Below are 914,428 nucleotides of genomic sequence, written 5' to 3'. Positions count from 1 at the left end.
TGACCGTCAGCGGCCTGGTGGTGGCCGGCGGCGCGCTGCGGGCCGGGCTGGCACCGGTCCAGGCGGCGCTGCCGGCCTGGCGGGCCGACCTGACCGCGTTCCCTGGCGAGGTGGCGGCGACGGCCGGTCCGTCCGCCGGGCAGCTCGCCGCCAGCGCCCTGCTGCTCACCGTCGCGGCGGTGCTGGCCCTGCCGCCGGAGATCCGCCGCGAGTTCGCGGTGGTCGGCGCGGGGCTGACCGCGCTGGCCGTACCCGCCTCACTGGGTCTGGGGTGGGCGGCGGCGCCCTGGCCGATGGTGCTGGCGGCGGTCGCGATCGGCGTTGCCGGGATCTCCGCCGGCACGACCCGGGCGGCCGTGGTGCACGCCGGCACCGCCACCGTGGTCGGCTTCATCGGGGCCGGCGCCGCGCTGAGCCGGCCGTCGGTGACCGCCGCCGCCCTGGCCGTGCTGATGCTGGCGGGCGTGCTGGTGGCGCTCGCACCCCGGGTACGGATCGCCCCGGCCGCCGCCGACGTCCTCTCCGGGTGGGCAGCCGGCGGGGCGGCGTTGGCGCTGCCCGGCGCGGTCGCCGCGTTCGTCGCGGCCACCGAGCCGTCCGGGCCGGTGCTCACCCCGGCGGTGCTCCGGGAGTTGACGGTGCCGATCCTGGCGGCGAGCTTCCTGGCCGTCTGCGTCACCCTCGGCTATGCGGCGATGATGCAGGTGTCGCAGCGGCACCTGAGCCCGCCGCACGCCGTCGGCACCGGACTGGGCGCGTTGGCGGTGATCGGGGCGTCCTTCTTCGCCCCGGGCCGGACGGCCGCCGACGCCTGGCTCGGCGGGCTGATGCTGATCGCCACCCTGCTGCTGCTCTTCGCCGGCCGGATCGACGCGGGTCGGCGTTCCGACCTGGCGCTGGACGGCGCCGACCTGGCCGCCGCCGCCGTCACCGCGGCACTGATCGCCACCCTGGCCCGGATCACGGCGGTGATCTCTCCCGGCGGGCAGCTCGCGGTCGCCGCCGTGCTGGTGCTGGTGGTCGCCGTCGCCGCCCGGGCGATGCCCGAGGAGTGGCGTCGCGGGCCGGTGCTCGGCATCGCCGTCGGTGCCGCCCTGATCGGGGTGCTGGCCGGCTGGTCGGCGCTGCGCGGCGGGGTGGGTGTGCTGGCCACCCCGGGCCCGATCTGGGCCGGCGACCTCACCGGCTGGCCGGCCGCGCCGACCGGCGGCCAGACCTGGCAGGCCCCGGTCGCGCTGGCGCTGCTCGCGCTGGCCGCCGCGATCCTGCTCCCCACCCCCTGGAAGTACGACGTGGCGGGCGTCGGCGCGGTGCTGGCCACCGTCGGCGTCCCGGCCGCCTTCGACCTGCCCTGGTGGTCACCCGTCCTGGTGGGGCTGACCGTCGCCACCGTGTTCGCGATGGCTGCGGTGGCCTCCGCCGACCCGCGCGCCGGGCTGTCCCGGGCCACCGTCGCCGGGGTGGTCGCGCTGCACGCCGCCGGGGCCGGACTGGTGCGCCCGTGGACCACCGCGCTCGCCCTCGGCGGCATCGCGCTGATCGGGCTGGCCGTGGCGGCGGTGGCCCGGTCCGTCGCCCCCTCCCTGGTGGACGACGTCGAGACCGAGGGGATGCCGCCGCACCTGGTGCAGATCGGGGGCGCGGCGACGGCCGCCGCGCTGCTCGCGCTCCCCGGTGCGGTGGCCGCCCTCGCCGCCGAGTTCGGCCACGGGGCGCAGGTGGTGCTGACCGCCGCGTTGGCCGCGTCCAGCTTCGGACTCGCCGCCGTGGCCGCCGTCCGTCGCCAGGTCCCGCAGTATCTGCCGTACGCGAGCGCGGCGATCGCCGGTGGGGCGACCATCAGCGCGCTGGCCGCCATCTTCGTCGACCTGCCGTCCGGGGTGTTCGCCGCCGCGGCGGCGCTGCTCGGGGTGCTCGCCGAACTGGTCCGGGCCGCGACCGTGCCACCGCTCGGGTCCGCCCAGCCGACGCGCCGCTGGACGGTCCTGCTGGACGGGGCGCTGCGCCGGCTGCCGGACGACGGTACACAGCGACGGTGGCGGATCAGCCCCGCCGCCGGGGCGTTGGCCGCGGCGGCCGTACCCACCGTGCTGGCCCTGATCTCCCTCGCACCGCTGCTCTTCGTGGCGCTGGTCGAGCCGCACCGGATGCTCGCCCACATCTGGCAGGGGCCACCGCCTCAGCTGCGTACCCCGCCGCCGGAACTGGTCGACCCGACACACGTGCTCACCGCGCTGCTGCTCACCGGCACCGCCGCGCTGGCCGCCACCGGCCTGTCCGGTGGGCGTCGGTCCCGGGCGGTGCCGGTGGTGCTGCCCGGTCTGGCGGTGACGCTGCTGATCACGCCGATCGCCCTGGGCATGGCCTGGCCGCAGAACGCGTTGGCCGCCCTCGCCGTGTTCACCATCTCGATGCTGGGGCTCGCGTTGACCCCGCCGCCCCCGCTGGCCGAGCGGGCCCGGTCGCTGCGACTGGCCCGGGTGCTGGTCTTCCTCATCGGGCTGGCCGGCGGCGGCGCGGGGCTGGCCGGCAGCCTGGCCGATCAGGGCCTGACCCTGTTCACCCTGGGCGGCGCGGTCGGCGTCGGGGCGGTCGCCGCGTTCTTCGGCACCACCGGGCGGGCCCGCATCCTCGGCTGGCTGTTCGCCTCGCTGATGGCGCAGCTCTTCGTGCTCACCGCCGGTCTGGTGGCCGGGTTGGCCGCCGTCTGGTCGGCGTTCGGGGTGCTCGCCGTGGGCGCGGCGTTGCAGGTCTTCGCCGCGACGCTGCCCCGGCTGCGTCGACCCGAGGCGCAACGGGAGGCCGCCACGGTCGAGTGGAGCGGGTACGCCGCCGCGCTCATCGCCCTGGCCCTGGCGTTCGACTCCCCCCGGCACATCGCCGCCCTGCTCGCCGCCTGGGGAGCGGTGCTGGGATTGGCCGCCGTCCGGCCGGGGCGGCGACCGGTGGAGCGGCGGATCCTCTTCTGGGCGGTGGTCGCCTGCGAGATCGTCGCCTGGTGGATCCTGATGCGGGTCGCCGACGTGGCGCTGCCCGAGGCGTACACGCTGCCGTTCGCGGCGCTCGCCCTGCTGGTCGGCATGCTGGAGCTACGCCACCGCCCGGACCTGTCCAGCTGGGTGGCGTACGGCCCGGCGCTGGTCGCGGCGTTCGTGCCGACGCTGGCGATCGTGCTGGCCACCGACTCCAGCATGCTGCGTCAGGTGCTCCTGCTGCTCGGTGCGGTGGCGGTGCTCGTCTTCGGCTCGACCAGCCGGCAGCAGGCCCCGGTGATCGTCGGCGCGGCGGTGACCGCGATCGCGGCGGTACACGCGTTGTTCAGCCTCGGCCCCTGGCTGGTGCTCATCCCGGTCGGCCTGGTGCTGCTGGTGCTCGGGGCGAGCAACGAACGTCGCCGCCGCGCCCAGGACCGGCTGCAGACGGCCCTGCGCGCCATGAGATGAAGCGGAGGGTCACGGCGGGGTCGGACGGTGGCTGGGCTGAGTGGGCCCGGTGGTCGCGGGCGTCAAGGGTGGGCCGGGTGGCCGCGGATGTCAGGGGTGGGCCGGGTGGCCGCGATGTCAGGGGTGGGCCCGGTGGGCGCGGAGGTCAGGGGTGGGCCGGGTGGGCGCGGGCGTCAGGGGTGGGCCCGGCGTGCGCCGGTAGCGCTTGAGCACGCCCGCTCCCTGCGCGATCGGCCCCGCCACGCCCGTCCGGTCAACGGGGTGGCGTGCCCTGCATGATCGACTCAATGGGGGCGAGGTTGCGGTGTCGGCGACGCCTGGATGCCGCAGTATCGCCCCCACTGCGAAGGCAGCCCGCCCGGCAACATCGGCGAGGGCAGCCCCGGGTCGGTAGGGCGGGGGCGTCCGTCAGGCCAGGGAGGCGCGGAGGGCGGCGTCCTTCTCGGCGACCAGGTCCTCCAGGTCGGCCTGGAAGGCCGTCATCCGGGTGCGCAGCGCCGGGTCGGTGGCACCGAGGATGCGGACCGCCAGCAGGCCGGCGTTGCGAGCGTTGCCGATCGACACGGTGGCCACCGGAATCCCGGCCGGCATCTGCACGATGGACAGCAGCGAGTCCATCCCGTCCAGGTGCTTCAGCGGGACCGGTACGCCGATCACCGGCAGCGGGGTGACCGAGGCGACCATGCCGGGCAGCGCGGCGGCGCCCCCCGCCCCGGCGATGATCACCTTGAGTCCCCGGTCGACGGCGTCCCGGCCGTACTCGATCATCTTGACCGGGGTGCGGTGCGCGGAGATCACCGCCACCTCGTACGGCACCTCGAACTCGTCCAGCGTGTCGGCGGCGGCCCTCATCACCGGCCAGTCCGAGTCGCTGCCCATGATCAGCCCGACGGTGCTCACCCGTGTCCCTCCCGCAGCCAACGGGCAGCCCGCGCGGCCCGCGCCCGTACGTCGTCCAGGTCGTTCCCGAGCACCGTGACGTGCCCGATCTTGCGGCCGGGTCGGACCTGCTTGCCGTACAGGTGGACCCGGGCGCCCGGTTCGGCGGCGAAGAGGTGGTGCAGCCGCTCGTCGAGGGAGATCCCACCCGGCTCACCGCCGAGCACGTTCGCCATCACCACCACCGGGGCGGTCAGCGCGGTGTCCCCCATCGGGTAGTCGAGCACCGCCCGCAGGTGCTGCTCGAACTGCGAGGTCCGGGCCCCCTCGATGGTCCAGTGCCCGGAGTTGTGCGGACGCATCGCCAGCTCGTTGACGACCAGGCCGGCATCGGTCTGGAACAGCTCCACCGCCAGCAGGCCGACCACGCCGAGCGCGGTGGCCAGGTCGATGGCGAGCTGCTGGGCGGCGACGGCCAACTCCTCCGGCAGACCGGGCGCGGGGGCGAGCACCTCGACGCAGATCCCGTCCCGCTGCACCGTCTCCACCACCGGGTACGCGGCGACCTGCCCGAACGGCGAACGGGCCACCTGCACGGCCAGCTCCCGGCGCAGCGCGACCCGCTCCTCGACGATCAGCGAGGTGCCACCGGCGAGCAGGGTGGCGGCCAGCTCGGCGGCCTGCCCGGCGTCGTCGACCAGCCACACGCCGCGCCCGTCGTAGCCGCCCCGGGCCGCCTTGAGCACCACCGGCCAGCCCTGTTCCGCGCCGAACGCGAGCAGGTCCGCCGGGGCGTCCACCGGCCGCCACGCGGGGTTGGGGGCGCCGAGCGCGCCGAGCCGTTCCCGCATGACCCGCTTGTCCTGGGCGTGCAGCAACGCGTCGGCGGGCGGGAAGAGCTTCACCCCCTCGGCCGCGAGGGCCCGGATGTGCTCGGTCGGGACGTGCTCGTGGTCGAAGGTGACCACGTCACAGCCCTTGGCGAAGGTACGCAGCGCGGCGAGGTCGGTGTGGTCGCCGTACTGCACGTCGGCGGCGACGAGCGCGGCACCGTCGTCGGGGGTGAGCGCCAGCACGCGCAGTGACTGGCCGAGGGCGATGGCGGCCTGGTGGGTCATCCGGGCCAGTTGGCCGCCACCCACCATGCCGACGACGGGCAGACCGGTACGGGAATCCATAGCGCCGCCAGCCTAACCGGGACCGTTCGCCGCCCGGCCCGAGGGCCACCCGGCTGGGCGGACGGCCACCCGAAACCGGTCACCGCTCGCCGTGGGCGACCACCCGAGCCGGTCGCCGCCCCGGCGGACAGCCCGCGGACCCCGGGCGGGGCCGGCTCAGGTGAGCTGGGCGACCAGGTCCTCGACCGAGGTCACCGGGCGCTGGCAGACGAACCCCCGGCAGACGTACGCGGTGGGCCGTCCGTCGAGCCGCGGCCGGTCGGCGAGCAGCGGCACGCCGGGCTGGTCGGGCCGGCCGGCCACCACCACCGCGCCGGGTGGGGCGTGCCGGTGCGCGGCGGCGACCAGCGGGTCCCCGGCCGGGTCGTCGGTGACCACCGCGATCTCGTACGGCCCGGAGAGCAGCGCCTCGCCGGTGGTGGCCGCGTACCCGGCGAACCGGGCGTGCCGGCCGACGATCGGCGCGACCGTCGACAGGGCCGCCTCGGCCGCCTCCCGGTAGCGGGTCTCCCCGCTCAACGCCGCGTACGCGGTCAGCGCCGCCACGACCGCCGACCGGCCCGACGGGGTGGCGTTGTCGGTCGGGTCGGCCGGCCGGGCGACCAGCCGTTCGGCGTCGTCGGCGGTGTCGTAGAAGCCGCCGTCCGGGGCGGCGAACCGGGCCAGCGCGACGTCCAGCAGGCCGCCGGCCAGCTCCAGCCAGCGTCCCTCGCCGGTGAGCTGGTGCAGCGCGCAGAACGCCTCGGCCACGCAGCCGTAGTCCTCCAGCACGCCGGCCGGATCACCCACCGTCTTGTCGCGGGAGGCCCGGCGGAGCCGACCGTCGACCAGGTGCACGCCCGCCAGGTGTTCGGCGGCGTCCCGCAGCGCCCCGTCGACGACGATGGCGACCCCGTCCATCAGGTTGGCGTCCTCGTCGTCGGGGGCCACCCGGATCGCGGCGACCTGGAGGAACTCGACGAGCGCGGTGATCGCCAGGCCGTTCCAGGCGGCCACCACCTTGTCGTCGCGGGCCGGTTGGGGGCGGGTGTCCCGGGCGGCCAGCAGCCGGCCCACCACACCCCGCCAGCGGTCCCGGATCTCCGGGTCGGCGTCGTCGACGTCCCGGGCCAACCTGAGCACGCTCGTGCCGTGTTCGAACGTGCCCTCCTCGGTGACGTCGAACAGGTCGGCGGCCCACCGGCCGTCGTCCTCGCCGAGCACCTCGACGAGCTGGGCCGGGGTCCAGGCGTAGGTGAGGCCCTCCACCCCGTCGGTGTCGGCGTCGAGGGCGGAGGCGAAGCCGTCCCCGGGCCGGTGCAGCTCGTCGGCGAGGAACCGGGCGGTGTCCCGGGCCACCCGACGGGCCAGCAGGTCCCCGGTGAGCCGCCACAGCTGGGTGTAGACCCGCAGCAGCAGGGCGTTGTCGTAGAGCATCTTCTCGAAGTGCGGCACCGTCCAGTGGGCGTCCACCGAGTAGCGGGCGAACCCGCCGGCAAGCTGGTCGTGCAGGCCGCCCCGGGCCATCGCCTCGGCGGTGTGCCGGACGATCTCCAGGCTCTCCGCCGAACCGGTCCGTTGGTGGTGCCGGAGCAGGAAGAGCAGGTTCATGTGCGGCGGGAACTTCGGTGCGCCGCCGAAGCCGCCGTTGGTCTCGTCGTACTCGTTGGCGAGTTGGGCGGCGGCGGCGGCGAGCAGGTCGGCGGTGAGCGGGGCGGTGGGGCCGCCGACGGCCTGGGCACCACCGATCGCCTCGACCACCGCGGCACCCTGCCGCAGCACGGCCTCCCGCTGCTCCCGCCACGCGGTGCCGACCGACTCCAGCAGCCGGACGAAGTTGGGCTTCGGGAAGTAGGTGCCGCAGAAGAACGGGGTGCCGTCGGGGGTGGCGAAGACCGTCATCGGCCAGCCGCCCTGACCGGTCATCGCCTGGGTGGCGGTCATGTAGACGGCGTCCACGTCGGGCCGCTCCTCACGGTCCACCTTGATCGCCACGAAGCCGGCGTTGACCAGTGCGCCGACCGTCTCGTCCTCGAACGACTCGTGGGCCATCACGTGGCACCAGTGGCAGGCGGCATAGCCGACCGAGATGAGCACCGGGACGTCGCGCCGCCGGGCCTCGGCGAACGCCTCGGCGGACCAGGGCCACCAGTCCACCGGATTCGCGGCGTGCTGGAGCAGGTACGGGCTGGTCGCGCTGGCCAGTCGATTCACCCGACGACCATAACCCCCCGTACGCGGGTGAGCGGGTCTGCAGCCCCGCCCGCCCGGATCAGCCGCTGAGCTTCCGCTCGGCGTAGACCTTCATCGCGTCCCGGACGAATTCGGCGTAGACCTTCATCGCGTCCCGGGTGAATACCGCCGTGCCGTCGCCATGCACGTCGTAGTTCGCCGTGAAGCGCGGGTCCGCGACATACATCTCGCCGAGGTTGACGAAGTACTCCTTCGTCACCGTCCCGGTCGTCAGCGACAGCCAGTCGTAGAGGCGCTGGGTGATCGCCTGCACCTCGTCGCTCTCGACCGGGATGCCGACGTCGTGCGCCCGGCCGAAGTCGGCCGCGATGTCGAGCTGACGTTGCTGGAACGCCTTCTTGTCGGCATCGCTGAGCGAGCGCCACCACTGGTCCGCCCGCTGGTACGCCTCGCGGCCCCACCGCTGCGTCACCTCCTGCTCGTACTGGGTGTGGTCGAAGCCGTCGAACACTTCCTCCACCATGAGTTGTTCACCTCCTTCCGTCTTGCGCAGCGTGGTCCGTACCGACTCGATCTGCCGCCCGATCCGCTCGCGCTCCCGCAACAGGAGCCGCAGATGGGTGCGGAGCGCGGCCGTCGGCTCCCGTTCACCGTCCAGCACTTGGCCGATATCGGCCAGGGCGAGGCCCAGTTCGCGCAGCAGCAGAATTCGCTGCAGCCGTACCAGGGACTCCTGGTCGTAGTAGCGGTAACCGTTGCGACCGATCCGGCTCGGAGCCAGCAGTCCGACCTGCCCGTAGTGGCGCAGGGTCCGACTGGTCGTCCCGGCCGAACGGGCGAGGTCCTGGATTGACCATTCCATCGCCGTCCACCCCTGATCTCGCCGTCCAGCCCTGATCTCGTCGTGCCGGTCCAGGTTAGAAGTTGACGTAACGTCAAAGTCAACCCGCCGATCCAGCGGGGGTGGTCCTAGGCCCCCCGGGGGCTAGGAGGCGCCGTCGGGCGCGCAACGGGAAGATCCGCGCCTGGGCGGAGTCCGGCAGCGAGCGGAGCACGTCGCGATCCTGTCCGACGGCATCGGCTTGAAGAAGTGGTAGCCCTGCGCGGACGTACAGCCAGCTCGGCGAGCGCCGACGCCAGTCCCGCGCCAGCGCGGCCCTTCTTCTCAATGGCCTTAGGAACCTCGGGTGACCCCGCCCCGCTCGGGCTGTCACCCCCGGCCGGCGAGTTGGACACCCCCGCCGGCTGGTTCGTCACCCCGAGGACGAGGCGGTAGACCCGCGTGGTGCTGCCGGCGCGACCGACCGCCAGACGACGCGGCCGAGTTGGACGACCGGGTTGTCGGCGTGGTGGAGCAGATACGGCGAGGTGGCCTGGGCGAGTCGGTTCACCCGACGGCCCTGTCCACCCCCGGGCGCACCCGCCGGGGCAACCGTCCCGCCGAAACCGGGCCTTCCCTCGTTCACATTCATCGTCTTTGATCTGTGCGGGTGCGGTGACCGGCACCGGCCCTGCGAGGAGGTACCCCCATGCGCGGTTCCCGTCTCCTGTCGGCGCTCACCTCGGTCGCGGTGGCCGCGGCGGTGTTCAGCACCACCGCCCCCGCCTCGGCTGCGGTGGACCCCGGCACCCGGGTCTCGGCGACCACCGTGGTCGGCACGCACAACGCGTACGAACGCGGGACGTACACCTATCTGGCGCAGGCGCTCGACGCCCGCCCCGGCCTGATCGAGCTGGACGTCTGGCCGGACATCATCACCAAACAGTGGCGGGTCAGCCACTCCAACCCGCTGGGCAACGACAACAACTGCGTCGCCGCCACCACCCCCGCGCAGCTCTACACCGGCACCCGCAACAAGAACCTGGAGAACTGCCTGGACGACATCCGGCTCTGGTTCGACGCCCACCCCGACGCCGGGCCGCTCCAGCTCAAGCTGGAGCTGAAGACCGGCTTCAGCAGCCGTACCGGGCAGGGACCGGTCCAGCTCGACGCGGTGCTCGCCGCCCGGCTCGGCAGCCGGGTGTTCCGCCCGGCCGACCTGCGCGGCGGGTACGCCACCCTGGATGCCGCCGCCCGCGCGAACGGCTGGCCGACCCGGGGGCAGCTCGCCGGCAAGGTGATCGTGGAGCTGATCCCCGGCACCGTCGAGGAGGGCAACCCGACCGACACCCTGTGGACCGACATCGAGTACGCCCAGCACCTGGCCGGCCTGTCGGCCGCCGGCACCCTGGGTCAGGCGCAGGCGTTTCCCGCGGTGCACCGGGCCCAGTCCGGCGACCCGCGCAGCCGGTACGCCGACACCAGCCTTCGTCCGTGGTTCGTGCTGTTCGACGGCGACGCCAGCGCGTACGTCACCGGTGGGATCGACACCTCCTGGTACGACACCAACCACTACCTGCTGGTGATGACCGACGCGCAGAACGTCCCCCCGGCGGTCGGCAACACCGATCCGACGGCCGCCCGGGCCCGGCTCGCCCAGCTCGCCGCCGCCCACGCCAGCGTCGCCTCCGCCGACTGGGCCGCGATGCCGTCAGTCGTCGCCGAGGTCCTCCCCCGAGGCTGACCCCACCCCCACCCCGCTCCCACTCGCCCGCCCGGGCATGCCTTGCTCGCAATGTCGCCGATGTAGCGGTATCCGGCCAGCCGGATACCGCTACATCGACCCTCCTGAGTCGATCACGATGAACGGGCGAGCGGACCGGGCGGGCAAGCCGCCCCGGACCGAACGGACCGGGCAGGCGGACAGACCCCGGCAGGCGCGCAGACCCGGACCGGGCAAGCGGGCCGGGCGGACAGGGCGGACCAGGCGGACCGGGCGGGCGGGGCGGGGACGGGCCGGGCGGGGACGGGCGGGACCGGGCGGGGACGGGCGGGGTTGCGGCGGGGTTGCGGCCCGGTCAGGAGGCGCCGTCGGCGCGCAGCGGGAAGACGTTCGACTCGGCGGAGTCACGCAGCGAGCCGAGCACCGCGCCGATCTTGTCGGCCGGCATCGGCTTGAAGAAGTGGTAGCCCTGGGCGGCAGTGCAGCCCAACGCCACCAGCGCGGCCCGCTGCTCGGCAGTCTCCACCCCCTCGGCGACCACCCGCAGCCCCAACTCGTGGGCGAGACCGACAGTCGCCCGGACGATCGCCGCCGCCTCCGGCGAGTCGGCCATCCGGATCACGAAGGACCGGTCCACCTTCAACTCGTCCACCGCGATCCGGGTCACGAACGACAGCGACGAGAAGCCGGTGCCGAAGTCGTCGACGGCCAACTGGACGCCCATCGACCGCAGGGTCGCCAGCACCTCGTCGATCACCTCCAGCTCGCTCATCACCACCGTCTCGGTGATCTCCAGGACCAGCCGGTGCGCCGGCACCTGGTGGCGGCGCAGCGCGTCGGCGATCTCCGCCGGCAGCCGGGGGTCGAGCAGGCTGCGGGCCGAGAGGTTCACCGAGATCGGCACGTCCAGCCCGTCCCGGGCCCACTCGGCAGCCACCGAGAGCGCCTTGTCCAGCACATACCGGGTGAAGGTGCCGAGCTGCTCGCTGTTCTCCACCGGGCGGATGAAGTCGGCCGGGCCGAGCCAGCCCCGCCGGGGGTGCTGCCAACGGATCAGCGCCTCCACCCCGGTCGGTGCGCCGGTGCTCAGGTCGACCGCCGGTTGCAGCGCCAGCACCAGCTGGTCGTCGGCCTGCAACGCCTCCCGCAACTCGGCCAGCAGGGCCAACTGGTCGGTGCTGGCGGCGTCCCGGGTGCTGTCGTACGCGGCGACGCTGCCGCCGCCCTCCTTCGCCTGGTACATCGCGATGTCGGCCCGGCGCAGCAGCTCGGTCAGGTCGGCGGTGCCCGCCCCGGCCACCACCACCCCCACCGAGACCTCTACCGACATCCGCACTCCGGCCACCTCGGTGGGCGCGGCCAGCCGCTCGGCGATCTCCCGGGCCTGCCGCAGCGCGTACGCCATCGGGGCGGCCCGGTCACCGAGCACCGGGACCGACGTCAGCAGCAGGGCGAACTCGTCGCCACCGAGCCGGGCGAGCAGGTCACCGGAGCGGGCCAGGGTGCCCAACCGGTTGCCGGTGAGCCGCAGCAGCTGATCGCCGGCCGCGTGTCCGAGGGTGTCGTTGACCTCTTTGAACTGATCGATGTCGAGCAGCAGCAGCGCCACCGGATGGTCGTGGGCGAGCTGCCGCAACGCCTGGTCGCCCTTGGTCAGCATGGCCGTCCGGTTGACCAGCCCGGTCAGCGCGTCGTGCACCGCGTCGTACGACGAGCGGGCGCTGACCAGCCGCAGCTCCCGATGGGTCGCCGCGTCGTGCAGCGCAGCGGCCAATGCGTCGGAGTAGGCCGCCACCGCGTCCCGTTCCCGGTCGCTCGGCGGCCCGGTGGAGGGGAACCGGACCCGCAACTGTCCGACCTGGACGTCGCCGACGACGAGCGGCCGGACCAGTTCGTGGGTGTCCACGGTGGCCCCGCCGGGCGGCCCGGCCTCCCGGTCCCGCACCTGGCCCGAGGCGTCACCCCGATAGCGCCGCCACCGGCCGTCGCCCCGGACCACGTCGACGTCCACCAGTTCGGCGCCGAACAGGGTCAACGCGCCGGTCACCGCCGCCGTGGCCACCCCCCGCTCGTCGAGCTGGTTGAGCGCGGCGGTGGCCTCGGCGAACGCCCGCCAGGTGCGCTGTTCCTGATCGGCGCGCAGCCGGTGGCGGTAGGTCTGCTGGAGCAGCCAGAGCAGCGGTGGGAGCAGCAGCAGCCAGCGCGGGTCGACCTCCAGCAACGCCACCACGACCAGCCCGACCACCACGTTGCCGACGAACATCAGCACCTTGCCGCGTAGCGCGACGAGCAGTGCCGGACCGACCGCCACACCGTGCCGCAGGGCGAGGGTCGCCCCGCCCAGCCCGGCGGTGGTCAGCAGGTAGGTGACGGCACCGGCCACGAGGGCGGGCACGAGCGCCGGGGTGGGGCCGGCCAGCAACGGCTCGCCGATCGCGGTGGTGACGGCGACGGCGAGCGCGGTGGCCGCCGTCAGCGAGGCGGCGATCCGCAGCAACTCCACCGGGGGACGGCGGTCGGCGGCCAGCGACATGATCGTCCAGGCCGTGCCGGTGCCGAGCAGCGCGGCGGCCGGCAACCAGCCGGCCGGCGCAAGGTAGAGGCAGCCGATCAGCGCCGCCTCGCCCCAGGTGATGCTCACCATGCCGGTGGCGGTGCGGAACCTCAACCGGGCGAGTTGGGCGATCGCGAACACGGCGGCCACGATGCCGAACCGGGCCGCCGGCGGGAGCGGGTCGTCGGGCGGCAGCGCGGTCGGCAGGCGCAGGCCGATCGCCACCGCCACCAGCGCGGTCAGTGCCACGGCGAGGGTGAGGACACGCACCCGCAGCGGAGTGTCCGGCGGCTCCGGCCCGTCGTCGGACGCGCCGGGGATGCCGGAGGTCACCGCCCGGCTCCGTCCGCGGGGCCGTCGACGGCGCGACGGACGAACGCGGCTACGACGGTCATGGCACCCCCTCCCGCGCACGGCTCTAGGGACTTTCGTCCCCCGGCGGAAGGCTAAGCCAATCCGGGTGGCCGCAACAGGGGGCGACGACCCGGATCGGCGTGATTCACGCCCCGGTCACCCCACTCAGGGCTGCTGGTGGCCGCTGGGCAGGTTCGTACGTGATTCCTGCCCCGTTGTCCCGTCCGACGGACCGGTGGCCGACGAATCGGTCCGATCGGTCTCGACCGGGCCGCCCTGCTGGGGAAACCGCTCGGGCAGCCGCCGCAGCCGGGAGTTCATGTTGCGGATCAGCAGGACGGTGGCGGTGCCGAGCAGCACGATGAGGAAGAGGCCCATCGGCCCGGCCAGGCCGCCCGTGCGGGTGTCCCCGAAGTTGTTCTCCGCGAGCACCTGGACAACGTTCAGCATGGTGTTTTCTCCGATGTGCGGTGGAGTGTCAGCGTAGCCCCGACCGCCGGTCACCCGGCATGGGCGGCTTCCCGTACCCCGGCGAACAGGTCGGACTCCGGCAGCGGGGACTCGACCGTCGAGCGGGCGAGTTGGAAGTCCTCCGTCGGCCAGGCGTGCTGCTGGATCTCCATCGGCACGTGGAACCAGAAGCCGTCCGGGTCGACCTGGGTGGCGTGGGCGCGCAGCGCGTCGTCGCGGACCGGGAAGTATTCCGCGCACTCCACCCGGGTGGTGATCCGCGAACCCTTGTCCGGCCGCTCGTCCCAGCGCTTGAGCCAGTCCTCGTACGGCGAGGGGAGGCCCGCGGCCAGCGTGCCCTCGTGCAGGGCCAGGAGCTTGCCCCTGGAGAAGCCGATGTCGTAGTAGAGCTTCAACGGCTGCCAGGGGGCACCCAGCTCCGGGTGGCGGGTCGGGTCGCCGGCCGCCTCGAACGCGGCCACGCTGATCTTGTGGCACATGATGTGGTCGGGGTGCGGGTAGCCACCCTCCTCGTCGTAGGTGGTCACCACGTGCGGACGGAACTCCCGCATCAGCTTGACCAGCGGCCCGGCCGCCACCTCGACATCCTGGAGGGCGAAGCAGCCCTCGGGCAGCGGCGGCAGCGGGTCGCCCTCGGGCAGGCCCGAGTCGACGAACCCCAGCCAGGCCTGCTCGACGCCGAGCACCGCCCGGGCGGCGTCCATCTCGGCCCGCCGGATCTCGCCGATGTTGGCCCACACGTCGGGGCGGTCCAGCTTGGGGTTGAGCACGCTGCCCCGCTCACCCCCGGTGCACGTCACGACCAGCACGTCCACCCCTTCGGCGACGTACTTCGCCATGGTGGCGGCGCCCTTGCTGGACTCGTCGTCCGGGTGTGCGTGCACGGCCATGAGACGCAGCTTCTCTGCCAACGTGGGCGCTCCTCGTCTGTGCCCGCCGGCGGCCCGGTCCGGGTCGCTCGCCTGGCCTGCCGCGGTGACCTGTCGGCGCGGCTGCCGACCTGCCATTCCGGGCTCGGCCCCGGGCTGGGAAGATGGACTCTGTCATTCTTGCCGATGCGACCGACAACAACGCCAGGAGATACCCGCCGGTGACCGAGACGCACGCCACAATTCCCTCGGCCGCGCCGGTGTTCCCGCCCGGCCGGTACGGACGTCGGCGGGAGCCCGAGCGTCGCCGCCCGGTGCTGCGCTGGTCGCTGGTGGCCGTGCTGATCGCCGGGTTGGTCCTGGCCGCGACGCAGCTCTACCAGCGCTACGGCGACCCGGAGTACAAGCCCGAGGTGATCACCTACACCGACATCAGCGACACCGGCGTACAGGTCGACTTCCGGGTGACCGTGCCCGAGGGCGGCGCGGCGGTGTGTCTGGTGCGGGCCCGCTCGCACGCCGGCGCCGAGGTGGGGCACGAGGAGGTCACGGTGACCGCACCCCCCGGCCAGCGGCACGTCACCGCCCGGCACCGGGTCACCACCACCGGGCGGCCGTTCATCGGCGAGGTGGTCCGCTGCCGCCCGGCGGGCTGAACCGCCACCGACGGTCGCGGCGGCGCGGCGACGAGACCCCCGAGCGAGCCACCGGTGGCGTCGCTTCCCACCCGACCGGGTGATCGACGATGCCCGAAAGTGCGGGCCACTGGTAGGTTGGTAAGTCACCTGTCAGCCAGCACGCACATCCGAGGAGTACGCCTGTGTCCATCAATGACAACAAGGCGCCCGCCACCTGGCTGTCCCAGGACGCGCACGACCGCCTCCAGGCCGAGCTCGACGAACTGATCGCCAACCGGCCGGTCATCGCCGCCGAGATCAACGCCCGGCGGGAAGAGGGCGACCTGCGGGAGAACGGTGGCTACCACGCCGCCCGTGAGGAGCAGGGCAAGGCCGAGGGCCGGATCCTCTACCTCAAGGAGCTGCTGCGTACCGCCCAGGTCGGTGAGGCGCCGACGGCCGACGTGGTGTCGCCCGGCATGGTCGTGACGATCTACTTCGACGACGACAGCGACGACACCGAGACGTTCCTGCTCGGGTCGCGGGAGATCGCGGCCACCACCGATCTGACGGTCTACAGCCCGGAGTCGGCGCTCGGCAAGGCCATCCTGGGCGGTCGCCCCGGTCAGGCCTGCACCTACACCGCGCCCAGCGGCGCGGACATCAAGGTGACGATCGTCAGCTTCGAGCCGTTCTCCGGCTGAGCCGCACCGCCGCCGGGCCCGCGCGACCCGACGACACCCCATCGCGTACGCACCGGGGCGTGGCATCCGCCGGATGTCACGCCTCGGCCGTGAAGACCACCTGATAGCCGCTGGCCCGCAGGGCACTGATCAGGGTGTCGGAGTGCTCGACACCCCGGGTCTCCACCGACAGGGCCACCTCCACCTCACCGAGCCGCAGGTGCGGATTGGCCCGCTGGTGCTCCACGTCGACCACGTTCGCCCGGTGCCCGGCGATCTCGGTGAGCAGCGAGGCGAGCTGACCCGGCCGGTCCGAGCAGCGCACGGTGACCCGCAGATAGCGGCCGGCGGCGGCGAGACCGTGTTCGATCACCCGCATCATCAGCAACGGATCGATGTTGCCGCCGGACAGCACCGCCACCGTCGGGGTGCTCACCTGCACGACGCCGGCCAGCAGCGCGGCCACCCCGACCGCGCCGGCCGGCTCGACCACCTGCTTGCCCCGCTCCAACAGCATCAGCAGCGCCCGCGAGATGTCCTCCTCGGTGACGGTGACCATCTCGTCGACCAGCTTGCGGACGTGGTGGAAGGTGATCTCCCCCGGCCGGCCGACCGCGATGCCGTCGGCGATCGTCGCGAACGCCGGCAGCCGGACCGGTTCCCCGGCGGCCAGCGAGGGCGGGAAGGCGGCGGCGCTGGCCGCCTGCACGCCGATGATCCGCAGGTCGGGGCGCAGCGCCTTCGCGGCCACCGCCATGCCGGAGATCAGGCCGCCGCCACCGACCCCGGTGATGATCGTCCTCACCTCGGGGCACTGTTCGAGGATCTCCAGGGCGACCGTGCCCTGACCGGCGATCACGTCCGGGTGGTCGAACGGGTGGATGAACACCGCGCCGGTGCGCTCCGCGAAGGTCTGCGCGGCCACCAACGACTCGTCGACGGTGTTGCCGATCAGCTCGATCCGGGCACCGTACCCCTTGGTGGCGGCCACCTTCGGCAGCGGCGCGTTCACCGGCATGAAGACGGTGGCGTGGGTGCCGACCAGGCCGGCGGCGAGCGCCACCCCCTGGGCGTGGTTGCCGGCACTGGCCGCGACCACGCCCCGGTCCCGCTCCTGGGCCGACAGCCGGGAGATCCGCACGTACGCGCCGCGCACCTTGTAGGAGCCGGCGCGCTGCAGGTTCTCGCACTTGAGCCAGACCGGTCCGGCCAGCGCCGCGCTCAGCGGCCGGGAGGGCTCCAGCGGGGTGGTCCGGGTGACCCCGGCGAGCAGTTCCCGGGCGGCCCGTACGTCGGCGAGGTCGACCAGTTCCGTCATGCCCCGATCGTGCCACCCGATCCGGGTCGCACCGACGGCGACGCCACCGGCCACCAGCAGCGACGACCCGCTCACCGACCGGGGGCGGCCCACCCGCGCCGGCCGGCGGACGACCCGGGCCGGCGGACCCGGCCGGCCGGCGGCAGGCGGGTCAGGCGACGGCCGGGGAGCCCGTGTCGACCCGGGGGTAGCCGGGGGCGTGCCGGGTCCACGGGGCCTGCATCTCGAACTGCCCGGCGATGCCGAGCAGCAGCAGCTCCGAGCCGGGCGGGCCGACCAGCTGCGCGGCGACCGGCAGGCCGTCCGGCCGGCGACCCACCGGCACCACGATCGACGGCAGGCCCGCGACGTTCCACGGGGCGGCGAACGGGGCGTACCGGATGTTGGTCTTCATGTTCGCCAGCCAGGACCGGCCGGACCAGGCGGTGGCCTCCGGCGGCGGCCCGGCCAGCGCCGGGGTGAGCAGCAGGTCGACCGCGTGGTCGGTGAAGAAGCCGATGGAGCGTTCCCGCCAGGCGGCCCGGTCGGCCTCCCGCACGTACCCCCGGCGTTGGGCCCACTCCCCCAGCGCGACGTGGCGGCGGCTGCGCCGTTGCAGGCCGCGCCGGTCGATACCGGCGGCCCGCACGTCTGCCGCGGCGGCGGCGAACCAGGTGGCGATGCCCTGGAGGCCGAGCGCGGTCGGATAGACCGGGTCGGCGGGTACGGTGTCGTGCCCCGCGGCGGCGAGCAGCCGACCGGCGGCGGCCACCGCGTCCCGGTTGGGCGCGTCCGGGGAGACGCCGCGCACCGGCGAGCGCAGCGACACGCCGACCCGCAGCCGGGACGGTGGGACCAGCGTGTCCGGGCGACGCCCGGCGAGCACCTGGAAACCGACGGCGGCATCGGCGACCGTGGTGGTGAGCATGCCGTGCTCGGTCAGCCCGAACCAGTCCTCCGCACCGAGCTGGCACGGGACCACGCCCCGGCCCGGCTTGAGCCCGACCAGGCCGCAGCAGGCCGCCGGGATGCGGATCGACCCGAGCCCGTCGTTGCCGTGCGCGATCGGCACCAGGCCGGCCGCGACCGCGGCGGCGGCCCCGCCCGAGGACCCCCCGGGGGTACGCCGGACGTCCCACGGGTTGCGGGTGACGGCGGACGCGTCGTCGGTGATCGCCCAGAGCCCCAGTTCCGGCATCCGGGTCACCCCGAGGATCACCGCGCCCGCGCCACGCAACCGCCGCACCACCTCGTGGTCGGCCTCCGCCACCGGGGTGCGCGCCGCGGCCGAACCGTTCCAGGTGGGCAGCCCGGCGACCGGGGTGTTCTCCTTGACCGCGACCGGCACCCCGGCGAGCGGGAGGTTCGCCAGGTCCTCCTGCTCGTCGACCTTCTCCGCCTCGGTGATCGCCTCCCCGCCGCGTACCGCACGGAACGCGGCGAGGTCGGCGTCGGCCCGGCCGATGTGGTCGAGGTGGTCGGCGACGACCTGGGTGGCGGAGACGTCGCCCCGGCGTACGCCCCGGGCGATCTGCTTGGCGGTCGCCCCCACCCAGGTCGGCATGATGTCCTGCACGGCCACCTTCTCCCCAGCCCGCGGTCAGCCCAGCGCCTGCTCCAGATCGGCGAGCAGGTCGTCGACCGTCTCGATGCCGACAGACAGTCGCACGAGATCGCCGGGAACTTCAAGCGGCGAGCCGGCAGCACTTGCGTGTGTCATCCGGCCCGGGTGCTCGATCAGGGATTCCACCCCGCCGAGCGACTCGGCGAGGACGAACAGCCGGGCCCGGTTGCAGATCTGCACGGCGTGCTCCTCGCCACCGGCGGCCCGGAAGGAGATCATGCCGCCGAACCGGCGCATCTGCTTGGCGGCCACCTCGTGCCCGGGGTGCGACGGCAGGCCCGGATAGATCACCTGGGCCACCTTGGCGTGCCCGTCGAGGAAGGCGGCGATCCGCTCGGCGTTGTCGCAGTGCCGGTCCATCCGTACCCCGAGGGTCTTGATGCCGCGCAGGGTGAGCCAGGCGTCGAACGGCCCGTTGATCGCGCCCATCGCGTTCTGGTGGTAGCGCAGTTCGTCGCCGAGCGCCGTGTCCGCGACGACCAGCGCGCCACCGACCACGTCGGAGTGCCCGCCGACGTACTTGGTGGTGGAGTGCACCACCACGTCCGCGCCGTGTGCGAGCGGCTGCTGCAGGTAGGGCGAGGCGAAGGTGTTGTCGACCGCCAGCAGCGCGCCCGCGTCGTGCGCGACCGCGGCCAGGGTGGCGATGTCGGCGATGCCGAGCAGCGGGTTGGTCGGCGTCTCCACCCAGACGATCTTCGTGTCGGGGCGGATCGCCGCCCGGACCGCGTCGATGTCGGAGACCTTCGCCGGGGTGTACGTCAGCCCCCAGCGCTCGGCGACCCGGGCGAACAGCCGGTAGGTGCCGCCGTACGCGTCGTCGGGGATCACCACGTGGTCGCCGGGCCGGCAGACGGCCCGCAGCAGGGTGTCCTCGGCGGCCAGGCCGCTGGCGAAGGCGAGGCCGACCCGGCCACCCTCCAGCGCGGCCAGGCACTCCTGGAGCGCGTCCCGGGTGGGGTTGCCGGAGCGGCTGTACTCGTAGCCCTGCCGGGGCGCGCCGACGGCGTCCTGGGCGTACGTGCTGGTCTGGTAGATCGGTGGGATCACCGCGCCGGTCCGGGCCTCCGGGTCCTGGCCGGCGTGGATGGCGAGCGTCTCGAAGCCGTGACTCATCCCGCAGACGTTAGTCCGCCGCACCCACCGGCCGGACGGAACCCGCACCTGCCGTAGACGATCAGTCGAGGCGGGGCGCGGGGGCGACGTGCGGGGTGCCAGCGGGCGCGGGGGTCCGGCAGTAGGCTGCGCCGATGGGTGGGTGTGTGTTCTGCGGCATCGTGGGCGGGGAGGTGCCGGCGTTCCGGGTGGCCGACGAGCCGGACGGGGTGGCGTTCCTGGACACCCGGCCGGTCTTCAAGGGGCACGTCCTGGTGGTGCCCCGGGACCATCTGGTCACCCTGACCGACCTGCCGGCGGCGGCCCTGCCCGGCTACTTCGGGCTGGTGCAGCGCCTGGCGGTGGCCGTGGAGTCCGGCCTGGGGTCCGGTGGGACGTTCGTGGCGATGAACAACAAGGTGTCCCAGTCGGTGGCCCACCTGCACACCCACGTGGTGCCGAGGACGAAGGGCGACGGCCTGCGCGGCTTCTTCTGGCCGCGCACCCGCTACGCCGACGACGCCGAGGCCGACTCCTACGCCACCCGCATCACCACCGCCCTCCCCTCCTGACCCCGGCCCCGGCCCCGGCCCCGGCCCCGGCCATCGGATCTTGGCGGGTTCCGGGCCCCCAGAGAGGCCGTTTCTTTCCAAGATCGGCCGGCATCCGGGATGCCGGCCGGAGACGGGGCGACATTGGGGGGCCGCAGCGGGCGAGAGGCGGGGCTCAGTGGGTAAGGAAGCCGGGCCCGCCGGTGTTGCATGCGGGGAGAGGTACGAGAGGAGTTCCACCGTGTTCCTTCGCCGCATGAAGGCCGAGATGATCAGCCCCGACCAGGCCCTGCCCGGCCGCCCGATCGCGATGCCGATCGGGGACCGGCACGAGGTGCTGCCGTCGTCGCTGAAGGGCCCGTTCCCGGAGGGTGCCCAGGTCGCCGTCTTCGGCATGGGCTGCTTCTGGGGCGCCGAGCGGCTGTTCTGGACCCTGCCGGGGGTGCTGACCACGTCGGCCGGTTACGCGGGCGGCTACAGCGCCAACCCGACCTACGAGGAGGTGTGTTCGGGGATGACCGGGCACGCCGAGGTGGTCCAGGTGGTCTACGACCCCGCCGTGATCAGCTACGAGGACCTGCTCAAGGTGTTCTGGGAGAACCACGACCCGACCCAGGGCATGCGTCAGGGCAACGACGTCGGCAGCCAGTACCGCTCGACGATCTACACCACCGGCGACGCGCAGCTGGCCACCGCGCAGGCGTCCCGGGACGCGTTCGCGCCGATCGTGGCGCGGGCCGGCAAGGGTGAGATCACCACCGAGATCGCCCCGCTGGGCGACTACTTCTTCGCCGAGGACTACCACCAGCAGTATCTGGCCCCGACGAAAAATCCGGGCGGTTATTGCAACCACGGGCCCAACGGGCTGAGCTGCCCGGTCGGGGTGGCCCGTACCGCTGGCTGAGCGGCGGTCCCGAACCCGGCCGTCGGGCGACCCGCCGGGCGGCGTTGACCGGGCCTGCGGTGTTTGTCACATCGCGGGCCCGGGGCGAATCGGGCACCGGTCGGGCCCCGGGCAGGAACGTCGGCCCGCGCGGCAACGTCACGGTGAGTGGCGCACATACTAGCAATCCCGTAACACGGCCGACATCAGCTCAACAGGCGAAGTGCAACAACCTCTGGCAGCATTGGCTGGCATGTGCGGACTTGCGGGAGAGTTCCGCCGTGACGGTTCCCGGGCCGATGTGTCGGCGGTGGAACGCATGGCGGCCACGATGAGTGACCGGGGGCCCGACGACAGCGGAATGTGGTCACAGGGGGCCACCGCCCTCGGACACCGCCGCTTGAAGATCATCGACCTCTCCGCCGCCAGCGGGCAACCGATCGTCGACCCGGCCGCCGGGCTCACCGGCGTGTTCAACGGCTGCATCTACAACTACCGCGAGCTGCGCGAGGAGTTGCAGGCCAAGGGGCACCGCTTCTTCTCCTCCGGCGACAGCGAGGTGGTGGTCAAGGCGTACGCCGAGTGGGGGCTCGACTTCGTCGACCACCTGATCGGCATGTTCGCCGTCGCGATCACCGAGCGGGACACCGGCCGGCTGGTGCTGGCCCGGGACCGGCTCGGCATCAAGCCGCTCTACCTGGCCGAGACGCCGGGCGTGGTGCGGTTCGCCAGCACCCTGCCCGCCCTGCTGGCCGGTGGCGGGATCGACACCTCCATCGACCCGGTGGCGCTGTCGCACTACCTCAGCTTCCACAGCATCGTGCCGCCGCCGCGCACCATCCTGCGCGGCGTCGCCAAGCTCCCCCCGGCCACCGTCCGGGTCTACGAGCCGGACGGCCGCACCCACGAGCGGGTCTACTGGGACCCGTCCTTCACCCGGGACGCGTCACGCGCCGACTGGTCGGCCCGCGACTGGGAGGACGCCCTGCTGGAGTCGCTGACCACCGCGGTACGCCGCCGGATGGTCGCCGACGTCCCGGTGGGCGTGCTGCTCTCCGGCGGCCTGGACTCCAGCCTGGTGGTGGCGCTGCTGGCCGGCGAGGGGCAGACCCGCTCCGGGCTGTCCACCTTCTCCATCGGCTTCGACGCCGTCGGCGGCCGCGAGGGCGACGAGTTCGTCTACTCCGACCTGGTGGCGAAGACCTTCGGCACCGACCACCACCAGCTCAAGGTGGCCGCCGGTGACCTGGTGCCACCGCTGGAGGCGGCGGTGGCCGCGATGAGCGAGCCGATGGTCAGCCACGACTGCGTCGCCTTCTACCTGCTCAGCCAGGAGGTGTCCAAGCACGTCAAGGTGGTCCAGTCCGGCCAGGGCGCGGACGAGATCCTCGGTGGCTACCACTGGTACCCGCCGCTGGCCGGCATCGACCGGGAGCAGGCGCTCGACACGTACGCGAAGGCGTTCTTCGACCGGGACGCGGCCGGACTGGCCCGGGTGCTCCACCCGGCGTGGCTGGCCGACGGCGATCCGGCGCGCGAGTTCGTGGCCGCCCACCTGGGCCGGGCCGGGGCGCAGACCGCCGTCGACGCCGGCCTGCGGATCGACACCCAGATCATGCTCACCGACGACCCGGTGAAGCGGGTCGACAACATGACCATGGCGCACGGCCTGGAGGCCCGGGTGCCGTTCCTCGACCACGAGTTCGTGGAGCTGGCGGCGAGCTGCCCGCCCGAGCTGAAGCTGGCCCAGGGCGGCAAGGGCGTGCTCAAGGAGATCGGCCGCCGGGTCCTGCCGCACGAGGTGATCGACCGCCCCAAGGGCTACTTCCCGGTGCCCGGCCTGACCCATCTGGAGGGCAAGCTCCTCGGCCGGGTCCGTGACGCGCTCGGCGCGCCGCAGGCCCGCCGCCGCGACCTGTTCCGTGCCGACTACGTCAATGCGCTGCTCGCCGACCCGAACGCCGAACTGACCCCGTTGAACGGAAACAAACTGTGGCAACTGGGACTTCTGGAAATGTGGCTCCAGAGCCACGGAATCGACTGACCGTGAACGAGACCCTCGCGACCGGCACGGCCCGTACCGACCGGGAGCGGGTGCTCGGCCGTCGCCGGGAACGGACCGGACCCGGCGGCGACCCGATGGCCCCGGACGCCCCGGAACCGCGACAGCGCCCCACCGGGCCGGCCGACGTGGTGCTCGACTGCGGCTGGGGGCGGCTGGTGTTCGGCCAGACCTTCGCCGAGCAGGTCGCGGTGGCTTATGTGCTGCGGTCCGAGGCGGCCGGTGCCCGGGACATCTGCATCTACCTGCGCGACCCGCACCTGCTGGTGTCCCGGCTCCCCGACGAGTTGTTCATCGACCCGTCGCTGACCTACCGGTTGCCGCTGGGCGCGCACCGGCCCGCCGCCACCGAGCGCACCGAGATCCCCGGGCTGACCGTCCGGCCGCTGCGCGACGCCGACGACGCGGACGCGGTGAACCGGATCTACGCCCGCAACGGCATGGTCACCGCGCCGGTGGAGGTGCTGGTCGACAACGCCGGCACGGACCGGTTCCTGCACCTGGTGGCCGAGGCGAGCACCGGGGAGATCGTCGGCACCATCACCGGCGTCGACCACGTGGCGGTCTTCGGCGACCGGGAGAACGGCGCGAGCCTCTGGTGTCTGACCGTGGACTTCAACACCGCGCCGCCCGGCACCGGTCAGGCCCTGCTCACCGAGCTGGCCGACCGGCTGGACGAGCGGGGACGCGCCTTCGTCGACCTGTCGGTGCTCGCCGAGAACTCCGGCGCGATCCGGCTCTATGAGCGGCTGGGCTTCCACCGGACCGGCACACTGTGTGTCAAGCGGAAGAACCCGATCAACCAGCGGCTCTTCCTGCCGGCTGCCCCGGCGGGATACGCCCAGCTCAACCCGTACGCGAGGATCGTCGCCGACGAGGCGATGCGGCGCGGCATCCGGGTGGAGGTCACCGACCCGCACTGGGGTGAACTGCGGTTGACCAACGGCGGCCGGACGATCGTCACCCGCGAGTCGCTGTCCGAGCTGACCTCGGCGGTGGCGATGAGCCGCTGCGACGACAAGCGGGTCACCCGGCGCATCCTCACCGAGGCGGGCCTGTCGGTGCCGCGCGGCCGGACCGCCACCGGGGAGCCAGACGACCTGGCCTTCCTCACCGAGGTCGGCCCGGTGGTGGTCAAGCCGGCCCGGGGCGAGCAGGGCAACGGGATCACCGTCGGGGTGCGGACCGCCGAGGCGCTGGCGACCGCCGTCGAGCTGGCCCGCCGGTTCTGCCCCGACGTGCTGATCGAGGAGCTGCGCGCGGGCGAGGACCTGCGGGTGATCGTCATCGACCACGAGGTGGTGGCCGCCGCCGTACGTCGACCGGCGCAGATCACCGGCGACGGGGTGCACGGCATCACCGAGCTGATCGCGCGGCAGAGCCGGCGACGGGCCGCCGCCACCGGGGGTGAGTCCCGCATCCCGGTCGACGAGATGACCCGCGAGGTGGTGGCCGAGGCCGGGCACCGGATGGACGACGTGCTGCCCGAGGGACAGGTGCTGGCGGTGCGCCGGACGGCGAACCTCCACACCGGTGGCACAATCCACGACGTGACGGCCGAACTGCACCCGACGATCGCCACCGCCTGCGTGGCGGCGACCCGGGCCCTGGACATCCCGGTGACCGGGCTGGACCTGCTGGTCCCCGCCCCCGACCAGCCCGAGCACGTGTTCATCGAGGCGAACGAGCGGCCGGGGCTGGCCAACCACGAGCCCCAGCCGACCGCCGAGCGCTTCGTGGACCTGCTCTTCCCGGGCACCCGTGCCCCGCAGCGTCTCTGGAGCCCGGCCGGGCCCGGAGGGGTCGCGTGAGCCTCAAGCCCCTGGAGATCGACCTGGACTACCTGCGCCAGGTGCTGGTGGAACTGCTGGACATCCCGAGCCCGTCGGGGCGGACCGACCACGTGCAGCAGTACGTCGGGGAGCGCCTCTCCGCGCTCGGCATCCCGTCCACGTTGACCCGGCGGGGGGCGCTCAGCGCCTGCCTGCCCGGCCCCCGGCAGACCGGTGCGGACCGGGCCATCGTGGTGCACACCGACACCATCGGCGGCATGGTCAAGCGGCTCAAGGAGAACGGCCGGCTGGAGCTGAAGACCATCGGCACCCACTCGGCCCGGTTCGCCGAGGGTGCGCACGTCCGGATCTTCACCGACGACCTGGACCGGGTGATCACCGGCCAGGTGCTGCCGTTGAAGGCCAGCGGGCACCGCTACAACGACGACGTCGACCTCCAGGGCGTCGGCTGGGAGCACGTCGAGGTACGCGTCGACGAGCCGGTCGAGGACATCGCCGGGCTGCGGGCGCTCGGCATCGACGCGGGCGACTTCGTGGCGTTCCTGCCCAACCCGATGGTCACCCCGTCCGGTTACGTGAAGTCCCGGCACCTGGACGACAAGGCCGGGGTGGCGGCGGTGCTGACCGCGTTGAAGGCGGTGGTGGACGCCGGCATCACCCCCACGGTCACCGCCCACCTGCTGGTCACCGTCACCGAGGAGATCGGCCACGGGGCCAGCCACGGCCTGGACCCGGACGTCGCCGAGATCGTCTCGGTGGACGCGGCGGTGGTCGCCCCCGGCCAGCAGTCCCGGGAGGACGCGGCGACCCTGGCGATGGGTGACGGGGTCGGCCCGTTCGACTACCACCTGACCCGCAACCTGGCCGCCATCGCCCGGGAGCACGGGGTGGACCTGGTCCGCGACGTCTTCGACTACTACCGCTCGGATGTCGCGGCAGCGGTCGAGGCGGGCGCACACGCCCGGGTGGCGCTGCTCGGCTTCGGGGTGGACGCCACCCACGGCCACGAGCGCACCCACCTGGAAGGGCTGCGCCACCTGGCCCAGTTGCTCTGCCTCTATCTCCAGAGCGACCTGGTCTTTCCCGAGTGGGACGCCGAGCCGGAGGGCGACCTGGCCGACTTCCCGTCCCTGGCGGTGCAGCCGGCAGGCGGGGACGGCCCCCGCGAGGGCCCGATCGGCATCGACTGACCGGCTCCGCACCGCGTCACCGTCGGTCGGCTGGACGCCGTCGTGACGGTGTCACCGGTGAGCGGCGGGTACGACGTGTCCCGTCGTACCCGCCGCTCACCGAGCGCGTCGGTCACTCACCGCCGGCCGGCCGGGTCACCGGCTGCGGCGTTCCGCCGCGTCGAGCAGGGCGATCAGCGCCCCGGTGACCCGCAGCACCGCGTCCCGGGCGCCCGGGTCACCGGTGATCCGCAGCTGCGCCCGGTCGGCCAACTGGCCCAGCAGTTCACTCGCCCGGGCCACGTTCCCGGCGGTGCCGGCCTGCTCGGCCCGGTGCAGCCGGTCCTCCAGCCGGGCCGCCACGTACTCGGTGATCCGGCCGGCGGCGACGTACTCCGCGATCAGGTACCGCAGGTCGGAGTACCAGGCGGGGTCGCGGGTGAACGACGCGGGAAGGTGACCGGCGTCGGCGGCGGCGAGCGTCGCCGCGACGGCGGCGTCCACGTACGACCCGACGGTCGGGTAGCGGGTGGCGAGTTGCGCGTCGGTCAACGGCACCGAACTGCCGTCGAGGAAGCAGAAGCCGGGGCCGCTGTTGCTGCCGCTGTTGATCCGCAGCGGCACCTGGTGCTGGGCGAGCCGGATGCCACCGAGGGCGAGCCCGAGGTCGTCCCGGGCGATGGCCGGCGGGGTCGTCGTGGTCGTCTGGATCTGTGGGGCGGTCGGCGGGGTCACACCGTGGGCGACCCAGGTGACGGTGTGGTCGTACACCGCGTTCTGCACCATGTGCTGCGGGACGCGCGACAGCGAGGGCAGCGTGCAGGTCTGCGGCTCGCCCGGGTAGCCACCGGGGTAGCTGCCGATGTCCCGCTTGCGCAGCGGCCCGTAGTCGGTGATCAGCTTCCAGTCGCCGTGCGAGGCGCCGGCGACCTCCCAGGACCGCAGGACGGGCGAGTCGGCCTGGGCCCGGGCCGCTGCGGGCAGGATGCCGCTGGCCACGTCCCCCTCCGAGTTGATCCGGAACACCGGCGTCGCCAGGTCGGTGCGTAGCACCCCGCCGCCGCCGTGCAGGACGACCGCGTCGAGGACGTTGGCCGACGGCTGGACGCCGTTGTAGTAGTTCGCGAGCCGGCCGGCGGACTGCGAGTGGCCGGTGGCGATCACGTACTGCGGGGCGGGCAGCTTGCCCAGCGGGTCGACCCCGGTCGGGTTGCGGACCGCCTTCACCGCCTGGCTGAAGATGTCGTACGAGAGGCTGTCGTCGGTGACCGTGCCGCCCACGGTGACGTCCAGCGGGCCGTAGCGGGTCGGGCTCCACGCCTTGAGACCGGTGGCGGAGTGCAGCCCGGCCCGCTGGGCGGAGACCCCGACCCAGGCGTAGCCCGAGCGGATCAGGTGCTCGTGCGACTGGAACCAGTCGACCTCCTGGTCCCACTGGTTGCTGACGTTGTTCCACTCGGCGATCACGGTGCCGTTGAACTTCTTGGTGTTGGCCGGCCGCCGGACCACCAGCCGGGTGCCGTACGGCTGGTCGGTGCCGAGGACCGTCGCGTTCTGGGTGCCCGGCACCGCGTACCGGGTGGCGGTGCCGAAGAGGAAGAACTCCTCCTCGACGTAGCCGGCGGCGGCCAGGTCGACGTCGGTGGCGAGGAACGGATAGCCGTGGCCGGGGTCGCCGACCGGGGTGGTCCGGGCGATCGGCCCGGCGACCACCGGGTTCGCCACGTTCTGTCCGGTGGCGGTGGACGGGCGGGGTGCGGCCGAGTCGGCCGCGGTCGCCGGGACGGCCGGACCGGTGGCCACGGCCAACGCGCCGGCCAGGCCGAACGCGAACAGTGTTCGTCGGGTGTTCCTTCGGGCGGTGGACGAAACGGGCACGGTTCACCTCACGGGGGAGCGACCGAGGGGACGGCTCGGGCGGGCAGCGGCGGGAGGTGGCCGCTGTGGGGCAGAGAGTAATGCTCACTTCAAGCGAAAGATAGGCCGGATGAGCACGAACTTTCGCTTCGTTGAACAAAAGTCACCGGGCGGCGACCCTCCCCCGCCGGCATGACGCCGTCTGCGGTATCTCGCGAAAAATCACTACCGGCACCCCGGGGGCAGTAGGTAGCGTGGCGGTACACGGGAAAGGAGGTGGTCCAGACTTGTATAGCAATCGGACTCGTGAGGTGGCTGTCCGCTAGCCGCTGTCCTCGACAGTGAAACACCAAGCATGATCGTCGAGACCGTGTGGCAGCGGTGCGGCGAAACCACGACAGCCACCCGACCCCCGGGGTGCCGACCCAGTCCAGTCGGCCCGCGCGCAAGCGCGGAAGCCCCGGGGGTCGCTTCGTTCCCGGGGGAGGCCGGCGGTGTCCATGCGTGAGCTGACGGTGCTCGGCACGGCCAGCCAGACGCCCACCCGGCTGCGCAACCACAACGGTTACGTGCTGCGCTGGGACGACGAGGTCATCCTCTTCGACCCGGGCGAGGGCAGCCAGCGGCAGCTCCTGCACACCGGGGTCACCGCCACCGACCTGACCCGGATCTGCGTCACCCACTTCCACGGCGACCACTGCCTCGGCCTGCCCGGCACCATCCAGCGGCTCTCCCTGGACCGGGTGCCGCACCCGGTGGCGGTGCACTTCCCGGCCGGCGGGGCCGACTACTTCGCCCGGCTGCGGCACGCCAGCAGCTTCCACGAGACCGCCGAGCTGGCCGTCGCGCCGATCACCGCCGACGGGCAGCGGATCACCCTGGGCGTCGGCACGCTGGAGGCCCGCCGGCTGCGGCACCCGATCGAGACGTACGGGTACCGGCTGGTTGAGCCGGACGGCTGCCGGATGCTGCCGGAGCGGCTGTCCGCGTACGGCATCGGCGGGCCGGCGGTCGGGGAGCTGCTGCGCGTCGGGCACCTGGACGTCGGCGGACGCCGCGTCACCCGGGACGAGGTGAGCGTCGTCCGGCCGGGGCAGCGGTTCGCCTTCGTGATGGACACCGGCCTCTGCGACGGGGTGTACGCCCTCGCCGAACACGCCGACCTGCTGGTCATCGAGTCGACGTTCCTGGCGTCGGAGGCCGCGCTCGCCGCCGAGGTCGGCCACCTGACCGCCGGCCAGGCCGCCCGGGTGGCCACCGAGTCGGGGGTACGCACGCTGGTGCTCACCCACTTCTCCCAGCGGTACGCCGATCCGCGCCGCTTCCACGACGAGGCCCGGGAGCACTTCACCGGGGAGCTGGTGATCGCCGCGGACCTGACCACCGTGCCGGTCCCGCCCCGGCGGGTAGCCTCGGCCGGGTGACCGTCACGCTCCGTCCCGCCGTCGCCGACGACCTGATGTCGGTGGGCGCCCTGCACCAGCGCTCCCGGGTCGCGGCGTACTCGTCGTTCCTGCCGCCCGGGGCGCTGGCCGACCCGACGCCCGAGGCGATGGGGGCGTACTGGGTCGAGCGGTGGAGGTGGGAGCGCGACGAGCACCTGATGACCGTGGCCGAGCGGGACGGCCGGCTGGTCGGGTTCAGCTATCTCGGCCCGGACGACGAGGGCGACCCGGTGACCGGCCTGCTCAACGCCATCCACCTCGACCCGGCCGAGCGGGGCCGGGGCACCGGCCGGGCGCTGATGGTGGACGCGCTGGACACCATGCGGGCCCGGGGCTGGCGTCGGGGGGTGCTGTGGGTGCTGGAGAGCAACGCTCCGGCCCGGCACTTCTACGAGCGCGGCGGCTGGCAGGCCACCGGCGATCGTCGGGACGAGCGGATCGGCCCCACCCGCACCCCACAGCTGCGCTACGCCCGGCAGCTACCGGGCTGCTGACGCGGGCGGGTCAGGTGCCGTCCTGGTCCGCGTCGACCGAGAAGTTGATCACTGAGAGATGGCCGTCGCCGTCCTCGACGACCTTCATCAGCATGGTCTCGGCATAGATGTTGTCGTTGTCGTTGAAGGTGTCCCGCCCGGTGTGCGCGGAGTACGGCGCGGCGGCGTACACCGTGCTGTTGAGGGCCTCGTCGAACATCACTTGGGTGGTGAGCACCCGGTCGTTGGCCACGTGCACCATCGCGTGGATGTGCGTGGTGCGACCACCCCACTGCGGTCGCACCGGACGTGCTGCGGGGCCCCGCCGGACGGCAGGGCCCCGCAGCTGCGTCGAATCAGTGCGCGCCGAGGTGGGCGAGCAGGTCCTGACGGGTCAGTACGCCCTTGGGCTTGCCGTCGACCAGCACCAGCGCCGCGTCGGACTTCTCCAACAGGCCCACCGCCTCGCTCACCGGCTGACCGCCGCCGATCATCGGCAGCGGGTCGCCCATGTGCCGCTCGATGGTGTCGTGCAGGTGCGCCTGACCGGTGAAGAGGGCGTCCAACAGGTCCCGCTCGGCGATCGAGCCGGCCACCTCCCCGGTCACCACCGGCGGCTCGGCCTTGAGCACCGGGAGCTGCGAGACGCCGTACTCGCGCATGTAGTCGATGGCGTCGCGGACCGTCTCGGTCGGGTGGACGTGCACCAGCTCGGGCAGGCCGCCCGGCTTGCTCGCCAGCGCGTCGGCCACGGTCGGCTCGGTGCCGGCGTGGTCCAGGAAGCCGTACCGGGCCATCCACCGGTCGTTGAAGATCTTGGACAGGTAGCCCTTGCCGCTGTCGGGCAGCAGCACCACGATCACGTCGTCCGGGCCGGCCGCGCGGGCCACCTCCAGCGCCGCCACCACGGCCATCCCGCAGGAGCCACCGACCAGCAGACCCTCCTCGCGGGCCAGCCGCCGGGTCATCTCGAAGGACGCCTTGTCGGAGACCTCGATGATCTCGTCGGCGATCCCCCGGTCGTACGTCTCGGGCCAGAAGTCCTCACCGACGCCCTCGACCAGGTAGGGCCGGCCGGTGCCGCCGGAGTAGACCGAGCCCTCCGGGTCCGCCCCGATCACCCGGACCCGCCCCTCGGAGGCTTCCTTGAGGTAACGCCCGATGCCGGTGATGGTGCCGCCGGTGCCGACCCCCGTGACGAAGTGGGTGAGCCCACCCCCGGTCTGCTTCCACAGCTCCGGGCCGGTGGTCTCGTAGTGCGAACGCGGGTTGGCCGGGTTGCTGTACTGGTCGGGCTTCCACGCGCCGGGGATCTCCCGGGCCAGCCGGTCGGAGACGTTGTAGTAGGAGCGCGGGTCCTCCGGGGCGACGGCGGTCGGGCAGACCACCACCTCGGCGCCGTATGCCCGGAGCACGTCCTGCTTGTCCTGGCTGACCTTGTCGGGGCAGACGAAGACGCAGTGGTAGCCCTTGAGCTGGGCCACCAGGGCCAGCCCGACACCGGTGTTGCCGCTGGTCGGCTCGACGATGGTGCCACCGGGCTTGAGCAGCCCGGCGGCCTCGGCGTCCTCCACCATCCGCAGCGCGATCCGGTCCTTCACCGAACCGCCCGGGTTGAGGTACTCCACCTTCGCCAGCACGGTCGCCCCGATGCCCTCGGTGACGTTGCGCAGTCGTACCAGCGGGGTGTTGCCGATCAGGTCGACGACGTTGTCGTAGTACTGCACCTCGTTGTGCCCTTCGTTGCGGCGCCGACGACGGCGGCCTGGCAGACGGTCCTTCGTCGCTCAGGGTACGTGCTGTCAGAGCGCCACATGACCGGGGATGACGGAGCCGCGACGCGCCTCCCACTCCAGGAAACGCTCGGTCTCCGACAGCACGCTGCCGGCCAGCCAGGTGACCATCACGGCGTCGTCCACCAGACCGAGGACGGTCAGGAACAGCTCCGGCACCAGGTCGACCGGCGACACGACGTAGACCGTGGCCGCCGTCATCATCGCCAGCCGGAGCCCGCCGTCGTACTCGCCCCGGGCGGTGGCCCGGATCATCCGGGGCAGCGCCGCCAGCCGGGTGCCCAGCGACGGACCACCGCGCGCGCCCGCCGCCAGCGACCGGGCCAATGCCGTGAAGGCCGCGGTCCGCTTCAATGTCCTACCCATCTCATCCAGCCCCTCTCCACCGACCAGCGTGACTCCCCGGCGCAAGCCGTCGCCACCTGCGGCGGGGCGACCGCAGGGGACCCCGCCGCCGGATCAGGTACCCAGAATCGTCGCCGCCCAGCCCTGAAACCGACCGTCCCGACGGAAGCGGGGGGCCGTTGCGGCGCGATAATGTCGCTGTATGGGGGTGGCTGGTTCCGTCGTACCGGTGGTTCCGCGCTGGCACCGCGCCCGTCAGGTCGCCCGGCTGGCAGCCATCGGCACGGGCGCCACCGCGGCGGCCGTCGCCGCGACCGGCGGGGTGCTGCTCGGCCAGGCCCGGCAGGCCCGGCAGGCCATCCCGATGGCGGAGGCTCCGCCGCCGCGCTGCGACGGTGTCTACGGTGCCAAGATCCCGGGGGCACCGCTGACCCTGGTGATCCTCGGCGACTCCTCCGCCGCCAGCTACGGCGTGCGGCGACGGCGGGAGACCCTGGGTTCGCTGCTGGCCACCGGGCTGTCCCGACGACTGCACCGGGCCGTACGGGTGCATCGTTTCGCCGTGGTCGGCGCGCTCTCCGCCGGGCTCCGGCCGCAGGTCGAGGCCGCCCTGGAGTGCGCGCCGGACGTGGCGGTGATCATGGTGGGCGGCAACGACGTCACCAACCGGTCGCCGTACTCCGTGGCGGTCCGGCATCTGGTCGACGCGGTCCGCACGCTGCGCGCGGCCGGCTGCGAGGTGGTCGTCGGGACCTGCCCCGACCTGGGCGCGATCCAGCCGATCCAACCTCCGCTGCGCTGGTTGGCCCGCCGGTGGAGCCGGCAGCTCGCCACCGCCCAGACGGTCGCGGTGGTCGAGGCGGGCGGCTGGACGGTCTCCCTCGGTGACCTGCTCGGCCCACGGTTCTCCGCCGAGCCGACCCGGATGTTCGCCTGGGACCGGTTCCACCCCTCCGCCGAGGGTTACGCGATGGCCGCCGCCGCGCTCCTGCCGACCGTGCTGTCGGCGCTCGGCGGCGGGGAACGCCGGCCGACGCCGGCCCGGGGCGACGGTGTGCGGTCGCTGCCCGAGGCCGCCCAGGAAGCCGCCCGGCACGCCGGCACGGAGGTCAGCGGTGTGCAGGTCCGGGGCCGCGACCACGGCCCGGCCGGTCGCTGGGCGCAGCTACGGCGGCGGGCCTTCTTCGGCGTGGCCCCGGTGCCGCAGCCCGGCGTCGCCGCCGACTCACCCCAACTGGAGGAACTGGCATGAGCGAGCACAGCGAGCGAACCACCGGGTGCCACGGCTGCCACGCCACGCCGGTCAGCGCCGACGCGAACTTCCGGACGGTGACGCCGTGACCGGCCGGTCCCTCGGCGGCGAGCTGGCCGTACGCCTCGGCAAGGCCGCGGCGGTCTCCCTGGTCGCCGGGACGATCGGCGGTGCGGCGGTGCTCGCCGGCCAGGCGGTGGCGGCCCGCAACCGCGACTACGCCCAACCCGAACTGGGCCTGGCGCTACGGGCCACGGTCGGCCGGGCCGGTGCCCCACTGCTGCGGCTGGTGCTGCTCGGTGACTCCTCGGCGCTCGGCGTCGGGGTGGGCCGCTTCGACGAGACGGTCGGCGGGCAGCTGGCCCACCTGCTGGCCGAGGGGCCGGCCGGCCGGCGGGTGCACCTGTCCAGCGTGGGGGTCTCCGGTTCCCGCTCCACCGACCTGGCGACCCAGGTGGCGCGGGCGCTGCTCGGCGACCGGCCGGACGTCGCGGTGGTGCTGATCGGGGCGAACGACGCCACGGCGATGAGCCGGCCGTTGGAGGCGGCGGCGTACCTCGCCTCGGCGGTGCGCCGGCTGCGGGAGGCCGGGGTCGAGGTCGTCGTCGGCACCTGCCCGGACCTGGGTGCGGTACGTGCGGTCGCCCCGCCGCTGCGGCAGGTGATCGGGTGGTCGGGTCGGCGGGTCGCCCGGGCACAGACCGCCGCGGTGCTGGACGCCGGGGGCACGGTCGTCGACCTGGGCACGGAGACCGGGCCGGTGTTCCGGGCCGACGCCGGGACGCTGTGCCACGACGGTTTCCACCCGTCGGCCGACGGTTACCGGGTGTGGGCGCACGCCCTGCTGCCGGCGGTGGTCGCCGCCGCCAACGTCGCCTCCCGGCACTGACCGGCCCCGGTGTCGCCCGCACCGGCCGGGCGTGCCCCCGCCGTCGGCGGAGCGGACCACGCCGACCCGGGCCGCCGCCGGGCCGCCGCCGCCACCGGCCCGGGGCTGCAGCCGGGTGACATTTCCCGCTGGTCGGTCCGCTTCCGCGTCAAGTTACCGTCAAGTTAACGTTGGTTCATGCCGATTGAGTCGTCCCGCGACGCCGTCATCGTCGCCACCGCCCGGTCCCCCATCGGCCGCGCGTTCAAGGGTTCCCTGCGCGAGGTCCGCCCGGACGATCTCGCCGCCACCATCGTCCAGGCCGCGCTGGACAAGGTCCCCGGGCTCGATCCCACCACGATCGACGACCTCTATGTCGGATGCGGGCTGCCCGGCGGTGAGCAGGGCTTCAACCTGGCCCGGGTGGTCTCCACCCTGATGGGTCTGGACGGCCTGCCCGGTGCCACGGTGACCCGCTACTGCGCGTCGTCGTTGCAGACCACCCGGATGGCGATGCACGCGATCCGGGCCGGCGAGGGCGACGTCTTCGTCTCGGCCGGTGTCGAGATGGTCTCCCGGTACGCCCGGGGCAACTCCGACACCCTGCCGCCCGAGGCGCAGGCGCTGGTCGGCGGCGGTTGGGAGAACCCGCGCTTCGCCGAGGCCCGGCAGCGGTCGACGGCCCGCGCCCAGGGGGACGCCGAGGTGTGGACCGACCCCCGCGACGCCGGTCAGCTCCCCGACATCTACCTGACGATGGGGCAGACGGCGGAGAACCTGGCCCAGGTGCACGACATCACCCGGGAGGAGATGGACGCGTTCGGCGTCCGCAGCCAGAACCTGGCCGAGAAGGCCATCGCCGACGGCTTCTGGGCCCGCGAGATCACCCCGGTCACCACCCCGGACGGCACCGTGGTGGGCACCGACGACGGCCCACGCGCCGGGGTCACCCTGGAGGCGGTGGCCGGGCTGAAGCCGGTCTTCCGCCCGGACGGCCGGATCACCGCCGGCAACTGCTGCCCGCTCAACGACGGGGCTGCGGCCGTGGTGGTGATGAGCGCCCAGCGGGCCGACGAACTGGGGCTCACCCCGTTGGCCCGGATCGTCTCCACCGGGGTCACCGCCCTGTCGCCGGAGATCATGGGCCTCGGCCCGGTCGAGGCGTCCCGGCAGGCGCTGCGCCGGGCCGGGATGACCGTGGACGACGTCGACCTGGTCGAGATCAACGAGGCGTTCGCCGCCCAGGTGATCCCGTCGTACCGGCAGCTCGGCATCCCGGAGGACAAGGTCAACGTGATGGGCGGGGCGATCGCCGTCGGCCACCCGTTCGGCATGACCGGCGCCCGGATCACCGGCACCCTGCTCAACGCCCTGCAGTGGCACGACCGGACCATCGGTCTGGAGACCATGTGCGTCGGTGGCGGTCAGGGCATGGCGATGGTCCTCGAACGGCTGAGCTGAGCCCTACAGCGCGCTGCGGGTCGCCGTCACCGTGACGGCGGCCCCGGCCAGCACCGCCTCCGGCGGGCCGGCGGCCACCAGGTCCGCCGCGACCACCCGGAGCTGGTCGGGCAGCGCCATCGGCTGCGCCAACCGGGGTACGTCCCGCCGGGGCCCACCCTCCGCGTCGGCCGCCAGGTCGGCGACCTCCTGCACCAGCTTGTGCACCAGGTCGGCCCGGGACACGTTGCCGCCCCCGGCGACCGCCGCCCAGCGCGGCTGCTCCCAGTGGGCCACCTGACGGACCAGCAGGCCCACCGCCCGGTCCAACTCCGCTGCGCTCATCGTCGGCGAGTCTACGCACCGACGGGTCGGTACGGGCCGAGCGGCGGGCAGCCGGTCCGCCGGCGCACGCGGCCCGACGGCGTCCCCGCAGGCCCGCCCCGGCCGACAGTGGCGGACAGACGACGACGCCCGCCGCCGCGAGTTCGCGGTGGCGGGCGCCGGGGTGCGAAACCGTCAGTCGTCGCCCTGGAAGTAGCTGATCAGGCGCAGCATCTCCAGGTAGAGCCAGACCAGGCTGACCACGATGCCGAACGCGGCCGTCCAGGAGTAGCGGGCCGGCAGCCCCATCCGGACGCCGTCCTCGACCTCCTTGAAGCTGAGCACGAAGCTCAGCGAGGCGACCACGATGCAGACCAGGCTGAACCCGATGGCCAGCGGGCTGCCGTCGCGCAGGCCGGTGTTGACCCCGAACAGGGCCAGCACCAGGTTGATCAGCATGACGGCGAACAGGCCCGCCATCACGGCGATCATGCCCTTGACGAACTTGGGGGTGGCCCGGATGACGCGCGCCTTGTAGAGGATGGTCATCACGAAGAAGACGCCGAAGGTGGCGACCACGGCCTGGAGCACGATGCCCTGGTAGGCCGTCTCGTAGACCTTGCTGACCAGGCCGACGAACGCGCCCTCGACGATCGCGTACGCGACCACCAGCGCCGGGTTGGCGACCCGGGAGAACGAGATGATCAGGCCGAGGGCCAGACCGACCATCGCCGCGCCGATCCAGGCGACGCCGAGCACCGAGTCCGGCACCAGGATCCAGGCCGCGGCGGCGGAGACGCCGAGGATGGCCAGGAGCGTGACGGTCTTGACCACGACGTCGTCGAGGGTCATCGTGCCGGACACCGTCGGGGCGACCGGGGAACCGGGCTGGCCCGGGTACTGCTGGGGAACGCCGGGCTGTCCGTAACCGTACGGCCCGGGCTGGGCGTACCCGGCGGACCGCTCCCGCTCGGCCGCCTGGCCGAGCCGGGCGAGCACCGGGTTCGAGGTCTTCACTGTCTCAGGCCTCCCTCAGGGGGTCAGTCGCACGCAAACGTGCACTCCCAGGGTAAACGGCCAGGTGTCACAGGCGACGACCGGGACGCTGTGGGAAAGCTGAGAGTGTGGTGCCCGGGGCGGGTCTCGAACCCGCACGCCTTGCGGCAGCCGCTTTTAAGGCGGCCGTGTCTGCCGTTCCACCACCCGGGCGGGAGCGCGTCACGTCGATGCGCAGCGGTGCAGTCTCACGGTATCCGGTCGGCGTCGACCCGGCGTACCCCGCCGACGCCGGACGCCCCTCCCCGCGCGAGGCGGGAAGGGGCGTCCGGCGTCGGATCGGCGGTCAGGCCGCCCTACTGGTGATCGAAACCGGCTGCGACGCCTCCGCGAACTCCTCCCGCGGGTCGTGCAGCTGGCCGAGCGCGACCACCTCGCGCTTGAGGAAGAAGGCCAGCGACCAGTCGACCACGACCCGGACCTTGCGGTTGAACGACGGGATCCGGCTCATGTGGTACGTGCGGTGCATGAACCAGGCCGGCCAGCCCTTCATCTTGATGCCGTACACCTGGGCCACGCCCTTGTGCAGGCCGAGGCTGGCCACGCTGCCGGCGTGCTTGTGCTTGTAGTCGACCGGCTCCCGGCCCCGCACCACCAACACGATGTTGTCGGCCATCCGGGCGGCCTGCCGCACCGCGTGCTGGGCGCTCGGCGAGCAGTAGTTGCCCGGTTCCTTGGTCAGGTCCGGCACGGCGGCGCAGTCACCGGCGCTCCACGCCCCCTCGACCACCCGGTCGCCGTCGACGACCTGGAGGGTCGGCAGGCAGGTGACCCGCCGCCGCTCGTCGCGGGGGAAGTCCGTCCGGTCCAGCATCGGCGACGGCTTGACACCGGCCGTCCAGACGATGGTGTCGGAGCGGAAGCTGTCCCCGTCGGAGAGTTTCACCACACCGTCGACGCAGGACTCCAGCCGGGTGTCCAGCCGGATGTCCATGTTCCGCTTGAGCAGCTGCTGCACCGTGTAGGCGCCCATGTCCCGGTCGACCTCGGGCAGCACCCGCTGGGTCGCCTCGACCAGCACCCAGCGCATGTCGTCCGGCTCCAGCTCCGGGTAGTAGCGCAGCGCGTCCCGGGCCATGTCCTCCATCTCGGCCAACGCCTCGATGCCGGCGTAGCCACCGCCGACGAAGGTGAAGGTCAACGCGGACCGACGGACGTCGGCGTCGGGCGTGGCGGCGGCCACATCGAGCCGGTCCAGCACGTGGTTGCGCAGGTAGATGGCCTCACCGATGGTCTTGAAGCCGATCCCGTGCTCGTGCAGGCCCGGGATCGGCAGGGTGCGGGACACCGAGCCGGGGGCCACGATCACGTGGTCGTAGCCGATCTCCCGGGTCGGGCCGGAGATCGGCTGCACCACCGCGGTCTTACGGCTGTGGTCGATCCGGGTCACCGCGCCCGCGACGACCTTGCACTTGCGCAACTCGCGCCGCAACGGCACCACGGAGTGCCGGGGCGAGATGTTGCCGGCCGCCGCCTCCGGCAGGAACGGCTGGTACGTCATGTGCGGCTGCGGGTCGACGACGACGACCTCGGCCTCACGGGAGCTCAGCTTCTTGGACAGGCGCAGAGCGGCGTACAGGCCCACGTGCCCGGCACCCACGACAAGGATCCGCTTCGGATTCACGTATCCATCTTTCCCCGGGCGGCTGCGGTAATACCCCTCGAGACCCCCTTCTGTGACGGAGCACAACACCTGTGAGCTGCGCTACGTACCCGCCGAATCCCACTATCTGCGGCGCAGCAACCAGCCCAGCAGGCCGCTCAGACCCACCGCCACCAGCAGTCCCACCACCGTGACCGCCTGGAAACCGTCAGCCGGGCCGAGTTGCCCCGCGCCGGTCAGCAGCACGCCGATCACCGCGGAGGCCAGCACCACCGCGCCGGCCCGGGTGAGCCAGCGCAGCACGACATTCGGGTCGATCGCCCCGTCGTAGGGCAGCACGGCCGACAGCGCGCAGAGGGTGTGCCCGAGATAGAGCAGGGTCGCCACGGCGAGCAACCGCCACAACGCGATGGGCCGGTCGTAACCCGCCGAGGCGAACACCCAGCCGGCCACCGTGACCAGCGCGGCGAAGGTCGGCCAGACCCGGCGGGGGGCCGCCGCCGGCAGCACCGCCACCACCGTCAGCGCGAGCAGCGACCGGGCCTGGAACAACTCCGCCGGGTACGCCAACAGCAGGCCGGCCAGCACGACCAGGAAGACGGCCCCGCGCACCAGCATCGGCAGCGGCGCCACCCGACGCACCGCCGTACGGGCCGCCCGCACCCGCTCCCGGGTCGTGTCCACCGCGTTCACCGGCCACCCACCCGGGGGGCGGTGGCCAGCCGGGCGACGTCCCGCAGCACCTGGTCCAGGCTGCCCGCGCCGGCCCAGCCCACCACCGGCACGCCGTGCTCCCGGAGCTGACCGATCATCGTGTCCCGGTCCAGCCGCCACAGCCGGTACGCCACCGGCGCCCAACCCCGGTCGCCGGGCGGAGCGAGATCGGTCGGCAGGGTGTCCACCGCCACCACGAACCGTCCGCCCCGGGCCAGCCGGGCCAGCATCTGCGCGGACCGCTCGTCGAGCAGCGGGGTGAGCACCACCACCAGCGCGTCGGCGGAGAGCACCTGCGGCCCGAAGACCTGGTCGTACGGCTCGTGCGGGGAGGACTCGGCGTGCACGTCGAGCAGCCACTCCAGGACGGTCAGGTACTGCCGGCGGCCGGTGGCCGGGCGCAGTCGGCGGGCTGCCGGGCCGTATTCCAGCAACGCCACCCGGTCGCCCCGGTGCAGGTAGTGCTCGGCGATCGCGGCAGCGGCCCGGACGGTGGTGTCCAGCACGGACGCCGCGCCGGCCACCCCGCCGGAGCGGCCCGCCTCGGCCAGCACGTCGAGCAGGACGACCACCTCAGCGTCCCGGTCGGACAGGGTCGACGCCACGTGCAGTTGCCGGGTCCGCAGCGACACCCGCCAGTCGATGCGGCGCAGCCGGTCCCCCGGCCCGAAGACCCGGACCCCGGCCAGCTCACCGCCCTCCCCCGGCCGCCGCGAGTGGTGCGCGCCGACCAGCCCGGCGGCCCGGGGCATCGCCTCCACCGCCTCGAACGGCTCGGTCTTCGGGTACACCCGCATCCGCACCGGTTCGGTGAGCACCGCCCGGGAGACCAGCAGCCCGTCGGCGGCGGCGGCCCGGGCGCCGGCCGGCCCGATCGGGTGCCGGCCCCAGCGCAGCGCGGTGCCGGACAGCTCCAGGTCGACGGCGGTGCCGGTGGACAGCGTGGTCACGAAGGGCCGGTCCACCCCGCCGGAGCGGCTGACATCCCGCCCGATGCCGCCGAAGCCGGCCCGCCGCACCGACAGCCACGGCGAGACGCGGGTCCGGACCACCACCACGTCGTACGGCACGATGTCCGGATTGCCCACCGCCACCGCGCCGGCCAGCTCGCCGCCCTCGACCAGTTGGGCGTCCGAGGCGGTGATCTCCAACTCGGGGGCGGCGACGGGCCGGCGGCGCAACGCGTACGCGGTGCCGAGCGCGAACGGGGTGGCCAGCACGACCAGGTCGACCCGGCCGAGCAGGACGGCGGCGATCAGCAGCAGCCCGGTGAGCAGCACCGCCCGGCCGAGCGCCCAGGTGGGCGACCAGCCCGCCGTCGGCTCCTGACGGTCAGCCACGACGATCAGCGCCCGGACCGGCCGGCCGCGTAGCTGGGCAGCGCGCCGCTGGCCGGGGCCGGGGTCTGCTCCAGCACCTCGCCGACCACGAACGCCGGGTCGACCCGGCGCAGCCACATCTCCGGGCGCAGCGTGATCCGGTGCGCCAGCGCGGGGGCCGCCACCTCTTTGACGTCCTCCGGCACCACGTAGTCGCGGCCGGCGAAGACGGCCCGGACCCGGGCCAGCAGCAGCAGCGCTAGCGAGCCACGGGGAGACGCCCCGACCAGCACCGACGGGTGCTCCCGGGTGGCCGCGGTGAGGTCCACGATGTACTTGCCGACGGAGTCCTCCACCACCACGTCCTCCAACGCGGCCTGCATGGCCCGCAGGGTGCCGGCGTCCACCACCGGTTCGATCTGCGCCTCCTCGCGGCGGCGGTCCATCCGCCGACGCAGCACCTCCCACTCCTCGTCGCGCTGCGGGTAGCCGAACGACACCCGCAGCAGGAACCGGTCCAGCTGCGCCTCGGGCAGCGGGTAGGTCCCCTCGTACTCGATCGGGTTGGCGGTGGCCAGGACGTGGAACGGCTCGTCCAGCCGGTAGGTGACGCCCTCGACGGAGACCTGCTTCTCCTGCATCGCCTCCAGCAGCGCCGACTGGGTCTTCGGCGGCGTCCGGTTGATCTCGTCGGCCAGCAGCAGGTTGGTGAAGAGCGGGCCGGCCCGGAAGGAGAAGTCGCCGCTGCGCTGGTCGTAGAGGAACGAGCCGGTGACGTCGGCGGGCAGCAGGTCGGGGGTGAACTGGAGCCGGCGGAAGTCCAGCCCGAGGGCCTGGGCGAAGGAACGCGCGGTCAGTGTCTTGCCCAACCCGGGCAGATCCTCCAGCAGCACGTGCCCGCCGGCCAGGATGCCGGCGAGGACCAGTTCCAGGGACTCCCGCTTGCCGACCACGACCGTGCCGACCGCGTCCAGCACCGCCCGGGCCAGGTGGCCGACCTCCGTGGCGGGAATGCTGCGGTCCACGTCGTTCATCAGATCTTCTCCAGTTCGGCGACGATCGCCGCGAGGTCGCGCGGCGACGGGGGACGGCGGGAGGGGGTCTCGAGGAAACTCCACAGCGGGTCCCCGAGCAGTGCCCGGGCCCGGGTGGGGTCGGCTTCCCGGGTCAGGCCATGGCGTTGGCGCAGCCGCTCGTCGGCCAGCTCGCCGAGACGGGGCAGGATCCGCTCGGTGAACCGCTCCTGGTTGCCCGAGGACCACTCCAGTGGGCGTTCCCAGCCGTTGATGGCGGCCCGCAGCGCGTCCCGGGCCGCCCAGTTGTAGCCGCCCGGCTCCTCACCGGCGGGGGTCCGGGGGCCGCTGCGGGGCGGGGGCGGCGGGGCCAGCGCGGCGGTGACCCGGCGGACGGTGAGCACCGCCAGCACCCCGGCCACCACGATGCCGATCGACAGTTGCAGGCCGACCGCGCGCAGGCCGACCAGGACCACAGCGGTCACCCCGGCGGCGGTCAGGAGCAGCCGGAACAGCCAGCGGAGGCGGCCACCCCGGGCCCGGCCCGGCCGGGCCGGTGGCTCCTCCTCGAAGGAGAACAGGTCGTCCAGACCGGTCGGTTCGCTCACCCCGACACCCCGCCGGGTGCGGTGTGGCGGGCGGTCACGCCGGCACCTGCGGGTCGGCCAACGCGGTGAGTTCGCCCCGCAACCGGCGCAGCGCCCCCCGGGCCTGGTCCCGCATCCGGGCGTCGACGCTGCGGGTGGCGTAGCGGGCCTCGCGGTAGACGTGGGCGAAGCCGTCCAGCACGTCGGCGCTGGCGATGGCGGGCACCCCGGCGGCCGGGTCGCCGCGCAGCAGCCGGGTGACCAGGTCGGTCGGGGTGTCCCCGGTGCGCCTCGGCACACCGGCCTCGGTCGCGGCCTCCTCCAGCCGCACCCAGCAGGCGATGACGGCGGTACGCGGGTCGGTGTCGGCGTCGTCCAACTCCTCCAGCCCGGCGTCGAGCGCGGCCACCACCTCCCGGGCGGTGCCCTCGGCGGTACGCCGGGCCCGCGCGGCGGGTACCGCCCGGGTGGTACGGCGCAGCGCGCCGCGCAGCAACGTCCAGGCCAGGTAGCCCACGGCGACCAGGATCGCCAGCCCGAGCAGGCCGATCGCTGCCGTGGCGATCCACTGCGGAACACTCGCCCGGGTCTGCTCGGCGTCGGTTCGCGGTTCGACCGGGATCGACGCGGCCGGCTCGGCGGACGGGTATTCCGGCACGTACGGGATGTTGTCGGCGGCCGGCGGGATGCGGCTGGCGCCGATCGACGAGTGCCCGGCGGCGAGCGCGGCGGCGAGCAGCAGCAGCGCCACCAGGGCGACGGGCCACCATCTGCGCAGTACGCCGAGGTCCATCACCACCACCCCACGCTGCTCAGTCCACCCCCGCGAGCTGTTTCGCGCGGGCGAACACATCGTCCAGCATCTGTGTGGTCAACCGCCCGGTGAAGGTGTTCTGCTGGCTGACGTGGTAGCAACCGAGCAGATCGGGAGCGGCCGACCCGGACCAGTGTGCCCCATGGCCGAAGACCGGTCGCGGGCTGGGCGGCCTGACGCCGTACACCTGGCGCAGCACCGGCCACCACGCCGCCCAGGCGAACGCGCCCAGCGCGACGACCACCCGCAGGGTGGGTCGGATCAGCGCCACCTCCCGGTGCACCCAGGGGGCGCAGGTGTCCCGCTCGGCCGGGGTGGGCTTGTTGTCCGGCGGCGCGCAGCGTACGGCGGCGAAGATCCGGGTGTGGGCGAGGGCGAGGCCGTCGTCGGCGGCGACGCTGGTCGGCTGGTTGGCCAGCCCGGCGCGGTGCAGGGCGGCGAAGAGCACGTCACCGGAGCGGTCCCCGGTGAAGACCCGGCCGGTCCGGTTGCCCCCGTGCGCGGCCGGGGCCAGCCCGAGAATCCCGATCCGGACGTCCGTCACCGGCACCGGTTCCCGGACGACCACGCCCGTGGCCGCCGGACCACCGGCCGTTGCTGCCGCCGTCGGGTTACCGGCCGTTGCTGCCGGGGTCGGGCCCGACGCGAGGGTCGTGGCCGTGATCGGTGGGCCCGCGCCGCCGCGCCCGGTGCGGTTGTCCGGGGCGCCGAAGCCGGGCACCGGGCGGCCCCAGTACTCCTGGTCGCGGAAGGCGGCCCGTTTCGTCCGGGCGACCTCCTCCCGCCAGTCGACCAGGCGCGGGCAGGCGAAGCAGTCGCCGATCGCCGCGTCGAGGTCGGCCAGGTCGGTCGCCCGCGCGGCGCGGGCGACCACCTCGGCGGGGGTACGGGACTCAGCCAAGCTTCGCCCGGAAGAGTTCCAGGGTGCGGGCCCAGGCGGTGGCGGCGGCCCGCTGGTCGAAGTTCTCCGGCCGGTCCTCGTTGAAGAACGCGTGCGCGGTGCCCGGGTAGTCGTAGGTCTGGCAGGTGCCACCGGCGTTCTCGACGGCCCGACGCACGGTCTGTACGCCGTCGGCGGCGGCGAGCCCGTCCGCCTCGGAGCAGTGCACGACCGCCGCCTTGCCCGCATAGTCGGCCCACTCGGTGGGCATCCCGTCCCACGGCAGCCGGGGATAGAAGGCGGCGGTGGCCACGATCCGCTCGGCGCGGGTGGCCGCCCAGAGGGCCAGGCTGGCACCGGCGCAGAACCCGGCGCAACCCACCTTGCCGGTCACCTCGGCCCGGCCGGCCAGGTATTCCGCCGCGACGGCGATGTCGGCCGCCGCCTCGTCCATCTGGGTGCTGTTGAGCATCTGCCGGGGCTCGCTCGGCTTGCTGGCCGGCTGGCCGTGCCGGAAGTCGGGGGCCAGCGCGACGAAGCCGGCCTCGGCGAACCGGTCCACCACCGAACGGATGTGCGGGACGAGACCCCACCAGTCCTGGATGACGATGACCGCCGGGCTGGCCGCTCCGCTGGACGGTATCGCGAGATACCCCTCGCCGGTCCCTGCGCTACGACGGTAACTCACCATCTCGCCCATCGGCCCGTCCTCCTGTCGGTCAGTCATCATCGGCTGGTCGCAGGGCGCTCCTACGTGTCGGTAGCCTGCCACGCCGTACGCGTGCCGGGAAGATGCCGGAACAGTGGCATATACCTCGCGTTCACCGACGGTGGTGTGGGACACGCCGACGGCGGCGCGGAAGCTCCCGCGCCGCCGTCGGCGGTTGCCTGCCCCCGACCACCCGGTCGGGTCTACCGGTCGGCTACTCAGGCCTTCTTCGTCAGGCAGAGCAGGTAGCCCTTGCCGCCCGGGGCGATGTTGTAGAAGACGTAGCCGTCGTCACCCTCCTTGATGTACTGCTCGCACGCCTTGCCGGTCTTGGCCTGCGCCTCGGTCTGGTCCTCCACCCGGCCGACCACGTTGTAGACGGCCTCGGTCGAGGTGCACTTGACCACCTTGGCGTCGCTGACCGACTGCTCCTCGGTGCCGGTCACCTCGGGCAGCTCGGCGATGCAGTCGCCCGCCTTGGCCTCGGCGGTCTCGTCGGGGTTGAGGAAGTTGCCGATGGCGCTGGCGGCACCGAACTTCAGCGCGGCGATCACCAGAAAGGCGACGATCGCGCCGATGATGCCGAGCGCCTTCTTAGCGCCGCCGCCCTTCGGCTTCTCCGGCTGCTCCGGTGCGGCGGCGGGGGCGACCGGCTCAGGCTGGCCGGCCTGCTCTGCCTGCGGCGCGGGGGGCGGCGGTGCGACCTGCTCTGACACGGGTTTTCCTTCCGAGGGGTGAATGAGCAGACGACAACGTAGCGACGAAGATCAGCGCGTGCTGCCCCGTTCCCATCGTCCGTTCAGCCATTTCCCAGGAACGTCAGGTCAGCCGGTGGCGGTGGGCACGGCCCCCGGCCCGGACACCGGCGGCGGCGCGACCGGCGGCGGCGACGTCGTCCCGCTGGGGACAGCCGTGGCCGTCTTGGTGGGGACGGGCGCGCCCGGGGCGGTGGCCGTCGGAACGGCCCCGGGCGCGGTCGGTGCGGGCGAGCCGCTCGGATCACCGGTCGCGCCGTTCGACCCGGGCGGGAGTGGGTGGGCGGCCGGCGGGCGCGGCCGGAACGGGGCCTGCTGCGGGCAGTACGGGTAGCTGCGCTGCACCGCATTGACGTCGGGCAGGGCAGGATCGTCGCAGGCCGGCCAGCCCAACCGGATCGGGGTGCCGTTCTGGTCGAAGAGCCGGACGTTCTCCACCAACCGCCCTTCGCTGTCATAGACGTAGACGTCCTGCACCTGGTCGTACGGGTTCTGCACGGAGATCGACTCGTAGCCGTAGCCATAACCGGAGCGGGCATGGTCGTCCACGTTCGCCACCGCGCCGACCGCGAACAGGGCCAGCACCACGGCACCGGCGTGCACCGCCCAGCGCCGCCAGGTGCGCAGCTCGGGGGTGCGCCGGCCCAACCAGATGGAACCGACGACCAGGCCGGCGAACATCAGCAGCCCGACGAACTCGTTGCCGTCGAGCCGGGGCAACAGGCCGAGTGGACCATTGGTGCTGATCGCGGTGACCAGCATCGCGGCCAGGTAGGCGCGAACCAACCACCAGGCCGGACGGAGCAGCCGCAGGAACTCGCCCGCCGTGGCGTGGCCGACCAAGGGGCCGAGCCGGGCGTCGACCCGACCGACCCTGGCCCGGGTGCGCCCCAGCACGGCGGCGATCCGCCGTTCCAGGGCCCGCCGGCCGGCCGCCGGATCACCCGCCCCGGCAGCGGCGCGCAGCTCCGCCGCGTACGCCTCGGGGGTGCCCAGCCGGTCGACCAGGGAGCCGTCGGCCTCGGCGGCGACCTCGGTGAGGTGTTCCGGCAGATCCTCGGTCAGCTCGTCGCGGGCCTGCGGTGGCAGGTCGGCCAGGGCCGCCCGCACCCGCTCGACGTAGTCCGTGATCTCCTGCCCAGTGACGGTCATGCCGCCATCCCCCGATCGTCGAGCAGCTGGTCCATCGTCGTGGCGAACGCGCGCCAGGTCTTGCCGGAGCGGGTGAGCTGGTCACGACCGGCGGCGTTGAGCGCGTAGTACTTGCGGTGCGGGCCGGACTCGCTCGGCACCACGTAGGTGGTGAGCAGGCCGGCGGCGAAGAGCCGACGCAGGGTGCCGTAGACCGAGGCGTCCCCGACCTCCTCCAGCCCGGCCTCGCGCAGCCGGCGCAGGATGTCGTAGCCGTAACCGTCGGAATCCCGCAGCACGGCCAGCACGGCCAGATCAAGCACACCCTTGAGTAGTTGTGTGGTGTCCACGCATCACACACTACTGCGCAATGCGCACTACCGTCAACAACACACCACCCACCCACCCACAGGCCCCCACCCCGGTGGGTGGCCGGGAGCTGTTGACGCAGGTCTCTTGGTCAGCGGGGCGATGGGAGGGGGTCAGGTTGTGGTGGGGTGCAGGCTCCAGGCGATGCCGTCGAGGATGTCGTGTTCGGAGGCGACCACCGAGGACATCCCGGCCCGCTCCATGATCACCCGCAGCACCAGCGCGCCCGCCCCGATCACGTCCGCCCGGCCCGGGTGCATCACCGGGATCGCCAGCCGCTGCGCGGCGGTCTTCGCCAGTAGGTCGGCGGTCACCCCGGCGACCCGCTCGTACGGCACCCGGGCGTGGTGGATGCGCTCCGGGTCGTACTCCTGGAGATCCTGGGCGATGGCGACGACGGTGGTGACCGAGCCGGCGAGGCCGACCAGGGTGGCGGCCTCGCGGCCGGGGACGGCGGCGAGCGCCCGGTCCACGGCGGCCGCGATGTCGGCCTGCGCGGCGGCGACCTCGTCGCCGGTCGGCGGGTCGCCGTGCAGGTGCCGCTCGGTCATCCGGACACAGCCGATGTCCACCGAGATCGCCGCCTCGACCCCGCCGTCGCGGGTGCCCACCACGAACTCGGTCGAGCCGCCGCCGATGTCCACCACCAGGTACGGCGGCTCCGCGTCGGCGGGCAGTCCCCGGACCGCGCCGGTGAACGACAGCCGGGCCTCCTCGTCGCCGCTGACCACCTCGGGCGCGACGCCGAGGGTCTGCGTGACCATGGCCCGGAAGTCGGCCGCGTTGCTGGCGTCCCGGGACGCCGAGGTGGCGCACATCCGGACCCGGTCGACGCCCAGCTTCTCGATCTCGGCGGCGTAACCGACCAGCGCCACCCGGGTCCGCTCGATCGCCTCCGGGGCCAGCCGGCCGGTCCGGTCGACGCCCTGACCGAGCCGGACGATCTCCATCCGGCGGGCCAGGTCGACCAGTGGGGCCTGCGGCCCGGCCGACGGGTCGGGCAGGTCGGCCACCAGCAGGCGGATGGAGTTGGTCCCGCAGTCGATGGCGGCCACACGCGTCGTCACGCCAGCAACCCTACGGCAGCCGCCGACCGCACACGCGCAGCGCCGACCGCACGCGCAGCCCCGACCGCGCGCACGGCAGCGCCGACCGGCCCGGGGGTGGTCACCGACGCCGGGACCGACGCCGCAGCAGCAGCCACGGCACCCAGGCCAGCACCGCGACCAGCACCAGCAGCACCACCAGCGGCGTGCGCCACCACGGGTCCACCGTCGCCGGTGGCGGGTCGGCGGGTGCGGAGACCCACGGGCGGGCGGTCTTCGACCAGGCCAGGAAGGCGTCGCCGATCGGGAGCAGGCCGAAGGCGTACCGCCGGGTGTGCGGGGTGTCCAGCGGAAAGCCGACCAGCTCGCCGTAGTTGGCGAGCGCGCCGGCCAGCACCCGGTCGCCCTGCACCTGGGCCGCGCCGAGGGTCACCACGGTGGCGGAGAAGCTCACCCCGAGCGGCAGCGGCCCCGAGTCGACGTCCCCTGGGCCGTCCAGACCGCGCGGGTACTCCCGGACGGCCGGGCCGAGCCCCAGCGGCGACACCACGAACCCGGCGCGGAACCGCAGATACTGCTCACGGGCGAAGGTCGGGTCGATCTCCGGCAGGAACCGCTGGATGACGCTCTGCGAGGTGCCCCGGGCCACCTCGGCCGGCGCGCCGGTGCCCGGGTCGACCCGGTGCGGCAGCAGGCCGGTACGCGGATCGAGCCGCTGGCGTACCCCGTCCAGCCAGCGTCGGGTGGTCCGGTCGAACCGCGGCGGCAGCAGGGTGTCGTGCAGCCGCAGCGAGGCCACCGCGACCGTCGAGTCGACCGGCCACGCCTGCCCCGGGTACGCGGCGAGGTACGGCGTGGCCGAGGCGTCGAACGCGGTGGCCAGGGCGGCCGACGCCTCGGTGAACCGGCGCACCTCGGCCGGGTCCCGCCGCTGCGCCGGTTGCAGGGCGAGCACCCCGCCGCGCAGCCAGTTCGTCCAACCGGCGTGGAAGACGCCGTACGCCGGGGTCAGGTCGGGGCTGAACGGGGCGGTGCCGGCCGGCGACTCCAGCCGGGCCAGCGCCCACCGGGCCTCCCGCAGCGCCTCGTCGCGACCCTCGGCCGGTTGCCGCAGGCCGGTCTCCACCCGGGTCAGCCCGTACAGCGCGTGGGCGAAGAACCAGCCCTCCGGGAACATCTCCTGGGCGTCCTCGCCGGCACCGGCGTCCAACTCGGCACGCAGGTAGCTGAGCTGCCGGTCCACCCCGGGCGGCTGACCGGCGACGCCACCGGTCGCCGGGGCGATCAGCCGGGCCACGCCGACCAGGGCGAACAGGGTGACCAGAATGGCGAACACCGCAATCAACCGACGCACGATCGTCACCGGCCCAGGGTGGCGGGCCGGGTCAAGTCGCCCTGCGGTCCACCGTGCACCGCACCCGGTCCGCCGTACCGGACGGGGACCCGCCGCACCGGGCCCGGACCCCGGGCTAGAGCCGCAGCAGCATCCGGGTGTTGCCCAGGGTGTTCGGCTTGACCCGTTCCAGGTTGAGGAACTCGGCGACACCCTCGTCGTAGGAGCGCAGCAACTGCTCGTAGACGGGCTGCGGCACCGGGGCGCCGTCGATCTCGGTGAACCCGAACGCGCCGAAGAACGCCGTCTCGAAGGTGAGCACGAAGATCCGGGCGATGCCCAACTCCCGGGCGGCGTCGATCAACTCGGTGACGATCCGGTGGCCGAGTTTGCGCCCCCGGCAGGCCGGGTCGACCGCCACGGTACGGATCTCGGCGAGGTCCTCCCACATCACGTGCAGCGCGCCGCAGCCGACGACCGTGCCGTCGCCGGCCACCGCGACCCGGAACTCCTGCACGTCCTCATAGAGGGTGACGGTGGCCTTGCTGAGCAGCCGACGGTCGTCGGTGTAGGTGTCGACCAGCCGGCGGATGCCGCGTACGTCGCCGGTGCGGGCCCGGCGAACCACGATCGCGTCGGTCACTGCGCCGCCGGCAGGTCCACGCACGGCCCGGCGGTCCACCACTTCTCCACCAGGGCGAGCGTCTCGTCACCGAACGGGTTGACGCCGGGCCCGGCACCGAGCGCGTGGCCCAGGTGCACGTGCAGGCACTTCACCCGGCCGGGCATCCCACCGGCGGAGATGCCGGCGATCTCCGGCACCTCGCCGATCGCCGCCCGGCGGGCCAGGTAGTCCTCGTGCGCGGCCCGGTAGCGGTCGGCCAGCTCCGGGTCCTCGGCGAGCCGCCCGGCCATCTCCTTCATCAGCCCGGCCGACTCCAGCCGGCTGCACGCCGCCGTCGCCCGGGGACAGGTCAGATAGAACAGCGTCGGGAAAGGGGTGCCGTCGGCCAGCCGGGGCGTCGTCTGCACCACGTCGGGCAGACCGCACGGGCAGCGGTGGGCCACCGCCCGGGTGCCCCGGGGCGGGCGTCCGAGCTGTGCGGCCACCGCGGCCAGGTCGGCCTCGGTGGCCGGCTGGTGCTCCGGCGGGGGTACGGAGCCCGCCGCCGGCTCCTGCGGTGGTACGACAGTCACGGTGCCCATCTCTCGTTCGGTACGCGGGTGCTGCTCACTGGTCCGGGGCGTCGCCGTTCGCCGCCTGGACGCTCGACCACAGGGTGTCGTACCAGGGGTCGGGGGTCTTGGGTGAGGTCGGCGGCCGGCCGCCGTTGGCTTCCCGGGTCGCGCCGTCCACGTCGTTGAGCACGATCACCGGGGTCTCCCCCGGCACCACCATGTAGAACCGTTCCCGCGCCTGGATCTTGATGTACTCCTTGTCCTGCCACTTCGCCGCCTCGGCGGAGAGGTCGGAGATGCGCTGCCGCTGCGCGGCCTGCGACGCCTCCATCCGCTCGATGTCGACCTGCTGGTCCAGATAGACCCGGACCGGATAGGTGTACGCCAGGGCGAGCGCGAGCAGCACCGCGAACAGCACGGTGGCCCGCCCGGTGAACCGTCGGGGGTGGGGTGCGGTGAGTCGCCGGATGGTGCCGCCGGCCGCCGTCCGGCGGGCCGCCGCCGGACGGTTCGCCGACCGTACGCCGTCGGCCGACCGGGACCGGGCCGTGGTGGCCCGCGGCTCGGCACGTACCCCGCTGTCGCGCAGCGGTGTCCGGGCGCCCCGGGCCCCGCCCGGCCGACCGGTCGGCCGGCGGGCCGGGCGTTGACCACCCGGTGTGCGGCGCTGCTGCATCGTCACACCCCTCCCCCGAGGTTCGCCTGGGTCAGGCCGAACGGTAACGCGGGAACGCGCCGGCGCCGGCGTACCGCGCCGCGTCGGCCAGCTCCTCCTCGATCCGCAGGAGCTGGTTGTACTTGGCGACCCGGTCGGACCGGGCCGGGGCACCGGTCTTGATCTGGCCGCAGCCGGTGGCGACCGCCAGGTCGGCGATGGTGGTGTCCTCGGTCTCGCCGGAGCGGTGGCTCATCATGCACTTGAAGCCGGCCCGGTGGGCCAGGTCCACCGCGTCCAGGGTCTCGGTCAGCGAGCCGATCTGGTTGACCTTGACGAGCACCGCGTTGGCGGACTTCTCGACGATGCCCCGGGCGATGCGCTGCGGGTTGGTGACGAACAGGTCGTCGCCGACGATCTGGATCCGGTCGCCGACGGCGGCGGTGAGGGTCGCCCAGCCGCTCCAGTCGTCCTCGGCCAGCGGGTCCTCGATGGAGACGATCGGGTAGTCGCCGATGAGCTTGGTGTAGTAGTTGCTCATCTCCTCGGCGCTCTTGGCGGTGCTCTCGAAGGTGTAGGTGCCGTTGTCGAAGAACTCGGTGGCGGCCACGTCGAGGGCGAAGACGATGTCGGTGCCCAGCCGGTAGCCGGCCTTCTCGACCGCCTCGGCGATCAGGTCCAACGCGGCGGCGTTGCTGGGCAGGTTGGGGGCGAAGCCACCCTCGTCCCCCAGGCCGGTGGAGAGGTCCTTCTTCTTCAGCACCGACTTCAGCGCGTGGTAGACCTCGGCGCCGGAGCGCAGCGCCTCCCGGAAGCTGGGTGCCCCGATCGGGGCGATCATGAACTCCTGGACGTCGACGTTGGAGTCGGCGTGCGCCCCACCGTTGAGGATGTTCATCATCGGCACCGGCAGCAGGTGGGCGTTCGGGCCACCCAGGTAGCGGAACAGGCTCAGCTCGGCGCTGCCGGCCGCCGCCTTGGCCACCGCCAGGGAGACCCCGAGGATGGCGTTCGCGCCCAGCTCGCCCTTGTTGTCGGAGCCGTCGAGGTCGAGCATCTTCTGGTCGATCAGCCGCTGCTCGCTGGCCTCGTAGCCGATCAGCTGGTCGACGATCTTGTCCTCGATGTTGGCGACCGCGTTCTCGACGCCCTTGCCCAGGTAGCGGCCCTTGTCACCGTCGCGCAGCTCGACTGCTTCGAAGGCGCCGGTGGAGGCGCCGGAGGGTACGGCGGCGCGGGCGATCGTGCCGTCGTCCAGCCCTACCTCGACCTCGACCGTCGGGTTGCCCCGCGAGTCGAGAATCTCCCGGGCGACGATTCCCTCGATGGTTGCCACTGAGTCGCTCCTCGTTCGTTGTGCGAATTCGGGTTGGGCCGCGACGGTGCGGCTGAGGCAGTTGTTGAACGCAGCGTATCGGGCGACGCCCGGACGCACGGCGTCCGGGCACACGTAGCCCACCCCTATTCAGCACGCCGTAACGGACATTCCCGTATTCTCACCCCTCAACCGGCAACCGGTTTGCGCCGGGTGGACCCGATCGACCACGCTGGTCGCCATGCCCGCCGTCTCGACCACCCTCCGCGTGCTCGCCGTGTCGGTCATCGCGTCGCTCACCGTGACCGGCTGTCAGACCCTCGACGACACCGGACGCACCCTCGGCCGGTCCGATCTGATCAACGATCTCGCCACCCGGCTGGACGAGTCACTGGTCCAGACCTGGACGGCCGAATACCGGCTCCCCGGCGGCCGGACCACCACCATCGCCCAGGAGAAGGAGCCGGCCCGCTCCGCGTACACCTGGGCCGCCGGCAAGATCACCGTCTCCGAACAGGCCATCACCCGCTGTGAGACCACCGCCGGGCGGACCACCTGCACGGTGGAGCCGCCGGTGCTGATGTCCGGCAAGGCGGCGGTCCCGCTGTTCGCCGAGGCCCGCAAGGCCGGGCTGGTCACCCCACCCGCCGTCATCCGGCTGCTCACCGAGGCCGCCCTGGACCCGCAGGCCCAGGTCAAGCCGACCGACACCACGATCGTCGGACACCACGCCACCTGCGTCGCCGTCCGGCGCTCCACCGGGAACTTCGACGCCTGCGTCACCACCGACGGTGTGCTCGGCAGCTTCACCGGTGTCCTCGACGGCCAGCCGGTCGAGCTGGCTCTGGAGCGGTTCACCGACTCGGTGACGTCGACGGCATTCGACCTGCCGGCCGGTGCCGGCGTGACGGACCGCCGGCCGGCGACGTCGTGACCGTGCCACCGCCCGAACGCCCCACGTCCACGACCGGCCATGCAGCCGACCTGTCGCCCACGCCGGGCGATCTGGGCCTGGTGGTGTCGGGTACCCGGCTGCTGACCACCCCCGACGGGGGCCTGCCCCGGGTCGGCGAGCTGCCGGCCGAGACCGGGTGGGCGCCGCTGGGCACGCTCGACGGGGTGCCGGCCTGGGCGACGGAGACGGCCGACCCGAGCCGTGCCGTCACCCCGGGCCGGACGACCGCTGCCGGGGCGACGACCGGGAGTCGGCGGGCGGTCGGTCGGTGGCGGAGTTGGCGGGCGCTCGCCGCCGAGCTGCCCGAGCCGGTCGCCACGCTCGCCGGGCGGGCGGTGGCCGTGGTCACCTGGCGGCGTACCCACCGCTGGTGTGGGGCCTGCCGGGCGGCGCTGGCCGACGTGCCGGGCCAGACGGCCCGGCGCTGCCCCGACTGCGGCCTGTACGTGCCGCTGCGGCTCTCCCCGGCGGTGCTCGCCGCGATCACCCGCCCCGGCCGGTCCGGCGGCCCCACCGAGCTGCTACTGGTCCGGCACGCGTCCGGGCCGACCGAGCTGTGGGCGCTGGTCGCCGGCTTCGTCGAGGCCGGCGAGTCGCTGGAGACGGCGGTCCGTCGGGAGGTCACCGAAGAGGTTTCGGTGGCCCTCGACACGGTCGACTACTTCGGCAGCCAGCCCTGGGCGATCTCCGGGCCGGGGGTGCTGCTCGCCGGCTTCACCGCCACCGTCGCCGACCCCGACGCCGAGCCGGTGGTGGACGGGCGGGAGCTGGTGCGGGCCCGCTGGTTCCCGGTGGACGGGCTGCCGGCGGAGCTGCCGCCGGCGTACTCGATCTCCCGCTGGCTGATCGACGCCGTCGCCGCCCGCGGCTGAGCCGGGCCCGGCCGGGTCAGATGCCGAGCAGGGTGCGCAGGTGGCGCGGGGGTGGGCAGTCGTGGGCGAGCATCGCGTCGTGCCAGTCCCGCACCGGCACCCCGGTCGGGCGGGACGCGGCGACGTCGGCCATCTCGCTGTAGCCGACGAAGTACGTGGAGAGCTGCGTCGAGGTGAGCAGCGCCCGCCGCCACTTGCCGGCCGCCTCGCCCTCCTCCTGGAAGCCGCGCCCGGTCATCAGCGCCAGCGCATCCGTCTCGGCCATCCCGTCGCAGTGCACCAACTGGTCGAGCAGCGCGTTGATGGTCATCCGGAGCTGCATCTTGAGCTGCTGGAGGCGTACCGGCAGGCCACCGAAGCCGAGGCCGGCCATCAGCTCCTCGGTGTAGACCGCCCACCCCTCGATGAACACCCCCGACTCGGTCAACGCCCGGACCCGGGTGGGGCCGGCGTACCGGCGGGCGTGGGCGAGCTGGAGGAAGTGCCCCGGCATCGCCTCGTGCACGGTCAGGTTGCGGATCATGTGGTCGTTGTACTCCCGGTAGAACGACTCGACCCGGTGCGCCGACCAGTCCGCCGGGGTCGGCGCGATGCAGTAGAAGGTGGGCAGGTCGGCCGGCTCCAGCGGGCCGGGCGAGTCGCAGTACGCCACCGCGACCCCCCGGGCGAACTCCGGCATCTCCTGGATCACGCACGGGTCGTCGACCAGGCTGATCAGGTCGTGGGCGCGGACGAAGTCGCTGGCCTCGTCGAGGGTGACCGAGGCGAGGTCCACGATGGAGTGGTCGTCGGGGTGCTCGGCGGCGAGCAGGTCCAACGCCCGGCGTACCGTCTCGTCGTCGGCCGGGCCGCCGACCAGCTCGACGGCCGCCGCGCGGATCTCGGCGGTGACCCGGTCCAGGTTGGCCCAGGCGCGGCGCTGCACCTCGGCCGCGCCCAGCTCGGTGTCGAGGGTGTGCCAGAGCCGGGCCTCCCAGCGGCGGCGGCCCAGCCGGGGGTCGCGTCCCGGCCCGGCCTCGGTGGCCAGCCCGGCGCGCAGCCAGCCGACGAACTCGTCCAGCGCGGCGATCGCCGCCGTCGCCGCCGGCCCGACCGTGCCGTCCAGCGCGGGCGCCTGGGCGAGCAGCAGCGGCACCTCGTCGCGGATCAGCGCGGCGGTGCCGACGAACTGCCCGACCGCCGTCTCGGCGTGGATCCGGGGCATGTCGCGCAGCGTCGCCCGCGCGGTCGCCAGCGCATCGGGTACGGCCGTCAGCCGCCCGACCAGGTGGGCCAGCCGATCCTCCACCGGGGCGTACGGGCGGGCGAGCAGGGCGTGCAGCAGCGGCCCCGGATTGTGCACCAACGGGTCCCACTCGAAGGCCCGGATCTCGCTCCGCTCGAACAGTTCCCGGTCGACCAGGGCGCTGAGCAGCGCGTGGTCGACCTGCTCCTCGACGTCGAGGGAGTCGGCGTCGACCTCGGCGAGCGCGTCGGCGGCCTCCTTCAGCATCCCCTGGTCGGCCGCGACCGCCGGGGCGGAGAGATCCGGCAACCGATCGTCGAACCGATGGTCGCCACTCGACGTGGCCAACCCCGGCCGGCTCTCCAGCACGGCATCAACGATCCGCTCCGCCAACGGCACAAAACTCACCCCCCGACCCTACCCACCCGTCTCTCCCCCTCCTGCGCCCTCCACCCAGACCCCGGTGATCAAGAGGTTTGCGTCAGGAAACCGCGCCGGCCTGACCTGAACCTCTTGATCAACTCAAGCAGACGGGGGTGAGGGTGGGGGGAGGGTGAGGGTGGGGGTTAGGGAGAGGGTGGTTTTGCGGAGGGCGGCCTCGGGGTCGAGGTTGGTGTGGCGGGAGTGCGCGACCAGGGCCAGGAGGGTGGCGCCCAGGCGGGACTCCGGGTCGGGCTGGGCGTCGGGGGACGGCAGCGGGACGGTCAGACCGGCCCGACCGGCCCGGTCCAGGATCTTGGCGGCCAGGGCCAGGGCGGGCTGGCTCAGGGCGATGCCGTCGAGCACCGACGTGCGGGTCTTCTCGGTCTGCTTGATCCGCTCCCAGTTCGCCTCGATCTCCGCCAGGGAGCCCGCCTCGGCACCGGCGAAGACGTGTGGATTGCGACGGACCATCTTGTCGACCAGGATGCCGGCCACGTCGTCGACGTTCCACCGCTCACCCTCGGGCAGGTTCTCCGCGAGGCGGGCGTGCAGCAGCACCTGGAGCAGGACGTCGCCCAACTCCTCGCGCAGCGCGTCGGTGTCGTCGTCGTTGATCGCGTCGTACGCCTCGTAGCACTCCTCGATCAGGAACCCGGCCAGGCTGCGATGGGTCTGCGCCCGCTTCCACGGGTCACCACCCGGCGAGGCGAGCCGGTCCATCACCTCGACCGCGTCGAGGAGCCGGGCCCCCGGCGGGTCCCACGAGCCGTACATCAGCTCCATCTCGGCCAGCCCCGGTTGGCGGGCCAGCCGCAGGCCCAACTCCCGGGCCAGGGTCTCGTCGCCGGTCGGGCCGGCCAGCCAGACCGCCGTACCGTGTGCCGACGTGGCGGCCAGCAGCGCGTCGGTGGCCCCGCCGGAAACGACGGTGACCTCGACGCCCGCCGCGCGCACCGCCGTGACCTGGGCGCTCTCCGCACCGGTCAGCACCGGCGCGGAGCGCAGCACGTCCCAGGCGGCGGCGGTCAGCAGACCGGCCGGCAACCGGGGCGAGGTGACCAGCAGGACGATCCGGTGGGACGTGCTCAGGAGGCCACCGGCCCCTGCGCCGGGGTGGGGCTGGCAACCGGGTCAGGGGTCGACACGTCGGTCACCGGACCGGTCGCGTCGATGTACGGCAGCGCGTAGAAGACCAGCTCCTGGCCCTTGTTGACCCAGGCGGGGACGCCGAGCGGCCGGTAGCGGGGGTTGACCTCGACGTCGACCTTGTCGGCCTGCTCCCCCAGCGCGGCACTCAACGCGGAGGCGCTGCGGACGAAACCGCCGTCGCCGAAGAGCTGCCGCACCTGGGCCACCGGCAGCCCCTTGTCGATGCCACCGGTCTTCTCGATCGCGTGGTAGACCGCCATCACCGACTCGTCGCTCAGGTCGGCCGGCGGCAACTGCTGGCTGAGCACGGCGAACAGGTCCGCCCACTCGCCCCAGAGCTTCGCGAACTCCGCCTGCGGCGGCAACTGGAGCTGCGGGGCCAACTGGTCCGGGGTGATCTGGTCCGGGATCTGGAGCTTCTTCTCGGCCGCCACCCGCTTGCCCAGGTCGATGCTGACCAGCAGGTTCACCACGTCCTGCCGGGTCACCCCGGCACGCAGCTGCTCCGGGCCGGGAGTCTGGCCGGACTGGGCCGCGCCCTGCCGCACCGCCTCCGCGTACCTCGTCTGCGCGTCGGTGTAGATCGCGTCCACCCGGGCGACCGAGTAGCGACTGTCGCCGATGTATGCGGCCACATCCGGAGATGCCTTGCCGCAGGCGGTGAGGGAGAGGACACCCAGTGCCGCGACGCTGGCGGCGGCGATGAGACGGCGTGCACGCATGACGGTCACTCTCTCATGCCTGCCCGTGTACGGTGACGCCGCCCACCGCGGGCTGCGGCCCCACCCGGTGCCCGCGCCACCCGGCACCCCGCACGCGGTGCCGTCGGGCGCACGACGGACCGCTCATGCCCGCGCCCCCGCCAACGCGGCCGGCTCGCCGAGGACGTCGGAGAGCAGTTGGGCGCACCACTCCAACAGCGCCTGGTCGCGCAGCGGCTCGCCACCGACCCGCCGGGTGCTCGGCCGGGGCACGCTGACCTGGTCGGTGGCCTGCTTGTAGACCGAGTCCGGGTGGTAGCGCTTGAGCCGCAACTGCTTCGAGTCGGGCAACGGCAGCGGCCCGAACCGCAGGTGCTTGCCCTGCATGCTCACGTCGGTGAGGCCGTACCGGCGGGCCAGCAGCCGGAACCGGGCCACCGCGACCAGGTTCTGCACCGCGGCGGGCGGCTCGCCGTACCGGTCGGTCATCTCGGCCACCACCTCGCGCAGCCGTACGTCGTCGCGTGCCTCGGCGAGCTTGCGGTACATCTCCAGCCGCAGCCGCTCCACCCCGACGTAGTCGTGCGGCAGGTGCGCGTCGATCGGGAGGTCGATCTTGACGTCGGTCTCCTCCTCGGTGCTCTCGCCCTTGAACGCCGACACCGCCTCGCCGACCATCCGGACGTACAGGTCGAAGCCGACGCCCTCGATGTGACCGGACTGCTCACCGCCGAGCAGGTTGCCGGCGCCCCGGATCTCCAGGTCCTTCATCGCCACGTACATGCCCGCGCCCAGCTCGGTGTGCTGGGCGATGGTGGCCAGCCGCTCGTGCGCGTGCTCGGTGAGCGGCTTCTCCGGCGGATAGAGGAAGTACGCGTACGCCCGCTCGCGGCCCCGGCCGACCCGGCCCCGGATCTGGTGCAGCTGGGCCAGGCCGAGCAGGTCGGCCCGCTCCACGATCAGGGTGTTGGCGTTCGGGATGTCGATGCCGGACTCCACGATGGTGGTGCAGACCAGGACGTCGAACTCCTTCTCCCAGAAGCCGACCATCACCTTCTCCAGCGCCTCCTCGCCCATCTGCCCGTGCGCCACCGCCACCCGCGCCTCGGGCACCAGCTCGCGCAGCTTCCGCGCCGTCCGGTCGATCGACTCGACCCGGTTGTGCAGATAGAAGACCTGCCCGTCGCGGAGCAGCTCGCGATGGATGGACGCGGCCACCTGCCGGTCGTCGTACGACCCGACGAAGGTCAGCACCGGGTGCCGCTCCTCCGGCGGGGTGGCGATGGTCGACATCTCCCGGATGCCGGTGATCGCCATCTCCAGCGTCCTCGGGATCGGGGTGGCCGACATGCTCAGCACGTCGACCGAGGCGCGCAGCGTCTTCAGGTGCTCCTTGTGCTCGACGCCGAAGCGCTGCTCCTCGTCGATGACGACCATGCCGAGGGACCTGAACCGGGTGGCCGTCTGGAGCAGCCGGTGGGTGCCGATGACGATGTCGACGGTGCCGTCGGCGACCATCTCCAGCGTCCGCTCGCTCTCCTTGGCGGTCTGGAAACGGGAGAGCTGCCGGATGGTCACCGGGAACTGGTTCATCCGCTCGGCGAACGTGTTGTAGTGCTGCTGCACCAGCAACGTCGTCGGCACCAGCACCGCCACCTGCTTGCCGTCCTGCACCGCCTTGAACGCCGCGCGGACCGCGATCTCGGTCTTGCCGTACCCGACGTCGCCGCAGATCAGCCGGTCCATCGGGACGGTCTGTTCCATGTCCCGCTTGACCTCCTCGATGGCGGCCAACTGGTCGGGCGTCTCCTGCCACGGGAAGGCGTCCTCCAGCTCCCGCTGCCACGGGGAGTCCGGGGCGAACGCGTGCCCCTTGGACGCCTTGCGGGCCGCGTAGAGCTGGATCAGTTGGGCGGCGATCTCGCGGACCGCCTTGCGGGCACGGGCCTTGGACTTCTGCCAGTCCGAGCCGCCCATCTTGTGCAGGGTGGGCTGCTCACCGCCGACGTAGCGGGAGAGCTGGTCGAGCTGGTCGGTGGGGACGAACAACCGGTCGCCGGGCTGACCACGCTTGCTGGCCGCGTACTCGATGACCAGGTACTCCCGGGACGCGCCGTTGACGGTGCGTTGCACCAGCTCGACGTACCGGCCGATGCCGTGCTGCTCGTGCACGACGAAGTCGCCGGCCTTCAGCTCCAGCGGGTCGATGGTGTTGCGCCGCCGGCTCGGCATCTTGCGCATGTCCCGGGTGGAGGTGCCCCGGCCACCGCTGACGTCGTTGCCGGTGAGCAGCACGAACTTCGACGTCTCGTCGACGAAGCCGGCGGTCAGGCAGCCGCAGGCGACCAGCACCTCACCGGGGGCCGGCGCGACCGGCACCTGCTCGGTGAGCCGGGCCCCCAGGCCCGCGTCGCGGAGCACCTCGACGGCCCGCTGGGCGGGACCGTGCCCCTCGAAGACCAGCGCCACCGACCAGCCCTCGCCGGTCCAGCGCGTGATGTCGTCGACCACCCGGCCGGTCTCACCGTGGTAGAGCGGGGCGGGCTGGGCGGCCAGGCTCACCGCGATCGCGTCGTCGGGGGTCACGTCGACCTCGGCCGGCGCGTCCTCCCAGGGCTGCCGGGCAGGGGTGGCGGCGTCCGCCTCGCCGAGCCCGAACGGGGCGAGGGTCCACCAGGGTTGACGCAGGGCGCGGGCGGTGGCGCGTACCTCGGCCAGGGACTTGAAGGCGGCGGCGCCGAGGTCGACCGGGGCCTGACCGCCGACGGCGGCTGCGGCCCAGCTGGCCTGGAGAAACTCCTCCGAGGTACGGACCAGGTCGTGCGCCCGGGTACGGATCCGCTCCGGGTCGCAGAGCAGCACGTGGGTGCCGGCCGGCATGGTGTCGACCAGCAGCTCCAGGCTCTCGCTGCCGAGCAGCGCCGGCACCAGCGACTCCATCCCCTCGACCGGGATGCCCTCGGCCAGCTTGTCGAGGATCTCGGCCAGCTCCGGGTGCTCCCCGGCGAGCGCGGCGGCCCGCCGGCGCACGGCCGGGGTCAGCAGCAGTTCCCGGCACGGCGACGCCCACAGCTGCGGTACGCCTTCGATGGTGCGCTGGTCGGCGACGGCGAAGGTGCGGATCTCCTCCACCTCGTCGCCCCAGAACTCGACCCGGGACGGGTGCTCGTCGGTGGGCGGGAAGACGTCGAGGATGCCACCGCGTACCGCGAACTCGCCGCGCTTGGTGACCAGGTCGACCCGGGCGTACGCCAGGTCGGTGAGCCGACGGGCGACCTCCTCCAGGTCGGCCTCCTCGCCGGCGGCGAGCTGCACCGGCTCCAGGTCGCCGAGGCCCTTGAGCTGCGGTTGCAGCAGCGACCGGACCGGTGCCACCACCACCCGCAACGGCCCGGTCACCCCCTGCGCGTCGGCGTCGTCCGGGTGGGCGAGGCGACGCAGCACGGCCAGCCGCCGGCCGACGGTGTCGGAGCGGGGCGAGAGCCGCTCGTGCGGCAGCGTCTCCCAGGACGGGAAGACCGCCACCTGCCCGGCCGGGAGCAGGCTGCCCAGCGCGGCGGCCAGGTCGTCGGCCTCCCGGCTGGTGGCGGTCACCGCCAGCACCGGCCGGCCGGCCCCACCGATCGGCTCGTCGGCGGCGACGGCGGCCACGGCGAACGGGCGCAGCGCGGCCGGGGCGGTCAGGTCCAGCCCGTCGACCTGGGCGGCACCGGAGCGCGCCAGGTCACGAGCGCGGGCCAGCCCCGGGTCGGCCAGGGCGGCGGAGAAGAGTCCGGTGAGCATCAGTGATCACTTCCAGGGAGTCGACGCGCACGACTGCTGCCCCTCGTCCGGCCGGACGGGGGGTGCACGACGACCAGCCTATCCCCGCCGACCGCCCCATCCCCGCCCACCCGACGAGCCCCTCACCCCACCCAAGATCATCTCAATGTCACGGATGTAGCGGCATCCCCGCTCGCAGACACCCCTACATCCATGACATTGCGACGCCTCACCCGGGAGGTGTTCAGGCGGCGCGGATCAGGTGCGGGTCGAGCTGGCTGATCAGGTGGCGGGACAGGCGGGCCAGTCGGCGGGACTGGGCGAGGCCGATCGGCCAGCGGTCGACCTCCTCGCCGGCCGAGCGCTCCAACAGCAGCCCGGACGGGGGGTCGGGCCGACATCCATGCGCCCGGTGTCTTCGTGCTGAAACGAGATGCCCGGTAACGCGGATCGCGTCGACCGGGGCCGTCAGTAGCGCACCATGATCCGGCGTTCGATCGCGTCGACCACGATCTCCCCGCCGTACGGGACGATCAACTGCGGGTCGGTGTGGCCGAGGTCGACGTCGAAGACCACCACCGGGTCCGGGTGGTAGGCGGCCAGCGCCCGGGTGATGGCGCCCCGTTGGGCGGCGGCCCAGGCGAGTCGTTCCGGCACCGGCAGCGGCCGTTCGAAGTCCCACGCCTTCGGCCGACCGACCACGACCGCCGGGAAGGCGGCGAGCAGCCCCCGCTCCCCCATGTTCCGCATGATCCGGAACACCTCCTGCGCGCCGGGCATCTCGTTGGAGGTCTCGACGACCAGCACCGAGCCGGCCAACTCCGCGGCCGACGGGACCCGGTCGGCCGCCATCAGCCAGTGCAGGATCTCCAGGCAACCGCCCCAGGTCCGGCCCTCGACGACCGTCGACGGCCCGCGCCAGCGCCAGCCCTCACCGGGCCGCATCGGTGGGGCGACCGCGAGCGCGGCGGGGTCCCGCCAGTCGCCCGGTTCGTCGCCCCACTCCGGCGCGGGGGTCAGCTCGTACCAGCCGGAGGTGAACAGGGCGGCGCGCAGCGAGTCGAAGGTCACCGGGTGCGGCGCTCCGGGTCGGCCGAGGTGCACCAGCACCGAGCCGCCGTGGTAGGCCACCACCCCCAGCCGGTACAGGTGGTTGAGGACGTTGGTGTGGTCCGAGTAGCCGAAGTAGGGCTTCGGGTTGGCCCGCAGCACCGCGTCGTCCAGGTGCGGGGTGACGGTGATCAGGTCGTCCCCGCCGACGGTGGCGAGCACGGCGGTGATCGTCGGGTCGGCGAAGGCGGCGGTCAGGTCACGCGCCCGGTCGCGGGGGTCGGCCCGGGTCTGCCGGGTGGTCGGATACTCCACCGGCACCAGGCCGAACTCCTCGCGCAGCCGGCGCAGGCCCAGCTCGTGCACGTGCGGGAAGAGACCCGGCAGGCCGGCGGAGGGGGAGACCACCGCGACCCGGTCACCCGGCTTCGGCTTGGCGGGGTACGCGGGAAGGGCCACGATCGGAACCTACCGCCCACCACCAGCGGTTTTCGCCCGACAAAACCCCCAAGTCACGCATTACGGCCATAGGCTGAGGGCGTGGACGAGGAGCCGCGCACCCCGGACTGGCTGCCCCGCACGGCAGCCCTGCTGTTCGGCACGCTGGTGCTGGCCACCGCGTTCATCGCGGCCTACGTCGGCGCGCTGCACCAGCCGCACCCCCGGGACGTGCCGGTCGGGGTGGTGACCGGCGACCAACGCGCCGAGGCGCTGCTGACCGCCGTGCGGGCCCGCACCGACACCATCGAGCCCATCGGGTACGCCGACCCCGGCGCAGCCGACGACGCGCTCACCGCCCGCCAGGTGTACGCCGTGCTCACCTCCGCCCCCGACGGCACGCTCACCCTCGCCACCGCCAGCGCCTCCGCGCCGGCCGCCACCGAACTGGTCACCCAGGTCCTCACCCCGGCCGCCCGGCAGGCCCAACTGCCGCTCACCGTCACCGACCAGGTGCCCGTCTCCCCCGACGACCCGCGCGGCCTGGTGCCGTTCTATCTGGCCGTCGGGCTGGTGCTCGGCGGCTACCTGGCCTCGACCGCGCTCGGTGTCTCGCTCGGCACCGCCCCGCGCGGCCTGCGCCGGGCCGGACTGCGGATCGGCTCACTGGCCGTGCACGCGGTGCTGCTCGGGACCATCGGCGCGGTGCTGGTCGGCCCGGTGCTCGGTGTCTGGGACCACGACCTGGTCACCGTGGCGGCCGTCGGGGTGCTCACCGTCTTCACCGCCGCGATGGTGGCCGCCGCCGTGCAGGGCTGGCTGGGGCTGCTCGGCACCGGGCTGGTGATCCTGCTGCTGGTGGTGCTCGGCAACCCCGGCTCGGGCGGCATCTACGCCCCGGAGTTCCTTCCCGCCGCGCTGCGCGGCATGCACCGCTGGAACGTCCCCGGCCTCGCCACCGACCTACTCAAGTCGGTGGTCTACTTCGACTGGCGGTCCGCCCGGTGGCCGCTGGCGGGGCTGCTGATCTGGACCGCCCTGGGGCTGCTCGGCCTGCTCACCGCCGCCCTGTTCCGGGAGCGCCGGGCCGATCCGGCGCGGACGAGGAGTGGGACCCGTCGATCGTGGGGAAGGTGACACACCGAACCCCTTCCTCCCGGACCGGGCCGCGCGGATACCATCCAGGGAGTCGGACAGCGCTGTCCTTCGTACTCACGTAAGGAGCGCACGGTGACCGACCAGCATGATCACGACGGGCCCGACGCGGCACTGCGGGCCGACATCCGTCGGCTCGGCACCCTGCTCGGTCAGACCCTGGCCCGGCAGGAGGGTCGGCCGCTGCTCGACCTGGTCGAGGAGATCCGCGCCCAGGTCCGCTCCGACCCGCCGGCCGCCGCGCAGCGCCTCGGCGGGCTGGACGTGACCACCGGCACCAAGCTGGCCCGCGCCTTCTCCACCTACTTCCACCTGGCCAACATCACCGAGCAGGTGCACCGGGCCCGGGACCTGCGCCGCCGCCGGGCGATCCAGGGTGGTTGGCTGGACCAGGCCGCCAAGATGATCGCCGAGCGCGGGGTGCCGGCCGAGGAGATCGCCGCCGCCGCCCGCCGCCTCGCGGTACGCCCCGTCTTCACCGCCCACCCCACCGAGGCGGCCCGCCGGTCGATCCTGTCCAAGCTGCGCGCCATCGCCGACGAGCTGGACACCGAGACCACCAACGCCATCCTCTACGGCGCCAGCGACGAGGGCCCGGCCAACCGCCGCCTCGCCGAGCTGCTCGACCTGATGTGGCAGACCGACGAGCTGCGCCTCGACCGGCCCGACCCGACCGACGAGGCCCGCAACGCCATCTACTACCTGCGCGACCTCTACGCCGAGGCCGCCCCGCAGGTGCTCGACGACCTGGCCGACACGCTGCGCACCCTCGGCGTGGAGACGTCGCCGACGTCGCGCCCGCTGACCTTCGGCACCTGGATCGGCGGTGACCGCGACGGCAACCCGTTCGTCACCCCCGTCGTCACCCGGGAGGTGCTGCGCATCCAGCACGAACACGGCATCGCGGCCACCGAGGCGGCGATGGAGCACCTGGTCAACGAGGTCTCCGTCTCCCGCCGGCTGCGCGCCGTGTCGCTGGACCTGTCGGCCAGCCTCGCCGCCGACCTCGACGCACTGCCCGACGTGGCCCCCCGGTTCCGCCGGGTCAACGCCGAGGAGCCCTACCGGCTCAAGGCCCGCTGCGTGAAGGCGAAGCTGGCCAACACCCGGGAGCGGCTGCGCGCCGGCACCCCGCACGTGCCGGGCCGCGACTACCAGGGCTCCGGCGAGCTGGTCGCCGACCTGGAGCTGCTGCGCGCCTCGCTGGCCCGCAACTCCGGGCAGCTCACCGCCGTCGGCCGGTTGGCCTCGACCATCCGTACCGTCTCCGCGTTCGGGCTGCACCTGGCCACCATGGACGTCCGGGAGCACGCCGAGAAGCACCACGAGGTGCTCACCCAGCTCTACGCGGCAGTCGGCGAGGTGTCGGACTACCCGTCGCTGACCCGACTGGAGCGCACCAAGCTGCTCGCCGACGAGCTGACCGGTCGCCGGCCGCTGTCCGCCCTGGACACCCCGTTGACCGAGGGGGCGCGCAAGACGTTCGACGTGTTCGGGACCATCCGCGAGGCGCAGGACCGGTTCGGTGGCGAGGTCATCGAGTCGTACATCATCTCGATGACCCTCGGGGTGGACGACGTCCTCGCGGCGGTGGTGCTGGCCCGGGAGGCCGGGCTGGTCGACGTGCACACCGGGCGGGCCCGGATCGGCTTCGTGCCGCTGCTGGAGACCCCGGCCGAGCTGAACGCCGGCGGCGAGATGCTCCACGAACTGCTCTCCCTGCCAGCCTACCGGGCGCTGGTGGCGGCCCGGGGCGACGTGCAGGAGGTGATGCTGGGCTACTCCGACTCCAACAAGGAGGCCGGCATCACCACCAGCCAGTGGTCCATCCACCGGGCCCAGCGGGCGCTGCGGGACGTGGCCGCCCAGCACGGCGTGCACCTGCGGTTGTTCCACGGCCGGGGCGGCACGGTCGGGCGCGGCGGCGGCCCCACCCACGAGGCCATCCTGGCCCAGCCCTACGGCACCCTGGACGGCGCGATCAAGGTGACCGAGCAGGGTGAGGTCATCTCCGACAAGTACACCCTGCCGGCGCTGGCCCGGGAGAACCTGGAGCTGACCGTGGCCGCGGTGCTCCAGGCCACGCTGCTGCACACCGCGCCCCGGCAGCCCGCCGAGCAGTTGGAACGCTGGGACGCGGCGATGGACGTGGTCTCCGAGTCGGCCTTCCGGTCCTACCGTGGCCTGGTCGAGGACCCGGACCTGCCGGCGTACTTCTGGGCGTCCACGCCGACCGAGCTGCTGGGCGCGCTCAACATCGGCTCCCGGCCGGCGAAGCGGCCCAACACCGGGGCCGGCCTGGGCGGGCTGCGGGCCATCCCGTGGGTGTTCGGCTGGACGCAGACCCGGCAGATCGTGCCCGGCTGGTTCGGGGTCGGCTCCGGCCTCGCCGCCGCCCGCGCGGCCGGCCTGGAGGACGTGCTGGCCGAGATGAACCGCAACTGGCACTTCTTCCGCACGTTCCTGTCCAACGTGGAGATGATGCTGACCAAGACCGACCTCAGCATCGCGCGCCGGTACGTGGAGACGCTGGTCCCGGAGCAGCTGCACCCGATCTTTGACAAGATCGCGCAGGAGTACGAGCTGACCAAGCAGGAGGTGCTGGCGGTCACCTCGTCGCCGGCCCTGCTGGAGAACTCGCCGGTGCTCCAGCGCACCCTCGCGGTGCGCGACACCTACCTCGAGCCGCTGCACCACCTCCAGGTGGCGTTGCTGCAGCAGTACCGCGACTCCGGCGCCGCCGGCCGGGCGGTGGCCACCGCGCCGGGCGGCCGACGCGCCCCCAGCGACGGTACGGCCCTGGAGCGTGCCCTGCTCACCACGGTCAACGGCATCGCCGCCGGGATGCGCAACACCGGCTGACAACGCGGGAAAGGCCCCTCCCCGCCGCGTTCGCGGATGGGAGGGGCCTTTCCCGCGCCTGGCGCAGGAGCGTGCGGGAAGTGGGCGGGACTTCAGAAGTCGCCGCCGCCGCCGAAGTCACCGCCGCCGAAGTCACCACCGCCGAAGTCACCGGCGGTGCCGAAGTCGTTGTTGCCGACGTCACCCGCGATGCCGAAGTCACCGCCGGCGAAGTCGCCACCGTCCCCACCGAAGTCACCGCCGGCAAAGTCACCGCCGGCGGCGTCGTAACCGGGATCGGCGAAGGCCGGCGAGAAGAGCGCGTCGGCGATCAGCATGCCGCCGACCACGCCGACGCCGGCTCCCAGCGCGGTCTTCCACCAGGGCGTCGAATACCACCCGGACGGCACCGCCCGCCCCTGGTAGCGGCCGCCGGGGTAGTAGTACGGGGTGTCCCGGCCGGGCTGCGGGCCGGCCTTGAAGGTCTGCCCCTGCACGTCCACCTGGCGTTCCCGGGTGATCTCCCCGGCGCCCTGCGCGGCGGCCAGCGGGGGCAGCTCCGGGCCCGGGTCCAGCCCGAGCGCCACCCGGGCGGCCCGCGCGTAGGCGAGCCCCTCCAGGGCGGTCTCCCGGGCCAGCCGGAACTGGTGGACGGTCCGCGCCTGCTCCAGCTGGCTGCCCGCCGCGTTGTACCGCTCACCGGCGTCGACCAGGGCCTGACGCACCGCCGGCTCGTCGCCGTGCAGGTTCATCACCTGACCGCCGAGGCGTTCGTACCACCGTTGGGCGTCGGCCCGGACGTCGGCGAGGCTGCGCGCCTCCCGGGCCGCCTTCTCCCGCCGCCACCAGACGAAACCACCGGCCAGCAGGGCGATCAGGATCGCCACGAGCAGAAATTCCATTCTACGAACGTACCCGGGGGCGTCGAGTCGTACCCGTTTGGCAAGCTCTGGTGATGGACTTCTCGACGCTGGCCGTGGTGGTCGTCTGCCTCGCCGCCGGCGGGGCGGTCGGCTGGTACGCCGCCCGCTCCCGGTCGGCCACCGAGATCGCCCGGCTGGAGGCCACCCTGGCCGCCACCCGGGAGGGCGAGGGCCGGCTGGAGCAGTCGATGCGCGCGCTGAGCTACGAGGCGACCGCCCAGTCCCAGGAGGCGGTGGCCCGTGCGGTCGCCCCGCTGCACGACACCCTGCGCCGCTACGAGGTGCGGGTCGGCGAGCTGGAACGCGACCGGGTCGACGCCTACGCCGAGCTGCGCGAACAGGTCCGCTCGATGGGTGCCGTCTCCAGTGAGCTGCGGACCGAGACCAAACAGCTGGTCGCCGCGCTGCGCGCCCCGCAGGTACGCGGGCGCTGGGGCGAGCACCAGCTCCGCCGGATCGTCGAGGCGGCCGGCATGCTGGAGCACTGCGACTTCAGCGAGCAGGTCACCGCCGCCACCGACCACAAGGGGGTCCGCCCCGACCTGGTGGTCCGGTTGCACGGCGGGCGGACCGTGGTGGTGGACGCCAAGGCCCCCTTCGACGCCTACCTGACGGCGATGGAGGCGCGCGACGAACGCGGCCGGGACGCCCACCTCGACCGGCACGCCAAGCACCTGCGCGGGCACGTCGACGCGCTGGCCGCGAAGACCTACTGGGCGGCGTTCGACAGCAGCCCGGAGTTCGTGGTGCTGTTCGTGCCCGCCGACCCGTTCCTGGACGTGGCGTTGCAACGCGACCCGACGCTGCTGGAGCACGCGTTCGCCCGCGACGTGGTGCTGGCCACCCCGGCCACCCTGGTCGCGCTGCTGCGGACGGTGGCGTACTCGTGGCGGCAGGAGGCGCTGGCCCGCAACGCGGTGGCGGTGCACTCGCTGGCCCGTGAGCTGTACGGCCGACTGTCCACCCTGGGCGATCACGTGGGCAAGCTCGGCACCTCGCTCGGCGGCGCGGTGACGGCGTACAACCGGGCGGTCGGTTCGCTGGAGGCGCGGGTGCTGGTCAGCGCACGCAAGCTGGCCGAGCTGGGCGTCTCCGACCAGGAGCTGGCCGTCCCCGCCCAGGTCGAGCTGGCCCCCCGCCAACCCCAGGCCCCCGAGTTGCTCCCCACCGACGAGCGCTCCTAGCCCACCCCCACGCGCTCCACCTGCTCACCCGGCCCGCCCGGTCCGCCGGCCCCGATCGGGACCGACGGCTCCGCGTTCGTCGACCCCGGGCCCGCTCGCCATATCGTCCCAACAGCGGTTTCGGAGCAGCCGGACACCGCCATATCGGCGACATTGCGTCGATCTCACGGGGCCGGGCACGGGGTCGGGGCCGGGCACGGGGTCGGGGTCGGGGAGTCCGGGCGGATCAGGAGCGGCGGGCGGACTCCACCACGAACGGGACGCCCTGTTGGCAGGTGCTCATCAGGTCGGGCTGGGCCCGGCCGGTGACGCTGACCCGGGCCCCCACGACGAGCACGTCCCTGGGGCCACCGACCAGTTGGTGACCGTCGAGCAGCAGGCACCCCGGCTCGACCCCCGACTCGACCGTGCCGGTCAACTCGGTCGCGCCCGCACCGGGCGGCACCTTGGGCCCGCCGGACGGCAGCTTGGGCCCGCCGGGCGGCATCGAAGCACCGGGCGACACCGAGGCACCCATGGATGGCGCCGACGGGGTCACCGTGGCCGGCGGCACGGTGGCCGATGGGGTGGTCGTCGGCGAGCTGGTCGGCGTGGCCGGCGGGCCGGTGGTGTCGGCACCGTCCCCACTGCCACAGCCGGCGAGCGCCAGACCGGCGGCCAGCACGACGAACGCCATCCGAGGAGTTCTCATACCCACTGGGACGCACCCCGTCCGTGTTCCGTTCCGGGCGACCGGCATCGATCCGCGAGAGCGCGCCCCGATGCGCCGACCGCGGCGGCGGGTCAGCCGCGGGCGGCGGCCTTCATGTCCCGCTTGAGCTCCTGGGGCAGCGAGAAGGTCAGCCGCTCGTTGGCGGTCACCACCTCGTCGACGTCGGTGAAACCCCGCTCGGCCAGGTACGCCAGCACGTCCTGGACCAGCTCGTCCGGCACGCTCGCGCCGGAGGTCAGGCCGACGGTGGCGGCACCGGTCAGCCAGGCGTCGTCGATCTCGTGGGCGAAGTCGACCAGGTGCCCGGCGCGGGCCCCGGCGTCCAGGGCCACCTCGACCAGGCGTACCGAGTTGGACGAGTTGCGCGAGCCGACCACGATCACCACGTCACAGTCGGCGGCGATCTCCTTGACCACGTGCTGCCGGTTGGAGGTGGCGTAGCAGATGTCGTCGCTGGGCGGCGACTGGAGCAGCGGCAACCGGGTCTTGAGCCGGGCCACCGTCTCCAGCGTCTCGTCCACCGACAGGGTGGTCTGGGAGAGCCAGACGACCTTGCTCGGGTCCCGCACGGTGATCTTGTCGGCGTCGTCCGGGCCGTCGACCAGCTGGATGTGGGCGGGGGCCTCGCCGGCGGTGCCGATGACCTCCTCGTGCCCCTCGTGGCCGATCAGCAGGATGTCGTAGTCCTCGGCGGCGAACCGCTTGGCCTCCTGGTGCACCTTGGTCACCAGCGGGCAGGTCGCGTCGATCGCCTTGAGCGACCGGGCCTTCGCCTGCTCGTAGACCTCAGGGGCGACGCCGTGCGCGGAGAAGATGACGGTGGCGCCCTCCGGCACCTCCTCGTTCTCCTCCACGAAGATCGCACCCTGGGCCTCCAGGGTCTGCACCACGTGCCTGTTGTGCACGATCTGCTTGCGGACGTAGATCGGGGCACCGTAGAGCTTCAGCGCCTCCTCGACGGTCTGCACCGCCCGGTCCACCCCCGCGCAGTAGCCGCGGGGCTTGGCCAGGAGGACACGCTTGCCGGTCTTGGGGGTCGCCTCAGCCTCGGTCACCCACCCATCGTACGTGCCGACATCCGCACCGGCAGTGGCTGCGACCCGTACCACAGCGGGGGCACGACGACCCGGTCGGGCGGTGCCGTCGGGGCTGCCCGGGGTCGTCGGAGGTGGACCGTAGGGTGGGCGGGTGACCGACGCCCCACGCAGCACCCCCGAGGAGCCCTGGCCGGTCCGGGTGGTCAGCCAGAAGGTCGGTGCCTGGATCGCCAAGCTCGGCTGGGTCTGGGTGGACGGGCAGGTGGCACAGATCAGCCGCCGGCCGGGGGCGGGCACCGTCTTCCTCACCCTGCGCGACCCGTCGGCCGATCTCAGCCTCACCGTCACCACCAACCGGGACGTCCTCGACTCCGGGGCTCCGGAGCTGCGCGAGGGTGCCCGGGTGGTGCTGCACGCCAAGCCGGAGTTCTATGCGGCCCGGGGCACGCTGAGCCTGCGCGCCGACGAGATCCGCCAGGTCGGGCTGGGTGAGCTGCTGGCCCGGTTGGAGAAGCTCAAGAAGCTGCTCGCCGCCGAGGGGCTGTTCGACCGGGCCCGCAAGCGTCGACCGCCGTTCCTGCCGCAGCGGATCGGCCTGATCACCGGCCGGGCGTCGGCGGCCGAGCGGGACGTGTTGACCAACGCCCGGCGGCGCTGGCCGGCGGTGGAGTTCCGCACCGTCAACGTGGCGGTCCAGGGGCCGGGTGCGGTGTCGCAGATCGTCGACGCGCTGCGGGTCCTCGACGCCGACGAGACCATCGACGTGATCATCCTGGCCCGGGGTGGTGGCGGCATCGAGGATCTGCTGCCCTTTTCCGACGAGGCGCTGTGCCGGGCGGTCTTCGCCTGCCGTACCCCGGTGGTCAGCGCGATCGGCCACGAGACGGACGCCCCGCTGGTCGACTACGTCGCCGACGTCCGCGCCTCCACCCCGACGGACGCCGCCAAGCGGGTCGTCCCCGACCTGGCCGACGAGGTACGCCTGATCGGCCAGGCCCGGTCCCGGCTGGAGCGGGCGGTCCGCAACCTGGTCGACCGGGAGTCGCACCGGCTGACCCTGCTGCGGTCCCGGCCGGTGCTGGCCCGCCCGCAGGTGATGGTCGAGCAGCGGGCCGCCGAGGTGACCGCGTTGCGCGACCGGGCGGGGCGCAGCCTGACCCACCGGCTCGACGCGGCCACCGCCGACCTGCGGCACACCCTGGCCCGGCTGCGGGCGCTCTCCCCCGCCGCCACCCTGGACCGGGGTTACGCCATCGTGCAGCGGGCCGACGGGCACGTGGTCCGGGCGGCCGGCGAGGTGGCCCAGGGCGATCCGCTGCGGGTACGCCTCGCCGAGGGCGAGCTGACCGCGACCGTCGAGGAGATGAGGACGAGATGAGCGACCGGAAGCCCGACGAGCAGCTCAGCTATGAGCAGGCCCGCGCCGAGCTGGCCCAGGTGGTGGAGCGGTTGGAGGCCGGCGGCACGTCGTTGGAGGAGTCGCTGGCGCTGTGGGAACGGGGCGAGCAGCTCGCCGCCGCCTGTCAACGCTCCCTCGACGGCGCGCGGGCCCGGATCGACGCCGCCCGGCCGACCGCCGAAGCCTGACCCGCCCTGGGCGCTCGGCGGGTCGGTCCGGAGCAGCGGGTCGGTCCGGACCGGCGGGTCAGCCGACGAGGCGGATGCGGACCCGACGGTTCTGCTTGCCCTTGCTCTCCACCTTGACGACCTGGAGCCGCCCGACCTGCCCGATGGACGCGACGTGGGTGCCGCCGTCGGCCTGCACGTCGAGGCCCTCGATGTCGACGATCCGGACCTCCTGCTCGTCCGGGGGGATGAGGTTGGTCTGGGTACGCACGATGTCGGGGATGGCCAGCGCCTCGTCGCGCGGCAGCACCCGTACGGAGACCCGTCGGTCGGTGGCCAACTCCTTGTTGACCGCCTCCTCCAGCAGCCCCTTGAAGCCTTCGGGTGGCTGCGGCAGGTTGAAGTCCATCCGGGCCTCGCCCGGCTCCATGTTGCCGCCGGTCACCAACGCACCGAAGTCGCGGAACACCACCCCGCAGAGCACGTGCAGCCCGGAGTGGGTGCGCATCAGCGTGAACCGGCGTTCGTCCTCGATCGCGCCCTGGATCTCGGCACCGACCGGTGGCACCGGGTCACCCTCGGCGGGGATCAGGTAGAGGTCGTCGCCCTTGTGGGTGCCGACGATCCGGGTCTGCACCCCCTGCCACAGCAGGACGCCGTGGTCCGGTGGCTGACCGCCGCCGCCGGGATAGAAGGCGGACCGGTCCAGCACGATGCCACGCTCGGGGTCGACGTGCACCACCTGGCAGGTCCACTCGCGCAGGGACGGGTCGGCGAGGTCGAGACGCTGGGTGCGTCCGTGGTGGGAGATGCCCATGGAGGCGCAGCGTACTACCGATCGTCGCGGACCGTGAGCCTAGCCACGCCCGGCCTCGACCCAGTAGCCGGCCAGCCGCTTGACCACCTCGACCAGCTCACCCTCGTCGAGGGTGAAGGGGAGGCGGACATGGTCCAGGTAGGAGCGGGCCCCCACGGCGAAGTGCGCGCCGAGCATCAACTGCATGCCGTGCCGCTGGGCGACGTGGTTGAGCTGTTGCAGGGGGCGGGGGGTCGCGCACCAGACGCTGAGCCCGCCGTGCGGTGACTCGTGCCGCCACTGCGGCAGGTGCTCGGCGAGCGCGGCGAGCAGGGTGTCGCGGCGGCGGAGCAGTTCCCGCTGCCGTTCGAGGCGGATCTGCGGCAGGTCGTCGAGGAGTTCGACGGCGAGCAGTTGGGTGGGCAGCGGGCAGCCCAGGTCGTACATCGCCCGCAGGTGCACGATCCGTTGCAGCTCCCGGCGGGGCCCGACCAGCCAGCCGATCCGCAGGCCCGGCCAGCAGACCTTGCTGAGGCTGCCCACCGTGTAGATCTGCGCGCCGGGGGCGTACGCGGCGATCGGGGGCGGCGGTTGCGGACCGTCGATCCGGGTGTCGGCGAGGGTGAGGTCCTCCACCAGCGGGACCCCGTACCGGCGGGCGATGGAGGCGACCGCCGCGCGGCGGTGCTCGGTCATCGTCCACCCGGTCGGGTTGTGGTAGGTCGGAATGAGGTAGATGAACGAGGGTTCGTACCGTCGGACGGCCGCCTCGACCGCCTGCGGGTCGGCGCCCTCCCGCTCGATCGGCACGACGACCAGTCGCAGTCCGGCGGTACGCAGGGACGCCAGCACGGTCGGGCAGGTCAACTCCTCCACCAGCACGGTGTCGCCCCGGCGGGTCAACGCGCCGGCCAGCAGGGACAGCGCCTGGGTGGCGCCGTTGGTCACGATCACCTCCTCGGCGGCGGTGACCCGGCCGTCGGTGGTCAGCTTGCCGGCGATCCGGTCCCGCAGCGCGGGGTAGCCGGCCGGTTCGTACACCCGGCCGGGCAGCGCCGCGGCGGCCAGGGCGGGCAGCCGGGACATCGCCGTCATCAGCCACGGGCCGGGCGGTGGCGACGGGACCGTCAGGTCGACCGCCCGGACCCGGTCGCGGACCACGTCGGCGATGAAGCCGCTCGCCGCGGCGCCGTAGTCGGCAGGCGGCGCGACGGCGGGTTGGGCGTGCGCGACCCGGGTGCCGCTGCCCTGGAGGCTGACCAGCCAGCCCTCGTCCTTCAACAGGCTGTACGCCTGGGCGATGGTCGTCCGGCTGACGGCCAACTCCACGGCGAGCCGGCGTTCCGGGGGCAGCTCACTGCCCGGGGGCAGCGAACCGAGCCGGATCAGCAGCCGCAGCTGTTCGGCCAGCCCCCGGTAGAGCCGGGTCTGGTCCTGCTTCCACGCACCGAGCTGAGCGGCCAACTCTTCCGCGTTCATGCTCTCCCCCCAATGGACTGAGGATTGGCTATTTCCCTCAGCCACTGACTTGAGCAATATTCCATCGTCACGTTAGCGGGGGGCTGTGACTACCATCTGGCATCGCCTCGGCGGCCAGTGCCAGCTTCCCGATCGTGGCGCCGCAGCGAGTGTCACCTCACTCGAGCCGCCAAAGGAGACGGTTCCAAGCAGAACGGGGAGCAGGAGCCGCATGGAGTCGTCGTTGCACGAAACTGCGGGCTCGAACGGCACGGGGCAGCGCGTACCCGCCCCCCGCGCCGGCTCCACCCCGAACCCTCCGCCGGGCGGCAAGTCGTCGTCGCCGGCCGCCGACGCATCCCCCGGTGAGGCCGACAGGGCCCCCGAGTCGACCGACGCCCTGGGGCCGCTGCTGCGTCAGGAGGTCCTGCGGATCACCGAGGCCGAGGCTTCCTCGGCGGTCACCCAGGTGCTGCTGGCACCGCAGCGACTGCGCACCATCTGCGCACACGCCATGGAGGACCTGCTCGCGCTGGCCCGCCGGGACCCGGCCGCCGGCGGTTCGTGGCGGTACGTCTGGGACAGCTACATCGCCTACCGGGCGACCCTCGCCTACCGGGTGGCGCACGCCATCCACCGGGCCGAGGACACCCCGCTGAGCCACGACGTCCGGCTCGCCGTGGCCCGCCGGGTCTCCGAGGTCGCCAAGGTCCGCACCGGCGTGGAGATCCACCCCTGCGCCACGATCGGGAGACGGCTGATCATCGACCACGGGCTCGGCACCGTGATCGGCGAGACCACGGTGATCGGCGACGACGCGTACATCCTCCAGGGCGTCGTGCTCGGCGCCCGGGGCATCGCCGACAACCCCAGCGGCCGGCGGCACCCCCGGCTCGGCGACCGGGTCGAGGTCGGGGCGTTCGCCCGCATCCTCGGCGCGGTGACGGTCGGGGACGACGTGCTGATCGGGCCCGGGATCATCGTCACCACCGACGTGCCGAGCCACCGTCGGGTGCGGCTGCTCAACCAGTACCAGGGCACCTCCGGCGAGTGCAACGTCCGGGTCTTCGGCGTCGTCCCGGTCTGCGAGGGCGTGGTCGAGGTGCACGGCACCGGCCTGGCCGCGATCGAGGTCGACCTGGTGACCAGCACCGGCCAGCACCGCCCGGTGGTGGTCCTCGAACGAGACGACCGGCGGGTCCGGTGCGCGGTGAACCGCCCCGGCACCGACGAGCGGCTCCGGATCATCGACACCTGCGGAAACGAGACGGTCCTCTACAACCTCCAGCAACTGTGGCGGGCGCTCGACGAGTTCGGCTTCGCGTGACCAGGAGACATGACATGACGAACGACACCGGCCGGCGCGTCGGCCCGTGGCAGCTCGGGCTGCTCTACCTGCTCGTGTGCCTGATCTGGGGAACCACCTGGTACGGCATGAAGATGAGCGTGGAGACCCTGCCCCCGATCACCGCCGCCGGGTTGCGCTTCCTGGTGGCCTTCCCGTTCCTGCTGGCCGTCTGTCTCGCCGCACCGGGGGTGTCGTTGCTGCCGCCGCCGGGGCGACGCTGGGTGGTGCCGTTCATCGCGGTGGTCTACATCGCCGTCCCGTACGCCCTGATCAACTACGGCGAGCAGCACATCAGCTCCGGCCTGGCCGCGTTGATCTTCTCGTCGGTCGTGGTCTTCCTGTTGCTCTTCTCGGTGCTGATCTCGCGGATCTCGGTGAGCTGGATGCAGTGGGCCGGCGTGGTGATCGGCCTCGGCTGCCTGGTCGGCATCGTCCAACTGACCGCCGGGATCAGCGCCCGGGGCATCCTCGCGCCGGCCGCCGTGCTGCTCGCCGCGGTGATGCACGCCCTGACCTACGCGGTGATGGCGCGCTACGGCGGCACCGTGCACGTGCTCACCCAGGAGACCCTGCCGATCGGGCTCGGCGCGCTGGGCCTGGTCGTCCTCGGTGTGACGGTCGAGCGGCCCGATCTCGGCGCGATCTCCGGCCGGTCCCTCACCGGCGTGCTCTATCTCGGGCTGGTCGGCTCGGTGATCGGCTTCGCCGCCTACTTCTACCTGCTCCAGCACGTCGACGCGGTGCTGGTGTCGTACGTCTTCGTGCTCTTCCCGGTGGTGGCCCTGTTCGGGTCGGCGGTGCTGGAGAATTCGGCGCTGCCGGCCCTGGCGGTGGTCCTGGCCGTGGTCATGCTCGCCGCGTTCGGTCTGACCAAGAAGGCGAGCGGCGGCAGATCGGCACCGGCACCGGCGGTCCCGGATGCCGGCTCCCCCCTCGACGGGGCGACCCTCGACGCGATCTACGAGCACGCGCGGATCGCCTACCCCGGGGAGGCGTGCGGGTTCGTGCACGCCAGCGGGCGGGTGCACGAGGCCCGCAACATGGCCGACGAGATGCACCGGCAGGACCCGGTCCGGTTTCCGCGCGACGCCGCCACCGGCTACGTGCTGCCCCCGGCCGACCTGATCTATCTGGAGGACCACCTCGACGGGGACGATCCGGTGGTGGTGCTCTACCACTCGCATCCCAACGGTCGAGCCTACTTCAGCGACGAGGACCGGCGCAACGCGCTGATCGACGGGGTGCCGCTCTATCCGACGCTGGAGCAGTTGGTGGTCGGCATCGACGACACCGGCGTCCGGGAGGCGCGGTTGTTCCGCTGCGTCGATGGCGAGTACACCGAGCTGCGGTTCCTGCCCGGTCCGGACCGGCGCGCGGCGGAGGTGGGTTGAGGTGGGCATCCGTGACTCGATTCTGGACACCGTCGGCGGCACCCCGCTGGTGCGGCTCAGCCGGCTCACCGCCGATCTGCCCGGGGAGATCCTGCTCAAGCTGGAGCTGAACAACCCGGGCGGCAGCCACAAGATGCGCATCGCGTTGAACATGATCCGGGCGGCGGAGCAGGAGGGCCTGCTCAAGCCGGGCTCCGGGCAGACCATCCTGGAGCCGACCGGGGGCAACACCGGGATGGGGATCGCGATCGCCGCCGCAGTGCTCGGCTACCGGGTGGTGCTGGTCATTCCGGACAACTACAGCGAGTCGAAGCGTCGGCTGCTGGCCAGTTTCGGGGTGGATGTCCGGCTCTCCGACAGCACCCGGGGCAACAACTCACACGGCGAGCTGGCCACCGAGATCCAGTTCGAACACCCCGAGTACGTCATGCTCAACCAGGCCGCCAACCCGGCCAACCCGGAGATCCACCGGCTGACCACCGTCCGCGAGATCATCGCCGATCTGGACGGCACCCGGGTGGACTGCTATGTCGCCGGCATCGGCACCGGCGGGCACCTCACCGGCATCGGTGAGGTGCTCCGGCAGCACCAGGGCGGGCTGCGCATCCTCGGCGTGCAGCCGGAGGGTTGCGACATGTTCGCCGACGTCTTCGTCCCGCACCGGATCCAGGGGCTGTCCATCGGCATGATCCCGCCGGTGCTCAACACCGAGATCATCGACGAGATGGTCGCGGTGAGCGAGGCGGACGCGATCGATGGGATGCGCCGGCTGATGCAGTCGGAGGGCATCGGCGCGGGGCCGTCCACCGGCGCGAACATCGCCGCGTGCCGCCGGCTGCTGGCCGCCTCGGACGAGCCGCTGACCCTGCTGACGGTGGCCTACGACCGGGTCAACGACTACCTGGAACTGCTCTGACCCCGGGCTGATCCCACCACGCCGCCGGACATCTCCCGACCGGGTACCGTGCGCCGGCGACGACGGGCCGCCCCGGTCGATGCCGTGCTGTCGACTGCCACCCGAGGGATGCCGGGCCGCCGGTGACTCCGGGGCCGGCCGCCGCAGCCCGTGGCCGGGTGGAGACGACGATGGCGGGGGCCCACCCGGGCCACCCCGCCATCGGTCTCCAGGCTTCAGTTGAACAGGTTGTACAGCTCCTGCGGGGCCTCGACCACCTGGTCGGCGGAGGGCTTCTGGGCGGCGGCGGCGTTCCCGTAGTCGGAGTAGGTGATCTTGAGGTCCTGCGCGGCGCTCTGGCCGGCGGCCGGGATCTGGACCACCAGCTCGCTGAGCCGGCCCTGCGGGTCCAGCTTCGCGGTGAACGGCACCGACTGCGCCTGGGCACCCAGCGCGGTGATCACCGTCGGGTCGACGGAACCGGCCTCGGCGGCCTTCGACACGTCCAGGGTGCCGGCGTAGCTGCCCTCACCGGTCTGCCGGACCTCGGTGATGCCCTGGGTCAGCACGGCGCTGCCGGCCGGGTCGACCTTCTCGAAGTCGAAGCCGAGCGACTTGTTGCCCTTGATCCGGGTCTGGTCGAGGTGCTGGTACTTGCCCAGGCTGAGCTTCTGCGCACCGGGGATGCTGCTGGCGGACTTGCCGCCCAGGTCCAGCTTGACCCAGCTGTCCGGCTTGGCGTGGATCAGGTCCAGGTTCATCATCAGATCCGAGGACGCGTCACCGATGCTCACCTTCATCTGGGCGCTCTGGCTGGGCTGGTGCACCTGCCCCTCGGCGGTGGAGCCCACCCCGGTCATGGTGAACCGGAAGTTGCCGTTGCGGATCTCGTTGGTGGAGTCCAGCAGGGCCTGCTTGGCCTCGGAGGTGCCGGGCGAGGCGCTGCCCGGGGCGGCGCTGCCGGAGACCGTCGGGGATGCGGAGGCCCCCGCCTCGCCGCTCCCGGAGTTGTTGCAGGCGGCCAGGCCGGGGGTGAGCAGCGCTGCGGCGAAGACCGCCGTGCTGAAACGTCGAATGGTCACGTCAGGCTCTCCAGTCGGGTCGTCCGGCCCCCGGCGGATGCCGGGGGCGTGGCGTCGCGGGCGTGACGCTTCCCGCGCGGCGCGCGATCCCCGCCCGGTCGCGCCGGCCCCGGGGTCGCGTCCCTTCTGTTCCCGCGCGTCGCCTTCCGCAATCCACTCCGCGGCATACCGCCGCACACTTCCTGGCCGGCGGGGCACCGCACGCCGTGACCGACGCACCACCGGGCGCGCTCGACGCCGACATGCCGGCCCTGGTCAGCGCAGTGCGCCGGCCAGTTCGCGCAGCTCGTTGTCCCGGGCGTCGCCGACCACGATCACCGTACGGTTCGGTGCGAGCAAGACCAGGGCCTGCTCGTTGCCCCGCCCGGTGTACCGCTGCCAGTTCGCCCCGCCCAGGTCGGCCGGTCCCTGCGGCTGCCCCTCGGCGGTCAACTCGGCGGGCAGCAGCCGCTCCGGCGGCACGTTGCTCTGCACCAGTTGGGCGCCCCGCCCTTCCGGAGTGAGATAGCCCACCCGCAGGTTCGCCCCGTCGTCCACGGTACGGAAGCTGGCGCTGACCGTACGCCAGCCGGAGCCGAGCCCGGTCGGCTCGGCGACCGGGAAGACGTTCGCGGCGCGGGCCTGCTCGTAGGCGGGGGCGGCGTCGACGGTGGTCGGCTGCTCGCCACCGAGGAATCCCCGGTAGAAGGCGAGCAGCAGGGCGATCGGCACCAGCAGCACCAGCAGCGACAACGCCATGTCCTTCGGCGACCGCTCGGAGCGGGACTTCTCCGCCCGGCCGGACCGGACCACCGCCCGCTCGCCGGCCCGGTCGTCCGCCGCCGCGACCAGCGCCGGTTCGGCGGCCGGCGCGGGCCCGACCGGCGGTACGGCGGGTGCGACGCCGGCGACCGGCTCGGCGGTCGGGGGCAGCGGCGGCCGGCCGGCCGGCGGGGTCGGATCGGCGGGTACGCGGTCGGCAGGCTGTGCGGGCTCCACCGGCCCATTCTGGCAGCCGCCCGGAGGGGCGATCCCGCCCACCATCGCCCCGCCCCGCCGCCGGACCTGGCATCGTGTGAGGATCAGCGACAAAACTGGCAGTGGCGACCGCAGCCCCTGCCGGTCCACCCCGCACCGTCGCGAGGAGGAAGCCGCCATGACGAACACCAGGACGCGGGTCCCGCAGGATCTCGACCGCAACCTCGCTCTCGACCTGGTCCGGGTCACCGAGGCCGCGGCGATGGCCGCCGGCCGGTGGGTCGGCCGGGGCGACAAGGAGGGTGGCGACGGGGCAGCCGTCGACGCCATGCGCAAGCTGATCAACTCGATCCAGATGCGCGGCATCGTGGTGATCGGCGAGGGCGAGAAGGACAACGCGCCGATGCTGTTCAACGGTGAGGAGGTCGGCGACGGCAGCGGACCCGAGGTGGACGTGGCGGTGGACCCGGTCGACGGCACCACGCTGATGAGCAAGGGCATGCCCAACGCGCTCGCGGTGCTGGCCGTCTCCGAGCGCGGGGCGATGTTCGACCCGAGCGCCGTCTTCTACATGGAGAAGCTGGCCGTCGGCCCGGCGTACGCCGACGTGGTGGACATCGAGGCCGGGCCGACGGAGAACATCCGGCGGATCGCCAAGGTCAAGGGCACCGACGTCGCCGAGGTCACCGTCTGCGTGCTGGACCGGTCCCGGCACGAGGACCTGGTCGACGAGATCCGGCGGACCGGGGCGGGCATCCGGTTCATCTCCGACGGGGACATCGCCGGGTCGATCGCCGCCGCCCGGGGCGAGTCGGGCGTCGACGTGCTGATGGGCATCGGCGGCACCCCGGAGGGGATCATCTCCGCGTGTGCGCTCAAGTGCATGGGCGGGGGGATGCAGGCCAAGCTCTGGCCGCGCGACCCGCAGGAGCGGGAGAAGGCGCTCGCCGCCGGGCACGACCTGGACCGGGTGCTCGGCACCGACGACCTGGTCACCGGGGACAACTGCTTCTTCGTGGCGACCGGGGTCACCTCCGGCGACCTGCTGCGCGGGGTGCGTTACCAGGCCGGCGGGGCGTACACCCAGTCGATCGTGATGCGGTCCAAGAGCGGCACGATCCGGGTGATCGACTCGTACCACCGGTTGGAGAAGCTGGCCCTCTATTCGGCGGTGGACTTCGACGGCAGGCCCCTGGCAGAGCAGGAATGACCGCGACCGACACCGCGGTTCCCCCCGTCCTGCCCACCTCCCGCCGGATCGCCGGGATCGGGTTGGCGACCGTCGCCGGCGTCGGGGTGGCCGTCCAGTCCCGGATCAACGGCGAACTGGGCGTACGCCTGGCCGACGGGATCGCGGCGGCGGTGGTCTCGTTCGGTCTCGGGCTGCTGGTGTTGTTGGTACTGGTCCCCGCGCTGCCCGGTGGGCGGCGCGGGCTGGCCGAGCTGCGCGGGTCGCTGCGCTCCGGCGCGCTGCGCCCCTGGCAGTTGCTGGGCGGGGTGTGCGGGGCGTTCCTGGTCGCCACCCAGGGGCTCACCATCGGCGTGCTCGGCGTGGCGGTCTTCACGGTGGCGGTGGTCGCCGGGCAGTCGGCCAGCAGCCTGGCCGTGGACCGGGCGGGGATCGGGCCGGGCGGGCGGCAGCCGGTGACCGTCGCCCGGCTGGCCGGCGCGGTGCTGACCGTGCTGGCCGTGTTGTTGGCCGTCGGTGACCGGCTGGGCAACCCGGGTGCCCTGGTGCTGGCCCTGCTGCCGCTGCTGGCCGGGCTGGGCCTGGCCTGGCAGCAGGCGGTCAACGGTCTGGTCCGGGCGGCCTCGGGCAGCGCGCTCACCGCCACCCTGGTCAACTTCGCGGTCGGTACGGCGGCCCTGCTTGTCGCCTTCGGCGTGGAGGTGGCGGTCCGGGGCGGCCCCGGTGGCGCGCTGCCGACCGAGCCGTGGCTCTATCTGGGTGGCCCGATCGGCATCGTCTTCATCACTGTCGCGGCGGCGCTCGTGCGGTTCACCGGGGTGCTGCTGCTGGGGCTCGCCACCATCGCCGGTCAGGTCGTCGGGGCCGTCGCGCTGGACGTGGTGCTGCCGACGGCGGCGTCGCACCCGGGCCCGGCCACCCTGGCGGGCGCGGCGCTCACCCTGATCGCGGTGCTGGTCGCGGCGCTCGGGCCGGCACCCCGCCGCTGACCCGCCCCGCGGTCGGTGCGGGCCGTCAGCGGCCCGTGCCCGTCGCCGCCGGAGTGCGGCGCGACGCGGCAAGGGTGCGGACGGTCGTGGCCAGCGCCTCGTCCAGCGGGGTCGGGGTGACGCCCAGGGTCTCGGTGGCCCGGGTCGAGTCCATCACGAAGGGCCGGGCGAACTGGTGCGCGGTCTCCCGCAGCTCGCGGGCGAACGGGTCGGTCACGCCACCGAGCCAGAGCAGCGGGTAGGGCATCCGGATCAGCCTCGGCGTGGGGGCGTCGGCCAGGGCCGCCGCCCGGCCCGCCAGCTCGCGGGTGCTGACGGCCGGGTTGCTGGGCACGTGCCAGGCCCGCCCCCAGGCCCGCTCGTCGGTGGCGGCGGCGACCAGGGTGCGCACCACGTCCCCGATGTACGTCCAGGTGTGCGGGGCGTCCCAGTTCACCGGCAGGAGGACCCGTTGCCCGGCGAGCACCTTCGGCAGCATCAGCATCGGCAGGGAGGTGCCGTCGGCACCGAGGTAGTCCGAGCCGCGTACCTCGGTGATCCGGGCCCGGCCGGCGCGGTGGGCGGCGAGCGCGTCGGTCCACATCCGGTTGCGGACCCGCCCCTTGGTGCCGGTGGCGGCGAGTGGGGTGTCCTCGGTCATCGGCGCGTCGACGGGGCCGTACCCGTAGAGGCAGCCGACGGTGGCGAGCACCGCGCCGGTGCGCCCGGCGGTGGTGAGCAACGCGGCGGCCAGCGGCGGCCAGTCGGTGGCCCACCGGTGGTAGGCGGGGTTGGCGCAGTTGTAGAGGGCCACCGCGCCCCTGGTGAGGGCGGTCAGCCGGTCGGCGTCGGCGGCGTCGGCGGCGACCCGCTCGATCGCCGGGTCGACGGGGCCGCTGCCCCGCCGGGTGACGAGCCGGACCTGTTCGCCCTGCTCGGCGAGGTGGCGGGCGGTGGCGGTGCCGACCGGACCGGCACCGACGATCACGTGTAGCGACATGGGAACACCCTTCAGAGCGGAAGACTGAATAGAGAGCACTGCTCTCGCTGAGCTGCCTCCAGCATGACCGACGACCGACCAGCCGTCAAGAGCACTGCTCTCTCTTTTGATTGCCGCTCTGATCCATGGCAGAGTGGAGTCATGCCCGCTTCCTCGATCCGCGCCCGGGTCCGCGCCGAGATGATCGACGAGATCAAGGCGGTGGCCCGTCGCCACCTCGCCACCGACGGCGCCGACCTCTCGCTGCGGGCGGTCGCCCGGGACATGGGCATGGTCTCGTCCGCGATCTACCGTTACTTCCCCAGCCGCGACGACCTGCTCACCGCGCTGATCATCGAGGCGTACCACGCGCTCGGCGACGCCGTGGAGGCGGCCGACGCCGCCACCGACCAGGCCGACCTACGCGGCCGCTGGCACGCCGCATGCCGGGCCGCCCGTGCCTGGGCGCTCGCCCACCCCGCCGAGTACGCCCTGCTCTACGGCAGCCCGGTGCCCGGCTACGCCGCCCCCGCCGACACCGTGTCACCCGCCCAACGCCCCCCGCTGGCGCTGCTGGGCATCCTTCGCGACGGGCTGGTCGACGGTCGGCTCACCCGGCCCGGCGGCCGGCTCCCCGAGCCGCTCCGCGCCGACCTCGCCGCACTGGCCGCCACCTTCTCCCCCGGCCTGCCCGAGCCGCTGCTGGCCCGGGGCATGGCCGGCTGGACCCAGCTGTTCGGGTTGATCAGCTTCGAGCTCTTCGGCCGCCTCAACAACGCCGTGGCCCACCGGGACGCCTACTTCGACCACCAGATCGCCCTGATGGCCGACCTCGTCGGCCTGCCCTGACCCGGCCGGACGGTGCACGACGGGTCAGCCGACGTCGGAGGAGTGCCCCGGAAAGAGGTGGGCCGCCGGGTCGATGGCCACGGCGGCGTTGTTGACGGCGGTGGCGGCCTCGCCGAAGCCGGTGGCGATCAGCCGCACCTTGCCCGGGTACTCGGTGATGTCACCGGCGGCATAGACCCGGGGCAGGTTGGTCGCCATCGCGCTGTCCACCACGATGTGCCGCCGGTCCAGCCGCAGCCCCCACTCGGCCAGCGGACCCAGGTCGGCGGTGAAGCCGAGCGCCGCGACCACCGTGTCGACCGGCAGGGTCTCCGCCGCACCACCCCGTACGGTGATCTCGGCGGCGGTCACCGTGTCGTCGCCGTGCAACCGGGTCACCTCGGCGTTGACCACGACCCGCACCGGCAGGGACAGCACCCGGGCCACCGTGCCCGCGTGCGCCCGGAACCGTTCCCGGCGGTGCACCAGGGTCACCGAGCGGGCCAGCGGTTGCAGGGTCGCCGCCCAGTCGAACGCGGAGTCGCCGCCACCCACGATCAGCACGTCCCGACCGGCGAGCGCGGCCGGGTCCGGTACGAAGTAGACGATCCCGCCACCGAGGAAGCTGTCCGCGACCGGCAGCGGGCGCGGGGCGAAGCTGCCCAGCCCGCCGGTGACCACCACCGCGCCGCAGCGCAACTGCTCCCCGCCGGCCAGACCCAGCACCGGTCGGCCGTCGAGGTGGGCGAGCTTCTCGGCCCGGGTGCCGAGCAGGTATTCCGGGCGGTAGGGCGCGGCCTGGGCGACCAGGTTGGCCACCAGGTCCCGACCCTTGACGGCGGGGAAGCCGGCGACGTCGAGGATCAACTTCTCCGGGTACATGGCGGTGATCTGCCCGCCCGGTTCGGGCAGCGCGTCGACCACCGCCACCGACAGGCCCCGGAAGCCCGCGTAGTACGCGGCGAACAGCCCCACCGGGCCGGCTCCGATCACGGCGACATCGACCTCGCGCATGGGCGTACCGTCGCTTTCCGGTGGCGATCAACGCGTGCTGCTGCCGACGGTAGGCCCGACACCCCGCTCGGGCAAGCATGTCCCGGCTTCGCCGCGTGCCGGGCGGGTCGTCCCGCTCAGGACGTCAGCGTGGACTCCACCCGGTACTCCCCGTACGGGTCGTACGGGCGACGACGCCGGAACAGGACCGCCGCGACCACCCCGCCGAGCAGCCCGAACAGGTGCCCCTGCCAGGAGATCCGCTCGTCGGTGGGCAGGATGCCGAGCAGTTGCCAGCCGTAGAGCAGGCCGACCAGCAGCACCACCGCGAAGTTCCACCAACTGCGTTCGACGATGCCCCTGGTGAGCAGCAGGCCGAGGTAGCCGAAGATCACCCCGCTCGCCCCGACGACCACCGAGTCGGGCGAGCCGGTGAACCAGACGCCGAGCCCGCTCACCAGGATGATGCCCAGGGTGGACCAGAGGAACCGGCGGACACCGGCGGCCAGCACGAAGGTGCCGAGCAGGATCAGCGGAATGCTGTTGCTGTAGAGGTGGTCGAAGCCGTGGTGCAGGAACGGGGAGAAGAAGACCCCGTCGAGCCCCTGGATCCGGTGCGGGATGATGCCGGCGGCCACGTCGAGCCCGAAGCCGAGCCCCTGGTCGAGGGCCTCGACGAGAAAGAGGAACGGCACCACCGCGCACATGGCGACGAAGGCCCGGCCGAGGGAGGCGTAGAACGCCTCGGTGCCGAACCGGTCGGGGTCGCCGCCCGTGGGGTGCAGGGTCACCCCACCATGGCTATCAGCATTCCGCGGGAACCGCCACCCGCGTCCCGCACCGTCGGGGCTACGACGACGGCGGGGCGGGTGGTCGCCCACCCGCCCCGCCGTCCTGCTCGTCGATCAGTACCAGCCGGAACTCTGACTCTTGGCCCAGGCTCCGCACGGGTTGTCGTACCGACCCTCGATGTAACCGAGACCCCACTTGATCTGGGTGGCCGGGTTGGTCCTCCAGTCGCTGGCGACCGAACTCATCTTGGTGCCCGGCACCGCCTGCGGGATGCCGTACGCGCCGGACGAGGAATTGCTGGCCTTGGGGTTCCAGCCACTCTCCTTGGTCCAGAGCTTGTCCAGGCAGGGCATCTGGTCGATCTTGAAGCCCTCCCTCAGGAGCATCGCGCAGCCGGTCTTGCGGTGACCGCTGTAGGAACTGCACGAGGCGGGGATCGGGCCGGCGAACGCCTTGAGCTTGCCGTCCTCCTCCTTGGCCTTGGCCTCGGCCTCACGTTCCTTCTTGCGCGACGCCGCCGCAGCCTCGGCTGCCTTGGCCCGCTGGGCGGCCTCCTTGGCCGCCGTGGCGGCCCGCAGCCTCGCCTGGTACTCGGCGGACCGCTGCTTCGCGGAATCCCGCCGGTGGTCGGCCTGCCGATCGCGCTGGTAGTCGTACTCGGCCTGGTCGATCTGGAGGCCGACCTGCGCGGTCAGGCCCTGTTGCTGGGTTTCCCGGTCTTCGCCCAGATAGAAACCGCCGGCAACGCCCACGGAGAGCAGCGCGACAGCGGCCGTACGGGCACCGAACCGGCTCCACAGCCGACTCACGAAGTATCCCTTCGTCGGGGGCAAGGACGCGGCGCGGACCGACCCGGAACGGGCGCGGTCGTGCCACGAGCGCCCCGACCTCAGCCGGTCGCCACCGACGTTCCGGCGGGGGCGGCGGCTCGTCCGAGGATGGGACGAACGTTCACCAATGACCCCACCGGGACGTGGGCGCTCGTGGGACACCATCGCGCACAGTGAGGCTGATGGGAAACCCGGCACGCATATTGTGACCTGCGCCACAAAGTGAATGCGGACGATGAGGGGCGGACCCCCGCCCCGGACACCTCAGCCCGGGATGTCCTCCAACAGATCCGTCACCATCGCCGCGATCGGCGACCGCTCGGACCGGTTCAGCGTGACGTGCGCGAAGAGCGGATGCCCCTTCAACGCCTCGATCACCGCGGTCACCCCGTCGTGCCGACCCACCCGCAGGTTGTCCCGCTGGGCGACGTCGTGGGTGAGCACCACCCGCGAGCCCTGCCCGATCCGGGACAGCACGGTGAGCAGCACGCCCCGCTCCAACGACTGCGCCTCGTCGACGATGACGAAGGCGTCGTGCAGGCTCCGGCCCCGGATGTGGGTCAGCGGAAGGACCTCCAGGATGCCCCGCGAGGTGACCTCCTCCAGCACGTTCTCGTGCACCACCGCGCCGAGGGTGTCGAAGACGGCCTGCGCCCAGGGCGACATCTTCTCCGACTCCGAACCGGGCAGGTAACCCAACTCCTGGCCGCCCACGGCGTAGAGCGGGCGGAAGACCACCACCTTCTTGTGCCGGCGGCGCTCCATCACCGCCTCCAGCCCGGCGCAGAGCGCCAGCGCCGACTTGCCGGTGCCGGCCCGGCCGCCCAGCGACACGATCCCGATCGACTCGTCCAGCAGCAGGTCCAGCGCGATCCGCTGCTCGGCCGACCGGCCGTGCACCCCGAACGCCTCCCGGTCGCCGCGGACCAGCCGGACCGTCTTGTCGGGCAGCACCCGACCCAGGGCCGACCCACGGGTGGAGTGCAACACCAGGCCGGTGTGGCAGGACAGGCCGGCGGCGGCGTCCAGGTCGAGGCAGTCCCCGGCGTAGAGCCGGCCGATCTCGTCCTCCGCCAACTCCAGCTCGGCCATCCCCGTCCAGGTCGGATCGCTGGCCTGCCCGTGCCGGTACTCGTCGGCCCGCAGGCCCACCGAGGCGGCCTTGACCCGCAACGGCATGTCCTTGCTGACCAGGGTCACCTCCCGCCCCTCGGCGGCCAGGTTCAGGGCCACCGACAGGATGCGGGCGTCGTTGGACTCGTTGCGGAAGCCCGGGGGGAGAACCCCGTCGTCCGAGTGGTTCAGCTCCACCTTGAGCGTGCCACCGGACTCGTTCGCGGGCACCGGATGGTCCAGCCGACCGTGCCGGACCCGCAGCTCGTCGAGCATCCGCAGGGACTGGCGGGCGAACCAGCCCAGCTCCGGGTGGTGCCGCTTGCCTTCCAGCTCCGAGATCACCACGAGGGGCAGGACCACCTCGTGCTCGGCGAAGCGGTGGAAGGCCGCCGGGTCGGAGAGGAGCACCGACGTGTCCAGGACGAATACCTGGCCGGTTGGTCCGGGCTCCTCGGGGCCGGGCGGAGCGGCGGCCGTCGTACGGCGGCTCCGGGTGGCTCGGCGGGTCGTGGCAGTCGCGGCCGGGATCTGGTCGACACCGGCGGGCGTACGGCGAGTCGTCACAGGCCTGCTCCGACGGACGGGCATCCGCCATCCGCGTTCCGCCTCCTCCGGTGCCCGGTGACACGGGGTCGGATGCGGAACCCCGTGTGCGAGGTCGCAGATCCGGGCGGCCGGCTGACCCGGGAGAACCCCGGGTCATGCCTAGACGCTAGCGGCGCCGGGCCGCCTCGGCTAGAGGGCGGACAAGGATCTCCCCGGCGGCGGCCCACGGCGGACCGGCCGGGATGCCAGCCCCCTGCGCGCATCCCGGCCGGCGGGACCGCGTCACCGGTCCCACCGGTACGCGCCCGCCGTGGACGACGTACCGACGAAGGTGGGCTCCTGCGGTTCAGCCCGGCCGGCGGACCAGCGTGCCGGTCGGGTGCCGACCGGCGACCGGGCCCGGCGGGGTGGCGAACGAGGAGCCGGCGTAGGTGGTGCCCTGGCGGACCGGCGGGGCGGGAAGTCCCGCAGCCGGAGCCGGCCCGGCCGGGGTGGCGAACGCCGAGGCGAGCACGGCCTGGGCGTCACGCCGACGGCGGTTCCAGGCACCCCGGTCCCCGTCGAAGTAGCCCTGCCGGTAACCGAAGCGGTAGCCGATCCGGTAACTGAGCTGACCGTGCAACCGCCCGGCGGCATAGCTGGTCGCGCCCAGGACGAGGACGAGGAACAACGCGAGGAGGGGGCTCATCGGGCGGCTCCGGCGGGCCGCGTCGGCCGGATCACCGGTCCTCCGGCTCGGCCGGGCTCGGATCGACGACCAGCAACCGCTCCAGGTCCTCGGTGCTGACCTCCTCGACCAGCTCCACGCTGATCCGGCAGCCGTCCAGCACCACCTCGGCCATCGAGGACCGCCGGATCTCACCGCCGGCGTCGTAGACCCGGACGCTCATCTCCGGGCAGCCGAGATGCGTCCGCCAGGAGTTCCACTCGTCCCGGTCGCCGACGCTCAGTGACAGGTAACGGCAACCGCGGGCGAGGTAGAGCCGCCAGGGTGCGCTCAGCCCTGCGGCGACCCCCTCCGCGATCAGGCCGAAGGCCTGGGCACGGGTCGCGAGTTCGGTCACCGCGTCCCCCTCGCACCGGATGCGTGACGCAGGTGAGCATTGATCGTCTCAAGCACGTGACACACCGTAGAATGTCCCATGAGCGTGACAGTATCAGCTTTTCGTCCGGTTCCCTCCGACCTCCAAAGCGGCTATTATGCCCAGGTAAACACCCTTGAGGCAGCGACCCGCCCCTCGACGGGCAGCACAGTGAGCACGTCTCATATGCGTGACAAAGATCCGCCCCGGGCAGCCTGGACGGGCGCTGCGGTCGTACCGTCACGGGGTGACCGAGACCGCCCCCGCCCGGAAGATCGCATTCGCCACCTTCGTTCGCCGGGCGCTCGACGACGCCCGGGCCATGCGGGCCTGGACCGGCACCGAGGTCTCCCGCCGCACCGGCGTCTCCCGACAGACGATCAACCGATGGGTCCGCGGCGACTGGGCCAGCGACCCGGAGGCGGAACGGGTGGTGGCGTTCTGTGAGGGACTCGGCCTCAACCCCGCCGCCGCCTTCGCCGCCCTCGGCTGGGACCGGACCGCCGCCCCCCGGGGTGCCGCGAACACGCCCCCGATGGACCCGGACGTCGAGGCACTGCTGCGCCGCCTGGTCGACCCGGCCGTCTCGGATGCGGAGAAGTTCCACATCCGAGAAACCATTCGTTATCTCGCATACCGCCCTACTCTCCCGCTCGATGTCCGAAATGGAGGCGAGCAGGCCGGGTAGTTCCTCAGATGGCGAAAGAACGCCTGAGCAGACCGGATCGTTTCGCTCCGGGGCCGCAGCGGGCACGCTAGCGTCCGTATCCGTACTGCTTGGGCTCGTCGTCGGCGGGGGACGGGACAAGGCCGAACTCAGCCCTGCGGGACAGAAGGAGGGGTCTGTCCATGACCCTGAAATGGATGGCAGTCGTGGTCGCGGCAGTCTCCCTGACCGCGTGCGTGACCGCGAACCTGGTGGTCGGCGTGCGGCCGGGCGGGCAGATTCCGCTGGTCGTCAACCTCTTCGCCCTCACCGCGGCCGGCACCGCAGTCGTCCTGGCGGTGGTCGCCGAACTGCACGACCGACTCAACGACCGGGTCAGCGCACTCACCGACTTCCTGGTGGCGCGGCTCAACGAGATCGAGGCCCGCACCGGCGACCGGAACACCGGCTTCGTCGAGGGTTACCTGCTCAACCAGGGTAGGGAGGCCACAGTGGTGCCGCTGGGGCGGCGCGGTCGGGGAGCCGCCGAGCGCTGAGGACCATTCACCGACAGCACACTTCCGGCGGTGTCAAGAAGCCATTCCGAAGCCACGAATCAGCCACCGCCCCCGGGGTACGCTGTCGCGCGTGCCGCCGTTGAATCTGGGTAACCAGCAGCCACCGACCCCGCTGGATGCTGAGCACGCCTGGCGTACCACCGCCGAGCGGGCCGCCGACACCGTCCTCTTCTTCGACTTCGACGGCACCCTCGCGCCGGTCGACGACGATCCCACCGCGGTGCGACCCGCACCCAAGGTGCTCGCCGCGCTGAAGGCACTCGCCCCGGTGGTGCAGCGGGTGGCGATCGTCTCCGCCCGCCCCGTCGACTTCCTCCGCGACCACCTGGGCGGCCTCACCGGGATCGACCTCTACGGCCTCTACGGCCTGGAGCACAGCCACTCCGGCGGCGAGACCGTCACCGAGCCCGCCGCGCTGCCCTGGGTGCCCACCATGGCCGAACTGGCCGACCTGGCCCGCGCCGAACTGCCCGCCGGGGCGCTGGTGGAGTTCAAACGGCTGAGCGTGGCGCTGCACTGGCGTACCGCCCAGCAACTCGGCCCGGCGGTCGAACAGTGGGGCCGGGCGCAGGCCGAGCGGCTCGGGCTCAGGGTGCAGGCGGGTCGGATGGTGCTGGAACTCAAGCCGCCCGTCGACCGGGACAAGGGGCTGGTCATCGGCGAGGTGGTCCGGGACGCCGGTGGCGCCTGGTACTTCGGCGACGACGTCTCCGACATCAAGGCGTTCGCGGCGTTGCGCGCCCGGTCCGCCGCCGACCCCGGATTCCTCGGCGTCTGCGTGGCGGTGGCCAACCCGGAGACCGGTCGCGAGGTCGCCGAGGCCGCCGACCTCACCATCGACTCCCCTGCCGCCCTGGGCGACTTCCTGACCCGCGCCGTGCGCCATCTCACCTGACCGGCCCACCGTCCTGATCGGCCCACCCGTCCTCACCGCCGGATGATCCCGCCGGGTGCTGTGCCGCCCGGCGGTGCCGGGTGCGAGTGGCATCACGGGCGGTGAGCGCCCGGGGTGGATGACGTCACGGCACGTCGCCGGCCGTCGTCTCGGGGCTGTGGGCTCCGGACTGCGCGGGCTTCGGGCTTCGGGCGCAGACTGTGCGGGCTAGGGCTACGGGCTGTGCGGGCTAGGGCTATGGGCTGTGCGGGCTACTGCTGCGGCTTCGGGCTGTGCGGGCTGCGGGTCAGACGCCGTAGCGGCGTTGCCGGGTGCCGTAGGAGCGCAGGGCGCGCAGGAAGTCGACCCGCCGGAAGTCCGGCCAGTTGAGTTCGCAGAAATAGAACTCCGAGTGCGCCGACTGCCAGAGCATGAATCCGGACAGGCGCTGCTCGCCACTGGTCCGGATGATCAGATCCGGGTCGGGCAGGCCACGGGTGTAGAGGTGCTCGGAGATGTGGTCCACGTCCAGCGAACCGGCGAGTTCCTCAATGGTGCCGCCCTTGGCGGCGTGCTCCACCAGCAGCGAACGGACCGCGTCGGCGATCTCGCGCCGCCCGCCGTACCCGACGGCGATGTTGACCTGTGCGCCGCCGGTGCGTTCCCGGGTGCGTTCCTCGGCGGCCTTGAGCGCCTGGGCGTGCTGGTTCGGCAGCACGTCGAGCGCGCCGACCATCCGCAGCCGCCAGGGGTTGCCCTCCTCGGCCAGCTCGGTGGTCAGATCCTCGATGATCTGGAGCAGCGGGTCGAGTTCCTCCGCCGGCCGGGACAGGTTGTCGGTGGAGAGCAGCCAGAGCGTGACGTGGCCGACCCCGGCCGCGTCGCACCAGCGCAGCAGCTCCTTGATCCGCTCGGCACCCATCCGGTGCCCGTCGTTCGGATCGACGAGGCCCATCTCCCGCGCCCACCGGCGATTGCCGTCGCACATCACGCCCACGTGCCGGGGCACCGGCCGACCCGCGAGCCTGGCCGTCAGCCGGCGCTCGTAGACGGAGTAGAGGAGTTTCCGCAGAGTCATCACCCTGCAGCGTAGCGACCCCCGCCCAATACCAGTGCCTCGGTGGCCGCACTCCGGCCGTGATCAAGAGAAATACGTCATCCGCCGGCCTCCCCGTGACCGAAACCTCTTGATCACCGTGGCCCGGCCCCGGCCCCGGCCCCGGGGGTGGGGGTGGGGGTGGCTCGGTGGAGGGAGTAGAGGGTGAGGGTGGCGGCTGCCAGGAGGGGGGCGCCGTCGCGGATCAGGCCGTCCAGACCGAGGAGCCACCAGCAGAGGGGGAGGTTGACCGCGAGGACGCCCAGGGTGATCGCCACCAGCAGGCGGCGGGCCCACGGTCGGCCGCGCATCAGGAACGCCGTACAGAACAGCACCAGGTAGCTGACCACGATGCCGGCGCCGAACCAGAGCAGCACCACCGGCACGGCGGCGAGTCGGCCGTCCAGCACCGCACCGCCGGCCACCAGGGCCGGCACCAGCATCAGCGGGCTGTACGTGAAGGCGGCCACCCGGCCGGTCAGCAGCCAGCCGGTGACCTGGGGGCGCTTCGGGGCGACCTCCCGCCAGGTGATCGCCCCACCCTCGACCACCAGGCCCTTGCGGTGCCGCACCAGGTGCCCGGCGACCGCGTCGGAGCGGTAGAGCAGCACGACCACGGCGACGCAGAGCACGCTGAGGACGGCGAAGCCGAGCAGGCCGGGCAGCGGCGGCACACCCTGCCGGGGCACCACCAGCCGGCCGACGGCGAAGACGGTGGTCACGGCGAGGATCAGCCCGAACGGCTTCGCCCCGACCCGCCCCCGGTTCACGTGCCCGATCAGCACCAGGAAGCCCAGTGACCGCAGCATCGCCCAGCCGGTGCGTACCGCCAGGCCGAACTCCTGCTCCGGGGCGTACCACCAGTTGAGCAGCTCGACCACGATGGTGGCCGCGGCGGTCAGCGCGAGCAGGGTGGTGAGCGCCCGGACGGCGGACGGCCGCCGGACCTGCGGGGTCACGGCGGCCGTCCTCATGGCTTCCGGTGTTGCCCGGTACGGGCGACCGGCACACCTGTCCGCACCGGCTACTGCGGCTGCTTCGCGTCGAGCCGGGCGCGCAGCGCGTCCAGCTCCGACCAGAGGACGGCGGGCAGCTTGTCACCGAACTTCTCGAACCACTCGGTGATCAGCGGCAACTCGTTGCGCCACTCCTCGGGGTCGACCTTGAGGGCGATCCGGACGTCCTCCGGGGTCATGTCGAGGCCGTCGACGTCCAGCGCGTCGGCGGTCGGGACCATGCCGATCGGGGTCTCGACCGCGTCGGCGGTGCCCTCGAGCCGCTCGACGACCCACTTCAGCACCCGCGAGTTCTCGCCGAACCCGGGCCAGAGGAAGCTGCCCTCGGCGTCCTTGCGGAACCAGTTCACGTAGTAGATCCGGGGCAGCTTGGCGGCGTCCCCGTCGACGCCCTTGCCCATCTCGATCCAGTGGTTGAAGTAGTCACCGGCGTGGTAGCCGATGAACGGCAGCATGGCCATCGGGTCGCGGCGCACCACGCCGACCGCGCCGGACGCGGCGGCGGTGGTCTCCGAGGAGAGCGTCGCCCCCAGGTAGACGCCGTGCACCCAGTCCCGGGCCTCGGTGACCAGCGGGATGGTGTCCCGACGGCGACCGCCGAACAGGATCGCGTCGATCGGTACCCCGTTGGGGTCGAAGTAGTCGTCGGCCAGGATCGGGCACTGGGTGATCGGGGTGCAGAACCGGCTGTTCGCGTGGGAGGAGAGGTGCTCGCTCTCCGGCGTCCAGTCGTTGCCCTTCCAGTCGGTCAGGTGGGCCGGCGGCTCACCCATGCCCTCCCACCAGATGTCGCCGTCGTCGGTGAGGGCGACGTTGGTGAACACGGAGTTGCCCCGGTCCAGCGTGCGCATCGCGTTGGCGTTGGTCTTCCAGTCGGTGCCCGGGGCGACGCCGAAGAGGCCGTACTCCGGGTTGACCGCGTAGAGGCGTCCGTCGGAGCCGAACCGCATCCAGGCGATGTCGTCGCCGATGGTCTCGACCTTCCAGCCCGGGATGGTCGGCTCCAGCATGGCCAGGTTGGTCTTGCCACAGGCGGACGGGAACGCGCCCGCCACGTGGTAGACCTTCCCCTCCGGAGAGGTGATCTTGAGGATCAGCATGTGCTCGGCGAGCCAGCCCTCGTCCCGCCCCATCACGCTGGCGATCCGCAACGAGTAGCACTTCTTGCCCAGCAGCGAGTTGCCGCCGTAACCGGAGCCGTAGGACCAGATCTCCCGGCTCTCCGGGAAGTGCGAGATGTACTTCGTCTCGTTGCACGGCCAGGCCACGTCGGACTGGCCGGGGGCGAGCGGGGCGCCGATCGAGTGCAGCGCGTGCACGAAGTCGGCGTCGTCGCCCATCGCCTCGAGCACTGCGGTGCCCATCCGGGTCATGATCCGCATCGAGGCGACCACGTACGGGCTGTCGGTGACCTCGACGCCGAACATCGGGCTCTCGGCCTCGACCGGACCCATGCAGAAGGGGATGACGTACATCGTCCGGCCCCGCATCGCGCCCCGGTAGAGGTCGGTCATCGTCCGCTTCATCTCGGCCGGCGCCATCCAGTTGTTGGTGGGGCCGGCGTCCGCCTCGTCCACCGCGCAGATGAAGGTGCGCTCCTCGACCCGGGCGACGTCCGTGGGGTCGGTGCGGGCGTAGAAGGAGTTCGGCTTCTTTTCCGGGTTCAGCCGGATCAGGGTCCCGCTGTCGACGAGTTCGTCGGTGAGACGCCGCCACTCCTCGTCGGTGCCGTCCACCCAGACCACCCGGTCCGGGGTCGTCAGTTCCGCGATCTCCCGGACCCAGGCGAGCAGCTTGGGGTGGGTCGTGGGGGCCTGATCGATCCCCCGCACAGTAGCCGGAGCAACCATGACTCATCTCCTTGTGGTCGACGCTGACCGATTTATGGGATGCACGAGTCTCGGCGGACGCGGGCCGCGTCGCCTTCGTGGAAACCTGGGATTGGCCTCAGCGTAAACCGGGCGGACCCGCGAGTCAGTGGGACTGGTTGTGAACAACTGCACAAGGTGCCGCCCGGCTGCGGTAACACGAGCTGATACCCGCTTTCACGCGCAGTTTCACGCAAATCCTCCGGCGAACTGTCGGTGACTGCGAGAACGGACGACGGGAACGGCGGAACCGGGCGTACGGGCGGATCGGTGCGCGGCACGGCGACAGGTCACGGACGGTGCCCCGTCCGGACAGCCGGCAACCGGTACGCTCGCGAGGTGGCCGCGACGATGACCGGGGACCAACCGGGAACCCCGCAGACCCGTCCGGGTCTGGTCCGTTCGTTGCTGGACCGGTTCGGTCACCTCCTCCGCGAGTTGAGCAAGTTCGCCACCGTGGGCGGGGTGGCCTTCCTGGTCGACTTCGCGCTGTTCAACTTCCTGACGCTGGCCCGGGGGATGGAGCCGGTGACCGCCCGGGTCATCTCCACGGTGATCGCGGCGACGGTCGCGTTCGTCGGCAACCGGTTCTGGACCTGGCGGCACCGGGTCCGCTCCAACCCGGCCCGCGAGTACGCGCTGTTCTTCTTCTTCAACGCGGTCGGCCTGGGCATCGCGGTGGCCTGTCTGGCGGGCAGCCGCTACGGGCTGGGCAGCATCTGGCCCGACATCTTCCGCACCCCGTTGGCCGACAACATCGCCAGCTACGTGGTAGGCACCGCGCTCGGCACACTGTTCCGGTTCTGGTCGTACCGACGGTTCGTCTTCGTGGAGGCGGGAACTCCCCCGGTTCCGGAGGCGACCACCGACGACCCGTCGCCCGGGCCGTGAGCGGTCGCCCACCCCGTCCAGCCGGAGACTCCGGCATCGTCCTCTGCCCTAAGGTGTTGCGCATGCGTCTTGTCCGTCTGCTGCCCGAGCGCTGGCAGAAGTTCATCCGCGAGGCGCTCAAATTCGGCATCGTCGGCGGCGTCAACACCGTCATCAATTACGCGGTGTTCAATGCCCTGGCACTCACGGTCTTTGTCGACGGTCAACTGAAGGCGACGGTCATCGCCACCATCGTGGCGACCATCACGTCTTATCTGATGAATCGTCACTGGACGTACCGGGATCGCCCCAAATCGGCACTTAAGCGGGAATACGCCCTGTTCTTTCTGTTCAACGGCGCCGGGCTGATCATCGAACTGGGTGTCCTCGCCGCCGCCAAGTACGGCCTGGGGTTCAACAGCCTGCTCGCACTCAACGTGGCGAAGACCGGCGGCGTGCTGCTCGCCACCCTGTTCCGGTTCTGGTCCTACCGGACGTTCGTCTTCCAGCCGGTCCCCCGGCACGCCGAGGAGAGCTGGCACGCCATCAAGCGGGACGAGTGGGACACCATGGCCGAGCTGGACCCGGTGGCCGAGCTGGCCGAATCGGTCAGCGAGTTGGAAGAGGCCCAGGCCCAACCCGAACAACGGCCCACCCCGACCACCGCGCCGACAGCCCCGCCCGTCGAACCGGTGTTCAAGCAGGCCCAGGGGCGTGGCGCCGCCCTCGGCACCGGCCTCGGCCAGTCGGTCACCGGTGGCGGTCTGGAAGCGGAACTGGCGGCCGAACTGCACGCCGGCACCCGCCGCGCACCGCGCCCCTGACCGACCCGCCGCACCACCCAGACCGACCACGGCCCCGGGAATTCCCGGGGCCGTCGCGCATTTCCGCAGGGTTCAGCCGGTGGTGTCGCGCAGCGGCTTGCCGTCACGCATGTCGGCCAGGATGTCGCGCATCTCGCCGTCGCCCAGCGTGTGCTTGTCGTGCTGCGCCTCCACCAACTCGTAGAGGGTGGTCTGCACCCGGTCGACCCGGGGCACGTCGGCGAGCACCGACTGGCCGCGTTCGCCCGCCGACTCGATGGTGAGGGTGCCGCAGCCGAGCAGCCGCTCGATGAAACGCTGGTTCATCGAGTGGTCGTTGATCCGGGCCAGCGGCAGGTCCCGCCGGTGCCGGGAGAAGACCCCCTCCTGGAGCAGCACCCGCTCGTTGGTGAACAGGTAGTGCGTGGTGCGCCAGACCAGGAACGGCCACAACCCCAGCCAGAGCGCCGCGATCAGGAACAGCCCGGCGACGACGTAGAGCACGATCGTGCCGCCGTCGCCGTCGGGCAGCAGGAGCCAGCCCGCCACCACCGCCGCGACGCCGAGGACCAGCACCAGGATCGGCCGCAGCAGCGCCTTCCAGTGCGGGTGCAGGTGCAGGACGACGTGCTCGTCCTCGGTGAGCACGTCTTCGGGGAACGCCACGGGGAACCTCCTAGCCGACAATCGGACGCGCTGACCGTAACCGGTCGGCACGACCCGCCGGATCAGCCGGGCGGCCTGCCGTGCACCCCACGCACGAACCGACCGGGGGCGGCCCGGTCAGCGCAGGTGCAGCACGTCCCCGGCGGCCAGCCGACGCTCCCCGGCGGCGGTCTCGACCAGCAGGTGACCGTCGGGATCCACGCCGGTGGCGAGCCCGGTCAGCGCGGAGCCGTCGGGCAGCAGCACCCGCACCTGCCGCCCCACCGTGGCACAGGAGGCCAGGTACGCCTCCCGCAGACCGCACGCGTCGGCGTCACCGCCGGCCATCCGCCACCGGTCGTACCAGTCGGCGAGGGCGCGCAGCAGGGCCCGCAGCAGGGGATCACGATCGGTCGCGGTGGCCCCGGCGAGTTGCAACGAGGTGGCCGGCAGGCCGGTGGGGTTCTCCGGCAACTCCTCGGCGCGCAGCGTCACGTTCACCCCGATGCCGAGCACGATCGCGGGTGGCTCCGCTCCCCCGGCCGCCGGCACCGCCTCGGCCAGGATGCCGGCGCACTTGGCCTCGCCGACCAGCAGGTCGTTGGGCCACTTCAAGCCGGCGTCCAGCTCGGCCAGCCGGGAGACCGCCTCCACCAACGCGACCCCCGCGAGCAGCGGCAGCCAGCCGTACCCGGTCGGGGGCGCCGGTGGCCAGTCGCGTTCGGTGACGGCCTCGCCGGGCCGGAGCAGCACGCTGGCCGCGAGACCCGCCCGCGGCGGCGACTGCCAGACCCGGCCCCGTCGACCCCGGCCGGCGGTCTGCCGCTCGGCGACCACGACCAGGCCCTCCGGCTCACCGGCCCGCGCGGCGTCGGCCGCGTCGGCGTTGGTCGAGCCGGTCTCCGACCGCAGGTCCAGCCGACGCCAGGGGCCCAGCGGCGCGGTCAACGCCCGGGACAGCCGCGCCGCCGACAGCGGCGGTCGGTCCAGATCGGTGTACGGCGAGCCCGGCATCCCGCCAGCCTACGGGCCGGGTCGACGGCCGCGTCCGGCCAGCCTCCGGCGAGGCTACTGAGGCGTACTGCACAGCGGCGCGGGCCTGAACCATCGTTATATTCCCAGGGTGACTACCGAGACCGGGACCAACACCCACAGCACCGCGGGCAAGCTGGCGGACCTGGAGCGACGGGTCGACGAGGCGGTGCACGCGGGCGCGCGCGGGGTGGAGAAGCAGCACGCGCGGGGCAAGAAGACCGCCCGGGAGCGGATCGAGCTGCTGCTCGACGAGGGCTCCTTCGTCGAGCTGGACGAATTCGCCCGGCACCGGTCCACCAACTTCGGGTTGGATCGCACCCGCCCGTACGGCGACGGGGTGATCACCGGTTACGGCACCGTCGACGGGCGGCAGATCTGCGTCTTCGCGCAGGACTTCACGGTCTTCGGTGGCTCCCTCGGCGAGGTCTTCGGCTCCAAGATCGTCAAGGTGATGGACCTGGCCATGAAGATCGGCTGCCCGGTGGTCGGGATCAACGACTCCGGTGGCGCGCGCATCCAGGAGGGCGTCGCCTCGCTCGGCCTCTACGGGGAGATCTTCTTCCGCAACGTGCGGGCCAGCGGGGTCATCCCGCAGATCTCCCTGATCATGGGCCCGTGCGCGGGTGGCGCGGTCTACTCCCCGGCGGTCACCGACTTCACCGTGATGGTCGACCGGACCTCGCACATGTTCATCACCGGCCCGGATGTCATCAAGACGGTCACCGGCGAGGACGTGGCGATGGAGGAGCTGGGCGGGGCCCGCACCCACAACGCCCGCAGCGGCAACGCGCACTACCTGGCCGCCGACGAGGACGACGCGGTCGACTACGTCAAGGCGCTGCTGTCCTACCTGCCGTCCAACAACCTGGACGAGCCGGTGGTGTTCGACGCCCCGGCGGACCTCGACGTCACCGACGCCGACCGGGAGCTGGACACCCTGATCCCCGACTCGGCCAACCAGCCGTACGACATCCACCGGGTGATCGCGCACGTCCTCGACGACGGCGAGTTCCTGGAGGTGCAGCCGCTCTACGCGCAGAACCTGGTGATCGGCTACGGCCGGGTGGAGGGCCGCCCGGTGGGGGTGGTCGCCAACCAGCCGATGCACTTCGCCGGCACCCTGGACATCGCCGCCTCGGAGAAGGCGGCCCGCTTCGTGCGCACCTGCGACGCGTTCAACATCCCGGTGCTGACCTTCGTGGACGTTCCCGGGTTCCTGCCCGGCACCGGCCAGGAGTGGGACGGCATCATCCGCCGGGGGGCGAAGCTCATCTACGCGTACGCCGAGGCCACCGTGCCCAAGGTCACCGTGATCACCCGCAAGGCGTACGGCGGGGCGTACGACGTGATGGGCTCCAAGCATCTCGGGGCGGACCTCAACTTCGCCTGGCCGACGGCGCAGATCGCGGTGATGGGCGCGCAGGGCGCGGTGAACATCCTCTACCGGCAGGAGTTGGCCGCCGCCGAGGACCCGGCCGCCGTCCGGGCCGAGAAGATCGCCGAGTACGAGGACACCCTGGCCAACCCGTACATCGCCGCCGAGCGCGGGTACGTCGACGCGGTGATCCCGCCGCACGAGACCCGTACCCAGATCGTCCGGGCGCTGCGGGTGCTGCGGACCAAGCGGGAGACCCTGCCGCCGAAGAAGCACGGCAACATCCCGCTGTGACCGGCGGGCGGCTCTCAGCAGGGTGCGTCGGTGGCCGGGCAGAGCCGTTTCGCGGCGGTCCCGCCCAGCGCGATGAAATCGGCCTGGCTCAACTCCGGGCCGGTGGCGTCGACCCGGTCGGCGACCGTGTCCGGGGCGGGTGCCACCACCGTGACCAGATCACCGACCCGGACCACCAGGGTGGTCTCGACGGCTGACGCGCGGCCGGCCGGCTCCCCGCCGGCCTGCTCACGGGGTTGCCGCACCACATGTCGCAGCAGCACCGACTGGTCACCGGCGAAGTCGCGTGCCGTCGGCTCCCAGCTGTGCTCCTGCGCCGTGCGGACCGCCTGCTGATCGGCGGTCAGCAGGGACGCGCCGAGGGTCCAGTCCGCGCAGGCGTCGAGCAGCCGGTCGATCTCGCCGAACAGCCACCGACCCCGGGGCAGCTCGATCCGGTAGACGTCCTGGCTCAGCACCCGGGCGGCCGGGAGGTCGTCGCGGGCCCCCGGGCGGAGCAGGGTCTGCGAGCGGGAGGCGCGGGACACCGGCAGTCGGGCGGCGACCTCGCGTTCCCGCCCACACGATTCGAGCAGCGGGTCGACCTGGACGGTCTCGGCCAGCCCCGTCGTGCCGAGCCGCGCCCCGGTGCTGAACGGCAGGTCGGCGGGGGTCAGCAGCGCGGCGAGGGGGATCTCCGTCCGCACGGGGACCGCGACCGGAGCCGAGGAGTGACTCGCGAACGCGGCCGGGGCGGTGGAGGTCGGTGACCCGGTGAGGCCCGGACCCGCCACCGTGGCGGAGCCGGCCAGCACGACGAGCACCGTGACCGCCGACAGCACCGCCGTCCGGCAGCTGCGGCGGCGGGCGCGGGCCCGGATTTCGGCCGGCTCGGGCCAGTGGACCTCACGCAGGTCCCGGTGCAGCCGGTCGACGAAGGTCAGATCCTCATCCATCAGACCTCCTCCAGGTCAGAAACGGCGAGCAGGCCGGCGAGCGCGGCGCGCCCCCGGGAGAGCCGGGCCTTGACCGTGCCCACCGGGGCTTCGGTCTCCCGGGCCACCTCGGCTACGGGCATGCCGAGCAGGTAGTACAGGGCGAGCGCGATGCGCTGTTCCTCGGGCAGTTGACGCAGGGCGGCAACCACGTCGAGCGTGTCGGTGCCGGGGCCGGGCACGCTCTCGGTCGCCCCGTGCCGCAGGTAGGCGCGGGCCCGGCTGCGCAGGCTGCGCCAGCGGCTCACCGCGATCCGGGAGGCGACCACGCGTACCCAGGCCTCCGGGTCGTCGTACCCGCTCACCGTCGACCAGCGTTGCCAGGCCCGGACGTACGCCTCCTGCACGGCGTCCTGCGCCTCGGCCAGGTTGCCGGTGAGCGCGCAGACGAAGCCGAGCAGCCGTTGTCGGCTGCCCCGGTAGAACTCGTCGAACCCGTCGACGTCCGGCACGCTGATACCTCCCCCGTGGCGGTCGCAGGTGACACGCGCGCCGCGCCCCGGTGGGTTGCGTGCTCAGCCGATCATTCTGCGCGCTCGACGAGGTCGATCAGCTCGGCCAGCGGGAAGGTGCCGGCGGGGAGGCGTTCCTGCGCCAACCGGCGGACCGCGACCTGCACGGCGGTGTTGGCCGGTGTGGGCACCCCGTGTCGTCGGCCGAGCAGCACGATCTCCCCGTTGAGGTGGTCGGCCTCGGTGGAGCCGGCCGCCCGGGTCAGGCTCTGCCAGGTCGAGCTGCCGCTGCGCGGTTGCCCGTCGACCGGCCGGGTGCCGACCCGGTCACCCCGCTCGGCCCGCTCCTCGTCCTCGGCGGGGTGCGCGATGCCGGCCGCCGCGAGCACGGCGACGCCCTCGGCCCGGACCCGGTCGAGCAGCCAGCCGGGAAGGTCGCCACCGAGCAGGGCCTGCACCCCGTTGCCGAGGTTGTTCAGCAGCTTGCCGTACTTCCACCGCATCACGTCGTCGCGGACCGGGGCGAGGAAGCCGGCAGCGGTCAGGTCCGCCGCCACCGCCGTGTCGATCTCGTCGGCACCGGCCGGATAACGGCCCACGTGCAACATCCCCGGGTACGGGTGACCGCTGGCGATCACCACACCCGGGTCGAGATGGGTGGCCGGCAGCCATACGCAGACCGGGTGGACGTGGGCGAACAGGCGCAGCGCGGTCGGCTCGTTCGCCACCCCGTTCTGCGCGGTGAACAGGGGCAGCCGCTGCCCGGCCGTACCACCGCCGACGACCGGGGCGTCCGCCCAGGCGTCCAGGGCGGCCCAGGTGTGCTGCGACTTGACGGTCAGCACCAGGACGGTGTCGGCCGGCAGCGGCTCCGGGCCCGGCCCGCCGGTGGCCGGCCCACGCCAGGTCACCGCCCGGTCGGGGGTACGCAGGGTGAGCCCGCGGCGGCGGATCGCGTCCAGGTGCGCACCCCGCGCCACCAACGTGACGTCGCGACCGGCCTCCCCCAGCAGTACGCCGATGGTGCCGCCGACCGCGCCCGCTCCGATGATCACGTATCGCATCAGACCGATTCTGCCCCGCACCCGGCCGGCTCGACGACCCGGCACCGGTCCGGGCACCGTCCCCCGGTGCCGGTGGCCCGGCGCGGGATGCGGTCGGTGGTGCGGTCGTCGTGGGTGCGGTGGCCCCGGGCGGGCAGCCTCAGAGCGGGATGCCGGCCTCGGCGAGCAGCGGACCGGCGAGCAGGACCGCGCCGACGGCGAGGGCGAACAGGTTGACCAGCCCGAAGACGACCACCCAGAGCAGCGCCGGGAAGGGTGTCAGGTGTGCCAACTGGTCGGCGTCGGATTCGGGCATCCGGCCCCGGCTGCGCAGCCGTTGCAACTCGAAGACCGGCCGGACGCCGCCGAGCAGCAGGAACCAGACCGAGGTCCAGGCGAACGCGGCCTGCACCTGCGGGGTGGCGTACCAGGAGACGATGAGCACCACACCGCCGGTGATCAGCAGGGAGAGTGCCCCGAAGACGTTGCGGACCAGCAGCAACAGGGCGAGCAGCAGGGCCACCGCGACCCAGAGCAGCAGGGTGATCCGGTTGCCGCCGAGCAGCAAGGCACCACCCAGGCCGACCAGCGACGGCGCGACGTACCCGGCGAGCAGGGTGAGGACCATGCCGGGGCCGGTGGGGCGACCGGCGCTGAGGGTGAGCCCGGAGGTGTCCGAGTGCAGCCGGATGCCGTGCAGTCGCCGCCCGGTCAGCAGCGCCGCCAGGGCGTGGCCGCCCTCGTGCGCGATGGTCACCGCGTTGCGGGCGACCCGCCAGGTCGTCCGGACGGCGACGACCACCAGCGCGGCCAGGGCGGTGAGCAGCACCAGCAGGGGCGGCGGGTCGGGTTGGGCGCTGAACAGCCGGTCCCAGAGGTCGCCCAGCCCGTCGATCGACACCATGGCCGGGGAGCCTACCCGGCCGGACCGCGTCGCTCGACGGTCGTCGCCTCGTACCGGGTGAGCCTGACCGGGCGGCGAACTCGACGGGAGCCTGATCGTGAGCCCCTGCTCCGAGCAACCGGTCGCGTTGGTCTGCGAGATCGTCTCGCCGGGCAACGCCGCCGCCGACCGCATGGTCAAGATGCAGCTCTACGCGATCGCCCGCATCCCGTGGTACCTGGTGGTCGAGCAGGATGGCGACGCCCACTCGCTGCGGCTGCACCGGCTCGACGGCGCGCACTACGTGGAGGACCAGGTGGCGAAGGCGGGCGAGACGTTGACCCTGGCCGAGCCGTTCCGCTGGCAGCTCGACCCGGCCGCGCTGCGCTGAACCGGCCCCGTCGACCGGCGGACACCGCCGCCTACCTGGCCTGACCGATTCAGATCGGTGCCTGCAAGATTCGGCAATCGTCGATGAAACTTTCCTTGAGCCCTCTTGCGATCAAGGGTAGGAATCTCCAAAGATTGGCGTCAATCGATTGGCGTCCCTGGAGGAATCCATGACCCGTACCAGATTCTCGTTGCGCCGGCTGTTCGCCGCCGGTCTCACCGTGGCCGCCACCGCGGCTGCGGCCCTCGTCGTCACGGCCGCACCCGCGGCCGCCGCCACCACCGCCGGCGTCGACGTCTCGCACTACCAGGGCTCCATCAACTGGAGCAGCGCCCGCAACGCCGGCATCGAGTTCGCCTTCATCAAGGCCACCGAGGGTACGACCTACAAGGACCCGAACTTCAACGCCAACTACGTCAACGCCTACAACGCCGGGGTGATCCGGGGGGCCTACCACTTCGCCCGGCCCAACATCTCCTCCGGCGCCGCCCAGGCCGGCTACCTGGCCAGCAACGGCGGGGGTTGGTCGGCGGACAGCCGTACCCTGCCGGCCGCGCTCGACGTCGAGGCCAACCCGTACAGCGGCGGCACCTGCTACGGGCTGTCCACCACCGGGATGCGCAACTGGATCCAGGACTTCCTCAACACCTACCGCTCCCGCACCGGCCGGTACGCGGTCATCTACACCACCACCAGCTGGTGGAACCAGTGCACCGGCAGCTGGACCGGCCCGTGGGCCCACCACCCGCTCTGGCTGGCCCGCTGGGCGAGCACGCCGGGCACTCTGCCCGCCGGCGCCCCGGTCTGGAGCTTCTGGCAGTACACCAGCTCCGGCAGCGTCTCCGGGATCCCTGGCAACGTCGACCGCAACTACTGGAACGGCGACCGCTCCCGGCTGATCGCGCTGGCGAACAACACCTGACCACTGCCGGACACGGCTCGGCGGCAGCGGGGCCGGTCATCACCGAAGGGTCGATGACCGGTCCGACTGCCGCCGTCGTGGTGGGTGACCGGGGTGCCTGCCGACCGGTCCGTCGGCTGTCGGGTCAGGCGCTCTTGCGGCTGGTCAACGGTACGGTCACGGCGTCGGTGCCGCTGGTCATCGTGGTCCGTCGGCTCAGCCGCCAGGCGGCGACCCCGGCGGCGGCGACCGTCACGACGGCGACCAGGGTGACCAGCGCGGCCACCCCGGCGCTCAACAGCAGCAGGACGACATCGCCGAGGGCGACGAGCATCCACAGTGCCAGCCTGGGTCGGGCGTCCCTGCGTCGGTAACTCATCTCGCTACCTCCTTCCGTCGTCCCAGGACAGATACCCCGTACGACCGAAAGTCATGCGAAACGATTTCACCCCCGGCGGGAATCCTCCGGAATCAGTTCTTCCGGTCCGGGACGAACCGGCTGGTGATCAGGGCGAAGTTGTCGAGGTTAGCGTTCCAGTCCTTCGCCGCCACCTCCCAGCGCAGCCCGTAGCCCCGGTTGGTGGCGGTGACGAAACCCCGGTTACGGACGTGGATGCGGGTGTTGTCCCGGCTCTCCAACCAGTCCCAGTCGGCGCAGGTGCGGTAGCCGCCGCACGCCTTGATGTCGAGGTACTGGTAGTTGTTGACGTAGTTGCGCCGGTTGGGCTCCTGCGACCTCCAGTCGGCGACCGCGTCCTTCTTCGGGCTGGACGTCCACTGGATGAGCAGTTCCCGCACCCCGCCCGGCTCGGTGATGACCACCGAGTCGGAACGGACGCTGCGTCGCCAGCCCTTCGGCACCGGGACGCTGAAGGTCGGCCCCTTGTACATCTCCCAACCCTCCGGCAGCGCGTTCGGGTCGGCGGAGGGGGTGGCCGACGGCGTCGGGCTGGGCGGGGCGCTCGTCGGTGGCGGGGCCGCCGGAGCCGACGTCGGGGCGGCGGATGACGCGGCGGCGCTCGTCGGATCGGCCTGCGGGGTCCCGTTCCCCGGGTCGTCGGAGCTGGTCAGCAACGGGACCGCCAGCGCCAACCCCACCAGCAGCACCGCGACCAGCGCGCCGATCAGCAGGTTACGTCGCTTGTGGTCCGACGGCGTCCCGTCGTACACCGGGACGGACGCGACCCCGGCGGACCCGGCGGGCGGGCTGACCGGCGCGTCCAGCACGGCGGTCGGGTTGCCCGGTGGGGGCGGGTCGACCCGGCCGGCGCCGGCCGACGGGGAGATCTTGCTGGTCGGCGCGGCGTCGGCACCGGCCGGCGCGGCAGCCTTGCTGGCCGACGCGGCGGCCGCGGCGGCCTTGCCAGGCGGAGGACTGTCGGCCGGAACCCCCGGGCTGGTCGACACGGCGTCGGCCTCGATCGGCGGGGTGACCTTCGTGGTCGGGTCGGCATCCACCCCGGCCGGCACCGTCGCGGTGGCGTCCGCACCTGCGGCCGACGCCCCGGTGACGATGGTCGCCTCCGCTGCGCCACCCGTCGAGGCGGCACCGCCCGCCATGGCCCGCGTGGCGGCGCTGTCGTTCGCGGCGGCGCTGTCCGACGCCGCCTTCGCGGCCGCTGCCTTCGCGGCTGCGGTGCCGGTGGCGGCCCCCGCTGCGGAGGCCACCGACGGCGAGGTCCTCGCGCCGGTCCCGCCCTCCGCCGGGCGGGGCGCCGGCACCACCGGTACACGCGGCTCGCGCGGACCGTTCGGCCCCGGCCGGCGTACCCCGTCGAGCAGGGAGATGCCCCTGGCGCGCTTGCCGGCGGCCCGCCGCAGCATGCGCTCCGCCACCTCGGCGGTGATCCGTTCGGTCGGGTCCTTGCGGAGCAGGCCGATCAGGACCGGCTTCAACGGGCCGGCGTTCTTGGCCGGCGGCAACGGCTCGGTCGCCAGCGCAGCCAGGGTGCCGATCGCCGACGGCCGGGCGTACGGCGACTTGCCCTCCACCGCGGCGTAGAGCGTCGCCCCCAACGACCAGAGATCCGCCTCCGGGCCGGCGGTGCCGTCCCGGGCCCGCTCCGGCGCGATGTACGCGGGCGAACCGAGCACCATGCCCGTGCGGGTGACATTCGGGTCGCCGGGAATGGTGGCCAGTCCGAAATCGGTCAGCACCACCCGGCCGTCGGTGCCGAGCAGCACGTTGCCCGGCTTGACGTCCCGGTGCATCACACCGGCCTTGTGGGCGGACTTCAACGCGCCCAGCACGCCCAGGCCGATCTCCACCGCGCGGGCCGGGGTCACCGGCCCGTCCTCGGCGAGGGTGTCCTGCAACGACCTCGACGCCACGTACTCCATGACGATCCACGGGTCGCCGTCGGTGCGCAGCACGTCGAAGATGCGGACCACGTTGACGTGGTTGAGCCGGGCGATCGCCCGCGCCTCACGCAGCGACCGCTCCCGCATCTCGCGGCGCTCGTCGTCGGTCAGACTGGGCGGTGGGACGAGCTCCTTGATGGCGACGTCCCGGTGCAGGACCTCGTCGCGCGCCTTCCAGACCCGGCCCATGCCACCCTGACCGAGCGGCGAGAGCAGCCGGTACCGGTCAGCGACGAGTGAGGAAGGCACGTCAGACATCGGTGAGACCGTACCCGGCCGCGCCAATGCGCACACCGCCGGCACGCCACTGTGCGACGTGGGTCAACTTGTCGACGCGTACCCTGGCGTCATGTCTGCCGAAGAGCCGCTGTTCCGGGTCGTCCGGGGGGTTCCGACCGCCGAGGAGTTGGCCGCGCTGGTGGGCGCGCTCGCCCTCCGTTCCCGGTCGGCCGGCACACCCGCGCCGGTGGCGAGGTCTTCGTGGGCCCGCAGCGCCCGTCCGGTCGGCGCGGCTCCCGCGCCCGGTCGTGACGCCTGGCGTACCTCCGGCCTGCCCCGCTGACGGTCGGGACCGCCCGCCGGGGGCTGCCGGGATCGCCACCCAGCCACTAGCCTCACTCTGGGAAACGGTGTCGTGACAGTCGGGAGGACCAGTGATCCCTGAGGAGGGCCGCCCAGCTTCCTGGCTGGGCAACTACGGCGGCATCGAGGCCGACATCCGCCAGATGCGGGAGTTCGCCGACCAACTCCAGGCCGAGGTCGAGCGGAACTACACGCCGCACCTGCGCTACATCGCCGACGACATGACCACCGCCGTGCCCAACCCGTGCGATGCGTTCATCGAGCTGGTCCACTTCCTCCAGGCGCACTGGGAGACCCAGCAGGCCACCTCCGACCTGGTGCACGGCCTGGCCGGCGCCACCGGTCGGCTGGCGACCGCCGCCAACCGGATCGCCACCGACTACCAGGGTGCCGACGCCTTCGCCAACGCCCGGGTGACCGACGTCGAACGCGCCCTGCACGGCGCGCAGGCCACCGCGGCCACCCTCGCCGGCCGCTCCTCGTGGACGGCACCCGAGCCCAACAGCCCCGAGAACCCGGGTCCGGTGGTGCTGCCGTGATCGAACGGGGCAGCGGCCGTACGTCCGGCCTCACCGACTGGCAACTGATGGACGTGCTCAGCATGTGGGCCTGCCTCCAGGACCAGGAGACCCAGGGGCACTGGAAGCACGTCGCCGGGTGGCGCAAGGTCTGCGACCTGGCCCAGACCCACCTGCGGCGACTCCAGCAGTACCGCAGTGGGCTCGCCGAGGCGTGGCCGCCCGCCACGAACGCCGCCGCCAGGACGTACCTCGGTGAGCTGGACGAGCTGATCAGCAGGGTGCAGCACACCCACGACACGGCCGCCGCCAACCACGACGCCCTCGCCGCCGCCGCCCGCGCCATCGACAGCACCAGACCAGAGCTGAAGCGGCTGTACGACGACTACGCCGGAAAGCTCACCCGGAAGCGGGGGTACGAAGCGACTCTTGCTGATCCCAAGGCGGCCGCGGGCAGCCGGGTGGTGGACCCGCCGGTGACCGACGCCGACCTGGAGAAGCTGAACGTGCAGGCGCGCGGGATCATGTTCGGGCTCAGCGGCGAACTCCAACAAGCCCAAGCAATGCTCCAAAAACCTCCACCCAGGCCAAGGCCCAGCCCAGGGGTAGATCAGAACAACCCTGACGTATACGCATCACCTCACGAGGGGCCTGCCATTCCGCCGATTTTGCCACTCCCTATCGCACGGACAGACGCCATGGCGAGGCCAGGTTCGAGCGACCAAGCACGAGTACTGCCACATCAAACAACTAACATCGTGGGACCAGTCCTCGGCAGCACCGGCACTGGAATTGCGCCACCTCCTGCTATTCAGGGGCCGCTCGGCCCAGCACCGCAAGTCACGCCCAGTAATAACGCCACCTTTCCTCCCATCTCACCAATAAGCAGTACGGGCAGTCGAGACGGCCAACAGGGACCACCTCGAATCCCGCGAGATTCTTCATCCCGAACGGGATTCGGGAACATTCAAGGCCCTTCGCCAACCCTCCCCGCTCGCCAAGTACCACCTAGCGGCCTAATTGGAGGAATGCCGGGGATCGGGTTGGGGCAACCCAACGGCACCACCTCATCGCGCCGCATCAACCCTATCGGCGGAGTAATCGGCGGCGGCGGAGCTGGAACTACGCCGACAGGCGCGGCAGGTTCGAGGCCTCGCGGTGGCCGATTCAATCAGTCCACCAGCATCCCCGGCATCCCGCCATTTGGCGGTGGCGCCAGCCCGCAGGGCAGACCATTCGGTCGGATAGATAATGATGATTCATCCACCAGCAAGCCACCCCACTGGGATCCAGATAAACCCTGGGAGGTAGCGGAGGGTGTCCCTCCAGTAGTTCGCCCCCCTGACGAGCAAGGCCCATTTGATCCCGGGCCAGCCATCGGGTTCGATCGTTGATGAGAGAAGCCGCACAGGCGGCAGCCACTTCCCTTACGTTATTATCGGCACTCTTTCCAAGCATTCCTTCTAGCAGCCTGCCAGAAGCTTCCCCGCCATCCGTCAGAGAAGATCAGTGGCATCTTCGATACCTAAAAGTTGAAAAGGCGCACCAGATTAGCCGCGGCGCCGGCGTCGTAGTAGCAGTGCCGGACACAGGGGTGGAAAAACACCCCGACCTGCGCAGGAATCTTCTTGAGGGGATTGATCTTACGCCTGAAAGAGGTGGCGACGGCCTTCAAGACCAAGATAGTCACGGAACAGGGATGGCAGGTCTAATCGCCGCACATGGGGAAGCCCAAGGAGGCGCACTCGGAATTGCGCCCATGGCCAAGATACTGCCAGTGCGAATTAAAATCGCCAACGAACAGGGCGGCAGCGACAACCTCGCCGCTGGAATCGAATATGCGGTATCACGGAGAGCGAGCGTGATCAGCATCTCAATGACGGGCGAGCCCGATGTTCGACTACAGCAGGCCATCAAAGAAGCAACTCAAGCGAACATTGTTGTTGTGGCTGGGGCAGGCAACCAACCCGACCAACGAGGCGTCGGATACCCGGCCGCCTATCCGGGTGTCGTAGCAGTTGGTGGGACAAGTCAATACGGTAAGCACGCTTCTATTTCTGTGAGTGGTCCCGAAATTGACGTTGTGGCACCGGCGGTCGACATCTACAGCACCAGCATCAACGGCAAGTACCGCAAGGGAACCGGTACGTCCGATGCCACTGCCATTGTGGCTGGGGCGGCGGCGCTGGTCCGCTCGAAATACCCCTACCTCCCCGCCGCCGAGGTCGTACACCGACTCACGGCGACCGCCGTCGACAAAGGCCCTCCCGGCCGCGACGACGAGTACGGCTACGGCGTCATCGACCTGGTGGCCGCGCTCACTGCCGACGTCCCACCCCTGGGCTTCGAGAGCACGACGGCCACCCCGCCGAGAACCGGGGCGACGAGCGCAGCCGCACAGCCGGCCAGCGGCGGCGTTGGTGCTGCCGTGCGGGGGTGGGCGACGTTGGGGGTGATCGTGGCGGCCGGGTGCGGATTCCTGGTGTGGCGTCGACGTCGACGTGCCGACGACCCGCCACCACGGATCAGCCGGTAGCGTCGGCCCGTGTCCAACTCCTTGCCGCTCCGCCTCGTGCTCGCCTCGCAGAGTCCCGCCCGCCGCAAGTTGCTACAGGCGGCCGGGATCGAACCCGATGTGCTGGTGAGTGGGGTCGACGAGTCCCAGGTGATCGCGGAACGAGCCGAGGATCTCTGCCTGGAGTTGGCCCGGTTGAAGGCGCAGGCCGTGTCCGACCGGCTGCGCTCCACTGCGGACGAGCGGACGCTGGTGCTGGGGTGCGACTCGGTGCTCGCGTTCGACGGTGAGATCCTTGGCAAGCCGGACGACGCAGCCGACGCGACCCGACGATGGCAGCGGATGCGCGGGCGCAGCGGGGTGCTGCACACCGGGCACTGCCTGATCGACATGGTGCACGAGTCCCGTGCGGAGGCGGTGGCCTCGACGGTCGTGCACTTCGCCGACGTGACCGACGCGGAGATCGCCGCGTACGTGGCCACGGGTGAGCCGTTGGCGGTGGCCGGGGCGTTCACCATCGACGGGTTGGGTGGGGCGTTCCTGAACGGGATCGAGGGTGATCCGGGAACGGTGGTCGGGTTGTCGTTGCCGCTGCTCCGTGGCCTGCTGCGCGATCTGGAGCTGAGCATCACCGACCTTTGGACGAAGGTCGCGCCGGGCGCCCAGGAGATCGAGCCGCTGGGCTAACGTCCGGTCATGACCTCGAAGTCGTTGCCGCTGACGCCGGAACTGCACGCCTACCTCGTCGCCCACGGTTCTCCGCCGGACGAGATCATCCGCGACCTGGCGGAGGAGACCCGCGCGGTACTCCCGGCACACGCCGAGATGCAGGTGGCGCCGGAGCAGGCGGCGTTCCTCACCTTCCTGACCCGGCTGCTGGGTGCCCGGCAGGCCGTCGAGGTGGGTACGTTCACCGGGCTCTCGTCGCTGGCGATCGCCCGTGGATTGCCCGAGGACGGTCGGCTGACCTGCTTCGACATCTCGGAGGAGTTCACCGGCATCGCCCGGTCGTACTGGCAGCGCGCGGGGGTGGCCGACCGGATCGAGTTGCGCATCGGCCCGGCCGCCGAGACGCTGCGGGAGCTGCCGCACGAGCGTTACCTGGACTTCGCCTTCATCGACGCCGACAAGACCGGCTACCCGGTCTACTGGGCCGAGTTGGTGCCCCGGATGCGCCCCGGCGCGGTCATCGCGGTCGACAACACCCTGCGCGGCGGCCGGGTGCTCGCCCCACGTGACGCCGCCGACCGGGCGATCGCCGCCTTCAACGACGAGGTGCTCGCCGACGTCCGCGTCGACGCGGTGCTGCTCCCCCTCGCCGACGGCGTCACCCTCGCCCGGGTGCACTGACCGCTCCACCCGGGTCGCCTGCCTAGATCAACTCCCTTGGGCCGATATAGCGGTGTCCAGCACACGTCGACACCGCCATATCGGCGACATTGAGTCGATCAAGGGCGCACGGGCCACGTCGAGGTCGGGTGCGGCGGCGTCTCGTCAGCGGACGCTGCGGGCGAACTGCCGGGCCGCCCAGAAGACCCCGGCGGCGGCGAGCACCGCGATGATGGCCAGCCCCTGCCACACCTTGTCGTTGGCGAGGTCACCGGCGAACAGCGCCCGGGTGCCGTCGACGGCCCAGGAGAACGGGTTCCACTCGGCCACCCCCTGGAGCCAGCCCGGGGCGAAGGTCAGCGGCAGCAGGATGCCGGAGAGCAGCAGCACCGGCTGGGCCACGGTGTTCATCAGCGGGGCGAGGGCGTCCTCGCTCTTGACCTTGAGCGCGACGCCGTACGAGACGGCCGAGGTCATCAGCGCGATCAGGGCCAGCATCAGGTACGCCAGCAGCAGGTCGCCGATGAAGACACGCAGGTCGAACAGGAGCGCCAGCAGCGTGATGATCACCGCCTGCACGAGCAGCGAGACGACGTCGCGCAGGGAGCGGCCGAGCAGCAGGGCGAGCCGGCTGATCGGGGTGACCCGGGACCGCTCGATGACCCCGGCACGCAGCTCGGCGATCAGGCCGAAGCCCTGGAACAGTCCGCCGAAGATGGCGAGCAGCACCAGCAGGCCGGGTACGAAGATCTTGTAGGCGGCGGCCTGGGTGGGCGCGTTCAGCGCCGGCTTGAGCAGCGGGGCGAAGAGCAGCAGGTACATCACCGGCTGGAAGACGCCGACGAAGACCCACACCGGGTTGCGCAGCAGCAGTTGGAGTTGGCGTTGGAAGATCAGCCAGGTGTCGCGGGCGAGTTTCATGCGTGGTCTCCGGGGTCTCAGGACTCGCGCAGCGAGCGGCCGGTCTTGGTGAGAAAGACGTCGTCGAGGCTGGGTCGGTGCAGCTCGATCGAGGTCATGGACAGCCCGGCGTGGTCGAGCCGGCGCAGGATCTGCGGGATGGCGGTGGCCCCCTCGTCGACATAGAGGCGCAGCCCACCCTCGTCGGCGGTCTCCAGCTTGTTGAGGTATTCCTCGCCGTCGAGGAGCTGGGCGGCCTGCGGGGTGCTCGCGAGGTCGAGGCCGACGAGCACCACGTCGCCGGAGATCTCCCGCTTCAGCTCGGCCGGGGTGCCCTCGGCGACCACCTCACCGTGATCCATGATCGCGATCCGGTCGCAGAGCGCGTCGGCCTCGTCGAGGTAGTGGGTGGTGATGAAGACGGTCATCCCCTCGGTGCGCAACCGGCGGATCTCGTCCCACATGTGCGCGCGGCTCTGCGGGTCGAGGCCGGTGGTCGGCTCGTCCAGAAAGACGATCTTCGGCTCGTGGATGATGCCGAGCGCGATCTCCACCCGCCGCCGCTGGCCGCCCGAGTAGGTCTTGCACTTACGGTCGGCGTACTCGGTGAGCTGGAAGGCCTCCAGTGCGCGGACGGCGCGGCGGTGCGCGTCGGCCTTGCCGATGCCGTACATCCGGGCGTGCAGGACCAACTCCTCGCGGGCGGTGCACTCGTCCCAGGTGCTGCCGCCCTGGGCGACGTAACCGATCCGGCGGCGCACCTCGGCCGGCTCCTTGCGCAGGTCCGCGCCGGCGATGGTGGCGTCGCCGCCGTCCGGTTCGATCAGCGTGGCGAGCATCCGCAGGGTGGTGGTCTTGCCGGCACCGTTGGGGCCGAGGAAGCCGAAGATCTCCCCTGCGGGGACCTGAAGGTTCACCCCCCGTACGGCGTCGACCGTTTTCGTCTCCCGACCCTGCCGGGAGCGGAACGACTTCCGCAGCCCCCTGGTCTCGATCATTTCTACTCCTGGTCGTCCGGGCCGGGTCGCGCCGGCCACCGTCTGCCCCCGGGACGCCATGCGGCGCGCTCCCCACCATCGGGCCGGGAGCAGGCTAACGCGATATAGCTTCTATAGTCAACGTTGGTTATTACTTCTTGGTGCCGCCGGGGGGACCACCGTCGGTCCAGCCCGGCCAGCCCTCCGTCCCGGCCACCCCAGCAGGCAGGTACGACACTCCCGACTCGATCCGCTCGGCGATCCGCCCGCACCACGCCACCTCCGCCTCAGCCCGAGCCAGCCACAGCTCGAACATCCAGCTCACGTGCACCGGCTTGCTGTTGCGCACCCAGTCCGAGTCCAACGAGGCACGCATCGATTCGACACCGGCCCGCAGCAGGTTCGCCCGGTTACGCAGCGCCGCCGCCGCCTCCTCCCGGGGCATCGCCGGCAGGAACGAGAAAGCCACCGTGAACGGGTCGACCACCTCGTGCAACTGCCACCACTGCGCCCGCAGCAGGGTCTCGAACTCCTCGCTCCCCTTCTGCGTCACCTCGTACGTGGTGCGCGCCGGGCGGGCGCCGACCTGCTCGGTGGCGACCGCGCGCAACAGCCCCTCCTCGGTCAGCTTGCGTAGCGCGTGATAGATCGAGCCGGGCTGCACGTTCGCCCACTTGTCGGCGCTCCAGCTCAACAGCTCGCGGCGAACGTCGTAACCGTGCACGGGCTGCATCCACCGGACCAGCCCCAGGATCATCAACCGAGTCGCAGACACCGCACAAGCGTAATAACCAAGTTTGACTAGCTCACCGCGCCCACAGTGCGGCATCCCACACTGAGTGATCGTTAGGGGCGCTCCCGGCCTGCCGATACACTCCCCAGGCAACGACCCCGGGAGGAGCACCAAGGTGCGCAAGGTTCTCATCGCCAACCGTGGAGAGATCGCCGTCCGCGTCATCCGGGCCTGCCGCGACGCCGGTCTGGACAGCGTCGCCGTCTACGCGGACTCCGACCGGGACGCCCTGCACACCACCCTCGCCGACGAGGCGTACGCCCTGGGGGGCGACACCGCCGCCGACAGTTACCTGCGCATCGACAAGCTGATCGAGGTGGCCCGGCAGGCCGGCGCGGACGCCGTACACCCCGGTTACGGCTTCCTCTCCGAGAACGCCGACTTCGCCCAGGCGGTCATCGACGCACGCCTGACCTGGATCGGCCCCACCCCGCAGGCGATCCGCGACCTCGGCGACAAGGTGACCGCCCGGCACCTCGCCCAACGGGCCGGCGCACCCCTGGTCCCCGGCACCCCCGACCCGGTCGCCGACGCCGACGAGGTGACCGCCTTCGCCGTCGCACACGGCCTGCCGGTCGCCATCAAGGCCGCCTTCGGCGGCGGCGGGCGCGGCCTCAAGGTGGCCCGCACCCTGGAGGAGATCCCGCACCTGTTCGAGTCGGCCACCCGGGAGGCCGTCGCCGCGTTCGGCCGGGGCGAGTGCTTCGTCGAGCGTTACCTGGACCAGCCCCGGCACGTCGAGGCGCAGGTCCTAGCCGACCAGCACGGCAACGTGATCGTGGTCGGCACCCGGGACTGCTCCCTGCAACGCCGGCACCAGAAGCTGGTCGAGGAGGCCCCCGCACCATTCCTCACCGCCGCGCAGCGCGCCCAGATCCACGACAGCGCCAAGGCGATCTGCCGGGAGGCCGGCTACCACGGCGCCGGCACGGTCGAATACCTGGTGGGCGTGGACGGCACCATCTCCTTCCTGGAGGTCAACACCCGGCTCCAGGTGGAGCACCCGGTCACCGAGGAGACCGCCGGCGTCGACCTGGTCCGCGAGCAGTTCCGGATCGCCGACGGCGAGAAGCTGCGGTTCACCGGGGACCCGACCCCGCGCGGGCACGCCATCGAGTTCCGGATCAACGGCGAGGACCCGGGCCGCAACTTCCTCCCCGCCCCCGGCACCATCACCGCGCTGCGCCTACCCACCGGTCCCGGCGTACGGGTCGACACCGGTGTCCGCGCCGGTGACGTCATCGGCGGCAACTTCGACTCGCTGCTGGCCAAGGTGATCGTCACCGGCGAGACCCGCGCCGAAGCGATCGAGCGGGCCCGCCGGGTGCTCGACGAGATGGTGGTCGAGGGGATGGCCACGGCGCTGCCGTTCCACCGTCTCGTCGTACGCGACCCGGCGTTCACCGCCGAGCCGTTCACCGTGCACACCCGGTGGATCGAGACCGAGTTCGACAACACCGTCCCGGCGTTCACCGCCACCGCCGCCACCGCCGACCCGGTGGCCTCCCGCGAGACCGTCGTGGTCGAGGTGGGTGGCAAGCGGCTGGAGGTCACCCTCCCCGCCGGCCTCGCCGGGGGTACGACCACCGCCGCCCCCGCCACCCGCCGGCCGGCCCGCCGCGGCGGCGGGACCAACACGGGCGCGACGGTCAGCGGCGACGCGCTCACCTCGCCCATGCAGGGCACCATCGTCAAGATCGCCGTCGCGGACGGGGACACCGTCGCCGAGGGTGACCTGGTCGTCGTCCTGGAGGCGATGAAGATGGAGCAGCCGCTGCACGCCCACCGGGCCGGTACGGTCGCCGGGCTGGCCGCCGAGGTCGGCGCGGTACTCACCGCCGGCGCGGCGATCTGCACCATCTCCTGAACCGGGCCCCTCGCGCCCCATCGGCCAGCGGCAGGTTCGGGGCAACCCGGTCCCGGTGACCGTGGTGCCCCTGCGCGGCCCGGTGTGGTGCGTCGCCGACCGACCGACGGGCCGGACGCCTCCAGCGGAGGCAGGGTGGTGTGGGCCACCGACGGCGGCGGGACGGGCCGGGAGCGGGAATGATGGCGGGGTGAAGTTCCTTCATGGCGCGGTCCCCGCACACGACCTGACCTACAACGACGTCTTCATGGCGCCGGCCCGTTCCGAGGTGGGTTCGCGGCTCGACGTCGACCTGTCCACCGCCGACGGCACCGGCACCACCATTCCGCTGGTGGTGGCCAACATGACCGCGGTGGCCGGCCGGCGGATGGCCGAGACGGTGGCCCGGCGCGGTGCGATCGCGGTGATCCCGCAGGACATCCCGATCGAGGTGGTCGCCACCGTGGTCGACTGGGTCAAGCAGCGGCACCTGGTGCACGACACCCCGATCACGCTCGGCCCGACCGACACCGTCGGCGACGCCATCCACCTGCTGCCCAAGAAGTCGCACGGCGCGGTGGTGGTGATCGACGAGGCCGGCCGGCCGGTGGGCGTGGTCACCGAGGCGGACACCCACGAGGTGGACCGGTTCGCCCAGCTCCAGCATGTGATGTCCACCGAGCTGCACACCGTGCCGGCCGACGCCGACCCGCGTACCGGATTCGAGCGGCTCCACGCGGGGCGGCGTCGGCTGGCCCCCGTGGTGGGCGCCGACGGCCGCCTGGTCGGGGTGCTCACCCGGCAGGGCGCGCTGCGGGCCACCCTCTACCGCCCGGCCGTCGACGACCGGGGCCGGCTGCGGATCGCGGCGGCGGTCGGCATCAACGGCGACGTCACCGGCAAGGCCGAGGCGCTGCTCGCGGCGGGGGTCGACACCCTGGTGGTGGACACCGCGCACGGGCACCAACGGCGGATGATCTCCGCACTGCGGGCGGTCCGCAAGCTCGACCCGCCGGTGCCGGTGGCGGCCGGCAACGTGGTCACCGCCGACGGGGTACGCGACCTGATCGAGGCGGGCGCGGACATCGTCAAGGTCGGGGTCGGGCCGGGTGCGATGTGCACCACCCGGATGATGACCGGGGTCGGCCGGCCACAGTTCTCGGCGGTGCTGGACTGCGCGGCGGCGGCCCGCGCACTGGGCCGGCACGTCTGGGCCGACGGCGGGGTCCGGCACCCCCGGGACGTGGCGTTGGCGCTGGCCGCCGGGGCATCCAACGTGATGGTCGGTTCCTGGTTCGCCGGCACCTACGAGTCGCCGGGTGACCTCTACACCGAGCCGGACGGCCGACGCTACAAGGAGAGCTTCGGGATGGCCTCGTCGCGTGCGGTCAGCGCCCGGACCGCCGAGGACAGCGCCTTCGACCGGGCCCGGAAGGCGATCTTCGAGGAGGGCATCTCCACCGCCCGGATGTACCTGGACCCGGCCCGCCCCGGAGTCGAGGACCTGATCGACGAGATCATCTCCGGGGTACGCAGCGCCTGCACCTACGCGGGCGCCCGCTCCCTGGACGAGTTCCACGAGCGCGCCCTGGTCGGCGTCCAGAGCACCGCCGGCTACACCGAAGGCATGCCCCTCCCCACCAGCTGGTAACCCCCCTCCCCCCCTCCCCCCTCCCCTCCCGCCCCTCCCCGCCCCGCCCCGCCCCGCCCCGCACGAGTTGATCAAGAGGTTTACGTCACCCACCGCGAATTTCCTGACGTAAACCTCTTGATCAACGCCGCGACCCTCCACCCGCTCGGGTGATCAAGAGGTTTACGTCAGCTGAGGCGGGTGGGGTGACGTAAACCTCTTGATCAACGGGGCTGGGAGAGGCGGGGCGGGGCGGCGGGGGCAGGGCGGCGGGGCGGGGCGGCGGGGGACAGCCAGGCGGCGCAGGGTCGGGCGGGCGGGACAGCCAGGCGGGGGCGGGACAGCCAGGCGGGGGCGGGGCAGGGTGGGGTCGGTGGGGTGGGTCAGGGTGGGGGTGGGGGTGGGGGTGGGGTGAAGAGGCGGCGGATGACGGTGCGGGCGGCGGCGCGGGGGTCGGCTTCGACGTCGGGCGGCAGCGCGCCGGAGAGCCAGAGGGTGGCGAAGCCGTGCACGATCGACCAGGCGGCCAGCGCGTCCGTCCGCGCCTCGCCCGGGGCGGCCCGGCCCACCGGCAGCGCCGCCACGCCGAGGCGCAGTGCCGCGCCCGCGCGCTCCCGGGCGGCCCGTACCTCGGGGGCGTCGGCCCGGTAGAGGTCGGGGCGGAACATCACCTCGAAGTGCGCCCGGTGGCGGACGGCGAAGTCCACGTATGCCACCCCCACGTCGAGCAGGTCGTCACCGGCCGCGGTCAGGGCGGCGGCCAGCAGGTCGAACCCCTCGACGGCGAGGGCGGTGAGCAGCCCGGCCTTGTCGCCGAAGTGGTGGGTCGGGGCGGCGTGTGAGACGCCCGCGCGACGGGCGAGGTCGCGCAGGCTGAGCGCCGCCGGGCCGGACTCCCCGATCGCCGTCACCGCCGCTGCGAGCAGGGCGCGTGGCAGGTCGCCGTGGTGGTAGGCGCGGGTGTCGGTCATGACACCAGCATATCTTTACGTTGACAAGACGGTCGTTCGGGTGGCTATCTTGTCAGTATAAAGATTTGCACCCGAGGAGGCCCGCATGGTTCCGTTGATCGCCCTGCTCGTCGGCACCGCCGTCGCGCGCCTGGCCGGGCTGGCCGGCGTGGCCGCGCTCGACGGCTGGCACCCCGCGCTCCGCGTCGGGCTGGCACTGCTGTTCGTGCTGACCGGCTTCGCCCACTTCACCTCACCCCGCCGGGAGGGCCTGATCGCCATGGTCCCGCCGCGCCTACCCCACCCGGGCACCCTGGTCACCGCCACCGGGGTGCTGGAGTTGGCCGGAGCCGCGGCGTTGTTGATCCCGACCACCGCCCGTCCGGCCGCCGGCGCGCTGGCACTGCTGATGGTGGCGATGTTCCCCGCGAACGTCTCGGCGGCCCGGCGCGGCCTGACCCTCGCCGGTCGACCCGTCACCCCACTCGGCCCGCGCACGGCGCTCCAGATCCTGTACGTCGGAACGGCCCTGACCATTTCGTTTGGCCCCTGACGGTCCGGGAGCTAACATACTCACCGTGCAGATGGAACCACTGCCTGTCTATCCCGACGTGCTCCGCAGCGTGCCGCTCGGCCGGCTGCTGTCGGTCGCCGGGCACCTCGCCGACCAGCACTGGGGGCGCTACCTGGCCGAGCACCACGGCCTGACCCCGGCCGGGATGCGGGTGCTGTTCACCCTCACCCACCTCGACGACGCCACCCACCGGGACGTCGCCGACCGCTGTTTCGTCCGGCCCGCCACCCTCACCGGGATCATCGACACCCTCGAACGGGACGGCTTCGTCGAGCGCCGCCGCGACGACGCCGACCGGCGCAGCGTCCGGCTGGCGCTGACCGACAAGGGGCGCGAGCACACCCGGGCCCTGGTCGACCGGATGCACACCACCACCCCGCTCACCTCCGTCGACGCCGATCCGGCCCGGCACGCGGTGATCCGGGATTTCCTGATCGAGGTCATCACGACCATGTCCGACGGGGAGGACAAGAGGTTGACAACACAACACCAGGAAACGACCGACGACCCGAGGCCCGGGAGCCATCCGTGCTGATCAGTCTGCTGCGCCGCTACCTGCGGCCCTACCACCGGCCGCTGGGCGCGGTGGTGCTGCTCCAGTTCGTCGGCACGATGGCCTCGCTCTACCTGCCGAGCCTCAACGCCGACATCATCGACCTCGGGGTGGCCCGGGGCGACACCAACTACATCATCCGTACCGGCGGCTGGATGCTGCTGGTCAGCCTGGTGCAGATCGCCTGCTCGGTGGCGGCCGTCTACTTCGGCGCGCGCACCGCGATGGCCTTCGGCCGGGACGTCCGCGCGGCGATCTTCGGGCAGGTCAACCGCTTCTCCGCCCGCGAGGTCGCCCGCTTCGGCGCACCCTCGTTGATCACCCGCAACACCAACGACGTGCAACAGGTGCAGATGCTCGTCCTGATGAGCTGCACCATGCTGGTCGCCGCGCCGATCATGAGCGTCGGCGGGGTGGTGATGGCGCTGCGGGAGGACATCGGCCTGTCCTGGCTGATGCTGGTCAGCGTGCCGGTGCTCGCCGTCGCGCTGGGCCTGGTCATCCGCCGGATGGTCCCCGGTTTCCGGCTCATGCAGACCCGGATCGACACCGTCAACCGGGTGCTCCGGGAGCAGATCACCGGCATCCGGGTGGTCCGGGCGTTCGTCCGCGAGCCGTACGAGACGCAGCGGTTCGGCGTGGCGAACGCGGACCTGACCGCCACCGCCCTACGGGTCGGCCGGCTGATGGCGCTGATCTTCCCGGTGGTGATGCTGGTGCTCAACGTCTCCAGCGTCGCCGTGCTGTGGTTCGGGGCGCAGCGGGTCGACTCCGGGCAGATCCAGATCGGCGCGCTGACCGCCTTCCTGGCGTACCTGATGCAGATCCTGATGGCCGTCATGATGGCCACCTTCATGCTGATGATGGTGCCGCGCGCGGCGGTCTGCGCCGAACGCGTCACCGAGGTGCTGGACACCGAGTCCTCGGTGGTCCCGGCGGCCAACCCGGTCACCCGGGTCGACGGCCACGGTGAACTGGAGCTGCGCGGCGTGGCCTTCCAGTACCCGGGGGCCAGCGCACCGGTGCTGCACGACATCTCGTTCCGGGCCACCCCGGGCCGGACCACCGCCGTGATCGGGTCGACCGGCGCCGGCAAGACGACCCTGCTGACTTTGATCCCCCGGCTGGTCGACCCGACCGCCGGTGCGGTGCTGGTCGACGGGGTCGACGTACGGGAGCTGGCCCCGGAGGAGCTGTGGCGGCGGATCGGCCTGGTGCCGCAGAAGCCGTACCTGTTCACCGGCACGGTGGCGAGCAACCTGCGGTACGGCAACCCGGACGCCACCGACGACGAGCTGTGGACGGCGTTGGAGATCGCCCAGGCCCGGGACTTCGTGGCCCAGATGACCGGCGGCCTGGAAGCCCCGATCGCGCAGGGCGGGACGAACGTCTCCGGCGGGCAGCGGCAACGGCTCGCCATCGCACGGGCGCTGGTCCGCAAGCCGGAGATCTACCTGTTCGACGACTCGTTCTCGGCCCTCGACCTGGGCACCGACGCCCGGCTGCGGGCCGCGCTGCGCCCGGTCACCGCCGACGCCGCAGTGGTGATCGTGGCGCAACGGGTCTCCACGATCATCGACGCCGACCAGATCATCGTGTTGGAGGACGGGGGCGTGGTCGGGATGGGCCGACACGACGAACTGCTCGAGGACTGTCCGACGTACGCCGAGATCGTGGCGTCCCAGCAGACGACGGGGGTGCCCGCGTGACCGCCGTACCCGAGCAGAAAAAGGCCCCGGAGGCGACCACGCCGGAGCGGCTCCCGGCCGCCGGCCGGCGCACCGGCGGCCCGCCGTGGATGAACGCCGGCATGCCGGCGGAGAAGTCGATGAACTTCGGCCCGTCGGCCCGCCGGCTGCTCGGCCGGCTGCGACCGCACCGCGCGTCGCTGACCGGCATCATCGCCCTGGCGGTGACCAGCGTCGGGTTCAGCGTGATCGGGCCGAAGATCCTCGGCCACGCCACCGACATCATCTTCGCCGGGGTGATCGGCCGGCAGTTGCCTGCGGGCAGCACCGTCGACCAGGCGGTCGCCGGGATGCGGGCCGCCGGCAACGACAACTTCGCCGACATGGTCGCCCGGATGGACGTGGTCCCCGGGGCCGGCATCGACTTCGACGCCCTGGGCCGGACGCTGCTGTTCGCGCTCGGTCTCTATGTCGCCGCCAGCCTGCTGATGTGGTGGCAGGGCTGGCTGCTCAACGGGGTGGTGCAGGCCACCGTGCTGCGACTGCGCGCCGAGGTGGAGGAGAAGCTCAACCGGCTGCCGCTGCCCTACTTCGACCGGCAGCCCCGGGGTGAGCTGCTCAGCCGGGTCACCAACGACATCGACAACATCTCGCAGACCCTGTCGCAGACGATGAGCCAACTGCTCACCTCGCTGCTGACCGTGGTGGGCGTGCTGGCGATGATGTTCTGGATCTCGCCGCTGCTGGCGCTGGTCGCGCTGGTCGCGGTGCCGCTGTCGGTGATCGTGACGCAGCAGATCGCCAAGCGGTCGCAGCAGAAGTTCATCGCCCAGTGGACCCACACCGGGGAGCTGAACGGCCAGATCGAGGAGGCCTTCACCGGCCACGAGCTGGTCAAGGTCTTCGGTCGCTCCCCGGAGGTGGAGGCCACCTTCCACGCCAAGAACGAGGAGTTGTTCCGGGCCAGCTTCGGCGCCCAGTTCATCTCCGGGATCATCATGCCGGCGATGATGTTCGTCGGGAACCTCAGCTATGTGGCGATCGCCGTGGTCGGTGGGCTGCGGGTGGCCTCCGGATCGATGAGCCTCGGTGACGTGCAGGCCTTCATCCAGTACTCGCGGCAGTTCACCCAGCCGCTCACCCAGCTCGCCTCGATGGCGAACCTGCTCCAGTCCGGGGTGGCCTCGGCCGAACGGGTGTTCGCCGTGCTCGACGCCGACGAGCAGAGCCCCGACCCGGTGACCCCGGCCCGGGTCGCCGAACCGCACGGCCGGGTCGAGTTCGAGAGCATCTCCTTCCGGTACGACCCGGACAAGCCGCTGATCGACGACCTGTCCCTGGTCGCCGAGCCCGGCCACACCGTGGCCATCGTCGGCCCCACCGGCGCCGGGAAGACCACCCTGGTCAACCTGGTGATGCGCTTCTATGAACTGGACGCCGGGCGGATCACCCTGGACGGGGTGGACATCACCACGCTGCGCCGCGACGACCTGCGCGGCCGGATCGGCATGGTGCTCCAGGACACCTGGCTCTTCGGCGGCACCATCCGGGACAACATCGCCTACGGCCGCCCGGACGCCACCGAGGAGGAGATCCTCACCGCCGCACGGGCCACCTTCGTGGACCGGTTCGTGCGCAGCCTCCCCGACGGGTACGACACCGTCATCGACGAGGAGGGCAGCAACGTCAGCGCCGGGGAGAAGCAGCTCATCACCATCGCGCGGGCGTTCCTCGCGGAGCCGTCGCTGCTGATCCTGGACGAGGCGACCAGCTCGGTGGACACCCGTACCGAGGTGCTGCTGCAACGGGCGATGGCGGCGCTGCGCTCCGACCGGACCAGCTTCGTCATCGCGCACCGGCTCTCCACCATCCGCGACGCCCACCTGATCCTGATGATGGAGAACGGCCGGATCGTCGAGCAGGGCACCCACCAGCAACTGCTCGCCGCGCGGGGGGCGTACCACCGGCTCTATCAGGCGCAGTTCGCCGCCGCGACGGTCGACGACGGGGCCGCGCCGGCACCGGTCGGGGGCTGAGCGACGCACCGGTGCGGGGGCCGGGGGCGTCGTCCCCGGCCCCCGCACCGTCAGCCGGCAGGGAGCAGTTCCGCCGAGCGGGCCGCGACCACCGCGCCGACCAGTCCCACCGCGTCCGCCGCCGGCATCGGGTCCAGCGCCCGGCCGTCGCGCAGGCGCAGGGCGACCGCGTCGACGGCCGCCTCCCGGGCACCGACCACCCCGACGTACGGCACCCGGCGGCGCGACGCGTCCCGGACCCGGGCGCCCAGCGAGCCGGCGGCGTCCACCTCGACCCGTAGCCCCGCGTCGACCGCCCGACGGGCCAACCGGGCCACCGCGTCGGCCTGCCCGGCGTCGACCGGCAGGAGCAGCAGCTGGACCGGGGCGTACCAGGGTGGGAATGCGCCCTGGTGCACCTCGATCAGGTAGGCGAAGAGCCGTTCCATGCTCCCCACCAGGCTGCGGTGCACCAGCACCGGCCGCCGCCGGGCACCGGACGGGTCGGTGTAGGACAGGTCGAACTTCTCCGGCTTGTCGAAGTCGAGTTGCACGGTGGAGAGGGTCGACTCCCGACCGGCCGCATCGACGATCTGGATGTCGATCTTCGGACCGTAGAAGGCGGCCTCGCCAGGTGCCTCCTCGTGCTCCACCCCGTCGAGCGCGGCGCGCAGCAGCTCCTCGGCGCGGGCCCAGGACGCGTCGTCCCCGACGTACTTCGCCCCCGGCCCGCGCAGCGACAGCCGGAACCCGGCCGGGCGGACGCCGAGCGCCGCGTGCGCCTCCCGGATCAACCGCAGGATCTCCCGGACCTCGTCGCCGACCTGCTCCAGGGTGCAGAAGTTGTGCGCGTCGTTGAGCGAGATGGCCCGCACCCGGGACAGTCCGCCGAGCACCCCGGACCGCTCCGCCCGGTACATCCCGCCCAGCTCGCCGACGCGCAGCGGCAACTCCCGGTAGGAGCGCCCGCGGGCCCGGTAGACCAGCGCGTGGTGCGGGCAGAGCGCCGGCCGGAGCACGAACTCGTCGTCGGCGCTCAGCCGCATCGGCGGGAACATCTCGTCGGCGAAGTAGCCGAGATGCCCGGACAGCGCGAACAACTCCCGTTTGCCCAGCGGTGGGGAGTAGACGTGCTGATAGCCGGCCCGGCGCTCCAACTCGCGGACGTACTCCTCGACGGCGTGCCGGGCCGCCGCGCCGGCCGGCAGCCAGATCGGCAGCCCGGCCCCGGCCAGCGGATCGGAGACGAACAGGTCCAGCTCCCGGCCGAGCCTACGGTGGTCGATCATGTCGCGCTCCTTGATCGGGTACGACCCGGAGGCGACCTCCCCCGAAACGCCGCGAGGCCCCGGGCGGATCGCCCGGGGCCTCGTCGACGGTGAACGTCAGTGCGGCACGTCGGGATCTCCCGACGTCGTGGTCACCACCGCACTGCGCATACCGGCACCGTACGACCCCGGCGACGCCCGGGGCGAGCGCTTTTCCGGCCGGCGGCCGATCGGCACCCCTCCGACCTGCGCTCTTCCGGACGACGGCGACCGGTCAGCGCTTCTCGCAGGCGACCTTGTCCTTGTCCCGGTCCAGGTGGGTGTTCTTCGCATAGACCGAGTCCGACACGGTGAAGTTCGTGACCGGCTTGGTGCTGCCCCGGACCTTGTCCTTCGCGCCCTTCTTGCCCACCCCGTGCTTGTACTTCTTGTTCAGCGCGGTGCAGTTCTTGTACTTCGTCGCCGCCGCCTCGGCCGGGCCGGTCACGACGACGAGGGTGCTGCCGAGCGCCAGGGTCACGACGAGCGCGCCCCGCAGCAGGGTGGAAACCATCTACGAGCCTCCGAAAGGAATGTCGGTTGAGCCCGGGACGCTATCCGAGCGATGCTGGCGAGCGGGGCGTGCTGTCCCCGGGCCGACAGCCGATGTGCCCGAACGACGATCACCCCTCGGCCGGTGGCGGCACGACGCCGCTCCGACGGCGGCAGGCGTCGTACGACCCGTGCCGCCGACCACCGGGAAGGGGGAGACTGCCCGGCTCGTCCGTGGGGCGGGTGGCCGGTGGGGCTGGGGCGGACGGCCTCGGTTCGACTCGCCGAACCGGTCGTCGCCCGCGCGGCTGGGGTCAATGACCGGGTCTGCGCCGGTGGCGGCGATACGGTAGGCCACAGTTGCCATCGTCAGAATCGACAGAAGTCATGATCGACAATTGTCATCCGGGACCGGCGGAGAACCGATGCCCTCCCATGGAGCGTTTCCGCTGGTCGGGGCAGAAATCCGGGCGGAGATTAGGAGGGTCGCCGGCACGGGACCTGCCGGCGACCCACGGCGGCCCGCTCGTCAGGAACGGGGGACCCGACGGGGATGGGGCCGCGTACCCAACGGTACGCCGACGATCCCCGATCCGCCGACCCCCTCCGGGCGACGAGCGACGAGCGGCAGACGGCGAGCGGCAGACGGCAGGCGGCCCTGCACCCCGCTACCGGTGGCACACGGCACGCAGTCGCGCCGTCGTCCCCGGTGGTGTCCGTGGTCACCACCGGGTGGTCCGGTCGTCGGTGCCGGGGCAGCCACCGGCAGGCTCGGTGCCTGGAATCGGCCCTGACCGGCGAGGTGGCAGTCGTGCCCGAGCTTCTCACTGACGTCGCATCGCCCCTGCTGGCGTACCTGTTGCTGATGGGTCTGCTCATCGCGGACGCCTTCGTGCCGGTCATCCCGACCCAGGCCGTCATGATCACCGGGGGCGCGCTCACCGTGGTGGGCGGGCTGAGCCTGCCGCTGACCATCGGCGTCGGGGCGCTCGGCGTCTTCGTCGGCGACCTGGCCTGCTACCTGCTCGGCCGCAGCGCACCGGACCGGCGGCGGGCCCGGCACGTGGACCCGGGTCGGGCCCGCCGGGTCGCCGGGCTTGTCACCCGGGGACTGCGCCGCCCCGGGCCGCTGACCATCCTGCTCTGCCGATTCGTGCCCGGGGGCCGGATGGCGGCCTGCTTCTCCGCCGGCCGCAGCCGCTACCCGTACCGGCTGTTCCTCTGTTACGAGGCGCTGGCGGCCGTCGGCTGGGCCAGCTACGGGGCACTGGTCGGCCACCTCGGCGGCACCGCGCTCACCGGATCGGCCTGGCGGTTGGGGCTGGTCGCGGCAGCGGCGGCGGCCGGGTTCGGGGCAGCCGGCTGGACGATGACCCTGCTCAGCGCCCGCGCCGCCAGCAGGGAAACCCCCACCGACCTGAGCGCGTCCACACCAACCCACCAGGATTACCCGATATCGCCCACATAGCGGCCTCCAGCCTGCTCCGGCACCACCGGATCGGCGCACGTGCGCACGGCCCCGCCGGGGTCACCGGGTCATTCGAGTTCGTGGAGCATGAGCTGGCGGGCCGCCTCGGTGATCGAACCGGACAGGCTCGGATAGATGGTGATGGTCTGGGCCAGCTCGTTGACGGTGAGGTTGTTCTCGATCGCCATGGTGATCGGCAGGATCAGCTCGCTGGCCTTGGGGGCCACCACCACCCCGCCGACCACCTGGCCGGTGGACGGGCGGCAGAACAGCTTGACGAAGCCGTCCGCCAGGTCGTCCATCTTCGCCCGGGCGTTGCCGGTCAGCGGCAGCATCACCTGGCGGGCCAGGGTACGACCGGAGTCCGCCTCGTCCTGGGAGACGCCGACGGTGGCCAGCTCCGGGTCGGTGAAGACGTTCGCGGCGACGGTCCGCAGCCGCAGCGGCCGGACCGCCTCGCCGAGGGCGTGCCACATCGCGATCCGGCCCTGCATGGCGGCGACGCTGGCCAGCGGCAGGACGCCGGTGCAGTCGCCGGCGGCGTAGATGCCGGGGACGTTGGTACGCGACACCCGGTCGACCGTGACGTAGCCGCCCTTGGCCAGCTCGACGCCGTACTCGGCCAGGCCCAGTCCGGCGGTGTTCGGGATCGAGCCGACGGCGATCAGGGCGTGCGAACCGGCCACCACCCGCCCGTCGGAGAGCACCACCTCGACGCCGTCGCCGACCCGCCGGACCGCGTCCGCCCGGGAGTTGTTGAGGATGCTCATGCCCCGGCTGCGGAAGACCTGCTCGATGGCCATCGCCGCGTCGGCGTCCTCGTGCGGCATCACCCGGTCCCGGCTGGAGACCAGGGTCACCTCGACCCCCATCGCCTGGTAGGCGCTGGCGAACTCGGCGCCGGTGACGCCGGAACCCACCACGATCAGGTGCGCGGGCAGCTCGGGCAGGTCGTACACCTGCCGCCAGGTGAGGATGCGCTCCCCGTCGGGCAGCGCGGTGGGCAGCTGGCGCGGGGTGGCGCCGGTGGCGACCAGCACGGTGGACGCGGCGATCGAGTATTCCTCACCGCCGTCGGCCGGGGTGACGACAATCCGGTGGGTGTGACCGAGGGTGTCCTCGCCGAGTCGGGCGGTGCCCGCGACGAAGGTCACCCCGGCCTTGAGCAGCTTGGCGTGGATGTCGGCGGACTGGGCCAGGGCGAGCCGCTTCACCCGCCCGTGCACGGCCCGGGCGTCGACCGTGACCGCCTCCAGACCGTCGGAGTGGATGCCGAACTCCTCGGTGTCCCGGTAGCCGGTCACCACCTCCGAGCTGGCGATGAAGGTCTTCGACGGGACGCAGTCGGAGAGCACGCAGGCACCCCCGGCGCCGTCGGCCTCCACCACGGTGACGTCGGCGTCCAGCTGGGCGGCGACCAGTGCCGCCTCGTAGCCGGCCGGCCCCCCGCCGATGATCACGATGTGGCTCACAGCCCTCGCCCTTTCTCGGTGCTCACAGTGACTTTCTTCTCCCGAACCCGTGCGACACGCACCGTCGTATTCTCCCCCACCCGTCCGCCGGGCTATCGTCATCGCCGTGCGTCACTATGCGGCCTACGGCTCAAACCTGGACCCCGCCCGGATGCGGGCCTACTGCCCGCATTCGCCGATGGTGGGCATCGGCTGGCTGGAGGGGTGGCGGCTGACCTTCGCCGGCGAGGACGTGATCGGCTGGGAGGGTTCCGTCAGCACCGTGGTCGAGTCCCCGGGCGACCGGGTCTTCGTGGCGCTGTACGACATCGACCCCTACGACGCCGCCCAGCTCGACGAGTTGGAGGGCGTCACCGCCGGCACGTACCGCAGGCTCACCGTGCGGGTCTCGACGCTGGACGGTGACGTGACCGCCTGGGTGTACGTCTTCGACGGCTACGAGGGTGGTCTGCCGACCGCCTGGTACCTGTCGGAGATCGCGAACGCCGCCGAGAAGGCGGGCGCACCCGACGACTACGTCTCCGAGCTGCGGTCCCGCCCCACCGGCACCGCCTCGGCGTAACGCGTGTCGCACCCGTCCAGTTTGCTACCGGCGTCGGCGACGTCCGACAGCGACCCCGGCGGGCGTCACGCGGCGCACACCGGGGCGCCCGGTCAGGCGGCGGCGGGCACGCTCCGCTCGTACAGGTCGATCCAGCGGGTGTCGCGTAGGCCCACGGAGCGGTAGAGGGTGACCGGGGCGGTCGGGTTGGCCAGGTCGACGCCGAGCCCGGCGTGGCCCCGGCCCTTGGCCGCGTAGACCGCGAACGCCCGTCGCAGCAACGCCGCCCCCACCCCGCGCCGCCGGTACGCGGGCAGCACCGACAGGGTGCGTACCCAGCCCATGTCCTGCTCCAGCGCCTGGTCCGACGAGTTCAGCGCGCCGGCCGGCGCGCCGTCGACCTCGGCGAGGAACCACTCGTCCCAGACCCGCCCGCCGTCGGTGAGCCGGTCCCGCCAGCCCTCGAAGCCGACCGGCTCGTAGTCCGGGGTGTCCCGGAAGGCGGTGTCGTGGATCCGGTGGAACAGCCGCAGGTCGGCCTCGTCGTCGGGGCGCAGCGACCGGACGGTCACCCCGGGCGGGGGTGGCGGCTCGGCGGGCAGCTCGGCCAGCGACCGGCCCATCCGCACGTACCGTTTGACCCGGGTGAAGCCGGCGGCGGTCAGCTCGCCCGCCCAACGGGTCTCCGGCGCGCAGACGGACGCGCGGGCGGTCAACGCGGGCCGGCCCCGTTCGGCGGCCCGTTCGGCGACCCGGCGCAGCATCCGGTCGAGCAGCACGGCCCGTAGCGCCATCGCGTGCTCCGGATCGACGAAGACGTCCAGGTATTCCCGGCCCACCCCGGTCGGGTTGTCCACCAGCGTCCAGCCGACGACCCGCTGATCAGGATCGGTCAGCAGCCAGGAGTCGTGTTGCGGGTCGAAGAACGGCGCGGTCAACGCCGCCCGGACGTCGTCGGCGTCGAAGTCGGGGTGGCCGATGGCGAACGTGTCGGCGGCGTGCACCACGGCGAGCAGCGCGGGCACGTCGTCCAGGGTGGGGCGGCGGGCGGTCCAGCCGGCGGGGAGCGTCACGCCGCAGATCCTGGCAGCCCGCCGGCGGGACCGCCGCCGATTTTCGCCGCCACCCGCCCCGGACCGCCTGCCGCCACGCCCGCCCGGCGGCTGACCGGCCGTGCAACGAGCGGCCGGTGGGTCCCGGTGGTGCGGCCGCCGGCCAGGGAGCCGTCAGCGCAGAGCCGACGGCCGGGCCCCGCTAGCTGGCCGCGCCGGCCCGCAGCCGCGCGCGGACGTCGGTGAGCAGCTCGATCAACTCCCGGCCCTCGGCCGGGCGGAGCGCCCCGAAGCCGGCCGAGGTCAACCGGTCGGTCACCGCCTCGGCCCAGAGCCGCCGCCGCACCAACGGCCCGACCGGCGGGTAGGGCGGGGACCACCCGCACGCCGCCGCCCCGGCCTCCCCCTCCGGCCCGGCCAGCACCGCCTCCAGCGGTGTCATCCCGGCCGCCCGCACCGCCAGCAGGTACGCCCCGGCGAAGTGCTCCCGCAGCAGCATCAGCGCCACGGCCGCGCGGGCGCCCTCGGCATACTCGGACAGCGGCATGGCCCGCCAGGCCGCGAAGAGCGGCATGCCGGTCGCGTCGGCGGCGGCCACCACCCGTTCCAGCAGGGCGGTCAGCCGGGGCGTGCCGGGCAGGTCGTCGAGGTGCTGGGCGCCCCACCGGCAGCACTCGGTCAGGTTCGCGGTGGCCACCTCCAGGGGCCGGACCACCCGGACGGCGGTGTCCCACCCGTCGGCGACGGCTTCCGGGGCGAGGAAGCCGAGCGCCGCCGCCACCGTCTCGGCGCGGATGTCACCCAACGCGCCGGCCCGCCCGGTGACATAGAACGCCCAGCCGGGAATGCCCATCATCCTGGCCCGTCGCAGGGTCCCCGGGCAGCGGCTGAACAGCTCTCCCAGCTCCAGCACGGCGGGTTTGCTGCCGGCGGCGACCTGTTCCGGCGTCATTCCGACCGCCCGATGCACGCATTCATCGTGCTCAGTCTGCCTCGCCACCGCCAGCCGTGGCATCCCCCTCTTCGGCGTCCGCCGCCTCGATCACCCCCTCGACCTCCCCGGTGCGGCGGCGGGCGGCGGTGAGGGTCCGCTCGGCCGCCCGGCGGGCCAGTTTGGCCCGGCTCAGCTCCTGTTCGGCGCCGGCCCGACGACGTTCCAGTTCGGCCAGTTCCCGCTCGATGCGGTCGAGCGCGTCGATGCCCTCCCGCTCGGCCGTCGCCGCGCCGTCCAGCTCCCGTTCCGCCTGCCGCTGGGCGGCCCGCGCCGCCACCAGCTCCCGGTCCAGGGCCCGGCGGCGCTTCGCCCGTTCGGCCCGGGCGGCCCGCGCCGCCGCCCGCTCGTCGCGGGCCCGTCGCCCGCCGCCCCGGTCCACCTCCCGCTCCGGTACGGAGGCAGCCTCCGCCCCGCCGCCGGTGGCCTCCCCGGCGGCACCGCCGGTGACCAGCCGGAGCTGGGGGCGGGGCACCTCGCCGAACCCGGAGTGGTGCACCGCCCGCAGCAGCCGCCCGGAACGGACCTGCCCGGCCACTTCGGTGTCGGCGAGCGCGGCGTGCAGGGTGGCCTCGACCTCGGCCAGCGGCAGCCGGGCGACCGGCGGCCCGTCGGGAATGTCGGCGGCGATCCGGCGTACCTCGGCGACCAGCGCGGCGACCAGCCCCCGCCGCTGGGCGGACAACTCCCGCAGCCGGCCCCCCTTGAGGTCGCGCTGGGCGGTGCGCAGCGCCTCGGCCAGCGGCCCGAGGTCGGCGACCAACTCGGGCCGGTCCAGGGCGAGCAGGTTCACCAGCCAGGCCGCCACCGTGGGCCGCTTCCATCCGGCGATCCGCCGGGCGGCGGCGACGTCCCCGGCCCGGCGGGCCTCGGCGACGGCGGCGTCCCGGGCGACGACGAACCGGTCGGGCGGGGTGCGGTAGAGCTGCCGGATCAGCGTGGGCTCGTCGGCGGCCACGGCTCAGGCGTCGATCCGGCTGCCCGGCTCCAGCCGCTGGTAGTCGGTGCGGGACAACGCGGTGTACTGCCGGTCGAGCACGCCGTACCCGTTGTCGTTGAGCAGCGCGTCGTGCAGCGCGTACGCCCGGCGGGGGGCGACCGCCCGGATGAAGTCGACCACCTCGGAGAACTTCGACCAGGGGGCGTGGATCGGGGCGAAGAGCGTGTCCACCTCGACGCCCTCGGGGACGTGCAGCGCGTCGCCGGGGTGGTAGACCGTGCCGTCGACCAGGTAGCCGATGTTGTCCACCACCGGGATGTCGGGGTGGATGACGGCGTGCCGGCCGCCGACGGCGCGTACCGGGATGCCGGCGGCGGTGAACGTGTCGCCGGGGGTGACCGGGGTCAGTGCCGTCGCCGCGTCGCCGAGGACGGCACCGAGCGCGGCCGGCCCGTACACCGGGATCGGTTCCCGGTCCAGCCGGCGGGTGAGCGCGGCCACGTCGAGGTGGTCGGGGTGCTCGTGGGTGACCAGCACCGCGTCCGCCCCGTCCAGCGCCGCCGACTCGCTGAACACGCCCGGGTCGACGACCAGCACCGCCCCGTCGCGTTCGATCCGTAGACAGGAGTGCGAATACTTGGTGAGCCGCATCGTGACTCCTCGCTTATCGAATCGTGATGTCCTCAGCGCAGTCTGCCGGAACCGGGGCGGCTGCGCGCCGCGTCCGAGTTATCGCCGGCGAAACCGGCGTACGGACGACGACGGGAGCGGGGATGACATTGAGGACAGCGGCCGGTGGGGCGCGGACCCTGGCGGCGATCGGGTTGGCGGCACTGCTGCTGGCCGGGTGCGGGGCCGCCGACCGGAGCAGCGAGTCGGCCGACTCCGGTGGGGCGGCACCGGCCGAGAAGGCACCGGCGCGGGGAGTCCCGGGCGGGGCGGCGCCGGACCGCGACGCGGCGGCGGGGCAGGCCGGTACGGGTGCCCCGGACCTGCGGGTCGACCAGCGGGCGATCATCTACACCGGAACGATGCGGGTGCAGGTGGACGACGTGGAGGGTGCGGCCCGGCGGGCGGTGGACGCGGTCACCGCCACCGGCGGGTTCGTCGGCGGGGACCAGCGCCGCAGCGTCGACGCGTCCGCCCAGGCGGAGCTGGAACTGCGGGTGCCGGCGGCGAAGTTCTCCCCGCTCGTCGAGGAGCTGGCCACCTACGGGCGGCAGCAACGCCGCGAGATCCGTACCCAGGACGTCACCGAGGAGACCGTCGACCTGGACGCCCGGATCATCACCCAGCGGGCCCGGGTGGACAGCGCCCGCCGGTTGCTGGCCCGGGCCAACACCGTGCCGGAGCTGGTCTCGTTGGAGAACGAGGTGACCCGCCGGGAGGCGGACCTGGCCTCGCTGGAGGCGAAGAAGCGTCGGCTGGCCGACCTGACCGCCCTCTCCACGATCACGGTGACCTTCGTCGGCCGGGACGCCTCGACGGCCGACGAGGAAGAGGAGGACCGGACCGGGTTCATGGTGGGTCTGCGGGGTGGCTGGACGGTCTTCCTCGCCTCGATGGGCGTGCTGCTCACCGTGCTCGGGGCGCTGCTGCCCTGGTTGCTGCTCATCGGGGTGCCCGTGACGGCGGCCGTGGTGCTGCTGCGTCGGCGACGCCAACGGCGGCGGCCCGCGCCACCGGTGGGACCGGTGGGCGGGGGCCGTCCGCCGACTCCTACCGGGCCGCCGCCAGTGCCCGCAACGCGGTCTGCACCATGACGCGCACCCCGACCGGGATGGCCCGCTCGTCGACGTCGAAGGACGCCCGGTGCAGGTCCATGGTGGGGCCGCCGGCGCGGCCCACGCCGAGCCGGGCCAGCGCCCCGGGGACGTGTTCGAGATACCAGGAGAAGTCCTCACCGCCCATGCTCTGCGGCGTCTCCGCGATCCCCTCGGGGCCGAGCGCAGCGGCGGTGGCGGCGGTGAGCACGCCGATGGCGCGGGCGTCGTTGCTGACCGGCGGCCGACCCCGCAGGTATTCCAGGTCGACCGTCGCGCCGGTGGGCGCGATGACGTCCCGGACGACCTGAGCGACGATCTCGGGGGCCCGCTCCCAGGTGTCGCGGTCCATCACCCGCAGGGTGCCGGCCGCGCACGCCTCGGACGGGATGACGTTGTAACGGGTGCCGGCCGAGGCGTGGCCGAACACCAGCAGCAGCCCGCTGTTGGCCGGCACCCGGCGGTTGACCAGGGCCGGAACCTCGGTGACCAGCCGGCCGAGCGCATCGACCAGGTCGACGGTCAGGTGCGGGCGGGCGGTGTGGCCGCCCGGCCCGGTCAGCTTCACGGTGACGTTGTCGGCCGCCGCGGTGATCGGGCCGACCCGCAGCCCCACCCTGCCCACCGGCTGGTTGGGGTCGCAGTGCAGCGCGAAGATCTGCACCACGTCCTCCAGGCCACCGGCCTCGATGACCTCCAGCGAGCCGCAGGGCAGGATCTCCTCCGCGGGCTGGAAGATCAGCCGGACCCGGCCGTCGAGCTGGCCGGCGTCGGCGAGTTGGGCCAGCAGCATGCCGACGCCGAGCAGCACGGCCGTGTGCACGTCGTGGCCGCAGGCGTGGCAGACCCCGTCCACCGTGGACCGGTAGGGGACGTCCTTCACGTCGGTCAGCGGCAACGCGTCGATGTCGGCACGGAGCGCGACGACCGGGCCGTCGGGCCGCCCGTCGACGTCGCAGATCACCCCGTTGCCCTTGGGCAGCAGTCGGGGGTGCAGCCCGGCGAGGGTGAGTTCCCGGGCGATCAGCGCCGCCGTCTCGAACTCCTCGCCGGAGAGTTCCGGATGGGAGTGGAGGTGGCGGCGGGTGGCGATCAGGCCGGGTACCCGCAGGGCGAGCAGGTGATCCAGATCGTGGGGCAGGGGCTGGGACCCGGACGGTGCCTCCGCCCAGGACGACGCCAGCTGGCTGCCGTTGGGCAGCGTCAACGCACTCGTCACGTCGAATTCTCGATCACTAGGAATGGATGGATCATCGGGGAGGACAGCAGACAGCCTAGACCTCCGACGGTGACGCTGCGCAACCTCGTTACGGTAGCGATCAGAGCGCACAGCGTCACGTAAGCCCTGGTGGGAGGGCTCGAATATCTGTGGGACAGCAGGTAGATCGCGGTCGGACGCCGTCATCTGCCCCCCACCTCCTACAACGCGTAACCGATTGGGCGGTCGCGAAATCGGCGTCGATCCGGGGCCGTCGTACCCGAATTGTCGCATTGGTCGCCCGGATCGACTGCCGGTCGGACAATTAGCCGACGACCCCGGGTGGGCGGTCGATTCCAGACCGTGACACGACGCCCCCGGACGCGCCCGGACATGCTGTCCGTCCCGTTCACCACTCAGGTTTACCCAGGAAGCCCGCAGGCACACGCGTCGCCCCGGAGAGCCGCCACGCACCCGGGCGGCCCGAGCACCGGCACACCGCGAGCTGTCACCGACGGTAGCTCCGCACCCCTCGCCTGGCGACCCCTACCGGTCCCGGCACGACGACGACGGCGACCCCTGCCGGCGTCGGTACGCGCCGGCGGGAGTCGCCGTGAAGTCACCCACCGTGTCCCGCCCGGGCGGGGTGAGGGTCAGAAGCGGTCGCTCGGGCGGTACGTCCCCCAGACCTGGCGCAGCAGCCCGCAGACCTCGCCCACCGTGGCCCTGGCCCGCAGCGCCTCCTTCATCGGGTAGAGCACGTTGTCGTCACCCTCGGCGGCGGCCCGCAACTCGGCGAGGGCCCGGTCGACCGCGTCGGCGTCCCGCTCGGCCCGCAGCTTGGCCAGCCGCTCCGCCTGGGTCGCCTCGATCGTCGGGTCCACCCGCAGCGGCTCGTACGGCTCCTCGGTGTCGATCTGGAACCGGTTCAGCCCGACCACCACCCGCTCACCCGCGTCGATCTGCTGGGCGAACCGGTAGGCCGACTGCTCGATCTCCCGCTTCTGGAACCCGGCCTCGATCGCGTCCACCGCCGAACCGTGGTCGAAGACCCGGTCCATCAGGTCGTTCGCCGCCGCCTCGATCTCGGCGGTCATCGCCTCCACCACGTACGACCCGGCGAACGGGTCGACGGTGGCGGTCAGGTCCGTCTCGTACGCCAGCACCTGCTGGGTGCGCAGCGCCAGCCGGGCGGCCTTCTCGGTGGGCAGCGCGATCGCCTCGTCGAAGCTGTTGGTGTGCAGCGACTGGGTGCCGCCGAGCACCGCGCCGAGCCCCTGGATGGCGACCCGGACCAGGTTCACCTCGGGTTGCTGGGCGGTGAGCTGCACCCCGGCCGTCTGGGTGTGGAAGCGCAGCATCATCGACTTCGGGTCCTTCGCGCCGAAGTCGTCACGCAGCAGCCGGGCCCAGATCCGCCGGGCGGCGCGGAACTTCGCGACCTCCTCCAGCAGGGTCGTGCGGGCGACGAAGAAGAACGACAGCCGGGGGGCGAAGTCGTCCACCGCCAGCCCGGCGGCCAGCGCCGCCCGGACGTACTCCACCCCGTTGGCCAGGGTGAACGCGATCTCCTGCGCGGGCGTCGCGCCGGCCTCCGCCATGTGGTAGCCGGAAATGGAAATGGTGTTCCACTTCGGCACCTCCTTGCGGCAGTACGCGAAGGTGTCGGCGACCAGCCGCAGCGACGGCTTCGGCGGGAAGATGTACGTCCCCCGGGCGATGTACTCCTTGAGGATGTCGTTCTGGATGGTGCCGTTGAGCGCCGAGCCGGACAGGCCGTTCTCCTCGGCGACGAGCTGGTAGAGCAGCAGCAGCACCGAGCCGGGGGCGTTGATGGTCATGGAGGTGGAGACCTTGTCCAGCGGGATGCCGGCGAAGAGCAGCCGCATGTCCTCGATCGAGTCGATCGCCACCCCGACCTTGCCCACCTCGCCGCTCGCGATGGCGTCGTCCGAGTCGTAACCCATCTGGGTGGGCAGGTCGAAGGCGACCGAGAGGCCCATGGTGCCGGCCCGCAGCAGTTGGTGGTAGCGCGCGTTGGACTCGGTGGCGGTGCCGAAGCCGGCGTACTGCCGCATCGTCCACGGCCGGGAGGTGTACATCGTCGGGTAGACCCCCCGGGCGTACGGGAACTGGCCCGGCTCGCCGAGCCGGGAATCCAGCTCCGGGGGGAGGTCCGCAGCCGTGTAGACACCCTTGATGGGGAACCCCGACTCGCTGGCCCGCGCTTCGCTCATCCACGGATGGTAGGACGCGAGGGGGCACCGGTGGGGTGAGGGATGGCGCACATCTCGGTTCGGCATCGGTCGACGGCAGGTGAACGGCCAGGTACACACCGTTCGGCTTGGCGGTCGGTACCGTCGGGTAGGACAAAGGTCCGCCGCGTCGGGTTTCGCATCGGGCGTCGGAACCAGCAAGATAGAGGCGTTGTGTCCCAGCCCCCTCGACTTTCCCGGTGGCTTTTCTGTGACTCAGATCCCGACGTGGAGCGGCGGACCAGTGAGTCCCCCCAACGGACGCGCGGCGCCCGGCACCACCATCGGTGGCCGGTACTCGCTGCGCTCCTCGGTGGGCAACGGCGGCATGGGCACGGTCTGGCGCGCGACAGACACCCTGCTGCGGCGCGACGTGGCGGTCAAGGAGGTCGTCCTGCCGCCCGGGTTGGCCCCCAGCGACCGGGACGCGATGTATGAACGCACCCTGCGCGAGGCCCGCGCCGCCGCCGCGATCCAGCACCCGGCCGTGGTCCAGGTGTACGACGTGGTCACCGAGGGTGGCCGCCCGTGGATCGTGATGGAGCTGCTGGACGCCCGCAGCCTCGCCGACATGGTGATCGAGGACGGCCCGGTGGCCGGGCGCGCGGTCGCCAAGATCGGCATCGCGCTGCTCGGCGCGCTGGAGGTGGCGCACGCCAACGGGGTGCTGCACCGCGACGTCAAGCCGGCGAACGTGCTGATCTGCACCGACGGCCGCTGCGTGCTGACCGACTTCGGGGTGGCCCGGATGCCCACCGACGTCCAGCTCACCACCCCCGGGATGGTGCTCGGCTCGCCGCACTTCATCTCCCCCGAGCGCGCCATGGGGCAGGATTTCGGCCCACCCAGCGACCTGTTCTCGCTCGGCGTGACGCTCTACACGGCCGTCGAGGGGCGTCCCCCGTTCGACAAGGGCGACCCGATCGAGACCATGCACGCGGTGGTCGAGGACCCACCGGCCACCCCGCAGCGCAGCGGCCCACTGACCCGGGTGCTGATGGGTCTGCTGGAAAAGGACCCGGCCCGCCGGCTGGACGTGCACACCGCCCGGGCGATGCTGCGCGAACTGCTCGCCGGCCCGCTGACCAGCACGGCGACCGCGGTCAACTCGGTCACCGACCCGTACGCGGTGGTGCCGGCGCAGCGCCCGTCGGCACCACCGGCCATCGCCGCGCCGCCGGCCGAGCCGAAGCCGAGCGGGCAGATCGGCGGCCGGGCGATGCTGGCCGCCGGCGAGTCGCTGACCGATCGGCTGGCGAAGCTGCGCCGGGGTGAACGCCCCAAGCCGGTGGTGACCTCCGCCGCCGCCCTCGACGACACCAGCGCCGACGCGCTCGCCGGCCCGCTGCACACCCCGACCGGCGCGATGTCGGCGCCGGGCGGGCCCACCGCCGGTGCGTTGCCGACCGGCCCGACCGCCGGGACGTACGGCAGGACCGAGGCCACCCAGCGGATCACCCCGGGCGCCGCCCCGGAGGCCACCCAGCGCATCGGTGGCGGCACCGCCGACGCCACCCAGCGCATCGGTGGGCACCCGGACGCCACCCAGCGGATCGGCGGGGGCACCGAGACCGGCCGGGCCGGTTACGGGGCCGCGGAGCCCACCCAGGCCATCTACGGCGGCGGCGGGAGCCCCGAGCCGACCCAGGCGGTGTACGGCGGGCAGTGGTCCATCCCCGGCACCGGCCAGTCCTGGACGTCGCCGCCCCCGCCGCCGGGCGGGGCCGAGGGTGGCGCGCTCGGCCGGGCGAAGGGTGCCGGCGGTCGACTCGTCGGCACGGTCAAGGGCTGGCCCCGCAAGCTCCAGCTCGCGGCGGCCGGCGGCCTGGCGGTGGTGCTGCTGATCGGCGCGGTGGCGCTGTTCGGCGGCGACGACCCGGAGTCGACCCCTCCCCCACAGGCCGGCCCGAGCGCACCGGCTGCCGGTGGCGGCGAGCTGCCGCCGATGCAGGAGCACAGCGCCCGGGGCATCCGGGTGAACGTGCCGAAGGGCTGGCAGAAAGCGACTGGCGGGGTCTACATCGACTACGTCGACCCGCAGGACAAGGGGCGCAAGGTGCGCATCCTCACCGAGAAGTTCAGTGGCTCCTCGAGCCGTTGGGCCGAGGTGGCGGAGAACGGTCTGCAAAACCGGACGAGTTCCTGCGCCAAGCCCTACGAGCAGTTGGCGATGGGCGAGAAGAACCTGGCCGGCAAGTCGGCCGCCGAGTTCGAGTACACCTGCGGCGACGGCGGCGACAAGCGGCACGGGGTGTGGCGCGGGGTGGTGCACGAGGGAAAGGTCTACTCGTTCTATCTGACCGCCAACGATGCCAAGTTCACCGAGAGCAAGCCGATCTTCGACGAGATGGTCAAGTCGTTCCAGCTCACCGGGGCCAGCTGAGCCGGATCGTGCGGCGGGCCGGGCCGGGCCGCACCACGCGGTGATCCGGGTCGAGCGGACGCGGTGATCCGCCGTCGTGCTATCAAGAGGCAATGGCGGCGGAAAGCACTGACCTCGACCGGATTCGCGACCAGGCTCGACGCTGGCTCGACGACGACCCCGACCCGGCCAGCCGGGACGAGCTGCGGGCCGTGCTCGACCGGCTGCCGGCCAGCGCGCCGGAGCTGGCCGACCGGTTCGCCGGTCCGCTGACCTTCGGCACGGCCGGGCTGCGCGGCCCGCTGCGCGCCGGGCCGAACGGCATGAACCTCGCGGTGGTCACCCAGGCGGCGGCCGGGCTGGTCGGCTGGCTCGCCGCCGAGGGCGGCGAAGGTCCGCTGGTCATCGGGTACGACGCCCGGCACGGTTCCCGGGAGTTCGCCGAGCGCACCGCCCAGGTCGCCACCGGTGCGGGTCGGCCGGCGCTGCTGCTGCCCCGGCCGCTACCCACCCCCGTGCTGGCGTACGCGGTGCGCAAACTGGGCGGGGTGGCCGGGGTGATGGTGACAGCCAGCCACAACCCGCCGCAGGACAACGGCTACAAGGTCTACCTGGGTGCCCAGCTCGGTGGGGCGCTCGGCGCGGGCGCGCAGATCGTGCCGCCCGCCGACGCCGGCATCGAGGCGGCCATCCGGGCGGTCGGCCCGCTGGCGCAGGTGCCGTTGGGCCCACCCGGTCAGGTGCTCGGCGACGACCTGGTCGCCGCGTACGTGGAGCGGGCCGTCGCGGTGATCGCCCCGGGCGGACCGCGTGACCTGCGGGTGGCGTACACCCCGTTGCACGGGGTGGGTGCGGCGGTACTGACCGCGACCTTCGCCCGGGCGGGTTTCCCGACCCCCGGGGTGGTGCCCGACCAGGCGGAGCCGGACCCGGCCTTCCCCACCGTCAGCTTCCCCAACCCGGAGGAACCCGGCGCGGTGGACCGGTTGGTGGCCCTCGCCGACGCCACCGACGCCGACCTGGCGATCGCCAACGACCCGGACGCCGACCGCTGCGCGGTGGTGGTACGCGAGCCGTCGGTCCCGCAGGAGCCCGCGCCCTCGGCGGCTCCGGTGCCGGCCGGCGGCCCGGAGTCGGCGGGCAGCGCGGCGTCGGCGGGCAGCGCGGGATCGGCGGGCAGCGCGGGATCGGCGGGCGGGGCGGCGTCGGCGGACGGGGCGGGGTCGGCGGGCGGGGCGGGGTGGCGGATGTTGCGCGGGGACGAGGTGGGGGTACTGCTCGCCGACCACCTGATGCGGCGCGGCGTCGACGGCCTGTACGCGACCACGATCGTGTCGTCGTCCCTGCTCCGGGCGATGTGCGCGGCCCGGGGCCGGGCCTACGACGAGACGTTGACCGGGTTCAAGTGGATCGTCCGGGCCGGGGGTGGGACGCCTCCCCTGGCGTACGGCTATGAGGAGGCGCTGGGCTACTGCGTGGCCCCCGGGCACGTGCGGGACAAGGACGGCATCACCGCCGCGCTGACCGTCGCCGAGCTGGCCGCCGGGTTGAAGGCGCAGGGGCGCACCCTGACCGACCGGCTGGACGAGTTGGCCGCCGAGTTCGGCGTGCACCACACCGACCAGTTGTCGGTCCGGGTGGACGACCTGCGGATCATCGCCGACGCGATGGCCCGGGTCCGGGCGGCCACCCCGACCACGCTGCTCGGTGCGCCGGTCACCGAGGCGCAGGATCTGCTGCCCGCCGCCGACGTGGTGATCCTGCGTACCGCCGCCGCCCGGGTGGTGATCCGCCCCTCGGGCACCGAGCCGAAGCTCAAGGCGTACCTGGAGGTGGTGGAGCCGGTCGCGGACGGGGACGTGCCGGCGGCCCGGACGCGTGCGGCGGCCACGCTCACCGCGCTGCGCACCGAGATCGCCGCCGCCCTCGGCATCTGACACCGCCCCGCCGCGTCTCCAGCCGTACGCCCTGCCGCGTGTTCAGCCGCGTGTTCAGCCGCGCGCTTCGCCGCGTGTAGCGCATGATCAACTCAGAATGGCCGATTTAGCGGTATCCGAGCGGGGTGGATACCGCTAAATCGGCGATATTGTGCGGCCTCACCCACCGAATCGGCCGACCGCGATATGCGCTCTCGGCCGGGATGCGGCGCACCCTGCCGCACGATCAACTCAATGTCGCCCATATAGCGGTATCCGAGCCTTGGGATACCGCTATATGGGCGACATGGCGCAACTCTGCCCCCGATTTCCGCGCGCGACCCGAGGAGGGGTGATGGGGGCTCGATTCGGCCCGGCCCGCCGACCCGGGAACCAGAAGCGCGATCCACCTCGGGTTCGGTGGGCAGCCAGCGGGGGCCGGCGGGGCGATCATGCTCGGGAACGGCAACCGGCCGCCCGGGACCGGCACCAATCTCACCCCGTGTCATCTCTTGCCCACAGAGCGCTCGCGCGATTAGCATCAGCGCATCGCTCTCGCCATTTACCTGACGTCACCGGTATGCATTCCCACTGATGTCGCATCGGCGGCGGCCCGTTGTTTCATTCAGGACGGAAAGGTGTTGCACGGTGCGTGAAACACACAGTTCGACCGTGCCCCGACGGCAGCTCGGCAGACTGCTCACCCAACTCCGGGAGGACGCCCACCTCAGCATCGACGCGGCGGCCGGCGAGCTGGACTGCTCCCGGCAGAAGCTCTGGCGGATCGAGCGGGGCCTGACCTCGGCCAAGACACCGGACGTCCGGGTGCTCTGCGAGCTGTATCAGGCCACCCCCGACCAGGCGAGCGTGCTGCTCGGGCTCGCCGAGGTGAGCCGGGCCGAGGGGTGGTGGCACGCGCACGGCAGCGCCGTGCCCTCCTGGTTCTCGCCCTACGTCGGCCTGGAAAACGTCGCCAGCAGCATTCGTCACTACAACGCCGAGCTGGTGCCGGGGCTGTTGCAGACCCCCGGCTACGCCACCGCGCTCTTCCAGCACAACCGGCCCGAGCTGGGCGAGGAGGAGCGGAAAAGGGCAGTGAGCTTCCGGATCCAGCGGCAGGGGCTGCTGGCCCGGCGACTGCCGCCGGCCCCCGCGCTGACGGTGGTCCTCAGCGAGGCGGTGTTGCGCCGTCCGGTGCCGGGCCGGTCGGTGATGGCCGACCAACTCCGGCACCTGCTGGCCGTCGGCGAGCGGCACAACATCACCGTCCGGGTGCTACCGCTGGCCGCCGGGCCGCCGCTGGCCGCCGAGGCCGGCACCTTCGTGCTGCTCGACTTCCCGCCCTCGGTGCTCGGCAGCCCGAGCGAGCCGCCGACCGTCTACGTCGAAGGGCTCACCGGCGCGCTCTACCTCGACCAGCCGGCCGAGATCGCCGCCTACGAGCGCGTCTGGCAGGGGCTGGATTCCCTCGCCCTCGACGCGCAACAATCGACGGAGCTGATCGACGCGATCCGGGGAGAGTGCCATGAGTGACCTGACCGACGCCCGCTGGCGCACCAGCACCCGCAGCGGCACCAACGGCGGCGACTGCGTCGAGGTGGCCGACAACCTCGCCGGCATCGTCGGCATCCGGGACAGCAAGGACCCGACCGGGCCGGCCCTCACCGTCGCACCCACCGCCTGGTCCGCCTTCGTCACCGACATCAAGGCCCACCGACTCACCCGCTGACCGAGCGACAATCGACCGCCTGCCGGCCCGACCCCGTCAGACCGGCAGCACGAGCGGCACGAGCGGACCGAGCGGCACGAGCGGCACGAGCGGACCGAGCGGCACGAGCGGACCGAGCGGCACGAGCGGACCGGCAGCACGCCCGGTGACGCCTCAGACGCGCTTGCCGAGCGCGTGGTCGACGGCCTGGCCCAGAGCGGTGACGACCAGGGCCACCGAGGGCCGGACCACCGACTCCTCCAGGCTGATGGTGCCGGAGAAACCGGCCCCACCGGCGATCTCCTCCATCCGGCGGCGGGCATCCTGCGCGGCGGTGCCGTCCAGGCCGAGCGCCGGCTCCATCCGCAGCACCGCCACCAGGGTGGCCAGCGCCGCCGTCCGCTCATCGGGGAGCTGCTCGCCGGCCAGCGCCTCGGCCAGTCGCCGCCGACTGTCCTGCTCCACCGACGGGTCCGTGGTCGGGTAGCGGTGCACCACGATGAAGCCCAGCTCGGTCTCTTCCACATCGCGCACCACGCCCCGCTCGACCAGGTCGCCGAGGATGCGGTCGCGCAGGCCGTGCCGCAGCCGCTGCACCCAGGAGGACGGGCTGTGCGGGGTGTCGGCGGCCATCCGGCCCAGCACACCGTCCAGGATCGGCTCGCCGACCGGCGTCGGGTCGGTCACCGCCAGGTTCCCATCGACGTACGCGATCCGGCCGGCAAGGGCCAGCTCGACCAGGACGGCGGCGGCCATCCCCAGGTCGAGGCTGATCCGGGGCATGGTCGCCTTGCCGGACTCATCGTCATACGCGAGGAGCAACAACTCCTCGGCCACCGCAACACCAGTCATGGCCCGAGACGGTAGCGCCTGAACGCACCCCGCGCTCCCCGACTCGCTCTCCGTGGGAAGCCAACCCCGACGGCCGGTGCGACCGCTCCCCCGCGACGTGCCGACCACCCGCCCCCTCAGCCCGGTGACACCAGAGCTGGGCGGGTCAGAAGCGGAGCATGCCACCGCAAGCTAAGCGGGTCGAGAACGGGGCATACCACCGCAAGCTGAGCAGGTCAGAAGCGGGGCATGCCGGCCGGAAGCTGGGTGGGTCAGAAACGGGGCATGCCGCCGAACTGGCGGTCACCGGCGTCACCGAGGCCCGGCACGATGAACATGTTGTCGTTCAGCCCCTCGTCGATCGACGCGGTGACCAGTCGCAGCGGGAGCCCCGACCGCTCCAGCCGGGCGATGCCGACCGGCGCGGCGAGCACGCAGAGCACGGTGATGTCGGTGCAGCCCCGGTCGGCGAGCAGCCGGCAGCAGTGCTCCAGCGAACCGCCGGTGGCCAGCATCGGGTCCAGCACCAGCACCGGCAGCCCGGACAACTCCCGGGGCAGCGACTCCATGTAGGCGCGCGGCTCGTACGTCTCCTCGTCGCGGGCCAGGCCGACGAAGCCCATCGACGACTCCGGCAGCAGCCCGAGCGCCGCGTCGGCCATCCCGAGGCCGGCCCGCAGCACCGGCACCAGCAGCGGCGGGTTCGCCAACCGGGTGCCCTCGGCCCCGGTGACCGGGGTCTGCACCGGGTACTTCTCGACCGGGAAGGTGCGCGCGGCCTCGTACACCAGCATGGTGGTGAGTTCGTGCAGCGCGGCCCGGAACGACGACGAGTCGGTCCGGGCGTCCCGCATGGCGGTCAGCCGGGACTGGGCGAGCGGGTGGTCAATGACGTGTACGTCCACGATCGCTCAACCTACCGGTCCGGGCCCGCCGGCAGTACGGGTGCGCGGTCGGGCGGCGACGCGGCTCACCCGCGCCCCGTCGCGCCGGACCGCCCCGCCCGCAGCCGGCCGTGGCGTCCCCGCCCACCCACGCCCACCGAGCCGGCGGCGACGCCCGGACGGCCGGCCGACCCCCGACCCGGGGCGCTGTGACCAGGATCACCCGACGTGCGGCTGCGTAGTATTCGGGGCATGACGGCGACAACGACGTCGGCCCGGTCGGACCTGTCCGAGCTGGGGCGATCCGAGACCGCGTTGCGGACCTTCCTGCACGGCCTGCCCGGGGTGGACCAGGTCGGCGCGGAGCAGCGGGCGGCACAGCTCGGCACCCGCTCGATCAAGACCACCGCCAAGGCCGAGGCGATCGACCTGGCCATCCGGATGGTCGACCTGACCACCCTGGAGGGGGCCGACACCCCGGGCAAGGTGCGCGCCCTGGCCGCCAAGGCGCTGCGCCCGGACCCGGCCGACCCGACCTGCCCGCACGTCGGCGCGGTCTGCGTCTACCCGGCGATGGTGCCGCACGTGGCCGAGGTGCTGCGCGGCAGCGCCGTGCACCTGGCCAGCGTGGCGACCGCGTTCCCGTCCGGGCAGGCGCCGCTGGACGTCAAGCTCGCCGACACCCGGGCGGCCGTCGCCGCCGGGGCCGACGAGATCGACATGGTGATCAACCGGGGCGCGTTCCTGGCCGGGCGGTACACCGAGGTCTACGACGAGATCGTGGCGACCAAGGAGGCCTGCGGGGACGCCCACCTCAAGGTGATCCTGGAGACCGGCGAGCTGGCCACCTACGACAACGTCCGGCGGGCCTCCTGGCTGGGGATGCTGGCCGGCGGCGACTTCATCAAGACCTCCACCGGCAAGGTCCCGGTCGCCGCGACCCTGCCGGTGACCCTGGTGATGCTGGAGGCGGTCCGCGACTTCCGGGCCGCCACCGGGCGGCAGGTCGGCGTCAAGCCGGCCGGCGGGATCAAGAACACCAAGGACGCGATCAAGTACCTGGTGCTGGTCAACGAGACCGTCGGCGCCGACTGGCTGAGCCCGGACTGGTTCCGGTTCGGCGCGTCCAGCCTGCTCAACGACCTGCTCATGCAGCGCACCAAGCTGACGACCGGCATCTACTCCGGTCCCGACTACTTCACCCTGGACTGAGCATGATGTTCGAATACGCCCCTGCGCCCGAGTCGCGCGCGATCGTCGACATCAGGTCGTCCTACGGTCTGTTCATCGACGGCAAGTTCGTCGACGGCGAAAATCTCGACAAGACGGTCAACCCGGCCACCGAAGAGGTGCTCGCCGAGGTCACCTGGGCCGGCACACAGGACGTCGACCGGGCGGTCCGCGCCGCCCGCAAGGCGTACGACAAGGTCTGGGGTCCGATGCCGGGCCGGGACCGGGCCAAGTACCTGTACCGGATCGCCCGGCTCGTCCAGGAACGCTCCCGCGAGCTGGCGGTGCTGGAGTCGCTGGACAACGGCAAGCCGATCCGGGAGTCCCGGGACGTCGACCTGCCGCTGGTCGCCGCGCACTTCTTCTACTACGCCGGCTGGGCCGACAAGCTCCCGTACGCGGGCTTCGGCGCGGACCCGCAGCCGCTCGGGGTGGCCGCCCAGGTCATCCCGTGGAACTTCCCGCTGCTCATGCTCGCCTGGAAGGTCGCCCCGGCGCTCGCCGCCGGCAACACGGTGGTGCTCAAACCCGCCGAGACCACCCCGCTGACCGCGCTGCTGTTCGCCGAGATCTGCCAGCAGGCCGACCTGCCGGCCGGCGTGGTCAACATCGTCACCGGCGCGGGCGACACCGGCCGGGCGCTGGTGGAGCACCCGGGCGTGGACAAGGTCGCGTTCACCGGCTCCACCGGGGTCGGCAAGGCCATCGCCCGGTCGGTGGCCGGCACCCGTAAGAAGGTCACCCTGGAGCTGGGCGGCAAGGCCGCCAACATCGTCTATGACGACGCGCCGATCGACCAGGCCGTCGAGGGGATCGTCAACGGCATCTTCTTCAACCAGGGCCACGTCTGCTGCGCCGGCTCCCGGCTGCTGGTCCAGGAGAACGTCGCCGAGCAGGTGCTCGACGCGCTCAAGCGGCGGATGGCGCTGCTGCGGGTCGGTGACCCGCTGGACAAGAACACCGACGTCGGGGCGATCAACTCGGCCGCCCAGCTGGCCCGCATCCGGGAGCTGTCCGACGCCGGGGCGGCCGAGGGCGCGCAGCGCTGGTCGCCGCCGTGCGAGCTGCCCGAGCGGGGGTTCTGGTTCGCGCCGACGATCTTCACCGGGGTCACCCAGGCGCACCGGGTCGCCCGCGAGGAGATCTTCGGCCCGGTGCTGTCGGTGCTGACCTTCCGCACCCCGGCCGAGGCCGTGGAGAAGGCCAACAACACGCCGTACGGGCTGTCGGCGGGGATCTGGACCGACAAGGGCTCGCGCATCCTGTGGACCGCCGACCGGCTGCGCGCCGGGGTGGTCTGGGCCAACACGTTCAACAAGTTCGACCCGACCTCGCCGTTCGGCGGCTACAAGGAGTCGGGCTACGGCCGCGAGGGTGGCCGGCACGGGCTGGAGGGGTACCTCAATGTCTGAGCGGGTCGCGGTACGCAAGACGTACAAGCTCTTCATCGGCGGGAAGTTCCCGCGCAGCGAGTCGGGACGGTCGTATCTCGTGCAGGACTCCAACGTGTCGTTGGCATCGCGCAAGGACGCGCGGGACGCCGTGGTCGCCGCGCGGGCCGCCGTCGAGGGGTGGGCCGGGGCGACCGCGTACAACCGGGGTCAGATCCTCTACCGGGTCGCGGAGATGCTGGAGGGCCGCCGCGACCAGTTCGTCGGGCTCGGCATCCCGGCCGACGAGGTGGACGCGGCGATCGACCGCTGGGTCTGGTACGCCGGCTGGGCCGACAAACTCCCCCAGGTGTACGGCGGCGCGAACCCGGTCGCCGGGCCGTACTTCAACCTGTCCACGCCCGAGCCGACCGGGGTGGTGGCCGTGGTGGCCCCCGAGTCCCCGGCGCTGCTCGGCCTGGTCAGCGTGGTCGCCCCGGCCGTCGTCACCGGCAACACGGTGGTGGTGGCGGCCTCCCCGTCGGCCCCGCTGGCGGCGGTGACCCTGGCCGAGGTGCTGGCCACCTCGGATCTGCCCGGCGGGGTGGTCAACCTGCTCACCGGCCGGATCACCGAGACCGTGCCGACGCTGGCCGCGCACCTGGACGTCAACGCGATCGACCTGGCCGGAGTGGTCGACACCGACCTGGCGGCCGATCTGGAGGGCCGGGCGGCGGAGAACCTCAAGCGGGTGCTCCGACCGCTGCCGGCCGACCACGACTGGGCGGGTGACCCGGGCCTGGCCCGGATGACCGCGCTGCTGGAGACCAAGACGGTCTGGCACCCCAAGGGGGTGTGACCGGCTCCGGCCCACCGCTGACCGCCGGCATCCCCGCGCCGACGGTCAGCGGTCCGGTCCGATCGTCAGCGGCCCACCGCCACCGCGACGACGACGCGGTCGGACGTGATCGGGGTGGGCGTCGCGCCGTTGGCCGCATTGATCCGGTAGACGGTGCGGGAAGACCCACCCGACTGGCACCCGAGATAGAAGAACGATGTGCTGTCGCGGGCCCAGGCGACCGGGTATCCGGTGCAGTAGTTGGCCGGCGTCAGGCTCCACAGCCGGCCACCGGCCGGCGAGTAGCCGTACACCCTGCCGAAGTCCGTCCCGACGGCGATCGTCGCGCCGTCCGGTGACCACGCGGCCGGGGTGAGGCCCTCGTCGCGGCCTGCGGTATAGAGGGTCTTCTTCCCGCTGCCGTTGGTGGCGCTCGTGTAGAGCGTCGCGGGCTGGGTGCGCGTGGTCATCGCCCACCGGTCGGTCGAGGGGTTCCAGGACGGCGGCCCGTCCCACCGGTTCGTGCTGACCCGGGTCGGGGTGCCACCACCGGCGGCGACGACGTAGATGCCGTCCGACGGGCAGGTGTAGTTACCGAAGCTGCTGCTGCGCGAGAAGCTGATGGTGGCGCCGTTCGGGGACCACACCGGGAACGTGTCGAAGGTGTCGACGCTGCACTTCGTGTCCTGGGAAGTGAGCTGACGGTCCTGTCCGGTCGCCACGTTGCGGACGAAGAGCGGCTTGCCCCGCCCGGAGGTGGTCCGTTGGATGACGACCTCGGTGCCGGCCGGGTTGACCGCCAGTCCCGTCACCCCGCCGGAGAAGGTGCCGCCGATCTGACGTTTCGCCCCGCCCCGGTCGTCGGTCTGCACCAGTCGCAGCGTGGTGTAGCAGTCACTGCTCATGCACTCGACGGCATAGAGGTGCTGCGGCAGCGGAGCCTGCGCGAGCGTCCGGCGGTAGCGCAGGATCGACGGGTTGCTCTGGTCGAAGCCGAGCGAGGGCAGGGCGATGCCGGCACCGGCGTCCAGGCCCCCGGTCAGCGTCCACCACGGTTCGGCCGCCGGGTTGGCCGACAGGCCGACGTTGACGTCGGCGGTCAGGTAGGGGCCGGCCACGCCGTACAGGAACAGTTCGAGCCGGGGGCCCACCCGGGCCGACAGTGACGCGCCACCGGACAGGGTGGGAGGCGCGTAGGTGAAGCTGCTGCTGGTCCGGGCGATCGGACGCAGACCGGTGGCCCCGGACCACGACAGCCCCAGCGTGCCCTCGGCGTGCTGGGTGGCACCGGCGGTGACCTGGGCACTGACCGTGCCGTCGGCAGACAGGTAGAACTGCAACTGCGGGGTGACCACCACCGGTACCGGCCCGACGCTGAACGTGATCGGCGTGAAGCGGATCGGCGCGGGCAGCAGCGACACCGGGCCGAGGTGGCAGCCGCTCGCCGCCTGCGCGGTGGCGGTCAGCGAGGCGTCCTGGGAGAGGGTGCCGGTGAAGGTCACCGACTGCACCGAGAACCAGCCCCACTCGACCGAGAGGTCGACCGACGGGCTGACGCTGATGCTTCCCACCACCTTGACCGACCCGCCGCCGGAGCAGCTCACCGTCCGGTCGATGCCCTGTCCCACCGGGCTGGTCGCCTCCCGGCCGGCGAGGCGTCGACGCAGCCGGTCCGGGGTCAGGGCGGGCGGTTCCGCTGCGGGTGACCGGTCGGCGGTGACGACGTCGTCGGCGGACAGCGGCGCGGACACCGCGAAGTGCCCGGCCCCGAACGCCTCCTGCAACGTCGCCGGTTCGGTGCTCAGCACCCGGTTGCCCTGGGCGTCGGTGGCCGTGTCGACGACCCTGACCAGCAGCCCGTCGGGCGTCGTCGGCCCGGTGCCGGCGGAGAGCACCTCGCCGGGTTGCGGGGTCACCGCCGTCGGGGCCAGCACCACCTGGCGGTCACCGCCGGGCGGGCCGGTCACCGCCCGGACGTCACCGGCGCGGACCGGACGGGTGCTGCTGGGCACCGCCGTGTCGCCGAGGAAGTAGCCGACCACGTCGACGACGACGTGGGTGGCCCCGGCCGAGTTGTGCACCAGCATGCCGCCATCGACACCGAGCGGGGCGACGGAGAGATTGGGCACGACGCCGCCGGGGGTGAAGTTGAGATCCGACGCGGTGGGTCGGGTGGTGACGGACGGGTAGACGGTGAGGAACCCGGCGCTCGTCGGCTGGACCGCCGTGACATTGGCGACCAACCCGGTGGGCGGCAGCGCTGCGGTGGCCGCCGGCAGACCGGCACGTCCCGCCACGGCGACCGGCAGCGAACTGCCGCCGGCCACCGGCCCCTTCGCGGCACCCAGCCCGGTGCGGGTGTCCACGATCCGGGTCGGCGGGACGCTGGCCAGGTAGGCCCCACCGACGGCGGGGTCCGAGCCGTCGCTGAACCAGCCGGTGACGTCGATGACGAGCGGGGTCGACCCGGCCCGGTTGTAGAAACTCACCTTGCCGTCGGTGCCGACGGGCACGATCACCCGGTTGGCGAGGACCTGTTTCGCCACGAAGTTCAGCGTCGAGGCGGTCGGCCTGGGCTGCCCCGCCGGATAGGCGGTCACGTAACCGGCGGCGTCGGCACCGGCCACCGTGGTGTTGAGCACCACCGCGGACACCCCGGCGGCCGGCACCCCGCCGGCCCCGGTGACCTGGACGTCGAGCCGACCGTCCGGGCCGGGGGTGGTGCCACCGGAGCCGGTGCGGGTGTCCACCAGCCGGGTGGGGCTCAGACCGTGGAACAGACCGGCGGCGGGTGAGGCGGTGCGCGCCGTGGAGAACCAGCCTGCGGCGTCGGCCACCAGGTGGGCCGCGGCGGACGAGTAGAGCACGACGGTGCCGTCCGCGCCGACCGGCACCACGACCAGGTTGGCCACCGTCTGCCCCCGGGCGTAGTTCACGTTCGAGGCCGTCGGCCGGGCCGTCCCGCCCGGGTACACCGTGACGAAGCCACCCCCGGTCGGCGCGGTGACCGTGACGTTCACCGCCACCGCCGCCGCTCCCGTGGCGGGGATGCCACCTCGGCCGGCCACGGCCAGGGTCACCTGTCGGGTCGCCCCGGCCGGTGCGCCCAGTCCGGAGCGGGTGTCCAGCAGCCGGGCCGGTGGTACGGCGACCAGTGAACCGCCCGGGGCGGTCAGGGTGACGGCGTTGCCGGCCCGGGTGGGTGCCGACTGCTCCGCCCCGGCCAGGGCCGTCACCTGGGCGACGTAGCCGGTGTTCGGGCGCACCCCGGCGAGCACCGCGTGGTCCGCGTCGGCCGGGAGGTCGAGGGAGAGCCCGGCGGGGACCGTGCTCACCCGGTAACCGGTGATACCGGTGCGGTCCGTGGGGGGCGTCCAGTCCACCCGCAGGGCCAGCCCGTCGGCCTCGGCCATGACGGACACGGGGCCGGACGGCACCCCGGCGGCGGACGCCGGCACGGCCGGGAACGCCCCGAGAACCGTCGCGGCGACGATGACGGCCAGCCGACGGACGTGTGCCTTCATGGGTGCCTCCTTCACAGACTGAAGATCGTTTACCAGTCGGGTCGGGCCGCCGACAGGGGACGGTCCGGCAACGGACAGCGCGGTGCCCGATCAGGTCCGAACGGCCCGGTCGGCGTCGATCGACCAGCGCCGCCGCCGGCCGGACGGATCACCCGACCCCACCCGACGGCCGACGGCCCGGTCGGCCCGGTCGGTCGAGCCGGCAGCCCAGCGGGCGGTCCGACGGCCGGTCGTACTACCGGGGGTAGGATTACCGGGTGACTCGGTTGGGTGATCTTGAGCGGGCGGTGATGGACGTGCTGTGGGACGTGGTCCCGGGCACGTCGGACGGGGTGACCGTGCGCGAGGTCGCCGAGGCGCTGGACGGGCGCGAGTTGGCGTACACGACGGTGATGACCGTGCTGGACCGGCTCGCCGGCAAGGGCATGGTGCAGCGGGAACGCGAGGGGCGGGCCTGGCGCTACCGGGCCGCCGCCAGCCGGGAGGCGCACATCGCCCGGCTCATGCTCGACGCCCTCGACCTCGGCGGCAGCCGGGACGCCGCGCTGGTGCGCTTCGCCCGTTCGGTGACCGGCACCGAGGCCGAGGTGCTGCGGGCCGCGCTCGGCGCGGAGGCGGGGCTGACCGGCCCCGCACCGGCCGGGCCCGACGCCGGTGCGACCGGCTCCGGGCCGGCGGGGCAGGACGCCCGGCCGACCGGCCGGCACGAGGCCGGGCTGACCGACCGGGTCGGGGACCCCCGCGCCGGCCGGGCCAGGGCCGCCGACGAGGCGACGGACCGGTAGGGCGGCCACCGTGGCGTACGCCGTGCATTTCGCCGGGGCGATCCTGGCCTGCTGGCTGACCGCACAGGTGCTGGCCGGCTCCACCTGGACGTGGCGGGCCCCCCGGGTCGCGATCGTCTGCTGGCAGGCGGTCGGGCTGGCTCTCGGCCTGTCCGCGATGGGCCTGCCGATGGCGCTCGGGCTGACCGCCTACGATCGGCCGACCGGCGGGGCGCTGCTGGCCCTCGCCGGAGACCTGGCCCACGGCACCCTCCCGGCCGGGGTGACCGCCGTCCACCTGGGCCTGGTCGGGATCGGCTTCGGCATCGGCGCGGTGCTGCTCGGCACCACCGTACGCAGCGTGCACTCCGCCGTACGGGCCCAGCGTCGGCACCGGGACCTGCTCACCCTGGTCGCCCGCCGGGACCCGACGATTCCCGGCGCGCTGGTCCTCGACCACCCCGGCGCCGCCGCGTACTGCCTGCCCGGGGTGCGCCCCCGGGTGGTGGTCAGCGCCGGCACGCTCAGCCTGCTGGACCGGGCCGAGTTGGCGGCGGTGCTCGCCCACGAGCGGGCGCACGCCCAGGAGCGCCACGACCTGGTGCTGTTGCCGTTCACGGCACTGTGCCGGGCGCTGCCGTGGTTCCGGTGGGTCCGCGCCGCCCACGAGCGGGTGGCCCTGCTGGTCGAGATGCGGGCCGACGACAAGGCCCGCGAGTTGCACGCCGACGCCCCGCTGGCGGGCGCGCTGCGCCGGTTCGCCGCCGCCGGGCACCGGGTCACCCCGGCCGGCGCGCTCGGCATCGGCGACCGCGACCTCGACGTCCGGGTGCAGCGACTGCTGGTCGCCGACCGGCCGCCCCGGCTGCTCGGGGCCGCCGCGCTGGCGGTGACGACCACTCTGGCCGCCCTGCCGATCTCCCTGTTCCTGCGCTGACCGCCGCCGGTCGGACCGACCGCGCACTGCCGGACCGCCGCGCGCTGCCGGACCACGGCCACCCGGCTGGATCGACTGCGCCCTGCCCCGCCGATCGCGCCATGCCGGCCTGATCCGTCCCGTCCGCCGGAGCTGGCGGCGATGCCGTGCGGGTGGATAGGTAGCAATGCTACGTGTAGCCTGCCTACGACAAGCGGGACTACGTTTAGAGAGCGGTCATGGACACCCTGCTCCTCGCGCGCCTCCAGTTCGCCACCACCACCTCGATCCACTTCCTCTTCGTGGCGGTCACCCTCGGTCTGGTCACCCTGCTGGTCGGCATGCAGACCGCCTGGTTCGTCACCGGCAATCCGCAGTGGGAACGGCTGACCCGGTTCTGGGGCCAGCTCTACGTGATCAACTACGTGCTCGGCATCGCCACCGGCATCGTGCTGGAGTTCCAGTTCGGGCTGAACTGGAGCGGGTTGTCGCGCTACGTCGGCAACGTCTTCGGGGCCCCGCTGGCGATCGAGACGCTGGTGGCGTTCTTCCTGGAGTCGACGTTCCTCGGCATGTGGATCTTCGGCTGGCACCGGCTGCGGCGCGGCGTGCACCTGGCGCTGCTCTGGGGGGTCGCGCTCACCGCGTACGCCTCGGCGTTCTGGATCATGGTGGCGAACGCCTGGCTCCAGCACCCGGTCGGCTATGAGGTGCGCGACGGCGTCGCCCAGCTCACCGACTTCGGGGCGCTGCTCACCAATCCCACCCTCGGGATGGCCCTCGGTCACGTCATCGCCGCCAGCCTGCTCACCGGCGGCATGCTGATGGCCTCGGTCAGCGCCTGGCACCTGCTGCGGCGCACCACCGATTTCGCTCTGCACCGCACCTCGCTGCGGATCGGGCTGGTCACCGCCGCCCTGGCGGTCACTCTGGTGCAGGGCTTCGGCTTCGCCCAGTTCGGCCCGGTCGGCGAGTTCCAACCCACCAAGTTCGGCGGCGGCCCGACCGCCGACGCCGCGGTCGCCGAGTGGACCAGCCGTTTCGGCCCGGGTGACTACACCCCACCGGCGCTGTCCGCCGTCGGGCTCGGTTTCATGATCCTGATCGGTTTCCTGCTGGGCTGCGTCTGGCTGCTGCTGCCGCTGCTCTGGCGGGACTGGGTGATCCGGCTGCGTTTCCCGCTCTGGCTGACCCTGCTCGCCCTGCCGCTGCCCTTCGTGGCGGTGCTCCTCGGCTGGCTCGCCCGGGAGGTCGGTCGGCAGCCCTGGGCCGCGTACGGCTTGCTCCCCACCGACCGGGCCGTCTCCGACGTCGACCCGGGCCTGATGCTCGCCTCGCTGATCGGTTTCAGCCTGCTGCTCGGCACCCTCGCCGTCACCAACTGGACGCTGCTCGCCCGGCACGCCGCCCGGGGCGCCACCGACCCGGCGCTCGGCCGCCCGCCCGGCGTCCACGACGACGAGCCCCGGCCCACCCCCGCCTTCGCCTGAGAGGACCCCCGATGGCACTCGTCTGGTACGCCCTGCTCGGCCTCTTCGTCGCCGGCTACCTCGTCCTCGCCGGCTACGACTACGGCGTGGGGCTGCTGCTCGCCCGGCGGGGCACCCCGGCCACCCGCCGCGCCAGGCTCACCGCGCTCGGCCCGTTCTTCCTCGGCAACGAGGTCTGGTTGGTGGCCGCCGTCGGCATCCTCTTCGGCGTCTTCCCCACCCTGGAGGGCGAACTCCTCTCCGGCTACTACCCCGCCGTGGCCGGGGCGCTGGTGGGGGTGATCCTGGTCACCGCCGGGGTGCAGCAGCGCAGTCGCCCGACCGGGCCGGCCGCCCGCCGGGGCTGGGACCGGGTGATCGTGGTCGGCAGCGCGCTGGCCGCGTTCGGCTGGGGTGCCCTGCTCGCCGGGCTGCTCCAGGGCCTACCGATCGACGCCGACGGCCACGTCGCCGGGCAGGCCCACCTGGCGACCCCGTTCGTCGCCGCCACCGGGCTCGCCCTGCTCGCCCTGGTCGCGGCGCACGGTGCGACCTTCCTCACCCTGCGACTGCCGGCCGCCGACCTCCCGGCGACCGCCCGGCTGGCCCGCCGGCTGCTCGTCGGGGCGCTCGCCGCGGTCGCCACGGCCGCCGCGCTGGGCCTGCTCTCCGACCGGGTACGCGCGGCGACCCGCCAGCCGCTGCCCGCCGTACTGCTGCTGGTGGCGCTGGTCGGGGCGCTGGTGGCGGCCCGCGCGGCGCTGCGCCGGGGTCGGCCGGGGGTGGCCCTGGCCGCCACCAGCGCGGCCCTCGCGCTGCCGGTGGCCCTGGTCGGCGCGGCGCTCTGGCCGGCCGTGCTGGTCTCCACGGTCGACCCGGCGGCCACCGTGGGCGTCACCGACGCGGCGGCCAGTGGACCGACGTTGCGGCTGCTGGGCTGGCTGCTGCTGCCTCTCCTGCCGGCCCTACTAGGCTTCCAGGCAATGTGCTGGTGGGTGTTCCGGGGACGGACCGACGGCAGGGCACCGGTGTACTGGTGAACCGCCGTCCCTTCGACCCGCGTCTGCTGCGCCGGGTCCCTGCGGCCCGGCGCGATCTCGCCGTGCTCGCCGCCCTCGGCGGGCTCACCGCACTGCTGGTCGTCGCGCAGGCCACCGCCCTGGCCACGGTGCTCGCGACCGCCATCCACGGCCGGCTGGACACCGCCGCGCTGGCCGGCTTCGTCGCCGCCGTCGGCGGCCGGGCCCTGGTCTCCTGGGGACAGGGCACCGTCGCCGCGCGGGCCGCCGCCACCGTGAAGGCCACCCTCCGCGCCGACCTGCTGTCCGCCGTCGGCCGGCACGGGCCCGGATGGGTCGCCGGCCAGCGGGCCGGCCAGCTCGCCACCCTCACCGGGCGCGGACTCGACGCCCTGGACGCCTACTTCACCGGCTACCTCCCGCAACTCGTGCTCAGCGTCACCGTGCCGGCCGCCGTGCTGGCCCGGCTGGTCTTCGCCGACTGGAGTTCGGCCCTGATCATCGTGCTCACCATCCCCCTGATCCCGGTCTTCGGCGCGCTGCTCGGCTGGCAGGCCCAGGCCGCCACCGAACGGCAGTGGCGTCGGCTGTCGATGCTCGGCGGGCACTTCCTCGACATGGTCGCCGGGCTGCCCACGCTGCGCGCGTTCGGCCGGGCCCGGGCGCAGACCGAGGTGGTCCGCCGGATGGCCGACGGGCACCGGGTCGCCACCATGAAGACCCTGCGGATCGCCTTCCTCTCCGCGCTGGTGCTGGAACTGGTCGCCACCCTGTCGGTGGCGCTGGTCGCGGTGCCGGTCGGCATCCGGCTGCTGGACGGCGGGATCACCCTGGCCACCGCCCTGCTGGTGCTGCTGCTCACCCCGGAGGCGTACCTGCCGTTGCGGACCGCCGGCAGCCGGTTCCACGCCAGCATGGAGGGGCTCACCGCGCTGGACGAGGCGCTGACCGTCTCCGCCGTCACCGCCGCCCCGACCGGTGCGGCGGCCGGGGCCCCGGCCGGCCCGGCCACGGTCGGTACGCCGTCCGGGGCGGACGAGATCGTCTTCACCGACGTCACCGTCGCGTACGAGCGGACCACCGCGTTGCGGGACGTCACGCTCACCATCCGGCCCGGCGAGCGGATCGCCGTCGTCGGGCCGAGCGGTGCCGGCAAGAGCACCCTGCTCGGCCTGCTGCTCGGCTTCGTCACACCCACTGCCGGCCGGATCACCGTCGCCGGGGTCGACCTGGCCGACGTCGACCCCGACGACTGGCGGCGGCAGATCGCCTGGGTGCCGCAGCGGGCCCACCTGTTCGCCGCCACGCTGGCCGACAACATCCGGCTCAGCGCCCCCGACACGCCGGACGTCGCCCTGGCCGGCGCGGTCACCGACGCCGCCCTGGACGAGGTCGTCAACGCCCTGCCCGACGGGCTGGGCACCCTGCTCGGCGAGCGCGGCCACGGGCTGTCCAGCGGTCAGCGGCAGCGGGTCGCCCTGGCCCGCGCCTTCCTCCGGGACGCCCCGCTGGTGCTGCTCGACGAGCCGACCGCCCGGCTGGACACGGCGAGCGAGACGACCGTCCTGGCGGCCACCCGGCGGCTGGTGGCCGGCCGGACCGCCCTGCTGGTGGCACACCGGCCGGCACTGCTGGCAGACGCCGACCGGGTCCTGCACGTCGCCGCCGGCCGGGTGACCGAGCTCACCCCGACACCGGCCGGGGAGGCCCGCCGATGAGCACCGGACCGACCCCCGCCAGGCTGCCCGCACCGACCCGTTCCCCATCCGGGGAGGCCCGCCGGTGAGCACCGGTTCCGCCCCTGCCGGCCGGCCCGAGCGGGTGGTGCTGCGACTGGCCCGGCCGTACCTGGGTCGGCTGCTGGGGGCCGGGCTGCTCGCCTCGGCCACCGAACTCGCCGGACTGGCCCTGATGGCCACCGCCACCTGGCTGCTGATGAGCGCCGCCGGCCAGCCACCGCTGGACCGGCTCACCGTCGCCATCGTCGCCGTCCGGGCGCTGGCCGTCAGCCGGGGCGTGCTGCGCTACACCGAACGGCTCGCCGGGCACGATGCCGTGCTGCGCCTGATCACCGACGTCCGTGCCCGGGTCTTCGCCACCCTCGCCGCCCGGCCCACCCCGGCCGGCCAGCGCACCGGGGACGCCCTGAGCCGACTGGTCTCCGACGTCGAGGCGGTTCAGGACCTCCTGCTCCGGGTGCTCGTGCCCGGGGCGGCAGCCGCCCTGGTCGGGGTGCTGGCCGTCGGTGGGGCCGCGCTGATCTCGCTGCCCTCGGCCGGGGTGCTCGCGGTCGGCCTGCTGGTCGCCGGGGTGGCGCTGCCGGTGCTGGCGACCGCGCTGACCCGACGGGCCGCCGACGAGGTGGCGCCGCTGCGCGGGGCGCTCGCCACCGATGCCATCGACCTCACCCACGGTGCCGCCGACCTGGCCGCCTTCGGGGCCACCGGCCAGGCGCTGCGGGCCGCGACCCGCCGTGCCGACCGGTTGGCCCGACTGGAACGCCGGCTCGCCGCGACCGGCTTCGCGGTGGACGCGGCCGGGGTGCTGGTGGCCGGGCTGACCGCGGCCGGGGTGGTGCTCACCGCGCTCCGCGCCGACGTGGCCGGGGTGCTGGTGGGCGTGCTCGCCGTCGGCACCCTCGCCGCGGTGGAGATCGCGTTGGCGCTGGTCGGCGCGGCGCGGCAACGGACCCAGCTCCGCGCCGGCCTGTCCCGGGTCGCCGCCCTGCTCGACGAACCCACCCCCGAGACCAGCCCGGTGCAGGCCGCTGGCCCGGTGGTGAGCGGTGGCCCGGTGGACGGCGGTGGCCCGGTGGACGGTGGTCGCCCGGTGGACGGTGGTGGCCCGGGGAGCGCGGGGGCGGTGGCGCGCGACGTGCGGTTCGACGGGGTCGTCGTCCGGTACCGGGAGGGTGCCGCACCCGCACTGGCCGGATTCGACCTCGACCTGCCCGCCGGACGTCGGATCGCGGTCGTCGGACCGAGTGGCGCCGGCAAGAGCACCCTGGCCGCGGTGCTGACCGGAGCGGTACGTCCCGACGCCGGCCGGGTGACCCTCGCGGACCGGGACGTGTCGGCGTACCCGCCCGAGGAACTGCCCCGGGCGATCGGTGGCCTGCTCGCCGAGGCGTACGTCTTCCATGCCTCGGTGCGGGAGAACCTGCTGCTCGGCCGGCCGGACGCGGACGAGGCGGAGCTGTCCGCCGCGATGCGCGCCGCCGGCCTGCTGGACTGGGTACGGGAGCAGCCGGACGGCTGGGACACCCTGGTCGGCGAGGAGGGCGGTCAGCTCTCCGGTGGACAGCGGCAGCGGCTCGCGCTGGCCCGGGCACTGCTCGCCGCCCCCGGCGTACTGGTGCTGGACGAGCCGACCGAGGGCCTCGACCCGGTCGCCGCCGACACGGTGCTCGCCGGGGTGCTGGCAGCGACTCCCGCCGGGCGTTCGGTGCTGCTGATCAGCCACCGGCTCAGCGGCCTGGCCGGGATGGACGAGGTCGTGGTCCTGGACGCCGGCCGGATCGTCCAGCGGGGGCGGCACACCGATCTGGTCACCGCCCCCGGCTGGTACCGGGACCAGTGGGTGCTCCAGGAGGCGGCCGAGCGCGGATACCTGGCACTGACTCCCTGACACCGGGTCCCGCCCCGGCAGCCGGGGCCTGGATCGCGGTCCGGCCCCCGATCCACACCGGGGCCCGGGTCCGGGAATCTCCCCGACGCGCGGGCACGTCGGGCCGTGGCAGGGTGGTGCCATGCGCGCCTGCGACGAGGTAGGGATCGACGAGCGGCTGCGGGAGCTGGAGTCCCGGCTGCGCGGCCCGGCCCGGCTCAGGACCGAACTGATCCGCGAGGTACGGGACTCGCTGGACGACGCCACCGAGGCGTACCGGGAAGCCGGCCTGCCGGCGCGGGACGCCGAGCGGCGGGCCGTGGCCGACTTCGGTACGCCGGCGGAGCTGGCTCCGGCGTACCAGGCGGAGTTGGCCGCCGGGGCGCTGCGCGGGCTGTCCCGGCGGGCGCTGGTGATCGCCGTCCTGCTGACGGCCGGCGGTGACCTGACCTGGCGGGGGTCGAGCTGGAGCGGCGGGCCGCCACCACCGGCCGGTTACCAGCTGCTCGCCGGATCGATGAACGGCATCTGGCTGGTCGTGGCCGGGATGGCGCTGGCCGCCCTGTCGTTCGGGGCCTGGGCGGCCCGTCGGGGCCGGGCCGCCACGACGGTGGGCCGGCTGCTCGGCTGGGGACTGACCGGGGCACTGGCCGTCGGTGCGGTGGCCGGGGTGGCGCTCTTCGCCTGGTCGGTCGCGCTGTGGGACGCCGCCCTGACCTGGCCCCCGATGATCATCGGGGCGGTGCTGGCCGGCGCCGCCCACTTCGCGCTCTTCCGGGCCTCCCGCTCGTGGCTGGTCGCCGCCCGCTGACGCACACCGGTGACGCGGGGTCAGGCGGGCGCGGCGGGCGGGCCGGCGGGGTCGAGGAACCGGCCGACGGTGGCGCTGAACTCGCGCCAGCCGGCCCGCTCGCCGGCCAGCGAGGCCCGCCCGGATTCGGTGAGCCGGTACGTACGCCGCTCCCGACCGTTGACCGTGCTCCAGGAGCTGGCCACGTGACCGGCCCGCTCCAGCCGACGCAACGCCGGGTAGATGGTGCCGGTGGGCAGATCCAGCTGGCCCGAGCTGCGGGCGCGCAGCGCCTCGATGACCGCGTAGCCGTGCAGTTCCCCCTGCTCCAGCACGGCCAGCAGCAGGGCGTCGAGGTGGCCGTGCAGCGCCTGAGCCTTCATGCGTAGCTACGCTACTTGTCTGCCGCCCGGACCACCAGTGGGCACGCGTTCCGGCCGCCGTCGGGGTGCGGGGTCGGCCCATGCCCGGCCGCCCATTAGGGTATGTGCCCAGAGTCACTCGGCGACCGCAGTGCCGCCGAGTGGGTAACCCGACGCACACGGAGGTCAGCGTGGCCCGCCAGTCGCCCCAACGGCCCGACGCCGACGAACCCGCGCTCGGCGACACCGACGGGCCGGCCGGGCCCGACGTGGAGCCCGGCCCGGCCGACCGCTCGCTCTGGGACGAGCTGAGCATCGATCCGGTCGAGATCGCCCTGCCCGCCGGCACCGGCTTCACGCTTCGGGCGTACCGGGCGGCGCGTGAGCTGACCCCGACGGACGTCGCCGAGCGCGACGAGGACGACCCCTTCCTGGCCCGACGTCAGGTCGCCGAGACCGAGGACGACGAGGAGGTGGTGATCCTCGACGAGGAGTTCGCCGCGCTCTCGGCCGAGGACGAGACCGAGGACGACGCCGACCGGAAGGGCGGGACCGACGGCAAGCGCGCCGGCGGCAAGGGCAGCACCGACACCGACACGCCCGACGCCGACGCGGATGCCGATGCCGACGAGGACGCCGCGGACGCCGACGAGGACGCCGACGGCGACGAGGAGGTGCCGGTCTTCCTGACCCACAAGGGCCGGCTGCTGCTGTTCAAGACGCCCGAGTCGCTGGTCAGTTTCATCCGCTCCGGGGCACCCAACGACCTGTCTCAACTGGACGGTTGGAATGAACTGTCCGAACGGGTGGAGCCGACCGACATCGCCCCGCGCGACGAGGACACCTACGAGCTCGACCTGGTCGTGGAGAACCTGCGCGGTGGGCACGACACGTGGGACCCCACCCTGCTGATCGAGGCCGGCGAGGTCGCCCGTGACCTGTCGTACGCACTGCGGCTACCGGCCGTGCTGGACATGCTCTCGGCCGGATCCAGCCTGGACGATCTCGACGAGGCGCTGCGCGCTTCTGTCAACGGCGGAGTCGGTGGATTTCTCGGCCGTAGGCGGCTGAAGAAAATCGGTGCCCAGACCGCAAGCTTGGGATGGCGCACCATTGTCGGCAAGATCTCTGCCGTCGTGGACTGGCGCGACTGACCCCGAACGGGGAGCATCAGTGGCTGGCAGAGAATAGACCTGTGTCCCGGAGGGAGGACGACGCCGTGGCGCTCGTGCGCGTGTACTGCGGTCTGGCCTCGGCAGATCCGGCCGACCGACCGACCTCGGCCGGATCGACGTTGACGTCCGCCGTGGTCGACGACGCAGGCCGTCTGCTGCACGTCTACGAGATCAGTGACGACGCGGCGGGCTACGCCCAGCTCGTCACGCTGCTCGTGGAACGGTCGGGCGGGCCGAGCGGCGCGGCGATCGCGGCCGACAGCGACGACCACACGGTCACCTCGCTGCTGAGTGCGGCCGGCCGTCCACTGGCGATCGCCGACGACGACTCGGTCGACGACTTCGCCGAGCGGTTCGCCGACGACGACTCCCTGGAGGAGATGCAGTCCGCGCCGGCTGAACGGCGGGCGGTGGGCCTGGCCCGCGCCCTCCAGGCCGGCGCGCTCTCCGCGGTCACCCTGCCGGCTCCCCGGGACCTGGCCGGCTTCAAGCAGGTTCTCGCCGCACACGCTGCCCTGTCCAGTGGTCGGCACTCCGCCGCCGTGGCACTGCGCGAGGTGCTCCGCGAGCTCTACCCGGCCGCCCTGCGGGCGTACCCGGACCCGGCCGATCCGGTGGCGTTGGCCGTCCTCGACGCACTGCCCGAGCCGAACATGCTCGGCGGCACGTCGGCCCGGGGCCGCGACATGTCCGTCGCCGCCGAGGCGGTCGCCGCACACCTCACCGCCGACGGGGTGGCTGAGGCCGGGGAGATCGAGGCGGCGGTCACCGCCCTACGGGTCGCCATCTCCGAGACTCCGCGCCGGGCGACCGTCAACCGGGCGCTCACCTCCGCCGTCGCCGAGACCGTCCGGCAGTCGGTCGCCGCGGTACGCGCCTGTGACGCCGGCTGCGAGGCCCTGGTGGGCGCGCTCAGCAGCCGGGTCAGCGCCCCGAGCCCGCTGCCGGGCCGCCGGGCCGCCGCCCGCCGGGGCGAGCAGGTCGGCGAGCTGACCGGCATCAGTGGCACCGGCACGGGCCTGCGCCCGGTCCGGCCCCCGAGCCGGCACCACCGGTCCCGACCGGGCGACGTAGCCGTCCCGAGCCGGTCCCCGGTGGGGCGATGCCGACCGCGCCGCGACCGCTCGGCCCGCCGCCGGTGGCCCCCGCCCCGATCGCTCCACCGCCGGTGGCCCCCCGGCCGGTGACCCCGGCCGCCGCCGCCGGTCTGCCGACCTCGACGCCGCCCGCACGGGCAGACCAGGGCATGCCGCCGGGCCGACCCGGGTCGGACGCGCCGACCACCATGATCCCGCCGATCCGGCGCGGGATGGATGCTCCGGCGAACCGGCCGGTCTCGGCCCCACCACCGCCCCCTCCGGGGATCACCCCGATCGCCCCGGCGCAGCGCGGCAACGTGCCACCTGCCGAGGCCGGTGAGCCGTTCCGGCCGACGCTGACCACCGCCGCGATCAACAACGCCCGCGCCGAGCGGCAGCGCACCGTGATCCCACCCCGGCCGAAGACCAGTGGTGCGCTCTCGACGCCCACCGGTGGATTCAGCGCGACCGACCTGAACGTCCCGGTGCCGCTCTCCCGGCCCGAGCCGGAGCCGACCGCCCCGCCGGGTTCGCGGGCGAACTGGCCGCTGGTCAACAACCCCGAGAACCCGGCCGACAGCTCCGCCACCAACCCGGTCGTGCCGGCGTACGGTGAGCGGGCCGGTCGATCGGCTGACGCCCCCGCCGACCCGGGTGCCGGCCGTCGGATCACCCCGCCCTGGCTGGCCGACGACCTGCCCCAGGAACCGCCGATGTTGCGGCTGGTGGAGCCGCCGCCGCTGGCCGACCGGGCGTTGCGGGGCGGGCTGGACGCCGCGGCCGATCCGCACCTCGACACGCCCCCTCTGCGGTTGGTCGACCGGGATGAGGCCGGCCGCCCCGGACGGGCCACCCGGCCCGACCGTCCGGAGCGCCTCGACCGGCCCGAGCGCCCCGAGCGGGCGGAACATCTGGACCGCCCGACCCGGGTCGAGCGGCCGGCGCGCCTGGAGCGGCCGGAGCGCCTTGACCGACCCGAGCGTCTTGACCGACCCGAGCGGTCGGAGCTCCTCGACCGCTCCGAGCGGCCGACGCGCAGCGAGCGGCCGAGCCTGGAGCGGCGACCGGAGCCGGCCGAACGTCGTCCCGCGCCGATGGAGCACCGCCCGCCACCGGTCTCCGACGAGGGCGATGGCGACCTGCTGATCTTCGCCCAGGCCAAGTCGGCGTGGTTCGTCGGGCACGGCGACGAGAATGACCTGGAGTGGTCGTCCACCGCGGACACCGGGTGGCAGGCCGCGGAAAAGGTGGCCCAGCCGGCGGTCGGCGCGGAAACCTCGGCCGGGCTGCCCAAGCGGGTCCCCCAGGCCAACCTGGTTCCCGGCTCGCCGCTGCGCGAGGAGCGTCCGCTGCGGATCGTCCGGGACGCCGCGAGCCTCGCCGAGAACACCACCGGCTACTTCCGTGGCTGGCGTCGTGGGCAGGAGATCGGCGGTTTCGCCGTTGGCGGCCGGCCGGGACGTGAGGCCGCTGGCGGCTGGGACTTCAGCCGCGACCCGACCGAGCGGGAAGACGATCGGGAGTACGAGTTCCGCTCCGCCGGATACCGGTCCTGACAGTCTGACGGTTTCGCCTGGCCCGGTCCGGTTCTTCCGGCCGGGCCAGTGTCGTTGCACCGGGGACGGCACTCCCCCCGGTGATCACTACAGCGCATTGACCCCGCCCAGGTGGCCCTCAGCGGCCGCACGAGCACAGCGGCGGGACGCTTCCTCACCGGCTACCGGCCGGTGCGGCGGGCCGTGACCGAGGAACGCAAACGCGCCCGGTCACGGCCGGAGCCGCCACCGGGCGCGTCGGAGTCGATCAGGCCGGCGCGACCGCGCGCGACCGGCGCATGGTGAGCACGTACTCGACCAGCGAGATCAGCACGTGCTTGGTCGATTCCCGGTTACGGGCGTCGCAGGCCACCACCGGCACGTCGGTCGAGATCGCCAGCGCGTCCCGGACGTCCTGCGGGTCGTGGTACTGCATCCCGTCGAAGCAGTTGATGGCCACCAGGTACGGCAGCCGCCGGTGCTCGAAGAAGTCGATCGCCGCGAAACAGTCGGCCAACCGGCGGGTGTCGACCAGGACCACGGCACCGATGGCACCCCGGACCAGTTCGTCCCACATGAACCAGAACCGCGTCTGACCGGGTGTACCGAACAGGTACAGAATCAGATCCCGATCGATCGAGATACGGCCGAAGTCCATCGCCACCGTGGTCGTCGTCTTGCCCGGCACCTGCCGGGTGTCGTCGACGCCCACGCCGGCGGAAGTCATGATGGCCTCGGTGGTCAGCGGTGTGATCTCCGAGACCGAACCGACCAGCGTCGTCTTGCCGACGCCGAACCCACCGGCGATAACGATCTTCGCCGACGTCACGCGCCCGTTCGGGGCAGGCGGCCGCTGCGACATGTCAGAGCCTGCGAAGTCCACTCAGCACCCTCTCCAGCAGTTCAGTGCCCACCGCGTCGTCCGAGTCGTCCAAGATGGTCGGCTCGTGGACCGCGACCAGGCCGTCCGTCGCCATGTCGGCGATGAGCACCCGGGCCACGCCCAGCGGGAGCTGCATCCGCGCCGCGATTTCCGCGAGCGACTGCACCCGTCCGTCACACAGCGCGGCGATGTACTGGTGCTCCCGGCCCTGACCGCCGTTGCCGCCGGCAGTAGCGCGACCGCGCACCGTCGTCTCGACGAGCGCCTCCAGGGCGATGTCGAGCCGGGGACGGGTACGACCACGGGTCACGGCGTACGGCCGGACCAACGCACCTGTCGGTTCGTCACGATCGACCATCTCGCCGCTCACCTCCTTCGCACCCGTCACCGGTTCTCACCCGGTGGAACCCGTCGTTGTTGTCGTTGTCCCGCGCCGACCAGGTGGTCAGCCCGGTCAGCCCATCATCCCGACAGCCGTACGAGCCTGCGGGGTGAGCGCATCGCCCACCCGGTCGACCAGCAACGCCATCTCGTAACCGACCTGACCGACGTCACAGCTACGGGCGGCCAGCACGGCGAACGACGACCCGTCCGAGATGGACATCAGGAACAGGAAGCCGTTGTCCATCTCGACCACGGTCTGCAACACCGCCCCGCCCTCGAAGCAGCGGGCTGCACCCTGGGTCAGGCTGACCAGGCCGGACGCGATCGCGGCCAACTGGTCGGCCCGGTCCCGGGGCAGGTCGCGCGACGAAGCGAGGAGCAGGCCGTCGGCGGATACCGCGACCGCGTGCGCGACACCCGGCACCCGGTCGGCGAAGTTGGCCAGCAGCCAACCAAGATCCTGCGTAGTTGTCATCCTTCTTGCTCCTTCTGCCCGCTCCCGCGCGCCGGGCCGAAGCCAGACGGCGAGGATTGCTGCCCGCCCGGAGTCGCGTCCGGGTTGGTGGGGTTGTCCGGGGTGGTCCGGCCGCGTTGCACACCTCGATGGTAGGCCGAGAGCAGACCCCTGACCGCCTCCGGCGTACGTCGCTGCACCGATGTGGTCGGCTTCTCGATCGCCCCTGGCACGAGCTGCGCCATCGGCGTCCGCTTCGGCAGGCCCGTCTGGGTGGTTCCGGCCACCGGCGCCTCGGTGGCGGCCACCGCTGCCCGCCAGCCGTCGTCGGCGGCGGTCTGCCAGGCGGTGGGCTGCGGGGCAGGGCGGCGGGTCACCGGGCCGTCGCCGCGACCGGGGAGACCCCCGTTGCCTGTCGACCCGTTGTCACGCGGCACGCCCCCGACCGGCGCGGTGTCTGCCATCGGTGCGCCGCCTGTCGTCCCTGGTGCGGTGTACTGGGCCGGGTGGATGGCGGTGTCGACGGCGGACTGCGAGGTCCCCGCGCCGTTGGTCACCGACTGCTTGGCACCGGCTGCCTCGTCCGGGCCTGGCTTGCGGGTGCGGAACCAGGCCGACTCGAGTTCTCGGAAGATCGGCAGTTCCATCGTCTCGTCCGCGTACCGCTGCTGAGGAGCCTGCTGCGGCGTCAACGGCCGGTTGGTAGCCGGCTGCGCGGCCCGTACCGGTGGCGTCACCGGCTGCCGAGGGGCCGGCGGCGTCGGCTCGGAGCGCGGCACCCGGGGCAGCTCGGTGGTCATGTCCAGTGCGGCGGCAAGCCGCTCGGGGACCGGCGGGGTGGCCGTGTCGCGGTCGGGGTTGGCCACCGGCGGCCAGGCCGGCGGTGCGCCGGCACCCGGTGCGGCCCCGCCCGAGGTGGGCCGGCCCGGCAGCGGACCGCTGGGCGATCCGGAGACCGGCGCGCCCGGGTGACCGGCGTACGGGGACGCCGACACCGGGTACCCCGTGGAGGGCTGACCCGATACCGGGTAACCCGACGAGGGCTGACCCGACACCGGATAGCCGGAGACCGGCTGGCTGGACACCGGATAGCCGGAGACCGGCTGACCCGAGACGGGCTGACCGGAGACCGGCGCGGCCGGGTACGAGGGCGGCAGCGGTGGCGCCGACACCGGCGGGACCGGTGGGGAGCTGTAGGGCCGGGCCTCGGGGCTGCTCGGTAGCTGGCGCGGGATGATCGGCTGCTGGCCGGTGCTGTCCGGGTCGTCGGTGCTCCGCCGCTGGGGCAGCGGATCGATCGACTGCCCGTTGGTGGGACGCGGGTTGAAGCTGTCGCCACCGTTGATTCCGCTGGCACCGGTGAGGTCCGACCAGGCGGGCAGTCCGCGTCCGCCGTTGGCGGGGGAAACGGAGCCGTTGCGCGGGGCGGCCGGATCGAAGGGCCGGCCGCCGAAGGTGACCTGGTTGCCGGAGTCCCCCTGCCGGGGGGCCGGCGGTTGGCCGTTGCCGAGCGCGGGCAGCGCGCCGAAGGTCGGGGTGCCGCCGGACCCACCGAAGGCCGGGGCGGCGCCGCCGAAGCTCGGGGTGCCGCCGCCGAAGGCCGGCGCGGCGCCGCCGAACTGGGGGCCGGGGCCCGGCAGGCCAGGGGTGCCCGGGGCCCGGCCGGTGAGGGCGCGGGGCACCAGCACCGAGGTGGGCAGGACGACCTCGGCCACGGTCCCCCGGTCGGTGCCGGGTCGCAGCTCGACCTTGACGCCGTGCCGGGAGGCCAGCCGGGCGACCACGACCAGGCCCATCATGCGGGAGACGGCCACGTCCACCTGGGGTGGGGTGGCGAGCCGCTCGTTGAGGTCGGACAACTGCTCGGCGCTGATGCCGATGCCCCGGTCCTCGACGTAGAGCGACGCGCGGTCGCCGACCCGGCGGGCCTCGACCAACACCTGGGAGTCCGGCGGGGAGAACGCGGTCGCGTTGTCGAACAGCTCGGCGACCAGGTGGACCAGGTCGTTGACCGCGTGCGCGGAGACCTCGATGTCCCGGTCGATGACCCCGAACTCGATCCGGGTGTAGTGCTCGACCTCGGACTGGGCGGCGCGCAGCACGTCGATCAGGGCGGCCGGCTCGCGCTGCACCCGGGTGGAGTCGGCCCCGGCGAGGACCAGCAGGTTCTCGTCGTTGCGGCGCATCCGGGTGGCCAGGTGGTCGAGCTGGAACAGCTCGGCCAGGCGGTCCGGGTCCTCCTCGCCGCGCTCCAGCCGGTCGAGGTGGCCGATCAGCCGGTCGACCAGGATCTGCGAACGGCGGGCGAGGTTGACGAACATCGTCGCGACCGAGGAGCGGAGCGCCGCCTGCTCGGCGGCGGTCCGGACGGCCTCCAGGTGGACGGCGTTGAACGCCTCGGTCACCTGGCCGAACTCGTCCCGGCTGCGGACCGGCAGCGGCTCGGCGATCTGGTTGGCCAACTGCGCCGGGGACTGCTGGCCGGTGAACTGCGGGTCCCGCAGCCGGGCCACCGCCTGCGGAAGGCCGAACTGGGCGATGGACAGCGCACCCTGGCGCAGCTCGCGCAGCGAGCGGGCCATCGACCGGGCGACCAGGTAGGCGAAGAGGATCGCCAGCAGCAGCATGCTGAGCAGCAGGCCGGTCTCCAGGAAGACCTGACGCTGCACGTCGGAGCGCAGTTCGTCGGCCTTGGCCACGACGTCGCTGTCGAGTCGCACCTCCACGGCCCGGTTGAGCTGGGCGTACGCGACCATGGCCGCGTCCCACTGGTCGGTACTGAAGGTGAGGCCGTCCAGCTTGTCGCTGTTCAGCGCGCTGACCTGACCGGCGTAGATGTCCGCCTGGCGTCGGTCCGAACCGGAGATGGTCTGGTCCTGGAACTCGCGCTCGGCGCGGCTGGCCACCGCCTGGAAGCTCTGCAGGGCCTGCTGCTCACCGGTGTTGCTGGAGATGTACAGCTCCCGCAGGGCGGGCGTGTACGCCTTCTGCAGCAGCACCTGGTGGACCGCGATCCGGCGGACGGAGGCGTACTCCTTGGCGCGGGCCATCGCCGCGGCGGCCCGCATCTGGTCGCTCAGGTCGTTGTCGCCGGCGAGCTGGGTGGCCGAGTCACGGATGGTGATCAGATTGTTGATCAGACCGGTGTACCGGCTGACCGCCTCGCTGAGCCGGAGCTTGCCGTTGTAGACCTGACTCCGGATGCCGGGCATCTCCGACAGGTCGCCGTCGATCCGGTCGAGCTGCGTCTCCAGGGTCGCCGGCAGGCCCTCGATCTCGCCGCGCTGCTGCGAGTAGGGCGTCTTCGACTGGTCGACCCGCTGGTTGACCCGGTTGTACGCCTCCTGGTATTGCGCACGGGCCTGCCCCTTGGGCGAGCCGAGCAGCAGCACGGCGTTGGTGCGCTCGTCCTGGAGGGTGTTGACCAGGTCACCGGAGTAACCCACCAGATTGGCCAGGTCACCTGCCCGGTTGGCGTTGTTGAGCATCTGCAGGTGGTCCACCAGCCCGCTGGTACCCACGACGACCGTGGCGATGGTCGGCACGATCATGATCAGGCCGAGCTTGGACCAGATCGGCATGTCGCGGAGCCGGCCGGCTGGCCGACGCAGACGCGACAGGAAGGAGCCCGCCGTCGTTGGCCGTTTGCTCACGTCACCGCCCTCGCGATTCCAGCGTCTCCGCGTTGCCACGGGCAACGCCCAGCAACCGACCCGGCGGGTCGGACCTCCGAGATTCCATCACGCCTCCCCTGAAAGAGAAAGCCCAGGTTGTCGGTCACCGGAGGTGTGATGAGATGTTGATGCAATTTGATCGCAATCCGTCTTTCCGGAGTCACTCAAAGTAATGGAATATCGCCACCGCGTTGTCCTCCTCGCCGGGCCCTCCGGGTCCGGAAAGTCGTACATAGCCCAACGAACCGGCCTTCCCGTGCTCTGTCTGGACGACTTCTACAAGAACGGTGATGACCCTACGTTGCCGCGACAGAACGGACTGGTCGACTGGGACGCGCCCGAGTCGTGGGACGCGGGAACGGCCGTGGAGACAATTGACCAACTGGCCCAGCAGGGTCGGGCCGATGTGCCCGTCTATGCGATCGGTGCGGATCGTCGGGTGGCCACCCGGCCATTCGAAGTGACCGGATCGCCACTTTTCATCGCCGAAGGGATTTTCGCCGCCGAGATTGTCGAGGAGTGCCGCCGTCGGGGGCTGCTCGCCGGGGCGTACGCGCTGCGTCGGCCGCGCGGGGCGACCTTCGTCCGCCGGCTGGCCCGGGACCTGTCCGAGCAGCGCAAGGCACCGAAGGTGCTGATCCGGCGCGGGGTGGCGCTGCTGCGCGCCGAACCGGCGGTGCTGCGCCGGCAGACCGGCCTCGGCGCCGAGGCGGCCCACGCCCGGGAGATCCTGCGCCGGGTGGCCGACCTGGTAGCCGGCCACCCGCACCGGTGAATCAGCCGATCAGCTTCGCGTACGCCGGCTTGATCACCTCGTCGATGATCGCCAACCGCTCGTCGAACGGGATGAAGGCGCTCTTCATCGCGTTGACGGTGAACCACTGGAGCTCGTTCCAGCCGTAGCCGAAGTTCTCCACCAGCAGCGCCATCTCGCGCGACATCGAGGTGCCGCTCATCAACCGGTTGTCGGTGTTCACCGTCACCCGGAACCGCAGCTCCCGCAGCAGTCCGATCGGGTGGTCGGCGATGGATGCCACCGCCCCGGTCTGCACGTTCGACGACGGGCACAGCTCCAGCGGGATCCGCTTGTCCCGCACGTACGCGGCCAGCCGGCCGAGCGTCGGCACCGGGCCGGGGGTGATGTCATCCACGATCCGCACCCCGTGGCCGAGCCGGTCCGCCCCGCACCACTGGATCGCCTGCCAGATCGACGGCAGCCCGAACGCCTCGCCGGCGTGGATGGTGAAGTGGAAGTTCTCCCGCTGGAGGTATTCGAAGGCGTCCAGGTGCCGGGTGGGCGGGAAGCCCGCCTCCGCACCGGCGATGTCGAAACCCACCACCCCGGCGTCCCGGTGCCGGACGGCCAGCTCGGCGATCTCCTGCGACCGGGCGGCGTGCCGCATCGCGGTGAGCAGGGTGCCGACCCGGATCGGGGTGCCCGCCGCGGCAGCCTCCGCGCTGCCTTCGACGAAACCGGCGACGACCGCCTCGACCACCTCGTCCAGGGTGAGGTTCTGCTCCAGGTGCTGCTCGGGGGCGAACCGGACCTCGGCGTACACGACGCCGTCGGCGGCCAGGTCGAGCGCGCACTCGCGGGCCACCCGACGCAGCGCCGGGGCGGTCTGCATGACCGCGACGGTGTGCGCGAACGTCTCCAGGTAGCGCTCCAACGAACCGGAGTGCGCCGCCTCGGCGAACCACCGGCCGAGCGCCTCGGGGTCGGTGCTGGGCAGCTCGTGACCCACCTCAGCGGCCAACTCGACGACCGTCGCCGGCCGCAGGCCGCCGTCGAGGTGATCGTGCAGCAGCGCCTTCGGGACCTTGACGATGTCCTCGTATCGGATTGCGACCATCCCCCGACCCTAGTCACGCGCCCCGACGGCTGGCGATCAGGCTCGCACCGACCCGCCGACCCGCGTGCCCGACGACCCGCGTGCCCGACCTGCGTGCCGGGCTGGCTCGGCTCGCCACATCGCCGACATGGCGGTGTCGACGCGAACGGATACCGCTACAGCGACACACTTGAGTTGATCAGACACACCACCGACCCGACCGGCCCGCGCCGTAGGCTGCTGCGGGTGACCGCGCCGCACCCGTCCGAGCAACCCGTCGACGCGACGCACCCGCAGATCGTCGCCCGGCTGCGCTGCCCGGTCTGCGCCCAGCCGCTGGCCGCCGCCACCGACACCCGCGCGTTGCGCTGCCCCCGCCAGCACAGCTTCGACCTGGCCCGGCAGGGGTACGTCAACCTGCTCACCGGCCGCGCCCCGCACGTCGGGGACACCGCCGAGATGGTCGCCGCCCGAGCCGACTTCCTGGCCGCCGGGCACTACGACGTGATCTCGTCCGCCCTGGCCGAGGCGGCGTCATCCGCCCTGGCCGCGCCGAACGGACCGACGCAGGCGACCGTACCGACAGAGACAAGCGGACCGACAGAGACAAGCGGACCGACAGAGACAAGCCGACCGACAGCAACCACCGGATCGACAGAGACGACCGGACCAGCAGCAGCGACCGAGCCGGCGCAGGCGGGCCAACATGCGGAGACGACCGGTGCGGCGCAGGTGGGCGGACCGGTGGAGGCGAACGGGAGCGCGGACCGCCAGGCGGAGGCGCGCTTCGGGGCGTACCCGCTGGTGGTGGATGCCGGGGCGGGCACCGGGTGGCACCTCGCGGCGGTGCTGGCGGCGCTGCCCGACGCCGTCGGTCTGGCCCTGGACGTCGCCAAGCCGGCGCTGCGCCGCGCCGCCCGCGCCCATCCCCGGGCCGCCGCCGCGCTCGCCGACACCTGGCAGCAGCTGCCGCTGGCCGACCGGTCGGTCGCCGTGCTGCTCAACGTCTTCGCCCCGCGCAACGGCGTCGAGTTCCACCGGGTGCTCCACCCGGCCGGGGCGCTGCTGGTGGTCACGCCCACCGACGCCCACCTCGCCGAGTTGGTCGACGTGCTCGGGCTGCTGCGGGTCGACCCGGCCAAGGCCGACCGGGTCGCCGACAGCCTCGCCGGGCAGTTCACGCCGGAACGCACCGCCGTGCACACCGCCCGGCTCACCCTCGACCGGGCCGAGGTGGCCACCCTGGTCGGGATGGGGCCGAGCGCCTGGCACACCGACCCGCTGCGGCTCGCCGCCGCGATCGAGGCACTGCCCACCCCGGTCACCGTGACCGCCTCGGTACGCCTCACCGCCTGGCGACCCCGCTGACCACGGCGTCACCGGGCACGGGACGACCCGGTCGACCACGACGTGACGGGGGGACCGGCCGGTCGTCGGGCCACGAAGGCCCTCCGCCGGCTCAGGTGGAGAGGTCGACCTCTTCCCAGCCCGGCGGCTCGTCGTGGTACGGCCCGCGCAGCATCACCGCCCACTCCAACGCCCACCGGCGCTGGCCGATCGCGTTCGCGTCCACCAGGCCGGGCAGCCGCTGACCCGACTTCTCCACCTCCAGGTACGCCCAGTCCAGGCAGTAGTGCAGGTCGAGCAGGGCGGCGGCGTCCGCCGGGTGCTGCGGGGCGGCCAGGATGCGGGCCCGCCACTGGCCGAAGGTCTCCCCACCGGCGAGGTACGGCATCCGCTCCACCAGCCGTTCGTCCACCGGGATGGTCGGGTCGAGCTGCTTGCTCAGGCCCAGCACCCAGGACAGCGAGAAGAGCGCGTCGTGGTGCAGGACGAACGAGCGGTGGTCGCCCTTGCCGCCCACCACGAACTGCCACTCGGGCGGGGTCACCATGTCGACCAGGTGGGAGTCGAGCAGCCAGCTCATCGCGGTCTGCGCCGGCATCCCGAAGCAGCGGGCCAGGATCAGGTGCAGCACGGCGATGCGGGCCTCGATCTCCACGGTGGGCCGCAGTTCGATCTCGTCACCCGGCTCCCAGACCAGGGGAAACTGGGTCGGTGGCAGGGGCAGACGCAGCCGGGACAACTCGTCGAGGCTCGCCTCGCGGACCTCCCGGGGATCGGGCGCGGCTACCAGCACGATCGGATTCCCTGTCTGCTCACGCGGCGATACCGCCGTTCGGTCCCCCTGACCAGGGAGGATAGCGTTCCGTTGCGACCGGCACCATGCCGGCCGACCCCCGTCGGTCGACCGGTCGCCGGTGGTGCGAACTTTCAGCCGATCCGCTCGATGACCAGCGGCGACGTCGTCGGCGCGACGGTCGACACCCGCACCGCACGGGCGGCCTCCGCGGCCGCCGCCGGCAGCCGGGTCGCGTCGTCGGCGCGCAGCTCGTACAGCGGTTCGCCGACCCGCACCGGATCGCCGGGGCGCTTGTGCAGCACCACCCCGGCGGCGGCGCTGACCGGGTCCTCCTTGCGGGCCCGACCGGCGCCGAGTCGCCACGCGGCCACCCCGATGGCGTACGCGTCGACCGACTCGACGTAGCCGTCGGTGTCGGCGCGGACCACCTCGGTCTCGTGGGCGGTGGGCAGCGGGGCGTCCGGCTCACCGCCCTGGGCACGGACCATCGCCCGCCAGGCGTCCATCGCCCGCCCGTCACGCAGCGCGGCGGCCGGGTCGGCGTCGGGCAGGCCGGCCGCGTCGAGCATCTCCCGGGCCAGCGCCAGGGTCAGTTCCACCACGTCGGCCGGGCCACCGCCGGCCAGCACCTGCACCGACTCGGTCACCTCGATCGCGTTGCCGACGGTCAGGCCGAGCGGGGTGGACATGTCGGTGAGCAGGGCCACCGTCCGCACGCCGTGGGCGTCGCCGAGCGCCACCATGGTCCGGGCCAGTTCGCGGGCGTCGGCCACGTTCTTCATGAACGCCCCGGAGCCGACCTTGACGTCGAGGACCAGCGCACCGGTGCCCTCGGCGATCTTCTTGCTCATGATCGAGCTGGCGATCAACGGGATCGCCTCCACGGTGCCGGTGACGTCGCGCAGCGCGTACAGCTTGCGGTCGGCCGGGGCGAGGGCGGCACCGGCCGCGCAGATGACCGCGCCGACGTCACGCAGTTGGGCGATGAACTCGTCGTTGCTCAGCGCCGCCCGCCAGCCGGGGATCGACTCCAGCTTGTCGAGGGTGCCGCCGGTGTGCCCGAGCCCCCGGCCGGAGAGCTGCGGCACCGCACCGCCGCAGGCCGCCACCAGCGGGGTGAGCGGCAGCGTGATCTTGTCGCCGACCCCGCCGGTGGAGTGTTTGTCGACGGTCGGCCGGGCCACCGCCGAGAGGTCCAGCCGCTCCCCGCTGGCGATCATCGCGGCGGTCCACCGGGCGATCTCCGGCGTCGTCATGCCGCGCAGCAGGATCGCCATGGCCAGCGCGGACATCTGCTCGTCGGCCACCAACCCCCGGGTGTACGCGTCGACCACCCAGTCGATCTGGCCGTCGCTCAGCACACCCCCGTCACGCTTGGCCCGGATGACGTCGACCGCGGTAAAAGCACTCACCGTTGAGTTCCCTCTGAAGTCGTTGCAGAAATCGGCGCGACCCCCGGCGGGGTCAGGAGGCGGCCCAGCGGACCGGGATCTCCAGCGGTGGCTCCCCCTCGCCGGCCCAGAAGATGGTGCCCTCCGCGTCCACCACCACGACCCTGGGCGTACGCGCCAACCCCCAGGTGATCGCCTCCGCCGGGTGGCCCCAGCTCGGCCCCTCCTCCAGCACCCCGGGAGCGGTCTCGTCGGTGTCCCCCGCCGACCGCTCCCAGTACGCCGTCCAGACCTGCCGACCGGCGGAGAGATCCGGGTGCACGAAGACGGTCCCCCGCCCCCGCCAGGCGGCCAGCCGCTCCGGCACCACCGGCACCGGGGCCCCGCCCACGACCGCCTCGATGTCGGCCACGTCGAAGGCGTGCGGCAGCAGCTCCGCCATCCGCAGCGGGCCGGTCCTCGACTCGACCAGGCACTCCGGGCCACCGTTCTCCCAGAGCAGTTGCCGGCACCGGCCGCACGGCATCAGCGGCTCACCGGTCGCGTCGACGCAGGACATCGCGACCAGCCGCCCGCCGCCGGTGGCGTGCAGCGCGGAGACCACCCCGCACTCGGCGCAGAGGGTCACCCCGTAGCCGGCGTTCTCCACGTTGCAGCCGACCACCACCCGGCCGTCGTCGACCAGGGCCGCCGCGCCGACCGGGAACTTCGAGTACGGCACGTAGGCGTGCCGCATCACCTCGGTGGCGGCGGCCCGCAGGCGCTCCCAGTCGATCTCGCTCATCCCCTCATTCTGCCCAGGTCACCCCGCCCGGGTGCGGGAAGGGTGCCGGCCAGCCGCCCGCCGGTCACCACCCGCCGGCACCGGGCCGTACCCGGGTGGCGTCCGCCGGGAACGGTGCGGGCCCGGCAGGGAGGTCCCCGCCGGGCCCGCACCGGGCCGGTTTCTCAGCCCTTGATGTACGGCTTGCCGTCGGCGGCGGGCGCCCGGACCCGACCGACCAGCCCGGCCACCGCCAGGATGGTCGCCAGGTAGGGCAGCATCGCCAGGAACTGGCTGGGGATGCTGCTGCCGATCGCGCCGAGGTAGGTGGCGAGCTGGTCGGCGAAGCCGAAGAAGAGCGCGGCGAGCAGCGCGCCGGTCGGGCTCCACCGGCCGAAGATCAGCGCGGCCAGGGCGATGAAGCCCTTTCCACCGATCATGTTCTTGGTGAAGCTGTAGAGCGCCAGGGTGTACGACGCGCCGCCGATGCCGGCGACCACCCCGGCCAGCAGCACGTTGCGGTAGCGCAGGCCCAGCACCTTGACCCCGAGGGTGTCGGCGGCGGTCGGGTGCTCACCCACCGACCGGGTCCGCAGACCCCACCGGGTCCGGAACAGCGCGAGGTGGATGATCAGCACCAGCAGCAGGCCGAGGTAGAGGAAGATGTTGCCCCGGAACAGCGCCGGCCCGAGCAGCGGGATGTCCTTCAGCAGCGGGATCTCCCAGTTGCCGAAGCGCGGCGCACTGTTGTACCTGTCCGCGTTGGTCTGCATCAGCCGCTCGTAGAGGAAGCCGGTGACGCCGACCGCCAGCAGGTTGAGCACCACCCCCATGACGACCTGGTCGACCAGGTAGCGGATGGCGAAGACGGCCAGCAGCAGCGAGATGAACGCGCCGCCGATCGCCGCCGCCACCAGCCCCACCCAGACGCTGCCGCTGAGGCTGCCGAAGAGCGCGCCGCTGAACGCGCCCATCAGCAACTGTCCCTCGATGGCGACGTTGACCACGCCGGACCGCTCGCAGAGCACCCCGGCCAGCGCGCCGAAGACCAGCGGCAGGGCCAGGACGAAGGTGCCCCGGACGATGTTGACCATCGGCATGAAGTTGCGGCCCTCGGGGGCGGCGGAGACCTGCCAGCACAGGAAGCTCAGCACGAAGGCGACCAGCCCGACGCCGAGGACCACGGTGAACCAGCGCTTCGGCACCCCGGCCAGCAGCGCCCCGCCGGCCGCGGCGGCGACGATCCCGAACAGGATCGCGCCGACCGTGCCGTGGATCTCCAACGCCGCGCCACCCTCGGTCTCGCTGAGGGTGAAGCGGGCCTGCTGGCCGGTGGCCAGCGCCCCGAACAGCACGGCGGCGAGCACGCCCAGCGCCAGCAGGACCAAGCCGACCTTGCGGGGGCGGGTCCAGAAACCCTCGTCGACCGCCGCCACGGCGACGTCGGGAACAGCGGTGGTGGACATGCCTCACCAGCCCTTCGCGAGGCTCGTCTGCAACCGGGCGGCGCGGGCGGCCCGGAGCTGGAAGATCGCCTTCACCAGGGCCGGCGCGGCGATGAAGATGACGATCAGCGCCTGGAGCACGGTGACCAGCTCCAGCGAGATCCCGGAGTACGACTGCATCCGGTTGCCACCGGCCTGGAGCGCGCCGAACAGCAGCGCGGCCAGCAGCACCCCCCACGGCTTCACCCGGCCGAGCAGCGCCACCAGGATGCCGTCGAAGCCGATCTGCGCGATCACCAGCGGGGTGAGCGCGTTCGCGGTCGAGCCGAGCACCATCTGGCTGCCGCCGAGGCCGGCGAGCATCCCGGCGATCACCATCACCAGCACGTACGTCTTGGTGACGCTGATGCCGGCGGTCCGCGCCGCGTCCGGGTTGGCACCGACGGCCCGCAGCTCGAAGCCGAGCGTCGACCGGTTGAGCAGCCAGGCGATGGCCCAGGTGGCCAGCACCGCGAGCAGGATGCCGGCGTGCACCCGCAGGTTGTCGCCGAGCAGCCGGGGCAGGGCGGCGGAGGAGTCGACCGGCCGGCTGATCGCGTCCGCCCGGCCCGGGTTCTGCACGCCGTTCTGCACGATGACCCAGGACAGGAAGTAGATCGCGACGTAGTTGAGCATGATCGTGTTGATCACCTCGTGCGCGCCGGTCCGGGCCTTGAGGATGCCGGGAATGAACCCCCAGACCGCGCCGCCGACCGCACCGGCGATCAACGCGACGACCAGGTGCACCACCGGGGGCAGCGGCAACGCGAAGCCGGCCACGGCGGCCAGGATCACGCCCATCGTCGCCTGGCCCTGCGCGCCGATGTTGAACAGGCCACCCCGGAAGGCGAGCGCCACCGACAGGCCGGTGAAGGCCAGCGGCGCGGTGTAGGTGAGGGTCTCCGAGATCGGGCTCAACGCGGCGGTGAAGCCGGACGCCTCCGGGTCGAAGACCGCCCCCTTGAACAGGTTGGCGTACGCCTCGCTGACCACCGTCCAGCTGGCGTTGAGCGCGTCGGCCGGGCGGGCGGTGATGTAGCCGTAGGTGGCCAGCACCTCCGGGTCCGACACGATGATCAGGACCGCGCCGACCAGCATCGCCAGGACCAGCGCGAGCACGGTGACGGTCACCGTGTTGGCGGCCCAGAGGTTGTCCAGGAAGAGCCGGCCCAGCGCGGGCCGGGGTTCCGGCGTGGGCCGCTTCGGTGCGGTCATCGTGGCGCCCCGGTCGGCCTTGCCGGTCGTGGCCAGCTCCGCCTCGGTCGCCGGTTCCTTGTCCGGCGAGCCGGACACCGGGTAGGGGTCGCTCATGCCGTCACCTCGCTGCGCTCGGTGCCGGCCCGGGGCACCAGCGCGCCGGATCGATGATTCACTCGCTGGCGCTCGCTCATGCCTCGTCCTCGTTACCAGGGCTCTCGGGGGCCGGTGCCACGCCGCCGGTCGTACCGCCGGTCGCCTCACCCGGGGTGGCCGCGTCGCCCGCCGGGGCCGACCCACGGGCGTCGGGGGTGATGCCGGCCATCAGCAGGCCGATCTCCTCGCGCGGGGTGTCCGGGCCGACGATGCCGATGATCCGGCCCCGGTACATGACCGCGATCCGGTCGGCGAGGCCGATCACCTCGTCCAACTCGCTGGAGACGACCATGACGGCGGTGCCGACGTCGCGCTCGCGGATGACCCGGCTGTGGATGAACTCGATCGAGCCGACGTCCACGCCCCGGGTGGGCTGGGCGGCGATGAAGAGCTTCAGCGGCCGGGACAGCTCCCGGGCCACGATGACCTTCTGCTGGTTGCCGCCGGAGAGGGTGCCCACCGCCGCGTCCGCCGAGGGGGTACGCACGTCGAACTGGGCGATCCGCTCCCGTGCGGAGGAGGCGATCGCGTCCGGCCGCAGCGCCAGGCCCTTGCCGAACGGCGGCCGGTCGTAGATGTCGAGGACCAGGTTCTCCGCGACGCTGAACTCCTTGACCAGGCCGTCGACGCTGCGGTCCTCGGGGACGTAGCCGACCCCGGCGCGGAGCACCTTCTTGGTGGACCAGCCGTGGATCGGCTCGCCGTCGAGGGTCACCGTGCCGGCCAGCGTCGGGCGCAGCCCCATGATCGCCTCGATCAGCTCGGTCTGCCCGTTGCCCTGCACGCCGGCCACGCCGAGCACCTCACCGGCGCGTACGGTCAGGTCGATGCCGTCCACCGCGCGGATCTGCCGGTCGTCGTCGACGACCAGGCCGGCGACCTCCAGGATCGGCCGGCCCGGGGTGGCGGGCTGCTTGTCCACGGTGAGCCGGACATTGCGGCCGACCATCAGCGCGGCCAACTCGTCCCGGCTCGCCTCGGGGGAGGCGGTGCCGACGGTCCGGCCGCGCCGGATCACGGTGATCCGGTCGGCGATGGCCTTGACCTCGCCGAGCTTGTGGGTGATGAAGACGATCGACTTGCCGGCCGCCTTGAGCGACCGCATGACCGTGAGCAACTCCTCGGTCTCCTGCGGGGTGAGCACCGCGGTCGGCTCGTCCAGGATCAGCAGGTCGACGTCGCGGGTGAGCGCCTTGACGATCTCGACCCGCTGCTGGATGCCGACCGGCAGGTCCTCGATCACCGCGTCCGGGTCGACCCGCAGGTGGTAGCGCGCGGAGACCTCGGCCACCTCGCGGCGGGCCCGCCGCCGGTCCAGGAAGCCGACGATGCCGCCCCGGACCTGCTCGGCACCGAGCATGATGTTCTCGGTCACGGTGAAGACCGGCACCAGCATGAAGTGCTGGTGCACCATGCCGATCCCGGCGGCGATCGCGTCGGAGGGGCCCTTGAGCTTCAGCGGCTGGCCGTCGACCAGGATCTCGCCCTCGTCGGGCTGGTAGAGCCCGTAGAGCACGTTCATCAGGGTCGACTTGCCGGCGCCGTTCTCGCCGAGCAGGGCATGGATCTCTCCAGGCTCCACCGTCAGGTCGATGTGATCGTTGGCGACCAGATCACCGAACCGCTTGGTGATGCCGCGCAGTTCGAGTCTCAGCGCAACCTCCTGGAGTGCGAGCGATGGTGCAGCCTAGCTGCCGGTCGACCGGCCACCGGGGTGCCGGCCGACCGGTGCGCGGACCGGCCGCCCCGACGCCCGTGGATTCCCCCACGTACGCCGGGACGGCCGGTCGTCATGCCTGGTGCCCGCCGACCTCCGCTGCCGATGATCCCATCGCGGCGGCCGACGCGGCGGTCACTTGGTCGGCTGGGCCTTCGAGGTGACCGTGATGGTGCCGGCGGCGATGTCCGCCTTGAGCTTGTCGACCTCGGCCTTGAGGTCCGCCGGGACCTTGCTGTCGAAGTCGTGGTACGGGGCGATCGAGACACCGTTGTTGGCCAGGTTGCCGACGAAGCCCGGGGTGGCGGCGAGCTTCTCGCCACCGGCGGCCTTGAGCACGGCGTCCTTGACGGCGTCCGGGATGTTCTTGACCACGGTGGTCAGCAGCGCCGCGCAGTCCGGGGTGCTCTCGCAACCGTCGACGTCGACCCAGACGACCGAGTACTTGCCGCCCGAGGCCTTCGCCGCGGAGGTGGTGCCGAGGCCCGCGCCACCGGCGACCGGCATGACGATGTCGGCGCCCTGGGCGACCAGCGCGTCGGAGACCTTCTTGCCCTCGTCCTGCTTGGCGAAGTCGTTGGTGAAGGAACCCTTCTGGGTCGCCTTGTCCCAGCCCAGCACCTGGACGTTCTTGCTCTTGGTCTTGTTGTAGTGCGCCACGCCGTCGGCGAAACCGTCCATGAAGATGGTCACCGGCGGGATCGGCAGGCCACCGTAGGTGCCGACCTTGCCGCTCTTGGTCATCCCGGCGGCCAGGTAGCCGGCCTGGAAGGCGGCCTGGGCGGTGTCGAACTGCATCGGGTAGACGTTGGCCGTGGCCGGGTTCGCGTCCACGATGCCGAACTGCTGGTTCGGGTTCGCGGCGGCGATCTTCTTGGTGGCGTCCTGCATCAGGCCACCGACGGCCAGGATGAAGTCGCACTTCTGGTTGACGTAGCCGGTCAGGTTGACCTCGTAGTCCGCCTCGGCCTTGGATGCGACGTACTTGATGTCGATCTTGTCGTTGGCCTTCTTGGCCTCCTCCAGGCCCTTCCAGGCCGAGGTGTTGAACGACTTGTCGTCGATGCCGCCGACGTCGGTCACCATGCAGGCGCTGTACTTCTTGTCGCCGCTGCCACCGGCGTTGTTGTCGTCGTCCGGCGCCTCGCCACATGCGGCAGCACCCAGCACGAGCCCACCCGCCGCGATGGCAGAGGCGATCCGCATCCCACGCACAGAGCGCAAGACGTCTCCTTCCATTGCACACCGCCTCGTGCGGTGGCAGCCCTTGAACCGACAAGCGTTGTGCCGCCGGCATCCCACGTTACGGACGGGAGCGTAGCCCCACGCCCACCCACCGGCCGCCAATCGTGCACGACTGTTGAACGCTCGTTATCCCGGCGTGACCCGGGGGTGGGGCACCTCACTCAGCGTGCCAGTGCTGACCGGCCCGGTGTCGCGAACGCCGGTTTCCCGGCGGCCCCGCCGGTTACCGCCAGAACACCGCCACGGCGGCCGTGACCAGGGTCAACCCGACGATCGCCAGGAAGTGACCACGGGCCACCTGCTCCCGCTTCCGGGAGAAGAAGACCATGACGAAGATGAGCAGGGCCAGCACCAACTTGGTAACAAGCTTGGCGGGGGCCGGCTCGTCGCCGTCACGCAGCGGCGCGGACAGGCCCACACCGGTCAGCAACTGGATCATCGAACCCCAGAGCATGGCCGCGTTGATCCGCAGCCGCCCGCTGACGTACTGGGCGACCGCGCCACCGAGCAGCAGCGCGAACCCGATCAGATGGACATAGAGAAGAATCAGTCGGAGAGCTTCCACGCCCGCCATCCTCCCCCATCAACGACACTTTGTAGTAGTTGGCCCGCGGGCTGAGTTCAATCCGTGATCTCCCCGGTCAGAGCCGCCAGACCTGGAAGGTCGGGCCGTCGCCGGGGAGGGTGATCCCACCGTCGGCGGCGCGACGCAGGGCCGGAGCGCCCCCGTGGACGTTCTCCCCGTCCGGACCGGACGCGGCACCCCCGGCGGACGGCAGGCCGGTCAGCCGGACCGGTGGGCCGGCGGCCCGGCGGGCCAGCACCAGCACCGTGCCGGTCGTCGCCTCGCGCAGGAAGACCAGGGTGTCGGCGTCCACGTGCACCCAGCGCAACCCGCCGTGCCGCAACGCCGGGGTGTCCCGACGCAGCGCCAGCAGCGCCCGGTACGCGGCAAACATCCCGACATCCCAGGTCTGCGGCCGGTGCCACGGCATCGGGGTACGCGAGTCCTCGCCGTTGCCGCCGGTCAGGCCCAGTTCGTCCCCGGCGAAGACGACCGGGGTGCCGGGCATGGTGGCGAGCAGCCCGGCCGCCACCTCCTGCCGGGCGGCGTCCCCCACCACGGTGCGGATCCGGGCCGAGTCGTGCGAGCCGAGCAACTGCCACGAGTGGGTGTACGACCGCCAGGAGATCAGCGACCGGAAGCTGTTCATGGTGGCGAGCACCGCGTGGGCGTCCCGCCGCCGCACCCCGCCCGGCGTCCCGAGGAAGTTCGGCACCGACCCGTCCCCGCCCCACGCCGGCCGGGGTGCGGAGGCGTCCCGGGGTGCGGAGGCGTCCCCGGGTACAGCGGCGTCCCCGGGTGCGGAGTTCTCGTGCCGCAGCCAGGACCACACCGGGTCGGTGAAACCGACGTAGTTCATCGTGCCGTGCCAGCCGTCGGAGTCCAGGTCGCCCGTGTGGTCGTGGCCGTGCTCGGCGAGCAGCAGCCCGTCGGCCCGGGTCTGCGCGACCACCTCCCGCAGCAGCCGCGCCACCTCGTGGGTGTACGCGTCCGCGCCCCGCCGGCCGGTCATGTTGGCCACGTCGACCCGCCAGCCGTCCAACCCGTACGGCGGGCGCAGCCAGCGGCGCAGCAGCGAGTCCGGGGCAGTGGCGAAGCGGCGACGCAGCTCGGCGCTGCCCCAGTTGAGCTTCGGTAGCGACCGCACCCCGTTCCACGACTCGTACGCCGGCTCCCCGTCGCCGCCGGTGGTCACGTCGAAGTAGTACAACTCCCGCTCGGGGGCATCGACGTCGGCCAGGGCGCGGGTGAACCACTCGTGCGCGTCGCCGGTGTGGTTGCTGGTGATGTCACCGAGCAGCCGCCAGCCCCGGGCCCGGACGGCGTCGGCCAGCCGCACCAGCGCCGCGTCCCCGCCGAGCAGCGGGTCGACCGTGTCGAAGCCGGCCGCGTCGTAGCGGTGGTTGGAGCGGGCCGGAAAGATCGGCGTCAGGTAGACGGTGTTGACGCCGAGCCGTTCCAGGTGGTCCAGCCGTTCGGTGATGCCGTCCAGGTCGCCGCCGTAGAACTGGCGCGGGGTCTCCGGCCCCCGCCCGACGACCGGGGTGTCCCAGTCGCACGGGATCGCCCAGTCCGGCGGGGTGCGGCCGTCGGCGGCGGCGGAGCGGGCGAACCGGTCGGGGAAGATCTGGTAGATCAGCGCATCCCGGGCCCAGGCGGGCGGCGGGGCGTGGCTGACCAGCTTGAAGTCGCCGTGGTCGGGCACGTCGTGGTCGACCTGGCCGGCGGCGTTCAGCCAGCGGTAGCCGGACGTCCCGGTGAGCATGAACCGGTAGTTGCTGACCGGGTTGCGGACCTCGACGTCGGCCCGCCACCACACGTCGTGGCCGTCCCGGCGGTCGACGGTGGCCTCGACGAAGCGCGGTTCGCCGTCCCCCGTGGTCCGGACGTGCACCTGCCGGACGTCGGCGCCCTCGGGCACCCGGACGAAGACCGGCACCCGCTGCCCGAGGGCGGGTTCCTGCTCGGGCACGTACAACGCCGAGCCGTCGTGGTGCGGCAACAGGGACATCATGCGACCTTCCGCTTATCCCTTGACAGCCCCGGCGGTGAGGCCGGAGACGATGTAGCGCTGGAGGAGTTGGAAGACCAGCACGGTGGGGATCGCGGTGAGCAGGGTGCCCGCCGCGAAGATCCCGAAGTTGTTGTTCCGCTCCCCCGCCACCAGGCCGAACATGCCGACCGCGAGGGTCTTGGACCCGGTGTCGGTGAGGAACACGTTGGCGATCATGAACTCGTTGATCGTGCCGATGAACGACAGCAGCGCGGTCACCGCCAGGATCGGCGCCACCAGCGGCAACATGATCCGGAAGAAGACCTGGGCGTGGCTGGCGCCGTCCATGGTGGCCGACTCGTCCAGCTCGCGCGGCAGGGTGTCGAAGAACCCCTTCATCAGCCAGGTGTTCATGCCCAGCGCGCCGCCCATGTAGAGCAGGAGCAGTCCCCACGGGGTGTTGAAGCCGATCGACGGCCACAGGTCGGTGACCCGGGTGAAGATCAGGAAGATCGCCACGATCGCCAGGAACTGCGGGAACATCTGGATCAGCAGCAGGGTCAGCAGCCCGAACCGCCGGCCGGTGAAGCGCATCCGGGAGAACGCGTACGCCGCCAGTGAGGACAGGAAGATCGACACGAAGCTCGCCCCGCCCGCGATGAGCAGCGAGTTGAGGAACCAGTTGCCGAACTCGGTCCGCGCGAACAGGTTGCCGAAGTTCTCCAGGGAGGCCCCGGTCGGCAGGAGTTGGGTCGAGGAGAGGGTGCCGAGCGGGTTGAGCGCGGCGGAGAGCACGAACAGGATCGGGAAGAGGCTGAACGCCACCGCCAGCACGCCGACGACGTGCCGCCAACCGACCTGGGTGAACCACCGGCTCCCGCGCCGGCCGGCGGCGTTCGGGTGGGTCGTCACGAGTAGACCTCCTCCTGCTGGCGGGTGCGCCGGAAGCTGATCGCCGAGACCGTGGCCACGATCGCGAAGATGAAGACCGACACTGCGGCGGCCAGTCCGAACTCGGCGCCCTGCGCGCCGAAGGCCAGCCGGTAGGTGTACGTGATCAGCAGGTCGGTGGCCCCGTTGGTCGGGTTGTCCGGCGCGAACGGGCCGCCCTCGGTGGTGAACCAGATCGCGTTGATGTTGTTGAAGTTGAACGCGAACGACGCGATCAGCAGCGGCGAGAGCGCCACCAGCAGCAGCGGCAGGGTGACCGCCCGGAACGACTGCCACGGTGACGCGCCGTCGACCGAGGTGGCCTCGGTCAACTCCCTCGGGATGGCCTGGAGCGCACCGGTGGCCACCAGGAACATGTACGGGTAGCCCAGCCAGAGCTGCACCAGCAGCACCGCCACCCGGGCCGACCACGCCTCGCCGAACCAGTCGACGCCGAGGCCGAACAGGTTGTTGATCAGGCCGAAGTCGGTGTTGAACATGTCCCGCCAGACCAGCAGCATCGCGAACGACGGCATGGCGTACGGCAGGATCAGGAACACCCGGTAGAGGTTGGTGCCCCGCATCCGGGGCGAGTGCAGGGCCAACGCGATCGCCATGCCGAGTCCGAAGGTGAACCCGGTGGAGCCGATCGCGAAGGCGAAGTTCCACAGCAGGGTGCCGAAGAACGGGCCGGAGATGTTCGGGTCGGTGAGCACCCGGGCGAAGTTCTTCAGCCCGACGCCGACCTGCCAGCCCTGGGCGAGCCGCTCGCCGTCGGCCGCGACGAAGGCGCCGACCGTGCCGTCGGCCGTCCAGGTCCGCCCGGTCTCGCTGTCGGTGATGCAGTCACAGCTGCGGTCGTACGCCCGGATAGCCTTGCCCTCGTAGGCCCGGGACAGGCCGTTGGAGCGCAGCGCGCCCCCCGGGGTCGGCACGACCAGGTCGGTGATCTCCTGGCTGCGGACGCTGGCCTGGCCGAAGTTGAGCACGGTGTAGCCCTGGGCGGCGGTGACCTTGCCGGCGGGCGTGACGGTCACGTCGGCGGCGTCGAGCGGGCGCAGCCCGTCGGCGTCCCCGGCGGAGACCGTGCCGGTCGACGGGTCGGTGACCAGGAAGACCAGCGGCCCGGTGGCCGGGTCGCCGGTGGTGGCGATGGCGAGGGTGTACTCGGCGGAGCCGGGGACCTGCTTGACCGAGGAGCTGCCGATGGCGACGATCGCGTCGTCCTTGGAGCCCCGGTGGCCGTCGCCGAAGTTGGTGAACGCGGTGCTCGCGGTGTAGAGCACCGGGAAGACCTGGAAGGCGATCAGGAAGATCGTTCCGGGCACCAGGTACTTGGCCGGGATGTGCCGGCGGGTGAGGTAGAGGTAGCCCAGGCCGACGGTGGTGACCACCAGGACGGCCAGTCCGACCCAGAGCTTGGCGGCGATGAGCGGGAAGGCCGCCCAGATCGCGATCCCGGCCACCAGGCCGAGCAGGATCACCTTGACGATGAGGCCGGTCGCGGTGATCGGCGCGTGCTGGCGCGCGGTACGGGTCGTTTCCGGGGGCCCGGAGCGGACGGGCCCCCGGCCCGGGGCCTGCTGGGCAGACCCCGGGCCGGACGGCGTGCGCATTACTTGATCTGACCGGAGATCGTCTTGCCGGCGGCGGTGACGGTCTTCGCCGGGTCGGCGCCACCGATGACGGCGGCCTCCGCCTTGCCGAACGGGTCCCAGATCGCGGCCATCGCCGGGATCGCCGGGAGCACCTGGCCGTTCCTGCCCGCCTCGGAGAACTTGGCCAGGTCCGGGTCGGTGCCCTTCACCTGGTCGAACGCGGCGGTCAGCGCCGGCGGACGCGGCTCGGCCTGGTAGAGCGCCACGGCCAGCTCGGGCGTGGTGACGTAGTTGGTGACGAACTCCTGGGCCAGCGCCTTGTTCTTGCCCTTGGCGGCCACGTAGAACGCCTGGACACCGACGAACGGCTGGGCCTGCTTGCCACCGGCGAACCCGGGGACCGGGGAGATGTCGTAGGCGATGCCGGCCTTCTTGGCGTCGGCGACCGCCCACGGGCCGGAGACCAGGAAGGCGCACTTCTTGCCGGTGAAGGTGGCGATCGAGTTCTCGCCGGTGATGGAGCGCTTCAGTGCGCCGTCGCCCTTCTCCCCGAGCTTGCCGATCTTCTTGAACGCCTCGATCGACTCCGGCTTGCCCACGCCGAGGTCCTTCGGGTCGTAGTCGCCGTTGGCGGCGGTGCCGAACAGGTAGCCGCCGGCCGAGGTGTACAGCGGGTAGATGTGGTAGGCGTCGCCGTTCTGGCCGGACTGGAGGCAGAGGATCTCGCTGGCCTTCTTCTCGGCCTTGAGCTTCTTGCCGGTGGCGACCAGGTCCTCGATCGTCTTCGGTGCCTCGGGGGCCAGCGCGGTGTTGCGGATCAGCGCGATGTTCTCGGTGGCGTAGGGGACGCCGTAGAGCTGACCGTTGAAGGTCACCGCCTTGATCGCGGTCTCGTTGAAGCTGGACTTCTGCGCGGCGGCGAGCTGCACCGGGTCGATGGCGCCGTTCTGGACCAGGTTGCCGATCCAGTCGTGCGCGCCGACCACGACGTCCGGGCCGCTGCCCTGCTGGGAGGCGGTGACGAAGTTCGTCTGGAGGTCCTTGGAGACGGCCTGCACCTCGACGGTGACCCCGTTGGCCTGGCCGAACTTCTCGGCGAACGGCTTGAGCGCCGCGGTCCGCTTGTCGTCCGCCCAGATGACGAGCTTGCCGCCCGCCGCCTGGGAGGTCGCCTTGGCGGCCGGTTCATCGTTGCTGGTGCCGCCGCCGCAGCCCGACGCGGCGAGCGCCAGGCCGAGGACGGTGACCACACCCGCGGTACGGATGCGCATCGGTACTCCTGTCGTCATGGCGAAGCCGACCGCCGGGGGGAAGGGCGGCCTCGCCGTAGGAAACTCTGAAAGTTCTTGCCAACCGGCGCCGGGCAGGCCGCGCCGCTGCTGTCGCGTGTTGCCGGGACGTTAGCAAGAGGTTGCAGATTATGGAAGGGCTTGCAGAAGCACACGCAAGAACTTGCCTTTGGGTTAAAGTTCCGCCATGCGCGCTCGACTGTCCGACATCGCCCAACAGGCCGAAGTCAGCGAGGCCACGGTGTCGCGGGTGCTCAACGACCGCCCCGGCGTGGCCCCCGAGACCCGGCAGGCCGTCCTGACCGCCCTCGACGTGCTCGGCTACGAGCGCCCGGCCCGGCTGCGCAAACGCAGCGCCGGGCTGGTCGGGTTGGTGGTGCCGGAGCTGGAGAATCCGATCTTCCCGGCGTTCGCCCAGGTGATCGAGTCGACCCTGGCGCAGAGCGGCTTCACCCCGGTGCTGTGCACCCAGACCCCGGGTGGGGTCACCGAGGACGAGTACGTGGAGATGCTGCTCGACCGGCAGGTCTCCGGGATCGTCTTCGTCTCCGGCCTGCACGCCGACACGGCGGCCAACCACGACCGGTACCGCGCGCTGATCGCCCGGCCGCTCCCGGTCGTCATGATCAACGGGTACGCCCCGGGCATCGCCGCGCCCTTCGTCTCCTGCGACGACCGGGAGGCCACCGAGCTGGCCGTGGCGCACCTGGTCGCGCTCGGGCACCGGCAGATCGGCCTGATCACCGGGCCGGACCGGTTCGTGCCGGTGCAGCGTCGGGTGGCCGGCTTCCGGGCCGCGATGACCCGGCTGGGCTCCACCGGCAGCGAGCTGGACGCGCTCGCCGAGCTGTCCCTGTTCGGCGTCGAGGGCGGCGAGGCCGCCGCCGGTCGACTGATCGAGCGCGGGGTCACCGGCATCGTCTGCGGCTCCGACCTGATGGCGTTGGGCGCGGTCCGGGCCGGCCGGCAGCGCGGGCTGTCCGTCCCCGGTGAGCTGTCGGTGGTCGGCTACGACGACTCGCCGCTGATGGCCTTCACCGATCCGCCGCTGACCACCATGCGGCAGCCGGTGGCCGCGATGGCGGTGGCGGCGGTCCGGGCCCTGGTCGACGAGATCAACGGGCACGCCGCCCCGCACTCGGAATACCTGTTCCGCCCGGAGCTGGTGGTACGCGGGTCGACCGCGGTGGTACGCCAGGCCGGCCCCGGCCGGTCCCGCCCGGCACCCCCCGCCCTCGCCGTCCCCGCCTGACCCGCCCGCCTGACCGACCCGCTGTCGACCCGCCGTCGGGTCGGGCGGACGCGGCGCTCCGCCGGCGGGTCCACCTCCCGGCTGCCGGGACGAGTGTGCAGCAAGCCCCCCGGCCGCAGGGTGACGGACGTCATTTCTTGCGCAATCCCTGCTTGACTCTTGCAGCGTTCGGCCGGCATTCTCTCCACACCCGCGTCCGTCGCCCACCGCCGCGCGGGCACCGCCGTCCCGCCACAGAACGGGGATCTCCGCCGATGACCGCCGCCGACCCCACGCCGCTGACCTCCGACGACGACTGGTGGCGCTCCGCGGTCGTCTACCAGGTGTACGTCCGCAGCTTCGCCGACTCCGACGGCGACGGTGTCGGCGACCTCCAGGGCATCCGGCAGCGGCTGCCCTACCTGCGTGACCTCGGCGTGGACGCGCTCTGGCTGACCCCGTTCTACACCTCGCCGCAGATCGACGCCGGCTACGACGTGTCCGACTACCGGGACGTCGACCCGCTCTTCGGCGACCTCGCCGACTTCGACGCCATGATCACCGACGCGCACGCGCTGGGCCTGCGGATCATCGTGGACCTGGTGCCGAACCACACCTCCAGCGCGCACCCGTGGTTCACCGCCGCCCTCGCCGCCGGCCCCGGCTCCCCGGAGCGGGCGCGTTACCTCTTCGCCGACGGCCAGGGCGCGCACGGCGAGCTGCCGCCGAACGACTGGGAGAGCATCTTCGGCGGCCCCGCCTGGACCCGGCTACCGGACGGCCAGTGGTACCTGCACCTGTTCGACCCGGCCCAGCCGGACCTGAACTGGCGGCACCCGCAGGTGCGCGCCGAGTTCGAGGATGTCCTCCGCTTCTGGCTCGACCGGGGCGTCGACGGATTCCGGATCGACGTCGCCCACGGCATGATCAAGGCGGAGGGGCTGCCGGACGTCGGCTTCAGCTCGATGACCACCGGCCGGCGTCAGTCGGAGCTGCTCGGCAAGGGCCGGCTGCCCTACTTCGACCAGGACGAGGTGCACGAGATCTACCGGGCCTGGCGGCCGATCCTGGACAGCTACCCCGGTGGCCGGATGGCGGTCGCCGAGGCGTGGGCGGAGACCCCGCAACGGCTGGCCCGCTACATCGGCCCGGACGAGCTGCACCAGGCGTTCAGCTTCGACTTCCTCGACGCCACCTGGTCGGCCGACTCGTTCCGCAAGGTGATCGACACCGCGCTGGCCGAGTCGACGATCGTCGGCGCGCCGACCACCTGGGTGCTGTCCAACCACGACCGGCAGCGGCACGTCACCCGGTACGGCGACGGCGAGATCGGCCTGCGCCGGGCCCGCGCCGCCGCCCTGCTGATGCTGGCCCTGCCCGGCTCCGCCTACCTCTACCAGGGCGAGGAGCTGGGTCTTCCCGAGGTGCTGGACCTGCCCGACGCGCTCCGCCAGGACCCGGCGTTCCTGCGTACCGGGGAGAGCCGCGACGGCTGCCGGGTGCCCATCCCGTGGAGCGGCGAGCTGGCCCCGTACGGCTTCGGTCCGGAGGGCAGCGCGCTGAGCTGGCTGCCGGCCCCGACAACCTGGCGGGCCCTCTCGGTGGCCGCCCAGACCGGGACGCCCGGCTCGACGCTGGAGCTGTACCGGGCGGCGCTGCGGGCCCGGCACGAGCACCCGGCGCTGGCCGCCACCGCCGGCCCGGTGGTCTGGCTGGAGACCGGGCCCGGCGTGCTGGCGTTCCACCGCTGCGCCGACGACGCCGTGCTGACCTGCGTGGTCAACCTCAGCGGCGCCCCGGTCCGGATCGACGGGTACGGCCGGCCCGTGGTGGCCAGCGCGGACCTCACCGCGCAGGACACCGGACACGTCCTGCCGGTGGACGCCGCCGCGTGGTTCGAACGGCGTTGAGCCGGGTAACCCGCCATTGACCTGGTCGTCCGTTGTGCCCCGCGCCGACGGGCGACTGGGCTGCCGACCCCTTGTGGTGGGGGGTGAGGTGGCACCGGCGTCCCGGGGAGTCCGCTTCCCGGGACGCCGGCGCTCCATCGCGTACCGCGTCGGCACCGTCGGTGGCCGGCACCGGTCGACGACGACTATCCGGGCGGTTGCCGGCCGATGGAGCCGTCACCGCCCGCGCAGCAGCCCGGCGATCCGCCCGAAGCCCGCCCGCACCTCCGCCTCGGTCGGTACGGGCGGTGGCTCCGGCCGGTCCGCCACGGCGGCCGCCGGCTCCTCCTGCTCGTCGAGGACGTCGTCGAAGTCGCCGTAGAGGTCGGCCGCCTCGATCCGGGCCTCCTCGTCCTCGGCGGCGAGCTGCGATGCGGCGATCTCGCCCCGGATCTCCTCGGCCGACAGCGCCGGCAACAGCGGCTCGACCACCGCCAGCAACTGCTCGTCGGCCACCACCGCCTCGGCCAGGGCCAACGCGTGCGGGCGCTCGTACGGGCCGCAGACCACCGGCTCCCACTCCGCCGGATCGCCGAGCGGGCCGACCGTGATGATCCACGGCAGGCTGAGGATCGGCGAGTCGTCCGGCAGGTCCAGCGTCACGAGTGCGCCCACCGGCTCATCATGGCCGGTCCGACCGGCACTCGCGGCGGCATTTGCCGCATTCATCTTTTTCCACGACTGTCGGCCCCCGCTACCGGGAGCTGTCGTCAGAGGACGTCCAGGGCGGCGCGGACCAGGGCCAGCGCCCGGTCGGGTGGCACCCCCAGCCGGGCTGCCTCCTCGGCGTACCGGGTGGCCGCCCGCTGCAACCGGTCCGCCGCGTCGTCCCGCCCCGGGGCGACGAAGCTGCCGTGCCGGCCCCGGGTCTCCAACAGCCCGGCCGCCTCCAGCTCCCGGTAGGCGCGGGCCACCGTGTTCACCGCCAGCCCCAGCTCGGCGGCGAACTGCCGCACCGGAGCCAGCCGGGTGCCCACCGCCAGCCGGCCGTCCCCGATCATCGCGGCGAGCTGCGCACGCACCTGCGCGTACGGGGGCACCGCCGAACCCGGATCGATCTCGATCGGCATCAGCCCGCTCCTCCCGGCGTACCCGGATCGGTCTCCTCGTCGATGTCGGCCTCGACGTTGACCTGCCTCATCACCGCGCCCTCGGAGAGGTCGACGACCCGGCCGTGCCGGCTGGTGGCGGCGAGCGCGGCACCGAAGAGCACCAGCTGGTTGAGCAGGTAGAGGTAGAGCAGCACGGCCACCGCACCGGTCACCACGGCGTACGCCGGGTTCCGCTCGGTCCGCACGATGTAGAACCGGCCGACCGTGTTGAGCAGGGTGATCCCGACCGCGACCAGGAGCACCACCGGGCGCAGTCGTCGCCGGCTCATCCGCAGCCGGGGCACCGCCACCAGCAACGCCGTGGCCAGCACCGCGTTGACCAGCACGCTGAGCACGGCGCTGATGGTGGTCAGCCCCACCGACCCGGTGGCCCGCAGCAGGAAGCGCAGCACCGACTCCAGCGCGTCCACGGCCGCCACCGAGATGCCCAGCATGACGAAGACCAGCAGCAGCACCCCCAGATCCACCAACTGGCGCACCACCAGGTTGCCCGGCTGCTGGTTGAAGCCGTACATCAGCCGCTGCGACGACCGGATCGCCTCCACCCAGCCGATCCCGGTGAAGCCCAGGATGACCAGGCCCACCACCCCGACCGCGTTGCTGCTCTCGGCGATCTGCTGGGGGTCGAGGAAGGGCAGGTTGTCCCGCAGGAACTCCGCGGCCGCGTCGGAGACCTCGTCGTTGTCCTCCAGGATGGCCCCGAAGACCGAGTACGCGACCAGGGCGAGGGCGAAGACCGCAAAGAAGCCGTAGTAGGCGATGGCGGCGGCCAACCGACCGGCCAGCACCTCGTTGTAGAGGTCCACCGCCCGCCAAACATGGTCGAGCCGGGGCCACCGGCTCCGGGCCGCGGTGAACCGGCGGTCCATGCCGGCCGTCCACCGGCCCCACGCGTCCACCACGTCATCTTCGCCGATCTGTCGTCACCGGGCCGGTCAACCGGCTGCCGGCGGGAGGGGGTGCCGGCCACCGGCGGGTGGGGGTGCCGCCCGCACGGGCGCTCCGACCGGTCACCGGCGGCGCGGGTCAGCCGCCGAGCCGGAAGTCCCGGCGCGGCTGCCACCGGGTCTGACCGCTGTGCGAGAACAGGGTGAACGCCTCCACCTCGAACATCGCCGAGAAGTCGGCGAGATCCTCGTACGCCCGGTCCAGCGCCTCGGGGGCGACGTCCTGGGCCACGGTGACGTGCGGGTGGTACGGGAAGCGCAGCTCCCGGTGCAGGTGGGGCGCGGCGTTGATGGCGGCGGCGAGCAGCTCGCACTCGCTGATCCCGGCCGCCACCGCGACGAAGACCACCTGGGTCACCGGCCGGAACGTGCCGGTCCCCCGCAGGTGCAGGGTGAACGGCAGGTGGGTGGCGGCCACCTCGGCCAGGTGCGCCTCGACCGCCCCCAGCGCGGCCACCGGGATCTCGGTCGGGCCGAGCAGGGTCACGTGCGCCGGGACGACCTGCGGGTCACCCGTCTGCGCCCGCCGTCGGGTGAGCAGCTCACCCCACGGCTCGGGGATGTCCACCGCGATCCCGATCTGGATGGTGTCGCCGGCCACCGGAACCTCGTCCCTGCGATCCACGCTCCGCGCCACCCCTCCGGCCATCGTCTCGACCCGCACCGCCGCCCCGCCCACGACTACTCGAAGCGGACCGGCGCAAGGAACCCGACCCGCTCGTACGCTGTGCGCAGCGTCGGCACGGTGACCTCCCGGGCCTTCTCCGCGCCGGCGGCGAGCAGCTTGTCGAGCTGCGCGGGGTCGTCGAGGTAGCTGCGGGTGCGCTCCTGGATCGGGGCGACGAACTCGCGGACCACCTCGCCCAACTCCTTCTTGAGATCGCCGTACCCCCGGCCCGCGTACGCGGCCACCAGGTCGTCGATGCTCCGGCCGGAGAGCGCGGAGTGGATGGTGAGCAGGTTGGACACCCCGGGCTTGGTCTCGGTGTCGAAGACGATCTCCCGGCCGGTGTCGGTCACCGCCGAGCGGATCTTCTTGGCCGAGCGGGCGGGATCCTCCAACAGGTCGATGATGCCGGTCGGCGAGGACGACGACTTCGACATCTTCGCCGTCGGCTCCTGAAGATCCGTGATCTTGGCAGTGTCCTTGACGATGTGCGGGGCGGGCACCGTGAAGGTCGGCCCGAACAGCGAGTTGAACCGCTGGGCCAGGTCCCGGGAGAGCTCCAGGTGCTGCCGCTGGTCCTCGCCGACCGGCACCACGTCGGCCTGATAGAGCAGAATGTCAGCGGCCTGGAGGATCGGGTACGTGAACAGGCCGACGCTGGACCGGTCGCTGCCCTGCTTCTGCGACTTGTCCTTGAACTGGGTCATCCGGCTCGCCTCACCGAACCCGGTGATGCAGCCCAACACCCAGGCCAGCTGCGCGTGCTCGGGCACCTGCGACTGGACGAACAGGGCGCTGCGCTCCGGATCGATGCCGACCGCGAAGAGCTGCGCGGCGGCCACCCGGGTGCGCTGCCGCAGCACCGCCGGATCGTGCCCGGCGGTGATCGCATGCAGGTCGACCACGCAGTAGAACGCCTCGTGGGTGTCCTGCAACGCCACCCAGTGCCGCACCGCGCCCAGGTAGTTGCCGAGGTGGAACGAGTCGGCCGTCGGCTGGATGCCGGAGAAGACGCGGGGGCGGGCGGGAGCGTCGGACATGCCGGCAATTCTGTCAGTAACCACCGGCGTACGTCATGACGGGCCGGCGGGTCGACTCGCCGCAGATCCCGCCGGGGCGGTGACCTCGCGTCGCGGCTCCGGCAGGCGGGCGGCGGAGACCGCGACCCGGGACACCCGACGCCCGTCGAGGGCGAGCACCCGCAACAGCCAACCGTCGGTCGACTCCGCCGTCGGCGGATCATCCGGCGGGACGACCGGGACCTCGTCCCCGGCCACCGGGAGCCGGCCGAGCGCCGCCATCACGTACCCACCGACCGTCTCGTACGGGCCGGCGGGCAGTGGCACCCCGGTCCGCTCGGCGAAGTCGGCCAGGTTGAGCCGACCGTCCACCACGGCCGGCAGGCCGGCGGACGCCGGTTCGGGTGGGCCGGCGTGCTCGTCGTGGATCTCCCCGACCAGTTCCTCGATCAGGTCCTCGCAGGTGACGATGCCGGCGGTGCCGCCGTACTCGTCGACCACCACGGCGAGGTGGTGGCCCTCCCGGCGCATCTCGGTCAGCGCGGCGAGCACCCGCTTGCTGCCGGGCACCCGCTTCACCTCCCGGCTCAACCGGCCCACCGGGGTCGCCGGGTCCAGGTCGGGGCGGAGCAGCACGTCCCGCAGGTGGACGAAGCCGACCACGTCGTCGTGGGTGCCGTCGACCACCGGGTAGCGGGTGTGCGGGTCGACCCGGACCAGCCGTTCGGCCTCGGCCAGGGTCAGGTCGGCGGCGAGGAAGACCACCTCGGTCCGGGGCATCATCACCTCGCGGACCAGACTGGCCCCGGCGACCAGCACCTCGTCGATGATCCGCCGTTCGTCGGGGTCGAGGACGGTGTTCGCGGCGACCAGGTCGCGCAGTTCGTGCTCGCTGATCCTTTCCCGACCGGCGGCGGGGCTGGCGCCGAGCAGGCCGGTGACGAGCCGGGTGGCGCCGTCGGCGGCCCGGACGACGAGCCGGGCGACGCTGCGGGCCATCGGTCCGGGTGCGCGTCGGGTCCGCCCCGGGGCGCGTCTCCGGGGCCCGGGACCGCCCGCTTCCCGCATGGAAGTGATGGTAGGGCCGCCAGCCACGGACGGTGGGCGATGTTCGGATCTGTTCAATCTTGGAGGTTCGTGATGGAATAGCGCCGACCCCGCGACGCACAGCGCGACGACAGCACCCGCCCGTAGGGTGATCACGAACGGCCGCAGCGGGCGCGGCCAGGCAGGAGGACCGACGTGAAACTGCTCGTCACCGGCGGCGCCGGGTTCATCGGCAGCGTGGTGACCCGGATGCTGCTCGACGCCGGCCACCGGGTGACCGTCCTGGACGACCTGCGCACCGGCCACCGGGCGGCGTTGGCCCCCGACGCCACCCACGTCGACCTGCCGGTGCACGAGGCCGCCCAGGTGCTCACCCCCGACGCCGGCTACGACGCGGTGCTGCACTTCGCCGCGCTGATCGCCGCCGGTGAGTCGATGGTCCACCCCGAGCGCTACTGGCACGCCAACACGGTCAGCTCCATCGCGCTGATCGACGCCGTCCGGGCCGCCCGGGTGCCACGCATGGTCTTCTCCTCCACCGCCGCCGTCTACGGCAACCCGGTCGAACTGCCCATCCCGGAGACCGCCGTCAAGGCCCCCACCAACACGTACGGGGCCACCAAGCTCGCCGTCGACCTGGTGCTCACCTCCGAGGCGACCGCGCACGACCTGGCCGCCGTCTCGCTGCGCTACTTCAACGTCGCCGGGGCGTACCTGCGCGACGGCCTCGCCATCGGCGAACGGCACGACCCGGAGACGCACCTCATCCCCATCGCCCTGGACGTCGCCGCCGGCCGGCGGGAGAAACTCCAACTCTTCGGCGACGACTACCCCACCGTCGACGGCACCTGCGTGCGCGACTACATCCACGTCGAGGACCTGGCCCGCGCCCACCTGCTGGCGCTCACCGCCGCCGTGCCCGGACGGCACCGCATCTACAACCTCGGCAACGGCAGCGGCTTCACCAACCGGCAGGTCGTCGACGTGGTCCGCGAGGTCACCGGTCACCCGCTGCCCGTCGAGATCGCGCCCCGCCGCGACGGCGACCCGGCCGAACTCGTCGCCTCCTCGGCGCTGGCCCGACAGGAACTGGGCTGGGTGCCCGAGAAGCCCACCCTGGCCGACATGGTGGGCGACGCCTGGGCCTTCTACCGCACGCACGTCCTGGGCCAGTCGTGACGCCGGGACGGCCCGCCGCCGCACCCGACGTCGCCGACCGCGCCACCGCCGGCTTCTCCCGGGGGTACGACGCGCAGCCGGCGGGCCGCTGGGCGGCACCCGGACGGGTCAACCTGATCGGCGAGCACACCGACTACAACGACGGCTTCGTGCTCCCCTTCGCCCTGCCGCTGCGTACCGTGGTCGCCGCCGGCCCGCAGCCCGGCGAACGCTGGACGGTCCGGTCGGAGATCGCCGACCGACCGGTCGACTTCGGTGCCGCCGAGGCCGACTCCCCCGGCCGGGTCACCGGCTGGGGTGGGTACGTCGCCGGCGTGGTGTGGGCCCTGCGTGAGGCCGGGTACGCCGTCCCCGGCGCCCGGCTGGCGATCGCCTCCGACGTGCCGCTCGGCTCCGGGCTCTCCTCCTCGGCGGCACTGGAGGCGGCGGTGCTCACCGCCCTGGCCGACCTGGGCGGGCTGGACCTGCCCGCCGCGCACCGCCCCCGGCTGGCCCAACGCGCCGAGAACGGCTACGTCGGCGCACCGACCGGCATCATGGACCAGTCCGCGGTGCTCCGCTGCCGCGCCGGCCACGCCCTCTTCCTCGACTGCCGTGACGAGTCCGTCGAACACATCCCGTTCGACCTGGACGCCGCCGGCCTGGCCATCCTGGTGATCGACAGCCGCGCCCCGCACCGGCACGCCGACGGCGAGTACGCCTCCCGTCGCGCCGCCTGCGAGCGGGCCGCCGACCTGCTCGGGGTGCCGGCCCTGCGGGACGTGCCGGTCGCCGACCTCGATGCCGCCCTGGACCGCCTACCCGACGACGAGACCCGACGACGGGTCCGACACGTGGTCACCGAGAACCAACGGGTGCGCGACACCGTCCAGTTGCTGCGCGCCGGCCGGGTGCCCGAGATCGGGCCGCTGCTGACCGCCTCGCACGCCTCGATGCGGGACGACTTCGAGATCACCGTCCCCGAGGTCGACACCGCTGTCGAGGCGGCGCTCGCGGCCGGCGCGCTCGGTGCCCGGATGACCGGCGGTGGCTTCGGCGGCTGCATCCTCGCCCTGGTCGGGGCGGCCCACTCGGACGCGGTGGCGACCGCCGTCCGGGCCGCCTACGCCGCGCGCGGCTTCACCGCCCCCACCACCCTCACCGCCCTCCCCGCCCCCGGCACCACCCGCCTCCCCTAACCCCCGCTCCCGCCCCGCAGCCCCCTCCCCTGCCCCGTCCCGCCCCACCGCTCTCTCCCCGTTGATCAAGAGCTTTACGTCATCCCCACGCCAGATCCCGACCCAACCCTCTTGATCACCGAGCCGCACAGCCGGGCTGGGCGGCTGGGCGCGGGGGTGCGGTGATCAAGAGGTTTGCGTCATTCCGTGGGTGGAAGTTGACGTAAAGCTCTTGATCAACGGGGAGAGAGCGGTGGGTGGGGGCCGCCGAGGGGGAGGGGGAGGGTGGGGGTTAGGCGGTGTCGACGATCATGCCGGCGGCTACGGTGCGGTTGGTGGCCTCGTCGATGATGATGAAGCCGCCGGTGGTGCGGTTGCGGCGGTACTCGTCGGCCAGCAGCGGGATGGTGGTGCGCAGCCGGACCCGGCCGATCTCGTTGAGGCGCAACTCGCTGGCGGTCTCGTCGCGGTGCAGCGTGTTGATGTCGAGGCGGTAGTACAGGCCACGCACGATCGTCCGCGCCGTCCGGGTGGTGTGCTTGATCGTGTACTTGCCGCCGACCTGGAGTGGGCGGGTCTCGTCCATCCAGCAGACCATCGCCTCGATGTCCTGGGAGACGGTGGGCGCGTTGTTCGGGCGGCAGATCATGTCGCCGCGCGAGATGTCGATCTCGTCGTCGAGACGGACGGTCACCGACATCGGCGGGAACGCCTCGTCCACCGGGCCGTCGGCGGTCTCGACCGAGGCGATCCGGCTGGTGAAGCCGGACGGGAGCACCATCACCTCGTCGCCGGGTTTGAGCACGCCGGAGGCGACCTGACCGGCGTAGCCCCGGTAGTCGGTGACGGTGGTCGACTGCGGGCGGATCACGTACTGCACCGGGAACCGCACGTCGACCAGGTTCCGGTCCGAGGCGATGTGCACGTGCTCCAGGTGGTGCAGCAGCGACGGGCCCTCGTACCACGGCATGTGCTCCGAGCGGGTGACGATGTTGTCCCCGCGCAGCGCCGAGATCGGCACCACCGTCAGGTCCGGCGCGTCGAGTTTCGCCGCGAAGGCGGTGAACTCGTCGGCGATCTGCTCGAAGACCTCCTGGGAGTAGTCGACGAGGTCCATCTTGTTGACGCACAACACCAGGTGCGGCACCCGCAGCAGCGAGCACAGGAACGCGTGCCGCCGCGACTGCTCCACCAGCCCCTTTCGCGCATCCACCAGGATCAGCGCCAGGTCGGCGGTGGACGCGCCGGTGACCATGTTGCGGGTGTACTGGGTGTGCCCCGGGGTGTCGGCGATGATGAACTTCCGCCTCGGGGTGGCGAAGTAGCGGTACGCCACGTCGATGGTGATGCCCTGCTCCCGCTCGGCCCGCAGACCGTCGGTGAGCAACGCCAGGTTGGTGTACTCGTCACCCCGGGCCGCGCTGACCGCCTCCACCGCCGCCAACTGGTCGGTGAACAACGACTTCGTGTCATAGAGCAGCCGACCGATCAGGGTCGACTTGCCGTCGTCCACGCTCCCGGCGGTCGCGAACCGCAACAGGTCCATCGGCCGGGCCTCGATCTCGGGCGACACTGTCTCGGTGCTCATCAGAAGTAGCCCTCCCGCTTACGGTCCTCCATGGCGGCCTCGCTGACCCGGTCGTCGCCCCGGGTCGCGCCCCGCTCGGTGATCCGCGTCGCGGCCACCTCGTCGATCACCCGGTCCACGGTGTCCGCGTCCGAGCGCACCGCCGCCGTGCAGGAGGCGTCGCCGACCGTGCGGTATCGCACCCGGGCCTTGACCGGCTGCTCACCCGCCCGGGGGTGGAAGAACTCGTTCACGGCGTAGAACATGCCGTCGCGTTCGACCACCTCACGGTCGTGGGCGAAGTAGATCGACGGCAGCGGGATCGCCTCCCGGGCGATGTAGTGCCACACGTCCAGCTCGGTCCAGTTGGACAGCGGGAACACCCGGATCGACTCGCCCGCATGATGCCGGCCGTTGTACAACGACCACAGCTCCGGCCGCTGGTTCTTCGGATCCCACTGCCCGAACTCGTCCCGGAACGAGAACACCCGCTCCTTGGCCCGCGCCTTCTCCTCGTCCCGCCGCGCCCCACCGAACAACGCGTCGAACCGGTGCTTCTCCACCGCGTCCAACAACACCGGCGTCTGGATCCGGTTACGCATCCCGTCGCCGGACTCCCGCACCGTCCCGGCGGCCAGGGCGTCGGGCACGCTCGCCACGATCAGGTGCAGACCCAGCTCGGCGACCCGCTGGTCGCGGTAGTCGAGCACCTCGGGGAAGTTGTGCCCGGTGTCGACGTGCATCACCGGGAACGGGATGTTGGCCGGGGCGAACGCCTTCTGCGCCAACCGGAGCATCACGATGGAGTCCTTGCCACCGGAGAAGAGCAGCACCGGCCGCTCCATCTCGGCAACCACCTCACGCATCACGAAGATGCTCTCCGCCTCGAGCGCGTCGAGCTGGGAGACCTGGTAGAAGCGGCCGGGGGCGGTCATGCCACAGGCTCGATCGGCGCGGATCCGTTCATGGATTCCAGACCTTTCCGGTCGGACAAGTCAAAAACAGCGCTCAGGCTACCCGGAATGCCTCTGCAACGCTGCAAGCAACCGGCTGGCGAGATCCTTGCGGCAGACCAGCAGGTCCGGCAGGCGCGGATCCGCCTCGTTGTATCTCAGCGCAGAACCGTCGATTCGGGAAGCGTGCAGCCCGGTGGCCGTCGCCACAGCGATCGGGGCCGCCGAGTCCCACTCGTACTGGCCGCCCGCGTGGATGTAGGCGTCCACGTCACCGGTCACCACCGCCGCGATCTTCGCCCCCGCCGAACCCATCGGCACCAGTTGGGCGCCCACGTCCCCGGCCAGGTCGGTGAGGAAGGCCGGCGGCCGGCTCCGGCTCGCCGCCAACCGCAGCGTACGGTCGCCCGAGGTCGCCGCCTCCACCGTCATCGGCGGGTACGCCGGCGGATAGTCCGTGCCCAGCACCCGGTGCTGCGCCGGCAGACCCACCGCGCCCGCCACCAACCCGTGCGGCGACGGCGCGTTACGCGTCCAGAGCGCCACGTGCACCGCCCAGTCGGCGCGCCCCTCCTCGGAGAACTCCCGGGTGCCGTCCAGCGGATCGATGATCCACACCCGGTCGGCGGTCAGCCGGGAGACGCCGTCCGTGGAGTCCACCAGCCGGGACCCCTCGTCCTCCTCGGAGAGGACGGCGTCACCGGGCCGCCACTTCGCCAGCTCGCTGCGGATCAGATCGTGCGAGACCTTGTCCCCGGCCGCCTTCAACGCCGCCGCGTCCGCGAACCCCATCTCGGCGCGCAACTCCAGCAGGGCCTGCCCGGCCCGGTCCGCCAGCCAGCGGGCGAACGCGCCGTCGATCATCGGAGGACTGCCCACGAACTCGCTCCCGTCGCCAACCGCGGCCCGCGCGGGGCGTGCCACGTCAGAACGCGCAGACTACCGCCATCCCCGCCGCGCCACGAGAACGCCCCCCGCGACTTCAGGCCCCGTGGTAGGCGTTCTGGGTCGGCTCCACACCCTTGGTGACCACCGACTCCACCATGTCAGCAGCCCGGTCCACCAGGAACTCCAACTCCTTGCGCTCCGCCGTGCCGAAGTCCGACAGCACGTAGTCCGCCGGGTCCTGCCGCCCCGGCGGCCGGCCGATGCCGAACCGCACCCGGACGTACTCCTTCGTCCCCAACGACTTCGACATCGAACGCAGACCGTTGTGCCCGCCCTCGCCGCCGCCCAGCTTCACCCGCAGCTGCCCGTACGGGAGGTCCAGCTCGTCGTGTACGGCGATCACCCGATCGGCCGGGATCTTGTGGAACTGCGCCAGCGCGGCCACCGGCCCACCCGACAGGTTCATGTACGTCTGCGGCTTGAGCAGCACCAGCTTCGGCCCGCCGAAACCGATCCGCCCCTCGGCGACATCCGCCACCACCCGCTTGTACCGCCCGAACCGCCCACCCAGCCGTACGGCGAGCAACTCGGCGACCATGAAGCCGACGTTGTGCCGGTTCCCGGCGTACTCCCGACCCGGGTTGCCCAGGCCGGCCACCAGCCACGGCCCCGTCTCGTCCGTCACGTCCCGTACCTCCCGCTCGCCGTCTGCCCGCCGCCGGTGCCCCGATACGCCGGCAGGCGCCCCCGCGACGGGAGCGCCTGCCGTGAACGATGCGACCGGTCAGGCCTCGGTCTTCGCCTCGGTGCTCTCCGCGCCCTCGGCGGCGGGAGTCTCGCCGGCCTCGGCGGTCTCCGCACCCTCGGCGGCCTCGTCGGCTTCCGTCGTCGGGGTCTCGATCTCGGGCAGGGTCGCCTCGAGCTGCTCGGCGGTCGGCGCGGCGGTCACCGAGGCGACCGTCTGGTCCGCGTCGGCGGCCAGCTCGACACCCGAGGGCAGCTCGACGTCGGCGGCGGTGACCTGGCTGCCGGCCTCCAGGCCCTCGATCGAGGCCTCCAGGTGATCCGGCACCTTGGTGGCGTCGGCGGTCACCGAGAGGGTGTCGTGGTCGTGCACGATCAGGGTGTCCCGCGCGGCCTCACCGGTCAGCTGGACCGGGACCTCGACGGTGACCTTCTCGCCCCGGCGGACCAGCAGCAGGTCCACGTGCTCGAAGCTGTCCCGGATCGGGTCACGCTGGATCGCCTTCGGCAGGGCCAGCACCTGGGTGCCGTCGCTGACCTCGATCGCGAAGAGCTGGTTGGCACCGCCCTTACGGATCGCGGCGGCGAACTCCCGCGCCGGAAGCGCGATGTGCTTGGGCTTCTCGCCGTGGCCGTACAGCACGGCGGGCACCTTGCCGGCTCGGCGGGTACGACGGGCACCACCCTTGCCGAACTCCGTACGGGGCTCGGCGCTGATCTTTACCTCGGACACGGGAAAACTCCTGATGCTAACGCTACGGCGGCTTGTCGTCTGGCGGTGCTGGGCGAGGGGCTCGCTTGGGGCTCATGCGTCATGAACGACTGCCCGGAGCACCGCGTCGATGACGGTGCCTCCGTGCGGCGCTCGATCAGCGACCCGCCGGGCACCCTCGCCGTGGCAACCGGACCAGTCTACCCGAGGTCTTTCCGTGCTCTCCGGCAGTCCCCATCTCCCGGCGCGGCCCCACCCCGACACCACTTCCACGTCCCCGGCGCGGCCACGTTCCGGCACCACTTCCACGTCCCCGGCGCGGCCACGTTCCGGCACCACCGGCCCCGCCCCGATCCGCCCCGCCCGGCCGCGACGCGGGCACGCACCGCCCCGGCCGGGCGGCCGGGGCGGTGCGACCGTCAGCTCAGGCCACCGAAGAGGGTGGTCACCGACCCGTCGTCGAAGACCTCCCGGATCGCCCGCGCCAGCAGCGGTGCGATCGACAGCACGGTGAGCTTGTCCAGCTGTTTGTCCGAGGGCAGCGGCAGCGTGTTGGTCACCACCACCTCGGTGATCGGGCTGTTCTTCAACCGCTCGGTCGCCGGGTCGGACAGCAGGGCGTGGGTGGAGGCCACCACGATCTCCGCCGCACCGGACTCCTTGAGGATCTCCGCCGCCTTGGTGATCGTCCCCCCGGTGTCGATCATGTCGTCGACGATCAGGCAGACCCGGCCCTCCACCTCGCCGACCACCCGGTTCGCCACCACCTGGTTGGGCTTCAAGGGGTCCCGGGTCTTGTGGATGAACGCCAGCGGGCAGCCGCCGAGCCGGTCCGTCCACCGCTCCGCCACCCGTACCCGGCCCGAGTCCGGGGCGACCACGGTCATCGGCCGGCCGGCGAACTTGTGCTCCACGTACTCGGCGAGGATGTCCATCGCGAAGAGGTGGTCCACCGGGCCGTCGAAGAAGCCCTGGATCTGGGCGGTGTGCAGGTCGACGGTGAGGATCCGGTTCGCCCCGGCCGTCTTGAGCAGGTCGGCCACCAGCCGGGCCGAGATCGGCTCCCGGCCCCGGTGCTTCTTGTCCTGCCGGGAGTACGGGTAGAACGGCAGGACCACGGTGATCCGCTTCGCCGACCCCCGCTTCAGCGCGTCCACCATGATCAGGGTCTCCATGACCCAGGTGTTGACCCCATGCGTGACGGACTGCACCACGAAGGCGTCCGAACCACGCACCGAGTCCCGGAACCGTACGAAAATCTCACCGTTAGCGAACTCGTACGCGTCGGAAGGGGTCGGCGCCACGCCGAGCACCTCACCGATCTCCTTGGCCAACTCCGGAAAGCCACGTCCGGAAAAGAGCATCAGGCTCTTGCGGTTTTCGGCGACGATGCTGCCCATGGGCCCGTCTGCTCCCGTTGGTCGGTGGTGCCCGGCGGTGGTGGGCCGGGGTATTCGGTTGCAGTATGCCCCGGCCCCGCCGACCCTCACACCGTCTCGGCACCCCCGTGGATTGCCTCACCTTCACTTGCCGCCCTCGACCCGCCCGACGCATCCTCGGCGACCCGGCGGGCCTGCTCCGCGGCGCGCGCGGAGACCGTGCCCGGCCGGTTGCGCAGCACCCAGCCCTCGATGTTGCGCTGCGGCGCCCGGGTCACCCCCAACGCCCCCGGCGGCACGTCCTGACTGAGCGCGCTGCCCGCCGCCACATACGCCCCCGCGCCCACCTCGACCGGCGCGATCAGGTTGGTGTCGCAGCCGACGAACGCGCCGTCACCGACCACCGTGCGGTGCTTGTTCACCCCGTCGTAGTTCACGAAGATCGTCGCCGCGCCGATGTTCGCCTTCGCCCCGATCGTCGCGTCCCCCACGTACGACAGGTGCGGCACCTTCGCGCCCGGCCCGACGTCGGAGTTCTTCACCTCGACGAAGGTGCCCACCTTCGCCCGCTCGGCCAGCCGCGCCGCCGGCCGCAGGTACGCGTACGGGCCGACGCTCGCCCCCGCGCCCACCTCCGCGCCCGTCGCGTGGCTGCGCAGCACGGTCGCCGCCGGGCCCACCACCGTGTCGATCAGCGTCACGTCCGGCCCGACCACCGCCTCCGCGCCCACCGTCGTGGCCCCCCGCAGCTGGGTGTTCTGGTCGAGCACCGCGTCCCGCCCGACGGTGACGGTCACGTCGATCCAGGTGGTCGCCGGGTCCAGGATCGTCACCCCGGTCCGCATCCACGCCTCGTTCACCCGGTCGCGCAGCAGCCGGCGCAGCCCGGCCAGCTCCACCCGGTCGTTGCAGCCCAACGTCTCGACGTGGTCGGCGGCCACGTGCACGCCGACCGGCTCACCGGCCGAGAAGAGCAGCCCGAAGACGTCGGTGAGGTACTCCTCGCCCTGGTCGTTGTCGGTGGAGAGCTTGCCCAGCGCGGCCCGCAGCCGGGCCAGGTCGAAGGCGTAGATGCCGGCATTGATCTCCCGCAGCGCCCGCTGGGCCGGGGTCGCGTCGCGCTCCTCGACGATCTGCTCCAGCCGGCCGGCGGCGTCCCGGACGATCCGCCCCAGGCCGGTCGGGTCGGGCACCTCGGCGGCCAGGACGGTGGCCGCCGCCCCCTCGCCCTCGTGCGCCGTGACCAGCGCCTCCACCGTCTCGGTACGCAGCAGCGGCACGTCTCCGTTGATCACCACGACGGTGCCGGTGGACTCCGGCACCGCGTCCAGCGCGATCCGCACGGCGTGCCCGGTGCCCAACTGCTCGGCCTGCAGGACTCCGGTGGCGTCCGGGGCGACCTCGGCCAGGTGGGCGCGCACCTGCTCGGCGCCGTGCCCGACCACCACCACGGTGCGGTCCGCGCGCAGCGGACCGGCGGCGGCCAGCACGTGGCCGAGCAGCGTCCGGCCGAGCAGTGGATGCAACACCTTGGGCAGCGCCGACTTCATCCGCTTGCCCTCCCCGGCGGCGAGCACGACGACGGTACGGCGGTGGGGCTGGGACACGGGTGGGCTCCCGTCGGGGAAGGCGACAGTCTCGCCGCCATGCTAACCAGACGACGGGGACACTTCGCCCCTTACCCCGATCGGGGAGGAAGTGACGGACGGCTCGGCCGCCAGGGTTCGAACCTGAAACACGGGTACCAAAGACCCGGGTGTTGCCAATTACACCACGGCCGAATGTGACGCAAGACAGCTTAGCGCCTCCGCCGGGCGGCCCCCACCCCTACGTGATCTCCTCGGTGAGCCCCGCCATGACGCCCTCGGCCGAGACGATTGGCGGCGGAGCCGGCGCGGAAGCCGGCCGGGCGCCGAACCCGGCGGTGCCGAGGTGGATCACCTGGCAGGATGGCCGGGTGACCGAGACAGACGGGCACGACCGGAGCATTCCACGACAGGGCGTCACCGCGCGCCGACGAGGTGACGAGATGGCGCAGGCCCCGGGCGGGGAGAACACCGGTGCCCGACGGGCGGGGCCGGCGGCGGACGCGAAACCGACGTCCCGGGTACGGATGTCGGCGGCCCAGCGGCGCGAACAGCTGATCGCGATCGGTCGGCAGGTCTTCGCCGAGAAGGGCTTCGACGCGACCTCGATCGAGGAGGTGGCGGCGCGGGCGCGGGTCTCCAAACCGATGATCTACGAGCACTTCGGCGGCAAGGAGGGCCTGTACGCGGTCGTCGTCGACCGTGAGGTGCGGGCGCTGCTGGACCGGCTCAGCACGGCGTTGACCGCCGGTCATCCCCGGGAGTTGCTGGAGCAGGCGGCGCTGGCGCTGCTGGGCTACATCGAGGAGGAGACCAGCGGGTTCCGGGTGCTGGTGCGGGAGTCGCCGCTGATGTCGGCGACCGGCAACTTCAGCAGTGTGATGAACGATGTGGGACACCAGGTGGAGCACATCCTGGCTGCCGAGTTCTCCGGCCGGGGCTACGACCCGAAGCTGGCCGAACTGTACTCGCAGGCGCTGGTGGGGATGGTGGCGTTGACCGGCCGTTGGTGGTTGGAGGTCCGCAGGCCGCGCAAGGAGACGGTGGCGGCGCACCTGGTGAACCTGGCCTGGAACGGGCTGTCCCATCTGGAGGCCGGGCCGGGCCTGATCACCGTCCGCAAGCCCGGCTGAGCGACGGGTCAGCGGGCGGGGTGGAGCCGGTCGGCCCGCTCCTGTTCGGCGTGCTCGTCGGTGCCGACCTTGTCGTACAGGCCGGTGGCGAGGAGCAGCAGGCCGAACAGCAGCGAGACGATCACCGTCGACATGGAGAAGTTGAGGACGTTGGCGCGGGTCTGGAGCACGCTCATCATCGCGATGCCGGTGACCATGAAGACCACCCCGGCGGTGAGGTTCATGACGTGCCCGAGATTGCCGCGCCGGGACGCCCCGATGATCAGGACCAGCCCGAAGAGCACCGAGACCAGCGAGAACGCCAGGTTGGTACGCAGGCCCAACGCCCAGTGGCTGCCCCGGGAGAAGAGCGGTTCACCCCAGGTCTGCACGACGCCGAACACGCCGAAGACCAGGATGTAGACGCCGACGAGCCCGGCGAAGACCCGGTACAGCGGGCGGGCCGGGTGGTTGACCGGAAAGTGCGCCATGGCCCCTCCTGCACGGACGACGTGTCGGGACGATTGTCTCCCGTCCCGCCGTCCGGCGTGGGCGAAATGCCAGGCAACCCGGCCCACCCCGCAGGTCCGGGTCAGAGCACCAGGCGTGCCTTCTGCCAGGCTTCCTTCTCGTCGTCGGTGCCGACCTTGCCGTACATGCCGACCATCAGCAGGACGAGGCTGAGCGTCATCAGCACGATCACCGTGACGATGCTGAAGTTGACCACGTTGGCGTCGGTCTGCAGGAAGGCCAGGCCGGCCAGGCTGATCACCATCAGGGTGTAGGACAGCCACTGGTTGATCGCCACGTCGAGGTTGCGGCCGATCACCGTGCCGACCAGGATGACCACCCCGAGCAGCACGGACAGCAGCGAGAACCCGAGGTTCGTGCCCTGGCCGAGGACCTTGGTGTCGTCCTGGGCGAAGAGGTCGTTGCCGGCGCTGGCGATGACGCCGAGCGCGCCGAAGACCACCAGGTAGAGACCGATGAGCCCGCCGATCGCCCGGTAGACCGGCCGCGCGGGATGGTTGACGGGGGTGTGGGCCATGACTGTGTCTCCAACGCCGTTCGGGTGAGGGTCGCCGACGATTGTCCCGCACGCCGGGGTGTGACGCCGCACACGGGGGCGTGCCGGCGTCAGAGCGGCGGGATCTCGTCGGCCAGGGTCAGCCAGGTCTCCTCGGTCCGCTCCCGTTCGGCGCGTACCTCCTTGAGCTGCGCGTCGAGTTCGGCGACCCGGGCGTAGTCGGTGGCGTGCGTGGCGAACTGGTCGAGGAGGGTGGCCTCCTTCTGGTCGAGCTTGCCGATCTGCCGTTCCAGCCGGGTCAGCTCCTTGCGGGCCTGCCGGGCGTCGGCGGCGGACATCCCGCCCCCGGCCGGGGCGTCGGGGGTGGCGGCGGGACCGGCCGTCGTCCGGGCCGGGCCGGGTCCGGCGGCACGGGCCAGGTACTCGTCGACGCCGCCGGGCAGGTGCACCAACCGCCCGTCGCCGAACATCCCGTACGCGGTGTCGGTGACCCGTTCGATCAGGTACCGGTCGTGGCTGGCCACGATGATCGTGCCGGGCCAGGAGTCGAGCAGGTCCTCCAGCGCGGCGAGGGTGTCGGTGTCCAGGTCGTTGGTGGGCTCGTCGAACAGAAGCACGTTGGGTTCCCCGGCGAGCAGCCGGAGCATCTGGAGGCGGCGGCGCTCCCCACCGGAGAGGTCACCGACCGGGGTCCAGAGCCGCCGGTCGTCGAAGCCGAACACCTCGGCGAGCTGGGCGGCGGAGATCTCCCGGTCGCCGAGCTGCACCCGGCGGGCGACCTCCTCGACGGCTTCGAGGACGCGCAGGTGGCCGGGGAGTTCGGCGAGTTCCTGGGAGAGGAACGCCGGCTTGACGGTGGAGCCGGTGTGGAACCGGCCGCCGTCGGCGCGGGTGATGCCGGCCAGCAGCCGCAGCAGGGTGGTCTTGCCGGCGCCGTTACGCCCGAGGATGGCGATCCGGTCACCGGGGCCGACCTGCCAGGTGGTGTCGTGCAGGATCTCCTTCGGCCCGGCGTGCAGTCGGACGTGCTCCAGGTCGTACACCTGCTTGCCGAGCCGGGCGGTCGCCATCCGCTGCAACGACATGGTGTCGCGCGGCGGCGGCACGTCGTCGATGAGCGCGTTGGCCGCGTCGATGCGGAACTTCGGCTTGGAGGTGCGGGCGGGCGGGCCGCGTCGCAGCCAGGCGATCTCCTTGCGGAGCAGGTTCTGCCGGCGGGCCTCGGTGGCGGCGGCGACCCGTTCCCGCTCGACCCGGGCCAGGGTCCAGGCGGCGAAGCCGCCCTCGTAGGCCCGGACGGTCTGGTCGGCGACCTCCCAGGTGGTGGTGCAGACCGCGTCGAGGAACCACCGGTCGTGGGTGACCACGACGAGCGCGCCCCGGCGGCCGACCAGGTGCCTCGCCAGCCAGTCGACACCGCCGACGTCGAGATGGTTGGTGGGCTCGTCGAGGATGAGCAGGTCGGATTCGCGGACCAGCAGCGCGGCCAGCGCCACCCGACGGCGCTCGCCACCGGACATCGGGCCGACCGGCTGGTCGAGGCCGAGGTGGGGCATGCCGAGGCCGTCGAGGATGGCCCGGACCCCGGCGTCGCCGGCCCACTCGTGTTCGGCACCCATGCCCTCGGCGAGCCAGGCGGTGCCGAGCACCACGTCCCGCACGGTGGCCTCGGGGGTGAGGGTGAGGGCCTGCGGCAGCCAGAGCACCCGCAGGTCGCGGCGGTGGGTGACCCGGCCGTCGTCGGGGTCCTCCTGCTTGGTGAGCATCCGCAGCAGGGTGGACTTGCCGGCGCCGTTGAGGCCGACCGCACCGATCCGGTCGGCGTCGTCGAGGCCGAGTGAGACGTCGGTGAGCAGCGGCCCGGCGGCGCCGTACCCCTTGGACACCCGGTCCAGGTTGACGATGTTGGCCACGACCTCACCTCCCATGATCAAGGCGTCCCGGTGCCGGCGGGCACCTCGGGACGCCTGGGGCAAGGGTACGCGGACGCCCGTGCCGGCCCGCACCGTCCCGCCCACCCGCGGTGATACCGGGGCCGGGCCGCCCCCGAGACGCGTTGATCAACTCATCGGAGCCGACGTTGCGGTTTCCCGGTCGCGGGAGATCGCAACATCGGCCCACCGGCGTTGATCTCCACCCGGGGCGCGGGGTCAGCCGATGCGGGCGCCGACCACCGGGCCGTGGGCCACCCGGGCCTCCCGGCACACCCCGGCGGACTCCACCTCCGCAGCGATCCGCTGCGCGTCGGTGGCGTCCCGGGCCAGGAAGACGCAGGTCGGGCCGGAGCCGGAGACGATGCCGGCGAGCGCCCCGGCGGCCTCCCCCGCCTTCAGCGTGTCGGCCAGGGCCGGGCGCATCGACAGCGCGGCGTCCTGGAGGTCGTTGCCGAGCCAGCCGGCCAGCACCCGGGGGTCCCGTTGGCGCAGCGCGCCGAGCAGGCCGTCGGTGCTGCCCAGCGGCGCACCGCCGGTCCAGCTCCCGGTAGGCGGCGGGGGTGGACAGGCCGCCGTCGGCGACGGCCACCACCCAGTGCCAGGAGGTGGGGCGGGCCAGCACCGGGCTGACCGCCTCGCCCCGGCCGGTGCCCAGCGCGGTGCCGCCGTGGATCAGGAACGGCACGTCGGAGCCGAGGTCGGCGGCGATCCCGGCCAGCTCGTCGCGGGACAGCCCGGTGCCCCACAGGGCGTCGCAGGCGACCAGCGCGGCGGCGGCGTCGGCGCTGCCACCGGCCAGCCCACCGGCGAGCGGGATCTGCTTGCGCAGGTGCAGCCGGGCGTGCGGCAGCACCCCGGCGTAGCCGGCGAGGGCGTGGGCGGCGCGGATGGCCAGGTTGGAGTCGTCCAGGGCCAGCTCGCCGGTGCCCTCACCCTCCATGGTCAGGGTGAGCGTGTCGCCGCGGCGGGCGGTCAGCTCGTCGTAGATCGAGATTGCGTGGTAGACGGTGTTCAACTCGTGGTAGCCGTCCCGGCGCAGCGCGCCCACCCCGAGGTGCAGGTTGACCTTCGCGGGCACCCGGACCCGGACCGGTCCGCTGCTGCCGCGCCGATGGTGGTCGTCGTCGTCCGGTCGCCAGGCCTCGGTCACCGGGTGACGTCCCGCCGGCACAGGCGGATGTCGAACGGCATCTCCACGATCAGCTCCTCGGCGGAGTCGGCGGCCGGCGGCGAACCGGCCGGCAACCAGGTCGTACGCGCAGGTGCGGCGTGTCCCTCGGCGGGCACGGCGTCAGCCTACTGTGCGACCGGCGCGGCGGTCGGAGCCGACGCGGCGATCGCCGCGAACTGCTCCACGGTGAGTGACTCCCCGCGTGCGCCGGGGTCCACCCCGGCGGCGGTGAGCGCCGCGGCGGCCCGGTCCGGGCCCCCCGCCCAGCCCGCCAGCGCGGCCCGCAACGTCTTCCTCCGCTGGGCGAACGCGGCGTCGACCACGGCGAAGACGGCCTTGCGGGGCACGTCGTCGCGGGGCGGCTCGCGGCGGGTGAAGGCGACCAGGCCGGAGTCGACGTTCGGCACCGGCCAGAACACGTTCGGTGGCACCCGGCCAGCGGCCCGGGACCGGGCGTACCAGGCGAGCTTGACCGACGGGATGCCGTACACCTTGGAGCCGGGGCCGGCGACCAGCCGGTCGGCGACCTCCTTCTGCACCATCACCAGACCGTGCCGCAGGGTGGGCAGCCCGGCGAGCAGGTGCAGCACCACCGGCACGGCGACGTTGTAGGGCAGGTTCGCCACCAGCGCGGTGGGCGGCGGGTCGGCCAGCTCGGCGGCGGTGATCCGCAGCGCGTCGGCCCGGTGCACGGTGAGCCGGGCGGCGGCCGGGCCGGCGTGCCCGGCGGCGGTCTGCGGCAGTGCCCCGGCCAGCACCGGGTCGATCTCCACCGCGTGCACGTGGGCGGCGACCGGCAACAGGGCCAGGGTGAGCGAGCCGAGGCCGGGGCCGACCTCCAGCACCACGTCGTCGGGGGTGAGACCGGCGGTGGTGACGATCCGGCGGACGGTGTTCGGGTCGTGCACGAAGTTCTGGCCGAGCTTCTTGGTGGGGTTGACGCCGAGTCGCGCGGCGAGTTCCCGGATCTCCGCCGGGCCGAGCAGGCCGGTCACGCCCCGAAGCGTAGTCGTGGGTTCCGGGGCGTTCACCACGGGCCGAAGACCCGGTCCCCGGTGGCGGAGATGGCCGCGCACAGCTCGTCGAGGTCGACCCCGGTGGTCTCGGCCAGCGACCGCACCGTCAGCGGGATCAGGTACGACGCGTTGGGCCGGCCCCGGTGCGGCATCGGCGTCAGGTACGGCGCGTCGGTCTCCACCAGCAGCTGGTCGATCGGGGTGAGCGCGGCGGCCTCCCGCAGCCCGGTGGCGCTGCCGAAGGTGACCGTGCCGGCGAAGCTGAGCAGGTGACCCCGGCGGACGCACTCGCGGGCGAAGTCGGCGTCGCCGGAGAAGCAGTGCAGCACCACCGTGTCCGGGGCCCCCTCGTCGTCGAGGATCCGCAGCACGTCGGTGTGGGCCTCCCGGTCGTGGATGACCAGGGCCTTGCCGTACCGCTTGGCGATGGCGATGTGGGTCCGGAAGCTCTCCTCCTGGGCGGCGCGGCCGTCGTCGCCGGTGCGGAAGAAGTCCATGCCGGTCTCACCGATGCCCCGGACCCGGTCCCGGGCGGCCAGCGTCTCGATCTCCCGCAGCGCGGCGTCGAGGTCGGCCAGCCGGGGGGCCTCGTTGGGGTGCAGTGCCACGGTGGCGAGCACCGCCGGGTGCCGGTCGGCGACCTCGGCACCCCAGCGGGACGAGTCGACGTCCACACCGACCTGCACGAGGCGGTCCACGCCGACGGTGGCGGCCACCTCGATCGCGGCGGCCACCGGGTCGACCGCGTCGCTGCCGCCGGGCGCCCCGGCCTCGGCGACGGTGATGTCGAGGTGGGTGTGACTGTCCAGCACGGGACGGGGCAGCGGCGGCGGGGCGGGCGGGAACTCACCGGCCCGGCGGGCGGCGCGCTGCTTGCGGGATTCGGTCGGTCCGGTCATCGCGGTCAGCATCACACACCCGGCGTCCCGGTCGGCACCGACCCGGACCGGTCGGTGCCGCCCCGGACCGCCGCCGACGGCGTCGGTGGATCGGTGGGTGGCGGCGGGACGGCAGGCGGCGGGACGACGGGCGGGCGGCGGGGTCGGGGCGGCGGGGCCCGGGTCGGGAGCGTTCCCGGGACGCCACCGGACGTTCACCGGGCCGGCATCTGACCGGCTTAGCCTCGCCGGGATGAGCGTCACCGACCGGGCCAGCGGCCCCGCCTCCGCGCGGACCGGGTTACGCGTCACGTACGGCGGGGTGGTCCACCCGGCGGAGGAGCTGGCCCGGGGCGCGGCCTACGAGCTGTTCAGCGCCGAGGCGGCACCCGGGTTCGAGCGGGCCCCCCGGCCGGGCTCGACCTGGCCGTGGCGGCGGTTCGTGCACGTCACCGAGGTGACCGAGGTGCGGGGCGGCGGAACGCCGGTCGAGGAGCCGGAGGCGGCGCTGCTGATGCCGGTGCACCGCGACCGGGGCTGGTCGTACGTGCACCAGCTCAGTCAGCAGCCGACGGCGGCCGGTGACCCGACGGTGGCGGCGGTGCGCGGCTCGGCGGTGCTGCGGCGGGGCACCCGGATGGTCAAGGTGCTCTCCGCCCGGCAGCTCGCCGGGTACGTGCGGGGTTGGCTGCCGCACGGCTTCTGCTACCGCGAGCACGACGTGGCGCACCTGCGGACGCCGGCCGCGCTGGCGGTGCTGCGCGGCGACGGCACCAGCGGCGACGGCACCGACATCGGGTACGCGCTGCGGTGGCGGGCCGCCGATCCGGACGACTACGACGTGCCGGTCGGCGAGGCGCACCGGGGTCTGCTGGGCTTGCCGCCCCGGGAGCGGCTCGGCCCGCCGGTGCTGGGCACCGGGTTCGTGCCGAGTTCGGCGCAGCTGATCCCCGAGTTCGTCACCCGGGACTTCGCCGACCTGCCGATGCCCGCCAACGCCGCCCTGTTGGCGTACACCGCCGAGGGCGCCGAGGTGGTGCTCTACAGCTACCAGGCGGAGCAGCGGGGCTGGTTGCGGATGGTGGGGCCGCAGTGGCGGCACCTGCTGGCCGCGGTGCCGGGGTTGTCCCCCGACCAGGAGTACGTGCCGACCGGTGAGGTGCCCCGCTCCACCCAGCTCGTCGGCCGGTACGCGGGCGGCGAGTACGAGGCGGTGGCGGATCTGCCGGGCGGGTTCCGGGTGTTGGCGATGACCCGGGCGGCCCGTTATCCGGTGGACCAGGTGGCCCGGCGACTGCGGTATGTCCGATGGCGGGGGGTGCCGTGCCTGGTGCTCCGGGAGGAGGGGGGCTGGCTGCGGCTGCGGCTGCGGCGGCCCGATCCGGACGCGGTACGCGACACCGGGGCGCAGTGCCACGAACGGGGCGTGTACGAGACGTGGGCACCGGCCGCCGAGGTGACCGACGACCAGGTGGTGGACCTGCCGTACGCGCTCTGAGGGCATACCGGGGGGCGGTCGGGGAAAGCGCGGGGGGTCCGACACCGACGGATCAGGAGAAGACATGCCCTTCATCACCGTGGGTACGGAGAACTCCGCCCCCATCGACCTGTACTACGAGGATCACGGCCAGGGTCAGCCGATCGTGCTGATCCACGGCTTCCCGTTCAACGGCGCGACCTGGGAGAAGATGTCGGGTCCGCTGCTCGCGGCCGGGTACCGGGTGATCACCTATGACCGGCGGGGCTACGGCAGCTCGGCCCAGCCGACCATGGGTTACGACTACGACACCTTCGCCGCCGACCTCGACGTGCTGATGACCGAGCTGGACCTGCGCAACGCGATCCTGGTGGGCCACTCGATGGGCACCGGCGAGGTGACCCGCTACCTCGGCGCGTACGGGTCGGGCCGGGTGGACCGGGCGGTGCTGATGGCGCCGCTGGCGCCGTACCTGTTGCAGACGAAGGACAACCCGGAGGGTGTCGAGAAGAGCCTCTTCGACGGGTTCCAGCAGGCGATCATCGCGGACCGGTTCGCCTACCTGACGCAGTTCTGCGACGCGTTCTTCAACTACAGCGAGAACAAGGGCAGGTGGGTCAGCGAGGAGGCGTTCCGGGCGCACTGGCAGATCGGCGCGCAGGCGTCGGCCAAGGGCACCCACGACTCGGTGGACGCCTGGCAGACCGACTTCCGGGGCGACGTGCCGAACATCGACGTCCCGGTGCTGATCATCCAGGGCGACAAGGACAACGTGCTGCCGTACCCGAAGACGGGTCAGCGGTTGGCGCCGATGCTGCCCAACGGCAAGCTGGTCACCCTGAAGGGTGCGCCGCACGGCATTCCGTGGACGCACCCGACCGAGGTGAACAAGGCGCTCATGGAGTTCATCGGCGCACCGTCGATGGCCCGCGCCTGACGCCGCGCCGACGCGGCCCCGGGGGGTTCCCCCGGGGCCGGTTCGTCGTCCGACCGCGCGGCGACGGGCCGGTCAGCTCTCCAGCCGGGCCAACTCCTCGTCGACGATCGACGGGTCGAGCTTGCGGAAGACCGGCTTCGGCGCGGTGAGCGGCCGGCCGGCCGGCAGGGCCACGGACTCCCAGCGCGCACCGACCGTGTAGTCCCCGGTGAGCACCGGGTAGCCGGGCCCGCCGTCGAGGTCGTCGACCTCCTCGATGACCGGCATCGGGGCGTGCACGCCGGTGCCGCCGAGCAGTTCGTGGATCTGCTGCGCGGAGTGCGGCAGGAACGGGGTGAGCAGCGTGTTGGCGTCGCTGATCACCTGGAGGGCGACGTGCAGGATGGTGCCCATCCGGGGCTTGTCGGCCTCGGCCTTGAGCTTCCAGGGGGCCTGCTCGGACAGGTAGCGGTTGGCCTCGGCGACGACCTTCATCGCCTCGCCGATGGCCTGCTTCTGCCGGTGCCGGCCGATCAGGTCGCCGACCGTGGCGAAGCCGGCGCGGGCCACCGCGAGCAGCGCCTCGTCGGCCTCGGTGAGCCCGGCCGGGTCGACCGGCGGGACCACGCCGAAGTTCTTGGCCGCCATCGACACCGAACGGTTGACCAGGTTGCCCCAGCCGGCGACCAGTTCGTCGTTGTTACGGCGGAGGAACTCGGACCAGGTGAAGTCGGTGTCGTTGCTCTCCGGCCCGGCGACGGCGATGAAGTAGCGCAGCGCGTCGGCGTCGTAGCGGGCCAGGAAGTCGCGGACGTAGATGACCACCTTGCGGGACGAGGAGAACTTGCGCCCCTCCATGGTCAGGTACTCGCTGGAGACGACCTCGGTGGGGAGGTTGAGCCGGCCCAGCTCGCCGGGCTGGCCGTCGTGCGCCCCGGCACCGGAGTAGCCGCCGAGCAGGGCCGGCCAGATCACCGAGTGGAAGACGATGTTGTCCTTGCCCATGAAGTAGTAGCTCGGGGAGTCCTTGCCCTCCCCGTCGGCCGACCACCACCTGCGCCACGCGTCCGGGTCGCCGGTACGCCGGGCCCACTCGATGGACGCGGACAGGTAGCCGATGACCGCGTCGAACCAGACGTAGATCCGCTTGTCGCCCCGGTCCTGCCAGCCTTCCAGCGGGATCGGCACCCCCCATTCCAGGTCCCGGGTGATGGCCCGGGGCTGCAGGTCGTCGAGCAGGTTGCGGGAGAAGCGCAGCACGTTGGGCCGCCAGCCGTCGCGGGTGTCGAGCCACTGGCGCAGCGCGTCGGCGAGGGCGGGCAGGTCGAGGAAGAAGTGCTCGGTCTCCACGAACTCCGGCGTCTCGCCGTTGATCTTGGACTTCGGGTTGATCAGGTCGATCGGGTCGAGCTGGTTGCCGCAGTTGTCGCACTGGTCGCCGCGGGCGCTGTCGTAGCCGCAGATCGGGCAGGTGCCCTCGATGTAACGGTCGGGCAGGGTCCGCCCGGTGGACGGGGAGATCGCCCCGGTGGTGACCTTCGGGACGATGTAGCCGTTGCGGTGCAGCCCGGCGAACAGCTCCTGCACCACCGCGTAGTGGTTGCGGGTCGTGGTCCGGGTGAACAGGTCGTACGACAGCCCGAGCGCCTGGAGGTCCTCGGCGATCACCCGGTTGTAGCGGTCGGCCAGCTCGCGGGGGGTGACCCCCTCGGCGTCGGCCTGCACCTGGATCGGGGTGCCGTGCTCGTCGGTGCCGGAGACCATGAGCACGTCGTGGCCGGCCATCCGCATGTACCGGGCGAAGACGTCGGAGGGAACGCCGAAGCCGGACACGTGGCCGATGTGGCGCGGACCGTTGGCGTAGGGCCAGGCGACCGCGGCGAGAACGTGACTCATGACCAGCAAGCCTAGTGACCCGGGTCGGGGGCCCGCGAACCAATAGGGTGCACCGCGCCGCACCGACGGGAATTGCCGTCCACCGGAATTACCCACCGACACGCGGAGTCAGCTCACGGACACCGAGCGACACCCGGTGTCCAATGGCTGACGTGACGGGCAGACGATCGGGGCACGACGAGTCGACGGCCGGCACCCGGCGACCGCCACGTCCGGGCCCCGGGGACGGCCCGCCACCGCGCGGGTCGACCGTCGCGCCGCAGCCACGGCCCGTGCCCGGCCCGGACGACGCGACCGTCGAGGTCGAGCCGACCACCGGAGCGCCGGTCGACGCGGTGCCGCGCCGGGTCCCGGTCCGCCAGCCGCGCACCCACCGATCCGGCCGCTCCACCGACGGCGGTACGGACGACGACTCGTTCTTCTGGGCGCCGATCGAACAGGTGCACTGGGACGGCACCCCACTGCGCAAGGAACCGAAGCCGCGGCTGCGGTCACCGCGTCGACCCCGGCCCAGGCTCACCCATCCGCCGGACCCGGTGCGCGGGCTCGCCGTGCTGCTGGCACTGAGTCTGGTGGCGGCATTCTTCGCCTGGGTGAGCGCGGGACCGCTCTGGCTGGCCGTCGGGCACTCCACGGCGGGCACGGTGGTGATCACCCACTGTTCGGGCGGTGGCCTCACCCAGCGCTGCCGGGGCATCTTCGCCGCCGAGGACGACCGGTTCCTGACCCACGGGGTACGGGTCAGCGGGGTGCCGGCCGCCCGTACCGACGCCGGCACCGCGCTGCCGGCGCGGGTGACCGGGCCGGGCGCGGACACCGCCTACGCGGACACCGGGCTCGGTGAGCACCTGCGCTGGCTGCTCGGCCTGCTGGCGGTGGCCGGTTGCGGGGCGGGGATCGTCCGGTGGACCGGGGCGACCCTGCTGACCGACCCCCGACAGCGCCGCTGGGCGACCGGCGGCGGGTACGCCGGACCCGTGCTGATCACCCTCGGCTTCCTGGTCGCCGCCTGGTGAGGCCGGGCCGACCGAGCGCATCGCGGTCCACCGGCACGGCCCGCGCGGACCGGCCCGTACCACGGCTCAGCGGTGCACGACGGTGTAGACGTCCCGGCGGCGCAGCCCGTACCCGGTGGCCACGTCGCTGATCGCGTCCCGGCGGGACATGCCGGCGGCCTCCCGGTCGGCCACCTGGGCGCGCAGCGCGTCGTCGTCGGGGCGCTCGGCGGGTACCTCCGGCGCTCCCCCGACGACCAGCGTGATCTCGCCGCGCGGTTCACCCTGGGCCGCCCAGTCGGCCAGTTCGCCGAGCGGCCGACGGACGACCTCCTCGTAGGTCTTGGTCAACTCCCGGCAGAGCGCGGCGGGCCGGTCGACGCCGAACGCGGCGGCCAGGTCGGTCAGCGCGGCGACGATCCGGTGCGGGGCCTCGAAGAGGACCAGGGTGCGCGGTTCGGCGGCGAGGGTCCTGAGCCGGGCCCGCCGGCCGCTGGGCGAGCGGGGCAGGAAGCCCTCGAAGCAGAACCGGTCGCTGGGCAGCCCGGACAGGGCCAGGGCGGTGGTGACGGCGCTCGGGCCGGGCGCGGCGGTGACCGGCACCCCGGCGTCGAGCGCGGCGGTGACCAGCCGGTAGCCGGGGTCGGAGACGCTCGGCATGCCGCCGTCGGTGACCAGCGCGACCAGGTAGCCCTCGCGGAGCACGTCGACCAGTTCGGGGGTACGACGTTCCTCGTTGCCCTCGAAGTAGGAGACGATCCGGCCGCCGACGGTGACGTCGAGGTCGCGGGCGAGCCGGGTGAGCCGGCGGGTGTCCTCGGCGGCGACCACGTCGGCGGTGGCGAGGAACTCGCGGAGCCGAGTGGACGCGTCGCCCGGGTTGCCCAGCGGCGCACCGAGCAGAACCAGGCGGCCAATCTCGGACATTTCACCCACGAAACGCGCTCCTTCATCGAGGGTCGTAACAATCCCGGGAACGACGGGCGCCACCGGGCACCTTCGCAGCTTACGATCGGCGGGTGACGAGTGCGTCGACAGCACAGGGTGCGAGCGCGGACCGGTCCGACCAGGAGGCACCGCCTCCCGAGGGCGGAGGAGGCGGCGTGCCGGCGATCGTCCGCCGCCGACTCGCCACCGTCGAGGCCCGGCTGGACGTGAACTCGTGGATCGCCACCGCCGTGGTGGTGACGATCGCCGCCGTCCTCCGCCTGGTCGGGCTGAGCAGCCCCAAGGGCAAGATCTTCGACGAGATCTACTACGCCCGGGACGGCTACGGCCTGATCGACAAGGGCGTCGAGTGGAACTACAAGGACAACGGCCCGTCGTACGTGGTGCACCCGCCGCTGGGCAAGTGGCTGATCGGGCTCGGTGAGTGGGCCTTCGGCTACCAGGACGCGGAGACCAACATCTCCGTGCCGGGCCACCTGATGACCGCCGCCCCGGAGTTCGGGTGGCGGATCAGTTCGGCGGTGGCCGGCATCCTCACGGTGCTGATGCTGACCCGTATCGCCCGCCGGATGTTCCGCTCCACCACGCTCGGCTGCGCCGCCGGCCTGCTGCTCGCGCTGGACGGCTTCCACCTGGTGCTCTCCCGCACCGCGCTGCTCGACATCTTCCTGCCGCTGTTCATCCTGGCCGCCTTCGGCGCACTGGTGCTGGACCGGGATGCCCGGCGACGGCGCTGGGCGCGCGCGCTGGACGAGGGCCTCGACCCGACCCTCCCCGGCCGGGCCGGCCGCCCCGCCGGTGGTTGGCGGAACTGGCCCTGGTGGCGGCTGCTCGCCGGGGTGCTGCTCGGTGGCGCGTGCGCGGTGAAGTGGAGCGGCATCTACTTCGTGCCGGCCTTCGGGTTGCTCGTCCTGTTCTGGGAGGTCAACCTCCGCCGCTCGGTCGGGGCCCGTCGGCCGTGGCGCGACGCCCTCCTCGACGAGTTGCCCTGGCTGGTGCTCGCCGGGTTGCTGGCGGTCGGGACGTACGTGCTGAGCTGGTCGGGTTGGTTGCTCTCCGACCAGGGCTACTACCGGCTGGCGTCCCGGTACCCGAACCTGCCCGGGCTGAGCGACACGCCGATCATCGGCGCGCTGAACAACCTCTTCCAATACCACAAGGCCGCGTTCGAGTTCCATACCGGCCTGGAGACCGCGCACAAATACCAGTCGTGGCCGTGGCAGTGGTTGCTGCTGGGCCGACCGGTGGCGTTCCACTGGTCCGGTGACGGCGCGTGCGGCGCCCCGACCTGCGCCTCGGAGATCCTGCTGCTGGGCACGCCACTGCTCTGGTGGTCGTTCCTGCCGGCCCTGGCCGCCACGCTCTGGCTCGGCGTGGCGCGGCGCGACTGGCGGGCCGGGGCGTTCCTGGTGGCCGTCGCGGCCGGCCTGCTGCCCTGGTTCTGGTACGCCCTCGACGGCCGGACGATGTTCTCCTTCTACGCCGCCCCGGCGCTGCCGTTCCTGGTGCTGGCGGTGGTCTACGTGCTCGGCGCGATCGCCACTCCGCACGGCGCCCCGGATCGCACCACCCCGACCGGCCGCCCCCCGGACGGTCAGACCCGGGACGGGACGGCACCGGAGGACACCGCACGGGACGGCACCGCACCGGACGGCACGGCAGCGGACGGCAGCCCGAAAGCCACGGTCCTCGTCGCGGAGGCCGATGCCGCGACGGCTGAGCAGCTCGCCGACCGACGACTGATCGGCGGGGTCATCGTCGGTGCTTACGTGCTGCTGGTGGCGCTCTGCTTCGCCTACTTCTACCCCATCTTCGTGGGCACCCTCCTGCCGTACGACGACTGGTCCGCCCGGATGTGGCTGGACGGCCGCTGGATCTGATCCGCCCCTGTTCCACCGCCCCGAGTTGCCCTGACCCGCCCGACCCGACCCGGCCCGTCTTGTCCCGGCCGGTCCGGGCTGGCCCGCCTGTGCCGATCGGGCCGCCGAGAGCCCCGTGTCGCACCGGGCCCGCACCGGGCCCGCGTCCGGGGCCGGGGCGCCTACCGGGGTGCCGGCGGCGAATCCGGCCGCACCGCACGCCCTGACCACCACGACGACCACCTCATCGCCGTGGGCCACGGTGTGGGGAGGTTCCACGATCGCCAGTCGGGTTCCCCACAGTGGATGGCCGGGGCAGGGGACAGGACGCGGGCCGCACAGGGGATCAGGACACGGGCCGGAACAGCGCCACCACGGGGGTCGAGGGCAGCGGACCCGGGCCAACCTGCGGGACGGCGCAGCGGTTGGCAGGGACGCAGCGCGGACAGCCGGCCAAGCGACAGTGGGGTGGATCGGACCGGCTGGGGCGGGTTTCCCGCAGCGCCCGTCGTCCGGGTGGGACCGGCAGCACGGAAGGTGTCTCACGAGTGTGCCGTAACGAAAGGGCGCGCCCCGATCGCCTGCCACGGGGGAAGCGGGCGATTGGGGCGCGCAAGGAGAGCTTAACCACGTTATGCCACCGGCACAACGGGTCGACTTGGGTCAGATTTCCGACCGATGCATCGCGCGGCAAATGGTTTACATCTAGCATCTAACGGACTCGACCACTCGTCCCGCATGCTCACCTCCACCGCCCGGGTGCGGAATCCCGTCGCCGAGACTCCCGGCGAAGCTGGCGAACCCCGGTGAAGCTCCATAGTGGATCTCACTACACTCGCCCGGTGATCAACACGAGACGACGATCGACGGCCGTCCTGATCGGAGTGTTGGCGGCGACCACGCTGACCGGCCCCGCACCGGCCCTCGCCGACAACGAGGAGCCCGCGGAGCCGCCCAAGGTCGAGCTGGTGCTCGACGTGAGCGGCTCGATGCGGGCCAACGACATCGACGGACGCAGCCGGATCTCGGTCGCTCAGCAGGCGTTCAACGAGGTCGTCGACGCGCTGCCCGCGGAGACCCAGCTCGGCATCCGGGTGCTCGGCGCGACCTACCGGGGCAAGGACAAGAAGCAGGGCTGCCTGGACACCCAGCAGATCGTGCCGGTCGGCCCGGTGGACCGTACCGCCGCCAAGGCCGCGGTGGCGACGCTGCGTCCGACCGGCTTCACCCCGGTCGGGCTGGCCCTGCGCTCCGCCGCCCGCGACCTCGGCACCGGCACGACCGCCCGCCGGATCGTGCTGATCACCGACGGCGAGGACACCTGCGCCCCGCCCGACCCGTGCGAGGTGGCCCGGGAGCTGGCCGCCCAGGGCACCAAGCTGGTGGTCGACACGCTCGGCCTGGCCCCGGACGAGAAGGTCCGCAAGCAGCTGCTCTGCATCGCCACCGCGACCGGCGGCACCTACACGGCGGCGCAGAGCGCCGACGAGCTGACCGGCCGGATCAAGCAGCTCGTCGAGCGGGCGAAGGAGACCTACACCGCCGCACCGACGGTGGTGACCGGCCGGGCCGGGTGCGCCGACGCGCCGTTGCTCGCCCCCGGCGTCTACGCCGACCGGGAGGCGTTCTCCGAGCACCGCTGGTACCGGGTGCCCGTCCGGCCGGGACAGGAGCTGCGCGCGTCGGTCAGCGTGGCGTTGGACCGGCCGGTGAACCCCGACCACGCGGTGCTGCTGCGGGCGACCGCCGCCGACGGCCGGGAGCTGGTCCGGGGCGTCGACGCCGGCAGTGGTCGTACCGACGTGGTGTCGGCGGGCCTGCGCTGGTCGGGGACGGCGGACGGGGTGTCGCCGAGCCCGTCGGCCACCGACGCGCCGGTGCCGGCCACCACGGTCTGCCTGGTGGTCAGCAACGCCTTCGCGCCGCGTCCGGGGACCCGGGCCGAGCCGGGCATGCCGGTCGAGCTGACCATCGACGTGGTCGCCTCGTCGCCCGCCCCGGCCGCGCCGGACCTGGGGCGCGGCTGGGTGCTGCTGCTCCTGCTCACCCTGGCCGGCCTGCTCACCGGCCTGGTCGTCGGACTGCTCACCCGCTGGTGGGTGGCGACGTGGAGGACGAACTGACCATGCGTACCCCGATCATCCGGACCGGTGCGGCGCTGGCCGCCGCCGGTCTGACCCTGCTCGTCGCCCCGACCCCGGCCACGGCCGCGCCCACCCCCTCCCCCGGCGCCACCCCGGTCACCCGGGCCGGGACGTCCTTCCTGACCGCCACCGCCATCGCGGCCGGCCAACCGGTCCGGGTCGACGCCTCCACCGGCGACTTCCTGTACTGGTCGTTCCCGGCCTCGGCGGGGCAACGGCACGAGATCAGCGCGACGGTGTCCCTGCCCAAGGCCCGCACCGGCGCGTCCACCTGGACGGTGGAGGTGTTCGACGGGCTGCGCCGCCGGCAGGCGTGCACGGCCGGGGCGCAGACCCCGACGGTGGCCGCCTCGGCGGGCAGCGTGGCGCTCGGCTGCACGCTGCGCCAGGTGCGTTCCTGGGCGGAGCCCTGGTCGGCCGACCCGCTGCCCGGCACCTACTACGTCCGGCTGTCGGTGACCGACCTGCCCGAACCCGACCTGGGCCAGCCGGTCGACGTGGAGCTGCTGCTCTCCGCCGAAGGCGAGGGCTCGCGCGACGACGGCGAGTTGAAGGCGCCGCTGGTGCCGAACACCAAGGCCGGCGCGGTGCTGACCGGCGAGCCGGCGGCGGCTCCCGCCGAGTCCGACGACGGCTGGTTCGACGGCGACTGGCTGCCCACGCTCGGCTCCCGCTGGGCGTGGAGCGCGGTCGGCGGCGCGCTCGCCGCCGTGGCCGGGGTGGTCGGATTCGCGCTGACCCGCCGCCCCCGCCGCCCCTGACCGGTCGGTCGCCGGGCCCAGGCCGCCGCCCCTGACCGGTCGGTCGCCGGGCCCAGGCCGGGGCCCGGCGACCGCGACGGGACCCTCCGGTGTCGCCCGGTTGCGGTACGTTCACCAGCCATGGCCGATGGTGCGCCCACCGGGCGGACCCGGCGGTGGTCGTACCGGAAAGGGGTGGGTTGATGCGTGACCTGCTGCCGGCGGCGGTCTCGGTGGCGGTGGCCGAGGGAGCCGACTGGGTGGGTGAGTTGCTCCCGGCGGAGCGGGCTGGGCTGGGCGAACGGGCCGTGGAGAGCCGGCGGCGGGACTTCACCGCCGGACGGGTCTGCGCCCGACGCGCGATGACCGCCCTCGGCCTGCCGGCCACGCCGGTCCCGGCCGCGCCGAACCGCGCGCCGGTCTGGCCGACCGGGCTGATCGGCACCATCACCCACACCCGGGGCTACTGCGCCGCCGCGGTCGCCCGCCGCACCGACCTGCGTGCGGTCGGCATGGACGCCGAGCGGCACCGGGAACTCGAACCGGGGGTACGCCGAATGATCCTGCGCCCCGAGGAGGCCGACCGGCTGGACCGGCTGCCGGCCGGGGTGAGCTGGCCGGTAGTGGTGTTCAGCGCCAAGGAGACCGTCTACAAGGTCTGGCACCCGGTGGTGGGCTCCTGGCTGGACTTCCTGGACGCCACCGTCGAGCTGGACCCGGACACGGGCGTGTTTACCGCCCGGATCGACCCGGCGCGGGTCGCGGCGGCCACCGTGGCCGACCCGCCCTCGGTGGTCACCGGCCGGTTCGTGATCGAGGACGACCTGGTCCGCACGGCGGCTGTGCTGCCACTACGCTGATCCCCTTGCCGCCACCTATCAGCTTCCCAGAATGACGACCGTCGACCGCGTGCGAGGAGTACGGTGAGCCAGCCCCAACCCCCTTACGGGCCGCAGGACCCCAGCCAGCCGCCCCCCGGGGCGTCGCAGCCGTTCCCGCCGCCCGGTCCGCAGTACCCGGTCGATCCGACCGCCCCGCCGCCCCCGGTCCCCGAACCGCCGCAGCCGACCTACCCCGCCGACCCGTACGCGCCGCAGTCGCCGTACGCGCCGCAGCCGGCGTACCCACCACAGCCGACGTCGGGCCAGCCGTACCCGGCGTACGAGCCGGGGGTGGCGCCGCCGCCGGTGTCCGGCGCGGGCTACCAACCGGTGTCAGGCGCGGGCTACCCGCCGGTCTCCGGTGCCGGCTACCCACCCATGTCCGGCGCGGGTTACCCGCCGCCGCCCGGCGGTGGTTACCCGCCGCCGCCCGGTGCCCCGGGTGCGCCCGGCTATCCGCTGGGACCGCCGCCGGGCGGCTCGTCGGGCAAGAAGGTCTGGATCGTCATCGGCATCGTGGTCGCCGTGCTGGTGCTGCTCTGCTGCGGTGGCATCGTGGCCGCCGCGGTCGTCGGGGGCACCAAGGCCAACGAGGCGGCCGATGACTGGGAACGCTCGCTGCCCACCCCGGGCGCCACCGCCGCGCCGACGCTGCCGGGTGAGAAGCCGTCGGCGGCACCGTCGTCCACCGACGAGACGTTCAACCTCAAGGCCGGCGAGACGCTGGTGATCAACGACGACGACGGCACCATCGAGATCACCGTCCGGAGCTTCAGCACCTCGTCCAAGGGCTGCCGCTCGTTCGCCCCGCCGCCCAACAAGGGCATGTACCTGATCGCCGACGTCACCGCCACGGTGACCAAGGGCACCTCGTCGATCAACCCGTTCTACTTCCAGTGGGTGGCCGACGACGGCACCACGGTCAACGGGCTGGCCGGCGCGCTCTCCGGCTGCGGTGGCGACATGCTCGACTCGGGCAGCAACATCCGGGCCGGCAGCAAGCGCTCCGGCGCGGTGGTGTTCGACGTGGCCGACAAGTCGGGCGCGGTCGAATACCAGCACAGGTTCGAGGCGGCCGGTTCCTGGAAGCCCTGACCTCCCGAACTTCGTGCCGGGCCGGCTCCCCTGACGGGGGCCGGCCCGGTCCCGTTCTGCTCATCACGGCCCTCTTCCGTTGGTGGGCCGGAATCGCTGCCGTGCCTTGAATCGGATCCGGCACCGGCGGATGCTGAATGCATCGAGCTACGCCAATCGATTTGGAGGTGGGGGATGCGCCGTCTCTCGCTCGTCGCCCTGACCCTGGCCGTCGTCCTGCTGCCGGCGACCCCGGCCGCCGCACACGCCAGCGCCACCGGCCCGGCCACCACCCGGGCCACGGCCACCGGCCCGGCCGCCGCGCACGCCGGAGCCGCCGGTCCCGCCGCCGTGACGGCACTGCGGGACGTGCGGACCGTCGGCACCGCCTGGGGCCCCGACCCGGTCACCGGCCGGCTGACGCTCACCGTCGACGACACCGTCCCACCGGAGCAGGTACGCGCGCTGCGGGACACCGCCGCGCGGGCCGGCGCGGACCTGCGCCGGGAACCCGGCCGGCTGCGCATCCTCATCGCCGGCGGGCAGGCCGTATACGGCGGGGGCGCCCGCTGCTCGCTCGGCACGAACGTGCGCAGCGGCAGCACCTACTACTTCCTCACCGCCGGGCACTGCACCTCCGTCACCTCGCTCTGGTACGCCGACAGCGGTCAGAAGACCGTACTGGGCAGCCGCACCGGCAGCAGCTTCCCCACCAACGACTACGGTCTGGTGCGCTACACCGGGACGATCAGCCACCCGAGCGCCATCTACACCCATCCGGGTCTGCTCCCCGTCAGCGGCGTCGGCACCCCGTACATCGGTCAGGCGGTCTGCCGCAGCGGCTCCACCACCGGCGTCCGGTGCGGCACGGTGACCGGGCTCAACCAGACGGTCAACTACGCCGAGGGCAGCGTGTCCGGGCTGATCCGGACCAACATCTGCGCCGAGCCCGGTGACAGCGGCGGGCCGCTCTACGTCGCCGGGAGCGGGCTGATCCTCGGCATCCTCTCCGGCGGCAGCGGCAACTGCACCAGCGGGGGCACCACCTACTACCAGCCGATCGCCGAGGCCCTCGCCGCCTACGGCGTCACCCTCTTCCCCTGAGCGGCACCTCGGCCCGATGCCGCCCCCGGTGCGCCGGTGCAGGTGTCGGTCAACCGTAGCGTCAACACCAGCTGGCAGTTCACCGTCACCCAGAACGGCACGGTCAACCAGATCGTCGCGTACGACATGTGGTTCCAACCGATGGTCAACCCCGGCTCGACTGACCAGCCCACCGACGAGCTGATGATCTGGCCGTACCGCTCCAAGGCGTCCCCGGCCGGCAGCCGGCAGGGCACCGTCACCATCGCGGGCACCAGTGGGGAGGTGTGGCGCGGCACCGTGGGCACCTGGAGCGTCTACTCCTACGTGCGGACGACCAACAGCACCAATGCCAACCTCAACATCCGCAGCTTCACCAACGACGTGGTCCGGCGCGGCTGGATGAGCAACTCCAAGTACCTGACCAGCGTCCAGGCCGGGCCGGAGATCTTCACCGGCAACGGGCAGGTCGTCACCAGCTCCTACTCGGTCAACATCAACTGACCGGACGCGACGTCGCGCAGGCCCGGTACGTCGTGCCGGCGAATGCGCAGGGGCGGGGTCCCCGGAAACCGGGGACCCCGCCCCTGCGCAGATTCTCATGGTCGAAGCCGGACGGTCCACCGGCTGCCAAGGCCGGCGAGGTCGGGCCCGGCCGGCAGGTCACCGGCCGGGCCACCACTCAGGATTCCTGGCTTCGACGCCGGGCGAGGAAGAACACGAGCCCGCCCAGGGCGATCAGGACACTCCCCACGCCTGTCAGGGCAGGAACCACGCCACTACCGGTGACCGGCAGGATCTTCCCCCCCGGACTACCAGGCGCACCGGGGCTACCCGGCGCACCCGGCGCACCCGGACTACCCGGACTACCCGGAGCACCGGGGCTACCCGGCGCACCCGGCGCACCCGGACTACCCGGAGCACCGGGGCTACCCGGCGCACCCGGCGCACCCGGACTACCCGGACTACCCGGAGCACCGGGGCTACCCGGACTGCCCGGAGCACCGGGGCTACCCGGACTGCCCGGAGCACCCGGACTACCAGGCGCACCCGGACTACCAGGGCTACCCGGAGCACCCGGACTACCAGGCGCACCCGGAGCACCCGGACTACCCGGAGCACCCGGAACACCGGGGCTACCCGGACTGCCCGGAGCACCCGGACTACCAGGGCTACCCGGAGCGCCGGGACTGCCCGGAGCGCCGGGACTGCCCGGTGCCCCCGGGCTGCCGGGTGAGCCAGACGGTCCGGGCGGACCGCTGGGTCCGGGCGGACCGGAAGGACCAGCGCACACCGGCGCGCTGATGACGTTGGTGTCGAGGGTGACGGCGGCGGTTCGCGCCAGCGCACGGCCCTGGAGGGTCGCCCCCGTGGCCATCGTGATCGCCGCCTGCGCCATGATCGTGCCCACGAAGGTGGTGCCTGTGCCGATCGTCGCCGAGCTGCCGATCTGCCAGAACACGTTGCAGGCCGACGCTCCGTTGACCAGGACGACACTGCTGTTGGACGCCGTCGTCAGCGACGAGTCGACCTGGAAGATGAACACGGCCGCCGGGTCGCCCTGGCCGTTGAGCGTCAGCGTCCCGGTCAGCTGTGCGGCCCCGATCCGGTAGACGCCCGCGTTGAGCGTGTTGCCGCCGAGTTCCGCAGGAAGGTTGGTGAACGGCGTCCGACCAGCGGCATCGTTGTAGGCGATGGTCAGGTCGCTCTGGGCCTGCAACGCGACGGCGTCACCGAGGTGGATCTCGCCGCCGATGGTCGCGGTTCCGAAACCCGACGCGGTGTTCCCCGGGAACCTCCCAAGGCTCTGAGCGAGGAAGCTCGGGCCGGTATTGGTCGGTTCGGCCCCGGCCAGGACGGAGAAGTTACCGGCCGTTCCCAGGTTCACCGGAGCATCCGCAGCGCTTGCCGGCGTGGAGTTGACGAGCACCAATCCGGCGACCAGCGCAACGGCTGCGCAGGCCCCGAGAGGCGGCAGGACCGCCCACCGAAGTCGATGAATAGGTATTTTCTTCACAGAAACATCCTCCGTGGCTACTACTCGCAGGAGGCGTCTCGCGTCCTGCCCGAAATAGCCCGATTTGGGCTAAGTGCGCAAATCACCACATCACACTGCGGGCCGCCGTACTGCCCAAACGTGTGAACAACGGGATATCTCCGGCGAAAGAAAATTGGCTCTCACCTCCGCGACCCACCGGACCGTGCTCAGTCCACCCGGGACGGTCCGGGCGGTCCGAGCGGGATGTCGCCCGACAAGCACCGCCGCCATGCCCGCAGGTCGGCCACCCCGGCCATCCTCCGTGCCGGCACGACCCGGCCCGGTGGCACGGTCGAGCAGGTGAACGAAGAGCCGGGAAACCGACGCGCCACCGACGGGCACCCGGGCAACCAAGGAGTAGGCACAGCCGGGGCCGGCCGGGGCAGCGTGCCAGGCTCGGGTCTCATCGACGCCCACCACAAACGGTCAGGGGCGATTCCCGACTGACCGAGAACCGCCCCTGCTGGAATACTCCTGGTGGAGCTGTGGGGATTCGAACCCCAGACCCCCTCGATGCGAACGAGGTGCGCTACCAGACTGCGCCACAGCCCCTCCGCCGGACGAAACCGGCTTCGGTCCCACCCGGCTTTCACCGGGCGGGCCGGCAGCAAGACTAACAGCCGACCCACCCCCCGGGCGAATCACCCCTCCCGTCACGCGAACCGGATGGTCCGCCGCACCGGTGAGCCGGAGTTGCGGCATCCGCGCGCCCCGATAGTGCCACTTCGGCCCAAGTGAGTCGATCAAGAAACACGACCAGCCCGAGCAGGGCGAGCAGGTAGGGCGAGCGGGTAGGGCAGGCAAGCAGGGCGGCCCAGGGCCGGCGGGCGGGGGCGGGGGCGGGGGCGGGGATCAGCGGGGGCGGGGATCAGCGGGGGTCGCGGCCGGACTGGTAGGGGCGTCCGCGCAGGCCACCGGAGCGGCGGTAGGACACCGAGCCGCCCCCGCTGGCCGCCGCAGGCAGGTCGGTCGGCCGGTCGAGGCCCATCGCCGTGCGGCGTACCGCCTCGCGTTGGGCGGCCAGACGGCGCTGTGCCTCCCGACGGGCCGCCGCCCGACGGGCCTGTTCGCGGCGCACCTCGGCCTGCCGGGCGGCCAGCCAGGCCGCCTCCCGGGCCCGCAGCCGCCGCTTACGGCGCTCGGCCAGCGCCCGTCGCCGCAGGTGTACGACGTAAACGACGAGCAGACCGGCGGTGACCGAGAAGCTGATCCAGAAGCCGGGGCTGACCACGATCACGCCGACCAGCTCGACGAAGTTGAGCAGCAGCAGCGCGGCGAGCACCCGACGCCGCCGGTAGACGGCCGGGGTGTGGTGCCGGGGCGGCCGGCGGCGGGCCTGCCGGAGGGCGGGCGGCACGGCGCGCAGCCGGCCGGAACGGCGGGCGGACGCCGACGGGGCGGCGCGGCGGCCGGCGGCCGGCGGTGCGGAGACCGGGGCGGCGAGATTTCCGGTGGCGGCATCCTCGGCGAGGGTGACCACCAGCGCCCGGGGCTGGTTGACCGGTCGCCGGCCGGGGACAGTACGCCGCCGCCGACGGCGCTGGAGCACCCGCGCCGTCGACTGCGCCCGCTCCGCCACCAGCCGCTCGGTGGCGTCGTACCGACGAACCAGCGCCGGCGCGAGGGCGAGCAGACCGGCAGCGGCGAGGACGGCGAGGAGCACCGAGGTCGGCACCCTCACCCCTCCCGTCACCGAATTCGGGACAACCGCCGATCAACAGCAAGATCTTTCCCGTAAACCCGTCCTGGGCGCAGATCCTGCGGCCGGGCAGCGCTTGCCGCAGCTTGCAGTTACCTGAGGTTACGGGCCACCGACCGGGATGCCGACACGCCGCGCCGGATCCCATCCGTGGGACGACTCACCCGGCCTCGTGACGCATCCGGTGCCAACGGGCCAGCAGGCCACCCTCGGCGGCCACCTCCTCACTGGTCAGCGCGTATCCGATGTGGTCCCGCCAGGCCCCGTCGATGTGCATGTAGCGCACGTGGTACGCCTCCTCACGGAATCCCAGCTTCTCCACCACCCGCCGGGACGGCTTGTTCTCCGGCCGGATGTTCACCTCCACCCGGTGCAGTCCACCCGGGCCGAACGCGTGGTCGACCGCGAGCGCCATCGCGGTCGGGATCACCCCGCGACCGGCCACCCGGGAGTCCACCCAGTAGCCGACGTACCCGGAACAGAACGCCCGCCGGACGATGCTGCCCACGTTCAGGTGCCCGACTAGCCGCTCCTGCCCGTCCTCGCGCAGGCAGACCGCGAACGGCATCCCCTCACCGGTACGCGCCGAACGCCGCTGGTCGGCGTGCACGTACCGGAAGGCGGCCGGCGAGTTCGTCTCGTCCCAACTGCCGGGCAGGTGCGACTCCCAGGGCGCCAGCCAGGCCCGGTTCGCCCGGCGCACCGCAGACCAGGCGGTGGCGTCGTTGCGCCGGTACGGTCGCAGCACCACCGGACCGTCCATCAGCATCACCGGCCACCCCGGCACCCGCCCGAACCAGCTCACCGCGCCGACCTCCCGTCCGCGCCCGGGGCGACGGCCGACCCGCGCCGGCTCACCGCCGTCGGTCCAGCAGCAACACGTCCACGGTGGAGCCGGCCGCCGCGGTGGTGACCCGCTCACCGAGCACCATCAGCCCGTTCGCCTCGGCCAACCCGGAGAGGGTGTACGGCCCACCGCTGAGCGGCTGCACCGTGTAACCCCCGCCGCGCCGCTCGGCCACGTGCGCGGGCCGGAACTCGCGCAGCCCACCGGGCGACGAGATGGTCTCCAACAGGTGCGCCCGTACGCTCGGCCGGAACACCGGCTCCGCGCCGGCCAGCAGCTGGATCGCCGGGCGGGCCAGCACCTCGAAACCGATCAGCGCCGCACCGGGCTCACCGGGAAGACACACCACCGGCACCTCCTCGGCCCCGACGGTACCGAACCCCAACGCCGTGCCCGGGTACAGCGCCACATCGGTGAACGTCACCGGCCCGGCCCGGCCGCCCTCCCGGCGGGACAGGATCCGCCGGACCATGTCGCCGGGGCCGGTACCGGTGCCGCCGGTGGTGATGATCAGATCGGCCCGCAGGGTCTGGTCCTCCAACAGGCCGCGCAACCCCTCCGGGTCGTCGTCGCAGATCCCCACCCGGTACGCCAACGCGCCCACCTCGGCGGCGGCGGCGGTCAGCGCGTGCGAGTTGGCGTCCACCACCTGACCGGGCTGGCTGCCCCGGCCCACGTCGACGAGTTCGTCGCCGGTGGCCACGATGACCACCCGGGGGCTGGGCCGGACCACCACGTGTCCGATGCCGGTGGCGGCGAAGACAGCCACCAGTGCCGGGGCGACGTACGTGCCGGCGCGGGCGAGGACGGTGCCGGCGGGCAACTCCTCACCGGCGCGGCGGACGCCGTACCCACGCTTGGGGGTGCGGAAGATCTCCACCGCGGCCATGCCCTGGTCGGTCCACTCCACCGGCACCACCACGTCGGCGGCGATCGGCATCGGCGCACCGGCGGCCACCGAGAAGCACGAGCCGGGGGTGAGCCGGACCGGCCGCCAGCTCGCCGCGCCCAGGTCACCGACCACGTTGAGCCGTACCGCACGGCCCGGCCCGCCCGAGGGCACCGGGCCGTACCCGACGAGGTCCTCCCAGCGCGCGGCGTACCCGTCCACCGCCGCCTGGTCGAAGGCGGGGAACGAGTGCGGGGCGACGACGTCCGAGGCGAGGACGTTGCCGTATGCCTGGGTGAGGTCGAGGTCGAGCGGAGGCAGCGCGCGCAACCTGCGCAGCACGCTGCCCAGGTAGTCGGCGAGCGGCGTCAACTCGTTCGCGGCCGCCTCGGCGTCGGCCGTCGAGGTCATGTACCGGAGCCGCCCGCCGTGTCGCGTACCCCGTTGAGGATCGCCGCGGTGACGGTCTCGTCGCCGTTGTTGACGAACTCGGTCAGCCAGGCGCGGAACTCACCGCCGAGGTCCTCCCGCTCGACGGCGATCTGCACGACTGTCTGGAGGTAGCCCAGCGGCATGCCGGTGTCGTAGCGGGTGCCCCGGTAGACGATCGCGTGCACCGGCACGCCCTCGCTGCGCAGCAGCTCCATCGCGTCGGTCAGCTGGATCTCCCCGCCGCTGCCCGGCTCGGTGCGCCGGATCGCGTCGAAGATCCGCCCCGGCAGGACGTACCGGCCGAGGACCGCCAGGTTGCTCGGGGCGTCCTCCGGCTGGGGCTTCTCCACCATGCCGGTGACCCGCACGACCTCGCCGATGTCGGTCAGCTCGGCCTCGGCCGGCGCGACCGAGGCGATCCCGTACCGCTTGGTCTCGGCCGGGTCGACCTCGAAGAACGCCAGCACCACCCCGCCGGTGCGGGCCTGTAGCTCCAACATGGCCGGCAGCAGCGGCTCGGACGGCTTGACGAACTCGTCGCCGAGGAGCACCGCGAAGGGCTGGTCGCCGACGTGCGACTCGGCGTACCCGACGGCGTGGCCGAGACCGAGCTGCTCGGGCTGCCGGCAGGTGTAGATCTCGGCCAGCTCGCTGGGGCGCTTCACCGCGGCCAGCCGTTCGGCATCACCCTTGGCCTCCAGCCGGGCCTCCAGATCGGGGCGACGGTCGAAGTGGTCCACCATCGACGTCTTGCCCCGACCGGTGATCAGGAGCACGTCACCGATGCCGGCCTGGGCCGCCTCCTCGACGATGTACTGGAGCACCGGCCGGTCGATCACCGGCAGCAGTTCCTTGGGCACCGCCTTGGTGGCCGGCAGGAACCGGGTGGCCAGGCCGGCGGCCGGAATGACGGCCTTGACCGCACGGGCACGACCGGTCGCGGTGGTCGATGAGGGGTTCGCTGAGTGCTCCGACATGCCGCGAGACTATCGGCCACGGCTCTGCCGCGGCGGGTGAGGACCGCAAGACGCGCCGCCCGGCTGCGTCACACCGGGAGCACCGACGGCGTGCCGACCCGTCGGCCCGTCGATCGACAGGTCGGCCGACAGGTCGTCGGCGGGAGCCCGATCGGTGGGCGGACGGTGGGCGGACGGCTCGTCGCTGGAGGGCGGGTCGGTGGGCGGCGGGTCGGTGGGCGGGCCGGCGCGGGGCAGGCCGTCGGCCGGGCTGGTCGCCCCCGCCGGTACGGCGATCTCCTCGACCGCGCCGTCCGCGACCGGCGTCGGTCGGTGCCGCGCGGTCGCCAGCCGGTAGCCGTCGCGGCCGGCGCCCTTGGCGGCGTACAACGCCTCGTCGGCGGCGTCCAGCACCTCCGCACCGGTGCTGGCGTGGTCCGGATAGACGGCGATGCCGATGGAGACCGACACCGCGATCGTGGTCAGGATGCCCGCGTGCCCGGCGACCACGACCGGGGTGTCCCGCACGGCCGCGCCCAGCCGCTCGGCGACGGTCGCCGCGCCCGGGGCGTCGGTCTCCGGCAGCAGCACCACGAACTCCTCGCCGCCCTGCCGGAAGGCCAGGTCCACCTCGCGGATCTCGTCCCGGACCCGGCGGGCGAACTCGACGAGCACGGCATCCCCGGCGGCATGCCCGTAACTGTCGTTGACGATCTTGAAGCGGTCCAGGTCGAGGACGAGAATGCTGAGCATCCGACCGAACCGGCTGGCCCGCTCCACCTCCCGGCGCAACGACTCGCGCAGGTACCGGTAGTTCCACAGCCCGGTCAACGGGTCGGTCAGCGACAACCGCTGCGCCTCCTCGTGCACCCGGACGTTCTCCACCGCCACCGCCGCGTGCCCGGCGAAGGTCCGCAGGGTCGCCAGGTCGTCGTCGTCGAACTCACCGACGCCGAGCCGGTCGTAGAGGACCAGCACGCCGACCGCCGGGTCCCGGCCGGGAGGGTCCGCACCGGCCCCACCGGGTGCGGTGAACGGCACCGCCACGTACGTCTCGCACCACGGCTCACCGGTCGGCGTCGGGCCCGGCGGGACCCGGCCCCGCTGCGGTTCACCGGTGGCGGCGACCAGACCGACCACCCCCGTACCGACCGGCACCCGCAGCTCCTCCGGCTCGGTGCCCGGCGGGCAGCGCCCGGCCAGCCCCTCGGCGCACTGCCCGACGAGCACTCCGGTGTCGTCGCGCAGCAGCACCGCCCCGGCCCGCGCCCCGGTCGCCGCGATGGCGCTGTGCAGGATCACCCGCAGGATGCGCTGCAGGTCGTGGGTGCTGGCCAGGGTGTCACCGAGCACCCCGAGATGGCCCCGCAACTGATCCCGGCTGCTGGTCAACGCGGTCACGTACCCGGCGGTCTCCCGGGTCATCCGGTTGAAGGCGGCGGCGAGCCGGCCGATCTCGTCCCGGCTGCGCACCGGCACCCGGGCGGTCAGGTCGCCCCGGGCCACCCGGTCCACCGCACCGGCCAGCTCCACCAACGGCCGGGTGGTGGCCCGGGCCAGTCGCCACGCGGTCAGCACGGCCAGCGCGGCGGCGAGCAGCACCGCGCCGACCAAGGCGGCCGGCAGGCCCGACGGTCGCTCACCGGCCACGGAGAGGACCAGGGGCAACGGTTGCCCGGGGGCCGGCCCGAGCCGCCGGACGTAGCGACCGTCCGGGGTCGCGGTGACCCGGTCGCCGTCGACCGCGCCGGCGGCGGCGAGCACCGCATCGCGTACCCGACCGCCCTCGGTGGTGTGGGTGATCCGGTCGGTGCCGGCGGTGTCGTCGAGGAGGGTGACCGCGACGCCGGTCGCGGCGGCCAACCGGGCCATGAACGCCGGGTCGACCACCTCGGCGGCGGCCACCGCGCCGAGCGGCGTGCCCGCCGGGTCGCGCAGGTCCACCCGGGCGCTGAGCGCCCGGACCGGTCCGCCGGTCCGGGGGCCCGCGCAGTCCTGCCACGGGGTCACCGGCCCACCCGGGGTGGCGTACGTGGTGCCGCCGGCCACGTCGGTGACCAGCACGGCGGTGGCCAGCCCCCGGCTGACCACCTGGCCGGCCGCACCCGCCCGGGTCACCGGGTCGGGACGCAGGGCCACCGCGTCGGCGGCGGCCCGCAACTGCTGGCAGAGCGCATCGATCGAGGTACGGACGGCGGACGCGGCCAGGCCGAGCCGTTCGGTGGACCGGCTGCGGTCCACCGCCGACAGGGTGGTGCCGACGAACACCGCGCCGAGCAGCACCGGACCGAGCACCACCGTGAGGAAGGCCGCCGTCAACCGCCCGCGTAGCGTCAACGCTGTCCCCCCGGAAGTTCCAGGCCCGTTCCTGCGATGCTGACACAGAGCGACCAGTTCGACAGCGTTGCGTCAGGAGTGTTGCGTGCCCGATTTTTCTGATCAGGCGGAAGTCACCCATGCGACCAAACGCGAGACGCGCGCCGCGCTGCTCGCCCGCCGCCGGGCGCTCACCGCACCCCAGCGGGCCGCCGCCGCGACGCGCGTCCAGGCCGGGCTGACCGAGCTGGTACGCCGCCTGCGGCCGGCCACGATGACCGGGTACGTCCCGGTCGGCTCCGAGCCGGGCGGTCCCGACCTGCCCGAGGTGCTCCGGGCCGCGCTGCCGGCCGGGGCGGAGCTGCTGCTGCCCGTGCTCCGCGACGACCTCGACCTGGACTGGGCGTCGTACGCCGGTCCGGGCACCCTGGTCGCCGCCGGCCGGGGCATGCGCGAGCCGGACGGCCCCCGGCGCGGCCGGACGGCGATCGTCGGGGCCACCCTGGTGGTGGTGCCCGCGCTGGCGGTGGACCGGCGTGGCCTACGACTGGGCCGGGGTGGCGGTTCCTACGACCGGGCGCTGGCCCGGGTGCCGGCCGCCACCCTGACCGTGGCGCTGTTGCACGACGGCGAACTGCTCACCGCCCTGCCCACCCAGCCCCATGACCGTCCGGTTGCTGCGGTGCTCACCCCGTCGGACGGCCTGCGGCCGCTCCCCGTCGACCCGGATGACGATCGCCCCACCCCCGCTGGACGAACCCGGGTCCGATGACGCACCATTGGCACTCGAATACGTCGAGTGCCAATCGACTGGACCAGATCCGGAGGAGAACGTGCCCACGTACCAGTACGCCTGCACCGCGTGCGGCCACCAACTCGAGGCGGTGCAGTCGTTCTCGGACGAGCCGCTGACCGAGTGCCCCGCATGCGAGGGGCGGCTGCGCAAGGTCTTCAACTCGGTCGGTGTCGTGTTCAAGGGCTCCGGCTTCTATCGCACCGACTCCCGGGCCTCGGGCACCGAGGGCAAGGGTGGCGCGGCGAAGCCGACGAAGTCGGAGGGCACCTCCGCCGGTGGGGACTCCTCGGGCTCCGGCTCGTCGTCGGGCTCAGGCGGGTCCTCGACCCCCAGTTCGTCCTCCCCCGGCTCCCCCTCCACCTCCAAGTCCGGCTCGTCAGGCTCACCCAGCGGCGGTTCGTCCAGCCCCACCAAGTCCTCCACCACCACCTCCCCCTGATCCCGCCCGCCCTCCCCCCTCTCCCACCCACCTGCATTTGTTGATCAAGAGGTTTGCGTCATCCGCCGTCGGCCGGATGACGCAAACCTCTTGATCACTCCGCTGAGGGTGGGGGTGGGTGGGTGGGTGGGGTTTTCCACAGGGGGGGTGTTGTCCACAGGGGGTGGGCGTGGGGGTCGTGGGGTGGGGGGTTACTGCCTAGCCTGCTGAGCGGGGGGTGCCGCCGGGGCATCCGGCGAGCGGCGGAGGGTGTCGTCATGGCGGCCGGTGGCATGAAGGGCGAAGGTTCACTGCGACCGTTCCATTGGCCGCGCCGCCCCGGTGGGGGGACCCTGCTCCGGGCGGCGTTGGTGACCGTCCTGCTGGGGCTGGCGGTGATCGTCATGGACAATCCGTCGGGCTGCCCCACCGGCGCTCCGCCGCCCGCCGTGGCCCTCGGCACCGCCGGACCTCCCACCGCCGCGTCCCACCCGGCGGGCTGTCCCACCCGCCCGACCGGGACCATGGCCGGGTCTGCCGCAGGTGGCCAGCCGGGCCACGCTCCCGGCACACCGAACGGTCGGACGGCACCGCGAGATGCCGGCGGGACCGCTGTCCCGGGTGCAGCAGACGGCAGCCGGGCCGGTGCGGAGGAGACCGACCGGCCCGCCGGTGGGGGTGCCCCGGTCGCGCTGCCACTGCCGAGTGGCTTCGTGGGAGTGCCGGTACGCCTGGCCGAACCGGCCGCCCTCGCGGTCCTGCGCCCCGGCGCCCGGGTCGACCTTCTCGTGTCGCCTGCCGGACGCAGCGCCGGTGCGCCCGTTCTGCTGGCCGCCGACGCCCTGGTGCTCGACGTGGTGGGTGCCGGGGTCGTCGACGGCTCGTCCGCGCTCTACCTGGCGGTCCGGCCCGATCAGGCGCAGCGGTCCGTCGGGCAGCCGGAGGGCAGCCGATTCAGCGTCGTCATCCGAGGATGATCCACTCTTGTGGGCCGGGACAGCGGTATCGCGCCCACCCGGACACCGCCACGTCGCCACCCAAGAGCGGATCTTGTCGACCTACCGCCCGCCGACGGTGGTCAACTCCAGTGCGGAGGGCGTTCGGCGAGCAACCAGTCATCGTTGCCGACCCGGCGCTCACCCCACCCGGAGTCGGTGTCGTCGGCGGTCTGCTCGGGCAGCACCACGAAATCGTCGCTGAGGTCGACCGTGCGGTCGTCATCGCCGGGCACGCCGCTGCCGACCAGGTCCTCGGTGCTCACGAGCGGCAAGACTACCCGCGGACCGCCCGCTTGCCGCGCACCACCACGTCAGCCGACTGCCGGGCCTCCCCCGGCGAGGGCCTCCCCCGGCGAGGGCCGGCCGCGTCGGGCCGCTGACAGGTCGCCGCGTTGGTAGCGTCGGACGGCGTGACGACGCCCCGCGGTGCCAGCCCCGACGATGAATACTGGCGACGCCCACCCGCACCGCCACCCGCCCCCTCACCCACCGGACCGCCACCCCCGATGCGCCCCGCCGTCCCCACGGACGCCACCAACCCGTCGGCCCCGGCGCACCCGCACACCACCACCGACGGGTCGCGCGCCTCGGACCGCCCGAACGAAACTCCCGCCGCCACCGACGCCGCACCCGCAGCCGGAACCGAGACCAGTGCCGGAACCCAGGCCGAGACCAGTGCCGAAGCCGGGACCGGGACCAGTGCCGAAGCCGGGGCCGGGGTCGAGGCCGGCGCGGGAGTCGAGGGCAGGACACCGCCACAGCCCTCGCCCTGGGCCAGCCCGGTCAACGCGCCGGCACCCGGCCTGCCGTCCGGTCGGCCCTCCAGCCCTCCTGGCGGCCTGCCGTCCGCTGAGCTGTCCGGTGGGTCCGCCCCGCCGAGGGCGGGTACGTCGACCTCGGGGACGACCTCGGCCACCCCGGCAGCGGGCACCGCCGCACCGGGGACGAGATCGGGATGGTCGGTGCCGGGCGGTTACGCCGGACCGCCGCCCACCACGCCACCACCGCCGGGCTGGCGTCCCCCGGTTCACCTGGAAGCGACTCCGGCCCGCACCCTGCCGGCACAGGACATGGAGGCGATGGACGCGGCGGAGCAGCGGGCCCAGCGGGTCACCTGGAGCGTCGGCGCGGTCATCGGCATCGTGTTGCTGTTGCTGCTCTGCCTGCTCTGCTCCCGGGCACTGTTCTGACCAGCCGCCGGACGTCCGGCGGCGCACCCGCCCGCCGGACGCGCCGATGCACGATCCGGCCCGTGTGCTGACCAGCCGACCGCGGCCGGCCAGCACACGGGCCGGCCGGTCAGCACAGCTAGCGGCCGGTCAGCACCGTAGGCGACCGGTCAGAACGTGTTGCTCCACACCGAGGCGGCCCCGCTGTCCCCAGTGAGATAGACGTAGACGATCGCCAACACCGACAGCACCACGATGATCGCGGTCAGCACCCAGGATGCCCACGCGGGCAGGTTCGGGGTACGCACTCGGTTGCTGGTCACCGCCAGCAGCAACAGCGCCGCCACGGCCAGCCCGAGGCTGAACCAGAGCAGCCTGTCGCCGTACTCGGAGTGTTCATGGATCTTGGCGAGCAGCTCGGGCGAGTAGCCCTTCGCCTTCAGCGCCTCCTCGAACGCCTCCCCCGACTCCGTCGCCACCCAGGCGAGGACCGGGGTGATCACGGCCAGGATAGCCACCGCCCAGTCGAGGCGCGGCCGCCAACGCGGCATCAGCCCGTACGCGCTGGCCAGCAGCGCGAGCAGGGGAACGAAGACCACCACGGCGTGGACCACCAGGACGTGACCTGGCAGACCGTTGATCTCCTTGAACACCGACACCTCCGAGCGTGGAATGCGGGTTGCGGCAGACAGCGTACGTCCAGCTTGCTGTCGCAGCGTCTACCCGTACGCGTACACGCGGTGGCGGACGGTCCGGTTCACCGCGATTCATCCCGGCCGCCACCTGGGCCCCGGCGGTCCCGATGCTGCCACGCCACCGGCCGACCCCGATGATCCCGGCCGGGCGACCGACGGCGGCACGACGTCGGGCGTGGCACTGTTGACGGGTGGACAACGACGATCTCGGCCTCTTCGGTCCCGGTTCGGTCACCTGGAAGGTGCACGACGAACCGATCCTGATCGTCGCCGGCCTGCGTTCCCTCTACCTTCAGGCCCTGCACCCCCGGGCGATGGCCGGCGTGGCCCAGAACAGCAACTACCGGTCGGACGCCTGGGGGCGGCTGGTCCGCACCGGCACGTACCTCGACACGGTCTTCTTCGGCACCACCGCCGAGGCCGAGACGGCCGGTCGGCGGCTGCGGGCCATGCACGCCCGGCTGCGCGCCACCGACCCGTTCACCGGGGAGCGGTTCCGGATCGACGAGCCGGATCTGCTGCGCTGGGTGCACGTCACCGGGGCCGAGTCGTTCGTCGGCACCGCCCGCCGGGCCGGCCTGTCGCTGACCGACGCCGAGGTGGACGGGTACTACGCCGAGCAGCGGCGGGCCGCCGCACTTGTCGGGCTGGATCCGGCCGAGGTGCCCGGCAGCGCCGCCGAGGTGGCCGACTACTACCGGGCGGTCCGGCCGGAGCTGCGGATGACGAAAGCGGCGGCCGAGACCGCCCTGTTCCTGACCGCCCCGCCGATTCCGTGGAAGCTCAGCCGACCGGCCCGGCTCGGGCTGAGCCTGGGCCCACCGCGCTGGGCGTACTTCGGGGTGGCCGGCACGGCGCTCGGGCTGCTGCCCCCGTGGGCGCTGCGGTTGTACGGCGGCCTGGGGCTGCCCACCACCGCGCTCTCCGCCGACCTGAGCGTACGGGCGCTGCGGCTCACCCTGGCGGCGCTGCCCCGCAACTGGCGGGAGAGCCCGATCCGGCAGGCGGGCAAGGACCGCGCCGCCGCCTGAACCGAGGTCTCGCCCCACCCCGCCGAGGCAGGTTCGTCACCCCCGACCCTGGGCGGTCACCCCGGGTGGCACCTGCCCCTGACGGCCCGGGACCCGGTCAGTCGACCACCGGAGTGGCGGGGCGGTCGATCGCCGACCACGGCTCACGGCCGGGCGTCTGTGCGCCCACGGGGCAGGTACGCCGGTAGTCGCACCAGCCGCAGCGGGGCCCGGCCACGGTGGGGAACGCCTCGTCCGGGTCGACGCCGTCGGTGACCGACCGCTCGGCGGCCATGATGTCCCGGGCGGTGTCCTCGGCCCGGCTGAGCTGGCGGTTCAGCGACTCGACGCTGTGGTCGTGCCCGGCGACGGTGCCGGTCGGCAGGTGGTGCAGCTCGACCCGGCGGCACGGCCGGCGGAACGTCCGCTCGGCGGCGTACGCGTAGAGGGCGAGCGCCTGGGAGCCGCGCGCGTCGTCGGCGTCCAGCCCGGTGCGGCCGGTCTTGTAGTCGACGATGACCAGCTCGGGGCCGTCCGGGCCGGGGCGGGAGTCGATCCGGTCGGCCCGCCCGTTGAAGGCCAGCACGGCGGTCTTGACGGCGACCACCCGTTCCACGCCCAGCGGGTCGTCGCCGGGGTCGAGGGTCGCGACGTACCCCTCCAGCCAGCCGAGCGCCCGCTGGTAGGCCGCCCGCTCCTGCTCGTCGTCGCGGTAGCCCTCCCGGACCCAGGTGCCCTTGAGCAGGGCCGGCAGCGCCTCGGGACGCCGACGGTCGACGGGCAGCGCATACCAGTTCTTCAGGGCGGTGTGCACGCTCGCGCCGAGCGAGTTGTGCGCCCATGGCGGCCCCTTCGGCGGGGCGGGCCGGTCCAGGTAGGCGTAGCGGTAGCGCCGGGGGCAGTCGGCGTACGCGCCGAGTTTGCTGGGTGTGCAGGTGAAGAGCCGTTCGGGCATCCCGGCGAAGCCGAGCTGTTCGGGTTGGCCGGAGCGGGGCCGGGGGGTACCGGCGGAGGAGGCTCGTCGCACCCCCCAGATCCTGCCAGCCCGGTGTGACAGCCCGGCGGCGGCACGACGGGCGGCTCAGGTCATGTTCACGTACTGGGTGACGAAGGCGGCCACCGCGTCGGCGATGAGCTGCACGGCGATGGCGGCCAGCAGCAGGCCGGCGATCCGGGTCAGCACCTCGATGCCGCCCGGTCGGAGGATCTTGACGATTCCGCCGGAGAAGCGCAGCACCACCCAGACCGCCAGCATCACCGCGACGATCGCGGCGGCGATCGCCGAGACCTGTCCGATCCCGTCGGCCTGCTGCACGAACAGCATGGTCGCCACGATCGCGCCGGGGCCGGCCAGCAGCGGGGTGCCCAGTGGCACCAGGGCGATGTTGGAGGTGGCCTGCTGGCTGGGGTCGTCGGCCTTGCCGGTGAGCAGTTCCAGCGCGACCAGGATCAGCAGCAGGCCGCCGGCCGCCTGCAACGCCGGCAGGTCGACGTGCAGGTAGGCGAGGAGGGTCTGGCCGGCGACGGCGAAGACCACGATGACGCCGAGCGCCAACGCGACCGCCTGCCAGGCGGCCCGGTTGCGGTCACGGGCCGGCAGCGGGCCGGTCAGGGCGAGGAAGATCGGCATCATGCCCGGCGGGTCGACGATGACCAGCAGGGTCACGAAGACCTCACCGAAGAGCTTGAGATCCACCGGACGAGGGTAGCGGTGCCGCTGGCAGGCGGAACGCGGATCACCCGGAAGCGACGCCGGTCACTCCGGAGGACGCCGCGACGATCCGCTCGTACGCCTCCGGCGCGGTGGTGTGCGCCCCCAGCCGGACGCTCTTGTGGCTGCCGTGGAAGTCCGACGAGCCGGTGACCAGCAGGCCCAGGTCGGTGGCGAGCCGCCGGACGTGCGCCGCCTCGGCGGGCGTGTGGTCCTCGTGGTCGGCCTCCAGCCCGGCCAGCCCCACCCCGGCCAGCTCGGCGATCAGCGCGTCCGGGACGATCCGTCCCCGCCGGCTGGCCCGGGGGTGGGCGAACACCGGCACACCCCCGGCCGCGCGGACCAGGGCGACGGCCCGGAACACGTCGATGTCGTCCTTGGGCAGCCGGTACCGCTCCCCCAACCAGTCCCGGCCGAACGCCTCGGTGGTGGTGGCGACCAGGCCGGCCCGGATCAGCGCGGCGGCGATGTGCGGCCGACCGACCGTCCCACCGTCGGCGGCGGCCAGGATCTCCGGCCAGCTCACGTCGACCCCGTCGGCCCGCAGCAGCGCCACGATCCGTTCCCCGCGTACCTCCCGGGCCTGTCGCACCCGGGCCAGCTCGGCGACCAGCTCGGGGTGGTCCGGGTCGAACAGGTACGCCAGCAGGTGCAGCGGCAGCGCCGGTGCGGCGCCGTGCCAGCGGCAGGACAGTTCCGCGCCCCGGATCAGGCTGAGCCCGGGGGGCAACGCGTCGACCGCCGGCGCCCACCCGGCAGTGGTGTCGTGGTCGGTGATCGCCACGACGGCCAGCCCGGCGTCGGCGGCGGCCCGGACCAGTTCGGCCGGGCCGAGCGTGCCGTCGCTGGCGGTGGAGTGGGCGTGCAGGTCGATCAGCGGGCGCGCGGGCATGGCCCGACGCTACCGGGCCGTGCGGTGCGTGCGGATCACCCGGTGCCGGCCACCACCACCGGTCGGACGCCGTCGCCGACCCCGGCCACCGGGGTCGGGGTGGCCGGTTTCCCCGCCAGCACCTCGTCGGGGCGCAACCGGGCCAGGGCACCGTCGCGGTCCACGTACGCCGCGTGCCGGGTGTCCGTCCAGACCACCTCGCCGCCGATCACCGGGCCGGCGTTGCGCGGTGGCGGGGCGGCACCGGTCAGCTCGGCCAGGTCGACCAGGATGGCGCCGTCCGATCCGGCGAGTCGACCGTTGACCAGCAACCAGCGCCCGTCGGGGGAGACCGCGCCCCGGCCGTCGGCGGGGGTCGTGTCGCACCGGGTGACGGCCGGGGTCAGGTCGGTGTCGAGCAGGGCCAGGCAGTTCCGGCCGCCGACCCGCACCCCGGCGACCAACCGGCCGTCCGGCCGGGCCCCGTAGACCTCCAGAACGTTCGGCGCGACGACGCCGGGCGGTGCCGCCGGGGTCCACCGCCACCACAGGTGACCGCCCTCGGCGGCGGTCCGCAGCAGGACCCGGTCGCCGACGACCCGGACCGGGACCGCGTCGACGGCTGGTCCGGCCACGGAAGCGATGAGCTGACCGGCCACGATCCCGGCGGCGAAGAGCCGGCCGTCGTCGCGCCAGACCACCTGCCGGCCGTCCGGTGACAGCACGATCTCCTCGGCCCCGGCGAGCAACGCCCGCGGTTCGCCGCCCGAGGGCACCACCCAGAGGGTACGGCCGGCAGCGGTGACCGCCCCGGTCAGCAGCCAGCCACCGTGGTCGGGCAGTCGTTGCGCGCGTTCGACCGGCCCGACACCCAGCTCGTACCGCTGCCCGGTGGCGGTGACCAGGACACCGGCCACGACCAGGTCGACCTCGCCCGGGGTCGGTCGGTCGGCCGGGTCGGGCGCGACCGGGCCGGCGGACAGGGTGACCACCCCACGCGGGTCACCGAGCACCACGGTGGGGGTGGTGGGACGGTCCGCCTGCCCACCCAGCTGGGTCATCCCACCGGCCGCCAGGGCGGTCACGACGCTGGCCAGCGTGAGCCCGGCGACCGTGCGCCGGCGTCGCGCCCGCCGGGCCCGGCCGAGCGCCAGCCCGGCCGGGTCGACGGGCAGCCGGTGGGGCACGGCGACCCGCTGGGAGAGGGTCTCCCGCAGTGCCCGCTCCAGCTCTTCGTCGTGCGTCACCAGGAATGGACGCTCGGGCCCGTCGGTCTGGTTGCCGGGCCGGGACGGTGAGGGGCTCATCGGGTCTCCGCAGCGAGCGGTGTGGTCGGAATCGGCCGGACGCCCGCGCCCACCGGCCGGATCGCCGCCGGGCCACCCGCCCGTTCCCCGGGTACGACGCGCGCCGCACCGGCCCGCGCCGCACCCGGCCGCAGCGGGACTGCCCCGGCCGGGGCCGGCAACGCCCCGCTGTGCTCCGGCGTGGGATCGCCCGACGTGCCCGGTGCGGGTGCCCGGGTGCTGCCGGAGGCGCGGCCGGACGATGGCGGGCGACCGGCGGGAGCCGGACGGGTGGTCGTGGCCGGCTCGGGGGCGAGGTCGAGCAGCGCCTCCGCCCCGAGCCGGCGGCGCAGGGTGGCCAGGGCGCGGGACGTCTGGCTCTTCACCGTGCCGGGGGAGATCTCCAGCAGGGCCGCCGTCTGGGCCTCCGACAGGTCCTCGTAGTAGCGCAGCACCAGTACGGCGCGCTGCCGGGCGGGTAACGCCCGTAGGTGCCGCCAGAGCGCGTCCCGGTCGAGCTGTTGGGCGATCTCGTCCACGCCGGCCCGCTCGGGCAGCACCTCGGTGGGACGCTCACCGTGCCACCGTCGCCGCCACCAGCTGGTGGACGTGTTGACCAGCACCCGCCGGGCGTACGGCTCGACCGCCTCGATCCCGCCCAGCCGCCGCCAGGCCAGATACGTCTTGGTCAGCGCGGTCTGGAGCAGGTCCTCTGCGGTGGCCCAGTCCCCGGCGAGCAGGTAGGCGGTACGCAGCAGGGCGCTGGAGCGCGCCGCGACGAAGTCGCGGAACTCGTCCTCCAGGGGGTCCCGGTCGGCCACCGCTCACCTCCGCACGCCGTCCCGCCTGGCAGGCTGTCACACCGGGCACCACCCGGTCGACGGCGAAAGGTGTGCAGTTCGCCCGACGGACGGACGACAGATCTCAGGCGCCGTCGTCGGCCTTGGCCTCGTCGGCCTCCTTGCCCAACCGGGCCTCGACCGCCTGCGGCTCGTACATCTCCTCGACCACCCGCAGGTAGAGCTCGTTCGGGTTGGGCAGATTCTTGACCTCGCGCAGCGCCTGCTCCTGGCCGGCGGACTCCAGCACGAAGGTGCCGTAGTTGAGTGCCCGCCCGGTCGGCGTCTGCTCGTACTTCATGTCGGTGACCCGGACGAGCGGCATCATCGCGACCCGGCGGGTGATGATGCCGTTGACCACCATGACCCGCTTGTTGGTCAGGATGAACCGGTCATACCACCAGTCGGCGACCTTCCAGGCGACCCAGCCCATCACCGCGAACCAGAGGAGCACCGCGATGGTGGTGAGGGCGCCGACGTCCTGCCCGGCGAGGAAGCCGGAGAGGTAGCCGAGCACGAAGGTGGCCGCCACGCCGACGATGATCGGGGTGGTGAGGTGGATCCAGTGCCGCTTCCACTCGCCCCGGTAGCGTTCGGTGGGGAAGAGGTAGCGGGCGACCAGCGAACTGGGCTCGTCCTCCAGCGGGAGCACCCGGCGGGGGGCCATGCCCTGGGCGTCGGACCGCAGGCCGGACAGCTCCTCCTCGGAGATGACCGGCTGCTGGTGGCCCGCCTCCGGATCACGGTTCCAGGAACGCCCCTCGCCGGCGTAGGCCGGGCCGTCGCCGTAACCGGCGTCGTCCGAGAAGGACGGTCCGTTGGAGAGTCCCGCACCGGACCCGTAGCCCGGCCCGTCATCGGGCCGGTACCTCGGGATGGGCTCGGTGTCCCGCTCCCGACGGTCCCGGCCGGGATCGTCCGGGTCGAACGGGGGTCCGGAGGGGCTGCCCATCGGTGGCTAGGCGACGAGGCTCGTGAAGAAGTCGCCGAAGCCCTGGGCGATGTCCACGATGCCACCGCCGAGAGACTTGAAGACGTCCGCTGCCGAGTTTGGCCGGTAGGCAACGAAGAAGATCAAGAATGCGATACCGGCCCAGGTGAGGACCTTCTTGACCATAGCGGGCCATCCTCTCGCGCGGCGCCGGGTCCGTTTACCGCAGCGGCACCCAGAGTATCAGCATGACGTCGTAGCGTGAATATCTGCGTCCCATCTCCGACTCACCCGGAGGGCCGTCAAGCCCCTCCGTGCAGGTACGGGGATGGTGCGCCGTACACGAGCTCGGGCGGAGTCCACTCGGTGAGGTCGTGCAGGACGACATCTTCCGCGAGGAGGTGACCCGCGCTCGCCGGCCAGGCTATCGCATGAAGCCACATTCCCCGAGCCTCACCGGCGTACGCGCTTCGATCCGTGGCCGAATTGATGAGCCACAGTGGAGTCGGATGGCCACCGGCCCTGATCCGCGCCGGCTCCACGTGCTCGGGATGACCAGGGCCGGGACCCGGCCCGGCCAGCACCTCCGTCAACTCTGGACCGGGGTCCGGGCCGGCCACCCCGGCGAACCGGGTGCCCAGTCCGACCCCGGGCTCCTCGGCCACCAGGACCAGCTCGGCCGGTCCACCTCCGAGCGGTGCCGGGCCGGCACACGCGACGGCGGTGGCGCGGACGCCACCGGCCTCGTCACCGGCCCAGGCCACCCCGGTCACCGTCCAGCCGGCCGGCAGCGGCCACGGGCACCACAGCGGCAGCGCGGGCCGCTCCGGGCCGCCCTCGGCGGCCACCCGGTCCACCACGCTCGCCACGATCCCGGCGTCGATGTGCTCGGGCACGTGCAGCGGGGCGACCGGCCCGCACCGGACGCAGCGCGACTCACCGTGCATCAGGTCCGGTGGGCGCACCTGACCCGCACACCTCGGACAACTCACCACGACACTCACATCCCCACCGTGGCCCCCCGGTGCCGGTCCGTCAAGCCGACCCCACCGGTGCGCCGCCACCTTCTCCGCCCCACCAGCCTGCCCCGGCCTGCGGAGACACTGGCAGGTCTCCGCGCCTGAGGGCCGAGTTTTTCAGGGGTCCAGGAGGCGGGGGTGGGTCACACCGGCGGGTCGGTGGCGTGGGCGCGGACCCAGGCGTGCATGGCGATGCCGCTGGCCACCCCGGCGTTGATCGACCGGGTCGAGCCGTACTGGGCGATCGAGAAGAGCTGGTCACAGGCGGCCCGGGCGGCGTCGGAGAGGCCGGGACCCTCCTGGCCGAAGAGCAGCACGCAGCGCCGGGGCAGGGTGGTGGTCTCCAGCGGCCGGGAGCCGGGCAGGTTGTCGATGCCGACCACCGGCAGGTCGTGCCCGGCGGCCCACCCGACGAACTCCCCGATCGTCGGGTGGTGCCGGACGTGCTGGTACCGGTCGGTCACCATCGCGCCCCGCCGGTTCCACCGCCGCAACCCGACGATGTGCACCTCGGCGGCGAGGAAGGCGTTGGCGTTGCGGACCACCGTGCCGATGTTGAAGTCGTGCTGCCAGTTCTCGATGGCCACGTGGAAGTCGTGCCGCCGCTCGTCCAGGTCGGCCACGACGGCCTCCCGCCGCCAGTAGCGGTAGCGGTCCACCACGTTGCGCCGGTCACCCGCGGCGAGCAGTTCCGGGTCGTAGCGCGGGTCGTCCGGCAGGTCGCCGACCCACGGCCCGACACCCACGTCAAGCTGGTCCTCGGTCACGATTCCCAGAGGGTACGGCCCACCGCCGGCGCCGCCGCACGCCACCCCGGCCCACGCCGCACTCCGGTCAGCGCAGGTCCAGGGCCCCACCGAGACGGTCCAGGAACCGGCGGCCGGCCGGGTCCGGGGCAGCGCTCCGGCAGACCCGCACCGCGACCGACTCCACCCACTGCCGGTACGCGGCGGAGTCGGCCGGGTCGGCCCGTCGGCGCAGCACCCGCACGGCGGCCCGGCAGGCCGGTGGCAGGTCCGCCAGATTGCCGAGCCCACCGGTCGGGGCGGCTTCATTGTCGTGCCGGGCGTAGATCGCCGCGACCACGGCGCGGACCAGGTCACTGTCGGAGGCCCGGCCGGCGGCTACCGCGTCCAGTCCGACGAGTCCGGCGGCGACGTCCCGCGCCGGGCGACCGGGACCGGCGGCGGCGGCGGCCACCAGCACCCGACCGGGCAGGGTGGTGAGCAGGCCCCACTCGGCGGCGGAGTAAGCGGCGGTGGTCAACGGTGCGGCACGCCGCCCGGCAGAGGGCGGCTCTCCGGCGAGGGAGTGGCTCATCAGGACCTCCGCCGCCAGCATAGGCCGACCGGACGGGCGACAGGGCCGGGTCGCTCAGGTCGGGCCCGGACGCGCCGCGCAGCAGGCGGTGGCAGTAACGGCCCCACCACATCTTGTCGCCTTCGGCGGGTGGCGACGGAGTGCGACCCCGCATGCCTTACCGCTGGTTAAGGAGATGCCGGGGCATGGACGACGGGAAAATGTCGCATCCGGCTCCACCCGGAGGGAGACGCAATGAGCGGCGGGGCCCTCCCCGGCACCCGCCGCCCACGCTCTGATGTCGAAGATTCTGCCCCACGGAAGCGATGAACGGACAGAGACGGAGGTCACATTTATCTTTTCGTAACAATACTCAGAGTCACTAAGGATCATCGAGAGAGCGATCTCTGCGGGTGAAGTAGCACCTCGTCAGGACATAAATCGACGCGTGTCTGCTGGTCCGGGCGGCGATCTCCCTGGAAACGCTCCCATCACGGGCGGTCACGCAAATGCGTCATGCAAGTGCAGTCCGCACGCGCGCATCGACCGATCCGGTTCGATGAGCATGATCGCGCCCTCCCGCCCACGCCGGTTTCGGCGTCCGCCACCCGGGAATTTGCCGGGGTACCACCTGGTTCTACCGGACGAAAAAGCAATCCGCGCTGATCGGAGAGTCCAATGGCAACCGTTGAGCTGACCACGGCCAACTTCGACGAGGTGACCGAGAGCAGCGGCATCGTGCTGGTCGACTTCTGGGCCGAGTGGTGTGGTCCGTGTAAGCGGTTCGCTCCGGTCTACGAACGTTCGTCGGAGAAGCACCCGGAGATCACCTTTGGCAAGGTCGACACCGAGGCACAGCAGGAGTTGGGCGCCAAGTTCGACATCCGCTCCATCCCGACGATCATGGCGATCCGGGACGGCGTGATCGTCTTCGCCCAGCCGGGCGCGCTGCCCGAGTCGGCCCTGGAGAACCTGATCGAGCAGGTCCAGGCCCTCGACATGGACGACGTACGCAAGCAGCTGGCCAACCACCAGCACTGAGCACCGCGACGGTGGCCGGGCCCCGTGGGCCCGGCCACCGTCGCGTCACTTGCGTTCCAGTCGCACACATGTTCGAATGAACGGCATGCGCTGGGATCACCTCTCCGCTCCCCCGGACGAGGAGCATCCCGACCGGGCAGCGCCAGCGACGCCACCCCTGCCGCTGGCGCTGCCCGGAGCGATCGTCCGCACCTTCGACACCCCCGACTTCGCCGGCATGACCTTCTACGAGGTGCAGGCCAAGTCGATCATCAACCGGGTGCCGGGTGAGTCCCGGGTGCCGTTCAGCTGGACGATCAACCCCTACCGGGGCTGCACCCACGCCTGTGTCTACTGCTTCGCGCGCAACTCCCACACCTATCTCGACCTCGACGCCGGGGCGGACTTCGATCGCAAGGTGATCGTCAAGGTCAACGCCGGGGAGTTGGTCCGCCGCGAGCTGGCCGCCCCACGCTGGCGTGGCGCGGCCATCGCCATGGGCACCAACGTCGACTGCTACCAACGGGCCGAGGGCCGTTACCGGCTGCTGCCGCCGGTCATCGAGGCGCTGCGCGACTTCGCCAACCCGTTCTCCATCCTCACCAAGGGCACCCTGATCCTGCGCGACCTGCCGCTGCTCCGACAGGCCGCCGAGGCCACCCGGGTCAGCCTGTCGTTCTCGGTGGGCTTCGTCGACGAGGCGCTGTGGCGGGCGGTGGAGTCCGGCACCCCGAGCCCGCGCCGCCGGCTCGACGCGGTACGCCGGCTCACCGACGCCGGTTTCGAGGTGGGGGTGCTGATGGCGCCGATCCTGCCCGGCCTCAGCGACGACGACGGGTCGATCGACGCCACCGTCGCGGCGATCGCCGCCGCCGGCGCCACCGGCGTCACCCCGCTGGCCCTGCACCTGCGCCCCGGCGCCCGCCAGTGGTATGCGCACTGGCTCGGCCGGGAGTTCCCCCACCTGGTCCCCCGCTATCGCGAGCTGTACCGGTCCGGGGCCTACCCGCCGCAGGCGTACCAGCGGGAGCTGACCGCCCGGGTGCGGATCGCAGCCCGCCGGCACGGCCTGCACCGGGGCGAGCCCGGCGACACCCGAAGGCTGCCGGACCCGTCGCCCACGCCCGCCCCTGAACAGCTGGCTCTGCTCTGATCACGACCGGTGGGGCTGCCGCTGGCGAGCCGGCCTTACCCGGCGGGCATGCAGCAGATCATCGGCACGCCCGCCGGGTACGCCCGACTCCACGCCGCGCTCGGCGGAGGGTCCTGACTCCGGAGCACCCGGGCGACCGGGCTGCGCCCCGCACCGCTCGGCGGCGGGTGCTGACCGGCAGGGCTTAGCCTCGGCGGATGCGGACCGCACAGCGGGTGCTGACCGGCAGGGCTAGGCTCGGCGGATGCGGACCGCACAGCAGCTCCTCGCCGACTCCGCCGTGATCGCCGTCGTGGGCGCGTCCCGCGACCCGGGCAAGGCCGCGCACCGGGTGCCGGCGCAGATGCAGCGGTACGGCTGGCGGATCATCCCGGTCAACCCGACGGTGGACGAGTTGTTCGGTGAGCGGGCGTACGCCTCGCTGGCCGACATCCCGCACCCGGTGGACCTGGTGGACGTCTTCCGGCCAGCCCGGGACGCGGTGGAGGTGGTACGCCAGGCGGCGGCGATCGGTGCTCCGGCGGTCTGGCTCCAGCTCGGCATCGTCTCGGCCGAGGCGCGGCGGATCGCCGAGGAGGCCGGCATGGACTACGTCGAGGACCGTTGCCTGATCGTCGAACGGGCCGCCGCCGGCCTCTCCCGACTCGCCTGAGGCCGGTGCCGATCCGGCACGGCCGGTCCACCCAACCTCGCTGAAAAGGTGCACCGCTACCGGTAGCGTCCGCAGGAGAAGGGGCCACTGACCTGCGGCGGAAGGCGGGCACCGTGAGTACGCCAGCGGAGGAACCGGAGCAGCCACCATCACCGTACGAGCCGCCCCGGCCCGACCCGTCGCTCTGGGCGCAGCCCGCCGAACCACCACCGTCGGGACACCCGGCCGAACCGCCACCATCCGGTGAGCCGGCCGAGCCGCCGCAGTGGGGACAGCCGCCACCGGGCGAGCCGCCGCACTGGACACCGCCGGCCCCCGCCGCACAGCCCTGGGGGCAGCCGGCTCCGGGCAAACAGCAGTGGGAGCAGCAGCAGTGGGGGCAGCCGACGTACCCACCCTCCGAGCAGTACGGGCCGCCGGCCGGCGACGGGACCAACGTGCTGGCGATCCTGTCCCTGGTCCTCGCCTTCGTCTTCGCCCCGGCCGGCATCGTCCTCGGCCATCTGGCGAAGCGGCAGATCCGACGCACCGGCGAGGCGGGCGACCAACTCGCCACCTGGGGACTGGTCCTCAGCTATGCGTTCACCGTGATCGGGGTGCTCGTCTGCTGCGGTTGGCTGGCCCTCGTCGTGTGGGCCGGCGCCAGCGGCAGCAGCGGCACCGACTACTGATCAGCGGAACTGCGCCTCGCGGACGCTGTTGCCGCCGTCCACCACCAGCATCTGCCCGGTGATGTACGACGCCGCCGGTGAGCAGAGGAAGCTGATCGCGGCGGCCACCTCGTCGGGGGTGCCGGGCCGGCCGACCGGGGTGCCCAGCCCCTGCTTGATCTCCGCCATCGTGGACGCCGCCGTGTAGATCGTCCCCGGGGCCACCGCGTTCACCGTCACCCCGTCGGCGATCATCTCCATCGCCAAGGCCCGGGTCAGCCCGACCACCCCGGCCTTGGCCGCCGCGTACGCCGCCTCGGTGGGCAGCGCCTTGACCGGCCCGGCGGTCGCCGACAGGTTGACGATCCGCCCCCAGCCCCGCTCGGCCATTCCGCCGATGAAGGCCCGGCTGCACAGGAACGCGGTGGTCAGGTTCCGGTCGATCTCGCCGCGCCACTCGTCGTAGCTGAGCTGGGCCACCGGACGCAGCACCTCGGGGCTGGCCCGGCTGGCCAGGCCGGCGTTGTTGACCAGCACCTCGACGTCGCCGAGCTGCTCGGCGACCGCGTCGGCCAGCGCGCCGACCTCGGACTCGTCGGTCAGGTCGGCGACGAAGCCGGTCACGCCCAGCTCACCGGCCCGCTCGTGGATCCGCCGGGTGGTGGACACGATCGCCACCCGGGCGCCCAGGTCGGCCAGTCGGCGGGCGGTCGCGTACCCGATGCCGTCCGCGCTGCCCGCGCCGGTGACCAGCGCGACCCGGCCGTCCAACCGCATGGTGACCGGGTCGGCCACCGGCAGCGGCTCGTCCTGGCCGGCGTCGCTGCCACCGCTGACGGCGCGGGTACGCCGGGCCAGGCCGGGACGGCTCACGTCCCGCCTCGGTCGGCTGCCGGATCGGTCGGCCCCACGCGCGTCGATAGCCATGCCGCGATCCTGCCCGCTCGGCGCGACGTGGGCAACGAGCCACCACGGGCGGACCTCACCACTGTTGCGTCCTGGCTACCCTGACGGCGCACCTACATGCGACGGAGAAGATCAAATGACCTACCCCCCGCCCTCGGACGGCTGGCAGGACCCGGCATGGTCGGGCCACCAGCCCGATCCGACACTGCCGGCCAGCGGCCCACCGATTTCCGCCCAACCGATCGGCAAAGACCCGTACGCCCCGGCTGACCCGTACGCGGGTGCGCCGCTCATCCCCGGTCAGGCCGGCCCGGTCGACCCGTACGCCGCCGCAGCCGCCTACCCGCAACAGTCCGGTTACCCGCAGGTCGCAGGGTTTCCCGGCTACGGCGGTTACCAGCCCCCGCCACCACAGAACGGTCTCGCCATCGCCTCGATGATCGTCTCGATCATCGGCGCGATCGGCCTGTGCGGTTACGGGCTCGGCGGTTATGTCGGCGTCATCGGCGCGATCCTCGGCCACGTGGCCCGCAAGCAGATCAGGGAGCGGGGAGAGGGCGGTGCCGGCTTCGCCACCGCCGGCATCGTCGTCGGCTGGATCTCCACCGTCATCGCGGTGCTGGCCACCATCGCCCTGGTGGTCTTCTTCGTCTGGCTGGCCAACCAGGAGTCGTCGACCGGCTACGGCACCACGTACTGAGCGGTGGGGGCCGTCCCGGGTTCCCGGGGCGGCCCACCGGGCGGTCACTGCTGCGGTGGGGTGACGTGCGGGGCGCGGGCCATCCCGGCGGCCCGCCCCCGGCCGGGACCGCCAGGACGCGTCGGTGTCGCGGATCTGGAGGAACGGCCCGTCGATGGCCCGCACGGCGCTGGACATGACGGGAACTCGACGGCCCCCGGGGTTTGGTGACGCCACGGTAACCTCGTGCCGTGACCGGGGAGAGCGGACCTGTGGAAGATCTCACTGGGCGGCGGACCGTCGTGGTGACCGGAGCCAGCTCCGGCATCGGGCTGGCCGCCGCCGTGGCGCTGGCCCGGCGGGGCGACCGGGTGGCGCTGGTCGGCCGGGACCCGGCCCGGCTCCAGGCCGCCGGTGACCGGGTACGCGAGGCGTCCGGCGAGCGCCCCGAACTGTTCCGTGCCGACTTCGCCGTGTTGGACGACGTACGCGGGCTCGCCGAGCGGCTGCGGGCGGCGTACGACCGGATCGACGTGCTGGCGAACAACGCCGGCGCGATCGTGTTGGAGCCGCTCACCACGGTCGACGGGTTCGAGCTGTCGATCCAGGCCAACCACCTGGCCCCGTTCCTGCTGAGCAACCTGCTGAGCGACCGGGTCGGCCGGCTGGTGGTGACCGCCTCCGGCGCGCACCGCAGCGGGGTCCTCGACCCGGACGACCTCAACGCCGCGCTGCGCCGTTACCGGCCGATGCGCGCGTACGGCACCAGCAAGCAGGCCAACATCCTGTTCGCCGCCGAGGCGGCCCGGCGCTGGCCCGACGTGCCGGCGTACTCGTTCCACCCGGGGGTGGTGCGGACCCGGTTCGGCGCGGACAGCCGACTGGTCGCCCTCGGCATGCGGGTGCTGCCGTTCCGCAGCCCGGAGAGGGGTGCGGAGACCCTGGTCTGGCTCGCCAACCAGCCCGCCTCCCGGCTGGTCGACGGCGGCTACTACGCCGACCGGCGACTGCGCCGGCCCTGGCCGAGAGCGGCCGACCCGGCCCTGGCCGCCCGCCTCTGGACCGCCAGCGCCACCGCCGTCGGCCTGGCCGACTGACCCGGGCCCCACACCAACGGCTGCGCCCCGGGGATCGACGTGGCCGTCGGGCGATGCTCGGGGCACCCCTCCGCCAGCACTCGGTCGAGTCACCGGGTCAGGCCGACGATGGTGGCCAGCCGGGTCACGCCGGCCGCCGCCGGACCACTGCGGGCGATCTCGGCAATCACGGTACGGGCGTACGGCCGGTAACGGACCTCGGCAGGGGCGATGATGTCGGCATCGAGGAGGGTCTGTCCGGCGGCAGCGAGGTTGCCGGTCTGGAGGTAGGCGCGGGCGGCATCGATGAGGTGGGCAGCCCGGTGCTCAGCCGGTAGCCGAGGCCAGTCGACACGACGGATGGCCCGCTCGTGCCGATGGATCGCTTCGTCTGTGTCGCCGAGGGTGAAGGCGGCGAGGGCAAGTGCCAGCAGCACGGCGGTGGGGCCGAAGCAGGAGCGATGCGGATCGTCGTCGGCCAGCCGGCGGTCGGCCAGGCCGGCGGCATGTTCGAGCAGGTCGTCAGCGTTGCGGCGGTCGCCGCTTCCGGCAGCGGCGAGACCCGCCTGCACCAGCAGCATTCCGCGTACCGCGTCGTCTGTGGTGGTGTCCGCCGCCGCGACGCAGGCGGTCAGAGCCAGCCGGTCACGGCCGAGGGCGCGCAGTGCCTGGGCCACCGCGATGGTGGCGGTTCCGATGCGGGTGGGATCCGCTTCAGCAGCGGTGACCGCGATCGGCGGCGAGCCAGGCGAGGCCGGCTTCACCGAGCTTGACCAGCACCGATGCGGTGATCCGATATGCCGGCACCAGCAGCGCGGGGGCACCGTGGGCGGCGTCGAGCAGGGCGGGCAGGGATCGCAGTAGTTGTGCGTAATGGGCGTGCTGGTAGGTCAGCCAGGCGTGCGTGAGGTGTCGTTCCACCTGGTCACCCGGGACAGCCCGGAGCTGTGGCCGGTGGTAACGGGCCAGCGCGGCACGGACCGCGTCAACCCCGTCCAGACGGGGCGCCGTCGACGGCGGGGGCTGGCGGGGGCCCAGCAGGATCGCCGGGTCAAGGTGGAGCACCTCGGCGATCTCCTGGATCACCGAGTATCGGTCCAGCGCACGGACGCCGCGTTCGACCTTGTCCACCCAACTCTTCGACTTGCCGAGCCGATCGGCGAACACCTGCTGGGTCATCCGGCGGCGTACCCGCCAACGGGCCACCTGCCGCCCGATCGGCAATTCGGCGCGGTCCCGCTGCCCCCGGCAGGTCATCTGTCCCGCTCCGTGGGCCGACGGAGGACCTCCGTGGACTCGCCGCAGCGCGGACACCAGCGGGACTTGACCCGGAACGCGAGCAGCCCGACCAGGAAGCCCGGAACCAGTCCCCCGAACACCATCGACACCACTGCGGGAGCCGCAATCGCTCTCACCTTGACCTCCTCGGAAAGACATGCACGTGACCTGAGCCAGCCCGGCCGGTGGGTTGATCAGGTCCGGTGCCTGCTGCAATCCGGCCCGAGGGGACAACTGAGCAGGCACCGGACATGTGCCCTTCCTGGCGCGACCCGAGGATGAACACGACGGCAGCTTAATCAACTATGTCTACCTGGTCTAGGTTGCTCGACATAGTTGATGCAGCTTTCTGAAAGTGATCTACTCGGGGTGCGACCCGAGGAGTACAGATGCCCGCCAAGTACGAGCGGGTGGCCGAGGCCATCCGCGAGCAGATCCGGACCGGCCAACTCGCCGTGGGGGACAAACTTCCGTCCACCACCGAACTGAAGGCCGAGTACGACGTTTCCTACGGATCGATCCGTGGAGCAATGCTGGTCCTCAAGACCGAGGGCCTGGTCGAGGGACGCCAGGGCGAAGGCGTCTACGTGAAGGCAGTGCCGGCGGACTGACCCCACCCGTCAGAACGAGCAGGCCCTGCGGAGACACCCTGTTCTGTGGAGATCCGTGCTGCTGGAGCGACAACAGATCTCCACAATCATGACGCGCTGCCGAGGAGCAGCGGCGGTGACGTGAAACCACCGGCATCCCTCTACGCCACCCAGTCGCCCTCACTCGGGGACGTGGATCGGGATGCTGGTCACCACCACGCCGGGGAGCGCCCGCAGGGCCCGACGCAGCCGCTGCTCGGTGCGGCTGTGCAGCAGGCGGTGCCACGGCCGGCGCAGCACCACCGCCGGCACCACCACGGTCAGCACCAGCTCCGGCGCGGCCGCGTGCAACGCCGCAAGGTAGTGCGCCAACGGCCCGATCACCGCCCGGTACGGCGAGACGATCGTCTCCAGCCGGACGTGGTCCCCCCAGGCCCGCCACTGCTCCCGGAACCGGTCCGCCTCGGCGTCCTCCGGGGCGAGGTGCACCGCCAACGTCGGCCGGCCCAGCGACACCGCGTACGCCAGGGCACGCATCGAGGCCCGGTTGAGGCGTACCACCGGGACCACCACCAGGTGCCGCAGCTCCTGCGGTAGTTCCTCGCCCTCGACCGACCCGGGGCCGTACTCCGGCACGGCGGCTGGCGGGCCCGGTCCGCCCGCCACCGACGGCGGCCGCGCCCCGGGCCCCCCACCGGTGGGCGGGGGTTGCAGGGCCAGGGCGGCGTGCAGGTTGTGGTAATGCCGGTGTATCCGGTGGAAGAGCAGCACCAGCAGCGGTACGGCGACCACCACCACCCACGCGCCCTCGGTGAACTTCGCCACCGCCGCGGTCAGCAGCACCAGGCCGGACAGGACCGCGCCCACGCCGTTGACCAGCGCCCGACGCCGCCAGCCGGCCTCCCGGTGCCGCCGCCAGTGCACCACCATGCCGCTCTGGGACAGGGTGAAGGCGAGGAACACCCCTACCGCGTACAACGGGATCAGCCCCTCGGTGTGCCCGCCGAACGCGACGAACACCACGATCGCCGTCCCGGACAGCGCCACCAGGCCGTTGCCGAACGCCAGCCGGTCGCCCAGGTGCAGGAAGCGGCGCGGCGCGTGACCGGCGCGGGCCATGAAGAACAGCAGCCGGGGAAAGTCGTTGAACGCGGTGTTCGCCGCCAGCAGCAGGATCAGCGCGGTGGTCGCCTGGACCACGGCGTACCAGGGGCCGGTCGGGAAGGTGACCCGGGCGAGCTGGGACAGCAGCGTCTCACCGGGGCGGGGCACCAGGCCGGCCAGATGGATCAGCAGGGTCAGCCCGGCGAAGAGGACCACGAGCATCGCCACCATCCAGGCCAGCGTGGTCCGCGCGTTGCGCCACTCCGTCGGGCGGAACGCCGGGACCGCGTTGGAGACCGCCTCGATGCCGGTCATCGACACCGCCCCGGAGGCGAACGCCCGCAGCACCAGCAGCAGACCCAGGCCCTCCGCCGCCGGCACGACCGGCGGGGCCACCGGTGTGAACCCCCGGCCCGCCGCCCGCAGGTAGCCCACCACCAGCAGCCCCAGCACGGCGACCACGAAGGCGTACGTCGGGAGGACGAAGATGTTGCCGGCGGTGCGTACCCCGCGCAGGTTGCCGGCGAGCAGCAGCAGGATCACCAGCACCCCGAGCGGTACCGCGAACGGCGTCAGCCCCGGCAGCGCCGAGGTGATCGCGTGCAGGCCGGCGGCGATCGACACCGACACGGTCAGCACATAGTCCAGCATCAGCCCGGCGGCGGCGGTCAGCCCCGCGCCCACACCCAGGTTGTCCCCCGCCACCAGGTAGGACCCGGCCCCGTGCGGGTACGCCGGAATGGTCTGCCGGTACGAGATCCCGACGGCGACCATCAGCAGCACCAGCCCGGCCGACAGCGGCAGGGCCAGGCCCAGCGCCCCGCTGCCGGCGAGCACCAGCACGGTGAGCAACGCCTCCGGCCCGTACGCCACCGAGCTGAGCAGGTCGGAGGAGAGCACCGGCAGGGCCACCAGTTTGCGCATCCGCTCGTGCAGCACCGCCGCGCTGGTCAGCGGCGGACCGAGGACCGCCCGGCGGACCCGGCCCAGCCGCCGGCCGAGGCGGGAGTCGGGGCGGTTCGCCGGTTCGGCGGCGACCAACCCGTCCCGCCTGCCCCGGTCCCCCGGCTCCGGCCGGAACAGGGCGATCGGGGCCAGCCGACTGAACCGGCCCGGGGCGGGGCGGCTGCGGTAGCGGTCCAGGGTCGGGTCGACCGGCAGGGCGGGCGGGACCCCGGTCCGCCACTGCGCGCCGACCCGCCGCAGGGCGTCCACCTCGGCCGGGTCGAGCGGCGGGAACTCGGCCGACGGGGTGACCACGGTGCCGCTGCGGTCGTCGTCGTCCGCGCTCCGCCCCGACATCGGCCCCACCTCCCCCCGCACTCTCACGCGCGGACGGGACCCGTGCCCGCTGTTCCGGCGGAATCGCGACGAACGGGCCGCCCGCAGGCAGTCGGGTGAGGCCGCCCGGCCGGCGACCGGTCAGGATGCCGGTGGGGCGACGTCGGCGGGGAGCGCGGCCGGGGTGGCGCGACGGCCGGGGCGGGCCCCGCCGAGCACCACCACGGCCACCCCGGCGAGCAGCAGCGCCAACCCAGGCAGGGCGAGCGGGCGCGGCAGCTGCCCCAGCCAGGCCCAGGCGATCAGCGCCGCACCGGGCGCCTCCAGCAGGATCAGCACACTGATCGTGGTCGCCGACACCCGGCGCAGCGCGTGGTTGAACATCGAGTGGCCGAGCAGTTGGGCACCCACCACCAGCCCGATGATCGCCAGCCAGGTGCTGGTCCCGTAGCCGTGCAGCCGTACCCCGCCGACCAGGCAGACGACCAGCAGGATCACCGCGCACACCCCGTAGCAGATGGTGGTGTAGGTGGCGGTGCTGATGGTGGCGCGGGCCCGTTCGCCGAACGCGGTGTAGACGGCGGCGAACATCCCGCCGACCACCGCGAGCAGGTCACCGGCGAAGGCCCGGCCGGAGACCCCGACGTCCGCGCCGGTGGCGAGCACCGCGCCGAGCACCGCCAGCCCGATGCCGCCCCAGACGGCGTACGGCAGCCGCCGGCCCTGCCAGCGGGCGATCAGCCCCTGCCAGACCGGCTGGGTGGCACCCAGCGCGGTGGCCGCCGCGACCGAGGTGAGCTGGGCGCTGGGCATCCAGGTGGCGAAGTGCGCGGCCAACGCCACCCCGGACAGCACGCAGTACCAGCCCTCCCGGCGGCCCGCCCCCACGGTCAGGGCGCGGAGTTCAGCCCGGCGGCGGACCAGCGTGAACGGGGCGAGCACGGCGGCCGAGAGCAGGTTCCGCCACAACGCGACGGCCAGCGCCGGGGCCGCCGCGAAGGCGATCAGCGGGGCCGACGACGAGACCGAGGCGACGGCGAGCGCGAGGACACCGACGGTCAGCGGATCGACGGGCGGGCGCGGCTGCGGCGCGACGGAGGACACGGGGCGTAATCCTCACACGGGCGACCTCGCCGCAGCCGACGGCGGGCGGTGCCACCGCGAGATCGGTGCAACGGACGCCGGGCGGCAGGTCAGCAGCGGCGCGCGGTGGGCCAGCGGAGCCGGCCGATGGGTCAGCAGACGCCGGGCGGTGGATCAGCAGACGCCGCGCGGTGGATCAGCAGACGCCGGGCGGTGGATCAGCAGACGCCGGGCGGTGGGTCAGCAGACGCCGGGCGGTGGAGTAGCGGACGCGGGGCGGTGGGTCAGCGGCGACGGACCCGGTGCAGGCGGAAGGGTTTGCGGGTGGCCCGGACCACGGCCGCGCCGCGTGGCTCGGCAGCGAGGGAGGCGTCCGGCAGGGCCTCCCCGGCATCCGGCGGGCCGTCCGGGGCGAGACGGGTCAGCGCGCAGTCGTCGGCGGCCCAGCGGGCCACCAGGTCGGCGGTCGGGCCGGAGGCGTTCAGCCGCTTCGCCGCCACCAGCGGGGCCGACGTCTCCCACTCCGGGGTGCCCGGGATCAGCCGGGTCACCCGGGCCGGCCAGGTCACGATGCGTCCGCCGTGGTCGCCGCGCAGGGTCACCCGGGCGGCGTCGGCGTCGGCTAGGCCCGGCGCGGTCTGCTCCCCCGGCCCGCTGACCACGAACAACGCCCCCTCCAGGGGTACGCACCACAGCGCGGTCGCCGGCCCGCCGCCGACGCTCACCCAGGCCACGGCGGCCTTCTTCATCGCCTCGTCGACAAGTGGCGTCGACCGGGAAGCGTCCACCTCGTCCGTCACACCCGCATCCTCTCGCAGCAGCCGGGCGTCCGCGTTCAGCCCACGAACGGTGGGACCAGGATCTCGCCCCGGGCCACCGACATCACCTGGCCGGCCACGGTCGTGCCGACCACCACCCCGTCCTCGGCGGTCACCGTGCAGGTCAACGCGGACGGACGGCGGATCTCCACGCCCTGCCGGACGGCGTACTCGGAGCGGCCGTCGCCGGGGAGGAGACCGCTGGCGACCAGCCACACCCCCAGCCCCAGGGCGGCCGAGCCAGTGGCCGGGTCCTCCGGCACGCCGAGTCCGGGCACGAAGACCCGGGCGTGCGCGGTTTGCGCGTCGGCGTCCCAGGAGAAGACACTGACGTGTTCCACTCCGTACCGCTGGGCCGCCGCCGCATTGACCCGGGCACGGGCCACCGCGTCCGGGTGCACCGGCAGGTAGGGGAACTCCAGCCCACAGCCGGCCACCCGGGGCGGCGGGCCGGCGTGGTCGGCGGCGGTGAGCCCGGCCATCTCCAGCAGCGGCTCCGGGTCGAGTTCCGGCCCGAGGGTGGGGGTGCCGCCGGTCAGGGTGGCACCGGTCGCGGTCACCTCGATCGGAAGCACCCCGGCGTGGCACTCCTGACTGACCGACCCGGTGCCGAACAGCCCGCGTCGGCTGGCGGTCACCGCCGCGCCCACGCTGGGATGACCGGCGAAGGGCAACTCCCCGGTCGGGGTGAAGATCCGGGCCCGGTAGGTGGCGCCCACCTGGGTCGGCGGCAGCACGAACACCGTCTCCGACAGGTTGAACTCCATCGCCAGCACCTGCATCTGCTCGGTGGCCAGCGCTTCGGCGCCGAAAACCACGGCCAGGGGGTTGCCCGCGAACGGGCGGTCGGTGAAGACGTCCACGATCTCGTAGGCCAGGGTCGACATGGTGATAAACACTAGGCGCTTAGGCTGGGGGCCGTGAGCACGCCGAACCGGGTCTACATCGCTCGACTCGCCGGAGTCGCCGTCTTCGACCCGAACGGCGACCAGGTGGGGCGGGTCCGCGACGCCGTGGCCCGGATCCGGCCGACCCAGCGTCCGCCCGAGGTGGTGGGGCTGGTGGCCGAGATGCCGATGCGCCGTCGGATCTTCCTGTCCATCAACCGGATCACCTCCATCGACGCCGACGCGGTCGTCCTCGGCAGCGGCACCCTCAACCTGCGCCGCTTCTCCAAGCGCCCGAACGAGCTGCTCGTCCTCCAGGAGCTGCTGGACCGGCGGGTGCAGCTCGACCCGGGCGGTCAGCCCGGCGCGGTGGTGGACGTGGCGATGGAGCGCAGCCGGGGCGGCGAGTGGGCGTTGTCCCGGGTCGCCGTCCGCGAACAGACCAGCCGGTTGACCCGCCGTGGTCACCTGCACCAGGTCGACTGGGACCGGGTACGTGGCCTGAGCGGCATCGCCGACAACCGGGGCACCGCCAACCTGCTCGCCGTGCTGGAGGACATGCGCCCCGCCGATCTGGCCAACGCGCTCCAGGACCTGCCCGATGCCCGACGCAATGAGGTCGCGGCGGCCCTGGACGACGAACGCCTCGCCGACGTGCTCGGCGAGCTGCCCGAACGCGACCAGGTGGAGATCCTCGCCGCGCTGGACCGGGAACGGGCCGCCGACGTGCTGGAGGAGATGGACCCGGACGACGCCGCCGACCTGCTCAACGAGCTGCCGCCGCCCGAGCAGGACGTACTGCTGGACCTGATGGAACCGGACGAGGCCGACCCGGTCCGCCAACTGCTGAAGTACACCTCCGGCACGGCCGGCAGCGTGATGACCTCCGAACCGGTGATCCTGCCGCCGGACGCCACCGTCGCCGAGGCGCTGGCCCGGATCAGGGAGGAGCAGCTCTCCCCGGCGATCGCCGCGCAGGTCTTCGTGACCCGCGCCCCGATGACCACCCCGACCGGCCGTTACCTGGGCATCGTGCACTTCCAGCGGCTGTTGCGCGAGCCCCCGGCCGACCTGCTCGGCGGGGTGGTGGTCAACGACATCGACCCGCTGCGGCCGACCACCCCGCTACCGGAGATAACCCGCCGGATGGCCACCTACGACCTGGTGGCGATGCCGGTGGTCGACCGGAACAACCGACTGGTCGGCGCGGTCACCGTCGACGACGTGCTGGACCACTCGCTGCCCCGGGACTGGCGGGACCGGGACGCCGCGGCCACCCCGTCCGCCGACGACGGGTCGGAGCCCTCCACCGCTGCGGCCGGGCCGGCGGGCGGTGGCACCGATGGCTGACCAGCGACGGGCCGAACGGCTGGACCAGCCGCGCGAACCCCGGGGCGTCAAGCTGCCCCGGTTCGACGCGGAGGCGTTCGGGCGCTGGTCCGAGGGGATCGCCCGGGGGATGGGTACGGCGAACTTCATCGTCTACATGACGGTGGTGATCGCGCTGTGGTTCGGCTGGAACACCCTGGCACCGGCGGATCTGCGCTTCGACCCGTACACCTTCACGTTCCTGACCCTGGTGTTGTCGTTGCAGGCGTCCTACGCTGCCCCGCTGATCCTGCTCGCGCAGAACCGGCAGACGGACCGGGACCGGGTGGCCCTGGAGGAGGACCGCCGCCGGGCGACCATGCAGAAGGCGGACACCGAGTACCTGGCCCGGGAGGTCGCCGCGCTGCGGATCGCCCTGGGTGAGGTGGCCACCCGGGACTTCCTCCGCTCGGAACTGGTCCGGCTGGCCGAGGAGCTGGACGCGGCGGCACAGCGCCGGCAGAAACGGGAACTCCGGCAGTCGGAGCGCGCGGTCGGGCGGTCCGGGGGCGGCGAGGGGCGGTCCGGGGGTGGCGAGCCGCCGCTCGACGAGCCCCGGGACGACCTGGACGGCGACTACGTGCGGGACGGCCGCCGCCCGGAGAGCTGACCCGGCAGGGTCTCGTACCTGATCGTCCGGCTTTGTCCGGCGGACCGGGACGGGCCCGACCGGCCGATCGATTCGCTCACACCCGCCCCCGCTGCTGGCGGGGGCGCCGCGCCGCCGACGTAGCATTGCCCACATGTCAGCTCCCGTCAGCACCATCTCCGACGCGATCCAGGCCGCCCTGGCCACCGTCAACGACCCGGAGATCCGCCGACCCATCACCGATCTCGGCATGGTCCGCTCCGCCGAGATCGGCGAGGACGGCGTGGTTCGGGTCGGGCTGCTGCTCACCGTCGCCGGGTGCCCGCTGAAGGACAAGCTGCGCGGCGACATCACCGCCGCCGTCGGCGCGGTGCCCGGGGTGACCGGCGTCGAGATCGACTTCGGGGTGATGAGCCCGGAGCAGCGGCAGGAGCTGCAGGGCAAACTGCGCGGGGGCGCGGCCACCGACGAGCCGGTGATCCCGTTCGCCCAGCCCGGCTCCCGTACCCGGGTCTACGCGGTGGCCAGCGGCAAGGGCGGTGTCGGCAAGTCCAGCGTCACGGTCAACCTGGCCGCCGCGCTGGCCGCCCGGGGCCTGTCCGTCGGCGTGGTCGACGCCGACATCTACGGCCACTCGGTGCCCCGGATGCTCGGCACGGACGGCAAGCCCACCCGGGTGGAAGACATGATCATGCCGCCGCAGGCGCACGGCGTGAAGGTCATCTCGATCGGCATGTTCACCCCGGGCAACGCGGCGGTGGTGTGGCGCGGCCCGATGCTGCACCGGGCGTTGCAGCAGTTCCTCGGCGACGTCTACTGGGGTGAGCTGGACGTCCTGCTGCTCGACCTGCCCCCGGGCACCGGCGACATCGCCATCTCGGTCGCCCAGTTGCTGCCCAACGCCGAGATCCTGGTCGTGACCACCCCGCAGGCCGCGGCGGCCGAGGTCGCCGAGCGGGCCGGCGCGATCTCCCTGCAGACCCACCAGCGGATCGTCGGCGTCATCGAGAACATGTCCTGGCTGGAGCTGCCGGACGGCACCCGGATGGAGGTCTTCGGATCCGGCGGCGGCGCGGCGGTCGCCGAGTCGCTGACCCAGACGATCGGCGCACAGGTGCCGCTGCTGGGGCAGATCCCGATGGACACCCGGGTCCGCGAGGGCGGCGACGCCGGCACCCCGATCGTGCTGTCCGCGCCGGATTCGCCCGCCGCGAAGGCGCTGCACCAGGTGGCCGACCGGCTGGCGGTACGCCGCGAGTCGCTGCTCGGCAAGCCGCTGGGCCTCAAGCCCGCCGGCCGCTGACCGCGCCCCCCGACCACGCGCCGCACCCGACCACGCGCCGCACCCGACCACGCGCCGGGCCCCCACCACCACGGTCCGGCGTGACCCCTCACGCCACCGCCTGACGTGATCAACTCATGTGAGCCGATGATGCGGTATTCCCTGCTGGGGATAGCGCATCATCGGCTCAATTGAGTGGATCAAGGCCGTCACACCCACGGGACGGCGCGGTTCAGGCGGGCAGAGCGACGCCCCTTCGGCCGGCAGGGCCGGGCGGACGGACGGGGGCCAGGCGGACGGGGCCAGGCGGACGACGGGGGCCAGGCGGACGGGGGCCGGGCGATGGCGGTGGTGGACAGGGGTGGGGCGGGCTGACCCGGGTCAGGTGGCGTCGTCGTAGCTCGGGCGGGGGGCCGGCGCGGGGGCGGGGGCGGGGGCGGGGGCGGGGGCGGTGCTCGTCGCGGTGCTCTTCCGGGCGGCGGCCCGCGGGTCGACCCGGTCGGCGACCTCCTTGAGCTCCTCGTGCACCCCGGTGACGTCGGCCCGCAGGTTGTCGTAGACGCCCTGGAGGGGCTTGCGGATCGCCTGCTCGTCCTCCTCGCTGAGGAGGTGCTTGCGGATGAACGCCTTCGGGTGCAGATCCTCCAACTGGATGTCGGTGCCCAGCTCACGGCTCAGGTCGCCGGTCGCGTTGCGGGCCATGTTGCGCAGGTTGCGCACCAGCCGCAGGCCGTCGCTGATGACGTTGGGCAACCGGTCCCCGAAGATCAGCAGTGCCAGGAGCAGCAGTACGCCGATCTCCCACCAGTTCAGGTTGTCGAGCACCGCGGGGCCTCCTCGTCGCGTCGGGCCAAGCCTACGCACGTCAGGCCCCGCTCCGGGAGGGGGTGACCGGCCCTCACTTGGCGTCCGCGGCGAGCGTCACCGAGGCGTTCTGCCGGGCCGTGCCGCGCCGGTACTCCACCGTCACCACCGACCCCGGGGCGAACTTGCGGACCAGGGCGATCAGGTCGGTCGGCTCGTTCATCGGCCGCCCGTTGAGCCGGAGGACGACGTCCCCGGTCTTCAGGCCCGCCGCCGCCGCCGGACCCGCCGGCTCCACGGCCGCCAGGCGCACCCCGGCACCGGCCCGGGTGGCGGTGCCGGTGCCGGCGACCTGGGCCCCGATCACGGTACGCCGGGCCTTGCCGGTGCCGATGATGTCCTGGGTGATCCGTTTCGCCTGGTTGATCGGGATGGCGAAGGCGAGCCCGATGTTCCCCGCCTCCTGCCCCTCGGCGACCAGCGACCTGATCGTCGAGTTCACCCCGATCACCCGGCCGGCCGAGTCGACCAACGGGCCGCCCGAGTTGCCGTGGTTGACGGCCGCGTCGGTCTGGATGGCGGCGTAGTAGCGGACCGGCCCACCGGGCTCCCCCGCCTGCATGGTGCGGTCCAGGGCGCTGATGATGCCGGCGGTGACCGTGTTCGCCAGGGACAGTGGCGAGCCGATGGCCAGCACCGGGTCACCCACCGCGAGCGACTCGGAGTCGCCGAACTCGATCGGCCGCAGGCCCTTGCGGTTCACCTTGATCACCGCGATGTCCGACTCCGGGTCCTGACCGACCACCGTCGCCGGGGAGCTGCTGCCGTCGTCGAAGGTCACCGACGCCCGGCCGGTGCCGTCGGCGACCACGTGATCGTTGGTGACCACGTAGCCGTCGGCGCTGACGATGAACCCGGACCCCTCGCTGGTGCCGCCCAGCCCGGCCACCCGGATGGTCACCACGCTGGGCAGGACCCGGCCGGCGACCCCGGCCAGCGAATCCGGACGACGCTGGGCCAGCGCCGGACCCTCAGCCGGAGCGGACCCCAGGGTGATCCCGCCGCCGACACCGCCGCGCACCGCGAAGGCGTAGCCGAGGGCACCACCCAGGGTGCCGGCGAGCAGTGCGACGATCAACGGGACGAGCAGCAGTTGGCGCAGCTTCGGCCGGCCCGGCGCATCCGGGTCGGTGACCGGCTCCGGCGCCGCCCCGGTGGTCGGCACGCTCGGCAGCACGACCGCCGCCGGGGCGTACGGGTCCCGCCAGGGGTCGGCGAGCGCGTCGGACCACCACGGCGACGCCGACCCGCCGTGGCCGCCGTACGGCGACGGTCCGCCGTACGGCGTCGTCGGGCCCGTCTGCGGTGGACCGGGCGGCGGCCCCGCCGACCCCGGAGTCCCGCCGGGCGCTCGCCAGTCCCAGCCGTCGGTCACGTCGGTGCCTCCCAGTCCGTCCCCCGGTGCCCCGGGCCACGACCGGGGGTGACGGTCACGGCGCAGGGGGCACCCCATCCAGGATTGCACGGATGCGCCGGACGCAGTCAGCTCTTGCCCTGCCGCGATCGCCCCACCGCCGCCGACCTTCCCGGGCCGCCCGCCGTGACCCGCCCCGGGCAACCCCCGGCAGCCCCGCCCGCCACGGCAGCACGCGCCGGGCCTGGACCCCGCCACGGGCGGTCCGGACCACCACGGGTGGACTCGCGGCTGCGCCGAATGAGCCTCGCCTCTAGGCTCATACCGCCCACCCGCCCTCGCACCATCGCCACCGCCCCGGAGGTGTCCCATCGCCACGGTCGCCAGTTCCGGCAGCCCGACGGCGCAGACGTTGCAGTTCGCCGAGTCGTACGTCGGCGAGGACATCGTGCTGCGGACCGCCCGCAGCCTCGCCCGGGAGGTCGGCCTCGACGCGGTCACTCCGGGGGCCGGGGCGGCGTTGCGCCTGCTCGCCGCCGCCGGCAACGCCCGCGCGGTGGTGGAGATCGGCACCGGCACCGGGGTCAGCGGGGTGTGGCTGCTGCGCGGAATGCGCGCCGACGGGGTGCTCACCACCATCGACGTGGAGGTCGAGCACCAGCGGATCGCCCGGCGGATCTTCGTGGAGGCGGGTTTCCCGTCCGGCCGTACCAGGATCATCACCGGTCGGGCGTTGGACGTGCTGCCCCGGCTCGCCGACGGCGCGTACGACCTGATCTTCGTGGACGGTGAGGCGACCGGCTCCGCCGCGTACGTCGACGCCGCCCTGCGGCTGCTGCGCCCCGGCGGGGTGCTCGCCCTCAACGGCGGCTTCGCCGGCGGCCGGATCGGCGACCCGGCCGCCCGGGACGCCGAGACGGTGACCATGCGGGAGACGGTCAAGGCGATCCGGGAGGCCGAGCAGTGGATTCCGGCCCTGCTCCCGGTCGGCCACGGCCTGCTGGCCGCGGTCAAGTGCTGACCGGCTGACCTCCCCGGCCACGACCGCCGGCCGACACCGCACCGACCTGCCGGGCGACACCGCCGCCCGACCCGCCACAGGCGGGCCACAGACCGGACCGGGCGGCCGTGGGCTGGACGGCCGCAGCGTCGGGCCAGGGCAGTCGGGCAGCGTCGGGCCAGGGCAGTCGGGCAGCGTCGGGCCGGGGCGGTGGCCTCAGCCCAGGGTCTCCAGCCAGCGCAGCAGGCCACGGACGCCCCAGCCGGTAGCGCCCCGGGTCAGCTCCGCGTCGTCGCCGTCGGCCCAGGACGGCGCGGACATGTCGATGTGCAGCCAGCGGTCCCGCAACTCCCCGGTGAACTCGCGCAGGTAGAGCGCGGCCATCACCGAACCGGCCCCCCGGTCCGGGGAGCTGTGCCGGTCGGCCAGGTCGCTGCCGAGGTGTTCGAGGTAGTCGGCGGGCAACGGCATCCGCCAGGCCGCCTCGCCGGCATCGTCCACGGCGGCCAGCACGGCGGCGGCCAGCTCGTCGTTCTCGCTGTAGAGCGCGCCGGTCCGCTTGCCCAGCGCGACCGCGTTGGCACCGGTCAGGGTGGCCAGGTCGATCAGCAGGTCGGGGCGGAGTTCCCGGGCCGCGTAGCCGAGCGCGTCGGCGAGCACCAGCCGGCCCTCCGCGTCGGAGTTGGTGCTCTCGCTGGTCGTGCCGTCGTAGTGCCGGATGATGTCGCCGGGGCGGAACGCCGCGCCGCTGACCATGTTCTCGGCCAGCGGGGTCAGGGCGGTGACCCGGACCGGCAGCCGCAGCGCCGCCGCGCCGAGGGTGGCCGCGACCACCGCCGCCGCGCCGGCCATGTCCTTGCGCATCAGCTTCATCGCCGGCACCGGCTTGATCGAGATGCCGCCGGTGTCGAAGGTGATCCCCTTGCCGACCAGGACGACGTGCAGCCGGGCGTCGGCGGGCCGCCAGTCCAGCTCCACCAGGCGGGGGCCGCTGGCCGAGCCGGCACCGACGGCGACGATGCCGCCGAAGCCCTCGGCCGCCAACTCCTGCGGCTCACGTACCCGTAGGTGGAGATCGGGTTGGTCGGCCGCGGCGGAGGCGACCTGGGCGGCGAACCACTCCGGGTTCTTCACCGCCGAGGGGGTGTTCGTGAGGTCCCGGGCGAGCCGGGTCATCCGGGCGGTGGTCCGGGCCGTCTCGACCGCGCCGGCGTACGCGTCCGGCGCGGCGGTCAGCAGGGTCACCCCGGTCAGTGCGGGCGTCGACCCCGCCTCGGTCAGCCGGAACCGGTACGAGGCGAGCAGCAGCCCCTCGACGAGGGCCCGGACGACCCCGACCGGCACGTCCACCGGCAGCGCCAACGTGACATGTGTCTCATCTACGGCGGCGCGGGCCAGGGCGGCACCAGCCGTTCGCCAGGCCCGTTCCCCGCCGTCGCCCACGCCGAGCAGCAGCAGCCGCGCCGGGGTGCGACCGGGGCGCAACTGGGTCAGGGTCTCGCCGGCCCGGCCGGTCAACCGGGTGACCGGCAACAGCGCTTCCGCCTCGGTCCGCACCTCGTCGGCGGGCGGTGGCGCGGTGGCGACCAGCGCCGGCGCGGCGTCGTCCGGGTCGGTGGCGACGCGGACGGGCAGGACGAGGACGTCCGCCCCGTCGGTGGCGACGGCGAGACTGATGGCGAGCACGCTGGACCGTACCTCCGGGAAAGTTCGTGGTGCGGGACCTCGACGACCCGCGGGGGACAGACGAAGTCCCTGAGTCACCGGCAGCGCCGGTGACTCAGGGACAGGAACCTTCCGCGCGGCACCGCGCGGAGTGCCGGCCGATCAGCCGGCAGCCGCCTTCAGCGCGTCACCGAGCGCGTTGGCCTCGTCGGGAGTCATCTCGACGACGAGCCGGCCACCGCCCTCCAGCGGGACCCGCATGACGATGCCCCGACCCTCCTTGGTGACTTCCAGCGGACCGTCGCCCGTCCGCGGCTTCATCGCCGCCATGTTGTCTCCCCTCAGACCTAAACATCAGGGTCGGTGTACTGCCCCACAGCCACTTCGTGTCGACCACCCGCAAGGTACGCGGGGGCGTCGACCACGATTTTCCCTGATGAACACCGCCGGACCCAAACCGGAGCAGCATTGATGTAACAGCACCTAGCTTATCTTGAGAAGGCCTGTCACAATGTGCGGTCATGCAGGCACGGTCGGCACTCTTCGACCTCTACGGCGACCATCTCCGCACGAGAGGTGGGCGCGCACCGGTCGCCGCCCTGGTGAAGTTGCTGGCCCCGCTCGGAGTCGCTCCCCCGGCCGTCCGGACCGCCGTGTCCCGGATGGTCCGCCAGGGCTGGCTCGAACCGCTGCGGCTCGCCTCCGGCCCGGGATATTCGATCACACCCAAGGCGGTCCGTCGCCTCGACGAGGCCGCCGCCCGGATCTACCGGACCGGCCGGATCACCTGGGACGGGCGGTTCGACCTGCTCGTCCTGGCGACCCCGACCGCCCGCCGGGACCGGCAGCGGCTCGCCGCCAACCTCAGCTTCCTCGGCTACGGCACCCTCGACGAGCACACCTGGGTGGCGACCCGGGCCAGCGAGGACGTCGACGTGCTGCTGGAGGAGGCCGGGGTGCGCTACGAGCGGTTCACCGCCGCGCACGCCGCCGGCACCCCCGGCGCGATGGGCGTGGTCCGCCGCGCCTGGGACCTCGGCGAGATCGGGCACGCGTACGAGCGGTTCGTCGCCGAGCAGCGCGCACAGCTGGCCGGGGTGACCGTGCGCAGCGGCGACGAGGAGGCGTACGCGGCCCGGTTCCGGCTGGTGCACGCGTGGCGTACCTTCCTCTTCCAGGACCCGCAGCTCCCTCCGGCGCTGCTTCCCGAACGTTGGCCCGGCACCGCCGCCGCCAGCTTCTTCGACCGGCACGCCGCCCGGCTCCGGCCGGCCGCCGACCGGTACGTCGAGCAGTGCCTCGACGCCGGTAACCGGGTCCCCCGACAGAAGGGCCGTTAGAGACGTGACCGAGCCGCTGCTCGTCGACCGCACCGATGGCGTGGTCACCCTGACCCTGCACCGCCCCACCGCGATGAACGCGCTCGACGTGGCACTCAAGGAGGCCCTGCGGGACGCCCTGGCCGCCCTGGAGACCGACCGGTCCTGCCGGGCCGTGGTGCTGGCCGGGGCGGGCGGTTCGTTCAGCGCCGGGCAGGATCTGCGCGAGCACGTGCAGATCCTGGAGTCGCCCGGCCGGGACCCGCTGGACACCGTCCGGGCGCACTACAACCCGATCGCCGCCCGGCTGGCCAACCTGCCCAAACCGGTGGTCGCCGCGGTCCGTGGCATGGCCGCCGGGGCGGGCGCCTCGCTGGCCTTCCTGGCCGACTTCCGGATCGGCGGGCCGCGCACGAAGTTCCTGATGGCGTTCGCCGGGGTGGGCCTCGCCGCCGACACCGGCGCGTCCTGGACGCTGCCCCGGCTGGTCGGCCACGCCAAGGCCGTCGAGCTGCTGATGCTCGCCGAGCCGGTCGACGCCGCCGAGGCGCACCGGCTGGGCCTGCTCACCCGGTTGGTCGACGACGACGAGCAGGTGCTGCCCACCGCGCACGAGCTGGCCGCCCGGCTCGCCGCCGGCCCGACCGTCGCGTACGGGGCGATCAAGCGGCAGCTCTCCATCGCCGACGCGGGCACCCTCGCCGACGCCCTCTCCGCCGAGGCGCAGGCCCAGTCGATCTGCGGGGCCACCGCCGACCACCGGGCCGCCACCCACGCGTTCGTCAACAAGCAGAAGCCGACCTTCCAGGGCAACTGAGCGCTGGACCGGGCCGGGGAAGCCGGCCACGCCGTACGGTCACCCGTCACCTCGACGACCCGGCCGGGCCGTCAGCGGGCGACATAGCCGCCGTCGACGGGGACGGTGTGGCCGGTGATCCAGGTGGCGTCGTCGGAGCAGAGGAAGAGCACCACCCCGGCCACGTCGTCCGGGGTGGGAATGCCGGGCTTCGGGTTGAACGACTCCATCCGGGCCCGCATCTCCCCCGGGTCGGGCGCGCTGTCGATGAAATGCTGCACCAGCGGGGTCATCACCACCGTGGGGGCGACCGCGTTGACCCGGATGTTGCGGGCCGCGTACTCCACCGCCGCCGACCGGGTCAGCCCGACGATGCCGGCCTTGGTGAAGGTGTACGGGGAGATGTTCTCCTGCGCCGCCAGGCCGGTGGTGGACGAGGTGTTGACGATCGCACCCCCGCCTCCGCGCAGCATCGCCTCGATGCCGTACTTGAGCACGTGGAACACGCCGTCGCCGTTGATCCGCCGGACCTTCTGCCAGTTCTCCACGTCCATCTCGTGCAGCGGCTGCTGCCGGCCGTCGATGCCGGCGTTGTTGAAGATGACGTCGAGCCGTCCGTAGCGCTGCACCGCGTCCGCGATGCCCTGCTCCACGGCGGCGGCGTCGCCGGTGTCGACGGTCACCGCGAGGGCCTCGGGCAGCTCACCGGCCACCCGCTGCGCGCCTTCGGCGTTGATGTCGGCGATCACCAGTCGGGCCCCCTCGGCGGCGAACCGGCGGGCGGTGGCCTCCCCGAGCCCCGAGGCGCCGCCGGTGACGAACGCGACCTTGTCCTGGAACCGCATCGACTCTCCCCCGCCCGGCCGACCGGCTGTCGGCACCCGAGCGCCCATACCCGGTCGACGGGTCGCTAGTCGTCCTCCTCCGGGTCCTGGTTGGCCTCGACGCCCAGCACGAACGCCTGCATGGCCAGCTCGTCGCCGCTGGGCGAGACGAACGCGGGCAGCTCGGCCGGACCCAGCTCCCGCACGTACGACCAGAAGAGCCGGACCGCCTCGGCCTGCGACTCGGCCTCGATCGGCAGGTCGAGGCTGACCAGCCAGGTGCGGCGCAGCGGCGGCGGGCCGAGCCGGTCGACCAGCTCGCGGTAGGTGCCCGGGTCGAGCGCGCTGACCGGCCGGTCGACCGCCACCGATCCGACCGGCACCGGTGTGTCGAACGACCGCCGGGTGTACGTCACCAGGAGCGTCTCCCCGTCGAGGCGGGCCACCCGGCCCAGCGCCACCAGTCGGGGCGGCTCGTCGGCCAGCACCGCCACCGGGTCGCCGGGGGGTGGCACGGGCGCACCGGCCGGGAGGGCCAGCTCCAGGGTGTCGTGGTGGACGAGGCGTTCGTCGTCGTACCGCCCGGCCGGGAGCAGCACCGCCCAGGCGCCGTCGCCCCGCCCGCCGTCGACATCGGTCGGGCCGGTGCTGCGGTGGTCGGTCACGGTCATGACCCCATCCCATCACGGGCCCCGGCGGTGCCGGCGTGGCAGCCCGCGAGATGGTCGTCGACCATGCCGGTGGCCTGCATCAGCGCGTACGCCGTGGTGGGGCCGACGAAGCGGAAACCCTGCTTCTTGAGCGCCTTGGCCAGCGCGGTGGACTCCGGGGTCGTGGCCGGCACCTCGGCGAACGATCCGAGCCGGGCCGGCCGGGGCGGCGGCGCGTGCGACCAGAGCAGCGCGGAGAGGCCGTCGGGCAGCGCCAACGCGGCGCGGGCGTTGGCGATCGCCGCCTCGATCTTGGCGCGGTTGCGGACGATCCCCGCGTCGGCGAGCAGTCGGGTGACGTCCGCCTCGCCGTAGGTGGCGACCCGCTCGATCCGGAAGTCGGCGAAGGCGAGCCGGAACGCGGGACGCTTGCGCAGGATCGTCAGCCAGGACAGCCCGGACTGGAACGCCTCCAGGGTGAGCCGTTCGTAGAGGGCGTCGTCGCCGCGCAGCGGACGACCCCACTCGGTGTCGTGGTAGAGCGCGTAGTCCGGGGTGCTCGCCCCCCAGGCGCAGCGGGGCAGGCCGTCGGGGCCGGTCACCAGGTCAGTCACCCGGTACACGCTAGGTCAGGGGGCTGACACCCGACGCCGGGCCGGCGGGTGTCCGACGGCCCGGCCGGGTTCGTGGGACGGCCCGACCCGGTTCGGCCGCCGTCGGGCCGATTCAGCGCGGGCAGGTCAGCCGGGAGGCGCAGCGCGTCCCCGGGCCGGTCAGCGGGCGCGGGGCAGGCGGCCGGCCTCGACCAGGCGGGCGAAACGCTTCAGCGCCAGCGTCAGGCTGGCCTTGGAACCCGGCCAGAGCAGCGGCCAGGCGACCCGGCCGGCCGAGCCGCCGGGCAGGTGGAACCACTCGTGCCAGACCACCTGTGTGCGGCCGTCGGCCAGGGGGGTGCAGCGCAGCACACCGGGGCCGCGCAGCAGCTTGCCGCAGTGCACCACACCCACCTCGTACGGGGCGTCGACCCGGACCACCCGCATCTCGTCGCGCAGCGCCGCCGGACCGAGCGCGGTGACCGCCTCGATCAGGCTGCCCTCTCCGCCGTCGCCCTCGACCACCCGCACCCGGGTCAGCGGAATCCAGTCGGACTGCCCCTCCCAGTCGGTCAGCGCGGCGAAGACCCGCTCGGCGGGAGCGTTGACGATCACCGTGGCGGTGAACTCGCCGGCGCCCGGCTGGGCGGCCTCGTCGGCCAGGCCGCCGCCGGCCGGATCCGGTCCGGTCACACCGGCTCCGACCGGGCCACGGCACCGCCGGGACGGTCCGCGTCGGCCCGATCCGTCTCGGTGCGGTCCCCGGCCCGATCCGTCTCGGTGCGGTCCGTCTCGGTGCGGTCCGTGGTCGGGGTGGGGGTGATGTCGATGGGCTCGACCTCGACGGTCGGGCCTTCCGGACCGGGCGCGTCCGGGGCGGGCGTCGCCGGGGAAGCGTCGGGCGGGGTGGCGACGGCCTCCTCCCGGGTGCGGCGCAGCACGTCGGCGTCGGCGGTGCGGCCCTCCCGCAGCGCGACGACCTCGGCCTCCAGCACCCCGATCAGCTCGCTCTTGTAGCCGATGTCGTAACCGGCCCGGCGCATCGCCTGGTCGACCTGGTCCATCCGGTAGCCGCGCAGGGCGGTGTCGAAGCGGAGCGCGCCGACGTCCGACTCCCGCAGGGGTCGGCCACCGGGCAACGGGACGGCTCTGCCGTCGGGCTCGGTGGGGGCGAGCCCGTCCCGACCCGAGATCAGCACCGTCACGCCGAACACGACCGCCGCCACGGTCAACGCGACGACCACAATGAGCAGAGTCTGACCCATAGGGAGATCGTGGCACGGGGACACCCTCCGGAGCGACCCCAACCACCATCATCGTCACCGATCTTCTGGCCGTACCGGCTCCGGAGCGGGGCGGGGGCCTGGGGTCGTACCGGCCCGAGGGCCGGGGCGGACGACCCGCTAGCGTCGGCATCGGCCGGGTCGTCCGGCCGGTGACCTGCGGGAGGCGGAATTGTCCGGGGCGCTGCGGCTCGGGGGGCGGACGTTCGCCCCTGGAGAGCCGGTGGTGATGGCGATCGTCAATCGAACGCCGGATTCTTTCTTCGACCGGGGTGCCACCTTCGCGCAGGACAGCGCGTTGCGCGCGGTGGAGCGGGCGGTCACCGAGGGCGCGGAGATCATCGACATCGGTGGGGTGAAGGCCGGGCCGGGCGACGAGGTCGACGTGGCCGAGGAGATCCGCCGGACGGTGGACACCATCGTCGCCGTCCGGGCCGCGTTTCCCGAGGTGGTCATCTCGATCGACACCTGGCGGGCCGAGGTGGCGGTCGAGGCGGTGGCAGCCGGCGCGGACCTGCTCAACGACACCTGGTCCGGGGCCGACCCAGCGCTGGCCCGGGTGGCCGCCGAGACCGGTGTCGGGCTGGTCTGCTCACACGCCGGCGGGCTGACGCCCCGGACCCGGCCGCACCGGGCGGCCTTCACCGACGTGGTCGCCGACGTGGTCACGACGGTGACCGGCCTCGCCGAGCGCGCGGTGGCCCTGGGGGTACGCCCCGACGGCATCCTGATCGACCCGGCGCACGACTTCGGCAAGAACACCCGGCACTCGTTGGAGATCACCCGCCGGTTGGGCGAGTTGTCCGACACCGGCTGGCCACTGCTGGTGGCGTTGTCGAACAAGGACTTCATCGGCGAGACGCTCGACCTGCCGGTGTCGCAACGGCTGGAGGGCACCCTGGCGGCGACGGCGGTGTCGGCCTGGCTCGGCGCCCGGGTGTTCCGCGCCCACCAGGTGCTACCCACCCGTCGGGTGCTCGACATGGTGGCCTCGATCCGGGGCGACCGGCCGCCCACCGCCACCCGCCGCGGCCTGGCCTGACCACCACGCGGCCTGGCCGACCATCACCGCGGCCTGGCCCGACCACCTCGGGGCCTGACCTGACCACCACGTGACGGGGCCAGGACCATCGCCTGGCGCGGCTCGGGCCGCCGTACCGTCCCCGCCCACCGGGGCCGGTGGGGTGGTCAGGTCCAGTGCAGGATGCGCTTGCGCCAGGCGTAGAGGATGCCGAGCGCGACCACGGCCACGAAGACACCCATCTCGGCGACCGTCACCGCGCCGAAGCCGGGCCGGTCGAAGACCATCGCCCAGGGGAAGAGGAAGACCGCCTCGACGGCGAAGAGCACGTAGAGGTACGCGTACACGTAGTAGCGGATCTGCATCTGCGCCCAGTCGCCACCGACCGGGTCGAGGCCGCACTCGTAGCCGGCCCGCTTGCCGGCCGGGTCGGCCGGGCGGGCGGGACGTAACACCCGGTTGGCGGAGAACGCCGTAACGAAGAAGAGGACGGCAGCGAGCAGCAGCAGCCCGAGCGTCGCGTACGAGCCCAGGTAACCGGTCACGGTGGCTCAGCCTACCGGGTGGCGGGCCGGGCCGGACGACGCGAGCGGCTCCCGGACCCGGCACCGATTGTCTTCCGCCGGTACTAGTGCCTCGCCGCAACTGTTACCGAATAATGAACTCACACCCAGAGTCACGGAGGTCAGATGCCCCGCGTGGACGCGCGTACCGTTCGGCGGCCCCTCGCCCGGCGTACCCCCGCTCTGGTCGGGGCGGTGCTGGCCGCCGGGCTGGCGGTCGTCCTCGGGGTGACGCCGGGCCTGGCGGCGGCACCCGCCGTGACGCGGACGGTCACCGACCCGACCGACGTCCGGACCCCGGGCGGTGACCCGACCGACGAGACGACGCCCCCGGTCGAGCCGACGGCGACCGGGCCGGCCCCGACCGGCGCACCGCCGACGCTGCCGCCGGACCCGGAGCCGACCACCCCCGCACCGGAACCGACCGGCACGACGCCGGAGACCACCGCACCGGCACCGACGGCCACCAGCGCGCCGACCGCCGCGCCCACCCCGAAGCCGCCGCTGCCCAGCAGGTCCGCGCGACCGCGCGGACCGAACCCGGACCAGCCGGGTGGCGACCGGGTCGGGGTTCAGGTCACCACCGGGGACATCACGCTCGACGACCGGTACTGGCGGGCCCCGAGCACGGTCGCCACCCTGCGGGTCACCGTCACCAACACCGGTCTCGTGCCGGAGCGGCTACGGCTGGAATACCGCCTGCCGGCCGGGCTCACCGACGCCGGGACGCCGGGGTGCGCGGCGGCCGGCGACGGCGGCTGGCAGTGCGGCGAGTGGACCACCGCGCCCGGCGACCGGTTCACCAGCCTGATCCGGGTACGGGTCGGCGGCACCGCCTGGCGGCAGATGCCCCTGAGCGGCGCGGTACGGGTCACCGCCACCGGGCCGGACGCCGGTGACACCGCGCAGGACAACGAGGGCTTCGCGGTGCTCTTTCCGCCCGGCCCACCGGTGCCCGGGATACTGCTGGATGCCGAGGAGGTGGTCTTCGACATCAGCGGTGGCCCCACCGCGCTCGCGGCCCACCTGGGCAACACCGGCAGGGTGGACGCCGCCGGACGGGTCGAGGTGCTGTTGCCCGCCGGGGTCAGCGTGTTGAGCCCACCGGCCGGCTGCACGTCGATGTCGCCGACGCGGACCCGTTGCGACCTGGACGTGGTGCCGGCGGGGCACACGGAGACGCTCCGGTTCACGGTGGCCGCCACCCCGGACGCCCAGCGTGAGGCCCCACTGGCCGGCGCGTTGATCGGCTGGCTGGACCCGGAGAGCGGGCCGACCCGCCAGGTCCAGATGAGCTTCCGGATCACCGCGGCCGCTGCGCTGGCCAGCCCGCCGGTGGGCGTTCCCGCGCCGACCGGCTCGCAGGGGTTGATCGCGGCGGCGGGCGGGGCGGTCGACGTCGGCGGGATGTCCCCCGCCCAGCGGACCGCGCTCGGGCTGATCGTGCTCTCCGTCCTGCTGGTGGCGCTGGCGCTCGGGCTGGCCACCGGCTCGCTGCGGCGACGGACGGCCGGGCCGGCGACGGACCCGCCGATGACGGAGCACTCGGGCTGACCGACGGGCCGCCGGGACGGGGGCAACCGGGAGGGAGTGCCGGGACGGGGGCGGTCGGGACGGGGTGGCCGGGCGAACCGGTGATCTCAATTACGGCGGGCCCCCCAAATCACCGCATACTCTCCCGTATGCCGCTGACCCGGTTCCCAGGTGTCGGACCTCCACCAAGGAGACCCTAAGACCGGGACGTAGGCTCGGAGCGAGAGACGACAGCGGGCCGGGGCCCGCCCACGGGCGGACCGGGCGCAGCGGCGCATCAGGGAGGTCGCGTGGCCGGGCAAGGCGGGGTCACCATCATGTGCAGCCGCGCGCGCGGCGGGGCCGAGCGAAGCGAGGTGCAGGCGTGACCAAGCAGATTCGTCAGTTGGACCGGGTGGTGATCCGGTTTGCGGGTGACTCGGGTGATGGGATGCAGTTGACGGGGGACAGGTTCACCTCGGAGACGGCGCAGTTGGGTAATGACATTTCGACGTTGCCGAATTTCCCGGCGGAGATTCGGGCGCCGGCGGGGACCCTGCCGGGGGTGTCGAGTTTCCAGGTGCATTTCGCCGATTACGACATTCTGACGCCGGGTGACGCGCCGAACGTCCTGGTCGCGATGAACCCGGCGGCGTTGAAAGCGAATGTGGGCGATCTGCGTCGGGGTGCGGACATCATCGTGAACACCGACGAGTTCACGAAGCGGAACCTGGTCAAGGTCGGTTACGCGGTCAGCCCTCTAGAGGATGACTCCCTGGCCGGGTTCGTGGTGCATCCGGTGGCGTTGACGTCGATGACGGTAGGCGCCCTGGCCGAGTTGGCGGTGTCGAAGAAAGACGCCGAACGAGCGAAGAACATGTTCGCGTTGGGGTTGTTGTCGTGGATGTACTCCCGCCCCTACGACTCGACGCTACGGTTCCTGGAACGGAAGTTCGCGAAACGTCCGGACCTCGTCGCGGCGAACATCGCCGCGTTCAAGGCGGGTTGGAACTACGGCGAGACCACCGACAGTTTCTCGGTCCGCTACGAAGTGAAACCCGCGAAGATGCTCCCGGGCACCTACCGCAACATCACCGGTAACGCCGCCCTGTCGTTGGGGTTGGTCGCCGCCGGGGTCCGCTCCGGACTACCCGTGTTCCTCGGCGCGTACCCGATCACCCCCGCCTCCGACATCCTCCACGAACTGAGCAAACACAAGAAACTCGGTGTGGTCACCATGCAGGCCGAAGACGAGATCGCCGCCGCCGGCGCCGCGTTGGGCGCCTCCTACGGCGGGGCCCTCGGCGTGACCACCACCAGCGGCCCCGGCGTCGCCCTGAAATCCGAGACGATCTCCCTCGCCGTCGCCCTGGAACTCCCCCTGGTCATCGTCGACGTGCAACGCGCCGGCCCCTCGACCGGCCTCCCCACCAAAACCGAACAGGCCGACCTGAACATCGCCCTACACGGCCGCCACGGCGAAGCACCCCTCGCGGTCATCGCCGCCCGCTCCCCGTCGGACTGCTTCCACGCCGCCCTCGAAGCCGCCCGCATCGCGATCACCTACCGCACCCCGGTGATCCTCCTGTCGGACAACTACGTCGCCAACGGCTCCGAACCCTGGCTCCTACCCGACGTCGACTCCCTACCCGACCTCCGCGTCGACTTCGCCACCACCCCCAACCACGACGACGGCACCACCTTCCTGCCCTACCTACGCGACCCCGACACCCTCGCCCGCCCCTGGGCGATCCCCGGCACCCCCGGACTCGAACACCGCATCGGCGGCCTCGAGAAAGCCGACAAGACCGGCGACATCTCCTACGACCCCACCAACCACGACTACATGGTCCGCACCCGCGCCGCCCGCATCGAAGCGATCCCCGTACCCGACCTCGACGTCGACGACCCCGACGGCAACGCCCGCGTCCTCGTCCTCGGCTGGGGCTCCACCTACGGACCCATCGGCGCCGCCTGCCGCGCCCTCCGCCACCGCGGCTACCCCATCGCCCAAGCCCACCTCCGCCACCTCAACCCCCTCCCCGCCAACCTCGGCGACGTCCTGCACGCCTACGACCGGGTCGTCATCCCCGAGATGAACCTCGGCCAACTCGCCCAGGTCATCCGCGCCCGACACCTGATCGACGCGATCGCCTACAACCAGGTCCGCGGCCTACCCTTCACCGCCGCCGAACTAGAGACGACGCTGGAAGAGGTCTGCAAAAATGCCTGAACCCACCACCCTGAAACTCACCACCAAAGACTTCAAATCCGACCAAGAAGTCCGCTGGTGCCCCGGCTGCGGCGACTACGCCATCCTCGCCGCCATCCAACAATTCATGCCCGAACTGCACATCCCCCGCGAAAACACCGTGTTCATCTCCGGAATCGGCTGCTCATCCCGCTTCCCCTACTACATGAACACCTACGGCATGCACTCCATCCACGGCCGCGCCCCCGCCATCGCCACCGGCCTGTCCGTCACCCGACCCGACCTGTCCGTCTGGGTCGTCACCGGCGACGGCGACGCCCTCTCCATCGGCGGCAACCACCTCATCCACGCCCTCCGCCGCAACGTCAACCTCAAAATCCTCCTCTTCAACAACCGCATCTACGGCCTCACCAAAGGCCAATACTCCCCCACCAGCGAAACCGGCAAAATCACCAAATCCACCCCCGCCGGCTCCGCCGACGCCCCCTTCAACCCCCTCTCCCTCGCCCTCGGCGCAGAAGCCACCTTCGTCGCCCGCACCATCGACTCCGACCGCAAACACCTCCAATCAGTCCTCCGCGCCGCCGCCCAACACCAAGGCTCCGCCTTCGTCGAGATCTACCAAAACTGCAACATCTTCAACGACGGCGCCTTCGAACAACTCAAACAACCCGACACCCGCGACAACTACCTCATCCGACTCGAACACAACCAACCCATCACCTTCGGCCACAACGGACAACACTGCGTCGTCCACCCACCACGCGGCTTCGGCCTCGAAGTCCGCGACACCGCCACCACCCCCGCCGACGACATCATCGTCCACGACACCACCATCACCGACCCCGCCTACGCCTTCGCACTATCCCGACTCCCCGGACCAGACCTCCGCAACACCCCCATCGGCGTATTCCGGCAAACCCACCGCCCCTCCTACGACAACCTCGTCCAACAACAACTCACCACCGCCAAAGCCACCACCACCCACACCCCCGAACAACAACTCACCGCCCTCCTCGCCACCGGCGACACCTGGACCATCAGCTAGTCGCCCGTCGACACGTCGAAGTGGCCGCTCCCCCATGCCGGGGGCCGGCCACTCGCCGTTTCGGCGGCTACCCGGTGTCAGGAGGCGGTGGTGTTGGCGGTGGGTCGGTCGTCGCGGACGTGCACGAGCATGTCGCCGGTCTCGATCACCGCGCCGGCCTTGTCCGCCAGGGTGACCACCTTGCCCCGGCGTACCAGCGCGATGACCAGGGACTCCAGCTCACGTGGGGACTTGCCCACCTCGTGCCGCTCGGCGGACCGCATCGCCAGCGCCATCCCCTGCCCGGGGGTGAGCAGATCCTCCACCACGTCGATCAGCGGCGGCGCGGAGGTGGAGAGGCCGAGCAGCCGACCGGCGGTGGCCGAGGAGACGATCACGTGGTGCGCGCCGCTCTGGCGCAGCAGCGGGGCGTTCTCGGCCTCCCGTACGGCCGCGATGATCCGTACCTGACCGGCGGTGAGCTGCCGGGTGGTCAGCGCCACCAGCACCGAGGCGTCGTCGCTGTCGGTGGCGATGATGACGGCCTTGGCGTTGCGGACGTGCGCCTCCTCCAGCACCGACGACCGGGTGGCGGAACCCTCGATGGCGACCAGTCCGGCCGAGGTGGCCTGCCGCAGCGCGGTGCCGTTGCGCTCCACCACCACGATCCGGGACTTGTCCAGTCCGTTCTCCAGCAGGGCGGAGACCGCGCTGCGACCCTTGGTGCCGTAGCCGCAGATGATGACGTGGTCCTTCACGGTTCTCCTCCACCGCCCCAGCCGACGGCCGGTCCGGTACTGCTCGGTCAGGACTTCCAGGGTGGTGCCGACCAGGATGATCAGGAAGATCACCCGGGCCGGGGTGATGAACAGGACGTTCACCAGCCGGGCCGACTGCTCGAACGGGGTGATGTCGCCGTACCCGGTGGTGGAGAGGGTGACCACGGCGTAGTAGAAGCAGTCGAGCAGGGTCAGCCCGTTCTCGTCCACGTCCCGGTAGCCGCTGCGGTCCAGATAGACCACCGCGACGGTCAGCAGGACCAGGCCCAGGGCGGCGGCCAGGCGGAGACTCAACGCGCTGAGCGGACCCCGCCGCTGCGCCGGGAAATGGATCACCGTCGGTCCTGCTCCCCCTGGGTCGCCTGCACGAGCACAACATAGCGGTTACCAGGCAGGTCGACCCGCCGGGCCGCCGACCGCACCGCCGGTGAGCGCCCCGTCACCCCGGGCCCCGTCGTCCCGGTCGGCCCCTGGTGACCCCGCCGGGCCGGTGGTGGACCCGCGTGCCCACCGTTCCGGTCGACGCGCAGTGGCCGGCCGGGCCGGTGCCGGGGCCCTCGACGGGGCATGATGGGAGGGTCCCGGGACACCGGCCACGAGGAGGCCCGCATGTCGCTGCTGCGTCGGGTGATCGGCGGGGTGCTGCGTCGGGTACGGCTGCGCCAGGGCCGCACGCTGCGCGAGGTGGCCGCCGCCGCCGGGGTGTCCCTGCCCTACCTCTCCGAGGTCGAACGCGGGCGCAAGGAAGCCTCCTCGGAGGTGCTGGCGGCGATCTGCCGGGCACTCGGAATCCACCTGTCCGACCTGCTCGAAGAGGCCCGCGACGAGTTGCGCCGGGTCGAACGTCGGGTTCCCGTGCCACCGGGCGGGAGCCTCGCCCGGCTGGACCGGGTGCCGACCGCCCGCCAGGGCGGGGACCGGTTCGGGGCGACGACCACCGCCAGGTTCGGGCCCGGGACGACGACCGTCGGCGGATTCGGGGTCGGGACGACGACCGTCGGCGGATTCGGGGTCGGGACGACGACCGTCGGCGGGTTCGGGTTCGGGTTCGGGACGACGACCGTCGCCACGCCCACCCGGGTCTTCGCCGTCGCGTCGACCGTCCGGGTGATCGCCGTCGTGTCGACCGCCCGCCCCGCTGCGCGTACCCCCAGGGTGCCGGCACGGCGACGGGCCCGGACGGGCCGACGGCGGCTGCTGGTCGGGTAGGCCGGCCGGGTTCTGCCGAGGGCGGATCTGCCGGGGGCAGAAACGCTGGGTTGGTGGCCACCCGGCGGCGCAGGCTGGACCCGCCGGTCCCCGGGCGGCGCGAAATCGCCCGCCGGCAACGCGGAGGTGGTCACCATGATCGGGTACGACGTGCGCATGCTGGACGGCGGGCAGCCGGCCTTCGGCGACCAGGTCTTCGAGCGGCTGCTGCGGGAACGGATCATCTTTCTGGGCACCGAGGTCACCGACGCCTCGGCCAACCAGATCTGCGCGCAGATCCTGCTGCTCGCCGCCGAGGACAGCAAGCGGGACATCTACCTCTACATCAACTCGCCGGGTGGTTCGGTGAGCGCCGGCATGGCCGTCTACGACACCATGCGGTACGTCCGCAACGACGTGGCGACCCTGGCGTTGGGGTTGGCCGGGTCGATGGGGCAGTTCCTGCTCTGCGCGGGGGCGGCGGGCAAGCGGTTCGCCCTGCCGCACGCGCGGGTGATGATGCACCAGCCGTCCGGGGGGATTGGTGGCACCGCCGCCGACATCACCATCCAGGCGGAGAACATGCTGCACGTGAAGCGGACCATGCAGGAGTTGATCGCCGAGCACAGCGGGCGCACCCTCGACGAGATCCAGGCCGACTGGGACCGGGACCGGTGGTTCACCGCCGAGCAGGCCCGCGAGTACGGCCTGATCGACCAGGTGCTCACCCGGGTCGATCAACTCCCCGGCTGACCGTCACCGCCCGGGACGGCAGTCGACGGCGGGCGGGCGGAACCCACGGCGTCCCCGGTCGTCGGACCCGCCCCCTCGCTCGGGTCCGACGACCGCCGGCCGCCACCGCGGCGGACGCTCGTCGATGCGGGAGAGCGTAAGCAGTACGGGGGTTCCCGCGCGGGCGAATACGCGGAACGCATTTCCCACGAACATGGTGACATCGACGGCGCACATCGGCCACCGGTGGCGCAGACCGCGCCCCGGATCACCCGCCGACGGTCAGCACCACCTTGCCCAACGCCCGCCGCCCCTCCAGGTCGGCGTGCGCGGCGGCCGCCTCCGCCAGCGGATACGTCGACACCAGCGGCCGCCACCAGCCACGACCACCCAGCTCCACCGACCGGGCCGCGAGCCCCGCGATCCCGCCCGGCCGGTTGCGCAGCCGTTGCCCGAGCCAGCCGGCGGTCAGGCTGCGCTCCACCAGGTCCGCCGTGCCGATCCGGGTCGGTTCCCCCGCCGACCACCCGAACATCACGAACCGGCCGCCCGACGCCGTCGACTCCAGCGCGGCCCGGCCCAGTGTCCCGCCCACCCCGTCGTACACCAGGGTCGGCCCACCGACCCGCGCCCGGACCAGGTCCGTCCAGTCCGGCCGGTCGTAGTCGACCACCACGACGTCCGCGCCCAGCTCACCGACCCGGGCCGTGCGTCGGGCACCCCGGGCCGCGGCGACCACCGTCGCGCCGACCGTCCGGGCCGCCTGCACCAGCAGCCAGCCCATCCCACCGGCCGCCGACAGCACCAGCACCACGTCGTCCGCCGTCGGCGGCGCCAACTCGAAGACACCGAGGGCGGTCCGGCCCGTCCCGACCAGGGCCACCGCGTCGGCGAACCCCGTCCCCTCCGGTACGACGTGCAGCGACTCGACCGCGGTGACCGCCTGCTCGGCGTACCCGCCGGGGACCATGCCCAGGTGGGCGACGACCCGCCGCCCCCGCCACGCCTCGTCCACCCCGGCCCCGACCAGGTCGACCGTGCCGGCGACCTCGCGACCCGGCACGGTCGGCAACGCCGGCAGTGGTAGCGGGCCGCCCGCCTCGCCCCGGCGCAGCGCGGTGTCGAGCAGGTGGACCCCGCTCGCCGCTACCGCGATGCGCACCTGCCCGGGGGCGGGTGCGAGGTCGGGCAGGTCGTCGAGGACGAGATTGGTGGCGGGACCGAACCGGTGGAGGCGAATCGCACGCATGCCCCCATCCGACAACCTGCACCGGACGTGAGGTCAAGGGCCGGGCCTTCGCTGGGCGGAGCGCGCCGGGGTGCGGTCCGGCGACCGGGAGGCACCGCCCCGGCCACGGGGACAGCGCGGGCACCTTGACCGGCCCGCACTGTCGTGACAGCCTCATGGATAGATCCCTGTCCATGGCCAGATGAGTCGACGAGGGGGTCGCCGTTGCGCGACAGGGACTTCGTCCCGGTGAGCGACCGGGTGTCCACACTCGCCCGCCGGTTCCCGCACCGGGTGGCCCTGGCCGACCGGACCGGGGCGGTCACGTACGCCGATCTGGACCAGCGGGCGGACGTGCTCGCCGACACGCTGTCCGGGGCCGGCGTCGGGCCCGCGACCGTGGTGGCGGTCGCCCTGGAACGCGGCGTTCCCCTCGTCACGGCGGCCCTCGCCATCTGGCGCAGCGGGGGCGTCCTGCTGCCACTCGATCCGGCCAGCCCGCCGGCCTGGAACCAGTCGGTCGCGACGGCGGCGGACGCCACGGTGCTCGTATCGACGTCCGTGCTGCACCGGCCCCCCGGCATGCGCCAGGTGGACCCGACGCGGCCGGCTGCCGGGTCACCGCGACCGGGAGGCCGGCCCGCTGCCGGCGACCCGACCCGGCTGGCCTACGTCATCCCCACCGCCGGCACGACCGGCACGCCGAAGCTGGTCATGATCGGCCACGACGCGGTCGTCAACCTCATGGTCGCGCAGCGGCGCTGGTTCGGTGACCTCGGCGACGACGCCCGCGTCCTGCTCTATGCCAGCCCGGTGGCGGACGGCTGGATCTTCGAACTCCTCCTCGGGCTCGGTGCCGCCTGTCGGCTGGAGGTCGTCGACCGGGAGTCACTGGTCGGTGCGCCGCTGGCGCGGCTGCTCGCGGAGCGGGCCGTCACCCACGCGGCCCTGCCCGCCGCCGTGCTCGACTCCCTGCCGGAGGACGACCTCCCCCGGCTACGGACCATGCTCAGTGTCGGCAGCCCGTTGGCACCGGCCACGGCGCGGCGCTGGATCGACCGGTGCGAACTGGTCAACGGCTACGGCCCTACCGAGGCCACCGTGGCCAGCACCCTGCACCGGGTCAGCCGGGCGGACACCGATGGCGAGCGCATCCCGGTCGGCCGGCCGATAGCCGGATACGACATCTTCGTCGTCGACCCCGACGGCCAGGTCGTCGCCGACGGGCAGCCGGGCGAGATCGTCATCGTCGGCCGTGGCGTCGCCCGCGGCTACCTCAACGCCCCCGAACTCACCGCCGCACGGTTCGGGCAGGTCGACGGCGGCCGGTCCTACCGCACCGGGGACCGGGGCCGCCGGGACGCCGACGGCCTCGTCCACCTGCTCGGTCGGATGGACGCGCAGGTGAAGGTCCGTGGCTTCCGGGTCGAGCCGGCCGGCGTCGAGGCCGCGCTGCTGCGGCTGCCCGGGGTCCGGTCGGCGGCCGTCTCCGCCGTCGCGGCGGACGCCGGCCCGGTCTCGCTCGTGGCACACGTCGTATCGACGCCGGGCTACCGACCCTCCGGTACGGCGCTGCGGGCGGCCCTGGCCCGCGCCGTCCCCGCCCACCTGGTGCCGGACCTGGTCGTGGTGGTGGACGCCCTGCCGCTCACCGCCGCCGGGAAGGTCGACCGGCGGCGGTTGGCGGTGCCGGCGGGGTCCCGACCGCCGCACACCCCGACCGAGCGCGCGATCGCCGCCATCGTCGAGGAACTGGTCGGCGTCGACGGGGTCGGCCTGGACGACGACCTGACCGACGTGGGCTGGCACTCGCTGCTGACCACCCAGGTCGCGTTCCGGATCGAGCGACGGCTGGGCATCCGGCTCGCCCTGGAGGAGATCGTGCGGGCCGGCACGATCGGGCGGATCGCGGCGGTCGCCGCCGGCCGGGCACCGGACCCCCGATGAGCGGCGGACCAACCGTGCCCGGCCTGCTGCGGCAGCGTGCGGCGGACACACCGGACGCCGTCGCCCTGTGCCACCCCGACGGCGCGACGCTGACGTTCGCGCAGTGGGACCGGGCGGCGGACGCGCTCGCCGCCGCGCTCGCCGCCGACGGACTGCGGGTCGGCCAGCGGGTGGCGCTGCTCTTCGACGAGCGGGAGTGGTTCGGGTACGCGACCGCGTTCTGTGGCGTGCTCCGGGCCGGTGGGGTGGCGGTACCGCTGTCGGCCCGGCTCCCGCCGGGACAGCTCGTCGAGCGGGTCACCGTCGCCGGGGCGGTCGGGATCATCCGGGAAGGCTGCGCCGTCCCCCCGGAGCTGGGCGGCTGGCAGCGCGGGCCGGCCGGGACCGCAACCGACGCCGTGCCCGACCGGGCGACCCCGGACGGCGCGGCCCAGATCATCTTCACCTCGGGGACCGAAGGGTCGGCCAGGGCGGTCGTCGCCACCCACGGCAACCTCACCCACGGGCACGACACCGCGCCCGGCCGGCGGCAACTCGCGCACTCCCGCTATTTCCTGCACGCCTTCCCCATCGGGACGAACGCCGCCCAGACCATGCTCCTCACCGGCCTCGCCGCCGAACCCGCCGCGCTCGTCGTGCCCCGGTTCGACGCCGCCGAGGTCTGCGCCGCCGTCGAGGAGTTCCGGGTCGGCACCCTCTTCCTCGTCCCGTCGATGGCCCGGGAGCTGCTGGCCTCCGGCGAACCCGACCGTCGTGACCTGTCGTCGCTGGTGCTCGTGGGAACGACCGGCGACGTGCTGCCCGCCGCCGTCGCGCGTGCCCTCGGTGACGTCCTGCCGTACGCCACCATCGTCAACACCTACAGCTCGACCGAGGCCGCACCGGCCCGTACGACGATGGTGTTCGACAGCCGACGCCCGGACGCGGTCGGTCGGGGCGCCGTGCGGATCACCGACGACGCCGGCCGGGAGGTCGCTGCGGGCGAGGTGGGTCAGGTCTGGATCGGCTCCGACGCCCCACCGCGCCGTTACCTCGACGGTGGTGACGCCGCGACGTTCCGCGACGGTTGGACCCGCACCGGTGACCGGGGCCGGCTCGACGACGAGGGCTACCTCCACCTCACCGGCCGAGACGCGTCGACCATCCACTCCGGCGGCACGAAGGTCTCGTCGTTCGCGGTCGAACAGGCGCTGCACGGGCACCCCGACGTCCGGGACTGCGCGGTGGTCGCCCTCGCCGATCCGGTGTGGGGCGAACGGCCCGCCGCCGTGCTGGTGACCCGTACCGGTGCCGTACCGGCGGACCTGCGGGCCTTCCTCGCCGGCCGGCTGTCCGGTCCGGAGATCCCGCAGCGGGTCGTCTGTGTGGACGCGTTGCCGCGCAACGACGGCGGCAAGGTGGTCGCACGGTCGCTGCGGGGCCTCTTCCCGCCGGTCGGATCGACGCCCGTCGCCGCCCCGGTGACCGTGGTCGAACGACGACTGGCCGACATCTGGGCAAGCGTGCTGGGCGTGGCCGCCGTGGGCCGCGACGACGACTTCCTCGCCCTGGGCGGCAACTCGATGTCGGCACTGCGGCTGGCCCGTCTCGTCTCCGACCAGTTCGCGGTCGCCACGCCGGTGTCGGCGCTGTACGCCCGGCCGGGCCTGGCCGCGCAGGCCGCCTGGATCGCCGACCGGATGTCCGGGTCACCATGACGCAGTTCGTGCCGACCTCGCCGCTGCAACGGGGCATCTGGTTCAACGAGCAGCTGGCCGCGCTCGGGTCGGCGTACACGGTCGCGGTCACCGCCCACCTGCGCGGCCCGGTCGACGTGGGCCGGCTGGCGCGGGCCTGTACGGCGCTGGCCGCGCGGCACCCGCTGCTGACCGCCGGCTGCCACAACCTCGACGGCCTGCCCTGGCTGGCGGTCGGCGAGCACCCGCTGACGCTCACGGTCGAACCCACCGCCGACGGGACCGTCCGCGAGCGGGTCGAGCGGGCCGGTCGCACCCGGTTCGACCTGTCAGCCGGGCCGCTGGCCCGGGTCTGGTGGTTCCCCCTCCGGAATGGAGGCGGGGTGCTCGTCCTGGCCGCCCACCACCTGATCGTCGACGGCCAGTCCAAGGACATCCTGCTGCGGGACCTGGCCGACCGGTACGGCTCCGACGCACCGGCGGTGGTGACGCCGCCGGCCGGACCCGGGCACCGGACGCCGCCGGAGCACCTGGTCGTCGCGGCCACCGAATACTGGTGGCGGAACCCCCCACGGCCGGTCGAGCTGCCCCGCGACGGCGGGGTACGACCCGGCGACACGGTCGTCCGCGCGCTGACCCCCCGGACCCGTACGAGGCTGGCCGAGGCGGCCGTCGCACTGGACGCGACCCGGTTCGAGCTGCTGCTCACCGTGCTCGCCAACTGCCTCGCCCGGGACGAGGGGCCCGTCCCGATCGCGATCGAGCTGTCGGTGCGTACGCCGGCCGAGGCGGACCGGATCGGCATGTACGTCAACGAGCTTCCGCTCACCCTCCCCACGCCACCGACCGGCTCGTACGCGGCGGCGCTGACGACCGTCCGGGCCGGCCTGCGGGAGCTGTACGCCCACCGGACGGTCCCGTTGGCGATGTGCCGGCCCGGGACGCGGCCGTTCCTGGCCACCGCCGCCGTCTCGGTCAGCTACCGGCGGATCGCCCCCGGCCCGGTCTTCGCCGGCCTCGCCACCACGGTGGACTGGTCGGCGTTCAACGGGGTCGCCCGCAACGCCCTGCACGTCATGATCGCTGACGGCGAGCAGACCCACGTCACGTTCCAGTTCCCGGCGGCGGCCGACGTACGGGGGCGGGCCGACGCCCTGATCGACCGGGCCCTGGCGGTGCTCGACCGCAGCCTCGCCGCGCCGCACGCGACTCTCGTCCGGTCGCCGGAGGAGCCGCCCCCGTGGACCTGAGCCTGTTCTTCTTCTCCGCCAGCGCCGACGACGCCCACGACCTGCTGCTCGACAGCGCACGGTTCGCCGACGACCACGGCTTCACGGCGGTCTGGACGCCGGAGCGGCACTTCCACGAATTCGGCGGCCCCTACCCGAACCCGGCGGTGACCGGTGCCGCCGTAGCGGCGGTCACCCGGCGGGTCGGTGTCCGCGCCGGCAGCGTCGTGCTCCCCCTGCACGACCCGTTGCGGGTGGCCGAGGAGTGGGCGGTCGTGGACCGGATCTCCCACGGCCGGGCCGGGGTCGCGTTCGCCTCCGGTTGGCACGCCGTCGACTTCGTCCTCGCTCCCGACCGGTACCCGCACCGCAGGTCGGCGTTGCCGGAGCTGATCGACGAGGTGCGTGCCCTGTGGCGGGGCGGCACGACGCCACGTCCCGACGGCACCGGCAGTCACGTCGACGTCGAGGTCTTCCCCAAGCCGGTGCAGGCCGACCTGCCGGTCTGGATCACCAGCGCCGGTGACCTGGCCACCTTCGAACTCGCCGGGCGGCTCGGCGTCGGCGTCCTCACCCACCTGCTCACCCAGAGCCTCGACGAACTGCGCACCAAGATCGAGCGGTACCGGCGGCTGCACCCCGGGCAGGGCCGGGTCACCCTCATGCTGCACACCCTGGTCGGGCCGGACGACCAGGGCGTGTCCGCCCTGGCCCGGGAGCCGATGACCCGGTACCTGCGGTCCTCGCTCGACCTCGTGGCGGGGATGCTGCCGGACTCCCCTTTTCACGACCCCACGATCACCGACGACGAAGCGGACTTCCTCATCGGCCGGGTGCTCGACCGGTTCCTGGCCGAACGGGGGCTCTTCGGCTCGGTGCCGACCTGCGCCCGTACCCTGCGCCGGCTCACCGAGGCGGGCGTGGACGAGGTCGCCTGCCTGATCGACTTCGGCCTGCCGGCGGCGGCGACCAGGTCCGGCCTCACCCACCTGGCCCGGCTGGTCGGGCAGTGACCCCGGCGGCGGGCCCGGCCCGGGCGTACCGGCAGCGCCCGCGCCACCGGCCGCCCGGCGGTGCAGGCGTCCACGTCGGGCGGTGCCCACACCCCCGTCTGCCGATCGAAGGAGCGCTGATGGACGACGACCTTCCCGCATTCCCACTGCCGCCCGCGTCGGGGCTCGCTCCCGCCGCCGACTTCGCCCGACGGCGTGCGGAATGCCCGTTCGGCCGTGTCCGGCTGCCCAGCGGCGACAGCGCGATCCTGCTCGTCCGGCACGCCGACGTCGCCGCCGCCGTCAGCAGCCCGGCACTGTCCCGCAACCACCTGCTCGCGCAGGCCCCCCGGCGCAGCGGCGAACCCAACTTCCTCTACGACCCCGACCTGCTGATCAACCAGTCCGCGCCGGCGCACGCGACGGTCCACCGGATCGCCACCCAGGCGATGAACCACGAACGGGTCGCGGCCCACCGGCCGGTGATCCACCGCATCGCCGACGCGCTCGTCGACACCATGACCGACGACGGCCGCCCCGGCGGCGACCTCGTCGCCGAGTACACCGACCGGCTTCCCCTGCTGACGATCACCCGGCTGCTCGGGATACCGGCCGAGGACTGCGACGACATCCGCCGCTGGTCGGGGGCGTACACCCACTCGCACCCCGGCACGCCGCAGGAACGGGCGCGGCTCGTCGCCGACTTCGGCGCGTACGTCCGCGACGTCGTCACCGCCGCGCCGCGCGCCGCGCTGCTGGCCGATCTCGTGCACCCGCCCGACACCGGGGTCAGGCTCTCGACGGACGAGCTGGTCAGCCTGACCAGACTGATGCTGTCGGCGGGGGTGGAGGCCCCGGCGACCGTGCTCGGCCGGGCGATGTTGCGGCTCCTGGCCGACGACGCGGCCGACTGGCGGACGTTCGTCCGGCGCGGCACCGATCCCCTCGCGATGGCCGACGAGCTGCTCCGCCTCGTCTACGCCGGCAACGTGGCCGCCCTGCGGACCGCGACCACCGACCTCGTGCTGCCGTCGGGGACCGTCTCCCGGGGCGCGGCCGTGCTCCTCGCGTGGATCTCGGCGCTGCACGACCCGGCCGTCTATCCCCGCCCGGAGGCGCTGCTGCCCGGTCGCCGGGCACCGAAGTTCGTGGGCTTCGGCGGTGGCCGCCACTACTGCCCGGGACGGCGGCTCGGCCGGGCGATCCTGGCGGTGGGGCTGGACCGGCTGCGCGCCAGGCTGCCCGGTCTCCGGCTCGCCACCGACGGACCGATCCCCATCGCGGAACGGGAGGTCGGCGCCGTCGTCACCACGTTGCCGGTGCGCTGGTAGGCCGGTTTCCCCGGGGAACGGGCTCAGCTCCCCGGTGGCGGCCGGTGGTGTCCCGGTGCCGCCTCGGGCAGGTGATCGGCGAGTGCGGTGAACTGCGCCCGGGTCAGGTACGACGGGTTGGCGGCCTGTGGCTGGCGGAACACCTCCAGTCCGGCCAGCCGGGGGTCGGCGCGCAACCGGTCCCGGTGCAGCCGTCGTGGCTCGGGCAGGACGGTCAGGTCCAGCGGCACCGTCCAGGGCGCGCGGGCCTCCCCGCCGGGCACCGGCTCGCCGGTGAGCCGGCCGATCCCCCAGACGCCGTACGGCAACCGCCCCCGGCTGCCACTGGCCCAGAAGAGCACGGGCTGACCAGCCCGCATCAGCCGGGCCCGGTAGCCGGGGCGTACGCACCAGCTCGTCACCCGGGGGTCCCGGGCGAACCGGCCGGCGAGATCGACCAGGTCCGCATTGCCCTTGATCAGCCAGGCGCCCAGGTCGTCCCGGGTCACCTGGCGTCCGTCGGCGCGTCCGTGCGACACGTCGGGTCCTCCTCGGCGGTCAGATCAGCTCCTCACGGACCGCGTAGGCTACCGCGTGGGTGCGGTTGCCCAGCTGGAACCGGCTGGTGATGTCGTGCGGCACGTTCTTGACGGTCCGCTCCGAGCAGCTCGACCGGGTCGCCACCTCCCGGGTGTCCATCCCGTCCGCCACCAGCCGCAGGATCTCGCTCTCCCGGACCGGGAGCCCGTTCACGTCGATGCCGCGGGGCGAGCACCGTCTGCGGCAACCGGGTCACCTGCTTGACCAGCAACCCGAGCACCTCCGGGGGCATCGCCGCGCCGCCGGAGGCGGCGAAGCGGCCACATCCGGAGACGTGCAGCCTGCGCCGCAGCTGGCGGTCCATCCACGGCTGCTGCTCCGGCTCGTCGACCAGCTCGACGGTGGCCAGCGCGGAAACCCGCTCGTCGTCCGGGTCGAGCGCGACGATCGGGCCACCGGCGGTGAGCACCAGCCAGCGGGAGCCGTCGGCGTCGTCGGCCAGGCCGAGATTGATCACCTGCCCCAACAACGCCAGCAGCGGCCAGTCCGACACCATCGCGTCGAGCGGTTCCGGCCGTTCCAGGATCTCCGGCTCACCGCGCCAGCAGTTCCCCATCCTCGATGAGCCGGTCGACGCACCCCTCGCACACCACGACCAGCGCGGCCGACCCACCAGCCTCGCCGCACTCCCGGCAGACCAGGTCGAGCGCCAGCCCGCGCCCGGTCAGCAACCGGAAGCATGCCATCTCCCGGTCCTCCGGTACGGCGACCAAGCGGGAGCAGACCCGGGCCGGTGGCCGCATCCGTCGGGTGCCCGCGCGGCGGTGTCAGCACGGCAGCGCCCTATCCGGCACCGCCAGTTCCCGGGGACGTCCGACCCCGTTGCCCTCAACTGTTGGGCCTGACAGCAGTAGCCGCACCTGCGCGTTCATCCCGGAAGACGGAGAGGCACTTCGTGCGCTGACGGCCAGGCGCTGGGAACGCACTCGTCCGGCATGACGGTCACCGGCTCGGCGCGTCCGGGTAGTCAGTCGGTGCCGCCGAGGCGGCGCATGGCGCGGTAGAGCTGTGTGGGGGTCAGGGGCGGTTCGGGGAGCGGGTGGGCGCGCTCGGCGCGGAAGCCGTCGAGCATCAGGTACAGGTGGCGGCGCCAGGCGTGCGGGGCGATCCCGTCGGTCGCCTCGATGATCCGGCTGTGGGACCAGATGACGAAGGCGAGGTCCTCGGGTACCAGGTCGGGCCGGAGGCGGCCCTGTTCTCGCGCCCGTTCGACGATGCGCACGCCGAGGTCATGGATCCGGGTCTGCTGGCCGGCCAGGCAGGCGTTCTCTGGCAGCCGGATCGAGGCGAAGTCGTTGAAGCCTCGGTCGCGGGCCTGGAGTTCGCACATGGTTTCCAGGAACAGGCACAGCCCGACCATCTTCGGTGCCAGCGGTCGCACCGGCATGCACCTGGCCGAGCAGGCACTCGCCGCCGGGCACGACGTGATGGCGCTGATGCGCAATCCGGCGAAGCTGACCCTGCGCCACGAACGGCTGCGGGTCGCGCAGGGCGAGCTGACCGACGAGGCGGCCGTCGCCGACGCCGTCCGGGGCGCCGACGCCGTCCTCGCCGCCCTGAGCCCCAAGATCTTCGGCGGGCCCCGGGACCTGCCCCTCGCGTCGGGAACGGGCACCATCCTGGCCGCGATGCGCACCTACGGCGTCAGCAGGCTCATCTACAGCTGGGGACCAAGCATCACAATTCCCCGCAACCCACTGCTGGGCGCGGTGCGTAGCGCGAGCTTCGCCCTGCTCGGGCGGCTACCCGCCACCCGCTCCATGGTCAACGAGACGGTCGAGGTGGGCCAGGCCATCCGCGGCTCGGATCGAGACTGGACCATCGTGGTCGTCACCGCGCCCCACGACGAGCCCGGCCCGGGAAGGGTCAAGGTGCGCACCGGGACCGGGACCGGGACCGGGACCGGAACCGGAACCGGAGACCGGGTCGGCTCACGCATCTCTCGGACCGACCTCGCGCAGTTCATGCTCACTCAGGTCGACGACCTGCGATACGCCCAGCAGGAACTGCGGATCAGCAACTGACACCCACACGGCACGCCACCGCCGCGCAGTTATCCGCAGCGCCCCGCCTGCACCTCTTGCGCCTCCCCACTCGAGCGGCACGCGGTCCCAACCGAATCCCGCTGTTGTCATTGAAGGAGAAGGTCAGGCGCTGACCTACAAGGTAGGTGAACGGGTGTGGCTGACCGGCCGCTCGTCCTTCAGCGGCGACCGGCGGGCATTCCACCGTCGATCTCTGGAAGTCGGCTCGCTGGGATTGGACCAGCTAAGGAGAGCGCTGACCGCATGACCGAGCGTCACGTCCGGATCTGCCGCGAGGTGCGGGTTGGGCCGCTCGCTGATGTCCGCCAATCCTCGAAGTCGAATGCGAAGGTGCCCGCTTCGATGCGGTCGATGAGTTCGCCGACATCATCGGCTTGCCGGCTGGCGTTGTCCCACCCGCTGCTGGTGATGTCGACCAGCAGCACCGGTGCGGGGTCGCTACGCAGGTCGAGCACGAGTTGTTCGCGGGATCCGTCACCGCCGATGATCGCGATGCCGGGGTGCGCGTCGGTGCTCTCGCCCCATGCGTGGTGCCACTCGAGCATCTCGCGTGGCGTGTTGAGCCGGACGTAGGCCCCGCCTGTCATCCACCCCCGCCGGAACCACGACGAACCTTGCAGATAGCCCCGCCACGCGGCCGGTAGCGCTCTGCCCAGCGCGTGATGGACGTCGGTGAACTCCTGGTCGCCCACGGGTCCGCGGTAGTCGGCTTCCTCGATGATCGCGCCGACGATGTGGGCGTTGAGGTCGGCAAGCTCCGCTGCGGGGATCCAGTACTCCAGCACCTCGCGGCCACCGACCTGATGAACCTCGTAACGGTCCAGATACGCACGTTGGACCTCGAACCGGGTCACGTACCCGACGCCACCGGCAGGGACATTCCACTCGCGGGCGATCTTTGTAGCGTACCAACGGTTGAGTACCGGGTAGAAGACCGGCTGGTCCGGAAGGCGTGGTGGCCAAGCCCGCCATCCGGACGCCGCGACAAGGTCAAGCTCAGCCTGTCCGGTGGGCCGCCACAAGGTGATCGTGTCGGAGGCGTCGATGGGCTTACTCCCTTTCCACCATGGCTATCGCGTGATCGTGGCGAGCCACGCCCGCAACCCTGCTGCTGCCGGCCCCGGACGTTACCGCAGCCAGCTTCGGTCAGATCGATGACACATGGAACCCAGACGCACACTCATGCCGCGATCCGCATGCTTACCGGGATCATCGTGCGTCGAGCCTGCCCGGGCGTACGGAGCCGGACGGGAGGACGAAGTTCAGCCGATGATCGCGGCGAGAGTTCGGTTCGCAGCTCGCGTCGTGGTCGACGGCTGCGGCGAGCAGTCTGGCGGTTGCTGAAGAAGCTGGGACTGCAGTGTCACCTGCCAGTTCGTCGGGAGCCGGGTCGCCGACCTCCACCCGCAGACCCAGAACTACGGCGTCGGGTCGGCTGATCAGCCGGTCCATCGACGACACCAGGGCTGGAGAACGACACCGAAGGCGCCGCAGGACGGGAAGACCTCGCTGGCGGCCATTGCGACGCCGCGATCTGGGCCCCGGTAACCGGCAGGGTGGGCGAGACCTGGTCGAGCAAGCGCTGCGCCAGGGCGGCGTCGATCTCGACGTCTGCGCTGATGCGAACATCGGCCGCAGTCGCCAGGTCCACGACGTCGTCGCTGGTGAACGCATCAGCTCCGAGAGTACTCAGCCGTCGCGCGAACTCCTGGACATTGATCATTTGCAGCCTCATCGTCGGATTGTCAATTCTCCACCGTAACCCCCGCTTCAGTCGGCGGATCCCGCGCCCGCCGTGCGGGCTACTGGGGCCGACAGCCGGCGCCGACAACTGCGACCGCTGCGCGGAAGTCCGCAACTCTTCGGTGAGCTGATCGCACGCCTGCAGGGCCGTCACGCTCTGTGTTACCCATGTTGTCCCGCGACGCCCGGAAAGTAGCCGCGATCCGGGCGCGTTCGGCACCCTACATCGGGGTCAACGCGAGGATGGCCCGGCCGAGTGGCCGGGGCATCCTCGATCATCTACTTAAGCGCGAAATCAGCTTCCACGATCAGTGATCGGTCGGTAGCGGTGTGCTTTTGCGGTTCTGCTACGTGCCCCCGGCAGGATTCGAACCTGCGACACACGGTTTAGGAAACCGATGCTCTATCCCCTGAGCTACGAGGGCGCGAGCGCCTAGTCTAGCGACCTGGGGGTTCACCTGGGGTGGCAGGGAGTGGCCCACGTTCGCCCACGTTCCGAGGACCGCCGTTCTCCCAGCCCAGGACCACAGCCCGAGCACACGAACGCCGGTTTGCGACCGGCGGTCGGCCGCGGTGACCCGTGTTGGCACCGGTTCACCCGGGTTGGCATCCGCTGGAGAGCACACACCGCGCACATGATCGAAGATCAACTGGGGTTGTCGGGTCAGGGGGCGTGGACCCGCCGCGGTTCAGTAGCCACAACTTCGGAAAGGGCGATCGGTCGCAAGTCTCCATCCAGTGCTGATACAGCGGTCATCAGCGAGGGCCGGGGCGTCCTACTCCAAGCTGGCCATGACATCGGCAGCACACACCCAGGCAGTCACCCGACCCTCCGGGTCCACCCCAGCAAACGACACAGCTCGATGTCCGGTTGCGGGTCCCGACGGACATTCGGAGTCCAAGCCGCCGCGGTCAGGGGCGTCGCGGCGGAACGCCGAGCTGTCCACGATCTTGCGCGCCTCGGTGGCGGTCACCGGGCGGCGAACCAAGCGTCAGGTGTCGAGGGCTGCGAGGTTGAGGCGTTCGAGCAGGCTGGGCTTGCGGGCGTGCACCGCCCGTAGCTCGGCCAGCCGCTTCCGGAACGATGAGCTGCCCCCGTCGCGCTCGGCGAGGTCGCGCAGGTCGACGAGGAGTCGAACGGCGGTGTCGTACTCGCGGGGTTTCTTCGTGGCGATGAGTTCGTCGACCCGCTGCCAGGCGGCGGTTTGGTCGACCGCGAGGGTGTCGAGGTGCCGTTGCCGGGCGGCTGCGGCGGACCGTTCCCGGCGGACCCGGTCGCGTTCGCGCTGCTCGGCGTCCCGCCGTTCCCGCACGGCGCGCAGGTCCGCGGCGGTGGCGAGTAGTTCCCCGGCGGTGCGGGCGGCTGCCGGGGTGGGCGTCTCGGAGCGGTGTGCGTCGCGGTAGCGGCGCAGCAGTCGGCCGCGTAGGTGGCTGTCGCCGCCGGTGATCAGGTCGGTCAGAATGGCGTCCTTGTCCCGGGCGGGCAGCCCGACGACCCAGGTGCGTAGTTGCGCAGCGGTCGGTTCACCGGAGGCGTCCGGCGTCGACCCGGCGGCCGCTGCCGCGATCAGGTCGGGGTCGATGCGCAGGAACTCGGTGACGGCGGTGAGGGCCGCGTCGAGGGTGCCCAGGCCTGCCGGGACGGGCGGTTCGGGTTCGTCGTCGGCAATCTCCTGCGACTGTACGCAGCGCAGCCAGGCCAGGTAGAGCAGTCGCAGGTCACCGGCGGCGAGGCCGGCCCGAACCGGGATGATCGAGGTGAGCAGGCCATGGCCGTCGAGGTCCCACTCGTCGGTGCCGTCCTCGTCCTCGTCGTGCAGGTCGATGATGACGTGCTTGCCGGCGGTCCAAGCGGTTGCGCTGTCACTCTGGCAGTACCGGGCCACCACGGCGGGGTCGAGTACGTGTTTCGGTAGCCGCAGCATGAGCTGGCGGGTGCCCCAGTTCGCCAGGTACAGGTGCGCGTCGAAGTACCGTTCCATCAGCGTGCGCGGGTCGCCCTTGAAGTCGCCCCACTCGTAGGTGTTGACGAAGCTGACGGCAGTGATGTCGGCCCGGGTCGACAGCGACCGCAGCTCGGCCCGCTCCCGGCCGGTGAGGGGCCGGTCGACGGCGGTGAACTCGTAGTACTGGTACTCGCTCATCGTGGCCTACCTTCCGGCCCAGTGCCGGTAGGCGTCGATCCACACGGCGCCGTCCGGCGCGGGGGTGGGTAGCGGCAGGTCGAGAAGATCGATCCTCTGCCGGTGCCGGCCTCGGGCGCAGAGCGCGACGACGCTGTCCGCGGTCAGCTCGACCTTCCGTACGGTGACCTCGACGCCGAGGACGGTGGTGGTGAACGGCACCGCCAGATGCTCCTCGAGCATGGTGAACAGGCCGGTGAGCTGCTCGTCGTCGCCGTACGCGTCGACCGTGGCCTCCTCGATCATCGCCTCCAGCGCGGCGTTTCCCTTCGCTGCCATCGGCGGAGGATATCGGACCGGTGTCGGGGTGTTCGGAGCCCGATACGTGAGGATGGTCGGCATGGGTTCGGTGGCCGAGTTCGTCGATCTCCGGCGGGAGGTGGAGCGGCTACGGGCGGAGAACGCCCGGCTGGGACGTCTGCTGGAGCTGCGCGGCCAGGACACGACAGCGGCGCCGGAGCAGTTGTCCGCGCCGGTCGAGCCGCCAGGGCTGGTCACCATGACCTCGCCGACTCAGGACAAGCTGGCGTTGTTCGCCGACCGGTTCCGGGCCCGGGCCGACGTGTACGCCGTGCGGTGGAACAACGCCCGTACCGGCGGGGCCGGTTGGATGCCCGCGGTCGCCGGCGGTTGGCGTAAGGGTATGGACCGGCGCGGTGCCGCCTACCTGCCCCGAACGACGGAGGTCGTCGCGGCGCATTTGGTCGGCGACGTGTTCATGGGCCTGTACCCACTGATGCCCGGCAACACCTGCCACTTCGTCGTGGCCGACTTCGACGGGCCAACGGCGATGCTCGACGCCCTCGCCTACGTGAAAGCGGCACGAGCCGGCGCGGTGCCCGCCGCGATGGAGATCTCCCAGTCCGGCCGCGGCGCCCACGTGTGGATCTTCTTCACCGGTGCTGTTCCCGCGGCCACCGCGCGGGCCGTCGGCACGGTCCTGCTGCGTGAGGCGATGGTGCTGCGCGGGTCGATGGACCTGCGGTCGTACGACCGGCTGTTCCCCAACCAGGACGTCCTGCCCGAGGGTGGCTTCGGCAACCTCATCGCCGCACCGCTACAGGGCCTCCGCCGCAAGGACGGACTGGCCACCTTCCTCGACCTCGGCACGCTCGAGCCGTACGCCGACCAGTGGGCGTTCCTGTCAACGCTAGACCGGCTCAGCCCCGGCGACGCCGAACACGTCTCCCGGCAGGCCAAGCAAGCCACCACCGGTGCCGACGTCGTCACGATGAACCGGTCCGCCGCGACCCAGATCCACCCACCGCTCCCTTCGGTGGTCCACGCGGAAGTCGGTGCCGGGCTGAGCATCGACGCCGGACAGCTCACCCCGCCGCACTGGCCACGCTCAAACACGCCGCCGCCATGGCCAACCCGAAGTTCTACGAGCTGCAGCGACTCCGTAAGTCCACCTGGGACACCCCACGCTTCATCCAGGGCTACGACCTGACCCTCGATGACCGCCTAGTCCTCCCGCGGGGCCTGCGGAACACCATCGCCACCATCGTCGAACATGCCGGGTCACGGCTGGCCGTCACGGACGCACGAAACCCCGGGAGCGAGATCGACACCGCGTTCACCGCCGAACTCACCAGCAGGCAGGCCGACGCGGTCGGCGCGCTTCTCGCCCACGACGACGGGATCCTGGTTGCCCCACCCGGCTCCGGCAAGACCGTCATGGCCTGCGCCGTGATCGCCGAACGCAACACCTCCACCCTCGTCCTCGTCGACCGCAAAGCCCTCGCCGACCAGTGGCGCACCCGCGTCGAGCAGTTCCTCGGCATCAAGCCCGGTCAACTCGGCGGCGGCCGACGCAAACTCACCGGCACGGTGGACATCGCGCTGCTGCCCTCCCTGGCCCGGCGCGACGACGTCGCCACCCTGACCCAGGGGTACGGGCACGTCATCGTCGACGAATGCCACCACCTCGGCGCCGCCGCGTACGAGCACTCGGTCAAACGGATCGCCGCACAGTTCTGGCTCGGCCTCACCGCCACCCCCACCCGACGCGACGGCCTCGGCCAACTCGTCACCTGGCAACTCGGACCCGTCCGCCACACCCTGACCGACGAGGAACAAGGCACCCTCGCCGCAGCGATGCACGCCGACGCCGGACCCCGTCGAGCGCTGTTCATCCACGAGACCACCTTCCAGCCCGGCGACGTCGACCTTGACGCCCCCGGCGCGCTCGCCGAGGTGCACCGAAGACTCGCCGTCGACGAGCCCCGCAACACCCAGATCGCCGATGACGTCGCCGCGGCCCTGGCCCGTGGCCGAAACTGTCTCGTCCTGACCCGGCGGGTCGCCCAGGTTGAGACACTCGCCGCCCTGCTCGCCGCACGCGGACACCAGGCGCTCGTCCTCCAAGGCGCGATGAGCACCAGTGATCGGCGAAGCGTCGTTGACCGGCTCGACGGCGCGAAAGCCGGCGACGGGCTGCTGGTCATCGGCACCACACCGTTCATCGGTGAAGGCTTCGGCCCCCGCCCTCGACACCCTTTTCCTCGCCGGCCCGATCTCCTACGACGGCCTACTCGTCCAGTGCGCCGGCCGTGTCATCCGCGCCGCGCCCGGCAAGGACCTCGCCGAGGTTCACGACTACCACGACCCGGCCACCCCCATCCTCGCCGCCTCACTCCCACGCCGCATGCCCGGATACCGGGCACTCGGTTTCACCCGCACATGAGTGCATCCGATCATGATCACCTTGGCTGGTCCCGCCGGTCACCGAGATACGGAGAAGGCCAAGCGCGCTGGGCCTAGCGTAGTAGGCTGACTGCATGGGTCGGTTCTCCGAGGATGAGTTGCAAGCGGCTGTCTCCCGCTACGAGGCGACGCGGGCGCAGGCATTGACCGAACGGGACGAGCAGCTACGGGCGTTCCACGCGGCCGGCTGGCGGCCGGTCGACCTGCAGCGGGTCACCGGGTACAGCCGGGAGACGATCCGTCAGGCACTCCGACCGGAAGTCCGGCGGGCGACCAACATCAGCCGGCGCCGGACACCACCTCAGCCGCCAGCGGACTACCGACCCTACGGTGACCGGAAGCCCTACGTGGTGGCCGAAAGCCTCGCCGAATTGCGCGGCCCGACCGAAGGCACGGTGACGCTTCCGCGTCACCTCGACTGGTCCGGGCATGCCGAGTACGACCTTGACGGGCCCGCACGCCTGGCCAGTATGTACAAGGTGGTACTCACCGAAGCCAGCACCGTCGAGGACCTGAACACCTGGCTCGACGCCGACCTCCTCCGACGGCTCTGGCCCACCCTCTGGCTGCCACCCCAACTCCGCCAGCGCTGGGAGGGCACCTTCCCCGAGCTCGTCGCAACCGGCAGTAATGCGACGTAGTCGCGGATCTCTTCCACGGCCGCCCCGCTGACGGGGCCCGCAGATCGAACACCAGATGACCGCATAACGAACGCACACTATCCCGCAAATCGAAATCCAGGGTCCCGCAGATCGAAAGTTTGGCCGTTAAGATGACGCCGTGCCCACACCGCAGCTGATCCCCCGCCGCGCCGCCGCGCAGGTCAATGCCGCCTTGGCAGACACCCGCGTCGTCTTGATCAACGGAGCACGGCAAGCAGGCAAAAGCACCCTGGTCCGCCTTGTTGCCGGCGATCGTCTAGCCGAGCGCCGCGATCTTGATCGGGCCCAGGACCGGGCGGCGGCGATCGCCGACCCGGTCGGATTCGTGGACTCCGCCGAACTCCTGGTCATCGACGAGATTCAGCGCGCTCCGGAACTCCTGTTGGCCATCAAGGCAGCAGTCGACGAGGACCCCCGTCCGGGCCGGTATCTGCTTACCGGCTCGTCACGGTTGTTCGGCATGGTTGCCGCCCCGGACGCGTTGCCCGGCCGGATGGAGACCGTGGAACTCTGGCCGTTCTCTCAAGGAGAACTCGACGCTGAGCCGGACGGATTCATCGACGCCGTCTTCACGCTCGGTCCAGACCTGCGACACGAGTCGGACGTCACCCGTGCCGACTACGCGGCCAGGATAGTGCGCGGCGGCCTACCCGAGGCCACCACCCGTACCGACCCGCGCCGCCGCCAACGGTTCCTCGACGCCTACGTCCAGGCGCTCATCGACCGCGATGTCCGGCAACTGTCCGACATCCAGCACAAGGGCGAGCTACGCAAACTGGTACGCCTGCTTGCGGCCCGATCCGCGACCGTCATCGCCGCCAACTCCCTCGAGTCCGCCCTCGGACTCAGCCGGCCGACGATCGCCCGCTACCTCCAGGCCTTGGAAGAGATCTTCCTGATCAAACGGATCCCGGGCTGGTCCCGCAACCTGGGCACCCGGGCCACCGCCGCGTCGAAACTGATCTTCATCGACTCGGGTATAGCCGCAAACGAGATCGCGACCGACGCCCGAGCACTGCTCCGGCCTGGTGCACCGTTCGGCCCGCTGCTCGAATCATTCGTCCTGTCCGAGCTGTCCCGGCAGCTCACCTGGTCCGAGCAGTTCGTCGATCTGTCCCACTACCGCGACCAGAGCAGGTATGAAGTCGACGCGGTGCTCGAGAACAGAGCTGGGCAGGTGGTCGGGATCGAGGTCAAAGCAGCCACCACCGTCGGACCAGACGACTTCCGCGGGCTACGCCGACTCGCCGACCGTCTCGGCAATGACTTCGTCGCCGGCATCGTCCTCCACACCGGAACCTCCACGCTGCCGTTCGGCGACAAACTCCGCGCCATGCCGGTCAGCACCCTGTGGCAGGCTCCCGCCCCGACAGCAGGCTGACCTCGCCCGCAGGTCACTCCTCAACCGGTCAGGCCATCGAGGACCGAAAGGGTTTCGAGGACCGAAAGGGCATGGCCTGCTGATCTTCACCAAGCGATCCCAGCAGGGCCCCGCAGCGACCAGCACACGAGGCCAAGAAGTAAGAAGCCGCAGGTCATCGGCCTGCGGACACCGGTGGAGAGCAGTCTTAGGAAACCGATGCTCTATCCCCTGAGCTACGAGGGCGCGAGCGCCTAGTCTAGCGACCTGGGGGTCCACCTGGGGTGGCAGGGAGTGGCCCACGTTCACCCGCAGCACCCGGACCCCGTTCGCCCAGCCCAGGACCACAGCTCGCGCACACGAACCCCCGTTTGCGAGCACGAGCGGCTGCGGTGACCGCGTCGGCGCCGGTTGACCCGGGCTGGCATCTGCTGACGAGCACACGTCGAGCGCACCATCGAAGATCAACGACATTCCGTCCATGTACCCGCCATTGGCGTCGTCACCAGAGGAGCACGTAGCGCTCACCTCGGGGTCGCTCGCGCCCCGTGTCCGGTCCCAGTGCATCTGATACTCGGGCGAGGTCGTGATGGGCATCGGGATACATGCGGGCGGATCCTGGGGCCCGGGATAGCCAACAGCGTTGATCGAGGCATCTCCGGTCACGGCCAGCTGGGGGCGTGGGTGCCGGCCCGGTCGGGCTAACCCGCCCGGAGAGTGAGCAGGGTGATCTCGCTCGGCGCGAAGATCCGGAACGGCGGACCCCAGAAACCGGTCCCCCGGCTCGTGTAGAGCTGGGTCCGACCGTGCCGGCTGAGGCCCTGCACGACCGGCTGGTCGAGCCGCACAAGGTAGTGGAACGGCCACATCTGGCCGCCGTGGGTGTGCCCGGACAGTTGCAGATCCACACCGGCCGCGACCGCGTCGCTGATCTGCTTCGGCTGGTGCGCCAGCAGCAGCACCGGCAGCCCCGGGTCGGTGCCGGCCAGCGCCGCGGCGTGATCGGCGCGGTGACCGGCCACCCCGGACGAAGCGGCGGTCATGTCGTCGACCCCGGCCACCACGAGCTGGGCGCCGCCCCGCTCCACCACGAGGTGCCGGTTGTGCAGGGGCTCCCAGCCCAGGGCCCGCATGTGGTCGACCCAGCCCTGCGCCTGGCCGTAGTACTCGTGGTTGCCCGTCACGTACACCCGGGCCAGCCGCGCTTGCACGGTGCCCAGCGGCGCCGCCTGCGCCCGGCGCTGGTCGACCGTGCCGTCGGCGATGTCGCCGGTGTGGCAGACGATGTCGGGGGCCAGGCCGTTGACCACCTCGATCGTGCGGGCGGACCAGCGGGCCCGGTCGATCGGGCCGTAGTGGGTGTCCGTCAGCAGCACCACCCGGACCCCGTCGAGACCCGCGCCCAGCCGGTCGACGGTGACGTCCACCCGCCGGACCCGGGGCACCCGCATCGCCTCGGCGTACCCCCAGACGGCCAGGACGACCGAGACGGCCGCCGCACCGACCGCCACAGCCCGGGACCGGACCGGATCGGCGACTCCCGCCGCGGCGAGCGGGAGCCGGACCACGTTGCCGAGCAGCGCCCAGACGAAGAGGATCCAGACCAGGCCGAGGAGCGTGTCCCCCGCGCGGGCCGCCGGGTCCAGCCGCCGGCGGCCGTGCCCGAGATACATCAGAACGGGGAACGCGACCACCGCGACCACGAACACGGCCGTGCCGGCGGCCACCACCGACGTCGGCCAGCGCGCCGCCACCGTCAACGTCCACCAGGGCAGCCCGAACAGCAACGCCAGGACCGCGATCAGCGTCGCCCCGGACACCAGCGGTCGCAGCAGCCCTCGCGCCGGCCGCACCTGTACGGCATCGCCAGCAGCCATCGTCGTCCTCCCGTCGGGGTCCGTGCAGCATGACACGGTCCGGGCCGGATCGACCACGCCGGAAAACCGGGACGGACCCGGCCCGTGGGCGGGTGCCGGCGTCGATGGCGACCTGTAGGTTCGTGGAGTACCGGTGGTTCTTGCTCCGGGCGGTCAGGCGGTGATCGCGGGTCGCAACCAGGGCGCTCGGCCGGCACGTCATGTTCGGCGGCGTCGCCCTGTTCCTGGCCGCCCACGCCGCGCTCCAGTGGCGGCTGAGCCGCGCCGACCGGGCGGTGGTGTGGCCCACCGACCGGTGAGTACGCTCGCGCCCTGGTCCGTTCCGACCGACGGGAGACGAGTCATGAGCGACGCCGACGCGCCGTTGTCCGCAACCCCCCGCACCCGGCTGCGCCGCATGAGCCAGAAGGGACGCGGCGACCGCGGTGCCCTTTTCGAGGTGCTGCGGGCCGGTCTCGTCTGCCACCTCGGCGCGCTGGTGGACGGCTGTCCGATGGTGGTGCCGACCGTCTACGGCTTCGACACCACGCACCTCTTCCTGCACGGCTCGGTGGCCAGCCGGAGCCTCACCACCGACGCCGAGGTCTGTGTCACGGTCACGGTCGTCGACGGGCTGGTCCTGGCGCGTTCGGTCTTCGAGCACGGGGTCAACTACCGCAGCGCGATGGTCTACGGGACACCGCGCAGGGTCGTCGACGCCGAGGAGAAGCTCTACGGCCTGCGGTTGCTGACCGAGCACGTCGCGCCGGGCCAGTGGGACTACACCCGCGCGCCGAACGGCAGGGAGCTCGCGGCCACGACCCTGCTGGCGCTGCCGCTGGCCGAGGCGTCGGTCAAGACCCGCAGCGGCCCGCCCGACGACGGCGTCGGCCCGGACGCCGCGCTCGGCCTCTGGGCCGGCGAGCTTCCCCTGGTCGCGACGTGGCAACAGCCACTGACCGATCCCGCGCTGCCCGCGACCGTGGCGGTGCCGGCGCACGTCGCCGCCCGCGCCGGGACCCGCGCCGACCGGTCCTGAGCGCACCGGCGCGGGCCGGGCGGCCGACCGGCGCCGCTAGCGCAGTTGCCGCGCCAGCTCGGTGAGTGACACTCCAGGCTGGACGGCCGCGCGGGCCGCCACCATCGCCAGCGCCCGGGGTACGCCCTGGCAGTGGGCCACGATTCCGCCCACCGCCTCGGGTTCGGCCGCGAGGCGGTGCGCGCCGAGGCGGGCCCGCAGCAGTTCGTACGCCTCCTCCGGGGCGAGGCGGTCGAGCACGACGGGGTGCGCGACCTCCCCGGCGACCAGCCCGGTGAGCCAGTCCCGGCTGGTCACCAGCACCATGCACCCCGCCACGCCGGGCAGGAGCGGCCGGACCTGGTCGGCGTCCCACGCGTCGTCGAGCACGATGAGCATCCGCCGCCCGGCGAGCAGGCTGCGGTAGAGCCCGACCCGGGCGTCGAGGCCACGCGGGATGCCGCCGGCCGGCACGGCGAGCGCCTCGATGAGGCAGCCCAGCACGTCGGAGGGCGACGTCGGTGACCTCTGTGCCCGGTTGCCGCCCAGGTCGACGTGCAGCACTCCGTCGGCGAAGCGGGCCGCGAACCGGTGCGCCCAGTGCAGCGCCAGCGCGGTCTTGCCGATCCCGGGGCGACCGACGAGGGCGCAGACCACCACCGTGGACATCCGCCGGGGGCCACCGTCGAAGAGCCGGTCGAGCTGGGCGAGCTGGGCGACGCGGCCGGTGAAGCCGGGCACGTCCAGCGGCAGTTGCATCGGCCGCGGCCGATGCGGTGGCGATGACGGGCCGGGCAGGCCGAGCGCGTCGCGGATCAGTCGGACGGTGGCGGGCCGGGGCCGCAGCACCCGCGCCGACTCCAGGTTGCGGATGCTGCGCACGCTCAGCCCCGTCCGGGCCGCCAACTCCTCCTGGGTGAGGTGGGCCCGTTGCCGGGCTGCGACAATCTCATCACCAAAGGTAACCTGGTAGTCGAGCACCGCGCCATCCCCACTCGCCTGCTCTGTGCGGGTCTGGCCGATTCGCGCCGACGGTACGCCGTAGCCGAGGCCACTGATCCGGGACTCAGCAGCGATGTTGCCGTTGAACTGCCGGTTGCCTGCCTGTTCGCAGGACGACCCTACGCCGACAGTGGCAGTGCCGCCATTCGTCGCGGCGAATCAGCCGGAGCCGGGGGAGACGGTGTCTCGAGCAGCGGTCCGCCGTGACTCATGTGGACTGGTCGCGCGCCGCGCGGCCCGGCGCGCGCCGCACCCAAGGCCGTTCCTCGCCCCCGGCGACGCCCGTGCCGCCCCCATCGCCGGACCGTCGGCGCGGGCCGCGCCCTCACGATCCCCACCGGCGGTGGCCCCGCCCCGGCCGGCGACGGGCCGCCGACCGGCCCGCGCCACGACGCCGGCGGGACGCGAGCCCGCCGTCACGCCGACGACCGCCGCCCCCGGGCGGCCCGCCGGCGCCGACCCACGGCCCCTGCCGCTCAGGTCACCGCGATCAGGAGGACAACCATGCGGAAGTACGTCAGTGACACCGCGCAGCTCACCGACGAGTACGGCATCCAGATCGGCCGCTGGCAGCAGTACCGCGACCTGGGGCCGCTGCCGTTCGACGCGATGTGGTGCGTGATCCCGCCCGGTGCCAGCAGCGCCGAGGACGTGCACCCGGAGGTCGAGTTCGCGGTGGTGACCCGCGGCACCGCGATCTACGAGGCGGCCGGGGAGAAGGTCGAGGTGCCGACCGGCGGGGTGATCCTGCTCGACCCCGAGCGGCCCCACGTGATCCACAACCCCTCCCCGGAGGTGCCGCTGACCATCCTGAGCATCTACTGGATGCCCCGGACCGCCGACGCCGACGCCGAGGGCGGCCGGGACGCCGGGGCGGGCCGTGGCTGACGGCGTCGCCCCCGCCGGGGTGGTCCTCGTGGTGACACCGCCGCCGACGCCGAACGGGCCGCTGCACGTCGGGCACCTCTCCGGCCCGTACGTCGCCGGGGACATCGCGGCCCGCGCGCTGCGCGCCGACGGCCGCCGGGTCCTGACCCAGTGCGGCCTGGACGCCCACCAGAACTACGTGCCGGCCCGGGCCGAGGCGCGGGGCGAGGCACCCGCGGACACCGCCGCGCACTACGGCTCGCTGGTGGGCGAGGCGCTGCGCGCGGCGCGCATCGGGTACGACGTGATGGTCGACCCGCTGGCCGACGCGGGCTACCGCGACGCCGTGGCCCGGTTGCTCACCGAGCTGGTCGAGGCGAAGGTCGTCGAGCTGGCGCCGATGTCGCTGCGCGCCTGCGCCGGCTGTCACCGGATCCTGCACCACGCCCGGGTCGTCGGGGCCTGCCCGGGCTGCGGGGCCGGGGCGGCCGGCGGCACCTGCGAGGGGTGCGGCGGCTTCCTCGCCGCGGCGGACCTGGTCGACGCCCGCTCGACCTGCTGCTCGGCCGCCCCGGAGCCGGTGACCCACCCGGTGCCGGTCCTTCGGCTGGAGGAGCACCGGGAGCGGCTGTGCGAGTTCTGGTCCCGGGCGGTCCTGCCGCCCCGGCTGCGCCGGCTGGTCGCGGCGTACCTCGACACGGGGCTGCCGGACGTCGCGCTGGCCTACCCGAGCGACTGGGGCATCGAGTGGGGCGACGGCCTACGGGTGGACGTCTGGGCCGAGATGGCCCTGGCCAACCTGGTGCTGCCGGCCCGCCACCTGCGCCCGGGGGCGGACACGCTGACCGGTTACCTCGACGCCTGGGGCGACGTCGACGAACAGTGGCTCTTCCTCGGCATCGACAACGCCTTCTACTATGCGGTGCTCATCCCCGCCCTGCACCTGGCCGCCGGGCTGCCCGAGCGGCCGACCCGGCTGGTGGTCAACGAGTTCTACCGGCTCACCGGCGCGAAGTTCTCCACCAGTCGCGGGCACGCCATCTGGGCGCACGAGTTCCTGTCCACCGAGGACCCGGCGGTGGTCCGGGCGTTCGTGAGCTGGGACCGGCCGGACAGCTACGAGTCCGACTTCCTGCCGGCGGCGTACGAGGCGTTCAAGGCGCGCTACGCCGCGGCGCTCGACGGCACCGGCCCCCACCTCGACGCGGCGCTGGCGGACATCGAGCTGACCCGGGGCGAGCGGGCGTTGCGCCCGGACGCCTTCGACCCGGCCGCCGCAGTCCGCGCGGCGCTGGCCGCCGCCGGCAGCCGCCCCGAACGGGCGGCCCGGCTGCTGGGTCTCGTCGGCGGCACCCTCCCGGCGGACGCCGGTGACTGAGCTGCGGGTACTCGTCGTCGGCGCCGGACTGGCCGGGGTCCTGCTGGCCCGGCGGTTGCAGGACGCGGGTGCCGAGGCGGTGCTCATCGGCACGGCGACCGACGGCCCGACCGGCGGGTACCGGGACGCCACCGCCGCCTCGGGCGGGCTGGTTCGGGCCTTCGAGCCGGAGCCGGCCGCCCGCGCCCTGGCCGCCGCCAGCCTCGCCGAGCTGCGGGGCGACCCCGGCCTGGCGGCGGAGGCCGGCTGGCGGCGCACCGGCTCGCTCTACCTGCTCGACCCGGACACCGTCGCCGGAGGCGGGTCGGGGCCGGGGCCGGGGCCGCCGCGGTCGATGCCGAGGTGCTCACCGCTGCGGAGGCCGCCCGCCGCTTCGGCGTCGACGGGCTGCCCGAGCACGCCGTGGGGGTCTGGGAGCGGCGGGCCGGCCACGTGGTGCCGGACCGGCTGCGGCGGGCCATGCTGGCCGGGCTGACCCGGACCGAAGCCGTGCCGATGGCCCGGCTCGACGGCGACACGGTGGAGCTGCGCGACGGCCGCCGACTCGCCGGCGACCTCGTGGTCGTGGCCGCCGGGGCGTGGACCCCGGGACTGCTGCGCGCCGCCGGGCTGGCCACCTGCCTGCGTACCAAGCACATCCAGTACGCCCACCACGCCGTGCGCCGCGCCGACCTGCCGTCGTTCGTGGACGAGACCAGTGGCCTCTACGGCCGGCCCGCCGGCCCCGGGCGCTTCCTGCTCGGCCTGCCCAGCTCCCGTTGGGACGTCGACCCGGCCGCCCCCGCGCCCGACGCCGAACTCGCGGCGCGGGTCCGGGCGGTAGCCGCGCTGCGGCTGCCCGGCCTGGACCCGCGACCGGTGGGCCCGCCGGTCAGCGCGGCCGACTGCTACAGCGAGCCCCCCGGTCTCGCGCTGCGGGCCGTCTCCGGGACCGTGCACACCTTCACCGGCGGGAGCGGGGGCGCCGCCAAGACCGCCCTGGCCGCCAGCCGACGCGCAGCCCGCGCTCTGCTGGACCACCCATCGTCCGTCGGGGTTCCGACGGGTTAGCCGAAGGCAGAGAGATGACGCAGACATACCACACCGTGGGGATCGGCGCGGGACCCGCGAACCTGAGCCTCGCGGCGATGTACGGCGTGCTCGCGCCGCACGAGATCGCGCTGTTCGAGTCCCGGGACCAGCCGGGCTGGCACGACGGGATGCTGCACAGCGGCGTGCGGATGCAGACCGGCTGGGTCAAGGACCTGGTGTCGCTCTACGACCCGACCCACCCGCTGTCGTTCCTCAACTACCTGGTCACCACCGGGCGGGTCTACGCCCTGCTGGGCGCCGGTTTCGACACGATCCCCCGGATCGAGTACCAGCAGTACCTGGGCTGGGCGGCGGCCCAGTTGCCGAACATCGTCTACGGCACCCGGATCGACCGGGTCGACTTCGACGGCGAGTTGGTCAGCCGCAGCGGTGACGTGGCCGTCGCCCGCTCCCGGCACCTGGTGCTCGGCACCGGCACCGTGCCGTTCCTGCCGGACTTCCTCGCCGCCCTGGATCCCCGGCACGTCTTCGTCGCCGACGAGCTGCACCACCGCCTGTCGACCGTGGCCGACGAGCCGGACGCGCCGTGGATCGTGATGGGCAGCGGGCAGACCAGCGCGGAGTGCGTGGCGGCGCTGCTGGCCCGCGGGGTCCGGGACATCCGGTGGATCGGCCGGCGGTCGTGGTTCGCGCCGCTGGAGGACTCCCCCTCGGCCAACGACCTGTACCGGCCGGCCTACCAGGAGGCGTTCCTCACGCTCTCCCGTGACGTGCGGGAACGCCTGGTCTCCGGGCAGATCCTCACCAGTGACGGCATCTCCCCCGGCACGTTGCGCGGCATCTACCAGCACAACTACGAGGAGCGGCTGCGCACGGGCCGGTTCCCGGTGACCATCATGCCGAGCCGCACCGTCACCGCTGCCCGGCAGCTCGACGGAGAGATCGAGCTGGAGTGCCTCACCGCCGGCAGCGGCGAGGAGCGGCACCGGGCGGTGCACCTGGTGGTCGCGGCGGGGCGGCAGCAGGCCCCGCTGCCCTTCGACGAGGAACTGACCGCGCTGGTCGACATCGACGAGCGGGGTCAGCCCGTCATCGAGTCGGACTACTCGATCCGGTGGAAGCACGCCGACCAGCACAAGATCTTCGTGCTGAACCGGGGGCGTTACGTGCAGGGGCTGGTCGACTCCAACCTGAGCATCCTGCCGGTGCGCAGCGCCATGGTGCTCAACTCGATCGCCGGCCGGGTGGTCTGCCCGTTCCGCGACGAGTTCGTCAGCACCCGGTGGGCGTGACCCCGATGGCCTCCTTCGACTACGACGGCCGGATCTTCGTCGCCGCCGACCCGGCCGGCACCGACCACGGCACGACCGGCGACGCCGGGCCGCTGACCGGGCACTACCACCAGCGTGGCGACCTGGTCTGGGCCGAGATCACCGGCGGCGCGGTACGGCACGGCTCGCTGGCCGGGACCTGCGACGCCGAGGGGGTGGTGCGCTTCGCCTACCTGGAGGTGCTCACCGACGGCACCATCGTCGTCGGCGAGTGCGTCTCCCGTCCCGAGCGGCTGCCGGACGGGCGGATCCGCCTGCGCGAGCAGTGGCGCCGGCACGGGCCACGCCGGGACAGCGGCGTGTCGGTCATCGAGGAGGCCGTCCCGGCCCCCGTCGCACAGGAAGAAGTCCACCAGCATGTCTGACATCCAGCTCGTCAGCTTCGTCGCCGCGAGCATCCTGATCATCGTCGTGCCCGGAGTGGACTTCGCCCTGGTCACCCGGCAGACCGTGCGGTACGGGCGGCGGGCCGGGTTCGTGGTGCTGGCCGGGCTCTTCGTGGCCGCCCTGGTGCACGCCACGCTCGCCACGGCCGGGCTCTCGGCCCTGCTGGTGTCCTCGCCCCGGCTGTATACCGTGCTGCGCATCGCCGGCGCCCTCTACCTGGTCTACCTGGGGGGCAGCATCCTCTGGGCCACCCGGCCCCGACGCCCCGCGCCGGCCGCGCAGCCGGTCCCGGTGGGCGCCGGCGGGGGCGGCGGCACCCCGGGCGCGCCGCCCGAGCCGGCCCCGGCGGCCGACGAGCCGCACGTGGCCCGCCGCTCGTTCGTCATGGGCATCACCAGCCAACTGCTGAACGTCAAGGTGGTCATCTTCTACGTCTCGTTCGTCCCGCAGTTCGTCAAGCCCGGCGACGGCGCGGCGGCCCGTACGGCGGTGCTCGCCGCGACGTTCATCGGCCTCGCGGTGCTCTGGTGGGCGTGCTACATCCTGCTCATCGACCGGTTGCACGCCTGGTTGACCCGCCCGGCGGTGCTCCTGGTCATCGAGCGGCTGACCGGGGTGATCCTGATCGTCCTCGCCGTGCGGATCGCGCTGAGCCGGTGAGCACGGCGCGATCGTCGCGACGCGGATCCGCACCGACGGCGTGTGGCACGTCGACGTCACCGGCCAGCGTGCCGCGCTGACCGAATACCGCATCCGGACGCCTCGACGCCGTAGGAGACGCTCCCGGAGCCTTGGGCGGCGAGACCGCGAACGCGGAGTCCAGGAGCAACTCCGTCACGCAGCGGAGGGTGAGCCGTATCTCCTTCGCAGCGCACGAACGCCGGCCGCAGCGGACGCAGCGGGTCGCATGGTTGTAGCATCGTGTCCCCGACTGGGAAGGTGGCGCAGGTGGATTTGTCGTCGGCGCCGACAACGTACGCCGATGCGTTGCTGTTCGCCGCCGAGGTGGTCGATGCGGCCACCCGTGCTCCCCACGGTGACCGCGGCGAGGAGATGCTGCGCGATCCCTACGCGCAGGAGATGCTGAGGCAGCAGAACAACTGGTCGTGGTGCGACAACCGGCAGGATGTCGACCTTGCCGCCGGCGGGGCGCTGCACGCCACCGTCGAGTACCTCGCTCGTCGTCACGCCACAGCGCTGCCCGACCACACCGGCCGCGCCGGTGAACACTGGCCCGACGTCGATGACCGCCTGGCCCGGCTGGCCTCGGCGCTGCGCTTCGCCGCGAAGGCCGCCGAGCAGGCCTGGCCGCACCGGCTGGGGGAGATCCTGGCCCCCTGGGTACGCCAGCGGTTCGCCGCCTTGCTGACCGCCACCGGACGGGCGGAAGGGCTGGGCAGTCTGGACGCCCGCGTGCGGCGCGCGGTCGTGCTGGCCTGGCACTACCGCTCGATGCGGCATGAACTGTTCGGCGACCATCACTGGCGGGGGCGACCGCCGGCACCATGGTGGTGTCTCGACGGCACGCTCGCCGTCCGCTCGCCGTTCGACGGCTACGCCACCGGTCAGGTGCCGTCCTACGCCCTGCGCCTGACCCACCTCGACCACGCCACGGGGCACGGCGAGGGTGAGCTGACCGTCGCCGGCTCCGGCACCGCCCCCCTGACGTCATACCCGGTCACCATCACCCACAGTGCGCCGACGCTGGCCGGTGACGTGGAAGCCGTGCACCGGACGGCGGTGGTCGACGCGCTCGCAGCCCTCGGCCTCACCCACGCCGAAGACGGGGGACCATCCTCGTCAGACCGCTAGACCGTTGCTGATCTGAGCGCCGAGGCCCGCCGCGCACCCCGTCGGGACGGTTGGTCCACGAGGTTGCTGCGTCCGGCCTGTGGAGACGGTGACCCATGCTGATGCCTACGGCGACGGCCCCCACCAGGTGTCCGTTCGTAGCCGAGTCGAGGGCACGCGGTCATGGTGGAGGCCGCCGACCGCCCTGCAAACCGGCCCGTTCTGCACGCCAGCCATCACCGCAGCGGCTTGAATAGCGGTGTGCAGGTCAACAAGGACGGCCGGAACTGGCGCATCGGCACCGCCGCCGACGTGCAATGGATCGCCGGGCACACCACCGCCGGCGTCTCGATCACCACCGCCGTCCCACCCGGATTCGACGCCTACGCCACCACGTACCAGGCCGACGACGTCATCGCCGCCGCCTACGAGCGCGCCCTGGTCGAAGACCTCGGCACGTACTCCCCCGGCCAGCCGTGGTGGCTGGCCTACCTCGACACCGGCGCCCACGACGTCGTCTTCCCCCACGCCCCGAGGGTGTCGCTCTACTGGGACTGGCCGTACGTGCTGGTCGAGGCCGGCCCCGAGCAGGCCCTCACCTGGCGCACCGGTGGTCACCTGCGCCATGCCCACGGGGCGCTACCCGACCTCTTCTTTCCCGCCGACCGGTCGTGGCTGGTCTCCGCGCTCTGGGACGACACCTGGACCTGCGTCGGCGGCCCGGCACCACTGATCCACACCCTCGAACGCGACCCCCTGGCCGCCGCCCGCCAGGTCCGGCCCGACGAAGACGCGCTACCACCGGGGCTGACCCGCGAGTGAGACCCGACACCCACCCCGGTGGTGCGACCCGCTTCGCGCAAGGTGGTGACGATCAAGGGGCGAGCCGACCGGGTACGCGCATCGCGTCCGTGGGTGGCGGCGGCCCGAGTGCCGCCCTGGGAAGCGAGGGTACGGGCTCACCCCATGCTGCCGACGGAAGATCGGGCGGAAGCCTGACGCAGTGACCGCAGGGTCGGCAGCGCGCTCGCCAGCACCGCCAGGAGCAGGCAGAGCGCCACCACCCCGCCGACCACCGACCACGGCACCACCAGGTCGACCGGTACGCCGGTCTGTTCCGTGAGGCCGGCCCGGACGCTCAGCAGACCGACGAACGCGACAGCCCCTCCGAGCAGCGCGCCGATCAGCACCACCAGGGCGGACTCGGCGGTGACCAGCCAGATGACCTGCCGGCGGGTCGCACCGGCCAGCCGGATCAGCCGCAGGTCGGCCACCCGGCCGGCGGCGGCCATCAGCAGCGTGTTCGCCACCGCGACCGCTCCGTAGCCGGCTGAGACGCCGATCAGGAGCAGCGTGAACAGCCAGACGAGGCGATCCTCGGCGCGGTCCGCCTCGGCCGCCCATCCGGCCACGTCGACGATCCGCCCTCCGGCCGGAGGATCGATCCGGTCCTGGACGTATACCGCGGAGGTGAGCGCCGAGGGGTCGTGCGCTCGCACCACTGACCTGGGCAGTAGCAGGTCGCCGGGGATCGAGTCGTCGGTGACGACCGCGACGACGCGCAGCGACACCAGCTCCCCATCGGCGAAGACCAGCGCGTACGGCTCGGACGGCCGCCGGTTCGCCGAAGTGGGAAGGACCACCGTATCGCCGCCGCTCAGGTCGTCCAGTGAGCCGGCGACGACGGTGAGCGCCCGGTTCGCGGCGGCGAAGCCCGCCGGGTCCACGCCCAGCGCGGTCAGTGGCCGGTTCTTCGGCGACGAGCCCGGGTCGGTCCCGAAGACCGTCGTCGGTAGCAGGGCGGTACCTCCGGTCGCCGCGACGGCCTGGTCCGACAGGCCCGGCGCACGGTCGGGCAGGACGACCCAGCCGGCGTTGACGTTGTCGGCCCGGCTCGCCGTGTAGGCGGCCGTGGTGGTGCGCACCATCCCGGAGACCAGTACCGCGAACGCGACCGTGAGCAGCACCGGGGCGGCGATCGAAGCCGTTCGTCGGGTCGCGGTCAACGCCCCGGCCCGGACCAGCATCCCGATCGCGCCACCCGCTCGACGCACCGGCGACCGCAGCACCCGCACCACCGGGCCGACGGCCGCCGGTGCCAGCACGGTGGCACCGGCCACCAGGGCCATCACCGCGTAGAGGGCGAACGTGGCGGCGTCGCGGGCTTCGTCGGCGGTCGCGGTGCCGAGGCTAAGGGCGAGCCCCACCGCGACGAGAAGCACACCGGTGGCGATCCGGAGCCGCCCGATCGGCCGCTGCTCCACCGCCGCCTCGCGCAGCGCCTCCAGCGGGCGGACGCGTGCCGCTCGTCGCGACGCCGACCAGACGGCCAGCAGCGCGATCACCGGGCCGGCGGCGATCGACACCGCGACCGGCCAGGGTTCGTACCGGACCTGGAAGGTCGCCGGCTCGAAGCCGACGTCGACCAGAAGTCGACCCGACACCGGGGCGAGCGCCGCGCCGGCCAGGAGGCCGGTGAGTCCGGCCGTGGCGCCGACGACGAGCGCCTCGCCGTGGACCATGCGGCGGACCTGACGGCCAGTGGCACCGACGGCGCGCAGCAAGCCCAGCTCACGCCGACGCTGCGCCACGGTGAACGCGAAGGTGGAGGCGACCACGAAGACCGTGACGAAGCCGGCGAGAGCCGCCGTGGCGGTGAGCACCTGCATGCCGATCCAACGGGTACGGGCGTCCCCCCGAGGCTCCAGAGCACCGCGTCCGTCGCCGGTCAGCGCCTGTCCGTCGCCACCGACGACACCGCGGGCCGCCTCGGCGATCTTCCCGGGATCGGCACCCGACGCGACCAGTAGACCGATGGCCCGGACGCCGGGCGCGAGCGTGGCGGCAACCTCGTCCGCGACGTAGACGCCGGGCGCATCGACCAGACCGGTGACGGTGTACGGCTCCGGGCCCGCCGCCGTGAGCAGGGTGACCGGCCCGCCGGGACGCAGCCCGAGCGTGCGGTCGACGACCACCTCGCCGACCTGCCGGGGCGGCTCGCCGGCCGTGAGACGGAGTCCACCCAGCCGGATGCTGGACCAGCCGTGCCCCTGGTAGGCGTCCTCCCCCTGCGCATCGGTGGCCGGGGGCCGGCCGTCGACGAGCGCCTGGACGTAGAAGGTCCGGTCCGGCACTGCCGCCGTGACGCCCGGCACCTCGGCCAGCCTGCTGGTGAGTTCCGCCGCCCTGGCGGCGGACCAGGGCCGGGTGGGCGCGAACGAGTCGGCCGGTGCACCGGCCTCGGGGCTCTGCACCACGACTGCCGCGTACGCCAGCCGGTCGGGCACCTGTGGGCGGCCGGAGGCGAGCAGCAGGGTGGCCGCCGCGACCAGGGTGACGCCGATGGCGACGGCCACGAACGCGCCGGCCGACCGCCGGATGCTCAGCACGACGGCTCCCCGGCGTTCTCCGCCGGGACCGTCTCCCGCGCGGCGATCCGCGCGGCGACGGCCGCGGCGGTGATCCCGCCGGTCAGCTCGTCCACGACGCGACCGTCGGCGAGCAGGAGGACCCGATCGGCGTACGCGGCAGCGGTGGGATCGTGGGTCACCATCACGACGGTCTGCCGGTGGTCGTCGACGAGGGCACGAAGTAGCCGGAGGATCTGCCGGGACGCCGCGCTGTCCAGTGCACCGGTCGGTTCGTCGGCGAAGACGACCGTGGGACGGGTGATCAACGCTCGGGCCACGGCGACGCGTTGCTGTTCGCCGCCGGACAGTTCGCTCGGCCGGTGCCGGGCCCGGTCGGCCAGGCCCACGGCGTCGAGCGCGGCAGTGACGTCCCGGGCCGGGGGGCGACGCCCGGCCAGGCGCAGAGGCAGCTCGACGTTCTGTGCCGCGGTCAGCGTGGACACCAGGTTGAACGCCTGGAACACGAAGCCGATCCGATCGCGGCGCAGCCGGGTCAGGTCGTCCTCGCCCAGGTCGTCGAGGTGCCTGCCGTCGATCATGACGGTTCCCTCGACTGGCCTGTCCAGTCCGGCCGCGCAGTGCAGCAGGGTGGACTTCCCCGAGCCCGACGGGCCCATCACCGCCGTGAACGTGCCGTTCGCGAAGCTGGTCGTCACGCCGTCGAGCGCCGTCACCCGGCGGGCTCCGGTGCCGTACACCGCGCGCAGCCCTGTCAGCGTCACCGCCTGTGTGGTCATGACCGCCAGGGTGCCGGCTGCCGCAGGTGCCGCGCGTCGTGCCGGTGTGGACACTTTCCGGTCCGCCGCTGGGCGGAGCCGGGGTCCGCGACGCGGCAGCCGTCATGCCTGAGGATGACCACCCGCAGGTGGACGCGGCTGGCCCAGCCGGCCGATACGCTTCGGCAGGTGACCGCCCTCCTGCTGACCCGGCGGCTACGGCCGGCGGAACTGGCCACCGTGGACGTCGTGCTCGCCGTGGCGGTCGGCGGGCTGCTCGGCCCGTACGCGGCGCTGGAGTCGCCGCTGCACGGTGGCGTGGACGAGCCGCTCTGGGTGTCGGTGCTCGTCGGGTTCGCCCTCGGGCTGCCGTTGGCCGTCCGGCGACGGTGGCCGATCACCGTCGCCGCCGTGATCAGCTCCGTCGCCACCGTCGCCCTGGTCACCGGCGTGGTTCCCCACTACGCCGCCGCCGCGCCAGGGCTCGCCATCGGCCTGTCCTTCTACACGGTGGCCGTGTCCACGGGCACGCGCCGGTCGCTGCGGTGCGCCGCCGGTTGTCTCGCTCTGGTGAGCGTCGCCCTGGTGCTGACCGCGAGTGACCTCTGGTCGCGCACCGGCGGGGTCCTCTACGCCACCGTCATGATCGCGCCCGCCTGGGTGATCGGCTGGCTGGTCCGCGGACGACGCGCTCTCGCCGCCCGTCAGGGCGAGCACCTGCTCCGCCAGGCCGCCGCCGAGGAGCGGTTACGGGTGGCGCGGGAACTGCACGACGTTCTCGCGCACACGCTGAGCCTCATCGTGGTGAAGGCGGCCGTCGCCAACCACGTCGCCGGGACCGACCCCCGCGAGGCGGGGGTCGCCCTGCGGGTGATCGAGGAGACCGGCCGCAACGCGCTGACCGACGTACGCCGGGTGCTCGGGGCACTGCGCGAGGACACCCCGTACGCCCCGACACCCGGGCTGGGCGAGCTGCCCGCGCTCGCCCGGCAGGCGGCGATCGGCGATGTCGACGTACGGCTCGACGTGCGGCGGGAGGAATCGCCCGGGGCGGTGCCGGAGTCGGTGGGCCTGGCGGTCTACCGGATCGTGCAGGAGGCGGTGACCAACGTGGTGAAGCACGCGGCACCGGCCGTCTGCAGGGCAACGGTGACCGTCACGCCTCGCGAGGTCAGGATCGAGGTGACCGACGACGGCCGCCGCCCGGTCCGGACCGGCGGGGAGGGACACGGGCTGATCGGCATCCGGGAACGGGTGACGTTGCACGGGGGCGAGTTCCGCGCCGGGCCACGCTCGGGCGGCGGCTTCGCGGTGACTGCCAGCCTGCCCTACCGGGGGGCCGCGTGATCCGGGTGCTGATCGCGGACGACCAGGCGCTGCTGCGCGGCAGCTTTCGGCTGCTGGTCGACTCGACCCCGGGGCTCACCGCGGTGGGCGAGGCGGGCACCGGCGTGGAGGCCGTGGCGCTGACCGCCGAGCACCGCCCGGACGTGGTGCTGATGGACGTGCGGATGCCGGAAATGGACGGCATCGAGGCGACCCGACGGATCTGTGGCGACCCCGCCACGGCCGGCACCAGGGTCGTCATCCTGACCACGTTCGACCTGGACGAGTACGTCTTCGGGGCACTACGCGCCGGCGCCAGCGGGTTCCTGCTCAAGGACACCCCACCGGCGGACCTGCTGGCCGGCATCCGGGTGGTGGCCGCCGGCGAAGGGCTGCTCGCGCCGACGGTGACCCGCCGGCTGATCGACGAGTTCGCGCGTCGGCCGGAGCCGGCTCGGCCGCTGCCACGACGGCTGGCGGGGGTCACCGAACGGGAACGGGAAGTACTCACACTGATCGGCCGGGGCCTGTCCAACGCGGAGTTGGCCGAGCATCTCAATCTCAGCCTGGCCACCGTGAAGACGCACGTCGGGCGGTTGCTGACCAAGCTGACGGTACGTGACCGGGCACAACTGGTCATCGTCGCCTACGAAACGGGCTTGGTCGGGCCGGGCGGCCTGCGCTGAAAGTACCGCCGATGCGCTTGGTGTGGCACTGAATGCCGAGGCCACCCGCTACCTGCTGCGGGCTGCCGGGGCACACTGGGGCGCGTGGAGCGTCACGAGTTCGGCGTCGCAGTGCGCCAGTTGCGGGAGAGCACGGCCCCGGCGACGGTCGGGCTACCGGTCGGCCGGCGGCGGGTGCAGGGGTTGCGGCGGGAGGAACTCGGCGACCTGGCGGGGATGTCGGCGGACTACGTACGCCGGCTGGAGCAGGGGCGCAGCCACCCGTCGGCCGGGGTGGTGCACGCCATCGCCCGTGCGTTACGGATCGGGCGGGCGGAGTACGAGCGGCTCTGCGCGCTGGCCGGGTACGCCGCCGCGGACGGGCAGGTGCCGAACGAGATCGGTCCGGGCGCGCTGCGGCTGCTGGAGCGGTTCACGGACACGCCGATGTTCGTCTCCGACGCGGCGATGAACCTGGTCGCCGTGAACAGCGCGTTCCTGGCCTTGGGGCACTGGAATCTCACCGGGAACCCCTGGGAGTGGAACATCGCCTGGCGTACGTTCTGCGATCCGTTCAGCGGTTTCCAGCAGTCTGCGGCCGACGCGACCGATCATGAGGCGGTCCTCGCCGCCCGTCTGAGGAGTGCGCTGTTGCGCTACCCCGCCGACGCCTCGCTCGCCGCGCTGGTGGACGAGATGCGGAGCCGAAGCGGCCTGTTCGACACCCTGTGGCGCACCCCGCGACCGGTGGCGGCCTACGAGAGCAGTGCCGCGTTCCTTCATCCGGACGGTGCCGCCGTCACGCTTGTCGGCAGCCTTCTCACCATCCCGGGCGACGACCTGTCGGCGCTGATGCTCACGGCGGCACCACGCTCGGCCGATGCGGCGCGTCTCGCGGAGATCGTCGATGCCGCCGGCGAACCGACCATCATCAGGGTGGGCCAACCCGGCCCAGGCTAACCGCGCCGGACCCTGCCAGATTGGGTGACGTATCCAGCGACCGCAGATCCGGCGGCTGCCTCCGGGCGACCCTGGTGACACCGGGCTGGATGCCTTCGCGACGCGAAGCGATGCCGCACCTGCACGCCGGCACCGCTGCACGTACGAAGCACATCGACGGCGCCCACGGAAGCAGGTTCCGCAATGAAGGCAGTGCGTTTTCACGAGTTCGGTGGTCCCGAGGTGCTGCGCTACGAGGACGTCGCGCAGCCCACCCCCGGCGTGGGTCAGGTGCGGATCCGCGTCGCCGCGACATCGTTCAACGGTGTCGACGGCAACATCCGCGCGGGCTACATGCAGGGCCCGATCCCGGTGGAGTTGCCACACACTCCCGGCCTCGACGTCGCCGGCACGGTCGACGCGGTCGGTGACGGCGTGGTCGACGTCGCGGTCGGCGACCAGGTCATCGGCTTCCTGCCGATGACGGGCACCGGGGCCGCCGCGGAGTACGTGATCGCGCCGGCGGAGATCCTGACGGGGGCACCGAGGAACATCCCGTTGGCCGACGCGGCGGCGCTCCCGCTGGTGGGACTGACCGCGTGGCAGGCGCTGTTCGACCACGGCAACCTGACCGCCGGTCAGCGGGTGCTGGTCAACGGGGCCGGCGGAGCGGTCGGCGGATACGCCGTGCAGTTGGCGAAGGAGGCCGGTGCCCGGGTGATCGCCACGGCCAGCCCGCACAGCGTCGACCGGGTCCGGGCCGCAGGCGCCGACGAGGTCATCGACCACACCACCACCGACGTGACGGCGGCGGTGACCGCGCCGGTCGACCTGGTGCTCAACCTCGCGCCGGTCGCCCCGGAACAGCTCGCCGCGCTGGTCCCGCTGATCCGTGACGGCGGGGCCCTGGTCAACACCACCGTCTGGATGCCCGCCCCCTCCGACGAGGAGCGCCGCGTACGCGGCATCGACCTGTTCGTGCGCAGCGACGCCGACCAGCTCGCCGATCTGGTCGCGCGGGTCGGCACCGGTGAGTTGCGGGTCGAGGTCGCCCGGCGGGTGGCGCTGGCCGAGCTGCCCGTACTGCACGCTCAGGCCGGCGCGGGTGAGTTGTCCGGCAAGACCGTCGTCCTCGTGACCACCGCCTGACTGGTGGTACGCGCTGGTCCCGGCCCGGATCGCGGCCCGGCCGACCAGGCGGCCGGGTAACGGATGACCGTCGGGAGCCAGCGGTGCGTCGTACACGCCGTCCTCGGTGAACAGGGCGGCGATCGCATCCGGGTCCCGGGTGACCGCACCGGCGTAGACGTACCGTTCGAAGATTTCCTGGTGTGTGAGCGCCACTCTCCAGTTCAGCCCGCTTGTAGTCGCGGACGGGTGCCGCACGGCGACGGTCGCTCGTCGGCGACCGGTCCGGCGCGTACCGCAGAACGGGGACGGGCCCGGCGCGGAGGGTGTCCTCCGCACCGGGCCTGTCGGCGTCGGGTGGGGTCAGCTGGCCGCGCAGGTGGCGGTGGAACCCTGGCCGGTCCCGTTGCCCTGGAAGCCGAAGCTGGTCGACTGCCGGGCACCGACCTGCCCGTTGTAGCTCACGTTGGTGAACCGGACGGTCCCGCTGGTGCCACTGGCCTGTGCGCTCCAGGTGCTGGTGACGGCGGCACCGCCGGGCAGGGCGATGCTGACGTTCCAGCCGTTGAGGGCCGTGTCCCCGGCGGTGACCGTCACGCTCGCCGTGAAGCCACCGTTCCACTGGTTGACCGCCACCGACGCGGTGCAGCCGTTACCCGTCGGCGGCGGCGTGGTGGGGGGAGCGGTGGTCGGCGGCGGGGTCGTCGGGGGCGCGGTGGTCGGCGGGGTCGTGGTGGGCGGGTTGGGCGCGCCGTTGGCCAGGCTGAAGGCCAGGTCCGGCTGGAACGAGCCGGCGGTGTAGCGGCAGCCGTCCGCCTCGCCCGGCGGCTTCACCCAGAGGTACGCGTCGATGTTGTTGTCGCCGGTGTTGGTCGTCGGGTATTGCCCGATGCGCCGGTCGGTGTTGTCGTCACCGCACCAGTCCCCGCTGGCGCCGCCGTTGCGGCTGGTGTCGATGACCTGGCGCTTGCCCGACAGGCCCATGCCGTTGAGGGCGGAGATGACGTTCCGGCCGAAGTTCGCCTCGCCGGAGGTGGGGTTGTAGTTCGACACGTTGGTGAAGAAGCCGTCGGCGTACTGCACGCCGGCCGCCCGGAGGCGGTTGGCGGTCTCGTTCGCGCTGTTCCAGGTGGAGTGGCCGGCGTCGAGGTACACCTTGGCGTTGGGGTTGGCCGACTTCATGGTCCGGGTGGCCGTCGAGATCGCCTGGTTGCGGGCGTTGATCTCGTTACTGTTCAGGCAGGTCAGCAGGGCGAGGGAGTCGGTCTCCAGGATGATGATGACCGTCCGGTTGCCCAGCCCCCGGGAGAAGTTGGACACCCAGGTCTGGTACTGGTTGAGGTCCGGCGCCCCACCGGCGCTGGCCCCGCCGCAGTCCCGGTTGGTGATCTGGTAGACGGCCATCACCGGGATCTGCTGCGCCGCGTTGGCCGCACCGATGAACGCGGCGGCCTCGGCCTGCGCGGTCGACGGGTTGAAGTTGGCGAACCAGCGGGCCTGCGGCTGGCTCGCGATCTTGTCGCGGATGGCGGCGGCCCGCGAGTCGCCGGGGTTGGCGGCGACCCAGCGCACGACGGCCGAACTCGGGTCGCGGTAGAGCGGGCCGGAGATGGTGCCGGCGGAGGCGCCGCCGACGGCGAAGCAGACGGCAGCAGCGGTGGCGCTCGCGACGGCGGCCACACTGACGGCCACCGATCTGCGACGCCGGGAGAGGATAGCCACGACGTGTTTCCTCCTGATCACATAGACGTATCTAAGTTCATGGGAGCGTTTCCATGGACGGTAGCCGAGGCATACGCTGCTGCCAAGATGTGCGGACTCGTCGATAGGTGGGCGATGTGTGCCGGTCGGACTTCCGGAACCGGCCGACACCCACGGGCGGAGACAGCGGCGGCCACGGCGACGGCGGCACTGCCGAAACGCACAGTGCCGCCGTCGCCGTGGCCGCCAGGCGGTCCCGGCCCCCGTCCGGGGCTCCGGTGTTACGGCCGCAGGGCCTGCGCGGCCGGGGTCCAGGTCGACTCGTTCCGGACGTCGGCGACCCGGATCCCCCTGGCGATCTTCTCCAGCTCGACCAGCGGCAGCGCGTTGCCCAGGCCCATGCCGCTGACCTGGAGGGAGACGGTGCCGTCGGCGCTCCAGATGTTGCAGAAGCCGCCGCCCGCGCCGCCGCCCGCAAGACGCCGGTCGGCACCGGGGTAGCACTTCGTCACGCCGGGCTCCGGCGACTGGTTGGCGCTGCTGCTCGGCGTGACGAAGATGTGGAACCCGTCCTTGATGGCACCGTCGACGGCGTCGTACGGTGCCATCAGGCCCGAGGTGGGCGCGGCGGGCCGGGTGTACGTCGCGCCGCCGTAGTCACCGGCGCGGGCCGTGGCGATGCCGCTGAGGCCGGGCATCGCGTGCGTGCCGGTCTGCAACGGCAGGTAGCCGCTCGGCACGTACCCCACCGTGAACGGCACCAGGGCCGGCTTCGGCCTGCTCGGCTTCAGCCCTTCGACCAGACCGCCCAGGTCCCGGAAGCTCGGCGTGGCCATGTCGCCGGAGAACGACGTGACAGCCGCCCAGGCATTGTGGGCGTACTCCCAGGCGAACACCTTGTTGCCCGGGTAGACCGGGTTGCGCGGGTCGAGGCCGACCGGCAGCGTCGCCTGCACGGCCCTGCGCCCGGCCACGGTGACCTCCTCGCCGCCCTTGATCCCGGCGGGTTCGAAGACACCCGGTCGGTAGACGGTCAGGTAGGCCCACAGACTCGGCTTCCCCCCGGCGGCCCTCCTCTTCTGCGTGATGACGTCGCCCCGCGCCTCGGTCTCCTCACCGGTGACGGGCTTGTCGTTCGAGGTGTGGTTGTCCGAGTAGACGGAGGCGATCTGGTAGCCGGTGGACGTGACGATCGGGTTCTGCACGTGCAGCGTGCCGGCGTCGTACCCGGTGAAGGTGAAGGTGAACGGCGCGGCGTCGGGCCACCGGGCCCCGGTGGACCCGGACGTCGTCGCGCCGGCCGGGGCCGACGCGGCCGTGGTGTTCCGCTCGGCGCCCAGGGTCGGCAGCGTGAACGCGCCCGCCACCGCGACCACGACGAGACCGGCCACGCCGACCGACGCGAACCCGGCCCGACGACGCCGCTCGGCCCGCCGCCCGGCCGCGATGATGTCATCGGCGGTACGCGTCATCGGCGGCTCTTCGCCCGTCACGGCGTCCACGAGCTCATGCAGCTGCATTGGTCCACTCCTCTGTCGGCTTCCCGGTGAGATTGATGCGTTCGGCGGCGAGCGACTCGCGCAGCTTGGCCAAGCCACGGGAGACCTGGCTCTTGGCCGTGCCCACCGTGCAGTTGAGGACGCCGGCCGTGTCCTCCAGGCTCAGCCCCAGGTAGTGCCGCAGCACGACGGCGGCCCGTTGCCGGGCCGGCACGGCGTCGAGCGCCGCCCGCAGGCGCAGCCGCTCGTCGGCCGCCTCGGCCGGGTCGCGCAACGCGAGGTCCGGCATCGCGTCACCGGCCGACCGCTCGCGACGCCAGGGTCGCCGGGTCTCGTCGATCGCGGCCCGGTAGACCATGGTCTTGACGTAGAGATCGGGCCGGTCCAGCTTCCGCCAGCGGGGGTAGAGCTTGACCAGGGCGTTGGCCACCGCGTCCTCTGCGGCGTACCAGTCGCCGCAGGTCATGTACGCCAGCTTGCGCAGCGACGCCATCTGCGACGTCACGAACTCGCGGAACGCTTGTTCGTCTTCGGCTCTCAAGTCGACTGCCTCCTTGTGACGGAGGTAGAACGGAGCCACCGGCCCGGGGAGTTGCACGGCCGGGGGAAGTAGTTGCGCGATCACCCTGCGCAGTGGCACGGTCGACGGACCGCAGGCGCGAGGAGGGCTGCCCCACCCGCAGGGCCGCAGGCCGAACCCTGCCTGCGGCAGGCGGAGCCCGGTGCAGGTATGGCCAGGTATACCTGAACGCTACGGCCAGTGGGCTGGGTCGGGCGGCGCTGCCCTGACAGGGTTCCGGCATGACCTCGGACGTACCTCTGCACCTGGCGACGGCGCTGCGCCGACGCGACTATCTGGTCTCCCGGTGGCCGTGGCGGTCGCTGGCCTACCTCGCCACCACCCTGCCGATCGCGGGCGTGCTGTCCATCGGGCTCCTCGTGGTCGGTGCGCCCCTGATGGCGGTCGTCAACGCCACGCGGCAGGGCCGCCCGGTGGAACTGCCCATCCTCGTGTTCCTCACCGTCGTCGCCCTGACGGTGCTGGCGCTGGCCCCGGTCGTCAGTATCGCGGTGGCCGCGATCGAGCGGTGGCGGCTGCGCCTGGTGGACCCGCGTCCGCTGCACCGGCAACGCTTCACCGGCCTGGTGGCGCGCTACCGCGATGCCGGGGCCTGGCGGGAGGTCGGCCACACCTTCCTGCTCGGCGGCCTCGTGCCGCTGGCGTACTGGCTGCTGTTCCTGATCGGCCTGCTCGACCTGACGCTGATCGCCAGTCCCTGGCTGGTCGGCGACGCCGACCCGGTGATCGTGGTCTGGACCACCGTCGACACCGCCCGCCAGGCGATCCCGTACGCGGCCGTGGGCATCCTGGGCGTCCCGGCGCTGGTGTACCTGGCCGGCCTGCTCGCCGCCGGTCAGGCGGCGGTGGCCCGCCGACTGCTCGACGGGGCGGCCGACTCGACGGCGCTACGGGAGGTCGCCCGTTCCCGGGCCCGCCTGGTCGACGCCTACGAGGCCGAACGCCGTCGCATCGAGCGGGACGTGCACGACGGCGCGCAGCCCCGGCTGACCAGCCTCACCCTCCAGCTCGGCCTGGCCCGGCTGGACGTGCCCGACGACTCGCCCGCGGCCCGGCCGTTGGCCGTCGCGCACGAGCAGGCCAAGGGGCTCATGATCACGCTGCGGCAGATCGTGCAGGGCATCCGCCCGCAGCACCTCACCGAACTCGGTCTGGCCGGCGCGGTCCGGGAGTTGGCCGGGGCGGCCACCATCCCGGTCGACGTCCACGCCGACCTCGGGCAGCCGCTGCCCGAGGTGGTCGAGACCACCGCCTACTTCGTGGTGTCCGAGGCCCTGGGCAACGTCGCCCGGCATGCCCGCGCGGGCCGGGCCGAAGTCCGGCTGACCCGGTCCGCCGGCAGTCTCGTGGTGGAGATCGAGGACGACGGGTGCGGCGACGCCGACCCGGCCCGGGGCAGCGGACTGACCGGGCTCGCCGACCGGGTCGCCGCCGTCGACGGGCGGTTGCTGCTGTCCAGCCCGCCCGGTGGTCCTACCCTGGTGCGGGTGGAGCTGCCGTGCCCCCGGTGACCCGGGTCGTGCTCGCCGAGGACGAGGTGCTCCTGCGGGAGGGCCTGATCGGCCTGCTGACCAGATTCGACTTCGAGGTGGTCGCCGCCGTCGGCTCCGCCCCGGCGCTGCTGGAGGCGGTCGACGCGTACGAGCCGGACCTGGTGGTGACGGATATCCGGATGCCGCCACAGCACCGCGACGACGGGCTACGGGCCGCCGTCACCGCCCGCACCCGGCACCCGCACCTCGCGGTGGTGGTGCTGAGCCAGCACGTGCAGGCCGAGTACGCCGCGGCGCTGCTCGACAGCGGTGACCGCCGCCGGGTCGGCTACCTGCTCAAGGACCGGGTCGCCGACGTCGCCGAGTTCGCCGCGACCCTGCGGCGGGTCACCGGTGGCGGCACGGCCATCGACCCCGACGTGGTACGGCACCTGCTGCACCGCCCGCGCGATCCGCTCGCCACCCTGTCGGCCCGCGAGCGGGAGGTGTTGGTGCTGCTGGCCGAGGGCCATTCCAACGCGGCGATCGCGGCCCGGCTGCACGTCACCGAGGCGGCGATCGGCAAGCACGTCGGCAACATCCTGGCCAAGCTCGACCTGCCACCCAGCGACGACACCAACCGCCGGGTGCTCGCGGTCCTCACCTACCTGCGCACCGGCCCGGCCCGGTGACCACCGCCGCCGTACCCCGCCGTCAGCGGGTCGGCGGGCGCGCGGGCGGGTCGACCGCCGCCCCGGGCAGGTCCACCACCCGGGTCGCCCAGCGGGCCAGCAGGGCCGGGTCGTGGGTGATCAGCAGCACGCCGGCGGAGTGCCGGCGCTGGTAGTCGGTGACGACGGCGGCGACGTGGGCCTGGGTGGAGGCGTCGAGCATCGCGGTGGCCTCGTCGCAGAGCAGGTGGTCGGGCCGGTGCGCGAGGGCGCGGGCCAGACAGGCCCGTTGCAGCTGCCCGTCGCTGACCGCGTGCGGACGCCGGGTGAGCAGGTCGGGGGTGAGCCCGACCAGGTCGGCCAGTTCGGCGGTACGGGCGGTCGTCTCCGCGGTCGGGGTGCCGGTCGCCCGCAGCGGTGCGGCGATGAGGTCGGCCAGGCTCAGCCGGGGGTCGCTGGCGGCGCGGGGGCTCTGGAACAGGATCGCGACGCGGGTCCGCACGGCGGCGGGCACCCGGTACCGGACACCCCCGACGGGTCGCCCGTCCAGGGTGACCCGGCCGCTGTCCGGGGCGTGCAGGAGGGCCAGGACGCGGGCCAGGGTGGACTTGCCGCTGCCGGAGGGCCCACGCAACCCGACCGTCTCACCGGGGGTGATGTGCAGGTCGACGCGGTCGAGGACGCGCTGCCGGCCGAAGTGGGCGGTGATCTGGTGCGCGGCGAGTCCGGTGGGCGTCACGGCTGCGGAGTCGGGTGGGCCCGTCGGGTCGTCGACAGTGGTCGTCATGCCGGTGCTCCCGGGGTGAGCGGGTGGTGGCAGGCGAGCCGCCCCCCGCCGTCGGCGGCGAGGCGGGGTGTGGTGTGGCAGGCGTCGGTGGTCCGGGGGCAGCGCGGGGTGAAGGCGCACCCGGCGGGCAGGTCGGTGAGCATCGGCGGATGGCCGGGCACGGGGGTGAACGCCCGCTCGGGCAGGGCGTCGAGCAGTCCGGCGGTGTAGGGGTGGCCGGGGTGGTCGAACAGATCCGGGGTGGGGCGGTGTTCGACGATGCGGCTGGCGTACATCACGGCGACGGTGTCGGCGACGCGGCGGGCGGCGGCGAGGTCGTGGGTGATGAGCAGGACGGCGGCCCCGGTGTCGCAGCGGCGGCGCAGCAGGTCCAGGGTGTGGTCGACCAGCGGGCGGTCGAGGCCGGTGGTGGGTTCGTCGGCGAGCAGCAGCGGCGGGTCGGGGGCCAGAGCCAGGGCGGTGGCCAGCCGTTGGGCCATCCCGCCGGACAGCTCGTGGGGGTAGCGGTCGAGGTCGACCGGGTGCAGGCCGACGTCGGCGGCGACCCGTTCGGCGACGTCGGCGGCGACCCGTTCGGCGACGTCGGCGGCGGCCCGGCGGGGGTGGCCGTGGGCGCGCAGGGTCTCCTCCAGCAGCCGCCGGCCGGTGCGCACGGGGGTGAGGGCGGTGGCCGGGCTCTGCGGGACGAGACCGATGGCCCGACCCCGTACCTGCCGGGCGAGGTGGCGCTCCCCCACCGCGATCAGGTCGACAGGTGTGCCGTCCGGCGGGTGCAGGCGGGCCCGCCCGGTGACGGTGGCGTTGCGGGGCAGCAGGCCGAGCAGGGCGTGCGCGAGGACGGACTTGCCGCAGCCCGACTCGCCGACCACGGCCAGCAGCTCGCCGGGGTGCAGGTCGAGGCTCAAGTCGCTGACCGCGTGCACGACGGCGTCGCGGAGCCGGAAGCGGACGGTCAGCCCGTCGACCGCCAGCAGGGCGGGGCCCCGACCGGTGCCGGCGGGGACCGTGGTGGGGACGCTGGTGGTCACAGTTGCAGCTCCGCGCGTACCCGGGGGTCGAGTCGGTCACGCCAGCGGCCGGTGAGCGCGGCGAGGGCGAGGGTGACGGTGACCAGGGCGAGGCCGGGGACGATGCTGGCCCACCAGGCGCCGGTGAGCAGGGAACGCTGACCGTCGTTGATCATGTTGCCGATGGAGGCGAGGTGCGGGGGCAGGCCCAGGCCGAGGAAGGACAGCGCGGTCTCGTGCCAGACGGCGTGCGGGACCATCAGCGTGGTGGCCAGCGCGAGACGCGGGAGCACGTGCGGCAGCAGGTGCCGGGTGAGCACCCGGGCGCGGCCCGCGCCGCCGGAGATCGCGGCGTCGATGAACGGGCGGCTGCGCAGGCTGAGCAGTTCGGAGCGGACGATGCGGGCGGTGGACAGCCAGTGCGTCAGCGCGATGGAGGCGATGACCGCGCCGAGGCTGGGACGCAGCATCGCCACGATGAAGATGCCCAGCAGCAGGTGCGGTAGCGCGGCGATGGTGTCGACGACGCGCATCAGGGCCCGGTCGACCCGCCCGCCGACGGTGCCGGCGACGGCGCCCACGAGGCCGCCGATGACGGTGGCGACCAGGGCGGCGACCGCGCCGACGAGCAGTGAGACGCGCAGCCCGTAGAGGCTGCGCAGCGCCACGTCGCGGCCGAGGTCGTCGGTGCCGGCCAGGTGGTCGCGGGAGGGCGCGAGCCGGGTCCGGGCGAGGTCGACCGCGCTCTGGTCGAGCGGCCAGAGCAGGGACGCGAGCAGGCAGACGACGACCGCGACGGCGACCACACCGGCGGCCAGCACCACGCCGGGACGGCCGCCCCGCAACAGGGCCGACGGCCGGCGCGACGGCCGGGTCCGAGCCGGCGCGGGGGCGAGGTCAGTCATCGAGGCGTACCCGGGGGTCGGCGGCGGCGTAGCCGAGGTCGGTGGCCAGGTTCGCGGTCAGCACCACGACGGTGGTGGCCAGGGTGGTGGCGGCCAGCAGCGGGAAGTCCGCGCCCAGTGCGGCCTGCACGGTGACCGCGCCGAGGCCGGGCAGCGAGAACACGGTCTCCACCAGCACCGCGCCGCCGACCAGTTCGGGCAGGTGCGTGCCGACCAGGGTGAGGAAGGGCAGCAGCGCGGTCCGCAACGCGTGGCCGAACAGGACGGTACGGCCGGGCAGTCCCCGGGCGCGGGCGGCCAGCACGTGGTCGTCGCGCAGGCTCTCGGCGACGGCGTCCCGGACGAACAGCACGAACCACGGGGCCTGGGAGATCGCCAGCACCGTCACCGGGAGCACCAGGTGCCGGGCCACGTCGGCGGGGTCGGTGCCGGTGGCGGTGAGGTCGGTGAGCCCACCGGCGGGCAGCCAGCCGAGGGTGAGGGCGAACAGGGCGATCGCGGCGAGCCCGATCCAGAACACCGGCATCGACTGCACGGCGTACGCGGTGGCCCGCAGGGCGCGGTCGAACCAGCCACCCCGCCGGTACGCGGCGAGGGTGCCCAGCAGCACGCTGGCCACGAGGGCCAGGGCGAGGGCGACACCGACGAGCAGCAGGGTCCAGCCGGCGCGGGCGGCCAGCACCGAGGTGACCGGTTCGTGCCGGCTGGTGGACCAGCCGAGGTCGCCGCGCAGCAGGTTGCCCACCCAGCGGGCGTACTGCACCGGCAGGGGGTCGTCGACACCCCAGTTGGCGCGCAACTGCGCGAGGTTCTCCTCGGTGGTGGTGAAGGCCGCCGCGCCCGCGTACTGCTGGGCGGGGTCGATCGGGGAGGCCGCGCCGAGCGCGAACATGCCCATGCTGGTCGCGGCGAGCACGGGTACGGCGACCAGCAGCCGGCGGCGGATCACCACCCCGGCCCCGGCCAGCCGCCGACGTCGGACCGGCGGCGGTGCCGCTGTCGTCACGACTTCCTCGTCCAGGTGTGCACGTTCCACCAGAGGCTGTTGGCGACGTCGTGCTCGTGTGGCTCGACCCGGGGCGTCACCCCCACCACGGTGTCCCGCACCACGTAGGTGTGTTGCAGGTAGGTGAGGAACACCCACGGCACGTCGGCGGCGAGCTGCCGCTGGAAGGTGGCGTACGCGGCCCGACGGGCGGCCGGGTCGGTGTTGTCCCGGCCGGCCTGCAACGCGGCGTCGACGGTGGCGGACCGGTAGGAGCCGGGGTTGAAGAAACCCTGCCCGGCGAAGGCCGAGCCGAACAGCTTGAACGACACGAAATCCGGGTCGTACGGGGTGCCGTACCCCATGATCAGCGCGTCGGTCTTCATCCGGGGGGTGATCGCGTCCCAGGTGAGGCCCTGCGGGTTGACGGCGATGCCGATCTTCCTGGCGTCGGCGGTGACCGCGAGGGCCAACTCCTTGCGCAGGCTGTCGGTGGCCGGGTACATCAGCGTGAACGCGGCCTTGCGCCCGGCTCTGGCCCGGATGCCGTCCGGGCCCGGCGTCCAGCCGGCGGCGTCCAGGATCGCGGTGGCGGCGGCCGGGTCGGCGGCGGGCCGGCCGGTGATCGACGCCTCGGCGAACTCCGAGGAGGGTGGCACCGGCCCGAACGCCGGCTCCCCCGCCCCGCCGAGCACCCCGGTCACCATGGCCTGCCGGTCCACGGCCGCGTGCAGCGCCCGCCGGACCGCCAGGTCACCCAGGACCGGGTTGCCCATCGGGAGCATCACCCCCCGGTAGTCGGCGGTGGGGACCCGCTGCACCCGGTGACCGCCCGGCCCGTCGAACCCGACGGCCAGCTTCGGCGGCAGCTCGGCCGCGTCGAACTCCCCGGCCCGCATCCGTTGCGCGCGCACGTTGTCGTCGGCGACGAACGCCACCACCACGCCCGGGTTCGCCGGCCTGCCACCCCAGTACCGGTCGTTCGCCGCCAGCACCAGCCGGTCCCCCGGCGTCCACGACGTCATCCGGTACGGGCCGGTGCCGATCGGCCTGCGGTTGAACTCCGCCTTGTTGACGTCCTGCCCGGCGAACGCCTTCCCCGGGACGACGCCCAGCGCCAGCCGCTGCAGGAACGGCGCGTACGGGTGCTTCAGCGTGAAGACCACGGTGGCCGGGTCGGGGGCGGCGACGGAGGCGAGCATGTCGAGGTCCGAGCGCAGCGTCGAGTCGACCTTGGGGTCCAGCACCGCCTGGTAGGTGAAGACCACGTCCTGTGCGGTGAGCGGGCTGCCGTCGTGGAACAGCACCCCCTCGCGCAGCTTCGCCGTCACGGTCCGGCCGTCCGCCGACACCTGCGGCAGTTCGCGCGCCAGGGCCGGCGTCAGCGCGTTGCGGGCGTCCCGGGCGACCAGCCCGTCGAAGATCAGCGACGCGCCGTCGGGGCCGAAGTTCAGCACCGGGTTGAGGGTGTCCGGCTCGCCCGCGGTGGCCACCACCACGGTGCCGCCACCGCTCGTGCCGCCGGACGACGGGGCCGGGGACGAACAGCCGACGGCGGCGAGCAGCGCGACGCCGACCACCGCCGACACGCGTACGGACCGGGGCTTGACCATGACGTACTCCTGGTTGTGCGGTGTGGACCCGGCACCGCCCGAACGGTGTCACGGTGCCCCTGGGCGACGAGGATGCGCCGGGGGGCTCGAATCAGGGTGCTGGGGGCGTGTCGGCCACGAGCAGGGTGAGTTGCCGCACCAGGTCGTCCAGCGACTCACCGGTGTGGGCGCGGACCAGCCCGAGGGCGAGGTCGGCCAGCAGGTAGAAGCCGAGGGTACGGGCCGGTTCGGAGTCGAAGGAGGCCAGCAGCGTCTCCGCGCCGGCGAGGTCACCGCGACGGCGGGCGGCGATGACCCCGGCGGCGCGTTGGACGAGGTCGGCGGCGACCGGAACCGGACCGGTCACGCCGGTCAGCGCTTCGGCGGCTGAGCGCGGACCGCGGCGAAGCGGGCGGTGACGTCGGCCCAGTCGACCAACCCCCACAGCCGGTCGACGTAGTCCGGACGGACGTTGCGGTACTGGAGGTAGTAGGCGTGTTCCCAGGCGTCGAAGACCAGCAGCGGCGTCGAGCCCTGCCCGACGTTGCCGTGGTGGTCGTAGACCTGCTCGACGATCAGCCGTTGCCCCAGCGGCTCCCAGGCCAGCACACCCCAGCCGGAGCCCTGCACGCTCTTGGTCGCCGCCGACAGCTGCCCGGCGAAGCCGTCGAACGAGCCGAAGTGCTCGTCGATCGCCGCGGCCAGCTCCCCGCCGGGGCGGTCGCCGCCGTCCGGGGAGAGGTTGTTCCAGAAGATCGAGTGCAGCACGTGCCCGGAGAGGTTGAACGCGAACGTCTTCTCCAGCCCGACCAGGGCCGCGAAGTCACCCTTGTCGCGGGCCTCGGCGAGCTGCTCCAGAGCGTCGTTGCTGCCTTTGACGTACGCCGCGTGGTGCTTGCTGTGGTGCAGTTCCAGGATCTCGCCGGACATGGCCGGCTCCAGCGCACCGTAGTCGTACGGCATGTCGGGCAACGAGTAGAGGCCCACCAGCAGCTCCCCGGGATCGTCGGTCGGTGGCGGGGCGGGCACCCCGGCGAGGTGCGGATCATCGCGCCGGGGCGCCCACCACTGCTGCCACTATTCCGCAGTTGCCATATCTTGGCAATAAGACCCGCGCATGTCCGGTCGACGCCCCCAGCGGGGCGTCTTCCGTTCCGCCGACACCGGCCGCAGTCTGGGTGTGGATCAATGACGACCCGCGCCGGTACGGCGGTCTGGCGCTCACCGGCGACCCTGACATCTGCGGCCGGGTCGACCGGAGCGGCTACGGGCGGGGCATCGGCTACGGCGACCCCGCACGTCGGTGGGACCTGCCGGCCCCGGCAGGTTCCGGCGGGCTTGACGGCACGAGGGCCCGGAGCCGACCGGCTCCGGGCCCTACCTGGTGCCGCCTGCGGTCAGGAGATGGCGCAGGTGATGTTGCCGGGCGGCGGAGTGCCGTTGCCGGTGGCGGTGAACCCGAAGGTGGTCGAGCCGTTGGCCGCCAGGGCGCCGTTGTACGCGGCGTTACGGATGGTGACGTTGCCGGTGGTGCCGGTGTTGACGCCGTTCCAGACGCTGCTGATCGCCTGGCCGCTGCCCAGGCTCAGGCCGACGGTCCAGCCGGCGCTGGTCCGGCTGCTGGTGTTGGCCACGGTGACCTCACCCTGGAAGCCGCCGGGCCAGTTGTTGACCGCCTTGTAGGTGGCGGTGCAGTCGCCGGGCCCGCTGGTGGGCGGCGGCGTGGTCGGCGGGGCGGTGGTGGGCGGCGGCGTGGTCGGCGGGGCGGTGGTCGGCGGGGGCGTGGTGGGCGGCGTGGTGGACTGGAACTGGCTGAAGAAGCGCCAGATCTCCCCCGAGGTCCAGGTCCGCGAGTCGTTGGGGCTGCCCGACCCGTCGACCGGGCTGGGGGTGTGGTCCCCGTCGAACGCGGCCCACTGCACCGGGTAACCGGAACGGCAACCCGAGTAGGTGGTGGTGATGTGGGTGAAGGTGTTCAGGCCGGGTTCCCGCGGGCTCTGCGCCGTGCAGCCGTTGTTCCGGACGAACGTGTCACGCAGCGACCGACCCAACGAGATGTTCAGCACGCTGTCGTGGGTGCCGTGGATGCCGAAGTAGGGCACCGGCTGGGTGCCGCCGTTGCAGCCGCTCAGCTGGGCGCCGGAGAGCACGGCGACCGCGCGGACGACGGTGGGCCGGGCGCAGGCCACCGCGTAGCTCATCGCGCCGCCGTAGCTCCAGCCCAGCACGAACCGCTGGCTCGTGTCGACACACAGGTCGTTCTCGACCTGCCGGGTGATGTCGTCGAAGAGGGTCAGGTCCCGGCCGTTGGTGTTGGCCCAACCGGCGTCGATGCCCTGCGGGGCGACGAAGATCGTGCTGTTGTTCGACAGCGGCAGCAGGCCGTAGTAACCGGCCGAGGAGACGTTCTGCGCCGAGCCGTTCAACCAGTGGAAGCCGACGACCAGCCGGTACTGGCGGTTGCGGTCGTACCCGTCCGGGATCCGCAGGATGTAGCTGCGGTTCTGTCCGCTGCTGGTGATGGTGCGCGTCCCGTTGGTCAGCGTGGGCACCTTGCCGCAGCCTGCGGTCGCCGCGAGGGTGCCGTTCGTCGCGGCCTCCGCCGTGGCGGGAAGCCCGCCGTTGAGCGCGCCGCCGACGGTCGCCGCGAGGAGAACGGCCGCAGCGGCGATGGTCGGGAGTAGGTGTCTGTGTTTCACCATTGCTTGGCTCCTTGCCATGGGTCTTCTGTCCCGGTGGTGATACGCGAAGTCGAACGGGCGAGCGCCGGCCGGCCCGACGGGGCCAGCACGATGCGGAGGACGACTCGTACCCGCCGGCTCGCCGTGGGCGAGTCGACTCGGGTGGGCGGACGCGCCCGTTCGGCGCGGGCGGCACGACGGCTCGGTGGAGCGGCCCGGATTGTTCACCGACTGGCAGGGGGTGCGGGAGGGATACCCTCGCGCACCGCCGCCGAGTGACGGGGATGACTGGGAACGTGCCCTTCGCTCCCGGCCGAAAGATAGCAGGTTATCGATAGCATGCTCAACCGGTCACGCTCAAGAGCGGCCGGAGCGGCCCCACTGGCGCACCGTCGCCGGGCCCACGCCGGGCGGAGGTCCGACCCGGCACGCCCAGGCTCCGGCGCGCGGGGGCAGGCCGGCCTCCGCGCGTGCCGCCACGCCGTTCCCCCTGCTCAGACGGCTCTTCCGCAGGTCGGGTGAGGCTCCGGCGTCGCCGGGCGAGGCGTCGGCCAAGCCGGCCACGAGCGGGGTCCGCCGCCGCCCAGCCAGGACCCGACGGCACCCGGGGCCGACAGATCTCCTCGAAACTATCGGTCGAGCTAATCGCAACTTTCCGGAAAGCTGGCCCCATCGATGAATCTGACCGCTAACACACGAGGCGCCCAGGGCGATCGACCGGGGGACACCGCTGGTAGCCACCACCAGGCCCTGCCGCGGCGGCTGGACCACCCCGCAAGCTCCACACCGGACGCCTCCCCGGACCGGACGCCCGCCGGCCGCGACCCGGGGCGGCGGGCTCAGCGATCAACTCGGCCGCTGGTCCTGCTGGTTGCGCCGGAGGGCTTCTTCGAGCTGGTCTTCGAGGATGATGATCCGGCAGGCGGCTTCCAGGGGGGTGCCCTGGTCGACCAGTTCCCGGGCGCGCACGGCGAGGCGCAGCTGATAACGGGAGTAGCGGCGGTGGCCGCCGGCGGACCGGACCGGGGTGATCAGCTTCGCCTCGTCGAGGCGACGCAGGAAGTCCTGTGAGACGCCGGTCATCTCCGCGGCGCGGCCCATCGTGTAGGCGGGGTAGTCCTCGTCATCGAACATGTCGTCGGGTTGGGCCATCCACACACCTCTCCGTGACGAGGGCCCCGGCGCGGAAGCGCCGGGGCCCGGGGTTTACGGGTCAAAAACACCATCTACCGACAGGTTCGTCGGATTGTCGTATCCACACCTGCCGCCATCGGCGGACCGGGGTGCGAGGATCGCATAAGCGTGACCGGAGACCACCTCTCGTTCGATGGAAACTGCGGTGTCCGGCTCCAGAACCACACTGCTTCCTGGAGGCGGGCGATCCAACGGTGTTCGGGCCCTCCCTTTCCTCTGCTTCATCTTTCGGGTACTGGTCGTGCTGCCCGCCGGTGCCGGAGCCCCACGCGACTTCATGGCCCCGCCCACGTACGACGGACTGTCCTACCGGGTAAGCCCCGAACCAGCCTCGGCCTACCCGTCTGCCCCGACCTGGAATGACGTCAGGGTCTTCACATGCCAATTCACTCTTGTCGTGCTTCGCGCGGTGACAACGCTGCCACCGCTGTGCCGAGCGGGCCGCGACACGGGTCCTGGCCCTGGGTAAAGCTCGGTCACTTCGTCGGCGTCTTCGACGATCTCTGCTGTCAACGGAAGGAACGTTAGCCGACGCCAGCAAGAATGTCTAGCGCTTCGCGCGTAGATTTCCTCGGTCACCGGATGCACATCTTCGGTCACCCCACGCACCGGCACCCGGGTGGCACCGGACCCGACACCGGTGCTCCGCCGCGGTCAGACGCTGGCGAGCGCTTCGGTCGGCGACAGTGCAGCGGCGCGCAGCGATGGATAGACACCGGCCACCACGCCCACCACCACGGCACCGCCCAGCCCGGCCAGCGTCGACGACAGCGGGATCACCACCGGCCAGTGGTGGTACGTGGCGTAACCGACGGTGACGGCCACTCCGAGCAGCGTCCCGGCGATCCCACCCAGCATCGCCAGGGCCACCGACTCGGTGAGGAACTGGCCCCGGATCTGGCCCCGGTTGGCCCCGAGCGCCCGACGCAGGCCGATCTCGGCCCGCCGCTCCAGCACCGAGATGACCATGGTGTTGGCCACCCCGACCCCGCCGACCAGCAACGCCACCGCGGCGAGGGCGAGAAACAGCGACGAGAAGGCGTTCTCCGTGGCGCGCTTCGCGGCCAGCGCGTCCGACGGCCGGCTTACCAGCACGTCGGCGGGGCTCTCCGGGCTGACCGTCTCGGGCAGCACCGCCCGGACCTGCTCCACTGCCGGCTCCAGCGACCGGACGTAGAGCACCGTGGGGTGCCCGTCGAAGCCGAGTTCGGACTGCGCTGCCGGCCAGCCGACCAGCACGGACCGGTCGATCTCCGGCAGCAGCGGGACACCGGCCAGGATGCCGACGACGGTGAACCACCAGTCGCCGATCATCACCTGCTGGCCGGGGCCACCTCCGGTGGACACGTCGACGACTCCCAGCCGGGTCGCGGCCACCGCGCCGAGCACCACGGTGGGAAACCGGGCGGTCGCCGGGGTGAGCCAGCTTCCGTACTGGACCCGGGCGTTGATGATCGGGAGCAGGTCGAGCTGGCTGGCCAGCACCGTCAGGCCGGAGCCGTCCCCCGGGTCGGCACGGTCGGAACGGCGTACCAGGGCGTGGGTGTTGGCCACCGCGCTGACGCCCGTCACCGGGCCGACCCGCCGCACCATGCCGGTCGACTCCTTCGGCAGCAGCGCCGGCGGGTCCTGGTCGGGCAGCGCTCTGACCTCCAGCATGTTCGTGCCCAGCGCGGACAGCTCCCACATCAGCTGGGCCCGGCTGGAGGCGGGGATCCCGGTGACCACGATCATCGTGGCGATCCCGATGGCGATGCCGAGCGCGGACAGCGCGGCCCGGGTCCGCCGGGTACGGATGCCGAGCAGCCCCAGACCGAGCAGGTCGGCCACGGCCAGCCGGACCGGCCGGGCGGCTTCGCGGGCGGTACGCGGGTGCGGCGTCTGCCGCGTACCCGTGCTGGTGGGTGTGGTCATCGGGCTGTCACCACCCGGCCGGAGTCGGCGACCAGCTGGCCGTCGCGCAGCTCGACCCGGCGGGGCAGGCGGGCGGCGATGTCCCGGTCGTGGGTGATGACGGCGATGGTGGTGCCCTCTGCGTGCAGCCGGTACAGCAGGTCCAGGACGGCCTGGCCGGTGCGGGTGTCCAGGGCACCGGTGGGTTCGTCGGCGAGCAGCAGCGCGGGCTGGTGGACCAGCGCACGGGCGATCGCCACCCGCTGCCGTTCCCCGCCGGAGAGCTGGTGCGGCAGGTGGGTGACGCGGTGCGCCAGACCGACCCGGTCGAGCGCCGCGAGGGCCAACGACCGGCGGTGCCGGCGGGCCACCCCGGCATAGAGCAGCCCGGTGGCGACGTTCTCGGCCGCGCTCAGCCCTCCGGTGAGATGGAACTGCTGGAAGACGAAGCCCAGCCAGCGCCCGCGCAACGCGGACAACTGCCGGTCGGAGAGCCCGGCGACGTCGAGCCCGCCCAGGTGCACCGTGCCGGAGGTCGGCCGGTCCAGGGTGCCCATGATGTGCAGCAGGGTCGACTTGCCGGAACCCGACGGGCCGACGATGGCCAGCATCTCCCCCTCGGCGATGTCGAGCGAGACGCCCCCGAGGGCGGTGACCCCACCGGGATAGCGCATGGCGGCGTCCCGTACGGCCAGCACGGTCACGAGGTGGTCACCACCTTCAGGTCCTCGGTGACACCGTCGCCGGTGACCTCGACCATCCCCTTGGCGAACATGCCGGTGGTGACGGCGACGAACCGGCCGCCATCGGCCAGTTGCAGGGCGTACCCGCCCTCGCTGAGCGCCACCAGCGCGCCCACCGGGACGGCGAGGACGTCCGGTCGGGTCTCGCCGACCAGGTCGACCTGGACGTCGGCCGCGTCGATCCCGGCCAGGTCGTCGTCCACGGTCACCGTGACCGCGCGCGTGGGCTCGCCGGTCGGGCCCGCGTCGTCGTCCTGCGTGACGGTGGTGCCGATCGCCGAGATCGTGCCGTCGACCGTCTTGTCGCCCGGCAGGGTCACCGTCACCTGGTCGCCCCGGCGGATCGTGCCTGCCTCGGCCGCCTTGGCCAGGACGGTTATCACCTTCGTGGTCGGCGTGACGGTCACCAGCGGCGTCTCGGCGGCGTCGCCCCGCAGTGCGGTGACGGCGTCGACCCGGACCGCGCCGGGCAGCACGGCGACGTCGCCGACGCCGATCCGGCCGGTCACCGGCAACTCGGCGTCCTGCTGCCAACGCTTGATGGCCCGCATCAGCGACCCGGTCAGCACCCCGTCACCCTTGCGGACGACGACCCGGGTCGAGGTGGCGGCCGTGCCGCCCGCGGCCGGTGTGGGCGCCGCCGCGCCCTGCCCGGACGCTGCCCTCCCCGCCCCTGCCCGTTCCTGCCCCGAGGCGGCCTCCCCCTGCCCGGAGGCCGCCTGCTGCTGCCCGGAGGCCGGTGCGGTGGGACCCGCCTTCGCCGGCCGGGTGACCTTCTCCCCCGGCGCGGGCTGGCGGCCGATCCCGTAACCCAACGCCTTGAGGTTGGTGGCGACGATCCGCACGTCGCGGCCCACCGTGCCGGGCTCCGCCAGATCGCGGTACAGCGGCATGCCGCCGTAGAACAGGGGCACCGGCTGGTCGTCGACCCGGTAGAGCTGCTTGCCCCGGGTGATCGTCGCCCCCGCCGACGGCAGCCAGGTGACGGTCCCGCTCCGACCGCCCTTCACCGGTTCGGCCCGGCCGTAACCGAGGGTGCCGGTCAACGAGACGGTGGTGGCGAGGTCGGTCCGGACGACGGCCACCGTCTCCACCGTGACCGGCGGGGCGGCGGCGGAGGTGGACGGGCCACGGTGGACCGACCAGGCGATGCCGGCCCCGATGGCCGACATCGCCAGGATCAGCACCGCCGGGACGATCGCGCGTCGACTGAAGCGGCGCGGTGGACTCTGCGCTGGTGGCTGTTCTGCTGGCACACCGGGAGCATGGCGACGGTTCTTCAGAAACCTGTCAGGACCGCGGAACCACCGGCAGTTCCCGGGTCGCCTCGTTGCAGAGTCCGGAGCCGGGGTCGTGCGGCCCGGCGGGCTCCCCCGACGACCAGCGTCCGCTGATCCCCTCGACGCGACCAACGACGAGATCGAGGCCCTGCGGAAGGTCTGGGGTAAGTGCGTGGCCAAGGAGGGCGGCCCCGGATACCAGGACGGCCGAGTTCGGCATCACCGAGGTCGGTCCGAACGGTGACTTCCAGTCGCCCAGGATGACCGCGTGCCGGCGAGAGGCGTTCAGCCGGTGACCGGCATCGGCCGTTCGGCTGGTAATTCATCGATCATTCGGGTAGCATTCGGTCCACTACATGGACGACATGACGCGGTGCCAGGCCCGTGATCGTGACCCTGCGACAGCGCGCAGCCCGTCCGCGTGCTTCCGGCGTCAGCCGATGCGGAGAAGTCTCCGGTCGCTCCGATCAGCGGGCACGTGCGGAAGGCCCAGCATGCTCACCACGTCCGAACCGACCACCGCCGCCCACCTCGACCAGCACCTCGCCGCCAGCGCCGACGATCTCGTGGCCACCATGGCCGCGATGCCGGCCGACGACCCGCGCCGCCCGGCCCTGCGGGCCCGCGCCATCGAGGCGTGGTTGCCGCTCGCCCGCCACCTGGCCCGTCGCTATGCGGGGCGCGGCGTGCAGGACGACGACCTGACCCAGACCGCGGCGGTCGGGCTGATCAAGGCGGTCGACCACTTCGACCCGGAGCGGGGCGTCGCCTTCACCGGGTACGCCATCCCCACCGTCGTCGGCGAGATCAAGCGGTACTTCCGGGACCGCACCTGGTCGGTGCGGGTCCCCCGCCGGCTCCAGGAGCTACGCCTGTCGATCAGCGAGGCGAACAGCACGCTCACCCACACCCTGGGGCGCTCGCCGACCGTCGCCGACATCGCGGCCGACCTCGACGTGTCGGAGGAGACCGTCCTGGAAGGGCTGGAGGGGGCCCGCGCCTACCAGGCCACCTCGCTGTCCACCCCCATCGGCACCGACAGCGGCATGGAACTCGCCGACACCCTCGGCGTCGAGGACCACGAACTCGAACTGGTCGAGATCCACGTCGCCCTCGGCCCCGCCCTCGCCACCCTGCCGGAACGCGAACGCCGGATCCTGACCCTGCGCTTCTACGGCAACCTGACCCAGGTGGAGATCGCCGACCGGGTCGGCATCTCCCAGATGCACGTCTCCCGGCTCCTCACCCGGACGCTGGCCGCCCTACGTGGCCAGCTCGTCGCCGACCGGGGGTGAGTACGGCGGTCGACCACGGGTACTCCGCACCCATGGCGCGGTACACGAAGCCCGAGCTGCGGGAGCAACTCAAGGACGAGATCAGGGCCGGTGACCGGGGTGGTCGGCCGGGGCAGTGGTCGGCGCGCAAGTCGCAGCTGTTGACCCGGGAGTACCAGAAGCGCGGCGGCGGCTACCAGGGCCCACGGGACGACCGGCAGCAGTCCCTGCGGCGCTGGGGCGACCAGAAGTGGCGGACCAGGCAGGGCACCACCAGGGCCCGGCACGACGGCGAGACCGACCGTTACCTGCCCGACCGGGCCTGGAAGCAGCTCTCCCCGCAGCAGCAGCGCGCCACCGACGCCAGAAAGCGCAAGGCGTCGACGTCCGGCCGGCAGTACGTCGCCAACACCGGGCCGGCCCGACGCGCCCGGCGTGGCGTCACGTCGGCCGGGTCCCTCACCGAGCTGACCGTCGCCGAGGCGACCCGGCACGTTCGCGACCTCGACACCGCACAGCTCAGAGCCGCGCTCCGCGCCGAACACCGGGGCAAGAACCGTAAGACGCTGATCCAGCGGCTCGAATCCGCCCTGGCCCGCCGCTGACCGCGCCGGCCCCGGCACCCGGACACCCCTGCCGACCGGCGAACGGGGGTGGCCGACCCGGTAAGGGGTGGGACAGTGGACCCACCAGGGCCGGGGACGCCGGCGACAACCGTCGCGGTGTCCGGCGCCGGCTGCCCGTGAGGCGGACGGCACCGGAAGTGCCTATGCTCGACGGGTGGAGGACAGCGAGCAGATCGTGCTGGCCGAGATGCTGCAGTCTGCCGAGGACGCCGCGCCGGTCGAGGCCGTCGAGGCGGTCACCGGGGCCATCGCCTCCGCGTTGAACGCGCTCGGCGTCTCGCTGCTGATCGCCGATCTCAGCGGTCGGGCCCTGGTCCGGCTGACCCACCAACCGGGCGCCGACGGGCCGGGCCGCTTCCAGGACGAGGAGACGGCCGAGGTGCTGCCCTTCGACGGGGGGCCCTACGAGCAGGCGGTACGCCACCAGGTCCCCCAGGTGCTGCCCGGGAACGGCCGGTGGCGGCTGCTCGCACCCGTCACCGAACGCGGCGAGGTCGTCGGCCTGCTGGAGATCGACCTGCCCGACGAGCCGGACGCCGAGGTGATCACCCGGGTCGCCCGGACCGCGCACGCGTTGGCGTTCGTAATAATCGCCAACCGGCGGCACACCGACCTGTTCGAGTGGGGGCAGCGCAGCACCCCGTTCACCCTCTCGGCCGAGATCCAACGCCGTCTGCTGCCCGCCTCGTTCACCTGCGAGTCCGGCGCGTTCACCCTCTCCGGCTGGCTGGAGCCGGCCGCGAGCGTCGGCGGGGACACCTTCGACTACAGCGTGGCCCGGGACGTGCTGCACGTCAGTGTCACCGACGCGATGGGCCACGGGGTCGCCAGCGCGCTGACCGCCACCCTGGGGGTGGGCAGCCTGCGCAACACCCGCCGTCGGGGGATGCGTCTGACCGCACAGGCCGACGAGGCCAATCGCGCCATCGCCCAGCACGCCAACGTCCGTGGCGCCTACGTGACGGCGGTGCTGGGTCGGATCGACCTGCCCACCGGGCACTGCGAACTGCTCAACGCCGGGCACGTCCCGCCGATCCTGGTCCGCGACGGCCGGACCACGGCACTGGAACTTCCCGGCAACTTTCCGCTGGGCATGTTCCCCGAGGCGGGCTTCCGCAGCGGGGAGATCGCCCTGCGGCCCGGTGACCGGCTGGTCGTGGTCACCGACGGGATGCGCGAACGCAACGCCGCCGACCTCGACCTGCCGGCCGCCCTGCTCGACATCACGCACCTGCACCCCCGCGAGGCGGTCCGGGCGCTGTCGGACGCGGTGCTGGCCACCGCCGGTCCGGCCCTGGCCGACGACGCGACCATGCTGATCATCGACTGGTACGGCGGTCACGGGCCGCGCCGCAGCACCGCCGGCGCGGACACCAGCCGGGCCAGCGTCCCGCCCGGCTGAGGACGGTCACGACACCCGGGCTGCCGCCTCGGCGTCCCGCGCCGTGTCGAAGATGCCGATGACCTGGTCGACCGAGGTGATCGACAACACCGTGCGGACCGACCGGCGGACCCCGGCCAGGCCGAGCCAGCCGTTGCGGTCCCGCAGGTCGCGATAGGCGACCACGAGCGCGCCGAGGCCGCTGGAGTCCATGAACCCGACGCCGCTCAGGTCGACCACCACGACCCGGGCACCGCCCTCCGCCACCTCGCGTAACCGCTCCCGCAACCGGGGGGTGGTGCTCATGTCCAGGTCGCCGGCGACTTCGACCACCGTACCGGCACCCTCCTGGCGGGTCGCCATCGTGAATTCCACGCGAACCCCCTTCGTCAAGGCGTACCGGACATCCGATGACGCAGTACGTCGTACCCACGGTGCCAGAAACCGAACGCGAGCGCTCGGGGACGTCCGCCGGGCGGACGGTCCGGGCGTGGCGGGCGGGCGGCGACTCGACGACTGGCGCAAGGACCGGGCCGGCGGCTGCTACGACTGTCGTGACCTGCGCGGTCGGCCCGAAGGCGATTGCGCACGCCTTGCCGCGCAAACATGTGCATAACTCACATGAGCGTCTTGACCACCGACTGATCATCGGTACGGTCCTTACTCACGCGGCGCGTTTCTCCCTATAGGACGTCGCGGCTGGTCCTTCGATCGGAAGGCGATACATGACCACTCCCTCAACCCCCAGGGCACGCCGGGGTCGACGATTGCTCGGCCTGACAGCCGCAGGGCTGCTCCTGGTCGGCGTGATCCCCGGCACGGCGTCGGCGGCCGAGCCCGACCCGCGCGTCGGCCTCGGCGCGGGCTGGCTCGACGCACAGTCCGCGATCAGCAACCTCGAACAGGTTGCCCACCGCGACAAGCCGGCCGGATTCGTCGACCCGACCAACCCGGGCAACGGCGGGTACTACAACTCGGACCTCGCCTTCGGCGGCCGGTACGCCTTCCAGGGCAACTACAACGGGTTCACCATCACCGACGTCGCCAACCCGGCCGAGCCCACCCTGGTCACCAGCGTGGTGTGCCCCGGTGGGCAGGGTGACCTCTCGGTCCAGGGCAACCTGCTCTTCATGTCGGTCGAGGAGACCCGGGGACGGGTCGACTGCGGCACGAACCCCAACGTCGGCACCCGGTTCCAGGGCGTGCGGATCTTCGACATCAGCGACGTGCGCAACCCGGTGCAGGTCGCGGGGGTGCAACTCTGCCGTGGCTCGCACACCCACACGGTGGTGACCGATCCCCGGGACGCCGACAACATCTACATCTACGTCTCCGGTACGGCATCCGTGCGCCCGGCGACCACGATGGAGGGTTGCAACAACAACGCCGCCGACGGGGAGAACCCGTCGCGGTGGCGGATCGACGTCATCAAGGTGCCGGTGGCGGCCCCCCAGAACGCCGCCGTGGTCAACCAGCCGAGGCTGTTCCAGGACCCGAACACGGGCCGGGTCGACGGCCTCCAGAACGGCCCGGTGACGCCCCGGCACCCGTCCGGGTCGACCTGGTCGCCCACGCCGAACACCAACGCCTGCCACGACATCACCGCCTATCCGGAGATCGGCTTGGCGGCCGGCGCGTGCCAGGGCAACGGCATCCTGATCGACATCTCGGACCCGGCGAACCCGAAGCGGATCGACGAGGTGGCCGACCCGAACTTCGCGTACTGGCACTCGGCGACGTTCAACAACGACGGCACCAAGGTGATCTTCACCGACGAGTGGGGTGGCGGCGGCGGGGCCCGTTGCCGCGACACCGACCAGCCGCAGTGGGGCGCCAACGCCATCTTCGACATCGTCGACCGGAAGATGACCTTCGCCAGCTACTACAAGCTGCCGGTGCCCCAGTCGCTCCAGGAGAACTGCGTCGCGCACAACGGCTCGCTGATCCCGGTGCCGGGTCGCGACATCATGATGCAGGCCTGGTACCAGGGCGGCATCTCGGTGTTCGACTTCACCGACTCGGCGCACCCGCGGGAGATCGCGTTCTTCGACCGGGGACCGGTCAACGCGAACTCGCTCGTGCTGGGTGGCTACTGGTCGGCGTACTGGTACAACGGCAACCTCTACGGCAACGAGATCGCCCGCGGTTTCGACGTGTTCAAGCTGACCCCCAGCGGGCACCTGTCGGCAGCCGAGATCGAGGCCGCCGGCCAGGTGAAGCTGGCCGGGTTCAACGCCCAGGGCCAGCCCAAGATCAGCTGGACGCCGAGCTTCGCGCTCGTCCGCGCCTACCACGACCAACTGGTCCGGGCCGACGCGATCGACCAGTCGTTGAGCGCGGAGGTCGACACGGTCCTGAGCCGGGCCGGGGAGCTCGCCGCCGACGGCAAGCGGTTCGCCGCCGAGGCGCAGCTGCGGACGCTGGCCGACAAGCTCGACGCCGCACCGCACGGGACGCTCCGACAGGCCGTGGTGGACCTGGCGGACACCTTCAACCCCCGGGTCGCCGCCACGGTGGGCCCGGCCGAGCCGACCGGCAGCAACGGCTGGTACACCGGTGACGTCACGCTCACCCTCACCGGCCTGATCGCCGGCATGTGGACCGGCCAGTACTCCGTCGACGACGGTGTCACCTGGGTGGACGTGCCGGCCAGCGGCGTCGCGACGATCAGCGCCGACGTCAGGGGCCCGGTGCGCTACCGGGCCGTCGATGGTGCCGGCAACACCTCCCGGCAGGGCAGCCAGTGGCTCAAGATCGACCGGACCGCGCCCGCCGTGCAGGTGTCCGGGCTCACCGACGGCACGTCGTACGGTGACTCCGGCGCGGTGACGGTGGACTGGACGATCACCGACACCGGCTCCGGGCCCGGCATCAACCCCGACAGCGCGCTGCTGGACGGCAAGCGGGTGGCCCGGGGGGCGACGGTCGCCCTGTCCAGCCTCCCGCTGGGCAGCCACACCCTCGTGGTGACCGCGAAGGACAAGGCGGGTAACACCACCACCCGGTCCGTCACCTTCACCACCACGGCGTCCTTCGCCGACCTCCAGGCTCTCGTCGACGGCTACCGGTCCGCCGGCACCGTCAGCGCGGGCAACGCCGACAAGCTGACCACCAGTCTCGGCAAGGCCGGCGCGGCGGCCAGCGGCGGCCAGTCGGCGGAGGCGGTCACCCACCTGACCGCCTTCCTCGACCAGGCCCGCGCCCTCAACGCCGTCGGCGCGCGCAACCTGCTGGTCCGCGACGCCCAGGTGCTGATCGACCAGCTCGACAGGTAGCCCGCCCGGTCCGGCCGGACCGACGGGCTACGCATAACCGGGGCCTGCCCAGCATTGCTGGGCAGGCCCCGGCCTTCTCATGCACGAGCGGACGTCGTCGCCCCTGGAGGCGGGGCGGGCCAGGCCGTTCTACGCGGGCCAGGCCGGGGCCGCAGCCGGGCCTGCGCGGGACTGGGCGGTGGCTCAGCCGAGCTTGGCCAGCATCTGCTGCATACGCTGGATCTCGATGCCCTGGTCGGCGTTGACCTCGCGGGCGAACTGGTCGCTCGCCGGCTCCAGCCCGCCGCCGCCCGCGTACAACTGCTCCACCATGGTCAGTGCGCCCTGGTGATGGCGGATCATCACGGTGAGGAAGAGCCGGTCGAACTGCGTACCGCGCGCCTGCTTGAGCTGGTCGAGTTGCGCGGCGGTGAGCATCCCCGGCATGAGCGCGTCGTGCCCCGCGCCGCCGTGCGGGCCGGCGGTCGGCACGTTCCGCTCCGCGAGCCAGCTCCGCATCCGGGCGATCTCGTCGCCCTGCGACACCTCGATCCGCTTGGCGAGCAGCGTCACGTCGGGGCTGGTGGTGCGCCCGGCCAGCAGCGCGGTCATCGCCAGGGCCTGGGTGTGGTGCGGGATCATCCCCTGGATGAACAGGCTGTCGGCGGCGGTGAACCCGGGCGGCGAGACCTGCGCCAGGTCGGTGCTGGACAGTTGCCGGCCCGGCTGGCCGGGCGCCCCCGGCTGCACCACGTGCGACGTCGGCGGTTGGTAGCCCGGGTCGTCCCGACCCGCCCAGAGGACCGCGCCCGCCGCCGTGCCGAGGACGACAGTGGCGACCACACCGGAAACGACCATGCGACGGGGCAGCGGCACGATTCACCTACCAGTCCGGGCTTGAGCTGCGCAGAGTCCATGGGCATAGTGCCTCAACTCCGGCACCCCCACCAGCCCACGAGCCGGTGGAATCAGGCCACCCGAAGCCACTTTTGCTCCTTCATCGAAAAGTTTCCCCGAATCGATCCAAAGTGCTAGCGTCTGCGATCAATCTTTGGTGTGACGAGTTCCATACCGACCCGCCATCGGGAGAAAGTGGCGCGGTCCCTCCCCGGCCGGGCCCACCACCACTGGAGGAACCATGACCACCCCGCACCGGCGGCGCTGGCGTCGCAGACCCGCGCTCGTGGCCGCCGGCACCGCCCTGGCGACCGTCCTCGCCACCGTCCCCGTCACCCCCGCCACCGCCGCGCCCGCCGCCGACCTCCCGCCGCAGGAACCCGGCGTCACCCTGCGCTCGTACGACATGGGCACCCCGCTGTCCGCGCTGTGCACCCTCAAGGCCGCGCAGACACCGAACGTCGACAAGCTGATGCCGCAGGTCAACTGGACCAGCACGGACGACTTCGGGCTCGCCGACCGGTTCATCAGCCACGTCACCGCCAACCTCGCCGCACCGGTCGACGGCACCTACGCCTTCCGCCTGACCAGTGACGACGGCTCCCGACTGGCCATCGGCGACACGGTCGTCGTCGACCACGACGGGTTGCACGGCGAAACCGCCAAGGAGGGATCGGCCACCCTCACCGCCGGCCTGCACCCGTTACGGATCGCGCACTTCGACGACGGCGGCGGCCAGGTGCTGCGGCTCGAATGGCGGCCACCGGGCGCCGCCGACTTCATTCTCGTCCCGAACTCCGCGTTGAGCACCGACGCCGGGGTGGTCCGGGTCACCGCGCCGGGCTGGAAGTACTGCGAGGGGGCCACCGACTCGGCCGGCGACGGCCTGCCACTCGACCGGGTGCACCCCGGCTACACCCTCACCGACCTGCGCCCCGACGGATTCCGGCCCCAGGTCACCGGGATGGCGTTCCGCCCCGACGGGGACCTGGTCATGAGCACCTGGGGTGGCACCGACAACGCGACCGGCGAGATCTACCTGGTCGAGGGCGCGACCGGTGCGACCGGCCCCGACCGGGTGACCTACCGCAGGTTCGCCGACGGGCTGCGCGAGCCGCAGGGCGTCGCGGTGGTCGACGACACCGTCTACGTCAGCCAGAAGCACGAGCTGACCGCGCTGCGGGACACCGACGGCGACGGCGTCGCCGACGACCGTCGTACGGTCGCCACCTGGCCCTGGGGCGGCAACTTCCACGAGTTCGCCTTCGGCCTGCTCTACCGGGACGGGTTCTTCCACCTCAACCTGTCGGTCGCGATCAACCAGGGCGGTGCCACCACCGTGCCGCAGCCCGCCCCCCACCGGGGCACCTCGATCAAGGTGAACGCCCGGACCGGCAAGATCACGTACGTCGCCGGTGGCCTGCGCACCCCGAACGGGATCGGCTGGGGGCCGCGCGGCGAGGTCCTCGTCACCGACAACCAGGGTGGCTGGCTGCCCGCGTCCAAACTGGTCCAGATCCAGCAGGGGGCGTTCTTCAACCACTACACCAGCCCCGACGGGCCGTTCGACGACAAGCCGGTGACCCGGCCGATCGTCTGGCTGCCGCAGAACGAGATCGGCAACTCACCGTCCACTCCGGTGCTGCTCGCGCAGGGCCCGTACGCCGGGCAACTCGTCGTCGGTGACGTGACCTACGGCGGCCTGCAACGGGTGTACCTCGACGAGGTCGAGGGGCAGTACCAGGGGGCGGTGTTCCGGCACACGCAGGGCCTGGAGGCCGGCGTCAACGAGGTCGCCCTCGGCCCCGACGGCGCGGTCTACGTCGGCGGCGTGGGTGCCGGCGGCAACTGGGGCCAGGAGGGCAAGCTCAGCTACGGCCTGCAGAAGCTCACCCCCAACGGCACCTCGACGTTCGAGGTCAAGCAGATGCGGGCCACCGCCAACGGGTTCGACCTGGAGTACACCGAGCCGGTCTCGGCCGAGACCGCCGGGCGGCTCGCCGAGGCGTACCAGGTGACGCAGTGGCGCTACGGGGCGACCAGCCAGTACGGCGGTCCCAAGCTCGACCTGGAGAAGCTCACCGTGACCCGGGCGGTGCTGGCGGCCAACGGTCGCACCGTCCGGCTGCGCATCCCGGGCCTGAAGGAGAACCGGGTGGTGCACGTCCGCTCCCCGCGCCCGTTCTCCGCCGCCGACGGCGAGCAACTGTGGAACACCGAGGCCTGGTACACGCTCAACGAGATCCCCGGCCGGGTGACCCAGCCGCAGACCTTCTTCGAGGCCGAGGAGGGTCGTACCGTCGGCGTCGGGATGGCCGCCGACCACGCCGCCTACTCCGGTGCCGGCTTCGCCGCCGGATTCGCCGACGACGGCTCGTCGACCCGGATCTCCGTCGACGTGCCCGAGGCCGGCAACCATGACCTGGCGATGCGCTACAGCAACGGTCCCAACCCGTTCTCCGGCCCGAAACAGCTCAGCCTCTATGTCAACGGCAAGCGGATCGAACAGACGGTCTTCCCCTCCACCGTCACCTGGGAGGAGTGGAGCACCGTCACCACCAGGGCGCACCTGCGGCGGGGCCGCAACATCGTCGAATACCGCAAGGAGAGCGCGGACTCCGGGCACGTCAACCTCGACGTGCTCGCCGTCCGGCCGCGCGGTGAACGGATCACCCTGTTCGACGGCGGCGACCTCACCGAGTGGCAGCACACCGACGGGCGCGAGCCGGAGTGGACGCTCGCCGGCAACACCATGACCGTACGCGGCGGCGACCTGCGCACCGTGCAGGCGTTCGGCGACTTCCGGCTGCACGTGGAGTTCAACCTGCCGCTCTATCCGCCGGAGGTGACCGGGCAGCAGCGCGCCAACAGCGGGGTCTACCTCCAGGACCGTTACGAGATCCAGGTGCTGGACTCGTTCGGCGTCGACCCGCCGCAGAACAACGACTCCGCCGCCATCTACACCCAGAAGGCGCCCGACGTGAACGCGGCCCGACCGCCCCAGACCTGGCAGACGTACGACATCGAATACCGGCAGGCCCGCTACGACGCGGCCGGCGTCAAGGTGGCGAACCCCCGGGTCACCGTGGTGTGGAACGGCGTCACCGTGCACGACGACGTGGAGATCCTGGGCCCGACCGGCGGCAGCCGGCCGGAGGGTCCGGCGGCCGGCGCGATCCGGCTCCAGGACCATGGCAACCCGGTCCAGTACCGCAAGATCTGGATCAAGCCGCTCGACGGGTGACTCCGGCAGGAGACGCGGCCGGGACCGTTTCGGCGGCCCCGGCCGCGCCGCGAGCGCTGCCCCGCGCACGGCTCGTCCTACCGCCCCCGGTGATCGTGGTACGCGGAGAGTCGGTCCCGGATGGCCTGCCGCTGCGGGTCGTTGGTGTCGTCGAGGATGTCGAGGGCCTCCCGACCCCGGCTGGCGGCACCCTCGTGATCGCCTGTCGCACTGAGGGTGTCCGCCAGGACGGCAAGGGCCCGCGCCGTGCGTACCGGATCAGCGAGTTCGTCCCCGACGGCCCGGGCGAGGGTCGCTTCGGCCAACGCGTCGTGGTGCCGCCCCCGACGGAGCTGGGCCTCGGCCGAGATGGTGAGGGCGTCACAGCGGATCGTGTCGTCGGTGACCCGGTCGTGCAGGTCCAGCGCCACCCGGCTCTGCGCGAGCGCGGTCTCGGGCTCGCCGGTGTCCAGGCCGAGTTCGGCGAGCCGGACATGATTGAGGCTCTGCCCCCGCAGCGAGCCGATCCGGTCACAGATGGCAAGAGCCTGCTGGTAGAGGCGGCGGGCCTGTCCGTAGTGCCCGAGCTGACGGTAGGCATCGCCGAGGTGGTAGAGGGTGAGTGCCTCACCGGTCGCGTGGCCGACTGTGCGGCAGTCGGTCAGGACCTGCCGGAAGGTCTCGATGGCGGTGCTGGTCGCGCCGGACCGTAGCTGAACCGAGGCGAGGTTGTGCCGGCAGACCATCTGCAACTCGGTGAATCCCTTCTCGCGGGCGAGTTGCAGCGCCTGCGCGAACAGGGCCCCGGCACGCTGGTGGTCGTGGCGGGTGAAGTAGGTGGTACCGAGGTTGGCGAGCGTCCCCAACCGGCCCAGGTCGTGCCCCTCGACGGTCGCGGCTTCGAGGGCGATCTCCAGCATCTCCCGCATGTCCTCCTGGCTGCCGGACCGGTCGAAGACCTCGTGGACCGTGTCGACGATCTGCCAGGCGTGCCGGTGGAAGCCCTCCGCGGCGGCGCTCCGGACCAGGGCGAGCAGGTTGGTCCGCTCCGCTTCACACCACCGCAGGGCGGCACCGTCGGAGGTGAAGGTCATCGGGGTCACCCCGCCGGGCTCGGGCAGGTCGGGGACGGGTGACCGGTCCGGTTCCAGTTGGCTGACGGCGTGGAAGGCCGTGAGCAGGTACCAGTCCCACAGCCGATGCAGCGCTGCCCGCCGCTGCTCGGCCGGCTCGTCCATCCGGGCCCGGTCGGCGGCATACCTGCGCAGCAGGTCGTGCATCCGGTACCGGCGGACGGTGTCGTGGTTGACCAGGTGTGCCCGGCCCAGCCGGTCGAGGGCCCGCTCGGCATCGGCGGCATCCACCGACAGCATCGCCGCCGCCGCCTCGACGCCGATGGTGCTGCCCGGGCAGAGGCCGAGGAGGAGGAAGAGTCTCGCGGGCAGCGGGGCGAGCGCGTTGACCGACCAGGCGAAGACCGTCCGTAGAGTCATCTCGTCGGTCTCGTCACCCTCGATGTCGAGCAGCCGGTTCGCCAGTTCGTCGGCCAGGTCGCCCAGTCGGACCTCGGGCCGGGAGCCGACGTGCTCACCGATGACCCGCAACGCCAGCGGCAGCCCGCCCGACAGCCGGGCCAGCGTCTCCAACGCCGCAGGCTCCGCGTCGGCGCGCTCGGGCCCGATGATCCGGCTGAGCATCCGGTGGCGTTCCGGACTCGACAACGGTATGACGGTGAGGCTCCGGATGCCGTGTCGGACGCCGAGGCCGCGAAGCCGGTCACGGCTGGTCACGATCGTGAGGCTGGTATCGGAGCGGGGAAGGAGTTGCTGCGCCTGGTCGGAGTCGACGACGTTGTCCAGCACCACGAGCATCCGCCGCCCCGCCATCAGCCGGTGGTAGAGAGCGACGCGTCGGTCCGGGTCGTCGGGTACCCGTTCGGCCGGAACACCGAGGGCGACCAGAAACCGGTGCAGCGCCTCCTGCGGACGTACCGGCGACACCGGGCCGTGCGCCTCCGCGTTGAAGCACAGCTGCCCCTCGGGAAACCAGCTCTGCCGGCGGTGTCCCCAGTGTCCGGCAAGGGTCGTCTTACCCACCCCGGGCATCCCGGTCAGCACGACCACCTTTGCCTTACCACCGTCGGCAGCGAGGGCGTCCAACTCGTCCAGCAGCCCGGTGTTCCCGGTGTAGTCGGGCACGTCGTTCGGCAACTGCCGGGGCACCGGCACCGCCGCCCCGTCCACAGCGGCAAGGTGGTTTCTGGCTGGCGCACCGGGCAGGAGATCCGCGACGTCCAGCACAGGGTCGGTGCGCATCGTCCGGCGATAGCGGCGACGGTAGGCCGTCAGAAAGTCGTGCGCATCGTAGGTGCGACCGGCCGCGTTCAGAGCGGTGGCCCACAATCGGGCCAGGCCCTCGTCGAGCGGGTTCTCGATCAGCAACGGCTCCAGTCGGGTCAACACGCGGTTGTGTTGCCCGGTGGACAACTCGCTCTCCGCCAAGAGCTTCGCTGCCCTGAATTGCTTCTCCCGCATATCCCGCCGCAGGTGTTCGCACCGCGCGCCACGCAGGTCGGCAAGCGGGTCGTCCCGCCACAACTCGATCGCTCTGCTGAGCAGGGCGACACACCGATCATGTTGATCCCGACCAATTGCCTGCTGCGCCTCGGCGGTCAATCGCAGGAAGCGGTGGTAGTCAACCAACTCCGGATCAACGGTCAGCCGATAGGCGCCGGTTCCGGGCACCCGCACCAGGGCATCCTGTAGGCCGACGGTTCGCAGGACCGCCCGCAACCGACTGGCCAGCGTGTAGAGCAGCGGGCGGCGGGCGTCGACACCGGAGCCCTGCCATAGAAATTCCACAATCGTCTCGATCCGTACCGGATCTCCGGCGTGATAGAGAAGGATGGCGAGCAGGCCGCGTTGCTTCGCCGCACCCAGCGGGATCGACCGCCCCTCGACTGTGAGTTCGGTAGGACCCAGAATCGAGAACTCCATCAGCACCGCCCCCGCATATTCTTGATCGACACCTGACTATTTAATTCTTGTTCCAGCCGAGCAAGGTCATCAGATATTTCTACGTAGAGTCCAAAATCAGACATTCCACTTCCCAGCTCACTGCAAGGCCACTGCAAGGCGATCGGCAAGGTGATCCGCAACCGGCTCCTCGACGCTGAATCCCGTCCACATTCAGTGCAGGAGGGATACCAATGACGTCGCTGGAATGGTCATCCGCCCCCGTCGGCATCGACGCCAGCCGCTGGGTGAGCCGGGCGGGCTGCCGGACGGTGCTCGTGGTGACCCACACGATCGCGAGCTGCCAGCGGTTGCTCGACGTGGTCGAGTACGTCGAGAGCGACCCCCGGGTGCAGTTGGTCTTCACCGTGGCGCCGGACGTCTTCAACCATCAGGTGAAGGGGTTCCTCGACCGGCTGGGTGCGTTCGTCCTGCCCTGGCACCAGGCTGTCCGGGAGCGCTTCGACCTCGGCCTCGCCGCCGCCTACGGCGGGCTGCACCAACTGCACGCGCCCCTACTGGTGATGGCCCACGGCGCCGGACACGGCAAACGGGTGAGACCCGGGCCGTACGGCGGACCGGTGCTCGCGGACCCGCCGGTGTACGGCCTCGACGCGCAGCGGCTGACCCATGGCGGGCGGGTGCTCCCGACCGCCCTCGCCCTCTCCCACGACCACGAGCTGGACGTGCTGCGCCGACAGTGCCCGGAAGCGGTCGAGGCGGCGGTGGTCGTCGGCGACCCCTGCATCGACCGGCTCGTCGCCAGCCTTCCCCGACGCCCGGACTACCGGCGCAGCCTGGGCGTGGACGAGCAGCACGAACTCGTGGTGGTCTCCTCCACCTGGGGCCGGGACGGCGTCTTCGGGCACTGGCCCGATCTGCTGCCACAGTTGATGACACAGCTCCCACCGGACCGGTACCGGGTCGCCGCGCTGCTGCACCCGGCGGTCTGGGACGCACACGGACACCGCCAGATCCGGGCCTGGCTCCGCGACTGCCTCGACGTCGGGTTGCTGCTGCCCGATCCGACCGAGGACTGGCGCGGACCGGTGGTCGCCGCCGACCACGTCATCGGCGACCACGGTTCCGTCAGCGCCTATGCCGCCGCGATCGGACGACGGGTCCTGCTGCTACCCGGGCTGCGCTCACTGCCCGCCGCCGGCACGCCCCAGCACCTGCTGGACGCCACCGCCAGCCGACTGGACCCGCGCCGACCGCTGTCGCCCCAACTCGCCCCGGCCGGCAAGATCGACCAGCAGGCGGTGATGGCCGCGCTGACCGGCCGGCCGGGGGAGGCCGGCATGCTGTTACGGCGCACCATGTACCGGCTGCTCCAACTGGCCGAGCCCGGTCGGCATCGGCAGGCCGGCCCGGTGCCGTTTCCTCAACCGAATTGTGGGAGGCTCGGCCATGACCTCGCCAGCTGAGCCCGTCGTCGTGGCGCTCCTGACCGGTCGGCCGGCACCCCGCTCGGCGCGGCTGGCCGACGTCGTGGTGACCGTCATCGACTCCGAGAACCCGGCCGAGGTCGGCGCGAGCCTCCTCACGGTGTACCCCGGGCTGGCCCTCGCCGTCGTCGGCACCTCGTCGGGCGACGTCGCCGTCGGCGTACGCAACGGCCCACCGCTGCGCCTCGGCCGGTTGGCCGCCACCGGCCCACCGACCGTCGGACTGCTCACCGCCACGGCTCAACTGCTCCACGCCCGCTGGGTCGCCGGAACCCTGTACCACCAGCGCACCATCCTGGACGCGCTACTGCTCGCCCACGTCGCCGGCCAGTTCGTCGAGCCGACGGAGCACGTCGGGCAGCCGGGGCGAGTCGAGCGCGGTGAAGACGTCGGCGGCCTCCCGGAAGTGCCGGCGTGCGGCCTCGACGTCGCCGCGTCGCCCGGCGACGCGGCCGAGCAGGTACACCGCCTCTGCCCGCTCGCTGTCCGTGCCGAGTTCGGCCATCCGCACTGCAGCCTCGGTGGCGGACTTCTCGGCGGCGTCCAGGTCACCGGTGCCGAGGTGGGCATCAGCCAGCGCAACCAGCACCCGGGCGGTGTTGTAGGGGTCGACCTCGGCCAGCTCGGCGAAGATCCCCCCGGCCTCCACCAGCAGCGGTAGCGCGTCGGCCGGCCGGCCGGTCTGGGTCCGGAGCATGCCCAGGTTGAGACAGGACAGCCCCACGCTCCGCACGTCCGGCAGCGCCCGCCGTTCGGTCAGGACCCGGGCGTACGCCTCCGCCGCGAGTTCCTCCCGGCCGGTCTCGGCGTAGAGGGTGGCCAACCCCTCCTCCGCGTCGATCACACCCTGAACGTCGCCCGCCTGCCGATACCGGTCGACCGCCACCCGCCCGTGCCGCTCGGCCGCCTCCTGGTCACCGACGTGGCCACACGCCCGGCTCAGCCGCTTGAGCATGTCCGCCTCGGCCCACACGTTCCCCCAGGCCCGGGCGGCCTGCACCCCGCGCTCGTCGATCTCCAGCCGGTCCCGGTAGTTCTTCACATAGAGCAGCAGGGGCCACATCACGTCGCTGAGCTGCCAGGCCAGCTCGTGGTGACCCAGGCCGAGGGCTACCCGGCCGGCCTCCATCAGGTTGCTCCGCTCCCGCTCCAACCAGCCGAGCGCAGCGGCCCGGTCGGAGAACTCGGGTGGCCCCGCAAAGGTCCGTTGATAGCTGTACGGCAGCCGCCGTCGGTAGGGGGTCACCACCAGGTCCGCGCGGTGGGCGGCGGCAAGGTAGAACTCCAGCATCGTGCGTACCGTCGCCTGCCGACTGTCCTGCGGGTCATGCTGCTCCGCCAGCTCACGGGCATGCAGTTGGATCAGGTCGTGGTACCTGAATCGATCCTCGGCGACCTCCTCCAGCAAACTCGCGTCCAGCAGCTCGCCCACCACCGCACCGACCCGGGGCACCTGGTCCCGATCCGGCCCGACCACTGCCGTGATCAGATCCATGCCGAACTCCGTCCCCGGGTGCAGGGCCAGCCTCCGGTACAACGCCGACGCCTCCGACGTCAGCGCCTGGTACGAGAAATTGAACATCGTTCTGATCGACATACCGTCCTCCAACGACAGGCCGACCAGTCGCTGTGCCTCGTCGGCCAACTCGGCGACCATCCGGCGAACTGTCAACTTGGGACGGGAGGCCAGTCGCCCCGCCGCCACCAGGAGCGCGACGGGCAAGCCGCCGCACATTCCCGCCAACTCCTCGGCCGGCTCGGACTCCCTGAGAATCCGCTCCCGGCCCACCGCCCGGCCCAACAACTCGACCGCCTGCCGGGCCGACAACGGACCCACGTCGAGCAGCCGCGCACCCTCGGGCAGCAACCCGGTCAACCGGCGGCGGCTGGTCACCAGGACCACCGTCGACGTCGAAGCGGGCAACAACGGCCTGACCTGACCCGCCGAGAAGGCGTCGTCCAGCAGCACCAACAGGGACTTGTTCGCGGTCACCGTGCGGTACAGCGCGACCTGCTCGGCCAGGTCCAGCGGAATCCGGTCCGGTGCCACCCCCAGGGCCCGCAGGAGGGCCGCCAGCGCCACCCCCGGGTCCAACGGCTGATCATCACTGAACCCGCGCAGCCCGACGTACAGCTGCCCGTCAGGGAAACTGGCCTGCCTGCCGTAGGCCCACTGCCTCGCCAGGGCCGATTTACCCACGCCACTCGGCCCACACAGCACGGCGACGACATTTCCCCCCTGATCGAGAAGGTCGTCCAACTCCGACAGCTCACGCCCCCGGTCGGTGAAATTCGGCGACGGGGCAGGTAGCTGTCGGGGGATCGGCAGACGCTCCACGGCACCACCGATGAAATGCACTCCGCCGTGAATGGCACCGGCCTGGACACTCAGGCCGGTCACGCTTCCCGACTGCTCGTTCGAGGTGCCGAACGGCAGCATGCTTTCGGCTCCGTAGGAATTCTGTGCCAATCGTCCGCGCCCCCACCCGCCCCGCCGCAAATCCCATCGGTGGGAGCTAGAAAACGATGTCCCCCCGCACGTCGCGGGCTTGGACGACCTTCCCAGCCGTTCCAGTGAAGTGGTTGATCACCTGACCCTGACCAGCGATGACACCCGATCCGGCGAGCCTGCGCCATTCGTCCGTGAGCGCCGTGGCGAATTGCGGGTCCCGATCCATCACCTCAGCCAGGGCTGAGGCGAGCGCAGTGTGCCGCCACTGCTCCTCCGGGTGCTCCACCGCACCGTCAAGCACCACCGACTCCCGAGTGCCCGCACCGAACCGGTCGCGGACCAGACGGAACAGGGAACCGATCGCCTCTCGGGCCCCCGCTCCGAACGCCTCAGCACCCTTGGTCGCCAGCGCTGTCGCAACCGCAAGGACCAGCTGATCCTCCACGCCCGGCCTCCCACGTATTCAGACATAGACGATGCGCATTGCCTCTGACGCCGAGCCTAGCGCGAGCATGCAACACTATGAAGGCTACTCATAAAAACCGCAGACCACGCTTATTGACACAACTTTCTGCAGCCAATCAGTGAACATTCAATCATATTGTATCGCCACAAAAGTAATCAAATGCCAATAACGATCATATCGGACAGTGAGGCCCCTGACCTTCCTGAGTGAAGGCACAGCCGAGCCCTCGATCACCCTGTGTCGGCACTCAACTAGCATTCCGACTGATCGACGGTACGCGGGTCAGCCGTGACGCCGGCATATTGATGCTCATCGAGCACCAACGTTCATCCACCTGACAGAGGCGATGCGGCAAAATGTCCACTTGTTGGTTGAAATGGGTTGCTGACATCCTTGAGGCAATCTTCTCGTGACGTCACCAGCGCGTCGTCGGTCCACGACCGGCGGCGCGCTTCCGTCTATTGATCACTCTCCGTTGTCAGCAGGTGCAGCAACGTGGATCTCCCGGGTTGACGGCCGACTTAGGGACCGACTGCCGTGCGGTCGCGCAGGTGGGACAGCGGTGCGTGCGGTGGACGCCACTCCAGCAACAGCGCCGTCGCGTCGTCGTCGAGCTGCCCCGACTGGTAGGCGACCACCGCGCGCACCAGCCGACGCATCGTCTCCGGGGTGGCCAGCTGGTCGTTGAGGGCCCGGTTGACGAAGTCGACGAGACGCGTCAACCCGAACCGTTCCCCGTCGACGCCACGCGCGTCGGTGATGCCGTCGGTGTAGGCGAGGATGCGGTCCCCGGGGTGCAGTTCTTCCTCGTGCACCTCGGGGCGGTGGGTCGTCAGGTGGCCCAGGCCGAGCGGGAGCGCGGTCGGGCCCGGCAGCTCCCGGATCGCCTTGCCGTCGCGCAGCAGCAACGCGCCCGGGTGGCCGGCGTTGATCACCCGGAGCCGGCCGGTGCTCGGCTCCAGCTCGATGAGGAGCGCCGTGGCGAACATGTGCGGGTGTTCGGAGCGCACCCACCTGTCGATGCTGGTCGCCGTGTCGACCAGGTCGAGGCCGCAGCGGCGGGCGTTGCGGTAGGCGCTGACCACGAGGGAGGCCAGGGTGCTCGCCTTGATGCCGTGCCCGCAGGTGTCGAACAGCCCGACGCTGAGCACGTCACCGTTGAGCGCGTAGTCGAAGATGTCCCCGCCGACGTCGTAGCACGGTTCGAGGATGGTGGTGAGCAGCATGTCATCGGTGGCGAAGGTCAGCGGGGGCAGCAGACCCCAGACGATCTCGGCGGCGACCTGCATCGGCAGCCGACGCCGCAGCCGCTCGACCACGTCGCCGTACGGTCGGCGGTTCACCACGAGTTGTGCGACGCAGGTCGCCAACTCCCAGGCGGCCTCGTTCATCGCCGGGTCCCCGGCGGCCGACGAGACGATCTCCAGCACGCCCATCCGCTCGCACCCGACCAGCAGTGGAACCCAGATCCGGTCCGGGCTGTCGGCCGCGCTTTGCACGTCGAGACCGGTGAACGCCCGACCGGCGAGGGTCGTCTCGATCGGCAGCGCCTCGCGGTCCAGACCGGCACCGAGCAGCGGCACGAGGCTGGCCTGCTGGTAGTCCGCCAGGTAGATCACGATCTCGGTGGCCTCGACGGCCGGCGCGGCCCGGTTCACCAGCAGGGGCAGGTCGTCCGGCCCACCGCGGGGCGCGGCGAGCTGGAGCCAACGCACCGCGTCACCCGCGTCGACCAATCTGAACCTCCCCCACGTCTCCCCCACCGTAGGAGGCGCACGGGAAACCCGCCACCACCTGATTCGAGAACACGGCGGACAGGAAGAATGACGGTGGCGGACATCTCCGTCCGCGCGTACCAAGGAGGCAGCGTCATGGTCGTCGCAGGGCTCATCCTGGCCGGCATCGCCGGCCTCATCCACGTCTACATCTTCTACCTGGAGTCCGTCGTCTGGACGACCGCCCGCGCCCGCGCGGTCTTCGGCACCAGCCGCGAGGAGGCGGAGACGACCCGGCAGCTCGCCTTCAACCAGGGCTTCTACAACCTCTTCCTGGCCGTCGCGATCGTCGTCGGCATCGTCGCCTACGCCGTCGGCGCGCACACCGTCGGCGCGACCCTGGTCTTCGTCGGCGCCGGTTCGATGGTCGCCGCCGGCCTGGTGCTGCTGATCTCGGCACCGTCGAAGGCCAGCGCCGCGCTCAAGCAGCTCGTCCCCCCGCTCCTCGCGGTCGTCGCCCTGACGATCGGACTCGTCATCGGATAGGGCAGGCGGGACAGCGACGCCCGATGACGGAGGCGGGGCGTCAGCCGAAGAAAGCCGCCGGCCCGGTCACCGCCGGGGCACGGCCTGAGTGCGGGCGACGCCGGTCAGGGGCGGTAGCGGTAGCCCATGCCCGGCTCGGTGATCAGGTGCCGGGGCCGGGCCGGGTCGTCCTCCAGCTTGCGCCGCAACTGCGCCAGGTACTGCCGCAGGTAGTTGGTCTCGTGCTGGTATTCCGGCCCCCACACCTCGTGCAGGAGCTGGCGCTGGCTGATCAGCTTCCCGGGGTGGCGCAGCAGCCGCTCCAGCACCGCCCACTGGGTGGGGGTGAGCCGGACCTCGGCGCCGTCGTCACGGGTGACGACGCGGGCGGCGAGATCGACGGTGTGCCGGCCCACCCGGGCCTCGGCGGCGGCGTCGACCGGCGCGCTGGTGAGCCGACGGGTGACGGCGCGGATCCGGGCGAGGAGTTCGTCGACCCCGAACGGCTTGGTGACGTAGTCGTCGGCACCGGCGTCGAGGGCGGCGACCTTGTCCGCGCTGCCGGCCCGGCCGGAGAGCACGATGATCGGGATCGTGGTCCAGCCGCGCAGCCCCCGGATGACCTCGACGCCGTCGAGGTCGGGCAGGCCCAGGTCGAGCACCACCAGGTCCGGCGGGTGGCCGGCGGCGGCCTTCAGGGCGGCCGTGCCCGTCCCGGCGACCTCGACGTCGTACCCCCGGGCGCGCAGGTTGATCCGCAGCGCGCGGAGGATCTGGGGTTCGTCGTCGACGACCAGGATGCGGGTCACCGGTCCGGCCTCTCGTCGGCGGCGGGCAGCCGCAGCACCATGGTCAGCCCTCCGCCGGGGGTGGTCTCCGGGGTGATGCTGCCACCCATCGCCTCGGCCAGCCCCCGGGACAGCGCCAGCCCGAGCCCCACCCCGGTCTGGTTGTCCCGGTCGCCGAGCCGCTGGAACGGCAGGAAGACGTGCTCCCAGCGGTCCTCGGGGATGCCGGGGCCGGTGTCGATGACCCGCAGCTCCACCTGCCCGGCGTGGGTGCTGGCGGTGAGCGTGGGCGGCTGCCCGGGTGGGCTGTGCCGCAGGGCGTTCGCGACGACGTTGACCAGCACCCGTTCCAGCAGGCCCGGGTCGGCGTCGACCGCCGGCAGGTCGGCGGGGATGTCGGTCCGCACGTCGGCGGCGGCGGGCCCCAGTTCGTCCAGGGCCAGCGGTACGGCGTCCTCCAGGCCGATCGCGGTGCGGGTGACGCCCAACGCGCCGGCCTGCAACCGGCTCATGTCGAGCAGGTTCGCCACCAGCCGGCCGAGCCGGTCCAGCGACTCGTCGGCGGTGGCGAGCAACTCGGCCCGGTCCTCGGGGTCGAAGTCGACGTCCGGGCTGCGCAGGCTGCTCACCGCGGCCTTCGCCGACGCCAGCGGCGTACGCAGGTCGTGGCTGACCGCGGCGAGCAGCGCGGTGCGCAACCGGTCGGCCTCGGCGAGCGGCCGGGCGGTGGCGGCCTCCTCGGCGAGCCGCTCCTGGCGCAGCGCGACGGCGGCCTGGGCGGCGAACGCCTCGACGATGCGCCGGTCGGCGGCCTCCAGTCGTCGGCCGCTGAGCACCACGGTCAGCCGGTCGTCGACCGGCACCGTGGTCTCCCCCGCGCCGGGGCTGCCCGCCGGGTCCACACCGACGCTGGCGACCCGCCGCCAGACGCCCTCCTCACGGGCCCGGTCGGGCCGTCCCTGTGCGTCGGGGGCGAGTTCCAGGACGCTGACCGCGCGCAGCGCGAAGGTCTCCCGCAGCCGGTCGAGCAGCGCCGGCAGTGGCCGTTCACCGCGCAGTACGCTGCCGGCGACGGTGGCCAGGGTCTGCGCGTCGGCGGCGGCGCGGGCCGCTTCCCGGGTACGTCGGGCCGCCACGTCCACCACCCCGCTCACCGCGACCGCCACCCCGACGAAGACGCCCAGCGCCAGGAGGTTGTCCGCCTCGGCGATGGTCAGCGTGCGGTACGGCGGGGTGAAGAACCAGTTCAGCAGGAGCGATCCGCCGAGCGCGGCGACCAGCGCCGGCCAGAGCCCGCCGACCAGCGCCACCCCGACCACCCCGGCCAGGAAGATCAGGATGTCGTTGGTCAGGGTGAGGTCCGGCAGCGTCGACAGCAGCAGGGTGAGCAGCGGCAGGCCCAGCCCGGCGAGGGCGAACCCGAGCAGCCGCCGCCGTCGGGACAGCGCCGCCGGCATCCCGGTCCCCCGCCGGCCCCGCCCGGCCTGCGGGTGGGTGACCAGGTGCACGTCGATCGCCCCGGAACGGGCCGTGGTGGTGACGCCGACGCCCCGGGCGACCAGGTGGGCGAACCGGCCGCGCCGGCTCGCCCCGAGCACCAGTTGGGTGGCGTTGACCCCCCGGGCGAAGTCGAGCAGGGCGGCCGGGACGTCCCCGCCGAGCACCTGGTGGTAGCTGCCGCCGAGGCTCTCCACCAGGACCCGCTGCCGGGCGAGCTGGGCCGGGTCCGCCCCGGCCAACCCGTCGTTGCGGGCCACGTGCACGGCGAGCAGGTCGGCCCCCTTGGTGCGGGCGGCGATCCGGGCCGCCCGGCGGATCAGCGTCGCCCCCTCGGGGCCGCCGGTGAGGGCGACGACGACCCGCTCCCGGGCCTCCCAGGTGGCGGAGATGCCCTGCTGGGCCCGGTACCGGTCGAGCTGGTCGTCGACCTTGTCGGCCAGCCAGAGCAGGGCCAGCTCGCGCAGTGCGGTGAGGTTGCCGAGCCGGAAGTAGTTGCCCAGCGCCGCGTCGATCCGGTCGGGCCGGTAGATGTTGCCGTGTGCCATCCGCCGGCGCAGCGCCTCCGGGGTCATGTCGACCAGTTCGACCTGCCCGGCGGCGCGGACGACGGCGTCCGGGACGGTCTCCCGCTGGGTGGTGCCGGTGATCCGGGCGACCACGTCGTTGATCGACTCCAGGTGCTGGATGTTGACCGTCGAGAGCACCGAGATGCCCGCGTCGAGCAGCTCCTGGACGTCCTGCCAGCGCTTCTCGTGCCGGGAGCCGGGCACGTTGGTGTGCGCCAGTTCGTCGACCACGACCAGCTCCGGGCGGCGGGCCAGCACGGCGTCGAGGTCCAGCTCGGTGAACTCGGCGTCCCGGTGACGCAGTGTGCGGCGGGGCAGCACCGTCAGGTCGCCGATCATCGCCGCAGTGTGCGGCCGGCCGTGCGTCTCCACCAGGCCGACCAGCACGTCGGTGCCCCGCCCGGCCCGCCGCCGGGCCTCCTCCAACATGGCGTACGTCTTGCCGACGCCGGGGGCGGCGCCCAGGTAGATGCGCAGTTCACCTCGTGGCACGGGACCATCCTCTCGCTGTGCGCACCGCCCCGGGCCCCGACCGCCGGCCCGCTCCGACCCGGCGACCGGCTCCCGGCCCGCCACCGGCTGCCACCCCGCTCCGGCTGCCCGAGCGGGCGGAGTGGCGTCCCGCCCGCGTCGGGCCGCTCAGCGGACGGGCAGGCTCCGGTCGAGGGCCAGGTTGAGTTCCAGCACGTTCACCCCGGGGGCGCCCATGAAGCCCAGGGTGCGACCGGTGGTGTGCTCGGCGACCAGCCGCCGCACCACCGCCGGGTCCGCGCCGCGCTCCCGCACCACCCGGGCCACCTGGATCTCGGCGTACGCCGGGCTGATGTGCGGGTCGAGGCCGCTGCCGCTGGCGGTGACCGCGTCGGCGGGGACGGCGGGGTGCTCCGGTGCGTCCCCCCGGACCGGGGTGACCAGCCCACCGACGGCCCGGTAGTCCTCCCCGGGCTTCGCCAGCTCCACCGCAACCCCGTCCCAGGTGGAGACGAAGGGGGTGGCCGGGGCGGTCTGGTTGACGCTGACCACCCGGGTCACCCGGCCGGTCAGCCCGTCGGCGCGGAACACCGCCAGCACCGCCCCCACCCCGTCCGGCGTGCAGTACGGCCGCCGCCCGTCGACGCCGTCCAGGGCGCCGACCGCCCGGCTGCGCGCGCAGACCTGGCTGAGCAGGCTCCGGGTCGAGTCCTGCGGGTCGACGGCGAGGGTGTCCACCACGCTCTCCGGGCCGAGGTTCGAGGCGGCGGAGGCGGTCGGGTCGTAGCCGTCGCCGGCCGCCGACGGGCGGGACTGGAAGTAGCGCGGGACGGGATTGCCGTCGGCGTCGGTGAAGGACTGCCCGATCAGGGCGCTGCCGACGGTGCGGCCGTCCACGGTCAGCAGCGACCCGGCGGCCCGGCCGTCGAGGCCGGGTAGCCGACCGACGGCGACCAGGGTGAGCGGGTAGGCCACCCCGAGCAGCACGGTGAACACGAGCAGGGCGCGCAGCGCGGCGAGATGGGCGGCGAGCCAGGCGGGTGGGCGCATCACGAGACTCCCGGAACGAACTGGATGAGCAGGTCGATGAGCTTGATGCCGACGAACGGCGCGACGATGCCGCCGAGGCCGTAGACCAGCAGGTTGCGGCCGAGCAGCCGGGACGCGGCGGCCGGGCGGTAACGCACCCCGCGCAGGGCCAGCGGCACCAGGGCGACGATCACCAGGGCGTTGAAGATCACCGCCGCGAGGATCGCCGACTCGGGGCTGCCCAGCCGCATCACGTTGAACCGGTCCAGGCCGGGATAGATGCCGGCGAACATGGCCGGGATGATCGCGAAGTACTTCGCCACGTCGTTGGCGATGCTGAACGTGGTCAGCGCGCCCCTGGTGATCAGCAACTGCTTGCCGATCTGCACGATCTCGATCAACTTGGTCGGGTCGGAGTCCAGGTCGACCATGTTGCCGGCCTCCTTCGCCGCCGACGTGCCGGTGTTCATCGCGACCCCGACGTCGGCCTGGGCCAGCGCCGGGGCGTCGTTGGTGCCGTCCCCGGTCATCGCGACCAGCCGACCGCCCTCCTGCTCCCGGCGGATCAGGGCGAGCTTGTCCTCCGGGGTCGCCTCGGCGAGGAAGTCGTCCACCCCGGCCTCGTCGGCGATCGCCTTCGCCGTACGCGGGTTGTCACCGGTGATCATCACGGTCCGGATGCCCATCCGGCGCAGCTCGGCGAACCGCTCCCGCATCCCGGCCTTCACCACGTCCTTGAGGTGGATGACGCCGAGCGCGCGGGCCTGCTCCCCGTCGACGTGTTCGGCCACCACCAACGGGGTGCCACCGAGCCCGCTGATCTCGTCGACCACCTGGCCGACCTGCCCGTCCGGGTGGCCGCCGTGCTCCCGTACCCAGGTCAGCACCGCCGTCGCCGCGCCCTTGCGGACCCGGCGGGCCGGTGCGACCCCGGCCGACAGGTCGACACCGCTCATCCGGGTCTGCGCGGTGAACGGCACGAAGGTGGCGTACGGCAGCAGCGCCGGTTCCTGCTCCCGCAGGTCGTACCCGTCGCGGGCCAGCACGACCACCGACCGACCCTCGGGGGTCTCGTCGGCGAGGCTGGACAGCTGCGCGGCGGCGGCCAGGTCGGCGGCGGTGACCCCCTCGGCCGGCAGGAACGCGGCGGCCTGCCGGTTGCCCAGGGTGATCGTGCCGGTCTTGTCCAGCAGCAGCGTGTCGACGTCCCCCGCCGCCTCCACCGCCCGACCGCTCATGGCCAGCACGTTGCGCTGCACGAGACGGTCCATGCCGGCGATGCCGATCGCCGACAGCAGCGCCCCGATGGTGGTCGGGATCAGGCAGACCAGCAGGGACACCAGCACCACCCCGGTCACCCCGGAGTCGGTGATCGCCCCGGTGTCGGGCGCGGCGGCCTGCCAGCCCTTGGCGGAGATCGCCAACGGTTGGAGGGTGACCACGGCCAGCAGGAAGATCAGGGTGAGCGCGGCGAGCAGGACGTTCAGCGCGATCTCGTTCGGGGTCTTCTGCCGGTTGGCCCCCTCGACCAGGGCGATCATCCGGTCGATGAAGCTCTCCCCCGGCCGCTGGGTGATCCGGACGACGATCCGGTCCGAGAGCACCCGGGTGCCGCCGGTGACGGCGCTGCGGTCACCGCCGGACTCCCGGATCACCGGCGCGGACTCACCGGTGATCGCGGACTCGTCGACGCTGGCGATGCCCTCGACGACGTCACCGTCGCCGGGAATGGTCCCGCCGGCCGCGACCAGGACGACATCCCCCTGCCTGAGCTCCGGCGCGGGCACCGCCTCGTCGGTGTAGGCGTTGGCGGGAGCGCCCGGGGCCCAGCCGACCAGGCGGGTGGCGATGGTGTCCCGCTTGGCCTGCCGCAGCGAGGCGGCCTGCGCCCGGCCCCGGCCCTCGGCGACCGCCTCGGCGAGGTTGGCGAAGAGCACGGTGAGCCAGAGCCAACCGGTGATCGCCCCGCCGAAGACCGACGGGTCGGCCACCGCCAGGACGGTGGTGAAGACCGCGCCGATCTCCACGATCAGCAGCACTGGGTTGCGCCACAGGGTGCGCGGGTCGAGCTTGCGCAGCGCGTCGGGCAGGGACCGGACCAGCTGCCGGGGGTCCAGCAGGCCACCGTCGGCCCGGCCGCCGGTCGGTGCCCGGCCAGCGGGTGGGTCGACCGGTCCCGGGGCGTCGGGTGGGCCGGCGACCGGCGACCGGTCGCCGCCGGGTGCCACGGACGGGACGGTCATGTCGTTCTTCCCCATGGTGGTCACCGCCCTTCGGCCAGCGGGCCGAGGGCGAGCGCGGGCAGGAAGGTCAGCGCCACCAGGATCACCGTGACGCCGACGACCAGCCCGACGAAGAGCGGGCGGTGGGTCGGCAGGGTGCCCTCGGAGGCGGGGGTGGGCGCCTGGCGGGCGAGCGATCCGGCCAGCGCGAGCACCAGGATGATCGGCAGGAACCGGCCGAGCAGCATGCACAGCCCGAGCGCGGTGTTCCACCACGGGGTGCCCACGGTGATCCCGGCGAACGCCGAACCGTTGTTGTTGCTCGCCGAGGTGAACGCGTAGAGCACCTCGGACAGGCCGTGCGGGCCGACGTTCAACGCGGTCGAGGCGTTGCCGCTGGCGAAGGCGGCGGCGGTGCCGATCAGCACCAGGGCCGGGGTGACCAGGAAGTACAGCGAGGCGAAGGTGATCTCGCGGGAACCGATCTTCTTGCCCAGGTACTCCGGGGTCCGGCCGACCATCAGACCGGCGACGAACACCGTGATCACCGCGAGGACCAGCAGCCCGTACAGGCCCGCGCCGACCCCGCCGGGGGCCACCTCACCGAGCATCATGTTGCCCAGCGTCATCATCCCGCCCAGCGCGGTGTACGAGTCGTGGGCCGAGTTCACCGCGCCGGTGGAGGTCAGCGTGGTGACCGCCCCGAAGGTCGCCGAGTTCGACACGTCGAAGCGGACCTCCTTGCCCTCCAGCGCCGCGCCGACGGCCTGCGGCACGGTGCCCTGCCCCGCCAGCTCGAACACGTTGGTGAGGGTGACGCTGCCGAGCGCCAGGACGGCCATCACCGCGACGATCGCGTAGCCCTGCCGGTGCTGGCCGACCATCCGGCCGAACACCCGGGGCAGGCTGAACGGGATCAGCAGGATCAGGAACAGCTCGACCCAGTTCGTCCAGGCCGTCGGGTTCTCGAACGGGTGGGCGCCGTTGGCGTTGTAGAAGCCACCGCCGTTGGTGCCCAACTCCTTGATCACCTCCTGGCTGGCCACCGGCCCACCGGTGACGGTCTGACCGCCGCCGGTCAGGGTGGTCACGTCGGTGCCGGCGGAGAGGTTCTGCACCACGCCGCCGAGCATCAGCACGAGCGCGCCGAGCACCGCCACCGGTAGCAGCACCCGCAGCGTGATCCGGACCAGGTCCACCCAGAAGTTGCCCAGTTCGCCGGTACGGCTGCGGGCGAACCCCCGGACCAGGGCCACCGCCACCGCGATGCCCACCGCGGCGGAGAGGAAGTTCTGCACCGCCAGCCCGGCCATCTGCACCAGGTGGCCCATGGTCGACTCACCCGGATACCACTGCCAGTTCGTGTTGGTCACGAACGACACAGCGGTGTTCCAGGCGCCGTGCGGGACGACCGGGCCGAAGCCCAACGACAGCCACAGGTGGTCCTGCCACCGCTGGAAGGCGTAGAGGAACAGGACCGAGACGGCGGAGAAGGCCAGCACGCTGCGGGCGTAGACGCCCCACGACTGCTCGGCGGCCGGGTTCACCCCGACCAGCCGGAACACCCCGCGCTCGACCCGGGACTGCCGGGTACCGGCGACCACCCGGTACAGGTGGTCACCGACCGGGCGGTACGCGGCGACCAGCGCCACCACGAGGGACAACACGAAGACGACACCGGCTGTCGTCGTACCCGGGGTGGCCATGGGTGTCATGGCAGTGGCCGTGGTCATCAGAAACGCTCCGGGAACAGCAGCGCGACGACCATGAACACACCCAGACCGATCGCCAGCACCAGGCCGACGGCGTTGACGGCGTTCACCGCTTCTCCACGCCCCTCACCACGAGGGCGAGCGCCGCGAACAGCACCACCGTCACCAGCACGAACACCACGTCAGACACGCGGACTCCCTCAACCGGACCCGAACGCCGTGACCGCCTTCCGGCCACGCCGGGCAATCACAACGCGCTGTCGTCCGATGGGGCAGGGTCCATAACGCGACCGTGACGGGCAGCCACGGTTTCTTGACGTGTTCTTCACGCCGACCGGCGGACCGGTGACGGCGGTCACGGTGTGCCGCCCGATCCGCCGGTCCGGCACGACGGCCACCGGCCGGACCGGTTGCCGGGCGCAACTCGGCAGCGCGAGGGCGGGTGGGATGCGGTGATCAGGCCGGCCGACGAGGTCGGTCGGCCGCGAGGAGGCGGCCCGGTACACGCGGTCGGGCGGGCGGCCCGCCCGGTCGTACCCGCCGGGTCAGCGGCGGATCGCCCGCCGGATCGACTCGGGTACCCGCCGGGCCACCGCCCGGCGCAGCCGGAAGCGCAGGCTGTCCTGGTGCGCCACGGTGACCGGGCGGGCACCGTCGGCGGTGCAGCGGAAGGCCACCGGCAGGGTGGCGTCCTCGGTCCAGCCACAGCAGGTGAGCCGGGCCTTCAGGTCCCAGGTGCCCCTGCTCCGGCCGCCGTTGAGCGCGCCGACGTCGAGCCGGGCGGTGCCGTGCTGGACCAGCCGCAGCGTGCCGTCGTCCGCCGGGACCAGCTCGATGGTGCCGGTGACCGGCACGAAGAACTCCTCCCGGGTGTCCCGCCGCCGGGCGATGACGTCGAGCTTGGACTGCTTGATCCGGGCCGTCGCGTCCCGCAGGTCGGCCGGCACGTCGTCGACCGGCACCACCAGCAGCCGCTGCTCACCGTCGGCGGTGAGGACGAGCGGCCGGTCGCCGAAGAACAACTCGGCGGTGAGGGTGACGGTCAGGGTGCTGCCGTCCTGCACGACCCGTTGCACGGTGGGGGCCGCCCGGACGGCCGCCTCCCACTGGGCGAGCCGACGCAGGTCGGGGGTGCGCCCCTCCTCGATGAGCCGGGAGATGATCCGTTGCAGCGGCGGCAGCCCGGCGGCGACGCCCGGGGCGAACCGGTCCCGGATCACCCGCTGCGCCTCGCCGACCAACTGGTCCACCCAGGCGGCGGGCGCGTCGAGCAACCGCCGGCCACGCAGCCGGGAGACCATCTCGTTGCGCAGCCAACGCCGGTGCAGCCGGTCCCGCAGCGGGCCGGGCTCGGTGTGCGCGTCGACGATGTCGAGCGCCTCACGCAGGTTGACGAAGTATCCGGCCGGCTCCAGCGCGGTGGCCGTGACGTTGCCGGCGTCGACCCGCCGCTGGTGGTGATAGCAGACGTAGTCGGCCAGCACGCAGGTGCGCCGGGACAGGAAGAAGGCCCGGGTGACCAGGACGTGGTCCTCCAGCCGCCGCTTGCCCTCCGGGAACCGCAGGTCGTGCGCGACGAGGAAGGAGCGCCGGAACAGCTTGTGCGCGGTGAGGCTGTCGATCAGGGGGGTGTTCTCCAGGGTGGCGTCGAACCGGTTACGCCGGAACAGTTCGCGCGGCACCGATCGGCGGTGCCCGGCCATCTTGCCGACCACCAGGTCCGCGTCGTGGGCGGTCGCGCAGGCGTGCAGGCGTTCCAGCGCCTCCTCGCCGAACCAGTCGTCGTCGTCGGCGAAGAAGACGTACTCGCCCCGGGCGTGTTGGACGCCGAGGTTGCGGGGGCGTGACGGCCAGCCGGAGTTGTCGATGTGCAGCACCCGGAAGTGCGGGTGGGCGGCAGCCAGTTCGTCGAGCCGGGCGCCGGTCGAGTCGGTGGAGCCGTCGTCGACGAACATGACCTCGAACTCGCCGGCCGGCAGCGACTGGCTCAGCAACGAGGTGACGAGCTTCTCGATGTGCGGTCCGGAGTTGTACGCCGGGACCACGACGGTCACCTTGGGGGCATTCGTACTGGCGGTCATGGCTCTTCCTGAGGCGGTCCGCGAGCCGGCGCGGGGATGCGCCCAACCGTGCGGACGGGCACCCGTTAGCGGGGCGTTCCGTCGCCGACATGGCCCGTTCAGTTTGCGGACTTTACGCGACCGCAAGGGCTGACGCAGGCCCCGAATCGGATGATTTCTCGATCCTCGGCGCGGTGGCGCAGGGCGACCCGTTCCCGCCTGGCACACCACCTTCGACAGTGGCCCGAACCACACTCCACCCGGCACCGGACCGGGGCCCCGGGTCACCGCGCAGCGGGCTCCGCCGTGGGCTTGTGCGGTGGCGCGTTCCGGTGCGCCCGAAAGGACGAATCCCCGACAGCGGGCCGGGCATAGGCGACCGCTACGCAGGGTAAACCGAGATCATGGCACCGCTTCTCACCTCGCCGCCCCCGCCTGAGGCCACCGAGTTGCGCCGGTGGAAACTGGCCGATCCCGCCGGCCTGCGGGCCCTGCGGGCCTCCCTGCACGAGGCCGTCACCGGTGAGGAACTCCTCGACGGGCAGAGCCTCGACGAGGTCCCTGAGTTGATCGCCCTGGTCGCCACCGAACTGGCCACGAATGCCCTCAAACACGGTATTCCGCCCACGATCATCCGGCTGCTCACCATCGACGAGTCGCTCATCCTCGACGTCGCCGACCACGACCTCAGCACCATCCCCGAATTGTCCGACACCCGGCCGATGGGGGCCGGCGGCCGGGGACTCCAGATCGCCATGGCGGTCTCCCTGGAGGTCGGCTGGTACGCCACCGACCGCACCAAGAACATCTGGGCGTCCTTCCCCCGCCGCTGACCCGGCCGCACGGGACGTCCGCCCTGGCCCGCCGGCCGGCGCTGATCGCCTGCAGGGGGCCGATGTTGCGGTGTCCGATCGCTCAGAACACCGCAACATCGGCCCACCTGAGTTGATCAGCGCCCGGCTCAGACACGCTCAGCCCTGTCCGGTCGACGTCGGCCGTGCCCCGCTCGGGCTCGGCGCTGGCGCGCTCGGGCTCGGCGCTCGCGCGCTCGGGCTCGGCGGGAGGGGTCAGTCGCCGGCCGGGATCGGGTCGTCGTATTCCCCGGCGGGGCCGGTGAACAGGGTGCCACCCGCCATCGGCCAGGCGTTCGGCCGGCAGCCGTGCAGGCCGAGGGTCTGCTGCTGCATCACCGGCGCCGGCCCGCCCGCTGCCGGGCACCGCTCGTGACCCCGGCCCAGCCGGTGCCCCACCTCGTGGTTCAGCACGTACGACCGGTAGGTGGCGAGGTCGCCGCGGAAGTCCGGTACGCCCCGTGCCCACCGCGCCACGTTGATCACGACCCGGTCGCCGCTGCGGCAGGAGGTGTACCGGTCCGAGGGGTCCCCGCACAGCTCACCCCGGGTGACCGGGGTGGTCAGCAGCACGGTGAAGTCGGCCGGGCTGTCGGCACCGACCCGTTGCAGCCGCCACCGGCCGTCGGCGGTCCAGCCCCGGCGATCGGCGAGCACCACCGCCACCTCCCGGCCGAACCGCTCCGGGTCGACGGTGTCGATGCCGCCCTCCACCGCCACCCGGTAGCGCAGCAGTTGGCCGTCCCGCCCGGCGACCGCACCCTGGGTGGTCGCCGTCCGCCAGGTGCCGGTCCCCCGTTGCGGATAGCGCAGCGCCGCTGGGGCGGGCGCGGCCGCGGACCCGAGCGGGACGGGCGCCTCCGCCCGGGTCGGCACGGGCGGCACCGCGGCGGCGGGCGGCCGGACCGGCTCCCGCCGGACGTCACCGATGAGAGCGCCCAGGTCGACGCCCTGCCGCTGGGCCACCACCGCCCCGCCGGCAGCCAGCCCGGCCACCACCAGCACCACCGTCAGGACACCGGCCGGGGTCACGCCCCGGCGTCGCCCCCGGTGCCGGCCCCGGTCGGTGGCCTCGCTCACCGTCAGGGTGCTCACCGTTCGCCTCCCCCGTCCACCTCGGTCCACTCCAGGCAGGAGTACGGGCGCGAGGCGCGTACGGATGAGTGCCCGGGAGGAGCAATCCGGGCCCGGGTACCGTTGCCGGGCAGACACTCCCGACGATCCGGACACCTTCCGGCCGTCACCCCCCGAGGAAGGACCACCCGTGCCGGACGCCGATGCCCTCATCACCGCCGCGGTCGCGGCGGTGCGCGGCACCGACGTACGCGATGCGGAGCGGAAGCTGGACCGGCTCGTGGTCGGCGGTGACGGTGGCCGGCCGACGCCCGACGGCCCGGCGACGGTGGACGCCGCGCTGCTCGGCCGGCTGGTGGCCGCCCTGGGCCGGCTCTGGCCACGGGGCTGGCAGCCGGCCGACGTGGCCCGGATCGTGACCCGTCGGCTGGGCGCACGCCCGGGGCGGCTGGTCGCCGAGGCCCTCGCCGCCGACCGGGCGGCCCAGCCCGGCCCGGTGCCGCCGTGGTGGGACGACCAGTTGGCCGGCCTGGACGCCCGGGTCCACGGCGATGACGACGCCGGGTGGCTGAGCGGTTGGACGACCCGGGAGGGTACGGACCGGATCACCGCCCTGCGCGACGCGATCGAGGTGCTGGCGCTGCTGGCCGGCCTGCCGCCGGTCGCGGTGCTCCGGCCCCCGCCCGGCGGCGTCGGTGGCCCGGCCACGACCGCGCCGGGCGGGCCGAGCGGGTCCCGGGTGCTCGACCGGGTACGGGCGTTGCTGGCCAAGGCGGAGTCCACCACCTTCCCGGCCGAGGCGGAGGCGTTCACCGGCAAGGCGCAGGAGCTGATCGCCCGGCACAGCCTGGAACGGGCCCTGGTCGAGGCGACCGCCGCCCACCCGGACCGGCCCGGCGGTGTCCGGATCAGCACCGACGCCCCGTACGCGGGCGCGAAGGCGTTGCTGGTGCAGGAGGTGGCGGCGGCGAACCGGTGCGAATCGGTCTGGTCGGACGATCTCGGTTTCGCCACCGTGCTCGGCTTCCCCGCCGATCTGGAGGCCGTCGAACTGCTGCACACCTCACTGCTGGTGCAGGCCACCGCCGCCATGCTGCGCGGACGCCGGGAGCGTCAGGGCGGCGGCCGACGCACCAAGGCGTACGACGAGGCTTTCCTGCACGCCTTCGCCCGGCGCATCGGGGAACGGCTGCGGACCGCGACCGACGAGGCGAACCGGCAGGCGGCGGAGGCCGCCGGGCCGGAGCGGCTCCTGCCGGTGCTCGCCGCCCTCTCGGGCGCGGTGCGGGAGCGGATGGACACCCTCTTCCCCGGCGTCACCCGGGCCCGGTTGACCGTGCGGGACGCCGAGGGATGGCAGTCCGGCACCTCCGCCGCCGACCGTGCCCTGCTCGCCGGCACCGCCCCACCGACCCGGTCGCTGCCCGGCCGACGCTGACCCCGGCGGTCTTCCCACCCCGCCCGGGTGTCCGCGCCCGGCCTGCTGTGCCCCGGGTGTCCGCGCCCGGCCTGCCGCGCCCGACCGGGCGGAGCGGCCGGGGCCGGGGCCGGGGCTGGCTCAGACGTGGCAGTCGCGGGTGAGCCGGGGCGGGATCTCGACGAATTCGCTGCCCATCCAGCTCGCCGGGCTCTTGGCCGCCGCACCGTTCTCGATCTTGGTGGCGGTCTCGTTCACCAGCTTCTTGATCCGGGCGTCCTTGGCCTTGCGTGCCTGCTCACGGACGTCGTCGGCGAGTCGGCTCAGCCGCCCCTTGAGCTTGCCGTTGAGCTGTTCCGGGGTGAGTTCCTCCCGGGTCGCGTCGGCCGAGTCGGCGGCGATCTGCCGACTGCCGTCGATGATCAGCTGGTCGACGGCGCGGCAGACCTGCGCGGTGTTCGCGGCGGTGCCGGCGGTCGGGGTGGTGGTGGCGGTCGCGGTGCTCGTCACCGGGTCGGGCGTGGCCTCCCCGGTGGGAGCGCCGGCGGCGCTGGTCGGCGTGCCGGGCGCGGCGTCGGTGTCGCTCCCGTCGTCCGAGCAGCCGGTCGCGAGGACGGCGAGGACTGCGAGGGTGAGCGCGGTGGCGGAGCTACGGTGCATCGACTTCCCCGTTTCGATGGGTCGGGCGGTACCGCGGAGTGGTGTCGTGCGGTACCACGGACACGATGCCGCACGGCCCGCCCGGCCGACTTTTCACCCCCGACACGCCTCACGCCGGGCCGACGAGGTCGGTCCGGCGTGACGGGTGGCACGGTCAGCTCTTGAAAGCGTCCTTGACCTTCTCGGCGGCCTGCTTGAGGCTGGACTTGGCCTGGTCGTTGCGACCCTCGGCCTCCAGGCGCTCGTTGTCGGTCACCCGACCCACGCCCTCCTTGACCTTGCCGGCGGTGTTCTCGGTCGTGTTTTCGATCTTGTCGTCGAACCCCATGAGAGCCTCCCGTATAAGCATTTCTTCCAACGCCCCTCAACTACCCCCACCCCCCAAACCCAAAACACCGCACCCCCGCTTCAGCGCGTTGATCAAGAGGTTTGCGTCACCCTTTCCCGCAGAACTGACGTGAACCTCTTGATCAACGCGGCTGGTCGGTGGGGAGGGTGGCGGAGCGGAAACGGCGGAGGCGGAGGCTGTTGGCCACCACGAAGATCGAGGAGAAGGCCATCGCCGCGCCGGCGATCATCGGGTTGAGCAGGCCGGCGGCGGCCAGTGGGAGGGCCGCCACGTTGTAGGCGAACGCCCAGAACAGGTTGCCCTTGATCACCGCGAGGGTGCGCCGGGAGAGCCGGATGGCGTCCACCGCGGCGGTCAGGTCACCCCGGACCAGGGTCAGGTCGGACGCCTCGATCGCCACGTCGGTGCCGGTGCCCATGGCCAACCCCAGGTCGGCCTGGGCCAGGGCCGGGGCGTCGTTGATCCCGTCGCCGACCATGGCGACCGTCCGGCCCTGCGCCTGGAGCCGGCGGACGACGTCGACCTTGTCGGCCGGCAGCACCTCGGCGGTCACCTGGTCGATGCCCACCTCGGCGGCCACCGCCCGGGCGACGGTGACGTTGTCCCCGGTGAGCAGCACCGGAGTGAGGCCCAACTCCCGCAGGCCGGCGATCGCCGCCCGGCTGGTGGGCCGGACCACGTCGGCGACCGCGAGGACGCCCCGGGCCCGCCCGGACCAGCCCGCCACCACCGCCGTACGACCGGCGGCCTCCGCCTCGGCCACCGCCCGCACGACCTCCCCGGGTACGTCCAGACCCCGCTCGCGGAGCAGCCCCGGTCGCCCGACGACGATCTCGTGGCCGTCGACGGTGCCGGTGACGCCCAACCCCTCGGCGGCGGCGAACCCGGTGACCGGCGGCAGCACGCCCACCTCGGCGGCGCCCGCCGCGACGGCCCGGGCGATCGGGTGCTCCGAGCCGGTCTCCACCGCCCCGGCGAGCCGGAGCAACTCGGCCCGGTCCTGCCCTTCGGCGGGACGGACGTCGACCAGGGTCATCCGGCCGGTGGTGACCGTGCCGGTCTTGTCCAGCACCACGGTGTCGACCTGCCGGGTGGACTCCAGCATCTCCGGCCCCTTAATCAGGATGCCGAGCTGGGCGCCCCGCCCGGTGCCGACCAGCAGCGCGGTCGGGGTGGCCAGACCGAGGGCGCACGGGCAGGCGATGATCAGCACGGCCACCGCGGCGGTGAAGGCGGCGGTCGGGCCGGCCCCGCTGCCCAGCCACCAGCCCAGCGTGCCGACGGCCAGCACGATCACGGCCGGCACGAAGATCCCGGAGATCCGGTCGGCCAACCGCTGCACGGCGGCCTTGCCGGTCTGCGCCGCCTCCACCAGCCTGGCCATCTGGGCGAGCTGGGTGTCCGCACCGACCCGGGTGGCGGTGACGACCAGCCGGCCGGCCGCGTTCACGGTGGCACCCGCCACCGGGTCACCGGGTCCCACCTCGACCGGCACCGACTCGCCGGTGAGCATGCTGGCGTCGACCGCCGAGGTGCCCTCCTCGACCCGCCCGTCGGTGGCGATCTTCTCGCCCGGTCGGACCACGAACCGGTCGCCCACCACGAGCCGGTCGACCGGGATCCGGGTTTCCGTGCCGCCGCGCAGCACGGCCACGTCACGCGCGCCGAGTTCGAGCAGGGCCCGCAGGGCCGCACCGGCGGTCCGCTTGGACCGGGCCTCGAAGTAGCGGCCGGCCAGCAGGAACACGGTCACCCCGGCGGCGGCTTCCAGATAGATGTTGCCGGCCCCGTCGGTGCGGGTGATGTCCAGCCGGAACGGGTGGGTCATCCCGGGCATCCCCGCGTCGCCGAGAAAGAGCGCCCAGAGCGACCAGCCGAACGCGGCGAGGGTGCCGAGCGAGACGAGGGTGTCCATGGTCGCCGCGCCGTGCCGCAGGTTGGTCCAGGCGGCCCGGTGGAACGGCAGCCCGCCGTACGCCACCACCGGGGCGGCCAGGGTCAGCGACAGCCACTGCCAGTAGGTGAACTGCCAGGCCGGCACCATCGCCAGCACGATCACCGGCACGGTCAGCACGGCCGACACCCGCAGCCGGGTACGCAGCGCGGTCAACTCGTCCACCGGCCCACCGGTCGGTGCCGCCCCGGTGGGGGCGGGCGGTGGCGGCACGACGGCGGTGTAGCCGGTCTTCTCGACGGTCGCGATCAGCTCGTCCGGGGTGATCGCGTCGGCGTACCGGACGGTGGCCTTCTCGGTGGCGTAGTTGACGGTCGCCTCGACGCCGTCCAGCCGGTTGAGCTTCTTCTCGATCCGGGCGGCACAGGACGCGCAGGTCATCCCACCGATGGCGAGTTCGATCAGGTGGGGTGCGGTGGGCGGGTTCGTGGTGGGTGGGGTCATCGGGGCGCCTCCGGTCAACCGTGGGTGTGACCGGCCCCGCCGGTGCCGGTCACGGTCGGCGTCGGGTCGGTGGTGGGGTCAGGGACGGCGGGGCTCCGGGTGGGCTCCGAAGTGTGCGCGGGGTCGTGGCGGGTCTCGGCGGGCGGGCGTACGGGGCCGGTCAGCTGGCCGGCCCCGTACGTCGCGCCGAACACCACCGCGAGACCGAGGGCGAAGCCGCCCAGTCTGGTCGCCGTGTTCATCGGTCACCTCGGTTTCCGGTGGGCCGAGGGCCCGTCACGCCTCGACGAGGTCGTAGCCGGCCTCGTCGACGGCGGCGCGCACCGACCCGGTGTCGAGCGGACGGTCACTGGTGACGGCGACCCGGCCGGAGGCCAGGTCCACCTGGACGTCGGTGACGCCGTCGAGGGCACCCACCTCGCCGCTCACCGCGTTGACGCAGTGTCCGCAGGTCATGCCCTTCACCTGGTAATTCGTGATCATGCCGCGCTCCCTCCCACGCTCCACCATACCCCCCAGGGGTACGCTTCCCGGCGACAGTAGCATACCCCCCAGGGGTACGCTATCGTGGTCGCCATGACCACACCGAGCACCCCGGTCCGGGGCTACACCGCCAGCAAGGATCAACTGCTCGCGCGGCTGCGCCGGGTGGAGGGGCAGGTCCGGGGCATCGAGAAGATGGTCGACGACGACCGGTACTGCATCGACGTGCTCACCCAGATCTCCGCCGTACAGGCCGCCCTGGACAAGGTCGCCCTCGGCCTGCTCGACGGCCACGCCCGGCACTGCATGCACGAGGGGGCCGCCGAGGGCCGGGCCGACGAGATGGCCGCCGAGATGATGGCCGCCGTCGGCCGCCTGATGAAGCGCGGCTGATCCACCCCCGACGGGTGGACGGGAGCGCCACGGCGGGAGGACCGGTCGGGACCGGCCCACCCGCCGCGCGCCGGGACGGGGGTCAGCGCCGGGCGAGGATCTTCCGCATGGTGTCGATCTCGCCCTGCTGGCTGGCGACGATCTGCTGGGCCAGGGCCCTGGCCCCGGCGTGCCGGCCGTCCGCCAACTCCTGCCGGGCCATGGTGACGGCACCCTCGTGGTGGGCGACCATCATGGTGAGGAACCGGCGGTCGAAGTCCCGACCGGTCGCGCCCTCCAGCCGGGCCAGGTCGGCGTCGGACATCATGCCCGGCATGCCGTGGTCCGTCCCGGGCAGGTGACCACCCGCCGGGCCGTCGGACGGGACGGGCCGGCCCCACCCGGTGAGCCAGCCGGTCATGGTGGCGATCTCCGGGGCCTGGGCGGCCCGGATCTGCGCGGCCAGCCGGGAGACCTCCGGATCGGCGGCCCGGCTCCCGGCCAGCTCCGACATCCGTACCGCCTGCTGGTGGTGCGGGATCATCATCTGGGCGAACACCACGTCGGCCGGGTCGACGGCGGAAGCGCCGGCCGATGCGGCCCCGGCGGCCGGACGGCCGTGACCGCCGTCGGTGGGGTGGCCACCGCCGCAGGCGGCCAGGGCGACGACGGCGGTGAGAGCGACGCCGGCCAGGGCGGCACGACGCGCGAGGGTACGAGTGGACACGAGCGACCTTTCGGTGGGCGGATACGTACGCGACGGACGGTGGACGCGGCCAAGCCGCACCCGGGGGTCCTATCTGCGCAGTACCGACACCGTGGCGAGCCGGAGCCGGAGCGGGCGGGGTGGCGGGGCACGCGGCTCCCGGGGTCGCGACGGCGGGCGGGCCACCCCGGCCGGCCGGGACCGGACGACGAAGAGCAGCACCAGCACCGTCACGGTGAGCGCGCCGAGCACCGCCAGGCAGACGCTCCACGCGGTGGGTGGTGGGCCGGACGGCCCGGCGGGCAGCGCCACCGCGCACCCGTCCCCGCACCCGAGGTGGAGAGCCGTCACCGCCGCGAGCCGTACCGGACCGGTCAGGTCCGGCCGGTCCGTCACCGGCACGGCGGACGTCTGCCCGGGGCGGTCGGTGGACGTCCGGTCCGGGCCGCCGACCGGGGTGTCGTGCCCGACGGAGGTCCGCTGGGCGCGGTCCGCCGAGGTGCCGTGGCCGGCCGGACGACCGTCGGCACGGTGGCCGCCGGTCAACTCCGCGTGGTGGCCGCCGGCCAGCTCCGCGTGGTGGCCGCCGGTCAACTCCGCGTGGTGGCCGCCGGCCAGCTCCGCGTGGTGGCCGAGAGTGTGCATCGCGGACAGCCCCAGCAGGGTGCCGACGAGCAGCAGCAGCCGCAGCCACCGCCCGGTCGTCGTCGCCGTCCTCGCCCGCCGCACGGCTCCACGCTAGCCGTCCCGGCGGGCCGGGACAGCGGGGTCACCGACATCGGGACGGACCAGGCGCGGCGGTGGGGGTGCCCCCGCAGCGGTGGGCGGGAGACCGCGCGGCGGTGGGCGTGCCCGCGCGGCGGTGGGGCATCGAGCGCCGCCCCCACCAGCACCTGGGCGGCGCGGCGCGACCCGGGTGCTGGCTACCATCGTCCGACGACCCGCCGCCCGCAGATGAACCGGTTGGCCGGCTGACACGTATCCCGTCCCGGATCGTTGGGAGAACTCGCACACATGGGCGCCGACCACACCCGTCCCGCTCCGTCCACCCCACCCCGGGTGCGGCGGATCCTCGTCATGACGGTGGTGCCGCTCATCGTCGTCACGGTGGTCGCCACGCTGCTGCTCTGGCCGGGCGAGACCCCGCGGATCGACCAGGGCGACCAGGTGCCCCGCTACCACGGCACGGTGACCCGGGTGGTGACCGAGCCGTGCCCGCCCGCCCCGCAGACCCCCGACGGCCCGTCGGGGGTGGCCGACGGGCCGTGCGGGACGGTGACGGTCGCCGTCACGCAGGGGCCGGACAACGGTGGGCAGGTCGAGACACCGGTCCCGTCCGGGCCGGGGGCGCCGACGGTCGCGGTCGGCGACGAGGTGGTGCTGGTCGCGTTGGCCGACCCGAGCGACCCGTCGGTGAGCAGCTACCACATCGCCGAGCACCAGCGGGGCATGCCGTTGCTCTGGCTGGTCGCCCTGTTCGCGGCGGCGATCGTGGCGTTCGGCCGGCTGCGCGGGCTGGCCGCCCTGGCGGGTCTCGGCGCCAGCTTCGCCATCCTGCTGACCTTCGTGGTGCCGGGCATCTCCGCCGGGGGCGCGCCGCTGCCGATCGCGATCACCGGCGCCGCGCTGATCATGTTCGTGGTGCTGTACCTGACCCACGGGGTCACCGCGCAGACCTCGGTGGCGGTGCTCGGCACGCTGGGCAGCCTGGTGCTGACCGGCGTCCTGGGCACGCTGGCCACCGCCGCCACCCACCTGACCGGGTACGGCAGCGAGGAGGCCACCACGCTGTCGATGTACCAGCGTGACGTGGACCTGCACGGCCTGCTGCTGGCCGGGATCATCATCGGTTCGCTCGGCGTCCTGGACGATGTCACGGTCACCCAGTCGGCCACCGTCACCGAGCTGGCGCACGCCAATCCGGGGTTGTCCCGGTTGCAGCTCTACCGGGCGGCGACCCGGGTCGGTCGGGCGCACATCGCCTCCACGGTCAACACGATCGTGCTGGCGTACGCGGGGGCCTCGCTGCCGTTGCTGCTCCTGCTGACCGCCGACAGTCGACCGGTGGGCCAGATCCTCACCAGCGAGTTCCTGGCCCAGGAGATCGTCCGCAGCGCGGTGGCGACCCTGGGCCTGGTGGCGGCGGTGCCGCTGACCACCGGGTTGGCCGCACTGGTCACCACCGCCGGGCGCGGTCCCGCCGACGCCGACGCCACCGGGCCGACGCCCACCCCACGGCCCGCCCCCGACCGCGCCGAGGCGCTGGAGGCGCTGAGCGCGCCCCGGCACGGCGAACCGTCCACCCCGGCCCCCGCACGGTGGCCAGACCCGGAAAGGAGCACGGACCCCGCATGGTGACACTGCGCTGCGTGACCGGAGGCGAGGTCGCGATTGTCGGCCGCATCACTGGTCACCCGTTGTTATCGGAAAAATACGCATTTTGCCGGGTTGTGACCGTAGATCCCCGGTACGACTCTCGGGTAACCTCGCTGCCGGTCACCGCCGAAGGCGCCCACCGGAGCCAGCGGTACCACCGCCCAATCGCCGTACGGCGAGCCGGGGAACCGAGCACCTGGGGTGAATCCGCGCCAGCGGTAGGGGCCACTTCCGTCCCGAACCCGTCAGCTAACCCGGTCGGCGGTCGACGGAAGGGACAACTGTGACGGCACCCCTACGCCACTGGTGGACTCCGGTGGTGGCCGTACTCGCCGCCCTGGCGATCGTCGCCGGGCCGGCCGCCGCCCCCGCGGCGGCCGCACCCACCCCGCCCACCCCCTCGGGGCACGAGGAGGACGACGAGCCGAAGCTGCTCACCGACGTCATCGAGGCGACCAACCGGGAGTACTCGGCGGCGAAGAGCCGGCTGGAGAAGTCCAAGAAGCGCCAACTCGAGTACGCCATCGAGGTGGAGAAGGCGGAGCAGGAGTTGGCGGCGCTGGCCCCGCAGGTCACCGAGATCGCCGCCCAGTCGTACCGGACGGGTCGGGTCGGCGCGGTCGCCGCACTGCTGGAGAGCGACGCCCCGGACACCTTCGTCCGGCGGGCCGCCGCCCTGGACGAGCTGAACATGGTCAACGCCGGCAAGCTGGCCGAGGTCAACAAGGTCAAGGCGCGGGCCGAACAGGCCAAGCTCGCCGTCGACACCGAGGTCCGTGAGCAGCAGAAGCAGACCAACCTGATGGCCAAGAAGAAGACCGAGGCCGACAAGGCGCTGGCCCTGGTCGGCGGGCGGGGCTTCACCGGTGGCCTGGTCGACGCGACGTCCCCGGTGGCCCGCATCGCCCCGGGCCAGACCGCCGACGGCGAATGGCGCGGCGAGTCGTGCAGCGAGAACGACCCCACCACGTCCGGCTGCGTCACACCGCGCACGCTGCACATGTACAAGGAGGTCAAGCGGGCCGGCTTCAGCCGGTTCGTCGGCTGCTACCGCCCCGGCGGGCCGTGGGAGCACCCCAAGGGCAAGGCGTGCGACTGGTCGTTGCAGAAGAGCGGCTTCAGCCCGTGGCACAACAACGACACCCGGATGTACGGCAACAACCTGGCCGCGTTCCTGATCCGCAACGCGGACCGGTTGGGCATCTACTACGTGATCTGGAACCGGCAGATCTGGTTCCCGGCCAACGGCTGGAGTTCGTACTCCGGACCGTCCAACCACACCGACCACGTCCACGTGTCGTTGCTGTAGCCGGACATGATCGACACGGTGGCGTCGCTGATGCGGTATCCGAGACCCCTGAACACCGCATCATCGCCACCGGCGAGTTGATCGCGCACCACGCGAAGGCCGCCCGGTCCAGCCGGGCGGCCTTCGTCGTGACCAGGTCTCAGCCGGCGACGGTCGCCGGCTCGCCGGTCGCCGGGACAGCGGACCCGACCGGCCCGGCGTCGACGCCCGCCAGCGCCCCAACGGCACCGGCCGTCGGCCCGGCAGGCCCGGACACCGCGGCGGTGAGCGTGGGCGCCTCGGCTGCCGGAGCGTGGGCCGGGGCCACCTGGCGGACCTCACCGGCGGCGAGCCGGTAGGACATCCCGACCACCGCACACCGCCCGGCGGCCACCTCGGCGGCGATCACCGGGGAGTTGCCGAGCAGCACCTCGACGGTCTGCGCGATGTGGATGTCGACGATCCCGTCGATGTCGTGCACCCCCTCCTGGGCCGCCCGGCGCAGGCTGGGCCCGACGGCGGCGACCACCGAGTAGAGGTGCCCCGGGGGCTGGGTGCCGGTGCGGGCGGCGTCCCGGGCGGCCTGTACCGCCCCGCAGGAGTCGTGCCCGAGGACCACCACCAGCGGGGTGCCGAGGATCGTCACCGCGTACTCGACGCTGCCGAGCACCTCCGGCCCGGCGGTGTGCCCGGCCGTCCGGACCACGAAGAGATCACCCAGACCCCGGTCAAAGATGATCTCGGCGGCGAGCCGGGAGTCGGAGCAGCCGACGATCACGGCGAAGGGATGCTGGCCGTCGGCGACGGCGGCCCGGTGGCCGGCGCCCTGATTGGGGTGGCGGGGCTCCCCGGCGACGAAACGCCGGTTGCCGGCAGACAGCTCGGCCAGCGCCTGGGTCGGAGTGATCGGGGCCATTGCCTCACCTCGGTCCGGAATCGCACCTGGTCACGCCGGCCGGCGGCGACGACGGCCGTGTTCCCACGGTCACACGCAGCGAAAGGTACGTCAAGATTTCGTGATACACGTTTCAGGCTTCGGTCGGAACGATGTCGACGGCGGGTCGAGACCGACGGCCAGACCCGACGGCCGACGACGGGCCTCCCGGGGACGCGCCATACGATGACCGTCATGGCGACGACAGGCGGCACCGGGAGCACCCGGAACTGGACGTTCCTCACCAACCACGGTCACGTGCTGCTCGCCATCGCCCGCAACCCCACCGCCCGGCTGCGGGACGTCGCCGAGGAGGTCGGGGTGACCGAACGGGCCGCCCAGGCGATCGTCGCGGACCTGGAGACCGGCGGCTACCTGCGGCGTACCCGGGTCGGTCGGCGCAACGAGTACACCATCAACCCGAGCGGCCACTTCCGGCATCCCGCCGAGGCCGACCGCCACGTCGGTGACCTGCTCGCCCTCTTCACCCCGGACCACGCCGACCACGACGCCTGAGCCGACGGCCCGCCCCGCCCCGGACGGGTCTGGACGGGCCGTCGGGTGTAGACGGGGACGGGCCGTCGGTTGCCCGACCGCTCACCGGCCACCGCGCGAGACAGCACCGCCGCGCGAGACAGCGGCCCGGCCGCAGCGACCTGACGACGCACTCCCATGGCGTCTCCTCCGGTCGGTCGGTTCCGGCGCGGCAGGGCGTCGCGCCGTCGGCGAAGTGCCCCGACCGGTCGGCGGGAAACTGACGGCATTCTCATCCCCGTCGATGCATCCAGGAGCAGGTCAGCGGGCGCATCCCGGAGGGGAACGGTCCGTCCACAGGGCACACCGTGGCCCGGGTCACTGGTCCGGTCGGGTCACCGACGCTGCGCGGACGGTCGACGGGGGATAGGTTGGACGGGTGATCCGCGTAGCTTCCACCCCGCCCGTCTGGGTGTCGAGGCTGCGCGACCTGACCCGGCTGGCGGTCACCGCGCTGGTGCTCACCGTCGGCCTCGGCGGGCTGTTCGCCGCCGCCGGTGGCCCGGCCGCCGCCGCCCGACCGCCCGTGGTGACCTCCCGGGTGGCGACGCTACCGGCCGACACCCGGCCCGGGGACGACGGGCTCGTCGACACCCGCGCCGGGCACGAGCGGCTCACCGAGGAGCACGCCCGGCCGCTGCCCGCCGGCTCCGCCCACGAGCCCACGGTACGGCCCGCCGCGCGGGTCGACGTGGCGACGCCAGACCCGGCCCGGGACGCCACCGGCCGGCGCGGCCCGCCCCGGGGCTGAGCGGCGCGGCACCACTCGGTGCCCGGCCGGCCGTCGCCGTCCGTCCACTCCCGACCGCGACCCGGCCCGAAGCGAGCCGGTCCGATCCGGACCGGTCCTCTCCGGACCCGCCGCCCACAGCTCCCGCCCCCTGCCGGGCTCCCGTCCGTCCACATCGTTGTTCCACCGTGAGGTGCTGGTGATGCAGACCGTCTTCTCCGCCGTCCTGCCCGACGTCCCCGCCGCCGCCGTCATCTGGCTGATCCTGCTCGCCGTCGCGGCCGTCGCCGTCGCGGCCCTGGTGGTCCGTCCCGGCCGGCTGCGGCTGGCGGTGGCCGGCCGGTTCCGGGAGGCCGCCCTGCCGACCGACCCGGACCGCGCCGAGCAGGACCGGGAGCACACCCGGTACGCCGGGGAGGTCGCCGTGGCGGCCGACCGGGCGGGCGCCACCGCCGGCCGGCTGCGCGCCGAGTGGCTGGCCGCCCAGGACGAGGTCGAGTCGGCCTGGACGACCCTGGAGTCGGCCGAGGCGCACCTGCGCCGGCTCGTCGCCGCCGCGGCCATGCCGCTGCCGCACACCGGCCAGACCCCGGCCGAGTACGCCGACCGGGAGCGTTGGCTGCACCGGGCCGCCGTGGACGCGCACCGCCGGGGCGACCTGTCGGACGCGCAGCTCGACGACGTCTTCGCGCACCGCGCCGGTTGGGACCCGCGCCGGCACCCGGTGGAGCAGGAACTGGTGCTGCGCCGCGCGACGCGGGACCACCTGGCGGCCCGGCACCGGGCGGCGGTAGCGCGGGAGCAGGCGGCCTGGCGGGCCGCCGACATGGCCGGTGCGGCGGCGCGCAGCCTGCGGGACGAGGCGTTCGCCGCGCGGGACCGCCGACCGGAGCGGGCCGAGTCGGTGCTGCCGATGCCGGAGAGCCCGCGCCCGTCGACGGAAGCCACCCGGGAGAACACCGTCGTGGCACGCGGCCGGGCCGCCGTCGCCGCCTACTGACCCGACCACCACCGCTCGACCCGCCGGGTCGGCGACGCAGACCGGCGCGGCGGGCGGGGCTGGGTTAGCGTTGCGGACATGTCCCGGGAGATGTGGGCGCTCGTGGTCGTCGGCGGCATCCTGGCGCTGGCGACGTTGGTCGGCGCGGTCCTGCTGGCGGTACGGGTGATCCGTACCCGACGGCTGCTCGGCTCGCTCGGCGTCGGCGGCAAGGTGGCCTTCTACGGCGCGCTGATCTACACGGTCCTTCCGGTCGACGTGCTGCCCGACCCGATCTACCTGGACGACATGGGTGTGCTGGCCGGGGCACTGATCTACCTGGGTCGCCTGGCCCACCGCCGCCGGGCCGCCGATCGGCCGCCGCCCGGCCCCGCGGGGACGCTGCCCGACGGCTCGGGCACCGCGCCCGGCCAGGGCCAGTCCCGCCAGATCGTGTCATGATCAGGGCTGAGCCGGGGCGATGCCGGCCACGGGACGGGGAACGGACATGGCCGGCAGGCATCGGTTGGGCCCGTACGACGAGCGTGTCCTCGCCTTCTGCCGGGAGCGGCACCTGGCGACGCTGACCACTCCGCGTCCCGACGGCACACCGCACGTCGTACCGGTCGGGTTGACCTACGACGCGGCGGCCGGGCTGGCCCGGGTGATCACCTCCGGTGGTTCGGCCAAGGCCCGGTACGTCGCCGCCGCCGGCCCGGCGGGCGTCCCGGTCGCGGCCTGTCACCTCGACGGCCGCTGGTGGCTGACCGTCGAGGGGCGGGCGGTACTGCGCACCGGCCCGGCGGCGGTGGCCGAGGCGGAACGCCGGTACGCCGAGCGCTACCGCCAGCCGCGTCCGAACCCCGAGCGGGTGGTCATCGAGATCACCGTGACCCGTCTGCTGGGCTCCCTCCCGCCCGCCGAGTCCGCTTAGGACCCCGCACCGCCGGGGTCCGGCACCCTCCCATCGACGGCGGTGGGTTCGGGTGGCGCCGGGCGGGTACAGGCCCCGCCAGGAGCCGATCCGTCCGCAACCGGTAAGGGGCACCGAGATGAGCAACGCACAGGCCGCCACGGGTCAGGACGTCGTGGACATCCTGACCGCCGACCACCACGAGATCGAGGCGATCTTCGTGGAGCTGGAGACCGGACAGGGCACCGCCGAGCATCGTCGCCGACTGGCCGACGTGCTGATCGCCGAGTTGGTCCGGCACGCGGTCGCCGAGGAGATGTACGTCTACCCGACCGCCCGCCGGGCGTTGCCCGACGGCGATCAGCTCGCCGAACACGAGATCGCCGAGCATGCCGCCGCCGAGCGGACGCTGAAGGAGCTGGAACCACTGGAGCCGTCCGACGTCCGCTTCGCGCCGCTGATCTCCCACCTGACGAAGAGCATCCGGCACCACGTGAAGGAGGAGGAGGCGGAGCTCTTTCCCCGGTTGCGGGCTGCGGTGGCCCACGAGGAACTGGTCGAGCTGGCCGACCGGGTGCAGGCGGCGAAGCGGCATCTGCCGACCCGCCCGCATCCCGGCGCTCCGGACCACCCGCCGGCGAACCGGCTCTTCAACCCCGGCACGGGTCTGGTGGACCGGATCAGGGACACGCTGAGCGGGCGGCCCACCACCATGGCGGAGCTGCACGACGACCAGGGTTGAGCGGGGGCGGTGGCCGGCTCCGGGTACCCCGCCGGAGCCGGCCACCGCCCGGTCACGGTTCCGGGGCGATCCGGCTGTCGTCCGCGGCGTCGGACACCACGATCGCCTCCATCGGACAGGACTCGGCGGCGTCCAGCACCGCGTCCGCCGGGTCGATCCGCTCGGCCAACGGCCGGGACAACCCGTCCACCAGTACGAAGTGGGCCGGGGCGTAGCTCGCGCAGATCCCCGCCCCGATGCACCGGGTCGGGTCCACGTGCACCCGCCAGCCGTGCTCCCCCATCTGCCCTCCGCCTTTCCGTCTACCAGCTGACGGGCAACGCCGTCAGACCCCGGACCAACAGGCCGCTCTTCCAGGTGAGCGCCGACTCGGGCACCGCCAGCCGCAGGCCCGGGGTACGGGCCAGCAGCGTCTCCAGGACCACCTGAAGCTCCACCCGGACCAGTTGGGCGCCGATGCAGTGGTGCGGGCCGTGCCCGAAGGCGAGGTGCGGGTTCGCCTCCCGGTCGAGGTCCAACCGGTCGGCGTCGGGGAAGACGCTCTCGTCCCGGTTGGCCGAGGGGATGGAGACCAGCACCGGTTCACCGGCGCGGACCAGCACCCCACCGAGTTCGATGTCCTCCAGGGCGTACCGGGGGAACGCGGAGCTGGCACCGAGCGGGATGAAACGCAGCAGTTCCTCCACGGCGGACGGCACCAGGGCCGGCTCGGTGAGCAGCCGCTGCCAGACCTCCGGCTCGGTGAGCAGGACGTAGACCAGGTTGGGAATCTGGGTCACGGTGGTCTCGTGGCCGGCGGCCAGCAGCCCCGCCGCCAGGTGTACCACCTCGTTCTCGGTGAGCCGGTCGGCGTTCTCGTCGCGGGCCCGGACCATCGCCCCGAGCAGGTCGTCGGTGGGGGTCACCCGCCGCTGGGCGATCAGGCCCGCCATGTACGACAGCAGCTGGTCGAGGTAGCTCTCCGCCACCTCCGGCCGCAGCGAGGTGGTCGACACGATCGCCTCGGACCAGGTGTGGAACCGGTCCTGGTCGGCGACCGGCACGCCGAGCAGGTCGCAGATGACCTGGATCGGCAGCGGGGTGGCGATGTGGGCGACCAGGTCGGCCGGCGACCCGGCGGCAATCATGCCGGTCACCAGTTCGTCGGCCAACTCCCGGGTGCGCGGGCGCAGTTCCTCGACCCTCCGGGCGGTGAACGCCTTGGCTGCCAACCGGCGCAACCGGCTGTGCTCGGGCGGGTCCATCCCGATGATGCCGACATCCCGCTGATAGGGGACGCTGCGCGGCTCGTCCCGGCCGACGGCGGCGGCCCGACTGAACCGGGGATCACCCAACACGGTGCGCACATCGGCGTGCCGGGTGGCGAGCCAGGCCGGCTCCCCGAACGGGAGTTGCACCCGGACCAGCGGCTCGTCGCGGCGCAGCCCGGCGAAGCAGGGGTCGACCTCGAGCCGGTTCGGCTCGCTGAACGGAAATGGCCGGGCCTTCGTGGTGTGCGTCGTCGTCTCGGTCACCGGGGATGCTCCCTCTCGTCGACGGCCTGCGGAGTCGCGGGCCGGTCCACCCGCATGACCCAACAGTGAGTCATGCCATGACTGCGGATGGTAGCGAGAGTCCTCGATGGTTACCAGAGGTGATCAGTCCTTGACACAGTACTGCCGGGCCACCCCGTTCGGGGGACCCGGCAGTGGGAACCGCTCAGCGACCCTGGTCGCCCTCACCGGTGCGCGCCTGGGCCGCGTCGACACCCTTGTCGATCTGCTCGTCGTACTTGCCGCCGGTCCGCTTGTCGGCGTAGTCGCCGGCCTTGTCCAGGCCCTGATCGACCTGCTTGTCGTGCTTGTCGGCGAAGTCCCTGGCCTTGTTCATGAAATCGCTCATGATGTCCTCCTCGTCGTCGGCCTGTTGCGTTCCCCGACCACCCGGGCGCAAACACCGCGGCGCGCGCCGCAGCACGACGGCAGCAGGCGGGCCGGAGCGGGGGGCCGACCGGACCACGAAGGACCCGGCGCGACACCCCGCTGAACGGCGCGACAGGACAGTTCAGGCGACACCGCGCGGGCAGCACCGCGCGGGCGGCACCGTGCCGGCGTCGTCCGGCGGGGCGTTGCCGTCCGGGTGCGACCGTCCTGAGCGGAACCGACCAGCCGGCACGGCGTTGAGCCACCGGGTGTCGATGTCGACCGGGTCGGGTATCGACCCCGCCGAGACCGAGGAGGATCCGACGTGGTCGAGGACGGTACCGGGCGTACGCCCGAGGTGACGGCCGCAGGCGCCCGCCCCACCCCACGGCAGGCCTGGGTGACGCTGCCCTGGCTGGTCCGCACGGCGGTGGTGTGGAGCGCCTGCCTGGTGGTCGTGGTGTCCGGGTGCTACCTGCTGGGCAAGGTGGCGGTGCTGCTGGCGCCGCTGGCGATCGCCGTGGCGGTGACCCTGTTCCTCACCGCGCTGCTGGACCCGGTGCTGCTGGGTCTGCGCCGGTTGCGGGTGCCGGCCGCGCTGGCCGCGCTGCTGACCGTCCTGCTGCTGCTCGGCGTGCTGGTCGGGGTGGGGGTGCTGGTGTGGAACCTGACCGCCGCCCAGTTCGGGGAGCTGAGCCAGCAGCTCGACGAGGGGCTGCAACGCTCCCGCGACTTCGTCACCGAGACCCTGCCGGTCAGCGACGCCCAGCTCGACAAGCTGGTCCAGCAGGTCCGCGACGGCCTGGGCGGCAGCGCCCCGGACCCGGTCGGCGGGGCCCGGACGGCGGCCGAGGCGGCCGGCTCCGCCCTGCTCGCCCTGGTGCTGCTGTTCTTCCTGCTCAAGGACGGCCGGTCGATGTGGCACTGGGTGCTGCGCCGGATGACCGGCCCGAACCGTACGGTGACCGCCGAGGCGGGCCGGGCCGGTTGGCGCACCCTCGGCTCGTACAGTCGGGGCACGATGCTCATCGCGGCCATCGACGCGCTCGGCATCGGGCTGGCGCTGGTGCTGCTCGGGGTGCCGTTGGCGCTGCCACTGGCGCTGATCACCTTCCTGGGCGGCTTCGTCCCGATCATCGGGGCGACGGTGGCCGGCGCGGTCGCCGTCCTGGTGGCGCTGGCCGCCAACGGCCCGACCACGGCGCTGCTGGTGCTGGCGGCGGTGATCGCCGTCCAGCAGATCGAGGGCAACCTGCTGGAGCCGTTGGTCATGAAGCGGCAGGTGCAGCTGCACCCGGCGGTGATCCTGGTGGTGGTCACGGCGGGCACGCTGATCGCCGGCATCGCGGGGGCGTTCGTCTCGGTGCCGATCGCGGCGGTCGCCTACCGGGTGGTCGACACCGTCCAGCGGCACCGGGAGCAGGCCGCGTCGACCCCGCCGGCCTACCGCCCGCACCACCGCCACGACGACGACCCACCCGCCACCCCGACCTGACGCGCCCAGCGCCTTTGCGCACCCGCCAAGATCGTCGCAAGGGGGGCGATGTAGCGGTGTCCGAGCCCTCGGGACACCGCTACATCGCCCCCCTTGCCTGTCGGCCTCCGCCCGAGGACGGCCGGGCCGAGGACGGCCGGGACGGAGTCGGGGCGTGACCGGGCGGAAGGGGTCGCCGTCAGGCCGGGACGGGGAGGTGGTGGGTGAACCACCCGGCAGCGGCGTCGGCCACCTGGTCGAGCGTGCCCGGCTCCTCGAACAGGTGGCCGGCGCCGGGCACCACGCGCAGCTCGTACGGGGCGACCAGCACCTCGGCGGCCTGCTCGTTCAGCGTGATCACCTGATCGTCGAGCCCACCCACCAGCAGCAGCGTCGGCGCGCGGACCTCGGACAGGGCGGGGCCGGCCAGGTCGGGCCGGCCGCCCCGGGACACCACCGCGGCGATCCGTTGCGGACGTACGGCGGCGGCCACCAGGGCGGCGGCGGCACCGGTGCTCGCCCCGAACAGGCCGATCGGCAGGCGACCCAGCGCGGGTTCGGCAGCGAGCCAGTCGACGACGCCGGTGAGCCGACCGGCGAGCAGGTCGATGTCGAAGCGCAACTCGGCGGTACGGGCGTCGACCGCGTCCTCCTCGGCGGTGAGCAGGTCCACCAGCACGGTCGCCAGCCTCCGGCGCTGGAGCACCCGGGCCACCGCCACGTTGCGCGGGCTGTGCCGGGAACTGCCGCTGCCGTGGGCGAAGAGCACCACACCCACGGCGTCGTCCGGGCCGTCGACGTCCGCCGGCAGCCTGGCGTCCCGCAGCGACACCGTCGCCTCGGCGCGTACCCCCATGTGGTGCTCCTTCCGCTCGTGCGGTCGCTGGCGGATACCCGCCCGGTGGCCGCTCTCACCCGTTGCCTTGACACCGGCGACAAGGTCTAGCGTGACGCCAGGAACTCCGCCGGGGAGGTCGGATGCTGATCGGTGAGCTGGCGCAACGGGCCGGCACGAGCACCCGCACGCTGCGGTACTACGAGACGCACGGGCTGGTCCGGCCACGCCGCTCGGCCAACGGCTACCGGGTGTACGACGAGGCCGAGCTGCGGGTGGTGCACGAGATCCGGGCGCTGCTGGCGGTCGGCTTCGGCCTCGACGACATCCGGCCGTTCGTGGCCTGCCTGCGGGCCGGCCACGCCTCCGGGGACGTCTGCCCGGACTCGGTCGCCGTGCTGCGTCGCAAGCTGGCCGAGGTGGACGCCTACCTCGACCGGCTGGGCACGGTACGGCGGCAGCTGCACGACCAGCTCGCCCAGGCCATCATCCAACGGGAGGAAACATGCCTCAGGACACGGCAGCGGGACGGCTGACCGCCGTCACCGACGCCACCTTCGCCGACACGGTGCTCGCCGCCGACCGGCCGGTGGTGGTCGACTTCTGGGCGGACTGGTGCCCGCCCTGCGTCGGGACCTCCCGGCACCTCGCCGAGTTGGCCGGGGAGTTCGGTGACCGGCTGCGGGTGGTCACCGTGGACACCGACGCCAACCCCGCCACCGCCCGCACGTACGGGGTGATGTCGCTGCCCACCCTGCTGGTGTTCGTCGGCGGCGAGGTGGTCGGCTCGATCGTCGGCGCCCGACCGAAGAACCACCTGCGGCTCGCCTTCATCCGGCACCTCGACTCCTGACGACCGGACCGGACGGCCGGCGTCGGCTCGCGGCGGCGGAACGGAGCCGCCATCGGCCCCGACGGGCACCGCCTCGGTCACGGAGGCGTCGATCGCGGCGGACGTCGGGGTGCAGGGCATCGTGGTGCGGGATGTCGGGGTGCGGGGGTCGGGGGGGTGGGAGGCCGTTTGCGGGGGCGTCGGGCGGGAAGACGCGCGGGACACCGGCGCAGCCGCGCCCCGCACGGATCACGAGGTGTAGCCATGGCCAAGCGGAAGGCACGTCAGCAGACCCGGACCATCGAGCAGGACCGCCCCGAACAGGACGCCGAGCGCGGTCCCGACTGGGCGGACGAGGCGGCGCAGGCCCGTACCCCGGACGATCCGCGGGCGGTCGCGCCGCGCGACGCCGGTGGCCGCCCCTCCAACGGCCCCCAGTTCTAACGCCGGCCGACCGGCCCGACGCTGCGGCCGGCAGGTGTTGTGAAGATTTGTTGTCGCTCTAGCGACAACAAATCTCCACAACCGGGCTGGGCCACCGGTCAGCGGGGCCCCGCCTCGGGACGGGCGGGATCAGGCGCGGGACTCCGGGAGGCGGAGCAGCGGGGCCCGGCCGGGCGGCTGTTCCGGCGCGGGGGCCTGCTCGTGGGTCTGCGGCACGGGCACGGTCACCGGCGCGGCGGCGGTGACCCGGACGGTCTCCCCGTGGTGTCGCAGCTCCACCGCCGTGCCCGGGCCGCCGTTGCGCAGCGAGTAGGTCGTCTGGTGCGGCCGGACGTCCACCCGCAGCCGCATCGACCGCCACTGCAACGAGAACTCCAACCGGCTCAACCCGCTGGACAGCCGGGGCGCGAACGACAGCTCGCCGTCGTGGTCGCGCAGCCCGCCGAAGCCGGCCACCAACGCGATCCAGGCCCCCGCCAACGACGCCATGTGTACGCCGTCGCGGGTGTTCTCGTTGAGGTCGTGCAGGTCCATCAGCGCGGCTTCCCGCAGGTAGCTGTGGGCCAGTTCGGGGTGACCCACCTCGGCCGCGAGCACCGCCTGGGTGCAGGCCGACAGGGACGAGTCCCGCACGGTGCGCCGCTCGTAGTAGAGGAAGTTGCGCAGCTTCTGCGCCTCGGTGAAGGCATCCCCCCGCCAGTGCATCGCCAGCACCAGGTCGGCCTGCTTGACCACCTGCTTGCGGTACAGGTCGAAGTACGGGTAGTGCAGCAGCAGCGGGTACTTCTCGGCCGGGGTGCGGGCGAAGTCCCACTCCTGGAGCCGGGTGAAGCCTTCCACCTGCTCGTGCACGTCGAGGTCCCCGTCGTACGGGACGTGCATGGCCTGGGCGGCGTCCCGCCACTCGGCCGCCTCCTCCTCGGTCACCCCGAGGTCGAGCGCCTCGTCGCGCAGGCGCATCGCGCAGTCGGCGGCGGTGAGCAGGTTCCGCTGCGCCATCAGGTTGGTGTAGATGTTGTCGTTCTTGACCGCGGTGTACTCGTCGGGGCCGGTCACCCCGTCGATGTGGAACCGGCCGTCGCGGTCGTGGTGGCCCAGCGAGCGCCACAGCCGGGCGGTCTCCACCAGCAGTTCCAGGCCGATGTCCCGCTCCAGTTGCTGGTCGCCGGTGACCAGGACGTAGCGGCGCAGCGCGTCGGCGATGTCGGCGGCGATGTGGAAGGCGGCGGTGCCGGCCGGCCAGTACGCCGAGGACTCCGGCCCCTCGATGGTCCGCCACGGGAACGCCGCCCCGGCCAGGTTCAACGTACGGGCCCGCTCCCGGGCCTTCTCCAGCGTGGCGTGCCGCCAGTACAGGGCGTCGCGTACCGCGCCGGGCTGGGTGTACGTCAGCACCGGCAGGACGAACATCTCGGTGTCCCAGAAGGCGTGCCCGTCGTAGCCGGGGCCGGTGAGCCCCTTGGCGGAGATCGGCCGACGCTCGGCCCGCGCCCCGGCCTGGAGCACGTGGAACAGTCCGAACCGGACCGCCTGCTGCACCTCCGGGTCCCCCTCGACCCGGACGTCGGCGGCGTCCCAGAACTCGTCGAGGTACGTGCGCTGTTCCCGGTGCAGCCCGTCCCAGCCGGTCAGCCGGGCGGCAGCGAGCGCCGCGCCGACCTGGTCGCGCAGCGCGGGCAGCGAGCGCCGGCTGGACCAGCCGTACGCGAAGTACTTGACCACCCGCATCGTCTCGCCGGGCTGGAGCACGCCACCGATGGTGGTCCGGACCCAGTCCTCGTACCCCTCGGACTCGATGGTGGTCTTGCCCGGGGCGTCCACGTCGTGCCCCATCCCGGCGGCCACCCGCAGCCCGCTGACCTTGGTGCGGTGGATGAGCAGCCCGCCGTCGTCGGTGGTCAGCTCCTCCTCGGCTTGCAACGGCGACTCCAGCACGGCGGCGACCCGGGGGTCGCGGCTCTGCGCCGGCAGGCTCTCGTTGGCGACCAGCTCGGACTGGAGGATGAGCCGCAGCGGGCCGCTGACCGCCTCCACCTCGTAGTGGATCGCGGCGACCGACCGCTGGGTGAAGGAGACCAGCCGGGTGCTGCGGACCTTCACCTCCCGACCGGCGGGCGACCGCCAGTGCATCTCCCGGTAGAGGGTGCCGCCCCGCAGGTCGAGGACCCGTTCGTGGCTGATCAGCTCGCCGTAGCGCAGGTCGAGGGGTTCGTCGTCGACGAGCAGCCGGATCAGCTTGCCGTTGGTGACGTTGACGATGGTCTGCCCCGACTCGGGGAAGCCGAACCCGGCCTCCGCATACGGCAGCGGACGCAGCTCGTAGAAGGAGTTCAGGTAGGTGCCGGGCAGCCCGTGCGGCTCACCCTCGTCGAGGTTGCCGCGCAGCCCGATGTGACCGTTGGAGAGCGCGAAGACCGACTCGGACTGGGCCAGCACGTCCATGTCGAGGCGGGTCTCCCGGATGTGCCAGGGCTCGACCGGATAGGCACGTTCCCGGATCATGCGGCCGGCCCGGTCAGCAGGTCGGCGAGGTCGGTGACGACCACGTCCGCGCCGTGGGCGCGCAGCTCGTCGGCCTGGCCGGCCCGGTCGACACCGATCACGTGCCCGAAGCCACCGGCCCGGCCGGCGGCCACCCCGGCCAGCGCGTCCTCGAAGACGGCGGCGTCGGCGGGGGCCACGCCGAGCAGCTCGGCGGCGGCGAGGAAGGTGTCCGGGTGCGGTTTGCCGCGCAGCCCCTCGGCGCGGGCGACCAGCCCGTCGACGCGTACCTCGAGCATCGGTTCCAGGCCGGCGGCGGCGACCACGTCGCGGCAGTTGGCGCTGGCCGAGACCACCGCGCGGCGCAACCCGGCCCGCTCGGCCGCCTTCAGGTAGGCCACCGAGCCCGGGTACGCCTCGACGCCGTCGTGGTGGATCCGGTCGAGCAGCACGACGTTCTTGCGGTTGCCGACCCCGTTGACGGTGTCCGCGCCCGGCGGGTCGTCGGGGCTCCCCTCGGGCAGCACGATCCCGCGCGAGGCGAGGAAGCTGCGCACCCCGTCGGCGCGGGGTCGGCCGTCGACGTAGCGGTGGTAGTCGGGGCCGGGGTCGAAGGGGCGGAACGGCTCCCCGGTGGCGCCGGCGCGCTGGCGCAGGAAGTCATCGAAGGTCTGCCGCCATGCAGCGTTGTGAACCTTGGCGGTCTGCGTCAGCACACCGTCGAGGTCGAAGAGGCAGGCGGTCACATGAGCAGGTAGCCCCAGCACGGTACGAATCTATCCACCCGGCCGAGCGGGCAAACCTCTTTCTGGCCCGCCACGCGGGCAGCGGTGCGGGCGCCCGGGCGGCAGGGGCCCACCCGACGACGCCGGACGCCCCCCCGCCGCGCTCGACGAGCGGTGCCGTCAGTTCAGGTTGTAGCAGTAGAGCTGCACGTTGGCGGTGTAGTAGTAGTCGCTGATCTTCGTGCTGTAGCTGGAGGTCGTGCGACAGTCGAGGAACGTGTTGAAGCCGCCCAACTGGGCCTTCCACTTGGCGTCGTTCTCCGCCGACCAGATGGCGAACGAGGCCGAGGAGCCCGAACCGTAACCCGTGTACCAGCCGAACGCGTTGGCTCCGGCGGCGTCGGCGGACGCGGGGGCCGCACCGGCCAGCAGGGACACCGCGGTCGCACCGGTGACGGCGGTGGCCGCGAGGATCTTGCGGATCGCGCGCATGACAGCTCCGTTCTGCGTGAGGGGATACCTGAAGCCTCACAAGAATCTATACGGGTGTCAATATCTTGACGGGTAGCTGCCAACCCGTTGACGGTGCGAACGAGACCCGTCCGCAGGGCGGGCGGGCCCACTCCTGATCATCGGTCGGGTCAGCGCCAGCCGACGTCGATGCGGTCGCCGCGTTCGTCGAAGAAGTGCAGGGCGTCCATCCGGACCGCGACCGCCATCGGGTGTCCCGCCGAGATCGCCGGGTACGGGGCCAGCCGGACCGCCAGCTCGGCCGGGCGGCGGTGGTGCCGGCCGGGGTCGTTCAGCACGCTGGTCCGGTTGCCGCCGGGCGGCTGGGGGGCCTCCTCCGGGTCGCCGGCCCGCCCGGTGAGCCGGGACATGACCTGGCCGAACCGGCGCAGCCCACGCTGACCCGGGACCGCGTCCTCGGCGGGGGCGCTCATCTCGTCGACCATGATGGCGGTGGCGCCGATGTCGAGGAAGGCCAGCGACTCGTGCCCGTGGTGCTCCAGGTAGCGGACCCGGCCCTGGAGCACGTCGCCGGGGGTGTCCGGGGCGACCGGGGTGAGCGCCTCGGCCCGCATCCCGACCACGATCCGCTCGCCGTGGTAGTGCGCCACCGCCCGGCTGCGGATGTCGTCCCAGGGCAGGTAGAGCGCCTGGTCACCGAGGGTGAGCGTGACATACCGGTCGAGGTGGACGTAGACCGACGCCTCCAGCAGGTTCATCCGGGGGCTGCCGAGGAAGGCGGCGACGTAGAGGGTCGCCGGCCGGCCGTACACCTGGGTGGGGGTCCCGACGTCCTGGAGCACGCCCTTGCGCATGATGGCCACCCGGTCGGCCATGGTCAGCGCCTCGGCCTGGTCGTGGGTGACGTAGATGGTGGTGACGCCCAGCTCGCGGGTGAGCGCGGAGATCTCGGCGCGCAGCTCGGCGCGCAGGCCGCTGTCCAGGTTGGACAGCGGCTCGTCCATCAGGAAGAGCCCCGGCCGGCGGACGATCGCCCGGCCCATCGCGACCCGCTGCCGCTGGCCGCCGGAGAGCTGGCTCGGCTTGCGGGCGAGCACGTCGCCGATGCCGAGCGCGCTCGCCACGTCCTGCACCCGCTCACCCCGGGGGACCGGCTCGACCCCGGAGAGCTTGAGCGGGAAGCCGATGTTGTCGCCGACGGACATGTGCGGATAGAGCGCGAAGTCCTGGAAGACCATGGCGATCTTCCGGTCGCGCGGTGGCAGGTCGTTGGCGACCTCACCGTCGAGCATCACCGCGCCGGTGGTCGGCTCCGCCAGGCCCGCGATCATCCGCAACACGGTTGACTTCCCGCAACCGGACGGGCCGAGCAGCACCATGAACTCCCCGTCGACCACGTCCAGGCTGACGTTGTCGACGGCGACTGTGCCGTCCGGGAAAACCTTTGTGACGTCCTTCAGCGCGACGGTGGTCACCGTCTCCTCCCCCAGCTTGACCGAACCCCGGGTTGACTGTGACGAGGATCATCGGGTTAGCACATCGGGTAAACGTGCCATGTTCGACTGATGACAGCCCTATTACGGCCCAGTACGGCGATCCGCCCGGAACATCACCCTGGTTCGCCGAGGAAGACCCGGCGGACCAGCCGTTCCGCCGCGTGCCCGTCGTCCCAGCGGCAGAACCGCTCCCGGAACGCCTGCCGCGCCCGCTCGGCCGGCTCCCCGGTCTCCGCGCCGCCACGGAAGACCTCCCGCAACTCCTCGAAGGTCAGCGCGACCGCGCCCGGCGGCTCGGCGGTGACGTCGAAGTAGACCCCCCGGGCCAGCCGGTAGGCGTCCCGGTCCGGCGCGTAGATCACGATCGGCCGGTCCAGCACCGCGTAGTCGAACATCGCCGACGAGTAGTCGGTGACCAGCACGTCGGCGGCCAGATAGAGGTCCTCGACGCTGGCGACGGCGCTGACGTCGACCACCCGCCCCTCGGCCCGTCGCCGGGCCCGGCCGTCCCGGTCGTGGAAGTAGTGGCTGCGCACCAGCAGCCGGCCGGCCGGCCCGAGCACGTCCAGCAGCCGGTACGGGTCGAACGGCGGCCGGTAGCCGGGCAGGTGCTCCCGGTGGGTCGGCGCATAGAGCACCACCCGCTCGGCCGGGGTGATGCCGAGCCCGGCCCGTACCGCGCGTACCTCCTCGGCGGTGGCGGTGACCAGCCGGTCGTTGCGCGGGTAGCCCACCTCCAACCGGACGTAGTCCGCCGGATAGGCGCGGTCCCACATCTGGGTGGAGAAGGCGTTCGAGGTGACGCTGTAGTCCCACCGCTCCACCCGGCGCAGCAGCCCGGCGAAGTCCATCCCGACCGCGCCGAGCGGATACCGCTGCTGGTCCAGCCCCATCACCTTGACCGGGGTGCCGTGGTGGGTCTGCACGTGCACCTGACCGGGGCGCTTGCGGACGAAATCCGGGAAGTTGACGTTGTTGACCAGCCAACGGGCCCGCGCCAGCACCCGTTGACAGTCCCGGGTGCCGGCGACGACGTACTCGATGCCGGGTGGGAGGGTGTCGACCCGGTCCCGACGGACGATCCACACCCCGCGCACCTGCGGGGCGAGCCGGCGGGCGGCGGCGTGGACCGCCGCCGGGTTGCAGGCGTAACCGCGGTACCAGTAGGCGGCGTAGACGGCCAACGTCGGATCGATCGGCCGGCGCAGTTCGGCCCGGTAGTACTCGTGCAGCAGCGCGTCCCGGGCCCCCCGGGCGGTCCGTCGGGCCACCGGTCGGGCCCGCCGGCCGGCGCTGCGGGCGGTCTCCCGCGCCTGGTTGGCGGTGCGCAGCGCGCTGAAGGTGTGCCACCGGCCGGCGGCGACCAGCCGGTGCTTGAGCCCGTCCCACCCGTCCGGCACCGGATAGCCCCCGGCGGGTCGGAAGTGCCGGTGGTCGGCGGTGATCCGCTGAAAGAACGCCGGCCGCAGCGCGGGGGCGATCCGGTCGCCGTTGCCGAGCACGGTCAGGTAGTGCCAGATCATCCGCTCGAAGACCGCCGGGCGCAGGCCGACCAGGTCGGGCCGCTCGTCGAGGAACCGGAACACCCGGTGCCACTGGTCGAAGACCTCGAAGTGCCGGTCGTCGAGGGTCCGGGTGATCGCGCCGGCCCGACGCTGCCGGTAGTTGACGCAGACCCGGTCGAGGACCCCGATCCGCCCGGCGGCCAGCAGCACCGGGTAGCTGAACGCGACGTCCTCGTACCAGCCGGGGGCGAAGCGCAGCCCGAGGCCGGTCAGGAACTCCCGGCGGATCAGCCGGTTCCAGGCGGTGTGCAGCAGGCGCAGTGCCTCCGGCCGCTCCGCCAGCCGGAACGTCGCCGCGCCGGGCGGCTCGGGGAAGACCTCCGGCAGGGCGCTGCGGGTGGCGCGTTCGTCCCAGTGCACCCGGACGTGGTCCACCAGCAGCACGTCCGGGCGGGTGGCGGTGAGCCGGTCGGCGACCTCGGGCAGGCAGTCGGGGGCGAGCCAGTCGTCGCCGTCGAGGAACCAGACGTACTCGCCGGTGGCCCGGTCCAGCCCGGCGTTGCGGGCCGGACCGAGGCCGGCGTTGGTCGGCAGCAGAAGCGCCCGTACCCGGGGGTCGCGGGCGGCGTACTCGGTGAGGATGTCGCCGCAGGCGTCCGGGGAGCCGTCGTCGACCCCGATCACCTCGATGTCCCGCACCGGCTGGTCGAGCAGCGAGTCCAGGCACTCGCGCAGGTAACCCTGCACCCGGAAGGCCGGTACGACGAAGCTGATCAGCGTCATCCGGCCGCCCCTGTCGTCAGCCCGGCGAACCACCCCGCGCCGGTACGGCCGCCGCCCGGGTGGCCCGGGCCGGCAGGACGACCCAGGCCAGGACGACACTCGCCACGAAAACCACAAGAAGGTACGCACCGAGTGTAGCCATCACAGGGCTGGCAAATCCGGCGATCGCTGCCACTGCCAACAGCACCGAGCGTCCCTCCCAGCCCAGCGTCCACGGGTGCAGCGGCGGGGCCGCCTGCCGCTTCTCCAACCGGGCGGTCAGGTCGTAGTGGTGCACGGTCAGCACGAAGACGTACCCGAAGACCAGCCAGGCCGGCACCCCGCCGACCACCCCGACCACGGCGGCGAAGAGATACTCGCCGGCCCGTAGCGCCGCCGGCACCAGCCAGTCCAACGGGCCGTTGTGCGCCGCGCCCGCGCCCAGCCCGGCCACCAGCAGCACCAGCAGCGCCACCGGCAGCCACCAGCGCAGGCCACCCGGGTCACCGTCACCGGCCAACCGGAACAGCCCCACCACCAGCAGCACCGCCGGCCCGAGCGCCCCGAGCACCGCCAGGGTCAGCGGGCCCATCGGGCGGACCACCGGCAGCCGGGCCGCCAGCGGACCGTCGTCACGGTGCAGCGTCGCATCGACCGTGTCCAGCACCGGCACCCACATCCAGCGGGCCCGCAGGGTCCGCAACGCGCCCGTGTAGCCGAACGCCAGCACCCCCCACACCAGCACCGAGACCAGGCTGACCAGCGGCCCGAACAGCGCGGCGGTGACCGCGATCAGCGCCCACCGCTCGCCGATCGGGAAGACCACCGTCCGCTTCAACCAGTACGACACCGAGCCGGTGTCCGCCTGCACCCGGGTCGAGGCGGCGTTCAGCTTCCCGCCGATCCCCCCGGCGGCCGGGGTGGCCGGGCGGGGTCGCCTTGCCGCCTCGTCGTGCAGCACCCCGTACCAGGCGTCGGTCATGTGCCGGACGGTCTGCAACGTCATCGCGGCGATGGCCAGCGCCCAGCCGTAGCGGAACCCGGCGTGCGTCGCGCCGTAACCCAGCCCCGCATAGACCAGGTACTCCTTCGCCCGGTCGGCCATCGTGTCCAGCCAGCCGCCCCAGGCGCTGAAGTGCCGGGTGTAGCGGGCCAACTGCCCGTCCACGCAGTCCAGCACGAAACCCAGATAGAGCAGCACCCCGCCGGCCACCAGGGCGACTCGGCCACCGGCCCCGAAGAGCACCGCCGCGACCACCGCGAACAGCACCGAGATCATGGTGACCCCGGTCGGCGTCAGACCCAGCCGGGCACACACCTTCGTCACGTACGGCGACCAGGTGCTGACGAAGTAGGTGGTGAAGAAGTCGTCCCGCTCCTTCACCGACAGCCGCAGCTCCGCCCGGTCCTCGTCCACCCCGGCCAGCGCCGCCTCGGCGGCGGCCAGTCCGGCCGGATCGGCGACCCGGTGCGCCACGAGCAGGCGTACCCGGTGGGCGAAGGTCAGGGTGCCGAGGTCGGTGAGCGCCGCGAACAGCCGGTCCACGGTGGCCGGGCTGCCGCCCACCCCCGCCACGTCCCGGGCGGCCGACGTCCCCCCTGGGCCGCCGGCGGCGCGGGCCGCGGCGGCCAGGGCCGGCAGGTCGTCCCGGCCGACCCGCAGCGCGCCACCGAAGACGCCGGTGGCGTCGGGCAGCTCCGGGCCGGCGTCGACCACCTGCCCGCGCTCCTCGCGCACCACCGTCTGGCCGGCGGCCGGCGGGTCGGTGAGCACCAGGGCCACCGTCGGGCCGACCGGGCTGGTCACCAGATGCTTCAGTACGGCCGTGTGCGCGACCAGATCGGCCCCGGTGACCAGCACCGGGCCGGTGGCGGTGTCGACCAGGGCGGCCAGCTCGGCCAGGCCGGCGACGGTGTGCACCCGGTCCGCCCCGGCCCGGCGCAACTGGTCGGCGAGCCGGTCGATGCGGGGTTCGCCCGGGCCGGTGGGCAGGCCCGCAGCCGGCGCACCGACCGCGAGCACGATCGCCAGGGTCACCTCGGCACCGCGGCGTGGTACGCGTCGAGCGCCTCCGCGACCGTCCCGTCCACGGTCAGCCGCCCACCGTCGAGGTAGAGCCCCCGACGGCAGAACCGGGTCAGGTCCTTCTCGTTGTGTGACACCAGCACCAAGGTGCGCCCCTCCGCGAGCAGTCGGTCGATCGTCGAATAACACTTCTGGCGGAACTCCGCGTCGCCCACCGCGGTCACCTCGTCCATCAGCAGGATCGGGTGCGGCAGGTGCGAGATGATCGCGAACCCCAGCCGGACCTTCATCCCGGACGAGTAGTGCCGGACCGCGGTGTCGATGGCCCGTTCCACCTGCTCACCGGCGAACGCGACGATGTCGTCGAAGTGCCGCCGCAGGTAGCCCGGGGACAGCCCGTGCAGCCCGCCGACCAGGTAGAGGTTCTCCCGCCCGGTCAGGTCGTTGGAGAAGCCGGCGGAGAGTTCCAGCAGTGGCGCGACGTCACCGTGGACCCGGATCCGTCCCTCGTCGGGGATGAGCACCCCGGCGATCAGCCGCAGCAGGGTGCTCTTGCCGGTGCCGTTGCGCCCGATCACGCCGAGCGTGTCGCCCGGCGCGACGGTGAACGAGACGTCCCGCAGCGGCCAGAACTGGCCGGTGGTGGCCCGGCCGCCCCGATGGATGAACAGCTCGCGCAGGCGCAACTGCCGACGCCGGTTGCGGACGAAGCGGATGCCGAGACCCTGCGCCTCGATGATCGGCGGCACCTACAGTTCCTTCAGCACGGCCGGTTCGAGCCGGCGGAACGCCCACCAGCCGGCCACCAGCACCAGCAGGCTGCCGGCGACCGTGGTGGTCAGCAGCCGGGCGTCCGGGAACTCGTCCGGATACCAGATGGCGTGCTGGAGCTGGAAGATGCCGACCAGCGGGTTCAGCTCGTACGCCACCTTGACCCAGCCCGGCATGCCGGACTCCCGGACCAGGCTCAACGGGTAGATGATCGGGGTGGCATAGAACAGCACCCGGATGACCAGCCGCATGAACCGCTCCACGTCGCGCATCAGCACGTTGACCGCCGAGAGCAGCAGGGCCAGCCCGATCAGCAGGGTGCCCTGCACGGCGACGGCCAGCGGCAGGCTCAGCAGCGACCAGCCCAGCTCGATCCGGCCGCGTGCGGCGTAGCCGGCGGCGACGGCCAGCAGGATCGGCAGGCCGGCGACGTACTCGGCGAACCGGCCGGTGACCCGGCCGATCGGGAAGACCTGCCGGGGCAGGTTCATCGTGGTGATCAGGCGGGACTGCCCGGTCAGCGCGTTGGTCGCCTCGCTCAGCGCCGAACTGGTCCACATCCAGGCGAAGATGCCGGTGACCAGGAAGAGCGGGTAGGAGCCGGCGGCCTCGCCGAGGTGCCGGTTGGTCGGCCCGGAATAGAGCACCCCGAAGACGAAGAAGTAGATCGCGCCCATCCCCAGCGGCTCGATCAGCGACCAGAAGTAACCGAGCACGGACTGCTGGTACTTCACCGCGAGATCGCGCCTGACCAGGATGCGCAGCGAGTTGCGGTGCGACCACAACGCCGTGACGCCTGCGGTCACCGTCGCCTCCCGCCTGACAACAACGGACGACAGGTTAGCAGTCGGTGAACGAACGCCCCTCAGCACTCGATCACGTTGACGGCCAGGCCGCCGCGTGCCGTCTCCTTGTACTTGACCTTCATGTCCGCCCCGGTCTCGCGCATGGTCTTGATGACCTTGTCGAGCGAGACGTGGTGCACCCCGTCGCCGCGCAACGCCAACCGGGCCGCCGTGATCGCCTTGATGCTAGCCACCGCGTTGCGCTCGATGCAGGGGATCTGCACCAGCCCCCCGACCGGGTCGCAGGTCAACCCGAGGTTGTGCTCCATGCCGATCTCGGCGGCGTTCTCCACCTGCTCGGGGGTGCCGCCGAGCGCCTCGGCCAGGCCGGCGGCGGCCATCGAGCAGGCCGAGCCGACCTCCCCCTGGCAGCCCACCTCGGCGCCGGAGATCGAGGCGTTCTCCTTGAACAGCACCCCGATCGCCCCGGCGGCCAGCAGGAACCGGACCACCCCCTCGTCGGAGGCGCCCGGCACGAACCGGGTGTAGTAGTGCAGCACCGCCGGGATGATCCCGGCCGCGCCGTTCGTCGGGGCGGTGACCACCCGGCCACCGGCGGCGTTCTCCTCGTTGACCGCGAGCGCGAACAGGGTCACCCAGTCCATCGCGCGCAGCGGGTCGGTCGAGCCGGCGTCGGCCTCCAGGCTGCGACGCAGCTCGGCGGCGCGGCGACGGACCCGCAACCCGCCCGGCAGCACGCCGTCGCGCCCGCCGCCGTGGGCCACGCACTCCCGCATCACCCGCCAGATGTCCAGCAACCCGGCCCGGACGTCCGCCTCGCTGCGCCAGGACAGCTCGTTGGCGAGCATCACCGCGCTGATCGACAGGCCGGTGCCGGTGGTGACGCCGAGCAGTTCGGCACCGGTCGAGAAGGGGTGCCGCACGGCGGTGGTGTCCGGCGTGATCCGGTCCGCCCCGGCCGCCGCCTCGTCGACCACGAACCCACCACCGACCGAGTAGTACGTCCGGGTGCGCACCGCCGATCCCGCCGCGTCCCAGGCCGAGAAGACCATCCCGTTCGGGTGGTACGGCAGCGACCGGCGGCGGTGCAGCACCAGGTCCAGGTCCGGCTCGAAGTCGATCTCCTGGGTGCCGAGCAGGGCGAGCCGACGCCGGTCGCGGATCTCGGCGACCCGGGGGCCGACGCTGTCGGTGTCCACCGTCTCCGGGCTCTCGCCGGCCAGCCCGAGCAGCACCGCCCGGTCGCTGCCGTGGCCGTGGCCGGTGGCGCCCAGCGACCCGAACAACTCGGCCCGGACCCGGGTGACGGTGTGCAGCAGCCCGTCGGCCTTCAGCCCGGTGACGAAGGTGCGCGCGGCCCGCATCGGGCCCACCGTGTGGGAGCTGGACGGGCCGATGCCGACACTGAAGAGGTCGAAGACACTGATCATCGCTGCGCTTCCTCGCCGTCGCCCGGGTGGTGCCGGGTCCGGGCCGGGTCCGTGGCCGCCCGGGGTCCCCGGTGACCTGCTGATCCCGCCCGGGGTGGGGGCGGTGTCGACCGGCGAGCCTACCCGCCCAGCTCACCCCCGTCGCGTCCTCCCGCGTCGGACCCTCCCGCCGGGAGGCGTCGGCCGGGGCCGACTCGGGTAACCACCTACGGGTACGGGGTCACCGGATCACCCTCGGGACTGAGGGCACGGTGGCCGCCCCTTCCTACCGTGGAATGCAGCGCGGCGGATCGCCGCAGAGTGGAGTTAGACGATGAGTCGCAAACTGGTCCGACCCCGCGAGGGGCGCATGCTCGCCGGTGTCTGTGCCGGCCTGGCCCGCCGGTTCAACACCTCGGCCACCCTGGTCCGGCTGCTGTTCCTGCTGTCCCTGCTGCTGCCCGGCACCCAGGTGATCGTCTACCTGGTGATGTGGATCCTGATGCCCAACGAGGACCGGTACGCCACCACCAGCCACTGACCACGCCGGCCGTCACCCAGCGACACCACGCCCGGCGGCACCACGCCCGGCGGGACTGCGCCCGGTGATCAAGAGGTTTGCGTCAACTTGAAGATCAAGACTGACGCAAACCTCTTGATCACCAAGACCGCTGTCGCACCCCCTACAGCGCCACCACCTCGCGGCCCCGGTGGCGGCTGGTGGTCCACCCGGAAGCCGAGCGGTGGTGGCGCTCCGGGTCAGGGGGCCGTGTAGGTGATGGTGACCTTCTCGTAGCCGAGCGAGCGGAGCAGGCCCTCCAGCATCTTGCGGGTGTTCTCCTCGGCGCGCTGGGCCAGCCCGCTGTCCCGGGCCGCCGCGGTGATCCGCTCCTCGGCCATCCGGTAGACCTGCTGCTGCCGGTTGGGGTCGCCCTTGACCAGGTCACCGATCCGGTTGAACAGGCCGCGCTCCTCGGCGAAGACGTAGCTCTTGTCCAGGTCGAGGTTGGTCTGACCGAACTGCGGCGCGGGCAGCTTGACCTCGACGGACTTGCCGTCCGCGGACGGCACCACCGCCCCCTCGGCGATCTTGCCGAAGTCGACGTACGCCTCGACGCTGCCCGCCCCGACAAAGAGGGTCCGCTGGTTGAGCAGGAACTCCGGCACGTTCTTGCGGTCGTTCTGGAGGTCGACCACGACCTGGAAGTTGCCCTCCGCCGCGACGTAGCGGCTGAGGTCCTGGATCGACTTGAGCAGCGGCGGCTGACTGCGGTCGGTCTGCTCCTTGGCGAACGGGTTGCGGAAGTCCGGGAAGATCCCGGTTACCTGCGTGCCGAGCAGCACCACCACCACGAGCGCCGCCGCGCCGAGCACCCAGAGCAGGCCCCGGGCCGGGCCGCCGCCGGTGCGGGGCGGGTCGGCCGGTGGGGTGTCGGGGTCGGCCGGGTCGCCCGACCGGGTGCGCAGTGTGTCGGCGGTCGGGTAGCCGGGGAACTCACTCTGGGGGGTCTCACCGTCGCGGGCCATCGCCCTCACCGTCCTCGTCAGACACGTGCTTCTGTCGATGACGGTACGGCTACCGTGCGACGCGCGCGCGGCGAGCGCCCCGAACGGGTGACGGGCGGCCTCAGCCGAAGGCGGACAACCCGGTGAGCCGCTGCCCGATGACGAGCTGGTGGATCTCGGAGGTGCCCTCGTAGGTGAGCACGCTCTCCAGGTTGTTGGCGTGCCGCATCACCGGGTACTCGCCGGAGACCCCGTTCGCGCCGAGGATCGTCCGGCACTGCCGGGCGATCGCCAGCGCCTCCCGGACGTTGTTCAGCTTGCCCACGCTGACCTGCTCCGGCCGCAGCGTCCCGGCGTCGGCCAGCCGGCCCAGGTGCAGGGCGAGCAGCAGGCCCTTGTTCCACTCCACGGCCATGTCGGCGAGCTTGGCCTGGGTGAGCTGGAACCCGGCCAGCGGTCGGCCGAACTGGGTCCGGGTGGCGGCGTACGACAGGGCGGTCTCCAGGCAGTCGCGGGCCGCGCCGAGCGCGCCCCAGACGATGCCCTGCCGGGCCTCGGTCAGGCAGCTCAGCGGCGCCCGCAGCCCGACCGCCTCCGGCAGGAGGGCGTCCGCCGGCAGCCGGACCCCGTCGAGGACGATCTCGCCGGTCACCGAGGCGCGCAGCGACATCTTGCGCCGGATCTCCCGCGCGCCCACCCCGGGGGCGTCCATCGGTACGAGGAAACCCCGCACCCCCTCGTCGGTACGCGCCCAGACCACCCCGACGTCGGCGACCGGCGCATTGGTGATCCACATCTTCGCGCCGTCGAGGACCCAGTCGTCGCCGTCGCGGCGGGCCCGGGTCGTCATCGAGGCCGGGTCGGAGCCGTGGTCGGGCTCGGTCAGACCGAAGCAGCCGATCGCCTCGCCGGCCGCCATCGCGGGCAGCCAGCGCCGCTTCTGCTCCTCGCCGCCGAAGCGCCAGATGGCGTACATGGCCAGCGAACCCTGCACCGAGACCAGGGACCGGACGCCGGAGTCGCCGGCCTCCAACTCCAGACAGGCCAGCCCGTACGCGACCGCCGAGGCGCCGGCGCAGCCGTACCCGGTCAGGTGCATGCCGAGCAGGCCGAGCCGGCCGAACTCCCGGGCCAGCTCGCGCGCCGGGACCTGGCCGTCCTCGTACCAGCCGGCGACGTGCGGGCGGACCCGGTCGTCGACGAGCCGGCGGACGACGGCCCGGATCTGCCGCTCCTCCTCGCTCAGCGAGGCGTCGACGTCCAGCAGGTCCAGTGCGGTGCCCATGACCGCCACCTTAACGAGTGCTCAGGCGGGCGTCACTCGGGCTGACCGGTGAAGACCAGCACCCGGGCGTGGATCTGGTTGCGCTGCTGCAACGCCGCGCGTAGCGCCCGGTGCAGGCCGTCCTCCAGGTAGAGGCCGCCACTCCACTCCACCACGTGCGGGAACAGGTCGCCATAGAAGGTGGAGTCCTCGGCGAGGAGCTTGTCCAGCGCCAGCTCGCGCTTGGTGGTGATGAGCTGGTCCAGTCGCAGCGGACGCGGCGGGATCTCCGCCCACTGCTTGAGAGTCAGGTTATGTTCCGGGTAGGGACGCCCGTCCCGGACCGCTCTGAAAATCACGGCACGCTCCCCTCCCCGTGGTCAGGCCGACCCTCGGCGTGGTGCCGGGCCACGCCGAAGTGCCGCACCGTGCGGCACCGATGACGGTGCCAGCCTATCCGCCCCTGCCACACCGCGTTTTGCTCCCTGTTGTCGGTTTCCCTCGCCCCGCTACCCACTGCGCAGGGTACGAACCGACATCAACTCCACCGACCGCGCCGGACCACCTCGTCCACCGGACGACGCCCCCGTCGCAACGACGGTGACCGATGGTCCACCGCCCGGTAACCCACCGTGATCGCGCCGATCGGGTGGTACTCCGGCGGCACCCCGAACGCCTCCCGGTACGGCGACAACCGGTCGGGCGGGATGCCGAAGAAACACGCCCCCAACCCCTCGTCCACGGCGGTCAGCAGCATCAGCAGCGCGGCGAAGCCCGTGTCGACGTACCAGTAGGGCACCGGCCAGCGGTCCTCCGAGCGATCCGCCCAGCCCTTGTCCGGCTCCGCGTACCGCTCCAGGTAGACCGACCGGTTGGCGTGCGGCACCACGATCAGCGGGGCCCGCCGCATCCCCGCCAGCCACCGGTCCCGACCACCGCCCGAGGGGGTGGCCGCCGCCCAGAACCGCTCCCGGTCCGCCGGCTCCTCCAGCACCAGAAAGCCCCAGCCCTGGGCGAAGCCGGCCGACGGCGCCCGGACCGCGTGGTCGAGCAGCCGGTCCACCACGTCCGGCGGGACCGGACGGTCCGGGTCGTAGTTGCGCACCATCCGGCGACGCCGGACCACCTCGCCGAACTCCACGCTCAGACCCCGGGCCGGATGCCCCAGGTGCCCCGCCAGGTCTCCCCCGGGCCCAGCGTGAGCACGTCCCGGCCGGACCGGAACGCGTCCGGCGGGCAGGTCATCGGCTCCACCGCCACCGACCGGCGGTGCCGCTCGCCGGTGAGCGCGTCGCCGGTGAAGACCTGCCACCAGCCGAACTCGCGGTCCGCCCAGAGGTGCACCCCGTCCGCGTCGTCGGGGGCGGTCAGGGTGACCGACGAGCCGCCGTCGGAGTCCCGGATCACGTCACCGAAGCAGAGGTCGAGCTGCGCGTCACCGATCGGTCGGGGGCTGGTCCAGTCGTACTCGGTGCCGGCCACCGGGGTCGCCCCGATCGGCAGCAGCCGGGCGTCGACCTGCAACCGGCTGCGGGCCGGCAACCGCATCGTGAGGTCGTCCACCGCCACCCCGGCCAGCCGCAGGTAGGGGTGCACGGAGAAGCCGAACGGCGCGGCCTCGGCCCCGGTGTTGGTCACCTCGTGCGCGCCGCGCAACCCGTCCGCCCCCACACTCCACCGGGTACGCAGCCGCAACGGCCACGGGTAACCGGGGGTCGGCGGCAGGTCGTAACCGAGGGTGACCGCCTCGGCGGACTCCTCGATCAGCTGCCAGCGCACCCAGTTGACCAGGCCGTGCAGGGCCACGCCCCGGGCCGGCTCGGTCAGGTCGAGCTGCAACGAGCGGCCGCCGAAGGTGTACTTCCCGTCCCTGATCCGGTTCGGCCAGGGGGCCAGCACGTGCCCGGCGCTACCGGGGCTGATCTCGTCCTCGGCGTACCCGTCGAGGTAGTCCACCCCGTCCCGCCGGTACGTGCGTACCCCACCGCCGACCTCGACGATGACGGCCTCGTGGCCGTCGGCGGCGATGGTCCACTGTGTACCCGAGGGCGGGCGGTGCGTGCCGTTGTCCATATCGTGACCTTAGTCGGTGCCCCGGCCCGCCCGCCGGGCCCGGCGCAGCCGTCCCACATGGCGCGGGGTCAGCGGCGGTCCCCCGCCACCACGGCGCCGGCCCGGTAGCGCAGCAGGGCCGGGAAGCACGCCACCAGCAGCAGTGCCAGCCCGGCCGAGAGCAGCCCGCCACCGACCCAGGCGACGCCACCACCGAACCCGGCGGCCATCGCCCCGGCCCGCAGGTCGCCCAGCCGTGGCCCGCCGGCCACCACCACCGTGTTCACCCCCTGGAGCCGGCCGCGCATCCGGTCCGGTGCGTAGACCAGCAGCATCGACTGCCGCAGCACCGCGCTGACCAGGTCGGCCGCCCCGGCCACCGCGAGCAGCAGCACCACCAGCCAGAGCTGCCGGGCCAGCCCGGCCGCCGCGATGGCCAGCCCCCAGCCCACCACCGCCACCACCAGGGCCAGCCCCTGCCGACGCAGCCGGCCGATCCAGCCGGAGGTCAGGCCACCCAGCATCGCCCCGATCGCGATGGCGCTGTAGAGCCAGCCCACCGCCGCCCCACCGCCGAACCGCTCCTGCGCCACCTCGGGAAAGAGCGCCCGGGGCATGGCCATGATCATCGCGATCAGGTCGATGGCGAACGAGGAGAGCAGCACCGGTGTGGTGGCCAGGTAGCGGAAGCCGTCGAGGATGCCGGCCAGGCCGCCCCGACGCGCCTCGCCCTCGGCGGGCGGGGCCGGCGGCATCGCGGGCAACCGCAGCGTCGCCACCACCAGCGCGGTGAACAGCAGCGCGTCCGCGGCGTACGCGACGGGTAACCCGGTGTCGGTGCCGAAGGTGGCGAAGATCAGGCCGGCGGCCAGCGGGCCGACCACCGACGCGGCGGTGAAGGTGGTGTAGTTCAACGTGGTGCCCGCCGGGACCAGCTCCGGGGGAAGCAGCCGGGGCAGGATCGCCGAGCGGGCCGGCGAGCTGATCGCGAACGCGATCGAGTGCACGGTCACCAGCGCCAGCAGCAGCACCGGGCTGCCGATCCCGGACAGCGCGTGCCCGAGCAGGCCGAGCATCGACACCCAGAGCAGCGCCGAGCCGACCAGCAGCACCCGCCGCCGGTCCCGGGCGTCGGCGACCGCCCCGCCCCACAGTCCGAAGACCAGCAGCGGCAGGAAACCCGCCACCCCGAGCAGGCCGACCCAGAAGGAGTCCCGGGTCAGCGCGTACATCTCCACCGGCACGGCGACCGCGGTGAACTGGAACCCGAACATCGCCACCGTGTTGCCGAGCCACAGCCGGCGGTACGCGGGAACCCGCAGCGGGCGCAGGTCGATGGCCAGCCGACGGGCCCGCCCCGACCGGGCCGGTGTGACGGCGGTCACGGGGCCAGCCGCTCGACGACCCAGTCGCCCCCCTCGACCCGGCGGAACCGCAGCCGGTCGTGCAGCCGGCCGGCCCTGCCCTGCCAGAACTCCACCGCCTCCGGCCGGACCCGGAACCCACCCCAGTGCGGGGGCGCCGGGACCGGCGTGGCGGCCGGGAAGCGCTCGGCTGCCGCCCGGTACGCCTCCTCCAGCGCGGCCCGGTCCGCCACCACCTCGGACTGGGTGCTGGCCCAGGCCCCGAGCTGGGAGCCGCGCGGCCGGGTGGCGAAGTACGCCTCGGTCTCGGCCCGGTCGACCGGGCGGACCCGGCCGGTCACCACCACCTGCCGCTGCATCGCGAACCAGGGGAAGACGAGGCTGGCCCACGGGTTGACGGCCAGCTCCCCGCCCTTGCGCGACCCGTGGTTGGTGTAGAAGACGAAACCCTCCCGGTCGTACTCCTTGAGCAGCACCGTCCGACCGCTGGGCCGGCCGGCGGCGTCGGCGGTGCCGAGGACCATCGCGTTCGGCTCGGGCAGCCCGGCCGCCACCGCGTCGGCGAGCCAGCAGCCGAACTGGGTGGCCCAGTCGGCGGCCAGCTCCGCCTCGGAAAGGCCCCGGTCGGCGGCGTACTCGTTACGCATGGCCGCCAGGGCGGGTGTGTCGCCCGTCACGTCGTTCTCCTTCCGGGGCGTCCGGCGCCCTGGAGACGCTGGCCAGCCCACTGATCAGTCTCACGGAGAGCACCCCGGCGTCCAGCGGCGGGGATGTCGCGTGCAGCACAGTCGCGGTGGGTCGCGCGCTTGGTTACTCACCAGGCAAGATGGCACGAACACATCCCTGAGGGTCGCCTAAGGTACCGGGCCGGACCGAGCCCGTGGCGGGCGCACCGAGCCGGAAGCCAGGAGACGACATGGCCGACTTCAAACCGGGCCTCGAAGGCGTCGTGGCCTTTGAGACCGAGATCGCCGAACCGGACCGCGAGGGTGGGGCGCTGCGCTACCGGGGCGTGGACATCGAGGATCTGATCGGTCAGGTCTCCTTCGGCAACGTCTGGGCGCTGCTGGTCGACGGACGCTTCGGCCCCGGCCTGCCGCCCGCCGAGCCGTTCCCGGTGCCGGTGCACTCCGGCGACATCCGCGTCGACGTGCAGTCCGCGGTCGCCATGCTCGCCCCGTACTGGGGACTCAGTCAGCTGCTGGACATCTCCGACACCCAGGCCCGTGCCGACCTGGCCCGGGTCTCGGTCACCGCGCTCTCCTTCGTCGCCCAGTCCGCCCGCGGCCTGGGCCTGCCGGCGGTGCCGCAGAAGGAGATCGACAAGGCCGAGACGATCGTCGAGCGCTTCATGAAGCGCTGGCGGGGCGAGCCGGACCCCCGGCACGTCAAGGCCGTCGACGCGTACTTCATCTCGGCCGCCGAGCACGGGCTGAACGCCTCCACCTTCACTGCCCGGATCGTCGCCTCCACCGGCGCCGACGCCGCGGCCTGCATCTCCTCCGGCATCGGCGCGCTCTCCGGCCCGCTGCACGGTGGCGCGCCGTCGCGGGTGCTCACCATGCTGGAGGCCGTCGAGCGCAGCGGCGACGCCGAGGGGTACGTCAAGGGCGTCCTCGACCGGGGCGAGCGGCTGATGGGCTTCGGCCACCGCGTCTACCGGGCCGAGGACCCGCGCGCCCGGGTGCTCCGGCGCACCGCCCGGGAGTTGGGCGCACCGCGTTTCGAGGTCGCGGAGGCGCTGGAGAAGGCCGCCCTGGCGGAGCTCCAGGCCCGCCGCCCGGACCGCGTCCTCGCCACCAACGTCGAGTTCTGGTCGGCCGTGGTGCTGGACTTCGCCGAGGTCCCGGCGCACATGTTCACCTCGATGTTCACCTGTGCCCGGATGGGCGGCTGGTCCGCGCACATCCTGGAGCAGAAGAAGCTCCAGCGACTGGTCCGGCCGTCCGCCCGTTACATCGGGCCGAACACCCGCAAGCCGCAGCAGGTCGAAGGCTGGGACGCCATCCCGCACGGCGTCTGATCCCGTTCCGCACCGAGGGGCGTCGACCGGTCGGTCGACGCCCCTCATGCGTGCCACCGGGTCCGGCCCGACGGACGATTCAGCGACGCGCAACCCGGCCGGCCGCGACCACCGGCCGGCCGCCCAGCGATGGGTGGGTGATCAGGAGCGGCCCCGGCCGGCGGCCGACGGTTGATCATGTGGCGGTGTGGCCGACGCCTCAGGTCCGGGCCTGGGACCAGCCGGCATCCGGGCCGCCACGGGTGCGAGGATGAAGGCCGGCAGTGTCGCCGGACCGGGCCCGGACCCGGCCACGTCGTGCGCCCGCGCACACGTCCGCCGCGGTTCCGCGCCCGTTGAAGGGCCCGCCCTCGCCCCATGCGGAAGGATCGAGAAAACCGTGGCTGACGCACCGACCATCCGGATTCCCGACGACATCAAGCCTGCCGACGGGCGGTTCGGCTGCGGGCCGTCCAAGGTCCGTCCGGCGGCGGTGTCCGCACTCGCCGACGTGGCGACCAGCTACCTGGGCACCTCGCACCGGCAGCAGACCGTCCGCGCCGAGGTCGCCCGGCTGCGCCGGGGCATCGCCGAGTTCTTCTCCCTCCCCGAGGGCTACGAGGTGGTCATCGGCAACGGTGGCGCCACTGCCTTCTGGGAGGTCGCCACCTTCGGTCTGGTCCGCGACCGGGCCCAGTTCGCCAGCTTCGGCGAGTTCGGCGCGAAGTTCGCCAAGTCGGTCAAGGATGCGCCGTTCCTCGGTGAGCCGAGCGTCCGCAAGGCCGAGCCGGGCAGCGCCCCGGGCCTGCTGGCCGAGGCCGGGGTGGACGTCTACGCCACCCCGCACAACGAGACCTCCACCGGTGTCGCGGTGCCGATCAACCGGGTGGCCGACGCCGACCCGGGCTCGCTGCTGCTGGTGGATGCCACCTCCGGCGCGGGCGGCCTGGACGTCAACGTCGGCGAGACCGACGTCTACTACTTCGCCCCGCAGAAGTGCTTCGGCTCCGACGGCGGTCTCTGGCTGGCCCTGATGTCGCCGGCCGCGCTGGAGCGGGCCACCGAGATCAAGGGCTCCGGCCGCTACATCCCGGCCTTCCTCGACCTGGTCACCGCGATCGACAACTCGCGGCTGGAGCAGACGTACAACACCCCGGCGCTGGCGACCGTCTTCCTGGCCGCCGAGCAGACCGACTGGATGAACTCGCAGGGCGGCCTGAGCTGGGCGGCCAAGCGCACCGCCGAGAGCGCCGGGATCGTCTACGGCTGGGCCGAGCGGGCCGGGTTCGCCACCCCGTTCGTCACCGACCCGGCGCTGCGCTCCAACGTGGTCGCCACCATCGACTTCGCCGACGGGGTGGACGCCGCCGCGATCGCGAAGGTGCTGCGGGCCAACGGGATCGTCGACACCGAGCCCTACCGCAAGCTCGGTCGCAACCAGCTGCGGGTCGCGCTCTTCCCGGCGGTGGAGCCGGCCGACGTGGAGGCGCTCACCGCCGCCATCGACTACGTGGTCGAGCGGCTCTAGCCACACCCGTCACGGTGGGTGGTCGCAGCGGCTGCTGCGACCACCCACCGTGATCATTGCCGCAGCTCAGTCGCGACATGCGCACGTCGCATCCCCCACCTGTGGGCAGATGCGCGTACGGTGGTGCGAGGACGCCCGGGTGGCCGGCTCGTGGCGTGACGGCCAGCGAAGCGGGACGGAGGCTACGCCATGCGCCCAGTACGCTTCGTCGCCCTCTCCGAGGACGGCCAGGCACTGGTGCTCGCCGACGAGGTCGGGCGCCTACTCGCCCTCCCCATAGACGAACGCATCGCGACCGTGCTGCACGCGGAGCCCGGTGCGCCGCCGCTCACCGTGGTCCCCACCGGGGTCGACCCGACCCCGTCACTGTCCCCTCGGGACATCCAGGCCCGCATCCGTTCGGGCGAGTCCGCCGAGGACGTCGCCCGGATCGCCGGCGTGCCCGTCGACCGGGTGCTGCGCTACGCCGGACCGGTGCTCCAGGAGCGGGCCATGCTCGCCCAGCACGCCCGGCGCACCCGGCTCAAGGGCGCCGAGAAGGCCACCCCGCTGGCCGAGGTGGTCAACGGTCGGCTGGCCCAGCACGGCATCGACACCGAGAAGATCTCCTGGGACGCGTTCCGGCGCGACGACGGCACCTGGCGGATCATCGCCACCTGGCCGTCCGGCAAGGCCACCGCGCAGGCCGTCTGGGATCTCGACAAGCTCCGGCAGAACGTCACCCCGCACGACGACATGGCGCAGTACCTGTGCGCCGAGCGTCCGACGCCGATCCTCGGCCAGGAGCCGGCACCGGAACGCGGCGGCCACGCGCTGCCCGGCCCGTCGCGTGGTGAGCCGAGTCGGGGCGGGCACGGCCTGCCGGCCGCCAGCGAGCAGGCCCGTCCGGGCCGGGACCCGATCCGGGCCGGGCGGGACGCCCTGCTCGCGTCGCTGGACCGTCCGCTCGGCGGCACCTCGGGGCGGGGTCTCGACCCGCGCTCCCCGGCCGCGCTGGCCGGCTCCGACGCACCCCGTCAGCGGGCCGTCGGCGGTGGCGCCGCCGCGCTGCTCGGCGGTGGGCAGGGTTCCGCCTTCGACGACGACTCGGACGCGCCCAAGGAGGTCCCGGCCGTGCCGTCCCTGGCCGTGCTCCGGCCGCGCCGCACGGGTGCGGCCGCTGCTGCGGGTGGCGAGTCGACGGACGCCTCGGGCAAGCCGCGCAAGCGCCTGCCCAGCTGGGACGACGTCCTCTTCGGCACCGGCCCGGCGGCCCGCGAGTCCTCCTGATCTTCGGCGGCCACCCTGGCAGCGCGAGGCACTCCAGGTCCGCGCGTGTCAGGGTGGTCGGATGGAGTACACGAATCTGGGACGCACCGGACTGTCGGTGAGCCGGCTCTGCCTCGGCACGATGAACTTCGGGCCGCAGACCTCCGAGCCGGACAGCTTCGCCATCATGGACCGGGCGCTCGAACACGGCATCAACTTCTTCGACACCGCCAACGTGTACGGCTGGCAGACCGGTGAGGGGCTCACCGAGCAGATCATCGGTCGCTGGTTCGCCCAGGGGGCGGGCCGGCGGGACAAGGTCGTCCTGGCCACCAAGGTCTACGGCAAGATGGGCGAGTGGCCCAACGACCAGGGCCTGAGCGCCCGGCACATCGTCCGGGCCTGCGAGGACTCGCTGCGTCGGCTGCAGACCGACGTGATCGACCTCTACCAGATGCACCATGTCTCCCGGAGCACCCCGTGGGAGGAGATCTGGCAGGCGATGGAGACCCTGGTCGCCCAGGGCAAGGTGATCTACGTCGGGTCGTCCAACTTCGCCGGTTGGCACATCGCCCAGGCGCAGGCCGCCGCCGGGAAGCGCAACTTCCTCGGCCTGGTCGCCGAGCAGTCCATCTACAACCTGCTCACCCGGCACGTCGAGATGGAGGTGATCCCGGCCGCGCAGCACTACGGCCTGGGGGTCATCCCGTGGTCGCCGCTGCACGGCGGGCTGCTCTCCGGTGTGCTGCGCAAGATGGCCGAGGGCGGGGCCGCGCGGGGCACCAGTGGTCGCGCCGCCGACGGGCTCGCCGCGCACCGGCCGGCCATCGAGGCGTACGAGAAGTGCTGTGCGGAGTGGGGCCACGACCCGGCCGACGTGGCGTTGGCCTGGTTGCTCTCCCGGCCCGGGGTGACCGCCCCGATCATCGGCCCGCGCACCGTCGCCCAACTCGACAACACCCTGGGCGCGCTCACCGTGGACATCGACGAGGCGACGGAGCAGCGGCTCGACGAGTTGTTCCCGCCGGTCGGCAACGGCGGCCCCGGCCCGGAGGCCTGGGCCTGGTGACCCGAACACCCGCCTGACCGGGCAGCGACCCGCCCACCGTCCGGTCGCCCCGCCCATTCCCACCGGGCCACCTGCCCCGCCGGGTGGCCCGGTCGGCGGTGATCCACTCAATGGGGGCGACGTTGCAATGTCCGAACGCCTCGGACACCGCAACGTCGCCCCCGTGGCACCGGCTCTCGGGGCGGGTCAGAGGGGCCAGGTGGTCAGGGGGGTGTGGTGCGGGCCGGGGCGGCTGTGGACCAGCACCAGTTCGGTGGCCGGCCACTGCGGGCCGCGGTGGGCGGCGAGGGCGAGCCGGTCGGCGTCCACCTCGGACGGGTCGAGCCGGTCACCGGGGCGGGCCACTGTCAGATGTGGACGCCACGGTTTCCCGTCGTACGGCAGGCCGGCCCGATCCAGCTCGGCACGGATCAGCCCGGCCAGCGTCCGCAGCGCGGGCACCTCGCCCCGCACGTCCGCCCACAGCACGGTGGACCGACCCTGCCCGAACACACCCCCGCCGCCCAGCCACAGCCGGGGTGGGTGCGTCCAGCCGGCGCGGGCGGCCCCGGCGGCCGACCCGAGGGCGTCCGTCACCTCGGGCAGCCGGCCGGACTCGACCTCACCGAGGAAGGCCAGCGTGACGTGCAGGTGTGCCGGCTGCGCCAGGCGTACGTCGAGGCCGGCGGCGCTGGCCGCACCGACCCGCAGCCGGGACACCCGGTCGGTGAGGTCGGCGACGGCGGGCGGCGGCGGGTAGACCGCGACGAAGAGTCTCACGCCCGCCGGTCACGGGGGCGGCGATCGGCGCGGGTGGTCGGCAGCGTGAGCCCCGCCCCGGCCAGCACCCCCTCGACCCGGACCCGTTCGATCTCCCGGTCGACCCCGGTCAGCTCGGCCAGGTGCTCGGGGATGCCCAACGCCCGGCAGGCGGCGCGGAGCCGGTCGTCGTACGCCTCGATCACCGAGCTGTGCCAGACCACCGAGCGACCGCCTGCGGCGAGCCGGTGTCGGCCCAGTCGACGCAGGTCGGCGGCGAGGAGTTCGAGGGGTCGGCGGTCGGGGTGGTCCAAGGCGGAGAGGTCGATGTCCCGGCCGGGCAGGTCGGCGGCGAGGGCGCGGTCGAGCCGGGCGATGGTGCGGCGTTCCCGGCGGCGTTCCCGCCACTCCGCCCAGCCACAGGCCACCCGGTCGGCGATCTCGTCGAGGCAGAAGAGCAGGGCGAACGCCAACGGCAGGCAGGTCAGGGTGAGGATAGCCAGTATCAGCGTCAGTGCGCTCCCGCCTGCCACACCTCGACGCTAAGGCCCGGCGGGGCCGCGCGCCACCGCTTTGTTGCTATCCGCCCACCGTCCGTGCCGGCCCACCGGCAGCGGGGCCCCGGCCCACCGGCTACGGGACCCGCCTATCGGGCAGCGGGACCCCGGCCCACCGGCTGCGGTGCCCGGCTCATCTACCGCTGGGGGTGAGCAGGCGGGGGCGGGAGACCACGTAGAAGCGGGGCATCGGCAGGACCCGGAAGCGCAGTCGGGCACCCGAGCGCCGCAGTTGCCAGGTGAGCGCGAGCAGGGCGGTGGCCAGCGAGATGAGTCCACCCATCCAGATGCTCGCCCCGGCGCCCCAGGTCTCGGCGACCCAGCCGATGATCGGTGCGCCGACCGGGTTGGTGCCGAGGAAGACCAGCACCCACAGCGCCATCACCCGGCCCCGGAACGCGGCGTCGGTGCCGAGCTGCACCCGCTGGTTGGCCGCCTGGGCGAAGAAGACCATGAAGAAACCGGTCGGCAGGAGCAGGGTCACCACCAGCCAGTACGCCGGAGCGAGGCCGACCAGGGTGCCGAAGGCCGCGCAGCCGACCGCCGCGCCGAGCACCAGCCAGACCGAGGGGCGGCTGCGCCGTCCGGTGCCGGCGAGCGCCCCGACCAGCGCGCCGACCGCCAGCGCGGTGCTGAACAGGCCGAACGAGGCGGCCCCGGTGTGGAAGACCGTCTTGGCCAGCGCGGCGAGGGTGAGCTGGAAGTTGAACAGCGACATCCCGATCACCGACATGACCACCATCGGCAGCAGCAGGTCGGGACGCTGCCGGACGTAGCGCAGCCCGTCGATGATCTTTGCCGAGTCCCGTTCGCCGATCGGGAGCAGGTCCTTGCGGTACAGCTCGGCCGGGCGCATCCGGACCACGTTGGCCAGTGGCGCGATGGAGCTGACGGCGGTGAACAGGAAGACCGGGCCGACGTCGAAGGCGGCGATGGCCAGACCGGCGACGGCCGGGCCGATGATCCGGGCCGAGTTGAACACCGCCGCGTTGAGGGAGAGCGCGTTGGGCAGCAGGGTGGTGCCGACCAGTTCGCTGACGAACGCCTGCCGGACCGGGGTCTCCACCGCGTTGGCGGTGCCGAGCAGCGCGGCGAACGCGAAGACGTGCCACAGCTCGACCAGGCCGGTGAGCACCAGCAGGCTCATCCCCAGGGCCAGCACCGTCCAGAAGGTGTTGGCGACGAAGAGCAGCATCCGCTTGTCGTACCGGTCGGCGAGCCGGCCGGAGAGCAGGGTGAGCAGCAGCACCGGGGTGAACTGGAGTGCGGTGACGATGCCCAGCGCGGTGGCGGAGTTGTCCGAGAGCTCAAGGACGAGCCAGTCCTGGGCGATGAACATCATCCAGACGCCGATCAGTTTGACCAGCTGTCCGGTGGCGAAGAGTCGGTAGTTGCGGACTCGTAGGGACTGGAACATCGTGCTCAGCTTCGCCTGCACTCTTGGTGCGCCTCCTCGGGCCGGGTACGCGTCATCGACGGCGGACGGCGCGGACCCGGTGGGGCGTCAGGCGCGGGCGAGCTGCTGGAGGATCTCGGCGGCCCGCCGTAGCGTGTCGCGTTCGTCCTCCGCGAGCGCGGCCAGCCGGCTGGCCAGCCACTCGTCGCGGACCCGCTCGAACTGGTCGAGCACGGCCCGGCCTCCCTCGGTGGCCGCCAGGATGACCTGACGGCCGTCGGTCGGGTGGGGGGTGCGCTGCACCAGGCCGCGCTCCTCCAGCTTCGCGACGATCTTGGTCATCGTCGGTGGCTGGACCCGTTCGACGTCGGCCAACTCCCGGGGCGTCAGCGCGCCCGCCAGCCGGAGGCTGGTGAGCGCGGAGAGCTGGGTGACCGTCAGGTCGCCCACCGGGCGGGCCTGCCGGACCCGCCGGTTGAGTCGGGTGATCGCATCACGCAGCTGGGGTGCCAGCTGCGCCGGTGGCACGCGGTTCGCCGTCACCGTCCGCTCCGTCACAGTCGTTAGCTTAACTAATGAGCCTGGCTAACGACATGCGATATGACCATGCTCACGAGGGGAATTCCGCCGCTCCGGGCCGGGCATCCCCGAGGGTCGCCCGGCCCGGAGACCGACGGGTGGCGCTACGCCAGCGCGGACTCGATCGGCCCACGCAGGAAGTACAGCACGAACAGCACCGCCACCGCGTAGAGCAGCGGATGGATCTCCCGCGCCTTCCCCTTGGCCAGCTTGAGCAGCACGTAGCTGATGATGCCCGCGCCGATGCCGTTCGAGATCGAATAGGTGAAGGGCATCAGGGTGATGGTGAGGAACGCCGGGATGGCGATCTCGTAGTCGGTCCAGTCGATGGTCCGCACCGCGGTCATCATCAGGAACCCGACCACCACCAGCGCCGTCGAGGCCGCCTCGAACGGGATCACCGTGGACAGCGGCGACAGGAACATCGCCAGCAGGAACAGACCGCCGGCGACCAGGTTGGCCACCCCGGTCCGGGCACCCTCCGCGACCCCCGAGGCGCTCTCGATGTACGACGTGTTGCTGGAGACGCTCGCCGCGCCACCCGCCGCCGCGGCGATCGAGTCGACCAGCAGGATCTCCTTCGCCCGGGGCGGGGTGCCCTGCTCGTCGAGCATGTCCCCCTCCTGGCCGATCGCGACCATCGTGCCCATCGTGTCGAAGAAATCCGTGATCAACAGGGTGAAGACGAACATCAGCGGGATCAGCCAGCCGGCCCGGCTCCACGAGCCCAGCACGTTGAAGTTGCCCAGCAGCGACAGGTCGGGGATGTCGACGATCCGCTCGGGCAACTTCGGCACGTTCAACGACCAGCCGTGGGGGTTGGGCTTGCCGTCGACGAAGGACGGGCCCACCTTGGCGACCGCCTCCACGATGATCGCCAGTACGGTCGAGGCGAGGATGCCGATCAGGATCGCGCCGCGCACCCGGCGCACCACCAGCACCAGCGTCACCAGCAGGCCGACCACGAAGACCAGCATCGGCCAGCTGACGATCTTGCCGTTGATGCCGAGCCCCACCGGCACGGTGCTGTTCGCCGCGTCCGGCACCCGCCGGACGAAACCGGCGTCGACCAGCCCGATGATGGTCAGGAACAGCCCGATGCCCACCCCGATCGCGGTCTTGAGCTGCGTCGGGACCGAGCGGAACACCGCCGTACGCAGACCGGTGAGCACGAGGATCGCGATGAGCACACCCTCGATCACCACCAGCCCCATCGCGTCCGCCCAGGTCATCTGCGGGGCGATCTCGAACGCGACAAGCGCGTTCACCCCCAGGCCGGCGGCCAGCGCCATCGGGAACCGCCCGACGACCCCCATCAGGATCGTCATCAGGCCGGCCACCAGCGCGGTCGCCGCGGCCAACGCGGGAATCGAGAGCTTCTGGTCGTCGCCATCGACGGCACCGCCCAGGATCAGCGGGTTCAGCACCACGATGTACGCCATCGTGAAGAAGGTCGCCAGGCCACCCCGTACCTCGCGGCTCATCGTCGAGCCACGGGCGGAGATCTCGAAGAACCGGTCGAAACCGTTCCGGGGGTGGGTGGGATCAGAGGGAATGCCGTTGTCCGGCGGCGCAATGGCCATCAGGTCCTCGCAGGTGATCTACCGTTGTCGCGCGCATCGTCCCAGATCAACGGCAGGCCGGGAAAGTGCTTCGCGGTACGCTTCTGCCCGTGCCGCAGGAGCAACCACCCCGACCCGAGCCACTCGACCCGTCGATGGTCCCGCTCGCGGTGGCCGGACTGATCGCCTGGGCGGTGGTCGGCCTGCTGATGCTGGTCTTCTTCCGTGACTGGCTCACCGAACACGGCCACCAGGACTGGCTCTGGACCTGTCTGGCCGGGTTCCTGTGGGGCTTTCCCGGTCTGGCCGTGATGATGCGGCACGACGCACACCGCCGTCGCCGTCGGGCGTCCGCCCGGCAGGACTGACCGGTCCGCGCACCGGCGACCGGAACGCCGAAACCACGCCGACCCACCAGCCCGCGGGCCGGCCCTGTGGTCAGGAGTGGCGCGAAGGCTCCACCGGCTCGGACGGCTCCATCAGCTCGTACGGCTCCACCGAGTCCGACAGCTCCACCGGGTCGGCCGGCCCGCTGACCGTCATCGACTCGACCGCGCTGTCGTCGTACACCGTCGGGAGCTCGTCGATCGCCGGCTCGGCGGTCTCCACCAGGGTCTCCGAGTGCGCGCCGCAGCCGTGCTCGGCGCTGACCACCCGACCGTCGTCCGGGGCGTAGAAGTTGCCACAGGCCCCGAACGCCTGCCGCAGCGCACCGGCCAGCGGCAGATAGAAGCCGCAGGTGCCGCAGCGCGCCGAGGCGGGGGCAGCGGTGGAGATCGGCGCGGACGGGCCGTGGTCCCCGTCGTACCAGCGCTGGGCCGCCTCGGCCCGCCCCTCCCGGGACAGCACCCGGGGCCGACCGAGGCCCAACTCCCAGGAGGTCTCCTCGACCGCCGGGTCGTCGGAGAGCAGGTAGCCGGGGGCGAGCCGGTCGTCGTCCGACGGGGTGAGGAGCAGGTCGCCGGGGCCGAGGTCGCCCGGCTGGAGGCGTTCCTGCCACGGCAGCCAGCCGGGCGCGAGCAGCGCGTCCGAGCCGGGCAGCAGCACGGTCTCACAGACGGTGACCTGCCGGCTGCGCGCGACCCGGGTGACGGTCACCGCCCAGCGCCAACCCCGGTAACCACCGAGCAGACATTCGAAATAGTGGGTGACGACCCGGTCACCTTCGGCGACGACCCGCAGGTGGTCACCGATGTCGGCGGGCTCCACCTCGGTGATGGCGTCGCGGGCCACCTCGACGGCGGCGGCGCAGACCTGGTCGAGGCGGGCGGCACGGGCGGGAGCGGGCCTGGTCACCAGACCATTGTTCCCCATGCACGACACGCACCGACAGGCACTCCCCGAGTGAGTCTTCCCCCGTGGTGCGGCACACCTGGATCAGATGGGCAAGGATGGTGCACATGCCGCTGTTCTCCCGCTCCGGGCGGTCCGTGATGGGACGGACCGTCGGCACCGGCATCCGCGCCACCCGCCTGCTGCTGCGCGGCTCGGTCAACGGCGGACGCTGGATGACCCGACGGGCCGGTTCGGCCCGCGCGAAGGGCGCCGGCGGCGAGACCGGCATGGTCCGCCTCTTCGACCTGCACGCCGTCTCCTGCGCCGGGGACACGTTGATCGCCATCGGCCTGGCCGGGACCATCTTCTTCGACGTCCCGCTCGGTGAGGCACGCAGCAAGGTGGCGCTGTACCTGCTGGTCACGATGGTGCCGTTCGCGATGCTGGCACCCGTGGTCGGCCCACTGCTCGACCATTTCCGGCACGGCCGCCGGTACGCGCTGGCCACCACCATGCTCGGTCGGGCGTTCCTGGCCTGGCTGATCTCGGACTACATCGGCAGCCTGGGGCTCTACCCCGCCGCATTCGGGGTGCTGGCGCTGTCCCGGGCGTACGGGGTGGCCCGTTCCGCCGCCGTACCCCGGTTGCTGCCGGAGGGCCTCGGACTCTCCCAGGTGGGGGCGCGGGCCAGCGTCTACGGCACGGTGGCCGGGGCGTTGGTGGTCCCGCTGGGGCTGGCGGCGTTCTGGTTCGGGCCGCAGTGGCCGCTCCGGGTCGCCTCGGTCATCTTCCTGGTCGGCATGGTGATCGCGCTGCGGCTGCCGCCCCGCGCGGACTCCGAACCGCCGGAGCGGGTGCCCCGACCGCTGCGGGCGCTGCGCCGCAAGGGGGACCGCCCGTTGGGCCGGGGGCGGCCGGCGGGCCGGCTGGTCATCGCCACCCTGATCGGTGCCGCGGGGGTCCGCGCGCTCTACGGTTTCCTCCTGCTCTTCCTGGCGTTCGCGCTCAAGAAGGGCGACCTGACCAATGACCTCTTCGGTCGCCAGCTCAGCGACCAGGCGGCCCTGGGCATCATCGGCGGGGCGCTGGCGATCGGCGGCTTCCTGGCCACCGCGGTCGGCACCCGGCTGCGTATCCACCGGCCGGCGGCGATCCAGTCCAGCACGATGATCATCGTGGCCGGGGTGGGCATCCTGACCGTGCTGAAGTTCTCACTGCCGATGGTGGCGCTGTTCTGCCTGGTCGCAGCCCTGTCCAGCGGAATCGCCAAGCTCGCCGTCGACGCCTCGATCCAGGAACGTATTCCCGAACGGCTGCGGGCCAGCTCCTTCGCCCACTCCGAGACCGCCCTGATGCTCGCCTTCGTCGCCGGTGGTGGGCTCGGCCTCGTCCCGTTCGAGGGCCGGATCGGCATCGCCGTCGCCGCCGGGGTGGGCGTCCTCGCCGCGGCGCGCGGGATCGTCGTCGCCCGCCGGCTGCGCGCCGAACGACTGCTGGGCCGACCGTTGACCGACGAGGAGTTGGCCGTCCAGGACCGGGCCGACGCCGCTGCCGCGCGGACGGCCGACCCGGCCCCCGGGGTGACCGAACCGGCCGACACCGCCGCCGGCTCCACCGACACCACTGCCGGTCGTTCGGCCGGCGCTCGGGCCGACCTGACCACCGGTCACCTGGCCGACAGCGCCGCCGACGAGGCGACCGAGGCGGCGGCCCGGGCCGCACCGACCTCACCGGCACCGAACGGGGCGGCCGGCGTCGAGCGTCACGACGACGGGCTGGCCCCGCCGGGATACCACATCTACCGCCCGTCCTCGGCGGTCCCGGGCAACGGCAGCAACGCCGATGACCAGCCGCAGCAGTCGCCGGGGTCGGTGTCGTGACGGGTCTGCTGGTGCTGACCGCCGTACCGGCCGAGGCGGAGGCCGTCCGGGCCGGGCTGACCGATCCGACGGTGACGGTCCGGGCGATCGGCGTGGGCCCGGCCGTGGCCGGCGCCACCACGGCCCGGCTGCTGGCCCTGGCCGAGGCCGCCGGCCGTCCGTACCGGGCGGTGGTCAGCGCGGGGATCGCCGGTGGCTTCGCCGGTCGGGCCCCGGTCGGCGGAACGGTGCTCGCCTCCCGCAGCGTCGCTGCGGACCTCGGGGCCGAGTCGCCGACCGGCTTCATCCCCGTCGACGAGCTGGGCATGCCTGCGGAACTGCTCGGTGGCGGCCCCACCATCGACACCGACCCGGCGCTGCTGGGCGCGCTGCGCGCCGCCCTCCCGGCGGCCGTCGTCGGGGCGGTGCTGACGGTCAGCACGGTCACCGGCACCGCCGCGAGCACCACCGCCCTGGCGGACCGGCATCCCGACGCGGTGGCCGAGGCCATGGAGGGGTACGCGGTGGCGGTCGCCGCCGCGCAGGCCGGCATCCCCTTCGCCGAGCTGCGTACCGTCTCGAACCCGATCGGGCCCCGGGACCGCGACGGCTGGCGGATGCGCGAGGCGTTCACCGCCCTGACCCGGGCGGCCCACGCGCTGTCCTGACGGATACGCCCGAGCACTGTACCGGCGGACGCGAACTCGGCCGGCGGCCCAGCGGACGCGGTGCAGGCGGGCGCAGCTCGGGCGGGCCCGGGCCCAGGCGGGCGGTGCCCGGCGGATGTGGCCGGGGGCTACGCCGGTCGAGATGCCGGGGGTTACGCCGGCCGAGGGGGTCGGGGCGTGGGACCGGTCGGGCGTTCCAGGGACATGGCGAGGGGACGACCGGCGGCCACCCGGAAGCCGCAGGACGCCAGGAAACAGCTGCTGAGGTGGTCCTCGACCACCGTGTGGACCAAGCCGATGCCCATGTCCTCCATCCGCTGCACCATGGCCGCCACCAGCCGGCCACCGCTGCCGATCCGACGATGCCCGACCGCGACCAGCACTCCGTCGAGTACCAGCTGGCGTGGCCAGTCCAGGTCCTCGTCGTAGACCAGGTGCAGGTCACGCTCGTGGGCGCGCAGCTCCCCGAGCAGGGTGCCGTCGGGCAGCTCGGCGACGAAACGCCAGCCCGTCGAGGGCCGCCCGTCACCGATCACCCAGCGGACCGCTGCGTCCCGACGGACCCGCTCCGCCATCCGCCGCCGGTCCCGGTAACCCCGGTTCCGCTCGTACGCCGCTGGCGGCAACCGCAGCGGCCACAGCGGCGGCGGCAGGTTGTACCAGTCCGCCCACCAGGCACCCGGCCAGTCCTTCGGCTCCCGCACCGGCCAGACGTCGAGGTGGGCCGGATAGCGCCGACCGGCGGTGTCCCGCAGGTCGTCGTGCGGCACCGGCGGCAGTGCGCGGGTCGCCTCGGCAGTCAATGCCTCAGCGGCGGCGGTGGGCAGTGAGATCGTCAGGGTCCCGCCGACCGCCCGCACCAGACGCTCGACCGTGTGGAACCGTGGGTCGTTCGCCCTGCCGGACTCGATCCGGGCGATGGTCGCCTGGGGCACCCCGGAGCGCGTGGCCAGCTCCCGCTGACTCAGGTCGGCCTCGCGGCGCAGCGCCCGGACCGTCCGGCCCAGGTCGGCGAGCAGGGCATCCTCCGTGGTCACCACACCATGCTCCCGCCGTGTCGGCACAGTTTCCACAGCCCCACCCCGGGCTGTGGATAACCCTGTGGAAACCCACTGGAGCTGGGGACAAGGTACTGAGGTCGCGCCCTTTCGAGCTGATGACGTTAGCGATTCAGGAATCGACTCTCAGGCATCACTCGTCCGCGTCAGCGGATCTGCCACCCTGTGTCACGGCCTCCTTCGGCACCGGGTTGGCTGCCGGCAGTCCCCCTCGGAGCCACCCGGGAGGAGTGGGGAGACGCCCCGCGGAGCAGCGGCCCGCCCGGTACGACCTGCAGCGGATCACTGTCCCGGCAACCCACGGCTGCTCGCTCACCACCACTCGCCCACGGCCACCCACCCACCCACCGCCATGTACTCACCAACCACCCACCACCAGATACTCACCGCCACCCACCACCAGGTGCTGACGACCGCCCGTCATGGCCGCCAGCCGCAGGGTCTGCGGGGTGCTACTCGTGGGCCAACTGTTGCGTCAGCCGACTCAGGCCGCCCCTGATCAGCTTCCCGTAATCGTCGTCGCCGAGCGCGCCGATCCCCGCCTGCGCGCGTTGGAGACACTCGTGTGCCCGGTCGAGATCCCCGAGCCTGCGGTAGCACTCGCCCAGGTTGAGGTGCAGCGAGGGATACAGGGCTGCGACCGACATGGGTACTCCGGCTCGCGCGACCCGGTCGTCGGTGAGCAGGTCCGCCGCTGCAAGGGCGCGCTGGTCCCAGACCAACTCCTGTTGGACGTCCTCCTGCACATCGGCCATCGAGTGCGCGAGTACGCAGACGTGCAGGGGGTCGCCACGCTCCCCGCCGATCTCGTCCCAGATCTGGGCGAACAGGTCGCGAGCAGCCTCGGGCCGACCCTGACCATGGTGCAGCTGCACACCCTCGTTGATGCGGGCCAGCGTGTCATCGACGGTCATCGACTACTCCTGCATCCACCTCACCACCCGCCGTCCCTCCGCCGGCGCGGATGACGATCAGGTCGCGGCCCCGGCGTCCGGCCTAGCCACCCGCTAGGACCGCATCGTCGTCCCGGTTCGATCCGATCACCTCACACCGTAGTACCCGCAGGACCACCGGCAGGACTGAGCATCTGCTCCCGCGCCGACTCGTTAACGTCATCAGCTCGAAAGGGAGCTTGGGCGTACTCCTCGCTCCGCCCGCGCCTGACGAAATCCCGAGCGACCAGCCCGGCCGGACCGTCACAGCGACACGGAACGGAGGCACCATCACACACCACCTGCACAGGTGCCGCGCCGGCACACACCGCACACAGCACGCCAGGAGCGCCGCGCACCGCATACCGGCACCGCAAACAGCGGCCAGCAGCCAAGCGGGGGCCGGGAGCCGGGGAGCGGGGAGCGGGGAGCGGGGAGCGGGGTCACACCCGGGGTGGGGACGGCGGAGGGGATGTCGCAGCGGGGTTACCGTGGGGGCGTGGCGCTCTCCCTGGCGATCTCGCCCTGCCCCAACGACACCTTCGTCTTCGACGCGCTGGTGCACGGCCGGGTGCCGGGTGCGCCGCCGGTCGAGGTGACCTTCGCCGACGTCGACGTCACCAACACCGCCGCCGAACGGGGCGCCTTCGATCTGGTGAAGGTCAGCTACGCCGCGCTTCCGTGGCTGCTCGACGACTATCATCTGCTGCCCTGCGGCGGCGCGCTCGGCCGTGGCTGCGGCCCTCTCGTGCTCACCCGCACCGCCGAGACCCACAAGGCAGGCAGCACCACCCGCGAACGCGCCCACACCGCCCCCGAAACCCGCGATGCCTGGATCACCGCGACCGCCGGGACAGGGCAGGCGGACCGGGTCGACCTGAGCGGGGCCACGGTGGCGGTGCCGGGCGACCGGACCACCGCGTACCTGCTGTTCCGGCTCTGGTCGGCGGGTCGGCCGCCGGCCCGGATCGAGGTGGTGCCGTTCCACGAGATCATGCCCGGCGTCGCGGCCGGCCGCTACGACGCCGGGCTGGTGATCCACGAGGCGCGGTTCACCTATCACCGGCACGGGTTGACCGCGCTGGTGGACCTGGGCGAATGGTGGGAGGCCGACACCGGCCTACCCATCCCGCTCGGGGCGATCCTGGCCCGCAAGGGTGCGGTCGACCCGGTGGCCGCCGCCGGCTGGATCCGCGAGTCGGTACGCCAGGCGTGGGCCGACCCGTCGGCCAGCCGTGGGTACGTGCTCGCGCACGCGCAGGAGATGGAACCCGACGTGGTGGACCGGCACATCGGCCTCTACGTCAACGAGTTCACCGCCGACCTGGGGGACGCGGGGTTCGCCGCCGTGCAGGCGCTGTTGGGCCGGGCCGCCGACGCCGGGCTGGTGCCTCAGACCTCCAACTCGCTGGCCACCGCGTGGACCAACTGAGCGACCTTCTGCGCCGTCTTGCGGTCGGGGAAGCGACCCCGGCGCAGGTCCGGCTGGACCTTCGCCTCCAGCACCTTGATCATGTCTTCGACCAGACCGTGCAGCTCCTCGGCCGGCCGGCGGCGCAACTCCGCCATGGACGGCGGGGCGTCCAGCAGCTTGACCCCCATCGCCTGGGCGCCCCGTCGGCTGTCCACCACGCTGAAGTCGACCCGTTGACCACCCTTGAGGTCGGTGACACCCGCCGGCAGCGCGCCCTTCGGCAGGAACACGTCGCCACCCTCGTCGCTCGTGACGAACCCGTATCCCTTGGCCGCGTCATACCACTTCACTCGACCCGTCGGCACCTTGGAACCCCTGCTTCACTCGATACGACTACTGCTCCAAGGCTAGCCCGATGATCCGGTCCAGCGCCGCCGGGAATCCGGTGAGGTCGTCGAGCACGACCTGCGCCCCGGCGGCGCGCAGGTCGTCCGCCGGGCAGGGGCCGGTGGCCACCGCCACCCCCGGGATGCCGGCCGCCCCGGCCGCCACCATGTCCGCCACGTGGTCACCGACGTAGAGGGCGGCACCGTGCTCCCGCAACGACGTCGCCTTCTCCTCGGCGAACAGGTCCCCGGCCAACTCGTCGACCGCCAGCCCGAGGTGGTCCAGGTGCAGCCGGGCCAACCGGCCGATCTTGGAGGTGACGACCATCACCCGGCCGCCGTGCGCGTGCACCGCGTCGACCGCCTCCCGGGCACCGGGCATCGGCACCGACGGGGTGATCGCGTACGCCGGGTACAGCTCCCGGTAGAGGGTCACCGCCTCCTCGACCCGCTCGGCCGGAAACCAGTGGGCGAGCTCGGTGCGCAGCGGCGGGCCGAGCCGGGAGACGGCCAGTTCGGCGTCGACCGGCACGCCCGTGCGGGCGGTGAGCGCCCGGTAGGCGGCGGCGATGCCGGGGCGGGAGTCGATCAGGGTCATGTCGAGGTCGAAACCGACCATCAGCGCGGACATCATGCGAAGGTACCCGGACAGGTCAGCCCGAGCCGGACGTCCGGGGGGCGCAATCGCCCGACTGCGGGCTAGCGTGGAACGACGATGACCACCTCACTCGCCGACCAGCTGCGCGCGCTGCCCGACGAGGCGCTCGCCGCACTGCTCCAGCTGCGGCCCGACCTCGTCGTACCGGTGCCGGCCGACGTCTCCGCGCTCGCCCTGCGGGCCGAGTCGCGGGTGTCGGTCGCCCGCGCGCTCGACGGGCTGGACCAGTTCACCCTCCAGATCCTCGACGCCGCCCGACTCACCCGGGATCCCTCGGACGGCACCACCTCCACCGACGCGGTGCTCGCCATGGCCACCGCCGGACCGCACCCGCCCGCCCCGACCACCGTCCGGAGCGCGGTCGACCGGCTCCGCGCCCGGTTCCTGCTGTACGGCCCGGAGCAGGCGCTCCGGGTCGCCGGCAGCGTGGACGAACTCGCCCCGTACCCGGCAGGTCTGGGTCGGTCGGCGCAGGAGCTGGACCTACGGACGGCGGCGCTCTGCGCGGACGCCGCGAAGCTGCGCCGGACGCTGCTCGCCGCGCCCCCGTCGGCGCGGGCGATCCTGGACCGGCTCGCCGCCGGCCCGCCGGTCGGCAGCGTGCCGCCGGGCTCGCTCCAGGCACCGGCGCTCGGCGCGGAGGGCGACCTGCCGCCGGACCCCACCAACGGTGGCGCCCCGACCGGGTCGCCGGTGCGCTGGCTGGTCGAGGCCCGGCTGCTGGTGGCGGTCTCCCCCGGGACGGTCGAGCTGCCCCGCGAGGTGGGGTTGCTGCTGCGCCGGGACACCGGCCCGCTCGGGTCGCTGCGGGCCAGCCCGCCGCCGGTCGACGCACCTCCCCGGGAAGCGAAGGCCGCCGACTCCGCCGGGGTCGGGCAGACCATGGAGGTGGTACGGCACACCGAGGCGCTGCTGGAGGCGCTGGCCACCGAGCCGGCACCGGTGCTGCGGTCCGGCGGGGTCGGGGTCCGCGACCTGCGCCGCCTGGCCCGCTCGGTGGCCCTGGACGAGCCGACGACCGCGCTCCTGGTCGAGGTGGCGTACGCGGCCGGCCTCCTGGGTGAGCTGGACCTGCCCGCCGCCGCCAGCCGGTACGGCGGCGAGCAGCAGGTGCTGCCCACCGGGGCGTACGAGGTGTGGCGGGCGATGTCGCTGGCCCACCGCTGGGAGCAGTTGGCCCGGGCGTGGTTGACGATGAGCCGGCAGGCCGGCCTGGTGGGGCAGCGCGACGACCGGGACCGGCCGATCAGTGTGCTCTCCGCCGAGGCGGAACGGGCCGGTGCGCCGGCCGCCCGCCGGGCGGTGCTCGGGGTGCTGGCCGATCTGGAACCGGCCACCGCCCCCACCGCCGAGGAGGTGCTGGCGCTGCTCGACTGGCGGGCGCCCCGGCGCAGCAGGGGGCGGGAGGCCGCGCACCGGGAGGTGCTGACCGAGGCGGCCCGGCTCGGGGTGACCGGCCTCGGCGCGCTCACCTCGTACGGGCGGCTGCTGCTCGCCGGGGTCACGGAGCCCGATGAGCGGGGCGGGGACGACCCGCTGGGGTTGCGCGCCGACACCGAGAGCGGCGACCCGTCGGGCACGGTGCGGGCGCTCGACGCCCTGCTTCCCGCCCCGGTCGACCATTTCCTGGTGCAGGCCGACCTGAGCGTGGTGGTGCCCGGCCCACCGGACCCGACGCTGGCCGGCGAGCTGGAGGCGGTGACCGAGCCGGAGTCCGCGGGTGGGGCCAGCGTGCACCGGGTCACCACGGCCAGCATCCGGCGGGCCCTGGACGCCGGTTACACCGCCGACGACCTGCACGAACTGTTCCGCCGCCGGTCGCGTACCCCGATCCCGCAGGGGTTGACCTATCTGGTGGACGATGTGGCCCGTCAGCACGGCGGGTTGCGGGTCGGCTCCGCCGGTGGGTACGTGCGCAGTGACGACGAGGCGCTCCTCGCGGAGGTGCTGGCCGACCGGCGGTTGACGCCGTTGGCGTTCCGCCGGCTGGCCCCGACGGTGCTCTGCACCTCGTACCAGGTGGGGCGGATGCTGACCGCGCTGCGCGACGCCGGTTACGCCCCGGTGCCGGAGGACGCCAGCGGCACGATGGTGCTGTCCCGGCCCCGGGTCCGGCGGGCCCCGGCCCGGGTGCCGCTGACCGGCCGGGCAGTGGACCCGCTGGCCACGCCCCGGTTGGCGCTGCCCCGGCTGCTCGGTGTGGTGGAGCAGATCCGGCGGGGTGAGGCGGCGGCGCGGGCGGCCCGGCGGGCCCCGGCGGTGGTACGCGGCGGCGCGGCCCGTGCGGCGGCCGGCCCGGTGCCCGCGCACGGTCACGCCGAGGCCCTGGCGGTGCTCCAGCAGGCGGTCCGGGACAAGGCGCTGGTCTGGGTCGGTTACGTCGACGCGCACGGGGCGACGCTGTCCCGGCTGCTGCGGCCGGTGTCGATCGGTGCCGGCTACCTGCGCGCCGAGGACGAGCGGACCGAGATGCTGCACACCTTCGCCCTGCACCGGATCACCGCGGCCGTGCGGGAGGACTGACCGCCCGGCGGCACCGGGCCCGCCCGCCGGACGGCGCTTGCCGGTCGCCTGCCGCCGGTCGCCCGGCCACCGGGCGCACCCGGGTCAGCGGCGGCTGCGGCGTATGGTGCCGATGACGGAGACGATGAGCAGCAGGGCGAAGGTGGTGCCGGCGGCCTCACCGACCGAGTCGATGAAGCCCTGCCGTTGCACCAGCCAGCCGAAGAGGAACCAACCGACGACGGCGATCCCGGCGACGGCGTACCCGACCATGGTGGCCGTGGAGACCTCGTCGGTCGGTGTCACCCGGTCGCCGTGCGACGCGTCCTCGGCGATCATCTCGTGATCGACGGTCATCCCAGCCCTCCCACCCCGTCCGGCCCCCGGCTTCCAGGGTGGCACCCGGTTGCCAGGACGGACAGGGGGAAACACCCCCATCCGGCCCCTATGGACAACTACCGACGGGCCGGACCGAGACGGGCGGGGTGGGACGGGCGGATCAGGTGCCGGGACGGCGGCCGACCAGGACGACCCGGGAGCCGACCTTGCCCAACTCCCACCAGCGCACCGCGTCGGCGTGCAGCAGGTTGACGCAGCCGTGCGAGCCGATCCCCGCGTTGTGCAGGTAGGTGGTGGTCTCGTGGAAGCCGATCCCGCCGTTGAAGCGCTGCCAGTAGGGCAGCCACACCTCGTACGGGTTGGACCACTCCTTGAGGTTGCGCAGGTTCACCTTGTAGGTGCCGGCGGGGGTGGCGTAGCCGGCCATTCCGGTCCGGGTGACGGTGGGCTTGGCGACCACCTTGCCGTCGCGCATCACCCAGGTGGTCTGCCGGGTCAGGTCGACGCAGAAGGTGGTGCCGGAGCCGGCGGAGCAGCGCTTGACGTCGGTGGTGGCCAGGCGCTTCGCCACGTCGAGCGTCAACGGGCCGGCGCGACCCTCGGCCGGACGGATGTCGTACCGCTGCTGGAACTTCTTGATCGCGGCGCAGTCGGCGTCGGTCTGCCGACCGTCCACGGTGAGCGTGCCGAACCCGCCCAGCCGGGCCAGGTACGTCTCCACCTCACGCTGGTGTTCGCCGAGTTGGCAGCGGGTCAGGTTGGCCTTCGTCGGGGTGGGCGCGCGGCGTCCCTTCGACGGTTTCGGGGTCTTGGTGGCGCGGGCCTTCGGCTGTGACTTCGCCTTGGGCCGGGGCTTCTTGTCGGACCCGGTCAGCTGGTCGGGCAGGGAGGCGGCACCCGCCCCCGTTACCTGTTCCGCACTGCCGACCGGGGCGAGCCCTCCTCCAGTGCCACCCGGGTCGGCCTGCGGATCGGACGCGCACCCACCGGCGCCGACCAGCATGACCATGGCCAGGGCGACGACCCGGGCTCTGTGGCGGACCTGCATCATGTGCCTCCCCGGATCGGTCGTCCCACTGGTAGACGTGTGTCCTCTGGGAAACGTTGCACCCATTGCGAAGATTTTCTGGCAGTCTCCCACCCCCGTGCAACACTGGATGGTCGACCTGCGGCGGGATTCGCCGCTGATCGGGGAATCCGGCCGAGGAGAGGACCTGGCGTGAGCGGTGGACCACTGATCGTGCAGTCCGACAAGACGCTGCTGCTGGAGATCGACCACCCGGACGCGCAGTCCTGCCGGATGGCGATCGCGCCCTTCGCCGAGCTGGAGCGTTCCCCGGAGCACGTGCACACCTACCGGCTCACCCCGCTGGGCCTGTGGAACGCCCGCGCCGCCGGCCACGACGCCGAGGCGGTGGTCGACGCGCTGCTGAAGTTCAGCCGCTATCCGGTGCCGCACGCGCTGCTGGTCGACGTGGCCGACACGATGGACCGGTACGGCCGCCTCCAGCTCGCCAACGACCCGGCGTACGGCCTGGTGCTGCGCGGGTTGGACCGGATGGTGCTGATCGAGGTCGCCAAGAGCAAGAAGCTCGCCGGGATGCTCGGCGACAAGATCGACGACGACACGATCCGGGTGCACCCGTCCGAGCGGGGTCGACTCAAGCAGGCGCTGCTCAAGCTGGGCTGGCCGGCGGAGGACCTGGCCGGGTACGTCGACGGCGAGGCGCACCCGATCGAGCTGGCCGAGGCCGGCAAGGACGGCGGCAAGCCGTGGACGTTGCGGTCCTACCAGCGGGAGGCGGTGGAGGCGTTCTGGGCCGGCGGGTCCGGGGTGGTGGTGCTGCCCTGCGGCGCGGGCAAGACCATGGTCGGCGCGGCGGCGATGGCCGAGGCGAAGGCGACCACGCTGATCCTGGTCACCAACACGGTCGCCGGCCGGCAGTGGAAGCGGGAGCTGATCGCCCGCACCTCGCTCACCGAGGAGGAGATCGGGGAATACTCCGGCGAGCGCAAGGAGATCCGTCCGGTCACCATCGCCACGTACCAGGTGCTCACCTCGCGGCGCGGCGGCGCGTTCACCCACCTGGACCTGTTCGGGGCCCGCGACTGGGGCCTGGTCGTCTATGACGAGGTGCACCTGCTGCCCGCGCCGATCTTCCGGTTCACCGCCGACCTCCAGGCCCGCCGCCGGCTGGGCCTGACCGCGACACTGGTCCGCGAGGACGGCCGGGAGGGCGACGTGTTCAGCCTGATCGGCCCCAAGCGGTACGACGCGCCGTGGAAGGACATCGAGTCGCAGGGCTGGATCGCGCCGGCCGAGTGCACCGAGGTCAGGGTCACCCTGACCGACGCGGAGCGGATGTCGTACGCGACGGCGGAGGCCGAGGAGCGCTACCGGATGGCGGCGACCGCCCGCACGAAACTGCCGGTGGTGCGCGCGCTGGTGCAGCGGCACCCCAACGACCAGGTGCTGGTGATCGGCGCCTACATCGACCAGCTCCACCAGCTCGGCGAATACCTCGACGCGCCGATCATCCAGGGTTCCACCACCAACAAGGAGCGGGAGCGGCTGTTCGACGCGTTCCGGTCCGGCGAGCTGCGCACCCTGGTCATCTCGAAGGTCGGCAACTTCTCCATCGACCTGCCCGAGGCGGCGGTGGCGATCCAGGTGTCCGGGACGTTCGGCTCCCGGCAGGAGGAGGCGCAGCGGCTGGGTCGGGTGCTCCGCCCGAAGGCCGACGGGCGGCAGGCGCACTTCTACACGGTGGTCTCCCGGGACACCATCGACACCGAGTACGCCGCGCACCGCCAGCGCTTCCTCGCCGAGCAGGGGTACGCGTACACGATCGTGGACGCCGACGACGTCCTCGGCCCGCCCCTGCCCACTGTCGACTGACCCCGCCCTCGATCCGCGCCTCCTTCGACAGGTTCTGTCTCCCCCGGTGGGTACTGTCCACAGTCGACGCTGGACATCGACCTGTCGAAGGGAATCCGTGTGAAACGCCGACTTCTGCACGCACTGGCGATCGCGATCGTCGTCATCCCGGGCACGGCCGTGGCCGCCTCGCCGGCCTCGGCGAGCGACGCGCCCGGCTACCTGTGCAACCTCACCCAGAACACCTGGCTGCGCGCGGCGCCGCACTCCCACGTGCTCCGTACCCTGACCGCCGGGCGTGGGTTCCGCTGGCACGGCCAGGGCTGGTCCGAGGACAACGACACCTGGATCTACGGCCACGGCGCCGAGGACCCGTCGATGGACGGCTGGGTGCCGGCGAGCAACACCACCTGCTGAGGCCGCCCACCCCTTGATCGCCACCTCGGGGGCGATATGGCGGTGTCGCACGACGTCGGACACCGCCATATCGCCTCCATTGAGTCGATCAAGGGTGCCGACGCGTCGGTGACGCAAACCTCTTGGTCAACTCATCGGTCCGCGTCGTCGAGTCATCAGTCCGCGGTGCCGGCGGGGGTGGTGTCGGGCGGCGGCGCAGCACCAGCCAGGTTGCCAGGATCGCCAGCGAGACCAGCGGCGTCGGATGGCCGAGGACCGTGGCGACGGTGAGATCCACCACGACGCCGACGACGGTGGCGCCGAACACCCAGCGGGGTGCCGTCCCGGCGGAGACCTGCCGGCGGTCCGCTGGCATCCACCGGGTCGTCGACCAGGGCTTGGCGATCGACACCCACGCCTGGAAGGCGATCGCGCCGGCCATCAGGCCCGAGCCCACGGCCATCGGCAGGGTCGGGCCGGTGGCGCCGGTGGCCGCCGCCGACGCGCTGTCGGCCAGCGCCCCGCTCAGCACGAAGATGCCCAGGTAGAGCTGGACCAGGGTGATCACGAACTTCACCAGCACCCACCAATGCCGGAAGAACCCCCACGGGGTTGCGGCGGCGAGCATGAAGCCGGTGAACGCCGAGGCGTTGGCGAGCGGAGCGAGCAGTCGGCCGTCGAGCAGTTGGGCCATCGAGGTGGCGCTCACGGCCACCGTCGGGCTCCGGGTGGTCAGACTGGTGACCAGCAGCACGAACAGCACCAGGGCCAGGGTCATCCACCCCACCGAGGTGACGACGTGCAGCCAGACGACGAGCTGACGCCACCGGCGTACGGGTCGGGAAGCCATGGGGAAACGCTGCCACCGTCGTACCGCGCCGGCCATCGGTGAAAACCCGCGTCGTCACCACCGACCGTCCTCAGGGGACCCCCTAGGGCGTCGGCCGGCACGCCCCACGGTCAGAGAACCCGGGTGATCCCCTCGGCGTCGAGACGGGCGTCGAGACGGGACCGGTCCAGGTGGCCGCAGACCACCACCGACGCACCCACCGACAGCGGCGCGAGCAGCCACTTCACCGGTTGCTCGTGCTCGGCCGCGTCGACCAGCAGCCGGTCACCGGCGCGCAGGTCGAGTTGCCCGGCGAGTTCTCGGGCGAGCCGCCCCCAGACGGCGTAACTCGTGCCGTCCGGAGTGGCCGGGGCGGCCGGGTGGACGGCGGCGTAGTCGGGCGGGGTGTCGGTGTGCCGGAGCACCTCGACGGACCAGTCGAGCCATCCCGCCGGCACGTCGGCCAACGACCCCGGCCCGGTGCCGACGAGGTAGCGGTGCACCCCGTCGGGTACGTCCTCCAGCCAGTCGTCCAGGCGCTCCGGGGTGACGAACACCGCGTCGTACGGCCGGTCGCCGCCCGGTTCGAGCACCGGCAGCCCGGCGGTGGCGCGCGGTCGGAACGACACCGCCATCCCCACCGACCACGCCCCGAGCAACACCGCAGCGGTACGCCAGTGCGCCGGCAGCAGCACCGCGACCCGGCTGCCCGGCCCCAGCCCGCACCCGTCGCGCAGCAGGCCCGCGGTGCGCGCCGCCCAACCACCGAGCTGACTCGCGGTCAGCGCGGTCCGTTCCCCGGTCGCGTCGTCGTAGTAGGTCAACAGCGGCCGATCGACCTGCTCAGGCACATCGGTCGACGGGGTGACGGCAAGCGGGGCAGCCATCGGGCCTCCTGTCCGGACGGATCGCCTCACCCTACCGGGCCCACCCGCCACCGAAAGGCCCAGCGACGGCCGCCACCAGAGCCGGGTTGCCGGGTTGGTGAACGGTTCCGCGACCGGCGGACAGCAACGGGGAGATTCCCCGACACCGACCGTTCCGGGCTGCCCGAATGGCGGATCACCGATCGCTGGACGTCAATCTACGATCGTCGGGCAGGCTCCTCACCACTCCGGAAGGACTCGCCATGCCACAGCCGTTCCGCCGCAGGCTCACCCGCCTCGCGGTGGTCGCCACCGCAGCCGCAGCCGTCAGTTTCACGGTCCAGCCGGCCCCGGCCGTCGCCGTGCCATTCGATTGGAACGGCGCTTTCGCCACCTACGACGAGTGCGAACTCTTCCGCCAGGATGTCGTCAGCGCGGGTGGTGAGGTCATGGGCGGCTGCGTGTACCGCACCCTGCCCGACAGCCAGTACAACGGCTGGTACTTCCGGGCCTGGCAGCCCGGCTAGGACCACCGGGCGACCGGATCAGGGCGCGGCACCGGCGAATCCGAGGAATCGTCCCCGCGTGCGAGGGAGCAGGACCGGACCGACAGGGACACCCCTCGCACGCGGGGGATCTCCGGCCCACCGGGTCGAGTACGCGTACGCATGACAGTGGTCGTCACCGCGACCAGGATGGACCACATGCGAATGCGGATCATGATGGCTCTTGCCGGGGTCGGACTGAGCGGGCTGATGGTGACCAGCGGCTGCGGCTATCGGGAGAACATCTGTGGCGATGGCCAGTACCCGGCGATCGCGGTGGGCGGGCAGGGCGGCAGCGCCTGCTTCCCGGACGGGCAGGAACCGACCTCCCCCTACGTCCGCTATCCGGAGGGCAAGGTGCCGCAGCACGTCGACGACGAGTGGGACGTCTACTGGCGGGACCACGGCATCGACGCGAACGGCGCCGTCATCGACAGGTGACCCGGTCGGCCCCGCCCGGCCACCGCTTCGACCAGGGAAGACGGGCCGAAACGACGAGGCCGGCGAGCCAGCTCACCGCCGGCGTGTCGCCGGTCGTTCACGGCGACGGCAAGACCCAGCAGGCCGTGCCGCTGCCGGCCGAGATCGCCGCCGGGCTGGGCAAGCAGGCTTCGAGTACCGGCCGCGACACGTGCGGCCTGTTCAGATGTGTTGCGTCCACCAGACAACCTGGGGCGCACCATCTTGGGTGCAAGGTACGTTTGCTCACTGGGTCCACTCCTCGTTAGTGGATCAAGGCTCGGGGCCGGAGTTGCGCGCTCCTGCCCGAACCGCCATCGCTTCTCTTCTGGTCCTCGTGCGGGTCCAGGTCGTGACCACTGGTTCGCCGTTGTCACCCGGTCCAGTGGCGGCCTTCACTCCACTGGACGTGGTTCACCACCGCGTCCATCGCGTGGACACCCGATAGACCTCGAAGTCAACCTCCATCCAGGCGACGACCCCACCAGCCTCACTTGCCACTTCGCCACCGTCAAGTAGCCAAGTGTCGAAGTGGCAACCCAGTTTGTGCCTACGTTCGCGACGTGAGACTTGCCGCGTTGGCCGACGTCGCCGAGATGCTCGGTGGCGTGTCACGCACGCGGGCGACCGAACTCGTCCGGAGGCCCGGATTCCCCGAACCGGTCGATGTGGTCGGCAACGGACGCATGCGGATCTGGGACCGCGACGCCGTCGAGGCGTGGATCAGGGAGAACCGGCCGCACCAGCAGGCCGAGGACCAGTAGCAACCACCAGCCGTCAAGCGCTGACCCGGCTCACTTCGCCCGCACCCCCGGTAGCTCGGGGCCGCCGTCGAGCAGCGGCGCGAGCAGGTCCCCCCACTTCTCCACCCGTCGCAGCACCTCCCCCGCCGCGTACGGCTTCGCCGAAGGTCGCTTCCCCGCCGCCCCCGCCTCCACCTCGTCCCAGGTCAACGGCGTGGACACCGCCGGGCTCGACTGCGCCCGCAGCGAGTACGGCGTGACCGTCGTCTTCGCCGCGTTGTTCTGACTCCAGTCGATGAAGACCTTCCCCGGGCGCAGGTTCTTCGCCATCCGGGAGACGACCAGCGTCGGGTGTGCCTGTTCCAGCTCCTGCGCGATCCGTTTGGCGTAGTCGGAGACGACCTCGGCGTCCTGGGTGGCGCTGATCGGGCAGCAGAGCTGCATGCCCTTCTTGCCGGAGGTCTTCGGATACGCGGACACCCCGTCGAGGGCGAGCCGGTCGCGCAGCAGGATCGCCACCTGGCAGCACTGCCGCAGGGTCGCCGGCGGACCGGGATCGAGGTCGACGACCATCAGGTCCGGGTGGGTGCCGATCCGCCACTGCGGGGTGTGCAGTTCGAGGGCGGCCAGGTTGGCCAGCCAGACCAGGGTGGGCAGGTCGTCGGCGACCACGTAGTCGATGGTCTCCCGGCCCTTGCTCGACCCGGGCACGGGCAGCGTCTCGGTGCGTACCCAGTCGGGGGTGGCGGCGGGGGCGTTCTTCTCGAAGAACGAGCCGCCGGTGACGCCGTTGGGGAAGCGGATCCGGGTCAGCGCCCGGTCGGCCAGGTGCGGCAGCAGCACCGGCGCGATCCGGGTGTAGTAGTCGATCACCTCGCCCTTGGTGAAGCCGGCCTCCGGATAGAGCACCTTGTCCAGGTTGGACAGGTCCAGCGCCCGGCCGTCCACCTCGACCCGCACCCGCTCAGGCATCCTCGACCTCCCCGGGCGGCTTGTCGGGGCGCAGCCGCAGCACCCGGGGGAACCGCAGCCGCCCGTCCGGGGTGCGCTGGCCGTACTTGACCTCCACCACGATGAGGGGGGTTACCCAGATCGCCCCCCGGGCGTCCTCGCGCGGCACGTCCCCGGCGAACGGCGCTCCGTCGACGCGCAGCGGTTCGAGCGCGCCCAGCAGGTCCCGTTCCAGGGCCGCGCCGATCCCGCCGCCGACCCGCCCCCGGTAGGTGAGTCGCCCGTCCGGGCCGGGCACCCCGACCAGCAGCCCGCCGATCTTCCGTGCCCCGGGCCGCCAACCGCCGACCACGAAGTCGCCGGTCACCTCCAGTTTGACCTTGACCCAGTCCGGCGAGCGCACCCCGGGCCGGTAGACCGAGTCGGCCCGCTTGGCCAGCACCCCTTCCAGGCCGTGCTCCCCGGCCGCCTGGTAGGTCGCCGCACCGTCGGGGAAGGAGGGTGGCACCGCCCACCGTGCCGCCCCCAGCCCCAGGCCGTCGAGCGCCGCCCGCCGTTCGTGGTACGGCCACCCGGTGAGGTCCTCGCCCCGCAACCGCAGCAGGTCGAAGATCATGTAGGTGACGGGGATCGTCGCCGCCAGCCGGGCCGCCTTCGCCCGGTCCCGCACGTGCATCCGCTCCGCCAGGGCGGTGAAGGAAGGCTGCCCGGCCGGGTCGAAGAGGACCACCTCACCGTCGAGCAGCGCGTCGTCGACCTGCTCGGCCAGGGTCACCAGCTCGGGGTACGCGGCGGTGATCGTCACGCCGGAGCGGGCGTACAGGTGCGGGTGGCCGCCGACCAGGTCGGCGAGCGCGCGTACCCCGTCCCACTTGAACTCGTAGGCCCAGCCGGCACCCACCGGGAGCGGCCCGGTCATCGCGAGCATCGGCTTCAACGGCGCGCCGGGCACCTGTCCGACTGTAGTTGCGCACGGAAGCGCGTGCGGGGGCTTCGATCGTTTGCGATCCTGGTCAGATCGGGGAGAGGAGCAGGGGATGCGGGCGATCTGGAAGGGAGCGGTGTCGTTCGGGCTGGTCTCGATCGGAGTGAAGCTCTACTCGGCCACCGAGGAGAAGGACATCCGGTTCCACCAGGTGCACCGGGACGACGGCGGCCGGATCCGCTACAAGCGCACCTGCTCGGTCTGCGGCGAGGAGGTCAGCTACGACGACATCGCCAAGGGGTACGACCTCGGCGGTGGCGAGCTGGTGATCCTGACCGACGCCGACTTCGCCGACCTGCCGCTGACCAGTTCCCGGGCGATCGACGTGCTGGAGTTCGTCCCCGCCGAGCAGGTCGACCCGATCCTCTACAACAAGGCGTACTTCCTGGAGCCCGAGGGCACCGCCACCAAGCCGTACGTGCTGCTGCGGGACGCGCTGGCCGACTCGGAGCGGGTGGCGATCGTCAAGGTGGCGCTGCGCCAACGGGAGCAGTTGGCCACCCTGCGGGTCCGCGACGGGGTGCTGCTGCTCAACACGATGCTCTGGCCCGACGAGGTGCGTACCCCCGACTTCGGTTTCCTGGACGAGGACCTCAAGGTCCGCCCGCCGGAGCTGGCGATGGCCGCCTCGCTGATCGACTCGATGGCCGGGGAGTTCCAGCCGGACGCCTTCACCGACGACTACCGGGCGGCGTTGCAGGAGGTCATCGACGCCAAGGTGGAGGGCCGTGAGGTGGTCCAGCCGGCGGAGGAGGAGGCCGCACCGGCCGCCGCGGTGGACCTGATGGCGGCGTTGAAGGCGTCCGTCGAGCGGGCCCGGGTCGCCCGGGGCGAGGCACCGGCGGGCGGGGCCGGTGAGCCGACGCCGATCTCGTCGGCCCGGTCGGCCAAGCAGGCGGCGAAGGCCCCGGGGTCGAAGGCCGCACCGGCCAAGAAGACCCCCGCCCGCAAGGCCGCCGCCGGCAGGACCCCGGCGAAGAAGACGGAACCGGCGAAGAAGACCGCTGCAAAGAAGACCACGGAGAAGAAGGCCACCAAGGCCCCGGCCAAGAAGACCGCCGAGAAGAAGACGGCCCCGCGCAAGAGCGCCTGACCGGGCGGGTTGCGCCGTTGCCCCGGCACGACGGGGAGCCGTCCCGCCGGGGTCCACCCCGTCGGTCAGCCCATGCCGAGCTTCTGGGTGCGGGTGACCCGGACGATCACCCGCTCCTCGCCCGGTCGCCGGAACGGGTAGCTGTCCTGCCCGAGGTATTTCCTGGCCAGCCGGTCGATGTGCGCGTCCGCGCCCGCGGTGACGAAATCGGCGGGGCCCTGGTCGGAAACCCACCGCCGGACGACGCCCGCCACCCGGAAAGAAGGGAGGGAACGGGAGGCCCCGGCCCATTCGAGGGCACGACGGGCGGGCGACGGCCCACTCACGGCATCGATCCGGGTACCGTGTGCGCTGGCCACGGAACCGGGTCGCCGGGCCGGCCACCCACATCAGCAGGGAGTCGAGGACGTGAGCGAGCGTACGGAGAACCGTTCGGCGGGCGAGGGCCAGGGCTCGGAGACGAAGGCACAGCGGCGGCTCGCCGCCCAGTTGGCGGCGCAGAAGGCCGCCGAGGCGCGCAAGCGCCGGCAGGCGTGGCTGGGCGCGGTGGCCGGCGTGGCCGTCATCGCGGTGATCGTCGGGGTGTTCGTGGTGGTGCGCAACGGTGAGAAGGAGGACCCGAAGCCGGCTGCTGCTCCGGTCGGCTGCGCGGGTGACTTCCCCAAGCTGCCCGAGGGGGCCGACCAGGCGCTCTGCACCAAGCCGCAGGCCACCAAGGGCGAGGGCGAGCTGAGCGGGCTGAAGGCCACCCCGCTGATCCGGGGCACCGGCCCGGCCGCCCAGGCCGGCCAGCAGATCACCGTGAACTACGTGGGCGTGTCGTACAAGACCGGTGAGGAGTTCGACGCCTCCTGGAAGCGGTCCGAGCCGTTCTCCTTCGGCCTCGGCCAGGGCAACGTCATCCCGGGCTGGGACCAGGGCATGCAGGGCCAGACCGTGGGCAGCCGGGTCCAGCTCGACATCCCCGCCGACCTGGCGTACGGCGACAAGCCGCAGCGTCCGGGAGCGCCGTCCGGCCCGCTGCGGTTCATCGTCGACGTGCTGGCGGTGCAGTAGACCACAGGGGTCTTCCGGCCCGACACCTACCGGCAGTAGGTTCGGGGTCACCGTGGGCGGCCGGTCCGTGCCACGGTGACCCCCCACCGACCCGGAGGTGTGCGTGCCGGCGCTGGACGTTCCCGGGCGGACCGCCCGGGTGATGTGGACGCACGTCGAACCCCTGCACGCGATCACCTACTTCCACCCCCGGGCCCGCGCCGCCCACGAGGCGATCGGGCTGCGCGGCTACTGGCGGGGCTACTTCGCCGGTCGGGCCGCCCCGCTGGGCCCGGTGGACGCCGCACCGGTGATCGCGGCCTTCTTCACCTTCGCCCCGCCGATGGTGAGCCGCGCGCTGCCGGCGGTGTGGCAGTTGGCCGCCCCCGAGGAGGCGTTGCGTGCCCGGCTCACCGGGGCCGTGCAGGCGCTGGCGGAACTCACCTACGAGCTGCCCGAGGCGCACCTGGCCGAGGCGGCCGAGCTGCTGGAGGCGGCGACCGTCGGGGCGGACACCGCCGGCCGGGTGCTCGGCGCGGCCAATGCCGCCCTGCCCCGGGGCGACTACCCGTTGGCCCGGCTCTGGCAGGCGGCCACCACGCTGCGTGAGCATCGGGGCGACGGGCACGTGGCCGCCCTGGTCGCCGCCGGTCTCGACCCGGTCGAGACGTTGGCCTTCCGGGTGGCCGGGGACATGCCGGCGGAGCACCTGCTCGGCCGGGGCTGGACGCCGGAGCAGTGGGCGCAGGCCCGGGCCCGGCTGGCCGACCGGGGTTGGCTGACCGGCGATGGCGAGCCCACCGAGGCCGGGCGTAGCGGCTTCCAGGCGGTGGAGGACGCCACCGACCGGGCCGCCACCCGCCCCTGGCGGGCCCTCGGCCCGGACGGCACCGAGCGGCTCCGGGAGTTGCTCGTCCCGGTCGCCCGCGCCTGCCACACGATCATCCCTGCGGACAGCCCGATCGGGCTGCCCGCCCTGCGCCCCTGACCACGCCGATCCCGGCCGCTCGGACGGGTCGCGGTTGATCGTGCCGGTCCGGGCCGGTCGCGACCCCTGCCCGCCCGGTCGGCACGATATTGACACACCTATTAACCTCAGGATTACCGCGACGTCGGGAGCGCTCCCACGCCGTGGTGGAGAGCCGTCCCCCAATCCCCGTGGCACCGCCACGCACCCACCACTCTCCAGGTCGGCTGCCGGTCGCCGCCGCCCCATCGACCACCGCAACGACGACCGCCGTGCGGGCCGGCTCCTGTGCGCCGCAGCCTGCCCGGTCGCGAAAGGTAGGAACGTGCGACGTACGAAGACCGACCAGTGGAGCCAGGAACTGCGCGACGTACGAGACCCCGCCGAACTGTTCGGTGGGAGCGCACAGACGGCGGTTCTCCGCCTGCTCACCATGGCGGGCAAGGTGCCCTTCCGGTCCGCCTTCGACGGGCTGACCCTGCGCGAGCAGGCGTTCGTCCGGCACCTGCTCGGCCGGCAGCAACTGCGGCTGACCCCGCCCGGCGTCGACGCGCCGGCCGCCCGGTTCGTGCTGGCCCACTCGATGCTCGGCAAGCTGACCGTGCACGAACCCGCGCGGGGCGACCTCCCGACCGAGGAGGTCGTGGCCGAGATCGCGCTGCCCGGGTGGATGACCGAGATGCTCGACGAGGAGTGCCTGACGGCCGAGGCCGAGGAGGAGCACCAGCGTTACGAGCTGGACCAACTGCTGCACGCCTGGCACACCGACGGCAGCCTGTCGGAGCGGCTGGAGGAGGTCATCGACTGGGTCGAGCGGGTCGAGACCGTGCTGGTCTACGTCCAGCGCCGGGTGTTCTCCCGCTCCGACTCCGGTTCCAGCACCCTGATCCGCGACGGCGTGCTGCCCGCGCTGCGGGATCGCGCGCCGGCCGACTGGAGCCCGGAGGAGCGGCTGTTCGTGGCCGCGATCCAACTGCTGTTCCGCACCGGCCGGGCGGTCCGGTTCGAGGAGTTCAACGGCCGCCAGCTCAGCGCCGTCGGCCTGCGGCGGGTGCTGACCACCCGGTGCGCGGCGTACCTGCGGGCACTCGGCGAGCCGGTCACCGGGCAGGTGAGCACCGCGACCCTGGCCGAGCTGGCCGCGTTCGCGGGTGACCTGGTGGAACTCGTCGACGGCGGCGACCACATGCGGTACCGGCGCGTCAACGGGCTGACCTACGCCAAGGACGAGTACCTGCTGCCGTGGGCGCAGGACCAGCGCAGTCAGGCCGAGTTGCCCCGTACGCTGCGCACTCTCACCGACACCCTGACCGGGCCGGTCGACGACGGGAACCCCTCCACCTGGGTGCGGCACGCCACCGCCGCCGCACTGCGTACCGCGCACCACGATGGTGACGAGCACGGGCTGACCCGGATCCTGGAGGGCATCGTGCTGGGCGCGGTCGTCGATGCCCACGCCGACTACGGCATGTCCAGTGGCATCCGGGACCTGTCCCGGCTGAGCGGGCCGGCCGGGCAGTACGGCGAGGAGGTGGCGGGCCTGAAGAAGCCGGACTTCTTCTGCTGTGTGCTGCCCAGCCCCGAGATGGCCGCCGAGCTGCCCGGCGACGCCGTCACCGACATCCTGTGGCAGGTCGCCCAACGGATGATGTACAACCGCTGGCACTTCGTGCCCGGCAACTTCGACCGGATCGAGGTGCCCCGGCAACGGCACTACTTCTTCCCGCCGCTGGTGCCCGACATCGGCGAGTGGGGCGATCTTCGCCACGGCGGTCACAGCACCGCCCGGGTCCGCTACACCCTGCGTGCCCCCGGCGCGGCGATGTGGAAGCAGCCGCTCACCGTCGCCGGCCGGCAGTACCGGGGCGCGTTCGACATCCGGCTGGTACGCATGGACGGCCCACCGTTCACCCTGGACGACCTGCGCATCGCCTGCCGGTACTCCGCCCTGGTGGACGTGTTCTGGCGGGAGATCGCCGGTTACGCCGACGCCCACGACGGCTGGACCCCGACGATCACCTCGTTCGGGGCCGACTGGTACACGAAGCACACCTGGCACGAACCCGTCGGGCGACTGGTCGCGAGCACGCAGACGGTCGGCGGGCGCGCATGAGCGCCGGCCCGCACCAGGTCGTCGTCAACGAGGAGGACCAGTACTCCCTGTGGCCGACGGACCGGCCCGTGCCGGGCGGCTGGGCGACGGTGTTCACCGGACCGGCCGAGGCGTGCCTGGCGCACATCGCCGCACACTGGACCGACCTGCGGCCCGCCTCGCTGCGTACCACCGGGGCGACCCCCTCGCCCGACGGACGGCGGGGACCCGCCACCGTGGACGCCGCGCGGTCGGTCGCCACCGGGCCGCGCGGTCCGATCGACCAGGTGCCGCTGCACGTGCTCATCGACGACGCGCTGGCGGCCGATCCGGGGCGGATCGCGGTGCGCTGGGCAGGGGTCGAGGTCACCGCGGGCGACCTGCTGGCCCGGGTCCGGCACACCGCACGGGTGCTGCGGGCCCACGGCGCGGGGCCGGAGACACCGGTCGCGGTGCTGCTGCCCCGGTCGGTGGACGCGGTGGTGGCGATCCTCGCGGTGCTGGCGGCCGGGTCGGCGTACCTGCCGCTGTCCGTCCACGATCCGGCGGACCGGCGGGCCCGGATCCTGGCCGACGCGGGTGACCCGGTGCTGCTGACCGGACCGGAACACCGGGGGTTCGCGCCCGCCGGTTACCCGGCGGCCGTGCTCGACGTGTCGACCCTGCCCGACGCGCCCGACGGTGACGGCGGTGACGGCGGCTGCCGGGTGGAGAACCTGGCGTTCATCATGTACACCTCCGGCACCAGCGGAGCCCCCAAGGGCGTCCTCGGCACCCATCGCCAGCTGGTCAACTACGTGCGCTGGTGCGCCGGGGAGTTCGCGTTCCAGCCGCAGGAGCGGGCGGTGCTGCACGCCCCGCTGTACTTCGTCGGCTCGGTGATGACCCTGTTCACCGCCCTGGTCGCGGGCTGGGAGCTGGAGGTCGCCCCGGAGCCGGTCGCCTTCGACGACCTGATCGCGCTGACCGCCGCCGCGCCGTGCGGATTCCTGAAACTCACCCCGTCGCACGTGCGGGCGATGACCGCCCTGGGCGGCGTGGACGACGTCGCCCGTCAGGTCATGATCGGCAGTGAGCCGCTGTACCTGACCCCCGAGTTCGACAGGTGGATCAGCAACAGCCCGAAGTCCGGCTTCGGCAACCACTACGGCATGAGCGAGACCGTCGGCGCCACCTGGTACTGGATCGGCGCGGACCGTACGGTCGGGCGACGGCTGCCGGTCGGCGCGCCCATCCCCAACGCCGAGGTGCACATCCTCGACGAGCAGGGGCTGCCCGCGCCGCTCGGCGAGACCGGCGAGATCTGCCTGGGCGGGGCCGTCATCGGCCGTGGCTACCACGGCCAGCCGGTGCTGACCGCCCAACGGTGGATCCCCCACCCGGCGGGCGGCGGTGCGCGGTTGCTGCGCACCGGGGACCTCGGCCGGTTGGGGCCCGACGGGGTGCTGGACGTGCTCGGCCGCGCCGACCGGCAGGTGAAGATCCGTGGTCAGCGCGTCGAACCACCCGCGGTCGAGGACGCGCTGCGCCGCTGCGCCGGTGTCGCCGAGGCGGTGGTGATCGCCGAACCAGCCGGCCACGACCTGCACCTGGTCGCCTACCTGCGGTCCGAGGAGGAGTCACGGCCGACCGAGGCGCAGCTGCGGGCCCACGCCGCCGGTCTGCTGCCGGAGGCGTCCGTCCCGAGCCGGTTCCACTACGTCGCGCAGTACCCCCTCACCCCGAACGGCAAGGTCGACACCCGTCGGCTGCCCGCCACCCCGACGGTGCGGCCCGCGCTGAGCACCACGTACGCCGCGCCCTCCGGCGAGCTGGAGACGGCGGTGGCGGCCGTGATCGCCGGGGTGCTGCGGGTGGAGCGGCTCGGCGTCGACGACGACTTCTTCGAGCTGGGCGGCGACTCCATGCAGGTCGTCGAGGTCGTCACCCGGCTCGACGAGGAGCTGGGCCTGCCGGTGGGCATCGCCGACCTGTTCGACCGCCGCACGGTGCGCGCCCTGGCCGCCGTGCTGGACGGCCACGACACGCCGACCGCCGGGCCCCCGACGGTCCACCCGGTCGACCCGGCGGATCAGTCGACCCCGTCCGGGGTCGGTCAGCCGGCGGCCCCGGACACGGCGATCCAGGCGCGGTTCTCCGGAGCGCCCGCCGCCTCCGCGCCGCTGACCTGGGGTCAGGCGGCCATGTACCGGCCCATGCAGTGGTTCGGGGAAGCCAGCAGGGACTTCAACATCAGGCGGGTGCTGCGGCTGACCGCCCCCGTCCCGGCCGAGCGGGTCACCGCGGCCTGGTCGGAGCTGGTGCTGCGGCACCAGGTGCTGCGGACCCTGATGACCGACGACGGTGACGGTCCCCGCCAGTACCTGCGGACCGACGGGACGTACCCGCCGCTGGTGCGTGACACCACCGCCGACGCGCTGACGGAGGCCGCCGACGCCGCCGCCGCCGAGCTGGCCGGCACCGCGTTCCAGCTGGACCGGGAGTGGCCGGTCCGGTGGGCGCTGCTGCGCGTCGACGGTCTGGTCGAGGCCGTCGCCGTGGCCGCGTCGCACGTGTCGCTGGACGGCTGGTCGCTGGAGCTGCTGCTGGCCGAGCTGCGCACCCTGGTCGACGGCGAACGTGCCCTGCCCGCACCGGGCTGGCAGCCGTTGGACCAGGCCACCTACGAGGCCTCACCCGCCGGGCAGCGCCGGGCCCGCCAGTCGCTGGCCTACTGGCAGGCCCGGCTGCCCGCGGTGCCGCACCGGATCTTCGACGGACCGGAGCAGGACGGGGGCACGCTGCCGGTCGTGACCTGGCGGATGGAGTCCACCGCCGTGGCCGCTGCCGCCGCCACGCTGGCCCAGCGCACCGGCGCGTCGTCGTCCACGGTGGTGCTGACCGCCGCCCTGCTGGTCCAGGCGGCGCTTACCGGCCGGGACCGGGCCGTGGTGAAGCTGATCGCGGGCAACCGGAACACCCCCCGCCAGCGGCAGCTCGCCACCGGCATCGCCCAGAACGCGCTGCTGGTCTTCGACGTCGGCGACGGCGATGTCGAGGACGCCGTCCAGCGCTGCTACCGCGACTCGACCGAGTCCTACTTCCACGCCACCTATCCGCCCGACGCGTTGGACGACCTGATCGCGGCCGAGGGCGCCCAGGCCGACCTGTCGGTGTACTTCAACGACTCCCGGATGGGCCGGGACTTCGACGTGCCGGCGGGCCCTCCCGACCGTGCCACGCTGAAGGAACTGGCCGCGCACACCACCGTGCGGCAGGTCGCCGCCGTCGCCCGCCACGACATGACCTTCTTCCTGGCCATGCCCCACCTCGCCGGCGGCTGCGCGCTGCACCTGCTGGCCGACACCCGACGCGTACCCGCGGCCACCTGCGTGCGGGCGCTGCGGGGCATCGAGACGCTGCTGTGCGAGGCGGTGCTGCGGCCGGTGCCGGTCCGGGACCTCGCCGCGCTGCTGGACCTCGGTTGACCCGCCCACCCCACCGCAAGGAGCCTCGATGACCGACCCGTACCCGCTGCTGCACCGGTTGGCCGCCGCCGACGACGACGCGCTCACCAGCACCCCGCTGCCGCCCGACGGTCGCTACCAGGTCGTCACCACCACTGTCGACGAGGTCACCGCCCAGATCGTGCGCACCCTCCGGGACGGGTTCGCCGGTCGGAGCCCGGCCGACTATCCGCTGCTGGTGCTCGGCTGGGGACGCTGCCGGGTCGGTTCGACCGCCGTGACCAACCTGTTCGGGATGGCCCAGGCGGCCGCCTACTACCAGCCAGTCAAGACCATCGGCCGGTTCGCGCTCACCGGCGGCGAGGGCTCGCCCTGGAAGCTGCCCGACGGCGAGCCGGTGCTGTTCGCCAAGGAGATGGCCGGGCCGTACGTGCCGTTCGAGGCGCTGTTCAACCCGGCCCGCTGCCTCATCGAAGCAGGGTGGCCGGTCGACCGGCTGCGCCTGCTGGTGCTCGACCGGCAGCCGCGTGCCTCGCTGGACTCGTGGATGGCCAAGTGGGTCGGCAAGATCGGCCGTGCGCGGGTGGTGGAGAACTTCGTGCTCAGCACCCTCAACTACGCGCGGATGCGCCGCTACGCCGCCGCCGAGGGGCTGGCGGTGACGCACTTCCCCTACGAGTGCAGCCGGCTCCCCGAGGAGACGGTGTCGCGGTTGTTCGCCCGCCTCGACATCGGTCACCTGTACCGGCCGGAGATGCTCACCGGCTGGGGTGCCGCCGGTGATCTCAACTCCGACCAGTCGAAGATCCACAACCCGGTCGAACCGGAGCCGTACGTCGTGCCCGGCCTGCACGGCAACGCCGACGAGTACCGCTTCCGGGACCGCCAGGTCACGGCCCTCACCGAGGCGGAGCTGGCCGTGGCGGACAGCCCCGAGGTGGTCGATTCGTACCAGGTCTCGGTGACCAGCTGCGTCCAGGAGCTGGACCTGCCCGTGCCGCTGCGGGACAAGGTCTTCGGCTGACCTCGATGGCCACCTCCACCACCACCGGCACCCCCACCACCGGCACCGGGCAGCTGCGCGAGGCCGCCGCCGCCCGACTGCGCATCGCCCGGCAGTTCCCCGCCGCCGGACCAGGCTGGAGTGCCGTCGCGCTCGCGCTCAGCGTGTCCCGGGGGGTGCTGCCGGTGGTGTTCGCGATCGCCGTCAGCACCACCGTCGGGCGGATCGGGCCGGTGCTGCACGGCACCGCCGGGCAGGCCCAGGTGTGGTGGCCGCTGGCCGTCGCCGGAGCGGCGCTGGTCGCGCTGCAACTGGCCGAGGCGGCGCAGAAGGCCGTCGCCGAGCAGCTCGCCCGACGCGTCGACGGGCACATGTACCGGCGACTCATCGCCGCGTCGCTGTCGACCCGGGAGATCACCCCGCTGGAGGACCCGGCGGTCCTGGACGAGCTGGGCGAGGCCGGGCACGAGCTGCGGTTCGCGTTCCGCACCCCCGGCGCGGCGTACGCCGGGCTGATCGCGCTGGTCGGGCCGTACACCCAGGTCGTCGGGTTCGCGGTGGTGGTCGCGGTGGTGCTGGGCCCGTGGGCGGCGCTGGCGATGCTCGTGGTGGTGCTGCTGTTCCGCCACGGCCAGCGGGGTGGACTGCGCCGCTACGCCCGGGTCATCCGCGACGTCGCGGCACTGCGTCGGGAGAGCCGCTACCTGCGCGGGCTGGCGATGGGTCCGGCCGCGGCCAAGGAGCTGCGCATCTTCGGCCTGACCGGCTGGCTGACCGAGCGCTACCGGCAGGTCTACCGCCGGGCGCTGGCCCCGGTCTGGGCCGAGCGGCGGCGCATCTACCTGCGGCCGTACCTGGTGTACACGGCCGTCGGGCTGGTCGGCGTCGCCGCCGTGCTGGCGCTGTCCGGGGTCCGCGCCGCCGACGGGGCGATCGACCTGGCCGGGCTGGCGCTGGTGTTGCAGGCGGTCATGGCGTTGATCCGGCTGGGGGAGTTCTATCCGGACTCCGACACCCAGACCCAGTACGGCATGAACGCCGAGACCGCCGTCACGGCGTTCGAGCGGGCCATGGCCCGCTACGCCGAACCCGCCGACACCGGCCGGGCCGGGCCACCCGCCACGGCCGCCCCGGCGATCGACTTCGCCGGGGTGCGCTTCGGCTACCCCGGTGCGGCCCGGCCGGTGCTCGACGACCTGGACCTGCACATCCCCGCCGGGCGGTGCACCGCCCTGGTGGGGGTGAACGGCGCGGGCAAGACCACCCTGGTGAAGCTCCTGGCCCGGCTGTACTCACCCGGCGTCGGCACGGTACGCGCCGACGGCGTCGACCTCGCCGACCTGCCCGCCCGGGACTGGCAGCGCCGGATCGCCGTGGTGTTCCAGGACTTCGTGCGCTACGAACTCTCCGCCGCCGCCAACATCGGCTTCGGCGCGGTCGAGCACCTCGACGACCGGGCCGGCGTACGCCGCGCAGCGCAGGCGGCGGGGCTGCTCGACACCCTCGACGCGTTGCCGAACGGCCTGGACACGGTGTTGTCGCGGGCCTACGAGGGCGGCCTGGACCTGTCCGGCGGTCAGTGGCAGCGCATCGCCATCGCGCGCGCCCTGTTCGCGCTCTACCACGGCAGCACCGTGCTCGTGCTCGACGAGCCCACCGCGGCGCTGGACGTACGCGCCGAAGCCGAGTTCTTCGCCCGGTTCGCCGAGCTGACCCGGGGCCGGACGACCATCCTCATCTCGCACCGGCTGTCCAGCGTCCGGCTGGCCGACCGGATCGTCCTGCTCGACCAGGGGCAGGTCGTCGAGCAGGGCAGCCACGACGAGCTGATGGCCGCGGACGGCCGGTACGCCGCCATGTTCACCCTGCAGGCGGAGCGCTTCGCCGACGACGCCGACAGCGGTCCGCAGACAGCGGTGGTGAGGTGAGGCGATGTTGAGGGCGATCAGCGGGTTGATGCGGCTGTCGTGGCGGCAGGACCGGCGCAAGATGACCGTGGCGTTGGCGCTGATGGCGGGCAACGCGGTCGCGGTGCCGCTGGCCGCCGTGGCACTCAGACACCTCACCAACGCGGCGGCGGCGGGTCGCGCCGAGCCGGCCGCCTGGTCCGGCCTGGCCGTCGCGGTGGCCGCGATCGCGGCGCTGACCTGCGCGCACTTCGCGCACATCGGGTACTTCGAGGTGTCCGAACTCAACGTGCTCACCACCGACGAGCAGCTCATCGAGATCAGCAACGGCACGCCCTACCTCGACCACCACGAGCGGCCCGACAGCGCCGACCGGATGGCCCTGGCCCAGGACGAGTTGCAGCGGATCGGCGAGGGTCTGCAGGCGTTGCTGACCGGCGGCTCGCTGGCGGTCAGCCTGTTGCTGACCACCGTGCTGCTCACCCTGGTCCACCCGGCGCTGGTGGCACTGCCGTTGCTGGCCGCCCTGCCGGTGCTGGCGGCGCGGCGGGCCCAGGCCGCCGCCGACCGGGCCCGCGAGGACAGCATCGTCGACACCCGGCAGGCCCGGCACCTGTTCGAACTGACCACCGACGCGGCCTCGGCCAAGGAGCTGCGGCTGCTGGGCCTGGTCGAGCACCTGCAACAGCGCTACGCCGAGCACTGGCAGCGGGCCACCGCCCGGATCTGGCGGGGTGAGCTGGCCGCCGGGTGGTGGCGGGCGGCCGGGCAGGGTGTGTTCGGCCTCGGCTACGTCGCCGCGCTGGTCCTGGTCGTCCGTGACGCGACCCGCGGCCACGCGGACGTCGGCGACGTGGTGCTGGCCATCCTGCTCGCCTCGCAGCTCAACCAGCAGGTGGCCGCCGCGGTGACGATCACGCAGCAGCTCGTGCGCAGCGGCCGGTCGCTGCGCCGGCTCGACGAGGTGCGTGACCTGGTGCCGCAGCCGGTCGGGCCACCCGACGCGCCCGGCACCCCGCTGCGCCCGCCCGAGCGCCTGCTGGAGGGCATCCGCCTGCGCGGGGTCACCTTCGGCTATCCCGGCGCGGACGGGCCGGTGCTGCGCGACGTCGACCTGCTGCTGCCCGCCGGCAGCACCGTGGCGGTCGTCGGCGAGAACGGCGCGGGCAAGACCACGCTGGTCAAGCTCCTCAACCGGTTCTACGAGCCCGACCGGGGCGCGATCCTGATCGACGGCGTCGACCTGCGCCACTTCGACCTTCCCGCCTGGCGGGAGCGGACCACGGCCGCGTTCCAGGACTACGCCCGCCCGGAGCTGACCGCCCGGCTGGCGGTGGGCATCGGCGACCTGCCCCGCGCGACCGACGACGACGCGGTGCGCACCGGCCTGGCCCGCGCGCACAGCAGCGTCGTCGACCGGCTGCCCCACGGGCTGGACACCCGGCTGGGCCGCAGCCACGCCGACGGCGGGGTGGACGCCTCCGGCGGGCAGTGGCAGCAGCTCGCGCTCGGCCGGGCGATGATGCGCGACGCGCCGCTGCTGATGGTGCTGGACGAGCCGGCGTCGGCGCTGGATGCCGCGGCCGAGCACCGGCTGTTCGCGCGGTTCACCGACGGCGCGGCCCGGGTCGCCGCCGACAGCGGCGGGGTGACGGTGTTCGTGTCGCACCGGCTGTCCACCGTCCGCAGCGCGGACCTGATCATCGTGATCGGTGACGGCGGGGTACGCGAGATGGGCACCCACGACGAACTGATCCGGCTCGACGGGATCTACGCCACTCTCTACGCCACCCAGGCCACCGCCTACCGCTGAGTTCATGGCCGCACCTTCGAGCTGGACCGCCGCTGCTGCCCGACCGGCACGGGGGCGGTCCGTCGGTGGACGACCAACCCCGCCGGCTGCACGAAGATGGACCGTCGGGCCACCGCGTCTCCCTTGTCGTCCAGTTGGTAGACGTCGAGCCAGCACCACCCGTCGTAGGTGATCCAGTCCAGCACCCGGATGACCCGGCACCGGATGGGCTTGACGAACTGCACGCTGGCAGCGCGGGTCACCTGCACCAGGTCGCCTGCCGCAGGCAGCGGCTCCCTCATCGCCAACCGAACACGGTGCGGTACCTGCGCCACGCCCTGATCCGGGTGCGGGCCGCCTCCAGCACCGAGCAGAAGCCGCTGTCGGTGCACTTCCCGCACCGTTCGTAGTGGTGGCACTCCAGGCAGTCCCACGCCAGCTCCACCAGCAACGGCACCTCGCGCGTCACAGCCACCTCCCAGGGCTCAGGTCACTGCGGCACCCCGCCCCGCCGAGCCCAGCTCCACCAGGGCGGGGGCACCGCGTCACCGATTCCACACCCTGAGTTATTCACCTGTCAATCCTGGTAGGCGGAATTTTGCGGGGCATAATTTGGCAGGACATAGTTTGACGGGGTGTAATTATCCGCTGCCAAATGGGGCAGGCATGGCGATGCCTACCTTGTTTTGCATGGGTGAGCCAGAGGTGCCAGGGCCGCTCGTCGGCCCGGCGGAGATGTTGACCATGCTCGGCGTGGGACGCTCCCGGCTGCGCCAGATCACCGCTCACCCGAAGTTCCCACGCCCGTTCCAGAAGCTGCAAGGCGGCTCTGTGTGGCTGCGGTCGGACGTCGAGGCGTACATCCGGGACTACCGCCGCCCCAAGCCGCCAGCCGACGAGGACGAGCAGGGCTGACTCGACCGGGGGCCACCACGGGACCGGCGGGCGCTGCCGGCACCGGGCGACCGGGGTGGGGCGGGGTCGGGGAGGATGGCGGGGTGACTGTGGATGCGGTGGTGTTCGACCTGGACGGCGTGATCGTGGATTCGGAGCCGGTCTGGGAGGAGGTGCGGCGGGCCTACGTGGCGGCGCGGGGCGGCACCTGGCAGCCCGACACCCAACGGCGGCTGATGGGGATGAGCACCGGCGAGTGGGCCGAATACCTCAGCGGTGAGCTGGGCGTCGACCGGAGCGCCGCGCAGGTCGCCGCCGAGGTGGTCGAGGAGATGGCCCGGCGGTACGCGGTGCGCGTACCGCTGATCGACGACGCCGACCTGGTGGTGCGCCGGTTGGCCGCGCGGTGGCCGCTGGGGTTGGCCAGCTCCTCGCCGACCCGGCTGATCGCCGCGGCGCTGACCGCCGCGGACCTCACCGCCGACTTCCGGGTGACCCTGTCGACCGAGCAGACCGCCCGGGGCAAGCCCGCACCCGACGTCTATCTCGCCGTCGCCGAACGGCTCGGGGTCGACCCGGCCCGGTGCGCCGCCGTGGAGGACTCCTCCAACGGGGTTCGCTCGGCCGCCGCCGCCGGGATGCGGGTGGTCGCGGTGCCGCACGGGTCGTACCCGCTGGACCCGGACGCGGCGGAGTTGGCCGCCGTGGTGCTCTCCTCGGTGCACGAACTCACCCCCGAGGTGGTGGACCGGCTCGGCTGAACCGCCCCCACGACCCGGCCGGCCCGCCTAGCGTCGGGACCATGAGAGCTGTGGTGTACCAGGGGCCGCATGAGGTGGCCGTCAACGACGTCGAGGACCCGCGCATCGAGCACCCCGACGATGTGGTCGTGCAGATCACCACGACCGCGATCTGCGGTTCGGACCTGCACATGTACGAGGGGCGCACGCTCGCCGAACCGGGCATCGTCTTCGGCCACGAGAACATGGGCACGGTGGTCGAGGCCGGCACCGGGGTACGCGGGATCAAGGTCGGCGACCGGGTGTCGATGCCGTTCAACGTGGGGTGCGGGTTCTGCCGCAACTGCCGGGAGCAGAAGACCGGCTTCTGTCTCACCGTGAACCCCGGCTTCGCCGGTGGCGCGTACGGCTACGTGGCGATGGGACCCTACCGGGGTGGTCAGGCGGAGTACCTGCGGGTGCCGTTCGCCGACTTCAACTGCCTGAAGCTGCCGCCCGGCACCGAGCACGAGAACGACTATGCGATGCTCGCCGACATCTTCCCCACCGGCTACCACGGGGTGGCGATGACCGGGTTGCGGCCCGGCGAGCGGATCACCGTGATGGGTGGCGGGCCGGTCGGGCTGATGGCCGCGTACTCGGCGGTCCTGATGGGCGCCGCCGAGGTGTTCCTGGTGGACCGGGTGCCGGACCGGTTGCGGCTGGCCGAGTCGATCGGCGCGACCCCGATCGACTTCTCGGCCGGCGACCCGGTGGCGCAGATCCTCGACCGGACCGACGGGGTGGGCACCGATCACGGGGTGGACGCGGTCGGCTACCAGGCCACCGGGGCGGGCGGTGCGGAGCAGCCGGCGTCGGTGCTGAACAGCCTGGTCGAGGTGGTGCGGGCGACCGGCGCGATCGGGGTGGTCGGCCTCTATCTGGCGCACGACCCGGGTGCCCCGGACGAGCACTCCGGCAAGGGTGAGCTGCTGTTCAAGATGGGCAAGCTCTTCGAGAAGGGCCTGCGGATGGGGACCGGGCAGGCCAACGTGAAGACCTACAACGAGTACCTGCGGAACCTGATCATGGCGGGGCGGGCCACCCCGGGCTTCGTGGTGAGCAAGGAGTTGCCGCTGGACGCGGCGCCGGACGCGTACCAGCGTTTCGACCGCCGCGAGGCGGGCTACTCGAAGGTGGTGCTCAAACCGGCGGCCTGAGGAGACGGCGATGAAGACGATCGTGTACGAGCGCACCGGCGACCCGTCGGTGCTCCGGTTGGTCGACCGGCCGGTGCCGGAGCCGGGCCCGGGAGAGGTGCTGGTCCGGGTGGCGGTGGCCGGGGTGAACCCGACCGACTGGAAGAGCCGACGACAGCAGCCGTTGCCGGTCGGCTGGCAGACCCCGGGGCAGGACGGCGCGGGGGTGGTGGAGGCGGTCGGCGCGGGGGTCGACCGGAACCGTATCGGCGAACGGGTGTGGATCTGGGAGGCCGCCTGGCAACGGCCCTGGGGCACCGCCGCCGAATACACCGTGGTGCCGGTCCGGCAGGTGGTGCCGCTCGGGGACGCCTCGTTCGACCTCGGTGCCTGCCTGGGCATCCCGTTCCTCACCGCGCACCGTTGCCTGACCGCCGGCGAGTACATGCCGGACACGCTGCACGCCGGGGCGCTCAGCGACCATGTGGTGCTGGTGCAGGGTGGGGCGGGCGCGGTCGGCAACGCGGCGATCCAACTGGCCCGCTGGGGGGACGCCTGTGTGATCGCGACGGTGAGCAGCCCGGAGAAGGCGCAGCTCGCGGCGGCGGCCGGCGCGTCCTTCGTGATCAACTATCGGGACCAGGACGTGGTCGAGGAGGTCCGCAAGATCACACCCGACGGGGTGCACACCATCGTCGAGGTCTCGGCCGCCCGCAACGCGGCCGTCGACGTGCAGGTGCTGCGTACCGGTGGGGCGGTCTGCGTCTACGCCGACGACGGCGGCGACGAGCTGACTCTGCCGATCCGGCCGCTGATGGCGCCCAACGCCCGCTGGCAGTTCGTGCTGGTCTACACGGAACCCAAGGCGGCCAAGGCGCAGGCGGTGACCGACGTGGCGGCGGCGGCCGCCCAGGGGGCGTTCCGGGTGGGCGAGGCGGCCGGCCTGCCGCTGCACCGCTATCCGTTGGCCCAGGCCGCCGCCGCCCACCAGGCGGTGGAGGACGCGGTGGTGGGGAAGGTCCTGATCGACACCAGCGGACAGTAATTCCGAGGACATTTCGCAATCACCCGGACAGAGGCGAGCAAGCTTCGCAACAATGACATGGCGGGTCGCCCGCGAGGAAGGGCGGCCCCGGCGCGGTGCGAACGCCGGGGCCGCCCCTGGGGAGGGATGTTGCAGGAGTGACGTCCCTACCCCATCGGCGACGAGTCGCCGAATAGTGTTACGGCCCCGCCAGCTCCCATACCTCCAGGTCGCCGTCGGCGTACCGCGCACGCACCACCTTCTTGTCGAACTTGCCGACGCTGGTCTTGGGCACCGCGTCGATGACCGCCCAGCGCTCCGGCACCTGCCAGTGCGCCACCGAGCCGGCGAGGAACGCACGGAGCTGCTCCACACTGGTCGATGCGCCCTCGCGAACCACCACCGTGGCCAGCGGACGCTCACCCCAACGCTGGTCCGGCACCCCGACCACGCAGGCCTCCTGCACGTCCGGGTGGGCCATCAACGCATTCTCCAGCTCCACCGAGGAGATCCACTCCCCACCCGACTTGATCACGTCCTTGGCCCGGTCGGTGAGGGTGAGGAACCCGTCCGGCGAGAGCATGCCGACATCGCCCGTACGCAGCCAGCCGTCGTGGAACTTCTCCGGGTCGGGGGCGTCCTCGCCGACGTACCGCGCGGTCACCCACGGCCCGCGTACCTCCAGCTCACCCACGGACGTCCCGTCGGCGGGCAGCGGCTCACCCAGCGGGTCGACGATCCGGGCCGCCACCCCGGCCGGAATCCGGCCCTGCGTGTAGCGGTACCGCCAGGCATCGTCCCCGGTCGCCCCGGCCGGGGCCCGGGACACCGAACCCAGCGGGGACATCTCGGTCATCCCCCAGGCGTGGATCACCTCGATGCCGTGCCGCTCGGCGAACGCGTGCATCAGCGCGGGCGGGCAGGCCGAGCCGCCGACGATCACCTCCTTGAGCGACGAGGTGTCCACGTCGTGGGCGTCCAGGTGGGCCAGCAGGTCGTTCCAGATGGTCGGCACCGCGCCGGCCAGGGTGGGCCGCTCGGTGGCGATCATCTCGGCGATCGGCGCGGCCTGGAGGAACCGGTCCGGCATGATCAGTGACGCGCCGGAGAGGAACGCCGCGTACGGCAAGCCCCACGACATCGCGTGGAACATCGGCACGATGGCCAGCTCCCGGTCGCCCGGCCCGAGCCCGAACCCCTCCGGCAGGCACACCTGCAACGAGTGCAGATAGATCGACCGGTGCGAGTAGGCGACGCCCTTGGGGTTGCCGGTGGTGCCGGAGGTGTAGCAGAGCGCGGCGGCGTCCCGCTCGTCCAGCTCCGGCCAGTCGTAGTGCTCGGGACGGCCGGCCAGCAGCTCGTCCCACTGATGGAAGGTGACCCGGTCACCGGCGACCGCCCGCAGCGGCCCGGGGTCCGCACCGCCCACCACCACCACGTGCCGCACGGTGGTCAGCTCGCCGAGCACCCGGGCCAGCAGCGGGATCAGCGTCGAGTCGACCAGCACCACCCGGTCCTGCGCGTGGTTGGCGATGTAGGCGACCTGGTCGGGAAAGAGCCGCAGGTTGAGCGTGTGCAGCACCGCCCCCATGCTCGGCACCGCGAAGTACGCCACCAGGTGCTCGTTGTTGTTCCACATGAAGGTGGCGACCCGTTCGTCGCCGGTCACCCCGCACTCGTCGCGCAGCGCGTGGGCGAGCCGGGCCGCCGCGCGACCCACCTCGGCGTACGACATCCGGCGCGGCTCGGCCCCGGTCCAGGTGACGACCTCGGCCGTGCCGTGCACCGTGGCGCCGTGTCCGAGGATCCGGGCGACCTGGAGCGGGGCGTCCATCATCGTGCTACGCATGGGTGACAAGCTAGTGTCGCCGGTCACACGTTGGGAACCCCCGGAACGTCGAACCGTCCCGGGGATGCTGCGTAGATTGTCCGGGTGAGTATCTCCTGGGCCGACTCGTACGTGGGACAGCTACGCGCCCTGGCCGGCGATCGGACGCTGATGTTCGTCGGGGCGCGGGCCGTGGTGCGCGACAACGCCAGCCGGGTGCTGCTGATCCGGCGCTCGGACAACGGCCAGTGGGCGCTGCCGGCGGGCGCGATGGAACTCGGCGAGTCGATCGCCGACTGCGCGGTCCGCGAGGTCCGCGAGGAGACCGGGCTGCGCGCCCTGCGGGTCAGCGCCTTCGCCCTCTACACCGGCCCGGACCGCACCCACACCAACATGTACGGCCACACCTACCAGATCTTCACCACCGCGTTCCGGGTCGACGACTGGGACGGCGAACTGGTCCGGGTCACCGACGAGACGACCGACGCCGCCTTCCTGCACCCGCACGAGTTCCCCGCCCCGCTCTCCCTCTCGGTCCCCGAAACCCTCGCCGACCTCTCCGTCTTCGACCAGACCAACCGCCTGATCCTCAAATAGTCCCTCCCCTCCTCCCCCACCCCACCGGCTCGCCGCCCGCCCCGCCCCGCCCCGCCTCGCCTCGGTGATCAAGAAGTTTGCGTCACCCGGCGCGCGATTCTTGACCTAAACCTCTTGATCACCGAGGCGGGGCGGGGCGGGGCGAGGACAGCCGGGGCAAGGCCGGGCGGGCGGGGTGGGGTGGGCAAGGCGGGGTGGGTGGGGTTAGAGCATGGTTTGGGATTTGGCGTTGAGGTCGGCGGCGGCTTCGTCCTTGGACTCCTTGGTGAGGGGTTTGCCGCCGGGGGCGGGGGCCTTGCCGCCGAGCGGGTCGGCACCGCCGGTCGCGCCCTGCGGGCCGGCACCCCGGAGCTGGTCGTTCGGCAGGGCCAGGGTGACCAGCACGGCGACCAGGGCGATCAGGCCGGTGGTCAGGAACACCAGGTGCAGCGACTCGACGAAGGACGCCTGGATGGCCGCCCGGACCGGACCGGGCAGGGCCAGGATGGTCGCCGGGTCGTTGATCGAGATGTTGGTGCCGCCGCTGGCCGTGACCGCCGCCTGCTGCTCGGCCGGGAGCTGGGCGATCGCGCCGGGCAGCCGGTCGGCGAGGCCGCTGGCGAGCCGGATGGAGAGCACCGCGCCCAGGATGGCCACCCCGAACGAACCGCCCAGCGACCGGAAGAACGTCGCCGAGGAGGTCGCCGCGCCGAGGTTCCGGACGTCGACCGCGTTCTGCACGCCGAGGATCAGCGACTGCATGCACAGGCCCAGCCCGACGCCGATCACCACCATGTAGCCGAACGCCGCCCAGAGTGAGCTGTCCACCTGGAGCCGGGTGAACAGCAGCATGCCGACGACCAGCACCACCGAGCCGGCCACCGGGAACCACTTGTAGCGGCCGATCCGGCTCATCGCCCGGCCGGTGACGATCGAGGTGACGATGATGCCGGCCATCATCGGCAGCATCAGCAGGCCGCTGCGGGTGGGCGAGGCGCCCTTGACGATCTGCAGGTAGAGCGGGATGAAGATGATCGACCCGAACATCACCAGACCGAGTACGAAGCCCGCCGAGTTGGCCAGCGCGAACGTCGCGGAGCGGAACAGCCCCAACGGCAGGATCGGCTCGGTGACCCGGGCCTCCTGGAGCACGAACGCCACCCCGAGCACCGCGCCCGCCACGAACAGCCCGATGATCGTCGGCGAGCCCCAGGCGTACGAGTTGCCGCCCCAGCTCAGCGCCAGCAGCAGCGCGCTCACCCCGGCGACCAGCAGCCCCGCGCCCAGCCAGTCGACGGTGTGTTCCCGCCGCTCGAACGGGATCAACCGCAGCACGTGGTAGCAGACCACGATCGCCAGCAGCGCCAGCGGCACGTTCAGATAGAAGATCCACCGCCAGTTGGTCTCGGCGAAATAGCCGCCGACCAGCGGGCCGGCCACCGAGGAGACTCCGAAGACCGCGCCGAACAGCCCCTGGTAGCGGCCACGCTCCCGGGGGGAGACCACGTCCGAGATGATGGTGAACGCCAGCGTCATCAGGCCGCCCGCGCCGATGCCCTGCACCCCCCGGGTGACGATCAGCTGGGTCATGTCCTGCGACAGCCCGGCCAGCAGCGAGCCGAGCAGGAACGTACCGATCGAGAAGAGGAAGACCGGTCGGCGGCCGTACAGGTCGGCCATCTTGCCGTAGAGCGGGGTGGAGGCGGTCGAGGCGAGCAGGTAGGCGGTCACCACCCACGAGTAGTGGTCGATCCCGCCCAACTCACCGACGATGGTGGGCAGTGCCGTACCGACGATGGTCTGGTCCAGCGCGGCCAGCAGCATGCCGGTCATCAGGCCGAACATCAACAGGCGGAGCTGGCGGGCCTGGAGCACCGGGCTGCCGTGGGTCTGGGCGGTCATCCCGCCTTCTTTCCCGGCTCACCCCGAACATGCCTCCGCGCCCGGGAAAACCGCCCCGCACGCGATGATCGGACCGGCCGCGGTCGCGTCGGCACCCACCCGGTGGACGTACGGGGGGGTGCCGACACCCGCCGGGGATCAGTCGACGGCGGCGAACCGGTCGACGAGCGCGGCGCAGAAGGCCGGGAGGTCGTCGGGGTTGCGGCTGCTGATCAGGCCGCCGTCGGTCACCACCTGCTCGTCCACCCAGGTCGCACCGGCGTTGGTCAGGTCGGTACGCAGGCTCGGCCAGCTGGTGATCCGGCGACCCGACACCACGCCCGCCTCGATCAGCGTCCACGGGCCGTGGCAGATCACCCCGACCGGCTTGCCGGCCGCGAAGAACGCCTGGACGAACCGGACCGCGTCCGGGTCGGTGCGCAGGAAGTCCGGGTTCGCCACCCCGCCGGGCAGCACCAGCGCGTCGTAGCCGGCGGCGTCCGCGTCGGCCGCCGTCACGTCCACGTCGTACGTCTTGCCCTGGTCCAGATGATTGAACGCCTGGGTGGTGCCGGGCTTGAGCGACACCAGCTCGGCGGTCGCCCCGGCGTTCTCCACGGCCTCGCGCGGCTGGACGTATTCGACCTCCTCCACTCCGTCGGTGGCGAGGAACGCGATCCGCTTGCCCTGCAATGTGGTCGTTGCCATGTCGAATTTCTCCTCTCCGGGTCTCTCTGGTCGGTTCCCGGGGCCGGTGGCCCGAAACGTGACGCCCCTCGCCCGGCCGCCGGGGGCGGGCCACCCGCGGCACCACATCAGCCGTGCCATCCCGCTGCTCCGCCGGCCCTCGCGCCGGCCCCCCGCGACCAGGTTTGGCCTGGTCGGGGCGGGGGACCCCGGTGGGCATGGCAGGAGCAGCAGCGGAACAGCGCCGGCTCGCCACCGTGGTGGAGAGCTGGCGGGAACGGGCCGTTCTCGTCGTCGGCGACGCCATGCTCGACGAGTGGCGCTTCGCCGAGTCGGAGCGGCTGTGCCGGGAGGCGCCCGCGCCGATCCTCACCCTGCGTCGACGGATCACCGCCGCCGGTGGGGCCGCGAACACCGCGGTCAACGTCGCCACCCTGGGCGGACGGGCGTTGCTGGTCGCCCCGGTCGGGGCGGACGTGGCCGGCGACGAACTACACGACTGCCTGGACCGGGCCGGCGTGTGGGACCGTACGGTCAGCGAGCCGCACCGGCCGACCCCGGTGAAGCGCCGGATGCTGGCCGGCAACCAGATCCTGCTGCGGGAGGACTCCGGCGACCCGGACGAACCGCTCGACGACGACGGCGTCGCCCGGCTGCTCACCGCCCTGAGCTGCGCCACCGAGGAACTGCGGGCGGTGGCCGGCGGGGCCGCGCCCACCCTGGTGGTCTGCGACTACGGCCTCGGCGCACTGCCCGCACCGGTACGCGCCTGGCTGGTCGCCCACCGGCACCGGTACGCCACGGTCGCCCTGGACGCCCACGACCTGGCCGACTGGCGGGGGTTGAACCCGACGGTGGTCACCCCCAGCTTCGCCGAGGCGGCCCGGCTGCTGGCGCGGGCCGCGGCCGGCTTCGGCGCACCGCCCGCTCCGCCCCGGGCCGGCAGCCCCGGTCTGCACCTGGACCACCCGCCGAGCGACCTGGCGGACGGGCCGTCGGAGCTGGTCGTCGGCACCGCACCGGGCGGGGTCGGCCGGGCCCCTACCGGGCCGACCGGCGAACCGACCCCCGGTGAGGGGCGGGTCGCGATGACCGGTGACGGGCTGAGCGTGACCGGGGCCGGGGTGACCGTCAACGCCACCGTCGGCGGGGGCGTCGACCGGGCCGAACTGGCGCAGGCGCGACTGGCCGAGTTGCGCGCGCACACCGGCGCGGACGTGGTCGCGGTGACCCTGGACACCGAGGGCGCCATCGTCGGGGGCGCGGACGGGACGCCCCGACGCAGCCACAGCACCCCCGTCCCGGCCAGTCACGCCGTCGGCGCGGGGGACGCGTACCTGGCGGCGATGACCCTCGCCCTGGCCGCCGAGGCGTCGCTGCCGACCGCCGCCCAACTGGCCCAGCTCGCCGCCACCATCACCGTCTCCGACACCGGCACCTGCGTCTGCCGCCGGGAGGACCTGCTCGACGCGATCGGCGGCGCACCCGACGGCACCGCCCATCCGACGCTGGTCGGCACCGGCGAGCTGGACGCGATCGTCGCCGACCACCGGCGGGCCGGCCGGTCGGTGGTCTTCACCAACGGCTGCTTCGACGTGCTGCACCCCGGTCACGTGCGCTACCTGGAACAGGCCCGGGCCCTCGGGGACCTGCTGGTGGTCGCGGTCAACTCCGACTCCAGCGTCCGCCGGCTCAAGGGCGCCGACCGGCCGGTCAACCCGGTCGAGGACCGGATCACCCTGCTCGCCGCGTTGTCCTGCGTGGACCATGTGGTGGTCTTCGAGGAGGATTCGCCGGTCGGCCTGATCGAGGCGGTCCGACCCGACGTGTACGTCAAGGGCGGCGACTACCCGCCGGAGATGGTCCCGGAAGCGCCCCTGGTCCGCCGGCTCGGCGGCCAGGTGCGCACCCTCGGCTACGTGCCGGACCGGTCCACCTCGGCGATCATCGACCGGATCCGCGCCCAGTCCGTCGGGACCGCCGCGGGCCAGGCCACCCGGACCACCGCCGGCCAGGCCACCCAGACCGTCGACCGGGCCGCCGCCGACGGTCGTGCCGAGGCGGTACGACCCGCCGCCGACCCGTCGGCGGCACCCGGGCGGGACACGACGACGGCCCACCCGACCCCGACCGCAGAGAGTACGGGCGGGACCCCGTGAACCGACCGCTCGACCTCGGCACGACCGGGGAGTTCCGCCGACCCCGTCGGCTCGACGTGCTGATCCCCACCCGCAACCGGCCGGCGGAACTGTCGGTCACCCTCGCCGGGCTGGCCGCCCAGGTCGAGGTGCCCGACTTCGGGGTGGTGGTCAGCGACCAGTCCGACGACGACCCGGCGTACGCGCACCCGGCGGCGGCCACCATGGTCCGGGCGTTGCGCCAGCGGGGGCACCCCGTGCTGCTCACCCGCCGGCTGCCCCGGCGCGGGCTGGCCGAACACCGGGCGTACCTGCTGGGCAGGTCGGTGGCCCGTTACGTGCTCTGCCTCGACGACGACGTCTGGCTGGAACCGGGCACCCTGGGCCGGCTGGTCACCGCGATCGGGGAGCTGGGCTGCGGGTTCGTCGGCAACGCGGTGCACGGCCTGTCGTACGTCGACGACGTGCGCCCCGAGACGCACGGGCACTACGAGGAGTGGGACGGGCCGGTCGTGCCGGAAGTGGTCCGCCCCGACACCCCGCAGTGGCACCGCTCGGCCATCCATCCGGCCGCGAACCTGCTGCACATCCAACAGAAGCTGGCCCTGCCGTCGGGGTCCTGGCGGGCCTACAAGGTCTCCTGGATCGGTGGTTGCGTGCTCTACGACCGCGCGTCACTGGTCGACTCGGGCGGTTTCGACTTCTGGCGGCGGGTGCCGGCGAACCACCAGGGCGAGGACGTCGCCGCCCAACTCGCGGTGCTGGCCCGGTACGGCGGCGCGGGTGTGCTGCCCAGCGGGGCGTACCACCTGGAGTCGCCGACCACGGTCACCGACCGCGCCGTCGAGGCGTGGGAGGTCGCCGCCGCCGACACCCCCCAGCCGGCCTGAGCCCTCGCCGGTTCCGGCCGCCGACCCGCCAGGGTCGTCCCGGCCCGGCCCGTCGACCGGCGGCACTGCCCGGCCCGGGCCGTCAGCCGGCGGCACTGCCCGGCCCGGTGCCCGTTGATCGGCGGCACTGCCCGGCCCGGGGGCGTCAGCCGGCGGCGCTGCCCGGTTCCGGGCGGAGCAGGTCGGCGGCGGCTTCCAGCACCTCGGCCACCGGCACGTCGGCGACGAACGAGTCCCGGTGCGGGCAGTTGCCGTCGCCGGGTCGGTGCGGATAGATCCCCGGCGTGCAGTCGACCCCGCAGACCGGGCAGCGCGTCGTCCAGGCGGCGATCGGGCGGTGCCGGGCGCGCAGCGGCGTCGCCCCGTTGATCATGTTGCCGACCCAGTAGACACCCACCGTCGGGGTGCCCACCGCACCGGCCAGGTGCAACGGGCCGGTGTCGTTGGAGACCACCAGCCCGCAGCCGGCGTACGCGGCGGCCAGCCCGCCGAGGCTGAGCGTGCCGACCTGCGGACGGACCGGCACCCCGGCCGCCGCGACCACCTCGTCCACCACCGTTCGCTCGGCGGGGGTGCCGGTGACCAGCACCTCGTACCCGTCGTCGTACAGGGCCCGGGCGACCTCGGCGAACCGCCGCGCCGGCCAACGCCGCCGGGTGTCGCTCGCCCCGGGGTGCAGCGCCACCCGGGGCCGGTCCGGCTCGCCCAGCACCGCCCGCGCCTGCGCCCGGTCCGCGTCGGTCACCGCCAGCGTCGGTACGACGGTGACGGCGTCCGCCCCGACCAGACCCACCACCTCCAGGTAGCGGATCACCTCGGGCTGGTAGTAGACGTAGCGGAGCCAGCGGTCCAGCGGTGGGGCGTCCTCGGCGCGCAGCCCGGCGGTGAGCCGGGCACCCAACCGGCTCATGATCGGGTTCGAGTTGGCCCCGCCGCCGTGCACCTGCAACGCCAGGTCGTAACCCTCCCGGGCCGCGTCGGCCAGGAAGTCGTCCAGCGATCCCGGCGGCTCGTCGGGGCCGGGCCCACGGATACCGGGGGCTGGCGGGACGACCAGCACCCGGTCGACCGGGCCGGGCCGGTCGCGCCAGAACGCCGCGTGCCAGGGCGCACCGAACAGCACGATCTCCGCCGCCGGATATGCCGCCCGCAGCGACTCCAGGGCGGGCAGCAGAAAGATGAGGTCGCCGAGCGCGTTGGCCCGCAGCACGGCGATCCGGGCCACGTCGGGCACCCGCTCACCTCGCGGGCCACCCAGGGCCGGGCTGGCCACCGGGGCCCTACGGCCGGTCGTGCGGGTCGACGGCGGTGTGCGGGTGGTGCAGTTCCCGGTCCGCCGCCGGGTCCACGCCGGTGGGCGTACCGCTGCGGGTGGGACCGGGTGGGTAGCCGGTGCGGCCGACGGTGATGGTGCGCGGCGTGGACCGGGACGCCCGGGGCAGGTGCACCCGGAGCAGGCCGTGGTCCATCACCGCGTCGATGCTCCCGGGGTCCACCCGGGACGGCAGGTCCACCCGGTAGTCGAAGCCCCGGGTCTCGACACCGCCGGGAACGCCCTGGTCGGCGTTGACCTCGGCCTCCGACCGGGCCCGGACGCGCAGTTCCCGGTCGTCCAGCTCGACGGCGACCTCCTCCGGCGCCACCCCGGGCAGCCGGACGATCACCTCCCAGCCGTCGGCGACCTCGGTCAGTGCGACGTCCGGCGAGGCGCCCCGGCCGCCGACCAGCCGGCTCAGCTCGGCGCGCAGCGACTGGAGTTCACCCATCGGGTCCCAGCCCTGCTGGCGGCTGCGTCGGCCCGGCTGCTCGGTCATCGCACCTCTCCCATCGGTCGGCTGGCCGCGGCGGGCCGCAGTGAGCTGGGGGCGTCCAGGCCGGCGTCCCGGTCGACCCCGACCCCCAGCCGGTCGACCAGTTCCCCACCGAGCCAGGCGCTGATGCCGAGGATGGCCACGCCGACCACCTCGATGGCGATCAGCGCGCCGCCGGCCGCCCGGGATTCGGCGTTCAACCGGACCGCCCAGACGGCGGCGAAGAGCAGGATCACCGCGACGTTCGCCGCCGCGTGGGTGAGCGCCACCCGCTTGGCCCGGGTGCCGGCCGGGATGGCCAGCAGGTCGAACGCGCCGGCCGCCGCGGCCAGCAGGCCACCGACCAGACCGACGGTGATGTTCCAGTACGCCACCTCGGCGAGGAAGTCGGGGCCGCCGACCGTGTCGACGACGTCGAAGAGGGTGCCGGTGACCAGCAGCGCGACCGGGAACATCACCAGCATCGGGTGCACCGGGTGCCCGAGCACCTTCAGTCGGCTCTCCATCGCGGGCCCTCCACTGCTCGGTCCGGGGGCAGGGTGCGCCGGTGCCCGCCGTCGGGGACAGACCAGCTCGCCACGCCCGCCTAGGCTGACGTTCGGCGGCCGGTGAGTCACCGCCCGCCACCGAGATCAACGGACGGGGGAGGCGGACGTGACGGCGGAGATCACCTCGCATGAGGAGCTACGCGCGCTGCTGGGGGCACCGATGCCCCGGGCGGCGGCCAAGGAACGCACCGTGCTGCACGAACGGGACCGCGAGTGGTTGGCCGCCTCGCCGTTCTGCCTGGTCGCCACGGCCGGTGCGGACGGGAGTTGCGACGTCTCCCCCAAGGGCGACCCGGCCGGCTTCGCGCTGGTGCTCGACGAGCGGACGATCGCCGTCCCGGAGCGGCCGGGCAACCGGCGGGCTGACGGCTACCGCAACATCCTCGACAACCCGCACGTCGGGCTGATCTTCCTGATCCCGGGCCGGACCGACACCCTGCGGATCAACGGACGGGCCAGGCTGGTCCGCGACGCGCCCTACTTCGACGACATGCTGGTCCAGGGGCACCGACCGGTGCTCGCTGTCGAGGTGGCCGTCGCGCAGATCTTCTACCACTGCGCGAAGGCGTTCCTCCGTTCCGAGCTGTGGCAGCCCGAAACCTGGCAGCCGGACGCGCTGCCGTCCCGCGCCCGGCTGATCAAGGAGGTGGAGACGCCGGCCGAGAGCCTGGCCGACCTGGAGCGCTACTACGGCCCGGCATACGCGGAAAAGCTCTACCGGGGCTGACCCGCCGGCACCCCCGGCCGGCGCGGCCGGCCCGGGTTCAGCGCTGCCACGGCGGCGGGACGCGGACCGAGGCCATGCCCGCCGCCGTCGCCGCCGCGACGCCCAGGTCGGTGTCCTCGAACACCAGACAGTGCTCCGGCGGTACGTCGAGCAGCCGGGCCGCCAGCAGGTAGCACTCCGGGTCCGGCTTGGCCCGTGCGTAGTCCTCCGCGCAGACCAGCACGTCGAACCGGTCGAGCAGGTCGAGCGCGGACAGCGAGGCGGTCACCGACTCCCGGGTGCTGCCGGAGACCACGGCGAACGGCACCCGCCGGTGTGCCCGCTCGATGTGCGCCAGCACCCCCGGCACGGCGGTGAGCTGCGGCAGGAAGGTCTGGTAGGCGTCCTCCCGGCGACGGGCCACCACGTCGACCGGCATCGCCAGCCCGTGCCGCGCATTGAGATCGACGACGATGTCGGCCACCGGCCGGCCGCCCCAGGCATAGAAGAGGTCCTCGGGCAGGTCGCAGCCCCACTCGTCGAGCGCGGCCCGCCAGGCCAGGTGGTGCACCGGCATGGAGTCGACGATGGTGCCGTCGCAGTCGAACAGGTAGGCCCGGAAGTCACCGGGCGGCAGGGGCAGCACCGGCCCAGGATAGCCACGGCGGATCTTTCCCACCGACGCCGGACGGCATGGCTGCCGGGTGGCCGACGGCGGGCAAGCCGGCGGTGAGGGTCGGCCGGTCAGCGGTCCGGGTCGGTGCGGGTCATGTCGCGCAGCGCGTCCTGCGGGGCGGCGCGGCGCAGGTAGTCGCGGCGCATCCGGCGACGGTCACGCCGGCACCGGCCACACGCCCAGGGCAGCGGCCACCACCGGCCACAGAAGGCACATCTCATCGAGGGGTCCCATCCTCGCAAGCGTACGGTGGCCGACTGCTGACCTTAGCCGTGCCGGGCCACGGATACCGCCCCGTGCCGTCGCGGGCGGCGGGAGCGGACCACCGTACCGGCGTCGGCGTCACGGCCCGCATCGTCTTCGCGGCCCGCACGGCGTCACGGCGATCAGCGGCCGAGTAGGTCGTCGATCTCGTCGTCGAACAGCAGCGCGGGATCGAACCCCATGCCGGCGAAGTGGCCGGCGAGTTCGAGCGACAGGACGCCGTGCACCCGGGTCCAGAAGGCCAGCGCCTGACGCAGCGTGGCGGCCGGCACGGCCGGGTCCACGGCCCAGCCGCGATGGCTGTCGAGGTGGGCCTCGATCCGTCGCCCGGTGGGCGGGACGTCGCGCCTGTGGTAGGCGTCGACGATCGTCGCCATGATCTCGGTCGAGATCGCGGTGGTGTCGTCGGGGGCGTGGTAGCCGGGCACGGGCGTACCCCAGATCAGCAGGTAGCGCTGCGGGTCGTCCAGGGCCCAGGCCCGCACGGTGTCCGCCAGTCCGGCGACGTCGGCACCGGCGTCGGCGGCGGTCCGGAGCGCGTCGGCGAGGCTGCGGTACGCGTCGCGGATCAGGGCGGTGATCAGCTCGTCCCGACTGGCGAAGTACCGGTAGAGGGCCGGACCGCTCATCCCCAACTGCTCGGCGATCGCTTTGAGGGACAGCGCCGACACCCCGGTCGTGGCGAGTTGCTCCCAGGCCCGTTGCTTGATCTCCGCCCGCACCTGGGCGCGGTAGCGCTCGCGCGGACCGGTCACGTCGGCACCCATGGACCACCCTCCTCACACCCGCCATCACGATAGTTACAGGCTATCACCATCACTATTGACTGGAGTTCATCTTGGTTATAGGCTCTAACCAAAGCGACAGATAGTCGCAGAAGTGAGAGGTGGAGAGATGGCATCGACCGCGAACCAACCGGTGATCACCTGCGACGGGCAGGGCGTCGACCCGACCGCCCAGATCCGGTATCGCGCCGAGACGCTGATCAACGCGTCGCTGCACACCGTCTGGAACCTCCAGACCGACGTCGAGAACTGGCCCTCCTGGCAGGCCCCGGTCACCACCGCCACGCGCCTCGACGACGGCGCACTGCGCGCGGGGTCGGCGTTCCGCTGGACCACGCCCGTCCCGGAAACCCCGATGACCCCGGCCACGACGCTGACCATCACCTCGACCGTCGCCCACCTGACGCCCTACCGGTGCATCCGCTGGGCCGGCCCGGGGACCGGCGACGGACTGCACATCGACAACGGCGTCCACGTCTGGACCTTCACCGAGGTTCCCGGCGGCGTGCTGGTCCGCACCGAGGAGACCTGGACCGGCGCCCAGGTGGAGGCCGACGCGGCGACCTCCACCACCTACCTCGGCTACGGGCTGGAGGCGTGGCTCGCCGACCTCAGGACCGCCGCCGAGGAGGCGGACGCCGAACGGAACACCCAGACCCGCCGCTGAGCCGACCGGGTGCCATGAATGCCGGCGACGGCGACCACCCCGTCGCCCGGCCCGTTTCCGCCCGCCCCGACCCCGCTGCCCACCCTTCGCCACCCGACCCCTCGTGCCGGAAGGAATACCAGATGTCCCACGCACCGTCGACGCTCGCGCCCCGGGGTCCACTGCCCCGCTCACGACCCCTCGTCATCAGCGCCTGGGCGGTCACCGTCCTCGTCGCCGTCCAGTTCGCCATGGTGGCTGTCGTCCCGGTGGCGATCACGCTGGTCACCGTGCTGCGCAACGACGCCCTCCGCCCGCTACGGTGGTGGGCCGTCACGCTCGGTACGGCCTACGGCGCGGGCCTGGCGCTCTGGGCGATCGGCCCGGACCGCGCCCCCAGCCTGTCGAAGAACCTCCACCCGGGGCACGAGGTCGCCATCGTCGTCCTCGGCATCGCCCTCGCCATCGCCTACCACGCCCTGCGCAGACGACCTTACGCCCGGTGACCGGGGCCGACCGCGTGCGACGGGGCCGATCGGCCTTCCCGGGCAGGTGGCAGGGGGTCAGGAGGTGCAGAACGGTGCCGGCCGGGTCAGGCCAAGCTCCGCGCAGTCCCACTCGGTGCCCTGGTCCTGGTATCGCCAGCCCGTATCGGGGGTGTAGTGGAACAGGTAGCGGACGTTGCCGCCGGCCGGGCGCTTCACGTCGGCTGCCGCCCACGTCTGCGCGCACTGCACCCCGGTCGGCGCGAAGGACCAGTCCGACGGCAGTTCGACCAGGTCCCCGAGGGTTTCGATCGACGGACAGTCGGGTTGCCCGGGTCCGGCACCGCTGGGGGCGGCTGCGGGTGTCGACGAGGTGCCGGGCCGCTGGCTGACGGCGAAGGCGACCGTACCGCCGATGGCGAACACCATCGCGGCGGCGGCGACGCCGGTGGCGACCGTCGCCCGTCGTTGCGACTGCCGCGACTTACGCAGGGCCCGCTCGTACAGGTCGGCGCTGCCGCCGTGCTCGCTCAGATCGGTCAGGGCCTGACGCAGCGGCCCGAGGTTGTCGGTCATCAGGCCTCCTCCATCACAGCCGAGAGCAGCTCGGGCGCTATCTCCCGCATGCGGGCCAGTGCCTTGCTGGTCTGACTCTTGATCGTGCCGACCGAGCACTGCAACAGGTTGGCGGCCTCGGCCTCGCTGCGGTCCTCGAAGAAGCGGACCACCAGCACCGCACGCTGCCGCGGGGTGAGCTTGGCGAGAGCCTGGTGCAGCGCGAGCTTGAGATCGGTACGGCCGGCGTGATCACTGCCGGGCTGCGCCACGTCGGCCAGTTCCCCGGGCAGGGACTCGGCCACCCTGCGGCGTCGCCACCAGCTCACCTGCTGGTGGTACATCGCGGTGCGGGTGTACGCCTCGAAATGCCCCGGGTCGTTCAGCCGCCGCCGGCCCCGATGGGTGCGGGCCAGAGCGTCCTGCACCAGATCCTCGGCGAGGTGCCGGTCGCCGGTCAGCAGGAACGCCGTCCGGAGCAACGCCGGCGAGCGGGTGCGGACGAACTCCCGGAACTGATCGTCGATCGAATCCGTCATGCCCCGCTCGTGCCCCCCACCTACCCCGAAGGTTGTCAGGGCACGGCGGCATCGATGCGGCCGGCTGACTGTGGCGCACACCGTAGCTGGTGTGCGCCACAGCGCGCGACCGCGGTCACCCTGATCAGTCGGAGATGCAGAACGGCGCCGGCACGGTGAGGCCGAGGTCCTTGCAGTCGTAACCGCTGCCCTCGCCGTAGTACTTCCAGCCCGTACCGGCCGTGTAGTGGAACAGATAGACGCCGTCACCGGCCTTCGGGCCCTGCGGGTCGGCACCCGCCCAGTCCTTCACGCACTCGACCTTGCCGAAGGTCACGCCCTTCGGCAGCTCGACCAGGGATCCCAGCGTCTTCGCCGAAGGACACGTGGGACTCGTGGTCACCGGCTTCGTCGTCGCCGGCTTCGTCGTCGCCGGCTTGGCCGTCGCCGGCTTCGTCGTCGTGGTCGCCGGGTCCGAGATGCAGAAGGGCGCCGGCACGGTGAGGCCGAGGTCCTTGCAGTCGTAACCGCTGCCCTCGCCGTAGTACTTCCAGCCCGTACCGGCCGTGTAGTGGAACAGATAGACGCCGTCACCGGCCTTCGGGCCCTGCGGGTCGGCACCCGCCCAGTCCTTCACGCACTCGACCTTGCCGAAGGTCATGTCCTTCGGCAGCTCGACCAGCTTCTGCAGGGTCGCCCCGGAGGGACAGTCGGCGCTCTTGACATCCCCGGCCGTCATGGTGGTCACCGTGGACGTCGGACTCGGAGTGCCGTTCGCCGGAGCGGACGCGGTCGAGCCAGAGCCGGATTCCTCTGTGCCGCAGGCGGTCAGTGCGAGCAGAACGGTGACGGCGGGCAGCAGCAGAAGACGACGTGCGGACATATTCGGACCCCTATGGATCGTGGCGATCGTTGCTTACATCCGGGTACATGCGATCCACCGCCCGCAGGTTGCCGCCAACCAGAACTTTTTCTCAGATCTTTCGGCGAGGGCTGCGTCCGGTGGTCACGGCGCTCAGGTCTGAGCGGACCGGAGTACGTTCGCGACCGGGCGGTGGGCGGCGGCCATGGCGGGAAGAGCGGTGAGGGCGGCCACCACGAGCAGGACACCGACAGCCGCGCCGACCATCCAACCGGCGGGGGCGTACCGGTCACCGTCGAAGAGCAGATACAGCCCGGTGCCGAAGGGGATTCCGGCAGCGACGCCGGGTATCGCGGGAAGGAGCTGCGCCACCGCCAGGCCGATGCCGGCCTGCCCCGGCGTCGCACCCAGCGCGCGGGCGACCGCCAGGGGGTGCCGGGTGTCGAGGACCGCCGTCCAGGTGCTCACGATGGTGTTGCAGAGCGCGAGGACGCACGCGACCCCGGCGACGAGGAACATGGCGTGGAGCTGCCGCTCGTTACGGGCGTCGGGGAAAGTCGAGTAGCCGAGGTTGAGCGGGTCCTCGTCCTGCGCCAGGTTCGTGAGCGCGGCAGCGAGCGCGGCCGTCGTGATGAGGGTGTTGACGGTGACGAGCCGGGCGCGGCGCGGCCGGCGGGCGTTGATGCGTACGCCGATCAGCAGGGCGACGGGCAGGCGGCGCGACAGCCAGATGGCCCACCGTCGCCGGCGCGGCGGTGTCGCGGCGTCGGCGAGGGCGTCGGTCGTGCTGGTCACGGCGGCCCGCACCACCGGCACCAGGGTCGCCGCAACGGCGATTCCGAGGGCAAGCGCGGTGGCGGCGACCAGCACCCGCAGCGGCGGGTGGGCGCCGCCGGAATCGACGAATCCGGCGCTCGGGCGGAACAACCTGGGCGCGGCGGACCAGCCGGCGGCCAGTCCGAGCCCGGCGGCGACCACCCCGATCAGCAGGTATTCGGTGAGGTGCACGACGGCGACCATGCCCGGTCCGGCACCGACCGCCTTGAGCAGCCCCACCCGGCGGCGTTGGGCGATGACTCGACCCGCGACGATGCCCGCGACGCCGGCCACGGCGAGGACCGCGAGGAGCCAACTGCCGATGGTCAGGGTCTCCTGTGCCGCGCCGGTCAACTTGCCGTTCCGGTAGGCCAGTTCCTGCCAGGTGCGGACCGACCCCCCACGGAAGTCGTCGGTGTTGGTCGACGCGGCTCTGAACGCCGCACCGGCCTGCGGATCGGCCAACTTCAGGTTCAGGGTGTACGCCAGCGACTGGCTGCCGGCAAGTGCGGCGACGTCGCCACGGTCGACCCAGACCAGGCCGCCCTTCTCGACCAGCATGACGCCCGGGGGGTGCCAGCCGACCGAGGGGAACACCGGCCTGGCAGCGGTGACCGCGAGCCCGAGCACGCGCAGCGGACGCCCGGCGACGCTCACCGTGTCGCCGGGTTGCGTCCCGAGGGCCTCGGCGAAGGTGCGCTCGACGACCACGCCGCCGGGGCGTACCCAGGTTCCGTCGGTCACCGCTGGCCGGTTGACCGCGGCCGGTGTGCCGTCACGGCCCTCGACGACGACCCGGACGGTCGTGCCGTGGGCGGTCAGCGCCAGATAAGCGACCGGGAACGGTCCACCGTGGGCGGTCACGCCGGGCGCGGTCGTCAGGGGAGCGAGCGCGGCGAGCGCGGCGGGGCCGGTGGCTCCCGGTTCCACGACCACGTCCGGTCCTGCGGTGACGGCGCGGGTCTGCTGATAGGGGTCGGCGATCAGCACGTTGAGCGTCAGGCCGAGGGAGAGTGTCGCGGTCGCGCCGGTGACGGCGATCAACAGGAGGGCGGTCTCGGTCGGATGCCGGCGCAGATCGCGGATCAGCAGCCGGTACACGAGCAGCAGGCGGCCGATCATGTCAGCGCCGCCCGTCGTAGACGGTGCCGGTGCCGGCACCGACCGCGCCGAGGTGGGTGTCGTCGGCGAAGGTTCCGTCGCGCATGGTGACGATCCGGTCGACGACCGCGGCGATGCGCGCGTCGTGCGTGACCATGACGAGGGTCTGTCCCCTGGTGCGGAGGTCGTCGAACAGTCGTAGGACGTCGAGGGTGGCGGCGCTGTCGAGATTGCCGGTGGGCTCGTCGGCCAGTACGACCAGCGGCTCGTTGCTCAACGCCCGGGCGATCGCGACGCGTTGCCGCTGCCCGCCGGAGAGTTGCGACGGCAGGTGCGTGGCGCGGTCCGCGAGGCCGACCCGGTCCAGCAGATGCAGGGCGCGGCGGCGGGCCCGGCCCGGCGACCGGCCGGCCAGCAACGCCGCCAGTTCGACGTTCTCCACTGCGGTCAGCTCGTCCATGAGGTGGAACGCCTGGAACACGAACCCGACGCTGTCCCGCCGCATCCGGGCCAGGGCCCGTTCGCTCATCGTGTCGATCCGCTGCCCGGCCACCCACACCTGTCCACCCGTGGGGCGCTGCAGCCCACCGAGCAGGTGCAACAGGGTCGACTTGCCGCAGCCGCTGGGTCCCATGATCGCCAGTGCCTGTCCGCCCGGCACGTCCAGGTCGACGTCGTCGACGGCGCGCACCAGCGCGTGCTCGTCGCCGTACCGCATGCTCAGCCCAGACGCCCGCAACACCGTCGATCCGGTCACGCCCCCGCCCTCCGCCCGGTCCACATCCGTTCGCACGCCTCCAGCCACTCCAGATCCGCCCGCAACCGCAGCACGACCCCTTCCAACAGCAACCCGGCGACCGCATCCAGTGACCGGTCCAACGCTGCCCGTTGGGTGTCCCGGAGCCGGCGCAGCACCTCGCGGCGCTGCGCGTCGACCAGCGCCACCGGATCGGCCAACCGGGCGGCAGCGGCGACCACCAGCTTGAGATGGAACTCGGTGAGATCCGGCCTCGGCCAGCTCACCTCGGCCAACCAGCCCGCGACCCGCTGCTGCCCGGCCGGGGTCAGCGCGTACACCCGCCGGTCGGGCCGGTCCGGCAGCCCGTCGGTCCGCTCCGAGGTCACCAGCCCGGCCTTTGCCAGCCGGGTCAACGTCACGTAGATCTGTCCGGCGTTCATCGCCGCACCGAGCGGGCCGAGAGCGGAACGCATCCGGCTGCGCAGCTCGTATCCATGCGCCGGCTCCTTGGCCAGCATGGCCAGCACCACGTCCTGCACCCCGGCACGCCCCTCAGATCGAGTGCCAATAGATAACCGCTATCTATTGGCACTGTCAAATCACCGCAAGGTGACGGCCCTGGAGTGCAGCCACTGGACGAGGTTCACAAGGCGTTCCGGAGGTGGCGGCAGCCCATGCCCGGCGAGTCGGGACCTCGACCGATCGGTGGCCACGCCGACCTCACGCCCGCCACCGGCGCCTGCATTGCCGAAATCCTGGCGCTGCACCGGGAGGACGTCGACGTCGGTGCCGAAGCACGACGCTCACCAGTTGCGGCCCGATCGCCCCGCCTCGGTTCGCGGTCGGGATGCCGCCAGGTCGCCAATCCACGCCGCCGACAATCCCCGCGACGCGATCTTCGCCTCCCGGCGCGGCACCTGCCGGTGCCGCAGAATGTGCGCCGTCAGCAGCGTCAAGCCTGTCCCACCCTGGACAGTTCCGACATTCTCGAACAGCTTGGTGCAGGTCCAGACATTAATGGACCCAAACCTCACGATCGCGGGAGGCGCCGGACCAGGTAGGCCTGCCCCCGCTGACAGGTGCGCGGAACCTGATCGTCGGCAGGCGTTTGTGGGGGCGGGGCGACTCAAAACCCCATCGATGAAAATGAGGCCCCGACCAGCTAACTTGCTGATCAGGGCCTCTCACTGAGCCGCCTGACGGAATCGAACCGTCGACCTACGCTCCTCGAACCCTGTGATCTTGGCGTCGTCATCGACTGTCGGTACTTGGCGCTGACCTGCGCGGACGACCGGGCAAGGTGATCATCAATTGTCGCCTCTGGTCAACCGTTGGCAGGAGTTTTCGGGGGGTAAACGGGGGCGGCAACCAGGCACGGCGCATCGCTGCTGCCGGGGCTGGCGCAGGTCGACGCCCTGCCTTCGACGGAGACCTATGCGCCCGCCTCGCGTCTCGGGGGCTGACCAGTGGCTATACCATCCGTCTGACTGCCGCCCGACGCACGAAGCCGGCCGTCTCAGGGATTCGGACCTGCGCGCTCGTGTACAGCACCGGTGCTGCCCCCATCGACGTCGCGGCCTACTCCCAGTCACCGACCGGCCGCGCGGCCGACCTGCCCCGCTCGTACCGGCGCTCGCAACCCAGCCCCGGCACAAGTACGCGGTGATTCGTTCCCTCATCAGACGTGTGGCAGCCTACGCCCGATCACCCGAGAGGTTGACCCTTACACTGCTTGACCGCTGCCCTCCCAAGCTTGTCATTGATCATCGGGAGCGGTCGCTGACCTGCGCAGACGCGGTCACAAGTTGCTCAACGCTTGTCGCCGTTGGCCGGTTGATGGTACGGGTTCTCGAGGGGTAAACGAGGGCAGTGGCGCACGGCACGTCACGCCCGTCCAGAGTCGCCGCGCGCCGGATCGCCCGGCACGACCGACCAACATCGTTGCCAAATCAAACCGGAACGATTTCACCTTCGAACAATCGGGGTTCATACGCGCTTGGGCGTGACGTGGCTTGGAACGAGCACGACCGGTGGGTGTACCTGCTGCAGCACCTGTTTCCATACGCCCTTGAGCGTGACGTGATTCAGGACAAGTGGGCCGTCGTCGTGCTGGACGGGGACGGAACGATGCGGTTTTTATACACCCTTGGGTGTGACAGATCTTGGAACTTGCGGGTCTACGCGTCGGCCCAGATCCTGAACGCGTCTCCATACGCCTTCGGGCGTAACGTGATTCGATTCCGTGACGCGTACTTCACGGTACGCGCACCCAATAGCCTGTTTCCATACGCCCTTGGGCGTGACGTGGTTGAGGACCACGAGTGGGCGATCATGCACCCCGTGGAGGGGTTTCTATACGCCCTTGGGCGTGACGTGGTTGGGGACCGCGATGTTGACGGGGTATCAGGGCAGCTTCTCGTTTCCATACGCCCTTGGGCGTGACGTGGTTGGGGACGGCGACCTCATCGTTTCAGCTCGCAGACGGACCGTCCTGTTTCCATACGCCCTTGGGCGTGACGTGGTTGGGGACTGGGCCCGTGCTCAGTGGGGCTCCGCGACGACATGTGTGTTTCCATACGCCCTTGGGCGTGACGTGGTTGGGGACCCTATCGCTCTCATGCCGGGCTTGACCAGGGTGTTTTCGGCAGGTTGCATACCCCCTCGGTCCGGACGGCCCAAAAGTAGCCGATAGTCGATGAAAATGCCGCGTTTACGCTGGTGAAGACCACTGCATAGGGGGCAAGGCGGAGGCATGATCAGCTACCCAGGCCCGCTTCGTCGGTTTCTGCACCGTTTCGACGGTGCTCGGAGGGAAGCTTGGCGAGTGGTCGGGTGGCTTGCGCGGGATGGGCCCGGATGGGGGTGTAGGTCGCGCTTTGCTGGTCGTAGTACAGCAAGTGGGTGCGGTCGAAGAATCGGGTCTTCGCTTGGGCGAGGTGCCATCCGATGGCCATGGCGAGCACCTTGGGCATGGCAGCAGCGATGACGACTCCACGTGTTCCGGCTTCATCTTGAACGGCGATTATCGCATTGGCAAGTGGCCTGGCGAACGCGGCAACCTCGGGGCCGGTGAAGGTGATGCGGTTGAGTTCTGCGGTGTCGCTGACTGCGCCTGTCCGGATGCGTCGGCATTGGCTGACAGAGTATTCCGCGAATACCGCCAGCGGCGTCATTTTCGCGGCTGCGGGCGCGAAGGCGAGGATCAGGCCGATGGGACCGTCCGGTGCCGTGGTGTCGAGAGGGAGTTCTTCCGTGATGAGGGTGGCGGGGGTGACCGCCTTGGTCAGGGTGAAAGTGATGGGTTTGGGAGTGCGGGGGTCTGGCAGTTCGAGGAGTTGCAGGTTGTCGACGATGGGGAGTTCGGCGCCGATGGCGAGGGCGGCGGGCCAGAGTATGTTGGGTGCGATGGTATAGGCCGTGTCGTCGCGGTCGGTGTTGACCACTGTTTCCAGGGCGGCGGCGATGTCGGCGCAGGTGGCACTGAGGTCGATGACGCCCTCATGGGTGTGGGTGGGCAGGTCGGCCCAGCGGGTGACGGATTTGAGTGACATCCGGCCCCGGGCGGCGACCTGGATGGCGGTGTCGTGCAGGTCGGGCATGTCGTCGGCGAGGAGCCGGACGTAGAAGAGGGTGCCGGTGCGGCGGTGGATCAGGCCGCGCCACAGGACGGCGACGAAGAGCAACACGAGCGCGACGGCGAGCAGCGCGACCCGTTCCGGGGACACCTGGCGAGGTGGTTTCAGGGGTACGAGGTCTTCGACGATGAGGCCGAGGGCGGCGGTGGTGAGGGCGGCCAACGTGACGATGGCGAAGTTCGCCACGGCGATAAGGAGCGGGCCGGGGGCCGGTCGCCACCGCGTCATGGCGGTACGGATCCTGGCCGCCGCCCTTGGGCCGGGGCGGTTCATTGGATCCTGACGAAGGTGATCGGGTGGGTGCCGGCGGTCTGGTAGAGGTCGGTCCGCCGGTCGGTGACGGTGTGGTCGAGAGGGCCGACGCGCTTTTCCTGCGCGGGCCAGGTGCGGGCGTGGTGGATGGTGTAGGTGATGGGTTCGGCGGCGATCGGTGGTGGGTCCAGTCGGGGCGTGGCGCTGCCGAGGTGTAGGACGCCGACGATGGCGGTGTCGTCGTCGAGGCGGGCGCGGAGGAGCCAGTCGGTGGTCCAGGCCCACAGATGGGTGTACGGGGGCGGGCTTGCGGGGGGCGCGCCGATGTGGAAGCCGTCGTAGTCGGCCCAGGCGGTGCCGTCAGCCTCGGCCAGGGCCGCGGCGAGGTGCTGCCAGGGAATGCGGCCGTGGGAGTGCAGGACACCGCTGGCCGTCGCGCTGGTGGTGTCCGTGGTGTCGGTCATCGCGTCGGGCTTTCGGGTTGGGGGTGGGGTTCCAGGTCGGGGATGGTGACCGGGTCGGGTGTGGGCGGAGTGTCGAGGCGCAGGGTGCCCATGCCCCGGGTGGTGCGGGAGCCGAGCCCGATGAGCCCGTCGTGCAGGTCGCGCAGGACGTGCTGGATGACGGTGTGCGCCCAGTCGGGTACGTCGGTGAGGGCGTCGATGCGCAGGCGTAGCCGGCCGGCGGTGACCGGAGCGGTCTCATAGAGCAGGCCGTCGCGGGCGCCCCCGGTGACCCGGTCGATGGCCACGTGGGTACGGGCCGGTGGGCGTTGGGCGTCGAGGATCGGGCTGTCGTGGAAAACGAGCCGCCCCCGCTGGCCCTGGTGGCCGAAAAGATCACAGGTGGGGCAGGTACCGCAGCCGGTCTGCTGCCCGCAGGCGGCGTCCGGGCCGTAGCGGGAACGCAGGATGTACTCGGTCCGTGCCCGGAACAGGCCCTTCCACGCGGAGCCGGGCACGAAGGGCTGGTTGTCGCGGGCGCGGTGTGCGGCGGGGCCGGTGGGGCGCGAGTCGCCGACGAGGAGCGCGTCGACGATGTGCAGGTCGGCTTCCAACCAGGGTCCCACCGGAGGTGGTGTCGGGGTGATCGGGTGGGTGGCGACGGCTTCGACGAGCGCGGGGCCGGGGTGGGCGAGCCAGGTGCGCATGCCGTCCGGGGTGGTGGGGTCGATGCGGCCGTGGCGCAGGACGCGCAGCCGGGCCTGCCCGCCGCCTTTGGTGCGGTCGCGGCCGATGGCGGGTTGCCAGGCGGCGAGGGCGTGAAGCTGGTCATCGGTGAGCGGTCCGTCGTGGCGCAGGTAGGCGGTGAGGGTTCCACCGGCCGCGACCGTGCGGCTGTAGCGCAGGGAGTTGGCCCGGGCGGCGCCCCGGTGCCGGTCAATCGCGGTCTGCCCGACGACCTCGGTGGTGTCGCTGCCGGCTTCGGGGGTGAAGTGGGTGCCGAGAATCCACAGCGGCGACGGGTCGGTGAGGTCGCCGCGGTGTGCCGGGGGGCGGCTGCCCATCAGGGTGGTGTCGAGGTGAGTGCCGTGCCGGGTGTCGTGCTGGCGCAGGTGGGCGCGGAGCGAGCCGGCGAGCGCGGACCCGGGCACCCACGGCCGGCCGTTGGCGTCGTGTAGCAGGTCGCGGTCGAGGGTGGGATCGTCGATGGGTACGGCGCCGACGGCCCACCCCGGTTCCACGGCGATCTCGGCGATCAGAAAGGTGATTGTCATCGCGTCGCCTGTCGGGCTGCCGGTTGGCGGTCGGCGGCGGGTGTGGTGAGCACGAGGGTGGTGAGGTCCCGCAGGGTGGCAGCCGGGGCGAGCCCGTTCAATATCTTGCGAAGTTGGTCGCGCTGCCGGCCGGAAAGGTCAGCCGCGGTGGGTTGGGTGAGCAGGTCCGTAAGCAGCTCGGTGGGGACCGTGCCGGTGCGGTGCTGTTCGACCTGGAGGGCGCGCAGGGCGCCGATGAGCCACCGCCAGGCGGCGTCGTCGAGGCCGAGGCTGAGTAGCCGCTCGTGCAGGTCGGACAGCAGGTCGCTGGCGTCGTCTTCCTTCTTGCCGGCGGCGGTGGGTCGCCAGGGCTGGGTGGCGATGGCGACGTAACCGAATCCCTCGGACCGGCGCAGGCCGATACCGTCGCGCCGGAGCCGGGCGGCGAGCGCGGCCAGGACGTCGGAGGCACCGGTGATCCGGTAGGTCGATCCGGCCGCGGCGCACAGTTCGGCGGGTTTGGGCAGCCGGGAGGCGGCGTGCCAGCCGGACCAGGTGATCGCCCGGGTCCACGTCTCGGGCCGCAGGGTGGCCCCGGGGACGAGGTCGAGGGTGGGTTCGGGTTCCAGCCGGGGGCGCCCGGCGAGGTCGACGAAGACCGCGGGGCTGGTCAGCCGTACCACCAGCGGCTGTCCCGGCGCGGGCGGTGCCGCCGCGGCGGGTTGGTGCGGGGTGGTGGTGAGCTCGGCCTGCCCGCCGACGGTACGCCGCCCGCCGAGCCACAGCGTGTGGGGCTGCGCCAGCCACGGGTGGTGGCCGTGGATCAGGCCGGTCAGGATGGTGCCGGCGGGCAGGGCGGCGTTGGCGTACAGTTCGCCGTCCTTGGCCCGACCGGTGGCCGGGTCGATCGAGGTACGGGTGATCCGGGTCAGCCCGCCCGGCACGTCGAGGTCGCCCCGGCTCTGTTCGAGTCGCCGGCCGCAGCCGGGACAGTGGTCGCCGGTCTCGAACGCCTGGTCGATCACCGTTTCCGGACACGCCCGCTCGGTGCGGTACTTGCACCGGAACACCGACAGTGGGGTGCGGTGGCTGCCGGCGGGCAGCAGGTTCCCGTACCGGATCTTCCCGTCGAAGAGGGTCCGGAACTCGTCGGTCTTCGGGTTGCCGCGTCCGGGTGGGCCGTGTTCGGTGATCCAGACGGCGGCGAGCGCGCCGCGTAGCGCGCTGCCGGGCACGTACGGGTGGCCGGCGGTGTAGTAGCCGATCTCGGAGCCGACGCCGAGGGCGAGTCGCTGCCGGGCCACCACGGTCACCGCCAGCGCGGCCGGGCCGGTGGTGCTCACGACGACTCCTTCCGGCCGTGGAGCAGGTCGACCAGGTGTTCGACGCTGGCCGCGGTCCACCGCGGGTGCAGCGGGGTGATGCTCACCCAGCCCAGTCCTCGCCGCCGGTCGCCGCCGAGCGCGGTCACCGCCCGGGCGGAGGCGGTCAGCACCGCCTCGTGCCGGGGCAGGTCGTCGGCGGGCACCGGGCCGCTGCGGCGTACCGTGAAAATGGCCCGGTGCGCGAGGATCTCCTCGCCGACGGTGAGTGCGCCGTCGACCACGGTGTGCGTTGCCTCGGAGATCTGGATCCGGGCGCGGGCGCGGACCCGCAGCGGCTCGGCCCCGGCACCCCCGTCGCCGTCGCTGAGGGTGGCGCCGCCGGTGAAAGCGGCGTCGGACCAGCTCCACGGCGAGGGCTGCCAGGCGGCCCCGAACACCGCCTCCACCAGGTGTGCGGGCAGGTTGAGCAGGTCCCGGGCGGCGGACCGCATGACGCCCTTGATGCTGGAGGCGGGCAGCGGCGCCTCCCGGTCGATGACGCTGTCGGCGCCGTCGCCGGCCCGGCCGGTCGCCACCCGGAACGGGCCGTGGAAGCTGATCTCGAAGGTGAGGGTCACCGCCACCACCGGACCAGGGAGAGCGCGTCGGCGACCGCGGCCGGTCCGCCGTGGGTCAGGAACGGGTCGAGCACATCGCCCCGGTCGAGGCGGCGGGCCTGCTCACGCAACCGGGCGGCGGACAGGCCGGGCCGGTCGGGGTCGATGAGCCGCGCGCAGACGGCCCGTCCGGACGGCGGGACGGCGGCCAGCGCCGCCAGCGCCGGTCCCAGATCGGCCAGTGCCCGCGTGGTCCACGTCGCCCGATGCCGGGGTTGCTGTTCCCCGTCGCGGGTGACGTCCAGCCAGCCCACCGCCGCGTCCCGCCCCTGGTGCTCCTGCTTCGCCGTCTTGAGCGCGCCTTCGGCCAGTTCCGCGCTCCGGCGGAACGGGAACGTGGCGTGGGCGAAGACCATGCCGGCCGACCCGGTCACCCGCTGCCCGTCGGGTAGGTGCTCGGCCAGGCCGTCGACGCCGCGCATCCGGTCGGCGAACGCCTCCAGGTAGGTGGTGACGAACCGCCACGCCCGGTCGGCGACCACCGAGACGAGCACGTCATCCCCGCCGACCAGATGCGGGATGACCGGCACCGTACGGGAGGAGTCGAGCACGGTCCGGGTCGCCTCGACCAGCGCGACGCGGGTGGCCGCCGACACCCGCGCCGACACCCGCGCCTTCAGGTCCCGGTCGCCGTAACGGGCGATGTGGTCGAAGAGCGCGCCGAGGCCGTTACCGTCGATGTGCACCGTCGCCAGGTGGTTGCGGCAACCGTCCTCCGCACCCAGCGCGGCCAGCTCGGTGAAGTGCTGCACGACCTGACGCGGGGTCAAAGACAGCGCCTCCAGCAGGTCGGTCTCGGCACCGACGGGCACGTGCTCGTGCCACAGCCCGGGCCGCCGGTACCGGTCGGCGTACCGGGCCTCGCAGTCCGCGCAGACCGGCACGTTCCCTTCCTCGTGAATGTCAATGGCGGCGACCGCCGGGTCGACCCGGCAACGGGCGCAGGTGGCCAGCACGGGCAGGTCCGGCAGCGGCGGGAACGCCTCCAGACCGGCACCCGCCCCAGGCTCGCGCATGGCCCGGTACGCCTCCAGGTAGGAGTCTGCGGTGGCCCAGTTCGCCCGTAGCCACACCCCGGGCAGCCGTCGCCGCAGCGCGTCGACGACAGTCCGGGCCACATCCTCGGCGCCCCCGTCGCTGCGGGAATCGCCGGCCGGGCCGGCGGGGATCCGCAGGGGGATCAGCCCGTCCGCCTCGCCCGCCTCCTGGTTCACCTCGGGTCTGTGGTGCAGCGGCGCGGTGGCGGTGGCCAGCCAGTCGGGCAGCCCGGCCCGGTGCGAGGCGTGGCTGAGCCACGCCGACGCGCCACGCCGGCCCTTCAGGTCCGGGGTGCGGCTCAGGTAGTCCCCGATCCGGACGGCGGCGATGTCGATGAACATCCCGCCGGTCACGTCCACCGCTCCTCGGGCCGATGTTTCTCGTGCCCCTTGTAATTGATCGGCAGGGTCTGGTCGGCTTCGGTCGGGTCGGGCAGCGGCAGCAACGGCCGTTCCTCGCCCTTCTTGAGAAACATGCCACTGGTGACGGTGAAGAAGGTGTACGGCTTGTCGAATTGCTCCAGATCCTGCTGCCGGTCGGTCCAGTCAGCGCCGGGCGGGTACGACACCCGGGCGCCGTTGACCGTGCCGGCCGCCAGCACGGCGGCCAACGCCGGCCAGGTTGCGGTCACCTCGCCCGGGCAGGCGGCGACGAACGCACCGACGAGCACCTCCGGCGCGTACGCGGGCTGCGGCCCATCCCCGTAACGGCTCGCCGCGTCCCACACCTGCGCCTGTACGACGGTGGCGGTGCAGGAGCCGAGACCCAGCGGCTTGCCACCCCCCAGATGCAGCCGCGACAACCCGGCTCCCCCGGCGTCGCCGCCGGCACGCAGCACCCGGTCCGGTTGCAGGGCCGCCAGCAGGCCGCCCAGCTCGGCGGGGTCCAGGTTGTCGAAGGTGACCGTCTGCGTCAGCGTCGTGCCGGGCGGGGCGAGCAACCTGTCCTCGACCATTTTCGGCGAGTGATGCGCCTGTGCCTCGTGTCGGGGCGGATGCGTGCCGGGCGCGGAGTGCCAGTAGAACTTGCGGCCCCGCACCGGGCGAAGCTGTGAAGCGTCCGGGTCGGCGCCCCACTCCCGGGTCGGCAGTCGTCCCTCTCGCGCCGGGCGGCGATCGGCGTAGGACAGGTAGAACTGCCCGGCCCCGGCCCGCGGCGCGCTCATCGGCGCCCGCCGGATGGCGGTCAACGCGACCGGTCCGGTCGACACGGCGTCCCCGAACCGGACGTGCCCGGCGTACGCGCGCTGGTCGGCCCTGCCGTCCTCGTCCCGCGCCCGGGTGTCCGCCGACCCGAACAACCGGCACGACGGGCACAACGACGCCGGATCGGTGCAGGGCAGCAGATGGGGCGGGACCCGCTCACCCAACGGTCCCGTGCCGAGGTGCCGCCAGATCGCCGACAGTCGCAACTCGACGACCCGGCCGGTCTGGTCACGGCGTACCCACAGCACGTCGCCCGGCTCGAACCGGCCGGTCACCGACTTCCGCCGGCCGATGGTCTGCCCCCCGAACGTCACCGGCACCCACTCCGGCGGCGCGTCCGGCGTACGGTTCTGGACCGCCTCGCGGGCGCCCTCCACCGCCTGCCGGAACCGGCGCCACGCCGCCTCGTCCACCTCCGCCTCCGCCGCCGAGTCGGGGATGTGGCCGCAGGCGGCGAAGTACAGGGCCGGACTGCCGTCCCGGCGTCGCGGCGGACGGGCTCCGGCATCGGTCAGCAGCACCACCCAGTCACCACCGGTCGACACCCGGGCCTGCTCGGCCAGCTCGTACCGCCCCAGGCTGGTCTTACTCGTCGGCGGATCGAGGTCGACCCGGCTGCCGGTGCGCAGGCCGGCGCCGCAGGCCGCCACGAGCTGCCCGGAACGGACCCACACCACCTGGGTCGCCGGCCGTACCGTCAACGGCTGCCCGTCGAACTCCGTGGAGACGACGGCCAGGGTCCAGTCGTCCGACAACGCCGAGGCGGTGTCCCGATAGGACGGAACGAACGCCTCGTCGACGATCCGCAGGCAGCCGCCGGCCAAAGTCTCGTGCACCGACCGCACCACGCCCTTGACCGACGAGCCGGGAAACCGCAGCACCGCACCGTCGGCCGAGCCGTCGGGCGCCTGGGCCGGTCCGGTTAACTCCCACCGCACCACCAGCCGGCCCGACAGCCGGCCCGGCGCCAACCACTCGTGCCCCGCCGGCTCCCGCCGCACCACCCGACCGGGGAACGGCACGAACGTGTACGGGTTGACGAACCGGTCCGTACTCCGCATCCGAGCTTTGGCCGCCTTGGCCGCCTTCCGCTCCCGGCGGAGCGCCGCCTCAGCCGCCTTCTGGTCCCGGCGCCGCGTCTCCTCGGCCAGCCACCCGGACAGCCCACCCGGACGCACCCAGCAGCCCGGCACCGGCCCCGACGGATCGAACAGGAGGAAATCCCCGATCTGCCGGACCCGCTCCAGCGTGGCCTCGTCGCCCGGCAGACCGAGCGACGACGGAGGAAAGGTGACGCCCCGGTCGCTGGCACCCCGCTCGGTCAGCCGCACCGCCACGCCGTCCCGCTTCGCCGTACACCGGCGGGCCGGCGGACCGCTCAGGTCGAGCAGGCAACCGCCGTCCTCGACAATCAGCTCACCCACCCGGGGCAACGGAATCCGCCCGCACTCGGCGGACACCTCCCCGGCATCTCCGACCGGCACCTCGACCACGCTCTCGTCGCCGCCCCCGCCGCCGTTCACCGGCACGTACCGCAGCAGCCGCGCATTCTCATCCCAGCCGGTGACCACCACCAAGGCCATCAGGCGTCACCGCAACCCGGAAACACTCCCCGCCGGCCACCGCCGAAAGTCATGACTCCCATACGTACCGTCCCGCCAGAACGACCGCAAGGCCGCATCCGAGCCAGAATGCGACCGTCTAGACACCCACCGCAGTCAAAAGTGGGTGTTGGACCTGGTCACCGCACCGCCATCATCGATGAACGGAACGGCCCATAATTTGTCCAGATCACGACAACTACTGACACTTGCCACTCCCCCTACGGCCACGTACGGTGAGCCCCGTTCAGCGCCGCGACACCCAGTCCGATCCGGATGGAGACCGCCGCCGACATGCCCAGCCGCTGGCGGATCGCCACCCCCGGCATCGACCCCACGCGGGTACGGTTGGAACACCTGCACGCCGTCGTCTCCGGCTGGTTCGACACCGACGGCACGCACCGCGCCCCGGCAAAGCCGTACACGATCAGCCCGCCCACCTCGGACGCCGCAGGCTGCGGCTTTGAAATCACGCTGCTCGACGACACCCTCACCAACCGGCTCCTCACCCGAGCCGCCCCCGGCGTCCGGCTGCGGCTCGGCGCTCAGCACACCCGCCTCACCACCGGCGCCGAACAGCTCGCCACCACCACGTGGACCCACCTGGCCGGCAGCGACAGCGGCGCCAACGCCTGGTGCCTACGGTTCGTCACCCCCACCACGTTCCGCCGCGGCAACGCGTTCACTCCCTGGCCGGCACCCAACCCGGTCCTCGGCAGCCTGCGCGCCGCCTGGCGCCGCTTCGCCCCACCCGACCTCCCCGAGATCGTCCTCGACCTCTCCACCGACCCGGTCTGGGTGACCGACATCGACGGCGCCAACGAGATCCTGCGGATCAACAACCTCACCATCTCCGGGTTCGTCGGCCGCATCCGCTACACCTGCGACAACCCCGAAATCCGCGCCACCGTGGACCGGCTCATCCGGCTGGCCCCCTACGCCGGGATCGGCGCCCACACCACCCGAGGACTCGGCCAGGTCCACCCCGAACCAACCTGGCGACAACCGAGCCGCCCGTGACCAGCCCCAGCCCGCTGTACACGACCGCGACCAGCCTGGCCGCGCTCACCGCCGCATGGGAAGACCTGCTCGCCGACGACCACGACGACGGCACGCTCTCCGCCGGCACCCGCCGGTTCGCCACCAACCCGCACACCCGACTCACCGACCTCGCCGAGCAACTCGCCACCGGCACCTACCGGCCACAACCACTGGCCCCGGTGACCATCCCGAAGGACGACGGCGGCACCCGGCACCTGGCGATCCCGCCGGTCACCGATCGGATCGTGGAGAAAGCCCTCACCGCAGCCCTCTCCCCGATCATCGACCCGCTACTCGGCCCCGCCACCTACGCCTACCGGCCCGGCCTCGGCGTCACCGACGCCGTCCAGCAGGTCGCCCGGCTCCGCGCCGAAGGTCTCGGCTGGGTCGCACACGCCGACATCGACGACTGCTTCCCCTCGATCGACGTGCCCCGCCTACGACGCCTGCTGTCCGCCACGGTCACCGACCCGGACATCCTCGCCCTGGTCGATCTCCTACTCAGCCGTCCCGTCGGCGACGACACCGGACCACGCCCCACCCAGGGCCTGCCTCAAGGCGCACCGCTGTCCCCCCTGCTGGCCAACCTCGCCCTGCGACACATCGACGACCAGGTCACCGCCGCCGGATTCCCCATGGTCCGCTACAGCGACGACTTCTGCGTCCTGGCCGCCACCCGCACCGACGCACAGGAAGGACTCCACCTTGTGGAACACGCCGCCGCCGAAATCGGCATGCGCCTGGGCACCGACAGCAGCGTGATGTCCTTCACCGACGGGTTCTGCTTCCTCGGCGAGGACTTCGGCCCCCGCTACCCACCCGTCCTCGACGACCACCGCATCGCCGAACCCGCCACCCGCACTGTCTACGTCGCCAAACCCGGCGCCTCCCTACGCACCGAAGCCGGCCGACTCATCGTCGAATCCGCCGACGACGTCGAACTACTCGACGTACCCACCGGACACGTCGAAAGACTCGTCCTGTTCGGTCCGGTCGGGCTCAGCGCCGGCGCTCGCTCCTGGGCCCTCGCCAGCGACATCGAAGTGATACTGGCTTCCCGCCGTGGCCACTACCTCGGGCAGCTCAGCTCAGGCTCCACCCGACGGGTGACCCGGCTCCGCGCCCAACTCTCCTGCGCCGACAACCCGGACCGAGCCATCCCGTTCGGCCGCGCCGTCGTCGAGGCGAAACTCCGCAAGCAGATCGTCCTCATCCAGCGGATCACCCGCCGCGACAACCACGAAGACCTCGCCGCCAGCGTCGACGCGATGCGCCGCATGCTCGCCCTGCTACCCGAGGCCGCCACCCGAGACGAGATCATGGGTGTAGAGGGCGCCGCTGCCCGCGCCTACTTCACCGCGCTGAGTCTCGCCGTCCCCGAGCCCCTCCGGTTCACCGGCCGGAGCCGGCGCCCGCCCCTGGACCTCGTCAACGCCGCCCTCTCCTACGGCTATACCCTGCTGACCGGCGAAGCCGTCGCCGCCCTAGCCGCTGCCGGCCTCGACCCCGCCATCGGGCTCCTCCACACCGACACCGACCGCCGACCCAGCCTCGCCCTCGACCTCATCGAGGAGTTCCGCCCTCTGGTCGTCGACCAGGCCGTCACCACCCTCGCCCGCGCCAACCAACTCCGCCCCGAACACGCCCGCGCCGAGAACGGCCGCGCCGGCATCCTGCTCACCGAAGCCGGCCGCGCCGCCCTCATCGACGCCTACGAACGCCGCATGCTCCACACCACCCGAGGAGCCCTCCCCGGCTTCACCGGCAGCCTCCGCCGCCACCTACACCGCCAAGCCCAACGCCTCGCCGCCCACATCGACCACGGCACCCCGTGGACCGGCCTCTCCTGGCGCTGATCCACCATGCCCACCGTCCTCATCACCTACGACATCTCCACCGACACCACCCGCGCCCACGCCGCCGCCATGCTCCAGACCTGGGGCGACCGCATCCAACGCAGCGTCTTCGTCTGCACCCTCGACACCGACGACCTCCACCACCTGACCGAACGACTGCGCCAACTCGTCAATCCCCGCAGCGACGCCATCCACATCGTCCCCCTCTGCGGAACCTGCTGGGACGGCATCACCACGATCGGCCAAGCCACCGTCCAACCCGATACCCTCTACTGGGCAGTCCCATAGAAGCCACCGAAAGCATCAAAACCCGGCAATCCGGGCCTGGGTAGCCGATCAAGCCTTCACACCACCCCCTATGCAACCATCCCCACCAGCACAAACACACGAAATTTATCGAGCCACGCCGATCAGCATACCGCCCGACATAAGGGGGTATGCAACACCTTGACAAACACCCTGGTCACACCCCTCGCAGAGGGATAGGGTCCTGAACTGCGTCACGCCAGAGGGCGTATGGAGACAAGTTGGACTTGGGGTCGGCCGCTGCCGTCTGGTTCTGAACTGCGTCACGCCAGAGGGCGTATGGAGACATGTTGCCGATGAGGAGACCGGCGGTGAGGACCAGTCCTGAACTGCGTCACGCCAGAGGGCGCATGGGAACTGGACCTTCTGGACCTACTGGCCCTTCTTGTCCTTGTTGTCCTGAACTACGTCACGCCAGAGGGCGTAATGGAAACGTCACTCAAACCATCAGCGATGGCAGTTGTCATGCCCTGAACCGCGTCGCATCAAAGGCCGCATGGAAACCGCTGTCGTCAGCGACCAGAAACCGATCTCCATGTCCGCGGTCCTGAACCACGTCACACGAAAGGGCGTATGCATCCAGAATCACCTACGACCAGCCCTCGACGGCGGCCCGATGCGCCCATCCGGCGGCGTCCGCCACGGTCAAGCCGGCGGTGCCGACTCCGGTACCAAGATCCGCCAGCGCCGGACTGGTGCCGCATAGAGCAACGAAGGGACGCTCGCGAGTCCGTCAGCCAGGATTGCCGGCAACGACAGGATGCCGGCGCCGGTCCCGGTGCGTGAGGCGGAATCAAGCCGAACCCGGACGAGATGACCGTCGAGATCACGCCTGCGCGAACTCCACATCGAGCCCAGCGGTTCCGCCCGACCCTGGCCCCCGAGGAGGTTTTCGGGGGGCGATTCAAAACCGCATCGATGAACATGAGGCCCTGACCAGCGAACCTGCTGGTCAGGGCCTCTCTCTGAGCCGCCTGACGGAATCGAACCGTCGACCTACGCATTACGAGTGCGTCGCTCTAGCCGACTGAGCTAAGGCGGCAACGATCGTTGAGTGTACGGTACGACCCCGGCCGGAACCGAGGGGGTTCCCGGCCGACCGACCCGGACATCAAGGCACATCAGTGCCGAGCGTGACGGCTAGGCTGCCCAGGTGAGCGACGACCACGCCACCCCCCACCACCCCGCCACCCCGGGCCGCCCTGCCACCCCCGACCACGCCACGGCGGGCCCGGACGCCGAGCACGCCCCCGGCGAACGGGCCGTACGCAGACCACGCAGCACCGATCCGGTGGAGTTGGGCTTCACACCCCGCAAACCGGTCCCCTGGCTCGCGCCGTTCCTGTTGATCAGTACCGGCATCCGTACCCTGCTGGCGATGTTGTTCGGGGCATACCTCGACAAGCGGGAGTTGCAGAACGCGCTCGACGCGCGGATCGGCGAGCAGGTCGGCCCGGACGGTGGGCTCTGGCTCGACTACGTGGCCGACCTGGGCGACGGTTTCGACGCGACGTACTCGGTGGCGTACCTGCTGGCCCAGCCGGAGCTGACGGTCGACGGGCACCGGCTGCCCCGGGCGCAGACCCTGGTGATGGGAGGCGACCAGGTGTACCCGTCGGCGGCCTACGAGGCGTACGAGGACCGGTGCAAGGGGCCGTACCAGGCGGCACTGCCGGTGGCCCCGCCGCAGCAGCCGACGCTGTTCGCCGTACCCGGCAATCATGACTGGTACGACGGGCTGACCGCGTTCCTGCGGCTCTTCGTCCGCTCCCGGGACCGGAACTTCGGCGGTTGGGGGACCGGTCAGTCCCGGTCGTACTTCGCGGTGCAACTGCCGGCGGGGTGGTGGCTGCTCGGCCTGGACGACCAGTCGGGGTCCTACCTGGACGATCCACAGCTCGCCTACTTCGACGAGGTGGCCCGCCGGCTCGGCCCCGACTCCCGGGTGATCCTGGCGGTGCCGGCGCCGACCTGGGTGAAGTCCGTCGACCATCCCACCGCGTACGACTCGGTCGACTATTTCGTCCGGACGATCATCGCGCCCACCGGCGCGCACGTCCGGCTGCTGGTCTCCGGCGACCTGCACCACTACGCCCGGTACGCCGGCCCGGAACGGCAGCTGATCACCTGCGGCGGGGGCGGCGCGTACCTCTATCCGACGCACACCCTGCCCGAGCGGATCGACGTGCCGCCGAAGGACACCCTCTCCCGCCGGGCCAGCCGCACCCGCGCGTACGACCTGGTGGCCCGGTTCCCGGACGCGGCCCGCTCCCGCCGCTACGGCTGGGGGATCTTCCACCGGCTGCCCCGGCGCAACCCGGGCTTCGGCACCCTGCTCGGCACCCTGCACACGCTGCTGATGCTCGCCATGGCGGGCGTCGCGGCCAACCGGACCAGCACCGAGCAGCGGCTGTTCAGCGTCCCGCTGGTGCTCATGTTGGCGGTGACGCTGCTCGGCGCGGCCTTCTTCGCCAAGCCGCCCAGCGCCGGTGGGAAACGGCACGTCCGGCACTGGCTGCTCGGCGTCGGTCACGGGCTCGCGCACGTGGCGCTCGCCGTCGCCGGCACCTGGGCCTGGCTGCACCTGCCGTTCTACCACTGGCCGTGGCCACTGCCGGCGGTCGCCGCCGCCGTGCTCTACGGCCCGGTGATCGGGCTGGTCGCCACCCAGTTGGTGGCCGGGTACCTGCTGGTGGCGGGGGCCTTCGGGGTCAACGTCAACGAACTCTTCGCCGGCCAGGGCATCGAGGACTCGAAGTCGTTCCTGCGGATGCGCATCGACCCGGACGGCACGCTCACCATCTATCCGATCGCCGTCGACCGGGTCTGCCACGACTGGCAGCTCAACCCCGACCAGTCCCCCACCGCCTCCTGGCTGACCCCCCGCACCCCCCTCACCCCCCACCTGGCCGAACCCCCGGTAACCCTCACCTGACTCCCCCGCCCCGCCCACCCACGCCGCCCGCCCCGTCCCACCCGCGTTGATCAAGAGGTTTACGTCACCAGGCGCAATCGAACTGACGCAAACCTCTTGATCAACCCCGACCCAAGGGGGGTGGGGGTGGGGAGGTCAGGGAGTGGATCATGGATTTCAGGGCGTGGAAGGCGGTTGAGCGCTCGGCCTCGGTCATGCCGGAGAGCATCCTGACCTCGACCGAGCGGACCGCTGCGGTTGCCTGGTCCAGGCTGCGTCGACCCCTCGGCGTGAGCCGCGTGGGCAGCGCCTTGCCTACGGGGGCCTCGGCGGGCCTGGTCACGTAGCCCTCCCGTTCCAGGTTCTGGAGCAGGACGTTCATCGTCTGTCGGGTCACGAATGCGCCCCGCGCGAGTTCGGAGTTCGACAGGCCCGGTCGCTGCGCCAGCAGTTCGAGGCAGGCGTAGTGCGTCACGCCCATCCCGAGCGGCCGCAGCACCTCCTCCATGGCCGCCCGCAGGGCGCTCGACGCCTCTTTCAGCAGGTAGCCCAGGGACGTGTTCAGGTCGATGCCGGCATCACCTTGACTCATGTCAGGATTCTGACATAGGTTGAGCTGTGTCAGGAACCTGACATAGAAGAAGGAGTATCACCACCATGCCCGTCACCGGCCCGGACTTCATCTCGCTCCAGGCGCGCGACCTCGCCGCCTCGCAGGCGTTCTACGAGCGCTATCTCGGTCTCGTCCGCTCGCCGGCCGGCCCCCCGCACGCCGTCGTCTTCGCGACCAAACCGATCGCGTTCGCCCTGCGTGACGTCGTCCCCGGCACCGATCTCGACTCCGTCGCCCAGCCCGGCATCGGTGCCGCGATCTGGCTCCACGCCACGGACGTGCAGGCCATCCACGACGCCCTCGTCACCGATGGACACCCCATCGTCGCCGCACCGGTCGACGGCCCCTTCGGCCGGACGTTCACCTTCGCCGACCCCGACGGCTACCAGGTCACCCTGCACGACCGCGCCTGAAGCGCCGGCCCCTGGCGACAGGCGAGCGACACCTGCGAACCGGCAGGCGGGGGCACGTCGATCAGCGCGCCGCCCCGTCGGGGCCGGACAGGTCACGGCTCTCGTAGGCGCTGCGGGAGCCGCAAACGTCGGCGCGGGAGCACAGGGAGCGCGAGCCGTCGGCGTCCAGGCGGACGGTCACCGCGTCTCTCGGGACGCTGTGGCCGACCACCCGACCCTCCCCTTCCGGCGTGGTGACGCGGCTGCCGACCGCCGGGGCGGACTCGGTGAATTTGGCATACAACGGGTGCTCGTACTTGAGGCAGCACATCAGCCGGCCACAGGCGCCGGAGATCCGCAGCGGGTTCAACGGGAGATCCTGATCCTTGGCCATCCGGATGGTCACCGGCTCGAAGTCGTTGAGGAAGGTGGCACAGCACAGGTCCCGACCGCAGGAGCCGATGCCACCCTGTACCCGGGCCGAGTCCCGGGCGGAGAGCTGCCGCAGCTCCACCCGACAGTGCAGGGTCGCGCCCAGGTCCCGGACCAGGGACCGGAAGTCCACCCGGTGCGGGGCGGTGAAATAGACAGTGGTCCGGTCCCCGGTGCCCTCCGCGGCGGCGAGGACGTGATCCACCGCGACCACCTTCATCGGCAGGCCATGCTCCCGGATCAGCCGCTTCGCGGCCACCTTCGCCTCGGCCTTGCGCCGCCGCAGCAGTTCGTCGCGGCGTAGGTCGTCGTCGCCGGCCAGACCGGCCAGCTTCGGGAAGCCGTCGGTCTCCTCGGTGACCCACTGCGCCGCCCAGACGCACTCCGCCACCTCGGGGCCGTCGTCGGTGGGGACGAGCACCCGGTCGCCGACCTGCGGGCGGAACTCCCCCGGGTCGAGGTAGTAGAGCCGCCCGTACCGGTTGAAGCTGACCGCGCAGAGCATGCCCATGCCATCAGCCTACGACGGATCGACGGGGCCCGGCCGGGCACGGAGGGCGGGCATCCCGCCGGGGAGCAGACCCGGTCACGGTCAGCCGATCCGCAGGGGTCCGCCGTGGTACGACGCCCCGCTGGTCGACCGCCAGGTCGACTCGGCCAGGCTCGGCGTCCACTGGCGCAGCAGCGTCTCGGCCCCGTCGTAGGCCACCCCCAGCACCGAGAGCACCCGGGTGGCGATCTCGGCCGCCGCACCGGACCCGACAGCAGGCCCGGCACCGGGGGCGGTCGCCGCCCGGACCCGGACCGCCTCGGTGGAGCCGAGCACCTCGGCCAGCACCCGGGCCACCGCCCACCGGCTGCCCTCCACCCAGTCGGCCAGCGCGTCGGCATAACCGGCGGTCGACTCCAACCGGCCCACCAGGCTCTCCGGACCCTCGTCCAGGTGGCGCAGCAGGGCGGTGCGGGCCTCGTCGTAGGACGAGCCGGCCGGCCCGGACCAGACACCCGGGTCGGTGAGGGCGGCGCAGGCGTCGTCGTACCCCCGGATGAGCCGGCGCACGGCGTGCCCGGCGGTCGCCAGCGGTGCGGGGTGCAGGTCGAGGAAGGCGCGCAGGGCCTCCCCCGGCAGCAGTTGCATCCGGCGCAGCAACGGCCAGACCGGATGCCCCTCGGGGGCACCGGCGGCGAGCAGGGTGTCGACCCGGGCGAGCAGGTCCAGGCCGGGCTCGGCGAGCCGGTCCAGCGGGTCCATCACGCCTCCCCGGCCAGCCGGCGGCGGGCGTCGTCGTCGGCCGTGGCGTAGCGGTCGGCGGCGCTGCGGACGGCCGACGCCGCAGCGGCCAACCGGGCGGCGGCGGCACCCGCCTCGCGGGCCCGGCCGTCGGTGGCGGCGGTCCACTGCCGGTGCAGGGCCCGACCGACCTCGCCGGGACGGCCGGCGGCGTGCGCGCCGAACGCCGGGTGCGGCGGATCACTCACCGTGACCGTACGGGCCAGGGCGGCGAGCGTGGCGCTGGCCTCGTCGAGACGGGCGGCGAGGGCGCGCAGGGCGTCCATCTCAGGCCCCCGCGAGCGGACGGTAGGCGGTGAAGGTCTCGTTGTGCAGCTTTTCCCGGGCCCACTGGGCGGCGTCGGCGGCGGCGGTGACGGCGGCCTGCACCGAGCCGGCCACGTCCCGGGGGTGACGGGTGTGCAGCGGCCCGAGGAAACGCACGTCGGTGATCCGGCCCCCCGCCGTCACCACCACCTCGACCAGCCCGTCGGGCGATCGGACGGTCACCTCGACGGTCTCGACCGCCCGGTCGAACTCGGCCTGGAGGGACTCGATCCGGCGGTACCGCCGCACCGCCTCCTCGATCCACGCCTCGTCGATCTCGCCGCGCGGCATCCGATCTCCCCCCAGGTCGACCTCACCCTGCGTGCCACCACGATCACCGCGGCCCACCGGGACCGTACCGCACGCCGTCAACACGTGTCGATGGGCGGAAACGGGGGTCAGCCGCGCCAGAGGGAGAGCATCATCGCCTCCACGGCGATGCGGGGTTTCACGTTCGCCTCGATCGCCGCCCGGCACTCCAGCACCGCCTCCAACCGGCGCAGCGAGCCCTCGGGGGCCCACTTCTGCCCACCGGCCTCGGCCAGCGGGGCGGTGTCGGTGTGCACCGGGGCGACCGGCGCGCGCCACGCCGAGGTGAGCGCGTCCCGGTAGAACCCGGCCAGGTCCACCAGGGCCCGGTCCAGGGCGTCCCGCTGGGCCCGGGTGGCCCGGGACTTCTGCCGCTTCTCCAGGTCCTTGAGCTGGCCGGCGGAGCCACGCGTCGCGCCCGCCGCGCCCCGGCCGGTGCCGCCGGCGCCCAGCGCGGTCTGCAAGGCGGCCCGCTCGGCCGCGTCGGACTCCGCCACCGAGGCCGCCGCCTCCGCCTCGGCCGCCTCGATCAGCGCCGACGCCGCGTCGAGCGCGGTGCCCACCCCGGTCAGCCGACGCGGCACCGCCAGCACCGCGTCCCGGCGCTGGCGCGCCTCGGGGTCGCGGGCCAACCGCCGGGCCCGCCCCACGTGCCCCTGCGCGGCGGCTGCCGCCCACTGCGCCACGTCGGGCGCGATGCCGTCCCGCCGGACCAGCACCTCGGCGACCGCCACCGCCGAGGGCTGCCGCAGCGGTACGACCCGACAGCGCGACCGGATCGTCACCGAGACGTCCTCCGGGTGGGTGGACGGGGCGCAGAGCAGGAAGACCGTGCGGGGCGGTGGCTCCTCGACCGCCTTGAGCAACGCGTTGCCAGCCGCCTCGGTGAGCCGGTCGGCATCCTCGATGATCACCACCTGCCAGCGCCCGCCGGACGGGGTGCTCGCCGCCCGCAGCACCAGGGCGCGCATCTCGCCGACGCCGATGGAGAGCCCCTCGGGGGCCACCAGCCGTACGTCGGCATGGGTGCCGGTGAGTGTGGTGTGGCAGCCGGGGCAGACGCCGCAGCCGGTGCCGTGCACGCACTGGAGGGCGGCGGCGAAGGCGCGGGCGGCCACCGAACGGCCGGAGCCGGGCGGACCGGTGAAGATCCAGGCGTGGGTCATCCCGGCCGCCGGGTCGACGACCGTCGCGTCCGGGGCGGCAGTGCCCCCGACCACGTCGGCGTCGGCGTCGGCGTCGGCGTCGGCGTCGGCGTCGGCGTCGGCGTGATCGTCCAGGGCGTCGTGCTCCGGGCCACCGGTGGCGGCGGGTGGGGGGAGGTGGGCGGCGTGGAACACGGCGGCGGCGGACGCGGCGGCCCGGCGCAGCGTGTCGACCGCGTCGTCCTGACCGACCAGGTCGGCGAAGACGTCCGACATCAGGTGCGGTGCTCCATGCCCACCAGCTCCGTGTCGGATAACTCGGGCTGGACCGAGGTGTCCGGTCCCTGCGCCGGGCGGGGGTGCACGATGCCGGCCGGGTCCACCAGGAGTTCCTGGACCCGGCGACCGACCAGACCCGCGATCTCCTCGACCGGGCGGGCGGCGTCGAGCACCAGGTAACGCTTCGGATCGTTGGCCGCGAGGTCGAGGAAGGCGTAGCGGACCCGCTCGTGGAAGGCGACGGACTCGGCCTCCAGCCGGTCGGCCCCCTGATTGCGGGCGGCCACCCGGGACAGGCCGGTACGCGGGTCGACGTCGAGCAGCACCACCAGGTCGGGCTTGAGCCCACCGGTGGCCCAGGAGGAGAGCCAGGAGACCTCCTCGACCGGCAGCGTACGGCCGGCGCCCTGGTAGGCCAGGGACGAGTCGACGTACCGGTCGCTGATCACCACCGCACCCCGGATCAGGGCGGGCCGGACCACGGTGGCGACGTGGTGGGCGCGGTCGGCGGCGTACAGCAGCGCCTCGGCGCGCGGGGACGGCGCGTCCGCGCCGGAATCCTCCAGCACCATGGCCCGGATCCGCTCCCCCACCACGGTGGCACCCGGCTCGCGGGTCATCACCACGTCGCGGCCCTGCTCGCGCAGGCGGGCGGCGAGCGCTTCCAGTTGGGTGGACTTGCCGCCCCCCTCACCACCCTCGAAGACCACGAAGAGCCCGTTGGAGACGAACGGCTCGGCCGGCATCAGGGGCCGGCCGCGCATCGAACCCCAGAGGTCGGCCAGGACCGGCACGCCCTTCTTGTCGTCCATCTGCCCGAACGCGCTGATCCCGGCGAAGATGCCGGCCAGGCCGGCGGCGAGCAGCAACAGCCGGGTGGAGGAGACGGAGATGCCGAGGTCGGCGATAGCGAGCTGGCGCGAGCCACCGACCCCGACCAGCAGGCTGCTCAGCGCGATGGCCAGGATCAGCACCAGCCGGGTGCCGATCTGCACCACGGCGAACACCCGGCCGCGTACCTCGTCGGCGACCTCGCCGCCGAGCAGCGTGGTGCCGGCGAGGAAGGCCATGCCGGCACCCGCGCCGACCATGATCGCGCCGAGGATGGCCATCGACAGGTGGATGGCGAAGGCCAGCACCAGCACGGAGGCGCTGGCCAGCACGATGCTCATGCCGAACCAGCGTCGGCGGGACATGTCCCGCACGATCATCGGGCCGAGCCCGATGCCGATCGCCAGGCCGATGAAGATCGCGCCGAACAGCATGTAGAAGGCGGCGTCACCGGCGCCCAGCGAGGCGGCGAAGAACTTGGCCGTGCCGATCACGATGCCGCCGCCGGCGAACGCGCCGAAGATGCCCAGCACCAGGCCCCGGACCAGCGGGGTCTGGCCGATGAACTTCCAGCCCTCGGCGAACTGGCTGAACATGCCCTGCTCGGCGCGTTCACCCCGCTCCCGCGCCTGGGCCTGGCTGATCTCCTTGATGCCGAAGGTCACCACCAGCGCGGTGGCCAGCCGGGAGAAGGCGTTGAACCAGAGGGCGAGCTGAGCCGGCTCGGCCCAGCCGGGCATCTCCCCGCCGGTGATCCCCCGCACGGTGCGGTCCAGCACCGCCAGGCCGATCGCGGCGGCGACCGGGGTCAGGCCGTACGTGGTGATCAGGGTGAGCTGGTTGGCCGTCTCCAGCCGGGCGCGCGGAATGAGGTTGGGGACCGCGGCCTCCTTGGCCGGAATCCAGAGCAGGGTGATCGACTCGATGAGGAAGGTGGCGATCGCCGCCCAGGTGACCACCACGCCGCCCTGGACACCGAGCAGCGCGACCAGCGGGATCGAGGCGAACAGCACGAACCGCAGCAGGTCGCAGATGACCATCGTCCAGCGCCGGTCGAACCGGTCGGCGAGCAAGCCGGCAACCGGCCCCAGCACCAGCGCCGGAAACAGCCGGATCGCGATCACGCCACCGAACACGGCGCCCTGGGCGGTGCTGCCGGACACCTGCGCGGCGGCGAAGACGGAGGTGGCGAGCAGGCCGAGCCAGTCGCCGAAGGAGGCCGCGCCGAGCACGATCCAGAGCCGCCGGAACGGCCTGATGCGCAACACGGACCGGATCGCCGCCGCGCCGGACCGATCGGTCTGGGCGGAGCCGCCGGGCGGTGGGCCGGATGACGACGCGCCGGACGACTCGCCGTTCTGCTGGCTTTCGATGGCCGTACCTCCACGTGCCGGCCCAACACTGGGCAGTCCCGGTGGAACACTCTAGACCCGGTGGGAGCCTCCCCACCGGCGACATTCTCCTGCTCGCCGAGCCTAGGCCGCGAACACCACCGACCGCAGCCCGGTAGGACGTGAGGAGCTTTCGCATTTCCGTCCGGACAGTTAGCGTGCATTCGTGGCCATCGACAGCGACACCCTGCGCGAACGCCTCGACAAGGCGACCGCCCACCTCGACCCGCCCTACGCCGTGGTGGACCTCACCGCCTACGACGCCAACGCCGCCGCGCTGGCCGCCCGCGCCACCGGCAAACCGGTCCGCGCCGCCAGCAAGTCGATCCGGGCCCGCGACCTGCTCACCCGGGCGCTCCGGCAACCCGGGTGGGCCGGCGTGATGGCCTTCACCCTGCCCGAGGCGAACTGGCTGGTCCGCTCCGGCGTCACCCACGACGCGCTGGTGGCCTACCCGACCGCCGACCGGGGGGCGCTCGCCGAGCTGGCCGCCGACCCGCAGCTCGCCGCAGCGGTCACCCTCATGATCGACAGCACCGAACAACTGGACCTGATCGACGGGGTGTGCCCGCCGGGCCGCCGCCCCGTGCTGCGGGTCTGCCTCGACCTGGACGCCTCCTGGCGACCGCTGCGCGGGCGGGTGCACGTCGGCGTTCGCCGCTCGCCGGTGCACAGCGCCCGCGCGGCCGGCGCGCTGGCCGCCGCCGCCGCCCGCCGACCCGGCTTCCGGTTGGTCGGCCTGATGTCGTACGAGGCACAGATCGCCGGTCTCGGGGACGCCCCGCCCGGACAGGCCGCGCTCAGCGCCGCGATCCGGATCGCCCAACGCGGGTCGTACCGGGAACTGCTGGCCCGCCGGGGCGCGGCGGTGGCCGCCGTCCGGGAACATGCCGACCTGGAGTTCGTCAACGGCGGCGGCACCGGCAGCGTGGCCGCTACCAGCGCCGACCCCGCGGTCACCGAGGTCACCGCCGGATCGGGGCTGTACGGGCCGACGCTGTTCGACGCCTACCGGGCCTGGCGGCCGGCCCCCGCGGCGTTCTTCGCCTGCGCGGTGGTCCGTCGGCCGACGCCGGAGATCGCCACCGTGCTGGGCGGCGGTTGGATCGCCTCCGGTCCCGCCGCCACGAGCCGGCTGCCCCGGCCGTGGCTGCCGGCCGGGCTGAAGCTGGTCGGCAGCGAGGGCGCGGGCGAGGTGCAGACCCCGCTCACCGGCGCCGCCGCAGCCGGGCTGCGGATCGGCGACCGGGTCTGGTTCCGCCACGCCAAGGCGGGCGAACTCTGCGAACGGGTCAACGAACTGCACCTGGTCGACGGGGACACGGTCGTCGACACGGTGCCCACCTACCGGGGCGAGGGGCACGCCTTCCTCTGACCGCGTTCCACGCCCTGGGCTGGACGTGGGTCAGGGCTGGCGCGGCTCAGGGCTGGCGCGGCTCAGGGCTGGCGCGGGTCAGGGCTGGGCGACGGGCGCGGTGGGGGCCTCGACATGCCGGTGCAGGTATTCGCGGATGAGTGCCTTGGCCTCGGCCAGGACCCGCTCGTCGCCCTCCTGCTTGCGGCGGAACGCCAGCTTGATCAGGGCGTCCGCGGCCTCGACGGCGATCTCCAGGCAGAACCGCAGGCGCGGCTCGTCGGCCATGCCGAACCGCTCGGTGAGCACCCGGGCCAGCTGGTCGGCGATCACCCCGTTGTTGTCGCGCTGCTCGTCGAGCAGGTGCAGGTCGACCACGTCGCCGAAGTGCAGGGTCCGGAACCCGGGGACGGTGCGGTGCATCGAGATGTACTCGTCGATGCCCGCGCCGACGCCGTCCCACCAGTGGGCCAGGTCGTCCGAGGCGAACCGCTCGTCGAGGCGCTGGAGGTAGGACTCCATGGTGCGCAGGGTCAACGCCTGCACGATCGCCCGTTTGTCCGGGAAGAACTGGTAGACCGACCCGATCGCCACCTCGGCCCGCTCGGCGAGCAACGTGGTGGTCAACCCCTCGTAACCCACCTCGTCGACGAGTTCGGCACAGGCGTCCAACATCCGTTGGACGCGCGCGACACTTCGACCCTGCACCGGAACGCGGCGCAGCGGCCCGGTCGTGGCGGCTGGTGTGGACACTCGACGCCACCCCCCTTCGACGGAAGAACATATCCACATGTCACGAGACCGTGACTACCGGTACAACGAGCGGAGCTCGATTGCGGTATTTACCAGGCACAACGTTCCTGATATGAAGGCAGTTCACATTCATGTCGAGGAGCGCCGATGGCCGGTACCGCCACCGCTTGGTCCAACTGGGCGGGCAACCAACACAGCGTCGCCACCGCCATCCTGCGCCCTACCACCGTCGAGGACATAGCCGAGGCGGTCCTGGACGTGGCAGGCGCGGGTGAGCGGATCAGGGTGGTCGGCAGCGGCCACTCGTTCACCCCCATCGCCCTGTCCGACGGGCGGCGGATGGAGCTGTCCGCCCTGCGGACCGAGGTCCGGGTCGACCGGGACGCCCGACTGGTCACCGTGCCCGCCGGAACCACCCTGCGGGCGCTCAACGCGCTGCTGGCCGGGCACGGCCTGGCCATGCCCAACCTGGGCGACATCGACGCGCAGACCATCGCCGGGGCGATCTCCACCGGCACCCACGGCACCGGCGCGGCGTACGGCTGCCTCTCCACCTTCGTCGAGGCGCTCACCCTGGTCACCGGCACCGGCGAGGTGCTGCGCTGCTCGGCCGGGGAGCACCCGGAGATCTTCGCCGCCGCCCGGGTCGGGCTGGGGGCGCTCGGGGTGCTCGTGGACGTCACGTTACGCTGCGTGGACGCCTTCACCCTGCGCGCGCACGAGCGCCCCGCCCCGCTGGACGAGGTGCTGGGGGATCTGACCGGACTCGTCGGCCGGCACGACCACGTCGAGTTCTACTGGTTCCCGTACACCGACCGGGTGCAGCTCAAGACCAACGACCGGGTGCCGGCCGACGACCGGCCGCTGCCGCGCTGGCGGGGCTGGCTGGACGACGAACTCCTCGCCAACACGGTCTTCGCCGGGGCCTGCCGGCTGGGCCGGGCCGTGCCGCCGCTGGTCCCCACCATCAGCGCGGTGTCCGCGCGGGCGCTGACCGAACGCACCTACACCGGCCGCTCCGACACCGTCTTCTGCACCCCGCGCCGGGTCCGCTTCGTGGAGATGGAGTACGGCATCCCGCGCGCCGCCCTGCCGCAGGCGCTGGCGGAGCTGCGCCGCATCGTCGACCGCCTGCCGTTCAAGGTGCTCTTCCCGGTCGAGGTGCGGTTCACCGCCGCCGACGACATCTGGCTGTCCCACGGCTACGGGCGTGACTCGGCCTACCTCGCCGTCCACCAGTACGTCGGGATGCCGTACGAGCCGTACTTCCGGGCCTTCGAGGAGGTCGCTGCGGGGCTGGGGGGCCGACCCCACTGGGGCAAGCTGCACTACCGGGACGCGGCGTCCCTGGCGACCGCGTACCCGAGGTTCGCCGACTTCCAGGACCTCCGCGCCCGCCTCGACCCCGGCCGGGTCCTCACCAACGCGCACCTGGACCACATCCTCGGCCCCTAACCAACCCCACCCCACCGCCCACTCACCCGCTGCCCGCTGCCCGCTGCCCGCTGCCCGCTGCGATCTTGGAAGGACGTGGCCCCCAGGAGGGTTGCTTCTTTCCAAGATCTCTGCGCGAAGACCGGGCAGGACAGGACGATGGCCGCCGGGAAGATCACCGCCGCCATCGGTTTGCACTTCATCGTGGCAGCACGCGGGCCAGGGGTGAGCGGGCGTGGGCCCTATGGAGGTGGGGGTGGATCAGCCGGGCCAGCCTGCGGCGCGGAGAGCGGCACGGAGTTGAGCGACGACCTCGTCGGGTCGGCTACGCAGTGCCCAGGAGGGGAAACGGAGGACACGTTCGCCCTCGATCCAGAGGGCGTTCTGCCGACGCATGTCGGCCCAGGCGTGGGCCGGGTCGAGATGCTGTCCACCGTCGATCTCGACATGCACCCGCCACTGTGCGAAGTACGCGTCGAGGTAGCGGCGCCGCCCGGCAGAGTCGTACCGGATCTGTTGCCGGGTTGGCAGCGGCAGGGCGGCGCGGCGCACCAGATCGAGGAAGTCCAGTTCGCTCAACGAATGGGAGCCGCCGATCGCGTCGGCGGCGGTCGCCACGATCAGGGCCCGTCGACGCACCCGGGGCAGCCGGGCAATCACCTCGTCGATCTCCTCGTCCGCCACCAGGCGCTGCTGGAAGGCGGCGGCCACGATGGCGCGCGCCTCGTCATCGCTGGCCGCCCACTGGGCCGCGTCGACGATCGACCGGGCCGGCACCGTACGCGGAGGCTGTCCGACGGCGTGTACGTCCCGACGGGTCAGCAGCGTGGTCCGGTGCGCCCGTACCCCCTGCGGCAACGTGTCACGGCGTGCCGACGCGGGCAGCAACAGGTCGATCGGTCGGGTACGAAACCCGCGCAGACCACCCACCTGGGCCGCGCTGAGACCACCGAGCACAGCGTGCGGCCCGGCTGCCAGTACCGCGATCCAACGGAACTGCTCCAGGTCGACGGGGCCGCTGTGCGTCACGAACACCGCCCGGTGGACCTGCCGCCACCGTCCCGACTCGACCCGGTGTCGGATCGCCTTGCGGGACAGGTGTCGGGATGCCTGGGCCAGGCTGATCACGTCTTCCTGCCGGAAGCGCAGCCAGGTCAACTCGTCCGCGTCGTCGGCCGGAAGCGCCCGCCGCAGCCCCGCCCCCGCCCTGACCCGAGCGCCCGAACCCGACCGCACGCCCGACCAACCCCCGGAACCCGACCGACCCCCGGATGCTGACGGTTCACCCGATCCTGACCGCGCACCAGAACCCGCGCTGGACCCCGCTCTCGAACCCCCGCCCCGAACTCTCACCCCTCAACCCTGCCCACCCACGGCTTCCGCGCGCTACCCCTGTGGACAACGGCTAGATCTTGGAAGAATCTGGCCCTCAGGGGGGCCGTTTCCTTCCAAGATCCGCAGAACCTGCCGGACCCCGCCGGGCGGACCGGGCGGGGGTGAGGTGAGTGGGGGTGGGGGCGGGGTGAGTGGAGGCGGGGGTGGGGTGAGTGGAGGCGGGGGCGGGGTGAGTGGAGGCGGGGGTGGGGTGGGTGGGTTACTCGGCGGCGGTGGTGGCCTTGCGGGGGGTGGCCTTCTTGGCCGGGGCCTTCTTCGCCGTGGTGGTCTTGGCGGTGGTGGTCTTCTTGGCGGCCGTGGACTTCGCGGCGGCGGCGGTCTTCTTCGCCGCCGTCGCCTTGGTCGCCGTGGCCTTCTTGGCCGCCGTCTTCTTGGCGGGGGCCTTCTTCGCCGCCGCCTTCTTCGGCGCCGGACCCTTCGCCCGCTTCTCGGCGAGCATCTCCGACGCCTGCGCGACGGTCAGCTCCTCGGGGGTCTGCCCGCGCCGCAGCGACGCGTTGAACTCCCCGTCGGTGACGTACGGCCCGAACCGGCCGTCCTTGATCACCAGTGGCTTCTCGGTCAGCGGGTCGACGCCCATCTCGCGCAGCGGGGGCGCGGCGGCCCGACGCTGGCGGGTCTTCGGGGCGGCCAGCAGGGCCAGCGCCTCGTCCAGGGTGACGGTGAACATCTTGTCTTCGGAGTCCAGCGAGCGGAACTCGTCACCCTGCTTGACGTACGGGCCGTAGCGGCCGTTGTTGGCCACCACCTCGCCGCCGTCCGGGGCGACACCGATCAGCCGGGGCAGGCTGAGCAGCTTCAACGCCTCGTCGAGGGTGAGCGAGTCCGGGGTCTGCGTCCGCAGCAGCGACGACTTCCGCTCGCCGCTGGCGACGTACGGGCCGAACCGGCCGGACTTGAGCACGATCGGTTCCCCGGTGGCCGGGTCGTCGCCGAGCTTGCGCTCGCCGCCACCGCCGAGGAACAGCTCGTGCACCTTCTCCGGGGTCAGCTCGTCGGGGGCCAGCCCCTCCGGGATCGGCGCCCGGTCACCCGGGCTGCCGCCCTCCTCGCCGTCGACCTTCGGCGTCGGCTGCTCGCCGGGCAGGGTCCGCTGCAGGTACGGCCCGAACCGGCCGACCCGGACGACGACCTCGCGCCCCTCGTCGTCGGTGTGCAGCAGGATCGAGTTGACGCTGCGCGCGTCGATGTCGCTGAGGTTCTCGGTGACCAGCTTCTTCAGCCCGCCCGCGTGGGCGATGGCCTGGTCACCGGTGCCGTTGCTGCTGCCGAAGTAGAACGCGGTGAGGAAGTCGACGGCGGCGTGGTCGCCCCCGGCGATCTCGTCCAGCTCGTTCTCCATGCTGGCGGTGAAGTCGTAGTCGACCAGGCGGGGGTAGTGCTGTTCCAGCAGCCCGATCACCGCGAACGCCAGGAACGTCGGGATCATCGCCTGGCCGCGCTTGGTGACGTAGCCGCGGTCCTGGATCGTCTGCATGATCGACGCGTACGTCGACGGGCGGCCGATGCCCAGCTCCTCCAGCGACTTGACCAGCGACGCCTCGGTGTAGCGCGACGGCGGCTGGGTGTGGTGGCCCTGTGCGGTCAGCTCGTCGGCGGTCAGCGGCTGGTCCTTGACCAGGGTGGGCAGCCGCCGCTCGGCGTCCTCCGCCTCGGCGTTCTCGTCGTCGCTGGACTCGACGTACGCGCGCAGGAAGCCCGGGTCGGTGATGGTCTTGCCGGTCGCGCCGAAGTCCGCCTCCTCCTGCGCGGCGGAGACCGCCCGGATGCGCACCGAGACGCTGGAGCCGACCGCGTCGGTCATCTGCGAGGCGATGGTGCGCCGCCAGATCAACTCGTAGAGCTTGAACTCCTCGCCGGACAGCTCCTTGGCCACGTCGCCCGGGGTGCGGAAGTTGTCCCCCGCCGGGCGGATCGCCTCGTGTGCCTCCTGGGCGTTCTTCACCTTGCCGGTGTAGCGGCGCGGCTCCGGCGGCACGCTGCGCTCGCCGTACAGCTCGACGATCTGCCGGCGGGCCGCCGTGATGGCGGTCTCCGACAGGTTCACCGAGTCGGTACGCATGTAGGTGATGTAGCCGTTCTCGTAGAGCCGCTGCGCGGTGCGCATCGTCTGCTGCGACGAGAACCGCATCTTGCGGGCCGCCTCCTGCTGGAGGGTGGAGGTGATGAACGGCGCGTACGGGCGACGACGGTAGGGCTTCTCCTCGACCCGGGTGACGGTGAACGGCCGCCCGTCCAGGCGGGCCGCCAAGCCCCGCGCCCCGCTCTCGTCGAGGTGCACCACGCCCGCACCGGGGCGGACCTTACCGGTGGTCGGCTCGAAGTCCTTGCCGGTCGCGATCCGGTCACCGTTCAGGGCGACCAGGGTGGCGTTGAACGTGCGCGGGCCCTCGCCCGGCTTCGCCACCGCCAGGGTGGCGAGGATGTCCCAGTACTCCGCGGTGCGGAAGGCCATCCGCTGGCGCTCCCGCTCGACCACGATCCGGGTCGCCACGGACTGCACCCGGCCCGCCGAGAGCCTCGGCATGACCTTCTTCCACAGCACCGGGGAGACCTCGTAGCCGTACAGCCGGTCGAGGATGCGGCGGGCCTCCTGGGCGTCGACCAGGTCCCGGTCGATCTCCCGGGGGTTGGCCACCGCGGCCTGGATGGCCGGCTTGGTGATCTCGTGGAAGACCATCCGCTTGACCGGCACCTTGGGCTTGAGGGTCTCCACCAGGTGCCAGGCGATCGCCTCGCCCTCCCGGTCCTCATCCGTGGCCAGGAAGATCTCGTCGACCTCCTTGGCGAGCTTCACCAGCTTGCTGATCTGCTGCTTACGGTCGGCGGAGACGACATAGAGGGCGTGGAAACCGTTGTCGACGTCCACCCCGAGCCGGGCCCACGGCTCACCCTTGTACTTGGCCGGCACGTCGGCGGCGTTACGGGGGAGGTCCCGGACGTGGCCGAAGCTGGCCTCCACGACGTACCCCGGGCCGAGATAGCCCGAGATCGTCTTGGCCTTCGCCGGTGACTCGACGATGACCAGACGGGTGGTTCCAGCTTTGCTCGGCACGTCTCTCCCCGACCCCACTCCTGCTCCAGGCCCGATTCGGGCCCGTGGTGCGCCCGCCGGACCACTGTTGGTCCGGATGTCCAACGTAACGCGCCGTCCAGGTTCCGGGTCCCGGGGGCGGCAATCAGCGTCCGCGCGGCGGCAGCGCCGACGCCGCGCCGGCCGCAGCGGCCGGACGGCGCCACCGTACACCGTGGGTAGGCCCCCAAGTGGGCCACGGTGACGATGACGGCCCCCCGACCTGGGCAAATCCCGCTGTTCACGGAGTGAGACGGCCGGCGCACTGTCCGCAACACTGTCCGCGATCGGACACTTGGCGGCCTCGGCTGCTCGCCTCCCGGGGGCCGGTCACGGCCAGAGCTGGGTGGGGGCGGTGGACGGGCGGTCGCCGACCAGCTCGGCGAGCCGGGCCAGCCGCCGCCCGCCGATCCGGAACGCCGGACCACCCGCCTCCGCCTCCAGCAGCGCCGCCGGCAGGCCCACCACGGCGAGCGCCGCCCGCACCACCGGCCACCACGGCTCGTCCCGGGGGTGCAGGCGCAGCAGCAGACCGGCGTCGTCGGCCGCCCCCGCGGCGGCCAGCCACAGGCGCAGCCGCCGGCCGTGCAGATGGAAGTGCGTCGGTGGGCGCTTCACCCCGCCGGCCAGCCAGGCCGTCGCCAGCGGAGCAAGAGTCGTCAGATACGAGGTACGCACGACGTAGCGCTGGTCCCCCGTCGGCTCCCAGCCCGCCGCGAGCCCCCGCCTGGCCAACTCGGCGACGAGCACGTGCACCCGCCAGGCCGCATCGACCTCGACGGACAACCGGGCGGTACGGCCCATCCGGTGCACCTCCCCCGGGCCGGCCAACAGCCCGGACAGATCGGCGACGGACGGATCGGCCGCCTCGGTGCCGAACAGCGACAACTGACGCACCGGCTCTCCGGGCGGGTCGGCACGACTCAGCGACACTCCGGGACCTCGTCGAAGGCCTGCTTGAGTTCCTCCGAGTTGAGCCGCCCGGTGTCCAGCGCGCTCGCGTCGTACTCCTTGTTGAGCTTGTCCACCGCCGCCTGGACACCGTCGTAGAACGCGGTGGCCTGCCCGGTGTCCAGGGCGTCGATGGTGTCCCCGGCGCGCCCGTAGGCGTCCCTGATCTTCTCCAGCGAGGTCCGGAAGCCCTTCGACACCTCGTCGCCGTGGTCGGTCTCCGGGATGCCCGCGTCGGCGATCCGGCGGCGGGCCGTCTCGCTCGCCTGCTCGGCACCGGCGAAGAGCCGCACCAGGTTCTCCTTCGCCTGTGCCGGGGTGGTCTGGGCGGTCATCTGCTGGTGGGTGCTGCTGGTGAGCTTGCTGATCTCGGCCCGCCACGGGGTGAGCGCCTCACAGACCGAGGCCGCCCAGGCCCGCGGGCTGGGACCCCCACCACAGCCGGCGACGACGAGTACGAGCGTGGTGACCACCACCGTGAGCTTCCCGGCGGCACTCGCCCGACGCGTACGCATGCGATGCAGCGTACGGCCTCGGGGCGATTGCGCCAGCGGTCAGGATTCCCGCTCGCCGCCCGGCACGGCGGGCCCCCGGGACGACCGGGGACCCGCGGTGCCGTCACTCAGACGTTGGCCGGTTCGACCTGTTTCGGATCGTTGCCCGCGCCGGTGCCCCCACCGTCCGGGGTGGAGTCCATCACGACGCCCTTGCGCTTGCTGAACACCACCGCCGCGACCACGATCAGGGTGGCGGCCGCCGCGATCGTCAGGCGCAGCGGGGTGTTCCGGTCGTCACCGACGCTCCAGGCCACCACGGCCGGCGCGATCAGCAGCGAGACCAGGTTCATCACCTTGATCAGCGGGTTGATCGCCGGGCCGGCGGTGTCCTTGAACGGGTCACCGACGGTGTCCCCGATGACCGTCGCCTCGTGCGACTCGGAGCCCTTGCCGCCGTACGCGCCGTCCTCGACGAGCTTCTTGGCGTTGTCCCAGGCTCCACCGGAGTTGGACAGGAAGACCGCCATCAGGGTGCCCGCCCCGATCGCCCCGGCGAGGTAGGAGGCCAGCGCGCCCGGCCCGAGGCCGAAGCCGACCGCGATCGGGGCGAGGATGGCCAGCAGGCCGGGGGTCATCAGCTCGCGCTGCGCGTCCCGGGTGCAGATGTCGACGACCTTGCCGTACTCGGGACGCTGGGTGCCGTCCATGATCCCGGGCAGTTCGCGGAACTGCCGGCGGACCTCCATCACGACCGCGCCGGCCGAGCGGGACACCGCGTTGATGGCCAGCCCGGAGAAGAGGAAGACCACCGCCGCGCCGATGATCAGGCCGACCAGGTTGCGCGGGTTGGCGACGTTGAGCGCGTTGAGGATCTCGGTGCCGACGTCACCCACGCCCGCGTCGGAGTAGGCGGTGCGCAGCGTGTCGGTGTACGAGCCGAACAGCGCGGTGGCCGCGAGCACGGCGGTGGCGATCGCGATGCCCTTGGTGATCGCCTTGGTGGTGTTACCGACCGCGTCCAGCTCGGTGAGGATCTTCGCGCCGTCGGCGTCGATGTCGCCGGACATCTCGGCCACGCCCTGCGCGTTGTCGGAGATCGGGCCGAAGGTGTCCATCGCGACGATCACGCCGACGGTGGTAAGCAAACCGGTGCCGGCCAGCGCCACCGCGAACAGCGACAGGGTGATGGAGCCGCCGCCGAGCAGGAACGCGCCGAAGACCCCGGCAGCGATCAGCAGCGCCGAGTAGACCGCGGACTCCAGGCCGACGCTGATGCCGGCGAGGATGACGGTGGCGGCACCGGTCTGCGAGCTCTTGCCGATGTCCTGGACCGGGCGGCGGGTGGTCTCGGTGAAGTAGCCGGTCAGCGCCTGGATCGCGGCGGCCAGCCCGATGCCGATGACGACCGCGGCGATGGTCACCCCGCGCGGGCCGAGCGGCGGGTCGCCGCCGTCCACGCCGAGGCTGGTCCGCCACTCGGGGCCGAGCAGGTCGGCCCAGGTCGGCTGGAGGTAGAAGTAGGAGGCGATCGCGACCAGCACCGCGGAGAACAGGGCGGAGAGATAGAAGGCCCGGTTGATGGCGGTGAGGCCGTTGCGGTCGGAGGCGCGCAGCCGGGTGATGAAGACCCCGACGATCGCCACCAGGACGCCGATCGTCGAGATGATCAGCGGGAGGACCAGGCCGTCCTCGCCGAACGCGGCGCGGCCGAGGATCAGCGCGGCGACCAGCGTCACCGCGTACGACTCGAAGAGGTCGGCGGCCATGCCGGCGCAGTCGCCGACGTTGTCGCCCACGTTGTCGGCGATGGTGGCGGCGTTGCGCGGGTCGTCCTCGGGGATGCCCTGCTCCACCTTGCCGACCAGGTCGGCACCGACGTCGGCGGCCTTGGTGAAGATGCCGCCGCCGACCCGCATGAACATGGCGAGCAGGGCGGCGCCGAAGCCGAAGCCCTCCAGCACGGTCGGTGCGTCGCCCTTGAAGAAGACGACCACCATGGCCGCGCCGAACAGGCCGAGCCCGACGGTGAGGAAGCCGACCACACCACCGGTGCGGAAGGCGATCTTCATGGCGGCTTCCCGGCCGCCGACCGCCTCCCGGGCCGCCGCGGCGACCCGTAGGTTGGCGCGGGTGGCCAGCCACATGCCGGCACCGCCGATGAACGCGCTGAACAGGGCGCCGACCACGAAGAACGCCGATCGGCCGATCTTCACCGCCAGTTCGCTGCCGTCGGTGTCGTGCACCGGCAGCAGGAAGAGCAGCACGACGGCGACGACCACGAAGATCGCCAACGTCCTGAACTGCCGGAGCAGATAGGCGGAGGCGCCCTCCTGCACCGCGCCGGAGATCTCCTGCATGTTGGTGGTGCCCTTACCGGCTGCCAGCACGGCCTTGGTCAAGGCGGCGGCGAAGACGAGTGCCACCAGCGCGATGACCGCGGCGATGACGACGTACGTCAGGTTCTCTCCGGTGAGGGACAGCGCGCCGCTATCGGCGGCCAAGATCCCGGACATCTATGTCCTCCTGTACCGAACACTGTCGCGCCGGCCAGTGGACGTATGGCCGACGCCTGGATGCGGTGGCGCACCTGCTCCGACCCGCCCCGACGGCAGATGATCAACATCTATGTTCGCTGGCTGCGGGAAGAATCACGTGCTGACAACCCACAGACTGTAGCCCTGGCCAGTGTTGGAGGTCACACCTGGGGGACGCCGTGTCCGGATGATCTCCGTAACTGTGTTATGAGGAAAAATCTGATATAGGAGGCCATCAACACCACGAGGCGGCGACCCACCAAGGGTCACCGCCTCATGTACGGAAAGTAGCGATCAGCGGCCGACCGGCCACACCATCCGGACCTCGGTCCCGACGCCCTCGGCCACCGGGCGGACCTGGAGGTCCTCCACGAAACCGGCGAGCAGCGCGAAGCCCACCCCCGTGGTCAGCGCCTCGTCGGTCAACGCCTCGTTGGCCAACTCGTCGGCGTTCAACGCGGCCAGACCCAGCCCCGCCTCGATCGGCGCCCGGTCCACCACCCGCACCGAATACGCTCCGGAGTCGGACATCTCCACCAGGACCGGATCGGCCAGCCCGTACTGGTGGTGCAGGGCGACCGCCCGGGTGCACGCCTCACCGATGGCCAACCGCACCTCGTCGAGCAGATCCTCCCGGACCCCGGCCCGACGGGCCACCGCGACACCGACCAGGCGGGCGGTGCGCACGTGCACCGGCGCCGGCGAGAAGGAGAGCCGGACCGTCGCCATCACGCGCCGGGGGCGGTGGGGTCGGCGGAGATCGCCGCGTCCACCGTCGGGTGCAGGGGGAAGACCTGGTCCAGAGCGGTGATCCGGAAGATCTTCAGCAGCGGCTCCTTGTCGCAGACCAGGGCGAACGACCCTCCGGCCGAGCGCAGCCGCTTCAGGGCACCGACCAGCACGCCCAGACCCGTGGAGTCGAGGAAGTCCACCCGTCCCAGGTCGACGACCACCCGTCGGGCGCCACCGTCGATCAACTCCAGGAGCCGTTCGCGCAGTCGGGGTGCGGTGTAGACGTCCACCTCACCACCGACCTCGAGCACCGTGTGCTCCCCCACGGTGCGGGTCGCCAGCGCCAGCTCCATCAGTCCTCCTCCGAGAGCCGTAAACTCTCCTGGGCATCTAACCATCCCCGCCGGACGGCCCGGCGAGGTCACCGGTGAGGGCTCCCCCATACCCACCGGCCCGGTTGTTCAGCACCGAACACCAGTGCGAGAGTGCAGGACGTGAACCCCGCAGCCACCGCGACCGCAGGCCCCGGCACCGGGCGAGGCCCGGCCGAGCTGCTGCGCAGGCTGCGCGCCCGGCACCGGGCCGACCCGGTCACCCACGTCGAGCGGGTGCCGGCCCGCGCCGGGCAGCAGGCGCCCTGGCCGCAGTGGGCCCCCGAGGAGCTCCGGGCGGCGTTCGCCCGACGCGGCGTACTCGCCCCGTGGCGGCACCAGGCCGAGGCCGCCGAGCTGGCGTACGCCGGGCAGCACGTCGTGGTGGCCACCGGCACCGCGTCCGGCAAGTCCCTGGCGTACCAACTTCCGGCGCTGGCCACGCTGCTCGCCGACCCCCGGGCCACGGTGCTCTACCTGGCCCCCACCAAGGCGCTGGCCGCCGACCAGCTCCGCGCCGTCGCCGGCCTGGACCTGGAAGGGGTACGCCCCGCCTGCTACGACGGGGACACCCCGCGCACCGAACGGGAGTGGATCCGCCGGCACTCCCGGTTCGTGCTCACCAACCCGGACATGCTGCACCACGGCATCCTCCCCGGGCACCCGCACTGGTCGGGGTTCCTGCGCCGGCTGACCTACGTGATCGTCGACGAGTGCCACACCTACCGGGGCGTCTTCGGCTCGCACGTGGCGCACGTGCTGCGTCGGCTGCGCCGCCGGTGCGACCAGTTCGGGCGTACCCCCGGCTTCCTGCTGGCCTCGGCGACGTCGGGCGATCCGGCGGTGACCGCCGGGCGGCTCACCGGCCTGCCGGTCACCGCCGTCACCGAGGACACCTCGCCGCGCGGCGGGGTCACCTTCGCGCTCTGGGAGCCGCCGCTGCTGCCGCCCCCGGCCGACGCCGTCGCCGTCGCCGACGACCTGACCCAGGTCCGCCGGTCGGCCCTGCGGGAGACCGCCGACCTGCTCGCCGACACCGTCGCCGAGGGGGTACGCACGCTCGCCTTCGTCCGGTCCCGACGCGGCGCGGAGGTGGTCGCCGCGAACGCCCGACGGGCCCTGGACGAGGCGGTGCCCGGCCTCGGCGACCGGGTGGCCGCCTACCGGGCCGGCTACCTGCGCGAGGAACGCCGGGAACTGGAACGGGCCCTGCTGCACGGCGACCTGCTGGGGCTGGCCTCCACCAACGCGCTGGAGCTCGGCGTCGACCTGGTCGGGCTGGACGCGGTGCTGATCTGCGGCTGGCCCGGCACCCGGGCGTCGCTCTGGCAGCAGGCCGGCCGGGCCGGACGCTCCGGCGACGAGGCGCTCGCCGTGCTGGTGGCCCGGGACGACCCGCTCGACACCTACCTGGTGCACCACCCGGAGGCGTTGTTCGGCCGGCCCGTCGAGGCGACGGTGCTCGACCCGGCCAACCCGTACGTGCTCACCCCGCAGCTCGCCTGCGCCGCCGCCGAGTCCCCGCTCACCCCGGCCGACCTGGAACTCTTCGGCGACGGGGCGAAGGAGGCAGTCGACCACCTGGTCCAGGCCGGCGACCTGCGGCAGCGGCCCACCGGCTGGTACTGGCGGCACCGGGAACGACCCGAGGTGGACCTGCGCGGTCAGGGTGGGGCACCGGTCTGCGTGGTGGAGGCGTCCACCGGGCGGCTGCTCGGCACCGTCGACGGCGGCTCGGCGCATTTCCTCGTCCACCCCGGGGCGGTCTATCTCCACCAGGGCGTCTCGTACGTGGTCGACGCGCTGGACCTCGACGACGGGTGCGCGCTGGTGCACGCCGAGGAACCCGACTGGTCCACCCACGCCCGGGACGTCACCTCGCTCTCCGTGGTGTCGGTCCGCTCCTACCGGGACGCCGGGCCGGTCGGGCTCTTCCTCGGCGAGGTGGACGTGACCAGCCAGGTGGTCTCCTACCAGCGCCGCCGGATCGCCTCCGGCGAGGTGATCGACACCCGACCGTTGGACCTGCCGGCCCGGGAGCTGCGGACCGTCGCGGTCTGGTTCACGCTCTCCCCGCAGTCGCTGGCGGCGGCCGGCGTCGAGGCGGCGGACGTGCCGGGTGCCCTGCACGCCGCCGAGCACGCCGGGATCGGGCTGCTGCCCCTGATGGCCACCTGCGACCGGTGGGACATCGGCGGGCTGTCCACCGCCCTGCACCCGGACACCGAGGCGCCCACGGTGTTCGTCTACGACGGCCACCCCGGCGGGGCCGGCTTCGCCGAGCGGGCCTACCGGACGGCGGCGGCCTGGCTGGGCGCCACCCGGGACGCCATCGTCGAGTGCGGCTGCGAGTCGGGGTGCCCCTCCTGCGTGCAGTCCCCCAAGTGCGGCAACGGCAACAACCCGCTGTCCAAGCCGGGCGCGGTCCGGGTCCTCGACGTGGTCCTGACCAACCTCCCCAGCGGGATGCCCGTCCCCACCCCACCAGCTCCCACCCAATCGGTTCTTGCCCAGCCGACTCCTGCCCAGCCGACTCTTGCCCAACCTGCTCCCACCCAGCCGGCTCCCACCCAGCCGGCTCCCGCCCAGCAGGCTCCTGCCCAGCCCACCTCTGCCCAGCCGGCTTCTGTCGACCGGTAGCGGGGTCCGGTCGACGGTCGCTCGGGTGTCGTCCGATCCGAGTTCGAGGATCGCGCTTGAGTCGGGGGACAACTGGGCATTGATGCATGGGAGCGCTTCCATTGATAATGGGGAGTGCCGCCTCACCGCCGACCCTGCCGTTCTTCCCGCCCTGGAGGAGAAGCCGTGGCCGACACCATCGCCGAGACCGTCGACCTGCTCTACACCATCGACCAGGACAATCTCACCCCTGACCAGCTGATCGCGCTGGGTGCCGCCCTGGCCAGCCTGGCCCAGGCGGAACGCCTGGACCAGATCAACGAGCGGCTGCGGGGCATCCACCAGGTGCTCAACACCTGGGCACTCAAGGCGGCCGCCGACGGCGGGCGTTGACTGTCGGGTTGTGCGAGACTCCGGCGCACCCTTCGGAGGAGTTCTCATGCAGCTAGACAGTTTGCAGACGCAGCACCAGTTCCACGTCCGGCAGCGGATCCGGATGATGGTCAACCAGTACGAGGTCCGGGCGGTGGCTGCCGACGGCACCGAGGGCGAGTTGTTGGCGTTCGCGCAGCAGAAGCGACTCGCCTTCAAGGAGCAGGTCACCATCTACACAGACGACTCGAAGCAGCACCCGCTGCTCGGCTTCAAGGCCCGTCAACGGCTCGACCTCGGTGCCACGTACGACGTGACCGACCACGCCGGCACACCGATCGGGTTGTTCCGCAAGGACTTCGCCCAGTCCCTGCTCCGCTCGACCTGGCACGTCGAGCAGGCCGGCCTGCCGCAGATCACCGGCCAGGAGCGCAGCATGCCGGTGGCGCTGCTGCGCCGGTTCGTCGACTCGCTGTCGTGGCTGCCGTACCACTTCGACTTCACCGCCGGCGGTCAGCCGGTGTTTTCCGTGATCAAGAAGTGGGGGCTGCGGGACCGCTACGTCGTCGAGGTGCCGCACCCGCAGATCGACCGGCGGCTGGTGATCGCCATGGCGATCGGCCTGGACGCGCTCCAGGGTCGCTGAGCCACCGGCTGTCCCGGGGGCGTGTCTTCTGCCGCAGCCCCGGGACGGCCGTCGTTCGGCTCCACCGGGATTCGTGGCGGGCCGTTCTTCTGGCGTTCAGCCACGGACCGGTCCGGCGCGGGCGGTGGCGGTGGCGAACCGCCGGAGTCCCGGCAGCGGGCTGACCGCCACCTCGACCGTCACCACCACATCGAGCCCGTCCACCTGGCAGGTGATCATTCGGGCGGCGTTGGCGCGGACGAACTCGTCGGCGGTCGCGCAGGCCGGCGCGGCACCCTGCCACACCTGACCGGCCCCCGCCAGCGCCCCGAAGTCGGCGCCGACCCGGGCCTGGTGCCGGGCCAGGCGGGCCGCGCCGATCGCCGCCCCGAACCCCCCGACCAGCACGAAGACCATGCCGATGGCGAGCAACAGCACCGTGGCCCCACCCCGATCCGAGGTGTGCTCCCCGGCGCGGTCCGAGACACCGTTCCCGGCGCGGTCCGAGGCACGGTCCCCGGCCCAGCCTGAGACACGGTTCCCGGCGCGCTCCGAGACACGGTCCCCGGCGCGGTCCGAGGCGCGGTCGGGCCGGCAGGCGTGGCTCACGAGCCGGTTCCCGGTGCTCCCGATGCCGGTGAGCCGGCCCCCGGTACGTCCGGTGCAGGTGAACCGGGTTCGAGCGCGGCGACCGTGCTGGCCTCTACGGTCAGCCGGGGCAGCTGGGCCCCGAGCGCCCGGACGGGAGCACGGACCGTCGCGGTGACCCGGTCCCCCTGCACCGAGATCGAGACGACCGCCGCCTCGGGTGCTATCCGGGTGCCCGCGCTGGTGCCGTCCCCGCCCCGGGCGGCGGCGAGCGCCGCCTCCCGGGCCGCGTCCAGGCAGGTCGCCTTCGTGGTGACCGCGTCCACGGCGGTGAGCCCGGCGAACAGGAGCACGAGCAGCGCCGGCAGGCCGGCCGCCAGTTCGGCGGTGAACGAACCCCGGTCCCGACCGGCCGGCCGGCGCGGTCTCACTTCAACGCCCGATCGATGACGGCCGTCAGGGCCGACTGCACGTTGCCCGAGGTGAGCACCTTGAGCAGGATGCCGGCGAAGGCCACGGCCGCGAGGGTGCCCACGGCGTACTCGGCGGTGTTCATCCCCGCGTCGCCGCGCAGCCGGGTGTGGAGCCGGCGGAGGAGTTTGCGCATCTGTCGTTTCCCTTTCTCGATGAGGGTTCACAGCACGTTCTCGATGAGGGTTCACAGCACGTCGCCGAGGACGGCGACGATCACCGGCACGAGGCCGGCGAGAATGAAGGCCGGCAGGAAGCACAGGCCCAGCGGCAGCACGATCAGCACGCCGGCCCGTCGGGCGGATGCCTCCGCCGCCGTGGAGCGATCGGCCCGAAGGTCGTCGGCGACGCGGGTGAGGGCACCGGCCAGCGCCGCACCGCTGCGGGAGGAGCGCAGCGCGGCACCCACCACCCGGTCCGCCCCGGGCACCGGAGCGAGGTGTACCCACGCTTCGGGCGGCTCCCCGCCGAGCAGCAGCGTCCGCCCGATCCGGCCGAACCGGACCGCCAGTGGGCCGTCCAGCGCGTCGGCCACCGCGAGCACCGACCGGTCCACCGGTGCACCCGCCCGCATGGCCGCTGCCAGCAGGTCGGCAGCCAGCGGCAGGTCGGCGGCCTCCCGCAACCGGCTCTCCCGGACAGCGCGCGGTTCGATCCGACGGAGCAGCCGATCCGCCACCAAGGTGGTCAGTGCCCCGCCCAGTGCTCCGGACCAGCCGCCGGTCAGCAGCAGGACCGCCAGACCCGCCAGCGCGGCGCCGAGCCGTACCCGGTCCGGCCACCAGCCCGGCCGGCGGCTGCCCGTCCGCCGGCCGGTCAGGACCTCCCACCTCCGGCCGGCCCGGTTGCCGCGCACCACGATCAGCAGGGCGGCCACGACCAGGCAACCGGCTGACACACTCGCCGGTGACATCAGCCGCCCTCACCCGGTGTGGCGCCCAGCCGCTCGGCCCAGAGCAGGCCGCCGGCCTGGAGGCCCATCGCGACGAGGGCGCACGCGGCGCCTACCGGGGTGTGCAGCAACACCGCCAGCGGGTCGACACCGATGCCGTAGCCGAGGGCGACACCACCGAGCGGAAGCGCAGCCAGCAGCAGCGCGGTGGCGTTGGCGCCCGCCGACTGGGCGGCGGCAGCGGCCATTCCCCGGTCGAACGCCCGCGCGTCGGCCTCGACCCGTTCGAGAAGCTCGGCCAGTGGTGCTCCGGTCCGGTCCGCGAGCCGGACCGCCGCGCGAGCCAACCGTTCGAGCCGGTCCGTCCCGGCCGGATCGCCGTTCGGTCCGCCGGAGCCGCGCCTCGGGCTCGGGCTCGGGCTCGGGCTCGGGCTCGGTAGACCTTCGCCTGACCGGGATGCCGTGGGAAGACGCACCTGAGTGCCGATACCGACGCCATGGTCGGTGGCGAGCGCGCAGTCGGCGTCCAGAGAGCCGCCGGCAGTCACCGGGGCCGGCACGGTCGCGGTCCGGCCGGTGCCGGTCAGGCCATCCGCGCCCGCCGGGGCATCGACCCGGTCGAGCGTCGGGACGGGCAGACCGGCACGCAGATCGGCGGCGAACGCCCCGAGCCGGTCCAATTGGCGGCGGCGCTCCTGGCCGACCTGCCCCGCTGCCCGCCTGCGGTGCACGGCGCGGGCCCCGAGCATCCCGTAGCCGGCCAGGAGCGCGGCGGCGACCGGCCCGGCGGCGACGCCACCCGCACCCGCTCCCACCAGCCCGACCAGCAGCACGGCCCGTCGTGGACGACCGGACGCCCGCCACCGCAACGAACCTCCACCGGTTGCCGACCGGTCGACGGCTGCGGGCGCCTGCCGGACCGGATCACCGCCGGCCGCACCGGCCGGCTGCCCGGCCTCCGCCGGACTCACGGGGCCGCGCCACCCGAGGAGGCCCGGGCCGTGCCACCCGAGGAGGCCCCTCCACCGACTGAGGCCGGTGGAGGCCGGCGAGCCCGCACTTCCCATTGAGCCAGGGGAACTCATCGGGCCCGGGATGCCCGGCGGTGCGGCGAGCAGGCTGCGGCGGCGACGTCGGCTGGAGCGTGCCGGCCAGGCGACCACCAGAGCCGCACCGGTCAGCAGGACCGTGACCAGCCACAATGGGGGTGTCACGCCGTCCCCGTCGAGCGGGACCGGGGTTCCCGGAGCAGTGGCGGCACCGGCACTCCCCGATCCCGCAGCAGGGTGGCCAGCGAGTGCCCGGCCGGCCCGACGCCATGCCCCCGCATCCAGGCCGGCACCACTGTCACCAGGCGATCGGGCCCCTCCGCCAGCAGCAGACAGATCGACTCCAACAGCCGGCCGTGGGGGCCTCGACGGACCTGCACCAGCACCTGGAGCGCGGCGGTGACCTGGGCGTGCAGCGCCGCCCGGGGTAGCCCACCGAGCAACCCGAGGGCCTCCAACCGGGCCGGTACGTCGGCCGGGGTGTTGGCGTGCAGGGTGCCCGCCCCGCCGTCGTGCCCGGTGTTGAGTGCGGCCAACAGGTCCACCACCTCCGCGCCCCGGCACTCGCCGACGACCAGCCGGTCGGGACGCATCCGCAACGCCTGCCGGACCAGCTCGCTCAGCCCGACCACGCCCGCCCCCTCCACGTTGGCCGTCCGGGCCTGGAGACCGATCACGTGTGGGTGCACCGGATGCAGTTCGGCGGCGTCCTCGACCAGCACGATGCGTTCCGTCGTCGGCACCAGGCCCAGCATCGTGTTGAGCAGGGTGGTCTTGCCCGAGCCGGTGCCGCCGGTGACCAGGTACGCCAGCCGGGCGGCGACCACCGCGGCGAGCACCGGCGCCACCGGGTGCGGCACGGTGCCCTGCTGGACCAGCTCGTCGAGGGTGAACGGGCGGTGCCGGAAGGTCCGCAGGGACAGGTACGGCCCGTCGGTCGCCACCGGAGGCAGTACGGCGTGCAGCCGGGTGCCGTCGGGCAGCCGCGCGTCCGCGTACGGCGAACCGTCGTCGAGCCGACGTCCGGCGGCAGCGGTGAGCCGTTGCGCCAACCGGCGTACGTCGTCGACCGTGCCGAGCGGCACCGCCACCTGGTGCAGCCCGGCACCCCGGTCGACCCAGACCCGGACACCGTTGACGAGTACGTCGGTGACCTGCGGATCTTCGAGCAGTGGAGCGAGCGGCCCGGCACCCACCAGGTCGTCGTGGACGCGGTTGGCGATCCGCAGCACGGCGGTGTCACCGAGCACCGCGGCGGACGGTTCGGCGCGGACGGCGGAGACGATCGCCGCCGGGGTGACCGGGGTCGCCGCCTCGGCCATCCGTTGTCGGACCCGGGCAGCGAACCCGTCGGGCCGGTCGGTCATGCCGCACCCGGCACGGGCAGCCCGGTCAGCTCGGTGACCAGTCGACGGCAGAGCGCGGCGAGGGGGCCACGGCCGGCGGCGGCCGGTGCCTCACCGCGTTCCAACCCTCGGCACAGCGCCGGTTCGGGGCGCAGCGTCCCGGCGAGCGGCAGCCCCAGTGCCCGAGCCACCTCGGTCGCTCGCAACCGGCCGGGGGCGGGTCCCCGGACGATCACCCCCAGGGTGGCGCAGTGCGGGGCCGCCGCAGCGACCACCCGGGCCGCCGCCGCGGTGGCCCGCAGCTCCGCCGGCACCACCACGTACGCCTGGTCGGCTGCCTGTAACGCGATCACGGCGGCGTCGTCGAGCTGGCGCGGCAGGTCGACCACCACGAAGTCCCGACCCCGCCGGGCCGCGTCCACCGTGGCGGCCATCGCCTGCGCGGGCAGGGCCAGCGGCTCGCCCCGGTCCCAGGAGAGGACGACCAGGTCGCCGCGGTGCGGCAGGGCGCGGACCAGGGCGGGCGCGTCGACCCGACCGTCGGCGTCGGTGAGTGACGGCCAGCGCAACCCGTCCAGTTCCTCCCAGCCGAGCACCAGGTCGAGCCCGCCGCCGAGCGGGTCCGCGTCGACCAGCAGGGTCCGCAGGTGGGCGCGGGCGGCGGTGACCGCCAGACCACCGGCGAGGACGCTCGCCCCGGCTCCGCCCCGACCGCCGAGCACCGCGACCGTGCGGGCCGGGCCGGCCTGGTCGCCATCCGGAGCGCACTCGGTGAACCGGTCGACCAGCCACGGCTCGGCGGCGGGCAGGACGGCGACGTGCTCGGCGCCGATCAGCTCGGCGATCTCCCAGCCCGGGTCGAGTTCACCCGACCGCCCGACCAGCACCGTCCGGGGCCGGTGGGGCAGCCGGGCCCGCAGGCAGGCCTGCGCCTGGTCGCTGCCGATGAGCACCAGAGGTGCGGGGAGCCAGCGGGATCGGGCGGCCGCCGGGTCGGCGGCCACCTGTGCCTCGGTGCCGCCCGCTGCGGCGAGCCGCAGCAGCTCGTCGAGCAGGTCACCGTCGGAGGTGACCAGCAACGGCAGTCGTCGGTACGGCGGAAGGGAGGTACGGGGTGGCATCACGGCCTCCAGCGCTCGGGGGTGCTGGTCAGACCCTGCGCCGACTCCCCCGGTGCGTGCCGCCCGTGACGCCTCGCCTGTGGACAACGGGACGGCCTGTGGACAACCACCACCGCCGCCGGTGATCTGCTAAGACGACCGGGCGGTGGGACCACGGGTCACGCCGGCCGTGGGATGGTCCCCGACCGTCCGTTCGACACCCGTCCGGGCCCGGTCGGAGGGCGGTGACCAGCGCGGGAGCTACCTCCGGCACGCCGTCCGGAGGGCCGGAGCGGCCGAACGACGCCAGCATCCGGGCGACGTCCCGGCGAGGAACGCGAAAGAATGTCCTGTTCACCCCGCCCGAGTGATTGACGGCATACGGCGTCGTACGTCGATAATCGTGACCGCACGCCACCGCGACGGTGGCATCCGCCGCTCTCGGAACCGGGGCTATGGCCGACTCACCCGACGAAACACCCCCCACCCTGCGCATCGGTGGCTGGCTGCCGGCACCCCGGCACCACCAGACACTGCCGCCATACCTCGTCCCCCCGGCCGGCCGGCATCTGATCGACGCATCCCCTGCCGGGTCACCAACCGGCCCGCTGCCGCCACCCGGCCACGCCGTCGAATCCGCCGGCATCGGACGGACCCTGCTGTTGGCCGGAGTGGCGTTCAGCCTGGTCACCAGCCTCGTCCTCGCGCTGTCACCGTTGTGGTCGGGACCGAGGCGGGACGACGCGGCGCTCCCGATGACGCCGTCGTGGATCGCGGACCGCCCGGACCTCGCGGCCGTGGAGAGCCCCACGCCGGTCGCCGCACACTCACCCGCGCCGGCCTCGCTCGCCACCCGCGCCGCAGCCCCGGTCGCAGCGCCCCCGGCACCGCCCCGCCAACCCGCCACGGGTACGACGTCCCGCCCCGCCGCCACGACCACCCCGCCCCGGCCCGCCCCGACGACCACCCCGCCCCGCCCCACGACGAAGCCGCCGACGAACCAGCCCGGACCGGGCGAGTTGACGCCGCTGCCGGCATCCCAGGAACGCTCGCTGAGGTCCAGTTCGAACGGACCCTCGACGTACGTCGAGTTCGTCAACGCCCGCAGTTCGCAGGTCGTCGTCTACTGGCTCGACCACCAGGGGCAACGCCGGCAGTACAAGGTGCTCGACGCCGGCAGGTCCTACCGCCAGCAGACGTACCTGGGGCACCCGTGGGTGGTCACCGACCGGCACGGCCGGGCCCTGGCCTGCTTCCTGCCCGCCCGTACGACGATGAAGGCCGTGGCGCGGTAAACCGTCGGCGGGTCAGCGGCGCGCAGGTCCACCAGTTCGCAGGGCGGAGCGCTCCCACCCGGAAAGGGACGACCCCCGTCGGGGGGAAAGTGACCTGACGTAGCAGCGAGTGTGATCAGGTGCCGTACCGCGTGGTCAGGCGCATCGGTCGTGCCGTCGAGCATGATCGAGTGTGGCCGCGTGGTACGGCGTTCGCTGACGATCCGCTGACCGGGAATGATGCGCTGCGGGCCGCCCGAGGACGGCCGGAGGCCGCCCGCAGGGCAGTCCGCGAGCGCAGATACGGACTGCGTGCCGACTCGTTGGTCAGCTCCGGATCGTCACCCGGACGACAATCGCCACGAGGATCAGCACCGGAGCGGCATAACCTGCGGCAATCAGAACCCTCTCCTTCACGGGGCGCGGCTCAAGGTACTCGTCCGGTCCGAGGACGTTGGGCCACCCGTCGCGGTACTCCACTCGGTGCCCGTCGGGGACCTCTACCTGCACGGTGGGCCGGGTGGTAGCGGAGATGAGGGCGTGGATGCCGTAGATGGGCAGCCACCAGCCGAGCGTGAGCATCGACAGGAGGATGTGCGCGATGTGCCAGGAGCGGCCAAGACTGCCCGCTTTGAGGGTGAGGATCTGCAAGGGTCAGCGCCAGTAGGTCTTGCAGGGCAGCAGCGAGCGTAGTCGGCTTGGTGCGGTCACCCGGGCAACCTAGCGCCACTACTCCGGAAGGCTGGGCAAGCGTCGGGTACCCGACGGAACACGGTGCGCCCTACTTTGCCCTCAGCGGGCTCAACCGAACCCACCTCTGCTTTGCAAAGATCAAGACTGCTGTCGGTCGGCGTCGCTAGGTGCCGCCGGCCTGCTCGTCAGGTCGCCTACCGTCGCCCCCTGACCGTCCCGGTCCGTCGGCTTGGCTGTACGGATGGCTGTACGGCCAAGCTGACCTCCTCGGTGTGAAAAATGATCGCTGGCTGGCAATCTGGCCGAAGCCACCGCCGGAGCTTGTTCAGCCGTCCGCCGCTGTACCTGAGATGTCCGCTGCTGTTCGGTCGGTCGTCACCCAGTTAGTCAACTCGTCCAACCGCGACTCCGAGTTCGGCAAGCAGTTCTGCGGACGTGATCACTTGCACCCCACGGCCAATTGCCCGATTGCGGAGCTTCTTGTCGTTGGTCACGAGCGGGCATCGTTCGAAGACGGCAGTCGCCGCGAGCAGCGCGTCTCGTGTGTGATCGATGTTGCCGGACTGCACCGCTTCGAACACGTCCGGATCGTCCACCGCCCGGCACCAACTCACGCGCGAGTAGTCAACGGCGGCAGCGCCGGTAGGGACGAGTCGGCCGAGGCCCACCATCACCAGGAGGAGGTGCTGTCTGCGGTCGACGTCTGGGATCTCTGCCAACTCGTCAATGTTTACGTGCGTAAATATCAGCTCGTACGCACCGTCGGTTACTGCCTTTTCGGCGGCCTCGTATGCGTTTGGGACGTCGGCGAACGGGTCGATGGCATTTGAGTCCAAGAGCAAGCGGCGCACGTTGCGAGAGTAGCGGTTTGCTGCTCAACCCCACATAGCGCGTCTCGGCCGTGCCCCTTAGCCATCCCGTCGACCTTCGTCCGCACATGGCGGAACTCGGCACAGGCCGTAGGGACAGGGAGGGCCCTGCGGGACGTACGGGAGAACATCACTGCCACGCATGCCGGGCAACGCCGACGCGCACACCGCGAGCAACCCTTGATGCCTACGGCATCGCCAACTCGCTCCTCTCCATATAGGATCGTACGAGTGGGCGAGCCGAACAAGCCGGGACGGACCGAGAGGGACCTAACCCGACTATTAATCGAGATCCTAGAACGACAGCATCCCGATACAATTATCCAACAAGAGAGCCGAGTAGCGGAAGGACTCGTGCCAGACCTAATTTTACAAGGGCCAGCGGGCGTGCATGTCGTAGAGGTAAAGAAGAACTACCCGCAGACTTTCGGTAGACTCCTTGACCTTCGAGATAAGCTCATACAATATCGTCAGGCGACGTCGGACCTGTTTCGCCGGGGAGACGTCAGCATAACACTGGCGATACCCGGTTTACTGACGCCCGAGAAACTTGATGCCCTGCAGCTTGATGGCATTAACGTCTGGGATAAGAACTGGATCATGCGAGCAGGCGCTTCGGTTGGCCTGACAAGCGAGGTGCACGATTTCTTTGATGGCGTCGAGAGCTCAGAGCCTACACCTCCCAGGCGAAGTCAAGCAGAGCAGCTACGGCATCGCCTTCAAGAACTGACTCCAGGAAGAAAGGACTGGTCAGCCTACCAAAAGCTCTGTCGCGAGATATTCGAATACCTCTTCTGCCCCGAACTCTCCAGCCCTATCGAAGAGAACGCAACCGAATCCGGCATAAATCGGCGCGATTTCATTATGCCAAACTATTCAAGTTCTGGTTTTTGGCAATTTCTCCGTAGCCACTATCAAGCCGACTACCTCGTCGCGGACGCTAAGAACCTTCAAGGGCTGGTGAGCAAATCCAACGTTCTACAAGTGTGCAACTATCTCAAGCGACACGGAACAGGGCTGTTTGGAATAGTGATCACGCGAAAAGGCGCGGACAGGGCGGCCGAATTCACCCGGCGAGAGCAGTGGATCTTACACAACAAGATGCTAATTGTTCTCAATGACGAAGACGTGACGCAGATGCTACAGAACAAGGAGAGCGGTGACGATCCGTCAGTGGTTATCAGACAGCGGATCGAGGACTTCCGCCTGGCCCTTTAGCTGCATCTTACGCTTGACCAAGGCCGATGCTAGCCGTCCATCGCCGGCCTCTGGACAGCTCACGCCTCTGCCGACACGTCACTGCTTGGTCCTACGCCCGTCGGCCGACGATCGTCCTATAGACTGCCAGAGGCACTATAGCGACACCAGGATAAGTAGGCGACTCATTCGCACCATGTGATTCCATCAGCTTAGAGAAGTACTGCACGAGCGCGTCGAGCTGCTCTCGCTGGAAGCCCTTGCCACCGCCAGCGTCCATCTCTGGCATAGCTGGCGAAACTTCGCGCTCGCCTCGTCTTGCCACAATGCCGACCGTCACCCACTCTCTAGGCTCGTTTCCGTATCTCCCATACAAAGCACTACGCTCGGTATCGATATACTCTGAGCGCTCCAATAGCGTGCCCACGAAGCCGTGATTTGGGCGAGAGGCGCCGCAAGGCATTACCCGAAGCACCACACCCTTTGGATACATAATCTTCATCATGCTGTATACGCTCTTGGCAGTCTTTTGCCGACCGCCAAGGATATTCGCTTCAAGCATGTGGCCCACCATCTCCGAGAAATAGTGGCCGTCAACGATATTCGAAGCCGCGGTCAACCTTACGATCGAACCTTCTGGTGCCACTTCCTGAATAGTTCCGTTGGTCCAATTTGGGGGAACTAATGCCACGTCGGATATGTCATGAAGAAAGCCTGCCGCCTCGGCAGCTTGCTCGAACATGGTGAAATGAAGCTCACCATAGCTCCGGGTTTCTTGATTACGTTCTATGGATTGCTTTCCGGCCTCGCCCTTGGCAATTCCCAGAGTGGCACCTAGCCCCCAACGCCTAAGCTTCTCACTAACTTCCTCGACCTTCTCAGGAGTTCCCTGATACAACTGTCCGAGGAGAGATCGAACCCGAGGTACGTCGACGTACATGAAGTCCTGAATAATTGGGTTTCCCTCTTCGGGAATTCCTACAGTCATGGCGGATCTCCAAGCGACGTTGCGTTTCGTGCTGCTCAATAGCGCAGAAGGAAGGGTATCGACCCACTTATCGGTAGACAAGCCATCCGTTGGGCTTCCCGCTAGCTTGCGCTGACCACAATCCGACATCGACAGATGGCGCCGCTCATCACCTAATGTCATCCCGTCTGCCGCCGACCCACACACCGTGGAGCGGGCCAGGGCCAGGGTGACAAGGTGGAGCGCCCTACCGGACGTACGACCTTGTCACCCTGGCCCTGGTCTGCTCGGCTTGCCTGGGTCGGTGGCTGGCGGGATGGCATCCCACCCCAACCACCCACGGACCGACACGTTCGGCAACTCCATCCTGGAGTCGTTGCGCCCCCGCCGGAGGCAGCCCTAACCCCAACCCCACACCCACCCGCCGCCCCTCCTTCTACCTCCACCCCTTTCCCACCTCGGATCCGTGAGCGGCCTGACGGATTCCGTTCGGCAACTCGACTGGCCGACCGTCGACCGGTCCGCGGTGAGACGTCACCAGGGCTGGAAGCCACGGAAGGTAGAGGCTGTCGCATGGTCCCGGTCAGTCCCAGGACTCGTCACCGGGTCTCTTCACCGACCCAGGGGTGACGCGCGGGGCGGGGCGTGGTTTGCGGGCCGGCTGACTTTCCGCCCCGGCGCCATAGGCGGCCGGGGCGGCGGCTCCGTAGGAGCCGGTTGCCGCGCCCCGGCCCGCGCCGCGCGGAGCGCCTTGATCCCTACTGAGATTGTTTCGGCAACGTGGTGCCCAGTGGTGCAGTGCCGTGCTCCGCATAGGTGGTGTTGCTGCCGTTGCGCGCTGCGATCGCTGTACGGAGCCTGCGGGCCAGGCGAGACGGCCCGTGCCGGTCCAGGTCCTCCGGTGTCACGTAACGCCACTCGGTGAGTTCTCCGTCGACGAAGCGGATGGCCTGTTCCTGCTTCGTGGTGAGAGATCCGGCGTCGAAGATGAAGAGGAGCTTGTCCCCTTCTCCCTCGGCGGGGGCCCAGTCGACGACGAGCATGGGGCCGACGGCGATGGTGAGGCCGAGTTCTTCCTCGATCTCCCGTACGCATGCGGCGCGCGGGGATTCGCCGGGTTCGACGTAGCCGCCGGGGATGTCCCAGTGGTTCTTGTAGCTGGGGCGTACGAGGAGCACGCGGCCTTTAGCGTCGAGGAAGAGGGCGCCTGCGGCGACGCGTGGGGTTGCCACGGGTGGCATCTCGTTGGTCGTCACCTGGGCAGCGTAGAGGGGTGGGGTTCAGTCGAGCACTTTGAGTCGCTGGGCCAGTCCGACGAGTTCGGCGGTGGGCTTGCCGCGTTGTCGGCGTATCCAGGTGAGGGTGAGTTGGCGGCTGAGGAAGTGGTGGTGGACCTGTTCGGGTGCCATCTGTTCGGCGTCGAGTAGGGCGGCTTGGGCGTCGTCGAGGCGGTTCCAGGAGCTGTATGCGCGGGCGACTTCGAGTGCGTGCCGTACCCGGCGTTCCATGGGTAGGCCGGTGGTGTCGACGCGGGGGCCGAGGTCGATGGCGACTTGGAGGTCGCCGAGTTCGGCGGCGGTGGCGACGCGGTGGATGGCGACGTTGGTCGGTCCGAACGCGGTCCAGAGGTGGTTGGCGTCGGCTCCGAGTTGGCTCGCGGCGTGGTCGGCGGCGGCGAGGAAGGTTCGGGTGGTGGCGGCGTCGTTGGCGCGGGCGGCGGCCATGGAGCCGGACAGGAACAGGGTGCCGTAGACGGAGAGCAGTTCCGGCGTGGCCTGAGTGAGGTGGGGCTCCAGGTAGCCGGCGGCGTCCACGGTGAGGCGGACGGCTTCGGCGTACCGGCCGGTGGCGTGTAGGGCGTGGCCGACGGAGCGGAACAGACTGCCGGTGACGAGCGGGTCGCCGGTGGGTCGGACAGCGGCCAAGCCCCGGTCGGCGGCGATCCACGCGAGGTCGCTCTCGCCGAGCTTGGTGAGCTGGGTCGCGGCGAGTTGGTACGTCAGACCGAGGAGTCGGCGGGCCTGGTCCTGGTCGTCGCCGTGGTGGTGGTCGGTGGCGGCTTGGGCGCGGTGGAGCAGGTCGGGTAGGCGGCCGGTGACGTATCCGAAGCGGGAGTTCTGGTAGGCGTCCCAGAGTGCGCCTACGTCCTTCTTGAGCGCGGCGATGCTCGGGGGTTCCTGGTCCGGGCCGTTGGTGAAGGGGCCGAGGGCGCGGTAGTTCATCAGGGCGGCCCGGAGTGCGGGGACGGTGGCGGTGCCGCTGTCGCTGGTCCAGTCGAGTAGGGCGGGTTCGCCGAGTAGGTCACCGAGGGGCACGTCCAGGACTTCGGCGAGTGACTTGATGACGGAGAGCCGGTCCAGCTCGATCCGGTTGTTCTCGACCTTGCCTAACCAGTCGGCGGTACGGCCGATGAGTCCGGCCAGGACTTCCTGGGACAGGCCGCGTCGGTAGCGGTACCAGGCGACGCGTTCGCCGATGGTCAGGTTGTTCGTTCTCCCGCGCATCGGTCCACTGTCTCCCCTCAGCCTGTCGTGACCCCGGAAGGATTTTCCGGGTCGGTGGGCGGTTCGTGCCACAACCTGTCTGCATGACGGGGCTGAGCGCATCGACCAACTGCCAACCCTGTTCGGGCGTGGGCTGGAAGTACACCCTTGCCCGCACCGCCATCCGAGGCATGGCGCGGGGGACTGAGCGGACGCGGTCCCTGGCCCGGCGGTCCTACCTGGACTGCGCGGGCTCCGGTCGCACGGCGAGTTGCTGAGGCTGGCCCGGGGTGGGTGCTGGTGTGGGACCGCGACCCGAACGCCGTCCCGTGAACGGCCCGCCCACCCCGGTGCCTCGCACCTCGCTGCCGCATCGGCCGGGGGTGCCCGCACCGGGTGACCTGGTGTTGATCGACCACCGGGCGTCGGTGCAGTTCGCCGGCGACCGGGCGTTGTGCTTGCGGGTGACGTCGGTGGACGACAAACCGACCTACGACGGGTGGGTCTGGCTCACCGGCTACGCCATCAACCAGGCCACCGGCGAGGCGTTGACGCGACGTGAGGTCTTCGTACAGATCGCCGGCCTACACGTGCAGCCAAGGACGACAACGAGCACGCCCCCACGCAGGAACGCGGGGCCGACCAGGAGGGGACACGGTGTTTGACATTCGGGTACGACTCGGCGCGGTGTTGGAGATCAGCGCGGCGGAGCGACTGATGCCCTCGGACGGGCCAGTCACGCTGTGGGTCACCGGGGTCCGACTGATCGCCCACCGCCCACCCCACGACGAATGGATCTGGGTCGAAGGGCTCAGACTCGGCCGGACCGGTCGGCGGGGCCAACAGGCACAGATCCTCGTCCGCGCGAACAAGCTCCTGCCGGAGAGCGCGCCTACCGGTGCAGAAGAGGATGGCCAAGCTGGGCCGGCCTTCTCGGAAGACGTACCTTAACCTCCGCAGGAGCGCTCCCACCCGGAAAGGGACGACCCCCGTCGGGGGGAGACGGGGGTCGTCGAATGGTTCGGCTCCGGGGGGGTTGAGCCGAACCGGCCCGGCGGTCGCGGGGGGTGCGACCGCCGAGGGTCTGTCAGTTTCCGGGACATGAATCGTTGTCGTGCGGACAAGTCTGCCCGAGCGGAGTGTTCACGTCGAGTGTTGTCGACCCCACTCCCTGCGAAATTATGACCGCAGCGTGTGACTGCGATCACGTTGAGCATTCGTGGTGGAGGTGCTCCCGCAGGTCGGGTGGGGTATTGGCCCCGGGGCACCCGCCGACCCTAGACCATCGGACTAGACTTGCCGGCCGTGGGCCGAAGTGCCGCTTTCTTCGATCTGGACAAGACCGTCATCGCCAAGTCGAGCGCCTTGGCATTCGGTCGGCCGTTCTACCGGGACGGGCTGATCACGCGACGGGATGTCGTGAAGTCGGCGTACGCGCAGCTGATGTTCCGGCTGGGCGGCACCGACGAGCAGACCATGGCCAGGACCAGGGACTATCTCGCCGCGCTCTGCAAGGGCTGGCGGGTGGAACAGGTCCGCCAGATCGTCGCGGAGACGCTCCACGAGCTGATCAACCCCTACGTGTACGCCGAAGCCGCCGTGCTGATCGAGGAGCACCAGGCGGCCGGCCGGGACGTCGTGCTGGTCTCCGCCTCCGGCGAGGAGATGGTCCGCCCGATCGGCGCGCTGCTCGGGGTGACCGACGTGATCGCCACCCGGATGAGCGTGCAGGACGGGCGTTACAGCGGCGAGGTGGAGTTCTACGCGGCCGGCCCGAGCAAGGTCGAGGCGGTCAACGAGTTGGCGGCCGCCCGGGGGTACGACCTGGCCGACTCGTACGCCTACTCCGACTCGTACAGTGACCGGCCGCTGTTGGAGTGCGTGGGTCACCCGAGCGTGGTCAATCCGGACCGGGCGCTGCGCCGGCTCGCGGTGGAGAACGCCTGGCCGGTGCTGGAGTTCCGGCATCCGATCCCCCTGGGCCGGCGGCTGCGGGAGCGCCCGGCGGTTCCGGTGGCCGCAGCGGCGCTCGGCGTCGGCGTCGGGGTGGCGATCGGCATCGCCTGGTACGGCCGACACCGTCGGACCCGCGCCGTCCAGGCCGCCTGACCGACCCCGCCGCTTAGCCGGCCCCGCCGCCTGACCGACCCCGCCGCCTGACGGACCCTGCCGCGCGGGACACGCGGCCCGCGCAGGCAGCGTGACCGATCCAGCCGGCCTGGCCGCCCGACCAACCGCTGCCGCCCAGGCCGCCTGACCCACTGCTGCCGCCCCTGACAGCCGGGCCTGACCGGCCCATCGGACGTGACCGGCCCATCGGACGTGACCGGCCCATCGGACGTGACCGGCCCATCGGACGTGACCGGCCCGTCGCACCCAGGTCCCGTACCGCCCCCGCCGGAATGACGCCGGGGCGGCAGCCGGCGGCCGAGCGGATGACCTCATGATCCAGGTCACGGCTCCTGCGAAGCCATGTTTGAGCGTTCGCTCAAATGCGCCTATGCTCAGTTTTGAGCACACGCTCAAAACTGGGAGGTATGGATGATCGAGCAGGATGGACCGCCCCGGCGGACCGCCGCGAACTGGGTGCTCGCCGGACTGATCTCGGCCTTCGGACTGGTGGTCTTCGTCGCCACGGTGCGCGGTGGACGCGCCGACAGCGCCCTGCTCTTCGTGGTGCTCCCGACGACCCTCGCCGCCGCACTCGCCCTGCTGCCCGGTCGCACCGCGCACGGCCGGGTCTTCGTGATCACCACGATCGCCCTGCTGCTGGCGGCGGTCGCGCTGCACGAGGGGGCGATCTGCGTCATCCTCGCCGCCCCCCTGGTCTACGCGGTGTCCCACGGCACCACCGCCCTGATCCGCGCGCTGCGCGACGCCTCCCGCTCGTACGCCGTCCTCGCGGTGCCGTTGCTGCTCCTACCGGGGCTGGAGGGCAGCGGACTGGCCCCACGGCTGGTGCCTGACCAGTCCGTCGAGGTGGTACGGGTGGTGACCCTCCCGGCCGACGAGGTGGCCGCCCGGCTCGCCGCCGGTCCCCGTCCCGTGCCGGTCCGGTCGGTGCCGCTGCGGCTGCTCGGCGTGCCCACGCCCGGCCAGGTCAGCGGGGACGGGCTCGACCCGGGTGACCGGTGGATGTTCGGCTACCACGGCAGCGCCCACGGCCCCGGCGGGCACCTGCTCGCCGAGGTGGAGACGGTGGCCGCGCAGCGGGTGGGATTCCGGTTCGTCGAGGACAGCGCGATCACCGCGCGCTGGTTGCGTTGGCGGCACGCCGAGCTGACCTGGCGGGCCGTCGACGAGCGGCACACCGAGGTACGCATCCGGGTGGACTACACCCGGGGGCTCGACCCCTCCTGGTATTTCGGGCCGATCCAGCAGGTCCTGCTCGGCGCGGGGGTGGGGCACCTGCTGGACATGATGACGCTGCGATGATCGCCGCCCGCTACCTCAGCCTGGCGGTGCCGTTGCTGGCCGTGCTCGCCGCCATCCGGGTCGACCGGAGCCGCGCCGGTCGGGCGGCGGCGCTGCTGGCCTTCCTCGCCGCCGGCATCGGCATCGCCGCCCTCGACGAGGTGGCCCGGTGCACCGGTTGGTACGCGTTCGCCCCGGTGCGGGGAAGCTACCGGGGCATGCCGGTCGACCTGTGGATCGGTTGGGCCGCGCTCTGGGGCCCCCTGCCCGTGCTGCTGCGCCGGACGCTGCCGCTGCCGGTGACGCTGGGCCTGCTGCTCTGGATCGACGCGGTGGCCATGCCGGCGCTGCACCCGCTGGTCAGGCTCGGCCCGAACTGGCTGGTCGGGGAGCTGGTCGGGCTGCTCGTGGTGGCCCTGCCGGCGCAACTGCTCGGTCGCTGGTGCGCCGACCGGCGGCACCTGGCGGCGCGCACGCTGCTCCAGGTCGGGGTCTTCACCACCCTGCTGCTGTGGCTCGTCCCCAGCCTGGCCTTCGAGGTCGGTGACGGGTCGTGGGCGACGGCCACCGGGCTGCCCCGGCCCGCCCTGCTCCTCCTCGCCCAGGTGGCGCTGGTGCTGGCCGCCCCGGCACTCGCCGCGGTCCGCGAGTTCGTCACCCACGGCGGCGGTACGCCGTACCCGTGGGATCCGCCCGAGCGGCTGGTCACCACCGGGCCGTACGCCTATCTGGCCAACCCGATGCAGGCCTGCGCCGTGGCCCTGGTGCTGCTCACCGCCGCGCTCACCCGGAGTTCCGCGCTGGTGCTGGCCGCGGTGGTGGCGGTCGCCTTCAGCGTGGCGGTGGCCCGACCGCACGAGGAGCACGACCTGGCCGGCAGGTACGGCGGGGCGTGGCACGCGTACCGGCGGCAGGTGCGCGACTGGTGGCCGCGTCGGCGGCCGTACCACGCGGGGCCGGCGGCGGTGCTCCTGCTCGACGACGGCTGCGGCCCGTGCGCCGCCACCTGGCGTTTCCTTGCCCGCCGCCACCCGGTGGGCCTGCGGATTCGTCCCGCCACCGCCGCCGAGGAGGTGCTGTGGCGGGCGGAGTACGTGGACGGCGACGGTCGCTCGGCACGGGGGGTGGCCGCCGTCGCCCGCGCACTCGTACACCTGCATCTCGGCTGGGCCGTGGTCGGCTGGACCCTGCGACTGCCCGGGGTCACCTGGCTGGCGCAGCTGGTGACCGATGCGATGATCACACCGCCGCACCCGGCGGGCCCACGAGGAGGACGATGTCCGGCACCAAGCAGCGCCTCCTGGACGGCGCCATCACCGCCATCCGTACGCACGGCATCGCCGGTGTGTCCGCCCGCACCATCGCCGCCGCCGCCGGGGTGAACCAGGCGCTGGTCTTCTACCACTTCGGCACGGTCGACGACCTGCTCACCGCCGCCTGCCGGGCCAGCACCGCCGACCGGCTCGCGCACTGGTCGACCCGGCTGACCGAGGTGGGCTCGCTGCGGGAACTGCTCGCCGTCGGGCAGGAGCTGCACGAGCAGGAACGCGAGCTGGGCAACGTCTCCTTCCTGGCCCAACTGCTGGCCGGGGCGCAGACCGACGAACGGCTCGCCGCGCCCACCGCCGCCGCGCTCCAGCTCTGGGTGGACGAGATCGAGTCGGTGCTGCGCCGGCTGCTCGCCGGTTCACCGTTCGCCGAGATCGCCGACGTGCCCGGCCTGGCCCGCGCCGTCTGCGCCGCGTTCGTCGGGCTGGAACTCTATGACGGGGTGGACCGGGCGGCCACCCGGCAGGCGATGTCGGCCCTCGACCAGCTCGCCGTGCTCATCGAGATCGTCGACGACCTCGGACCGATCGCCCGCCGTGCGCTACGGTCCCGGGTGAACCGGGCCACCCGCCGGGACTGACCACGCACCGGGACCGGACGGGACCGGTACGCGGATGGCACCGGTCAGGCCGCGGCGATGATCTCGTCGCCGACGAGGGTGAGCTGGTCCGCGCCGACCTCGACCGCGCTCAGGTAGTGCCGCAGCCAGGAGCGCAGGCCGTCCGGGGTGCCGGTGGCGAACGCCCCGGCCGCGCCGACGTACTCCGGTTCCCGCTCCCGGTGGCCGACGTCGACGGCGACCAGGCCGCGCGGGTCGAACCCCCGGGACATCAGCACCAGCCGGGCGGCCGCGCGGGCGACCACCCCGGAGGGGCCGGCGAAGGGCCGCAGGTTGAGCAGCTCACCGTGCACCACGGCGGCGAGAATCAGCGGGGGGACCGTCGTCCCGCCGGCGACCAGGCCGGCCAGCCCGTCGAGCCGGGCGGCCACCACCGGATCGGCGACCGGACGCCCCAGCTCGGCCTCGGCGACCACGTCCCGGGCAGCGAGCACGTGCAGCCGGGCCAGCGCCTGCCGGGGGGCCTTCGCCCACCGGTCGGTCAACCCGGGCAGCGCCCCGGCCACCCGCAGCGCCCCCTGGAGCACCGGCTCGGTGACAGTGCCGGCACGGACCGCCTCGCGTTCGTGGTCGTACCCCTCCAGGGCGGCGCTGGCCACCGCGCAGCGCAGGCCGACCTCGGCCGCGACCTGGCCACCGTGGCGGCGCAGCGCGCGGTGCCGCATCGCCTGGTCGACCCGCTCGCGGGCCTGCTCGACGGCGGGGGCGATGTCGGCGAGCGCGAGCAGCGGCGCGAGCGGGTCGGTGGTCACCTCGCCACGCTAGCGACCCGGCGGCCCGCGCCGGACGGCACCCGCCGGGAGGGCGACCGGGTCCACCGGGGGCTCCCACCTGCCCGGCGGGCGGGTCGGCGCACCGAACCGGCCGGGATCGACCGGTGACTGCCAAGATCAGCGCATCGGGCCGTCGAGTCCGATCCTGATCAGGTCGGCGCAGGTCGGGGCGGGTGGGCCGTCGAGCGCGCCGGGACGGCCGCTGAGCGCGCCGGCCGGCACCGGGGGTGTCGCGGTCCACAACCGCCCGGACTAACCTCGGCCAGGTAGGAGACGCAGGTCACCCGACGAAGGAGTCACCGCATGAGCGAGGCCTTGGCCAACCTGCTGAACGAGACGCGCCAGTTCCCACCGCCGGCCGCACTCGCCGCGGAGGCCAACGTCACCGCCGGCGCGTACGACGAGGCCGGCGCGGACCGGCTCGCCTTCTGGGAGCGGCAGGCCGGCCGGTTGGCCTGGGCCAAGCCGTGGGACGAGGTGCTCGACTGGTCGAACCCACCGTTCGCGAAGTGGTTCGTCGGCGGCCGGCTCAACGTGGCGTACAACTGCCTGGACCGGCACGTGGAGGCGGGCAACGGCGACCGGGTGGCGATCCACTGGGAGGGTGAGCCGGGCGACACCCGCACCCTGACCTACGCCGACCTGCACCGGCTGACCTGCCAGGCGGCGAACGCGCTGACCGACCTGGGGGTGGTCGCCGGTGACCGGGTGGCGATCTATCTGCCGATGATCCCCGAGGCGGCGGTGGCGATGCTGGCCTGCGCCCGGATCGGCGCCACCCACAGCGTGGTCTTCGGCGGCTTCTCCGCCGACGCGTTGAGCAACCGGATCTCCGACGCCAGCGCCAAGGTGGTGATCACCGCCGACGGCGGCTACCGCCGGGGAAAGCCGTCGGCGTTGAAGCCGACCGTGGACGAGGCGGTGGCGAACTGCCCGTCGATCGAGCACGTGCTGGTGGTCCGGCGTACCGGCGAGGAGGTCGCCTGGTCGGCGAAGGACCACTGGTGGCACGAGGCGGTGGAGACGGCGTCGGCGGAGCACGTCGCGGAGGCGTTCGACGCCGAGCACCCGCTGTTCATCCTCTACACCAGCGGCACCACGGCCCGACCGAAGGGCATCCTGCACACCACCGGCGGCTACCTGACCCAGGCGGCGTGGACCGCGCACGCGGTGTTCGACCTGAAGCCCGAGACCGACGTCTACTGGTGCACCGCCGACATCGGCTGGGTCACCGGGCACTCCTACATCGTGTACGGCCCGCTCGCCAACGGCGCGACCCAGGTGATGTACGAGGGCACCCCGGACACCCCGCACAAGGGTCGGTTCTGGGAGATCGTCGACAAGTACCGGGTGAGCATCCTCTACACCGCGCCGACGCTGATCCGCACCATGATGAAGTGGGGCGAGGACATCCCGGCGGGCTTCGACCTGTCGTCGCTGCGCCTGCTGGGCAGCGTCGGTGAGCCGATCAACCCGGAGGCGTGGATGTGGTACCGCCAGCACGTCGGCCGGGACGAGCTGCCGATCGTGGACACCTGGTGGCAGACCGAGACCGGCGCGATCATGATCTCCCCGCTGCCCGGGGTGACCGCGACCAAGCCCGGCTCGGCGATGACCGCGCTGCCCGGTGTCGTCGCCGACGTGGTGGACGACCAGGGTCAGTCGGTGCCGAACGGCGGTGGTGGCTACCTGGTGCTGCGCGAGCCGTGGCCGTCGATGCTGCGCACCATCTGGGGCGACGACAACCGGTTCATCGAGACGTACTGGTCCCGGTTCGAGGGGATGTACTTCGCCGGTGACGGGGCCAAGAAGGACGACGACGGGCACATCTGGCTGCTCGGCCGGGTCGACGACGTGATGCTGGTGTCCGGGCACAACATCTCCACCACCGAGGTCGAGTCGGCGCTGGTGTCGCACCCGGCGGTGGCCGAGGCGGCGGTGGTCGGCGCGACCGACCCGACCACCGGGCAGGCGATCGTCGCGTTCGCCATCCCGCGCGGCACCGCCGACGTCTCGGGCGAGGCGGGCGAGCGGCTGATCACCGAGCTGCGCAACCACGTGGCCAAGACGCTCGGCCCGATCGCCAAGCCCCGGCAGATCATGCTGGTGCCGGAGCTGCCCAAGACCCGGTCCGGCAAGATCATGCGCCGGTTGCTGCGGGACGTGGCCGAGAACCGGTCGCTCGGTGACGTGACCACGCTCCAGGACTCCTCGGTGATGGAGCTGATCTCCTCCGGACTCAGCGGCGGGAAGTCCGACGAGGACTGACCAGCGCCGTACCCGACGGTGGGTGCCGGTCCACGTGGACCGGCACCCACCGTCTTTTCAGGGGTACGGATGGGTCGGTAGGCGGAGCCGACGCGGGCTGAACGGGCAGAGGCGTCGGTGCCCCCTTCCGGTGGTGAACCTTCCTCATCTAGGTTCAGCAATATCGACTCGGTTCGACGTAGGTCACCGGCGATCCCTCTCCCATGCCCGAGAAACGGAGTGGCATGAACATTTTCCCGCCCACCGGCGCACGCCGACGCCTACTCGTCGCGTTGCCCACCCTCGCCCTCGTCGCCACGTCGCTGACCGTGACCGGCAGCGCGGCGGCCCAGCCCGCCGGGCCGGCCACCCCGACCAGGATCGGGGCCGACGAGCACTACCTCAACTACGCCGAACCGGAGGTGCAGCCGGACACCGCCGGTAAGGAGGTGCGCGGTGCCGACGGGATCCGCACCCCGGCGGCGGACGAGGCCCGCGCGTACGACCGCAAGTTCGCCGGCGGCAACCCGCTGGCCGCCCGGGAACTGGCCCGCAACGAGGCGCGGGCGATCCGCACCGGGCAGAGCCCGCGCACGTTCAAGAAGGCCAAGAGCACCCAGACGGCCAAGCTGCTCACCCTGCTGGTCGAGTTCAACGACCAGGCCAACGACGACTTCACCGGGGTGATGGTCCCCAAGACGGTCTTCGAGGACCGCACCTGCGTCCCCGGCACCGTGCAGAACGGGCCGAAGCACAACACCATCCCCAACCCGGCGACCCTGCCGCACGAGGACAACAACTCGATGTGGGTGCCGGACTTCTCCCCCGCCCACTTCGACAAGATGCTCTACACCAAGAAGGGCATCACCGAGCGGGTCCGCAAGGACCTCAAGGGCCCGGACGGCAAGAAGGGCATCGACCTGTCCGGCCGCACCATGCACAACATGTACCTGGAGATGTCCAAGGGCGCGTACACGGTGGACGGGCAGGCCAGCCCGTGGATCACCGTGCCGCACTCGGAGGGCTGGTACGCGGCCTCGCGCTGCTTCCAGGACGAGACCGGCGCCTGGGTCGCCGGCCGGGAGCAGGCGATGAACGGCCACCCGGACAACCCGCAGGGCGCGGGGCGGCTCGCCACCGACGCGATCGACTCGCTGGCCGCGACCGACCCGAACTTCCCCTGGGCCGACTACGACATCGAGGACCAGGGCGACCGCGACGGCGACGGCAACGTCAACGAGCCGGACGGGGTGATCGACCACCTGGTGCTGGTGCACGCCGGTCAGGGCAAGTCCCGCGGCGGCGGCGACCAGGGCGTGTACGCCGTCTGGGCGCACTCCTCCACGGTCGCCGGCGGCTACACCATCCCCGGCACGAACCTGAAGGCGTCCAACTACATCGTGCAGCCGGAGGACGCCGGGGTCGGCGTCTTCGCCCACGAGTTCGGTCACGACCTGGGCCTGCCGGACCTCTACGACACCTCCGGCAACGCCGACTCGGACGTCGACTTCTGGGACCTGATGGCGTCCGGCTCGCACAGCGGGGAGATCTTCCAGGCGCTGCCCACGCACATGGGCATCTGGGACAAGTGGGTGCTGGGCTGGGCCGATCCGTTGACGATCACCCCCGGCACGCGGAACCGGACGGCGACGCTCGGGCAGACCTCGCGGACCCCGGTGGGCACCCAGGACGGCATCAAGATCGACCTGCCGGACAAGGTGGTCACCCTCGCCCAGCCGCACAGCGGCACCGGGATGTGGTACAGCGGTTCCGACCAGGCCTGGGCGGACGTGAAGCTCGGTCGGCAGGTGGCCGTTCCGGCCGCCACCGACGCGAAGTTCTGGATGTGGAACAACTACGTCATCGAGGAGGACTGGGACTACGGCTTCGTCGAGGTCTCCACCGACGGCGGCGCCACCTGGGCCGAGCAGAAGGTGTACGACGCGGCCGGCGCGCTGGTCTCCACGAACGACGGTTACGCCGACCCGAACGGCCGCATGGTCGACTTCGGCAACAAGAAGTACGGCCTGACCGGCAGCACCGCCGGTTGGCGGCACGACTGGATCGACCTGTCGGCGTACGCCGGGACGACCGTGCAGGTGCGGCTGCGGTACGCCACCGACGAGGCGTTCCAGGAGCGGGGCTGGTTCGCCGACGACCTCTCGGTCACCGGCGGCGGGGCCACCACGTTCAGCGACGACGTGGAGAGCGGCACGAACGGCTGGACGCTGACCGGTGGCACGTTCACCGACACCACCGGCGCGGGCTGGCACATCGACCCGGGCACCCAGGTCAAGGCGCAGTACTACCTGGCCGAGTGGCGCAACTTCGACGGCTTCGACATGGGCCTGAAGTACACCTACGACACCGTCTACTCGCACGAGGCGTGGAAGGTGGACCGGGTCTCGTACAACGCGCCGGGGATGCTGGTCTGGTACCGGGACACGATGCTGGGCGACGTCAACCACGTCACCGGCCAGATGACCGCGCTGCCCAGCTACGGGGCCAAGGGCGGACTGCTGATCGTGGACTCGCACTACGATCCGCTCCGGCGGACCGGTGAGGCGGCGACGAAGGACCCGTCGGTGCTGGACAACCTGCCGAGCCGGCCGCAGTCGGCGAACGCGGCGTTCTCGCTGACCCCGACGTACCCGTTCACCGAGTGCCTGGAGGCGGCGGACGAGCCGTACAGCGCGTACTGCACGAAGTTCGGGCGGCAGCACCCGGTGTCGGGCTTCAACGACGCCAAGGGCTGGTACCCGGGCATCGAGATGCGCGACGGTGCGCCGTACGCCCGCGACAACGACGCCTCGGTGGTGGTCCCGTCGCGGGGCAACAAGCCGTACACCACCCGGGTGGTGAACCCGGACGGCACGCCGGCCACCGAGTTCTACGGGGTGACGCTGGGCGGTGGGGCGATCGTGCTCGGCACGGGCAACCCCTCCGACGCCAAGGTCCGGTACGGCGTTTCCATCAAGATCGAGTCGGCCGCGCCGGACAACTCGTACGCGGTTGTCCGGATCACTCCGGCGAAGTTCTGAACCCCGTGTCGGGTACGCCCGGCGATGCGGTGGTAAAGGTCAGCAACTGACCGTTTGGTGAACAGTGGGCCGGTGGCGGAGATGCCGCCGGCCCACTGTTTCACGCATCGCGGCAATCCAATCGAAATACATCACTACGATTCCCTGCCGGGGCGTCCGCGCTGCTCATGACCGTTGATGAACATGCGGTGTGTGACGGTGAAAAGCGATCTCATCAAAATCTTGCAACAAATCGACGCGGACATCTTCCCACCCGTCCCGGCAGTGTCTATGTTCACCATGGGTCCCACTAGTGGGACGTCTTACGCCGGCCCGTACCCCCGTTGGGCCGGTTCCCTCACACCGGAGGTACCACGTGCGCAAAGTCGCAGTGGGTCTGCTCGGGCTCTCGCTGACGGCGACAGGTCTGGTGACGGGTACGTCCGCCAGCGCCGCGCCGACGCCGAAGCTCCCGACGGCCGCCCCGTCGATCGCGGAGCCCGCTAACGCGGACCACGATCTGCCCAACCCGCTCGAAACCAAGCGGCGGGCACTGCGCCAGGAGGGCCTCAGCGAGGTCATCTCGGGCAAGACCAAGGCGCAGAAGATCAACGGCAGCACGGTCGTCAAGGTTGGCAAGACCCAGGCTGCGGGGCGGAACAACGCCCGGACGACGACCTCGGGCGTCGCCCAGACGCAGGACCAGTACGTCGAACTCGGCCGCGAGAAGACCGACAAGATCTTCGTCATCCTCGCGGAGTTCGGCAACGAGCGGCACCCGAGCTACCCGGACCAGGACACGGCCCCGGCCGTTCCCGGCCCGACCCGGTTCGACGGACCGCTGCACAACGAGATCCCGGCGCCCAACCGGGCGGTGGACAACTCCACCGTCTGGCAGGCCGACTACAACGCCGACTACTTCCGCAAGATGTACTTCGGCACCGGGCAGGGTGACGAGTCGCTGAAGCAGTACTACGAGGCCCAGTCCTCGGGTCGCTACAGCGTCGACGGTGAGGTCACCGACTGGGTCAAGGTGAAGTACAACGAGGCCCGGTACGGCCGCTCCAACGGCTACCCCTGCGCCACGAACACCTGCAACAACACCTGGAACCTGGTCCGGGACGCCGCCAACCAGTGGGTTGCCGACCAGAAGACCGCCGGCCGCACCGACGCCCAGATCGCCGCCGACGTCAAGTCGATGGACGAGTGGGACCGGTACGACTTCGACGGCGACGGCAACTTCAACGAGTCGGACGGCTACATCGACCACTTCCAGATCGTCCACTCCGGCGGCGACCAGGCCGACGGTGACCCGATCCAGGGTGAGGACGCCATCTGGAGCCACCGGTGGTACGCCTTCGCCTCGGACCAGGGCAGCACGGGCCCGTCGACCTTCCCGGGCGGCGGCACCCAGATCGGCAACACCGGCGTCTGGATCGGTGACTACACGATCCAGCCGGAGAACGGTGGCCGGAGCGTCTTCTACCACGAGTACGGTCACGACCTCGGTCTGCCGGACGACTACAACGTCACCAGTGGTGGGGACAACAACAACGAGCACTGGACCCTGATGGCCCAGAGCCGGCTCGGTGCCAAGAACGACCAGGGCATCGGTGACCGGGGCGGCGACCTCGGCGCGTGGAACAAGCTCCAGCTCGGCTGGCTCGACTACGAGACCGTGGTGGCCGGCCAGCAGAAGACCCTCAACCTGGGCCCGCAGGAGTACAACTCCGACAAGGCGCAGGGTGCCGTGGTGGTGCTCCCGCAGCGGGAGTACTCCTTCCAGAACGGCAAGCCGTTCGAGGGGACGAAGCAGTTCTTCTCCGGCAACGACGACGACCTGAACACCACGATGACGCGGACGATCGACCTCACCGGGAAGACCACCGCCGCGCTCACCATGAAGGGTCGTTACTCGATCGAAGAGGACTACGACTACCTCTTCTTCGAGGCCAGCACCGACGGTGGCCAGACCTGGTCCACCCTGCCGGGTACCGCCAACGGCAAGGCCCTCAAGGAGATCTCCCCCGGGCGCTTCGCCCTGGACGGCTCCAGCGGTGGCCAGTGGGTCGACGTCAACATCCCGATGAACGCGGCGGCCGGCAAGGTGGTGCAGTTCCGGCTGCGCTACCAGACCGACGGCGGCGTCTCCGACGGCGGCTTCTTCGGTGACGCGATCACCATCACCGCCGACGGGCAGACCGTGCTCAGCGATGGTGCCGAGGCCGGTGCCGCCGGTTGGACCCTGAACGGGTTCACCGTGGCGGCCGAGACCTACATCCGCAAGTTCGACAACTACTACATCGCCGGCAACCGGACGTACGTGTCGTACGACCAGTACCTCAAGACCGGCCCGTACTACTTCGGTTACGCGAACACCCGCCCGGACTACGTGGACCACTACGCGTACCAGGAGGGTCTGCTGATCTCCTACTGGAACCTCCGGTGGGCCGACAACGACACCTTCGTCCACCCGGGCGAGGGTCGGAACATGGTCATCGACGCGCACCCGGAGCCGCTGTACAACCTGACCGGTGCCCCCTGGCGGGCCCGCGTCCAGGTGTACGACGCGCCGTTCGGCCTGAAGAAGGCGGACTCGTTCACGCTGCACATCAACAGCGTGCCGCAGTACGTCCGTGGCCAGGCCGCGCAGCCGCTGTTCGACGACACCAAGCAGTACTGGTACCCGGAGCTGCCGAACCACGGCGTCAAGCTGCCGGCGACCGGCGCCAAGATCAAGGTTGTGGAGCAGAACGGCACCTCGGTGAAGGTCCGCTTCTCCTGATCCACTGATCAACGCACCACCCGCTACACCCGATGCCCGGGCAGGTCTCCTGCCCGGGCATCGGCCCTTTTTGAGCGCTCTGGTGTCCGCCGCCCCGGCCCCACACGAGTGGTGGGCCGGCCCACCGACGACGTGGCACGCTGGCCCTGCGCGTACCCACGCCGGGTGCGCCGGGAACGGAGGCACCGTGACCGACGACCGGACCCCGACCGCCCCGCCGACCGCCTCGCCGACCGGCACGCGGCCACCGACCACCGGCCCGGCCGCATCCGCCGGCCGACCAGCACCCCTCTCCGCCACCCCGCCGCCGGCCCGGTGGCGACCCACCGCGCCCCCACGGCACCCCACCGACCAGCGCCGACCGGACCTGCTCGCCGGCCGGATCACCCGGGGTGGCGACGGCCCGTGCTACGGCCTGGTCACCGACGACGGCCGGGAGTACGCGCTGCACGGCACCGGCATGGGCACCTTCGCCACCGGCACCACCGTCCTGGTCACCGTCGGGCCGGCCGACCCGGCCGCCACCTGCGGTCCCGGCACCCCGGTGGGCATCGTCAGGATCAGCGTGGTGCACTGAGCCCGCTCAGGGTGCGCTGAGCCGGCTCAACCGTCGCGGCGCTGCGACGGGTCCGATTCCACCCGATCCGGCCGGCCCCGGTCCACCACGCCCCGCCGGTCGGGCCGTGCCGTCCGGGTCGGCAGGGCGATCGACCGGTGCCGAGGTCCTAGGCTGTGCCCCATGACCGAGCAGCGTGGCGGACCCGTCGACGAGTCCTGCGTCCTCACCGAAGGACCGTGGACGCACCGGTTCGTCGGCGCGAACGGCAGCCGGTTCCACGTCGTCGAGGCGGGCACCGGCCCGATGGTGCTCTTCCTGCACGGCTTCCCCGAGCACTGGTGGGCCTGGCACACCATGCTGCCGGCCGTCGCCGACGCCGGCTTCCGGGCCGTCGCGGTGGACCTGCGCGGCTACGGCGCCAGCGACAAACCACCCCGGGGGTACGACGGCTACACCCTCGCCGCCGACGTCGCCGGTCTGATCCGCGCCCTCGGGGAACGTTCCGCCACCGTGGTCGGCGCCGGCTCGGGCGGGCTGATCGGCTGGACGGCCGCCTCGTTCCACCCCACCCTGGTACGCCGGCTGGTGGTGCTCGGTGCACCCCACCCGCTGCGGCTGCGCGCGGCCATCTTCGCCGACCCACGCGGCCAGTTCGCCGCCGCCACCCCGGCGCTGAAGTTCCAGCTTCCCCGGTACGAGCACGTGCTCACCCGGGACGACGCCGCCGAGGTGACGCAGATGCTGCGCCGCTGGGGTGGACCCCGGTGGGTGGCCGGCCCGGAGTTCGCCGACTACGCGCAACGCTGCCGGGAGGCGATGCTGATTCCGCAGGCCGCCTTCTGCGCCCTGGAGGGCTACCGGTGGGCCTTCCGCTCGGTGCTCCGGCTGCACGGCTACCGCTTCGTCCGGCTGATGCAGAAGCCCCTGGTCACCCCCACCCTGCAACTGCACGGGGCGGTCGACGTCGCCTCCCTGCCGCGCACCGCGCAGGGCTCCGGCCGGTACGTCAGCGCCCCCTACGAGTGGCGGCTGCTCGACGGCGTGGGCCACTTCCCCCACGTGGAAGCCGGCGACATGGTGCTCGGCGAGATCCTGCGCTGGACGAAGTCCTGACGTCACCGGTCCCGGCGGTGGTCACGCCCCGGGGTCAGACCCGCTGTTCGCGGAGGTCAGCGACCCCGGCGGCCGGCGCCCAACCCTGGTAGACGCCGAAGTCGAAGACCTCCAGCCCCATCGCCTGCGCCACCGGCCAACGGCCGCCGGTGTACTCGACCCGCAGCCAGCCGTCATGCTCGCCGAGCACGATGAACGGTTGCCCCTGCCAGGTGCAGGTGGTCCGCACGTACGCCAACTCCTCGACCTCGCCGGCCGGGACGACCCGCACGTACCGGCCGGGGCGTACCTCCTCGAAGCCGTCGGCGGGCTCCGGCTGGTAGATCCGCACGTGGTCGCCGTCCGGGCTGACCTGGTATTCCCGCCCCTGCCAGCGGGCCACGTAGCCGTCGCGCATCACGACTCGCCCACCCGTCGCCAGACCAGCGCGTCGGTGTCCAGGACGGCGATCACCCGCTCGGTGCCCTCCGCGCCGATCCGCCAGAGCTGCGCCCCGTGCGGCAGCCGGGCGCTGTCCACCTTGAACTCGGCCACCACGTCGCTGCTCTCCCCCGGCGCGAACCCGTTGCCCCGGAACGGCGCGCGTTCGATGACCCAGCCCTCCATGGCCCGCATCGCCGCCTCGTTCTGCCCGCCGTACGGGATGCGGTAGAGACTCGGCCGGTACGCCGGCCAGCGCAACACGTAGGCCGCCTCGGCGTCCCGCGCGAAGGGGGAGTCCGGGTAGCCCAGTCCCAGGGCGTCGTGCAGCTCGGCCGGGGTGGTCAGGTGGGCCAACTCGCCGGCCCGGTGCACGAAACCGGAGACCCGGTCGTAGCCGCGCTCCAGGTAGTAGGCGAGCTGGCTCGGGGCGATCGCCTTCTGCATCACCACCGGACGGGACGGATCGGTGACCGGCGGGGCGTACCGGGTGCGTTCGGCCGGTGCCTCGGCGGCGGCCACCGGTTCGAGGTCCGCCTCGTCACCGAGCCCGACGTCGGCCGCCCAACTGGCCAGGGCGACGATCTGCTCGCCGGGGAGCTTGGCCCCGACCGGGGTGCCCGGATTGACGGCGAACGCCCAGCTCGGGTCCGGCCAACGCCGGATCAGTTGGACGAAGCGGACCTCGATCGTCTCGACCGGTGGCACGTCGTGCTCGGCCAGCCGTTCCGGTGAGGTGTAGACCACCACGAACGTCTCACCGTCCGTCGTGCCGGTGCGCCACTCGAAACCGGGCTCGCCGGGCCGGCTGCCGGTCACCGAGTCGGGATTGACCGGCAGCAGCACCCGGGCCAGCAGCAGGGTGGAGAGGAAGCCGTCGGTGCTGCCGGTACCGACGGCCTCCAGCAGGTTTTCCTCGACCTCGTTGGCCGGCAGGAACAGCGCGTCGACGGGGTCGGTGGCCGGGTCGTCCACGGGCGGGGCGGCCACCGGCATGGGCGTCGTGGGCGTCATGCCGACCTCGGCTGGCGGAACGGTGACCGGACCCGCCGCCGGGGAGGTCGACGCGGCCCGTTCGGCAGCGGGCGTCCACAGGTCGCCCGGGTCGGCACCGCGTGCCACCGGCGCGGCCGTCGACGCCGGTGTCCCGGCGGCAGCCGTCGGGGTGGGCTGGCCGGTGGCCGCCGGGTCGGGTGCAACCCCTGCGGTCGGGGCCGGGCCGGCCAGCGGCGGACCGTCCGCAGCCGGGCTGTCGGCCGGCGGCACGGCGCTGCCGGTCGGGGCGGCCGGCGCGGGCCGGGTGCCCGGCCCGGGCGGACCTGCCGGGGCGGGTGCCGCAACCGGCATCGCACCCCACGCCTGCGGCGCATCCGGTCCGCCGGCCGGCGGGCCCGGGGCGGTGGGTGCCGTGCCGGGCACAGCAACCGAGGGAGCTACCGGCGCAGCGGGGGGCGTCGCCGGTGGGGCTGTCGACGCGGTCCGCTCGGCGGCCGGAGTCCACAGGTCGTCGGGAGCAGGCCGGGGGCGGGCGGCCGTCTCCGTGTCGGGCGTCGGGAAGACCGGTCCCGCTGCGGCCGGCCGAACGGGCGGGGCGAACAGTCCGGCGTTCCCGTTCAGGTTGACCGTGTCCTCGGCAGCCGGACCGCCCGAAGGCGGCACCGGGCCGACCGGCGGCGCGGGAACGGGCGGTGAGGCCGGGACGCCGGGTGGTGCCGGGACCGGCGCGGGAACGACGGGTAGGTCGCGGGACTCCAGGATCACCCCCTCTATCACGATGGGCGTGAACCCCCGGCGCGATGCCGGCGGCCCGGAGACCGGCTCGGCGGCGGTGGGCGGCAACTCCTCCGCCTCGTCCGGCACCGGACCGGCCGCGCCGGCCGTACCACCGGAAGTGCCGTTCGGACCGGCGAACGCGTCGGCCGGGCCGCTGAAGGAGCCGGCCGGCGGCTGCCGCGTGCCCGACGACACGTCCGGAGCCGGCTGCCGACGGGGCAGCGCCTGGGTGGCCTCCGCAGCCGGCGGGCCCACCCGGAACGCCCGGGTCGGCTCATCGGCCAGCGGGTCCGGGGTCCAGCCGGCGGTCGCCGCGCCGTTGCCCGGCACGGGCCGGGTCGGCTGGCCGGGCGGACCGACCCGGAACGCCCGGGTGGCCTCGTCCGCGACCGGCTGGGCGGGTGCCGGGCGTCGCCGGGGGAAGGGCTGACCGCCCAGGCCCGGTCGGGCCGGTGGAGTCGCCCGCTCGCCGGCTCGCAGTGGGTTGTCCCGTGGCGACCGGGGGGCACCCCGGACGGCGGAGGGTTCGAAGAACGAGGTGCGCCCGTTGGCCGGGCCGACGGATTCCTCGCCCAGGACCCGACGGCGGGGGACCGCCGGCCAGCCGCCGTTGTGCTGGCCGGGCGCTGCGGCGACGTCGGGGGATGGCGGGCCGACGGGCCGACCGTGATCGGGCGGCCCGGCAGCGACGTCCCGCAGGCCACCGGGTGCAGCGACCGGACGACCCCGTTCGTCGGTCAGCGGCGCTCCCCCCGCCGGTCGGGTGCCACCACCGGCGGGTGGGACCGGGGTGGCTGGCGGGGCCGGTCGGGGCGGGGCCCACTCGGCGGGGCCGGCGGAGAGGTCGGCGGTCGCTTCGACGTCGGACGTCGCCTCGGCCGGGGTCCGGCCCGACAGCTGGTCGGCCTCCGGACGGGACCGCACACCCGGGGCTCGGCCGGGCAGCCGGACGTCGCCCCGGGAGAGCTGGGAGACGAACCAGGCGGGCAGGTAGCCCTCGATCGGCAACCCGGGATTCACCGCCAGCCACCACTCGTGGTTGGGCCACTCGGTGGCCAGGTCGGCGTAGCGGCTGCGTCGGCACGGACCGGCGGAGGCACCGAGGCAGGAGTGCATCGCGGCGGCCGAGGTGAAGGCCAGCACATGGGTCCGGCCACCGGTGGTCCAGGTGCCCCAGCCCAGCGGCGCCGCCCCGGCCAGCGCCTGCCCGGAAACCGGGAGGAACAGGTCCGTACCAGCAAGAATCCGGAAGTAGCGCTCCTGATCGCTGGCCCGCAGCGCGTCGCGCATCGCCGTCTCGGCCTCGGTAGCCGGCTCCCAGTCGGTCACGGCCACCTCTCCTCCCCGGATCAGGCCACAGGCGTCGCGTACAACCTACAAGGTGAAAACAAGATCACAATAAGTCGGTCACCGGCGGCCCACCCGGCCGCCGGCCAGGCGCTAACATCCCGTTCCGGAGTCGACACGATACGGAGGCGGTCGATGTCCCGACCCGGCAGCCGACAAGCGCCCATCATCCTGGCGGCAGCCCTGCTCGCCGCGCTGCCGGCGGTCACCGTGTCGTCGGTCACCCCGGCCCGCGCCGCCCCGGCCTGCGCCAGCCCGCCCGCGCCGGCCCGGCCGGTCGCCGCCCTCCCCTGGCCCCAGCGACGGTACGCCCCGGAGCGGATCGCCCCCCTGACCACCGGCACCGGCGTCACCGTGGCGGTGATCGACTCGGGCGTCGACCGGCGGCATCCCCAACTGCGCGGCCGGGTGCTCGACGGCGCGGACTTCCTCGACCCGGGCGGCGACGGCACCCGCGACTGCGCCGGTCACGGCACCGGAGTGGCCAGCATCATCGCCGCCGGGGAGGGTGCCGGGGTCGCCTTCCGGGGGCTCGCGCCCGGGGCCCGCATCCTGCCGGTACGGGTGAGCGAGCAGCAGGTCGTCGAGGGGCGCGAGTCGGGGCGTACGGTCAGCGCCGCCGATTTCGCCCGGGCCGTCCGGTGGGCCGTGGACCACGACGCCGACGTGCTCAACCTCTCCGTCGTCCTGTACGCCGACAACCCGGCCGTGCGGGACGCGATCGACTATGCGGTCCGGCGGGACGTGCTCGTGGTGGCCGCCGCCGGCAACCTGCACGACGGTGGCGACCCGCTGCCCTACCCTGCGGCCTACGACGGGGTGCTCGGCGTCGGGGCGGTCACCCCGGCGGGTGCCCGCGCCCAGTTCTCGCAGGTCGGCACGTACGTCGACCTGGTCGCTCCGGGCAGCGACGTGCTGATGGCCGCGCCGGGGCAGGGCCACCAGCGTGCCGAGGGGACCAGTTACGCCGCCCCGTTCGTGGCGGGCACCGCAGCGCTCCTGCGGCAGTACCGGCCGGAACTCAGCGCCGCCGAGGTGGCCCGCCGGATCGTGGGCACCGCCGATCCGGCACCGGGCGGGCGACGCAGCGGGTACGGGGCCGGCGTGCTCAATCCGTACCGGGCGGTGGTGGAGACCGGCACCGGCCCCGGGCCGGCCGTCCGGTCGACGCTGGCCCTGCCGGCGGAGCGGGCCGACCCGGTGCTGCTGGCCCGGCAGCACCGCCGGGCGGCGACCCGGGACCGGGCGCTGCTGGTCGCCACGGTCACCGGCGGGGTGCTGACGGTGGTGGTGCTGCTGGCCGTGGTGCTCCCCCGGGGCGTCCGCCGCCGCTGGCACCCGGCCGGGTCCGCCTGACGGCAGCGCTCGACCGGTGGATCGTCGAACGCTGCCGCCGGGGCGGACGGCTCACTGGAACAGGCCGACGTTCCGCTTCTCGGTGTTGAGGTAGTCGGAAGCGGAGTCGTCCACCGCGAGCTTGATGTCGCGCAGCATCGCCTGGAGGTCCTGTGAGGCGGAGCGCCATCGCGCCTGCCGCTGCTCGTACGCCTGCCGGGCCTCGCCGTCCCAGCCGGCGATCAGTGGGGCGGCGTCCCGTTCCAGCTGACCGAGCTGTGAGTCGAGGGTGTTCAACGCCTTCTGGATGTCCGCGCCGGCCTGGTGCAACGCGGCGAAGTTGACGACCAGCACACCGTGGTCCATCGGATGGTCCCTCCCCGGATCTGGTTCAGAGCGGCAGTTGGATGCCGCGACTGGTGCCGGCGACCCGGCTGGCGGCCTCGGTGTCCGAGGCGTCGTACTGCCGGCCGGCGGTGCGGATGGCCGTGGCGGTCTCCCGCAGGGCCCGCTGCAGCGCGGCCTGGTCCTTTCCCCACTGCTGCTTGACCTGCGCGAACGACCGCCCACCGGCGCCCCGCCAGGCCTGCTGCAACACCTCCAACTCGGTCATCAGGCCGGTCAGCATGGCCTGCAACGACTGGTCGACCTGCTCGAACTTCGCGGCGGTGCGCTGCATCACCGCAGCCTCTGCCTGGGTCTGGGCCATCCGGACGTCACCTCGTCTCGTCGGTCGGTGCCGACCCCACGCCGTCCATCGAGGACGGTGTCCACCGGCACCGGGCCTGGCGGGACATGGTCGGCGAAACTCGTCGCTGACGGTAGTCGCACGATCGCGGTTGTGCTACCCCGCACATCTCCCCTGTGGACAACCGCGCCACGGGCGGCCAACCAGGGTCCCCATCGGACCGACCGGGCCACTACCATGGGTCACGCCTCCGTCGCGTTCAGATCCGATCTGATCGAACCGGCGGCGAGAACGCGACGGAGGAGTGCGGTGACGGCGAGCACGACCGATCGTCCGGTCCGGCGTCAACCGCCGGGAGCCCACGGGGTCCCGACCCGGGCCCGCACCGGCTCCGCCGTACGCGCCGGCCAGGTGGTCGCCGCGCAGGTCGCGCTCGCGTTGCCGCTCGCCGCGTACGGGCACGGGCCGGGGCCGGCCGCGCTCGCCGCGGTCGGGGCGGTCGTCCTGGCCGGCCTCGCCTGGGGGCGCTGGCGCGGGCGGTGGCTCTTCGACTGGTGGGGCGCCCTCGCCGGCTACGTCACCCGACGACGCGGGCTGCCCGCCGAGGCCGCCCCGACGGCCCTGCTGGGCCTGGTGCTCCCCGGTGCGGTGCTGGGCCCGGTGGAGCTGGCCGACGGGACGGCGGGGGTGATCGACGACGCCACCGGGCTGACCGTCCTGCTCGACCTGGGTGACCCGGGTGACCTGCTCGGCGACCGGTCCCACCCGCTGCCGGCACCCGGCACGCTGCTGCCGCCGGCCGGGACGGCGCAACCACCCGTGCGGGTGCAGGTGCTGCTGCACGCCGTGCCCGCTCCGCCGGTGGAGGTGGCCGGTGGCGCGGCGGGCACGTCCTACCGGCAGTTGACCGAGGGGCGGCTCCCGGGACAGGAGCGGGCCCTGCTCGCGGTCCGGGTGCTGCGGGTGCCCGGCTGGTCCGACAGCGACCTGCGCCGGGCGCTGGCCGGCACGGTACGTCGGATCGTCCGCCGGATCGGGCCGGTGCCGGCCCGACCGCTCGGCGAGCACGCGGCGCTGCGGGTGCTGGGGGAACTCGCCCACCACGACGCGGGCCAGCCCGTGCGGGAGACCTGGTCGACGGTGCGCACCGGCAGCCTGCACCAGGCCGCCTTCCGGGTGGTCCGGTGGCCGGACGCCCGGGTCGATCCGGGCCGCCGGCTGGTGGCCCGGGTGCTGGCGCTGCCGGCGACCGCCACCAGCGTGTCACTCTGCGCCGGCCCGCAGGCCGGCGGCGACACCGCACCCCCACCGGCCGAGCTGACGGTACGGCTGGCCGCCTCGTCGCCGGCCGGGTTGGCACTCGCCGCCGAGGGGTTGTGCCGGCTCGCCGCCGATGCCGGCGGTGAGCTGCGCCGGCTCGACGGCGCACAACTGCCCGGCCTGACCGCCACGCTGCCGGTGGCGGTGCCCGTGCTGGCGAAGGCGACCGCGCCGGAGACGGAGCCACCGGAGCTGACCCTGGGCGGGGCCGGGCTGATGGTGGGGGCCAACCGGCACGGTGGCGCGGTGACCATCCGGCTGTTCCGCGCCGAGGGCACCCGGCTGGTGCTGGTCGGCGGACTGGCGGCGGCCCAACTGCTGGTGCTGCGGGCATTGGCGTTGGGCGCGGGGGTGCTGGTGCAGACCGGTCGACCGCGCGCCTGGGCGCCGTTCGTGCGGGGGATCGGCGGGCAGCAGGGCGGCGTCGTGGTGGTCCCGACCGGGCGGGCGGTGGGTGCGATCGGCTCGCCGCTGCGCCCACTGCTGGTGGTGGTCGACGCGGGTACGGTGGCCGGCGAGCCGCCGCCGGGGGCTGGTTGGGTGTCCACCCTGGTGGTTCGGGACGAGCTGACCCCGGCGGACGTCGACACCCTGGGCCGGGCCGACCTGGCGGTGCTGCAGCCCCTCGACCCGGCGGAGGCCGCCCTGGCGGGCACGGCGTTGGGGCTGGGTGGTTCGGCGCAGTGGTTGACCCGGATCCGGGACGACATGGTCGCGGTGGTCAACCGGCGGGCGCTGCGGTGGGCGCTGCTGTCGCCCACCCCGATCGAGTCACAGCTGGTCGGCCGGCCCGGCCGCCGCTGACCGGAGGCCACGGCCGCCGACCGACGGATCGGGCGGTCGAATCCGCCACCGGCACCGGCCGGCGGGCCCGGATCGGGAGGCCATGGTGGTTTCCCCAGGTGGACCATGCGTGGCACGATCCCGGCCATGGATTTTCTGAAGGGTCTTCTGATCCGGTTGGGCTCCACGGCGGTGGCCTTCTGGCTGGCGACACTGCTCATCCCGGGCATCACGCTCGACACCGGCTCAGCCGGCGAGGCGATCGTCACCCTGGTGCTGGTCTCGGTGATCTTCGGCGTGGTCAACGCGGTGCTCCAGCCGATCATCAAGACCGTCGGCTGCGGTTTCTACCTACTCACCCTCGGCCTGATCGCGCTGGTCGTCAACGGCCTGTTGTTCCTGCTCACCAGCTGGATCGCCGACCAGGCGGACCTGCCGTTCCATGTGGACGGGTTCTGGCCCGAGGCGGTGCTGGGCGCGCTCCTCGTCGGCATCGTGACCTGGATCCTGGGCGCCATCCTCGATCGCGACTGACCCGGCTCCCGGCCCCCGGCTCCCGGCTCCCGCCTGCGCGCCTGACGGCGGGGCGGGGCGGGGCTGGGGCTGGGGCTGGGGCCATCGTCCGGCCGACGGAATGCGGCCACCGGGCGGGAATTAGCTGGCGGGGCCGACCCCGGATGGGGCTAGCGTGGCCGGGTGTTCTCACTGACCCACCCCGACGGCTACCAGCTCAGCACCGACCCGGAACGGATCGACCGGGACCGGGTGCACCACTGGCTCTGCACCGACGCCTACTGGGCGCTCGGCCGCAGCCGGGCGACGACGGACCGGGCCTTCGCCGGGTCGATCCCGTACGGCGTCTACCGGCCGGAGGACGGCGCGCAGGTGGCGGTCGCCCGGGTGGTCACCGACCGGGCCACCTTCGGTTGGCTCTGCGACGTCTATGTCGCCCCCGAGGCGCGGGGGCGCGGGCTGGGCACCTGGCTGGTCGGCGCGGTCCGCGACCACCTCGCCGCGTTCGGCGTACGCCGGATCGCCCTGGCCACCCTCGACGCCCACGGGGTGTACGCGAAGCTGGGCTTCACACCGGCCCCACCGCAGCGGTGGATGGAGTGGGTGAGCGGCCGGTGACCCCGCTCACCGGCAAGGAGCCCGAGCGGGCCACACCCCTTACGGTGGGGACGTGACTCCGCTGCGGCTCGGCTATCTCTACGGCGTCGGCGCGTACCTGATCTGGGGCTTCTTCCCGATCTATCTGAAGCTGCTGCGCCCGGCGGGGCCGGTGGAGATCCTGGCCCACCGGATCATCTGGTCGGTGCTGTTCGTCGCGCTGCTGCTCGCCGCACTGCGCAACATCGGCTTCCTGCGCTCGCTGGCCCGCCGCCCCCGGACGCTGGCCGGGATCGGTGTCGCGGCGGCGCTGATCGCGGTGAACTGGGGCACCTACATCTACGGGGTGAACTCCGACCGGGTGGTGGAGACCGCGCTCGGCTACTTCATCAACCCGCTGGTGTCGGTGCTGCTCGGGGTGTTCGTGCTGCGGGAGCGGCTGCGCCCGGCGCAGTGGGTGGCGCTCGGGGTGGGCGCGGCGGCGGTCGCGGTGCTCACCGTCGACTACGGCCGGCTGCCCTACCTGGCGTTGGCCCTGGCGGTCAGCTTCGCCGGCTACGGATTGGCCAAGAAACGGCTCGGACTGCCGGCGGTGGAGGGGCTGTTCGTCGAGTCGGCGGTGCTGGCGCTGCCGGCCCTGGCCTACCTGGGCTGGCTGGCGAGTCGGGGCGGTTCGACGTTCGGGCAGGTCTCGGTGGGGCACACCGCGTTGCTGGTGTCGGCCGGGGCGGCGACCGCCATCCCGCTGCTGCTCTTCGCGGGCGCGGCCAACCGGTTGCCGCTGACCGCGCTCGGCATGCTCCAGTACGTGGCCCCGATCCTCCAGCTCGGCTGCGGCGTGCTGATCTTCCACGAGCCGATGCCCCCGGCCCGGCTGGCCGGCTTCACCCTGGTCTGGCTGGCCCTGCTGATCTTCACCCTGGACGCGTTGCGGCACGGCCGACGGAACCGGGTCGCCGCCCGCACCGACACCCCGCTCCCGGCCACCGCCCACTGAGCACGTCGCGGCGCAGCATCCGCCGACCGCCGCACCACCCCCAGCGACCGGGCACGGACCGCAGCACCCGCAGCGACCGGGTGCGGACCGCAGCACCCGCAGCGACCGGGTGCGGACCGCAGCACCAGCACACCCGGCCGGCCCACCACCGAAGCGCCGGTGACCGTCGACGGCGACCCGGTCCAGCGACCGGGCGCGGGCCGCACCTCCGGCGGCCCGGCCGGACCGGCCCACACAGGGGTGCCGGCCGGCGGGCCCGGGATCAGCGGACGTCGTAGCTGAGGACGAGGGTCCCGTCGGCGCGCAGGAGTTCGAGGCGGACCAGGTCGGCGTCGGTGAACCGGGTCGCGCCGCGCAGGTTCACGTCGTCACCGGGGGCGGCCAGCCAGGAGGCGATCTGCTCCGTCACGTCGTCCGGGCCGCGCGCCACCAGCCGGAACGTGTTCGCCTTGCCGTAGCCCGCCGTCGCGTCGTACCCGCAGTGCATGGTGACCTCGGTGCCCCACTTGGTGCCGTTCAGGCCGATCTCCGCGTGCAACGCCGGGGTCTTCGCCGACACCGGTGCCATGGACACCATCCGCACCGCCTGGGTGCTCGGCGCGGGCGGGCCGGCCGGGCGCAGGGCGAAGGCCCCGCCGATGCCCAGCACCAGGGCGAACGCGGCGGCGACGAGCGCGGTCACGGCGTACCGTCGGCGGTTGCGGGTCCGCTCGCGACGGCGGCGGTCCCGGGCGGTGGCGATCAGGTCGGGCATCCGGCTGATCTCCGGCGGCGGCGGGAGGAACTCCTCCAGCGTGGTCGGGTCGAGCCGGCCCAGCAGGCCCGGCAGCACGGCGACCTCGGCCACCGCCTCCCGGCACGGCGCGCAGCCGGACAGGTGCCGTTCGTAGGCGGCCCGGTCGGCGGGAGCGAGCGCACCCAGCACGTACGCGCCGTCGTCGTGTGCGAACTCGCAGCGGGTCATCCGGTCACCCCCATCTCGGCCAGGGCCAGCCGCAGTGAACGCAGCGCGTAGTGGGTACGGGACTTGACCGTCCCCGCCGGCACCCCCAGCCGGGCCGCCGCCTCGGCCACCGATCGGCCCTGGTAGAAGCACTCCACCAGCACCTCCCGGTGGGTGGGGCTGAGTCGGCTCAGCGCCTCGGCGATGGTCCATGCCTCCACCGCGCGCTCCGCCTCGTCGATCGTCTCCGGCGGCTCGGGCAGGTCGTCGGTGAACACCTCGCCGACCCGGGTCGACCGCCGCCGCCAGGCGTCGATCGCCAGGTTCCGGGCGGTCGTGAAGAGCCATGCGCGGACCGAGCCGCGTCGTGGATCCAGCGACTCCGGGTGACGCCAGGCCCGCAGCAGGGTCTCCTGCACCAGGTCCTCGGCCCGGGTGCGGTCCCCGTTGACCAACCGCAACGCGTGCGTGTAGAGCGCCTCGGCATGCTCGTCGTGCAGCGCGCGCAGCAGTTGGGCGTCGTGGTCGCTGATGGTGATCCCTCGCTTCCCGCGCGACGAGTCCGGCGGATGTGTCCGCCCGTTACTACGCGCCGTGACGCTGATCGGTTCACCGGCCACTGCTGTTCACATCCGGTTCACACCGCGTCCGGTGGCCGCTCACCCCGTCCTGGCAGCGTCCGCCCGGTACGCACGTCGAGCAGGTGAAAACGGCGTGCCACCGACCTGTTTCCAGGAGGCTCCTTCCATGAGCGACCGTCCTCGGCTGCTCCCGCTGCTCGGTGCCACCCGGCACGGCAGCCGCGATGCGATGACCTGTCTGTACCGCTGCGGCAACGCCTGCGACCACCCGGTGCCCAACACCTCCGACAACACCTACTTCGGTGACCTGGTCGAGGGCGAGGTGTCCCGCCGGGGCGTGGTCCGGGCGGGTGCCGTGGGCGCCCTGGTGCTCGGCTTCGGCAGCACCGCCGTCGGCGCGCTGGCCGGGGCCGCCCCCGCCGCCGCCGCGCCGGCCGCCCCCGTGGTGCCGGAGGTCGGCAACCCGACCGCACCGCAGCGCGGTGTCGGCAGCGGAGCGCTGACCTTCAAGCCGATCCCGCCGAACCAGCTCGACACGCTGGTCGTCCCCAACGGGTACGACCACCACGTGGTCATCCGCTGGGGCGACCCGGTGCTGCCCGGTGCGCCCCGCTTCGACCTGCGCGGGCAGACCGCCGCCGCCCAGGCCAAGCAGTTCGGTTACAACAACGACTTCGTCGGGGTGCTGCCGCTGGACCGGCGGGGCAAGCGGGCGCTGCTCGTGGTCAACCACGAGTACACCAACGAGGACCTGATGTTCCCCGGCTTCACCGGCCTGGACAACCTCACCGTCGAGCAGGTGCGCACCGCGATGGCCGCGCACGGCATGTCCGTGGTGGAGCTGGAGCGGGTGGACGGCACCGGGCAGTGGCGGCCGGTGGGCCAGGGCCGGCGGCCGTACAACCGGCGGGTCACCGCGCTGGGCACGAAGTTCGAGCTGACCGGCCCGGCGGCCGGCTCGGCCTGGCTGCGCACCGCCGCCGACCCGAAGGGCCGCACGGTGGTCGGCACGCTGAACAACTGCGCGGGTGGGGTCACCCCGTGGGGGACGGTGCTCTCCGGCGAGGAGAACTTCAACCAGTACTTCGTCGGCGCCGACGCCGCGCCCGCCGAGCTGAAGCCGAGGTTCGACCGGTACGGCATCACCACCGCCGCCCGTTACCCGAGCGGCAGCCGCAAGTGGGAGCGGGCCGACGAGCGGTTCGACCTGGCGAAGCACCCGAACGAGGCGCACCGGTTCGGGTGGATCGTGGAAATCGACCCGTTCGACCCGGAGAGTCGACCGCGCAAGCACACCGCGCTGGGCCGGTTCAAGCACGAGGGCGCCAACGTGATCGTGGCCCGGGACAAGCGGGTCGTCGCGTACATGGGTGACGACGAGCGCTTCGACTACCTCTACAAGTTCGTCTCGGACAAGAAGTTCATGCCGGGCGACTCCTGGGTGGCCCGCAAGAACAACCTGACCCTGCTGGAGTCGGGCACCCTCTACGTGGCGCAGTTCGCCCAGACCAGCGCCGCCGAGATCGACGGCTCGGGCAAGCTGCCCGCCGACGGCGCGTTCAACGGCACCGGCCGGTGGATCAAGCTGGTCAGCGGCAACCGCTCGTACGTCGACGGGATGACCGCCGCGGACGTGCTCACCTTCACCCGGCTCGCCGGGGACAAGGTCGGCGCGACCAAGATGGACCGCCCGGAGGACGTCGAGCCGAGCCTGCTCACCGGCAAGGTGTACGTGGCGCTGACCAACAACTCCGACCGGGGCAAGGCCGGCAAGCCGGCGGCCGACGAGATCAACCCGCGCAACCTCAACAAGCACGGGCAGATCCTGGAGCTGGTCGAGGACCGGGGTGACAACACGGCGGAGTCGTTCTCCTGGTCGCTGCCGATCGTCGCCGGTGACCCGGCCGACCCGTCGACCTACTTCGCCGGGTACGACAAGACCAAGGTGTCGCCGATCTCCTGCCCGGACAACGTCGCCTTCGACGCCACCGGCAACCTCTGGATCTCGACCGACGGCAACGCGCTGGGCAGCAACGACGGCCTCTTCGCCACCGCCGTCGAGGGGCCGGAGCGGGGGCACCTCAAGCAGTTCCTCACCGTGCCGCTGGGCGCGGAGACCTGCGGGCCGTTCATCACCGGCGACAACCGGTCGGTGTTCGTGGCCGTGCAGCACCCCGGCGAGATCACCGGCGCGTCGGTGGAGAAGCCGGCGTCGACCTGGCCGGACGGCGACTACGCCAAGCCGGGCGTGGTGGTCACCTGGCGGCTCGACGGCGGCCCGATCGGCAGCTGACGCGTCTCCCCGGGTCGGTCCGCCGCCGGACCGACCACGAGGGCCCTCTCCCGCTTCGGTCCGGGAGGGGGCCTTCGCCCGTGGCGGGTCAGACGTCGGCGGCGATGCCGTCGGCGACGGCACGGGCGGCGGTGAGCAGCTTGGCCCGTACCACCCGGGCCGAGGTCATCATCTCGCTGGCCGGCAGCGCGCAGGCCAGCACCACCCGCCGTTCCATGTCCTTGTCCGGGGTGACCAGGACGGCGGCGCAGGCCACCCCCTGCCGGAACTGCCCCAGCTCCAACTGCATGCCCCGCCGGTCACCGGCGGCCAGGTCCGCCTCGAACGCCTCGGGGCTGGTGAGGGTGGCGGTGGTGAACGGGCGCATGCCGTACTCGCGCAGGTAGCGGAAGCGCTGCTCGGAGGTGAGGGTGGCCAGCAGCGCCTTGCCCAGGGCCGTCGCGTGCGCACCCTCGTCGAAGCCGGGGACCATGTCCTCCAGGTACGGCGAGCGGGCCCCCTCGGCGACGGCGGTGACCGCCACCTGGCCGCCGACGAACCGGCCCAGGTAGTGGCTCCATCCGGTGTCGACGGCGGCCCGCCGCAGCGACTCCCCCACGGCGGCCGGCCCCCGGAACGCGGTGACCAGTTCGCGGTACCGGGCGGCGATCTCCAGGCCGACGATGTAGGTGCCGTCCTCTCGACGGATCACGTAACCCTCGTAGGCCAGGGTGCGGACCAGGTGGTAAGTGGTGGCGACGGTCAGCTCGCACCGCCGGGCGATCTGCTTGACGGTCAGCCCCTTGGGGGCACGACCGACCGACTCGAGCACGCGTAGCGCGCGGGAAACGCTCCGGATCAGGTCCGAAGGTTCCGCCAGGGGGTCACGCACAACCACCTCCGCAGCCGGGGACTTACACCATATGAAAAATCGGGCCAGGACGGAACGCCCGTTCGGGTGGAGGACGCCAGACCAGGCGGTATGCGGCGGGTCCCCGGGCGACACGCCGGGGCTTGTCAGGAAGTCGACTCGCGTAGGTTGAGCCCACGATGACCGACACCGTGCTCAGCCCCTCGCCGAGCCGGCCGACCGTACGCCCCCTGCGGGCCGGCGCCGGAGCGGTCGCGACCACCATCGCCAGCGTCCTGCCGGTCTTCCTGGTCGGCGGGCTCGCCGTGCAGATGGGGGACGACCTGGGCTTTTCCCCCGCCGGGCTGGGACTGGCCGTGTCGGTCTACTTCGGCGTCAGCGCGCTCGCCTCGATGCCGTCCGGCCGGCTGGTGGAACGGGTCGGCCCGGCCGTGGTGGCCCGGGTCGCCATCGCACTCGCCGCCGGCTGCCTGCTCGCCATCGCCGGGCTGGCCCGCTCGTACCCCGTGCTGGTCGGTCTGCTCGCGCTGAGCGCCACCGCCAACGCGTTGGGCCAACTGGCCAGCAACGCGGCGCTGGCCCGGCACGTGCCCGCCCGACGGCAGGGCCTGTCGTTCGGGGTGAAACAGGCCGCCATCCCCGCCTCCACGCTGCTGGCCGGGGCGGCGGTGCCGGCGATCGCCCTCACCGCCGGGTGGCGCTGGGCGTTCGTGGCCGCGGCCGGTGCCGCGCTGGCCGCGCTACCGGCCGTACCACCGCAGGCGGCCGGACCGGCGCGGGAGCGCGCGGCGCAGCGCGGTGGCGGGGCCACCACGGCGCTGGTGGTGGTCGGGGCGGCGGCCACCCTCGCGGCGGGGGCCGCCAATGCGCTGGGCACCTTCGTGGTGGACTCGTCGGTGCACCGGGGGCTCACCCCCGGCCCGGCCGGGCTGGTGCTCACCCTGGGCGGCGCGGTCTGCGTGGCCGCCCGGATCGGCGTCGGCTGGCTGGCCGACCGGCGGGACACCGGCCACGTCGCGCTGATCGCCGCGATGCTGGTGGTCGGGGCCGTCGGGCTGGGACTGCTGGCCGTGGCCGGCCCGGTGCCGCTGACCGTGGGGGTGGTGCTCGGCTTCGGGCTGGGCTGGGCCTGGCCCGGCCTGATGAACTTCGCGGTGGTCCGGCTGCACCCGCAGGCCCCGGCCGCCGCCACCTCGATCACCCAGACCGGCGTGTACGCCGGCGGCTGTCTCGGCCCGCTCACGCTCGGCGCGCTCGCCGGTGCCCGTGGCTACCCGGCGATGTGGCTGGCCGCCGCAGTCGCCATGGTCCTCGCCGCCGTCCTCATGCTCACCGGCAGCAGACTGCTCCGGCGGGCGGCGCGGGATCAGCTGGTGCGGTCGGCGATGTAGTCGCAGAGGGATTCGAGCGCCCGGCGGGCCGGGATCTGCGGGAGCGGGGCCAACTGCGCACGGGCGTCCTCGGCATAGCTGCGGACGGTCTCCCGGGCCCGCTTGAGCGCGGGGGACTCCCGCAGCAGGCCGAGCGCCTCGGCGTGCAGCGCGTCGTCGACGAGCGGGCCGGTGGCCAGGATCTCCCGCAGCCGCACCGAGGCCACGTCGGAGTCGTCGCCGGCCAGCGCGTAGAGCACCGGCAGGGTCGGTACCCCCTCCCGCAGGTCGGTGCCGGGTGTCTTGCCCGACTGGGTCGACTCGGAGGCGATGTCGAGCAGGTCGTCGGAGAGCTGGAAGGCCACCCCGATGGTCTCCCCGTAGCCGGCGAGGGCGTCGGTGTGCGCCTCGGACGCCCCACCGAACATCCCGCCGAAGCGGGCCGAGGTGGCGATCAGCGACCCCGTCTTGTCGGCGATCACCCGCAGGTAGTGGTCGACCGGGTCCTCCGCGCGGGGACCGACGGTCTCGGCGATCTGGCCGTGCACCAGCCGGGCGAACGTGCGGGCCTGGAGACGGACCGCCGCCGGGCCCAGGTCGGCGGCGATGTCGGCGGCCCGCGCGAAGAGATAGTCGCCGACCAGGATGGCCACCGAGTTGGTCCAGCGGGAGTTGGCGCTCGGCGCGCCCCGCCGCACGGCCGCCTCGTCCATCACGTCGTCGTGGTAGAGGGTGGCCAGGTGGGTGAGCTCCATCACCACGGCGGCCGGCACCACCTGGGTGCCCGCCGGGTCACCGAACTGCGCGCCCAGGGCCACCAGCAGCGGACGGAACCGCTTGCCGCCCGCCTCGACCAGGTGCCGGGCGGCCTCGGTGACGAGCGGGTCGGCGCTGGCCACGCTGGCCCGCAGCTCGACCTCGACGTCGTCCAGCAGGCCCAGCACGGACGCCTCGACCCGCGGATCGGCCAGGTGCACGCCGAGCGCGCCGATCTGACCCGTGCCCGCCCGGCCCCGACGACCGCCGGAGCCGACGCCGCCTGAACGCTCCCCCGCCGGAATCACCACACCATCAACCATGCCACACCCGTTCGACCTGCTCGGGACGGGGGATACGGCCGTGGGGCCGGCGCGCCCCAGCGCGCCGGCCCCACGATCCGGGAAAACGAAAATCACCTGACGAATGCTGCGGCATCCGTCGCCAGGTCGAGCAGGGGTGCCGGCACCACACCGAGGATCAGCGTGGCGGCCACCCCGATCATCAGCGCGGTGGCGGTCAGCCCACCCGGCACCGCGACGGTCGGGGTGGACTCACCCGGCTCGGAGAGCCACATCATCACCACGACCCGCAGGTACGGGAAGGCCAGCACCATGCTGGTCAGCACACCGGCCACCACCAGCCAGGCGTGCCCGCTCTCCAGCGCCGGGCCGAAGACCGCGAACTTGCTCATGAAGCCGCTGGTCAACGGGATGCCGGCGAAGGCCAGCAGGATGAAGGTGAAGACCCCGGCGTAGAACGGCGAGCGGCGGCCCAGCCCGGCCCAGCGGGACAGGTGGGTGGCCTCCCCGTCGGCGTCCCGGACCAGGGTCACCACGGCGAACGCGGCGAGCACCGAGAAGCCGTACGCGGCCAGGTAGAACATCGTGCCGGAGACGCCCGCCCCGGTCGGGGCGAGCACCCCGACCAGGAGGTAACCGGCGTTGGCGATCGACGAGTACGCCAGCAGCCGCTTGATGTCGGTCTGGGTGACCGCCAGCACCGCGCCGACCAGCATGGTGAGCACCGCCACCACCCCGAGGACCGGGGTGAAGTCCCAGGCGGCCCGGTCGAACGCCACGTGGAAGACCCGCAGCAGCGCACCGAACGCGGCCACCTTCGTGCAGGCCGCCATGAAGCCGGTGACCGGGGTCGGCGCGCCCTGGTAGACGTCCGGGGTCCAGACGTGGAACGGGGCGGCGGCGGCCTTGAACAGCAGGCCGATGGCGATCAGCGCCATCCCGGCGTAGAGCAGGACGTCGCTGGCCGGGGACTCGCTCACCGCGGCGTGCACGGTGGCGAAGTCGACCCCGGCGGACCGGCCCGGGATGCCGGCGGTGAAGCCGTACACCAGGGCCACGCCGAACAGGAAGAACGCCGAGGCGTACGCGCCGAGCAGGAAGTACTTCATCGCCGCTTCCTGGCTGAGCAACCGCCGGCGACGGGCCAGCGCGCAGAGCAGGTAGAGCGGCAGGGAGAAGACCTCCAGCGCGATGAACATGGTCAGCAGGTCGTTCGCCGCCACGAAGATCAGCATGCCGCCGATCGCGAAGCTGGTCAGCGGGTAGACCTCGGTGGCCCCGTTGCGCCCCTCGGCCTGCTGCCGGTCGTCGGCCGACTCGGCGGTCACCGCCGCCTGGGCGACGAACGCGCCGCCGCGCTCCACCGACCGCTCGCCGATCAGCAACAACGACATGGCGGCGAGCACCAGGATGGTGCCCTGCAGGAACAGGGTGGGACCGTCCACGGCCAGCGCCCCGCCCGCCGTGACCAGCCGGGCGTCGGCGTTGAGCACCACCATCACCAGGGCGGCGAGCACCGCCAGCAGAGACAGCGTCAGCTGCACCAGGTGCCGGCGGCGGCGCGGCACGAACGCCTCCACCAGGACGCCCAGCAGGGCCACCCCCAGCATGATCAGGATCGGGGCGATCGCCGGGTAGTCGATCGACGGCAACTTGAGTTCGGTCACTTTGCAGCCTCCTGGACGCTGCCGACCTCAGGGGCGGGATCGGTCTTGCCGACGTCCTGCATGGTCGCCTGGACGGCGGGGTTGATCACATCGGTGACCGGCTTGGGATAGAAGCCGAGCAGCAAGATCAGGGCGATCAGCGGGGCGACCACGGCCTTCTCGCGCAGGGTGAGGTCGCGGTGCATCGCCTTGACCTCGGTCAACTCCGGGTTGAGCGTGCCCTGGGTGGTGCGTTGCACCATCCACAGCACGTACGCGGCGGCCAGGATGATGCCCAGGGTGGCGATCACCGCGACCGGCTTGTTCACCGTGAAGGTGCCGATCAGCACCAGGAACTCGGAGACGAACGGCGCGGTGCCGGGCAGCGCCAGCGAGGCCAGACCGGCGAAGAAGAGCACCCCGGCCAGCAGCGGCACCAGCTTGCCCGCCCCGCCGAAGTCGGAGATCAGCGACGAGCCCCGACGGGCGATGAGCATCCCGACGACCAGGAAGAGCAGGCCGGTGGCGAGCCCGTGGTTGAGCATGTAGAGGACCGCGCCGGTGCCCGCCTGGGTGGTGAAGGCGAAGATGCCGACCCCGATGAACCCGAAGTGCGCGATCGAGGTGTAGGACACCAGCCGCTTCAGGTCGGACTGGCCGACGGCGAGCAATGCGGCGTAGAGGATGCCGATCAGCCCCAGCGCCAGCGCCCACGGCGCGAACCACTTCGACGCCTCGGGGAACAGCGGCAGGCAGTAGCGCAGGATGCCGAAGGTGCCGACCTTGTCCAGCACCCCGACCAGCAGCGCGGCGGCACCCGCCGGGGCGGCCCGACCGGCGTCCGGCAGCCAGGTGTGGAACGGGAAGAACGGCGCCTTGATCGCGAAGGCGAGGAAGAAGCCGAGGAACAGCCACCGCTCGGTGCCGGTGGAGATGTCCACCTGGGTCAGCGTCTGCCAGTCGAAGGTCTTTCCGCCGACCACCCACAGGCCGATCACCGCGGCCAGCATGAACAGGCCGCCGACCAGCGAGTAGAGGAAGAACTTCACCGCCGCGTACTGCCGCTGGTGGCCGCCGTAGCTGCCGATCAGGAAGTACATCGGCACCAGCATGACCTCGAAGAACACATAGAACAGGAAGACGTCGGCGGCGGCGAAGACGCCGATCATCGTGGATTCGAGGACGAGCAGCAGGGCGAAGTAGGCCGGCACCGACCGCTTCGACGCGTCGGCGTCGTGCCAGGAGGCCAGGATCACCAACGGCACCAGCACCGCGATCAGCATCAGCATGACCAGCGCGATGCCGTCGACGGCGAAGGTGAAGTTGACGTCCCAGGTGGGGATCCACGGGTACGACTCGCGGAACTGGAGCCGGTCGCCGTCGGCCTGGAACGCGACCCACATCACCACCGACAGCGCCAGCACCAGCAGCGACCAGCCGAACGCCACCTGCTTGGCCAGGTCGGGCCGGCGACGCGGCAGGAAGGCCACGACCAGGGCACCGACCAGCGGTGCCACGGTCAGCACCGAGAGGAACGGGAAGTTGGACATTATGCGGCCTTACCTCCGTCGTGGATGCGGGGTCCGCCGGCGGGGGCGGTCGCCTTGAGGTCGATCACGCCAGCCACCCCGCCTGCACCGCCAGGAACGCCGCCACCACGAGCAGCGCGCCGGTCAGGATCGAGGTCGCGTACGACCGGACGAAGCCGGTCTGCCAGCGCCGGAGCCGACCCGAACCGCCCCCGACCCCGGCGGCCAGGCCGTTGACCAGCCCGTCGATGCCCCGGTTGTCCAGGTAGACCAGCGCCCGGGTGAGGAAGATGCCCGGCTTCTCGAAGACCACCTCGTTGAAGGCGTCCGTGTAGAGGTTGCGCCGGGCGGCGGTGACCAGCACCCCGGCCGGCTGCGGCGCGGTAGCCGTGCCGTTGCGGAACAGCGCCCAAGCCAGCCCGGCACCGAGCACCGTCACCACCAGCGACAGTGCGGTGAGCAGCCAGTGCGGCAGCACGGCGGCGTGCTCGGCGTGCTCGCCGCCCAGCCCGGCGGTGGCGGTGAGCCAGTCCGGTACGGAGGTGGCGAGCAGGAAGCCGGCACCGACCGAGCCGACCGCCAGCAGGATCAGCGGGATGGTCATCAGCTTCGGCGACTCGTGCGGGTGCTCGATGTCCTCGGTCCACCGCTTCGGGCCGTGGAAGGTGAGGACGAACAGCCGGGTCATGTAGAAGGCGGTCAGCCCGGCACCGAGCAGCGCCGCCCCGCCGAACAGCCAGGCCGTCCAGCCCTCCCGCTCGAACGCGGCCACGATGATCGGCTCCTTGGAGAAGAAGCCGGAGAACGGGAACATGCCGATGATGGCGAGCCAACCCATCATGAAGGTGATCCAGGTGACCTTCATGTACTTCGACAGCCCGCCGAAGCGGCGGATGTCCACCTGGTCGTTCATGCCGTGCATGACCGAGCCGGCACCGAGGAACATGTTGGCCTTGAAGAAGCCGTGCGCCAGCAGGTGCACGATGGCCAGCGCGTATGCCGCGCCGCCGAGGCCGACACCGAGGAACATGTAGCCGATCTGGCTGACGGTCGACCAGGCCAGCACCCGCTTGATGTCGTCCTTGGCCGCGCCGATGATGCAGCCCATCAGCAGGGTCAGCGCGCCGACGCTGACCACCACGAGTTGCAGGGTCTCGTTGGCCGAGAAGATCGGGTTGGACCGGGCGATCAGGTAGACGCCCGCGGTGACCATGGTGGCGGCGTGGATGAGCGCCGACACCGGGGTCGGGCCCTCCATCGCGTCCGGCAGCCACGCCTGGAGCGGGAACTGACCGGACTTGCCGGCCGCCCCGAGCAGCAGCAGCAGGCCCAGCACCAGCACCGTGCCGCTGGCCAGCCCGCCGATGCCGGTGAAGACCTCGTCGTACTGGGTGGTGCCGAGGGTGGCGAACAGGATGAAGATGCCGATCGCCAGGCCGGCGTCGCCGACCCGGTTCATCAGGAACGCCTTCTTGCCGGCGGTGGCCGCGCTCGGCCGCCCGTACCAGAAGGAGATCAGCAGGTACGACGCCAGGCCGACGCCCTCCCAGCCGAAGTAGAGCATCACGTAGTTGTTGCCGAGCACCAGCAGCAGCATCGCGGCGACGAAGAGGTTGAAGTACGCGAAGAACCGTCGCCGGCCCTCGTCGTGCGCCATGTACTCGACCGCGTAGAGGTGGATCAGGAAGCCCACCCCGGTGATCAGCAGGACGAAGACCGCGGCCAACGGGTCGAAGAGCAGACCGAAGTCCACCCTCAGGTTGCCGACGGTGATGAAGTCCCAGAGGCTCAGCTCGACGGACTTGTTCTCCAGCCCGCGCAGCTGGAAGAACGAGGTGAGCCCCAGCACGAACGCGGCACCGATCGCGGCCACGCCCAGCCAGTGCCCCCAGCGGTCGGCCCGCCGGCCGAGCAGCAGCAGGATCGCCGCGCTGACCAGCGGGATCGCCACCAGCAGCCAGACGCTGCTCAGCAGGCCGTCCGCCGCCGCGTAGGTGACGGCACCCGCCGGCTCTGCCTGGGCGTACGTCAGAATCTCATCCACCGCAGGGCCCCTTTAGTACTTCAGCAGGTTGGCGTCGTCGACGCTCGCGGAGCGTCGGGTCCGGAAGATCGACATGATGATCGCGAGCCCGACCACGACCTCGGCCGCCGCCACCACCATCACGAAGAACGCCATGATCTGTCCGTTGAGGTCACCGTTGATCCGGCTGAAGGTGACCAGCGTCAGGTTGGCCGCGTTGAGCATCAGCTCGACGCACATGAACAGCACGATCGCGTTGCGCCGCACCAGCACGCCGACCGCGCCGATGGTGAACAGCACCGCCGCCAGGATCAGGTAGTAGTCAGGGCTCACCGGACCGGCCTTTCGTTCGCGACTGCGGGGCTCCGCTTCGCTGCACTCCTCGCGCTCACCGTTCCGTCCCCTTCAGGGTGGTTTCCTCGGCGGTCAGCTCCCGCTGCGGCAGGATCGCCGGGGTGCTGCGGTCGGTCAGCCGGCCGTCGGGCAGCCGGGCCGGGGTGGCCACCGAGGAGGAGGTGGCGAAGACGCCCGGGCCGGGCTTCGGGCCCGGGTAGTTGCCGGGGCGGAACCGGGCCTTCATGGTGGCGACCTGGTCCATCTTGTCTTCCTTGCGCCGCTCGATGTGCGCCAGCACCATCGCGCCGATCGCCGCCGTGATCAGCAGCGCGGACGTCAACTCGAAGGCGAGGACGTACTTGGTGAAGAGCAGCCGGGCGATGCCCTGCACGTTGCCCTCCGCGTTGGCCTGCTCCAGACCGACCGCGGCGACCCCGTTCAGCGCCCGGTAGAGGCCGGTGCCGACCAGCCCGGCGAAGCCGAGCCCGAGCACCACCGCGGCGACCCGCTGGCCGCGCAGCGTCTCGATCAGCGAGTCGGAGGCGTCCCGACCGACCAGCATCAGCACGAACAGGAACAGCATCATGATCGCGCCGGTGTAGACGATGATCTGCACCATGCCGATGAACGGCCCGGCCTGCAGGACGTAGAACACCCCCAGGCAGAGCATGGTGAGCACCAGGAAGAGCGCCGAGTGCACGGCGTTGCGTGCCCAGACCATGCCGATCGCGCCGATCAGCGCCAACGGGGCGAGGATCCAGAAGGTGACCTCCTCACCCCCGGACACCTGGCCCGCCGCGGCGAGCACCGTGGACGTGTTCATGCTCCGGCTCCCTTGCCCGCTGCCGTGCCATCGGCCGCCCCGGCCCGTTGGGCCGCCTGCTCGGCACCCGGGAAGGTCACCCCGGGGTGCTCCTCGACCCGGTAGCCGCCGGGCCCCATCGGCGACTGCTCGGCCCCGGCCGAGGTGCCCGGGTTGGTCAGCGCGCCGACGTAGTAGTCCTTCTCGCTGTCACCGAGCCGCATCGGGTGCGGCGGCTGCTCCATGCCTTCGAGCAGCGGAGCGAGCAACTGCTCCTTGGTGAAGATCAGGTCCTGCCGGTTGTCCCGGGCCAGCTCGTACTCGTTGCTCATGGTCAGCGAACGGGTCGGGCAGGCCTCGATGCAGAGCCCGCAGAAGATGCACCGGGCGTAGTTGATCTGGTAGACGCTGGCGTACCGCTCGCCCGGCGAGAAGCGCTGCTCGTCGGTGTTGTCGCCACCCTCGACGAAGATCGCGTCCGCCGGGCAGGCCCAGGCGCACAGCTCGCAGCCGATGCACTTCTCCAGGCCGTCCGGGTGCCGGTTGAGGATGTGCCGCCCGTGGTAGCGCGGCGCCGAGACCGGCGGCTTGAACGGGTAGTCGGTGGTGACGACCTTCCTGAACATGTGCGAGAAGGTGACACCGAAGCCCTTGAACGTTCCGGTGATCGCGCCCACGTCACACCTCCTGAGAGTCGGAGCCGGTGGCGATGTTGGCCGGCTCCCGCTCGGCGACCACGCGCTTGGTGCGCGGGCTCGGCGGTACCTGTAGATCCAGCGGGGGCAGCGGGAAGCTGCCGTACGGCCGGCTGTCGGCCTGTTCCTGCGGGGTCGGCTTCGGGGCCGGCTTGCGGCTCGGCCACAGCAGCGTCGCCAGCAGCAGCACACCCGCGCCGACGGCGGTGGCGAGCAGCCGGTCGCGCGACTGCCAGTCCTCGATGGAGCGCAGCCCGGCCAGGACCAGGATCCAGACCAGGTTGATCGGGAGCAGCACCTTCCAGCCGAAGCGCATGAACTGGTCGTAGCGCAGCCGGGGCAGGGTGCCCCGGAGCCAGACGAAGACGAAGACCAGCAGCAGCACCTTGCCGAAGAACCAGAGCATCGGCCACCAGCCGGTGTTGGCGTCCCCCCACAGCGTGATCGGCCAGGGGGCCCGCCAGCCACCGAGGAAGAGCGTCGTGGTGACCGCGGACATGGTCACCATGGCGACGTACTCGGAGAGCATGAAGAGCGCGAACTTCAGCGAGCTGTACTCGGTCATGAAGCCGGCGACCAGCTCCGACTCGGCCTCGGGCAGGTCGAACGGCGCCCGGTTGGTCTCCCCGACGGTGGCGATGAAGAAGATGATGAAGCTGGGCAGCAGCAGGATCGCGTACCAGCCCGGGGCCGGGATCTCGACGCCGGCGATGGTGAGCCGGGTGGCGTCCCCCTGGGCGGCGACGATCCCGCTGGTGGACATGGTGCCGGCGGTCATGAACACCGCGACGATGCTCAGCCCCATGGCGACCTCGTAGGAGATCATCTGGGCGCTGGAGCGCAGCCCGCCGAGCAGCGGGTACGTCGAGCCGGAGGCCCAGCCGCCGAGCACGATGCCGTAGACGGCCAGCGACGAGCAGGCCAGCAGCACCAGCACCGCCACCGGCACGTCGGTGACCTGCAACGGCGTCCGGTGGCCGAAGATGCTCACCATCGGGCCGAACGGGACCACCGACAGCGCGGTGACCGCACAGACCACCGAGATGACCGGCGCGAAGAAGTAGACCACCTTGTCGGCGGACTTCGGGAGGATGTCCTCCTTGAAGGCCATCTTGAGGCCGTCGGCGAGGGTCTGCAGCAGGCCGAACGGGCCGACCTGGTTGGGGCCGGGCCGGACCTGCATGTAGCCGACGACCCGCCGCTCGAACCAGACGCCGAGCAGGGTGGCGAGCAGACCGAAGACGAAGGCGAAGACGATCTTGATGAGGACCAGCCACCACGGGTCCCGACCGAAGTCGGCAAGCGTCGGGTCCTGCGCCAGGAGGAGGGTGTTCACTGTGCACCTCCGGAGATCCGGACCACCGTGCCGGACGCGGTGCCGAGGCTGCGCCGGACGGTCGAACCGGGCGAGTTGGTCGGCAGCCAGACGACGCCGTCGGGCATCTCGGTGATCGCCGCCGGCAGGGTGACCGCACCCCGGTCGGTGCCCACCGTGACCGGGTCACCGTCGGCCACGCCGAGCGTCTCGGCGGTGCCCTTGCCCAGCCGGACCACCGGCGGACGGGCGGTGCCGGCGAGGTGCTCGTCGCCGTCGGTGAGGCTGCCCAGGTCGATCAGCTGGTGCCAGGTGGCCAGCACCGCCTCGCCCGCGCCCGGCTGGGGCACGGCCCCCGGGGCCACCGAGGGGGTGACCGGCCGGTCGGCCCGGGTCGGCGGCAGCGCGCCCAGCTCCCGGCGCACGCTCGACACGTCGCCGGTGCCGAGCCGCACGTCGAGCTGCGCGGCGATCGCGTCCAGCACCCGGCCGTCGGTCATCGCGGCGGTGTGCAGCACCGCCTCGAAGGTGCGCAGCCGGCCCTCCCAGTCCAGGAAACTGCCGGCCTTCTCGACCACCGGCGCGACCGGGAGCACCACGTCCGCCCGGCGGGCCACCGCCGAGTTGCGCAGCTCCAGGCTGACCAGGAAGGGCACCGCGTCGAGGGCCTGTTCGGCCAGCCGCGGGTCGGCCAGGTCGGCCGGGTCCACCCCGGCCACCACCAGGGCGCCGAGCTGGCCGTTCGCGGCGGCGGCGAGGATCTGGTCGGTGTCCCGACCGGCCTGGCTGGGGATCACCCCGGCCGGGATGTCCCACGCCTCACCCAACTCGGCACGGGCCGAGGGCTCGGTCACCGGACGCCCGCCGGGCAGCAGGTTGGGCAGGCAGCCCGCGTCGACCGCACCCCGGTCACCCGCGCGGCGCGGCACCCAGGCCAGCTTCGCACCGGTACGCCGGGCGACGTCCGCGGCGGCGGAGAGGCCACCCGGCACGCCGGCCAGCCGCTCACCGACGAACAGGATCGCGCCCTCGGCGCTCAGCGCCTCGGCCACCGTGTCGTGCTCGGCGAGCACGCTCGCCTCCTCGCCCGGCACCACCCGGGCCAGCTTGGCCCCGAGCTTCTCCAGGCCACGGGTGGCGAACGGGGCGATCGCGTACACCGTCAGCTTCTTCTTCAGGTACGCCTTGCGCAGCCGCAGGAAGAGGATCGGGCACTCCTCCTCCGGCTCCAGGCCGACCAGCACCACCGTGGACGCCTTCTCCACGTCGGCGTAGGTCACGTCGGTGACCCCGGCGACGGTGCTGGCCAGGAAGTCGGCCTCCTCGCGGGAGACCGGCCGGGCCCGGAAGTCGATGTCGTTGGTGTTCAGGGCGACCCGGGCGAACTTCGCGTACGCGTAGGCGTCCTCGACGGTCAGCCGGCCACCGGTCAGCACCGCCGTCCCGCGACCCTCGTCGCGGGCGGCCCGCAGCCCGTCGGCGGCCCGGGTCAGCGCCTCGCTCCAGGACGCCTCGCGCAGCTCACCGGACTTCTCGTCGCGGACCAGCGGGGTGCTCAACCGGTCGAAGGCGCGGGTGTACTGGAAGCCCCACCGCCCCTTGTCGCAGTTCCACTCCTCGTTGACCTGCGGGTCGTCCCCGGCGAGCCGGCGCAGCACCTTGCCCCGCCGCCAGTCGGTGCGCTGGGCGCAGCCGGCCGAGCAGTGCTCGCAGACGCTCGGGCTGGAGACCAGGTCGAACGGGCGGGCCCGGAACCGGTACTGCGCCCCGGTGAGCGCGCCGACCGGGCAGATCTGCACGGTGTTGCCGGAGAAGTACGAGTTGAACGGGACGTCACCCTCGTCGCCCTCCGCGCCGTACGCGTCGTCCCGGTAGATGTTGATCTCTTCGGCGGACGACCGGCCCATCAGGTCGATGAACTTGTCGCCGGCGATCTCCTCGGAGAACCGGGTGCAGCGCTGGCAGAGCACGCAGCGCTCCCGGTCCAGCAGCACCTGGGTGCTGATCTCCATCGGCTTGACGTACTCCCGCTTGTGCTCGTGGAAGCGGGAGTCGGTGCGGCCGGTGGACATCGCCTGGTTCTGCAGCGGGCACTCACCACCCTTGTCGCACATCGGGCAGTCCAGCGGGTGGTTGAGCAGCAGCAACTCCATCACCCCCTCCTGCGCCTTCTTGGCGACCGGGGAGCTGAGCTGGGTGCGGACCACCATGCCCTGGGCGACGGTCTGGGTGCAGGAGGCGACCGGCTTGCGCTGCCCCTCCACCTCGACCAGGCACTGCCGGCAGGCACCGGCCGGGGCCAGCAGCGGGTGGTCGCAGAAGCGGGGGATCTCGGTGCCCAACTGCTCGGCGACCCGGATCAGCAGCGCCCCCTTGGGGGCGGTGACCTCGACGCCGTCGATGGTGAGCGTGACCGTCTCGGTCTGCTTGGCTACGTCGGTCATCAGAGTCGCCTTCCATTCGCGACTGCGGGACTCGCGTTCATCAGTGCGCCCCCACCAGCTGCTTGTCCGACAGCTTCGGCGCGGTACGCCCCTCGATGTAGTCGAGGTAGTCCTGCTTGAAGTACTGCAACGACGAGGTCACCGAGCTGGTCGCACCGTCACCCAGACCGCAGAACGAGCGGCCGAGGATGTTGTCGCAGGTGTCGAGCAGGGTGTCCAGGTCCTCGTGGGTGCCCTGGCCGGCGAGGATGCGCCGGTAGACCCGGACCATCCAGTAGTTGCCCTCGCGGCACGGGGTGCACTTGCCGCACGACTCGTGGTGGTAGAACTCCAGCCACCGGTAGGTCGCGTAGACCGGGCAGTCCTGGTCGGAGAAGATCTGGGTGGCCGTGGTGCCCAGGATCGAGCCGGCCGCCGCCACCCCCTCGAAGTCCAGCGGCACGTCCAGGTGCTCGGCGGTGAGCAACGGGGTGGACGATCCCCCCGGCGTCCAGAACCTCAGCTGGTGACCGGGCTGCATCCCACCGGCCAGCTCGATCAGCTCGCGCAGGGTGACGCCCAGGCCGCACTCGAACTGGCCCGGGTTGACGATCCGACCGGAGAGCGAGTAGATCATCGGCCCGGACGACTTCTCCGTGCCCATGGTCTTCCACCAGTCCGCGCCGCCCAGCACGATGTAGGGCACGCTGGCGATGGTGCCGACGTTGTTCACCACCGTCGGGCTGGCGTACAGGCCGTGGGTGGCCGGGAACGGCGGGCGGAGCCGGGGCTGACCCCGGAACCCCTCCAGCGAGTCGAGCAGCGCCGTCTCCTCGCCGCAGATGTACGCCCCGGCGCCCGAGTGGACCACCAACTCCAGGTCGAACCCGGTGCCGAGGATGTTGCGTCCGAGGTAACCCTTGGCCTGCGCCTCGGCCACCGCGTTGCGCAGCCGGCGGGCGGCGTGCACCGCCTCGCCCCGGATGTAGATGTAGGCCCGGTTGGCCCGGATCGCGTACGAGGCGATGATGACGCCTTCGACCAGCGCGTGCGGGTCGTGGGTCATCAGCGGCAGGTCCTTGCAGGTGCCCGGCTCGCCCTCGTCGGCGTTGACCACCAGGTAGTGCGGCTTGCCGTCGCCCTGGGGGATGAAGCCCCACTTCAGGCCGGTGGGGAAGCCCGCACCACCCCGGCCGCGCAGCCCGGAGTCCTTGATCAGCTGGATCAGGTCGTCCGGGTGGGCCTTGAGGGCCTTGCGCAGCGCGGCGTAGCCGTCGAGCTTCTCGTAGGTGCCGATCCGCCAGGCGTCCGGCGAGATCCAGCGCCGGGTCAGCACGGGAGTCAGCTTGGCCAGGGTCTCCGGCCGGGGAGTGGTCACTTCTGGGCCCCCGTCTCGCTCGCGACGGCGGAGCCCGCGCCGGCAGCGCCCGTTTCCGCCTCGGCTTCCTTGAGGTTGCGCTGCTGCGCCCCGGCCTCGTCGCCGGCGGGCTTGCCGTCACCGGCGGGTGGGTTCGCGGCCACCCCGGCCGCCTGCGCCGCCTGGGCGTCGCGGGAGGCCGGCGGCGTGCCGTCCGTCGGGACCCGGGTGCCGGGTGCGTCCGGTACGGCGGTCGCCGCGTCGGGCTGCCGGGTCTCGGCGGTACGCACCTGCGGCGACTTGGCGTCCGGCGCCTTGACGTCCGGCGCGGTGCTGCCACCGACCGGTGCCGGCTTCGTCGCCGGGGCGGGCTCGACCGGCGCGGGGGCCTTGGCGGCCTCGGCCTTCGCCTTCGCCTCGGCGGCGGCCCGGTCGGCATCGGCCTTGCTGCGGATCGGGGTCTTCGGGTCGTAGCCCGGCGCCGCGATGCCGTGCTGCTCGGCCAGGCGCAGGCCGCGCAGGGTGGCCTCGCCCGGCCCGCCGTCCGCGACCGCGCCCTCACGCTCGTCGGCGAAGCCGGCGAGCTGCACCGCCATCTCCTTGAGCGTGCAGAGCCGGGCGCCCCGGGTCGGCATCGGCCGGCCCCCGGCGCGCAGTTCGTCCACCACGCCGAGCGCGCCCTGCGGGTCGACGCCGTCGAAGAAGTCGTAGTTGACGGTCATCACCGGGCCGTAGTCGCAGGCCGCCAGGCACTCGGCGTGCTCCAGGGTGATCTTCCCGTCGGCGGTGGTCTCGTCGTGCCCGACGCCCAGGTGCTCGACCAGGGTGTCGTAGACCTCCTGGCCACCGAGCACGTTGCACATCGTGTTGGTGCAGACGCTGACCAGGTAGTCACCGGTGGGCCGGCGCTTGTACATGGTGTAGAAGGTGGCCACCGCGCCGACCTGGGCCTTGTTCAGCCCCAGCACCTCGGCACAGAACGTCACCCCGGCCGGGGAGACGTAACCCTCCTCGGCCTGCACCAGGTGCAGCAGCGGCAGCAGCGCCGAGCGGGACCGGTCGGCCGGGTAGCGGGCGATGATCTCCCGCGCCCGGGCCCGGGTCTCTTCAGTAAACGTCGTCATCGGTCACAACCACCCATCACGGGGTCCAGCGAGGCGCCGCCGGCGATCACATCGGCGATCAGGCCGCCCTCGGCCATCGCCGGGAGGGCCTGGAGGTTGACGAAGCTCGGCTCCCGGTAGTGCACCCGGTACGGCCGGGTGCCGCCGTCGGAGACCGCGTGTACGCCCAACTCGCCCCGGGGCGACTCGATGCCGACGTACACCTGGCCCGGTGGGACCCGGAAGCCCTCGGTGACCAGCTTGAAGTGGTGGATCAGCGACTCCATCGACTGACCCATGATCTTGGCGACGTGCTCCAGCGAGTTGCCCATGCCGTCCACGCCGATGGCCAGCTGCGCCGGCCAGGCGATCTTGCGGTCGGCCACCATCACCGGGCCCGGCTGCAACCGGTCCAGCGCCTGCTCGACCAGCTTGAGCGACTCCCGGATCTCGGCGAGCCGGACCAGGTAGCGGCCCCAGACGTCGCCGTCCGGGTGGGTCGGCACGTCGAACTCGTAGCTCTCGTAGCCGCAGTACGGCATGGTCTTGCGCAGGTCCCAGCCGAGGCCGGCGGAGCGCAGCACCGGGCCGGTCACGCCGAGCGCGAGGCAGGCGGTCGCGTCGAGCACCGCGACGCCCTGGGTCCGCTCGGTCCAGATCGGCTGACCGGAGAGCAGGTCCTCGTACTCCTTGAGCTTCTTCGGCATCATCGTGAGGAAGTCGCGGATCTTGACGATCGCCGCGTCCGGCACGTCCTGCGCCACCCCGCCCGGCCGGACGTACGCGTGGTTCATCCGCAGGCCGGTGATGGTCTCGAAGATGTCGAGGATGTACTCCCGCTCGCGGAAGCCGTACAGCATGATGGAGATCGCGCCCAGCTCCATGCCGGTGGTGGCCAGCCAGACCAGGTGCGAGGAGATCCGGTTCAGCTCCATCATCAGGACCCGGATCGTGGTGGCCCGCTCGGTGATGTCGTCGGTGATGCCGAGCAGCTTCTCCACCGCGAGGCTGTACGCCGTCTCGTTGAAGATCGGGGCGAGGTAGTCCATCCGGGTCACGAACGTCGAGCCCTGCACCCAGTTGCGGTATTCGAGGTTCTTCTCGATGCCGGTGTGCAGGTAGCCGACGACCGAGCGGGCCTCGCGGACCGTCTCGCCCTCCAGCTCCAGGATCAGCCGGAGCACGCCGTGCGTCGACGGGTGCTGCGGGCCCATGTTCACGACGATCCGCTCGTCGTTGATCGGGTCGGTGCCGGAGACGACCTGGTCCCAGTCCCCACCGGTGACGGTGAAGACCCGCCCCTCGGTGGTCTCCCGTTCGGCCGCGTAGTTGGACGTGGTCACTGGTACGACCTCCTACGGTCCGGCGGCGGGATCTCCGCGCCCTTGTACTCGACGGGGACCCCGCCGAGCGGGTAGTCCTTGCGCTGCGGGTGGCCCTCCCAGTCGTCCGGCATCAGGATCCGGGTCAGGTTGGGGTGGCCGTCGAAGACGACACCGAACATGTCGTACGCCTCGCGCTCCTGCCAGTCGGCCGTCGGGTAGACGGCGGTGACGCTGGGCAGGTGCGGGTCCTCGACGGAGACGGCCGCCTCCAGCCGGACCCGACGCCGGTAGGTCATCGAGGTGAGCAGGTAGACCACGTGCAGCCGGCGCTCGTCTGCGCCGAGGTAGTCCACTCCGGACACCGAGGAGCACAGCTCGAAGCGCAGCGCCAGATCGTCCCGCATCACCTGGCAGACCTCGGCGATCCGCTCCGGGCGCACGTGCAGGGTCAGCTCGCCCCGGTCGACGACGACCTTCTCGATCGCGTCGGCGAAGTGCGGGTACGCCTCCTCCAGCGCGTCGCGCACCTCGTCGAAGTAGCCCCCGTAGGGTCGGGGGGCCTCCTCGATCGGGGTACGTCTCCGGACCAGGCCGCCGTAGCCGGAGACGTCGCCGCTGCCCTGCATGCCGAACATGCCCTGCCCGGCAGGGCTGGACGGCGGCAGTTCGGCGGGAGCGCCGCTGGTCGCACCGGCCGGGGTGACCGGCACCGGCACCCCGCCGTCGTTCTTCCTGTCGTTCGGCGCGGTCACCGTGCCTGCCCTCCGTTCACCACTGCGGGGCTGCGCTGCGCCGCGTTCACTTGGGACCAGCCTGGGTCTGGAGGTGGTTCTGGGCGTTCATCCAGTTCTCGATCCGCAGCTGCTCCTCGCGCCCCTCGCGGACCGCCTTCGTCCACTCGGCACGGCGGGCCTTGTCGTTGCGGTACGACGAGGGCATCGAGCCGTACGGCACCACGGGCACGTCACCGCGCTCCAGGCGGGCCGCCTGCATCTTGCGGCCGTTCGGGCCGAGCGGCTCGTACATGATCTTCTCGCGGAGCTTGAGGATCGCGTCGATGAGCATCTCGGGGCGGGGCGGGCAGCCCGGCAGGTACATGTCGACCGGGACGATGTGGTCGACGCCCTGGACGATCGCGTAGTTGTTGAACATGCCGCCGCTGCTGGCGCAGACGCCCATGGAGAGCACCCAGCGGGGCTCGGCCATCTGGTCGTAGATCTGGCGCAGCACGGGGGCCATCTTCTGGCTGACCCGGCCGGCCACGATCATCAGGTCGGCCTGGCGCGGCGAGGCCCGGAAGACCTCCATGCCCCAGCGGCCCATGTCGTAGTGCGGACCACCGGCCGCCATCATCTCGATGGCGCAGCAGGCCAGGCCGAAGGTGGCGCCCCAGACGGACGACTTCCGCGACCAGTTGACCAGCTTCTCCACGGAGGTGAGCAGGACGCCGGCGGGGAGTTTCTCCTCGATGCCCATCTGACGTTCCTCCCTCAGTCCCAGTCCAGCCCGCCGCGCCGCCACACATAGGCGTACGCGACGAAGACCGCGACGATGAACAGGACCATCTCCACGAAGCCGAAGATCGGCAGGGCGTCGAAGGAGACCGCCCAGGGGTAGAGGAAGATGATCTCGATGTCGAAGACGATGAAGAGCATCGCCGTCAGGTAGAACTTGATCGGGAACCGTCCGCCGCCCACGGGCTGCGGGCTGGGCTCGATCCCACACTCGTATGCCTCGAGCTTGGCCTTGTTGTAGCGCCGGGGACCGGCGAAGCGGGCGGCGGCCACGGAGAACAGCGAGAACGCCGCGGCGAGGGCGAACAGCCCGATGATCGGTGCGTAAGGCGAGAGCGACATCTTTTCTCCTGCTCGTCCTTCCCCTGCCCCAGGTGCTTGACAAAATTCACACTATTCACGTCCACCGTGACTGCCGTCAGCGGGGGTCGATCTCTTGTCCCGTCCGGGACCGTCGTTGGCCTCGGACGGGTCGGTCTAGACGGCCGGGGCCGCCTTCGTCATCGCGTTGATGACCCGGTCCATCGCGTCCCCGCCGCGCGGGTCGGTCAGGTTGGCCAGCAGCTTGAGGACGAAGCGCATCAGCAGCGGGTGCGGCATGCCGTGCTTGGTCGCCATCCGCATCACCTCGGGCCGGCCGATCAGCTTGACGAAGATCCCGCCGAGCCGGTAATAGCCGCCGAACCGGGCCTTCAGCTCCTGCGGGTACGCGGTCAGCGCCCGCTCCCGCTCCGGTCCGGCCGGCCGGGCCAGCGCCTGCACGATGACCTCGGCGGCCAGTTCGCCGGACTCCATCGCGTACGCGATGCCCTCGCCGTTGAACGGGTTGACCATGCCGCCGGAGTCGCCGACCAGCAGGACCCCCCGGGTGTAGTGCGGCACCCGGTTGAAGCCCATCGGCAGCGCCGCGCCGAGGATCGGGCCGTCGGCGTTCGCCTCGTCGGTCATCCCCCAGTCCGCCGGGGTGTTGGCCAGCCAGTCGGTGAGCAGCCGCCGGTAGTTCGTCTTGCCGAACGCGGAGGAGGAGTTGAGCACGCCGAGGCCGACGTTGACCCGGCCGTCGCCCAGGCCGAAGATCCAGCCGTAGCCGGGCAGCAGCGCGTCGCTGTCCTTGCTGCGCAGCTCCAGCCAGGATTCCAGGTAGTCGTCGTCGTGCTTGGCCGGCGAGTGGTAGTAGCGGCGGACGGCCACCCCGATCGGCCGGTCCTCCCGCTTGGCCAGGCCGAGAGCGAGCGGGAACCGGCCGGAGACGCCGTCGGCGGCGACCACCAGCGGGGCGTGGAAGGTGGCGGGTGCCCGGTCCGGGCCGACCTCGGCGGTCACCCCGACCACCCGGTCGTCGCCGTCGAGCACCGGGCCGATGACGTTGACGTTGGTACGCAGTTCCGCGCCGGCCGCGACCGCGCGCTGAGCGAGCAGGTCGTCGAAGTCCAGCCGGGTCCGGACCAGGCCGTAGTTGGGGAAGCTGGCCAGGTCGGGCCAGTCCAGTTCGAGGCGTACCCCGCCGCCGATCACCCGTAGGCCCTTGTTGTGCAGCCAGCCGGCCTCGGGCGAGGTGTCCACGCCCATCCGGATGAGCTGCCGGGTCGCCCGGGGGGTGAGGCCGTCCCCGCACACCTTCTCGCGGGGGAACTCGGTCTTCTCCAGCAGCAGCACGCGTACGCCGTGCCGCGCCAGGTGGTAGGCCGTCGCCGATCCACCGGGACCAGCGCCCACCACGATCACGTCGGCGTCGTTCTCCACCGAAGTCATCTGCGCCTCCCTCCCGCACGCTCGTGAAATGCTTCACAAGCCGATCGGGTTGGAGTCTATGACCGTGGTTACCCCGCCGCCGGGTGAGGGGTACCTAACTTCCTGGAAACATGCGGGTCGGGGTCGGTTCGCCGCTCAGTTCCGGGCGGTGTCGAGCCCGGCGTCGGCCCGGATCGTCGCCGGCAGTTGGTCACGCAGCGCTCCGCCGGCCGCCCGGTCGAGTGCGCCGAGCACCTCGGCCACCACCTTTCGGACCTCGGCCGGATCCGCGCCGGCCAGCTCCCTGAGCTGGGCGACGAGCTCGATGGCGTCGTGGTCGGTGGTGCCCGGTGGGTCGCTCGGAGCTACTCCCGTCATGCAGGGGAGCATACGGGGCAAAGTAGACTTTAAGCGGACATTACCGAAAGTTGCCGTTCACCCACTGTCACCCGCGCACGGCCCGGTGCAGGGCCACCACCCCGCCGGTCAGGTTGCGCCACGCCACCCGGCCCCACCCGGCCGCGCCGATCCGCGCCGCCAGCGCCGCCTGGTCCGGCCAGGCCCGGATCGATTCGGCCAGATAGACGTACGCGTCGGGGTTGCTGGACACCGTCCGGGCCACCGCCGGCAACGACCGCATCAGATACGACAGGTAGACGGTACGGAAGGCCGGGTGCACCGGGCTGCTGAACTCGCAGACCACCAGCCGGCCGCCGGGCCGGGTCACCCGGGCCAGCTCCCGCAGCGCCGCGTCGGAGTCGTTGACGTTGCGCAGGGCGAAGGAGATCGTCACCGCGTCGAAGGAGTCGTCGGCGAAGGGGAGCCGCAGCGCGTCCCCGGCCAGCAGCGGCACCTCCGGCCGGACCCGCTTGCCGGCGTGCAGCATGCCCTGCGACAGATCCGCCCCCACCACGTACGCCCCGGAGCGGGCCAGTTCCTGCGTCGACACCCCCGTGCCGGCACCCACGTCCAGCACCCGCTCCCCCGGAAGCAGCCCGAGCGCCGCCCGGGCGGCCCGCCGCCAGGACCGGTCCTGCCCGAAGGAGAGGACCGTGTTCGTCAGGTCGTAACGGGCGGCCACCCCGTCGAACATCGCGGCGACCTCGTGCGGAGACTTGTCCAGGCCGGCGCGCTGGCCCTGCGGGGTACGACTCACCCCTCCACTCTGCCAGCCACCGCCCACCCGCCCGGCGCTGGGTCGCCACCCACCCCGGCCGACCCCGTCACCTCGGACACCCCGGCCGGCACCGGCCCGCGTCACGTCACCCCGGGGCCGATCCGCCCGTCACGTCACCCCCCGGGCCGGCCGTTCGGCGCATCCCCTCGGCGGCGGGTCTCCGGCGCGTCACCCCGGGTCGGGCCGGGCGGGTGACCCGGACGTGCGGCGGGCGGGGTGGATGACCACCCCGCCCGCTACGTCCTACCGCTCAGTCGTGCGACGACCTGCCGTCGTTCAGCTCCGCGGCTTCTCGTCGCCCGGGGTCACCAGCACGAGCCGACGCCGGCGGGCGAGCATCAGCAGCGCCCCGCCCGCGAGCAGCACGGCGACACCGATGCCACCGATCAGGGTGGCCTGCGCGCCGGTCACCGGCAGACCGCCGTCGCCGCCACCCGTGCCGCCACTGGTGGTCGGGCTGGCGCTGGCGCTCGGGCTCGGCTGCCCGGTCGGGCTGGTGCTCGGGCTCGGCGACGGGCTCGGACCGGTGGTCAGGTCGACGAACACGTCGAACAGCGACTGGTTGTCGAGATCGTCGGACTCGGTGAAGGTCTTCCGCTGCGCCTTGCTGGCGACCTGCGGCTGCTCCTCCGGCGTGCCCTCGGCCTCGGTCAGGCCGGCGGCGAACAGGACGCCCGGGGTGAGCACCTTCTCGGTGACGTCCGCGCCGACCTTCACCCGCACGTCGGCGGTGTAGAACTCGCCCGGCCGCAGCACCGCGCCGGTGTCCTCACAGTACGCCTGCGCGAAGCCGCCCAACTCCTGCTGCACGCAGCCCTCGGGCACCTCGACGAAGCTCACCCCGGCCGGCAGGAAGATGCCGTACGCGATGCCGGTGGCCCGGCGGCTGCCGCCGTTGTAGACCGCCCAGTCCAGCGGGGCGGTCCCGCCCGGCTTGACGCCGGTCAGTCCGCTCTCGCCGGCCTCGTCGCCGTCGACCACCACGTCGGCGTAGACGTCCTGCACCCAGGTGGTCAGGTCGTAGCCGGGCTTGACGACCATGATGTCGTGGTCGACCGAGTCCGAGGTGGCGTTGGGCGCACTGACGGTCACCTTCAGCACGCCTCCCTTGCCGCGCGTGTCGGTGCCGAACAGCGGGATGCCGAACTCCTCGGTGGTCCCGCCGGCGATGTCGTCGGTGGTGCCACCCAGGTCGGACAGGGAACAGGTGAAGGCGGTGCCGGTGACGGCACAGCCGTCCGGCACGAGCACCCCGACCTTGTTCGGCTTGAGGCCCGCGGTCTCGACGGTGACCTTCACGTCCTTGGCGTCGACCGTGCCGCGCAGGTTCTGGACAGAGAACTTGAACGGCTTGGCCTTGGCCTCCTTGACCCCCAGCGCCAGCTGGGAGCTGAGCGGGACGAGGTCGAGCTTCGCCTGGTCGGCGGCGCTGGCCGGGGCGGCGACGGTGGCCAGGCCACCGACGGCGAGCAGGGCCACGGCGCCGACGCGGGCCAGGGCCGAGCGGTGGAACAGAGTCATCGATCCCCCGGGGGGCTAGGGACTGCTGGGAAAGGTGGGGCTGATGTGGCGAACCGAGCGGACGTTATCCGAGATCGACGCAGGTGCGCCAGCCGTGACGTGCGATTTTGTCCCAGACGGGCCCGAACGGATGAGGAGCGGGGGCGGGATGGTCACCCATCCCGCCCCCGTTTTATATGAACGGCCCTCCCGGGCCGATGGAGGACGTACGAAGTGTGTCCGGGCCTCCCACGCGGGAGACGAAGGTACGTCGGGCGCACGTTAGCGGGCACTGTCGCGCCGCGCCAACCCCCGCGCCGGACCATCGCGACCTGGGCATCCGCCCAGCGGGCCGTGCCCCGCCGGAATTGCCGCGTCTTGTGGTGGCTGATCCCCCGCCGCCTCCGCCGAACGGCGACCACGAATAGCCCCCGGGCCGACCACCGAACCCGATCAGCCAGTCACCCCGGCGACCGAATCAGTAACTCTGAGCGACAATCAGCGTGCTCCGGCCATCGCCGCCGCACCCGGGGGCGACCCGGCGGGCCTGGACGAGTGGCCGAGAGCGCCGTCGGCCGGTGACCGGGCGGGGCCTGGACGAGCGGCAGGGACCGCCGCCGGGCCCGGCCGGTGACTCAGCGGGCCTCGACGAGCGGCAGGGAACGGCCGGCACCGCCGCCGGGCATGGCGATCGAGGAGAAGTGCGACACCACCCGGTCGTCGGTCGGGTCGTCGGCCGGGGTGTGGTGCACCGCCAGCCGGCGGTAGAGGGTGTCGCGCTGGGCCGGAATCCGGTCGGCCGAGCGGATCATGCCGATCAGCTCGTGCAGGTTGGACCGGTGCCGCGCGCCGGCCGAGGAGATGACGTTCTCCTCCAGCATGATCGAACCGAGGTCGTCCACCCCCATGTGCAGGGCGAGCTGACCGACGTCCTTGCCGGTGGTCAGCCAGGACGCCTGCAGGTGCGGCACGGTCTCGAAGAAGAGCCGGGCCACCGCCACCAGCCGCAGGTATTCCAGCGTGGTGGCCTGGGTGCGACCCTTCAGGTGGTTGTTCTCCGGCTGGTACGTCCACGGGATGAACGCCCGGAACCCCCGGGTGCGGTCCTGCACGTCGCGGATCATCCGCAGGTGCTCGATCCGCTCGGCGTTGGTCTCGCCGGTGCCCATCATCATCGTCGCGGTGGACTCCAGGCCCTGCCGGTGGGCCAGTTCCATGACCTCCAGCCAGCGCGCGCCGGACTCCTTCAGCGGGGCGATCGCCTTCCGCGGCCGGTCCGGGAGCATCTCGGCCCCGGCCCCGGCGATCGAGTCCAGCCCGGCCGTCTTGATCCGGGCGATGGCCTCATCCAGGCTCACCTGGGAGACCTTCGCCATGTGCAGGATCTCGCTCGGCCCGATGGAGTGGATGACCAGCTGCGGGTACGCCTTCTTGACCGAGGAGAACAGCTCCTCGTAGTACTCCACCCCGTAGTCCGGGTGGTGGCCGCCCTGGAGCATGACCTGGGTGGCGCCCAGCTCGACCGCCTCGCCGCAGCGACGCAGGATCTCCTCGGTCGGGTGGGTCCACCCCTCGGCGTGCTTGGGCGCGCGGTAGAACGCGCAGAACTTGCACGCCGTCACGCAGACGTTGGTGTAGTTGATGTTGCGGTCGATCAGGTAGGTGACGATGTTGTCCGGGTAGCGCCGCCGGCGTACCGCGTCCGCCGCCTCGCCCAACGCGTGGAAGGGCGCCTCGGTGTAGAGCAGCAGCGCCTCCTCGGGCGTGATCCGCCCGCCGTCCGCGCCACGCTGCAGGATGTCGTCGATCTCCCGGTTCGCCGTCACGCCACCGAGCGTACGCCGACCTTCCGCCCTGGCCCCCAGTGGTGCGCCGACCCGTGACGCGCCCCGCACCACCAGCGTCGAGGGCTCGCCAAGCCCGATCGGGTCACCGACAACGAAGGCGGCCGCCGCGACATCCCACGCATGATGCCTGAATAATTCAAGCATCATGCCGGAATGATTATATGATTAACCCATGTTGTATTCGACGCCCACGTTGACGGGCGCGGACGAGCGCGTCCTCGCCGAGGTGGAGGCGATGCGGGAGGCCCTTCGCTACCAGGTCGCCGAGCCACGCCGGTGGAGCGGACACCTGCGGAGGTCCCTGATCGCCCGCGCGATCCAGGGGTCGAACTCGATCGAGGGTTACCAGGTCGGGCTGGACGATGCCGTCGCCGCCGTGACCGGCGAAGACCCGATGGAAACCAGTCCGGGCACCTGGGATGTCATCACCGGCTACCGCGACGCACTCACCTACGTGCGACAACTGGGCCAGTCCCGGGAGTTCACCTGGCAACACATGCTCCTCAACGCCCTGCACTTCATGATGATGCGACACGAACTGACCAAATGGCCCGGACGGTATCGACCCGGGGACAGCTATGTCGATGAGGCCAACACCGGCCGGCGCGTCTACACCGGGCCGGACGCCGACGAGGTGCCGTCCCTGGTCTCCGAGCTGATCGACTGGCTCGGCGGTGCAGAACCCGACATCCCTCTCCTCGTCCGCGCGTCGATGGCACACCTGAACCTGGTCAAGATCCATCCTTGGCGCGACGGGAACGGCCGGATGTCGCGGTGCCTGCACACTCTGGTGCTTGCCCGCGACGGCGTGCTCGCGCCCGAGTTCTCCTCGATCGAGGAGTGGCTCGGTGCCGGCCGGAACACCTACGCCTACTACGACGTGCTGGCCGAAGTGGGCGGCTCAACCTGGCAACCCGCGAACGACACCGGCCCGTGGATCCGATTCTGCCTGAGCGCGCACCACCAACAGGCACAGTTGGTCCGGCAACGTATCGACCAGGCCGCCCGGCTCTGGGAACTGCTCGACAACCGGGTACGCCAGGACGGGCTGCCCGAACGCGTGGTCAGCGCCCTGCAACTCGCGGCAACCGGCGGCAGGGTGCGCCGGACCGTCTATCAGCAGGACGAGTCCCTCACCGACGACCAAGCCGTCCGTGACCTCCGAGCACTGCTGCGATCGGGCCTGTTGGAACAACGCGGTCAGACCCGGGGTAGGTACTACGTCGCCTCGACCGCGCTGCGTGAGCACGCCACCCCGGCCCTACGCCCCACGGAGATCATCGACCCGTACGACCGTCTCCGGTAGGGCCGGTGCTTCCACGTACCCCTGACCGGCTGCTCACAGGCCGCCATCCGCCACGACCGGCTGCCGAAGGCCAGCACCGGTCCGGGCGACGCCTTGGCGTAGAGCAACAGCCCTTCCTCGGGCGTGATCCGCCCTCCGCACCGCGTTGCCGAATGTCGTCGATCTCCAGGAGAACTCGGCAACGGCGCAGGACGGAAGGAACGCGCATGATCGTGCTGCCAGGACTGTGCCTGCTCGGCCGTGTCGCGCTGCTGACCCAACGATCAGGACGCCGGAAGACCGGCCTTCAGACCCCGGAGCGCGCCGGCGGGTCGGCGACGAAGGCGGCCCAGGACCGCCGGTCGAAGGCCAGCACCGGACCGGACCGATCCTTGGAGTCCCGCACCCCCACCACATGCGCCACCGCAGCCACCTCGACACAGTCGGTGTCGGAGCCGCTGCGGGTCGACTTGCGCCACGTGGCCTCCGACAATTCTGCGATCACCATCTGCGGCTCACTCCCGCTCGTGCTCCACCGCGACCTGGGCTATCAAGTTCATCGATTCGGCCGGGCTCAATGCCGACCTCGCCAGCGTATCCGCCTCCCGACGGAACACGTCCACCTGATCGGGCTTCTCCAGGAAGATGCTGGAGATCCTGTGCTCCAGGTGCACCACCGGCGGGAGCCGGTCGAAGTCGAACAGGACGAACGCTCCGTCCAACCCGGAGTGTCCGCCGCACGCAAGCGGGACCACCTGAAGGGTCAGATTCGGCCGATCGGCCACCTCGATCAGGTGGTGGAGCTGCCGGGCCATCAGACGGCGACCGCCGAGTGGCCGACGGAGCACCATCTCGTCGATGACCAGACTCAGCTCCGGCGGCTCGTCCCGGGCCAGGATCGCCTGCCGGCCCAGCCGGGCCGCAACCCGCGCCTGGGCGTCCGCCGGGGCCACCCCACACGCCTTCATCAGGGCGCTGGTGTACTCCGGCAACTGGAGCAGGCCCGGCACCAGCAACGGCTGCCAGCCCACGATCCGGGTCGCCTCAGCCTCGAACCGGATGAAGGTACGCGACCACGGGGTCAGGCCGACCGAGTGCGTCTCCCACCAGCCCGGCTCCCGGCCGCGTCTGGCCATGTCGAGCAACCGCTTGCGCTCCTCGCCGACGACACCGTAGATGGCCAGCAGCGCGGCGATCTCCTCCAGCCGGATGCCCTGCTGGCCGGTCTCGATCCGGGAGAGCTTCGACGGCTGCCAGCCGAGTTGGGTCGCCACCCCCGAGCCGGTCAGGCGTCTGGCCCGCCGCATCTGCCGCAGCTCGCCACCCAGCCCACGGCCCACCACGGTCGGCGCGCTCTGCTTCGCCACCAGGACTCCCCACCGATCGCTATTGACAGCTCACCCTATGCAACCCCACCATAATCGCAAATTGCTATTCGATCCAAGTCTTGCTCAGAAGATGAAGGAGCGTCGAAGTGACTGCCTCGAACACCGTCCGCCCCTCACCCGCCTGGTTACGGCCGTACGACCCGGACGACTCGCCCGGTCCCATCCCGTCCGTGGTCGAGCGGTTCCGGCGGCGCAGACGCGACGAGCCGGAGCCGCCGAGCGAGGCCGAGCGGGAGGCCGCCCGCTACACGGTGGTGCTGGTGTCACCCGACGCGGCGCAGGCGCTCGGTGACGACCGGGGCGAGGTCGGGCTGCACCTGTTCCGCGACGAGGACTGGGACGGCAGTCCGGGGCACCTGGACGATGCGGTCAAGCTGATCGAGGAGGCTTGCGGCGAGCCGGTCGCCCTGACGGAGCACTACTCCGACCTCACCTACTGGACCGCACACCTACGCGAGGGCGACTGACCACCCCACACGCCACCATGCCTACCGGCCGCCTGTGGGAACTGCTCGACGGCCGGACACGCCGGGCAGGGCTTCCCGAGCGCGTGGTCAGCGCCCTGCACCTCGCGACGACCTCACCGACCCCTACCGGCACTGACAGGGTGCCGGTGGTCGGGGCGGGTCAGCGCAGGGTGAGGCCGCTGGCGGGGAAGTCGTACCAGGACAGCTCGAAGGGCGAGCCGGCCTGCGGCGCCACCGGGAACACGGCCCAACTGGTCAGCTCGCGGCCGGGTGCGAGGTCGAACGACTCACCGGGCCGGGTGGTGGAGCAGTAGGTGCTCTCCGGGCGCACAGTCTTGCCGCCGGCCAGGGTGAGCTGCACCAACTCGCGGTCCTCGGCGACGGTCGGGCAGTTCAGCGTCCACGGGCTCACCGAGCTGTTGCGGTACCGCAGGTTCAGCCGCAGCTTGCTTCCGGTGACCTCGGCACTGACCACGGTGACCGTCATCGACGACTGGTCGTAGAGACCCCGGTCGAGCCGGTACGTCTGCGCTGGCCCGTCCCCCGACGAGCCGGACGGGCCCGTGGGAACGCCGGATGACGGCTGCGCCGGCGGCTCAGCCGGGGCGGCTCCCCCGCTGGCCTCGGGGCCGCCCGTCTGCCGGCTGGCGTCCACGGTGCTGCCGGCATCCACGGTGCGGTCCGTCGCCGCGCTGTTGTTCCGGGTCGCCAGGTAGTTGCCGCCGACCGCGCCGACGACCGCCATGGCCGCCAGTACGACGACCAACGTGACGACGTGTCTCTTTTCCATGGTGCTCCTACCCCGGCCGGCGCTGCTGGCGTGACCGTAACACCGCCGGGCCAGTCGCCGTCGCGGGCAAACACGCAATGCCGCCGGACTCTCGGGCCTCGACCTCCACCAGGGCGGAGGCGACCAGGGACATGCCTGCGCGGTCGTTCCGCCAGTCGACGGTTCCTCGGTCTCCGCCACGCGACGAAGCGAAGTCCTGCACCCGCGGGACCGAAAGCCCGCCTACCCGTCGTAGTCGACGGTGAGGGTGTCGGTGACAGGGCTGGACTGGCAGGTCAGCACGTAGCCGGCGGCCACCTCGTCCGGCTCCAGGGCATAGTTGCGGGCCATCGTCACCGCACCCTGGACCACCTTCGCCCGGCAGGTCGAGCAGACCCCGCCCTTGCAGGCGTACGGCAGCTCGCCGCGCACCCGCAGTGCCGCGTCCAGCACCCGCTCGTCCCGGCCCATGGTGAACCGCGACGACCGGCCGTCCAGCATGATCGTCACTTCCGCGCCACCGGCCGCCGCGTCGGCCCGGCGGACCGGCTCCGGTGGGGCGTCGACGTGGAACAGCTCGGTGTGCACCGCCGACTCCGGCCGCCCCCGGTCGGTCAGCACCGCCTTCGCGTCCAGCACCAGCTGGTAGGGGCCGCAGAGGAACCACTCGGAGATCGCGTCGCCGGGCACGATGGTGTCCAGCAGCCGACCCAGCCGGTCGGCGTCGATCCGACCGGACAGCAGCGGTGACTCGCCCGGCTCGCGGGACAGCACGTGCACCAGGTGCAGCCGGGTCGGGTAGCGGTCCTTCAGGTCGGCCAACTCCTCGGCGAACATCACCGTGTTGGCCGTACGGTTGCCGTACACCAGGGTGAAGGTGCTGGCCGGCTCGACGGCCAGGGCGGTCGCGACCAGCGCGAGCACCGGGGTGATGCCGGAACCGGCGACCACCGCGCCGTAGTGCCGCGCCCGCTGCGGCGCGAACGCGGTGGTGAAGTGCCCCAGCGGGGGCAGCACGTCGACGGTGTCGCCGTACCGCAGCGCGCCGCAGGCGTAGCTGGAGAACGCGCCGCCGGGGATCTCCCGCACCCCGATCCGCAACCGGCCGTGCCGGGCCAACTCCTCGGGCGTCGAGCAGATCGAGTACGACCGCCGCACGTCCGCACCGGCGGCGACGTCCGCAGCCGGGCCGCCGGTCGGGTCGGCCACGGCACCGGCCGGCACGGCGGTGGTCGCACCGGCTGTCCCGGCTGCACCCGGTGCGGCGGGGGGCGCGGCTGCGGCGGGCAGGCGGACGGTCAGGTGCTGGCCGGCGGCGAAGGCGAACGTCGCCCGCAACTCATCGGGCACCGCGAAGGTGATCGCCACGGCGTCGTCGGTGAGCCGGTCGACGGCGCTGACCGCCAGCGGGTGGAAGGCCGGTCGGCGACGGACCGGGCGGGTGATGGTGACAGTCACAGCGCCTTCAGGTGGTCGAAGGGTTCGGAGCAGGAACGGCAGCGCCAGAGCGCCTTGCACGCGGTGGAACCGAACCGGCTGACCTGCTCGGTCTCCGGTGACCCGCAGCGCGGGCAGCGGACCGCCAGGGTCAGCGGCACGACGCCCGCCGAGCGACCCGGTGCCGGCCCACCGCCCACCGGCCCGACGCGGGCCGCCGACACGGCCGACGCCGGCACACCGCCGACCGAGCCGACCGGGGCCGGCGGGGCGATGCCGGCGGCGGCGAGTTTCGCCCGCCCCTCGGCGGAGATCCAGTCGGTGCTCCAGGCCGGGCTGAAGACGGTACGGACCTCGGCCCCGGGATGGCCGGCGGCGGCGAGCGCCCGGCGGATGTCGGCCCGGATCACGTCCATCGCCGGGCAGCCGGTGTAGGTGGGGGTGATCGTGACGAGCACCCGGCCGGTGGTCGGGTCCTCGTCGACCGCCCGCAGGATGCCCAACTCGTCGATGGTGATCACCCGGATCTCCGGGTCCACCACCGCCGCCACGGCCGCCCTGGGGTCGGTCACCCGGTGCCACCCCCGGCCCGGCCGGCTCACCACTGCGCCCCCGGATGCGCCCTGTGCAGCACCTGCATCTCGGCCAGCAGGAACGACAGGTGCTCGGTGTGCACGCCGTCCCGGCCACCGCCCGGCGTCCAGCCGGTCGCCGGCCGGGTCAGGGTGGCCTCGGCCAGCACCGGGGAGACCACCGCGTCGAAGTCGGCCCGCAGGGTGGCCGGGTCCACCGGCGCCGCCGGGTCCGCCGTGAACAGCTCGTGGTGGTACGGCCAGAGCTGGTCCACCGCAGCCTGGGCGCGACGGTGCGACTCGTCGGTGCCGTCGCCGAGCCGCTTCACCCACAGCGCGGAGTGGTCCAGGTGGTAGGCCGACTCCTTGCGGGCCTTCGCGCCGATCGCGGCGAGCCGCTCGTCGGCGCAGCCGGCCAGCGCGGTGTAGAGCGGCACCTGGTAGGCCGAGAGCAGCAGCAGCTTGACCATGCTCATCGCGAAGTCGCCGTTGGGCAGCTCGACCAGGAGACAGTTGCGGAACTCCCGGTCGTCGCGCAGGAACGCCAACGCGTCCTCGTCCCGGCCGGCGCCCTCCAGCTCACCCGCGTACGACAGCAGCAGGCGGGCCGCGCCGAGTTGGTCGAGGGCGATGTTGGCCAGCGCGATGTCCTCCTCCATCTCGGGCGCGCGGGTGGCCCACTCGCCGAGCCGCTGGGCGGCCACCAGCGCGTCGTCGCCGAGGGCGAGGGCGAACTCGAACGGGCCGTTCACAGGTGGTCCACCCCGTCCGGCACCTCGTAGAAGGTGGGATGGCGGTAGACCTTGTCGGCGGCCGGGTCGAAGAAGGCGTCCTTCTCGTCGGGGCTGGACGCGATGATCGCGCCGGCCGGCACCACCCAGATGGAGACCCCCTCCTGCCGGCGGGTGTAGAGGTCGCGGGCGTTGTGCAGGGCCAGCTCGGCGTCGGGGGCGTGCAGGCTGCCGACGTGGGTGTGTGACAGCCCACGTCGGGCCCGGACGAAGACCTCCCACAGCGGCGAGGTCGCCGGGACCCGGGGTGGTTCGCTGGGCGCGCTCACGCGGCCACCTTCTCCCGCTGCGACTCGGCCCGCTGCTTCGCGGCGTACGCCGTGGCAGCCTCGCGTACCCACGCGCCGTCGGCGTGCGCGCGGCGGCGGTGTTCCATCCGCTGCCGGTTGCACGGGCCCTCCCCCTTGATCACCCGCATCAGCTCGTCGTAGTCCGGCTGGGTGAAGTCGTACGCCTGCCGCTCGTCGTTCCAGCGCAGGTCGGGGTCAGGGATGGTGAGGCCGAGGATCTCCGCCTGCTGCACGCACATGTCGACGAAGCGCTGCCGCAGCTCGTCGTTGGAGAACCGCTTGATCTTCCAGGCCATCGACTGCGCCGAGTGGGTGGAGTCACCGTCCGGCGGGCCGAACATCGCCAGCGACGGGTACCACCAGCGGTCGAGCGCGTCCTGTGCCATCGCCCGCTGCGCCGGGGTGCCGTACGACAGGGTGTGCAGGATCTCGAAGCCCTGCCGCTGGTGGAACGACTCCTCCTTGCAGACCCGGATCATCGCCCGCGCGTACGGCCCGTAGGAGCAGCGGCAGAGCGGGACCTGGTTGACGATCGCCGCGCCGTCCACCAGCCAGCCGATCGCCCCCACGTCGGCCCAGGTGAGGGTGGGGTAGTTGAAGATCGAGCTGTACTTCTGCCGGCCGTCGAGCAGCAACTCCACCAGCTCGTCCCGGCTGACGCCCAGGGTCTCGGCGGCGGCGTACAGGTAGAGGCCGTGACCGGCCTCGTCCTGCACCTTGGCCAGCAGGATGGCCTTGCGCTTGAGCGAGGGGGCCCGGCTGATCCAGTTCCCCTCCGGCTGCATGCCGATGATCTCCGAGTGGGCGTGCTGGGCGATCTGCCGGACCAGGGTCCGGCGGTAGGCGTCGGGCATCCAGTCGCGCGGTTCGATCTTCTGGTCGGCGTCGATCACGTCGGCGAAGTACGCCGCCGGATCCTCGCCGGGCGCGGGGGCAGCCTCCCGGGTGCGGGCCGCCGCCTCGCGCAGCGCCGCCTCGGCGGCCTCGACCTGACCGAGCAGGCCACCACCGGGCGCGTCCTCCTCCGGGGCGAAGTCGTTGCCATACATTCGTCAAGTGTTACAGCTCGCTGCCCGTGACACCAGAGGGTGTAACAGGATTTGCGAAGCCCCTTCCGTTACCAGGCGAACACTCTCGGTCAACACTAGGGCACGCTTCCCGCTATGACTTGGGTCACTGATCAAAGATGAATGCTACAAAGCGCCGCATATCATGCCTTTATCTCGACTTACCGGCAGTTTGCCGTGCGTCGGATTCTGGCGCGTCGGCTGTCCGGACGTAGACTTCCCCGGTCACCACCGATCGGCTGCCGACGATCGCCACCCGAGACAGAGGCCATACCCCCCGGCCTCGGCGATCGAGCCGACACCCTCGGAAACAGCCGGTCCCCCCGGCCCTGACATCTGGAGTTCACCCACTCATGCGATCTCGCGTGATCATGGTGCTCGCCGTTCTGGCGGTACTGCTCGGCACCGGCCTGCTGGTGCCGGCCGCGTACGCCAAGCTCTCCGGCGACGACGCGACCGGCGGCATCGGCGGCGGCACGGCGGAGAAGGTGCCCGCCCCCGCGCCCACCGCGCCGCCGGCCCCCACCCTGGCCGCCGCTCCGGTCACGGTGGACTTCAAGGGGGCGTTCTTCAGCTGGGCCCTGATGGACCGCAAGACCGGCGAGCTCTCGGGCTCGAGGAACATGACCTCGACCAGCTCCACCGAGTCGATGTTCAAGGTCTGGATCGTCGCCGACTACCTGCGCCAACTCGGCGACAAGGAGCCACCGGCGGCGATGAAGAAGAACGCCAGCCTGGCCATCCGGGACAGCAACGACGACGCGGCCAACCGGGTCTACTCGGCGGCCGGCGGGTCGTACAAGGCCCTGCCGGGTGGCCAGCCCAGCCAGGTGCTCATTCGGGCGATCAGGATCTGCGGCCTCACCGACACCAAGCGCGGCAACGTCCCCGGTTACGAGGGCTGGTGGAGCTTCACCCGGATGTCCCCCCGCGACGCCACCCGGCTCGGTGACTGCATCGCCGACGGCAAGGCCGCCGGCCCCAAGTGGACCAAGTGGGTGCTGAACGAGATGGCCCAGGTCCGGGGCAGCGTGACCAAGCAGCAGGCCCGCTCCGGCGGCGGCAGGTGGGGCATCATCGACGGCCTGCCCGCCGAGATCAAGGCGCAGGGTCCGGTCGCCATGAAGAACGGCTGGACCATCCTCAGCTACGACGGCAACTGGCACGTCAGCTGCCTCGCCGTCACCGACAAGTGGAGCCTCGCCGTGATGTTGCGATACCCCCGCTCGCGCGGACTGGCGTACGGTGCGAAGGTGTGCGCCAGCGTCGCCACCCAGTTGGTCACCCCGCAGCCCGGTGCCGCGCTCAAGGTGCCGCAGCAGCCCGTCGGGAAGCTCTGATGGCGGGCAGCCGGCGGGGCAGGCGGCGCGGCCGGCACGACAACCAGCCGGTGAAGCTGGTCGCCGTGGCCGCGATCCTGATCGGTCTGGTGCTGGTCTCGCTGCGGTTGCTGCCCGGCTCGCCGCTGGAGTCCACCGCCGCCTCGCGCTGGGGTGACTCGTCCAGCGCGGCCCGCTCCGACTCGGCGGCCGACCGGCACGACCGCCCCACCCCCGCACCGTCCCCGACTCCCTCGCTGACGCCGCTGCCCTTCGCCGACCGGGACCTCGACCTCGACATCCGGGGCTGGTACGCCTGGAGCGTCCTGGACCGCCGGACCGGCAAGATCATCGGCTCGGACAACATGGGCGAGACCAGCACCACCGCCTCGCTGATCAAGTCGTGGATCGTCGCCGACTACCTGCGCCGGGCGGCCGAGGCGGGGCAGACCCCGAGCGACGCCAAGCTCGCCGACGCCACCAAGATCATCCGGGACAGCGACAACACCCGGGCCGAGCAGTTCTACAACGGCGTCGGCCGGTCCGCGTCGATCAAGCGGCTGATCTCGACCTGCAAGCTGACCGACAGCAGCGTGGCCGCCGACGGCGGCTGGAGCCGGACCAACCTCTCCCCCCGCGACGCCGCCCGGCTCGGCAACTGCATCGCCGACGGCCGCGCCGCCGGCCCCACCTGGACCAAGTGGCTGATCAACGAGATGAAGCTGGTCCGGGGCTCCGGTGACTTCGGCATCCGTAAGGCGTTCCCGGCGGCCGAGCAGAAGAAGATCGCCATCAAGAACGGCTGGATCGACCGGACCCGCGAGCAGGAGATGCACATCAACTGCCTGGCCATCGGCGGCACCTGGACGATGGGCGTGATGGTCCGCTACCCGATCAACCTGGGCTACGACTACGGCATGAAGAACTGCCAGAAGATCACCGAGGCCCTGCTCCAGCCCGCCACCTGAACCGGGTCGACCGACCCACGGTCGCTGCCGCTGATCGACTCCGGTTCGCTGAAGTAGCGGTATCCCCGATCGGGGATACCGCTGTGGCGCCCCACAAGACCGTCAGGGCACGCCGGGTCGACGAGGGGCCGGGGCGGACCGTCGGCCTGGCCGGGAAGTCAGCCGGCGAAGAACTCCGGGCCGTCCTCGGGCAGGGCGGGGGCCTCGCCGGTCGCCGCCGCGCGGCGGGCGAACTCGCGCAGGCCGGCGACCTGCCGTGCACCCAGCGAGAAGTCGAGGGTACGGAAGTACGTCGCCAGGGTCGCCGCGTCGAACGGCTCCCACCGGGCCGCCGCCTCGGCCACCTGGTCCAACTCGGCCAGGCACAGGTCACGGGAGCGCAGGAACGCCTCGTGCACCTCCTTGACCAGGCCCGGATGGGCGGCGGCGAAGTCGCGGCGGACCGCCCAGACGGCGAAGACCATCGGCAGGCCGGTCCACTCCCGCCACGCCTGACCGAGGTCGGTCACCTCCAACCCCCGACGGGGCGCCTCGTAGAGGGCGCGCAGCGCGACATCGCCGATGAGCACCCCGGCGTCGGCCTCCAGGAGCATCTGGGTCAGGTCCGGCGGGCAGCGGAAGTACTCGGGGTGGACGCCGTACCGGTCGGCGAGCAGGAGCTGGGCCAGGAGCACCCCCGTACGCGAGGTCGAGCCCAGGGCGACCCGCCCACCTTCCAGCTCCGCCAGCGGCCTGGTGGAGACCACGTTGACCGAGAGCACCGGCCCGTCGCTGCCCACCGCCAGGTCCGGCAGGAGCAGCAGTTCGTCGGCGTGCCGCAGGTATTCCACCTGGGAGATCGGGCCGATGTCCAGGTCACCGGCGATCAACGCGGCGCTGAGCCGGTCCGGCGAGTCCTTGTGCAGGTCGACGTCGAGCAGCGCGCCGGAGCGCATCAGCCCCCAGTAGATCGGCAGGCAGTTGAGGAACTGGATGTGCCCGACCCGGGGGCGTGCCACGCGCTCAGCCATGACCCGACCGTATCCTCGCCGGTCCCTACCGGCTCACCGGGAGCCCCGGGGAGTGGCCAAGCCCGCACCGTCTCCCCTCGTCGGAGGGCCTGCCTCGACCGACGGGCCCGCCCCCACCGCACCGACGTCCCCCGGCGTCGGCCCACCGTTCCCGGCCCGCGCCGGCCCCACGCCCCCGGCCGACACCGCCCCCGGGCCCCCGACCCGCGTCGGTTCGGCGGTCCCCGACAGCGGTGGCCCGTCCCCGATCCACGTCGAGGTGAGCGGGTCGGGGCGGGAGCGACGCACCGCCCGGGTGACCACCGGCACGAACGCCAGCACCACCAGCAGGCCGGCGATCCCGGCGGCGGCGATCAGCGGGCGCGGTGGGAGCACCGCCAGCAACGCGCCGCCGATCAGATAGCCGGCCATCGAGCCGCCCTGGACCGCCGCGCCGATGACGGCGTACGCGCGGGCCCGCAGCGCCTCGGGTACCCGCCGGGCGGTCAGCACGTTGGTGAAGACGTTGTCACCGCCGTTGGCCGCGCCGCCGATCAGCCAGAGCGGCACCAGCAGCGCCGCCGTCGGCACGGTCGCGGCGAGCACCACCACCAGGCTGCACCCGGCGAGCGTGGCGAGCACCCCCTGGACGAGTGCACCGTCGTCGGTGAGCCGGCGGGCCACCCGCGCGGCCAGCCAACTGCCGGGCAGCATGCCGGCCATCCAGGCCGCCCCGACCAGGCCGTAGACGGTGGCCGAGGAGTCCAGCGTCTCCCGGATGAAGAACACCTCGACCACGTTGATGCCGCCGATCGCGGTGATCACCGCCGCCGTGCTGACCACCAGGGCGAGCATCAGCGGGTCCGCGCGCAGCCGCCAGGCCGGGGCGGGACCGGTGCCGACGGTCGCGGTCACCGTCCGTCGGCCACCCCGCCGGGTGCGCAGCAGCAGGCCCGCGCCGACCAGCGCCAGGTAACTGACGGCGTCCAACAGCAGCGGTACGCGGGTGCCGAACTCCCCGACCAGCAGCCCGGCGAGCACCGGCCCGGCGAGCGCACCGAGCGAGCCGGCGGTCTGGCTGACGGCGCTGGCCCGGGGCAGGTCGCCGGGGCGGACCATCGCCGGCAGCAGCGCCGCCAGGCAGGGCTGGGTGACGGCGAGCCCGCAGGCGAGCAGGGCGACCAGCCCGATGACGACCACCGGTTGCGTGGCGAAGGCGAGCAGGACGCAGATCACCGTCTGGATCGACCCGACGGTGACCAGCAGGGTACGGCTGTCGACCCGGTCCGCGAGCCGACCGGCCAGCGGCGCGCACAGCACCAGCGGCAGGGTGGCCGCCAGCAGCAGCCCGGAGACGGCCAGGCCGCTCGCCCCGGCGGACTGGAGAGCCAGCGCCAGGGCGGTGGCGGCGAGGAAGTCCCCGCAGATGGTGGTGCCGCGGGCGGTCACGGCGATCCAGACGTCGGACCAGCGCGACCCGTCAGTTGTGAAGGACATGCTTCGAAAATAATCCTTCACAACTGATCGAAGCAACCCCCATCCATGGTTGATCAACTCTTGGTCATCGATGTAGCGGTATTCGACCGCCCCGATACCGCTACATCAGCGACATGGCGAACCGGACCAGGCCGGGACGGGACCAGGGGCGGATGGACCGGAGGCGGAGGCGGAGGCGGGTCTCTAGAGGGGGATCGTGCGGTACTGGGCCGCGACGGCACGGGCGTCGGACGGCGGGTCGGCCAACCGGTTCCGCTGCCGGTACGGCTCGAACAACGCCATCACCGCGTCGTTCAGCCCGGCCAGTTCCTCGGCGGTGAGCAGCAGCAACGAGTCACTGAACAGGGCACCGCGATACCACTCGGCGGGCTCGTCGGCAGCGTGCCGCAGCCACGTCCGCATCCGCTCGGCGTCCCGGGCCGAGTGCGCCTCGACCAGCGCCTGCTCGGCCGCCCGCGCCTCCGGGCCGGCCCCCTGCCCGGCCTCGACCAGCCAACTCTGGCTGAACGCGCGCCACACCCGTTCCCGCGCGTCGCCCCGGCTGGGTGCCTGCTCGACCAGGCCGAACTTCGCCAAGGCCCGCAGGTGGTAGCTGGTCGCGCTCGGCGACAGCCCGGTGATCTCGGCCAGCTCGGTGGCCGTCCCGCCCTCCGCGCGCGTGCTCAGGTACTCCATGATCGCAATTCGGGCCGGATGGGCCAGCGCCCGCATCACCTGTGGGTCGCTGATCGTCATCCGGCGCGGCTCGGGGTGCGGCTCGGTCATGACCCCATGATCCCGCCTGCCCGGGACCCCGGCCAGCACCCGGTCGCCCCACCAGGGCGGGCGTCCCCCTACCGGCGACGCAGCAGGGCGCGGGTGTCGATCTCGAACGGAAACGGGCGGTCACCGGTCAGCGCCTCGCCGCCTTTTGCCACCGCATGCTCGACGTGACCGGCCCCGGACGGAGGAAATTGGGTGGAGCGGGAGGCTGGGCGGGGCGTACGCTGGTTGACCGCTCGACGGCCGTGGTGAGGTAGCACCGCAGCGGACGTCCCCACGCGCCAAGGACCTGTCCTGGATACGCGGGCGAGCCGATCGCGACCGCCGAAGAGGATCACCGTGCCCGCAACCGACGAACGCGGCAGGACACACCCCGAACCGGCACAGCCGGCACCCACCCGCCTCGAAACAGAACTCAGCACCGAGCAGGCCCACCTGGAGACCTCCCGGCTCGCCCTGCGGCGGATGCGGGAACGCGCCCAGTCGCTCTTCGCCACCGGCGACAAGGTCGCCGGGGACGCGTACACCGCCGAGCAGCTCGGTCGGCACCTGGCCCGGCGGGTCGCCGAACTGGCCGACGACCCGGCCACCGCGCTCTTCTTCGGCCGGCTGGACTTCGGCCCCACCGACCCCGAGCACGCCGGCCGGGGTTACCACGTCGGCCGGCGGCACGTCACCGACGAGCGGGGCGAGCCGCTGGTGCTGGACTGGCGGGCCCCGGTGTCCCGCGCGTTCTACCGGGCCAGCGCGCGCGACCCGCAGGGGATCGCCGTACGACGGCGGTTCGGGTTCAGCGCCGGGGCGCTGACCAGCTTCGAGGACGAGCACCTGGACCGGGGCGAGGAGCTGGGCACCACCAGCCGGATTCTCACCGCCGAGATCGAACGTCCCCGGGTCGGGCCGATGCGGGACATCGTCGCCACCATCCAGCCCGAGCAGGACGAGCTGGTCCGGGCCGACCTGGCCGACTCGATCTGCGTCCAGGGTGCGCCGGGCACCGGCAAGACGGCGGTCGGGCTGCACCGCGCCGCGTACCTGCTCTATCTGCACCGGGAGCGGCTGCGCCGGGCCGGGGTGCTGATCGTCGGCCCGAACCGGGCGTTCCTGTCGTACATCGCGGCGGTGCTGCCCGCCCTCGGCGAGGTCGAGGTGGCCCAGGCCACCGTGGAGGACCTGGTCGCCCGGGTGCCCGTCCGGGCGGTCGACGACCCGGCGGTGGCCGCCCTCAAGCACGACCCCCGGATGGCCGGGGTGCTCCGGCGCGCGGCGGACGCCCTGATCACCGCGCCCACCGAGCCGATCATGGTGTCGGACGGCTCGTTCCGCTGGCGGATCGGCCTGGACCCGCTGCACCGGATGATCGAGGAGACCCGCCGGGAGGGCCTGCCGTACGACACCGGGCGGGAGCGGGTCCGGGCCCGGGTGGTCGGGTTGCTGCAACGCCAGGCCGAGGCCCGCCGGGCCGAGTCGCCGGGCGACGCCTGGCTGCGCCGGATGGGGAAGGCCCGCCCGGTGACCGCCTTCCTCGACGCGGCCTGGCCGGCGCTCACCCCCGAGGGGCTGGTGCACTCCGTGCTCGGCGATCCGGACGTTCTGGCCACCGCCGCCGACGGACTGCTCACCGACGGGGAACAGGCCCTGTTGCGCGGCACGAAGCTGGGCCGGACGCCGAAGGCGACCCGGTGGACGGCCGCCGACACGGTGCTGATCGACGAGGCGGCCGGGCTGATCGAACGGACCACCGGCTTCGGGCACGTGGTCGTCGACGAGGCGCAGGATCTCTCCCCGATGCAGTGCCGGGCCATCGCCCGCCGCAGCGAGCACGGCTCGATCACCCTGCTCGGCGACCTGGCCCAGGGCACCGCCCCGTGGGCGGCCACCGACTGGCGGGAATCCCTGGCCCACCTGGGCAAGCCGGACGCGGTGGTGGTGCCGCTGAGCGTCGGCTTCCGGGTGCCCGCCGTGGTGGTCGCGTTCGCCAACCGGTTGCTGCCGGCGCTGGCTGTCGACGTACCCCCGGCGGTGTCGTTGCGCCACGACGGCGCGCTCGACGTGCGTGCCGTGGCCGATCTGGCGGCGGCGACGGTGGCCGAGGTGCGCGCGGCGCTCGGGCACGACGGCTCGGTCGGGGTGATCGCCGCCGACGACGCGGTGGACGGGCTGCGCGCGGCGCTCGCCGCCGCCGGGGTGCCGACCGCGACCGCCGACGACGTGGCGGCCTCGGCGCGGGTCACCGTGGTCCCCGCGACCCTGGTCAAGGGCCTGGAGTACGACCACGTGGTGGTCGTGGAGCCGGCCGCGATCGTGGCCGCCGAGCAGCGTGGCCTGCACCGCCTCTATGTGGCGCTGACCCGGGCCGTGTCCGGGTTGTCGGTGCTGCACACCGCGCCGCTGCCCGGCCCGCTGGCCGAGCCACCGGCGGCCTGACCCCGACCGGCGTCCCCTGACAGTGCCGGCGTCGGCGACGGCCGGCCCACCCGGACATCCTCCGCCGTGCCGGTCGGCCCGCCGTGCCGATCGGCCCGCAGCACTGCCACCGCACCGGTCGGCCCATAACACTGCCACCGCACCGGTCGGCCCACCGCGCTGCCGCCGCGTCGGGGTGGGCAGCCGCTGTCCGGTGGCGGACCCGGCGTGCCAGCGGCTGGACTTTGTGTTTTAAAGTAGTTTGCATGACCACGGATGGCGACACCGCCCCGCTCGACGCCGCCGACGCGATGCGACTGATCCGCGAGCAACGGGCCAGCACCGCCCGACGGCTGGAACCCGACCCCCGGGTGCACTACTGGCCGTGGGGGTTCGCCTGGCTGATCGGCTTCGGGGTCTACTTCCTGCGCTTCTCCCCCGACGGCCGGACGCTTGTCGCCATGCCCGCCTGGCTGCCGCTGACCCTGCTCTTCGTGCTGCTCGCCGCCGCGGCGGCGGTCTTCGGGGTGGGCAGCGCCCGCGCCTACCGGCACGTCGCCGGTGAGTCGGCCCGACGCGGCAGCTGGTACGGCGCATCCTGGGGGCTCGGGTTCCTGAGCCTGTCGCTGATCCTCGGCCGGGTCACCGACAGCCTGCCGCACGACCTCGCCGGGCTGCTCTGGTCGGCGCTGTCGGTGGCGCTGACCGGCGCGCTGCACATGGCCGGCGGCGCGATCTGGCTCGACCGCACGCTGTTCCGCCTCGGCGTCTGGCTCACCGCGGTCAACATCGTCGGGGTGCTCGCCGGCCCCGGCTGGCACGCCCTGGTGGTCTCGGTGGCCGGCGGCGGCGGGATGCTGGTGGCAGGTGCGCTCGCCCGGCAGCGCCACGGATGAGCGAACTGGACCCGGTCATCCACGCCCAGGCCCGGCTGCGGGTGGTGGTCACCCTGGCCACCCTCGCCGACGGCGACCGGATCACCTTCCCCCGCCTCCAGGAACTGCTCGCGATGACCCCCGGCAACCTCTCCGTCCACCTGCGCAAGCTGGAGGACGCCGGCTACGTCGAGATCGACAAGACCCACCGCGGACGCACCCCGACCACCCTGGTCCGGCTCAGCCGGCGCGGGCGGCGGGCGTTCGAGGAGTACACCGAGAACATCCGCGCCCTGCTCGACCCGCCCGACCCCAGGGAGACCCGATGATCCTCGCCCACGCCGACCAGGCCACCCGCCGGTACGGCGACGTCCTTGCCCTCGACCGGGTCGACCTGACCGTCCACGCCGGCGAACTCGTCGGCCTACTCGGGCCCAACGGCGCCGGCAAGAGCACCCTGATCAACATGCTGGTCGGGCTGCGCCGGCCCACCGCCGGCCGGGTCGAACTCTTCGGCGGCGACCCCCGCCAGCCGGCCGCCCGGCGGCAGCTCGGGGTCACCCCGCAGGAGACCGGCCTGCCCGGCACCCTCCGGGTCGGCGAGGTGATCGACTTCGTCGCCGCGCACTTCCCCGACCCGGTGCCCCGGGCCGAACTGCTCGACCGGTTCGGCCTCACCGACCAGGTGCGACGACAGACCGGCGGGCTCTCCGGCGGGCAACGGCGGCGGCTCGCCGTCGCGCTGGCGTTCGTCGGCCGGCCCCGGCTGGTCGTCCTGGACGAGCCCACCACCGGGCTGGACGTCGAGGCCCGGCACACCCTGTGGGAGGCGATCCGGTCGTTCCACGCCGACGGCGGGACGGTGCTGCTGAGCAGCCACTACCTCGAAGAGGTGGAGGCGCTGGCGCAGCGGGTGGTGGTGCTCGGGCAGGGCCGGGTGCTCGCCGACGACACCGTCGACGCGATCCGGGGCATCGTCGGCGTCCGCCGGGTCAGCCTGACCGCCGACGACCTGCCCACGCTGCCCGGTGTGGTCGCCACCGAGCGCACCGACGGCCGGACCCACCTACTCACCACCGACGCCGACCAACTGGTCCGTGACCTGGTCACCGCCGGGGTCGCGTTCCGCGAACTGGAGGTCCGCCCCACCTCGCTGGAGGAGGCGTTCCTCGCCATCACCACCACCGGCACCGGCCCGGCCGGCACCACCACCAGCACCGCCACCGGGGCCACCGCCGGCCCGGCCGGCGCCGCCCGGACCACCGCCACCAGCGCCGCCGCCGGCGGCCGACCCACCGCCTGAGGAGTCGACGCCGTGCCGCTCACCCTGGTCCACGCCCGCTACCAGCTACTGGAGATCATCCGCATCCCGGTCGCCGTGGTCGGCAGCGCCTTCTTCCCCGCCGCCGCGATGCTCTTCTTCGTCGTCCCGTTCGCCGGGGACGACCCGACCGGCGCCACCTACGCCACCGCCGCGATGGTCACCTTCGCGGTGATGAGCGCCAACATCTTCCAGTACGGCATCGGCGTCGCCGAGGACCGCGACCAACCCTGGAACCCGTACACCCGGACCCTGCCCGCCGGGCCGGGACCCCGACTGGCCGGGCGGATCCTGGCCGGGCTGGTGCTGACCTACCTGTCGATGCTGCCCGTCGTGATCATCGCGACGGTCGCCACGGCCGCCCGGGTCACCCCGGTCGGGCTGCTGCTCGGCGCGCTCACCGTGGCGGTCGTATCGGTGCCGTTCACCCTGCTGGGTCTCGCCATCGGCTACTCGCTGCCGAGCAAGGCGGCGATCGTGGTCGCGCAGGTCATCTTCTTCCCGCTGGCCTTCGGTGGCGGCCTGCTCTCCGCCCCCGGCGACGCCCCCGGCTTCATCCAGGTGATCGCGCCGTTCCTGCCCACCCGGGGGGCGGTCGAGCTGATGTGGGCGGCGGTCGGCGACTGGCGACCCGACCCGCTCGCCCTGACCATGCTCGGCGTCTGGATCGTGCTGCTCGCCGCGGTCTCCGGCTGGGCGTACCGGCGCGACGAGGGTCGCCGGTTCAGTTGACCTTTCGCCGGTTCGGCCCGGTGGCCGGCGAGCGGTGCCACGATGCCGGCAGGGCGTCCCACCGGCACGCCCCCGCAGCCGAGAGGGGCCGACGTGAGCACCGTCGCCGCGGGCACGCCCTGCTGGACCGACCTGGCGACCCCCGACCTGGACGCCGCCCGGCGGTTCTACCCCGAGCTGTTCGGCTGGACCGGCCGGATCGCGCCGGAACCCGAGGCCGCCGGCTACACCACCTTCCGCCGGGACGGCCGGGCGGTGGCGGGTGCCGGCCCACCGGCCGACCCGGACCAGGTGCCGGTCTGGTCGACGTACGTGGCGACCGACGACGCCGATCTGGTCACCACCCGGGTCGAGGCAGCCGGCGGGCAGGTGCTGGTCGCCCCGTTCGACGTGCTCGACGCCGGCCGGATGGCGGTCTTCGCCGACCCGGCCGGCGCAGTGTTCAGCGTCTGGCAGCCCATGCGGATGCCCGGGGCGGAGTTGCGCGACGATCCCGGGGCGATGTGCTGGAACGAGTTGGTCAGCCCGGACCCGGAGGGTGCGGTGCTTTTCTACGAGCTGGTCTTCGGCTGGCATCCCGAGGAGCAGTCCAGTGCCGGGCCCGGCTACACCGGCTGGCGGTGCGGGGCACGGATCGTGGCCGGAATGCTGCCGACGCCGGGCGGCGACCCGCCTGCCGACCGGCCCGCGTACTGGTCGGTGTTCTTCGCGGTGGCCGACGTGGACGCGACCGCCGCCCGCGCCACCACCCTCGGCGGCACCATCCTCACCCCACCCCGGGACACCCTCCTGGGCCGCCGCACCACCCTCCGCGACCCCCAGGGTGCCCGCTTCTCCCTGCTCCAGACGGATGCCGCCGGACAGCGGTGAGCTTCACGGCCGTGACGACTCAGGGCGGGTGGGGACCACCAGGGGGCCGCGGTCGCCGGGGATGACCCGGACCCGGGCCCGGTAGTGGCGGGACAGCAACTCCTCGGTGAGCACCTCGTCGGGCGGGCCCGCCGCGACGACCCGGCCGTCGGCGAGCAGCACCATCCGGTCGGCGTACTCACCGGCCACGGAGAGGTCGTGCATGGTGGCCAGCACGGTCAGGCCGTGCGCCCGGCGGAGCTGGTCCACCAACTCCAGCACCTCCTGCTGGTGGCCGATGTCCAACGCGCTGGTCGGCTCGTCCAGCAGCAGCAGGGTGGCACCCTGGGCGAGCGCCCGGGCTAGGAAGACCCGCTGGCGCTCCCCGCCGGAGAGGGTGGCCAGCTCCCGCCGGTGGAACCCGGTCAGATCCAACCGGTCGAGTACGTCGTGCACGGCGGCCAGGTCGGCCGCCGACTCCCGACCCAACGGCGCGATGTACGGGGTCCGCCCCAGCAGGACGTAGTCGAACACCGACATGCCCGCCGGCACCACCGGGGACTGCGCCACCGTCGCCACCACCCGGGCCCGGTCGCGGCGACGCAGCGCGCCGGACGGCGTACCGAACAGCGAGACCGCGCCGGGGGCGGGTAGCAGGCCGCCGACGGCACGCAGCAGCGTCGACTTGCCGGCGCCGTTCGGCCCGATCACCGTGACCCACTCGCCCGGGGTGACCGTCAGGTCGACGCCGGCCAGGATCATCGCCCCGCCCAACCGCACGTGCAGCCCCCGCACCTCGACCGCCGGCACCCCCGCCTGCGGGGTCCGCACACCCGGCTCACTCCTCGCGCTCACGGGGCCACCTCTGTTCGCGACTGCGGGGCTCGCAAACCCGGCTCACTCCTCGCGCTCACGGGGCCACCTCTGTTCGCGACTGCGGGGCTCGCAAACCCGGCTCACTCTCGCGCTCACGGGAAGACCCGGCGGGCGGTGCGCAGGACCAGGACGAAGAACGGGCCGCCGAGCAGGGCGGTCACCACGCCGATCGGGATCTCGGCGGGGGCGGCGGCGGTCCGGGCGACCACGTCGGTCAGCGCCAGGAACGCCCCGCCGAAGAGCATCGACAGCGGCAGGATCACCCGGTAGCTCGACCCGGCCAGCAGCCGTACGGTGTGCGGCACGATGATCCCGACGAAGCCGATCAGCCCGGAGGCGGAGACGGCGGCGGCGGTGCCGAGTGAGGCGGCGGCGATCAGCAGGTAGCGGGAGCGTTGCGGGTGCAGGCCGAGGCTGGCCGCCTCGTCGTCGCCGACGGAGAGCACGTCGAGTTCCCGCCGGTGCAGCAGCACCACGACGGCGGTCAGCACGAAGTAGGGCAGGATCAGCCGGACGTCGCCCCAGCCGGCGGTGCCCAGCCGCCCGAGCAACCAGGAGTAGACCTGCTGGATGCTGTCGGAGTGCCGTTGCAGCAGGTACGTCTGCCCGGCGGCGAGGAACGCCGACACCGCCACCCCGGCCAGGATCAGGGTGGCCGGTGACCGGTCCCGTCCGCCGGCCGCCCCGAGCAGGTACGTCAGGGCGACCGCCCCGAGCGAGCCGACGAAGGCGGCGAGCGGGATGGTGACCGGCATCCCGGTCAGCGCCCCGCCCGCCCCGACGCCGCCCAGCGTGATTACGGCGGTCACCGCGAGCCCCGCGCCGGCCGCCACCCCCAGCAGGTACGGGTCGGCCAACGGGTTGCGGAACACACCCTGGTAGCAGCCGCCGGCCAGGGCCAGCAGACCACCGACGAGCAGGCCGAGCACCACCCGAGGCAGCCGCAGCTCGGTGACGATGGCGATCTCGCGTTCGGTCAGCCCGCTGTCCAGGCGTACCCCGGGCAGCAGGTTGAGCAGTTCGGCGGCGACGCTGCCGGGCGGCAGGCCGACCGGGCCGAGGGACACCCCGGCGACCAGGGCGACCAGCACGGCGAGCACCCCGGCGGCGAGCCAGCGCTTACGCAGCCCGGCCGGTCGGGGCGTACCGGCGGCGACCTTCGGGGTGCGGACCCACCCGGCGGCGGTCCGTCGACCCGGGGCGGACGCGGACCCGGCCGGGCGGGACCCGGCCGGGGAGGTTGCGGCGGCGGCCGGGCCGGGGTCGGGCACGCCGGGCGGCCGGGACGCGTCGGGCGTCCCGGCCGGGCCGGGGTCGGTGGAGCGCACGGTCACCGGTGGTGGACCGTCACGCCGGCACCTTGGCGGTGGCGTCGACGATCGACCGGAGCAGGTCGACCACGCGCGGCCCCCAGCGCGAGGCGACATCGTCGTCGAGGGCGACGACCTGGTTGTTCTTGACGGCGGTGACGCCGGCCCAGCCGCTGCGGGCCTTGACCGTGTCGGCGCTCTGCTGGCAGCACTTCACGTCGGCCAGGAAGACGAAGTCCGGGTTCGCCTTGACGATGACCTCCTGGGAGAGCTGCGGGTAGCCGCCGTTCTTGCCGTCGGCGTCGGAGGCGTCGGCGATGTTCTCCAGACCGGCCAGCGCGTAGATCGAACCGATGAAGGTCTTGCTGGTCGCGCTGTACAGCTCCGGCCCCAGCTCGTGGTAGTAGGTCAGCTTGGTGGACCGCTGCGGCAGGTCCTTGGTGAGCTTGCCGATCTCGTCCTTCATCCGGGCGGTGACGTCGGCCGCCTCGGTCGGGTGGCCGGTGAGCGTGCCCAGGTCGGTGAGCTGCCGGTACGAGTCGTCGAGGGTGGCCGCCGCCGGGGTGAGCAGCACCGGGACCTTCAGCGCGGTGAGCTGGGCGACGATCTTGTTGGTGTCGTTGGCGAGCAGCACCAGGTCGGGGTTCTTGCCGGCGATCGCCTCGGCGTTGGGCTGGAAGCCGGACAGCTCGCTCTTGGGCGCGTCGGCCGGGTAGTTCGACTGGTCGTCGACGGCGGTGACCTGCTTGCCGGCCCCGATGGCGAAGAGCATCTCGGTCGCGGTGGGCGACAACGAGATGATCTTCTCGGGCCGCCTGTCCAGGGTGAGGTTGCCCACCGTGGCCGGGAAGGCTGCCGCGCCGGAGCTGCTGCCGGCGGCGGGGGCGTCGTCGGAGGTCTTCTCGGCGCACGCGCCGAGGGCGAGGGCGGCCACCGCGAGGGTCGCGGCGAACAGCCGGGGGGTACGTCGGGACATCGGTCCTCCTGTCGGTCGAGGAGCGTGGTGCTTCGCCGACAGGGCCGCTGGCGTACCCGTCCACGAGGCGCCCTTCCTCGAGAGCGCGTGTCGCGACCGACCGCAGGCGACCTGGCTCGTCCCCACACACGACGACGCCGGCCACTCGGGCCGGGCGCCGGGTGGGTCCCCGGCGGGCCGGGAACCACGGTGGGGCATCTCAGTTGCGGGACAGCGCCGGTTTCGCACCGGCTTCGCTGCGGGTCGATCGGGTGCCACGGTAGCGCACGACCAGCGAAGATCGTCTGGTCGGGCGGGGCGGGTGGGGTCCCGTCGGGGGCTTACGGGACCCCACCCGGAGTCACGTCCGACGGGTCAGCAGTAGGTGCTCTGCTTGTTGATGACCCGGTAGGGACAGTCGGCGTACTCCGACAGGAGCAGCACCGCCTCCTTGTTGCGGGAGGTCTGGGCGGGGATCACCTCGTCGGGCGGGTAGAAGCCGCCACCGGCCCCGGACGACCCGGGGTACATCTCGAAGGTGTACGCCCAGATCTTGTGCGTCGCCCACATCCAGTCGAGGCTGTCGCCGTCGGTGATGTAGAGGTCGCTGGACTGCTCGGGGGTGTACCCGTTGGTGGCCGCCATCCGCTGCCCGAGGGTGGCGAAGGTGTTGTACTGGTCGGCGGTCATCCCGCTGGGGGTGTTCGCGGTGGTGTAGCCGAACGGCCAGAGCACCAGCTGCGAGTAGGTGTGCCAGTCGATGTTGGCCTTGATCTGCTGCACCCCGCCGACGACCCGGCTGTTGACGAAGTCCCGCAGCGCCTTGGTCTCCGGCGCGGAGAAGGCGGACGGCCCCCGGTAGGTGGTCGAGGACGGCGAGCCGGACGAGCCACCGCAGCAGCCCCAGTTGTAGCCCCAGTTGCGGTTCAGGTCGGTGCCGACCGCCACGGCGCCGCTGTTGGGCTGCCGGTTCTTGCGCCAGGACCGGTAGGAGCCGGTAGCGATGTCGTACTCGCTGCCGTCCGGGTTGACGGTGGGGACGATCCAGATCTCCCGGGAGTTGACGATGCTGGTGATCCGCGAGTCGCTGCCGTAGCTGTCGGTGAACAGGTTGAGCAGGTAGATCGCCATCTCGACGGTCAGGTGCTCGCGGGCGTGCTGCTGGGAGTTGAACAGGATCTCCGGTTCGGCCTCGTCGGTGCCGACGTTGTCCGAGATCTTCACCGCCATCAGGTCGCGGCCCTCGTACGACCGACCGATGCTGATCTTGCGGGCGATGGCCGGGTGGTCGGCGACCACCTGGTTGACCACGGTCGTCAGCTCGGCGTAGTCGTGGTAGTTCGAGTCGGCCGGCGGGAAGGCGTAGGTGCCGGCCCCCTCGGCGGGAGCCGGTGTGGTCTCCCGCTCCAGCCGGAAACCGAGCCGGGTGATCGCGGCAGCCTCGGACCGGGTCGCCGAGACGTACAGCACGCCGTGTTCGGCGGAGTCGATGGCCGCGCCGGTGCGGGCGACGGCGTTACGGTCGGCGAGGGTACGCGGGCCGAGCACCCGGTATTCGGCGGCGGCGGGCTCGGGGTCCGGGGCCGGGCGCGCGGAGACCGGCCCGGTGGCGACGGCGGTGAGGCCGAGGCCGGCGACGACGGCGAGCGCCAGGCGACGCCGGAAGGGGGAGGTGCGGAAGGCCATGGACATCCTCCTCGGGGTACGGGAGATCCCGTTGTGCGCCCACTTCACCAGGAGTCACATGGTCATATCAATATCCGTGACTATCTCCAACCATCCCGACCGGATCGTCACATCGGCAATGATTTTCTCATCCGCAAGCTCTGGCGAAACTTCCTGCCGAGCGGGACAGTGAACGGCAACGATTCCCCACCCTGCGGAGTTGCCATGTCCAGCAGAGCACTGCGCGCGGTCGCCCTGGTCGGCGTCGCCACCCTCACCCTGCTCGCCAGCACCGCCCCCGTCCACGCCGGCGGCCCGTCACCCGCCGGGACGCCCCCGCCCGCCGGGGACCGCCCACCCCCGGGCGGACACGACGAGCAGATCACCTTCCAGGAGTGGTCCCGGCACCCCGACTGGCGGGCCGGCACCCACCGGGGCACGTACGCCGTACCCGGGCACCGCGCCGGCCTCGCCATCGGCCGTCCGGCCGGCACCACCGAGTTCACCGACCCGCACACCGGCACCACCCGCACCTGGGAGTACGCCACCTGGACCTCGCCGCGCACCCCGATCGGCTTCGACGCCACCGAACTCGTCGCCTCCTGGAACGCCGACACCCCCGCCGGCACCTGGCTCCAGGTCGAACTCCAGGGCACCTACACCACCGACGACCACACCCCGTGGTACGTGCTGGCCCGGTGGGCCGCCGGTGACCAGGACATCACCCGGGCCACCCTGGACGGTCAGGGCGACCCCTGGTCGAACGTCTGGACCGACACCCTCGTCATCGACGACGCCGACGCCGGGGTGCTGCTGCGGTCGTACCAGCTGCGGCTCACCCTCTACCGCGCGCCCGGCCAGGCCGCCTCGCCCCGGGTCCGGATGCTCGGCGCGATGAGTTCGCACGTGCCCGACCGGTTCACCGTCGCACCGAGCCGGGGCGGCATCGCCTGGGGCACCGAGTTGCCGGTGCCGGCCCGCTCCCAGATGGTCCACCGGGGCAGCTACCCGGAGTGGGGCGGCGGCGGCCAGGTCTGGTGCAGCCCGACGTCCACCACGATGGTGCTGGAGTACTACGGCAAGCTGCCGTCGGCGGCCGACCTGTCCTGGATCGACCCCGACCACCCCGACCCGCAGGTCGTCCACGCCGCCCGGATGACCTGGGACAACGAGTACGAGGGCGCGGGCAACTGGCCGTTCAACACCGCGTACGCGGCCAGCTTCGGCGGCATCGAGGCGCGGGTGACCCGGCTGCACTCGCTCGACGAGGCGGAACGGTTCATCCGGGCCGGCATCCCCGTGGTCACCTCGCAGTCCTTCCTCGACACCGAGCTGGACGGGTCGAACTACGGCACCTCCGGGCACCTCTTCGTGATCGTCGGCTTCACCGCCGACGGGGACGTGATCGTCAACGACCCGGCGTCGGCGTCCAACGCCGAGGTGCGCAACGTCTACCGGCGGGACCAGTTCGAGCAGATCTGGCTGCGGACCAAGCGCTACCGGGCCAACGGCACGGTAGCCGGCGGGTCGGGCGGCATCGCCTACCTGATCAAGCCGACCGACCGCCCGTGGCCGGTGGTCCCCGGCTCGACCAACTGGTGATCTCCTCCCCGACCGGCGTGATCCACTCCAGAGGGCCGGCGTGATCCACTCCAGGGGGGCCGGCATGATCCACTCCAGGGGGCCGAAGTAGCGGTATCACCGCGCCGCGATACCGCTACGGGGCCGATCTGGAGTGGATCATGGCCGATCGGGTCGCGGGGCGGGCGCACGGCGCAGGGCGGGCGGGGTCAGGCGCGGGCGGACGGGGGTGCGCGGGGGTCAGTGGGGCCGGTCGCCCTCAGCGGGTTGGTCGTCGCCGGCCAGGGCGGAACGAAGCCGCTCCTTTTCCGCGCGTCGCCGCTCGGCGGCGGCGGCCACCTCCTCGGCCATCTGGTCCCGCCAACCCCGGAGCAGGAAGAACGACGCGGCAGCGGAGAAGATCAACGCCACCATCAGCTTCAGGAAAAGGTTCATCCCGACCGGCCACAGCGCCGCCACGACCACCAGGAACAGCCCGATCCGGGCCAGCGTGTACTTGACCGCCGCGCTCACAGGACCATCCTCATCCGCGACCGTGGGGCCCGCACACCCCGCTCGCTGCTCGCGCTCACGTTGCCCACTCCTTGCTTCTGCGTCGGGACGCCCGCCGTCGGGTGGTTCAGCCCGTCCGCCGGGCCAGCCAGTGCACGCCCTGGAACCAGAGCACCGCGTACCCGAGGGCGAACGCGAGCGCGGCCAGGCCGCCGGTGAACAGCGGCGCGAGCCCGCCGGCGAGGCCCGCCACCAGCAGCCCGGCGAGCACCGCGAGCAGCGCGGCGGACAGCGCCGCGACCACCCGGGCCGCACCGAAGTCCCAGGCCCGGAAGTCGTCCCAGAACAGCCAGGCCGGCAGGATCACCGCGAGCCAGCCGTTGGTACGACCGAAGTCACCCGCGCCGGCCACCGCGAACGCCCAGTCGAAGAGCACCAGCGCCAGCAGGCCGATCAGCCAACCGGCCAGGCTCACCCCGAGCAGGTCACCCAGGGTCAGGATGCGCCCCTCGGCGTCCCGACGGGGAAACCCGCTGCGCTGCTGCGCGGTCGGCTGCTGTCCGGTCATGGTGTGACGAGCATACGGCCGGGTCAGGCCCAGACCTGCTGCGGCTCGGCACGCCGAGACGCCAGCGAGGGCGCCCGGTCGTACTCGCGGACCACGTTGTAGCGGGTGTCCCGCTCGACCGGCTGGAAACCGGCGTCCCAGATCAGGTGCAGCAGATCGTCCCGGTGCATGGTGTTCGGGGTGCCGTACGAGTCGGCGTCATGGGTGATCTTGTATTCGACGACCGAGCCGTCCAGGTCGTCCACGCCGAAGTTGAGCGACAGCTGGGCCACCGACAGCCCGTGCATCACCCAGAAGTTCTTCACGTGCGGGACGTTGTCGAACAGCAGCCGGGAAACCGCGAACGTCTTCAACGACTCGGCCGGCGAGGCCATCGTGGTGCGCGCCTGGATCCGGTTGCGGATCTTGCCGTCCGCCGAGTCGACGAAGTCGTGCTGGTAGCGCAGCGGGATGAAGACCGCGAACCCGCCGGTCTGATCCTGCAACTCGCGCAGCCGCAGCACGTGGTCGACCCGGTGCCGGGGCTCCTCGATGTGCCCGTACAGCATCGTCGCCGGGGTCTTCATGCCCTTGGCGTGGGCCAGCGCGTGGATCCGCGACCAGTCCTCCCAGTGGCAGGCGTGGTCGACGATGTGCTGGCGGACCTCCCAGTCGAAGATCTCCGCGCCGCCGCCGGTCAACGACTCCAGGCCGGCGTCCATCAGCTCGTCGAGAATCTCGTCGGCCGACAGGCCGCTGATCTTCTCGAACCACTGCACCTCGGTCGCGGTGAAGCACTTGAGCTTGACGTTCGGCAGCGCCGCCTTCAGCTCCCGCAGCACCTTCGGGTAGTAGCGCCAGGGCAGCGTGGGGTGCAGGCCGTTGACGATGTGCAGCTCGGTGAGCTGCTCGTCCTCCATCTCCTTGGCCTTGCGGACCGCCTCGTCGATACGCATCGTGTACGCGTCCTTCTCGCCCGGCTTGCGCTGGAAAGAGCAGTACGCACACGAGGCGGAACAGACGTTCGTCAGGTTGAGGTGCCGGTTGACGTTGAACATCACCCGCTCGCCGTTCAACTCGGTACGCCGGTGGTGGGCCAGTCGACCCAACCAGGTCAGGTCGTCGCTCTCGTAGAGGGCGATCCCGTCCGAGCGGGTCAGTCGCTCCCCCGCGTACACCTTCGCTTCGAGCTCACGCTTGAGTCCGGCGTCCATCGAAAAGCCACGTCCCTTCCACCTGCGGTCCGATCGAGCCTACGTCGGGCCACCGACGAGTCGGCAGGACGGGCACCGGCAGCGGCGTACTTCACCCGTACTCCCAGGCTTCTCCAAGCCGGCTGCGCATCGACATCGTTGTCCCGGTGCGGTAAGACAGGAAGGGACGCGGCGCAAGCCGGCGGCGTCCCGGTCGCCGCGCCCACCCCGCGCGGCGCCATCACGCGGCACAGGGAGCGGAATGGTCGACAGCGGGCACGGGCGACGGCAGCGACGACGCAGGAGCCCGTTGGTCTCCCCGGTGCTGCGTCCGGCGCTCTGGTCGGCGCTGCTCGGCGCGGTCGCCGCGATGGTCCTGGCCACCCCGGCCTATGCCGAGCCGCCGCTGCCCAACACCGTCCCGGACACCGGCTCCCGGCCGGTGGCGACGGGCGGGGTGCAGCTGCCCGGCGCGGCGACGCCCGGCTACCCGGCCCTCGGTCAGCCCGGTTATCCGACCCTGCCGGTCGGCGGGCTCCCGACCAGCCCGCTGCTGTCCCAGATCGACGCCCTGACCGCGCAGAACGGTCAGCTCGCCGACCAGCTCCTCCAGTTACAGAAGCAGCGCGACGACGCGCGGGTCCAACTCACCGGCGTGCAGGGTGAGCTGACCCGGGCCCGGGGCGCGCTGACCGTGGCGGAGCAGCAGGCCAACGCCGTCGCCGCGAACGCCTTCAAGGCCGCCGCCGCCCTGCCGCCCGGCGAGCTGGCCCGTGACCTGCGCGGGCTGAGCGTCCTGCAGCGGGCCTCCCGGGGTGAGCAGGCCGACGACGAGACCACCGCGGCGGCCGGCGAGCTGTCCCGGGCCCGGACGGCCGAGCAGGTCGCCGCCCAGGCGGTCACCGCCGCCACGGACCGGGTCCGGCGGGCGGAGGAACAGTTCGCCGCGGTGCAGAAGGCGCTGCGGGACAACGACGCCAAGATCGCCAAGCTGCGGGCGGAAAACCAGGCCCAGCTCATCGCGCTGGAGAAGCAGCAGGAGGCTGCCGAGCAGAGGCTGGGCGCGGCGTACGTCGAGGGGCAGAGCAGCACCGGGCTGAACGCCAGTCCGCAGGCGCTCACCGCCGTCCGGTACGCGCTGGCGCAGCTCGGCGACCCCTACCTCTGGGCGGCCGAGGGCCCGGACCGGTTCGACTGCTCGGGGCTGATGTGGGCCGCCTACCGGTCCGCCGGCTACTACGACCTGCCCCGGGTCGCCCGTGACCAGTACTACGCCACCCGCGGCCGGACGGTTTCCCAGGGTGCCCTGCTCCCCGGCGACCTGCTCTTCTTCGCCTCGGGCAGCAGCTGGACGACCATCCACCACGTCGCCATGTACATCGGTGGTGGGCGGATGGTGCAGGCGCCGCGCAGCGGGGACGTGGTCAAGATCTCCCAGGTCCGGTGGTCCGGTCTCTACGCCTCCACCCGGGTCGTCGGCGCGGTCACCACTCCAGGCTCCCCGGTCACCCAGGTCCCCACGCCGACCCCGGGCGCCACCAGCGCGTCGCCGAAGCCCACCACCCCGTCGCCGAAGCCCACCAGCGCCTCACCGAAGCCGCCCACACCCCGGCCGACGTCGACCACGGTCCCGACGAAGCCGCCGACGCCGAAGCCGTCCGTGACGCCCACCCCCACCCCGAGCAAGAGCGCCGAACCGACGCCGAGCATCTCCGGCTCCGGCTCCCCGGACGACAGCGCCACCCCGACCACGGCCGTCAACACCGGCGCCCCCCAGAGCAGCAGGTCGGCGTCCACCTCGACCTCGGCGACCGCCTCGGCGAGCACCGGGAGCTGACCGACCGCCACCACCGCGACCCTCCCCTCGGCACTCCGACTGTGCCGACGGGGCGAGATGTGGCACGGTGACACGAGGCACATCCGGTCGCCGTTCACGGGGCGCGGGTGCGACGGTGCGCGGAGGGCGATCATGGGCGAGCAAGAGGTTCCGGTGCGGCAGGTCGACCAGGGACCCGTGCCCGACCCGGCCACCGACAACCCGGCCCGACCCACCGCACCCGCCGACGCACCCGGTCGGACCGGCGACGGGGCCACCGACAACCCGGGCCGACCCACCGGGGCCGCCGACAGCTCCGGCCGGTTCACCGGAACCAGCGATGCCCCGGCCCGGCCCGGTCCGTCCACCGACGGACCGGCCCGCGCCACGGCCAGTGTGCGGACCGTGACCGCACCGCCCGAGGGCAACGAACTTCCCGCCGGACCGGCCACCGCGACCACCTACCGAGCGGGCACCCCGGCCACCATCCCTGCCTCCCGAACACCCGACCCGCCCTCCAACGGCTCGGCTCCGGACGACCCGCACCCCCATGGCCCGGCTCCGGACGACCCGGGTTCCCCGACCGGCGTTCCCGGGCAGCGCGGCGGATCGGACGGCGGCACGGCACGGGCCAGCGTCTCCGTCCCCGGGCTCAGTCGGATCTCCGCCGCCGAGGCCGAAGGCGCGGCGGCGGGCGCGGGAACCCGGTCCGGTGACGCGTCCCCCGGGGTGTACCGGTCGGCACCGGTCAGCCCGGAACCGCCCGAGCCTGCGCAGCCCCCGGAGCCGGTCCAGCCGCCGACCCCACCGACCCCGGCACCGGAGCCCACCCCGGTGCCGACCCCCACGCCCGAGCCCGCCCCGAGTCCCACGCCGTTCACCCCTGAGCCGCCCGCTCCCGGACCGTTCCCCGCGCCGGTCCCGCCGCTGCCCGGCCCACCGCCGGGTCCCGTCCCGGTCCCGCCCGGCCCCGTCCCGCCCGTACCCGGGCCACCGGTGCCACCCCCGGGTCCGGCGGTACCGCCGCCGCCTGCGCCACCCGGCCCGATGCCGGCACCTCCGTTCCCGCCGCCGCCGGCCATGACCGGCCGCGCGACCCCGGCCTTCCGGGCCAGCGCCTCCGCCGCAGTACCCCCGACCGCCGGCACCGCCACCCCGACCGTCCCGGCACCTCCGGCCCCGGCGTCCGCCACCTTCATCCCGCCCGCCTCCGCACCCCTGCCCGCCTCCGCACGCCCGTCCGCCTCCGCACCTGCCGTCCCGGCACTCCCCGCCTTCACCCCGCCGTCGTCCGCACCCCCCGCCCCGGCACTCCCCGCCTTCACCCCGCCGTCGTCCGCGTCCCCGGCGAAGAGCGGCGGTACGGGTGCTGCCGGCTCGGCCGTGCCGACGTTCCAGGCCCCGGTCGTGCCCGACCTGTCGGGCGGCGACGCCACGTCGGCACTGCCGGTGGTGCCGGCGCCCGCGCTGCCCGGCTCGCCCCGCTCCGTACCCGCCCCGGACGGGACGGCCGGCGCCGTCACCCGCCGTGCCACCGGCACCTCCTACCGGGGCGGTCCGGACCTGGCGAGCGTCGGCTACGGCGGCGGCACCGACGGGCCCGGCCACTCCACGGTCGCATTCCCGGCCGCCAATTCCGTGGAGAACTCCGGCTCGCTGACCGGACACATCCTGGCTCAGGGCTGGTCCGACACGCCGACGCCGCGATCCCGCACCACCCGGGTGGTGATCGTGCTCGCCGCCTCGCTGGGACTGCTGGTGGCGATCAGCGTGCTGGTCGTCCTGCTCGCCAACAACGTGATGGACGGGCTGGTCGGCAACATGCTGTCCCCGTGAGACCCCGGCGGCCGGACGCCACGGAGGTGCTGGTGGGCGGGCCCGGCAGGCGGGTGGGGAGGACCGGATCGGGGGTGAGTCCGCCCACTACCGGCGCGGAGTGCACTGGCGGCACCGCAGGATCGCCGTACACTTGTCGGGATCACTGACCCGGCGCGCGTGGCGTGCCCCTGGGCGATCTTGCGGGCGATTCGGCGGCGAACCTCATGCTGCGGCGGGCCATCGCGAAGATGCGCCCCGCTCGAAAGGCATTTCTTGACCACCTCCGTTGACCCCGGCACCATTCCGTCCGCCCACGACCTCCCGGCCGGTGACGACACCGGCAACGCCCCGGCTCCGGCCACCCCCGTCGTCGGCTTCGCCGACCTGGGGCTGCCCCGGCAGCTGGTCGACACCCTCGCCCGGCAGGGCATCACCACCCCGTTCGAGATCCAGCGGGCCACCCTGCCCGACGCCATCGCCGGCCGGGACGTCCTCGGCCGGGGCCAGACCGGCTCCGGCAAGACCCTGGCCTTCGGGCTGGCGGTCATCGCGCGGCTGGCCGAGCGCAACCGGGCCCGGCCGCTGCACCCCCGCGCCCTGGTCCTGGTCCCGACCCGCGAGCTGGCGATGCAGGTCAACGACGCGCTGCTGCCGCTCGGCAAGGCCGTCGGGATCTTCCTCAAGACCGCCGTCGGTGGCGTCCCGTACGACCGGCAGATCGACGCGCTGCGGCGGGGCGTCGAGATCGTCGTGGCCACCCCGGGCCGGCTCGGCGACCTGATCAACCGGGGCGTCTGCGTCCTGGACGACGTCGAGGTGACCGTCCTGGACGAGGCCGACCAGATGGCCGACATGGGCTTCCTCCCCGAGGTCACCGAGTTGCTCGCCAAGACCCCGGCGAACGCCCAGCGGCTGCTCTTCTCGGCCACCCTGGACGGTGACGTCGACACGCTGGTCAGGCGGTTCATGACCGACCCGGTGACGCACTCCACCGCCCCGTCGACCGCGTCGGTGTCCACCATGGACCACCACCTGCTGCTGATCCCGCCGCACGACAAGTTCGCCGTGGCGGCGTCGATCGCGGCCCGCCCCGGCCGGACCATGCTCTTCGCCCGTACCCAGCTCGGCGTCGACCGGCTGGTGGAGCAGCTCGGCGCGGTGGGCGTACGGGCCGGTGGGCTGCACGGCGGCAAGACCCAGCGGATGCGCACCAAGACCCTCGCCGAGTTCAAGGAGGGACGGATGGACGTGCTGGTCGCCACCGACGTGGCGGCCCGGGGCATCCACGTCGACGGGGTCTCCCTGGTGCTGCACATCGACCCGCCGAAGGACCCAAAGGACTACCTGCACCGGGCGGGTCGTACCGCCCGGGCCGGTGAGTCGGGCGCGGTGGCCACGCTGGTGCTGCCCAAGCAGCGGCGAACCACGCTGGCGATGCTGGAGAAGGCCGGCGTGGAGCCGGCCGAGACCCGGGTCCGGGTCGGCGACGCGGTGCTGACCGAACTGACCGGGGCCCGCGAGCCCAGTGGCATCCCGGTCCCGGTACGCGACGAGCCCGAGCCGCGTCGGCACGGCGACCGTCCGCGCCGCTTCGGCGACCGGGACTCCCGCAGCTACGGCGGCAACCGCGACAGCCGGGGCTACGCCGGCAACCGGGACAGCCGCGGTTACAGCGGTGACCGGGACAGCCGGGGTCACAGCGGTGACCGCGACAGCCGGAGTCACGCTGGCGACCGTGGCTACAGCGCCCGCCCCAGCAGTGAGCGTGGGTACGGCGACCGGCCCAGCGGCGACCGGAGCTACAGCCCCCGCCCCAGCGGCGACCGGGGCTACGGCGATCGACCGGGTGGCGACCGGGGCTACAGCGCCCGCCCCGCCGGTGACCGTGGGTACGGCGACCGGCCCAGCGGCGACCGGGGCTACGGGGATCGCGTGCAGACCGACCGGGGTTACGGCGACCGGCGCTTCGGCGACCGGGGTGAGCAGCGTTTCGGTGACCGGGACGCCCGGGGCGAGCAGCACTCCGGGGAGCGCCGGTTCGGCAACGGTGAGCCGCGTGCCACCGACCGGCGGGGCGGGTTCCGCACCGAGGGTCGGGTCCGCGACGACCGGCCGCGTGACGACCGGCAGGGCTTCGGCGGCAGGCCGCCGGCGCGTACCCACTGATCGGTGGAATTCCCGACGCCGCCCCGGAGCCCACGCTCCGGGGCGGCGTTCGTGCATGCGCTGCCGACGACGCCCGGCTGGCGTAACGTCCGCACCATGCCGAGGTCACTATTCTGGAGCCGGACGGACACCGCCGGGGCCGAGCACGCCGTCCTCGACGACGGGTCAGGGTTCGCCGCGCACGGCACCCAACTGGCCATCGACCCGATCCCCTACACCTGCCGCTACCGGGTGGTGGCCGGCGCGGACGGGGTCACCGTCTCGCTCGCCGTGGAGGCCGAGGGGGCCGGCTGGTCGCGGACCGTACGACTGGAACGCGGGGCGGACGGCTGGCGGGTGACGACCGGCGAGCAGGGCGACCTGGACGCGGCGCTGCGGGCGGCCGGGCAGCCACCGGCCGGGCTACCCGGCATCGAGGAGCCCGACCGGTTGCACGACGCCCTCGACGTCGACCTGGGCGGCTCGGCCCTGTTCAACAGCCTGCCGATCCGCCGGTTGGGGTTGGCGGGGGCCACGTCCAGCACCGAGCACCGGATCACCGTGGCCTGGGTGCTGGTGCCGAGCCTGGAGGTGGTGGCCGGCGAGCAGGTCTACACGGCGCTCGGGCCGGGGCGGGTGGGATTCACCAGCGACACCTTCCGCGCCGAGTTGGAGGTGGACGGCGCGGGCCTGGTCCGGCACTACCCCGGTGTGGCCGACCGGGCGGACCTGGGCTAACCCGCGCCCGAGTCGGTAACGTCATCAGTTCTACCGCGGCCGGAGCCGGCAGGGGTACGGCGCCACCCAGCGGTACGGCACGTCCACGGTGTCGACGCCGTCAGGTCGGCCAACCGCCGGTGGTGAGGAAGCGGTCGATGGTGGCCAGGTGCGGAGCCAGATCGAGACCCTGGGCGGCCACCCAGCCGTCGTCGTAGTAGGTGTCGGTGTACCGCTCTCCGGCGTCGCAGATCAGCGTCACCACCGAGCCGGTCCGGCCCTGCGCGCGCAGCTCGGCGATCAGCCCGAACGCCCCCCACAGGTTGGTGCCGGTCGAGCCTCCGACCCGCCGGCCGAGCACCGCCGAGCCGGCCCGCATGGCGGCCAGCGAGGCGGCGTCCGGCACCTGGGTCATCCGGTCCACCACCGAGGGGAGGAAGGACGCCTCGACGGTGGGCCGGCCGATCCCCTCGATCCGGGAACCCCGGCCGGTGCGCACCGACCAGTCGGCGGCCTGCCACGCCGGATAGAACGCCGAGTTCTCCGGATCGACCACGCAGAGCTTGGTGGGCAGCCGCTGGAAGCGGGCGTACCGGCCGATGGTGGCGCTGGTGCCGCCGGTGCCCGCGCCGACCACGATCCAGGCCGGCACGGGGTGCCGCTCCAGGGAGAGCTGGGCATAGATCGACTCGGCGATGTTGTTGTTGCCCCGCCAGTCGGTGGCCCGCTCGGCGTAGGTGAACTGGTCCATGAAGTGCCCGCCGCTGTCCTCGGCGAGCCAGCGCGCCTCGACCACCACCTTGGCCGGGTCCTCGACCAGGTGGCAACGCCCGCCGTGGAACTCGATCTGGGCGATCTTCTCCGGTGAGGTGGAGGCGGGCATCACCGCGACGAACGGCAGCCCGAGCATCCGGGCGAAGTACGCCTCGGAGACCGCCGTCGAGCCGGAGGACGCCTCGATCACCGTGGTCGACGGTCCGATCCAGCCGTTGCAGAGCCCGTAGAGGAAGAGTGAACGGGCCAACCGGTGCTTGAGTGAGCCGGTGGGGTGCACCGACTCGTCCTTGAGATAGAGGTCGATCCCCCACTGTCGGGGCAGCGGGAACGGCAGCAGGTGGGTGTCGGCCGACCGGTTGGCGTCGGCCTCCACCGCGGCGATGGCCTCGGTCACCCAGACCCGTCCGGCCTCGTCGCACCGCTCCAGATGAGTCACGTCGGCAACGTTACAAGCGAGGTCAGCTCGGGTTCGGGCCGCCCCGGCATCGCCGCCGACGGGCGCCGACGGCGGGCAGCAGCGACGGGCGACGGCAGGCAGCAGCGGCAGGCGACGGCAGGCGGACCGCGCTGCGCGTACGGCGGCGGGAGGGGGACCGGCGGGCGGCGGGCCGGCCGGTCAGGAAGCCGGTGGCTCGATCGGCTGGGGCCGGTTCTCCCACTTGGTCGACAGCGCGATGCCGGTGCGGGTGGAGGCCACCCCGGGGGTACGGCTCAGTCGGACGATCAACTGTTCCAGCTCGGCGATGGTGCCCACCCGCGCCTTGAGCAGGAAGGACTCGACGCCGGCCATGAAGTAGCAGGATTCGATCTCGGGCATCTGCCGGAACGTCTCCAGCACGTCGTCGGTGTCCCCGCCGGAGTCCTCGACGATGCCGATCAGGGCGGTCACCCCGAGCCCGATCGCCTCCGGCTCCACCTCGGCCCGGTAGGCCCGGATGACGCCGCCGGACTCCAGCTTGCCGACCCGTTCGTGCACCGCAGGCGCGGAGAGGCCGACCTGCCGGGCCAGTTCCGCGTACGACAGGCGGGCGTTACCGCGCAGTAGTTCGACGAGGCTCCGGTCGATCGCGTCCACGGAGGGTGAGCCTATCCGTTGGGGCGTAACGTCCGGCCACCGGCATCCGTTGGATCTGACAGCAGGTGACAGTTCGCAGACCGACGGTCAAGGGAGTCCCGCGCCGGTACCATTTACTAACTTCTCACTCCGTGCGTTTTTCGCGTTTGGCGGACAGGCCAGTTCGCTGGTGCTGTAATTGCCATACGTCCCTCATGACGGCTCTGGGCTCGCACCGGCCGGGGGCAGTGTGTTCAGCCGAGGGCTTCGTCGACGCGAGGAGGGGGCTGTGGACACTGGAGATCGCCTGCTGACACCGGGTGAGGTCGCTGCGTTGTTTCGGGTGGACCCGAAGACTGTGACGCGCTGGGCAGCGGCCGGCCGGATAGGCAGCATCCGGACTCCAGGCGGGCATCGCCGGTTTCGGGAATCCGAGGTGCGGGCCCTGCTGGAAGGGGAGGGCATGTTGGACGAGGCGGACGACATGGGCAAACCACGCAATGTGGGGCCTGCCGCCTCGACCGGGCCGGGTCCGGCCAATGCCGGGATGTACTGAATGGTGCGAGACGGACGCGCGGGCCGGCCGAACAGGCCGGCCCGTCGCCGACTGAGCAGGTGGCGGGCCCGTCCGGGCTGATCATCCGGCCCGCACCCGGCCGGGCGTGCGTCCCGGTCAGCGGCGCGGTGGCGGTCGCGGACCTGGTCAGCGGTCGGCGGCCAACCGGCCCGACCAGCGTCGGAACAGGGTGTGCGGCACGCCCAGGGCGTCCAGCACCTTGCCGGCCACGAAATCGACCAGTTGCTGGGCGGTGGCGGACGCACCGGCACCGTAGAAGCCGGGGCTGGCCGGCAGCACCACCGCGCCGGCGTCGTGCAGCGCGATCAGGTGTTCCAGGTGGCTGCGGGTGACCGGGGTCTCCCGGGGCACCAGCACCACCGGCCGCCGTTCCTTGAGGTTGACCTCGGCGGCGCGTTGTAGCAGGTCCTTCGACAGGCCGATGGCGATGCCGGCGCAGGCCGCCGTGCTGGCCGGCACCACCGCCATCCCGCGTACCCGGTAGGAGCCGCTGCTCGGGCCGGCCGCGATGTCGCCGGCCGGCCAGTGCTGCACGTCGTCGCCCGTGAGATCCCGGCCCAGCCAGCCGGCGAGGTCCTCGACCCAGTGCCCGTCCCGGAACGGCCGGCCGGTCTCGTCGAGGACGGTCAGCCGGGCGGCCCGGGACACGATCAGGTCCACCGGTTGCCCGGCATCGAGCAACCCCCGGACGACGGCCGCCGCGTACGGCGTGCCGGACGCCCCGGAGACCCCCACCACCCATGGTTCGCGCATACGCCCAGCCTGCCTGGTGTACGCCGACCGTCGGACGCCCACCCCCGGATCCGTCTCCGGTCCCCTGCCCTCCCGCCACTCCCGCCCGCCCGGGGGCCGCGCCCGTCCGGGACCCACGTCCCGCTCGGAGCCCGCGTCCGCCCGGGGGCCGCGTCCGCCCGGGGGCCGCGTCCGCCCGGGGGCCGCGTCCGCCCGGGGCCCACGTCCGCCGGGGCCCACGTCCCGCCCGGAGCCCGCGTCCGCCCGGCCGGGGCAGGGTCTGCGCGGTCCTCCACCGTCGCTGAGCACACGATTCAGGCATCCGTCGGCGGGCCCTGGGCGGGGCGTCAGAAGCGGACCTGCGATGCTGCGCTCGGTTGGTCCACGCCGCACGGGGGAGGAATCGGTAATGGTCGAAGAACTCCTCTGGTCATTACGGTCGGCGTGCCCGATCCCACCCCGGCTCTCCCCGTACGCCGAGGGGGTGCAGGACTGGCTGTTGGAGCGGCTGCCCCGACTGGGTCTGCCGTTGGGCGCCGAGGCGTTGCACCGGCTCGACCGGGCCGGCTTCGCCCGGTACGCCGGCCGCCTCTATCCGGACGCGAGTGAGCCGGACCTGCGTACCGTGGCGGCGCTTTTCACCTGGTTCTTCCTGGTCGACGACGCCTGCGACGGGCCGGACCGGTTGCCCTCGGAGCAGATCCGGGCGCTACGCCGGGGGACGCTGACCCTGCTGCACGACGGTCCCCGACGACGGCACCCGGGATTCGGTGGGCCGCTGCGTCGGCTGCTGGTGGAGGCGTGGCGGGCACCCCGTCGGCGGATGCCGGCGCGCTGGCGGCTGCGGTTCGCCGACGCGGTCGGCGACCACCTGGACGGCAACTGGCGGGAGGCGGTGGCGAAGGAGAGCGGGCGGCCACCCGGGGTGGACGAGTACGTCGCGCTACGCCGGGCCACCTCGGCGGCGTACGTGTCGTATCCGCTGATCGAGTTCGTCGGGGGCCGGGTGCTGCCCGACGCGGTGTACCACCATCCGCTGCTGCGCCGGATCGGTGCCCTCGGCAACGACCTGCTCTCCTGGTACAACGACCTCGCCTCGATGGAGCGGGACCGGGTCACCTCGGGCGGGCACAACCTGGTGCTGGCGCTGGCCGCCGAACGGAACGTGCCGGTGGCGGAGGCGGTGGAGCTGGTCGCCGAGCGGTGGCGGGACACGATGGGCCACTTCCAGGCCCAGTGCAGGGCGGTCCCGTCGTTCGGTCCGGCGCTGGACGCGTCAGTCGCCACCCACCTCGACGGGGTCGCGAACGCCGTCCGGGGCACCATCGACTGGACCCTGGAAAGCGCCCGCTACCCCCTCCACCCCCACCCCTGACACCACCCCAGTCCCCCGCCGCCCCGCCCCGCCGCCGCCCCGGTGATCAAGAGGTTTAGGTCAACCTGAAGATCAAAGTTGACCTGAACCTCTTGATCACTTGACGCAAACCTCTTGATCACCGGGGTGAGGCAGGGGGTGGGTGGGGGGTGGGGTGGGGTGGGGTGGGAGCAGGATGACGTGGTGGTGGGGTTGTCAGGGGTGGAGGTTGAGGCGGAGGAGCAGGTCCAGCAGGGCGAAGGCGAACAGGGCGATGCCGACGAAGCCGTTGGCGGTGAAGAAGGCCCGGTTGACCTTGCTGAGGTCGGTCGGGGTGACCACCAGGTGCTGGTAGCCGAAGGCGACCGCAGTGAGCACCAGCCCGATCCACCAGGGCCAGCCGTAGCCGACCAACGCGCCGAACCAGACGAACAGGGCGAACGTCACCACGTGCGCCACGGTGGAGGCGTGCAGCGCGAAGCGGCGGCCGTAGCGGGCGGGGACGCTGCGTACCCCGATCACCCGGTCGACCTCGTCGTCCTGGCAGGCGTAGATCAGGTCGAAGCCGCCGATCCACAGGCCGACGGCCGCGCCGAGCAGCCAGGCCGGCCACGAGCCGGCGAAGGTGCCGGTGACGGCGAGCCAGGCGCCGACCGGGCCGACCGCCTGGGCGATCGCCAGGATGGCGTGCGGCCAGTCGGTGAACCGCTTGCCGTAGGGGTAGACCACCAGCGGGATCACGGCGAGCGGGGCGAGCAGCAGGCAGAGCGGGTTGAGCAGGGCGGCGGCGGCGAGGAAGACCACCAGCGCGACGGCCGCACCGGTCCAGGCCGTCCGCACGCTCACCGCCCCGGTGACCAGTTCCCGCCCGGCGGTACGCGGGTTCCGGGCGTCGATCCGCCGGTCGAGGATGCGGTTGGCGGCCATCGCGAACGTCCGCGCCCCGACCATCGCCACGGTGATCAGCAGCAGGTCCCACCAGCGGACCCGACCGCCGTTGACCTGCATCGCGGTCAGCGCCGACAGGTAGGCGAACGGCAGCGCGAAGACGGAGTGCTCGATCGCGACGAGCTTGAGGAAGGACTTGACCCGACCGGGGCGGGCGGCCGGCGTAACGGCGGTGGCCATCAGATGCCGTACTCCTTCCAGCGCTTGTCGACCAGGGAGGCGACCTCCGGCGACATGGTCATCTCCTCCGGCCAGCCCCGGGTGTACCCCTCGGTGGGGAGCTTGCGGGTCGCGTCGACGCCCACCTTGCCACCCCAGAACTGCTGGTAGGACGAGTGGTCGAGGTGATCGACCGGGCCTTCGGTGAGCAGCAGGTCGCGGGCGTAGTCGACGTTGCCGAAGGCCCGGAAGGCGACCTCGTGGTAGTCGTGCACGTCGCAGTCCTCGTCGACGATCACGATCAGCTTGGTCAGCGACATCAGGTGCGCGCCCCAGATCGCGTTCATCACCTTCTGCGCGTGCTTCGGGTAGCGCTTGCGGATCGACACGATCGCGCAGTTGTGGAACACCCCGGCGGCCGGCAGGTCGTAGTCGACGATGTCCGGGATCATCAGCTTGAGCAGCGGTTGGAAGATCCGCTCGGTGGCCTTGCCGAGGCCGTGGTCCTCCTGCGGTGGCTTGGAGGTGACGATCGAGTGGTAGACCGGGTTGCGCTGCATGGTCATCGTCTCGATGTGCAGCACCGGGAACGGCTCGACCGGGGTGTAGAAGCCGGTGTGGTCGCCGAACGGGCCCTCGGGCAGCCGCTCGCCGGGCTCCAGGTAGCCCTCCAGCACGATCTGCGCGTGCGCCGGCACCTGCAACGGGACGGTCAGGCAGTCGACCATCTCGACCCGTTCGCCGCGCAGGAATCCGGCGAACAGGTATTCGTCGATGTCACCGGGGAGCGGCGCGGAGGCGGCGTAGCTGACCACCGGGTCACAGCCGATGGCGATGGCGACCGGGAGGCGCTGGCCGAGCCGTTCGGCGACCGCGTGGTGGGCGGTGGAGTCCTTGTGGATCTGCCAGTGCATGCCGAGGGTGTTGCGGGAGTGCTGCTGGAGCCGGTAGAGCCCGAGGTTGCGCTTGCCCGTCTCCGGGTGCTTGGTGTGGGTCAGTCCGTAGTTGTGGAAGATCCCGCCGTCGTCGGGCCAGACCTGGAGGCCGGGCAGCCTCCCCAGGTCGACGTCGTCGCCGGAGTAGACCACCTCCTGGCAGGGGGCGGTCTTCACCTTGCGGGGCGGCACCGACTTGAGCTGCATGACCTTGCCGAGGCCCTCGCGGATGCCGGACCAGCCGACCGGCAGCTCCGGCTTGATCAGCGCGCCGATCCGGTCACCGATCTCGTCCAGCGACCCGACGCCGAGCGCCATCGCCATCCGCTTCTCGGTGCCGAACAGGTTGATCGCCACCGGCATCTCGCCCCGGGTGGGCCGCTCGAAGAGCAGCGCCGGCCCGCCGGCCCGGACCGTCCGGGTGACCACCTCGCTGATCTCCAGCGTGGGGTCCACCGGGACGGTCACCCGCCGCAGCTCGCCCGCGCGCTCCAGCGCCGCGAGGAAGTCCTTGAGATCGGTGTACGGGAAGCCACGTGCCGCCATACGGCCAGTCTCCCGCACCCCGGGGCGCACCGCCGACGGCGGGTCGCCCCGCGCGGTGTGCGTCTCCCCACCCCGACGGGTGCACCTCCCCGCCCGGGTGGATGGCGGCCTTGGTCAGAGATCACGGGTGCGCCTCCCCGCCCGGGTGGATGGCGGCCTTGGTCAGAGATCTTGGAGAGAGTCGGCCCCCATAGGGGCCATTTCCTGCCAAGATCTCGGCGAACGTCTCCGCCCGGGCGGGTGCGTCTCTCCGACCGACGGCTGCTCGTTGGACGGGTGACGGTGGGGCAGGTGGCCGGGCCGTCGACGTCGGGACGGGGGCGGGGATGGGCGACGGACGGGTTCCGGCGGGGTTCACCGAGCAGCGGGCCCAGGTCGGTGCCGTGGCGATCAACTATGTCCGGGGCGGCCGGGGGCCGACCCTGGTGCTGCTGCACGGCTATCCGCAGTGCTGGCGGATGTGGCGGGCGCTGCTGCCGGAGTTGGCCGCGACGTACCACGTGATTGCCCCCGACCTGCGCGGTTTCGGCGACAGCGACGCCCCACCCGACGGGTACGACAAGTTGACCGTCGCCGCCGACCTGCACGGGCTGCTGACCAGCCTGGGCCTGGCCGGCGACATCAGACTGGTCGGCCACGACGTGGGCACCATGGTCGCGTACGCCTACGCCGCCGCCCACCCCGACACGGTGTCCCGGCTCGTGCTGACCGAGGCACCGATTCCGGACGAGAGCATCTACGCGTTCCCCGCCCTGAGCACGGCCGGGCCGGCGGTGTGGAACTTCGGCTTCTTCAATCTCACCAACGGCCTGCCGGAGGAGCTGGTCGCCGGCCGGGAGGCACGCTGGGTGGACCGCTTCACCGATTCGATCATGGTGAACAAGGGCAGCATCGGCCCGGCCGACATCGAGGAGTACGCCCGGCACCTGACCGACCCGGCCCACCTGCGGGCCAGCTTCGACTACTTCCGGGCCTTCGCGCAGGACGTCGCGGACAACACGGCGTACCGGAAGAACCCGCTGCCGATGCCGGTGCTGGCCGTCGGCGCGGCGGCCAGCCTCGGCGGGCAGGTCGCCGACCAGGTACGCCGCTACGCCCGCACGGTCGACGGCCGGGTGGTCGCCGACTGCGGCCACTGGCTGTTCGAGGAGCGCCCCACCGAGTTGGCCAGCCTGCTGCTGCCTTTCCTGCACGACTGACTCGCCCTGCGCCCGGCAGGCGAGTCAGCGAACGCGGGCCAGCAGGCGCGGCAGGGTCGGCAAGCGAGTCAGCGAGCGCGCGGGCCAGCCGGCGCCGGCCGGCACGGGGTCAGCGGGCGGGTCAGCGGGGAGGGGCGAGCGCGACGAACGACCGCCAGGCTGCCGGGGTGAAGGTCAGCACACCGCCGTCGCGATCCTTGCTGTCGCGGACGGCGACCAGCCCGGGAAGGTTGTCGGCCACCTCGACGCAGTTGCCGCCGTTGGTGCTGCTCCGGGTGCTGGTGCGCCACCGCGCGCCGGTCAGCTCCATGACTTCGCTACCTCCGTCAACAGATCGATCGACTGCTGGAGCGGCAGCGCCTCGCCCTGGATCGACTCCCAGGCCGACCGGACCGCCAGCACGTCCCCGGCGTGGTCGATCACCTGACCCTTGAGCTGATCGTCCAGATAGACGACATCCTCTCCGGTGGGCAGCGTAGCCAGCACGAAGGCCCCGGCGACACCGGGATACGCGCCGACCGAGGCGGGCACGACGTGCAGCCGGATCCGGGTGTGCTCGGTGGCGACATTCACCAGCCGCAATGACCAGCCCTGCGCAGCGCTCCCGGCTCCATGTCCCACTCCGGCCGCTGTGGCTCTGCCGGGCCTGCGGCGGTCCGTGGCCGTGCGCCACCGCCCGGCTGACCCTCGCGGCCGACTACCGGAACAGCCGGGTCGCCCTGTCGATCTACCTGGCCGGGATGCTGTACACCGCCGTCGAGGACCTGTACCGGCTCCACCCCCAGGACGCCCCGAAACCAGGAGCGCTGTACGACCGCTTCCTCGGCTGGGCCGCCCGCACCTGTCGGTGACCTTTAGTTTCCGGTCAGCCAATGGCACGAAACTACAGATTTCTTTAGTTATGCGCGCCCAGCGGCAGGTGCTCGCTCTGGGCGCCCCCGACCCCGGACCGCATTTCCGGTCAGGCCGCCGGCTCCCAGGCGTACCCGGCGAGAGGCGGGTCGAGCGGGGCACGGGTGAGCCGGTTGGCGAAGGTCGAGATGGTGTACGTCCCGACCCCGAGCACCACGTCCAGGGCGTGCCGGGCCCGGTAGCCGGCGTCGAGGAAGGCGGCCAGCTCGTCGTCCGGCACGTCACCGGCGTGGTCGAGGACGGCGAGGGTGAACCGGCGCAGCGCCGCCAGCCGGGGTTCGGGCAGTTCGGTGCCGTCGCGTAGCGCGGCGATCAGTTCAGCGGCGGCACCCAGCCGGCGCAGCGTCGCGGTGTGCATCGCCACGCAGAGGTGGCACCGGTTGCGGGTGGCGACCGTCAGCACCACCACCTCCCGCTCGACCGGCGCGAGGTCGGTGGCCTCGAAGGTGGCCGACGCCGTCAGGAACCCCTTGAGCAGTTCCGGGGACTCGGCCATCAGGCCGACCCCGGTGGGCAGGTGGCCGAGCTTCCGGTGTACGCCGGCCATGGTCGCGCGGGCCGGGTCGGGCGCGGTGTCGAGGGTGTGGACGGGGAAGGTCGGTCGGGACATGGCGGTACCCCTCACGTACGATAGTCAACGTGGTTGTCCAAACAGTAAACCAGGTTGTCGAACATGTCGACGGCTGACCCCGAGCGCCCCGGCTTCGTGCTGCCCCTGCTGCTGCTCGCCGGCTTCCGCAGCCTCATCGACGACCTGCACACCGAGCTGGCCCGGCAGGGCCACCCCGACCTGCGGCCGGCGCACGGCTTCGTGCTCCAGGCCGTCGGGGTCGACGGCACCACCGCGTCCGAACTGGGGCACCGCCTGGGCGTCTCGAAGCAGGCCGCCGGAAAGACCGTCGACCGGCTGGTCGCCCTCGGCTACCTGGAACGCGCCGACGACCCGGCCGACGCCCGCCGCAAACTGGTCCGGATGACGGAAAAGGGTGTCGACGGGCTACGCCGGTCGGCGGTGCTCTTCGACGCGCTGCGGGAGCGCTGGGTGACGCGGCTCGGCGCGGACCGGGTCGCCGCCCTGGAAGACGACCTGCGCGCGGTCACCCCGCCGGATTCCTTCCGCCTCGACGTCCCCGGCTGGTTCGGCACCTGACCACTCCAGAGCCAAGCACCGACGATGCGGGCGGAAGCACCGGCAGGAGCGGCCCGGTTCGGGTCAGGCGGTTCGCGGTGTTGCCGTGCTGGCCCGTGTCACCAGCCGGTTCGGCACCAGGCTGGTACCGGGCTCGACGGGCTGGTTGCGGATCTGTCGCAGCGCGGTCTCGACGCATCTGCGGCCTACTTCGGCGAAGTCCTGATGGATCGTGGTCAGCGGTGGGATGAACGAGGCGCTGTCCGGGATGTCGTCGAAGCCGATCACGCTGATGTCGCGGGGAACGATCCGTTGCTTCTCGTGCAACGCCCGCAGCACGCCGAGGGCCATCTGGTCGTTGCCGGCGAAGACCGCGGTGCACGACGCCTCGTCTGCCAGCAGGAGGCCGGCGCGGTAACCGGATTCGGCCGACCAGTCGCCGCGATACATCGACGGTACGGGCCGACCCGCCCCTTCAAGCACGCAGCGCCACGCCGTCGCCCGACGCTCGGCGGCGAAGGACTCCGGCGGCCCGGCGACGTGCCAGACGGTGTGGTGGCCGAGGTCGAGCAGGTGTTGGACGGCCTGCCGCGCACCGTCGGCCTGATCGGTGTCCACCACGTGGTAACGGTCGCCGGCATCGGAGTCGACGACCACGACGTGTACCCCCGGCGGGAGGACGAACATCGCGGCGTCGAGCAGATGCACCTCCATCACCACGATGACGGCGTCCACCGCCAACTCGCCCAGTCGGGTGAACGCGCCCAGCACGCCGTGCTGGGTGGGTGTCGCCACGGGCATGAGCGTGATCACGTAACCAGCACGGCTGGCGTGGGTGGCGATCGCCTCGATCAGCCGGCTGTTTCCCGTGGTGGACAGCGTGAAGATGATGACGCCGATGGTGCGGAACTCGCCGTTCTTCAGCGCCCGGGCCGCACTGTTGGGCCGGTAGCCCAACTGCTGCATCGCCGCGAGAACCTGTTGGCGGGTGGACGCGACAACACCGGGATGGCCGGTGGAGACGCGGGATACCGTCTGCGCGGAGACGCCGGCCGCTCGGGCCACGTCCGCCATCGACACGCGCCGGTGGCGCCGGGTGATACCTGACGATCCTGCGAGGGCCCGCGGCACACCGTCCGGCGATGCTGGGATCATCGCCACGGTGCTCCTTTCGCAGCCCGGCGGGCTGTTGAACGACACGATAAAGCAGCTGTCTGGTTCTTGACGCCATCCGAGGCGACTTCCCCGGCAAGCGCGCCGTGTTCGCCGTGGTGATCGACGCGATCGCCGTGCCCGGGTACCGCCCTCGCCGTACGCGGCGGCGAGGACGCGGACTTCTGGTTTCTCATCAACCGCACGGATGAACCCGTGGACATCACCAGCATCGACGGCGACCCGATCGTGAACACCGGCGAGGATGCCAGGACCCGTGGCCCGAACGGTCTGACGCCCAGGGGCGTCGCCGTCGTGAAGACGACCCGTGTAGAGACGTTGGAGGGATCCGGAACAGGCGTTCCGGATCCCTCCCACGTCAGGCTGGTGTCAGCCGCGGGTCCACCGCTGGTTGGCGCCTCCGTTGCAGGTCCACATGTTCACCGCTGATCCGTTCGCGGTCGCGTTGTTGGCGACGTCCAGGCACAGCCCGGACTGGACTCCCACCACGGTGTTGTTGGTGAGCGTCCACTGCTGGTGGGCACCGCTGCCGCAGTCCCCGAGGACCGCCGTGGCGCCCGGCGTCGTGCTCTGACCGGAGACGCCCAGGCACTTGCCGAGCGACTGCAACTGGCGGGTGGAGGCGTTGTACGTCCACTGCTGGTTGGCCCCGGTGTGGCAGTCCCACAGCGCCGGCCTGGTCCCGTTTGCGGGGTTGCTGTTCGGCACGTCGAGGCAACGACCCGACTGAGCGCCGATCAGCCTCGCCGTCGTCGTCCCCGTGGACGGGACCGGTGTCGTCGGCACGACGCCGCCCAGGTCGATGGTGCTGTACGTGACGGAGTTGACGGTGCTGCCGTTGTAGCCGCCGCTGAGCACCACCAGGCTGTGGCCGTCGGCCAGCGGAACCATGCCGCGGCTGTACCCGCCGGCGACCTTGGAATCGACCCGGGTCCAGGCGTTCGCGGCACCGCCCTGGGTGTTGACGAACACGTCGGTGGTGCTTTGCGCACTGACGACGAGGGTGCCGTTGGAGCCACCGGTGGGAAGCCAGGTGATGTACGGGTTCCAGAGGGCGGTGTGGCCGTCGGTCGACCTCAGGACCTGGCCGGTGACCGAGCCGAACGCCTCGGGGTTGGCGGAGATCTTGTAATAGACCGCGAGGTTTCCCGCCGGCGAGCCCCCGTACTCGTACGTCATCACGTAGTTGCCGTTCGGCAGCTTCGCCACTGTCGACATGCCGGGCCGGTCGCTCTGGGTGGAGGTCGCCACGTCGTCGACGACGGGGCCCCAGTTGACGCCGTCCGTGCTGACCTGGTGCACCAGCTTCTGGCTGTGGCTGCTGTCTCGCTCGTCGGAGTAGTAGACGATGAGTTTGTTGCCGTTGACCAGGAAGAAAGGTTCCCAGACCGGTCTGCCTCCGCCGTTGGCGATGGTCTTGACGAAGGTCCAGGTCTGCCCTTGGTTGGTGCTGGCGTACATGTCGATCTTGAACCCGGAGCGGTTACTGGGGACGGAGTCGCCGGCGGCCAGGATGGTCCCGGCGGGGAAGTTGCCGATCGCGGTGGGCAGTTCGAACAGCTGTGGCTGCCAGCGCATGCCCCAGCCGTTCTGCGTGTCGGCGACTTCCGAGATCTTGGTCCAGGAGTTGCCGGTGTCGGTGCTGCGGTAGATCGGGAAGACGGGCTTGCCGGTGGTGTACTGCTCGAAGGTGGCGAGCATGGTGCCGTTGGACGACCCGCTGTGCTCCAGCCGTATCCCCCTGGGGTAGAGCGTGCCGGGGGCGGGGGTGCCGGACGGCGGGGTGTACATGGTCTGCGAGGAGCGGGTGATGGCCTCGCTCACTGTGGGGAGGAGGACCGTGCCGACCGCCGCGACCAGGGCGAGCAGCAGGAGCAGGACAAGGAGGGGGAAGGGACGGGACAGCGGGGCGGCGCCGGATCTGACGCCTGTCTGCTTCGGGAACATGTGCGGCTCCAATAGCGGGGGAACGAGGTCTCGTCCGGGTCCGCCGCGTCGGGAGTGACCTGGTGGCGGTACGGCGGAGTTCAGGGAACTGTCAGCCGGGCGAGTTGGTGTCCAGCGGCTGGTCGTCGTCCTCGTAGGGTGGCTACGATCTTGCCGCTCGGCAGTGGGGTCGACCTCGCATACGAGATGCGGTACGGACGACTGCAGTGTCCGGTCGGCGTGACTATCACCGACGGGCCGAACCCTCGTGTGCCGTCGAAGACATCGACGGCACCTCCAGCTTGTCATCGCCATCAAGGGGGTACGAGCACCCAGGCGATGCGCTTGTCCCACTTTCTCATGGAGAGTCTCTCCTCGCGGACGGGTTGGCCAGGGGTCAAGGCGTCTCCCCCGCCGGCCGTCAACGCCGACCACGCCACCCTTGTCGATGTTTACGTAAACATCGACAAGGAGCGCGACCCCCTCCGGACGCCGCAGTCGAAGCTGATGTCCGATTCAAGCCCTAAATGTTTACGCAAACATCGTTCGGCGATGATGTCATCAGCCCTATGGGGCGTCAAGGTGCCGGCCCATGGGAAGGCAGCACGACCACCAACTACCGCTGGCGGTCGGTGCCGCTGACCGGCTTCGGGAGGGGGAGACGTTCTGCAGGGCAAGGGGCATCGACACACCTGGTCCTCCGGCGGAGGATGGGACGCATGGACGACGCGTACACGGTGGGCGATCCTGACGGCCTCTCCCCGCTGCTGCGGGAGATCCGCGACGCGGTGGCCCGGGAGCTGCACGCCCAGCTCGCCCTGCGGGCCGAGCGCCTCGACCTGGCCGACGTGCCGGAGGTCGCCTACCAGGTGACCCTCGGTGTCGACCGGGTGCTCACCGGCCGGCTCACTCCACCCCGGCGTACGAGTGCAGGCCGGTGAAGAAGAAGTTCACCCCGAACAGGTTCATCAGCACGGTCAGGAAGCCGAGCACCGCGATCCAGGTCGCCACGTTGCGCTTGACGCTGGGCGTGGCCCGGGCGTGCAGGTAACCGGCGTAGACCACCCAGGAGATGAACGCCCAGGTCTCCTTCGGGTCCCAGCCCCAGGCCCGACCCCAGGCCGCCTCGGCCCAGATCGCGCCCGCGATCACCGCGAACGTGAAGATCGGGAACGCGAAGGCGTGCAGGGCGAAGGTCAGCCGCTCCAGGTCGGCCGCCCCGGGCAGCCGCCGGGCCAGCGTGTAGGGGAAGCTGCGCCGCCCCTGCTCGTAGCCGTTGCGCAGCAGGAACGACACCGCCGGCACCACGCCCAGCAGGAAGATGCCGGAGGAGAAGACGATCGTCGACACGTGGATGATGAACCAGTACGACTGGAGCGCCGGCATCAGCGGCACCACCGGGACATAGAGCTTCAGCTCGGCGAAGGCCAGCAGCAGCACCATGACCAGGGTGAGGAACAGCCCGAGCCGACGCAGCGCCGGCCGCTTCCAGAGCACCACGAGCCAGGCGGCGGTCCCGATCCAGGTGACCGTCAGCACGAACTCGTACATGTTGCCCCAGGGCATCCGGTCGGCGGCGATCCCCCGGGTGACCAGCGCGCCGAGGTGCAGCGCGGCGGCGAGCACGGTGAGCCCGGCGGCGATCCGCCCGGCCAGCCTGGCCCGCCCGGCCGAACGGCTCCGGCGGGTCGGCGGCGGCGTGCTCGCGGGGACGTCGGCCACCGGGCCGTCGACCTTGTCGACGCCTGCGCCACCGACACCCGCGCCGACCAGTTCCCGGGCCGGTGCGACCCGGGCCGACACCGCGCGGACGTTGCCCAGGGCGTACTCGACGGCGTGGCTGATCATCGCGATCAGGTACACCAGGATCGCGAACGTCACCAACTGGTCGGAGACTGCGGACATCACTCGACTCCCTCTCGCGCCCGCCGGTCGGGCCGCCCGTCGTCGCGTACCGCAGCGACGAGCCGCGCGAACTCGTCGGCGAACCCCGGATGGTCGGTGCGCGGCAGCCCACCGGCCGACACCAAACTACTACCGCCCGTCGGAGATCCACTGTCGGGGGGCGTCACCCGGAACCAGACCCGACGCCGCCGGCCGAACAGCGAGCCCATCAGCCCGACCAGCAGCACCACGCAGGCCCCGAGCATCAGCTTCTCGCCCGGGTCGTGCCGGACGGAGAGGGTGATGTAGCGCTTGGTGCCGAGGAATTCCAGCTTGCTGCCGTCGTCCAGGGTCCACGTCTCGCCCGGGGCGAGCTTCTTGTCGCCCACCTGCGTGAGCTTGCCGCTGATCACCTGACGCTGGTCGAGTTGGTAGACCGAGCCGGGGATGCCGGCGTCCAGCCCCAGGTTGCCCCGGTAGGCGGCCAGCACCACCGCCGGGTTGCGCTCCTCGGGGAACCGCGACGACACGAACGGCGCGGTGTCCGGGGCGGTCGGCAGATAGAGCCCTTCGAAGGCGACCTGCTGGTTCGCGTCCCGGCGGCCGGTGGCCGGGTCGACGTTGGCGTCCGGGAAGGCGGCCACCCCCTCGCTGGTGAGGTTGGCGTCGCCGCTGGTCAGGAACGGCACCGTGCTGGTCTGGCTGCGGCCGTACCGGTCGGTGTACTTCAGGATCGGGGCGTAGCCGTGGCCCAGCAGGTAGACGTTGGCGGAGCCGAGCCGCAGCGGCGAGTTGACCGCGAAGTCGGCGGTGCGCCGGTCCGAGCCGTCCGGCCGGTCCACGGTCACCGTGGCGCGGTAGCTCGCCGGCTGCCCGGACGGCAGGAACCGGGCGTCGAACCCGTCCAGGGTCAGGCAGAACGGCGGCAGGTCGGCGCTGTCCACGCGCGGGCCGAGCTTCGCCTCGGCGTACTGCTGGCGGGTGTTGCAGAACGCATTCTCCGCGCCGGCCACCAGCAGCTTGTTGCCATGCCAGCCGTACCACGAGCCGAGCGCGACGCCGATCAGCACGGCGACCAGCGAGGTGTGGAACAGCAGGTTGCCGGTCTCCTTGAGGTAGCCCTTCTCGGCGGAGACCTCGTTACCGCGCACCTGCACCCGCCACCGGCGGCGGCGCAGCACCGCGGCGATGGCCGCCGGGTCGGCGGCGGCCGGGGCCTCCAGCACGGTGTGCTGCGGCAGCCGGTCCAACCGTTTCGGGGCGGCCGGCGGCCGGGCCCGCAGCGCCCGCAGGTGGTCGCGCATCCGGGGCAGGATGCACCCCACCAGCGAGGTGAACAGCAGCAGGTAGATGGCGGAGAACCAGACCGAGCCGAACACCTCGAACGCGCCGATCCGGTCGAGTTGCGGGGCCAACTCGGGGTGCTCGACGAAGTACCTGTCGACGTTCTCCGGGTTGACCCCCCGCTGCGGCAGCACCGAGCCGGGAATCGCCGCGACCGCGAGCAGGAACAACAGGATCAACGCGGTACGCATGCTGGTGAGCTGCCGCCAGGAGTTGCGCAGCAGGGCGAGCAGCGGGTTCGGCCGGCGGGGGGCCTCGGCGGGTGGGCTGGCCGGCCGGTCCTCGACGGTCGTCATCAGATGCTCACCTCGCCGGGTCCCACGGTCGTCTGCAACCAGATCACGAAGTTCTGCCAGCCGCCGGTGACCAGCGCCAGGCCGATCAGGATCAGCAGCACCCCGCCGATCCGGGTGACCCACCGGCTGTTGCGCCGGACCGCGCGGAACACCCCGAGCAGCCGGTGGAAGCCCAACCCGAAGACCACGAACGGCAACCCCAACCCGAGGCAGTACGCCACCGCCAGCACCACCGCCCGGTCGGTCTGCCCACCGGTGGCGGCCATCCCGAGCACCGCGCCCAGCGTCGGGCCGGTGCACGGCATCCAGCTCAGCGCGAACACCGCGCCGAGCACCGGCGCACCGAGCAGCCCGGCGGCGGGCAGCCGTTGGATGCGCAGTTCCCGCTGCATGCCGGGGAGCACGCCCAGGTAGCTCAGGCCGAGCAGGACGATCAGCGCGCCGATGACGACCTGGAAGGTGCGCTCGTAGTCGAAGAAGATCCGGCCGAACCCGGCGAAGAGGATCGCGGTGGCGGTGAAGACGACGGTGAAGCCGGCGATGAACAGCAACGTCCCGGCCAGCACCCGCCCCTTGACCGCCGCCGCCGGCCGGGTCGCCGCCCGGGTCGCGACCGCCACCCCGCCGTCCGGGCCGCCACCGGACGCCGGGTCGCCGTCGGCCGGGTCCGGCTCGCCGGCCGGGACGGGGCCGCCGCCGGTCGGGGTCGGCCGGGCGCGGCCCTCCAGGTCGGTGCCGGCCAGCCCGGTCACGTACGACAGGTAGCCGGGCATCAGCGGCAGCACGCACGGGGACAGGAAGCTGACCAGCCCGGCGAGCGCCGCCGCGCCGATGGCCAGCAGCAACGGGCCGGACTGGGCGAGTTCGCGGAACGTCTCGCCCATCAGCGGGAACCGGTGGACGCCGGCTCTTCGGCGGCGATCCGCTCGACGATCGGCCGCAGGCCGTCGGTGGTGACGGCGGCCCGGATCACGGTGGCGATCCGGCCCTGCCGGTCGAGCACGACGGTGGCCGGGATGGTGTTCGGCGGGATGTCCAGCGCCAGCGCCAGCCGGCTGGCCGGGTCGAACAGGCTCGGGTAGGTGACCCGGCCCTCCTCGAAGGCGATCGCCTTGTCCCGGCTGTCCTGCACGTTGATGCCGAGGAAGGTCACCCCGGAGCCCTTGGTGGCCTGGTAGGTGGCCTCCAGGTCGTCGGCCTCGGCGCGGCAGGGCGCGCACCAGGAACCCCAGAAGTTGAGCACCACCACCTGGCCCCGGGCCTGCGCGGTGTCGTACCCGCCGCCGGTGAGCAGGTCACCGGCGATCTTCGGGGCGGTGGAGCGTTGGTCGGGGGCGCACTCGACGATGCCGCCGTTGTTGGCGCACCGGCTCTCGTCGGTGCCGGAGGTGCAGCCGACCAGCGCCGCCCCGGCGGTGACGGCGGCGAGCAGGACGGCCAACGGCCTCCGGAGACGCATCTCAGGCCCCCTTGGCCGTCCGGGCTGTCGCGGACATCGCGATCAGGTGGGCGGCCGGCTCGGAGTAGCCGATCCCGACCACCTTGGCCCCGTCGAAGTGGAAGGAGGTGAGGCTGGCCAGCCCGCACTGCCGGCGGCGCGGGTCGTGCCAGAGCCGCTTGCGCTCGACGTAGCGGCGCAGCGTCCAGATGGGGAGCTGGTGGGAGACGATGACCGCCTCGCGCCCCTCGGCCGCCACCCGGGCGGCGTGCAGGCCGGCGAACATCCGCTCGGCGATGGCCCGGTAGGCCTCACCCCAGCTCGGGGTCACCGGGTCGCGCAGCACCCACCAGTTACGCGGGTCGCGGAACGAGCCGTCGCCGGGCGAGACCTTCTTGCCCTCGAACCAGTTGGCGCTCTCGATCAGCCGCTCGTCCACCCCGACCGGGAGCCCGAACTGGCCGGCGATCGGTTCGGCGGTCTGCTGGGCGCGTTCCAGCGGGCTGGCCACCACGTGCACGACCTCGCGCTCGGCGACCGCCTGGGCGGCGGCCTTGGCCATCTGCACGCCCAGCTCGGACAGCCGGAAGCCGGGCAGCCGGCCGTAGAGGATCTGGTCCGGGTTGTACACCTCACCGTGCCGCAGCACGTGGACGACGGTCTTGCTCATTGGTTTACCCCCCGTGGCCTGCCGCTGCCGCTGCTGTCGCCGCGCCGGGCAGGGCGGCGGCGATGTGCTCCAGGGCGGCGTCGTCGAGCGCCGCCGACACGAACCACGACTCGAACGCGCTCGGCGGCAGGTAGACGCCGGCGGCGAGCATCGCGTGGAAGAACGCCTTGAAAGCGGGCACCTGCTGGGTGCGGGCGCTGTCGTAGTCGACCACGTCGGCGTCGGTGAAGAAGATCGAGAACATGCTGCCCGCGTACGACAGGCGGTGCGGGACCCCGGCGGCGGCCAGCGCGTCGGCGGCCAGCCTGCCCACGACGGCGGCCGTGTCGTCGAGCTTGCGGTAGAGCGCGTCGTCGGCCAGCCGCAGGGTGGCCAGGCCGGCGGCGCAGGCCAGCGGGTTACCGGAGAGGGTGCCGGCCTGGTAGACCGGGCCGGCCGGGGCGAGTCGGGACATGATCTCCGTGCGCCCGCCGAAGGCCGCGGCGGGCAGCCCGCCCCCCATCACCTTGCCGTACGTCCACAGGTCGGCATCCGACGGGTCGAGGCCGTGCCAGCCGGCCCGGGAGACCCGGAACCCGGTCATCACCTCGTCGACGATGAGCAGCGCGCCGTGCGCGTGGGCGATGGCCGCGAGCTGGGAGTTGAAGCCGTCGCGGGGGGCGACCACGCCCATGTTGCCGGCGGCGGCCTCGGTGATCACCGCCGCGATGTCCGGCCCCTGCGCGGCGAAGGCCGCCTCGACGGCGCGCACGTCGTTGTAGGGCAGCACGATGGTGTCGCCGGCCGCCGCGCCGGTGACCCCGGGCGAGTCGGGCAGGCCGAGGGTGGCCACGCCGGAGCCGGCGGCGGCGAGCAGCCCGTCGGAGTGCCCGTGGTAGCAACCGGCGAACTTGATGATTTTGGACCGGCCGGTGAAGCCCCGGGCCAACCGGATCGCCGACATGGTCGCCTCGGTGCCCGAGTTGACCAACCGGACCTGCTCGACCGGGGTGCGGTCGACGATCTCGGCGGCCAACTCGACCTCACCCGGGGTGGGGGTGCCGAAGCTGGTGCCCAGGGTGGCGGCCTCCCGGACCGCCTCGACCACCGCGGGGTGGGCGTGACCCAGGATCAGCGGCCCCCAGGAACAGACCAGGTCGACGTAGCGTCGCCCGTCGGCGTCGTACATCCAGGGACCCTCCCCCCGGACCATGAAGCGCGGGGTGCCACCGACGGCACGGAACGCGCGCACAGGGGAGTTCACCCCGCCGGGCACGATGGCCCGGGCGCGGTCGAACAGGGCCTCGGAGGCCGGTGCGTCGGCCGGGTAGCGGCCGGCGCCGGCGGAAAAGGTATCGGTCACGATGCGGCCCATTGTGTCAGCGCCCGGTGGTGAATCCGCAGGCACCCCGGGGCCGGGTTACCCGGCTCACCCCGCTCGGCGGAGCCGGACGACCACTCGTCGGCACCCCGGGCGGCACGGCGGATCGCCTCATCGGGCCGGGTCGCCGGGATCGCGATAGGCTGACCCGGTGGATCGTGCCGAACTGTCCATCACGGTACACCGGACGGGCGACGAAGTGGTGTTGCGCCTGGCCGGTGAGATCGACATGCTCACCGCCGCCCAACTGTCGACCGTCGTCAACGAGGTGCTCGCCGATCCTCCGCCGCGCATCGTGCTCGACCTGGCCGGGGTGACCTTCTGCGACTCGCAGGGGCTGGGCACCCTGGTGGTGCTCAGTCGCAAGGCCAGCCACTCCCAGTGCCTGTTGATCCTGAGCAACGTGGGCGACTTCCTGCTCCGCGTCCTCGACATCACCGGCCTGCGCTCCGCCCTGATGATCCGCAACGAGACGACCCCCTCCGGCTGACCGGTCGGGCCCGCCCCGACGTGGGCCACCGGCCGATGCGTCGTGGCGCGGCCGGGGATGTCCTGCGGTCAGCCGACCGGGGTGTCGCGGCGGCGGAAGGACGCGAAGCCGGCCGCGCAGAGCACCCCGGCCAGCGCGGTCAGGGTCAGCAGCGGGGTGGCGCTCCAGCCTGCGCGCAACACCTGCGGGGTGTGGGTGAACGGCGACAGGTCCAGCAGCCACTGGCTCAGCTCCAGCACCGCGCCGAGCTGACCGAGCAGCACCACCACCGCGAGCACCGCCCAGGCCGTCGCGGTGAACCGGGGCAGCAGCCCGTACAGCAGCACCGCCAGGCCGGCCAGCACCCAGGCCGCCGGCACCTGCGCCAGGCCGGCACCGAGCATCCGGGGTAGCTGACCCGGCACGTCACCCACGCTCAGCCCGTAGGTCAGGCCGGTCGTCAGGCCGGTCAACGCCAGCACCACCACCGGCCCCAGCAGGGCGAACACCAGGTGCGAGGCGAGCCAGGCCGACCGGTGCACCCCGGTGGCCAGCAGCGGCTCGACCCGCCCGGCGGCCTCCTCCGACCGCATCCGCAACGCCGCCTGGATGCCGTATCCGGCGGCGGCCAGCCCGGCCACCCCCAACGACGCCCCCAGGTACGCCTCGGCCAGCCCGGACGCGCCGCCCAACCGGGCCATCACCTGCGCCAACGCGGCGTTGCCGGCGACCGACCGGCCGGCCGCCTCGGCGGCGCCACCGAGAACCAACCCGAGCAGACCGAAGCCCACCGACCAGCCCAGCAACTGCCCCCGGTGCAGCCGCCAGGCCAACCCGAACGGACCGGACAACATCCGCCCGGCCCGCGTCGGGCCCGGCCGCGACGGCAGCACGCCGGCACCGAGATCCCGCCGCACCGACACCGGGTACGTCACCACGGCCAGCAGCACGGTCAGCGCGACCGGCAGGGCCAGCACCCACCAGCGCTCCCCCGCGTAGGCGCGGATGCGCGGGGCCCAGCCCAGCGGGGAGAGCCAACTCGGCCACCCGTGGTCGGAGGTGTCGCCGACCAGTCGGAGCGCGAACGCCACCCCGAGCGCCCCGACGGCGATCCCGCGCGCCCCACCGGCGGTCGCGGTGAGCTGGGCGGCCAACCCGCCCACCGTGGCGAAGACCACCCCCACCAGCGCCGCCGACAGCCCGTACGCCAGTGAGCCGGCCGCCGGCAGCCCGGTGGCGGCCAGCCCGGCGGCGGTGAGCAGGCCGAGCAGCAGACTGGCCGCGTACGTCACCAGCAGCGCGGCGGTGAGCCCGGCGTACCGGCCGAGGACCGTCGCGCCGAGCAGCTCCCGCCGACCGGCCTCCTCCTCGGCGCGGGTGTGCCGGACGACGGTGAGCAGGGCGGCCAGCCCGACGATCACCTGGAGGAAGCCACCCCGCTGGGCGGTCAGCGCGCCGACGCTGTCGCCGTAGACCGGGCCGAGCAGGGCCACCACCGACGGGTTGCGGGCGGTGCCGGTGGCGTACGCGGTCCGCTCCGCGGCGGTCGGGAACAGCGCGAGGAAGCTGCCCGCGTACGACACCGGCAGGACGGTCAGCAGCAGCACCCAGAGCGGGAGGACGATCCGGTCCCGGCGCAGGATCAGCCGGGCCAGGTGACCGGTGCCGGTGAGGGTGCTCATCGCCGTACCCCGGTGGGCCGGTCGTTGCCCGGCGCTGCGCTACCCGGCCGCTCGCCGGTCGACCCGTCGGCGTGCGGGCCGTCGGCGTGCGGGCCGTCGGCGTGCGGGCCTTCACCGGTCGACGCGGGGGGCGCGGCGGGGGGCGTTTCGTAGTGGCGCAGGAAGAGTTCCTCCAGGGTCGGTGGCTGGCTGACCAGGCTGCGGACGCCGATCTCGGTGAGCCGGCGCAGCGCGGCGTCGAGCGCGGCGGTGTCGACGTCGAAGCGGACCCGGTCGCCGTCCACCCGCAGGTCGTGCACGCCGGGCAGGGTGTCCAGGCCGTCCACCGGGCCGGCCAGCTCGGCGTCGATCGCGGTGCGGTGCAGGTGGCGCAGCTCGGTCAGGGTGCCGGTCTCGACGTGGCGACCGTTGCGGATGATCGTCACCCGGTCGCAGAGCGCCTCCACCTCGGCGAGGATGTGGCTGGACAGCAGCACGGTGCGGCCGTCGCGCCGGGCCCGGTCGATCCAGTGCTGGAACACCTCCTCCATCAGCGGGTCCAGCCCGGAGGTGGGCTCGTCGAGGATGAGCAGTTCGACGTCGGAGGCGAGCGCGGCGACCAGGCCGACCTTCTGCCGGTTGCCCTTGGAGTAGGTGCGCCCCTTCTTGCGGGGGTCCAGCTCGAACGACTCCAGCAGCTCGGCCCGGCGTCGCGGGTCGAGCCCGCCGCGCATCCGCCCGAGCAGGTCGATCACCTCCCCGCCGGAGAGCTGGGGCCACAGGGTGACGTCACCCGGCACGTACGCCAGGCGGCGGTGCAGCGTGACGGCGTCGCGCCACGGGTCGCCGTCGAGCAGTCGGACGGCCCCCGCGTCCGCCCGCAGCAGCCCGAGCAGCACCCGGATGGTGGTCGACTTGCCGGCGCCGTTCGGCCCGAGGAAGCCGTGCACCTCGCCGGCCCGGACGGTCAGGTCGAGCCCGTCCAGGGCCCGGGTGTGGCCGAAGGTCTTGACCAGTCCGGTCACCGCTATCGGGGTTTCCATAATTCAGAAGCTACGCTCGTTTCACAAAGTTGTGAAGCATGTGTCCGGTGCGGCACCATCGCCTGCGTAACCGACACCCCGAGGAGCACCGAGCCGATGCCTGACGACCGCCAGTCCGGCCATGACGACGAGGTCCACCTCTTCGTCGAACGGATGGCGATGGCCTTCGCGGACGTCGGCTTCCCCCGGATGGCCGCCCGGGTGCTGTTCGCCGTGATGAGCGCCGACGGGCCGATGACCGCCGCCCAGATCGGCGAGTTGCTGGGCGTCAGCGCGGCGGCCGTCTCGGGCGCGGTGCGCTACCTGACCCAGTTCGGGATGCTGGTGCGGGAGCCGGTCCCCCGCTCCCGCCGGGACCACTACCGGCTGCCGGACAACCCCTGGTACGAGGGGACCATCACCAAGACCGGCCTCTACAAGAACTTCATCGACATCGCCGACGCGGGCATCGACGCGCTGGGCGGTACGGGCACCCCGGGCGGCGAGCGGGTGGCCGAGATGCGGGACTTCTTCCTCTTCGTCCAGGAGGAGATCGACTCGCTCGGCGAACGCTGGCGGGTCCGCCGCGCCGCCACCGGCCACGCCGGCCCGCCCCCGGATGAGGCCGACCGCCGCTGACGCCGACCACGGCCGACCGTCGTTGTAGGCGAGCGACCCTCGTGGAGCGGGTCGACCACGACTGAGCTGGCCGACCACGACTGAGCGGGGCGACCAATCGCGCCCGTGGCGGCCCGTCGGTCAGGCGGTGTTGCCCCAGCGGGCCTGTTCCAGGATGTCCAGGGCGCGCTGTCGGGCCTCCGGGTCGTCCTCGACCCGCAGCAGGGTCGTCGCCTCGTCCACCGCGTCGGTGAGCACCCGCCACTGGGCGTCGCGCTCGCGCACCACGTCGGACTGTGCCGCCAACTGCCGGGTCTTCACCCACAGCTCCACGAACACCGACACCTTCGCCCGCAGCACCCACGGGTCGAACGGCTTGGTCAGGTAGTCCACCGCCCCGACCGCATAGCCGCGCAGCGCCAACTGGGCGTCCTTGTCGGCGGCGGTGAGGAAGATGATCGGCACGTGCCGGGTCCGCTCCCGGCGCTTGATGTGACTGGCCGTCTCGAAGCCGTCCATGTCCGGCATCTGGGCGTCCAGCAGGATGACCGCGAAGTCGTCCACCAGCAGTTGCTTCAGCGCCGCCTCACCGCTCTCCACGGCAACCGACTGCACCGGGAGTCCCTGGAGGATCGCCTCCAGGGCCATCAGGTTCTCCCGACGGTCGTCGACCAGCAGCGCCTTGGCAGTCTGGGTCACGAATTCTCCTTGTCTCGACTGCCGCTGATCCAGGACGCCATCCGCTCGATCAGCCCGTCCAGGTCCACCGGCTTGGTGATGTAGTCGCTGCCCCCGGCCGCCAGCGCCGACTCCCGGTCGCCGGGCATCGCCTTCGCGGTGAGGAAGACGATCGGCAGGTCCGCGAAGCGGTGGTTACGGCGGATCTGCCGGGTCGTCTCGTAACCGTCCTGGTCGGGCATCATGGCGTCCATCAGCACGATGTCCACCTCCGGATGCTCGGCCAGCACGCGGACACCGTCCGCGCCGTTGTCCGAGTAGAGCACGGTCATCCCGTGCAGTTCCAACGCGCTGGTCAACGCGAACACGTTGCGTACGTCGTCGTCGACGATCAGCACGGTGGCGCCGTCCAACTGCCGGGTGGCCGGGGCCTCCGGCGCGGCCAGCAACTCCATCGGCGGCATCAGCAACGACGCCGGCAGGCCCGCGCGCTGCGGCGACGGCGACTGCGGCGCCACCACCGCGTCCGGCGCCAGCACATCGGGTACGAAGAGGGTGAACGTCGAACCCTGCCCCGGTGCGGAGGTCACGGTGATCGTGCCGCCGATCAACCGCGCCAGGTCCCGACTGATCGACAGGCCCAGCCCGGTGCCGCCGTAACGCCGGCTGGTGGTGCCGTCGGCCTGCTGGAACGCCTCGAAGATGATGCTCAGCTTGTCGTCGGAGATGCCGATGCCGGTGTCGATCACGGTGAAGGCGATCACCTGGCGGGCGTTGGTCAACGCCGGCACGTCGAACACCACGTTCTCCGCCGCCGGGGCGATCCGCAGGGTGACCGCGCCGTTGTCGGTGAACTTCACCGCGTTGGAGAGCATGTTGCGCAGGATCTGCTGCAACCGCTGGGCGTCGGTCACCAGCGCCGGGGGCAGTTCCTTGGCCACCCGTACCTGGAAGTCCAGGTTCTTCTCCTCGGCCTGCGGGGCGAACGCCTGCTCCACGTAGCTGCGGATCTCGGCGAACCGGATCTCCGTCGGCTCGACGTCCATCCGGCCGGCCTCGATCTTGGACAGGTCCAGGATGTCGTCGATCAGGCGCAGCAGGTCCGAGCCGGAGCCGTGGATCGTCCGGGCGAACTCGATCTGCTTCGGGGTGAGGTTGCGCTCCGAGTTCTCCACCAGCAACCGGGCCAGCAACAACAACGAGTTCAGCGGGGTACGCAGCTCGTGGCTCATGTTGGCCAGGAACTCCGACTTGTACGCCGACGCCCGGGTGAGCTGCTGCGCCTTCTCCTCCAGGCCGAGGCGGGCCAGCTCGATCTCCCGGTTCTTGGTCTCGATGTTGCCCTTCTGCTCGCTCAGCAGCTTCGCCTTGTCCTCCAGCTCGGCGTTGGTGCGTTGCAACTCCGCCGACTGGTCCTGCAACTCCAGCGCCAGCCGCTGCGACTGGGCCAGCAACTCCTCCGTACGCCGGTTGGCCTGGATGGTGTTGACCGCGACGCCGATGGTGAGCACCAGCCGCTCCAGGAACGCCAGGTGCAGCTCCGAGAAGCGGGCCACACTGGCGAACTCGATCACCCCGAGCAGTTCGCCCTCGAACAGGATCGGCAGCACCACCAGGTCGGACGGGAGCGTCTCGGCCAGCCCCGACCGCAGGGTGATCCGCCCGTCGGGCAGCGCGTTGAGCCGGATCGTCCGGCGGGACAGCGCCGCCTGCCCGACCAGCCCCTCACCGGGCCCGAACGTGACGTCGTGCCCCCGGGCCACATAGCCGTACGAGGCGGTCAGCCGCAGCCGCATCACCCCCTCGGAGGTGTCCGCCAGGAAGAACGCGCCGAGCTGCGCGTCGACCAGCGGGGTCACCTCCATCATGATCATGCGGCAGACCTCGCCCAGGTCCCGCTGGCCCTGGAGCAGGCCACCGATGCGGGCCAGGTTGGAGTCCAACCAACCCTGCTCGGCGTTCTTCTTGGTCGTCTCCCGGAGGGTGACGATCATCTGGTTGATGTTGTCCTTCAGCTCGGCGACCTCGCCCTGCGCCTTGACCGCGATCCGCTGGGTGAGGTCACCCCGGGTCACCGAGGTGGAGACCTGGGAGATCGCCCGCAACTGGGTGGTCAGGGTGGAGGCGAGCTGATTGACGTTCTCGGTGAGATCCCGCCAGGTGCCGGAGACCCCCTTCACCTGCGCCTGACCGCCGAGCTTGCCCTCGATGCCGACCTCACGGCCCACCCGGGTCACCTCGTCGGCGAACGACGAGAGCTGATCCACCATCGTGTTCACGGTGTTCTTCAGCTCCAGGATCTCGCCCTGCGCGTCCACCGTGATCTTCTGACCGAGGTCGCCCTTGGCCACCGCCGTGGTCACCGAGGCGATGTTGCGGACCTGGCTGGTGAGGTTGGACGCCATCGAGTTCACGTTGTCGGTCAGGTCCCGCCAGGTGCCACTCACGCCCTTGACCTGGGCCTGGCCGCCCAGCTTGCCCTCGGTACCGACCTCACGGGCCACCCGGGTCACCTCGTCGGCGAACGACGAGAGCTGGTCGACCATCGTGTTGACCGTGTTCTTCAGCTCCAGGATCTCGCCCTGCGCGTCGACCGTGATCTTCTGGGACAGGTCACCCTTGGCGACCGCCGTCGAGACCTGCGCGATGTTGCGCACCTGGGAGGTCAGGTTGGACGCCATCGAGTTGACGTTGTCGGTCAGGTCCCGCCAGGTGCCGGCGACCCCGCGTACCTGGGCCTGGCCGCCGAGCTTGCCCTCGGTGCCGACCTCACGGGCCACCCGGGTCACCTCGTCGGCGAACGAACTCAACTGGTCGACCATCGTGTTGACCGTGGACTTCAGCTCCAGGATCTCGCCCCGGGCGTCGACGGTGATCTTCTGACTCAGGTCGCCCTTCGCGACCGCCGTGGTCACCGAGGCGATGTTGCGGACCTGGCTGGTGAGGTTGGACGCCATCGAGTTCACGTTGTCGGTCAGATCCCGCCAGGTGCCGGAGACCCCCTTCACCTGCGCCTGGCCGCCCAGCTTGCCCTCGGTGCCCACCTCACGGGCCACCCGGGTCACCTCGTCGGCGAACGACGACAGCTGATCCACCATCGTGTTCACGGTGTTCTTCAGCTCCAGGATCTCGCCCTGCGCGTCGACCGTGATCTTCTGCGACAGGTCGCCCCTCGCCACCGCCGTGGAGACCTGGGAGATGTTGCGGACCTGACTGGTCAGGTTGCCGGCGAGCTGGTTGACGTTCTCCGTCAGGTCCCGCCAGGTGCCGGAGACCCCGCGTACCTGGGCCTGACCGCCGAGCTTGCCCTCGATGCCCACCTCACGGGCCACCCGGGTCACCTCGTCGGCGAACGACGACAGCTGATCCACCATCGTGTTCACGGTGTCCTTCAGCTCCAGGATCTCACCCTGGGCCGCCACGGTGATCTTCTGGCTCAGGTCGCCCCGGGCCACCGCCGTGGAGACCTGCGCGATGTTGCGCACCTGCGAGGTCAGGTTGGACGCCATCGAGTTGACGCTGTCGGTGAGGTCCTTCCAGGTGCCCGCGACGTTCGGCACCTCGGCCTGCCCACCGAGCTTGCCCTCGGTGCCCACCTCACGGGCCACCCGGGTCACCTGCTCGGCGAAGAGCCGCAGCGTGTCGGTGAGCGAGTTCATCGTGTCCGCCAACTCGGCGACCTCGCCGCGCGCGCCGACGGTGATCTTCTGCGACAGGTCGCCCCGGGCCACCGCCGTCGCCACCTGCGAGATCGACCGCACCTGGCCGGTCAGGTTCGACGCCATGGTGTTCACCGAGTCGGTGAGGTCCTTCCAGGTGCCGGCGACACCCCGCACGTCCGCCTGACCACCCAGCTTGCCCTCGGTGCCCACCTCACGGGCCACCCGGGTCACCTCGTTGGAGAACGACGACAGCTGCCCCACCATCGTGTTGACCGTCCGGCCGATCCGCAGGTACTCACCGCGCAGCGGACGGTCGTCGATCTCCAGCGCCATGTGCTGGGAGAGGTCACCGTCGGCCACCGCCATGATCACCCGGGCGATCTCGGTGGTCGGCCGGCCCAGGTCGTCGATCAGCGAGTTGACCGCCCGCTGGCCCTCCGCCCAGGAGCCGTCCAGGCCCTCCTCGTCGAGACGCTCGGTCAGCCGGCCGTCCCGGCCCACCACCCGGCTGATCCGACGCAGGTCCAGGTGCTGCCGCTCCTGGAGCGACACCACCTCGTTGAAGGCGTCCGCCACCTCACCGGCGGCACCCGCGCGCCGGGGCAGCCGTACCTTGAAGTCACCCCGGCCGACCCGCCGCAGCGCCTCCGACAGCTCACCGAGGAGCGCGTCATGCTCGGAAGCGGACACGTCCGCCGTCACCGACTGTTTCGCGGTCATCTTTCCTCGCTCAGCTTGGAGGGCCCCCGGCTACCGACACGCCGACTTCCCCTCATTGTGCCCGCGTCCCCACCCGGGCCGGGGACGCGACGTGCCCGGCGTATCCCGAGCCCATGCCGCGACCGCCACGACGGCGGCACCGCAGGCGAACGTCGCCCGGCCCGGCCCGGCCCGGCACCGACGCCGGAGGCGGACATGGCGCCACCCCGACGGTGCCACCCCGACGGCGGCACCGCAGGCGAGCAGGACACCCGCCCGGCACCGGCAGACCGGACCCGGTGAAGGGTGTGACATCGACGTGCCGATCGGTGCGGCGGGTATGACGGTGCGTGGTCCGGCTTGGCACCTGGCCGGCGGCGGTAGAGGATACGGGGGTGTCAACGGAGCCGGGGGCCGGGACAGACGCGGGACGGGACGAGCACGTCCGGCGGGTCCGGCTGCCCGCCGACCGACGCACCCCCGCCGCCGCCCGCGCGGTGGTCCGCTCCGTGCTCGCCGAGGCGGACCTCGACGAACTGCTCAACGAGGCGCTGCTGCTCACCACCGAGCTGTCCACCAACGCCGTCGAACACGCCCGCACCGAACTGGACATCGAGGTCGTCGCCGACCGGATCGGCCTGACCGTCACCGTCTCCGACTTCGCCGCCGGGCCGGTCGACGAGCTGGTCGTCGGCATCCGCAACGACACCGACCAGATCGGCGAGGTCTCCGCCCGGGGGCGGGGGCTACTGCTGGTCGACCACTTCGCCAGCCGCTGGGGCACCACCTACCTGCCCACCGGCAAGGGCGTGTGGTTCCGGCTGGACCGCGACGGCGACCACGGCGTCGGGCCACGCTCCCCGTACCCGACACCCGGGCAGGCCGAGAGCGACCCGGCGACCACCGCGCCGAGCGCCGCCGCGATGAGCGAACTGACCCAGACCAGCCCCGACCCGTACGCCGACGAACCCCTGCCCGAGTTCGCCACCGACCTGCTCACCCGGGTCGCCGAGATGGTGGGCGCGGCCGGCGGGGTGATCCGGCTCGACCGGGGCGAGGGAGAGGGCCCGCAGGTGCTGGCCCGGTACGGCCGCCAGCCGCGCCCCGGCAACGAGCTGTTACGGGTGCCGCTGGCGGTGCATCGACCGTACGGCGGGGAGCTGGAGCTGGACGCGGCACCGTCGGCGTACGCCCGGCCGCTGGCCGTCCTCGCCGCCGAACGGCTCTCGCTGCACCTGGAGAACGACCGGCTGCGCCGCGCCGCCGTCCGCCGCTCGGCCTGGCTGACGTTCCTCGCCGAGGCGAGCGAGCTGCTCGCCCAGTCGCTCGACGTCGACCTGACCATGGCGCTGATCCCGCAGCTGGTGGTGCCCCGGCTGGGTCAGTGGTGCGCGGTGCACACCACCGACGAGTGGGGCCGGCTCAACCTGGCCGCGTCCAGTCACGCCGACGAGTCGGTCCTGCCCCAACTGCACAAGGTGCTCCAGGAGACCGGCCCGGACTCTGTCCAGGCCCGGCTGCGTGAGGCGTCACGCACCGGGTCCCAGGTGCCGCTCGGCGGGCCGATGGAGGGGTTCGCCGTTCCGCTGGTCGTCCGCAGTCAGAAGCTCGGCACCCTGGCCGTGGGGCGACACCAGCGGCACCGGCACGACCCGGACGAGGTGGCGGTGCTGGAGGACGTGGCGCGGCGGGCCGGTCTCGCCATCGAGAACGCCCGCATCCACGCCGAACGACGTCGGGTGGCCCAGACCCTCCAGCAGTCGCTGCTGCCGCCCGTGCTCCCCGTCGTCGAGGGCGTCGGCTTCGCCGCCGAGTACGTCCCGACCGGCGACGAGGCCGAGGTCGGCGGCGACTTCTACGACGTGGTGCCGCTGCCCGACGGGCGCTGGCTGGTGGTGGTCGGCGACGTGTCCGGCAAGGGGGTGCAGGCGGCGGCGGTGACCGGGCTGGTCCGGGACGTGATCCGGGTGCTGGTCGGGGACGGCAAGCCGCTGCCGGAGGCGCTGTCCCGGCTCAACGAGACGCTTGTCGAGCGGGGCGGTGGGCGGTACTGCACGCTCGCCCTGGCGGCGGTCGGGCCGGGCGACGGCGGCCGGCTCGACGTCTCGTTGCACCTGGCCGGGCACGACCGACCGGTGCTGCTGCACGGTGCCGGTGGGGCGAACTTCGTCGGGGTCGGCGGAACCGCGCTCGGTCTGCTCGACTCGATCACCTCACCGGCGGCGGAGGTCCTACTCGCGCCGGGCGATGCGCTGATCTTCTATACCGACGGGGTGACCGAGCGACGGCGCGGCCGGGAACTCTTCGGCACCGAGCGGCTCCGGGAGGCCGCCGCGCCACTGGCCGGCTACTCCGCCGACGTGGTGGCGGCGCGGCTGCGGGCCACCGCGATCAACTTCTCGGTCGAATCCCCCCGCGACGACATCGCCATCCTGGTCCTGCGCAACGACGCCCTCTGAGCGGCCGGCCTCTTGATCCACTCCAGTTCGTCTCAATAGCGGTGTCGCGCGCATCGGATACCGCAATTGCGCTAACAATGAGTCGATCATCGGGCTGGCAGCCGGGGCAGGGGCAGGGGCCGGGGCGTCAGGTGGTGCGCGGGCTGTCAGAGGCCGCCGGGGAGGCGGCCGGGGGCAAGTCGGCGGTGCGGGTCGAGGTGCTCCTTCGCCTCCCGCAGCCGGGGGATCACCGCCGCCTCCCCCCACACGTCGACCTCGCGACGGACCGCCGACGGGGCGGCCACCACCACGCACCGGCCCCGGCGGGCGAGCAGCACCCCCCGGACGGCGGCCAGGATGCCGGCCACCCGGTCGACCGGGAATGCCCCGGGCAGCGCGGCGTGCACCACGCCCACGCCGGCGGAGCCGCGCACCGACAGGGGCGTGCCGGCGGCGTCGCGCAGCGCATAGACGGCGGCGTGCAGGTCCTTGGCCGGGGCCTCGACCCGCAGCGCGGTGTCGCCCGGGGCGAACGGGTAGCGCCGCCACCAGGCCGGGGCGTACGGGGCGACGATCGCCGCACCGCCGAGCACGGCCAGCAGGCGGTCCGCCCGCTCGGCCACCTCGGACCGACCGCCCTCCAGCAGGACCGCCAACTCACCGGCGCTGCCCCGGACAGGCAGCGGATCGGGCCGTCGGCCGGCCATCGCGGGATGGTTGGCGCGGGCCGACGCCTCGGCGGCGGACATCGGTCGACCGGGCGGCCCCGACGTCGCGCCCGCCGCCGGGGCGGCGACCGGACGCGGCGGGGACCCGGTGGCCGGCAGGTCCAGCTCGACGGCCGCCGGGTCGAGGTCGGCGGCGAACACCGCCCGGACCAGGTCGTGCACCTCCAACGGGCTCCACACCGGCCGGGACACCCAGACCTGGCTCGCCGGGAGCGCCTGCGCCCGCAGCGTCGCCGAGACGAGCACGCCCAGCCCGCCCTGCGAGCCGCAGAGCAACCGGCCCAGGTCGAGACCGACGGGTGGGGTCGCCCCGGACAGTTCCGCGGCGCTGCGGCCGGCACTGACCAACTCGCCGTCGGCGTTCAGCCAACGCAGGCCGACGAGCTGCTCACATGCGGTGCCGTACCGGTGCCGCAGCGGGCCGGACTCGGCGGCGGCGAGCACCCCACCGAGGGTGGCCCCGGGTGACGGCGGGTCGAGGGCCAGCCGACGGCCGGCGCGTTCCAGGGTGGCCTGCACGGCCCGCAGCGGGGTGCCGGCACCCACCTCGACCACCGGGGAGGCCGCCGAGGAAGCCGCCGACGAGGCTGCCGGCTGGTGGCCGACCCCGGCGAGCCGGCCGGTGTCGAGCATGATGTCGACCCGGGCCGGCACGGCACCCCAGTCGATCTTCGTGCCGGCGCCCCGGGGCACCACCGACAGGTCGTGCCGGGCGGCGAGCCGCAGCACCTCGGCCGCCGCCCGGGGCCCGCCCGGGACGGCCACCCACCGGGCGAGCCGGCCGGCGACCTCGTCGGCCGCGCCCGCGAACCGGGCGAAGGAGGGACCGCAGATCTCGGCCAACCGCCGGGTGATCTCCGCTGCACCGATCGAACCCGCTCCCGTCGACATGGCAGTCATCGTACACATGTTCTAAACGGGTGGGTGGCGATTCGGCCGCGCCGCGCAGCGCGACGGGCCGGTAACGTGGCGGCGTGACCACCGAGACCACCCCGCCCGTCGCCCGACAGGTCCCCGCGGAGCGCACCCACCACGGCGACACCGTCGTCGACGAGTACGCCTGGCTGGCCGCCAAGGACGACCCGGCGACCATCGCCCACCTGACCGCCGAGAACGCCTACACCGAGCAGCGCACCGCACACCTGGAAGCGTTACGCGGCACGTTGTTCGCCGAGACCCGGCAGCGCACCCAGGAGACCGACCTGTCGGTCCCCACCCGCAAGGGCGGCCACTGGTACTACACCCGCACGATCGAGGGCCAGCAGTACGGCGTGCACTGCCGCCGCCCGGTCCGCGACGGCGAGACCGCTCCCCCGGTCAGCGCGGACGGCGCCCCGCTCGACGGCGAGGAGGTGCTGCTCGACGGCAACCAGCTCGCCGAGGGACACGACTTCTTCTCCCTCGGCGCGTTCGACGTCAGCCCCGACGGGCGCTGGCTGGCCTACTCGACGGACTTCTCCGGCGACGAACGCTTCACCCTGCGGATCAAGGACCTGAGCACCGGCGAGCTGCTCGGCGACGAGGTGCCCGACACCTTCTACGGCACGGCCTGGTCGGCCGACGCGACCGTGCTGTTCTACATCACCGTCGACGAGGCGTGGCGGCCGAACCGGGTGTGGCGGCACACCGTCGGCACCCCGTCGGGCGAGGACGTGGTGGTGCACCTGGAGGACGACGAGCGGTTCTGGGTGGGCGTCGAGCTGACCCGCTCCGAGCGGTTCGTGCTCATCGACAGCACCAGCAAGGTCACCAGCGAGGTACGGGTGATCCCGGCCGACAACCCGACCGGCGAGCCGGCGGTGATCGCCCCCCGCCGGCAGGGCGTGGAATACAGCGTCGAACACCACGGCCACCGGTTCCTGATCCTGCACAACGACGACGCGGAGGACTTCGCGCTGGCGTACACCTCGGCGGACGCCCCCGGCGACTGGGTGCCGCTGATCCCGCACAGCCCCGGCACCCGGCTGGAGTCGGTCGACGCGTTCGCCGACCACCTGGTGGTCTCGCTGCGCAGCAACGGGCTGACCGGGCTGCGGGTGCTCCCCGTCGGCGGCGGCGACGGCCACGACATCGAGTTCCCCGAGCCGATCCACAGTGTCGGGTTGGACGCCAACCCGGAATACCGCACCCGGCAGCTCCGGTTCCGCTACACCTCGCTGGTCACCCCCGACTCGGTCTACGACTACGACCTGGTCACCCGGGAGCTGACGCTGCGTCGCCGCAAGCCGGTGCTCCCCGGGCCGGACGGTCGCGCGTACGACCCGGGCGACTACGAGCAGCACCGCGAGTGGGCCCTCGCCGACGACGGCACCCGGGTACCGATCTCGCTGGTCTGCCGCCGGGACACCCCGCGTGACGGCTCCGCCCCCGCCGTCATCTACGGGTACGGCTCGTACGAGGCCAGCATGGACCCGTGGTTCTCCATCGCCCGGCTCAGCCTGCTCGACCGGGGTGTCGTCTTCGCCGTCGCGCACATCCGGGGCGGCGGCGAACTGGGCCGCCGCTGGTACGACGAGGGCAAGCTGCTGGCCAAGAAGAACACCTTCACCGACTTCGTCGCCTGCGCCCGGCACCTGGTCAAGGCCGGCTGGACGGCGGGCGACCGGCTGGTCGCCCGGGGCGCCTCGGCGGGTGGCCTGCTGATGGGCGCGGTCGCCAACATCGCCCCGGACGCGTTCACCGGGATCGTCGCGCAGGTGCCCTTCGTGGACGCGCTCACCTCGATCCTCGACCCGTCGCTGCCGTTGACCGTCACCGAGTGGGAGGAGTGGGGCAACCCGCTCGCCGACCCGGAGGTGTACGCGTACATGAAGTCGTACACCCCGTACGAGAACGTCACCGCCGCCGACTATCCGGCGATCCTGGCGGTGACCAGCCTCAACGACACCCGGGTGCTCTACCACGAGCCGGCCAAGTGGATCGCCCGGCTGCGCGCGGTGGCCCCGCAGGGCGACTACCTGCTCAAGACCGAGATGGGTGCCGGCCACGGCGGCCCCAGCGGCCGGTACGACGCCTGGCGTGAGGAGGCGTTCGTCAACGCCTGGATCCTCGACCGGCTGGGCCGGGCCTGACCGCCGCCGCCGGTCCCCGCCGGGCCGGGGCCGGTCCCCGGGCTGGCGGGCGGTTGCCGTTTCCGCACCGGCTGATCGCGGTCAGCCGGTGCGGAGTTCCTCGACGGCGGTGCTCATCCGCAGGAAGAGCAGGCCGGTGCCGACCGTGACCAGCACGGCGGCCAGGGCACCCGCACCGACCCAGGCGAGCTGCTCCCACGGCAGCTCAGGTCTCACCACGCCCTCGGGCACCCACACCTCACGCAGGGCCGACGGGTCGGCGCAGCGGGCGGCGTCACCGGTGCACACCTGGATGGAGTGCCCCCCGTAGGTGCGTGGACGGCCCGCGACGCCCCAGGTGAGCAGCAGGCCGACGGCGAGCGCCAGCGCGATGGCCGGCACCGCCGGGGCAAGCGCCTGCCACCCGACGGAACGGCCGATGACGCTGCGGGGGACCCCCGAGGCCACCAGTGCCGCGTACGTCCGACGGCGGGCGACGATCCCCTCGACCAGGGCGACGATCAGGCCACCGGCGGCCAGCGCGATGGCCACGTGGACGGCCCGGTCGACCAGGTCCATGGTGTGGAGGTAGAAGTCGTCACCGGCGGCGAAGCTCTGACCGACGGCCCGGTACGCCGCCATGTCGGCGATCATCGAGGCCCGGAGCCCGGCCGCACCCGCGCCCACGAGCACCGCCGCCAGCAGGGCGGCCAGGGTGCGGCTGCCGGCCCACGGGTCGGCGGTCAACCGGCGGGAGGCCAGCAACACGGCCGGCCCGCGACCGTGCCGGTGCAGCAGCCGCCCGACCGTGTACGACAGCCAGCCGGTGCCGACCACCACCCCGACCAGCGCGGCCAGCCCGCCGCCGAGCATCAGCGCCGGCTCCAGCATCGGCGGTGGTTCCTGGCCTCGGTCGGCGTACCACTGGCCGATCGGGACGAGCAGGCCGAATGCGGCCAGTCCGGCCACGATCAGCAGCCCGGCCCACGGCCCCGGGGCACGTTCCCGGCGGATCCGCCGGACCACGCCGAGCGGGGTCGCGGTGACCCGGCGGAGCAGGACGACACCGACCAGCCCGGCCAGCACCGGCAGGCCCAGCACCACCGCCCCGATCGCCAACGGCGACGGCAGCACATCGGTGGGCAGGGGCAGCAGCCCTCGGGAGTCGGGCCGGTGCAGCAGCACCCGGCCGACCAGATAGGTCACCAGCCCGACGAGGGTGCCGAGCAGGCTGGCCAGCCCGGCCTCCACCGCGACCAGCCCGGTCACCTGCTCGGGGGTGGCTCCGGCCAGTCGGAACCCGGCGAGTCGACGGTCGCGGGCCGGGGCGCCGAGCCGGACGCACTGCCCGGCCAGGGCGAGCACCGGCACGGCGAGCAGCAGCAGCGCGACCGCCGTCCCACCGCGCAGACCGGGCTCGCGGAGCAGCGCGTTGGTGTACTGCTCGGAGTTGTTGCTGCCCCGCCCGCCGGGTGGGGTCGGGATGGCCAGCACGGTGAGGGCGGCCAGCCCGGCGAGGCTGGCCAGGGCGGCGCTGAGCGCGGTGAGCACGACCCGGGCGGTGTCGGTGCGGTTGCCGGCCAGGGCGAGCCGCAGCGCGACGCCGGGCCTCACCGGGGGACCGCGCCGGGACCGGCCGCCGAGACCGGGACGAGGGGTTCGTCCAGGCCGAGGCCGGTCGGGTCGACCACGCCGTCGCGGAGCATCACCTCCCGGTCGGCGTACGCGGCGATCCGGGGTTCGTGGGTGACCAGGACGATGGTGGTGCCCTGCTCGCGGGCGAACCGGACGAGCTGGGTGAGGACCTCCTCGCCGCTGAGTGTGTCGAGGGCACCGGTCGGCTCGTCGGCGAAGATCACCCGGGGTCCGGTGATCAGGGCACGGGCCATGGCGCAGCGCTGCTGCTGCCCGCCGGACATCGCGCCGGGGCGCACGTCGGCGAGGTCGGCGACGCCGAACCGGTCCAGCCACTCGCACGCCGCCTGCCCTGCTTCTCGCCGCCCCGTGCCGGCGAGGAGCAGGGGCAGGGCGACGTTCTCCACCGCGGTCAACTCGGCGACGAGCTGACCGAACTGGAACAACACCCCGAACTCGGTACGGCGCAGCCGGGACCGCGCCGCCTCGGGCCAGGTGTCGATCCGCTCCCCCCGCCAGTGCACCTCACCCTCGTCCGGGCGCAGGATGCCGGCGAGGCAGTGCAACAGGGTGGACTTGCCGCAGCCGCTGGGCCCGGTCACGGCGACGATCTCCCCTTCGGCGACGTCGAGGCTGACGTCGCGCAGTGCCGGTGTCGGGCCGTACGACCGGATCACGCCGCGCGCCTGGAGTCCGCTCACGAGTGCACCTCCCGGTGCCAGTCGGCGACGCGGGCCAGGGTGGTACGCAGCCACCTCAGGTCGGCGTCGAGATGAGCGACGGCGTAGTCGACGGCCACGACGTCATCGAGGGTGGTCGAGGGTGCCGTCTTGACGGCGGTGAGTTCGCGCAGCCGGTCGGTGTGCGCCCGCGCCTGGGCGATCAGGTAGGACCGGGCCGCGTTCAGGTCGGCGACCAGCAGCGCCACCGCGACCTTGGTGAACAGCGCGCTGGTCACGTACGGCATGGGTGGCTCGACGGCGGCGAGCCAGCCGGCGAGCGCGGCCCGGCCCTGGTCGGTGAGCGCGTAGGCGGTCCGGTCGGGGCCGGCCTCGCGTTCCTGACCGGTGGTGACCACCAGGCCGTCCCGTTGCAGGCGCCCCAGGGTGGCGTAGACCTGGCCGAAGGCGAGCGGCTTGGCCCGGGGCAGCCGGCTGTCGTGTGCCCGCTTCAGCTCGTAGCCGTGCCGGTTGCCGGCGGCCAGCAACCCGAGCAGCACGTGCGGCATGGACACCCAGCCCACTATTCATCCAGCGAATAGCCGATGTCAAGCAGCTCCGTCGATCCGACGGGGGCCGGCCCGGCAGGTCCGGTGGGCCGGCCGCCTCCGGGTGCGGCGGCCCGGCGGGCGGGAGCGGTCAGCTGGTCCAGGCCGGGTCACGACCGGTACGGCCGAGCAGCCGGTCCAATTCGGTCCCGTCCGCCTCGACCGGCACCTCCACGCCGAAGGCACCCATCTGCCGGCCCATCGGCCCCATCTCGTCCATGAAGCCGTGCAGCGCCGCGATGCTCTCCCCCGCCGGCTGGTACGGCTGGCCGGTCGCCCGCGCCAGGTCCCAGCCGTGCACCACCAGGTCCGCCACCCCCATCAGGCCGACCGTCGACCGGGGCAGCCCCATCGCCGGCGCGACGCCCTCCTCGCTGGCCGGGTCGTCCCAGGCCACGACGAGTTGCTCCACCTCCGCCGCGAACCGGCCCCGCCAGCCCGGCTCGGCCACGTGATCGGTCTTGACCGACCAGTCCGTCTCCTGCCCGGCGGCCAGCCGCTGGAAGTTGACCGCCACGTCGTACACGTGGTTGATCAGCCCGCGGACGGTGTACTCCGCGCACGGGGTGGGCAGGTCGAGCTGGTCGTCGCCGATCGCCCGGACCAACGCCACGGTCCCCGGGGCGGCGGCGGCCAGCAGCTCACTAGTCTTCGTTGGCATACGGCCAGCGTATGAAGGTGGTCTTGAACGAATGCGACAGCCACGCGCCGACGACCGGGGCATCCTCGATCCGGCCCGGCTCCGCCGGGAGCTGCGGTTCCGACGGCACCTGCCGGCCCCCGCGCTGCGCCCCTGGGTGGAGCACTACTGGCTGGTCGACTGGGCGCTGACCGCGCCGTTCACCCAGCAGGTGGTGCCGCACCCGGCGGTCAACGTGGTCTTCCGTCAGGATGCCGGCGGCCCGGAGACCGCCGAGGTGGCCGGGGTCGGCCGGACGCTCTTCACGGTCACCCTGACCGGCACCGGAACGGTCAGCGGCATCCAGTTCCGTCCCGGCGGCTTCCGCCCGTTCTGGCGTCGCCCGGTCGCCGAACTCACCGACCGGCACGTCCCGCTCGGCACCGACCCCACCGCCGCCCGCGCCGCCGACCCGACCACCCCCCACACCGCCGGCCCCCACGCCGCCGGCCCTCACGCCGCCGGCCTGACCACCCCCCACGCCGCCGGGTCCGCCGCCGCGTCGCCCCGGTGTGAGGGTACGGACGACGAGCGCCGCCGGGCGCTGGACGCCTTCCTGCTGGCCTGGGCGCCGCAGCCCGACCCGGCGACAGTCGAGGCGATCACCCTGGCCGAGACGATCCGCACCGACCGGAGCGTGCTGCGGGTGGACGACCTCGCCCGTCGACACGGCCTCTCCGTCCGGCGGTTGCAGCGGCTCTTCCTGGACCACGTCGGCGTCGGCCCCAAGTGGGTGATCCGTCGGTACCGTCTGCTGGAGGCGATCGAACAGGTCGTCACCGGGCTGCCCGACTGGGCCACCCTCGCCGCCGACCTCGGCTACAGCGACCAGGCCCACCTGGCCCGCGACTTCGCCGCCGTCACCGGTCGCACCCCCACCGGCTACGCCCGCTCACTGCGCTGATCCCGCGCGCCCACCCGCTGCCCGCCGGCCCCCCACCGCCTGGGCCACCTGGCGGCCGCTTCGGGTTTGTGGAGATTTGTTGTCGCCATGGCCGCAGGAACTCTCCACGAACCGGTGCGCGGATCACCGGCACCGCACGACCACGACACCGACCCGACCCGCCAACGGTCCCACCCGTCAGCAGTCCGACCCGACCCGAGTCCGACCCGACCGGGGTCCACCCGTCAGCGGCCCGCCAGCCCGGCCCGACGGGTCAGACAGACGCCCTGCCCCCACTCCACCAGGAGATGAGCTGCCCCCAGGCCACACCTCGGGACCACCGAACGATCGGGGCAGATGGACCTCCCAACGGCCCCCAAGGCAGCCGACCATCGCACCTACTGCAATTACAAAGAGTAATGACAGCCAACCCGCCCACCTGCTACCTCACCTCCTTTGCTCTGCCGCCATCCAGGCGACAGTTACTCTTCGTGCCAGGAAGGGGAAACAGCACAGTTTCCGGGCCTTCGTAAACTGCCAGCTCAAGAAGTTGGTGCGGATAGGGCAGCAGAACAAAGTGTGGTGAGGTGAATGATGAAGGGTGGCAGCACGGTCACCCTGAGCAACATCGAGGGCTCTCCCCGGCGTGACTACTCTAAGTAGTTCCGATGGCGGTCGAGGCCGACCGCGCGTGGCTCGACCGACCTCTGGCGAACCGGCGGGGACCAGCCCGGCACCCATCGTCGAGAGGTCGGGACCACCACCCCAGGGACGCGGCCCTGGCCCGAGGGCACCACTGCACACCGCAGGGCGGAGCCCGGAGAAACAGTCGGCACCGCTCAAGAGCAACCGGCACCGCAAGAGCAACCGGCACCGCAAGAGCAACCGGCACCAATCAAGAGCAGCCGGCATCGCAAGAACAGCCGGCATCGCAAGAGCAGCTGGCACCGCTCAGCGGCGGCGGACCGCCACCACCGCGACGTCGTCGTGGATCTCCGGTGGGGCCAGCTCGACCAGCAGCCGCTGGCAGAAGCTGTCCAGGTCGTCGTCGACCACCGTCGCGCAGGCGGCCAGCGCGGCCAGGCCGTCGTCGATGGTGGTGTCCCGCCGCTCGATCAGCCCGTCGGTGTAGAGCACCAGCGTCGCCCCGGCCGGCAGGGTGAACTCCAGGTCCTCCGGCCGGTCCGCGCGCACCCCGAGCAGCGGGGCCGACTGCTGGACGAACTCCACCCGGCCGTCCACCGTCACCAGCGCCGGCAGGTGCCCGGCGCTGGCCAGCCTGATCCGGCCGGTCGGCGGGTGCAGCAGCAGGATGCACAGGGTCGCCAGTTCGTTGCGGAGCAGCGTACGCATCAGCACGTTGAGCCGTTCCAGGATCACCCCGGGCTGGTGCCCCTCCACCGCGTACGCCCGCATCGCGTGCCGTAGCTCGGCCATCACCGTCGCCGCGTGCAGCGAGTGGCCGGCGACGTCGCCGATCGCCACCAACAGGTGCCCGTCGAGCATCACCAGCTCGTAGAAGTCCCCGCCCACCTCGGTCTGCGCGCTGGCCGGCTCGTAGCGCACCGCCAGGTCGAGACCGGCCACGTCGGGCAGCCGTCGGGGCAGCAGGCTCCGTTGGAGGGTGACCGCGATCCGGTGCTCCTCGTCGTAGGAGCGCTGCGCCTCCACCGCCGAGGCGACCGCCTGGGCGAGCTGCACCAGCACCGGCGTCCGGGCGGTCTGGGTGGCGGTGGGCACCACCACGTAGAGCGGGGCGCGGTCCTCCCGCAGCTTGGCGGCGGCCACGGTCACCGTGTCGCCGGCCGGCCAGCGCACCAACCCCCACCCCTCGGGGGCATCCACCCGGACGGTCGCGCCGGTCGGCACGCCGGTGTCGTCGACCATCCACGGTACGATCTCCGGCGTCGCGCCCGGACCGGCGGCGATCCCGGCCAGGCAATCCCCGTCGAAGGTCTCCGCGACCACCGCCGCCGGGCTGCGGAAGATCTGCGCCGCGCCGGCCGCCGCCTCCTGCAACAGGCGGGTGAAGGTGGACGCGGCGTGCACCGCCACGGTGGTGTCGGCCAACCCGGTGAGCCGCTCGGCGAGCAGTTCGGCCCGCGTCCGCGCCTGGTAGTAGCGCAGCACCGCGTGCGCGGTGGCCACCAACTCCTCCGGCTCGATCGGCTCGGCCAGGTAGGCGTCCGCACCCCGGGTCAGTCCCTGGGTACGGTCCACCACGTCGACCGCGTGCGCGGACACGTGGATCACCGGAATCGCCGGGTGGTCCGCCTTGATCCGTTCGCAGACCTCGAAGCCGCTCAGATCCGGCAGCCGGACGTCGAGGACCACCAGGTCGATCGGGTCCACCCCGACCCGGGCCAGCGCCTCGGTGCCGTTCTCCGCCTCCCGGACCGTGAATCCCGCCCGGGTCAGCCAGCTCACCAGCAGGTAACGCTTGGTGGGGCTGTCGTCGACCACCAGGATCGTCGCCGGGGCGCCGGCCACCTCACACCCCCGCCACGGGCAGGTCCACCGTGAAGCTGCTGCCCCGGCCCGGCTCGCTGGTCAGCGCCAGGGTGCCGCCGAGCAGGGTCACCAACCGCCGCGCGTACGGCAGGCCGAGGCCGGTGCCGCTGCGCCGACTGGTCCCCGGCACCTGGTAGAACTCCTCGAAGATCCGTTCGTGCAGCTCGGCGGGGATGCCCGGTCCGGTGTCCGAGACGCAGATCCGGACCCGGTCGTCGACCCGGTCGGCGCACATCCGCACCTCGCCCCGGTCGGTGAACTTCACCGCGTTGTGCAGCAGGTTGCGCAGCACCTGGGCCAGCAGCACCTCGTCCGAACGGAGCACCGTGCCCGGGGGCGGCTCCGCCACCAGCAGCTCCACCTCGGAGCGGAGGGTGAGCGCCCGCAGCGTCCCGCGCAGCTGACCGAAGACCGCCCGCAGGTCGACCTCCGCCCACTCCGGCTCGATCCGGCCCGACTCCGCCTTGGCCAGGTCGAGCAGGTCGTTGACCAGGGAGAGCAGGTCGGCGGCCGAGGACCGGATCAGCTCGACCTGCTGGGCCTGCTCGGCGGTGAGCGGGTCCGACGCGGAGTCGGTCAGCAGCCGCCCCAGCCCGATGATCGCGGTCACCGGGGCCCGTAGCTCGTGGCTGACGTTGGCCAGGAACCGGCTCTTCGACTCGCTCGCCGCGCGCAGCTGGGCCGACTTCTCGTCCAGCTCCGCGTAGAGCGCCACCACCCCCCGGTTGGTCTCCTCCAGCTCCTCGGAGAGCTGGCTGTAGAGCGCCATCACGCCCCGGTTGGTCTCCTCCAGCTCGGCGTTCAGCACGGCCAGCTCGTCGCGTTGGCTGCGTACCTCGTCGAGAGCGGCGATGAGCTGCCCGTTCTGGGTGGCCAACTCGTCCAGGGCACTGGCCGGGGCGCTGGTGCCCAGCTCGACGCGCAGCTCGGCCAGTCGCGCCGGGGTCAGCGCCGCAGCGGCGGCCGGAACACGTCGGGACATCCTCACGACGGTATCTCCCGCCGCCTCCGCCAGCCCCAGAGTGTCCACCAATCGCGCCACCGCGCCGGACTGCGGCTCGTACCGGTTGCCCGGCAGGGGACGCAGCGGGGCGAGGTCGACGCTGAGGAACCGCCGGCCGTCCAACTCCGTCACGGCGGCGAAGCTGACGTCCGCGCCGTCCACCGTGCGCAGCAGGTCCCGGGCCACCTCGCTGAGCGCGGTGGCGAACCGGACCTGGTCCTGGTGCTCCAGCCCGATCGCCGCGGCGACCTCCCGGCCCCGCTGGCGTACCCCGAAGATGTCCTGCTCCACCCGCAACGCCATCCGCAGGAGTGGCTCGCGGGCGGTCACGACGGCGTTCTCGCGACCAACACGCAGGCGTCGTCCCGGCGGATCCCGGCGTCCCGCAGCAGGGTCGCCGCGACCACCACCGGCGCCCGCCCGGTCAGCCCGGGATAATCCTCGGACCGCCACCGGTCCACCACCCCGTCGCTCTGCATCACCAGGGTCGCGCCGGCCGGGAACGGGTAGTCGTACTCGCGTATTGTCGGGCGTTGGTGGCCGGCGATGCCGGGCAGCGACACCAGCCCCCGCCGGGTGCCGTCCGGGGCCAGCACCGTTCCGGCGATGTTGCCCAGCCCGGCGTAGCGCAGCAGACCCGCCGCCGGGTCCAGCTCCGCCACCGCCAACGCGGCGCCCCGGGTGTGCGACATCGCGCGGTGCAGGTGCTGCACCACGACGGCGGGCGGCCCGGCCGGCCCGGTGCGGAACGCGGAGACGGCCGCCTCGGCGGCGACGTTGGCCAACGGCCCGTGGCCCAGACCGTCGCAGACCAGCACCTGGTGCCGCCCCTGTTCGGTACGCATCGCGTGGGTGTCGCCGCTGACCTGCTCACCGGTGATCGGCCGGGTCAGCCCCGCCGCCCAGGCCGGCGCGGCCCGCACCTCCTTCGCCCACACCTGCACCGCGAAGACGGTGCCCCGCCCCGGCCGGGACCAGGCGTCGTACCAGCTGGCCTGGCGGGCGATGGCGCCGAGGCCGATGCCCAGGGTGCCGGTGGTGGAGTGGCCGTCGCGGGAGGAGACGGTCAGATCGGCCATCCCGGGGCCGGAGTCGATCGCGATCAGCTCCACCCCGGCGACGTCGCCGGTGCGCGCGGGGCGCAACAGCAGGACACCCTCCTGGGCGTGCTTCACCAGGTTGCTGGTCAGCTCGGCGGCGACGATGGCCAGTTCGGCGACCCGGTTCTCACCGAGGCCGAGCTGGCCGCCGAGGCGTTCCGCCGCGCGCCGGACGGCGCTGGCGGCGCTGCCGCTCTCCAGCCGGTACCAGTGGCCCGCGTCCGGCACCACGTCGTAGCTCATCGGGACCACTTGGTGATGGTGATCCGGGTGCCCTCGCCGGGGGCGGTCTGGATGTCGAAGTCGTCGACCAGTCGACGGGAGCCGCTGAGGCCGAGGCCCAGGCCACCGCCGGTGGTGTAGCCGTCGGTGAGGGCGAGGCCCAGGTCGACGATGCCCGGCCCGGAGTCGGCGAAGACGATCCGCACCCCGCGACGCCGGCCGTCCTCGACGACGGTCACCTCGGCGGTGCCGCCGCCGCCGTAGATGAGGGTGTTACGGGCCAGCTCACTCGCGGCGGTGACCAGCTTCGTCTGGTCGACGAGGGAGAGCTTGACCGCCACCGCCACGGTACGCACCAATTGGCGGACCCGGACGACGTCCTCGTCACTGCCGATCGCCTGGGTCTGCGGGCCGCCCAGGTCGACTCCCGCGGTCATGGCGAGGTCGCCGCCGTTGCGGACTCCACGTCCCCGGGTGTGTCGTCGTACCCGAGGTCGTCGTCGCGGGTCGCCGCGATCAACTCCATGCCCCGCTCCACGTTCAGCGCGGTACGGATGCCGTTGAGCGACAGGCCCAGCTCGACGAGGGTGATGGCGACTGCGGGACGCATCCCGACGACCACCGTCTCGGCGTCGAGCACCTTGGAGATCGAGGCGATGGTGGAGAGCATCCGCCCGACGAAGGAGTCGACGATGTCCAGCGCGGTGATGTCGATGATGACGCCGTGGCAGCCGGTCGCCACGATCCGCTCGGCCAGGTCCTCCTGGAGGGTGACCGCCGTCTGGTCGGACATGTCGATCTGGATGGAGACCAGCAGGATGTCGCCGATCTTCAGGACCGGCACCCGTTCCATCACGCCTCCCGACGCGGGTGGCGGCGGGACGCCTCCACCCCGGTGAGCCGCAGCACGTGCCGCAGCGCGTCGGCCAGGCTCGCCTTGGTGGCGATGTCGCCGAACTCGATGCCGAGCGCGACGATGGTCTGCGCGATCTGCGGGCGGATGCCGGAGATGATGCAGTCGGCGCCCATCAGCCGGGCCGCCACCACCGTCTTGAGGATGTGCTGGGCGACCTGGGTGTCGACCGCCGGCACGCCGGTGATGTCGATGATCGCGTACGGCGAGCCGGTGTCGACCAGGGTCTGGAGGAGCCGCTCCATCACCACCTGGGCGCGGGCCGAGTCGAGGGTGCCGACGAGCGGCACGGCGACCACGCCGTCCCAGATCTTCACCACCGGGGTGGAGAGTTCGAGCAGTTGCTCGGCCTGGTCGGCGATCAGCCCCTCGCGGGTCTGCACGTAGGTCTCGAAGGTGAGCAGCCCCATCCGGTCGACCAGGCCGGTGAAGTCGACGACGTCCCGCAGCGACAACTCCGCGCCGTCGGTCTCGGCCAGCTCGACCAGGACGTCCTTGAGGGCGTAGATGCTGACTGCGGTCTCGGTGGCGGTGAAGCTCTGCCGGGCCCGGCTGCGGGACAGGTCGGCGAGCACCGCCCGCAGCTCACCCGCCGCGGGCACCTGGAGGTCGGCCAGACCGGCACCGCCAGCGTTGATCATGCTAGCGTGCAGCTCCTGCACCTGCAGGCGTAGCTCGGCCAGGCTGAGCCGACCGCGCAGCGAGGCGGCGACGACCTCGGTCCACCGCTGCACCACCCGCTCGCCGTGCTCGGCCAGCAGCTCGACGAGTCGGTCGCCTCCGTCTGCGGTCAACGCCATGGTTACCTCCTGTGAGCTGGGCCGGCCGGACTCTATCACCGGAGGCAGACCCGGTAGTTGTCCCGAGGCAAAGGAATGATCGGTCCCACCGGAAGCGCTCCCGTTCTGCGTGTCCCGCCGTGCGTGGGATACCGTTTCACCAATAACAGGAGGTCTGAATGTCCCTGACGGTGCACACGGAACAGCGCGGCGACGTCGTCGTCGTGTCGGTCGCGGGCGAACTCGACATGGCGACCGCACCGCAGCTGCAGGACCAGATCACCGACCTGCTCGACAAGGGGCGCAGCCGGCTGGTGTTCGACCTGGCCGAGGTGTCGTTCTGCGACTCGACCGGGTTGTCGGTCTTCGTCCGGGCCAAGAACAGCTGCGACGAGGCCGGCGGCGTGGTCCGGTTGGCCGCCCCGCAGCGTGGCGTGCTGCGCATCCTTGAGGTCAGTGGGCTGGTCGAGGTGCTGCACACCTACCCGACGGTCGACGAGGCCGTCGCAGGCGACCCCACCTCCGCCTCGTCCTGACCGGTTTCCTCAGCGCTCGTCCTCGATGAACCGGGGGCGAGCGATCACCATGCCCGCGGTCGTCTGCACCGCGAGCGCGGCGAGCAGGAATCCCATCGGCGCGGTCCATCCGCCGGTCGCCTCGTAGAGCACCCCGACGAGCAGCGGCCCGAGCGCGGCGATGACGTAACCGGTGCTCTGCGCGAACGCGGACAGCGCCACCGTCCCGTCGGCGGTGCGGGCCCGCAGGCCGATGGTGGTCAGGATCAACGGGAACGCGCCCTGGCCGAACGCGAGCAGCAGCACCCAGAGCACCGCCCCGTCCCGGGGCGCGAGCGCCAGCCCCAGGTAGGCCGCCGCGGAGAACGCGGTCAGCCCGAACACCAACGGGCGCAGCGTCCGGAGCCGGCCGGCCAGCGTCGGCATCAGCAGGGCCACCGGCACCCCGAGCGCGGTGACCCCGGCGAGCAGCAGCCCGGCGCTCTCCGGCCGGAAGCCGGCGTCCCGGAAGAGCTGGGCCAGCCAGCCCATGATCGCGTACCCGCTGAGGGACTGCGCGCCGAAGTAGACCGCCATCGCCCAGCCGAGCCGGGTGCGGGCCGGCCGGACCCGGGTGCGGACGGCCGGGCCCGCCGAGGGGGGCCCGGCCCGTCGGGCGGCGCGCGCCCGCAACGCCAGCGGCACCCACGGGAGTACGGCCACCGCCGCCAGCGCCGCCCAGACCCCGAGCCCCGCACGCCAGGAGCCGAAGGCGTGCGCCACCGGCACGGCGGAGGCGGCGGCCACCGTCGTACCCGCCGTCAGGGCCATCGTGTACGCCCCGGTGACCAGCCCGGTGCGGTGCGGGAAGTGCTGCTTGACCAGCATCGGCAGCAGGATGTTCGCCACCGCGATGCCGGCCAGGGCGAGCGCGCTGGTGAGCACGAAGATCGCCGCCGAGTCGGTGAGCACCCGGAGCACCTGACCGACGGTGAGGGCGAGCATCGCCACCACCAGCACCCGGGCCGCCGGCCAGCGACGGATCAGCCACGGGGTGAGCGCGCCGAGACCGGCGAAGGCGATGGTGGGCAGGGTGGTGACGAACCCGGCCATCGCGCCGGAGAGACCCAGCCCGGTGCGTACCTCGTCGAGCAGCGCGCCGAGGCTGGTCACCGCGGCCCGCAGGTTGAGCGCGACCAGCAGCATCCCGACCAGCACCAGCGCCCCGCCGGTGGCCGGTGACGGGGCGCGGTGGGCCGGCCGACGGACGCCCGGCCCGGGTGCTCCGGCGGTGCCGCCCGGCCCGCCGGCGTCGGCACCGCGGTCGGTGGCGGCGGTCGGAGCGACGGCGGTGGCGGTCGGCCCGGCGGCGGCGGCGCTCCGGCCGACGGCGGTGGCCGCGGCGCTGGCATTTGGCGGGGTCATGACCTCGAACCTACAATCATGGGATGAATTTCGGCAGTTGGTGTAACCGGTGACACCGTCCGTCGATTCCCCGCCCGTGCCCCCGCGCGGTCAGCGGGTGCAGCAGACGATCGAGCAGCTCCGGGGCCGGATCCTCGGCGGCGAGTGGCCGGTCGGTGGACGCATCCCCACCGAGCCGCAACTGGTGACGGCCCTCGGGGTGGGGCGTAACACCGTCCGCGAGGCCGTCCGGGCCCTGGTGCACGCCGGGGTGCTGGAGTGCCGGCAGGGCTCCGGGACGTACGTGGTGTCGACCGACGAGCTGGCCCCGGTGGTGGCCCGTCGACTCACCGACGACCGGATGGCCGAGGTGGTCGAGGTCCGCCGGGCGTTCGAGGTCGAGGCGGCCCGGTTGGCCGCGCTGCGGCGTACCCCGGAGGATCTGGTGGCGCTCGACGGCGCGCTCGCCGCCCGGGAGGCCGCCTGGCGGTCGGGCCGGGTCGGCGAGTTCGTGGAGGCGGACGTCGCGCTGCACACGGCGGTGGTCGCCGCCGCCCACAACGCCATGCTGGCCGAGCTGTACGCCTCGGTCGGCGCGGCCCTGCGCAGCACCGTCGCGCACGCGATCGGTGACACCCTGCAACCCCAGCGGTACGTCGACCACGGTCGGCTGGTGGCGGCGATCCGGGACGGCGACCCCGGGCGGGCGGCGATCGAGGCCGGGGCTTTTCTGGAGCCGCCGTCCGGGGCATAGGTTGTCCCCGACGGAGAATCGGGACGGCACAGGAGTACGGATGCTCAAGGGCTTCAAAGACTTCATCATGCGCGGCAACGTCGTCGACCTGGCGGTCGGTGTCGTCATCGGCGCCGCGTTCACGGGCGTGGTCACCCAGCTGACCAAGTCGTTCCTCGAACCACTGGTCCGGGTCATCATCGTGTTGATCACCGGCAAGAAGGACGGACTCGAAGGCTCGACACCCTCGTTCCGGGGCATCCCGTTCGACTGGGTGGCCTTCGTCAACGCGGCGATCACCTTCGCGCTGACCGCCGCCGCGCTCTACTTCCTGGTCGTCTACCCGATGAACCGGCTGGCCGAGCGGCGCAAGCGGGGCGAGGAGCCGCCGCCGGCCGCGCCGAGCGAGGAGGTCAAGCTGCTCACCGAGATCCGGGACGCGCTGCTGGCCGGGGGCCACACCGCTCCGGGGCAGCGCGGCGCGCTCGACGACGTGCTCGGCCGCCGGACGGAGCCGCCCGCCCCGCGCTGATCGACCGGTGCACATCGGCCCCTGCGGAATTCCCGCAGGGGCCGACCTTTGTCGTACACATGTTCGATAGAGTCCGGCCATGGAGCAGCGTAGGCACTGGTGGAACGGCAAATGGGGACGACTGGCCCGGCGGGACGTGTTCCTCCGGGTCGACGCCGACCGGTGGCACGTCGAGCAGCGCGCCGGTGGCGCGGAGGGCATCTCCCAGTTCTACGAGTACGCCAGCGCCGACGAGGCCGAGGAGACCGTCCGGGCCCTGCTGGAGGGGGCGGACGCCTGGCGGGAACTCTCCCCACGTCCGCCCAGCGCCTGGGGCCCGGCGGTCTAGCGGCGGCGTCTCCGGCGGTGCAGCGGCCAGGTGCCCTTTGGTGCAGCCGCCCGGCATCCGGCGGTTTAGCGGCGGGCGGGGCAGGGAACCGCCCGGGGATGGAGCAGCAGGGCATGGCAGAACGGGCGGTCATCTCCCGGGTCACCACCGGCATGCGGGTGGTCGACACCGTCGGGGTCGAGATCGGCACCGTCGACCTCGTCCAGCGGGGCGATCCGAACGCGGTGACCGTGCAGGCGTCGACCGCCGATCCCGGCGGCAGCCTGAACGAGCTGATCGAGTCGGCAGCCGTCGAGGAGCCGGACGTCCCGGCCGACCTGGCGGCCCGCCTGCTGCGTACCGGCTATCTCAAGGTCTCCACCGAGCTGGCCCGCACCGGCGCGGTGTACGTGCTGGCGGACCAGATCGCCACGGTCGCCGACGACCAGGTACGCCTGCACGTCCCCGTCGGCGACCTGCCTCCGGAGGAGTGACCCGCCCCGCCGCCACTCCTCCCACACCACCGCGTCGGCCAGGTGTCTGCGTGGTCAGGTCGGTCGGATGTTCTAGTGTGGACCGATGTACCTGGTCGTCGGGGAGCAGCGGATGCCTGATGGCACGCCGGGGGCACGCCGGTCGCAATACGCGCACATGGCCGAGGTGGTCCGGCAGAGTCCGGGTTTCGTCCGTGGCTGGTGGGGGTCGGACGAGGCGGACCAGGAGATCGGGCACGCCGTGGTGGAACTCGACAGCCGGGAGCACGCGCTGGAGTTCGCGGCGACCGTCGCGCAGTACGTGCCGGACCTACGGCTGCGGGTGGTGGCGGTCGACGTGACCGCCAGCGCCCCCTGACCGCCAGCGCCCCCAGCACCCCGGGACCGCCAGCACCCCGGGACCGTCAGCGCCCTGCGGTCCGGCGGCGGAAGAGCAGCAGCATCAGCCAGCCGGCGAGCAGTCCCCAGAACGCCCCACCCACGCCGAGGAGGCTCACCCCCGACGCGGTGACCACGAACGTGACCACTGCGGCCTCACGACTCGGTGGATCGGCGACGACCGGGGACGCGGCGGAGGCAGCGCCCGATGCGGGCAAGGCCAGGGTGGAGACGGCGGCGGAGGGTGAAAGGGCCGCGGACGGGGCCGGGGGTAAAGAGGTGGGGGCAGGCGAGGTGGAGAGGGCTGCGGAGAGCGCGCCGGCCAACGCGCCGAGCAGCGCGAGCCCGGCGACCGCCTCGATGAGCACCGGCGGGGAGAGCAGCACCAGCGTGGTCGCCGCGCCCGCACCGAGCCCGAGCAGCGCCAGGCCGATGCCGGCGGTCACCGAGGCGATCCACCGCCGGTCCGGATCGGGGTGGGCGTCGGGGCCGGCAGCGAGGGCGGCGGTGATCGCGGCGAGGTTGACCGCGTGCCCGCCGGTGGCGGCACCGAGCGCGCTGGCCAACCCGGTGGCGCGCAGCGCGGGGGCGAGCGGCGGCCGGTAACCGTAGCCGCGCAGCACCGCCGCGCCGGGCACGTTCTGCGCGGCCATGGTGACCAGGAACAGGGGCAATGCCAGGCCGACCACCGCGGGCAGGGTGAACGTCGGTACGGTCGGCGACACCACCGGTCGCAGGTCGGCGACGCCCACCCCCACACCGGACGTGGTCAGCACGATCGCCAGCGCCGCCACCACCAGCGCGGCCGGCACCGCCCAGCGGCGGGCGAACCGGTGCAGCACCAGCCAGGTGACGATCACCGGCCCGGCCAGCGTCGGCACCTCGACCAGTGCGCGCACCGGGGCGGTGCACAGGGGCAGCAGCACCCCGGCCAGCATCGCCGCCGCCACCGGGGCGGGAATGGCGGCCACCGCCCGGCCCAGGGCGGGGAAGAGCCCGGCGGCGACGATGAGCAGCCCGCACAGCGCGAACGCCCCCACGGCGGCGGGCCAGCCGCCGGGGACCGGCCCGGTGGCCACCAGCAGCGCCGCGCCCGGCGTGGACCAGGCGATCGCGATCGGCATCCGGTGCCGCAGCCCGAGCCAGGTCGCGCAGATTCCGGCGGCGACGCTCACCGTGAGCAGCCCGGAGGCGGCCTGGGTCTCGCTGGCGCCCACCGCCCGCAGCCCGGCGAGCACCACGGTGAACGAGCTGGCGAAGCCGACCACGGCCGTCACCACGCCGGCCAGCACCGGTTGCAGCCGATCCCCCACCACAGCCTCCCTCACGCCCACTCCGACCGTCGGCGCGCGGGCCCGCCCGTCAAGGCGGGCTCAGGACACCCGTCCGGTCGACCGCCGTTCCGTTTACGGAACGCGGGCCGTGTAGCACCATAGCGGCATGACCCGGCCCCGCCCAGCCCGCCGGCCCCCGCTCGACGCCGACGCCGAGGCGGTCGGCCAGCGGATCCGCGCCCTGCGCGCCGCGCGCGGGGTCTCCCTCTCCACGCTCGCCCGCACCGCCGGGGTCGGGAAGGCCACCCTCTCCGCACTGGAGAACGGCACCCGCAACCCCACCCTGGAGACGCTGTACGCGATCACCGCCCAGCTCGGCGTGCCGCTGGCGGCCGTGCTCGCCGGGCCCGCCACCACGCCGACCGTCCGGGGCGCCACGGTCGTCGCCACCCTGCTGGAGTCGTTCACCGACACCGACGCCAGCTACGAGCTGTACCGGTTGCGGGTGCACCCCGGCGGGACGCAGGTCTCTCCCGCCCACCGGCCCGGGGTCACCGAACACGTCACGGTCTTCGCCGGGGTGCTGCGGGCCGGCCCGGTCGACGCCCCGCTGACCGCCGCCGCCGGTGGCCACCTGCGCTGGACCTCCGACGTGCCGCACGGCTACGCCGCCCTCGGCGACGAGGAGGTCGCCGCCAGCCTGCTGCTGCGTTATCCCCGCAGCTGACCCGCACCGGGCAGCCGGTGCTGCACCGCCCAGAGCGCCGCCTCGGTACGCGACGCCGAGCCGGTCTTGCGCAGCAGGTTCGACACGTGCACGGTCACCGTCCGCACCGAGATGCCCAACGCCCGCGCGGCCTGCTTGTTGGACATCCCGGCGACCAGGCAGCCGAGCACGTCCACCTCCCGACCGGTCAGCTCGACGTCGGGCGGGGTGGCCCGGGGCGCGGGCAGCCGCTCCGGCACCCGCAGGTGCTCCGGCAGCGGCTCGCGGACCAGCGCCTCCAGCCCCCGACCCGCGTGCACGGCCAACAACTCGGTGAGCGCGTACGGGTTGCCGCCGGTGCGTTGCCACACGGCGGCGCACACCCGCCCCGGCGGCGGACTGTCGCCGTACACCTGGGTGAGGATCTCGGCCACCTCGGCGACGCCGAGCGGGCCGAGGTGCTGGCGCACCGCGCCGCGTACCCCGCAGAGGCGGGCCAGGGCGCGGCGGGTGAGGTCCGGCGCGACCGCGTCGGCCGGCGGCCGGCTCGCCACCACCAGCAGCGCCGGCAGCTGCGGCGCGGTGGCCAGCTCGACGACCAGGTTGAGGCTGGCCGGGTCGAGGTCGTGCAGATCCTCCACCACCAGCACGGCCGGGCCGACGCCGACCAGCAACCGGACGGTCCGCACGGCGAGCCGCAGCAGCGTGCCGGGGGCGTACCGCTCGCGCGGCGCGGTCGGTTGCTGTGCCAACCAGGCCAGCGCGTCCGGCGGCAGGTCGAGAGCCCCGACGTCGCGGACGCTGAGCACCGCCGCCAGCCAGTCGTAGGGGGCCGGATCGTGCACCCGCGCCGCGCCGGCGAGGATCACCGCCGGACGCGGGTCGAGACCCTCGACGGCCGCCGCGACCAGCAGACTCTTACCCACCCCGGCGGCTCCGGTGATCACCGTGACGGCGGGTGACGACCGGCCTGGTCCGGCCACGGTGGACCACGCCCGGTCGAGCTCCGCCAGCTCTCCGACGCGACCCACCATCGACACCGGGATCATTTCTCCCACCCTACGTACTAGTGCGTAGAGACGGAGGGAGGGTGTATCCGGCAAGCTTGACGCATGACGCTGATCCTCCGCTCGGCCATCCTCAACGACGTCGGCCTGGTCCGCACCAACAACGAGGACTCAGCCCTCGCCGGTGAACGCCTGGTCGCGGTGGCTGACGGCATGGGTGGGCTGCCGGCCGGCGAGGTGGCCAGCGAGATCGTCATCCGCATCCTGGACGAGCTGGTCCCACCCACCGGCACCGACGAGGCCGCCGAGGCGTTGCGGGCCGTGGTCTCCACCGCCAACCGACGCATCCGCGCCGCCATCTCCGCCGATCCCGCCCGCGAGGGCATGGGTACGACGCTGACCGCCGCCCTGCTCGCCGGGGACACCCTGGTCCTCGCCCAGGTCGGCGACTCCCGCTGCTATCTGCTGCGCGACGGCGAGCTGACCCAGCTCACCCGGGACGACACCTTCGTCCAGGCGCTGGTCGACCAGGGCGCGCTCTCCCCCGACCAGGCCCGCCACCACCCGCAGCGGTCCCTGGTGACCCGGGCCGTGCAGGGGGCGGACGCAGCGCCCGCGATCGGCGTGCTGACCGTGTTCGCCGGGGACCGGGTCCTGCTGTGCAGCGACGGGCTCTCCGACTACGTGGCCGACGAGGCGATCCACGGGGCGCTCACCAGCTACCAGGATCGGCAGCACTGCGGCGAGCAGTTGGTCAAGCTGGCCCACCAGGCCGGCGCACCGGACAACGTCACCGTGGTGGTCTCGGACGTGACCGAGGGCTGAACCGGCCCAACCGGGTTGCGGCCGGCCGCCGGCCGGGTTGGGATGGACGGATGCTCATCCGTCGCCTGGCCGCCGAGGAACGACTGACCACCAGCTTCCCGCTCCAGGCGTACGCCTTCGAGGCGTCCCCGCTGAGCAGGGAGCGGGTGGAGGCGTTCCACCGCTACCTGCCGTACAACAAGGGCAACCGGACGCTGGTCGTCGAGGAGGGTGGCGTAGCGCGGGCCACCGCCAGCGCCGTCCCGATGCGGCAGAACCTGCGCGGCGCGGTGCTGCCGATGGCCGGGGTCGCCGGGGTGGCCACCCACCCGCTGGCCCGCCGCCAGGGGTACGTGCGCGCCCTGCTGCGTCAGCTCCTCGACGAGATGCGTGACGGTGGTCACCCGGTGAGCGCGTTGTACCCGTTCCGGGCCAGCTTCTACGAGCGGTTCGGCTACGTGGGGTTGCCCCGGGCGCGTACCGCCCGGTTCTCGCCGGCCGACCTGGCTCCGCTGCTGGGTGCCGAGCTGCCCGGCACGGTGACCTGGGAACGGATCGGCCCCGGGTACGCCCGCTACCGCTCGTTCACCGAGCGGTGCCTGCGGGAGCGGCACGGCTTCGCGATCTTCCCCGAGTTCCGGGACGTCGGCATGCGGGACCGGGACGACCGTTGGCTGATCACCGCGACGATCGACGGCAGCGTGGTCGGCGCGCTGACCTACCGGATCGACGACCACGGCGGGGAGCTGGCCGGGGACGATCTGCTCGCCGCCGACCCGTACGCGCGCGCCCTGCTGTTGCAGTTCCTCGCCCGGCACGTCGACCAGGTGGAGCGGATCAGCCTCCAGCTCCCCGCCGACGACCTGCCCGAGCTGTGGCTGACCGATCTGGCCGTGCACGTCGAGGCCCGGGTGACCCGGCCCGGCTCACCGGCGCCGATGGCCCGCCTGCTCGGCGTGGACGCCCTCGCCGGGCTGCCCGCCGGGCCCGGTCGGGTCCGGGTGGAACTGGTCGACGACCGCTGGCTCGCCGGCACCCACCTGCTCGACGGCGCCTCCGGCCGGTTGGAGCTGACCTCCGGTGGCCGGTCGGCGGTGACCTCAGGCGCTGCGGTGCCGGAGGTGACGCTCACCGCCGCCGGGCTGTCCGCGCTGGCGTACGGGGTGCTCGACCCGGCCGAGGTGCACATCCGGGGGCTGGGTGACGTCGGCCCGGAGGCGGCGGCCGCGCTGCGGCGGATCTTCCCGCGCGCCCTGCCGTACCTCTTCGCCGACTTCTGACCCGTCCGGTCCGCGCCGGACCGCCGGGCCGTCCGGTGTCGCCGGATCGGGACGGCCGGGTCTGGTTGACGCGCTCCGGGGGCGGGTACGGTCCCCGGAATGCCGGAGTGGTTACAAGCCGGGGCGTGGGGGCTGTTGGCCGGCTCCGCCCTGCTGATCGGGGCGGCCGTCGGGTTCTTCGCCCGGGTGCCCCGCAAGGTCGTCGCGTCGATCATGGCGTTCGGCGCGGGCGTGCTGCTCTCGGCCGTGTCGTTCGAGCTGATCGCCGAGGCGCACGAGCAGGGCGGCCTGCTGCCGACCGCGCTCGGGGCGACCGGCGGGGCGCTGGCGTACACCGGGGCGAACGTGCTCCTCGCCCGACGGGGTGCCCGGCACCGCAAGCGCTCCGGCGGGGAGCAGCCCTCCGAGCAGGAGCAGCCCGGCTCGGGGTCGGCGATCGCGGTGGGCGCGCTGCTGGACGGCGTACCCGAGTCGGTGGTGATCGGCGCGAGCCTGCTGACCGGCGGGCCGGTCAGCCTGGTCACCGTGGTCGCGGTCTTCCTCAGCAACGTGCCGGAGGGGCTGTCGAGCGCCGCCGGGATGCGTCGGGCCGGCCGCTCCCGCCGCTACGTCTTCGCCCTGTGGACGGCGATCACCCTGATCAGCGGGATCGCCGCCCTGCTCGGTCACACCCTGCTGGGTGGTGCGCCGCCGGAGGTGCTGGCCACCATCACCGCGCTGGCCGCCGGCGCGATCCTCGCGATGATCACCGACACCATGGTCCCGGAGGCGTTCGAGGACGCGCACCTGCTGGTCGGCCTGATCACCGTCCTCGGCTTCCTCACCGCGTTCGCCCTCTCCCACGCCTGACGCCGCGCACCGGCGGAGGAGGAGCGGCCCCCCGCCCCCGGCCGGCGCCACCGTGGCGTCCCGAGCGGTCGGCCCGGCCCCGCCCCCGGCGGCATCCGGGGAACCGCCGGTCAGTAGGGGTCGCCCTGGCCGGGGGCGCGGCCCCGGAGCAGGCCGGCCGGGCGGCCGGGCAGGTCGGCGTCGCCGGACATCGGCGGGCCGCCGGTGTGCGCGCCGTGGGCCATCCCGGCGAACAGTTCCCGCAACGCGGTCACCGCGTCGACCTGCGGCTGCCAGCCGAGTTCGGTCTCGGCCCGCGCACTGGACATCAGCGGCGCGTTGAGCCCCAGCTCGACCCAGCCCGCGTCCACCGGTTGGAGCCGGAACCGCCAGGTCAGCGCGGCGGCGGCACGCAGCACCGGGGCGGCCACCGGCACCGTCCAGCCCTTGAAGTGCCGGGCCACCAGCTCCGGGGTCAGCACCGGGTCCGCGGCGACGTTGAACGCGCCGCGCGCCTCACCGAGGACCGCCCGCGCGTACGCGTCGGCCACGTCGTCGGCGTGCACCGCCTGCATCCGCAGCCGACGGTGGGCCGGTACGAGCGGAATCCGCCCGTGTCGCAGCAGCCGCACCGGGGCCAGCGGCCCGAGGAAGTACCGGGTGATCTCGGTGCCCGCGTCCCGCTGGAAGATCAGCCCGGGGCGCAGCCGGACCACCCGCAGCTGCGGATGCGCGGCCTCGACGGTGTCCAGCATCGCCTCGACCTCGGCCTTGTCCCGGCTGTACGAGGAACCGGGCACCCCGGTCGCCGGCCACCGCTCGCTGATCGGGTGGTCCTTCGGGCCGGGGGCGTAGACGCCGACCGAGGAGGCGTACACCAGGGCGGGTACGCCGGCCCGGACGGTGGCCTCGGTCACCGCGCGGCTGCCGCCGACGTTGGTCCGGTGCAGGGTGCGCTGGTCGTGGCTGGGTTGGATCTGCCAGGCCAGGTGCACCACCGCATCGGCCTGGGTGAAGATCGCGGTGAGCTGGTCGACCGCGCCGGGCGCCCCGACGTCGCAGGAGTGCCACCGCACCCCGTCGTAGGGCGCACCGGCGTCCGGTCCGGGCAGCCGCCGGGCGACGCCGACGAGGTCCAGCCCCGGCTCCCGGCCCAGCCGGCGCAGCACCGCCGTGCCCACGTTGCCACTGGCACCCACGATCACGATCCGCATGCCGGCTGCGGTACCGCTGCGTCCGACTCCAACCCCGTCGCCTCCGACCGCTGCGTCGGGCGGCGGCGGTGTCCGGTCGGCCGGACACCGCCGACCCGCCGCCGGGCCGGGCCGCCACCGGCAGCGGCCCGGTCGTGGGTCAGCCGCCGGCCGGGGTACGGGCCGGACCGTTGTCGACCAGGCGGAACGTGCTCAGCAGCGGCGCGTCGCCCAGCTCCTCCAGGATCAGGCCACGGCTGGGCGAGAACTGGAGGAACGCCGAGTTGTTGCTGATCGCGTACGCGCCCTTGCCCGCGCTCGCGATGGTGAACAGCTGGGCCGGCTTGCGGGAGTTGCAGGCCGCCCCCTCGACGGTGAGCGACCCGCCGTTGGCCGGGTTGACCACCTGCCAGCAGGCCGGGTCGTCGCTGGCGGGGTGGTTGTCGCGCTTGCCGTACGACTTGATCAGGTACTTGCCGGCACCCGCCGGCGTCGGCACGAACAGCTGGCGTCCGCTGTCGTCGTCGACCTCGACCAGTTCGCCACCGTCCAGCGACACCCCCGACTCGATCGCCTGCACCCGGACGATGGTGACCTCCCGCTTGCCGGACAGCACCGGGGCCGCGCTGGTCGTGGCCGCCGGCTTGCCGGCGGACTTGGACGGGGCCGCGGTCGGCGGGGACGTCGCCGGGTCGGCGGGCAGCGCCGTACCGCTGGGCGTCACCGTCCCGGAGGGGGTGGCGACGCCCGACGGTGTGGCGCTGCCCGACGCGGTGCCGGTGGGCGTCGCGGTGCCGTCCCCGCAGGCCATCAGCGTCCCGGAGCACACCAGCAGCGCCACCCCGGTAACCCACTTCGCCTTCAACATCCCGTGCTCCTCCACCCGGCCCCGCGGGTGTTCGCGGGGGTCGTCCACTTGAGCCTCACGCCGGCGGTGATGGCACCGCAGCAACAGACTGGACGCCGGTGACCACCCGCCGGTTTCGCCGGTTCCCACCCACTCTCCAGTGACACACGTCACGTCATTACCGGGGCTGTGATCGATTGCCACTCATCCCGAATGTCTGACCAGTGCGAATGGCGCGACCGTCCACAGTCGTCGAATCGTGGCCCGGTGCGGGACCGGATAGACGGTAGGGTTGGCACACATCGGCGTCGACCAGTGGCGCAGGACTGCCGGTGTTGATGGCTTGACCAGGATTGGATACGACGACTTGGCGCACAAACAGGCCGACCGCGAAGACCCGCGCCGCGCCTCAGACGATCAGGCCCCCCCGACGACATCGGGTCGGCGTGCCGGTCGACCGCAGTCAATCAAACGACGCGTGATCAGGCTGGTGCTCATTCCCAGCGTCGTCGCCCTGGTCGTCTGGCTCGTCGCCTCCGGCTATCTCATCTTCCAGGGTTTCTACAATCGCCAGGTCGCGAACAGCGTCCGGCAGGTGTCGATCCCGGCGGTCTCCGCGTTGTCGTCGATCCAGCAGGAGCGGCGGCTGAGCGTCAGCTACCTGACCCAGCCGTCCCGGGACCTGAGCCGGCTCATCGAGCAGCGGCAGCAGACGGACCAACTGCTGGCCGCCCTGCGCCCCGTCGCCGACTCCGCGCTGGCCGCCGCCCCGGACTCGATCGTGACGCGGTGGGAGACGCTGGCCGGCCTGCTGGACGAAATGGCCAGCGTGCGGAGCACCATCGATTCCCGGTCAGCCAACGGTACGGGTGTCTACGATTTCTACAACCGGGTGCTCGACGCCGCGACCGGCCTCTTCGACACCCAGGCGAGAATCGTCCCCGACGTCATCGCCGCCCAGGGTGGCATCGCGGCGACCGAGGCGTTCCGCGCCAGTGACCTGATGTCGCGGGCCGGTTCCACCATTGACGGCGCTTTCGGCGCCCGCACCCTCAGCCCGGAAGACCATCTCGACTTCACCAACCTGGTGGGGGCCTATCACGCCGGCCTCACCAACGTGGCGCCACACCTGGAACCGGAAGCCCGCCGACGCTATGCCGAGATCACCGCGAGCGACTCCTGGAAGGAACTCGTCGCGGCGGAAAAGACCCTGGTCAGCAATGGGCCCTGGCGTTCCGGCGCACCCCGCGCGTTGCCGTTCAACCGGGCCCAGTGGGAAACCCTCACCCGACAGGTCTCCGACGATCTGATCAATCTCACCGTGGTGCAGGCCGACACGGTCTCGGCCCGGACGCTGCGCACCGGCAACACCCAGCTCCTGACCGCCTCCCTGGGCAGTCTGATCGCCTTGCTCGTCGTCATCGCCGCGATCATCTGGGCGATCCGCCAGTCGCAGATCCTGGTGGACCGGGCACTGTCGGTCCGCCTCGCCCAGCTGGGCCGGGACGCCGAGGCGGTGGTCGACAAGCAACTACCGGCCATGATGGACCGGCTCCGCCGCCGGGAGAAGGTCGACCTCGCCGCCGAACTGCCCCTGCAGGAGTACGGCAGCGACGAGATCGGCCGGGTCGCCGAGGTCATCAACCGCTCGTTGCAGGCTGCGGCGGGCGCGGCCGTCGACGAGGCGAAGACCCGGGCCGCGGGTATCGCGATGCTGATGGGCGTCGCGCGTCGTCCGCAACGCCCGCTGCAACGCGGTCTGAAGGTCATCGAGGATCTGCAGAACCGGATCGGTGACGAGAAGCTGCTGGCGGAGCTGTTCGACATCAACCACCAGCTCACCCAGACCCGCCGGTTCCTGGAGAACCTCGTCATCCTGGCCGGCGGCCAGATCGGCCGGCGCTTCCAGAACCCGGTGCCGGTCCGGCGGGTGCTGCTGGCGGCCTTCGCCGAGGCCCAGCAGTACCAGCGCATCACGTTGCGCAGCGCGCCCGACGTGGCGGTCGTCGGGCCGGCGGTGGCCGGCACCGTCCACCTGGTGGCCGAGTTGCTGGACAACGCGTTGGCGTTCTCCCCGCCGGAGACCACGGTCTGGGTCACCTGCATCGAGGTCAAGCGCGGCATCGCGATCGAGATCGAGGACGCCGGCGTGGGCATGCGGGCGGACGCGCTGGAGCGGGCGAACGAGCTGCTGGCGACCGCACCCACCCCGGACGTGACGGCACTCAAGGACGGCGCGCAGGTCGGCCTGCACGTGGTGGCGGAGCTGGCCAAGCGGGACGGCGTCCAGGTGAGCCTCCGGGCCTCGGCATACGGCGGTCTGCTGGCGATCGTGCTGCTGCCCGACCGCGTGATCGCCACCGACCCGTTCACCACCGACCTGGACCGCACCGACCCGGGCGTCCTTCCGCTCGGCACCATCGCCACGGCGATGTCGCGTCCCGGCGTCGGCGCGGTGCTGCCGGTCGGTGGTGGTCGACGGGAGCTGCACCCCGCCGCCGGGGCCCGGCCCACCGCCATGGTGGCCACCGCACCGAGCGGAGCGGTGCAGGCGCCGGCCGATCCCGCCGGGGCCCGACAGCCTGACCGCATCGGGGGCATCATGACCGACGTTCCGGCGCAGCGGGGCGCGGTCCGCGGTGCGCCCGGCCCCCAGGTCGCCGACCGGCCGCCCCTGCCGCACCGACGGCCGCAGCAGCACCTCGCTCCCGAGCTGCGCGAGGAGGGCCTGCCCGGTCAGGCGTCCGACGCGACGCCCGCTGCCGCGCGGTCACCCGAGGAGGCCCGGGACCGGTTCACCAGATACCAGAAGGCCTGGGCCGCTGGTCGGTCGGCGAAAACCGGGGACCCAGCCAGCAGAGACGACCAAGGCAGGAAAGCATGACCTACTCGGCATCGCAGAACGATCTGACCTGGATCCTGGACGATCTGGTAGAGGTCCCTGACGTTGTCTACGCGGTTGTCCTGTCCACCGACGGGCTGATCGTGCAGAAATCCACGTCGCTCCCGCAGGACGCCGGAGAGCTGCTGGCAGCCGGCGCGTCGTCCCTGCACAGCATCGCGGCGGGCATGGGCCGACGGTTCGACAGCGGGCCGGTCCAACAGGTCATCATCGAGTACGAGGGACGGACGCTGTTCGTCGCCGCCGCCGGCCAGAACGCCCGGCTGGCGGTGCTCTGCGAACAGTCCGTCGACATGGGCACCGTCGCGTACGAGATGAGTCGCCTGGTGACCCGGATCGGCGACTACCTCGGCTCCGAGGTCCGCCTGGACGCCATGATGCTCACCGACCGACCCGGGTTGAAACCATGACCCACGACGTGTGGGACGGCGACGACGAGGCGGAAGCCGGCCGGCTCGTGCCGCTCTACATCCTCGTCAACGGACGCACGAGCCCCCGGAACACCAGCCTCGACCTGGCCACCCAGGTGATTGCCCTGCCGGCCGATCAGTCCCGGCTGGAGCTGGAATACCGGGAGATCCTCCAGCAGTGCAACGGTTGGATCTCCATCGCCGAGATCGGTGCCTACCTGCACCGCCCGCTCACCATCACCAAGGTGATGGTGGACGTGCTCCACGAACAGGGTTTTCTGGACATCGGCTCGCCGGCACAGGAAAAGATCGCCGACCGGTGGCTGCTGGAGACGGTGCTCGCCGGCCTCCAGCGGATATAGACAAGAGGGACTGATACACGTGGATCGGAAATCGGTGAAGGTCGTCGTGGCGGGCGGCTTCGGCACCGGCAAGACCACCCTGGTCGGATCGGTCAGCGAGATTCCGCCACTGGTCACCGAGGAGGTCCTCACCCAGGCCAGCATCGGGGTGGACGACATCACCGGCGTCGAGGGCAAGACGAGCACCACGGTCGCGTTGGACTTCGGTCGGATCACCATCAGCAACGACGTCGTGCTCTACCTCTTCGGCACCCCGGGGCAGGACCGGTTCTGGTTCATCTGGGACGAGCTGGCCCAGGGCGCGGTGGGGGCGATCGTGCTGGTCGACACCCGCAGGCTCGGCACCAGCTTCCCGGCCGTCGACTACTTCGAGCGCCGGGGCATCCCCTTCGTCGCCGCCGTCAACCGCTTCTACGGCGAGTGCCCCTACACCGAGGATGAGATCCGCAGCGCGCTGGAGTTGGACGAGACCGTGCCGCTGCTGTGGTGCGACGCGCGGGACCGGGCCTCCAGCAAGCAGGCGTTGATCGAGTTGGTGCGGCACGCCCTGGCCCGGCTGCCCGCCACCACCTGAGCGGCGAGCCGGGAGCCCCGCTCCACCACCTCTGCCTCTGTGGCGCGCGGTGACGCCGGTCCACCACGTGGGCGTACCGGAGCCACCGCGTCGCAGCGGGATCAGTCGGTGCTGCCCGCCGCCGGGATCGGTGCCAACCGCACCTTGAAGTGGCGCAACAGGGGTGGTGACGAGACCACCCGGTAGCCGGAGACCCGCCCGGGTTCCTTGGCGATGTCGGCGAGGACGGCGGCCACGTACTCAAGGTGGGTGTCGGTGTAGACCCGGCGCGGGATGGCCAGGCGCACCAGTTCGAAGGGGGCCGGGGTGACCAGCCGGTGCTGGTCGTCCATCCCGCCCAGATAGAGCGAGCCCAGCTCGGCACAGCGGATGCCGCCGTCGAGATAGAGCTGGCAGCCGAGGGCGTGGCCGGGGAACACCTGCGGTGACAGGTGGGGCAGCAGCCGGCCGGCGTTGAGGTAGAGGGCGTGGATGCCCGCCGGTTGGACGGTGTCCACCCCGGCCTCGTTGATCAGCCGGGCCAGCCGGGCGGTGGAGGCGGCCCGGGCCCGCAGGTAGCCGGGTTCGACCACCTCGCGCAGCCCCTGGGCGAGCCGTTCGAGGTCGTGGCCGGCCAGCCCGCCGTAGGTGGAGAAGCCCTCGGTGGCGATCAGGTTCGCCTCGCACCGGGCGTGCAGGTCGTCGTCGCGCAACCCGATGAGCCCGCCGATGGCCGACAGACCGTCCTTCTTGAGGCTCACCACGCAGCCGTCGGCGAGCCCGAAGGCGTGGGTGGCGATCTGCCGTGGCGTCCAGTCCTGGTAGCCCGGCTCGCGCTGACCGACCAGCCAGGCGTTCTCGGCGAACCGGGCCGCGTCCAGGAAGAACGGCACCTCGTGGCGGCGGCACAGGTCACGGACGGCGGTGAGGTTGGCCATCGACACCGGCTGCGCGCCGAGCCCGTTGTTGGTGATGGTCATCAGGACCAGGCCGACCCGGTCCCGCTCCGGCCCGGTGAGGGTGCGCGCCAACGCGTCCAGGTCGATGTTGCCCTTGAACGGGTCCGGGCTGTCGAGGTCGAACGCGGCCGGGCACGGCAGGTCCCGTGGCTCCGCCCCGGCCAGCTTGACGTTGGCGTGGGTGGTGTCGAAGTGGGTGTTGCTGAGACAGAGCTGGCCGGGCTTCAGCAGGCCGGTGAAGAGCACCCGCTCACCGGCCCGCCCCTGGTGGACCGGGAGGATGTGCGGATAGCCGGTGAGGTCGTGGACCTCGTCGCGGAACCGGAACCAGGAGCGCGCCCCGGCGTAGGACTCGTCGCCGAGCGCGGCGGCAGCCTCCTGCGCGGCCGAGGTGGCCCCGGTGCCGGAGTCCGACAGCAGGTCGATGGTGATCTGGTCGGCGCGCAGGTGGAACGGGTTGTATCCCGCCTCCGCGAGGGCCGCCCGCCGCTCCTGCGGGCTGAGGAAGGGGATCGGCTCGACCACCTTGATCCGGTACGGGGGCAACATCTGGTGCAGGTCCACGGACACAGTTCGCTCCTCGATGGAATCAGGGGTGTCCCGCGCCGGCACGGCCGGTCGGAGCCGCCAGTGCCGCACCGTCCACGGTCCACGGGCGGCGCACCGGCGGGCTCACCTGGTAAGCCTCGGCCGACAGGTAGACGGTCACCCCCGGCCGGGGAGCGCCCATCCGCAGCGACAGGTGCGGGATCAGTCCGACCCCGTCGCGCAGCGGCCGGCGGGCCACCGCGGCGAGCGCCCGGTCCAGCACCGTGTGGTCGAACCCGCAGCGGTCCAGCACCGCCACCACCCGGTCGTACGCCTCCTCGTCGTCCTCGACGTAGCCCCGGATCGGCACGTAGAGGCTGTAGCCGACCGGCCGGTCGACCCCCTCGACCAGGGTGTAGCTGCCGACCAGCGGGAGACCGGCGAACCGGGTCCGGCCGCCACCGGCCAGCGCGGCGAACTCGGCGAGGCGGGTCGCGTCGACGTCGTGGACCACGCCGGCCGCCCGGACGACGTCCCGCACCGAGGCGTCGTGGTGGGTCAGGTAGAGCTTGACCCGGGCCTGGGCGCCGTCATGCAGGTCGAGGGCGAAGAACGTCAGCCGGTCCCGGTGACCCAGCTCGCCCGGACGGATGCTGCGGTCGAGCATCGCCCGGTAGGACCTGCCCAGTCCGAGTCGGTGCAGCGCCTCGGAGACCAGGGCCGGTGCCCGGTCGATCCCCCGGAGCTCCGGATTGAGGTAGACCTTGAACTCGGGTCGCCGGCCGCTGCGGAAGACCAGTGAGCACCAGAGGGCGAAGGCGCCCTGCGGGTGGTAGGTGGCGAACAGGTCGCGCACCGAATCCAGTCGGGACGTGGACAGGCCGGCGCGGTGTGCCTGCCGGTCGAGGAACCGCTGGGTGGCGAGCATGTTGGTCAACCGGGCGGGTGGTGTCCCCAACGTCTCGCCCAGAATCCGCACGGTGGGCGGTTCGGTCGCGCTGAAGGCGATGGAGAACTCCACCGGAGTGTGGTCGTCCGCGACGTTTGACGGCCACCCCGGCGGGGCCGACAACGGCTGTGGGCCGGCCGGTCCGAGCAGGCTTTCCAGCAGTTCCAGCGGCTCCGCCGCACCGATCCCGCTGGCCTCGCACAAACGCCTCAGCTGGTCGCTCAGACGATCGGAAAGGGACACTTCGTCCATCAGTTCTCTCTCCCGATCAAGCCGACGACCAAAAGAGACCCTAAGAAGCATTTCGCAACAAGGTCAAGATTGATCACAACTTGCAATGACATAACGGGATCGAGGCCGGCAAATCACCTCTGACAGTTACCCAGAGTTTCGTACAGGATACGTCACACGGTGTTGATGATCGCCGCGGAGTGCCGTCCCCGGGTTCCACCCGCTCGGGTTGCCGCCAGGCTGTCAGGCCGACGCCGGGTGGCGTCGGCCTGACAGTCGAGCATTGCGGCAGGGCGGTACCCGGAATCCAGGGAAAGCCCTCTGGCCGGACCGGCACCGCGGTCCTCGCCCGCACTGTCCAGGACGGCCCGGCCCACAGGGGACGGGTCGTCCGGGCTGTCAGGTCGTGCTGGCCCCGTACATGCCGCCCCGGGAATCCCTCGTGCTGTCATAGATCGTCGCGCTGGTCGACGAGATCGGCGCGAACTCGTCGACCTCGATCGTGACGTCGAAGCCGAGGCCCCACGCGTCTGCGGTCTCCTGGGACGTCCAGGTCGCCTTGGGCCACCTCGCCGAGAGCACCACCGGCGCCTTGACCCGCTGGGCCCGGGCAGCCCGGTCGGTGGTCGTCCACGTCAGGCTGACCGCGGCGTAGCCCCCGGTGACGTCGACCTGCGGACGGTCGAAGGCGATCGACGTGATGTCGAGAACCGGCCCGGTGGCCGGTGCCGCCATGGCCGGAGTCGCGATCGACAGAGCGACCGTGGCGGCTGCCACGGCGGCGGAAAGCGCGCGAAGGCGCCGAGAAATCATCTGTTCCCCCATGCGATGAGACTCCTCGATGGAGTTGTGTGCTGACACTAGCCAGGCGTCACCACGGACGAAGAACCTGGGCGCGCCTGTCGATTGAGGTTCGTCCCGTTCGTCGTTCTGCTGAGAGGGCCCGGCACCGGGCCGGCCCCGCCCACCGTTGGAGGCACGATGACCACCGCTGCGAACCCGCCCCACGCCACCAGGTCCGCCATCGGTGCGCTGATCCTGACCGGGGTGATCGCTACGGCTGCGGCGAGCGTCGCCACCGTGGCCGTCGCCGCCGCCGGCCACGCGGCCGGGATCAGCCTCGGCGTGGGCGACGATACGATTCCGCTCTCGGGATTCGGCCTGCTGACCGCCGCCTTCTCGCTGGTCGGCGTGCTTCTCGCCGTGCTGCTGGCCCGCTTCGCCCGGCGTCCGCGGCGAACGTTCGTCCTCGTCACCGTGGTGCTGACCACCCTGTCGCTGGTGCCCGACCTGCTCATCGACGCCGCAGCGGCGACCAAGGCACTGCTGATCCTCACCCACCTGGTCGCGGCCGCCATCGTGGTCCCCGCGCTCGCGCGCCGCCTGGCCGCCTGACCCCCGCTTCCACCCACGAGCCACCGGAGTACGTCATGCGGCGGCCGCCGTCGCCGAGGTGCACGGGCCGGCGGCGGCCCACCGTCCTGACCGCCACCTCCGGGGCGTCGACGACGATCCGCGAGCGGCGGTGGGTGCGCAGCGCGGATCACCGCGTACGCCGCCCGTCGGCCGGCGGCAGTGCCGAGAACATTCATGTGCGACACTGGCTGACACGGTGCGACACCGGTCCCACACGGAGCGAGAGGTGGACGATGGCTCCCGCCTCGGCACCATCCGCGCTGATCGACGCCGTCGTCCGCGTCATGCGGGACCTGGCGGTCCACCCGCTCTCCCTGGAGATCGACGGCGACGGGGCGCGCGTGCTGACCACCATGCACGCGCACGCCCTGCGGACCCGCAGCCGGGGCCCGTACCGTCAGGACGACCTGCCGCCCGAGGCCCTGGCGATGATCGACTGGCTCAGCCTGCGGCTGTCCGTCGATCCCCAGCGGGTGGACGTGACCATCGAGGGCGGCGGACCCTGGCCCCGCCTGCTGCTGGAGTTGCCCGCCAAGCGGGTCACCGTACGTTTCGTGGTGCCCGAGGACGCCCCGCCCGGATACCAGCCGGAGTCCAACAACATCACGTTGTCGGGTGACGTGAACATCGCCCTGGAGTTCCTGGCCGGTTCCCTGCGCGCCCTGGGCGGTCGGCTGCGCGGCGAGCCACCGGTCATCCTGACGCTGAGCTACCCGGACGATCCCCACTACGAACGCCACATCGCCGGGGTGCCGCAGGAGTTCCGGGATCTCATCCCGCCGGTCGTGGCCGACCTCGCGGTCGACCGCAGCCGGTTCTCCCGCAAGCAACGGGCCGCCCACGACGACGCGCTGCGCGCGGCGGCGTACACCGACCAGCCGATGGAGCCGGTGACGGGCGGCGGGCTCAGCACCCGGCTCGGCTCCGCCCGGTTGCGGGTCAGCCCGTGAAGTCGTAGTCCCAGTCCAGCTCCCACCGCCGGATCGCCGGCCGGCTGTCCATCGACACCATGCTCCGGCCGTCCGCCGTGAAGGCCACGGACGACACCGGCTCCGGATGACCGTCGCACGTGTGCACGCGTCGTCCCGTCCGGACGTCCCAGATGCCCAGCGTACGGTCCACATCGGCGGTCACCGCATGACGCCCGTCCGGGCTCACGTCGAACACCTTCGCCTCGGAGGCCAGTTCGCACAGCACCCGCCCGGTCGCCGTCTCCCACACCGACACCACCCGCCCGTACGACTCGTCGTACGCACGGACGAGCCCGACCCGTCCGTCCCGGCTCAGCGCCATGGCGTCACCCCGGCTCGGCAAGGCGTACCGCTGCCGGCCGGTCTGCACGTCCCACGCGGTCAGTTCCCCCGGCGAGTTGATCAGAAGCTGCCTGCTGTCCGGGGTGAACCGCAGCGGTACCCGCCCGAACTCGACGGGGATCGTGAGCACCGGGCTGCCGGTGCCCGTGCGCCACAGTCGGCACGTCCGGTCCTCCGCACCGACCGACGCGGCATACCGACCGTCGTCGCTGAGTTGGACCGACCCCACCGGCCCCCGGTGCGCCACCATGGTGCGGCTCAGGTGGAACCGGTACAGGCTCCACAGGCACAGGTTCCCCTCGGCGTCGCCGACGATCACGTACCGGCCCGTGCCGTCCATCGCGACCGCCCGCACCGCACCGTGGTCGCCGTGCAGCTCGGCCTGCCGCCGGCCGGCCGCCAGGTCCCACAGGTGCGCGGTCCCGGCCCAGTCCGCGCTGAGGGCGAGCTGGGCATCCGCGGAGAGCACGACGGTGTGCGCCTTGCCCACCCGCTCCGCGAAGGTGTGCCGTTGCCGGCCGGTCCGCAGCTCCCACACCCGGAGCAGGCCGTCCGCACCGCCCGTCACCGCCAGCTCGCCGTCGACACTCAGCGCCGGGGCCAGCCCGGGGACGAAGGTGAACTCGCCGCCGCGCAGCTCGTAGCGCTGCCAGACGCCCAGTGGCGCGGTCCGCTCGCCCGCCGTCCGCCCCAACCGCTCCCACAGCTCCCGCAGCTGCGGGTGACGCTCGAACCCGACCATGTCCCGGGCGGCCCGTAGCTCCACGGCGGCGTCGGCCGGCCGGCCCTCCCGGGCGAGCGACTCCGCACGGACGACCCGTTGCCGGACCTGCGCCTCGGCCGCCAGCACCGCCCTCGCCGCCAGCGGCCGCTCGTAACTCCATGGTGCGCGCAGGTCGGGGCGGGGCAGCCGGTGGACGTGCAGCCCCCCGTACTCGTCCCCGAGCACGACCAGCGCGCCGTCGCCGCTGGTCGCCGCACAGGTGAGCGACAGCAGACCGGCCATCTCCGGGCGCAGCCCGTCGATACGCGTGGCGACGGTACGCAGGCACCGACCGGAATCCGTCTCCCAGATCCGCACCGGCTGGTCGGGACTGCCGACCCCGACCGAGACCGCCCGTTCGCCGTCACCGCTGAGCACGACCGTCGAGTACCGGTTCAGGTTGTTCGGCACCGGCCCCCGCACCCGGTGGGGTCTGGTCTCCCACAGGTGCGCCATCCGTGTCTGGTGCCCGATCAGCAGGGCGTACCTGCCGGACCCGCCCAATGCCACCTCGTCGACCCCGGTCATCCGCATGTCGGCGGACTTGACCAGGCGGTGCAGCCAGCGCCCGGTGTCGACCTCCCAGACCACCACACTGCCGTCCCGGGGCGCCGCCGACACCGCGACCGCGCCGTCCTCGCTCAGGCCCAGCACGGTGACCTCTGCGGGACTCTCCTGGATCTCCGGCAGGATCCGGCCCGTCGCCGGGTCCAGCCGCTGGTAGGTGCTCGGCGGGTGCTCCAGGGTGCGCCGCAGCCGCCCGTCGGTCGTGTCCCACACCTCGATCCGCCCGTTGTCGTACCCGATGGCGGCAGCGCCCGAGGTCGTCAGCGCCAGTGCGGTCACGGCCGCCCGCTGGCCGAGCGGCACGGTGACGCACCCGACCCGGGCCAGGTTCCAACGTTCGGTCCGACCCCCCTCGCGGGCGACCAGCGCGGTACGGCCGGCAGGGTCGATCGCCAGGGTCGTGACCGGGGCACCCGCGCCGTCCGTACCGAGTTCGCGGACCGCCCGGTTCTCGGTCAGCGACCAGATCCGCAGGCTTCCGTCCTTACCGCCGGTGACCGCCACCCGTCCGCTCTCGTCGACGGCGACGGCGGTCACCTGGCCGCGGTGGCCGGGCAGACGCTGCGGCCCGGGTGCCGTGCCGCGCCGGGCGAGGGCACCGGCCACCTCGGCGACGTCGGGGTTGGTGGACGAGGCGGCCAGCAACGGCCGGGCCGCCTCGTCGTCGCCCCGTTCGGCGTGCACGAACCCCAGCAGGTGGTCAGCCTGCCAGGTCTCCCCGGCGATCTCCCGGGCCGTCCGCAGCTCCGCCAGCACCTGTTCGTCGGTGATCCGCCCGCGCCGCCACCGGTACAGCGCCCAGTTGTAGACGGCGGCGGGGTGGTGCGGGTCGATGTCGATCGCGTTGCGCCACAGGTGCTCCGAATCCTCCGGCCGGTCGAGGTCGAGCAGCGAGAGCGCCTGGTTGGAGAGGCTGCCGGCGAGCAGGGCCGCCGCCGACGGCGGCACCCGTGGATAGGGGACGCCGACGGTGTCGGCGTACACCCCGGCGACCGCCGTGGCCAGGTCGGCGAGGCTGTGCGGCCGGGTCGTCGGGTCGACGTCGAAGCACCGCCGGAGCAGGTCGACGATCCCCGGCGGCATCGGCTGGGCGGCCGGCCAGGTCTCCCCCGCCGCCAGGTAGTCGGCGAAGGCCTCCCGCGCCGCCTGACCGTAGCGGCAGGGGCGGCGGCCGGCGAACATCTCCCACACGCACAGGCCCCACGACCAGACGTCGGTGGCCCGGGTGAGCGTGACCCCCGCACCGGCCGCCGCCTCGGCCTGCTCGGGCGAGCAGTAGGCGGGGGTCATGCCGCCGAAACTCGCTCCCAGGCTGGCCTCCACCGCTGTGCCGGCGACCCCGTCGACGGCGGCCCGGGCGCCGGCCAGCCCGAAGTCGGTGACCTTCGCGGTCCAGGCCCCGTCGAGGCCGACCATGATGTTCGCGGGTTTGACGTCCTGGTGGATGAGGCCCTGCTGATGGGCGTGGTCGATGCCCCACGCCGACTGCACCGCGAGGTCGAGCGCCCGGGCGAGGAATCCACCGTCGGGGCCGTCCGACCCCTCGTGCAGCCGCCCGGCCCGGACCACCTGGTCCAGTGAGCCACCGGCCACCCACTCCGCGAACACGCAGGGCAGCCCGTCGACACGACGCACGTACGCGCAGCTGACCACGTGGGGGTGGAGCCCGAGCCCGACCCAGGTGCCCGCCTCGGATTCGAACCGGGCACGTTGCGCCTCGGTGGTCAGTTGCTCGGGGCGCGGCACCTTGACGGCGAGGTCGGTGTCCCAGCCCCGGTGCCGGACCCGGTAGACCAGGCCCATGCCACCGGCGAGGGGCTGGTCGCGCACCTCGTAGAGATCCAGGATCAGCTCTCCGGGACGCCACGGCATGGTCCGAGCCTGGCACCCCGCAGCGCACGGGACAACTGTCGGTTGGTCGCGGACGGTAACGTCGGATGCCGGACCGGGTCGTCAGGGAGTGACCGTGAGCTTTCGTTACTACCTCTATGTCAGTGACGCCAAGGTGGACATGCTGTTGTCCCAGATCGACCCCGGCTATCAGCGCAGGCGGGCCGCCGAGTTCAGTGTGAACCTCACCGTCGTCGGCGTGAAACGCAGCACCGAGAACCCCGGCACCGATCGGGTGGCCCGCCTGGAGCGGGTCGCCCGCTATCTCGACGAGCACGCCGACGTCGGTTCCGTGGAGGAGCCGGGGCAGTTCTTCCGGGGACTGCTGCCGATGCGGTGGGGCATCGTCCCGACCACCGACGAGCAGTCACTGGTCTACTTCGGTGGCCGTACCGAGGACACCATCGTCGGTCTCGGCGGGTCACCGTTCCACGTCATCGGCGCGGCACCGCCCGAGCCGACCCCGCGCGGGTTCGGCGGGTCGTCCACGATGCCCGCGCTGCTCGCCGGCCTCGTCGACGACGAGGCCGAACCGGTGCCGGGCACCCCGGACGACGGGGACGACGCGGCGGAGGTGGCGGCGCTGGCGTCGGTGCACCAGGCCGGCACCCGCCTGCGGGGGCCCACGCAGAACGTCGAGTTCCTCGCCAAGCGGCTGCTCTCCGGGCCCAGCCCGTACCCGGAACTCGACGGGCGTCCCGGCATGACCGTGCTGCTGGGCAGCCCGCTGTACGTGGCGCTGGTCGACTGACCGGGCAGCCGGGCGTGGGCACCGACGACCCCGGGGTCGGGCGACCCGCCGGGGCGGTGCCGGTTACCCCGCCCGTCACGGTGACCGTCCGGGCCGGGTCCACCGTCGACACGTACGTCTTCCACCGCCGCACGACGGTCGTGGTGGGCCGGGCCGCCGACTGCGGGATCCTGGTCGACGACGGGCAGCGGCGGGTCTCCCGCCGGCACTGCCAGCTCGACATCGACCCGCCGAACGTGCGGGTACGCGACCTCGGCAGTCGCCACGGCACCCACCTCAACGGCCGCCCGGTCGACGGCGAGCGGCACCTGTCGGCCGGTGACGAGGTACGCCTCGGGCGCGCGACGTTACGCGTCACCCTGCCCGACGACGGGACGCGGGAAGCCGCTGCCGGACCGGAAGACACCGGGGCCACCCCCGCCGGCACCACGCCGACCACCCCGGGCACCGGGACCCCCGGCCCGGATCGGGGACGGGCCCTGCCGGTGCTGGTGACGGCCGCGGCGGACGGGGCCCCCGGCCTCGACGACTTCACCGACCACCGGGTGCTGCGGGAGATCGGCCGGGGCGGCCACAGCGTCGTCTACCTGGCCCGCCACGAGCCGTCCGGCCGGCTCGTCGCGCTGAAGACGTTGCTCGCCGACCGGGCCGTGGACCCGGCCGCACGCGACGCCTTCCGCCGCGAGATCGCCTGCACCAGGGGGCTGCGGCACCGCAACGTCGTCGCCCTGCACAGCGGCGGCGCGGCCGACGACGCCTTCTTCTTCACCAGCGAATACTGCCCGGGTGGCAGTGTCGCCGAGTTCGTCGCCCGGCGCGGTGGCCGGCTCACCGTCGACGAGGCGGTGCCGATCACCCTCGACGCGTTGGACGCACTGGCCTACGCCCACCGGGCGGAGCTTGCGGTCGTGCTGGCCGACGGCCGGACGGAGATCGCCCACGGCCTGGTGCACCGGGACGTCACGCCGCAGAACCTCCTGCTCGCCACCGGGCCCGACGGCGAGGTGATCACCAAGGTCGCCGACTTCGGGCTCGCGAAGGCGTTCGAGAAGGCGGGCCTGTCGGGGCACACCGGGACCGGCGCGATCGGCGGCAGCATCGCCTTCCAGGCCCGCGCCCAACTCATCGACTACAAGTACGCCCGCCCGGAGGTCGACCTCTGGGCGGTCACCGCCTGTCTCTACTGGATGCTGACGGGGGCGACGCCCCGGGATTTCCCCGCCGGGGCCGACCCGGTCGCGGTGGTCCTGCGTACCCGGCCGGTGTCTGTACGGCAGCGGCTCGGCACCGTGCCGCCGAGGCTGGCCGGGGTGATCGACGAGATGCTCGTCGACCAACCCCGGGTCACCGCGACCACGGCGACCGAGCTGGCCGACGCGCTCCGGCAGGCCCGCTGACGGCGTGCCGACGCCCACGGGCCTGCCGGGCCGGTCACTCGCGGATGACCTCCTGTTGCAGCACACCGAGGTAGCCGTGGGCGGCGATCCGCTGTGCGCGATCGGGGTAGAAGTCCGGGTCGTCCGGCAGCACGGTGGCCAACCCGTCGACGTAGCGGTTGAACATGCAGAACGCGGCGGCGATCAGCACGGTGTCGTGGATCTCCACATCGGTGGCGCCCTCGGCCCGGGCGGCGGTCACCAGGTCCTCGGTGACCTCCCGGCCACCCCGCTGTACCGCGCCGGCCACGTCGAGCAGCGCGCGCATCTTGGCCGACACCGGCGCGCTGTCGACGTCGTCGTGCACCTGCTCGACCAGGGTCATGCCCTCGGGGAGCTGTGCTGCCGCGTACGCCGCGTGGGCGGAGTAGCAGTACCGGCATTCGTTGAGGCCGGACACATAGGCCGCGATGAGTTCTCTTTCGCCCCGGGTCAACGTGCCCGGGCCACACAGCAGCGCCTCCACCAGCGCGTTCAGTGGTAGTGCCGTCTCCGGCCTGAACCGGAACAGGCCGCGAATTCCGGGTTCACTGGTATTGAGCGTGATGTGTGGCATGAGCACTCCTCCGCCGACCCGATGAGAAACCCGGTCTTCCTGACCCGGGGTGGCGTCAAGATTGGGCCACCCACCTCAACATCGTCAATGTCCCGCGCACACTCCCGCTCTGCTGCCCTGGATGCGCCCTGCGGGCGGCGAACGGGCCGGATCCGACCGGCTAGCCTCTGCCGGCATGTCCGCCTTCCGCAACTCGCCCAACATCCTGTTCGAGACAGCCGTGACGGCGACCCGGCGGCTGTCGCCCGGGTTCGTCCGGATCACGCTCGGCGACGAACGACTGCGGGAGCTGGCCCCGCACCACCTCGACCAGCGCATCAAGATCATGCTGCCGGTGGCCGGCGACTACCCGGCCGAGCTGCGGGCGGGGCTGCCCGAACAGGAATGGCGGCGGGAGTGGCGGGCCATCCCGAATCCCGAGCGGCCGAGGCTACGCAGTTACACGGCGTACCGGACGCGCCCGGCGGCGGGCGAGCTGGACCTGGACTTCTACCTGCACCAGCCGCACGGTCCGGCGAGCGGCTGGGCGGCGGCGGCCCGTCCGGGCGACCGGCTGCTCCTGTCCGGCCCGCACGTCGGGGTCGGCCACCCCGGGTACGGCGTGCAGTGGGAGCCGGGGCCGGCGACGCGGGTGCTGATCGCGGCGGACGAGACGGCGTACCCGGCGGTGCGCGGCATCCTGCCCAGCCTCGGGCCGGGGGTACGGGTAACGGTCCTGTTGGAGGCCGGCACCGCGGCGGACGCCGCCACCCTCGACGACGTGACCGCCGGCCACCCGGTCGAGGTCCGGTTGCGCGGTGGCGCTCCGGGCGGGACGGTCCTGACCGCCATGGTGGGTGACTGGCTGGCCGGGCACGGCCCGGCGGCGGCAGCGGCGGGGGCGCGCTTCTACGCCTGGACGGCTACGGAGAGTAGCAGAATTGCCGAGGTGCGCCGACTCTTTACCGAGGCAGGCGTCGATCCGGAACAGGTCCACACCCAGGGGTATTGGCATGACCGCCCGGCCCGCGACGAGATAGATGATTAGGTAATGCTAACCTAAAAACGTTAGTGAGCAATCACCGTAAGTAGTCAGACGGGAACCTCGCACCATGCGCACGCCAGCCCTTCGAACAATCCGCCGACGTCTCCTCGCCCTCACTGTCGCCTCGGTGGCAGCGCTCGTCGTGGCCGGCTGCGGCTCCGCCGACTCCGACCCGGCGGGTAGCGTCGGCGACACCAGAACCGTCGACCACGCGCGCGGCAAGACCGACGTACCGACCACCCCGACCCGGGTCGTCGTCCTCGAACCGGTCCAGCTCGACACCGCCATCGCGCTGCAGATCACCCCGGTCGGCGCGGCCGTGCTGAACGAGGCCGCCGGGGTGCCCAAGTACCTCGGGGACAAGGCCAGCGGCATCACCACCGTCGGCACCGTCCAGGAACCCAACGTGCAGAAGATCGCGGCCCTCAAGCCCGACCTGATCATCGGCACCGAGTCCCGGCACTCCGCCCTCTACCAGCAGCTCACCGACGTCGCCCCGACCGTGTTCATGGCCACCCAGACGGACCCGTGGCAGGACAACGTCCGCTTCACCGCGACCACGCTCGGCGGTGCGGACTCCGCCGACAAGCTGCTCACCGGCTACCGGCAGCGGTGCGCCGACATCGCCAGGAAGTTCGGCACCGCCGGTAAGAGCGCCCAGCTCATCCGCCCCCGCGACGGCGTCCTCACCCTCTACGGACCCACCTCGTTCGCGGGCAGCGCGCTGGAGTGCGTCGGCTTCAAGACCCCCGAGCGCGACTGGGAGAACTCCATCTCGGTCGACATCTCCCCGGAACGGGTGCTGGAGGCCAAGGCCGACCACGTCTTCGTCACCACCGTCGACGTCAACGACCGCAGCACCATCCCCGCCTCGGTCACCGCCAACGCCGCCGCCTTCCCCCGCCTGCACCTGGTCGACCAGTCGTTCTGGATCACCGGGGTCGGCACGGTCGGTGGACAGGCCGTCCTCGACGACCTCGAACGCATCCTCACCGCGTCGAGTTGACCACCACCACACCCGCCCGCGCGGCACCGCCGACCACCGGCCGTGCCGCGCGTCGGCGTACCACCCGGCGCTGGCTGGTCGGGGCGGTCGTCGTACTGCTGGGGTCGCTGGTGTTATCGGTCTTCGTGGGCGCGAACCCGGTGCCCCCGGCGGACGTCTGGGCGACGTTGCGGGGCGCGGGCAGCGACACCGCGCAGTACGTCGTCTGGGGGCAACGCCTGCCGCGCACCCTCGCCGGGCTGCTGGTCGGTGCCGGACTCGGGGTGGCCGGGGCCCTGATGCAGGCGTTCACCCGCAACGCGCTCGCCGAGCCGGGCATCCTCGGCGTCAACGCCGGCGCCGCCGCGTTCGTCGCGGCGGGCATCGCCTTCTTCGGAATCACCTCGCCGGCCGCCTACATGTGGCTCGCCCTGCTCGGCGCGCTGCTGGTCGCCGTCGCCGTCTACGCCGTCGGCGGTGCCGCGGACCTGCGGGCCACCCCGACCCGGCTGCTGGTGACCGGGGTGGCGACCGGTGCCGTGCTGGCCGGCCTGACCACCGGGATCACCCTCACCCACCCCGACACCTTCGACCGGATGCGCGGCTGGAACGCCGGCAGCCTGCTCGAACGCGACACCGCCGTGCTCCTCCCCGTGCTGCCCCTGATCGTGGCCGGGCTGCTCGCCGCGCTGCTCGCGGCCCGCAGCCTCAACGCGCTGGCGCTCGGCCCGGACCTGGCCGCCGCCCAGGGCGTCAGCCTCGTCCGGACCCGGCTGCTCGTGCTCGGTGCGGTGACCCTGCTCGCCGGTGGGGCGAGCGCCATCGCCGGCCCCATCTCGTTCGTCGGGCTCGTGGTGCCGCACCTGGTGCGCTGGGGCGTCGGCACCGACCAGCGCCGCATCCTCGCCGGGTCCCTGCTGGCCGGCGGGATGCTGGTGCTGCTGGCCGACGTGCTCGGCCGGATCGCCGTCCTGCCGAGCGAGATGCCCGTCGGCATCGTCACCGCGTTCGTGGGCGCGCCGATGCTGATCGCGCTGGCCCGACGCCGACGGGCGACCGCGCTGTGAACCGGCCGGTCCGCCGCACCGCCGGAGGTCGCCGGCTGCTGCTCGGCACCGACCACCGGCACATGACCGTCGGCGTACGCGAGGCCGCCGTCTGCGCCGCCGCCGCGCTCGTCGTCGCGGCGCTGGCGGTGGTCGGCCTCTGGCTGGGCGACTTCCCGCTCCGCCTCGACGAGGTGCTCGGCGTGCTCGGCGGCCGGATCGACGGGCTGACCCGCACCGTCGTGCTGGAGTGGCGGCTGCCCCGCATCGCCGCCGCCGTCACCTTCGGCGCGGCGCTCGGTGTCGCCGGGGCGATCTTCCAGACCATCACCCGCAACCCGTTGGCCAGCCCGGACATCATCGGCCTGGCCAACGGCTCGTTCTCGGGCATGCTGATCGCCCTGCTGCTGCTCGGCGGCGGGTGGCACCTGCTGATGCTCGGCTCACTCGCCGGCGGCCTGCTGGCGGCCCTGGCGATCTACCTGCTCGCCTACCGGGACGGGCTCTCCGGGTTCCGGTTCATCGTCGTCGGCGTCGGCGTCTCCTCGATGCTCGCCGCCACCAACACCTGGCTGCTGCTCCGCGCCGACCTGGAGACGGCACTCTTCGCCGCCGCCTGGGGCGCCGGTTCGCTCAACGCGGCCACCGCCGAGGTGGTCTGGCCCGCCGTCGGGATCATCCTGGGGCTGCTGGCCGTCACCCCACTGTGGGCGGCCGCCCTGGCCCAACTCGAACTGGGTGACGACGTCGCCGCCGCCAGCGGAGTCGCGGTCGACCGGAACCGCGCCACCCTCGTGGTCATCGCGGTCGTCCTGGTCAGCGCCGTCACCACGGTCGCCGGCCCGATCTCCTTCGTCGCCCTGGCCGCCCCCCAGATCGCCCGCCGCCTCGTCCGGGCACCGGGACTGCCGCTCGCCGCCACCGCCGTGGTCGGGGCGTTGCTGCTGCTCGGCTCCGACCTGATCGCCCAGCACGTCATCCCGCTGACCGTGCCGGTGGGAGTGGTGACGGTCACCCTCGGCGGCGCGTACCTGCTCTGGTTGCTCGTCCACGAGATCAGGAGGACCCGATGGTCGACCAGCTGACCGCGCGGCTGCGGGCGGATGACGTCACCCTCCGCTACGACCAGCGGACCGTCAGCGCCGACCTGTCGTTCGCGGTGCCGGACGGCTCGTTCACCGTGCTCATCGGGCCGAACGCCTGCGGCAAGTCGACGCTGCTGCGCGCCCTCGCCGGGCTGCTCCGCCCCGCCGTGGGCCGGGTGCTGCTCGACGGAGCGGACCTCGGCACCCTGCCGGCGAAGGAACGCGCCCGCAAGATCGCATTGCTGCCGCAGGTCATGACCGCACCCGAGGGGATCACCGTCCGCGAACTGGTCGGCCGGGGCCGCTACGCCCACCAGCGGGTGCTGCGCCGCTTCTCCCACACCGACGAGGACGCCGTCGAGTCGGCCCTGGCCGACACCGGCACCACCGACCTGGCCGACCGCCGGGTGGACGAACTCTCCGGCGGGCAACGCCAGCGGGCCTGGATCGCCATGGTGCTGGCCCAGGAGACACCCCTCGTCCTGCTCGACGAGCCCACCACCTACCTGGACGTAGCGCACCAGATCGACGTGCTCAACGTGCTGCACCGCCTGGTGACCCGGGGCCGCACCGTGGTGGCCGTGCTGCACGACCTCAACCACGCGGCCCGGTACGCCACCCACCTGGTGGCGATGCGCGACGGCCGGATCGTGGCCGAGGGCGACCCCGCGTCGACGGTCGACGCCGGGCTCGTCGCCCAGGTCTTCGGGATGGCGAACCAGGTCGTCCCCGACCCGGTCACCGGAGCACCCATGGTCGTTCCGGCCGACACCCGGGAACCGGCCGCCGGCTGAGGTGGGCGGCCCAACCTGGCCTTCGGGGCTGCCCGCAGGCGTACCCGACCCGGAGGACGTGGTCGGGTAACCTGTGGGCCGACGGGCCGCTACAGAGGTCGAAAGGCCAAGGTTCGAGCTATCTCGGTGGCTCGGGTTCGAGGGTCATGCCGGTGCTGGCGAAGAAGCCGGCGAGGAGATCGGTCTGTTGCTGACACGCGCGTAGCCGACGTTTGACCAGTTGGGCGAGGTGGTCAACACCGCGGGCGGCGGTGTTTGGTCAGGCCGCGTTTCATCCAGCGCCAGACGCCTTCGGTGGGGTTAAGGTCCGGAGCGTAGGCGGGTAACCGGATCACGGTCAGCCACGGCCGAGTGGCGATCAGGGCCTGCACGCGGCGGCTGACGTGGGTGTTCAGGTTGTCCCAGATCAGCACCATCGGTGCCTGCAGACGCTGGTGGGCCTGGTCGACGAAGGCGATGTAGTCGTCCTCGCTGAAGCTACCGCGCTCGCCTGTACGACCACGGTGCAGCCGGGTTCGCCACATCAACCGGCCTCGCTGTCCGGGCTTGAGGCAGACCAGGCCGGCGATCGAGATCCGGCCGGAGCCCTTGCCGGATACCTCGACCACCGGCGTGTGCCCCCGCCGGGCCCACGTCGTGGCCACCGGCGGTCGCATGACCTGGCCTGCCTCGTCCTGGAAGCAGATCCAGGCGCCTTGCGCCGCCGCTAACCTCTTACCGACGGCCACCGCCCGCGATGCCAGCCGGTGATCGCTTCGGGATCGCGTTCGATCGCCCGACGCGTGGGAACCTGCTGGCTGTACCCGATGCGATGCAGCAGATAGGACACCCCGCGCAGCGTGTAGGAGATGCCGAAACGGCGCTCGATCACCAACGACCGAAGCGCTGGCAGTGCAGGCGACTGCTGACCGCTTGACGAGCCGGGCGCGAGGGGATCCCTAGGCCTACTGCCATTCCTGGCTGGGGTGCTCGGCGGATGCTCGCATACTGCGACCCCAAATCCGACAATACCCCCGCAAGGGTCGTCGCCAGGAAGTGACGCATGGCTATTTTCCCAGTTCAGATGGTGGGCCGCCTGGGACTCGAACCCAGAACCTAAGGATTAAAAGTCCTCAGCTCTGCCATTGAGCTAACGGCCCGCTGGGCCACAGATTACCCGAACACGTCCTTCGGGTCGGGTCCACCTGAGGCTCGCCCTCCGCTGCGGTGTGGCTGACCGTGCTGGAGGGGACACAGATGGCCCGGTCCCTGTTGGCATGGTTGCCTACAACAGCTCTTGAGTGGCAGGCTGGACGATCCGTTCAGGCCTCGCTGCCATGCAAGGTTTCGGTGTACGCGGGTTTCCCGTGGTCTCGCTCGCCCTTGACGCGGCGTCGGTGTCGACGCCGCCTGAAAACTAGCAGGCGTCGGCGGTGATCCGACCGGTGGCGACTTCCAGGGCGGCGAACAGGGTGGTCGTGCCGTGTCTCTGGTAGTCGTGGGTACGCCGCTCGGCCTGACCGAAGCGCATGGGTAGCAGTGGGGCCGTGCGGTCGAGGCCTTGATCTGGGACTTCTCGTCGACGCAGACGGCCACGGCCTTGTCCGGGGGGTGGAGGTAGAGCCCGACCACGTCGCGGATCTTGGCTTCCACTGCGGGTCGGTGGAGAACTTGAACGTCTCGGCCCGGTGGGGTTGCAGGCCCCAGTCCCGCCAGATCCAGGCGACCTCGGCGAAGCTGACCGGCGTTCCCGTCCTGGTCAGCTGGTCGGCCAGGGTTTTGGCCGACCAGCGGGTGCTCCCCAGGTGCTGCGGTGGTGGATTCAACGTCGCGCTCATCACGGCGGCCTCGTCGATGACCGGCGGGCGCCCAGGGCGTGGCAGGTCCGCCAAGGTATCGATCCCGCCGGTGACGTACCGGGCCCGTCACCCGATGACGGTCTGACGGGTCGTCCCGACCTGCTGCGCGATCTCCGCGTGGGGCAGCCCTTCCGCCGCCAGCAACACCATCCGCGCCCGCTGTACGTACCCGGTCGGCGCGGTAGACGAACGGGTCAACTCACGAAGACGAGCACCATCACCCGGACGGAGGCCCGAGACCGGGGCCACGGCCGCCGAGAGACCCGCACTGTTCCATACCGGTTTGATGGAAACTCTCCGTCAAACCCGGGGCTTGACAGTCGTGCACCACGCAGCCGCGTTCGGCCAGCAGCGGCCGGATCTCGGCGATGCTGCGGCTGATTGTCGAGCGGTGGACCCCGAACCAGGCGGCCACTATGTCGTGGGTCAACCCGTGGCGTATCCGCGACCACGCACGAGGTAGTTAGGATTGCGATTCCGAAACGCAGGATGGGCGGATAGGCGAGCGATCCTGCGACCATCCGCGTGAGTCCGGCCGCAGCATCAGCTGCGCAACCGCGTTGCGCGCTCTGCCCGGCAGGTCTACCAGTCGTCCACGGCGTACAGTCGGACTATTCCGTCGCGCGCGCCGACGGCCAGAGTAGCGCCGTCGGGTGCATATTCGAGTGAGGTAACCGCGCCGTATCGGCCTTCGAGAGTGTGGACCGGTAGGCCGTTGCTGGCGTCGAAGATCTGTATCCGGCCGTGACCATCGTCCGCGGCGATGCTGTTTCTGATCAGTGGATTGAACGCGGTGACCGCAGGGCGGGCGTCGCTGCGGAGGAAGCGAATGGGCCGGCCGTTGCTGGCGTCCCAGATACCCGGCGGTGCGCCCACTGCGGCGACGGCGAGGGTGTTTCTTGTCAGCGGGTCGAATCGGACTGAGGTGACCCGTCGCGGTATCTGCTCACCGACGCTGATGCGTGCGCCGTCGCTACTGTTCCAGACCTCCAACCCGCCGTCGCCACCGACCGTCAGGTGACCTTCGTTGTGGCAGTCGAAAGTCAGGGCTGTGATGTCGGTAAGTCCGGTGTGTAGTTCGCGGACGAGTTGGCCGGTGCCCGTTTGCAGGATCCGGACAGTTCCGCTCTTGCCGATGGTGGCGACGATCCCTCGCCGCCGCGGATCGAACGCGAAGATCATCCGGTGTTCGATTGTCTGGCCCGTGATGCTGAGTATGGGCTTGCCGGCGGTGGTGTCCCACAGCCGTAGCAGGCCATTCGAGCCAGCGGTCGCGAGGATGTTGCGGTTCAGCGGGTCGAACTGCACGTCAGTGACCTGTTCATCGCCGGTGACGAGGGTGTGGCGCCGCACGACGGTGCGGGTGTCCCAGACCTCCACCACGCCGCCGGCACCAGTAACGGCGAGGTTCCCGGCGGCGAACTTGCCGAACCGGCTGAAGGCCACAAGCGTCACCGCAGCCGGTCTGGCGACACGGATCTGGTTGGTGGTGAAGGTGCTGGTAGGAGAACCTGTCAGCGCGCCGGGCCGCAGAGCGGCCATGCCGAGCAGCACCAGGGTCACGACCGCCCCCGCCAGCAGCACGGGTCGCCGGGCCCGCCGCAGCAGCCCGGCACGGGTACGGGCCCGCTGCCAGATACCTGGCCGGGCGCCACGGGCGGAGCTGTCCTCGTCGCGGTCCTCACTAGGCTCCGGGTCCGTTGCTTGCCCGAGCGGGTTCACCGCAGCGCCGGAATCGGTACGCGTCTGTTGCTGCTTCGTGGTGCCGGCGTCTTCCCGTTCGGCAGCTTCGTTCTGCACTGCAGGTGCTACCGGCGCTGAGGGTCGATGCGGCGACGGAGGCGTGCCTCGGGCGTTGCGGGATGCCGCATCGCGCGCCTGCTCCCAGCGGGCGGTCCACTCGGCCGGATCGCCGCCGCACGCTCGCACGTACGCCTCGACCGTCTCCCACTGCGGTATGTGGTCGCCACCCGCAGCCTCGGCCAATGCAGTCCGGGAGCGGCCGGTCCGCCGGGCCATCTGCAGGTACTTCGGAGACCCGGCGGCGACGCGCAGGGCTCGCAACTGCATCGCAAAGGCGGCGGCGGGCCCGGACGACGGATCAAGCGGACGTTCCGTGCGCGGCATGTTGCCTAGAGTGCCGATAGGTCGTCGCCTCGCGCAATAGACCGTCGTCGCAGGCGACGCCCTCAGAGCGGCATACAAACAGGGGGCATGTCGCGGCAATCCGATCGCGGCAACGTCCCGAGGAGGTCGCATGTCAGTGAAACCCCTGGCCGGTACCGCTGCCGCCCGCAAGGCCCGACTGATCGGCTCCATCGCCGCGATGGCCGTCGTAGTTGCCGGCACGACCGTCTTGGCCGCCACACCGGCGAGCGCCGCGCTGCCCAACTGCAACACGTACTCTCGGCTCGGAGGAGGCGCTCTCAAAGCACTCGTTCCCACCTACAACGGCAACAAGGACTGCGTGATGGGCTCCGGCAACGTCTCGCCCGGCGTATGGGCCCTGCAGCGCACCATGGTCAACTGCTACAGCCAGGACATCGCCGTCGACAGCAATTTCGGGCCCGGCACCCGCTCCGCGCTCATCAGGGTGCAGCAGCGGATCGGGGTCTCGGCCGACGGTGTCTACGGGCCAGCCACCAGATCACGCATGACCTGGTCCCTCGAAGCCGGCGTGCCAAACTGCGAGTCCGTCGGCTGACCAACGGGCCAGCGGCGCCTGCGCTTCCGGATTTCCGCCGAGCGACGTCCCGAGGCCGTCGACGCGACCCGCGCGGTGGACCGGGCCGCGGCGGCTCTTCTCCCGCCGCGACATTCCGCCGTGGGGGAAGAGCTGTGGTGGATGCTCTACGAGACAGCGGCCCGGGGCGCCGAGACTCGCTCCGGTCATCGAGGACCTGGAGCTCGATGTGCGCCGACGCGTGGGGCCCAAGGGCGGCGGCGACATCGAGAACGTCATGTGGGTTCGGGCACCGTGCACCTGCTGCCCCGGCTCGTGCACGGCCTCACCCGCAGCCCGGTGTCCCTGTCGCACCGCCGGGCGGCGACGTCTCAGCATCAAGGGGGCAGCAACCCGAGACGAGACATGCTGCCTCGGCGTTTGTAGTGACTGAGGCGGGCTTGGTGTTATTCCGCCAGCGTCCAGCCGTTCCTACTGTCCAAACCGGCGACCAGCCCGGACGGGTACTGCCGGGCCTGTCGCGGCGGCTCAGACCGAGCGAAACGGTGAGCGAATCGGCCATGCAGCTGGCCCAACTCCGCCAACCAATCCGTTACATCGACGTGCCCATGATCCGCCAAGCAAGCCGATCATCGACACGGTGTGCCTGCTTGCTGCCGTTGCAGGATCGTGACACTCCCTCGGCGACGGGCGAGACAAGGACGTCGTGATCGGCGGCGCGGGTGTGCGCCTCGAAGTGGAAGGCAGGTAGCGAGTGGTTCATCAATATTCCGCAGTCACGTCGATACGGTGAGGGCATGGTGGGGCAGTCGATCCGTACGTTCAGCGCCTATGGGTACCGCCTCGGTGGTCCTCGCGCCTGGAACCTCCATCGGTGCGCCCAGCAGCTCAGTCCCTATCGGCCGGCACTATCGCCCTCGACGAGAGGCTGCCCGTGGAGCAATTAGCAGCAAGGGCTATAGGCGCAAGCGGGAGCTGACACTCAAGGTCCAGCGCGCAGGTGTTGTCGAGCCGGGACCGTCATCAGCGACCTTGCAATCTGGGGAGGGCATGCCGTTCATGATCATCGCCGGCCATGCCTTCGTGTAGAACCTCCGGCGCGGACACTACGAACTCGCCACTGACGTCCCGCCCGCCCTGCGGTAGACGGTCGCGTTCACGGAGTTGGCACGAGGGATCTGATGCCCGGCTGACGCGGCTCGGCGTGTCCACCGATCCGCCAGTGCAACAGCGCCCGGGATCACCGGCGCGACGTCTGCGGAGCCGACTTGCTGCAGGGCCACGACCGGCGCTGCCGAGGAGAGGCGACGAGGGCCGTCGAGTAGTCACCGAGTAGGTGGCGGTATTCCGGAAGCCGATACGGTCGGTTCTTTCTTTGGACGGGTCGACAAGCCGACAGCGACGCCATATATGGCTGGTGTCTGTCGGCATCTACGGTGTGACGGTGCAGAGCAAGAATGTCAGGGTTCCCGGCCGCGTAAGTGTCAGATCGCGGGTGCTGTGGCGAGGGGGTTCCGTCGGGCATGCCGGTGGGACGATGTGGAGGATCGTTCGACGGGACGGTGCGGCGTGAGAGCGCGAGAGTCGATGGATCAGGTGCTCGTCGCCGAGGTGGCGTATGCCATGCTGCAGCGGGCCGCTGTCGTGGAGTCTGCGCGGGTGATGGCGGAGCGGCGGGTGTTCGACGTGCTGCGCGCGGCATTCTTCGCCGATCCACGACGGGCACTGTCCGGCGGGGACAGCGGTGGTGGCCAATTGAAGTTCGGGCTGCCAGGGTTTGAGGAGCTGCTTACTCCGGTGTTCCTCGCCGCCTCAGCCGAAGTGGTGGTGTACCTGACGGAGCGGTGTGCGGTGGCTTCCCGCAGGGGGGTGCGCCGGCTGCTCGGACTGCCGGCCGAGCCGGGAACGCAGCCGGGCGAGCTGCCGGCGGAAGAGGCGGGAACGGTCGCGGGTGATTCGGCGGCGCTGGAGCTGACCGGTGAGCAGTGGGCGCAGGTCCGGGGCATCGTGACGCAGGCGCTGGTGCGGTACGCGAAGATGTCGCCGCAGCGCGCCGACCTGATCGCGGCCGCGGTGGTCGGGGACGGCATCACCGGGCCGCCGCCGCAGTGACCGCCTCCGCCGATGATGACGTGGACTCCCGTCATCGTCGGACTGCCCGGGAGCCGGTGTCAGCGCGTTCGTTGCGGGCCCGGACAGACATCCGCTTCGCCATCCTGATCGCCGCCGTGCTGGCGTCCAGCGTCGTCGCGCTCAGCGTCATCCATGTGGCGTCGCCGCCGTTGGAGCGGTTGCATCGTGAGCGGGTCAACCCGTGTCTGGACGGGATGGACGCCGCCGTGGCGCCCCTCCAGCTTCCCGCCGCCGACAGTATTCGGCTGTACAGCGGGTTGGCCGGTCAATGCATGGAGCCTTTCTTCTCCCAGCAGGCGACCTGGGTGGGTCTCGGACTGCTGACGCAGCTCATCCTGGCCGCGTTGTTGTACGGGTCGCACCCGTGGTGGCTGGCCCGCCGCCGCAGGCTGACCCGGCTGACCGGTGCGGGCAACGCCGACGTCCTCGCGGAACTTGATGGTCTGGCGCGACAGGCCGGCCTGGCCCGGCCGCCGCAGTGGCTGCTGGACCCGTACGCGAGCACGCACGGCGGTCAGGCTTTCGGCCTGCCCCGCCGCCGTCGGGTATGCCTCGACGTCGGGCTCCTGCTGCGTTTCGACACCGACCGGGACGGGTTCCGCGCCGTCATCCGGCACGAGTTGGGCCACCTCCACAATCGGGATGTCGACCGCACCTATTTCACCATCGCGATCTGGTGGTCGTTCGTGGTGATGCTGGTGGCACCGTTCGTCGCCCTGTCGTTGAACCCGGACGTGCTGCGCCGACCGCTGGTCTGGTCGTGGCCAGGTGAGGCCGTCTCGCCGGGAGAACTGCTCTACCGCCTTGTCGCCCTGCTGTTCCTGACCGTGGTGGTGTACCTGACCCGCAATGCCATCCTCCGTGCCCGTGAGGTGCACGCGGACGTGGTCGCCGCTGGCTGGGACGCTCCCGACGGTGCGCTGGCCCGCGTGGTGGAGGCGCTGCCCTGGCCACCGCGGGCAGGTCGGTGGCCAGGGCAGCGACGATGGCGGCACTACGCTGCCCAGCTCGGCACTCATCCTGACCCCAGGTACCGGGTCGCGGCGATGAGCGACCCGGGGCGTCTGGTCCGCACCGGTGGATGGGACCTGGCCGGTCTTGGTCTGGTCACCGGGCTGGCGCTGAACAACGTCAGCATCTTCGTGGGAAACCACTTGGGCGCATACCTCATGATCGGTCTGGTGCTGGTTGCGCTGCCGGTCGGCATGCTGCTGGTCGGCGTGCTGGTCAGCGCCGTTCACCATCAGGTCGACGCGGTGCGTTCCGGGCAACGGCCGTCCCGGCGTGAGACGGTGCTCCTGCCGGTCGCCGGTGCGCTCGGCTTCGCCGCCGCCGGCCCGCTGTCGCTGTTGGCCGCCGACACCGGCATGGCAGGGCTCGACACCGGGCCGGTCGCGTTCGCGATGAACACCGCGCTACTCGTCACCGGCGCATTGATGATCTCAGCGTGGACGCGATCGGTGGACCGGTCGCTCCTGGAGCAGCCGGGCACCGAACGGCACCGCTGCGTGTCGGGCAGCGTGGTCACCGCGACCGCTGTGGCCGTGGGCGCCCCGCTCTTCGCCCTCTGGTACTACCTCGGCTTCGGTGGCCTGTTCACGACGGTTGACAGTGGGGACTGGCCGCTGACCGGCTGGGCGATCGAGTGGTACAGCACCCTCGCGGAGACGATCGGTGGCCTCTTCGCGTACCAGCCTTTTCTGTTGTCCTGGAATACGCCGGTCGCGTCGCTCGGCATGCTCCTGTTGTGGGCCGTACCCGCAGTCCTGCTCGGCTGGCGACAGCGACCCAGCCGACTCGCCGGTTTCCGCCGTGCGGCGACCATCGGCGCGGTCGCCGGGATGACCGCCGTCCTCATCGGGATCGCGCTGCCCTACGCCGCCCGGGCCGCCCTGCCCGTGGAGGTACGACGCATCCCGGATGATCTCGCCGACGAGTTGGGGATCCGGTCCTTCGCGGGCGTGTACTCGTACACCTACATGATCATGGCGGCCCTCCTGCAAGCCGCCGCTGCCGCAGTGGTCGCGGCGACGACTACTCGGCTGCGTCCGGTCCTCGTCCCGCTGGCCGTCACGACCACCGCAGTCCTGGCCACCGCCGGGTACTACACCAGTTGGGCCGTGTCGAACTGCATCAATCTGGTCGAGCGGTCGACCCCAACCTCCTGTAGCCCGAAACTCCTGCTTCCCGACGGGCACATCGACACGAACCTCCATGCCATCCTCGTCTGGGGAGCCATCGTCGCTGTCCCCGCGGCACTGCTCAGCGCCGGGGCGGCAGCACTGTGGCGGCGGCGCGGTCCCGCCCTGCCAGCCGTCCCCGCAGCCGGCCACTGTCCCCGGCGGTGGCCGACCGTCAGCGTGCTCGGCACGCTGGGCGCACTCGTCATCGTCGGCGCCGCGATGGCGGTGCCCGGCAACATTCGCTTCTGGACACCGGACCCGGCTCCGAACACCACGATCCCGCTGCCGGCCGCCGGAGGCGTCCCCCGTACCCGCACGATCGACCCGTGCCTGATCGGGACCTGGCGGGAAGCCTCTCACCGCACCGACACGTCCATCGGAGTGAGCACCGCCCACTTCACCAGCAGCGGCGCCACCCAGACCTTCACCCGCGACGGCGTCGTCACGCTGGACTACGGCACAGGGGTAACCGACACGGCAACCGTCGACGGCCACCTGGTCGAGTTCGTCATCACGGGCAGCATCACCGCCCGCTATCACACCGACAACGGCATCATCCGCTACGACGACGAGAAGGTGACTCACGCTGGCACCGTGACGACGAAAGTCAACGGCTCCACCAGGGAGAGGGAACCACTCGCCGCTGACCTGTCGGACGACCGCTACGCATGCACCAGCGACACCCTGTGGCAGATCTCCGCCGAGACGGGTTCCCAGTACGCCATCGAACTCGACCGCAGGTAGCTGACCGACCGTTTCGGCAGGCGAAGATCACCGATGATGTCGAGCGGTCGGTGCACCCACCGCTGCGACTTGTGACGCCCGGCACTGGGCTCACGCCCGCGTCGAGGACCGCATCTACCGCATCGCTCTGACCCGATCCCGCAGTGACCAACGCACCCGCGACTACCTCGACCGACGCCGTGGCCAAGGCCTCACCCGCCGCGAAAGCACCCGATGCCTCAAGACCGAACTGCTCGACCCGAGGGCATGGTCCGACCCGGGCCGCCGCCCGTGCGGCGATCTTCGAGTGGATCGAGGGGTGGTCCAACACCCGCCGCCGCCATTCCACCCTGGACTATATGAGTCCGGCGGAGTATGAGGCGACGGCCAATTCCCGCAGGCCAGCGAGCAAGGTAGCGTGAGATCAACTTACCGACCCTGTCCGTCAAACCGGGTCAACCCCACTCCAGGTCCTGGACGATGCGCCACTGACGGCGGACCGGGTCTGGCGGCTACCGGCGGGTGTACCCTCGGCGCGACGTGGCTGACCTACCGGTTCGGTGAGCGTCAGCGCGCCCGGGAGCGCTAGGCGGGCATGCTGGTGGGATGAGCCGAACGCTGTCATACGCCAACGCCGTGTGCATCCTGGGCGGGCAGAGTCAACTCCTGACGGTCATAGACCGAGCTACGGGTGGTTTTCTCCTCGCCGCCACGGCTGGCGGCAGCGGTCTCGCGGTGAGCTTGTTCGATGCGAAGTCCGAGGTGTTCAAGACAACTCAGACCCTCGTCGCTGATCTGGCCGACCGGATCAGCGGCCTAAACCGGATCGACGTACGCAACGCCTAACGACCTCGTGCATGGTTGCGAATCCTTGAGTATTGATGATCGTTGTTTGCCTCATGGTGGGTGCTGCGATCATGACGAACCGACGGTTGACGGGCTTGTCCCGCTCCGTGATTGAGGACCTGGTCACCGAGGTAGGGCCGCGGCGGCGGGCACAGCACCATGACCGGCTCGCCGCGCGGACCCGCCGTCGCCGGATCGGAGCAGGCGCCAAGCACCGGTTCGAGTTCGTTGACCGGCTGCTGGCCACCCTGGTCCATCTCCGCCACGGGCTGACCCACGATGTCGTGGCCGCCTGGTTCGGTGCCCACCGCTCGACGATCAGCCGCAGCATCGCCGAGATCCGGCCGCTACCGGCCGAACGCGGCTGCCTGGTACGCGACGGCGTCCGGCTCCGGACCCTCTCCGATGTGGTGGCCTACCTCAGGCACCACCCGCAAGCGTTGATGGACGCCACCGAGGTCCGCGTCCGTCGGCCGATCGCGGGTCGCGCAGGCAGAGACCCGTTCGTGTCCGGCAAGGCCCGACTCAACACCATCAAAGCCCTGGTGATCTGCGACCCGCTCGGGCGGTTGCTGTTCTGCGGCGAGACACGTCCCGGGTCGATGCATGACCTCACTCAGGCCCGCACTGCCGGCCTGGTCGACCTGCTCCTGAACGCACCCTTGGACGTTCAGATCCTCGCCGACGCCGGATACCAGGGCCTCGGCACCGACACCAACGGCACGGTCATCACCCCCAGACCCAAGCCACGCAAACGTCAAACCTCCCTGCCACCGAGCGTCATCGCCGCCCACGAGGCCTCCCGCAAACGGCACTCCTCCCAACGCATCCGGGTCGAGCACGCCATCGGACACCTCAAGAACCGGCGAATCCTCGGCCGCTACCACGGCCGCCGCGAGTCCTTCGACACCAGCCTGCGCGCCATCGCCGGGCTCCTGTCCGGCCACCAACACACCGACCGCACCGAACACCACCCTCGACGAATCCGTGCCCTACCCGCCGCACCCCACAAACGATGAGACGGCACAGATCCTGCTACCGCCAACCACGCACGAGGTCGTTAGGCCGGGCGGCCGAAGGTCACCGCCTCCCGGACGAGCTGGGGCACCCGCTGCGCGAGCTGCGCGTCGGGCCGCGCGCCGAGCGCGTCGTTGACAGTGGAGAAGGCCAGCCGGAACGCGATCAGCGTGGTCGCCTCGAAGATCTCCCCATCGGTCAGACCGGCGTCACGCAGGCGCCGCACGCTGTCCTCGGTAGTGGCGTTCGGGTCCCGGACGACCTGGCGGGACCAGTCGGCCAGCGCGGCCTCCCGCTCGGACAGATCCGCCCTGGTGCCGCGCAGCACCCCGGCGGCGGTTGCCTCGTCGCTCAGCTCGGCGAGCCGGGTGCCCCAGGCCAGCGCGCAGTAAGAGTCGCCCAGGGCGGCGGCGGTTGCGGCGACCAGCACTGCCACCTCCCGCGACGACAGCGTGGACGCGGACAGCAGCTCGGTACGGGTGTTCTGGAACGACATCAGCACGTCCGGTCGCCAGCACCAGACGCGGGTCAGGTTGTTGACGTAGCCGTCGGAGGCGATGTCGTCCTCGTATGCGGCGGTCGCGGCCGCGCTCGGTGGCGGCTCGGCGAGGAAGGAGGCGGCAGGCGTCATGCGGGCAGTGTGCGCCCTCGGGGCGATCCCTGCGGACCGATAGATGACAGTACGATCCGCGCCACTGATCGAGGACAGGGGCGCGTGTGGTCGAGGCGCTCTTCTTCGACGTCGCGGGTCGATTCTCCACGAGTCTCGCGAGTTGCCACCTGGGCGGACTGGCTCGGCGTCCCCCCGGCACACGTTCCCCGCGGTCTTCGACGCGGTGATCGCTTGGGGGGTGCCGGGAACGGTGACGGTCTGTTCGTCGAGGGCGGTCATGATCTGCGCGACGAGCCGTTCACCTATGCGGGGTGCGTACGCTATGGCGATCGAGGTCCGTTTGCGGAGGCCGGCTTTGCGGAGGCCGGCGGGTCCGCCGCAGCGTGACAGCAGTTCCAGTACGGCCTTGTGGTGCGCTTTCGGGCCGAGGACCCGTTCCAGGGCGGGGTGGATCTGGGTGAGTAGTCCCCGGATGCGGTTGGATACGCGGGTGGCTTCGCCGGCGGGGTCGTCGTCGAAGCCGACAAGGACTTCCAGCTCGGCCAGGGTTTCGTCGCCGGTGTCGACCCGCCGCAGCGTGTGCGGCAGGGTGCGAGCGGCATCAGCGATGACGTAGGCGTCACGGGCGTCGGTCTTCGCACTGCCGGGATACAGATCGGCGATCCGCCGCATGGCCAGGCCGGGCAGGTAGGCCACCTGATGACCGCACGCCCGCGCCACCGCGACCGGCAGAGCACCGATCGAGGCCGGCTGGTCGACCACCACCAGGACCCGCCCATGGCGAGCGAGCTTGTCGAACAGCTGCCGCAGTCGGACCTCGGTGTTCGGCAACGGCGCGTCGTGCAGCCACTTGCCGTCCGGGGCCCACCTGACCGCATGATGACCCTCCTTGCCGACGTCCAACCCCAGGAAGACGCCGTATCCGTCGTTCCCCACACCCGCCTCCACGCATCGCATCGTGGCCTCGTCCGCTGGTCCAGGCGTCGGACTGCCGGCAGGACGATCAAAAAGGAAACGGGGGGAGGACTATCAGGAGGTGTTCCGGGGTGTTCCGGCCCGGCTTCGACCTCGGCGTCGAACTCGCGCGCCAGGTCGCCGCCGGGAATCCGGAGTCGTTTGGGCGAGGATGACCTCTACCCGGACGCGCGGGCCTGCCTGGCTACCCTGAAGAAGCAGGGCCTTCGTGTCGGGCTGGCCGGCAACCAGCCGGCCCACGCCGAGGCGACGCTGCGCGCGCTCGCCCTGCCGGTGGACGTGATCGGCACGTCGGCGGTGTAGGGCGTCGCGAAGCCGGTGCCGGAGTTCTTCACTCGCGTGGTCCGCGAGGGCGGCGGCGACGCGTCCACGATCCTGTACGTCGGTGACCGGCCGGACAACGACGCCCGGTCGGCCATGGCCGGCCGGCATGTCCCGCTGCGATTTGCGGGCTCGGGGGATGAGGACCGGCCGCGGGTCGGCCGGCCGTTGACCCACGGCCTGGACGTGCGGCTACCGGTCGCGGCTACCGCCACGAGTGAGCCGCCGCAGATGGGCTCGCAGCGGACCCCCTGCCCTGGACGCCGCTGGATCGGCGGCCGAGTCGGCGGAGCACGAGCTACGAACCGCGACTCGCGACACTGTTGCATCTAGCGATCCGAAGGGCGCTGTGAAGATTGGTCACCCGCAAGTAGGGTCGGTAGCCTGCATCGTCTTTTCAGCCTTGGCCCTGTCCGCCTGCGGAGATCCCGCCCGCACCGAGGTCGACGTGGAAATCCGCCTCAACTCGTGTGACACACAGAAGGCCAGCTGCCGTGCGCTGGGGCTGCCCGAAGCCGAAGTCTCGCTGGTGAATGTCGACGGACAGATCATCGCCTCCGGAAAATCCGACGACGCGGGAAAGTTGGTGCTGGCGACAGGGGGCGCCGGGGGTGAAGCGCGGGTGGTTGCCGTGTCCCCGCTCATCGAAGGTGGCCGCAAAGAGGCCAGTCTCGTTCTTCCCCACGAGGGGGAGACGACGAATATCACCATCATGGCCAACGGATCTCAGGCATCTTAGCCTCAGTCAACCCACTTGCGACGCTGAGCGACGTTCGGGCAGAAGTGGAGTCGCCACCGCATTTTGTCCACTGTGGACGTAGGTTATGCTCTCCGCTCGGGCTGGCCGGGCCGAGTGGGCGCAGGTGACGGACGGAATCGTCGAGGCCACCCGCACACCCGGTTTGACCTGCGGCGACTCGCCGCCTGCGCGGTCGGGTCCCCGCCGCCGTCACCCCCAGAAGGACCGAGGCAGATGTACGACGCAATCGTGATCGGCGCCCGCTGTTCGGGTGCGTCCACCGCACTGCTGCTCGCCCGGCAGGGCCACCGGGTGCTGGTGGTGGACCGCGCCTCGTTCCCCAGCGACGTCATCTCGACACACTTCCTCTGGCCGCACGGGATGTCCTACCTCAACCGGTGGGGGCTGCTCGACAAGGTCCTCGCGGTCACCCCGGCGCACACCACGGTCGAGGTGGTCAACGACGGCATCTCGCTGACCGGCTCGGTGCCGGTCGAGCTGCTGCGGGAGTACTTCCGGGACCTGCACGGCGACGACTCCGGGGTGGTGCAGAGCTACGCCTCGGTGCGCCGTCGGGTGCTCGACCAGATCCTGATCGACGCGGCGGCCGGGGCCGGTGCCGAGGTGCGCACCGGTTTCACCGTCCGGGAGCTGATCGTGGAGGACGGGCAGGTCGTCGGCATCCGGGGGCGCACCGCCGACGGGGAACCGGTCGAGGAACGCGCCCGGATCGTCATCGGCGCCGACGGCCGCAACTCGTTCGTCGCCCGTACCCTCGCGCTGCCGAAGTACGACGAGCGGCCCCGCTGCACGTTCGCGTACTGGAGCTACTGGTCCGGTTTCGATCTGGGCCCGGCGCAACTGCACCGGCGCGGCCGGCTGGCCTGCGCGGTGGTGCCGACCAACTTCGACCAGAACATGGTCCTGGTCTGGGGGCCGAGTGAGTGGTCGCGGGAGTTCCGCGCCGACGTGCCGGGCAACTACCAGCGGGCGTTGGACTTCGTCAGCCCGGAGCTGGGCGAGATGGTACGGGCCAAGGGGACCCGGGAGGAGCGCATCTACGGCACCCTGGACCAGTCGGCCTTCCTCCGCCCGCTGCACGGGCCCGGCTGGGTGCTGGTCGGCGACGCCGAGTCGGCCAAGGACCAGTGCACCGCGATCGGCATGACCCACGCCTTCCGCGACGCGGAACTGGTCAGCGCCGCGCTGGACCGGTGGCTGCGCGGTGCCGTGTCGATCGACGAGGCGATGACCGCGTACGGAGACCGCCGCCGCAGCCAGAATGCCGCCGCCTACCACGACTACGTCTGCACGCTGGCCGAGATGCGACCGTACCGGCACGACGAGTTGCAGTTGTTCGTCGCGTTGCGGGGCAACCAGCAGGAGACCGACCGGTTCATCGCCACGCACGCCGACGTCGCGCCGGTGTCGGAGTTCTTCCAGGCGTCCAATCTCTTCCTGCTCAACGACGCCGCGAAGGAGTCTTCCGCCGACCACGCGGTCTTCGCCGACTTCGCCGAGACGTCCCGCTCCTACCAGCAGAACCTGTTCGCCTGATGACGCCACCGGGAGACGACACCGTGACCATCGACCTGGACCAGCGTGAAGACGGCGAACTGATCGGGATCATCCTGGCGGCGGCCCGGCGTGGGGACTTCGAGACCATGGCGCGTACCGCGTCGGAGGTCTCCGAGATGACCCGGAACTGGGCCACCCACATCCCGTGGGACGACCTCGCCTCCCTCGACGGCGCCGACGACGAGCTGGCCCGGGTCGTCGAGGAGCTGACCGGGATGTGGGAGCCGGCCCACCTGCGCAACCCCGTCGACCCCGACGAGGAGTACGCGCTGGACAAGAACGCGTACGACTTCTACCGGCCCGCCGGGCGCAACCTGCTGACCCGTACCGAGGACTTCTACGACTGGGTGCAGGCCCGCCGCCGCACCGAGACGTGGCAGTACTCCCGGGTGCTGGAGGCGGCGCCGGACAGCGTCGCCCAGATCACCAACGACCTGGGCCGGCGGGCCCGGGGCATCAACTTCAACTCGCAGGACTACCTGTCGTTCAACACCCACCCGGGGATCCGGGAGGCGGCGGCGAAGGCGATGCACGACTACGGGCCGCACAGCGCCGGCTCGCCGATGGTGCTCGGCAACACCCGGATCTCCGACGACCTGGAGGCGGCCCTCGGCGACCTGGTCGGGCTGGAGCACGTGACGCTCTTCCCGACCGGCTGGGCGGCCGGTTTCGGGGCGGTCGTCGGTCTGGTGCGGCAGTCCGACCACATCCTGATCGACCGGCTGGCCCACTCCTGCCTCCAGCAGGGGGCGCGGGCGGCCACCCGGAACGTGGTCCGCTACGAGCACCTCAACGTGGAGGCGGTCCGCCGGCACCTGACCGAGATCCGGGCCACCGACACCCGCAACGGCATCCTGGTGGTCACCGACGGGCTCTTCTCGGTGGACGCAGACTGGCCGGACCTGGTCACCCTGCAACGCGTCTGCCGGGAACACGACGCCACGCTGCTCGTCGACGTGGCGCACGACCTGGGCTCGATGGGGCCGGGCGGCACGGGTGTGCTGGGGATGCAGGGCCTGCTCGGTGAGGTCGACATCGTGATGGGGGCCTTCTCCAAGACGTTCTGCTCCAACGGCGGCTTCGTGGCGTCCCGCTCACCGGCCCTGAAGCAGTACGTGAAGATGTTCGGCGGGTCGCACTTCTTCTCCAACGCGCTGTCGCCGGTGCAGACCGCCGTGGTACGGGAGGCCGCCCGGATCATCCGGTCGGCCGAGGGGGACGCGCTGCGGGCCCGGCTCTTCACCGCGATCCACGCCCTCCGCGACGAGCTGACCGGCCGGGGCCTGACCTGCATGGGTGAGCCGTCCCCGATCGTGCCGCTGCTGATCGGCAACGAGAAGCTGGCGCGGACGGCGAACCGGCTGCTCTTCGACCGGGGGGTGCTGGCGTTCATGGTCGAGTTCCCGGTGACCCCGACCGGCTCGTCCCGGTTCCGGCTCCAGGTGCAGGCCGGGCACCGGCCCGAGGAGGCGCGTGAGGCGGCCCGGATCATCGAGGGCGCCCTCGCCGACTCCCGGGCCTACCTATCCAGCGCCTTCGGCAGCGCGCCCCGCTGACGGGTGCCCTGCCGGTCCGCGCCTGGTCCAGGATGGCGTAGCGTGGCGATCCGGTTGCCGTGCGGAGGTGAGAGGCGTGCCACCACGCAGATCCAGGCGAGCGAAGGGCCAGCGGAAGTCGGCGGAGCCGCAGCCGACACCAGCAGCGCCTCGGGGGCCGCAGCCGACGCCGGCCCCGCCGCAGGAGCCGCCGCCGCAGGCGGCGGCCACGCCGCAGCCTCCGTCGGACGAACAGCCGGATGCCCCGGTTGACCGGTCCACCCGGCGGAAGCTGCTGTTGGCGGCGGGCGGGGCGGCGGCCAGCGCGGTGATCGGCACGGTGATCGGCACGGTCGCCAACCGGATCACCTCCTCGGAGCAGGCGGTACGGGACGACCGTGCGGTCGAGCAGGCCAAACGGACGGACGCTCAGCGCAAGCCGCCGATCGCGGCCAACGCCTACTACTACAACCGTTCCGACGAGGCGGTGGCCTGGGTCCTGCCCGCGCCGTTGACCAGCGGCCAGCGGCAGGAACTCCTCACCAGGTGGCAGCGGACGGCCGACGGCGAGGGGCCGGACAGCCTCCCGGGCGTCGTGCACGGGGTGGTGCGCTTCACCGATGCCCGGCTCACCCGACTGCTCACCCGGATCCGGATCTCCGCGGTCGGCCAGTGGACCGGTCCGGTGTTCGTCAGGCAGATCCGCGCCCGGGTGCTCAAGCGCTCCGCGCCGATGTCCGGCACATTGATCTTCCAGGGCAGCCAGGGCGACGGCGAACCCCTGAGTATCGGTTTCGACCTCGACGAGCCGGAGAGCATCGCCCGCGTGATCAGGCCGAAGGACGAGACGCTCGGCGCGGCCTACGGGGACCACCGCGCGCTGACCCTCTCCCCGGGTGAACCGGTGACCCTCGACGTCCAGGCGTACACCGACCGGTCGTACTGCGAATGGGTCGTCGAACTGGAACTCGATCTCCACGGCGAGAGGCGCATCCAGGTGGTCGACGACCACGGCCGGCCGTTCCGCAGCACCGGCCTGGCCCGCCGTTACCAGGACCGGTACCACGCGCACCTCCTCAACGGCTGGACCGCGGACGGCGCCGGGCCGCCGGTCTGGAAACTGTGAACACCGACCGGCGGCAGACCGCCCTGCTCGTCGTCGTCCTGGTCCTGCCCGCGCTGCTGGCCTTCGGCGTGGTCCGGCTGCTCGGGGCGTCGGACGGTGCGCAACACCGGGCGGAGCGTTCCGAACCGTCGGGTCCGGCCGATCCCGCCCGCCCGGTCGACTCCGGCCCGGCCGTCGACCTGGCCGCCCGGTTCACCGCCCCCCAGGGTGGCACCGAGCTGGCCTTCCAGATCGCCCGCGATCGGGCCGAGGCGGGGCCACCGCCGCAGGTCACGGACTGCCGACGGTTCGCCGAGTGGGCGCAGCGCAGCGGCGGCGTCCCGGTGGCTCCCGAGCCCGCCCACCTCCTGTCGGTGCACGCGCGGCGTGACCTCGACGTCACCGGGGTGTCGGTGGTGGCGGTACCGATCGCCCAGGTCACGCCCACCGAGGAGGACGGCCCCTGGGTGGAGTTGGCCTGTCGCGACGACGCCCCGGCTCCCACCGCCAGGGCATCCGACGAGGGCCAGCCGTCCGGGACAGAGGCGGCGGACGGGGCCCCCGACCGTCCCCATGTCCTCACCACCGGGCAGACCATCGAGTTGCCGGTCACGCTCCAGCCCCCGTCCGACACCGGTGAGGTGCTTCCGCACGGGGTGTCCGACTACCGGCTGCAGGTGCGGATCGAGATCGACGGGGTCGAGGAGCAACACCTGCTCCCCGAGGGCTCCGCATCCTTCCGGTGCTGTGGACGCACCACCTTCATGGGCTTCCAGGCGGCCCGCTACGAGTGGCGGCTCTCCCCCTCCCGCTCGCTGCGACGCTGTGCCGAGCTGCGGTACGTCGAGGAGCCACCGCTGGCGAGGTGCGAGACCGGCCGACGCTGACTCGGCGTCGTACCGGGGTGTGGATGCGGGCCTGACACGCCACTTCGGCGTGAAGCTGGCGTTCCAGAACTGTCACCGGGTCGCCGCGTTCCGTCCGGCGGCGGTCGGCTCGGAGCCATACCGCCGCTTCGTCTCCACCCGGGGTCAACTCCTGAACCAGTCCCCCGAACTGCGGAACTGCTGATCTGTCCCGGTGTGCCGGAGCAGAGGAGGCACCTCCGGTCCGGCACACCGGGCGGCCACCCGGAGGCGACGGCCCGAATGCTGCCGGGCGGCGGGCCGCAGGTGACACCCGCACGCCGCCGGGCGGCCACGCACCGACGACAGCCGGGCGAAAGACGGCGGCCCGGTCACCGCCGGACGACGCGCAGCGTGCCCGCGTCGATCAGTGGGCGCACTGCGCGCAGGTGCCGAAGATCTCGAAGGTGTGCCCGACCTCGGTGAAGCCGTGCTGGGCGGCAACCTGGTCGGCCCACCGCTCGACCGCCGGCCCGGCCACCTCCACCGTGCTGCCGCACCGCCGGCAGACCAGGTGGTGATGGTGTCGGCTCTGGCTGCACCGGCGGAACAACTGCTCACCGCCGGGCAATCGGGTGGAGTCGATCTCCTGGGCGTCGACGAGCAGTTGCAGGGTCCGGTAGACCGTGGTCAGGCCGACCCGGGCCTTGCGGGCCAATAGCATCTGGTGCAGTTGCTGCGCGGTGTGGAAACCGTCGACCTCGCGCAGCAACGCCAGCACCTCGCCGCGCTGGCGCGTGTTCCGGGTCACGTTCGGCATCGCCTGGGTCACCGTACCGCCGTCTCCGCTCATCGCCTCGGCCCCCGACCGGCGGCCGTCGCTGCTCCTCGCCCCCGCCGGTCCGCGCGGAGGCCGTACCTATTATGCGCTGCGCATATGGGCACGCCACGGCCCGTGGCGGTCCGCAGACGGCGGGCACCCCACCCCGGCGGCGGTGCGGGGACCGGGCAGGCGACGGCCGGACCGGGCGACCGGGGTGGCCCGGTCGGGGACGATCGAGGGAACTGACGGGCGGATCAGGCGACGGCCGCGACCGGGCCGCAGGCCGTGGGTGCGTGGACCGTTGAGCGGCGCATACCGAACTCCAGTACACACCGCTGGCGGATATTCGTCACGGGAAATGGGCGCGACTGGTGCGCCGCAGCCTTCCGGCGGAGGCGTGGCGTGAAGTCGCTCCCTGGTCGGAAAAAGATGATCTGGCTAGCTCAGACCCACCATTACATTGAACATCGCAACTTCCCTCAAGCGGATGTCTCACACCTCTGTCGAGCGCCGAGTCTAGGACGTCACCGGAACCCTGACAAGCAATGTCCCGGTTATCGCCCGCCGCTCCACGACCGGCGAGCACACAGAGTAGCCGAACCGGGACCGGCAATCCGGCCGTCGACGACCGGGGCCACCGGCACTCGTCCCGCCACCAGCATCGAACGTCCGACCGACCAGCACCCTTGGTGGCACAGGGTGACCAGAACAAACTCCCCCACCCATCCGAAACCTGGGATGGGATCACTGGCGGCACCACCCGTCCGGGGGCGTCGACCCGACGGAAGTGACGGAGGTCATGTCGCCCTGCCCACTGTTCAATCGCCGCCCACCGGGAACGTTGATCAGCAGCTCGCCCCGAGTCGCCCGCCGCCCTCGGGACCGGCAGCGGGAGCAACCCACCCCCACCGGCGGCACTTCCCACATCTTGGGAGGTCTATCCAGCCCAAAAAGGTGACCCGGAGTCACGGATCAGGTCGATCCGTGCCACGCCGACGGCCTGAGCATAGATAAGGCACGATGGGTTGCTGCACAGAGTGACGGGGTGACCCGGCGTACCCGAGGTGCATTGCACGACCCCCGCGACGGACTTATGGTCTACCCGCACACCTGATCGAGAGTGATCAGTGCGGCACTCATAGTTACCGGCCTCGGCGTGTCACGTGGCACCACCGCACCGCGCACAGCCGGCGAAAGTCCGGTCGTTGTCGACCGTCCCGTGCCGTTTGTCGGCCATTGTGCGGCAGTTCGGCACGCCCTCGGGAGGAGGTTTCCGTGTTGGGTGCGAAAGGCCATCGCGAATTGTTCGCGGTGCACGGCGAAATCGAGGTACGAGCCACCCCGCAGCACATCTACGCGGTGGTCAGCGACCTACCGGCGAGTGGCCGGTGGAGCCCGGAATGCCAGGGCGGCGAATGGATCTCCGGCACCCCGGGCACGGTGGGCGCGGTGTTCCGGGGTGACAACGTCCGCACCGCCGACGTGGTGTCCTGGGCGCCGGTCGTGCGGGGCCAGTGGCAGACCACCGCCGAGGTGGTACGCGCCGCACCCGGCCGGACGTTCGCCTGGGCCATGCGCAACAGCGCCGGCGAACGCCAGGAGAGCGTCTGGTCGTACGAGATCAACGCCGCTCCGGGCGGCAGCCTGCTCGTCCACCGGTTCCGGATGGGTGAGCCGACCGAAGGCATCCGGGGCATCACCGCCGACCTCGACGCCGAGGCGACCGAGCGGTTCTTCACCCAGTGGACCGAGAAGCTGCGCGGCGACATCGACCTGACGCTCGCGCGGCTCAAGGCCTTCATCGAACAGTCCTCCGAGGGACGGTAGCCATGCTGCTGCAACGCGTCGCCAACCAGGGAATCCGACTCGGCACGGTCTTCGACCGGGCGCTCGCCCGGCACCCCGCCAGCCTGCTCATCCTCGACCACGACCTGGACGTGGCACCGGAACTCGGCCGCCGGATCACCATGGCGGAGATCGCGGACCTCGTCGACGACCTCGCCTCCCGGCTGTGGGCGGCACGCATCCGGCCCGCCGACCGGGTGGTGGTCTACAAGTCGGACGGCTTCGACATTCCACTGCTCGCGGTCGCCATCGCCCGCATCGGCGCGGTCCCGGTGCTGCTGTCGCCCAAACTGGACGGTGCGACGGTCGCCGAGCTGCTGCGCCGGGCCGCACCGGCGTACCTGCTCACCGACGAGACGAAGCTGACCGGCACCCTGCCCGAGGGCGTCGACGAACTGGCCGACGGGGTGCTGCTCGCCGCCGGCACCCACCCGGCCGGCACCGCCCTGGCCGAGTTGGCCGGCGCACCCCGGGTCCCGGCCGTGACCATGCCCGCCGACCACCCGTCGCTGGTCACCCACACCTCCGGCACCACCGGCATCCCCAAGATGGCCGTGCACACCGGCTGGTCGCTCCAGGCCCGCTACCGGCCGCAGGCCACCATCGCCGGGCTGGTCCGCCGCCGTGAACCGCTGCTGCTGCACGTGTCGTTCGTGCACTCCCGGGCGATCAGCGCGATGACGCTGGCGTTGTCGCGCGGCGTACCGCTGATCGTGCTCGCCGACGACGACCCGGCGCGCGCCGCCGAACTCCTCGTCCGGTTCCGGCCCGGCGTGATCGAGGCGCACCCCAACTCGTTCCTGCGCTGGGAGGAGTTGGCCGACGACCCGCGCCGGCCGCTGGCCAGCGTCCGCTACTTCAGCAGTACGTTCGACGCGATCCACCCCCGCACCATCCGCCGGATGCTGGCCGCCTCCGACCACCGCAACCCGAAGTTCGCCCAGCTGTACGGCCAGAGCGAGACCGGCCCGGTGGTCGGCCGGACGTACAGCCGGCGGTGGGAGCCGGAGCACGACGGACGCTGCGTCGGTGTGCCGTTCCCCGGCATGACCGACATCCGGGTGGTGTCGATCGACGGCCGGCCGCCGACGCGGGAGTCGCCGGGCCGGATCGAGGCCCGCAGCGACGGCCGGGCGATCACCTTCCTCGGTGAGCCGGAGCGCTACGCGGCCCAGGTCGACGGCGGCTGGTGGAAGATGGGCGACGTCGGCTACCGCACCCGGTGGGGCTGCCTGCACCTGCTCGACCGCGAGGTCGACGTGGTGCCCGGCTTCGGCAGCACCCTGGTCGCCGAGGACCATCTGCTGGCCCGGATGAGCGATCTGACCGAGGTGATCATCGTGGCCACCGAGGGCCGGCCGGTGCCGGTGGTCTGCACCCGCGACGACAAACCCCTGGACCTCGACGCCTGGCACGCGGCGGCCCAGGGCCTGCCGCCGATGGCCGACCCGGTGCACCGCCGGCTGGCCGACCTGCCGCACACCGCCACCACCAAGATCAAGCGCCTGGAGCTGGCCCGGCTGCTCGCCGCCGAAGGTGTCGATCGGTGAGCACCGTCGGCACGGCCCTGGTCACCGGCGCGGCCGGTGGGATCGGTGCCGAGGTGGCCCGGGCGCTCGCCCGACGCGGCACCCCGGTCGCCGCCGTCGACAGCGACGCCGACCGGTTACGGGCCACCGTCGCCGAGGCCCGCGCCGCCGGGCTGCCACTCACCGCGTACCCCGCCGACGTCCGGGAGGGTGCGGCGGTACGCGAGCTGGTGGACACCGTCGAACGGACGCTCGGGCCGATCGACGCCCTGGTGAACGCGGCCGGGGTGCTGCGCTCGGGTGAGGCGCGCGCGCTCACCGAGGACGACTGGCAGGTCACCTTCGCGGTCAACACCACGGGCGTGTTCCACACCTGCCGGGCGGTGGCCGACCGGATGGTGCCCCGACGACGCGGCACCATCGTCACCGTCGCCTCCAACGCCGCCGGCACCGCCCGCGCCGGGATGTCCGCGTACGGCGCGTCCAAGGCGGCGGCCACCGCGTTCACCAAGGCGCTCGGGCTGGAACTCGCCCGGTACGGCATCCGGTGCAACGTGGTCGCGCCCGGCTCCACCGACACCCCGATGCTGGCCGCGCTGCTGCCCGACGACGCGGCCCGGCGCTCCACCATCGGCGGGGTGCCGGAGGCGTACCGGGTCGGCATCCCGCTGGGCCGCATCGCCGACCCGGCCGACATCGCCGCCGCGGTGCTGTTCCTGATCTCCGACGACGCCCGGCACATCACCATGCAGCACCTGACCGTCGACGGCGGCGCCACGCTCGGCGTCTGAGCCCGACCGACCGAGGAGGAGACCGTGGGCATCCCGGACACCATTCGGTACGACCTGCCCGACCTGCCCGCCAACACCGTCGCCTGGGTGCCCGACCCGGCCCGCGCGGTGCTGCTCGTCCACGACATGCAGGGCTACTTCCTGCGTCCGTTCCCGCCCGACGTGCAGCCGGGCCGGGCCCTGCGGCACCACGCGGCCCGGCTGCGCGCCCGCTGCGCCGAGCTGGGCGTCCCGGTGGCGTACACCGCGCAGCCGGGGGCGATGACCGCGCTCCAGCGCGGCCTGCTGGCCGACTTCTGGGGGCCGGGGATGACCGCCGCGCCGCAGCACCGCCGGGTCGACCCGGCGCTCGCCCCCGCCGTCGGGGACTGGGTGTTCACCAAGTGGCGCTACAGCGCGTTCCACCGCACCGACCTGCTGGACCGCATCCGCGCCGCCGGCCGCGACCAGCTCATCATCTGCGGCGTGTACGCCCACGTCGGCGTGCTGGCCACCGCCTGCGACGCGTTCTCGCACGACATCGAGACGTTCGTCGCCGCCGACGCGGTGGCCGACTTCACCGCCGAGGACCACCGGATGGCCCTCACCTACGCGGCGAACCGGTGTGCCGTGGTGGCGTCGACCGACACCCTGCTCGCCGCGCTCCCGACCGTCACCGCACCGGCAGGGGTCTGAACCGCACGCCGGGGTGGCCACCGCCCCGCACCTCCACCCGCACCGCACCTCCACCCGCACCGCCCCGCACCGGCCGCCCGGCCGCCCCACCGGCCGGGCGGCCAACCACCACCACGAGAGGAGGCGGCCGATGTCCGCAGAGCACCGACCACCGTCCGACCCGGCCGCGTTGCCACCCGTCGACCCGACCGGGCGCCGCCAGCCGTTCGCCCTGCTGCACCGGCCGTACGCGCACGAGTACGGCTGGGTCGACGTGCTCGCCGGCCCGGTCACCCCGGTCGACCGGCTGGCCGACCTGCCCCTGCCCGATCCCGCGCGGACCCCGACGGGTGAGGACCTGCTGGTCCTGGTGCCGTACCGGCAGGTGGCCGAGCGGGGCTTCGACGCCCCCGACGACGGCACCCCGCTGCTGGCGATGCGGGTCGAACGGCAGGAGGTGCTGCCGCTGGCCGAGGTGCTGCGACGCATCCCGGACGGCGAGATCCCGATCGGCCCCGGCGACTACGACCTGTCCGACGACGCGTACGCCGGGCTGGTGCGCGCGGTGCTCGACGCGGAGATCGGCAGCGGGCAGGGGGCCAACTTCGTCCTCAAGCGCACCTGGATCGCCGACCTGACCGGGGACCCGCTGACCGCCGCGCTGCGGTTGTTCCGTCGGCTGCTCGCCGCGGAGAACGGCGCGTACTGGACGTTCCTGGTGCACACCGGCGACCGGACGCTGGTCGGGGCGAGCCCGGAACGGCACGTCAGCCTGGCCGGCGGGCGGGCCGTGATGAACCCGATCAGCGGCACCTACCGGTACCCGGACTCCGGGCCGACGGTGCCCGGCGTGCTCGACTTCCTCGCCACCTCCAAGGAGACCGCCGAGCTGTTCATGGTGGTCGACGAGGAGTTGAAGATGATGGCCCGGATCTGCCCGGACGGCGCCCGGGTGCGCGGGCCGTACCTGCGGGAGATGGCCCGCCTCGCGCACACCGAGTACCTGGTGGAGGGGTGCACCGACGCGGACGTGCGGGACGTGCTGCGGGAGACGATGTTCGCGCCGACCGTGGTCGGCAGCCCGTTGCAGAACGCGACCCGGGTGATCGGCCGGTACGAGCCGACCGGCCGCGCCTACTACAGCGGCGCGCTGGCCCTGATCGGCCACGACGGGGACGGCCGCCGGACCCTGGATTCGACGATCGTGATCCGCACCGCCGACATCGACTCCGGCGGCCGGCTGCGGCTGTCGGTCGGTGCGACGCTGGTCCGCGACTCGGACCCGGTCGCGGAGGCGGCGGAGACCCGGGCGAAGGCCGCCGGCCTGCTGACCGCCCTGCACGCCCAGCCGGTCGGTGGGCTGGCCGCACATCCGGGGGTACGCCGGGCGCTGCGGCAACGCAACGATCGGGTCGGTCGGTTCTGGCTGGCCCCGGAGCTGTCCGGGGTCCGGGACCCGGCACCGCCCGACGACGTCGATCCGGTGCTCGGCGGCCGACGGGTCCTGGTGGTCGACGCCGAGGACACCTTCGCCGTCATGCTCGGTCAGCAACTGCAGTCGCTGGGGCTGGAGGTGACGGTGTGCCGGCACGACGAGCCGTTCACCGTCGACGCGTACGACCTGGTGGTGGCGGGGCCCGGCCCGGGTGACCCGCGCGACGACGGCGACCCGAGGATCCAGCTGCTGCGGGACACGATCGGGGCGCTGCTGGCCGACCGCCGCCCGTTCCTCGCCGTGTGCCTGAGCCATCAGGTGCTGTGTGACCTGCTGGGCATCCCGTTGCACCGGCTGCCGGTGCCCAACCAGGGGGTGCAGAAGGAGATCCGGTTGTTCGGTGCGGCCCGCCGGGTGGCCTTCTACAACACGTTCGCGGGGCGCTGCCCGACCGGGCGGCTGCCGGACGGGCGGCACTCCACGGCGGTGGAGGTGATCCGGGACCCGGCGACCGGAGAGGTGTACGCCCTGCGGGCGGCCGGGTTCGCGTCCGTGCAGTTCCACCCGGAGTCGATCCTGACCGAGGACGGGGTGGGCATCCTGCGGGAGTTGCTGCGGGAGCTGCTACGCGCGCTGCCCCGGCCGAGGGTGGGATCGGAGCGCGGATATTCGGCCGTCGGCGTCGACTCCCGAAGCTAACCAGGACGTGTACTATCCTGGTTGTGCGGATGAGCGAGCAGGTCGAGTGGGGGCTGCACTGCTGCCTCACCCTCGCCTGGATCGGCGGCGAACACCCGATGCCCGCCGCCCGGCTCGCCGAGTGGTTCGAGCTGCCCCCGGCGTACCTCACCAAATGCCTCCAGGCCCTGACCAGGGCCGGCATTCTCCAGTCGGTGCCCGGCGCGCGCGGTGGGTTCCGCTTCGCCCGCCAACCGGCGGACGTGACGGTGATGGACGTGATGGTGGCGATCGACGGGGCCGACAACCCGTTCCGGTGCACCGAGATCCGCCAGCGTGGCGCGGGGGTGGACCCCTCCGCGCCGGAGTTCCGCACCCCGTGTGCCATCAGCACCGTGATGCACCGCGCCGACCTTGCCTGGCGGCGCGAGCTGGCCGGTCACACCCTGGCCGACCTGCTCGATTCGGCTCCGGCGGGAGCGGCCGAGCGCACCCGGCGCCGCTACGCGCTGCTGCGCGGCTGACGCCCCGCCCGCCACCTCCGCGACCGCCGACCGACCGTCGGCCCGCGCCCCACCGCCCGGTGGCCCGCCCACGCCTGCACCATCGGCCGGCGATCCCGGTCATCGGGTCGGGCGGTTCCCCCTGCCGCCCGACCCGATGACCGTCCACACCCGAATCCCCGTGCCCGGCGCGGTCCGCCGCGCCGCCGCATGCCGTCCCGCCAACCGGAGACCTCATGTCCCACCTGCACACCCGCACCGACCCAGGGCCGGCCACCACCGCCGGGCCCGGCCGGGGCCTACGGTTCACGCTGATCCTCGCCGCCGGCACCTTCGCCGTCGGCACCGACGCGTTCGTGGTCGCCGGACTGCTGCCCGACATGGCCGACTCGCTGCGGGTCTCCACCGCAGCCGCCGGGCAGTCGGTGACGGTGTTCGCCCTCTCGTACGCGATCCTCGCCCCGGTGCTGTCCACCCTGACCGCCCGGCTGCCGCGCCGTACCCTGCTGGTCACCGCGCTGCTGGTACTCGCCGTCGGCAACCTCGTCTCGGCGGGTGCCGACACGCTGCCGGTGCTGATCGTCGGCCGGATCGTCGCCGCCGCCGGCGCCGCCGCGTACACCCCCAACGCCGGCGCCGCAGGTGCCTCGCTGGTGCCGCCGGCACTGCGTGGTCGGGCCCTGGCCGTGGTGATCGGCGGGCTCACCGTCGCCACCGCGCTGGGCGTCCCGCTCGGCGGCCTGACCGGCCGGTGGCTCGGCTGGCGGGCTGCGCTCGTCGCGGTCGCCCTGCTGGCGCTCGCCGTCGCGGTGGCCGTCCGGCTGGCCATGCCCGCGCTGCCCGGTGCTCCGGCCGTGCCGTTGCGCGCCCGGTTGGCCGCGTTGCGCCGACCGGGCGTACTCGCCGTGCTGCCGCTCACCGTGATCGGGATGGCCGCCTGCTACACCGTCTACGCCTTCGCCGTGCCGACCCTCGGCGCGCTCGGCGTCGGCGCTTACCAGGTCAACCTGATGTTGCTGGTCTACGGGGTGGGGGCGGTCGTCGGCAACGTCGCCTCCGGCTACGCCACCGACCGGTGGGGCGCGGTGCCGGTGCTGGTGACCGGGTACGCGGCGATGGCCGTCGCGCTGGGCGTGCTCGGCGCGCTCAGCACCGCCGGGTCCGCCCCGACGATCCTGGTCGCGCTGCTGGTCGGCGCGTGGGGCGCGGCGAGCTGGTGTCAGACCCCGGCACAACAACACCGGTTGATCGCCGCCGCGCCGCAGCAGGCCCCGCTGGTGGTGTCACTGAACTCGTCCGCCATCTATCTCGGCATCGGCCTGGGCACCACCGCCGGCGCCGCCGCGCTCCCCTCCGGCGTGCCCACCATGTACGCCCTCGGCGCGGCCGGGGCCGTGGTCGCCCTGCTGGTGCTCCACCTCGGACAGCGGATCACCCGACGTGCCGGGGCGGTGGCGTCGTGAGCGCCGCGACCGGCCCCGGCCGGGGCCCCACCGCCCGACCGATGCCGACCACCGGACGGCCGACCCCACCGGCCCCCCGGCCCGGCCGGCCCGGCGCGACGGAGACCACCCCCGCCGCGTACGTGGAGCGGACCGGGCCGGCCGAGTCGATCCGGTTCGGCGCGCTGCCCGCACCCGGGCCGACGCCGACCGAGGTGCTGGTCGGGGTGGAGGCGAGCCCGGTGAACCGGGTGGACACCTTCGTCCGGTCCGGCGCGTTCGCCACTGCGCTGACCTTCCCCTTCGTCGTCGGGCGGGACCTGACCGGGACGGTGCTGCGGGTCGGCGCGGCCGTCACCGGCTTCACGCCCGGCGACCGGGTGTGGTGCAACAGCATGGGCCACGCCGGCCGACCCGGTGCCGCCGCCGGCCTGGTGGCGGTGCCCGCCGACCGGCTGTACCCGGTGCCCGCCGGGGTGGACCCGCTGGTGGCGGTGGCGGTGGCACATCCGGCCGCGACCGCGTACCTCGCCCTGGTCACCCACGCCCGGATCCGGCCGGGCGAGGTGGTGCTGGTGATCGGTGCGGGCGGCAACGTGGGCAGCGCCGCCGTCACCCTGGCCCGCGCCGCCGGGGCCCGGGTGGTGGCGACCGCGCACCCCCGGGACGCCGACTTCTGCGCCGGCCTCGGCGCGGAGCCGGTGGTCGACTACCGGGACGTCGACTGGGCGTCGAAGGTCCGCCGCGCGTGTCCGTCCGGGGTGGACGTGGTGGTGGACGCGGCCGGGATCAACGACCTGCCCACCACCGTCGGCCTGCTGGCCCCCCGGGGCCGGGTGCTGGTGCTGGCCGGGCTGGGGACCGCCCCGACGCTGCCCGCCGGGGAGCTGTACCTGCGCGACGGGGCGGTGCTGGGCTTCGTGATCTCGCACGCCACCGTCGCCGAACTCGCCGACGCGGCCCGGGCGATCAACGCGTTGCTGGTCGACGGCCGGCTGCGGGCCCGGACCGTCGAGACGCTCCCGCTGGCCGCCGCCGCCGAGGCGCACCGCCGCGCCGAGGACGGCCTGCACGGGGTACGCACCCTGCTGCTGCCCGACCAGGTGTGACGACTGCGGGCGGCGGTCAGCGACGCAGGCCCATCCCGGCGTAGCCGTGGGAGATCCGTTCCCGTGGCTCCCCGTCGGGCCGCCAGTCGGCCACCCGGACCAGCCCCGGGTCGACCAGGTCGTACCCGTCGAAGAAGCGCAGCACGTCGGCGTGCGGGCGGGGCACCAGCGGGGCGCTGCTGCGTTGGTAGACCGCCCGCCCCTGCCGGGTGGGCAGCGGCGGGGCACCGTCCATGGTCAGGTGGGACACGACAAGGGGGCTGCCGGGGACGGTCGCCTCCCGCAGTCGGGTGACGGCGGCCCACGGTTGCTCGGCGTCGGTGACGAAGTGCAGCACCGCCACCAGCAGCACGGCGACCGGGCGGCCGAAGTCGATCACCGCCCGGACGTCGGGGTGGGCCAGCAGCTCGTCCGGGTGACGCAGGTCACCGTGGGCGACGATGGTCCGCCCGTCGACCGGCAGCAGCCGCCGGGCGTGCGCGACGGCGACCTCGTCGTAGTCGACGTAGACCACCGTCGAGTCGGGGGCGACCTGACGGACGATCTCGTGCACGTTGCCCTGGGTGGGCAGCCCGGCGCCGATGTCGAGGAACTGGCGTACGCCCAGCTCGGCGGCGTGCCGGACGGCCCGGCGCAGGAAGTGCCGGTTGGCCTGGGCGGCGATCCCGGTGTCCGGGAAGATCCGCAGGATCTGCTCGGCGGCGGCCCGGTCGGCGGCGAAGTTGTGGCACCCGCCAAGGTAGTAGTCGTACATCCGGGCCACGTTCGGCCCCTGTTCGGCATCGATCGGCGTGGTCATCCGGCCCTCCCCTTCCCCTCGTGCCCGTCGGTGCTGCGCGACGCCCCACCGGTGCACGGCGGGCCCGTCGCGCCTGATGTCTAGCACCCCGGGCGACGAGGTGTTGACCCGCCGTGTCGGCGAGCCGGCTGCCCGGGACCGCCCCGGGCCGGTATGACGGTGACACCGACCGTCAGCGAGGAGGTATCCGAGATGAACACTGACCGGGAGACCGTGGAGGTGGACCCGGCCCTGTTCCGGGCCGTGTACGACTCACCCGCCTCGCTGCCGGGGCGGCACCGCTGGACCACCCCGGAGCACGACGTACGCCGGCTGGAGAAGCTGCTCGGGATGCCGGCGCAGAGCATCGGCGCACCACTGTGGGTCAGCGGCGACGAGCCGGACTGCCCCAAGTGCGGACGCCGGACCACCTGGCTGGACATCGTCGCCTCGGCCCTCAAGGGCGTGCACGACCCGGCGATGATCGCCACGGTGATCCTCGGTGACCGCCGGTACGTCAACACCGAGGTCCCGGACGCGATCGCCGGGGTGCACTGCCTCGACTGCCACACCCCGATCACCGGGCTGCGCAGCTTCAAGTGCCACAACTGGGCGTACGCCTTCGAGGAGCTGGCGGTGGTGCGGGAGCGGATGCGGGGCGGGTCAGGCCCGACGGGCCGGCCGCCGGCCGGGCGGTGACGGCGGCTCCGGCCCCGGGTCGGGCACCGGCGGCATCGGCCGGGTGACCGCCGCCGCGCCGGTGACCGTGACCGGTTCCCCGGCGTGCCGCAGCGCGACCGCCGTCGCCGGGTCGGCGTCGGGCAGTTCGTAGCGGGCGCCGTCCCGGGTCAGGGTGACCCGCAGCCGGTGCCCGTGCCAGCGCAGGTGGAAGGCGAGCCGGTCGAGCCGGGCCGGCAGCCGGGGGTCGAACGACAGCTCCCCGGTGTCGTCGCGCAGCCCGCCGAAGCCCTCCACCACCGCCGTCCACGCCCCGGCCAGCGCGGCCAGGTGCAGCCCGTCGCTGGTCTTGTCACCGAGGTCGGCGAGATCGTGCAGGGCCGCCTCGGCGAACAGGTCGTACGCCAGGTCCAGGTGGCCCAGCTCGGCGGCGAGCACCGCCTGGGAGCCGGCGGACAGCGACGAGTCGCGGACCGTGCGGGCCTGGTAGTAGGCGAAGTTGCGGGCCTTCTCCTCGGCGGTGAACTCCCCCGGGAAGCGCTGCATGGCGAGCACCAGGTCGGCCTGCTTGACCACCTGCCGCCGGTACAGCTCCAGGTAGGGGTAGTGCAGCAGTAGCGGGTAGTCGTCGTCGGTCATCGCCGCGAAGTCCCACTCGGGTTGCTCGGTGAAGCCCGCCGCCTGCTGGTGCACCCCGCGCTTGCGGTCATAGGGCAGGTGCACCGCGTCGGCGGCGGCCCGCCAACCGGCGATCTCCTCCGCGTCGACGCCGAGCGCGGCGGCCCGCTCCGGGTGCCGTCCGGCGGCGTCGGCGGCCCCCCGCAGGTTGCGCCGGACCATCAGGTTGGTGAAGACGTTGTCGTCGACCAGGGCGGCGTACTCGTCGGGACCGGTGATCCCGGTGACGTGGAACGCGCCGTCGTCGGACCAGTGGCCGTAGCCGGCCCAGAGCCGGGCCGTCTCCACCAGCAGCTCCAGCCCGGTGTCGACGAGGAACTCCTGGTCGCCGGTGGCCGTGACGTAGCGCAGCACCGCGTCGGCGATGTCGGCGTTGACGTGCAGGGCGGCGGTGCCGGCCGGCCAGTAGCCGGAGCACTCCCGGCCGCCGATGGTGCGCCACGGGAAGGTCGCCCCGGTGAGCCGCAGCTCGGCGGCGCGATCCCGGGCCTCGGGCAGGTGGGCGCGCCGCCAGCGCAGCGCACCCCGGGCCACCCCGGGCAGCAGGTACGTCAGCACCGGCAGCACGTAGCTCTCGGTGTCCCACAGCACGTGCCCGTCGTAGCCGTTGCCGGTGAGCCCCTTCGCCGCGATCGTCCGGTCGCCGTCGACCCGCCCCGCCTGGAGCAGGTGGAACACCGAGAAGCGGACGGCCTGCTGCAGCTCGGCGTCGCCGTCGATCTCCACGTCGGCGGTGCGCCACCGCTCGTCGAGCACGGCCCGCTGGTCGGCCAGCAGCGCGTCGAAACCGTGCCGCCGGGCGGCGTCGACCTCGGTGGTGACCAGGTCGGCCAGCTGGTCGGGGGTGCCGTCGTCGACCGGCGCGCACTCGTACGCGGCGTACTTGGTGAGCTGCAGTTGCCCGCCCGGCGCGAGCCGACCCTCGACGGTCATCCGCAGCCGGTCCGGGGTGTGGTCGTCGCCCTCGGTGAAGCCCGCCGGGACCGTCGTCTCGTGGGTCACCGCGACGGCGACCCGCTGGGCGCTGCGCTCGGTGCGGTGCACCAGCACACCCCGGTGGCCGTCCGGGCGGTGCAGCTCGGCGTCGAGCGGATCGTGCACGACCGAGGCGGCCCGGGGGTCGTCGGCCCGTTCCGGCACCCGCTCGTTGGCCAGCACGTCCGCGCAGACCCGGATCTCGACCGGCCGGTCGTCCAGCGGTTCGACCTGGTAGCGGACGGCGGCGACGGCGTGTCGGGGCAGTGAGACCAGTCGGGTGCTGCGGACCCGCACCCCGTGCCCGGCCGGTGAGATCCACTCGGTGTGCCGTTCCACCACGCCGGCCCGCAGGTCGAGGGTGCGCTCGTGGGCGCGGACCGTCCCGGTGCGCAGGTCCAGCGGTTCGCCGGCCACCCAGAGCCGGATCAGGGCGGCGTTGGGCGCGCTGATCACGGTGTCGCTGTCCTGCGGGAAGGCGTACCCGTCCTCGGGGTAGCTCTGTTGCCGCCGCTCGTGGAGGCCGTTGAGGTAGCTGCCCGGCATGCCGTAGGGCTCGCCCTCGTCGAGGGTGCCCCGCCAGCCCACCCAGCCGTTGCCGAGGGCGAAGACCGACTCGGTCTCGCCGAGTCGGTCCAGGTCGGTGGCGGTACGCCGGATCTGCCAGGTCTCGTCCATCTGCACGGCGGGGTGGTACCCGGCGACGGCGGGCGGTCAATCGCGGGGGCCGCTGTGAACTCGCTGTGACGCAGGCGGCGAACCGCCGCTGCATCCCGCAGCATGTGACTGTTCCACCCGTTTCCTGTGCCTGGATTACGCTAAAAGCGGTATGACTCTTTCGTGAGGTGAGCAATGAACCAGGCTATTACCACGGACATTCCCGATATCAGTGAGCAGTGGTACCGCGACGCCGTCGAGGTGGCCGACTCCACCCCGGCCCCGGTGCAGTGGTTCGCGGTGCACTTCACCGAGGCGGTGATACTGCTGCTCGGCCTGCTCCTGGTGGCCGTCGCCGTGCCCCGGCTGCTCCGCGCCGACCCGTGGGGCCGGGCCCTCGCCCTGGTCGCGCCGGCCACCGTCGTCCTGGCGTACGGGTGCAGTGAGGCGCTCAAGTCACTGGTGGACGAGGACCGGCCGTGCCGGGGTGCGGCCACCATCCTGGCCGGGCAGTGCCCGCCGGTGGGCGACTGGTCGTTCCCGAGCAACCACGCCACCATCGCCGGGGCGCTGGCCACCGCCGTGCTGCTGCTGTCGCCCCGGTGGGGTCTGCTCGCCGCGCCGCTGGCCCTGCTCGCCGCGCTCTCCCGGGTCTTCGTCGGCGTGCACTACCCGCACGACGTCCTCGCCGGTCTGCTCCTCGGCGTGGCGGTGACCCTGCTGGTCACCCCGTTGGCGGCCCGCGTTCTCGCCGAGACACTGCGCCGCCGCTCCACCACGGCCCTCCGGGAACCGGTCCCCACCGCCCCCGGCCCCCGCCACTGAGCGGGACCGACCCTGACCGCTGAGCGGCACCGGCCCCGGCCGCTGAGCGGGGTCAGCGGCCAGGGCCTGCTCAGCCGGTCAGGAGGAGGGCGGCGCAGGTGCCGGCGACCAGGAACGGGCCGAACGGCAGGTGGCTGGACCAGCCGACCCGGCGGGATGCCAGCAGCACCACGCTGACCAGCGCCGACAGCAGGAAGGTCAGCACCAGGCCGGTCACCAGCAGGCCCCAACCGTGCCAGCCGAGCAGCGCCCCGGTCCCCAGCGCCAGCTTGGCGTCGCCCAGGCCGAAGCCCCGTCGGCCGAGCAACAGCGTGGTGGCGGCGAAGGCCAGCCCGAGCGCCGTACCGGCCGACACCGCGCGCAGCCATGGCCCGGCACCCGCCCCGGTCAGCGCGGCCACCCCGAGCAACGCCCAGGTGCCGGCGGCGGCGGGCCAGGTCAGCCGGTCCGGCAACCGGTGCACCGCCAGGTCCACCAGGATCAGTGGGATCACCCAGCCGAGCCACCAGGCCAGCGCGGCCCGCTCGGCCAGCACGCCGTCGACCAGCACCAGCACCGCCACGGCCGCCAGCAGCAACGCCTCGACCGCGAGCGGCGCCGCACCGATCCGCCCCCGGCAGGCCGGGCAGCGGGCCGCCGGCCCGAGCGCCGGCAGCGGCCGGTCCAGCCCGATCGGCGCGCCGCAGCCGTCGCACCCGGCCCGGTCCACCACCCCCGGGGGTACGGCGTACCGGGCGACCGCGAGCCGCAGCACCGGCACCACCGCCAGCGCCCCCGCCAGCCGCCGCCCGAAGAACACGGAGGGTGACTTCCCGTGGGGGCCGGGATAACGGTCCGATATCGAGATGGTGTCCGGAGTGGACGTCGGTCCGACCCTTACCCCCTCAGGCGGTTTTGGGGCGGTGGCCGAGACGGACCGGGAACTGATCGGACCAGCCTCCTCGACCCGCCCCATATCCCCCGGTGACGCGGGCGGTTCGACGGCCGGGCCGATCCGATCGGCGGGCACCGGCCCACGATCGGCCGGCACCGGTCGCCCCGGCCGGCCATCCTGGACATCGCCCACCTTCGGTCACTCCTGCCCATCACTGAGAGTGCGCGGCTGAATTGCCTCTGTTGCATCGGCGCACGTCAGCCTATGCTCGCCCCTTGGGTGGGACGCAACCCCGAGCAGCCGCGTCAGCGCCCACACCGGACCACACGCTCCACAGTTGGCAGAAGATCCGCACAGGTAAATGCCGCAGCACCCGGACATGTCCGATCGACATCATCCCGGCGTACCGCCGCATGCCCGGAGGCCGCCACGATCGCCGCCGCCGGGTAGTACCGAGGAGGGGCACGGCAAATGCGTACTAGGCATTCCCGCCGCTGGACCACCTGCCTGGTCGTCGCCGTGGTGGCCGGCTCCGCCGCCGGCTGCGGAAACTCGCCGGAGACGACCAGCGCGCCCGCCCCCCGGCCCGCCAGCGACACCCGCCAGCCCACCGAGGCGGAACGGACCGCCGAACGGGCCGCACTGGCGGCGTACGCCGGCTATCTGGACGCCTCCCGCGAGGCGAGCCGGGACAGCGACCCCCGCCACCCGAAACTGACCCGGTTCCTGGCCGACCCGCTGCTCACCCGGGTCCGGGTGGCCATCGACGCCACCCGCCGACACGGCGCGGTACGCACCGGGACGCTCAAGTCCGCACCCACCGTCACCGCCGTCAGCCTGGACGGCGACCCGCCGACCGTGGAGATCCAGGACTGCCTGGACGCCACCGGCTACCGGCTGGTCTATGCCAAGGACAAGCGGGTGGTGCCCGGTTCCGGCGGAAGCCGGCACCTGGCGACCGCCACCGCGACCCGCTACCCAGACGGCCGGTGGCTGATCAGCGCCGGCGCGGCACACGAGGACCAGCCATGTTGACCTGGAGAAACCCGCACCTCCCCACCCGTCGGGTGCTGGCCGGCCTGCTGCTGGCGGTGCTGGTCGCCGTGCTCGCTCCGCCACCACCGGCCCAGGCCGCCGGGCCAGGGGTGGAGTGCCCACCGGGGCAGAACGACTGCAGCGTCTGGGACGACGACCCGGGCACCCCCGGCGACCCGGGTGGTGGCACCGGTCCGGGCAGCCCGAACAGCCCCGGCGCCACCCCGAAGTGCCAGTGGAACGGCAAGCCGCTGCCCTGCTACAACGAGTTCCTCGGCTGGTTCGACAACTCCAGCGGCTGCTACTACAAGCTCGCCGAGCCGCAGCCCGAGGCCCCCGATGGCCAGGTGTGGTACGTCCGGACCTGCAACGGCGGTGACCTGGGTGACCAGACGACCGTGCTGCTCGACGGGCCGCCGCCCGGGTTCGGCACCCCGCCCGACCCGGAGGAGCTGGCCCGCCGGGCGCTCGCCTCGATCAGCCTGCTGCCGCCCCGGGCCTCGGTGGCCCCCCGGCGCAGCATGGGCCCCGGCCTGGTCGGCCTGCCGGTCTGGATGTGGGCCAGCACCGGCCGGAACTACTTCGGCCCGCTCGACGCCTCGGCCAGCGACCGGGGTCTGACCGTGACGATCACCGCCGAGGTCGAGCGGATCGTGTGGACCATGGGCAACGGCAAGAAGATCACCTGTGCCGGCCCCGGCACGCCGTACAAGGCGACCGGTCCGAACGCCGGCAAGAAGTCGCCCACCTGCGGCTACGACACCGGTTACGCCAAGGCCGGCAACTACCGGGTCAGCGCCACCACCTTCTGGAACGTGCACTGGGAGGGCGGTGGTCAAAGCGGCGACATCCCGCAGACCCGCACCAGCGGCGTGGTCGAGATCCAGATCAAGGAACTCCAGGTGGTGACCCGATGAGCCCCGGGAGTGAGCCGACCCTGCCAGCCCCGCAGTCGCGAACGGAGATTGTTCCAGTGAGCGCGAGGAGTGAGCCGGTTTTGCGAGCCCCGCAGTCACGAACGGAGTTGTCCCAGTGAGTCTGGCCACCCGCAACGGCGGCCCGGTGGATGCGCCGGTCGCCCCGCCCAAGGTGGTCCGGCAGCGCCGTACCCGACCCGGCCTGCTCGGGCTCGCCGTGCTGCTGATCGCGTTGGGCGGCCTCGGCGCGGCCTTCGCGGTCACCTCGGTCCGGGCCACCGGCAGCTACCTGGCCATCGCCCGCCCGGTCGAGGTGGGTCGTATCCTGACCGCCGACGACCTGGTCAGCGTGCAGGTCTCCGGGGGTGCCGGGCTGTCCCCGGTGCCGGCGAAGAAGCGGGACGAGGTGGTCGGCAAGCGGGCCGCCGTGTCGCTCGTCCCCGGCTCGCTGCTCACCATGGCCCAGCTCACCGACGCCCCGCTGCTCAGCCAGGGGCAGCAGCAGATCGCGCTGGGCCTGGAGCCGAGCAAGGTGCCGGCCCGCAAGCTGCACCCCGGTGACAAGGTGCTGCTGGTCAGCACCCCGGACGAGGACGCCGACAACCAGCCCACGGCCACCCGGTTCACCGCCACGGTGATCGACGCGGTCGCCCCCGAGAACGACGACGTGGTGGTCTACCTGGCGCTCGCCGTCCGGGACGTCCCGGCGGTGGTGGTGCTGGCCGCGCAGGACCGGATCGCCCTCGTGCTGACCGAGGCGGCCTGATCATGGCCATCATCGCGCTGGTCTCGGCGAAGGGCTCACCCGGCGTCACCACCACGGCGCTGGCCTGCACCCTGAGCTGGCACCGGCGGTTGGTGCTCGCCGAGTGCGACCCGGCCGGCGGTTCGGTGCTCGCCGGCTACCTGGGCGGCGCGCTCGACGGGCCGCGCGGCATCGGTGAGCTGGCCGTGGGTGAGCTGCGCGACGGCAGCCTGGAGTCGACGTTCTGGTCCCAACTGGTCGACCTGGACGCGCCGAGGCGGGAGCGGCTGCTGCTGCCCGGTGTGGTGGACCCGGCGCAGGCCGGCAGCGTCACCCCGCTGTGGCAGCGGTTCGCCGACTTCTTCCGCACCCTGGAGAGGGGCCGCCCCGGCTACGACGTGATCGTCGACTGTGGCCGACTCCAGGTCTTCGGGCCGCCCTGGCCGCTGCTGCGCGCCGCCGACGTGGTGTTGCTGGTGACCCGGGCGCAACTGCCCGGCCTCTCCGGCACCCGGTCGATGATCCGGGCGATCGAACGGGACTTCACCGACCACCGGGTCCCGCCGGGCACGCTGCGGCTGCTGGTGGTCGGCGACGGGCACGGCAACGCCGAGATCGGCAAGGCGTTGGGAGTGCCGGTGATCGCCCGGTTGCCGGAGGACGCGCGTACCGCGCAGGCGCTCAGCTTCGGCGGCACGGTCCGCGCCGGACGGCCGCTGCTGCGCGCGGCGGCCGCGTTGGAGGCCCCGGTCCGGGAGTTGCTGGAGCAACGGCGGGCCCGGTTGGCCTGGCCGACCCCGGCGCAGGGGGTGCCGGATGCGGTTTGAGCCGGTCTCCCACGACCCGCGCACCCCGCCGCCGGGGGCCACCTCCACCATGCCGCCGCTGCCACCGGCGAACGGCCGGCACCACACCCCCGCGCCGTCGCCAACGCCCGCCCCGCCCGCCCCGCCCGCGCCCACCCCGCCGCCCCGGCCACGGGTGGACTTCGCGGTGGTCCGGGAGCTGCGCCGGGAGCTGAGCGAACGGCTCACCCAGTGGCAGCGCGGCCGGGAGTTCGACGCCGACGCCGAGGAGGTCGAGCGGGCCCGGCTCGCCGTCGCGGTGGTCTCCGGCTACGCCGACGCGGTACGCCGGGCCGGCACCCCGCTCAGCGCCGACGAGGAACGGATCCTGCTCGACCAGGTGACCGCCGAGCTGGTCGGGCTGGGCCGGCTCCAGACCCTGCTGGTCGACGACACCATCGAGGAGGTGCACATCCTCGGCTGTGACCAGGTGCGCATCACCCGGCACGGCGGTGGCGTCGACTGGGGCGAGCCGATCGCCGACAGCGACGACGAGCTGGTGGAGATCCTCCAGGCGGCGGCCCGCCGGGCCGGGGCGACCGAGCGGTCGTTGTCCACCTCCAAGCCGACGCTGGACCTGCAACTGCCCGACGGCAGCCGGTTGGCGGCGGTGTTCCTGGTCAGCCACCGGCCGTACGCGGTGATCCGCAAGCACAACACGTTGGACGTCAGCCTCGACGACCTGGCCGGCAGCCGCCCCGACCTGGACGAGATGATCGATCCGCTGCTGCGCGACTTCCTCCGGGCGTCCATGCGGGCCGGGTTGAACATCATGGTCGCCGGGCTGGCCGGGGCCGGCAAGACCACTGTCATCCGGGCGCTGATGGACGAGATCCCGCCCGACGAGCCGTACGTGCTGCTGGAGGAGAGCCGGGAGCTGCTGCCGGCCCGGCGCGGGGACAAGCACCGGGCGGTGATGAGCTTCGAGTCCCGGGAGGGGCACGGCGAGCGCGGCCTGGACGGTCGCCCGGCCGGCGAGGTGAGCATCGCCGACCTGATCCCGGTGTCGCTGCGGATGGGCGTGCTGCGGATCATCGTGGGCGAGGTCCGGTCCCGGGAGATCGTGCCGATGCTCCAGGCGATGACCACCAGCCGGGGATCGATGTGCACCATCCACGCCCGTACCCCGGCCGGGGTGAGCGAGCGGATCATCGAGCTGGCGCTGGCGTACGGCCGGGAGATGACCGTCGACCAGGCCCGCCGGATGGCCGGCAACGCCCTCGACCTGATCGTCTACGTCACCGTCGAGGACGAGACCGCGATCGGCGGACGCAAGCACCGGTTCGTCTCCCACGTGGAGGAGGTGATCGGTGTCGGCGACGCCAACCGGATCACCACCACCACCGTCTTCGGGCCCGGCCCGGACGGTCGGGCCATCCCCCGCCACCTGCCCGAACGGGTCCGGGGGCAACTGCTGCGGGTCGGCTACGACGCCCGGCTGCTGTCCCGTTTCATCGAGGCCGGGGCGGGCGCCTGGCGTCGTCCCCGGCACAGCCGCCTCGCCCCGGTGGTGCGCCGATGAGCACCATCGAACTGCTCGCGGTGGTCTCCGGGGCGGCCTGTGTCGGTGGGATGGTGCTGGCCGTGGTGGCGTTGTTCGGCACCACCAAGCCGACCCGACCGACCCGCACCTCGACCACCGGGCTGCGCCGGCTCTGGCTCGGCTCCGGCACCAACCGGCGGGACCAGCGGGCCCACCAGATGACCCTGGGCGCGGCGGCGGTGGCGGGGGCGCTGGCCTTCCTGCTGACCGGGCTGCCGGTGGTGGGGCTGATCGTGGCGGTGGCGGTGCCGGGGGTGCCCTGGCTGTTCGCGGTGGGCCGGGCCGAGGAGCGGGCCATCACCCGGATCGAGGCGGTCGGCGAGTGGACCCGCCGACTCAAGGACGTCTCCAACACCGGGCAGGGCCTCCAGCAGGCGATCGTCGTCACCATCGCCACCGTCCCGGACCAGATCCAGGAGGAGGTACGACTGCTCGCCGCCCGCCTCCAGGCCGGCTGGACGGCCCGGTCCGCCCTGCTGGCGTTCGCCGACGAGATCGGCGACCCGGTCTGCGACCAGGTGGTCGCCGCGTTGATCCTGCACCTGACCGACCGGGGGGAGCGCCTCGGCGACGTGCTCGGCTCGATCGCCTCGGCCGCCTCCGCCGAGGTGGCCACCCGGCGTGAGGTGGAGGCCAAACGCACCCAGCCCCGGTTCGCGGTCCGCTTCCTCACCGGGATGACCCTGGCCGTGCTGGCGTACGGGCTGGTCAACACCGAGTACGTCCGGCCGTACGGGACGTTCTTCGGTCAACTGCTGATGGCGACGCTCGCGACGGCGTTCATCGCCCTGCTGGTGTGGGTACGCGCGATGAGCCAGCCCCCGCCGCCGCCCCGGTTCCTGCCCAGGCCCGACCCGGCGGAGCTGGTCGCATGACGCTCAACTGGCAGCTCACCATCGCGGTGCTCGGCGGGGCCGCCGTCGGGCTCGGAGTGTTCCTGCTGGTCCGGGAGGCGTTGCCGGCCTCCCCGGCGCTCGGCCCCGCGCTGCGCCGGCTGCACCAACCGCCGGGCACCGCCGTCGTCGCCGGGCGGGGGCCGGACTGGTTGGGTGGCTTCTCCCGCTGGCTGCGCCCGCCGCACCGTCAGCTCGCCCTGCTCGACCAGACCCCCGAGCAGTACGCCATGTCGATCCTGCTCTCCGCCCTGGTCGGGCTGGCCACCCCGACGGTGGCGGGGGCGCTGCTCTTCCTGGCCGGGGTGAGCATGCCGGTGGTCGTACCGGTGCTGGGCAGTCTGGGGTTGGCGCTGGTCTGCGCGCTGCTCGCGCACCGCACGGTGCTGGCCAAGGCGGACACCGCCCGGGATGAGTTCCGCGCGGCGGTCTGCACCTACCTGGATCTGGTGGCGTTGCAGCTGTCGGCGGCGCACGGCCCGGTGCAGTCGCTGGAACGCGCGGCGGCCGTCTGCGACGGCTGGGTCTTCGCCCGCATCCGGGAGTCGCTGCGGATCGCCCAGATGCAGATGCACTCGCCCTGGGACGAGCTACAGGAGCTAGCCGAGAAGATCGGCATCCCGGAGCTGGGTGACGTCGGAGCGATCATGCGGTCCTCCGGCAGCGAGGGCGCCCAGGTGCACGAGACGCTGCGCAGCCGCGCCGAGTCACTCCGGGACCAGATCCGCACCGACAACCTGGCCCGCGCCGAGGGCGTCACCAGCCGGCTGGACATTCCCGGCTCGCTGCTGGTCTTCGTGCTGCTGGCGTTCGTCCTCTATCCGTTCGTCGCCCGCCTCTGAGCAACCCACCCCGAGAAGGAGCCCTCCCCATGCAGCTCGTCACCTTCCTCTACGTGGCCACGGTGGCCCGTCTGGCCGAGCTACGCCGCGAGGCGGAGCGGGGCGACAGCCCCGTCCCGACCGCCGTGATCATCGCCGGCCTGGTCACCGCCGGGATCGCGGTCACCGTTCTGGTCAAGTCCAAGGCCGAGGCCTGGATGAACGGCATCCCGACCAAGTGACCCGCGTCCCCCCGGCCGGCTCACGCCGGGACCGGACGGCCCCCACCGCCCGGTCCCGGTGCGCACCCCTGCGCGCATCCACGGCGGGACGGGCCGTCCTGACCGGGCTGCGCGGTGCCGGTTGGGCCGTCCGGCGGAGGCTCACCGCCGGGGGTACGGACCGGGGGGCCAACCCCGTGGAGCTGGCCGTGGTGATGCCGGCGGTGCTGGTGCTGCTCTTCGGCTCCATCCAGATCGCCGCCTGGTTCGTGGCCCGGTCGACAGCGATGCACGCCGCCCAGAGCGGGGTGAACGCGCAACGGGTCCTCGACGCTCCGGCGGGGGCGGGTGAGGCCCGCGCCAGGCGTTTCCTCGGTGCCGCCGGGGACTGGCTGGTCGGCGCGAGGACCACCTGCGCCACCACCGCCACCGAGGTGACCTGCACGGTCACCGGGAAGTCCCTGAGCGTCATCCCGGCCGTCCGGTTCGACGTCCGGCAGACCGCCCACGGCACCGTCGAACGGTGGACGAACCCGTGACCGCCCACCCGCCCCGGCGCACCGGGCGTACCTGGCGCGACGTGCTGACCCGGCCCGCCCGAGGACGTGCCCGGGGCGACCGGGCCGTCGTCCACCCCCCGCGATCCGGCAGCCCCGACGGGGTGGTCGGGCAGGCCGCCGGGCGTCACCCGGGCGACATGTCGGTGGACCGGGCGGCGGGACGTACCCGGGGATCGACGCCGGCCGACCGGGCGGCGGGGCGTACCCGGGGATCGGTGTCGGTGGAGGTGGCGGTGCTGGCCCCCGCGTTCCTCGCGTTGCTGATGCTGGCCGGGGTGGCCGGCCGGGTCGCCGTGGCCGACGAGGCGGTGGAGGCGGCGGCGCACGACGCCGCGCGGGCCGCCTCGATCGCCCGCGACGCCGGCACGGCGGAGAGCGCCGCCCGGACGGCCGCCCGGCGGCAGCTCGACTGGCGCGGCCTCAACTGCACGAGCGCACCCCAGGTCACGGTCTGGGGGTCGACCCGCAACTCCGACCGCACCTCGCTGAGCACGGCCTTCCGTAGCCCACTCGGCGAGCCGGTGAGCATCTGGGTCCGGGTGCGCTGCACGGTCTCCTTCGCCGGCATGCGCTTCCCCGGGCTGCCGATGGGCGACAAACGGGTCGAGGCCACCTTCGGCTCCCCGCTGGACCGTTACCGGAGCCGGCGGTGATCCCGCGTCCGACCGGCGACGAGGGCCGGATCAGCCTCTTCCTCGCCGTCACCATGATCGGCGTCCTGGCGATCATCGGCGTCGCCTACGACGGCGCGGGTCAACTGCGCACCCTGCAACGCGCCGACGACCTGGCCGCCGAGGCGGCCCGCAGCGGCGGTCAGGTGATCGACCGGGCCGCCGCGATCGAGGGGCGACCCAAGGTGATCGACGAGCCGGGCGCCCGCGCGGCCGTCACCCAGTACCTGCGGGGCAACTCCGACGTGACCGGCCAACAGGTCAGCTTCCCGGTGGTCGCCGGTGAGAAGCAGATCCGGGTACGGGTCACCGTCGTCTACCGCCGGCACATGCTCGGCCTGATCGGCATGGACCGCACCGTCACCGTCTCCGGCGAGGCGACCGCCCGCTCCCTCACCGACCGCCCATGAGCCCGTCGACCTGGCGGATTCCGTCTGTTGCGCACCCAGACCGTAGGCCCGCTCACCCGGTACCCCCGCACCGAGACCGTAGGCCCACTCATCCGGTGTCCCCGCACCGGCAGACCGTAGGAAGGAGGGCAGCATGACCACATCACGTGGTTCCACCGCCCGACGTACCGGGCAGTTGCTCACCGGCTTCGGATCGCTGGTGGTACTGGTGGCGTTGCTGGTCGGCGCACCGGTCGCCCTGCTCGCCTTCGCCGGCAACCCGCTGCCGGACCACCTGCCCACCCTCACCGAGGTCGGCTCCGTGCTGACCAGTCGGGACGACGGCCAGCTCTTCATCCGGGCACTGGCACTGGTCGGCTGGTTCGGCTGGGCGACGTTCGCCTTCTCGGTGCTGGTGGAGATGGGTGCCCAGGTCACCCGCCGACAGACGCCCCGGCTGCCCGGGATGAGCCGGCAGCAGCGGGCGGCGGCGGCCCTGCTGGGCTCGGTCGCGCTGATCCTCGCGGCCAGTCCGGCGGCGAGCGCGGCGGTGACGCTGGCCCAGCCGCTCCCGGCCGCCGCCGGCACCGGCGTGGCGACCACGCTGGACACCTCCCGCACCGGGCTCGGTGCCGCCCCCAGCGCCGGCCTCGGTGCCAGCGCCGGTGTCACCCACGGCGCGGTCCCCGGTTCCGGCCTCGGTCCCGTCCCCCGGACCGGCCTCGAGGACGGGAAGTCGACGGCGAAGCCGGTGTACCGGGTGGCCCGGGGTGACTACCTGGGTGAGGTGGCCGAACGCTACCTGGACGACTTCGACCGCTATCCCGAGGTCGCCCGGCTCAACCACCTGCGCGACGCCGACCGGATCCGGCCGGGTCAGCTCATCAAGCTCCCCACCGAGGCCGACGACACCGGTGCCCGCCGGCACGCCAGCGGCCACCTCGTCCCGGGTACGCCCCGCAAGCCGTCCCCGCGCCCGCCGGTCACCACGCCGGGCACCCCCGGCGGCCATGCCGACCCGCAGCCGGGCGGTCCGGCCTCGCCGACCACCCCGGGCAAGCCCACCAACCCGGTGACCCCCGCCACCCCGAAGCCGACCGGAAAGGTCGGACCGGCCACCCCGCAGACCGCCACCCCGCAAACCGCCCAACCCCCGGCCGAGCGACCCGTCGGGGTGCCACCGGCGATGGCCGCCGGAGCGTCCCGGGCCACCCCGGACGACGCGATCAACCGGCCGCTGGCCGTCTCGGCGGTACTGGCGGTGGCGAGCATCGTCGGCGCGCAGATCGGCGCGGTACTCGGCCTGCGCCGCCGCCCCGCACGGGTGGTGGCCGGCCGCACCTCGGCCGCCCGGATCGCCGCCGCCCGCATGTCCACCAACCGCACCACCACCGGCCGCGCCTCGGGCCGCTCCATGGGCAGCCGCGCCTCCGCCGCCCGCGACCTGGTAACCGGCCGCCACCGCCGCGACTGACCCCCACCCACACTCCTCGCCCCGCCCCGCCCCGCCGCCCTGCCCCACCCGGCCGACCCCACCCGGCCTTACCCACCCCGCCCCGGCCGCCTCGCCCCGGACGCCCCGCCCCCGGACGCCCCGCCCCGGCCGGCTCGCCCAGTTGATCAAGAGGTTTGCGTCAAAGTTGATCTCCAATTTGCCGCAAACCTCTTGATCAACGCTTTAGGGCGAGGCGAGGCGAGGCGGGTGGGGCGGGTGGGGCGGGTGGGGTTAGGGGAGGCGGGTCTGGAGGGTGCCGTCGACTATCCGGGTGGGGAGGATCTGCTGGTCGGTGGCGGAGGGGCCGTGCACTACCTCGCCACCGTTGAGTCGGAACGCCGAGCCGTGCCAGGGGCAGACCACACAGGCGTGCCCGTCGATCTCCTGCACCTCACCCTCACCGAGCGGGCCGCTCTGGTGCGGGCAGCGCTCCAACATCACGGTGACCTCGTCGCCGTGCCGGTAGAGGATGACCGAGACGTCGTCCACCTCGCGGGTCACCAGCTTTCGCTGCGGCAGCCCCGCCAGCTCGGCCACCGACTGCCATCCGTCGCTCATCCGGTGCAGTTCGGAGACGCTCTGGCTGACCTGCGCCCCCTGCTTGTACGCCAGATGCCCACCGAGGTACGCCCCGGCGCTCGCCGCACCCAGCCCCAGATAGGCCAGCGCCCGGCCGACGCCGTGTCGGCCGTTCAACCGGGCGGCGAGGGAGCCGGCGTACAGGGTGAGGCCCACGGTGTTGGCGGCGGCGTGGACGAGCCCCACCCGACGCTGGTCCCGGGACAGCTCCGCCCAGTCGTTGAGCCCGGCCACGGCGGCGGGTACCGCGCTCACGGTGCCCAGCGCGACCAGCGTGGTGGCCGCGCGGCGCTGGCCGGGGAGCAGGTCGACCACTGCCGCGCTGATCCAGGCGCCCACCGGCACCTGCACCATCGCGGGGTGCAGCGGGTGGCCCAGAAAGACGCCGTGCAGCAGGTCACGTACCCGCTGCGGGCGGAGGGTCGCCTGGACGGCGCGCTGCAACCGGTCGCCTACCCGGTCCAGCGCGGCGGTCTGTTCGAGTTTCGTCATCAACGCTCGCACGTTCACCGACTTCCCGGCCGAACCGGCGGCAAACCGGGCGGTCGGCACCAATTCGGGTTCCCCGGCTTGATTGACTCAACAGCGGCCAGATAGCGGTATCCACCCAGCCCGGACTCCGCAACATCCCGCCACCAGCGTCCTCCGGCGGCGGACCCGGAGAGACTGCACCGATCAGCGCCGGTACGCGGACGCGGACGCCACCAGCGCCACGATCTCCGGGCCGGGCCGGGCCGGGGCGGGCCGGGGCCGGCCGGGGCGGGCCGGGGCCGGCCGGGGCGGGCGGGTGCCGGCCGGGGCGGGCGGGTGCCGGCCGGGGCGGGCGGGTGCCGGCCGGGGCGGGCGGGTGCCGGGCCGGGGCGGGCTGGGGCGGGCGGGTGCCGGGGTGCCGGTGTCACACCGCGCCGTCCGATCCTCGCGCCCGGGCCCAGCCGAGGAAACGACCTCGACAACCAACTCCAGGGACAGGTAGTTAGCGATCTCGATGACCTCGCGGCCATGATGGCAGCGTGGGAGAACGTGCGCGGCGAAGCGCTGTCCCACTGGCAGTCCGTCGATCTGATCACGAAGGTGGCCCAGACATGGAACTGAACGACGCACGCTGGCGCAAGAGCACCCGCAGCAGCGGCAACGGCGGAAACTGTGTGGAGGTGGCCGCCAACCTGCCCGGAGTCATCGCCGTCCGCGACTCCAAGGACCCCGACGGCCCCACCCTGACCTTCACCCCTGCCGCCTGGCACACCTTCCTCACCCGGATCACCGACCGCCGCTGACCCCGCCCCGCCCGCCGTGCCACCGGGTCGCACCGGCCGGGCCACGTCCCGGCACTACCCGCCCACGGAGATCCCCTCAATGTCGCGCAGATAGCGGTATCAAGCCCCCGGAACCCCGCAACATCGCCCCAACAGCGCCACCCGCAAGCCCGCGCAGCGGGCGGGACGGTCGAGGCGGGACGGTCGAGGGCTGGGCGGTCGGGGCTGGGCGGGGGATGCTGGGGGGATGGCCGTACATGTTTCCCGGGACGGGGCGGTGACCACGGTGATCCTCGACCGGGCGGCGTCGCGCAACGCCGTCGACGGCCCGACCGCGCGGGCGCTCGCCGACGCGTTCCGTGCGTTCGAGGCCGACCCGCAGGCACGGGTGGCGGTGCTGTGGGGCGCGGGCGGCACGTTCTGCGCGGGTGCCGACCTCAAGGCCATCGGCACCCCCAGCGGCAACCGGGTCGAGCCCGACGGCGACGGCCCGATGGGTCCCACCCGGATGTCACTGTCCAAGCCGGTCATCGCGGCGATCTCCGGGTACGCGGTGGCTGGCGGCCTGGAGCTGGCGCTCTGGTGCGATCTGCGGGTCGCCGAGTCGGACGCGGTGCTCGGGGTGTTCTGCCGACGTTGGGGGGTGCCGCTGATCGACGGTGGCACCGTACGGCTGCCCCGGCTCATCGGCCAGGGCCGGGCGATGGACCTGATCCTCACCGGCCGTCCGGTGCCCGCCGACGAGGCGTACGCGATGGGGCTGGTCAACCGGGTGGTCGCGCCGGGTGAGGCACGGGCGGCGGCCGAGCGGCTCGCTGCCGAGATCGCCCACCATCCGCAGACCTGCCTGCGCAACGACCGGGCGTCGGTGCTGGCCGGCGCCGGCCGGCCCGAGCCGGAGGCGCTCGCCACCGAGTTCGCCTACGGGATGGACTCGCTCACGGCCGACGCGCTGGCCGGCGCGGCCCGCTTCACCGCCGGCGCCGGCCGGCACGGCGCATGAACCGCGCCGGCCCGGCGTGGTGGCTCAGCTCAGATCGGTCAGGGCGCTCTGGATGGCCCGGTGGAACGTCGGGTACGCATAGATCATGTGCCGGAGCTGGCTGACCGGGACGGCCGCGTGCACCGCGACGACCAGCGCCGAGAGCACTTCCCCACCGGCCGGGCCGACCGAGGTCGCGCCGATCAGCACCCCCTGGTCGGCGTCGGCGATCACCTTGATGAAGCCGCCCGGCTCGCTCTTGTGGATCCAGCCCCGGGTGGACGACGACAGCTCGGTGAAGCCGACCTGCACGTTGATGCCCCGCTCGCGGGCCTGCCGTTCGGTGAGCCCGACCGCACCCACCTCAGGATCGGTGAAGGTGACCCGGGGCAGCGCCCGGTAGTCGGCGCGGGGGACGGTGCCGGCGGCGCCGCTCGGGCCGGCCGCGCCCATCGACCCCCCGACCGCGCTGGACGCGCCCATCGCACCGCCCACCACGCTGGCGGTGCCACTGGCGTCGGGACCGCCAGCGGCCCGCCGGGCGTGGTCGAGCACGTCGGCGACCACGATCGATGCCTGATACATGGCGATGTGGGTGAACGCGCCCTCGCCGGTCACGTCGCCGACCGCCCAGATCCCGTCGGTGACGTGCATCCGGTCGTCCACCGGCAGGTAGCGCTGGGTGCCGTCCACCCCGACGGTGTCCAACCCCAACTCTTCCAGGTGGGCCCGGCGACCGGTCACCACCAGCAGCTTCTCGGCGCTGAACGACCGGTCACCGGCATACACGGTGAACGTGCCGTCGTCGTGGCCGACGCGTTCGATCCTGACCTCGGTGGCGATCTCCACCCCGTCGGCGCGCAGCGCGGCGGCGGCCACCTCGGACGACTCCGGCTCCTCCAGGGCGAGCACCCGGCCGGACGCCTCCAGCACGGTCACCCCGACCCCGAACCGGGCGAAGACCTGCGCCAGCTCCAGCCCGATCGCGCCGCCCCCGATGATCAGCAGGGTCGCCGGCAGCTCCGTCACCTCGATCGCCTGGTGGTTCGTCCAGTACGGGGTGCCGGCCAGCCCTTCGATCGGCGGGATCGACGGGCGGGTGCCGGTGCCGAGGACGATGCCCCGCCGGGCCTGGAACACCTGCTCACCGACCCGGACCCGACCGGGGCCGTCGAGCCGGCCGCTGCCGCGCAGGAACCGCCCACCCTTACCGGTGAACCGGTCCACCGCGGCCTGGTCGTTCCAGGTGTCGGTGGCCTCCTCCCGGATGCGTTTCGCCACCGGCGCCCAGTCGGCCCGGACCTGCGCCGACCCGGCCAACCCGTCGACCCGTCGGGCCTCGGCCAGGGCGTTCGCCGCCCTGATCATCATCTTGCTGGGGATGCAGCCCCAGTACGGGCACTCCCCGCCGACCAGGTCCCGTTCGACGCCGACGACGGTGAGGCCGGCCTCGGCGAGCCGCCCGGCCACCTCCTCGCCGCCCACGCCGAGCCCGACCACGACCACGTCCACCAGTTCCGGCTCTGCCATCCCGCCAGCATTCCGCACGGCCCCGCCCCCGGCCACCGCTCCACCCCGGAATTCCCGCCCCCGTGCACCGGACCGCCTGCCGGTGGGTCAGCGCAGCCAGACCGGGTCGGTGTCGGGGACCTCCAGCGGCGGCGGGTAGTCGAGGGTGCGGCGCACCTCGGGGGACAGCCGCCACGGCTGGTGCACGGCCTTGCCGGCCACCGCCGCCAGCTCGGGCACCCAGCGGCGGACGTACCCGCCGTCGGGGTCGTAGCGTTCGGCCTGGCGTACCGGGTTGAGTCCCCGGTAGGGGCGGCTGTCGTTGCCGGTGCCGGCCACCCACTGCCAGTTGCCGGAGTTGTTGGGCACGTCCCCGTCGAGCAGCCAGCGGGAGAAGACCCCGAGGCCGGGCCGCCAGTCCAGGCCGAGCACCTTGGTCAGGTAGCCGGCGGTGATCAGCCGGGCCCGGTTGTGCATCCACCCCTCGGCGTGCAGTTGACGCATCCCGGCGTCCACGATCGGCATCCCGGTCCGACCCTCGGTCCATGCGGTCAGCGCCGCCGCGTCGTACCGCCAGTCCTCGGTGGCCCCGCGCCGGTAGGCCTTGGCCGAGATCTCCGGGAAGGCGGCGGTGACCTGGTAGTAGAAGTCCCGCCAGCAGAGCTGCCGGACGAACGGGCTCCCCCGGTCGTCGGCCCGGTTCGCCACCGCCAGCGGGGACAGACAGCCGAACCGCAGGTAGGGGCTGAGCCGGGAGGTCTCGTCGCCGGCCAGGTCGTCGTGGATGTCGTCGTACCGGTGCAGGGTGGGCGACCACTGCGCGAGCCGGCGCTGCCCGACGGCCTCGCCGCCGACCACGGCGTCCGGCGACTCGCCCCTGGGCAGTGCCGGCAGCCGACCGACCGGGACCCCGTCGGGCAGGGTGACCCGCCGGGGCGCGGCCAGTTCGGCCCGCCACTGCACCCCCGACCAGACCCGGTGGTACGGGGTGAAGACCCGGTAGTGGTCGCCGCCGCCGGGCCGCAGCGCCCCCGGCTCGACGATCGTGACGCCGGGGAAGAGCCGCAGGGCGAGCCGGTGCCGGTCACACTCGGCGCGCAGCCGGCGTTCCCGGCGGTGGGCGTAGCGGCTGACGTCGGCGGACAGGCCGATCCCCTCGGCACCCACCTCCCGGGCCACCCGGATCGCCTCGGCCACCGGGTCGCCCCGGCGGATCACCAGGTCACCGCCGAGCCCGCGCAGGGTGTCCCGCAGCGCGGCGAGGCACTGGTGCAGGAACCGGGTGCGGTTGGGCGAGTGGTCGGCCAGCGTCGGGGCGAGGACGTACAGCGGCACCACCCGGTCGAAGGCGGCGCAGGCCGTCGCCAGGGCCGGGTGGTCGTGCACCCGCAGGTCGCGGGTGAACAGCACCACCGCCGTACGGCCGCTCACGTCAGCGCCGGGCCGGGCACCATGACCGGGGTGCCGGTACGGGCGAGCAGCGCCTTCGCCGCCACCGACAGCCGACGCCGCTGGGGCACCACGGCCCGCTGGACGAACACGTCGTAGTCCTGGGCGGCGACCTCGTCGAGGATGCCGCCGTAGAGGGCGTACGCGGTGCGCATGCACGCCTGGGAGGCGGGGGCGAGCAGGGTGATGCCCGGCGCGGCCGCGGCGTAGTGGGCCTGGGCGCGGGTCACCTCGTACTCGATCAGGTCACGGATCCGGTCGGTGCTGCGGCCGGCGGCCTGCGCGGCGCGCAGATCCTCGGGGGTGACGTTGAACTTGGCCAGGTCCTCGTCGGGCAGGTAGGTGCGGCCCCGGTCGAGGTCCTCGGCGACGTCCCGGATGAAGTTGGTCAACTGGAAGGCGAATCCGAGCTGGCGGGCCGGCTCCCGGGCCGCGACCGGGTCGGAGCTGCCGAGGATGGGCAGCATCATGGTGCCGATGACGGCCGCCGAGCCCTCCATGTAGTCGAGCAGGTCGTCATAGGTCGGATACGACAGGACCGTCAGATCCATCGCCATGCTGCGCAGGAACGACGCGAAGTCGGTCCGGTCCAGGTCGAACACGGCGATGGTGTGCAGCACCGCCGGCAGCAGCGGGTCGTCGACCGGCTCGCCGTGCAGGCCGGCGACGAAGCGGGAGCCCCAGGCGTCCAGCCGGGCGGCGCGTTCGGCGGGCGGCAGGTCCTCGGTGCGGTCCACGATCTCGTCGGCGTAGCGGGTGAAGCCGTACAGGGCGTGCACGTGTCGCCGTTTCCATGCGGGAAGCAGCCGGGTGGCGAGATAGTAGGTGCGCCCGTGGTGTCTGTGCAGCTCCTGGCAGCGGGCATAGGCAGCGGTGAGATCGGTGTCCACCGGGCCTCCTCCGATTCGACGCAGCAATCGACGCAACTCGTAACCCTAGGGTACGCTCGCCCCCATGGCCAACGACGCAGTTGCGGGTAATGCGCTCCGCGTCGCGCCGGCACAGCCGGGAGCGACGGACGATCCGGTCCACGGCGTACTTGTCGCTTTCGCCCGTGACCTGGTCAACGACGTCGACGACACGTTGTCGGCGTTCCTCACCCGCGAAGTCGACGCCCTGACCGAGATCGACGCAGCGATGGGCGGCTTCGCCGCGACGGCCCGCGAGTCCGTGCTGGCCGGCGGCAAGCGGGTCCGCCCGACCTTCGCCTACTGGGGCTGGCGTGGCGTGGTGGGCGGCGACGCGCCGCTGCCCACCGTGCTGCCCGCGCTGGCCGCCCTGGAACTGCTGCACACCTTCGCCCTGGTGCACGACGACGTGATGGACGCCTCGGACACCCGCCGTGGCCTGCCCACCGTGCACCGGGCCGCCGCCGCCCGGCACGTCACCGCCGGACACACCGGTGACCCGAGCCGGTTCGGTGAGTCGGTTGCCGTCCTCATCGGCGACCTCTGCCTCGTCTGGGCGGACCGGCTGCTCGCCCACGCCACCGTGCCGCCCGCCCGGCTGCTGGAGGTGCGGCGCTGCTACGACCAGATGCGCATCGAGACCATCGCCGGGCAGTACCTCGACGTGCTCGGCGAGAACGACGCGGCGAACTGGTCGGTGGACCAGGCGCTGCGGGTGGCCCGCTACAAGACGGCCAGCTACACCGTCCAGCGCCCGCTGCTCTTCGGCGCCAGCCTGGCCGGCATCGCGCCCGACGCGCCGCTGATCGCCGCGTACACCCGCTACGGGCTGGCGGTGGGCGAGGCGTTCCAACTCCGCGACGACCTGCTCGGCGTCTACGGCGACCCGGCGGCGACCGGCAAGCCGGCCGGCGACGACCTGCGCACCGGCAAGCCGACCGTGCTGCTGATGCTCGCCCGTCAGCTCGCCACCGGTGGCCAGCGGCGGGCGTTGGAGCGGGCCGGCACCGCCGTCGGCGTCCGCGAGGTGGCCCGGCTGGCCGACATCGTCGCCGACACCGGCGCGGTCGGCCGGGTCGAGCGCATGATCTCCGACCGGGTCGCCGACGCGCTCGCCGCGCTGGGGACCGCGTCGATCGACGAGACGGCGCGCACCGCGCTGACCGGTCTCGCCACCGCCGCCACCACGCGGCGGGCATGATGGGCAACTTCGTGAAGGAGGTGGTCGCGTGCGTACCGTGACGGGACGTACGGACCGGGTGGTGGTCGTGGGCGCGGGCCTGGGCGGGCTGGCGTGCGCGCTGCACCTGGCCGGCAGCGGCCGACAGGTGACCGTGCTGGAACGCGAACCGGTGCCCGGCGGACGGGCCGGTCGGCTCAGCGTCGACGGGTACGAGTTCGACACCGGCCCGACCGTGCTCACCATGCCCGACCTGATCGCCGAGGCGCTCGGTGCGGTCGGCGAGGAGCTGCACGACTGGCTCGACCTGACCCCCATCGACCCCGCCTACCGGGCCTACTACCCGGACGGCTCCACGCTGGACGTGATCACCGACACCACCCGGATGGCGGCCGAGATCTCCCGGGTCTGCGGCCCCCGGGAGGCCGACGGCTACCTGCGGTTCGTCGACTACGCCCGCAACCTGTGGAACTGGGAGCGGGCCGACTTCATCGACCGCAACCTGGACGTCCCGACCGACCTGCTCACCGGCAACCTGCTGAAGCTGCTCGCCAGCGGGGCGTTCCGGCGGCTCCAGACAAAGATCAACCAGTTCTTCTCCGACCCCCGCACCCAGCGGATCTTCTCCTTCCAGGCGATGTACGCCGGACTCTCGCCGCACGACGCGCTGGCCATCTACAGCGTCATCGCGTACCTCGACTCGGTGGCCGGGGTCTACTTCCCGCGCGGCGGTATCCACGCGGTCTCCCGGGGGATGGCCGGCGCGGCCGAGAAGCACGGCGTGCAGATCCGGTACGACACCACGGTCACCCGGGTGGAGACCGCCAACGGCCGGGCCACCGGGGTGGTCACCGCCGACGGTGAGCTGGTCCCGGCCGACGTGGTGGTGCTCAACCCGGACCTGCCGGTCGCCTACCGTGACCTGCTGCCCGAGGGGCGGCAGCGCAGGCTGACCTACTCGCCGTCCTGCGTGGTCCTGCACATCGGATCGACGCAGGGGTATGGGAAGATCGCTCATCACAACATCCACTTCGGGCGGGCCTGGAAGGGCACCTTCGACGAGGTGATCGGGCGCGGTGAGCTGATGAGCGACCCGTCGCTGCTGGTCACCAACCCGAGCCGGACCGACCCGTCGGTCGCCCCGGCCGGGCGGCACACCTACTACGTGCTGGCCCCGGTGCCCAACCTCGACCGGGCCCCGTTCGACTGGCGGGGCGACCTGAGCCGGCGCTACGCCGACCAACTCGTCGCCACGCTGGAGGAGCGCGGGTACGTCGGGTTCGGCGCCGGCATCGAGGTGTTGCGTACGATCACCCCCGCCGAGTGGGAGGAGCAGGGAATGGCTGCCGGTACGCCGTTCGCCGCCGCGCACACCCTCTTCCAGACCGGGCCGTTCCGCCCGTCCAACCTGCACCGGAGCCTGCCCAACGTGGTCTTCACCGGTTCCGGCACCCAGCCCGGTGTGGGCGTGCCGATGGTGCTGATCTCCGGCAAGCTCGCCGCCAACCGCATCACCGGCGCGGGGCGGTGACCGCGTGAAGTCCCGGGAGGGTCACCTCGTCGAGCTGGTCGACGACACCGGCCGGGTGCTCGGTGAGGCCACCGTCGCCGCCGCCCACCAGGCGCCCGGACGGCTGCACCGGGCCTTCTCGGTGCTGCTGGTCGACCCGGACGGCCGGGTCCTCCTGCAACAGCGGGCCCCGGTCAAGACCCGGTTCCCGCTGCGCTGGGCCAACTCGTGCTGCGGGCACCCGCTGCCGGGCGAGTCGCTGGCGGAGGCGGCCAACCGCCGGCTCACCGAGGAGTTGGGCGCCGGGCCGGTGTCGCTGACCGAGGTCGGTGTCTACCTCTACTACGCCGAGGACCCGACCACCGGTCGGGTCGAGTTCGAGTACGACCATGTGCTCCGGGCCGACGTGCCGACCGGGCTCACCCTGCTGCCGGACCCGGACGAGGTGTCCGAGCTGCGCTGGGCCGATCCGACCAGGGTGATGGCCGAGATCGACACCGACCCGCGCAGCTACGCGCCCTGGCTCGGCGGAGTGCTGAGCCGCCTGCTCCGCCCGACCCCGACCGGTCCCACCGCTGACCCCACCCTCGCCACTGCCACCACCGGCCCCACCGCTCCTCCCGGCGCCCACGCCGCCGGGTCCGCCACCCCGTCCGGCCGCCGGGTGGACGACGTGTCGGAGCGGTCGGGTGGTCGATGAGCCGCTGAGCGCGGGGGCCGTGGCACGCCGGCTGGGTGTGGCGGTCACCACCCTGCGTACCTGGCACCAGCGCTACGGCCTCGGCCCCAGCCAGCACGTTCCCGGTCACCACCGGCGCTACACGCCGGCTGACCTGGCCCGCCTGGAGATCATGCGGAAACTCACCGCCGAGGGGGTCACCCCGGCGGAGGCGGCCCGCTGGGCGAAACAGAGTCCCGGTGTCGCGGTGCGGCTGCCGGCCGGGACCGGCCGGGACGGCGGCGGGCAGACCATCCCGGTCGGCCGGGCCGGACCGGCGGCCCGGGGACTGGCCCGCGCCGCCATGCGGCTGGACGCGGCGGTGATCGGCGACACGATCTCGCACGCGCTGGCCACCGACGGGGTGATCGCCACCTGGGAGGGGCTGCTCCGCCCGGTGCTGGCCGGCATCGGTGAGCGGCACGTGGCGACCGCCGGCCTGATCGACGTGGAACACCTGATGTCCCGGTGTGTCTCCGAGGCGTTCGCCGCCGTCGCCCGCTCCGGCCGGGCCGCCGGGCCGGCCCGCATCCTGCTCTCCTGCGCCGACGAGGAGCAGCACACCCTGCCCCTGGAGGCGCTGGCCGCGGCGCTGGCCGAGGCGGGGGTGGCATACCGGATGCTCGGCGCCCGGGTGCCGGTGGCGGCACTGGTCGAGGCGGTCAACCGGACCGGGCCGGCGGCCGTGGTGGTCTGGTCGCACACCCGTCTCACCGCCGATCCGGGGCAGCTCTCCGCCCTGCTCGCGGTGCCCCGCCGGCCGCTGCTGGTGCTCGCCGCCGGGCCGGGGTGGCGGGCCGACACGCTGCCCGCCGGGGTGGTCCGGCCGGTCGATCTGGCCGAGGCGGTGTCACTCGCGCTGGCCGTCCGGGATTCGTTGGACCAGTCGACCGGGGCCGACCGGGCCTGACATATTTCGCTTTCGTGAACTACCGTCGGGGCCGTCCGCGTACCCCCACCCCCCGGAGTGACGATGCGTTCACGCCCCGTCCTGGCGGTTGCCCTGGGTCTGCTCCTGCTGGTCGCCGGTTGTGGCGATCAGCCCCGGCACGTCCGGCCGGCCGCCGCGCCCGTCCCGACGACCTCCGCGCCCGAGCCGACCCACACCCCGGCCGCGACACCGCCGCCGACCAGCAAGCCGAAACCCCGGCTGCGGCCCAAGCCGAAGACGCTCCCCGCCGGGTTGCGGAAGGCGACCGGGGTACGCGCGGTGGCGTTGACCTTCGACGACGGCCCCGACCCGACCTGGACGCCGAGGGTGCTCAACCAGCTCCGGGCGGCCAAGGTGAAGGCGACGTTCTGCGTGGTCGGCACCCAGGTCCGCAAGCACCCGGAGTTGGTGGCCCGGATCGTCCGGGAAGGGCACCAGCTCTGCAACCACAGCTGGCACCACGACGTCGACCTGGGCCGCCGGCCGGTCGCCGAGATCCGGGCCGACCTGGTCCGCACCAACCAGGCCATCACCAAGGCCGTCCCGGGCGCCAAGGTGCCGTTCTACCGTCAGCCCGGCGGCCGGTGGACGCCGGAGGTGGTGGCGGTGGCCAAGGAGCTCGGCATGCGTGCGCTGCACTGGACCGTCGACCCCCAGGACTGGGCGAAGCCCACCACCGGTGTCATCACCGGACGGGTCGAGGGTGCCGCCCGCCCCGGCGCGGTGGTGCTGATGCACGACGGCGGGGGTGACCGGAGCCGCACAGTGGGTGCCGTTCCGCACGTCATCGGCGACCTGAAGCGCCGTTTCGGGATCGCGCCACCTCGCTGAGCTGCTGCTTTGTCCGGCCGCGCCCCGCCGGGCATACCGGTTTGGCCGACCGCCGGGGCATGACATATGCTTCTCATGCCTCCGGCGGGGCCGGATGGGAGCAAGTCCGCTTGAAGTTGCGAGTGTGCAATGATGGCGGGGCCGCCCTCATCGTCTAGCGGCCCAGGACGCCGCCCTTTCAAGGCGGTAGCACGGGTTCGAATCCCGTTGGGGGCACGGTCCGGCCTGGCCGGAGGCAACACCAGCAAGGTCCTGTGGAGCAGTTGGAGTGCTCGCCGCCCTGTCAAGGCGGAGGTCGCGGGTTCAAGTCCCGTCAGGACCGCCAGCGCCGACGCCGCGTGCACCATTGCGCGGCGTTCTGCGTATCGGGACGCATCACCCTGTCGGCGGAGACCCTGCCCTCCGGGTAACATGTCCCGAGGCACCAGGCCAGGTAGCTCAGTTGGTACGAGCGTCCGACTGAAAATCGGAAGGTCGGCGGTTCGACCCCGCCCCTGGCCACATAGCCTTTCGCCGGGCTACAGAAGACGGTGACCTGCGGAGACGCGGTCACCGTTTTCGTGTTTCCGGCTCCCCCGGGACCGTTTCACCGGAGTTCTCCCGACCGGCCGGGCCGGGCGGTGGTTCCGTCTCCGGTGACCTGGGTCCATTGTCCGGAACGGGCCAGTACGCGAGGCTGCAGAGCGCCTCATCAGCCGGTATGGTCCGGGCCTATGGGACAGGAGAATGCGAATCCGGAGGACGTCCAGCAGGACGTCGACCGGTACTCGCTGCGCTCCACGCTCCTCGTCCCGGCCACCGCGGAGCAGGCGTTCGCGGTCTTCACCGGCTCGTTGGCCGACTGGTGGGTGCGCGAATACACCTGGTCCGGGCCGGCGGCGCTTGCCGAGCTGGGGATGGAGCCCCGGGCCGGCGGCATGCTCTATGAGATCGGCCCGTACGGCTTCCGGGGCGACTGGGGCCGGGTGCTCACCTGGGACCCGCCGCGGCGGCTCGTCTTCACCTGGCAGCTCGGCCCCGACCGGCTCCCGGTGCCCGATCCGGCCCGCGCCAGCGAGGTGGAGGTGCTGTTCCTGCCGGACGAGTCGGGGCACACCCGCATCGAGCTGGAGCACCGGCACTTCGACCGGCACGGTGAGGCCGCCGAGGGCTACCGCGAGGCGTTGACGGCCGGCTGGCACGAGCTGCTCAGCCGCTATCTCGCCACCCTCACCGGCACCGCCCCGGGCCCGCACTGACCCCACCGGGCGGTCGGGGCGTTCACCGCGTCGGGAGTCCGCGGTGCGCCCGGGTGGTCGGGGCGTCCACCGCGTCGGTGCCGCCGAGGTCCGCCCGGTGGCCGGCTGCCGCCCCCGCGCCGAACCCGGAGCCGGCGAGCCGGCGGATGGGCGCGGTCCGCAGCCGGGGATAGACCTCGGTGACCCGGTGGGCCACCCGGTCGGAGCGGTCGGCCAGCACCAGCGCGACCGACGAGGTGTCCCGCTGCGCCACCGCGTCCGCCTCGGCGACCCGCAGCCGGTCGGAGATCACCCGGGCGAAGCCGGCCAACCAGGACCGCCGGAACGCCGCCGGATGCTCGCCGGGCGGGACCACGGTGCCGGCGAGTCCGTGTGCGGCCTGCACCAGCAGTGAGGTGAAGAGCAGGTCGACCCGCTCCAGGTCACTGGCGAAGCCGAACAGGTGCAGCGCGAATCCGCTGCCGGCCGGTCGTCGTACGCAGCGGCAGCGCAGCGGGTCGGCCACCGCCGCGAGCAGCCCGGCCTTGTCCCGGGCGTACGGGGCGACGACGTCGACCACCCGGTCGCCGACCGGGTCGGTGGTGGGGTCGCGGGCGGCCAGCAGGGCGCGGTCGACGCCGTACCGGGCGATCAACTCGGTGGCCTTGGCGGTGAAGGCGGCCGCCTCGGCGGGGGTGCAGGCGGCGTCCTCTGCCTGGGCCAACAGCTTGCGCACCTTGCTGAGCATCGCCTCGGACATGCGTCACTGGTACCACAGAAGGTTCATGGGTCTGTCACAGCGGGATCAGAGATCGACAGATATCATCGCCACTCACCGCACCCTGTCCACGACTCAGGGTCCGTCCCTCTCCCTGGAGGCACCACCATGGCATCCCGGACCGCTCGCCTGGCCGCACTCGCCGCCACCCTGCCCCTGCTCTGGCACGGCGCACCCGCCCAGGCCGCCCCGGAAACCAACCTCTCCGCGTCGGCCGCCACCTGCTACGGCGGGGCGGTCCGGTCCTACTTCCAGGCCGGCGGATGGGGCGGGGACGCCGGCCCGTACAAGGCGAGCGCCCGGTGCAAGGACGTCAACGTCAAGAACAGCAGCGCGTTCGGCACCGAGGCGTGCGTGGTCTTCATCGACAAGACCAACAGCTGCAACTACCTGACCTACCTGCCGGCGAAGTCGGACTGGATCACCGTCGCCACCAACGTGCGCGACGGCGCGAACTTCAAGGTCCGCTTCACCAACCTGCGCTACGAGTACGAGCCGCTGGTGGCGTACCACGCGTACTGAGCCGGCCGGCGCGGCGTCCGCACCGGGCATCGCGCCGTCAGCCGGCCCGGCTGCGCAGGGTGGCCACGGTCGAGCCGGCGAGGGTGAGCAGGCAGTCCGGCAGCTGCCCGTCGGCGACCGCCGCTCCGAACAGCGCCTCGCCGGTGTCGGCGTCGTGGTTGGCGTACGCGCTGACGAAGCGGGCCACCCAGCGGGTGTCGTACCCCGCGTCGTCGATGCCCGGGAAGTCCAGCGCGCAGGCGCCCGGCGGCGGCGGGTCGCCGACCATGGTGGCGGCCAGGGTCCAGGCGACCGTGTACGCCCCGGCGAGGCCGGACCGGTCCACCACGGCGTCGAATGTGCCGACCACCGCGGCACCGTCTCCGGACAGCGCCGAGTGGAGTACGGCGGTAGCGTCGGCCAGCGTCTGATCCGGTACGTCGGTCACCTGCGGCACAGTAGGACGCCAGGTCAAGCGAACAGAGCGCCGAAATGGTGACCACCTGCTGAGACGACGTGACACACCGTGAGGTCTGCTGCCGGGCCGGCGACCAGGGCAGCCTCCCTGGTCCCACGGTTGTCGTCGGCACGCTATGGTGCGCACCGGACCTGCGCCGGAGGAAGGACGACCATGCTCGTTACACGCGGCCCGCGCCCGGCCATCCTGGCGGCCTGCGCGTCGTTCCTGCTCGTCATCAGCGCCTGCGGGACGACCGACAAGCCCGAGGAGGCGGCCACCCCGCAGGTACGCCTGTACGGCACCGACGGCAACATGCTCAACTCCTTCGCCGCCGAGCTGAAGGACCGGGCCGATCTCGTCGACGGCATGAAGGGCACCACCCCGCTCACGCCGCTCACCGACGACTTCAAGCAGCGGCTACGCTCCGTCGACCCGAAGCTGACCGACTACCTCTACGCGGCGGAGTCGTACGACGCGGTCATGATCAGTGCGCTGGCCGCCCAGCTGGCCGGCAGCACCGATCCGGCCGACATCGCCAAGCAGATCGTCGGGGTGACCACCAACGGTCAGCGCTGCACCGACGCGGCGAGCTGCCTGCCCCTGGCCCGGGACGCCCAGGACATCGAGTACCGCGGCCAGTCGCTGACCCGCGCGGGCTTCACCGACATCGGGGAGCCGGCCACCGCCAGCTATGCGACCCTGCACTTCGACAACCAGAAGATCAACGACGCGAAGACCGAGTTCGTCGGCGCCGGGGACGAGTCCGGGGTGAGCACCAAGGCCGCCCCCAAGCCGAAGAAGCAGCGGGGCGGGCGCAACGACAGCAGCGACGGCTCTCCACTGATCCTCGGCGGTCTGCTGCCCAAGACCGGCGACCTGGCCCTGGCGAACCCACCGCTGGCGGCCGGCGTGGCGCTGGCGCTCAAGGAGATCAACGCCGCCGGTGGGGTGCTCGGCGATCCGGTGGTCTGGATCGACGGCGACGACGGCACCAACCCGGCCGTCGCCAAGGCCACCGTGGCCTCGCACGTCAAGGACAAGGTCCACGTCATCATCGGGGCCGCCGCGTCCGGCATCTCCAGCGCGGTGCTGCCGGACGTGGTGGCGGCGGGGAAGATCCTCTTCTCCCCGTCCAACACCGACTCCGGGTTGAGCCAGGCCGACGACAAGGGCCTCTACTTCCGGACCGCCCCGCCGGACAGCCTCCAGGGTCGGGCCCTGGCCGACGTGATCCTGCGCGACGGCCCGCACAAGATCGTGGTGGTGGCCCGCAAGGACTCGTACGGCGAGGGCCTCCAGGAGACCGTCCGGGCCGAGCTGGAGCGGGCCGGCTTCGGCAACGACCGGGTGAAGCTGTTCACCTACGACCCGCCGGCCGACGCCAAGGCCCCGCCGGTCGACTTCGGCAACCTGGCCGGCGACATCAAGGACTACCGCCCGGAGGCCGTGCTGGTCATCGGCTTCGGTGAGTCCGCCGGGCTGATCAAGGCACTGGCCGACGCGGGCGTACCGATCCGCCACTGACGCCGACACATCGGGTGGGGCAGCACCGGCTCCGGTGCTGCCCCACCGCCGGTTCAGCGGGGTCGGCGGCGTTCCAGGAAATCGGTCATCCGGCGGTGCTTCTCCTCGTCCTCGAAGAGCACCGCCTGACTGACCAGGTCCAGCTGCGGGTGGGCGGCGGCCGGGGCGTCCACCGCGAGTTTGGTCAGCCGCAGCGCCAGCGCCGAACCCTCGGCCATCTCGTCGAGCAGCCCGTGCGCGGTGGGCAGCAACTCCGCCGGCTCCGCCACCACCCGGTTCACCAGACCGATCCGCAGCGCCTCGTCGGCGTCGACCCGCCGGCCGGTGAAGAGCAGTTCCTTGGCCCGCCCCTCGCCGATCAGCGCCGGCAACCGGTGGGTCGCCCCGGCACCGGCCAGGATGCCCAACCGCACCTCCGGCTGACCGAAGACCGCCCGGGAAGTGCACACCCGCAGATCGCAGGCGTACGCCAGCTCCGCCCCGCCGCCCAGCGCGGGGCCGTCCACGGCGGCCACGCTCGGCATCGGCAGGGCCCGGAGCCGGGCGAAGGCCGCCGAGTTGATCGCGGCGAGGGCGTCCAGCCGACCCCGCTCCCGCAGCTGACCGATGTCGGCGCCACCGGCGAAGAGGCCGTCCGCGCCGCCGGTGAGCAGCAGCAGCCGGGGCCGGGCCTCCAGTGCCGCACACACGTCGTGCAGTGCGCCGATCAGGTCGGCGTCGATGGCGTTGCGCTTCTCCGGTCGGTCCAGCGTCACCACCACCCGGTCGGGCAGCTCCTCCACCCGCAGTCCGCTCATTGCCGCCGACCCTCCTTCCACGCGTAGAAGCCCTGGCCGGACTTCTTGCCGAGCTTGCCGGCGGCGACCATCTCCACCAGCAGCGGCGGCGGCGCGAACCGGTCACCGTAGGCGGCCTGGAGGGTACGGGCGATGTCCAGCCGCACGTCCAGACCGACCAGGTCGGTCAGCTCCAACGGGCCGACCGGGTGCCGGTAGCCGAGCACCATCGCCTTGTCCACGTCGGCGGGGTCGGCCACCCCGTCGGCCACCATCCGGATCGCCTCCAGGCCGAGGGTCACCCCGAGCCGGGAGGTGGCGAAGCCGGGCAGGTCGCGTACCACGACGGGGTCCTTGCCCAACCGGCCGGCGAGGGCGACGGCCGCCGCGGTGGTCTCCGGTGCGGTGGCCGCGCCGACCACGACCTCCAGCAGGGCCATCGCCCAGACCGGGTTGAAGAAGTGCAGCCCGAGGAAGGACTCCGGCCGGGCCAGGCCCTCGGCCAGCTCGCCGATGGGGATGCTGGAGGTGTTGCTGCCCAGCAGCGCCGGGTGCAGCCGCTCCGCCTCGACGAGCACCGACCGCTTCAGCTCCGGTCGTTCCGGCACCGCCTCGACGATCACCTCCGGTGCCGGGGCGACCTCGGCGAGCGCGCCACGCAGGGTGATCCGGGCCCGCTGCGCGGCGGCCTCGTCGGCACCGAGCTTCCCCCGCTGCACCGCCCGGGCGCACAGCTCGTCGAGGCGGACGGCGGCAGCCTCGGCCCGACCCCGGTCCACCTCCACCAGCTCGACGGCGTAGCCCGCGCCGGCCGCCACGTAGGCGATGCCGAGCCCCATCGTGCCGGCCCCGACGACGACAAGACGACTCATGGACGCTCCCTCACTGCGCACGGTGGCGTACGGGGTCTCCGGCACGCCCTGCCGCTCGCTTCGCTCGCTCATGGGTGCGACCCTATGCAGCACCGTTCCGGGCGGCATGCGTGGGGGATCGCCGCACCGGGTACAGACGGGCCAACGTCAAAGGAAGGAACCAGTCGACATGAGCCAGGCACCGGAGACCGTGGACGGCAGCGGCACCACCGACGGCACGGCGATCGTGGAGACGCGCGGCAACGAGCGCGTCGACCTGCTCCGCGCCGACACCAACAACGACGGCAAGACCGACGTGTGGGTGGTGGACACCGACGGCGACGGCCGGGCGGACCTGTTCCAGTTCGACACCGACGGCGACGGCAAGGTCGACATCACCATGGTCGACATCGACGAGGACGGCACCCCGGACGAGGTGGTCGACGGCGACGGCGGTCTCCCCCCGGAGCCGCTCCCCCCGACCGTCCAGGTCTGATCCGGGGTGCGGGGGCCCGACCGGGCCCCCGCTCACCGCCCGGTGGGACCGGCCAGCCGCAGGGTGGCCAGATAGTACGGGGCGTCGCGGTCGTCCACGTCGGTCAGCCGCCACGGGGTGCCCCGGACCAGTCCGGCCAGCTCCTCGGCGGAGCAGACCAGGTAGTCGAACCACTCGGTGCCGAGTTCCCGGTAACGCAACCGGAGCCGTAGTTGCCCGCCCAACCGGCCCCGCCGCCGGTTCCGCTCGTGATAGCCGGTGTGCACCGGGTCCGTGGTGCCGTACGGGTCGGTGCCGTGCGCGATGACCTGCGCACCGGGGCGGGCCAGGGCGGCGAGCGCGGCGAGGAACCCCGGTGCCCGTTCCCGTCCCTCGATCAGCCCCAGGTTGTTGCCGAGCAGCAGGAACGTGTCGTAGCGCCGGCCGGCGGCGGCGTGCTCGTCGACGGTGCCGAGGACGAGGTCGCGGACCCCCCGGTGCCGGCTGACCCGCAGCGCCCCCGGTGAGGTGTCCAGCCCGGTGACCGGCACCCCGCGTTCCTGGAGCTCCAGCGCGATCCGGCCACCACCCACGCCGACGTCCAGGGTGGCCCCCCGGGTCCGGTCCACGGCCCGGTGGTCGTACGGCTGCCAGTGCTCCGGGCCGTCCAGGTAGTGCGCGGCGGGGGCCCCGTTGACCAGCCCGTCGTCCCGCTCGATGATCTCGATGACCGGCCGGGGCAGCCGCCCGCCGACCAGCGGCCGGGGGCCGATCCCGGTGTGCACCGCGTACGCGTCGCGCAGCAGTTCTCCGAACACGTCGCCCAGCCGAGGTTCTCCGGTCACGACGTGCACGTTATCCGGGGCCGCTCGCCGTATCCTGGGCGGCGTGACCGACCTGGACCGCCTGGCGGCGGAGAAGTACGTCCTGCTGACGACGTTTCGCAAGGACGGTCGTGCGGTGTCCACCCCGGTCTGGGCGGTCCGTGACGACGACGCCCTGGCGATCTGGACGGTCGCCGACTCGGGCAAGGTCAAGCGGATCAGGCGGGACGGCACGGTGACGGTGGCCCCCTGCGACGTGCGCGGCCGTCCGCTGGGCGAGGCGGTGCCGGGCCACGCGGTGCTCTGCGGGCCGCAGGAGAGCAACCGGGTGCGCGACCTGCTCAAGCGCAAGTACCGGCTGTTAGGCCGGCTGACCCTGCTCGGCAGCCGGCTGCGCCGGGGCGAGGCGGGCACCATCGGCATCCGGGTCACCGTCGGAGGGTGACCGTCGGTCCGGCCGACGACCCGCCCGCCGGCCGGTGACCGGTCGGGCCGGATCACGACCGGGGTCGGTGTCGGGTCGACCGGGAGTCACGGCCGGTCGCCGATATGGCTCAGGGGCGGTCGGTCGCCGCTTGCCGCGACGTCCGCCCGCCCCTGAGGTCGAAACGTTCTGACCGGGTCAGTCCCCCTGGCGCTGCTGGGGGATCTGTCCCTGTAGCAACGCCCGCACCTCCGACTCACGGTACCGACGGTGTCCGCCCAGGGTTCGGATCGCGCTGAGCTTCCCCGCCTTGGCCCACCGGGTCACCGTCTTCGGGTCGACACGGAACATCGACGCCACCTCGGCCGGCGTGAGTAGCGGCTCTGGTTCGTGCGTTCGCGATGCCATCGGTCACTCCTCCACATGGATAGACATCGGCCGGGGTCCCGCCGGCCGACGCGTCTCCCATGGTCCGGCTAGTCCCCGATGTCCGACATGGGCCGAACGGCCGAAGGTCCCTAGACGGACGGATGAACCATGCCCGATTTATCTGACTTTTACACGGCAGAAAGTACCTTATTCGGACTCATGATCACGGTTCGTGATGCGTCAATTACGAGAGTGACTCATAATTGACAGTATTTCTGGGCGTTTTGGGGCTAATTGCACCGCTCCAACAGCTGGATCGCCCGCCACCTCGCCACCAACCGGTCGTACGCCGCCGACGCCTCGTCCGCCTCGCCCCGGGAGAGCCCGGCCAGGCCGGTCGCCACCAGTTCCGGCGAGTCGTCCGCCGCCAGCGTCTCATCCGAGAGCAACTGCACCAGTCCGCCGTAGTCCAGCTCGACCACCGAGCGCGGGTGGAACTCCTCCAACCACCGGGCGGCCTCCTCCACCGCCTCGGTGATCGGCGCCTCACCGATCGACTTCTTCAGCACCGACAACGCCCGGGAGGCCCGTCGCCGGGCCTTGGAGATCTCCGTGCGGTAGCGCACCGCCCGCCGCCCCGGCCGGGTGACCAGCTCCCGCTCGCCCGCCTCGAAGAGCACGAACCACCGCAGCGGTACGCCCCAGGTGGCGATCTGTTCGTGCAGCCGGGGCACCCCGTGCTCCAGCACCCGCGCGCCGCTGCGCCAGTCCTCCACCACCGACTTGGCCTGCCCGGCCAGGACCGGCGGGACGAACGCGTCGGCGATCACCGACGGCACCCCTTCCCGGGCGCTCAGCGCCGCCTCGGCGACCCGGACCCGCAGGTTCCACGGGCAGACCAGCAGCGCGTCGTCGATCTCCAGCACGTACGCCTCGTCGGGCAGGTCGGGCAGCCGGGTCCAGCCCGCGCCGAGCGCCGCGATGACCGAGGTCCGTTGCCGGCCCGGCCCCTCCAGCGGGGCCACCGCCCGCCCCTCCCGCACATAGCGTCGCCAGTACGACTGACGGTCCCGGTCGAAGGCGGTCAGCGGCTCGTACACGCGCAGGTAAGAAGCGAAGAGCGACGGCACCGCGCGATCCTCCCACGAAACCCCGCGCCGGTGCCGCTGCCGTCGTGCCGGACCCGGGTCGGCCGGCGGTCGCCGGGGGCCCGACGGCCTGCGGTGGACGACAGCGCGGTCTCCGACCGATATTAGGCTGGCCAGGGCCGGCACCATCCCCGCCGGCAGCCGACCAGGGCCGCGTCCCACGAGGGCGCACACCGACACAGGAGCGAACCATGGGCGTATTCGCGAGCACCGACGACCCCGGATCAACCGGTCACGAGCAGGTCGTCTTCTGTCAGGACACGCAGAGCGGCCTCAAGGCGATCATCGGCATCTACTCGACCGCGCTGGGCCCCGCCCTCGGCGGCACCCGGTGCTACCCGTACGCCAGCGAGGAGGCGGCGCTGGCGGACGTGCTGGACCTGTCCCGGGGAATGGCGTACAAGAACGCCCTGGCCGGGCTGGACCTGGGCGGCGGCAAGGCGGTCATCTGGGGCGATCCGGACCAGGTCAAGAGCGAGGCGCTGCTGCGCGCGTACGGCCGGTTCGTGCAGTCCCTGGCCGGGCGCTACTACACCGCCTGCGACGTGGGCACCGTCGTGGCGGACATGGACGTGATCGCGCGGGAGACCCGCTACGTCACCGGCCGCAGCGTGGAGCACGGCGGCGCGGGCGACTCCTCGGTCCTCACCGCCTGGGGGGTCTTCCAGGGCATGCGGGCCGCTGTCGAGCACGTGTGGGGCACCCCGAGCCTGCGCGGACGTCGGGTCGGAGTGGCCGGGCTCGGCAAGGTCGGTCGACACCTGACCGGCCACCTGGTCGACGACGGGGCCGAGGTGGTGGCGACCGACGTCGACCCGAGGGCGCTGGAGTGGGCGCGGACCAACCACCCCGGGGTCACCCTGGTCGCCGACGCCTCGGCGCTGGTCGCCGCCGACATCGACGTGTACGCCCCGTGCGCCCTGGGCGGGGCCCTGAACGACGACACCGTGCCGGCGCTGCGGGCCAGGGTGGTCGCCGGAGCGGCCAACAACCAGCTCGCCCACCCGGGCATCGAGAAGCTGCTCGCCGACCGGGGTGTCCTGTACGCCCCCGACTACGTGGTGAACGCCGGGGGTGTGATCCAGGTCGCGGACGAGATCGAGGGCTTCAACTTCGACCGGGCCAAGCTGCGGGCCACCCGGATCTACGACACCACCCGGCAGATCCTCCGGCTGGCCGACGACGAGGGGGTGCCGCCGGCGGTGGCCGCGGACCGGCTGGCCGAGCGCCGGATGGCCGACGTGGGCCGGCTGCGCACCATCCACCTGCGGTGAGCGGGCGTCCCGGGTGCGGCGGCGGGCCGGACCCGGGACCCGCCCCGTCGCTCGCGCGGTCCGCGACCCGTGCCGGAACACCCGCGCGATAGCATGGGTTTACGCGGCTTTCCCGGTGGTTTGACCGGTGTCATGGGCGGCTCCGGCGATTACCCCTTACCCGGTACAATCAGTGACGGTCGGGTGACTGCGACGCGCAGGGCCGGCAGACGGTAACCCGAGGTGCCGAACGGTGGCATCCCCATGTACCGTAAGAGCCACGAGAGATGCCTGACGTCATCGGGGCCCGCCTTCGGGCTGCCCCGCATTCTGTGCGAGGGGGTCGAGCCATGGGGCGCGGCCGTGCTAAGGCCAAGCAGACAAAGGTGGCCCGGGAGTTGAAGTACCACTCCCCGAACACCGACCTCACCGCCTTGCAGCGCGAACTGGCGAGCGCTGGTGGGAAGTCTGAGCAGCACTTCGACGACGACTACAAAGAGTATGTCGACGACGACGACGAGGATCATGCGGACGACGACCCGGACCCCTGGGCTCCTCCGACCCGCTGACCTCCGGTCACATTGAGCACGCGGCAACTCTCCGCGTGCTCACGCATGTGCCCGACCAGGGCGACGCTAGCACCGACGATCAGGGACCCCGCCGTCCCGGAGCACGCTCCGGCCGGTCGGCGCGGTCCCTGATCCCGGCGACCACCGCTCGGGGCGGTGCGGCGATCCGTGGTCGCTGCGCTCAGCGCGGTCGGTTGTTCCAGTTGTAGAAGGTCGGGATGTTCTCGAAGTGGTTCCAGGCGCAGACCGCGCCGGCACCCTCCCCGCCCGGCGCCTCCGCCCGGGAACGACGCGCGGCATCAGCCTCGTGGAGCAGGGCGGAGAGTTCCCCAGCGGCCTCCCGCACCCGGTCGGCGACCTGGTCCGTGCCTGCCCCGACGCGCTCAGGCGGCCGGTGACTCGTGGTCTCGGGCATGCTCCAACACTCCCTCCAATAGGCGGATCTTGCTGTTGCGGCAGTGCTCGGTCTCCGTACCGTCGAACCGTCCCTGTTCGAAGTAGCGGTTGGCCGCGTGCCCGCCGCCGCAGAAGCCGAAGTACGCGCAGGACGACCGGCACGCCTCCACACCGGTGAGGAACTCGCCCACCCAGTCCGTGCCCGCCGCGCCGGCCAGGATCTCGGCCAGCGGGGTCGCCAGCACGTTACCGCTGCTGAAGTCGCCGTACCGGGCGTCGGTGAAGCCGGCCAGCTCCGGGGAGAGCACGGTCACCGACCCGTCGTGGCCGATCGTCGGGATGGGGTCGAGCTGCCGGGGCAGCAGGTCGCCCTCCGCACCGGTCAGCACCGCCGCCGCGTACCGCAGCGACCACTCCACCTCCCGCAGGTGCACCCGGGGCGTCCGCCGCCAGGCCGCCACCAGCTCGGCCCAGAACGCGGTCACCGTCGCCGCGTCGTGGGCGTTGCTGCGGGTGTTGACCCCCTCGGTCTCCTCGATGTTCAGGCCGAGCACGTCACAGCCCAGGTCGAGGAAGTAGTCGTACAACTCGGTGGCGAGTCCCGGCGTCGGCCGGCTCACCACCGCCAGCGCCGAGAACGGCAGGCCGTGCCGGCGCAACGCGGCGATCCCCCGGACGATCCGGTCGTACGCCGGCCGGCCCGCCCGGGTCACCCGGTCGCCGTTGCGATCGGGCGGACCGTCCACGCTCACACTGACCCGCACCCCGTGCGCGACGAAGAACGCGCACCAGGCGTCGTCGATCAACGTGGCGTTGGTCTGCACGTGGTGCTCCACCCCGGCGGGGAAGGGGGCGATCAGCGCGGCCAGGTGCTCCCGACCGGCGGCGAGCGGCTCCCCGCCGTGCCAGACCACCGAGAACCGGCCCTGCGCCGCCCAGGGGGCCACCGCGGTAGCGACCGCCTCGGCCACCGCCACCGGCATGCGCCGGTCGGCCGCCCGGTGCGGCAGATAGCAGTACGCGCAGTCCAGGTTGCACAGCGTCGTCGGCTGCATCACCACGTACGACGGGATCGCCGCGACGCCCCGCATGCCCGTCACGGACCGGACACGAGCAGTCATCGACCCTCCTCCCGCTTGCCCGAAGTGTCCTTCAGGCTAGGCGGCGACGGCCGCTCGGGTGAACCCCCGATCAGATGCTCGGCCGATCAGCGCAAGGTGATCAGCCCCGGGTGTGCTGGCCGACCATCTGGACGTGACCGGTGCCCTCGATGATCTCGCCGGCCTGCCAGGCGTCCACGCCCCGGCCGGCGAGGGTGGCCAGCGCGCGGTCGGCGTCCTCGGCGGAGACGATGGCGAACATGCCGACGCCCATGTTGAACGTCGACTCCATGTCCGAGTCCTCGATCCGACCCTTGGACTGGATCAGGTCGAAGATCGGCTGCGGCTTCCAGGTGGCCCGGTTGACCACCGCGTCGACGTGTTCGGGCAGCACCCGGACCAGGTTGCCGGGGATGCCGCCGCCGGTGACGTGGGCGATCGAGCGCACCTCCGCCTCGGTGATCAGCTTCAGGCAGTCCTGCGCGTAGATCTTGGTCGGGGTGAGCAGCTCCTCGCCGAGGGTGCGCTGCCGACCGAAGTCGTCGATCACCACGTCCAGTCGCATCCGGCCGGCACCCAGCAGCACGTGCCGGACCAGCGAGTAGCCGTTGGAGTGCAGGCCGGACGAGCGCATCGCGATCACCACGTCGCCCACCTCGACCCGGTCCGGGCTGAGGATCTCGCTCTCCTCGACCACCCCGACCCCGGTGGCGGAGACGTCGTACTCGTCGGGGCGCAGCACGCCCGGGTGCTCGGCGGTCTCGCCGCCGAGCAGCGCGCAGCCGGCGTACCGGCAGCCGTCGGCGATACCGGCGCCGATCTCGGCGACCCGGTCCGGCACGACCTCGCCGGTGGCGATGTAGTCGAGCAGGAACAGCGGCTCGGCACCGCAGGCCACCAGGTCGTCGACGACCATCGCGACCAGGTCGATGCCGATCGTGTCGTGGATGTCGAGCTGCTGGGCGATGACCAGCTTGGTGCCCACCCCGTCCGTGGAGGAGGCCAGGATCGGGTTCTTGTATTTCTTGGTGTCCAACCGGAAAAGCCCGGCGAAGCCGCCCAGGTCGCCCATGACCTCCGGCCGCCGGGTCTCCTTCACCTTCGACTTGAGCAGCTCGACCGCCCGGTCGCCCGCCTCGATCGACACCCCGGCGTCGGCGTACGAGACCGAGCGTTTGCGGGTCGTGCGGCCGGTACCCGCCGTCCAGGGCTGGCGGTCGCCACCGGCGCCGCTCGGGCTACTTCCTGCGCCGCTGCGCTCGGACACGTAGGTCACGGTTCTCCCCTTTGTGGTTCTCGGTGCCGCGCCGACGGTGGCCGGGCGGCCCCGGTGTACTACGGGCGGTGGGCGGTCGCGCCGCCCGGAGTGGCGACGAGCGGTGTGTGGTGCTCCGGAGCGTCGGGGGCGTCGGCGACCCGCCGGCCCACCCCTTCGAGCACGTGCTTGCCGATCAGGTTCCCGGCCGGCAGGTCGATCGGGTACTCCCCGTCGAAGCAGGCCCGGCAGAGCCGGCTGCGGGGTTGTTCGGTCGCGGCGATGAGACCGGGGAGCGAGACGTAACCGAGGGTGTCGGCGCCGATCGACCGCCGGATGCCCTCGTTGTCCAGCCCGTTGGCCAGGAGTTCGGCCCGGGTGGCGAAGTCGATGCCGTAGAAGCACGGCCAGTTGACCGGCGGGGAGGAGATCCGGACGTGCACCTCCAGCGCCCCCGCCTCGCGGAGCATCCGGACGATCGCCCGCTGGGTGTTGCCCCGCACGATCGAGTCGTCGACCACGACCAGCCGCTTGCCCCGCACGTTCTCCCGCAGCGGATTCAGCTTGAGTCGTACGCCGAGCTGACGGAGGGTCTGCGACGGCTGGATGAAGGTGCGCCCGACGTACGGGTTCTTCATCAGGCCGGCGCCGTAGGTGATGCCGGACGCCTCGGCGTAACCGATGGCGGCCGGCGTGCCCGACTCGGGCACCGGGATCACCAGGTCGGCCTCGACCGGGTGCTCCTTGGCGAGTTGCCGGCCGATCTGCACCCGGGCGGCGTGCACGTTGCGGCCGGCGATGGTGGCGTCCGGGCGGGCGATGTAGACGTACTCGAAGAGGCAGCCCTTGGGCTCCGGCGCGGCGAACCGGCTGGACCGCAGCCCCTCCTCGTCGATCGCGATCAGCTCGCCCGGCTCGACCTCACGCACCACGCTCGCGCCGACGATGTCCAACGCGGCGGTCTCGCTGGCCACCACCCAGCCCCGCTCCAGCCGGCCGAGCACCAGCGGGCGCACGCCGTGCGGGTCGCGGGCGGCGTAGAGGGTCGACTCGTCCATGAAGACGAAGCTGAACGCGCCCCGCAGCTGCGGCAGCACCTCCAGCGCGGCAGCCTCCACCGACAGGTCGGGGCGGCTGGCCAACAGCATGGTCACCAGTGAGGTGTCGTTGGTGGCCCCGTCGTCGAGCAGGCCGCGCTCGGCGACCTCCTTCTGCAGCTCGGCGGTGTTGACCAGGTTGCCGTTGTGCGCCAGGGCGATGGTGATGCCGGAGGTGGTCGAACGGATCGTCGGCTGGGCATTCTCCCAGGTCGAGCCGCCGGTGGTGGAGTAACGCGCGTGCCCGATCGCCAGATGGCCCCGGAGGCTCTTCAGCGTCGGCTCGTCGAACACCTGGGCCACCAGGCCCAGATCCTTGTAGACCACCACGCCCGACCCGTCGCTCACCGCGATGCCGGCGGCCTCCTGGCCGCGGTGCTGGAGTGCGTAGAGGCCGAAATAGGTGAGGTTGGCGACCTCTTCACCCGGGGCCCAGACGCCGAAGACGCCGCAGGCGTCCTGGGGGCCGGGTCGCTGGGGGTCAAGGTCGTGGCTCAGCCGGCCATCGCCTCGGGGCACTGCCGCTCCCTCATGCTGGTCTGGACTGGCCTGGCGGAGCCGGGGGCTGCTCCGCGCCTTTCGGCCCTGGACCACTGTCGTCGCCTGACAGTGTACGCGAACACGAGTCGATACAGAAAGTCACGATCCACCTTCACCCAGTCACCCCTCCGCGTGGAACGGCGCAGCTAGAGCGGCAGATGGGCGGAGAGGTCCGCCCGGTTTCCGCTCACCTGTACGCGACCGTCCGTGACCGCCTGCGCCCAGGACAACCGCCCGGTGGCGAGCGCCAACCAGGTGTCGGCGGCCATCTCCACCACGTTCGGCGGGGTGCCGCGGGTGTGTCGCGGCCCCGGAACGCACTGAACTGCACCGTAAGGTGGGACACGCACCTCCACCGATCGGCCGGGGGCACGCTCCGCGAGGACGGTCAGAAGGGTACGGACCGCCTCCCGGTACACCGGTCGTTCGGGCGTACGCCCCTCATCGAGCGCCGTCATCGCCGCCAGTACCACGGCGGACTTAATGTGCGGAGAGGACACGACGGGACGATACGACCTGAGGCTGTCGGAGCCCACGCTGGCCCCTGGGTCGCGCCGATCCGGTCAGACAAGGCATAGTTGCCGACGGCGTATTCGTACCGTGATGATCCCCGGCCCCCGCCGGGGAAGTCAGACCGGAAGGCGGTGGACGTGTCAACACACCGACGTGCCTGGACGCAGCGGGCCGGTGTGGTCGTAGCGCTGGTGGCCGGTGCCCTGCTCACCGTCCCCGCCACACCTGCCCTGGCAGCCAGCGCCTCCGTCCAGCCCGGGTCGGTGACCGTCAACGCCGGCAGCGACACCACAGTGACCGTCCAGGTGACTCCCGGTGACGGTGACCAGAACGCACAGATCAGCCTGACCGGTCTGCCCTCCGGAGTGAGCTGCTCCGGCTGCGGCCAACTCAACCTCACCGGCGGCCAGCCGAAGTCGCAGCTGCTGACCCTGCGCGCCAACGACAACGCCGGCGACGCCAACACGACCGTCACCGTCCAGGTCCGGCCCGACCAGTCCGACCCGGCCACCGCCACCTTCCAGCTCACCGTCAAGGGCAAGGCCGCGCCGCAGACCACCCCGCCGCAGGACAAGCCGACGGTCAAGTCGGTCTCCGGCAAGGTGGTCGTGGCGGCCACCGGTGACGCGGTGCCCAACGCGGTGGTGGGCCTGGAGGATTCGACCGGCAAGCAGTTCAACACCACCAGCGACGGCAGCGGCAACTTCCGGATCACCGGGTCCAGTGCGAACCCGATCGCACCCGGATCGATGGTCCTCGGAGCCAGCAAGGACGGCATCGTCGCCACCAAGCCGATCAGCGCGGGTGCCGGGCAGAGCCTGAGCAACCAGCGGATCAGCCTGGCGTTGAAGGTCGAGGTCACCCCGAGCGTCACCCCGTCGACCTCGGTGGAGCCGACTCCGGCGGACGAGACGACCGACGAGACCACCGAGCAGACCACCGAGCCGAGCGGCGGGCAGCAGCAGGCCGCGTCCCAGGACGACGACAGCGGGTTCGGCTCCTTCCTGATCATCCTGCTCGGCGGCCTGTTGGTGGCCGCCGGCGTCGGCACCATCGTGCTGCTCTGGATCCGTCGCAGGAACGCCGACGACGACGGTGACGGACCGTCCGGTGCCGCCGCGGCGGGTGGCGTTCCCGGCCCCCGCAGCCCGCGTGGCACCGACGACCAGACCCGGGTGGTCAACCGGGTCGGTGCCGGACCCGACCCGACGATGGTCGGCAGTTCCGCGCTGAGCGACGCGCCGACGATGCTGCAGCGGCCGGTCGTCGACGACGTTCCGCCGGACCCGTACGCCGCTCCGCCCCAGCCCTACGGCGCGCCACAGGACAACTGGGCCGGTGCCGGCGGTTACGGCGAGGAGCCCGCCGGTCAGGGTGGATACGGCCAGCAGGGCGGCTACGGCGCCGCCCCCTCCTCCGGTGGCGGCTACGGCGCAGCCAACGCGGCGGGTGCCGCCGGCACGACCGGTGGCTACGGCGCAGCCGGCGCCGCCGGAGGTTACGGCGCAGCCAGCGCGGCAGGTGCCGCCGGCGCGGCCGGAGGTTACGGCGCAGCCGGCGCGGCCGGTGGTTATGGCGCAGCCGGTGCGGCGGGTGCTGCCGGCGCGGCGGGTGGCTATGGCAACGCACCGGCCTCCGGTGGCGGCTACGGCGACGCCCCCGCCTCGGGCGGCGGCTACGGCAATGCACTGGCCTCCGGTGGCGGTTACGGGGACGCCCCGGCCTCGGGCAGCGGCTACGGCGGCCGGGACTACGGCGCGCAGGCCGGTGCCGGCTACCCGGCGCAGGAGCCGGCCGGCGGTTACGGCGGCGAACGCTACGACGAGCCCACCGGTCGCTACACCGGCGACAGCACCTCGTACGCGCCGGCGGCCGACCCCTACCCGACCAGCACCTACCAGCCAGAGCCGGACGCGTACGGTCAGTCCGGCGCGGCCGGTTACGGCCAGCCCGAGCAGGGCGGCTACGGCCGGGGCGCGGAGCCGACCGGCGGTTATGCGGGCGGCGGCTACGGGCAGCAGGCCGGTTACGACGCCGGTGCGGCCCAGGGCTACGGCGGCCAGCACGGCGGCTACGACCAGCCCACCGGGGGCCACCAGGGCGGCGGTGCCCACCAGGGCGGCTATGACCAGCCGACCGGAGGTCACCAGGCTGGCGGAGGTCACCAGGCCGGTGGCGCCCACCAGGGCGGGTACGACCAACGTGGTGGCGGCCAGCACGGCGGTTACGACCAGCGCGGCGGTGCCCACCAGGGCGGCTACGACCAGCCCACCGGGTACGACCAGCAGGGTGCGGGCTACGACCAGCAACCCGGCTACGGCTCCCCGCAGGGCGGGTACGGCCAGGCCGGTGGCTACGGCGCCGAGCAGTCGCCGGGCGGATACGGCCAGGAACCGCCCCAGCAGCGCACCGGTGGGTACGACCAGCAGGGTTACGACCAGCAGGGCGGCTACTACGGCGATCAGCCGCCGGCCGGTCGCGATCAGCCGCCAGCCGGACGCGACCAGCCGCCAGCCGGACGCGACCAGCCACCGGCCGGACGGGCCCGGCCGGACGGCCCGCCTCCGGAGCGCGGCGGACGCCGCCTCGACTGGTTGGACGACTGACCCACCGAGACGACAACGAAGACTGCGGGCCGCCCGGGATTGCACGATCCGGGCGGCCCGCAGCGTCGGTACAGCCCGCAGTCGGTACGGCCCGCAGCGTCAGTACAGCCCGCAGCGCGTCGGTGCAGTCCACAGCGTCGGTGCGGCCCACAGCCAATTCGGCCGCAGTGTCGGTGCGGCGCAGTCGGCGCAGCCCGTGCCGGTTCAGCCGGCCGAGAAGACGCCCTGGCGGAGCACCGGCACCACGTTCGAGACGTCCCGTTGCACGGCGACCTCGACGTCACCGGCGAAGCCGCCCTCGATCAACTCCCGACCGGAGACGCAGCCGCGGACCGCCGCCGGCACGTCGGGGATGCTGGCCAGGGCGGCGAGCGCCACCGCCGCCTCCACCGAGAGTCCCCCGGGTGCCCCGGAGATCGCATCCAGCACGCTGGCCGCGCCCAACTGGTCCTCCACCGAGGGGCGCAGGGTGCCGTCCGGCCAGCGTTCACCGGCGGCCACCACCCCCACCGGGGCATCCGCCGCGCCGTACCCGTGGCGGTGCAGCCAGCGCCCGACGGCGCGGGCGTTGCGCAGGCAGGCCGCAACCACCGGGCGGCCGGTGGCGCTGGCGGCGGCGCTGATCGCGGAGCCGTTGGGCGACGGCAGCACCAGGTCGGCGACGCGCGGCGCGCTACTCAGGGCCGCCGGGGAGAGCGACCACGGGTGCTCCGTGCTCGTCTGCCGGCGACCCACCGCGGCCACCGCGCCGACCCGCATCGCATAGTCGGCCGCCTGTTCTCCCCAGGGGAACGGGTGGACCCGCATCCCCCGGGCGACCGCCACCTCCACGGCGGTGGTGAACGAGAGCACGTCCACCACCACCAGTACGGCGCAGACCCGGCCGAGCTCCGCCGCCCCGGTCGGCCCCCAGTCGAACCGGGCACCCGATCCGGGCTGAGCGTGGACGACCGGGGTCACCGCCTCAGCGCTGGTCTGGCGTCGGGCGCTGCCCGCCGCCGTCACCGGTCCCGGACGCCGCAGCGTCGTCCGCGCCGGCCTGCGGGGTGGACCCGGCCGTCGGTACGTCAACATCGTGCCCGCTGGCCGCCGACGCGGCGTCCGCCCCCGAGGCGGCGTCCGACGTCGGCGCGGAGCCCGCCGGGGCGGCCGGTGCCGGCGCGGAGCCCGCAGAAGCGTCCGGCCCGGCGGCCGTGGCGGCGCGGGTCTCCGGACCGCCCGACACCGGGGCGGCGGTCGCCGGGGCGGCCACCGCCTCGCCGGCCGGGTCGTCCGCGTCCGCCGGCTGCTCCCGCTCCGGTACGTCCACCGGCTGCCCGGCGGTGGCCGGCGCGATCGTGGTGGTGCCGGTCCGGGCCGCCTCGACCTGCACCTGGGCCGCCTCCGACCCACCGAAGAGCCGGGGCAGGGTCGCGGTGTGCACGGCCCGCAGCTCGTCCAGACCGATCCGGAACTGGCCGTGCACGTCCAGGGCGTCGCTCGTCGGGTCGGTGACGCCGATCTGCTCCCACGGCACGCCACGCTCGGTGCAGAGGGCGGTGAAAGCCTTCTCGTGCCCGCGCGGAACGGTCACCAGCACCCGGCCGGCGGACTCGCTGTAGAGGAAGACGAACGGCAGCGAGCCGTCGGCGAACCGCTCCGGCACCCCGACCCGGGCCCCGACCCCCCGGCGCAGGCAGGACTCGACCAGGCTCTGGGCGAGTCCCCCGTCGGAGAGGTCGTGTGCGGAGCTGAGGTGACCCACCCGGGCAGCCTCCGCCATCAGCTCGGCGAGCTGGCGCTCCCGGCCCAGGTCGACCTGCGGCGGCATGCCACCCAGGTGCTCGTGCGTCACCCAGGCCCACTCCGAGCCGGACAGCTCCACGTGCGTGTCACCGAGCAGGAACAGCTGGTCGTGGTCGCCACCGGTACGCGGGACGAAGCCCATCGGCACCCGGTCGGCCACGTTGTCCAGCACACCCAGCACACCGACCACCGGGGTCGGGTGGATCGCGGCGGCACCGGTCTGGTTGTAGAAGCTGACGTTGCCGCCGGTCACCGGGATGCCCAGCTCCAGGCAGCCGTCCGCCAGGCCACGGACGGCCTCGGCGAACTGCCACATCACGCCCGGGTCCTCCGGCGAGCCGAAGTTGAGGCAGTTGGTCACGGCGATCGGCTTCGCACCGGTCACCGCCACGTTCCGGTACGCCTCGGCGAGCGCCAGCTTCGTCCCCTGGTAGGGGTCGAGGCGGGCGTACCGGCCGTTGCCGTCGACGGAGAGGGCGACCCCGAGGCCGCTCTGCTCGTCGATCCGGATCACGCCGGAGTCCTCCGGCTGGGCGAGCACGGTGTTGCCCAGCACGTACCTGTCGTACTGCTCGGTGACCCAGGTCTTGTCGGCCAGGTTCGGCGAGGCGATCATGCGGAGCAGGGTCTCCCGCAGCGCCTCCGGGTTGCTCGGCCGGGGCAGCGTCTCGGCCCGGTCGGCCTGGAGCAGGATCAGGTCGGCCGGCTCCCGCATCGGGCGGGCATAGACCGGACCGTCGTCGACCAGCGAGCCCGGCGGCACGTCGACCACCACGTGGTCGTTCCAGGTGACCAGCAGCCGGCCCGGCCGGCCGTCCGGCGCGGGCGCGGTGACCTCGCCGATCGCGGTGGCCAGCACCCCCCACTTCTCGGCGGTCTTGAGCACCGCCTCCAGCTTCTCCGGGGTCACCACCAGCAGCATCCGCTCCTGGGACTCGCTGGCCAGGATCTCGTGCGGCTCCATCGACGGCTCGCGCAGCGGAACCCGCTCCAGCCAGACCCGCATCCCGGTGCCGGCGGACGCGGCGGTCTCGGTGAGCGCGCAGGTCAGGCCCGCGCCGCCGAGGTCCTGGATGCCGACGACCAGCTCGGCGTCGTACAGCTCCAGGCACGCCTCGATCAGCAGCTTCTCGATGAACGGGTCACCGACCTGCACCGACGGGCGACGCTTCTCGCTGCCCTCGTCGAAGGTGGCGCTGGCCAGCACCGACACGCCGCCGATGCCGTCCCGGCCGGTCTTCGCGCCGAGCAGCACCACGATGTTGCCGGGGCCGGCGGCGTCCTTCTTCTGCAACCGGTCGACCGGCAGGACGCCGAGGCAGAGCGCGTTGAGCAGCGGGTTGCCCTGGTAGCAGGGGTCGAAGACCAGCTCGCCGCCGATGTTGGGCAGGCCGAGGCAGTTGCCGTAGCCGCCGACGCCGGCGACCACGCCGGGCAGCACCCGGGCGGTGTCCGGGTGGTCGGCCGCGCCGAACCGCAGCGGGTCCATCACCGCCACCGGGCGGGCGCCCATCGCCAGGATGTCCCGGACGATGCCGCCGACGCCGGTGGCCGCGCCCTGGTAGGGCTCGACGAAGCTCGGGTGGTTGTGCGACTCGACCTTGAAGGTGACGGCCAGCGTGTCGGAGACCCGGACGACGCCCGCGTTCTCCCCGATGCCGGCGAGCAGCCGGTCGCTCGGCGGGGCCTTCTCACCGAACTGACGCAGGTGCACCTTGCTCGACTTGTAGGAGCAGTGCTCGCTCCACATGATCGAGTACATGGCCAGCTCGGCCTGGGTGGGGCGGCGGCCGAGGATGTGCCGGATCCGGTCGTACTCGTCGTCGCGCAGGCCCAGCTCGGCGTACGGCTGGAGTTCGTCGCCGGTGCCGGCGGCCCGCTGCACGGTGTCCACGCCGTCCGCCCAGTCGAGGGCCGGCGCCGGACCGCTGTGCCGGCCGGCGTCGGCCGGACCGGCCGGCGGCGCGACAGCCGCGTGCGGCTCCGCCGGGACGGAGCCCGCGGCTGCCCGAACGGCCGGGTCCTGGTGGGTGGTCATGACCTCTCCTCGCTGCGCTCGTACCCGCCCGTGGGGCGGTGGAGCCGACCGATGTACCCGCCGCGCATCGTCACGCCGGCGTCCCCACCAGGTGCTTGAGCACTGAGGTGAAGAAGCCGAGGCCGTCCAGCGAGGGGCCGGTGAGCGCCTCGACCGCGTGCTCCGGGTGGGGCATGATGCCGACCACGTTGCCGGCGGCGTTGGTGATCGCGGCGATGTCCCGCTGGGAGCCGTTCGGGTTGCCGCCGACGTAGCGGGCGACGACCCGGCCGTCGGCCTCCAACTCGTCGAGAGTGGCGGTGTCCGCGACGTAGCAGCCCTCGCCGTTCTTGACCGGGATGAGGATCTCCTGGCCGGGCTGGAAGGTGTTCGTCCAGGCGGTGCCGGCGGACTCGACCCGCAGGACCTGGTCCCGGTTGCGGAAGTGCAGGTGCTGGTTGCGGGTGAGCGCGCCGGGCAGCAGGTGGGCCTCGCAGAGGATCTGGAAGCCGTTGCAGATGCCGAGCACCGGCAGGCCACCCCGGGCGGCGTCGACCAGGGTCTCCATCACCGGGGCGAACCGGGCGATGGCCCCGCAGCGCAGGTAGTCACCGTAGGAGAAGCCACCGGGGAGGACGACGGCGTCCACCCCGTGCAGCTCCGGGTCACCGTGCCAGAGCCGGACCGGCTCCGCGCCGGAGATCCGCACGGCACGGGCGGCATCCCCGTCGTCCAGCGAGCCGGGGAAGGTCACCACTCCGACGCGGGCGGTCACGAGTGCGCGTCCACGGTCTCGTCGGCCTCGACCCGGACCGTGAAGTCCTCGATGACAGGGTTGGCGAGCAGTTTGTCGGCGATCTCCCGGGCCCGGTCCAGGTCCGGTTCGCCGGTGAACTCGATCTCGATCCGCCTGCCGATCCGGACGGAGGCGACGTCACTGACGCCGAGCCGCGGCAGCGCGTTTGCGACGGCCTGGCCCTGAGGATCGAGGATCTCGGGCTTGAGCATGACGTCGACGACGACGCGAGGCACTGGGCACTCCTGACTGTGTACGCAGTTGGGTGCCGGCCCACTACGGGCGAGCGCAGCCAGCGTACCTGGCAGATTCCGGTCTGGACGCACCGGCCGGGCGCAGTTCAGGCAGTGATCGACATTACCGGCCGTCGGGATGGGCGGTCGAGATCCGTTCGTTGCCGCTCTGATGCGGATTTGTTGCCGATTATCGACGCGTCGCCTCGACACACCCCCCCTGAGCAGGCAATACGCGGCTCAACGCCAGATTTGGGACCGGTATCCGACAAACAGGGACGAGCATGTCGCGGGTCATCTCTGTCACATTGATCCAACTGGATCGGGATCTGGTGACCGAGCCCGGCCACGTCTGCCATCAATCGTCAGATTTCGACGCCTGGTCGACCTGCCGCAGGGTGCCCCCACGATCACCCGGATCAACCGGGTGAACCTCTCGGTCTCGACACCAGCCCCGGTGCCGCCCGACCCGGTACCCCGGCGGCACCGACACGGTCCACCGCCCGGGCCCGACCCGCCACCGCGGTAGGGCGTCCCGCCAGCCCAGGACCGCCCCGGCACGGGTGACCCCGGTGGCAGCCGGCACCGGGATGTCGTTCCGGGCCCCGGCGGGCGGCACAGCGGCCAGCGGGTCGACGTCGCCTCCACCGTCGACGGGCCGCGCGCGGCACTGTCGCGTACAACCGGGCCTGGATCACCTCGACGGCCGGTGTCTGACGGTTACCACCTCGCGGGGCGCGGATGGCCGGTCGAGAGCCAACCGTCCGCGCCGCCTCGTTTTGCAGCATCCGACCAGCCGCGCACGGCACGCTCCGACGGTCTACGACTACTGACAGCATCGGAACCGTGCTGGTCGTGACGACGGATCAACTGCCCGGCTACGAGATCCGCCAGATCCTCGGCGAAGTGGTGTCGTCGATGGCGCGGACCCGAAACCCGTACCGCGAGGGGGTCAAGAACCTGCGCGGCGGCGCGTACGACCCGATGGCCCCGGACAACCTCACCCGCTGGCGTACCGACTCGGTGGCCCGGCTCGGCGAGGAGGCCCTGCGTATCGGCGCGAACGCCGTCGTGGGAATGCGGTTCGACAGCCGGGACTGCGGCGAGATGTGGATGGAGATCTGCGCCTACGGCACGGCGGTGATCGTGGCGCCCAAGGTCCCCGACGTCATGCCGCACGACCAGCCCCTGATCGCCGCGGAGACCGCCCACGAGCCCGGCTTCACCGGTACCCCCGGCGGTATCGCCGAGCCGGCGAGCGCCCCCGACCTCTCCTCCGCCGCCCAAACCCCCACCCCCAACCCCTAACCCCGCCCACCCACCCGCCCCCGCCCCTCGCCCGACCGACCACCCGGCTGACCCCCGTTGATCAAGAGGTTTACGCCAAGTTGATCTCGAAGAATGACGCAAACCTCTTGGTCACCGGCGACACCCGCACCAGCACCCGACAACCCGGCACCCAACGGACGGACGCCAGGCGGAGCGGGACGACCGGGCGCACCCGGGGCCCGACCAAGCGTGTTGATCAAGAGGTTCAGGTCAAGTTGATCACTAATGGTGACGCAAACCTCTTGATCAACGGGGGACTGCGGGGGTGGGAGGGGAGAGGAGGGAGGGGAGGGGTTAGAGGATGGGGGGTGGGGAGTAGGTGGCGGCTTCGGGGTGGGCGGTGACGACGGTGGTGATGCGGCGGGTGATCGCGTCCACCTGGGCCTGGGCGGCGCCGGCGAAGGTGGCGGGGTCGGCGACCAGGGTGTCGATCTCGCTGCGGGTCAGGCCGAGGCGGGAGTCGGCGGCCAGCCGGTCGAAGAGGTCGTTCTCCGGGGCGCCCTTCTCCCGCATGGCGAGGGCGACCGCCACGGCGTGCTCCTTGATCACCTCGTGGGCGACCTCCCGGCCGACGCCCCGGCGCACCGCCGCGACGAGGATCTTGGTGGTGGCCAGGAAGGGCAGGAAGCGCTCCAACTCCCGGCTGATCACCGCCGGGTACGCCCCGAACTCGTCGAGCACGGTGAGGAAGGTCTGGAACAACCCGTCGGCGGCGAAGAAGGCGTCCGGCAGGGCCACCCGGCGCACCACCGAGCAGGAGACGTCCCCTTCGTTCCACTGGTCACCGGCCAGCTCGCCGACCATCGACAGGTAACCACGGATGATCACCGCGAAGCCGTTCACCCGCTCCGACGAGCGGGTGTTCATCTTGTGCGGCATCGCGCTGGAGCCGACCTGGCCCGGCTTGAAGCCCTCGGTGGCCAGCTCCTGACCGACCATCAGCCGGATCGTGGTGGCCAACGACGACGGCGCGGCGGCCACCTGGGCGAGAGCGGAGAGCACCGCCATGTCGATCGAGCGCGGATAGACCTGCCCGACGCTGTCCAGCACCCGGGAGAAGCCCAGGTGCTCGGCCACCCGCCGCTCCAACTCGGCGACCTTGGCGGCGTCGCCGTCGAAGAGGTCGAGCTGGTCGGCGGCGGTGCCGACCGGCCCCTTGATCCCGCGCAGCGGGTACCAGTTGATCAGGTCTTCCAGCCGCTCGTACGCGATCAGCAGTTCCTCGGCGGCCGAGGCGAAGCGCTTGCCCAGCGTGGTGGCCTGCGCGGCGACGTTGTGCGAGCGGCCGGTCAGCACCAGGCCGGAGTGCTCGTGGGCGAGCCAGGCCAGCCGGGCCAGCGCGGCGACCACCCGGTCGCGGATCAGCTCCAGCGAGGCACGCACCTGGAGCTGCTCGACGTTCTCGGTGAGGTCGCGGGAGGTCATCCCCTTGTGCACGTGCTCGTGCCCGGCGAGCGCGCTGAACTCCTCGATCCGGGCCTTCACGTCGTGCCGGGTGACCCGCTCCCGCTCGGCGATCGACGCCAGGTCGACCTGGTCGACCACCCGCTCGTACGCCTCGACCACGCCGTCCGGCACCGCCACGCCGAGGTCCCGCTGGGCGCGGAGCACGGCGAGCCAGAGTCGCCGCTCCATCCGCACCTTCTCCTGCGGGGACCAGAGGGCGACCAGCTCGGGTGAGGCGTACCGGTGGGCGAGCACGTTCGGGATCGTCGTCACGTACCTCATTCTCTCCTACCCGACGACCGCCGCCCTGGTCGGGCCGACCAGGGCGGCGGTCGCGTGCCACCCGGCGTCCGCGTCGAGCCGGGCGACCGGTCACCCCCGTCTGAGTACGTGTGCCAGGTATTCCCTGCGGTGCAGCGGGTTGCCGTCGGTGCGCCGTCGGGTCGGTGGGGTGCCGGTGGTGCGGCGGTGGCCGCTCAGCGCGGAGACGAAGACGCCTTCGCCGTGGGACAGGCCCGGTAGCTGCCGCTCGATGTCGTGGACGTTGCTCGCGGGGATCGTGCCGTGCAGGCGGCTGACCGGGCCGTGGGTGTCGCAGTGGTCCACGATCGCCCGCGCGGCGGTCAGCCGGGACATGACCGCGCGGACCGTGTCGGCGGGCACCTCCACCTCGAACTGGTTGACCGGCTCGTGCACCGTGGTCCGCGCCGTGCTCAGCGCCGCCATCAGCACCAGCGGGGTGAGCTTGCGGAAGTCGCCGGCCGAGGTGACCGGGCTGAAGTAGGCGGTGTCGGTCAACGTGACCACGCAGTCGACGACCTCCCAGCCGTACAGCCCCTGCTGCAACGTCTGCCGGACGGTCTCCTCGATCGCCTTGTGGAAGGCGGCGGGCAGCCCACCGGGCTCGACCCCGATCCGGTACCGCACTCCGCTGCCGGCGGGACCCGGCGCGATCCGCAGGCCGACGGTGGCGGCGAACTCGTTCTGCCAGATCACCTCCAGCCCGTGGCCGACGCCCACCACCTTTTCGACGTACACCGTCGTGGTCTCCTCGAAGACCACCTCGATGCCGTACCGGTCCAGGAGCAGGCCCTTGATGACCTCGCGTTGCACCTCGCCGTAGAGGGCCACCGAGATGGTCCGGTCCGCCTCGTGGCGACGTACGTTGATCAGCGGGTCCTCCTCAGCCAGCCGTTGCAGGCGCTGGTAGAACTCAGCGTTCTGCGCGGGCCGGGCGGCCCGGACGACTGTCTCCAGGCTGGGCGGCGCGAAGAAGCCACCGGATGGCAGTCCTTCGGGCGCACCGAGCTGGTCGCCGACCTGCACGTGTGCCAGCCCGTACACCTTGGCGATGTCGCCGGGCTCGGCGGCCGTCTCGTGGGTGGTGGTGCCCTGCGCGAAGACCCGCACCGACGTCACCTTGCCGTTTCCTCCGATCACCTCGCCGGTGCGGCCACGGCGGTAGGTGTCGACCGGTTCCCGGGCCGTGAGCCGGCCGGAGTGCACCCGCGCGTAGGCGACCTTCTCGCCGCCGGGCACCCAGTCGATCTTGAAGACGCTCGCCCGCAACCGCGCCGCCGGGTCGCCGGCCACCGGTGGGAGGAACTCCCGGACGGCCCGGAGCAGTTCATCAACGCCCTCGCCGGTGATTGCCGAGCCGAAGTACACCGGCACCACCCGCGCCTGCCGCACCTGGCGGGTCAACTCGGCGCGATAGTCGCCCTCGGTGAGGTGCGTCGTGTCGTCAAGGTAGGACTCAAGGAACGCGTCGCTCTCCTCGGCCAGCAGGTCGGCCACCGACGCGGCCCGCCCGCCAGCGGACAGCGGCAGGGGTAGCGCCCGTGCCCCGACGGTGCCGGGACCGGTCACCGTGCTCATCGCGAGCGGGCGGGGGGTCAGTTTCTCCCCGATGCTGTCCAGCAACTCCTGGTAGCGGGCACCGACGCGGTCGATCTTGTTGGCGAAGACGAGGACGGGAATCCGCAGGCGGGTCAGCGTCCGCATGAGAATCCGGGTCTGGGCCTGCACCCCCTCGACGGCCGAGACCACCAGAATGGCGCCGTCGAGCACCCGCAGGGCCCGCTCCACCTCGGCAATGAAATCGGGGTGCCCGGGTGTGTCGATCAGATTGACCGGAAGACCGTCGATGTTGAACGAGACCACCGCCGACCGGATGGTGATCCCACGACGCCGCTCCATCTCCATGGAGTCGGTCTGGGTGCTACCGGCGTCGACGCTTCCGACCTGGTCGATGACACCGGTGTGCTGAAGAAGCCGCTCGGTCAGGCTCGTTTTTCCCGCATCAACATGCGCAACGATCCCGATATTGAGGGAGCCCATTGATGAACGCCACCCTGGGGTAGATAGCCGACATGACCGTCCCGTCTGGTGCTCCGGACTGTCGGCGCATCTCCACTCCCCCGTCGGAATACGTGTCTCAATGAAGGTCTGTGCGGACCGGACTTTACCAGCGGCGTCGCCGCCTCGGCCGCGCCTTTCCGGCGGGCGGAGCCGGCCGGGCCGCGCGGTCCACGGAAATCAGCATCAGACCTTCGGGATGTCGTGCACCGGGGCGGTGACCACGATGGTCTTCGTCTGCGTGCCGTGCGCGTTGCGCGCCGTCAACGTGTAGGTGTGCCGCTGGATGTCGCCCTCCCGCCCCGAGCAGGGGAAGGTGAACTCCTCGCTGCCGGCCGACGGGTAGTCGTCGCGGTAGATGCCGGGGCCGTCGACCGACAGGGCCACCGAGGTCACGTTGCCGACCCGCCACTCCATCAGCACCCCGCCGCCGGGGATCGGGTTGACGGTGGTGCCGGCCGGGCAGCGCGGCTTGTCGGTGACCCGGAAGTAGCTGATGGTGGGGCCGCCGGCCTTCGTACCGGACTTGGCGCCGCCGCTGTCCCCACCACCGCCGGTCGAAGGGCTGGCGGTGGGAGCGGCGGTGGGGCCGGCACCCCCGACCGCGACGCCCGGGGCCCCGCCGTCGGTGACCGTGCCGGTGTCGCCGGAGCCGTCCCTCGCGTGGCCCGGCCCCGCCGGGCCGCCGGCCGCCCCGATCGCCGGGGGCCCCTCGGAACCCGTCGTGGTGGCGGCACAACCGCCAGCGGCGAGCACGACGGCAAAAGCAACGGCAGCGGTACGCAGCAGGGCACGACCGGGCATGACACTCCTCGACGGGGCGCCGCCACCATGACGTCCGGGCGGGCTGACACCACGGTAGGAAGCCCCGACAACACCGTTCCGAACTGCGCGAACACTCAGCAGGTCACAGCGGGCGGTCAGGATTCGAGTGGTGGCGTGGGCGCACCGACTGCGCCTGACCCGGTGAATCCGACGACTGTCAGGATCCTCGACAGCCACGTACCCGATCCGGAAACCCACCTCTGCGTGGTCTGCCTCGTGCCGGGGCCGTCCCAGCTGGCAGTGCGCCGGGTGCGGCGAGCCCTGGCCCTGCCGGGTCCGACGCGACCGACTACTCAGCGAGTACGCGGACGATCGACTCCCGGGAGGCGGAACAGCGGTATCGCGGGGGCCGGGACACCGCTGTTCCGCCCCCGATGAGTGGATCACCCCGGCCAGGCCGGGGCCGGGCGGCACGTCAGGGCGGGGTGGGGCGACCGGTCAGTGCCCGCCACAGCCCCGCGCACGCCTCCGGCTCGGTGTCGTACGCCAGGCGGACGTCGTACACCCCGCGTTCGTACGCCCCGATCTCCCACCGGGCGTCGGCGGACCGGCGGAGGAACCAGAAGTCGGGTGGCAGGGGGACGTGCTCGTGCACCTTCTCCAACTCGAAGGCGTCCGGGGAGATCCCGGTCGCGAAGAGGGCGTTACGCAGCTCGTGCCGATCCACGGTGACCTCCTGGGTGCGGAAACGGGCCGGGCCGGCGACCTGCCCGGCCGCCGCCCGGACGGCCGGGCCGGGCCGGACACGACAGGAGCCGGCCGGGTCGGGGCGGCAGCGGATCAACAGATCGGCGCGGTGCGCAGTCCGCCGCCCACCCCACCCTGACGCGGCACGGCGTCGGTCGGGCAGGGCGGCGTGCTCCCACCCAGATACTCCTCGACGATGACGTGGTGGTCCAGCAGCCACTGCACGTTCAGCAGGTTGCCGGCCTGCGGCACGTACGCCGGGTTGAGCTGGAACTGGGTGCCCATGCCGGGCTGCGCGAACCAGGGGGCGATCGGGCCGGAGTCGACGTCGAACGGCGTGAGCACGCAGTAGGTGTGGTAGTTCGCCAGCGGAGCGGCAGGCGTGGTGGCCGGTGGCGTCGGTGGGGTGTTCAGGCTCTGCGGGGCGAGGGAGCGGGAGCCGAACGGGGTACCGAGCGGGGCCAGGAAGGCGCCGCCGGTGAAGCCGAAGCGGTCCAGGCGGTATCCCGGCAGCATGGTCTGCCGCTGCTTAACCGCTTTGCCGTCCGGGCCGAGGAAGAAGCCGCTCTCCGGCGGGAAGACCAGCGTGGTGCCTGCTCCGTTCACCGTGTAGTTCTGGACCCACCGGGACTCGCCCTGTGCGCCGAACCGCTGGTAGCCGGCGAGCAGCGGGCCGACCGGGGACGGGCTCGGCAACGTGGTCGGCCCGAGCAGTCGGTTGTCGTCGTAGAACCGGGTGGTCTGCGGCGCATCCGGCGGTAGGCCGGGGCGGCAGTGACTCTCGTCCGGCGGGGGCTGCTGACCACCGGATCGGCCGGGCTGCGCAGCACCGGGCAGGGCGGATGGCTGGTCGGACCGGATGTTCCGGGCGTTGGGCTGGGTGTGGCCGGGGCGGCTGCCGTCCGGCCCCCGGGTGCCGTCGTCGGAGAGCGCGGCGGCCTCGGCCGTGGTGGTCGGCGTACCGGCCGCGGGCGCGACCCCGGGGAAGACGACCAGGGCCGCGGCGGAGAGTACGGCGACGAGCCAGCGTCTGCTTTTCACCACAAACCTCCTGATAAGGGACGAACGAGCGCCCTCATCGTGCGGAGGTCAGCACATGAACGTGAGCATTTGGAAGGTTCGTCCCCCGAAGGGGGCCTTTGTCGCATCCGTCGTCCGTCCCGTCCCGGGCCGGGACGGGACGGTGCGGACTCGGCGCCGGTGCGGTGTCAGCGCTCCAGGATGGCGGTCACGCCCTGCCCGCCGGCCGCGCAGATCGAGATCAACCCCCGGCCGCTGCCCTTCTCGGCGAGCAGTTTCGCCAGCGTCGCCACGATCCGGCCACCGGTGGCGGCGAACGGGTGCCCGGCGGCCAACGACGAGCCGTTGACGTTGAGCCGGTCCCGGTCGATCGCGCCCAGCGGGGCGTCCCGCCCCAACCGGTCCTTGCCGAACTCCGGCGACTCCCAGGCCGCCAGGGTGGCCAGCACCTGAGAGGCGAACGCCTCGTGGATCTCATAGAAGTCGAAGTCTTGGAGGGTCAGCCCGGCCCGGTCCAGCATCCGGGGGACCGCGTACGCGGGGGCCATCAGCAGCCCCTCGTCGCCGTGCACGAAGTCCACCGCCGCCGTCTCCGACCAGGAGAACCAGGCCAGCACGGGCAGTTGGTGCTCACGCGCCCACTGCTCGGAGGCGAGCAGCACGGTGGACGCGCCGTCGGTCAGCGGGGACGAGTTGCCGGCGGTCATGGTGGCCTGCTCGGCGTCCGGGCCCCGGATGCCGAAGACCGGCCGGAGCGCGCCGAGCTTGTCCAGGCTGGTGTCGGCGCGGAGGTTCTGGTCCCGGGTCAGCCCCAGGTAGGGCGTCATCAGGTCGTCGAAGAACCCCCGGTCGTACGCGGCGGCGAGGCGCTGGTGCGAGCGCAGCGCCACCTCGTCCTGGGACCGCCTGTCGACCTGCCAGCGCAGCGCCGTCCGGGCGGCGTGCTCACCCATCGACAGCCCGGTCCGGGGCTCGGCGTTACGCGGCAGCTCCGGTTTGAACGGCTGGTGCGGGCGGAGCTTGGCGGCGATCTTCAGCCGCTCGCCGAGGGTCCGGGCGCTGTTGAGTTTCAGCAGGGTACGGCGCATGTCCTCGTTGATCGCCAGCGGCGCGTCGGAGGTGGTGTCGACGCCACCGGCGATGCCCACGTCGAGCTGCCCGAGGGCGATCTTGTTGGCGACCAGGATGGCCGCCTCCAGGCCGGTGCCGCAGGCCTGCTGGATGTCGTACGCGGGGGTGTGCGGATCGAGTTTCGAGCCGAGCACCACCTCACGGGTCAGGTTGAAGTCCTTCGAGTGCTTGAGGACCGCGCCGGCAACCACCTCGCCGACCCGCTGCCCGGCCAGCCCGAACCGGGCGATCAGCCCGTCCAGCGCCGCGCCGAGCAGGTCCGCGTTGGACGCGCTCGCGTACCGGGAGTTGGACCGGGCGAAGGGGATGCGGTTGCCGCCGATGACCGCGACCCGCCGGATGCTCTGCACGATCCCGCCTCCGTTTCTGGACTTGCCCTCAACCTACTGGCCAGTAGGCTACGCCCATGACCGACAGGTACGCGAGCTTCGTCCAATCGGGGGCCGGCCGCGCGCTGGTCAAGCGCCTCGGGCTGCCCGACCCGCCGCGACTGCGCCGGCACACCCCCGGCGACCCGTTGCTGCCCGGCCCGGTCCTGCTCGGCGCGGCCGGCGGGTCGAGACTGGCAGTCCAGGTGGGCCGGATGCTGCTCGACGCCGGGGTCGAGTTGCGCGACACGCCGGCGAGCGGCGACCCGGACCCCACCACAGGCCAACTGCCGAAGAACGGGGCCCTGGTGTACGACGCCACCGGCGTCACCGACTCCACCGGCCTGCGCCAGCTCTACGACTTCTTCCACCCGCAGGCCCGGGCGGTGCTGCCCAGCGGTCGGGTGATCGTGTTGGGCACCCCGCCCGCCGAGTGCGGTTCGCCCCGCGAGGCCACCGCCCAGCGGGCCCTGGAGGGGCTGACCCGCAGCATCGGCAAGGAGTTCGGTCGGGGCGTCACCGCCCAACTGGTGTACGTCACCCGGGCCGGTGACGCCGGCACCCCGACCAGCCTGGAGGCGACCCTGCGGTTCCTGCTCTCCGGCCGCTCCGCGTACGTCTCGGGGCAGGTGGTCCGGGTCGGCACCGGGCCGGCCGCCGTCCCGGCGGACTGGAACCGGCCGCTGGCCGGGCAGGTGGTGCTGGTCACCGGCGCGGCCCGGGGCATCGGCGCGGCGGTCGCCCGGGTGCTGGCCCGCGACGGCGCGCAGGTCGTCGCGCTGGACGTCCCGTCGGCCGGGGACGCCCTCGCGGCGGTCGTCAACGAGATCGGCGGCACCGCCGTACAGCTCGATCTCACCGGGCCGGACGCCCCCACCCGGCTCGCCGACCACCTGGCCGACCGGCACGGCCGGGTCGACGTGGTGGTGCACAATGCCGGCATCACCCGGGACCGGACGCTGGGTCGGATGGACGCCGACCGGTGGGACTCGGTGCTCGACGTCAACCTCTCCAGTCAGGAACGGATCAACGACGTGCTGTGGGAACGGGAGTTGATCCCCGAGGGCGGCCGGATGGTCGCCGTCTCGTCGATCGCCGGGATCGCCGGCAACCGGGGCCAGACCAACTACGCGACCAGCAAGGCCGGGGTGATCGGCCTGGTCGACTCGCTCGCCCCGGCGCTGGCCGGGCGGGGGATCAGCGTCAACGCGGTCGCCCCCGGCTTCATCGAGACCCGGCTGACCGCCCGGGTCCCGCTGGTGATCCGGGAGGCGGGTCGCCGGATGAACAGCCTGGCGCAGGGTGGCCTGCCGGTGGACGTCGCCGAGACGATCGGCTGGCTGGCCTGGCCGGCCTCGGGCGCGGTCAGCGGCAACGTGGTCCGGGTCTGCGGCCAGAGTCTGTTGGGGGCGTGATGGCGCGGCGCAGGAACCGACCCGAGGAGTCCGGCGACGGGGAACTGTCGGTCGGCGACCTGATCGACGGGCCCACCGGGGTCATCTCACCGGCGGCGCTGGCCGCCGCCCGCGCCGCCGGCCCGGGACCCGACCGCAGCGTCGACGAGACCCACGACCTGTCGGCGTACGCTACCGGCGGGCCGGCGGCACCCGAGGAGCTGACGACGCCCGCCACCACCGACCTGTCGGCGTACGCCACCGGGGGTCCGATGGGCCCGACCGCGGGGCACGCCGACGGGGACCTGTCGGCGCGGACCGGGCGGGCCCGGGTGGAGTTGCCCGGTCTGCCCAGGCCGGGCGCGCTCTACCGGCGGGCGTTACGCGACGTGCTGCCCGGCATCAGCCGGTCCCGCCGGCCGGACGCCGCGCCTCCGGTCGAACTGGCCGTCACCGGGGTCACCGTCGACCGGGCCCACCTCGCCGGGTACGACCGGGTCTGCGGTTTCCGGCTGGCCGACACGCTGCCGGCGACCTACCCGCACGTGCTGGGGTTCCCGCTGGCATTGCGGTTGATGACCCTGCCGGAGTTTCCGTTCCCGCTGGCCGGGGTGGTGCACGTGGGCAACCGGATCACCGTGCACCGACCGCTCCCGGCCGGCGAACAGTGGGACTTCGTCGTCCACGCGGAGCAGCTCCGACCGCATCCGCGTGGGCGGCAGGTCGACGTCGTCCTGGTCGGCTCGGTCGGCGGCGAGGAGGTGTGGCGCGGGGTGTCGACGTACCTGGGGCGGGAGCGGGGGGCCGGCGAGGGTGCCGGGCGCGACCCGGGTGAGCGGCCCGCGCCGCCGGCCGCCACCGCACACTGGCGACTCACCCCACGGGTGGGTACGGAGTACGCCCGGGTCTCCGGGGACCACAACCCGATCCACACCTCCCGGCTGGGGGCGCGGCTGTTCGGGTTCCCCCGACCGATCGCGCACGGCATGTGGAGCAAGGCCCGCTGTCTGGCCGCCCTGGAGAGCCGACTGCCGGAGGCGTACACCGTGGAGGTGGGGTTCAAGCTGCCGGTGCCGTTGCCGTCGACGGTGGCGTTCAGCGCCGTCCCGGGCTGGGACTTCGCCCTGCACGACGCGCGAACCGGCCGCCCGCACCTGGTGGGCACCGTCCGCTAGGCGCACCGTCCGCTTGGTGTGCCGCCCGCTTGGCGGCGCTGCCCGGTCGGTGGGCCGTCCGGTCGGTGCGCTGGGCACGGCACGGTGCCGGGCGACCGCGTGACGGGACGCACAGTTCCCGGCCGGCACCGCAGCGGTTGCCCGACGCCTCCCCGTGAGCTATGTTGTTCTCAGATCGAGTAATTCTCAACCTGAGAGGGACGCCGTGAACGAGCAGGACTTCCTCGCCGGATACGACCCCAGCGCCTACCCCTCGACCGCGATCACCGTGGACGTGGTGGCGCTGACCATCCGCGAGGGCGCGCTGCACCTGCTGCTGATCCGACGCGGCCAACCTCCCTACCAGGGGCACTGGGCACTGCCCGGCGGCTTCATCCAGCCCGACGAGGATCTGACCACCGGGGCCCGCCGCGAACTCGCCGAGGAGACCGGCCTGGGCGGCGACCGGCTGCGCCGGGTCCACCTGGAACAGCTCGCCAGTTACGGCACCCCGGACCGGGACCCCCGGATGCGGATCGTCTCCGTCGCCCACCTCGCCTTCGCCCCCGACCTGCCCGATCCGGTCGCCGACTCCGACGCCGACGAGGCCGGCTGGCTGCCGGTCACCGCCCTGCCCAGCCGGCAGCTCGCCTTCGACCACGCCCGGATCGTCGACGACGGGCTGGAACGCGCCCGCTCCAAGCTCGAATACACCCCGCTGGCCACCCGCTTCCTCGGCCCCGAGTTCACCATCGCCGAGCTGCGCGGCGTCTACGAGACGGTCTGGGGGCACCCGCTGCACGCCGGCAACTTCCACCGCAAGGTGCTCTCCGTCCCCGGCTTCGTGGAGAGCACCGGCGTCAGCACCGAACGCGGCGGCGCCCGGGGCGGACCCCGGGCCCGGCTCTACCGGGCCGGCGACGCCCGCCTGCTGCACCCGGCGCTGCTGCGCCCCGCCCGGGAGGAGACGATCCGGTGAGGACCGACGAGGCGATCCGGCTGGTCGCGGCGGCCCGCACCGACACCGACCTGTTCGGCGTCGACACCCCGGCGCGGCGCTACCGCGAGCTGGTCGCGGCCCTGCACCCCGACCGCCTCGGCGCGCTCGACCATCGGGTACGCGCCGCAGCCACCGACGCCTTCGTCCAGGTCACCACCCGCTGGCGCGCCGCCCGCACCCCCGCACCCGGCAACCCGGGAGCCACCGGTGGCCCGGCATCCACCGGTCCCGCCTCGGGTGGGCGGGCCGCCGGCGACGCGTCGACGGTCGTGCTCGGGCGGTACCGGCTCGGCGCCCTGGTCCACGCCGGTGACCTCGCCGACCTCTACGACGTGGGGGCGGACCGGCTGCTCAAACTGCCCCGCGACCCGGCCGACAACGACCTCATGGCCCGCGAGACGCACGCCCTGCTGACCATCGAGGAACGCGGCGACCCCCGCCACCTGCCGTACGTGCCCCGGCTGGTCGACACCTTCCGGCACCGGGACGCCGCCAGCGGGGCGGAACGCCGGATCACCGTGCTCGCCGCCGTACCCGGGCTGCACGATCTCGACGCGGTACGCCGGGCGTACCCGGACGGGTTGGACGCCCGGGACGCGGCCTGGATCTGGCGGCGGCTGCTGGTCGCCCTCGGCCTGGCCCACCGGGCCGGGGTGGTGCACGGCGCGGTGCTCCCCCGGCACGTGCTGATCGAGCCGGACGCGCACGGCGTGGTGCTGGTCGACTGGTGCTTCTCCGCCGTCGAGGGCGGGACCGTCCCGGCGCTGGTCCCCGGCCACGAGGACTGGTACCCGTCGGAGGTCACCGCCCGGCAGCCCGCCGGCCCCGGCACCGACCTGGCGATGGCCGCCCGGTGCATGAGCTGGCTGATGGGCGACCGGGCCCCTCACGAACTTCGCGCCTTCGCCGACGGCTGCCGCCGCCCGGCGCTGGCCGCCCGACCCGACGACGCCTGGCGACTGCTCGGCGAACTCGACGAGGTGCTGGACCGGCTCTACGGGCCGCGCACCTTCCGCCCCTTCACCCTCAACCCCTAGGGAGGCTGCCATGGGCAGCGGAATCTGGTCCACCGACGTGTACGACGCCGCCGACCGCTACCGCCGGAAGAAGGGCACCAGCGCGTTCTCCTACAGCGACAGCGGGGCGCGCACCGTGCACCCGGCGCTCGACCCGCGCGGCGCGGTACGGGAGAGCCGCGACAACGCGGAGCACCCGCAGTCGACGCCCATCGCGGTGCTGTTCGACGTGACCGGCTCGATGGGGCACGTGCCCCGCACCCTCCAGGCCAAGCTGCCGCAACTGCTCGGGCTGCTGCTGCGCCAGGGCTACGCCCGCGACCCGCAGGTGATGTTCGGCGCGATCGGCGACGCCACCTGCGACCGGGTGCCGTTGCAGATGGGGCAGTTCGAGTCGGACAACCGGATGGACGACGACCTCGGCCGGATCGTGCTGGAGGGCGGTGGCGGCGGTCAGATGACCGAGTCGTACGAGCTGGCGATGTACTTCATGGCCCGGCACACGGTCACCGACAGCTGGGAGAAGCGGGGCCGGCGCGGCTACCTGTTCATCATCGGCGACGAGCTGGCCTACCCCCAGGTGAGCCGGCGGGAGGTCAGCCGGCTGATCGGCGACGACCTCGGCGAGGACGTGCCGCTGCGGCAGATGGTCGACGAGGTAACCCGCCGCTGGGACACCTACTACCTGCTCCCTGCCGGCAGCCACTATGCCGGCAACGCCAAGGTGCTCGACTTCTGGCGTGGCCGGCTCGGGCAGCACGCCGTCGTGCTCGACGACCTGGACGCGGTCTGCGAGACCATCGCGCTCACCGTCGGCCTCGGCGAACAGGCCATCGACCTGGACGAGGGCCTTCGTGACCTGCACCGGGCCGGCTCCACCGTCGGCGGCACGGTGTCGAAGGCGCTGGCCCGCCTGGGCGGCGGCCGACAGACCGAGGTCTCCACGCTGCCGGCCGCACCGCACCGCACCGGTGGGGTGACCCGACTGTGACCGACGTCCCCGCCCCCGTGACCCGGCGGCCCGGTCCGCTCCCGACCGGCCCGGACCGGCCCGGACCCGGCCGGCACGTGATCGTCGTCGACCTCGGTTACGGCGACGCCGGCAAGGGCACCGTCGTGGACTGGCTCTGCGCGACCCGACCCGTGCACACCGTGGTGCGGTTCAACGGGGGCGCGCAGGCCGCCCACAACGTCGTGCTGCCCGACGGCCGGCAGCACACGTTCGCCCAGTTCGGGGCGGGGACGTTCCACCCCGGGGTGCGCACCCACCTGGCCCGCCAGCAGGTGGTGGACCCGCTGGCGCTGGCCGCCGAGGCCGACCACCTCGCCTCGGTCGGGGTGCCCGACGCCCTCGACCGGCTCACCGTCGACGGGGAGGCGCTGCTGGCCACGCCGTACCACCGGGCCGCCAACCGGCTCCGGGAGATGGCCCGGGGCGCCGGCCGGCACGGCTCCTGCGGGCTGGGGGTGGGCGAGTCCGTCCGGTACGGGCTCGCCCACCCCGACGAGGCGCCCCGGGTGGCCGACTGCCGGGACCCGGAGTTGCTGCGCCGCCGGCTCACCGGGCTCCGGGACCGGCTCACCGCCGAACTCGGCCCGCTGGACGCCCCGCCGGTGGCGGACTGCCTGCCGGCGTTCACCGGCTTCGCCGCCCGGGTGGCGATCGTCGACCGGTCCTACCTGGCGGGCGTGCTGCGGGCGGAGAGTTGTGTCTTCGAGGGGGCGCAGGGGGTGCTGCTGGACGAGTGGCACGGCTTCCACCCGTACACGACGTGGAGCACCACCACCTTCGCCAACGCCGAGGCGCTGCTGGCCGAGGCGGGGGCGGCCGGGTCGGCGTACCGGCTGGGGGTGTTGCGGACGGTCACCACCCGGCACGGGCCGGGCCCGCTGGTCACCGAGGACCGGACCCTGCCGTTGACCGACCCGCGCAACCCGACCAACCCGTGGCAGGGCCGGTTCCGGTTCGGCCACTTCGACGCCGTCGCCCACCGGTACGCCCTGGCGGTGGCCGGCGGGGTCGACGGGCTGGCCCTCACCCACCTCGACCTGACCCGCCCCGACCCGGCCGGGCCCGACTCCGCCCGTCCCGCGCTGCGGCTCTGCCGCCGCTACGAGGACGTCGACCGGTTACCCCCCGGCCCGCCCGGCGACCTGGACCGGCAGGCGGCCCTCACCGCCCGCCTGCTGCGGACCCGCCCGGTGTACGACGCCCCGCCCACCGACTGGCCGGCCGCGGTGGCGGAGGCACTGGCCGCCCCGGTGGTGCTCACCTCGCACGGTCCCACCGCCGCCGACAAGCGGGAGCACACCCCGCCGGCCGGCGATCCGCTCCCGGCCCCGACCGGCGACCTGATCCCGCAGAAGACCTGATCCACCGCCCCGACCGGCGGCCCGATCCGGCGACTCCGCCCCGACCGGCGACCTGATCCGGCGACTCCGCCCCCGGCCGGTGGCGCAGCGTCGAGCATGGGGGCATGCAGTCGGTGCTCGACCTGCTCCACCACACCGTCACCTCACCCTGGGTGTACCTGGTGATCTTCGTGGTGACCGCGGTCGACGCGTTCTTCCCGGCGATGCCCGGCGAGACCGTGGTGATCACCGCCGGGGTCTTCGCCGCCAGCGGCGAGCCGAACCTGACCGCCGTGATCGCGGTGGCGGCCCTCGGCGCGCTCGCCGGCGACCACGTCTCGTACGGCATCGGCCGGGGCGGCGGCGCGCACCGGCTGGCCCGGCTGCCCGACGGCAGCCGCCGCCGGACCGGCTCGGACTGGGCCCGCCGGGCGGTGGACCGGCGGGGCGGCTCGATCCTCACCACTTCCCGCTTCGTGCCCGGTGGGCGGACCGCCGTCACCCTGACCATGGGTGCCGTCCGGTATCCGCTCCTGCGCTTCCTGCTCTTCGACAGCGTCGCCGCCGCCGTCTGGAGCCTGTACTGCGGGCTGCTCGGCTACTTCGGTGGGCTGGCCTTCGAACGCGACCCGGTCCGGGGGCTGCTCACCGGCATCGGTCTCTCGCTGGCCGTCACCGGGTTGTGGGAGCTGGCCCGCTGGTGGCGTTACCGGGCCCGCCGCCGCGCTGCGGCCCGCCAATGACCGTCCGACCACCATCGGCCACGCCGGCTCGCCGCGCACCGGCACCACGACCACCGGGAAGACCGCCGGCGGATCGCCGGTCATCGAGGCGGAGCCGAGCCGTCATCCAGGTAGGCACGCAGCTTCGCCGGGTCGCCGGGCAGTCCACGGCTGGCGACCAACTGGGAGAAGTTGCCGAAGGTGTGCGCCCCGATCCGCCAACTGCCGGGCGACCCGGCCAGCGTCTCCACCAGCCGACGCTGCCGGTCGGTCAGGTCGGTCGCGGGCGTGCCGGCGGGGAGCGGGCCGTCGGGGAACGCCATGGTGAGCGCCTGGGCCACCACCGGCAACGCCTCGGTGCCGGAAACCGTGGGAATCCGGCCCAGCAGCACCTCGAAGCCCGCACCGGCATGGTCGGCACCGAGCTGCCGCAACGCCAGGCCGGCGTGACCGGCCAGGTCACCGTCGAGGAACGGCACCCCCTCCGCGCTCTCCCCCCGACCGCCGGCCCAGGTCATCAGCTCGTCGATGGTCGCCGGGTCGGCGGTCGGGCCGAGCACCCGGGCCCGACCGACCGCCGCACCCCAGCGGATCACCGGGCGGGCATCGGTGAGCAGGGCCGAATCGGGAGCGACACCGAGCAGCCCGAGCGCGACTGCGGCGGTCCCGACCGCCACCGCCCGCGCCGCCCCGTCCGGCGCGACGTCGGGGGCGGCTTCGATCAGGGCGGCCAGTGCCGGCACGCTGCCCGCCGCGTCTTCCGGGAACCACGCCAACGCGTGGGCGGCACCCGCCCGCAGCGCCGGGTCGGGTCGGGTCAACAGCTGCCGGAACAGCGGTACGCCCGCGCGCACCGCGTCGTATGCGGCCAGCGTGATGTGGGCGTACAGCCGCTCCTGGTCGGCCCTGGAAAGCGAGCCGACGTAGACGTAGTCGCCCTCGTCCTCGTCGAACTCCGGGTCTCCGGGGTGGGGGGCGGCGGCGAGCAGGGCGGCACCACCGACCGCGACGCGGCGCAGCTCGGCCACGGGCAGGTTGTCGGGGAGCCAGGTCCCGTCGTCCTCGATGGCCAGCGCGACGAGCAGGGCGAGCAGCTCGGACGGCTCCGCAGTGGCCGGATCGGCCAGCAACTCCAACAGGAACGGCACCGCATAGGCGGTGGCCTCGTAGCGGGTGCCCTGGTGGAAGATGTTGCCGTAGAGGTCGTGCCGGGCCCTGTCCCGGACGGCCGGGTCGGCCGAGGCGAGCGCCCGGAGCTGCGCGGGCACGTCGTCCGCCGGGCCGTACGCGTGGGAGAGCCGGGACCAGTCGATCTCGTCGATACCGTTCAGCACCCGGTGATCCTCGCAGTCGGCTCCGACAGTCCGGCGACGTGCTGCCCGCCGGCCCAGACAGTGCCGGCCCGACCGGTACCGCCTGACCAGTGCCGGGCCGAGCGGCCGGCGAACGTGGCGACGCATCCGGCCCGGCCGGCCCACTACCGGGTGGCCACCGATAGCGGTCAGTCCACCGGCGGCCGCCAGGTGACGCCGTCGAGGAGTTGGGCCGCGCCGAGCCAGGCGACGTTCATCATCCGGGTGGCGGTCTTCTCCGGCTCGGCCTCGGGGTGGTCGGCCAGCCAGTCCGCCAGCGATTCGCTCGCGCCGACCAGGGCGTAGGCGACGACCTCCAGTTCGGTCCCGGCGACCTCCCGGCCCCGGGCGCGCAGCGCGTGGTCGAGCATCCCGGCGACCACCTCGACCAGCCGGGCGCGCATCGCGGCCAGTTCGGCGGCGAACGGTTGGGAGCCCCGGGCCTGCCGGTAGAGCACGGCCCAGCCGTCGCGGTGCGCCCCGACGAAGCCGAAGAAGGCCCGCAGCCCGCGCCAGAGCCGCTGGTCGGCGGGGAGGTCGGGGGCGGCGGCCCCGGCGATGGCCAGCATCATCCGGGCGGTCTCCCGGTGCAGGCAGGCGATGAACAGCTCCTCCTTGGTGCCGAGGTAGGCGTAGACCATCGGCTTGGAGATGCCCGCGTCCTCGGCGATCTCGTCCATGCTGGCGGCGTGGAAGCCGCGTCGGGAGAAGACCTTGACGGCCGCGTCGAGCATCTGCTGCTCGCGTACGGCCCGGGGAAGGCGCTTGAAGCTGGGTGTGCTGGACACTCTTGCAAGCATACCTACTCGTGCGTAAGGTTACGCTGGAGTAACCAAAACTGTCCGCCCCGAGAGGTGCAATTTTCCATGACTGACTTCGACCCGGCCAACTTCGCCAACTACGGCCCCAAGGAGTTCGCCCAGCTGGTCAAGTCCACCCCGGACGACAAGATCGTCGAGGTGATGTCCGGCGACCTGCGCGGCAAGGTGCTCAGTGAGGTCTTCGGCCGGATGCCGCAGTTGTTCCGCGCCGACCGGGCCGGCACGACCAACGCCGTGATCCACTGGAACATCACCGGCCGCCCCGACGGCGGCACCGACACTTACGAGATCGCCATCGCCGACGGCGCGTGCACCGTCAACGAGCCACCGCAGCACGACCCGAAGCTCGCCCTCACCATGGGCCCGGTCGAGTTCCTCAAGATCGTCTCCGGTGGGGCCAACCCGGTGATGATGTTCATGACCGGCAAGCTCAAGGCCAAGGGTGACCTGGGCCTGGCCGCCAACATCGCCAACCTGTTCGACATCCCCAAGGCCTGACGATGGCCGAATTCTCGCTCGACCTGAACGAGGAACAGCGGGATCTGCGGGACTGGGTGCACGGCTTCGCCGCCGAGGTCGTGCGCCCGGCCGCCGCCGAGTGGGACGCCCGGGAGGAGACCCCCTGGCCGATCATCCAGGAGGCGGCCAAGGTCGGCCTGTACGGCTTCGAGTTCCTCGCCACCTGCTGGGCCGACCCCACCGGCCTGTCCCTGCCGATCGCCAGTGAAGAACTCTTCTGGGGCGACGCCGGCATCGGCCTGAGCCTCTTCGGCACCGCGCTGGCGGTGGCCGCCATCTATGGCACCGGCACCCCCGACCAGATGGTCGAATGGGTGCCGCAGTGCTTCGGCACCGTCGACGCACCCGCCGTCGCCGCGTTCTGCACCACCGAGCCGGAGGCCGGCTCCGACGTCTCGGCCATGCGCAGCCGCGCCGTCTACGACGAGGCCACCGACGAGTGGGTGCTGCGCGGGCAGAAGGCGTACGCCACCAACGGCGGGATCGCCGGCGTGCACGTGGTCACCGCCTCCGTCGCGCCCGAACTGGGCTCGCGCGGGCAGGCCGCGTTCGTCGTACCGCCGGGGACGGCCGGGCTGCACGCGACCCGCAAGCTCAAGAAGCTCGGCCTGCGCGCCTCGCACACCGCCGACGTGTTCCTCGACGACGTCCGGGTGCCGGGGCGTTGCCTGCTCGGCGGCAAGGACGCGCTGGACGAGCGCCTGGCGCGGGCCCGGTCCGGCCAGCGGGCCAGCGGCCAGGCCGCGATGCGCACCTTCGAGCTGTCCCGGCCGACCGTCGGCGCGCAGGCCCTCGGGGTGGCCCGGGCCGCCTACGAGTACGCCCTCGACTACGCCAAGGACCGGGTCCAGTTCGGCCGGCCGATCATCGAGAACCAGGCCGTCGCGTTCGCCCTGGCCGACATGCGGATGGAGATCGACGCCGCCCGGCTGCTGGTCTGGCGGGCCTCCTGGATGGGCCGCAACAACCGGCCGTTCACCGCCGGCGAGGGCTCGATGTCCAAGCTCAAGGCGGGCGAGGTGGCCGTCTCGGTGACCGACCGGGCGGTGCAACTGCTCGGCGGGGCGGGCTTCCTGCGCGACCACCCGGTCGAGCGCTGGTACCGGGACGCCAAGATCTACACCATCTTCGAGGGCACCTCCGAGATCCAGCGGCTGGTCATCTCCCGCGCCATCTCCGGCGTCCAGATCCGCTGACCGTCGCTGCCGGTCGACGGCCCGGTCACCAGTTGTCCACGACGGGCGACGCCGACTGGGCGGTCGGCCGGCAACGACGCATGATCGGGAAAGGAGTCCCTGGTGAGGGCCCAGGCCGGGCCCACGTCGCACCCCGAAGGAGGCCCGCCGAATGGACCTGCCGTTCATCGTGGCCACGTTGACCAAGCGGGGGCTGCTCAACCCCGGCCGCCCCGTCCGGGTCGCCGCACAACTCAGCGCGCTGCGCAGGTGGGGCTGGGGGATGGCCGGCGAACTGCGGCAGGCCGCCGCCCGGGACCCCGGCCGGGTCGCCGTCGTCGACGAGCACGGCCACGAACTCACCTACCGGGAACTGCTCGACCGGGCCGAGCGGCTGGCCAGGTCGATGCGCAGCGGGCTCGGCGTGCAGGCCGGGGACCGGGTCGGGTTGCTGTGTCGCAACCACCACTGGCTCGTCGAGGGCATCGTCGCCGCCACCCTGCTCGGCGCCGACGCGGTGCTGGTCAACACCGGGCTGTCCGCCGCACAGCTCGCCACCGTCGCCGAGGAGCAACGCCTCAAGCTGCTGGTGCACGACACCGAGTTCGCCGAGCGGGTCCTCGGCATCCCCGCCGAGGTGCACCGGGTCGACGAACACGGGCTCACCGACCTGATCGCCGCCGCGCTCCCCGGCGACCGGCTCGCCCCGCCCGACCAGGACGGCCGGACCATCGTGCTGACCTCCGGCACCACCGGCACCCCCAAGGGCGCCCGCCGGCCCGTCCCGACCGGCTTCGGCCCACTGGTGTCCATCATCGACCGGATCCCGCTGCACGCCCGGGACACCGTGCTGATCGCCGCCCCGATCTTCCACACCTGGGGGTACGCCGCACTCCAGGTCGCCTTCGCGCTGCGCGCCACCATCGTGCTGCACCGCCGGTTCGACCCGGCCGCCACGCTGGACGCGCTCGTGACGCACCGGTGTCAGGGGCTCTTCGCCGTACCGGTGATGCTGCAACGCCTGCTCGACGTGCCGGCACCGGAACCCCGGCCGGCACTGACGGTGGTCGCGGTCAGCGGCTCGACGCTGCCCGGCGACCTCACCACCCGGTTCATGGACACCTACGGTGACGTCCTCTACAACCTGTACGGCTCGACCGAGGTGTCCTGGGCCGCCATCGCCGGCCCCGCCGAGCTGCGCCGGGCACCGACCACCGCCGGTCGCCCCCCGCACGGCACCCGGCTGGAGATCCTCGACGCCGACGGCGTTCCGGTGCCGGCCGGGCGGGTCGGCCGGATCCTGGTGGGCAACGAGATGCTGTTCGAGGGCTACACCTCGGGGGCCCGCCGGGAGACCCACGACGGGCTGCTCGACACCGGTGACCTCGGCCGGGTCAACGCCGACGGGCTGCTCTTCGTCGACGGCCGGGCCGACGACATGATCGTCTCCGGCGGGGAGAACGTCTTCCCGTCCGAGCTGGAGGACCTGCTCGTCCGGCTGCCGCAGGTCCGCGAGGCCGCCGTGCTCGGCGTGCCGGACCCGGAGTACGGCCAACGGCTCGCCGCCTTCCTCGCCCTGCACCCCGGCGAGACCCTCGACCCCGAGGCGGTACGCGAGTACGTCCGGCACTACCTGGCCCGGTTCTCCGTACCCCGGGATGTGATCTTCGTGAAGTACCTGCCGCGTAACGCCACCGGCAAGGTGCTCACCCGGGAACTCCGCCGCTACTACGGCTGACCCGCCCCTGACCCGCGGGGCGACGGTCTGCGGGTGGGCCGACGAGCGCCGGGCGAGGTCACTGCCGGCGCAGGACCGGCGGGTGCCCGGGTGGGCTCCGATGGCGGGCCGCCGGCCGGGGTGGTCTCCCCGAGCCGACGATCGGGGTGCGGCGGGGGACTCTCCCCGATGTCGTCGCTCCCCGTGACCGGCAGGCTCGACGCCATGAAGATCATGAATCGGCGTACCGTCCTCGTCGCCACCACGCTCGGCGCCCTGCTCGGCGTCACGACGCCCGGTACGCTCGCCGCAGCCGCCCCCGTCCCTGCTCCCGCCGCCGCCTCTGGTTCCACCGCCTCCGGCTCCGGTTCGGACGGGCGTCGCGGTGGTTCGGGCTGCCGACCCGGCACCCTCGACCCGACCCCCGTCCAGCAGGCGATAGCCGGGTTACCCCAGGCCGACGCGACCAGCGCCCAGGTCCGGATCACCACCCCGGACGGCTGCTGGACCGGCACCAGCGGCGTACGGGACCTACGCAGCCAGGCACCCGTGCCGCCGCACGCCCGGTTCCGGGTCGGCAGCGTCACCAAGACCTTCACCGCCGTGCTGGTGCTGCAACTCGCCGCCGAGGGGCGGATCGACCTCGACGCGCCGGTGCAGCGGCTCCTTCCCGGGCTGCTCCCCGCCGACTACCCGACCGTCACCGTCCGACAACTCCTCGACCACACCAACGGGCTGCCCAGCCCCAGCGTTCCCGACGGCATCGAGTGGCAGCTCGCCCACCGGTACGACCGGTGGACCCCGGAACAGCTGGTCCGGCTCGGGCTGCACCACCCCCGCGAGTTCGACCCCGGCACGAAGCAGCACTACACCAACATGGGCTACATCGTCGCCGGAATGATCATCGAGAAGATCACCGGCCACTCCTACGCGACGGAGCTGGACTGGCGGATCGCCCGGCCGCTCGGCCTGCACGACACCTACGCGCCGGGCGACGACCCGCGCATCCGTGGCCCGCACGCCCACGGCTACCAGACCGTCGTACGGGACGGTCGGACGGAACTGGTGGACGTCACCACCTGGAGTCAGACCTTCACCCCGGCCGCCGGCAACGTCATCTCCAGCCTGACCGACCTGGACACCTTCTACACGGCGCTGTTCGCCGGCCGGATGGTGCCGCCGGCCCAGCTGAACACGATGTTCACCCTGCCGGCCGTCCGGGACGTGAGCGGCGGACCGGCCCGCTACAGCGTCGGCCTCACCGCGTTCCCGCTGCCCGACGGCGAGACCCTGTGGATCAAGACCGGTTCCCGGTACGGCTACCTCGCCGGAGTCGCCTCCACCCGGGACGGCCGGTTCCGGGTGGAGTACTCGATCACCGGCACCGACGCCAAGGGCGAGGAACTCGGTGCGACCGCCCAACGGGTCATCACCGCCGCCCTGTCCCTGCTCTGACGGCTGGCCCGGAGGACGACCCGGTGGCCCGGCGACGCCCGTCGCCGGGCCGGTGATCCGGTGACCGCCCCTGGACAGGCCCGCTGCACCACCAGCGGTCACCAGCAGCACCAGCGAGGCCAGGATCAGCAGGCAGCCCCGGACGGTGAGTCGGCAGCCGCCCGGGAATCAGTCCGGGACGGTGATCCGGCCGTCGATCGCGGTGGCGGCGATGTCACCACGATGGTGCGAACCCGCCAGCTCGATGCCGCGTACCAAGGCGTAGGCGGCATCGCGGGCGGCGGTCAGGTCCGGGCCGGTGGCCGTACCGCAGAGGACCCGGCCACCGGCGGAGACCAGCGCGCCGTCCGCGGCCCGGCGGGCGGTGCCGGCGTGGATGACCCCCGGGTGGTCGGCACCGGTGATCACGTCACCGGTGCGCGGCGTGGCCGGATAGCCCTCGGCCGCGACCACGACGGTGACGGCCGCACCGGTACGCCAGCGCAGCGGCGGGTGCGCAGCCAGCGTGCCCGTCGCGGCGGCGTGCAGCAGCCCGGCCAGTGGCGTCTCCAGCAGCGCCAGCACCACCTGGGTCTCCGGGTCACCGAAGCGGGCGTTGAACTCGATCACCCGGGGACCGGCGGCGGTGAGCGCCAGCCCGACATAGAGCAGGCCGCCGAACGGGGTGCCCCGACGGCGCATCTCGGCCAGCGTCGGGTGGACCACGTCGGCCATCACCTCGTCGACCAGGCCGGACGGCGCCCACGGCAGCGGCGCGTACGCCCCCATGCCGCCGGTGTTCGGGCCGGCGTCGCCGTCGCCGACCCGCTTGAAGTCCTGCGCGGGCAGCAGCGGCAGGGCGGCCTCACCGTCGGTCACCACGAAGAGCGACACCTCGGGACCGGACAGGTACTCCTCGATCACCACCCGGCCGCACTCCTGCGCGTGCCGCAGCGCGGCGGCCCGGTCGTCGGTGACCACCACCCCCTTGCCGGCGGCCAGGCCGTCGTTCTTCACCACGTACGGCGTCCCGAACTCATCCAGCGCCCGCCCGACGCTCTCCGCATCGGTGCAGGTGTACGCGCGGGCGGTCGGCACCCCCGCAGCCGTCATGATCTCCTTGGCGAAGGTCTTCGACCCCTCCAGCCGGGCCGCCTCGGCCGACGGGCCGAACGCGGGGATGCCCTTGGCGCGTACCGCGTCGGCCACCCCGGCCACCAGCGGTGCCTCCGGCCCGATCACCACCAGGTCGGCACCGACCTCCACGGCCAACTCGGCGACCCCGGCCGGATCGACCGGATCGACCTGCCGCAGCTCCGCCACACCCGCGATCCCCGGGTTACCGGGTGCCGCGAACAGGACCTCGACAGCCGGATCCTCGACCAACCCCAGCGCGAGCGCATGCTCCCGCCCGCCACCACCCAGAAGAAGTACGCGCACGGCGACGAATCCTACCCACCACCCCCCAACCCACCCCATCCTCCCCACCCCACCCCGGCTCTCCCCGCCTCGCCCTGCTCGGCTCGCCCCCGGTGATCAAGAGGTTTAGGTCAAGTTGGAGATCAACTTTGACGTAAACCTCTTGATCGACTGACGCAGACCTCTTGATCACCGGGCTGGGAGGGGCGGAGTGGGCAGGGCGGGGTGGAGGGGTGGAGGGGTGGAGGAGTGCGGGGGTGGGGGGTGGGGGGGTGGGCTAGTGCGGGGTTCTGGAGCGGGGTGGGCTGCGGGTGGCGGACATGGCCTGGCGGACCGTGTGGGGGATGCAGTCCGGGCGGAGAGCGTCGGACCAGGTGAATCGGAGGATTCGCCAGCCTGCGTTGACCAGGCGGTTCTGCCGGCGACGATCGGTGAAGAGTGCCTCCGGCGTACCGTGCGGGCCCATTCCGTCGGCCTCGGCGATCAGCCGGGCGGCACGCCAACCCAGGTCACCGATGCCGAGCAGATGGCCGTCCTCGTCGCGCACCTCCTGTTGCAGCGCGTCGGGTGGAACACCCCCGTCGACGCACCGCAGTCGTGCCCAGGTCTCCAGGGGTGACTGGGCCCGCCCGTCCGCCTCGCCGAGATGACTCCTGGCCGCCGGGGCGCCTCGTCGGCCTCGGATCAGCGCCGGTGCGGTCGCCAGGTCCTCCGGGGTGACGAGCCCTCGGTTCAACGCCGAGTCGAGCACCGACACGGCCGGGTACCGGTCCAGCCGAAGAATCGCATCCGTCACCGTACGCAAGGGTGATGTCGTGGGGATGCCTGCCACGTCGACGATGTCATCGGGGCGCACGGTCAGTTGGTGGACCACGAGTGAGGGATCGGTGAGCCGCTGCGGCCGGGGGCGGTCCACGGGCACCGAGACGTGGACGGCGGAGCTCCGGCGCGGTACGGCGATGCCGTGCAGCTCCAGCGCGCTGTCGAGGACCGCGAAGGCTCGCGGACCGAGGCTGACCACCGCCGCCCGGATGCGGATCCGGCCGGTGACCGCATCGGGTGGCTGCCCGCCCGGCACGAAGCAACCACGGGACAGCCGTCTCCACCGGCCGGAGCGGCAGAGCTGTCTGATGTGGTCACGGGTCAGACCGGCCGCGAGGGCCTGCGACGTGGTGACCATCCCGTCCTGCCCGAGGGCGACACGATGGATGAGTTCGAGCGGCATCACCGCCCCACCCTCACCCGCCACCCACAGGCACTTCGACCCCTGTGGATAAATCTGTGGATAACTTCCGCGACTCAGCTGGTGATCAAGAGGTTTACGTCAAATACGAGCACTCTCATGACGCAAACCTCTTGATCACCCAGGCGGGGCGGGGCAGAGGCCGGGGCGGGGCGGGTTAGGGGAGGAGTGGGTGGCGGACCACGTTTTCTTCGCGGCCGGGGCCTACGCCTACCACGCTGACGCGGGTGCCGGTGATTTCCTCGATGCGGGCGATGTAGCGGCGGGCGTTCTCCGGCAGCTCGTCCTCGGTGCGCGCCTTGCTGATGTCCTCCCACCAACCGTCGTGCTCTTCATAGATCGGGGTGGCGTGGTGGAAGTCGGTCTGCGTCATCGGCATGTCGTCGAAGCGTTCGCCGTTGATCTCGTACCCGATGCAGAGCGGCACCTTGGGCAGGCCGGTGAGCACGTCCAGCTTGGTGATCACCAGGTCGGTGACGCCGTTGAGCCGGCAGGAGTACCGGGCCACCACGGCGTCGAACCAGCCGCAGCGGCGCTCCCGGCCGGTGGTGGTGCCGTACTCGTGACCGATCTTGCGCAGGTGCTGGCCGTTGTCGTCGAACAGCTCGGTCGGGAACGGGCCGGACCCGACCCGGGTGGTGTACGCCTTGCTCACCGCGATGACCCCGGTGATCGCGGTCGGCGGGATGCCCGCACCCACGCACGCCCCACCGGCCGTCGGGTTCGACGAGGTCACGAAGGGGTAGGTGCCGTGGTCCATGTCGAGCATGGTGGCCTGGGCACCCTCCAGCAGCACCGTCTCGCCCCGGTCCAGGGCGTCCCAGAGCATCACCCGGGTCTCGGCGATGTACGGCCGCAGCCGCTCCGCGTACCGCAGGTACTCCTCGACGGTCTCCTCGACGTCGATCGCCTTGCGGTTGTAGACCTTGAACAGCAGCTGGTTCTTCTCGCGCAACGCGAGTTCCAGCTTCTTGCGCAGGATGCCCGGGTCGAGCAGGTCCTGGAGCCGGATGCCCATCCGGGCGACCTTGTCGCCGTACGCCGGGCCGATGCCCCGCCCGGTGGTGCCGATCCGGGCGGACCCGAGGTAGCGCTCCACCACCCGGTCCAGCGCGCGGTGGTGCGGCATGATCAGGTGCGCGTCGCCGGAGATCCGCAGCCGGGACACGTCCACCCCGCGCTCGGCGAGCCCGTCGATCTCGGCGAGCAGCACCTTCGGGTCGACCACCACCCCGTTGCCGATGACGATCATGGCGCTCGGTGAGAGCGCGCCCGACGGCATCAGGTGCAGCGCGTACTTCTGCCCGTCCGGGGTGATCACGGTGTGGCCGGCGTTGTTGCCGCCGGAGTAGCGCACGACGTAGTCGACCCGCTCACCCAGCAGGTCGGTAACCTTGCCCTTGCCCTCGTCGCCCCACTGAGCGCCGATGAGCACGATCGCTGGCATCTTATCCGCCTCCAGAAGGCTCGGGTGCCAGGTGGCGACCGGTTGGCGAGCCCGGGGTGTCAGGCTAACAAGTAGGGACGGCGTGGCCAGCAGGGGTTCGCGTCGGAGGTCAGGAGGCCCGGTTTGTACGACGTGGTGCTGCTCACCCTCGGCTCGGAGCGGGACGCTCCCGGTGGAGGCTGTGGCAGCGGCGACGCCTGCTGCGGCGGCACCTCCGACCCCACCGGGAAGCCGCCCGCCGAGCCGGGCGGGGAGCGCTGCGAGACACCGCGCGTGCCGGTGCTGGCCTGCGCGGACGCGTTGACCGCCCGGGGTGCCCGGGTGGAGACGGTCATCGCCCGCTCCGACGCCGAGGTCGACGAGGTGCTGGCCCGGCTGGACGCTCCGGCCCGCCCCGACGGCCTCACCTGGCCCGACCCGGACAGCAAGGTCCGGCTGGTCGTCGCCACCGCCAGCGACGCCCAGTTGCGCGCCGTCGTGCGTCGGCTGGTCCGCCGGTACGCCCCACCGCCAAGCCGCCGCCCCGCCGAGCTGGCCGGCAACCGTACGGTGCCCGACCTGCCGCCGATCGGCGTACTCCCGCTCGATCCGGCCCGGGGTGGCCCGCACCGGGACCTGGCCGCGCAGCTCGGCCTGCCCCGGGACCCGGCGGCGGTGGCGGCGGCCGTGCTCGACGGCGGCGTACGCCGGCTCGACCTGCTGCGCAACGACGGCGGCTCGGTGACCCTGGACGGCGCGTTGCTCGGCGCGGCCGACGACGCGGGCCGGCCGCTGCACTGGCGTGGCCGGGTGGAGGTGGACGACGCGGTGCTCACCGACGGCGCGGACCCGATCCTGGCCTGCGCGATCGGCAATGCCGGCGGGTACGCGACCCTCGACTCGCTGCCGTTGCTCACCACCGGCGACCCGACCGACGGTCTGGTGGAGGTCGCGGTGGCCGTTCCCGTGCCGACCCGCGCCACGTTGGGTAGGAAGAAGAAGATCCGCTACGAGGTACGCCGGGCCCGGGGCCGGGCGGTGGCCGTGATCCCCCGCGACGAACGGGTGCCCTTCCTCGACGACGGGGTCGAGGGCGAGTTGAGCCGGAAGCGGTCCTGGTGGACCGAGCCCGGGGCCTGGGCGGTCTTCACGGGCTGACCACCACCCGCGTGTCGTCACCCGGCGTGACGGGAACGGGACGGCCTATCCTCGGCGGGAGGAATGGGGAGGAGCCGTGGTGGACGACAACGCCGACCGGGCAGGACTGCCCGGCCAGCAGCCGGTGCCGGAGCGGGACATCGAACCGCTCTGGCCGCCGGACCCGGCCGAACCGGTGCCGCACTGGGCCGGTGAACCCCCGCCGGCCTTCCCGCCGACGGCGTACCCGTCGCTCTCGGCGGAGGTGACTCCGACACCTACCGACGGTGGCTGGGCCCCGCCCGGGGACGGTTGGACACCCGCCCACCCGGACCCGACCCCCACCCCGAACCTCCCACCGAGGTACGACGGCCTCCCCGGCTACGACACCCCGACCGGATACGCCCCTTCCTCCGGATACGACGACCAGGCCGGATACCACCCCCCGCCCAGGCACGACGACCCGCACCCCACCCCGTCGGCGGGGTATCAGGGATCGGCGGAACACCACGCCCCGAGGGCGCACCGGGGGCCGGCAGAACACCAAGAACCGGCGGAACACCGCAGGCCGGAGCGGCGGGCAGGGCGGGGCCGGTCCGGGCGGGTGGACCTCGATCTGCCCTTCACCCTGGACCCGTCGCTCGCCGGCCCCCCGTCGCCGCCGGCCGGACCTGGCCAGCTGCCCGGTCCGTCGACGGATGTGCACCCGCCGAGCCCTCGCAACGGCCCGCCCCACCCCGTCCCACCGGCCCACCCGAGCAACGGAAACGTCGTGCCCCACGGAACTGACCCGACCGAATTGAATCTTGGAAGGTTCGGGCCCCTCCAGGGGCCGAAATCCTCCAAGATCCACGATGCTGGATCGGATGCGACAGGCGTGCCGGCGATACCGACACAGCCGGCGGGCCGGAGTGAATCCCCATGGGCGCTGCCGCCCCAACGGCTCTCGGTCGGAGCCGAAGAACCCGGCAGGGCCGAGGATCCGGGCAGAGGCAGCGCACCGGATGGTGCTGGGTGGACCGGCGGTGCTGAGGGAACCGGCGGCGCTGAGCGGGCCAGCGGTGCTGAGGTACCGGGCAGGGCCGGGGAGTCCGGAAGAGCCGGACAGCCGGGCGAAGGAGCAGAATCGGGCGGCGTCGACGAGGTGGTGCCCGGTACGGCCGTAGGGGTTGGCGCGGTTGGCCACCCATCGACAGCAGAGCCCGGTGCGGTGTCGTCCGAGCCGCAGCCGCCGTCGGAACACCCGCCAGCAGCAGGCGTGCCGGCGGTTCCCCCACTCCCGGCACCCACCGCGCCGCCACTCCCGCCGCCGCTGCTCACCGCACCCGGTCCCACCGGATGGCCCGGACCCATCAGCGGCTCCGGCCCCGATCACCCCGGGCCCACCGGAGCCGGACCGGCAGATCCCGGATCGGTCCGACCGGGGTCGATCGGACCCGAAGGACCCATGCCGCCCCGCCAGCAGTCACCCGGTCAGCAGTCACCCGGCGAGCAGTCACCCGGCGGCTGGTACCGGTCGTCCTGGCCGGAGCAGCCAGGCTCGGCCGGGACGCCCCCGGCCGCCTATCCCGACCCGGCGACCCCGGCCGGCTACCCGGAGCTGGGGTGGTCGCCGGAGAGTGGGATCGCGCCGACCGCCGAGGACTTCGCCCGCCGCCGGCAGATCCGGCCGGCCGACCCGATCGCCACGATGGGCGTGCGGGCTGTGGTCAACCGGATCGGCCTGGTCAAGCTTCCGCCGGGGCAGCACGAGCAGGAGGTGAAGCGGGACATCGAGATGGTGCGCCGCAACTTCGGCGGGCTGCGCCAGGTGACCGTGGTCAACCCCAAGGGCGGCGCCGGCAAGACGGTGGCCATCCTGCTGCTCGCGATGACCTTCGGGCAGAAACGCGGCGGCTACGTGCTGGCCTGGGACAACAACGAGACCCAGGGCACCCTGGGGATGCGGGCGCAGCAGGACTTCCACTCCCGTACGGTCCGGGACATGCTGCGCGACCTCGGGCAGTTCCAGGGGCCGCACGGCCGGATCGGGGACCTGTCGCAGTACGTCCGCTCGCAGGGCGAGGGGATGTTCGACGTGCTCGCCTCGGACGAGTCGGCGACCGGGGGCGAGATGCTGACGGCGGCGGCGTTCGCCGAGATCCGCGAGGTGGTGAGCCGGTTCTACAAGCTGATCTTCGTGGACACCGGTAACAACGTCCGGGCGCAGAACTGGCAGGCCGCGATGGACGCCACCGACCAGTTGGTGGTCACCATGTCGGCCCGTAACGACTCGGCGGAGACGGCCGCCCGGATGCTCGACCATCTGGAACAGAGCGGCCGGCACCGGCTCGTCCGGCAGGCGGTGACGGTGGTGTCGATGCCGCCGTCCCGCAAGGAGATCGACCTGCCGGCCATCCAGGAACACTTCGCCGCCCGGACCAGGGCGGTGCTGCTCGCGCCGTACGAGCGGCTGATCGACACCGGCGAGCCGATCCGGTACGGCGGGCTCTCCTCGGCCTCCCGGGACGCCTGGCTGAAGATCGCCGCAGCGGTGGCCGAAGGGCTCTGAACTGCCCGATCGGCGGTACGACGCCACGGGGTGATCGCCCCGACGGCACCGGGAACCGACACGCCGGCCCGCCCCCACGTGCTGTCGGGGGCGGGCCGGCGACGGTCGGGGCGGGCTACTGCCCGTCAGACCGGCCGACGCGGGTGACCACGGGCCGACCCACCCGACGGCAGTCAGCCGGTCGGGTCGGGCGCTGGTTGGCCGGTCAGGCGCTGGCGAGGGCGTCCCCGGCCGCCGGGTCGCAGTCGCGGAGGAACTGGGCGCACCGGGCGGCCTCGTCCGCCTCGCCGATCTCCCCGGCGGCCCGGGACAGGACGTAGAGGCAGCGCAGGAAGCCCTCGTTCGGGGTGTGCGACCACGGGACCGGGCCGTGCCCCTTCCAGCCGCTGCGCCGCAACTGGTCCAGGCCACGGTGGTAGCCGGTGCGGGCGTACGCGTACGCCGCGATCACCTGGCCGCTGTCCAGGGCTCGGGTGGCCAGCGCCGCCCAGGCCGCACTGTGGGTGGGAAAGCGGGCCGCGACCTCGGCGTACGCCTCGTCGGTGCCCTGCTCGGCGGCGGCGTCCAGCGCGGCGTCCGCCTCTTCGTGCACGGGCAGGAGGGTGGCCGGAGGCTCAGGCAACAGGTTCTGCATCGCCCCATTCAACCCGCTTCGCCCCGCACCGCGCGAGGGGGTCGGGTGCATACGCTGGCTGAACGGTGGAGGTCTACGTCACGCCGGGGACCCGATCGGGTGAACCCTCGGCCGACCGTACCGGCCCTGCGGTCGTACCGGCGACCCTCGCGGCTCGGATGATCCACCCCAGCGGCCCCGCCGGTCGGCCCTGCGGCCCATGCCGCACGGAGATATTTTCCACTACAACTATTGGTCCGGAGCCTCCCCAGGACCCGGTTACGCAGGAGCCCGGTGACCTCGGTCGCCGGGCTCCTGTCGTCGGTGCCCCGGCCGTCGCAGGGTGGGGGCGGGACGTCGGTGCCCCCGCCGCCGCGCGGTGGTGGCGGGGTGGGGGCAGGATGGCGGGGTGCCGACCCCACCTCCCGCGGACGTCATCGCGCCGCACGACACCAGTCATGACGAGATCGAGACCCGGGCCGAGTTCGACCGGCACCTGGTCGCCGGCAGCCTCGCCGGCTTGACCGTGCAGGGGCTCCGCCTCGACCTCGATCCGATTCCCGACCTGACCGCCACCGAGGTGGCCGGCACCCTCTTCGTGGGCTGCCGGTTCGCCGGCCGGGAGGTCGGAGCCGACCTGGTCCGGCGCGGGGCGAACGTGGTGCCGCCCTTCTCCGGCCTGCCCTACCCGACCCAGCCGGCCCACCTCTACACCCCCACCGACCTGGCCGAGGGGTTCGCCGGCGGCGGGTTCGTCGGGATGTACGACACCCGGGTCTACGCGCACTTCCGTGCCCACGGTGGCGCCCTGCCCGACGTGAAGGAGGCGCTCGGTCAGCGGTTGCACGACCACGGCGTGGACAACGCCCTGGCCGATGCGACCCGGACCTGGCTGTCCACCCACGGGCCGCAGTCAGTGGTGGGGGTGATGGGCGGGCACGCGGTGCCGCGCGGCAGCGTGCCGTACCGGATGGCGGCGGTGCTGGGTTGGGAGCTGGCACGGGCCGACCGGCTGGTGGTGACCGGCGGCGGCCCGGGGGTGATGGAGGCGGCCAACCTGGGCGCGTTCCTGGCGGCCTGGCCGGCGCGGGAGTTGGACGCCGCGATCGACCTGCTGGCGGTGGCCCCCGACTTCACCGACCACGACCGGTACACGGCCGCCGCGCTGGCGGTCCGGGACCGTTACGTCGCCACCGTGCCGCAGCAGCGGGGGGCCGGCCTGGACTGGGCCCGCTCCGGCGGGCTGGCCATCCCCACCTGGCTGTACGGGCACGAACCGGCGAACCTGTTCGCCGGTCGGATCGCCAAGTACTTCTCCAACGCCATCCGGGAGGACACCATCCTGCGGCTGGCCCGGGGCGGGATCGTCTTCGCGCCCGGCCGGGCCGGCACCGTGCAGGAGGTGTTCCAGGCGGCGACGAAGACGTACTACGGCACGGACGGCGCGAGCGGGGCGTACGTCTTCCTGGACCGGGCGTACTGGACCCGGGAGCTGCCGATCGAGTCGTTGTTGCGCCCGCTGTTCGCCGGTTCGCCGGCCGGTGACCTGTCCGCCAGCATCCACCTCACCGACGACGTCCACGAGGCCGTCCGGGTGCTCACCGCGACCGCCTGACGGCCGTCCCGGCCACCGTCGTGGCCGGGCCCCGACGGCGACGGCCGGCTCCCGAGGGGGAGCCGGCCGTCGACAGGGTACGAACTGTCACTTCATCCGGGTGCCGGTGGAACGCAGGTGCTCGCACGCCTCGATGACCCGGGTGGCGAGACCGGCCTCGGCCAGCTTGCCCCAGGTACGCGGGTCGTACTGCTTCTTGTTGCCGACCTCGCCGTCGATCTTGAGGACGCCGTCGTAGTTGCGGAGCATGTGGTCCGCGACCGGCCGGGTGAAGGCGTACTGGGTGTCGGTGTCGATGTTCATCTTCACCACGCCGTAGTCGAGCGCCTCCCGGATCTCCTCCAGCAGCGAGCCGGAGCCGCCGTGGAAGACCAGGCTGAGCGGCTTGTCCTTGCCGTACTTGGCGCCGACCGCCTCCTGGATCTGGTGGAGGATCTCCGGGCGGAGCTTGACGTTGCCCGGCTTGTAGACGCCGTGCACGTTGCCGAAGGTCAGCGCCGCCATGTAGCGGCCCTTCTCGCCCAGGCCCAGCGCCTCGACCATGGCCAGGCCGTCCTCGACGGTGGTGTAGAGCTTGTCGTTGATGGCGTTCTCGACGCCGTCCTCCTCGCCACCGACGACGCCGACCTCGATCTCCAGGACGATCTTGCCCTTGGCGGCCTCGTCGAGCAGCTGCGCGGCGATCTGCAGGTTCTCCGCCACCGGCACGGCCGAGCCGTCCCACATGTGCGACTGGAACAGCGGCTCCTGGCCGCCCTTCACCCGCTCCTGGGAGATGGCCATCAGCGGCCGGACGAACCCGTCCAGCTTGTTCTTCGGGCAGTGGTCGGTGTGCAGCGCGATGTTGACCGGGTACTTCTTGGCCACCTCGTGCGCGTACGCGGCGAAGGCCACCGCACCGGTCACCATGTCCTTGACGGACGGCCCGGACAGGTACTCGGCACCACCGGTGGAGACCTGGATGATGCCGTCGCTCTCCGCGTCGGCGAAGCCCTTCAGCGCCGCGTTCAGGGTCTGCGACGAGGTCACGTTGATCGCGGGGTACGCGTACCGGCCGGCCTTGGCCCGGTCCAGCATCTCCGCGTAAGCCTCGGGGGAAGCGATGGGCATGTGAAAAGCTCCTTACTTACCGCTCTCGGCCGCGCTGGCCGCTGTCTTCCATCGGTGCGCCGGACCGCGCTGTCCACCGTCGGCAGTATCCCGCAGGAGGCGACGGCGGGCACCACCGCCCCGGGGACCGTCCACCCGTCGGCCTCACCGGCGCTCCCACCGGTCGGGCACGGCGACGCTGATCAACCAGGTCACCACGGCCATCACGATGGCCCCCCAGAAGGCGGCCCAGAAACCGTCCACCCGGAACGGCAGGTCGAGGGCGCGCGCGAGCCGATCGGTCAGCAGGAACAGCAACGCGTTCACCACCAGCGCGAACAACCCGAGGGTGAGCAGGTAGAACACACAACCGACCACCTTGATCACCGGCTTGAGGATGGCGTTGACCACACCGAAGATCAGCGCCACCACGAGCAGGGTGAGGGCGGTGTTCGCGCCGTTTTGGCCGGTGACGTCGACCCCGGGCACGATCAGCGTGGTGACCCACAGCGCGATCGCCGTGATCACCAACCGGATCAGGAAACCCACCGACCCATCCTGACACCGGCCGGCGTTCCCGGTAGGGCGTTCCCGCGTTCCCGCGCCCACCGGGCGACCTGCGCCCCCAGCCCGTACGGTGGGGTGGACAGGCCGCCGGCACCAGGGAGGGACGATGGGTCAGCCCGACGAGGACTTCATCCCGAGCGACCACCTCGACCCGGAGGAGCGCGACCCGGAGGCCGAGCCGGCCGACGCGGTCGAGCAGGCCGCGGTGATCGGCCCGGACGAGACCGACGCCGAGCCGCACCGGGGCCTGGAGGTCGCCGACTGGGACGCGATGGAGCAGGCCCGGGTGGTCACCGCCGACGAGGACGACTACCGCTGAGGGCGGGAGGACGTCGGCGTGGCGGGGCAACGCGCAATGCGGTCAGCGTGAGAGGCTGACCACTTTCCGCAACCTCCCCGGAGGACAGCCCATGCCCCGGCATCACCTGCAGCGGTGGTTCGCCGCGCTCGCCGCCGCCAGCGTATTCGCCACCGCCGCGCCCACCACCACCGCCGGGGCCGCCGCGCCCACCATGGCCGGTCCCACCGCCACCGGGCCCACCACCGCCCTGGCCGCCGACACGCTGCAGGTCGCATCCCGGAACCTGCTGGTCGCCCCGGGGCACAGCGGCACGGGCGACGTCCGGGTCTATTTCGACGGCCCCCTCGCCCGCAGGGGCATCGTGGTCCATGTCGACCTGGACCTGTCCGACGTGAACGCGATCGGCAGCGTCACCGCCGGAAGCCGCGGCTGGGGCTGCGGACGGCACGGCGAGAAGCTGCGCTGCATCGCCCAACTCAACGAATGGGGCCGGCCGCCGACCCTGCTCTTCCAGGTGGCGGCCCGATCCGATGCGGCACTGGACTCGCGGGCCGCGCTGCGCATCGTCGCCACGACGGTCGGGGTCAGCACCACCCGGACCATCACGGTCGGCGTCACCGAGGGAACGGACCTGCAGACCGCGCCGACGACCGCGCTGAGCGTCGACCCCGGCGACTGGGTCGAACTGGCCAGCACCGTGCGCAACGCCGGGCCCGATCCGGTCCGCGGCGCCGTGCTCACCCTGCACAGCGACTGGCTGTTGAAGTACGGCGGCGAGTTCCGCAACTGCCGCTTCCAGGAGAACACCCCGCTCATCTGCCACTTCGACACGGAACTCGAACCGGGCGTCACCTACCGGCTCTCCGCGTCACTGCCGTTCCATACGTACCCGATCGCCCGCACCGGTCTGGTGGTGACCAACCGGCTCCAGTGGTGGACCACCGACGACTGGGCACTGGTCGAGAAGGAGCCGAGCGAGCCGCTACCGCCCACCACCCCCGGCACCGGCGGCGAGTTGCGTCTGGTCGCGCAGACCTCCGCAGCGCGGACCGACACCGACACCTCGAACAGCTGGACGGATGTCCGGGTGACCATCACCGGCGACCGGCGGGCCGACACCGCCGCCGTGGGCGGCCAGGCCCGGGCGCGGGTCGGCGACCGGGTGACGTTCACGGTCGGCCTCCGCAACCTGGGGCCGGCGGTGGTGGAGACCTGGCGGGAGGTCCCCCTGGTGCGGGTCACCATCCCGGAAGGCACGACGGCGGTCGCCGTGCCATGGTGGTGCGCCCCGCCCACCGACGGGGACTGGCCCGGCGGCCATGACGGCCAGTTGGGTGCCCGTGCCTACGCCTGCAGCGGCCCCGGGGACCTCGCCGGGGTCGGTGAGACCATCCCGTACGAGTTCACCCTGCGCGTCGACCGGCTGGCGCGGCGGACCGCGGGGACGGTGACCATCGACATCGACGCCGACACCGATCCCCGCAACGACCGGGCGGAGATCGTGATCCTGCCGGCTGCCGACGGTAGTGGTGGCGGAGAGCCGGACGGGGACGGTTCACTGCCGATCACCGGCAGCGCCACCGTGCCCCTCGTCGTCCTCGCTGGACTGCTGCTCGCCGCCGGCCTCGGCGGTTACCTGGTGGCCCGCCGCCGGACCCGCTTCGTGGCCTGACGCTCCTCCGCCCCACCACCGCCGCCCCGCCGACCCGCCCGGGTCGGCGGGGCGCTCCGCGTCACCGCCCACGAATCCCACAGCGCCGGTCGCCGGTCACGTCACCTCGGGGGCCGGGAAACCGGGCGGCGCGGGATCGGCCACCCTGGGAGCATGGGCGCGTGCTGCTCACCCTGACCACCACCCACCGGCCGGCGACCGATCTCGGTTACCTGCTGGTCAAGCACCCCGACCGGGTGCAGGAGTTCGACCTGCCGGCGGGCACCGCGCACGTCTTCTACCCGGAGGCGACGGAGCAGCGGTGCACCGCCGCCCTGCTGGTCGAGGTCGACCCGCAACGCCTCGGGGTGGGTCGGCGGCGGGCGGCGTCCACCCCGGAGAACTTCACCCTCGGGCAGTACGTCAACGACCGCGCCTACGCCGCGTCCAGCCTGTTGTCCTCCGCGCTGTCCACGGTGTTCCGCTCCGCGCTGCGCGGGGTGTCCCGGGATCGACCGGAGCTGACCGGCACGGCGATCCCGCTGAGCATCCGGGTGCCGGTGCTGCGCTGCAAGGGCGGTGCGGAGCTGGCGGTACGGATGTTCGCCCCGCTCGGCTGGGCGGTCACCGCAGCCCCGCTCCCGCTCGACGAACAGCACCCCGAATGGGGTGACAGCCGGTACGTCGACCTCTGCCTGACCGGCACGGTCCGGCTCGCCGACGCCCTCAACCACCTGTACGTCCTGCTGCCGGTGCTGGACGACGCCAAGCACTACTGGGTCGCGCCGGACGAGATCGACAAGCTGCTGCGGGCCGGTGCGGGCTGGCTGGCCGACCACCCGGACCGGACGTTGATCACCCGCCGCTACCTGGCGCACCGGCGGGCGCTGGCCGGGCAGGCGCTGGCCCGGCTGGCCGAGTTGCGGCTGGCCGACGTACCCGCGCCGGACGACAGTGTCGACGAGGCCACCGGCCCGGCGGGCGGCGACCCCCGGCGGGCGTCCCTGGCGGTACGGCGACGCGAGGCGGTGCTCGCCGCGCTGGCGGCCAGCGGGGCGAGCCGGGTGCTGGACCTCGGCTGTGGCGGCGGCGCGCTGCTCACCACGTTGCTCGCCGACCGGCGTTACACCGAGGTGGTGGGCGTGGACGTCGCCACCCAGGCGTTGACCACGGCGGCCCGTCGGCTGCGGCTGGACCGGCTGCCCCAGCGGCAGCAGGACCGGGTCCGGCTGTGGCAGTCGGCGCTGACCTACCGGGACGACCGGTTGCGCGGCTACGACGCGGCGGTGCTGATGGAGGTCGTCGAGCACCTGGACCCGGCCCGGCTGCCCGCGTTGGAGGATGCCGTGCTGGGTCACGCCCGGCCGGGCACGGTCGTGGTGACCACCCCCAACGCGGAGTACAACGTGCGTTACGAGGGGCTGCCGGCGGGACGCTTCCGGCATCCCGACCACCGGTTCGAGTGGACCCGCGCCGAGTTCGCCGGGTGGGTCGACCGGGTGGCCGCCGCGTACGGCTACACCGCCACGATCAGGGGGATCGGCGACCACGACCCCGAGCTGGGCCACCCCACCCAACTCGCCGTCCTCACCGCCACGGGCAGGCAGGAGACGACCCGGTGACCATCCTCGACATTCCCGAACTCGCCCTGGTGGCGCTGGTCGGCGTCTCCGGCTCGGGCAAGTCCACGTTCGCCGCCCGGCACTTCGCGCCCAGCCAGGTGCTCGCCTCGGACGCGTTCCGGGCGATGGTCGCCGACGACGAGAACGACCAGTCCGCCTCGGCCGACGCGTTCGGGGCGCTGCACCACGTGGCGGGTATGCGGCTGCGGCGGGGCCGGCTCACCGTGGTCGACGCGACGAACCTCCAGCCGCACGCCCGCGCCGGGCTGGTGCAGGTGGCCCGGGAGCACGACGTCCTCCCGGTGGCGATCGTGCTGGACGTGCCGGAGGCGTTGGCCTGGGAGCGGACCCAGGCCCGCGCCGACCGGGATTTCGGCCGGCAGGTGCTCGCCCGGATGCAGCATGACCTGCGCCGGTCGTACGGGCAGTTGGCCCGGGAGGGGTTCCGCAAGGTGCACGTGCTGCGGGGGGTCGAGGAGATCGACGCCGCGCGGATCCGACCGGAGAAGCTGTTCAGCGACCGGCGGGAGCTGACCGGGCCGTTCGACATCGTCGGTGACGTGCACGGTTGCCGGGCGGAGCTGGAGGAGTTGCTGGCACGGTTGGGCTTCGTGCTGCACCGCGACGACGCGGGTCGCCCGGTGGACGCGGTGCACCCGGCTGGTCGTACCGCCGTCTTCGTGGGTGACCTGGTGGACCGCGGCCCGGACTCCCCCGGCGTGCTGCGCCTGGTGATGGGCATGGTGGCGGCCGGGCACGCGATCTGCGTGCCGGGCAACCACGAGCACAAGTTGCTGCGCAAGCTGCGTGGCCAGGACGTCAAGCTCACCCACGGCCTGGCTGAGACGATGGCGCAGCTCGACGCCGAGGACCCGGCGTTCGTGACCGGGGCGGCGACCTTCATCGACGGCCTGGCCAGCCACTTCGTGCTGGACGGCGGCCGACTGGTGGTAGCGCACGCCGGGTTGAAGGAGGCCTACCACGGCCGCGCGTCGGGCCGGGTCCACTCGTTCGCGCTCTGGGGCGAGACGACCGGCGAGACCGACGAGTACGGCCTGCCGGTGCGTTACCCGTGGGCGCGCGACTACCGGGGTGCGGCCACGGTCGTCTACGGGCACACCCCGACCCCGACACCGGAGTGGATCAACAACACCCTCTGCGTCGACACCGGGTGCGTCTTCGGCGGGAAGCTCACCGCGCTGCGCTACCCGGAGCGGGAGCTGGTCGCGGTCGACGCCCAGCGCGAGTGGTACGCCCCGGCCCGGCCGCTGGTCAGCGCGCCGACCCGCCCGGACACCGTGCTCGACCTGGCCGACGTGACCGGGCGTCGGCACCTGGAGCACGCCTACGGGACGCTGACCGTGCCGGCGGAGAACGCCGCCGCCGCGCTGGAGGTGATGAGCCGGTTCGCGGTGGACCCGGGCCGGCTGGTCTGGTTGCCGCCGACCATGGCCCCGTGTTCGACGTCGACGGTGGAGGGGTTCCTGGAGCACCCGGCGCAGGCGTTCGGGGACTACCGGTCGGCCGGTGTGGACCGGGTGGTGTGCCAGGAGAAGCACATGGGTTCCCGGGCGGTGGTGCTGGTCGAGCGGGAACCCGGCCCGTTCGGCGGCGGGGTGGTGCACACCCGTACCGGCCGGCCGTTCTTCGGCCCGCCGTGGGACGGGGAGCTGCTGGACCGGGTCCGGGCGGCGGTCGGCACGGCCGGGCTGTGGGACGAGTTGGGCACCGACCGGCTGCTGCTGGACTGTGAGCTGCTGCCCTGGTCGGCGAAGGCGGACGGGCTGATCCGGGAGCAGTACGCCGGGGTCGGGGCGGCCGGCCGGGCGGCGTTGCCGGCGGCGCTGGACGCGCTGGAGGCGGCGAGCGCCCGCGGGTTGCCGGTGGACGCGCTGCGGGACCGGATGACGACCCGCCGGGCGGAGATCGAGGGCTACTCGGCGGCCTACCGGGCGTACGTGGCCCCCACCGAGGGGCTGCGCGGGGTGACGCTGGCGCCGTTCGCGGTGCTGGCCGGGGCGAAGGTGACCTTCACCGACCGGGACCACGGCTGGCACCTGGCGTTGGCCGACCGGCTCTGCGCGGCCGATCCGGAGTTCTTCACGCCGACCCGACGGCAGGTGGTGGAGCTGGCCGACGATGCGGCGGTGACGGCGGCCACCGACTGGTGGTTGGCGCTGACCGGGGCGGGCGGCGAGGGGATGGTGGTCAAGCCGTACGCCGGCCCGGCGGCCCGGTCGGCACGGGGTTCGCTGCTCCAGCCGGGGATCAAGTGCCGGGGCCGGGAGTACCTACGGATCATCTACGGCCCCGGTTACACCGATCCCGCCCAGCTCGCCGCGTTGCGTCGCCGCTCGCTGGGCCGCAAGCGGGGCCTGGCGCTGCGCGAGCACGCGCTCGGCCTGGCCGCCCTGGACGGCTACGCCGCCGACGTCCCGCTGTGGCGTCGACACGCGCTGGTCTTCGCGATCCTCGCCTGCGAGTCGGAGCCGGTCGACCCCCGACTCTGACGCGGCGGACAACGGTCGACAGCGACAGACAGGCGACGGCCACGGGCAGGTGGCAGGCGACGGAGGTGGCCGGGGGGCCGTTGGGGTGGAGCCGCCGGCAGTTCGGCCCATTCTGCCGCCGCCCGGCGTCGCGGGGCGACCACATCCGAACGGATTCCGTACGCTGCGTGACGACAGCCAGAATTCCCTGAGGACAGGACCCGCTGATGCGCAAGCACGCGATCCGACGTTTGCTGGCCGGGCTCGGTGCGATGGGCGTGTTCGTCGCCGCCTCCGCCGCTCCCGCGCCGGCCGCCCCCGCCAGCCCCGACGCTCCCGCCGACGTTACGGCGGCCGGGTTCGACATGTTCGCCAACAACATCACCCTGGCCCCTCGTGGGCCCGGCAAGACGGTGGTCCTGCGGCTGTCGGGCGAGACGCCCCCCGGCAGGTACGCCGCCACCGTGGACTTCGGCGCGGTCGACGCCTTCGCGGAGGTGGATACCCCCGGGGGCGGGAGCTGCACCCGGGAGGGCACCATCCTGACCTGCACGGCCTTCGGCGAGGACGCGCCGGCACTGCTCGTCCTGTCGATCCGGCCGCGCGCCGACGCCGCGCTGGGCCGGGAGGGCAGGGTCCGGTTCACCGTGACCATTCCCGGCGTTGGCACGCGCACGTACGACTCGACCGTGCTCATCGGCGAGGGGGTCGACCTGGTGTCCGGCCCGGCGGTCAAGCTGAGCGGTCGTCCCGGAGCCACAGTGCCGGCGACGTTGTCGGTCGACAACCGGGGGCAGGAGACCGTGCAGGGCGCGGTGCTCCTCGTGCTGGGCGCCTACGGGCTCACCCCGTCGAAGCGCTACCAGAACTGCCGTTACAGCAGCGTGGGCGGTCCGGTTCACTTCACGCCGAACCTGTTCGCCTGCACCTTCGACGACGCGATCGAGCCGGGCCGGACGTTCCGGGTCGGCGGCGGTTTCGGTGTCACGGTGCCCGGTGACGCCTGGGCGCCGAACACCCAGACCGGCACCGCCACCTGGCTGACCCCGCAGGACTGGGCGGACGTGCGGCACCAGTACACCCTCGACCAGCAGGGCACCGGCGGGGTGCTGCGGCTGGAACCGGCCGGCAAGCTGCGCGCCGGCACGTCCCGCACAGCACAGACCGACGTCCAGCAGGCCGACAACGAGACCGCCATCGAGTTGGCCGTCACCGGCGAGCAGCGGGCCGACCTGGCTGCCGACGAGGTACGCGTCACCGGCAAGGTGGGCGCGACAGTACCGGTCAAGATCGGCTACACCAACCGGGGGCCGGCCTCGTCGGGCAACGGCGGCTCCGGCGGCGGCGCGAACATCCGGCTGACCGTGCCCAAGGGTGTCACCGTCGTGAAGGCCCCCGACAACTGCACCGACGCCGACGCCCAGCAGCCGGAGGAGTACGGCCAACCGGGTGCCCGCGCGTACGAGTGCTACCAGTACGGCATCCTCCACAAGGGTGAGCGGGTCGCCCTGCCTTTCTCGTTCCGGATCGACCGGGCGGGCACCCTGACCGGCAAGGTCGAGCTGCAGCACAGCTCCGGGGGCAAGGACCTCGACCCGCGCAACGACACCGCGAAGGTCCTGGTGAATCCCGGCTCGGGCGGTCAGGGCGGCGGCGACGGCTCGCTGCCGATCACCGGCTCCCCCACCGGCCTGGTGGCCGCCGTCGGCGGGCTGCTGCTGGTGGCGGGCGTCGGCAGCTACCTGGTGGCCCGGCGTCGCCGGGCGCGCTTCGTGGCCTGACGGGCACTTCCCGCACCCCCGCACGGGACCGGCGCGTCTCCGCCACCCCTGCTGTCCGGCTGACATCATCCCCGCCCTGCCGGGGGTCGGCGGCGGCCCCCGGCACGCCGGGGGCCGCCCGGCCGGACCCGGTGTCGGGGTGAGATCCCGGCCGGGGGGACGAGTGCCGCGACCGGCGCTTCGCGGGCTCGGTATGGTGTGTGGCCGTGGACACAGGTGAGAAGACGCGGGTGGTCGCCGAGACGGTCGCGCTGAATCCGCTCGACCCCAAGGATCTGCTCCAGACCTTCGGGCTGGTCGGCGTGTGGGTGATCCTCTTCGCCGAGACCGGTCTGCTGGTGGGGTTCTTCTTCCCCGGCGACTCGCTGCTCTTCCTGGCCGGGGTCGCCGCCTCACCGGTGGCCGATGCGATCTTCGGCAGCGGCACCCGGCTCTCCCTGGTCGGGCTGCTGATCGGCGGCCCGCTCTGCGCGATCGCCGGTGCCCAGCTGGGGCACTGGCTCGGTGCCCGGTACGGCCGCCGGATGTTCGAGCGCCCCAACTCCCGCCTCTTCAAGAAGGAGTACGTGGAGAAGGCGGAGTTCTACTTCCAGAAGTTCGGCCCGGCCAAGGCCGTGGTGCTGGCCCGGTTCATCCCGATCGTGCGGACGTTCCTCAACCCGGTGGCGGGTGCGCTCGGCATGCCGGCCAAGCAGTTCTTCCTCTGGAACGTCGTCGGCGCGATCCTCTGGGTGGACGGCATCCTGCTGATCGGCTACCTGCTCGCCGACCAGATCTACAACGCCATCGGTGACAAGATCGACCGGTACATCCTGCCGGTGGTCGCGTTGATCATCCTGATCTCGGTGCTGCCGATCTTCTTCGAGTTCCTCCGCGACCGTAAGGCCCGTCGGCGTGGTGAGGCCGTCGCGGTGATCGCCGCCGCGAGCGCGGTGGGCGCGGTGGAGGCCGTCCGGGACGCCGTCGAGCACCACCACCATCACGACCAGCCCCGGCAGCCGTACGGCGAACCGCAGTCGGCGCAGCAGCACGGCCACCAGCAGCAGCACGGCGATCCGCAGCAGTACGGGCAGCAGCAGCCCTACGGTGGTCGACAGCCCGACCAGCCGCACGGCCACGACCAGCAGTTCCCGCCGCAGACCTACGGTCAGTCCCCGCCGCAGGACGGTGGACGGTACCCGGAGCACGGTCAGGGTCGCTGACCGGCGGACGACGCACGGCCGGCCCTCGGGGAGAGGACCGGCCGTGCGCCTACACGCACGCCACCGCGGGCACGGTGGTGGATCAGCAAACTGACCGGTGACGGACAGCCGTCACCACCCGATGACGCCACCCCTGGTACGCCATCGGACGTCGCCCCTGGCGGGGGCGACGGGTGCAGTCAGCGGGCCTTCTTGGTGGCCCGCTTGCGCGGCGGCGTGAGGAGGTCGGCGATCGTGGCGATCGCCGACGGCACCAGCCGGTAGTAGGCCCACACACCACGCTTCTCCCGCTCCAGCAAGCCGGCCTCGGTGAGGATGCGGAGGTGGTGGCTGACCGTCGGCTGCGAGAGGCCGAGCGGCGCGGTGAGGTCACACACGCACGCTTCGCCCTCGGGCGCCGACTGGATCAGGCTGAGCAGCCGCAGCCGGGCGGGGTCGGCGAGGGCCTTGAGGACCCCCGCCAGCCGCTCGGCATCGGCACGTTCGATCGGCTCGCCGGCAAGCGGCGAGATCTGAGGCATGGTCATTTCAGCCAACGCAGTTCCCACGTATTCCATCCTTCCACCAGCAGCATCGATCCGCCTGCATATCAGCAGATCCGAATCGGCAAATTTTCACGCCACAAGGCCGAGGTCAGCCAGCGTAAAGGCCGCCCGATACGGCAGTCCGGCGGCTCGTACGACGTCGCTGGCGCCCCGATCGACGATAACCGCCACGCCCACGACCTCCGCCCCGGCCTCGCGTAGTGCTTCGACGGCCGTCAACACGCTGCCGCCCGTCGTCGAGGTGTCCTCCACCGCCAGTACCCGCCGGCCGGCCACCTCAGGACCCTCGATCCGCCGTTGGAGACCATGCGCCTTGCCGGCCTTGCGGACCACAAAGGCGTCCAGGGGTCGATCGGTCTCCGCGGCGGCGTGCAACATCGAGATGCCGATCGGATCGGCACCCAGGGTCAACCCACCGACCGCGTCGTAATTCCAGTCGGCGGTCAGCTCCCGCATCACCCGACCGACCAGGGGAGCCGCCCGGTGATGGAGAGTCACGCGACGCAGATCGACGTACCACTCCGCCTCCCGCCCCGAGGAGAGCACGACCCGGCCATGGACCACAGCCAGGTCAGTGATGAATTTACGCAGGTCGTCGTGGTCCCCCATGGCGATAGAGGGTACTGCGCAAGTCTGTGGGTCGTGTGTGCGGCCCACCCGGAACCGTCACACGGGCAACCGATGGCTGGCGATGGACGGCTACGCTGCGCGACCGCACCGGCAGAGTTGTCGGGCGGCTGCGGGCCGCCCGCACGTCGTACGGCACCGGCGGCCGGTCACTCCCCGGCCGGGTCGAGCTGCCCCCGTCGGTCCCGGAAGGCGCCACGCAACAACCGACGCGGTACGTGCCGCAGGCTCGCCACGGCCAGCTTGTACTTCCAGTCCGGAACGCTGACGGTTTTGCCTTTCCGCAGGTCACGTAGGGCTTCGGCGACCACGTCGTCGGCGCGCAGCCAGATCCACCGCGGCATGGCGGACATGTCGATGCCGGTGCGCTCGTGGTAGCCGGTGCGGGTGTAGCCGGGGCAGAGCGCCATCACGTGCACACCCGACGCGCGGGTGGACTGCCCGATCGATTCGCTGAAGCTGGTGACCCAGGCCTTGCTGGCCGGATAGGTGGAACCCGGCATCACCGGGCCGAACCCAGCGACTGAAGAGACATTTATCACTGCCCCATCGCCACGTTCGGTCATTGGTCCGAGCGCCGCCAAAGTCAGCCGAAGTACCGCGTGCACATTCAACCGGAGCAATTGGGTCTCATCAGCGACGGTGGAACGCAGAAACGGCCGGCTGAGGCTGAGCCCGGCATTGTTGACCAACAGGTGCACCGGGTCGCCCGTGGCCAGTCGCCGTTCCACCCGGCCACAACCGTCGTCGGTGGACAGATCGGCGGGGATGACCTCCACCCGGTTGCCGTACCGGCCGGTCAGTTCGGCGGCGGTCGCGTCGAGCCGGGTGGCGTCCCGGGCCACCAGGATCAGGTCCCAGCCCTCGGCGGAGAGTTGGCGGGCGAAGGACTCACCGATGCCGGCGGTGGCCCCGGTGATCAGTGCGCGGCGGCCCGGAGCCGGTCGGTCGGCGGTCACGGTTGCTCCTCAGCGGGGCGGCGGTGCCGACGCGGCGGCACCCGGGGGCGGTTCGGACGTGGGCGGCACCGGTGCGGCGGCACCGTGGGGCAGGTCGGAGACGGGGTACGCCCAGGGCGCGGCGGGGTGCGGCGGCGCGGACGCGGGCGGCACCGACCGGCGGGTGGCGAACCAGGCGTGCGCCGGGGGAAGCATCAGCAACCCGGCCACCGCGAGGTAACCGAGGGCCTGGGCCACCGAAACTGCCCCGTTCACCGGAAGCCACCAGGACGGGTAGGCGTCGCCGAGGGTGCCGAACAGGTCGGCGACACCCTGGTCACCGGCACCGAGCCGCAGCGGCCTGGCCCGCTGGCCGACCAGTGCCACCAGTGCGCACCCACCGGCGAGCAGGCCCAACCCGCAGACCGTCCAGACGCCGATCCTGGCCGCCCGACGTCGGGCGAGCAGCCCGCCGGCCAGGCCGACCAGCAGCAACGCCACCAGCACCGTCAACACCGCCGCACCGATCGTGCTGAACCGCAGCAGCCGGACCACGCCGTCGACGTCTCCCGGGTCGGCGGCGGTGCCGGCGGCGGCGGCCCGGAACCGGTCGATGGTGCCGCCCAGGGCGAGCAGGGTGGTCACGGCGTAGACCCCGGCGGCGAGCGCCATCAGCCCGAGCAGTGTCACCGCCGTGGTGACGGCCGCCGGTCGGCGGGCCGGCACCTGATCCGGGTACGACACGACGATTCCCTCCGGTAGGCGTCGGTGTGCAACCTACTCGGAGGGAATCGTCGGTGTCGCTGTTACGCGCCCGTCAGCTGCCGGCGGGGCGCTGCGGGTCGTCCGGTCCGCTGCCTCCGGCGGGCCGGTCCGGGTCCCCACCTGACGGCGGCGGCCAGGACGAGCCGTCGGACGGCTGCGGCTGGTCCGGCACGCCCGGGGTGGCCGACGACGGGCCGGGCTGGCCCGGGGTGGCCGACTGTCCGGGCACACCCGGCTGACCGGGGGTGCCGGGCTGCGGGTAGTCGGGCGTCGTCGGGTAACCGGGGGTCGCCGGGTAGCCCGGGGTCGCCGGGTAACCGGGGGCGGCCGGGTAGGCGGCACCGGGAACCGGCGGCTCCCAGCCGCCCTTGGCCTTGCGGAAGAACTCGTTGGACTTCGGCAGGGCGAGCAGGATCAGCGCCGCCAGCAGGGCCAGCAGGCTGAGCACGCCGAGCAGCGTGCTGACCGGGTTGTACCAGGAGGGCAGCACGGCGTTCATGCTGCGCTCCAACTCCTCGGCGCTCGGCGCGTCGCCGGAGGTGGAGCCGGTGGAACCGCTGAAGCCCGCGGCGCCGTTGACCAGTCCGCCGCCGACGCAGCAGACCATGATGCCGCCGACCACCCAGGTGGCGATCCGGCTGCCGTTCTTGCCCCGGTTGTTGAAGATCGCCAGGACGACGAGGGCCAGCGCGATCAGCAGCAGGACGGCGGACGCGGCGACGGCGAAGACCACGACGGCGGTGCCGAGCCCGTCGACCTCGCTCGCGGTCCCCTCGAACGCGTCCTCGAACGCCTGGCGGAGCTTGCCGCTGATCGCGAGGGTCAGGATCAGCCCGATGAGTTGGAGCGCCGCGAAGAACATCAGCAGATAGCTGGAGATTGTCACCAGACCCGGACGGGTCCGGGCGGGCGTGCTGTGGGAATCGACCATGATTCTCCTTCCTAGATCACCGCACCACGGTAACGTCCGTAGTCCCGTCGCACCGGGTACGACGGTGCCGTACCCAATGATCGACCTGCCGAATCACCCACCGGCCGCGGGCCGGGCCGCGACCGAACCGGATCAGCCGCACGTCCCGGGTCACGACTCGCGTACCAGTCGGCGGTGTTCGGCGGTCACCACGGCGAGCAGGAGCAGATCCACCGCGAGCCCGGCCACCGCGTCGAACTGGTTGACCGTGAAGTTGAAGATCTGCCCGAACAGCAGGTCGACCAGGAGGGCCAGCTTGAACAGCCGGAACGCGGCCCGCCGGTCGTGCCGGAGCAGGAACGCCGCGCGGATGCTCAACACCCCGGCGACCAGCGCCGAGGCGGACACCCCGAGCACCGCGCCCCACTCCCCGGCCTGGTCCAACTCACCGGTCACCTCCTCCGCCACCACCCCCACCACCGTGGCCACCGGCTCGACGACCAGGTAGACCACCACCGGGGAGACCACCCACCGCCGGGCGGTCAACCGGATCAGCGCGGCCCGCAGCCGGGCCACCCGGGGCTGCCAGAACCGCTGTGGCGGTGGCCCCCGGCGCGGCACCACGTCGAGCAACGCGGACACCGCCGACTCGACCTCCGGACCGGCCCCCCGGACCAGCCGTAGGGTGGCCACCCGTCGCCGGTCGGTGAGCCCCCGACCGAGGCCACCGACGACCACGTCCAACGCGTTCGCCACCCGCTCCCCCGGGGCCAGGCGCAGCCGGTCGCGCAGCCCCTGGGTGAGCACCACCAGCAGGGCGAAGACGGCGTAGATGATGCCGGCGGCCGGTCGGTAGAAGTAGTCGGTGCCGGCGGTGACGAACTTGCCGACCTCGTCGATGAACAGCCCGAAGCCGACCCCGGCGAGCACCGCGCCGGTCATCCGGGCGGCCCCGCCGAGGAAGACCAGCGCGACGCCCAGGCCGACGGTCATCAGCAGGCCACCCCAGAGCACGTGCGCGATGTGCAGACCGCCGCCGCCGAGCTGCGGGTAGCCGGTCGCCCGGAGGAAGGCCCGGGTGACCAGCACCGTGGCCACCCCGGACAGGACGAACGCCTGGAGGTACGCCGCAGCGTCCACCGCACGCGGTGGCAGCCGGCGGCGCGACGACGGTGACATCTGTCCGAGGCTAGTAGCCGCGCCACTCGCTGCGGGCGTAGTCGAGCACCCTGGGCCGCAACAGGGTGGAGGCGGGCACGTCCAGTCGGCCCCGGTCGGCGGGGAAGGCCGCCGCCGCCCGCAGCACCGCCGGGTCGAGGAAACGCAGCCGGGACGCGTCGGTCGGCAACTCCAGCACCGGCGGGATGCCGCCCGGCGTGGCGAGCACGAACCCCCAGTCACCGAACGACGGGACGTCGACGTGGTACGGCACGGTGGCGAAGCCGGCCTCGCGTACCGACGCCTCGATCGACCAGTACGACCTGGGCGCGAAGTACGGCGATCCGGACTGCACCACCAGCCGGGCGCCCTCGGCGAGCACCGAGCGGATCAGGGCGTAGAACTCGACGGTGTAGAGCTTGGCGGTGGCCGTCTCGTCCGGGTCGGGCAGGTCGGCGACGACCACGTCGAAGCGTTCGGCGGCGGTCCGCAGCCAGCCGAAGGCGTCGGTGTTGAGCACCCGGACCCGGGGGTCGTCGAGGGAGCCGCCGTTGAGCGCGCGCAACTGCGGCTCGGAGCGGGCCAGCGCCACCACCGCCGGGTCGAGGTCGACCACGGTCACCCGGCGCACGTCCGGGTAGCGCAGGATCTCGCGGACCGCGAGGCCGTCGCCGGCACCGAGAACCAGCACCTCACCGCGTGGGCCGCGCATCGCCGGATGCACCAGCGCCTCGTGGTAGCGGTATTCGTCGATCGAGCTGAACTGGAGGTCGCCGTTGAGGAACAGCCGCAGGTCGGTGTCGGCGTGGCCGATCTCCCGCACCGACCGGGTCAGCACGATCTCCTGGTAGCGGGAGCGTTCGGCGTGCACCACCGGGTCCCGGTAGAGCTGCTGGCGGCTGGTCACCTCGAAGTCGGCGGCGGTGACCCAGGCGTACCCCAGGCAGAGGGCGACCACGACGGAGCCGGCGCCCAGCACGAGCCGGGCCCGCCGGCTCAGCTCGGCGCGGAACACCGTGCAGACCAGGGCCAGGCCGGCCACCGCGTTCACCGCGCCCACCACCAGCGCGCCCTTGAGCTGGCCGAAGACCGGAATCAGCAGGAACGGGAAGGCGAGCCCACCGAGCAGCGCGCCGACGTAGTCGGCGGCGAACAGGTCGGCGACCGCGCTGCCGGCGGCCTGCTCGCGGATGCGTTGCAGCATCACCATCAGCAACGGGATCTCCGCGCCGATCAGCAGGCCGAGCACGAAGGCCGTGCCGACCAGCGCCGGGCCGTACAGGTCGAGCCAGGCGAAGGCGGCGTAGAGGCCGAGCACCGACAGACCGCCGAGCAGGGCCAGCGTCAACTCGATCACCGCGAACGCGGCGGCGGCCCGGGGCTGCAACGGCTTGGCCACCAGCGCGCCGATCCCCATCGCGAAGACCATCACGCCGAGCACGATCGACGCCTGCCCGACCGTGTCGCCGATCAGGTAGCTGCCGAGCGCGACCAGCGCCAGCTCGTACACCAGGCCGCAGGCGGCGCAGACGAAGACCGCGACCAGCACCGCCGCGCGGGCCCACCGCCAGCGGGGCCGGGTCGGATCGTCCTCGACCGGTGTGGCGGTGGTCACGACGTCCCCCGGATACGCCCGGCCGGGGCCGCCCGTTGCCGGCCGCGCTGCACGAACCCGACGGTGATCAACAGGGCGGCGACCAGCAGCAGACCGGCGGCGGCCAGCAGCGAACCCCAGCGGTCCCGCAGGAAATCGCTGCCGGCGTCCGGCAGCGGCGCCGCCACGGCGGCGGGATCGGCGGTCGGGGTGGCGGCCGGTGGCGCCGCACCCGTCTCGGCGACCAGCAGCGGCAACGCCACGGCGGCGCGGCAGATCGCCCAGCCCGGGTCGTCGACGAACACGTCCTCGTGCAGGCCGAACCGGGCCAGGCCGGCCTGGACGGCGGAGAGGTCGGCGCTGGAGAAGTCGCCCGAGCCGGTCACGGTGATGAACGCCGAGTCGCTGCTCTCGCTGCTCTCCGCGGTGTAGGTGATCCGGGCGCGGACCTGCACCCAGCGCGGGCAGCGGTCGTCCTCCTCCACCGCCACCCCGTCGCCGAGGTTGGAGCCGACGCTCACCGGCGAGCGGAACGACTCCTCCAGCCACCAGCCGTAGCAGATGCCCTGACTGGCGGTGGCCTGCGCGAGGAGCGGCACGGTGTCGGTGCGCTCGTCGACCGCCGGGGCGGGAACGGCGGTGCCGCCGGAGTCCTGATTGAAGAGGCTGCTTCCCACGCAACAGAGCACGAACAGGCCGAGGATGATCCCACCCACCCAGGCGCCCGTGTTCTGCTTCGCCTTCGCCGGTGGTTTCGCCGTGGTCATCAGCTGATGGCGGCGGCGATGATCGCGCCGGTGGCGAGGTGCACCACCGCCGACACCCAGACCGCCGGGTGCGGCTGCGGGTCGACCAGCAGCTCGCCCAGCTTGCCCGGGGTCAACGCGTCGAGCAGCACGAACGCCAACGCCATGATGACCAGCCCGACGATCCCGTACGCGGCGGCGCCGACCAGGCCGAGGAGGAAATCGTCCTCGCTGGCGGCGATCGCGGCGACCACGATCGTGCCGACGCCGGCCAGGTTCGAGGCGAGCAGCAGCGCCGCGTTGCGGTTGCGTTCGGTCCAGATCAGCTCGTGGAGCTTGCCCGGGGTGGCCACGTCGACCAACACGTAGCCGATGGCCATCAGGACGACGCCGACCACCCCGTAGGCGAGGGTGACCAGCAGATCGGTGACCAGGTTCTGCACAGCGTGCTCCAGGGGTTCGTTCGGTCGGGGTGGTGCGGGGTCACTTACCGGCGCCGGGGCCGCCGCCGCGTACCGTGCTGCCCCGCCCCCAGCCCCAGTGGCTGCCCACCGTCGAGTGGTAACGCGGGTACGCGGTCCGCATCCGTTCCAGCAGGATCACCGAGCCGGCGGCGATCGGCAGGATCACCAGCGAGTCGTCGTCGTAGCGCAGGTAGACGCCGCTGCCGTCGACGTACTGGTCGGCCGGCTTCCAGGCGCCGGTGATGTCGTCCGCCACCTGGCTCGGGGTCCGGTTCGAGGTGTAGGCGACGGCGTCCCGCCCGATGTCCCGGTTCGCCGACCGGGTGTAGCGGTCCTCGATGTAACCCCGGGGCGAGAAGTTGCCGTAAAAGATGGCGAAGGCGGCAACCAGCGCCCCGATGACCGCGAAGGCCACCCCCACCACGAACCAGCGTCGGTACGTCACAGTGTCTTCTCCGTTCGCGACTGCGGGGCTCGCAAAACCGGCTCACTCCTCGCGCTCACCGCGTCTTCTCCGTTCGCGACTGCGGGGCTCGCAGAACCGGCTGCGAGGTGCGCGGCAGCGCCACCACCGTCTCGGTCAGGACCAGCTCGTTGGTCTGGGGGTACGCGTGCCAGGTGCGCCAGCCCACCGACCCGTCCGGCGCGTCGGGGCGTACGGCCAGCGCGGTGACCGCGTCCGGGTCCCCGGGAAAGACCCCCACCAGGGCGTACGGGTCGTCGGCCAGGTCGGCGCGGAGCGCGGCGATCCGGGTGTGCAGCTCGTCCCCGGCGGGGCGCAGCACGGTGGCCGTGAACCGGTAGCCACCCGCCTCGTCGTGCAGGGTGCCGGGCAGGTGCGGCGGTCGGCCGGGCAGGCAGGCGACCGTCTCGACCAGCCCACCCGCCCCGGCGGGACCCGCCGCGTCAGGGCCCATCATCGCGTCAGGGCCCGCCGCGTCAGGAGCGGTGAGGACGACCTGGTGGGAAGCGCCGAGCAGGCGCAGCCGGAGCCGGATACCGCCGGGCAGCGTCAGGTCACGGACGTGCAGGGCGGGGCGTTCCGGGCCACCGAGCGCCAGACTCAGGTCGGCGGCGCAGGTGTCGACGTACGGGGTGTCCAGGCTGACCAGCACGATCAGGACCCCTCCGGCCCGGCCTGCGGGTACACCATCACGTCGGTACGGTGCAGTCGCTCGCCCCGGCCCACCTCCCAGCCGGCCTCCCCGTACGCCTCGAAGGAGAGCCGATCGTCGCCCTGCCCCCGGTAGTCGTGGTAGCGGACCGTGCCGTACGGGTCGAGGCCGGTGCTGCCGGTGGCCGAGTAGCGGGCCTGGCCGGACTCCTCCCAGGAGTAGCGGCGACCGGCGAAGTCGAGGGTGGGTGCGCCCGGGGTGACCGTCGCGGCCGGCTCGGCCGTCCAGAGCACCAACTCCAGGTCGGGGTCCTCCTCGACGGAGAGCCAGCGCTTGTCGCCCTCGACGGTGTCCAGCAGGTGCTCGGCCCAGCTCCAACCGCCCTCGACCAGGTGCACCGAGCCACGGACCGCGTACGACACCCGGCGGATCTCGACGATGTCGCCGGGCTTGAGCTTGCGGGGGTCACCGCGCAGCGCATCGGAGTCGGTGTCGCGGAAAGGGTCCTTCGCCGCCGTCGGGCGGGTGGGCTTGCGCCCCTTGCGCATGGCCACCACCGCCACCACGATCCCGGCGACCCCGATCAGACATCCCAGCGTCGCTACGACGTACGCCACCGAACCGTTCACCCCGACCACCTCCCCAAGTGCATCGGCGGAGACGGTAACAACCCCGCGCACCCCGCGCACCTGGGGAAACTTCGTGAGTTCTGAGTGAGCAGTCAGTTACCGAGCGTCCCCGTCGGTACGGTGGGCGGCCAGCCGGTCCGCTGCGTACCCGCTCAGGGTGGTGGTGGCCATCGTGCAGCCAGTGAAGGTGGTGAACTCGTCGTCCTCGTCACGCAGGATCGTCCAGGCGTCCCGGGCCGCCGCCGGGTCGACCTGTTCCAACAGCGCCGCCGCGTACGCCCGCCCGGCCGGCGAGCCGTGCCGCAGCAGCCAGTCGACCTGTTCACGGGCCTGCCGGGGGCGCCGCGCGAACGCCTCCTCGACCCGCCGGTACGCCTCGGTCACCGGCAACAGCGTGCCGGCGAACCCCACCCCGCCGAACGCGACGGTGTCCGCCCCGGCGAGTTCCCGCACGGCGGCATCCAACTCCGGATCCCCGCTCTTCTTCCGCATCCCGAACATGCCCCCATCCTTCCCCCGCCCCTCCCCACCCCACCCCACCCCACCGCGCCCCGCGCCCCGCGCCCAGCCCGGTCCGACTGCGGTGATCAAGAGGTTTACGTCAAGGGAGAGCGCTCTCAGTGACGCAAACCTCTTGATCGCCGGCACGGTGGGCCGGTGGAGCGCCGGGCCGACCCGGCCGGTGGGGCGGGGTCGGCCCGGGGAGGGTCAGCTGGTGGTGACGGTCAGGCCGTCCTTGCCGTCGGAGAGGTCGACCCGCACCGTGTCGCCGTCCCGGATCACGCCACCCAGCAGCGCCTTGGCGAGTTGGTCGCCGATGGCCGACTGGACCAGGCGGCGCAGCGGGCGGGCCCCGTAGATCGGGTCGTACCCGTGCTCGGCGAGCCAGGTGCGGGCGGTGTCGGTGACGTCCAGCGCCAGCCGGCGGTCGGCGAGCCGCTTGCGCAACCGGCCGAGCTGGATGTCGACGATGGCCCGCAGGTCGTCCCCGCGCAGCGCGGCGAACACCACGATGTCGTCGAGCCGATTGAGGAACTCCGGCTTGAAGTGCGAGCGGACCACCGCGAGCACCCCCTCGCGGCGCTGCTCCTCGGCCAGCGTCAGGTCGCTGATCACCGACGACCCCAGATTGGAGGTGAGGATCAGGATCGCGTTGCGGAAGTCGACGGTACGACCCTGGCCGTCGGTGAGCCGACCGTCGTCGAGCACCTGGAGCAGGATGTCGAAGACGTCCGGGTGGGCCTTCTCCACCTCGTCCAGCAGGATCACCGAGTAGGGCCGGCGGCGCACCGCCTCGGTGAGCTGACCGCCCTCCTCGTAACCGACGTAACCGGGCGGGGCACCCACCAGGCGGGCGACCGAGTGCTTCTCGCCGTACTCGCTCATGTCGATGCGGACCATGGCCCGCTCGTCGTCGAAGAGGAACTCGGCGAGCGCCTTGGCCAGCTCGGTCTTGCCGACGCCGGTGGGGCCGAGGAAGAGGAAGCTGCCGGTGGGGCGGTCCGGGTCGGCGACACCGGCCCGGGCCCGGCGTACCGCGTCGGAGACGGCACCGACGGCCTCGGCCTGGCCGACGACCCGGCCGCCCAGCGACTCCTCCATCCGGAGCAGCTTGGCGGTCTCGCCCTCCAGCAGCCGGCCGGCCGGGATGCCGGTCCAGGCGGCCACCACGGCGGCGATGTCGTCCGCGCCGACCTCCTCCTTGAGCATCGCGCCGTCGGCCTGGAGCCGGGCCAGCTCCTCCTCGGCCTTCGTCAGGTCGACCTGGAGTGCCGGGATGCGGCCGTAGCGCAGCTCGGCGGCGCGTTCCAGCTCGCCGTCGCGTTCGGCCCGCTCGGCCTCGCCGCCCAGGCGTTCCAGCTCCTCCTTGGCGGTGGACAGCTTGGTGATGTGGCTCTTCTCGGTCTGCCAGCGCTCGGACAGCGCGGTGAGCTGCTCGCGCTTGTCGGCCAGCTCCTTGCGCAGCCGCTCCAGCCGCTCGGCGGAGGCGGCGTCGGGCTCCTTGGCCAGCGCCATCTCCTCGATCTCCAGCCGGCGGACCGCCCGCTCGATCTCGTCCACCTCGACCGGCCGGGAATCGATCTCCATCCGGAGCCGGGACGCGGACTCGTCGACCAGGTCGATCGCCTTGTCGGGCAGGAACCGGTCGGTGATGTAGCGGTCGGACAGCGACGCGGCGGCGACCAGCGCGGCGTCGGTGATCCGGACGCCGTGATGCACCTCGTAGCGCTCCTTGAGGCCGCGCAGGATGCCGATGGTGTCCTCGATGGTCGGCTCGCCGACCAGCACCGGCTGGAAGCGGCGCTCCAGGGCCGGGTCCTTCTCGATGTGCTCGCGGTACTCGTCGAGGGTGGTCGCGCCGACCATCCGCAACTCGCCGCGCGCCAGCATCGGCTTGAGCATGTTGCCGGCGTCCATCGAGCCCTCGCCCTTGCCCGCGCCGACCACCGTGTGCAGCTCGTCCAGGAACGTGATGACCTGCCCGTTGGAGTTCTTGATCTCCTCCAGGACGGACTTGAGCCGCTCCTCGAACTGGCCCCGGTACTGCGCCCCGGCGACCATCGCGCCGAGGTCGAGCGAGACCAGCTTCTTGCCCCGCAGCGACTCCGGCACGTCGCCGGCCACGATCCGCTGGGCCAGCCCCTCGACGATCGCGGTCTTGCCGACGCCGGGCTCGCCGATCAGCACCGGGTTGTTCTTGGTACGCCGGGAGAGCACCTGGATCACCCGGCGGATCTCCGAATCCCGGCCGATCACCGGGTCGATCTTGCCGTCCCGGGCGCTGGCGGTGAGGTCGACGCCGTACTTGGTCAGCGCCTGGTAGGTCTGCTCCGGGTCGGCGGTGGTGACCCGCCGGTCCCCGCCCCGCACGGTCGGGAACGCGGCGACCAGGGTCTCCTCGGTGGCCCCGGCGGACTTCAACGCGTGGGACACCGCGCCACCCACCCGGGCCAGGCCGGCCAGCAGGTGCTCGGTGGAGGTGTACTCGTCGCCGAGCGGCCGGGCGATCTGCTCGGCGGCCCCGATGGTGTTGACGAACTCGCGGGCCAGGGTGGGCTCGGCGATGCTGGAGCCGCGCGCGGCGGGCAACGCGTCGACCGCGCGCTGGGCGACCCGGCGCAGCTCGGCGGGATCGGCACCGACGGCGCGCAGCAGCCCGGCGGCGGTCGAGCCGTCGGTGTCGAGCAGGGCCAGCAGCAGGTGCCAGGATTCCACGGTGGCATGACCACGCTGGTTGGCCAGCGCGACGGCACCGGTGATGGTTTCGCGGCTCTTGGTGGTGAGTCGTTCCGTGTTCATGGGCTCCCCCGGGATCGGCGTGTCCACTAGAACAGACACCACCAGACTTGAGCCTATTCCGCTCAACTCTGGTGGTGTGACTCACACCACAATGAGTCAGGACCGAACACGCCGAGGCGCGCACCGCAAACTACCCAAAGAAACCACTAAACTAAATAACTCTCCTCATCGTTAGGTACTTTATCGGGAGTTTGCCGTGCTCAGCTTCGCCGACCTGGACCATTGCATCGGCCACGTTCCCGGCTCGGTCGTGACGGCACTGAGCACCGTGGACGTCGGCCGGGGATCGGAGGATCTCTACCGCGACCAGCTACCCGGGCTACTCAACCAGTTGGCCGACCGGGCCCGGGTAGCGAGCATCACCGCCTCGTCGGCCATCGAGGGGATCGTCGTCGACGACAGTGCCCGGGCCGACCGCATCCTCGCCGGCCGGGTCACCAACCTGAGAACTCGCAGCGAGCAGGAGTTGGCCGGCTACCGGGACGCGCAGGACTACCTTTTCCACGGCGCCTGGCGACCGCTGAATCCGGGCCTCCTGCTACATCTACACAAGTTGCTCTTCGCCCACACCGCCGCGCCGGGCGGTCAGTTCAAGACCGAGGACAACGTCGTCGTCGACCGCGCCGCCAGCGGCGAAGTGACTGTCCGCTTCCGGCCCGTACGAGCGTCGGACACGCCCTATTTCGTAGCCGAACTGATCGATCGTTACGCGGCCGAGAGGACAGCGCGGCGTCACCATCCGGTACTCCTCGTCGGCCTCTTCGTACTCGACCTCCTCGTCGTGCACCCCTTCGAGGACGGCAACGGCCGGGTGACGCGGGCACTCACCAACGCCCTGCTGATGGATGCCGGCTACTCGGTGTCGAGGTACGTCAGCCTGGAGCAACAGATCGCCGTGAGCGCAGACGGCTACTACCAGGCACTGCTGGACTCGACCCATGGCTGGCACGACGGTGCTGCCGACCCCTGGCCGTGGCTGACCTACTTCGTCAACATCCTGGCGAACGCGTATCGCATGTTCGCCGAACGCGCAGCTTCGGATCGGGCAGACGGTTCGAAGCAGGACCGGGTGCTCGACTACGTGCTCCACCACGCTCCGCGCATCTTTCGGGTCGCCGATATCCGCACGGCGCTGCCCGGCATCAGTGACCCGACGATCCGTGTCGTACTGGATCGCCTACGTCGTGAGGGCGTGATCGCTTCGGAGGGGCTGGGCCGGGCGGCGGCCTGGCGGCGCCTGCCGTCCTGATCCGGCGGAAGGCACCCGCAAGGCGCTACGCCGGCAGTTACTCACCGACCAGCCCCGGGTCAGCGGGGCAGGCGGGCGGTGCAGGGGGTCTCGTGGTCGGCCCGGAGCACACACCGCCGGGTCACGCTTCCCCGCCCGGAGCAATATCGGCCCGATGGCGGTATCGCGATGGCTCGGACACCGCAATATCGGCCCAATTGAGTTGACCAAGGTAGAGCTTCGACGGTGGGTGCAGCGACTCGTACACCATGGCGCTCCTTCGTTGGACGGCTCGGTGTCGCGGTGCCGGAAGGGCAGCCCGGCCGGGCTGCCGGTTCAGCCGGGCTGCCCGCCCTGCCGTCGCAGCCCACTTCGGCGGTACGACGACAGGGCCGCTTCGCATGGCCGCGCCGACGCGGTCCTGTCGATCTCAGGGCTGGCACGACTGACGCGCCTTCTGGCCCAGTCGTGCCAGGCCGCGAATGCCAACCGGAGACCGGTTTGCCTACCAGGAGTTGCCGCCATGCCCCGAGTTTCCGACCGTCAGCGCATTGCCCAGGACTCCGCGACAAGATCGCCTCCGGCGAGTACACGCCAGGCGACAAGTTGCCATCCCTACGTGAGTTGATCGCGCACAACGAGGTTTCCGCCGAACCCGTACGCTCCGCACTACTGATCCTTCAGGCGGAGGGCCTCATCGAAGGCCACCAGGGCAAGGGAACCTACGTCACACCGCGCAGAGCCTCCCCTTGATCCCGCAGCGCGGGTCGGCGTTACCGACCGGCGAGCCGGCGACCACAGCCGGTGCCGGCCGCAAAGTGCTCACCAGCAGCGCAGACGTCCGCCGGGCCCAGCTTGGCCGCAGGGTATAGCCTCTCGTCCGTGCGAGTACGTGTCGAACAGACCCCCTTACCGGGAATCGGCGTACGTCATGATCTGATGACGGAATCCGGCCGCCGGCTCGGCGTGGTATCCCACCGCAATGGCCGCCGCGACCTGGTGCTCTACGATCCGGACGATCCTGATTCCTGCCAGCACGACGTCCCGCTGACCGACGACGAGGCGGAAGCGCTCGCCGACATCCTCGGCGCGTCGCTGATGCTGGGTCAGCTCTCCGGCCTGCGCGAGCAGGCGGCCGGGCTGCTCACCGAGCAGATCGCCATTCCGGCCGGGTCGAAGTACGTCAACAAGCGGCTCGGTGACACCAAGGCGCGTACCCGCACCAGCGCCTCCATCGTGGCGGTGCTCCGGCAGGGCGAGGTCAACGTCTCGCCCGATCCCACCTTCCGCTTCGCGGCCGGTGACGTGGTGGTCGTGGTCGGTACCCGGCAGGGTCTCGACGGCGTGACCGCCATCCTCGCCGACAGTGACCCGGACGGCTGAGGCGTATGCACGAAACCACCACCCTGCTCGTCGAGGTCGGCGCGCTCCTGCTGCTGCTCGGGCTGCTCGGCCGACTCAGCCGCCGGTTCGGCGTCTCCCCCATCCCCCTCTACCTGGTCGCCGGTCTCGCGTTCGGCCACGGCGGTCTGCTGCCGTTGGCCGCCAGCGAGGAGTTCTTCGCCGTCGGCGCCGAGATCGGCGTCATCCTGCTGCTGGTCATGCTCGGCCTGGAATACAGCGCCAACGAGTTGGTCGGCAACCTGCGCTCGGCGGCCCCGGCCGGCCTGATCGACGCGGCGCTCAACGCCCTGCCCGGTTTCGGTTTCGCACTGCTGCTCGGCTGGGGCTGGGTGGCCGCCGTGGTACTCGGCGGCATCACCTGGATCTCGTCCTCCGGGGTGATCGCCAAGGTGCTCGGCGACCTCGGCCGGGTCGGTAACCGGGAAACCCCGGTCATCCTCTCCGTGCTGGTCATCGAGGACCTGGCGATGGCGCTCTACCTGCCGCTGGTGACCGCGCTGCTGGCCGGCGTGGGCCTGGTCAAGGGTGGGATCGCGCTGGGTGTCGCGGTGTTCACCGTGGTGATCGTGCTGGTCGTCGCCATCCGCTTCGGCCACCTGATCTCCGCCGCCCTGTCGGCGAAGGACCCGGAGGCGCTGCTGCTCGGGGTGCTCGGCCTGACCCTGCTGGTGGCCGGTATCGCCGCCCGGCTCCAGGTCTCCGCCGCCGTCGGGGCGTTCCTGGTCGGTATCGCCCTGTCCGGGCCGGTGGCGCACCACGCCACCGAACTGCTCTCCCCGCTGCGGGACCTCTTCGCCGCGGTCTTCTTCGTCTTCTTCGGCCTGGTCACCGACCCCCGGGACATGCCGCCGGTGCTGCTGCCCGCGATCGTGCTGGCCGTGGTCACCATGGGGACGAAGCTGCTCACCGGCTACCTGGCGGCCCGCCGGGCCGGCATCGCCGAGCCCGGCCGCTGGCGGGCCGGCTTCGCGTTGATGCCGCGCGGTGAGTTCTCCATCGTCATCGCCGGTCTGGCCGTCGCCGCCGGCACCGTCGAACCCAAGCTGGCCGCGCTCGCCACGGCGTACGTGCTGATCACCGTCATCACCGGTCCGATGCTCGCCCGGCTGCCCGACATGCGCTGGTTCAAGCAGCGGCTGCGTCGGCGGATCGCCGCCCGGCACCCCCGGCCGATGCCCGCCACGGACTGAGAGCTGCCTGGTCAGGCCGCCGACACGGGTGGCCTGACCAGGACCTCCGTTGCCGAATTGCTCCCGGCGGGGTCTTCCGTCGGCCGGGCAGCGGCGACTAGCGTTGCGCCCCAGCAGGCCAGGGTCTCGCGGCGGACGGAGGCACCCCGCGGGTGTGAGCGGAAGGTTGCCGGTGAGCGTGCAAGGTCCGCCGTTCCACGGCTTCGCCAACCCCGTCGACCCGTCGCCCGGGGAGTTGCGGGCCTGGGCGTACCAGCCGGATTCGGTGCCGTTGACCTCCCTGCCCCAGGACTGGGATCTGTTGGTCTCCGGCGACCACCTGGTGCTCACCCTCTTCGAGTTGGCGCTGGACCCGACCTGTCCGGCACGCCGCTTCGCCCTGCACTGCCTCTACATCTACGCGGCCGACGGCATCCGGACGAACTTCCGCGCCCACCCCCGGCGGCGCTTCCGCAAGCTGGTGGAGCAGGCCGAGCGGGACGGCGACGAGTTGGTGCGCAACTGGGCGTACAACAGTCGGGTGCTGCTGGCCCGGCAGGAACTCTTCACCTACCACGACTGGTGCGAGGGCGGCCTGGTCCGGGACAACCGCCGGCTCGGCTGACCGACGGCGCACCCCGGCCCAGGCCTGGGCCGCCGCCACCGTGGCCTCGGCCCCGAACGGGCCGCCGCCACCGTTCCCCGGCCCAGGACAGGCCGCCACCACTGTTCCCCCGGCCCAGGACAGGCCGCCACCACTGTTCCCCCGGCCCAGGACAGGCCGCCACCACTGTTCCCCCGGCCCAGGACGGGCCGCCGCCACGGAAACCCCTCGACCTGACCCGACGGCGAGGCGAACGGGCCGGGACCCCCCGTGGGTCCCGGCCCGCACGTCGCGGATCGTCAGCGTGCCGATCCGCCCTGGTTGCGGCGTTTCTCCTCGGCCCGCCCCCGGTCCACGCCGTGGTCGCCCTGGTCGGCGAACCTGCCGTCCTTGACCTTGTCGGAGAACTTGCCCTCGGTGACCCGGTCAAACTTCTCCCGGACGTTCTCGGCCACCTTGTTGAGCCGCTCCTCCGCCTGCCGGGCCACCTTCTTCGCCGATTCCGCCACGGTTTCCCCCCGTCATCGGAGCCCGGATTGAGCCGGTCGGCCCTGATTCAGAGGCTAGCGGGAACGACCACTCCGCCGCCGGAAAACCCCCGACCCCCCGCCCGCAGATCACCACCGACCCGCAAGGGACGGAACCTCCCCAAGATCCACTCTCGTGAGCCGAAATAGCGGTGTCCCCACCGTGGGACACCGCTATTTCCGCTCAAGAGAGTGGATCTTGCCCAAATGGGCCAGGCCAGGCCAGACGGGCCAGGCCAGGCCAGACGGTCAGCGGTCGGGCTGGCGGCGGGGACGCCAGACGACCAGCGCCGTGGAGGTACGGTTCGTGGGCACCAGGGCTCCCCGCGAGAAGCCGCTGGCCAGCGTCTCCAGCTCGGCGATCCGCCGGTACGCGGCGTCCAGCTCCGCCTCCAGCCGGGCCACCCGCTGCTGGGCCTGCTCCACCAGGCGTTCCAGCCCGATGATCCGCTTCACCCCGGCCAGGTTGACGCCCTCGTCCTGACTGAGTCGCTGCACCTCGCGCAGCAGCACCACGTCGCGCACGCTGTAGCGCCGCCCACCACCGGCGGCCCGGCCGGCCTGCACCAGGCCGAGCCGGTCGTACTGACGCAGCGTCTGCGGGTGCATTCCCGCCATCCGTGCCGCGACCGAGATCATCAGCACCTTGGCCTCGTAGGCAGGGTCACCCGAACCGACGAACCCGTCCGACATCCCTCTCACCTCCGCACCCGTCCACCGGTCAGCCGACCCGACGCACCCGTGCGTCGAGATGTTCCCGGGCCGCTGGCGGCGTCGCGCCGGCGAACGACTCCAGCGCCGCCCGGGCCTCGTCCGACACCGTCGCCGGCACCACCACGTCCAGCGTGACCAGCAGGTCACCGGCCTGGCCGTCGCGACGCACCACACCCTTGCCCCGGGCCCGCAGCACCCGCCCGGACGGGGTCCCCGGCGGCACGCGCAGGGTCACCGCGCCGTCCAGCGTGGGCACCCGCAGGTCGACGCCGAGCACCGCCTCGGCGAAGGTGATCGGCACGGCCAGCGTCAGGTCGTCGCCGGTACGCCCGAACAGGTCGTCCGGGCGGACCTTCACCTGGACGAACAGGTCGCCCGCCGGCCCACCCCGCTGACCCGGCTCGCCCCGCCCGGCCAACCTGATCCGCTGCCCGTCGGCCACCCCGGCGGGAAAACGGACGTTCAGCGTGCGGGTCTTGGTGACCCCGCCGGTGCCGTGGCACTCGGGGCACTTCTCCTCGACGACCGTGCCGACGCCCTGGCAGTTGCGGCACGGCTCGGAGAAGCTGAACGACCCCTGGTCCCGGGTGGTCACCCCGGCGCCGTGGCAGACCGGGCAGGCGGTCGGCTGGGTGCCGGGCTTCGCGCCGTTGCCGTGGCAGGTGTCGCAGACCCCGGGCGCGCGCAGCGTCAGCGGCAGGGTGACACCACGCACCGCGTCCCCGAAGTCGAGGGCCACCTCGGTCTCCACGTCCCGGCCCCGGGCCGGGCCACGTGCCCGCGTCGGACCGGCACCACCGGCGCCACCGCCGGAGAAGATCGAGCTGAACAGGTCGGTGAAGCCGCCACCACCGAACCGGGTGTCCCCGCCACCGCCGCCGAACAGGTCGGAGACGTCGAACGGGGCACCGCCGGGCTGACCCGTGCCGCGCGCGCCCCGACGGAACGCGCCCGAGCCGAACAGCGAGCGCATCTCGTCGTACTCGCGGCGCTTGGTGTCGTCGCCGAGCACCGCGTACGCCTCGGAGACGCCCTTGAACCGCTCCTCAGCCAACGGGTCACCGGGGTTGTGGTCCGGATGTGACTCCCGGGCCAACTTCCGGTACGACTTCTTGATCTCGTCCGAGGAGGCGGACTTCTCCACGCCCAACGTGGCGTAGAAGTCCTTCTCGATCCAGTCCTTGGAACTCACCGGTCCACCCCCTTCCATGAGATGTGGCCCGGTCGCCCCGCCCACCGGCTGAGGGTGGGCGGGGCGACCGGATGGCCGTGCACTATTCCGGGTCGGCGACCGCGACCATGGCCGGCCGCAGCAGCCGCTCACCCCGCAGGTAGCCCCGACGCATCACCTGTACGCAGGTGGGCTCGTCGACGTCCGGCGAGGTCCGGTGCGCGACCGCCTCGTGCCGGGTCGGGTCGAACGGGTCACCCTTTTCACCGAAGGGCGTCAGGCCGAACTTGCCCAGCGCCGTGGTGAGCTGCTCGGCAACCGTGCCGAACGGCCCGACCAGGTCGCCGTGCTCGCGGGCCCGGTCCAGGTCGTCCAGGATGGGCAGCAGTGCGGCCAGCACCGAGCCGGTCGCCTGCTCCTGGACCACGCCCCGGTCCCGGTCCACCCGCTTGCGGTAGTTGGCGTACTCCGCCGACACCCGTTGCAGGTCCCGGGTCCGTTCGTCCAGCTCGGCCCGGAGGGCTTCCAGCTCGGCGCCGAGCGGCGAGCCCGTCGGGCTGCCGTCGACCGGCTGCGCGGGGGCGTCCACCACCGGTGGGCCGGTCGGTGCCGGGCCGTCGAGCGCGGTCGCCTCGGCCTCGATCTCGTCGACCATCACCTCGGCCTCCTCGACCAGCCCTTCGGCCGGGGCGTCCGCCCCGGCGTCGGCGGCGGCGGGCGTCTCCTCGGTCCTGCCGAGCTTGCGGTTGTTCCGGATGACGACCCGCGGCCCGTCGTCGGCGGGCTCGGAGCCACCCGGCGTCGACCCGGAGGCGCCCGGGTCGGCGGCTCGTGGCTTCTCCGTCATACGACTACCTCGATCCCTGTGCGGTGAGTTCGGCGCGGACGGTCACTTCTTGTCCTCGTCCACGATCTCCGCGTCGACCACGTCGTCCGGGCCGCCCGCCTTCGGGGCCCCGGCGGCACCCGCGCCGGCACCGGCACCCGCGCCCGGACCGGCCTCGCCCGGCTGCTCCCCCTGCTCGGCCTGCTGCGAGTAGAGCAGCGAACCGGCCTGCTGGGAGACCTGGGCGAGCCGCTCGTGAGCCGCCTTGATCTTCTCGATGTCCTGGCCGCCGAGCGCGCCGCGCAGCTCGCCGAGGGCCTCGTTGAGCTGCTCCCGGTTCTCCGTCGGCAGCTTGTCGCCGCTCTCGGCGAGGAACTTCTCGGTCTGCCACTGGAGCGCCTCGGCCACGTTGCGGGCCTCGGCCTCCTCGCGGCGACGCTTGTCGTCGTCGGCGTGCTCCTCGGCGTCGCGGCGCATCCGCTCGATGTCGTCCTTCGGCAGCGAGGAGCCGCCGGTGATCGTCATCTTCTGTTCCTTGCCGGTGCCCAGGTCCTTGGCGTGCACGTTGACGATGCCGTTGGCGTCGATGTCGAAGGTGACCTCGACCTGCGGCACGCCGCGCGGCGCCGGCGGGAGGCCGGTCAGCTCGAAGGTGCCGAGCTTCTTGTTGTACGCCGCGATCTCACGCTCGCCCTGGAACACCTGGATCAGCACCGACGGCTGGTTGTCGTCGGCCGTGGTGAAGACCTCGGAGCGCTTGGTCGGGATGGTGGTGTTGCGCTCGATGAGCTTGGTGAAGATGCCGCCCTTGGTCTCGATGCCCAGGCTCAGCGGGGTCACGTCGAGCAGCAGGACGTCCTTGACCTCGCCCTTGAGCACGCCGGCCTGCAGCGCCGCGCCGACGGCGACGACCTCGTCCGGGTTGACGCCCTTGTTGGGGTCGCGGCCGGTGAGCTGCTTGACCAGGTCGGTCACGGCCGGCATCCGGGTGGAGCCGCCGACCAGGATCACGTGGTCGACACCGGCGATCTTGATGCCGGCGTCCTTCACGGCCTGCTCGAACGGGCCCTTGCAGCGGTCCAGCAGGTCCTGCGTCATCCGCTGGAACTCGGCGCGGCTGAGCGTCACGTCCAGGTGCAGCGGGCCGGCCGAGCCGGCGGTGATGTACGGCAGGTTGATGTTGGTGGTGGTGGCCGCCGACAGCTCGATCTTGGCCTTCTCGGCCGCCTCGCGGAGCCGCTGGAGGGCCATCTTGTCCTGGCCCAGGTCGATGCCGTGCTCGCCGCGGAACGTCTTCACCAGGTGGTCGATGATCCGCTGGTCCCAGTCGTCACCGCCGAGCTGGTTGTCACCGCTGGTCGACTTGACCTCGACGACGCCCTCGGCCAGCTCCAGCAGGGACACGTCGAAGGTGCCGCCGCCCAGGTCGAAGACGAGGACGGTCTGCTCCTTGGAGCCCTTGTCCAGCCCGTACGCCAGGGCCGCCGCGGTCGGCTCGTTGACGATCCGCAGCACGTTGAAGCCGGCGATCTCACCGGCCTCCTTGGTGGACTGGCGCTGCCCGTCGTTGAAGTAGGCGGGGACGGTGATCACCGCGTCGGTGATCTGCTCACCCAGGTACGCCTCGGCGTCCCGCTTGAGCTTCATCAGCGTGCGCGCCGAGATCTCCTGCGGGGTGTACTTCTTGCCGTCGATGTCGACGGTCCAGTTGGTGCCGATCTCCCGCTTGACCGAGCGGATGGTCCGGTCCGGGTTGGTCACCGCCTGGCGCTTGGCGACCTCACCGACGAGCACCTCGCCGTTGCGGGCGAACGCGACGATCGACGGGGTCGTCCGCGAGCCCTCAGCGTTGGCGATGACGGTGGGCTCACCGCCCTCGAGAACGCTGACGCAGGAGTTCGTCGTGCCGAGGTCGATACCGACCGCACGTGCCATCTTCGCTTCCTCGCTTCGTTCGTTACGGGTGGGCAGGTCAGAGGGCCTGCCCGGGGGGCCGCCCGTAGCGACCACACCACAAGTTGAGTGAACTTGACTCAATAGTGCCACGCGATCGCCAAAGCGCAAGTCGAGTTGAGCCGACCCGACGCAACCTGACCGTTACTACCCTCCGGTTGTCTCCGTTGCCTCGGTCGGGCACGCTTTAGCGGTGACGACGCACGGCGATCCCGCCACCCGGTCCGGCGCGCCCACCGTCGCCGCCCGCACCGGGCCGTCGGAGACCGACGAGACGCCGCCCGGCCCCACCGGAGACGGCCTGCCCGCCGCCCTCACCGGCCTGCGGGCCGCGATCGGCGCGGCCCGGTTCCCGCTGGCGCTGCCCTCGGCCGAACCCGCCCGGCACACCGGCCGGACGCTGACCGACCAGCTCGACGACTATCTGCTGCCCCGGCTGGCCCGACTCGACGCCCCACTGCTCGTGGTCGTCGGCGGCTCCACCGGCGCGGGCAAGTCGACCCTGGTCAACAGCCTGGTCCAGGCCCGGGTGAGCGCCGCCGGTGTGCTCCGCCCCACCACCCGGTCCCCGGTGCTGGTCTGCAACCCGGCCGACTCCGCCTGGTTCCGCCAGGGTGAGCTGCTGCCCGGCCTGACCCGCACCAACGAGCCCAGCGAGGACCCGGGCACCCTGCAGCTGGTCACCGCGCCCGCGCTCCCACCCGGGCTGGCCTTCCTCGACGCCCCCGACATCGACTCGGTGGTCGACGCCAACCGGGCCCTCGCCGGTCAACTGCTCGCCGCCGCCGATCTCTGGCTCTTCGTCACCACCGCCGCCCGGTACGCCGACGCCGTCCCGTGGGAGCTGCTGCGCACCGCCCGCTCCCGGGGGGCCGCGATCGCCATGGTGCTCGACCGGGTGCCTCCCGAGGCCGCCGACGAGGTCGCCGCCCACCTGTCCGAGATGCTCGCCGCCCAGGAGCTCGGTGCGGCACCGCTGTTCGTCCTGCCGGAGACCTGGGTCGACGGCCAGGGCCTGCTGCCCGACCGGGTCACCGCCCCCCTGGGCAGCTGGTTCGCCCGGCTCGCCGCCGACGCCGAGGCCCGGGCCGCCGTGGTCCGGCAGACCCTGGACGGCGCGCTCGCCTCGCTGCACCCCACGGTGGAGATGCTCGCCGACGCGGCCGACGAGCAGGTGGCCGCCGCCGACGCGCTGGACGACCGGGTCCGGGCCGCCTACCGGGGCGCGCACCGGACCGTGGCCGAGGGGCTGAAGGACGGCCGGTTGCTCCGCGGCGAGGTGCTCGCCCGCTGGCAGGAGTTCGTCGGCACCGGCGAGTTCTTCCGGACCCTGGAGGCCCGGATCGGCCGGCTGCGCGACCGGGTCGTCGCCGCGGTCACCGGCCGGCCCGCCACCCCCGCCACCGACCTGCGCAACGCCATCGAGTCGCAACTGGTCACCCTGCTGCGCGGGGTCGCCTCCGAGGCGGCGGAGAGCGCGTACACCGCCTGGAAGGCGAACCCGGCCGGGGTCGCGCTGCTCGACCCGCCGCTGGCGCACGCCTCGGCGGACCTGCCCGAGCGGGCCGAGCGGCTGGTCCGGGACTGGCAGCGCGGGGTGCTGGAGCTGGTCCGGGAGGAGGGCGGCGACCGACGGTTCGTGGCCCGGACGGCCGCGTACGCGGTCAACGCCACCGGGCTGGCCGTGATGATCGCCGTCTTCGCCTCCACCGCCTTCATCCCGACCGGGCTGGAGGTGGCAACCGGCGCCGGCACCACCGTCGCCGCGCAGGCCGTGCTCCAGGCGATCTTCGGCGACCAGGCGGTGCGTACCCTCGCCGCGAAGGCCCGGGGTGACCTGCTGGAGCGGGTCCGCGCACTGCTGGACGAGGAAGCGGCCCGTTACCTGGACCGCACCGACGCGGCCCGACCCGGCGCGGAGGCCGGCGCGGGGCTGCGCCGGGCCGGCGGCCGGGTCGAGGTGGCCCGGCACCGCAGCGGCCTCGCCGACCGGGCCGGTCAGGCCCTGCCCATCCCGACCCCGACCTCCGAGGACGGCTCCCGGTGACCAACATCGTCGGCCGGATGCGCGAAGCGCTCCGGGGTGACCAGCGTGTCGACGCCGATGCCCTGGTGGCCCGCCTCGACGCGATCCGCCGGTTCCTCGACGCGGTCGACGGCGAGGTGCCCGACACCCGGCTGGTCGGCGCGCACACCCTGGTCGAACGGGCCGGCACCCGGTTGTCGCTGTCCCGGGACCACACCGTGGTCGCGTTGGCCGGCGCCACCGGCAGTGGCAAGTCCAGCCTGTTCAACTCCCTGGCCCAGATGGAACTCTCCCCGGTCGGGGTGCGCCGGCCCACCACCGGTGTCGCGCACGCCTGCGTCTGGGGGCCGCTGGACGGGGGCAACCGGCTGCTCGACTGGGTCGGCGTGCTGCCCCGGCACCGGTTCGTCCGGGAGAGCGCGCTGGACGGCGACGACGAGTCGGCCCTGCACGGGTTGATCCTGCTCGACCTGCCCGACTTCGACTCGGTGCAGCGGTCCCACCGGCTGGAGGTGGACCGGCTGCTCGGCCTGGTCGACCTGGTGGTCTGGGTGGTCGACCCGCAGAAGTACGCCGACCGGGTGATCCACAACAGCTACCTGCGCGAGTTCCACCGGCACCGGGAGGTGACGGTGGTGGTGCTCAACCAGGCCGACCGGCTGCCCCCGGCCGAGCTGCCCCGGGTCCTCGCCGACCTGCGGCGGCTGCTCGACGTCGACGGGCTCGACGGGGTGCCGCTGCTGGCCACCACGGCGGTCGAGCCGGACGGGATGACCGGGCTGCGGGAGGCGCTGGAACGGGCGGTGTCGGATCGGCAGGCCGCGCTGCGCCGGCTCTCCGGCGACGCCGACACGGTGGCGGCGGCCCTGGGTGAACTGGTCGCCGTCGAGGCCCCGGGGCACGTCCCGGACGCCGGGACGGTCCGTGCCCTGGACCGGGCGCTGGCCGAGGCCGCCGGGGTGCCGGCGGTGGCGGGCGCGGTCGAGGGGCGTACCGGCACCGGGCCGCCGGGACCACCGGCTGGCCGTTGGTACGCGGTTGGCGCAAGCTGCGCCCCGACCCGCTGCGCCGGCTGCACCTGCCCGGCCCGACGACCGATCCGCAGGGCCCGGAGCCCCTGCTCGCGGCCACCTCGCTGCCCGACCCGACGGCCGCCCAGCAGTCCGCACTCGGGCTGGCCATCCGCGCCGTCGGCGACCGGTCCGGCGGGGAGCTGCCGGCGCCCTGGCCGGCCGCGGTGACCGCCGCCGCCCGGTCCCGGCTGGCCGACCTGCCGGACGCGCTGGACGGGGCGGTCGCCGGCACCGACCTGGGGATGGACCGCCGGCCGTTCTGGTGGCAACTGGTGGGTGCCCTCCAGTGGCTGGTCACCCTCGCCGCCCTGGCCGGGCTGGGCTGGCTGGTGCTCGGCTACGCGCTGCGCGCCCTCGGGCTGCCGGCGCTGGAGTACCCCCGGGTGGGTGAGACGCCGCTGCCGACCGTACTCCTGCTCGGTGGGCTGCTCGCCGGCCTGCTGCTGGCCGCGGTGACCCGGCCGGTGATCCGCTGGGCGGCCCGACGGGCCCGGCAGCGGGCCGAGCAACGGCTCACCGAGGCGGTCGCCCGGGTCGGCGCGGAGTACGTCCTCATCCCGGTCCGGGCCCTCCTCGACCGGTACGCCCTCGCCCGCTGCGCCTGGCAGGACGCCACCCGTTGATCGCCGCCGCCGGCGCGGGTGTCCGGGGCGGCGCGGCGGCGTAGGGTCGTGCCATGGCCACGCCAAAGACCCCCTACGACGCGGTGCTCTCCGCGGCCCGCGACGTGACCAGGCTGGACTGCGCGCTCGACGCCGAGATGCTCGGCACGGCGCTGCTGGGCAGCGTCTACGCGATCGCCGAGACCGACCGGGAGGCGGCGGTCCGGGAGTTCGTCTCCGGTTTCCTCGCCGCCACCTCCCGTCGCCGGACGGCCGCCGCCACCACCATCCGCCAGGTCTTCGCCGCACTGGTGCCGGACGCCGAGGGCGCGGCGAAGGTCCGCCCCGGCGCGCAGGCCCCGGCCTGGGCCGGCCAGCTCGGCCGGGTCCACCTCACCGGCACCTGGTCGTACGGCGACGTGTACGGCGACCAGACCTCCTATCTGGCCACCTTCGCCTACGACGACGAGTCGGGCGGCCCGGAGCACGCCCTGGTGGCACTGGTCGACCACAACATCGGCATCACCAAGGACGTCTTCGTGGGCGGCCCGGCCGAGCGGATCCTGGAGCAGGTCCGGCAGATGTGCGCCGACGACGACCTGACCTGGTTCCGGGAGGAGGACCCCGCCCGGATGCACGGCGAGGTGGGCCGCCACCTGGCGATCACCGACGACCTCGGTGACCTGCCCGCCGAGGGTTCTCTCGCCACCGACCGGGCGTTGGTCGGGGCGCGGTTGGCGGTGCTGCCCGAGGCGAGCGCCGGGACCGCCGGCTGGGACGCCCAGCCGCTCAGCACCGACGAGCGCACCACGCTGGTCCGGGCCTTCCTGGCGTCCCCCGAGGCGGCCCGCCACGGGCTGAACACCCTCGACAGCGACGCGGAGCTGGCCTCGCTGCACTTCTGCCTGGGGCTGCTCTTCGACCACGCGGCGAGCTTCCCGGACGCCGACCCGCTGCGCTGGAGTCCGGCGGTGGTCGGGTTGTTCCTGCTCGACTGGGTGCACCGGCGGGCCGTGCTCGACATGGACGACGCGGCGCTGCTGCCCCGGGTGCTGCGCGCCTGGGCGGCGTTCGCGGCCCGCCGGCGGGGGCTGCCCGAACGGGCCGGCACCCAGACCGACGAGGCGATCGAGGAGCTGGTGCCGGAGTTCGCCCGGCTCTATTCGACAGGCGAGCGGCGCAGCCCGGCGACGGCGGCGGTGGCCCAGTTGATGGCCGACGGCATCGACCCGGACGACCCGGTCGCCCTGGACGCCTGGATCGAGGCCAACCGGCAGCGTCTCGGCGACGACACCCCCTGACGGTCCGGGGAGTCGTCGCCCCGGGAACGCGCCGACGCCCTGCCGGGTCAGCCCGGTCCGGGTCCGATCCGGGGTGGCCGGCGGCCGGGGTCCGGCGCGGGCCCGCACGACCGGGGGTGCCCGACGCTCACGGCTCGACCAGGGCCAGCCGGCCGGGGGCGACGTCGAGGCGTACCCGCTGGCCCCAGCGCAGCGCCAGCCGGTCGGCCTCCAGCCCGTCGGCGAACGCCACCAGGCCGTCGGACTCGGCGGTCAGCTCCAGCGCGTCGGTGCCGTCGAGGCGGCCGGCGACCAGCTCGACCCCGGTGACCGGCGAGGGCCACGCCTCCCGCACATACCAGCACAGGGCCGGCTCCTCCGGGGCGGGGGGCGGGGCGGCGGCCGGTCGGTCCCGGGCGATCGAGGCGCACCAGCCGGTGGCCCCGGTGCCGGTGCCGACGACCACCCCGGAGGACGACTGCCGTTCCCGCCGGGGCCGGCCGTCCCCGGCGACGTCGAGCAGGTAGCGGGCCGACTGGTGGGAGGCGTGCCCGACGTACACCTCGTTGAGGCCGACCAGCTCCTGCCCGTCGTCGAGGGTGGCCCGGACCATGGCCCGGTGCCGCAGCGGCGCGGCTCCGGCGGCCACCGCCGGGAGCAGCCCGGCCACCTGGTCGCCGGTGCACCGGACCAGCACCCCGGCGTTGCGGCCCGGCTCCGGGTCGACGCCGACGACGGGCTGCCCGGTGAGGTACTTCGCCACGTTGGCGACCAGGCCGTCCGGGCCGACGGCGACGATCACGTCCTCCGGGCCGAACAGGAACCGGGGCAGGTCGTCCCGGTCGACCGTGCCACGCCGCCAGTCGGCCGGGACGGCGGCCCCGACGGCGGTCAGCGCCGCCTGGAGGGCCTCGTGCCGGTCCACCGCCTCGGCCAGGTCCCGACCCCGGGCGCGCAGGTACCACTGGGCCGCCGCCCGGGTGCCGTGCCGGGCGAGCAGTTCCTCCAGCTCGCTGCGGCGGCGGACCACCACCACCCGCGGGGTCAGTGTGCCGCTCACCGGTCGACCGTCCCGGTCGGCCCGGTGAGCCGGCCGAGCAGGTCGGCCAGCAGGTCCGGGGTGACGGTGAGCTGGCCGATCGGCGGGAGCTGGCCGGCGAGTTCCCGGACGGTGAGGGCTTGCAGCACCCCCGGCGGCAGGGTGGCGTACGTGGCCAGCTTCGCCGCCTCCGCCTCGGCCTCGGCGGCGCCGACGGCGCGTACCGTCTCGGCCTTGGCCAGGGCGAGCAGCCGCTCCTTGTCGGCGGCACCGGCGGCGAGCAGTCGTTCCTTCTCTGCTTCGGCGGTGGCGAGCACCCGGGCGCGTTCGGCGGCGGCGGCGTTGGCGACCTGCTCCCGCTCCGCCTTGCCGTGGGCGGTGGCCAGCTCGGCGGCGGCGTCGAGTTCGGCCCGGCGGCGGGTGTTCGCGCCGTGCTGCTCGACGAGCTGCTGTTCCCGGCGGGCCAGCTCGATCTTGTTCTGGAGTTCGTTCTCGGCGATGCCGCGTTCCTGCTCGACGGCCTGCGCCCGGCGGGCGTAGGTGGCCCGGTCGGCCTGCACCTGCACGGCCTCCCGGGTGGGGGTCTGGAGGGCGCGTTCCAGCTCGGGCTCGGGCCGCACGGCGACCACCCGGGCGCTGACCACGGCCACCCCGATGTCGGCGAGCCGGGGCTCGGTGTCGAGCGCTGCGGAGACCGCCTCCCGGATGGGGGCGATCGTGGTCAACGCCTCGGCCAGCGGGACCCGGGCGAGCAGGTCGAGGGCGGGCTGCTGGGCCAGCTCGGCCAGCAGCGTGGCCACCTGGTCGAGCGGCCGGGACCGGGCCTTGCCGGTGCGTGGGTCGACCGAGAAGTCGAGCCGGGCGGCGGCCAGTGTCGGGTCGGCCACCCGGTAGGTCACGGTGGCCTGGACGGTGATGTCGGCGAAGTCGCCGGTGCGGGCGTGGAAGAGCAGGGGCAGCTCCCGGTCGTCCACCGGCACCTCGCTCAGCACGGCGGTCAGCGGCCGGTACCAGAACGACTGGCCGGTCCCCTCCCGGCGGACCCGCCCGTCGACGTGCAGCCGCACCCAGCTGGTCGGTGTCCCGCGCAGGTGGCGCAGGAAGAGTCGTCTCGTCACGTCGGCCATGTCTCGCACCCTCCCCTTTTTCGTCGTCTCGACGATAACCTCTCTGGTACCTTATCGTCAAGGTGGTGATAAAGAGATGACCGACTACCCGCCCTTCGCCGTGACGGTGGACCTGGTGGTGCTCACCGTGCGCGCCGACGAACTGCACCTGCTGCTGGTCCGCCGGGGCATCCCGCCGGACCGGGGCCGGTGGGCGCTGCCGGGCGGCTTCGTCGGCATCGACGAGGACCTGCCCGACGCCGCCGTCCGGGAGCTGACCGAGGAGACCGGGCTACCCGAACCGGCCGGCCACCTCGAACAACTCGGCACGTACGGCCGACCCGACCGCGACCCGCGTGGACGGGTGGTCACCGTGGCCTGGCTGGCCCTGCTGCCCGACCTGCCCACCCCGGTGGCCGGCTCGGACGCCGCCTCGGCCGAGTGGGTGCCGGTCACCCGGCTCGCCCCCGGCCAACTCGCCTTCGACCACGACCGGATCGTCGCCGACGGCCTGGAACGGGCCCGCGCGAAGCTGGAGTACACGCCGCTGGCCAGCGCCTTCTGTCCACCGGAGTTCACCGTGGCCCAGTTGCGGGCCGTCTACGAGACGGTCTGGGGCACCCGGTTGGATCCGCGCAACTTCCACCGCAAGGTCACCGGCACCCCCGGCTTCGTCAGCCCCGCCGGCCGGGCCACCGAGGGCGACCGGGGACGACCCGCCCAGCTTTTCCGCCGGGGCCCGGCCACCCGGCTCCACCCGCCCATGCTCCGCCCCGAATCCTGAACCGCCCGCCGGGCCCGAGGCTCCGACCGGGTCGATGCGCAGCCCGGCCACCTGCCACCGGTCCGACCGGCACCGGCACCTGGTGGGACACCGGCTCGCCGGGCACTGCTGCCGGCCGCACGGCCGGCAGCGGAGGCTCAGGAGAGCGGCACGTAGACCAGCCCGGCCACCAGCCCGCCCACCAACGCACCCACCACGACCTGCGCGACGGTGTGGTCGCGCAGCCGCACCCGGGACCAGCCGACCAGGGCGAGCAGCGGCACGGCCGGCAGCAGCCGGGGGCCGAAGGTGAGCACCAGCACCACCAGCGTGCCGGCGGCCACCGCGGAGTGGATGGACATCTTCCACCAGTGGCTGACCGCCACCGCCACCACCAGGCCGACCACCCCGGCCGCGACCAGGGCCAGCACCGGACGCGGCGCGCCGAGCGCCGCGAGCAGGGCCAGCCCGGCCGCGGCCGAGGCGAGCCCGAGCAGCAGCGGCATCCGCCGCTGCTCGCGGCGACCGAGGTGATGATCGGTGAGTCGACCCCGCCGCACCCCACCCAGGATGTACGCGAACGGGACACCGGCGGCGAAGACCGTGGCGAGCAGCCCCCAGGCCAATCCGCGCGCCCCACCCGCGCTGTGCCAGCCGATCACCACGGTCAGCCCGGTGACCAGCACCGCCGGCGCGGTCACCTCGGTCACCAGCCGGGCCACCCGGGTCGCCACCCCCACCGGCACGACCGGCTCGGCAGTGGCCGGGACACCCTCGACCGGCGCAGGCCCGGTCAGGTCGGGGGTGGCGGGATCGGTGGTGGCCGGGGGGCGTCGGAAGGTGTCCGCCGGCCGGTCGCCGCCCTCGTCGCGCGTACTCAGCGTTCCGCCCCCGCATCCGTTGCGCCCGGTCCGGCACGCCGGGGTGGTCGACGGGTCGACGGCGGCGTCCGGGCCAGCGGCGACGCGGCTCAGCCTGCGGCGTCGTCCGTCACCGTACCGTCCGGGTCGGGGGTGTCGTGGCTGGTCGACGCGGGTCCGGCGGAGGTCTGCGACGCGGGCACGGCGGGTGTCTGCGGTGCGGGGACCGGGGTGGCCGACGGACGGGCGGGCGGAATCGACGGGCGGGCGGGGGCCGGTCCGAGGCGTGGCACGGCCCGGACCCCGTCCACCGGGCGGCCGGGGCGGGGCGTGCCGGTCGGGATCGCCGTCGCGGTGGGCCGGGGACGTGAGGTGGGGACCAGGGTGACCGTGACGGTGGGCCGGGGGTCGACCGTCACGGTGGGTCCCGGTGTCGGGGTGGGCCCGGGGGTCGGCGTGGGCTCGGGCGTGGAGGTCGGCTCCAGGGTCGGCGTGGGTTCCGGGGTCGGCGTGGGGGTGTCGGAGGGCGCCGCGGTCGGCGACGGCTCCGGTGGCGGCTCGGAGAGGGTGGCGGTCGGCTCGGCGCTCGGGCTCGGTTCCGCGCTCGGCGTGGCGGTGGGGGTGGGGTGGGACGGGGCGTTGGGCGCAGACGTCCGGCGGATCGGCCGGGGCATGGTGGGTGCCGGCGGGGGTGGAGCGGGGCGGTGGGCGGAGCCGCCGTCGACGGCGGCCGGGGCCGGAGCGGCGGCCGGAGCGGGCGGCGGTGCACCGGTCGGCGGGAGGGCCGGCCGACCGGTGGCGGGCACCGGGACGACGACCGGACCGACCGACGGGGTGGGCAGGAACGGGGTGCCGCCGTCCGGCAGCGCGGTGCTGCCCACGGTGGCCGAGCCGGTGCTGATCGCGGCGAGCACCGGCATCGAGGCGGCCCCGGCGAGCAGGGCGACGGTGAACAGGTAGCCCCGGTGCGGCCCGCCGGGGCCGGGGGCGCGGTGGACGCCGATCATCCGTCGGTAGCTGCCACCGCCGGCCCGGTGCCGACCGAGGAGGGGTACCGGAGGACCGTCACCTGGCTCGGACACCGCAGCACTCCCTCGTCGACCTGGACGCGATCATCGGTGGGCCGCCCGACAAGAACGGACATTATTCGCTAAACACCCACCAGCACTGGCCAGCTTGACCCAGTGACGCCCAGTTCACCAGCCAATACAGCGTGTCGACACACAAAAAGTCCGTCACCGCGCGGCAGCCCCGCGACAAAAAGTCCACGCGTCGTGAAGCGGACTTAACGCCACCGGCGGGAGGGCCATACTGTGGGGCCGCTCACCTCCTCTGCAATCATTCAGGCACGACGGCAACGCAGCCGCACCTCCGCGTACCCCGTGGCAGGCGTGACTGGTGGCCGACGCTCCCGAACCGGGTTCGACCCATGGATCCGGCTCAGGCCGTGCGGCAACCCCCACCGGGGCTAGGCACGGCCGCCAGGAACCAGTCCGGCAACAGCCGGGCCGGCGCACGTTGTGCGCGGACGGGTGACCCCCCGGCTCGGGCACAGACACGACAGGGAGAGACGGATGGCAAAGGGCGACCCTGCGGTCTCCAGCCGCGGCCGGCGAGCCGCACCCCGGTCCCGGCGAGCCGCCGCGACCGGCGAGCCGGAACTCGTACAACTGCTCACCCCCACCGGCGAGCGGATCGAGAGCGCGACCGGCCCGGACGGCACCGAGTACCGCGTCGACTTCACCGACGAGGAGTACCGCGGCCTCTACCGTGACCTGGTGCTGGTCCGCAAGCTCGACGCCGAGGCGACCGCGTTGCAGCGGCAGGGCGAGTTGGGCCTCTGGGCCTCGCTGCTCGGCCAGGAGGCCGCCCAGGTCGGCTCCGGGCGGGCGCTGCGCAGCCAGGACATGGCCTTCCCGACCTACCGGGAGCACGGCGTCCTCTACTGCCGGGGCATCGACCCGATCATGCCGCTCGGCCTGTTCCGCGGCGTCGACCAGGGCGGCTGGGACCCGAACGAGTTCAAGTTCAACATGTACACGATCGTCATCGGGGCACAGACCCTGCACGCGACCGGGTACGCCATGGGCGTCCACATGGACGGCAAGACCGGCACCGAGGACGGCGAGGCGGTGATCGCCTACTTCGGCGACGGCGCCACCAGCCAGGGCGACGTCAACGAGGCGTTCGTCTGGGCCAGCGTCTTCAACGCCCCCCTCGTCTTCTTCTGCCAGAACAACCAGTACGCCATCTCCGAGCCGCTGGAGCGCCAGACCCGGGTCCCGCTCTACCGGCGGGCCGGTGGCTTCGGCTTCCCCGGCGTCCGGGTCGACGGCAACGACGTGCTCGCGTCGTACGCGGTGACCCGGCACGCGCTGGACAACGCCCGGCTCGGCCAGGGCCCCAGCCTGATCGAGGCGTACACCTACCGGATGGGCGCGCACACCACCTCGGACGACCCGACCCGCTACCGGATCGCCAGCGAGGTCGAGGCCTGGCAGGCCAAGGACCCGATCGCCCGGATGAAGGCGTTCCTCGACAAGCAGCAGATCGCCGATGACGCGTTCTTCGCCGAGGTCGACGAGCAGGCCCGCGCCGAGGCGGTGCACCTGCGCGAACGGGTGCTCGAACTGCCCGACCCGGCACCGGTGTCGATGTTCGACCACGTCTACCCGCACGGCTCGCCCGAGCTGGACGCCCAGCGGGCCCGGTTCAGCGCCTACATGGAGTCGTTCGAGGGGAGCGCGCACTGATGGCCACGGAGACGCTCACCCTCGGCAAGGCCCTCAACACCGGTCTGCGCCGCGCCCTGGAGAACGACCCGAAGGTCGTCATCATGGGCGAGGACGTCGGCAAGCTCGGCGGCGTCTTCCGGATCACCGACGGGTTGCAGAAGGACTTCGGCGACCAGCGGGTGATCGACACCCCGCTGGCCGAGTCCGGCATCATCGGCACCGCCGTCGGCCTGGCCATCCGGGGTTTCCGGCCGATCTGCGAGATCCAGTTCGACGGCTTCGTCTACCCGGCGTACGACCAGATCGTGTCGCAGGTGGCCAAGATGCACTACCGGTCGCAGGGGAAGGTCACCATCCCGATGGTGATCCGGATCCCCTACGGCGGTGGCATCGGCGCGGTCGAGCACCACTCCGAGTCGCCGGAGGCGTACTTCGCGCACACCGCCGGGCTGAAGGTGGTGACCTGCGCCAACCCGCAGGACGCGTACGTGATGATCCAGCAGGCCATCGCCTCGGACGACCCGATCGTCTTCCTGGAGCCGAAGCGGCGCTACTGGGAGAAGGGCCCGGTCGAGTTGGACGCCCCGTTGTCCGGGGCGTACCCGCTGCACTCCGCCCGGGTGGTGCGGCCGGGCGCCGACGCGACCGTGCTGGCGTACGGCCCGATGGTGCGGACCTGCCTGGACGCGGCGACCGCCGCCGCCGAGGACGGCCGGGAGCTGGAGGTCGTCGACCTGCGCACGCTCTCCCCGCTGGACCTGACCGCCGCCTACGAGTCGGTGCGGCGCACCGGCCGGTGCGTGGTCGTCCACGAGGCCCCCGGCAACCTGGGGCTGGGTTCGGAGGTCGCGGCCCGGATCACCGAGGAGTGCTTCTACTCCCTGGAGTCCCCGGTGCTGCGGGTGACCGGCTACGACACCCCCTACCCGGCCAGCCGGGTGGAGGAGGAGTACCTGCCCGACCTCGACCGGGTGCTCGACGCCGTCGACCGCACCTTCGGCTGGTGAGCGCGATGTCCCGGATCAAGGAATTCAACCTGCCCGACCTGGGTGAGGGCCTGACCGAGGGGGAGATCCTCGCCTGGCTGGTCAAGGTGGGCGACGTCATCGAGCTGAACCAGCCGATCGTCGAGGTGGAGACGGCCAAGGCGGCCGTCGAGATCCCGGCGAAGTGGGCCGGTGAGGTGCGGTCGATCTTCCATCCGGAGGGGACCACGGTCGAGGTCGGCACCCCGATCATCGCGATCGACACCGACCCGGGTGCCGGGCCGGTGCCGGAGTCGACGACCGCCGCCGCGTCGGCGGACCTGCCCACCCCGTCGGCCGCGTCGCTGGCCGCGGTGCAGGTCGCGCCCGCCGAGGGCATGGTCGAGCCGGGTCTGATCGGCGGCGTCGCCCCGGGTGGGCGCACCGCCGTGCTGGTCGGCTACGGCCCGCGCAACGGGCCGGCCAAGCGCCGGCAGCGCAAGGACGGTCCACCCCAGCAACCCGCCACCACCCCCCGGCCGGCCGCACCGGCCCAGGTCGCGACGCCGGTTCCGGCCGCGCCGGTGGCTCCGGCGTCGGTCGCGCCGACGGGGAACGGCAACGGCCGGGCGGGTGGCCCGGTGCTGGCGAAGCCGCCGGTGCGCAAGTTCGCCAAGGACCTCGGGATCGACCTGGCCACGCTGACCGGGTCGGGTCCGCTCGGTTCGATCACGCGCGACGACGTACAGCGGGCGGTGGACGGGAGCACGGTGGTGGCCGAGCCGCTGGCGGCGACGTCGCCGACCACCTCGGCCGCGAGCTTCGGCGCGGACCGCGAGCAGCGCATCCCGGTCAAGGGGGTACGCCGGCTCACCGCCGAGAACATGTCCCGCTCGGCGTTCACCGCCCCGCACGTCACGGAGTTCCTGACCGTGGACGTGACCCGGGCGATGAAGGCGCTGGACCGGCTGCGCGGGCGGCGGGAGTGGCGGGACGTCCGGGTCTCGCCGTTGCTGCTGGTCGCCAAGGCGGTGCTGCTGGCGGTCCGGCGGCACCCGATGGTCAACTCGACCTGGGCCGGCGACGAGATCGTCGTCAAGGAGTACGTCAACCTGGGCATCGCGGCGGCCACCGAGCGTGGCCTGATCGTGCCGAACATCAAGGACGCCGGCCGACTCACGCTGCGTGAGCTGGCGGATGCGATGACGGGTCTGGTGCAGACGGCGAAGGCGGGGAGGACCTCCCCGGCGGACATGTCCGGCGGCACCCTGACGATCACCAACGTTGGGGTGTTCGGGGTGGACACCGGCACCCCGATCCTGCCTCCGGGCGAGTCCGCGATCCTGGCCTTCGGTGCGGTACGCGAGCTGCCCTGGGTGCACAAGGGCAAGGTCAAGCCACGCCAGGTGACCACCCTGGGGCTCTCCTTCGATCACCGGATCATCGACGGCGAGTTGGGTTCGAAGTTCCTGCGGGACATCGGGGACTTCCTCGCCGACCCGGAGGCGGCGTTGCTCGCCTGGACCTGAGGTCCGTGACGTTCCGGCGACGGCCGGTGTGCCCAGGGTGAACGCCCGGCACACCGGCCGTCGCCATTTGGGGGAAGAAACAGTGACCCAGATCCCTCGTTGACCTACGATCCTTAGGCCCGTGTTGCAGCTCACCTACTAATCGATGGCGATCGGCGACAGAGGGGTGTTCAATGGAGTCATCAGGGGCTGACAACCGAATAGCCGAAGGAAAGACACCATGAGCATGATCGAGCGAATCCGCACCCGTCGTGACGCCAACCGTCGGGCCCGTGCCATCGAGCACGCGCTGCGCTCCACCAACTCGCCGGCAGTCCGCGAGGAGATCCTCGCGATCGCCCAGCGTCACATGAGCTGACCCGGGACAGACTTCTCTCCCCCTCCTCCAGATCGATGACCCGCCCGGGCCCCGGGCGGGTCATCGGCGTTCCAGGCACGCTGAGACCGGGATTCCGCCTCGCCACGACGCCCGGTACGGTGGTTCCGGTCGCCACCCGCCGACCTGGACACCGATCGTGCCGGATGAGAGCCGATCGACACCGTCCAGTGACGTGGAGTGACGGCCGGTGCTCCCTGGGTGCCACGCGCGCGAACCGGATACCGTGCGGGGAGCCCGCACGGCCGAACCGCCGGGCACCGGCGACACGGCCGACCGGGCGGACGGCATCGGCGGCCGACATGTGATGGAGGAGGCGCACCCATGACGTCCGAGGGCCAGCACCGCCCCGGCCAGGAGCCGGACGAGGTGCCGCCGGGCTCCGGTGGACCGGTGCCGTACGGCGACCGACAGCCGCAGCAGGACCCCGGGTACGGCACCCCCGCCACGCCCGACCTCGGCTGGGCGCCGCCACCCCCCACCGGCCGGGGCAACCCGACCGGTCCGTCCTGGACGCCCCCGGCCCCGCCCGCGGCCTGGGGCGGTGCGCAGGTTCCGCAGCAGTCCGAGCCCACCGAGGCGTGGACCCCGCCGGCCCGGCCGACACCGCCCACCGAGGCGTGGACCCCGCCCGCCGACCCGCCGCAGCCCGCCTGGGCCGGGCAGCCTGAGCAACCCGCCTGGGCCACCGCCCCCGCGCCGGCCGGAAACCCCGACCCCTCCCCGCAGCCCGCCTGGGCACAGTCCGAAGAGCCCGGTTGGGCGCAGTCCGAGCAGCCCGCCCCCGCCTGGGCGCAACCCGAGGCCGGTGCCCGGGGTGCCGTCCGGGTGCCGCAGCCCGACAATCCGGCCGGCGGCGGTTGGTCCACTTCGGCCGATCCGGCCCCGACCTCGCCCGCCGGTTGGTCGGGCCAGGACGCCGCGCAGCAGGAGGCGGCCCCCGGCGTCAACGGCTGGGGCACCGCGCCCGCGCCGCAGCAGGACGAAGCGACCGGTGCCGGTGGCTGGCCGGCCGACCGGGCCGACACCCCCAGGGCAACGGCTGGCCGGCCGACGGCCGGGCCGGGACCGACCCGGCGCGAGGTGGCTGGCCGGCCGACCCCGGGACGCGCCGGGCAACTCCGGCGGTTGGGCCGCCGGTGCGCCGGCCCACCCCGACGAGACGCCCCGCTCCGCCGGCCGGGCCTCGGTGCCCGTACCACCGGCCACGCCGGAGCCCGCGAACCAGGCGGCGTGGCCACCGCCGGAGACCGGTGGCCACCCGGGCGCTCAGGCGTCGTCGACCAACACCCCGGGTGCCGAGGGCTGGTCCACCGAGGACGACCGGCAGCCACAGTGGGGGGCACCGGACGAGCCCGCCACGGCCCGTTGGGAGGGCCGCCGCGAGCAGCCCGCCCTCGATGCCTGGCCGGCCGGCGCACCGACCCGCAACGCGCAGCCGCACCAGGACGACCCGGCACCGGGCCAGGAGTGGCCGGCGCCGCAGGCCGGCTCCCGGGGCGCCGCCTCCGTACCCTCCCGGGAGGACCGCCCGGAGGCCGGGGCGACCTGGGCGACGCCGGAGCTGCCCGCGCGGGCGTCCGCGTCGGTGGCCGCGCCGGACGGCCCGCCCGCCTGGGCCGGTGCCGCCGGTGACCACAACCCGCCGCAGCGGGCGGGTGCCGAGCGCCCGGCCGTGCCGGACGCCGAGCCGTGGGCACCCGGGCAGGCGTGGGGGCGTCCCGAGTCCTCCGGCCAGCCCGCCGAGGGCGGCTGGGAGCCTCGACGCAGCGAGGACCAGCCGATCTACCAGCCGGGGCCGGCCCCCGGCATCTCGCCGGCCAACGCGGTGCCGCTCCCACCGCAGGAACAGCGCGTCCCCGGGGCCAGCCTGGCCGCCGCACCGCCGGCCGACTACGTCCCGCCGGCCCAGTTCGGTGGGCCCGTCGAGCAGCAGTCACCCGGCCGTGAGGCAGCGGCATGGGGCGCGGCGGAGCAGCCGCAGTTGCCGACCGGACCGGCGCTGCCCGCCCAGCGACTCTCACCCGAGTCCGAGAGCGCCGGTCGCGCCTCGGTGCCGGCTGCCGACGCCGGGGAGCCCGGTGCCGTCGGCCGGGCCTCCGCCAGTGCTTCGGTACCCATGGCCAGCCGGGTCGTCCCCCCCAGCGACCAGGCGGCACGTCCGGCGGGCCCGGCCGTTCCGCAACCGCGGGTGTACGGGCGACCGACCCGCCCGGAGCCGGCGGAGGAGGCACCGGAGCACGACGACCACCGGCCGGAGCACGACCCCCGCTTCGCCGACCAGGACCGGAGCCGGTTCGACGGTGCCGAGCAGCCCCGGTTCGACGAGCCGGAACGCCCCCGGTTCGACGAGCAGGACCGGACCCGGTTCGACGACCAGGACCGGGCGCACGGCTTCGGTGCCGAGGCGCCCTCGTCCGCGCCGCCGGCCGCCCCGCCCGCGTTCGGCGGCGGCATCCCGGCCTTCGCCGACCCGGCCGGCAGCAACCGGCCGATGAACGGCACCCGCCCGCACGGGCCGGCGGACCGGCCGGCCGAGTCGTACGGCGCCGGCCCGACCAGCGGCGCCCCGGCCGGTGCCGCACCCGTGCCGGGGTACGGCCACCCGGCGCACGACCCGGTGCACGGCGGGTACGCCTCACCGTTCCCGCCCGCCGGGCAGCAGTTCCCGGCTGCGGGTCAGCAGTCCGGCCCCGCCGGTTGGCCGGCGGAACCCGAGCAGGAGCAGGGGCGTTTCGACGCGTTCAAGCCGGACCCGGAGCCGGAGCAGAAGGCCGAGCAGCCCACCCCGAAGGTACGCAACGGGCGGGTGCTCGCCCTGGTGTTGATCGTGGCGGTGCTCATTCTGGCCGTCCCGCTGGGTCTGCTGATGCTCCTCGGCAAGGTCGGCTCGGACAACGAGCCGGCCCCCTTCAACCCGGCCGTCGGCTCCTGCGTCAAGCAGTCCGGCGAGAACGCGAGCGCGGCGGGCTGCGGTGAACCGGGTGCCTTCACGGTCGTCTCCAAGGTGGACGCCAAGGAGAAGTGCACCGACCCGACCCAGCCGCACGTGGTGCTGCCGGGTGGCGGAGTCGACCGGGTGCTCTGCCTGAAGCCGGCCGGCCAGTAACGGCGTACCGACGGCGGGGCACGGTCGACCGTGCCCCGCCGTCGGTGTTTCGGACTTCGCGGACTGGGCAGTCTATGGGGCACATTGACGTAGCCCGAGGAGGTCACCCCCCATGGCAGGCACCGAGAACGAGGTCAACCGCAGCGCTCGCAGCGGTCGGTTCGTCAAGGAGAGCACCACTGAGCGGGACCCTCGGCACACGACGACCGAGCAGGTCGGCAGTGACGGGGAGCAGGAGGTCCACCGCAGCGCGAGCACCGGCCGGTTCGTCACGGAGACCACCGCCGAGCTGCACCCCTCGACGACCGAGACCCAGCACGTCTGACCGACGAGCCACCACCGCTGCCCTCCGCGCCCGGCGCGGAGGGCAGTGTCATGTCCGGGCGTCGAGCTGCACGCAGGGGGTCCGTGCGCTCGCCAGCACGCTGCGGTTGTCCGCCGCCGTGATGTCGACGGTGACCGACACACAGCCCCGGGTGGTCCGCAGGACGTTGCCGAACACGCTGTACACCTGGCGCTTGACCATGAACGGGTAGTCGAACCGGGTGACCCCTCCGTCGGACGGGCGGGTGGCGGACAGCCGGATGGTCGCTCCGGTCGGGACCCGCTCGGTGGAGACGAACAGCGGCCAGGCCGCCCGGCAGCGCGGCGAGTAGCGCAGCGTCAGGCTCCCATAGGTCGGCTGCTTCGGGTCGGGGTCCGGGACCGGCACGGTTTCCGCGCTGACCGCGTCGACCTGGCAGCGTTCCTCCTGCGGGTCCGCCCCGTCGGCGGGTGGAGCGGCGGTGGGTGCCGGGATCGACGCGTCCACCGGTTGCTCCGCCTGCCGGTTCGATCGGGAGCCCGCATCGGCCAACAGCGGCACGACCGAGCCGGCGACGAGCACGGTGAGCCCGGCCGTCGCGGCCAGCGCCCACCGGGGCACCGCCGGCCGCCGCGTCGCCGGCCGCTCCGACACCGGCGGCTCTGACGTCGGTGGCGTCGACGTCGGTGGCTGCGGCGGCGTCGATGGCTGCGTCGGCGGCTGGCCTGGCCCGGCAGTGCTGGGCTCGGCGGCCCGGCTCAGCTCGGCCTCCCGGTGCCAGCGGGCCCGCCACGCCGCCTCGTCGCCGCCGCAGGCCCGGACGAACGCCATGGTCAGCTCCAGCGACGGCAGCCGGCCACCGGACAGCACGCCCGCCAGCGCGGTGTGCGAGTAGTGGGCGGTCCCGGACATCTTCCGGAGCGACGGTTGCCCGGCATCGCGTCGGAGCCGGGCGAGATCAGCGACGAATTCGTGGTGTCGGGCGTCGCCTTCGTGGTGCCGGGCTTCGCCGGGAACCTGCCCGTCGACTCGTCCGCTTCGCCCCGTCATGGACCCTCCCCTGCGCGTAAACCCTGGTGTCAACGTCTGTCATGCCAGTGCTTTACAGGCGGGCGTCAGGACAGGATCGTCCCCGGAGCAGCCACCCGCCGGATAGGTGCCGCTGAATATGATCTCACGGGGAGTGTCGGGCCCGGCACGCATCCGAACGGCTCGAAATCGCGTTCGCCCCGGGGATACCGGATCGCACGAGTCACCGTCCGACGGGCACACCGCGCCGATTCCGGGGCGGTGCCGAACTCTCGACAGGAGAACCGCGTGTACCAGCCGAACGGTACGGATACCACCGGCAGCATGCCCCGTCGGGCACTGCCGAGACTCGTCGGGCGGGTCCTCACCGCCTGCGCAGTCACGGCGGTGGTCCTGGTGGGCACGGCCGCGCCGTCGTTCGCCGGCATCTCCGGCTACAGCGTCGCCGGCACGGGCGGCGCCGGCCTGACGGTGCGCACCAGCCCGTACGACGCGAACGCCAGCTCGGTGGCGCTCCTCGGCGACGGCACCGGGTTCGTCGCCGAGTGCGCGGTACGCGGGCGCAACATCTCCGGCAACTCCGTCTGGCACCGGATCAGCTCCCCGGCCAGCGGTTGGATCAGCGACTTCTACACCAACACGCCGGGGTTCAACCAGTACCTGCCCGGTGAGCCGGAGTGCTCCACCACCCCGCCGCCCACCGGCACCCGCGAGGACCGTGCGCTGGCCTGGGCCCGGTCGGTCATCGGCCAGGCGTACACCAACGGGGACCTGGGCGACTCCAACCACCAGTGGGACGGCTGGTGCGACAACTTCGTCGGGCACGCCTACGGTCGGGCCGCCAGCGGCTACGCGTCCGCGATCGTGCACTACAACTCGCTGTACTCGCGTGGCCTGATCCGCACCACGGGCACCCCGCCGGCCGGCGCGCTGGTCTTCTACGCCGCCGCGTCGATCAACGGGTACTACGGCCACGTGATGCTCTCCGAGGGCAACGGCAACTACATCACCTCGGCGGCCACCGTCCGTCGCGTCTCGCTGACCTGGCCCGGTGCGCCGTACCTCGGCTGGTCCTACGCCGACCCGGAGTGGACCGGGCGCTGACGCCCCCACCCGGCCCGGCTCCCCTCCGGTCGTCCGCCGAAAGGATCATGATGCGTCTCCCCCTTCCGCTCCCCGCACTCCGGCACGGCCGGCGGGTGCGACTGGCCCTCGGCCTGGCACTGGTCGCCGTCGTCGGCGTCAGCACCGTGCCCACCCCCGCCACCGCCGCACCCGCCACCGCCGGCCCGGCCGCGCACGCCGCGTCGGCCCCCCGCCCGACCGACCAGGCCACGGCAGCCCTCCGCCCGGCCGACCAGGCCACGCCGGCCAGCGTCGGTGGTCCCGCCACCGGCGCGAAGGCCAGTCGGGTGGGCGTCAACGCGGTCGGCATCGACCTGTGCGCCCAGGTCGCGTACGCCGCCGGGTTCCGGAACAACCCACTGGTCACCGCCGTGGCCGTCGCGATGGCCGAGTCCTCCTGCAACCCGTCGGCGGTCGGCAGCAACGGCCCCACCGCCGGCTGCCCCAACGGTTCGCTGGACCGGGGGCTGTGGCAGATCAACAACTGCTACCACCCCACCGTCAACGACACCTGCGCGTACACCGCCCAGTGCAACGCCAACGCCGCCTACAACATCTCCAGCGGTGGCAGCAACTGGCAGCCCTGGTCGACGTACAACAACGGGGCGTACGCCGGTTATCTGTCCGCCGCGCAGGCCGCCGTGGCCCGCCTCGGCGGCGGCGATCCGCCGGTCGGCGTGACCGGCACCATCCTGGCCAACCCCTCGCTCAACATCCGCACCGGGCCGGGCACCACCTACGGCATCGCCGGTTCCGTCAACTACGGCGCCACCGTGAAGATCGCCTGCTACACCTTCGGCGAGTACGTCAGCGGCGGCTACTGGCCGTCGTCCACCTGGGACCGGATCACCAACACGGCGACGGGCGTGACCGGCTACGTGGCCGACACCTGGGTCAACACCACCTACGACGTCAAGACGATGGTCGGTCGCTGCTGACCGTCCCGTTCGGGGCCGCGCGGGCAGGGTCGAACCCTCCCGCGCGGCTCCGTCGTAACCGCCACCCCTCCGTCGTGACCGCCGTCCCCCGTCCTGCCCGCCGCCCCTCCGGCGTGGCGGTGGCGACCCACCGCCCTTCCGGGCGCGGCGGCGGCGACCCACACCGTGTCCGGAGAGCGGTATACCTGACAGGCATAAACATGACTGACAGGCATACCGGTGTACGCCGGCATCACTCCCCGGCCCCGCGGCGGCCGGCAATCGCGGCTCTCGCTCACGTTCCCGGGACCGGTCGGTGTTACGGTCGGCGTAGAGCTTTCCTATCGACGACGGAGGTCCGAATGGGTCATCGAGGATCGTTCCCCTCGGGACTCGCGCGGACGTTCAACACCCGGGTCATGGCACTGCGGTCCTCGCCACGCTGGGGGCGGTTCCTCCAGCGACACCTGGCCGTGGTCACCTACACCGGTCGCCGTTCCGGGCGGACGTTCAGCACGCCGGTCGCCTACCGACGGGCCGGCGACGCGGTGGTCATCCGGGTCGCGATGCCCGACGCCAAGCAGTGGTGGCGGAACTTCCTGGGCGCGGGCGGCCCGATCTCCCTGAATCTCGACGGGGCCGACCGGGCCGGGCACGCGGTGGCCCGCCGGGACGACCGGGGCCGGGTCACCGTCACCGTCGACCTGACCCGCTGACGACGGCGACCGCCGTCCGGGAGCCGGTCGGCTAAGCAACTATCCCTTGTGGTCGATCTACCTACCCTTGGGCAGCACAACAGGCCGTGCGGCGCTGTGTCATGCCAGACCCACCCGGAACCTGCGCAGGCTGATGGTGTCGCTGTTTCAGATGGAGACCGTGGCCCCGTCGGCCGGCAATCCGTCAACGTCCGTCGGAGTCAGCCGAGGCGTTGCCAGGCCGCCCAGCCGTCGATGATCAGCTGGGCCAGGTCGGAGCGGGTCGGCTGCCAGCCCAGCAGCGTGCGCGCCCGGCTGATCTCCCCCACCAGGTGCGACGGCTCCGGCTTCGGCGGCAGCTGCCGCACCGTCACCGACCGACCGGTGACCTGTTCGGCGGCGGCGATCACCTCGGCCATGCTCGTCCCGACGCCAGAGGCCAGGTTGACCGCGTGATGGGTGCCGGGTGCGCAGGCGGCGAGGGCGAGCCGGATGCCGGCGGCCACGTCGGCGACGTGGACGAAGTCGCGTACCGCCGAGCCGTCGCCGTTGAGGTTGACATGGTCGAGTTGGCCGGTCATCGCCCGGAAGACGTTCGGGATGATCCGCGCCGGGTCGGTGTCGGCGATCCCGTCGACCGCCCCGGCGACGTTGAACGGGCGGACGGTGATCGCTCCGACGGCACCGGTCGCGGCGTACCCGGCCACCATCTGCTCCGCCGCGACCTTCGACGCGCCGTACGGGCTCTCCGGGTGCACGTCCAGGTCTTCCGACAGCGTGCCGCTGCGCTGTGACCCGTACACGATGTTGGTGGAGGCGAGCACGAAGGACGCCGGGACCGACCGGCCGCGTATCGAATCCAGCGCCATCAGCAGGTGGAGCGTGCCGGCGGCGTTGAGGTCGAAGTAGGCCAGCGGGTCGGCGAGGGAGTCGCGTCCGCTGGTGAGCGCGGCCAGGTGCACGACACCGTCGTACGACCCGGTCCGGACGACCGCCGCGATCCCGGCACGGTCGCGGACGTCGCCGATCACCAGGTCGGCCCCCGGAGCCGGCTTGCGGTCGGTACGCCCCCGACTCAGCACCGTGACCCGGTGGCCGGCGGCGAGCAGGTCGAGGGTGACGGCATGACCGAGGAACCCCAGCCCACCGGTGACCAGTACGTGCACGTCAGCCCCTTCCCCGGCCGCGCTCAATCACACCGAGCACTACGGCACTGGAACGATCAGATCCGCTCGGGGAGTCGGCCGACGAATGCTCGCCAGGCCGCCGGGGCGAAGACGAGAGCAGGGCCCTCCGGGTCCTTGCTGTCTCGTACGCCGACCGTGTCGATCAGATTCCCGGCAACCTCAACGCATGCGCCGCCATTGGTGGACGAGCGGGAAGACTTTCGCCACTTGGCACCGGTCAGATCCATGTCTTTGCTACTTCCGTGAGAAGGTCCAGGGTCGGACGCAGCGGCAGGGTTTCGCCTTGGATAGCGTCCCACGACACGCCAAGGCTAGCAATCAAGTCAGCTTGCCCAATGACTTGCGCCGCCAGTTGATTGTCGACGTAGCCGGTCCGGGAGCCATCCGGAAGATCAGCGAGAATAAATGCCCCGGCCAGGCCCGAGTACATGCCAGCCGACATCGGGACGATGCGCAACCGAATATGAGGTTGCTCAGCACAGGCCACGAGGTGCTCAAGCTGCTCGGCCATGACGGCAGGCCCACCGCACGCTCGCCGGAGGACGACCTCGTCCAGGACGACGAAGAGTTGGGGCGCGGGATCACGGTCCAGGACAGCTTGCCGTTCGAGCCGGGCCGCAACTCGCCGGTCAAGCTCCGAGGTCGGCACCCGAGCTGCCTGGAAGGTGGCGCGGGCATACCCCTCTGTCTGTAGGAGGCCAGGCACGAAGGCGTGCTCGTACCAGCGAAGCGCGGTTGCCTCGCGCTCGATCTCGATCCATTCGCGCAGCCACACGGGAGCGGCATCGCTCTTGACAAGCTCGTCCCACAGGGTCGTGAAGTAGCCCTCTGTACCCAGTGCCTCGTCCACCGACGCCAGGTAGGGCAGGGTCGGCGGCTTCACCCCGGTCTCGATCGCGCTCACCTGAGAATCCGAGCAGAAAATCCGCTCGCCGAGCTGCGTCTGCGTGAGCCCGGCCGCCGCCCGGCGTCGACGCAATTCACGAAGAAGGTACTCCGACGGAGAGATTCCCACGGCTTCCACGCCCTTCCACGGCGATCCTCTGCATTCCTCGCCAGCTCGTAACGACTCGCTGCGCTCCGCAATCACTTGGTCACTATTCCGGAGCCAGGGGGCGGAAGTCCAGGGTGGAAGAAGGAACGGCGTGATCGGTGGAGGAGAGGCTCGGCGATTGCGTTCGTGGTCGGGCTGCCCCGAAAAGCAGCACCGGGGCAGCCCGACGCCACCTCGACACAAGGGAGCCCCATGCCGAAGGACGGCAAGCCGAAGCCCGCTCCACAGCCCCAGCCAAGCCCACCCCCACCGCCCGCGCCGCCGATCGTCCCCGGTCCGATCGGGCCGTTCATCCCGCCCTACCGAGGACCGGGCCGCATGACGAACGTCGTCATGCCGGATCGCTGGACGGAGAGCCGGAACCGGGGGCCGGGGCGATGAAAGAACCGAGGCTGAGAGGCGGCGACCTGATCCACCTGACCCGCGAGGTCAGCCCGCAGTTCGTCCGGCCGATCACGGTACGGGTGATCCGCGAGCTGCCCGACCGCCACACGTACGACGGCTGGACCTGGATCGAGGCGTACGAGCTGGGGCCGGACGGCCTGGCCCGACGGCGACGCGAGCTGTACGTCCGCCGCGCCGGGGTGCGTTGGCTCCCATCCCCGGCCCCGGTAGCGGCCCGGCCGCCCGCACCACGGGCAGCGAGGACGTCGACAGCTCGCGGCTCGGCGGTGTCGGCGTGACGCCACTCGACGGGCTCGCCCATCGGCCGCTGCGCCCGATCTGGCTGTGCCGCCTCGACGCGAACCCGTGGCCGTGCGGGGAGGCGAAGCTCGTCCTGCTCGCCGCGTTCGCCGACGACCGGCCGGGCCTGCTGGCCCTGCTGTCGACGCTGCAACAGGAGGCGGAAGACCACCTCACCCAGCTCGACAGCGGCCGGTCCAACAACCTCACCGACCGTTTCCTGTCCTGGGCTCGACCACCCGACCGCTGAGTGTCGCCCACGACTCTCCGGTCGCCCTTCGCGCGGCCCGCCGGCCGGCGGTGCGGCACGATGGGGACATGAGCGCACGGGTACGGGCACCAGAGCTGCGGGGTCGGGGCTGGTTGAACACCGGTGGGCGGGAGCTGAGGCTCGCCGACCTGCGGGGAAAGATCATTCTGCTCGACTTCTGGACCTTCTGCTGCATCAACTGCCTGCACGTCATCGACGAGCTACGCCCGCTGGAGGAGAAGTACGCCGACGTGCTGGTCGTCGTCGGGGTGCACTCGCCGAAGTTCGCACACGAGAAGGACCCGGCCGCGCTGGCCGCCGCCGTCGAGCGGTACGGCGTGCACCACCCGGTGCTCGACGACCCCGAGCTGGACATGTGGCAGCAGTACGCGGCGAAGGCGTGGCCCACCCTGGCGGTGGTCGACCCGGAGGGTTACGTGGTCGCCACGATGGCCGGCGAGGGCCACGCCGAGGGGCTGGTCCGGCTGCTCGACGATCTGATCGCCACCCACGAGGCCAAGGGCACCCTGCACCGGGGCGACGGGCCGTACGTGCCGCCGGCGGAACCGGAGACGACGCTGCGCTTCCCCGGCAAGGCCGTGCTGCGCGCCGGCGGAAACCTGCTGGTCTCCGACTCGGCCCGGCACAGCCTGGTCGAGTTGGCCCCGGACGGCGAGACGCTGATCCGGCGGATCGGCTCCGGTGAGCGGGGTCGGGTCGACGGGCCGGCCGGGTCGGCGGGCTTCGCCGAGCCGCAGGGGCTCTGCCTGCTGCCCGCGCACGCCGCCGAGGTCGCCGGCTACGACCTGCTGGTCGCCGACACCGTCAACCACCTGCTGCGCGGGGTACGCCTGGACACCGGCGAGGTGACCACTGTCGCCGGCACCGGCCGGCAGTGGCGCTCCACGGTCGACGACCACGCCCACGACGCGCTCTCCGTCGACCTCTCCTCCCCCTGGGACCTGGCCTGGTACGACGACAAGGTCATCGTGGCGATGGCCGGCATCCACCAGCTCTGGTGGTTCGACCCGATCAAGCGGACCGCCGGCATGTACGCGGGCACCACCGTCGAGGCGCTGCGCGACGGCCCGCTGGCCGAGGCGTGGCTGGCCCAGCCGTCCGGCCTGTCCGTCTCGGCCGACGGCACGCGGCTCTGGGTGGCCGACAGCGAGACCAGCGCCATCCGCTTCGTGCAGGACGGCGTCCTCGGCACCGCCGTCGGGCAGGGACTGTTCGACTTCGGGCACGTGGACGGGCCGGCCGACCGGGCGTTGCTCCAGCATCCGCTGGGGGTGTGTGCGCTGCCCGACGGTTCGGTGCTGATCGCCGACACCTACAACGGCGCGGTACGCCGCTTCGACCCGGCGACCGGCCAGGTCGCCACGGTGGCCGACGGGCTGGCCGAGCCGAGCGACCTGGTGCTCACCGCCGACGGTGCGGTGCTGGTGGTGGAGTCCGCCGCACACCGGTTGACCCGGCTCGCTCCGGGCGCGTTGACCGCCGCCGGGGCGAACACCGTGGACGGTCCCCGGCACCGGCTGGAACGCCGACCCACCGAGGTCGCCGCCGGTGAGCTGACCCTTGAGGTGATCTTCACGCCGGCCCCCGGGCAGAAGCTGGACGAGACGTACGGGCCGTCGACCCGGCTGGTCGTCTCGGCCTCGCCGCCGGAGCTGCTGGTCGAGGGGGCGGGCACCGGCACCGAGCTGTCCCGACGGCTGGTGATCGACCCGGCCGTACCGCAGGGGGTGCTCCAGGTGACCGCCCAGGCCGCCACCTGCGACGCCGACGTCGAACATGCCGCCTGCCACCTGACCCGGCAGGACTGGGGCGTCCCGGTGCGGGTGGTCGACGACGGCGCGACCCGGGTCCCGCTGGTGCTGCGCGGCCTGGACACCTGACCGCGAGCCGTCAGGCGAACGGGGTCGGGGTGACCCCGGCGTCGATCAGCGCGGCCCGCACCAGGGCTGCCGAGGCGACCGCGCCGGGGCTGTCCCCGTGCAGGCAGATCGAGGCGACCGGGCACGGCACCACGGTCCCGTCGACCGCCACCACCGTCCGCTCGGTGGCCATCCGCACCGCCCGGACGGCCACCTCCTCCGGGTCGGTGACCAGCGCGTCCGGCGCGGTACGCGGCACCAGCGCCCCGTTGGGCAGGTAACCCCGGTCGGCGAAGCCCTCGGCGACCACCCGCAGGCCCGCGCCGACGGCGAGCTGGGCGAGGGTGGAGCCGGGCGCGCACAGGATCGGCAGCTCGTGGTCGTACCCGCTGACCGCCGCGACCAGTGCGGCGGCCTGCACCTCGTCGGTGGCCGCCGCGTGGTAGAGCGCGCCGTGCGGCTTGAGGTAGCGGACCCGGGTGCGGTGCGGCCGGCAGAACGCGTCGAGCGCCCCCAGCTGGTAGGTCACCTCGTCGCGCAGCTCATCGAAGCCGTACGCGATGTGCCGGCGGCCGAAACCGGCCAGGTCCCGGTAGCCGACCTGCGCGCCGACCGTGACGCCGCGTTCGGCGGCGGCGGCGCAGACCCGCCGCATGGTCGACGGATCGCCGCCGTGGAAGCCGCAGGCCACGTTGGCGGAGGTGACCAGGTCGAGCAGCGCCTCGTCGTCGCCGAGCCGCCAGATGCCGAATCCCTCGCCGAGGTCAGCGTTGAGGTCCATGGAATCTCACCGTAGTCCCCGGCCGGGCCTGCGCGAGCCCGGTCACGTCGTCCACCACCCCGATCACCGGGTAGCCGCCGGTGGTCGGATGGTCGGCCAGGAAGATCAACGGTTGGCCGTCGGCGGGCACCTGCACCGCGCCGAGCACCACGCCCTCACTCGGCAGCTCACCGGCCACCGCGCGGGGCAGCGCCGCGCCGCGCAGTCGCGCACCGACCCGGTCACTCACCGGACTCACCGTGTACGCCGTACCGCACAGCAACTCCAGCGCCTCGGCGGTGAACCAGTCGGCGCGCGGGCCGGGGCGCAGGGTCAGCCACAACTCCTCCGGTACCGGCCGACCGACCGTGAAGTCCACCGGGGCGGGTGGCCCGGTGGCCCCGCCGAGCGGGAGCTGGTCGCCGTCGCGTACCGGGGGTGGGCCGAGGCCGGAGAGGGTGTCGGTGGACCGGCTGCCGAGCACCGGCGCGACGGCGATCCCACCGTCGACCGCGAGCCAGTTGCGCAGCCCGTGCCGGGGCGACCCGATCCGCAGCACCGCCCCCGCCGGCACCGCCAGCGGCCGGCCCACGTCGCCGGGACGGTCGTCCACCCGGACGTCGATGTCGGCCCCGGTCACCGCCACCGTGCCGGCCCGGGTCAACCGCAGCTCACACCCGCCGAGGGTCAGCTCCAGACCGGCGGCGTCCGCCGGGTTGCCGACCAGCCGGTTCGCCAGCGCCAGCGCCGCCGGATCGAGCGCCCCCGACCGGGGTACGCCGAGATGCGCCCACCCCGGCCGCCCCAGGTCCTGCACGGTGGTACGCGGTCCCGCCCGGCGTACCTCGATCACCCCACCGGTAGACCCGGGTGACGCCTCCGCCCGGCCCACACCGGTCGCGCCCCCGGTCGGCCCGGATGACAGCTCCGCCCGGCCCACACCGGTCCCGTCCCTGGTCGGCCCGGATGACAGTTCCGCCCGGCCCACACCGGTCCCGTCCCTGGTCGGCTCGGGTGGCTGCTCCGCCCGACGCTTCGCGGTCATACCGCCCCCGGCCGGGACGGGTGGCCGCCGGTCATCCGGTCACCAGCCGGACCCGGGTGCCGGGGGTGAGGACGGCCGGTGGGTCGGCGGACACGTCGAAGAGGGTGAGCGTGGTCCGCCCCACCAGCAGCCAGCCACCCGGCGAGGCGGTCGGATAGATCCCCGCGTACGGCCCGGCCAGGGCCACCGAGCCGGCCGGTACCCGGGGGCGCGGGGTGGGCAGCCGGGGCACCGCGTACCGCGGGGGCAGCCCGGTCAGGTAGCCGAAGCCGGGGGCGAAGCCGCAGAACGCCACCCGGAACTCGGTCTCCCGCAGGCGTTGCACCACCTGGGGCACGGTCAGTCGCCAGTGCGCGGCGACCAGGGGCAGGTCTTCGCCGTCGTACACGGTGGGGACGTCGACGGTGGCGGCGGTGGCCGTGGTGGTGACCGGGTCGGGGGTCCAGCCGGCGATCCGGGCGGCCGTGGCCCCGGGGTCGGGGACCCCGTCGAGCAGGACGGTGCCGGCCGCGGGGACGATCTCGGCGGCGCTCAGCTCACCGGCCGCGCGGCGTCGCCACAGCTCGGCCCGCCACTGTTCCACCTGGCCGGGGTCGTCACAGTCCAGCAGGAGGGCGTGCCGGCCCACGGGTCGGATGCGCATCCCGCCATACTCCCCGATCGATGCGCCGTCCAGGGTCGGTAGACTCGACCGGCGTGGTGACGGGTCGCACTACCTACAAGTAACCTACGGTGCCGTAACCTGATTCTGTGACCACCTCCGCACCGCTTCGACTCAAGCCGGTCGACATCGGTAAGCCCCGGATGCGCGGCTGGCTGCACACCTACGCGTTCTTCGTCGCGCTCGTCTGCGGCACCGTGCTCTGCGCCGTCGCGGCCACCCGCCCCGGCTGGGCCCCCCTGGTGAGCTGCCTGATCTACAGCGTGACCGTCTGCGGCCTCTTCGGCACCAGCGCCCTCTACCACCGGCGGGTGTGGTCGGAGCGCGGCTACCAGATCATGCGCCGGATGGACCACTCGATGATCTTCGTGTTCATCGCCGGCACGTACACCCCGCTCTGCGTGCTCCTGCTCGACCGGCGGATGGCCACCCTGATGCTCGGCCTGGTCTGGGGCGGGGCGCTGGCCGGCGTGGCCGTCAAGCTGATCTGGCCGCACGCCCCGCGCTGGGTCTCCGCCCCGCTCTACCTGGCCCTCGGCTGGGTGTCGGTGGCGATCCTCCCGCAGATCCTGCGCCAGGGCGGGGTCACCGTGCTGGTGCTGCTCGCCGCCGGTGGAGCGATCTACAGCGTCGGCGCGGTCTTCTATGCGCTGCGTCGGCCGAACCCGTGGCCCACCGTCTTCGGCCACCACGAGTTCTTCCACGCCTGCACCCTGATCGCCGCCCTCTGTCACCACATCGCGATCTACTTCGCTGTCTTCGCCTGATCACCCGCCCCGTGGCCGGGATGGTCGCGCCACCCCGGCGCCGGCCGCCCCGGGCCGGGTCTCGCCTTGGCAAGGTCTCGCCTTGGCAAGGTCTCGCCTTGGCAAGGTCTCGCCTTGGCAAGGTCTCGACCCGGCCGAGAGGGAACAGACCGGGGAATAGTTCAGGGGCCCCGCGCCGTTGCGGGGCCCCTGAGATCATGTGGTGCGGTGCGGTCAGACCGGGTAACCCGGGCCGCGCGCCTCGCGGTACTCCTCGCGCACCACCCGGTCGCCCTGCACCGGCACGACCCGGTCGGCGACGACCTGGTCCTGGCGCACCGCGGTGGTGACCACGGCCCGGCGACGGCTGTTCCAGAAGAAGAGGGTGGTCAGCAACCCGACGAGGCCGGCGAGCATCAGCACCCAGCCCACCACGTCGAGGTTGAGCCATCCCAGGTCGGCGTCGATGGCGAACGCGAAGATCGCACCCACCGCGATGAGGAAGATGCTGGCACCGATGCCCATGACGTCGCCTCCTTGGCTGTCAGCTGGCGTTACCCACCCGCCACGGCCATCGAGGGCATCGATGAGCGAGTGGCCCCATCGACATACCCAGGCGACACACGCGTCAATCAGGCAAGCTGGGGGAATGACGGACGGCGAGGCCGAGACACGGACACTGGTGCTGCTCCGACACGCCAAGGCCGAACAACCCGGAAACGGCCCCGACGTCGAGCGGCGGCTGACCGCACGGGGGCACGCGGACGCCGCCGCCGCCGGGGCGTGGCTGGCCCGGCAGGCGCTGCTCCCTGACGTGGTGCTCTGCTCGGCGGCCCGCCGGACCAGGCAGACCTGGCACGACGTGGCGCTCGGCATGACCGGGGTCCCGCCGGAGGGCGGCCCGGCGGGGACGGCCCCGGTGGTGCGCTACGCCGCCGCCGCGTACGAGGCACACCCGGACGACCTGCTCGACCTGGTGCGCATGGTCGAGCCGGAGGCCCACACGGTCCTGCTCGTCGCCCACAATCCGGGCATCTCGCTACTCTCGGCGCTCCTCGACCCGGAACTGGCCGACCGGGAGGGGCTGCGTACCACCGATCTCGCGGTGCACCGCACGACGACCTCCTGGGCGGACCTGACCCCGGGCGACAGCCCGATCATCGCCCGGCACACCGCCCGCGGCTGATCCTTCCGGCCAGCAGGCCCGGCCCCAGCGGGCCGGGAAACCAGCGGGCCCGGCCACCGACGGGCCCGGCCACCGACGGGCCTTGGACGACCGGCGGGTCCGGCCAACCGGCGGGCCTCGACGACCGCGGTGGGCCCGGCCAACCGGCGGGCGTGGACGACCGGCGGGCGTGGACGACCGGGCCGGGTCAGGACGGGGGCGCGGTGGGCGGCGGCGGGTCGGGCGGCGGCGGCATCATCGCGGTCGGGTGCGAGAGCCGGTTCTCCTCCACGATGAGCGTGCGCGCCCGCTTGCGCCGGTCTTGCCAGAACCAGAGCGTGGTGAGCAGCACGGCCAAGCCGGCCAGGATGAACACCCAGCCGACTGCGCGCAGATTGATCCACCAGACGTCGGCCCGGATGGCGAACGTCATGATCGCGCCGAGCGCGATGAGAAAAATGCCGCTACCAATGCCCATGTGCGCTGCACTCCCCCGTGCGATGGCCGTTGGGCGTGCCCTGACGTGGTCCGCGCGGGTTACCCGCCCAGCGGCCCGCCTACCGGGATCGGACCCGGCAGATCCCGCGCCGCCGACCTCTTCTGCCGGCACCGGACCGGCACGATCACCTCAACGGGGCCGACAGTGCGGCACTCGGCGCACATGATCAGCACAAGGGGGCCGATAGTGCGCTATCCAGACGTCCGGATACCGCACTATCGGCCCCCTTGCGAATCACCCAGCGAACCTGGCACCCGGAGCCGCCGGCCTTGCCGGGCTGGTCAGGTCGGGGGCGTCAGGTCAGGCCGGTCAGGTCAGGCCGGTCAGGTCGGGGGCGGTCAGGTCGGGGGCGGTCAGGGTCAGAAGGCCTCTTCCGGGAGGTCCATGATGTCCAGGTCGGCGCCCTCGATGATCCGCCGGTCGGCGCCGATGCGGGGCAGCACCTCGCGGGCGAAGAACCGGGCGGCGGCCACCTTGCCGGTGTAGAACGCCCGGTCGGCGGTGGAGACCTCGCCGGCCAGGGCCTTCAGCGCCACGTCGGCCTGCTTCTGGAGCAGCCAGCCGACGACCAGGTCGCCGAGGGCGAGCAGGAAGCGACGGCTGCTCAGGCCGACCTTGTAGAGGCTGCGGGTGTCGCCGGCCTGGGCCTCACCGAGCCAGCCGGTCAGCACGCCGAGGATGTGCTGGATCTCGGCGAGCGCCCGGCCGAGCGCCTGCCGCTCCTCCTTGAGCTGCCCGTTGCCGGCCTCGGTGCTGATGAACTCCTGGACCTCACCGGCGACCGTCATGAGCGCCTTGCCGTTGTCCCGGACGATCTTCCGGAAGATCAGGTCGAGGCTCTGGATCGCGGTGGTGCCCTCGTACAGAGTGTCGATCTTGGCGTCCCGGACGTACTGCTCCAGCGGGTAGTCCTGCAGGAAGCCGGAGCCGCCGTACGTCTGGAGCGCCTCGTGGCCGAGCAGCTCGTACGCCCGCTCCGAGCCGACGCCCTTGACCAGCGGCAGGAGCAGGTCGTTGACCCGCCTGGCCAGCTTGGTGGCCGGTTCGTCGCCGGCCGCCTCGGCGATCGCGATCTTGTCCTGCCAGGTGGAGGTGTAGCAGACCAGCGCCCGCAGCCCCTCGGCGTACGACTTCTGCATCAGCAGCGAGCGGCGCACGTCCGGGTGGCGGGTGATGGTGACCCGGGGCGCGGCCTTGTCGGCCTGCTGGATCAGGTCGGCGCCCTGCACCCGGTTCTTCGCGTACTCCAGGGCGTTGAGGTAGCCGGTGGAGAGGGTGGCGATCGCCTTCGTGCCGACCATCATCCGGGCGTACTCGATGATCATGAACATCTGCCGGATGCCGTCGTGCTTCTCGCCCAGCAGCCAGCCCTTGGCCGGTACGCCGTGCTCGCCGAAGGTCAGCTCGCAGGTGTTGGAGACCTTGATGCCCATCTTGTGCTCGACGTTGGTGGCGTAGACGCCGTTGCGCTCGCCCAGCTCGCCGGTCTCGGCGTCGAAGTGGAACTTCGGCACGACGAAGAGGGACAGCCCCTTGGTGCCCGGGCCGCCGACGCCCTCGACACCGACCGGACGGGCCAGCACGTAGTGGACGATGTTGTCGCTGAGGTCGTGCTCGCCGGAGGTGATGAAGCGCTTCACGCCCTCGACGTGCCAGGAGCCGTCCGGCTGCGGGACCGCGCGGGCCCGGCCGGCGCCGACGTCCGAGCCGGCGTCCGGCTCGGTGAGCACCATGGTGGAGGCCCACTGCTGGTCGATGAAGAGCTTGGCCCACTTCTTCTGCTCGTCGGTGCCCTCGACCTGCAACACGTGCGCGAAGGACGGGCCGGAGGCGTACATCCAGACCGGCGCGTTGGCGCCGAGCACCAGCTCGGCGAGCGACCACCAGAGGGCGCGCGGGGCGCTGCTGCCGCCGAGGGACTCGGGGAGGTCCAGCCGCCAGAACTCGGAGTCCATGAACGCCTGGTACGACTTCTTGAACGACTCCGGCAGCGGCGCGGTGTGCGTCGCGGGGTCGAAGACCGGCGGGTTGCGGTCGCTGTCCTGGTAGCTGGCCGCGAGGTCCTCACGGGCCAGGCGGTCGACCTCGGAGAGGAAGCTGCGGGCGGTGTCGACGTCCAGGTCCGTGTACGGCTCCTGGCCGAACGTCCGGTCCGCCCCGAAGACCTCGAACAGGTTGAACTCAAGGTCCCGAAGGTTGCTCTTGTAGTGGGTCATGCTCGCTGGCCCCGCTTCCGGACAGGTGTTACCGATCAGTAACCCCCACTGTATTACTCACCGGTAGGCAGCGACAACCCGCGCGCCGGAGTGACGGCGATTACACACCTGCGCTTCAGCTCTCCGCCGCGCCGACCTCCCACGAGGGCACCGCCACCGTCACCCCGCTGCGCGGGCCGGTGTACTCCATCAGGACCAGGGCGATGTCGTCGTCGAGCCGACCGTGCACCCACTCGACCAGCGCGGTCTCCAGGGAGGCCAGACCGTCCCCGACCGTGCCGTGACCGAGCAACCGCCAGGCCCGGTCGGCGGTCGGGAAGAACTCGCCGTCCCGCCGCGCCTCACCGAGCCCGTCGGTGAACAGCAGCAGCCGGTCGCCCGGTTCCAACCGCTCGACCCGGGGCCGGACCACCGGCATGAAGCCCAGCGGCGGCGCGGGGGCGGGCGGCTCCAGCGGGATCACCGCACCCCGGCGCAGCAGCAGCGGTGCCGGATGGCCGCAGTTGACGATGGTCAGCGTCCCGCCGCGCTCCTCGACCACGGCGGCGGTGACGAAGTCCTCGTCACCCACGTTGCGGGCCACCGCCCGGTCCAGGTCGGCCACCACCGCCCGCAGATCGGGCCGTTCGTAGGCGACGTGCCGGTAGGAGCCGAGCACGATGCTGGCGAGCCGGACCGCGTCCAGCCCCTTGCCGCGCACGTCCCCGATGATCATTCGGACGCCGTACGGGGTGTCGATCGCCTCGTACAGGTCTCCGCCGATCTCGGCGGTGGCCGTGGGAGAGATGTACCGGGCCGCCACCGCCAGGGTGCCGACCTGCGGGCCGAGCGGACGCAGCACGGCCTGCTGGGCCACCGAGGCCAGTTTGGACAGCTCGCCGATCCGCTCGACCTGACCCTGCCGGACCGCCGCCACGCTGGCCGCCACCAAGGTGGCGAAGGCGATGCCGACGAGGGCGACGGGCGTGGTCAGCTTCATCTCCGAATCGGCCACCGCGAACCCGGCCCCGACCAGCAGCGCGAGGAAGCCCACCCCGGTCACCGCCCGCCAGGAGGCGAACCCGGCGGCCAGGATCGGCGCCACCGTCATCAGCGCGACGTAGTGGACGCCCCGGCCGTCGGCCGACTCGATCGCCGAAACGATCGCGAGCAGCCCGACGGCCGCGCCGACGCCGGCGCGGGACCCGGGACTCAGTGGGCCACGGCCCAACTGGAAGGCATGTTTACGTACGTGGGACAGCATGCCTGATGGAACCGGGCCGGAGAATGAACCTAGCCCCACGATTGAGGATGTTCTGCCCGGCCGGCCCACCCGTGCCGCCGTTCGCCGTCAGCCGAGCACCTCGTACCTGACGGTCAGTTCACCCAGGTCGACCGAGGCGATCGAGGCGAAGGCGGCCCGGGACAGGTCGATGCACCGTCCGTCGATGAACGGGCCACGGTCGTTGATCCGTATGGTGACGGACTTGCCGTTGGCCGGGTTGGTCACCCGGACCTTGGTGTTGAACGGCAGGGTCTTGTGTGCGGCGGTCAACGCGCTCGGGTCGAAGTTCTCGCCGTTGGCGGTCAACTGACCCTCGTCATAGAAGGACGCGCCGCAGGAGCCACTGTCGACCACGTTGCTCTTCGGGGCCGCCGCCTTCTTGGTGGTGGCGGAGGGCTTGGGCGCGGCCGTGCGCGGCTTGCTCCGGGAGGCGGCCTGGGTCCGGGCCGCCTTCGGGCTGGCGGTGACGGTCGGCGACGGGGTGACGCTCGGGGACACGGTGGGGCTGGGGCTCAGGCTCGGGGTCGGCGCGGCGGTGGTGCCGGCGGCGCTGGGGGTGACCGTGTCCACGACCGCGGGAGCCGGCGTGTCGTCGGCGGTCAACTGGACCGCGCCGACGGTGCCGCCGACGGCGAGCGCGACGCCCACCGCGGCGGTGGCGGCGATGCCGGCGGGCGAGGAGAAGATCCGGGTACGGGAGTGCCTGCCAACCACCGGCTCGGTCCTTTCGTATGCCTTCATAACGGCTCGGACCGTAACGACAGAAGCACTTCCGAAGTCAATGTGATCATGGCGGTATGCCCGGAATTACAGTGATACGTGTGACCGATCAGCCGAGGACCGCTGGGCCGCACGGGCCAGAATGCCACCGTTGGCATCCACCGCCGAGGATGGGGTCATGACCGCCGCCCTGCGCACCCGCCTGGTCGAGCTGTTCAGCTGGGTCGATCCGGGGCCGGGCAGCAGCCATCTGGTCAGCGACACCTCCGGCTGGTGGCGGGACCCGGAGGTGCTGACCGGGCTCGGACCGGCCCTGGTCGCGCCGTTCCGGGCCACCCGGCCGACCGTCGTCGTCGCCCCCGCGGTGACCGGGCTGATGCTCGGCCCGCTCGCCGCGACCGCCCTCGGGGTCGGCTTCGTACCGGCCCACAAACCCGGCGACGGACGGCTCCCCGCCGGCCCGCTGACCTGGGCGCAGAGCCCACCCGACTTCCGGGGAAGGCAGGTCGACCTGGCGGTACGCTCCGACCGGCTCGGCGCGGGCGACCGGGTGCTCATGGTGGACGACTGGGTGGCCACCGGCGCACAGGTGCGGGCCGTCCGGGACCTCTGCGCCGCCCGGGGCGCCCACTGGCTCGGCGTCGCCGCCGTGGTCGTCGACCTGCCCGCCCCGGTCGCCGCCGCACTCGGCGCACACGGGCTGCTCACCCCCGACGACCTGGCCTGACCACGGCCTTGACGGTCGTCACGCCGGCCCGGTGAGCCGCACGAACTCCTCGACCGCCGTGCAGACCCGGCCCAACACCTCGGCCGAGCGGGCCAGCGGGCCGGGCAGCAGCAGCCCGTGGTCGGCGTCCGGCACCTCCAGCACGTGCGGGGTGAGCCGACGCGCCGCCGCACCGTCCCACGCGCCGTCCGCCGTACCGCCGACCAGCAGGAACGGCGCGGACGCCCGGCCCAGGGCCGCGACCACCTCGGGCCGGTGCAGCAGCGGCGTCAACCAGATCGCCCGGGGATGAGCACCGCGCGCCGGTCCGCCATGGTCCCTCCCGTCGTCGGCCCCACCGTAGTCGCGACGATGCCGACCGTGGGGCATCGAAACCGGGCGACGGGACAGCGGCACCCCGGTAGCCTCGGCCGCATGTGGCCTCGGATCGGCGGACTCCGCACGCTCGCCCTCGGCACCCCCGGTGAGCTGCGCACCACCCTCAACACGCTGGCGCTCACCGGGGTCAAGACGGCCACCGCCGGACTGCTCACCGAGTACGCCGGCGAGGCCGAGGAGTTGGAGCACGTCGGTGAGCGGCTGGCGCTGGTCGACGACCGGGATGCCCTCGTCGGGGTGGTCGAGGTGACCGGCATCGAGGTCGTCCCCTTCGCCCAGGTCCCCTGGGACTTCGCCCGCTCCGAGGGCGAGGGCGACCGGTCGATCGAGGAATGGCGGGCCGGGCACGCCGGCTACTGGGCCCGGGCCGGCACCCCGGTCACCGACGACACCGAGATCGTCTGCATCCGGTTCCGGCTGGTCTCGGCCGGCGACGGCGGGATACGCACCGGCGACCTCGGCACCTGAGCCGGCCCCGGGCGGCACCCCGTCAGCGCGTGCGCCACCCCGTCAGCGCGTACGCCACCTTGTCAGGGCGTGCGCAGCTCCGGCAGCAGGCGGGTGGCGACGTCCGCCAGCACCGCCTCGTCGCCCGCATACCAACTGCTGGCCCGGGGCCAGTGGGTGATCACGTCGGTGAAGCCGAAGGCCGCCGCCCGCGCGACCTGCTCGGCGAAGAAGTCCGCGCTGCGCAGCGAGAAGACCGGCGCCGAGTCCAGCGAGAGATAGCGGGGCAGGGTGGCCGGGTCGCGGCCAGCCTCGTCGAGGGTACGGTCCATCCGGGCACAGAGCGCCGCCACCCCGTCCCACCAGGCCGTCAGCTCCTCCTCACCGGTGCCGGTGGTGACCCAGCCCTGACCGAACCGGGCCGCCAGCCGCATCGACCGGGGCCCGTTGGCAGCCATCACGAACGGCACCCGGGGTTGTTGCACGCAGCCGGGGTTGTTGCGGGCATCCACGGCGGTGAACCAGTCGCCCTGCCAGCTGGTGCCGTCCTCCCGCAGGATCAGGTCCAGCAGCTCGGTGAACTCGCCGAACCGGTCCACCCTCGGCCGGGGCGGCAGGGTCTCCCCGCCCAGCACGGCCGAGTCGAAGCCGATGCCACCCGCCCCGAGGCCCAGCAGCAGCCGCCCGCCGCAGATGTCGTCGAGGGTGGTCACCTGCCGGGCGAACGCCGCCGGATGCCGGAAGTTGGGCGAGGCGACCAGGGTGCCCAGCCGGACCCGCCGGGTCACCGTGGCGGCGGCGGTCAGCGTCGACATCGAGTCGAACCAGGGGCCGTCGACCAGATCCCGCCAGCCCAGATGGTCGTACGTCCAGGCGTGGTCGAAGCCCCACTCGTCCACCTGCTGCCAACGCCGACGCGACTCCGACCAGCGCTGGTCGGGAAGGATCACGATGCCAATCCGCATGATCACCAGCGTACGTCCCGACGCGGCCCCGCCGTTTTCGCGCCGACACGGGGTCCATGGCAGCCTTGACGGGCAGCCCGACGAGCTGTCGCTTTCCGTCATGTTTCTGTCACAATGAGTTGACCGTTCCGCGTCCGGGTACCCCATCGAGCAGGAGGAACATTCACGCCTCCCCGGGAGGAACGATGGCCCAGGACAAGGCCACCAGGAACAACAGGGCCGCGATGATCGGGCTGGTCGGCGTGATCGCCGCCGCTGTCATCGGGGCGCTGATCGCCGGGGTCTTCGCGCTGTTCAAGCCGGAGGAAAACAGCGGAGACACGGCCATCGACAGCCCGTGCGGCGTGATCAAGGGCAACCAGATCAACTGCAACAACCCGCAGGGGGAGCCGCTGCCCAAGACGAGTCAGACTCCCACCGGGACCGGGCCTTGGCCGTTCCGGACCGTAAACACCTGGGGAGAGAGCGGCGTCGACATCGGAGCCGTGGTGCGCCCCTGCAAAGAGCAGGACTGCGGTTGTGACCCCCGGCTCAAGTGCCGGCTGGGCGTGGCGAAGGGCAACACCACCGTGTACGCCCGGTGCCTGGCCCACTCCGACTTCACCGGGGTGCCGGGCGAGCGCCAGGACACGATCTGGTTCAAGATCGCCTGGCCCAACAACAGGATCACGGCAGCCCAGGTGTTCGTCTCCACCGTTCACGACCAGTACTCCGGCTGGGTGAAGGGCTCGACGCTGGAGCCTGAGGGGCACAACGGCAGCATCCCCGCATGCCCCGCCGAACCGCGCGTCGAACCCTTCGTCTAGGGAGGTCCTCCCATCGGCGTCATGACGAGGTGGCCTCCGTGAACGCCCCGGCGCAAGCCGAGCAAGCGCAAGCCGAAGCGGGCCACCGAGGGCGACGGATCGGCCGTCCAATCGGAGGTGTTGTCGACGTGTCACTCACGTCGAAACTGGTCGCCGGTCAACGGAGGGGCTTCCATGCGTTCGTCCTGCACCTGGATCTCTTGCCTGGACCGGTGGGCACCAGGGTTGTAGATCTCGTCGATCGGTCCCATCAGCCCTCCGCCCACGCCGCTACGCCGGACACGACGGGCGAACCAGCCAAGGCCAGCCAAGCTCACGACGAGACCTCCGGCCACGATCAGTAGAGCCACGACCGCATCCATGCCTCACACCGTAGGCTGAGCCGATGGCCCGCTCATGACCCATCCCCGTTTCAGCATGGCCTAGAACCACGGAAGCCCCGGCGGGGACGTCTGTCCTGACCAGGGCTTCTGTGTGTGGAGCGGGTGACGGGAATCGAACCCGCACTGTCAGCTTGGGAATCGACGATGGGCGGCAGGTCGTGGGGCCGGCGGCCTGGTCGCGGTGGTCCCCAGTGGCCTGGGTTGACCCCGATTGTCCCGCCCTAATGGCACGCTAATGGCACGCCACGAGGGGCTTGCTACAGCCGGAGCAAAGCGCTGAGGTCGGCGGCCATCTGGGTCATCTCCTCGCCCGCTTCCAACACGAAGACCGCTCTGGCCGACCATCCCGTGTCATCGGGGTCGAACCCCGGCGGACGGAGGGTAACGCCGAGCGAGACGTAACCGCGCCCATCGTGACGCGCGTCGAAGCAGAGTTCCCGCTCCATTGACGTCCAGGTGCGGACGCCCTGCCACCCCTCCCACCCTGCGGCCAGGGAGTCGAGGAAGACCGGCAGAGCGACAATGTCCGGGCTGCTGCACAAGCCGTCGATCATGGCCACGGTCGAAGCCGTCATCCCATCCTCGTGCAGCTCGGTGGCGACGGTGAACACGTAACCGTCGCCGTAAGGGTCCTCAGGTGGATGAACGACCCACCGCGCGCCACCAAGGCGGCGCAGCACGTACGGCTCTCTCATGGACTGCAGTCTCCGGACGCCCGATCGGCTCGTCCACGGGATTCGAGGGCAAGCCGGCGGAGCCGGTGCGGCAGCCGATCGCCGGAAGTCCGACGGAGGCCAGCCAGGCTGGCGATCGTCACGACCTGGTCCTGGTCGTCGAGACAGGTTGTCACTGCTGTGGGCGCGGCATCCCGTCGGGTGTCGGCGGCTTCCCGCCCCGGTGCCGGAGGCGGCCGGGGCGGCTTGCCGCCGGACGGGACCACCGCGCCCGCACCGCGCGCAGCGCGGTGCCTTGATCCAAAACAGAACGATTCAGCAGCAGAGCAGGGCGCTTGGTAGGGGATACGAGCCTCATCAGCTCACCAACTACAGGTCCCAAGCCCCGGCCGGCCTGGTAGCCGGGCCAGCCACGCTCTGCAACTGGGTAAACGTCATCACCAGTGGTCGTCGTTGATCGTTCATGATCGGCCTCCGACGGCCTGGTTTGGCCATGTCGACGCACCCGCGACCTCCCGCGTTCTGACCCCTCGCTTTGTAGGTTCTGCGCGGTCAGCTCACTGGCGCGAACTCTGCTTGTCAAGCCCCGGGTTTGGTGGAGAGTTTGATGTTCCCGGGTTTCACGGAGTCTCCATCTAACCCGGGGCGCAACAGCTCCTATGGTGGGTTACAAGCGTTGGAAACCCGGACTGATGGCCCCTCCTCACCAGCACGTTCGGCCTAGTTGGTAGCGCATCGCTGACACTCCGTTACGAAACCGTTGCCACTCCAGGCAACACCCCTGTACGCTCGCCTGATGGAGGAGAAGGATGTTGCCCGCAGCCTGCTCCGGGAGCTGCGAGAGACGCAGGGGCGCAGCTTGAGGGGTGTCGCCTCAGATCTCAACGTCGATCCCTCCTACCTCTCACGCCTTGAGCGGGGGGAGCGGGGGTACTCCGAAGAACTGAGGCTACGTCTCTCGTCGTACTACGGAGTTCCGTCTGACATCTTGGCGCTGAACGAGGGATCCGTTCCAGCCGACATACTTGAGATCCTTAAGGCCCATCCGGAAGAGCTGAGCAGGCTGCGCCGAGAGTACGGCGACCGATAGACGGGAGATCATCCTGGTGAGTGCTCAGGGCGACTCGATCGAAGAGCTACTCCTCAAACAGAGCTATGGAGAGTATAGGCCGACAGCGCCGCTCGGACGCGGCTTCTTCGGTTTCGTCTTTTCAGGTCAGCCCAACGACAGGCGACCTGCGGTAGCTATAAAGGTGCTGAATCCCTTCAAAGGCGATCCGACGGCCGGCGTCGAATTCGATGACGAAGGACACATGCTGAGGAAACTGGCGGGTTGCTCGGCAGTCGTGAGACTCGAAGCTAGCGGGGCTGTCGAGTTGCCTGTTCAAGTCCACGGGCTCACCGTTCAACTTCCGGTTAAGTACCACGTGCTCGAACAAGCAGAAGGTTGCCTGGCGGAGTACATCGAAGACGATAGCGTCAGGGATAGGCTTCCATGGACCAATCGTCTTCGCCTATGGCGTGGAGTCGTTCTGGGCGTACATCAGATGCATCTAAGGAAATGCGCCCATCGCGACATTAAATGCGGTAACGCCTTACTATTCCCCGGGCCTGACAAACGACTCACCTGCAAAGTGGCCGATTTAGGTAGGGCGCGCGACTTCAGCCTTCCACCCCGCCACACACCGGAATACTATATGAACGGCAGAGGTGATCTCCGCTTTGCGGCACCTGAACACCTCACCTGGCAGGGAAGAGACGACTGGGAGTCGTATCAGCTAGCGGACATCTACGGACTTGGGTCATTGTTGTATGAACTCGTAATGGGACATTCAATTACAACAGCAGCACTTGGCCCTAGCCGTGGGGTAATTGACGCGACGCGACGCGACGCCATGCAAGGCAGGTTCGCAGACTTGGGCTCGATGCGCCCTCGGTTCAACAGTGCGATTGAGATGTTGTCGATGAACGCACCTCCGGCCCTACGCGACAGGCTATCGACTCTGATGAACCAAATTTGCTCACCCGTTCCTAGGGACCGATTACCGCGTATTCGCCTTGGGCAAAGAGGCTACACGGGAAGTGGGCTTCTTTGGCTACTCAACCAGGTCGACATTCTAGCGAAGATCGCATCATTGCAAGACCGACGCCCACGGTATCGAGCTGGGAAGGCTAAGTCGTGACTCTCTCTAGCGTCCTCGATACAGGACCGACCATCACCCTCGGCCATGAGACTGGAGTCGCACAGAAGCCAGGCTCTAGCGACCGGGAACCCAACAAACTCGCGGTCGGACGCACACTGCCTCGAAGCGTCGAGGATGAGGTTCTAGCTGATGCAGCGGCGGAACTGGATTCGACGTCACGGTTCCATACCTCCGCAGAAGCGGCGCAAGCCGACCTGCGTCCCTCGCCTACCTCGCATGCCCGTGTCGCGAGTTCTGCCTATCTGTCTGGCGATTACGAGCTAGCCGCTCGCAGAGCGCGGATGGCGCTTGAAGCGGCCGCACAATGCGATAGCAATGGATTGAGCCCTATTGTCGTTTCGGTTCATGTGGCAGCATCGATCATGTTGGGACTCGGTCAGAGTGTCGAGGTGAGCACTCTCCTGAGTGGCCTGCCCGAACATCCGGCGCTAACGGTCCTCAAGGCGACTGCCTTCTTGGACACCTCCATGCCTGAAGAGGCACTTGCACTTCTAGAAGCCATCAATGGCGACGAAGCGCCGCGGGCCGCCGCTCTTCTCGGCTACATTTGGCTCCTTCAAGGGCGGAACCACCAGGCCTTGAAGGAACTCCGGAGAGCTCACCGCCATGACCCAAGCGATATCGACACCATTATGAACCTGGCCGTCAGTTACTGGCGAATTGGCTCACCTAAGAAAGCTATTAGTTTTAGTCGACAGGCAGTAGCTCTCGCACCCAACCGCAAAGACACAGTGCTTGCACTCTTGGACTACTTAGTCAGGTCTGGCGAAATCACGTCTGCGTCTGCGGAGCTGAAGCGACTGCGCGATAGAAACGTCGCTCCGTTGCCTGAGTTTGGGGCGATGCAGGCACAGATAGCGCTTCGGCAAGGAGATATGAAGCGAGCCTCGTCCACATTAAAGGGCGCAGCGAACTTGGCGAAGCGCGAGGAGAATCTGGTCTTTGCTGCAGAGCTACGAGGGAACGCGGCTCTTGTCGACCACGCCCGTGGAAGAATAGACCGCAGCGAAGCGCGATCATTAATCAAGGCGTACCTAAAGGATGCATCCGGAAGCACTGCTCTCGTGACTATGCTCGCCGACATAACGGCTGCGACCTCCGAAGCTCGGGAAGTCAGAGCGTTTGCAAGTCGGCTCCCTAAATCGATGGACAGCCCAGAGTGTGAAGGTCTATCGACTCGCCTCTCCTTCTTAGAGTTGCACTTTGAAGAAGCAGTGGAGCGCGCCAAGACATGGTGCAGAAACGACCCCTATGACAGTTCCGCAGCGGCTATCGCAGTTCATCTGCTCGGGCATTGGACAGAGGATTGGTTAATGGCCAGCGAGATTGGCCTAGGCGCGATCAAGAGGACGGGATCAAGCGACTCACTCGCCAACATCACCGCTTACGCGCTCGCCTTGGCGGGGCGAGGTGATGCGGGAATTGAGGTCCTAAGTCGTACTGGCAAATTGGATTATGTGCGAACGGCGACGATGGGCCTATGCAGGATCGCGAGAGGTGAGTTTCGCGAGGGGATGGCGCTCTACCGGACGGCAGCGGATTTAGCGGACAGGGAGAGGCCCGATGGCTCAGCCAGGGCGCTTATGACGCTCTACCAAGCGATGGCTCTCAAGCGCCTTCCCACGGTGCGCGATCGAGATCACGTTGAGATTCAAGCAACGGCATTGCCAGACGTTGTTCTGCCAAACGACTGGGAGGACTTCGTTGACTTCATTTTCCTAAGAGAGGTTGCTGCTCGTAGTGGTTGGGAGTGGCCGGTACTGGTCTGAGTGCCGCTAGACGCTGCGATAGGTTCCTAGTGCCTCGTCTTTGAACGTTGGTCGGGTAATGCGTCGGTTCTGAGGATGGATCGGGCAGGCTGTCTCCCAGCACTCGTGGTGGGAGGTGGTGGCCGGTGGGCAGTAGGCCGGAAGTGTTCGTCCGGCAGGTGTCGATGGTCGAGGGCCAGCGGTTGCAGCGGATCACCAGGACGGCGAAGGACCCGGTGAAGCTGCGGCGGGCGATCGTGGTGCTGATGTCCGCCCAGGGGCAGCCGGCCCCGGACATCGCCCACCTGCTCACGAGCAGCGAGGATTACGTCCGCGACGTGATCCACGCGTTCAACGAGCGGGGGTTCGACGCCCTGGACCCAAAATGGAGCGGGGGCGCACCGAGACGGATCGATGAGCAGACCCGCGACTGGATCTGCGTCATCGCCCGGTGCGACCCCCGCTTCCTCGGCCAACCGTTCTCCTGCTGGTCGCTTGCCAAACTGCGCGATTACCTCATCGCCGCGGGTTACGTCACGACGATCAGCGTCGAGACCGTGCGTCGTGTCCTGCACGAACGCGGGGTGACGTGGCAGGCCACCAAGACGTGGAAGGCCAGCACCGACCCCGACTTCACCACGAAGATGCGCCAGGTCCTGGACCTCTACGACCACCCACCCGCCGACGGCAGGGTGCTCTGCGTCGACGAGTTCGGGCCGCTGAACCTGCAACCCCGCCCAGGACGGGCCTGGCGACCCGTCGCACACCCGATGCGACTTCGTGCCACTTACACCCGCGACCAGGGCGTACGACACATGATCGCCGCCCTGGACCTGGCCACCGGCCGCCTGCACTACCGCATCCGCGACCGCAAACGGTGGCGCGAGTTCCTGATCTTCCTCAAGACCCTGCGCCGCCGCTGGCCCAACCAACGCCTGCACCTGATCCTGGACAACTTTTCCCCGCACAAGCACCCCGAGGTCCGCGCCTGGTGCGCCGCCAACCGCGTCGACCTGGTGTTCCTACCGACCTACGCGTCCTGGCTGAACTGGATCGAGGCCGAGTTCGCCGCCCTGCGCTACTTCGCCCTCAACGGCACCGACCACCGCAGCCACGCCGAGCAGGACGCCGCCCTCGGCGACTACATCCGCTGGCGCAACCAACGCGCCAAACCGAAAACGTCATTCGCCACCGGCTCCAAGATCCGCCACCCGGATTACCCGTTCAAGGCTGCGTGACGAGGCACTAGCTCGTGCCTACTAGGGCTAGTCCATCTCAATCATCCTGTGGATGTCGCGCCCTGCCGATCAACATGTCGGCGGGGCCGACTTCTTCAAAGGGGTAGAGGAACAGCCACTGGGACTGAGTGCATGAGCAACCGCGCAGAGATGGCGAAGCAATCCGACAACCTGCTCGATCTTCCTATCGTGGTGTCGACTCTGAGTAGCCATCAGGGCAGATCGAATCCTCCTATATTCTCCTTGCCATCCCGATGCTCCTATGGATGTCAACCCAGCGACTCGTTGACCTCCAGGCAGCCAGCACCGCCACGTGAGCCGCTGCCCTTTGGCCCTTTGACGTTGGAGCGCGCTGCGCGGCCACCCCTCCTTGTCCACTAGTAGTACTTTGTCATGATCTGAGTGGGTAGCGGGTTTTTCTTGCAGGGAAGCGGGTTTGCAGGTGGGGCAGGCGCCGACCAGCCTGGTCAGGAGGGCTTGTAGGTCGCGGAGTACGGCGTAGAGGGTCAGGCCGGCGCGGGGGCTTTTGGGTCGAGGCGTTGCAGGGTGCAGAAGGCGTGGGCGGCGGCCACGAGGGTGACGTGGTGGTGCCAGCCTTGCCAGGTGCGGCCCTCGAAGTGGTCCAGGCCGAGGCCGGTCTTCAGTTCGTGGTAGTCGTGTTCGATGCGCCAGCGGAGTTTCGCCCACCGCACGAGGGCGCGTTTCGTGGTGGTGGCGGGCAGGTTCGACAGCCAGTACTTGGTGGGCTCGTCGCGGTCGGGTGGCCACTCGGCGATCAGCCACGCCTCGGGCAGGTCCTGGTCGCGGTGGGCGGCGAGCATGACCCGTCCGGCTGGCCGGACCTGTAGGAACACGAACCGGGAGCGCATCTTCACCGGCCGCCCGCCGCGGGTGCGGGAACCGTCACGCCAGGACACCGATCGGGCTGCGGCGGTGCCGTGGGACAGGACCAGGTCCTTGACCGAGACAGCGGGGTCCCGATATCGCGGTGCCGGTGGCCGTCCGGCCCGGCTGGCCGGTGGCGCGGTACGGACCGCGGTCTGCCGCTGAACGCCGATCGTGGTGGCGACCTGCACCACATAGGACAGGCCGCGTACGGTCAGGCCGTGGCGGAACTCGCCGCTGTCGCCGTACCCGGCGTCCGCCACGATCAACGGCGGTCGCAGGCCCCACCCGACCGCCTCGTCGATCATGTCCAACCCGAGACGCCACTTCTCCCGGTGCCCGACGTCGTCGGGGATCTGCGCCCGTGCGCGCCGCTGGTCGACATCAGCGGTAGCGGCCGGCGAGGCGGGATCCCACGACTCGGGCAGGAACAACCGCCAGTCGACCGGACACGACGCGGTATCGGTGACCAGGTTCAGACTCACCCCGATCTGACAGTTCGTGACCTTGCCCGCCGTGCCGGTGTACTGCCGGGCCACACCCGGCGACGCAGTGCCGCACTTGACCCAACCCGTGTCGTCCAGAGCCCACGCCGCCGGCCCGATCGCCTCGTCCATCCGACACGCCAGCCGCCGCCGCACCGGCACCACGTCCCACGGACTGTTCGTCACGAAGTGGTTCAACGCCTGATCGTGCACACCCGGCAGACGACCCGCCATCGGCTGGATCGACTTACGCCGCCCGTCCACCATCAACCCGCGCACATACTGCCCCGCCCGGTCCTGCCACCCGACCCGCGTCAACGAACCAAACACATCACCGATGAACCCGACCAGATCGTCACCCAGACGCTCCACTTCCCGAACATCCACGTTTGCGCTAACGACTCACCACATCGACGGTTCCTCATCTATACCGAAATGTGACAAAGCATTACTAGTGTCCGTACCGATCGTCACTCAGGTGGTCAGCCGACGGGCACCCTGTCTGCTGTTCACCTGCACGGCAGAGGTCCCTGCTGGCCAGCGCTACCCCCTGTACCGGGCACAGCGCGACCTGGCTGTGGCCACACAGCTACGCTGGCGCGGAGACCTGCGCTCGCACTGGGCAGCGAAGTAGGGCTGCCGCCCGCATGCATGTCTGGATCGCTGGCTGCCTCCTCGTCGTCCTAGCCTCGGTCTTTCACGGCTGCCGTGATCTTGGGGGTTGGGAAGGCTCTGCGGAGACGGCGAAGTGCCTGCCACGTAAGGAAAACTGACCGGTGTCGAGTCGTTCAGAGTTCCGCGCGTGGAAGGCACTTCGTAGGTGCAGAATACCGATTGGTCCAGGGGTTTGTCCGTCGAGGTCGGCGGTCGTGGTGTGGTGTCACGCGCCGGGTTGGTGTTGCTACGTGCTCTCGCTGACAGGACCGGCCTGACCGGGGCGTTGTCGCAGGCGGTAGCGCGTCGGGGATTCACGCCGGGCAGGGACAGGGGTCGTGTCCTGACCGATCTCGCGGTGATGATCGCTGACGGTGGGGAGGTGATCGCCGACATCGACGTGGTCCGGCATCAAGGCGAGGTGTTCGGGCCAGTCGCCTCGCCGGCGACGTGCTGGCGGGCCCTGGCTGAGGTCGACGAGGTGCGGGCGCGGCGGATCGCGCGGGCGCGGGCGACGGTCCGGGCGCGGGTGTGGTCGTTGTTCGACCGGTTGCCGGCCGCCCGGGCCGCGGGTCGGGGCGTCGGGGCCGGTGTGGTGGTCCTGGACGTCGACGCGACCCTGCTGGTCGCGCACAGTGAGAAGGACGGCGCGGACAAGACCTACAAGCGCACCTTCGGGTTCCATCCCCTCCTGGTCACCTGCGACAACACCGGTGAGACGCTGGCCGTCCAGCTACGGCCGGGCAACGCCGGGGCGAACACCGCCGCCGATCACCTGCACGTGCTGGGCGAGGCGTTCGCGCAGGTCCCCGCCAGCTATCGGCGGCATCTGCTGGTGCGGGCCGACTCCGCTGGTGCCACCCACACCGTGCTCGACTGGCTCACCACGCAGAACACCAAGCGGGGCCGCACCGTCGAGTACTCGATCGGCTGGTCCATCGGCGAGCCGGAACGCCGGGCGATCACCACGGTTCCCGCCTCGGCCTGGACACCGGCGATCAACGCCGACGGCGGCCTACGCGACGGCGCGCACGTCACGGGACTGACCGGCCTGCTCACCCTGACCGGCTGGCCGCCCGGGATGCGGGTCATCGTCCGCCGGGAACGCCCCCACCCCGGCGCCCAGCTGACCCTGTTCGAGCACCGCGACGGCTGGCGCTACACCGCCTTCGTCACCAACACCACCATCGGCGCCCTACAGTGGCTGGAGGCCCGCCACCGCGCCCACGCCCGCATCGAGGACCGCATCCGCTGCGCCAAGGACACCGGCCTGCGCCGACTCCCCTCCCGCGAGTTCGCCATCAACCAGGCCTGGTGCACCCTCGCCGCGATCGCCGCCGACCTGATCGCCTGGCTGCAGATCCTCGCCCTGACCGGTGACCTGACCCGCTGCGAACCCAAGACGCTGCGCCACCGCCTGCTGCACACCGCCGCGCGCCTGGTCCACGGGCAACGCCGCCGACGGCTACGCATCCCCACGACCTGGCCCTGGGCCGACCAGATCACCGCCGCGTTCACCCGGATCGCGGCGATCCCCGCCCCCGGCTGACCACCACAGCCGCCATCCCACCGACCGGAGGAGCCCAGGAGACCACGCCCACCGCCGCGACAGACGGCCCACCACCACGCCCACGACCCAAACGAATCGAACACCAACGATCAAAGGTGCGGGACCACAACCGCCGCCCTCAGCCGTGAACGATCGAGGCTAGCTGCGCGAGCGGTCCGGGCCGCACTCAGCCCGCGGGGCTTGCCCCCGATTCCCAGGCTGGGTCTAATAGATCAATGTCGTCAAATCCTGATTCGGCCACCCCCACTGCACGCCGTCTACTAGCAGCCGTTGAACAGGGAGAGGTGCTGGATCTAGGAGACCTAGCCGGGACCTACTCTGTAGACGAGGCCTCAATGCGCGCATGGGGCAACGACCGGACTATTGCAGCTTCCGTCGTGAGAGACATTCTGATCGGCCGCAACGGCACCGTTGATCCGAGAGGCGTACGCATTCGAGGCGCCCGCATCTCCGGCCGTCTGAATCTCGACAACATGAAGACAGAAGCATGGCTTAGCCTGGATTCCTGTTTCCTTCCCGAAGGAATAAGTGCGGAGAACGCAGATCTCCTTGGGCTTCAACTTCGCGAGTGCCTCCTAACCAGCGCCGCCGAGTCGGCCTTGAACATGCCACATGCAAACCTGAGGTCCGGCCCTCTTATTTGGAAATGCACCATCCGCGCCACAGTCGAGCTGGGTGGCGCGGTCAATATGGTCGCCACTAAGGTGGGTGGCAACCTTAATTTTGGAAGCTCCAAGCTGTACAATGACGCGGGGCCCGGAATTGGGGCCGATAACATGCGGGTATCGGGTTCACTCTTTCTGCGCTATGGCTTTGAAGCGCGCGGCCGAGGAACACTCGGTGCAGTACGTCTAAACCGCTCGCGGATCGATAACGTTGTCGACTTCTCCGACGCCCACCTTCGCAACGAAGCGGGTCCTGCAATCTCAGCAGATGGCATGGTGGCGGACAGTTTGCAGATCCGCGACGGCTTCACCGCCCAGAGCGCTAGCAGATCCGGTACGATCCGACTTCCTAATGCGAAGGTCTCAACAGCGGAAATCTCGAAGGCGATGGTGGAGAACGGTTGCGGGCCTGCGATCATCGCTGACGGAATGACGGTGGGAGGCGACCTCCTGCTGGGCGGAAAATTGGCGGCAACAGGATCGGGAACGACTGAGACCTTATCATTAGATCACACATCCGTAGGTGGGTCGCTCTTCTTCGACCCGAGTCAAGTAACTAACAGCAGCGCACCCGATAGGCGTGTTTCTATTGATGGTCTGACCTATCCTCGTGTTCCACGCGGGATGAATTTGAGAGAATGGCTTTTATTTCTGCGCTGTGGGTCCGGGGGCTACGCCCCTCAGCCTTATCAACAGCTTGCCGCGGTTCACCGTGCAGCTGGACATGAGAGTGAGGCCCGGACCATTCTCCGCGCTCAGCGCAAGCATCAAATCGACTCGCACACGCTGACCGGACGATCTACTCGCCTTTGGGCTCGAACTACAGGCTTTCTGCTCGGCTATGGCTACCAACCTTGGAGAACTCTAGTCGGCTTACTTGCAGTAGCCGTCGTTTCGATTGTTCTTTGCTTAACCTCGCCTGCGCTAGTGCACACAAAGAATAACCCGCGTCCGGGTACGCCATGCCGCACGGCCGAACGCATCGGGGTCGCCATAGACCTGAGCGTCCCTCTTATCAAAACCAACGCAAGAAACCAATGTGACATCGCCGGCACGGCTGATGGCGACCGGCTAGCCATTATGGGCTGGCTGCTACAGGCCCTCGCTTGGGCGTTCGCAACACTCTTTGTGGCCGGCTTCACTGGCGCAGTGCGTAAGTCGTGATTTGCGCCTACACAAGCGAAACCTAAACGCCTGCGCCATCCTCACTGTCTGCCGTCGACCCGCACTCCTGTGGAGCAGGCCGCCCGCCCGGCCCGCCACGTCAAGACTGCCTTGACGCACGTTCGGACGCTCGCGGGTCGGGCGGTGGTCCGCTCGGCTCGCCGGTCGCCGGCTGACGGGATAGCCGCGCAACCACCCACGGACCGCAACCCGCCGACGGGTTCGCAGCCATCTCGGAGGCCCAGTGCCCTCGCCAGAGGCGCAGTCGACAGCACACTGCGACCACCGCCCGGGTCGCGACGCGGCAGGCGTGGACTCCTCCGTGCCGTGCACCCACGAGGGCTCGTGGCCGCACGGCACGGCTGCTGCCGGCCCACACCTCACCGGTTGACGACTTGTCGTTCTGCGGCGGCTCCTGGGGCTTCCCGCTGTAGCGCCAACCGCCGGGCGTGTTGAGTGGCGCGATTCGGAGCGACGGGCGCGCCCTGGCGGCGGCGCGGTCGGCCGTTCAGGTCCGCCTTGAAGACGCATCGAAGGTGTGAACTGCTCTAGCTCTCCGTCTGAAGCAATCGGTAGGTTCTGACGACTGTTCCGACGGCCCCGTTTGTTCGAGTGAGAGTCTGCTGTTCCAAGAGTGCCGTGCCGACGTCGACAGCGAAAAGGGCTGCCAGCTCTGCATCTGCGAGGACTTGGCGCTGTTGCGTCTCCGGCTCGGAGCCCCCGTTCTGCTCCGGCGCGTTTCGGCGGGGCGCGGCGTATGTCCCGCGCCCGTGATCGGTGACCACCAAGTCTGCATCGCGTAGTGCGGCTATGGCCTGACGAACTGTGCCGCGCGCTGCCCTGAACTCAGCGGTAAGTGCGCTTTCGGCTGGCAGTAGGGCTCCGGGTGGGATGGTGCCGCTCTCGATGCGCTTCCGTAGTTCGTCGGCGATGGTGCGGTAGCGGGGTTGTCCGTAGTGCGGGGTGGGCACATGTTCACCGTACCTGGCACTTGTTGTACCAAGTGCCAAGCAAGCGACGTGTTTCGACGTCTAGACAACTCGTCCACTTGTAGATACGTTTCCTGGTGTGCGGTCGGGGTGACGGCTCGTGTCAGGGGTGGTCGCGGTGTCGGCCCTGGCCGCACCTATGCGCGGCGTCCTGTGGGACCGGTTGCGGTAGCCGCGTAGACAAGTTGGCTCGGCGATACCCGACCCGTCCGGCGTCGGACGGTGCGCCGTGCCTTCGTCCGGGCCGGCGGTCGGCCACAACCAAGCTCGTGGTCGGCCGCCGGTTCCTCGTCTACCTGTGGAGGTGCGATGTCCGGCTCTCATCGTCGACGCGGTTGGTTGTCGTCCTGGTGGCCCCGCCGACGTACGCCGATCCCGACCACCAGGAGCGACACGCCGTCGGCGTCGTCCGGAGGATCGGTCGGCCCTGCGCCGTGGTGGTCGGTCGGTGTCACGCGGGAGCTGCCCGTGCTGCGGTATGCGCCGTTGATGACGGTGGCGCAGGCGCACCGGGGGCACGGCGGGCGGTGGACACGATGACCCGCCCGAGCAAGCCGGCCCCGGTGACGAGTCACCCGGACTGGTGCACGCCGGAGCGGTGCGGCTATCTGGTGCCGCCGGTGATGGCGCACATGGCCCGTCGTCATCGCGGCCACATGCTGCGGGTCGGTGAGAAGCGGGCGAGTGGGCTCGTCGTCACGTACCTGATCAGTGCGGAGGCTCCCGGTGCTCCGTTGGTGTGCGTGCACGCGTCGTGTCGGGCGGGGAACGCCTGGGCGGAGTTGTCGCTGTCGGAGGCGGCCGAGCTGGTGGAGCAGTTGCGTGGGTTGCTGGCGCGGGCCGGCGGGCAGGGGGCCGGTGATGAGTGACGGCTTTCCCATGAATCGGCGGCTGCCGGGGTCGCCTCGGCCGGTGGTGTGTCCGCCGTGGTGTCGGGGTTGTGGGCCGAACGATCCGATGCACCGGGGTACCTGGCCACGATCGGGCGGGAGGGGACCGGGTGGGTGAGTCTGCAACTGCTCATCGACCGGTTCACCCGCCGCGACCCGGCGATCAAGCTCGACGCGACCCACTTCGGCACCACGCAAACCGTGCTCCTGTCGCTCAACCACGTCGACTGGCTCATCGAGGAACTGACCCACGCCCGACACGCCATGCAGGCACAGGCTGGGCGGCGCGGGCGGACGGGAGAGACGCGGTGAACACCAACGGCCGGCGGAGTGCTGGGGCGCGTGGTCCTGGTGGGCGTCGTGGGCAGGCTCCGCGTGGGGCGGTGGTGGTGCCGGCGGTGCCGGAGCGGCCGGCTGGGGGGACCACCTGGCAGACGTTGGAACGTCTAGGGGGTACGGTGGCCGGTGTGCATGGCCGGGACTGGCGCCCTCGCTACCTGCAACTCGCGGAAGAGTTGCGGGCGAAGATCATGAGCGGGGAGCTTGCCCCCGGCACGCTGATGCCGAGCGAAACCGAGCTGGCCGAGTCGTCCGGGCTGTCCCGCACGAGCGTCCGCAACGCCATCCGGCAGCTCCGCGAGTGGGGCCTGGTTCGTGCGGAGCAGGGGCGCGGCACCTATGTGCGGGCACCCCGGCAGCGGGTACGCCGGCGCAACACCGAGCGGTATCAGTGGGAGAAGGACCGGGTCCTGCTCGACGAGGACGAACGGTTGAAGACCGGCGCGACCGAGCACGACACCGGCCTGACCGTCGATGACCTCAAGTTCCACGCCGAGTACACCCGCGTCAACGCCGATGACGAGATGGCGGCGGCCCTCCAGGTCGAGCCGGGTGCGCCGCTGCTGCGCCGGGTCTATTGGACGTCGTCGCGGCACGAGAACGCGCCGCTGACCGTGTCGTACTCCTACCTGCCCTACGACCTGGTCGCCGCGAACCCGGATCTGCTCGACGCCGGCAAGGAACCCTGGCCGGGTGGCCCGCAGCACCAGCTCTACACCCTCGGCATCGAGTTGGACCGCATCGACGACGAGATCCGCGCCCGGCCGCCGTCGCCGGATGAGGCCGAACTGTTGGACATCGACCCGGGCGTCTCCGTGCTCACCGTGCGGAAAACCTCCGTCGACACCACCGGCCGGGTAGTCGAGGTCGCTGACGTGGTGATGCCGGGCGACCGGACCGAGCTTGTCTACTCCCACAAACTCCAGCGGTGGAAAACTTGACGCAGCTCGTCTCGGTCATCACCCCGGTCCACGCGCCCAGCATCGAGTACCTGGCTGGCGCGTACGCATCGCTGGCCAAGCAGGAGATGCCGCCGGGGTGGGACTGGCAATGGCTCGTCCAGGAAGACGGACAGACCGGCGCCCTGGCCGACGTACTACCCGACGACCCACGAATCAGCCTCGGCACCGGCCGACCGGGTGGGCCTGGTGTTGCCCGGACCCTCGCTCTTTCCCGGGTCGCCGGGGAACACATCAAGGTCTTGGACGCCGACGACCAGTTGACCCCGGGCGCGCTGGCTCGGGATATCGCCGCGTTCGACGCGCATCCGCAGATCGGGTGGGCCACCTCGCGGGTGCTCGACTTGCTTCCCGATGGTTCGACCGCCGGATGGGACAAGGACCCGGCCGGAGGGATCATCGAACGGGGCGCGGTCCTGGCCTTCTGGCAGGCCAACGACTACCGAGCGTCTGTGTATCCGGCGACGCTGTGTCTGCGGCGGGATCTCGTGTTCGCCCTCGGCGGCTGGATGGCCCTCCCCGCCTCCGAAGACACCGGTCTGCTCCTGGCCGCCAACGCCGTCACCGCCGGCTACTTCACCCGCGAGTACGGCCTGTTCTACCGCAAGTGGCCCGGCCAGGTCACCAGCCAAGCCGCACACCGCGAACCCGCCGAGTACCAAGCCCGCATGAAGATCATCGAGGCCAGAGCCCATGCTCTGACCTCGATGATCTTCAACGGCTTCCGCGGCGATGCTACGGCGTAGCCTGGCCCCGGCCCCCGTGCCACGCCACTCCTTCGCTTCAGTGGGCGCTTGGGTCATCGGATGGTCGGCTTGCCCAACGGAGCCGCGAAGATCATTCTTCCAATCTCACTAGCGTTGATGCGAACCCGCCCCAAGGTTCAACCGATAGAGCCCCAATCACTTGCCTGAGCGATGGCCGCTGCGGCATCCTTCCTGTGTGCCCACAAACCCATACAAACCAAGCCTTCCGCCCCCGTTTCGACCGCATCTTCGAAACCCAAAAGATGCCAATCTTAAAGATGTGGCCGCCGCTCTGCAGGTAAGAGTTGACATGAGCCTAAGGCGCAACCTCCTCTCCGCTGCCGCGATTCGAACCTCCCGTGACAGGCCGAGCAGGGCGATAATAGTCGCCGAGATGCGGGCTCGCGGATACAGCTACTATTACGGATCAACCTGGGATCGCCGTTGGGCGTACATGGAGGACTTCTCCCATGATGCAGCAGCATACGCACAGTCGCTGAACTGGTTGGATATATTGTTGGAACGCCTCCGAAAGCAATTACTAGGGTATGCGGATCTTCTCGTTGCAGGTGAGATGGAGCTGTCCGACGCCATCGACATGGTTGCAGAGGCCAATATTCGTCGGAGGATGCGCATGGTAAAGACGGCACGCATCCTCGACTCCATGCTGACCAAGCCAGAATTCATCCCCGAAGTGGTCAGAATTGAGCGATGGCGAGATGAGCAGCACAGGAATTTCTGGAGGCCAGTGTATCGAACCCTGGCTGAATCGGTAGGGCTTCAGGCTCCGGATTCATTCTTCCAGGACTTTACCGAATACGCCGCAACCCTCGGGGATGGCTTCGCTCGGTCCGCATACTTGGAAGAAGAGTGCGCGGAGGGTGACAGAATCGACTTCGCCGGTATTTATGGCAAGAAGTTTAGCCAGGCGCTCAAGTCATACATTCGTGACACGACTCAGGGTGGCGGCCTCTAACGGCCAAACCCGCTACAGCGGTTGAAAGTCTGGGGTCTGTTTCGATCATGGTGGTTCCGGTTGCAGGCTGAGTCCGGTCTGGGCGAGGAATCCGGGGATCAGGTCAGGTCGGTACTGGATACGCTTGAGTCGGTTGCGGATGATCGTGGTGAGGTGGTCCACGCCGTCGACGGCGAGGTTGCTGCGACGGGGCCGGCAACAGGAAGAGTTCGGGCTCGGTCGGGACGCACCCCCCGCTGCCGAAGACCATTCACAGTCAGGTCGGTCGCGAACTCTCGCTCGCACCATCCAGCGCTCCGATTCTCGGGAGCTACCGAGCTTCGAATCACGCACCTTCGATCGCTCCACGAAAGAATTCTTCGCTGTTGTACATCAATTCCTCTGCCACGCCATCACCGTGAATGACATTAATCAGTAAGCAAAGTTCCCAGAGAGCAATGAGCCAGGCATAGCTTTCCATAAAGGATACTTCGATTGGCACTTGCAAGCGATAATCAACAGCAGACCCTTGCACCTGGGCAGCCCAGACACTTGCCGCGATCAGTGGAAGTACACCGAGATCAATTTCTTTGATTCCCGGATGATCGTACAGCTTCCGAATCAGGAGATCGGCGACCAGCTTCACCTCGTACTCGCCGTCTGCAACTTTTACACGCAACTCGCCGTACTGCAACTCCGGCGCTGCAAGCAAAATGTCAACCAAGGACATGCATCCACCGACCAACTCGTTTCGCTTGGACGCTGTCGCCTTCAGATCGGGGCCTGGATCATCCTCACCTATTAGCAGTCTCTCCACAATTCTGATCACACCAGCCATATCGCCCGGCACCACAGGCCCATCGACGCCGCGGATTGCTGCTAGCTTTTCAGCAACCTCCGAGTTGACAATTGCGCCCACCCTTCTGCCATGTCTAGTAACGTGGATTACCACGTTGCCAGACTCCGCCTTCTTGAGCAATTCAGGCAACTGCTCCCGGGCACTCCGCACACCGACCTCGGCCTCAATCATAGGTTCAAAGAAGCGCAACATGGTGCGAATCTAGCATGGCGAGTGACCGCTCGAAACTGTCGATGTGTACACATCACCTTCCGATGCGTACGCATCAAAACTTGGCGACAGCCTCTTTGACCTCCATCCTCGTAGACCTGTTCGCCCTTCTGGCGAGCTTGCAGGCAAGAACAGAGGAGAGCATTAATGAGTCAGCGTCGCAATCGTAAAATCGTGGAATTCGTTTACAAGATCAAGAACGAACTCTTGCGCGGCAACCATAGTCGCAATGCAGTTTGCGTTTCCCTTTTTGCATTGCTTATTACTGTGCTGGCTTGGCTATTTCCAGTCAAATAATCGAAGCTTCGCAACGTTACAGTAGCTGTCAAGCGGGGTGATCGCCTGGACCCTGACTGCCCAGCCAGGGTCGGTGTCAAGACTGAGCTTCCTGGATGCCTGTTGACTTGTCTGCCAAGTGGCGTCTACCTTGGAGTCTCCACTTGGCAGACATGCCAACAACCTGGAGGTTGAGCGATGGCTCTGCGTGGCGGTACGAGGTTCGCCGTGCGTTGTGAGGACGTCTTCCCGGCGGGGTGCGCCCTGGTCCCCGAGTCGCTGGGTGAGGTCGAGGACTACGACGAGAAGACCGGGCGGCGTAGCCCGGCGAAGGACAAGCTGACCGGCCAGCGGGTGTGGCAGGTCCGGGTGATGGACCTGGACCCGGAGCTGGGCAAGCGCTCCCGGGAGACGACGGTCAAGATTTCCGCCGATTACCAGCCGGTGCCGCCGACGGGTGCGCCGTTCGAGGCGGTGGAGTTCGAGGGGATGACGGTGACGCCGTACGTGACCAACAACAACCGGATGGCGTACTCGCTGCGGGCGACCGGGATGCGTGCTCCGGCGGGTGTGGCGAAGAAGGCGGCGGCGTAGCCGCTGAAGGTTGGGGGCGGGGCTGTCTGGTCTTGGCGGACGGCAGCCCCGCCCCCTTGGTGTCTCTTTCCCCTGCTCTGTCGAGAGAGGTAGTGACGTGTCCAAGCGTAGGCGTTCGGCTGCCCCGGCTTCGCCTCGGTGCGAGGTGTGTCAGTCCCGGTTCGACCCGGCCACCGGTGCCGACGGTCGGTGTGCCGGGTGTGTCGGGCAGCTCGTTCTTCCGTTTCCTCCGGTCCGGGATGCGTCGGGCCGGTTCGTGTCGCTGCGCGGTGGTGGGCGATGATGCGCCGGCCGCGTGGCGGGGTGGTGATGGTGACCGCCGGGGATCTGATGGTGGTCCGGCCGAAGCGGTTCGTCCTGCCGATGTGGCTGGTCGTGCTCGGCATGGTGCTGCGCTGGGCCGCAAGGTTCTGCTGGTGGTGCCTGCGTCACCCGGTCACGGTGGGCCTGGTCGTGGTCGCCGTCGTCCTCTACGTCGATCACGGCTGGCTGGGCCTGGTGGTCCCGGTGGTGCTGGCGTCGGCGGTGTCGGCGTTGTGGCGGTGGCGTGATGAGGCGTCCTGGTGGCGGTGGTGCGCCGGGCCGCTGCTCGGCCGGTTCCGTCAGGTCGTCGTCTACCGGCGGGCCTGGCACGAGGCGATCACCCTGTGCGGCCTGGCCGCAACGTATGACCACCTGCCGGTCCTGCCGCAGTTGCTGCGGGTGCGCTCGGATCAGGCCCTGGATGTGCTGACCGTGCGTATGGTCCGGGGGCAGACCCCGGCCGACTTCCAACAGGTCACCGCGAATCTCGCGTACGCCTTCGGCCGGCGGCACGCCCGGGTCTACTCCGAGCGGCCCGACACCCCGCCGACCCGTACCGGCTACTGGGCGCTGCCGCTCGGGTGGGTGGACCGGTTGCGGTTCCGGGACCGGCCGACGCTGGTCTACCTGGTGCTCGTCCGTACCGATGCGCTGCGGCCGGTGGTGCCGCCGTTCGACATCCCGGCCGTCCCTGACTTCACCGGGTTGCCGTTGGCGCGGCGTGAGGACCTGGGTACCTGGTCGCTGCACCTGCTCGCTACTCATGTGCTGATCGGTGGGGCCACCCGCTCCGGGAAGGGGTCGGTGCTGTGGTCGCTGGTGCGGTCGTTGGCCGGTGGCATCACGTCCGGTCTGGTGCGGTTGTGGGTGATCGATCCCAAGGGCGGGATGGAATTCGCCATGGGCCGGCCCCTGTTCGCCCGGTTCGCGTGCAAGTCGTTCGAGGCCATGGCGGATCTGCTCGACGAGGCCGTGACGGTGATGCGGGAGCGTCAGACCCGGCTCGCCGGCACCGTGCGGGTGCACACGCCGACCGAGGCTGACCCCCTGGTCGTGGTTGTCATCGACGAGATGGCCGCGCTGACGGCGTACCTGCAAGACGTCGACCTGCGTAAGCGCATCGCCGGCTCGCTCGGGTTATTGCTGTCGCAGGGTGCCGGGGTCGGGGTGCTGGTGGTGGCGGCGTTGCAGGACCCGCGTAAGGAGGTGTTGCCGTTCCGGGACCTGTTCCCGACCCGCATCGCCCTCGGCCTCACCGAAGCCGCTCAGGTCGATCTCGTGTTGGGTGACGGTGCCCGCAACCGGGGGGCCCTCGCCGATCAGATGCCCCGATGGGCCAAGGGCGTGGGGTACGTGATCCTCGACGGCACCCCGGAACCGATGCGGGTCCGGTTCCCCTACGTCAGCGACGACGACATCCGCGACCTGGCCCAGCGGTACCCGGCTCCGGCTGACGCGGCGGACATCCTCGCCCAGGTCGGCCGGGAGTCGACCCCGGAACCGGTCCGGCTGGCCCTGCCCCGGCCCCGACGCGGGCCACTGCTGCCCGACGCGCTGCGCACCATCCTCGACGCCGACCAGGGCGAACCCCGATGACCGGCCCGACCGACGGCCGGCGCTTCTACCGGCTGCGTACCCCCGAACCGGTCACCGCCGTGTCCGTCCGCGTCGACCCCGACCGACCCGACCCGTACCCGATCTATCTGGCGGTGGGTGCGGGCCGGCGGCGGATGTCCCTGACCCCCGATGAGGCGTGGGCGTTGTGGCGCTGCCTGTCTGAAGCGGTCGCCACGCTCGGCACTCCTCCCGACTACATCCGCACTGATATCCGACCGGCCCGGAGGTAACCGTCATGACCACCCTTGCCCGCGTCATCAACCGGCTCCGGCGTCCGCTGCGTATCCGGCTCGTCGGCCCGGCCGATCAGACCGCCGCCGCTCTGCACGGCCTCGCGCACATGGTCAACCACCGACCCGACATGACCGACCGGCGCATCCGCATCGACCTGACCATCCGCGAGAAGCCGATGCAGGAGTGGCGATAACCGCACGCACCGAAACCGCCGTACGCCTGGTGATCCTGCTCGCCATCGGCACCATGGCCGGCGCAGCCGCCTTCACCCACGTCCACGACCTGTCCGTCACCCACGGCCAACCCGACTGGATCGGCTGGGCCAACGCCGTAGCCGTCGAACTCATGGCGATCTACCTCGGCCTGGAACTCCGCGCCCGACGTCGTACCGGTCGGCCCGTCGGCCTGGTCGGCTCGCTCCTGGTCGCGTTCGCGCTGCTCTCCCTCGCCGCCCAGGTCGCCGAAGCGGAACCGTCGGTGTGGGGCTGGACCGTAGCGGCCGTGCCGTCGCTAGCATTCCTCGCCCTGGTCAAGGTCGTCCTATCCAACGCCCCCGCCGTGCCGCCCGCTCCCGAACCGGACCGATCCCCGGGCGACTGGTACGAAGTGCCCGAGCAGGTCACCACCGAGCCGGAACCCGATCGTCCGGCCGACCCCGGGCCGCCGGCTGTCCCGGCTTCGGCTGCCATCTCTGCCCCGGCGGCAGTGCTGCCTCCGCGTGTCGTTCCCTCGAACCGGCCGCACGTCGTCGGGATCATCCGATGACCGCTCCCACCCTGCCGGGCCTCGAACCCGCCGCCCCGACCCCGGTTGCTGTTCCTCGACCAGGGTCACGGGCGGCCCGCATGGCGCTACCCCGCTCGGTCGACGTCCTCAAGGAAATCGCCGCCGAGTACGGCGTCTGCGTGCGCCCCCTCGCCATGCGCCGCACTGACCTCGACACCGGCCTGACCGAAGTCATCGACCTGCCCTGCGGTGCCACCCGTGAAGACAAGTGCGCCCCGTGCGCCAAGAAAAACCGCCGACTGCGGCAGGCCCAGATCCGGGAGGGCTGGCACCGCGACGACGAACCCCTACCGCCACCGGAACCAGCGACCGAGGAACAGAAGGCGCTCATCCTCTTCCGCGCACACCTGGAGTTCTCCCGCGACGAGGCCATTCGCGCCGCCGAGTGGGGGCAGGTCGAAGAACTCGACGAGGGCATCCGCGAGGTCGAAGAAGCCATCACGGCTGAGGGCCTACGCGGGCGGGTCGGACCACCCCACGCGGGCATCGACGAGGACTCCGACGACGACACCGGCCGGCGACGCAAGCGCTCCACCAAACGACGGCAGGACGCGCCCGAGTTGCCCCGGCGCAAGGTCGAGCGGCGCACGGTCGGCAGGACGTACACCGCTGCGGACGGCACCACCTACCGGCCGTCGATGTGGCTGACCCTCACCCTCGATTCCTACGGCCCGGTCCGCCCCGACGGCACCCCGGTCAACCCCGACCGGTACGACTACCGCCGCGCAGCCTGGGACGCCGTGCACTTCCCCCGACTCCTGGATCGGTTCTGGCAGAACCTGCGCCGCTGTGAGGGCTGGAACGTCCAGTACGCCGGCTGCGTCGAGCCACAACGCCGCCTCGCCCCACACGCCCACTTCGCCATCCGGGGCACCATCCCCCGCGACACCCTCCGCACCGTGGCGGCGGCCACCTATCACCAGGTGTGGTGGCCGACGGTCGACGTCCAGCGCTACACCGCCGACCGACCCCCGGTATGGGACGAGGACGCTTCGGCGTGGGTCGACCCGGACACCCGGTGCCCGTTGACCGCCTGGGGCGAAGCGCTCGACGCCATCGACGAGGACCCGGACGCGGAACCGGTGCACGTCGTGCGCTTCGGT

General features: G+C 72.4%; 835 protein-coding genes, 9 tRNA genes, 21 pseudogenes and 1 riboswitch (2 of these 866 running past the window's edge). Of the genes and pseudogenes, 388 read left to right on the top strand and 477 right to left on the bottom strand.

What is annotated here, in order from left to right; genetic code table 11:
* Window positions 1-3,443 carry the 3' portion of an SCO7613 C-terminal domain-containing membrane protein gene (locus ACQP1S_RS04890; protein ID WP_432903443.1) on the top strand. The gene continues 1,450 nt to the left of window position 1, outside the view, so only the last 3,443 of its 4,893 coding nucleotides appear in the window; its start codon lies off the left edge, out of view; the stop codon is at window positions 3,441-3,443.
* 408 nt (window positions 3,444-3,851) lie between these two features.
* Here the strand turns inward: ACQP1S_RS04890 and purE are convergent, their stop codons facing one another.
* The 4 genes from purE to ACQP1S_RS04870 all read right to left on the bottom strand — a co-directional run bounded on the left by purE (window position 3,852) and on the right by ACQP1S_RS04870 (window position 8,534).
* On the bottom strand, window positions 3,852-4,343 hold the full coding sequence (purE, locus tag ACQP1S_RS04885) for a 5-(carboxyamino)imidazole ribonucleotide mutase (RefSeq protein ID WP_363672025.1): 492 nt from the start codon (window positions 4,341-4,343) through the stop codon (window positions 3,852-3,854).
* Window positions 4,340-5,500, bottom strand: coding sequence for a 5-(carboxyamino)imidazole ribonucleotide synthase (locus ACQP1S_RS04880; RefSeq protein ID WP_432903440.1), 1,161 nt, complete (start codon window positions 5,498-5,500; stop codon window positions 4,340-4,342). The genes purE and ACQP1S_RS04880 overlap by 4 nt, the downstream gene beginning before the upstream one ends.
* Before the next feature lie 156 nt (window positions 5,501-5,656).
* Window positions 5,657-7,693, bottom strand: a complete 2,037-nt coding sequence (locus tag ACQP1S_RS04875) for a thioredoxin domain-containing protein (RefSeq protein WP_432903437.1) — start codon at window positions 7,691-7,693, stop codon at window positions 5,657-5,659.
* Window positions 7,694-7,751: 58 nt separating this feature from the next.
* Window positions 7,752-8,534, bottom strand: a complete 783-nt coding sequence (locus ACQP1S_RS04870; RefSeq protein WP_091248274.1) for a MerR family transcriptional regulator — start codon at window positions 8,532-8,534, stop codon at window positions 7,752-7,754.
* Between the two features lie 667 nt (window positions 8,535-9,201).
* Between ACQP1S_RS04870 and ACQP1S_RS04865 the strand changes: the two genes are divergently transcribed.
* Window positions 9,202-10,236 (top strand): phosphatidylinositol-specific phospholipase C domain-containing protein, encoded by a 1,035-nt coding sequence (locus tag ACQP1S_RS04865; protein ID WP_432903433.1) that lies wholly within the window; start codon window positions 9,202-9,204, stop codon window positions 10,234-10,236.
* Between the two features lie 334 nt (window positions 10,237-10,570).
* Here the strand turns inward: ACQP1S_RS04865 and ACQP1S_RS04860 are convergent, their stop codons facing one another.
* The 3 genes from ACQP1S_RS04860 to mca all read right to left on the bottom strand — a co-directional run bounded on the left by ACQP1S_RS04860 (window position 10,571) and on the right by mca (window position 14,505).
* Window positions 10,571-13,045, bottom strand: coding sequence for a putative bifunctional diguanylate cyclase/phosphodiesterase (locus tag ACQP1S_RS04860; RefSeq protein ID WP_432907806.1), 2,475 nt, complete (start codon window positions 13,043-13,045; stop codon window positions 10,571-10,573).
* Window positions 13,046-13,288: 243 nt separating this feature from the next.
* A complete protein-coding gene (locus tag ACQP1S_RS04855) occupies window positions 13,289-13,573 on the bottom strand; it encodes a hypothetical protein (protein WP_432903430.1) in 285 nt (94 codons plus the stop codon).
* A 50-nt stretch (window positions 13,574-13,623) separates the two neighbouring features.
* Window positions 13,624-14,505, bottom strand: coding sequence for a mycothiol conjugate amidase Mca (gene mca / locus ACQP1S_RS04850; protein WP_432903427.1), 882 nt, complete (start codon window positions 14,503-14,505; stop codon window positions 13,624-13,626).
* A 179-nt stretch (window positions 14,506-14,684) separates the two neighbouring features.
* Between mca and ACQP1S_RS04845 the strand changes: the two genes are divergently transcribed.
* Both ACQP1S_RS04845 and greA read left to right on the top strand, forming a co-directional pair.
* Complete coding sequence (locus ACQP1S_RS04845; RefSeq protein ID WP_432907804.1) at window positions 14,685-15,119, top strand: DUF4307 domain-containing protein; 435 nt, start codon at window positions 14,685-14,687, stop codon at window positions 15,117-15,119.
* Between the two features lie 164 nt (window positions 15,120-15,283).
* On the top strand, window positions 15,284-15,784 hold the full coding sequence (greA, locus tag ACQP1S_RS04840) for a transcription elongation factor GreA (RefSeq protein WP_176739058.1): 501 nt from the start codon (window positions 15,284-15,286) through the stop codon (window positions 15,782-15,784).
* Between the two features lie 76 nt (window positions 15,785-15,860).
* On the opposite strand, the gene ilvA is transcribed toward greA, so the two are convergent.
* From ilvA to ACQP1S_RS04825, 3 genes are all read right to left on the bottom strand, one after another.
* On the bottom strand, window positions 15,861-17,081 hold the full coding sequence (ilvA, locus tag ACQP1S_RS04835; RefSeq protein ID WP_432903424.1) for a threonine ammonia-lyase: 1,221 nt from the start codon (window positions 17,079-17,081) through the stop codon (window positions 15,861-15,863).
* 151 nt (window positions 17,082-17,232) lie between these two features.
* Window positions 17,233-18,642, bottom strand: a complete 1,410-nt coding sequence (locus ACQP1S_RS04830) for an amidase (RefSeq protein WP_432903421.1) — start codon at window positions 18,640-18,642, stop codon at window positions 17,233-17,235.
* A gap of 18 nt (window positions 18,643-18,660) precedes the next feature.
* Entirely contained in the window at window positions 18,661-19,800 is a 1,140-nt protein-coding gene (locus ACQP1S_RS04825; RefSeq protein ID WP_091248253.1) for a cystathionine gamma-synthase, read from the bottom strand.
* A 134-nt stretch (window positions 19,801-19,934) separates the two neighbouring features.
* Between ACQP1S_RS04825 and ACQP1S_RS04820 the strand changes: the two genes are divergently transcribed.
* The 5 genes from ACQP1S_RS04820 to ACQP1S_RS04800 all read left to right on the top strand — a co-directional run bounded on the left by ACQP1S_RS04820 (window position 19,935) and on the right by ACQP1S_RS04800 (window position 26,258).
* Window positions 19,935-20,351: an HIT family protein gene (locus ACQP1S_RS04820; RefSeq protein ID WP_432903417.1), complete on the top strand. Its 417-nt coding sequence runs from the start codon at window positions 19,935-19,937 to the stop codon at window positions 20,349-20,351.
* A 220-nt stretch (window positions 20,352-20,571) separates the two neighbouring features.
* Complete coding sequence (gene msrA / locus ACQP1S_RS04815; RefSeq protein WP_432903414.1) at window positions 20,572-21,234, top strand: peptide-methionine (S)-S-oxide reductase MsrA; 663 nt, start codon at window positions 20,572-20,574, stop codon at window positions 21,232-21,234.
* 232 nt (window positions 21,235-21,466) lie between these two features.
* A complete protein-coding gene (locus tag ACQP1S_RS04810; RefSeq protein ID WP_432903411.1) occupies window positions 21,467-23,257 on the top strand; it encodes an N-acetylglutaminylglutamine amidotransferase in 1,791 nt (596 codons plus the stop codon).
* Window positions 23,258-23,259: 2 nt separating this feature from the next.
* Window positions 23,260-25,086, top strand: a complete 1,827-nt coding sequence (gene ngg / locus ACQP1S_RS04805) for an N-acetylglutaminylglutamine synthetase (RefSeq protein ID WP_091248243.1) — start codon at window positions 23,260-23,262, stop codon at window positions 25,084-25,086.
* Window positions 25,083-26,258 (top strand): osmoprotectant NAGGN system M42 family peptidase, encoded by a 1,176-nt coding sequence (locus ACQP1S_RS04800; RefSeq protein ID WP_091248240.1) that lies wholly within the window; start codon window positions 25,083-25,085, stop codon window positions 26,256-26,258. Before ngg ends, ACQP1S_RS04800 begins: the two co-directional genes overlap by 4 nt.
* A gap of 135 nt (window positions 26,259-26,393) precedes the next feature.
* Here the strand turns inward: ACQP1S_RS04800 and ACQP1S_RS04795 are convergent, their stop codons facing one another.
* Window positions 26,394-28,115 (bottom strand): alpha/beta hydrolase domain-containing protein, encoded by a 1,722-nt coding sequence (locus ACQP1S_RS04795; protein ID WP_432903406.1) that lies wholly within the window; start codon window positions 28,113-28,115, stop codon window positions 26,394-26,396.
* 473 nt (window positions 28,116-28,588) lie between these two features.
* Here ACQP1S_RS04795 and ACQP1S_RS04790 point away from each other — a divergent pair, with 473 nt between their 5' ends.
* Together ACQP1S_RS04790 and ACQP1S_RS04785 are read left to right on the top strand one after the other, a co-directional pair.
* Window positions 28,589-29,518: a ribonuclease Z gene (locus ACQP1S_RS04790; protein WP_432903403.1), complete on the top strand. Its 930-nt coding sequence runs from the start codon at window positions 28,589-28,591 to the stop codon at window positions 29,516-29,518.
* Window positions 29,515-30,033 carry an N-acetyltransferase family protein gene (locus ACQP1S_RS04785; RefSeq protein WP_432903400.1) on the top strand — a complete coding sequence of 173 codons (519 nt, stop codon included), beginning with the start codon at window positions 29,515-29,517 and terminating at the stop codon, window positions 30,031-30,033. Before ACQP1S_RS04790 ends, ACQP1S_RS04785 begins: the two co-directional genes overlap by 4 nt.
* Before the next feature lie 10 nt (window positions 30,034-30,043).
* Here ACQP1S_RS04785 and ACQP1S_RS04780 read toward each other — a convergent pair whose 3' ends face one another.
* The 3 genes from ACQP1S_RS04780 to ACQP1S_RS04770 form a co-directional block, all read right to left on the bottom strand.
* Complete coding sequence (locus tag ACQP1S_RS04780; protein WP_432903397.1) at window positions 30,044-30,316, bottom strand: hypothetical protein; 273 nt, start codon at window positions 30,314-30,316, stop codon at window positions 30,044-30,046.
* A 52-nt stretch (window positions 30,317-30,368) separates the two neighbouring features.
* Window positions 30,369-31,739 (bottom strand): cystathionine beta-synthase, encoded by a 1,371-nt coding sequence (locus ACQP1S_RS04775; RefSeq protein ID WP_432903394.1) that lies wholly within the window; start codon window positions 31,737-31,739, stop codon window positions 30,369-30,371.
* Between the two features lie 75 nt (window positions 31,740-31,814).
* Window positions 31,815-32,171, bottom strand: coding sequence for a YkvA family protein (locus tag ACQP1S_RS04770; protein WP_091248227.1), 357 nt, complete (start codon window positions 32,169-32,171; stop codon window positions 31,815-31,817).
* Window positions 32,172-32,352: 181 nt separating this feature from the next.
* On the opposite strand from ACQP1S_RS04770, the gene ACQP1S_RS04765 reads away from it, so the two are divergent.
* The 3 genes from ACQP1S_RS04765 to ACQP1S_RS04755 all read left to right on the top strand — a co-directional run bounded on the left by ACQP1S_RS04765 (window position 32,353) and on the right by ACQP1S_RS04755 (window position 35,731).
* Entirely contained in the window at window positions 32,353-33,402 is a 1,050-nt protein-coding gene (locus ACQP1S_RS04765; RefSeq protein ID WP_432903391.1) for an SGNH/GDSL hydrolase family protein, read from the top strand.
* Window positions 33,403-33,487: 85 nt separating this feature from the next.
* A complete protein-coding gene (locus tag ACQP1S_RS04760; protein WP_091248609.1) occupies window positions 33,488-34,291 on the top strand; it encodes an SGNH/GDSL hydrolase family protein in 804 nt (267 codons plus the stop codon).
* Between the two features lie 177 nt (window positions 34,292-34,468).
* On the top strand, window positions 34,469-35,731 hold the full coding sequence (locus ACQP1S_RS04755) for an acetyl-CoA C-acetyltransferase (RefSeq protein WP_091248222.1): 1,263 nt from the start codon (window positions 34,469-34,471) through the stop codon (window positions 35,729-35,731).
* 3 nt (window positions 35,732-35,734) lie between these two features.
* Here the strand turns inward: ACQP1S_RS04755 and ACQP1S_RS04750 are convergent, their stop codons facing one another.
* From ACQP1S_RS04750 to eno, 20 genes are all read right to left on the bottom strand, one after another.
* Window positions 35,735-36,055 (bottom strand): hypothetical protein, encoded by a 321-nt coding sequence (locus ACQP1S_RS04750; RefSeq protein ID WP_091248218.1) that lies wholly within the window; start codon window positions 36,053-36,055, stop codon window positions 35,735-35,737.
* Between the two features lie 174 nt (window positions 36,056-36,229).
* Window positions 36,230-37,051: a Bax inhibitor-1/YccA family protein gene (locus tag ACQP1S_RS04745; protein WP_091248215.1), complete on the bottom strand. Its 822-nt coding sequence runs from the start codon at window positions 37,049-37,051 to the stop codon at window positions 36,230-36,232.
* Between the two features lie 108 nt (window positions 37,052-37,159).
* Window positions 37,160-37,243: transfer RNA gene (locus ACQP1S_RS04740), tRNA-Leu, on the bottom strand.
* A 133-nt stretch (window positions 37,244-37,376) separates the two neighbouring features.
* On the bottom strand, window positions 37,377-38,714 hold the full coding sequence (locus ACQP1S_RS04735) for an NAD(P)/FAD-dependent oxidoreductase (protein WP_432903386.1): 1,338 nt from the start codon (window positions 38,712-38,714) through the stop codon (window positions 37,377-37,379).
* A 102-nt stretch (window positions 38,715-38,816) separates the two neighbouring features.
* Window positions 38,817-39,377, bottom strand: a complete 561-nt coding sequence (locus tag ACQP1S_RS04730) for a hypothetical protein (RefSeq protein ID WP_432907801.1) — start codon at window positions 39,375-39,377, stop codon at window positions 38,817-38,819.
* Window positions 39,378-39,382: 5 nt separating this feature from the next.
* Window positions 39,383-40,753 carry a DUF58 domain-containing protein gene (locus ACQP1S_RS04725; protein ID WP_091248604.1) on the bottom strand — a complete coding sequence of 457 codons (1,371 nt, stop codon included), beginning with the start codon at window positions 40,751-40,753 and terminating at the stop codon, window positions 39,383-39,385.
* Complete coding sequence (locus ACQP1S_RS04720) at window positions 40,753-41,760, bottom strand: AAA family ATPase (RefSeq protein ID WP_091248209.1); 1,008 nt, start codon at window positions 41,758-41,760, stop codon at window positions 40,753-40,755. Before ACQP1S_RS04720 ends, ACQP1S_RS04725 begins: the two co-directional genes overlap by 1 nt.
* Window positions 41,760-42,347, bottom strand: a complete 588-nt coding sequence (locus ACQP1S_RS04715; RefSeq protein WP_357893979.1) for a hypothetical protein — start codon at window positions 42,345-42,347, stop codon at window positions 41,760-41,762. Before ACQP1S_RS04715 ends, ACQP1S_RS04720 begins: the two co-directional genes overlap by 1 nt.
* Window positions 42,348-42,381: 34 nt before the next feature.
* Complete coding sequence (locus ACQP1S_RS04710; protein ID WP_091248601.1) at window positions 42,382-43,119, bottom strand: DUF4129 domain-containing protein; 738 nt, start codon at window positions 43,117-43,119, stop codon at window positions 42,382-42,384.
* Between the two features lie 19 nt (window positions 43,120-43,138).
* Complete coding sequence (locus ACQP1S_RS04705) at window positions 43,139-44,014, bottom strand: uracil-DNA glycosylase (protein ID WP_432907797.1); 876 nt, start codon at window positions 44,012-44,014, stop codon at window positions 43,139-43,141.
* Between the two features lie 19 nt (window positions 44,015-44,033).
* Window positions 44,034-44,720 carry a dienelactone hydrolase family protein gene (locus tag ACQP1S_RS04700; protein WP_363672292.1) on the bottom strand — a complete coding sequence of 229 codons (687 nt, stop codon included), beginning with the start codon at window positions 44,718-44,720 and terminating at the stop codon, window positions 44,034-44,036.
* A 227-nt stretch (window positions 44,721-44,947) separates the two neighbouring features.
* On the bottom strand, window positions 44,948-45,445 hold the full coding sequence (locus tag ACQP1S_RS04695) for an LppU/SCO3897 family protein (protein WP_091248198.1): 498 nt from the start codon (window positions 45,443-45,445) through the stop codon (window positions 44,948-44,950).
* A gap of 108 nt (window positions 45,446-45,553) precedes the next feature.
* The gene (locus ACQP1S_RS04690) at window positions 45,554-46,636 is read right to left on the bottom strand and encodes an HAAS signaling domain-containing protein (protein WP_432903381.1); all 1,083 of its coding nucleotides are present in this window, start codon (window positions 46,634-46,636) and stop codon (window positions 45,554-45,556) included.
* Window positions 46,633-46,965, bottom strand: a complete 333-nt coding sequence (locus tag ACQP1S_RS04685; RefSeq protein ID WP_067307540.1) for a PadR family transcriptional regulator — start codon at window positions 46,963-46,965, stop codon at window positions 46,633-46,635. Before ACQP1S_RS04685 ends, ACQP1S_RS04690 begins: the two co-directional genes overlap by 4 nt.
* Before the next feature lie 132 nt (window positions 46,966-47,097).
* Window positions 47,098-48,039, bottom strand: coding sequence for an exopolyphosphatase (locus tag ACQP1S_RS04680; RefSeq protein ID WP_432907794.1), 942 nt, complete (start codon window positions 48,037-48,039; stop codon window positions 47,098-47,100).
* Window positions 48,040-48,151: 112 nt separating this feature from the next.
* Window positions 48,152-49,393 (bottom strand): hypothetical protein, encoded by a 1,242-nt coding sequence (locus tag ACQP1S_RS04675; RefSeq protein ID WP_432903376.1) that lies wholly within the window; start codon window positions 49,391-49,393, stop codon window positions 48,152-48,154.
* 106 nt (window positions 49,394-49,499) lie between these two features.
* Entirely contained in the window at window positions 49,500-50,006 is a 507-nt protein-coding gene (locus tag ACQP1S_RS04670) for an amino-acid N-acetyltransferase (RefSeq protein WP_091248186.1), read from the bottom strand.
* Window positions 50,003-50,560 carry a DUF501 domain-containing protein gene (locus tag ACQP1S_RS04665; RefSeq protein ID WP_432907792.1) on the bottom strand — a complete coding sequence of 186 codons (558 nt, stop codon included), beginning with the start codon at window positions 50,558-50,560 and terminating at the stop codon, window positions 50,003-50,005. Before ACQP1S_RS04665 ends, ACQP1S_RS04670 begins: the two co-directional genes overlap by 4 nt.
* A 34-nt stretch (window positions 50,561-50,594) precedes the next feature.
* Window positions 50,595-51,218, bottom strand: coding sequence for a septum formation initiator family protein (locus ACQP1S_RS04660; RefSeq protein ID WP_432903373.1), 624 nt, complete (start codon window positions 51,216-51,218; stop codon window positions 50,595-50,597).
* A 31-nt stretch (window positions 51,219-51,249) separates the two neighbouring features.
* Window positions 51,250-52,533: a phosphopyruvate hydratase gene (eno, locus tag ACQP1S_RS04655; protein WP_432903370.1), complete on the bottom strand. Its 1,284-nt coding sequence runs from the start codon at window positions 52,531-52,533 to the stop codon at window positions 51,250-51,252.
* 220 nt (window positions 52,534-52,753) lie between these two features.
* Here eno and ACQP1S_RS04650 point away from each other — a divergent pair, with 220 nt between their 5' ends.
* Window positions 52,754-53,446: a hypothetical protein gene (locus ACQP1S_RS04650; protein WP_432903367.1), complete on the top strand. Its 693-nt coding sequence runs from the start codon at window positions 52,754-52,756 to the stop codon at window positions 53,444-53,446.
* Window positions 53,443-54,339: an NAD(+) diphosphatase gene (locus ACQP1S_RS04645; protein ID WP_432903364.1), complete on the top strand. Its 897-nt coding sequence runs from the start codon at window positions 53,443-53,445 to the stop codon at window positions 54,337-54,339. Before ACQP1S_RS04650 ends, ACQP1S_RS04645 begins: the two co-directional genes overlap by 4 nt.
* Before the next feature lie 16 nt (window positions 54,340-54,355).
* Here the strand turns inward: ACQP1S_RS04645 and ACQP1S_RS04640 are convergent, their stop codons facing one another.
* From ACQP1S_RS04640 to ACQP1S_RS04615, 6 genes are all read right to left on the bottom strand, one after another.
* On the bottom strand, window positions 54,356-55,972 hold the full coding sequence (locus ACQP1S_RS04640; RefSeq protein WP_432903361.1) for a DUF885 domain-containing protein: 1,617 nt from the start codon (window positions 55,970-55,972) through the stop codon (window positions 54,356-54,358).
* 114 nt (window positions 55,973-56,086) lie between these two features.
* On the bottom strand, window positions 56,087-57,076 hold the full coding sequence (locus ACQP1S_RS04635; RefSeq protein WP_432907789.1) for a nucleoside triphosphate pyrophosphohydrolase: 990 nt from the start codon (window positions 57,074-57,076) through the stop codon (window positions 56,087-56,089).
* Window positions 57,073-57,858: a hypothetical protein gene (locus ACQP1S_RS04630; protein ID WP_432903358.1), complete on the bottom strand. Its 786-nt coding sequence runs from the start codon at window positions 57,856-57,858 to the stop codon at window positions 57,073-57,075. The genes ACQP1S_RS04635 and ACQP1S_RS04630 overlap by 4 nt, the downstream gene beginning before the upstream one ends.
* 123 nt (window positions 57,859-57,981) lie before the next feature.
* Entirely contained in the window at window positions 57,982-61,620 is a 3,639-nt protein-coding gene (gene mfd, locus ACQP1S_RS04625; protein ID WP_432903355.1) for a transcription-repair coupling factor, read from the bottom strand.
* Between the two features lie 223 nt (window positions 61,621-61,843).
* The gene (locus ACQP1S_RS04620; protein WP_432903352.1) at window positions 61,844-61,969 is read right to left on the bottom strand and encodes a hypothetical protein; all 126 of its coding nucleotides are present in this window, start codon (window positions 61,967-61,969) and stop codon (window positions 61,844-61,846) included.
* Between the two features lie 98 nt (window positions 61,970-62,067).
* Window positions 62,068-63,108, bottom strand: a complete 1,041-nt coding sequence (locus ACQP1S_RS04615) for a S66 family peptidase (protein ID WP_432903350.1) — start codon at window positions 63,106-63,108, stop codon at window positions 62,068-62,070.
* 81 nt (window positions 63,109-63,189) lie between these two features.
* On the opposite strand from ACQP1S_RS04615, the gene ACQP1S_RS04610 reads away from it, so the two are divergent.
* Together ACQP1S_RS04610 and ppc are read left to right on the top strand one after the other, a co-directional pair.
* Entirely contained in the window at window positions 63,190-64,224 is a 1,035-nt protein-coding gene (locus ACQP1S_RS04610) for a hypothetical protein (protein ID WP_432903347.1), read from the top strand.
* A 93-nt stretch (window positions 64,225-64,317) separates the two neighbouring features.
* The gene (ppc, locus tag ACQP1S_RS04605) at window positions 64,318-67,104 is read left to right on the top strand and encodes a phosphoenolpyruvate carboxylase (protein WP_432903344.1); all 2,787 of its coding nucleotides are present in this window, start codon (window positions 64,318-64,320) and stop codon (window positions 67,102-67,104) included.
* 92 nt (window positions 67,105-67,196) lie between these two features.
* Here the strand turns inward: ppc and ACQP1S_RS04600 are convergent, their stop codons facing one another.
* Window positions 67,197-67,985, bottom strand: coding sequence for a hypothetical protein (locus ACQP1S_RS04600; RefSeq protein ID WP_432903341.1), 789 nt, complete (start codon window positions 67,983-67,985; stop codon window positions 67,197-67,199).
* A gap of 53 nt (window positions 67,986-68,038) precedes the next feature.
* Here ACQP1S_RS04600 and ACQP1S_RS04595 point away from each other — a divergent pair, with 53 nt between their 5' ends.
* Window positions 68,039-69,190 (top strand): DNA recombination protein RmuC, encoded by a 1,152-nt coding sequence (locus ACQP1S_RS04595; protein ID WP_432903338.1) that lies wholly within the window; start codon window positions 68,039-68,041, stop codon window positions 69,188-69,190.
* A 226-nt stretch (window positions 69,191-69,416) separates the two neighbouring features.
* On the opposite strand, the gene ACQP1S_RS04590 is transcribed toward ACQP1S_RS04595, so the two are convergent.
* A complete protein-coding gene (locus tag ACQP1S_RS04590; protein ID WP_432903335.1) occupies window positions 69,417-69,881 on the bottom strand; it encodes a hypothetical protein in 465 nt (154 codons plus the stop codon).
* A 92-nt stretch (window positions 69,882-69,973) separates the two neighbouring features.
* Entirely contained in the window at window positions 69,974-70,957 is a 984-nt protein-coding gene (locus ACQP1S_RS04585; protein WP_091248586.1) for a 4-hydroxy-3-methylbut-2-enyl diphosphate reductase, read from the bottom strand.
* A gap of 133 nt (window positions 70,958-71,090) precedes the next feature.
* Between ACQP1S_RS04585 and xseA the strand changes: the two genes are divergently transcribed.
* Window positions 71,091-72,317: an exodeoxyribonuclease VII large subunit gene (gene xseA, locus ACQP1S_RS04580; RefSeq protein ID WP_363672112.1), complete on the top strand. Its 1,227-nt coding sequence runs from the start codon at window positions 71,091-71,093 to the stop codon at window positions 72,315-72,317.
* Complete coding sequence (locus tag ACQP1S_RS04575; protein WP_363672114.1) at window positions 72,314-72,526, top strand: exodeoxyribonuclease VII small subunit; 213 nt, start codon at window positions 72,314-72,316, stop codon at window positions 72,524-72,526. Before xseA ends, ACQP1S_RS04575 begins: the two co-directional genes overlap by 4 nt.
* 58 nt (window positions 72,527-72,584) lie before the next feature.
* Here the strand turns inward: ACQP1S_RS04575 and ACQP1S_RS04570 are convergent, their stop codons facing one another.
* Together ACQP1S_RS04570 and ACQP1S_RS04565 are read right to left on the bottom strand one after the other, a co-directional pair.
* The gene (locus ACQP1S_RS04570) at window positions 72,585-73,322 is read right to left on the bottom strand and encodes an alanyl-tRNA editing protein (RefSeq protein WP_357894057.1); all 738 of its coding nucleotides are present in this window, start codon (window positions 73,320-73,322) and stop codon (window positions 72,585-72,587) included.
* Between the two features lie 39 nt (window positions 73,323-73,361).
* A complete protein-coding gene (locus ACQP1S_RS04565; RefSeq protein ID WP_432903325.1) occupies window positions 73,362-74,780 on the bottom strand; it encodes a PLP-dependent aminotransferase family protein in 1,419 nt (472 codons plus the stop codon).
* Between the two features lie 223 nt (window positions 74,781-75,003).
* On the opposite strand from ACQP1S_RS04565, the gene ACQP1S_RS04560 reads away from it, so the two are divergent.
* The 3 genes from ACQP1S_RS04560 to ACQP1S_RS04550 are packed head-to-tail and all read left to right on the top strand — an operon-like array spanning window position 75,004 to window position 78,414.
* On the top strand, window positions 75,004-76,086 hold the full coding sequence (locus ACQP1S_RS04560) for a serine O-acetyltransferase (RefSeq protein ID WP_432903322.1): 1,083 nt from the start codon (window positions 75,004-75,006) through the stop codon (window positions 76,084-76,086).
* A 14-nt stretch (window positions 76,087-76,100) separates the two neighbouring features.
* A complete protein-coding gene (locus ACQP1S_RS04555) occupies window positions 76,101-77,498 on the top strand; it encodes an EamA family transporter (protein WP_432903319.1) in 1,398 nt (465 codons plus the stop codon).
* A 1-nt stretch (window position 77,499) separates the two neighbouring features.
* A complete protein-coding gene (locus tag ACQP1S_RS04550) occupies window positions 77,500-78,414 on the top strand; it encodes a PLP-dependent cysteine synthase family protein (RefSeq protein ID WP_363672122.1) in 915 nt (304 codons plus the stop codon).
* 215 nt (window positions 78,415-78,629) lie between these two features.
* Here ACQP1S_RS04550 and ACQP1S_RS04545 read toward each other — a convergent pair whose 3' ends face one another.
* Both ACQP1S_RS04545 and ACQP1S_RS04540 read right to left on the bottom strand, forming a co-directional pair.
* Window positions 78,630-79,475 carry a hypothetical protein gene (locus ACQP1S_RS04545; RefSeq protein WP_432903316.1) on the bottom strand — a complete coding sequence of 282 codons (846 nt, stop codon included), beginning with the start codon at window positions 79,473-79,475 and terminating at the stop codon, window positions 78,630-78,632.
* A gap of 255 nt (window positions 79,476-79,730) precedes the next feature.
* A complete protein-coding gene (locus ACQP1S_RS04540; RefSeq protein ID WP_432903313.1) occupies window positions 79,731-80,453 on the bottom strand; it encodes a DUF4245 domain-containing protein in 723 nt (240 codons plus the stop codon).
* A gap of 157 nt (window positions 80,454-80,610) precedes the next feature.
* Here ACQP1S_RS04540 and glpX point away from each other — a divergent pair, with 157 nt between their 5' ends.
* Both glpX and ACQP1S_RS04530 read left to right on the top strand, forming a co-directional pair.
* Window positions 80,611-81,642 carry a class II fructose-bisphosphatase gene (gene glpX, locus ACQP1S_RS04535; RefSeq protein WP_432903310.1) on the top strand — a complete coding sequence of 344 codons (1,032 nt, stop codon included), beginning with the start codon at window positions 80,611-80,613 and terminating at the stop codon, window positions 81,640-81,642.
* Window positions 81,639-82,610 carry a DMT family transporter gene (locus ACQP1S_RS04530; protein ID WP_432903307.1) on the top strand — a complete coding sequence of 324 codons (972 nt, stop codon included), beginning with the start codon at window positions 81,639-81,641 and terminating at the stop codon, window positions 82,608-82,610. The genes glpX and ACQP1S_RS04530 overlap by 4 nt, the downstream gene beginning before the upstream one ends.
* A 25-nt stretch (window positions 82,611-82,635) precedes the next feature.
* On the opposite strand, the gene ACQP1S_RS04525 is transcribed toward ACQP1S_RS04530, so the two are convergent.
* The gene (locus tag ACQP1S_RS04525; RefSeq protein ID WP_432903304.1) at window positions 82,636-83,589 is read right to left on the bottom strand and encodes an NAD-dependent epimerase/dehydratase family protein; all 954 of its coding nucleotides are present in this window, start codon (window positions 83,587-83,589) and stop codon (window positions 82,636-82,638) included.
* Between the two features lie 141 nt (window positions 83,590-83,730).
* Here ACQP1S_RS04525 and ACQP1S_RS04520 point away from each other — a divergent pair, with 141 nt between their 5' ends.
* A complete protein-coding gene (locus ACQP1S_RS04520; protein WP_432903301.1) occupies window positions 83,731-84,417 on the top strand; it encodes a TetR/AcrR family transcriptional regulator in 687 nt (228 codons plus the stop codon).
* A 24-nt stretch (window positions 84,418-84,441) separates the two neighbouring features.
* On the opposite strand, the gene ACQP1S_RS04515 is transcribed toward ACQP1S_RS04520, so the two are convergent.
* The 6 genes from ACQP1S_RS04515 to ACQP1S_RS04490 all read right to left on the bottom strand — a co-directional run bounded on the left by ACQP1S_RS04515 (window position 84,442) and on the right by ACQP1S_RS04490 (window position 89,737).
* A complete protein-coding gene (locus tag ACQP1S_RS04515; protein ID WP_432903298.1) occupies window positions 84,442-85,410 on the bottom strand; it encodes an NAD(P)/FAD-dependent oxidoreductase in 969 nt (322 codons plus the stop codon).
* A 116-nt stretch (window positions 85,411-85,526) separates the two neighbouring features.
* Window positions 85,527-86,180 carry a rhomboid family intramembrane serine protease gene (locus tag ACQP1S_RS04510; RefSeq protein ID WP_432903295.1) on the bottom strand — a complete coding sequence of 218 codons (654 nt, stop codon included), beginning with the start codon at window positions 86,178-86,180 and terminating at the stop codon, window positions 85,527-85,529.
* A 114-nt stretch (window positions 86,181-86,294) separates the two neighbouring features.
* On the bottom strand, window positions 86,295-86,990 hold the full coding sequence (locus tag ACQP1S_RS04505) for a transglycosylase SLT domain-containing protein (protein ID WP_432903292.1): 696 nt from the start codon (window positions 86,988-86,990) through the stop codon (window positions 86,295-86,297).
* A gap of 285 nt (window positions 86,991-87,275) precedes the next feature.
* On the bottom strand, window positions 87,276-88,691 hold the full coding sequence (locus ACQP1S_RS04500) for a PhoH family protein (protein WP_091248094.1): 1,416 nt from the start codon (window positions 88,689-88,691) through the stop codon (window positions 87,276-87,278).
* 328 nt (window positions 88,692-89,019) lie between these two features.
* The gene (locus ACQP1S_RS04495; RefSeq protein ID WP_432903288.1) at window positions 89,020-89,361 is read right to left on the bottom strand and encodes a hypothetical protein; all 342 of its coding nucleotides are present in this window, start codon (window positions 89,359-89,361) and stop codon (window positions 89,020-89,022) included.
* Between the two features lie 31 nt (window positions 89,362-89,392).
* Window positions 89,393-89,737 (bottom strand): hypothetical protein, encoded by a 345-nt coding sequence (locus tag ACQP1S_RS04490; protein ID WP_091248086.1) that lies wholly within the window; start codon window positions 89,735-89,737, stop codon window positions 89,393-89,395.
* Window positions 89,738-90,002: 265 nt separating this feature from the next.
* Here ACQP1S_RS04490 and ACQP1S_RS04485 point away from each other — a divergent pair, with 265 nt between their 5' ends.
* The 3 genes from ACQP1S_RS04485 (at window position 90,003) to otsB (ending at window position 91,874) form a co-directional block, all read left to right on the top strand.
* The gene (locus tag ACQP1S_RS04485) at window positions 90,003-90,443 is read left to right on the top strand and encodes an XRE family transcriptional regulator (protein WP_091248084.1); all 441 of its coding nucleotides are present in this window, start codon (window positions 90,003-90,005) and stop codon (window positions 90,441-90,443) included.
* 161 nt (window positions 90,444-90,604) lie between these two features.
* Window positions 90,605-90,958 (top strand): hypothetical protein, encoded by a 354-nt coding sequence (locus tag ACQP1S_RS04480; protein WP_432903285.1) that lies wholly within the window; start codon window positions 90,605-90,607, stop codon window positions 90,956-90,958.
* A gap of 91 nt (window positions 90,959-91,049) precedes the next feature.
* A complete protein-coding gene (otsB, locus tag ACQP1S_RS04475) occupies window positions 91,050-91,874 on the top strand; it encodes a trehalose-phosphatase (protein ID WP_432903282.1) in 825 nt (274 codons plus the stop codon).
* A gap of 286 nt (window positions 91,875-92,160) precedes the next feature.
* On the opposite strand, the gene ACQP1S_RS04470 is transcribed toward otsB, so the two are convergent.
* From ACQP1S_RS04470 to ACQP1S_RS04460, 3 genes are all read right to left on the bottom strand, one after another.
* Window positions 92,161-92,931, bottom strand: a complete 771-nt coding sequence (locus tag ACQP1S_RS04470) for an isoprenyl transferase (protein WP_091248072.1) — start codon at window positions 92,929-92,931, stop codon at window positions 92,161-92,163.
* Between the two features lie 113 nt (window positions 92,932-93,044).
* Window positions 93,045-93,923 carry a hypothetical protein gene (locus tag ACQP1S_RS04465; RefSeq protein ID WP_432903279.1) on the bottom strand — a complete coding sequence of 293 codons (879 nt, stop codon included), beginning with the start codon at window positions 93,921-93,923 and terminating at the stop codon, window positions 93,045-93,047.
* 50 nt (window positions 93,924-93,973) lie between these two features.
* The gene (locus ACQP1S_RS04460; RefSeq protein ID WP_432903276.1) at window positions 93,974-95,815 is read right to left on the bottom strand and encodes a phosphoenolpyruvate carboxykinase (GTP); all 1,842 of its coding nucleotides are present in this window, start codon (window positions 95,813-95,815) and stop codon (window positions 93,974-93,976) included.
* Window positions 95,816-96,184: 369 nt separating this feature from the next.
* Between ACQP1S_RS04460 and ACQP1S_RS04455 the strand changes: the two genes are divergently transcribed.
* Window positions 96,185-96,724, top strand: coding sequence for a GtrA family protein (locus tag ACQP1S_RS04455; RefSeq protein WP_091248063.1), 540 nt, complete (start codon window positions 96,185-96,187; stop codon window positions 96,722-96,724).
* Between the two features lie 62 nt (window positions 96,725-96,786).
* The gene (locus ACQP1S_RS04450) at window positions 96,787-97,527 is read left to right on the top strand and encodes a GtrA family protein (RefSeq protein ID WP_432903274.1); all 741 of its coding nucleotides are present in this window, start codon (window positions 96,787-96,789) and stop codon (window positions 97,525-97,527) included.
* A gap of 72 nt (window positions 97,528-97,599) precedes the next feature.
* Here the strand turns inward: ACQP1S_RS04450 and ACQP1S_RS04445 are convergent, their stop codons facing one another.
* Window positions 97,600-98,172, bottom strand: a complete 573-nt coding sequence (locus ACQP1S_RS04445; RefSeq protein WP_091248056.1) for a PH domain-containing protein — start codon at window positions 98,170-98,172, stop codon at window positions 97,600-97,602.
* 117 nt (window positions 98,173-98,289) lie between these two features.
* Entirely contained in the window at window positions 98,290-99,165 is an 876-nt protein-coding gene (locus ACQP1S_RS04440; protein WP_432903271.1) for a biotin--[acetyl-CoA-carboxylase] ligase, read from the bottom strand.
* 109 nt (window positions 99,166-99,274) lie between these two features.
* On the opposite strand from ACQP1S_RS04440, the gene ACQP1S_RS04435 reads away from it, so the two are divergent.
* Entirely contained in the window at window positions 99,275-100,855 is a 1,581-nt protein-coding gene (locus tag ACQP1S_RS04435) for an acyl-CoA carboxylase subunit beta (RefSeq protein WP_432903269.1), read from the top strand.
* Window positions 100,856-100,869: 14 nt separating this feature from the next.
* On the opposite strand, the gene ACQP1S_RS04430 is transcribed toward ACQP1S_RS04435, so the two are convergent.
* From ACQP1S_RS04430 to ACQP1S_RS04415, 4 genes are all read right to left on the bottom strand, one after another.
* Window positions 100,870-101,790 carry a hypothetical protein gene (locus tag ACQP1S_RS04430; protein WP_432903266.1) on the bottom strand — a complete coding sequence of 307 codons (921 nt, stop codon included), beginning with the start codon at window positions 101,788-101,790 and terminating at the stop codon, window positions 100,870-100,872.
* Entirely contained in the window at window positions 101,790-102,281 is a 492-nt protein-coding gene (locus tag ACQP1S_RS04425) for a SigE family RNA polymerase sigma factor (protein ID WP_091248040.1), read from the bottom strand. Before ACQP1S_RS04425 ends, ACQP1S_RS04430 begins: the two co-directional genes overlap by 1 nt.
* Window positions 102,282-102,352: 71 nt before the next feature.
* Complete coding sequence (locus tag ACQP1S_RS04420; protein WP_432903263.1) at window positions 102,353-103,345, bottom strand: ketopantoate reductase family protein; 993 nt, start codon at window positions 103,343-103,345, stop codon at window positions 102,353-102,355.
* Window positions 103,346-103,484: 139 nt separating this feature from the next.
* On the bottom strand, window positions 103,485-104,228 hold the full coding sequence (locus ACQP1S_RS04415) for a M50 family metallopeptidase (protein WP_432903260.1): 744 nt from the start codon (window positions 104,226-104,228) through the stop codon (window positions 103,485-103,487).
* A gap of 97 nt (window positions 104,229-104,325) precedes the next feature.
* On the opposite strand from ACQP1S_RS04415, the gene ACQP1S_RS04410 reads away from it, so the two are divergent.
* Complete coding sequence (locus tag ACQP1S_RS04410) at window positions 104,326-104,598, top strand: Uma2 family endonuclease (protein WP_432903257.1); 273 nt, start codon at window positions 104,326-104,328, stop codon at window positions 104,596-104,598.
* Window positions 104,599-104,767: 169 nt separating this feature from the next.
* On the top strand, window positions 104,768-105,520 hold the full coding sequence (locus tag ACQP1S_RS04405; RefSeq protein ID WP_432903254.1) for a GH25 family lysozyme: 753 nt from the start codon (window positions 104,768-104,770) through the stop codon (window positions 105,518-105,520).
* 124 nt (window positions 105,521-105,644) lie between these two features.
* Here the strand turns inward: ACQP1S_RS04405 and ACQP1S_RS04400 are convergent, their stop codons facing one another.
* Both ACQP1S_RS04400 and ACQP1S_RS04395 read right to left on the bottom strand, forming a co-directional pair.
* Complete coding sequence (locus tag ACQP1S_RS04400) at window positions 105,645-105,878, bottom strand: hypothetical protein (protein ID WP_432903251.1); 234 nt, start codon at window positions 105,876-105,878, stop codon at window positions 105,645-105,647.
* A gap of 92 nt (window positions 105,879-105,970) precedes the next feature.
* Window positions 105,971-108,118: a serine/threonine-protein kinase gene (locus ACQP1S_RS04395; protein ID WP_432903248.1), complete on the bottom strand. Its 2,148-nt coding sequence runs from the start codon at window positions 108,116-108,118 to the stop codon at window positions 105,971-105,973.
* Between the two features lie 91 nt (window positions 108,119-108,209).
* Between ACQP1S_RS04395 and ACQP1S_RS04390 the strand changes: the two genes are divergently transcribed.
* From ACQP1S_RS04390 to ACQP1S_RS04370, 5 genes are all read left to right on the top strand, one after another.
* Window positions 108,210-108,422, top strand: a complete 213-nt coding sequence (locus ACQP1S_RS04390) for an acyl-CoA carboxylase epsilon subunit (protein WP_432903245.1) — start codon at window positions 108,210-108,212, stop codon at window positions 108,420-108,422.
* 91 nt (window positions 108,423-108,513) lie between these two features.
* Entirely contained in the window at window positions 108,514-108,981 is a 468-nt protein-coding gene (locus ACQP1S_RS04385; RefSeq protein ID WP_432903244.1) for a hypothetical protein, read from the top strand.
* A 1,372-nt stretch (window positions 108,982-110,353) separates the two neighbouring features.
* A complete protein-coding gene (gene mycP / locus ACQP1S_RS04380) occupies window positions 110,354-111,496 on the top strand; it encodes a type VII secretion-associated serine protease mycosin (protein WP_432903241.1) in 1,143 nt (380 codons plus the stop codon).
* A 9-nt stretch (window positions 111,497-111,505) separates the two neighbouring features.
* Entirely contained in the window at window positions 111,506-112,162 is a 657-nt protein-coding gene (locus ACQP1S_RS04375) for a Maf family protein (protein WP_091248016.1), read from the top strand.
* Between the two features lie 9 nt (window positions 112,163-112,171).
* The gene (locus ACQP1S_RS04370; RefSeq protein ID WP_091248014.1) at window positions 112,172-112,825 is read left to right on the top strand and encodes an O-methyltransferase; all 654 of its coding nucleotides are present in this window, start codon (window positions 112,172-112,174) and stop codon (window positions 112,823-112,825) included.
* A 144-nt stretch (window positions 112,826-112,969) separates the two neighbouring features.
* On the opposite strand, the gene ACQP1S_RS04365 is transcribed toward ACQP1S_RS04370, so the two are convergent.
* The 3 genes from ACQP1S_RS04365 to ACQP1S_RS04355 form a co-directional block, all read right to left on the bottom strand.
* Window positions 112,970-113,725: an ABC transporter permease gene (locus tag ACQP1S_RS04365; RefSeq protein ID WP_091248012.1), complete on the bottom strand. Its 756-nt coding sequence runs from the start codon at window positions 113,723-113,725 to the stop codon at window positions 112,970-112,972.
* A 17-nt stretch (window positions 113,726-113,742) separates the two neighbouring features.
* Entirely contained in the window at window positions 113,743-114,702 is a 960-nt protein-coding gene (locus ACQP1S_RS04360; RefSeq protein WP_432903237.1) for an ATP-binding cassette domain-containing protein, read from the bottom strand.
* A gap of 130 nt (window positions 114,703-114,832) precedes the next feature.
* Entirely contained in the window at window positions 114,833-115,441 is a 609-nt protein-coding gene (locus ACQP1S_RS04355) for a PadR family transcriptional regulator (protein ID WP_432907787.1), read from the bottom strand.
* A 148-nt stretch (window positions 115,442-115,589) separates the two neighbouring features.
* Between ACQP1S_RS04355 and ACQP1S_RS04350 the strand changes: the two genes are divergently transcribed.
* Entirely contained in the window at window positions 115,590-117,341 is a 1,752-nt protein-coding gene (locus ACQP1S_RS04350; RefSeq protein WP_432903234.1) for an acetyl/propionyl/methylcrotonyl-CoA carboxylase subunit alpha, read from the top strand.
* Between the two features lie 190 nt (window positions 117,342-117,531).
* The gene (locus ACQP1S_RS04345) at window positions 117,532-118,971 is read left to right on the top strand and encodes a GuaB1 family IMP dehydrogenase-related protein (RefSeq protein ID WP_432903231.1); all 1,440 of its coding nucleotides are present in this window, start codon (window positions 117,532-117,534) and stop codon (window positions 118,969-118,971) included.
* 362 nt (window positions 118,972-119,333) lie between these two features.
* Here ACQP1S_RS04345 and ACQP1S_RS04340 read toward each other — a convergent pair whose 3' ends face one another.
* The gene (locus ACQP1S_RS04340; protein ID WP_432903228.1) at window positions 119,334-119,921 is read right to left on the bottom strand and encodes a TetR/AcrR family transcriptional regulator; all 588 of its coding nucleotides are present in this window, start codon (window positions 119,919-119,921) and stop codon (window positions 119,334-119,336) included.
* An 85-nt stretch (window positions 119,922-120,006) separates the two neighbouring features.
* On the opposite strand from ACQP1S_RS04340, the gene ACQP1S_RS04335 reads away from it, so the two are divergent.
* The 4 genes from ACQP1S_RS04335 to ACQP1S_RS04320 all read left to right on the top strand — a co-directional run bounded on the left by ACQP1S_RS04335 (window position 120,007) and on the right by ACQP1S_RS04320 (window position 124,751).
* Entirely contained in the window at window positions 120,007-120,453 is a 447-nt protein-coding gene (locus tag ACQP1S_RS04335; protein ID WP_432903225.1) for a DoxX family protein, read from the top strand.
* A 31-nt stretch (window positions 120,454-120,484) separates the two neighbouring features.
* On the top strand, window positions 120,485-121,009 hold the full coding sequence (locus ACQP1S_RS04330; protein WP_432903222.1) for a MarR family winged helix-turn-helix transcriptional regulator: 525 nt from the start codon (window positions 120,485-120,487) through the stop codon (window positions 121,007-121,009).
* Entirely contained in the window at window positions 121,003-122,736 is a 1,734-nt protein-coding gene (locus tag ACQP1S_RS04325; RefSeq protein ID WP_432903219.1) for an ABC transporter ATP-binding protein, read from the top strand. The genes ACQP1S_RS04330 and ACQP1S_RS04325 overlap by 7 nt, the downstream gene beginning before the upstream one ends.
* Window positions 122,737-122,825: 89 nt before the next feature.
* A complete protein-coding gene (locus tag ACQP1S_RS04320) occupies window positions 122,826-124,751 on the top strand; it encodes an ABC transporter ATP-binding protein (protein WP_432907784.1) in 1,926 nt (641 codons plus the stop codon).
* A gap of 50 nt (window positions 124,752-124,801) precedes the next feature.
* Here the strand turns inward: ACQP1S_RS04320 and thrS are convergent, their stop codons facing one another.
* Together thrS and ACQP1S_RS04310 are read right to left on the bottom strand one after the other, a co-directional pair.
* The gene (gene thrS, locus ACQP1S_RS04315; protein WP_432903216.1) at window positions 124,802-126,019 is read right to left on the bottom strand and encodes a threonine--tRNA ligase; all 1,218 of its coding nucleotides are present in this window, start codon (window positions 126,017-126,019) and stop codon (window positions 124,802-124,804) included.
* 253 nt (window positions 126,020-126,272) lie between these two features.
* Window positions 126,273-126,551 carry an excalibur calcium-binding domain-containing protein gene (locus tag ACQP1S_RS04310; RefSeq protein WP_091252691.1) on the bottom strand — a complete coding sequence of 93 codons (279 nt, stop codon included), beginning with the start codon at window positions 126,549-126,551 and terminating at the stop codon, window positions 126,273-126,275.
* Between the two features lie 789 nt (window positions 126,552-127,340).
* Between ACQP1S_RS04310 and ACQP1S_RS04305 the strand changes: the two genes are divergently transcribed.
* Window positions 127,341-127,997 carry a DedA family protein gene (locus ACQP1S_RS04305; RefSeq protein WP_432903213.1) on the top strand — a complete coding sequence of 219 codons (657 nt, stop codon included), beginning with the start codon at window positions 127,341-127,343 and terminating at the stop codon, window positions 127,995-127,997.
* A gap of 68 nt (window positions 127,998-128,065) precedes the next feature.
* Here ACQP1S_RS04305 and ACQP1S_RS04300 read toward each other — a convergent pair whose 3' ends face one another.
* Window positions 128,066-129,469 carry an NAD(P)H-quinone dehydrogenase gene (locus ACQP1S_RS04300; protein WP_432903210.1) on the bottom strand — a complete coding sequence of 468 codons (1,404 nt, stop codon included), beginning with the start codon at window positions 129,467-129,469 and terminating at the stop codon, window positions 128,066-128,068.
* A 106-nt stretch (window positions 129,470-129,575) separates the two neighbouring features.
* Here ACQP1S_RS04300 and ACQP1S_RS04295 point away from each other — a divergent pair, with 106 nt between their 5' ends.
* Window positions 129,576-130,031: a gamma-glutamylcyclotransferase gene (locus ACQP1S_RS04295; RefSeq protein ID WP_091252700.1), complete on the top strand. Its 456-nt coding sequence runs from the start codon at window positions 129,576-129,578 to the stop codon at window positions 130,029-130,031.
* A 92-nt stretch (window positions 130,032-130,123) separates the two neighbouring features.
* Here ACQP1S_RS04295 and ACQP1S_RS04290 read toward each other — a convergent pair whose 3' ends face one another.
* The 4 genes from ACQP1S_RS04290 to ACQP1S_RS04275 all read right to left on the bottom strand — a co-directional run bounded on the left by ACQP1S_RS04290 (window position 130,124) and on the right by ACQP1S_RS04275 (window position 133,644).
* A complete protein-coding gene (locus ACQP1S_RS04290) occupies window positions 130,124-131,083 on the bottom strand; it encodes a GNAT family N-acetyltransferase (RefSeq protein WP_432903207.1) in 960 nt (319 codons plus the stop codon).
* Window positions 131,084-131,264: 181 nt separating this feature from the next.
* On the bottom strand, window positions 131,265-132,014 hold the full coding sequence (locus ACQP1S_RS04285) for an SCO6745 family protein (protein ID WP_432907781.1): 750 nt from the start codon (window positions 132,012-132,014) through the stop codon (window positions 131,265-131,267).
* A 31-nt stretch (window positions 132,015-132,045) separates the two neighbouring features.
* Window positions 132,046-133,011 carry a hypothetical protein gene (locus tag ACQP1S_RS04280; RefSeq protein WP_432903204.1) on the bottom strand — a complete coding sequence of 322 codons (966 nt, stop codon included), beginning with the start codon at window positions 133,009-133,011 and terminating at the stop codon, window positions 132,046-132,048.
* Between the two features lie 3 nt (window positions 133,012-133,014).
* Window positions 133,015-133,644, bottom strand: coding sequence for an MBL fold metallo-hydrolase (locus tag ACQP1S_RS04275; protein WP_091252710.1), 630 nt, complete (start codon window positions 133,642-133,644; stop codon window positions 133,015-133,017).
* A 122-nt stretch (window positions 133,645-133,766) separates the two neighbouring features.
* Here ACQP1S_RS04275 and ACQP1S_RS04270 point away from each other — a divergent pair, with 122 nt between their 5' ends.
* Window positions 133,767-134,756, top strand: a complete 990-nt coding sequence (locus ACQP1S_RS04270) for a DUF4349 domain-containing protein (RefSeq protein WP_432903201.1) — start codon at window positions 133,767-133,769, stop codon at window positions 134,754-134,756.
* Here ACQP1S_RS04270 and ACQP1S_RS04265 read toward each other — a convergent pair.
* Together ACQP1S_RS04265 and ACQP1S_RS04260 are read right to left on the bottom strand one after the other, a co-directional pair.
* The gene (locus ACQP1S_RS04265; RefSeq protein WP_432903198.1) at window positions 134,713-135,975 is read right to left on the bottom strand and encodes an amidohydrolase; all 1,263 of its coding nucleotides are present in this window, start codon (window positions 135,973-135,975) and stop codon (window positions 134,713-134,715) included. The two genes, ACQP1S_RS04270 and ACQP1S_RS04265, sit on opposite strands and share 44 nt — an antisense overlap.
* A 632-nt stretch (window positions 135,976-136,607) precedes the next feature.
* Entirely contained in the window at window positions 136,608-138,191 is a 1,584-nt protein-coding gene (locus ACQP1S_RS04260) for an acyl-CoA mutase large subunit family protein (protein ID WP_432903196.1), read from the bottom strand.
* Between the two features lie 229 nt (window positions 138,192-138,420).
* On the opposite strand from ACQP1S_RS04260, the gene ACQP1S_RS04255 reads away from it, so the two are divergent.
* The 5 genes and pseudogenes from ACQP1S_RS04255 (at window position 138,421) to ACQP1S_RS04235 (ending at window position 144,216) form a co-directional block, all read left to right on the top strand.
* Complete coding sequence (locus ACQP1S_RS04255) at window positions 138,421-140,592, top strand: protein kinase domain-containing protein (RefSeq protein ID WP_432903193.1); 2,172 nt, start codon at window positions 138,421-138,423, stop codon at window positions 140,590-140,592.
* A gap of 92 nt (window positions 140,593-140,684) precedes the next feature.
* Window positions 140,685-141,683 (top strand): annotated as a pseudogene (locus ACQP1S_RS04250) (phospho-sugar mutase); the annotation flags it as partial.
* Between the two features lie 123 nt (window positions 141,684-141,806).
* A pseudogene (locus tag ACQP1S_RS04245) lies at window positions 141,807-142,508 on the top strand (phospho-sugar mutase); the annotation flags it as partial.
* A gap of 627 nt (window positions 142,509-143,135) precedes the next feature.
* Window positions 143,136-144,020, top strand: a complete 885-nt coding sequence (locus ACQP1S_RS04240) for a helix-turn-helix domain-containing protein (protein ID WP_245722805.1) — start codon at window positions 143,136-143,138, stop codon at window positions 144,018-144,020.
* The gene (locus ACQP1S_RS04235; protein ID WP_432903189.1) at window positions 144,013-144,216 is read left to right on the top strand and encodes a DUF397 domain-containing protein; all 204 of its coding nucleotides are present in this window, start codon (window positions 144,013-144,015) and stop codon (window positions 144,214-144,216) included. The genes ACQP1S_RS04240 and ACQP1S_RS04235 overlap by 8 nt, the downstream gene beginning before the upstream one ends.
* Window positions 144,217-144,369: 153 nt before the next feature.
* On the opposite strand, the gene ACQP1S_RS04230 is transcribed toward ACQP1S_RS04235, so the two are convergent.
* Complete coding sequence (locus ACQP1S_RS04230; RefSeq protein ID WP_091252730.1) at window positions 144,370-145,047, bottom strand: GOLPH3/VPS74 family protein; 678 nt, start codon at window positions 145,045-145,047, stop codon at window positions 144,370-144,372.
* Between the two features lie 251 nt (window positions 145,048-145,298).
* On the bottom strand, window positions 145,299-145,931 hold the full coding sequence (upp, locus tag ACQP1S_RS04225; RefSeq protein ID WP_357681238.1) for a uracil phosphoribosyltransferase: 633 nt from the start codon (window positions 145,929-145,931) through the stop codon (window positions 145,299-145,301).
* A gap of 231 nt (window positions 145,932-146,162) precedes the next feature.
* Here upp and deoC point away from each other — a divergent pair, with 231 nt between their 5' ends.
* The 3 genes from deoC to ACQP1S_RS04210 are packed head-to-tail and all read left to right on the top strand — an operon-like array spanning window position 146,163 to window position 149,369.
* Window positions 146,163-147,122, top strand: coding sequence for a deoxyribose-phosphate aldolase (deoC, locus tag ACQP1S_RS04220; RefSeq protein WP_091252735.1), 960 nt, complete (start codon window positions 146,163-146,165; stop codon window positions 147,120-147,122).
* Window positions 147,123-147,127: 5 nt separating this feature from the next.
* Window positions 147,128-148,552: an aldehyde dehydrogenase family protein gene (locus ACQP1S_RS04215; protein WP_091252857.1), complete on the top strand. Its 1,425-nt coding sequence runs from the start codon at window positions 147,128-147,130 to the stop codon at window positions 148,550-148,552.
* Window positions 148,545-149,369, top strand: a complete 825-nt coding sequence (locus ACQP1S_RS04210; RefSeq protein WP_432903184.1) for an aldehyde dehydrogenase family protein — start codon at window positions 148,545-148,547, stop codon at window positions 149,367-149,369. Before ACQP1S_RS04215 ends, ACQP1S_RS04210 begins: the two co-directional genes overlap by 8 nt.
* Window positions 149,370-149,434: 65 nt before the next feature.
* Here ACQP1S_RS04210 and ACQP1S_RS04205 read toward each other — a convergent pair whose 3' ends face one another.
* Entirely contained in the window at window positions 149,435-152,872 is a 3,438-nt protein-coding gene (locus ACQP1S_RS04205) for a fibronectin type III domain-containing protein (protein WP_432903181.1), read from the bottom strand.
* 257 nt (window positions 152,873-153,129) lie between these two features.
* On the opposite strand from ACQP1S_RS04205, the gene ACQP1S_RS04200 reads away from it, so the two are divergent.
* The 7 genes from ACQP1S_RS04200 to ACQP1S_RS04170 all read left to right on the top strand — a co-directional run bounded on the left by ACQP1S_RS04200 (window position 153,130) and on the right by ACQP1S_RS04170 (window position 161,457).
* Window positions 153,130-153,657, top strand: coding sequence for a BlaI/MecI/CopY family transcriptional regulator (locus ACQP1S_RS04200; RefSeq protein ID WP_091252744.1), 528 nt, complete (start codon window positions 153,130-153,132; stop codon window positions 153,655-153,657).
* 10 nt (window positions 153,658-153,667) lie between these two features.
* The gene (locus ACQP1S_RS04195) at window positions 153,668-154,573 is read left to right on the top strand and encodes a M56 family metallopeptidase (protein ID WP_432903178.1); all 906 of its coding nucleotides are present in this window, start codon (window positions 153,668-153,670) and stop codon (window positions 154,571-154,573) included.
* Between the two features lie 218 nt (window positions 154,574-154,791).
* Window positions 154,792-156,042 carry a cytochrome ubiquinol oxidase subunit I gene (locus tag ACQP1S_RS04190; protein WP_432903175.1) on the top strand — a complete coding sequence of 417 codons (1,251 nt, stop codon included), beginning with the start codon at window positions 154,792-154,794 and terminating at the stop codon, window positions 156,040-156,042.
* Window positions 156,043-156,053: 11 nt separating this feature from the next.
* The gene (locus ACQP1S_RS04185) at window positions 156,054-157,061 is read left to right on the top strand and encodes a cytochrome d ubiquinol oxidase subunit II (protein ID WP_432903172.1); all 1,008 of its coding nucleotides are present in this window, start codon (window positions 156,054-156,056) and stop codon (window positions 157,059-157,061) included.
* Window positions 157,058-158,758: a thiol reductant ABC exporter subunit CydD gene (cydD, locus tag ACQP1S_RS04180; RefSeq protein WP_432903169.1), complete on the top strand. Its 1,701-nt coding sequence runs from the start codon at window positions 157,058-157,060 to the stop codon at window positions 158,756-158,758. Before ACQP1S_RS04185 ends, cydD begins: the two co-directional genes overlap by 4 nt.
* Before the next feature lie 64 nt (window positions 158,759-158,822).
* Window positions 158,823-160,667, top strand: a complete 1,845-nt coding sequence (cydC, locus tag ACQP1S_RS04175; RefSeq protein WP_432903166.1) for a thiol reductant ABC exporter subunit CydC — start codon at window positions 158,823-158,825, stop codon at window positions 160,665-160,667.
* 121 nt (window positions 160,668-160,788) lie between these two features.
* Window positions 160,789-161,457 (top strand): permease prefix domain 1-containing protein, encoded by a 669-nt coding sequence (locus ACQP1S_RS04170; RefSeq protein WP_432903163.1) that lies wholly within the window; start codon window positions 160,789-160,791, stop codon window positions 161,455-161,457.
* A 20-nt stretch (window positions 161,458-161,477) separates the two neighbouring features.
* Here the strand turns inward: ACQP1S_RS04170 and ACQP1S_RS04165 are convergent, their stop codons facing one another.
* Window positions 161,478-161,819, bottom strand: coding sequence for a PadR family transcriptional regulator (locus ACQP1S_RS04165; RefSeq protein WP_091252757.1), 342 nt, complete (start codon window positions 161,817-161,819; stop codon window positions 161,478-161,480).
* Window positions 161,820-161,959: 140 nt separating this feature from the next.
* Here ACQP1S_RS04165 and ACQP1S_RS04160 point away from each other — a divergent pair, with 140 nt between their 5' ends.
* Both ACQP1S_RS04160 and ACQP1S_RS04155 read left to right on the top strand, forming a co-directional pair.
* Window positions 161,960-162,952, top strand: a complete 993-nt coding sequence (locus ACQP1S_RS04160; protein ID WP_432903160.1) for a DNA primase — start codon at window positions 161,960-161,962, stop codon at window positions 162,950-162,952.
* Window positions 162,953-162,993: 41 nt separating this feature from the next.
* Window positions 162,994-165,608 (top strand): annotated as a pseudogene (locus ACQP1S_RS04155) (transposase).
* 247 nt (window positions 165,609-165,855) lie between these two features.
* Here ACQP1S_RS04155 and ACQP1S_RS04150 read toward each other — a convergent pair.
* The 4 genes from ACQP1S_RS04150 to ACQP1S_RS04135 all read right to left on the bottom strand — a co-directional run bounded on the left by ACQP1S_RS04150 (window position 165,856) and on the right by ACQP1S_RS04135 (window position 170,961).
* The gene (locus tag ACQP1S_RS04150) at window positions 165,856-166,449 is read right to left on the bottom strand and encodes a GTP-binding protein (RefSeq protein WP_088643912.1); all 594 of its coding nucleotides are present in this window, start codon (window positions 166,447-166,449) and stop codon (window positions 165,856-165,858) included.
* A gap of 1 nt (window position 166,450) precedes the next feature.
* Window positions 166,451-166,828: a DUF742 domain-containing protein gene (locus tag ACQP1S_RS04145; protein ID WP_091252858.1), complete on the bottom strand. Its 378-nt coding sequence runs from the start codon at window positions 166,826-166,828 to the stop codon at window positions 166,451-166,453.
* A gap of 96 nt (window positions 166,829-166,924) precedes the next feature.
* Window positions 166,925-167,329 (bottom strand): roadblock/LC7 domain-containing protein, encoded by a 405-nt coding sequence (locus ACQP1S_RS04140; RefSeq protein ID WP_067304724.1) that lies wholly within the window; start codon window positions 167,327-167,329, stop codon window positions 166,925-166,927.
* Window positions 167,326-170,961, bottom strand: a complete 3,636-nt coding sequence (locus ACQP1S_RS04135; protein ID WP_432903155.1) for a nitrate- and nitrite sensing domain-containing protein — start codon at window positions 170,959-170,961, stop codon at window positions 167,326-167,328. Before ACQP1S_RS04135 ends, ACQP1S_RS04140 begins: the two co-directional genes overlap by 4 nt.
* Window positions 170,962-171,238: 277 nt before the next feature.
* On the opposite strand from ACQP1S_RS04135, the gene ACQP1S_RS04130 reads away from it, so the two are divergent.
* Window positions 171,239-171,757 carry an ATP-binding protein gene (locus tag ACQP1S_RS04130; RefSeq protein WP_432903153.1) on the top strand — a complete coding sequence of 173 codons (519 nt, stop codon included), beginning with the start codon at window positions 171,239-171,241 and terminating at the stop codon, window positions 171,755-171,757.
* 1 nt (window position 171,758) lies between these two features.
* Here ACQP1S_RS04130 and ACQP1S_RS04125 read toward each other — a convergent pair whose 3' ends face one another.
* A complete protein-coding gene (locus tag ACQP1S_RS04125) occupies window positions 171,759-172,835 on the bottom strand; it encodes an adenosine deaminase (protein ID WP_432903150.1) in 1,077 nt (358 codons plus the stop codon).
* A gap of 276 nt (window positions 172,836-173,111) precedes the next feature.
* Here ACQP1S_RS04125 and ACQP1S_RS04120 point away from each other — a divergent pair, with 276 nt between their 5' ends.
* Window positions 173,112-174,182: a putative RNA methyltransferase gene (locus tag ACQP1S_RS04120; RefSeq protein WP_432907777.1), complete on the top strand. Its 1,071-nt coding sequence runs from the start codon at window positions 173,112-173,114 to the stop codon at window positions 174,180-174,182.
* Between the two features lie 91 nt (window positions 174,183-174,273).
* Here the strand turns inward: ACQP1S_RS04120 and ACQP1S_RS04115 are convergent, their stop codons facing one another.
* The 12 genes from ACQP1S_RS04115 to ACQP1S_RS04060 all read right to left on the bottom strand — a co-directional run bounded on the left by ACQP1S_RS04115 (window position 174,274) and on the right by ACQP1S_RS04060 (window position 189,267).
* Window positions 174,274-174,954: a DUF4272 domain-containing protein gene (locus ACQP1S_RS04115; protein ID WP_091252772.1), complete on the bottom strand. Its 681-nt coding sequence runs from the start codon at window positions 174,952-174,954 to the stop codon at window positions 174,274-174,276.
* Window positions 174,955-175,088: 134 nt separating this feature from the next.
* On the bottom strand, window positions 175,089-176,369 hold the full coding sequence (locus ACQP1S_RS04110) for a thymidine phosphorylase (protein WP_432903146.1): 1,281 nt from the start codon (window positions 176,367-176,369) through the stop codon (window positions 175,089-175,091).
* A 52-nt stretch (window positions 176,370-176,421) separates the two neighbouring features.
* Window positions 176,422-177,132, bottom strand: a complete 711-nt coding sequence (locus ACQP1S_RS04105; protein ID WP_432903143.1) for a cytidine deaminase — start codon at window positions 177,130-177,132, stop codon at window positions 176,422-176,424.
* Between the two features lie 164 nt (window positions 177,133-177,296).
* On the bottom strand, window positions 177,297-178,577 hold the full coding sequence (locus ACQP1S_RS04100) for an ABC transporter permease (RefSeq protein WP_432903140.1): 1,281 nt from the start codon (window positions 178,575-178,577) through the stop codon (window positions 177,297-177,299).
* 3 nt (window positions 178,578-178,580) lie between these two features.
* A complete protein-coding gene (locus ACQP1S_RS04095) occupies window positions 178,581-179,906 on the bottom strand; it encodes an ABC transporter permease (protein ID WP_432903137.1) in 1,326 nt (441 codons plus the stop codon).
* A gap of 76 nt (window positions 179,907-179,982) precedes the next feature.
* Window positions 179,983-181,530, bottom strand: coding sequence for an ABC transporter ATP-binding protein (locus tag ACQP1S_RS04090; RefSeq protein ID WP_432903134.1), 1,548 nt, complete (start codon window positions 181,528-181,530; stop codon window positions 179,983-179,985).
* Window positions 181,531-181,800: 270 nt separating this feature from the next.
* Window positions 181,801-182,871 (bottom strand): BMP family lipoprotein, encoded by a 1,071-nt coding sequence (locus tag ACQP1S_RS04085; protein ID WP_176739192.1) that lies wholly within the window; start codon window positions 182,869-182,871, stop codon window positions 181,801-181,803.
* Window positions 182,872-183,133: 262 nt separating this feature from the next.
* A complete protein-coding gene (locus ACQP1S_RS04080) occupies window positions 183,134-183,475 on the bottom strand; it encodes a hypothetical protein (protein WP_432903131.1) in 342 nt (113 codons plus the stop codon).
* A 76-nt stretch (window positions 183,476-183,551) separates the two neighbouring features.
* Entirely contained in the window at window positions 183,552-185,486 is a 1,935-nt protein-coding gene (locus ACQP1S_RS04075) for a glycoside hydrolase family 13 protein (RefSeq protein ID WP_432907773.1), read from the bottom strand.
* Between the two features lie 15 nt (window positions 185,487-185,501).
* A complete protein-coding gene (locus ACQP1S_RS04070; RefSeq protein ID WP_432903128.1) occupies window positions 185,502-186,380 on the bottom strand; it encodes a sugar ABC transporter permease in 879 nt (292 codons plus the stop codon).
* A complete protein-coding gene (locus tag ACQP1S_RS04065; RefSeq protein ID WP_432903125.1) occupies window positions 186,377-188,014 on the bottom strand; it encodes an ABC transporter permease subunit in 1,638 nt (545 codons plus the stop codon). The genes ACQP1S_RS04070 and ACQP1S_RS04065 overlap by 4 nt, the downstream gene beginning before the upstream one ends.
* On the bottom strand, window positions 188,014-189,267 hold the full coding sequence (locus ACQP1S_RS04060) for a sugar ABC transporter substrate-binding protein (RefSeq protein WP_432903122.1): 1,254 nt from the start codon (window positions 189,265-189,267) through the stop codon (window positions 188,014-188,016). The genes ACQP1S_RS04065 and ACQP1S_RS04060 overlap by 1 nt, the downstream gene beginning before the upstream one ends.
* A 205-nt stretch (window positions 189,268-189,472) precedes the next feature.
* On the opposite strand from ACQP1S_RS04060, the gene ACQP1S_RS04055 reads away from it, so the two are divergent.
* On the top strand, window positions 189,473-190,537 hold the full coding sequence (locus ACQP1S_RS04055) for a LacI family DNA-binding transcriptional regulator (RefSeq protein ID WP_363672265.1): 1,065 nt from the start codon (window positions 189,473-189,475) through the stop codon (window positions 190,535-190,537).
* Window positions 190,538-190,791: 254 nt separating this feature from the next.
* A complete protein-coding gene (locus ACQP1S_RS04050) occupies window positions 190,792-192,426 on the top strand; it encodes a glycoside hydrolase family 13 protein (protein ID WP_432903118.1) in 1,635 nt (544 codons plus the stop codon).
* A gap of 216 nt (window positions 192,427-192,642) precedes the next feature.
* Here the strand turns inward: ACQP1S_RS04050 and ACQP1S_RS04045 are convergent, their stop codons facing one another.
* The 6 genes from ACQP1S_RS04045 to ACQP1S_RS04020 all read right to left on the bottom strand — a co-directional run bounded on the left by ACQP1S_RS04045 (window position 192,643) and on the right by ACQP1S_RS04020 (window position 197,278).
* Window positions 192,643-193,080 carry a hypothetical protein gene (locus ACQP1S_RS04045; protein ID WP_363672269.1) on the bottom strand — a complete coding sequence of 146 codons (438 nt, stop codon included), beginning with the start codon at window positions 193,078-193,080 and terminating at the stop codon, window positions 192,643-192,645.
* Window positions 193,081-193,175: 95 nt separating this feature from the next.
* On the bottom strand, window positions 193,176-193,535 hold the full coding sequence (locus ACQP1S_RS04040; RefSeq protein WP_432903115.1) for a GntR family transcriptional regulator: 360 nt from the start codon (window positions 193,533-193,535) through the stop codon (window positions 193,176-193,178).
* The gene (locus ACQP1S_RS04035) at window positions 193,535-194,446 is read right to left on the bottom strand and encodes a YihY/virulence factor BrkB family protein (protein ID WP_432907771.1); all 912 of its coding nucleotides are present in this window, start codon (window positions 194,444-194,446) and stop codon (window positions 193,535-193,537) included. The genes ACQP1S_RS04040 and ACQP1S_RS04035 overlap by 1 nt, the downstream gene beginning before the upstream one ends.
* Before the next feature lie 157 nt (window positions 194,447-194,603).
* Entirely contained in the window at window positions 194,604-195,173 is a 570-nt protein-coding gene (locus ACQP1S_RS04030) for a 2'-5' RNA ligase family protein (protein WP_091252865.1), read from the bottom strand.
* 32 nt (window positions 195,174-195,205) lie between these two features.
* Entirely contained in the window at window positions 195,206-196,231 is a 1,026-nt protein-coding gene (gene trpS, locus ACQP1S_RS04025; protein ID WP_432903113.1) for a tryptophan--tRNA ligase, read from the bottom strand.
* A gap of 33 nt (window positions 196,232-196,264) precedes the next feature.
* Window positions 196,265-197,278, bottom strand: a complete 1,014-nt coding sequence (locus ACQP1S_RS04020; protein ID WP_432903110.1) for a hemolysin family protein — start codon at window positions 197,276-197,278, stop codon at window positions 196,265-196,267.
* Window positions 197,279-197,506: 228 nt separating this feature from the next.
* Here ACQP1S_RS04020 and galE point away from each other — a divergent pair, with 228 nt between their 5' ends.
* Window positions 197,507-198,436 carry a UDP-glucose 4-epimerase GalE gene (galE, locus tag ACQP1S_RS04015; protein ID WP_432907767.1) on the top strand — a complete coding sequence of 310 codons (930 nt, stop codon included), beginning with the start codon at window positions 197,507-197,509 and terminating at the stop codon, window positions 198,434-198,436.
* Complete coding sequence (galK, locus tag ACQP1S_RS04010) at window positions 198,433-199,614, top strand: galactokinase (protein WP_432903108.1); 1,182 nt, start codon at window positions 198,433-198,435, stop codon at window positions 199,612-199,614. Before galE ends, galK begins: the two co-directional genes overlap by 4 nt.
* 271 nt (window positions 199,615-199,885) lie before the next feature.
* Here the strand turns inward: galK and cysN are convergent, their stop codons facing one another.
* From cysN to ACQP1S_RS03970, 8 genes are all read right to left on the bottom strand, one after another.
* Complete coding sequence (cysN, locus tag ACQP1S_RS04005) at window positions 199,886-201,181, bottom strand: sulfate adenylyltransferase subunit CysN (RefSeq protein WP_432903106.1); 1,296 nt, start codon at window positions 201,179-201,181, stop codon at window positions 199,886-199,888.
* Complete coding sequence (cysD, locus tag ACQP1S_RS04000; protein WP_432903103.1) at window positions 201,181-202,095, bottom strand: sulfate adenylyltransferase subunit CysD; 915 nt, start codon at window positions 202,093-202,095, stop codon at window positions 201,181-201,183. Before cysD ends, cysN begins: the two co-directional genes overlap by 1 nt.
* Before the next feature lie 78 nt (window positions 202,096-202,173).
* A complete protein-coding gene (locus ACQP1S_RS03995; protein WP_432907764.1) occupies window positions 202,174-202,977 on the bottom strand; it encodes a 3'(2'),5'-bisphosphate nucleotidase CysQ in 804 nt (267 codons plus the stop codon).
* A gap of 118 nt (window positions 202,978-203,095) precedes the next feature.
* Entirely contained in the window at window positions 203,096-203,686 is a 591-nt protein-coding gene (gene pth / locus ACQP1S_RS03990; RefSeq protein ID WP_357900818.1) for an aminoacyl-tRNA hydrolase, read from the bottom strand.
* Between the two features lie 99 nt (window positions 203,687-203,785).
* Window positions 203,786-204,478: a 50S ribosomal protein L25/general stress protein Ctc gene (locus tag ACQP1S_RS03985; RefSeq protein ID WP_432903099.1), complete on the bottom strand. Its 693-nt coding sequence runs from the start codon at window positions 204,476-204,478 to the stop codon at window positions 203,786-203,788.
* Between the two features lie 398 nt (window positions 204,479-204,876).
* Window positions 204,877-205,857, bottom strand: a complete 981-nt coding sequence (locus ACQP1S_RS03980; RefSeq protein WP_091252833.1) for a ribose-phosphate diphosphokinase — start codon at window positions 205,855-205,857, stop codon at window positions 204,877-204,879.
* Between the two features lie 86 nt (window positions 205,858-205,943).
* Window positions 205,944-207,386, bottom strand: coding sequence for a bifunctional UDP-N-acetylglucosamine diphosphorylase/glucosamine-1-phosphate N-acetyltransferase GlmU (gene glmU, locus ACQP1S_RS03975; RefSeq protein WP_432907761.1), 1,443 nt, complete (start codon window positions 207,384-207,386; stop codon window positions 205,944-205,946).
* Between the two features lie 159 nt (window positions 207,387-207,545).
* A tRNA-Gln gene (locus ACQP1S_RS03970) sits at window positions 207,546-207,617 on the bottom strand.
* Between the two features lie 248 nt (window positions 207,618-207,865).
* On the opposite strand from ACQP1S_RS03970, the gene ACQP1S_RS03965 reads away from it, so the two are divergent.
* Window positions 207,866-208,555: a TetR/AcrR family transcriptional regulator gene (locus ACQP1S_RS03965; protein ID WP_091252837.1), complete on the top strand. Its 690-nt coding sequence runs from the start codon at window positions 207,866-207,868 to the stop codon at window positions 208,553-208,555.
* Between the two features lie 8 nt (window positions 208,556-208,563).
* Here the strand turns inward: ACQP1S_RS03965 and ACQP1S_RS03960 are convergent, their stop codons facing one another.
* The 7 genes and pseudogenes from ACQP1S_RS03960 to ACQP1S_RS03930 all read right to left on the bottom strand — a co-directional run bounded on the left by ACQP1S_RS03960 (window position 208,564) and on the right by ACQP1S_RS03930 (window position 214,593).
* The gene (locus ACQP1S_RS03960) at window positions 208,564-209,025 is read right to left on the bottom strand and encodes a DUF4383 domain-containing protein (protein ID WP_432903095.1); all 462 of its coding nucleotides are present in this window, start codon (window positions 209,023-209,025) and stop codon (window positions 208,564-208,566) included.
* Window positions 209,026-209,126: 101 nt separating this feature from the next.
* Window positions 209,127-209,582 carry a DUF4383 domain-containing protein gene (locus ACQP1S_RS03955; protein ID WP_091252842.1) on the bottom strand — a complete coding sequence of 152 codons (456 nt, stop codon included), beginning with the start codon at window positions 209,580-209,582 and terminating at the stop codon, window positions 209,127-209,129.
* An 89-nt stretch (window positions 209,583-209,671) separates the two neighbouring features.
* Window positions 209,672-211,474 carry an ABC-F family ATP-binding cassette domain-containing protein gene (locus tag ACQP1S_RS03950; protein WP_432903092.1) on the bottom strand — a complete coding sequence of 601 codons (1,803 nt, stop codon included), beginning with the start codon at window positions 211,472-211,474 and terminating at the stop codon, window positions 209,672-209,674.
* A gap of 237 nt (window positions 211,475-211,711) precedes the next feature.
* Window positions 211,712-212,645: pseudogene (locus tag ACQP1S_RS03945) on the bottom strand (4-(cytidine 5'-diphospho)-2-C-methyl-D-erythritol kinase).
* Window positions 212,642-212,782, bottom strand: coding sequence for a hypothetical protein (locus ACQP1S_RS03940; protein ID WP_176739191.1), 141 nt, complete (start codon window positions 212,780-212,782; stop codon window positions 212,642-212,644). Before ACQP1S_RS03940 ends, ACQP1S_RS03945 begins: the two are co-directional and overlap by 4 nt.
* A gap of 9 nt (window positions 212,783-212,791) precedes the next feature.
* Window positions 212,792-213,661, bottom strand: a complete 870-nt coding sequence (gene rsmA / locus ACQP1S_RS03935) for a 16S rRNA (adenine(1518)-N(6)/adenine(1519)-N(6))-dimethyltransferase RsmA (RefSeq protein ID WP_432903089.1) — start codon at window positions 213,659-213,661, stop codon at window positions 212,792-212,794.
* A 32-nt stretch (window positions 213,662-213,693) separates the two neighbouring features.
* A complete protein-coding gene (locus ACQP1S_RS03930; RefSeq protein ID WP_432903086.1) occupies window positions 213,694-214,593 on the bottom strand; it encodes a TatD family hydrolase in 900 nt (299 codons plus the stop codon).
* A gap of 220 nt (window positions 214,594-214,813) precedes the next feature.
* Between ACQP1S_RS03930 and ACQP1S_RS03925 the strand changes: the two genes are divergently transcribed.
* Window positions 214,814-216,058 carry a hypothetical protein gene (locus tag ACQP1S_RS03925; protein WP_432903083.1) on the top strand — a complete coding sequence of 415 codons (1,245 nt, stop codon included), beginning with the start codon at window positions 214,814-214,816 and terminating at the stop codon, window positions 216,056-216,058.
* A gap of 64 nt (window positions 216,059-216,122) precedes the next feature.
* Window positions 216,123-216,974: an alpha/beta fold hydrolase gene (locus ACQP1S_RS03920; RefSeq protein WP_091254821.1), complete on the top strand. Its 852-nt coding sequence runs from the start codon at window positions 216,123-216,125 to the stop codon at window positions 216,972-216,974.
* 72 nt (window positions 216,975-217,046) lie between these two features.
* On the opposite strand, the gene metG is transcribed toward ACQP1S_RS03920, so the two are convergent.
* Window positions 217,047-218,849 (bottom strand): methionine--tRNA ligase, encoded by a 1,803-nt coding sequence (gene metG / locus ACQP1S_RS03915; RefSeq protein ID WP_432903080.1) that lies wholly within the window; start codon window positions 218,847-218,849, stop codon window positions 217,047-217,049.
* Window positions 218,850-219,121: 272 nt separating this feature from the next.
* On the opposite strand from metG, the gene ACQP1S_RS03910 reads away from it, so the two are divergent.
* Window positions 219,122-219,865 carry a hypothetical protein gene (locus ACQP1S_RS03910; protein ID WP_432903078.1) on the top strand — a complete coding sequence of 248 codons (744 nt, stop codon included), beginning with the start codon at window positions 219,122-219,124 and terminating at the stop codon, window positions 219,863-219,865.
* A 66-nt stretch (window positions 219,866-219,931) separates the two neighbouring features.
* Here the strand turns inward: ACQP1S_RS03910 and rsmI are convergent, their stop codons facing one another.
* Window positions 219,932-220,771 (bottom strand): 16S rRNA (cytidine(1402)-2'-O)-methyltransferase, encoded by an 840-nt coding sequence (gene rsmI / locus ACQP1S_RS03905; RefSeq protein ID WP_432903076.1) that lies wholly within the window; start codon window positions 220,769-220,771, stop codon window positions 219,932-219,934.
* A 92-nt stretch (window positions 220,772-220,863) separates the two neighbouring features.
* Here rsmI and ACQP1S_RS03900 point away from each other — a divergent pair, with 92 nt between their 5' ends.
* From ACQP1S_RS03900 to ACQP1S_RS03870, 7 genes are all read left to right on the top strand, one after another.
* Window positions 220,864-222,672 carry a dolichyl-phosphate-mannose--protein mannosyltransferase gene (locus ACQP1S_RS03900; protein ID WP_432903074.1) on the top strand — a complete coding sequence of 603 codons (1,809 nt, stop codon included), beginning with the start codon at window positions 220,864-220,866 and terminating at the stop codon, window positions 222,670-222,672.
* 821 nt (window positions 222,673-223,493) lie between these two features.
* Window positions 223,494-224,774, top strand: coding sequence for a VWA domain-containing protein (locus tag ACQP1S_RS03895; protein WP_432903071.1), 1,281 nt, complete (start codon window positions 223,494-223,496; stop codon window positions 224,772-224,774).
* A gap of 2 nt (window positions 224,775-224,776) precedes the next feature.
* Window positions 224,777-225,556, top strand: coding sequence for a peptidase (locus tag ACQP1S_RS03890; RefSeq protein ID WP_432907758.1), 780 nt, complete (start codon window positions 224,777-224,779; stop codon window positions 225,554-225,556).
* A 182-nt stretch (window positions 225,557-225,738) separates the two neighbouring features.
* Entirely contained in the window at window positions 225,739-226,395 is a 657-nt protein-coding gene (locus ACQP1S_RS03885; RefSeq protein WP_091254852.1) for a 4'-phosphopantetheinyl transferase family protein, read from the top strand.
* A 63-nt stretch (window positions 226,396-226,458) separates the two neighbouring features.
* Window positions 226,459-227,511, top strand: coding sequence for a DUF4352 domain-containing protein (locus tag ACQP1S_RS03880; RefSeq protein WP_091254855.1), 1,053 nt, complete (start codon window positions 226,459-226,461; stop codon window positions 227,509-227,511).
* A 174-nt stretch (window positions 227,512-227,685) separates the two neighbouring features.
* Window positions 227,686-228,594: a S1 family peptidase gene (locus ACQP1S_RS03875; protein ID WP_432903068.1), complete on the top strand. Its 909-nt coding sequence runs from the start codon at window positions 227,686-227,688 to the stop codon at window positions 228,592-228,594.
* Window positions 228,595-228,636: 42 nt separating this feature from the next.
* Complete coding sequence (locus ACQP1S_RS03870; RefSeq protein WP_432903066.1) at window positions 228,637-229,077, top strand: GH12 family glycosyl hydrolase domain-containing protein; 441 nt, start codon at window positions 228,637-228,639, stop codon at window positions 229,075-229,077.
* A 178-nt stretch (window positions 229,078-229,255) separates the two neighbouring features.
* Here the strand turns inward: ACQP1S_RS03870 and ACQP1S_RS03865 are convergent, their stop codons facing one another.
* The 7 genes from ACQP1S_RS03865 to ACQP1S_RS03835 form a co-directional block, all read right to left on the bottom strand.
* Entirely contained in the window at window positions 229,256-230,461 is a 1,206-nt protein-coding gene (locus ACQP1S_RS03865; protein WP_432903064.1) for an ice-binding family protein, read from the bottom strand.
* Between the two features lie 625 nt (window positions 230,462-231,086).
* Window positions 231,087-231,163: transfer RNA gene (locus tag ACQP1S_RS03860), tRNA-Ala, on the bottom strand.
* 316 nt (window positions 231,164-231,479) lie between these two features.
* On the bottom strand, window positions 231,480-232,292 hold the full coding sequence (gene sepX / locus ACQP1S_RS03855; RefSeq protein WP_432903061.1) for a divisome protein SepX/GlpR: 813 nt from the start codon (window positions 232,290-232,292) through the stop codon (window positions 231,480-231,482).
* A gap of 178 nt (window positions 232,293-232,470) precedes the next feature.
* A complete protein-coding gene (locus ACQP1S_RS03850; protein WP_091254274.1) occupies window positions 232,471-233,079 on the bottom strand; it encodes a GNAT family N-acetyltransferase in 609 nt (202 codons plus the stop codon).
* Between the two features lie 85 nt (window positions 233,080-233,164).
* Entirely contained in the window at window positions 233,165-234,457 is a 1,293-nt protein-coding gene (locus tag ACQP1S_RS03845; protein WP_091254152.1) for a molybdopterin molybdotransferase MoeA, read from the bottom strand.
* Entirely contained in the window at window positions 234,454-235,455 is a 1,002-nt protein-coding gene (locus ACQP1S_RS03840) for a UTP--glucose-1-phosphate uridylyltransferase (RefSeq protein WP_091254155.1), read from the bottom strand. Before ACQP1S_RS03840 ends, ACQP1S_RS03845 begins: the two co-directional genes overlap by 4 nt.
* Before the next feature lie 9 nt (window positions 235,456-235,464).
* Complete coding sequence (locus tag ACQP1S_RS03835; protein WP_432903056.1) at window positions 235,465-237,771, bottom strand: diguanylate cyclase; 2,307 nt, start codon at window positions 237,769-237,771, stop codon at window positions 235,465-235,467.
* Window positions 237,772-237,856: 85 nt separating this feature from the next.
* Here ACQP1S_RS03835 and ACQP1S_RS03830 point away from each other — a divergent pair, with 85 nt between their 5' ends.
* From ACQP1S_RS03830 to ACQP1S_RS03820, 3 genes are all read left to right on the top strand, one after another.
* Window positions 237,857-238,522 carry a 5-formyltetrahydrofolate cyclo-ligase gene (locus tag ACQP1S_RS03830; protein WP_432903053.1) on the top strand — a complete coding sequence of 222 codons (666 nt, stop codon included), beginning with the start codon at window positions 237,857-237,859 and terminating at the stop codon, window positions 238,520-238,522.
* Window positions 238,523-238,583: 61 nt separating this feature from the next.
* Window positions 238,584-238,985: an FmdB family zinc ribbon protein gene (locus ACQP1S_RS03825; RefSeq protein WP_432903050.1), complete on the top strand. Its 402-nt coding sequence runs from the start codon at window positions 238,584-238,586 to the stop codon at window positions 238,983-238,985.
* A gap of 257 nt (window positions 238,986-239,242) precedes the next feature.
* Complete coding sequence (locus tag ACQP1S_RS03820; RefSeq protein ID WP_432903047.1) at window positions 239,243-239,941, top strand: flagellar biosynthesis protein FlgA; 699 nt, start codon at window positions 239,243-239,245, stop codon at window positions 239,939-239,941.
* Window positions 239,942-240,042: 101 nt separating this feature from the next.
* On the opposite strand, the gene ACQP1S_RS03815 is transcribed toward ACQP1S_RS03820, so the two are convergent.
* Window positions 240,043-240,225, bottom strand: a complete 183-nt coding sequence (locus ACQP1S_RS03815) for a hypothetical protein (RefSeq protein ID WP_432903044.1) — start codon at window positions 240,223-240,225, stop codon at window positions 240,043-240,045.
* Window positions 240,226-240,372: 147 nt separating this feature from the next.
* On the opposite strand from ACQP1S_RS03815, the gene ACQP1S_RS03810 reads away from it, so the two are divergent.
* A complete protein-coding gene (locus tag ACQP1S_RS03810) occupies window positions 240,373-241,152 on the top strand; it encodes a hypothetical protein (protein ID WP_432903041.1) in 780 nt (259 codons plus the stop codon).
* Between the two features lie 149 nt (window positions 241,153-241,301).
* Here ACQP1S_RS03810 and ACQP1S_RS03805 read toward each other — a convergent pair whose 3' ends face one another.
* Window positions 241,302-241,784, bottom strand: coding sequence for a DUF2231 domain-containing protein (locus ACQP1S_RS03805; protein WP_091254172.1), 483 nt, complete (start codon window positions 241,782-241,784; stop codon window positions 241,302-241,304).
* Between the two features lie 233 nt (window positions 241,785-242,017).
* Here ACQP1S_RS03805 and ACQP1S_RS03800 point away from each other — a divergent pair, with 233 nt between their 5' ends.
* Window positions 242,018-242,857 carry an oxygenase MpaB family protein gene (locus ACQP1S_RS03800; protein WP_091254175.1) on the top strand — a complete coding sequence of 280 codons (840 nt, stop codon included), beginning with the start codon at window positions 242,018-242,020 and terminating at the stop codon, window positions 242,855-242,857.
* Between the two features lie 97 nt (window positions 242,858-242,954).
* Here ACQP1S_RS03800 and ACQP1S_RS03795 read toward each other — a convergent pair whose 3' ends face one another.
* The 10 genes from ACQP1S_RS03795 to ACQP1S_RS03750 all read right to left on the bottom strand — a co-directional run bounded on the left by ACQP1S_RS03795 (window position 242,955) and on the right by ACQP1S_RS03750 (window position 250,813).
* Complete coding sequence (locus tag ACQP1S_RS03795) at window positions 242,955-243,791, bottom strand: RecB family exonuclease (protein WP_176739255.1); 837 nt, start codon at window positions 243,789-243,791, stop codon at window positions 242,955-242,957.
* 126 nt (window positions 243,792-243,917) lie between these two features.
* A complete protein-coding gene (locus tag ACQP1S_RS03790; protein WP_091254181.1) occupies window positions 243,918-244,532 on the bottom strand; it encodes a MarC family protein in 615 nt (204 codons plus the stop codon).
* 40 nt (window positions 244,533-244,572) lie between these two features.
* Window positions 244,573-245,439: a PHP domain-containing protein gene (locus ACQP1S_RS03785; protein ID WP_432903037.1), complete on the bottom strand. Its 867-nt coding sequence runs from the start codon at window positions 245,437-245,439 to the stop codon at window positions 244,573-244,575.
* A gap of 35 nt (window positions 245,440-245,474) precedes the next feature.
* Window positions 245,475-246,725 (bottom strand): hypothetical protein, encoded by a 1,251-nt coding sequence (locus tag ACQP1S_RS03780; protein ID WP_432903034.1) that lies wholly within the window; start codon window positions 246,723-246,725, stop codon window positions 245,475-245,477.
* Window positions 246,722-247,525, bottom strand: coding sequence for a SigE family RNA polymerase sigma factor (locus ACQP1S_RS03775; protein ID WP_432903031.1), 804 nt, complete (start codon window positions 247,523-247,525; stop codon window positions 246,722-246,724). The genes ACQP1S_RS03780 and ACQP1S_RS03775 overlap by 4 nt, the downstream gene beginning before the upstream one ends.
* 103 nt (window positions 247,526-247,628) lie before the next feature.
* Window positions 247,629-248,495: a PH domain-containing protein gene (locus tag ACQP1S_RS03770; protein WP_432903028.1), complete on the bottom strand. Its 867-nt coding sequence runs from the start codon at window positions 248,493-248,495 to the stop codon at window positions 247,629-247,631.
* Window positions 248,496-248,501: 6 nt separating this feature from the next.
* A complete protein-coding gene (locus ACQP1S_RS03765) occupies window positions 248,502-248,660 on the bottom strand; it encodes a hypothetical protein (RefSeq protein ID WP_165942702.1) in 159 nt (52 codons plus the stop codon).
* A 116-nt stretch (window positions 248,661-248,776) separates the two neighbouring features.
* Window positions 248,777-249,466: a DUF6758 family protein gene (locus tag ACQP1S_RS03760; RefSeq protein WP_432907753.1), complete on the bottom strand. Its 690-nt coding sequence runs from the start codon at window positions 249,464-249,466 to the stop codon at window positions 248,777-248,779.
* Between the two features lie 170 nt (window positions 249,467-249,636).
* Window positions 249,637-250,260, bottom strand: a complete 624-nt coding sequence (locus ACQP1S_RS03755) for a TrmH family RNA methyltransferase (RefSeq protein WP_091254192.1) — start codon at window positions 250,258-250,260, stop codon at window positions 249,637-249,639.
* 67 nt (window positions 250,261-250,327) lie between these two features.
* On the bottom strand, window positions 250,328-250,813 hold the full coding sequence (locus ACQP1S_RS03750) for a hypothetical protein (protein ID WP_432903024.1): 486 nt from the start codon (window positions 250,811-250,813) through the stop codon (window positions 250,328-250,330).
* 657 nt (window positions 250,814-251,470) lie between these two features.
* Between ACQP1S_RS03750 and trxA the strand changes: the two genes are divergently transcribed.
* The 4 genes from trxA (at window position 251,471) to ACQP1S_RS03730 (ending at window position 254,288) form a co-directional block, all read left to right on the top strand.
* The gene (gene trxA, locus ACQP1S_RS03745; RefSeq protein WP_091254194.1) at window positions 251,471-251,833 is read left to right on the top strand and encodes a thioredoxin; all 363 of its coding nucleotides are present in this window, start codon (window positions 251,471-251,473) and stop codon (window positions 251,831-251,833) included.
* Between the two features lie 85 nt (window positions 251,834-251,918).
* A complete protein-coding gene (locus tag ACQP1S_RS03740; protein ID WP_091254284.1) occupies window positions 251,919-252,965 on the top strand; it encodes an Rv2578c family radical SAM protein in 1,047 nt (348 codons plus the stop codon).
* Between the two features lie 244 nt (window positions 252,966-253,209).
* Window positions 253,210-253,617 carry a CoA-binding protein gene (locus ACQP1S_RS03735; RefSeq protein ID WP_432903019.1) on the top strand — a complete coding sequence of 136 codons (408 nt, stop codon included), beginning with the start codon at window positions 253,210-253,212 and terminating at the stop codon, window positions 253,615-253,617.
* Window positions 253,618-253,730: 113 nt separating this feature from the next.
* Window positions 253,731-254,288 (top strand): DUF4190 domain-containing protein, encoded by a 558-nt coding sequence (locus ACQP1S_RS03730; RefSeq protein ID WP_432903016.1) that lies wholly within the window; start codon window positions 253,731-253,733, stop codon window positions 254,286-254,288.
* Here the strand turns inward: ACQP1S_RS03730 and ACQP1S_RS03725 are convergent, their stop codons facing one another.
* Window positions 254,289-255,125: an SDR family NAD(P)-dependent oxidoreductase gene (locus ACQP1S_RS03725; RefSeq protein ID WP_432907751.1), complete on the bottom strand. Its 837-nt coding sequence runs from the start codon at window positions 255,123-255,125 to the stop codon at window positions 254,289-254,291.
* A gap of 184 nt (window positions 255,126-255,309) precedes the next feature.
* Between ACQP1S_RS03725 and ACQP1S_RS03720 the strand changes: the two genes are divergently transcribed.
* Window positions 255,310-255,873 carry a DUF4190 domain-containing protein gene (locus ACQP1S_RS03720; RefSeq protein WP_363674876.1) on the top strand — a complete coding sequence of 188 codons (564 nt, stop codon included), beginning with the start codon at window positions 255,310-255,312 and terminating at the stop codon, window positions 255,871-255,873.
* A 251-nt stretch (window positions 255,874-256,124) separates the two neighbouring features.
* Window positions 256,125-256,949, top strand: coding sequence for an SDR family NAD(P)-dependent oxidoreductase (locus ACQP1S_RS03715; RefSeq protein ID WP_432903013.1), 825 nt, complete (start codon window positions 256,125-256,127; stop codon window positions 256,947-256,949).
* An 89-nt stretch (window positions 256,950-257,038) separates the two neighbouring features.
* Here ACQP1S_RS03715 and ACQP1S_RS03710 read toward each other — a convergent pair whose 3' ends face one another.
* The 3 genes from ACQP1S_RS03710 to ACQP1S_RS03700 are packed head-to-tail and all read right to left on the bottom strand — an operon-like array spanning window position 257,039 to window position 258,343.
* Window positions 257,039-257,605, bottom strand: a complete 567-nt coding sequence (locus ACQP1S_RS03710) for a hypothetical protein (RefSeq protein WP_432903010.1) — start codon at window positions 257,603-257,605, stop codon at window positions 257,039-257,041.
* A gap of 37 nt (window positions 257,606-257,642) precedes the next feature.
* Window positions 257,643-258,185, bottom strand: a complete 543-nt coding sequence (locus tag ACQP1S_RS03705) for a helix-turn-helix domain-containing protein (protein ID WP_432903007.1) — start codon at window positions 258,183-258,185, stop codon at window positions 257,643-257,645.
* Complete coding sequence (locus tag ACQP1S_RS03700) at window positions 258,182-258,343, bottom strand: hypothetical protein (RefSeq protein WP_432903004.1); 162 nt, start codon at window positions 258,341-258,343, stop codon at window positions 258,182-258,184. Before ACQP1S_RS03700 ends, ACQP1S_RS03705 begins: the two co-directional genes overlap by 4 nt.
* Before the next feature lie 252 nt (window positions 258,344-258,595).
* On the opposite strand from ACQP1S_RS03700, the gene ACQP1S_RS03695 reads away from it, so the two are divergent.
* On the top strand, window positions 258,596-258,817 hold the full coding sequence (locus ACQP1S_RS03695) for a FadR/GntR family transcriptional regulator (protein ID WP_357928933.1): 222 nt from the start codon (window positions 258,596-258,598) through the stop codon (window positions 258,815-258,817).
* Between the two features lie 159 nt (window positions 258,818-258,976).
* On the opposite strand, the gene ACQP1S_RS03690 is transcribed toward ACQP1S_RS03695, so the two are convergent.
* The 4 genes from ACQP1S_RS03690 to ACQP1S_RS03675 all read right to left on the bottom strand — a co-directional run bounded on the left by ACQP1S_RS03690 (window position 258,977) and on the right by ACQP1S_RS03675 (window position 263,969).
* Window positions 258,977-261,202, bottom strand: a complete 2,226-nt coding sequence (locus ACQP1S_RS03690) for an APC family permease (protein ID WP_432903001.1) — start codon at window positions 261,200-261,202, stop codon at window positions 258,977-258,979.
* A 120-nt stretch (window positions 261,203-261,322) separates the two neighbouring features.
* Window positions 261,323-262,285: a DMT family transporter gene (locus ACQP1S_RS03685; protein WP_432902998.1), complete on the bottom strand. Its 963-nt coding sequence runs from the start codon at window positions 262,283-262,285 to the stop codon at window positions 261,323-261,325.
* A gap of 263 nt (window positions 262,286-262,548) precedes the next feature.
* Window positions 262,549-263,013, bottom strand: a complete 465-nt coding sequence (locus ACQP1S_RS03680; protein WP_432907749.1) for a hypothetical protein — start codon at window positions 263,011-263,013, stop codon at window positions 262,549-262,551.
* Between the two features lie 86 nt (window positions 263,014-263,099).
* Complete coding sequence (locus ACQP1S_RS03675) at window positions 263,100-263,969, bottom strand: PhzF family phenazine biosynthesis protein (RefSeq protein ID WP_091254224.1); 870 nt, start codon at window positions 263,967-263,969, stop codon at window positions 263,100-263,102.
* 33 nt (window positions 263,970-264,002) lie between these two features.
* Between ACQP1S_RS03675 and ACQP1S_RS03670 the strand changes: the two genes are divergently transcribed.
* The 3 genes from ACQP1S_RS03670 (at window position 264,003) to ACQP1S_RS03660 (ending at window position 267,229) form a co-directional block, all read left to right on the top strand.
* Window positions 264,003-265,319 carry a magnesium transporter MgtE N-terminal domain-containing protein gene (locus ACQP1S_RS03670; protein ID WP_432902993.1) on the top strand — a complete coding sequence of 439 codons (1,317 nt, stop codon included), beginning with the start codon at window positions 264,003-264,005 and terminating at the stop codon, window positions 265,317-265,319.
* The gene (locus tag ACQP1S_RS03665; RefSeq protein ID WP_091254230.1) at window positions 265,312-265,947 is read left to right on the top strand and encodes a DUF1003 domain-containing protein; all 636 of its coding nucleotides are present in this window, start codon (window positions 265,312-265,314) and stop codon (window positions 265,945-265,947) included. Before ACQP1S_RS03670 ends, ACQP1S_RS03665 begins: the two co-directional genes overlap by 8 nt.
* 133 nt (window positions 265,948-266,080) lie before the next feature.
* On the top strand, window positions 266,081-267,229 hold the full coding sequence (locus ACQP1S_RS03660) for an Mrp/NBP35 family ATP-binding protein (RefSeq protein WP_091254233.1): 1,149 nt from the start codon (window positions 266,081-266,083) through the stop codon (window positions 267,227-267,229).
* 360 nt (window positions 267,230-267,589) lie between these two features.
* On the opposite strand, the gene ACQP1S_RS03655 is transcribed toward ACQP1S_RS03660, so the two are convergent.
* Window positions 267,590-268,033, bottom strand: coding sequence for a preprotein translocase subunit TatB (locus ACQP1S_RS03655; RefSeq protein ID WP_432902989.1), 444 nt, complete (start codon window positions 268,031-268,033; stop codon window positions 267,590-267,592).
* Between the two features lie 73 nt (window positions 268,034-268,106).
* A complete protein-coding gene (locus ACQP1S_RS03650; protein WP_432907747.1) occupies window positions 268,107-269,462 on the bottom strand; it encodes a S1C family serine protease in 1,356 nt (451 codons plus the stop codon).
* Window positions 269,463-269,838: 376 nt separating this feature from the next.
* Between ACQP1S_RS03650 and ACQP1S_RS03645 the strand changes: the two genes are divergently transcribed.
* Complete coding sequence (locus ACQP1S_RS03645) at window positions 269,839-270,447, top strand: O-methyltransferase (RefSeq protein ID WP_245722879.1); 609 nt, start codon at window positions 269,839-269,841, stop codon at window positions 270,445-270,447.
* 195 nt (window positions 270,448-270,642) lie between these two features.
* Here the strand turns inward: ACQP1S_RS03645 and ACQP1S_RS03640 are convergent, their stop codons facing one another.
* Together ACQP1S_RS03640 and ACQP1S_RS03635 are read right to left on the bottom strand one after the other, a co-directional pair.
* On the bottom strand, window positions 270,643-272,112 hold the full coding sequence (locus ACQP1S_RS03640; RefSeq protein ID WP_432902986.1) for a leucyl aminopeptidase family protein: 1,470 nt from the start codon (window positions 272,110-272,112) through the stop codon (window positions 270,643-270,645).
* A 141-nt stretch (window positions 272,113-272,253) separates the two neighbouring features.
* Window positions 272,254-272,421: a DUF3117 domain-containing protein gene (locus ACQP1S_RS03635; protein WP_007455245.1), complete on the bottom strand. Its 168-nt coding sequence runs from the start codon at window positions 272,419-272,421 to the stop codon at window positions 272,254-272,256.
* Window positions 272,422-272,612: 191 nt separating this feature from the next.
* On the opposite strand from ACQP1S_RS03635, the gene ACQP1S_RS03630 reads away from it, so the two are divergent.
* Window positions 272,613-273,431: a PaaX family transcriptional regulator gene (locus tag ACQP1S_RS03630; protein WP_357770848.1), complete on the top strand. Its 819-nt coding sequence runs from the start codon at window positions 272,613-272,615 to the stop codon at window positions 273,429-273,431.
* 4 nt (window positions 273,432-273,435) lie between these two features.
* Window positions 273,436-274,227, top strand: a complete 792-nt coding sequence (locus tag ACQP1S_RS03625; protein ID WP_432902981.1) for an enoyl-CoA hydratase/isomerase family protein — start codon at window positions 273,436-273,438, stop codon at window positions 274,225-274,227.
* Between the two features lie 71 nt (window positions 274,228-274,298).
* Here the strand turns inward: ACQP1S_RS03625 and ACQP1S_RS03620 are convergent, their stop codons facing one another.
* The 5 genes from ACQP1S_RS03620 to ACQP1S_RS03600 all read right to left on the bottom strand — a co-directional run bounded on the left by ACQP1S_RS03620 (window position 274,299) and on the right by ACQP1S_RS03600 (window position 277,538).
* Window positions 274,299-275,051 (bottom strand): SDR family NAD(P)-dependent oxidoreductase, encoded by a 753-nt coding sequence (locus tag ACQP1S_RS03620; protein ID WP_432902978.1) that lies wholly within the window; start codon window positions 275,049-275,051, stop codon window positions 274,299-274,301.
* A 65-nt stretch (window positions 275,052-275,116) separates the two neighbouring features.
* Window positions 275,117-275,701 carry a hypothetical protein gene (locus ACQP1S_RS03615; protein ID WP_432902975.1) on the bottom strand — a complete coding sequence of 195 codons (585 nt, stop codon included), beginning with the start codon at window positions 275,699-275,701 and terminating at the stop codon, window positions 275,117-275,119.
* A complete protein-coding gene (locus ACQP1S_RS03610) occupies window positions 275,698-276,294 on the bottom strand; it encodes a DNA-3-methyladenine glycosylase I (RefSeq protein WP_091254290.1) in 597 nt (198 codons plus the stop codon). Before ACQP1S_RS03610 ends, ACQP1S_RS03615 begins: the two co-directional genes overlap by 4 nt.
* Window positions 276,295-276,453: 159 nt before the next feature.
* Window positions 276,454-276,966, bottom strand: coding sequence for an SRPBCC family protein (locus ACQP1S_RS03605; protein WP_091254257.1), 513 nt, complete (start codon window positions 276,964-276,966; stop codon window positions 276,454-276,456).
* Window positions 276,963-277,538: a DivIVA domain-containing protein gene (locus ACQP1S_RS03600; RefSeq protein ID WP_432902972.1), complete on the bottom strand. Its 576-nt coding sequence runs from the start codon at window positions 277,536-277,538 to the stop codon at window positions 276,963-276,965. The genes ACQP1S_RS03605 and ACQP1S_RS03600 overlap by 4 nt, the downstream gene beginning before the upstream one ends.
* A gap of 190 nt (window positions 277,539-277,728) precedes the next feature.
* On the opposite strand from ACQP1S_RS03600, the gene folP reads away from it, so the two are divergent.
* Complete coding sequence (folP, locus tag ACQP1S_RS03595; protein ID WP_363674907.1) at window positions 277,729-278,598, top strand: dihydropteroate synthase; 870 nt, start codon at window positions 277,729-277,731, stop codon at window positions 278,596-278,598.
* 146 nt (window positions 278,599-278,744) lie between these two features.
* Here folP and ndhC read toward each other — a convergent pair whose 3' ends face one another.
* The gene (ndhC, locus tag ACQP1S_RS03590) at window positions 278,745-279,122 is read right to left on the bottom strand and encodes an NADH-quinone oxidoreductase subunit A (protein WP_091254266.1); all 378 of its coding nucleotides are present in this window, start codon (window positions 279,120-279,122) and stop codon (window positions 278,745-278,747) included.
* Between the two features lie 144 nt (window positions 279,123-279,266).
* Here ndhC and ACQP1S_RS03585 point away from each other — a divergent pair, with 144 nt between their 5' ends.
* The 3 genes from ACQP1S_RS03585 (at window position 279,267) to ACQP1S_RS03575 (ending at window position 283,912) form a co-directional block, all read left to right on the top strand.
* Window positions 279,267-280,694, top strand: a complete 1,428-nt coding sequence (locus tag ACQP1S_RS03585; RefSeq protein ID WP_432902968.1) for a hypothetical protein — start codon at window positions 279,267-279,269, stop codon at window positions 280,692-280,694.
* A 343-nt stretch (window positions 280,695-281,037) separates the two neighbouring features.
* The gene (locus ACQP1S_RS03580; protein ID WP_432902965.1) at window positions 281,038-282,885 is read left to right on the top strand and encodes a 2-oxoacid:acceptor oxidoreductase subunit alpha; all 1,848 of its coding nucleotides are present in this window, start codon (window positions 281,038-281,040) and stop codon (window positions 282,883-282,885) included.
* A complete protein-coding gene (locus tag ACQP1S_RS03575; protein WP_432902962.1) occupies window positions 282,878-283,912 on the top strand; it encodes a 2-oxoacid:ferredoxin oxidoreductase subunit beta in 1,035 nt (344 codons plus the stop codon). Before ACQP1S_RS03580 ends, ACQP1S_RS03575 begins: the two co-directional genes overlap by 8 nt.
* Window positions 283,913-283,989: 77 nt before the next feature.
* Here ACQP1S_RS03575 and ACQP1S_RS03570 read toward each other — a convergent pair whose 3' ends face one another.
* Window positions 283,990-285,006 (bottom strand): potassium channel family protein, encoded by a 1,017-nt coding sequence (locus tag ACQP1S_RS03570; protein WP_357785361.1) that lies wholly within the window; start codon window positions 285,004-285,006, stop codon window positions 283,990-283,992.
* 273 nt (window positions 285,007-285,279) lie between these two features.
* Between ACQP1S_RS03570 and ACQP1S_RS03565 the strand changes: the two genes are divergently transcribed.
* The gene (locus tag ACQP1S_RS03565; RefSeq protein ID WP_432902958.1) at window positions 285,280-285,879 is read left to right on the top strand and encodes a helix-turn-helix domain-containing protein; all 600 of its coding nucleotides are present in this window, start codon (window positions 285,280-285,282) and stop codon (window positions 285,877-285,879) included.
* A gap of 135 nt (window positions 285,880-286,014) precedes the next feature.
* Complete coding sequence (locus ACQP1S_RS03560; protein ID WP_432902955.1) at window positions 286,015-286,611, top strand: ATP-dependent Clp protease proteolytic subunit; 597 nt, start codon at window positions 286,015-286,017, stop codon at window positions 286,609-286,611.
* 247 nt (window positions 286,612-286,858) lie between these two features.
* Here ACQP1S_RS03560 and ACQP1S_RS03555 read toward each other — a convergent pair whose 3' ends face one another.
* Entirely contained in the window at window positions 286,859-287,839 is a 981-nt protein-coding gene (locus ACQP1S_RS03555; protein WP_432902952.1) for a zinc-binding dehydrogenase, read from the bottom strand.
* 228 nt (window positions 287,840-288,067) lie between these two features.
* Between ACQP1S_RS03555 and ACQP1S_RS03550 the strand changes: the two genes are divergently transcribed.
* The 5 genes from ACQP1S_RS03550 (at window position 288,068) to ACQP1S_RS03530 (ending at window position 294,993) form a co-directional block, all read left to right on the top strand.
* Window positions 288,068-289,765: a non-ribosomal peptide synthetase gene (locus ACQP1S_RS03550; RefSeq protein ID WP_432902949.1), complete on the top strand. Its 1,698-nt coding sequence runs from the start codon at window positions 288,068-288,070 to the stop codon at window positions 289,763-289,765.
* Window positions 289,762-291,462 (top strand): AMP-binding protein, encoded by a 1,701-nt coding sequence (locus ACQP1S_RS03545; protein WP_432902946.1) that lies wholly within the window; start codon window positions 289,762-289,764, stop codon window positions 291,460-291,462. The genes ACQP1S_RS03550 and ACQP1S_RS03545 overlap by 4 nt, the downstream gene beginning before the upstream one ends.
* A complete protein-coding gene (locus ACQP1S_RS03540) occupies window positions 291,459-292,691 on the top strand; it encodes a condensation domain-containing protein (RefSeq protein ID WP_432902943.1) in 1,233 nt (410 codons plus the stop codon). The genes ACQP1S_RS03545 and ACQP1S_RS03540 overlap by 4 nt, the downstream gene beginning before the upstream one ends.
* Window positions 292,682-293,683, top strand: coding sequence for a MupA/Atu3671 family FMN-dependent luciferase-like monooxygenase (locus ACQP1S_RS03535; protein WP_432902941.1), 1,002 nt, complete (start codon window positions 292,682-292,684; stop codon window positions 293,681-293,683). Before ACQP1S_RS03540 ends, ACQP1S_RS03535 begins: the two co-directional genes overlap by 10 nt.
* Before the next feature lie 119 nt (window positions 293,684-293,802).
* Entirely contained in the window at window positions 293,803-294,993 is a 1,191-nt protein-coding gene (locus ACQP1S_RS03530; protein WP_432902938.1) for a cytochrome P450, read from the top strand.
* 23 nt (window positions 294,994-295,016) lie between these two features.
* Here ACQP1S_RS03530 and ACQP1S_RS03525 read toward each other — a convergent pair whose 3' ends face one another.
* The 4 genes from ACQP1S_RS03525 to ACQP1S_RS03510 all read right to left on the bottom strand — a co-directional run bounded on the left by ACQP1S_RS03525 (window position 295,017) and on the right by ACQP1S_RS03510 (window position 296,953).
* On the bottom strand, window positions 295,017-295,511 hold the full coding sequence (locus tag ACQP1S_RS03525; protein ID WP_432902935.1) for a hypothetical protein: 495 nt from the start codon (window positions 295,509-295,511) through the stop codon (window positions 295,017-295,019).
* Window positions 295,512-295,530: 19 nt separating this feature from the next.
* Complete coding sequence (locus ACQP1S_RS03520; RefSeq protein ID WP_432907745.1) at window positions 295,531-295,671, bottom strand: hypothetical protein; 141 nt, start codon at window positions 295,669-295,671, stop codon at window positions 295,531-295,533.
* Window positions 295,672-296,105: 434 nt separating this feature from the next.
* Window positions 296,106-296,258 carry a hypothetical protein gene (locus ACQP1S_RS03515; protein WP_432902932.1) on the bottom strand — a complete coding sequence of 51 codons (153 nt, stop codon included), beginning with the start codon at window positions 296,256-296,258 and terminating at the stop codon, window positions 296,106-296,108.
* A 281-nt stretch (window positions 296,259-296,539) separates the two neighbouring features.
* Window positions 296,540-296,953, bottom strand: coding sequence for a hypothetical protein (locus ACQP1S_RS03510; RefSeq protein WP_432902929.1), 414 nt, complete (start codon window positions 296,951-296,953; stop codon window positions 296,540-296,542).
* 4 nt (window positions 296,954-296,957) lie between these two features.
* Between ACQP1S_RS03510 and ACQP1S_RS03505 the strand changes: the two genes are divergently transcribed.
* Together ACQP1S_RS03505 and ACQP1S_RS03500 are read left to right on the top strand one after the other, a co-directional pair.
* A complete protein-coding gene (locus ACQP1S_RS03505) occupies window positions 296,958-297,596 on the top strand; it encodes an NAD(P)-dependent oxidoreductase (protein ID WP_432902926.1) in 639 nt (212 codons plus the stop codon).
* Window positions 297,597-297,717: 121 nt separating this feature from the next.
* Window positions 297,718-297,864 (top strand): annotated as a pseudogene (locus ACQP1S_RS03500) (DUF885 family protein); the annotation flags it as partial.
* A gap of 451 nt (window positions 297,865-298,315) precedes the next feature.
* On the opposite strand, the pseudogene ACQP1S_RS03495 reads toward ACQP1S_RS03500, so the two are convergent.
* The 4 genes and pseudogenes from ACQP1S_RS03495 to ACQP1S_RS03480 all read right to left on the bottom strand — a co-directional run.
* A pseudogene (locus ACQP1S_RS03495) lies at window positions 298,316-298,663 on the bottom strand (ADP-ribosylation/crystallin J1); the annotation flags it as partial.
* Window positions 298,664-299,712: 1,049 nt separating this feature from the next.
* Window positions 299,713-299,785 (bottom strand) — tRNA-Arg (locus tag ACQP1S_RS03490).
* Between the two features lie 567 nt (window positions 299,786-300,352).
* Complete coding sequence (locus tag ACQP1S_RS03485; RefSeq protein ID WP_432902923.1) at window positions 300,353-301,504, bottom strand: hypothetical protein; 1,152 nt, start codon at window positions 301,502-301,504, stop codon at window positions 300,353-300,355.
* Between the two features lie 6 nt (window positions 301,505-301,510).
* Window positions 301,511-301,822, bottom strand: a complete 312-nt coding sequence (locus ACQP1S_RS03480; protein ID WP_432902920.1) for a hypothetical protein — start codon at window positions 301,820-301,822, stop codon at window positions 301,511-301,513.
* 61 nt (window positions 301,823-301,883) lie between these two features.
* On the opposite strand from ACQP1S_RS03480, the gene ACQP1S_RS03475 reads away from it, so the two are divergent.
* The 5 genes and pseudogenes from ACQP1S_RS03475 (at window position 301,884) to ACQP1S_RS03455 (ending at window position 306,292) form a co-directional block, all read left to right on the top strand.
* A complete protein-coding gene (locus ACQP1S_RS03475; protein WP_432902917.1) occupies window positions 301,884-302,993 on the top strand; it encodes a TOTE conflict system archaeo-eukaryotic primase domain-containing protein in 1,110 nt (369 codons plus the stop codon).
* A pseudogene (locus ACQP1S_RS03470) lies at window positions 302,909-303,490 on the top strand (DEAD/DEAH box helicase family protein); the annotation flags it as partial. The gene ACQP1S_RS03475 and the pseudogene ACQP1S_RS03470, both read left to right, overlap by 85 nt.
* Window positions 303,491-304,010: 520 nt before the next feature.
* Window positions 304,011-304,229 carry a hypothetical protein gene (locus tag ACQP1S_RS03465; protein ID WP_432908518.1) on the top strand — a complete coding sequence of 73 codons (219 nt, stop codon included), beginning with the start codon at window positions 304,011-304,013 and terminating at the stop codon, window positions 304,227-304,229.
* A gap of 94 nt (window positions 304,230-304,323) precedes the next feature.
* Window positions 304,324-304,890, top strand: coding sequence for a hypothetical protein (locus tag ACQP1S_RS03460; RefSeq protein WP_432902914.1), 567 nt, complete (start codon window positions 304,324-304,326; stop codon window positions 304,888-304,890).
* A 139-nt stretch (window positions 304,891-305,029) separates the two neighbouring features.
* Complete coding sequence (locus tag ACQP1S_RS03455; RefSeq protein WP_432902911.1) at window positions 305,030-306,292, top strand: ATP-binding protein; 1,263 nt, start codon at window positions 305,030-305,032, stop codon at window positions 306,290-306,292.
* Between the two features lie 680 nt (window positions 306,293-306,972).
* On the opposite strand, the gene ACQP1S_RS03450 is transcribed toward ACQP1S_RS03455, so the two are convergent.
* Window positions 306,973-308,148, bottom strand: coding sequence for a metallophosphoesterase (locus ACQP1S_RS03450; RefSeq protein WP_432902908.1), 1,176 nt, complete (start codon window positions 308,146-308,148; stop codon window positions 306,973-306,975).
* 88 nt (window positions 308,149-308,236) lie between these two features.
* A pseudogene (locus tag ACQP1S_RS03445) lies at window positions 308,237-308,329 on the bottom strand (IS5/IS1182 family transposase); the annotation flags it as partial.
* A gap of 162 nt (window positions 308,330-308,491) precedes the next feature.
* Between ACQP1S_RS03445 and ACQP1S_RS03440 the strand changes: the two are divergent.
* Window positions 308,492-309,166: a pyridoxamine 5'-phosphate oxidase family protein gene (locus ACQP1S_RS03440; RefSeq protein WP_432902905.1), complete on the top strand. Its 675-nt coding sequence runs from the start codon at window positions 308,492-308,494 to the stop codon at window positions 309,164-309,166.
* Window positions 309,167-309,202: 36 nt separating this feature from the next.
* Here ACQP1S_RS03440 and ACQP1S_RS03435 read toward each other — a convergent pair whose 3' ends face one another.
* Window positions 309,203-310,126, bottom strand: coding sequence for an NB-ARC domain-containing protein (locus tag ACQP1S_RS03435; RefSeq protein WP_432902902.1), 924 nt, complete (start codon window positions 310,124-310,126; stop codon window positions 309,203-309,205).
* Window positions 310,127-310,651: 525 nt separating this feature from the next.
* Between ACQP1S_RS03435 and ACQP1S_RS03430 the strand changes: the two genes are divergently transcribed.
* From ACQP1S_RS03430 to ACQP1S_RS03395, 8 genes are all read left to right on the top strand, one after another.
* Window positions 310,652-311,035 (top strand): cupin domain-containing protein, encoded by a 384-nt coding sequence (locus ACQP1S_RS03430; RefSeq protein WP_432902899.1) that lies wholly within the window; start codon window positions 310,652-310,654, stop codon window positions 311,033-311,035.
* Complete coding sequence (locus tag ACQP1S_RS03425) at window positions 311,028-312,392, top strand: class I tRNA ligase family protein (RefSeq protein WP_432902897.1); 1,365 nt, start codon at window positions 311,028-311,030, stop codon at window positions 312,390-312,392. The genes ACQP1S_RS03430 and ACQP1S_RS03425 overlap by 8 nt, the downstream gene beginning before the upstream one ends.
* The gene (locus tag ACQP1S_RS03420) at window positions 312,385-312,867 is read left to right on the top strand and encodes an FAD-dependent oxidoreductase (RefSeq protein ID WP_432902894.1); all 483 of its coding nucleotides are present in this window, start codon (window positions 312,385-312,387) and stop codon (window positions 312,865-312,867) included. Before ACQP1S_RS03425 ends, ACQP1S_RS03420 begins: the two co-directional genes overlap by 8 nt.
* A gap of 589 nt (window positions 312,868-313,456) precedes the next feature.
* Window positions 313,457-314,716 carry a lysine N(6)-hydroxylase/L-ornithine N(5)-oxygenase family protein gene (locus ACQP1S_RS03415; RefSeq protein WP_432902891.1) on the top strand — a complete coding sequence of 420 codons (1,260 nt, stop codon included), beginning with the start codon at window positions 313,457-313,459 and terminating at the stop codon, window positions 314,714-314,716.
* 5 nt (window positions 314,717-314,721) lie between these two features.
* Entirely contained in the window at window positions 314,722-315,120 is a 399-nt protein-coding gene (locus ACQP1S_RS03410; protein ID WP_245722493.1) for a hypothetical protein, read from the top strand.
* Window positions 315,113-315,802 carry a LysE family translocator gene (locus ACQP1S_RS03405; RefSeq protein WP_091245031.1) on the top strand — a complete coding sequence of 230 codons (690 nt, stop codon included), beginning with the start codon at window positions 315,113-315,115 and terminating at the stop codon, window positions 315,800-315,802. Before ACQP1S_RS03410 ends, ACQP1S_RS03405 begins: the two co-directional genes overlap by 8 nt.
* 288 nt (window positions 315,803-316,090) lie before the next feature.
* Window positions 316,091-316,954 carry a hypothetical protein gene (locus tag ACQP1S_RS03400; protein ID WP_432902888.1) on the top strand — a complete coding sequence of 288 codons (864 nt, stop codon included), beginning with the start codon at window positions 316,091-316,093 and terminating at the stop codon, window positions 316,952-316,954.
* A gap of 240 nt (window positions 316,955-317,194) precedes the next feature.
* Window positions 317,195-317,755, top strand: coding sequence for a hypothetical protein (locus tag ACQP1S_RS03395; RefSeq protein WP_432902885.1), 561 nt, complete (start codon window positions 317,195-317,197; stop codon window positions 317,753-317,755).
* A gap of 137 nt (window positions 317,756-317,892) precedes the next feature.
* Here the strand turns inward: ACQP1S_RS03395 and ACQP1S_RS03390 are convergent, their stop codons facing one another.
* Window positions 317,893-320,322 (bottom strand): FtsX-like permease family protein, encoded by a 2,430-nt coding sequence (locus tag ACQP1S_RS03390; protein WP_432902882.1) that lies wholly within the window; start codon window positions 320,320-320,322, stop codon window positions 317,893-317,895.
* Window positions 320,316-321,080: an ABC transporter ATP-binding protein gene (locus tag ACQP1S_RS03385; protein ID WP_432902879.1), complete on the bottom strand. Its 765-nt coding sequence runs from the start codon at window positions 321,078-321,080 to the stop codon at window positions 320,316-320,318. Before ACQP1S_RS03385 ends, ACQP1S_RS03390 begins: the two co-directional genes overlap by 7 nt.
* A gap of 168 nt (window positions 321,081-321,248) precedes the next feature.
* Between ACQP1S_RS03385 and ACQP1S_RS03380 the strand changes: the two genes are divergently transcribed.
* The 4 genes from ACQP1S_RS03380 (at window position 321,249) to ACQP1S_RS03365 (ending at window position 325,138) form a co-directional block, all read left to right on the top strand.
* A complete protein-coding gene (locus ACQP1S_RS03380; protein ID WP_432902876.1) occupies window positions 321,249-322,406 on the top strand; it encodes a sensor histidine kinase in 1,158 nt (385 codons plus the stop codon).
* Window positions 322,403-323,071 (top strand): response regulator, encoded by a 669-nt coding sequence (locus ACQP1S_RS03375; RefSeq protein ID WP_432902873.1) that lies wholly within the window; start codon window positions 322,403-322,405, stop codon window positions 323,069-323,071. The genes ACQP1S_RS03380 and ACQP1S_RS03375 overlap by 4 nt, the downstream gene beginning before the upstream one ends.
* An 84-nt stretch (window positions 323,072-323,155) precedes the next feature.
* Window positions 323,156-324,010: a helix-turn-helix domain-containing protein gene (locus tag ACQP1S_RS03370; protein ID WP_091245009.1), complete on the top strand. Its 855-nt coding sequence runs from the start codon at window positions 323,156-323,158 to the stop codon at window positions 324,008-324,010.
* A gap of 183 nt (window positions 324,011-324,193) precedes the next feature.
* Window positions 324,194-325,138 carry an NADP-dependent oxidoreductase gene (locus tag ACQP1S_RS03365; protein ID WP_432902870.1) on the top strand — a complete coding sequence of 315 codons (945 nt, stop codon included), beginning with the start codon at window positions 324,194-324,196 and terminating at the stop codon, window positions 325,136-325,138.
* Window positions 325,139-325,480: 342 nt separating this feature from the next.
* Here the strand turns inward: ACQP1S_RS03365 and ACQP1S_RS03360 are convergent, their stop codons facing one another.
* The 3 genes from ACQP1S_RS03360 to ACQP1S_RS03350 all read right to left on the bottom strand — a co-directional run bounded on the left by ACQP1S_RS03360 (window position 325,481) and on the right by ACQP1S_RS03350 (window position 328,858).
* Window positions 325,481-326,839, bottom strand: a complete 1,359-nt coding sequence (locus ACQP1S_RS03360) for a glycoside hydrolase family 6 protein (RefSeq protein ID WP_432902867.1) — start codon at window positions 326,837-326,839, stop codon at window positions 325,481-325,483.
* Between the two features lie 260 nt (window positions 326,840-327,099).
* A complete protein-coding gene (locus ACQP1S_RS03355; protein ID WP_432902864.1) occupies window positions 327,100-328,338 on the bottom strand; it encodes a hypothetical protein in 1,239 nt (412 codons plus the stop codon).
* Window positions 328,325-328,858, bottom strand: a complete 534-nt coding sequence (locus tag ACQP1S_RS03350) for a SigE family RNA polymerase sigma factor (RefSeq protein WP_091245320.1) — start codon at window positions 328,856-328,858, stop codon at window positions 328,325-328,327. Before ACQP1S_RS03350 ends, ACQP1S_RS03355 begins: the two co-directional genes overlap by 14 nt.
* A gap of 260 nt (window positions 328,859-329,118) precedes the next feature.
* Between ACQP1S_RS03350 and ACQP1S_RS03345 the strand changes: the two genes are divergently transcribed.
* Window positions 329,119-330,408 (top strand): sensor domain-containing protein, encoded by a 1,290-nt coding sequence (locus ACQP1S_RS03345; RefSeq protein ID WP_432902861.1) that lies wholly within the window; start codon window positions 329,119-329,121, stop codon window positions 330,406-330,408.
* Window positions 330,396-331,061: a response regulator transcription factor gene (locus ACQP1S_RS03340; protein WP_091244992.1), complete on the top strand. Its 666-nt coding sequence runs from the start codon at window positions 330,396-330,398 to the stop codon at window positions 331,059-331,061. The genes ACQP1S_RS03345 and ACQP1S_RS03340 overlap by 13 nt, the downstream gene beginning before the upstream one ends.
* A gap of 22 nt (window positions 331,062-331,083) precedes the next feature.
* Here the strand turns inward: ACQP1S_RS03340 and ACQP1S_RS03335 are convergent, their stop codons facing one another.
* From ACQP1S_RS03335 to ACQP1S_RS03280, 12 genes are all read right to left on the bottom strand, one after another.
* Complete coding sequence (locus ACQP1S_RS03335) at window positions 331,084-331,827, bottom strand: ABC transporter ATP-binding protein (RefSeq protein WP_432902857.1); 744 nt, start codon at window positions 331,825-331,827, stop codon at window positions 331,084-331,086.
* Window positions 331,824-332,855: an ABC transporter ATP-binding protein gene (locus tag ACQP1S_RS03330; protein ID WP_432902854.1), complete on the bottom strand. Its 1,032-nt coding sequence runs from the start codon at window positions 332,853-332,855 to the stop codon at window positions 331,824-331,826. The genes ACQP1S_RS03335 and ACQP1S_RS03330 overlap by 4 nt, the downstream gene beginning before the upstream one ends.
* Complete coding sequence (locus tag ACQP1S_RS03325; protein ID WP_432902851.1) at window positions 332,852-333,739, bottom strand: ABC transporter permease; 888 nt, start codon at window positions 333,737-333,739, stop codon at window positions 332,852-332,854. Before ACQP1S_RS03325 ends, ACQP1S_RS03330 begins: the two co-directional genes overlap by 4 nt.
* Window positions 333,732-334,775, bottom strand: coding sequence for an ABC transporter permease (locus ACQP1S_RS03320; protein WP_432902848.1), 1,044 nt, complete (start codon window positions 334,773-334,775; stop codon window positions 333,732-333,734). The genes ACQP1S_RS03325 and ACQP1S_RS03320 overlap by 8 nt, the downstream gene beginning before the upstream one ends.
* On the bottom strand, window positions 334,742-336,337 hold the full coding sequence (locus tag ACQP1S_RS03315) for an ABC transporter substrate-binding protein (RefSeq protein WP_432902845.1): 1,596 nt from the start codon (window positions 336,335-336,337) through the stop codon (window positions 334,742-334,744). Before ACQP1S_RS03315 ends, ACQP1S_RS03320 begins: the two co-directional genes overlap by 34 nt.
* A 91-nt stretch (window positions 336,338-336,428) precedes the next feature.
* Entirely contained in the window at window positions 336,429-336,683 is a 255-nt protein-coding gene (locus ACQP1S_RS03310; RefSeq protein ID WP_432902842.1) for a superoxide dismutase, read from the bottom strand.
* 5 nt (window positions 336,684-336,688) lie between these two features.
* The gene (locus tag ACQP1S_RS03305) at window positions 336,689-337,345 is read right to left on the bottom strand and encodes a superoxide dismutase (protein WP_245722478.1); all 657 of its coding nucleotides are present in this window, start codon (window positions 337,343-337,345) and stop codon (window positions 336,689-336,691) included.
* Window positions 337,346-337,713: 368 nt separating this feature from the next.
* Window positions 337,714-339,018, bottom strand: a complete 1,305-nt coding sequence (locus ACQP1S_RS03300; protein WP_432902839.1) for a cellulose binding domain-containing protein — start codon at window positions 339,016-339,018, stop codon at window positions 337,714-337,716.
* An 825-nt stretch (window positions 339,019-339,843) separates the two neighbouring features.
* Complete coding sequence (locus tag ACQP1S_RS03295) at window positions 339,844-340,149, bottom strand: MerR family transcriptional regulator (RefSeq protein WP_432902836.1); 306 nt, start codon at window positions 340,147-340,149, stop codon at window positions 339,844-339,846.
* Window positions 340,150-340,845: 696 nt separating this feature from the next.
* Window positions 340,846-342,105, bottom strand: a complete 1,260-nt coding sequence (locus ACQP1S_RS03290) for an ABC transporter permease (protein WP_432902833.1) — start codon at window positions 342,103-342,105, stop codon at window positions 340,846-340,848.
* Window positions 342,102-342,758, bottom strand: coding sequence for an ABC transporter ATP-binding protein (locus tag ACQP1S_RS03285; RefSeq protein ID WP_432907742.1), 657 nt, complete (start codon window positions 342,756-342,758; stop codon window positions 342,102-342,104). Before ACQP1S_RS03285 ends, ACQP1S_RS03290 begins: the two co-directional genes overlap by 4 nt.
* A 26-nt stretch (window positions 342,759-342,784) precedes the next feature.
* Window positions 342,785-344,083, bottom strand: a complete 1,299-nt coding sequence (locus ACQP1S_RS03280; RefSeq protein WP_432902830.1) for an efflux RND transporter periplasmic adaptor subunit — start codon at window positions 344,081-344,083, stop codon at window positions 342,785-342,787.
* Between the two features lie 518 nt (window positions 344,084-344,601).
* Between ACQP1S_RS03280 and ACQP1S_RS03275 the strand changes: the two genes are divergently transcribed.
* From ACQP1S_RS03275 to ACQP1S_RS03265, 3 genes are all read left to right on the top strand, one after another.
* On the top strand, window positions 344,602-345,402 hold the full coding sequence (locus ACQP1S_RS03275; RefSeq protein WP_432902827.1) for an RNA polymerase sigma factor SigF: 801 nt from the start codon (window positions 344,602-344,604) through the stop codon (window positions 345,400-345,402).
* Between the two features lie 32 nt (window positions 345,403-345,434).
* Complete coding sequence (locus tag ACQP1S_RS03270; RefSeq protein ID WP_432902824.1) at window positions 345,435-345,986, top strand: hypothetical protein; 552 nt, start codon at window positions 345,435-345,437, stop codon at window positions 345,984-345,986.
* A 175-nt stretch (window positions 345,987-346,161) separates the two neighbouring features.
* Complete coding sequence (locus tag ACQP1S_RS03265) at window positions 346,162-347,409, top strand: PP2C family protein-serine/threonine phosphatase (protein ID WP_432902821.1); 1,248 nt, start codon at window positions 346,162-346,164, stop codon at window positions 347,407-347,409.
* A gap of 6 nt (window positions 347,410-347,415) precedes the next feature.
* On the opposite strand, the gene ACQP1S_RS03260 is transcribed toward ACQP1S_RS03265, so the two are convergent.
* Entirely contained in the window at window positions 347,416-347,763 is a 348-nt protein-coding gene (locus ACQP1S_RS03260; protein WP_432902818.1) for an STAS domain-containing protein, read from the bottom strand.
* A 392-nt stretch (window positions 347,764-348,155) separates the two neighbouring features.
* Here ACQP1S_RS03260 and ACQP1S_RS03255 point away from each other — a divergent pair, with 392 nt between their 5' ends.
* Complete coding sequence (locus ACQP1S_RS03255; RefSeq protein WP_432902815.1) at window positions 348,156-350,663, top strand: FIMAH domain-containing protein; 2,508 nt, start codon at window positions 348,156-348,158, stop codon at window positions 350,661-350,663.
* Between the two features lie 183 nt (window positions 350,664-350,846).
* On the opposite strand, the gene ACQP1S_RS03250 is transcribed toward ACQP1S_RS03255, so the two are convergent.
* On the bottom strand, window positions 350,847-351,518 hold the full coding sequence (locus tag ACQP1S_RS03250; protein ID WP_432902812.1) for a DUF305 domain-containing protein: 672 nt from the start codon (window positions 351,516-351,518) through the stop codon (window positions 350,847-350,849).
* A gap of 262 nt (window positions 351,519-351,780) precedes the next feature.
* Here ACQP1S_RS03250 and ACQP1S_RS03245 point away from each other — a divergent pair, with 262 nt between their 5' ends.
* Window positions 351,781-354,783: a family 16 glycoside hydrolase gene (locus tag ACQP1S_RS03245; RefSeq protein ID WP_432902809.1), complete on the top strand. Its 3,003-nt coding sequence runs from the start codon at window positions 351,781-351,783 to the stop codon at window positions 354,781-354,783.
* 77 nt (window positions 354,784-354,860) lie between these two features.
* Here ACQP1S_RS03245 and ACQP1S_RS03240 read toward each other — a convergent pair whose 3' ends face one another.
* Window positions 354,861-357,758, bottom strand: coding sequence for an AfsR/SARP family transcriptional regulator (locus ACQP1S_RS03240; RefSeq protein ID WP_432902806.1), 2,898 nt, complete (start codon window positions 357,756-357,758; stop codon window positions 354,861-354,863).
* A gap of 212 nt (window positions 357,759-357,970) precedes the next feature.
* On the opposite strand from ACQP1S_RS03240, the gene ACQP1S_RS03235 reads away from it, so the two are divergent.
* Entirely contained in the window at window positions 357,971-359,203 is a 1,233-nt protein-coding gene (locus tag ACQP1S_RS03235; RefSeq protein ID WP_432902803.1) for a hypothetical protein, read from the top strand.
* A gap of 325 nt (window positions 359,204-359,528) precedes the next feature.
* Here ACQP1S_RS03235 and ACQP1S_RS03230 read toward each other — a convergent pair whose 3' ends face one another.
* The 3 genes from ACQP1S_RS03230 to ACQP1S_RS03220 all read right to left on the bottom strand — a co-directional run bounded on the left by ACQP1S_RS03230 (window position 359,529) and on the right by ACQP1S_RS03220 (window position 363,878).
* On the bottom strand, window positions 359,529-361,562 hold the full coding sequence (locus ACQP1S_RS03230) for a tetratricopeptide repeat protein (protein WP_432902801.1): 2,034 nt from the start codon (window positions 361,560-361,562) through the stop codon (window positions 359,529-359,531).
* Window positions 361,563-361,740: 178 nt separating this feature from the next.
* On the bottom strand, window positions 361,741-362,121 hold the full coding sequence (locus ACQP1S_RS03225) for a hypothetical protein (protein WP_432902798.1): 381 nt from the start codon (window positions 362,119-362,121) through the stop codon (window positions 361,741-361,743).
* 542 nt (window positions 362,122-362,663) lie between these two features.
* Window positions 362,664-363,878 carry a PP2C family protein-serine/threonine phosphatase gene (locus ACQP1S_RS03220; RefSeq protein ID WP_432902795.1) on the bottom strand — a complete coding sequence of 405 codons (1,215 nt, stop codon included), beginning with the start codon at window positions 363,876-363,878 and terminating at the stop codon, window positions 362,664-362,666.
* Window positions 363,879-364,013: 135 nt separating this feature from the next.
* Here ACQP1S_RS03220 and ACQP1S_RS03215 point away from each other — a divergent pair, with 135 nt between their 5' ends.
* Window positions 364,014-364,403 (top strand): DUF1304 domain-containing protein, encoded by a 390-nt coding sequence (locus ACQP1S_RS03215; RefSeq protein WP_432902792.1) that lies wholly within the window; start codon window positions 364,014-364,016, stop codon window positions 364,401-364,403.
* A gap of 104 nt (window positions 364,404-364,507) precedes the next feature.
* Here ACQP1S_RS03215 and ACQP1S_RS03210 read toward each other — a convergent pair whose 3' ends face one another.
* From ACQP1S_RS03210 to ACQP1S_RS03180, 7 genes are all read right to left on the bottom strand, one after another.
* Entirely contained in the window at window positions 364,508-365,191 is a 684-nt protein-coding gene (locus tag ACQP1S_RS03210) for a response regulator (protein ID WP_432902789.1), read from the bottom strand.
* A complete protein-coding gene (locus ACQP1S_RS03205; protein ID WP_432902787.1) occupies window positions 365,188-367,728 on the bottom strand; it encodes a DUF4118 domain-containing protein in 2,541 nt (846 codons plus the stop codon). Before ACQP1S_RS03205 ends, ACQP1S_RS03210 begins: the two co-directional genes overlap by 4 nt.
* A gap of 147 nt (window positions 367,729-367,875) precedes the next feature.
* The gene (locus ACQP1S_RS03200; RefSeq protein WP_432902784.1) at window positions 367,876-368,757 is read right to left on the bottom strand and encodes a potassium-transporting ATPase subunit C; all 882 of its coding nucleotides are present in this window, start codon (window positions 368,755-368,757) and stop codon (window positions 367,876-367,878) included.
* Window positions 368,757-370,994: a potassium-transporting ATPase subunit KdpB gene (gene kdpB, locus ACQP1S_RS03195; RefSeq protein ID WP_432902781.1), complete on the bottom strand. Its 2,238-nt coding sequence runs from the start codon at window positions 370,992-370,994 to the stop codon at window positions 368,757-368,759. The genes ACQP1S_RS03200 and kdpB overlap by 1 nt, the downstream gene beginning before the upstream one ends.
* 5 nt (window positions 370,995-370,999) lie before the next feature.
* A complete protein-coding gene (gene kdpA, locus ACQP1S_RS03190; RefSeq protein WP_432902779.1) occupies window positions 371,000-372,691 on the bottom strand; it encodes a potassium-transporting ATPase subunit KdpA in 1,692 nt (563 codons plus the stop codon).
* The gene (kdpF, locus tag ACQP1S_RS03185; protein WP_067312053.1) at window positions 372,691-372,780 is read right to left on the bottom strand and encodes a K(+)-transporting ATPase subunit F; all 90 of its coding nucleotides are present in this window, start codon (window positions 372,778-372,780) and stop codon (window positions 372,691-372,693) included. The genes kdpA and kdpF overlap by 1 nt, the downstream gene beginning before the upstream one ends.
* 435 nt (window positions 372,781-373,215) lie before the next feature.
* Complete coding sequence (locus tag ACQP1S_RS03180) at window positions 373,216-374,751, bottom strand: glycosyltransferase (protein WP_432902775.1); 1,536 nt, start codon at window positions 374,749-374,751, stop codon at window positions 373,216-373,218.
* 383 nt (window positions 374,752-375,134) lie between these two features.
* Here ACQP1S_RS03180 and ACQP1S_RS03175 point away from each other — a divergent pair, with 383 nt between their 5' ends.
* Window positions 375,135-375,563, top strand: a complete 429-nt coding sequence (locus ACQP1S_RS03175) for an ATP-binding protein (protein ID WP_363674566.1) — start codon at window positions 375,135-375,137, stop codon at window positions 375,561-375,563.
* A 234-nt stretch (window positions 375,564-375,797) separates the two neighbouring features.
* Here the strand turns inward: ACQP1S_RS03175 and ACQP1S_RS03170 are convergent, their stop codons facing one another.
* Window positions 375,798-376,676 carry a DUF3152 domain-containing protein gene (locus ACQP1S_RS03170; RefSeq protein WP_432902771.1) on the bottom strand — a complete coding sequence of 293 codons (879 nt, stop codon included), beginning with the start codon at window positions 376,674-376,676 and terminating at the stop codon, window positions 375,798-375,800.
* A gap of 169 nt (window positions 376,677-376,845) precedes the next feature.
* Between ACQP1S_RS03170 and ACQP1S_RS03165 the strand changes: the two genes are divergently transcribed.
* The gene (locus tag ACQP1S_RS03165) at window positions 376,846-378,093 is read left to right on the top strand and encodes a DUF2786 domain-containing protein (RefSeq protein ID WP_432902768.1); all 1,248 of its coding nucleotides are present in this window, start codon (window positions 376,846-376,848) and stop codon (window positions 378,091-378,093) included.
* A 120-nt stretch (window positions 378,094-378,213) separates the two neighbouring features.
* Here the strand turns inward: ACQP1S_RS03165 and ACQP1S_RS03160 are convergent, their stop codons facing one another.
* The 5 genes from ACQP1S_RS03160 to ACQP1S_RS03140 all read right to left on the bottom strand — a co-directional run bounded on the left by ACQP1S_RS03160 (window position 378,214) and on the right by ACQP1S_RS03140 (window position 381,962).
* A complete protein-coding gene (locus ACQP1S_RS03160) occupies window positions 378,214-378,732 on the bottom strand; it encodes a hypothetical protein (protein WP_432902765.1) in 519 nt (172 codons plus the stop codon).
* A 154-nt stretch (window positions 378,733-378,886) separates the two neighbouring features.
* Window positions 378,887-379,060, bottom strand: coding sequence for a CsbD family protein (locus ACQP1S_RS03155; protein ID WP_091244888.1), 174 nt, complete (start codon window positions 379,058-379,060; stop codon window positions 378,887-378,889).
* 142 nt (window positions 379,061-379,202) lie between these two features.
* Window positions 379,203-381,479 carry a heavy metal translocating P-type ATPase gene (locus ACQP1S_RS03150; RefSeq protein WP_432902762.1) on the bottom strand — a complete coding sequence of 759 codons (2,277 nt, stop codon included), beginning with the start codon at window positions 381,477-381,479 and terminating at the stop codon, window positions 379,203-379,205.
* A gap of 14 nt (window positions 381,480-381,493) precedes the next feature.
* A complete protein-coding gene (locus tag ACQP1S_RS03145) occupies window positions 381,494-381,721 on the bottom strand; it encodes a hypothetical protein (protein ID WP_091244883.1) in 228 nt (75 codons plus the stop codon).
* A 34-nt stretch (window positions 381,722-381,755) separates the two neighbouring features.
* A complete protein-coding gene (locus ACQP1S_RS03140) occupies window positions 381,756-381,962 on the bottom strand; it encodes a heavy-metal-associated domain-containing protein (RefSeq protein ID WP_091244881.1) in 207 nt (68 codons plus the stop codon).
* 93 nt (window positions 381,963-382,055) lie between these two features.
* On the opposite strand from ACQP1S_RS03140, the gene ACQP1S_RS03135 reads away from it, so the two are divergent.
* The gene (locus tag ACQP1S_RS03135) at window positions 382,056-382,355 is read left to right on the top strand and encodes a metal-sensitive transcriptional regulator (RefSeq protein WP_091244878.1); all 300 of its coding nucleotides are present in this window, start codon (window positions 382,056-382,058) and stop codon (window positions 382,353-382,355) included.
* Between the two features lie 82 nt (window positions 382,356-382,437).
* Here the strand turns inward: ACQP1S_RS03135 and ACQP1S_RS03130 are convergent, their stop codons facing one another.
* Window positions 382,438-383,061 carry a DUF305 domain-containing protein gene (locus ACQP1S_RS03130; RefSeq protein WP_432902758.1) on the bottom strand — a complete coding sequence of 208 codons (624 nt, stop codon included), beginning with the start codon at window positions 383,059-383,061 and terminating at the stop codon, window positions 382,438-382,440.
* 69 nt (window positions 383,062-383,130) lie between these two features.
* Window positions 383,131-383,769 (bottom strand): hypothetical protein, encoded by a 639-nt coding sequence (locus tag ACQP1S_RS03125; protein WP_432902755.1) that lies wholly within the window; start codon window positions 383,767-383,769, stop codon window positions 383,131-383,133.
* Between the two features lie 285 nt (window positions 383,770-384,054).
* Between ACQP1S_RS03125 and ACQP1S_RS03120 the strand changes: the two genes are divergently transcribed.
* Both ACQP1S_RS03120 and ACQP1S_RS03115 read left to right on the top strand, forming a co-directional pair.
* Complete coding sequence (locus ACQP1S_RS03120; RefSeq protein ID WP_432902753.1) at window positions 384,055-385,398, top strand: YibE/F family protein; 1,344 nt, start codon at window positions 384,055-384,057, stop codon at window positions 385,396-385,398.
* 166 nt (window positions 385,399-385,564) lie between these two features.
* Window positions 385,565-385,696: riboswitch (cyclic di-AMP (ydaO/yuaA leader) on the top strand.
* A gap of 3 nt (window positions 385,697-385,699) precedes the next feature.
* Window positions 385,700-386,725 (top strand): coiled-coil domain-containing protein, encoded by a 1,026-nt coding sequence (locus tag ACQP1S_RS03115; RefSeq protein ID WP_363674547.1) that lies wholly within the window; start codon window positions 385,700-385,702, stop codon window positions 386,723-386,725.
* Window positions 386,726-386,864: 139 nt separating this feature from the next.
* On the opposite strand, the gene ACQP1S_RS03110 is transcribed toward ACQP1S_RS03115, so the two are convergent.
* Window positions 386,865-387,620 (bottom strand): carbonic anhydrase, encoded by a 756-nt coding sequence (locus ACQP1S_RS03110; RefSeq protein ID WP_432902750.1) that lies wholly within the window; start codon window positions 387,618-387,620, stop codon window positions 386,865-386,867.
* Between the two features lie 204 nt (window positions 387,621-387,824).
* Between ACQP1S_RS03110 and ACQP1S_RS03105 the strand changes: the two genes are divergently transcribed.
* From ACQP1S_RS03105 to ACQP1S_RS03080, 6 genes are all read left to right on the top strand, one after another.
* The gene (locus ACQP1S_RS03105; RefSeq protein ID WP_091244860.1) at window positions 387,825-388,154 is read left to right on the top strand and encodes a helix-turn-helix transcriptional regulator; all 330 of its coding nucleotides are present in this window, start codon (window positions 387,825-387,827) and stop codon (window positions 388,152-388,154) included.
* A 397-nt stretch (window positions 388,155-388,551) separates the two neighbouring features.
* Complete coding sequence (locus ACQP1S_RS03100; protein ID WP_432902747.1) at window positions 388,552-388,923, top strand: hypothetical protein; 372 nt, start codon at window positions 388,552-388,554, stop codon at window positions 388,921-388,923.
* Between the two features lie 181 nt (window positions 388,924-389,104).
* Window positions 389,105-389,902, top strand: a complete 798-nt coding sequence (locus ACQP1S_RS03095; protein WP_432902745.1) for a hypothetical protein — start codon at window positions 389,105-389,107, stop codon at window positions 389,900-389,902.
* A 78-nt stretch (window positions 389,903-389,980) separates the two neighbouring features.
* Window positions 389,981-390,343 (top strand): hypothetical protein, encoded by a 363-nt coding sequence (locus tag ACQP1S_RS03090; RefSeq protein WP_432902742.1) that lies wholly within the window; start codon window positions 389,981-389,983, stop codon window positions 390,341-390,343.
* A gap of 46 nt (window positions 390,344-390,389) precedes the next feature.
* Window positions 390,390-390,815, top strand: coding sequence for a TIGR03618 family F420-dependent PPOX class oxidoreductase (locus ACQP1S_RS03085; protein ID WP_432902739.1), 426 nt, complete (start codon window positions 390,390-390,392; stop codon window positions 390,813-390,815).
* Window positions 390,816-390,933: 118 nt separating this feature from the next.
* Entirely contained in the window at window positions 390,934-391,536 is a 603-nt protein-coding gene (locus ACQP1S_RS03080) for a hemerythrin domain-containing protein (protein ID WP_432902736.1), read from the top strand.
* Window positions 391,537-391,588: 52 nt separating this feature from the next.
* Here ACQP1S_RS03080 and ACQP1S_RS03075 read toward each other — a convergent pair whose 3' ends face one another.
* The 3 genes from ACQP1S_RS03075 to ACQP1S_RS03065 form a co-directional block, all read right to left on the bottom strand.
* A complete protein-coding gene (locus ACQP1S_RS03075) occupies window positions 391,589-391,819 on the bottom strand; it encodes a ferredoxin (RefSeq protein WP_357887901.1) in 231 nt (76 codons plus the stop codon).
* Window positions 391,820-391,838: 19 nt separating this feature from the next.
* On the bottom strand, window positions 391,839-393,050 hold the full coding sequence (locus tag ACQP1S_RS03070) for a cytochrome P450 (RefSeq protein WP_432902732.1): 1,212 nt from the start codon (window positions 393,048-393,050) through the stop codon (window positions 391,839-391,841).
* 184 nt (window positions 393,051-393,234) lie between these two features.
* Window positions 393,235-393,417 carry an antitoxin gene (locus tag ACQP1S_RS03065; protein WP_091244839.1) on the bottom strand — a complete coding sequence of 61 codons (183 nt, stop codon included), beginning with the start codon at window positions 393,415-393,417 and terminating at the stop codon, window positions 393,235-393,237.
* Between the two features lie 345 nt (window positions 393,418-393,762).
* On the opposite strand from ACQP1S_RS03065, the gene ACQP1S_RS03060 reads away from it, so the two are divergent.
* Window positions 393,763-394,932 (top strand): AI-2E family transporter, encoded by a 1,170-nt coding sequence (locus ACQP1S_RS03060; RefSeq protein ID WP_432902729.1) that lies wholly within the window; start codon window positions 393,763-393,765, stop codon window positions 394,930-394,932.
* Window positions 394,933-395,110: 178 nt separating this feature from the next.
* Here the strand turns inward: ACQP1S_RS03060 and ACQP1S_RS03055 are convergent, their stop codons facing one another.
* The gene (locus tag ACQP1S_RS03055) at window positions 395,111-395,767 is read right to left on the bottom strand and encodes a dienelactone hydrolase family protein (protein WP_432902726.1); all 657 of its coding nucleotides are present in this window, start codon (window positions 395,765-395,767) and stop codon (window positions 395,111-395,113) included.
* Window positions 395,768-395,889: 122 nt separating this feature from the next.
* On the opposite strand from ACQP1S_RS03055, the gene ACQP1S_RS03050 reads away from it, so the two are divergent.
* The 3 genes from ACQP1S_RS03050 to ACQP1S_RS03040 all read left to right on the top strand — a co-directional run bounded on the left by ACQP1S_RS03050 (window position 395,890) and on the right by ACQP1S_RS03040 (window position 397,022).
* Entirely contained in the window at window positions 395,890-396,282 is a 393-nt protein-coding gene (locus ACQP1S_RS03050; RefSeq protein ID WP_432902723.1) for a MerR family transcriptional regulator, read from the top strand.
* Window positions 396,252-396,599 (top strand): thioredoxin family protein, encoded by a 348-nt coding sequence (locus ACQP1S_RS03045; RefSeq protein ID WP_091244829.1) that lies wholly within the window; start codon window positions 396,252-396,254, stop codon window positions 396,597-396,599. The genes ACQP1S_RS03050 and ACQP1S_RS03045 overlap by 31 nt, the downstream gene beginning before the upstream one ends.
* 243 nt (window positions 396,600-396,842) lie before the next feature.
* Window positions 396,843-397,022 (top strand): hypothetical protein, encoded by a 180-nt coding sequence (locus ACQP1S_RS03040; RefSeq protein ID WP_091244826.1) that lies wholly within the window; start codon window positions 396,843-396,845, stop codon window positions 397,020-397,022.
* A gap of 129 nt (window positions 397,023-397,151) precedes the next feature.
* On the opposite strand, the gene ACQP1S_RS03035 is transcribed toward ACQP1S_RS03040, so the two are convergent.
* The 9 genes from ACQP1S_RS03035 to ACQP1S_RS02995 form a co-directional block, all read right to left on the bottom strand.
* Window positions 397,152-399,524 (bottom strand): glycoside hydrolase family 65 protein, encoded by a 2,373-nt coding sequence (locus ACQP1S_RS03035; protein WP_432902719.1) that lies wholly within the window; start codon window positions 399,522-399,524, stop codon window positions 397,152-397,154.
* Window positions 399,521-400,270, bottom strand: a complete 750-nt coding sequence (locus tag ACQP1S_RS03030; RefSeq protein WP_432902716.1) for a beta-phosphoglucomutase family hydrolase — start codon at window positions 400,268-400,270, stop codon at window positions 399,521-399,523. Before ACQP1S_RS03030 ends, ACQP1S_RS03035 begins: the two co-directional genes overlap by 4 nt.
* Before the next feature lie 138 nt (window positions 400,271-400,408).
* Window positions 400,409-400,720 carry a hypothetical protein gene (locus ACQP1S_RS03025; RefSeq protein ID WP_091244816.1) on the bottom strand — a complete coding sequence of 104 codons (312 nt, stop codon included), beginning with the start codon at window positions 400,718-400,720 and terminating at the stop codon, window positions 400,409-400,411.
* Between the two features lie 149 nt (window positions 400,721-400,869).
* Window positions 400,870-402,174, bottom strand: coding sequence for an ABC transporter ATP-binding protein (locus tag ACQP1S_RS03020; protein WP_091244813.1), 1,305 nt, complete (start codon window positions 402,172-402,174; stop codon window positions 400,870-400,872).
* Between the two features lie 134 nt (window positions 402,175-402,308).
* On the bottom strand, window positions 402,309-404,483 hold the full coding sequence (locus ACQP1S_RS03015; RefSeq protein WP_432902712.1) for a bifunctional glycosyltransferase/CDP-glycerol:glycerophosphate glycerophosphotransferase: 2,175 nt from the start codon (window positions 404,481-404,483) through the stop codon (window positions 402,309-402,311).
* 16 nt (window positions 404,484-404,499) lie between these two features.
* Window positions 404,500-406,500 carry a DUF5941 domain-containing protein gene (locus ACQP1S_RS03010; protein ID WP_432902710.1) on the bottom strand — a complete coding sequence of 667 codons (2,001 nt, stop codon included), beginning with the start codon at window positions 406,498-406,500 and terminating at the stop codon, window positions 404,500-404,502.
* Window positions 406,497-407,237: an ABC transporter ATP-binding protein gene (locus ACQP1S_RS03005; RefSeq protein ID WP_432902707.1), complete on the bottom strand. Its 741-nt coding sequence runs from the start codon at window positions 407,235-407,237 to the stop codon at window positions 406,497-406,499. The genes ACQP1S_RS03010 and ACQP1S_RS03005 overlap by 4 nt, the downstream gene beginning before the upstream one ends.
* Window positions 407,238-408,065 (bottom strand): ABC transporter permease, encoded by an 828-nt coding sequence (locus tag ACQP1S_RS03000; protein WP_432902704.1) that lies wholly within the window; start codon window positions 408,063-408,065, stop codon window positions 407,238-407,240.
* Between the two features lie 59 nt (window positions 408,066-408,124).
* Window positions 408,125-409,495 carry an L-serine ammonia-lyase gene (locus tag ACQP1S_RS02995; RefSeq protein WP_432902701.1) on the bottom strand — a complete coding sequence of 457 codons (1,371 nt, stop codon included), beginning with the start codon at window positions 409,493-409,495 and terminating at the stop codon, window positions 408,125-408,127.
* Between the two features lie 313 nt (window positions 409,496-409,808).
* Between ACQP1S_RS02995 and ACQP1S_RS02990 the strand changes: the two genes are divergently transcribed.
* Window positions 409,809-410,015, top strand: a complete 207-nt coding sequence (locus ACQP1S_RS02990; protein ID WP_091244791.1) for a PspC domain-containing protein — start codon at window positions 409,809-409,811, stop codon at window positions 410,013-410,015.
* A 218-nt stretch (window positions 410,016-410,233) separates the two neighbouring features.
* On the opposite strand, the gene ACQP1S_RS02985 is transcribed toward ACQP1S_RS02990, so the two are convergent.
* The 7 genes from ACQP1S_RS02985 to pdxH form a co-directional block, all read right to left on the bottom strand.
* On the bottom strand, window positions 410,234-411,001 hold the full coding sequence (locus ACQP1S_RS02985; protein ID WP_432902698.1) for a DUF4230 domain-containing protein: 768 nt from the start codon (window positions 410,999-411,001) through the stop codon (window positions 410,234-410,236).
* A gap of 100 nt (window positions 411,002-411,101) precedes the next feature.
* Complete coding sequence (locus tag ACQP1S_RS02980; protein WP_432902695.1) at window positions 411,102-412,265, bottom strand: acyl-CoA dehydrogenase family protein; 1,164 nt, start codon at window positions 412,263-412,265, stop codon at window positions 411,102-411,104.
* 32 nt (window positions 412,266-412,297) lie between these two features.
* Window positions 412,298-412,603 carry a type II toxin-antitoxin system VapB family antitoxin gene (locus tag ACQP1S_RS02975; protein WP_091244782.1) on the bottom strand — a complete coding sequence of 102 codons (306 nt, stop codon included), beginning with the start codon at window positions 412,601-412,603 and terminating at the stop codon, window positions 412,298-412,300.
* A gap of 179 nt (window positions 412,604-412,782) precedes the next feature.
* Entirely contained in the window at window positions 412,783-413,385 is a 603-nt protein-coding gene (locus tag ACQP1S_RS02970; RefSeq protein ID WP_432902692.1) for a nitroreductase family protein, read from the bottom strand.
* A 2-nt stretch (window positions 413,386-413,387) separates the two neighbouring features.
* On the bottom strand, window positions 413,388-414,317 hold the full coding sequence (locus ACQP1S_RS02965; RefSeq protein WP_432902689.1) for an aldose 1-epimerase family protein: 930 nt from the start codon (window positions 414,315-414,317) through the stop codon (window positions 413,388-413,390).
* 68 nt (window positions 414,318-414,385) lie between these two features.
* Window positions 414,386-415,681, bottom strand: coding sequence for an MFS transporter (locus ACQP1S_RS02960; protein WP_432902687.1), 1,296 nt, complete (start codon window positions 415,679-415,681; stop codon window positions 414,386-414,388).
* On the bottom strand, window positions 415,678-416,307 hold the full coding sequence (pdxH, locus tag ACQP1S_RS02955) for a pyridoxamine 5'-phosphate oxidase (RefSeq protein WP_432907740.1): 630 nt from the start codon (window positions 416,305-416,307) through the stop codon (window positions 415,678-415,680). The genes ACQP1S_RS02960 and pdxH overlap by 4 nt, the downstream gene beginning before the upstream one ends.
* Window positions 416,308-416,576: 269 nt before the next feature.
* Between pdxH and ACQP1S_RS02950 the strand changes: the two genes are divergently transcribed.
* From ACQP1S_RS02950 to ACQP1S_RS02935, 4 genes are all read left to right on the top strand, one after another.
* A complete protein-coding gene (locus ACQP1S_RS02950; RefSeq protein ID WP_091244766.1) occupies window positions 416,577-417,683 on the top strand; it encodes a citrate synthase 2 in 1,107 nt (368 codons plus the stop codon).
* Between the two features lie 379 nt (window positions 417,684-418,062).
* Window positions 418,063-419,190, top strand: coding sequence for a phosphoserine transaminase (gene serC / locus ACQP1S_RS02945; RefSeq protein ID WP_432902683.1), 1,128 nt, complete (start codon window positions 418,063-418,065; stop codon window positions 419,188-419,190).
* Between the two features lie 189 nt (window positions 419,191-419,379).
* The gene (gene sepH / locus ACQP1S_RS02940; RefSeq protein WP_091244757.1) at window positions 419,380-420,459 is read left to right on the top strand and encodes a septation protein SepH; all 1,080 of its coding nucleotides are present in this window, start codon (window positions 419,380-419,382) and stop codon (window positions 420,457-420,459) included.
* A gap of 61 nt (window positions 420,460-420,520) precedes the next feature.
* Window positions 420,521-421,507, top strand: coding sequence for an aldo/keto reductase (locus ACQP1S_RS02935; protein ID WP_432902681.1), 987 nt, complete (start codon window positions 420,521-420,523; stop codon window positions 421,505-421,507).
* A 186-nt stretch (window positions 421,508-421,693) separates the two neighbouring features.
* Here the strand turns inward: ACQP1S_RS02935 and thpR are convergent, their stop codons facing one another.
* The 5 genes from thpR to ACQP1S_RS02910 all read right to left on the bottom strand — a co-directional run bounded on the left by thpR (window position 421,694) and on the right by ACQP1S_RS02910 (window position 426,360).
* Window positions 421,694-422,266 (bottom strand): RNA 2',3'-cyclic phosphodiesterase, encoded by a 573-nt coding sequence (gene thpR, locus ACQP1S_RS02930; protein ID WP_432902678.1) that lies wholly within the window; start codon window positions 422,264-422,266, stop codon window positions 421,694-421,696.
* Window positions 422,263-422,778, bottom strand: coding sequence for a hypothetical protein (locus ACQP1S_RS02925; protein ID WP_432902674.1), 516 nt, complete (start codon window positions 422,776-422,778; stop codon window positions 422,263-422,265). The genes thpR and ACQP1S_RS02925 overlap by 4 nt, the downstream gene beginning before the upstream one ends.
* A gap of 157 nt (window positions 422,779-422,935) precedes the next feature.
* Window positions 422,936-424,240 carry an MFS transporter gene (locus ACQP1S_RS02920; protein ID WP_091244738.1) on the bottom strand — a complete coding sequence of 435 codons (1,305 nt, stop codon included), beginning with the start codon at window positions 424,238-424,240 and terminating at the stop codon, window positions 422,936-422,938.
* A 66-nt stretch (window positions 424,241-424,306) separates the two neighbouring features.
* Window positions 424,307-424,756 (bottom strand): MarR family winged helix-turn-helix transcriptional regulator, encoded by a 450-nt coding sequence (locus ACQP1S_RS02915; RefSeq protein ID WP_432902670.1) that lies wholly within the window; start codon window positions 424,754-424,756, stop codon window positions 424,307-424,309.
* A 125-nt stretch (window positions 424,757-424,881) separates the two neighbouring features.
* On the bottom strand, window positions 424,882-426,360 hold the full coding sequence (locus ACQP1S_RS02910; RefSeq protein WP_357887983.1) for an NCS2 family permease: 1,479 nt from the start codon (window positions 426,358-426,360) through the stop codon (window positions 424,882-424,884).
* An 89-nt stretch (window positions 426,361-426,449) separates the two neighbouring features.
* On the opposite strand from ACQP1S_RS02910, the gene ACQP1S_RS02905 reads away from it, so the two are divergent.
* Window positions 426,450-426,707 carry a DUF2530 domain-containing protein gene (locus ACQP1S_RS02905; RefSeq protein ID WP_091244731.1) on the top strand — a complete coding sequence of 86 codons (258 nt, stop codon included), beginning with the start codon at window positions 426,450-426,452 and terminating at the stop codon, window positions 426,705-426,707.
* A 70-nt stretch (window positions 426,708-426,777) separates the two neighbouring features.
* On the opposite strand, the gene ACQP1S_RS02900 is transcribed toward ACQP1S_RS02905, so the two are convergent.
* Entirely contained in the window at window positions 426,778-427,653 is an 876-nt protein-coding gene (locus ACQP1S_RS02900) for a DUF3027 domain-containing protein (RefSeq protein WP_091244728.1), read from the bottom strand.
* Window positions 427,654-427,739: 86 nt separating this feature from the next.
* On the opposite strand from ACQP1S_RS02900, the gene ACQP1S_RS02895 reads away from it, so the two are divergent.
* Window positions 427,740-429,494: an MFS transporter gene (locus ACQP1S_RS02895; protein ID WP_432902665.1), complete on the top strand. Its 1,755-nt coding sequence runs from the start codon at window positions 427,740-427,742 to the stop codon at window positions 429,492-429,494.
* Window positions 429,491-430,141 carry a futalosine hydrolase gene (locus tag ACQP1S_RS02890; protein WP_432902662.1) on the top strand — a complete coding sequence of 217 codons (651 nt, stop codon included), beginning with the start codon at window positions 429,491-429,493 and terminating at the stop codon, window positions 430,139-430,141. Before ACQP1S_RS02895 ends, ACQP1S_RS02890 begins: the two co-directional genes overlap by 4 nt.
* A gap of 152 nt (window positions 430,142-430,293) precedes the next feature.
* Here the strand turns inward: ACQP1S_RS02890 and ACQP1S_RS02885 are convergent, their stop codons facing one another.
* The gene (locus ACQP1S_RS02885; RefSeq protein ID WP_432902659.1) at window positions 430,294-431,178 is read right to left on the bottom strand and encodes a helix-turn-helix domain-containing protein; all 885 of its coding nucleotides are present in this window, start codon (window positions 431,176-431,178) and stop codon (window positions 430,294-430,296) included.
* 473 nt (window positions 431,179-431,651) lie between these two features.
* Complete coding sequence (locus tag ACQP1S_RS02880) at window positions 431,652-432,113, bottom strand: tetratricopeptide repeat protein (protein WP_363669941.1); 462 nt, start codon at window positions 432,111-432,113, stop codon at window positions 431,652-431,654.
* Window positions 432,114-432,603: 490 nt separating this feature from the next.
* Here ACQP1S_RS02880 and ACQP1S_RS02875 point away from each other — a divergent pair, with 490 nt between their 5' ends.
* Window positions 432,604-433,563: a 1,4-dihydroxy-6-naphthoate synthase gene (locus tag ACQP1S_RS02875; protein ID WP_432902655.1), complete on the top strand. Its 960-nt coding sequence runs from the start codon at window positions 432,604-432,606 to the stop codon at window positions 433,561-433,563.
* Here ACQP1S_RS02875 and ACQP1S_RS02870 read toward each other — a convergent pair.
* Together ACQP1S_RS02870 and ACQP1S_RS02865 are read right to left on the bottom strand one after the other, a co-directional pair.
* On the bottom strand, window positions 433,524-433,910 hold the full coding sequence (locus ACQP1S_RS02870) for a cold-shock protein (RefSeq protein ID WP_091244711.1): 387 nt from the start codon (window positions 433,908-433,910) through the stop codon (window positions 433,524-433,526). The genes ACQP1S_RS02875 and ACQP1S_RS02870 overlap by 40 nt on opposite strands.
* A 28-nt stretch (window positions 433,911-433,938) precedes the next feature.
* A complete protein-coding gene (locus ACQP1S_RS02865) occupies window positions 433,939-434,562 on the bottom strand; it encodes an HAD family hydrolase (protein ID WP_091245282.1) in 624 nt (207 codons plus the stop codon).
* A gap of 84 nt (window positions 434,563-434,646) precedes the next feature.
* On the opposite strand from ACQP1S_RS02865, the gene ACQP1S_RS02860 reads away from it, so the two are divergent.
* Entirely contained in the window at window positions 434,647-437,112 is a 2,466-nt protein-coding gene (locus ACQP1S_RS02860) for a helicase-associated domain-containing protein (RefSeq protein ID WP_432902652.1), read from the top strand.
* A gap of 84 nt (window positions 437,113-437,196) precedes the next feature.
* On the opposite strand, the gene ACQP1S_RS02855 is transcribed toward ACQP1S_RS02860, so the two are convergent.
* Entirely contained in the window at window positions 437,197-437,448 is a 252-nt protein-coding gene (locus ACQP1S_RS02855; RefSeq protein ID WP_432902650.1) for a hypothetical protein, read from the bottom strand.
* A gap of 142 nt (window positions 437,449-437,590) precedes the next feature.
* Window positions 437,591-438,481, bottom strand: coding sequence for a L,D-transpeptidase family protein (locus tag ACQP1S_RS02850; protein ID WP_432902647.1), 891 nt, complete (start codon window positions 438,479-438,481; stop codon window positions 437,591-437,593).
* A 168-nt stretch (window positions 438,482-438,649) separates the two neighbouring features.
* Between ACQP1S_RS02850 and ACQP1S_RS02845 the strand changes: the two genes are divergently transcribed.
* Window positions 438,650-440,329 (top strand): DNA repair helicase XPB, encoded by a 1,680-nt coding sequence (locus tag ACQP1S_RS02845; RefSeq protein ID WP_432902644.1) that lies wholly within the window; start codon window positions 438,650-438,652, stop codon window positions 440,327-440,329.
* A gap of 99 nt (window positions 440,330-440,428) precedes the next feature.
* Window positions 440,429-440,725, top strand: a complete 297-nt coding sequence (locus tag ACQP1S_RS02840) for a hypothetical protein (protein ID WP_432902641.1) — start codon at window positions 440,429-440,431, stop codon at window positions 440,723-440,725.
* 88 nt (window positions 440,726-440,813) lie between these two features.
* Here ACQP1S_RS02840 and ACQP1S_RS02835 read toward each other — a convergent pair whose 3' ends face one another.
* Together ACQP1S_RS02835 and ACQP1S_RS02830 are read right to left on the bottom strand one after the other, a co-directional pair.
* On the bottom strand, window positions 440,814-441,554 hold the full coding sequence (locus tag ACQP1S_RS02835; protein WP_432902638.1) for a hypothetical protein: 741 nt from the start codon (window positions 441,552-441,554) through the stop codon (window positions 440,814-440,816).
* A 110-nt stretch (window positions 441,555-441,664) separates the two neighbouring features.
* Window positions 441,665-442,420, bottom strand: a complete 756-nt coding sequence (locus ACQP1S_RS02830; RefSeq protein ID WP_432902635.1) for a TIGR03089 family protein — start codon at window positions 442,418-442,420, stop codon at window positions 441,665-441,667.
* A gap of 242 nt (window positions 442,421-442,662) precedes the next feature.
* Between ACQP1S_RS02830 and ACQP1S_RS02825 the strand changes: the two genes are divergently transcribed.
* The 3 genes from ACQP1S_RS02825 to ACQP1S_RS02815 all read left to right on the top strand — a co-directional run bounded on the left by ACQP1S_RS02825 (window position 442,663) and on the right by ACQP1S_RS02815 (window position 444,167).
* Entirely contained in the window at window positions 442,663-442,926 is a 264-nt protein-coding gene (locus ACQP1S_RS02825; protein WP_432902632.1) for a hypothetical protein, read from the top strand.
* Between the two features lie 177 nt (window positions 442,927-443,103).
* Window positions 443,104-443,385, top strand: coding sequence for an SCO0607 family lipoprotein (locus tag ACQP1S_RS02820; protein ID WP_176738948.1), 282 nt, complete (start codon window positions 443,104-443,106; stop codon window positions 443,383-443,385).
* A gap of 581 nt (window positions 443,386-443,966) precedes the next feature.
* Entirely contained in the window at window positions 443,967-444,167 is a 201-nt protein-coding gene (locus ACQP1S_RS02815; RefSeq protein ID WP_432902628.1) for a helix-turn-helix transcriptional regulator, read from the top strand.
* A 30-nt stretch (window positions 444,168-444,197) separates the two neighbouring features.
* Here ACQP1S_RS02815 and ligD (ACQP1S_RS02810) read toward each other — a convergent pair whose 3' ends face one another.
* Both ligD (ACQP1S_RS02810) and ligD (ACQP1S_RS02805) read right to left on the bottom strand, forming a co-directional pair.
* Window positions 444,198-445,118 carry a non-homologous end-joining DNA ligase gene (gene ligD / locus ACQP1S_RS02810; protein ID WP_432902625.1) on the bottom strand — a complete coding sequence of 307 codons (921 nt, stop codon included), beginning with the start codon at window positions 445,116-445,118 and terminating at the stop codon, window positions 444,198-444,200.
* Window positions 445,111-446,049: a non-homologous end-joining DNA ligase gene (ligD, locus tag ACQP1S_RS02805; protein WP_432902622.1), complete on the bottom strand. Its 939-nt coding sequence runs from the start codon at window positions 446,047-446,049 to the stop codon at window positions 445,111-445,113. The genes ligD (ACQP1S_RS02810) and ligD (ACQP1S_RS02805) overlap by 8 nt, the downstream gene beginning before the upstream one ends.
* Window positions 446,050-446,134: 85 nt before the next feature.
* Here ligD (ACQP1S_RS02805) and ACQP1S_RS02800 point away from each other — a divergent pair, with 85 nt between their 5' ends.
* Window positions 446,135-447,175, top strand: a complete 1,041-nt coding sequence (locus tag ACQP1S_RS02800) for a Ku protein (RefSeq protein WP_432902619.1) — start codon at window positions 446,135-446,137, stop codon at window positions 447,173-447,175.
* 65 nt (window positions 447,176-447,240) lie between these two features.
* Here the strand turns inward: ACQP1S_RS02800 and ACQP1S_RS02795 are convergent, their stop codons facing one another.
* Window positions 447,241-447,429, bottom strand: a complete 189-nt coding sequence (locus tag ACQP1S_RS02795) for a hypothetical protein (RefSeq protein ID WP_432902616.1) — start codon at window positions 447,427-447,429, stop codon at window positions 447,241-447,243.
* 154 nt (window positions 447,430-447,583) lie between these two features.
* Between ACQP1S_RS02795 and ACQP1S_RS02790 the strand changes: the two genes are divergently transcribed.
* The 7 genes from ACQP1S_RS02790 (at window position 447,584) to ACQP1S_RS02760 (ending at window position 459,438) form a co-directional block, all read left to right on the top strand.
* Window positions 447,584-448,231, top strand: a complete 648-nt coding sequence (locus ACQP1S_RS02790; protein ID WP_432902613.1) for an FKBP-type peptidyl-prolyl cis-trans isomerase — start codon at window positions 447,584-447,586, stop codon at window positions 448,229-448,231.
* Window positions 448,232-448,373: 142 nt separating this feature from the next.
* Entirely contained in the window at window positions 448,374-449,198 is an 825-nt protein-coding gene (locus tag ACQP1S_RS02785; RefSeq protein ID WP_432907738.1) for an SCO6745 family protein, read from the top strand.
* 304 nt (window positions 449,199-449,502) lie between these two features.
* Window positions 449,503-451,290, top strand: a complete 1,788-nt coding sequence (locus ACQP1S_RS02780; protein ID WP_432902611.1) for a hypothetical protein — start codon at window positions 449,503-449,505, stop codon at window positions 451,288-451,290.
* Window positions 451,287-454,736, top strand: a complete 3,450-nt coding sequence (locus tag ACQP1S_RS02775; RefSeq protein WP_432902608.1) for an AMP-binding protein — start codon at window positions 451,287-451,289, stop codon at window positions 454,734-454,736. The genes ACQP1S_RS02780 and ACQP1S_RS02775 overlap by 4 nt, the downstream gene beginning before the upstream one ends.
* A gap of 28 nt (window positions 454,737-454,764) precedes the next feature.
* Window positions 454,765-455,739, top strand: a complete 975-nt coding sequence (locus ACQP1S_RS02770; RefSeq protein ID WP_432902605.1) for a hypothetical protein — start codon at window positions 454,765-454,767, stop codon at window positions 455,737-455,739.
* A 5-nt stretch (window positions 455,740-455,744) separates the two neighbouring features.
* Window positions 455,745-457,646, top strand: coding sequence for an ABC transporter ATP-binding protein (locus ACQP1S_RS02765; protein ID WP_432902602.1), 1,902 nt, complete (start codon window positions 455,745-455,747; stop codon window positions 457,644-457,646).
* Window positions 457,647-457,650: 4 nt separating this feature from the next.
* Entirely contained in the window at window positions 457,651-459,438 is a 1,788-nt protein-coding gene (locus tag ACQP1S_RS02760; RefSeq protein WP_432902599.1) for an ABC transporter ATP-binding protein, read from the top strand.
* A gap of 2 nt (window positions 459,439-459,440) precedes the next feature.
* Here the strand turns inward: ACQP1S_RS02760 and ACQP1S_RS02755 are convergent, their stop codons facing one another.
* Both ACQP1S_RS02755 and ACQP1S_RS02750 read right to left on the bottom strand, forming a co-directional pair.
* Window positions 459,441-459,719: a hypothetical protein gene (locus tag ACQP1S_RS02755; RefSeq protein ID WP_432907735.1), complete on the bottom strand. Its 279-nt coding sequence runs from the start codon at window positions 459,717-459,719 to the stop codon at window positions 459,441-459,443.
* Entirely contained in the window at window positions 459,716-459,886 is a 171-nt protein-coding gene (locus ACQP1S_RS02750) for a hypothetical protein (RefSeq protein WP_432902596.1), read from the bottom strand. Before ACQP1S_RS02750 ends, ACQP1S_RS02755 begins: the two co-directional genes overlap by 4 nt.
* Before the next feature lie 221 nt (window positions 459,887-460,107).
* Here ACQP1S_RS02750 and ACQP1S_RS02745 point away from each other — a divergent pair, with 221 nt between their 5' ends.
* From ACQP1S_RS02745 to ACQP1S_RS02730, 4 genes are all read left to right on the top strand, one after another.
* Complete coding sequence (locus ACQP1S_RS02745) at window positions 460,108-460,332, top strand: helix-turn-helix transcriptional regulator (RefSeq protein ID WP_432902593.1); 225 nt, start codon at window positions 460,108-460,110, stop codon at window positions 460,330-460,332.
* An 83-nt stretch (window positions 460,333-460,415) separates the two neighbouring features.
* Window positions 460,416-461,072, top strand: coding sequence for an HAD family hydrolase (locus tag ACQP1S_RS02740; RefSeq protein ID WP_432902590.1), 657 nt, complete (start codon window positions 460,416-460,418; stop codon window positions 461,070-461,072).
* Window positions 461,073-461,113: 41 nt separating this feature from the next.
* Complete coding sequence (locus tag ACQP1S_RS02735) at window positions 461,114-462,250, top strand: glutathione-independent formaldehyde dehydrogenase (RefSeq protein WP_432902588.1); 1,137 nt, start codon at window positions 461,114-461,116, stop codon at window positions 462,248-462,250.
* 10 nt (window positions 462,251-462,260) lie between these two features.
* Window positions 462,261-463,274, top strand: coding sequence for an NADPH:quinone reductase (locus ACQP1S_RS02730; protein ID WP_432902585.1), 1,014 nt, complete (start codon window positions 462,261-462,263; stop codon window positions 463,272-463,274).
* 178 nt (window positions 463,275-463,452) lie between these two features.
* Here the strand turns inward: ACQP1S_RS02730 and ACQP1S_RS02725 are convergent, their stop codons facing one another.
* Window positions 463,453-465,087 (bottom strand): fatty acid--CoA ligase, encoded by a 1,635-nt coding sequence (locus ACQP1S_RS02725; protein ID WP_432907732.1) that lies wholly within the window; start codon window positions 465,085-465,087, stop codon window positions 463,453-463,455.
* Window positions 465,088-465,186: 99 nt separating this feature from the next.
* On the opposite strand from ACQP1S_RS02725, the gene ACQP1S_RS02720 reads away from it, so the two are divergent.
* Window positions 465,187-465,678 carry an NUDIX domain-containing protein gene (locus ACQP1S_RS02720; protein ID WP_432902582.1) on the top strand — a complete coding sequence of 164 codons (492 nt, stop codon included), beginning with the start codon at window positions 465,187-465,189 and terminating at the stop codon, window positions 465,676-465,678.
* Window positions 465,679-465,882: 204 nt separating this feature from the next.
* Here ACQP1S_RS02720 and ACQP1S_RS02715 read toward each other — a convergent pair whose 3' ends face one another.
* Both ACQP1S_RS02715 and ACQP1S_RS02710 read right to left on the bottom strand, forming a co-directional pair.
* Complete coding sequence (locus ACQP1S_RS02715) at window positions 465,883-467,559, bottom strand: MDR family MFS transporter (RefSeq protein WP_432902579.1); 1,677 nt, start codon at window positions 467,557-467,559, stop codon at window positions 465,883-465,885.
* 138 nt (window positions 467,560-467,697) lie between these two features.
* Window positions 467,698-468,246, bottom strand: a complete 549-nt coding sequence (locus ACQP1S_RS02710; protein ID WP_432902576.1) for a type 1 glutamine amidotransferase domain-containing protein — start codon at window positions 468,244-468,246, stop codon at window positions 467,698-467,700.
* Between the two features lie 197 nt (window positions 468,247-468,443).
* Here ACQP1S_RS02710 and rfaE2 point away from each other — a divergent pair.
* Together rfaE2 and ACQP1S_RS02700 are read left to right on the top strand one after the other, a co-directional pair.
* A pseudogene (rfaE2, locus tag ACQP1S_RS02705) lies at window positions 468,444-470,219 on the top strand (D-glycero-beta-D-manno-heptose 1-phosphate adenylyltransferase); the annotation flags it as partial.
* A 161-nt stretch (window positions 470,220-470,380) separates the two neighbouring features.
* The gene (locus ACQP1S_RS02700; protein ID WP_432902573.1) at window positions 470,381-471,253 is read left to right on the top strand and encodes a glycosyltransferase; all 873 of its coding nucleotides are present in this window, start codon (window positions 470,381-470,383) and stop codon (window positions 471,251-471,253) included.
* A gap of 145 nt (window positions 471,254-471,398) precedes the next feature.
* Here ACQP1S_RS02700 and ACQP1S_RS02695 read toward each other — a convergent pair whose 3' ends face one another.
* Genes ACQP1S_RS02695 through ACQP1S_RS02685 form a run of 3 tightly spaced genes read right to left on the bottom strand, consistent with a single transcriptional unit; the run spans window position 471,399 to window position 473,570 of the window.
* Window positions 471,399-472,526 (bottom strand): glycosyltransferase family 9 protein, encoded by a 1,128-nt coding sequence (locus ACQP1S_RS02695; RefSeq protein ID WP_432902570.1) that lies wholly within the window; start codon window positions 472,524-472,526, stop codon window positions 471,399-471,401.
* A gap of 7 nt (window positions 472,527-472,533) precedes the next feature.
* Window positions 472,534-473,067, bottom strand: coding sequence for an Hsp20/alpha crystallin family protein (locus tag ACQP1S_RS02690; RefSeq protein ID WP_432902567.1), 534 nt, complete (start codon window positions 473,065-473,067; stop codon window positions 472,534-472,536).
* Window positions 473,064-473,570: a DUF2231 domain-containing protein gene (locus ACQP1S_RS02685; protein WP_091244602.1), complete on the bottom strand. Its 507-nt coding sequence runs from the start codon at window positions 473,568-473,570 to the stop codon at window positions 473,064-473,066. Before ACQP1S_RS02685 ends, ACQP1S_RS02690 begins: the two co-directional genes overlap by 4 nt.
* Window positions 473,571-473,718: 148 nt before the next feature.
* Between ACQP1S_RS02685 and ACQP1S_RS02680 the strand changes: the two genes are divergently transcribed.
* Window positions 473,719-474,339, top strand: a complete 621-nt coding sequence (locus ACQP1S_RS02680) for a pyridoxamine 5'-phosphate oxidase family protein (RefSeq protein ID WP_091244599.1) — start codon at window positions 473,719-473,721, stop codon at window positions 474,337-474,339.
* 37 nt (window positions 474,340-474,376) lie between these two features.
* Here ACQP1S_RS02680 and ACQP1S_RS02675 read toward each other — a convergent pair whose 3' ends face one another.
* The 3 genes from ACQP1S_RS02675 to ACQP1S_RS02665 all read right to left on the bottom strand — a co-directional run bounded on the left by ACQP1S_RS02675 (window position 474,377) and on the right by ACQP1S_RS02665 (window position 476,025).
* Window positions 474,377-474,964 carry an HAD family hydrolase gene (locus ACQP1S_RS02675; RefSeq protein ID WP_432902562.1) on the bottom strand — a complete coding sequence of 196 codons (588 nt, stop codon included), beginning with the start codon at window positions 474,962-474,964 and terminating at the stop codon, window positions 474,377-474,379.
* Window positions 474,965-475,062: 98 nt separating this feature from the next.
* Entirely contained in the window at window positions 475,063-475,215 is a 153-nt protein-coding gene (locus ACQP1S_RS02670) for a hypothetical protein (RefSeq protein ID WP_176738946.1), read from the bottom strand.
* 165 nt (window positions 475,216-475,380) lie between these two features.
* The gene (locus tag ACQP1S_RS02665) at window positions 475,381-476,025 is read right to left on the bottom strand and encodes a TetR/AcrR family transcriptional regulator (RefSeq protein WP_432902559.1); all 645 of its coding nucleotides are present in this window, start codon (window positions 476,023-476,025) and stop codon (window positions 475,381-475,383) included.
* 127 nt (window positions 476,026-476,152) lie between these two features.
* Here ACQP1S_RS02665 and ACQP1S_RS02660 point away from each other — a divergent pair, with 127 nt between their 5' ends.
* Together ACQP1S_RS02660 and ACQP1S_RS02655 are read left to right on the top strand one after the other, a co-directional pair.
* On the top strand, window positions 476,153-476,710 hold the full coding sequence (locus tag ACQP1S_RS02660) for an SRPBCC family protein (RefSeq protein WP_432902556.1): 558 nt from the start codon (window positions 476,153-476,155) through the stop codon (window positions 476,708-476,710).
* Window positions 476,711-476,832: 122 nt separating this feature from the next.
* Window positions 476,833-477,195, top strand: a complete 363-nt coding sequence (locus ACQP1S_RS02655) for a hypothetical protein (protein ID WP_432902553.1) — start codon at window positions 476,833-476,835, stop codon at window positions 477,193-477,195.
* 57 nt (window positions 477,196-477,252) lie between these two features.
* Here the strand turns inward: ACQP1S_RS02655 and ACQP1S_RS02650 are convergent, their stop codons facing one another.
* The 7 genes from ACQP1S_RS02650 to ACQP1S_RS02620 form a co-directional block, all read right to left on the bottom strand.
* The gene (locus ACQP1S_RS02650) at window positions 477,253-477,750 is read right to left on the bottom strand and encodes a hypothetical protein (protein ID WP_091244584.1); all 498 of its coding nucleotides are present in this window, start codon (window positions 477,748-477,750) and stop codon (window positions 477,253-477,255) included.
* Window positions 477,750-478,268: a SigE family RNA polymerase sigma factor gene (locus ACQP1S_RS02645; RefSeq protein WP_363669853.1), complete on the bottom strand. Its 519-nt coding sequence runs from the start codon at window positions 478,266-478,268 to the stop codon at window positions 477,750-477,752. The genes ACQP1S_RS02650 and ACQP1S_RS02645 overlap by 1 nt, the downstream gene beginning before the upstream one ends.
* Before the next feature lie 124 nt (window positions 478,269-478,392).
* Window positions 478,393-478,986 (bottom strand): hypothetical protein, encoded by a 594-nt coding sequence (locus ACQP1S_RS02640; protein ID WP_432902550.1) that lies wholly within the window; start codon window positions 478,984-478,986, stop codon window positions 478,393-478,395.
* Between the two features lie 276 nt (window positions 478,987-479,262).
* Window positions 479,263-481,047, bottom strand: a complete 1,785-nt coding sequence (locus ACQP1S_RS02635; protein WP_432902548.1) for an ABC transporter permease — start codon at window positions 481,045-481,047, stop codon at window positions 479,263-479,265.
* 1 nt (window position 481,048) lies between these two features.
* The gene (locus ACQP1S_RS02630; protein ID WP_432902546.1) at window positions 481,049-481,783 is read right to left on the bottom strand and encodes an ABC transporter ATP-binding protein; all 735 of its coding nucleotides are present in this window, start codon (window positions 481,781-481,783) and stop codon (window positions 481,049-481,051) included.
* Window positions 481,780-482,304: a PadR family transcriptional regulator gene (locus ACQP1S_RS02625; protein ID WP_432902544.1), complete on the bottom strand. Its 525-nt coding sequence runs from the start codon at window positions 482,302-482,304 to the stop codon at window positions 481,780-481,782. The genes ACQP1S_RS02630 and ACQP1S_RS02625 overlap by 4 nt, the downstream gene beginning before the upstream one ends.
* A gap of 264 nt (window positions 482,305-482,568) precedes the next feature.
* Window positions 482,569-482,721 (bottom strand): hypothetical protein, encoded by a 153-nt coding sequence (locus ACQP1S_RS02620; RefSeq protein ID WP_432902542.1) that lies wholly within the window; start codon window positions 482,719-482,721, stop codon window positions 482,569-482,571.
* Between the two features lie 1,078 nt (window positions 482,722-483,799).
* On the opposite strand from ACQP1S_RS02620, the gene ACQP1S_RS02615 reads away from it, so the two are divergent.
* Complete coding sequence (locus ACQP1S_RS02615) at window positions 483,800-484,207, top strand: hypothetical protein (RefSeq protein WP_432902540.1); 408 nt, start codon at window positions 483,800-483,802, stop codon at window positions 484,205-484,207.
* A 314-nt stretch (window positions 484,208-484,521) separates the two neighbouring features.
* Here ACQP1S_RS02615 and ACQP1S_RS02610 read toward each other — a convergent pair whose 3' ends face one another.
* The 7 genes from ACQP1S_RS02610 to ACQP1S_RS02580 all read right to left on the bottom strand — a co-directional run bounded on the left by ACQP1S_RS02610 (window position 484,522) and on the right by ACQP1S_RS02580 (window position 493,155).
* The gene (locus ACQP1S_RS02610) at window positions 484,522-485,586 is read right to left on the bottom strand and encodes a hypothetical protein (protein ID WP_432902538.1); all 1,065 of its coding nucleotides are present in this window, start codon (window positions 485,584-485,586) and stop codon (window positions 484,522-484,524) included.
* An 83-nt stretch (window positions 485,587-485,669) separates the two neighbouring features.
* Window positions 485,670-486,116: a hypothetical protein gene (locus ACQP1S_RS02605; RefSeq protein ID WP_432902537.1), complete on the bottom strand. Its 447-nt coding sequence runs from the start codon at window positions 486,114-486,116 to the stop codon at window positions 485,670-485,672.
* On the bottom strand, window positions 486,113-487,369 hold the full coding sequence (locus ACQP1S_RS02600) for an RAMP superfamily CRISPR-associated protein (protein ID WP_432902535.1): 1,257 nt from the start codon (window positions 487,367-487,369) through the stop codon (window positions 486,113-486,115). The genes ACQP1S_RS02605 and ACQP1S_RS02600 overlap by 4 nt, the downstream gene beginning before the upstream one ends.
* The gene (locus tag ACQP1S_RS02595; RefSeq protein WP_432902533.1) at window positions 487,366-488,691 is read right to left on the bottom strand and encodes an RAMP superfamily CRISPR-associated protein; all 1,326 of its coding nucleotides are present in this window, start codon (window positions 488,689-488,691) and stop codon (window positions 487,366-487,368) included. Before ACQP1S_RS02595 ends, ACQP1S_RS02600 begins: the two co-directional genes overlap by 4 nt.
* A complete protein-coding gene (locus ACQP1S_RS02590) occupies window positions 488,688-489,290 on the bottom strand; it encodes an RAMP superfamily CRISPR-associated protein (RefSeq protein WP_432902531.1) in 603 nt (200 codons plus the stop codon). Before ACQP1S_RS02590 ends, ACQP1S_RS02595 begins: the two co-directional genes overlap by 4 nt.
* Window positions 489,287-490,720, bottom strand: a complete 1,434-nt coding sequence (locus ACQP1S_RS02585; protein WP_432902529.1) for a Cas10/Cmr2 second palm domain-containing protein — start codon at window positions 490,718-490,720, stop codon at window positions 489,287-489,289. Before ACQP1S_RS02585 ends, ACQP1S_RS02590 begins: the two co-directional genes overlap by 4 nt.
* On the bottom strand, window positions 490,717-493,155 hold the full coding sequence (locus ACQP1S_RS02580) for a TIGR03986 family type III CRISPR-associated RAMP protein (RefSeq protein ID WP_432902527.1): 2,439 nt from the start codon (window positions 493,153-493,155) through the stop codon (window positions 490,717-490,719). Before ACQP1S_RS02580 ends, ACQP1S_RS02585 begins: the two co-directional genes overlap by 4 nt.
* Window positions 493,156-493,449: 294 nt before the next feature.
* Between ACQP1S_RS02580 and cas6 the strand changes: the two genes are divergently transcribed.
* Genes cas6 through cas2 form a run of 3 tightly spaced genes read left to right on the top strand, consistent with a single transcriptional unit; the run spans window position 493,450 to window position 496,358 of the window.
* On the top strand, window positions 493,450-494,193 hold the full coding sequence (gene cas6, locus ACQP1S_RS02575; protein WP_432902525.1) for a CRISPR system precrRNA processing endoribonuclease RAMP protein Cas6: 744 nt from the start codon (window positions 493,450-493,452) through the stop codon (window positions 494,191-494,193).
* Window positions 494,190-496,070 (top strand): CRISPR-associated endonuclease Cas1, encoded by a 1,881-nt coding sequence (gene cas1, locus ACQP1S_RS02570; protein ID WP_432902523.1) that lies wholly within the window; start codon window positions 494,190-494,192, stop codon window positions 496,068-496,070. Before cas6 ends, cas1 begins: the two co-directional genes overlap by 4 nt.
* A 6-nt stretch (window positions 496,071-496,076) precedes the next feature.
* Window positions 496,077-496,358 (top strand): CRISPR-associated endonuclease Cas2, encoded by a 282-nt coding sequence (gene cas2, locus ACQP1S_RS02565; RefSeq protein ID WP_432902520.1) that lies wholly within the window; start codon window positions 496,077-496,079, stop codon window positions 496,356-496,358.
* Between the two features lie 986 nt (window positions 496,359-497,344).
* Here the strand turns inward: cas2 and ACQP1S_RS02560 are convergent.
* Window positions 497,345-497,418, bottom strand: a tRNA-Thr gene (locus tag ACQP1S_RS02560).
* A 111-nt stretch (window positions 497,419-497,529) separates the two neighbouring features.
* Between ACQP1S_RS02560 and ACQP1S_RS02555 the strand changes: the two genes are divergently transcribed.
* Window positions 497,530-499,311 carry a metallophosphoesterase family protein gene (locus ACQP1S_RS02555; protein ID WP_432902517.1) on the top strand — a complete coding sequence of 594 codons (1,782 nt, stop codon included), beginning with the start codon at window positions 497,530-497,532 and terminating at the stop codon, window positions 499,309-499,311.
* Between the two features lie 100 nt (window positions 499,312-499,411).
* Here the strand turns inward: ACQP1S_RS02555 and ACQP1S_RS02550 are convergent, their stop codons facing one another.
* On the bottom strand, window positions 499,412-499,882 hold the full coding sequence (locus ACQP1S_RS02550; RefSeq protein ID WP_432902514.1) for a MarR family winged helix-turn-helix transcriptional regulator: 471 nt from the start codon (window positions 499,880-499,882) through the stop codon (window positions 499,412-499,414).
* A 65-nt stretch (window positions 499,883-499,947) separates the two neighbouring features.
* Here ACQP1S_RS02550 and ACQP1S_RS02545 point away from each other — a divergent pair, with 65 nt between their 5' ends.
* A complete protein-coding gene (locus ACQP1S_RS02545; protein ID WP_091244568.1) occupies window positions 499,948-500,316 on the top strand; it encodes a VOC family protein in 369 nt (122 codons plus the stop codon).
* Window positions 500,317-500,377: 61 nt separating this feature from the next.
* Here the strand turns inward: ACQP1S_RS02545 and ACQP1S_RS02540 are convergent, their stop codons facing one another.
* From ACQP1S_RS02540 to tmk, 6 genes are all read right to left on the bottom strand, one after another.
* Window positions 500,378-501,238: a PSP1 domain-containing protein gene (locus tag ACQP1S_RS02540; protein ID WP_091244564.1), complete on the bottom strand. Its 861-nt coding sequence runs from the start codon at window positions 501,236-501,238 to the stop codon at window positions 500,378-500,380.
* A gap of 81 nt (window positions 501,239-501,319) precedes the next feature.
* Window positions 501,320-501,979, bottom strand: coding sequence for a hypothetical protein (locus tag ACQP1S_RS02535; protein ID WP_432902511.1), 660 nt, complete (start codon window positions 501,977-501,979; stop codon window positions 501,320-501,322).
* Window positions 501,979-502,284: a hypothetical protein gene (locus tag ACQP1S_RS02530; RefSeq protein ID WP_363669838.1), complete on the bottom strand. Its 306-nt coding sequence runs from the start codon at window positions 502,282-502,284 to the stop codon at window positions 501,979-501,981. The genes ACQP1S_RS02535 and ACQP1S_RS02530 overlap by 1 nt, the downstream gene beginning before the upstream one ends.
* Before the next feature lies 1 nt (window position 502,285).
* Complete coding sequence (locus tag ACQP1S_RS02525; protein ID WP_091244555.1) at window positions 502,286-502,615, bottom strand: YbaB/EbfC family nucleoid-associated protein; 330 nt, start codon at window positions 502,613-502,615, stop codon at window positions 502,286-502,288.
* 107 nt (window positions 502,616-502,722) lie between these two features.
* Entirely contained in the window at window positions 502,723-504,054 is a 1,332-nt protein-coding gene (locus ACQP1S_RS02520; protein ID WP_432902508.1) for a DNA polymerase III subunit delta', read from the bottom strand.
* Window positions 504,054-506,120 (bottom strand): dTMP kinase, encoded by a 2,067-nt coding sequence (gene tmk, locus ACQP1S_RS02515; protein WP_432907729.1) that lies wholly within the window; start codon window positions 506,118-506,120, stop codon window positions 504,054-504,056. Before tmk ends, ACQP1S_RS02520 begins: the two co-directional genes overlap by 1 nt.
* 325 nt (window positions 506,121-506,445) lie before the next feature.
* Between tmk and ACQP1S_RS02510 the strand changes: the two genes are divergently transcribed.
* Window positions 506,446-507,654, top strand: coding sequence for an alanine racemase (locus ACQP1S_RS02510; protein WP_432902506.1), 1,209 nt, complete (start codon window positions 506,446-506,448; stop codon window positions 507,652-507,654).
* 78 nt (window positions 507,655-507,732) lie between these two features.
* Here the strand turns inward: ACQP1S_RS02510 and ACQP1S_RS02505 are convergent, their stop codons facing one another.
* On the bottom strand, window positions 507,733-508,308 hold the full coding sequence (locus tag ACQP1S_RS02505) for a TetR/AcrR family transcriptional regulator (protein ID WP_091244542.1): 576 nt from the start codon (window positions 508,306-508,308) through the stop codon (window positions 507,733-507,735).
* Between the two features lie 225 nt (window positions 508,309-508,533).
* On the opposite strand from ACQP1S_RS02505, the gene ACQP1S_RS02500 reads away from it, so the two are divergent.
* Complete coding sequence (locus ACQP1S_RS02500; protein ID WP_091244539.1) at window positions 508,534-509,841, top strand: D-arabinono-1,4-lactone oxidase; 1,308 nt, start codon at window positions 508,534-508,536, stop codon at window positions 509,839-509,841.
* A gap of 240 nt (window positions 509,842-510,081) precedes the next feature.
* Here the strand turns inward: ACQP1S_RS02500 and ACQP1S_RS02495 are convergent, their stop codons facing one another.
* The 7 genes from ACQP1S_RS02495 to ACQP1S_RS02465 form a co-directional block, all read right to left on the bottom strand.
* Entirely contained in the window at window positions 510,082-511,056 is a 975-nt protein-coding gene (locus tag ACQP1S_RS02495) for a DUF559 domain-containing protein (RefSeq protein WP_432902504.1), read from the bottom strand.
* A gap of 358 nt (window positions 511,057-511,414) precedes the next feature.
* Complete coding sequence (gene topA / locus ACQP1S_RS02490) at window positions 511,415-514,270, bottom strand: type I DNA topoisomerase (RefSeq protein ID WP_432902502.1); 2,856 nt, start codon at window positions 514,268-514,270, stop codon at window positions 511,415-511,417.
* Window positions 514,271-514,618: 348 nt separating this feature from the next.
* Entirely contained in the window at window positions 514,619-515,221 is a 603-nt protein-coding gene (locus ACQP1S_RS02485) for a hypothetical protein (protein WP_176738945.1), read from the bottom strand.
* The gene (locus ACQP1S_RS02480; protein ID WP_432902500.1) at window positions 515,212-515,754 is read right to left on the bottom strand and encodes a hypothetical protein; all 543 of its coding nucleotides are present in this window, start codon (window positions 515,752-515,754) and stop codon (window positions 515,212-515,214) included. Before ACQP1S_RS02480 ends, ACQP1S_RS02485 begins: the two co-directional genes overlap by 10 nt.
* A 107-nt stretch (window positions 515,755-515,861) precedes the next feature.
* The gene (locus ACQP1S_RS02475; protein ID WP_432902498.1) at window positions 515,862-518,249 is read right to left on the bottom strand and encodes a sodium-translocating pyrophosphatase; all 2,388 of its coding nucleotides are present in this window, start codon (window positions 518,247-518,249) and stop codon (window positions 515,862-515,864) included.
* Between the two features lie 315 nt (window positions 518,250-518,564).
* On the bottom strand, window positions 518,565-519,002 hold the full coding sequence (locus ACQP1S_RS02470; protein WP_091244524.1) for an ATP-binding protein: 438 nt from the start codon (window positions 519,000-519,002) through the stop codon (window positions 518,565-518,567).
* Entirely contained in the window at window positions 518,999-519,355 is a 357-nt protein-coding gene (locus ACQP1S_RS02465) for an STAS domain-containing protein (protein WP_091244521.1), read from the bottom strand. The genes ACQP1S_RS02470 and ACQP1S_RS02465 overlap by 4 nt, the downstream gene beginning before the upstream one ends.
* A 132-nt stretch (window positions 519,356-519,487) precedes the next feature.
* Here ACQP1S_RS02465 and ACQP1S_RS02460 point away from each other — a divergent pair, with 132 nt between their 5' ends.
* The 3 genes from ACQP1S_RS02460 (at window position 519,488) to ACQP1S_RS02450 (ending at window position 523,010) form a co-directional block, all read left to right on the top strand.
* Complete coding sequence (locus tag ACQP1S_RS02460) at window positions 519,488-522,013, top strand: DEAD/DEAH box helicase (protein WP_432902496.1); 2,526 nt, start codon at window positions 519,488-519,490, stop codon at window positions 522,011-522,013.
* Window positions 522,014-522,178: 165 nt separating this feature from the next.
* On the top strand, window positions 522,179-522,385 hold the full coding sequence (locus ACQP1S_RS02455) for a hypothetical protein (protein ID WP_357773432.1): 207 nt from the start codon (window positions 522,179-522,181) through the stop codon (window positions 522,383-522,385).
* A gap of 46 nt (window positions 522,386-522,431) precedes the next feature.
* Window positions 522,432-523,010, top strand: a complete 579-nt coding sequence (locus ACQP1S_RS02450; RefSeq protein ID WP_357888187.1) for a hypothetical protein — start codon at window positions 522,432-522,434, stop codon at window positions 523,008-523,010.
* 96 nt (window positions 523,011-523,106) lie between these two features.
* Here ACQP1S_RS02450 and ACQP1S_RS02445 read toward each other — a convergent pair whose 3' ends face one another.
* The 7 genes from ACQP1S_RS02445 to ssd form a co-directional block, all read right to left on the bottom strand.
* A complete protein-coding gene (locus ACQP1S_RS02445) occupies window positions 523,107-523,427 on the bottom strand; it encodes an Rv3654c family TadE-like protein (RefSeq protein WP_091245265.1) in 321 nt (106 codons plus the stop codon).
* A gap of 167 nt (window positions 523,428-523,594) precedes the next feature.
* Window positions 523,595-524,008, bottom strand: a complete 414-nt coding sequence (locus ACQP1S_RS02440) for a TadE family type IV pilus minor pilin (protein ID WP_432902493.1) — start codon at window positions 524,006-524,008, stop codon at window positions 523,595-523,597.
* Entirely contained in the window at window positions 524,005-524,184 is a 180-nt protein-coding gene (locus ACQP1S_RS02435) for a DUF4244 domain-containing protein (protein ID WP_091244508.1), read from the bottom strand. The genes ACQP1S_RS02440 and ACQP1S_RS02435 overlap by 4 nt, the downstream gene beginning before the upstream one ends.
* A gap of 51 nt (window positions 524,185-524,235) precedes the next feature.
* Window positions 524,236-524,961 carry a type II secretion system F family protein gene (locus tag ACQP1S_RS02430; protein WP_432902491.1) on the bottom strand — a complete coding sequence of 242 codons (726 nt, stop codon included), beginning with the start codon at window positions 524,959-524,961 and terminating at the stop codon, window positions 524,236-524,238.
* Window positions 524,961-525,911, bottom strand: a complete 951-nt coding sequence (locus ACQP1S_RS02425; RefSeq protein ID WP_432902489.1) for a hypothetical protein — start codon at window positions 525,909-525,911, stop codon at window positions 524,961-524,963. Before ACQP1S_RS02425 ends, ACQP1S_RS02430 begins: the two co-directional genes overlap by 1 nt.
* Window positions 525,912-526,150: 239 nt before the next feature.
* Window positions 526,151-527,356, bottom strand: a complete 1,206-nt coding sequence (locus ACQP1S_RS02420; protein ID WP_432902487.1) for a TadA family conjugal transfer-associated ATPase — start codon at window positions 527,354-527,356, stop codon at window positions 526,151-526,153.
* On the bottom strand, window positions 527,353-528,456 hold the full coding sequence (ssd, locus tag ACQP1S_RS02415; RefSeq protein WP_432902485.1) for a septum site-determining protein Ssd: 1,104 nt from the start codon (window positions 528,454-528,456) through the stop codon (window positions 527,353-527,355). Before ssd ends, ACQP1S_RS02420 begins: the two co-directional genes overlap by 4 nt.
* A gap of 434 nt (window positions 528,457-528,890) precedes the next feature.
* Between ssd and ACQP1S_RS02410 the strand changes: the two genes are divergently transcribed.
* Window positions 528,891-529,730, top strand: coding sequence for a hypothetical protein (locus ACQP1S_RS02410; protein ID WP_432902483.1), 840 nt, complete (start codon window positions 528,891-528,893; stop codon window positions 529,728-529,730).
* A gap of 306 nt (window positions 529,731-530,036) precedes the next feature.
* Here ACQP1S_RS02410 and ACQP1S_RS02405 read toward each other — a convergent pair whose 3' ends face one another.
* Window positions 530,037-530,360, bottom strand: a complete 324-nt coding sequence (locus ACQP1S_RS02405; protein WP_432902481.1) for a hypothetical protein — start codon at window positions 530,358-530,360, stop codon at window positions 530,037-530,039.
* Between the two features lie 314 nt (window positions 530,361-530,674).
* Between ACQP1S_RS02405 and ACQP1S_RS02400 the strand changes: the two genes are divergently transcribed.
* Window positions 530,675-531,232, top strand: coding sequence for a hypothetical protein (locus ACQP1S_RS02400; RefSeq protein ID WP_432902479.1), 558 nt, complete (start codon window positions 530,675-530,677; stop codon window positions 531,230-531,232).
* Window positions 531,233-531,502: 270 nt separating this feature from the next.
* On the top strand, window positions 531,503-532,489 hold the full coding sequence (locus tag ACQP1S_RS02395; RefSeq protein WP_432902477.1) for a hypothetical protein: 987 nt from the start codon (window positions 531,503-531,505) through the stop codon (window positions 532,487-532,489).
* A 91-nt stretch (window positions 532,490-532,580) separates the two neighbouring features.
* Here ACQP1S_RS02395 and ACQP1S_RS02390 read toward each other — a convergent pair whose 3' ends face one another.
* From ACQP1S_RS02390 to ACQP1S_RS02380, 3 genes are all read right to left on the bottom strand, one after another.
* Window positions 532,581-533,456, bottom strand: coding sequence for a DUF6414 family protein (locus tag ACQP1S_RS02390; RefSeq protein ID WP_432902475.1), 876 nt, complete (start codon window positions 533,454-533,456; stop codon window positions 532,581-532,583).
* A 737-nt stretch (window positions 533,457-534,193) separates the two neighbouring features.
* On the bottom strand, window positions 534,194-534,691 hold the full coding sequence (locus ACQP1S_RS02385; RefSeq protein WP_432902473.1) for an NUDIX domain-containing protein: 498 nt from the start codon (window positions 534,689-534,691) through the stop codon (window positions 534,194-534,196).
* A 24-nt stretch (window positions 534,692-534,715) separates the two neighbouring features.
* Entirely contained in the window at window positions 534,716-535,939 is a 1,224-nt protein-coding gene (locus ACQP1S_RS02380; protein ID WP_432902471.1) for a helix-turn-helix domain-containing protein, read from the bottom strand.
* Window positions 535,940-536,322: 383 nt separating this feature from the next.
* Here ACQP1S_RS02380 and ACQP1S_RS02375 point away from each other — a divergent pair, with 383 nt between their 5' ends.
* The 5 genes from ACQP1S_RS02375 to ACQP1S_RS02355 all read left to right on the top strand — a co-directional run bounded on the left by ACQP1S_RS02375 (window position 536,323) and on the right by ACQP1S_RS02355 (window position 541,241).
* Entirely contained in the window at window positions 536,323-536,583 is a 261-nt protein-coding gene (locus ACQP1S_RS02375; protein WP_432902469.1) for a hypothetical protein, read from the top strand.
* A 640-nt stretch (window positions 536,584-537,223) separates the two neighbouring features.
* Window positions 537,224-538,027 carry an HAD family hydrolase gene (locus ACQP1S_RS02370; protein ID WP_091244497.1) on the top strand — a complete coding sequence of 268 codons (804 nt, stop codon included), beginning with the start codon at window positions 537,224-537,226 and terminating at the stop codon, window positions 538,025-538,027.
* Window positions 538,028-538,459: 432 nt separating this feature from the next.
* Entirely contained in the window at window positions 538,460-539,353 is an 894-nt protein-coding gene (locus ACQP1S_RS02365; protein WP_432902467.1) for a hypothetical protein, read from the top strand.
* Window positions 539,350-540,714 (top strand): methyltransferase family protein, encoded by a 1,365-nt coding sequence (locus ACQP1S_RS02360; protein WP_432902465.1) that lies wholly within the window; start codon window positions 539,350-539,352, stop codon window positions 540,712-540,714. Before ACQP1S_RS02365 ends, ACQP1S_RS02360 begins: the two co-directional genes overlap by 4 nt.
* Window positions 540,609-541,241, top strand: a complete 633-nt coding sequence (locus ACQP1S_RS02355; protein WP_091244489.1) for a TetR/AcrR family transcriptional regulator — start codon at window positions 540,609-540,611, stop codon at window positions 541,239-541,241. The genes ACQP1S_RS02360 and ACQP1S_RS02355 overlap by 106 nt, the downstream gene beginning before the upstream one ends.
* A 44-nt stretch (window positions 541,242-541,285) precedes the next feature.
* On the opposite strand, the gene ACQP1S_RS02350 is transcribed toward ACQP1S_RS02355, so the two are convergent.
* Complete coding sequence (locus ACQP1S_RS02350) at window positions 541,286-542,032, bottom strand: oxidoreductase (protein WP_432902463.1); 747 nt, start codon at window positions 542,030-542,032, stop codon at window positions 541,286-541,288.
* 138 nt (window positions 542,033-542,170) lie between these two features.
* Entirely contained in the window at window positions 542,171-542,296 is a 126-nt protein-coding gene (locus ACQP1S_RS02345; RefSeq protein WP_363669789.1) for a hypothetical protein, read from the bottom strand.
* A 60-nt stretch (window positions 542,297-542,356) separates the two neighbouring features.
* Here ACQP1S_RS02345 and acs point away from each other — a divergent pair, with 60 nt between their 5' ends.
* The 5 genes from acs to ACQP1S_RS02320 all read left to right on the top strand — a co-directional run bounded on the left by acs (window position 542,357) and on the right by ACQP1S_RS02320 (window position 551,777).
* Complete coding sequence (gene acs / locus ACQP1S_RS02340; protein WP_432902461.1) at window positions 542,357-544,321, top strand: acetate--CoA ligase; 1,965 nt, start codon at window positions 542,357-542,359, stop codon at window positions 544,319-544,321.
* 224 nt (window positions 544,322-544,545) lie between these two features.
* On the top strand, window positions 544,546-547,341 hold the full coding sequence (locus ACQP1S_RS02335; RefSeq protein WP_432902459.1) for an immune inhibitor A domain-containing protein: 2,796 nt from the start codon (window positions 544,546-544,548) through the stop codon (window positions 547,339-547,341).
* A gap of 370 nt (window positions 547,342-547,711) precedes the next feature.
* Window positions 547,712-550,105, top strand: a complete 2,394-nt coding sequence (locus ACQP1S_RS02330) for an immune inhibitor A domain-containing protein (RefSeq protein WP_432907726.1) — start codon at window positions 547,712-547,714, stop codon at window positions 550,103-550,105.
* Between the two features lie 187 nt (window positions 550,106-550,292).
* Window positions 550,293-550,682 carry a hypothetical protein gene (locus ACQP1S_RS02325; RefSeq protein WP_432902457.1) on the top strand — a complete coding sequence of 130 codons (390 nt, stop codon included), beginning with the start codon at window positions 550,293-550,295 and terminating at the stop codon, window positions 550,680-550,682.
* A gap of 162 nt (window positions 550,683-550,844) precedes the next feature.
* Entirely contained in the window at window positions 550,845-551,777 is a 933-nt protein-coding gene (locus ACQP1S_RS02320) for an alpha/beta fold hydrolase (RefSeq protein WP_091244468.1), read from the top strand.
* Window positions 551,778-551,811: 34 nt separating this feature from the next.
* Here ACQP1S_RS02320 and ACQP1S_RS02315 read toward each other — a convergent pair whose 3' ends face one another.
* Together ACQP1S_RS02315 and ACQP1S_RS02310 are read right to left on the bottom strand one after the other, a co-directional pair.
* Window positions 551,812-552,177 (bottom strand): hypothetical protein, encoded by a 366-nt coding sequence (locus ACQP1S_RS02315; RefSeq protein ID WP_091244465.1) that lies wholly within the window; start codon window positions 552,175-552,177, stop codon window positions 551,812-551,814.
* Window positions 552,174-555,299, bottom strand: a complete 3,126-nt coding sequence (locus ACQP1S_RS02310) for an SseB family protein (protein ID WP_432902455.1) — start codon at window positions 555,297-555,299, stop codon at window positions 552,174-552,176. The genes ACQP1S_RS02315 and ACQP1S_RS02310 overlap by 4 nt, the downstream gene beginning before the upstream one ends.
* 153 nt (window positions 555,300-555,452) lie before the next feature.
* Here ACQP1S_RS02310 and mycP (ACQP1S_RS02305) point away from each other — a divergent pair, with 153 nt between their 5' ends.
* Entirely contained in the window at window positions 555,453-556,673 is a 1,221-nt protein-coding gene (gene mycP, locus ACQP1S_RS02305; RefSeq protein ID WP_091244462.1) for a type VII secretion-associated serine protease mycosin, read from the top strand.
* A gap of 51 nt (window positions 556,674-556,724) precedes the next feature.
* On the opposite strand, the gene ACQP1S_RS02300 is transcribed toward mycP (ACQP1S_RS02305), so the two are convergent.
* Together ACQP1S_RS02300 and ACQP1S_RS02295 are read right to left on the bottom strand one after the other, a co-directional pair.
* A complete protein-coding gene (locus ACQP1S_RS02300; protein ID WP_432902452.1) occupies window positions 556,725-557,018 on the bottom strand; it encodes a WXG100 family type VII secretion target in 294 nt (97 codons plus the stop codon).
* Window positions 557,019-557,043: 25 nt separating this feature from the next.
* Window positions 557,044-557,361 carry a WXG100 family type VII secretion target gene (locus ACQP1S_RS02295; RefSeq protein ID WP_091244456.1) on the bottom strand — a complete coding sequence of 106 codons (318 nt, stop codon included), beginning with the start codon at window positions 557,359-557,361 and terminating at the stop codon, window positions 557,044-557,046.
* 242 nt (window positions 557,362-557,603) lie between these two features.
* Here ACQP1S_RS02295 and eccE point away from each other — a divergent pair.
* The 4 genes and pseudogenes from eccE to rarD all read left to right on the top strand — a co-directional run bounded on the left by eccE (window position 557,604) and on the right by rarD (window position 561,550).
* A pseudogene (gene eccE, locus ACQP1S_RS02290) lies at window positions 557,604-559,464 on the top strand (type VII secretion protein EccE).
* 126 nt (window positions 559,465-559,590) lie between these two features.
* On the top strand, window positions 559,591-559,977 hold the full coding sequence (locus ACQP1S_RS02285; RefSeq protein WP_357773369.1) for a phage holin family protein: 387 nt from the start codon (window positions 559,591-559,593) through the stop codon (window positions 559,975-559,977).
* Window positions 559,978-560,139: 162 nt separating this feature from the next.
* Window positions 560,140-560,630 (top strand): annotated as a pseudogene (locus ACQP1S_RS02280) (GNAT family N-acetyltransferase).
* The gene (rarD, locus tag ACQP1S_RS02275) at window positions 560,627-561,550 is read left to right on the top strand and encodes an EamA family transporter RarD (RefSeq protein ID WP_432902449.1); all 924 of its coding nucleotides are present in this window, start codon (window positions 560,627-560,629) and stop codon (window positions 561,548-561,550) included. The pseudogene ACQP1S_RS02280 and the gene rarD overlap by 4 nt, the downstream one beginning before the upstream one ends.
* 262 nt (window positions 561,551-561,812) lie before the next feature.
* Here the strand turns inward: rarD and ACQP1S_RS02270 are convergent, their stop codons facing one another.
* Both ACQP1S_RS02270 and ACQP1S_RS02265 read right to left on the bottom strand, forming a co-directional pair.
* Window positions 561,813-562,514, bottom strand: coding sequence for an anti-sigma factor family protein (locus ACQP1S_RS02270; protein ID WP_432902447.1), 702 nt, complete (start codon window positions 562,512-562,514; stop codon window positions 561,813-561,815).
* Window positions 562,511-563,026: a sigma-70 family RNA polymerase sigma factor gene (locus tag ACQP1S_RS02265; RefSeq protein ID WP_176738963.1), complete on the bottom strand. Its 516-nt coding sequence runs from the start codon at window positions 563,024-563,026 to the stop codon at window positions 562,511-562,513. The genes ACQP1S_RS02270 and ACQP1S_RS02265 overlap by 4 nt, the downstream gene beginning before the upstream one ends.
* Window positions 563,027-563,240: 214 nt before the next feature.
* On the opposite strand from ACQP1S_RS02265, the gene ACQP1S_RS02260 reads away from it, so the two are divergent.
* Window positions 563,241-565,367 carry a PhoX family protein gene (locus tag ACQP1S_RS02260; protein ID WP_432902445.1) on the top strand — a complete coding sequence of 709 codons (2,127 nt, stop codon included), beginning with the start codon at window positions 563,241-563,243 and terminating at the stop codon, window positions 565,365-565,367.
* Between the two features lie 88 nt (window positions 565,368-565,455).
* On the opposite strand, the gene ACQP1S_RS02255 is transcribed toward ACQP1S_RS02260, so the two are convergent.
* Window positions 565,456-566,238 (bottom strand): IclR family transcriptional regulator, encoded by a 783-nt coding sequence (locus tag ACQP1S_RS02255; RefSeq protein WP_363669766.1) that lies wholly within the window; start codon window positions 566,236-566,238, stop codon window positions 565,456-565,458.
* A gap of 158 nt (window positions 566,239-566,396) precedes the next feature.
* Between ACQP1S_RS02255 and ACQP1S_RS02250 the strand changes: the two genes are divergently transcribed.
* Complete coding sequence (locus ACQP1S_RS02250; RefSeq protein ID WP_432902443.1) at window positions 566,397-567,608, top strand: MFS transporter; 1,212 nt, start codon at window positions 566,397-566,399, stop codon at window positions 567,606-567,608.
* Here ACQP1S_RS02250 and ACQP1S_RS02245 read toward each other — a convergent pair.
* From ACQP1S_RS02245 to mqnC, 20 genes are all read right to left on the bottom strand, one after another.
* A complete protein-coding gene (locus ACQP1S_RS02245; RefSeq protein ID WP_432902441.1) occupies window positions 567,584-568,666 on the bottom strand; it encodes a polyprenyl synthetase family protein in 1,083 nt (360 codons plus the stop codon). The two genes, ACQP1S_RS02250 and ACQP1S_RS02245, sit on opposite strands and share 25 nt — an antisense overlap.
* Before the next feature lie 92 nt (window positions 568,667-568,758).
* The gene (nuoN, locus tag ACQP1S_RS02240) at window positions 568,759-570,312 is read right to left on the bottom strand and encodes an NADH-quinone oxidoreductase subunit NuoN (RefSeq protein WP_091244424.1); all 1,554 of its coding nucleotides are present in this window, start codon (window positions 570,310-570,312) and stop codon (window positions 568,759-568,761) included.
* A complete protein-coding gene (locus ACQP1S_RS02235; RefSeq protein WP_091244421.1) occupies window positions 570,309-571,841 on the bottom strand; it encodes an NADH-quinone oxidoreductase subunit M in 1,533 nt (510 codons plus the stop codon). The genes nuoN and ACQP1S_RS02235 overlap by 4 nt, the downstream gene beginning before the upstream one ends.
* 64 nt (window positions 571,842-571,905) lie before the next feature.
* Window positions 571,906-573,864: an NADH-quinone oxidoreductase subunit L gene (gene nuoL, locus ACQP1S_RS02230; RefSeq protein ID WP_432902439.1), complete on the bottom strand. Its 1,959-nt coding sequence runs from the start codon at window positions 573,862-573,864 to the stop codon at window positions 571,906-571,908.
* A gap of 12 nt (window positions 573,865-573,876) precedes the next feature.
* Window positions 573,877-574,176, bottom strand: coding sequence for an NADH-quinone oxidoreductase subunit NuoK (nuoK, locus tag ACQP1S_RS02225; RefSeq protein ID WP_091244416.1), 300 nt, complete (start codon window positions 574,174-574,176; stop codon window positions 573,877-573,879).
* A gap of 55 nt (window positions 574,177-574,231) precedes the next feature.
* Window positions 574,232-575,002, bottom strand: coding sequence for an NADH-quinone oxidoreductase subunit J (locus ACQP1S_RS02220; protein WP_357773338.1), 771 nt, complete (start codon window positions 575,000-575,002; stop codon window positions 574,232-574,234).
* The gene (gene nuoI, locus ACQP1S_RS02215; RefSeq protein ID WP_328340864.1) at window positions 574,999-575,658 is read right to left on the bottom strand and encodes an NADH-quinone oxidoreductase subunit NuoI; all 660 of its coding nucleotides are present in this window, start codon (window positions 575,656-575,658) and stop codon (window positions 574,999-575,001) included. The genes ACQP1S_RS02220 and nuoI overlap by 4 nt, the downstream gene beginning before the upstream one ends.
* Before the next feature lies 1 nt (window position 575,659).
* Window positions 575,660-577,012: an NADH-quinone oxidoreductase subunit NuoH gene (nuoH, locus tag ACQP1S_RS02210; RefSeq protein WP_091244407.1), complete on the bottom strand. Its 1,353-nt coding sequence runs from the start codon at window positions 577,010-577,012 to the stop codon at window positions 575,660-575,662.
* A complete protein-coding gene (locus ACQP1S_RS02205; RefSeq protein ID WP_091244404.1) occupies window positions 577,009-579,435 on the bottom strand; it encodes an NADH-quinone oxidoreductase subunit G in 2,427 nt (808 codons plus the stop codon). Before ACQP1S_RS02205 ends, nuoH begins: the two co-directional genes overlap by 4 nt.
* A gap of 40 nt (window positions 579,436-579,475) precedes the next feature.
* Window positions 579,476-580,792, bottom strand: coding sequence for an NADH-quinone oxidoreductase subunit NuoF (nuoF, locus tag ACQP1S_RS02200; protein WP_328340869.1), 1,317 nt, complete (start codon window positions 580,790-580,792; stop codon window positions 579,476-579,478).
* A complete protein-coding gene (gene nuoE, locus ACQP1S_RS02195; protein WP_432902435.1) occupies window positions 580,789-581,895 on the bottom strand; it encodes an NADH-quinone oxidoreductase subunit NuoE in 1,107 nt (368 codons plus the stop codon). The genes nuoF and nuoE overlap by 4 nt, the downstream gene beginning before the upstream one ends.
* Window positions 581,892-583,217 carry an NADH-quinone oxidoreductase subunit D gene (locus ACQP1S_RS02190; RefSeq protein ID WP_091244395.1) on the bottom strand — a complete coding sequence of 442 codons (1,326 nt, stop codon included), beginning with the start codon at window positions 583,215-583,217 and terminating at the stop codon, window positions 581,892-581,894. Before ACQP1S_RS02190 ends, nuoE begins: the two co-directional genes overlap by 4 nt.
* Complete coding sequence (locus ACQP1S_RS02185) at window positions 583,214-583,951, bottom strand: NADH-quinone oxidoreductase subunit C (RefSeq protein ID WP_091244392.1); 738 nt, start codon at window positions 583,949-583,951, stop codon at window positions 583,214-583,216. The genes ACQP1S_RS02190 and ACQP1S_RS02185 overlap by 4 nt, the downstream gene beginning before the upstream one ends.
* Before the next feature lie 46 nt (window positions 583,952-583,997).
* Entirely contained in the window at window positions 583,998-584,675 is a 678-nt protein-coding gene (locus ACQP1S_RS02180) for a NuoB/complex I 20 kDa subunit family protein (RefSeq protein WP_091244389.1), read from the bottom strand.
* A 14-nt stretch (window positions 584,676-584,689) separates the two neighbouring features.
* Window positions 584,690-585,055, bottom strand: a complete 366-nt coding sequence (locus ACQP1S_RS02175) for an NADH-quinone oxidoreductase subunit A (RefSeq protein WP_067300536.1) — start codon at window positions 585,053-585,055, stop codon at window positions 584,690-584,692.
* A 135-nt stretch (window positions 585,056-585,190) separates the two neighbouring features.
* The gene (locus ACQP1S_RS02170; RefSeq protein WP_091244386.1) at window positions 585,191-586,465 is read right to left on the bottom strand and encodes a geranylgeranyl reductase family protein; all 1,275 of its coding nucleotides are present in this window, start codon (window positions 586,463-586,465) and stop codon (window positions 585,191-585,193) included.
* Between the two features lie 135 nt (window positions 586,466-586,600).
* Entirely contained in the window at window positions 586,601-586,822 is a 222-nt protein-coding gene (locus tag ACQP1S_RS02165) for a hypothetical protein (RefSeq protein ID WP_432902431.1), read from the bottom strand.
* Window positions 586,823-586,889: 67 nt separating this feature from the next.
* Window positions 586,890-587,537 carry a demethylmenaquinone methyltransferase gene (locus tag ACQP1S_RS02160; RefSeq protein ID WP_432907723.1) on the bottom strand — a complete coding sequence of 216 codons (648 nt, stop codon included), beginning with the start codon at window positions 587,535-587,537 and terminating at the stop codon, window positions 586,890-586,892.
* A 360-nt stretch (window positions 587,538-587,897) separates the two neighbouring features.
* Window positions 587,898-589,142 (bottom strand): LPXTG cell wall anchor domain-containing protein, encoded by a 1,245-nt coding sequence (locus ACQP1S_RS02155; RefSeq protein WP_432902429.1) that lies wholly within the window; start codon window positions 589,140-589,142, stop codon window positions 587,898-587,900.
* Between the two features lie 614 nt (window positions 589,143-589,756).
* The gene (gene mqnC, locus ACQP1S_RS02150) at window positions 589,757-590,947 is read right to left on the bottom strand and encodes a cyclic dehypoxanthinyl futalosine synthase (protein ID WP_363669732.1); all 1,191 of its coding nucleotides are present in this window, start codon (window positions 590,945-590,947) and stop codon (window positions 589,757-589,759) included.
* A 193-nt stretch (window positions 590,948-591,140) separates the two neighbouring features.
* On the opposite strand from mqnC, the gene ACQP1S_RS02145 reads away from it, so the two are divergent.
* The gene (locus tag ACQP1S_RS02145; protein WP_432902427.1) at window positions 591,141-592,274 is read left to right on the top strand and encodes a Fic family protein; all 1,134 of its coding nucleotides are present in this window, start codon (window positions 591,141-591,143) and stop codon (window positions 592,272-592,274) included.
* Window positions 592,275-592,560: 286 nt separating this feature from the next.
* Here the strand turns inward: ACQP1S_RS02145 and ACQP1S_RS02140 are convergent, their stop codons facing one another.
* Both ACQP1S_RS02140 and ACQP1S_RS02135 read right to left on the bottom strand, forming a co-directional pair.
* Complete coding sequence (locus ACQP1S_RS02140; protein ID WP_432902425.1) at window positions 592,561-592,761, bottom strand: DUF397 domain-containing protein; 201 nt, start codon at window positions 592,759-592,761, stop codon at window positions 592,561-592,563.
* Window positions 592,762-592,768: 7 nt separating this feature from the next.
* A complete protein-coding gene (locus tag ACQP1S_RS02135; RefSeq protein ID WP_432902423.1) occupies window positions 592,769-593,620 on the bottom strand; it encodes a helix-turn-helix domain-containing protein in 852 nt (283 codons plus the stop codon).
* Window positions 593,621-593,727: 107 nt separating this feature from the next.
* Here ACQP1S_RS02135 and ACQP1S_RS02130 point away from each other — a divergent pair, with 107 nt between their 5' ends.
* Entirely contained in the window at window positions 593,728-594,108 is a 381-nt protein-coding gene (locus ACQP1S_RS02130; RefSeq protein ID WP_432902421.1) for a hypothetical protein, read from the top strand.
* 160 nt (window positions 594,109-594,268) lie between these two features.
* Here the strand turns inward: ACQP1S_RS02130 and ACQP1S_RS02125 are convergent, their stop codons facing one another.
* The 6 genes from ACQP1S_RS02125 to paaA form a co-directional block, all read right to left on the bottom strand.
* Window positions 594,269-594,898 carry a hypothetical protein gene (locus tag ACQP1S_RS02125; protein WP_432902419.1) on the bottom strand — a complete coding sequence of 210 codons (630 nt, stop codon included), beginning with the start codon at window positions 594,896-594,898 and terminating at the stop codon, window positions 594,269-594,271.
* Between the two features lie 222 nt (window positions 594,899-595,120).
* Window positions 595,121-596,335, bottom strand: a complete 1,215-nt coding sequence (locus ACQP1S_RS02120) for a 2Fe-2S iron-sulfur cluster-binding protein (RefSeq protein WP_432902417.1) — start codon at window positions 596,333-596,335, stop codon at window positions 595,121-595,123.
* Window positions 596,332-596,886, bottom strand: coding sequence for a PaaD-like zinc ribbon domain-containing protein (locus ACQP1S_RS02115; RefSeq protein ID WP_091245242.1), 555 nt, complete (start codon window positions 596,884-596,886; stop codon window positions 596,332-596,334). Before ACQP1S_RS02115 ends, ACQP1S_RS02120 begins: the two co-directional genes overlap by 4 nt.
* A gap of 26 nt (window positions 596,887-596,912) precedes the next feature.
* On the bottom strand, window positions 596,913-597,638 hold the full coding sequence (gene paaC / locus ACQP1S_RS02110) for a 1,2-phenylacetyl-CoA epoxidase subunit PaaC (protein WP_091244362.1): 726 nt from the start codon (window positions 597,636-597,638) through the stop codon (window positions 596,913-596,915).
* Window positions 597,635-597,946, bottom strand: coding sequence for a 1,2-phenylacetyl-CoA epoxidase subunit PaaB (gene paaB, locus ACQP1S_RS02105; RefSeq protein ID WP_432902414.1), 312 nt, complete (start codon window positions 597,944-597,946; stop codon window positions 597,635-597,637). The genes paaC and paaB overlap by 4 nt, the downstream gene beginning before the upstream one ends.
* Window positions 597,943-599,016 (bottom strand): 1,2-phenylacetyl-CoA epoxidase subunit PaaA, encoded by a 1,074-nt coding sequence (gene paaA / locus ACQP1S_RS02100; protein ID WP_432902412.1) that lies wholly within the window; start codon window positions 599,014-599,016, stop codon window positions 597,943-597,945. Before paaA ends, paaB begins: the two co-directional genes overlap by 4 nt.
* A gap of 371 nt (window positions 599,017-599,387) precedes the next feature.
* Between paaA and ACQP1S_RS02095 the strand changes: the two genes are divergently transcribed.
* Window positions 599,388-600,374: a hypothetical protein gene (locus tag ACQP1S_RS02095; protein ID WP_432902410.1), complete on the top strand. Its 987-nt coding sequence runs from the start codon at window positions 599,388-599,390 to the stop codon at window positions 600,372-600,374.
* Entirely contained in the window at window positions 600,374-601,321 is a 948-nt protein-coding gene (locus tag ACQP1S_RS02090; protein WP_432902408.1) for a hypothetical protein, read from the top strand. Before ACQP1S_RS02095 ends, ACQP1S_RS02090 begins: the two co-directional genes overlap by 1 nt.
* A 158-nt stretch (window positions 601,322-601,479) precedes the next feature.
* On the opposite strand, the gene ACQP1S_RS02085 is transcribed toward ACQP1S_RS02090, so the two are convergent.
* The 3 genes from ACQP1S_RS02085 to ACQP1S_RS02075 all read right to left on the bottom strand — a co-directional run bounded on the left by ACQP1S_RS02085 (window position 601,480) and on the right by ACQP1S_RS02075 (window position 604,572).
* Window positions 601,480-602,331: a menaquinone biosynthetic enzyme MqnA/MqnD family protein gene (locus ACQP1S_RS02085; RefSeq protein WP_091244341.1), complete on the bottom strand. Its 852-nt coding sequence runs from the start codon at window positions 602,329-602,331 to the stop codon at window positions 601,480-601,482.
* 33 nt (window positions 602,332-602,364) lie between these two features.
* Window positions 602,365-603,807 carry an MFS transporter gene (locus ACQP1S_RS02080; RefSeq protein WP_432902405.1) on the bottom strand — a complete coding sequence of 481 codons (1,443 nt, stop codon included), beginning with the start codon at window positions 603,805-603,807 and terminating at the stop codon, window positions 602,365-602,367.
* 183 nt (window positions 603,808-603,990) lie between these two features.
* Window positions 603,991-604,572, bottom strand: a complete 582-nt coding sequence (locus ACQP1S_RS02075) for an ArsR/SmtB family transcription factor (protein WP_091244332.1) — start codon at window positions 604,570-604,572, stop codon at window positions 603,991-603,993.
* A gap of 336 nt (window positions 604,573-604,908) precedes the next feature.
* Here ACQP1S_RS02075 and ACQP1S_RS02070 point away from each other — a divergent pair, with 336 nt between their 5' ends.
* The 6 genes from ACQP1S_RS02070 (at window position 604,909) to ACQP1S_RS02045 (ending at window position 610,773) form a co-directional block, all read left to right on the top strand.
* On the top strand, window positions 604,909-606,996 hold the full coding sequence (locus tag ACQP1S_RS02070; protein ID WP_432902403.1) for a HelD family protein: 2,088 nt from the start codon (window positions 604,909-604,911) through the stop codon (window positions 606,994-606,996).
* 245 nt (window positions 606,997-607,241) lie between these two features.
* Window positions 607,242-607,871 (top strand): transporter, encoded by a 630-nt coding sequence (locus tag ACQP1S_RS02065; RefSeq protein ID WP_432902401.1) that lies wholly within the window; start codon window positions 607,242-607,244, stop codon window positions 607,869-607,871.
* Window positions 607,868-608,179: a transcriptional regulator gene (locus ACQP1S_RS02060; protein WP_432902399.1), complete on the top strand. Its 312-nt coding sequence runs from the start codon at window positions 607,868-607,870 to the stop codon at window positions 608,177-608,179. The genes ACQP1S_RS02065 and ACQP1S_RS02060 overlap by 4 nt, the downstream gene beginning before the upstream one ends.
* Window positions 608,176-609,153 (top strand): ABC transporter ATP-binding protein, encoded by a 978-nt coding sequence (locus ACQP1S_RS02055; RefSeq protein ID WP_432902397.1) that lies wholly within the window; start codon window positions 608,176-608,178, stop codon window positions 609,151-609,153. The genes ACQP1S_RS02060 and ACQP1S_RS02055 overlap by 4 nt, the downstream gene beginning before the upstream one ends.
* Before the next feature lie 12 nt (window positions 609,154-609,165).
* Window positions 609,166-609,903, top strand: coding sequence for an ABC transporter permease (locus ACQP1S_RS02050; RefSeq protein WP_091244319.1), 738 nt, complete (start codon window positions 609,166-609,168; stop codon window positions 609,901-609,903).
* A gap of 93 nt (window positions 609,904-609,996) precedes the next feature.
* Window positions 609,997-610,773: a VOC family protein gene (locus tag ACQP1S_RS02045; RefSeq protein WP_432902394.1), complete on the top strand. Its 777-nt coding sequence runs from the start codon at window positions 609,997-609,999 to the stop codon at window positions 610,771-610,773.
* 3 nt (window positions 610,774-610,776) lie between these two features.
* Here the strand turns inward: ACQP1S_RS02045 and ACQP1S_RS02040 are convergent, their stop codons facing one another.
* The 4 genes and pseudogenes from ACQP1S_RS02040 to ACQP1S_RS02025 all read right to left on the bottom strand — a co-directional run.
* Window positions 610,777-611,514 carry an ABC transporter ATP-binding protein gene (locus ACQP1S_RS02040; protein ID WP_432907721.1) on the bottom strand — a complete coding sequence of 246 codons (738 nt, stop codon included), beginning with the start codon at window positions 611,512-611,514 and terminating at the stop codon, window positions 610,777-610,779.
* A 206-nt stretch (window positions 611,515-611,720) separates the two neighbouring features.
* Window positions 611,721-612,755 (bottom strand): FecCD family ABC transporter permease, encoded by a 1,035-nt coding sequence (locus ACQP1S_RS02035; protein WP_091245239.1) that lies wholly within the window; start codon window positions 612,753-612,755, stop codon window positions 611,721-611,723.
* A gap of 220 nt (window positions 612,756-612,975) precedes the next feature.
* Window positions 612,976-613,914 carry an ABC transporter substrate-binding protein gene (locus tag ACQP1S_RS02030; protein ID WP_432902392.1) on the bottom strand — a complete coding sequence of 313 codons (939 nt, stop codon included), beginning with the start codon at window positions 613,912-613,914 and terminating at the stop codon, window positions 612,976-612,978.
* A 357-nt stretch (window positions 613,915-614,271) separates the two neighbouring features.
* Window positions 614,272-615,579, bottom strand: a pseudogene (locus ACQP1S_RS02025) (M14 family metallopeptidase); the annotation flags it as partial.
* A 204-nt stretch (window positions 615,580-615,783) separates the two neighbouring features.
* Here ACQP1S_RS02025 and ACQP1S_RS02020 point away from each other — a divergent pair.
* Window positions 615,784-617,160 carry a C39 family peptidase gene (locus ACQP1S_RS02020; protein WP_432902391.1) on the top strand — a complete coding sequence of 459 codons (1,377 nt, stop codon included), beginning with the start codon at window positions 615,784-615,786 and terminating at the stop codon, window positions 617,158-617,160.
* Between the two features lie 219 nt (window positions 617,161-617,379).
* Here the strand turns inward: ACQP1S_RS02020 and ACQP1S_RS02015 are convergent, their stop codons facing one another.
* The 3 genes from ACQP1S_RS02015 to mqnE form a co-directional block, all read right to left on the bottom strand.
* On the bottom strand, window positions 617,380-617,652 hold the full coding sequence (locus ACQP1S_RS02015; RefSeq protein ID WP_091244301.1) for a DUF4229 domain-containing protein: 273 nt from the start codon (window positions 617,650-617,652) through the stop codon (window positions 617,380-617,382).
* 106 nt (window positions 617,653-617,758) lie between these two features.
* The gene (locus tag ACQP1S_RS02010; RefSeq protein WP_091244297.1) at window positions 617,759-618,199 is read right to left on the bottom strand and encodes a hypothetical protein; all 441 of its coding nucleotides are present in this window, start codon (window positions 618,197-618,199) and stop codon (window positions 617,759-617,761) included.
* Window positions 618,200-618,222: 23 nt separating this feature from the next.
* Window positions 618,223-619,392: an aminofutalosine synthase MqnE gene (gene mqnE / locus ACQP1S_RS02005; RefSeq protein WP_091244294.1), complete on the bottom strand. Its 1,170-nt coding sequence runs from the start codon at window positions 619,390-619,392 to the stop codon at window positions 618,223-618,225.
* A 241-nt stretch (window positions 619,393-619,633) separates the two neighbouring features.
* On the opposite strand from mqnE, the gene ACQP1S_RS02000 reads away from it, so the two are divergent.
* The 4 genes from ACQP1S_RS02000 to ACQP1S_RS01985 all read left to right on the top strand — a co-directional run bounded on the left by ACQP1S_RS02000 (window position 619,634) and on the right by ACQP1S_RS01985 (window position 625,888).
* On the top strand, window positions 619,634-621,208 hold the full coding sequence (locus ACQP1S_RS02000) for a C40 family peptidase (protein ID WP_432902388.1): 1,575 nt from the start codon (window positions 619,634-619,636) through the stop codon (window positions 621,206-621,208).
* A 132-nt stretch (window positions 621,209-621,340) separates the two neighbouring features.
* Window positions 621,341-623,023, top strand: a complete 1,683-nt coding sequence (locus ACQP1S_RS01995) for a hypothetical protein (RefSeq protein WP_432902386.1) — start codon at window positions 621,341-621,343, stop codon at window positions 623,021-623,023.
* 255 nt (window positions 623,024-623,278) lie between these two features.
* Window positions 623,279-625,171, top strand: coding sequence for a DEAD/DEAH box helicase (locus ACQP1S_RS01990; RefSeq protein WP_432902384.1), 1,893 nt, complete (start codon window positions 623,279-623,281; stop codon window positions 625,169-625,171).
* Between the two features lie 96 nt (window positions 625,172-625,267).
* A complete protein-coding gene (locus ACQP1S_RS01985; RefSeq protein ID WP_432907718.1) occupies window positions 625,268-625,888 on the top strand; it encodes a putative glycolipid-binding domain-containing protein in 621 nt (206 codons plus the stop codon).
* Window positions 625,889-625,988: 100 nt separating this feature from the next.
* Here ACQP1S_RS01985 and ACQP1S_RS01980 read toward each other — a convergent pair whose 3' ends face one another.
* Window positions 625,989-627,080: a PLP-dependent cysteine synthase family protein gene (locus ACQP1S_RS01980; protein WP_091244282.1), complete on the bottom strand. Its 1,092-nt coding sequence runs from the start codon at window positions 627,078-627,080 to the stop codon at window positions 625,989-625,991.
* A gap of 180 nt (window positions 627,081-627,260) precedes the next feature.
* Window positions 627,261-627,719 (bottom strand): Lrp/AsnC family transcriptional regulator, encoded by a 459-nt coding sequence (locus ACQP1S_RS01975; RefSeq protein WP_091244277.1) that lies wholly within the window; start codon window positions 627,717-627,719, stop codon window positions 627,261-627,263.
* Between the two features lie 268 nt (window positions 627,720-627,987).
* On the opposite strand from ACQP1S_RS01975, the gene ACQP1S_RS01970 reads away from it, so the two are divergent.
* The gene (locus ACQP1S_RS01970; protein ID WP_084261470.1) at window positions 627,988-628,254 is read left to right on the top strand and encodes a BldC family transcriptional regulator; all 267 of its coding nucleotides are present in this window, start codon (window positions 627,988-627,990) and stop codon (window positions 628,252-628,254) included.
* Between the two features lie 147 nt (window positions 628,255-628,401).
* Here the strand turns inward: ACQP1S_RS01970 and ACQP1S_RS01965 are convergent, their stop codons facing one another.
* The gene (locus ACQP1S_RS01965) at window positions 628,402-629,028 is read right to left on the bottom strand and encodes a UbiX family flavin prenyltransferase (RefSeq protein WP_432902381.1); all 627 of its coding nucleotides are present in this window, start codon (window positions 629,026-629,028) and stop codon (window positions 628,402-628,404) included.
* Window positions 629,029-629,416: 388 nt separating this feature from the next.
* Here ACQP1S_RS01965 and ACQP1S_RS01960 point away from each other — a divergent pair, with 388 nt between their 5' ends.
* Window positions 629,417-630,382, top strand: coding sequence for a terpene synthase family protein (locus tag ACQP1S_RS01960; protein ID WP_432902379.1), 966 nt, complete (start codon window positions 629,417-629,419; stop codon window positions 630,380-630,382).
* A gap of 195 nt (window positions 630,383-630,577) precedes the next feature.
* Here the strand turns inward: ACQP1S_RS01960 and mqnP are convergent, their stop codons facing one another.
* Together mqnP and ACQP1S_RS01950 are read right to left on the bottom strand one after the other, a co-directional pair.
* On the bottom strand, window positions 630,578-631,489 hold the full coding sequence (gene mqnP, locus ACQP1S_RS01955) for a menaquinone biosynthesis prenyltransferase MqnP (protein WP_432902377.1): 912 nt from the start codon (window positions 631,487-631,489) through the stop codon (window positions 630,578-630,580).
* Window positions 631,489-632,949: a menaquinone biosynthesis decarboxylase gene (locus tag ACQP1S_RS01950; protein WP_432902375.1), complete on the bottom strand. Its 1,461-nt coding sequence runs from the start codon at window positions 632,947-632,949 to the stop codon at window positions 631,489-631,491. The genes mqnP and ACQP1S_RS01950 overlap by 1 nt, the downstream gene beginning before the upstream one ends.
* Window positions 632,950-633,275: 326 nt before the next feature.
* Here ACQP1S_RS01950 and ACQP1S_RS01945 point away from each other — a divergent pair, with 326 nt between their 5' ends.
* Entirely contained in the window at window positions 633,276-634,148 is an 873-nt protein-coding gene (locus ACQP1S_RS01945) for an alpha/beta fold hydrolase (RefSeq protein ID WP_432902373.1), read from the top strand.
* Between the two features lie 121 nt (window positions 634,149-634,269).
* Here ACQP1S_RS01945 and ACQP1S_RS01940 read toward each other — a convergent pair whose 3' ends face one another.
* Window positions 634,270-634,458, bottom strand: coding sequence for a DUF397 domain-containing protein (locus ACQP1S_RS01940; RefSeq protein WP_432902371.1), 189 nt, complete (start codon window positions 634,456-634,458; stop codon window positions 634,270-634,272).
* Window positions 634,449-634,721 (bottom strand): Scr1 family TA system antitoxin-like transcriptional regulator, encoded by a 273-nt coding sequence (locus ACQP1S_RS01935; protein ID WP_432902369.1) that lies wholly within the window; start codon window positions 634,719-634,721, stop codon window positions 634,449-634,451. The genes ACQP1S_RS01940 and ACQP1S_RS01935 overlap by 10 nt, the downstream gene beginning before the upstream one ends.
* Before the next feature lie 8 nt (window positions 634,722-634,729).
* Between ACQP1S_RS01935 and ACQP1S_RS01930 the strand changes: the two genes are divergently transcribed.
* Window positions 634,730-634,999 (top strand): hypothetical protein, encoded by a 270-nt coding sequence (locus ACQP1S_RS01930; RefSeq protein WP_091244256.1) that lies wholly within the window; start codon window positions 634,730-634,732, stop codon window positions 634,997-634,999.
* A 110-nt stretch (window positions 635,000-635,109) separates the two neighbouring features.
* On the opposite strand, the gene ACQP1S_RS01925 is transcribed toward ACQP1S_RS01930, so the two are convergent.
* Window positions 635,110-635,670, bottom strand: coding sequence for a carboxymuconolactone decarboxylase family protein (locus ACQP1S_RS01925; RefSeq protein ID WP_432902367.1), 561 nt, complete (start codon window positions 635,668-635,670; stop codon window positions 635,110-635,112).
* Between the two features lie 63 nt (window positions 635,671-635,733).
* On the opposite strand from ACQP1S_RS01925, the gene ACQP1S_RS01920 reads away from it, so the two are divergent.
* The gene (locus tag ACQP1S_RS01920) at window positions 635,734-636,210 is read left to right on the top strand and encodes a MarR family winged helix-turn-helix transcriptional regulator (RefSeq protein WP_432902365.1); all 477 of its coding nucleotides are present in this window, start codon (window positions 635,734-635,736) and stop codon (window positions 636,208-636,210) included.
* A gap of 63 nt (window positions 636,211-636,273) precedes the next feature.
* Here the strand turns inward: ACQP1S_RS01920 and ACQP1S_RS01915 are convergent, their stop codons facing one another.
* Entirely contained in the window at window positions 636,274-637,263 is a 990-nt protein-coding gene (locus ACQP1S_RS01915; RefSeq protein ID WP_432907716.1) for a LacI family DNA-binding transcriptional regulator, read from the bottom strand.
* Between the two features lie 273 nt (window positions 637,264-637,536).
* Between ACQP1S_RS01915 and ACQP1S_RS01910 the strand changes: the two genes are divergently transcribed.
* On the top strand, window positions 637,537-637,791 hold the full coding sequence (locus tag ACQP1S_RS01910; RefSeq protein WP_432907714.1) for a hypothetical protein: 255 nt from the start codon (window positions 637,537-637,539) through the stop codon (window positions 637,789-637,791).
* Here the strand turns inward: ACQP1S_RS01910 and ACQP1S_RS01905 are convergent.
* Window positions 637,732-639,309, bottom strand: coding sequence for a ricin-type beta-trefoil lectin domain protein (locus tag ACQP1S_RS01905; protein WP_432902363.1), 1,578 nt, complete (start codon window positions 639,307-639,309; stop codon window positions 637,732-637,734). The two genes, ACQP1S_RS01910 and ACQP1S_RS01905, sit on opposite strands and share 60 nt — an antisense overlap.
* A gap of 698 nt (window positions 639,310-640,007) precedes the next feature.
* Between ACQP1S_RS01905 and ACQP1S_RS01900 the strand changes: the two genes are divergently transcribed.
* Complete coding sequence (locus ACQP1S_RS01900) at window positions 640,008-640,229, top strand: hypothetical protein (protein WP_432902361.1); 222 nt, start codon at window positions 640,008-640,010, stop codon at window positions 640,227-640,229.
* On the opposite strand, the gene ccsB is transcribed toward ACQP1S_RS01900, so the two are convergent.
* Genes ccsB through hemL form a run of 6 tightly spaced genes read right to left on the bottom strand, consistent with a single transcriptional unit; the run spans window position 640,195 to window position 646,262 of the window.
* Entirely contained in the window at window positions 640,195-641,193 is a 999-nt protein-coding gene (gene ccsB, locus ACQP1S_RS01895) for a c-type cytochrome biogenesis protein CcsB (RefSeq protein ID WP_432902359.1), read from the bottom strand. The genes ACQP1S_RS01900 and ccsB overlap by 35 nt on opposite strands.
* The gene (gene resB / locus ACQP1S_RS01890; protein WP_432902357.1) at window positions 641,193-642,812 is read right to left on the bottom strand and encodes a cytochrome c biogenesis protein ResB; all 1,620 of its coding nucleotides are present in this window, start codon (window positions 642,810-642,812) and stop codon (window positions 641,193-641,195) included. The genes ccsB and resB overlap by 1 nt, the downstream gene beginning before the upstream one ends.
* A complete protein-coding gene (locus ACQP1S_RS01885; protein ID WP_432902355.1) occupies window positions 642,812-643,696 on the bottom strand; it encodes a cytochrome c biogenesis CcdA family protein in 885 nt (294 codons plus the stop codon). The genes resB and ACQP1S_RS01885 overlap by 1 nt, the downstream gene beginning before the upstream one ends.
* Window positions 643,696-644,271, bottom strand: a complete 576-nt coding sequence (locus tag ACQP1S_RS01880; RefSeq protein WP_432902353.1) for a TlpA family protein disulfide reductase — start codon at window positions 644,269-644,271, stop codon at window positions 643,696-643,698. The genes ACQP1S_RS01885 and ACQP1S_RS01880 overlap by 1 nt, the downstream gene beginning before the upstream one ends.
* A gap of 1 nt (window position 644,272) precedes the next feature.
* A complete protein-coding gene (locus ACQP1S_RS01875; protein WP_091244220.1) occupies window positions 644,273-644,920 on the bottom strand; it encodes a histidine phosphatase family protein in 648 nt (215 codons plus the stop codon).
* A 4-nt stretch (window positions 644,921-644,924) separates the two neighbouring features.
* Complete coding sequence (gene hemL, locus ACQP1S_RS01870; RefSeq protein ID WP_432902350.1) at window positions 644,925-646,262, bottom strand: glutamate-1-semialdehyde 2,1-aminomutase; 1,338 nt, start codon at window positions 646,260-646,262, stop codon at window positions 644,925-644,927.
* Window positions 646,263-646,431: 169 nt separating this feature from the next.
* Between hemL and ACQP1S_RS01865 the strand changes: the two genes are divergently transcribed.
* A complete protein-coding gene (locus ACQP1S_RS01865; protein WP_091244213.1) occupies window positions 646,432-646,770 on the top strand; it encodes an STAS domain-containing protein in 339 nt (112 codons plus the stop codon).
* A 68-nt stretch (window positions 646,771-646,838) separates the two neighbouring features.
* Here the strand turns inward: ACQP1S_RS01865 and ACQP1S_RS01860 are convergent, their stop codons facing one another.
* The gene (locus tag ACQP1S_RS01860; protein ID WP_432902348.1) at window positions 646,839-648,431 is read right to left on the bottom strand and encodes an ABC transporter permease; all 1,593 of its coding nucleotides are present in this window, start codon (window positions 648,429-648,431) and stop codon (window positions 646,839-646,841) included.
* Entirely contained in the window at window positions 648,428-649,453 is a 1,026-nt protein-coding gene (locus ACQP1S_RS01855; protein ID WP_432902346.1) for an ABC transporter ATP-binding protein, read from the bottom strand. The genes ACQP1S_RS01860 and ACQP1S_RS01855 overlap by 4 nt, the downstream gene beginning before the upstream one ends.
* 96 nt (window positions 649,454-649,549) lie before the next feature.
* Here ACQP1S_RS01855 and ACQP1S_RS01850 point away from each other — a divergent pair, with 96 nt between their 5' ends.
* The gene (locus tag ACQP1S_RS01850) at window positions 649,550-650,071 is read left to right on the top strand and encodes a GbsR/MarR family transcriptional regulator (RefSeq protein ID WP_432902344.1); all 522 of its coding nucleotides are present in this window, start codon (window positions 649,550-649,552) and stop codon (window positions 650,069-650,071) included.
* Window positions 650,072-650,191: 120 nt separating this feature from the next.
* Here ACQP1S_RS01850 and ACQP1S_RS01845 read toward each other — a convergent pair whose 3' ends face one another.
* Window positions 650,192-650,749: a response regulator gene (locus ACQP1S_RS01845; RefSeq protein WP_432902342.1), complete on the bottom strand. Its 558-nt coding sequence runs from the start codon at window positions 650,747-650,749 to the stop codon at window positions 650,192-650,194.
* A complete protein-coding gene (locus ACQP1S_RS01840) occupies window positions 650,746-655,110 on the bottom strand; it encodes a HAMP domain-containing protein (RefSeq protein ID WP_432902340.1) in 4,365 nt (1,454 codons plus the stop codon). The genes ACQP1S_RS01845 and ACQP1S_RS01840 overlap by 4 nt, the downstream gene beginning before the upstream one ends.
* A gap of 374 nt (window positions 655,111-655,484) precedes the next feature.
* Here ACQP1S_RS01840 and ACQP1S_RS01835 point away from each other — a divergent pair, with 374 nt between their 5' ends.
* Window positions 655,485-657,548 (top strand): SpoIIE family protein phosphatase, encoded by a 2,064-nt coding sequence (locus ACQP1S_RS01835; protein ID WP_432902338.1) that lies wholly within the window; start codon window positions 655,485-655,487, stop codon window positions 657,546-657,548.
* Window positions 657,549-657,694: 146 nt separating this feature from the next.
* Here ACQP1S_RS01835 and ACQP1S_RS01830 read toward each other — a convergent pair whose 3' ends face one another.
* Window positions 657,695-659,146 (bottom strand): FAD-binding oxidoreductase, encoded by a 1,452-nt coding sequence (locus ACQP1S_RS01830; protein WP_432902336.1) that lies wholly within the window; start codon window positions 659,144-659,146, stop codon window positions 657,695-657,697.
* 83 nt (window positions 659,147-659,229) lie between these two features.
* On the opposite strand from ACQP1S_RS01830, the gene ACQP1S_RS01825 reads away from it, so the two are divergent.
* Window positions 659,230-661,326 (top strand): S9 family peptidase, encoded by a 2,097-nt coding sequence (locus ACQP1S_RS01825; RefSeq protein ID WP_432902334.1) that lies wholly within the window; start codon window positions 659,230-659,232, stop codon window positions 661,324-661,326.
* 81 nt (window positions 661,327-661,407) lie between these two features.
* Here the strand turns inward: ACQP1S_RS01825 and ACQP1S_RS01820 are convergent, their stop codons facing one another.
* The 4 genes from ACQP1S_RS01820 to ACQP1S_RS01805 form a co-directional block, all read right to left on the bottom strand.
* The gene (locus tag ACQP1S_RS01820; protein WP_432902332.1) at window positions 661,408-662,919 is read right to left on the bottom strand and encodes an FtsX-like permease family protein; all 1,512 of its coding nucleotides are present in this window, start codon (window positions 662,917-662,919) and stop codon (window positions 661,408-661,410) included.
* Window positions 662,916-663,641, bottom strand: coding sequence for an ABC transporter ATP-binding protein (locus ACQP1S_RS01815; protein ID WP_432902330.1), 726 nt, complete (start codon window positions 663,639-663,641; stop codon window positions 662,916-662,918). Before ACQP1S_RS01815 ends, ACQP1S_RS01820 begins: the two co-directional genes overlap by 4 nt.
* A complete protein-coding gene (locus tag ACQP1S_RS01810) occupies window positions 663,638-664,174 on the bottom strand; it encodes a PadR family transcriptional regulator (protein ID WP_432902328.1) in 537 nt (178 codons plus the stop codon). The genes ACQP1S_RS01815 and ACQP1S_RS01810 overlap by 4 nt, the downstream gene beginning before the upstream one ends.
* Before the next feature lie 124 nt (window positions 664,175-664,298).
* Complete coding sequence (locus tag ACQP1S_RS01805) at window positions 664,299-664,868, bottom strand: TIGR03086 family metal-binding protein (protein WP_432902326.1); 570 nt, start codon at window positions 664,866-664,868, stop codon at window positions 664,299-664,301.
* A gap of 31 nt (window positions 664,869-664,899) precedes the next feature.
* Here ACQP1S_RS01805 and ACQP1S_RS01800 point away from each other — a divergent pair, with 31 nt between their 5' ends.
* Window positions 664,900-665,790, top strand: a complete 891-nt coding sequence (locus ACQP1S_RS01800; protein ID WP_432902324.1) for a DUF6597 domain-containing transcriptional factor — start codon at window positions 664,900-664,902, stop codon at window positions 665,788-665,790.
* Window positions 665,791-666,720: 930 nt separating this feature from the next.
* On the opposite strand, the gene ACQP1S_RS01795 is transcribed toward ACQP1S_RS01800, so the two are convergent.
* The 6 genes from ACQP1S_RS01795 to ACQP1S_RS01770 are packed head-to-tail and all read right to left on the bottom strand — an operon-like array spanning window position 666,721 to window position 672,318.
* Window positions 666,721-668,259, bottom strand: coding sequence for a SpoIIE family protein phosphatase (locus tag ACQP1S_RS01795; RefSeq protein WP_432902322.1), 1,539 nt, complete (start codon window positions 668,257-668,259; stop codon window positions 666,721-666,723).
* A gap of 1 nt (window position 668,260) precedes the next feature.
* The gene (locus ACQP1S_RS01790) at window positions 668,261-669,586 is read right to left on the bottom strand and encodes an ATP-binding protein (RefSeq protein WP_432907711.1); all 1,326 of its coding nucleotides are present in this window, start codon (window positions 669,584-669,586) and stop codon (window positions 668,261-668,263) included.
* Window positions 669,587-669,609: 23 nt separating this feature from the next.
* The gene (locus tag ACQP1S_RS01785) at window positions 669,610-670,626 is read right to left on the bottom strand and encodes a SpoIIE family protein phosphatase (RefSeq protein ID WP_432907708.1); all 1,017 of its coding nucleotides are present in this window, start codon (window positions 670,624-670,626) and stop codon (window positions 669,610-669,612) included.
* Window positions 670,623-671,042, bottom strand: a complete 420-nt coding sequence (locus ACQP1S_RS01780) for an ATP-binding protein (protein ID WP_091244163.1) — start codon at window positions 671,040-671,042, stop codon at window positions 670,623-670,625. Before ACQP1S_RS01780 ends, ACQP1S_RS01785 begins: the two co-directional genes overlap by 4 nt.
* Entirely contained in the window at window positions 671,039-671,458 is a 420-nt protein-coding gene (locus ACQP1S_RS01775; protein WP_091244161.1) for an STAS domain-containing protein, read from the bottom strand. Before ACQP1S_RS01775 ends, ACQP1S_RS01780 begins: the two co-directional genes overlap by 4 nt.
* Window positions 671,458-672,318, bottom strand: coding sequence for an STAS domain-containing protein (locus tag ACQP1S_RS01770; protein WP_432902319.1), 861 nt, complete (start codon window positions 672,316-672,318; stop codon window positions 671,458-671,460). The genes ACQP1S_RS01775 and ACQP1S_RS01770 overlap by 1 nt, the downstream gene beginning before the upstream one ends.
* Window positions 672,319-672,476: 158 nt before the next feature.
* Here ACQP1S_RS01770 and ACQP1S_RS01765 point away from each other — a divergent pair, with 158 nt between their 5' ends.
* Window positions 672,477-672,833 carry an STAS domain-containing protein gene (locus ACQP1S_RS01765; protein WP_091244155.1) on the top strand — a complete coding sequence of 119 codons (357 nt, stop codon included), beginning with the start codon at window positions 672,477-672,479 and terminating at the stop codon, window positions 672,831-672,833.
* Between the two features lie 9 nt (window positions 672,834-672,842).
* Here ACQP1S_RS01765 and ACQP1S_RS01760 read toward each other — a convergent pair whose 3' ends face one another.
* Complete coding sequence (locus tag ACQP1S_RS01760) at window positions 672,843-674,216, bottom strand: MFS transporter (protein ID WP_432902317.1); 1,374 nt, start codon at window positions 674,214-674,216, stop codon at window positions 672,843-672,845.
* Between the two features lie 49 nt (window positions 674,217-674,265).
* Here ACQP1S_RS01760 and ACQP1S_RS01755 point away from each other — a divergent pair, with 49 nt between their 5' ends.
* From ACQP1S_RS01755 to ACQP1S_RS01735, 5 genes are all read left to right on the top strand, one after another.
* On the top strand, window positions 674,266-674,949 hold the full coding sequence (locus tag ACQP1S_RS01755) for a FadR/GntR family transcriptional regulator (RefSeq protein ID WP_357773126.1): 684 nt from the start codon (window positions 674,266-674,268) through the stop codon (window positions 674,947-674,949).
* A gap of 40 nt (window positions 674,950-674,989) precedes the next feature.
* Window positions 674,990-675,460 carry a large conductance mechanosensitive channel protein MscL gene (gene mscL / locus ACQP1S_RS01750; protein WP_091244150.1) on the top strand — a complete coding sequence of 157 codons (471 nt, stop codon included), beginning with the start codon at window positions 674,990-674,992 and terminating at the stop codon, window positions 675,458-675,460.
* Between the two features lie 79 nt (window positions 675,461-675,539).
* Window positions 675,540-675,788: a hypothetical protein gene (locus ACQP1S_RS01745; protein ID WP_357773122.1), complete on the top strand. Its 249-nt coding sequence runs from the start codon at window positions 675,540-675,542 to the stop codon at window positions 675,786-675,788.
* Window positions 675,789-675,901: 113 nt separating this feature from the next.
* A complete protein-coding gene (locus ACQP1S_RS01740; RefSeq protein WP_091245219.1) occupies window positions 675,902-676,261 on the top strand; it encodes a hypothetical protein in 360 nt (119 codons plus the stop codon).
* Between the two features lie 85 nt (window positions 676,262-676,346).
* Window positions 676,347-676,619 carry a hypothetical protein gene (locus ACQP1S_RS01735; RefSeq protein WP_432902314.1) on the top strand — a complete coding sequence of 91 codons (273 nt, stop codon included), beginning with the start codon at window positions 676,347-676,349 and terminating at the stop codon, window positions 676,617-676,619.
* Between the two features lie 46 nt (window positions 676,620-676,665).
* Here ACQP1S_RS01735 and ACQP1S_RS01730 read toward each other — a convergent pair whose 3' ends face one another.
* Window positions 676,666-677,952: a benzoate/H(+) symporter BenE family transporter gene (locus tag ACQP1S_RS01730; protein ID WP_432902312.1), complete on the bottom strand. Its 1,287-nt coding sequence runs from the start codon at window positions 677,950-677,952 to the stop codon at window positions 676,666-676,668.
* Between the two features lie 127 nt (window positions 677,953-678,079).
* Between ACQP1S_RS01730 and ACQP1S_RS01725 the strand changes: the two genes are divergently transcribed.
* Window positions 678,080-678,640, top strand: a complete 561-nt coding sequence (locus tag ACQP1S_RS01725) for a helix-turn-helix domain-containing protein (protein ID WP_357888581.1) — start codon at window positions 678,080-678,082, stop codon at window positions 678,638-678,640.
* Here the strand turns inward: ACQP1S_RS01725 and ACQP1S_RS01720 are convergent.
* Window positions 678,625-679,668: a LuxR C-terminal-related transcriptional regulator gene (locus tag ACQP1S_RS01720; RefSeq protein WP_432902310.1), complete on the bottom strand. Its 1,044-nt coding sequence runs from the start codon at window positions 679,666-679,668 to the stop codon at window positions 678,625-678,627. The genes ACQP1S_RS01725 and ACQP1S_RS01720 overlap by 16 nt on opposite strands.
* Window positions 679,669-679,731: 63 nt before the next feature.
* Between ACQP1S_RS01720 and ACQP1S_RS01715 the strand changes: the two genes are divergently transcribed.
* The 3 genes from ACQP1S_RS01715 to ACQP1S_RS01705 all read left to right on the top strand — a co-directional run bounded on the left by ACQP1S_RS01715 (window position 679,732) and on the right by ACQP1S_RS01705 (window position 682,559).
* Window positions 679,732-680,451, top strand: coding sequence for a PP2C family protein-serine/threonine phosphatase (locus ACQP1S_RS01715; RefSeq protein ID WP_432902308.1), 720 nt, complete (start codon window positions 679,732-679,734; stop codon window positions 680,449-680,451).
* Window positions 680,452-680,501: 50 nt separating this feature from the next.
* Window positions 680,502-681,710, top strand: coding sequence for a GNAT family N-acetyltransferase (locus ACQP1S_RS01710; protein ID WP_091244129.1), 1,209 nt, complete (start codon window positions 680,502-680,504; stop codon window positions 681,708-681,710).
* 99 nt (window positions 681,711-681,809) lie between these two features.
* A complete protein-coding gene (locus ACQP1S_RS01705) occupies window positions 681,810-682,559 on the top strand; it encodes a ZIP family metal transporter (protein ID WP_432902305.1) in 750 nt (249 codons plus the stop codon).
* Window positions 682,560-682,669: 110 nt separating this feature from the next.
* Here the strand turns inward: ACQP1S_RS01705 and ACQP1S_RS01700 are convergent, their stop codons facing one another.
* Both ACQP1S_RS01700 and ACQP1S_RS01695 read right to left on the bottom strand, forming a co-directional pair.
* Window positions 682,670-683,752, bottom strand: a complete 1,083-nt coding sequence (locus tag ACQP1S_RS01700) for an NAD-dependent epimerase/dehydratase family protein (protein WP_091244122.1) — start codon at window positions 683,750-683,752, stop codon at window positions 682,670-682,672.
* 139 nt (window positions 683,753-683,891) lie between these two features.
* Window positions 683,892-684,599 (bottom strand): hypothetical protein, encoded by a 708-nt coding sequence (locus tag ACQP1S_RS01695; protein WP_432902303.1) that lies wholly within the window; start codon window positions 684,597-684,599, stop codon window positions 683,892-683,894.
* Between the two features lie 457 nt (window positions 684,600-685,056).
* On the opposite strand from ACQP1S_RS01695, the gene ACQP1S_RS01690 reads away from it, so the two are divergent.
* From ACQP1S_RS01690 to ACQP1S_RS01675, 4 genes are read left to right on the top strand one after another with little or no spacing between them, the layout of a single operon-like run.
* Window positions 685,057-687,462: a nitrate- and nitrite sensing domain-containing protein gene (locus ACQP1S_RS01690; RefSeq protein ID WP_432902301.1), complete on the top strand. Its 2,406-nt coding sequence runs from the start codon at window positions 685,057-685,059 to the stop codon at window positions 687,460-687,462.
* Entirely contained in the window at window positions 687,459-687,890 is a 432-nt protein-coding gene (locus ACQP1S_RS01685; protein ID WP_091244120.1) for a roadblock/LC7 domain-containing protein, read from the top strand. The genes ACQP1S_RS01690 and ACQP1S_RS01685 overlap by 4 nt, the downstream gene beginning before the upstream one ends.
* Window positions 687,887-688,252: a DUF742 domain-containing protein gene (locus ACQP1S_RS01680; RefSeq protein ID WP_091244117.1), complete on the top strand. Its 366-nt coding sequence runs from the start codon at window positions 687,887-687,889 to the stop codon at window positions 688,250-688,252. Before ACQP1S_RS01685 ends, ACQP1S_RS01680 begins: the two co-directional genes overlap by 4 nt.
* A 19-nt stretch (window positions 688,253-688,271) precedes the next feature.
* Entirely contained in the window at window positions 688,272-688,826 is a 555-nt protein-coding gene (locus ACQP1S_RS01675; protein WP_091244114.1) for an ATP/GTP-binding protein, read from the top strand.
* Window positions 688,827-688,927: 101 nt separating this feature from the next.
* On the opposite strand, the gene ACQP1S_RS01670 is transcribed toward ACQP1S_RS01675, so the two are convergent.
* The 3 genes from ACQP1S_RS01670 to ACQP1S_RS01660 form a co-directional block, all read right to left on the bottom strand.
* On the bottom strand, window positions 688,928-690,334 hold the full coding sequence (locus tag ACQP1S_RS01670) for a tryptophanase (protein WP_432902298.1): 1,407 nt from the start codon (window positions 690,332-690,334) through the stop codon (window positions 688,928-688,930).
* Window positions 690,335-690,353: 19 nt separating this feature from the next.
* A complete protein-coding gene (locus tag ACQP1S_RS01665) occupies window positions 690,354-691,493 on the bottom strand; it encodes a tryptophan dimethylallyltransferase family protein (protein WP_432902296.1) in 1,140 nt (379 codons plus the stop codon).
* 378 nt (window positions 691,494-691,871) lie between these two features.
* Complete coding sequence (locus tag ACQP1S_RS01660) at window positions 691,872-692,207, bottom strand: hypothetical protein (protein WP_432902294.1); 336 nt, start codon at window positions 692,205-692,207, stop codon at window positions 691,872-691,874.
* Window positions 692,208-692,453: 246 nt separating this feature from the next.
* Between ACQP1S_RS01660 and ACQP1S_RS01655 the strand changes: the two genes are divergently transcribed.
* Complete coding sequence (locus tag ACQP1S_RS01655) at window positions 692,454-692,867, top strand: DUF6069 family protein (RefSeq protein WP_432902292.1); 414 nt, start codon at window positions 692,454-692,456, stop codon at window positions 692,865-692,867.
* A 254-nt stretch (window positions 692,868-693,121) separates the two neighbouring features.
* The gene (locus tag ACQP1S_RS01650) at window positions 693,122-693,838 is read left to right on the top strand and encodes a hypothetical protein (RefSeq protein ID WP_432902290.1); all 717 of its coding nucleotides are present in this window, start codon (window positions 693,122-693,124) and stop codon (window positions 693,836-693,838) included.
* Here ACQP1S_RS01650 and ACQP1S_RS01645 read toward each other — a convergent pair.
* Window positions 693,828-697,403, bottom strand: a complete 3,576-nt coding sequence (locus ACQP1S_RS01645; RefSeq protein WP_432902288.1) for a protein kinase domain-containing protein — start codon at window positions 697,401-697,403, stop codon at window positions 693,828-693,830. The two genes, ACQP1S_RS01650 and ACQP1S_RS01645, sit on opposite strands and share 11 nt — an antisense overlap.
* A gap of 94 nt (window positions 697,404-697,497) precedes the next feature.
* Here ACQP1S_RS01645 and ACQP1S_RS01640 point away from each other — a divergent pair, with 94 nt between their 5' ends.
* Both ACQP1S_RS01640 and ACQP1S_RS01635 read left to right on the top strand, forming a co-directional pair.
* Entirely contained in the window at window positions 697,498-698,172 is a 675-nt protein-coding gene (locus ACQP1S_RS01640) for a DUF7019 family protein (RefSeq protein ID WP_432902286.1), read from the top strand.
* Between the two features lie 14 nt (window positions 698,173-698,186).
* Complete coding sequence (locus ACQP1S_RS01635) at window positions 698,187-699,569, top strand: protein kinase domain-containing protein (RefSeq protein WP_432902284.1); 1,383 nt, start codon at window positions 698,187-698,189, stop codon at window positions 699,567-699,569.
* A 34-nt stretch (window positions 699,570-699,603) separates the two neighbouring features.
* On the opposite strand, the gene ACQP1S_RS01630 is transcribed toward ACQP1S_RS01635, so the two are convergent.
* Complete coding sequence (locus ACQP1S_RS01630) at window positions 699,604-700,164, bottom strand: carboxymuconolactone decarboxylase family protein (RefSeq protein WP_432902282.1); 561 nt, start codon at window positions 700,162-700,164, stop codon at window positions 699,604-699,606.
* A 175-nt stretch (window positions 700,165-700,339) separates the two neighbouring features.
* On the opposite strand from ACQP1S_RS01630, the gene ACQP1S_RS01625 reads away from it, so the two are divergent.
* The 5 genes from ACQP1S_RS01625 (at window position 700,340) to ACQP1S_RS01605 (ending at window position 705,098) form a co-directional block, all read left to right on the top strand.
* A complete protein-coding gene (locus tag ACQP1S_RS01625) occupies window positions 700,340-701,191 on the top strand; it encodes a siderophore-interacting protein (protein WP_432902280.1) in 852 nt (283 codons plus the stop codon).
* 124 nt (window positions 701,192-701,315) lie between these two features.
* Complete coding sequence (locus ACQP1S_RS01620; protein WP_432902277.1) at window positions 701,316-702,194, top strand: ABC transporter substrate-binding protein; 879 nt, start codon at window positions 701,316-701,318, stop codon at window positions 702,192-702,194.
* Window positions 702,191-703,240, top strand: a complete 1,050-nt coding sequence (locus tag ACQP1S_RS01615; protein WP_432902275.1) for a FecCD family ABC transporter permease — start codon at window positions 702,191-702,193, stop codon at window positions 703,238-703,240. The genes ACQP1S_RS01620 and ACQP1S_RS01615 overlap by 4 nt, the downstream gene beginning before the upstream one ends.
* Window positions 703,237-704,304, top strand: a complete 1,068-nt coding sequence (locus ACQP1S_RS01610) for a FecCD family ABC transporter permease (protein ID WP_432902273.1) — start codon at window positions 703,237-703,239, stop codon at window positions 704,302-704,304. Before ACQP1S_RS01615 ends, ACQP1S_RS01610 begins: the two co-directional genes overlap by 4 nt.
* Window positions 704,301-705,098 (top strand): ABC transporter ATP-binding protein, encoded by a 798-nt coding sequence (locus ACQP1S_RS01605; RefSeq protein ID WP_432907704.1) that lies wholly within the window; start codon window positions 704,301-704,303, stop codon window positions 705,096-705,098. The genes ACQP1S_RS01610 and ACQP1S_RS01605 overlap by 4 nt, the downstream gene beginning before the upstream one ends.
* Before the next feature lie 233 nt (window positions 705,099-705,331).
* On the opposite strand, the gene ACQP1S_RS01600 is transcribed toward ACQP1S_RS01605, so the two are convergent.
* From ACQP1S_RS01600 to ACQP1S_RS01575, 6 genes are all read right to left on the bottom strand, one after another.
* Window positions 705,332-705,826 (bottom strand): IS630 family transposase, encoded by a 495-nt coding sequence (locus ACQP1S_RS01600; protein WP_432902271.1) that lies wholly within the window; start codon window positions 705,824-705,826, stop codon window positions 705,332-705,334.
* Complete coding sequence (locus ACQP1S_RS01595) at window positions 705,805-705,927, bottom strand: winged helix-turn-helix domain-containing protein (protein WP_432907701.1); 123 nt, start codon at window positions 705,925-705,927, stop codon at window positions 705,805-705,807. The genes ACQP1S_RS01600 and ACQP1S_RS01595 overlap by 22 nt, the downstream gene beginning before the upstream one ends.
* Window positions 705,928-706,162: 235 nt before the next feature.
* A tRNA-Lys gene (locus ACQP1S_RS01590) sits at window positions 706,163-706,237 on the bottom strand.
* A gap of 765 nt (window positions 706,238-707,002) precedes the next feature.
* Window positions 707,003-707,134, bottom strand: a complete 132-nt coding sequence (locus ACQP1S_RS01585) for a helix-turn-helix domain-containing protein (RefSeq protein WP_432902269.1) — start codon at window positions 707,132-707,134, stop codon at window positions 707,003-707,005.
* Between the two features lie 19 nt (window positions 707,135-707,153).
* On the bottom strand, window positions 707,154-707,351 hold the full coding sequence (locus ACQP1S_RS01580) for a transposase family protein (protein ID WP_432902267.1): 198 nt from the start codon (window positions 707,349-707,351) through the stop codon (window positions 707,154-707,156).
* A gap of 167 nt (window positions 707,352-707,518) precedes the next feature.
* Window positions 707,519-709,063 (bottom strand): helix-turn-helix domain-containing protein, encoded by a 1,545-nt coding sequence (locus tag ACQP1S_RS01575; protein WP_432902265.1) that lies wholly within the window; start codon window positions 709,061-709,063, stop codon window positions 707,519-707,521.
* Between the two features lie 130 nt (window positions 709,064-709,193).
* Between ACQP1S_RS01575 and ACQP1S_RS01570 the strand changes: the two genes are divergently transcribed.
* Window positions 709,194-709,640, top strand: coding sequence for a peptidoglycan-binding domain-containing protein (locus ACQP1S_RS01570; protein WP_432902264.1), 447 nt, complete (start codon window positions 709,194-709,196; stop codon window positions 709,638-709,640).
* Window positions 709,641-710,068: 428 nt separating this feature from the next.
* On the opposite strand, the pseudogene ACQP1S_RS01565 reads toward ACQP1S_RS01570, so the two are convergent.
* A pseudogene (locus tag ACQP1S_RS01565) lies at window positions 710,069-710,203 on the bottom strand (IS701 family transposase); the annotation flags it as partial.
* 1,003 nt (window positions 710,204-711,206) lie between these two features.
* On the opposite strand from ACQP1S_RS01565, the gene ACQP1S_RS01560 reads away from it, so the two are divergent.
* From ACQP1S_RS01560 to ACQP1S_RS01545, 4 genes and pseudogenes are all read left to right on the top strand, one after another.
* Entirely contained in the window at window positions 711,207-711,731 is a 525-nt protein-coding gene (locus ACQP1S_RS01560) for a hypothetical protein (RefSeq protein ID WP_432902262.1), read from the top strand.
* Window positions 711,732-711,787: 56 nt separating this feature from the next.
* Window positions 711,788-714,679 carry a M48 family metalloprotease gene (locus ACQP1S_RS01555; RefSeq protein WP_432902260.1) on the top strand — a complete coding sequence of 964 codons (2,892 nt, stop codon included), beginning with the start codon at window positions 711,788-711,790 and terminating at the stop codon, window positions 714,677-714,679.
* Between the two features lie 254 nt (window positions 714,680-714,933).
* Window positions 714,934-715,080, top strand: a pseudogene (locus ACQP1S_RS01550) (IS3 family transposase); the annotation flags it as partial.
* 184 nt (window positions 715,081-715,264) lie between these two features.
* Complete coding sequence (locus tag ACQP1S_RS01545) at window positions 715,265-715,504, top strand: hypothetical protein (RefSeq protein WP_432902258.1); 240 nt, start codon at window positions 715,265-715,267, stop codon at window positions 715,502-715,504.
* Here the strand turns inward: ACQP1S_RS01545 and ACQP1S_RS01540 are convergent.
* A complete protein-coding gene (locus tag ACQP1S_RS01540) occupies window positions 715,501-715,812 on the bottom strand; it encodes a hypothetical protein (RefSeq protein ID WP_432908515.1) in 312 nt (103 codons plus the stop codon). The genes ACQP1S_RS01545 and ACQP1S_RS01540 overlap by 4 nt on opposite strands.
* Here ACQP1S_RS01540 and ACQP1S_RS01535 point away from each other — a divergent pair.
* A complete protein-coding gene (locus tag ACQP1S_RS01535) occupies window positions 715,789-716,523 on the top strand; it encodes a transposase family protein (protein ID WP_432907698.1) in 735 nt (244 codons plus the stop codon). The genes ACQP1S_RS01540 and ACQP1S_RS01535 overlap by 24 nt on opposite strands.
* Window positions 716,524-717,362: 839 nt before the next feature.
* Here the strand turns inward: ACQP1S_RS01535 and ACQP1S_RS01530 are convergent.
* A pseudogene (locus tag ACQP1S_RS01530) lies at window positions 717,363-718,091 on the bottom strand (IS110 family transposase); the annotation flags it as partial.
* Between the two features lie 58 nt (window positions 718,092-718,149).
* Here ACQP1S_RS01530 and ACQP1S_RS01525 point away from each other — a divergent pair.
* The 7 genes and pseudogenes from ACQP1S_RS01525 to ACQP1S_RS01495 form a co-directional block, all read left to right on the top strand.
* A pseudogene (locus ACQP1S_RS01525) lies at window positions 718,150-718,526 on the top strand (HAD family hydrolase); the annotation flags it as partial.
* A 253-nt stretch (window positions 718,527-718,779) separates the two neighbouring features.
* The gene (locus tag ACQP1S_RS01520) at window positions 718,780-719,169 is read left to right on the top strand and encodes a hypothetical protein (RefSeq protein ID WP_432902256.1); all 390 of its coding nucleotides are present in this window, start codon (window positions 718,780-718,782) and stop codon (window positions 719,167-719,169) included.
* Window positions 719,170-719,403: 234 nt separating this feature from the next.
* Window positions 719,404-720,726, top strand: coding sequence for an NAD(P)/FAD-dependent oxidoreductase (locus ACQP1S_RS01515; protein WP_432902254.1), 1,323 nt, complete (start codon window positions 719,404-719,406; stop codon window positions 720,724-720,726).
* Window positions 720,727-720,749: 23 nt separating this feature from the next.
* Complete coding sequence (locus ACQP1S_RS01510) at window positions 720,750-722,303, top strand: aminotransferase class I/II-fold pyridoxal phosphate-dependent enzyme (RefSeq protein WP_432902252.1); 1,554 nt, start codon at window positions 720,750-720,752, stop codon at window positions 722,301-722,303.
* Window positions 722,304-722,580: 277 nt separating this feature from the next.
* Complete coding sequence (locus tag ACQP1S_RS01505) at window positions 722,581-723,408, top strand: hypothetical protein (RefSeq protein ID WP_432902250.1); 828 nt, start codon at window positions 722,581-722,583, stop codon at window positions 723,406-723,408.
* Window positions 723,405-724,274 (top strand): hypothetical protein, encoded by an 870-nt coding sequence (locus tag ACQP1S_RS01500; protein WP_432902249.1) that lies wholly within the window; start codon window positions 723,405-723,407, stop codon window positions 724,272-724,274. The genes ACQP1S_RS01505 and ACQP1S_RS01500 overlap by 4 nt, the downstream gene beginning before the upstream one ends.
* Window positions 724,275-724,296: 22 nt before the next feature.
* Window positions 724,297-724,458: pseudogene (locus ACQP1S_RS01495) on the top strand (SCO5389 family protein); the annotation flags it as partial.
* A 201-nt stretch (window positions 724,459-724,659) separates the two neighbouring features.
* Here ACQP1S_RS01495 and ACQP1S_RS01490 read toward each other — a convergent pair.
* Entirely contained in the window at window positions 724,660-725,085 is a 426-nt protein-coding gene (locus tag ACQP1S_RS01490) for a Fur family transcriptional regulator (protein ID WP_363671434.1), read from the bottom strand.
* A 1,245-nt stretch (window positions 725,086-726,330) separates the two neighbouring features.
* Here ACQP1S_RS01490 and ACQP1S_RS01485 point away from each other — a divergent pair.
* The 8 genes from ACQP1S_RS01485 (at window position 726,331) to ACQP1S_RS01450 (ending at window position 735,041) form a co-directional block, all read left to right on the top strand.
* Window positions 726,331-726,882 (top strand): SRPBCC family protein, encoded by a 552-nt coding sequence (locus tag ACQP1S_RS01485; RefSeq protein WP_091252017.1) that lies wholly within the window; start codon window positions 726,331-726,333, stop codon window positions 726,880-726,882.
* 2 nt (window positions 726,883-726,884) lie between these two features.
* Window positions 726,885-728,450, top strand: coding sequence for an AMP-binding protein (locus tag ACQP1S_RS01480; protein ID WP_432902246.1), 1,566 nt, complete (start codon window positions 726,885-726,887; stop codon window positions 728,448-728,450).
* Window positions 728,447-729,220 (top strand): 2,3-dihydro-2,3-dihydroxybenzoate dehydrogenase, encoded by a 774-nt coding sequence (locus tag ACQP1S_RS01475; RefSeq protein ID WP_432902244.1) that lies wholly within the window; start codon window positions 728,447-728,449, stop codon window positions 729,218-729,220. The genes ACQP1S_RS01480 and ACQP1S_RS01475 overlap by 4 nt, the downstream gene beginning before the upstream one ends.
* 24 nt (window positions 729,221-729,244) lie before the next feature.
* Window positions 729,245-729,895, top strand: coding sequence for an isochorismatase family protein (locus ACQP1S_RS01470; protein WP_432902242.1), 651 nt, complete (start codon window positions 729,245-729,247; stop codon window positions 729,893-729,895).
* A gap of 130 nt (window positions 729,896-730,025) precedes the next feature.
* Window positions 730,026-732,008 carry a chorismate-binding protein gene (locus ACQP1S_RS01465; protein ID WP_432902240.1) on the top strand — a complete coding sequence of 661 codons (1,983 nt, stop codon included), beginning with the start codon at window positions 730,026-730,028 and terminating at the stop codon, window positions 732,006-732,008.
* Between the two features lie 29 nt (window positions 732,009-732,037).
* Entirely contained in the window at window positions 732,038-732,511 is a 474-nt protein-coding gene (locus tag ACQP1S_RS01460; protein ID WP_218108287.1) for an RrF2 family transcriptional regulator, read from the top strand.
* A 215-nt stretch (window positions 732,512-732,726) separates the two neighbouring features.
* Complete coding sequence (locus tag ACQP1S_RS01455) at window positions 732,727-733,953, top strand: MFS transporter (RefSeq protein ID WP_432902237.1); 1,227 nt, start codon at window positions 732,727-732,729, stop codon at window positions 733,951-733,953.
* Window positions 733,950-735,041, top strand: a complete 1,092-nt coding sequence (locus ACQP1S_RS01450) for an NADPH:quinone reductase (protein WP_432902235.1) — start codon at window positions 733,950-733,952, stop codon at window positions 735,039-735,041. The genes ACQP1S_RS01455 and ACQP1S_RS01450 overlap by 4 nt, the downstream gene beginning before the upstream one ends.
* A 16-nt stretch (window positions 735,042-735,057) precedes the next feature.
* On the opposite strand, the gene ACQP1S_RS01445 is transcribed toward ACQP1S_RS01450, so the two are convergent.
* Complete coding sequence (locus tag ACQP1S_RS01445) at window positions 735,058-735,840, bottom strand: SAM-dependent methyltransferase (protein ID WP_432902233.1); 783 nt, start codon at window positions 735,838-735,840, stop codon at window positions 735,058-735,060.
* 192 nt (window positions 735,841-736,032) lie between these two features.
* On the opposite strand from ACQP1S_RS01445, the gene ACQP1S_RS01440 reads away from it, so the two are divergent.
* On the top strand, window positions 736,033-736,518 hold the full coding sequence (locus ACQP1S_RS01440) for a hypothetical protein (protein WP_091252036.1): 486 nt from the start codon (window positions 736,033-736,035) through the stop codon (window positions 736,516-736,518).
* Here the strand turns inward: ACQP1S_RS01440 and ACQP1S_RS01435 are convergent.
* Window positions 736,483-738,828, bottom strand: a complete 2,346-nt coding sequence (locus tag ACQP1S_RS01435) for a glycoside hydrolase family 65 protein (RefSeq protein ID WP_432907695.1) — start codon at window positions 738,826-738,828, stop codon at window positions 736,483-736,485. The two genes, ACQP1S_RS01440 and ACQP1S_RS01435, sit on opposite strands and share 36 nt — an antisense overlap.
* 174 nt (window positions 738,829-739,002) lie before the next feature.
* Between ACQP1S_RS01435 and ACQP1S_RS01430 the strand changes: the two genes are divergently transcribed.
* On the top strand, window positions 739,003-739,632 hold the full coding sequence (locus tag ACQP1S_RS01430; protein ID WP_432902231.1) for a phosphatase PAP2 family protein: 630 nt from the start codon (window positions 739,003-739,005) through the stop codon (window positions 739,630-739,632).
* 70 nt (window positions 739,633-739,702) lie between these two features.
* Here the strand turns inward: ACQP1S_RS01430 and ACQP1S_RS01425 are convergent, their stop codons facing one another.
* The gene (locus ACQP1S_RS01425; protein ID WP_432902229.1) at window positions 739,703-740,431 is read right to left on the bottom strand and encodes a prepilin peptidase; all 729 of its coding nucleotides are present in this window, start codon (window positions 740,429-740,431) and stop codon (window positions 739,703-739,705) included.
* A 546-nt stretch (window positions 740,432-740,977) separates the two neighbouring features.
* On the opposite strand from ACQP1S_RS01425, the gene ACQP1S_RS01420 reads away from it, so the two are divergent.
* The 12 genes from ACQP1S_RS01420 (at window position 740,978) to ACQP1S_RS01365 (ending at window position 750,620) form a co-directional block, all read left to right on the top strand.
* A complete protein-coding gene (locus ACQP1S_RS01420; protein ID WP_432902227.1) occupies window positions 740,978-741,541 on the top strand; it encodes a hypothetical protein in 564 nt (187 codons plus the stop codon).
* Window positions 741,535-742,458: a hypothetical protein gene (locus ACQP1S_RS01415; protein ID WP_432902225.1), complete on the top strand. Its 924-nt coding sequence runs from the start codon at window positions 741,535-741,537 to the stop codon at window positions 742,456-742,458. Before ACQP1S_RS01420 ends, ACQP1S_RS01415 begins: the two co-directional genes overlap by 7 nt.
* A gap of 115 nt (window positions 742,459-742,573) precedes the next feature.
* Complete coding sequence (locus ACQP1S_RS01410) at window positions 742,574-743,224, top strand: SAF domain-containing protein (RefSeq protein ID WP_432902223.1); 651 nt, start codon at window positions 742,574-742,576, stop codon at window positions 743,222-743,224.
* Window positions 743,225-743,226: 2 nt separating this feature from the next.
* Window positions 743,227-744,030, top strand: a complete 804-nt coding sequence (locus ACQP1S_RS01405; RefSeq protein WP_091252045.1) for an AAA family ATPase — start codon at window positions 743,227-743,229, stop codon at window positions 744,028-744,030.
* Complete coding sequence (locus ACQP1S_RS01400; RefSeq protein WP_432902220.1) at window positions 744,020-745,570, top strand: CpaF family protein; 1,551 nt, start codon at window positions 744,020-744,022, stop codon at window positions 745,568-745,570. Before ACQP1S_RS01405 ends, ACQP1S_RS01400 begins: the two co-directional genes overlap by 11 nt.
* Window positions 745,567-746,466 (top strand): type II secretion system F family protein, encoded by a 900-nt coding sequence (locus ACQP1S_RS01395; RefSeq protein ID WP_432902218.1) that lies wholly within the window; start codon window positions 745,567-745,569, stop codon window positions 746,464-746,466. The genes ACQP1S_RS01400 and ACQP1S_RS01395 overlap by 4 nt, the downstream gene beginning before the upstream one ends.
* On the top strand, window positions 746,463-747,326 hold the full coding sequence (locus ACQP1S_RS01390; protein ID WP_432902216.1) for a type II secretion system F family protein: 864 nt from the start codon (window positions 746,463-746,465) through the stop codon (window positions 747,324-747,326). The genes ACQP1S_RS01395 and ACQP1S_RS01390 overlap by 4 nt, the downstream gene beginning before the upstream one ends.
* A gap of 29 nt (window positions 747,327-747,355) precedes the next feature.
* Window positions 747,356-747,547 (top strand): hypothetical protein, encoded by a 192-nt coding sequence (locus tag ACQP1S_RS01385; RefSeq protein ID WP_432902214.1) that lies wholly within the window; start codon window positions 747,356-747,358, stop codon window positions 747,545-747,547.
* A gap of 68 nt (window positions 747,548-747,615) precedes the next feature.
* On the top strand, window positions 747,616-748,065 hold the full coding sequence (locus ACQP1S_RS01380; RefSeq protein ID WP_432907692.1) for a TadE/TadG family type IV pilus assembly protein: 450 nt from the start codon (window positions 747,616-747,618) through the stop codon (window positions 748,063-748,065).
* Window positions 748,066-748,223: 158 nt separating this feature from the next.
* Window positions 748,224-748,739 carry a TadE/TadG family type IV pilus assembly protein gene (locus tag ACQP1S_RS01375; RefSeq protein ID WP_432907689.1) on the top strand — a complete coding sequence of 172 codons (516 nt, stop codon included), beginning with the start codon at window positions 748,224-748,226 and terminating at the stop codon, window positions 748,737-748,739.
* A gap of 53 nt (window positions 748,740-748,792) precedes the next feature.
* Window positions 748,793-749,167 (top strand): hypothetical protein, encoded by a 375-nt coding sequence (locus tag ACQP1S_RS01370; RefSeq protein ID WP_363671682.1) that lies wholly within the window; start codon window positions 748,793-748,795, stop codon window positions 749,165-749,167.
* 133 nt (window positions 749,168-749,300) lie between these two features.
* Window positions 749,301-750,620: a LysM peptidoglycan-binding domain-containing protein gene (locus tag ACQP1S_RS01365; RefSeq protein WP_432902212.1), complete on the top strand. Its 1,320-nt coding sequence runs from the start codon at window positions 749,301-749,303 to the stop codon at window positions 750,618-750,620.
* 252 nt (window positions 750,621-750,872) lie between these two features.
* On the opposite strand, the gene ACQP1S_RS01360 is transcribed toward ACQP1S_RS01365, so the two are convergent.
* Window positions 750,873-751,712, bottom strand: coding sequence for a Rieske 2Fe-2S domain-containing protein (locus tag ACQP1S_RS01360; RefSeq protein ID WP_245722765.1), 840 nt, complete (start codon window positions 751,710-751,712; stop codon window positions 750,873-750,875).
* A 453-nt stretch (window positions 751,713-752,165) separates the two neighbouring features.
* Here ACQP1S_RS01360 and ACQP1S_RS01355 point away from each other — a divergent pair.
* From ACQP1S_RS01355 to ACQP1S_RS01345, 3 genes and pseudogenes are all read left to right on the top strand, one after another.
* Window positions 752,166-752,312: pseudogene (locus tag ACQP1S_RS01355) on the top strand (XRE family transcriptional regulator); the annotation flags it as partial.
* Entirely contained in the window at window positions 752,303-752,494 is a 192-nt protein-coding gene (locus ACQP1S_RS01350; RefSeq protein ID WP_432902210.1) for a DUF397 domain-containing protein, read from the top strand. The pseudogene ACQP1S_RS01355 and the gene ACQP1S_RS01350, both read left to right, overlap by 10 nt.
* Window positions 752,495-752,720: 226 nt before the next feature.
* Window positions 752,721-753,476: a crotonase/enoyl-CoA hydratase family protein gene (locus tag ACQP1S_RS01345; protein WP_432902208.1), complete on the top strand. Its 756-nt coding sequence runs from the start codon at window positions 752,721-752,723 to the stop codon at window positions 753,474-753,476.
* Between the two features lie 24 nt (window positions 753,477-753,500).
* On the opposite strand, the gene ACQP1S_RS01340 is transcribed toward ACQP1S_RS01345, so the two are convergent.
* The 3 genes from ACQP1S_RS01340 to ACQP1S_RS01330 form a co-directional block, all read right to left on the bottom strand.
* On the bottom strand, window positions 753,501-754,985 hold the full coding sequence (locus ACQP1S_RS01340) for a dihydrolipoyl dehydrogenase family protein (protein ID WP_432902206.1): 1,485 nt from the start codon (window positions 754,983-754,985) through the stop codon (window positions 753,501-753,503).
* A gap of 87 nt (window positions 754,986-755,072) precedes the next feature.
* Entirely contained in the window at window positions 755,073-756,395 is a 1,323-nt protein-coding gene (locus tag ACQP1S_RS01335) for a cryptochrome/photolyase family protein (protein ID WP_432902204.1), read from the bottom strand.
* Window positions 756,392-757,303, bottom strand: a complete 912-nt coding sequence (locus ACQP1S_RS01330) for a phytoene/squalene synthase family protein (protein ID WP_432902202.1) — start codon at window positions 757,301-757,303, stop codon at window positions 756,392-756,394. The genes ACQP1S_RS01335 and ACQP1S_RS01330 overlap by 4 nt, the downstream gene beginning before the upstream one ends.
* 64 nt (window positions 757,304-757,367) lie before the next feature.
* Between ACQP1S_RS01330 and ACQP1S_RS01325 the strand changes: the two genes are divergently transcribed.
* The 9 genes from ACQP1S_RS01325 to ACQP1S_RS01285 all read left to right on the top strand — a co-directional run bounded on the left by ACQP1S_RS01325 (window position 757,368) and on the right by ACQP1S_RS01285 (window position 763,729).
* On the top strand, window positions 757,368-758,522 hold the full coding sequence (locus tag ACQP1S_RS01325) for a polyprenyl synthetase family protein (protein WP_432902200.1): 1,155 nt from the start codon (window positions 757,368-757,370) through the stop codon (window positions 758,520-758,522).
* A gap of 28 nt (window positions 758,523-758,550) precedes the next feature.
* The gene (gene crtI, locus ACQP1S_RS01320) at window positions 758,551-760,032 is read left to right on the top strand and encodes a phytoene desaturase family protein (RefSeq protein WP_432902199.1); all 1,482 of its coding nucleotides are present in this window, start codon (window positions 758,551-758,553) and stop codon (window positions 760,030-760,032) included.
* 4 nt (window positions 760,033-760,036) lie between these two features.
* The gene (gene idi, locus ACQP1S_RS01315; RefSeq protein WP_432902197.1) at window positions 760,037-760,711 is read left to right on the top strand and encodes an isopentenyl-diphosphate Delta-isomerase; all 675 of its coding nucleotides are present in this window, start codon (window positions 760,037-760,039) and stop codon (window positions 760,709-760,711) included.
* A complete protein-coding gene (locus ACQP1S_RS01310; protein WP_432902195.1) occupies window positions 760,701-761,639 on the top strand; it encodes a MerR family transcriptional regulator in 939 nt (312 codons plus the stop codon). The genes idi and ACQP1S_RS01310 overlap by 11 nt, the downstream gene beginning before the upstream one ends.
* A gap of 63 nt (window positions 761,640-761,702) precedes the next feature.
* Window positions 761,703-762,491, top strand: a complete 789-nt coding sequence (locus ACQP1S_RS01305) for a polysaccharide deacetylase family protein (protein ID WP_432902193.1) — start codon at window positions 761,703-761,705, stop codon at window positions 762,489-762,491.
* A 143-nt stretch (window positions 762,492-762,634) separates the two neighbouring features.
* A tRNA-Glu gene (locus ACQP1S_RS01300) sits at window positions 762,635-762,707 on the top strand.
* A gap of 32 nt (window positions 762,708-762,739) precedes the next feature.
* Window positions 762,740-762,816: transfer RNA gene (locus tag ACQP1S_RS01295), tRNA-Asp, on the top strand.
* Between the two features lie 102 nt (window positions 762,817-762,918).
* Window positions 762,919-762,992, top strand: a tRNA-Phe gene (locus ACQP1S_RS01290).
* A gap of 212 nt (window positions 762,993-763,204) precedes the next feature.
* A complete protein-coding gene (locus tag ACQP1S_RS01285; RefSeq protein ID WP_432902191.1) occupies window positions 763,205-763,729 on the top strand; it encodes an SRPBCC family protein in 525 nt (174 codons plus the stop codon).
* Between the two features lie 22 nt (window positions 763,730-763,751).
* Here ACQP1S_RS01285 and ACQP1S_RS01280 read toward each other — a convergent pair whose 3' ends face one another.
* A complete protein-coding gene (locus ACQP1S_RS01280; protein WP_432902189.1) occupies window positions 763,752-764,468 on the bottom strand; it encodes a DUF2786 domain-containing protein in 717 nt (238 codons plus the stop codon).
* Window positions 764,469-764,594: 126 nt separating this feature from the next.
* Between ACQP1S_RS01280 and ACQP1S_RS01275 the strand changes: the two genes are divergently transcribed.
* Entirely contained in the window at window positions 764,595-765,008 is a 414-nt protein-coding gene (locus ACQP1S_RS01275; RefSeq protein WP_091252079.1) for a hypothetical protein, read from the top strand.
* A 37-nt stretch (window positions 765,009-765,045) separates the two neighbouring features.
* Here ACQP1S_RS01275 and ACQP1S_RS01270 read toward each other — a convergent pair whose 3' ends face one another.
* Window positions 765,046-765,435, bottom strand: a complete 390-nt coding sequence (locus ACQP1S_RS01270; protein WP_357895963.1) for a hypothetical protein — start codon at window positions 765,433-765,435, stop codon at window positions 765,046-765,048.
* A gap of 183 nt (window positions 765,436-765,618) precedes the next feature.
* Between ACQP1S_RS01270 and ACQP1S_RS01265 the strand changes: the two genes are divergently transcribed.
* Window positions 765,619-766,971: an ABC transporter substrate-binding protein gene (locus ACQP1S_RS01265; protein WP_432902186.1), complete on the top strand. Its 1,353-nt coding sequence runs from the start codon at window positions 765,619-765,621 to the stop codon at window positions 766,969-766,971.
* Window positions 766,972-767,024: 53 nt separating this feature from the next.
* Here ACQP1S_RS01265 and ACQP1S_RS01260 read toward each other — a convergent pair whose 3' ends face one another.
* Both ACQP1S_RS01260 and ACQP1S_RS01255 read right to left on the bottom strand, forming a co-directional pair.
* On the bottom strand, window positions 767,025-767,768 hold the full coding sequence (locus ACQP1S_RS01260) for an enoyl-CoA hydratase/isomerase family protein (protein WP_091252085.1): 744 nt from the start codon (window positions 767,766-767,768) through the stop codon (window positions 767,025-767,027).
* On the bottom strand, window positions 767,765-768,619 hold the full coding sequence (locus tag ACQP1S_RS01255; protein WP_432907686.1) for a 3-hydroxyacyl-CoA dehydrogenase family protein: 855 nt from the start codon (window positions 768,617-768,619) through the stop codon (window positions 767,765-767,767). The genes ACQP1S_RS01260 and ACQP1S_RS01255 overlap by 4 nt, the downstream gene beginning before the upstream one ends.
* A gap of 169 nt (window positions 768,620-768,788) precedes the next feature.
* On the opposite strand from ACQP1S_RS01255, the gene ACQP1S_RS01250 reads away from it, so the two are divergent.
* Window positions 768,789-769,094, top strand: a complete 306-nt coding sequence (locus ACQP1S_RS01250) for a hypothetical protein (RefSeq protein ID WP_091252088.1) — start codon at window positions 768,789-768,791, stop codon at window positions 769,092-769,094.
* 32 nt (window positions 769,095-769,126) lie between these two features.
* On the opposite strand, the gene ACQP1S_RS01245 is transcribed toward ACQP1S_RS01250, so the two are convergent.
* Window positions 769,127-769,918 (bottom strand): class I SAM-dependent methyltransferase, encoded by a 792-nt coding sequence (locus tag ACQP1S_RS01245; protein ID WP_432902184.1) that lies wholly within the window; start codon window positions 769,916-769,918, stop codon window positions 769,127-769,129.
* Window positions 769,919-769,961: 43 nt separating this feature from the next.
* Here ACQP1S_RS01245 and ACQP1S_RS01240 point away from each other — a divergent pair, with 43 nt between their 5' ends.
* Entirely contained in the window at window positions 769,962-770,342 is a 381-nt protein-coding gene (locus tag ACQP1S_RS01240; protein ID WP_432902182.1) for a PPOX class F420-dependent oxidoreductase, read from the top strand.
* Window positions 770,343-770,519: 177 nt separating this feature from the next.
* On the opposite strand, the gene ACQP1S_RS01235 is transcribed toward ACQP1S_RS01240, so the two are convergent.
* Window positions 770,520-770,729: a BldC family transcriptional regulator gene (locus ACQP1S_RS01235; RefSeq protein ID WP_007073996.1), complete on the bottom strand. Its 210-nt coding sequence runs from the start codon at window positions 770,727-770,729 to the stop codon at window positions 770,520-770,522.
* A 251-nt stretch (window positions 770,730-770,980) separates the two neighbouring features.
* On the bottom strand, window positions 770,981-771,820 hold the full coding sequence (locus ACQP1S_RS01230; protein WP_091252093.1) for a hypothetical protein: 840 nt from the start codon (window positions 771,818-771,820) through the stop codon (window positions 770,981-770,983).
* A gap of 209 nt (window positions 771,821-772,029) precedes the next feature.
* Here ACQP1S_RS01230 and ACQP1S_RS01225 point away from each other — a divergent pair, with 209 nt between their 5' ends.
* Window positions 772,030-773,112 (top strand): Glu/Leu/Phe/Val family dehydrogenase, encoded by a 1,083-nt coding sequence (locus tag ACQP1S_RS01225; RefSeq protein ID WP_091252095.1) that lies wholly within the window; start codon window positions 772,030-772,032, stop codon window positions 773,110-773,112.
* Between the two features lie 329 nt (window positions 773,113-773,441).
* On the top strand, window positions 773,442-773,660 hold the full coding sequence (locus ACQP1S_RS01220; protein WP_091252097.1) for a DUF3073 domain-containing protein: 219 nt from the start codon (window positions 773,442-773,444) through the stop codon (window positions 773,658-773,660).
* A gap of 181 nt (window positions 773,661-773,841) precedes the next feature.
* Here the strand turns inward: ACQP1S_RS01220 and amcA are convergent, their stop codons facing one another.
* From amcA to ACQP1S_RS01195, 5 genes are all read right to left on the bottom strand, one after another.
* Window positions 773,842-774,075, bottom strand: a complete 234-nt coding sequence (gene amcA / locus ACQP1S_RS01215; RefSeq protein WP_357895987.1) for a multiple cyclophane-containing RiPP AmcA — start codon at window positions 774,073-774,075, stop codon at window positions 773,842-773,844.
* Entirely contained in the window at window positions 774,044-775,147 is a 1,104-nt protein-coding gene (gene amcB / locus ACQP1S_RS01210; protein ID WP_432907684.1) for a cyclophane-forming radical SAM peptide maturase AmcB, read from the bottom strand. Before amcB ends, amcA begins: the two co-directional genes overlap by 32 nt.
* 130 nt (window positions 775,148-775,277) lie before the next feature.
* A complete protein-coding gene (purM, locus tag ACQP1S_RS01205) occupies window positions 775,278-776,432 on the bottom strand; it encodes a phosphoribosylformylglycinamidine cyclo-ligase (RefSeq protein ID WP_091252106.1) in 1,155 nt (384 codons plus the stop codon).
* A gap of 59 nt (window positions 776,433-776,491) precedes the next feature.
* A complete protein-coding gene (purF, locus tag ACQP1S_RS01200; RefSeq protein WP_091252109.1) occupies window positions 776,492-778,027 on the bottom strand; it encodes an amidophosphoribosyltransferase in 1,536 nt (511 codons plus the stop codon).
* Between the two features lie 167 nt (window positions 778,028-778,194).
* The gene (locus ACQP1S_RS01195; protein ID WP_425413203.1) at window positions 778,195-778,506 is read right to left on the bottom strand and encodes a sterol carrier family protein; all 312 of its coding nucleotides are present in this window, start codon (window positions 778,504-778,506) and stop codon (window positions 778,195-778,197) included.
* 192 nt (window positions 778,507-778,698) lie between these two features.
* On the opposite strand from ACQP1S_RS01195, the gene ACQP1S_RS01190 reads away from it, so the two are divergent.
* On the top strand, window positions 778,699-781,167 hold the full coding sequence (locus tag ACQP1S_RS01190) for a carboxypeptidase-like regulatory domain-containing protein (protein WP_432902177.1): 2,469 nt from the start codon (window positions 778,699-778,701) through the stop codon (window positions 781,165-781,167).
* A 204-nt stretch (window positions 781,168-781,371) separates the two neighbouring features.
* Here the strand turns inward: ACQP1S_RS01190 and ACQP1S_RS01185 are convergent, their stop codons facing one another.
* The 4 genes from ACQP1S_RS01185 to purS form a co-directional block, all read right to left on the bottom strand.
* Window positions 781,372-782,127 carry a 2-phosphosulfolactate phosphatase gene (locus ACQP1S_RS01185; RefSeq protein WP_432902175.1) on the bottom strand — a complete coding sequence of 252 codons (756 nt, stop codon included), beginning with the start codon at window positions 782,125-782,127 and terminating at the stop codon, window positions 781,372-781,374.
* 4 nt (window positions 782,128-782,131) lie between these two features.
* The gene (gene purL, locus ACQP1S_RS01180) at window positions 782,132-784,990 is read right to left on the bottom strand and encodes a phosphoribosylformylglycinamidine synthase subunit PurL (protein ID WP_432902173.1); all 2,859 of its coding nucleotides are present in this window, start codon (window positions 784,988-784,990) and stop codon (window positions 782,132-782,134) included.
* Between the two features lie 70 nt (window positions 784,991-785,060).
* On the bottom strand, window positions 785,061-785,744 hold the full coding sequence (gene purQ / locus ACQP1S_RS01175; protein WP_432902171.1) for a phosphoribosylformylglycinamidine synthase subunit PurQ: 684 nt from the start codon (window positions 785,742-785,744) through the stop codon (window positions 785,061-785,063).
* The gene (gene purS, locus ACQP1S_RS01170) at window positions 785,741-786,001 is read right to left on the bottom strand and encodes a phosphoribosylformylglycinamidine synthase subunit PurS (protein WP_091252121.1); all 261 of its coding nucleotides are present in this window, start codon (window positions 785,999-786,001) and stop codon (window positions 785,741-785,743) included. Before purS ends, purQ begins: the two co-directional genes overlap by 4 nt.
* A gap of 738 nt (window positions 786,002-786,739) precedes the next feature.
* Between purS and ACQP1S_RS01165 the strand changes: the two genes are divergently transcribed.
* Window positions 786,740-787,306, top strand: coding sequence for a YbjQ family protein (locus ACQP1S_RS01165; protein WP_432902169.1), 567 nt, complete (start codon window positions 786,740-786,742; stop codon window positions 787,304-787,306).
* A 315-nt stretch (window positions 787,307-787,621) separates the two neighbouring features.
* On the opposite strand, the gene purB is transcribed toward ACQP1S_RS01165, so the two are convergent.
* The 6 genes from purB to ACQP1S_RS01135 all read right to left on the bottom strand — a co-directional run bounded on the left by purB (window position 787,622) and on the right by ACQP1S_RS01135 (window position 795,144).
* Window positions 787,622-789,046 (bottom strand): adenylosuccinate lyase, encoded by a 1,425-nt coding sequence (gene purB / locus ACQP1S_RS01160; protein ID WP_432902167.1) that lies wholly within the window; start codon window positions 789,044-789,046, stop codon window positions 787,622-787,624.
* Window positions 789,047-789,145: 99 nt separating this feature from the next.
* Window positions 789,146-791,113: a GTP-binding protein gene (locus ACQP1S_RS01155; RefSeq protein ID WP_432902165.1), complete on the bottom strand. Its 1,968-nt coding sequence runs from the start codon at window positions 791,111-791,113 to the stop codon at window positions 789,146-789,148.
* A 204-nt stretch (window positions 791,114-791,317) separates the two neighbouring features.
* Window positions 791,318-791,935: a hypothetical protein gene (locus ACQP1S_RS01150; RefSeq protein ID WP_432902163.1), complete on the bottom strand. Its 618-nt coding sequence runs from the start codon at window positions 791,933-791,935 to the stop codon at window positions 791,318-791,320.
* Window positions 791,936-792,371: 436 nt separating this feature from the next.
* Window positions 792,372-792,623, bottom strand: coding sequence for a hypothetical protein (locus ACQP1S_RS01145; RefSeq protein ID WP_432902161.1), 252 nt, complete (start codon window positions 792,621-792,623; stop codon window positions 792,372-792,374).
* Window positions 792,624-792,736: 113 nt separating this feature from the next.
* On the bottom strand, window positions 792,737-793,684 hold the full coding sequence (locus tag ACQP1S_RS01140) for a TNT domain-containing protein (RefSeq protein WP_432902159.1): 948 nt from the start codon (window positions 793,682-793,684) through the stop codon (window positions 792,737-792,739).
* 167 nt (window positions 793,685-793,851) lie between these two features.
* Window positions 793,852-795,144 carry an acetyl-CoA C-acetyltransferase gene (locus tag ACQP1S_RS01135; RefSeq protein ID WP_432902157.1) on the bottom strand — a complete coding sequence of 431 codons (1,293 nt, stop codon included), beginning with the start codon at window positions 795,142-795,144 and terminating at the stop codon, window positions 793,852-793,854.
* Window positions 795,145-795,200: 56 nt separating this feature from the next.
* Here ACQP1S_RS01135 and ACQP1S_RS01130 point away from each other — a divergent pair, with 56 nt between their 5' ends.
* From ACQP1S_RS01130 to ACQP1S_RS01100, 7 genes are all read left to right on the top strand, one after another.
* Complete coding sequence (locus ACQP1S_RS01130) at window positions 795,201-796,577, top strand: 3-oxoacyl-ACP reductase (RefSeq protein WP_432902155.1); 1,377 nt, start codon at window positions 795,201-795,203, stop codon at window positions 796,575-796,577.
* A 251-nt stretch (window positions 796,578-796,828) separates the two neighbouring features.
* Window positions 796,829-797,731, top strand: a complete 903-nt coding sequence (locus ACQP1S_RS01125; protein ID WP_432907681.1) for a MaoC/PaaZ C-terminal domain-containing protein — start codon at window positions 796,829-796,831, stop codon at window positions 797,729-797,731.
* A 205-nt stretch (window positions 797,732-797,936) separates the two neighbouring features.
* Complete coding sequence (locus tag ACQP1S_RS01120) at window positions 797,937-798,689, top strand: NUDIX hydrolase (protein ID WP_432902153.1); 753 nt, start codon at window positions 797,937-797,939, stop codon at window positions 798,687-798,689.
* On the top strand, window positions 798,686-799,747 hold the full coding sequence (locus tag ACQP1S_RS01115) for a serine/threonine protein kinase (RefSeq protein ID WP_432902151.1): 1,062 nt from the start codon (window positions 798,686-798,688) through the stop codon (window positions 799,745-799,747). The genes ACQP1S_RS01120 and ACQP1S_RS01115 overlap by 4 nt, the downstream gene beginning before the upstream one ends.
* A 10-nt stretch (window positions 799,748-799,757) precedes the next feature.
* A complete protein-coding gene (locus ACQP1S_RS01110; protein ID WP_432902149.1) occupies window positions 799,758-800,717 on the top strand; it encodes a hypothetical protein in 960 nt (319 codons plus the stop codon).
* Window positions 800,718-800,797: 80 nt separating this feature from the next.
* Window positions 800,798-802,099 carry an adenylosuccinate synthetase gene (locus ACQP1S_RS01105; protein ID WP_432907678.1) on the top strand — a complete coding sequence of 434 codons (1,302 nt, stop codon included), beginning with the start codon at window positions 800,798-800,800 and terminating at the stop codon, window positions 802,097-802,099.
* Between the two features lie 104 nt (window positions 802,100-802,203).
* On the top strand, window positions 802,204-802,821 hold the full coding sequence (locus ACQP1S_RS01100) for a DedA family protein (protein WP_432902147.1): 618 nt from the start codon (window positions 802,204-802,206) through the stop codon (window positions 802,819-802,821).
* An 80-nt stretch (window positions 802,822-802,901) separates the two neighbouring features.
* Here ACQP1S_RS01100 and ACQP1S_RS01095 read toward each other — a convergent pair whose 3' ends face one another.
* Together ACQP1S_RS01095 and ACQP1S_RS01090 are read right to left on the bottom strand one after the other, a co-directional pair.
* The gene (locus tag ACQP1S_RS01095) at window positions 802,902-804,134 is read right to left on the bottom strand and encodes a HEAT repeat domain-containing protein (protein ID WP_432902145.1); all 1,233 of its coding nucleotides are present in this window, start codon (window positions 804,132-804,134) and stop codon (window positions 802,902-802,904) included.
* 167 nt (window positions 804,135-804,301) lie between these two features.
* A complete protein-coding gene (locus ACQP1S_RS01090; protein WP_176739162.1) occupies window positions 804,302-804,940 on the bottom strand; it encodes a TetR/AcrR family transcriptional regulator in 639 nt (212 codons plus the stop codon).
* Between the two features lie 78 nt (window positions 804,941-805,018).
* Here ACQP1S_RS01090 and ACQP1S_RS01085 point away from each other — a divergent pair, with 78 nt between their 5' ends.
* From ACQP1S_RS01085 to ACQP1S_RS01070, 4 genes are all read left to right on the top strand, one after another.
* On the top strand, window positions 805,019-805,471 hold the full coding sequence (locus ACQP1S_RS01085; RefSeq protein ID WP_432902142.1) for an SCP2 sterol-binding domain-containing protein: 453 nt from the start codon (window positions 805,019-805,021) through the stop codon (window positions 805,469-805,471).
* A gap of 2 nt (window positions 805,472-805,473) precedes the next feature.
* Window positions 805,474-806,688 (top strand): acyl-CoA dehydrogenase family protein, encoded by a 1,215-nt coding sequence (locus ACQP1S_RS01080; protein WP_432902140.1) that lies wholly within the window; start codon window positions 805,474-805,476, stop codon window positions 806,686-806,688.
* Window positions 806,689-806,839: 151 nt separating this feature from the next.
* Window positions 806,840-808,405, top strand: a complete 1,566-nt coding sequence (locus tag ACQP1S_RS01075) for an AMP-binding protein (protein WP_432902138.1) — start codon at window positions 806,840-806,842, stop codon at window positions 808,403-808,405.
* Window positions 808,406-808,609: 204 nt separating this feature from the next.
* Entirely contained in the window at window positions 808,610-809,839 is a 1,230-nt protein-coding gene (locus tag ACQP1S_RS01070) for a serine hydrolase domain-containing protein (protein ID WP_432902136.1), read from the top strand.
* Window positions 809,840-810,007: 168 nt separating this feature from the next.
* Here the strand turns inward: ACQP1S_RS01070 and purD are convergent, their stop codons facing one another.
* The 3 genes from purD to ACQP1S_RS01055 all read right to left on the bottom strand — a co-directional run bounded on the left by purD (window position 810,008) and on the right by ACQP1S_RS01055 (window position 813,927).
* Entirely contained in the window at window positions 810,008-811,258 is a 1,251-nt protein-coding gene (gene purD, locus ACQP1S_RS01065; RefSeq protein ID WP_432902134.1) for a phosphoribosylamine--glycine ligase, read from the bottom strand.
* A gap of 256 nt (window positions 811,259-811,514) precedes the next feature.
* On the bottom strand, window positions 811,515-812,462 hold the full coding sequence (locus ACQP1S_RS01060; RefSeq protein WP_432902132.1) for a type IV toxin-antitoxin system AbiEi family antitoxin domain-containing protein: 948 nt from the start codon (window positions 812,460-812,462) through the stop codon (window positions 811,515-811,517).
* A gap of 175 nt (window positions 812,463-812,637) precedes the next feature.
* A complete protein-coding gene (locus tag ACQP1S_RS01055; protein ID WP_432902130.1) occupies window positions 812,638-813,927 on the bottom strand; it encodes an adenylosuccinate synthase in 1,290 nt (429 codons plus the stop codon).
* 123 nt (window positions 813,928-814,050) lie between these two features.
* On the opposite strand from ACQP1S_RS01055, the gene ACQP1S_RS01050 reads away from it, so the two are divergent.
* Complete coding sequence (locus ACQP1S_RS01050) at window positions 814,051-815,064, top strand: hypothetical protein (RefSeq protein WP_363671559.1); 1,014 nt, start codon at window positions 814,051-814,053, stop codon at window positions 815,062-815,064.
* 1,111 nt (window positions 815,065-816,175) lie between these two features.
* A pseudogene (locus ACQP1S_RS01045) lies at window positions 816,176-817,594 on the top strand (chromosome partitioning protein); the annotation flags it as partial.
* A gap of 205 nt (window positions 817,595-817,799) precedes the next feature.
* On the opposite strand, the gene ACQP1S_RS01040 reads toward ACQP1S_RS01045, so the two are convergent.
* Window positions 817,800-818,228 (bottom strand): DUF3151 domain-containing protein, encoded by a 429-nt coding sequence (locus ACQP1S_RS01040; RefSeq protein ID WP_091252168.1) that lies wholly within the window; start codon window positions 818,226-818,228, stop codon window positions 817,800-817,802.
* A 388-nt stretch (window positions 818,229-818,616) separates the two neighbouring features.
* Here ACQP1S_RS01040 and ACQP1S_RS01035 point away from each other — a divergent pair, with 388 nt between their 5' ends.
* Window positions 818,617-819,822: an LOG family protein gene (locus ACQP1S_RS01035; RefSeq protein WP_432902127.1), complete on the top strand. Its 1,206-nt coding sequence runs from the start codon at window positions 818,617-818,619 to the stop codon at window positions 819,820-819,822.
* 87 nt (window positions 819,823-819,909) lie between these two features.
* On the opposite strand, the gene fbaA is transcribed toward ACQP1S_RS01035, so the two are convergent.
* On the bottom strand, window positions 819,910-820,932 hold the full coding sequence (gene fbaA / locus ACQP1S_RS01030; protein WP_091252172.1) for a class II fructose-bisphosphate aldolase: 1,023 nt from the start codon (window positions 820,930-820,932) through the stop codon (window positions 819,910-819,912).
* A 144-nt stretch (window positions 820,933-821,076) separates the two neighbouring features.
* Window positions 821,077-821,460, bottom strand: a complete 384-nt coding sequence (locus ACQP1S_RS01025; protein ID WP_432902124.1) for a phage holin family protein — start codon at window positions 821,458-821,460, stop codon at window positions 821,077-821,079.
* Window positions 821,461-821,584: 124 nt separating this feature from the next.
* On the opposite strand from ACQP1S_RS01025, the gene ACQP1S_RS01020 reads away from it, so the two are divergent.
* The 6 genes and pseudogenes from ACQP1S_RS01020 to ACQP1S_RS00995 all read left to right on the top strand — a co-directional run.
* Window positions 821,585-821,797, top strand: a complete 213-nt coding sequence (locus ACQP1S_RS01020) for a hypothetical protein (RefSeq protein WP_091252178.1) — start codon at window positions 821,585-821,587, stop codon at window positions 821,795-821,797.
* 91 nt (window positions 821,798-821,888) lie between these two features.
* The gene (locus ACQP1S_RS01015; protein WP_432902122.1) at window positions 821,889-823,451 is read left to right on the top strand and encodes an LPXTG cell wall anchor domain-containing protein; all 1,563 of its coding nucleotides are present in this window, start codon (window positions 821,889-821,891) and stop codon (window positions 823,449-823,451) included.
* A gap of 161 nt (window positions 823,452-823,612) precedes the next feature.
* Window positions 823,613-825,052: a 3' terminal RNA ribose 2'-O-methyltransferase Hen1 gene (locus ACQP1S_RS01010; RefSeq protein ID WP_432902120.1), complete on the top strand. Its 1,440-nt coding sequence runs from the start codon at window positions 823,613-823,615 to the stop codon at window positions 825,050-825,052.
* Window positions 825,049-827,562: a polynucleotide kinase-phosphatase gene (locus ACQP1S_RS01005; protein WP_432902118.1), complete on the top strand. Its 2,514-nt coding sequence runs from the start codon at window positions 825,049-825,051 to the stop codon at window positions 827,560-827,562. Before ACQP1S_RS01010 ends, ACQP1S_RS01005 begins: the two co-directional genes overlap by 4 nt.
* A gap of 206 nt (window positions 827,563-827,768) precedes the next feature.
* Window positions 827,769-829,322, top strand: coding sequence for an LPXTG cell wall anchor domain-containing protein (locus tag ACQP1S_RS01000; RefSeq protein WP_432902116.1), 1,554 nt, complete (start codon window positions 827,769-827,771; stop codon window positions 829,320-829,322).
* A gap of 200 nt (window positions 829,323-829,522) precedes the next feature.
* Window positions 829,523-830,305: pseudogene (locus tag ACQP1S_RS00995) on the top strand (DedA family protein); the annotation flags it as partial.
* Window positions 830,306-830,703: 398 nt separating this feature from the next.
* Here the strand turns inward: ACQP1S_RS00995 and ACQP1S_RS00990 are convergent.
* From ACQP1S_RS00990 to clpB, 14 genes are all read right to left on the bottom strand, one after another.
* Entirely contained in the window at window positions 830,704-831,081 is a 378-nt protein-coding gene (locus ACQP1S_RS00990; protein WP_007454255.1) for an ArsR/SmtB family transcription factor, read from the bottom strand.
* Window positions 831,082-831,138: 57 nt separating this feature from the next.
* Window positions 831,139-831,678 carry an orotate phosphoribosyltransferase gene (gene pyrE / locus ACQP1S_RS00985; protein ID WP_091252187.1) on the bottom strand — a complete coding sequence of 180 codons (540 nt, stop codon included), beginning with the start codon at window positions 831,676-831,678 and terminating at the stop codon, window positions 831,139-831,141.
* 167 nt (window positions 831,679-831,845) lie between these two features.
* Window positions 831,846-832,655 carry an SDR family NAD(P)-dependent oxidoreductase gene (locus ACQP1S_RS00980; RefSeq protein WP_091252189.1) on the bottom strand — a complete coding sequence of 270 codons (810 nt, stop codon included), beginning with the start codon at window positions 832,653-832,655 and terminating at the stop codon, window positions 831,846-831,848.
* A 9-nt stretch (window positions 832,656-832,664) separates the two neighbouring features.
* Window positions 832,665-833,378 carry a hypothetical protein gene (locus ACQP1S_RS00975; RefSeq protein ID WP_432902112.1) on the bottom strand — a complete coding sequence of 238 codons (714 nt, stop codon included), beginning with the start codon at window positions 833,376-833,378 and terminating at the stop codon, window positions 832,665-832,667.
* 73 nt (window positions 833,379-833,451) lie between these two features.
* Complete coding sequence (locus ACQP1S_RS00970; RefSeq protein ID WP_432902110.1) at window positions 833,452-834,330, bottom strand: hypothetical protein; 879 nt, start codon at window positions 834,328-834,330, stop codon at window positions 833,452-833,454.
* Between the two features lie 150 nt (window positions 834,331-834,480).
* Window positions 834,481-835,464: a hypothetical protein gene (locus ACQP1S_RS00965; RefSeq protein ID WP_432907676.1), complete on the bottom strand. Its 984-nt coding sequence runs from the start codon at window positions 835,462-835,464 to the stop codon at window positions 834,481-834,483.
* Between the two features lie 34 nt (window positions 835,465-835,498).
* A complete protein-coding gene (locus tag ACQP1S_RS00960) occupies window positions 835,499-837,082 on the bottom strand; it encodes a polyamine aminopropyltransferase (RefSeq protein ID WP_432902108.1) in 1,584 nt (527 codons plus the stop codon).
* Window positions 837,079-837,828: a hypothetical protein gene (locus tag ACQP1S_RS00955; RefSeq protein WP_432902106.1), complete on the bottom strand. Its 750-nt coding sequence runs from the start codon at window positions 837,826-837,828 to the stop codon at window positions 837,079-837,081. The genes ACQP1S_RS00960 and ACQP1S_RS00955 overlap by 4 nt, the downstream gene beginning before the upstream one ends.
* A complete protein-coding gene (locus ACQP1S_RS00950; protein ID WP_091252196.1) occupies window positions 837,828-838,250 on the bottom strand; it encodes a DUF350 domain-containing protein in 423 nt (140 codons plus the stop codon). Before ACQP1S_RS00950 ends, ACQP1S_RS00955 begins: the two co-directional genes overlap by 1 nt.
* 40 nt (window positions 838,251-838,290) lie before the next feature.
* Window positions 838,291-838,716 carry a DUF4247 domain-containing protein gene (locus tag ACQP1S_RS00945; protein ID WP_091252198.1) on the bottom strand — a complete coding sequence of 142 codons (426 nt, stop codon included), beginning with the start codon at window positions 838,714-838,716 and terminating at the stop codon, window positions 838,291-838,293.
* Window positions 838,717-838,771: 55 nt separating this feature from the next.
* Window positions 838,772-839,386, bottom strand: coding sequence for a DUF2617 family protein (locus ACQP1S_RS00940; protein ID WP_432902104.1), 615 nt, complete (start codon window positions 839,384-839,386; stop codon window positions 838,772-838,774).
* 2 nt (window positions 839,387-839,388) lie between these two features.
* Window positions 839,389-840,015, bottom strand: coding sequence for a DUF4178 domain-containing protein (locus ACQP1S_RS00935; RefSeq protein ID WP_432902102.1), 627 nt, complete (start codon window positions 840,013-840,015; stop codon window positions 839,389-839,391).
* A gap of 96 nt (window positions 840,016-840,111) precedes the next feature.
* Window positions 840,112-840,516: a hypothetical protein gene (locus tag ACQP1S_RS00930; RefSeq protein WP_432902100.1), complete on the bottom strand. Its 405-nt coding sequence runs from the start codon at window positions 840,514-840,516 to the stop codon at window positions 840,112-840,114.
* A gap of 207 nt (window positions 840,517-840,723) precedes the next feature.
* The gene (gene clpB, locus ACQP1S_RS00925; RefSeq protein WP_432902098.1) at window positions 840,724-843,315 is read right to left on the bottom strand and encodes an ATP-dependent chaperone ClpB; all 2,592 of its coding nucleotides are present in this window, start codon (window positions 843,313-843,315) and stop codon (window positions 840,724-840,726) included.
* 196 nt (window positions 843,316-843,511) lie between these two features.
* Between clpB and ACQP1S_RS00920 the strand changes: the two genes are divergently transcribed.
* From ACQP1S_RS00920 to ACQP1S_RS00900, 5 genes are all read left to right on the top strand, one after another.
* Window positions 843,512-844,564, top strand: a complete 1,053-nt coding sequence (locus ACQP1S_RS00920) for a Fic family protein (protein WP_432902096.1) — start codon at window positions 843,512-843,514, stop codon at window positions 844,562-844,564.
* Window positions 844,565-844,789: 225 nt separating this feature from the next.
* Window positions 844,790-845,296: a winged helix-turn-helix domain-containing protein gene (locus tag ACQP1S_RS00915; protein WP_432902094.1), complete on the top strand. Its 507-nt coding sequence runs from the start codon at window positions 844,790-844,792 to the stop codon at window positions 845,294-845,296.
* A gap of 129 nt (window positions 845,297-845,425) precedes the next feature.
* Window positions 845,426-845,926, top strand: coding sequence for a cation:proton antiporter regulatory subunit (locus ACQP1S_RS00910; RefSeq protein ID WP_091252210.1), 501 nt, complete (start codon window positions 845,426-845,428; stop codon window positions 845,924-845,926).
* Between the two features lie 5 nt (window positions 845,927-845,931).
* Window positions 845,932-847,137, top strand: coding sequence for a cation:proton antiporter (locus tag ACQP1S_RS00905; protein ID WP_432902092.1), 1,206 nt, complete (start codon window positions 845,932-845,934; stop codon window positions 847,135-847,137).
* 172 nt (window positions 847,138-847,309) lie between these two features.
* Window positions 847,310-847,741 (top strand): hypothetical protein, encoded by a 432-nt coding sequence (locus ACQP1S_RS00900; protein WP_432902090.1) that lies wholly within the window; start codon window positions 847,310-847,312, stop codon window positions 847,739-847,741.
* 278 nt (window positions 847,742-848,019) lie between these two features.
* Here the strand turns inward: ACQP1S_RS00900 and ACQP1S_RS00895 are convergent, their stop codons facing one another.
* From ACQP1S_RS00895 to dnaK, 5 genes are all read right to left on the bottom strand, one after another.
* Window positions 848,020-848,229 carry a hypothetical protein gene (locus ACQP1S_RS00895; protein ID WP_091252216.1) on the bottom strand — a complete coding sequence of 70 codons (210 nt, stop codon included), beginning with the start codon at window positions 848,227-848,229 and terminating at the stop codon, window positions 848,020-848,022.
* A 267-nt stretch (window positions 848,230-848,496) separates the two neighbouring features.
* Window positions 848,497-848,940 (bottom strand): heat shock protein transcriptional repressor HspR, encoded by a 444-nt coding sequence (locus ACQP1S_RS00890; RefSeq protein ID WP_091252218.1) that lies wholly within the window; start codon window positions 848,938-848,940, stop codon window positions 848,497-848,499.
* A gap of 28 nt (window positions 848,941-848,968) precedes the next feature.
* Entirely contained in the window at window positions 848,969-850,153 is a 1,185-nt protein-coding gene (gene dnaJ, locus ACQP1S_RS00885; protein WP_091252220.1) for a molecular chaperone DnaJ, read from the bottom strand.
* An 82-nt stretch (window positions 850,154-850,235) separates the two neighbouring features.
* Complete coding sequence (grpE, locus tag ACQP1S_RS00880; RefSeq protein WP_091252221.1) at window positions 850,236-850,979, bottom strand: nucleotide exchange factor GrpE; 744 nt, start codon at window positions 850,977-850,979, stop codon at window positions 850,236-850,238.
* 42 nt (window positions 850,980-851,021) lie between these two features.
* Window positions 851,022-852,893: a molecular chaperone DnaK gene (gene dnaK / locus ACQP1S_RS00875; protein ID WP_091252223.1), complete on the bottom strand. Its 1,872-nt coding sequence runs from the start codon at window positions 852,891-852,893 to the stop codon at window positions 851,022-851,024.
* Between the two features lie 211 nt (window positions 852,894-853,104).
* On the opposite strand from dnaK, the gene ACQP1S_RS00870 reads away from it, so the two are divergent.
* The 3 genes and pseudogenes from ACQP1S_RS00870 (at window position 853,105) to ACQP1S_RS00860 (ending at window position 857,913) form a co-directional block, all read left to right on the top strand.
* Window positions 853,105-854,958: a GTPase domain-containing protein gene (locus ACQP1S_RS00870; protein ID WP_091252226.1), complete on the top strand. Its 1,854-nt coding sequence runs from the start codon at window positions 853,105-853,107 to the stop codon at window positions 854,956-854,958.
* Window positions 854,959-854,975: 17 nt separating this feature from the next.
* Window positions 854,976-856,633, top strand: a pseudogene (locus ACQP1S_RS00865) (GTPase).
* Window positions 856,634-856,686: 53 nt separating this feature from the next.
* Window positions 856,687-857,913, top strand: a complete 1,227-nt coding sequence (locus tag ACQP1S_RS00860) for a hypothetical protein (protein ID WP_432902086.1) — start codon at window positions 856,687-856,689, stop codon at window positions 857,911-857,913.
* Between the two features lie 127 nt (window positions 857,914-858,040).
* Here the strand turns inward: ACQP1S_RS00860 and ACQP1S_RS00855 are convergent, their stop codons facing one another.
* Both ACQP1S_RS00855 and ACQP1S_RS00850 read right to left on the bottom strand, forming a co-directional pair.
* Window positions 858,041-858,952, bottom strand: a complete 912-nt coding sequence (locus ACQP1S_RS00855; protein WP_432902084.1) for a hypothetical protein — start codon at window positions 858,950-858,952, stop codon at window positions 858,041-858,043.
* Window positions 858,949-860,058 carry an SPFH domain-containing protein gene (locus ACQP1S_RS00850; protein ID WP_432902082.1) on the bottom strand — a complete coding sequence of 370 codons (1,110 nt, stop codon included), beginning with the start codon at window positions 860,056-860,058 and terminating at the stop codon, window positions 858,949-858,951. Before ACQP1S_RS00850 ends, ACQP1S_RS00855 begins: the two co-directional genes overlap by 4 nt.
* Window positions 860,059-860,134: 76 nt before the next feature.
* Between ACQP1S_RS00850 and ACQP1S_RS00845 the strand changes: the two genes are divergently transcribed.
* Window positions 860,135-860,821: an NUDIX hydrolase gene (locus ACQP1S_RS00845; protein WP_432902080.1), complete on the top strand. Its 687-nt coding sequence runs from the start codon at window positions 860,135-860,137 to the stop codon at window positions 860,819-860,821.
* A 137-nt stretch (window positions 860,822-860,958) separates the two neighbouring features.
* On the opposite strand, the gene ACQP1S_RS00840 is transcribed toward ACQP1S_RS00845, so the two are convergent.
* Both ACQP1S_RS00840 and ACQP1S_RS00835 read right to left on the bottom strand, forming a co-directional pair.
* Window positions 860,959-861,540: a phosphatase PAP2 family protein gene (locus tag ACQP1S_RS00840; RefSeq protein ID WP_432902078.1), complete on the bottom strand. Its 582-nt coding sequence runs from the start codon at window positions 861,538-861,540 to the stop codon at window positions 860,959-860,961.
* Between the two features lie 230 nt (window positions 861,541-861,770).
* A complete protein-coding gene (locus ACQP1S_RS00835; protein ID WP_432902076.1) occupies window positions 861,771-862,742 on the bottom strand; it encodes a hypothetical protein in 972 nt (323 codons plus the stop codon).
* 492 nt (window positions 862,743-863,234) lie between these two features.
* Here ACQP1S_RS00835 and pdhA point away from each other — a divergent pair, with 492 nt between their 5' ends.
* From pdhA to ACQP1S_RS00805, 6 genes are all read left to right on the top strand, one after another.
* Window positions 863,235-864,413, top strand: coding sequence for a pyruvate dehydrogenase (acetyl-transferring) E1 component subunit alpha (gene pdhA, locus ACQP1S_RS00830; RefSeq protein WP_357901191.1), 1,179 nt, complete (start codon window positions 863,235-863,237; stop codon window positions 864,411-864,413).
* The gene (locus ACQP1S_RS00825) at window positions 864,413-865,402 is read left to right on the top strand and encodes an alpha-ketoacid dehydrogenase subunit beta (RefSeq protein ID WP_432902074.1); all 990 of its coding nucleotides are present in this window, start codon (window positions 864,413-864,415) and stop codon (window positions 865,400-865,402) included. The genes pdhA and ACQP1S_RS00825 overlap by 1 nt, the downstream gene beginning before the upstream one ends.
* Before the next feature lie 5 nt (window positions 865,403-865,407).
* Window positions 865,408-866,889, top strand: a complete 1,482-nt coding sequence (locus ACQP1S_RS00820; RefSeq protein WP_432907673.1) for a dihydrolipoamide acetyltransferase family protein — start codon at window positions 865,408-865,410, stop codon at window positions 866,887-866,889.
* 220 nt (window positions 866,890-867,109) lie between these two features.
* Window positions 867,110-867,247: a hypothetical protein gene (locus ACQP1S_RS00815; protein WP_176739167.1), complete on the top strand. Its 138-nt coding sequence runs from the start codon at window positions 867,110-867,112 to the stop codon at window positions 867,245-867,247.
* A gap of 1,012 nt (window positions 867,248-868,259) precedes the next feature.
* Entirely contained in the window at window positions 868,260-870,374 is a 2,115-nt protein-coding gene (locus ACQP1S_RS00810) for an LppU/SCO3897 family protein (protein WP_432902071.1), read from the top strand.
* A gap of 112 nt (window positions 870,375-870,486) precedes the next feature.
* On the top strand, window positions 870,487-870,699 hold the full coding sequence (locus ACQP1S_RS00805) for a hypothetical protein (protein WP_091252249.1): 213 nt from the start codon (window positions 870,487-870,489) through the stop codon (window positions 870,697-870,699).
* Window positions 870,700-870,747: 48 nt separating this feature from the next.
* Here ACQP1S_RS00805 and ACQP1S_RS00800 read toward each other — a convergent pair whose 3' ends face one another.
* The gene (locus ACQP1S_RS00800) at window positions 870,748-871,590 is read right to left on the bottom strand and encodes a DUF2690 domain-containing protein (protein WP_432902069.1); all 843 of its coding nucleotides are present in this window, start codon (window positions 871,588-871,590) and stop codon (window positions 870,748-870,750) included.
* A 441-nt stretch (window positions 871,591-872,031) separates the two neighbouring features.
* Here ACQP1S_RS00800 and ACQP1S_RS00795 point away from each other — a divergent pair, with 441 nt between their 5' ends.
* The 3 genes from ACQP1S_RS00795 (at window position 872,032) to ACQP1S_RS00785 (ending at window position 874,465) form a co-directional block, all read left to right on the top strand.
* Window positions 872,032-872,811, top strand: coding sequence for a hypothetical protein (locus ACQP1S_RS00795; protein ID WP_245722768.1), 780 nt, complete (start codon window positions 872,032-872,034; stop codon window positions 872,809-872,811).
* A gap of 95 nt (window positions 872,812-872,906) precedes the next feature.
* Window positions 872,907-873,770 carry a hypothetical protein gene (locus ACQP1S_RS00790; RefSeq protein ID WP_432902067.1) on the top strand — a complete coding sequence of 288 codons (864 nt, stop codon included), beginning with the start codon at window positions 872,907-872,909 and terminating at the stop codon, window positions 873,768-873,770.
* A gap of 398 nt (window positions 873,771-874,168) precedes the next feature.
* Window positions 874,169-874,465 (top strand): nitroreductase/quinone reductase family protein, encoded by a 297-nt coding sequence (locus tag ACQP1S_RS00785; protein ID WP_432902065.1) that lies wholly within the window; start codon window positions 874,169-874,171, stop codon window positions 874,463-874,465.
* 200 nt (window positions 874,466-874,665) lie between these two features.
* On the opposite strand, the gene ACQP1S_RS00780 is transcribed toward ACQP1S_RS00785, so the two are convergent.
* The 3 genes from ACQP1S_RS00780 to ACQP1S_RS00770 are packed head-to-tail and all read right to left on the bottom strand — an operon-like array spanning window position 874,666 to window position 876,655.
* On the bottom strand, window positions 874,666-875,610 hold the full coding sequence (locus ACQP1S_RS00780) for an NAD-dependent epimerase/dehydratase family protein (RefSeq protein ID WP_432902063.1): 945 nt from the start codon (window positions 875,608-875,610) through the stop codon (window positions 874,666-874,668).
* A gap of 56 nt (window positions 875,611-875,666) precedes the next feature.
* Window positions 875,667-875,858 carry a DUF397 domain-containing protein gene (locus ACQP1S_RS00775; protein ID WP_091253425.1) on the bottom strand — a complete coding sequence of 64 codons (192 nt, stop codon included), beginning with the start codon at window positions 875,856-875,858 and terminating at the stop codon, window positions 875,667-875,669.
* The gene (locus tag ACQP1S_RS00770) at window positions 875,849-876,655 is read right to left on the bottom strand and encodes a helix-turn-helix domain-containing protein (protein WP_432907670.1); all 807 of its coding nucleotides are present in this window, start codon (window positions 876,653-876,655) and stop codon (window positions 875,849-875,851) included. Before ACQP1S_RS00770 ends, ACQP1S_RS00775 begins: the two co-directional genes overlap by 10 nt.
* A gap of 407 nt (window positions 876,656-877,062) precedes the next feature.
* Here ACQP1S_RS00770 and ACQP1S_RS00765 point away from each other — a divergent pair, with 407 nt between their 5' ends.
* The 3 genes from ACQP1S_RS00765 (at window position 877,063) to ACQP1S_RS00755 (ending at window position 879,520) form a co-directional block, all read left to right on the top strand.
* The gene (locus ACQP1S_RS00765) at window positions 877,063-877,368 is read left to right on the top strand and encodes a hypothetical protein (RefSeq protein ID WP_432902061.1); all 306 of its coding nucleotides are present in this window, start codon (window positions 877,063-877,065) and stop codon (window positions 877,366-877,368) included.
* Window positions 877,365-877,619, top strand: coding sequence for a flavin reductase (locus ACQP1S_RS00760; RefSeq protein ID WP_432902059.1), 255 nt, complete (start codon window positions 877,365-877,367; stop codon window positions 877,617-877,619). Before ACQP1S_RS00765 ends, ACQP1S_RS00760 begins: the two co-directional genes overlap by 4 nt.
* Window positions 877,620-877,687: 68 nt before the next feature.
* A complete protein-coding gene (locus ACQP1S_RS00755) occupies window positions 877,688-879,520 on the top strand; it encodes an NHL domain-containing thioredoxin family protein (protein WP_432902057.1) in 1,833 nt (610 codons plus the stop codon).
* A gap of 10 nt (window positions 879,521-879,530) precedes the next feature.
* Here ACQP1S_RS00755 and ACQP1S_RS00750 read toward each other — a convergent pair whose 3' ends face one another.
* From ACQP1S_RS00750 to ACQP1S_RS00740, 3 genes are all read right to left on the bottom strand, one after another.
* The gene (locus ACQP1S_RS00750) at window positions 879,531-880,280 is read right to left on the bottom strand and encodes a LamB/YcsF family protein (protein WP_091253415.1); all 750 of its coding nucleotides are present in this window, start codon (window positions 880,278-880,280) and stop codon (window positions 879,531-879,533) included.
* Window positions 880,264-881,151 (bottom strand): biotin-dependent carboxyltransferase family protein, encoded by an 888-nt coding sequence (locus ACQP1S_RS00745; protein WP_432907667.1) that lies wholly within the window; start codon window positions 881,149-881,151, stop codon window positions 880,264-880,266. Before ACQP1S_RS00745 ends, ACQP1S_RS00750 begins: the two co-directional genes overlap by 17 nt.
* A 184-nt stretch (window positions 881,152-881,335) precedes the next feature.
* On the bottom strand, window positions 881,336-881,947 hold the full coding sequence (locus ACQP1S_RS00740; protein ID WP_432902055.1) for a 5-oxoprolinase subunit B family protein: 612 nt from the start codon (window positions 881,945-881,947) through the stop codon (window positions 881,336-881,338).
* 107 nt (window positions 881,948-882,054) lie between these two features.
* Here ACQP1S_RS00740 and trhA point away from each other — a divergent pair, with 107 nt between their 5' ends.
* Window positions 882,055-882,732: a PAQR family membrane homeostasis protein TrhA gene (gene trhA / locus ACQP1S_RS00735; protein WP_091253409.1), complete on the top strand. Its 678-nt coding sequence runs from the start codon at window positions 882,055-882,057 to the stop codon at window positions 882,730-882,732.
* Between the two features lie 213 nt (window positions 882,733-882,945).
* Here trhA and ACQP1S_RS00730 read toward each other — a convergent pair whose 3' ends face one another.
* On the bottom strand, window positions 882,946-883,236 hold the full coding sequence (locus ACQP1S_RS00730; RefSeq protein ID WP_432902052.1) for a DUF6458 family protein: 291 nt from the start codon (window positions 883,234-883,236) through the stop codon (window positions 882,946-882,948).
* A 124-nt stretch (window positions 883,237-883,360) separates the two neighbouring features.
* On the opposite strand from ACQP1S_RS00730, the gene ACQP1S_RS00725 reads away from it, so the two are divergent.
* The gene (locus tag ACQP1S_RS00725; RefSeq protein ID WP_432902050.1) at window positions 883,361-883,897 is read left to right on the top strand and encodes a SixA phosphatase family protein; all 537 of its coding nucleotides are present in this window, start codon (window positions 883,361-883,363) and stop codon (window positions 883,895-883,897) included.
* Between the two features lie 187 nt (window positions 883,898-884,084).
* Here the strand turns inward: ACQP1S_RS00725 and ACQP1S_RS00720 are convergent, their stop codons facing one another.
* The 4 genes from ACQP1S_RS00720 to ACQP1S_RS00705 all read right to left on the bottom strand — a co-directional run bounded on the left by ACQP1S_RS00720 (window position 884,085) and on the right by ACQP1S_RS00705 (window position 888,569).
* A complete protein-coding gene (locus ACQP1S_RS00720; protein WP_091253403.1) occupies window positions 884,085-884,354 on the bottom strand; it encodes a DUF6458 family protein in 270 nt (89 codons plus the stop codon).
* 380 nt (window positions 884,355-884,734) lie between these two features.
* Window positions 884,735-886,591 (bottom strand): acyl-CoA dehydrogenase, encoded by a 1,857-nt coding sequence (locus ACQP1S_RS00715; RefSeq protein WP_432902048.1) that lies wholly within the window; start codon window positions 886,589-886,591, stop codon window positions 884,735-884,737.
* 115 nt (window positions 886,592-886,706) lie between these two features.
* Window positions 886,707-887,834 (bottom strand): PP2C family protein-serine/threonine phosphatase, encoded by a 1,128-nt coding sequence (locus ACQP1S_RS00710; RefSeq protein WP_091253399.1) that lies wholly within the window; start codon window positions 887,832-887,834, stop codon window positions 886,707-886,709.
* A gap of 87 nt (window positions 887,835-887,921) precedes the next feature.
* Window positions 887,922-888,569, bottom strand: a complete 648-nt coding sequence (locus ACQP1S_RS00705) for a septal ring lytic transglycosylase RlpA family protein (protein WP_432902046.1) — start codon at window positions 888,567-888,569, stop codon at window positions 887,922-887,924.
* Window positions 888,570-888,753: 184 nt separating this feature from the next.
* Between ACQP1S_RS00705 and ACQP1S_RS00700 the strand changes: the two genes are divergently transcribed.
* Window positions 888,754-889,302 (top strand): phosphoribosyltransferase, encoded by a 549-nt coding sequence (locus ACQP1S_RS00700; protein WP_432902044.1) that lies wholly within the window; start codon window positions 888,754-888,756, stop codon window positions 889,300-889,302.
* A gap of 18 nt (window positions 889,303-889,320) precedes the next feature.
* On the opposite strand, the gene ACQP1S_RS00695 is transcribed toward ACQP1S_RS00700, so the two are convergent.
* On the bottom strand, window positions 889,321-889,575 hold the full coding sequence (locus tag ACQP1S_RS00695; RefSeq protein ID WP_432902042.1) for a hypothetical protein: 255 nt from the start codon (window positions 889,573-889,575) through the stop codon (window positions 889,321-889,323).
* 141 nt (window positions 889,576-889,716) lie between these two features.
* Here ACQP1S_RS00695 and ACQP1S_RS00690 point away from each other — a divergent pair, with 141 nt between their 5' ends.
* Window positions 889,717-890,148: an ASCH domain-containing protein gene (locus ACQP1S_RS00690; protein ID WP_432902040.1), complete on the top strand. Its 432-nt coding sequence runs from the start codon at window positions 889,717-889,719 to the stop codon at window positions 890,146-890,148.
* Between the two features lie 62 nt (window positions 890,149-890,210).
* On the opposite strand, the gene ACQP1S_RS00685 is transcribed toward ACQP1S_RS00690, so the two are convergent.
* The gene (locus ACQP1S_RS00685) at window positions 890,211-891,092 is read right to left on the bottom strand and encodes an LLM class flavin-dependent oxidoreductase (RefSeq protein ID WP_432902038.1); all 882 of its coding nucleotides are present in this window, start codon (window positions 891,090-891,092) and stop codon (window positions 890,211-890,213) included.
* 185 nt (window positions 891,093-891,277) lie between these two features.
* On the opposite strand from ACQP1S_RS00685, the gene ACQP1S_RS00680 reads away from it, so the two are divergent.
* The gene (locus tag ACQP1S_RS00680) at window positions 891,278-891,898 is read left to right on the top strand and encodes a hypothetical protein (RefSeq protein WP_432902036.1); all 621 of its coding nucleotides are present in this window, start codon (window positions 891,278-891,280) and stop codon (window positions 891,896-891,898) included.
* A gap of 131 nt (window positions 891,899-892,029) precedes the next feature.
* Here the strand turns inward: ACQP1S_RS00680 and ACQP1S_RS00675 are convergent, their stop codons facing one another.
* Window positions 892,030-892,260, bottom strand: a complete 231-nt coding sequence (locus tag ACQP1S_RS00675) for a hypothetical protein (protein ID WP_432902034.1) — start codon at window positions 892,258-892,260, stop codon at window positions 892,030-892,032.
* Window positions 892,261-892,538: 278 nt separating this feature from the next.
* A complete protein-coding gene (locus tag ACQP1S_RS00670; RefSeq protein WP_432902032.1) occupies window positions 892,539-892,976 on the bottom strand; it encodes a DUF6228 family protein in 438 nt (145 codons plus the stop codon).
* 775 nt (window positions 892,977-893,751) lie between these two features.
* Here ACQP1S_RS00670 and ACQP1S_RS00665 point away from each other — a divergent pair.
* The 4 genes from ACQP1S_RS00665 to ACQP1S_RS00650 all read left to right on the top strand — a co-directional run bounded on the left by ACQP1S_RS00665 (window position 893,752) and on the right by ACQP1S_RS00650 (window position 898,145).
* Complete coding sequence (locus ACQP1S_RS00665) at window positions 893,752-894,045, top strand: helix-turn-helix domain-containing protein (protein ID WP_432902030.1); 294 nt, start codon at window positions 893,752-893,754, stop codon at window positions 894,043-894,045.
* Window positions 894,046-894,061: 16 nt separating this feature from the next.
* Window positions 894,062-895,138 carry a protein kinase domain-containing protein gene (locus ACQP1S_RS00660; RefSeq protein WP_432902028.1) on the top strand — a complete coding sequence of 359 codons (1,077 nt, stop codon included), beginning with the start codon at window positions 894,062-894,064 and terminating at the stop codon, window positions 895,136-895,138.
* A 410-nt stretch (window positions 895,139-895,548) separates the two neighbouring features.
* On the top strand, window positions 895,549-896,928 hold the full coding sequence (locus tag ACQP1S_RS00655) for a hypothetical protein (protein WP_432902026.1): 1,380 nt from the start codon (window positions 895,549-895,551) through the stop codon (window positions 896,926-896,928).
* Between the two features lie 125 nt (window positions 896,929-897,053).
* On the top strand, window positions 897,054-898,145 hold the full coding sequence (locus tag ACQP1S_RS00650) for an IS630 family transposase (protein ID WP_432902024.1): 1,092 nt from the start codon (window positions 897,054-897,056) through the stop codon (window positions 898,143-898,145).
* 506 nt (window positions 898,146-898,651) lie between these two features.
* Here ACQP1S_RS00650 and ACQP1S_RS00645 read toward each other — a convergent pair.
* Complete coding sequence (locus ACQP1S_RS00645; protein ID WP_432902022.1) at window positions 898,652-899,902, bottom strand: IS701 family transposase; 1,251 nt, start codon at window positions 899,900-899,902, stop codon at window positions 898,652-898,654.
* Between the two features lie 433 nt (window positions 899,903-900,335).
* Here ACQP1S_RS00645 and ACQP1S_RS00640 point away from each other — a divergent pair, with 433 nt between their 5' ends.
* Window positions 900,336-901,718, top strand: coding sequence for an IS1380 family transposase (locus ACQP1S_RS00640; RefSeq protein WP_432902020.1), 1,383 nt, complete (start codon window positions 900,336-900,338; stop codon window positions 901,716-901,718).
* Between the two features lie 398 nt (window positions 901,719-902,116).
* Entirely contained in the window at window positions 902,117-903,568 is a 1,452-nt protein-coding gene (locus ACQP1S_RS00635) for a hypothetical protein (protein WP_432902018.1), read from the top strand.
* A 548-nt stretch (window positions 903,569-904,116) separates the two neighbouring features.
* Here the strand turns inward: ACQP1S_RS00635 and ACQP1S_RS00630 are convergent.
* A complete protein-coding gene (locus ACQP1S_RS00630; RefSeq protein ID WP_432902016.1) occupies window positions 904,117-904,539 on the bottom strand; it encodes a GntR family transcriptional regulator in 423 nt (140 codons plus the stop codon).
* Window positions 904,540-905,093: 554 nt separating this feature from the next.
* Between ACQP1S_RS00630 and ACQP1S_RS00625 the strand changes: the two genes are divergently transcribed.
* The 5 genes from ACQP1S_RS00625 (at window position 905,094) to ACQP1S_RS00605 (ending at window position 908,467) form a co-directional block, all read left to right on the top strand.
* Complete coding sequence (locus ACQP1S_RS00625; RefSeq protein WP_432902014.1) at window positions 905,094-905,426, top strand: hypothetical protein; 333 nt, start codon at window positions 905,094-905,096, stop codon at window positions 905,424-905,426.
* 135 nt (window positions 905,427-905,561) lie between these two features.
* Complete coding sequence (locus tag ACQP1S_RS00620; protein ID WP_432902012.1) at window positions 905,562-905,759, top strand: precorrin-4 C11-methyltransferase; 198 nt, start codon at window positions 905,562-905,564, stop codon at window positions 905,757-905,759.
* 155 nt (window positions 905,760-905,914) lie between these two features.
* A complete protein-coding gene (locus tag ACQP1S_RS00615) occupies window positions 905,915-906,727 on the top strand; it encodes a GntR family transcriptional regulator (RefSeq protein ID WP_432902010.1) in 813 nt (270 codons plus the stop codon).
* Window positions 906,715-907,491, top strand: a complete 777-nt coding sequence (locus ACQP1S_RS00610; RefSeq protein WP_432902008.1) for a glycosyltransferase family 2 protein — start codon at window positions 906,715-906,717, stop codon at window positions 907,489-907,491. Before ACQP1S_RS00615 ends, ACQP1S_RS00610 begins: the two co-directional genes overlap by 13 nt.
* Before the next feature lie 280 nt (window positions 907,492-907,771).
* Window positions 907,772-908,467, top strand: coding sequence for a hypothetical protein (locus ACQP1S_RS00605; protein ID WP_432902006.1), 696 nt, complete (start codon window positions 907,772-907,774; stop codon window positions 908,465-908,467).
* A 325-nt stretch (window positions 908,468-908,792) separates the two neighbouring features.
* On the opposite strand, the gene ACQP1S_RS00600 is transcribed toward ACQP1S_RS00605, so the two are convergent.
* Window positions 908,793-909,497: a type II toxin-antitoxin system Phd/YefM family antitoxin gene (locus ACQP1S_RS00600; RefSeq protein WP_432902004.1), complete on the bottom strand. Its 705-nt coding sequence runs from the start codon at window positions 909,495-909,497 to the stop codon at window positions 908,793-908,795.
* Between the two features lie 492 nt (window positions 909,498-909,989).
* Between ACQP1S_RS00600 and ACQP1S_RS00595 the strand changes: the two genes are divergently transcribed.
* The 6 genes from ACQP1S_RS00595 to ACQP1S_RS00570 form a co-directional block, all read left to right on the top strand.
* Window positions 909,990-910,385 carry a transcriptional regulator gene (locus tag ACQP1S_RS00595; RefSeq protein WP_104113758.1) on the top strand — a complete coding sequence of 132 codons (396 nt, stop codon included), beginning with the start codon at window positions 909,990-909,992 and terminating at the stop codon, window positions 910,383-910,385.
* Window positions 910,386-910,694: 309 nt separating this feature from the next.
* Window positions 910,695-912,284, top strand: a complete 1,590-nt coding sequence (locus ACQP1S_RS00590; protein ID WP_432907665.1) for an FtsK/SpoIIIE domain-containing protein — start codon at window positions 910,695-910,697, stop codon at window positions 912,282-912,284.
* A complete protein-coding gene (locus tag ACQP1S_RS00585; RefSeq protein WP_432902002.1) occupies window positions 912,281-912,535 on the top strand; it encodes a hypothetical protein in 255 nt (84 codons plus the stop codon). The genes ACQP1S_RS00590 and ACQP1S_RS00585 overlap by 4 nt, the downstream gene beginning before the upstream one ends.
* Window positions 912,536-912,540: 5 nt before the next feature.
* Window positions 912,541-912,732, top strand: a complete 192-nt coding sequence (locus tag ACQP1S_RS00580; RefSeq protein WP_432902000.1) for a hypothetical protein — start codon at window positions 912,541-912,543, stop codon at window positions 912,730-912,732.
* 53 nt (window positions 912,733-912,785) lie between these two features.
* The gene (locus ACQP1S_RS00575) at window positions 912,786-913,304 is read left to right on the top strand and encodes a DUF2637 domain-containing protein (RefSeq protein WP_432907662.1); all 519 of its coding nucleotides are present in this window, start codon (window positions 912,786-912,788) and stop codon (window positions 913,302-913,304) included.
* A protein-coding gene (locus ACQP1S_RS00570; RefSeq protein ID WP_432901998.1) for a replication initiator crosses the window boundary here: on the top strand, window positions 913,301-914,428 show its 5' portion. The gene runs 702 nt beyond the window's last position; 1,128 of the gene's 1,830 nt are visible here — the first part of the coding sequence; its start codon is at window positions 913,301-913,303; its stop codon lies off the right edge, out of view. The genes ACQP1S_RS00575 and ACQP1S_RS00570 overlap by 4 nt, the downstream gene beginning before the upstream one ends.

This window comes from Micromonospora matsumotoense, assembly GCF_050951065.1.
In the GTDB taxonomy this organism is placed as follows: domain Bacteria; phylum Actinomycetota; class Actinomycetes; order Mycobacteriales; family Micromonosporaceae; genus Micromonospora; species Micromonospora matsumotoensis.
The sequence above is the reverse complement of the archived record's forward strand: the minus strand, read 5'-3'. Positions and strand labels throughout refer to the sequence as shown.

Excerpts from the sequence above, each read along its gene's own strand:
- ACQP1S_RS03050 (WP_432902723.1), top strand. The coding sequence starts at position 395,890 with ATGCTGATCGGTGAGCTGGCGCAACGGGCCGGCACGAGCACCCGCACG.
- ACQP1S_RS02055 (WP_432902397.1), top strand. The coding sequence starts at position 608,176 with ATGATCCTCGCCCACGCCGACCAGGCCACCCGCCGGTACGGCGACGTC.
- ACQP1S_RS02535 (WP_432902511.1), bottom strand. The coding sequence starts at position 501,979 with ATGGACCCGCTGGACCGGCTCGCCGAGCCCGGCCTGGACCTGCTCGCC.
- ACQP1S_RS04700 (WP_363672292.1), bottom strand. The coding sequence starts at position 44,720 with ATGGGCGAGATGGTGAGTTACCGTCGTAGCGCAGGGACCGGCGAGGGG.
- ACQP1S_RS03750 (WP_432903024.1), bottom strand. The coding sequence starts at position 250,813 with ATGAGCCACTCCCTCGCCGGAGAGCCGCCCTCTGCCGGGCGGCGTGCC.
- ACQP1S_RS01405 (WP_091252045.1), top strand. The coding sequence starts at position 743,227 with ATGGCCATCATCGCGCTGGTCTCGGCGAAGGGCTCACCCGGCGTCACC.
- ACQP1S_RS03845 (WP_091254152.1), bottom strand. The coding sequence starts at position 234,457 with ATGACCTCGACGGCCGACGCCGAGGCGGCCGCGAACGAGTTGACGCCG.
- ACQP1S_RS02355 (WP_091244489.1), top strand. The coding sequence starts at position 540,609 with ATGTCCGGCACCAAGCAGCGCCTCCTGGACGGCGCCATCACCGCCATC.
- ACQP1S_RS04270 (WP_432903201.1), top strand. The coding sequence starts at position 133,767 with ATGACATTGAGGACAGCGGCCGGTGGGGCGCGGACCCTGGCGGCGATC.
- ACQP1S_RS02475 (WP_432902498.1), bottom strand. The coding sequence starts at position 518,249 with ATGTCCGGGATCTTGGCCGCCGATAGCGGCGCGCTGTCCCTCACCGGA.
- ACQP1S_RS01920 (WP_432902365.1), top strand. The coding sequence starts at position 635,734 with ATGTCGACGGCTGACCCCGAGCGCCCCGGCTTCGTGCTGCCCCTGCTG.
- ACQP1S_RS00815 (WP_176739167.1), top strand. The coding sequence starts at position 867,110 with ATGAGCATGATCGAGCGAATCCGCACCCGTCGTGACGCCAACCGTCGG.
- ACQP1S_RS03575 (WP_432902962.1), top strand. The coding sequence starts at position 282,878 with ATGCCTGAACCCACCACCCTGAAACTCACCACCAAAGACTTCAAATCC.
- ACQP1S_RS03245 (WP_432902809.1), top strand. The coding sequence starts at position 351,781 with ATGACCACCCCGCACCGGCGGCGCTGGCGTCGCAGACCCGCGCTCGTG.
- ACQP1S_RS04455 (WP_091248063.1), top strand. The coding sequence starts at position 96,185 with ATGACCGGGGACCAACCGGGAACCCCGCAGACCCGTCCGGGTCTGGTC.
- ACQP1S_RS02320 (WP_091244468.1), top strand. The coding sequence starts at position 550,845 with ATGACCGAGCAGCGTGGCGGACCCGTCGACGAGTCCTGCGTCCTCACC.
- ACQP1S_RS03695 (WP_357928933.1), top strand. The coding sequence starts at position 258,596 with ATGCCCGCCAAGTACGAGCGGGTGGCCGAGGCCATCCGCGAGCAGATC.
- ACQP1S_RS03065 (WP_091244839.1), bottom strand. The coding sequence starts at position 393,417 with ATGAGCGATTTCATGAACAAGGCCAGGGACTTCGCCGACAAGCACGAC.
- ACQP1S_RS02645 (WP_363669853.1), bottom strand. The coding sequence starts at position 478,268 with ATGACGGATTCGATCGACGATCAGTTCCGGGAGTTCGTCCGCACCCGC.
- ACQP1S_RS03930 (WP_432903086.1), bottom strand. The coding sequence starts at position 214,593 with ATGCTGACCGCGATGACCGGACCGACCGAATCCCGCAAGCAGCGCGCC.
- ACQP1S_RS03345 (WP_432902861.1), top strand. The coding sequence starts at position 329,119 with ATGACCTCGGACGTACCTCTGCACCTGGCGACGGCGCTGCGCCGACGC.
- ACQP1S_RS04820 (WP_432903417.1), top strand. The coding sequence starts at position 19,935 with ATGGGTGGGTGTGTGTTCTGCGGCATCGTGGGCGGGGAGGTGCCGGCG.
- ACQP1S_RS02880 (WP_363669941.1), bottom strand. The coding sequence starts at position 432,113 with ATGACCGTCGATGACACGCTGGCCCGCATCAACGAGGGTGTGCAGCTG.
- fbaA (WP_091252172.1), bottom strand. The coding sequence starts at position 820,932 with ATGCCCATCGCTTCCCCCGAGGCTTACGCGGAGATGCTGGACCGGGCC.
- ACQP1S_RS00800 (WP_432902069.1), bottom strand. The coding sequence starts at position 871,590 with ATGTCCGGGACCGCCCACTACTCGCACACCGCGCTGGCGGGCGTGCTG.
- ACQP1S_RS01655 (WP_432902292.1), top strand. The coding sequence starts at position 692,454 with ATGACCACCGCTGCGAACCCGCCCCACGCCACCAGGTCCGCCATCGGT.
- ACQP1S_RS03295 (WP_432902836.1), bottom strand. The coding sequence starts at position 340,149 with ATGGCCCAACCCGACGACATGTTCGATGACGAGGACTACCCCGCCTAC.
- ACQP1S_RS01515 (WP_432902254.1), top strand. The coding sequence starts at position 719,404 with ATGTACGACGCAATCGTGATCGGCGCCCGCTGTTCGGGTGCGTCCACC.
- ACQP1S_RS01705 (WP_432902305.1), top strand. The coding sequence starts at position 681,810 with ATGCCGGAGTGGTTACAAGCCGGGGCGTGGGGGCTGTTGGCCGGCTCC.
- ACQP1S_RS04310 (WP_091252691.1), bottom strand. The coding sequence starts at position 126,551 with ATGGTTTCCACCCTGCTGCGGGGCGCGCTCGTCGTGACCCTGGCGCTC.
- ACQP1S_RS02140 (WP_432902425.1), bottom strand. The coding sequence starts at position 592,761 with ATGGTGATCGCAGAATTGTCGGAGGCCACGTGGCGCAAGTCGACCCGC.
- ACQP1S_RS02710 (WP_432902576.1), bottom strand. The coding sequence starts at position 468,246 with ATGGCAACGACCACATTGCAGGGCAAGCGGATCGCGTTCCTCGCCACC.
- purL (WP_432902173.1), bottom strand. The coding sequence starts at position 784,990 with ATGACCACCCACCAGGACCCGGCCGTTCGGGCAGCCGCGGGCTCCGTC.
- ACQP1S_RS04530 (WP_432903307.1), top strand. The coding sequence starts at position 81,639 with ATGACCGCGACCGACACCGCGGTTCCCCCCGTCCTGCCCACCTCCCGC.
- ACQP1S_RS04020 (WP_432903110.1), bottom strand. The coding sequence starts at position 197,278 with ATGCGGGAAGCGGGCGGTCCCGGGCCCCGGAGACGCGCCCCGGGGCGG.
- ACQP1S_RS02900 (WP_091244728.1), bottom strand. The coding sequence starts at position 427,653 with ATGGGGAACAATGGTCTGGTGACCAGGCCCGCTCCCGCCCGTGCCGCC.
- ACQP1S_RS02520 (WP_432902508.1), bottom strand. The coding sequence starts at position 504,054 with ATGTCGGACGTCTTCGCCGACCTGGTCGGTCAGGACGACGCGGTCGAC.
- ACQP1S_RS02430 (WP_432902491.1), bottom strand. The coding sequence starts at position 524,961 with ATGTCACCGGCGAGTGTGTCAGCCGGTTGCCTGGTCGTGGCCGCCCTG.
- ACQP1S_RS01055 (WP_432902130.1), bottom strand. The coding sequence starts at position 813,927 with ATGCCAGCGATCGTGCTCATCGGCGCTCAGTGGGGCGACGAGGGCAAG.
- ACQP1S_RS03105 (WP_091244860.1), top strand. The coding sequence starts at position 387,825 with ATGACCGTCATGGCGACGACAGGCGGCACCGGGAGCACCCGGAACTGG.
- ACQP1S_RS03150 (WP_432902762.1), bottom strand. The coding sequence starts at position 381,479 with ATGACCCCACCCACCACGAACCCGCCCACCGCACCCCACCTGATCGAA.
- ACQP1S_RS01800 (WP_432902324.1), top strand. The coding sequence starts at position 664,900 with ATGCGACAGCCACGCGCCGACGACCGGGGCATCCTCGATCCGGCCCGG.
- ACQP1S_RS01710 (WP_091244129.1), top strand. The coding sequence starts at position 680,502 with ATGCTCATCCGTCGCCTGGCCGCCGAGGAACGACTGACCACCAGCTTC.
- ACQP1S_RS01780 (WP_091244163.1), bottom strand. The coding sequence starts at position 671,042 with ATGACCGCGGGAGTCGACCTGGGCGGCCCGCAGACCCAGGCGATCGGC.
- ACQP1S_RS04810 (WP_432903411.1), top strand. The coding sequence starts at position 21,467 with ATGTGCGGACTTGCGGGAGAGTTCCGCCGTGACGGTTCCCGGGCCGAT.
- ACQP1S_RS04570 (WP_357894057.1), bottom strand. The coding sequence starts at position 73,322 with ATGGGCATCTCCCACCACGGACGCACCCAGCGTCTCGACCTCGCCGAC.
- ACQP1S_RS03785 (WP_432903037.1), bottom strand. The coding sequence starts at position 245,439 with ATGCCCGCGCGCCCGCTGATCGACCTGCACGCCCACTCCACCGCCAGC.
- ACQP1S_RS00860 (WP_432902086.1), top strand. The coding sequence starts at position 856,687 with ATGGCCACGCCAAAGACCCCCTACGACGCGGTGCTCTCCGCGGCCCGC.
- ACQP1S_RS01735 (WP_432902314.1), top strand. The coding sequence starts at position 676,347 with ATGTACCTGGTCGTCGGGGAGCAGCGGATGCCTGATGGCACGCCGGGG.
- ACQP1S_RS03155 (WP_091244888.1), bottom strand. The coding sequence starts at position 379,060 with ATGGGGTTCGACGACAAGATCGAAAACACGACCGAGAACACCGCCGGC.
- ACQP1S_RS04235 (WP_432903189.1), top strand. The coding sequence starts at position 144,013 with ATGAGTGACCTGACCGACGCCCGCTGGCGCACCAGCACCCGCAGCGGC.
- ACQP1S_RS04710 (WP_091248601.1), bottom strand. The coding sequence starts at position 43,119 with ATGGACCTCGGCGTACTGCGCAGATGGTGGCCCGTCGCCCTGGTGGCG.
- ACQP1S_RS01260 (WP_091252085.1), bottom strand. The coding sequence starts at position 767,768 with ATGAGCGGACTGCGGGTGGAGGAGCTGCCCGACCGGGTGGTGGTGACG.
- nuoE (WP_432902435.1), bottom strand. The coding sequence starts at position 581,895 with ATGACGACGTTTACTGAAGAGACCCGGGCCCGGGCGCGGGAGATCATC.
- ACQP1S_RS00730 (WP_432902052.1), bottom strand. The coding sequence starts at position 883,236 with ATGGGCATCGGTGCCAGCATCTTCCTCATCGCGGTGGGTGCGATCTTC.
- ACQP1S_RS02360 (WP_432902465.1), top strand. The coding sequence starts at position 539,350 with ATGATCGCCGCCCGCTACCTCAGCCTGGCGGTGCCGTTGCTGGCCGTG.
- ACQP1S_RS03965 (WP_091252837.1), top strand. The coding sequence starts at position 207,866 with ATGGCGCAGGCCCCGGGCGGGGAGAACACCGGTGCCCGACGGGCGGGG.
- ACQP1S_RS04400 (WP_432903251.1), bottom strand. The coding sequence starts at position 105,878 with ATGAGTTACCGACGCAGGGACGCCCGACCCAGGCTGGCACTGTGGATG.
- ACQP1S_RS02270 (WP_432902447.1), bottom strand. The coding sequence starts at position 562,514 with ATGACCCGCTGCGAGTTCGCACACGACGACGGCGCGTACGTGCTGGGT.
- ACQP1S_RS00970 (WP_432902110.1), bottom strand. The coding sequence starts at position 834,330 with ATGGTCGATTCCCACAGCACGCCCGCCCGGACCCGTCCGGGTCTGGTG.
- ACQP1S_RS03120 (WP_432902753.1), top strand. The coding sequence starts at position 384,055 with ATGGGCGCCGACCACACCCGTCCCGCTCCGTCCACCCCACCCCGGGTG.
- ACQP1S_RS04095 (WP_432903137.1), bottom strand. The coding sequence starts at position 179,906 with ATGAGCGACCCCTACCCGGTGTCCGGCTCGCCGGACAAGGAACCGGCG.
- mycP (WP_432903241.1), top strand. The coding sequence starts at position 110,354 with ATGAGAGAAGCCGCACAGGCGGCAGCCACTTCCCTTACGTTATTATCG.
- cas6 (WP_432902525.1), top strand. The coding sequence starts at position 493,450 with ATGGAGACCGCCGCCGACATGCCCAGCCGCTGGCGGATCGCCACCCCC.
- ACQP1S_RS02670 (WP_176738946.1), bottom strand. The coding sequence starts at position 475,215 with ATGAGATGTGCCTTCTGTGGCCGGTGGTGGCCGCTGCCCTGGGCGTGT.
- ACQP1S_RS03430 (WP_432902899.1), top strand. The coding sequence starts at position 310,652 with ATGCGGAAGTACGTCAGTGACACCGCGCAGCTCACCGACGAGTACGGC.
- ACQP1S_RS01020 (WP_091252178.1), top strand. The coding sequence starts at position 821,585 with ATGGGTCAGCCCGACGAGGACTTCATCCCGAGCGACCACCTCGACCCG.
- ACQP1S_RS02950 (WP_091244766.1), top strand. The coding sequence starts at position 416,577 with ATGGCCGACTTCAAACCGGGCCTCGAAGGCGTCGTGGCCTTTGAGACC.
- ACQP1S_RS01695 (WP_432902303.1), bottom strand. The coding sequence starts at position 684,599 with ATGTTGAAGGCGAAGTGGGTTACCGGGGTGGCGCTGCTGGTGTGCTCC.
- metG (WP_432903080.1), bottom strand. The coding sequence starts at position 218,849 with ATGAGTCACGTTCTCGCCGCGGTCGCCTGGCCCTACGCCAACGGTCCG.
- ACQP1S_RS04770 (WP_091248227.1), bottom strand. The coding sequence starts at position 32,171 with ATGGGTAGGACATTGAAGCGGACCGCGGCCTTCACGGCATTGGCCCGG.
- ACQP1S_RS03920 (WP_091254821.1), top strand. The coding sequence starts at position 216,123 with ATGCCCTTCATCACCGTGGGTACGGAGAACTCCGCCCCCATCGACCTG.
- acs (WP_432902461.1), top strand. The coding sequence starts at position 542,357 with ATGAGCGAGGCCTTGGCCAACCTGCTGAACGAGACGCGCCAGTTCCCA.
- ACQP1S_RS02820 (WP_176738948.1), top strand. The coding sequence starts at position 443,104 with ATGCGAATGCGGATCATGATGGCTCTTGCCGGGGTCGGACTGAGCGGG.
- ACQP1S_RS02365 (WP_432902467.1), top strand. The coding sequence starts at position 538,460 with ATGATCGAGCAGGATGGACCGCCCCGGCGGACCGCCGCGAACTGGGTG.
- deoC (WP_091252735.1), top strand. The coding sequence starts at position 146,163 with ATGACGGCGACAACGACGTCGGCCCGGTCGGACCTGTCCGAGCTGGGG.
- ACQP1S_RS03600 (WP_432902972.1), bottom strand. The coding sequence starts at position 277,538 with ATGGGTCAGACTCTGCTCATTGTGGTCGTCGCGTTGACCGTGGCGGCG.
- ACQP1S_RS01680 (WP_091244117.1), top strand. The coding sequence starts at position 687,887 with ATGACCCACGACGTGTGGGACGGCGACGACGAGGCGGAAGCCGGCCGG.
- paaA (WP_432902412.1), bottom strand. The coding sequence starts at position 599,016 with ATGTATGGCAACGACTTCGCCCCGGAGGAGGACGCGCCCGGTGGTGGC.
- galE (WP_432907767.1), top strand. The coding sequence starts at position 197,507 with ATGCTGCTCGACGCCGGCCACCGGGTGACCGTCCTGGACGACCTGCGC.
- ACQP1S_RS02770 (WP_432902605.1), top strand. The coding sequence starts at position 454,765 with ATGACCGACCCGTACCCGCTGCTGCACCGGTTGGCCGCCGCCGACGAC.
- ACQP1S_RS04190 (WP_432903175.1), top strand. The coding sequence starts at position 154,792 with ATGGACACCCTGCTCCTCGCGCGCCTCCAGTTCGCCACCACCACCTCG.
- ACQP1S_RS02040 (WP_432907721.1), bottom strand. The coding sequence starts at position 611,514 with ATGATCCTGGCCGGCGTCGACCTGACGGTCACCCCGGGCGAGTGGGTC.
- ACQP1S_RS04370 (WP_091248014.1), top strand. The coding sequence starts at position 112,172 with ATGACCTCGAAGTCGTTGCCGCTGACGCCGGAACTGCACGCCTACCTC.
- ACQP1S_RS01305 (WP_432902193.1), top strand. The coding sequence starts at position 761,703 with ATGCGTTCACGCCCCGTCCTGGCGGTTGCCCTGGGTCTGCTCCTGCTG.
- ACQP1S_RS01900 (WP_432902361.1), top strand. The coding sequence starts at position 640,008 with ATGGACGACGCGTACACGGTGGGCGATCCTGACGGCCTCTCCCCGCTG.
- ACQP1S_RS02250 (WP_432902443.1), top strand. The coding sequence starts at position 566,397 with ATGACCGACACCGTGCTCAGCCCCTCGCCGAGCCGGCCGACCGTACGC.
- dnaK (WP_091252223.1), bottom strand. The coding sequence starts at position 852,893 with ATGGCACGTGCGGTCGGTATCGACCTCGGCACGACGAACTCCTGCGTC.
- ACQP1S_RS01880 (WP_432902353.1), bottom strand. The coding sequence starts at position 644,271 with ATGCGTCTCCGGAGGCCGTTGGCCGTCCTGCTCGCCGCCGTCACCGCC.
- ACQP1S_RS03545 (WP_432902946.1), top strand. The coding sequence starts at position 289,762 with ATGAGCGGCGGACCAACCGTGCCCGGCCTGCTGCGGCAGCGTGCGGCG.
- ACQP1S_RS01465 (WP_432902240.1), top strand. The coding sequence starts at position 730,026 with ATGTCCGCAGAGCACCGACCACCGTCCGACCCGGCCGCGTTGCCACCC.
- ACQP1S_RS04085 (WP_176739192.1), bottom strand. The coding sequence starts at position 182,871 with ATGCGGATCGCCTCTGCCATCGCGGCGGGTGGGCTCGTGCTGGGTGCT.
- ACQP1S_RS03765 (WP_165942702.1), bottom strand. The coding sequence starts at position 248,660 with ATGGTCAAGAAGGTCCTCACCTGGGCCGGTATCGCATTCTTGATCTTC.
- ACQP1S_RS02380 (WP_432902471.1), bottom strand. The coding sequence starts at position 535,939 with ATGCGCGGGAGAACGAACAACCTGACCATCGGCGAACGCGTCGCCTGG.
- ACQP1S_RS02205 (WP_091244404.1), bottom strand. The coding sequence starts at position 579,435 with ATGACCGACGTAGCCAAGCAGACCGAGACGGTCACGCTCACCATCGAC.
- ACQP1S_RS03175 (WP_363674566.1), top strand. The coding sequence starts at position 375,135 with ATGGCACCGCTTCTCACCTCGCCGCCCCCGCCTGAGGCCACCGAGTTG.
- ccsB (WP_432902359.1), bottom strand. The coding sequence starts at position 641,193 with ATGTCCGCAGTCTCCGACCAGTTGGTGACGTTCGCGATCCTGGTGTAC.
- ACQP1S_RS04275 (WP_091252710.1), bottom strand. The coding sequence starts at position 133,644 with ATGCGGCTCACCAAGTATTCGCACTCCTGTCTACGGATCGAACGCGAC.
- ACQP1S_RS02830 (WP_432902635.1), bottom strand. The coding sequence starts at position 442,420 with ATGGCTGCCCCGCTTGCCGTCACCCCGTCGACCGATGTGCCTGAGCAG.
- ACQP1S_RS04420 (WP_432903263.1), bottom strand. The coding sequence starts at position 103,345 with ATGCGATACGTGATCATCGGAGCGGGCGCGGTCGGCGGCACCATCGGC.
- ACQP1S_RS03335 (WP_432902857.1), bottom strand. The coding sequence starts at position 331,827 with ATGACGACCACTGTCGACGACCCGACGGGCCCACCCGACTCCGCAGCC.
- ACQP1S_RS03735 (WP_432903019.1), top strand. The coding sequence starts at position 253,210 with ATGCGGACCGCACAGCAGCTCCTCGCCGACTCCGCCGTGATCGCCGTC.
- ACQP1S_RS01575 (WP_432902265.1), bottom strand. The coding sequence starts at position 709,063 with ATGCCGCGCACGGAACGTCCGCTTGATCCGTCGTCCGGGCCCGCCGCC.
- ACQP1S_RS03285 (WP_432907742.1), bottom strand. The coding sequence starts at position 342,758 with ATGCGCTATCCCGGTGGGGTCACCGCCCTCGGGGGCGTCTCGCTCGAC.
- ACQP1S_RS01985 (WP_432907718.1), top strand. The coding sequence starts at position 625,268 with ATGCCGAGGTCACTATTCTGGAGCCGGACGGACACCGCCGGGGCCGAG.
- ACQP1S_RS03440 (WP_432902905.1), top strand. The coding sequence starts at position 308,492 with ATGAGCGACGCCGACGCGCCGTTGTCCGCAACCCCCCGCACCCGGCTG.
- ACQP1S_RS04405 (WP_432903254.1), top strand. The coding sequence starts at position 104,768 with ATGACCCGTACCAGATTCTCGTTGCGCCGGCTGTTCGCCGCCGGTCTC.
- ACQP1S_RS03980 (WP_091252833.1), bottom strand. The coding sequence starts at position 205,857 with ATGGGCAGCATCGTCGCCGAAAACCGCAAGAGCCTGATGCTCTTTTCC.
- ACQP1S_RS02850 (WP_432902647.1), bottom strand. The coding sequence starts at position 438,481 with ATGATGCAGGTCCGCCACAGAGCCCGGGTCGTCGCCCTGGCCATGGTC.
- ACQP1S_RS02295 (WP_091244456.1), bottom strand. The coding sequence starts at position 557,361 with ATGGCCCAGACCCAGGCAGAGGCTGCGGTGATGCAGCGCACCGCCGCG.
- ACQP1S_RS02065 (WP_432902401.1), top strand. The coding sequence starts at position 607,242 with ATGACCACGGATGGCGACACCGCCCCGCTCGACGCCGCCGACGCGATG.
- ACQP1S_RS00715 (WP_432902048.1), bottom strand. The coding sequence starts at position 886,591 with ATGACCCACTACAAGAGCAACCTTCGGGACCTTGAGTTCAACCTGTTC.
- ACQP1S_RS01480 (WP_432902246.1), top strand. The coding sequence starts at position 726,885 with ATGCTGCTGCAACGCGTCGCCAACCAGGGAATCCGACTCGGCACGGTC.
- ACQP1S_RS04320 (WP_432907784.1), top strand. The coding sequence starts at position 122,826 with ATGAACGCCGGCATGCCGGCGGAGAAGTCGATGAACTTCGGCCCGTCG.
- ACQP1S_RS02985 (WP_432902698.1), bottom strand. The coding sequence starts at position 411,001 with ATGGCCCGCGACGGTGAGACCCCCCAGAGTGAGTTCCCCGGCTACCCG.
- ACQP1S_RS02765 (WP_432902602.1), top strand. The coding sequence starts at position 455,745 with ATGGCCACCTCCACCACCACCGGCACCCCCACCACCGGCACCGGGCAG.
- ACQP1S_RS02580 (WP_432902527.1), bottom strand. The coding sequence starts at position 493,155 with ATGGCCTTGGTGGTGGTCACCGGCTGGGATGAGAATGCGCGGCTGCTG.
- ACQP1S_RS01905 (WP_432902363.1), bottom strand. The coding sequence starts at position 639,309 with ATGTTCCCGAAGCAGACAGGCGTCAGATCCGGCGCCGCCCCGCTGTCC.
- ACQP1S_RS01940 (WP_432902371.1), bottom strand. The coding sequence starts at position 634,458 with ATGGAGCTGACCGGCGCGCGGTGGCGCACCAGCACCCGGAGCAGCACC.
- ACQP1S_RS01915 (WP_432907716.1), bottom strand. The coding sequence starts at position 637,263 with ATGGCGGACGTGGCCCGAGCGGCCGGCGTCTCCGCGCAGACGGTATCC.
- ACQP1S_RS03315 (WP_432902845.1), bottom strand. The coding sequence starts at position 336,337 with ATGGTCAAGCCCCGGTCCGTACGCGTGTCGGCGGTGGTCGGCGTCGCG.
- ACQP1S_RS01125 (WP_432907681.1), top strand. The coding sequence starts at position 796,829 with ATGGGCCCGACCGCGGGGCACGCCGACGGGGACCTGTCGGCGCGGACC.
- ACQP1S_RS02690 (WP_432902567.1), bottom strand. The coding sequence starts at position 473,067 with ATGACCGAGCAGCCGGGCCGACGCAGCCGCCAGCAGGGCTGGGACCCG.
- ACQP1S_RS02245 (WP_432902441.1), bottom strand. The coding sequence starts at position 568,666 with ATGGTTGATGGTGTGGTGATTCCGGCGGGGGAGCGTTCAGGCGGCGTC.
- ACQP1S_RS04825 (WP_091248253.1), bottom strand. The coding sequence starts at position 19,800 with ATGAGTCACGGCTTCGAGACGCTCGCCATCCACGCCGGCCAGGACCCG.
- ACQP1S_RS04515 (WP_432903298.1), bottom strand. The coding sequence starts at position 85,410 with ATGCGCGAGGTCGATGTCGCCGTGATCGGAGCCGGCCCGGTGGGGCTG.
- ACQP1S_RS01365 (WP_432902212.1), top strand. The coding sequence starts at position 749,301 with ATGACCACATCACGTGGTTCCACCGCCCGACGTACCGGGCAGTTGCTC.
- ACQP1S_RS01720 (WP_432902310.1), bottom strand. The coding sequence starts at position 679,668 with ATGATCCCGGTGTCGATGGTGGGTCGCGTCGGAGAGCTGGCGGAGCTC.
- ACQP1S_RS03270 (WP_432902824.1), top strand. The coding sequence starts at position 345,435 with ATGGCGCGGTACACGAAGCCCGAGCTGCGGGAGCAACTCAAGGACGAG.
- ACQP1S_RS02935 (WP_432902681.1), top strand. The coding sequence starts at position 420,521 with ATGGAGTACACGAATCTGGGACGCACCGGACTGTCGGTGAGCCGGCTC.
- ACQP1S_RS02980 (WP_432902695.1), bottom strand. The coding sequence starts at position 412,265 with ATGGGCACCGCACTGGACCTGCTGGACGTCGACGCCTCGCTGAGCGAG.
- ACQP1S_RS04285 (WP_432907781.1), bottom strand. The coding sequence starts at position 132,014 with ATGACGCCGGAACAGGTCGCCGCCGGCAGCAAACCCGCCGTGCTGGAG.
- ACQP1S_RS00850 (WP_432902082.1), bottom strand. The coding sequence starts at position 860,058 with ATGGCCGACGTGACGAGACGACTCTTCCTGCGCCACCTGCGCGGGACA.
- ACQP1S_RS00600 (WP_432902004.1), bottom strand. The coding sequence starts at position 909,497 with ATGTTGCGCTTCTTTGAACCTATGATTGAGGCCGAGGTCGGTGTGCGG.
- mqnE (WP_091244294.1), bottom strand. The coding sequence starts at position 619,392 with ATGGACGCCGGACTCAAGCGTGAGCTCGAAGCGAAGGTGTACGCGGGG.
- ACQP1S_RS01885 (WP_432902355.1), bottom strand. The coding sequence starts at position 643,696 with ATGGGCGAGACGTTCCGCGAACTCGCCCAGTCCGGCCCGTTGCTGCTG.
- ACQP1S_RS02655 (WP_432902553.1), top strand. The coding sequence starts at position 476,833 with ATGTCCCACGCACCGTCGACGCTCGCGCCCCGGGGTCCACTGCCCCGC.
- ACQP1S_RS00785 (WP_432902065.1), top strand. The coding sequence starts at position 874,169 with ATGGCACTGCGGTCCTCGCCACGCTGGGGGCGGTTCCTCCAGCGACAC.
- ACQP1S_RS04470 (WP_091248072.1), bottom strand. The coding sequence starts at position 92,931 with ATGACTCTGCGGAAACTCCTCTACTCCGTCTACGAGCGCCGGCTGACG.
- ACQP1S_RS00845 (WP_432902080.1), top strand. The coding sequence starts at position 860,135 with ATGACCGACTACCCGCCCTTCGCCGTGACGGTGGACCTGGTGGTGCTC.
- ACQP1S_RS04750 (WP_091248218.1), bottom strand. The coding sequence starts at position 36,055 with ATGAGCGCAGCGGAGTTGGACCGGGCGGTGGGCCTGCTGGTCCGTCAG.
- ACQP1S_RS03890 (WP_432907758.1), top strand. The coding sequence starts at position 224,777 with ATGCGTACCCCGATCATCCGGACCGGTGCGGCGCTGGCCGCCGCCGGT.
- ACQP1S_RS03415 (WP_432902891.1), top strand. The coding sequence starts at position 313,457 with ATGACGCAGACATACCACACCGTGGGGATCGGCGCGGGACCCGCGAAC.
- ACQP1S_RS00825 (WP_432902074.1), top strand. The coding sequence starts at position 864,413 with ATGGCCACGGAGACGCTCACCCTCGGCAAGGCCCTCAACACCGGTCTG.
- ACQP1S_RS01995 (WP_432902386.1), top strand. The coding sequence starts at position 621,341 with ATGGGCGAGCAAGAGGTTCCGGTGCGGCAGGTCGACCAGGGACCCGTG.
- ACQP1S_RS02000 (WP_432902388.1), top strand. The coding sequence starts at position 619,634 with ATGGTCGACAGCGGGCACGGGCGACGGCAGCGACGACGCAGGAGCCCG.
- ACQP1S_RS01250 (WP_091252088.1), top strand. The coding sequence starts at position 768,789 with ATGAGCCAGGCACCGGAGACCGTGGACGGCAGCGGCACCACCGACGGC.
- ACQP1S_RS02080 (WP_432902405.1), bottom strand. The coding sequence starts at position 603,807 with ATGTCCTTCACAACTGACGGGTCGCGCTGGTCCGACGTCTGGATCGCC.
- ACQP1S_RS03780 (WP_432903034.1), bottom strand. The coding sequence starts at position 246,725 with ATGAGCCCCTCACCGTCCCGGCCCGGCAACCAGACCGACGGGCCCGAG.
- ACQP1S_RS02860 (WP_432902652.1), top strand. The coding sequence starts at position 434,647 with ATGACCACCTCACTCGCCGACCAGCTGCGCGCGCTGCCCGACGAGGCG.
- ACQP1S_RS04185 (WP_432903172.1), top strand. The coding sequence starts at position 156,054 with ATGGCACTCGTCTGGTACGCCCTGCTCGGCCTCTTCGTCGCCGGCTAC.
- ACQP1S_RS01110 (WP_432902149.1), top strand. The coding sequence starts at position 799,758 with ATGGGCAGCGGAATCTGGTCCACCGACGTGTACGACGCCGCCGACCGC.
- ACQP1S_RS03540 (WP_432902943.1), top strand. The coding sequence starts at position 291,459 with ATGACGCAGTTCGTGCCGACCTCGCCGCTGCAACGGGGCATCTGGTTC.
- ACQP1S_RS03480 (WP_432902920.1), bottom strand. The coding sequence starts at position 301,822 with ATGGCAGCGAAGGGAAACGCCGCGCTGGAGGCGATGATCGAGGAGGCC.
- ACQP1S_RS02530 (WP_363669838.1), bottom strand. The coding sequence starts at position 502,284 with ATGGACGCCCTGCGCGCCCTCGCCGCCCGTCTCGACGAGGCCAGCGCC.
- ACQP1S_RS02725 (WP_432907732.1), bottom strand. The coding sequence starts at position 465,087 with ATGGACGCCCCGCTCCAGGTCGCCCGGATCCTCGGACACGGCGCCACG.
- thrS (WP_432903216.1), bottom strand. The coding sequence starts at position 126,019 with ATGATCGACCACCGTAGGCTCGGCCGGGAGCTGGACCTGTTCGTCTCC.
- ACQP1S_RS03085 (WP_432902739.1), top strand. The coding sequence starts at position 390,390 with ATGGCCGGCAGGCATCGGTTGGGCCCGTACGACGAGCGTGTCCTCGCC.
- ACQP1S_RS03235 (WP_432902803.1), top strand. The coding sequence starts at position 357,971 with ATGACGTCGCTGGAATGGTCATCCGCCCCCGTCGGCATCGACGCCAGC.
- ACQP1S_RS00820 (WP_432907673.1), top strand. The coding sequence starts at position 865,408 with ATGTCCCGGATCAAGGAATTCAACCTGCCCGACCTGGGTGAGGGCCTG.
- ACQP1S_RS04690 (WP_432903381.1), bottom strand. The coding sequence starts at position 46,636 with ATGACCGTCACTGGGCAGGAGATCACGGACTACGTCGAGCGGGTGCGG.
- sepH (WP_091244757.1), top strand. The coding sequence starts at position 419,380 with ATGCGCCCAGTACGCTTCGTCGCCCTCTCCGAGGACGGCCAGGCACTG.
- ACQP1S_RS04340 (WP_432903228.1), bottom strand. The coding sequence starts at position 119,921 with ATGACCGACACCCGCGCCTACCACCACGGCGACCTGCCACGCGCCCTG.
- ACQP1S_RS01950 (WP_432902375.1), bottom strand. The coding sequence starts at position 632,949 with ATGGCGGCACGTGGCTTCCCGTACACCGATCTCAAGGACTTCCTCGCG.
- ACQP1S_RS04870 (WP_091248274.1), bottom strand. The coding sequence starts at position 8,534 with ATGGAATGGTCAATCCAGGACCTCGCCCGTTCGGCCGGGACGACCAGT.
- ACQP1S_RS01070 (WP_432902136.1), top strand. The coding sequence starts at position 808,610 with ATGAAGATCATGAATCGGCGTACCGTCCTCGTCGCCACCACGCTCGGC.
- ACQP1S_RS03555 (WP_432902952.1), bottom strand. The coding sequence starts at position 287,839 with ATGCGTGCGATTCGCCTCCACCGGTTCGGTCCCGCCACCAATCTCGTC.
- ACQP1S_RS00625 (WP_432902014.1), top strand. The coding sequence starts at position 905,094 with ATGACCCGCCCGAGCAAGCCGGCCCCGGTGACGAGTCACCCGGACTGG.
- cysD (WP_432903103.1), bottom strand. The coding sequence starts at position 202,095 with ATGACCGCCCCCGGCCGCTTCTACCAGGTCTCCCAGCTCGACGCGCTC.
- ACQP1S_RS00775 (WP_091253425.1), bottom strand. The coding sequence starts at position 875,858 with ATGGATCTGACCGGTGCCAAGTGGCGAAAGTCTTCCCGCTCGTCCACC.
- ACQP1S_RS04765 (WP_432903391.1), top strand. The coding sequence starts at position 32,353 with ATGGGGGTGGCTGGTTCCGTCGTACCGGTGGTTCCGCGCTGGCACCGC.
- ACQP1S_RS04720 (WP_091248209.1), bottom strand. The coding sequence starts at position 41,760 with ATGAACGACGTGGACCGCAGCATTCCCGCCACGGAGGTCGGCCACCTG.
- ACQP1S_RS03460 (WP_432902914.1), top strand. The coding sequence starts at position 304,324 with ATGGGTCGGTTCTCCGAGGATGAGTTGCAAGCGGCTGTCTCCCGCTAC.
- ACQP1S_RS04415 (WP_432903260.1), bottom strand. The coding sequence starts at position 104,228 with ATGGTGTCGATCGACGGGCTGGGCGACCTCTGGGACCGGCTGTTCAGC.
- ACQP1S_RS04855 (WP_432903430.1), bottom strand. The coding sequence starts at position 13,573 with ATGCTGAACGTTGTCCAGGTGCTCGCGGAGAACAACTTCGGGGACACC.
- ACQP1S_RS01385 (WP_432902214.1), top strand. The coding sequence starts at position 747,356 with ATGCAGCTCGTCACCTTCCTCTACGTGGCCACGGTGGCCCGTCTGGCC.
- ACQP1S_RS01790 (WP_432907711.1), bottom strand. The coding sequence starts at position 669,586 with ATGGCGTTGCGGGTGGAGCAGGACATCTTCGGGGTACGCCAGCGGGGC.
- ACQP1S_RS02775 (WP_432902608.1), top strand. The coding sequence starts at position 451,287 with ATGAGCGCCGGCCCGCACCAGGTCGTCGTCAACGAGGAGGACCAGTAC.
- ACQP1S_RS02745 (WP_432902593.1), top strand. The coding sequence starts at position 460,108 with ATGGGTGAGCCAGAGGTGCCAGGGCCGCTCGTCGGCCCGGCGGAGATG.
- ACQP1S_RS02855 (WP_432902650.1), bottom strand. The coding sequence starts at position 437,448 with ATGACCGTCGATCACGAGATGATCGCCGAGGACGCGTCGCACGGCGAC.
- ACQP1S_RS00905 (WP_432902092.1), top strand. The coding sequence starts at position 845,932 with ATGCACGAAACCACCACCCTGCTCGTCGAGGTCGGCGCGCTCCTGCTG.
- ACQP1S_RS00700 (WP_432902044.1), top strand. The coding sequence starts at position 888,754 with ATGACCGCCGCCCTGCGCACCCGCCTGGTCGAGCTGTTCAGCTGGGTC.
- ACQP1S_RS01000 (WP_432902116.1), top strand. The coding sequence starts at position 827,769 with ATGCGCAAGCACGCGATCCGACGTTTGCTGGCCGGGCTCGGTGCGATG.
- ACQP1S_RS02480 (WP_432902500.1), bottom strand. The coding sequence starts at position 515,754 with ATGCGTACGCGTCGGGCGAGTGCCGCCGGGAAGCTCACGGTGGTGGTC.
- trpS (WP_432903113.1), bottom strand. The coding sequence starts at position 196,231 with ATGTCCGACGCTCCCGCCCGCCCCCGCGTCTTCTCCGGCATCCAGCCG.
- ACQP1S_RS00685 (WP_432902038.1), bottom strand. The coding sequence starts at position 891,092 with ATGCGGATTGGCATCGTGATCCTTCCCGACCAGCGCTGGTCGGAGTCG.
- ACQP1S_RS01700 (WP_091244122.1), bottom strand. The coding sequence starts at position 683,752 with ATGCGGATCGTGATCGTGGGTGCCAGTGGCAACGTGGGCACGGCGGTG.
- ACQP1S_RS04520 (WP_432903301.1), top strand. The coding sequence starts at position 83,731 with ATGCCCGCTTCCTCGATCCGCGCCCGGGTCCGCGCCGAGATGATCGAC.
- ACQP1S_RS03635 (WP_007455245.1), bottom strand. The coding sequence starts at position 272,421 with ATGGCGGCGATGAAGCCGCGGACGGGCGACGGTCCGCTGGAAGTCACC.
- ACQP1S_RS02995 (WP_432902701.1), bottom strand. The coding sequence starts at position 409,495 with ATGATCAGTGTCTTCGACCTCTTCAGTGTCGGCATCGGCCCGTCCAGC.
- pdhA (WP_357901191.1), top strand. The coding sequence starts at position 863,235 with ATGGCAAAGGGCGACCCTGCGGTCTCCAGCCGCGGCCGGCGAGCCGCA.
- ACQP1S_RS02165 (WP_432902431.1), bottom strand. The coding sequence starts at position 586,822 with ATGACGGGAGTAGCTCCGAGCGACCCACCGGGCACCACCGACCACGAC.
- ACQP1S_RS02020 (WP_432902391.1), top strand. The coding sequence starts at position 615,784 with ATGTCCAGCAGAGCACTGCGCGCGGTCGCCCTGGTCGGCGTCGCCACC.
- ACQP1S_RS02145 (WP_432902427.1), top strand. The coding sequence starts at position 591,141 with ATGTTGTATTCGACGCCCACGTTGACGGGCGCGGACGAGCGCGTCCTC.
- ACQP1S_RS03275 (WP_432902827.1), top strand. The coding sequence starts at position 344,602 with ATGCTCACCACGTCCGAACCGACCACCGCCGCCCACCTCGACCAGCAC.
- ACQP1S_RS03720 (WP_363674876.1), top strand. The coding sequence starts at position 255,310 with ATGACCTACCCCCCGCCCTCGGACGGCTGGCAGGACCCGGCATGGTCG.
- ACQP1S_RS00710 (WP_091253399.1), bottom strand. The coding sequence starts at position 887,834 with ATGCTGTCCCACGTACGTAAACATGCCTTCCAGTTGGGCCGTGGCCCA.
- ACQP1S_RS02540 (WP_091244564.1), bottom strand. The coding sequence starts at position 501,238 with ATGGGCATGCTCTGCGCGGTCAGCTTCAACCGGTACGGGCGGCTCTAC.
- ACQP1S_RS01225 (WP_091252095.1), top strand. The coding sequence starts at position 772,030 with ATGGGCGTATTCGCGAGCACCGACGACCCCGGATCAACCGGTCACGAG.
- ACQP1S_RS02650 (WP_091244584.1), bottom strand. The coding sequence starts at position 477,750 with ATGACCGACAACCTCGGGCCGCTGCGTCAGGCCCTGACCGATCTGAGC.
- ACQP1S_RS01085 (WP_432902142.1), top strand. The coding sequence starts at position 805,019 with ATGACTGACTTCGACCCGGCCAACTTCGCCAACTACGGCCCCAAGGAG.
- ACQP1S_RS01390 (WP_432902216.1), top strand. The coding sequence starts at position 746,463 with ATGACGCTCAACTGGCAGCTCACCATCGCGGTGCTCGGCGGGGCCGCC.
- ACQP1S_RS00670 (WP_432902032.1), bottom strand. The coding sequence starts at position 892,976 with ATGAGAGAGCCGTACGTGCTGCGCCGCCTTGGTGGCGCGCGGTGGGTC.
- ACQP1S_RS01435 (WP_432907695.1), bottom strand. The coding sequence starts at position 738,828 with ATGGACGAGACCTGGCAGATCCGGCGTACCGCCACCGACCTGGACCGA.
- ACQP1S_RS01925 (WP_432902367.1), bottom strand. The coding sequence starts at position 635,670 with ATGTCCCGACCGACCTTCCCCGTCCACACCCTCGACACCGCGCCCGAC.
- ACQP1S_RS04230 (WP_091252730.1), bottom strand. The coding sequence starts at position 145,047 with ATGACTGGTGTTGCGGTGGCCGAGGAGTTGTTGCTCCTCGCGTATGAC.
- pyrE (WP_091252187.1), bottom strand. The coding sequence starts at position 831,678 with ATGGGGGACCACGACGACCTGCGTAAATTCATCACTGACCTGGCTGTG.
- ACQP1S_RS00580 (WP_432902000.1), top strand. The coding sequence starts at position 912,541 with ATGACCACCCTTGCCCGCGTCATCAACCGGCTCCGGCGTCCGCTGCGT.
- ACQP1S_RS02505 (WP_091244542.1), bottom strand. The coding sequence starts at position 508,308 with ATGTTGGACGCCTGTGCCGAACTCGTCGACGAGGTGGGTTACGAGGGG.
- ACQP1S_RS01400 (WP_432902220.1), top strand. The coding sequence starts at position 744,020 with ATGCGGTTTGAGCCGGTCTCCCACGACCCGCGCACCCCGCCGCCGGGG.
- ACQP1S_RS04565 (WP_432903325.1), bottom strand. The coding sequence starts at position 74,780 with ATGAACGCGGAAGAGTTGGCCGCTCAGCTCGGTGCGTGGAAGCAGGAC.
- ACQP1S_RS00575 (WP_432907662.1), top strand. The coding sequence starts at position 912,786 with ATGGCCGGCGCAGCCGCCTTCACCCACGTCCACGACCTGTCCGTCACC.
- ACQP1S_RS01060 (WP_432902132.1), bottom strand. The coding sequence starts at position 812,462 with ATGCCGCTCGAACTCATCCATCGTGTCGCCCTCGGGCAGGACGGGATG.
- ACQP1S_RS04330 (WP_432903222.1), top strand. The coding sequence starts at position 120,485 with ATGGAACCACTGCCTGTCTATCCCGACGTGCTCCGCAGCGTGCCGCTC.
- ACQP1S_RS00795 (WP_245722768.1), top strand. The coding sequence starts at position 872,032 with ATGCCCCGTCGGGCACTGCCGAGACTCGTCGGGCGGGTCCTCACCGCC.
- ACQP1S_RS02785 (WP_432907738.1), top strand. The coding sequence starts at position 448,374 with ATGTGGACGCACGTCGAACCCCTGCACGCGATCACCTACTTCCACCCC.
- ACQP1S_RS02640 (WP_432902550.1), bottom strand. The coding sequence starts at position 478,986 with ATGACGGCCGGGGATGTCAAGAGCGCCGACTGTCCCTCCGGGGCGACC.
- ACQP1S_RS01545 (WP_432902258.1), top strand. The coding sequence starts at position 715,265 with ATGAGCCGAACGCTGTCATACGCCAACGCCGTGTGCATCCTGGGCGGG.
- ACQP1S_RS02465 (WP_091244521.1), bottom strand. The coding sequence starts at position 519,355 with ATGGAGCTGGCGCTGGCGACCCGCACCGTGGGGGAGCACACGGTGCTC.
- ACQP1S_RS03075 (WP_357887901.1), bottom strand. The coding sequence starts at position 391,819 with ATGGGGGAGCACGGCTGGCGGGTGCACGTGGACCCGACCCGGTGCATC.
- ACQP1S_RS02875 (WP_432902655.1), top strand. The coding sequence starts at position 432,604 with ATGTCGCAGCGGGGTTACCGTGGGGGCGTGGCGCTCTCCCTGGCGATC.
- ACQP1S_RS03530 (WP_432902938.1), top strand. The coding sequence starts at position 293,803 with ATGGACGACGACCTTCCCGCATTCCCACTGCCGCCCGCGTCGGGGCTC.
- ACQP1S_RS01220 (WP_091252097.1), top strand. The coding sequence starts at position 773,442 with ATGGGGCGCGGCCGTGCTAAGGCCAAGCAGACAAAGGTGGCCCGGGAG.
- kdpB (WP_432902781.1), bottom strand. The coding sequence starts at position 370,994 with ATGGGGAAGAACGACATGACCGTCCCGTCCGTGGCACCCGGCGGCGAC.
- ACQP1S_RS02910 (WP_357887983.1), bottom strand. The coding sequence starts at position 426,360 with ATGGCCATTGCGCCGCCGGACAACGGCATTCCCTCTGATCCCACCCAC.
- ACQP1S_RS01375 (WP_432907689.1), top strand. The coding sequence starts at position 748,224 with ATGTCGGTGGACCGGGCGGCGGGACGTACCCGGGGATCGACGCCGGCC.
- ACQP1S_RS04555 (WP_432903319.1), top strand. The coding sequence starts at position 76,101 with ATGACGAACGACACCGGCCGGCGCGTCGGCCCGTGGCAGCTCGGGCTG.
- ACQP1S_RS01715 (WP_432902308.1), top strand. The coding sequence starts at position 679,732 with ATGACGCTGATCCTCCGCTCGGCCATCCTCAACGACGTCGGCCTGGTC.
- ACQP1S_RS02410 (WP_432902483.1), top strand. The coding sequence starts at position 528,891 with ATGGCCGACTCACCCGACGAAACACCCCCCACCCTGCGCATCGGTGGC.
- ACQP1S_RS01445 (WP_432902233.1), bottom strand. The coding sequence starts at position 735,840 with ATGACCACGCCGATCGATGCCGAACAGGGGCCGAACGTGGCCCGGATG.
- ACQP1S_RS03410 (WP_245722493.1), top strand. The coding sequence starts at position 314,722 with ATGGCCTCCTTCGACTACGACGGCCGGATCTTCGTCGCCGCCGACCCG.
- ACQP1S_RS03215 (WP_432902792.1), top strand. The coding sequence starts at position 364,014 with ATGGTCGTCGCAGGGCTCATCCTGGCCGGCATCGCCGGCCTCATCCAC.
- ACQP1S_RS00805 (WP_091252249.1), top strand. The coding sequence starts at position 870,487 with ATGGCAGGCACCGAGAACGAGGTCAACCGCAGCGCTCGCAGCGGTCGG.
- ACQP1S_RS02030 (WP_432902392.1), bottom strand. The coding sequence starts at position 613,914 with ATGTCCCGACGTACCCCCCGGCTGTTCGCCGCGACCCTCGCGGTGGCC.
- ACQP1S_RS03955 (WP_091252842.1), bottom strand. The coding sequence starts at position 209,582 with ATGGCCCACACCCCCGTCAACCATCCCGCGCGGCCGGTCTACCGGGCG.
- ACQP1S_RS04395 (WP_432903248.1), bottom strand. The coding sequence starts at position 108,118 with ATGTCTGACGTGCCTTCCTCACTCGTCGCTGACCGGTACCGGCTGCTC.
- ACQP1S_RS03850 (WP_091254274.1), bottom strand. The coding sequence starts at position 233,079 with ATGCTGATGGACGGTCCGGTGGTGCTGCGACCGTACCGGCGCAACGAC.
- ACQP1S_RS03240 (WP_432902806.1), bottom strand. The coding sequence starts at position 357,758 with ATGGAGTTCTCGATTCTGGGTCCTACCGAACTCACAGTCGAGGGGCGG.
- ACQP1S_RS01360 (WP_245722765.1), bottom strand. The coding sequence starts at position 751,712 with ATGACGAAACTCGAACAGACCGCCGCGCTGGACCGGGTAGGCGACCGG.
- ACQP1S_RS04170 (WP_432903163.1), top strand. The coding sequence starts at position 160,789 with ATGCGCGCCTGCGACGAGGTAGGGATCGACGAGCGGCTGCGGGAGCTG.
- ACQP1S_RS04030 (WP_091252865.1), bottom strand. The coding sequence starts at position 195,173 with ATGGCCGGAGGGGTGGCGCGGAGCGTGGATCGCAGGGACGAGGTTCCG.
- ACQP1S_RS01280 (WP_432902189.1), bottom strand. The coding sequence starts at position 764,468 with ATGTCCGAGGCGATGCTCAGCAAGGTGCGCAAGCTGTTGGCCCAGGCA.
- ACQP1S_RS03035 (WP_432902719.1), bottom strand. The coding sequence starts at position 399,524 with ATGATCCGGGAACGTGCCTATCCGGTCGAGCCCTGGCACATCCGGGAG.
- ACQP1S_RS00755 (WP_432902057.1), top strand. The coding sequence starts at position 877,688 with ATGAGCGCACGGGTACGGGCACCAGAGCTGCGGGGTCGGGGCTGGTTG.
- ACQP1S_RS01275 (WP_091252079.1), top strand. The coding sequence starts at position 764,595 with ATGGCATCCCGGACCGCTCGCCTGGCCGCACTCGCCGCCACCCTGCCC.
- ACQP1S_RS02160 (WP_432907723.1), bottom strand. The coding sequence starts at position 587,537 with ATGTTCGACGGGGTGGCCGCCCGTTACGACCTGACGAACACGGTCCTC.
- ACQP1S_RS01650 (WP_432902290.1), top strand. The coding sequence starts at position 693,122 with ATGGCTCCCGCCTCGGCACCATCCGCGCTGATCGACGCCGTCGTCCGC.
- ACQP1S_RS00725 (WP_432902050.1), top strand. The coding sequence starts at position 883,361 with ATGACGGACGGCGAGGCCGAGACACGGACACTGGTGCTGCTCCGACAC.
- ACQP1S_RS04215 (WP_091252857.1), top strand. The coding sequence starts at position 147,128 with ATGTTCGAATACGCCCCTGCGCCCGAGTCGCGCGCGATCGTCGACATC.
- ACQP1S_RS01350 (WP_432902210.1), top strand. The coding sequence starts at position 752,303 with ATGGAACTGAACGACGCACGCTGGCGCAAGAGCACCCGCAGCAGCGGC.
- rsmI (WP_432903076.1), bottom strand. The coding sequence starts at position 220,771 with ATGTCCGAGATTGGCCGCCTGGTTCTGCTCGGTGCGCCGCTGGGCAAC.
- ACQP1S_RS03145 (WP_091244883.1), bottom strand. The coding sequence starts at position 381,721 with ATGAACACGGCGACCAGACTGGGCGGCTTCGCCCTCGGTCTCGCGGTG.
- ACQP1S_RS02865 (WP_091245282.1), bottom strand. The coding sequence starts at position 434,562 with ATGTCCGCGCTGATGGTCGGTTTCGACCTCGACATGACCCTGATCGAC.
- ACQP1S_RS03160 (WP_432902765.1), bottom strand. The coding sequence starts at position 378,732 with ATGCACCGTAGCTCCGCCACCGCGCTCACCCTCGCAGTCCTCGCCGTC.
- ACQP1S_RS03885 (WP_091254852.1), top strand. The coding sequence starts at position 225,739 with ATGCGTGACCTGCTGCCGGCGGCGGTCTCGGTGGCGGTGGCCGAGGGA.
- ACQP1S_RS02420 (WP_432902487.1), bottom strand. The coding sequence starts at position 527,356 with ATGACCGACCGGCCCGACGGGTTCGCTGCCCGGGTCCGACAACGGATG.
- ACQP1S_RS03200 (WP_432902784.1), bottom strand. The coding sequence starts at position 368,757 with ATGCGCCCACCCGCCTGGCTCGCCGCCCATCTCGCCGCGCTGCGCGCC.
- ACQP1S_RS02125 (WP_432902419.1), bottom strand. The coding sequence starts at position 594,898 with ATGGAAAAGAGACACGTCGTCACGTTGGTCGTCGTACTGGCGGCCATG.
- ACQP1S_RS03095 (WP_432902745.1), top strand. The coding sequence starts at position 389,105 with ATGCAGACCGTCTTCTCCGCCGTCCTGCCCGACGTCCCCGCCGCCGCC.
- ACQP1S_RS03385 (WP_432902879.1), bottom strand. The coding sequence starts at position 321,080 with ATGACCACACAGGCGGTGACGCTGACAGGGCTGCGCGCGGTGTACGGC.
- ACQP1S_RS02835 (WP_432902638.1), bottom strand. The coding sequence starts at position 441,554 with ATGGCTTCCCGACCCGTACGCCGGTGGCGTCAGCTCGTCGTCTGGCTG.
- ACQP1S_RS04660 (WP_432903373.1), bottom strand. The coding sequence starts at position 51,218 with ATGCAGCAGCGCCGCACACCGGGTGGTCAACGCCCGGCCCGCCGGCCG.
- ACQP1S_RS03300 (WP_432902839.1), bottom strand. The coding sequence starts at position 339,018 with ATGGTGAAACACAGACACCTACTCCCGACCATCGCCGCTGCGGCCGTT.
- clpB (WP_432902098.1), bottom strand. The coding sequence starts at position 843,315 with ATGAACACGGAACGACTCACCACCAAGAGCCGCGAAACCATCACCGGT.
- ACQP1S_RS02450 (WP_357888187.1), top strand. The coding sequence starts at position 522,432 with ATGCAGCTAGACAGTTTGCAGACGCAGCACCAGTTCCACGTCCGGCAG.
- ACQP1S_RS01740 (WP_091245219.1), top strand. The coding sequence starts at position 675,902 with ATGGCAGAACGGGCGGTCATCTCCCGGGTCACCACCGGCATGCGGGTG.
- mscL (WP_091244150.1), top strand. The coding sequence starts at position 674,990 with ATGCTCAAGGGCTTCAAAGACTTCATCATGCGCGGCAACGTCGTCGAC.
- ACQP1S_RS02300 (WP_432902452.1), bottom strand. The coding sequence starts at position 557,018 with ATGGACCACGGTGTGCTGGTCGTCAACTTCGCCGCGTTGCACCAGGCC.
- ACQP1S_RS01930 (WP_091244256.1), top strand. The coding sequence starts at position 634,730 with ATGACCAGCCCTGCGCAGCGCTCCCGGCTCCATGTCCCACTCCGGCCG.
- ACQP1S_RS03820 (WP_432903047.1), top strand. The coding sequence starts at position 239,243 with ATGGCGGCCGGTGGCATGAAGGGCGAAGGTTCACTGCGACCGTTCCAT.
- ACQP1S_RS03560 (WP_432902955.1), top strand. The coding sequence starts at position 286,015 with ATGATCGGGTACGACGTGCGCATGCTGGACGGCGGGCAGCCGGCCTTC.
- ACQP1S_RS04460 (WP_432903276.1), bottom strand. The coding sequence starts at position 95,815 with ATGGTTGCTCCGGCTACTGTGCGGGGGATCGATCAGGCCCCCACGACC.
- ACQP1S_RS00675 (WP_432902034.1), bottom strand. The coding sequence starts at position 892,260 with ATGGATGCGGTCGTGGCTCTACTGATCGTGGCCGGAGGTCTCGTCGTG.
- ACQP1S_RS01165 (WP_432902169.1), top strand. The coding sequence starts at position 786,740 with ATGGCCGGTCGAGAGCCAACCGTCCGCGCCGCCTCGTTTTGCAGCATC.
- ACQP1S_RS01660 (WP_432902294.1), bottom strand. The coding sequence starts at position 692,207 with ATGGCGGCACCGGCCACCGGGCCGGTTCTCGACATCACGTCGATCGCC.
- amcB (WP_432907684.1), bottom strand. The coding sequence starts at position 775,147 with ATGCGGGGCGTCGCGGCGATCCCGTCGTACGTGGTGATGCAGCCGACG.
- ACQP1S_RS03585 (WP_432902968.1), top strand. The coding sequence starts at position 279,267 with ATGCCCCGCGTGGACGCGCGTACCGTTCGGCGGCCCCTCGCCCGGCGT.
- ACQP1S_RS02500 (WP_091244539.1), top strand. The coding sequence starts at position 508,534 with ATGGCCGGTACCGCCACCGCTTGGTCCAACTGGGCGGGCAACCAACAC.
- ACQP1S_RS01850 (WP_432902344.1), top strand. The coding sequence starts at position 649,550 with ATGCCTGACGACCGCCAGTCCGGCCATGACGACGAGGTCCACCTCTTC.
- ACQP1S_RS04755 (WP_091248222.1), top strand. The coding sequence starts at position 34,469 with ATGCCGATTGAGTCGTCCCGCGACGCCGTCATCGTCGCCACCGCCCGG.
- ACQP1S_RS01770 (WP_432902319.1), bottom strand. The coding sequence starts at position 672,318 with ATGGCGTTGACCGCAGACGGAGGCGACCGACTCGTCGAGCTGCTGGCC.
- ACQP1S_RS01255 (WP_432907686.1), bottom strand. The coding sequence starts at position 768,619 with ATGAGTCGTCTTGTCGTCGTCGGGGCCGGCACGATGGGGCTCGGCATC.
- ACQP1S_RS00720 (WP_091253403.1), bottom strand. The coding sequence starts at position 884,354 with ATGGGCATTGGTAGCGGCATTTTTCTCATCGCGCTCGGCGCGATCATG.
- ACQP1S_RS03680 (WP_432907749.1), bottom strand. The coding sequence starts at position 263,013 with ATGAAGAAGGCCGCCGTGGCCTGGGTGAGCGTCGGCGGCGGGCCGGCG.
- ACQP1S_RS03180 (WP_432902775.1), bottom strand. The coding sequence starts at position 374,751 with ATGACCGCCAGTACGAATGCCCCCAAGGTGACCGTCGTGGTCCCGGCG.
- ACQP1S_RS04125 (WP_432903150.1), bottom strand. The coding sequence starts at position 172,835 with ATGGTCGCAATCCGATACGAGGACATCGTCAAGGTCCCGAAGGCGCTG.
- ACQP1S_RS02895 (WP_432902665.1), top strand. The coding sequence starts at position 427,740 with ATGCCGCTGTTCTCCCGCTCCGGGCGGTCCGTGATGGGACGGACCGTC.
- ACQP1S_RS04650 (WP_432903367.1), top strand. The coding sequence starts at position 52,754 with ATGCCCGCCGTCTCGACCACCCTCCGCGTGCTCGCCGTGTCGGTCATC.
- ACQP1S_RS03045 (WP_091244829.1), top strand. The coding sequence starts at position 396,252 with ATGCCTCAGGACACGGCAGCGGGACGGCTGACCGCCGTCACCGACGCC.
- ACQP1S_RS01945 (WP_432902373.1), top strand. The coding sequence starts at position 633,276 with ATGGGCGACGGACGGGTTCCGGCGGGGTTCACCGAGCAGCGGGCCCAG.
- ACQP1S_RS03025 (WP_091244816.1), bottom strand. The coding sequence starts at position 400,720 with ATGCGCGCGATCCGCAAGATCCTCGCGGCCACCGCCGTCACCGGTGCG.
- ACQP1S_RS01725 (WP_357888581.1), top strand. The coding sequence starts at position 678,080 with ATGACCCGGCCCCGCCCAGCCCGCCGGCCCCCGCTCGACGCCGACGCC.
- ACQP1S_RS03620 (WP_432902978.1), bottom strand. The coding sequence starts at position 275,051 with ATGCGGTTCCAGGACAAGGTCGCGTTCGTCACCGGCGGCGCCTCGGGG.
- ACQP1S_RS04450 (WP_432903274.1), top strand. The coding sequence starts at position 96,787 with ATGCGTCTTGTCCGTCTGCTGCCCGAGCGCTGGCAGAAGTTCATCCGC.
- ACQP1S_RS03505 (WP_432902926.1), top strand. The coding sequence starts at position 296,958 with ATGCACCTGGCCGAGCAGGCACTCGCCGCCGGGCACGACGTGATGGCG.
- ACQP1S_RS04205 (WP_432903181.1), bottom strand. The coding sequence starts at position 152,872 with ATGAAGGCACACGTCCGTCGGCTGGCCGTCATCGTCGCCGCGACGGTT.
- ACQP1S_RS01155 (WP_432902165.1), bottom strand. The coding sequence starts at position 791,113 with ATGGGCTCCCTCAATATCGGGATCGTTGCGCATGTTGATGCGGGAAAA.
- cas2 (WP_432902520.1), top strand. The coding sequence starts at position 496,077 with ATGCCCACCGTCCTCATCACCTACGACATCTCCACCGACACCACCCGC.
- ACQP1S_RS04495 (WP_432903288.1), bottom strand. The coding sequence starts at position 89,361 with ATGAGCCCCCTCCTCGCGTTGTTCCTCGTCCTCGTCCTGGGCGCGACC.
- ACQP1S_RS01785 (WP_432907708.1), bottom strand. The coding sequence starts at position 670,626 with ATGAGCTACGACGTGGTGCCGGACGCGGGCCACTGGTACCGGCTGGAG.
- ACQP1S_RS02800 (WP_432902619.1), top strand. The coding sequence starts at position 446,135 with ATGCGGGCGATCTGGAAGGGAGCGGTGTCGTTCGGGCTGGTCTCGATC.
- ACQP1S_RS01570 (WP_432902264.1), top strand. The coding sequence starts at position 709,194 with ATGTCAGTGAAACCCCTGGCCGGTACCGCTGCCGCCCGCAAGGCCCGA.
- ACQP1S_RS01080 (WP_432902140.1), top strand. The coding sequence starts at position 805,474 with ATGGCCGAATTCTCGCTCGACCTGAACGAGGAACAGCGGGATCTGCGG.
- ACQP1S_RS03520 (WP_432907745.1), bottom strand. The coding sequence starts at position 295,671 with ATGGACACCCGGGAGGTGGCGACCCGGTCGAGCTGCTCGGAGCGGACC.
- ACQP1S_RS01560 (WP_432902262.1), top strand. The coding sequence starts at position 711,207 with ATGGATCAGGTGCTCGTCGCCGAGGTGGCGTATGCCATGCTGCAGCGG.
- ACQP1S_RS02660 (WP_432902556.1), top strand. The coding sequence starts at position 476,153 with ATGGCATCGACCGCGAACCAACCGGTGATCACCTGCGACGGGCAGGGC.
- ACQP1S_RS04595 (WP_432903338.1), top strand. The coding sequence starts at position 68,039 with ATGGACTTCTCGACGCTGGCCGTGGTGGTCGTCTGCCTCGCCGCCGGC.
- ACQP1S_RS04880 (WP_432903440.1), bottom strand. The coding sequence starts at position 5,500 with ATGGATTCCCGTACCGGTCTGCCCGTCGTCGGCATGGTGGGTGGCGGC.
- ACQP1S_RS01285 (WP_432902191.1), top strand. The coding sequence starts at position 763,205 with ATGGGACAGGAGAATGCGAATCCGGAGGACGTCCAGCAGGACGTCGAC.
- ligD (WP_432902625.1), bottom strand. The coding sequence starts at position 445,118 with ATGCCTGAGCGGGTGCGGGTCGAGGTGGACGGCCGGGCGCTGGACCTG.
- ACQP1S_RS04590 (WP_432903335.1), bottom strand. The coding sequence starts at position 69,881 with ATGAGAACTCCTCGGATGGCGTTCGTCGTGCTGGCCGCCGGTCTGGCG.
- ACQP1S_RS00585 (WP_432902002.1), top strand. The coding sequence starts at position 912,281 with ATGACCGGCCCGACCGACGGCCGGCGCTTCTACCGGCTGCGTACCCCC.
- ACQP1S_RS01965 (WP_432902381.1), bottom strand. The coding sequence starts at position 629,028 with ATGCGCGAACCATGGGTGGTGGGGGTCTCCGGGGCGTCCGGCACGCCG.
- ACQP1S_RS03110 (WP_432902750.1), bottom strand. The coding sequence starts at position 387,620 with ATGGCCCCGATCACTCCGACCCAGGCGCTGGCCGAGCTGTCTGCCGGC.
- ACQP1S_RS03705 (WP_432903007.1), bottom strand. The coding sequence starts at position 258,185 with ATGACCTGCCGGGGGCAGCGGGACCGCGCCGAATTGCCGATCGGGCGG.
- ACQP1S_RS01345 (WP_432902208.1), top strand. The coding sequence starts at position 752,721 with ATGGCCGTACATGTTTCCCGGGACGGGGCGGTGACCACGGTGATCCTC.
- ACQP1S_RS02735 (WP_432902588.1), top strand. The coding sequence starts at position 461,114 with ATGAGAGCTGTGGTGTACCAGGGGCCGCATGAGGTGGCCGTCAACGAC.
- ACQP1S_RS01340 (WP_432902206.1), bottom strand. The coding sequence starts at position 754,985 with ATGGCAGAGCCGGAACTGGTGGACGTGGTCGTGGTCGGGCTCGGCGTG.
- ACQP1S_RS03055 (WP_432902726.1), bottom strand. The coding sequence starts at position 395,767 with ATGGGGGTACGCGCCGAGGCGACGGTGTCGCTGCGGGACGCCAGGCTG.
- ACQP1S_RS02550 (WP_432902514.1), bottom strand. The coding sequence starts at position 499,882 with ATGAGTCAAGGTGATGCCGGCATCGACCTGAACACGTCCCTGGGCTAC.
- ACQP1S_RS02990 (WP_091244791.1), top strand. The coding sequence starts at position 409,809 with ATGAGTCGCAAACTGGTCCGACCCCGCGAGGGGCGCATGCTCGCCGGT.
- ACQP1S_RS02715 (WP_432902579.1), bottom strand. The coding sequence starts at position 467,559 with ATGACCGCCCAGACCCACGGCAGCCCGGTGCTCCAGGCCCGCCAGCTC.
- ACQP1S_RS04260 (WP_432903196.1), bottom strand. The coding sequence starts at position 138,191 with ATGAGCGAAGCGCGGGCCAGCGAGTCGGGGTTCCCCATCAAGGGTGTC.
- ACQP1S_RS04335 (WP_432903225.1), top strand. The coding sequence starts at position 120,007 with ATGGTTCCGTTGATCGCCCTGCTCGTCGGCACCGCCGTCGCGCGCCTG.
- ACQP1S_RS03450 (WP_432902908.1), bottom strand. The coding sequence starts at position 308,148 with ATGGCTGCTGGCGATGCCGTACAGGTGCGGCCGGCGCGAGGGCTGCTG.
- resB (WP_432902357.1), bottom strand. The coding sequence starts at position 642,812 with ATGACGACCGTCGAGGACCGGCCGGCCAGCCCACCCGCCGAGGCCCCC.
- ACQP1S_RS02010 (WP_091244297.1), bottom strand. The coding sequence starts at position 618,199 with ATGACCGGACAGCAGCCGACCGCGCAGCAGCGCAGCGGGTTTCCCCGT.
- ACQP1S_RS03040 (WP_091244826.1), top strand. The coding sequence starts at position 396,843 with ATGGCCAAGCGGAAGGCACGTCAGCAGACCCGGACCATCGAGCAGGAC.
- ACQP1S_RS02665 (WP_432902559.1), bottom strand. The coding sequence starts at position 476,025 with ATGGGTGCCGACGTGACCGGTCCGCGCGAGCGCTACCGCGCCCAGGTG.
- ACQP1S_RS01775 (WP_091244161.1), bottom strand. The coding sequence starts at position 671,458 with ATGGAACGGGTGCCGGTCCTGAAGATCGGCGACATCCTGCTGGTCTCC.
- ACQP1S_RS03140 (WP_091244881.1), bottom strand. The coding sequence starts at position 381,962 with ATGATCACGAATTACCAGGTGAAGGGCATGACCTGCGGACACTGCGTC.
- ACQP1S_RS04575 (WP_363672114.1), top strand. The coding sequence starts at position 72,314 with ATGAGCGACCGGAAGCCCGACGAGCAGCTCAGCTATGAGCAGGCCCGC.
- ACQP1S_RS02060 (WP_432902399.1), top strand. The coding sequence starts at position 607,868 with ATGAGCGAACTGGACCCGGTCATCCACGCCCAGGCCCGGCTGCGGGTG.
- cysN (WP_432903106.1), bottom strand. The coding sequence starts at position 201,181 with ATGAGCACCGAGACAGTGTCGCCCGAGATCGAGGCCCGGCCGATGGAC.
- ACQP1S_RS01440 (WP_091252036.1), top strand. The coding sequence starts at position 736,033 with ATGAACACTGACCGGGAGACCGTGGAGGTGGACCCGGCCCTGTTCCGG.
- ACQP1S_RS01460 (WP_218108287.1), top strand. The coding sequence starts at position 732,038 with ATGAGCGAGCAGGTCGAGTGGGGGCTGCACTGCTGCCTCACCCTCGCC.
- ACQP1S_RS02260 (WP_432902445.1), top strand. The coding sequence starts at position 563,241 with ATGAGCGACCGTCCTCGGCTGCTCCCGCTGCTCGGTGCCACCCGGCAC.
- ACQP1S_RS03565 (WP_432902958.1), top strand. The coding sequence starts at position 285,280 with ATGTCGCTGCTGCGTCGGGTGATCGGCGGGGTGCTGCGTCGGGTACGG.
- ACQP1S_RS04525 (WP_432903304.1), bottom strand. The coding sequence starts at position 83,589 with ATGTCGCTACACGTGATCGTCGGTGCCGGTCCGGTCGGCACCGCCACC.
- ACQP1S_RS01855 (WP_432902346.1), bottom strand. The coding sequence starts at position 649,453 with ATGGAAACCCCGATAGCGGTGACCGGACTGGTCAAGACCTTCGGCCAC.
- ACQP1S_RS01840 (WP_432902340.1), bottom strand. The coding sequence starts at position 655,110 with ATGACCGCGAAACAGTCGGTGACGGCGGACGTGTCCGCTTCCGAGCAT.
- ssd (WP_432902485.1), bottom strand. The coding sequence starts at position 528,456 with ATGCCACCCCGTACCTCCCTTCCGCCGTACCGACGACTGCCGTTGCTG.
- ACQP1S_RS02285 (WP_357773369.1), top strand. The coding sequence starts at position 559,591 with ATGGATTTTCTGAAGGGTCTTCTGATCCGGTTGGGCTCCACGGCGGTG.
- ACQP1S_RS03090 (WP_432902742.1), top strand. The coding sequence starts at position 389,981 with ATGTCCCGGGAGATGTGGGCGCTCGTGGTCGTCGGCGGCATCCTGGCG.
- ACQP1S_RS03475 (WP_432902917.1), top strand. The coding sequence starts at position 301,884 with ATGGGTTCGGTGGCCGAGTTCGTCGATCTCCGGCGGGAGGTGGAGCGG.
- ACQP1S_RS02335 (WP_432902459.1), top strand. The coding sequence starts at position 544,546 with ATGAACATTTTCCCGCCCACCGGCGCACGCCGACGCCTACTCGTCGCG.
- ACQP1S_RS01040 (WP_091252168.1), bottom strand. The coding sequence starts at position 818,228 with ATGCAGAACCTGTTGCCTGAGCCTCCGGCCACCCTCCTGCCCGTGCAC.
- ACQP1S_RS02605 (WP_432902537.1), bottom strand. The coding sequence starts at position 486,116 with ATGACCGACACCACGGACACCACCAGCGCGACGGCCAGCGGTGTCCTG.
- ACQP1S_RS03630 (WP_357770848.1), top strand. The coding sequence starts at position 272,613 with ATGCAGGCACGGTCGGCACTCTTCGACCTCTACGGCGACCATCTCCGC.
- ACQP1S_RS02755 (WP_432907735.1), bottom strand. The coding sequence starts at position 459,719 with ATGAGGGAGCCGCTGCCTGCGGCAGGCGACCTGGTGCAGGTGACCCGC.
- ACQP1S_RS03290 (WP_432902833.1), bottom strand. The coding sequence starts at position 342,105 with ATGACCACACCCACCAGCACGGGTACGCGGCAGACGCCGCACCCGCGT.
- ACQP1S_RS00890 (WP_091252218.1), bottom strand. The coding sequence starts at position 848,940 with ATGTCGGACGGGTTCGTCGGTTCGGGTGACCCTGCCTACGAGGCCAAG.
- ACQP1S_RS03015 (WP_432902712.1), bottom strand. The coding sequence starts at position 404,483 with ATGACGCTGATCAGCTTCGTCGTACCGGCCTTCCGGGTGCAGGGTTAC.
- ACQP1S_RS01455 (WP_432902237.1), top strand. The coding sequence starts at position 732,727 with ATGTCCCACCTGCACACCCGCACCGACCCAGGGCCGGCCACCACCGCC.
- ACQP1S_RS04390 (WP_432903245.1), top strand. The coding sequence starts at position 108,210 with ATGTCTGCCGAAGAGCCGCTGTTCCGGGTCGTCCGGGGGGTTCCGACC.
- ACQP1S_RS01195 (WP_425413203.1), bottom strand. The coding sequence starts at position 778,506 with ATGACGGCGCTCGATGAGGGGCGTACGCCCGAACGACCGGTGTACCGG.
- ACQP1S_RS03875 (WP_432903068.1), top strand. The coding sequence starts at position 227,686 with ATGCGCCGTCTCTCGCTCGTCGCCCTGACCCTGGCCGTCGTCCTGCTG.
- ACQP1S_RS01745 (WP_357773122.1), top strand. The coding sequence starts at position 675,540 with ATGGAGCAGCGTAGGCACTGGTGGAACGGCAAATGGGGACGACTGGCC.
- ACQP1S_RS03485 (WP_432902923.1), bottom strand. The coding sequence starts at position 301,504 with ATGAGCGAGTACCAGTACTACGAGTTCACCGCCGTCGACCGGCCCCTC.
- ACQP1S_RS02235 (WP_091244421.1), bottom strand. The coding sequence starts at position 571,841 with ATGTCCAACTTCCCGTTCCTCTCGGTGCTGACCGTGGCACCGCTGGTC.
- ACQP1S_RS02180 (WP_091244389.1), bottom strand. The coding sequence starts at position 584,675 with ATGGGCATCGAGGAGAAACTCCCCGCCGGCGTCCTGCTCACCTCCGTG.
- ACQP1S_RS00680 (WP_432902036.1), top strand. The coding sequence starts at position 891,278 with ATGGCCCAGGACAAGGCCACCAGGAACAACAGGGCCGCGATGATCGGG.
- ACQP1S_RS02175 (WP_067300536.1), bottom strand. The coding sequence starts at position 585,055 with ATGTCGCTCTCGCCTTACGCACCGATCATCGGGCTGTTCGCCCTCGCC.
- ACQP1S_RS03135 (WP_091244878.1), top strand. The coding sequence starts at position 382,056 with ATGACCACACCGAGCACCCCGGTCCGGGGCTACACCGCCAGCAAGGAT.
- ACQP1S_RS04365 (WP_091248012.1), bottom strand. The coding sequence starts at position 113,725 with ATGAAACTCGCCCGCGACACCTGGCTGATCTTCCAACGCCAACTCCAA.
- ACQP1S_RS00990 (WP_007454255.1), bottom strand. The coding sequence starts at position 831,081 with ATGGAATACGTGGGAACTGCGTTGGCTGAAATGACCATGCCTCAGATC.
- ACQP1S_RS01765 (WP_091244155.1), top strand. The coding sequence starts at position 672,477 with ATGTCCCTGACGGTGCACACGGAACAGCGCGGCGACGTCGTCGTCGTG.
- ACQP1S_RS01130 (WP_432902155.1), top strand. The coding sequence starts at position 795,201 with ATGACCGACAGGTACGCGAGCTTCGTCCAATCGGGGGCCGGCCGCGCG.
- grpE (WP_091252221.1), bottom strand. The coding sequence starts at position 850,979 with ATGACGGAGAAGCCACGAGCCGCCGACCCGGGCGCCTCCGGGTCGACG.
- ACQP1S_RS02155 (WP_432902429.1), bottom strand. The coding sequence starts at position 589,142 with ATGACTCTGTTCCACCGCTCGGCCCTGGCCCGCGTCGGCGCCGTGGCC.
- ACQP1S_RS01830 (WP_432902336.1), bottom strand. The coding sequence starts at position 659,146 with ATGTCGACGGGAGCGGGTTCGATCGGTGCAGCGGAGATCACCCGGCGG.
- ACQP1S_RS02600 (WP_432902535.1), bottom strand. The coding sequence starts at position 487,369 with ATGACAATCACCTTTCTGATCGCCGAGATCGCCGTGGAACCGGGGTGG.
- ACQP1S_RS01100 (WP_432902147.1), top strand. The coding sequence starts at position 802,204 with ATGCAGTCGGTGCTCGACCTGCTCCACCACACCGTCACCTCACCCTGG.
- ilvA (WP_432903424.1), bottom strand. The coding sequence starts at position 17,081 with ATGACGGAACTGGTCGACCTCGCCGACGTACGGGCCGCCCGGGAACTG.
- ACQP1S_RS03995 (WP_432907764.1), bottom strand. The coding sequence starts at position 202,977 with ATGATCGACGGCGCGTTCGCCCGCTGGCTGGCGGACCGGGCCGGGCAG.
- ACQP1S_RS02170 (WP_091244386.1), bottom strand. The coding sequence starts at position 586,465 with ATGACTTCGGTGGAGAACGACGCCGACGTGATCGTGGTGGGCGCTGGT.
- ACQP1S_RS04140 (WP_067304724.1), bottom strand. The coding sequence starts at position 167,329 with ATGACAACTACGCAGGATCTTGGTTGGCTGCTGGCCAACTTCGCCGAC.
- ACQP1S_RS00595 (WP_104113758.1), top strand. The coding sequence starts at position 909,990 with ATGGCTCTGCGTGGCGGTACGAGGTTCGCCGTGCGTTGTGAGGACGTC.
- ACQP1S_RS01490 (WP_363671434.1), bottom strand. The coding sequence starts at position 725,085 with ATGAGCGGAGACGGCGGTACGGTGACCCAGGCGATGCCGAACGTGACC.
- ACQP1S_RS01875 (WP_091244220.1), bottom strand. The coding sequence starts at position 644,920 with ATGAGCAAGACCGTCGTCCACGTGCTGCGGCACGGTGAGGTGTACAAC.
- ACQP1S_RS01645 (WP_432902288.1), bottom strand. The coding sequence starts at position 697,403 with ATGCCGTGGCGTCCCGGAGAGCTGATCCTGGATCTCTACGAGGTGCGC.
- ACQP1S_RS04360 (WP_432903237.1), bottom strand. The coding sequence starts at position 114,702 with ATGATCGAGACCAGGGGGCTGCGGAAGTCGTTCCGCTCCCGGCAGGGT.
- ACQP1S_RS03355 (WP_432902864.1), bottom strand. The coding sequence starts at position 328,338 with ATGCAGCTGCATGAGCTCGTGGACGCCGTGACGGGCGAAGAGCCGCCG.
- mqnP (WP_432902377.1), bottom strand. The coding sequence starts at position 631,489 with ATGGCCACCGCCGTTACGCCGGCCGCCCGCCCCGGTCGGGTCAAGTCC.
- kdpA (WP_432902779.1), bottom strand. The coding sequence starts at position 372,691 with ATGACCACGGCCACTGCCATGACACCCATGGCCACCCCGGGTACGACG.
- ACQP1S_RS00665 (WP_432902030.1), top strand. The coding sequence starts at position 893,752 with ATGGAGGAGAAGGATGTTGCCCGCAGCCTGCTCCGGGAGCTGCGAGAG.
- ACQP1S_RS00750 (WP_091253415.1), bottom strand. The coding sequence starts at position 880,280 with ATGGACCTCAACGCTGACCTCGGCGAGGGATTCGGCATCTGGCGGCTC.
- ACQP1S_RS02825 (WP_432902632.1), top strand. The coding sequence starts at position 442,663 with ATGCCACAGCCGTTCCGCCGCAGGCTCACCCGCCTCGCGGTGGTCGCC.
- ACQP1S_RS01665 (WP_432902296.1), bottom strand. The coding sequence starts at position 691,493 with ATGGACGAAGTGTCCCTTTCCGATCGTCTGAGCGACCAGCTGAGGCGT.
- ACQP1S_RS03960 (WP_432903095.1), bottom strand. The coding sequence starts at position 209,025 with ATGGCGCACTTTCCGGTCAACCACCCGGCCCGCCCGCTGTACCGGGTC.
- ACQP1S_RS02545 (WP_091244568.1), top strand. The coding sequence starts at position 499,948 with ATGCCCGTCACCGGCCCGGACTTCATCTCGCTCCAGGCGCGCGACCTC.
- ACQP1S_RS02095 (WP_432902410.1), top strand. The coding sequence starts at position 599,388 with ATGCGATCTCGCGTGATCATGGTGCTCGCCGTTCTGGCGGTACTGCTC.
- ACQP1S_RS00690 (WP_432902040.1), top strand. The coding sequence starts at position 889,717 with ATGTGGCCTCGGATCGGCGGACTCCGCACGCTCGCCCTCGGCACCCCC.
- ACQP1S_RS01805 (WP_432902326.1), bottom strand. The coding sequence starts at position 664,868 with ATGCCAACGAAGACTAGTGAGCTGCTGGCCGCCGCCGCCCCGGGGACC.
- ACQP1S_RS04165 (WP_091252757.1), bottom strand. The coding sequence starts at position 161,819 with ATGAAGGCTCAGGCGCTGCACGGCCACCTCGACGCCCTGCTGCTGGCC.
- ACQP1S_RS03660 (WP_091254233.1), top strand. The coding sequence starts at position 266,081 with ATGTCAGCTCCCGTCAGCACCATCTCCGACGCGATCCAGGCCGCCCTG.
- ACQP1S_RS03840 (WP_091254155.1), bottom strand. The coding sequence starts at position 235,455 with ATGTCGGAGCACTCAGCGAACCCCTCATCGACCACCGCGACCGGTCGT.
- ACQP1S_RS04440 (WP_432903271.1), bottom strand. The coding sequence starts at position 99,165 with ATGCCGGGCTCGCCGTACACCGATCTGGACCGACCGCCGCTGTCGGCG.
- ACQP1S_RS04075 (WP_432907773.1), bottom strand. The coding sequence starts at position 185,486 with ATGTCCCTGTTGCCGCACCACGACGGCTCGGCGTTGTACGTGCCCGAG.
- ACQP1S_RS01325 (WP_432902200.1), top strand. The coding sequence starts at position 757,368 with ATGGCCAACGACGCAGTTGCGGGTAATGCGCTCCGCGTCGCGCCGGCA.
- ACQP1S_RS01430 (WP_432902231.1), top strand. The coding sequence starts at position 739,003 with ATGAACCAGGCTATTACCACGGACATTCCCGATATCAGTGAGCAGTGG.
- ACQP1S_RS01075 (WP_432902138.1), top strand. The coding sequence starts at position 806,840 with ATGGACCTGCCGTTCATCGTGGCCACGTTGACCAAGCGGGGGCTGCTC.
- ACQP1S_RS04065 (WP_432903125.1), bottom strand. The coding sequence starts at position 188,014 with ATGCGCACGCCGTCCGGCCCGGGGTCTGCCCAGCAGGCCCCGGGCCGG.
- ACQP1S_RS01625 (WP_432902280.1), top strand. The coding sequence starts at position 700,340 with ATGTCCGCCTTCCGCAACTCGCCCAACATCCTGTTCGAGACAGCCGTG.
- ACQP1S_RS02525 (WP_091244555.1), bottom strand. The coding sequence starts at position 502,615 with ATGCCGCGCGGCGAGATCGACGAGGCGTGGATCGAGGAGGCGGTGCGG.
- ACQP1S_RS04060 (WP_432903122.1), bottom strand. The coding sequence starts at position 189,267 with ATGCGCATCCGTACCGCGGGTGTGGTCACCGTCCTCGGCCTGGCGCTC.
- ACQP1S_RS01420 (WP_432902227.1), top strand. The coding sequence starts at position 740,978 with ATGCGTACTAGGCATTCCCGCCGCTGGACCACCTGCCTGGTCGTCGCC.
- ACQP1S_RS04055 (WP_363672265.1), top strand. The coding sequence starts at position 189,473 with ATGCGCGCTCGACTGTCCGACATCGCCCAACAGGCCGAAGTCAGCGAG.
- ACQP1S_RS02220 (WP_357773338.1), bottom strand. The coding sequence starts at position 575,002 with ATGAACACGTCCACGGTGCTCGCCGCGGCGGGCCAGGTGTCCGGGGGT.
- ACQP1S_RS03365 (WP_432902870.1), top strand. The coding sequence starts at position 324,194 with ATGAAGGCAGTGCGTTTTCACGAGTTCGGTGGTCCCGAGGTGCTGCGC.
- ACQP1S_RS04105 (WP_432903143.1), bottom strand. The coding sequence starts at position 177,132 with ATGAGCGAGATCGACTGGGAGCGCCTGCGGGCCGCCGCCACCGAGGTG.
- ACQP1S_RS02685 (WP_091244602.1), bottom strand. The coding sequence starts at position 473,570 with ATGGAGAGCCGACTGAAGGTGCTCGGGCACCCGGTGCACCCGATGCTG.
- ACQP1S_RS03405 (WP_091245031.1), top strand. The coding sequence starts at position 315,113 with ATGTCTGACATCCAGCTCGTCAGCTTCGTCGCCGCGAGCATCCTGATC.
- ACQP1S_RS01685 (WP_091244120.1), top strand. The coding sequence starts at position 687,459 with ATGACCTACTCGGCATCGCAGAACGATCTGACCTGGATCCTGGACGAT.
- mfd (WP_432903355.1), bottom strand. The coding sequence starts at position 61,620 with ATGCTCACCGGACTCTTCTCCGCCGCCCTGGCCGACCCGGGGCTGGCC.
- ACQP1S_RS02965 (WP_432902689.1), bottom strand. The coding sequence starts at position 414,317 with ATGGACAACGGCACGCACCGCCCGCCCTCGGGTACACAGTGGACCATC.
- ACQP1S_RS01960 (WP_432902379.1), top strand. The coding sequence starts at position 629,417 with ATGGTCGAAGAACTCCTCTGGTCATTACGGTCGGCGTGCCCGATCCCA.
- ACQP1S_RS02635 (WP_432902548.1), bottom strand. The coding sequence starts at position 481,047 with ATGATCGGCCGCCTGCTGCTCGTGTACCGGCTGCTGATCCGCGATCTG.
- ACQP1S_RS04100 (WP_432903140.1), bottom strand. The coding sequence starts at position 178,577 with ATGTCCACCACCGCTGTTCCCGACGTCGCCGTGGCGGCGGTCGACGAG.
- ACQP1S_RS01630 (WP_432902282.1), bottom strand. The coding sequence starts at position 700,164 with ATGCCACACATCACGCTCAATACCAGTGAACCCGGAATTCGCGGCCTG.
- ACQP1S_RS03925 (WP_432903083.1), top strand. The coding sequence starts at position 214,814 with ATGAGCGTCACCGACCGGGCCAGCGGCCCCGCCTCCGCGCGGACCGGG.
- ACQP1S_RS01860 (WP_432902348.1), bottom strand. The coding sequence starts at position 648,431 with ATGAGCACCCTCACCGGCACCGGTCACCTGGCCCGGCTGATCCTGCGC.
- ACQP1S_RS04210 (WP_432903184.1), top strand. The coding sequence starts at position 148,545 with ATGTCTGAGCGGGTCGCGGTACGCAAGACGTACAAGCTCTTCATCGGC.
- ACQP1S_RS03675 (WP_091254224.1), bottom strand. The coding sequence starts at position 263,969 with ATGTCGACCCTGGCCTACGAGATCGTGGACGTCTTCACCGACCGCCCG.
- ACQP1S_RS04480 (WP_432903285.1), top strand. The coding sequence starts at position 90,605 with ATGACCCTGAAATGGATGGCAGTCGTGGTCGCGGCAGTCTCCCTGACC.
- glpX (WP_432903310.1), top strand. The coding sequence starts at position 80,611 with ATGACGAACACCAGGACGCGGGTCCCGCAGGATCTCGACCGCAACCTC.
- glmU (WP_432907761.1), bottom strand. The coding sequence starts at position 207,386 with ATGAAGTCGGCGCTGCCCAAGGTGTTGCATCCACTGCTCGGCCGGACG.
- ACQP1S_RS01150 (WP_432902163.1), bottom strand. The coding sequence starts at position 791,935 with ATGCCCGGTCGTGCCCTGCTGCGTACCGCTGCCGTTGCTTTTGCCGTC.
- ACQP1S_RS04040 (WP_432903115.1), bottom strand. The coding sequence starts at position 193,535 with ATGCCGATCGAGATCGATCCGGGTTCGGCGGTGCCCCCGTACGCGCAG.
- ACQP1S_RS01415 (WP_432902225.1), top strand. The coding sequence starts at position 741,535 with ATGTTGACCTGGAGAAACCCGCACCTCCCCACCCGTCGGGTGCTGGCC.
- ACQP1S_RS03665 (WP_091254230.1), top strand. The coding sequence starts at position 265,312 with ATGGCTGACCAGCGACGGGCCGAACGGCTGGACCAGCCGCGCGAACCC.
- ACQP1S_RS01370 (WP_363671682.1), top strand. The coding sequence starts at position 748,793 with ATGATCGGCGTCCTGGCGATCATCGGCGTCGCCTACGACGGCGCGGGT.
- ACQP1S_RS02390 (WP_432902475.1), bottom strand. The coding sequence starts at position 533,456 with ATGACTGTAGGAATTCCCGAAGAGGGAAACCCAATTATTCAGGACTTC.
- ACQP1S_RS04050 (WP_432903118.1), top strand. The coding sequence starts at position 190,792 with ATGACCGCCGCCGACCCCACGCCGCTGACCTCCGACGACGACTGGTGG.
- ACQP1S_RS01265 (WP_432902186.1), top strand. The coding sequence starts at position 765,619 with ATGCTCGTTACACGCGGCCCGCGCCCGGCCATCCTGGCGGCCTGCGCG.
- ACQP1S_RS02085 (WP_091244341.1), bottom strand. The coding sequence starts at position 602,331 with ATGGCTGAGCGCGTGGCACGCCCCCGGGTCGGGCACATCCAGTTCCTC.
- ACQP1S_RS04150 (WP_088643912.1), bottom strand. The coding sequence starts at position 166,449 with ATGTCGCAGCGGCCGCCTGCCCCGAACGGGCGCGTGACGTCGGCGAAG.
- ACQP1S_RS02435 (WP_091244508.1), bottom strand. The coding sequence starts at position 524,184 with ATGCGCAAACTCCTCCGCCGGCTCCACACCCGGCTGCGCGGCGACGCG.
- ACQP1S_RS02075 (WP_091244332.1), bottom strand. The coding sequence starts at position 604,572 with ATGACCGAGCCGCACCCCGAGCCGCGCCGGATGACGATCAGCGACCCA.
- ACQP1S_RS03690 (WP_432903001.1), bottom strand. The coding sequence starts at position 261,202 with ATGTCGGGGCGGAGCGCGGACGACGACGACCGCAGCGGCACCGTGGTC.
- ACQP1S_RS01235 (WP_007073996.1), bottom strand. The coding sequence starts at position 770,729 with ATGGCATCGCGAACGCACGAACCAGAGCCGCTACTCACGCCGGCCGAG.
- ACQP1S_RS04145 (WP_091252858.1), bottom strand. The coding sequence starts at position 166,828 with ATGGTCGATCGTGACGAACCGACAGGTGCGTTGGTCCGGCCGTACGCC.
- pdxH (WP_432907740.1), bottom strand. The coding sequence starts at position 416,307 with ATGCGTAACGAGTACGCCGCCGACCGGGGCCTTTCCGAGGCGGAGCTG.
- ACQP1S_RS04430 (WP_432903266.1), bottom strand. The coding sequence starts at position 101,790 with ATGGATGAGGATCTGACCTTCGTCGACCGGCTGCACCGGGACCTGCGT.
- amcA (WP_357895987.1), bottom strand. The coding sequence starts at position 774,075 with ATGCCCGAGACCACGAGTCACCGGCCGCCTGAGCGCGTCGGGGCAGGC.
- ACQP1S_RS00740 (WP_432902055.1), bottom strand. The coding sequence starts at position 881,947 with ATGCGCATCCGACCCGTGGGCCGGCACGCCCTCCTGCTGGACTGTGAC.
- ACQP1S_RS01395 (WP_432902218.1), top strand. The coding sequence starts at position 745,567 with ATGAGCACCATCGAACTGCTCGCGGTGGTCTCCGGGGCGGCCTGTGTC.
- ACQP1S_RS04630 (WP_432903358.1), bottom strand. The coding sequence starts at position 57,858 with ATGCGTGCACGCCGTCTCATCGCCGCCGCCAGCGTCGCGGCACTGGGT.
- ACQP1S_RS01015 (WP_432902122.1), top strand. The coding sequence starts at position 821,889 with ATGCCCCGGCATCACCTGCAGCGGTGGTTCGCCGCGCTCGCCGCCGCC.
- ACQP1S_RS00765 (WP_432902061.1), top strand. The coding sequence starts at position 877,063 with ATGAAAGAACCGAGGCTGAGAGGCGGCGACCTGATCCACCTGACCCGC.
- ACQP1S_RS03515 (WP_432902932.1), bottom strand. The coding sequence starts at position 296,258 with ATGGCATGCTTCCGGTTGCTGACCGGGCGCGGGCTGGCGCTCGACCTG.
- ACQP1S_RS04865 (WP_432903433.1), top strand. The coding sequence starts at position 9,202 with ATGCGCGGTTCCCGTCTCCTGTCGGCGCTCACCTCGGTCGCGGTGGCC.
- ACQP1S_RS03615 (WP_432902975.1), bottom strand. The coding sequence starts at position 275,701 with ATGACCGTGACCGACCACCGCAGCACCGGCCCGACCGATGTCGACGGC.
- ACQP1S_RS00955 (WP_432902106.1), bottom strand. The coding sequence starts at position 837,828 with ATGACCACGGCGAAACCACCGGCGAAGGCGAAGCAGAACACGGGCGCC.
- ACQP1S_RS02090 (WP_432902408.1), top strand. The coding sequence starts at position 600,374 with ATGGCGGGCAGCCGGCGGGGCAGGCGGCGCGGCCGGCACGACAACCAG.
- ACQP1S_RS02760 (WP_432902599.1), top strand. The coding sequence starts at position 457,651 with ATGTTGAGGGCGATCAGCGGGTTGATGCGGCTGTCGTGGCGGCAGGAC.
- ACQP1S_RS00930 (WP_432902100.1), bottom strand. The coding sequence starts at position 840,516 with ATGTTCGGGATGCGGAAGAAGAGCGGGGATCCGGAGTTGGATGCCGCC.
- ACQP1S_RS02730 (WP_432902585.1), top strand. The coding sequence starts at position 462,261 with ATGAAGACGATCGTGTACGAGCGCACCGGCGACCCGTCGGTGCTCCGG.
- ACQP1S_RS04600 (WP_432903341.1), bottom strand. The coding sequence starts at position 67,985 with ATGGAATTTCTGCTCGTGGCGATCCTGATCGCCCTGCTGGCCGGTGGT.
- ACQP1S_RS04465 (WP_432903279.1), bottom strand. The coding sequence starts at position 93,923 with ATGAGGACGGCCGCCGTGACCCCGCAGGTCCGGCGGCCGTCCGCCGTC.
- ACQP1S_RS03325 (WP_432902851.1), bottom strand. The coding sequence starts at position 333,739 with ATGACTGACCTCGCCCCCGCGCCGGCTCGGACCCGGCCGTCGCGCCGG.
- ACQP1S_RS03795 (WP_176739255.1), bottom strand. The coding sequence starts at position 243,791 with ATGCCCGAACGGCTCTTCACCTGCACACCCAGCAAACTCGGCGCGTAC.
- ACQP1S_RS01760 (WP_432902317.1), bottom strand. The coding sequence starts at position 674,216 with ATGACCCCGCCAAATGCCAGCGCCGCGGCCACCGCCGTCGGCCGGAGC.
- ACQP1S_RS03770 (WP_432903028.1), bottom strand. The coding sequence starts at position 248,495 with ATGGGCAGCCCCTCCGGACCCCCGTTCGACCCGGACGATCCCGGCCGG.
- ACQP1S_RS03080 (WP_432902736.1), top strand. The coding sequence starts at position 390,934 with ATGAGCAACGCACAGGCCGCCACGGGTCAGGACGTCGTGGACATCCTG.
- ACQP1S_RS04035 (WP_432907771.1), bottom strand. The coding sequence starts at position 194,446 with ATGGACCGCCGGTTCACCGCGGCCCGGAGCCGGTGGCCCCGGCTCGAC.
- ACQP1S_RS03740 (WP_091254284.1), top strand. The coding sequence starts at position 251,919 with ATGCGCTGGGATCACCTCTCCGCTCCCCCGGACGAGGAGCATCCCGAC.
- mycP (WP_091244462.1), top strand. The coding sequence starts at position 555,453 with ATGTCCCGACCCGGCAGCCGACAAGCGCCCATCATCCTGGCGGCAGCC.
- trxA (WP_091254194.1), top strand. The coding sequence starts at position 251,471 with ATGGCAACCGTTGAGCTGACCACGGCCAACTTCGACGAGGTGACCGAG.
- ACQP1S_RS00590 (WP_432907665.1), top strand. The coding sequence starts at position 910,695 with ATGGTGACCGCCGGGGATCTGATGGTGGTCCGGCCGAAGCGGTTCGTC.